Origin of the sequence: Arthrobacter sp. Rue61a (assembly GCF_000294695.2) — a bacterium.
Classification (GTDB): domain Bacteria; phylum Actinomycetota; class Actinomycetes; order Actinomycetales; family Micrococcaceae; genus Arthrobacter; species Arthrobacter aurescens_A.
The window spans coordinates 3,548,001-4,461,672 of the sequence record NC_018531.1; the positions used below are offsets into that span (position 1 = coordinate 3,548,001).

General features: G+C 62.3%; 841 protein-coding genes, 3 tRNA genes, 6 rRNA genes, 7 pseudogenes and 4 riboswitches (1 of these 861 running past the window's edge). Of the genes and pseudogenes, 391 read left to right on the top strand and 466 right to left on the bottom strand.

Annotated elements, in window-relative coordinates:
• Nucleotides 1-92: 92 nt before the first annotated feature.
• From ARUE_RS16175 to ARUE_RS16210, 8 genes are all read right to left on the bottom strand, one after another.
• On the bottom strand, nt 93-1,037 hold the full coding sequence (locus ARUE_RS16175; protein WP_011775722.1) for an ABC transporter permease: 945 nt from the start codon (nt 1,035-1,037) through the stop codon (nt 93-95).
• Nucleotides 1,027-1,758, bottom strand: coding sequence for an ABC transporter ATP-binding protein (locus ARUE_RS16180; RefSeq protein WP_014922475.1), 732 nt, complete (start codon nt 1,756-1,758; stop codon nt 1,027-1,029). Before ARUE_RS16180 ends, ARUE_RS16175 begins: the two co-directional genes overlap by 11 nt.
• Nucleotides 1,759-1,854: 96 nt before the next feature.
• Nucleotides 1,855-3,006, bottom strand: a complete 1,152-nt coding sequence (locus tag ARUE_RS16185; protein ID WP_014922476.1) for an ABC transporter substrate-binding protein — start codon at nt 3,004-3,006, stop codon at nt 1,855-1,857.
• Between the two features lie 154 nt (nt 3,007-3,160).
• Nucleotides 3,161-4,114, bottom strand: a complete 954-nt coding sequence (gene mmuM / locus ARUE_RS16190) for a homocysteine S-methyltransferase (protein WP_014922477.1) — start codon at nt 4,112-4,114, stop codon at nt 3,161-3,163.
• Between the two features lie 99 nt (nt 4,115-4,213).
• A complete protein-coding gene (locus ARUE_RS16195) occupies nt 4,214-5,617 on the bottom strand; it encodes a sulfate adenylyltransferase subunit 1 (protein WP_011775726.1) in 1,404 nt (467 codons plus the stop codon).
• Nucleotides 5,618-6,577 (bottom strand): sulfate adenylyltransferase subunit CysD, encoded by a 960-nt coding sequence (gene cysD, locus ARUE_RS16200; RefSeq protein ID WP_014922478.1) that lies wholly within the window; start codon nt 6,575-6,577, stop codon nt 5,618-5,620.
• Nucleotides 6,574-7,326: a phosphoadenylyl-sulfate reductase gene (locus ARUE_RS16205; RefSeq protein WP_014922479.1), complete on the bottom strand. Its 753-nt coding sequence runs from the start codon at nt 7,324-7,326 to the stop codon at nt 6,574-6,576. The genes cysD and ARUE_RS16205 overlap by 4 nt, the downstream gene beginning before the upstream one ends.
• Entirely contained in the window at nt 7,323-9,059 is a 1,737-nt protein-coding gene (locus ARUE_RS16210; RefSeq protein ID WP_014922480.1) for a nitrite/sulfite reductase, read from the bottom strand. The genes ARUE_RS16205 and ARUE_RS16210 overlap by 4 nt, the downstream gene beginning before the upstream one ends.
• Before the next feature lie 294 nt (nt 9,060-9,353).
• Between ARUE_RS16210 and ARUE_RS16215 the strand changes: the two genes are divergently transcribed.
• The 7 genes from ARUE_RS16215 (at nt 9,354) to ARUE_RS24765 (ending at nt 13,834) form a co-directional block, all read left to right on the top strand.
• Nucleotides 9,354-9,707: a DUF6507 family protein gene (locus ARUE_RS16215; RefSeq protein WP_014922481.1), complete on the top strand. Its 354-nt coding sequence runs from the start codon at nt 9,354-9,356 to the stop codon at nt 9,705-9,707.
• Nucleotides 9,708-9,716: 9 nt separating this feature from the next.
• Nucleotides 9,717-10,607, top strand: coding sequence for a hypothetical protein (locus ARUE_RS16220; RefSeq protein ID WP_014922482.1), 891 nt, complete (start codon nt 9,717-9,719; stop codon nt 10,605-10,607).
• 24 nt (nt 10,608-10,631) lie between these two features.
• On the top strand, nt 10,632-11,900 hold the full coding sequence (locus ARUE_RS16225; protein WP_014922483.1) for a DNA/RNA non-specific endonuclease: 1,269 nt from the start codon (nt 10,632-10,634) through the stop codon (nt 11,898-11,900).
• On the top strand, nt 11,897-12,373 hold the full coding sequence (locus ARUE_RS16230) for a hypothetical protein (protein WP_043470544.1): 477 nt from the start codon (nt 11,897-11,899) through the stop codon (nt 12,371-12,373). Before ARUE_RS16225 ends, ARUE_RS16230 begins: the two co-directional genes overlap by 4 nt.
• Before the next feature lie 286 nt (nt 12,374-12,659).
• On the top strand, nt 12,660-12,860 hold the full coding sequence (locus tag ARUE_RS24755) for a hypothetical protein (protein WP_286139773.1): 201 nt from the start codon (nt 12,660-12,662) through the stop codon (nt 12,858-12,860).
• A 10-nt stretch (nt 12,861-12,870) separates the two neighbouring features.
• Nucleotides 12,871-13,149 carry a hypothetical protein gene (locus ARUE_RS24760; protein WP_014922486.1) on the top strand — a complete coding sequence of 93 codons (279 nt, stop codon included), beginning with the start codon at nt 12,871-12,873 and terminating at the stop codon, nt 13,147-13,149.
• A 484-nt stretch (nt 13,150-13,633) separates the two neighbouring features.
• The gene (locus ARUE_RS24765; RefSeq protein WP_014922487.1) at nt 13,634-13,834 is read left to right on the top strand and encodes a hypothetical protein; all 201 of its coding nucleotides are present in this window, start codon (nt 13,634-13,636) and stop codon (nt 13,832-13,834) included.
• A 9-nt stretch (nt 13,835-13,843) separates the two neighbouring features.
• Here ARUE_RS24765 and ARUE_RS16250 read toward each other — a convergent pair whose 3' ends face one another.
• The gene (locus tag ARUE_RS16250; RefSeq protein WP_051025000.1) at nt 13,844-14,608 is read right to left on the bottom strand and encodes a CbiX/SirB N-terminal domain-containing protein; all 765 of its coding nucleotides are present in this window, start codon (nt 14,606-14,608) and stop codon (nt 13,844-13,846) included.
• On the opposite strand from ARUE_RS16250, the gene ARUE_RS16255 reads away from it, so the two are divergent.
• Both ARUE_RS16255 and ARUE_RS16260 read left to right on the top strand, forming a co-directional pair.
• Nucleotides 14,609-15,280 carry a trimeric intracellular cation channel family protein gene (locus ARUE_RS16255; RefSeq protein WP_014922489.1) on the top strand — a complete coding sequence of 224 codons (672 nt, stop codon included), beginning with the start codon at nt 14,609-14,611 and terminating at the stop codon, nt 15,278-15,280. It begins immediately after the preceding gene.
• A 13-nt stretch (nt 15,281-15,293) separates the two neighbouring features.
• Nucleotides 15,294-15,716, top strand: coding sequence for a hypothetical protein (locus ARUE_RS16260; protein ID WP_011775733.1), 423 nt, complete (start codon nt 15,294-15,296; stop codon nt 15,714-15,716).
• A gap of 78 nt (nt 15,717-15,794) precedes the next feature.
• Here the strand turns inward: ARUE_RS16260 and ARUE_RS24770 are convergent, their stop codons facing one another.
• The 5 genes and pseudogenes from ARUE_RS24770 to ARUE_RS16280 all read right to left on the bottom strand — a co-directional run bounded on the left by ARUE_RS24770 (nt 15,795) and on the right by ARUE_RS16280 (nt 20,370).
• Nucleotides 15,795-16,256 carry an endonuclease domain-containing protein gene (locus tag ARUE_RS24770; RefSeq protein ID WP_286139774.1) on the bottom strand — a complete coding sequence of 154 codons (462 nt, stop codon included), beginning with the start codon at nt 16,254-16,256 and terminating at the stop codon, nt 15,795-15,797.
• A 276-nt stretch (nt 16,257-16,532) separates the two neighbouring features.
• Nucleotides 16,533-16,676 (bottom strand): annotated as a pseudogene (locus tag ARUE_RS25010) (hypothetical protein); the annotation flags it as partial.
• Between the two features lie 446 nt (nt 16,677-17,122).
• Nucleotides 17,123-18,226 carry a polyprenyl synthetase family protein gene (locus tag ARUE_RS16270; protein WP_011775735.1) on the bottom strand — a complete coding sequence of 368 codons (1,104 nt, stop codon included), beginning with the start codon at nt 18,224-18,226 and terminating at the stop codon, nt 17,123-17,125.
• Between the two features lie 9 nt (nt 18,227-18,235).
• Entirely contained in the window at nt 18,236-19,579 is a 1,344-nt protein-coding gene (locus tag ARUE_RS16275) for a geranylgeranyl reductase family protein (protein ID WP_014922491.1), read from the bottom strand.
• A 29-nt stretch (nt 19,580-19,608) separates the two neighbouring features.
• Nucleotides 19,609-20,370 carry a demethylmenaquinone methyltransferase gene (locus tag ARUE_RS16280; RefSeq protein WP_011775737.1) on the bottom strand — a complete coding sequence of 254 codons (762 nt, stop codon included), beginning with the start codon at nt 20,368-20,370 and terminating at the stop codon, nt 19,609-19,611.
• Nucleotides 20,371-20,461: 91 nt separating this feature from the next.
• Here ARUE_RS16280 and ARUE_RS16285 point away from each other — a divergent pair, with 91 nt between their 5' ends.
• The 4 genes from ARUE_RS16285 to ARUE_RS16300 all read left to right on the top strand — a co-directional run bounded on the left by ARUE_RS16285 (nt 20,462) and on the right by ARUE_RS16300 (nt 24,475).
• Nucleotides 20,462-21,817, top strand: coding sequence for an isochorismate synthase (locus ARUE_RS16285; protein WP_011775738.1), 1,356 nt, complete (start codon nt 20,462-20,464; stop codon nt 21,815-21,817).
• A gap of 158 nt (nt 21,818-21,975) precedes the next feature.
• Nucleotides 21,976-22,773, top strand: a complete 798-nt coding sequence (locus ARUE_RS16290; protein WP_011775739.1) for an ABC transporter substrate-binding protein — start codon at nt 21,976-21,978, stop codon at nt 22,771-22,773.
• Between the two features lie 104 nt (nt 22,774-22,877).
• Nucleotides 22,878-23,669, top strand: coding sequence for an amino acid ABC transporter permease (locus ARUE_RS16295; protein ID WP_011775740.1), 792 nt, complete (start codon nt 22,878-22,880; stop codon nt 23,667-23,669).
• An 11-nt stretch (nt 23,670-23,680) separates the two neighbouring features.
• On the top strand, nt 23,681-24,475 hold the full coding sequence (locus ARUE_RS16300) for an amino acid ABC transporter ATP-binding protein (RefSeq protein WP_014922492.1): 795 nt from the start codon (nt 23,681-23,683) through the stop codon (nt 24,473-24,475).
• A 364-nt stretch (nt 24,476-24,839) separates the two neighbouring features.
• Here the strand turns inward: ARUE_RS16300 and menD are convergent, their stop codons facing one another.
• The 5 genes from menD to ARUE_RS16325 all read right to left on the bottom strand — a co-directional run bounded on the left by menD (nt 24,840) and on the right by ARUE_RS16325 (nt 31,423).
• On the bottom strand, nt 24,840-26,549 hold the full coding sequence (menD, locus tag ARUE_RS16305) for a 2-succinyl-5-enolpyruvyl-6-hydroxy-3-cyclohexene-1-carboxylic-acid synthase (protein WP_014922493.1): 1,710 nt from the start codon (nt 26,547-26,549) through the stop codon (nt 24,840-24,842).
• Nucleotides 26,550-26,732: 183 nt separating this feature from the next.
• Nucleotides 26,733-27,305: an SOUL family heme-binding protein gene (locus tag ARUE_RS16310; RefSeq protein ID WP_014922494.1), complete on the bottom strand. Its 573-nt coding sequence runs from the start codon at nt 27,303-27,305 to the stop codon at nt 26,733-26,735.
• Nucleotides 27,306-27,573: 268 nt separating this feature from the next.
• Entirely contained in the window at nt 27,574-29,661 is a 2,088-nt protein-coding gene (locus ARUE_RS16315) for a PhoX family protein (RefSeq protein WP_014922495.1), read from the bottom strand.
• A 78-nt stretch (nt 29,662-29,739) separates the two neighbouring features.
• A complete protein-coding gene (locus tag ARUE_RS16320; RefSeq protein ID WP_014922496.1) occupies nt 29,740-30,756 on the bottom strand; it encodes an o-succinylbenzoate synthase in 1,017 nt (338 codons plus the stop codon).
• 61 nt (nt 30,757-30,817) lie between these two features.
• Nucleotides 30,818-31,423, bottom strand: a complete 606-nt coding sequence (locus ARUE_RS16325) for a hypothetical protein (protein ID WP_286139775.1) — start codon at nt 31,421-31,423, stop codon at nt 30,818-30,820.
• Between the two features lie 103 nt (nt 31,424-31,526).
• On the opposite strand from ARUE_RS16325, the gene ARUE_RS16330 reads away from it, so the two are divergent.
• From ARUE_RS16330 to ARUE_RS16340, 4 genes and pseudogenes are all read left to right on the top strand, one after another.
• The gene (locus ARUE_RS16330) at nt 31,527-32,204 is read left to right on the top strand and encodes a DUF2510 domain-containing protein (RefSeq protein ID WP_014922498.1); all 678 of its coding nucleotides are present in this window, start codon (nt 31,527-31,529) and stop codon (nt 32,202-32,204) included.
• A 2-nt stretch (nt 32,205-32,206) separates the two neighbouring features.
• Nucleotides 32,207-32,296: pseudogene (locus ARUE_RS24775) on the top strand (DUF2510 domain-containing protein); the annotation flags it as partial.
• 51 nt (nt 32,297-32,347) lie between these two features.
• Entirely contained in the window at nt 32,348-32,788 is a 441-nt protein-coding gene (locus ARUE_RS16335) for a hypothetical protein (protein ID WP_014922499.1), read from the top strand.
• Between the two features lie 61 nt (nt 32,789-32,849).
• Nucleotides 32,850-33,914 (top strand): LacI family DNA-binding transcriptional regulator, encoded by a 1,065-nt coding sequence (locus ARUE_RS16340; RefSeq protein WP_014922500.1) that lies wholly within the window; start codon nt 32,850-32,852, stop codon nt 33,912-33,914.
• 165 nt (nt 33,915-34,079) lie between these two features.
• On the opposite strand, the gene ARUE_RS16345 is transcribed toward ARUE_RS16340, so the two are convergent.
• From ARUE_RS16345 to ARUE_RS16360, 4 genes are read right to left on the bottom strand one after another with little or no spacing between them, the layout of a single operon-like run.
• Nucleotides 34,080-35,477: a glycoside hydrolase family 32 protein gene (locus tag ARUE_RS16345; protein ID WP_014922501.1), complete on the bottom strand. Its 1,398-nt coding sequence runs from the start codon at nt 35,475-35,477 to the stop codon at nt 34,080-34,082.
• A gap of 27 nt (nt 35,478-35,504) precedes the next feature.
• A complete protein-coding gene (locus ARUE_RS16350; protein WP_011775751.1) occupies nt 35,505-36,377 on the bottom strand; it encodes a carbohydrate ABC transporter permease in 873 nt (290 codons plus the stop codon).
• A gap of 8 nt (nt 36,378-36,385) precedes the next feature.
• On the bottom strand, nt 36,386-37,348 hold the full coding sequence (locus tag ARUE_RS16355; RefSeq protein WP_014922502.1) for a carbohydrate ABC transporter permease: 963 nt from the start codon (nt 37,346-37,348) through the stop codon (nt 36,386-36,388).
• Nucleotides 37,345-38,763 (bottom strand): extracellular solute-binding protein, encoded by a 1,419-nt coding sequence (locus ARUE_RS16360; RefSeq protein WP_011775753.1) that lies wholly within the window; start codon nt 38,761-38,763, stop codon nt 37,345-37,347. The genes ARUE_RS16355 and ARUE_RS16360 overlap by 4 nt, the downstream gene beginning before the upstream one ends.
• 53 nt (nt 38,764-38,816) lie before the next feature.
• Between ARUE_RS16360 and ARUE_RS16365 the strand changes: the two genes are divergently transcribed.
• Complete coding sequence (locus ARUE_RS16365) at nt 38,817-39,827, top strand: phosphatase PAP2 family protein (RefSeq protein WP_011775754.1); 1,011 nt, start codon at nt 38,817-38,819, stop codon at nt 39,825-39,827.
• A 206-nt stretch (nt 39,828-40,033) separates the two neighbouring features.
• On the opposite strand, the gene ARUE_RS16370 is transcribed toward ARUE_RS16365, so the two are convergent.
• Nucleotides 40,034-40,306 carry a hypothetical protein gene (locus ARUE_RS16370; RefSeq protein WP_051025004.1) on the bottom strand — a complete coding sequence of 91 codons (273 nt, stop codon included), beginning with the start codon at nt 40,304-40,306 and terminating at the stop codon, nt 40,034-40,036.
• Nucleotides 40,307-40,516: 210 nt separating this feature from the next.
• On the opposite strand from ARUE_RS16370, the gene ARUE_RS16375 reads away from it, so the two are divergent.
• Nucleotides 40,517-41,872 carry an acyltransferase family protein gene (locus tag ARUE_RS16375; RefSeq protein ID WP_014922505.1) on the top strand — a complete coding sequence of 452 codons (1,356 nt, stop codon included), beginning with the start codon at nt 40,517-40,519 and terminating at the stop codon, nt 41,870-41,872.
• 101 nt (nt 41,873-41,973) lie between these two features.
• Here the strand turns inward: ARUE_RS16375 and ARUE_RS16380 are convergent, their stop codons facing one another.
• The 8 genes from ARUE_RS16380 to ARUE_RS16415 form a co-directional block, all read right to left on the bottom strand.
• Nucleotides 41,974-44,793 (bottom strand): S8 family serine peptidase, encoded by a 2,820-nt coding sequence (locus ARUE_RS16380; protein ID WP_014922506.1) that lies wholly within the window; start codon nt 44,791-44,793, stop codon nt 41,974-41,976.
• Between the two features lie 147 nt (nt 44,794-44,940).
• Entirely contained in the window at nt 44,941-46,158 is a 1,218-nt protein-coding gene (locus ARUE_RS16385) for an MFS transporter (RefSeq protein WP_014922507.1), read from the bottom strand.
• Between the two features lie 632 nt (nt 46,159-46,790).
• Nucleotides 46,791-48,425: a beta strand repeat-containing protein gene (locus ARUE_RS24490; protein ID WP_014922508.1), complete on the bottom strand. Its 1,635-nt coding sequence runs from the start codon at nt 48,423-48,425 to the stop codon at nt 46,791-46,793.
• Nucleotides 48,426-48,523: 98 nt separating this feature from the next.
• Nucleotides 48,524-49,528, bottom strand: a complete 1,005-nt coding sequence (locus tag ARUE_RS16395; protein WP_162486171.1) for a hypothetical protein — start codon at nt 49,526-49,528, stop codon at nt 48,524-48,526.
• Between the two features lie 194 nt (nt 49,529-49,722).
• Nucleotides 49,723-50,595: an MBL fold metallo-hydrolase gene (locus ARUE_RS16400; protein ID WP_238324357.1), complete on the bottom strand. Its 873-nt coding sequence runs from the start codon at nt 50,593-50,595 to the stop codon at nt 49,723-49,725.
• 92 nt (nt 50,596-50,687) lie between these two features.
• Nucleotides 50,688-52,265: a polysaccharide pyruvyl transferase family protein gene (locus ARUE_RS16405; RefSeq protein ID WP_286139776.1), complete on the bottom strand. Its 1,578-nt coding sequence runs from the start codon at nt 52,263-52,265 to the stop codon at nt 50,688-50,690.
• 258 nt (nt 52,266-52,523) lie between these two features.
• The gene (locus tag ARUE_RS16410; protein ID WP_014922512.1) at nt 52,524-55,481 is read right to left on the bottom strand and encodes an Ig domain-containing protein; all 2,958 of its coding nucleotides are present in this window, start codon (nt 55,479-55,481) and stop codon (nt 52,524-52,526) included.
• Between the two features lie 171 nt (nt 55,482-55,652).
• Nucleotides 55,653-57,461: a polymerase gene (locus ARUE_RS16415; RefSeq protein ID WP_014922513.1), complete on the bottom strand. Its 1,809-nt coding sequence runs from the start codon at nt 57,459-57,461 to the stop codon at nt 55,653-55,655.
• A gap of 297 nt (nt 57,462-57,758) precedes the next feature.
• On the opposite strand from ARUE_RS16415, the gene ARUE_RS16420 reads away from it, so the two are divergent.
• Nucleotides 57,759-60,146 (top strand): S-layer homology domain-containing protein, encoded by a 2,388-nt coding sequence (locus tag ARUE_RS16420; RefSeq protein ID WP_014922514.1) that lies wholly within the window; start codon nt 57,759-57,761, stop codon nt 60,144-60,146.
• A gap of 64 nt (nt 60,147-60,210) precedes the next feature.
• On the opposite strand, the gene ARUE_RS16425 is transcribed toward ARUE_RS16420, so the two are convergent.
• Together ARUE_RS16425 and ARUE_RS16430 are read right to left on the bottom strand one after the other, a co-directional pair.
• Nucleotides 60,211-61,221 (bottom strand): cation efflux transmembrane domain-containing protein, encoded by a 1,011-nt coding sequence (locus tag ARUE_RS16425; protein ID WP_014922515.1) that lies wholly within the window; start codon nt 61,219-61,221, stop codon nt 60,211-60,213.
• Entirely contained in the window at nt 61,218-61,697 is a 480-nt protein-coding gene (locus tag ARUE_RS16430; protein ID WP_043470558.1) for a transporter substrate-binding domain-containing protein, read from the bottom strand. The genes ARUE_RS16425 and ARUE_RS16430 overlap by 4 nt, the downstream gene beginning before the upstream one ends.
• A gap of 230 nt (nt 61,698-61,927) precedes the next feature.
• Between ARUE_RS16430 and ARUE_RS16435 the strand changes: the two genes are divergently transcribed.
• The 3 genes from ARUE_RS16435 (at nt 61,928) to ARUE_RS16445 (ending at nt 67,504) form a co-directional block, all read left to right on the top strand.
• Nucleotides 61,928-63,289, top strand: coding sequence for a hemolysin family protein (locus ARUE_RS16435; RefSeq protein ID WP_014922517.1), 1,362 nt, complete (start codon nt 61,928-61,930; stop codon nt 63,287-63,289).
• Nucleotides 63,282-64,322 (top strand): hemolysin family protein, encoded by a 1,041-nt coding sequence (locus tag ARUE_RS16440; RefSeq protein WP_011775771.1) that lies wholly within the window; start codon nt 63,282-63,284, stop codon nt 64,320-64,322. The genes ARUE_RS16435 and ARUE_RS16440 overlap by 8 nt, the downstream gene beginning before the upstream one ends.
• Before the next feature lie 158 nt (nt 64,323-64,480).
• Complete coding sequence (locus ARUE_RS16445) at nt 64,481-67,504, top strand: RCC1 domain-containing protein (RefSeq protein WP_051025007.1); 3,024 nt, start codon at nt 64,481-64,483, stop codon at nt 67,502-67,504.
• 128 nt (nt 67,505-67,632) lie between these two features.
• On the opposite strand, the gene ARUE_RS16450 is transcribed toward ARUE_RS16445, so the two are convergent.
• The gene (locus ARUE_RS16450; RefSeq protein WP_043470560.1) at nt 67,633-70,119 is read right to left on the bottom strand and encodes a S8 family serine peptidase; all 2,487 of its coding nucleotides are present in this window, start codon (nt 70,117-70,119) and stop codon (nt 67,633-67,635) included.
• A 311-nt stretch (nt 70,120-70,430) separates the two neighbouring features.
• Between ARUE_RS16450 and ARUE_RS16455 the strand changes: the two genes are divergently transcribed.
• Nucleotides 70,431-73,412, top strand: coding sequence for an RCC1 domain-containing protein (locus ARUE_RS16455; RefSeq protein WP_014922520.1), 2,982 nt, complete (start codon nt 70,431-70,433; stop codon nt 73,410-73,412).
• A 168-nt stretch (nt 73,413-73,580) separates the two neighbouring features.
• On the opposite strand, the gene ARUE_RS16460 is transcribed toward ARUE_RS16455, so the two are convergent.
• From ARUE_RS16460 to ARUE_RS16470, 3 genes are all read right to left on the bottom strand, one after another.
• On the bottom strand, nt 73,581-73,793 hold the full coding sequence (locus ARUE_RS16460) for a DUF4177 domain-containing protein (protein WP_011775776.1): 213 nt from the start codon (nt 73,791-73,793) through the stop codon (nt 73,581-73,583).
• Nucleotides 73,794-73,867: 74 nt separating this feature from the next.
• Nucleotides 73,868-74,233, bottom strand: a complete 366-nt coding sequence (locus tag ARUE_RS16465; protein ID WP_014922521.1) for a cupin domain-containing protein — start codon at nt 74,231-74,233, stop codon at nt 73,868-73,870.
• A gap of 48 nt (nt 74,234-74,281) precedes the next feature.
• The gene (locus tag ARUE_RS16470) at nt 74,282-74,752 is read right to left on the bottom strand and encodes a DUF2000 family protein (protein WP_014922522.1); all 471 of its coding nucleotides are present in this window, start codon (nt 74,750-74,752) and stop codon (nt 74,282-74,284) included.
• Nucleotides 74,753-74,766: 14 nt separating this feature from the next.
• Here ARUE_RS16470 and ARUE_RS16475 point away from each other — a divergent pair, with 14 nt between their 5' ends.
• Nucleotides 74,767-75,558, top strand: a complete 792-nt coding sequence (locus tag ARUE_RS16475) for an AraC family transcriptional regulator (RefSeq protein WP_014922523.1) — start codon at nt 74,767-74,769, stop codon at nt 75,556-75,558.
• A 26-nt stretch (nt 75,559-75,584) separates the two neighbouring features.
• On the opposite strand, the pseudogene ARUE_RS24550 reads toward ARUE_RS16475, so the two are convergent.
• Nucleotides 75,585-75,674, bottom strand: a pseudogene (locus ARUE_RS24550) (VOC family protein); the annotation flags it as partial.
• A gap of 158 nt (nt 75,675-75,832) precedes the next feature.
• Here ARUE_RS24550 and ARUE_RS16485 point away from each other — a divergent pair.
• Entirely contained in the window at nt 75,833-76,621 is a 789-nt protein-coding gene (locus ARUE_RS16485) for a hypothetical protein (protein WP_014922524.1), read from the top strand.
• A gap of 42 nt (nt 76,622-76,663) precedes the next feature.
• On the opposite strand, the gene ARUE_RS16490 is transcribed toward ARUE_RS16485, so the two are convergent.
• From ARUE_RS16490 to pdhA (ARUE_RS16510), 5 genes are all read right to left on the bottom strand, one after another.
• On the bottom strand, nt 76,664-76,951 hold the full coding sequence (locus tag ARUE_RS16490) for a winged helix-turn-helix transcriptional regulator (RefSeq protein ID WP_014922525.1): 288 nt from the start codon (nt 76,949-76,951) through the stop codon (nt 76,664-76,666).
• A complete protein-coding gene (locus ARUE_RS16495) occupies nt 76,948-77,352 on the bottom strand; it encodes a VOC family protein (RefSeq protein ID WP_043471431.1) in 405 nt (134 codons plus the stop codon). Before ARUE_RS16495 ends, ARUE_RS16490 begins: the two co-directional genes overlap by 4 nt.
• A 457-nt stretch (nt 77,353-77,809) precedes the next feature.
• A complete protein-coding gene (locus ARUE_RS16500) occupies nt 77,810-79,291 on the bottom strand; it encodes a dihydrolipoamide acetyltransferase family protein (RefSeq protein ID WP_162486172.1) in 1,482 nt (493 codons plus the stop codon).
• Nucleotides 79,292-79,293: 2 nt separating this feature from the next.
• The gene (locus ARUE_RS16505) at nt 79,294-80,394 is read right to left on the bottom strand and encodes an alpha-ketoacid dehydrogenase subunit beta (RefSeq protein WP_014922528.1); all 1,101 of its coding nucleotides are present in this window, start codon (nt 80,392-80,394) and stop codon (nt 79,294-79,296) included.
• Complete coding sequence (pdhA, locus tag ARUE_RS16510) at nt 80,391-81,605, bottom strand: pyruvate dehydrogenase (acetyl-transferring) E1 component subunit alpha (protein ID WP_014922529.1); 1,215 nt, start codon at nt 81,603-81,605, stop codon at nt 80,391-80,393. The genes ARUE_RS16505 and pdhA (ARUE_RS16510) overlap by 4 nt, the downstream gene beginning before the upstream one ends.
• Before the next feature lie 171 nt (nt 81,606-81,776).
• Between pdhA (ARUE_RS16510) and ARUE_RS16515 the strand changes: the two genes are divergently transcribed.
• From ARUE_RS16515 to ARUE_RS23435, 4 genes are all read left to right on the top strand, one after another.
• A complete protein-coding gene (locus ARUE_RS16515; RefSeq protein WP_014922530.1) occupies nt 81,777-82,241 on the top strand; it encodes an Lrp/AsnC family transcriptional regulator in 465 nt (154 codons plus the stop codon).
• Nucleotides 82,238-82,786: a YdcF family protein gene (locus ARUE_RS16520; RefSeq protein ID WP_014922531.1), complete on the top strand. Its 549-nt coding sequence runs from the start codon at nt 82,238-82,240 to the stop codon at nt 82,784-82,786. Before ARUE_RS16515 ends, ARUE_RS16520 begins: the two co-directional genes overlap by 4 nt.
• 44 nt (nt 82,787-82,830) lie before the next feature.
• Entirely contained in the window at nt 82,831-83,034 is a 204-nt protein-coding gene (locus ARUE_RS16525; protein ID WP_162486173.1) for a UDP-N-acetyl glucosamine 2-epimerase, read from the top strand.
• Nucleotides 83,035-83,649: 615 nt separating this feature from the next.
• Entirely contained in the window at nt 83,650-84,972 is a 1,323-nt protein-coding gene (locus ARUE_RS23435; RefSeq protein WP_014922533.1) for an O-antigen ligase family protein, read from the top strand.
• A gap of 292 nt (nt 84,973-85,264) precedes the next feature.
• On the opposite strand, the gene ARUE_RS16540 is transcribed toward ARUE_RS23435, so the two are convergent.
• The 8 genes from ARUE_RS16540 to ARUE_RS16575 form a co-directional block, all read right to left on the bottom strand.
• A complete protein-coding gene (locus ARUE_RS16540; RefSeq protein ID WP_081589151.1) occupies nt 85,265-86,671 on the bottom strand; it encodes a tyrosine-protein kinase domain-containing protein in 1,407 nt (468 codons plus the stop codon).
• 261 nt (nt 86,672-86,932) lie between these two features.
• Nucleotides 86,933-87,817 (bottom strand): glycosyltransferase family 2 protein, encoded by an 885-nt coding sequence (locus tag ARUE_RS23440; protein ID WP_162486174.1) that lies wholly within the window; start codon nt 87,815-87,817, stop codon nt 86,933-86,935.
• Entirely contained in the window at nt 87,814-88,935 is a 1,122-nt protein-coding gene (locus ARUE_RS16550) for a polysaccharide pyruvyl transferase family protein (RefSeq protein ID WP_014922535.1), read from the bottom strand. Before ARUE_RS16550 ends, ARUE_RS23440 begins: the two co-directional genes overlap by 4 nt.
• Entirely contained in the window at nt 88,926-89,966 is a 1,041-nt protein-coding gene (locus ARUE_RS16555) for a nitroreductase family protein (protein ID WP_162486175.1), read from the bottom strand. The genes ARUE_RS16550 and ARUE_RS16555 overlap by 10 nt, the downstream gene beginning before the upstream one ends.
• Nucleotides 89,967-89,969: 3 nt before the next feature.
• Complete coding sequence (locus ARUE_RS16560) at nt 89,970-91,310, bottom strand: lipopolysaccharide biosynthesis protein (RefSeq protein WP_162486176.1); 1,341 nt, start codon at nt 91,308-91,310, stop codon at nt 89,970-89,972.
• 63 nt (nt 91,311-91,373) lie between these two features.
• Nucleotides 91,374-91,775: a serine O-acetyltransferase gene (locus tag ARUE_RS16565; RefSeq protein WP_162486177.1), complete on the bottom strand. Its 402-nt coding sequence runs from the start codon at nt 91,773-91,775 to the stop codon at nt 91,374-91,376.
• A gap of 106 nt (nt 91,776-91,881) precedes the next feature.
• On the bottom strand, nt 91,882-93,042 hold the full coding sequence (locus ARUE_RS23795) for a glycosyltransferase family 4 protein (RefSeq protein ID WP_014922539.1): 1,161 nt from the start codon (nt 93,040-93,042) through the stop codon (nt 91,882-91,884).
• The gene (locus tag ARUE_RS16575) at nt 93,039-93,764 is read right to left on the bottom strand and encodes a WecB/TagA/CpsF family glycosyltransferase (RefSeq protein WP_043470581.1); all 726 of its coding nucleotides are present in this window, start codon (nt 93,762-93,764) and stop codon (nt 93,039-93,041) included. Before ARUE_RS16575 ends, ARUE_RS23795 begins: the two co-directional genes overlap by 4 nt.
• A gap of 283 nt (nt 93,765-94,047) precedes the next feature.
• Here ARUE_RS16575 and gmd point away from each other — a divergent pair, with 283 nt between their 5' ends.
• From gmd to ARUE_RS24170, 7 genes are all read left to right on the top strand, one after another.
• Nucleotides 94,048-95,076 carry a GDP-mannose 4,6-dehydratase gene (gene gmd / locus ARUE_RS16580; protein WP_014922541.1) on the top strand — a complete coding sequence of 343 codons (1,029 nt, stop codon included), beginning with the start codon at nt 94,048-94,050 and terminating at the stop codon, nt 95,074-95,076.
• Nucleotides 95,076-96,050 carry a GDP-L-fucose synthase family protein gene (locus ARUE_RS16585; RefSeq protein WP_014922542.1) on the top strand — a complete coding sequence of 325 codons (975 nt, stop codon included), beginning with the start codon at nt 95,076-95,078 and terminating at the stop codon, nt 96,048-96,050. The genes gmd and ARUE_RS16585 overlap by 1 nt, the downstream gene beginning before the upstream one ends.
• 41 nt (nt 96,051-96,091) lie before the next feature.
• Complete coding sequence (locus ARUE_RS16590; protein ID WP_014922543.1) at nt 96,092-97,528, top strand: sugar transferase; 1,437 nt, start codon at nt 96,092-96,094, stop codon at nt 97,526-97,528.
• Nucleotides 97,529-97,562: 34 nt separating this feature from the next.
• Nucleotides 97,563-98,876, top strand: coding sequence for a UDP-glucose dehydrogenase family protein (locus ARUE_RS16595; RefSeq protein ID WP_043470584.1), 1,314 nt, complete (start codon nt 97,563-97,565; stop codon nt 98,874-98,876).
• 326 nt (nt 98,877-99,202) lie between these two features.
• A complete protein-coding gene (locus ARUE_RS16600; protein WP_286139779.1) occupies nt 99,203-100,744 on the top strand; it encodes a DUF4012 domain-containing protein in 1,542 nt (513 codons plus the stop codon).
• Nucleotides 100,745-100,916: 172 nt separating this feature from the next.
• On the top strand, nt 100,917-101,537 hold the full coding sequence (locus ARUE_RS16605; protein WP_014922546.1) for an LPXTG cell wall anchor domain-containing protein: 621 nt from the start codon (nt 100,917-100,919) through the stop codon (nt 101,535-101,537).
• Between the two features lie 281 nt (nt 101,538-101,818).
• Nucleotides 101,819-102,247: a VanZ family protein gene (locus tag ARUE_RS24170; protein WP_162486178.1), complete on the top strand. Its 429-nt coding sequence runs from the start codon at nt 101,819-101,821 to the stop codon at nt 102,245-102,247.
• Nucleotides 102,248-102,330: 83 nt separating this feature from the next.
• On the opposite strand, the pseudogene ARUE_RS24780 reads toward ARUE_RS24170, so the two are convergent.
• Nucleotides 102,331-103,095, bottom strand: a pseudogene (locus ARUE_RS24780) (UTP--glucose-1-phosphate uridylyltransferase); the annotation flags it as partial.
• 229 nt (nt 103,096-103,324) lie between these two features.
• On the opposite strand from ARUE_RS24780, the gene ARUE_RS16615 reads away from it, so the two are divergent.
• The gene (locus ARUE_RS16615; RefSeq protein ID WP_014922549.1) at nt 103,325-103,504 is read left to right on the top strand and encodes a hypothetical protein; all 180 of its coding nucleotides are present in this window, start codon (nt 103,325-103,327) and stop codon (nt 103,502-103,504) included.
• A gap of 74 nt (nt 103,505-103,578) precedes the next feature.
• Here the strand turns inward: ARUE_RS16615 and ARUE_RS25015 are convergent, their stop codons facing one another.
• Both ARUE_RS25015 and ARUE_RS16620 read right to left on the bottom strand, forming a co-directional pair.
• Complete coding sequence (locus ARUE_RS25015; protein WP_353580115.1) at nt 103,579-104,175, bottom strand: alpha/beta fold hydrolase; 597 nt, start codon at nt 104,173-104,175, stop codon at nt 103,579-103,581.
• Nucleotides 104,176-104,701: 526 nt separating this feature from the next.
• A complete protein-coding gene (locus ARUE_RS16620; RefSeq protein WP_014922550.1) occupies nt 104,702-104,980 on the bottom strand; it encodes a hypothetical protein in 279 nt (92 codons plus the stop codon).
• A 470-nt stretch (nt 104,981-105,450) separates the two neighbouring features.
• On the opposite strand from ARUE_RS16620, the gene ARUE_RS16625 reads away from it, so the two are divergent.
• Both ARUE_RS16625 and ARUE_RS16630 read left to right on the top strand, forming a co-directional pair.
• The gene (locus tag ARUE_RS16625) at nt 105,451-107,523 is read left to right on the top strand and encodes an acyltransferase family protein (RefSeq protein WP_014922551.1); all 2,073 of its coding nucleotides are present in this window, start codon (nt 105,451-105,453) and stop codon (nt 107,521-107,523) included.
• A 228-nt stretch (nt 107,524-107,751) separates the two neighbouring features.
• Nucleotides 107,752-108,459 (top strand): SGNH/GDSL hydrolase family protein, encoded by a 708-nt coding sequence (locus tag ARUE_RS16630; protein WP_014922552.1) that lies wholly within the window; start codon nt 107,752-107,754, stop codon nt 108,457-108,459.
• A 429-nt stretch (nt 108,460-108,888) separates the two neighbouring features.
• On the opposite strand, the gene ARUE_RS16635 is transcribed toward ARUE_RS16630, so the two are convergent.
• From ARUE_RS16635 to ARUE_RS23450, 6 genes are all read right to left on the bottom strand, one after another.
• On the bottom strand, nt 108,889-109,653 hold the full coding sequence (locus ARUE_RS16635) for an alpha/beta fold hydrolase (RefSeq protein ID WP_286139780.1): 765 nt from the start codon (nt 109,651-109,653) through the stop codon (nt 108,889-108,891).
• Nucleotides 109,654-110,039: 386 nt separating this feature from the next.
• Complete coding sequence (locus ARUE_RS16640) at nt 110,040-110,270, bottom strand: helix-turn-helix domain-containing protein (RefSeq protein WP_014922554.1); 231 nt, start codon at nt 110,268-110,270, stop codon at nt 110,040-110,042.
• Nucleotides 110,271-110,431: 161 nt separating this feature from the next.
• Nucleotides 110,432-111,592: a fatty acid desaturase family protein gene (locus ARUE_RS16645; RefSeq protein WP_014922555.1), complete on the bottom strand. Its 1,161-nt coding sequence runs from the start codon at nt 111,590-111,592 to the stop codon at nt 110,432-110,434.
• A gap of 13 nt (nt 111,593-111,605) precedes the next feature.
• Nucleotides 111,606-112,706 carry a ferredoxin reductase gene (locus tag ARUE_RS16650; protein WP_014922556.1) on the bottom strand — a complete coding sequence of 367 codons (1,101 nt, stop codon included), beginning with the start codon at nt 112,704-112,706 and terminating at the stop codon, nt 111,606-111,608.
• Nucleotides 112,707-113,095: 389 nt separating this feature from the next.
• Nucleotides 113,096-114,007: an alpha/beta fold hydrolase gene (locus ARUE_RS16655; protein ID WP_162486180.1), complete on the bottom strand. Its 912-nt coding sequence runs from the start codon at nt 114,005-114,007 to the stop codon at nt 113,096-113,098.
• 183 nt (nt 114,008-114,190) lie between these two features.
• A complete protein-coding gene (locus ARUE_RS23450) occupies nt 114,191-116,212 on the bottom strand; it encodes a putative Ig domain-containing protein (RefSeq protein WP_353580116.1) in 2,022 nt (673 codons plus the stop codon).
• A gap of 727 nt (nt 116,213-116,939) precedes the next feature.
• On the opposite strand from ARUE_RS23450, the gene ARUE_RS16665 reads away from it, so the two are divergent.
• The gene (locus tag ARUE_RS16665; protein ID WP_014922559.1) at nt 116,940-117,119 is read left to right on the top strand and encodes a hypothetical protein; all 180 of its coding nucleotides are present in this window, start codon (nt 116,940-116,942) and stop codon (nt 117,117-117,119) included.
• A gap of 198 nt (nt 117,120-117,317) precedes the next feature.
• Nucleotides 117,318-117,821, top strand: a complete 504-nt coding sequence (locus tag ARUE_RS16670) for a hypothetical protein (protein WP_286139781.1) — start codon at nt 117,318-117,320, stop codon at nt 117,819-117,821.
• 81 nt (nt 117,822-117,902) lie between these two features.
• On the opposite strand, the gene ARUE_RS16675 is transcribed toward ARUE_RS16670, so the two are convergent.
• The 4 genes from ARUE_RS16675 to ARUE_RS16690 are packed head-to-tail and all read right to left on the bottom strand — an operon-like array spanning nt 117,903 to nt 119,938.
• Nucleotides 117,903-118,304, bottom strand: coding sequence for a hypothetical protein (locus ARUE_RS16675; RefSeq protein ID WP_043470599.1), 402 nt, complete (start codon nt 118,302-118,304; stop codon nt 117,903-117,905).
• 56 nt (nt 118,305-118,360) lie between these two features.
• A complete protein-coding gene (locus ARUE_RS16680) occupies nt 118,361-118,786 on the bottom strand; it encodes a hypothetical protein (protein ID WP_014922562.1) in 426 nt (141 codons plus the stop codon).
• A 36-nt stretch (nt 118,787-118,822) separates the two neighbouring features.
• Nucleotides 118,823-119,245, bottom strand: coding sequence for a hypothetical protein (locus ARUE_RS16685; protein WP_014922563.1), 423 nt, complete (start codon nt 119,243-119,245; stop codon nt 118,823-118,825).
• Between the two features lie 45 nt (nt 119,246-119,290).
• Complete coding sequence (locus ARUE_RS16690; RefSeq protein WP_014922564.1) at nt 119,291-119,938, bottom strand: hypothetical protein; 648 nt, start codon at nt 119,936-119,938, stop codon at nt 119,291-119,293.
• Nucleotides 119,939-120,155: 217 nt separating this feature from the next.
• On the opposite strand from ARUE_RS16690, the gene ARUE_RS16695 reads away from it, so the two are divergent.
• Nucleotides 120,156-121,175, top strand: a complete 1,020-nt coding sequence (locus tag ARUE_RS16695; RefSeq protein ID WP_286139783.1) for a hypothetical protein — start codon at nt 120,156-120,158, stop codon at nt 121,173-121,175.
• A 48-nt stretch (nt 121,176-121,223) separates the two neighbouring features.
• Here ARUE_RS16695 and ARUE_RS16700 read toward each other — a convergent pair whose 3' ends face one another.
• Complete coding sequence (locus ARUE_RS16700) at nt 121,224-121,583, bottom strand: iron chaperone (RefSeq protein WP_014922566.1); 360 nt, start codon at nt 121,581-121,583, stop codon at nt 121,224-121,226.
• A gap of 204 nt (nt 121,584-121,787) precedes the next feature.
• Here ARUE_RS16700 and ARUE_RS16705 point away from each other — a divergent pair, with 204 nt between their 5' ends.
• Nucleotides 121,788-122,231, top strand: a complete 444-nt coding sequence (locus ARUE_RS16705) for a peptidase inhibitor family I36 protein (protein ID WP_014922567.1) — start codon at nt 121,788-121,790, stop codon at nt 122,229-122,231.
• 198 nt (nt 122,232-122,429) lie between these two features.
• Here ARUE_RS16705 and ARUE_RS16710 read toward each other — a convergent pair whose 3' ends face one another.
• On the bottom strand, nt 122,430-122,849 hold the full coding sequence (locus ARUE_RS16710) for a GNAT family N-acetyltransferase (RefSeq protein ID WP_014922568.1): 420 nt from the start codon (nt 122,847-122,849) through the stop codon (nt 122,430-122,432).
• Nucleotides 122,850-123,019: 170 nt separating this feature from the next.
• Nucleotides 123,020-123,970 (bottom strand): Ltp family lipoprotein, encoded by a 951-nt coding sequence (locus ARUE_RS16715; protein ID WP_043470605.1) that lies wholly within the window; start codon nt 123,968-123,970, stop codon nt 123,020-123,022.
• Nucleotides 123,971-124,304: 334 nt separating this feature from the next.
• Between ARUE_RS16715 and ARUE_RS16720 the strand changes: the two genes are divergently transcribed.
• The 4 genes from ARUE_RS16720 to ARUE_RS16735 all read left to right on the top strand — a co-directional run bounded on the left by ARUE_RS16720 (nt 124,305) and on the right by ARUE_RS16735 (nt 127,429).
• Entirely contained in the window at nt 124,305-124,886 is a 582-nt protein-coding gene (locus ARUE_RS16720; protein WP_014922570.1) for a DUF1349 domain-containing protein, read from the top strand.
• A gap of 127 nt (nt 124,887-125,013) precedes the next feature.
• Nucleotides 125,014-125,526 carry a hypothetical protein gene (locus tag ARUE_RS16725; protein WP_011775827.1) on the top strand — a complete coding sequence of 171 codons (513 nt, stop codon included), beginning with the start codon at nt 125,014-125,016 and terminating at the stop codon, nt 125,524-125,526.
• A 109-nt stretch (nt 125,527-125,635) separates the two neighbouring features.
• Nucleotides 125,636-126,856 (top strand): FG-GAP repeat domain-containing protein, encoded by a 1,221-nt coding sequence (locus tag ARUE_RS16730; protein ID WP_043470608.1) that lies wholly within the window; start codon nt 125,636-125,638, stop codon nt 126,854-126,856.
• A 165-nt stretch (nt 126,857-127,021) separates the two neighbouring features.
• Nucleotides 127,022-127,429 (top strand): MarR family winged helix-turn-helix transcriptional regulator, encoded by a 408-nt coding sequence (locus tag ARUE_RS16735; protein ID WP_014922573.1) that lies wholly within the window; start codon nt 127,022-127,024, stop codon nt 127,427-127,429.
• Nucleotides 127,430-127,828: 399 nt separating this feature from the next.
• On the opposite strand, the gene ARUE_RS16740 is transcribed toward ARUE_RS16735, so the two are convergent.
• The gene (locus tag ARUE_RS16740) at nt 127,829-129,292 is read right to left on the bottom strand and encodes a protein adenylyltransferase SelO (RefSeq protein ID WP_014922574.1); all 1,464 of its coding nucleotides are present in this window, start codon (nt 129,290-129,292) and stop codon (nt 127,829-127,831) included.
• Between the two features lie 209 nt (nt 129,293-129,501).
• Between ARUE_RS16740 and ARUE_RS16745 the strand changes: the two genes are divergently transcribed.
• The 4 genes from ARUE_RS16745 to ARUE_RS16760 all read left to right on the top strand — a co-directional run bounded on the left by ARUE_RS16745 (nt 129,502) and on the right by ARUE_RS16760 (nt 134,080).
• Entirely contained in the window at nt 129,502-130,161 is a 660-nt protein-coding gene (locus tag ARUE_RS16745) for a hypothetical protein (RefSeq protein ID WP_014922575.1), read from the top strand.
• Between the two features lie 593 nt (nt 130,162-130,754).
• The gene (locus ARUE_RS16750; RefSeq protein WP_286139786.1) at nt 130,755-131,840 is read left to right on the top strand and encodes a hypothetical protein; all 1,086 of its coding nucleotides are present in this window, start codon (nt 130,755-130,757) and stop codon (nt 131,838-131,840) included.
• A 17-nt stretch (nt 131,841-131,857) separates the two neighbouring features.
• Nucleotides 131,858-132,391 (top strand): hypothetical protein, encoded by a 534-nt coding sequence (locus ARUE_RS16755; protein WP_043470611.1) that lies wholly within the window; start codon nt 131,858-131,860, stop codon nt 132,389-132,391.
• Between the two features lie 177 nt (nt 132,392-132,568).
• Nucleotides 132,569-134,080, top strand: coding sequence for a GmrSD restriction endonuclease domain-containing protein (locus tag ARUE_RS16760; protein WP_014922579.1), 1,512 nt, complete (start codon nt 132,569-132,571; stop codon nt 134,078-134,080).
• Between the two features lie 59 nt (nt 134,081-134,139).
• On the opposite strand, the gene ARUE_RS16765 is transcribed toward ARUE_RS16760, so the two are convergent.
• Complete coding sequence (locus ARUE_RS16765; RefSeq protein WP_286139787.1) at nt 134,140-134,718, bottom strand: hypothetical protein; 579 nt, start codon at nt 134,716-134,718, stop codon at nt 134,140-134,142.
• Nucleotides 134,719-135,015: 297 nt separating this feature from the next.
• Complete coding sequence (locus ARUE_RS16770) at nt 135,016-136,206, bottom strand: S-layer homology domain-containing protein (RefSeq protein WP_043470614.1); 1,191 nt, start codon at nt 136,204-136,206, stop codon at nt 135,016-135,018.
• 159 nt (nt 136,207-136,365) lie between these two features.
• Between ARUE_RS16770 and ARUE_RS16775 the strand changes: the two genes are divergently transcribed.
• Both ARUE_RS16775 and ARUE_RS16780 read left to right on the top strand, forming a co-directional pair.
• Nucleotides 136,366-137,871 carry an outer membrane protein assembly factor BamB family protein gene (locus ARUE_RS16775; RefSeq protein ID WP_286139788.1) on the top strand — a complete coding sequence of 502 codons (1,506 nt, stop codon included), beginning with the start codon at nt 136,366-136,368 and terminating at the stop codon, nt 137,869-137,871.
• A gap of 374 nt (nt 137,872-138,245) precedes the next feature.
• A complete protein-coding gene (locus tag ARUE_RS16780; RefSeq protein ID WP_286139789.1) occupies nt 138,246-140,714 on the top strand; it encodes a choice-of-anchor L domain-containing protein in 2,469 nt (822 codons plus the stop codon).
• A 75-nt stretch (nt 140,715-140,789) separates the two neighbouring features.
• On the opposite strand, the gene ARUE_RS16785 is transcribed toward ARUE_RS16780, so the two are convergent.
• A complete protein-coding gene (locus tag ARUE_RS16785; protein ID WP_043471451.1) occupies nt 140,790-143,090 on the bottom strand; it encodes a glycosyltransferase family 2 protein in 2,301 nt (766 codons plus the stop codon).
• Between the two features lie 285 nt (nt 143,091-143,375).
• Here ARUE_RS16785 and ARUE_RS16790 point away from each other — a divergent pair, with 285 nt between their 5' ends.
• On the top strand, nt 143,376-144,935 hold the full coding sequence (locus ARUE_RS16790) for a chitinase (protein WP_011775843.1): 1,560 nt from the start codon (nt 143,376-143,378) through the stop codon (nt 144,933-144,935).
• Between the two features lie 371 nt (nt 144,936-145,306).
• Entirely contained in the window at nt 145,307-146,857 is a 1,551-nt protein-coding gene (locus tag ARUE_RS16795) for an outer membrane protein assembly factor BamB family protein (protein WP_014922587.1), read from the top strand.
• Nucleotide 146,858: 1 nt separating this feature from the next.
• Here ARUE_RS16795 and ARUE_RS16800 read toward each other — a convergent pair whose 3' ends face one another.
• The 6 genes from ARUE_RS16800 to paaA are packed head-to-tail and all read right to left on the bottom strand — an operon-like array spanning nt 146,859 to nt 151,720.
• Nucleotides 146,859-147,638 carry an enoyl-CoA hydratase/isomerase family protein gene (locus ARUE_RS16800; RefSeq protein ID WP_011775846.1) on the bottom strand — a complete coding sequence of 260 codons (780 nt, stop codon included), beginning with the start codon at nt 147,636-147,638 and terminating at the stop codon, nt 146,859-146,861.
• A gap of 9 nt (nt 147,639-147,647) precedes the next feature.
• Nucleotides 147,648-148,853 carry a 1,2-phenylacetyl-CoA epoxidase subunit PaaE gene (gene paaE, locus ARUE_RS16805; RefSeq protein ID WP_014922588.1) on the bottom strand — a complete coding sequence of 402 codons (1,206 nt, stop codon included), beginning with the start codon at nt 148,851-148,853 and terminating at the stop codon, nt 147,648-147,650.
• A gap of 8 nt (nt 148,854-148,861) precedes the next feature.
• Nucleotides 148,862-149,431 carry a 1,2-phenylacetyl-CoA epoxidase subunit PaaD gene (paaD, locus tag ARUE_RS16810; protein WP_187329897.1) on the bottom strand — a complete coding sequence of 190 codons (570 nt, stop codon included), beginning with the start codon at nt 149,429-149,431 and terminating at the stop codon, nt 148,862-148,864.
• 5 nt (nt 149,432-149,436) lie between these two features.
• Complete coding sequence (gene paaC, locus ARUE_RS16815; protein ID WP_011775849.1) at nt 149,437-150,354, bottom strand: 1,2-phenylacetyl-CoA epoxidase subunit PaaC; 918 nt, start codon at nt 150,352-150,354, stop codon at nt 149,437-149,439.
• The gene (paaB, locus tag ARUE_RS16820; protein ID WP_011775850.1) at nt 150,351-150,728 is read right to left on the bottom strand and encodes a 1,2-phenylacetyl-CoA epoxidase subunit PaaB; all 378 of its coding nucleotides are present in this window, start codon (nt 150,726-150,728) and stop codon (nt 150,351-150,353) included. The genes paaC and paaB overlap by 4 nt, the downstream gene beginning before the upstream one ends.
• Entirely contained in the window at nt 150,725-151,720 is a 996-nt protein-coding gene (paaA, locus tag ARUE_RS16825) for a 1,2-phenylacetyl-CoA epoxidase subunit PaaA (protein WP_011775851.1), read from the bottom strand. The genes paaB and paaA overlap by 4 nt, the downstream gene beginning before the upstream one ends.
• Before the next feature lie 189 nt (nt 151,721-151,909).
• On the opposite strand from paaA, the gene ARUE_RS16830 reads away from it, so the two are divergent.
• Nucleotides 151,910-152,506: an arsenate reductase/protein-tyrosine-phosphatase family protein gene (locus ARUE_RS16830; protein ID WP_011775852.1), complete on the top strand. Its 597-nt coding sequence runs from the start codon at nt 151,910-151,912 to the stop codon at nt 152,504-152,506.
• 10 nt (nt 152,507-152,516) lie between these two features.
• Here ARUE_RS16830 and ARUE_RS16835 read toward each other — a convergent pair whose 3' ends face one another.
• Nucleotides 152,517-153,533, bottom strand: coding sequence for a LysM peptidoglycan-binding domain-containing protein (locus ARUE_RS16835; RefSeq protein WP_014922589.1), 1,017 nt, complete (start codon nt 153,531-153,533; stop codon nt 152,517-152,519).
• A 502-nt stretch (nt 153,534-154,035) separates the two neighbouring features.
• On the opposite strand from ARUE_RS16835, the gene ARUE_RS16840 reads away from it, so the two are divergent.
• Nucleotides 154,036-155,103 carry an LCP family protein gene (locus ARUE_RS16840; RefSeq protein WP_051025018.1) on the top strand — a complete coding sequence of 356 codons (1,068 nt, stop codon included), beginning with the start codon at nt 154,036-154,038 and terminating at the stop codon, nt 155,101-155,103.
• 27 nt (nt 155,104-155,130) lie between these two features.
• On the opposite strand, the gene lepB is transcribed toward ARUE_RS16840, so the two are convergent.
• The 3 genes from lepB to ARUE_RS16855 form a co-directional block, all read right to left on the bottom strand.
• Complete coding sequence (lepB, locus tag ARUE_RS16845; RefSeq protein ID WP_014922591.1) at nt 155,131-155,865, bottom strand: signal peptidase I; 735 nt, start codon at nt 155,863-155,865, stop codon at nt 155,131-155,133.
• A gap of 13 nt (nt 155,866-155,878) precedes the next feature.
• A complete protein-coding gene (locus tag ARUE_RS16850) occupies nt 155,879-156,520 on the bottom strand; it encodes a hypothetical protein (RefSeq protein ID WP_238324368.1) in 642 nt (213 codons plus the stop codon).
• A 237-nt stretch (nt 156,521-156,757) separates the two neighbouring features.
• A complete protein-coding gene (locus ARUE_RS16855; protein WP_011775857.1) occupies nt 156,758-157,246 on the bottom strand; it encodes a VanZ family protein in 489 nt (162 codons plus the stop codon).
• Between the two features lie 171 nt (nt 157,247-157,417).
• On the opposite strand from ARUE_RS16855, the gene ARUE_RS16860 reads away from it, so the two are divergent.
• The 3 genes from ARUE_RS16860 to ARUE_RS16870 all read left to right on the top strand — a co-directional run bounded on the left by ARUE_RS16860 (nt 157,418) and on the right by ARUE_RS16870 (nt 164,085).
• Entirely contained in the window at nt 157,418-160,879 is a 3,462-nt protein-coding gene (locus ARUE_RS16860; protein ID WP_014922593.1) for a hybrid sensor histidine kinase/response regulator, read from the top strand.
• Nucleotides 160,876-161,784 carry a GGDEF domain-containing response regulator gene (locus ARUE_RS16865; RefSeq protein ID WP_014922594.1) on the top strand — a complete coding sequence of 303 codons (909 nt, stop codon included), beginning with the start codon at nt 160,876-160,878 and terminating at the stop codon, nt 161,782-161,784. Before ARUE_RS16860 ends, ARUE_RS16865 begins: the two co-directional genes overlap by 4 nt.
• A gap of 75 nt (nt 161,785-161,859) precedes the next feature.
• Entirely contained in the window at nt 161,860-164,085 is a 2,226-nt protein-coding gene (locus ARUE_RS16870; protein WP_014922595.1) for a S9 family peptidase, read from the top strand.
• Nucleotides 164,086-164,199: 114 nt separating this feature from the next.
• Here the strand turns inward: ARUE_RS16870 and ARUE_RS16875 are convergent, their stop codons facing one another.
• Both ARUE_RS16875 and ARUE_RS16880 read right to left on the bottom strand, forming a co-directional pair.
• Nucleotides 164,200-165,003: a class I SAM-dependent methyltransferase gene (locus tag ARUE_RS16875; protein WP_014922596.1), complete on the bottom strand. Its 804-nt coding sequence runs from the start codon at nt 165,001-165,003 to the stop codon at nt 164,200-164,202.
• A 19-nt stretch (nt 165,004-165,022) separates the two neighbouring features.
• Nucleotides 165,023-165,406 (bottom strand): DUF7793 family protein, encoded by a 384-nt coding sequence (locus ARUE_RS16880; protein WP_011775862.1) that lies wholly within the window; start codon nt 165,404-165,406, stop codon nt 165,023-165,025.
• Nucleotides 165,407-165,626: 220 nt separating this feature from the next.
• Between ARUE_RS16880 and ARUE_RS16885 the strand changes: the two genes are divergently transcribed.
• Entirely contained in the window at nt 165,627-167,270 is a 1,644-nt protein-coding gene (locus ARUE_RS16885) for an ATP-binding protein (protein WP_011775863.1), read from the top strand.
• Between the two features lie 168 nt (nt 167,271-167,438).
• Here ARUE_RS16885 and ARUE_RS24175 read toward each other — a convergent pair whose 3' ends face one another.
• A complete protein-coding gene (locus ARUE_RS24175; protein ID WP_017199100.1) occupies nt 167,439-167,609 on the bottom strand; it encodes a hypothetical protein in 171 nt (56 codons plus the stop codon).
• 107 nt (nt 167,610-167,716) lie between these two features.
• Here ARUE_RS24175 and ARUE_RS16890 point away from each other — a divergent pair, with 107 nt between their 5' ends.
• On the top strand, nt 167,717-168,769 hold the full coding sequence (locus tag ARUE_RS16890) for a hypothetical protein (RefSeq protein WP_014922597.1): 1,053 nt from the start codon (nt 167,717-167,719) through the stop codon (nt 168,767-168,769).
• A 2-nt stretch (nt 168,770-168,771) separates the two neighbouring features.
• Nucleotides 168,772-170,325: a putative bifunctional diguanylate cyclase/phosphodiesterase gene (locus tag ARUE_RS16895; protein WP_014922598.1), complete on the top strand. Its 1,554-nt coding sequence runs from the start codon at nt 168,772-168,774 to the stop codon at nt 170,323-170,325.
• On the opposite strand, the gene ARUE_RS16900 is transcribed toward ARUE_RS16895, so the two are convergent.
• Nucleotides 170,318-170,896, bottom strand: a complete 579-nt coding sequence (locus ARUE_RS16900; RefSeq protein ID WP_011775867.1) for a GNAT family N-acetyltransferase — start codon at nt 170,894-170,896, stop codon at nt 170,318-170,320. The genes ARUE_RS16895 and ARUE_RS16900 overlap by 8 nt on opposite strands.
• 108 nt (nt 170,897-171,004) lie before the next feature.
• Between ARUE_RS16900 and ARUE_RS16905 the strand changes: the two genes are divergently transcribed.
• The 3 genes from ARUE_RS16905 to ARUE_RS16915 are packed head-to-tail and all read left to right on the top strand — an operon-like array spanning nt 171,005 to nt 173,457.
• Nucleotides 171,005-171,466, top strand: coding sequence for a hotdog fold thioesterase (locus ARUE_RS16905; protein ID WP_011775868.1), 462 nt, complete (start codon nt 171,005-171,007; stop codon nt 171,464-171,466).
• Nucleotides 171,467-171,473: 7 nt separating this feature from the next.
• Entirely contained in the window at nt 171,474-172,817 is a 1,344-nt protein-coding gene (paaK, locus tag ARUE_RS16910; protein WP_014922599.1) for a phenylacetate--CoA ligase PaaK, read from the top strand.
• Between the two features lie 37 nt (nt 172,818-172,854).
• The gene (locus ARUE_RS16915) at nt 172,855-173,457 is read left to right on the top strand and encodes a TetR/AcrR family transcriptional regulator (protein WP_014922600.1); all 603 of its coding nucleotides are present in this window, start codon (nt 172,855-172,857) and stop codon (nt 173,455-173,457) included.
• A 464-nt stretch (nt 173,458-173,921) separates the two neighbouring features.
• Here ARUE_RS16915 and paaZ read toward each other — a convergent pair whose 3' ends face one another.
• From paaZ to ARUE_RS16935, 4 genes are all read right to left on the bottom strand, one after another.
• Nucleotides 173,922-176,021 (bottom strand): phenylacetic acid degradation bifunctional protein PaaZ, encoded by a 2,100-nt coding sequence (paaZ, locus tag ARUE_RS16920; protein ID WP_014922601.1) that lies wholly within the window; start codon nt 176,019-176,021, stop codon nt 173,922-173,924.
• A gap of 209 nt (nt 176,022-176,230) precedes the next feature.
• Nucleotides 176,231-178,141 carry a carboxypeptidase regulatory-like domain-containing protein gene (locus ARUE_RS16925; protein WP_014922603.1) on the bottom strand — a complete coding sequence of 637 codons (1,911 nt, stop codon included), beginning with the start codon at nt 178,139-178,141 and terminating at the stop codon, nt 176,231-176,233.
• 123 nt (nt 178,142-178,264) lie between these two features.
• Nucleotides 178,265-179,248 carry a glycosyltransferase family 2 protein gene (locus ARUE_RS16930; protein ID WP_286139793.1) on the bottom strand — a complete coding sequence of 328 codons (984 nt, stop codon included), beginning with the start codon at nt 179,246-179,248 and terminating at the stop codon, nt 178,265-178,267.
• A gap of 27 nt (nt 179,249-179,275) precedes the next feature.
• Entirely contained in the window at nt 179,276-180,010 is a 735-nt protein-coding gene (locus tag ARUE_RS16935) for a tyrosine-protein phosphatase (protein ID WP_014922605.1), read from the bottom strand.
• A gap of 295 nt (nt 180,011-180,305) precedes the next feature.
• Here ARUE_RS16935 and ARUE_RS16940 point away from each other — a divergent pair, with 295 nt between their 5' ends.
• The 6 genes from ARUE_RS16940 to ARUE_RS16965 all read left to right on the top strand — a co-directional run bounded on the left by ARUE_RS16940 (nt 180,306) and on the right by ARUE_RS16965 (nt 186,456).
• Nucleotides 180,306-181,328 (top strand): LacI family DNA-binding transcriptional regulator, encoded by a 1,023-nt coding sequence (locus ARUE_RS16940; RefSeq protein ID WP_011775874.1) that lies wholly within the window; start codon nt 180,306-180,308, stop codon nt 181,326-181,328.
• A 99-nt stretch (nt 181,329-181,427) separates the two neighbouring features.
• Entirely contained in the window at nt 181,428-182,663 is a 1,236-nt protein-coding gene (locus ARUE_RS16945) for a sugar ABC transporter substrate-binding protein (RefSeq protein ID WP_014922606.1), read from the top strand.
• Between the two features lie 9 nt (nt 182,664-182,672).
• Nucleotides 182,673-183,662 carry a carbohydrate ABC transporter permease gene (locus ARUE_RS16950; RefSeq protein WP_014922607.1) on the top strand — a complete coding sequence of 330 codons (990 nt, stop codon included), beginning with the start codon at nt 182,673-182,675 and terminating at the stop codon, nt 183,660-183,662.
• Between the two features lie 7 nt (nt 183,663-183,669).
• A complete protein-coding gene (locus tag ARUE_RS16955) occupies nt 183,670-184,527 on the top strand; it encodes a carbohydrate ABC transporter permease (protein ID WP_014922608.1) in 858 nt (285 codons plus the stop codon).
• A gap of 31 nt (nt 184,528-184,558) precedes the next feature.
• Nucleotides 184,559-185,332 (top strand): ThuA domain-containing protein, encoded by a 774-nt coding sequence (locus ARUE_RS16960; RefSeq protein WP_014922609.1) that lies wholly within the window; start codon nt 184,559-184,561, stop codon nt 185,330-185,332.
• Entirely contained in the window at nt 185,329-186,456 is a 1,128-nt protein-coding gene (locus tag ARUE_RS16965) for a Gfo/Idh/MocA family protein (RefSeq protein ID WP_014922610.1), read from the top strand. Before ARUE_RS16960 ends, ARUE_RS16965 begins: the two co-directional genes overlap by 4 nt.
• 111 nt (nt 186,457-186,567) lie before the next feature.
• Here the strand turns inward: ARUE_RS16965 and ARUE_RS16970 are convergent, their stop codons facing one another.
• From ARUE_RS16970 to ARUE_RS17025, 12 genes are all read right to left on the bottom strand, one after another.
• Nucleotides 186,568-187,452 carry an SGNH/GDSL hydrolase family protein gene (locus ARUE_RS16970; RefSeq protein ID WP_014922611.1) on the bottom strand — a complete coding sequence of 295 codons (885 nt, stop codon included), beginning with the start codon at nt 187,450-187,452 and terminating at the stop codon, nt 186,568-186,570.
• Nucleotides 187,453-187,666: 214 nt separating this feature from the next.
• Entirely contained in the window at nt 187,667-188,263 is a 597-nt protein-coding gene (locus ARUE_RS16975) for a GNAT family N-acetyltransferase (RefSeq protein WP_014922612.1), read from the bottom strand.
• Between the two features lie 27 nt (nt 188,264-188,290).
• Nucleotides 188,291-189,154, bottom strand: coding sequence for a 3-hydroxyacyl-CoA dehydrogenase family protein (locus tag ARUE_RS16980; protein WP_014922613.1), 864 nt, complete (start codon nt 189,152-189,154; stop codon nt 188,291-188,293).
• Nucleotides 189,151-189,987 carry an enoyl-CoA hydratase/isomerase family protein gene (locus ARUE_RS16985; protein WP_014922614.1) on the bottom strand — a complete coding sequence of 279 codons (837 nt, stop codon included), beginning with the start codon at nt 189,985-189,987 and terminating at the stop codon, nt 189,151-189,153. The genes ARUE_RS16980 and ARUE_RS16985 overlap by 4 nt, the downstream gene beginning before the upstream one ends.
• Nucleotides 189,987-191,213, bottom strand: coding sequence for a thiolase family protein (locus ARUE_RS16990; protein ID WP_014922615.1), 1,227 nt, complete (start codon nt 191,211-191,213; stop codon nt 189,987-189,989). The genes ARUE_RS16985 and ARUE_RS16990 overlap by 1 nt, the downstream gene beginning before the upstream one ends.
• A 141-nt stretch (nt 191,214-191,354) precedes the next feature.
• Nucleotides 191,355-192,011, bottom strand: a complete 657-nt coding sequence (locus tag ARUE_RS16995; protein ID WP_014922616.1) for a pentapeptide repeat-containing protein — start codon at nt 192,009-192,011, stop codon at nt 191,355-191,357.
• Nucleotides 192,011-192,469: an SRPBCC family protein gene (locus tag ARUE_RS17000; protein ID WP_011775886.1), complete on the bottom strand. Its 459-nt coding sequence runs from the start codon at nt 192,467-192,469 to the stop codon at nt 192,011-192,013. The genes ARUE_RS16995 and ARUE_RS17000 overlap by 1 nt, the downstream gene beginning before the upstream one ends.
• Before the next feature lie 330 nt (nt 192,470-192,799).
• Nucleotides 192,800-194,263, bottom strand: a complete 1,464-nt coding sequence (locus tag ARUE_RS17005) for an amino acid permease (protein ID WP_014922617.1) — start codon at nt 194,261-194,263, stop codon at nt 192,800-192,802.
• A 216-nt stretch (nt 194,264-194,479) separates the two neighbouring features.
• A complete protein-coding gene (locus ARUE_RS17010) occupies nt 194,480-194,815 on the bottom strand; it encodes a Rieske (2Fe-2S) protein (protein WP_014922618.1) in 336 nt (111 codons plus the stop codon).
• Nucleotides 194,812-197,292, bottom strand: a complete 2,481-nt coding sequence (gene nirB / locus ARUE_RS17015; protein ID WP_014922619.1) for a nitrite reductase large subunit NirB — start codon at nt 197,290-197,292, stop codon at nt 194,812-194,814. Before nirB ends, ARUE_RS17010 begins: the two co-directional genes overlap by 4 nt.
• Entirely contained in the window at nt 197,292-197,639 is a 348-nt protein-coding gene (locus ARUE_RS17020) for a hypothetical protein (RefSeq protein ID WP_043471456.1), read from the bottom strand. The genes nirB and ARUE_RS17020 overlap by 1 nt, the downstream gene beginning before the upstream one ends.
• A gap of 145 nt (nt 197,640-197,784) precedes the next feature.
• Nucleotides 197,785-199,467 (bottom strand): ABC-F family ATP-binding cassette domain-containing protein, encoded by a 1,683-nt coding sequence (locus tag ARUE_RS17025; RefSeq protein WP_014922621.1) that lies wholly within the window; start codon nt 199,465-199,467, stop codon nt 197,785-197,787.
• Between the two features lie 202 nt (nt 199,468-199,669).
• On the opposite strand from ARUE_RS17025, the gene ARUE_RS17030 reads away from it, so the two are divergent.
• Both ARUE_RS17030 and ARUE_RS17035 read left to right on the top strand, forming a co-directional pair.
• A complete protein-coding gene (locus ARUE_RS17030) occupies nt 199,670-200,176 on the top strand; it encodes a hypothetical protein (protein ID WP_014922622.1) in 507 nt (168 codons plus the stop codon).
• Complete coding sequence (locus ARUE_RS17035) at nt 200,176-201,039, top strand: DUF4097 family beta strand repeat-containing protein (protein ID WP_014922623.1); 864 nt, start codon at nt 200,176-200,178, stop codon at nt 201,037-201,039. Before ARUE_RS17030 ends, ARUE_RS17035 begins: the two co-directional genes overlap by 1 nt.
• A gap of 6 nt (nt 201,040-201,045) precedes the next feature.
• Here ARUE_RS17035 and ARUE_RS17040 read toward each other — a convergent pair whose 3' ends face one another.
• The 3 genes from ARUE_RS17040 to ARUE_RS17050 are packed head-to-tail and all read right to left on the bottom strand — an operon-like array spanning nt 201,046 to nt 203,588.
• The gene (locus ARUE_RS17040) at nt 201,046-201,909 is read right to left on the bottom strand and encodes a metal ABC transporter permease (RefSeq protein WP_014922624.1); all 864 of its coding nucleotides are present in this window, start codon (nt 201,907-201,909) and stop codon (nt 201,046-201,048) included.
• A 3-nt stretch (nt 201,910-201,912) separates the two neighbouring features.
• Nucleotides 201,913-202,647, bottom strand: coding sequence for a metal ABC transporter ATP-binding protein (locus ARUE_RS17045; RefSeq protein ID WP_011775895.1), 735 nt, complete (start codon nt 202,645-202,647; stop codon nt 201,913-201,915).
• Nucleotides 202,644-203,588, bottom strand: a complete 945-nt coding sequence (locus tag ARUE_RS17050) for a metal ABC transporter substrate-binding protein (RefSeq protein WP_011775896.1) — start codon at nt 203,586-203,588, stop codon at nt 202,644-202,646. Before ARUE_RS17050 ends, ARUE_RS17045 begins: the two co-directional genes overlap by 4 nt.
• Nucleotides 203,589-203,639: 51 nt before the next feature.
• Here ARUE_RS17050 and ARUE_RS17055 point away from each other — a divergent pair, with 51 nt between their 5' ends.
• The 5 genes from ARUE_RS17055 (at nt 203,640) to ARUE_RS17075 (ending at nt 207,947) form a co-directional block, all read left to right on the top strand.
• Nucleotides 203,640-204,368 (top strand): CPBP family intramembrane glutamic endopeptidase, encoded by a 729-nt coding sequence (locus tag ARUE_RS17055; RefSeq protein WP_014922625.1) that lies wholly within the window; start codon nt 203,640-203,642, stop codon nt 204,366-204,368.
• A gap of 69 nt (nt 204,369-204,437) precedes the next feature.
• Nucleotides 204,438-204,875, top strand: a complete 438-nt coding sequence (locus ARUE_RS17060) for a VOC family protein (RefSeq protein ID WP_014922626.1) — start codon at nt 204,438-204,440, stop codon at nt 204,873-204,875.
• 21 nt (nt 204,876-204,896) lie between these two features.
• The gene (locus ARUE_RS17065) at nt 204,897-205,859 is read left to right on the top strand and encodes a 1,4-dihydroxy-2-naphthoyl-CoA synthase (protein WP_014922627.1); all 963 of its coding nucleotides are present in this window, start codon (nt 204,897-204,899) and stop codon (nt 205,857-205,859) included.
• A 7-nt stretch (nt 205,860-205,866) separates the two neighbouring features.
• Nucleotides 205,867-207,006: an AMP-binding protein gene (locus tag ARUE_RS17070; protein WP_014922628.1), complete on the top strand. Its 1,140-nt coding sequence runs from the start codon at nt 205,867-205,869 to the stop codon at nt 207,004-207,006.
• A 59-nt stretch (nt 207,007-207,065) separates the two neighbouring features.
• On the top strand, nt 207,066-207,947 hold the full coding sequence (locus tag ARUE_RS17075) for a 1,4-dihydroxy-2-naphthoate polyprenyltransferase (RefSeq protein WP_011775901.1): 882 nt from the start codon (nt 207,066-207,068) through the stop codon (nt 207,945-207,947).
• Nucleotides 207,948-208,021: 74 nt separating this feature from the next.
• Here ARUE_RS17075 and ARUE_RS17080 read toward each other — a convergent pair whose 3' ends face one another.
• Nucleotides 208,022-208,333 carry a DUF4229 domain-containing protein gene (locus ARUE_RS17080; protein ID WP_011775902.1) on the bottom strand — a complete coding sequence of 104 codons (312 nt, stop codon included), beginning with the start codon at nt 208,331-208,333 and terminating at the stop codon, nt 208,022-208,024.
• Nucleotides 208,334-208,420: 87 nt separating this feature from the next.
• On the opposite strand from ARUE_RS17080, the gene ARUE_RS17085 reads away from it, so the two are divergent.
• Nucleotides 208,421-208,861, top strand: coding sequence for a PLD nuclease N-terminal domain-containing protein (locus ARUE_RS17085; protein ID WP_014922629.1), 441 nt, complete (start codon nt 208,421-208,423; stop codon nt 208,859-208,861).
• Between the two features lie 6 nt (nt 208,862-208,867).
• Entirely contained in the window at nt 208,868-209,470 is a 603-nt protein-coding gene (locus ARUE_RS17090; RefSeq protein WP_014922630.1) for a hypothetical protein, read from the top strand.
• On the opposite strand, the gene ARUE_RS17095 is transcribed toward ARUE_RS17090, so the two are convergent.
• The 10 genes from ARUE_RS17095 to ARUE_RS17140 all read right to left on the bottom strand — a co-directional run bounded on the left by ARUE_RS17095 (nt 209,451) and on the right by ARUE_RS17140 (nt 223,744).
• Entirely contained in the window at nt 209,451-210,926 is a 1,476-nt protein-coding gene (locus ARUE_RS17095; RefSeq protein ID WP_014922631.1) for a dynamin family protein, read from the bottom strand. The two genes, ARUE_RS17090 and ARUE_RS17095, sit on opposite strands and share 20 nt — an antisense overlap.
• Nucleotides 210,923-212,839: a dynamin family protein gene (locus tag ARUE_RS17100; protein WP_014922632.1), complete on the bottom strand. Its 1,917-nt coding sequence runs from the start codon at nt 212,837-212,839 to the stop codon at nt 210,923-210,925. Before ARUE_RS17100 ends, ARUE_RS17095 begins: the two co-directional genes overlap by 4 nt.
• Before the next feature lie 133 nt (nt 212,840-212,972).
• Nucleotides 212,973-214,394: an IniB N-terminal domain-containing protein gene (locus tag ARUE_RS17105; RefSeq protein WP_043470623.1), complete on the bottom strand. Its 1,422-nt coding sequence runs from the start codon at nt 214,392-214,394 to the stop codon at nt 212,973-212,975.
• A 174-nt stretch (nt 214,395-214,568) separates the two neighbouring features.
• Nucleotides 214,569-216,653 carry a LuxR C-terminal-related transcriptional regulator gene (locus tag ARUE_RS17110; RefSeq protein WP_014922635.1) on the bottom strand — a complete coding sequence of 695 codons (2,085 nt, stop codon included), beginning with the start codon at nt 216,651-216,653 and terminating at the stop codon, nt 214,569-214,571.
• Between the two features lie 3 nt (nt 216,654-216,656).
• Entirely contained in the window at nt 216,657-218,771 is a 2,115-nt protein-coding gene (locus ARUE_RS17115) for an Hsp70 family protein (RefSeq protein WP_014922636.1), read from the bottom strand.
• A 176-nt stretch (nt 218,772-218,947) separates the two neighbouring features.
• The gene (gene ccsB / locus ARUE_RS17120) at nt 218,948-220,015 is read right to left on the bottom strand and encodes a c-type cytochrome biogenesis protein CcsB (RefSeq protein WP_014922637.1); all 1,068 of its coding nucleotides are present in this window, start codon (nt 220,013-220,015) and stop codon (nt 218,948-218,950) included.
• Complete coding sequence (gene resB / locus ARUE_RS17125; RefSeq protein ID WP_014922638.1) at nt 220,015-221,709, bottom strand: cytochrome c biogenesis protein ResB; 1,695 nt, start codon at nt 221,707-221,709, stop codon at nt 220,015-220,017. Before resB ends, ccsB begins: the two co-directional genes overlap by 1 nt.
• A complete protein-coding gene (locus tag ARUE_RS17130) occupies nt 221,709-222,464 on the bottom strand; it encodes a cytochrome c biogenesis CcdA family protein (RefSeq protein ID WP_014922639.1) in 756 nt (251 codons plus the stop codon). The genes resB and ARUE_RS17130 overlap by 1 nt, the downstream gene beginning before the upstream one ends.
• 5 nt (nt 222,465-222,469) lie before the next feature.
• Nucleotides 222,470-223,075 (bottom strand): TlpA family protein disulfide reductase, encoded by a 606-nt coding sequence (locus ARUE_RS17135; protein WP_011775913.1) that lies wholly within the window; start codon nt 223,073-223,075, stop codon nt 222,470-222,472.
• 3 nt (nt 223,076-223,078) lie between these two features.
• Entirely contained in the window at nt 223,079-223,744 is a 666-nt protein-coding gene (locus ARUE_RS17140) for a histidine phosphatase family protein (RefSeq protein ID WP_011775914.1), read from the bottom strand.
• 207 nt (nt 223,745-223,951) lie between these two features.
• On the opposite strand from ARUE_RS17140, the gene ARUE_RS17145 reads away from it, so the two are divergent.
• The 3 genes from ARUE_RS17145 (at nt 223,952) to ARUE_RS17155 (ending at nt 226,506) form a co-directional block, all read left to right on the top strand.
• Nucleotides 223,952-224,503, top strand: coding sequence for a YceI family protein (locus ARUE_RS17145; protein WP_043471462.1), 552 nt, complete (start codon nt 223,952-223,954; stop codon nt 224,501-224,503).
• Between the two features lie 256 nt (nt 224,504-224,759).
• Nucleotides 224,760-225,458 carry a hypothetical protein gene (locus tag ARUE_RS24495; RefSeq protein ID WP_014922640.1) on the top strand — a complete coding sequence of 233 codons (699 nt, stop codon included), beginning with the start codon at nt 224,760-224,762 and terminating at the stop codon, nt 225,456-225,458.
• A gap of 262 nt (nt 225,459-225,720) precedes the next feature.
• Entirely contained in the window at nt 225,721-226,506 is a 786-nt protein-coding gene (locus ARUE_RS17155; protein WP_014922641.1) for a hypothetical protein, read from the top strand.
• 47 nt (nt 226,507-226,553) lie between these two features.
• On the opposite strand, the gene ARUE_RS17160 is transcribed toward ARUE_RS17155, so the two are convergent.
• Together ARUE_RS17160 and ARUE_RS17165 are read right to left on the bottom strand one after the other, a co-directional pair.
• On the bottom strand, nt 226,554-227,261 hold the full coding sequence (locus tag ARUE_RS17160) for a redox-sensing transcriptional repressor Rex (protein WP_011775918.1): 708 nt from the start codon (nt 227,259-227,261) through the stop codon (nt 226,554-226,556).
• A gap of 76 nt (nt 227,262-227,337) precedes the next feature.
• Complete coding sequence (locus ARUE_RS17165) at nt 227,338-227,592, bottom strand: glutaredoxin family protein (protein ID WP_014922642.1); 255 nt, start codon at nt 227,590-227,592, stop codon at nt 227,338-227,340.
• Between the two features lie 201 nt (nt 227,593-227,793).
• Here ARUE_RS17165 and ARUE_RS17170 point away from each other — a divergent pair, with 201 nt between their 5' ends.
• Both ARUE_RS17170 and ARUE_RS17175 read left to right on the top strand, forming a co-directional pair.
• On the top strand, nt 227,794-228,657 hold the full coding sequence (locus tag ARUE_RS17170) for an HAD family hydrolase (protein ID WP_014922643.1): 864 nt from the start codon (nt 227,794-227,796) through the stop codon (nt 228,655-228,657).
• Between the two features lie 146 nt (nt 228,658-228,803).
• The gene (locus tag ARUE_RS17175; protein ID WP_014922644.1) at nt 228,804-229,799 is read left to right on the top strand and encodes a DUF559 domain-containing protein; all 996 of its coding nucleotides are present in this window, start codon (nt 228,804-228,806) and stop codon (nt 229,797-229,799) included.
• Between the two features lie 134 nt (nt 229,800-229,933).
• On the opposite strand, the gene ARUE_RS23820 is transcribed toward ARUE_RS17175, so the two are convergent.
• From ARUE_RS23820 to ARUE_RS17190, 4 genes are all read right to left on the bottom strand, one after another.
• Nucleotides 229,934-230,032, bottom strand: a complete 99-nt coding sequence (locus tag ARUE_RS23820) for a 30S ribosomal protein bS22 (protein ID WP_003792170.1) — start codon at nt 230,030-230,032, stop codon at nt 229,934-229,936.
• 164 nt (nt 230,033-230,196) lie between these two features.
• Nucleotides 230,197-230,409 (bottom strand): helix-turn-helix domain-containing protein, encoded by a 213-nt coding sequence (locus ARUE_RS17180; protein ID WP_017199160.1) that lies wholly within the window; start codon nt 230,407-230,409, stop codon nt 230,197-230,199.
• A gap of 232 nt (nt 230,410-230,641) precedes the next feature.
• The gene (locus tag ARUE_RS17185; protein WP_014922646.1) at nt 230,642-231,790 is read right to left on the bottom strand and encodes a 3-deoxy-7-phosphoheptulonate synthase; all 1,149 of its coding nucleotides are present in this window, start codon (nt 231,788-231,790) and stop codon (nt 230,642-230,644) included.
• A 220-nt stretch (nt 231,791-232,010) separates the two neighbouring features.
• The gene (locus ARUE_RS17190; protein ID WP_014922647.1) at nt 232,011-233,018 is read right to left on the bottom strand and encodes an acetylxylan esterase; all 1,008 of its coding nucleotides are present in this window, start codon (nt 233,016-233,018) and stop codon (nt 232,011-232,013) included.
• A gap of 260 nt (nt 233,019-233,278) precedes the next feature.
• Here ARUE_RS17190 and ARUE_RS17195 point away from each other — a divergent pair, with 260 nt between their 5' ends.
• Complete coding sequence (locus ARUE_RS17195; protein WP_014922648.1) at nt 233,279-235,378, top strand: DUF6807 family protein; 2,100 nt, start codon at nt 233,279-233,281, stop codon at nt 235,376-235,378.
• A 111-nt stretch (nt 235,379-235,489) separates the two neighbouring features.
• Here the strand turns inward: ARUE_RS17195 and ARUE_RS17200 are convergent, their stop codons facing one another.
• From ARUE_RS17200 to ARUE_RS17220, 5 genes are read right to left on the bottom strand one after another with little or no spacing between them, the layout of a single operon-like run.
• On the bottom strand, nt 235,490-236,764 hold the full coding sequence (locus ARUE_RS17200; RefSeq protein WP_014922649.1) for an MFS transporter: 1,275 nt from the start codon (nt 236,762-236,764) through the stop codon (nt 235,490-235,492).
• Nucleotides 236,765-236,803: 39 nt separating this feature from the next.
• On the bottom strand, nt 236,804-237,454 hold the full coding sequence (locus ARUE_RS17205; RefSeq protein ID WP_043470628.1) for a hypothetical protein: 651 nt from the start codon (nt 237,452-237,454) through the stop codon (nt 236,804-236,806).
• A gap of 25 nt (nt 237,455-237,479) precedes the next feature.
• Nucleotides 237,480-238,403: a carbohydrate ABC transporter permease gene (locus ARUE_RS17210; protein WP_011775929.1), complete on the bottom strand. Its 924-nt coding sequence runs from the start codon at nt 238,401-238,403 to the stop codon at nt 237,480-237,482.
• Entirely contained in the window at nt 238,400-239,350 is a 951-nt protein-coding gene (locus ARUE_RS17215) for a carbohydrate ABC transporter permease (protein ID WP_011775930.1), read from the bottom strand. The genes ARUE_RS17210 and ARUE_RS17215 overlap by 4 nt, the downstream gene beginning before the upstream one ends.
• Nucleotides 239,351-239,380: 30 nt before the next feature.
• Nucleotides 239,381-240,667: an ABC transporter substrate-binding protein gene (locus ARUE_RS17220; RefSeq protein WP_011775931.1), complete on the bottom strand. Its 1,287-nt coding sequence runs from the start codon at nt 240,665-240,667 to the stop codon at nt 239,381-239,383.
• 206 nt (nt 240,668-240,873) lie between these two features.
• Between ARUE_RS17220 and ARUE_RS17225 the strand changes: the two genes are divergently transcribed.
• Nucleotides 240,874-242,892: a beta-galactosidase gene (locus tag ARUE_RS17225; RefSeq protein ID WP_043470631.1), complete on the top strand. Its 2,019-nt coding sequence runs from the start codon at nt 240,874-240,876 to the stop codon at nt 242,890-242,892.
• Nucleotides 242,893-242,980: 88 nt separating this feature from the next.
• Here ARUE_RS17225 and ARUE_RS17230 read toward each other — a convergent pair whose 3' ends face one another.
• The 3 genes from ARUE_RS17230 to ARUE_RS17240 all read right to left on the bottom strand — a co-directional run bounded on the left by ARUE_RS17230 (nt 242,981) and on the right by ARUE_RS17240 (nt 246,478).
• Complete coding sequence (locus ARUE_RS17230; protein WP_014922653.1) at nt 242,981-244,351, bottom strand: ABC transporter substrate-binding protein; 1,371 nt, start codon at nt 244,349-244,351, stop codon at nt 242,981-242,983.
• Nucleotides 244,352-244,599: 248 nt separating this feature from the next.
• A complete protein-coding gene (locus ARUE_RS17235) occupies nt 244,600-245,541 on the bottom strand; it encodes a carbohydrate ABC transporter permease (protein WP_014922654.1) in 942 nt (313 codons plus the stop codon).
• Nucleotides 245,534-246,478, bottom strand: a complete 945-nt coding sequence (locus ARUE_RS17240) for a carbohydrate ABC transporter permease (protein ID WP_011775935.1) — start codon at nt 246,476-246,478, stop codon at nt 245,534-245,536. The genes ARUE_RS17235 and ARUE_RS17240 overlap by 8 nt, the downstream gene beginning before the upstream one ends.
• Before the next feature lie 220 nt (nt 246,479-246,698).
• Here ARUE_RS17240 and ARUE_RS17245 point away from each other — a divergent pair, with 220 nt between their 5' ends.
• The 3 genes from ARUE_RS17245 to ARUE_RS17255 are packed head-to-tail and all read left to right on the top strand — an operon-like array spanning nt 246,699 to nt 251,232.
• Nucleotides 246,699-248,081 (top strand): acetylxylan esterase, encoded by a 1,383-nt coding sequence (locus ARUE_RS17245; RefSeq protein WP_014922655.1) that lies wholly within the window; start codon nt 246,699-246,701, stop codon nt 248,079-248,081.
• Complete coding sequence (locus ARUE_RS17250) at nt 248,078-250,126, top strand: DUF6807 family protein (protein ID WP_014922656.1); 2,049 nt, start codon at nt 248,078-248,080, stop codon at nt 250,124-250,126. The genes ARUE_RS17245 and ARUE_RS17250 overlap by 4 nt, the downstream gene beginning before the upstream one ends.
• Nucleotides 250,123-251,232 (top strand): M24 family metallopeptidase, encoded by a 1,110-nt coding sequence (locus ARUE_RS17255; RefSeq protein ID WP_014922657.1) that lies wholly within the window; start codon nt 250,123-250,125, stop codon nt 251,230-251,232. The genes ARUE_RS17250 and ARUE_RS17255 overlap by 4 nt, the downstream gene beginning before the upstream one ends.
• 103 nt (nt 251,233-251,335) lie before the next feature.
• Here ARUE_RS17255 and ARUE_RS17260 read toward each other — a convergent pair whose 3' ends face one another.
• The 5 genes from ARUE_RS17260 to ARUE_RS17280 are packed head-to-tail and all read right to left on the bottom strand — an operon-like array spanning nt 251,336 to nt 257,277.
• On the bottom strand, nt 251,336-252,787 hold the full coding sequence (locus tag ARUE_RS17260) for an aldehyde dehydrogenase (NADP(+)) (RefSeq protein WP_014922658.1): 1,452 nt from the start codon (nt 252,785-252,787) through the stop codon (nt 251,336-251,338).
• Nucleotides 252,768-253,928 (bottom strand): mandelate racemase/muconate lactonizing enzyme family protein, encoded by a 1,161-nt coding sequence (locus tag ARUE_RS17265; protein ID WP_014922659.1) that lies wholly within the window; start codon nt 253,926-253,928, stop codon nt 252,768-252,770. Before ARUE_RS17265 ends, ARUE_RS17260 begins: the two co-directional genes overlap by 20 nt.
• Entirely contained in the window at nt 253,928-254,833 is a 906-nt protein-coding gene (locus ARUE_RS17270) for a 5-dehydro-4-deoxyglucarate dehydratase (RefSeq protein WP_014922660.1), read from the bottom strand. Before ARUE_RS17270 ends, ARUE_RS17265 begins: the two co-directional genes overlap by 1 nt.
• On the bottom strand, nt 254,830-255,834 hold the full coding sequence (locus tag ARUE_RS17275) for an NAD-dependent epimerase/dehydratase family protein (RefSeq protein WP_014922661.1): 1,005 nt from the start codon (nt 255,832-255,834) through the stop codon (nt 254,830-254,832). The genes ARUE_RS17270 and ARUE_RS17275 overlap by 4 nt, the downstream gene beginning before the upstream one ends.
• A 30-nt stretch (nt 255,835-255,864) precedes the next feature.
• Nucleotides 255,865-257,277 carry a Gfo/Idh/MocA family protein gene (locus ARUE_RS17280; protein WP_043471468.1) on the bottom strand — a complete coding sequence of 471 codons (1,413 nt, stop codon included), beginning with the start codon at nt 257,275-257,277 and terminating at the stop codon, nt 255,865-255,867.
• A gap of 181 nt (nt 257,278-257,458) precedes the next feature.
• On the opposite strand from ARUE_RS17280, the gene ARUE_RS17285 reads away from it, so the two are divergent.
• Nucleotides 257,459-258,490: a LacI family DNA-binding transcriptional regulator gene (locus ARUE_RS17285; RefSeq protein WP_014922663.1), complete on the top strand. Its 1,032-nt coding sequence runs from the start codon at nt 257,459-257,461 to the stop codon at nt 258,488-258,490.
• Nucleotides 258,491-258,531: 41 nt separating this feature from the next.
• Here the strand turns inward: ARUE_RS17285 and ARUE_RS17290 are convergent, their stop codons facing one another.
• Entirely contained in the window at nt 258,532-259,230 is a 699-nt protein-coding gene (locus ARUE_RS17290) for a FadR/GntR family transcriptional regulator (protein ID WP_011775945.1), read from the bottom strand.
• Between the two features lie 90 nt (nt 259,231-259,320).
• On the opposite strand from ARUE_RS17290, the gene ARUE_RS17295 reads away from it, so the two are divergent.
• On the top strand, nt 259,321-260,652 hold the full coding sequence (locus tag ARUE_RS17295) for an alpha-hydroxy acid oxidase (RefSeq protein ID WP_014922664.1): 1,332 nt from the start codon (nt 259,321-259,323) through the stop codon (nt 260,650-260,652).
• Nucleotides 260,653-260,731: 79 nt separating this feature from the next.
• Here the strand turns inward: ARUE_RS17295 and gdhA are convergent, their stop codons facing one another.
• The 3 genes from gdhA to ARUE_RS17310 all read right to left on the bottom strand — a co-directional run bounded on the left by gdhA (nt 260,732) and on the right by ARUE_RS17310 (nt 264,152).
• Entirely contained in the window at nt 260,732-262,069 is a 1,338-nt protein-coding gene (gene gdhA, locus ARUE_RS17300) for an NADP-specific glutamate dehydrogenase (RefSeq protein WP_011775947.1), read from the bottom strand.
• 207 nt (nt 262,070-262,276) lie between these two features.
• Nucleotides 262,277-262,837, bottom strand: coding sequence for an ArsR/SmtB family transcription factor (locus tag ARUE_RS17305; RefSeq protein WP_014922665.1), 561 nt, complete (start codon nt 262,835-262,837; stop codon nt 262,277-262,279).
• A gap of 88 nt (nt 262,838-262,925) precedes the next feature.
• The gene (locus tag ARUE_RS17310) at nt 262,926-264,152 is read right to left on the bottom strand and encodes an acetoin utilization protein AcuC (protein WP_014922666.1); all 1,227 of its coding nucleotides are present in this window, start codon (nt 264,150-264,152) and stop codon (nt 262,926-262,928) included.
• Nucleotides 264,153-264,254: 102 nt separating this feature from the next.
• Here ARUE_RS17310 and ARUE_RS17315 point away from each other — a divergent pair, with 102 nt between their 5' ends.
• Both ARUE_RS17315 and ARUE_RS17320 read left to right on the top strand, forming a co-directional pair.
• The gene (locus ARUE_RS17315) at nt 264,255-265,688 is read left to right on the top strand and encodes a TrkH family potassium uptake protein (RefSeq protein ID WP_011775950.1); all 1,434 of its coding nucleotides are present in this window, start codon (nt 264,255-264,257) and stop codon (nt 265,686-265,688) included.
• Nucleotides 265,689-265,728: 40 nt separating this feature from the next.
• Nucleotides 265,729-266,367 carry a potassium channel family protein gene (locus ARUE_RS17320; RefSeq protein ID WP_011775951.1) on the top strand — a complete coding sequence of 213 codons (639 nt, stop codon included), beginning with the start codon at nt 265,729-265,731 and terminating at the stop codon, nt 266,365-266,367.
• A gap of 11 nt (nt 266,368-266,378) precedes the next feature.
• Here ARUE_RS17320 and proC read toward each other — a convergent pair whose 3' ends face one another.
• The 7 genes from proC to ARUE_RS17360 all read right to left on the bottom strand — a co-directional run bounded on the left by proC (nt 266,379) and on the right by ARUE_RS17360 (nt 275,284).
• Nucleotides 266,379-267,209, bottom strand: coding sequence for a pyrroline-5-carboxylate reductase (proC, locus tag ARUE_RS17325; protein ID WP_011775952.1), 831 nt, complete (start codon nt 267,207-267,209; stop codon nt 266,379-266,381).
• Nucleotides 267,210-267,529: 320 nt separating this feature from the next.
• On the bottom strand, nt 267,530-268,363 hold the full coding sequence (locus ARUE_RS17335; RefSeq protein WP_014922669.1) for a sugar phosphate isomerase/epimerase family protein: 834 nt from the start codon (nt 268,361-268,363) through the stop codon (nt 267,530-267,532).
• 1 nt (nt 268,364) lies between these two features.
• Entirely contained in the window at nt 268,365-269,489 is a 1,125-nt protein-coding gene (locus tag ARUE_RS17340) for a Ppx/GppA phosphatase family protein (protein WP_014922670.1), read from the bottom strand.
• A gap of 89 nt (nt 269,490-269,578) precedes the next feature.
• Entirely contained in the window at nt 269,579-270,013 is a 435-nt protein-coding gene (locus tag ARUE_RS17345; protein ID WP_011775955.1) for an SseB family protein, read from the bottom strand.
• A gap of 66 nt (nt 270,014-270,079) precedes the next feature.
• Nucleotides 270,080-272,803, bottom strand: coding sequence for a type I DNA topoisomerase (gene topA / locus ARUE_RS17350; RefSeq protein ID WP_014922671.1), 2,724 nt, complete (start codon nt 272,801-272,803; stop codon nt 270,080-270,082).
• A 124-nt stretch (nt 272,804-272,927) separates the two neighbouring features.
• Nucleotides 272,928-273,638, bottom strand: coding sequence for an ArsR/SmtB family transcription factor (locus ARUE_RS17355; protein ID WP_014922672.1), 711 nt, complete (start codon nt 273,636-273,638; stop codon nt 272,928-272,930).
• Nucleotides 273,635-275,284, bottom strand: a complete 1,650-nt coding sequence (locus ARUE_RS17360; protein ID WP_043471471.1) for a DUF7059 domain-containing protein — start codon at nt 275,282-275,284, stop codon at nt 273,635-273,637. Before ARUE_RS17360 ends, ARUE_RS17355 begins: the two co-directional genes overlap by 4 nt.
• 128 nt (nt 275,285-275,412) lie before the next feature.
• Here ARUE_RS17360 and ARUE_RS17365 point away from each other — a divergent pair, with 128 nt between their 5' ends.
• Both ARUE_RS17365 and ARUE_RS17370 read left to right on the top strand, forming a co-directional pair.
• Nucleotides 275,413-275,856, top strand: a complete 444-nt coding sequence (locus ARUE_RS17365) for a DUF6023 family protein (RefSeq protein WP_167532111.1) — start codon at nt 275,413-275,415, stop codon at nt 275,854-275,856.
• 64 nt (nt 275,857-275,920) lie between these two features.
• Nucleotides 275,921-276,451: a DUF6023 family protein gene (locus tag ARUE_RS17370; RefSeq protein ID WP_014922675.1), complete on the top strand. Its 531-nt coding sequence runs from the start codon at nt 275,921-275,923 to the stop codon at nt 276,449-276,451.
• A gap of 8 nt (nt 276,452-276,459) precedes the next feature.
• Here ARUE_RS17370 and trhO read toward each other — a convergent pair whose 3' ends face one another.
• Nucleotides 276,460-277,356, bottom strand: a complete 897-nt coding sequence (trhO, locus tag ARUE_RS17375) for an oxygen-dependent tRNA uridine(34) hydroxylase TrhO (RefSeq protein WP_014922676.1) — start codon at nt 277,354-277,356, stop codon at nt 276,460-276,462.
• Nucleotides 277,357-277,503: 147 nt separating this feature from the next.
• Between trhO and ARUE_RS17380 the strand changes: the two genes are divergently transcribed.
• Nucleotides 277,504-278,196 carry a GNAT family N-acetyltransferase gene (locus tag ARUE_RS17380; RefSeq protein ID WP_043471474.1) on the top strand — a complete coding sequence of 231 codons (693 nt, stop codon included), beginning with the start codon at nt 277,504-277,506 and terminating at the stop codon, nt 278,194-278,196.
• A gap of 83 nt (nt 278,197-278,279) precedes the next feature.
• Entirely contained in the window at nt 278,280-280,622 is a 2,343-nt protein-coding gene (locus ARUE_RS17385; protein WP_011775963.1) for a DEAD/DEAH box helicase, read from the top strand.
• Between the two features lie 49 nt (nt 280,623-280,671).
• Here the strand turns inward: ARUE_RS17385 and ARUE_RS17390 are convergent, their stop codons facing one another.
• From ARUE_RS17390 to ssd, 7 genes are all read right to left on the bottom strand, one after another.
• Nucleotides 280,672-281,034 (bottom strand): Rv3654c family TadE-like protein, encoded by a 363-nt coding sequence (locus ARUE_RS17390; protein WP_014922677.1) that lies wholly within the window; start codon nt 281,032-281,034, stop codon nt 280,672-280,674.
• Nucleotides 281,031-281,417 (bottom strand): TadE family type IV pilus minor pilin, encoded by a 387-nt coding sequence (locus ARUE_RS17395; protein ID WP_014922678.1) that lies wholly within the window; start codon nt 281,415-281,417, stop codon nt 281,031-281,033. The genes ARUE_RS17390 and ARUE_RS17395 overlap by 4 nt, the downstream gene beginning before the upstream one ends.
• Nucleotides 281,414-281,833 carry a DUF4244 domain-containing protein gene (locus ARUE_RS17400; RefSeq protein WP_014922679.1) on the bottom strand — a complete coding sequence of 140 codons (420 nt, stop codon included), beginning with the start codon at nt 281,831-281,833 and terminating at the stop codon, nt 281,414-281,416. Before ARUE_RS17400 ends, ARUE_RS17395 begins: the two co-directional genes overlap by 4 nt.
• A gap of 243 nt (nt 281,834-282,076) precedes the next feature.
• A complete protein-coding gene (locus tag ARUE_RS17405; RefSeq protein ID WP_014922680.1) occupies nt 282,077-282,679 on the bottom strand; it encodes a type II secretion system F family protein in 603 nt (200 codons plus the stop codon).
• Nucleotides 282,679-283,506 carry a type II secretion system F family protein gene (locus tag ARUE_RS17410; RefSeq protein WP_043470638.1) on the bottom strand — a complete coding sequence of 276 codons (828 nt, stop codon included), beginning with the start codon at nt 283,504-283,506 and terminating at the stop codon, nt 282,679-282,681. Before ARUE_RS17410 ends, ARUE_RS17405 begins: the two co-directional genes overlap by 1 nt.
• On the bottom strand, nt 283,503-284,795 hold the full coding sequence (locus tag ARUE_RS17415; RefSeq protein WP_014922682.1) for a TadA family conjugal transfer-associated ATPase: 1,293 nt from the start codon (nt 284,793-284,795) through the stop codon (nt 283,503-283,505). The genes ARUE_RS17410 and ARUE_RS17415 overlap by 4 nt, the downstream gene beginning before the upstream one ends.
• Entirely contained in the window at nt 284,792-285,931 is a 1,140-nt protein-coding gene (ssd, locus tag ARUE_RS17420; protein ID WP_286139796.1) for a septum site-determining protein Ssd, read from the bottom strand. The genes ARUE_RS17415 and ssd overlap by 4 nt, the downstream gene beginning before the upstream one ends.
• A gap of 178 nt (nt 285,932-286,109) precedes the next feature.
• On the opposite strand from ssd, the gene ARUE_RS17425 reads away from it, so the two are divergent.
• Nucleotides 286,110-287,801, top strand: coding sequence for a bifunctional 3'-5' exonuclease/DNA polymerase (locus ARUE_RS17425; protein WP_043470640.1), 1,692 nt, complete (start codon nt 286,110-286,112; stop codon nt 287,799-287,801).
• A 187-nt stretch (nt 287,802-287,988) separates the two neighbouring features.
• A complete protein-coding gene (locus ARUE_RS17430; protein ID WP_187329898.1) occupies nt 287,989-288,189 on the top strand; it encodes a YegP family protein in 201 nt (66 codons plus the stop codon).
• Between the two features lie 71 nt (nt 288,190-288,260).
• Here the strand turns inward: ARUE_RS17430 and ARUE_RS17435 are convergent, their stop codons facing one another.
• Genes ARUE_RS17435 through ARUE_RS17445 form a run of 3 tightly spaced genes read right to left on the bottom strand, consistent with a single transcriptional unit; the run spans nt 288,261 to nt 291,258 of the window.
• Nucleotides 288,261-288,938, bottom strand: coding sequence for an NUDIX hydrolase (locus ARUE_RS17435; RefSeq protein ID WP_014922685.1), 678 nt, complete (start codon nt 288,936-288,938; stop codon nt 288,261-288,263).
• A complete protein-coding gene (gene nth / locus ARUE_RS17440; protein ID WP_011775973.1) occupies nt 288,935-289,729 on the bottom strand; it encodes an endonuclease III in 795 nt (264 codons plus the stop codon). Before nth ends, ARUE_RS17435 begins: the two co-directional genes overlap by 4 nt.
• 11 nt (nt 289,730-289,740) lie before the next feature.
• Nucleotides 289,741-291,258, bottom strand: a complete 1,518-nt coding sequence (locus ARUE_RS17445) for a hypothetical protein (RefSeq protein ID WP_011775974.1) — start codon at nt 291,256-291,258, stop codon at nt 289,741-289,743.
• A 469-nt stretch (nt 291,259-291,727) separates the two neighbouring features.
• Here ARUE_RS17445 and acs point away from each other — a divergent pair, with 469 nt between their 5' ends.
• The 4 genes from acs (at nt 291,728) to ARUE_RS17465 (ending at nt 296,995) form a co-directional block, all read left to right on the top strand.
• Nucleotides 291,728-293,773 carry an acetate--CoA ligase gene (gene acs / locus ARUE_RS17450; RefSeq protein ID WP_043471477.1) on the top strand — a complete coding sequence of 682 codons (2,046 nt, stop codon included), beginning with the start codon at nt 291,728-291,730 and terminating at the stop codon, nt 293,771-293,773.
• A 167-nt stretch (nt 293,774-293,940) separates the two neighbouring features.
• A complete protein-coding gene (locus ARUE_RS17455; protein ID WP_011775976.1) occupies nt 293,941-294,729 on the top strand; it encodes a DeoR/GlpR family DNA-binding transcription regulator in 789 nt (262 codons plus the stop codon).
• A gap of 114 nt (nt 294,730-294,843) precedes the next feature.
• Nucleotides 294,844-295,632, top strand: a complete 789-nt coding sequence (locus tag ARUE_RS17460) for an ABC transporter ATP-binding protein (protein ID WP_014922687.1) — start codon at nt 294,844-294,846, stop codon at nt 295,630-295,632.
• Entirely contained in the window at nt 295,625-296,995 is a 1,371-nt protein-coding gene (locus ARUE_RS17465) for an FtsX-like permease family protein (protein ID WP_238324372.1), read from the top strand. The genes ARUE_RS17460 and ARUE_RS17465 overlap by 8 nt, the downstream gene beginning before the upstream one ends.
• A 42-nt stretch (nt 296,996-297,037) precedes the next feature.
• Here ARUE_RS17465 and ARUE_RS17470 read toward each other — a convergent pair whose 3' ends face one another.
• Together ARUE_RS17470 and ARUE_RS17475 are read right to left on the bottom strand one after the other, a co-directional pair.
• The gene (locus ARUE_RS17470; RefSeq protein WP_014922688.1) at nt 297,038-298,057 is read right to left on the bottom strand and encodes a LacI family DNA-binding transcriptional regulator; all 1,020 of its coding nucleotides are present in this window, start codon (nt 298,055-298,057) and stop codon (nt 297,038-297,040) included.
• Nucleotides 298,058-298,071: 14 nt separating this feature from the next.
• Entirely contained in the window at nt 298,072-299,271 is a 1,200-nt protein-coding gene (locus tag ARUE_RS17475) for a Gfo/Idh/MocA family protein (protein WP_011775980.1), read from the bottom strand.
• A 214-nt stretch (nt 299,272-299,485) separates the two neighbouring features.
• On the opposite strand from ARUE_RS17475, the gene ARUE_RS17480 reads away from it, so the two are divergent.
• From ARUE_RS17480 to ARUE_RS17495, 4 genes are all read left to right on the top strand, one after another.
• The gene (locus tag ARUE_RS17480; protein WP_043470645.1) at nt 299,486-300,448 is read left to right on the top strand and encodes a carbohydrate ABC transporter permease; all 963 of its coding nucleotides are present in this window, start codon (nt 299,486-299,488) and stop codon (nt 300,446-300,448) included.
• A gap of 25 nt (nt 300,449-300,473) precedes the next feature.
• On the top strand, nt 300,474-301,385 hold the full coding sequence (locus tag ARUE_RS17485) for a carbohydrate ABC transporter permease (protein ID WP_011775982.1): 912 nt from the start codon (nt 300,474-300,476) through the stop codon (nt 301,383-301,385).
• Between the two features lie 42 nt (nt 301,386-301,427).
• Nucleotides 301,428-302,768, top strand: coding sequence for an ABC transporter substrate-binding protein (locus tag ARUE_RS17490; RefSeq protein WP_014922689.1), 1,341 nt, complete (start codon nt 301,428-301,430; stop codon nt 302,766-302,768).
• A gap of 116 nt (nt 302,769-302,884) precedes the next feature.
• A complete protein-coding gene (locus ARUE_RS17495; RefSeq protein ID WP_014922690.1) occupies nt 302,885-305,056 on the top strand; it encodes an alpha-galactosidase in 2,172 nt (723 codons plus the stop codon).
• A gap of 119 nt (nt 305,057-305,175) precedes the next feature.
• Here the strand turns inward: ARUE_RS17495 and aroQ are convergent, their stop codons facing one another.
• The gene (aroQ, locus tag ARUE_RS17500) at nt 305,176-305,640 is read right to left on the bottom strand and encodes a type II 3-dehydroquinate dehydratase (RefSeq protein WP_011775985.1); all 465 of its coding nucleotides are present in this window, start codon (nt 305,638-305,640) and stop codon (nt 305,176-305,178) included.
• A 114-nt stretch (nt 305,641-305,754) separates the two neighbouring features.
• On the bottom strand, nt 305,755-306,939 hold the full coding sequence (locus tag ARUE_RS17505) for a MarP family serine protease (RefSeq protein WP_043470649.1): 1,185 nt from the start codon (nt 306,937-306,939) through the stop codon (nt 305,755-305,757).
• Between the two features lie 235 nt (nt 306,940-307,174).
• Here ARUE_RS17505 and ARUE_RS17510 point away from each other — a divergent pair, with 235 nt between their 5' ends.
• Nucleotides 307,175-307,852 carry a Crp/Fnr family transcriptional regulator gene (locus ARUE_RS17510; protein WP_011775987.1) on the top strand — a complete coding sequence of 226 codons (678 nt, stop codon included), beginning with the start codon at nt 307,175-307,177 and terminating at the stop codon, nt 307,850-307,852.
• A 184-nt stretch (nt 307,853-308,036) separates the two neighbouring features.
• Here ARUE_RS17510 and ARUE_RS17515 read toward each other — a convergent pair whose 3' ends face one another.
• The 3 genes from ARUE_RS17515 to sp36 are packed head-to-tail and all read right to left on the bottom strand — an operon-like array spanning nt 308,037 to nt 309,660.
• Nucleotides 308,037-308,948: an NUDIX hydrolase gene (locus ARUE_RS17515; protein ID WP_014922693.1), complete on the bottom strand. Its 912-nt coding sequence runs from the start codon at nt 308,946-308,948 to the stop codon at nt 308,037-308,039.
• 17 nt (nt 308,949-308,965) lie between these two features.
• The gene (locus ARUE_RS17520) at nt 308,966-309,502 is read right to left on the bottom strand and encodes a RidA family protein (protein ID WP_011775989.1); all 537 of its coding nucleotides are present in this window, start codon (nt 309,500-309,502) and stop codon (nt 308,966-308,968) included.
• A gap of 2 nt (nt 309,503-309,504) precedes the next feature.
• Nucleotides 309,505-309,660, bottom strand: a complete 156-nt coding sequence (gene sp36, locus ARUE_RS24180; protein WP_011775990.1) for a Sp36 family protein — start codon at nt 309,658-309,660, stop codon at nt 309,505-309,507.
• On the opposite strand from sp36, the gene ARUE_RS17525 reads away from it, so the two are divergent.
• Together ARUE_RS17525 and ARUE_RS17530 are read left to right on the top strand one after the other, a co-directional pair.
• A complete protein-coding gene (locus ARUE_RS17525; protein ID WP_014922694.1) occupies nt 309,659-311,986 on the top strand; it encodes a transglycosylase domain-containing protein in 2,328 nt (775 codons plus the stop codon). The two genes, sp36 and ARUE_RS17525, sit on opposite strands and share 2 nt — an antisense overlap.
• Before the next feature lie 2 nt (nt 311,987-311,988).
• Nucleotides 311,989-312,927 carry a metallophosphoesterase gene (locus ARUE_RS17530; protein WP_011775992.1) on the top strand — a complete coding sequence of 313 codons (939 nt, stop codon included), beginning with the start codon at nt 311,989-311,991 and terminating at the stop codon, nt 312,925-312,927.
• 173 nt (nt 312,928-313,100) lie between these two features.
• Here ARUE_RS17530 and ARUE_RS17535 read toward each other — a convergent pair whose 3' ends face one another.
• From ARUE_RS17535 to ARUE_RS17565, 8 genes are all read right to left on the bottom strand, one after another.
• The gene (locus ARUE_RS17535; RefSeq protein WP_011775993.1) at nt 313,101-313,553 is read right to left on the bottom strand and encodes a MarR family winged helix-turn-helix transcriptional regulator; all 453 of its coding nucleotides are present in this window, start codon (nt 313,551-313,553) and stop codon (nt 313,101-313,103) included.
• A gap of 110 nt (nt 313,554-313,663) precedes the next feature.
• Complete coding sequence (locus ARUE_RS17540) at nt 313,664-316,006, bottom strand: MMPL family transporter (RefSeq protein WP_014922695.1); 2,343 nt, start codon at nt 316,004-316,006, stop codon at nt 313,664-313,666.
• A 14-nt stretch (nt 316,007-316,020) separates the two neighbouring features.
• Nucleotides 316,021-317,091: a 3-oxoacyl-[acyl-carrier-protein] synthase III C-terminal domain-containing protein gene (locus tag ARUE_RS17545; RefSeq protein ID WP_014922696.1), complete on the bottom strand. Its 1,071-nt coding sequence runs from the start codon at nt 317,089-317,091 to the stop codon at nt 316,021-316,023.
• Nucleotides 317,092-317,095: 4 nt separating this feature from the next.
• Nucleotides 317,096-318,583: an FAD-dependent monooxygenase gene (locus tag ARUE_RS17550; RefSeq protein WP_014922697.1), complete on the bottom strand. Its 1,488-nt coding sequence runs from the start codon at nt 318,581-318,583 to the stop codon at nt 317,096-317,098.
• Entirely contained in the window at nt 318,580-318,921 is a 342-nt protein-coding gene (locus tag ARUE_RS25020; protein WP_081589156.1) for an HAD family hydrolase, read from the bottom strand. Before ARUE_RS25020 ends, ARUE_RS17550 begins: the two co-directional genes overlap by 4 nt.
• A gap of 39 nt (nt 318,922-318,960) precedes the next feature.
• Entirely contained in the window at nt 318,961-319,224 is a 264-nt protein-coding gene (locus ARUE_RS17555; protein ID WP_043470651.1) for a hypothetical protein, read from the bottom strand.
• Complete coding sequence (locus tag ARUE_RS17560; RefSeq protein WP_014922698.1) at nt 319,217-320,218, bottom strand: AfsA-related hotdog domain-containing protein; 1,002 nt, start codon at nt 320,216-320,218, stop codon at nt 319,217-319,219. The genes ARUE_RS17555 and ARUE_RS17560 overlap by 8 nt, the downstream gene beginning before the upstream one ends.
• A 102-nt stretch (nt 320,219-320,320) precedes the next feature.
• Nucleotides 320,321-321,271 (bottom strand): aldo/keto reductase, encoded by a 951-nt coding sequence (locus ARUE_RS17565; RefSeq protein ID WP_014922699.1) that lies wholly within the window; start codon nt 321,269-321,271, stop codon nt 320,321-320,323.
• Nucleotides 321,272-321,499: 228 nt separating this feature from the next.
• Here ARUE_RS17565 and ARUE_RS17570 point away from each other — a divergent pair, with 228 nt between their 5' ends.
• From ARUE_RS17570 to ARUE_RS17580, 3 genes are all read left to right on the top strand, one after another.
• Complete coding sequence (locus tag ARUE_RS17570; RefSeq protein ID WP_014922700.1) at nt 321,500-323,299, top strand: ABC transporter ATP-binding protein; 1,800 nt, start codon at nt 321,500-321,502, stop codon at nt 323,297-323,299.
• Nucleotides 323,296-325,128, top strand: a complete 1,833-nt coding sequence (locus ARUE_RS17575; RefSeq protein WP_014922701.1) for an ABC transporter ATP-binding protein — start codon at nt 323,296-323,298, stop codon at nt 325,126-325,128. Before ARUE_RS17570 ends, ARUE_RS17575 begins: the two co-directional genes overlap by 4 nt.
• A 98-nt stretch (nt 325,129-325,226) precedes the next feature.
• Nucleotides 325,227-325,303 (top strand) — tRNA-Pro (locus ARUE_RS17580).
• A gap of 233 nt (nt 325,304-325,536) precedes the next feature.
• Here ARUE_RS17580 and ARUE_RS17585 read toward each other — a convergent pair.
• Entirely contained in the window at nt 325,537-325,767 is a 231-nt protein-coding gene (locus ARUE_RS17585; RefSeq protein WP_011776002.1) for a hypothetical protein, read from the bottom strand.
• 124 nt (nt 325,768-325,891) lie between these two features.
• Here ARUE_RS17585 and ARUE_RS17590 point away from each other — a divergent pair, with 124 nt between their 5' ends.
• Nucleotides 325,892-327,157 carry a helix-turn-helix domain-containing protein gene (locus ARUE_RS17590; protein ID WP_011776003.1) on the top strand — a complete coding sequence of 422 codons (1,266 nt, stop codon included), beginning with the start codon at nt 325,892-325,894 and terminating at the stop codon, nt 327,155-327,157.
• 74 nt (nt 327,158-327,231) lie between these two features.
• On the opposite strand, the gene ARUE_RS17595 is transcribed toward ARUE_RS17590, so the two are convergent.
• Entirely contained in the window at nt 327,232-328,170 is a 939-nt protein-coding gene (locus tag ARUE_RS17595) for a phosphoribosylaminoimidazolesuccinocarboxamide synthase (protein WP_014922702.1), read from the bottom strand.
• A 2-nt stretch (nt 328,171-328,172) separates the two neighbouring features.
• Entirely contained in the window at nt 328,173-329,531 is a 1,359-nt protein-coding gene (purD, locus tag ARUE_RS17600) for a phosphoribosylamine--glycine ligase (protein ID WP_014922703.1), read from the bottom strand.
• 34 nt (nt 329,532-329,565) lie between these two features.
• Between purD and ARUE_RS17605 the strand changes: the two genes are divergently transcribed.
• Together ARUE_RS17605 and ARUE_RS17610 are read left to right on the top strand one after the other, a co-directional pair.
• The gene (locus ARUE_RS17605; RefSeq protein ID WP_014922704.1) at nt 329,566-330,582 is read left to right on the top strand and encodes an asparaginase; all 1,017 of its coding nucleotides are present in this window, start codon (nt 329,566-329,568) and stop codon (nt 330,580-330,582) included.
• Nucleotides 330,583-330,602: 20 nt separating this feature from the next.
• Entirely contained in the window at nt 330,603-331,001 is a 399-nt protein-coding gene (locus ARUE_RS17610; RefSeq protein WP_014922705.1) for a sterol carrier family protein, read from the top strand.
• 62 nt (nt 331,002-331,063) lie between these two features.
• Here the strand turns inward: ARUE_RS17610 and ARUE_RS17615 are convergent, their stop codons facing one another.
• The 4 genes from ARUE_RS17615 to ARUE_RS17630 all read right to left on the bottom strand — a co-directional run bounded on the left by ARUE_RS17615 (nt 331,064) and on the right by ARUE_RS17630 (nt 336,021).
• A complete protein-coding gene (locus tag ARUE_RS17615; RefSeq protein ID WP_011776008.1) occupies nt 331,064-332,551 on the bottom strand; it encodes a C4-dicarboxylate transporter DctA in 1,488 nt (495 codons plus the stop codon).
• Nucleotides 332,552-332,817: 266 nt separating this feature from the next.
• Nucleotides 332,818-333,585 carry an SDR family oxidoreductase gene (locus tag ARUE_RS17620; protein ID WP_011776009.1) on the bottom strand — a complete coding sequence of 256 codons (768 nt, stop codon included), beginning with the start codon at nt 333,583-333,585 and terminating at the stop codon, nt 332,818-332,820.
• A gap of 31 nt (nt 333,586-333,616) precedes the next feature.
• Nucleotides 333,617-334,378, bottom strand: coding sequence for an aspartate/glutamate racemase family protein (locus ARUE_RS17625; RefSeq protein WP_011776010.1), 762 nt, complete (start codon nt 334,376-334,378; stop codon nt 333,617-333,619).
• A 77-nt stretch (nt 334,379-334,455) separates the two neighbouring features.
• Complete coding sequence (locus ARUE_RS17630) at nt 334,456-336,021, bottom strand: NCS1 family nucleobase:cation symporter-1 (protein WP_014922706.1); 1,566 nt, start codon at nt 336,019-336,021, stop codon at nt 334,456-334,458.
• A gap of 290 nt (nt 336,022-336,311) precedes the next feature.
• On the opposite strand from ARUE_RS17630, the gene aceE reads away from it, so the two are divergent.
• A complete protein-coding gene (gene aceE / locus ARUE_RS17635) occupies nt 336,312-339,083 on the top strand; it encodes a pyruvate dehydrogenase (acetyl-transferring), homodimeric type (protein ID WP_014922707.1) in 2,772 nt (923 codons plus the stop codon).
• Nucleotides 339,084-339,168: 85 nt separating this feature from the next.
• Here the strand turns inward: aceE and ARUE_RS17640 are convergent, their stop codons facing one another.
• Nucleotides 339,169-339,360, bottom strand: coding sequence for a YegP family protein (locus tag ARUE_RS17640; RefSeq protein ID WP_081589157.1), 192 nt, complete (start codon nt 339,358-339,360; stop codon nt 339,169-339,171).
• A 161-nt stretch (nt 339,361-339,521) separates the two neighbouring features.
• Between ARUE_RS17640 and nboR the strand changes: the two genes are divergently transcribed.
• On the top strand, nt 339,522-340,160 hold the full coding sequence (nboR, locus tag ARUE_RS17645) for a nicotine blue oxidoreductase (RefSeq protein WP_014922709.1): 639 nt from the start codon (nt 339,522-339,524) through the stop codon (nt 340,158-340,160).
• Nucleotides 340,161-340,180: 20 nt separating this feature from the next.
• Nucleotides 340,181-340,648 carry a GNAT family N-acetyltransferase gene (locus ARUE_RS17650; RefSeq protein ID WP_011776014.1) on the top strand — a complete coding sequence of 156 codons (468 nt, stop codon included), beginning with the start codon at nt 340,181-340,183 and terminating at the stop codon, nt 340,646-340,648.
• Between the two features lie 48 nt (nt 340,649-340,696).
• Here ARUE_RS17650 and ARUE_RS17655 read toward each other — a convergent pair whose 3' ends face one another.
• From ARUE_RS17655 to ARUE_RS17675, 5 genes are all read right to left on the bottom strand, one after another.
• Nucleotides 340,697-343,504 carry a molybdopterin-dependent oxidoreductase gene (locus ARUE_RS17655; RefSeq protein WP_014922710.1) on the bottom strand — a complete coding sequence of 936 codons (2,808 nt, stop codon included), beginning with the start codon at nt 343,502-343,504 and terminating at the stop codon, nt 340,697-340,699.
• The gene (locus ARUE_RS17660) at nt 343,494-344,432 is read right to left on the bottom strand and encodes an FAD binding domain-containing protein (protein ID WP_014922711.1); all 939 of its coding nucleotides are present in this window, start codon (nt 344,430-344,432) and stop codon (nt 343,494-343,496) included. The genes ARUE_RS17655 and ARUE_RS17660 overlap by 11 nt, the downstream gene beginning before the upstream one ends.
• Nucleotides 344,423-345,652, bottom strand: coding sequence for an XdhC family protein (locus ARUE_RS17665; RefSeq protein ID WP_014922712.1), 1,230 nt, complete (start codon nt 345,650-345,652; stop codon nt 344,423-344,425). The genes ARUE_RS17660 and ARUE_RS17665 overlap by 10 nt, the downstream gene beginning before the upstream one ends.
• 361 nt (nt 345,653-346,013) lie before the next feature.
• Nucleotides 346,014-347,597, bottom strand: coding sequence for an NCS2 family permease (locus tag ARUE_RS17670; RefSeq protein WP_011776018.1), 1,584 nt, complete (start codon nt 347,595-347,597; stop codon nt 346,014-346,016).
• 6 nt (nt 347,598-347,603) lie between these two features.
• A complete protein-coding gene (locus ARUE_RS17675; protein WP_011776019.1) occupies nt 347,604-348,098 on the bottom strand; it encodes a nucleoside deaminase in 495 nt (164 codons plus the stop codon).
• Between the two features lie 413 nt (nt 348,099-348,511).
• Here ARUE_RS17675 and ARUE_RS17680 point away from each other — a divergent pair, with 413 nt between their 5' ends.
• Nucleotides 348,512-349,858 (top strand): 8-oxoguanine deaminase, encoded by a 1,347-nt coding sequence (locus ARUE_RS17680; protein WP_014922713.1) that lies wholly within the window; start codon nt 348,512-348,514, stop codon nt 349,856-349,858.
• Between the two features lie 99 nt (nt 349,859-349,957).
• Here the strand turns inward: ARUE_RS17680 and ARUE_RS17685 are convergent, their stop codons facing one another.
• Nucleotides 349,958-351,007, bottom strand: coding sequence for a hypothetical protein (locus ARUE_RS17685; protein ID WP_014922714.1), 1,050 nt, complete (start codon nt 351,005-351,007; stop codon nt 349,958-349,960).
• An 877-nt stretch (nt 351,008-351,884) separates the two neighbouring features.
• Here ARUE_RS17685 and ARUE_RS17695 point away from each other — a divergent pair.
• On the top strand, nt 351,885-352,823 hold the full coding sequence (locus ARUE_RS17695) for a type IV toxin-antitoxin system AbiEi family antitoxin domain-containing protein (RefSeq protein WP_014922715.1): 939 nt from the start codon (nt 351,885-351,887) through the stop codon (nt 352,821-352,823).
• Nucleotides 352,824-353,066: 243 nt separating this feature from the next.
• Here the strand turns inward: ARUE_RS17695 and ARUE_RS24500 are convergent, their stop codons facing one another.
• Nucleotides 353,067-353,243 carry a hypothetical protein gene (locus ARUE_RS24500; protein WP_014922716.1) on the bottom strand — a complete coding sequence of 59 codons (177 nt, stop codon included), beginning with the start codon at nt 353,241-353,243 and terminating at the stop codon, nt 353,067-353,069.
• A 370-nt stretch (nt 353,244-353,613) separates the two neighbouring features.
• Between ARUE_RS24500 and pucL the strand changes: the two genes are divergently transcribed.
• The 3 genes from pucL to ARUE_RS17710 all read left to right on the top strand — a co-directional run bounded on the left by pucL (nt 353,614) and on the right by ARUE_RS17710 (nt 356,925).
• Nucleotides 353,614-354,528, top strand: a complete 915-nt coding sequence (gene pucL / locus ARUE_RS17700) for a factor-independent urate hydroxylase (protein WP_011776023.1) — start codon at nt 353,614-353,616, stop codon at nt 354,526-354,528.
• 191 nt (nt 354,529-354,719) lie between these two features.
• Nucleotides 354,720-356,228 carry a nucleobase:cation symporter-2 family protein gene (locus tag ARUE_RS17705; protein ID WP_011776024.1) on the top strand — a complete coding sequence of 503 codons (1,509 nt, stop codon included), beginning with the start codon at nt 354,720-354,722 and terminating at the stop codon, nt 356,226-356,228.
• Nucleotides 356,229-356,442: 214 nt separating this feature from the next.
• Nucleotides 356,443-356,925, top strand: a complete 483-nt coding sequence (locus ARUE_RS17710; protein ID WP_011776025.1) for a DUF2867 domain-containing protein — start codon at nt 356,443-356,445, stop codon at nt 356,923-356,925.
• A 63-nt stretch (nt 356,926-356,988) separates the two neighbouring features.
• Here the strand turns inward: ARUE_RS17710 and ARUE_RS17715 are convergent, their stop codons facing one another.
• Complete coding sequence (locus ARUE_RS17715; RefSeq protein WP_011776026.1) at nt 356,989-357,744, bottom strand: IclR family transcriptional regulator; 756 nt, start codon at nt 357,742-357,744, stop codon at nt 356,989-356,991.
• Nucleotides 357,745-357,965: 221 nt separating this feature from the next.
• Here ARUE_RS17715 and ARUE_RS17720 point away from each other — a divergent pair, with 221 nt between their 5' ends.
• From ARUE_RS17720 to ARUE_RS17735, 4 genes are read left to right on the top strand one after another with little or no spacing between them, the layout of a single operon-like run.
• Nucleotides 357,966-359,366, top strand: a complete 1,401-nt coding sequence (locus ARUE_RS17720) for an NAD-dependent malic enzyme (RefSeq protein WP_011776027.1) — start codon at nt 357,966-357,968, stop codon at nt 359,364-359,366.
• 18 nt (nt 359,367-359,384) lie between these two features.
• Nucleotides 359,385-360,983 carry a malate synthase A gene (gene aceB, locus ARUE_RS17725; RefSeq protein ID WP_014922717.1) on the top strand — a complete coding sequence of 533 codons (1,599 nt, stop codon included), beginning with the start codon at nt 359,385-359,387 and terminating at the stop codon, nt 360,981-360,983.
• Nucleotide 360,984: 1 nt separating this feature from the next.
• A complete protein-coding gene (locus ARUE_RS17730) occupies nt 360,985-362,247 on the top strand; it encodes a DUF6986 family protein (RefSeq protein WP_014922718.1) in 1,263 nt (420 codons plus the stop codon).
• Nucleotides 362,248-362,261: 14 nt separating this feature from the next.
• The gene (locus ARUE_RS17735) at nt 362,262-363,074 is read left to right on the top strand and encodes a bifunctional allantoicase/(S)-ureidoglycine aminohydrolase (RefSeq protein WP_011776030.1); all 813 of its coding nucleotides are present in this window, start codon (nt 362,262-362,264) and stop codon (nt 363,072-363,074) included.
• Between the two features lie 73 nt (nt 363,075-363,147).
• Here ARUE_RS17735 and ARUE_RS17740 read toward each other — a convergent pair whose 3' ends face one another.
• Together ARUE_RS17740 and ARUE_RS17745 are read right to left on the bottom strand one after the other, a co-directional pair.
• A complete protein-coding gene (locus ARUE_RS17740; protein WP_014922719.1) occupies nt 363,148-363,444 on the bottom strand; it encodes a hypothetical protein in 297 nt (98 codons plus the stop codon).
• A gap of 10 nt (nt 363,445-363,454) precedes the next feature.
• Nucleotides 363,455-363,763: an MmcQ/YjbR family DNA-binding protein gene (locus tag ARUE_RS17745; protein ID WP_011776032.1), complete on the bottom strand. Its 309-nt coding sequence runs from the start codon at nt 363,761-363,763 to the stop codon at nt 363,455-363,457.
• Nucleotides 363,764-363,899: 136 nt separating this feature from the next.
• Here ARUE_RS17745 and ARUE_RS17750 point away from each other — a divergent pair, with 136 nt between their 5' ends.
• The 5 genes from ARUE_RS17750 to ARUE_RS17770 all read left to right on the top strand — a co-directional run bounded on the left by ARUE_RS17750 (nt 363,900) and on the right by ARUE_RS17770 (nt 369,970).
• On the top strand, nt 363,900-364,487 hold the full coding sequence (locus ARUE_RS17750) for a DinB family protein (RefSeq protein WP_043471486.1): 588 nt from the start codon (nt 363,900-363,902) through the stop codon (nt 364,485-364,487).
• A gap of 359 nt (nt 364,488-364,846) precedes the next feature.
• Nucleotides 364,847-366,286: an MFS transporter gene (locus ARUE_RS17755; protein WP_014922722.1), complete on the top strand. Its 1,440-nt coding sequence runs from the start codon at nt 364,847-364,849 to the stop codon at nt 366,284-366,286.
• On the top strand, nt 366,276-366,974 hold the full coding sequence (locus tag ARUE_RS17760; protein ID WP_011776035.1) for an aspartate/glutamate racemase family protein: 699 nt from the start codon (nt 366,276-366,278) through the stop codon (nt 366,972-366,974). Before ARUE_RS17755 ends, ARUE_RS17760 begins: the two co-directional genes overlap by 11 nt.
• A 198-nt stretch (nt 366,975-367,172) precedes the next feature.
• Entirely contained in the window at nt 367,173-367,673 is a 501-nt protein-coding gene (locus tag ARUE_RS17765) for a sensor histidine kinase (protein WP_167532112.1), read from the top strand.
• A gap of 107 nt (nt 367,674-367,780) precedes the next feature.
• On the top strand, nt 367,781-369,970 hold the full coding sequence (locus ARUE_RS17770) for a transglycosylase domain-containing protein (protein WP_014922723.1): 2,190 nt from the start codon (nt 367,781-367,783) through the stop codon (nt 369,968-369,970).
• A 148-nt stretch (nt 369,971-370,118) separates the two neighbouring features.
• Here the strand turns inward: ARUE_RS17770 and ARUE_RS17775 are convergent, their stop codons facing one another.
• Complete coding sequence (locus ARUE_RS17775; protein ID WP_011776038.1) at nt 370,119-370,850, bottom strand: glutamine amidotransferase; 732 nt, start codon at nt 370,848-370,850, stop codon at nt 370,119-370,121.
• A 150-nt stretch (nt 370,851-371,000) separates the two neighbouring features.
• On the opposite strand from ARUE_RS17775, the gene ARUE_RS17780 reads away from it, so the two are divergent.
• On the top strand, nt 371,001-372,242 hold the full coding sequence (locus ARUE_RS17780; RefSeq protein WP_502691394.1) for an MFS transporter: 1,242 nt from the start codon (nt 371,001-371,003) through the stop codon (nt 372,240-372,242).
• A 174-nt stretch (nt 372,243-372,416) separates the two neighbouring features.
• The gene (locus ARUE_RS17785; RefSeq protein WP_187329899.1) at nt 372,417-373,742 is read left to right on the top strand and encodes an ammonium transporter; all 1,326 of its coding nucleotides are present in this window, start codon (nt 372,417-372,419) and stop codon (nt 373,740-373,742) included.
• A 68-nt stretch (nt 373,743-373,810) separates the two neighbouring features.
• Here the strand turns inward: ARUE_RS17785 and ARUE_RS17790 are convergent, their stop codons facing one another.
• Nucleotides 373,811-374,407, bottom strand: a complete 597-nt coding sequence (locus tag ARUE_RS17790) for a DnaJ family domain-containing protein (RefSeq protein WP_014922727.1) — start codon at nt 374,405-374,407, stop codon at nt 373,811-373,813.
• A 237-nt stretch (nt 374,408-374,644) separates the two neighbouring features.
• Nucleotides 374,645-376,927: a SulP family inorganic anion transporter gene (locus tag ARUE_RS17795; protein ID WP_014922728.1), complete on the bottom strand. Its 2,283-nt coding sequence runs from the start codon at nt 376,925-376,927 to the stop codon at nt 374,645-374,647.
• 106 nt (nt 376,928-377,033) lie between these two features.
• Here ARUE_RS17795 and ARUE_RS17800 point away from each other — a divergent pair, with 106 nt between their 5' ends.
• From ARUE_RS17800 to ARUE_RS17815, 4 genes are all read left to right on the top strand, one after another.
• Complete coding sequence (locus ARUE_RS17800; protein ID WP_043470661.1) at nt 377,034-377,411, top strand: FG-GAP repeat domain-containing protein; 378 nt, start codon at nt 377,034-377,036, stop codon at nt 377,409-377,411.
• 103 nt (nt 377,412-377,514) lie between these two features.
• The gene (locus ARUE_RS17805) at nt 377,515-378,600 is read left to right on the top strand and encodes an acyl-CoA dehydrogenase family protein (RefSeq protein ID WP_014922730.1); all 1,086 of its coding nucleotides are present in this window, start codon (nt 377,515-377,517) and stop codon (nt 378,598-378,600) included.
• Nucleotides 378,594-379,958, top strand: coding sequence for a bifunctional PIG-L family deacetylase/class I SAM-dependent methyltransferase (locus ARUE_RS17810; RefSeq protein ID WP_014922731.1), 1,365 nt, complete (start codon nt 378,594-378,596; stop codon nt 379,956-379,958). The genes ARUE_RS17805 and ARUE_RS17810 overlap by 7 nt, the downstream gene beginning before the upstream one ends.
• A gap of 2 nt (nt 379,959-379,960) precedes the next feature.
• On the top strand, nt 379,961-380,719 hold the full coding sequence (locus ARUE_RS17815; RefSeq protein ID WP_014922732.1) for a glycosyltransferase family 2 protein: 759 nt from the start codon (nt 379,961-379,963) through the stop codon (nt 380,717-380,719).
• A gap of 26 nt (nt 380,720-380,745) precedes the next feature.
• Here ARUE_RS17815 and ARUE_RS17820 read toward each other — a convergent pair whose 3' ends face one another.
• The 4 genes from ARUE_RS17820 to ARUE_RS17835 all read right to left on the bottom strand — a co-directional run bounded on the left by ARUE_RS17820 (nt 380,746) and on the right by ARUE_RS17835 (nt 383,230).
• Entirely contained in the window at nt 380,746-381,324 is a 579-nt protein-coding gene (locus ARUE_RS17820) for an adenylate kinase (RefSeq protein WP_014922733.1), read from the bottom strand.
• A gap of 101 nt (nt 381,325-381,425) precedes the next feature.
• Complete coding sequence (locus ARUE_RS17825; protein ID WP_014922734.1) at nt 381,426-381,923, bottom strand: SRPBCC family protein; 498 nt, start codon at nt 381,921-381,923, stop codon at nt 381,426-381,428.
• Nucleotides 381,920-382,282: an ArsR/SmtB family transcription factor gene (locus ARUE_RS17830; protein ID WP_011776049.1), complete on the bottom strand. Its 363-nt coding sequence runs from the start codon at nt 382,280-382,282 to the stop codon at nt 381,920-381,922. Before ARUE_RS17830 ends, ARUE_RS17825 begins: the two co-directional genes overlap by 4 nt.
• Before the next feature lie 69 nt (nt 382,283-382,351).
• A complete protein-coding gene (locus ARUE_RS17835; protein ID WP_014922735.1) occupies nt 382,352-383,230 on the bottom strand; it encodes a MurR/RpiR family transcriptional regulator in 879 nt (292 codons plus the stop codon).
• Between the two features lie 108 nt (nt 383,231-383,338).
• Between ARUE_RS17835 and ARUE_RS17840 the strand changes: the two genes are divergently transcribed.
• From ARUE_RS17840 to ARUE_RS17855, 4 genes are all read left to right on the top strand, one after another.
• Nucleotides 383,339-384,727, top strand: coding sequence for an MFS transporter (locus ARUE_RS17840; RefSeq protein ID WP_011776051.1), 1,389 nt, complete (start codon nt 383,339-383,341; stop codon nt 384,725-384,727).
• Between the two features lie 5 nt (nt 384,728-384,732).
• The gene (locus ARUE_RS17845) at nt 384,733-385,218 is read left to right on the top strand and encodes a GAF domain-containing protein (RefSeq protein WP_014922736.1); all 486 of its coding nucleotides are present in this window, start codon (nt 384,733-384,735) and stop codon (nt 385,216-385,218) included.
• 1 nt (nt 385,219) lies between these two features.
• Entirely contained in the window at nt 385,220-386,452 is a 1,233-nt protein-coding gene (locus tag ARUE_RS17850) for a metal-dependent hydrolase family protein (RefSeq protein WP_014922737.1), read from the top strand.
• A 206-nt stretch (nt 386,453-386,658) separates the two neighbouring features.
• Entirely contained in the window at nt 386,659-387,351 is a 693-nt protein-coding gene (locus ARUE_RS17855; protein ID WP_014922738.1) for an SRPBCC family protein, read from the top strand.
• 115 nt (nt 387,352-387,466) lie between these two features.
• Here the strand turns inward: ARUE_RS17855 and ARUE_RS17860 are convergent, their stop codons facing one another.
• A complete protein-coding gene (locus ARUE_RS17860; RefSeq protein WP_043470663.1) occupies nt 387,467-389,494 on the bottom strand; it encodes a rhamnogalacturonan lyase in 2,028 nt (675 codons plus the stop codon).
• A 302-nt stretch (nt 389,495-389,796) separates the two neighbouring features.
• On the opposite strand from ARUE_RS17860, the gene ARUE_RS23835 reads away from it, so the two are divergent.
• From ARUE_RS23835 to ARUE_RS24185, 4 genes are all read left to right on the top strand, one after another.
• Nucleotides 389,797-389,919 (top strand): hypothetical protein, encoded by a 123-nt coding sequence (locus tag ARUE_RS23835; RefSeq protein ID WP_286139800.1) that lies wholly within the window; start codon nt 389,797-389,799, stop codon nt 389,917-389,919.
• Nucleotides 389,920-390,139: 220 nt separating this feature from the next.
• Nucleotides 390,140-390,310, top strand: coding sequence for a hypothetical protein (locus ARUE_RS17865; RefSeq protein ID WP_178994140.1), 171 nt, complete (start codon nt 390,140-390,142; stop codon nt 390,308-390,310).
• 296 nt (nt 390,311-390,606) lie between these two features.
• Nucleotides 390,607-391,713, top strand: coding sequence for a glycosyltransferase family 2 protein (locus ARUE_RS17870; RefSeq protein ID WP_011776071.1), 1,107 nt, complete (start codon nt 390,607-390,609; stop codon nt 391,711-391,713).
• The gene (locus ARUE_RS24185; protein WP_162486098.1) at nt 391,707-391,895 is read left to right on the top strand and encodes a hypothetical protein; all 189 of its coding nucleotides are present in this window, start codon (nt 391,707-391,709) and stop codon (nt 391,893-391,895) included. Before ARUE_RS17870 ends, ARUE_RS24185 begins: the two co-directional genes overlap by 7 nt.
• 93 nt (nt 391,896-391,988) lie before the next feature.
• Here ARUE_RS24185 and ARUE_RS17875 read toward each other — a convergent pair whose 3' ends face one another.
• Nucleotides 391,989-393,239, bottom strand: coding sequence for a hypothetical protein (locus ARUE_RS17875; protein ID WP_286139802.1), 1,251 nt, complete (start codon nt 393,237-393,239; stop codon nt 391,989-391,991).
• A 364-nt stretch (nt 393,240-393,603) separates the two neighbouring features.
• Between ARUE_RS17875 and ARUE_RS17880 the strand changes: the two genes are divergently transcribed.
• From ARUE_RS17880 to ARUE_RS17890, 3 genes are all read left to right on the top strand, one after another.
• Entirely contained in the window at nt 393,604-394,101 is a 498-nt protein-coding gene (locus tag ARUE_RS17880; protein WP_043470666.1) for an NUDIX hydrolase, read from the top strand.
• 329 nt (nt 394,102-394,430) lie between these two features.
• Entirely contained in the window at nt 394,431-395,522 is a 1,092-nt protein-coding gene (locus ARUE_RS23455) for a DNA/RNA non-specific endonuclease (protein WP_014922742.1), read from the top strand.
• Nucleotides 395,519-396,163, top strand: coding sequence for a hypothetical protein (locus tag ARUE_RS17890; protein WP_014922743.1), 645 nt, complete (start codon nt 395,519-395,521; stop codon nt 396,161-396,163). The genes ARUE_RS23455 and ARUE_RS17890 overlap by 4 nt, the downstream gene beginning before the upstream one ends.
• 155 nt (nt 396,164-396,318) lie before the next feature.
• Here ARUE_RS17890 and ARUE_RS24190 read toward each other — a convergent pair whose 3' ends face one another.
• The 4 genes from ARUE_RS24190 to ARUE_RS17905 all read right to left on the bottom strand — a co-directional run bounded on the left by ARUE_RS24190 (nt 396,319) and on the right by ARUE_RS17905 (nt 398,063).
• Entirely contained in the window at nt 396,319-396,474 is a 156-nt protein-coding gene (locus ARUE_RS24190) for a hypothetical protein (RefSeq protein ID WP_162486187.1), read from the bottom strand.
• Nucleotides 396,475-396,588: 114 nt separating this feature from the next.
• Nucleotides 396,589-397,383: an alpha/beta fold hydrolase gene (locus ARUE_RS17895; protein ID WP_014922744.1), complete on the bottom strand. Its 795-nt coding sequence runs from the start codon at nt 397,381-397,383 to the stop codon at nt 396,589-396,591.
• A 54-nt stretch (nt 397,384-397,437) separates the two neighbouring features.
• Nucleotides 397,438-397,629 (bottom strand): helix-turn-helix transcriptional regulator, encoded by a 192-nt coding sequence (locus tag ARUE_RS17900; RefSeq protein WP_043470667.1) that lies wholly within the window; start codon nt 397,627-397,629, stop codon nt 397,438-397,440.
• On the bottom strand, nt 397,626-398,063 hold the full coding sequence (locus ARUE_RS17905) for a hypothetical protein (protein WP_014922745.1): 438 nt from the start codon (nt 398,061-398,063) through the stop codon (nt 397,626-397,628). Before ARUE_RS17905 ends, ARUE_RS17900 begins: the two co-directional genes overlap by 4 nt.
• A gap of 64 nt (nt 398,064-398,127) precedes the next feature.
• Here ARUE_RS17905 and ARUE_RS17910 point away from each other — a divergent pair, with 64 nt between their 5' ends.
• On the top strand, nt 398,128-398,700 hold the full coding sequence (locus ARUE_RS17910; RefSeq protein WP_014922746.1) for an MOSC domain-containing protein: 573 nt from the start codon (nt 398,128-398,130) through the stop codon (nt 398,698-398,700).
• 70 nt (nt 398,701-398,770) lie between these two features.
• The gene (locus ARUE_RS17915) at nt 398,771-399,469 is read left to right on the top strand and encodes a hypothetical protein (RefSeq protein WP_014922747.1); all 699 of its coding nucleotides are present in this window, start codon (nt 398,771-398,773) and stop codon (nt 399,467-399,469) included.
• A 118-nt stretch (nt 399,470-399,587) separates the two neighbouring features.
• Here the strand turns inward: ARUE_RS17915 and ARUE_RS17920 are convergent, their stop codons facing one another.
• The 3 genes from ARUE_RS17920 to ARUE_RS17930 form a co-directional block, all read right to left on the bottom strand.
• Entirely contained in the window at nt 399,588-401,555 is a 1,968-nt protein-coding gene (locus ARUE_RS17920) for an ABC transporter ATP-binding protein (protein WP_043470669.1), read from the bottom strand.
• Complete coding sequence (locus ARUE_RS17925) at nt 401,552-403,285, bottom strand: ABC transporter ATP-binding protein (RefSeq protein WP_014922749.1); 1,734 nt, start codon at nt 403,283-403,285, stop codon at nt 401,552-401,554. The genes ARUE_RS17920 and ARUE_RS17925 overlap by 4 nt, the downstream gene beginning before the upstream one ends.
• Nucleotides 403,286-403,368: 83 nt before the next feature.
• The gene (locus ARUE_RS17930) at nt 403,369-404,046 is read right to left on the bottom strand and encodes an FMN-dependent NADH-azoreductase (RefSeq protein ID WP_011776084.1); all 678 of its coding nucleotides are present in this window, start codon (nt 404,044-404,046) and stop codon (nt 403,369-403,371) included.
• A gap of 126 nt (nt 404,047-404,172) precedes the next feature.
• Here ARUE_RS17930 and ARUE_RS17935 point away from each other — a divergent pair, with 126 nt between their 5' ends.
• Both ARUE_RS17935 and ARUE_RS17940 read left to right on the top strand, forming a co-directional pair.
• Nucleotides 404,173-404,589: a winged helix-turn-helix transcriptional regulator gene (locus ARUE_RS17935; RefSeq protein ID WP_043470671.1), complete on the top strand. Its 417-nt coding sequence runs from the start codon at nt 404,173-404,175 to the stop codon at nt 404,587-404,589.
• A 42-nt stretch (nt 404,590-404,631) separates the two neighbouring features.
• On the top strand, nt 404,632-405,468 hold the full coding sequence (locus ARUE_RS17940; RefSeq protein WP_011776086.1) for an alpha/beta fold hydrolase: 837 nt from the start codon (nt 404,632-404,634) through the stop codon (nt 405,466-405,468).
• A gap of 4 nt (nt 405,469-405,472) precedes the next feature.
• Here the strand turns inward: ARUE_RS17940 and ARUE_RS17945 are convergent, their stop codons facing one another.
• The 6 genes from ARUE_RS17945 to ARUE_RS17965 form a co-directional block, all read right to left on the bottom strand.
• Entirely contained in the window at nt 405,473-407,005 is a 1,533-nt protein-coding gene (locus tag ARUE_RS17945; protein ID WP_014922751.1) for a CYTH and CHAD domain-containing protein, read from the bottom strand.
• Nucleotides 407,006-407,150: 145 nt separating this feature from the next.
• Nucleotides 407,151-407,765, bottom strand: coding sequence for an SRPBCC family protein (locus ARUE_RS17950; RefSeq protein WP_014922752.1), 615 nt, complete (start codon nt 407,763-407,765; stop codon nt 407,151-407,153).
• 113 nt (nt 407,766-407,878) lie between these two features.
• A complete protein-coding gene (locus ARUE_RS17955; protein ID WP_014922753.1) occupies nt 407,879-408,310 on the bottom strand; it encodes a hypothetical protein in 432 nt (143 codons plus the stop codon).
• Between the two features lie 403 nt (nt 408,311-408,713).
• Nucleotides 408,714-408,977, bottom strand: coding sequence for a hypothetical protein (locus ARUE_RS17960; protein WP_043470673.1), 264 nt, complete (start codon nt 408,975-408,977; stop codon nt 408,714-408,716).
• Nucleotides 408,974-409,132, bottom strand: coding sequence for a hypothetical protein (locus tag ARUE_RS24505; protein ID WP_167532113.1), 159 nt, complete (start codon nt 409,130-409,132; stop codon nt 408,974-408,976). Before ARUE_RS24505 ends, ARUE_RS17960 begins: the two co-directional genes overlap by 4 nt.
• 231 nt (nt 409,133-409,363) lie before the next feature.
• Nucleotides 409,364-410,128, bottom strand: coding sequence for an IclR family transcriptional regulator (locus tag ARUE_RS17965; RefSeq protein WP_014922754.1), 765 nt, complete (start codon nt 410,126-410,128; stop codon nt 409,364-409,366).
• Between the two features lie 252 nt (nt 410,129-410,380).
• Between ARUE_RS17965 and ARUE_RS17970 the strand changes: the two genes are divergently transcribed.
• From ARUE_RS17970 to ARUE_RS17985, 4 genes are all read left to right on the top strand, one after another.
• On the top strand, nt 410,381-411,598 hold the full coding sequence (locus tag ARUE_RS17970; RefSeq protein WP_014922755.1) for a CaiB/BaiF CoA transferase family protein: 1,218 nt from the start codon (nt 410,381-410,383) through the stop codon (nt 411,596-411,598).
• Entirely contained in the window at nt 411,595-412,416 is an 822-nt protein-coding gene (locus ARUE_RS17975; protein WP_051025019.1) for an enoyl-CoA hydratase/isomerase family protein, read from the top strand. Before ARUE_RS17970 ends, ARUE_RS17975 begins: the two co-directional genes overlap by 4 nt.
• 99 nt (nt 412,417-412,515) lie before the next feature.
• The gene (locus ARUE_RS17980; RefSeq protein ID WP_014922757.1) at nt 412,516-413,097 is read left to right on the top strand and encodes a dTMP kinase; all 582 of its coding nucleotides are present in this window, start codon (nt 412,516-412,518) and stop codon (nt 413,095-413,097) included.
• A gap of 94 nt (nt 413,098-413,191) precedes the next feature.
• Nucleotides 413,192-413,647, top strand: a complete 456-nt coding sequence (locus ARUE_RS17985) for a hypothetical protein (RefSeq protein WP_014922758.1) — start codon at nt 413,192-413,194, stop codon at nt 413,645-413,647.
• A gap of 19 nt (nt 413,648-413,666) precedes the next feature.
• On the opposite strand, the gene ARUE_RS17990 is transcribed toward ARUE_RS17985, so the two are convergent.
• Entirely contained in the window at nt 413,667-414,428 is a 762-nt protein-coding gene (locus ARUE_RS17990) for an NUDIX hydrolase (RefSeq protein WP_014922759.1), read from the bottom strand.
• Nucleotides 414,429-414,505: 77 nt separating this feature from the next.
• Between ARUE_RS17990 and ARUE_RS17995 the strand changes: the two genes are divergently transcribed.
• The 4 genes from ARUE_RS17995 to ggt all read left to right on the top strand — a co-directional run bounded on the left by ARUE_RS17995 (nt 414,506) and on the right by ggt (nt 419,524).
• Nucleotides 414,506-415,525, top strand: a complete 1,020-nt coding sequence (locus tag ARUE_RS17995; protein ID WP_014922760.1) for an SPFH domain-containing protein — start codon at nt 414,506-414,508, stop codon at nt 415,523-415,525.
• A 9-nt stretch (nt 415,526-415,534) separates the two neighbouring features.
• Entirely contained in the window at nt 415,535-416,437 is a 903-nt protein-coding gene (locus ARUE_RS18000; RefSeq protein WP_014922761.1) for a diacylglycerol kinase catalytic domain-containing protein, read from the top strand.
• 193 nt (nt 416,438-416,630) lie between these two features.
• Nucleotides 416,631-417,575, top strand: a complete 945-nt coding sequence (locus ARUE_RS18005) for a hypothetical protein (RefSeq protein ID WP_051025021.1) — start codon at nt 416,631-416,633, stop codon at nt 417,573-417,575.
• A gap of 107 nt (nt 417,576-417,682) precedes the next feature.
• A complete protein-coding gene (gene ggt, locus ARUE_RS18010) occupies nt 417,683-419,524 on the top strand; it encodes a gamma-glutamyltransferase (protein WP_043470675.1) in 1,842 nt (613 codons plus the stop codon).
• 349 nt (nt 419,525-419,873) lie between these two features.
• Here ggt and ARUE_RS18020 read toward each other — a convergent pair whose 3' ends face one another.
• From ARUE_RS18020 to mpaB, 12 genes are all read right to left on the bottom strand, one after another.
• Nucleotides 419,874-420,572, bottom strand: coding sequence for a membrane protein (locus ARUE_RS18020; protein ID WP_014922764.1), 699 nt, complete (start codon nt 420,570-420,572; stop codon nt 419,874-419,876).
• On the bottom strand, nt 420,573-421,298 hold the full coding sequence (locus ARUE_RS18025) for a hypothetical protein (protein WP_014922765.1): 726 nt from the start codon (nt 421,296-421,298) through the stop codon (nt 420,573-420,575).
• A gap of 20 nt (nt 421,299-421,318) precedes the next feature.
• Nucleotides 421,319-422,029, bottom strand: a complete 711-nt coding sequence (locus tag ARUE_RS18030; protein WP_014922766.1) for an ABC transporter ATP-binding protein — start codon at nt 422,027-422,029, stop codon at nt 421,319-421,321.
• Nucleotides 422,026-423,717, bottom strand: a complete 1,692-nt coding sequence (gene mpaP, locus ARUE_RS18035; protein ID WP_014922767.1) for a daptide biosynthesis intramembrane metalloprotease — start codon at nt 423,715-423,717, stop codon at nt 422,026-422,028. The genes ARUE_RS18030 and mpaP overlap by 4 nt, the downstream gene beginning before the upstream one ends.
• The gene (locus ARUE_RS18040; RefSeq protein ID WP_014922768.1) at nt 423,714-424,961 is read right to left on the bottom strand and encodes a YcaO-like family protein; all 1,248 of its coding nucleotides are present in this window, start codon (nt 424,959-424,961) and stop codon (nt 423,714-423,716) included. The genes mpaP and ARUE_RS18040 overlap by 4 nt, the downstream gene beginning before the upstream one ends.
• Nucleotides 424,958-425,773 carry a daptide-type RiPP biosynthesis methyltransferase gene (mpaM, locus tag ARUE_RS18045; RefSeq protein ID WP_014922769.1) on the bottom strand — a complete coding sequence of 272 codons (816 nt, stop codon included), beginning with the start codon at nt 425,771-425,773 and terminating at the stop codon, nt 424,958-424,960. Before mpaM ends, ARUE_RS18040 begins: the two co-directional genes overlap by 4 nt.
• An 84-nt stretch (nt 425,774-425,857) precedes the next feature.
• On the bottom strand, nt 425,858-425,995 hold the full coding sequence (locus ARUE_RS24195) for a daptide-type RiPP (protein WP_159101474.1): 138 nt from the start codon (nt 425,993-425,995) through the stop codon (nt 425,858-425,860).
• 46 nt (nt 425,996-426,041) lie between these two features.
• Nucleotides 426,042-426,167 carry a daptide-type RiPP gene (locus tag ARUE_RS24800; protein WP_272941661.1) on the bottom strand — a complete coding sequence of 42 codons (126 nt, stop codon included), beginning with the start codon at nt 426,165-426,167 and terminating at the stop codon, nt 426,042-426,044.
• A 48-nt stretch (nt 426,168-426,215) separates the two neighbouring features.
• Nucleotides 426,216-426,359, bottom strand: coding sequence for a daptide-type RiPP (locus ARUE_RS24200; protein WP_014922770.1), 144 nt, complete (start codon nt 426,357-426,359; stop codon nt 426,216-426,218).
• Nucleotides 426,356-427,579: a daptide-type RiPP biosynthesis dehydogenase gene (mpaC, locus tag ARUE_RS18050; protein ID WP_014922771.1), complete on the bottom strand. Its 1,224-nt coding sequence runs from the start codon at nt 427,577-427,579 to the stop codon at nt 426,356-426,358. The genes ARUE_RS24200 and mpaC overlap by 4 nt, the downstream gene beginning before the upstream one ends.
• Nucleotides 427,576-428,865: a daptide-type RiPP biosynthesis aminotransferase gene (gene mpaD, locus ARUE_RS18055; RefSeq protein ID WP_014922772.1), complete on the bottom strand. Its 1,290-nt coding sequence runs from the start codon at nt 428,863-428,865 to the stop codon at nt 427,576-427,578. Before mpaD ends, mpaC begins: the two co-directional genes overlap by 4 nt.
• Complete coding sequence (mpaB, locus tag ARUE_RS18060) at nt 428,865-429,887, bottom strand: daptide biosynthesis RiPP recognition protein (RefSeq protein ID WP_014922773.1); 1,023 nt, start codon at nt 429,885-429,887, stop codon at nt 428,865-428,867. The genes mpaD and mpaB overlap by 1 nt, the downstream gene beginning before the upstream one ends.
• 277 nt (nt 429,888-430,164) lie before the next feature.
• Here mpaB and ARUE_RS24805 point away from each other — a divergent pair, with 277 nt between their 5' ends.
• Together ARUE_RS24805 and ARUE_RS24810 are read left to right on the top strand one after the other, a co-directional pair.
• Nucleotides 430,165-430,566, top strand: coding sequence for a hypothetical protein (locus ARUE_RS24805; protein ID WP_210065908.1), 402 nt, complete (start codon nt 430,165-430,167; stop codon nt 430,564-430,566).
• Between the two features lie 47 nt (nt 430,567-430,613).
• Nucleotides 430,614-431,192 (top strand): hypothetical protein, encoded by a 579-nt coding sequence (locus ARUE_RS24810; RefSeq protein WP_286139803.1) that lies wholly within the window; start codon nt 430,614-430,616, stop codon nt 431,190-431,192.
• A gap of 492 nt (nt 431,193-431,684) precedes the next feature.
• Here ARUE_RS24810 and ARUE_RS18070 read toward each other — a convergent pair whose 3' ends face one another.
• The 7 genes from ARUE_RS18070 to ARUE_RS18100 all read right to left on the bottom strand — a co-directional run bounded on the left by ARUE_RS18070 (nt 431,685) and on the right by ARUE_RS18100 (nt 438,429).
• Entirely contained in the window at nt 431,685-432,095 is a 411-nt protein-coding gene (locus ARUE_RS18070; protein WP_014922775.1) for a hypothetical protein, read from the bottom strand.
• A 97-nt stretch (nt 432,096-432,192) separates the two neighbouring features.
• Nucleotides 432,193-432,942: a ThuA domain-containing protein gene (locus ARUE_RS18075; protein ID WP_014922776.1), complete on the bottom strand. Its 750-nt coding sequence runs from the start codon at nt 432,940-432,942 to the stop codon at nt 432,193-432,195.
• A 1-nt stretch (nt 432,943) separates the two neighbouring features.
• A complete protein-coding gene (locus tag ARUE_RS18080) occupies nt 432,944-434,047 on the bottom strand; it encodes a Gfo/Idh/MocA family protein (protein WP_014922777.1) in 1,104 nt (367 codons plus the stop codon).
• A gap of 37 nt (nt 434,048-434,084) precedes the next feature.
• Nucleotides 434,085-434,984, bottom strand: a complete 900-nt coding sequence (locus tag ARUE_RS18085) for a carbohydrate ABC transporter permease (RefSeq protein WP_014922778.1) — start codon at nt 434,982-434,984, stop codon at nt 434,085-434,087.
• Nucleotides 434,981-435,922, bottom strand: a complete 942-nt coding sequence (locus ARUE_RS18090) for a carbohydrate ABC transporter permease (protein WP_014922779.1) — start codon at nt 435,920-435,922, stop codon at nt 434,981-434,983. The genes ARUE_RS18085 and ARUE_RS18090 overlap by 4 nt, the downstream gene beginning before the upstream one ends.
• A gap of 2 nt (nt 435,923-435,924) precedes the next feature.
• Complete coding sequence (locus ARUE_RS18095) at nt 435,925-437,235, bottom strand: ABC transporter substrate-binding protein (RefSeq protein WP_014922780.1); 1,311 nt, start codon at nt 437,233-437,235, stop codon at nt 435,925-435,927.
• 198 nt (nt 437,236-437,433) lie between these two features.
• Entirely contained in the window at nt 437,434-438,429 is a 996-nt protein-coding gene (locus ARUE_RS18100; RefSeq protein WP_043470685.1) for a LacI family DNA-binding transcriptional regulator, read from the bottom strand.
• 771 nt (nt 438,430-439,200) lie between these two features.
• Between ARUE_RS18100 and ARUE_RS18105 the strand changes: the two genes are divergently transcribed.
• Entirely contained in the window at nt 439,201-439,458 is a 258-nt protein-coding gene (locus ARUE_RS18105; protein ID WP_043470687.1) for a hypothetical protein, read from the top strand.
• Nucleotides 439,459-439,756: 298 nt separating this feature from the next.
• On the opposite strand, the gene ARUE_RS18110 is transcribed toward ARUE_RS18105, so the two are convergent.
• The 6 genes from ARUE_RS18110 to ARUE_RS24210 form a co-directional block, all read right to left on the bottom strand.
• Nucleotides 439,757-439,831: transfer RNA gene (locus tag ARUE_RS18110), tRNA-Phe, on the bottom strand.
• Nucleotides 439,832-439,967: 136 nt separating this feature from the next.
• Nucleotides 439,968-442,370: a hypothetical protein gene (locus ARUE_RS18115; RefSeq protein ID WP_286139804.1), complete on the bottom strand. Its 2,403-nt coding sequence runs from the start codon at nt 442,368-442,370 to the stop codon at nt 439,968-439,970.
• Nucleotides 442,371-442,485: 115 nt separating this feature from the next.
• On the bottom strand, nt 442,486-442,656 hold the full coding sequence (locus ARUE_RS24205; RefSeq protein WP_162486188.1) for a hypothetical protein: 171 nt from the start codon (nt 442,654-442,656) through the stop codon (nt 442,486-442,488).
• Between the two features lie 77 nt (nt 442,657-442,733).
• The gene (locus ARUE_RS18120) at nt 442,734-444,386 is read right to left on the bottom strand and encodes a DUF6119 family protein (protein WP_014922785.1); all 1,653 of its coding nucleotides are present in this window, start codon (nt 444,384-444,386) and stop codon (nt 442,734-442,736) included.
• A 6-nt stretch (nt 444,387-444,392) separates the two neighbouring features.
• A complete protein-coding gene (locus tag ARUE_RS25025; protein ID WP_043470689.1) occupies nt 444,393-444,629 on the bottom strand; it encodes a DUF2188 domain-containing protein in 237 nt (78 codons plus the stop codon).
• 189 nt (nt 444,630-444,818) lie between these two features.
• Nucleotides 444,819-444,977: a hypothetical protein gene (locus ARUE_RS24210; protein ID WP_162486189.1), complete on the bottom strand. Its 159-nt coding sequence runs from the start codon at nt 444,975-444,977 to the stop codon at nt 444,819-444,821.
• Between the two features lie 600 nt (nt 444,978-445,577).
• On the opposite strand from ARUE_RS24210, the gene ARUE_RS18130 reads away from it, so the two are divergent.
• Entirely contained in the window at nt 445,578-446,717 is a 1,140-nt protein-coding gene (locus ARUE_RS18130) for an XRE family transcriptional regulator (protein ID WP_014922787.1), read from the top strand.
• 148 nt (nt 446,718-446,865) lie between these two features.
• Here ARUE_RS18130 and ARUE_RS18135 read toward each other — a convergent pair whose 3' ends face one another.
• Nucleotides 446,866-447,213 (bottom strand): type 1 periplasmic-binding domain-containing protein, encoded by a 348-nt coding sequence (locus ARUE_RS18135; RefSeq protein ID WP_014922788.1) that lies wholly within the window; start codon nt 447,211-447,213, stop codon nt 446,866-446,868.
• 89 nt (nt 447,214-447,302) lie between these two features.
• On the opposite strand from ARUE_RS18135, the gene ARUE_RS23460 reads away from it, so the two are divergent.
• Nucleotides 447,303-448,172 carry a hypothetical protein gene (locus ARUE_RS23460; protein WP_014922789.1) on the top strand — a complete coding sequence of 290 codons (870 nt, stop codon included), beginning with the start codon at nt 447,303-447,305 and terminating at the stop codon, nt 448,170-448,172.
• A 7-nt stretch (nt 448,173-448,179) separates the two neighbouring features.
• Complete coding sequence (locus tag ARUE_RS18145) at nt 448,180-448,641, top strand: hypothetical protein (RefSeq protein ID WP_014922790.1); 462 nt, start codon at nt 448,180-448,182, stop codon at nt 448,639-448,641.
• Nucleotides 448,642-448,834: 193 nt separating this feature from the next.
• Here ARUE_RS18145 and ARUE_RS18150 read toward each other — a convergent pair whose 3' ends face one another.
• The 3 genes from ARUE_RS18150 to ARUE_RS25030 form a co-directional block, all read right to left on the bottom strand.
• On the bottom strand, nt 448,835-449,857 hold the full coding sequence (locus tag ARUE_RS18150) for an EcsC family protein (protein WP_014922791.1): 1,023 nt from the start codon (nt 449,855-449,857) through the stop codon (nt 448,835-448,837).
• 78 nt (nt 449,858-449,935) lie between these two features.
• On the bottom strand, nt 449,936-450,307 hold the full coding sequence (locus ARUE_RS18155; RefSeq protein ID WP_014922792.1) for a PH domain-containing protein: 372 nt from the start codon (nt 450,305-450,307) through the stop codon (nt 449,936-449,938).
• A gap of 15 nt (nt 450,308-450,322) precedes the next feature.
• Nucleotides 450,323-451,045 (bottom strand): TM2 domain-containing protein, encoded by a 723-nt coding sequence (locus ARUE_RS25030; RefSeq protein ID WP_014922793.1) that lies wholly within the window; start codon nt 451,043-451,045, stop codon nt 450,323-450,325.
• A gap of 428 nt (nt 451,046-451,473) precedes the next feature.
• Between ARUE_RS25030 and ARUE_RS18165 the strand changes: the two genes are divergently transcribed.
• From ARUE_RS18165 to ARUE_RS18220, 12 genes and pseudogenes are all read left to right on the top strand, one after another.
• Nucleotides 451,474-452,277: a hydroxypyruvate isomerase family protein gene (locus tag ARUE_RS18165; protein WP_014922794.1), complete on the top strand. Its 804-nt coding sequence runs from the start codon at nt 451,474-451,476 to the stop codon at nt 452,275-452,277.
• Between the two features lie 53 nt (nt 452,278-452,330).
• A pseudogene (locus tag ARUE_RS18170) lies at nt 452,331-453,227 on the top strand (2-hydroxy-3-oxopropionate reductase); the annotation flags it as partial.
• A 125-nt stretch (nt 453,228-453,352) separates the two neighbouring features.
• On the top strand, nt 453,353-455,128 hold the full coding sequence (gene gcl, locus ARUE_RS18175; RefSeq protein WP_043470691.1) for a glyoxylate carboligase: 1,776 nt from the start codon (nt 453,353-453,355) through the stop codon (nt 455,126-455,128).
• A 25-nt stretch (nt 455,129-455,153) separates the two neighbouring features.
• Complete coding sequence (locus ARUE_RS18180) at nt 455,154-456,320, top strand: glycerate kinase (protein ID WP_014922797.1); 1,167 nt, start codon at nt 455,154-455,156, stop codon at nt 456,318-456,320.
• Nucleotides 456,313-457,662: an allantoinase AllB gene (allB, locus tag ARUE_RS18185; protein ID WP_014922798.1), complete on the top strand. Its 1,350-nt coding sequence runs from the start codon at nt 456,313-456,315 to the stop codon at nt 457,660-457,662. Before ARUE_RS18180 ends, allB begins: the two co-directional genes overlap by 8 nt.
• A 10-nt stretch (nt 457,663-457,672) precedes the next feature.
• Nucleotides 457,673-458,500: a winged helix-turn-helix domain-containing protein gene (locus ARUE_RS18190; protein WP_011776130.1), complete on the top strand. Its 828-nt coding sequence runs from the start codon at nt 457,673-457,675 to the stop codon at nt 458,498-458,500.
• A 97-nt stretch (nt 458,501-458,597) separates the two neighbouring features.
• The gene (bcp, locus tag ARUE_RS18195; protein WP_014922799.1) at nt 458,598-459,065 is read left to right on the top strand and encodes a thioredoxin-dependent thiol peroxidase; all 468 of its coding nucleotides are present in this window, start codon (nt 458,598-458,600) and stop codon (nt 459,063-459,065) included.
• A 146-nt stretch (nt 459,066-459,211) separates the two neighbouring features.
• A complete protein-coding gene (locus ARUE_RS18200; RefSeq protein WP_014922800.1) occupies nt 459,212-460,333 on the top strand; it encodes a PP2C family protein-serine/threonine phosphatase in 1,122 nt (373 codons plus the stop codon).
• A gap of 19 nt (nt 460,334-460,352) precedes the next feature.
• Entirely contained in the window at nt 460,353-462,329 is a 1,977-nt protein-coding gene (locus tag ARUE_RS18205) for a glycosyltransferase family 2 protein (protein WP_014922801.1), read from the top strand.
• Nucleotides 462,319-462,651, top strand: a complete 333-nt coding sequence (locus tag ARUE_RS18210) for an STAS domain-containing protein (protein ID WP_014922802.1) — start codon at nt 462,319-462,321, stop codon at nt 462,649-462,651. Before ARUE_RS18205 ends, ARUE_RS18210 begins: the two co-directional genes overlap by 11 nt.
• Nucleotides 462,644-463,063, top strand: coding sequence for an ATP-binding protein (locus ARUE_RS18215; protein WP_014922803.1), 420 nt, complete (start codon nt 462,644-462,646; stop codon nt 463,061-463,063). Before ARUE_RS18210 ends, ARUE_RS18215 begins: the two co-directional genes overlap by 8 nt.
• A gap of 277 nt (nt 463,064-463,340) precedes the next feature.
• Nucleotides 463,341-463,889: a hypothetical protein gene (locus ARUE_RS18220; protein ID WP_286139805.1), complete on the top strand. Its 549-nt coding sequence runs from the start codon at nt 463,341-463,343 to the stop codon at nt 463,887-463,889.
• 186 nt (nt 463,890-464,075) lie between these two features.
• Here ARUE_RS18220 and ARUE_RS18225 read toward each other — a convergent pair whose 3' ends face one another.
• Nucleotides 464,076-465,170, bottom strand: coding sequence for a pyridoxal-phosphate-dependent aminotransferase family protein (locus ARUE_RS18225; protein WP_014922805.1), 1,095 nt, complete (start codon nt 465,168-465,170; stop codon nt 464,076-464,078).
• Between the two features lie 54 nt (nt 465,171-465,224).
• On the bottom strand, nt 465,225-466,442 hold the full coding sequence (locus ARUE_RS18230) for an MFS transporter (protein ID WP_051025024.1): 1,218 nt from the start codon (nt 466,440-466,442) through the stop codon (nt 465,225-465,227).
• 63 nt (nt 466,443-466,505) lie between these two features.
• Between ARUE_RS18230 and ARUE_RS18235 the strand changes: the two genes are divergently transcribed.
• The 7 genes from ARUE_RS18235 (at nt 466,506) to purM (ending at nt 472,228) form a co-directional block, all read left to right on the top strand.
• On the top strand, nt 466,506-466,967 hold the full coding sequence (locus ARUE_RS18235) for a winged helix-turn-helix transcriptional regulator (protein WP_011776139.1): 462 nt from the start codon (nt 466,506-466,508) through the stop codon (nt 466,965-466,967).
• Between the two features lie 83 nt (nt 466,968-467,050).
• Nucleotides 467,051-467,881 carry a phosphatase PAP2 family protein gene (locus tag ARUE_RS18240; RefSeq protein ID WP_014922807.1) on the top strand — a complete coding sequence of 277 codons (831 nt, stop codon included), beginning with the start codon at nt 467,051-467,053 and terminating at the stop codon, nt 467,879-467,881.
• A gap of 155 nt (nt 467,882-468,036) precedes the next feature.
• A complete protein-coding gene (uraD, locus tag ARUE_RS18245) occupies nt 468,037-468,546 on the top strand; it encodes a 2-oxo-4-hydroxy-4-carboxy-5-ureidoimidazoline decarboxylase (protein ID WP_043471507.1) in 510 nt (169 codons plus the stop codon).
• Nucleotides 468,543-468,884, top strand: a complete 342-nt coding sequence (gene uraH / locus ARUE_RS18250; RefSeq protein WP_014922808.1) for a hydroxyisourate hydrolase — start codon at nt 468,543-468,545, stop codon at nt 468,882-468,884. Before uraD ends, uraH begins: the two co-directional genes overlap by 4 nt.
• Before the next feature lie 91 nt (nt 468,885-468,975).
• Entirely contained in the window at nt 468,976-469,308 is a 333-nt protein-coding gene (locus tag ARUE_RS18255) for a hypothetical protein (protein WP_014922809.1), read from the top strand.
• Between the two features lie 146 nt (nt 469,309-469,454).
• On the top strand, nt 469,455-471,083 hold the full coding sequence (gene purF, locus ARUE_RS18260) for an amidophosphoribosyltransferase (protein ID WP_011776144.1): 1,629 nt from the start codon (nt 469,455-469,457) through the stop codon (nt 471,081-471,083).
• Nucleotides 471,080-472,228: a phosphoribosylformylglycinamidine cyclo-ligase gene (gene purM / locus ARUE_RS18265; protein ID WP_014922810.1), complete on the top strand. Its 1,149-nt coding sequence runs from the start codon at nt 471,080-471,082 to the stop codon at nt 472,226-472,228. Before purF ends, purM begins: the two co-directional genes overlap by 4 nt.
• Nucleotides 472,229-472,293: 65 nt before the next feature.
• On the opposite strand, the gene ARUE_RS18270 is transcribed toward purM, so the two are convergent.
• From ARUE_RS18270 to ARUE_RS18280, 3 genes are all read right to left on the bottom strand, one after another.
• Nucleotides 472,294-473,064, bottom strand: coding sequence for a VOC family protein (locus ARUE_RS18270; protein ID WP_011776146.1), 771 nt, complete (start codon nt 473,062-473,064; stop codon nt 472,294-472,296).
• Nucleotides 473,061-473,843, bottom strand: a complete 783-nt coding sequence (locus ARUE_RS18275; RefSeq protein WP_011776147.1) for a VOC family protein — start codon at nt 473,841-473,843, stop codon at nt 473,061-473,063. Before ARUE_RS18275 ends, ARUE_RS18270 begins: the two co-directional genes overlap by 4 nt.
• 185 nt (nt 473,844-474,028) lie before the next feature.
• On the bottom strand, nt 474,029-474,253 hold the full coding sequence (locus tag ARUE_RS18280; RefSeq protein ID WP_011776148.1) for a DUF3073 domain-containing protein: 225 nt from the start codon (nt 474,251-474,253) through the stop codon (nt 474,029-474,031).
• Between the two features lie 243 nt (nt 474,254-474,496).
• On the opposite strand from ARUE_RS18280, the gene ARUE_RS18285 reads away from it, so the two are divergent.
• The gene (locus ARUE_RS18285) at nt 474,497-475,420 is read left to right on the top strand and encodes a septum formation family protein (RefSeq protein WP_286139807.1); all 924 of its coding nucleotides are present in this window, start codon (nt 474,497-474,499) and stop codon (nt 475,418-475,420) included.
• 9 nt (nt 475,421-475,429) lie between these two features.
• Here ARUE_RS18285 and clpB read toward each other — a convergent pair whose 3' ends face one another.
• Entirely contained in the window at nt 475,430-478,087 is a 2,658-nt protein-coding gene (gene clpB / locus ARUE_RS18290) for an ATP-dependent chaperone ClpB (protein WP_014922813.1), read from the bottom strand.
• A gap of 148 nt (nt 478,088-478,235) precedes the next feature.
• Between clpB and ARUE_RS18295 the strand changes: the two genes are divergently transcribed.
• On the top strand, nt 478,236-478,853 hold the full coding sequence (locus ARUE_RS18295) for a pyridoxamine 5'-phosphate oxidase family protein (RefSeq protein ID WP_014922814.1): 618 nt from the start codon (nt 478,236-478,238) through the stop codon (nt 478,851-478,853).
• A 9-nt stretch (nt 478,854-478,862) separates the two neighbouring features.
• On the opposite strand, the gene ARUE_RS18300 is transcribed toward ARUE_RS18295, so the two are convergent.
• The 4 genes from ARUE_RS18300 to ARUE_RS18315 are packed head-to-tail and all read right to left on the bottom strand — an operon-like array spanning nt 478,863 to nt 481,975.
• Nucleotides 478,863-479,936 carry a sulfate/molybdate ABC transporter ATP-binding protein gene (locus ARUE_RS18300; RefSeq protein ID WP_014922815.1) on the bottom strand — a complete coding sequence of 358 codons (1,074 nt, stop codon included), beginning with the start codon at nt 479,934-479,936 and terminating at the stop codon, nt 478,863-478,865.
• A complete protein-coding gene (locus ARUE_RS18305) occupies nt 479,933-480,745 on the bottom strand; it encodes an ABC transporter permease (RefSeq protein ID WP_014922816.1) in 813 nt (270 codons plus the stop codon). The genes ARUE_RS18300 and ARUE_RS18305 overlap by 4 nt, the downstream gene beginning before the upstream one ends.
• Before the next feature lie 10 nt (nt 480,746-480,755).
• Nucleotides 480,756-481,568, bottom strand: a complete 813-nt coding sequence (modA, locus tag ARUE_RS18310) for a molybdate ABC transporter substrate-binding protein (protein ID WP_014922817.1) — start codon at nt 481,566-481,568, stop codon at nt 480,756-480,758.
• Nucleotides 481,565-481,975 carry a TOBE domain-containing protein gene (locus ARUE_RS18315; protein ID WP_011776155.1) on the bottom strand — a complete coding sequence of 137 codons (411 nt, stop codon included), beginning with the start codon at nt 481,973-481,975 and terminating at the stop codon, nt 481,565-481,567. The genes modA and ARUE_RS18315 overlap by 4 nt, the downstream gene beginning before the upstream one ends.
• A gap of 200 nt (nt 481,976-482,175) precedes the next feature.
• On the opposite strand from ARUE_RS18315, the gene ARUE_RS18320 reads away from it, so the two are divergent.
• The 3 genes from ARUE_RS18320 (at nt 482,176) to ARUE_RS18330 (ending at nt 486,265) form a co-directional block, all read left to right on the top strand.
• Nucleotides 482,176-483,510 (top strand): FAD-binding oxidoreductase, encoded by a 1,335-nt coding sequence (locus tag ARUE_RS18320; RefSeq protein WP_014922818.1) that lies wholly within the window; start codon nt 482,176-482,178, stop codon nt 483,508-483,510.
• Between the two features lie 131 nt (nt 483,511-483,641).
• Nucleotides 483,642-484,511 carry a DUF4031 domain-containing protein gene (locus tag ARUE_RS18325; RefSeq protein WP_014922819.1) on the top strand — a complete coding sequence of 290 codons (870 nt, stop codon included), beginning with the start codon at nt 483,642-483,644 and terminating at the stop codon, nt 484,509-484,511.
• A gap of 95 nt (nt 484,512-484,606) precedes the next feature.
• The gene (locus ARUE_RS18330; protein WP_014922820.1) at nt 484,607-486,265 is read left to right on the top strand and encodes a sialidase family protein; all 1,659 of its coding nucleotides are present in this window, start codon (nt 484,607-484,609) and stop codon (nt 486,263-486,265) included.
• Here ARUE_RS18330 and ARUE_RS18335 read toward each other — a convergent pair.
• The 3 genes from ARUE_RS18335 to ARUE_RS18345 form a co-directional block, all read right to left on the bottom strand.
• Nucleotides 486,262-486,663, bottom strand: a complete 402-nt coding sequence (locus ARUE_RS18335) for a YccF domain-containing protein (protein WP_011776159.1) — start codon at nt 486,661-486,663, stop codon at nt 486,262-486,264. The genes ARUE_RS18330 and ARUE_RS18335 overlap by 4 nt on opposite strands.
• A 101-nt stretch (nt 486,664-486,764) precedes the next feature.
• Entirely contained in the window at nt 486,765-487,217 is a 453-nt protein-coding gene (locus tag ARUE_RS18340; RefSeq protein ID WP_014922821.1) for an SRPBCC family protein, read from the bottom strand.
• 257 nt (nt 487,218-487,474) lie between these two features.
• Nucleotides 487,475-488,080, bottom strand: a complete 606-nt coding sequence (locus ARUE_RS18345) for a phosphoribosylanthranilate isomerase (protein WP_014922822.1) — start codon at nt 488,078-488,080, stop codon at nt 487,475-487,477.
• A gap of 97 nt (nt 488,081-488,177) precedes the next feature.
• Between ARUE_RS18345 and ARUE_RS18350 the strand changes: the two genes are divergently transcribed.
• The 5 genes from ARUE_RS18350 to ARUE_RS18370 all read left to right on the top strand — a co-directional run bounded on the left by ARUE_RS18350 (nt 488,178) and on the right by ARUE_RS18370 (nt 491,591).
• Nucleotides 488,178-488,822, top strand: coding sequence for a HutD/Ves family protein (locus ARUE_RS18350; RefSeq protein WP_014922823.1), 645 nt, complete (start codon nt 488,178-488,180; stop codon nt 488,820-488,822).
• 57 nt (nt 488,823-488,879) lie between these two features.
• Nucleotides 488,880-488,945, top strand: a riboswitch (guanidine-III (ykkC-III) riboswitch).
• A 9-nt stretch (nt 488,946-488,954) separates the two neighbouring features.
• Nucleotides 488,955-489,269, top strand: a complete 315-nt coding sequence (locus ARUE_RS18355) for a DMT family transporter (protein WP_014922824.1) — start codon at nt 488,955-488,957, stop codon at nt 489,267-489,269.
• Between the two features lie 2 nt (nt 489,270-489,271).
• Nucleotides 489,272-489,640, top strand: coding sequence for a DMT family transporter (locus ARUE_RS18360; RefSeq protein ID WP_014922825.1), 369 nt, complete (start codon nt 489,272-489,274; stop codon nt 489,638-489,640).
• 291 nt (nt 489,641-489,931) lie between these two features.
• On the top strand, nt 489,932-490,936 hold the full coding sequence (locus ARUE_RS18365; protein ID WP_043470696.1) for an aldo/keto reductase: 1,005 nt from the start codon (nt 489,932-489,934) through the stop codon (nt 490,934-490,936).
• A 4-nt stretch (nt 490,937-490,940) separates the two neighbouring features.
• The gene (locus ARUE_RS18370; RefSeq protein ID WP_014922827.1) at nt 490,941-491,591 is read left to right on the top strand and encodes an MBL fold metallo-hydrolase; all 651 of its coding nucleotides are present in this window, start codon (nt 490,941-490,943) and stop codon (nt 491,589-491,591) included.
• A 69-nt stretch (nt 491,592-491,660) separates the two neighbouring features.
• On the opposite strand, the gene ARUE_RS18375 is transcribed toward ARUE_RS18370, so the two are convergent.
• Both ARUE_RS18375 and ARUE_RS18380 read right to left on the bottom strand, forming a co-directional pair.
• Nucleotides 491,661-493,382 carry a DEAD/DEAH box helicase gene (locus ARUE_RS18375; RefSeq protein ID WP_187329900.1) on the bottom strand — a complete coding sequence of 574 codons (1,722 nt, stop codon included), beginning with the start codon at nt 493,380-493,382 and terminating at the stop codon, nt 491,661-491,663.
• Nucleotides 493,383-493,805: 423 nt separating this feature from the next.
• Nucleotides 493,806-495,197: an MFS transporter gene (locus tag ARUE_RS18380; protein WP_014922829.1), complete on the bottom strand. Its 1,392-nt coding sequence runs from the start codon at nt 495,195-495,197 to the stop codon at nt 493,806-493,808.
• On the opposite strand from ARUE_RS18380, the gene soxR reads away from it, so the two are divergent.
• Both soxR and ARUE_RS18390 read left to right on the top strand, forming a co-directional pair.
• The gene (gene soxR, locus ARUE_RS18385) at nt 495,196-495,720 is read left to right on the top strand and encodes a redox-sensitive transcriptional activator SoxR (protein WP_011776169.1); all 525 of its coding nucleotides are present in this window, start codon (nt 495,196-495,198) and stop codon (nt 495,718-495,720) included. The two genes, ARUE_RS18380 and soxR, sit on opposite strands and share 2 nt — an antisense overlap.
• Before the next feature lie 45 nt (nt 495,721-495,765).
• Complete coding sequence (locus ARUE_RS18390; RefSeq protein ID WP_374100554.1) at nt 495,766-496,479, top strand: SAM-dependent methyltransferase; 714 nt, start codon at nt 495,766-495,768, stop codon at nt 496,477-496,479.
• Here ARUE_RS18390 and ARUE_RS18395 read toward each other — a convergent pair.
• Nucleotides 496,476-497,513, bottom strand: a complete 1,038-nt coding sequence (locus ARUE_RS18395; RefSeq protein WP_238324380.1) for an Lrp/AsnC family transcriptional regulator — start codon at nt 497,511-497,513, stop codon at nt 496,476-496,478. The two genes, ARUE_RS18390 and ARUE_RS18395, sit on opposite strands and share 4 nt — an antisense overlap.
• A gap of 141 nt (nt 497,514-497,654) precedes the next feature.
• Here ARUE_RS18395 and ARUE_RS18400 point away from each other — a divergent pair, with 141 nt between their 5' ends.
• Both ARUE_RS18400 and ARUE_RS18405 read left to right on the top strand, forming a co-directional pair.
• Nucleotides 497,655-498,872, top strand: coding sequence for a M20 metallopeptidase family protein (locus ARUE_RS18400; RefSeq protein WP_014922831.1), 1,218 nt, complete (start codon nt 497,655-497,657; stop codon nt 498,870-498,872).
• 35 nt (nt 498,873-498,907) lie between these two features.
• On the top strand, nt 498,908-500,200 hold the full coding sequence (locus ARUE_RS18405; protein WP_011776173.1) for an MFS transporter: 1,293 nt from the start codon (nt 498,908-498,910) through the stop codon (nt 500,198-500,200).
• 76 nt (nt 500,201-500,276) lie between these two features.
• On the opposite strand, the gene ARUE_RS18410 is transcribed toward ARUE_RS18405, so the two are convergent.
• Nucleotides 500,277-501,539, bottom strand: coding sequence for a CynX/NimT family MFS transporter (locus ARUE_RS18410; RefSeq protein WP_286140388.1), 1,263 nt, complete (start codon nt 501,537-501,539; stop codon nt 500,277-500,279).
• 151 nt (nt 501,540-501,690) lie between these two features.
• On the opposite strand from ARUE_RS18410, the gene ARUE_RS18415 reads away from it, so the two are divergent.
• The 4 genes from ARUE_RS18415 (at nt 501,691) to ARUE_RS18430 (ending at nt 503,995) form a co-directional block, all read left to right on the top strand.
• Entirely contained in the window at nt 501,691-502,104 is a 414-nt protein-coding gene (locus ARUE_RS18415) for a hypothetical protein (protein WP_014922834.1), read from the top strand.
• Nucleotides 502,105-502,181: 77 nt separating this feature from the next.
• Complete coding sequence (trmB, locus tag ARUE_RS18420) at nt 502,182-503,087, top strand: tRNA (guanosine(46)-N7)-methyltransferase TrmB (protein ID WP_043470699.1); 906 nt, start codon at nt 502,182-502,184, stop codon at nt 503,085-503,087.
• 21 nt (nt 503,088-503,108) lie between these two features.
• Complete coding sequence (locus tag ARUE_RS18425) at nt 503,109-503,501, top strand: hypothetical protein (RefSeq protein ID WP_014922836.1); 393 nt, start codon at nt 503,109-503,111, stop codon at nt 503,499-503,501.
• Nucleotides 503,501-503,995, top strand: coding sequence for a type II toxin-antitoxin system RatA family toxin (locus ARUE_RS18430; protein ID WP_011776178.1), 495 nt, complete (start codon nt 503,501-503,503; stop codon nt 503,993-503,995). Before ARUE_RS18425 ends, ARUE_RS18430 begins: the two co-directional genes overlap by 1 nt.
• Nucleotides 503,996-503,998: 3 nt before the next feature.
• Here ARUE_RS18430 and ARUE_RS18435 read toward each other — a convergent pair whose 3' ends face one another.
• Together ARUE_RS18435 and ARUE_RS18440 are read right to left on the bottom strand one after the other, a co-directional pair.
• Nucleotides 503,999-504,673, bottom strand: coding sequence for an anti-sigma factor family protein (locus ARUE_RS18435; RefSeq protein WP_014922837.1), 675 nt, complete (start codon nt 504,671-504,673; stop codon nt 503,999-504,001).
• Nucleotides 504,670-505,167 (bottom strand): sigma-70 family RNA polymerase sigma factor, encoded by a 498-nt coding sequence (locus tag ARUE_RS18440; protein WP_014922838.1) that lies wholly within the window; start codon nt 505,165-505,167, stop codon nt 504,670-504,672. Before ARUE_RS18440 ends, ARUE_RS18435 begins: the two co-directional genes overlap by 4 nt.
• A 145-nt stretch (nt 505,168-505,312) precedes the next feature.
• Here ARUE_RS18440 and ARUE_RS18445 point away from each other — a divergent pair, with 145 nt between their 5' ends.
• The gene (locus ARUE_RS18445; protein ID WP_014922839.1) at nt 505,313-505,861 is read left to right on the top strand and encodes a COG4315 family predicted lipoprotein; all 549 of its coding nucleotides are present in this window, start codon (nt 505,313-505,315) and stop codon (nt 505,859-505,861) included.
• 89 nt (nt 505,862-505,950) lie between these two features.
• Here the strand turns inward: ARUE_RS18445 and ARUE_RS18450 are convergent, their stop codons facing one another.
• Nucleotides 505,951-506,898: a type IV toxin-antitoxin system AbiEi family antitoxin domain-containing protein gene (locus ARUE_RS18450; RefSeq protein WP_014922840.1), complete on the bottom strand. Its 948-nt coding sequence runs from the start codon at nt 506,896-506,898 to the stop codon at nt 505,951-505,953.
• A 174-nt stretch (nt 506,899-507,072) separates the two neighbouring features.
• Here ARUE_RS18450 and ARUE_RS18455 point away from each other — a divergent pair, with 174 nt between their 5' ends.
• Nucleotides 507,073-507,666 carry a DUF5655 domain-containing protein gene (locus ARUE_RS18455; RefSeq protein ID WP_238324381.1) on the top strand — a complete coding sequence of 198 codons (594 nt, stop codon included), beginning with the start codon at nt 507,073-507,075 and terminating at the stop codon, nt 507,664-507,666.
• Nucleotides 507,667-508,009: 343 nt separating this feature from the next.
• On the opposite strand, the gene ARUE_RS18465 is transcribed toward ARUE_RS18455, so the two are convergent.
• The 4 genes from ARUE_RS18465 to ARUE_RS18480 form a co-directional block, all read right to left on the bottom strand.
• Nucleotides 508,010-508,987: an ABC transporter ATP-binding protein gene (locus ARUE_RS18465; protein ID WP_014922843.1), complete on the bottom strand. Its 978-nt coding sequence runs from the start codon at nt 508,985-508,987 to the stop codon at nt 508,010-508,012.
• A gap of 1 nt (nt 508,988) precedes the next feature.
• Complete coding sequence (locus ARUE_RS18470) at nt 508,989-509,828, bottom strand: ABC transporter permease (RefSeq protein WP_011776185.1); 840 nt, start codon at nt 509,826-509,828, stop codon at nt 508,989-508,991.
• A complete protein-coding gene (locus tag ARUE_RS18475; protein WP_014922844.1) occupies nt 509,821-510,615 on the bottom strand; it encodes an ABC transporter permease in 795 nt (264 codons plus the stop codon). The genes ARUE_RS18470 and ARUE_RS18475 overlap by 8 nt, the downstream gene beginning before the upstream one ends.
• Before the next feature lie 106 nt (nt 510,616-510,721).
• The gene (locus ARUE_RS18480; protein WP_014922845.1) at nt 510,722-511,570 is read right to left on the bottom strand and encodes a DMP19 family protein; all 849 of its coding nucleotides are present in this window, start codon (nt 511,568-511,570) and stop codon (nt 510,722-510,724) included.
• Nucleotides 511,571-511,735: 165 nt separating this feature from the next.
• Here ARUE_RS18480 and ARUE_RS18485 point away from each other — a divergent pair, with 165 nt between their 5' ends.
• Nucleotides 511,736-515,191 carry a DEAD/DEAH box helicase gene (locus ARUE_RS18485; protein WP_014922846.1) on the top strand — a complete coding sequence of 1,152 codons (3,456 nt, stop codon included), beginning with the start codon at nt 511,736-511,738 and terminating at the stop codon, nt 515,189-515,191.
• 115 nt (nt 515,192-515,306) lie between these two features.
• Here the strand turns inward: ARUE_RS18485 and ARUE_RS18490 are convergent, their stop codons facing one another.
• From ARUE_RS18490 to ARUE_RS18500, 3 genes are all read right to left on the bottom strand, one after another.
• On the bottom strand, nt 515,307-515,558 hold the full coding sequence (locus ARUE_RS18490) for a hypothetical protein (RefSeq protein ID WP_014922847.1): 252 nt from the start codon (nt 515,556-515,558) through the stop codon (nt 515,307-515,309).
• Between the two features lie 86 nt (nt 515,559-515,644).
• Nucleotides 515,645-516,817: an MFS transporter gene (locus tag ARUE_RS18495; RefSeq protein WP_014922848.1), complete on the bottom strand. Its 1,173-nt coding sequence runs from the start codon at nt 516,815-516,817 to the stop codon at nt 515,645-515,647.
• Complete coding sequence (locus ARUE_RS18500; protein ID WP_014922849.1) at nt 516,814-517,479, bottom strand: GntR family transcriptional regulator; 666 nt, start codon at nt 517,477-517,479, stop codon at nt 516,814-516,816. The genes ARUE_RS18495 and ARUE_RS18500 overlap by 4 nt, the downstream gene beginning before the upstream one ends.
• 154 nt (nt 517,480-517,633) lie before the next feature.
• Between ARUE_RS18500 and ARUE_RS18505 the strand changes: the two genes are divergently transcribed.
• Entirely contained in the window at nt 517,634-517,909 is a 276-nt protein-coding gene (locus ARUE_RS18505; protein ID WP_043470705.1) for a hypothetical protein, read from the top strand.
• 146 nt (nt 517,910-518,055) lie between these two features.
• Here the strand turns inward: ARUE_RS18505 and ARUE_RS18510 are convergent, their stop codons facing one another.
• The 3 genes from ARUE_RS18510 to ARUE_RS18520 all read right to left on the bottom strand — a co-directional run bounded on the left by ARUE_RS18510 (nt 518,056) and on the right by ARUE_RS18520 (nt 521,361).
• Nucleotides 518,056-518,397 (bottom strand): hypothetical protein, encoded by a 342-nt coding sequence (locus ARUE_RS18510; RefSeq protein ID WP_014922851.1) that lies wholly within the window; start codon nt 518,395-518,397, stop codon nt 518,056-518,058.
• Between the two features lie 187 nt (nt 518,398-518,584).
• Nucleotides 518,585-520,303 (bottom strand): amidase, encoded by a 1,719-nt coding sequence (locus ARUE_RS18515; protein WP_014922852.1) that lies wholly within the window; start codon nt 520,301-520,303, stop codon nt 518,585-518,587.
• Nucleotides 520,303-521,361: an agmatine deiminase family protein gene (locus tag ARUE_RS18520; RefSeq protein ID WP_043471514.1), complete on the bottom strand. Its 1,059-nt coding sequence runs from the start codon at nt 521,359-521,361 to the stop codon at nt 520,303-520,305. Before ARUE_RS18520 ends, ARUE_RS18515 begins: the two co-directional genes overlap by 1 nt.
• Before the next feature lie 83 nt (nt 521,362-521,444).
• On the opposite strand from ARUE_RS18520, the gene ARUE_RS18525 reads away from it, so the two are divergent.
• From ARUE_RS18525 to ARUE_RS18535, 3 genes are all read left to right on the top strand, one after another.
• Entirely contained in the window at nt 521,445-522,080 is a 636-nt protein-coding gene (locus tag ARUE_RS18525; protein WP_014922854.1) for a TetR/AcrR family transcriptional regulator, read from the top strand.
• Between the two features lie 54 nt (nt 522,081-522,134).
• Complete coding sequence (locus ARUE_RS18530) at nt 522,135-522,785, top strand: CG0192-related protein (protein WP_014922855.1); 651 nt, start codon at nt 522,135-522,137, stop codon at nt 522,783-522,785.
• Nucleotides 522,786-522,975: 190 nt separating this feature from the next.
• On the top strand, nt 522,976-523,398 hold the full coding sequence (locus ARUE_RS18535; RefSeq protein WP_014922856.1) for a hypothetical protein: 423 nt from the start codon (nt 522,976-522,978) through the stop codon (nt 523,396-523,398).
• Nucleotides 523,399-523,424: 26 nt separating this feature from the next.
• Here ARUE_RS18535 and ARUE_RS18540 read toward each other — a convergent pair whose 3' ends face one another.
• On the bottom strand, nt 523,425-523,727 hold the full coding sequence (locus ARUE_RS18540) for a DUF3040 domain-containing protein (protein ID WP_011776196.1): 303 nt from the start codon (nt 523,725-523,727) through the stop codon (nt 523,425-523,427).
• Nucleotides 523,728-524,027: 300 nt separating this feature from the next.
• Here ARUE_RS18540 and ARUE_RS23465 point away from each other — a divergent pair, with 300 nt between their 5' ends.
• Entirely contained in the window at nt 524,028-524,423 is a 396-nt protein-coding gene (locus ARUE_RS23465) for a hypothetical protein (protein WP_286139808.1), read from the top strand.
• Here ARUE_RS23465 and ARUE_RS18550 read toward each other — a convergent pair.
• On the bottom strand, nt 524,420-525,160 hold the full coding sequence (locus tag ARUE_RS18550; protein WP_014922858.1) for an IclR family transcriptional regulator: 741 nt from the start codon (nt 525,158-525,160) through the stop codon (nt 524,420-524,422). The two genes, ARUE_RS23465 and ARUE_RS18550, sit on opposite strands and share 4 nt — an antisense overlap.
• Nucleotides 525,160-525,975: an IclR family transcriptional regulator gene (locus tag ARUE_RS18555; protein WP_011776199.1), complete on the bottom strand. Its 816-nt coding sequence runs from the start codon at nt 525,973-525,975 to the stop codon at nt 525,160-525,162. Before ARUE_RS18555 ends, ARUE_RS18550 begins: the two co-directional genes overlap by 1 nt.
• Before the next feature lie 174 nt (nt 525,976-526,149).
• Between ARUE_RS18555 and ARUE_RS18560 the strand changes: the two genes are divergently transcribed.
• The 5 genes from ARUE_RS18560 to ARUE_RS18580 all read left to right on the top strand — a co-directional run bounded on the left by ARUE_RS18560 (nt 526,150) and on the right by ARUE_RS18580 (nt 530,303).
• Nucleotides 526,150-527,196: a zinc-dependent alcohol dehydrogenase gene (locus ARUE_RS18560; protein WP_286139809.1), complete on the top strand. Its 1,047-nt coding sequence runs from the start codon at nt 526,150-526,152 to the stop codon at nt 527,194-527,196.
• An 81-nt stretch (nt 527,197-527,277) separates the two neighbouring features.
• Complete coding sequence (locus tag ARUE_RS18565; RefSeq protein WP_043470708.1) at nt 527,278-528,171, top strand: transketolase; 894 nt, start codon at nt 527,278-527,280, stop codon at nt 528,169-528,171.
• The gene (locus tag ARUE_RS18570; RefSeq protein ID WP_011776202.1) at nt 528,168-529,100 is read left to right on the top strand and encodes a transketolase family protein; all 933 of its coding nucleotides are present in this window, start codon (nt 528,168-528,170) and stop codon (nt 529,098-529,100) included. Before ARUE_RS18565 ends, ARUE_RS18570 begins: the two co-directional genes overlap by 4 nt.
• A 17-nt stretch (nt 529,101-529,117) precedes the next feature.
• Complete coding sequence (locus ARUE_RS18575) at nt 529,118-529,507, top strand: PfkB family carbohydrate kinase (protein ID WP_014922861.1); 390 nt, start codon at nt 529,118-529,120, stop codon at nt 529,505-529,507.
• A gap of 28 nt (nt 529,508-529,535) precedes the next feature.
• On the top strand, nt 529,536-530,303 hold the full coding sequence (locus tag ARUE_RS18580; protein ID WP_011776204.1) for an SDR family NAD(P)-dependent oxidoreductase: 768 nt from the start codon (nt 529,536-529,538) through the stop codon (nt 530,301-530,303).
• Between the two features lie 65 nt (nt 530,304-530,368).
• Here the strand turns inward: ARUE_RS18580 and ARUE_RS18585 are convergent, their stop codons facing one another.
• A complete protein-coding gene (locus ARUE_RS18585; protein ID WP_014922862.1) occupies nt 530,369-531,385 on the bottom strand; it encodes an alcohol dehydrogenase catalytic domain-containing protein in 1,017 nt (338 codons plus the stop codon).
• 73 nt (nt 531,386-531,458) lie between these two features.
• Entirely contained in the window at nt 531,459-532,760 is a 1,302-nt protein-coding gene (locus ARUE_RS18590; protein WP_011776206.1) for an MFS transporter, read from the bottom strand.
• 255 nt (nt 532,761-533,015) lie between these two features.
• Here ARUE_RS18590 and ARUE_RS18595 point away from each other — a divergent pair, with 255 nt between their 5' ends.
• Entirely contained in the window at nt 533,016-533,792 is a 777-nt protein-coding gene (locus ARUE_RS18595) for an SDR family oxidoreductase (RefSeq protein WP_014922863.1), read from the top strand.
• Nucleotides 533,793-533,873: 81 nt separating this feature from the next.
• Here ARUE_RS18595 and ARUE_RS18600 read toward each other — a convergent pair whose 3' ends face one another.
• The 4 genes from ARUE_RS18600 to dnaK form a co-directional block, all read right to left on the bottom strand.
• Nucleotides 533,874-534,296 carry a heat shock protein transcriptional repressor HspR gene (locus ARUE_RS18600; protein ID WP_011776208.1) on the bottom strand — a complete coding sequence of 141 codons (423 nt, stop codon included), beginning with the start codon at nt 534,294-534,296 and terminating at the stop codon, nt 533,874-533,876.
• 10 nt (nt 534,297-534,306) lie between these two features.
• Nucleotides 534,307-535,287, bottom strand: coding sequence for a DnaJ C-terminal domain-containing protein (locus ARUE_RS18605; RefSeq protein WP_014922864.1), 981 nt, complete (start codon nt 535,285-535,287; stop codon nt 534,307-534,309).
• Nucleotides 535,288-535,463: 176 nt separating this feature from the next.
• On the bottom strand, nt 535,464-536,123 hold the full coding sequence (locus tag ARUE_RS18610) for a nucleotide exchange factor GrpE (protein WP_014922865.1): 660 nt from the start codon (nt 536,121-536,123) through the stop codon (nt 535,464-535,466).
• Nucleotides 536,124-536,125: 2 nt separating this feature from the next.
• Nucleotides 536,126-537,991 carry a molecular chaperone DnaK gene (gene dnaK / locus ARUE_RS18615; RefSeq protein WP_011776209.1) on the bottom strand — a complete coding sequence of 622 codons (1,866 nt, stop codon included), beginning with the start codon at nt 537,989-537,991 and terminating at the stop codon, nt 536,126-536,128.
• Between the two features lie 253 nt (nt 537,992-538,244).
• Here dnaK and ARUE_RS18620 point away from each other — a divergent pair, with 253 nt between their 5' ends.
• A complete protein-coding gene (locus ARUE_RS18620) occupies nt 538,245-538,802 on the top strand; it encodes a hypothetical protein (protein ID WP_014922866.1) in 558 nt (185 codons plus the stop codon).
• Here ARUE_RS18620 and ARUE_RS18625 read toward each other — a convergent pair.
• From ARUE_RS18625 to ARUE_RS18635, 3 genes are read right to left on the bottom strand one after another with little or no spacing between them, the layout of a single operon-like run.
• Complete coding sequence (locus tag ARUE_RS18625) at nt 538,777-539,676, bottom strand: DUF817 domain-containing protein (protein WP_014922867.1); 900 nt, start codon at nt 539,674-539,676, stop codon at nt 538,777-538,779. The two genes, ARUE_RS18620 and ARUE_RS18625, sit on opposite strands and share 26 nt — an antisense overlap.
• The gene (locus tag ARUE_RS18630) at nt 539,669-540,460 is read right to left on the bottom strand and encodes an oxygenase MpaB family protein (protein WP_014922868.1); all 792 of its coding nucleotides are present in this window, start codon (nt 540,458-540,460) and stop codon (nt 539,669-539,671) included. Before ARUE_RS18630 ends, ARUE_RS18625 begins: the two co-directional genes overlap by 8 nt.
• Before the next feature lie 17 nt (nt 540,461-540,477).
• The gene (locus tag ARUE_RS18635; RefSeq protein WP_014922869.1) at nt 540,478-541,209 is read right to left on the bottom strand and encodes a TetR/AcrR family transcriptional regulator; all 732 of its coding nucleotides are present in this window, start codon (nt 541,207-541,209) and stop codon (nt 540,478-540,480) included.
• Between the two features lie 143 nt (nt 541,210-541,352).
• Between ARUE_RS18635 and ARUE_RS18640 the strand changes: the two genes are divergently transcribed.
• Nucleotides 541,353-542,285: an NAD-dependent epimerase/dehydratase family protein gene (locus ARUE_RS18640; RefSeq protein WP_014922870.1), complete on the top strand. Its 933-nt coding sequence runs from the start codon at nt 541,353-541,355 to the stop codon at nt 542,283-542,285.
• Nucleotides 542,286-542,306: 21 nt separating this feature from the next.
• On the opposite strand, the gene ARUE_RS18645 is transcribed toward ARUE_RS18640, so the two are convergent.
• A complete protein-coding gene (locus ARUE_RS18645) occupies nt 542,307-543,158 on the bottom strand; it encodes a phytanoyl-CoA dioxygenase family protein (protein WP_014922871.1) in 852 nt (283 codons plus the stop codon).
• Between the two features lie 143 nt (nt 543,159-543,301).
• On the opposite strand from ARUE_RS18645, the gene ARUE_RS18650 reads away from it, so the two are divergent.
• The gene (locus tag ARUE_RS18650) at nt 543,302-544,168 is read left to right on the top strand and encodes a helix-turn-helix transcriptional regulator (RefSeq protein ID WP_162486190.1); all 867 of its coding nucleotides are present in this window, start codon (nt 543,302-543,304) and stop codon (nt 544,166-544,168) included.
• Between the two features lie 137 nt (nt 544,169-544,305).
• Complete coding sequence (locus ARUE_RS18655) at nt 544,306-546,321, top strand: hypothetical protein (RefSeq protein WP_014922873.1); 2,016 nt, start codon at nt 544,306-544,308, stop codon at nt 546,319-546,321.
• 54 nt (nt 546,322-546,375) lie between these two features.
• Here the strand turns inward: ARUE_RS18655 and ARUE_RS18660 are convergent, their stop codons facing one another.
• The gene (locus ARUE_RS18660) at nt 546,376-547,512 is read right to left on the bottom strand and encodes an ROK family protein (RefSeq protein ID WP_014922874.1); all 1,137 of its coding nucleotides are present in this window, start codon (nt 547,510-547,512) and stop codon (nt 546,376-546,378) included.
• Between the two features lie 134 nt (nt 547,513-547,646).
• Here ARUE_RS18660 and ARUE_RS18665 point away from each other — a divergent pair, with 134 nt between their 5' ends.
• The 8 genes from ARUE_RS18665 to ARUE_RS18700 are packed head-to-tail and all read left to right on the top strand — an operon-like array spanning nt 547,647 to nt 555,849.
• Complete coding sequence (locus ARUE_RS18665; protein WP_014922875.1) at nt 547,647-548,693, top strand: hydroxyacid dehydrogenase; 1,047 nt, start codon at nt 547,647-547,649, stop codon at nt 548,691-548,693.
• Nucleotides 548,694-548,695: 2 nt separating this feature from the next.
• Nucleotides 548,696-550,042: a sulfatase family protein gene (locus tag ARUE_RS18670; protein ID WP_014922876.1), complete on the top strand. Its 1,347-nt coding sequence runs from the start codon at nt 548,696-548,698 to the stop codon at nt 550,040-550,042.
• A 20-nt stretch (nt 550,043-550,062) separates the two neighbouring features.
• Nucleotides 550,063-551,334: a sugar ABC transporter substrate-binding protein gene (locus ARUE_RS18675; RefSeq protein ID WP_162486191.1), complete on the top strand. Its 1,272-nt coding sequence runs from the start codon at nt 550,063-550,065 to the stop codon at nt 551,332-551,334.
• A gap of 29 nt (nt 551,335-551,363) precedes the next feature.
• A complete protein-coding gene (locus ARUE_RS18680; RefSeq protein ID WP_014922878.1) occupies nt 551,364-552,320 on the top strand; it encodes a carbohydrate ABC transporter permease in 957 nt (318 codons plus the stop codon).
• A complete protein-coding gene (locus ARUE_RS18685; protein WP_162486192.1) occupies nt 552,317-553,216 on the top strand; it encodes a carbohydrate ABC transporter permease in 900 nt (299 codons plus the stop codon). The genes ARUE_RS18680 and ARUE_RS18685 overlap by 4 nt, the downstream gene beginning before the upstream one ends.
• On the top strand, nt 553,213-554,139 hold the full coding sequence (locus ARUE_RS18690; protein ID WP_014922880.1) for a Gfo/Idh/MocA family protein: 927 nt from the start codon (nt 553,213-553,215) through the stop codon (nt 554,137-554,139). Before ARUE_RS18685 ends, ARUE_RS18690 begins: the two co-directional genes overlap by 4 nt.
• Nucleotides 554,140-554,165: 26 nt before the next feature.
• Complete coding sequence (gene nagB, locus ARUE_RS18695) at nt 554,166-554,957, top strand: glucosamine-6-phosphate deaminase (protein WP_014922881.1); 792 nt, start codon at nt 554,166-554,168, stop codon at nt 554,955-554,957.
• Nucleotides 554,958-555,000: 43 nt separating this feature from the next.
• Entirely contained in the window at nt 555,001-555,849 is an 849-nt protein-coding gene (locus ARUE_RS18700) for a CPBP family intramembrane glutamic endopeptidase (protein ID WP_014922882.1), read from the top strand.
• 88 nt (nt 555,850-555,937) lie between these two features.
• Here the strand turns inward: ARUE_RS18700 and ARUE_RS23845 are convergent.
• A pseudogene (locus tag ARUE_RS23845) lies at nt 555,938-556,540 on the bottom strand (dihydrofolate reductase family protein); the annotation flags it as partial.
• A 115-nt stretch (nt 556,541-556,655) separates the two neighbouring features.
• Between ARUE_RS23845 and ARUE_RS18715 the strand changes: the two are divergent.
• The gene (locus ARUE_RS18715; RefSeq protein WP_014922883.1) at nt 556,656-557,162 is read left to right on the top strand and encodes a methyltransferase family protein; all 507 of its coding nucleotides are present in this window, start codon (nt 556,656-556,658) and stop codon (nt 557,160-557,162) included.
• Nucleotides 557,163-557,184: 22 nt separating this feature from the next.
• Here the strand turns inward: ARUE_RS18715 and ARUE_RS18720 are convergent, their stop codons facing one another.
• From ARUE_RS18720 to ARUE_RS18730, 3 genes are all read right to left on the bottom strand, one after another.
• Nucleotides 557,185-558,237: a PDDEXK nuclease domain-containing protein gene (locus ARUE_RS18720; protein WP_014922884.1), complete on the bottom strand. Its 1,053-nt coding sequence runs from the start codon at nt 558,235-558,237 to the stop codon at nt 557,185-557,187.
• A gap of 48 nt (nt 558,238-558,285) precedes the next feature.
• Nucleotides 558,286-559,395: a substrate-binding domain-containing protein gene (locus ARUE_RS18725; RefSeq protein WP_014922885.1), complete on the bottom strand. Its 1,110-nt coding sequence runs from the start codon at nt 559,393-559,395 to the stop codon at nt 558,286-558,288.
• 98 nt (nt 559,396-559,493) lie between these two features.
• A complete protein-coding gene (locus ARUE_RS18730) occupies nt 559,494-561,515 on the bottom strand; it encodes an outer membrane protein assembly factor BamB family protein (RefSeq protein WP_014922886.1) in 2,022 nt (673 codons plus the stop codon).
• Nucleotides 561,516-561,804: 289 nt separating this feature from the next.
• On the opposite strand from ARUE_RS18730, the gene ARUE_RS18735 reads away from it, so the two are divergent.
• The 5 genes from ARUE_RS18735 to ARUE_RS18755 all read left to right on the top strand — a co-directional run bounded on the left by ARUE_RS18735 (nt 561,805) and on the right by ARUE_RS18755 (nt 568,650).
• The gene (locus ARUE_RS18735) at nt 561,805-563,118 is read left to right on the top strand and encodes an ABC transporter substrate-binding protein (RefSeq protein ID WP_014922887.1); all 1,314 of its coding nucleotides are present in this window, start codon (nt 561,805-561,807) and stop codon (nt 563,116-563,118) included.
• Nucleotides 563,119-563,187: 69 nt separating this feature from the next.
• Nucleotides 563,188-564,120, top strand: coding sequence for a carbohydrate ABC transporter permease (locus tag ARUE_RS18740; protein WP_014922888.1), 933 nt, complete (start codon nt 563,188-563,190; stop codon nt 564,118-564,120).
• Nucleotides 564,117-565,055, top strand: a complete 939-nt coding sequence (locus ARUE_RS18745) for a carbohydrate ABC transporter permease (RefSeq protein WP_014922889.1) — start codon at nt 564,117-564,119, stop codon at nt 565,053-565,055. The genes ARUE_RS18740 and ARUE_RS18745 overlap by 4 nt, the downstream gene beginning before the upstream one ends.
• Nucleotides 565,052-566,065, top strand: a complete 1,014-nt coding sequence (locus ARUE_RS18750; RefSeq protein WP_014922890.1) for a hydroxyacid dehydrogenase — start codon at nt 565,052-565,054, stop codon at nt 566,063-566,065. Before ARUE_RS18745 ends, ARUE_RS18750 begins: the two co-directional genes overlap by 4 nt.
• A gap of 155 nt (nt 566,066-566,220) precedes the next feature.
• Nucleotides 566,221-568,650, top strand: coding sequence for an HAD-IC family P-type ATPase (locus ARUE_RS18755; RefSeq protein WP_014922891.1), 2,430 nt, complete (start codon nt 566,221-566,223; stop codon nt 568,648-568,650).
• Here the strand turns inward: ARUE_RS18755 and ARUE_RS18760 are convergent.
• Complete coding sequence (locus ARUE_RS18760; RefSeq protein ID WP_051025028.1) at nt 568,632-569,042, bottom strand: hypothetical protein; 411 nt, start codon at nt 569,040-569,042, stop codon at nt 568,632-568,634. The genes ARUE_RS18755 and ARUE_RS18760 overlap by 19 nt on opposite strands.
• Nucleotides 569,043-569,175: 133 nt before the next feature.
• Between ARUE_RS18760 and ARUE_RS18765 the strand changes: the two genes are divergently transcribed.
• From ARUE_RS18765 to ARUE_RS18775, 3 genes are all read left to right on the top strand, one after another.
• Nucleotides 569,176-570,756 carry an alkaline phosphatase D family protein gene (locus ARUE_RS18765; RefSeq protein WP_014922893.1) on the top strand — a complete coding sequence of 527 codons (1,581 nt, stop codon included), beginning with the start codon at nt 569,176-569,178 and terminating at the stop codon, nt 570,754-570,756.
• A gap of 162 nt (nt 570,757-570,918) precedes the next feature.
• Nucleotides 570,919-571,578: a hypothetical protein gene (locus ARUE_RS18770; protein WP_014922894.1), complete on the top strand. Its 660-nt coding sequence runs from the start codon at nt 570,919-570,921 to the stop codon at nt 571,576-571,578.
• Between the two features lie 48 nt (nt 571,579-571,626).
• Complete coding sequence (locus ARUE_RS18775) at nt 571,627-572,862, top strand: pyridoxal phosphate-dependent aminotransferase (RefSeq protein WP_043470727.1); 1,236 nt, start codon at nt 571,627-571,629, stop codon at nt 572,860-572,862.
• Nucleotides 572,863-572,880: 18 nt separating this feature from the next.
• Here the strand turns inward: ARUE_RS18775 and ARUE_RS18780 are convergent, their stop codons facing one another.
• Nucleotides 572,881-573,918 carry a zinc-dependent alcohol dehydrogenase family protein gene (locus ARUE_RS18780; protein ID WP_014922896.1) on the bottom strand — a complete coding sequence of 346 codons (1,038 nt, stop codon included), beginning with the start codon at nt 573,916-573,918 and terminating at the stop codon, nt 572,881-572,883.
• A gap of 93 nt (nt 573,919-574,011) precedes the next feature.
• Here ARUE_RS18780 and ARUE_RS18785 point away from each other — a divergent pair, with 93 nt between their 5' ends.
• Nucleotides 574,012-574,470 (top strand): carboxymuconolactone decarboxylase family protein, encoded by a 459-nt coding sequence (locus ARUE_RS18785; RefSeq protein WP_014922897.1) that lies wholly within the window; start codon nt 574,012-574,014, stop codon nt 574,468-574,470.
• A 17-nt stretch (nt 574,471-574,487) separates the two neighbouring features.
• Nucleotides 574,488-575,396: a sigma-70 family RNA polymerase sigma factor gene (locus ARUE_RS18790; protein WP_014922898.1), complete on the top strand. Its 909-nt coding sequence runs from the start codon at nt 574,488-574,490 to the stop codon at nt 575,394-575,396.
• A gap of 31 nt (nt 575,397-575,427) precedes the next feature.
• Here ARUE_RS18790 and ARUE_RS18795 read toward each other — a convergent pair whose 3' ends face one another.
• A complete protein-coding gene (locus ARUE_RS18795; RefSeq protein WP_043470730.1) occupies nt 575,428-575,877 on the bottom strand; it encodes a hypothetical protein in 450 nt (149 codons plus the stop codon).
• Between the two features lie 34 nt (nt 575,878-575,911).
• Nucleotides 575,912-577,900 (bottom strand): primary-amine oxidase, encoded by a 1,989-nt coding sequence (locus ARUE_RS18800; protein WP_014922900.1) that lies wholly within the window; start codon nt 577,898-577,900, stop codon nt 575,912-575,914.
• Between the two features lie 122 nt (nt 577,901-578,022).
• Between ARUE_RS18800 and ARUE_RS18805 the strand changes: the two genes are divergently transcribed.
• A complete protein-coding gene (locus ARUE_RS18805) occupies nt 578,023-578,613 on the top strand; it encodes a TetR/AcrR family transcriptional regulator (protein ID WP_011776238.1) in 591 nt (196 codons plus the stop codon).
• On the opposite strand, the gene ARUE_RS18810 is transcribed toward ARUE_RS18805, so the two are convergent.
• Nucleotides 578,614-579,255 (bottom strand): LysE family translocator, encoded by a 642-nt coding sequence (locus ARUE_RS18810; protein ID WP_014922901.1) that lies wholly within the window; start codon nt 579,253-579,255, stop codon nt 578,614-578,616.
• Between the two features lie 161 nt (nt 579,256-579,416).
• Here ARUE_RS18810 and ARUE_RS18815 point away from each other — a divergent pair, with 161 nt between their 5' ends.
• Nucleotides 579,417-580,829, top strand: coding sequence for an aldehyde dehydrogenase family protein (locus tag ARUE_RS18815; RefSeq protein WP_014922902.1), 1,413 nt, complete (start codon nt 579,417-579,419; stop codon nt 580,827-580,829).
• Between the two features lie 135 nt (nt 580,830-580,964).
• A complete protein-coding gene (locus ARUE_RS18820) occupies nt 580,965-581,822 on the top strand; it encodes a prephenate dehydratase (RefSeq protein WP_043471523.1) in 858 nt (285 codons plus the stop codon).
• Here ARUE_RS18820 and ARUE_RS18825 read toward each other — a convergent pair whose 3' ends face one another.
• From ARUE_RS18825 to ARUE_RS18850, 6 genes are all read right to left on the bottom strand, one after another.
• A complete protein-coding gene (locus ARUE_RS18825; RefSeq protein WP_014922904.1) occupies nt 581,823-582,242 on the bottom strand; it encodes an arsenate-mycothiol transferase ArsC in 420 nt (139 codons plus the stop codon).
• Entirely contained in the window at nt 582,242-582,898 is a 657-nt protein-coding gene (locus ARUE_RS18830) for an arsenate-mycothiol transferase ArsC (protein ID WP_014922905.1), read from the bottom strand. Before ARUE_RS18830 ends, ARUE_RS18825 begins: the two co-directional genes overlap by 1 nt.
• 40 nt (nt 582,899-582,938) lie before the next feature.
• Nucleotides 582,939-584,315 carry an FAD-dependent oxidoreductase gene (locus tag ARUE_RS18835; RefSeq protein WP_014922906.1) on the bottom strand — a complete coding sequence of 459 codons (1,377 nt, stop codon included), beginning with the start codon at nt 584,313-584,315 and terminating at the stop codon, nt 582,939-582,941.
• Nucleotides 584,316-584,344: 29 nt separating this feature from the next.
• Nucleotides 584,345-585,322: a thioredoxin-disulfide reductase gene (trxB, locus tag ARUE_RS18840; protein WP_011776243.1), complete on the bottom strand. Its 978-nt coding sequence runs from the start codon at nt 585,320-585,322 to the stop codon at nt 584,345-584,347.
• Nucleotides 585,323-585,346: 24 nt separating this feature from the next.
• A complete protein-coding gene (locus ARUE_RS18845) occupies nt 585,347-585,769 on the bottom strand; it encodes an arsenate reductase ArsC (protein ID WP_011776244.1) in 423 nt (140 codons plus the stop codon).
• Between the two features lie 136 nt (nt 585,770-585,905).
• Nucleotides 585,906-586,580: an arsenate reductase/protein-tyrosine-phosphatase family protein gene (locus ARUE_RS18850; protein ID WP_014922907.1), complete on the bottom strand. Its 675-nt coding sequence runs from the start codon at nt 586,578-586,580 to the stop codon at nt 585,906-585,908.
• Nucleotides 586,581-586,626: 46 nt separating this feature from the next.
• Here ARUE_RS18850 and ARUE_RS18855 point away from each other — a divergent pair, with 46 nt between their 5' ends.
• The 4 genes from ARUE_RS18855 (at nt 586,627) to ARUE_RS18870 (ending at nt 589,220) form a co-directional block, all read left to right on the top strand.
• On the top strand, nt 586,627-587,364 hold the full coding sequence (locus tag ARUE_RS18855) for an aquaporin (RefSeq protein WP_014922908.1): 738 nt from the start codon (nt 586,627-586,629) through the stop codon (nt 587,362-587,364).
• A gap of 30 nt (nt 587,365-587,394) precedes the next feature.
• Nucleotides 587,395-588,225: a hypothetical protein gene (locus tag ARUE_RS18860; RefSeq protein WP_014922909.1), complete on the top strand. Its 831-nt coding sequence runs from the start codon at nt 587,395-587,397 to the stop codon at nt 588,223-588,225.
• A gap of 138 nt (nt 588,226-588,363) precedes the next feature.
• The gene (locus ARUE_RS18865; protein WP_014922910.1) at nt 588,364-588,714 is read left to right on the top strand and encodes an ArsR/SmtB family transcription factor; all 351 of its coding nucleotides are present in this window, start codon (nt 588,364-588,366) and stop codon (nt 588,712-588,714) included.
• 17 nt (nt 588,715-588,731) lie between these two features.
• Complete coding sequence (locus tag ARUE_RS18870; RefSeq protein ID WP_051025128.1) at nt 588,732-589,220, top strand: GNAT family N-acetyltransferase; 489 nt, start codon at nt 588,732-588,734, stop codon at nt 589,218-589,220.
• A 3-nt stretch (nt 589,221-589,223) separates the two neighbouring features.
• Here the strand turns inward: ARUE_RS18870 and ARUE_RS18875 are convergent, their stop codons facing one another.
• Nucleotides 589,224-591,398: an MMPL family transporter gene (locus ARUE_RS18875; RefSeq protein WP_043471526.1), complete on the bottom strand. Its 2,175-nt coding sequence runs from the start codon at nt 591,396-591,398 to the stop codon at nt 589,224-589,226.
• A gap of 166 nt (nt 591,399-591,564) precedes the next feature.
• Here ARUE_RS18875 and ARUE_RS18880 point away from each other — a divergent pair, with 166 nt between their 5' ends.
• From ARUE_RS18880 to ARUE_RS18900, 5 genes are all read left to right on the top strand, one after another.
• The gene (locus ARUE_RS18880; protein WP_014922913.1) at nt 591,565-592,101 is read left to right on the top strand and encodes a MarR family winged helix-turn-helix transcriptional regulator; all 537 of its coding nucleotides are present in this window, start codon (nt 591,565-591,567) and stop codon (nt 592,099-592,101) included.
• Between the two features lie 29 nt (nt 592,102-592,130).
• On the top strand, nt 592,131-592,946 hold the full coding sequence (locus ARUE_RS18885) for a methyltransferase domain-containing protein (RefSeq protein ID WP_014922914.1): 816 nt from the start codon (nt 592,131-592,133) through the stop codon (nt 592,944-592,946).
• A gap of 100 nt (nt 592,947-593,046) precedes the next feature.
• Nucleotides 593,047-593,421 (top strand): YciI family protein, encoded by a 375-nt coding sequence (locus ARUE_RS18890; RefSeq protein WP_014922915.1) that lies wholly within the window; start codon nt 593,047-593,049, stop codon nt 593,419-593,421.
• Between the two features lie 33 nt (nt 593,422-593,454).
• Entirely contained in the window at nt 593,455-594,645 is a 1,191-nt protein-coding gene (locus ARUE_RS18895; RefSeq protein WP_502691474.1) for an RNA polymerase sigma factor, read from the top strand.
• A gap of 18 nt (nt 594,646-594,663) precedes the next feature.
• Nucleotides 594,664-595,647, top strand: coding sequence for an aldo/keto reductase (locus tag ARUE_RS18900; RefSeq protein WP_014922917.1), 984 nt, complete (start codon nt 594,664-594,666; stop codon nt 595,645-595,647).
• A gap of 28 nt (nt 595,648-595,675) precedes the next feature.
• On the opposite strand, the gene ARUE_RS18905 is transcribed toward ARUE_RS18900, so the two are convergent.
• Nucleotides 595,676-596,749: a DNA polymerase IV gene (locus tag ARUE_RS18905; protein WP_011776256.1), complete on the bottom strand. Its 1,074-nt coding sequence runs from the start codon at nt 596,747-596,749 to the stop codon at nt 595,676-595,678.
• Between the two features lie 170 nt (nt 596,750-596,919).
• Between ARUE_RS18905 and ARUE_RS18910 the strand changes: the two genes are divergently transcribed.
• Both ARUE_RS18910 and ARUE_RS18915 read left to right on the top strand, forming a co-directional pair.
• On the top strand, nt 596,920-597,543 hold the full coding sequence (locus tag ARUE_RS18910; protein ID WP_043471529.1) for a LysE family transporter: 624 nt from the start codon (nt 596,920-596,922) through the stop codon (nt 597,541-597,543).
• Nucleotides 597,544-597,606: 63 nt separating this feature from the next.
• The gene (locus tag ARUE_RS18915; protein WP_014922918.1) at nt 597,607-597,963 is read left to right on the top strand and encodes a hypothetical protein; all 357 of its coding nucleotides are present in this window, start codon (nt 597,607-597,609) and stop codon (nt 597,961-597,963) included.
• Here ARUE_RS18915 and ARUE_RS18920 read toward each other — a convergent pair.
• Nucleotides 597,956-598,999, bottom strand: a complete 1,044-nt coding sequence (locus ARUE_RS18920; protein WP_014922919.1) for a LacI family DNA-binding transcriptional regulator — start codon at nt 598,997-598,999, stop codon at nt 597,956-597,958. The two genes, ARUE_RS18915 and ARUE_RS18920, sit on opposite strands and share 8 nt — an antisense overlap.
• Nucleotides 599,000-599,188: 189 nt before the next feature.
• On the opposite strand from ARUE_RS18920, the gene uriH reads away from it, so the two are divergent.
• The 3 genes from uriH to ARUE_RS18935 are packed head-to-tail and all read left to right on the top strand — an operon-like array spanning nt 599,189 to nt 602,597.
• The gene (gene uriH / locus ARUE_RS18925; protein WP_011776260.1) at nt 599,189-600,202 is read left to right on the top strand and encodes a uridine-preferring nucleoside hydrolase UriH; all 1,014 of its coding nucleotides are present in this window, start codon (nt 599,189-599,191) and stop codon (nt 600,200-600,202) included.
• Nucleotides 600,202-601,644 (top strand): uridine transporter UriT, encoded by a 1,443-nt coding sequence (uriT, locus tag ARUE_RS18930; RefSeq protein ID WP_014922921.1) that lies wholly within the window; start codon nt 600,202-600,204, stop codon nt 601,642-601,644. Before uriH ends, uriT begins: the two co-directional genes overlap by 1 nt.
• Nucleotides 601,641-602,597, top strand: a complete 957-nt coding sequence (locus tag ARUE_RS18935; protein WP_014922922.1) for a ribokinase — start codon at nt 601,641-601,643, stop codon at nt 602,595-602,597. The genes uriT and ARUE_RS18935 overlap by 4 nt, the downstream gene beginning before the upstream one ends.
• 78 nt (nt 602,598-602,675) lie before the next feature.
• Here ARUE_RS18935 and ARUE_RS18940 read toward each other — a convergent pair whose 3' ends face one another.
• A complete protein-coding gene (locus tag ARUE_RS18940) occupies nt 602,676-602,993 on the bottom strand; it encodes a putative antibiotic biosynthesis monooxygenase (protein WP_043470738.1) in 318 nt (105 codons plus the stop codon).
• 99 nt (nt 602,994-603,092) lie between these two features.
• On the opposite strand from ARUE_RS18940, the gene ARUE_RS18945 reads away from it, so the two are divergent.
• From ARUE_RS18945 to pabB, 3 genes are all read left to right on the top strand, one after another.
• Nucleotides 603,093-603,698 (top strand): TetR/AcrR family transcriptional regulator, encoded by a 606-nt coding sequence (locus ARUE_RS18945; RefSeq protein ID WP_014922924.1) that lies wholly within the window; start codon nt 603,093-603,095, stop codon nt 603,696-603,698.
• Nucleotides 603,699-603,807: 109 nt separating this feature from the next.
• Nucleotides 603,808-604,368 carry a low molecular weight protein-tyrosine-phosphatase gene (locus ARUE_RS18950; RefSeq protein ID WP_014922925.1) on the top strand — a complete coding sequence of 187 codons (561 nt, stop codon included), beginning with the start codon at nt 603,808-603,810 and terminating at the stop codon, nt 604,366-604,368.
• Nucleotides 604,365-606,410: an aminodeoxychorismate synthase component I gene (pabB, locus tag ARUE_RS18955; RefSeq protein WP_014922926.1), complete on the top strand. Its 2,046-nt coding sequence runs from the start codon at nt 604,365-604,367 to the stop codon at nt 606,408-606,410. Before ARUE_RS18950 ends, pabB begins: the two co-directional genes overlap by 4 nt.
• Before the next feature lie 4 nt (nt 606,411-606,414).
• Here pabB and cls read toward each other — a convergent pair whose 3' ends face one another.
• Nucleotides 606,415-607,887, bottom strand: a complete 1,473-nt coding sequence (cls, locus tag ARUE_RS18960; protein WP_014922927.1) for a cardiolipin synthase — start codon at nt 607,885-607,887, stop codon at nt 606,415-606,417.
• A gap of 87 nt (nt 607,888-607,974) precedes the next feature.
• Here cls and ARUE_RS18965 point away from each other — a divergent pair, with 87 nt between their 5' ends.
• Both ARUE_RS18965 and ARUE_RS18970 read left to right on the top strand, forming a co-directional pair.
• The gene (locus ARUE_RS18965; protein WP_011776267.1) at nt 607,975-608,916 is read left to right on the top strand and encodes an aminodeoxychorismate lyase; all 942 of its coding nucleotides are present in this window, start codon (nt 607,975-607,977) and stop codon (nt 608,914-608,916) included.
• A gap of 255 nt (nt 608,917-609,171) precedes the next feature.
• The gene (locus tag ARUE_RS18970) at nt 609,172-610,626 is read left to right on the top strand and encodes an amino acid permease (RefSeq protein WP_011776268.1); all 1,455 of its coding nucleotides are present in this window, start codon (nt 609,172-609,174) and stop codon (nt 610,624-610,626) included.
• A 283-nt stretch (nt 610,627-610,909) separates the two neighbouring features.
• Here ARUE_RS18970 and ARUE_RS18975 read toward each other — a convergent pair whose 3' ends face one another.
• From ARUE_RS18975 to ARUE_RS18990, 5 genes are all read right to left on the bottom strand, one after another.
• Complete coding sequence (locus ARUE_RS18975; protein ID WP_011776269.1) at nt 610,910-611,392, bottom strand: carboxymuconolactone decarboxylase family protein; 483 nt, start codon at nt 611,390-611,392, stop codon at nt 610,910-610,912.
• Between the two features lie 9 nt (nt 611,393-611,401).
• Nucleotides 611,402-611,545 (bottom strand): hypothetical protein, encoded by a 144-nt coding sequence (locus ARUE_RS24220; RefSeq protein WP_011776270.1) that lies wholly within the window; start codon nt 611,543-611,545, stop codon nt 611,402-611,404.
• Nucleotides 611,546-611,700: 155 nt separating this feature from the next.
• Nucleotides 611,701-612,774, bottom strand: a complete 1,074-nt coding sequence (locus tag ARUE_RS18980) for a PLP-dependent cysteine synthase family protein (protein ID WP_014922928.1) — start codon at nt 612,772-612,774, stop codon at nt 611,701-611,703.
• Nucleotides 612,768-614,336, bottom strand: a complete 1,569-nt coding sequence (locus ARUE_RS18985; RefSeq protein WP_014922929.1) for an aromatic amino acid ammonia-lyase — start codon at nt 614,334-614,336, stop codon at nt 612,768-612,770. The genes ARUE_RS18980 and ARUE_RS18985 overlap by 7 nt, the downstream gene beginning before the upstream one ends.
• Nucleotides 614,336-615,664: an NtaA/DmoA family FMN-dependent monooxygenase gene (locus tag ARUE_RS18990; protein WP_014922930.1), complete on the bottom strand. Its 1,329-nt coding sequence runs from the start codon at nt 615,662-615,664 to the stop codon at nt 614,336-614,338. Before ARUE_RS18990 ends, ARUE_RS18985 begins: the two co-directional genes overlap by 1 nt.
• Nucleotides 615,665-615,818: 154 nt before the next feature.
• On the opposite strand from ARUE_RS18990, the gene ARUE_RS18995 reads away from it, so the two are divergent.
• The 5 genes from ARUE_RS18995 to ARUE_RS19015 all read left to right on the top strand — a co-directional run bounded on the left by ARUE_RS18995 (nt 615,819) and on the right by ARUE_RS19015 (nt 620,235).
• Complete coding sequence (locus ARUE_RS18995) at nt 615,819-617,519, top strand: SulP family inorganic anion transporter (protein ID WP_014922931.1); 1,701 nt, start codon at nt 615,819-615,821, stop codon at nt 617,517-617,519.
• Between the two features lie 86 nt (nt 617,520-617,605).
• Nucleotides 617,606-617,717, top strand: a riboswitch (SAM riboswitch).
• 13 nt (nt 617,718-617,730) lie between these two features.
• A complete protein-coding gene (locus ARUE_RS19000) occupies nt 617,731-617,997 on the top strand; it encodes a DUF1737 domain-containing protein (RefSeq protein WP_011776275.1) in 267 nt (88 codons plus the stop codon).
• Nucleotides 617,994-618,404 carry a rhodanese-like domain-containing protein gene (locus ARUE_RS19005; protein ID WP_011776276.1) on the top strand — a complete coding sequence of 137 codons (411 nt, stop codon included), beginning with the start codon at nt 617,994-617,996 and terminating at the stop codon, nt 618,402-618,404. Before ARUE_RS19000 ends, ARUE_RS19005 begins: the two co-directional genes overlap by 4 nt.
• The gene (locus tag ARUE_RS19010) at nt 618,405-619,613 is read left to right on the top strand and encodes an O-succinylhomoserine sulfhydrylase (protein ID WP_011776277.1); all 1,209 of its coding nucleotides are present in this window, start codon (nt 618,405-618,407) and stop codon (nt 619,611-619,613) included. It begins immediately after the preceding gene.
• Between the two features lie 10 nt (nt 619,614-619,623).
• Complete coding sequence (locus ARUE_RS19015) at nt 619,624-620,235, top strand: hypothetical protein (RefSeq protein ID WP_014922932.1); 612 nt, start codon at nt 619,624-619,626, stop codon at nt 620,233-620,235.
• Here the strand turns inward: ARUE_RS19015 and ARUE_RS19020 are convergent.
• From ARUE_RS19020 to ARUE_RS19030, 3 genes are all read right to left on the bottom strand, one after another.
• Nucleotides 620,232-621,422, bottom strand: coding sequence for a glutamate--cysteine ligase 2 (locus tag ARUE_RS19020; RefSeq protein ID WP_014922933.1), 1,191 nt, complete (start codon nt 621,420-621,422; stop codon nt 620,232-620,234). The two genes, ARUE_RS19015 and ARUE_RS19020, sit on opposite strands and share 4 nt — an antisense overlap.
• 188 nt (nt 621,423-621,610) lie before the next feature.
• Nucleotides 621,611-623,134, bottom strand: coding sequence for a UDP-N-acetylglucosamine 1-carboxyvinyltransferase (locus ARUE_RS19025; RefSeq protein ID WP_014922934.1), 1,524 nt, complete (start codon nt 623,132-623,134; stop codon nt 621,611-621,613).
• A gap of 204 nt (nt 623,135-623,338) precedes the next feature.
• On the bottom strand, nt 623,339-624,073 hold the full coding sequence (locus ARUE_RS19030) for a siderophore-interacting protein (protein WP_014922935.1): 735 nt from the start codon (nt 624,071-624,073) through the stop codon (nt 623,339-623,341).
• Nucleotides 624,074-624,174: 101 nt separating this feature from the next.
• Between ARUE_RS19030 and ARUE_RS19035 the strand changes: the two genes are divergently transcribed.
• Complete coding sequence (locus ARUE_RS19035; protein WP_014922936.1) at nt 624,175-626,310, top strand: penicillin acylase family protein; 2,136 nt, start codon at nt 624,175-624,177, stop codon at nt 626,308-626,310.
• A 47-nt stretch (nt 626,311-626,357) separates the two neighbouring features.
• Entirely contained in the window at nt 626,358-626,957 is a 600-nt protein-coding gene (locus ARUE_RS19040; RefSeq protein WP_014922937.1) for a GNAT family N-acetyltransferase, read from the top strand.
• Here the strand turns inward: ARUE_RS19040 and ARUE_RS19045 are convergent.
• The 3 genes from ARUE_RS19045 to ARUE_RS19055 are packed head-to-tail and all read right to left on the bottom strand — an operon-like array spanning nt 626,954 to nt 629,957.
• Nucleotides 626,954-627,748 carry an energy-coupling factor transporter transmembrane component T family protein gene (locus tag ARUE_RS19045; protein ID WP_011776284.1) on the bottom strand — a complete coding sequence of 265 codons (795 nt, stop codon included), beginning with the start codon at nt 627,746-627,748 and terminating at the stop codon, nt 626,954-626,956. The genes ARUE_RS19040 and ARUE_RS19045 overlap by 4 nt on opposite strands.
• Nucleotides 627,745-629,337, bottom strand: coding sequence for an ABC transporter ATP-binding protein (locus ARUE_RS19050; protein ID WP_014922938.1), 1,593 nt, complete (start codon nt 629,335-629,337; stop codon nt 627,745-627,747). Before ARUE_RS19050 ends, ARUE_RS19045 begins: the two co-directional genes overlap by 4 nt.
• Nucleotides 629,337-629,957 carry an ECF transporter S component gene (locus ARUE_RS19055; RefSeq protein WP_014922939.1) on the bottom strand — a complete coding sequence of 207 codons (621 nt, stop codon included), beginning with the start codon at nt 629,955-629,957 and terminating at the stop codon, nt 629,337-629,339. The genes ARUE_RS19050 and ARUE_RS19055 overlap by 1 nt, the downstream gene beginning before the upstream one ends.
• A 77-nt stretch (nt 629,958-630,034) precedes the next feature.
• Nucleotides 630,035-630,171: riboswitch (TPP riboswitch) on the bottom strand.
• A gap of 291 nt (nt 630,172-630,462) precedes the next feature.
• On the opposite strand from ARUE_RS19055, the gene ARUE_RS19060 reads away from it, so the two are divergent.
• Both ARUE_RS19060 and ARUE_RS19065 read left to right on the top strand, forming a co-directional pair.
• Nucleotides 630,463-631,152 carry an NUDIX hydrolase gene (locus ARUE_RS19060; protein WP_011776287.1) on the top strand — a complete coding sequence of 230 codons (690 nt, stop codon included), beginning with the start codon at nt 630,463-630,465 and terminating at the stop codon, nt 631,150-631,152.
• 30 nt (nt 631,153-631,182) lie between these two features.
• Nucleotides 631,183-631,443, top strand: coding sequence for a DUF4235 domain-containing protein (locus ARUE_RS19065; RefSeq protein WP_014922940.1), 261 nt, complete (start codon nt 631,183-631,185; stop codon nt 631,441-631,443).
• A 59-nt stretch (nt 631,444-631,502) separates the two neighbouring features.
• Here ARUE_RS19065 and mnhG read toward each other — a convergent pair whose 3' ends face one another.
• Genes mnhG through ARUE_RS19095 form a run of 6 tightly spaced genes read right to left on the bottom strand, consistent with a single transcriptional unit; the run spans nt 631,503 to nt 637,832 of the window.
• A complete protein-coding gene (gene mnhG, locus ARUE_RS19070; protein ID WP_011776289.1) occupies nt 631,503-631,895 on the bottom strand; it encodes a monovalent cation/H(+) antiporter subunit G in 393 nt (130 codons plus the stop codon).
• A complete protein-coding gene (locus ARUE_RS19075; RefSeq protein ID WP_011776290.1) occupies nt 631,885-632,163 on the bottom strand; it encodes an MrpF/PhaF family protein in 279 nt (92 codons plus the stop codon). The genes mnhG and ARUE_RS19075 overlap by 11 nt, the downstream gene beginning before the upstream one ends.
• Nucleotides 632,160-632,726 (bottom strand): Na+/H+ antiporter subunit E, encoded by a 567-nt coding sequence (locus ARUE_RS19080; RefSeq protein WP_014922941.1) that lies wholly within the window; start codon nt 632,724-632,726, stop codon nt 632,160-632,162. Before ARUE_RS19080 ends, ARUE_RS19075 begins: the two co-directional genes overlap by 4 nt.
• A complete protein-coding gene (locus ARUE_RS19085) occupies nt 632,723-634,321 on the bottom strand; it encodes a Na+/H+ antiporter subunit D (protein WP_014922942.1) in 1,599 nt (532 codons plus the stop codon). Before ARUE_RS19085 ends, ARUE_RS19080 begins: the two co-directional genes overlap by 4 nt.
• Nucleotides 634,318-634,818, bottom strand: coding sequence for a Na(+)/H(+) antiporter subunit C (locus ARUE_RS19090; RefSeq protein ID WP_011776293.1), 501 nt, complete (start codon nt 634,816-634,818; stop codon nt 634,318-634,320). The genes ARUE_RS19085 and ARUE_RS19090 overlap by 4 nt, the downstream gene beginning before the upstream one ends.
• On the bottom strand, nt 634,815-637,832 hold the full coding sequence (locus ARUE_RS19095; RefSeq protein WP_014922943.1) for a Na+/H+ antiporter subunit A: 3,018 nt from the start codon (nt 637,830-637,832) through the stop codon (nt 634,815-634,817). The genes ARUE_RS19090 and ARUE_RS19095 overlap by 4 nt, the downstream gene beginning before the upstream one ends.
• 202 nt (nt 637,833-638,034) lie before the next feature.
• Between ARUE_RS19095 and ARUE_RS19100 the strand changes: the two genes are divergently transcribed.
• The 3 genes from ARUE_RS19100 to ARUE_RS19110 all read left to right on the top strand — a co-directional run bounded on the left by ARUE_RS19100 (nt 638,035) and on the right by ARUE_RS19110 (nt 641,190).
• Nucleotides 638,035-639,438, top strand: coding sequence for an MFS transporter (locus tag ARUE_RS19100; RefSeq protein WP_011776295.1), 1,404 nt, complete (start codon nt 638,035-638,037; stop codon nt 639,436-639,438).
• Nucleotides 639,439-639,502: 64 nt separating this feature from the next.
• Nucleotides 639,503-639,985 carry a cation:proton antiporter regulatory subunit gene (locus ARUE_RS19105; protein WP_011776296.1) on the top strand — a complete coding sequence of 161 codons (483 nt, stop codon included), beginning with the start codon at nt 639,503-639,505 and terminating at the stop codon, nt 639,983-639,985.
• 5 nt (nt 639,986-639,990) lie between these two features.
• Complete coding sequence (locus ARUE_RS19110; protein WP_014922944.1) at nt 639,991-641,190, top strand: cation:proton antiporter; 1,200 nt, start codon at nt 639,991-639,993, stop codon at nt 641,188-641,190.
• Nucleotides 641,191-641,302: 112 nt separating this feature from the next.
• Here the strand turns inward: ARUE_RS19110 and ARUE_RS19115 are convergent, their stop codons facing one another.
• Both ARUE_RS19115 and dcd read right to left on the bottom strand, forming a co-directional pair.
• The gene (locus ARUE_RS19115) at nt 641,303-642,244 is read right to left on the bottom strand and encodes an endonuclease domain-containing protein (RefSeq protein ID WP_014922945.1); all 942 of its coding nucleotides are present in this window, start codon (nt 642,242-642,244) and stop codon (nt 641,303-641,305) included.
• 320 nt (nt 642,245-642,564) lie between these two features.
• The gene (gene dcd / locus ARUE_RS19120; protein ID WP_011776299.1) at nt 642,565-643,140 is read right to left on the bottom strand and encodes a dCTP deaminase; all 576 of its coding nucleotides are present in this window, start codon (nt 643,138-643,140) and stop codon (nt 642,565-642,567) included.
• A gap of 118 nt (nt 643,141-643,258) precedes the next feature.
• On the opposite strand from dcd, the gene ARUE_RS24815 reads away from it, so the two are divergent.
• Nucleotides 643,259-645,244: a CAP domain-containing protein gene (locus tag ARUE_RS24815; protein ID WP_286139812.1), complete on the top strand. Its 1,986-nt coding sequence runs from the start codon at nt 643,259-643,261 to the stop codon at nt 645,242-645,244.
• A gap of 124 nt (nt 645,245-645,368) precedes the next feature.
• Here ARUE_RS24815 and ARUE_RS19130 read toward each other — a convergent pair whose 3' ends face one another.
• Nucleotides 645,369-645,812 carry an SRPBCC family protein gene (locus tag ARUE_RS19130; RefSeq protein ID WP_014922947.1) on the bottom strand — a complete coding sequence of 148 codons (444 nt, stop codon included), beginning with the start codon at nt 645,810-645,812 and terminating at the stop codon, nt 645,369-645,371.
• A 215-nt stretch (nt 645,813-646,027) separates the two neighbouring features.
• Between ARUE_RS19130 and ARUE_RS19135 the strand changes: the two genes are divergently transcribed.
• The 5 genes from ARUE_RS19135 to ARUE_RS19150 all read left to right on the top strand — a co-directional run bounded on the left by ARUE_RS19135 (nt 646,028) and on the right by ARUE_RS19150 (nt 649,699).
• Nucleotides 646,028-647,542 (top strand): M15 family metallopeptidase, encoded by a 1,515-nt coding sequence (locus tag ARUE_RS19135; RefSeq protein WP_043470741.1) that lies wholly within the window; start codon nt 646,028-646,030, stop codon nt 647,540-647,542.
• 88 nt (nt 647,543-647,630) lie between these two features.
• Nucleotides 647,631-647,704 (top strand) — tRNA-Gly (locus tag ARUE_RS19140).
• A gap of 150 nt (nt 647,705-647,854) precedes the next feature.
• Nucleotides 647,855-648,316, top strand: a complete 462-nt coding sequence (locus ARUE_RS19145; protein WP_011776303.1) for a nuclear transport factor 2 family protein — start codon at nt 647,855-647,857, stop codon at nt 648,314-648,316.
• Between the two features lie 94 nt (nt 648,317-648,410).
• A complete protein-coding gene (locus ARUE_RS24820) occupies nt 648,411-648,545 on the top strand; it encodes a hypothetical protein (RefSeq protein WP_011776304.1) in 135 nt (44 codons plus the stop codon).
• Nucleotides 648,542-649,699, top strand: coding sequence for a N(5)-(carboxyethyl)ornithine synthase (locus ARUE_RS19150; protein ID WP_014922949.1), 1,158 nt, complete (start codon nt 648,542-648,544; stop codon nt 649,697-649,699). Before ARUE_RS24820 ends, ARUE_RS19150 begins: the two co-directional genes overlap by 4 nt.
• Nucleotides 649,700-649,750: 51 nt before the next feature.
• Here the strand turns inward: ARUE_RS19150 and ARUE_RS19155 are convergent, their stop codons facing one another.
• Nucleotides 649,751-651,136, bottom strand: coding sequence for an MFS transporter (locus ARUE_RS19155; RefSeq protein WP_014922950.1), 1,386 nt, complete (start codon nt 651,134-651,136; stop codon nt 649,751-649,753).
• 166 nt (nt 651,137-651,302) lie between these two features.
• On the opposite strand from ARUE_RS19155, the gene ARUE_RS19160 reads away from it, so the two are divergent.
• The 3 genes from ARUE_RS19160 to ARUE_RS19170 all read left to right on the top strand — a co-directional run bounded on the left by ARUE_RS19160 (nt 651,303) and on the right by ARUE_RS19170 (nt 653,847).
• Nucleotides 651,303-652,157, top strand: a complete 855-nt coding sequence (locus tag ARUE_RS19160; protein ID WP_011776307.1) for a LysR substrate-binding domain-containing protein — start codon at nt 651,303-651,305, stop codon at nt 652,155-652,157.
• A 140-nt stretch (nt 652,158-652,297) separates the two neighbouring features.
• Nucleotides 652,298-652,864, top strand: a complete 567-nt coding sequence (locus ARUE_RS19165; RefSeq protein WP_014922951.1) for a GNAT family N-acetyltransferase — start codon at nt 652,298-652,300, stop codon at nt 652,862-652,864.
• A gap of 209 nt (nt 652,865-653,073) precedes the next feature.
• A complete protein-coding gene (locus ARUE_RS19170) occupies nt 653,074-653,847 on the top strand; it encodes a sugar phosphate isomerase/epimerase family protein (protein ID WP_011776309.1) in 774 nt (257 codons plus the stop codon).
• Here ARUE_RS19170 and ARUE_RS19175 read toward each other — a convergent pair.
• Together ARUE_RS19175 and ARUE_RS19180 are read right to left on the bottom strand one after the other, a co-directional pair.
• On the bottom strand, nt 653,844-654,596 hold the full coding sequence (locus ARUE_RS19175; RefSeq protein ID WP_014922952.1) for an alpha/beta hydrolase: 753 nt from the start codon (nt 654,594-654,596) through the stop codon (nt 653,844-653,846). The two genes, ARUE_RS19170 and ARUE_RS19175, sit on opposite strands and share 4 nt — an antisense overlap.
• Nucleotides 654,593-655,630 carry a LacI family DNA-binding transcriptional regulator gene (locus ARUE_RS19180; RefSeq protein WP_014922953.1) on the bottom strand — a complete coding sequence of 346 codons (1,038 nt, stop codon included), beginning with the start codon at nt 655,628-655,630 and terminating at the stop codon, nt 654,593-654,595. Before ARUE_RS19180 ends, ARUE_RS19175 begins: the two co-directional genes overlap by 4 nt.
• Nucleotides 655,631-655,825: 195 nt before the next feature.
• On the opposite strand from ARUE_RS19180, the gene ARUE_RS19185 reads away from it, so the two are divergent.
• From ARUE_RS19185 to ARUE_RS24510, 4 genes are all read left to right on the top strand, one after another.
• On the top strand, nt 655,826-656,995 hold the full coding sequence (locus ARUE_RS19185) for a Gfo/Idh/MocA family protein (RefSeq protein ID WP_026543316.1): 1,170 nt from the start codon (nt 655,826-655,828) through the stop codon (nt 656,993-656,995).
• The gene (locus ARUE_RS19190; RefSeq protein WP_014922955.1) at nt 656,995-658,209 is read left to right on the top strand and encodes a dihydrodipicolinate synthase family protein; all 1,215 of its coding nucleotides are present in this window, start codon (nt 656,995-656,997) and stop codon (nt 658,207-658,209) included. The genes ARUE_RS19185 and ARUE_RS19190 overlap by 1 nt, the downstream gene beginning before the upstream one ends.
• Nucleotides 658,206-659,048, top strand: coding sequence for a sugar phosphate isomerase/epimerase family protein (locus tag ARUE_RS19195; protein WP_011776313.1), 843 nt, complete (start codon nt 658,206-658,208; stop codon nt 659,046-659,048). Before ARUE_RS19190 ends, ARUE_RS19195 begins: the two co-directional genes overlap by 4 nt.
• A gap of 389 nt (nt 659,049-659,437) precedes the next feature.
• On the top strand, nt 659,438-659,608 hold the full coding sequence (locus ARUE_RS24510) for a hypothetical protein (RefSeq protein ID WP_043470743.1): 171 nt from the start codon (nt 659,438-659,440) through the stop codon (nt 659,606-659,608).
• 134 nt (nt 659,609-659,742) lie between these two features.
• Here ARUE_RS24510 and ARUE_RS19205 read toward each other — a convergent pair whose 3' ends face one another.
• From ARUE_RS19205 to ARUE_RS19215, 3 genes are all read right to left on the bottom strand, one after another.
• Nucleotides 659,743-659,952 carry a hypothetical protein gene (locus ARUE_RS19205; RefSeq protein WP_043471533.1) on the bottom strand — a complete coding sequence of 70 codons (210 nt, stop codon included), beginning with the start codon at nt 659,950-659,952 and terminating at the stop codon, nt 659,743-659,745.
• 20 nt (nt 659,953-659,972) lie between these two features.
• On the bottom strand, nt 659,973-661,052 hold the full coding sequence (locus tag ARUE_RS19210) for a YihY/virulence factor BrkB family protein (RefSeq protein ID WP_043470744.1): 1,080 nt from the start codon (nt 661,050-661,052) through the stop codon (nt 659,973-659,975).
• 180 nt (nt 661,053-661,232) lie between these two features.
• A complete protein-coding gene (locus ARUE_RS19215) occupies nt 661,233-662,498 on the bottom strand; it encodes an ROK family transcriptional regulator (protein ID WP_014922958.1) in 1,266 nt (421 codons plus the stop codon).
• A gap of 81 nt (nt 662,499-662,579) precedes the next feature.
• On the opposite strand from ARUE_RS19215, the gene xylA reads away from it, so the two are divergent.
• From xylA to ARUE_RS19250, 7 genes are all read left to right on the top strand, one after another.
• Nucleotides 662,580-663,767 (top strand): xylose isomerase, encoded by a 1,188-nt coding sequence (gene xylA / locus ARUE_RS19220; RefSeq protein WP_011776318.1) that lies wholly within the window; start codon nt 662,580-662,582, stop codon nt 663,765-663,767.
• A 98-nt stretch (nt 663,768-663,865) separates the two neighbouring features.
• Complete coding sequence (locus tag ARUE_RS19225) at nt 663,866-665,296, top strand: xylulokinase (RefSeq protein ID WP_014922960.1); 1,431 nt, start codon at nt 663,866-663,868, stop codon at nt 665,294-665,296.
• 69 nt (nt 665,297-665,365) lie between these two features.
• Nucleotides 665,366-666,349 (top strand): LacI family DNA-binding transcriptional regulator, encoded by a 984-nt coding sequence (locus ARUE_RS19230; RefSeq protein ID WP_043470746.1) that lies wholly within the window; start codon nt 665,366-665,368, stop codon nt 666,347-666,349.
• A gap of 156 nt (nt 666,350-666,505) precedes the next feature.
• Nucleotides 666,506-668,242, top strand: coding sequence for a ribulokinase (araB, locus tag ARUE_RS19235; RefSeq protein WP_014922962.1), 1,737 nt, complete (start codon nt 666,506-666,508; stop codon nt 668,240-668,242).
• Entirely contained in the window at nt 668,239-668,946 is a 708-nt protein-coding gene (locus ARUE_RS19240) for an L-ribulose-5-phosphate 4-epimerase (protein ID WP_011776322.1), read from the top strand. The genes araB and ARUE_RS19240 overlap by 4 nt, the downstream gene beginning before the upstream one ends.
• Before the next feature lie 74 nt (nt 668,947-669,020).
• Complete coding sequence (gene araA, locus ARUE_RS19245; RefSeq protein ID WP_014922963.1) at nt 669,021-670,556, top strand: L-arabinose isomerase; 1,536 nt, start codon at nt 669,021-669,023, stop codon at nt 670,554-670,556.
• Nucleotides 670,553-671,449, top strand: coding sequence for an aldose 1-epimerase family protein (locus tag ARUE_RS19250; protein ID WP_014922964.1), 897 nt, complete (start codon nt 670,553-670,555; stop codon nt 671,447-671,449). Before araA ends, ARUE_RS19250 begins: the two co-directional genes overlap by 4 nt.
• A 60-nt stretch (nt 671,450-671,509) precedes the next feature.
• On the opposite strand, the gene ARUE_RS19255 is transcribed toward ARUE_RS19250, so the two are convergent.
• Complete coding sequence (locus ARUE_RS19255; protein ID WP_014922965.1) at nt 671,510-672,526, bottom strand: LacI family DNA-binding transcriptional regulator; 1,017 nt, start codon at nt 672,524-672,526, stop codon at nt 671,510-671,512.
• Nucleotides 672,527-672,652: 126 nt separating this feature from the next.
• Here ARUE_RS19255 and ARUE_RS19260 point away from each other — a divergent pair, with 126 nt between their 5' ends.
• From ARUE_RS19260 to ARUE_RS19295, 8 genes are all read left to right on the top strand, one after another.
• Nucleotides 672,653-673,057, top strand: a complete 405-nt coding sequence (locus tag ARUE_RS19260) for an L-rhamnose mutarotase (RefSeq protein WP_011776326.1) — start codon at nt 672,653-672,655, stop codon at nt 673,055-673,057.
• Nucleotides 673,054-674,220, top strand: a complete 1,167-nt coding sequence (rhaI, locus tag ARUE_RS19265; RefSeq protein ID WP_011776327.1) for an L-rhamnose isomerase — start codon at nt 673,054-673,056, stop codon at nt 674,218-674,220. Before ARUE_RS19260 ends, rhaI begins: the two co-directional genes overlap by 4 nt.
• Nucleotides 674,221-674,224: 4 nt before the next feature.
• Nucleotides 674,225-676,264 carry a bifunctional rhamnulose-1-phosphate aldolase/short-chain dehydrogenase gene (locus ARUE_RS19270; protein ID WP_014922966.1) on the top strand — a complete coding sequence of 680 codons (2,040 nt, stop codon included), beginning with the start codon at nt 674,225-674,227 and terminating at the stop codon, nt 676,262-676,264.
• 8 nt (nt 676,265-676,272) lie between these two features.
• Nucleotides 676,273-677,790, top strand: a complete 1,518-nt coding sequence (locus ARUE_RS19275; RefSeq protein WP_014922967.1) for a rhamnulokinase — start codon at nt 676,273-676,275, stop codon at nt 677,788-677,790.
• A 54-nt stretch (nt 677,791-677,844) separates the two neighbouring features.
• The gene (locus tag ARUE_RS19280; RefSeq protein WP_014922968.1) at nt 677,845-678,423 is read left to right on the top strand and encodes a helix-turn-helix domain-containing protein; all 579 of its coding nucleotides are present in this window, start codon (nt 677,845-677,847) and stop codon (nt 678,421-678,423) included.
• 187 nt (nt 678,424-678,610) lie between these two features.
• Complete coding sequence (locus ARUE_RS19285) at nt 678,611-678,976, top strand: hypothetical protein (protein WP_014922969.1); 366 nt, start codon at nt 678,611-678,613, stop codon at nt 678,974-678,976.
• Between the two features lie 79 nt (nt 678,977-679,055).
• Nucleotides 679,056-679,487, top strand: coding sequence for an aspartate 1-decarboxylase (gene panD, locus ARUE_RS19290; protein ID WP_187329901.1), 432 nt, complete (start codon nt 679,056-679,058; stop codon nt 679,485-679,487).
• Nucleotides 679,488-679,649: 162 nt separating this feature from the next.
• Entirely contained in the window at nt 679,650-680,576 is a 927-nt protein-coding gene (locus tag ARUE_RS19295) for an AEC family transporter (RefSeq protein WP_014922971.1), read from the top strand.
• Between the two features lie 7 nt (nt 680,577-680,583).
• On the opposite strand, the gene ARUE_RS19300 is transcribed toward ARUE_RS19295, so the two are convergent.
• Together ARUE_RS19300 and ARUE_RS19305 are read right to left on the bottom strand one after the other, a co-directional pair.
• Nucleotides 680,584-683,220 carry a trehalase-like domain-containing protein gene (locus ARUE_RS19300; RefSeq protein WP_014922972.1) on the bottom strand — a complete coding sequence of 879 codons (2,637 nt, stop codon included), beginning with the start codon at nt 683,218-683,220 and terminating at the stop codon, nt 680,584-680,586.
• A 96-nt stretch (nt 683,221-683,316) separates the two neighbouring features.
• The gene (locus tag ARUE_RS19305) at nt 683,317-684,306 is read right to left on the bottom strand and encodes an LLM class flavin-dependent oxidoreductase (protein ID WP_011776335.1); all 990 of its coding nucleotides are present in this window, start codon (nt 684,304-684,306) and stop codon (nt 683,317-683,319) included.
• Nucleotides 684,307-684,584: 278 nt separating this feature from the next.
• Here ARUE_RS19305 and ARUE_RS19310 point away from each other — a divergent pair, with 278 nt between their 5' ends.
• The gene (locus ARUE_RS19310) at nt 684,585-685,577 is read left to right on the top strand and encodes an ABC transporter substrate-binding protein (protein WP_014922974.1); all 993 of its coding nucleotides are present in this window, start codon (nt 684,585-684,587) and stop codon (nt 685,575-685,577) included.
• Between the two features lie 103 nt (nt 685,578-685,680).
• On the opposite strand, the gene ARUE_RS19315 is transcribed toward ARUE_RS19310, so the two are convergent.
• Nucleotides 685,681-686,610 (bottom strand): threonine/serine dehydratase, encoded by a 930-nt coding sequence (locus ARUE_RS19315; protein WP_014922975.1) that lies wholly within the window; start codon nt 686,608-686,610, stop codon nt 685,681-685,683.
• Between the two features lie 76 nt (nt 686,611-686,686).
• On the opposite strand from ARUE_RS19315, the gene ARUE_RS19320 reads away from it, so the two are divergent.
• Nucleotides 686,687-687,130 (top strand): GNAT family N-acetyltransferase, encoded by a 444-nt coding sequence (locus tag ARUE_RS19320; RefSeq protein WP_238324393.1) that lies wholly within the window; start codon nt 686,687-686,689, stop codon nt 687,128-687,130.
• A gap of 72 nt (nt 687,131-687,202) precedes the next feature.
• On the top strand, nt 687,203-688,408 hold the full coding sequence (locus ARUE_RS19325; RefSeq protein ID WP_014922976.1) for an FG-GAP repeat domain-containing protein: 1,206 nt from the start codon (nt 687,203-687,205) through the stop codon (nt 688,406-688,408).
• Nucleotides 688,409-688,422: 14 nt separating this feature from the next.
• Here the strand turns inward: ARUE_RS19325 and ARUE_RS24515 are convergent, their stop codons facing one another.
• From ARUE_RS24515 to ARUE_RS19360, 8 genes are read right to left on the bottom strand one after another with little or no spacing between them, the layout of a single operon-like run.
• A complete protein-coding gene (locus tag ARUE_RS24515) occupies nt 688,423-688,584 on the bottom strand; it encodes a hypothetical protein (protein WP_011776340.1) in 162 nt (53 codons plus the stop codon).
• A complete protein-coding gene (locus tag ARUE_RS19330) occupies nt 688,581-689,927 on the bottom strand; it encodes an NtaA/DmoA family FMN-dependent monooxygenase (protein ID WP_011776341.1) in 1,347 nt (448 codons plus the stop codon). The genes ARUE_RS24515 and ARUE_RS19330 overlap by 4 nt, the downstream gene beginning before the upstream one ends.
• A gap of 9 nt (nt 689,928-689,936) precedes the next feature.
• Nucleotides 689,937-691,004, bottom strand: a complete 1,068-nt coding sequence (locus ARUE_RS19335; RefSeq protein ID WP_014922977.1) for an LLM class flavin-dependent oxidoreductase — start codon at nt 691,002-691,004, stop codon at nt 689,937-689,939.
• Entirely contained in the window at nt 691,001-691,828 is an 828-nt protein-coding gene (locus ARUE_RS19340; protein ID WP_014922978.1) for a DUF1684 domain-containing protein, read from the bottom strand. The genes ARUE_RS19335 and ARUE_RS19340 overlap by 4 nt, the downstream gene beginning before the upstream one ends.
• On the bottom strand, nt 691,812-692,978 hold the full coding sequence (locus ARUE_RS19345) for an LLM class flavin-dependent oxidoreductase (RefSeq protein ID WP_014922979.1): 1,167 nt from the start codon (nt 692,976-692,978) through the stop codon (nt 691,812-691,814). The genes ARUE_RS19340 and ARUE_RS19345 overlap by 17 nt, the downstream gene beginning before the upstream one ends.
• Complete coding sequence (locus ARUE_RS19350; protein WP_014922980.1) at nt 692,975-693,967, bottom strand: ABC transporter substrate-binding protein; 993 nt, start codon at nt 693,965-693,967, stop codon at nt 692,975-692,977. The genes ARUE_RS19345 and ARUE_RS19350 overlap by 4 nt, the downstream gene beginning before the upstream one ends.
• Nucleotides 693,968-693,976: 9 nt before the next feature.
• Nucleotides 693,977-694,900, bottom strand: coding sequence for an amino acid ABC transporter ATP-binding protein (locus ARUE_RS19355; protein WP_014922981.1), 924 nt, complete (start codon nt 694,898-694,900; stop codon nt 693,977-693,979).
• Nucleotides 694,897-695,862, bottom strand: coding sequence for an amino acid ABC transporter permease (locus ARUE_RS19360; protein WP_187329902.1), 966 nt, complete (start codon nt 695,860-695,862; stop codon nt 694,897-694,899). The genes ARUE_RS19355 and ARUE_RS19360 overlap by 4 nt, the downstream gene beginning before the upstream one ends.
• A 287-nt stretch (nt 695,863-696,149) precedes the next feature.
• Here ARUE_RS19360 and ARUE_RS19365 point away from each other — a divergent pair, with 287 nt between their 5' ends.
• The 4 genes from ARUE_RS19365 to ARUE_RS19380 all read left to right on the top strand — a co-directional run bounded on the left by ARUE_RS19365 (nt 696,150) and on the right by ARUE_RS19380 (nt 701,535).
• Nucleotides 696,150-698,087 carry an FAD/NAD(P)-binding protein gene (locus ARUE_RS19365; protein WP_014922983.1) on the top strand — a complete coding sequence of 646 codons (1,938 nt, stop codon included), beginning with the start codon at nt 696,150-696,152 and terminating at the stop codon, nt 698,085-698,087.
• 57 nt (nt 698,088-698,144) lie between these two features.
• A complete protein-coding gene (locus tag ARUE_RS19370) occupies nt 698,145-698,663 on the top strand; it encodes a GNAT family N-acetyltransferase (protein ID WP_014922984.1) in 519 nt (172 codons plus the stop codon).
• Nucleotides 698,664-698,666: 3 nt separating this feature from the next.
• Nucleotides 698,667-700,391 carry a helicase HerA-like domain-containing protein gene (locus tag ARUE_RS19375; protein ID WP_014922985.1) on the top strand — a complete coding sequence of 575 codons (1,725 nt, stop codon included), beginning with the start codon at nt 698,667-698,669 and terminating at the stop codon, nt 700,389-700,391.
• A 115-nt stretch (nt 700,392-700,506) separates the two neighbouring features.
• A complete protein-coding gene (locus tag ARUE_RS19380) occupies nt 700,507-701,535 on the top strand; it encodes a hypothetical protein (protein WP_014922986.1) in 1,029 nt (342 codons plus the stop codon).
• A 100-nt stretch (nt 701,536-701,635) separates the two neighbouring features.
• Here ARUE_RS19380 and ARUE_RS19385 read toward each other — a convergent pair whose 3' ends face one another.
• The 5 genes from ARUE_RS19385 to ARUE_RS19405 all read right to left on the bottom strand — a co-directional run bounded on the left by ARUE_RS19385 (nt 701,636) and on the right by ARUE_RS19405 (nt 708,079).
• Nucleotides 701,636-702,475 carry a type IV toxin-antitoxin system AbiEi family antitoxin domain-containing protein gene (locus ARUE_RS19385; RefSeq protein WP_014922987.1) on the bottom strand — a complete coding sequence of 280 codons (840 nt, stop codon included), beginning with the start codon at nt 702,473-702,475 and terminating at the stop codon, nt 701,636-701,638.
• 164 nt (nt 702,476-702,639) lie between these two features.
• Nucleotides 702,640-704,613 carry an NHL domain-containing thioredoxin family protein gene (locus ARUE_RS19390; RefSeq protein ID WP_011776353.1) on the bottom strand — a complete coding sequence of 658 codons (1,974 nt, stop codon included), beginning with the start codon at nt 704,611-704,613 and terminating at the stop codon, nt 702,640-702,642.
• Entirely contained in the window at nt 704,613-706,868 is a 2,256-nt protein-coding gene (locus ARUE_RS19395; protein ID WP_011776354.1) for a bifunctional copper resistance protein CopD/cytochrome c oxidase assembly protein, read from the bottom strand. The genes ARUE_RS19390 and ARUE_RS19395 overlap by 1 nt, the downstream gene beginning before the upstream one ends.
• Before the next feature lie 130 nt (nt 706,869-706,998).
• Entirely contained in the window at nt 706,999-707,286 is a 288-nt protein-coding gene (locus ARUE_RS19400) for an HU family DNA-binding protein (RefSeq protein ID WP_011776355.1), read from the bottom strand.
• Nucleotides 707,287-707,515: 229 nt separating this feature from the next.
• Entirely contained in the window at nt 707,516-708,079 is a 564-nt protein-coding gene (locus tag ARUE_RS19405) for a GNAT family N-acetyltransferase (protein ID WP_014922989.1), read from the bottom strand.
• A 203-nt stretch (nt 708,080-708,282) separates the two neighbouring features.
• On the opposite strand from ARUE_RS19405, the gene ARUE_RS19410 reads away from it, so the two are divergent.
• Entirely contained in the window at nt 708,283-709,254 is a 972-nt protein-coding gene (locus ARUE_RS19410) for a patatin-like phospholipase family protein (protein WP_014922990.1), read from the top strand.
• Between the two features lie 112 nt (nt 709,255-709,366).
• Here ARUE_RS19410 and rrf (ARUE_RS19415) read toward each other — a convergent pair.
• The 4 genes from rrf (ARUE_RS19415) to ARUE_RS19430 all read right to left on the bottom strand — a co-directional run bounded on the left by rrf (ARUE_RS19415) (nt 709,367) and on the right by ARUE_RS19430 (nt 716,179).
• Nucleotides 709,367-709,483, bottom strand: a 5S ribosomal RNA gene (rrf, locus tag ARUE_RS19415).
• A gap of 147 nt (nt 709,484-709,630) precedes the next feature.
• A 23S ribosomal RNA gene (locus ARUE_RS19420) occupies nt 709,631-712,773 on the bottom strand.
• A gap of 576 nt (nt 712,774-713,349) precedes the next feature.
• Nucleotides 713,350-714,872, bottom strand: a 16S ribosomal RNA gene (locus tag ARUE_RS19425).
• Together the 16S, 23S and 5S rRNA genes form the textbook arrangement of a ribosomal RNA operon.
• Nucleotides 714,873-715,297: 425 nt before the next feature.
• Nucleotides 715,298-716,179 carry an alpha/beta fold hydrolase gene (locus tag ARUE_RS19430; protein ID WP_014922991.1) on the bottom strand — a complete coding sequence of 294 codons (882 nt, stop codon included), beginning with the start codon at nt 716,177-716,179 and terminating at the stop codon, nt 715,298-715,300.
• Nucleotides 716,180-716,300: 121 nt separating this feature from the next.
• Between ARUE_RS19430 and ARUE_RS19435 the strand changes: the two genes are divergently transcribed.
• Entirely contained in the window at nt 716,301-718,223 is a 1,923-nt protein-coding gene (locus ARUE_RS19435) for an AfsR/SARP family transcriptional regulator (protein ID WP_014922992.1), read from the top strand.
• An 89-nt stretch (nt 718,224-718,312) separates the two neighbouring features.
• On the opposite strand, the gene rrf (ARUE_RS19440) is transcribed toward ARUE_RS19435, so the two are convergent.
• The 3 genes from rrf (ARUE_RS19440) to ARUE_RS19450 all read right to left on the bottom strand — a co-directional run bounded on the left by rrf (ARUE_RS19440) (nt 718,313) and on the right by ARUE_RS19450 (nt 723,821).
• A 5S ribosomal RNA gene (gene rrf / locus ARUE_RS19440) occupies nt 718,313-718,429 on the bottom strand.
• 148 nt (nt 718,430-718,577) lie between these two features.
• Nucleotides 718,578-721,721, bottom strand: a 23S ribosomal RNA gene (locus tag ARUE_RS19445).
• A gap of 576 nt (nt 721,722-722,297) precedes the next feature.
• Nucleotides 722,298-723,821 (bottom strand): 16S ribosomal RNA (locus ARUE_RS19450).
• Nucleotides 723,822-724,626: 805 nt separating this feature from the next.
• On the opposite strand from ARUE_RS19450, the gene ARUE_RS24225 reads away from it, so the two are divergent.
• Complete coding sequence (locus ARUE_RS24225; protein WP_162486194.1) at nt 724,627-724,845, top strand: hypothetical protein; 219 nt, start codon at nt 724,627-724,629, stop codon at nt 724,843-724,845.
• Nucleotides 724,846-724,909: 64 nt separating this feature from the next.
• Here ARUE_RS24225 and rpsN read toward each other — a convergent pair whose 3' ends face one another.
• From rpsN to ARUE_RS19480, 5 genes are all read right to left on the bottom strand, one after another.
• The gene (gene rpsN / locus ARUE_RS19460; RefSeq protein ID WP_011776360.1) at nt 724,910-725,215 is read right to left on the bottom strand and encodes a 30S ribosomal protein S14; all 306 of its coding nucleotides are present in this window, start codon (nt 725,213-725,215) and stop codon (nt 724,910-724,912) included.
• Nucleotides 725,216-725,219: 4 nt separating this feature from the next.
• Nucleotides 725,220-725,387 (bottom strand): 50S ribosomal protein L33, encoded by a 168-nt coding sequence (rpmG, locus tag ARUE_RS19465; RefSeq protein WP_003798558.1) that lies wholly within the window; start codon nt 725,385-725,387, stop codon nt 725,220-725,222.
• Nucleotides 725,387-725,623, bottom strand: coding sequence for a 50S ribosomal protein L28 (gene rpmB / locus ARUE_RS19470; RefSeq protein ID WP_011776361.1), 237 nt, complete (start codon nt 725,621-725,623; stop codon nt 725,387-725,389). Before rpmB ends, rpmG begins: the two co-directional genes overlap by 1 nt.
• A gap of 392 nt (nt 725,624-726,015) precedes the next feature.
• The gene (locus ARUE_RS19475) at nt 726,016-726,780 is read right to left on the bottom strand and encodes an SGNH/GDSL hydrolase family protein (protein ID WP_011776362.1); all 765 of its coding nucleotides are present in this window, start codon (nt 726,778-726,780) and stop codon (nt 726,016-726,018) included.
• A 53-nt stretch (nt 726,781-726,833) separates the two neighbouring features.
• Nucleotides 726,834-727,313 carry a MarR family winged helix-turn-helix transcriptional regulator gene (locus ARUE_RS19480; protein WP_011776363.1) on the bottom strand — a complete coding sequence of 160 codons (480 nt, stop codon included), beginning with the start codon at nt 727,311-727,313 and terminating at the stop codon, nt 726,834-726,836.
• A gap of 68 nt (nt 727,314-727,381) precedes the next feature.
• Between ARUE_RS19480 and ARUE_RS19485 the strand changes: the two genes are divergently transcribed.
• Nucleotides 727,382-727,669, top strand: a complete 288-nt coding sequence (locus tag ARUE_RS19485) for a YciI family protein (RefSeq protein WP_011776364.1) — start codon at nt 727,382-727,384, stop codon at nt 727,667-727,669.
• On the opposite strand, the gene ARUE_RS19490 is transcribed toward ARUE_RS19485, so the two are convergent.
• The 7 genes from ARUE_RS19490 to ARUE_RS19520 all read right to left on the bottom strand — a co-directional run bounded on the left by ARUE_RS19490 (nt 727,645) and on the right by ARUE_RS19520 (nt 734,725).
• Nucleotides 727,645-728,463, bottom strand: coding sequence for an SGNH/GDSL hydrolase family protein (locus ARUE_RS19490; protein WP_014922995.1), 819 nt, complete (start codon nt 728,461-728,463; stop codon nt 727,645-727,647). The genes ARUE_RS19485 and ARUE_RS19490 overlap by 25 nt on opposite strands.
• Entirely contained in the window at nt 728,460-729,296 is an 837-nt protein-coding gene (locus ARUE_RS19495) for an SGNH/GDSL hydrolase family protein (RefSeq protein ID WP_014922996.1), read from the bottom strand. The genes ARUE_RS19490 and ARUE_RS19495 overlap by 4 nt, the downstream gene beginning before the upstream one ends.
• Before the next feature lie 253 nt (nt 729,297-729,549).
• Entirely contained in the window at nt 729,550-730,605 is a 1,056-nt protein-coding gene (locus ARUE_RS19500; protein WP_011776367.1) for a siderophore-interacting protein, read from the bottom strand.
• The gene (locus ARUE_RS19505; protein ID WP_014922997.1) at nt 730,602-731,426 is read right to left on the bottom strand and encodes an ABC transporter ATP-binding protein; all 825 of its coding nucleotides are present in this window, start codon (nt 731,424-731,426) and stop codon (nt 730,602-730,604) included. The genes ARUE_RS19500 and ARUE_RS19505 overlap by 4 nt, the downstream gene beginning before the upstream one ends.
• Before the next feature lies 1 nt (nt 731,427).
• Nucleotides 731,428-732,537, bottom strand: coding sequence for a FecCD family ABC transporter permease (locus ARUE_RS19510; protein WP_014922998.1), 1,110 nt, complete (start codon nt 732,535-732,537; stop codon nt 731,428-731,430).
• On the bottom strand, nt 732,534-733,649 hold the full coding sequence (locus ARUE_RS19515; RefSeq protein WP_014922999.1) for a FecCD family ABC transporter permease: 1,116 nt from the start codon (nt 733,647-733,649) through the stop codon (nt 732,534-732,536). The genes ARUE_RS19510 and ARUE_RS19515 overlap by 4 nt, the downstream gene beginning before the upstream one ends.
• A 5-nt stretch (nt 733,650-733,654) precedes the next feature.
• Nucleotides 733,655-734,725, bottom strand: coding sequence for an iron-siderophore ABC transporter substrate-binding protein (locus ARUE_RS19520; RefSeq protein ID WP_011776371.1), 1,071 nt, complete (start codon nt 734,723-734,725; stop codon nt 733,655-733,657).
• Between the two features lie 507 nt (nt 734,726-735,232).
• Here ARUE_RS19520 and ARUE_RS19525 point away from each other — a divergent pair.
• The gene (locus ARUE_RS19525; protein WP_014923001.1) at nt 735,233-735,727 is read left to right on the top strand and encodes an FBP domain-containing protein; all 495 of its coding nucleotides are present in this window, start codon (nt 735,233-735,235) and stop codon (nt 735,725-735,727) included.
• Nucleotides 735,728-735,805: 78 nt separating this feature from the next.
• Here ARUE_RS19525 and ARUE_RS19530 read toward each other — a convergent pair whose 3' ends face one another.
• From ARUE_RS19530 to ARUE_RS19540, 3 genes are read right to left on the bottom strand one after another with little or no spacing between them, the layout of a single operon-like run.
• Nucleotides 735,806-739,285, bottom strand: coding sequence for an ATP-binding protein (locus ARUE_RS19530; protein WP_014923002.1), 3,480 nt, complete (start codon nt 739,283-739,285; stop codon nt 735,806-735,808).
• Nucleotides 739,282-740,184 (bottom strand): DUF4194 domain-containing protein, encoded by a 903-nt coding sequence (locus ARUE_RS19535; protein ID WP_014923003.1) that lies wholly within the window; start codon nt 740,182-740,184, stop codon nt 739,282-739,284. The genes ARUE_RS19530 and ARUE_RS19535 overlap by 4 nt, the downstream gene beginning before the upstream one ends.
• Nucleotides 740,177-741,634 (bottom strand): DUF3375 family protein, encoded by a 1,458-nt coding sequence (locus ARUE_RS19540; RefSeq protein WP_043470754.1) that lies wholly within the window; start codon nt 741,632-741,634, stop codon nt 740,177-740,179. The genes ARUE_RS19535 and ARUE_RS19540 overlap by 8 nt, the downstream gene beginning before the upstream one ends.
• A 313-nt stretch (nt 741,635-741,947) precedes the next feature.
• On the opposite strand from ARUE_RS19540, the gene ARUE_RS19545 reads away from it, so the two are divergent.
• Both ARUE_RS19545 and ARUE_RS19550 read left to right on the top strand, forming a co-directional pair.
• Nucleotides 741,948-742,250: a hypothetical protein gene (locus tag ARUE_RS19545; protein WP_011776376.1), complete on the top strand. Its 303-nt coding sequence runs from the start codon at nt 741,948-741,950 to the stop codon at nt 742,248-742,250.
• A gap of 61 nt (nt 742,251-742,311) precedes the next feature.
• Nucleotides 742,312-744,276 (top strand): acyl-CoA dehydrogenase family protein, encoded by a 1,965-nt coding sequence (locus tag ARUE_RS19550; protein WP_011776377.1) that lies wholly within the window; start codon nt 742,312-742,314, stop codon nt 744,274-744,276.
• 120 nt (nt 744,277-744,396) lie between these two features.
• Here the strand turns inward: ARUE_RS19550 and ARUE_RS19555 are convergent, their stop codons facing one another.
• Nucleotides 744,397-744,852 (bottom strand): YchJ family protein, encoded by a 456-nt coding sequence (locus ARUE_RS19555; protein WP_014923005.1) that lies wholly within the window; start codon nt 744,850-744,852, stop codon nt 744,397-744,399.
• A 136-nt stretch (nt 744,853-744,988) separates the two neighbouring features.
• On the opposite strand from ARUE_RS19555, the gene ARUE_RS19560 reads away from it, so the two are divergent.
• Nucleotides 744,989-745,852 (top strand): hypothetical protein, encoded by an 864-nt coding sequence (locus tag ARUE_RS19560; protein WP_011776379.1) that lies wholly within the window; start codon nt 744,989-744,991, stop codon nt 745,850-745,852.
• A gap of 4 nt (nt 745,853-745,856) precedes the next feature.
• Here the strand turns inward: ARUE_RS19560 and ARUE_RS19565 are convergent, their stop codons facing one another.
• Nucleotides 745,857-746,348 (bottom strand): flavin reductase family protein, encoded by a 492-nt coding sequence (locus ARUE_RS19565; protein WP_011776380.1) that lies wholly within the window; start codon nt 746,346-746,348, stop codon nt 745,857-745,859.
• Nucleotides 746,349-746,657: 309 nt separating this feature from the next.
• On the opposite strand from ARUE_RS19565, the gene ARUE_RS19570 reads away from it, so the two are divergent.
• The 3 genes from ARUE_RS19570 to ARUE_RS19580 all read left to right on the top strand — a co-directional run bounded on the left by ARUE_RS19570 (nt 746,658) and on the right by ARUE_RS19580 (nt 749,838).
• Nucleotides 746,658-747,692 carry an aldo/keto reductase gene (locus ARUE_RS19570; protein WP_011776381.1) on the top strand — a complete coding sequence of 345 codons (1,035 nt, stop codon included), beginning with the start codon at nt 746,658-746,660 and terminating at the stop codon, nt 747,690-747,692.
• A 162-nt stretch (nt 747,693-747,854) separates the two neighbouring features.
• Nucleotides 747,855-748,958 (top strand): sulfite oxidase, encoded by a 1,104-nt coding sequence (locus ARUE_RS19575; RefSeq protein WP_011776382.1) that lies wholly within the window; start codon nt 747,855-747,857, stop codon nt 748,956-748,958.
• A 58-nt stretch (nt 748,959-749,016) separates the two neighbouring features.
• Nucleotides 749,017-749,838 (top strand): aldo/keto reductase, encoded by an 822-nt coding sequence (locus ARUE_RS19580; protein ID WP_043470756.1) that lies wholly within the window; start codon nt 749,017-749,019, stop codon nt 749,836-749,838.
• On the opposite strand, the gene ARUE_RS19585 is transcribed toward ARUE_RS19580, so the two are convergent.
• From ARUE_RS19585 to ARUE_RS24230, 8 genes are all read right to left on the bottom strand, one after another.
• Nucleotides 749,823-751,496 (bottom strand): hypothetical protein, encoded by a 1,674-nt coding sequence (locus tag ARUE_RS19585; protein WP_286139815.1) that lies wholly within the window; start codon nt 751,494-751,496, stop codon nt 749,823-749,825. The two genes, ARUE_RS19580 and ARUE_RS19585, sit on opposite strands and share 16 nt — an antisense overlap.
• The gene (locus tag ARUE_RS19590) at nt 751,483-752,229 is read right to left on the bottom strand and encodes an SDR family NAD(P)-dependent oxidoreductase (RefSeq protein ID WP_011776385.1); all 747 of its coding nucleotides are present in this window, start codon (nt 752,227-752,229) and stop codon (nt 751,483-751,485) included. Before ARUE_RS19590 ends, ARUE_RS19585 begins: the two co-directional genes overlap by 14 nt.
• Nucleotides 752,222-754,480: an O-methyltransferase gene (locus ARUE_RS19595; RefSeq protein WP_043470759.1), complete on the bottom strand. Its 2,259-nt coding sequence runs from the start codon at nt 754,478-754,480 to the stop codon at nt 752,222-752,224. Before ARUE_RS19595 ends, ARUE_RS19590 begins: the two co-directional genes overlap by 8 nt.
• On the bottom strand, nt 754,477-755,682 hold the full coding sequence (locus ARUE_RS19600) for an outer membrane protein assembly factor BamB family protein (protein WP_014923010.1): 1,206 nt from the start codon (nt 755,680-755,682) through the stop codon (nt 754,477-754,479). Before ARUE_RS19600 ends, ARUE_RS19595 begins: the two co-directional genes overlap by 4 nt.
• Complete coding sequence (locus ARUE_RS19605) at nt 755,683-757,074, bottom strand: MATE family efflux transporter (RefSeq protein WP_014923011.1); 1,392 nt, start codon at nt 757,072-757,074, stop codon at nt 755,683-755,685.
• Nucleotides 757,075-757,078: 4 nt separating this feature from the next.
• Nucleotides 757,079-758,332 carry a tetratricopeptide repeat protein gene (locus ARUE_RS19610; protein ID WP_014923012.1) on the bottom strand — a complete coding sequence of 418 codons (1,254 nt, stop codon included), beginning with the start codon at nt 758,330-758,332 and terminating at the stop codon, nt 757,079-757,081.
• A gap of 15 nt (nt 758,333-758,347) precedes the next feature.
• Nucleotides 758,348-759,214 (bottom strand): arginase family protein, encoded by an 867-nt coding sequence (locus ARUE_RS19615; RefSeq protein WP_014923013.1) that lies wholly within the window; start codon nt 759,212-759,214, stop codon nt 758,348-758,350.
• 138 nt (nt 759,215-759,352) lie between these two features.
• The gene (locus ARUE_RS24230) at nt 759,353-759,508 is read right to left on the bottom strand and encodes a hypothetical protein (RefSeq protein WP_011776391.1); all 156 of its coding nucleotides are present in this window, start codon (nt 759,506-759,508) and stop codon (nt 759,353-759,355) included.
• A gap of 325 nt (nt 759,509-759,833) precedes the next feature.
• Here ARUE_RS24230 and ARUE_RS19620 point away from each other — a divergent pair, with 325 nt between their 5' ends.
• From ARUE_RS19620 to ARUE_RS19630, 3 genes are all read left to right on the top strand, one after another.
• The gene (locus tag ARUE_RS19620; protein ID WP_026267468.1) at nt 759,834-760,214 is read left to right on the top strand and encodes an RNA-binding S4 domain-containing protein; all 381 of its coding nucleotides are present in this window, start codon (nt 759,834-759,836) and stop codon (nt 760,212-760,214) included.
• A gap of 119 nt (nt 760,215-760,333) precedes the next feature.
• The gene (locus tag ARUE_RS24520) at nt 760,334-760,999 is read left to right on the top strand and encodes a DUF6318 family protein (protein ID WP_014923015.1); all 666 of its coding nucleotides are present in this window, start codon (nt 760,334-760,336) and stop codon (nt 760,997-760,999) included.
• A 226-nt stretch (nt 761,000-761,225) separates the two neighbouring features.
• Entirely contained in the window at nt 761,226-761,951 is a 726-nt protein-coding gene (locus ARUE_RS19630; protein ID WP_043470762.1) for a hypothetical protein, read from the top strand.
• A 189-nt stretch (nt 761,952-762,140) separates the two neighbouring features.
• On the opposite strand, the gene ARUE_RS19635 is transcribed toward ARUE_RS19630, so the two are convergent.
• The 3 genes from ARUE_RS19635 to ARUE_RS19645 form a co-directional block, all read right to left on the bottom strand.
• Nucleotides 762,141-762,602, bottom strand: a complete 462-nt coding sequence (locus tag ARUE_RS19635) for a DUF3817 domain-containing protein (protein WP_238324398.1) — start codon at nt 762,600-762,602, stop codon at nt 762,141-762,143.
• An 86-nt stretch (nt 762,603-762,688) separates the two neighbouring features.
• Entirely contained in the window at nt 762,689-763,294 is a 606-nt protein-coding gene (locus tag ARUE_RS19640) for a hypothetical protein (protein ID WP_286139819.1), read from the bottom strand.
• A 95-nt stretch (nt 763,295-763,389) separates the two neighbouring features.
• The gene (locus tag ARUE_RS19645) at nt 763,390-763,896 is read right to left on the bottom strand and encodes a hypothetical protein (protein ID WP_043470764.1); all 507 of its coding nucleotides are present in this window, start codon (nt 763,894-763,896) and stop codon (nt 763,390-763,392) included.
• Between the two features lie 104 nt (nt 763,897-764,000).
• Between ARUE_RS19645 and ARUE_RS19650 the strand changes: the two genes are divergently transcribed.
• From ARUE_RS19650 to ARUE_RS19670, 5 genes are all read left to right on the top strand, one after another.
• The gene (locus ARUE_RS19650; RefSeq protein WP_014923019.1) at nt 764,001-764,720 is read left to right on the top strand and encodes a FadR/GntR family transcriptional regulator; all 720 of its coding nucleotides are present in this window, start codon (nt 764,001-764,003) and stop codon (nt 764,718-764,720) included.
• Nucleotides 764,717-765,766, top strand: coding sequence for an asparaginase (locus ARUE_RS19655; protein ID WP_014923020.1), 1,050 nt, complete (start codon nt 764,717-764,719; stop codon nt 765,764-765,766). Before ARUE_RS19650 ends, ARUE_RS19655 begins: the two co-directional genes overlap by 4 nt.
• Nucleotides 765,767-765,779: 13 nt before the next feature.
• Nucleotides 765,780-767,195 (top strand): aspartate ammonia-lyase, encoded by a 1,416-nt coding sequence (locus ARUE_RS19660; protein WP_014923021.1) that lies wholly within the window; start codon nt 765,780-765,782, stop codon nt 767,193-767,195.
• Nucleotides 767,196-767,333: 138 nt separating this feature from the next.
• Nucleotides 767,334-768,842, top strand: coding sequence for an amino acid permease (locus ARUE_RS19665; RefSeq protein ID WP_011776400.1), 1,509 nt, complete (start codon nt 767,334-767,336; stop codon nt 768,840-768,842).
• 136 nt (nt 768,843-768,978) lie between these two features.
• The gene (locus ARUE_RS19670) at nt 768,979-769,650 is read left to right on the top strand and encodes a FadR/GntR family transcriptional regulator (RefSeq protein ID WP_011776401.1); all 672 of its coding nucleotides are present in this window, start codon (nt 768,979-768,981) and stop codon (nt 769,648-769,650) included.
• On the opposite strand, the gene ARUE_RS19675 is transcribed toward ARUE_RS19670, so the two are convergent.
• From ARUE_RS19675 to ARUE_RS19695, 5 genes are read right to left on the bottom strand one after another with little or no spacing between them, the layout of a single operon-like run.
• Nucleotides 769,647-770,516 (bottom strand): amidohydrolase family protein, encoded by an 870-nt coding sequence (locus ARUE_RS19675; protein ID WP_014923022.1) that lies wholly within the window; start codon nt 770,514-770,516, stop codon nt 769,647-769,649. The genes ARUE_RS19670 and ARUE_RS19675 overlap by 4 nt on opposite strands.
• Nucleotides 770,509-771,447 (bottom strand): aldo/keto reductase, encoded by a 939-nt coding sequence (locus ARUE_RS19680; RefSeq protein ID WP_043471538.1) that lies wholly within the window; start codon nt 771,445-771,447, stop codon nt 770,509-770,511. Before ARUE_RS19680 ends, ARUE_RS19675 begins: the two co-directional genes overlap by 8 nt.
• Nucleotides 771,444-771,758: an L-rhamnose mutarotase gene (locus ARUE_RS19685; protein ID WP_011776404.1), complete on the bottom strand. Its 315-nt coding sequence runs from the start codon at nt 771,756-771,758 to the stop codon at nt 771,444-771,446. The genes ARUE_RS19680 and ARUE_RS19685 overlap by 4 nt, the downstream gene beginning before the upstream one ends.
• Nucleotides 771,751-773,058, bottom strand: a complete 1,308-nt coding sequence (locus tag ARUE_RS19690; RefSeq protein WP_011776405.1) for an alpha-L-fucosidase — start codon at nt 773,056-773,058, stop codon at nt 771,751-771,753. The genes ARUE_RS19685 and ARUE_RS19690 overlap by 8 nt, the downstream gene beginning before the upstream one ends.
• The gene (locus tag ARUE_RS19695; protein WP_014923024.1) at nt 773,055-774,359 is read right to left on the bottom strand and encodes an L-fuconate dehydratase; all 1,305 of its coding nucleotides are present in this window, start codon (nt 774,357-774,359) and stop codon (nt 773,055-773,057) included. The genes ARUE_RS19690 and ARUE_RS19695 overlap by 4 nt, the downstream gene beginning before the upstream one ends.
• A gap of 140 nt (nt 774,360-774,499) precedes the next feature.
• On the opposite strand from ARUE_RS19695, the gene ARUE_RS19700 reads away from it, so the two are divergent.
• Together ARUE_RS19700 and ARUE_RS19705 are read left to right on the top strand one after the other, a co-directional pair.
• A complete protein-coding gene (locus tag ARUE_RS19700) occupies nt 774,500-775,408 on the top strand; it encodes a fumarylacetoacetate hydrolase family protein (RefSeq protein WP_014923025.1) in 909 nt (302 codons plus the stop codon).
• Nucleotides 775,409-775,412: 4 nt separating this feature from the next.
• Nucleotides 775,413-776,174: an SDR family NAD(P)-dependent oxidoreductase gene (locus tag ARUE_RS19705; protein ID WP_014923026.1), complete on the top strand. Its 762-nt coding sequence runs from the start codon at nt 775,413-775,415 to the stop codon at nt 776,172-776,174.
• A gap of 51 nt (nt 776,175-776,225) precedes the next feature.
• Here ARUE_RS19705 and ARUE_RS19710 read toward each other — a convergent pair whose 3' ends face one another.
• Nucleotides 776,226-777,380 carry an FG-GAP repeat domain-containing protein gene (locus tag ARUE_RS19710; RefSeq protein ID WP_014923027.1) on the bottom strand — a complete coding sequence of 385 codons (1,155 nt, stop codon included), beginning with the start codon at nt 777,378-777,380 and terminating at the stop codon, nt 776,226-776,228.
• Nucleotides 777,381-777,587: 207 nt separating this feature from the next.
• Between ARUE_RS19710 and ARUE_RS19715 the strand changes: the two genes are divergently transcribed.
• Together ARUE_RS19715 and ARUE_RS19720 are read left to right on the top strand one after the other, a co-directional pair.
• Nucleotides 777,588-778,886 carry an ATP-binding protein gene (locus tag ARUE_RS19715; protein WP_043470771.1) on the top strand — a complete coding sequence of 433 codons (1,299 nt, stop codon included), beginning with the start codon at nt 777,588-777,590 and terminating at the stop codon, nt 778,884-778,886.
• 123 nt (nt 778,887-779,009) lie between these two features.
• Nucleotides 779,010-780,254 (top strand): low temperature requirement protein A, encoded by a 1,245-nt coding sequence (locus ARUE_RS19720; protein WP_014923029.1) that lies wholly within the window; start codon nt 779,010-779,012, stop codon nt 780,252-780,254.
• Nucleotides 780,255-780,280: 26 nt separating this feature from the next.
• Here ARUE_RS19720 and ARUE_RS19725 read toward each other — a convergent pair whose 3' ends face one another.
• Together ARUE_RS19725 and ARUE_RS19730 are read right to left on the bottom strand one after the other, a co-directional pair.
• A complete protein-coding gene (locus ARUE_RS19725; RefSeq protein WP_043470773.1) occupies nt 780,281-780,817 on the bottom strand; it encodes an HD domain-containing protein in 537 nt (178 codons plus the stop codon).
• A 101-nt stretch (nt 780,818-780,918) separates the two neighbouring features.
• Nucleotides 780,919-781,710: an SDR family NAD(P)-dependent oxidoreductase gene (locus ARUE_RS19730; RefSeq protein ID WP_014923031.1), complete on the bottom strand. Its 792-nt coding sequence runs from the start codon at nt 781,708-781,710 to the stop codon at nt 780,919-780,921.
• A 103-nt stretch (nt 781,711-781,813) separates the two neighbouring features.
• Between ARUE_RS19730 and ARUE_RS19735 the strand changes: the two genes are divergently transcribed.
• Nucleotides 781,814-782,425, top strand: a complete 612-nt coding sequence (locus ARUE_RS19735) for a TetR/AcrR family transcriptional regulator (protein ID WP_014923032.1) — start codon at nt 781,814-781,816, stop codon at nt 782,423-782,425.
• Here the strand turns inward: ARUE_RS19735 and ARUE_RS25035 are convergent.
• The 3 genes and pseudogenes from ARUE_RS25035 to gluQRS form a co-directional block, all read right to left on the bottom strand.
• A pseudogene (locus ARUE_RS25035) lies at nt 782,422-782,484 on the bottom strand (pentapeptide repeat-containing protein); the annotation flags it as partial. The gene ARUE_RS19735 and the pseudogene ARUE_RS25035 sit on opposite strands and share 4 nt — an antisense overlap.
• Nucleotides 782,485-782,486: 2 nt before the next feature.
• Nucleotides 782,487-783,605, bottom strand: coding sequence for an EstA family serine hydrolase (locus ARUE_RS19740; RefSeq protein ID WP_014923033.1), 1,119 nt, complete (start codon nt 783,603-783,605; stop codon nt 782,487-782,489).
• A gap of 25 nt (nt 783,606-783,630) precedes the next feature.
• A complete protein-coding gene (gene gluQRS, locus ARUE_RS19745; protein WP_043471541.1) occupies nt 783,631-784,518 on the bottom strand; it encodes a tRNA glutamyl-Q(34) synthetase GluQRS in 888 nt (295 codons plus the stop codon).
• 324 nt (nt 784,519-784,842) lie between these two features.
• Here gluQRS and ARUE_RS19750 point away from each other — a divergent pair, with 324 nt between their 5' ends.
• A complete protein-coding gene (locus ARUE_RS19750; RefSeq protein WP_187329972.1) occupies nt 784,843-785,301 on the top strand; it encodes an Lrp/AsnC family transcriptional regulator in 459 nt (152 codons plus the stop codon).
• A 6-nt stretch (nt 785,302-785,307) separates the two neighbouring features.
• Here the strand turns inward: ARUE_RS19750 and ARUE_RS19755 are convergent, their stop codons facing one another.
• Nucleotides 785,308-785,763 (bottom strand): Lrp/AsnC family transcriptional regulator, encoded by a 456-nt coding sequence (locus ARUE_RS19755; RefSeq protein WP_014923036.1) that lies wholly within the window; start codon nt 785,761-785,763, stop codon nt 785,308-785,310.
• A gap of 102 nt (nt 785,764-785,865) precedes the next feature.
• Here ARUE_RS19755 and ARUE_RS19760 point away from each other — a divergent pair, with 102 nt between their 5' ends.
• Nucleotides 785,866-786,522, top strand: a complete 657-nt coding sequence (locus ARUE_RS19760) for a LysE family translocator (RefSeq protein WP_014923037.1) — start codon at nt 785,866-785,868, stop codon at nt 786,520-786,522.
• 199 nt (nt 786,523-786,721) lie between these two features.
• Nucleotides 786,722-787,207 (top strand): peptidoglycan-binding domain-containing protein, encoded by a 486-nt coding sequence (locus ARUE_RS19765; protein WP_043470779.1) that lies wholly within the window; start codon nt 786,722-786,724, stop codon nt 787,205-787,207.
• Between the two features lie 71 nt (nt 787,208-787,278).
• On the opposite strand, the gene ARUE_RS19770 is transcribed toward ARUE_RS19765, so the two are convergent.
• The 3 genes from ARUE_RS19770 to ARUE_RS19780 all read right to left on the bottom strand — a co-directional run bounded on the left by ARUE_RS19770 (nt 787,279) and on the right by ARUE_RS19780 (nt 789,195).
• Nucleotides 787,279-787,746: an SRPBCC family protein gene (locus ARUE_RS19770; protein ID WP_014923039.1), complete on the bottom strand. Its 468-nt coding sequence runs from the start codon at nt 787,744-787,746 to the stop codon at nt 787,279-787,281.
• Nucleotides 787,743-788,114 carry an ArsR/SmtB family transcription factor gene (locus ARUE_RS19775; protein ID WP_014923040.1) on the bottom strand — a complete coding sequence of 124 codons (372 nt, stop codon included), beginning with the start codon at nt 788,112-788,114 and terminating at the stop codon, nt 787,743-787,745. The genes ARUE_RS19770 and ARUE_RS19775 overlap by 4 nt, the downstream gene beginning before the upstream one ends.
• 109 nt (nt 788,115-788,223) lie before the next feature.
• A complete protein-coding gene (locus ARUE_RS19780) occupies nt 788,224-789,195 on the bottom strand; it encodes a hypothetical protein (protein WP_043470781.1) in 972 nt (323 codons plus the stop codon).
• 156 nt (nt 789,196-789,351) lie between these two features.
• On the opposite strand from ARUE_RS19780, the gene ARUE_RS19785 reads away from it, so the two are divergent.
• A complete protein-coding gene (locus ARUE_RS19785) occupies nt 789,352-789,831 on the top strand; it encodes a DUF4383 domain-containing protein (protein ID WP_011776424.1) in 480 nt (159 codons plus the stop codon).
• Between the two features lie 89 nt (nt 789,832-789,920).
• Here the strand turns inward: ARUE_RS19785 and ARUE_RS19790 are convergent, their stop codons facing one another.
• From ARUE_RS19790 to ARUE_RS19815, 6 genes are all read right to left on the bottom strand, one after another.
• A complete protein-coding gene (locus ARUE_RS19790; RefSeq protein ID WP_043470784.1) occupies nt 789,921-790,601 on the bottom strand; it encodes a response regulator in 681 nt (226 codons plus the stop codon).
• Entirely contained in the window at nt 790,594-791,925 is a 1,332-nt protein-coding gene (locus tag ARUE_RS19795) for a sensor histidine kinase (RefSeq protein ID WP_162486195.1), read from the bottom strand. Before ARUE_RS19795 ends, ARUE_RS19790 begins: the two co-directional genes overlap by 8 nt.
• Nucleotides 791,926-792,107: 182 nt before the next feature.
• On the bottom strand, nt 792,108-792,911 hold the full coding sequence (locus ARUE_RS19800; RefSeq protein ID WP_014923045.1) for an IclR family transcriptional regulator: 804 nt from the start codon (nt 792,909-792,911) through the stop codon (nt 792,108-792,110).
• 86 nt (nt 792,912-792,997) lie between these two features.
• Nucleotides 792,998-794,254, bottom strand: coding sequence for an aminopeptidase P family protein (locus ARUE_RS19805; protein ID WP_014923046.1), 1,257 nt, complete (start codon nt 794,252-794,254; stop codon nt 792,998-793,000).
• Between the two features lie 27 nt (nt 794,255-794,281).
• Complete coding sequence (locus ARUE_RS19810; protein ID WP_014923047.1) at nt 794,282-795,640, bottom strand: MFS transporter; 1,359 nt, start codon at nt 795,638-795,640, stop codon at nt 794,282-794,284.
• Between the two features lie 664 nt (nt 795,641-796,304).
• Nucleotides 796,305-796,976, bottom strand: coding sequence for a GntR family transcriptional regulator (locus ARUE_RS19815; protein WP_014923048.1), 672 nt, complete (start codon nt 796,974-796,976; stop codon nt 796,305-796,307).
• A gap of 151 nt (nt 796,977-797,127) precedes the next feature.
• Here ARUE_RS19815 and glyA point away from each other — a divergent pair, with 151 nt between their 5' ends.
• Genes glyA through purU form a run of 7 tightly spaced genes read left to right on the top strand, consistent with a single transcriptional unit; the run spans nt 797,128 to nt 806,045 of the window.
• Complete coding sequence (gene glyA, locus ARUE_RS19820) at nt 797,128-798,501, top strand: serine hydroxymethyltransferase (protein WP_014923049.1); 1,374 nt, start codon at nt 797,128-797,130, stop codon at nt 798,499-798,501.
• A complete protein-coding gene (locus tag ARUE_RS19825; protein ID WP_011776430.1) occupies nt 798,498-799,718 on the top strand; it encodes a sarcosine oxidase subunit beta family protein in 1,221 nt (406 codons plus the stop codon). The genes glyA and ARUE_RS19825 overlap by 4 nt, the downstream gene beginning before the upstream one ends.
• A gap of 17 nt (nt 799,719-799,735) precedes the next feature.
• A complete protein-coding gene (locus ARUE_RS19830) occupies nt 799,736-800,152 on the top strand; it encodes a sarcosine oxidase subunit delta (RefSeq protein WP_014923050.1) in 417 nt (138 codons plus the stop codon).
• A gap of 2 nt (nt 800,153-800,154) precedes the next feature.
• On the top strand, nt 800,155-803,100 hold the full coding sequence (locus tag ARUE_RS19835) for a sarcosine oxidase subunit alpha family protein (RefSeq protein WP_014923051.1): 2,946 nt from the start codon (nt 800,155-800,157) through the stop codon (nt 803,098-803,100).
• Nucleotides 803,093-803,752, top strand: coding sequence for a sarcosine oxidase subunit gamma (locus tag ARUE_RS19840; protein ID WP_014923052.1), 660 nt, complete (start codon nt 803,093-803,095; stop codon nt 803,750-803,752). Before ARUE_RS19835 ends, ARUE_RS19840 begins: the two co-directional genes overlap by 8 nt.
• Nucleotides 803,752-805,143: an L-serine ammonia-lyase gene (locus tag ARUE_RS19845; protein WP_014923053.1), complete on the top strand. Its 1,392-nt coding sequence runs from the start codon at nt 803,752-803,754 to the stop codon at nt 805,141-805,143. Before ARUE_RS19840 ends, ARUE_RS19845 begins: the two co-directional genes overlap by 1 nt.
• 2 nt (nt 805,144-805,145) lie before the next feature.
• On the top strand, nt 805,146-806,045 hold the full coding sequence (gene purU, locus ARUE_RS19850) for a formyltetrahydrofolate deformylase (protein WP_014923054.1): 900 nt from the start codon (nt 805,146-805,148) through the stop codon (nt 806,043-806,045).
• 93 nt (nt 806,046-806,138) lie between these two features.
• On the opposite strand, the gene ARUE_RS19855 is transcribed toward purU, so the two are convergent.
• A complete protein-coding gene (locus tag ARUE_RS19855) occupies nt 806,139-806,642 on the bottom strand; it encodes a DUF456 domain-containing protein (protein WP_014923055.1) in 504 nt (167 codons plus the stop codon).
• A gap of 267 nt (nt 806,643-806,909) precedes the next feature.
• Here ARUE_RS19855 and ARUE_RS19860 point away from each other — a divergent pair, with 267 nt between their 5' ends.
• Nucleotides 806,910-808,472 carry an alkaline phosphatase family protein gene (locus ARUE_RS19860; protein WP_014923056.1) on the top strand — a complete coding sequence of 521 codons (1,563 nt, stop codon included), beginning with the start codon at nt 806,910-806,912 and terminating at the stop codon, nt 808,470-808,472.
• A gap of 85 nt (nt 808,473-808,557) precedes the next feature.
• Here the strand turns inward: ARUE_RS19860 and ARUE_RS19865 are convergent, their stop codons facing one another.
• Both ARUE_RS19865 and ARUE_RS19870 read right to left on the bottom strand, forming a co-directional pair.
• The gene (locus ARUE_RS19865) at nt 808,558-809,748 is read right to left on the bottom strand and encodes an NAD(P)-dependent malic enzyme (protein WP_014923057.1); all 1,191 of its coding nucleotides are present in this window, start codon (nt 809,746-809,748) and stop codon (nt 808,558-808,560) included.
• 275 nt (nt 809,749-810,023) lie between these two features.
• Nucleotides 810,024-810,632 (bottom strand): TetR/AcrR family transcriptional regulator, encoded by a 609-nt coding sequence (locus ARUE_RS19870; RefSeq protein WP_014923058.1) that lies wholly within the window; start codon nt 810,630-810,632, stop codon nt 810,024-810,026.
• A gap of 202 nt (nt 810,633-810,834) precedes the next feature.
• Between ARUE_RS19870 and ARUE_RS19875 the strand changes: the two genes are divergently transcribed.
• The 3 genes from ARUE_RS19875 to ARUE_RS19885 all read left to right on the top strand — a co-directional run bounded on the left by ARUE_RS19875 (nt 810,835) and on the right by ARUE_RS19885 (nt 814,336).
• Nucleotides 810,835-811,962, top strand: coding sequence for an FG-GAP repeat domain-containing protein (locus ARUE_RS19875; protein WP_014923059.1), 1,128 nt, complete (start codon nt 810,835-810,837; stop codon nt 811,960-811,962).
• A 51-nt stretch (nt 811,963-812,013) separates the two neighbouring features.
• Nucleotides 812,014-813,159, top strand: coding sequence for an FG-GAP-like repeat-containing protein (locus tag ARUE_RS19880; protein WP_014923060.1), 1,146 nt, complete (start codon nt 812,014-812,016; stop codon nt 813,157-813,159).
• A 163-nt stretch (nt 813,160-813,322) separates the two neighbouring features.
• Nucleotides 813,323-814,336, top strand: a complete 1,014-nt coding sequence (locus tag ARUE_RS19885) for an FG-GAP repeat domain-containing protein (protein WP_014923061.1) — start codon at nt 813,323-813,325, stop codon at nt 814,334-814,336.
• 2 nt (nt 814,337-814,338) lie between these two features.
• Here the strand turns inward: ARUE_RS19885 and ARUE_RS19890 are convergent, their stop codons facing one another.
• Nucleotides 814,339-815,643 carry an MFS transporter gene (locus tag ARUE_RS19890; RefSeq protein ID WP_011776444.1) on the bottom strand — a complete coding sequence of 435 codons (1,305 nt, stop codon included), beginning with the start codon at nt 815,641-815,643 and terminating at the stop codon, nt 814,339-814,341.
• A 157-nt stretch (nt 815,644-815,800) separates the two neighbouring features.
• On the opposite strand from ARUE_RS19890, the gene rraA reads away from it, so the two are divergent.
• Nucleotides 815,801-816,274 carry a ribonuclease E activity regulator RraA gene (gene rraA, locus ARUE_RS19895; RefSeq protein ID WP_014923063.1) on the top strand — a complete coding sequence of 158 codons (474 nt, stop codon included), beginning with the start codon at nt 815,801-815,803 and terminating at the stop codon, nt 816,272-816,274.
• A 132-nt stretch (nt 816,275-816,406) separates the two neighbouring features.
• Nucleotides 816,407-818,059, top strand: a complete 1,653-nt coding sequence (locus ARUE_RS19900) for an MDR family MFS transporter (protein WP_014923064.1) — start codon at nt 816,407-816,409, stop codon at nt 818,057-818,059.
• Nucleotides 818,060-818,148: 89 nt separating this feature from the next.
• On the opposite strand, the gene ARUE_RS19905 is transcribed toward ARUE_RS19900, so the two are convergent.
• The 8 genes from ARUE_RS19905 to ARUE_RS25110 form a co-directional block, all read right to left on the bottom strand.
• Nucleotides 818,149-819,597 (bottom strand): aromatic amino acid lyase, encoded by a 1,449-nt coding sequence (locus ARUE_RS19905; protein WP_014923065.1) that lies wholly within the window; start codon nt 819,595-819,597, stop codon nt 818,149-818,151.
• Nucleotides 819,598-819,684: 87 nt separating this feature from the next.
• Nucleotides 819,685-819,837, bottom strand: coding sequence for a hypothetical protein (locus ARUE_RS24240; protein ID WP_162486196.1), 153 nt, complete (start codon nt 819,835-819,837; stop codon nt 819,685-819,687).
• Nucleotides 819,838-819,839: 2 nt separating this feature from the next.
• On the bottom strand, nt 819,840-821,582 hold the full coding sequence (hutU, locus tag ARUE_RS19910) for a urocanate hydratase (protein WP_014923066.1): 1,743 nt from the start codon (nt 821,580-821,582) through the stop codon (nt 819,840-819,842).
• 41 nt (nt 821,583-821,623) lie between these two features.
• Entirely contained in the window at nt 821,624-822,535 is a 912-nt protein-coding gene (locus ARUE_RS19915; protein ID WP_014923067.1) for an ABC transporter substrate-binding protein, read from the bottom strand.
• Between the two features lie 98 nt (nt 822,536-822,633).
• The gene (locus ARUE_RS19920) at nt 822,634-823,386 is read right to left on the bottom strand and encodes an ABC transporter permease (protein WP_202949978.1); all 753 of its coding nucleotides are present in this window, start codon (nt 823,384-823,386) and stop codon (nt 822,634-822,636) included.
• Nucleotides 823,347-823,997 (bottom strand): ABC transporter permease, encoded by a 651-nt coding sequence (locus ARUE_RS19925; protein WP_014923069.1) that lies wholly within the window; start codon nt 823,995-823,997, stop codon nt 823,347-823,349. Before ARUE_RS19925 ends, ARUE_RS19920 begins: the two co-directional genes overlap by 40 nt.
• On the bottom strand, nt 823,994-825,100 hold the full coding sequence (locus ARUE_RS19930) for an ABC transporter ATP-binding protein (protein WP_014923070.1): 1,107 nt from the start codon (nt 825,098-825,100) through the stop codon (nt 823,994-823,996). The genes ARUE_RS19925 and ARUE_RS19930 overlap by 4 nt, the downstream gene beginning before the upstream one ends.
• The gene (locus tag ARUE_RS25110; protein ID WP_014923071.1) at nt 825,097-825,828 is read right to left on the bottom strand and encodes an IclR family transcriptional regulator; all 732 of its coding nucleotides are present in this window, start codon (nt 825,826-825,828) and stop codon (nt 825,097-825,099) included. The genes ARUE_RS19930 and ARUE_RS25110 overlap by 4 nt, the downstream gene beginning before the upstream one ends.
• Before the next feature lie 188 nt (nt 825,829-826,016).
• Between ARUE_RS25110 and ARUE_RS19940 the strand changes: the two genes are divergently transcribed.
• The 3 genes from ARUE_RS19940 to ARUE_RS19950 all read left to right on the top strand — a co-directional run bounded on the left by ARUE_RS19940 (nt 826,017) and on the right by ARUE_RS19950 (nt 830,370).
• Entirely contained in the window at nt 826,017-827,216 is a 1,200-nt protein-coding gene (locus ARUE_RS19940) for an allantoate amidohydrolase (RefSeq protein WP_014923072.1), read from the top strand.
• Entirely contained in the window at nt 827,213-828,583 is a 1,371-nt protein-coding gene (locus tag ARUE_RS19945; RefSeq protein WP_014923073.1) for a formimidoylglutamate deiminase, read from the top strand. Before ARUE_RS19940 ends, ARUE_RS19945 begins: the two co-directional genes overlap by 4 nt.
• 317 nt (nt 828,584-828,900) lie before the next feature.
• Complete coding sequence (locus ARUE_RS19950) at nt 828,901-830,370, top strand: sugar porter family MFS transporter (protein ID WP_014923074.1); 1,470 nt, start codon at nt 828,901-828,903, stop codon at nt 830,368-830,370.
• A gap of 54 nt (nt 830,371-830,424) precedes the next feature.
• On the opposite strand, the gene ARUE_RS19955 is transcribed toward ARUE_RS19950, so the two are convergent.
• From ARUE_RS19955 to ARUE_RS19965, 3 genes are read right to left on the bottom strand one after another with little or no spacing between them, the layout of a single operon-like run.
• Nucleotides 830,425-831,663, bottom strand: a complete 1,239-nt coding sequence (locus ARUE_RS19955) for an MFS transporter (RefSeq protein WP_011776448.1) — start codon at nt 831,661-831,663, stop codon at nt 830,425-830,427.
• Between the two features lie 30 nt (nt 831,664-831,693).
• Nucleotides 831,694-832,134, bottom strand: a complete 441-nt coding sequence (locus ARUE_RS19960; protein ID WP_011776449.1) for a MarR family winged helix-turn-helix transcriptional regulator — start codon at nt 832,132-832,134, stop codon at nt 831,694-831,696.
• A 60-nt stretch (nt 832,135-832,194) separates the two neighbouring features.
• Entirely contained in the window at nt 832,195-832,719 is a 525-nt protein-coding gene (locus tag ARUE_RS19965) for a GNAT family N-acetyltransferase (protein ID WP_014923075.1), read from the bottom strand.
• A gap of 95 nt (nt 832,720-832,814) precedes the next feature.
• Here ARUE_RS19965 and ARUE_RS19970 point away from each other — a divergent pair, with 95 nt between their 5' ends.
• The 5 genes from ARUE_RS19970 to cycA all read left to right on the top strand — a co-directional run bounded on the left by ARUE_RS19970 (nt 832,815) and on the right by cycA (nt 836,670).
• Nucleotides 832,815-833,144 carry a PadR family transcriptional regulator gene (locus ARUE_RS19970; protein ID WP_011776451.1) on the top strand — a complete coding sequence of 110 codons (330 nt, stop codon included), beginning with the start codon at nt 832,815-832,817 and terminating at the stop codon, nt 833,142-833,144.
• A gap of 1 nt (nt 833,145) precedes the next feature.
• Nucleotides 833,146-833,511, top strand: a complete 366-nt coding sequence (locus tag ARUE_RS19975; RefSeq protein ID WP_014923076.1) for a DUF1048 domain-containing protein — start codon at nt 833,146-833,148, stop codon at nt 833,509-833,511.
• Complete coding sequence (locus tag ARUE_RS19980; protein WP_014923077.1) at nt 833,508-834,287, top strand: ABC transporter ATP-binding protein; 780 nt, start codon at nt 833,508-833,510, stop codon at nt 834,285-834,287. The genes ARUE_RS19975 and ARUE_RS19980 overlap by 4 nt, the downstream gene beginning before the upstream one ends.
• The gene (locus ARUE_RS19985) at nt 834,284-835,045 is read left to right on the top strand and encodes an ABC transporter permease (RefSeq protein ID WP_014923078.1); all 762 of its coding nucleotides are present in this window, start codon (nt 834,284-834,286) and stop codon (nt 835,043-835,045) included. Before ARUE_RS19980 ends, ARUE_RS19985 begins: the two co-directional genes overlap by 4 nt.
• A 164-nt stretch (nt 835,046-835,209) precedes the next feature.
• Nucleotides 835,210-836,670: a D-serine/D-alanine/glycine transporter gene (cycA, locus tag ARUE_RS19990; protein WP_187329903.1), complete on the top strand. Its 1,461-nt coding sequence runs from the start codon at nt 835,210-835,212 to the stop codon at nt 836,668-836,670.
• Between the two features lie 86 nt (nt 836,671-836,756).
• Here the strand turns inward: cycA and ARUE_RS19995 are convergent, their stop codons facing one another.
• From ARUE_RS19995 to ARUE_RS20030, 8 genes are all read right to left on the bottom strand, one after another.
• Entirely contained in the window at nt 836,757-840,770 is a 4,014-nt protein-coding gene (locus ARUE_RS19995; RefSeq protein ID WP_286139838.1) for a CLIPPER-2 domain-containing protein, read from the bottom strand.
• Nucleotides 840,771-841,020: 250 nt separating this feature from the next.
• Nucleotides 841,021-841,779, bottom strand: a complete 759-nt coding sequence (locus ARUE_RS20000) for an iron ABC transporter ATP-binding protein (RefSeq protein ID WP_011776457.1) — start codon at nt 841,777-841,779, stop codon at nt 841,021-841,023.
• A 25-nt stretch (nt 841,780-841,804) separates the two neighbouring features.
• Nucleotides 841,805-842,839, bottom strand: a complete 1,035-nt coding sequence (locus ARUE_RS20005) for an iron chelate uptake ABC transporter family permease subunit (RefSeq protein ID WP_014923080.1) — start codon at nt 842,837-842,839, stop codon at nt 841,805-841,807.
• Nucleotides 842,832-843,839, bottom strand: coding sequence for an ABC transporter permease (locus tag ARUE_RS20010; protein WP_014923081.1), 1,008 nt, complete (start codon nt 843,837-843,839; stop codon nt 842,832-842,834). Before ARUE_RS20010 ends, ARUE_RS20005 begins: the two co-directional genes overlap by 8 nt.
• Nucleotides 843,840-843,850: 11 nt before the next feature.
• The gene (locus tag ARUE_RS20015) at nt 843,851-844,801 is read right to left on the bottom strand and encodes a siderophore ABC transporter substrate-binding protein (protein WP_011776460.1); all 951 of its coding nucleotides are present in this window, start codon (nt 844,799-844,801) and stop codon (nt 843,851-843,853) included.
• A gap of 171 nt (nt 844,802-844,972) precedes the next feature.
• The gene (locus ARUE_RS20020) at nt 844,973-846,121 is read right to left on the bottom strand and encodes a mannitol-1-phosphate 5-dehydrogenase (protein ID WP_014923082.1); all 1,149 of its coding nucleotides are present in this window, start codon (nt 846,119-846,121) and stop codon (nt 844,973-844,975) included.
• Nucleotides 846,121-848,181: a PTS mannitol transporter subunit IICBA gene (locus ARUE_RS20025; protein WP_014923083.1), complete on the bottom strand. Its 2,061-nt coding sequence runs from the start codon at nt 848,179-848,181 to the stop codon at nt 846,121-846,123. The genes ARUE_RS20020 and ARUE_RS20025 overlap by 1 nt, the downstream gene beginning before the upstream one ends.
• Before the next feature lie 66 nt (nt 848,182-848,247).
• Nucleotides 848,248-848,970 carry a TetR/AcrR family transcriptional regulator gene (locus ARUE_RS20030; RefSeq protein ID WP_014923084.1) on the bottom strand — a complete coding sequence of 241 codons (723 nt, stop codon included), beginning with the start codon at nt 848,968-848,970 and terminating at the stop codon, nt 848,248-848,250.
• Nucleotides 848,971-849,099: 129 nt separating this feature from the next.
• Here ARUE_RS20030 and ptsP point away from each other — a divergent pair, with 129 nt between their 5' ends.
• The 6 genes from ptsP to ARUE_RS20060 all read left to right on the top strand — a co-directional run bounded on the left by ptsP (nt 849,100) and on the right by ARUE_RS20060 (nt 853,506).
• Nucleotides 849,100-850,800, top strand: coding sequence for a phosphoenolpyruvate--protein phosphotransferase (ptsP, locus tag ARUE_RS20035; protein WP_043471555.1), 1,701 nt, complete (start codon nt 849,100-849,102; stop codon nt 850,798-850,800).
• 30 nt (nt 850,801-850,830) lie between these two features.
• Nucleotides 850,831-851,109 carry an HPr family phosphocarrier protein gene (locus tag ARUE_RS20040; protein WP_014923086.1) on the top strand — a complete coding sequence of 93 codons (279 nt, stop codon included), beginning with the start codon at nt 850,831-850,833 and terminating at the stop codon, nt 851,107-851,109.
• Nucleotides 851,110-851,223: 114 nt separating this feature from the next.
• Complete coding sequence (locus ARUE_RS20045) at nt 851,224-851,643, top strand: helix-turn-helix domain-containing protein (protein WP_014923087.1); 420 nt, start codon at nt 851,224-851,226, stop codon at nt 851,641-851,643.
• Between the two features lie 18 nt (nt 851,644-851,661).
• Nucleotides 851,662-852,324, top strand: coding sequence for a maleylpyruvate isomerase family mycothiol-dependent enzyme (locus tag ARUE_RS20050; protein ID WP_014923088.1), 663 nt, complete (start codon nt 851,662-851,664; stop codon nt 852,322-852,324).
• A 14-nt stretch (nt 852,325-852,338) separates the two neighbouring features.
• A complete protein-coding gene (locus ARUE_RS20055) occupies nt 852,339-853,130 on the top strand; it encodes an alpha/beta fold hydrolase (protein WP_043470789.1) in 792 nt (263 codons plus the stop codon).
• Nucleotides 853,131-853,242: 112 nt separating this feature from the next.
• Nucleotides 853,243-853,506, top strand: coding sequence for a DUF6480 family protein (locus ARUE_RS20060; protein ID WP_043470792.1), 264 nt, complete (start codon nt 853,243-853,245; stop codon nt 853,504-853,506).
• Between the two features lie 3 nt (nt 853,507-853,509).
• On the opposite strand, the gene ARUE_RS20065 is transcribed toward ARUE_RS20060, so the two are convergent.
• Nucleotides 853,510-854,574: an ATP-dependent DNA ligase gene (locus ARUE_RS20065; protein ID WP_014923090.1), complete on the bottom strand. Its 1,065-nt coding sequence runs from the start codon at nt 854,572-854,574 to the stop codon at nt 853,510-853,512.
• 250 nt (nt 854,575-854,824) lie between these two features.
• Nucleotides 854,825-854,970, top strand: a riboswitch (cyclic di-AMP (ydaO/yuaA leader).
• Nucleotides 854,971-854,972: 2 nt separating this feature from the next.
• On the opposite strand from ARUE_RS20065, the gene ARUE_RS20070 reads away from it, so the two are divergent.
• Nucleotides 854,973-856,298 carry a hypothetical protein gene (locus tag ARUE_RS20070; protein ID WP_014923091.1) on the top strand — a complete coding sequence of 442 codons (1,326 nt, stop codon included), beginning with the start codon at nt 854,973-854,975 and terminating at the stop codon, nt 856,296-856,298.
• Nucleotides 856,299-856,430: 132 nt separating this feature from the next.
• Here ARUE_RS20070 and ARUE_RS20075 read toward each other — a convergent pair whose 3' ends face one another.
• On the bottom strand, nt 856,431-857,645 hold the full coding sequence (locus ARUE_RS20075) for a PucR family transcriptional regulator (protein ID WP_043470794.1): 1,215 nt from the start codon (nt 857,643-857,645) through the stop codon (nt 856,431-856,433).
• Nucleotides 857,646-857,853: 208 nt separating this feature from the next.
• Between ARUE_RS20075 and ald the strand changes: the two genes are divergently transcribed.
• Nucleotides 857,854-858,972 (top strand): alanine dehydrogenase, encoded by a 1,119-nt coding sequence (gene ald, locus ARUE_RS20080; RefSeq protein ID WP_011776472.1) that lies wholly within the window; start codon nt 857,854-857,856, stop codon nt 858,970-858,972.
• 67 nt (nt 858,973-859,039) lie between these two features.
• Here ald and ARUE_RS20085 read toward each other — a convergent pair whose 3' ends face one another.
• From ARUE_RS20085 to ARUE_RS20125, 9 genes are all read right to left on the bottom strand, one after another.
• Complete coding sequence (locus ARUE_RS20085; RefSeq protein ID WP_014923093.1) at nt 859,040-859,903, bottom strand: superantigen-like protein SSL4; 864 nt, start codon at nt 859,901-859,903, stop codon at nt 859,040-859,042.
• Nucleotides 859,900-860,451 carry an RNA polymerase sigma factor gene (locus ARUE_RS20090; protein ID WP_014923094.1) on the bottom strand — a complete coding sequence of 184 codons (552 nt, stop codon included), beginning with the start codon at nt 860,449-860,451 and terminating at the stop codon, nt 859,900-859,902. The genes ARUE_RS20085 and ARUE_RS20090 overlap by 4 nt, the downstream gene beginning before the upstream one ends.
• A gap of 87 nt (nt 860,452-860,538) precedes the next feature.
• Complete coding sequence (locus tag ARUE_RS20095) at nt 860,539-861,237, bottom strand: hypothetical protein (RefSeq protein WP_014923095.1); 699 nt, start codon at nt 861,235-861,237, stop codon at nt 860,539-860,541.
• Nucleotides 861,238-861,422: 185 nt separating this feature from the next.
• Complete coding sequence (locus tag ARUE_RS20100; RefSeq protein ID WP_014923096.1) at nt 861,423-862,472, bottom strand: Gfo/Idh/MocA family protein; 1,050 nt, start codon at nt 862,470-862,472, stop codon at nt 861,423-861,425.
• A 207-nt stretch (nt 862,473-862,679) separates the two neighbouring features.
• A complete protein-coding gene (locus tag ARUE_RS20105; protein ID WP_014923097.1) occupies nt 862,680-864,407 on the bottom strand; it encodes an ABC transporter family substrate-binding protein in 1,728 nt (575 codons plus the stop codon).
• Nucleotides 864,408-864,483: 76 nt separating this feature from the next.
• Complete coding sequence (locus ARUE_RS20110) at nt 864,484-866,643, bottom strand: dipeptide ABC transporter ATP-binding protein (RefSeq protein ID WP_014923098.1); 2,160 nt, start codon at nt 866,641-866,643, stop codon at nt 864,484-864,486.
• Nucleotides 866,640-867,611, bottom strand: coding sequence for an ABC transporter permease (locus ARUE_RS20115; protein WP_014923099.1), 972 nt, complete (start codon nt 867,609-867,611; stop codon nt 866,640-866,642). The genes ARUE_RS20110 and ARUE_RS20115 overlap by 4 nt, the downstream gene beginning before the upstream one ends.
• Nucleotides 867,611-868,594 carry an ABC transporter permease gene (locus ARUE_RS20120; RefSeq protein WP_011776480.1) on the bottom strand — a complete coding sequence of 328 codons (984 nt, stop codon included), beginning with the start codon at nt 868,592-868,594 and terminating at the stop codon, nt 867,611-867,613. The genes ARUE_RS20115 and ARUE_RS20120 overlap by 1 nt, the downstream gene beginning before the upstream one ends.
• Before the next feature lie 330 nt (nt 868,595-868,924).
• On the bottom strand, nt 868,925-869,530 hold the full coding sequence (locus ARUE_RS20125) for a TetR/AcrR family transcriptional regulator (RefSeq protein WP_187329904.1): 606 nt from the start codon (nt 869,528-869,530) through the stop codon (nt 868,925-868,927).
• Between the two features lie 124 nt (nt 869,531-869,654).
• Between ARUE_RS20125 and ARUE_RS20130 the strand changes: the two genes are divergently transcribed.
• A complete protein-coding gene (locus tag ARUE_RS20130; protein ID WP_014923102.1) occupies nt 869,655-870,224 on the top strand; it encodes an NAD(P)H-dependent oxidoreductase in 570 nt (189 codons plus the stop codon).
• 182 nt (nt 870,225-870,406) lie between these two features.
• Nucleotides 870,407-871,216 carry a GerMN domain-containing protein gene (locus ARUE_RS20135; protein WP_014923103.1) on the top strand — a complete coding sequence of 270 codons (810 nt, stop codon included), beginning with the start codon at nt 870,407-870,409 and terminating at the stop codon, nt 871,214-871,216.
• A 29-nt stretch (nt 871,217-871,245) separates the two neighbouring features.
• Here the strand turns inward: ARUE_RS20135 and ARUE_RS20140 are convergent, their stop codons facing one another.
• The 3 genes from ARUE_RS20140 to ARUE_RS20150 form a co-directional block, all read right to left on the bottom strand.
• Complete coding sequence (locus ARUE_RS20140) at nt 871,246-871,785, bottom strand: hypothetical protein (RefSeq protein ID WP_014923104.1); 540 nt, start codon at nt 871,783-871,785, stop codon at nt 871,246-871,248.
• Complete coding sequence (locus ARUE_RS20145; RefSeq protein WP_043470797.1) at nt 871,766-872,863, bottom strand: hypothetical protein; 1,098 nt, start codon at nt 872,861-872,863, stop codon at nt 871,766-871,768. The genes ARUE_RS20140 and ARUE_RS20145 overlap by 20 nt, the downstream gene beginning before the upstream one ends.
• A 104-nt stretch (nt 872,864-872,967) precedes the next feature.
• Nucleotides 872,968-873,816 (bottom strand): isocitrate lyase/PEP mutase family protein, encoded by an 849-nt coding sequence (locus ARUE_RS20150; RefSeq protein ID WP_043470799.1) that lies wholly within the window; start codon nt 873,814-873,816, stop codon nt 872,968-872,970.
• A gap of 110 nt (nt 873,817-873,926) precedes the next feature.
• On the opposite strand from ARUE_RS20150, the gene ARUE_RS20155 reads away from it, so the two are divergent.
• The 3 genes from ARUE_RS20155 (at nt 873,927) to ARUE_RS20165 (ending at nt 876,144) form a co-directional block, all read left to right on the top strand.
• On the top strand, nt 873,927-875,234 hold the full coding sequence (locus ARUE_RS20155) for an aminotransferase-like domain-containing protein (protein ID WP_043470801.1): 1,308 nt from the start codon (nt 873,927-873,929) through the stop codon (nt 875,232-875,234).
• Complete coding sequence (locus ARUE_RS20160; RefSeq protein ID WP_014923107.1) at nt 875,231-875,659, top strand: universal stress protein; 429 nt, start codon at nt 875,231-875,233, stop codon at nt 875,657-875,659. Before ARUE_RS20155 ends, ARUE_RS20160 begins: the two co-directional genes overlap by 4 nt.
• A 173-nt stretch (nt 875,660-875,832) precedes the next feature.
• Complete coding sequence (locus ARUE_RS20165; RefSeq protein WP_014923108.1) at nt 875,833-876,144, top strand: hypothetical protein; 312 nt, start codon at nt 875,833-875,835, stop codon at nt 876,142-876,144.
• Nucleotides 876,145-876,157: 13 nt separating this feature from the next.
• Here the strand turns inward: ARUE_RS20165 and ARUE_RS20170 are convergent, their stop codons facing one another.
• Nucleotides 876,158-877,555, bottom strand: a complete 1,398-nt coding sequence (locus ARUE_RS20170; RefSeq protein WP_014923109.1) for an APC family permease — start codon at nt 877,553-877,555, stop codon at nt 876,158-876,160.
• A gap of 272 nt (nt 877,556-877,827) precedes the next feature.
• Between ARUE_RS20170 and ARUE_RS20175 the strand changes: the two genes are divergently transcribed.
• Nucleotides 877,828-878,865, top strand: coding sequence for an amidohydrolase family protein (locus ARUE_RS20175; protein WP_014923110.1), 1,038 nt, complete (start codon nt 877,828-877,830; stop codon nt 878,863-878,865).
• 11 nt (nt 878,866-878,876) lie between these two features.
• Here ARUE_RS20175 and ARUE_RS20180 read toward each other — a convergent pair whose 3' ends face one another.
• From ARUE_RS20180 to ARUE_RS20200, 5 genes are all read right to left on the bottom strand, one after another.
• Complete coding sequence (locus ARUE_RS20180) at nt 878,877-879,473, bottom strand: phosphatase PAP2 family protein (RefSeq protein WP_014923111.1); 597 nt, start codon at nt 879,471-879,473, stop codon at nt 878,877-878,879.
• Between the two features lie 115 nt (nt 879,474-879,588).
• Nucleotides 879,589-881,154, bottom strand: coding sequence for a dihydrolipoamide acetyltransferase family protein (locus ARUE_RS20185; RefSeq protein WP_011776493.1), 1,566 nt, complete (start codon nt 881,152-881,154; stop codon nt 879,589-879,591).
• Nucleotides 881,155-881,254: 100 nt separating this feature from the next.
• A complete protein-coding gene (locus ARUE_RS20190; protein WP_011776494.1) occupies nt 881,255-882,235 on the bottom strand; it encodes an alpha-ketoacid dehydrogenase subunit beta in 981 nt (326 codons plus the stop codon).
• Nucleotides 882,235-883,425: a pyruvate dehydrogenase (acetyl-transferring) E1 component subunit alpha gene (gene pdhA / locus ARUE_RS20195; RefSeq protein ID WP_011776495.1), complete on the bottom strand. Its 1,191-nt coding sequence runs from the start codon at nt 883,423-883,425 to the stop codon at nt 882,235-882,237. Before pdhA (ARUE_RS20195) ends, ARUE_RS20190 begins: the two co-directional genes overlap by 1 nt.
• A gap of 151 nt (nt 883,426-883,576) precedes the next feature.
• The gene (locus tag ARUE_RS20200; protein WP_187329905.1) at nt 883,577-884,695 is read right to left on the bottom strand and encodes a histidinol-phosphate transaminase; all 1,119 of its coding nucleotides are present in this window, start codon (nt 884,693-884,695) and stop codon (nt 883,577-883,579) included.
• Nucleotides 884,696-884,767: 72 nt separating this feature from the next.
• On the opposite strand from ARUE_RS20200, the gene ARUE_RS20205 reads away from it, so the two are divergent.
• On the top strand, nt 884,768-885,196 hold the full coding sequence (locus tag ARUE_RS20205) for a phage holin family protein (RefSeq protein WP_014923114.1): 429 nt from the start codon (nt 884,768-884,770) through the stop codon (nt 885,194-885,196).
• Between the two features lie 3 nt (nt 885,197-885,199).
• On the opposite strand, the gene ARUE_RS20210 is transcribed toward ARUE_RS20205, so the two are convergent.
• Nucleotides 885,200-886,549 carry an alpha/beta hydrolase family protein gene (locus ARUE_RS20210; protein ID WP_014923115.1) on the bottom strand — a complete coding sequence of 450 codons (1,350 nt, stop codon included), beginning with the start codon at nt 886,547-886,549 and terminating at the stop codon, nt 885,200-885,202.
• Nucleotides 886,550-887,025: 476 nt separating this feature from the next.
• On the opposite strand from ARUE_RS20210, the gene purB reads away from it, so the two are divergent.
• From purB to ARUE_RS20235, 4 genes are all read left to right on the top strand, one after another.
• Nucleotides 887,026-888,432: an adenylosuccinate lyase gene (gene purB, locus ARUE_RS20220; protein WP_014923116.1), complete on the top strand. Its 1,407-nt coding sequence runs from the start codon at nt 887,026-887,028 to the stop codon at nt 888,430-888,432.
• 274 nt (nt 888,433-888,706) lie between these two features.
• Nucleotides 888,707-889,369, top strand: coding sequence for a histidine phosphatase family protein (locus ARUE_RS20225; protein WP_011776500.1), 663 nt, complete (start codon nt 888,707-888,709; stop codon nt 889,367-889,369).
• A gap of 145 nt (nt 889,370-889,514) precedes the next feature.
• Nucleotides 889,515-890,018 carry a GNAT family N-acetyltransferase gene (locus ARUE_RS20230; protein WP_014923117.1) on the top strand — a complete coding sequence of 168 codons (504 nt, stop codon included), beginning with the start codon at nt 889,515-889,517 and terminating at the stop codon, nt 890,016-890,018.
• 70 nt (nt 890,019-890,088) lie between these two features.
• Nucleotides 890,089-890,523 carry an acyl-CoA thioesterase gene (locus ARUE_RS20235; RefSeq protein WP_011776502.1) on the top strand — a complete coding sequence of 145 codons (435 nt, stop codon included), beginning with the start codon at nt 890,089-890,091 and terminating at the stop codon, nt 890,521-890,523.
• Nucleotides 890,524-890,913: 390 nt separating this feature from the next.
• On the opposite strand, the gene ARUE_RS20245 is transcribed toward ARUE_RS20235, so the two are convergent.
• The 5 genes from ARUE_RS20245 to ARUE_RS20265 form a co-directional block, all read right to left on the bottom strand.
• Nucleotides 890,914-891,663 carry an SDR family oxidoreductase gene (locus ARUE_RS20245; RefSeq protein ID WP_043470808.1) on the bottom strand — a complete coding sequence of 250 codons (750 nt, stop codon included), beginning with the start codon at nt 891,661-891,663 and terminating at the stop codon, nt 890,914-890,916.
• 93 nt (nt 891,664-891,756) lie between these two features.
• Nucleotides 891,757-893,097, bottom strand: a complete 1,341-nt coding sequence (locus tag ARUE_RS20250) for an MFS transporter (protein ID WP_014923120.1) — start codon at nt 893,095-893,097, stop codon at nt 891,757-891,759.
• 55 nt (nt 893,098-893,152) lie between these two features.
• Nucleotides 893,153-894,166, bottom strand: a complete 1,014-nt coding sequence (locus tag ARUE_RS20255) for a 5-oxoprolinase subunit C family protein (protein ID WP_014923121.1) — start codon at nt 894,164-894,166, stop codon at nt 893,153-893,155.
• On the bottom strand, nt 894,163-894,900 hold the full coding sequence (locus ARUE_RS20260) for a 5-oxoprolinase subunit B family protein (RefSeq protein ID WP_011776505.1): 738 nt from the start codon (nt 894,898-894,900) through the stop codon (nt 894,163-894,165). The genes ARUE_RS20255 and ARUE_RS20260 overlap by 4 nt, the downstream gene beginning before the upstream one ends.
• A gap of 1 nt (nt 894,901) precedes the next feature.
• On the bottom strand, nt 894,902-895,690 hold the full coding sequence (locus tag ARUE_RS20265) for a LamB/YcsF family protein (protein WP_014923122.1): 789 nt from the start codon (nt 895,688-895,690) through the stop codon (nt 894,902-894,904).
• 299 nt (nt 895,691-895,989) lie between these two features.
• Here ARUE_RS20265 and ARUE_RS20270 point away from each other — a divergent pair, with 299 nt between their 5' ends.
• On the top strand, nt 895,990-896,934 hold the full coding sequence (locus ARUE_RS20270) for a LysR substrate-binding domain-containing protein (protein ID WP_043470810.1): 945 nt from the start codon (nt 895,990-895,992) through the stop codon (nt 896,932-896,934).
• Between the two features lie 576 nt (nt 896,935-897,510).
• Here the strand turns inward: ARUE_RS20270 and ARUE_RS20275 are convergent.
• Entirely contained in the window at nt 897,511-898,185 is a 675-nt protein-coding gene (locus tag ARUE_RS20275; protein ID WP_011776509.1) for a 4-carboxy-4-hydroxy-2-oxoadipate aldolase/oxaloacetate decarboxylase, read from the bottom strand.
• A gap of 28 nt (nt 898,186-898,213) precedes the next feature.
• Entirely contained in the window at nt 898,214-899,422 is a 1,209-nt protein-coding gene (locus ARUE_RS20280) for an aspartate transaminase (RefSeq protein WP_014923125.1), read from the bottom strand.
• Nucleotides 899,423-899,729: 307 nt separating this feature from the next.
• Between ARUE_RS20280 and ARUE_RS24840 the strand changes: the two genes are divergently transcribed.
• A complete protein-coding gene (locus ARUE_RS24840; RefSeq protein WP_286139862.1) occupies nt 899,730-900,272 on the top strand; it encodes a hypothetical protein in 543 nt (180 codons plus the stop codon).
• Between the two features lie 191 nt (nt 900,273-900,463).
• Nucleotides 900,464-900,841, top strand: a complete 378-nt coding sequence (locus ARUE_RS20290) for a nuclear transport factor 2 family protein (RefSeq protein ID WP_014923127.1) — start codon at nt 900,464-900,466, stop codon at nt 900,839-900,841.
• Between the two features lies 1 nt (nt 900,842).
• On the opposite strand, the gene ARUE_RS20295 is transcribed toward ARUE_RS20290, so the two are convergent.
• Genes ARUE_RS20295 through ARUE_RS20320 form a run of 6 tightly spaced genes read right to left on the bottom strand, consistent with a single transcriptional unit; the run spans nt 900,843 to nt 907,220 of the window.
• A complete protein-coding gene (locus ARUE_RS20295; protein ID WP_011776513.1) occupies nt 900,843-901,646 on the bottom strand; it encodes an HpcH/HpaI aldolase family protein in 804 nt (267 codons plus the stop codon).
• Nucleotides 901,631-902,416 (bottom strand): 2-oxo-hept-4-ene-1,7-dioate hydratase, encoded by a 786-nt coding sequence (hpaH, locus tag ARUE_RS20300; protein ID WP_014923128.1) that lies wholly within the window; start codon nt 902,414-902,416, stop codon nt 901,631-901,633. Before hpaH ends, ARUE_RS20295 begins: the two co-directional genes overlap by 16 nt.
• 3 nt (nt 902,417-902,419) lie before the next feature.
• Nucleotides 902,420-903,517 (bottom strand): 3,4-dihydroxyphenylacetate 2,3-dioxygenase, encoded by a 1,098-nt coding sequence (gene hpaD, locus ARUE_RS20305; protein WP_014923129.1) that lies wholly within the window; start codon nt 903,515-903,517, stop codon nt 902,420-902,422.
• A gap of 37 nt (nt 903,518-903,554) precedes the next feature.
• The gene (gene hpaE / locus ARUE_RS20310; RefSeq protein ID WP_014923130.1) at nt 903,555-905,066 is read right to left on the bottom strand and encodes a 5-carboxymethyl-2-hydroxymuconate semialdehyde dehydrogenase; all 1,512 of its coding nucleotides are present in this window, start codon (nt 905,064-905,066) and stop codon (nt 903,555-903,557) included.
• A gap of 14 nt (nt 905,067-905,080) precedes the next feature.
• Entirely contained in the window at nt 905,081-905,758 is a 678-nt protein-coding gene (locus ARUE_RS20315; protein ID WP_011776516.1) for a GntR family transcriptional regulator, read from the bottom strand.
• Nucleotides 905,751-907,220, bottom strand: a complete 1,470-nt coding sequence (locus tag ARUE_RS20320) for a fumarylacetoacetate hydrolase family protein (RefSeq protein ID WP_051025134.1) — start codon at nt 907,218-907,220, stop codon at nt 905,751-905,753. Before ARUE_RS20320 ends, ARUE_RS20315 begins: the two co-directional genes overlap by 8 nt.
• A 216-nt stretch (nt 907,221-907,436) precedes the next feature.
• Here ARUE_RS20320 and ARUE_RS20325 point away from each other — a divergent pair, with 216 nt between their 5' ends.
• Nucleotides 907,437-908,015, top strand: coding sequence for a YdeI/OmpD-associated family protein (locus ARUE_RS20325; RefSeq protein ID WP_014923132.1), 579 nt, complete (start codon nt 907,437-907,439; stop codon nt 908,013-908,015).
• A 42-nt stretch (nt 908,016-908,057) separates the two neighbouring features.
• Nucleotides 908,058-908,762 carry an alpha/beta fold hydrolase gene (locus ARUE_RS20330; protein ID WP_014923133.1) on the top strand — a complete coding sequence of 235 codons (705 nt, stop codon included), beginning with the start codon at nt 908,058-908,060 and terminating at the stop codon, nt 908,760-908,762.
• 4 nt (nt 908,763-908,766) lie between these two features.
• On the opposite strand, the gene ARUE_RS20335 is transcribed toward ARUE_RS20330, so the two are convergent.
• On the bottom strand, nt 908,767-909,216 hold the full coding sequence (locus tag ARUE_RS20335) for a hypothetical protein (protein ID WP_043470813.1): 450 nt from the start codon (nt 909,214-909,216) through the stop codon (nt 908,767-908,769).
• Between the two features lie 186 nt (nt 909,217-909,402).
• Between ARUE_RS20335 and ARUE_RS20340 the strand changes: the two genes are divergently transcribed.
• The 4 genes from ARUE_RS20340 to ARUE_RS20355 all read left to right on the top strand — a co-directional run bounded on the left by ARUE_RS20340 (nt 909,403) and on the right by ARUE_RS20355 (nt 911,435).
• The gene (locus ARUE_RS20340; protein ID WP_043470816.1) at nt 909,403-909,600 is read left to right on the top strand and encodes a CsbD family protein; all 198 of its coding nucleotides are present in this window, start codon (nt 909,403-909,405) and stop codon (nt 909,598-909,600) included.
• A gap of 304 nt (nt 909,601-909,904) precedes the next feature.
• Nucleotides 909,905-910,174 (top strand): GlsB/YeaQ/YmgE family stress response membrane protein, encoded by a 270-nt coding sequence (locus tag ARUE_RS20345; protein ID WP_011776522.1) that lies wholly within the window; start codon nt 909,905-909,907, stop codon nt 910,172-910,174.
• Nucleotides 910,167-910,427 (top strand): hypothetical protein, encoded by a 261-nt coding sequence (locus ARUE_RS20350; protein ID WP_014923136.1) that lies wholly within the window; start codon nt 910,167-910,169, stop codon nt 910,425-910,427. Before ARUE_RS20345 ends, ARUE_RS20350 begins: the two co-directional genes overlap by 8 nt.
• Nucleotides 910,428-910,571: 144 nt before the next feature.
• Nucleotides 910,572-911,435, top strand: a complete 864-nt coding sequence (locus ARUE_RS20355; RefSeq protein ID WP_014923137.1) for an AraC family transcriptional regulator — start codon at nt 910,572-910,574, stop codon at nt 911,433-911,435.
• Here ARUE_RS20355 and ARUE_RS20360 read toward each other — a convergent pair.
• From ARUE_RS20360 to ARUE_RS20370, 3 genes are all read right to left on the bottom strand, one after another.
• Nucleotides 911,427-911,990: a cysteine hydrolase family protein gene (locus ARUE_RS20360; RefSeq protein WP_014923138.1), complete on the bottom strand. Its 564-nt coding sequence runs from the start codon at nt 911,988-911,990 to the stop codon at nt 911,427-911,429. The genes ARUE_RS20355 and ARUE_RS20360 overlap by 9 nt on opposite strands.
• Before the next feature lie 51 nt (nt 911,991-912,041).
• The gene (locus tag ARUE_RS20365) at nt 912,042-912,977 is read right to left on the bottom strand and encodes an SDR family oxidoreductase (protein ID WP_014923139.1); all 936 of its coding nucleotides are present in this window, start codon (nt 912,975-912,977) and stop codon (nt 912,042-912,044) included.
• A 100-nt stretch (nt 912,978-913,077) separates the two neighbouring features.
• A protein-coding gene (locus ARUE_RS20370) for a DUF1206 domain-containing protein (RefSeq protein WP_014923140.1) crosses the window boundary here: on the bottom strand, nt 913,078-913,672 show its 3' portion. The gene runs 254 nt beyond the window's last position; the window shows 595 of its 849 coding nt (coding positions 255-849); its start codon lies beyond the right edge, outside the window; it ends in the stop codon at nt 913,078-913,080.

Consider the following 913,672-nt stretch of genomic DNA (forward strand, 5'->3'; position numbering starts at 1 on the left):
AAACGGCGCGAAAGGGCGCGGACCCGACGCCGAAAGGGTGCGCCCGGCGCGAAGGAGTGCTGGAGGCGCGAAGTGGTGGAACCCGCCAAGGTCTAGCGGCTGCTGCCCGCCAGCAAACCCCGGCGCTGCAGCAAGCGCTTTTCGATCGGCCCGAACACCAGGAGCTCGATCAAGATTCCCACGAACAGGATCAGAAGGATCGCGGACATCACAATGGTCATGTCGGACAAGAGTCGGCCTTGATCCAACAACGAGCCCAGCCCAAAGCCGATGGTGCCGCCCACCGCGATGATTTCAGCGGCCATGAGGGATCGCCAAGAGAAAGCCCAGCCCTGCTTCAGACCGCCGATGTAACCGGGAAGTGCGGCCGGCAGGACAATCTGCAGCGCCATCTGGAGACGGTTGGCCCCAAGGACCGTGCCCACGCTGCGGTACTGCGGCGGGATCTGGTCCACACCGGAGATGAGCCCGTTGATGATGGACGGGATGGCGCCCATGAAAACAACGAAGTATACGGTGGCGTCGGTGAGGCCGAACCAGATGATCGCAGCAGGAACCCAAGCCACAGACGGTAGAACCTGCAAACCGGAAATCAGCGGCCCGAACGCACGGCGCAAAGGAGCCACCTGAGCCAGGATCAGCCCTACAGGCGTCGCGATGACCACCGAAATCAGGAAGCCGATCACACCACGCTGCAGAGACGTCCACACTGCTTCCTGGACTTTACCTTCGCCCCACATCGTGACGAACTGGGTGAGGACGTCCAAGGGTCCGGGAACGAGGTCGCGCCGCTTGAATTCGAGCGAAACGTAGAACTGCCACGCCAGGATGAGGACCACCAGGGCGGCAACGGGCAGCAGCACCCGCTTCCATTCGATGCCGGCCTTGCGCCCGCTATCCGACTGGAGGTTGTCCAGGCCGGCTTCGAGGTCGCGTAGTTCCGAGGCGTTGCCCTTCAGCGACGGCGAGGTGATGTGCTCTTTGGAATCTGTCACGGGAAGGGTCCGCTCTTCGGTGGTGATGGGGTTACTTGGCATGGCGGCGGATCTCCTCGCGAAGGCGGCGCGTGATGGTTCCGGTGAGCTCCCCAGCACGTCCCGGATCAGTGCGATGCTCCTCGGTGACGTCCCATTCGGCCACAACGCGGCCGGGACGCGAGGAGAGCAGCAACACCCGCTGGCCGAGACGGACGGCCTCGCGTACGTTGTGGGTAACGAACACGATGGTCCGGCCGGTTTCCTTCCAGATCCGCTCAAGCTCGTCGTGGAGGAGGTCGCGGGTGATGGCGTCGAGGGCGGCGAACGGCTCGTCCATCAACAGCAGTTGCCGGTCCTGTGCCAAGGAACGGGCCAAAGCCACGCGTTGCCGCATGCCGCCTGACAGCTCGTGGGGACGCTTGTCCCCCGCGCCGCCCAAGTGCACCAGTTCCAGCAGTTCGGTTGCGCGGGCACGCCGGCTCGCCTTGGTGCTGGACTTGTCCGCCAGCTGCAAAGCCAACTCGATGTTGCCCCGCGCCGTCAGCCAAGGGAACAGGGCCGCGTCCTGGAACATGAAGGCTGCGCCGTCGCTGGGCACTTCAAGAGCGCCCGACGTCGGCGGTTCCAGTCCCGCCATGATGTTCAGCAGGGTGGACTTACCGCAGCCGGACGCACCGAGGAGGGCGACGAATTCGCCTTGAGCGATGGTGGCGTTGACGTCGTCCAGCACCGGGGCGCCATCGCCGAAGCGCTTGCCCAGGTTCTCGAGTACGACTGGCATGGTCCCGTCCTTCGTGTTGATTGGTAGAGCTGATGTGGCCAAAGGCCGGCCCGCTCCCCCATGAAGAAGAGGGGAAGCGGACCAGCCCGTTACTGCTTAGTCTTGGCCAAGACCTGCAGCTGAGGTCTTCTTGCCTTCAACCTCGTTCAAGGTGCGGAGATCGAAGATGCCGTTGATGTCAGCCTGCTGGGTGGTTCCGGCTTTCACACCGTCTTCCAGCAGCTTGTTGTACGTTCCGGCCAGCGGGTCGGTGGTGAACTTGATGTTCTGCAGAGCGCGTTCAATCACGTTGGCCGGCAGCGGCTTGCCTGCCGTGTCCTTCAGAACCGCGTTGATGGTGGTTGCCTTCTCCTCAGCAGAAGCCGAGTTGAGCCAGTTCACGGATTCAACGTGACCCTTCAGAAGAGCCTTTACGGTCTCGGGGTGTTCGGCGGCGAACTTCTTGTTCACGATCAGGATGGTGGTGGTGAAGTCACCGTTCTCCCACAAGTCCTTCTCATCAACCAGGACCTTCGCCCCGGCTTCGAGCACCAGGCGGGAGGCCCAAGGCTCAGGCAACCACGCGCCGTCGAGCTTTCCGTCCTGGAAGAGCTTCAGCGACTGGGCGTTTTCGGTGGGGTTGATGTTCACATCGCCGCTGCCATCGGTGTTGGTCTTGAATCCTTGGTCGCCCAACCAAGCGCGGAGGGCCACGTCCTGGGTTCCGCCAAGCTGCGGGGAGCTGAGGATCTTGCCCTTGAGGTCGGCCGCGGAGTTGATCTCCGGCTTGACCACCAACTGGGCGCCGCCCGATGCTGCGCCGGCGATGATGCTGATGGACTCGCCCTTGCTCTTGACGAAGGAGTTGATGGCCGGGTTCGGGCCAATGTACGTAGCGTCGATGGCGCCGGCGTTCAGGGCTTCGATCGCGGCGGGGCCAGCGTTGAAGACCTGGGTGCTGAGCTTGGTTTCGCCGAGTTCCTTGGCGATCAGGCCCTTGCTGGTGCCTACCAGCGCCGGGCCGTGGGTGACGTTGCTGAAGTAGCCGAGCTTGAGCTCAGCCGCGGGCGTGGTGGTGGGAGCCGGTGCAGCTTGGTTGTTCTGCGAAACAGCGGAAGCGACTGCGGCGCCTGCACCGATCAGCAGCACCAGGCCGACGGCCAAGCCGATTTCCAGGGTGCGGCGGCGCTTGGGCTTGGGTGCGGTCTCACCGGCGACAATGCGAGTGGTACCGGAATCAGGTTTGTGTGACTCGGGGGTGTTCGACATGAGGGGGTCCTAAGGAGATGTTGGATGCGAGTTGGGGCGAAGATCAGGCCCCGTGACATCGCCCGTCGAGGGCAAGCAAGGACCATTCCGGAGAGGTCATGCATTCACAGTAGGGACTGTCATATTTCCGCTTCAATCCCGCAGAAACCAAGGTTCACGCAGGTTCACGTGGCGTCATATTCGCTGCCAGGCCTTCAATGTCGCGCGGAGTTGTGCGGCAGCAGCCACCTATGAGACGGGCGCCGCGATCCTGCCAATCCGGGGCGTTGCCCGCCAAGGTTCCACTGCCCTGAACGCCCGCCGATGGAGCCCACGTCTTGGTCACGGCATCGTAGCTCTCCCCCGAATTCGGATACGCGACCAGTGGCTTGTTCGAGAAGCGGTGCAGAGTGCCGAGCGCGTCCGTTACGAGCTCCAGCGGCACACAGTTAACGCCGACGGCGGTCACGCGCGGTTCCGCGCTGAGCAGCACAGCCACGTCGCCGATCGGTGTTCCGTCGCTGATGTGGCCGCTGTCCCGCAGCGTAAACGTAAACCAGGATTCGACGTCGAACTCCGCTACGAGCGCCACCAGCGCCTCCGCTTCGGCGTATGACGGCAGCGTCTCACATGCCAGGAAATCCGCGCCGGCTTCCACCAGCGCAGCAATGCGAGGCCGGTGGAAGTCCCTGAATTCCGCGGCAGAAAGCGTGTAATCACCGCGGTACTCTGAACCGTCAGCGAGGTAAGCGCCGTATGGGCCAACGGATCCGGCCACCAAAAGCGGCCCATTCGCGGTGCCATCTGCCAAAGCTTCCCGGCGCGCTTCATCGGCCAAGCGGACACTCAACGCCACCAACTCCAGCGACTCTTCAGCGCCCAGCCCACGCCATGCGAAACCCTGCGGAGTCGCCTGGTAGCTGGCTGTGATGGCAACGGAGGCACCGGCGTCGAAGTAGTCCCTGTGGACCTGTTTGATCAGGTGCGGCTGCTCCAGCAGGACCTTGGCCGACCACAACGGATCCTCAAGATCGCAACCGTGGGCCTCCAGTTCCGTGGCAAGTGCGCCGTCCAAAACCAGGTCCTTGCCGGTAGCCAGATGGGTGCTGAGCGTGGTGTTATGTGGCATGGGTCCTTCCCCAAAAAGAAAACCGCAGCTTGCTCGCTGATCCCGCCGTACAACGTTAGGAGTCGCGAACAAGCTGCGGTTTTGTGACTACGTGTGACCCTAGATGACGTAACGTTCGTCTTCATGGTCGCCCGGGTGGTCCTTCACCAAACCAGCGGCAAGGGTGTTGCCGTCGATGGGGTCGATCACCAGGAAGGCGCCTGTGCGCCGGTGGTGCAGGTAGTTCTCCAGCGGCAACGGAGCGGACAAGCGAAGCTGCGCGTGTCCGATGTCGTTGAGCTCCAGGTTGGAAGCCGGCTCCACGTTGAACGTAGCCAGGTCCAGCTTGCCGGTGACGTTCCGGACCAGCGCCTGAACGGTGCGCGTTCCGTGCTTCACCAGGACCTTCTGGCCTTCGCGGAGCGGCTTCGGCGAGAGCCATGCCAGCGATGCGTACAGGTCAGCGGTGCTTTCGCGGACCGTCCCGGCTGCAGCGATGGTGTCGCCGCGGGCGATGTCGATCTCGTCGGCCAAACGGACAGCCACCGATTGCGGGGCAGCGGCCTCTTCCAGCGACTGGCCGGCAAAGTCGATGCCAACAACCGTGGTGGTGCGCGGCTCGTGACCCGGGCTGATGACGGATACTTCGTCGCCGAGCTTCACGGAGCCCTCGGTGATTTGGCCGGCGTAGGCACGGTAATCGCGGTACGCCTCTACATCGAGCCCGGCAGCAACAGCATCCGGAGCAAGGGCGCCCTGCGGCCGGATGACCAGCTGGACCGGGAAGCGGAAGCTTTCCAGTTCTGCCTCAAGCTCATCAGCGGCAGGGAGGGTTTCGAGGACCTCCAGCAGTGCAGGTCCGGTGTACCAAGGGGTGCGCTCGGAGCGATCCACAACGTTGTCGCCGTCGAGCGCCGAAACGGGAACCACCAGCAGATCAGCAACGCCATCGGAACCCAGGCCGAGCTCGCGGGCAACCTTCTGAACATCAGTTTCGATGTCGCGGAACACTTGCTCGCTGAAGTCCACCAGGTCGATCTTGTTCACCGCCACGATGACGTGGGCCACACGCAGCAACTGCAGCACGGACAGGTGCCGGCGGGTCTGCTCCAGCACACCCTTACGGGCGTCAATGAGTACGACGACGGCATCCGCAGTGGACGCGCCGGTCACCGTGTTCTTGGTGTACTGAACGTGGCCGGGGCAGTCCGCCAGAATGAAGCTGCGGCGGTCCGTAGCGAAATAGCGGTAGGCGACATCGATGGTGATGCCCTGCTCGCGCTCGGCACGCAGGCCGTCGGTCAGGAGGGCCAGGTCAATCCCGCCCTTTTCCCCGCCGAAGCCGCGGTCCGCAGAGGTGCGGGCAACGGCGTCGAGCGTGTCAGCAAGAATAGCCTTGGAATCGTGAAGGAGGCGGCCCACCAAAGTGGACTTGCCGTCGTCCACCGAGCCGGCGGTCGCGAAACGGAAGAGGGTTGTGGGCAGGGCTGTTTCCAGCCCGGCAGCCAATGTTTCGGTGCTCATTTAGAAGTAGCCGTCCTTCTTGCGGTCTTCCATGGCTGCCTCGGAGATGCGATCATCTGCTCGGGTGGCGCCACGTTCGGTCAGGGTGGAGGCAGCGACTTCAACAACGACGTCGGCCACAGTGCGGGCGTCTGACTCGACGGCACCTGTGCAGGACATGTCTCCCACCGTGCGGTAGCGCACCAGCTTGGTGATGACATCCTCGTTGGGCAGCGGCTGGGAAACCTCGCCCACAGCACGCCACATGCCGTCGCGGGCGAAAACTTCGCGCTCGTGAGCGTAGTAGAGGCTGGGGAGCTCGATGTTCTCACGCTCGATGTAGCGCCAGATGTCCAGCTCGGTCCAGTTGCTGATGGGGAACGCGCGGACGTGCTGGCCCACCGTGTGGCGGCCGTTGTACAGGTTCCACAGTTCGGGGCGCTGGTTGCGCGGGTCCCACTGGCCGAATTCGTCGCGGAGGCTGAGGATGCGCTCCTTGGCACGGGCCTTATCCTCGTCACGGCGGCCGCCGCCGAACACGGCGTCGAACTTGTTGCGCTGGATGGCGTCCAACAGCGGAACGGTCTGCAGCGGGTTGCGAGTGCCGTCGGCGCGCTCGGCAAGCTCGCCGCGGTCGATGAACTCCTGCACGGAGCCAACAACCAACTTCAGGCCCAGGCGCTCAACGGTGCGGTCGCGGAAGTCGATGACCTCCGGGAAGTTGTGGCCCGTGTCCACGTGAAGGACGGGGAAGGGAACCTTGCCCGGCCAGAACGCCTTGGTGGCCAGGTGCAGCATGACCACGGAATCCTTGCCGCCGGAGAACAGCAGCGCGGGCTTCTCGAACTCGGCAACAACCTCGCGGATGATGTGAATGGCTTCGGACTCGAGGGTGTCCAAGCTGGAGAGGCGCTCGGCTGAGGGGGCGTCAACTGCCGCTGCAACTTCCACCGTGGACTCCTCTGTTGTGTACGTGCTCATGTGTGTAGTCCGCATTCTGTCTTGTCGGATCCTGCCCAGCGGCCGGCGCGGGGGTCTTCACCCGGGGCCACTTTGCGGGTGCAGGGCTGGCAGCCGATGGACGGGTAGCCCTGGCTCAGGAGGGGGTTGACGGGAAGGATGTTGTCCTCGGAGTACTCGATCAGCTGATCGAAGGTCCAGTCGACCATCGGGTTCACCTTGACCAGGCCGAAGCCTTCATCCCAGGTGACCACGGGAGTATTCGTGCGGGTGGGGGCTTCATCGCGTCGGACACCGGTGAACCACACCTCGTAGCCGGCAAGCGAGCGGCGCAGCGGCTGAACCTTGCGCAGCGCGCAGCACTGGGCGGGGTCCCGGGCGAACAGGTCCTTGCCCAGAAGGCGGTCCTGCTGTTCCACGGTGCTTTCCGGAAGGACGTCCACCACGTTGACGCGCAGGTTGGCCGCAACTTCGTCGCGGGTCTGGTGCGTTTCCTTGAAGTGGTAGCCGGTTTCCAGGAACAAGACGTCGACGCCGGGAAGCTGGTCCGCGACCAAAGCCGGCAGGACGGCATCGGCCATGGAGCAGGCGACTGTCACCGTGGGCAGTTCGAAGTTGCGGGCCACCCAGGCGATGACGTCCCGAGCCGGCGCGTTCCAGCCCAGCTCAGCAGCACCTGATTCAGCTAAGGCCTTGAGCTCTTCATGGGAGCGCAGCAACGGACGGGCTGCTGAGCTGGCGAGGTTGGTAATGGTGACGGGATCTGTCATTGGAGATCTCCTTCATCTGCCGAGTGTGCCCACTCTGCAAAGGTCTGGCCCTCTGCGCCCACGGCGACGAACTTCCGGACCACGCGCTCCACATAATCGGGCAGGTCTTCCACCGTGACTTTGAGGCCGCGGACGGTACGTCCCAAACCGGCTTCCTCGCGCTCGTTGTTAGCCAGCCCGCCACCGAGGTGGACCTGGAAACCCGGGGTGGGATCGCCGTCGGGCGTTGGCAGCATCATGCCCTTCAGGCCGATATCGGCCGTCTGGATACGTGCGCAGGAGTTCGGGCAACCGTTGATGTGGAGGGACAGTGCCGACGGCAGCTGCTTGGTCTCCACGAGGTCGGCCAAGCGGCGCTCCAGCTCAGCGATGGCCGTAGCCGCCGTGACCTTGGTTTCCACGATGGCCAACTTGCAGAACTCGATGCCCGTGCAGGCGATGGTGCCGCGGCGGAACACGGACGGACGAGCCGAGAGGCCCAAGGTATCCAGTTCGGCGATGAGCGGCTCCACCTGCTCCTTGGCCACGTCCAGGATGACCAGCTTCTGGTGAGGAGTGGTACGGAGGCGGTAGCTTCCGTGCTTCTCCAGCGTGTCAGCCAGCGTAACCAGTGCCTCGCCGGAGGTGCGACCCACAGTCGGGGTCACGCCGATGAAGAACTTGCCGTCCTTCTGCTCATGAACGCCGATGTGGTCACCGGGAGCCGTGGGCTTGGGAGCTGCAGGGCCATCGGGAAGCTTGAATCCGAGGTATTCGTCTTCAAGGATCTGGCGGAACTTGGCAGGACCCCAATCGTTCATGAGGAACTTCAGGCGGGCCTTGGTGCGCATACGGCGGTAACCGTAGTCGCGGAAGATGCTGGTGACGCCGAGCCATACTTCAGCGGCAACGTCAGCGGAGACGAACACACCCAGGCGTTCGGCCAAGCGGGGGTTGGTGGACAGGCCGCCGCCAACCCAGAGGTCGTAGCCCGCGCCGAGTTCGGGGTGGACGACGCCAACCAAGGCGAAGTCGTTGATCTCGTGCACCACGTCCTGGGACGGGTGGCCCGTGATGGCGGTCTTGTATTTGCGCGGCAGGTTAGCCAGCTCGGGGTCGCCGATGAAACGCTCGGCCAGCTCGTGGATCAACGGCGTGGGATCGATGATCTCGTCCTTGGCGATGCCCGCGACCGGGGATCCGAGGATGACGCGGGGAACGTCGCCGCAAGCCTCAGTAGTAGACAGTCCGATGCCTTCGAGGCGGCGCCAGATTTCCGGCACGTCCTCAACACGGATCCAGTGCAGCTGGATGTTCTGGCGGTCCGTGAGGTCGGCCGAGCCGCGGGCGAAGTCCACGGAGATCTGGCCAATAACGCGAAGCTGCTCGGTGGTCAGCGCACCGCCGTCGATGCGCACACGCAGCATGAAGTACTTGTCTTCGAGCTCGTGCGGTTCAAGCGTTGCGGTCTTGCCGCCGTCGATCCCGGGCTTGCGCTGGGTGTAGAGGCCCCACCAACGGAAGCGGCCGTGAAGGTCTGTGCCGTCGATCGAATCGAAGCCCTCTTTGGAGTAGACAGACTCAATCCGCTCACGGACGTTCAGCCCGTTGTCTTCCTGTTTCCAGGTCTCGTTGGCATTGAGGGGCGCGGTGCCGTCAACCTTCCACTGGCCGTGGGGCTTGGCGGCAGGGCGGGTGCGTGCCGGACGCTTGGTGGTCTCAGCCGACGCACCGGCTACAGCTGTATCTGTCATACATCGACTGTAGGTCTGGCCAGTTTTCGCCAGCAAAGGTCCGGAAACGCGAAGTCACCTAGGGAAACATTTCGTCACGAAGGCTTCATCGGCCTTGTTGCAGCGGGCTTCTTATGCAGGTTCATATTGTGGCTTTGTGGCCCCTTTCGTGACGCTCCTCTGTGGGATTGAACGTGTGACAAGACGGATTCGTCCAATCGTTGTAGCGTCGTTGAGGTATCGGCCGAGTCCGAGGACGCTATTTGGGGGAACGATGACGCTCAACTGGAATATTGACACCGCAGGCACCCACGCGTGCTGACCACGGCGGCTTCTAATATCGACGCGCAGAACGAAGCGGCGAAGGGTATGGGGACCGCCATTTCCGATGCTGGGGCCACACTCGGCACCGGTCTCGTAGCTCAGGCGCTCAATGAATTCGTAGAGCAGTCACTGGCACTCAAGGTCAAGTTCATTGCCGGCAGGTCCGCAGCAATCGTCCAAGGAACCAACGACGCCCTCATGGCGTACGTTCAGGCAGACGGCGTCATGGCGCAGCAGGCCCAGGCCTCGGCCATCGCGGCCGGCAACAGCGCGTCCGGTAACAGCGCGTCCGACGGCGGCGCCATGCCACTGCGGGCAGGTCACCGCCCGGCGGAGCTTGGCTAAAGGGACAACATGACTACCTTCAACGAGATTTGTGTAGCGCCAGGGGGTGGGGTCCCGGGCCTCGACCTCACAGCGTTGCCCGTGATACCCAACCCGGAAGCTTTGGACGCACAAGCTGCTGCCCTTTCAACTGCCGGGGCGAAGTATGAGGCATCAGTTCAGGTCACTGCCTCGGGCTGGAACGCCTTGGCCGGGACATTCGATACACCCGAGAAGCCACAGCTTCTGGCGGCCTTTTCCCCAGTTACCACCATGGCGGATGATCTCAATAGCGGCGTTTCAATGGTCGCTTCTGCCCTGTCGGTTTTCGCTTCCGCTTGCCGCGACATCAAAACGAGAAGCGACGCCCTGAGGAGCGATTCCGGAAATCTCAGTTCACGCATTGAGCTCAAGGGCGACGAGTGGGCCACCGCTCCTGAGCTCGTTAGTGAGCAGAACCGGCAGCTCGCTGAACTTAACAACATCAAGGCTCGGTTCATGGAAGCCGAGCAGGACTGTGCCAATAAGATCGCTGCCCAGTACGGCGGAACACATTATGTGAACATCAACGATTCGCAGGCGAAGCCGGATGGATCCAATGTTCATGCTGTTGATGCCGGGACTTTGGATGCATTGGGCGCACAAGGTGATCTCCCCTGGGGCGCACCCGTGGATCGGGCCAGACTTCGGGGCTTGATGGGTGCTGGGCAGGGCCTGTTGGACTCGGGGTGGGAGTTGGTGGGCGGCGCCTACTCATTGACTCCGTTGTCGCTGGCGTGGAAACCCGAGATTAAGGAATTGGGCCTCACCACCCAAAATTTCGGTGACGCCTGGAGTGGTGTGGGCAGCATGCTCTGGAACGTGGGCATGTTTGTAGCCCCTGGCATCTGGCTGGACCGGGCAATCACAGGGAAACAGTAGGAGCAGGACGCTGCGGCTGAGCAGTTGGGAAAGGTCCTTCCGGACTTATTCCAGGCGGACGCATGGTCAAAGGGCGAATGGGAATATGCCCTGACCCGCAACTCAGCGGATGTTGGCGCCTTCGTTGTCTCCTTCGGTACGGCTGGCGTCCTGAAGGCCGGATCCCTCGCTGAACGACTTGGTCTGCGTCTCGCCAGTGCGGGTAACCTAGCAAGTCTGCCCGGCACACTGCCAGGCCTTGCCAAAGTAGGAGAACTCCGTTCAGTGACGGTAGCAAAAATCACTGACGTGATGACTACGGTCAAGGTTGTCACCTGGGAGAGCCTGGTCAAACCACCGTTGCAGGGATCCGCGAACCTCCTCAACCACCTCGACGACGGTGCTGGCGCAGTCCGTGTAGCGGACGGCATCTCCGGGGTGGGCCGTGGTCCTTTGGGCGGTCTGGCAGAGGAGGTTCTTCACGGCATCGACCGCCTGGACCAGGCCGCCTACCGTCCCCCGGCGATGGGCACCCTCGGCAGAGCCGCGGAGCATCACGAAGTCATCGCCCAACTCAAACCTTCGCCGCTCCACGATGCCTCGAACCCTGCAGTGCAGCAAGTGGTTCGTGTCCCCGATTCCATGGTTCCCGGACCCAGGACTCCCTGGACCAAAGTCACCGAAGGCTTCGCACCCAACACCGAATACCGGGTGCCCGGCCGCGGTACCTTCATTACGGATGCGAACGGGACCATCAAAGAAGCTGTCATCACCAAGGTCAAGGACAAACTGAACCCTGACCTGAACAACCCGCTGCCGGACATGACGTACAAGGTGGAGGGCGTCAAAGGTGACGTGACGTTCAAGACCAATGGAGAAGGACATACGGAACACGTCAAGGTGGAGGGGCTCGAACTCGGGGACGGCCAAAGGTCCCCATACATCCAAGGACAGGTCGGCAGGGAATCAATGGCCGAGATAGGCGACTGGGATCCCGACGTCGTTCCACCCGACTACGACGGCGGCCACCTCATCGCGCGACTCTTCGACGGAATCGGCGAACGCATCAACACCGTTGGCATGCTAAAGGAACTGAACCGAAGCTCCGTTAACCGGAAGAACTTCTACAGGATAGAGATGCAGCTCCGCGACAAGTTGCTCGAAGTACCGCCGCCTAAGATCGATTTGGAAATAGACATTATTCGCACACCGGGACTGAAGACTCCCTCACTATTTGAAGTCAATGCATGGGAAAACGGGGAAGGCCTGATAAGCAGGGAATTCCCCAACCTGATAGGAAAGAAGCGATCATGACGGCAGGGAGAGAGAGCCAAAAAGATTTCGAAACAACTCGAGCACTCGAGAGAACCATTGCGGAAGGACTTTGGACGGCACGGCCTTTGGACATTGAGTGGGACACCTTCGCATACGTCCGCTCAGAAGTAGGCGGAACAGCAAGTGCCATCGCTAAGGCCTACTTGGATGGCGCCGAGATAAAGCGCAAGCACATCGACAAGAGCGTTGTCATCGCGGCGCGGACGCTACGGGAGTTGATGTACAGGCCAGGCAAAGGCACCTGGTTTTCTATGACTCTGAGCATCACGCCAGCCGGCGATGGCTGGGAAGCCAGTTACAACTACACGGAGAAGCCCCTCTGGGAGCTAGGTGATCCCGTCAACGACACTTTTGCCCAGGAGCTGTACCTCTTCCCCCGCGACGAGGAACACATCCCTGACTGGTTCAAAGAAGAAATGAAGGGTGCCACCTGGACCCCGGATTCCGACTAGGGCTTCCAGAATGACGCAAGGAACCACTTCACAGGACACTTTCGAATCGACTCGAGAACTCGAGAGAACCATTGCTGAAGGACTTTGGGCCGTTCGGCCCCAAGACATCCAATGGGATGAGTTTGCATATGTTCGCTCCGAAATCGGAAGCAGGGCAAGCTCCATCGCAAGGGCCTACTTAGCCGGTGCCGAGGTGAAACGCATCCACGTGGACAACAACGTTCTTATAGCAGCCCGGACGCTTAGGGAAGTGCTGTACAGGCCCGGCAAAGGAACCTGGCTTTCCATGACTCTGAAAGTCACTCCCAAAGGAGACGGCTGGGAAGCCAGCTACAACTACGACGAAAAGCCCGTTTGGGAACTCGGCGAGCCAGTCAACGACACCTACGCCCAAGAGCTGTACCTCTTCCCCCGCGACGAGGAACACATCCCCGACTGGTTCAAGGAAGCAATGCGGGGCGCAACCTGGACCCCGGATTCCGACTAGGGCTTCCAGAATGAGGCAAGGAGCCACTTCACAGGACACTTTCGAATCGACTCGAGAACTCGAGAGAACCATTGCGGAAGCGCTTTGGGCTGCGCGGCCAAACGACATCGAGTGGGACACCTTCGCATACGTCCGCTCAGAAGTAGGCGGAACAGCAAGTGCCATTGCTAAGGCCTACTTGGATGGCACCGAGATGAAGCGCAAGCACATCGACAAGAGCGTTGTCGTAGCGGCGCGGACGCTACGGGAGTTGATGTACAAGCCAGGCAAAGGCACCTGGTTTCTATGACTCTGGGCATCACGCCAGCCGGCGATGGCTGGAAAGCCAGTTTCAACTACACGGAGAAGCCAGTCTGGGAGCTTGGTGATCCCGTCAACGACACTTTTGCCCAGGAGCTGTACCTCTTCCCCCCGCGACGAGGAACACATCCCCGACTGGTTCAAAGAAGAAATGAAGGGCGCCACATGGACCCCGGATTCCGACTAGGGCTTCCAGAATGACGCAAGGAACCACCTCACAGGACACTTTCGAAACAACTCGAGAACTCGAGAGAACCATCGCGGAAGGACTTTGGACGACACGGCCTTTGGACATTGAGTGGGACACTTTTGCGTATGTCCGCTCTGAGATAGGGGGCCGGGCAAGCGCCACCGCAAAGGCTTACCTAGGTGACAAAGAGGTAAAACGCAGGCGCACCGAAGACAGCGTTCTCCTAGCGGCCAAGAAACTTCGAGAAGCTATGTACAAGCCGAGTAGGGGAACGTGGTTTTCCATGCGCCTCATTGTTACGCCCACCGGCGATGGCTGGGAGGCTTCCTACAATTACGACGATAGACCGCATTGGGAACTCGGTGAACCGTCCGCTGACACTTATGCCCAGGAGCTGTACCTCTTCCCCCGCGAAGAGGTACACATCCCGGACTGGTTCCGCGAAGAAGTCAAGAAGGCCACTTGGACCCCGGAGGATGCCTAACCGCTGTGGTCAGCGGCTAGCCAACACTGCGTCGTACCGTTCCAGCGCGATCTCCGCCAACACAGGAGACGGCAGCAAAGGTGCCGCAACAACGTCCGCGCCCGCCTTCGCCAGCTGGTCGTGGAAATAACCGGTAGCCAACAGGTATGAGGCAATGAAGACCTTGCCTGTCCCACCGTCGGCGGCGAGTTCGGCACGCAAGGAGGCGACGCCGTCGGGCACTGTCGGCTGGGCGCTGGCGCCATAGGCGACCCGCACCTTGTTCGGCAACAGCTCGCCGAGCAGTCGCGCCTGCTCTTCCGAATCCACCGAGCCGTCCGGAAGCGAGGATCCAGCGGCAGCCAGCAGCACGCCGTCGTTCTCGGTCAGTCCAGCCGCCCGCAAATGCGTGGCCAACAGCTCAGCCAGCCGCGGGTCAGGGCCCAACGGCCTTGCGGCCACTACCTCGGGCCGGGTCTTGATCGCTTTGGGCACGTCCACCTTGATGTGGAAGCCGGTAGAGAGCAAGAGCGGCACGACGACGGCGGCAGTCCCCTCCGGCAGGCCCTCCACCACTCCGCCCAGCTCCGGTTCCTGCACGTCAACGTACGCCTCAACCACGCGCAAGCCGGGGCGGAGGGTCTCAATTTCTGCCATCACACGGCGGATGGCAGCTTGGCCTTCGGCATTGCGGGTTCCGTGGGCGCAAGCGATCAAAACAGGGCTGTTCATGGGAGCTAGCGTAACGTTGAGCCAGCACCTGTTGTTAAGCACGTTAAGAAAGAACCAGTCCACTTGATTTCCTTTGACATTGTTCTTCTTTGGCTTGACCTCATCGGCGTGTTCTTTTTTGCAGTGTCGGGCTCGTTGTTGGCCGCCCGGAAGCAGTTCGACTTTGTTGGCTCAGTGCTGCTCGCTTCCATCGCGGCGCTGGGCGGTGGCGTAATCCGTGACATCGTGATCAACGCCGGTCCCCCTATCGCTTTTACCAACCCCGCGTACCTGGCCCCGCCGTTGTTGGCTGCGCTGCTGGTTTACTACTTGTTTTCCTCCGTGCAGCGCTTCACCTCTCTGCTGACCCTGTTCGACGCCGGCGGGCTGGCCTTGTTCTGCATCACCGGCACCCTGAAGGCCATCAGTGCGGGCATGAACCCGGTGGCCGCAATCCTGTTGGGCGTCACCACGGGAGTGGGCGGCGGTCTGCTCCGTGACATCACGGCCAACGAGATTCCAACCCTGTTCAACAACCGCGATATCTATGCGCTGCCCGCCTTCGTGGGCGCGGGGCTGACCACGTTGCTGTGGCACCTTGGCCTGTTCAGCGGGCTTACGGCCTGTGTCATTGCCGGTGTTGTCTTCACTTTCCGGGTGACCGCCTGGCGCCGCGGCTGGTATGTCCCCCTGGCTGTGCGCGGATGGCATCGCGCAGGCACCGGTGGGGGCGCAATTTCGGGTGCCCGGGATTAGCTAGGATAAGAGCATGACTGACATGTTCCTCGAGAAGTTCCGCGCGCTGGTCCCAAAGTATCTCGAGGATGAATGGCAGGAAGAAGACGGCCTCACGCCGGATGAACTGGACGACGCCCTCGCCGATCACTCCTTCACCATCCCGCTGGTTCTGCGCGAGTTCTACCTCGCCATCGGTGGCTGCGAGGACCTCATGGAGGCCTACCACTACTTCTGGGACCCCGAGGAACTCGAGGTGGATGACGAAGGCTTCCTCATGTTCCTTGAGGACGAGGATGAGCAGTTCACCTGGGGCTTCCGCACCGCCGACCTCAGCATCCCGGACCCCATCGTGTGGCGCCGCAACAACGCCCGCGGCCAGTGGAAGAGCGAAGAGGGCACGTTCTCCGAGTTCGTGTTCGACATGTTCGAGTGGGCATTTAACGACGAAGACTAACTTTCCAGGTTTCGAGCAGCCTCTTCTCACCCATTCCGGGTTGGGAAGGGGCTGTTTTTGTTCCCCTCTCGCGAAGGATTACGACGGCGGTCGGCCGGCTATGTATCGGAACGGGCCGAAACGGCCGGTCTCCCGGTTGCGCAGAACCACTAGGAGTTCGTCCACCATCCGCTGAGGGTGATGCACTACGTCTGCATAGTAGTAGTGCAGGGTCATGAGTCCGCCGAGGATGCCTGCATTGTTCCGGTATTGGTCCTTCTTGACCTGTTTCCCCTCCAGGTGGGTGCCGCCGTCGAGTTCTACAATCAGGCAGTCTTCGATCAGACAGTCCACTTCTCCCACACCTGGTACGTCCACATGCATACGGACTCTGAGACCTGCCCGGGTGAAGTGTGTATGGGCCAACACCTCCAAGAGGGAGTCGGCACGAGGGAGAACCCAACCCACGATCTCGCGGACCTTGCCATTCCGGTTGCCGGGAAGCTTCGATCTCAGGAAATCCGTAGACAGGAGTGCTTGGCTAACTGCGCTCTGCACCATGACCAGTGCTTCAAGTTCCGGTAGGCACCTGAGGGAGTGGATCAGGACATCGGCTACCCCTGCAACTGGTAGATACGAGTGTGCCGGGTGCAGGCAGGCTCCGTGGTGGACTACACCACGTCTCACTTGGCCCGTACTGCAGCTCAAATGGAGAGAGCCGGGGTCGCCAAGGGTCCAAAGCCGATAGAAGCGAGCTGCTGAAACGCAGGTAAGTAGGCCATCGGCTCGAAAGGCGGCAACGACGTCGGGGTCCGCTCTTCTTGACGTGTAGACGCCACGATGAAGGCGGGTCACTCGGCCGTCCCTGACTGCATTCGTGAGCATGCGGCGAGTAAAGCCTGCAGTTGTTGAGAAGTTCCTTATGTGGACAACTCCCGCGGGCCGCCACCACCTACTTTGAGGTCTTGAATGCAGCGACACACCCTGCGGCAGGCGCGTCCCGGGCTTCCCAAAGTCTGAGTAGGTGATGGAGGACCAACGCCGTCCTGTAAATCACGCTGCGTGAACGAAAAAACCGTTGACGCGGAAAGTTGCATATATGACAGGATTGTCATAAGCTTTTCACGGATCCACTAAATGCCTCCGGTGGGTCTGATGCGAACGGAGATTGTGGTCCCGGTTCGGTGCAGCGTATGACTCGTAACGTTGCAACGAACCGGGGCCATTCCTTTTTTAAACCAGGGTGGCGCCGAAACGGCTGTGCGGCCACCACCCACTTTGAAGCCAAGAAAGCCGGACACGCCGTAAAACGAGGGCCATGCAGTCCCCATGCCACCCAAAGTAGGTAGCTGCGGTACACGGGCAGCCAACAAAACAGGCGCCCAGCCCCTCAAGGGCCGGACGCCTGCGGCAAAGCAAACAGAAAACTAGCTGCTGCGGTCTACCACCGCGTGGGCGAAGTTGGTCAGGGACGCCTTCACAACGCCCTCGGGCAGCGGCTCCAGAGCCGCAACGGCCTCGGCGGACCACTGGCGGGCGATCTTCCACGATTCCTCGGTGACGGGGTGTTCGCGCAGACCGGCAACAACTTCAGCCAGGGCCTCGTCGGAGCTCAAGTCGCCGTCAACGAGTTCCAGCAAAGCAATCGCGGAGGCATCCCCTGCAGCAGCATCGCGGCGGAGTAGCAGGACAGGCAGCGTAGGAACACCTTCGCGGAGGTCGGTGCCCGGGGACTTGCCGGATTTGACCTTGACGCCGGTCACATCGATGACGTCGTCGGCAAGCTGGAACGCCACGCCAACCTTCTCGCCGTATTCCACCAGCAGGTCCTCGTAGGACTCGTCGGCACCGGCGAAGATCGCACCCAACTGACCGGATGCTGCTACCAGCGAGCCGGTCTTGTCTGCGATGACGGACAGGTAGTGCTCTACGGGATCTTCGTCTTCCCGCGGTCCAACAGTTTCGTGGAGTTGGCCAAGGCACAGGCGCTCGAAGGTACGCGCCTGAATACCCAGAGCACGGGAACCGAGCTCTGACACCAGGATAGAGGCGCGGGCAAAGATGAGGTCGCCGGTAAGGATGGCCACCGAGTTGCCCCATACTTCGTGGGCCGTGGGAGCACCGCGACGGAAGGGAGCGGAGTCCATGACGTCGTCGTGGTACAGCGTGGCGAGGTGCGTCAATTCCACCACAACAGCTGCCTGGACAACCTCGGGGCGTGAAGCATCACCAAGGTGGGCGCACAGCAGGGTGAGCAGCGGACGGATGCGCTTACCACCGGCTTCAACCAGGTGGCGCGACGTCGCGTCAGCCAAGGGGTCCGAGTTGGAAATGGCTTCGCGGAGTTTTTTCTCCACCCGGGCAAGGTTGGTGGTGATGGCAGGGCCGAGCTCGGCATCACCGGCAATGGCGGCAAAACCGGCGGGCAGCTGGAGCCCCGTTGCGATCGCAGTGGTGTTGGGAGCAGGCTCAACAGTCTGCGGCAAGCCGTGTCCGGCATGCGTCCAGCTGTGTTCGGCAGAGTTCGTCACGGGTTAACCCTAACTAGTTGTTGCGGAAACCGCGGAGTCGGTGCCTACCGGCGTAAGGGCGCTGGCAGGGGAAGTGTTGGAGGTGGCCGGAACCAGCATCTCGAGGACCCGGATCACGCGGTCTTCGAAGCCTTTCGCGGACGGATCCGTGAGGTTCGCGAGCATTCGAACCACAAAACGCATCAGGACAGGAATGGGCATACCCGTGCGCAGCGCCAGTTTCATCACGGCGGGCTTCCCAATCAAGGAAGCGAATAGACGGCCAAGCGTGAAGTGCGATCCCCACTGGTCCCGCACATAGTCCGCGTACCGCGAAAGGTGGGCATCGGCGTCGTGCGTGGACCAACCGGCGGAAGCCGAGCGCGACGAAGCGTCAATCAGGAACTCGGCCGCGAATCGGGCCGATTCCATAGCGTAGGAAATGCCCTCGCCGTTGAACGGGGACACCATGCCGCCGGCGTCGCCCAGCAGGAGCAGTCCGGGCGAGTAGTGCGGCGTGCGGTTGAAGCCCATGGGCAGCGCGGCGCCGCGGATCTCCCCCACTTGGTTTTCCGGCGTGAATCCCCACTCGGGAGGCATGCCGGCGGTCCATTCGCGCAGGACCTGCTTGTAGTCGAGCTTGCCGAACTCCTTGGACGAGTTCAGGATGCCCAGGCCAACATTGGACGTGCCGTCACCGACGCCGAACACCCACCCGTATCCGGGCAGCGGCTTACCGGACTTGCCGGGAAGTTCCAGCCAGCCTTCCATCCAGTCGTCGTCGTGACGCGGCGACGTGAAGTAAGTACGGACGGCGACGCCCAACGGACGGTCGTCGCGCTTGTGCATGCCCAGCGACACAGCGGTTCGCGTCGAATTGCCGTCCGCAGCGAGCACGACGTCGGCGTGGAAGTCGCGCGTTTCGCCCGTCTTTCGCCCGGACTCGTCCAGGATGGAAGCCCGGGCGCCAATGACGCGGCCGTCGTCCGCAGTCAACGCGGAGGTGACACTGTGGCGTTCAAGCACGACGGCGCCCGCGGACTGGGCGTGACGGGCCAGATCCTCGTCGAAACCGAGGCGGGTCCGGATCAGTCCGTACGTGGGAAAGTCGGCTACCTCGGGCCAGGGCAGCTCGATGGTGCGACCACCGGCAATGAGGCGAAGGCCCTTGTTGCGCCTCCACCCTTCCGAAACAGCGTGGGGCAGTCCGAGCTTCTGAATTTCGCGGACAGCGCGCGGAGTAAGCCCATCGCCACAGACTTTTTCACGGGGAAAAGAGGTCTTTTCCAGCACCGTGACATCGACGCCCGCTTGGGCGAGGTAATACGCGGCGGTGGACCCTGCCGGGCCCGCGCCAACAATCAGTACTTTCACGTCGTCCTAAATAAGCAGGCAGTACGAGGTCAGCCGGCCTGGTGGCGCGGCTTGATCTGGCGGCGAAGCTTTGCCACTGGAACACTTTCGCGGTGCTCGTCGGGCTTCTGCGCACGGTGCACGGCAACGATGCCGCCACTGAGATTGCGGTAAGTGATGTCCGTCCAGCCGGCATCGCTGAGCCACTGGGCCAGGTGGTCCTGGTCCGGCCAGGCGCGGATGGACTCGGCAAGGTACACGTAGGCGTCCGGGTTGGAGGACACCTTGGTGGCGATGGCCGGGAGAGCGCGCATCAGGTACTCGGTGTAGAGGTTGCGCCACAGGGGAACCACGGGGTGCGAGAACTCGGCAATGACCAGGCGGCCGCCGGGCTTGGTGACGCGCAGCATTTCCTCAAGGGCCTTGCGGGGTTCCACCACGTTGCGGAGGCCGAAGGAAATGGTGGAAGCGTCGAAGCTGTTGTCAGCGAACGGCAGGTTGGTTGCGTCACCGGCAATGAAGTCGATGTCCGGGCGGCGGCGCTTGCCCACCTTGAGCATGCCCAGGGAGAAGTCGCAGGCCACTACGTCCACGCCCGCGTCGGCGTAGGGTTCGCTGGAAGTTCCCGTTCCGGCGGCGAGGTCCAGGACCTTCTGGCCTACCTTCACATCCATGGCATCAACCACGATCCGGCGCCAACGCCGCGTCTGCCCCATGGACAGGACATCATTGACGACATCGTATTTTGGGGCGACATCATCAAACATCGTCGCAACTTCGTCCGGACGCTTTTCCAAGGATGCTCGGTTCACCCTGTAATTGTCTCAGACATTCAGCCGACTTTGCTGCGCTGTAGAAGTCGGCTCAGATTCTGGCTGCGCGCGGGAGTACTGTTGTTCCATCATGACGAGCACGCTCCGTACCTTGACAGTCCCCCTCGATGTCGAATCATCCTCCGGGGGGCTGCCGTCGTTTCTGGTGCGGGACGACGTCCTCTGCTGGTCCCGCCGCGAGGCCGGCCTGGTGGGCTATGGCGAACTGACCCGCTTCAACACCACAGGCCCCGAACGATTCCTTGAAGCCGACATTTGGTGGCGGCACCTCATTCTTGAGGCGGAAATCACGGATCATGTGGATGTTCCAGGCACTGGTCCGGTGGCTTTCGGCTCGTTCGCCTTCTCCAAAACCTCCCCCCACGTTTCCCGCCTGATCCTCCCCGAGCTTGTGGTTGGCATCCGCGACGGCCGCGCCTGGGCCACCCAGCTAACGTTCGACGACGGCCCCCTCACCGAGGCAAGCGTTCTCGCCTCGGTGGACCGCTGGCTGACCGAGCCCGAGCCTAACGGCGACGGTTCAGCGAGCGGAGGGCCCGACGTCGGACTCTCACCGGACGCTATTGCGGCGGACGGTTCCGCCGGTCACCTCAGCCGTGGCTCCTTGAGTGAGGCCGCTTGGATGCAGGCCGTGTCCAACGGTGTGGAGGAAATCCGCGCCGGGAAGCTGGAGAAGCTCGTGTTGGCGCGGGACGTCGTGGCCAACCTTCCCGAGGGCGTCAACGCCGCGGAGGTGCTTCGTCAGCTCGCCGCAAGGTACCGCGAATGCTGGACCTACGGCGTCGACGGACTGGTGGGTGCCACACCGGAAATGCTGATTCAGGTGGAGGGGCGCACCGCACAAGCGCGTGTGTTGGCAGGAACCTTGGATCGCCGTGATGCGGACGGTATGGACGGCTCCCCCATGGAATATGCGGAACGAGTCCTGGCCGGTTCGGAGAAGCAGCGGCACGAACATGAGATCGCCATTGATTCTCTGACGCGGCAACTGGCTCCTTTCTCCGAAGCGATGAATTCCCATAGCGAGCCCTTCATCCTTGAGCTGCCCAATGTGTGGCATCTGGCCTCCGATGTGAAGGCTGAGCTCGCGGACATCGAGGGTCACGTGCCCACGTGCCTGGCCTTGATCAATGCTTTGCATCCCACCGCGGCGGTCTGCGGAACGCCCACCTTGGTGGCCGGGGCTTTGATCCGCAAACTGGAACATCTGGATCGCGGACCCTACGCCGGGCCAGTCGGCTGGCTCGATGCTGCGGGGAACGGCGAATGGGGCATCGCACTGCGTGGCGCGGTCATCGAAGACGCCAACACGGTGCGCCTGTACGCAGGTTGCGGCATCGTTGAGGGCTCACAGCCCGAGGCGGAATTGGCCGAAACGTGGGCCAAATTCAGGCCGATGCTTGAAGCGCTGGGCATCAAGCGCTGAATCTGGGATTCCAGACAGGGCCGCTGCTTGCGGGGTTGATAAGTGGGTAAACTTGTTATCCAATAGTGAAACTTCGTTTCCTGTGATGCACATCTCACGTTCGGCGCTACACTAAAACCGACTCAGTTCAGCATCCACCGCAACAAAAGGTAAACAACATGCAGATCTCCCGTTCGGTTCTGTCCGGCACCAAGATTGCCGCCGTGCTCGCAGCAGGCGCACTGGCCCTGACCGCCTGTGGTGGTTCCTCCACCCCGGCCGCGTCCTCTGAGTCGGGCCTCAAGCTCATCAACGCCGGCAAGCTCACCGTATGCTCGGACGTTCCCTACGAGCCCTTCGAATTCCAGAAGGACGGCAAGATCGTTGGCTTCGACATGGACATCGCCGCCGAGCTCGCCAAGGACGTCAAGGCCGAACTCAACGTAGTGGACAGCTCCTTCGAAGCAATCGAGACCGGCACCGCACTGACCGGTTGCGACGTCTCCATCTCCTCGATCTCCATCACGGACGTCCGCAAGAACGTCATGGACTTCTCCACCCCGTACTTGGACGACGACCTGACCCTCGTGGCCACGTCCGCCTCCGGCATCGACAACCTCGATGGCGCAAAGGGCAAGAAGGTTGGCGTCCAGCAGGCCACCACCGGCGCCCAGTACGCCAAGGACAAGGGAATCGACGCCCAGCAGTTCGAAGACTCCGGCCTCCTGGTCCAGGCCCTCAAGGCTGGCACCATTGACGCCGCCGTCGGCAACCAGTCCGTACTTGGCTACGCCATCAAGGACGACTCCAACCTCAAGCGCGTTGAAGACTACGCAACGGGCGAGAAGCTGGGCATCTCCATCAAGAAGGGCAACACCGCCATGGCGGATGCCGTGAACGCCACGCTGAAGCGCATCACCGACGACGGCACGCTGAAGAAATTCGAGACCACCTGGTTCGGCGAAGCCACCAAGTAGTCCGAGCCCCGGCTCCTCCAAGATCCACGCAGGCGGGCCCCGAAACGATCTGTTGAAACGGTCCTTTCGGGGCCCCACCTGCGCAACATGAATGTGAGAACCCCATGGCAATGACTGCACGTCAACGAGCCAAAGTCAGTTTGTACGTCCAGGCCGGAATCTTTGTTGTGGCCGTGGCCGCCGTGATTATTGCCGTGGACTGGAAGACGGTTGGCACCAGCGTCTTCAACTTCGCCAAGATCGGCCCCATGTTCCCGGATATCTTCCTGGTGGGCCTCAAGAACACCCTTATCTACACTTTCCTGGGCTTTGTGGTGGGCCTCTCCGGCGGCCTCCTGCTCGCCCTGATGAAGCTTTCCTCCTTCCCGCTGTACCGCTGGCTTGCCACGGGCTACATCGAGTTCTTCCGCGGCGTTCCGGCACTGCTGGTCTTCATCGCGTTCGGCTACGGTGTTCCCTTGGCCTTCGGAATCCAGTGGGACGTCAACATCATCGTGATGGTTTCACTGGGTATGGTTGCCGCCGCTTACATCGCTGAAACCCTGCGCGCCGGCCTCCAGGCCGTGCCCAAGGGCCAGATGGAAGCCGCGCGTTCGCTGGGCATGCCTCACTGGCGGGCAATGGTGTCAATCGTCATCCCCCAGGCGTTCAAGATCGTTCTTCCCCCACTGACCAACGAGATCATCCTGCTCACCAAGGACTCCTCGCTGATCTACGTCCTGGGCCTCACCGCCTCCCAGTACGAGCTCACCAAGTTTGGCCGCGACGGCATCTCCAGCCTCGGCGCAGGCCTCACGCCGCTGCTTGTGGCCGGTGCCTTCTACCTGGTCATCACCATCCCCTTGAGCCTCCTGGCACGGAAGTTCGAAAGCCGCTCCGCGCGGACCAAGCGATAGGCAGGACAGTCATGAATAACTCCAATGGGAGCACGGCCACCGTTCGCGCCGCCGGCGTCAATATCAAGGATCTGCGCAAGTCCTACGGCAGCAACGAAGTTCTCAAAGGCATCTCGCTGACGGTCGAACCGGGCCAGGTTGTTTGCTTGATCGGACCTTCGGGTTCGGGCAAGTCCACCCTCCTGCGCTGCGTCAATCTGCTGGAGCAGCCCAACGCAGGAACCATCAACGTGGGCAAGTTCGAGGCCACGGACCCCGATGTGGACCTCAACCGGATGCGCCAGAGCGTCGGCATGGTGTTCCAGCACTTCAACCTTTTCCCGCACCTCAGCGTCCTGGACAACTGCACCATCTCCCAGATGAAGGTGCTCAAGCGGTCCAAGTCAGAGGCCGGGGACGTCGCGCGCCGCAACCTGGAACGCGTCGGCCTGGGCCATTTGGCTGACCGTTACCCGGACCAGCTCTCCGGTGGCCAGCAGCAGCGCGTCGCCATTGCCCGGGCACTGTCCATGGACCCGCAGCTCATGCTCTTCGATGAGCCGACGTCTGCCCTCGACCCCGAAACCGTGGGCGATGTCCTGGCCGTCATGCGCAAGCTGGCCCAGGAAGGCATGACCATGTTGGTGGTCACGCACGAGATGGGCTTCGCCCGCGAAGTTGCTGACCGCGTGGTGTTCATGGACGCCGGCGTTGTGGTGGAAGAAGGGCCTGCGGAGAACGTCATCAGCGCTCCCACCCAGCCGCGCACCAAGGAATTCCTGCGCCGCGTCCTCGACCCCACGCACATCGACGTGGTGGACGAGTAACCCTTTGTGGCACTGGCCGCGCACAGTCGTTAGCGCCACCGAAACGGGAGGGTGACACCCATATGGGGGTGTCACCCTCCCGTTTTTGCGTTCGACGCCCTTTCGCGCGCCCGGCGCACCCTTTCGCGCCCGGCGCACCACTCGTTCACCCACGGCGCACCCCTTCGCGCCATTCGCACCAGCGCGAACGGGTGCAAACAGCGGCAACGGGTGCGACCAACACACAACACACGCCCCGCACCACCCCGGCACCCGCACACGCCCGGCGCACCCCTCGTTCAACCACGGCGCACCCCTTCGCGCCATTCGCACCAGCGCGAACGGGTGCAAACAGCGGCAACGGGTGCGGGTAGGCGGAGCGGGGCTAGCCGGCCGTAAGGACTTGGCCCACTGCGGCCGAGACGGCTTCCTTGATCCGGGCATGGAGTGCCCGCAAGCCCGAGCGGTCTACGCGGACTTCCACAATGGTGCGTCCCTTCAGCGGCGACTTGAGGGCCGCGGCGAGTTCCGCCGTCGTGCTCACCGTCTGATGCCCGACGCCGTACGCCGCCGCGAGTGCCCCGATGCCCACTGAGTGCGGGGTACCAAAGAGGCGCTCGACGGCGGTGCCGTAGGCGCCTGAGTCCTCCACCGCACCGTGTTCGAGGAGGCTGAAGATGGCACCGCCGGAATCGTTGAGCACCACGATGCGGAGATCCGGCACGGGCTCGCCGTGGCCGAGGAGCAGTCCGCCGGCGTCATGGAGGAAAGTGACGTCGCCCAGAAGGACCGTGGTTTCGCGTCCGCTGCCCAAGGCGATTCCTGTGGCTGTGGCGATGGTGCCGTCAATACCGGCCAGGCCGCGGTTGGCGTACACGGTGGCGATGGGTTCGGGGTGGGGTTGGCCGGCGAGGTCGACGTCGCGGATCCCGTTGGAGGAACCGAGCACCAACTGCCCGCGGGAATGCTCCCAGACCGTGGCCCCAACGGACGGACCGTTGGCGAGGTCTTCCCCCGCGAGCACACCATCCAGGCCATGCTGGGCGGCAGCACCAGCGAGGAGCCAGGAATCGAGCCATTCGGCGGAGCCACGGCCGGCGAAGTCGGCGAGCTCGGGAAGAGTTTCGATAGGGGTTTCGCGACGTCGGCCCTCTTCGTACCAAGCAACGGGGACGGGCTGGTAGATAGCAGACACAACAGACTCACGCGCCAGAAGGGAAGCCACCGGGCGGGAGAGAGTAGCGCGACCAAACAGGACCACACGTTCGATCGGCGTCGGGGAATCAGGACCGAAGTGTGCCAACAATACCCGGTAAGGCCCTACTGCGTTCGGCCCGAAGCGCGCGTTGGACGAAGGTTCGGCCAGCAGGGGCAGGCCATGGGCGCGGGCAAAGGCCTCGGCTACGGGACCGGCGTCATGGCCCGCGAGGACCACGGTGCGTCGCTCAGCGAGTTCGCCGGATGCTGCCGGAAGGTTCAGTGCTTGGGGACCGGCGTCGTAGTGGAACACGCCGTGTCCCGCGGCGGCCGGAAGGGCGTCGCCGTCCGCCGGTACCAAGGGATCACGGAAGGCGAGATTCACTTGGACAGGGCCCGGAGGTGTATCTTCGAGGGCCCCGGTGGCAGCGTAGAGCGCGGTGGCAACAGCCTTCTGCGGGTGGTCACCGGCCGGGACGTCGACGGCGAATCTGACGTGATCGCCGAAAAGGTCCAGTTGGATGGTGGTCTGGTTCGCCCCGGTCCCGTGAAGTTCTTCCGGCCGGTCTGCGGAGATGACGACCACCGGGACAGCTGAATGGTTGGCCTCCATGACTGCCGGCAGAAGATTGCCCACCGCCGTGCCGGAGGTTGTCACCACGGCAACCGGCGCCTCAGTGGAGAGGGCAAGGCCCAGCGCGGTGAACCCTGCGTCGCGCTCATCGATGCGGACGTGGAGCCGGACGCGGCCCGCAGCTTCCGCTTCCGCCAAGGCGTAGGCCATGGGTGCTGAGCGCGAACCCGGCGCTACCACCACGTGCCGCACACCGCCGTCGAGCAGTGCTGTAACAGCGATCCGTGCGGCGCCGATGGATGTCAGAGAGTCCTGGGAAGTCACCGTTCCAGTCTATTGGCGCCGCCCGGCCCCTCATCCCTCTCTCACATCCCTAGCCCTTCCGGCCATCCCTCTCTCACATCCCGGCCCCCAACGGCCATCCCTCTCTCACATCCCTAGCCCTTCAGGCCAACCCTCTCTCACATCCCCAGCCCTTCCGGCCAACGGTCTCTCACCCCGGTGCCGTTAGGGTTCCTTCACGTCCAGAACTACCTCGTTGTGGCGGAGGAACCAAGGCTTGAAGGGAGGGTCGAAACGCGCGAACCTGGGCGAACCGATGGGTGTCAGATCAGCCAGCTGAAGGGCCTCCGTCAGCGCTACAGTATGGCGTTGAAAGGCCGCGGCTGATCCGTTGCCTGTGAATCGGGCTACAGCAGATAACGCCCCAGGCACCTCACGGATTTTGACCCTGGACTCGTCAGGTACAGGAGCAGTCTCTACTGTCAGTCCGGCTGGCAGGACAAAGGCAACGACGTAGTCCTGATCGACCCCCGGAATGGGGCCGCTCTGTAGGACCGGTGCCGTCATGACCAGTTCCTCCGACGTTCCACTCTCCTGAATGACCGGCGCAGTCATGGACAGCTTCTGTCTACTGGTGTTGCTGCCGCTGATGTAGTTGAAAAGATAACGGAAGGCCTCGTTCCCGGCACGATCAAACGCGGCGTGGACTTGCACCTCCGCGAGTACATGCGCGGGATAGCGGCGCAGCTCGAAGTGTGGATACTGCTGGACCAGATCGTACGGCTGCTGTTCAGTCATGGTCCAACCGACCCTACGCCGCCAAGGCGCAGGCCACCATAGAACCCGATGTGAGAGAGCGTCACGCCACAAGCACGTGGGATGTGAGAGAGCGTCACGCCACAAGCACGTGGGATGTGAGAGAGCGTCACGCCACAAGCACGTGGGATGTGAGAGAGCGTCACGCCACAAGCACGTGGGATGTGAGAGAGGGTCGGCAAGACGAAATGCTCTCCCTCCCGGGGAGCCCGGGTGGGAGAGCATTCGTCAGAAACGGGAGGGCCAGGCGTTACTTCCGGAAGACCTGGACCACCGAGGGGCGAGGTGCCCGTGCGGCACCGGCAGCGGGGGTGGCGCCAGCCGGGACGTAGTCCGGGAAGAAGGAGTTCTGCGCGGCGAAGGAGCCGTCCTCACCAGGGTGCTGGACTGATACGAACACAGTGCGCTCTTCGTCGTGAATGATCGGGCCACAGGTCTCGGCGTCGCGCGGGACAGCAAGGAACTGCTCCACCTTGCCGCGCTCGGGACCTTCGAGGGTGACCTTGAACAGGCCGTCCGCGTAGCCAATGGTGCCGGGGGCGCCGTCCGTGGAAATCCAGAGATTGCCGACGGAGTCGAAGGCCACGTTGTCCGGGCAGGAGATGGGCGAGACCTTGTCGGCCGGGAATCCGGAGAAGTACGCGGAGGTGTTCTTGCTGGGATCGCCGGCTACCAACAGGAGGTTCCAGTTGAACTTGGTGCCCGTCTGCTCGCGTCCTTCAGTGATCTCCACAACGTGACCGTCACGGTTGAGCGTGCGGGGGTTGACCTCCGTGGCGCCTTCCTTGCCCGGCTTGCCGCGGTCCGTGTTGTTGGTGCAGGCGACATAGACCTTGCCCGTACGCGGGTTGGGCTCAACGTCTTCGCAACGGTCCATCTTGGTGGGGCCAACCTTATCGGCAGCCAAACGGGTGTAAACAAGGACCTCGGGAACGGTCATGCCCGGCACAGCGGAGGTGCCGTTGACCACCAGGGGCAGCCATTCACCGGTGCCGTCGAATGCACCGTCTGCGGGGAGCTTGCCCGTGCCGTCAATGTCCGCAGGCGAGTCCCCTGTGAACTTCGCAACATACAGGTCACCCTCGGAGAGGAGGTTCATGTTGTTCTTGCGGGCTTCCTTGGAGTCGCCGGCCTGGTACTTGCCCTTGGAAACGAACTTGTAGAGGTAATCGAAGCGCTCGTCGTCACCCATGTACGCCACTACCCGTCCGGAGGGAGAGACGATGACGTTGGCGCCCTCGTGCTTGAAGCGTCCCATGGCGGAGTGCTTCTTGGGGGTGGAGGTGGGATCGAACGGGTCTACTTCCACGATCCAGCCGAAGCGGTTGGTTTCGTTGGCGTAGCCGGAGTTGCGGGTGTCGAAGCGCGGCTCGTCAAGTTCCCACTGACGGGTGGTTGCCTTCGAGGTGATTCCGTAGCGCTTGTCTCCGTCGCTGGTGCCAGGGGCTGCGAAGTAGCCGTTGAAGTTCTCTTCTCCGGAGAGGATGGTTCCCCATGGGGTGGTTCCGCCTGCGCAGTTGCCCAGCGTGCCCTTGATCCAGCGGCCGGCGGGGTCGTCGATGGTCTTGACCAGGTTGGTGCCTGCTGCGGGTCCGGTGAGCTCGTAGACAGTGTCGGTGAGAAAGCGACGGTTCAGGGGTGCGCCCTGAACGTAGCTCCACGGCTTGTTCTTGTTCTTGCGCTCGAGTTCCACCACGGCGAGGCCATGCCCGGCACGGCCGATGGCCCGTGCCTCTGCGGGGTCGAAGCCCTCGGGCAGCATGATGTTCTCGTTGGTGTACTCGTGGTTGGTGAACAGGACGGCACGGCGATCCTTAGAGCCCGGGATAGGCAGGATGTCCGTGTAGTCGTTGTTGTAACCGAACTGGCGGGCCTGTGCTGCAGCAGTCTGCGCGTTCAGGTCGAAAGCCGGGGAGTCGGCAAAGAGGGGGTCGCCCCAGCGGATGATCGGCTTCCAGTCGAACCCCTCCGGAACAGTGAAGGCATCCACTGCTGCGTCTACCGGCTTGATGGCGGTGAACTTGAGCTTGGACTTGTCGAAGCCCTTCTTTGCAGCGTCAGAGAGTCCGTTGCCCGAGTCAGCCACGGCGGCGTCGCCACCAGACACGGCACCACCGAGTACGACGGCGAGCGCACCTGCGGCACCGAGCCCCAGGGCGGCGCGGCGGGACATGGCCGTTGAAGCGATGTCGCGGAAGTAGCCGTTGGCGCTGGTGTTGCAGACATCGCCCGAGCAGGCGTTGTCGCACTTCAAAGCACAGGTAACGGCGCTGCGCTTGCCTTTGGTGTGGCCGAGCATGGGGAGCAGCGGAAACGTGCGTCCGGTGGTTTCAGACATGGGGGAAGACCTTCCAGAGGATGTACGGGGTTCCCGCTGAGCCTTTCAGCGGAAACCAAATCTGAGAGGTCTCTCTGGTTAAGACCCGGTGAACAAACCGTGCTGGTTTCTCGCCAATACGGTGTGCACTCGGCGGAGTCGGTCCAGCCACCAGTCCCGGCGCTCCCCCGGTGCCGCGTACTGCTCAAGCAGCCCGGGATCGGCGACTGTATCGCGTAACTGAATGGCGCCGTCGTCGGCCACCAGCGGGTCCAGTGTGATGTCCGAAGCGAACAGCGAGACGGTGCCAAGACCGCAGGCGTAGGGAAGGGACGGCAGGGCGGCCGCCAGTGCCAGCCCCGCACGGATGCCCACCGAGGTGTCCAAGGCAGAACTCACGACGGCGGGCAGCCCGGCCTGGTTCACGATGTCCAGTGCCCGTGCGACTCCCCCGAGTGGTGCGACCTTGACCACGATGAGGTCAGCGGCGCCTGCCCGGGCAACACGCAGAGGGTCCTCTTCTTTGCGTACGCTCTCGTCCGCGGCGATGAGTACTGGCGTGCCGGCGGCGGCGAGCCGACGGCGGACCTTGGCCAGGCCGTCGATGGTGGGGACGGGTTGTTCGGCATACTCGAGTTCAACCGTGGAAAGTTTGCCCAAGGCTTCCACGGCCTGGTCCGTGTCCCATCCCCCGTTGGCATCCACCCGGATTGCGGCGTCGGGAAGGGCCTCGCGCACTGCATTGACCCGGGCGACGTCGTCCGCTAATTCCTGGCCCCGCTCGGCAACTTTGATCTTGACGGCGTCCACCCTGCCGTAGCGCGCCAGCACCTCCGGTACGCGCTCTGCCGGGACAGCGGGAACCGTGGCATTGACCGGTATTCTGTCCCGCAATGGCGCGGGGAAACCTAGCCAACCAGCTTCCAAGGCGGCGGCCAGCCAGCGGGAGGATTCGTCGTCGTCGTATTCGGGAAACGGACAGAACTCACCCCAGCCGAGCGGTCCCCTTAAAAGGAGTGTCTCGCGCTCCATGATGCCGCGGAACTTCACGCGCATGGGCAGCGAGACTACGTGGGCGGAATCGAGGAGTTCTTCGAGGGAGGGAAGTGCAGGCATATTGCCACTGTACCGGCGGCCTCCCGCCCCCAATCCAGGCCAATCCGGCTATGTGGAAAACTTACTCAGTCCAGTACTTGCGCACACTTTCCAGCGCTTGGGCCAGGTCCGGTCCGGGCAGGACGAGTGAGCTTTCCGGAATCCCCAGCGCATCCCACTGAGCCACCAACGTCGTATCCCCCTCCACGGGCAGCGGCCACAGCCAGTATCGGCCCGTGAACTGGACAAACTCGGCGTTATTGCTTCCTCCGCCACCTCCAAGGGTTGTCAGCACGGGCCCGGTGAAATCGTCAGTATCTTCGAAGGCCGACGGTCCGTGGACAGCAGCCACGGCCTTTCGTCCATCTGCCATGGCGACACCCAGTTGGAGTCCCGTCCTGGTGTCCAGGCTTGATCGCGGATGGTTGTAGCTCTCCTCCACGATCTCCCGCCATTCCTGGTCCGATTCGTTGCCGCGCAGCACGGACCACACCACGTCCAACACGCAACCCGTGGAGTACACCTCCACCAGTTTCAGCACAATCACCGTGCGAGCGCTCTTGTGAACAAACCCGCCGTGCGCGATGCCGGGCAACTCGTCCGACGGCGGACCGAACCACCCGGGTCGGATCGGTTGCGGTTGACGCGGCTGGGCTGGCGGCTCGGGGAAGTCGTCGAAGAAGCTCATGTTCAATCCATACACCGCCACGCGACGTCTGTGGAGGGGCTTGTGGCAAGCGAGAGACCGCAATCGCGATATTCTCAGAATCACGACTCATTGCGGGGGAATTATGACTCAATCAATGCCAGGTTCGACGACGCCTCCCGGCTGGTACCCGGACCCTTCGGATCCGCGCAGCGTCCGGTGGTGGGATGGACACGCGTGGACGGCGCACCAGGCGCCCGCCCAGTTCCAACAGCCGGGTCAGTTCCAGGCGCCCGGTCAGTTCCAGGCGCCCGCCCAGTTCCAACAACCGGTCCAGCTGCCGCGCCCTGAGCTCAACCCACAAACTCCGGTGTACAACCCGTTCATCTGGGCGATCACTTTGATGCCGCTGGTCTCCGTCCTGCTGTTGTTCACCTGGCAGCCGGAGTTCAGGATGATCACCACCCCGGAGGGCGTTACCACCGTTGACCCCTTTGCGATGTACACCCCCGGATACTTCCTCCTGATGGGTTCAGGCTTCCTGTTCTATGGCCTCTCGGTTTTCTTCGCGTACCTGGACCGTCAGCGCCTCCTCAAGTCCGGCGTCGTCCGTCCTTTCCACTGGGCGTGGGCGTTCCTTAGCGCGCTTGTGTACGTGATCGGCCGCTCAGTGATTGTGAACAAGGTGGCGCCTAAGCGCGGGCTTTGGCCGGTTTGGGCCACCATTGCCGTGTTTGTTATCAGCATGGTCATTACCGGGATTTGGACGGCCAACTTCATGCAGTCCGTGTATTCCCAGCTGGGGTATTCGGTCCAGACGTGACAGTGCCCGGGTGGTATGCAGATGCTCGGGACCCCCACAGCCTCCGATGGTGGAACGGTACCGAGTGGGTAGACAACGTGGTACCTGCAGGGGTCCCACGTCCAGCGATTCAGCGCCCGATGCTTCGCCAAGGCCAAAGCGTTATGAATCCGTACATCTGGCTTATTGCCGTCCTGCCTTTCCTGCCGGGGCTACTCATGCTGACGTGGCATATCGAGATCCGTACCTACACCCGGAACGGCACCCTCACTCTGGACCCCGCCACGATCATCAGTACTGGCTACTTCCTGATCTGGGGTGGATTGGTCTTCACCTATTGCTCCACGGTGGTGCTGGCCCTGCTTGATACCCGACGCTTGCTAAGAACGGGCGTCGTGCGACCATTCCACTGGGCATGGTCCTTTCTGGGAGGGATCCCCTATGTCATTGGACGGTCGGTGGTAATCCACAAGGTGGCTCCACGGCGGGGTTTGTGGCCACTGGTGGTCATCCTCGCGGCATGGGGACTCTATTTCGTCGCAGGGACTATCAAGGCTTTGGATTTCATGGGGGCCGCGTTGCGTGAGTTGGGTTACCCGGCTTGACCCCACCGGATCCTCACACGCGTTAGGTAGACTGCTGACAATAAAGGACGGAAGGACTTCCATGAACCGCAAGGCCACTGCACTGGACGTCGCCAAGAGGGCGGGTGTGTCCAGGAGCGCGGTCTCGCTGGTTCTGAATGGACGTGGCGACGGGAACGTGGCCAAGGAAAGTCAGGACCGGATCCGGCAGGCTGCACTGGAATTGAACTACTCCCCCAACGCTATTGCCCTGAGCCTGCGGAACCAGCGCTCTCGTGTGATCGGCATCCTGTCCGACGAAGTAGTGGTCAGCCCCTTTGACGGCAACATCATTGGTGGCGCAGACGATGTTGCCCGTAGTCGGGGATTCGTCACTGTGGTCATGGACACGGAGCGCGACGCCGCCAGGGATGCGAGCGCCGTTGAGACCCTCCTGGACCGGCAGGTTGACGGGCTCATGTATGTGACCGTTGGCCTGAAGCCCATCGAGGTTCCTCAAGGGATGCTCCGTGTCCCGTCCGTCCTGGCCAACTGCTACGACGACCATCCCCAGCCGCAGCTGCATCACGTCATCCCGGACGAGGTCACCGGCGGCAGGCAGGCCACGGAACACCTGTTGCAGTTGGGCCATCGGGACATCGCACTGCTTGCCGGTTCGGAGGATTCGCCCGCAGCCCCGCTGCGCGTTCAGGGCTACAGGGACGCGCACACCGCGGCCGACGCCCCGATCCGTGAGGACCGAATCTTCATGGCCGGCTGGGATATCGACGCCGGCTACCGCGGCACCATGAAACTGCTCGACGGCGCGTCCCCGGCTGATCGGCCCACGGCCATCATGTGCGCGAACGACCGCCTGGCCATCGGAGTTGCCCTCGCTGCCGCGCGTCTGGGACTCAGTGTTCCCGAGGACCTGTCCATCATGGGCTACGACGACGAAACCCGGATCGCCGACACCATGATCCCCGCCCTCACCACCATGGCGTTGCCCCTGCGGGAGATCGGCCGTGCCGCCATGACCACGCTGTTGGACGCTATCGAGGGCGCGGGCGAGGGCACCCACACAGCAGGAAAGGGAACCACCGTCGAAACGATGGTTCCCTGCCGCCTAGTGGTGCGCGAGTCCACAGGACCCGCCCCCACCCGCTAACACCTCGTTGCGAGGCCCGCTCTACACCCCTCGACACACCCATAACCTGCAAAGCCGGCCTCGCAACACGCAGCCCCCTCGTTGCGAGGCCCGCTCTACACCCCTCGACACACCCATAACCTGCAAAGCAGGCCTCGCAACGGACGCACGACGACGGCCTGCCGCTTAGGCGGGGAGCGTCAACTCCCATACGTCGGCAGTCGCGCCGGCGGGCAAGGTAAGCTGCCATTCCTCCCCCGGAGCCGGGTAGGCCCGGAGGGTCGTAGCCACGGAACCGGCGCGGTAAACCTCCACGAGGGAAGCATCGAGGAAAATTCGCAGCTCCTCCCCCGCGGCCAAGGAACCCGAGTAGACCACCTGCGCATCGGTGCCGGAACCGAGCAGCAGTTCCACGGCTCCGGATACTGAATTGGCATCACCGCGAACCAGGACCTCGGCGAACCCCGGCAACGCAACAGAACCAGCAGCACCCGTAACCACGGAAGCACCCCGGTACGCCTCAACCTCGGGCGCGGGAGAAACGGCGAGCGCCCCGTCCACCACGGACAAAACGCGGGGATGCGTCAACACACCCGACCACCCGGCGTCGTCAATTTCTTCTTGAGCGCGGCCCCGGCGACCGTCGCGACCGGGACCTTCGTTGGCCCACCCCCACAGCAACGCAGCAGGCGCAGAGCCAGGCGCAGCGTCAGCCGAACCATAAGAGAGCTGCACGATCTGCGGGGCATAGAAGTCGCGGCCAAGATCGGACTTTCCCCCGGAAGAGGGCATAAACACAGGCAGCCCGGTCGCGGGATCCGAGGTCAGGGACCCAATCAAATGCCCTACCCCGTTGGCGTGCTCGTGGTCGTCGCCGGAGAGCCATAGGGAGAACATCATGACCCATTCGCCGGAAGGTACCTGCACCAGCTGCGGGCACTCCCAGATCTCGGCGGGCGTGTGCTGAGCTGCCACGGGATCAGCAGTGGTCAGCCAAATCCCTTGGTACTGCCAGGAATCCATGTCCTCAACCGTGTACAACAGCAAGGCCGCGCGCCCGTCGGAGAGGCCCGCTCCCTGCATGGCGTATCGGGCGCCGTTGAAGCGGAAAATGAAGGGATCGCGCACAGCGGTGACCAGCGGATCAGCGGGCATCGACGCAGCAACGTGCCCGTCCTGCTTCCACGTCACAAGGTCGGAGGAACCTCGGGCAATCACCACCTGGGAATGGCCGCCATGGTCCTTGATCCCGGAGTAGGCCGCGGTGGGCACGCCATCATCGGAGGTCACCACGCCCGTCCAGCATCCGGCGGAGTCCGGCCCGCCTGCTTGAGGCGAAAGCGCTACGGAGTGCTCTTCCCAACGCACCAGGTCCGGAGAGCTCACATGCCCCCACTGGATCTGCGAGTGCCGGGCGGAGTCCGGGTTGTATTGGAAGAACACGTGATAGCGGCCGTTGATGTAGCTGATGCCGTTGGGATCGTTGATCCAGCCCTGTGCCGGACGCGGGTGGAAGCGCGGGAACGCGGGATCCGGGTGCGTCGAGGCAGCCAACAGGGAATCAAACAGTGCAAGGTCCGTCAACGGAACCCCTTTCAAAAGAGCGGAAAGTTACTTGCCCGTGCCTGCGGTGAGTCCGTCCTGCAGCGCGCGCTGGCCGAACATGAACACCACCAGCGCGGGAATCATGGAGAGGACAACGCCGGCCAGGACCACGGAGATGCTTCCGGTGCCGAGGTTGCCTTGGAGTGAGACCAGGCCCAGCGGAAGGGTGAAGTTCTGCTCGGAAATGGTCATGATGAGTGGCCTGAAGAACTCGTTCCAGTGGAAGTTGAACGCCAGGATGCCCACGATCGCCAGGCCCGGCATGGCCAGCGGTGCGTACACGGAACGGAACGTCCGCCACGGCGAGGCGCCGTCGATCGCGGCCGCTTCGGCGAGCTCGCCCGGCAACCCCATGAAGTACTGGCGCATCAGGAAGGTGCCGAACGCCGTCGGGATGGCCGGAATGATCAGCGCGAGCAGCGTGTCGGAGAGTCCGACGCCGCGGATCAGCATGAACACGGGAACGATCGTGACCTGCGCGGGCACCATCATGGTGGCCAGCACGATCGAGAACAGCGCGCCGCGTCCCCGGAACTTGAGGTGGGCGAAGGCGTACCCTGCCAGTGCTGCGGTAATCATCTGCCCTACCGCGATCAGACCCGTCACCAGCGCACTGTTCACTACCAGTGCCACGATGTTGAGCTGCTTGAACACTTGCTCATAGGAGGTCAGGTCCGGGTTCAGCGGCAGGAACGCGGGCGGCAGCTGGAAGGATTCCGACGGCGGACGCAGCGAGGTGGACAGCGTCCACAGCACAGGGCCCAGGACGAAGACGGACGCGATCAGCAAGACGACGACGCGGACGGCCACTGACCAGTCGCGCTTCTTCCGCGTGACTACAGGCGCCGTGGTGGTGACACGTTCTTGAATGGTGGTCATGGCGGGCCTTACTGGTAGAAGACGAATCGTTTGCTGAGCCGGAACTGTGCGGCGGTGATGGCCATGATGATGAGCGTCAGGATCACACCGATCGCCGATGCCTGACCGAACTCAAGGCGCTGGAACGCGGACTCGAAAATCACCATGACGGCTGTGCGGGTCGAGTCGCCGGGGCCACCGCGGGTGAGCACGTAGGGCTGGTCGAACACTTGCAGAGCGTTGATGATCGCCATCACCGAGGCCACCAGGGTGGTGGGGCTCAGCAGCGGCAGGGTGACGAACCAGTGCTTGCGCCAGCCCGTGGCACCGTCGATCGATGCGGCCTCGTACGTCTCCACCGGAATGGAGGCCAGCCCACCGATGAACAGCAGGAACGAGAACCCGAAGTTCTGCCACACGTAGACAAGAATGACGACGGCGGCGGACCCGGTTGGCGTCGTCAGCCACGGAACCGCTGGGATGCCAACAATGGACAGCAACCAGTTCACGACGCCGAATTGCTCGTTGAAGAGGTAGCGCATGAAGATCGATACCGATGCCGCGGACAGGATCAGCGGGAAGAAGAAAGCGGAGCGGAAGAACACCCTCAGCCAAGCCGGGAGTTTCTCCTGCACCATGATCGCCAGGCCGAGTGCCAGTCCGAGTTGGAGTGCCACAGCCACAATCACAAACACGATCGTGTTGATGAACGACACCCTGACAGTGGGGTCCTGGACTACCTCGGCAAAGTTGTCGAAGCCCACGAATGTTGGTGCCGACATGATGTCCCAGCGGAAGAATGCCAACGCGATCGAGGCGATAATCGGCAACAGGGTGAAGATGCCCATGCCCACGATGGTGGGCGCCAAGAAGGCCCAAGGCAGCCAGCGTTGCTGCATCCGGCCGCGCTTGGACGGCTGCGTGTGTTTGTGGATCGGCTTCCGTCCCGGCTCGCTCCCCGTCCCCGTGGGCGTACTGGTTGCGGTGCTCATGGCTGCCTCCTCAGGGCCAGTTCAAGGTCGCGCTGCATGGAACTGAGGGCGTCCTTGAGTTGACGCTCGTCTCCACTCACAGCCAGGCTTACGTTTTTCATGAGGGCGGTTTCGACGGCGGCCTGCTGGGGTGGCGCTGGAATGGGACCTGTGGTGGGGAACCTGTCCAAGGTGTCGTAGAAGACCTTCCAGTTCCGCGGACCTGTTCCCGCGTAGAGCTGCTCGTTGACCATTGAACGACGCGCAGGCGTGGTGTTCGGTGTGGGGAACACGATTTGCATGGCTTCACGGCTGGAGCTGAACTTCACCCATTCCCAGGCGGCGTCCTTGTCCTTGGCGGTTCTCATGATCGCGTACCCTGCCGTGCCGAACTGGTGGCGCTGGGTCCGCCACTTCGGGAAGAACTGGACGTCGAAATCGCTCTCTGTCATCCCCGCCTCGTGGAGGCCTTGGACCCAATAGCCGCCTGCCGGCGTCGTACCTATCCTGTTGGACGCAAAGAGGCCGATCAGCGCGCTGCCGCCGCCTTCCTCGGGCCGCACACCCAGTCCGTCTTTGACCAGTCCGCGGAGGTAGTCGAAGGATTCGAAGACCCGGGGATCATCGGCGTTGGGTTCAAGCCACTGGTAGCCGCCGGAGCGGAGGCTGCGCGTGGGGTCGTTGGCATAGAAGCCGTCCCACAACCATTCGCCGCCCGGGGACTTGGTTTCCTTGAGGAAGCTGGTGTCGTTCGCGTAGAGCCACGGCACCACTCCGCCGAAGAGACGGTTGGTCCAGTAGTAAGGGGTGAAGTCGGCCGGCTTGGCCTTCTTCATTGCAGCGAGTGTGCTGCGGAAGTCCGTGTGCGTCCAGTTGTCGGATGGCCGTTCCAGCCCCGCCGAACGGAGTGACGCCGTGTTGTAGTACATGTTGGCCGCGTTCCAGTCGATGGGGAGCTGGAACAGGCTGCCTTTGTACATGAACGCTTCCACCAGGCTGGGGTGGACGTCCGCGAAGTACTCCTTCATATGGTCGGCGTCGCGGCGCAGGAATTCGTCCAGCGGGTGGGCCAGTTTCTCGGCGAAGAGCTGGGCGCCTTCCGTTGCCACGTACACGACGTCCGGCGGGGTGCCTGCTGCCACCATGGTGAGGATCTTGGTGAAGAAGTCCTTCCAGTCCACGGCTTGGATCGCTTGGACCTTCACCTTGATTTCGGGGTGGACCTTGGCGAAGGCGTCGATGACCTTCTGGCGGGCGGCGGCGTCTGCGGCGGTGCCCATGATGGCGATGCTGAGGCTGTTGTCTCCTCGGCCTGGAATGTCGGCCCCGGTCAGGCGCGGCCACGACGCCGCGGTGACTCCAACAATTCCGGCGCCGAGGGCTGTGAGGGCACTTCTACGTGTGAATTCACGCAAAGCCCCATTGGTTCCCGACATGTAGATTTCCTTCCCTAACACGTGTTAGGAAGCCTAAACCTGCCACCTAACACGTGTCAAGCATCACAGGAATGTTGCGAGGGTCTCACTTCCGGCCGCCACGCGCCGAGCGAACTCACACGGGCCACCCAGAGAACTGTGGCAGTCTAGTCAGAATGAGTTCCCAGCAATTCCGCACCAGCGGGAGGTCGAGCAAACGGCCGCTTCAAGGACGCGACGCAGGCGCCGGCACAGGCTTTCTGTTCTGCCTCGCCACCATTGCCAGCGCCGTGGGCCTGGCGGCGACGTACTACTTCTTTGTGCGCACCACCGCCGGTCAGTTCATTGACGAGTCCGCACTGGTTGAAGCCACCGTGCTGGGCGGAACAGCCGGCAGGGCCTCCACCGAATTCCTGGACATGCTCCCCATGCTCTCGCTGGCCATCGCGGCCATCATGGTGCTCTTCGTGACAGTCGCCCGCCGCCGCTGGACCGCCGCCGGAATCGCAGTGGCAGCATGCATCGCCGCCAACGCGGCCACACAAATCCTCAAGCTCCTCATCCCGGACAGGCCCGACCGCGGCGTCCAAACCTTGGAGCTGAACTCACTCCCTTCCGGACACACCACGCTCGCCGCATCCGCTGCAGCTGCGGTATTCCTCATGGTTTCGCCCCGCTGGCGACCCTTGGCCGGCTTCCTTGGCAGCACCTTCGCCGTGGCCACGGGCGTCTCCACGCTCATCAACCAATGGCACCGTCCGGCCGACGTCGTAGCCGCTTTCCTGGTGGTTGCCGCCGTCATGCTCCCGGCGGGCTGGCTCATCCTCCGCACCGGCAACAGCTGGAATGTATGGAAGGGGTACGGCGAGCACTGGGCCGCTTCCCGGTTGTGGGTGTGGCTCACCGTCGCGGCACTCGTGATCGCCGGCTTAGTGGCGGCATACTCGCTGCTGCAGGTGCCCGACCTCAGCACAGACAGCACCATCGACTACTTCTGGGCCGGCACCGCCTTCATTGTGATCGCCGGATACCTGTCAGCACTTGGCGGCACGTGGCTGTTCGGCCTGGCGGCGCGTAAGGGCTAACGCTGTCTGGTGCGGTGCCGTGTCGTGCCGGCGGCGGCGTGCCGGCGGCGGCGCACCCGTTCCCGCCCCACGCACCACACACACGACCCCGGCGCACCCTTTCGCGCCCCACGCACCACACACACGACCCCGGCGCACCCATACCCGCCCCACGCGCCAGTGGTTACGGGAGCAATCGGCGCTAAAGGGCGCGAACGTCCGAGAGCCTAGTCCTCCGGACCAACCGAGTCGAAGAACTTGGGTTCTTCCGCAGACACAGCCTGCCGCGCGCGGGCTTGCTCGTGGATGAAGTGTCGATCCTCGTCCGTGAGGTGTGTGCCACCATGCGCGTCAACACCTTCACTCTCCCCCGTTTCCCCGTTGATGATCGCGGTAACGGTCCGCGGCACAATCATGGTTCCCGGGTTGTCCATGAGCCATTGCTGAGTGTGCGGAGAAAGCTGGTCCCAGAATTCTTTGATGTGCATAACAATCAGCACTGCCCTTCATTGGTGGGGGTGGATTCATGGAATGCGCCATGTGCGCCGGAAAGAGACTCAGGATGAGGTTCTCTTCAAAGGCTACGCCCGACCATGCCTATCCTGACCCGGATGCAGCAACGTTTCTGAGAATGACGTCGACTGCCCGTTCTTCATGCGCTACAGTTATTCCAATCGATGGACAAACACTGTTGAGCCTCAGGAGATTCCATGTCATCAACGCTTAGGTCCGCTTCGCGCAGGAGCAACGCCCCTATTGTCGCCGTCCCCGCTTCCCGCGATTTGGTGGTGGATTTCATCCGCGTCGCCTGCATGTTTGCCGTGGTAGCTGTTCACCTGCTCATGATGGGGATCAGCGTGGACGAGTCCGGCATCGGCGTGGGCAATCCCTTGACGTCCCTAAGCTGGTTTGCGCAAGGAACTTGGTTCGGCCAGGTCATGCCGCTTTTCTTCATCGTGGGCGGTTTCGCCTCGCTCACGTCGTGGCGCAGCCTGCAACGCAAGGGCGGCGACGCCGGCGATTACCTCCGGAACCGGGTGCTGCGACTGGTCCGGCCCACGGTTGCGTTGTACATCTTCCTTGCAATTGCCCTGTGGAGCGCGACGGCGGCCGGTGTCCCTGCCGACTTGCTTGCCGTTATCGCCGCGGGCGCCGGAGTGCAGCTGTGGTTCCTTGCCGCGTACCTTATCTGCCAGGCCATGGTTCCCACTATGGCGAAGCTCCACGAAGCAGCGCCATACCGGACCATTGCAGCGCTGGCCGCGAGCGCCGTCGTGGTTGATGTTCTTCGCTTGGGCTTGGAGCGCAACCCGTGGGGCTTCGACTCGAACCCGATCGGGCTGCTGAACATGGTGTTCGTGTGGGGGCTGCTGCAACAGCTGGGCTTCTTCTACGCCGACGGCTTCTTTGACCGCTTCGCCAAGTGGCAGCTCGTTCTTGCCGCTGCCGGCTGTTACGCCGCGATGGTTCCGCTCACGCACGCCGGGCCGTATCCCGTGGACATGCTGACCAGCCAGAACCCGCCCATGTTCCCCCTGATCCTGGTAGGTCTGGCACACATTCTTTTGGTGAAGGCCGCCTATCCTGTGCTGCAGCGATGTGTCCGTGTCGGCTGGGTACAGAAGGTGATGTTCGTGGTGGGCAGCCGGGCGATGACCATTTATCTGTGGCACCTGCCGTTGATCATCGCCATGTTTGGGATCGCTCTGGTCCTTCGCCTGCCATTCCCGGAGCCCGCCGGCACCGAGTGGTGGCTGAGCCGGCCGCTGTTTTACGTGGCTGCCTGGGCGACGGTGCTGTTGGTCTCCACCCCGCTTGTCCGACTGGAACTGGCCAGCACTGCTCTGGCACCGGGTGCGGTCCGGCCGGCTATGTGGCGCATTGCTGCCGGAACTGTCTTGGCCATCGTCCCCCCGTTCGTGGTGATGAGGTCTGCGCTGGACGTTGCGAATGCGACCTGGGGGCTGGTGCTGCTGGTGATTGCCGTGGCACTGGTTACCGGCAAGGTTCCTGACCGGGCTTGGAAGACCCCGCGCAGTGTTTCAACGGGAGCCGTGGCTTCCTGATCCTCTTTGAAAGAAGAACGGCCGCAGAACAACCTCACGGGGTCATTCTGCGGCCGTTCTTTGTTCACAGGGGGTTACTCACCAGCAACCCGGCCGAGCACCTATGGCAAGCGGTACAGGAATGCTGCCATGGCGTCGCGGTTGATGGGCTCCATCGGCTGGTACCAGTAGTTGTTCTCCCCTAGCTGCCAGCCGGAGGAAATCCCCGCAACGCTCATCCAGACCATTTCCTTATAGAACAGCTGGCCTGAATCGAGGTCCTTGAAAGGTGGATTCATCGGTGCTTCATAGTCGGGCTTGTTGACCAACCTGTACAGGAAGGCAGCCATCGCGTCGCGTTTGATGGGGGTCAGCGGTTTGTAGTAACGCGCCCCGTTCTCAGTCCATCCGGATGAAATGCCGGTTTCTGCCAACCATGCCATCTCCTTGTAGAACTGCTGCGTGGTTGCAACGTCCTTGAATGGGGATTGCGCGGGAGGTGTGTAGTCCGGCGAGCCGGCCGCACGGTAAAGGAATGCTGCCATTGCGTCACGGTTGATGGGTGTCACCGGCCGGTATGAGACGGATTTGTCCGCCTCTACCCAACCGGTAGAGATCTTACGGTCTGCAAGCCAGGACATTTCCTTATAGAACTGCTGGGTGGTCGCCACATCCCGGAAGGGTGAAACAGCAGGCGCCGTAAATTCCGGCCCCTTTGCGCTGAAGTAGGCCTTCCACTCTGAAGTCGCCCCGTTGAGCACTGCATAACCGCTCTTCGGAACGGCTGTAATTTTGGCCTGTCCTCGAGCGGGGTGAGTTCCGGCTTGGAGCGTTTTGTCATCTACCTGGTAGTCCATGGTCTCTGACTCCGGAATAGTGTAGCGATCGTTGCCCATGTACGGAGCTTCGGTGAACACTACGGCTTCAGGCGTAACAGCCTTGTCAGCGGCAACTACAACAGGCGTTGGCTTGCTGGACATCTCCAGCAGCCGGTATGGGGTCTTGTTACCCATGACATGTAGCGAAAGCGTGCTGCCAATGTCCTCGCTCGTCAAGGTGTAGGTAGAGGCACTGGAGACGTGCTCACCAGTGGTGCCTGGCTTGTTGCGGGTCCACCGATAGGTCAAGTCCACAGGGGCCGGGCCCCACGTACCCGGGTTGGCCGTTAGGGTGCTTCCCTCGTAGGCCGAGCCCGTGATAACAGGCACGCTACCAAACAAGGTTCCGGGAGCCACTTGAACTGTCGGCTCCGAGGTTGCGGAGACGGCCGGTACGAACTTCTTGGTGGCAGTAACAGTGACCGTGATGGTGGCTTGGTGATCATCCTCTGTCAACCAGTAACCGTTTCCGGTTGCTCCGGGGATGGGTGTTCCCCACCGGTTCCACTGATAATTCCAGGTGGCTTCGTAGGTGTTACCCCAGTTGCCAGGTTCAGCAATCAACAACTTGCCAACAGCAGCCTCACCGGAAATTGTGGGAGTGCCCGCCGTGATTGGCGCAGCCTCGGCTGCCACCTTGGTGAGAGTGGCGTTGGCGTCAACCAAACCGGCGCCGCAGCCACAGCCGTTGATCGGCCGAGCCGAGGCCTTTAGCCTCTGCTCAACATCCGCGGGGGTCAAAGCAGGCAGTTTTGAATACATCATGGCTGCTACTGCCGCTACCTGAGGAGCGGCCATTGAACTGCCCTCCATAACGGAGTATCCCTCGGAACCTAGGGAATCCGTTCCGTCGTTGAGGGTGGACAAAATTCCGTCGAGGCCCGAGTTGGTCATGTCGCCGCCCGGGGCGGCGACATCGACGTTGATTCCGAAGTTGGAGTACGACGCTTTGAGGCCATTGCGTGTGCTCGCACCGACCACCAGCACGTTCTTACAGTTGGCAGGGCTGACCTTGGATGCGTCGATGCCTTCGTTACCTGCAGCCACCACCACTGAGGCGCCCTTGCTTCGTGCAAAATCTGCAGCGTTTTGGTAGATCGTGGAGCAAGGCGCCAGGCCTCCGAGGCTCAGGTTGATGACGTTCGCTGGATTCGCGTTCGCTGGGGCTCCCGTAACTGTTCCGCCCGCCGCCCAAACGATCGAATCTGCGATGTCGGAAGCGTATCCACCACAGATGCCCAGCGCACGCACCGGAACGACCTTTGCCTTGGGAGCAACGCCTGCCACGCCCTTGCTGTTTCCTGCAACAGCAGCCACAAGACCGGCCACATGTGTCCCGTGCCACGAAGATGAATAACCGGGCCATCCGGGCTCGCACTCCCCGTAGTAGGTGGCGTCGCCCTCATCTGCCGGATTCGAATCGCGTCCGTTGGAGTCACCTGCAACGAGGGGATCATGAATCATGTCAAAGCCAGGCAGAATGTTGGCGTTCAAGTCGGTGTGGTCAGTAATGCCGGTATCGATGACCGCAACCACGCTCCCGGCTCCCTGGCTCACGTCCCATGCCCCCAGGACACGCATCCCGCCACTGTCGGTGCTACTGTGTGCCCACTGATATGAGTACAAAGGATCGTTGGGCGCGGAAGCGAATGGCCTCATGATGACATCTGGCTCGGCATACTCAACGCTGGGGTCTGCGGCCAAGGCGGAAACCAGTTCACCGGCTTCTTCGCCACCGAGCTTCTTGTCCGTCTTCACCACTTCTTCACCCGTGGCTAGCGTACGGACAGCTTCAATAGGGACGCCAAGGGTCCCAGCGGCCCGATTCAAGGACGACTTCCGGTCCAGTGATTGGATACTTGCCCGGTCCTTGAACTTCACAATGAATTGGTCCGTAGGGAGGACCGAGGACTCGGTGGACATTGTCCGTGGTGCCGCGCTGGGCACAGGCACCGGAGTCTCATTCGCTACAGCAGGAAGGGCCGGGAGGGCAGCTCCTACCATTGCGATAATGCCGGCAAAAATTACTTGAGAGCGCACACTGGCTCTCCGTCGGATCTGCATAAACAGCGCCCTCTGCTCAAACGCCCCCAAGAGCGCGGAAAAATGGCCGCGATACTGCGGCCAGCATGAGTTTAGCCAAAGTTTGGACTTTCCTGCGAATTCCCTGTGAATCTATCTCAGCAGTTAGGTCAACACGAAGGGTAAAAGCTAATAGTTACGCCGGTGCTTCAGCCGCGGAATTGCGACGGCGAACACAACAGCCGCTGCGAACCCCAGTACGCCTGTGGCCCAGACGCCCGCCGACAACGAGATTGCAGCCGTCAACCCGGACAGCAGCACGGGCCCTCCGGTGGCGCCGGAATCGGCAATGAAGCGCCATATCCCGAGGAAGTGACTCCGGCCGTTGTCCGGTGAGAAGTCAGCTCCGAGCGTCATGATGAGCCCCGAACTGATGCCGTTGCCGAACCCGATCAGCAGGGCGACCAAGAGCAATGGTACGAATCCGGCGGTGAAGGGAATCAGAATCAATGCCGTCCCCATGATGAGCGTGGAGGGAATGGCCACCCATTGCCGGCCCTTCCTGTCCATCAGCTTCCCGGCAGGATAGAACACCAGCATGTCGATTGCCCCGGACAAGCCGAAGAGCAAGGACGCATGGGTGGCATCGAGCCCCAGGTGGTCCGCCCACAGCGGGATGACCACTTGTCGTGATGCACGCAGAGCACTGAGAAGCAGGATCCCGAATCCCACAGAAAGGAACACCCCGGCGTGTGAAACCGCGACGCTCCGCAACGTCGACGCCGGAGGGCGAGGGCCGCCGTCGGACGTTCCCGGGGCTACCAGGTCCGGGATGGTGAGAGACAAAGCAGCCGCCGCCATCATGCCCGCGAAGCCCACCCAGTAAGCACCACTGATTCCGGCGAACTGCATGACGCCGGCGCCCACGAATGGCCCGATGAAGATGCCGATCCTGGTCACGCCACCCAGTGTTGAAAGAGCTCGCGCGCGGAACATGACCGGGACGGCCTCGGTAAGGAACTTTTGACGGGCTAGGTTGAAGACGCTGGCCGACATGCCCACCAAGGTCATGGACGCAGCCAGCAGCCAGAGTCCGTGGTCGACCTGCGGCGCGAACGCGGCTGCGCCGAGGGCAACCGCGCCCAAAGCTCCGGCTCCAACGATCGACCATCGTTCGCCGAACTTCTCCGTGATGATCGACGCCGGGATGTTGAAGATCCAGGAGCCCAGCCCGATCAGTGTCACGATCAACGCTGAAACCGCCACCGAAGCGCCAAGCTCGCGCGCCGAGAGCGCAATAACCGGCAGGACCGCCCCTTCGCCGATACAGAACAGCAGCGCGGGTCCGAAGGCCGGAAGGGCGACGCTGCGAAGGGTGAAGTTTTTGTCTGCTTGGGTGGTGGTCATCCCTTTCATCCTATGACCGTCGCGGCTGGTGGTCGGGTCGGATGACGTTTCGCGTTCCCGTTAGTGGTCGGGCGCGCGCCCTGTGCCGCCGGGCGCACCCTTTCGTGGTCAGACCCGCACCCACTACCGCCAACCGCACCCTTTCGTGGTCAGACCCGCACCCTTTGCCGCCACCCGCACCCTTTCGTGGTCAGGCCCGCACCCTTTGCCGCCAACCGCACCAGAGGTAACAGGGGCGATCAGCGCTAACGGGTGCGCCGTTCGTGGGTTAGTGGGTTACTGGGACGCGTGGCTAGTACCGGCTGCGTGGGTAACTGGTGAGCGCTTGGAACGAGCTGGCTCGCACCACTTCGCGCCATGCGCACACTTCGCCGCCGGGCGCACCCTTTCGTGGTCAGGCCCGCACCCTTTGCCGCCAACCGCACCAGAGGTAACAGGGGCGATCAGCGCTAACGGGTGCGCCGACGAACGTGGTGGTTCGTGGGTGCTGGGACGGGTGGCTGGTACTGGCTGCGTGGGACGGGCTGCGTGGGTAACTGGTGAGCTTTTGGAACGAGCTGGCTCGCAGTTGTTGCGGCTCCGGGGAACCGGAGCCGCAACAACTACATGCGAAGTGAGATTGCTTCCCGGGCTTAGCGGCGGTTAGCTACTGCCTTGCGGCGACCGACTGCTGCGAGCACCAACCCCATCAGGAGCATGGCGCCTGCCCAGAGAACCCACTGACCGTTGAGTCCAGTGTTGGCCAAGGTGTTGGCACTTCCGACGGCGGTGGAGGCTGCCGCGGTCAACGCACCCTGCGTGGCACTCGGGACCACTACGCTGCTGGCTTGGGTGCCAACCGAGGCATACGTGGTGTTTGTGGTGCCTGCGACGGGAGTGTTGATGCCAGTTTCTCCACCAGCGTCAAGGCCACCACCTGCAGGCGGGTTCACGACGGGAGGGTTCACAACCGGCGGGTTCACAACCGGCGGGTTCACAACCGGCGGGTTTACGACGGGAGGGTTCACAACCGGCGGGTTTACGACGGGAGGGTTCACAACCGGCGGGTTCACAGTGCCGGTAGAGCCACCACCGATTCCCACGGAGGTGGAACCAACGGTAACAGGGGCCGTGATCGGGATGATCACCTGAGTGCCGGAAAGAAGTCCGTCGTTCCCGGAAGTGGTGCTGCCTGGCGTCGTACCCGTCGGGGCAGTTCCGCCCGTGGTGCCAGTGTTCGCGGCGGACGAGTCACCCAGCAGACCAGCCGAGGTCGAACCAAGGTTTACCGGAGCCGTGATCGGAGCAACAACCTGGGTTCCCGAACCAATGCCGTCAGAACCGGAGGTGGAAGCACCCGACGTAGCCGGAGCCGAAGTACCAGTCGAACCAGCACCAGTGTTCGTGGCCGACGAGTCACCCAGCAGACCAGCCGAGGTCGAACCAAGGTTTACCGGAGCAGTGATCGGAGCAACAACCTGAGTCCCCGAACCAACACCATCCGAACCGGAAGTCGAAGCACCCGAAGCACCCGAAGTCGCCGGAGCAGTACCACCGGATGAAGAACCCGAGCCGGAGGTGGCCGACGAGTCACCACCGACACCCGCGGCAGTGGCTCCGATGTTAACAGGGACCGAAATCGGAGCCACTACCTGAGCGCCGGACGCAATACTCTCTCCCCCCGACGTCGTTGCCTGCACCGGAGCTTGGGCCGGAGCCGGAGCCTGTGCCGGGGCAGGAGCTGATGTAGCAGTTGAGTCGCCAAGTACACCGGCGGATGTCGCTCCCACCGTGATGGGGATCGTCACCGGCGCAACAACTTGGGTTCCCGAGGCGATACCGTCGGAACCGCTGGTGCTTGCTGTCGGAGCGGCCGCTGCGGGAGCAGCAGGTGCCGGAGCGGCAGGTGTGGCTGAGCTCGCCGCAGTGGAGCCCCCCAGCAGACCCACTGACGACGAGCCCAGGTTTACGGGCACCGTTACCGGAGCAACTAGCTGCGTTCCGGTGCCGATGCTGTTGGAACCGTTGGTGCTGGCAGCCGGTGCTGCAGCGGAGCCGGAACTTCCAGCAGTTCCCGGCGCGGACGTCGTAGCTGCTGAATCCCCCAACAGTCCAAGTGATGTTCCGCCGAGGCTGATCGGCGTTGTTACTGGCGCTACCACCTGCGTGCCGGAAAGGAGTCCATCCTTGCCGCTGGTGTCCGCGGCGTTCGCCGCAGTCGCGCTGAGGACGATCATGCCCCCGGCAAAGCATGTGCCTATGAGGCACTTGCGTATGGTCGTGTTCATTGTGGTTCTCTCCTGAATGCCTTGTTCCCAAGGACGTCCGAGTGACGGATCGCCCGAATGACCGTTTGCCGCAAAGAGCTGTGCGGCCGGCTGGGGAATTAGTCAGGAGAGGAGCCGGGGTCGAAGCACACCGGCTTGGGATGTTGTGCATTGTCGGCCGATGCCAGGCCGGGAAGAGCGTCTACGGGAATGATCAGGGCACCCTGCAGGAATGCTGCTGCGGGGCTGGGCGGACCGTTTTGGGAGTTCCCGGAGCCAGCCCCCGTGAGGCTGCCCGGTACTACTGCACGGTCGGAAGGAAGCTTCGCGGGTGCCGCGGGATCGGCGGTTGAGGAGGCGCCGCCGAGCACCGCAGTTATCCCTGTCGGACCGAAATTTCGGGTGGGCGTCAGCAACGCTGAAGCATCAGCGGCAATCCCTTGCGGGGACGTGCGGAGGTCCAGTTTGCTGGGCTCGGGAACCGTTGCGCCCGTGGAATGTACGACGCCGGTAGTCGCCACTGCGCCGGCGTCCGGCGTCGCGGGGACAACAGTTGCATCAGTGCCGGGCACACTTGGGATCTCGGCCACAGCTGCTGTAACCGGCGGAACTACCACCGGAGGTGCAACCACTGGCGGGACAGTAACCGGCGGGAGCGTAACAGGCGGGACTATGGCTTCGACGGGCGTCAGCACGGTGTCCACCACGCCGACAATCGGGTCCACAATCGGTGTTACGACGTCCGTGACGGGTTCCAGCCGAGCGGGTTCCAGAACTTGATTGACCGGCTGAACAACAACGTTGACGGCGTCATCTACGGTGCCAGTGGCCGGAACCACAACCGTGTTCACCAGGGTTCCCGCAGTGCCAGAAGGCACCACTTGGTTTACCACTGGCACGGCTGAAACCACGTGATCTACAGTGCCGCCTGCGTGCTCCACAATGGGCGTCACGGCAGGCACGTGGACGTTGATCTGGTTGGTGGGTATTAATCCTTTGACAACGGCCGGCAGGGGTACATTCGGCACCGGAATGCTGACTGAACTTGAGGACGTGACACTGCCCAGAAGGGGTTTGTCAGTGGTTCCGGTGTCTGCACTTGCCGCTGTTGCGGAAAGAGCCATCCAGATTGCGGTACCGGCTCCCGCGACCATGACAGAGCGGAGAATGCTGGTAGCACGCGGAAAAACGCGTGAACCCCTCATCTCGACACCCCCAGGTAGTCGCGAACCAATGGTCGCCTTCATCCTAGGACGGGACTAAGCCGTTAGTCCATGGTTAGGAGTAAAGAAGATGACAAATTTGTAAGGAACCTTGTTTATGAGGGATAGAAACCGGTCTTTTCCGGCCCGAAGTCCGGGGTAGCCAGCGAAGTGCGGCCTTGGGCATTGGTTTCCTGAAGCCTTTTGATAAACCAGCGGGATTGTTCCGGTCCGTACGGAAGCACAGGAATTGCTTTAGTAGCGTCGGATGGCATGTCCCGAATGGACTGCGTTGCCTGCCGCACCGCGGTGCTCATGGTGTCGGCCATTGTTTTCACGAACTCATCGCTGGCCGGTTTGCCGTGGCCGGGGACCAGGAATTCGTAGCGGTGACGCAGGGCCGAGATGTGCCGGAGCGCATCCGCCCATTCCTCCGGATACGAGTCCTCGAACGACGGATGCGCGCCCTGCTCCACCAGGTCGCCCACAAACAGCGTGGAACTCGTGCCAACAAGCAGGTCGCCGTCGGTGTGCGCGCGGCCGAGGTAGAAGAGGGTGGCGGTAACTCCGCCGAGGTCCACCAGGACAGGCTGGTCGTGGACCAGCGCGTTAGGGACAACGATGTCGACGGCGTCGCCCTCCCCCGCTGCCATCTCAGGTTCGTTGGTGGCCACGAAGCGTCGCTGGTTGTCGGCGTCGCGTTCTATAGCCGCCGCACAGTTGGCGTGCGCCCAAAACTCTGTGACGCCGTCGTCGGCGAATACTGCGTTACCGAAGAAGTGGTCGTAGTGCGCGTGGGTGTTCACCACTACCAGCGGAAGCTGGGTCTTTTCGCGAACTGCAGCGAGGATCTCCCGGCCCTGGCGCGGGCCGCAGCCGGTGTCGATGACCATGGCGAGTTCAGAGCCCACCACAAGCCCGGTGTTGAGTAACGATCCCTCGGTTTCCAAGACGTAGTTGTCCGGTCCGAGTTCTAGCCAAGCTGACAATTCGTGCTCCGTATCCACTGCAATCCGGCGATGTTCAGGCCTCTACTCTACCCATGGAACCCGTACGAATGCTGGAAGGCTGGCGGCCTTCCTTAGCGCGGCAGCAGCCGGAGCTTTCGGCACGCACGCACTAGCAGGGACGACTCCAACAACTGAAGCTTCTCCTGCAGATGGTCGCGTTCGATCCGGAGGTGGTGGCCTTCAGATTCCTTGGCTGCAAGCGCGCTGGTAACTTGGTTCAGCTCGTCCTGCAGCCCGTCCCGGACCGCTTCCATTGCGCTGAGGCTTCCACGGGTGTCCTCCAGGAGGTTTGTCAGGCCAAAGAGCTCTACCGACTGGTGGCCAATGTGCAGTTCGTTGTTGGCCGTCAGCTGGGCCACTGCCGGGTGCTCACCGGATGCGAGTTCCAGAAAGGCCGGCTCCGGGCTGACAAGAACCGGAGCTTCCGGTCGTGAGCCCTTCAGGGTTTCGACGACGAAGTCCCACCAGGCGCGTTGAAAGTCGCCTTGCGCAGGGCTCATTTGCTTAAGGTACGAACGAATATGGCCGTGGCTGGCCCAAAACTGATCTACGAAGGCGTCGAATTCCGGAGTGGCAAGGTGCCTAAGGGAACGCATGGTGTGGCCGAGGCCCCAGTTGGCCAGTGCGCCGCCGATGCGCACCTCGCCGTAGTAGTCCACGGCGATGCCGAGGCAAGGAACGCCTGCAGACAGTGCGAAGACAACCGGGTGGTACCGGCTTGCAACCACAACCTCGGCCTGCATCGTCAGCGACGCGGACTCCTCTGCGGACAGCTGGCCGCAGACCATCACGTTCTCCGTGGTCATCCTCCGCCGGATGTCCTGGTGGGTTTCGATGTCGATGTCCGCTTGGCCCGGGTGGGACATGTGGGGAATCATCACAACGTCCAGATTGCCGGCGTCGGCGATTCTGTCCAGCACCTCAGCGATGCGCTGGTTGAAAGCGTCCCTGTCCATGGCGCCGGTACCGGGCGCGAAAGTGGCTACCAGAAAAGGTCGATCCGCTCGAGGCTTGTAAGTGACCTGGTCCAATTCAAGGGCGGCCGGCAGGGCATGGTCCACCTCAAAGAAGCTCGCGTCGTCGAGCGTCAGGCCCGCGGGCACGCCCGCATTCCGCATCAGGTCCCAGGAGGTCTGCTCGCGGACACTGGAGAGCGTCGCTGAACGGAAAAGCTCGACCACTGTGTCGTAGTCGGGTCCCGTGAGGACGGGTCCAACAGTCTGTCCGGAAATGACCAGCGGCTTACCCAAAGCATTGGCAATGGCTCCAACAGCCGCCCGCTCGTAGAGCAGCCAGCCGTAAGGCGAAGTCATGTTCCCGCCGCCGGCGATCACCACGCCGTCGCACGTCTTCAAGGTCTCTATGAGCGCATGCACCTGATCCTCGGCGGGAAGGGCAGTCATGTCGCCCGCGAGAACGGCCCGGATCTCACGCAGGTACGTCTCGCGTCGGTGAGGAGGCCACGGGAACTCCAAGGTCTTCACTGACTCGGTGCCAAAGATTCGGGTGCTCTGCTCCGGATCGCGCGAGAGCAGCACAATGTCCGAAACTCCTCTGGCGCGCAGTTCGTCCACCACGGCATGGGTCATAGCCTCGTCGCCCACGTGATAGACGGGCTGACCAATATCCCCAAGAACTACAACTCGCACGACACTCCGGTGTTTGGACGCAAAAAACAGCTTCCAGCGTACCGGGTTTGTCATCGCAGGTGGTTCGCAGGGAGGACACTCCACTGCGTTGCGAGGTAGCCTTCAAGCAGCGTTGCCCATGCATGAGAACGTCAATCGTGATGCCATGGCCGCTTTCATGTACCGACACAACTCGAAGTTCAACGCAAGCTAGTCTCCTGCTGCAACAAAAACGGCCGGCCTTGGTAGGAACCAAAGCCGGCCGTTTCTGAAGAAAAATCAGGGTGTTTTGGAAAGGAAATGCTGGATGTTTTGGACGATCGGCGTCCTCGCGTCGTCCGCGAGATAGTTGATGTCCATCAAGACAACTACGCGACCTCTCCCGGCCTTCATATCCCCTTCAGCCCAAACCCCTCCGATGGCCACGGTCTCACTCCGCGCGAAGACGTTTCGGGCGTCCACACCTGCCAATCCGCTGATGGCACCGGGTGAATCCGGGTCAAAGCTGGTGAGCACGTTGGGCGCTTTGGTGATTTCGTTGCTGGCAGCAGGATTGAAGGTGAAGGGTCCCTGCACGTCGCCCATCCCGCCCACCACTACGTTTTGGTCGGTGAGAACATGACGCAAGACATTCTGAACGCTGGCGTTCAGGGCCTCGCAACACGGACGTTCACCTGTGAGGTAGGCCGCTCCCCCGTCGGCTACGAAGCTGGCAACCCTGCGCTCGTCAGCTTCAGTCCATCCGTAGCGTGAGGGATTCCAGATTGACTTGTAGCCGCTAAGGTCAGCAGGGAGAGCCGTTGCCTCCACAACCTCTGCTCCGGAATCCCGGAGAGTTTTCGCAACGTTTGCAATGCCGTACCCCTCATCACCGTCGGCGTATACCAGGACTTTGTCGCCACGTGGTGGGGTTGGTTTCACCACTAATGTCAGCGGAGCCGACGCCACAAGCCCCGATTTGTCCGTCGCTGTAACAGTGATCTCGGCGGTAGCTACGGCAGCTGGAACACCCGACACTATGCCGGTCCCCGAATTCAGGGCGAGACCTGCCGGCAGGGCGCCCTTGGTTATCGTCCAGGTGTAGGGCTGGGTCCCTCCCTTGGCAGCGAGACCTATTTTGTATGCCTTCGCCACTGTCGCGCTGGGCAACGACGTTGACAATACCTTCAATGGTTCAACCGACGGGGTTACTTCCGCGTCAGGAGTGCCGGGGGCCGGGGGCTTCGTGGACCAGGAGGCGATGGTCTTCTCATAGATAGTGCCGGAGTAGATGGTCACGTGAGGTCCGCCGTCGAAGAAGCAGACAAGGCAAGCACCAAGTTCGAATCCGACCCGGCCCTTGAGCTCGGCCATGGGGTCCTCGGTTGGGTGGTACGCGGCAGAGACGGACGCGTTGATCTGCCCTGTAATACCGACGATTTCCACCCAGGTGACGCGTGTATCGATTGCGCCCGTGAGGGTCGCTTCGATGCCTGAGTCGCTGGAAAGGCCCAGCGGCTCGTGCTCGGTGCCACACGTAGCGGCCCGGCTTTCCTGGCCATCCCGCCACTGGTAAGACGTACCGCATTTGAGGGTTACGGAAGTGCTGAGGTCCAGCTTGCCGTTGACTTCAAACGTCAGGGACGGCTGGGCCACCATGACGATGGCACCTGCGCCTGAGGGGACGGTCACCTTGACCTCGGGACCCGCCACTGTGCAGACGCCTTCCCCGGAAACTGCTGCTCCCAGGTTGACTGTGATGGATCCTTCGACGTTTGCCTGGAGTTGATGAAGACCGCCAAAGAAGGGCTTCCAATCGGCATAGAGCGAAGGTTTCATATTAGGCGTAACAGACAGGCCCTTGAGGTCTGCTGTCGCTCCGCCTTCACACTGTATTTTCTTCGGTGCTTGGACTGGTTCCTTTGCAGCGAAGGGCGTGGAGAGCGCTTCAGATTCTCCAAGTGAAGTGGTTACTGCTGCTTCATCCGTGAAGTGCACGGTGCCCTCGGAGTAGGCCGCGGAAAGGTTGGCCGAGGAGACCGACACCAAAATTGTCCTGTCAGCGGTCATCTGGACGTCGTCGACGTTGAGGATTGCACCGGATTCGAGGTTGGCCCAAGGGTCAAGGGTCAGCACCTGGCCCACGGTCACATCGACGGCCGTAAGCTCCACCGAAACAATCTGGTTCGATTCAGGGTCCCTATTGATGGCAACGATGTTGTCCCCGGGGACGTGGACGGTGTTTTCCTGAGGCACCAGGATCTCGCAGGGCTTGCCTGCGCACTCCTCAGGTGCGGCTTCCGGGACGTTGAGGTTCAAGGTCCGCGACAGCGTCATTCCGGAATCATCAGTGGCTGTGACAGTGACCGGGTAGTCGCCTGTGGCCGCTGGAGAACCGGACAGCACACCTGTAGTCGAAAGAGTGACACCTTGGGGAAGGCCCGTTGCGTTCCACACCAAGGAGCCAAATCCTCCGGCCCCAGTGAGCTGCTCGAGGTACCTGACTCCGGCGATGCCATCCATCAAGTTATTGTTCGCAATGGTCAGTGGGCTTGTGTTCAAGTGGAAGCGGTACATAAACGCTGCCATAGCATCGCGGTTTACAGCCTGCAGCGCCCGGTACGTCTTGGAACCATTGGCATCGGTCCAGCCGGTGCTGATGCCGGTAGAGGCGAGCCAAGCCATCTCTTTGTAGAACTGCTGGGAGGTGGCGACGTCGGCGAACGGCGAGACTGCCGGCGGTGTGTAGTCCGGACTGCCTGCCAGGCGGTACAAGAACGCTGCCATGGCGTCGCGGTTTACAGGCTGCAGCGCCCTGTAGGTTCTGGTGAAACCGTCTGCTTCAGTCCAGCCGGTGCTGATGCCCTTGGACGCAAGCCAAGCCATCTCTTTATAGAACTGCTGGGACGTAGACACGTCAGCGAAAGGGGACTCTGCGGGCGGAACGAATCTTGGACTGCCGGAGAGCCGATACATGAAGGCCGCCATCGCGTCCCTGTTAACCGCTTGCAACGCCCTGTAGGTCTTTGACCCGTTGGCCTCGGACCAGCCCGTGCTGACTCCAGCCTTGGACAACCACGCCATCTCGGCGTAGAACTGCTGGGACGTGGAGATGTCTGCGAAAGGAGACGTTGCCGGTGCCGGGAATGATGGGCCGCTATCTTGGACCACGGCGTCCGGCTGGGTTTGAGGTGAGGCCGCCGGGACAGTTGCAGGATCTGCGGGAGTCGCGTTTGCCGGAAGCATTCCGGTCATCATGAAAGCCGCTAGGGCAAGACTGATTCCGGAAGCAAGAAGCTTCCGTCTGTATTTATGGCGCACTTATGGCTACTTTCCGCACTCTTGGCGGAATTCCGCCCCCATTTTCATCTGCTGATGAGCAGATAATCAAAAAGATAGCGTTATTGTTCAATAACTCCAATTTCGGGTCTACCGAACCCTGGCCAGCTTCTCCTCAACTTCAGCGGCTTTTTCGGGCTGACCCGACACAACGTACAGCTCCGAGAGGATGTTCAGTGCTCGTTCCGGCTTGGGGGTCAGCGCCGCAGCACGTTCGATATCCGCAATGGCACCCTCCAGATCCTGGCCGCTGGCTTTGGCGAGTCCCCGTAGGAGGTGGGGCTCCGATGTCCACGGCGAGCGCTCGATCTGCATGTCCAGCGTCTTCTGCGCGGACTGAACATCTCCGGTCCCCAGTTGCCCGATGGAAAGCGCAGTAATCGCCTCCATGGAAGTCGGGTTACGTTCGACGGCGGCACTCGCCCACGTGACTGCGGCATCTGCCGCTGGGCTATCTCCTTGCACGGCCCTGACGGCGAATGCCTGGGCAGCAAGCAGATCCACGTCCTGGTCCCAGGGCCTGAGTGCCTTGGCTGCTTCAAACGCCTCAGTAGCTCTCGGGATTTCGCCCGCGGCGGCTAAGTCAGTACCTGACTTCATGGGTATCTCCGCACTTGCCGCGACACCAGCAACGATGGCGCCCACCAGCGCCAGCCCAACTGCTGATATGCGAGCGACATCAGAAGCCCTACCGCGAGGACTGTCGATCGCCTCTTTCTGCACCGGAGCATTCCCAAGAATGGCACCAGCGAGGACACAAACCACCGCGGTGGTTCCCGGTGAGGTGAAGTGGGTCATGAGTGCGAACCCGTAGCCGCAAGTGGCTGTCAGGGCGCCCATCAGAAATAGTTTGTGTTCATTCAACGGCGAGGTGCGGATACGCCCGACGCCAACCACTAAGACCATGCACACAGCTGCAGCAACGGAGAGAAGGAAGAACAATCCACCCGCACTTACCAGCTGGAGAAGGAGCATGTGCGGGCTGTCCGCGGGGAACTCAGTTCCGACATTTTTGGCGAAGGCATCAGATAGATGAGAAGGCAGTTCGTCCACGAATTGCCCTGCCCCAAGCCCTAGGAACACGTTGCCGGACAGAGCCTGGAGGGATGCCTCCCAGAGATACACGCGGCCCGTAACGGTCTCCATGCTGAACAAACGTTCCGCAACTGAAGGGATGGACCAGGACAAAACTGCGGCAACGCCTACGAATCCCAGGAGGGCGACGATCGCATGGACGGGCTTTCCCGATTTCAACAACTGGAAGGCTTTGAATCCAAAGAGCATAATTCCGCAAATAATCAGAATGAGGATGCAAGCACGGGAACCCGAAGTGACGGTTACAACCCCTGCCGCAGCCGCTCCTATTTGCGCCAATTTATTCTTGGACCATAACGCCGGGGGCAGAAGCAGCAGGCAAGCGACCAAGCCCGCCAAGCCCAGATCTGTGGCATTACCCAACGTCGCTCCGGGTCGTATGTAATCGGCACCACCAAGGGGTCGAAGGCCAGCCGCCTCGGCAACTGCGATCGGCGCCAAAACGAGCATGCTGAAGCACAGCCCATGCACCAGGTACCGCCTGCTTGTTGAAGCGGAGGAACCACCCAAGACACGCGCTCCCACCACCAACAAGCCCACATATAAGAGCAGGACAGGCAGGCCTTCGTACCGCGGCCACCGTCCAACAATGGCAGCTGACAGATCGCCGGAACTCAATGCCGCAATGACATATGTCCCCACTATGGCTGCCAAAATCAGCACCGTAGGACGCCCAGGTCTTGACGTTGCCGGGGCCAGGAGACCCAGGCACAACGCGAGCAACAAAATGGCGATTTTTGGCAGAACGAACCTGTGGAAGCCGCCCGGCAGCATGATCAAGGGTGTTGCGACCAATAAAGTCACACTAAGAAGCGCCATTCGGTGACTACCGAAAGTCGACTCCCAAATGCGGCGTAATGATTGCACTATTTTCCCCCATGATCGACAGGCCCGCCGTATAAGAAATAGCATGTGGCTGACGCAACAACTTGACTTGACTCGGCGTCGAAAATCAAATATATGGGGGCACTCTTGGAAAAATCGAAACTTTCGCGGCAATTACTTGTGCCCGTGGCCGGTTTATCACTCCTCGCAGCATCGTTCTCCGGTGCACCGGCCGCCGTCGCTGCGGGAACTGCAAGCATCAGCGGAAGCGTGCAGATGCAGGCTGGTCTCAATGCCAGCATGATCATCATCGACGCCTACAAAGACGATCTCTACGTCGACGAAGCCCGAATCTGGAGCGGGTCCGGGACTTACACCCTGGATGGGCTGGAGCCTGGCTCCTACAAGGTGAAGTTCAGCGCCTACGGGGACGGTGGTGGCGCACCGGTCAATGTCTCGGAATGGTATGACGACAAGGAACTGGCTTCCTCGGCCCAAACCATCTCGCTGACCACAGGGCAGGCACAAGCCAACGTCTCTGCCGTTCTGAACATGGGCGCGACCGTCAGCGGCAAGGCGACGGTTCCGGCCGGCGTCGACGCCACTAAGATCACCGTGGAGGCCACGCGGGACGGTGAATACAGTTCGTACAGGGCTTCACTGAACGCGGACGGCACCTACTCGCTCACCAACATGATTGCCGGACAGTACAAGCTGAATTTCTATTGGAGCGACGAGGCAACTCCGAGTCCGATCATTTCGAGCTTCCTCGGGGGAAAGCAGTGGTCCTCAGCCACGCTTGTCAACGTGCCCAAGCAAGGCAACGTCACGGGCCAGAACATTACCCTGGCTGCTGCTGGCATCGTCTCAGGAAAAATCACTGTGCCCAGCGGAGTTGACGCTGCCAAGGTCAGTGTCAGCCTCTCGAGCGTACCCTCCGGCAAGTACGGTTACGGCTATGTCAAAGCCAACGGCGACTTCAGCATCGGAGGTCTCGAACCCGCTACTTACAAGGCACATATCTACTGGAACGGAGGAGAAGGCTTCCGCCCTATTGTTGACGCCTATTACGGGCCTCCAGGAGCGACCTTCGACACCGCCACCCTCATTCAGGTGCCGCCTCTCACACCGGTAACAGGTATCAACCAGACATTGGTAACGGGGGCCCAAATAAAAGGCAAGGTGATCGTTCCCTCAGGTTTCTCGAGCACTGGCGTCCGTGTATCGGCAGCAAACTCGGAAACCAATGCCTATGGTGGCAGCGCCGTGCCGGACAGCTCTGGAGCATTCACCATCAGCGGCTTGGCTGCCGGCTCCTACAAGCTGGACTTCTACTCCCAGGACCAAAACCTTGTCCACCAATGGCTCGGACAAAAGCTGGATTCCGGCTCATCCGCGGCTGTGAGTGTTACCACCGGACAAATCGTGTCCGTCGCTAACGAAACCCTCCTTGCAGGTGCGGTGCTTTCAGGTACCCTCGCCATCCCTGCAGGCTCCCAGAGCCAGATGAAATATGTGACGGCGACTGGACCAGGCGGCGTCGGCGGGACGACGGTCGCAGACAACGGAACATTCTCGTTCACCAAGCTGCCTGCAGGCACCTACTCCATCGAATTCAACCGCGCGAGCGGCATCACCACCGACTTGGAAGCGTCTTTCTACAAGGACAAGGCCGAGTCATTGGGTGCAGTTTCGGCAACTGAGGTCACGGTGGCTACAGGTGAAGCCAAGACGGGGCTAACGAGCACGGCGAAGACGGGTGGCACGCTCACGGGCAAGATTGTGGGCACAGATGGCCAGCCGTTGAACAATGTTCCTGTCCGCGTTTACACCAAGGAGGGTTCGCTGGTCACTCGCGGCGCGAACACCATCGCCGATGGCACGTTCAAAGTGACAGGTCTCAGCACGGGAAGCTACCTGGTCTCGGCCAACATGATCCCCACCCGGCCTTCGGGTTCGCTCGGGACCATCTTCTCCGGCAACGTGAAAACGGAAGGGGCTGCGTCGAACGTAGCCACCACAGTGGGTACTAACACTGACATCGGCACACTGAGCTTCGCCACGGCAGGCAACGCAGGAACCGGATTCACCGACGTACCTGCGGGTGGGCAATTCAGCACGGAAATTACCTGGATGGCTACGGCCGGCATCAGCACCGGCTGGACGGAAGCGGACGGCTCCAAGACGTTCCGACCGCTCTCCCCCGTCAATCGTGACGCGATGGCAGCCTTCATGTACCGGCTGGCTGGCAAGCCTTCCTTCACGCCGCCAGCTACATCGCCCTTCGCGGATGTACCCACAAACAGCCAGTTCTACAAGGAAATCACTTGGCTCGCTGATAAGGGTGTTTCCACCGGTTGGACCGAAGCCGACGGAAGCAAGACCTACCGTCCCGTTCAGGCGGTAAACCGTGACGCGATGGCAGCGTTCATGTACCGCTTGGCAGGTAAACCGGCCTTTACTCCCCCGGTTACTTCGCCCTTCACCGATGTGCCCACAGGCAGCCAGTTCTACAAAGAGATCACTTGGCTGGCAGCCCAAGGCATCAGCACTGGCTGGACAGAAGCGGACAACAGTAAGACGTTCCGCCCGGTGAACGCCGTCAACCGCGATGCGATGGCAGCGTTCATGTACCGCTACAACGCAAAGTTCAACGCAAGCTAGTCCCCAAGCAAAATGGCCGGCACCACAAAGTTGGTGCCGGCCATTTCTGCGTGTAGATGAAGGTTCAGTGTTCTCCTGAAAGGCCGGGCAGGAACTCTTCCGGCAGGGTAGAAACGGGAACCAGAACCATGTCCTTCGCCTTCCAGTCCAGGTCAATACATGCCTGTCGGGCTGATTCCAGCTGCTTCAAAGTGGGCATGTCTCCTGCCGGGACAACGAACGTTTCGATGTGAAAGACGTGCCCTTCGTCCCTGATCCGGGATTTTGCTGTTTCTACCCAGTCAAGTCCGCTGAGGTAGCCGTCAATCTCATGGCCCAAGGGGTGAGGTTTGGCGTCGTCGTAAGTCCTGGCACGTTTGTCCATGAGGGCGGTGATTGCTGCTTTGGTGTTGCGTACGCCGTCGTGAAGGATGCTCGCGGAGATGATGAGGGCGGCGACAGCATCCGCCCACCACCAGCCGATACCGATGCCCGCAACTCCGGCAGCAGCGGCGACAGCGGTCTGCCAGTCTGCTTTGTTCATGTCGGCGTCCGCATAGAGGACCTTGTCGTGCAGGGTCTTGGCCAGTTTCATCTTCTTGTGGCCCAAGTACACCGGCGGGCCTGCGGTGAGGAGCATCGCAACAATCATGACCCAGCCAAGCCAGATCGTCTGGCCGAAGAAGTCGAACCCTCCGATGGTGGGGTGCTCTGCCGTGAAGAGACTGATGCCGGAGTCGACAATCAAGTACGCGCCCATGACGGACAAGGCCACAGCCGCTACGACGTGGGCAACGCCAACGGCACGGTGGTAACCGTAAGGATGCTCCTCGGTGGGGCGCTTGCGGATCACGCGGGCGGCAATCAGGAAAGACAGGGGCGGCAGGAACGACAGGACGTCTTCAAGCCACGCGGCCTTCATGGCTTGGGAGTTTCCCAGCAGGAGATAGATCATGGCGGTCGAAACCGCCAGGAACGCCACGGTGATCCACTCGAAGCGGATCGCCTTGCGTAGCGCCTGGTGCTGCTCTTCAGGCAGTTCGGTGTGGCCGAAACGTGAGCTGGCGCTGTCGGGCCGGCTTTGGGTGGCTTTCACTTGGTGCCCTCCGACTCTTTGAGGAACGTATCCAGTGTTAGGAGGAAACCGTTCTCCCCTTTGGCGACCAGCATCACGTGCTTATGCTTTTTCCCGGTGTCGTCCACGGATTCGGTATAGGGCTGCGTCAGCGCTGCGTGCTTTTCCCATGGCGTGTCTTCGCGCAGGCCACCGATCATCAGGTCAAGTTCGCCGTGCTCTACGCGTTCGGCCAGGATGTGTTCGGTGCCCGTGCTCCACTCCACCCTGGCATCCAGTTGCGCGGCGAACCTCCGCACCAGTTCGGCTTCGGTCCCAGTGGGCTCGCCGGAAGACGGGAGCTTCACCCAGTCGCCGTTGGGACTAGCGCCTACCCTGAGCACGCCACCGCTGACCCGGTCGAGTGTGCCCTGGGGATCAGCCGGAACGCTGACTCCGCAGCCCGTTAGCAGAATGACAGCTGCCGTCAGAATAGCCAGTCGCCATCGCCTAGACATATCTCCGCTTCCTCCTATTGCTCTTGCCATAACTATAGGCAGGTTACTTATTATCTACATGTCTTAGTCCCGACCAACTTGGTCCTGATTCTGCCCACGGCGCACAGAGCCCATCGGGAAATAAACAGTCCGTAGACTTATTGGCACTATGGATGACCCTCCTTCACATATGCCCTGGCCCCTCGACCTTCTGACCGGCACGCCGGCCATCACGGGAGAGGGGCGCCCGAATGTATGAATGGATCATGCTCGGTATCGGCCTCGTCCTGACGATTGGTACCGGATTCTTTGTTGCCTCCGAATTCGCGCTGGTCAATCTTGACCGCAACGACCTTGAGGCTCGCCAAGCCCGCGGTGAGAAGCGCCTTGCACCCACCATCAAGGCGCTGAAGATCACCTCAACGCATCTATCCGGTGCTCAGCTCGGCATCACGTTGACCACTCTCCTGACTGGTTACACGTTCGAACCGGCCATCAGCCGGATGCTCAGCGGCCCACTGCTCGCGATGGGCCTTCCCGAGGCCGTGGTTCCCGGAATCGGCGCTGTTGCCGGAATCTTCCTGGCCACCATCTTCTCCATGGTGATCGGCGAGCTCGTGCCTAAGAACTTCGCTCTGGCCCTGCCATTGGCCACAGCCAAGGTGGTTGTGCCCTTTCAGGCACTGTTCACAGCCATGTTCAAACCGGTGATCCTGCTGTTCAACAACACAGCAAACAGCATCATCCGTTCGTTCGGCATCGATCCCAAGGAAGAACTTTCCGGCGCCCGTAGCGCCGAAGAACTCAGTTCCCTGGTTCGCCGTTCCGCGCTTGAAGGGTCCCTTGACCTGGACCACGCCGTCCTACTGCACCGGACCCTGCGGTTCTCCGAACACTCCGCCGCGGATGTCATGACACCACGGGTGCGGATGGCCGCCGTAAATACCACCGACACCGCCGAGGACATTGTTACCCTCGCAACCTCAACCGGATACTCACGCTTTCCCGTTATCGGTCGTGACCGTGACGAGGTCCTCGGTGTCCTGCACGTGAAGCAGGCCTTCGCCGTCGCCCTGGATCAACGCGACCAGGTGACCGCTGCAGAGCTGATGATCGAACCATTGCGGGTTCCGGAATCCATGGGTGTCGATTCGTTGCTTGGCCTGCTCCGGAAGCAAGGCCTGCAGGTAGCGATTGTTTCCGATGAGCATGGCGGTACCGCCGGCATTGTCACCCTCGAGGACCTGGTGGAGGAGATCGTCGGCGAACTCGAAGACGAGCACGACCGCGCCCGAGTGGGTGTGGTCAGGACCGGTCGCTCCATCACCTTTGATGCTTCCCTCCGGCCCGATGAGCTCCTGGACAGGACCGGCATTGCCGTTCCTGACGGCGAGGAGTACGACACGGTGGCCGGATTCGTTACGGACGAACTGGACCGCATCCCCGAACTCGGGGACGAAGTCCGCGTCACGGACGGAACGTTGCGGGTTGAGCGCGTGGTAGGCACCCATGTGGAACGGATCCGCTTTACCCCTGACGAGTCACAGGCACCCCCAAAAAGTCCTCATGACCGCATCGTCGATAACCTCACGCAGGAGCTGACCCATGAGTGAATACCTTCCCGGCATCATCTGGCTGGTGGTGCTCCTGGTGGTGAACGCTTTCTTCGTCGGCGCCGAGTTCGCCGTCATTTCGGCCCGCCGGTCACAGATTGAACCGAAGGCGGAGGCTGGCAGCAAAGCGGCCAAAACCACGTTGTGGGCCATGGAGCACGCGACACTGATGCTGGCAACCAGCCAGCTGGGCATCACCGTGTGTTCCTTGGTGATCCTGAACGTCTCTGAACCGGCTATCCACCACCTCTTGGAAATCCCTCTCGGGCTGACGTCACTGTCCGGTGAAGCGATTGGCATCATCGCCTTCGTAGCCGCGCTGTTGCTGGTGACCTTCCTGCACGTGGTCCTCGGTGAAATGGTCCCGAAAAACATCTCGTTCTCCGTCCCAACCCGCGCAGCGCTGATTCTGGCGCCGCCATTGGTGATGGTCGCCCGGATCCTCAAACCGGTGATCTGGACCCTGAACGGGATAGCGAACTCCATCCTTCGCCTGTTCAAGGTCGAACCAAAGGACGAAGCCACCAGCGCATACACCTTGGATGAAGTAGCCAACATCGTGGAGCAGTCCACCCGGGACGGGATGCTGAGCGACACCAGCGGCACGCTGACCGCGGCGTTCGAGTTCACGTCCAAAACCGTGGCGGATGTCGAAGTGCCTATCGGCGAGATGGTACTCCTGCCAGCCACTTCAACGCCGGCGGACATCCAGCGCGCGGTGGCCGAGCACGGCTACTCCCGCTACATACTCACCGACGACGACGGTACGCCCACCGGTTATTTGCACCTCAAAGACGTCATGGACCTGACCACCCGGGAAAAATTCGACCAACCGGTGCCCGCCAAACGAATCCGCAAACTCGCATCCGCCTACAGCGGCAGCGAACTCGAGGACGCACTGGCCACCATGCGCCGCAGCGGTGCCCACGTCGCACGGGTTTTCGATGCTGCCGGGAACACCACTGGTGTGCTGTTCTTGGAAGACATCATCGAAGAACTCGTCGGTGAAGTACAGGACGCCACCAGTACTTAAGTGCTCCATCCCATCATGGTCATCGGCTGACGTTCTTGGACGCCACAAAAGGCAAATCCCACGACATCTGAGCCCTTTCTGTTGCTTCGCTGATGAGGGATGTCATTTAGTTAGCTTTCTGAGTGTTGTCTGGGTGTCGCCGGTGTGTGGGGGTTGCGGTGTTTCGTCGTGGTGTGGCGTGGTTGCTTGCTTTAGTGGTGGTGGTGGCGCCGGGGTTGTTGGTGGTGCCGTCGGCGGTGGCTGCGGATCCGGTGGTGGAGAACGTGGTGTCGTTCTCGGATGTGCCGGCCGAGTCGCAGTTCGCGACGGAGATTTCGTGGTTGGCCGCATCGGGTATTTCCACGGGCTGGGATGCCGGGTCAGGGGTGCGGCAGTACCGTCCGTTGGAGTCCATTGCCCGGGACGCAATGGCCGCGTTCCTGTACCGGCATGCCGGGTCCCCCGCGTTCACAGCCCCTTCGGTGTCTCCGTTTACTGATGTTCCGGTTGGGGCAGCGTTCTATAAGGAGATCACCTGGCTGGCCTCCAAGGGCATTTCCACCGGCTGGGATGTTGGTGGCGGGAAGCGCGAGTATCGTCCGTTGTCCCCGATTGCCCGTGATGCGATGGCCGCGTTCTTGTACCGGTACGCGGACAAACCAGCCTTCACCGCCCCTTCTGTTTCTCCTTTCGGTGATGTGCCCGCCGGTGGCGGGTTCTATACCGAGATCACCTGGCTGGCCGCGTCCGGGATTTCCACGGGCTGGGATGCTGGTAACGGGGTGCGGGAATACCGGCCGTTGAACGGGATCGCCCGGGATGCGATGGCCGCGTTCCTGTACCGGTACGCAGGACAGAAAGAACCCGCCGACCCTGAGAACCCGGCCGCAGGGACCGTCACGGTAGCCCCGGACGTCGAGATCCTGGAACCGGCCCAACTCCAAACCGCACAAGTCACCAGCAACACGGTGGTCCTGCCCTCGGATCAAGCAACGGACATCAAACCCAACGACGTCCTCGTCTCCGGTATCACCACCGGCACCCCGGACGGGCTGCTCGCCCGGGTGGTCCAGGTAGTCCGGGACCCGGGCGGAACCACCCTGGTGAAAACCAAACCCGCCACCCTGCCCGAAGCCGTGGTCTCCACCGGAGGGCTGCTCGAAGTCACCGGCACCCCGGTGAGCTCCGAGTTCATCCCCGCGCCCGACGTCGTCGTTGAACCAGACGCAGCCCCGACCGCAACCAGAACCGGCCCCGCACCCACACCAGATATGGCCCGGCCGTACGCGGCGGCCTCTGCGGAGGTGTTCAACAAATCCATGGCCTTGACCAGGACCGTCAAGGGCGAGTTCGGCAAACCCGACGCCCCGCTGACCGGTGACGGGTCAGTGACCCTAAAGTCGTCAGTGACGGCCAAGGCCACAGCAAAAATGACACTACAAACCGCCTTCCTGAGCTTGAAGGAAGTCTCCGTAGTCATCACCCCCTCCATCAAGGCCGAACACTCCCTCACGGTAGAGGGATCATTGAAAGGCCAGGCCACCGCCAAACTCGGCGAGCTGAACTCCGCGTTCACGTTCATGGCCGGCCCGGTCCCGGTAGTAGTGACCAGCAACGCGACCATGAACGCGAACTTCTCCCTGGACGGGAACGCCAACGTGGTGTTCTCCTCATCCCAGACCGTCACCAGCAACCACGGATTCAAATACAACAACGGCGCATTCAGCCTGGTCAACGACAAACCCACCACCGCAGGAATCCAGAACGAGTACAAAGCCTCCGCCTCACTGACCGCAAGAGCATCCCTGGACTTCGACGCCACCATCAAGCTCTACGGCGTCGCTGGGATCACTTTCGGAATGGGGCCGTACGCGACCACCACCATCACCGTTACCGCTGCCAGCGGGGAACAGCTCTCCTGGACCTGCCCCTTGGAACTCGGCGTCGAAGGCCGGCTCGGCGTGACGGCAGGCATCGAGATTATGGGCTTCAACCTCGGCGAGTGGGAAGCCACAGTAACCAAGTCATGGCCCCTGTTCACTGCAAACCCCTGCCAAGGCACCACTGTCATCCAGCCCCCACCAACAAACCCCACCCCGACCCCGACTCCCACACCGGAGCCCGAGCCGACTGAGGGGAATAGTCAGCGATACCTGACGGGAGGGTACATGGGAGTCGGTTATGAGGTTCAGGTCGATGGAACTGTCCGTTCGTGGGGCAGGAACGACTCCGGCCAACTGGGGGCAGGCAGCATGCCTTGGCGGAGTCTGCCGGGACCCGTACCTGGCCTCAGCGGGGTCAAATCCGTGGCCGCCGGTTATCAGACTGCCTACGCCATCAAGTCGGATGGCACTGTTTGGGCATGGGGTGACAATTCCACAAATCAGCTCGGTGACGGAACAACCGATTCACGCTCAACACCTGCCCGCATCCAAGGAATTAGCGACGTGATCGATGTAGCGGCGACCTATTACGGGGCCATTGCGCTCAAGAAGGACGGGTCGGTGTGGGCATGGGGCCTGTACACAATGGGGGCGGACGCCATGCATGCAGAGATTCGTCCCGTGCCGCAACCACTATCGGGGCTTTCAAGCATTAAGGCCATCGCTGCAGGGTCAAGTTCGAACTATGCACTTAAGAGTGATGGAACGGTATGGGCATGGGGTGACAACGGCTCAGGACAGCTTGGCGATGGCACGACGACTGAGCGACTGACTCCTGTGAAGGTCAGCAACCTCGCCAGCGTCAAATCCATCTCGGCTGGAAACGGCACTGCTTATGCACTGCAAACGGATGGCACGGCGCGGGCTTGGGGAAGCAACAGCTGGGGGCAGCTCGGCGATGGCACCACAACCTGGCGTTCACTGCCCGTGACAATTGCCGGCCTGTCCGGCGTCGCAGCTCTTGAGGGTGGCGACGGAAACGGCTACGCCCTCATGAAAGACGGGACAGTCCGCGGTTGGGGTTATAACAAACTGGGTGCCGTTGGAAGTGGGGATACCGCGGAGCGGCACCTCCCCACTCCCGTGGTAGGTGTCACCGGTGCAGTTGCCGTTTCCGCCGGATCCGCTTGTGCCTACGTCGTACTGGGAAACGGTGATGCTTTGGCGTGGGGTTGGAACGAATTTGGACAGTTAGGTGACGGGACATACGAAAACCGGGCCAGACCAGTTGCGTTCGGGGTGCAAGGCTCACCGCTGTAAATCTGCTGATGGGTTAGAACTCTCTCGCACCTGTCCAGACCATCAGATGACGACGCCGGAGGCCAGGTTGAAATCCCAACCTGACCTCCGGCGTCGCTCTTTTCATGCGAAGAGGCGGCTACCGCCGCTTAGTTGTTCATGTACTTCTGGTGGTACCGGTACATGAACGCTGCCATGGCATCGCGGTTCACTGGGACGAGTGGCTGGAACGTTTTGGAGCCGTCCGCAGCGGTCCAGCCAGTGGAGATGCCGGCACCGGACAACCAACTGATTTCGGCGTGGAACTGTGCGCCCGGCGGCACGTCAACGAAGACCTGGGAATCCACGAACGCCGGTTTCCCGGCAAAGCGGTACATGAACGCGGCCATAGCGTCGCGATTCACAGGTTGTACCGGCCGGAATGTTTTGGAACCGTTCGCTTCGACCCAGCCCGTCGAAATCCCTTGGGACGCCAACCACGTGATCTCTTTATAGAACTGTGTGCTGGGCGTGATGTCCGCGAACGGAGACACTGCCGGAGCGTTGAATGCGGGTGAACCGGCAAGCCGGTACATGAACGCTGCCATCGCATCCCTGTTCACTGCCTGAACAGGACGGAACGACTTGGAACCATCGGCCTCCGTCCAGCCGGTGGAAATTCCCTGAGCAGCCAACCACGAAATCTCGTCAAAGAACTGAGCACCGACGGGAAGATCCGCGAACACTACCGGAGCCGGGGTGGTCTTGAAGAGCTGCGACCATTCAGTCACGGTACCTTCAGCGAGGACGTAATCCGTCATAGCCCTTGCGGTGATCGTTACTGTGCCGGAGCCCGGGTACGTCCCTGCAGCGACAACGTTCCCGCCGACCAGGTACTCAACACCTTCTGTGGCAGGAATCGTGTACGTGTCGTCCTTCGTCCCATCAACATCCGTAAACGTCACCGGAGCCGGGGTCACCACAAACGGGGTCGCCTTGAACTCATGGGCCCACTCAGAAACGGCACCTTCCGCGAGCACATATTTCTTGAGGGCTCTAGCCGCAACCGTCACCGTCCCAGTGCCCGGGTAAGTACCAGCCGCGACAGCATTTCCGCCAACCAAGTATTCAACCCCGGTCACCTCCGGAATCGTGAAGCTATCGCCTAAAGTTCCGTCTTCATCTGTGAAGAGTACCGGCAATGGGATGACCCAGCTTGGCAAATAGATGTCCAGGGCTGCCGCTGCATCTACCAAGCCCGATCCGCAGCCAGCCGGACATCCACCAGGAAGGGGCCGAGAAGTCGCCTTCAGCCGTCTTTCTAAAGACTCAGGGTTGGTCATGCCACCAAGTTCGGAGAACCACAGAGCCGCGACACCTGCAACATGTGGGGCTGCCATGGATGTTCCCTGCATGAATTCGTAGGCGGGGTCTTCTCTGGTGGTCGCCCCGAAGTTCGATGTCGAAAGGATTCCATTTCGAACGTCAAAACTAATGTCCCCACCGGGAGCTGTGACATCCACGGCGCTACCGTAGTTGGAGTACGGAGCTCTGGCACCGTTCCTTCCACTGGCTGCAACTGTAATCACGTTCTGGCAGTTAGCTGGGCTCGAATCGGCTGCCGGCCTATTGGAATTGCCAGCAGCAACAACTACAGCCGCCCCGGAGTTGTAAGCAAAATTGATCGCGTTTTGGTAGCTGGCGGAGCAGGGGCTAATGCCACCGAGGCTAAGGTTGATGACTCTCGCCGGGTTGGGGTTGATTGGGGCACCAGACACCACACCACCCGCGGCCCATACGATCGAATCGGCGATGTCCGACGTGTACCCGCCGCAGGCGCCCAGAGCACGAAGAGGAAGAATCTTGGCTTCGGGCGCTACGCCCGTTACACCTTTGCCATTCCCGCCGATGGCCGCGACCGTGCCTGCCACGTGAGTTCCGTGCCAAGAAGATACACCTTGTGGGCTGCCCCAATAGCATTGGTTCGCCGAAATCCAGTCGCCTTCGTCTGTCGGATCAGCGTCCCGGCCGTCCCCATCGCGGGCGGCTTGGGAGCTGGAAATCATGTCGTAGCCAGGCAGTACGTTGCCATCGAGTTCAAAATGACTTGTGATGCCCGTGTCCACGACCGCCACCACCACACCTTGACCACGGTTGTACTCCCACGCACCCGGAGCTCTAAGTCCGGCGAAGTCCTCCCACAGATCCCACTGAAGGGAATAAAGCCCGTCATTTGGGTCGGCTGCCGTCTGCATAATGGCGTCGGGTTCCGCGTATTCCACGGCCGGATCTGACCTTAGAGCGTCGAGAAAGACCTCAGCCTCATCCGCAGGAAGGGCTTCATCGAGTTTGACGATGTGTCCCCCGGTTGCGCTCTCGCGCAAATTCGTTGCAAGCACGCCTAGTTTTGTTGCAGCCTGACTAACGGCATTGCCTGCCGTTTCCGCAGCCTGTGCTCCCGCGTTGTCTTCTCTCAGTCCAACGATGAACTGGTCGGTAGCAATCTCGAGAGCAGGCTGCATGGCCTGCGTCGTACTGGAAACGATGTCACTCTCGTCGGCGACTGCTGGAAGTGCAGCCAGTCCTCCGCTGAAAAGGAGTGTTGTCACGGCGACGCCGAAGGTTCTAAGCGATGGCGCGCGGAATCTCTCAAGCATGTTTCTGGGCATCCTAGGGAAGGCGAAAAAGCCAAAGCTGGCTGGTCGCAGGCAACTGGAGATCACCAGCTGACCCCCAGGAGATTGTAAGCAGACTTTTGACTTGCGCTGGATGACCTAACCGTTTATTACACCGTGCAATGGCTGGGTCGTTTGGCTGCCGCCAAAAGCGGGTAACAGTTGACGCATTGAACGCCACATTGAGCAATCCCTACGACTTTTGGGGATTTGCTGTTGCTTTGCTTGTGAGGGATGTCGTCTAGTTGGTTTTCTGAGTGTTGTCTGGGTGTCGCCGGTGTGTGGGGGTTGCGGTGTTTCGTCGTGGTGTGGCGTGGTTGGTTGCTGTGGTGTTGGTGGTGGTGGCGCCGGGGTTGTTGGTGGTGCCTGCGGCGGTGGCTGCGGATCCGGTGGTGGAGAACGTGGTGTCGTTCTCGGATGTGCCGGCCGAGTCGCAGTTCGCGACGGAGATTTCGTGGTTGGCCGCATCGGGTATTTCCACGGGCTGGGATGCCGGGTCAGGGGTGCGGCAGTACCGTCCGTTGGAGTCCATTGCCCGGGACGCAATGGCCGCGTTCCTGTACCGGCATGCCGGGTCCCCCGCGTTCACAGCCCCTTCGGTGTCTCCGTTTACTGATGTTCCGGTTGGGGCAGCGTTCTATAAGGAGATCACCTGGCTGGCCTCCAAGGGCATTTCCACCGGCTGGGATGTTGGTGGCGGGAAGCGTGAGTATCGTCCGTTGTCCCCGATTGCCCGTGATGCGATGGCCGCGTTCTTGTACCGGTACGCGGACAAACCAGCCTTCACCGCCCCGATGCTCTCACCGTTTACGGATGTCCCTGCCGGTGGCGGGTTCTATACCGAGATCACCTGGCTGGCCGCGTCCGGGATTTCCACGGGCTGGGATGCTGGTAACGGGGTGCGGGAATACCGGCCGTTGAACGGGATCGCCCGTGATGCGATGGCCGCGTTCCTGTACCGGTACGCAGGACAGAAAGAACCCGCCGACCCTGAGAACCCTGCCGCAGGGACCGTCACGGTAGCCCCCGACGTTGAAATCCTGGAACCGGCCCAACTCCAAACCGCACAAGTCACCAGCAACACGGTGGTCCTGCCCTCGGATCAAGCAACGGACATCAAACCCAACGACGTACTCGTCTCCGGTATCACCACCGGCACCCCGGACGGGCTGCTCGTCCGGGTGGTCCAGGTCGTCAGGGACCCGGGCGGGACCACCTTGGTGAAGACCAAACCGGCCACCGTGCCCGAGGCCGTGGTCTCCACCGGAGGTTTGCTCGAAGTGACCGCCACCCCGGTGAGCTCCGAGTTCATCCCCGCGCCCGACGTCGTCGTTGAACCCGACGCCGCCCCGACCGCAACGCGGTCCAGCCCCGCACTCACACCAGATATGGTCCGGCCGTACGCGGCGGCCTCTGCGGAGGTGTTCAACAAGTCCATGGCCTTGACCAGGACCGTCAAGGGCGAGTTCGGCAAACCCGACGCACCCTTGACCGGTGACGGGTCAGTGACCCTAAAGTCGTCAGTGACGGCCAAGGCCACAGCGAAAATGACATTAGAGACCGCTTTCCTGAGCTTGAAGGAAGTCTCCGTAGTCATCACCCCCTCCATCAAGGCCGAACACTCCCTCACGGTAGAGGGATCATTGAAAGGCCAGGCCACCGCCAAACTCGGCCAGCTGAACTCCGCGTTCACGTTCATGGCCGGCCCGGTCCCGGTAGTAGTGACCAGCAACGCGACCATGAACGCGAACTTCTCCCTGGACGGAAACGCCGAAGTGGTGTTCTCCTCATCCCAAACCGTCACCAGCAACCACGGATTCAAATACAACAACGGCGCATTCAGCCTGGTCAACGACAAACCCACCACCGCAGGAATCGAAAACGACTACAAAGCCTCCGCCTCACTGACCGCAAGAGCATCCCTGGATTTTGATGCCACGATCAAGCTCTACGGCATTGCCGGGATCACCTTCGGAATGGGGCCGTACGCGACCACCACCATCACCGTCACCACCGCCAGCGGACAGGACCTCACCTGGACCTGCCCCTTGGAACTCGGCGTCGAAGGCCGACTCGGCGTCCTGGCAGGCATCAAAATACTCGGCTTCGACCTCGGCGAATGGAAAGCCACCGCAACCAACACATGGCCCCTCTTCACAGCAAACCCCTGCCAAGGCACCCCGGTCATCAAACCATCCGACCCGGTACCAACCGGGCTCATCGGAGTGGCCGCTGGGATTGAGAGCGCCTTCGCTTTGAAAGCGGACGGGACACTTTGGGCATGGGGTTTCAATGCCTCCGGAAATTTGGGGACAGGCTCCGATGCCTATGCCACCTACGTGCCCGCTCAGGTTTTGGGCCTTCGTAAGGTGACAGCGGTAGCAGCGTACGGATACAACGCTTACGCTCTCAAGAGCGACGGAACAGTGTGGTCCTGGGGAAGCAACTATTACGGCCAGCTTGGCAACTCAAGTGGTGGGCAGTATTCATCGGTTCCACTCGAGGTCCAGGGATTGAACAGCGTCAGGAGTATCGCCACTAACGGAAACACAGCCTACGCGTTGCGCTCGGACGGCACTGTTTGGGCATGGGGAAACAACACCAAAGGCCAGCAAGGGCAAGGCCACACTCTGGGGACAGGCCATACGCCCCTTCAGGTGCAGGGTCTTACGGATGTCACCAAGATCTCGGGCGGCGGAAATTCGGGCTACGCGCTCAAGGGCGACGGTTCAGTGTGGGCGTGGGGGTACAACGGGGAGGGCCAGCTTGGCAACGGAACAACCGTCAACTCCTTGGTACCGGTCAGGGTTTCCGGCCTGGACGGCGTGCGGGACATGGTGGGCACCAGCTATGGCGCCCTTGCCCTTCGCAACGATGGAACCGTCTGGGCTTGGGGTCACAACGGGCTTGGCCTGTTGGCGAACGGAACATACCAGGGACATAGCGATGTCCCCGTTCAAATCCCCGGGCTGAGTGGCATCGAAAACATTGGAGCGAACGTCTATAGCGTCTTCGCATCGAACGGGGCAGATGAGTTCTGGGCTTGGGGCAACAACAACTCAGGAGAACTGGGAGATGGTACCCGCAACACCACCAACGTGCCGATTCGCGTGCAGCAGCTAAACGGTGTCCAGTTTGTCACTGGAGGCCTCTACACGTCCTATGCCCTTACCAGCGATGGCAGGTTCTGGTCTTGGGGAGAGAACGGTTTGGGACAGCTAGGAAACGGCACTACTGCAGACTCATACGTTCCGCAGGAAGTTCCGGCCTTCTGATACAGCGTGCATGTAGCTGGTCCGGTGATTGTCAGTTAGCCCAGTGATTCGATGCGGGTCACGTACCACCAGCTGACCGCGGGAATTTGTAAGCTGCCGTCGGCGGTGACGGCCGGACGTCGCCGATTTTGACAGCTTCCGCGACAGTTGCCTCGGACGGGGAGGGACCTAGCCGATGCGCTCAAACACCATGGTCGCCTGAATACGGTCACCGCCTCCGATCACTCCCTTACTCCCGCTGCTGGCAGTGGTTATGGTGTGGAGCCTGTAGCCCTTGGCGGCTTGATCGTTGATGGCCTTTTCCAGGGAGGGAAGGTTGCCCGAACCGGCGCCCCACATTTTCTCTTTCAGGATCACTTGGAGAACGACGTACTGCTGCATCGCGACACTTCCTTCTGTTTCGGGACGGTTGCGTGCAAGGCTACTCGACGCCGGCGGGGAACCTTTGGGGGGGGTCAGCCCAGTTCGCGGAGGGCGGCGGTCATGTCACCACCCGCATCACCTGTGTTGTCCGTACCTTTTGGCTCGAACAGCAAGGCCTGGACTTCGTTTTCAGCCTTGGGGCAGTGCTCGGTCCCCTTGGGGACCACGTAGATGTCGTTCGGCCCGAGCACCACATCGCCGTCACGGAGCTGAATGGTGAGATTCCCACTGATGACCATGAACAATTCGTCGGTATCGGGATGAGTGTGCCAAACGAATTCACCCTGAATTTTCACAACTTTCACGTCGTAATCGTTGATGCTAGTCAGCCTGTGAGGCTGCCAGTGCGCCGAGATCGAATCAAGGGCGGCATTGATGTTGCGTACCAAATCAGTCATGGATGATCAGCACTTTCTTTCGAGGTCTTTGACGGGAGCCCAACATTTTCACGCGTGCATTCGTGCGCCCTTCACGATCCGGTCAACCACGTTTCGAGGGCCGCGGAGGGCAATTCCCACGAGGTCAAGGTCCTGGGCAGCAACCGCCGCCACCGCTGCCCGGTTGGCTTCATCGTGGCCGGTGGAGAAAAGATCTCGCGTGTACAGGGCAATGGGAATCTCCCGAGCAAGAGACCGCTCCCGCGCTGCCGCCAGGAGTTCCTGCCCGGCAGTGAGCACCAGAACGGGCTGGCGAAGCATGGGAAGGTAGCCGTTCCCGTCTCGGTCCTGATACGGCTCCCCCGTCAGACCCGGGGCACTGGTGGCGATGGCACTCATGAGAAATGCTGTGACGTTCAGCTCTTGCCAGGGCAGAAGATCATCAGCGAGGACCACCACCACTTTCGTGTCAAAGCGAACGGTCGCGGAGGAAGGGGAATCAATGACTGCTGTCGAGTTTTCTTGCATGAACCCAAGCATGGCCGCAGGCAGGAATGGCGGTCTTGTACATTTCTTGCATGGGTAACTCAGTGCACGCATGGCATCCGGCCGTGCCTTACGTGCGCGAGGTGCTGCATGCAACGTTCGACGATCACAGGTACCCGTCCCATACTCACGACGACTGGACGGTGCTTCTGATCGACAAAGGGGCAGTGACTTACGACCTCGGCCGCACCGAGCATCAGGCAGTTCCCGCCTCAATCACCCTGCTACCCCCGCACGACGGTCGCTCCGCCGTCGGAGGTGAATCATTCCGTAAGCGAGTCCTGTACCTGAGTGAAGACTGGCTGCCCGCCAAAGCAGCAGAGGCGGCAGTGGCGCAACCGCTGCTGGTGGATCCGCAGACGGTGGCAACCGTGACCGGCATCCACGCGGCGCTGTCCTTGCCGGCGGATGTGATGGAGGCCGAATGCGGCGTTCTGGCTCTGCGAGAATCGGTCCGCTCCCATTTGGGAACGCCGTCGTCGCCGACGCGGGACGCTCCCCTGGCCCGCAAGCTGCGCGAGATGCTTGATGACCGCCTCTTTGAGTCCTTCACCATTGCCGAAGCGGCCCAGTTACTGGGTGCGCACCCGAGCCACTTGGTGCGCGCATTTTCCAAGGCCTACGGCATCGCCCCTTACCGCTACGTCACGGGGCGCCGCGTGGACCGCGCCCGACGTCTGCTGCTCGATGGCCGCCCGGCTTCTGTTGCGGCGGTTGAGGCTGGCTTCCATGACCAGTCGCACCTCACCAGGCATTTCCGTCGTGTTCTGGGTACCACGCCGGGAGCCTTCACGGCCTGACCTTCACGCCGTCGCGGTTGTAGCGGCTAAGACCGGTCGTGAAGCGTCACGTGGTAACCGTCGGGGTCGGCGAAGGTGAACGTGCGGCCGAATGGACCGTCAATGGGGGCGGTGACCCCCAGCGTGAGTTCGTCGAAACTGATCTCCTTACAACTCTTATTGTCATGGGTTCTGTGCCGGAGGAGACTTGTGGCGACGGCATCCCATCTGGGGCCGCCCGCGAGGCCACTGAGCTGCGGGGCATCGCAGTACCCAAAAGCGGCTTGGTGGATCGATGAGCTCCATGACACCCCTTGAACTGGCCACTCAGCGATGGCGCTATCTCTTACCCTTGCTGGTTATCGCACTCATTGGATGTCTCGGTGGGTGCGACTCCAAGCCCGACGACGTCTCCCTCCCGTCCACAAGTTTTTCGACAACGGAGGCTCGCACGGCCCCGGCACAGCCGGACGGTGGCGCCCCTCGAACAGTCCCACTGCTGCCGGAGAGTGGCGACCTCGACGCCGGCACCTACCGCGTCCTCGTCAAGGGCTACTCGGCGCCTTTCGAGATCACCGTCCCAGCCGGTTGGTCGACTGACGACGGCGATGGTGTGGCCAAGGACGACCCGAATCACCCTGATGAATGGGGGGTCTTCGTGGGTTGGTGGCCCGCCGAGTATGTGCCGACGGACGCATGCGCTTGGGAGGGCGCGCTCGTCAAGATCGATCCGTCAGTTAAGGACTTCGTTGACGCGTTGACGGCGCAGACGTCAACAGCGAGCACCCCTCCCGTCAAGGTCAAGGTGGGTGATTACTCCGGCTTCGAGTTCGACCACTTCGTCAAGGGCGACGTGGACATCGCAGCCTGCGACCGCGGCAAATTCTGCATCCACTCTGAATTCTCAAACGAATGCACACGCTGGTACTCGAGCGCCGCTGAGCGCGAAACCTACCGGGTGATGGACTTGAACGGCAAGCGCGCTGTGAGCTGGGTGGTCCAATTCCACGAATCGATCAATCCGGAGCTGACGAGAGAGGCACGCGCCGTTTTCGACTCGATCGTGTTCAGTCCCGGCAACTGATCAGGTGATGCGGTAGATCGGAGCGCATCGCGATTCTATGTCTCACCCAGGCCATTCCTCGTGGCCCCAGCGAGCCAGCGCATCAATCGCCTCCCGCAAGGCGAGCCCCCTATCGGTCAGCGCGTAGGCCCGCGTGTTGTGCCGGAGGGGCAGGCGGGACAGTACGCCAGCGGCCTCGAGCTCGCGCAGTCGGGTCGCGAGAATGTTGGTCGGCACTCCGAGGTCGCGCTGCAGATCGCCGTAGCGCTGTGGCCCGTCGAGGAGCCGCTCCACGATGAGCAGGGCCCACCGCGCTCCGACGACGTCGAGGGCCGCGGCGAGATTGCTCACGCGGTCGGATCGACGTCCGGCTTCATCCAAAACGGCGAGTAGTGGTAGCCGTCGGGGTCGTCGAATTGACGCTGGTACATGAAGGGGTAGTCGTCGGTGTCACCGATCCGGCCGCCGGCGGCACGGGCGCGTTCAATGAGCTCGTCCACCGCCTCCCGTCTGCCGAGGTCGAAGGAAACCGTAACCTTCGAGGGGGTGTCGGGTCCTCCGACCAGTTCCTCGGCGCCGCCGACGCTCGCGTACATCTCGCGGCTGCCGAGCATGACGTACTGCTCCGGTGCGATCGCGAAGCATGACACGTTGTGATCGGACATCTCGGTGTTAAGGGTCCAGCCGAGGGCGGTATAGAAAGCGGTCGCGCGCTCGACGCTGTCAACAGGGCAAGTGATGAAGAGGCTCATGCGGCCCATACTTGCAAAATGCAAGTGCGGCGTCAATGGTTGTTCGCGCACAATGTGCTTTGCGCGTCCTGCACGCCAGGCCGGAGGCTCGTGGTCTCTCCTGTTAACCGAATGACTTGTATTAGTGGTGGATCACGAGACTGGGAAAAACAGGGTGCGCTGGCGCTGCACGTCGTGCTCGAGTTGCGCGACTGACCGCACCTCGGCAATTGCGGATGTGATCTCGTCTCGGACGGCGTCGACGTTTCTGTGCTGGTTTCCCATCATCCAAGCGTACGGAGTTGGAAGACATACAACAGAGGCCACGGCCCGAAGGCTCGTGGTCTCTGCTGTTCGCTCTAGAGATGAGATGTGAGAGAGGGACCCGCCCAAACCCGCGGGATGTGAGAGAGGGACCCCCCAAACCCTAGGGATGTGAGAGAGGGACCCGCCCAAACCCGCGGGATGTGAGAGAGGGTTACATGTCTGCGAGCGCGCCGCCAGGGTTCTCGATCGCGTCGGCAACGTACCGGAGGAAGCCGGCCGCGGTTTCGCCGTCGCACACGCGGTGGTCGAAGGCGAGGGTCAGCTCGGTGACCTTGCGAACGGCAAGCTCGCCGTTGACTACCCAGGGCTTGTTGATGATGCGGCCCACGCCGAGCATGGCGACCTCGGGATAGTTGATGATCGCGGCCGAGCCGTCCACGCCGAACACACCGTAGTTGTTCAGCGTGAACGTGCCCGAGCCCAGTTCCGTGGGGGTCGCCTTTCCGTCACGGGCGACGGCGGTGAGTCGGCGGATCTCTGCGTCCAGTTCGCGGGCACTCAGCTGGTGCGCGTTCCGTACGGACGGGACCACGAGCCCGCGGTCGGTTTGGGCGGCGAAGCCGAGGTTGATTCCTTCAAACCCGACGATCTCCTGAGAGCCGTCCCCCGCGGTTTCAAAGCGGGTGTTCAGGGCCGGGTACTTTTTTAACCCAGCCGTGACAAAACGAGCGATGAAGGCCAGCAGACCAGGGGTATCGTGTGGTGCGCGCTTCTTGAGCTCGGCACGCATTTCCAGCAGTGCGGTTGCATCGACGTCCACCCAAACGGTGGCTTCAGGGATTTCCGAGCGGCTGCGGGTCATGTTCGCGGCCACGGCCTTGCGGACTCCACGGACAGGCGTCCGCGCAGAGACAGACAAACCGGTACGGCTATCAACGGCACCCGCAGAAACAGGAGCAGAAACGGGAGCAGCAGGAATGGCAGCAGCAGAAGGCACAGCAGCAACCGAGGGCGAAGCAATAACAGCCTCCACGTCCCTGCGCATGATCAATCCACTGGCGCCCGAGCCCTCAATAGCGTCGAGGGAAACACCGTGGTCGCGTGCCATTTTGCGGACAAGCGGAGAGATGACGGCACTGAGCTTGCCCGGGATGCGCGTTCCGGCCACAGCCGGCTCCATCTCTGGCACAGCAGCAGGCTCAGCAACAGCAGAAGCAACAACAGAAGCACTCGCCTTCCGCGGTCGGGTCCGGCCACCGGTGGCTCCCCCGGGCGTACCGTAACCAATCAGCACATTGCCCGAGCCCGCCTTTTCCTCGGTCCGGTACGTCTCGGCAGCAGCTTCCACGGCGGACGAAACGTCAAGACCCGAGGACACCGGCGATGGATCCACAGAACCAGCCGGAGCAGGAACAGGCGCGGCAGCGGGCGAACTCGCCGCAGAACCAGCGCGAGCGATCGAGATCAGCGGCTTGCCGACGTCGAGCGTTTGACCGGCTTCACCGTGCAACTCGGCGACGGTGCCGGCGTAAGGCGAGGGCACCTCAACCATGGACTTGGCGGTCTCAACCTCGGCGATGGGCTGGTCAACCACAATCTCGTCACCCACGGCGACGAGCCAGTTCACCAGTTCGGCCTCGGTGAGGCCTTCCCCAAGATCGGGCAGTTTGAAGACCTGCATATCTGAACTCATGGTCAGTCCTCCCATTGAAGGTCGTCGACGGCGTCGAGGATGCGGTCGACGCTTGGCAGGTAGTAGTGCTCCAGCTTGGGAGACGGGAACGGGACATCGAAGCCGGTCACGCGCAATACGGGAGCGGCGAGGTAGTGGAACGCGCGTTCCTGGACGCGGGCCACGATCTCGGAGGACACGGACGCGAATCCGTGCGCTTCGGCGATCACGACGGCGCGTCCCGTCTTGCGTACGGACGCGCAGACGGTTTCGTCGTCGAAGGGGACGAGAGTGCGGACGTCGATGACCTCGAGTGAGCGGCCCTCTTCGGCGGCGGCAGCGGCAGCGGCGAGCGCGGTGGGGACCGACGGGCCGTAGGCGATGAGCGTCGCGTCCGTGCCGGGACGGGCAACAGCTGCGCGGCCCTCGGTGGAGGTGCCGGCGTCGTGCTCTGCTCGCAGGGCACCCAAGTCCACCTGGTCCTTGGACCAGTAGAGCTTCTTGGGTTCCATGAACATGACGGGGTCGTCGGAGTCGATGGCTTCGCGGAGCATGCGGTAGCCGTCGGCCACGGTGGCCGGGGTGTAGACCTTCAGGCCGGCAGTGTGGGCGTAGTAGGACTCGGAGGAGTCGCAGTGGTGTTCCACTCCCCCGATGCCGCCGGCGTAAGGAACACGGATGACCATGGGCATTTTGAGCTTGCCCTTGGTGCGGTTGTGCATTTTGGCTACGTGGCTGACGATCTGTTCGAAGGCGGGGTAGGCGAAGGCGTCGAACTGCATTTCGATGACGGGTCGCATGCCGTTGATGGCCATTCCTACGGCCATGCCGACGATGCCGGATTCTGCCAGCGGGGTGTCGAAGCAGCGCTGTTCGCCGAACTCGGCCATGAGGCCGTCGGTGATGCGGAAGACGCCGCCCAGCATGCCGACGTCCTCGCCGAATACCAGGACGGACGGGTCATTGCGCATGGCGTCGGCCATGGCGGTATTCAGTGCCTTGGCCATGGTGAGGCTTTGCGGGCCGGTGGCCTCGGCAGTGGCCGCGGCGGAAGCGGCGGCGCTGGCGGTGGCTGCGCTGACGTTGGCTGTGGTGGTGCCGGTGGCACTGGTGGTGACGGTCATTTTGCGCTCTCCGTTCCCGTGTTGGCGCTTTCGGCGCGGGCGAGTTCGCTGGCCAGCAGTTCGGACTGCTCTTTCAGCTGCGGGGTGGGCTTGGCGAAGACGTACTTGAAGAGGTCCAGCGGCTGCACCGGAACGTCCTCCCCCAGGCCTTCACGGAGCTGGGTGGCCACGGCTTCGGCATGCGCAGCGATCCGCTCATTGGCGGAATCGTCCAGCAGGCCCTTATCCGTGAGGTATGACTTCATGCGCGTCAGCGGATCCTTGGCCTGCCATTCGGCAACTTCGCTGTCCGGACGGTAGCGGGTGGCGTCGTCGGCGTTGGTGTGGGCTTGCATCCGGTACGTGTGGGCTTCGATCAGGAGCGGGCCGGATCCTTCGCGGGCCAGCTTCACGGCCCGGTCCATCACGGCGAGCAGTGCGACGAGGTCGTTGCCGTCAACGCGCTCACCGGCCATGCCATAGCCAACAGCCTTGTGGGCCAGCGACGGCGCCACGGACTGGTGGCTGAGCGGTACGGAGATGGCGTACTTGTTGTTCTGCACGAAGAAGATGACGGGCAGGTGGAAGACGGCGGCGAAGTTCAGTGCCTCGTGGAAGTCGCCTTCGCTCGTGGCGCCGTCGCCGCACATGGCCATCACTACAGTGTTTTCACCGCGGAGCTTGGCAGCGTGCGCGACGCCGACGGCGTGGAGCAGCTGGGTGGTCAGCGGGGTGCATTGGATGCCGACGTTGTGCGCGCTGGGGTCGTAGCCGCCGTGCCAGTCGCCGCGGAAGATGGTCATCACCTCAACGGGGTCCACCCCGCGGGTCATGACGGCGACGGCGTCGCGGTAGGTGGGGAACAGCCAGTCACCTTCGCTGAGGCACATGGCAGCTGCAACCTGGCAGGCTTCCTGGCCGTGGCTTGAGGGGTAGACGGCCATGCGGCCCTGCCGGACCAGCGCAGAGTTCTGATCGTTGACGCGGCGTCCGACGACGAGCTGCTCGTAAGCGGCCATCAGTTCAGAATCGCCGGGTGTGGGGTATTCGTGGCCGGGTTCGGTGCCTTGCTCGTCATGGGAGCGGAGGGTGCCGTCCGGGTTCACCATTTGGATCTGGTGCCGGGCGGGGAGCATGTAGTCCTCAACGCTGATGCCGAATTTTGTCCGAACGTCAGCAGCTTGGTCCTCTACAGCCGTTTCCGGCGCAGAGTGATCTGCGTGGATCGTCATTGGTCCGTCCTTCTCTAGCCACTATGTGCTTCCAGTATGTTCCCCGGCTCTGTTTCGTATCCAGCTTTCCGCCGAATCATGGAAGCCCTTGCCTAAACTGGGTATTCTGAAAGACGAATTGCAATTGTGAGCTGGGTAACGTGCCTGTGTTGTAGACGAATTGGAGAGCCAGTGAGCGAGGCCGAGGCGGAGCAGACCGCCGTACCGCTGGACAGCGTGGACCGGGACATCATCCGCGAGCTGACCACCGACGGGCGCATGTCTATTACGCAGGTGGCGGAGAACGTCCACATCAGCCGCGCCCACGCGTACACCCGGATCGCCCGGCTCACGGGCGAGGGCGTGCTGACCAAGTTCACGGCGCTAGTGGATCCCATCAAGGCGGGCCTTCGGTCCTCTGCCTACGTGACGTTGAAGGTTCAGCAGCACTCCTGGCGCGAATTGAAGGAGCAGCTCCGCGCCATCCCGGAGATTCACCACATCGCATTGGTGGGCGGCGACTTCGACGTCATCCTCCTAGTCCGCGCCACAGACAACATCCACCTGCGCCGAGTCATCTTCGATCAGCTGCAGTCCATGGACGGGATCCTGGACACGCAAACCTTCCTGGTGTTCGAGGACGTAGATACCCGGTGACCTTCAAACGAAAGCTCGCCTGGACGCTGGTGGCTTGCGTCCTGGCGGGTGTCCTGTGGCTGGTCGCTGCCTTCCAGCTCTTCCACAACCCGCCCCGCGCCACTCCCCAGAAGACCGACGCCATTGTGGTGCTGGGCGGCATGAGCAACGAACGGCTCCCGGTGGGCCTCGCCTTGCGGGAGCAGCTGGGCATCCAGGACCTAGTGGTTGTCACCACCGGGCTGCCAGCCAACGTCGGCTCGGACAAGTTTTGTGAAGAGCACGACGGCGCCACTCACCTGGACTGCTTCCGTCCGGACCCGCTGAACACCAGGGGCGAAGCGTTGCGGCTGCGCGACCTTGCGGCAGAACACGGATGGACTTCCGTGACCGTTGTGACCTCCGACTACCACGTCCAGCGGGCCGGCACCCTGATGAAGCAATGCATCGCTGCTGACGTTCATATGGTGGGTACGGAGCCGGAGCTCTCCCCCGCGGCGTGGGTGTGGCGATTCGTGGTGGAAACGGGTGGTCTGTTGGATGTGTGGGTGCGGCCGGAATGCTGAGTGGGCTGGGATGGCCATCCGGCCGGGACATCATGGCCAGCATCATGAGCGGGCTCGACTCCTACTTTTCGCTAGGCAAGCCGGACGTGGTGATCGTACGAGGCGACACCACCACCTCTACTGCATGGGCAATCGCCTGTTTCTACCACGGCGAACCATTGATCCAGGTAGTACCAGCCTCCGAAGACCACCAGCCAAATCACTTTCCTGCGGTGGACGCCCGAGCACCAGCCGAGCAAGCCTGCTAGCCGCAGGTGTGGCCGCTGAGGACATCGTGGCGACAAGCAATTCGGGCTAATGACACTTGTTTACCAACGTGCACCAGCATTTCCGTTCTCGGATACTTGGCTGGAGTCGCTCGCAGGACGGATACAACACGTCGCTTCAGCGTCGCTGGCGATTGCTTCCAAAGTTGCAAGTTCATGACAACGGTGCCCGAGATTTAGCCTGCCGTCGCCGAGCATCCCTCCCCAGCCAGATCAACACTCCCGGCGACTCGCTTTAGGCGAGCGCTATCACTACAAAGAACGCTGTAACAAGCGACAGGCCAACCAAACCAACGAGAACTACTAGCCGCAGTTGCCGGTGCTTGGCTTGCCGCCGCGTCTCTTTACTGAGGCTCATGAACCGAGGATGCGACATGAGACCGACTCTAGTTGTCCTCCATAAGCCAGAGATTTCCTGCGCATCACAACCAGAGCCATTTGGGTAAATTCTTGGTTTCCGAGGCTAGTTGTCATCTCACTCCGTCCACACGATGTTCGTCTAAACGCTCGAACAGCGTGCGACGGTGAGGTCACATACGGCCTCTGCCCACTTGGGGGAAGAGAAAAGCAATCCGCAGCACAGGTAGAATCCAAGACATGACACAAGCCGTGGCGGGGGATGCACGACGCGCAATCTCGAGAGATACGGGTCGAAGGGGAAGGAACCAACTGCAGCAGAGCTCAAGGACGAAGGTTCCAACTCTGCTGACCCTCGGCGTGGCTTGGTTACTAATCGTTGATTCTCTTACTCGAGTAAGCGCCGGGCCGCTAAGCTTATCGGGGGCACTAACTCTGGCGACTGCACTGCTCTGCGCCTTCCTATCACCAATCATCATTCTCGGCCGCACTTCTCAAAAGAGCGGCAGTGGCAGAGCCACAATTCCGTGGCCGCTAACCGCCTTCGTTGTGGTTGCCCTCATTGCACTGGCGATGGAGCCGTCCGCAGAAGGCCTGCAGAACGTTGCCGTTTATACTATCTTTGTCGCAAGTGCGGGCCTCACGTCGGTGCAGGTTAGCCGAGCGGGAGCGCAGGCAATCGGCCACAGGATGCGGCTAGTGGGTTTGATAGTCACGTGCGCCTTCATAGTTACCAATTTGGCGGGTTTTCGGCTATTTAGTGAGAGAGCTTTCGGCCTAGTCGGACTCATTTTCTTGGCTGTGCTTATTCCCAACACACCCCGAAGAAAAATCGTACGCCTTGCACCGTTCCTCGTAGCGGGCGCGATAGCTCTCAGCCTGTCGAGAACAGCAACAGTTATCGCCATTGCAATGCTCATGTTCCTTGCATTGCGGGCTAGGAAGGGCTTGAAGTTATTGGCTTCACTGGGAATGGCCGTCGCGGCCGGTGGTCTCGCGTACTGGCTCTTCAACTTCTATGAACCTTTTCGAGAACGTTTCTTGGAAGGCGACGGCGGGGCTACAGTCGGTGGGGTCGAACTGAATACGTCTGGCCGTGCTGTCCTATGGGATATTACGTACAAGTCATCCCAGGAAGCGCCTGTCTTCGGGCATGGCCCAGGTTCCGCCTCAGCCCTCATAACACCGCTATTTCGCAACATTGGTCATCCGCACAACGAGTACTTGAGAATACTGCACGATTTCGGTTGGGTCGGACTAGTTCTCTTCGGGCTCGGTATGGTTATGCTACTGACGCGCATCGCGGCCCGAATAAGGCGCTCCGGAGACCCAATCCACTGGTCGGCACTACTCTCCTTGGTGGCAGTCCTGTCAGCCGCCATCACCGACAATGTGATCGTTTACCCCTTCATCATGCTGCCGCTTGGTTTGATTATCGGGGCGTCTCTGGGCCTACCTCTAGAACCAGAAAGTGAGCCGGAACCGTCTCACGGCGTCGGAAGTCCGAGAATAGAAGACGCTAGGCGGAACACGATTTCCGGGACTCCACGCGCCCGGAACTAGGCTTGTACGGCAGCAACGATGCGGGACATCTTCCTGAACTGCGAACAGCGTGATGTCGCCCCGCTCAAATCCTTTTGGGCTGTCCCCGCACGTTACTGGAGCACGATTCTTGACGTGATGTCGGCTGGACTCAGTGCAGGCCTTCTGCAGGAACGTCTGCCGCCCGCCATGCTGTCGAGACACAGGGCCTGCATGCTCACACAAAGGCCCGCCTTCCATACGGACGGCGGGCCTTTGTGAAATTTATGGACTCTCAAGTTAGCAAGCATCCACTGACGCAGCTCTGCGGGGGCTAAGAGCCTTTAGGCGATGTTACTCGTTCTGAAATCGGCCTGCGCCCCGCAGGCTCCACTTCGGTTCTGTAGTAACTATAGGCATATGCGTCGGGCCCCTTGGAGGGGAGTTGGTTAAGCACCATTCCGAGTACGGTGGATCCAACAAGCTCAAGCGCGTTCAAGGACTTTTCCAGATCATGGATCCGGAGCTTGTGGGAGCCAACGACGACCATTACGCCCCCGACATGCTGTGAAAGGACAGCCGCGTCCGTAACGGGTAGGAGAGGCGGCGCGTCGATTACTACGGAATCGAACACGCTCTCTAGACGTGACAGCAATTGCCTCATGCCTTCGGAGCCCAATAGTTCGCTGGGGTTAGGGGGGATTTCACCAGACGTCAGGACAAACAACTGGTCGTCTCCCCAGGGCTGGAGTAGGTCGTTGACGTCGGCCTTGCCTACGAGATATGTGGTTAAGCCGGCGTTTCGGTCAAGACCGAGGTATTCGCTGACCATCGGCCGCCTAAGGTCCGCGTCCACCAAACAAACAGACTGCCCAGCTTGCGCAAGTGCGATAGCAAGATTGATCGCTGTGGTGCTCTTTCCTTCACCAGGTAGCGACGACGTTACCAAGACAGACTTTGCCCGACCCGAAACGTTAGCGAACTGAAGATTTGTGCGAAGTTGGCGGAAGGATTCGGCGCGAGGGCTTTGATGCGCTGCCTGTGTCAACAACGGTTTTTTAGTGGCGTCCTGGTCATAAGTGATGCCGCCCAAGAGAGGAGCATCTGTCACCTTCCGCAGGTCCGCTTCCGTTCGAACGCGGTTGTCCAGAACCGTACGCAAGAGCGCTGCACCTACTCCAAGGACAAGCCCCACCACGAGCCCCAAAATCACGTTCAATCGGCCATTAGGAGCCGAAGGCGCCAGCGGAGCTTTCGCTGGTTTTATTATGGACAAGCTAACTGGAGAGGAGCCTCCGGTCTTAGGCTTCTCCAAAGTGTCCACGGTCCGAATTAGGCTGTCACCTACGGCCTGCGCTAGCGCAGCCGCTTGAACTGCGGACTCGTCAGCGACTGAAATCTTGATTAGCACGGTGTTGAGTTCGGTAGAAGCCGTAACGCGAGACGCCAGTTGTTCCGCCGTGACGTCGATGCCAAGGGAATCAATTGCGGGTTGAAGCACAAGCGGGGAATCGATCGTGCGAACGTATGACTGAACCCGTGCCTGGCTGAAGTTGTTGCCTTGCTGCAACTCTTGAACGGTGCCTGAGTTTTGAATCGCAACGAATAGTTGAGTTTCGGCGGTGTACGTAGGCTTGGAAATCACGGTTAAGACTCCACCCGCGAGAAGGCCCAAGAGAGTAAGTGCCGTGATCAAGATCCAGTTGCGACGGAGAATTCGCACATAGTCACGAATGTTCAAACCGGGTCCCCTTGGGTTGATAACTGAAAGTTGGCAATGGAAAAGCCATGTGGCGGCAGTGTGTCGACAGCAATTCTACGTGGATGCCCCGGCTCAACTCGGCATGAGACGACACCCGATGACCACTGAACGGATTCGTAACTAGTTCGCTCAGCCCCAGAGATGTGTACTCACAAATGGCGAACGCTGGTGACGAAGGCCATTCCGCCCGATATCGACTTCGGGCAAGTCGCCCCGGACTGGTGCTCAGGAAGGCAGTCATCAACTGCCCCAGCTTGTGTCGGAGTGTGTCCGGCGCAAGTTCGGATTCCGCTTGAGACGGAGGAGTTGCCACTGCTCCCGAGTATTGCGGATCAACCAGCTCTTGCATGAGCCCGCGAGGCCCCGGATCGATTTTTGGACTTCTGTCGGAAGTTCGTCGAGCCGAGTGCCATTCAGCTGGGCACTATTTCGGCGTCGCGCCAAGTCTGCGTACCAATCGTTCCGTATGACGTATCCAAGACCGATCGGTCTATTTGTCCGGTACTTGACAAGAGGCGTATCCAAAGTTGCCAACTTGATATTTCCCAAACGCAAGAGCAGACTAAAATCCTGTGCACGCAGGCACGCCTCGTCATATCCGCCAACATCTATTACTTGTTGCCGCCGGAACATCGCAGCCGGATGAGGAATCGGCATCTTCTTAGCCAGCTGTCGATCCCTGATATTCGAGCTATCTGTTGGCCACGACCCAGGCACAGGTCCACCCCATGTTCCAAACTCAAGTACCTGAGCTGATACAGCCCCAAGATCCGGGTCAAGTCTCAACTGATCGACCTGGAGCTCTAGCCGTTGCGGTAAGGAGATGTCATCTGCGTCCATGACCGCCACAAAATCCCCCCGTGCCGCGGCTATGGCTCGGTTGCGGCATACGCCCGATCCTGAGTTGGACTCCATACGAATAACGGAGATTCTGGGATCTTGGAAGTTCTTGGCCACGAAATCGGCCGTCCCATCTGTTGATGCATCGTCGACCACCAACAACTCCCAAGAGTCGAACGTCTGGTTCACTATCGACTGAATGGCGTCGCCGATTACCTGCCGATCGTTGAAAGTAGGCATGATCACAGAGACAACGGGTGTGCTGTGGTCACCGTTTCCGCTCACGAAAGTGTCACCTTCGAAGATGAGCTGAGCAGGTTCTGAACCTGGCCCCACATTGCATCAATGGAGGACCTCAGGAGCTGCTTGTGATCGCTTAGTTTCACCGTCTTGCCAGATGCCGAAATTTGGTCGAGTTGTCTCGAAACTGAACTAGGGTCGCTCGGATCTGCCAGCCATTCCTCGACTCCGAATTGGCTCAGCACTTCCCGATATTTGTGGGACCACGAGTGTGTTAGGACAGGCGTGCTTGTTGTCAGTGCGGCCAGTACGGCATGGTAACGACCAGAAACCACGACCTGGGACTCTGCGATGTAGCGCTTTGTTTCCCATCCTGTGAGGTCAGCTACTATGCGGATTGTCTCCTCAGACTGCAATTGCTGCAGAAGCTTTAGATCGCGAGAACCCTCGTGAAGAACCCCTACAACTTCAAGTTTGTGGCGGTGCGCCCAACGAATGCTCTCGAGGAGTGAGGCGCTGTAAGCACCTTTATCGCCGCGCTCCGCTAGATTCCAGTTTGGTACCAGAACCATTCGCTCCGCTCTCTGCGACTTTGTGCCCTGCAGCTCTTCGCCGATGGTGATGTCCGGGACAGGGTCGCAAAGATTAGCACCTAGCCCCAAATTTTCCAGGTGTTCCGCCGACGTTCTGTCCCGTGGATAAACCAATTGGCAGATCTCAAGCGCCTCGCGGCAGAGCTTCGCTAGCTCCGGACTTGTGAAAGATCCGTACGCCTGCGGCAAGGCGATGACCGGTACGCCGTGGCTATCCCACTGTTGATATTTCCGCTTCAACCATTTTGCCGTCTCGGTTCCCCAAGCGTCACCAAGCGCGAATCCTGAAGCATCCAAAACGCCAGACAGCTCTTTGATGTTGACAAAATTGGATGTTTTGAACCGCGGAAGAAACTTGTCCACCTTGTCGATTCGCGGATTACCAACATACTGAACCAGACCCAATTCTGCTGACAACGATGCATCGACCTTGCCGAAGGTTACCGCTGGCTGTAGGCCCATGCTCCGCAGGCGGCTTGCGGACGTTCTAAGAAGATGTTCGGCTCCGCGATTTCCAAGGAACTTATCCCCAACTTCAGCGCCACTTATCAGAATGGTTTTTAGCGCCATGACAATACCGTCCCAATATTCCGTTTGTGGCTCCTCGGAACCTCTTGACCATCAATCCCATATCCAATGGCTATCAACATGACAACCCTTTCATCTCTCTGCAGGCCCAAGGCTGCAGACATTCGCTTGTTCAACGAAGGGATCTCGGGCCAGTTGATGCAGCAGGAACTGACGCCTTGGCTTTCCAGGGCGAGAATAAATCCTGTGCTGAATAGACCGCCGTCGACGTAGATTGCATGTCGGTCTCGGTGATGCTCGTACCCTCGGTGTTGCCCTATCAGGACCCCGAGCAGGGGTATCTGCTGGGCAAAACCAGCAGTGCCCATAGGAATAGAGGCTACCTCGTCGAGAAGGTCTCCTTGTCCTATTAACTCAAGCCGGTAACTCTGACGATTACACGCACTTGGTGCAGTCAAGCCGACTTGCACGGCTCTTTCAACCACTTCTCTCGGCACGACGTCCGGCTTGAACCAACGTACCGATCTTCGGTTCATGGCGACACGGGAAACTTCGTCGAACGCTTTTTCCGAACTGATCGCGTGATACGGGAAGGGCGATAGATCGTCCGAAACGATGGAAGGGGCATGATCAGTCCCGTGCCAGCGCTTCCGAGCACGGATTATGCGATCGTCCGTCGACTGAAGGGTTGACTCAAAGTATCTTGCCAGTACGTCGCGGGCCCACTGAAGCTCGCCTTTGTCTTCCGTTTCTGCGTTGCGCAAATTCACGTACGTCTCAAGAGTGCCCTCAATGTAGTCAGCAGCGAAAGATTTCCGCATGGGACGGGAGATCAGCCCCTTCTCAATCCTGTGGACTGAACGACGCAGAAACATGCGATGGTTTCCCAGACGCTCCCCACTAAAGTGAAGATGGTTCCCCTGCATGACAGCAGTTTTTTCGTCGCCGAAGGCGCCTGTGAGGAGGAAGTATAGACCTGCCCCCAGTCTCGCCTGCGCCAGGTGGCTTGCCTTGCTGAAGACGGCCCGTTTCTGTCGTCGAAGTAACTCGAACATCCTGCCCGTTGCTGTCAACGTCTATTGCCTTTCATCTATTGCGCGGTGCGCAGTGAGCCGAACCAGTCTTTTGGAAAGCACCAGGCCACCGAACGCGAGACCGAGAAGACGCCGGCCCCGCTTGGTTGTTGCCATGCTCATTCCAAGGGAGAGTGGGTGGGCGACAGCGGCAGCTATTGCGGCACCGAGCACACCAAAGTATGGGATGAGCGCAAAATTTAACCCGGCGCTGCAGAGCAGCATCGTTAAGTTGTTTACAAGGCTAACGTTGTAGGCCTTCTCGATGATAATAAGTCGGCTCAGAAATTGCCGCTGGAAGACGAAAAATGTCGATATCGCATAAATCGGCATCAGTGCAGCTGCCGCTGAGAACTCCGGCCCATACAGCCACTCGATCAATGGTGGCCCTGCAAAGGCGAGTAATAATGTTGCTACCAAACCCATCAATCCTACTATGCGGCCACTTTTACGACAGTTCCTGGCATATCTTGACGGGGTGTGACTGGAACGAACGAGGCCATTGAAGAGGACCGTGACCATGCTCGTCGCAAGAATTACAGAAGCCTCCACTGGACGACTTGCAGTTGAATATTGCCCAACACCTGATTGGCCTATCAGGGCACCGACAATGAAGATATCGATGCGCTGCGCAAGCGATGAGAGCACATTCCCCAGCCAAAGGCTTCTTAGCGTCCAGACCTGCTCAAAGCCAGATTTCAGTTGCCGGAAGGCCGAACCTAGCAGGCGAAGCTTGAAGCCGGATCCTGGCAGTACCACAAGCTGCCACAACGCTGCCTCACATCCCTGCCAAATTAGAACACCCGCAAGGTCACCCTGATTTGCCGCGATGAACTTCGGGGCCGCAACCACGATAACCGCCAATATGCGAGCGATTCCCATGGACAGAAAGTGACCTTTGGCAGACTTTCCGAGCTCCCCGACATCAAAGGCACCAATGGCATAGCCAGCAAAAAAGACTGCGATTCCAACTGGGCTATCAATTATTTCCGTTGAGGCAATGAGTAGAGTTCCAATTAAAAATGTTGGAAAAATCAAGACTAGTCTAGATGAGACTAGTGCGAGCAGAGCGGAGTTAACATTATCACCGGAAGTCAGAAGTTTATGGACGGCAGCGCCCGCCAGGCCACCCACTGATATTGACTGCATCAGTGCCGCACCAGCTAGAAGCAATGACAATGCACCTAGTTCGTTTGCACCCGTGCTTCTACCCAGAAGAATAGTCAATACAAAAAGGCTTAATACACGGAGGACGATGCCTGCTGTGAGAATACCCGTGCTAGTTGCCGTGGAAACAAGTTTGCGGAACCCACCACGCTGCGGGCCGGGCGTGGGGGCTTTCACTCGCGTCTGGGTAGACTGCATTCAGGCTCGTTCATCTCTCGTACCAAGCTTGCGGAGAAGCTATCAGGTGGCAATTCTGGCAACTTCACGGGCTGGGTTGCCCGCAACGACCGACTCAGCCGCAACGTCCTTGGTCACGACCGAGCCGGCACCAATTTTTGAGTTGCGACCGATACGGACCCCGCCAATAATGACAGCATTGGCACCAATTTCAACACCATCTTCTATCGTCGGGCACGGACCGCCCGGAACCTTGTTCCCGATAACGACACCGTTGCGGAGGATTACTCCAGATCCGATGACTGAATGATCATTCACCACAAGCCCAAAACCGTGGTAGATAGTGAGCCCTGGACCAATAAAGGTCTTAGGCCGCAGCTCAAACCCAAACACAATTTCCGAAATGATTCGGTAGATTGCAATAAACGGCAGAGATATTTTTCTAGGGCGGGTGTTGTCACCCATTAGCCACTGGCAGACTCTCAAAACTAGCAATCCCAGTTGGGCTTTCGGGTCTCTGGGATTTGCTCGTCTATCTGCTGACACATACCGACTAAGATCGTTCAGATTATTAATGCCTAGTCGCATAGTCCGTCCGCTTTCTGGTTCTGATCGCCTTTTGATAAACCGCTACGACTCCATCGACCCAAGCATCGGGAGTATAGGCTTGCTTATAGCGAGCGAGTGACTGCTCTGCGAAGAGCTCGCGCCCATCGTTCACTACTTGCACTGCCTCCTTCACATCTTCAGGATCGCTGTATACAACCCCGTGTTCGTGCAAAGATATGTCGTCTGCCGCGCTGTTGCCCGCCCTAGCGACGACTGGGAGTGCTGCTGCGAGTGCCTCCAGATAAATCGTCGGAAGCCCCTCAGCCCAACTGCTCGGTAGAACTAGCCCCTTAGCTGCGCTCAACTCAGACAGCAATACCGCCCGGGGTACGTTACCAGAGAACGTGACATTCGATCCTGCAAGGTCCATGGCTTCTTCGAGACACGGGCCATCCCCAAAAACGCTCAGGAGTTCATCGGAGGGCCAATTCCGAAGCAGATCGGTTATGCCCTTCTCCTGAGTGAGGCGCCCGGCGTAAATCCAGTGCTTACCCGCCCCTGGCGTTCCCGTCCTCTTATCTCCACTAACGAAGTTAGGTATTATCGTACAATTTTCAGGCGACAACCCTAGTTCGCGGTATGTACGCAGTGCTCGATCCGAGAGGAAAACCAACTCATCAGCGCGTGAGAGAACAGGGTCATGAGTCAAGCCTCGCGATGATCGAATCGCCAGTGGCAGCGTCGCAATTTTTGAGTCTTTATAGCATGCATGAATGACTGCGTTGTGGTGACCTGACTGAGGGCACTTAGTACACGTCTGTCCATCACGAAAGAGTGTTGCCGCGGCACATACAGGCCTGAAGTTGTGAATTGTCGCAACAAGGGGGCCATCCCAGGTACCCAACCAATGAGTAGAGTAGTTAGGGAACAAGTTATGGACGTGAACAACATCCGGGGAAAAGTTGTTCAGTCGTTCGAGTGGGCTTTCACCACCGCCGCTAATGATATTAACGGCGGTCCTGAGTTTGTATAGTGGCTTATCTGACAACTGGTCGGTTCGCACATCTACAAGTTCAACTTCGTGCCCGCTGGAACGAAGTGCTTCCACTTGCATCTCGACTACATTATTTTCACCGCTCGGAACAGCGCCAGAGTAAAAACTGTGGACGACGGCAATCTTCACCGTGTCAGGCTGCTTCTCGTGGCCGCATACAAGAACACGGCGTTACCCCACGCATAGCGCTTCCACAAGCGTCTAGGTTCCGAAAGAAGACGATGGACCCATTCCAGCCCAATGGCTGTAACCCACTTAGGTGATACGGCTTTTGTTCCAGCAGAGAAATCGAATGCCGCACCGACGGCGGCACACATAATACCGACAGAGGCAAGTCTCGCAGCCTCGTAGTCTTGCTTAGGCGTTCCCAACCCGACCCAGACTATCTCCGCCCCCGAGGCCCTGATCTGGTCATCCTGTGCCTGCAGTTCCTCAGGAGTGAGCTTCCGAAATGGAGGACTGAAGCTTCCCACAATTTCCACGCCCGGGTAACGAGACTCGAGACTGCGTTGGAGCTTTAGCAACGTTTCGTCAGTGGACCCAAGCAAGTAGTGGCGAAGCCCTACTTCTCGTCCGCGATCCATGACTGCCTCGAAGAGCCCTGGGCCTCGAACCTGGTGGAGTCTTCGCTGTAATACTGAGATCGGTTTCCCGTCAGGGAAGTTCAGTGCAGCCTCGGAGACACATTTCCTGAATCCACTATCTGTTTCGGCGAGAGCAATGCTGTACGCGTTCAGAAAGTGGATATCAAGGGCTGTGCCTCCGGCCTTGACCTTACTGATTATTACGTCGACCGCTTGGTCTGGCGTGGAAGTCGCGAACGGCACGCCTGCAAACTTGACCTTTTCCATTGGACCCCCTGCAATGATTACCCCGGCCGATGCATGGAAACACATCGAGACTTGCGGGAGTGCTGAGTCATCTCCCGCGTAGGACAAGTGTATCAATTGACTAGCCTTGTCATGATTTGTTGGTATAAGACGTCGCAACGAAACGTGACCGTAACGCAGTGGCTGTCGAAAACCGGTATGCTGACGGCGTTCGGCCACCCAATGATCGGACGCCACAACCAGCGTGGCGTCCAGAGGCCGCTAAACATTTTGGACTCATGACACAGACTCAGGGGGAACTGCGTTGACTAAACGTGCCTTCATCACCGGTATCACAGGTCAGGACGGCTCCTACCTTGCGGAACTGCTCCTCGCGAAAGGATACGAAGTTCACGGTCTCATCCGCCGTGCTTCCACCTTCAACACGGCTCGCATTGATCACCTTTACGTAGATCCCCACGACCCGCGGGCAAAGCTGTTCCTTCACTACGGTGATCTTAGTGATGGGGCACGCCTTGTGACTTTGATGGCCGAAATTCAGCCGGATGAGGTTTACAACCTGGCAGCCCAGTCACATGTCCGAGTCTCTTTCGACGAGCCGGAACACACTGGTGACACCACAGGAATCGGCTCGATTCGTCTCCTTGAGGCGGTTCGTATGTCTGGTATCGAAACGAGGTTCTACCAGGCTTCGTCTTCAGAAATGTTCGGGGCCACTCCTCCACCCCAGGATGAAGACACTCCGTTCTATCCCAGGTCGCCATATGGCGCAGCCAAGGTTTACAGCTACTGGGTAACCAAGAACTACCGTGAGGCATACGGCATGTTCGCGGTGAACGGCATTCTCTTCAATCATGAGTCTCCTCGGCGCGGCGAAACATTCGTAACACGCAAGATCACGCGAGCGGTTGCGGCCATTAAGGCTGGTCGACAGGACCTTCTGTATATGGGCAACCTCGATGCCGTACGTGACTGGGGCTACGCAGCCGAGTACGTGGAGGGCATGTGGAGAATGTTGCAAGCCGACGAACCGGAGGACTTTGTTCTCGCTACCGGCGGAAACTACACCGTGCAGGACTTCTTGCAGATTTCATTTGACCATGCGGGCCTGGACTGGGAAAAGTACGTACGTTTCGACGAACGCTACCTGCGTCCCACCGAGGTCGACGCCCTTGTCGGAGATGCTTCAAAGGCGCACGAGAAGCTCGGATGGAAAGCCACGGTTCAGACGCCGGAACTCGCACGAATCATGGTCGATGCTGACATCGAGGCACTTAATCATGCGGGAAATCACTGGATCGACACCGTCGACCTTGAAAGCTGGAAGAACTGATGTCCGAATCGTCTGCGTTTGAGCCGGGCGTCCTCGACAGGGACGGCACCTTCTACGTCGCCGGCCACGGTGGCTTGGTGGGGTCGGCCATCTGGCGACACCTGTCATCTGAGGGTTTCACGAATTTGGTGGGTCGAAGTTCCTCGGAGCTCGATCTTAAGAATCGCGATGCTGTGTTCGAGTTTTTCTCTCAGGTCAAGCCGCGTTATGTCGTACTGGCAGCGGCAAAAGTGGGGGGCATTCTCGCGAACCAAACCCACCCAGTGGACTTCCTGAGTGACAACTTGAGGATTCAAGTCAACGTCTTGGATGCCGCTCTCGAACACGGAACAGAACGTCTACTGTTCCTTGGCTCTTCATGTATCTACCCGAAGTTTGCCGCACAGCCAATCCGAGAGGACTCGCTGCTGACAGGCCATCTCGAACCCACAAACGATGCGTATGCCATTGCAAAAATTGCGGGAATTATGCATGTGCAAGCAATCCGCCGCCAATACGGATTGCCATGGATATCAGCCATGCCTACGAATCTGTACGGCCCCGGCGACAACTTTTCACCGACAGGCTCCCACGTGCTGCCAGCACTCATCCGGCGCTACGATGAAGCAGCCTCGTCTGGAGCCACATTGGTAACTAACTGGGGATCTGGCTCACCGCGCCGGGAGTTTCTCCATGTTGATGACATGGCGTCAGCATGCCTGCACCTTCTCGAGAACTATGACGGCCCCGAGCAGGTCAACGTCGGCACAGGGACGGACGTGACTATCAAGGAGTTGGCCCAGACTGTTGCGCGAGCTGTCGGCTATTCAGGTGAAATTGAATGGGACACGTCCAAGCCTGACGGTACGCCTCGAAAACTCCTGGATGTTTCGCGTCTTACAGATGCAGGCTGGACTTCATCCATCGACTTGGAAGCCGGAATACAGTCAACGGTTGAATGGTATCGCTCAAATCTTGAGAACGTCCGTACGTAGCCATTGGTTAGTTCGCAGTTCCGGAAGGGAATGGGGGCTCTTTGAGTCGGGAAAAGGATTGGCAGCTTGAGGCATCCCGGAGACTTCGGATTGTAGATGCTTTCGTCATCATATGGGCTGTTGTAGGCGCTTACGTAATTCGCTTCGGGGTAGATCCTAATTTCGTCATTTCCGGCGAAGAGCCAAATTATATTTGGATTTCAGCCGCAATTGCCATCGTTTGGTGGTTCATGCTTGGGGCGTGGAACAGCCGGCAAAGTCGCATCCTTGGTGCCGGTCCAGACGAGTACAAGAGGGTGGCCGCCGCTTCTCTCTGGTTATTCGGACTTATTGCAATTTTCTCCTATGTTCTGAGAATTGAGCCTGCTCGAGGTTATGTAGGAATTGCACTACCAGTGGGGTTGGCCGGCTTACTCCTTGCACGGTGGCTTCTTCGCCAGCACCTCAGCGTAGCGAGGCAAAAGGGCAAAAGCATGTCCCGACTCCTGCTTCTGGGCGGCCCCAGTGCTGTTGCCCATCTCGCAGCGTCGCTACACAGTGCTAAACATTCCGGATACCTGCCTGTCGCCGCCTACACGCCTGGGGCAGCAGCTCGGACAGGCATTGAGCAGGATTCGGGGCTCCCGGTTCTAGGAAACGGAACCGACACTGAGTCTGTCCTGGCCGCGATCGACAGCTGCCAGGCGGACGCTGTTGCCGTATCTGCTGGCGTGCAGCTGCATCCCCAAACAATAAGACATCTTGGGTGGGAACTGGCAGCTAGGAACGTTGGACTTATCATGGCCCCCGCTCTTACCGACATTGCGGGCCCAAGAATCCACACCCAGCAAGTCGCTGGCTTGCCGTTGATCCATGTCACGACACCATCATTGGAAGGTGGGCAGCGCGTAGCCAAGCGGCTGTTTGACATCTTGGTTTCGGGTCTTCTGATTGCTTTCACCACGCCACTTATGTTGGCGATCGCGACTCTCGTAAAGATCGAAAGCAAAGGTCCCGTTCTATTCAAGCAAGATCGGGTTGGCATCGAGGGACGGCATTTTCAAATGCTCAAATTCCGGTCGATGGTTGTCGATGCGGAGGCTCGCTTAGCGGAACTTCAAGGTCAGAACGAGGGAAGCGGCTTGCTCTTTAAGATTAAGGATGATCCGCGAATTACTCGGGTTGGTCGCATCCTACGGAAATATAGCCTTGATGAATTACCGCAACTTTTCAATATCTTCATGGGCTCAATGAGCTTGGTTGGTCCCCGACCTCCTCTTCCTCGAGAGGTTGCGGCTTACGAACACGATGTCCGCCGGCGTTTGTTGGTCAAGCCAGGACTAACTGGACTTTGGCAAGTCAGCGGAAGATCTAACTTGTCTTGGCAGGATTCAGTGAGGCTGGACCTCTACTACGTTGAGAATTGGTCCCTTGCCGGCGACTTAGTCATTATTCTCCGCACCGCTCGCGCAGTATTCCACGGCACTGGTGCTTACTAGCCCAACAGGGCTGAAACTTTGGAAGGAACCACTTATGCGTATATCAGTTATAGGCTGCGGCTACCTCGGCGCCGTTCACGCGGCCTGCATGGCGAAGCTGGGTCATGACGTGGTAGGCATCGACGTTGACGAGCGGAAAATCGCCGAGCTTTCAGCTGCCAGGGCGCCATTTTACGAGCCGGGTCTCGAAGCCCTTCTTGAAGAGGTCCAAGAAACCGGAAGACTGACATTCACCACAGACATGGCGGCTGCAGGTGGGCGGGACGTTCATTTCATCTGCGTGGGAACCCCTCAAAAGAAGGGGGAAAATGGAGCAGACCTCACTTTTGTTGATGCGGCGACCATAGGCCTTCTCCCCTATCTGGCACCAGGGGATGTCGTCGTCGGCAAGTCTACGGTCCCCGTCGGGACGGCCGCCCGACTTTCGTCCTTAGTTGAGGCACGTCAGCCGGAAGCACACTTAGTTTGGAATCCTGAGTTCCTCCGAGAAGGACACGCCGTATCTGACACGCTGCTGCCCGACCGATTCGTTTACGGCGTTGCAGACGGTTCCGAGGAGCATCCGGCCGTCCTCGTCCTGGATGAGCTCTATGCCACGCCTCTCTCCAACGGTACGCCGAGACTCGTCACGGATCTGCCAACCGCCGAGCTGGTGAAGACAGCTGCAAACTCTTTCCTCGCAACGAAGATTTCTTTTATCAATGCAATGGCTGAGCTATGCGAGGCCGCCGGGGCTGATGTGACTCGGCTCGCTGATGCCATTGGTATGGACGACAGAATCGGTCGGAAGTTCCTTCAAGCTGGTATCGGTTTCGGAGGTGGCTGCCTGCCTAAAGACATCCGCGCATTCATGGCACGCGCTGGGGAGCTCGGAGCTGATCAAGCCCTGACTTTCTTACGCGAAGTGGACGCGATCAACATGCGTCGCCGAAGCCGAGTGGTGGAGTTGACACGTGAACTATGCGGGGGCGGTCTCCTTGGAAAGCGCATTACAGTACTCGGCGCCGCATTCAAGCCCGAAAGCGACGACGTAAGAGATTCTCCGGCGTTGAGCATCGCTGCGCAGCTCCAACTGCAAGGCGCGGTAGTGACGGTCACTGATCCAAAGGCGCTATCCAATGCGTCTCGGCGGTTTCCTGAACTCCAATATGAGCAGGACTTGGACGCCGCCACACAAAACGCAGACGCTGTGCTGCTTCTCACTGAGTGGCAGGAATACCGGGAACTTGATCCGCACGTTCTTAAGGAAACGGTGGCAATCCCTCGCATTCTGGATGGCCGTAACGTGCTTGATCCAGCTAAGTGGCGTTCGGCGGGCTGGCAATACCGTGGCCTCGGACGGCCGTAGGCATGAGCGCCAGGAGCGGGAAAAAGCCGGAGTCCACAAAGACCGCAAGTGCCAAATCAGCACGTGCTAAGACGCGACGCCGTCGGCGTTTTGCAATCGCTGGGGGATTGACGGCGTTCATCCTGATCGCAGCCGTTTCCGCTGCTGCCTGGCTGGGATCGAGAGCGGAGTTGATTAAGTCTGAGCTAACAGCAGCCACAAAGCTGCTCCCTACGCTCAAGACCCAGATCGCTTCCGCTGACGCTGAAGGTGCGTCCAGGACGGTTGAAGCACTTACGGCCCACACTGGGTCGGCCAGAAGCGCCGCAGGGGATCCACTGTGGAAAGTGGCTGCAGTTCTTCCTTGGATAGGACCAAACCTACAAGCGGCCAGCGAAGTCTCGTCCGCTGCGGACGATGTAGCGCGGCTGGGGGCGGCCCCGCTTGTGAAGGTGTTCCGATCACTGGATTGGAACACATTGACTCCTAGCTCCGCCGGAATCGACCTCGCTCCTCTCAAAGCCGCCGCACCTAGCGTGCAGTCAGCCGCACACGCAGTCAGGGAGTCTGCCCAGCGTCTAAACCGCATCGATGAGTCAACACTCCTACCTCAGATCTCCGATCCGCTCGTCTCTGCGCGGAACGAACTTACAGGGCTGAGCAAGGGGCTTGATTCTGCCTCGGACGCCGCCAATTTAGCCCCAGCAATGATGGGAGCAGACACCCCTCGGCGCTATCTACTACTTTTTCAAAACAACGCGGAGTCCAGGGCTACGGGGGGTATACCCGGCGCTCTCGCCGTTCTCAGCGTTGATAAAGGAAAACTCTCTCTGGGGTCTCAAACGACAGCCGGCCAGCTTGGCGCCTTCCTTCCGCCGATCTCCGTTGACGGGGAACAGCAGGCCATCTATTCCGCGCGTATGGGCAAATTTATGCAGGACGTCAACCTGACACCCGATTTCGCAACGACAGCGAGCACAGCTCAGACCATGTGGGAGAAGAAAAATGGGGAACGCCTTGACGGTGTCCTCTCCATCGATCCTGTCGCGCTGAGTTTCATCCTCGACGCGACGGGGCCGGTTGAGCTAACGCAGGCGCTTACTCAGCAGTTTGGTGATGATCTCCCGTCTGAACTCACAAGTAAGAATGTTGTTCCAACGCTGTTGTCTGATGCCTACGCCAAAATCCAGAATCCAAACCTCCAAGACGTCTACTTCGCTGGAGCGGCCGCAGAAATATTCGCAGCTATCTCGGATGGAAGGAGCGACCCAAAGAATCTCATGGAGGCGATTTCTAAGGGAATCGACGAGCGGCGAATCCTGCTATGGTCCGGATCCAAGGACGAACAAGCCACTATCGGCAAGTATTCAATTGGTGGACTCGTCTCGGGTTCAAGCGTTGTGCCCACCCAGTTCGGCGTGTACTTCAATGATGGCACCGGGGCCAAAATGGACTATTGGATTAAGCGGAACGTTCAGGTCGTCAGAGACTGCACCCGCGACGGCTACCGTGAAGTCGCATTGAGCGTCACGAGCACCAACACGGCCCCAGAGGATGCTGCAGTCTCCCTCCCGGAATACGTCACTGGAGGTGGTGTATTCGGGGTTCCGGCGGGCACGGTACAGACGAACATCGTCGCGTACGGACCGGCCCAAGCGAATGTTGACACTGTTGTCAAGGACGGACTACAAATACCGTTTGCAGCGCAACGGCACGGGCAGCGAGCCGTCGGCACATCAACCATCAAGCTGGCACCAGGTGAAAGTACTACGCTAATCTTCAATTTCGGTCACATCGTTCAACATTCTGAGCCTCAGTTGGTTGTCACACCAACGACTCAGCTTGTCAAGGACGTCATCAAGACACCGGTTGCCAGTTCCTGTGAATAGGAGAAGACTTACACGTTAATCCTTTGTAACGGCTCTGGATTTTCTTTGCTGCTTGCGAGCATTGAATGGTAAGTTCTATGTGGGCAGCACATGAGGTTTCTCTTACGGTCTCGTAGGGTCTCGGAAATCTCCACACACCACGTCGTACCAAAAGGTCTCAGGGGGGACACACATGAGGAAATCTCTTGCAGCACTCACGCTCGCAGGTTCCATCGCACTTCTCGGCGCAGTACCGGCCGTAGCAAACAACGCCAACTACCCGGCTCCGAACACCAGCGTCGCAGTTTCCGATGCTTCCGTGGCACCGGGCGAAGCATTCATCTTCAGCGGCACCGGCTTTACGCCGGGCGAAGGCATCACCATCACGGTAACGCCGACAGGAACGCCTGCCGCCAGTGGCGGCAGCGTTTCCGCAGGCAGTCTCGCGGTCGCCGGACGCATTCCGCTGGCACCTTCCACTATTCCTGCTGTAGCTGATGGGAATGGCGCCTTCTCCGCTTCAATCGTCATCAACGAACCCGGAGCGTATGCTCTGACCGCTACCGGCAACACCTCTGGCGTAACTGTCGGACCCGTGACGGTAGTTGTTGGCGGCGCGGCCCTGTCAAACACGGGCAGCACCACCGGAACTGGAACTAACCTGGCAAACACAGGCGGCGTTCCGCTGGCTAACACCGGTGCTGATTCCAGCCTCGTCCTGTGGTCCCTCGTGGGCGCAGGCGCGCTGGCAGCCGGCACGGCATCCGTCGTGGTAGCTCGCCGTCGTGCGAAGAGCACCGAGGTTTCTGCCTAATAGGACTGGACCACGTGAGGGTGGTTTGCCAACAATATTCTTGTTGGCAAACCACCCTCATTTTTTGGTTTTATTTCCCCAAACAAGTCGCCTGTGGTATCCATAGGAAGCATGGGGCGACATTGGAGAAGGCGAAGGTGGCATTTTGAACTGTGCATCCCCAGGATGCGGAGCCATCAGTTGCCCACGGAATTCCCGCAATACGCACTGCTTGGACTACTGGCTGTAGCGGCCATCAGCGTCAGTGCCTGGGCAATTATTCGAACTTCGTGAGGGCGCGCTTGAAAAACCCATTTCCATGGCGAATAGCCCTGACGGCATATTTGGCAAGCCTTGCGCTGGTCGGTTTTTGGCCTGCACCCGTAGACAAACCGATTCTAGGCACACTTACTATAGTCCTAAAGTATCTTCATGGACTCGGTGCACCCCGCTGGATTGACTATCATTTTGTTGAGTCTTTTGCCAACGTTGTGATGTTCATTCCACTCGGCTTTCTTGCCGCCATGGCGCTTTCCAAAAAATCTTGGTGGCACCTAGCCGCCATCGGGCTGGCAGCTTCGCTGTGCATGGAGTTCGGGCAGTTGCTATTTATCTCTGCTCGCTATGCGAGTGTCGCAGATGTTGTCACAAATACTTGTGGGGCGGTCATTGGAATAGTTTCAGCACGCCTGCTTGCTCGAATCGGTGCACCGAGACTGGCGGAAGCCTAGGCCCAGGCATCAGTGACCTTTCCGCCGTATCGCGGTCCCTAGGCAATAAAAGCCCTTCATCCAGGCCTTCAAGTCCTACCGAACCGACCGGGGAATACCACGCCGAAGACGCCTGAGCCCTCGCCGTCAGTTGTCCCCAGAGTTTGAAGGGCATCTGTTAATTGAATCTCGCCTCCACGCCCACGCTCCGTCGTATCCAATACATCAAAGACCGCTGGGTGCACGATTAACGCCCGATGACTGCCAAGTTAGATGGGGCATCTTCAACGTTGGGCTTCTCAACGAGTTTATTCACGCGAACGTACTGTTCTCCCTCTTCACGAAGATACCCATGCAACCATAAGTGCTGATTTGCGACGACTCCACCTCGATTTGTGCAACGACCGAAGCACCGGTTTTGCCTTGAACAACCATCATCGTGGTTAGGAGCTCATCCCGTTCGTCGATCAGGTCATCTCCCAAGAGAAGGGCAAATGGTTCGTCCCCTACATGCCGTCGGCCGCAAAGAACTGCGTGGCTAGCCCCTTTGGCTCGCTTTGCCTTACGTTGGTACCGGGCCCAAGTCCGAGGCGTGCTGGACAGCACCCAATCCTGATTGTCGCCCTTAGTTTCAAGGTCCGCTCAAGATCTGGGGCACGGTCAAAATGATCTTCCAACGTCCGCTTGCTGCGTCCGGTAATCCTAAGACCATCTGTAAGCCCGGCGTTGACCTCCTCCTCAACGACCTACTGGATGGCCGGCACGTGTACAACCGGTAACATCTCTTTCGGCATCGCCTTCGTTGCAGGCAGGAAACGAGGTCCCAACTCGGCAGCAGCAATGACAGCTTTTCGCACAGCGTCCCCCATTTAGTCATGAAAAAACCTCATAAATTTGCCGTTGAATTGCGAAGTTGAGGGCGAACTATTGCCGAAGGCCTAATTAGTGGACCTATTATAGGGGCGACACTGCCCACCTCAAGTCCTTGCCCTAGCTCGGTGCGGGCAGGTGTTTACACTTGATTGACGGAGCCGCTCGTTTCCACTGAAGACCTAGACAATGAGGACATTGGTGGTTGCGCTTACAAATGGGGGAAGCATGCCGAGGTACGTAATCAATGAGGGTCAAGACACCGAAGAAGTCATCGAGGCCGCTAGCGCGGCAGAAGGCAACATTCAGTGGTGGTTCTACGATGCTGGCAGACGCGCGCAGGAGACGCGACTAAAGGAACAAGTGCAGACAATCCGCGAGGTCACGCAGCTTGGAGGAATTCCTTAAGAAACGCAGTCACGTTTCCGCCACCCGCTCCGGGCATTCCCAAAGCACTAAACGGCCGGTCTTTTCATACACCTTCAACTGTGAACCGGGGATGCCCTCGGCGACGGTCTTTTGATGGTGTCGCGGAACCAAGTAATCATGGGCGCCCCATAGGATAAGCGTAGGAACTGAAACGGCGCCCGATTCAATGGGCGGAACGGCCTCGTAGAATCCTCGAAGCTACGCTTTCCAAGTAGCCGCCGGCACGCCGCGGCCGAGCTGCACACGGTCTTCGATGTAGGAAACGGGCACTGAGTGCAGCAGGCGGTGCCAGGACATAGACTCTCGCACCCCAGCTCTCGGAAATCGGATCTATCAACGATTCCACTTCGTCCACAAAGGGCGGTTTCCCGCGCATGTTCAGTGGTGCTCCCACCAGGATCAGTGATGCCACAAGCGCCGATGCGGAACGACCAGCTGCTGCGCAGGTATCCTCCGCTGGAGGAACCCAGGACCTGTACCCGCGTAATCTCCAAACCACCCAGCAGCGCAACCACGTCCGCCACCACTTCGACGAGTGAGTACCCCATCTCGGGCTTGTCCGCATGACCATGTCCGCGCAGGTCAGGTGCAATCAGAAACTGCGACGGCACCGAGGCAAGCAATCGATCAAAACTTTCGCCAGGATTCACTCCAGGCGTGCAACAGCAGTAGTGGCGCGCCGCCGTCGTCGACTCTTTGCTCAAGGTGTCCCTGGACGAGGCAGGGCACGCTAATTCCTGTACGCAGGGTGACAGTCCTAACCTCGGACTTCATGACCCAAGGGAACGAGTGCAAAGTCACTCCCCCACGAGCCTGCCGATCCACGACATTAGGAAGTTCGGGTGGCCTTTGGGATCTCCCCGAAACATATAGGAATCTTGGAAAGTAGCCTTATGATAATGCAGGCGGCACGCCTCAAATCAAATGTTGCCCAAACAGAGGCGTGCCGCTGCCACTAACCCCAGGGCTGTGCACTTGTGCAGACTCCAAAAAAATCATCGCACCAATTAGCAATGTTGCTCTTTGAAGGGACACGAAACCTCTTGCCATACGTAGACATCAACCCACACAAAACAGGACCCAAATGGCCCGCGTACGTGGGGCTTGCGATACTTCTCGTAGCAACCATCGCAATCGTTACTCTTGCTCTAACAGGCCATTAAACCCGCCCGTCTCTCACGCCCTCACCCCTTCAGCGATCTCCTTCGCGTGCGTGTGGTGGAGGTAGTGCTCGCCAGGGAGGGGCAACACGGTGCCGTCTGTGACGCTCGCGGCTTGGCGGTGGTGCAGCTCGAGCCACTCCGGTGTCTGCTTGTTCTCCGCGACCACGAACAGCAGCAGCGGCAGCTCTTTCGGGAAGCCCGTACCTAGGGCGCGTTCGAAGTTGCTCTGGATGTGGCCCATCTCGTTCAAGTAGGTGGGTGTGAGGGAGTTCCGGTTGGTGAGCATCTGCATTTGCTCACGGGCGTGGTCGGTGTAAGTGTCGGAGGTGTCGGGCGGTCATGATGCGGAGCAGTCCGAGGTTCTTCGCCGCGGAAATCAACTACGAGTCCAGCCTGCTGAGGGCCTACTGGCCCGCACTGACAGGGCGACGACTCTTTAGCAGCGCGCCCAACCGCTGGCTACAAGGGTGCACGAGTCAGGCCCTGGCAGGGAGTATCCGGACATGTAGCGACGGTGGGGTTAAGCCGCTCGGTGAGCCTGAAAACTCCTGCCATAGCGAGTCTGAGCATCTCACGCAACAATGGTCGCCTTGTGAGGGCACATAGTCGGTCTCATAGACCGTATCGGAAGACCCCGAGTTACTCGCGGCAGCGCCCGCCTCTGAATGGAGGGCAGATGTTGTCACCATTTGGTTGCAAGGTCGGGAGTGCAATCGAAAACGGGTAGAATCGGCCGCAGTATCAGGCTCAAATGGGGGAACAATGGCGCAGTCGACGCTGACTACTAGACGATCACTTCGAGCAGCGGCAGCCCTAGGTTCGGGCAGACGAAGGGCCGATATTCAGGGCTTGCGCGCTATCGCAGTTACCGTCGTTGTCTTGTTCCATGCAGGGCTCACGATCCCGGGAGGTTTCGTCGGCGTCGACGTCTTCTTTGTTATTTCCGGATTCGTCATTTCGCGCATGCTGCTGCGCGAATTCCAATCAACTGGCAGCATCCACTTTCGAAGGTTTTTCGGCAAGCGTTTCAGGCGCCTTACTCCTGCACTGGCACTCGTTCTTTTCGTGACACTTATTGCTTCCGCTCTACTTCAGTCTCCTTTGGGAGAACAGAAGACCACGGCCGCTACAGCGCTCGGAGGGATCGCCCTAGCCGCGAATGCTGTCATTTTTAGGGCTACCGGCGGCTATTTCGAACCGGCAGCAGAAATGAATCCGCTGCTGCACATCTGGTCCTTATCCGTGGAAGAACAGTTCTACGTGGTCTTTCCATTCTTCCTCCTAGGCGTGTTGGTCCTTGGCCGCCGGCTTAGATGGGGACGCGGGCTTCCCATTGCTGGTGTCGCCGCTATTACCGCACTCTCTGCAGGCCTCGCCATGGCTGTGGCAGCTGGCTGGGAGCCCCCACTGCACCCGTTCTTGACTAGCTACTACAGCCCGCTGACTCGTGCATGGGAGTTTGGCGCGGGTGTTCTCGTCGCGATCATCCCCGCCCTCCGGGAGCCGCGTTCGAGGAACACGGCAATAGCCGCGTCTATCGTCGGGCTGGGCCTACTCGCGGCCTCCATGTACGTGATCAGCGACTCCACACCCTTTCCGGGGCCAGCTACGCTACTCCCCGTCCTTGGGACTGCTCTGCTCCTCCACGGTGGCGCCAACGCACTGAACCCGCTTAGCCAAGGCTTGAGCGCCCGTCCTTTCGTCTGGGTGGGCGACCTGTCTTATTCTTGGTATCTATGGCACTGGCCCATGATCGTCTTCGCGTCAATCATTTTTCCCGGAAGCTTCCTCGCTAAAGCGGGTGCAGCTTTATTAGCCCTCTTACCGGCGATAATTTCCTACCGTTATGTAGAGCAGCCGATTCGCGATATGAATGGCCTGTCCAAGGTGGGCTTCATCCGAGTAGCCGCACTTGTGGTCGCCCCTGCCATCCTGCTTTCTGGGCTGGTGCTCGTAGGGTCCGCCAAAGGGTGGGGCCTCGAAAAGGTGCAAGCAATTCAAGCGCTGCACCCCGGCTGGTCGAAATGCATGTCGTTTGCGACCATGCCCAACGGTCCTGCAGGAAACCCAGGCTACAGCGACTGCCGGTGGAATGATGCCACGAATGGACAGGCGGTGTATCTCGTCGGAGACTCGAATGCCAGCCAGTTCAGCGGCCCCCTGATACAGGCGTCAAAGGAAGCAGATCGCCCGTTCTCGATGCGAACGGCCGGAGGATGCCCATTTCTCGACGTATTCCGACAAGTGGGGGACACGTTCGATGGCCCTGATCAGCTGTGCCGGGACTACTATGAGTCCACGCTGGCGTGGCTGAAAGCAGAGGAAGATGGGACTGTCGTCATAGCCAGCACGGAGGGATACTGGTTCGAGAGAAACATGGCAATCGGTGCCAATCTCAACTCCGTACAAGCGTCACCCGCAGGCAGGTCCGAAGCCTTGGAGAATGGCCTGGGCAGGACGGTATCGGCCCTCCGAGAAGCCGGGCATCAGGTCGTCCTAGTTCAAGCGCTTCCGCATCCCACGTTCGCCGGGTATAAAGACGTTCCGGGACACTGCTCCGTGATCGCTTTGGCGACTAGCAGCTGTAGCCTCACGGTACCTCGGGCAGAGATAAACGCGGTGCAGCAGCCGGCACGGACTGCAATTGAGGAAGTTGCGTCCGCGACGGGAGCGTCTGTCCTTGACTTGAGCGACTTGTTCTGCGATGAGACTAAATGCTCCATGAACAAAGGCGGCGTCTTGCTCTACCAGGACCCCCTTCACATCACCGTGGATGCCAGTCGAGCCCTGACGCCACAGTTCGCCGAGGCTTTGGCTGATACGGCCAAGCATTGAGCAGGATTAGGCAACCACAAACCAATTTCGCGATGCCGGACGGCGCCTGCCGGGACAGAGAGCCTCAGATTTCCGGTCTATGTTGCATTCCTGAGGAGGCCACAGAATTGGGGTCAAACCATATGAAAATACTTGGGGGACAGATTGCGTCGTAGGACTAAGCGCCGGCTGCTGGTCGGCTCGGTAGCGACCGTAGTCGCAGCTGTGGCCGTAGGAGCAGCAGTTATATTGGCAACAGCGCAGGCTTCGCCTCCACCGCCCGTATCAGACACAGTCGCGTCGTACTATTCGAACCAGCCGACGGCAGTCGCCGCTACGGCCCCGGTTTTCGCTCCGGTTCCTGCTGGTTCTTCCGTGCTGATCATGGGCGACTCATACGTGCAGGGGTACGGTGCTGATGACATGAAGACACAGGGGTACGCCTACATGCTGGGGCAGTCTTACGGCTGGAACGTCACTGTTGATGCTGTTGGACGTACCGGGTTCTGGTCAGGTGGTGGAGTTGACCGCACGGACAAGAACACCTACAAAGAGCGGGTAGATAGGCTCGGGGCAGCAGGAACTGTGACGCCGTCCCTCGTTGTGTTCCAGGGCAGCCAGAACGACTACCCTGCAACGTCTATTGAACTCGGAACGAAAATTCGAGAGACCGTAGCATCCGTCAAGCAGTACTGGCCGGATGCCCAGATCGTCATCATCGGGCCAGCCGCGCCGATGCCGAATGGTGCCAGCCTGAAGAACGTCAACCAAGTGGCCTATCTGGCGGCAGCTGATGTAGGCGCCTTCTTCATCAATCCTCTTGGGGACGGCTGGATGACAACCGAGAACAGCCCCGGCTACGCATTCACTGACGGATGGCACGTCAACACCGCCGGGCATGCCTACTTGGCGTCCAAGATCAAAGAGACCCTGGACGCCTTCGCAGCAGCTAGCTAACGATTCCCGCCAGCCGGGCCACGGTCTGCCCGCCGAGTGCATAGCCTTCCTGCGGCAGTGCAGCCCGTCCGGACTGATAACCACGGCAAGGCCGCGAGGGCCCTTCCAGAACGCGGTGTAGTGGTCCACCAGGCCCCAGCGGTTCTTGCCATCGAGGATATGCAACTCGTCTTGTCGTTTCTTGTGACTGGCTCTCACCGTAGGCCGTTCGTTGCACGGCTGCGCACGCATCACGCCATCCGTTGTAGTTAACAAGCTCGGCGGCGCTCACAACAACTAGATGCGTCATCATCCCGCCGATGCGGACTTGGCTTTGCTGGACAATGTCTTGGACAGCTAATGCTGGGCGAGAAGACGGAATCTACGCACAACGGCTGGTATTGCCAGAAGGTAATGCAAAGAGAGCGGACGTCCAAAAGATCCGCGAAGTTACCCGCCTTTGAGTAGCTCTCCAAGAAAGCTCCTCACATCCTCTGCCACTCGCTCCGGGCACTCCCACAGCACGAGGTGACCGGTGTCCTCGTAGATCTTCAATCGTGCGCCCTTGATTCGGACAGCCAGGGTTTCTTGATGCTGTCGCGGCACAAGGTGATCGTGGGCGCCCCAGAGTATGAGTGTGGGGACTGAAATGTTGCTTGCTTCCGTCGGCGGGAGGGCTTGGTAGTAGCCACGCAGGGATTCTTTCCAGATGGACGCAGGCATGGACAGACCGTCCCGTACCCGCTCCTCTATGTAGGCTGCAGGCACTGTGTGCAGCAATCGGTACCAGGACAAAGAATCCCGAACCCAGTCCTCTGAGATTGGATCGGTCAGTGCATCCACCTCATCCGCAAACGGCGGTCTCGTATGGAGGCTCAGTGGATTTCCTACCAGGACCAGCGAGGCCAGCAGATCCGGACGCATGACCGCCAGTTGCTGAGCCACGTAGCCCCCGCTGGAGGAACCCAGTACATTGGCGCGTGCTATGCCCAGAGCCTCCAGCACTGCGGCAATATCCTCTGCTACCTCGGACAGCGTGTACCCGCCGCTGGGTTTATCGGCGCCGCCGTGGCCGCGAAGGTCCGGTGCCACGATAGTGAGGTCGGGAAGCGAGGCAATCAGCCGTCCGAAACTCCGCCAGGATTCACTCCACGCATGCAATAGCAGCAGCGGCGCGACGCCGTCGTCGGCTGTTTGCTCAAGATTCCCTTGCACGAAACAGGGCACTCTGATCCCCGTGTTCAAAGAGACGGTCCTGACTTCGCGCTCCATGGCCCCAGCGTACGCTCGGCCCGCCGCTGATAGGAGGGTGTGCACCTACACCGGCCCCGCCTCTCACTCCCTTACGGCCGGGGAGGGGCACCACGGTACCGTCGGTGACATTCGCGGCTTGGCGATGGTGCAGCTCGAGCCACTCCGGGGTCTGCTTGCAGAAGGAGCCTCTTCAGGGACCGGTACAGCTCGGCTTCTTCGCTGTCCGATGCTGCTGCCACGGTAGGCACGGTTCCATGGGCGCGGTAGCACGCCGCGATCAGTTAGGCTGCGGCGACTGGTCCGCCAGGCAGCGATGGGCGGAGGGTGTTCGGTGTAGCACCGGTCATTTACTCGGGCAGCTCCCCCGCAATGATCCGCTCCGCCGTGAGTCGATAGGCCTCAGTGATGTAGTCCTCAACATCGCTGATAGCAATACGCCACACACTCCGGCCACCGACCTGGATCCCACGGAGTTCACCTGACTTCAACAACGCCCGGATCTGGCTCACGGACACGTTCAGTTCCTCGGCAACCTGCTCAACAGTCAGGAACCGGTGCTTCTTGGCTTCAGTGGACATCCATCTATCGTAGAAGTGGCTAGGGCCGGAATACGAGGCCCAACGGGGCGGACCTTCAATATGGCCTGAACTATGTCACCAATTCACAGATGCAATGCCCCAGAGTGTCCGCCCCAGGGTTCGAGGGCTTTTGCAGCGCCAAGTGGACGGAGGGTGCCTCCCTACCGCCGTGGTGGTAGCGCGAGCTTGAAGACTTTGGCCCACGCGGAGCCGACCTGTTTCAGCAGGGGCCCTGTGGTGTACTTCAGGTCGTAACGTTGGCAGATGTCCCGGACCTTCGGGGCGATCTCGGCGTAGCGGTTGGACGGAAGGTCCGGGAAGAGGTGGTGCTCGATCTGATGCGACAGGTTTCCGGTCATGAGGTGCATAAATCGGGGCCCTGAGATGTTGGCGGATCCGATCATCTGACGTACGTACCAGTCGCCGCGGGTTTCGCCTTCCACCATTTCCTCGGTGAACGTGTCCGTTCCTTCGGGGAAGTGGCCGCAGAAAATGACGGCGTGGGCCCAGACATTGCGGATGGCGTTGGCAGCCAGTGTGCCGTAGAGGGCTTGCTTCCCGGAGCCTGTGAGCATGGCCAACGCGGGAGTGGCTGCGTAGTCTTTGGCGAACTGTTTAGCAGCCTTACGCCCCAGCGCTTTGAGGTCTTTGTTCATGGCCTCCTTGGATTTCAGGCCCTCTTTGTATTCGGGGATCTCCAGGTCGTAGATGGCTATGCCCCATTCGAAGACGGGCGCGAGCAGGGCGTTGTAGAGGGGGTTGCCCAGGTTGAAGGGCTTCCATTCCTGATCGGGATCCATGCGCAGAAGGTTGTATCCGACGTCGCGGTCCTTGCCCACCACGTTGGTCCAGCGGTGGTGAAGATCGTTGTGCGTGTGCTGCCACGAACGCGACGGAGTAACGAAGTCCCATTCCCAGGTAGTGGAGTGGATGTCCGGATCGCGCATCCAGTCCCACTGGCCGTGGAGGATGTTGTGGCCCAGTTCCATGTTCTCCAGGATCTTGGCGACGCTGAGGAGCGCTGTGCCGGTGATCCATGCGGTCTTATTCTTGCTGACCAGCAGCGCGGCACGTCCAGAGACTTCCAACGCCCGTTGAATCTTGATCATTCGCCTGATGTACGCAGCATCGGTGGAGCCGCGCTTGCCCAGGATGTCGTCACGGATGGCATCGAGCTCGCGGCCCAGTTCAGCCACTTGCTCGTCACTCAGGTGCGCGGCTGCCGGTGGACGCACCGTTGGCCTGCCATCCTCGGCAAGAGCTCCGGGCCGCGTCTTGAGCCCGACGGCGGTGGCTGGGCCTTTGGCTGAAACTACTGACATGCGGTTGTACTCCTCAGATTTCGAGGTTGACGGGCCCGGCGGCTGCCGAAACACACGTTTGGATGAGTTCGCCGGGTGCGCCATGCACTTCACCAGTGCGCAGGTCCCGGACGCTACCTGACAGCAGCGGAGTCAGGCAGCTGTGACAGATGCCCATGCGGCATCCACTGGGCATGAGGACACCAGCGTCCTCGCCGACGTCGAGGAGGGGGACGCCGCCGTCGGCCATGACCTCACGATCGGAAGCTTCAAAGGTAACCAAGCCACCTTCGCTGCCGCTGCCTCCCTTGAACTCGGTACTGAACCGCTCAATGGTGAGCGATCCCTGCCCCGCTCCGCTGTCTGTTTTCCCTCCCGCGGTGATGGCCTCAGCCGCCGCTGCTTGCTTCCACAGTGCCTCAGCATCATCCAGGAAAGTCTCCGGGCCGCAGGCATATGCGGCCCTGTCCCGCCAGTCCGGGCATAATTCTTCGAGATCGGCTGTAGATGTAAAGTCCATGCGTCCACGACCGTGAGTGTGCCATTGCACCTGGCGGAAATTGGGAAACTGATCAGCAAGTTCAGCCACTTCCTCGCGGAAGATACTGTCACCTTCCCCACGCGAGGAATGGATGAGTACAACGTCCGCGTCGGGACGGCTCGGAACAAGTGTTCGGATCATTGACATGACCGGAGTGATGCCGCTTCCCGCAGTGAGCATCAGAAGGGACCGGGGGTGCTCCGGCAGGACAAAATCGCCCTGAGGCGGGGCCAGGAAGAGAACGTCACCGACCTTTGTCTCGCGGACCAGGGCTCCGGACACGGAACCAACATCGGTAACTGTGATGGCCGGGTCTTCGCCCGCCGGCGCACTCAGGGAATAGGAACGCCACTGACGCACCCCATTGAGCTCCACCCCGACCCTGGCCCACTGACCAGCAAGGTGGGCATGCCAGCCCCTGCCGGGCCGGAAAAAAATAGTTGCCGACTGAGCAGTCTCCGGGACCACCCTCGTGACCACTGCACGCAACTGGCGAGACGAATAGACCGGATTGAACAGCGCCATGACATCTTCCGGGGCGAGCGGAGTGGTCAAAACAGAGGCGATACGGGCCAGCGGCCGAAAACTGAACATGCACTACTCTTCACAACGAGGGAGAACGAGGACTGTGACCGTATGAAGCGGAATTTCCGTACTAGCAAATATCATAAGCATACTTACAACATCTCTTGCCAGCGCAGTACTACTGGACAAAGGGAAAGCCCCTCGGGAGGGGCTTTCAACGGAAACGGGACATAGTGCTTGGATTGGTCAGCGGTGATGCGCTCCTCCTCCCCGGGCCCTGCAGCCCATGCCGGTTTCAGTAGCAAGAGAGTAATACTCTCCCGGGATTTCATGCAAACCCCGCCCGGCGACCCAGACGGGTAGAGTTCCACTTCCCTAGAAACGAGCACCAACACCGGCGGCGTGCGCACGAGTAGGCCTCAGGGGACAACGGCGCGGCAGCACCGGCGTGGTGAGTCCTACCCCCTCCCCGCCTCCCACTCCCTCACCCCGTCAGCGATCTCTCCCGCGTGCGTGTGGTGGAGGTAGTGCTCGCCGGGGAGGGGCACCACGGTGCCATCGGTGACGCTCGCGGCTTGGCGGTGGTGCAGCTCGAGCCACTCCGGGGTCTGCTTGTTCTCCGCGACCACGAACAGCAGCAACGGCAGCTCCTTCGGGAAGCCCATACCCAGCGCCCGTTCGAAGTTGCTCTGGATGTGGCCCATCTCGTTCAGGTACGTGGGTGAGAGGGAATTCCGGTTGGTGAGCATCTGCATCTGCTCACGGGCGTGTTCGGTGTAGTTCCCGGAGGTGTCGTTGGCGTAGGCGGCAGCGGTCATGATGCGGAGCAGGCCGAGGTTCTTCGCCGCGGACATCAGGCCCGTGGGGAACTGCGTGTCCATGCCCGGCTGTCCGGGGACGCTCGTATCGATGCCCACGAACGCGGTCACCTCGTCCGGGTAGCGGGCGGCGTATTCGATGCCGTAGATGCCTGCGATGGAGTGACCCATCAGCGTGTAGCGGTCAATGTCCAGAGCCTCGAGCGCCCCGTGAACCTCTTGCACGATGTTCTCCGTGGTCCGGTCTTTGTCCGTGCCATCGCTTAGTCCGTAACCGAAGGGCTCCACCACAATCACCCGATGGTCCGGGGAAAGGTCCTTGACCAGCGGCCCGAAATCCAGGACGGGCGACGACGTGCCGAACCCCGGCAAGAGCACCACGTTCTCCTGCCCGGCACCGGTGACAAGGACGTTCATCTCGCCACCGTCCACCGACACCCTCTGCCCGTATTGCTCGATCCTGTGGCTCTCCCCCTCGCTCGCCACCATATTCACCACGGTGGTGGTCGCCAAGCCGACCGCCAATACCGCACCAACCGCGGTGACCCCCACGAGGAACTTCCTAACAGACCTCTTCAACCGTGCCTCTCCCAGGGCACACCGTGCGCCCCTGGCATCCAGCCTCGCCTGTCACGGGCGCCGTGCGCGTCACCCCCAGGGGTTCACTTGAGTACTACTTTCTAAGTAATTTTGAGGTGTGCGAAATCGTCCCCACGATGAAACAGTGCGCCGGGTTTACCAGCCAACCTGAACCGGGCCAAGTACTTCAGTATGGTCGCGGGTCCCGAGCTGGCTAAAGCCGTTCTGTCCCCAAGCCCATACAGGACCATCAACGGTGAGCGCGAATACGGAACCGCCGTTGAAGCTGATGCTCTGTACAGGGGGCAAGCCAGCGATTAGCTTGGGCAAGAGTGATGGGTCGGATGAACCATGCGGAGTGGTTGTACCGTCACCCAGCTGACCGGACGAGTTGCCGCCCCACGACCAGACTGCCCCGCCCGTAGTGATCGCAAACGTTGCTGCCCCGTACGTGGAAGATGCGAACTCACGTACACCCGAGAGCCCTGCCGTCAGAACGGGAACCGACGAATCGCCTGCGACGCCGTTGCCTAATTGGCCATCCTCATTCGAACCCCACGACCATACAGTGCCATCGGATTTGAGGGCGTGGCCCGCACCTCCGCCCCCGAGCCATGACGTACTCGCGGAAATTGCCTTGACGTTGGTCAGGCCTTGGACCTTCACCGGTTTGGGTGTGTAGTCCTTGGTCCCATTCCCAAGTTCTCCGCTATACCCATAGCCCCATGCCCAAACGGTGCCGTCGTTCTGCAAAGCGAAGACAATATTATCGTCGATCATGGCTAGCGAGTTGACCCCCGCTAACGCCGTCACCTGAACCGGGGTTGGCGAATAGGACAGGTTCATTCCCATGTTGTCCACCTGGATTGACCCGAGGCCGGCGCCACGGTTGTCGCCCCACGCCCAAACGCTTCCGTCGGTCTTCAGGGCATAGACGGTTCCGCGGGGAATTGAAATGCTCTGGACTCCTGAAAGGCCTTTTACCTGCACCGGCGTTGTGCTGGGTGTCGTTGTGCCGTTACCCAGCTGGCCGTAACCGTTTGCACCCCACGCCCACACAGTTCCATCGATTTTGGTGGCGTACACGGTGCTGCCGACTCCGGATGGAGGTATGGCCGTGGCGATGCTCTTGACCCCTGTGAGGTTGGGAATCCGTACCGGGGTTGTGGCATCTTTGGTGGTGCCGTCAGCGAACAGACCCTCTTTGTTGCTGCCCCAAGCCCAGACGGAGCCATCGTTCTTCACAGCAAAGACAGTGGTAGAGGTGCCACCCCTGTTCACCGTGACACTCTGCACGTCGGTCAGACCAGGAATCTGGAAAGGAGCCGAAACAACCGCCGTGTTTGTAGCCAGAGTGGACAAGCCCAATCTCTCCTCGTAGTTCAAACCCCAAGCCCAGACGCGGCCGTCCTGCCCGACAGCAAAGACGGAGCTATTTCCTGTAGTCACCGACTTGATGTTCGCCAGAGGCGAGGGAGAAACACCGAAGAGGGTGTCAACCGTCTTTTTGACGCCTTTGGCATCTGTGACGGTGACCTTCAGAGCCGAGGTTCCTGCCGCGGACGGTGTTCCCTTAAGCTGCCCGATGGACGTGTTGAAAGTAAGGCCGGCTGGGACCGCCCCCGAGATGGAGAACGTGTATGGATATGTCCCACCCGAAGCCGATAACGAGCCATAGTATGGCTCCCCCACGCCAGCCCACGGCCAGCTTGATCCAAGCTCCAGGGGAGTTGTTTGCGGCGGGTTCTTCATCTCGTCGTACCGATACATGAAGGCCGCCATGGCATCCCTGGCCACAGGCGATAGCGCCCTATAGGTCTTGGAGCCATCAGCTTCCGACCAACCTGTGGTGATACGGGTGGACGCCAACCAGGTGATCTCCTTGTAGAACTGCGCTGTGGGAGGAACATCGGCGAACGGAGACACCGTGGGAGCTGTGAAGGCAGGAGATCCCGCCAAACGGTACATGAAAGCTGCCATCGCGTCCCGGTTCACCGGCTGAAGAGGGCGGTAGGTCTTGGAGCCGTCTGATTCGACCCATCCCGTGGAGACGCCCTGCGCTGCCAGCCAGGTGATTTCCTTGTAGAACTGCGCTGCGGGAGGAACATCGGCAAATGGGGAGATAGCGGGAGCCGTGAACGCCGGGGATCCCGCCAGCCGGTACATGAAAGCTGCCATCGCGTCCCGATTAACGGAAAGGAGCGGCTGGTACAGACGAGTACCGTCTGCCTGGGCCCACCCTGTAGAAATACCCTTCGAGCCCATCCATTGGATTTCGTTGAAGAACTGAGCCGTTGTGGGTACGTCGGTGAACTGCTGCCCCGAACCACTCACTGCTGAAGGTGAAACATCTTTGAGTTCAAACGACACGGAAGTAGGTACTGTTGCCGAAGCCGGCCCCTGCAGTAGCCCGGTCACAAAACAAGTTGCTACAACGGTTGCCGCCAAACGACGCGATTTCTTAGATCCCATGCCCGAGCCTCTGTCTTCCGGGGAGGGAGCTACAGATGCACCCCCAAATGCAAACGATGGAGAAAACCTAGCATGGGTGTGCCCGTCCTGATTCTTTGGGGCCGGACCTTACGAAACATTAACCGCAGAATCAAGTCATGAACCGTAGCCGGTCAGCGGTTGGGCGAGGGGCCGGACAACTGTATTTGGGTACCGTGTCCGGCCCCGGCCTGCGGATCGTGCAACCACCAAATATTGGGGGTTTATTGGTGGCACTTCCCGAACCGCTGTGTTCAGTAAAGACCAGTGGTGGCGCTCCGCGCACGAGTAGTCGGTACTCGTCTTTCAGCCTCAACCGAGAGCCCACTACTTGCTGTGAGGGCCCATTTTCCTTGAGTTTTAGCGGCCGCATGTCGCTGCCTTTCGTTGACGAGGGTATGGATAGAATTCGCTCATGCAGGCTCTGGTTCTGATGGGCTTTGTCTTGGCTGCGGCCGTCATGTGGGTGGGTGTCATCATCATGATGCTCGCTGGGCTGCACCGGGCCGAACGCCGTGGTCACCACGAAGCGCCGGAACCCTCACAGGAGAGGGACTCGGAGAAAAACGACGCGCCCCCAACAAGGCGCGCCTAGTCGATAACCACTTTCTTGACGCTGCCGGGGCGCTGCTAGATTGAAAGCCATGACTTGGGGGTTTGGCGCTGTGATCACTACCGGCGTGCTGCTGGGTGGCTGCGTGGCGGGATGCCCTGGCTCACAACCTGGCTCCCCCGCTCCTCCTCTCCCAGTCTGCGAGCCCTTCCCCATGTCATCCGCCCAAACGCCTGCCCCGTGCTCGCCAGCGGAAAGTGCGGCTTCCTGATGCCGACACTGTCTGGACCGGCGGTGGCGACAGAACGGCACCTCTTCTTGCAAGAAACTCGACGGCGGCATTACCGGTGGGCGGGTGCGCTGCTTCTGGCTCAGGGCATCCTGATGGAGGGGCTCGTATTCATCGGGCTGCTTGTGCTTCTCGCCATCGGTGTCCCTCAGGAATTGATTGTTGAAAGAGCCGATGTCTTCGCTTTGCCGTACCTGCAGGAGAACCTGTATCTCATGATGGCGATGAGCGGAGTCTTTGCTGCACTCCGTGTTCTTGGCGCCATCGGCCTTCTGCGCAACCGTCTATGGGGGCTTGGCCTTTCACTGACCAATTGCGTCGTCACGCTGGCGCTGATGATCTTCCTTCTTCCCGCAGGCATTGCGGACGGAGTCCTGTCCGGAACCGCGCTGGTGCTCATGCTGTTTGCACGGCTGGGACGCGATTCCGAAGGACAACCTAGACTGCTCGTCTAACCGGCGCGGTCGCCACATGAGGCGGCGGCAGCAACGCCGTCGTACGCGTACCGCTCCTGATTCGCAGTGCCGTACGCGCGGTTATGACTTATCCCGGCGAGGGACCGGCTGAGGCGGAACGGCAGGGTCCGAGACCGGTATGCAGAATCGCAGCCTGTCACCCGCAAAGCCGTTGTTGGTGCAGTAAAGAGGCACCTCCTCGTCGCCAATGAGGAGGGTGGGCTTCTTTATACCATATTTGGATTCATTGAAAGTCAGCACAACCGATCCGTCAGGTGAGGCGCAACTGTAGGCGACATCCCACGGGCTCAAGTCCTCGCACTTATCGAGTTCCCTGGTGGTGCCAGCCCCATCCACGTACTCCCAGGTCCTGTCCGTGTACTCGCCCACCTGAATAGCAGAGTTTGGAATGGACCGGGCATAGTCGCGGGTGAATGGCCTGTCATCGCAGCTCGCTGCAGTGAGCGTAAGCAATGCCAGCACGGCTAGGCCTATTTTTGTTCCACGTCGCATTCCGGTGTCCCCCAAGGCACGTTTAACTAATGATTCGAGGGTATGTCTACCCTGCCGGATGAGCCCGGCTTCGGTGACCCGCGCAGCTTTCGGAGCTGCGTCGCCCGGTATTCCTGGCGGGCCAGCGTGAATGCATAGAACGTGAAGGCACCAGCCAGAGCAGTCAAGAACAGCGCGCCCCACATCGGACCCTGACCCTGTTTCAGCGGGGCCAGCAAGAGCACCACCGATAGGACAGTGATCAGGGCGGCGAAGACCGCGAGGATCCCCATTCCCCACCAAGTGCTGACCTGAGCTTGACCGCTGCCTGGAGTAAAGCCAATCTCGTCGGCCGGGTAGCTGTGCAACTCGCCGGTGCTGGTGTTGCGGAGTACCCGCTTTTCCCCGGCTGCGACTGCCGCCTTGTGCTCGGCGTATACGGCATCGTTGTGCCGCTCGCGGTCCGAAGTCATGGTCCGTTCTTCCTTTACTGTCAGCTAATTACAGTTTCACAACATGCTGGGGTCAGCCGTGATCAGCCCGATGAGGGCCAATGCAGGCAACGCAGCAAGAATGGGGCCTGCAACCAAGATCCAGGTAGTCGCCGGGTACCGGCGGTAACCTCGGCCGCGCAGCTTGGTGGCCCACAGAGCAGCGTAGATGACGCTGGCGATCACGTATGGGATTGCCAGCAGGAGCATTCCCAGGCAAAGCCAAATGACAGCCTGTAAAGCGCCAAGGCCGTCTTCGGTATACATATCGATAGATCCGGTGCCCACAGCAATGAGAAGCAGCAGCAGGACCACCAGAACGCCAGCGAGGATGAGGAGGATTGTCCGGAACGTCCTTGCCCATGCAGGCAACGGCGGAACTTGGACCTGTCCGGGCTGGTGCGGGAAATAATTCGGCGGGTACGGGCTGTGGGGTTCCACGGTGCTCTCTTCCTGGTGAAAATCTTGGCGAGGGACAGGTACGGGCTAGACGGGGTGAACGTGCACAATAATCACTTGCACGTCCTTTGAACCGTCGTAGCGGAGGTCATACTGGACCCGAAGGCCTGTGGAAGTGCCCGGCGCCAGGGCAAAGTCACTCTTGTCCTCCGGCCGGCTGGACACAGATTCGATCCAGTCCTCTGCTGATTCGCTCGGAATTCCGTAGCGGTCCACGCCGTCGCGGATCAGAGCAATGAAGTCCTTCAACGATTCGGTCTTAAGGAAGTACGTGATTTCACGAAATTCCGGGCCGCTATTCATGCCGTTGAGCCGGAGCCGATCCGTCTCGGCTCTTATCAGACCTGTAGGCGCTTCGATTTTCAGTTCCATCACGCCATCGGACATCAAGACATCCGGGGCCTGGTTGGTGCCGTCTTCCAGGCCGACACTCTCTTTGGTGAGCGTCCCGAACTTCATGTCGAAAATTGCCGTCCTGGACGTCTTGATCTGTTCAATACCCGCCGGATCAAGACCTGCGTAGATCTTTGCACCGGATGGTGGTGATGGCGCAGTTGTCGCTGTTGGAGGGCCGCCGGGAACAGTGACAGCACAGCCTGTGAGCGCCAGCGACGTGAGTAAAAAAGTGGCAGCCAAGGCCTTCATACCTATCCCCCAGGAGTATGTGACGGTCATGTCAGTAAATCATCCTCGTGGCTGGGCAGTGAACTTACCGTGAGGGCAGTTGTGCCCATTGCGCCGCCCGCGCCGTCGCCGCATAGGCCCCGTGAGAAGGGAAGCACGCTCTTCCCAAAGATTCTTGGCCTCGCGTGTAATCAATGGTCCCTTGCCGGAAACAACATGTATGAGCACCCAGTTCTGCTCAATAACTCCGTGGGGGAAGGAACCCAAAATGAAGTACCGCCGATCCGGAAATGCCAAGTACGCCACCCTGGTAACGCTGACCCTGGCACTCACACTCGCCGCCTGCGCATCATCCACCCCGGTAGCCAGTAGTTCATTCACATCTGCAACAGAAGAAGCCAACACCCTTGCCCTGTCCCCTGCAGCACCATTGGAAGAAACACTCGCTGCCCCGGCTTCTGAACAAGGCACTCCGCCACAGCTAAGTGAACCGGCATTGGTCAATGTTTCGGTACCCGTTGTGGCGGCACCGGTTGCTCCCATTCCCGTGCAGGAAGAAACCGCTCCGGCTCCGGCAGCACCTACTGCGCCTGCCGTGGCGATCGACCCTGTTGTTCCCGCTCCGCCCCTCGCTTCGCCACCGCCCGCAACCATTCCGCCGTCGAGCGTTCCGCCGGTAAGCACCCCCACCGCACCTGAGATAACACCGATCACCCCCGCCGAACCTTCAACGCCGCACGTCTCGCCAAGCTACCCGCAGATCGGCTTGTTCACGTTCCCCGACGGGCACATTTCCTTCCTGCTGCCGGCAGGTTGGACGGCACAAACTGAAGAAGAACCCGTATTCGGAGAGGACCACTACGCTGACGATGATCACTTTGTCGTAGCCCAGGTCTACGACGAGACCGGCGACAATGTAGCGCGCATCTACAGCGGTGCAGGCGGTGGTGTGGTGGGCGGACCGGTGAACCGCACCATCCTCGACTCACAGAAGCTCACCGCCTTCGACAGCCGATACGGAGCCTCCCACTTCGCCTTCTTCAGGGATGAATACCCCTTCGACACCACAGAGACCCGGTACTTCATGGGTGTAGTGGCAGAGCCTCTCATGACTGAAGGCCCCGACAGCACCTCAGCCTCCAGCTTCCTCATCATGGGCAACGGAGCAGCCTCTGCGACTGCACACATCGACGTATCAATGTCCGCGGAAGATGCTGAAGCGTGGATGGAAACCGAGCAATACAGGAACCTTAAGGCCCTCCTGACCAGCATCCAGTATGCGGAGTAGCCGCCCAGGCACGATGCCCGGCAGACCCGTACAGGGTTTGCCGGGTATCTAGACCGCGTCAGAAGGCAGCTGCTGCAGCCGCCACGCGATCATCTCGCGGATGAGCTCGAGGGGCAGCGGGGCGTCGTGGCGCAGTTGAACAAGGTGGTCAGTGGTTCCGTAGCCAGCCAACTCTGTCGAGAAGTGCTCCATCGCGTCCGGGGTCGGGTAGAAACCGATGTGTTTCTTTGTTGCAGTGAAGAAGAACAAAGGCTCGGTCCCGAGCTTGAACGTCGGCATGCGCCAACTGATCGATTCTTCAGCTTCATCGGGCACCGCCGACCGGATCAGTTTGTACACGGTCATCAGCCGTTCCCGTACGTCACCGTCGTACTGCTCGATGTACTCGAGGATGGAACCCGCTGTCATGTGGTCTCCCTTTCGCCGCAAGGCCGATCCTATTACAGCTGCACTTACCCCCCCCCGGACTTGTTGGCCCCATACTCATCAGCGCTGAGCAGACATCGTGGGTAGTTCACCCCATCGCGAACACCTCAGCCGTGCGCGAAGATACGCAGACACGCTTCCGCGAAACCGGACGGCCACCTACATTCCCGATAAGGAGCAAGAACCATGAAACTCGCCTCAAAGATCGCAAGCGCCGGCGCTCTGCTAGGACTCGCTGCAACGTCCCTGCTAGCGGGGGTACCTGCGGCTAATGCCTCGGGTACGGGCAAAGCCTGCCCGGCAAACCGTGTGTGCCTGTACTTCAACAGCAACTTTGAAGGAGCACGGGCTGACTTCGCATACAGTGATGCCGGCCTGAGCAACGAGCTCTTCACCGATGGCCCCGCCGGCGCGAACGGCTGGGGAGTCCAAGTCAACAACAACGCAGCGTCACTCATCAACAACACCCCAGGCGGAGCCAACATCTACGACGGACCCAACTGCACGGGCGAGGCATGGGCTACCTACGGTGGAGAACGCGTCAACTTGGCTTCAATGGGCATGAAGAACCGGGTGACCTCAATTTACATCGAAGGCGCATGCATCAACCGGGATCAATCCTGGGCATAGCCGGCCGACGAAAAGATCAGGGACGTCTTCAAAAGGAAGCACCCCAATTTGATGGCTTGGGCGTGGCGGGTTGTCGGACCTGAGCCCGCCAGACCCTCGCTTCGATACGGCGCCGATGCCAGTCCCAAACACAACCTGACGTCCCATTTTCTTGAAACTAGAACACCCAATGTCGGCACGCTGTAATCCGCTAAGAGATCAACGAAAACGAACAAAAGACCGAAGCTGGTGCGGGGCAAAGTCGTGTGCCTCTGTAAACCCTCGGGACTCGTAAAAGGCGCGCTGTGCGTGCTCAGCATCCGTGAGCAGGACTACCTGTCTGATCCGCTCGGTTCGGTGCAGCAATTCGTCCAGCAGTGCTCCGCCGATTCCCAGTCGTTGGTACTCTGCCGATACCAGGATGTCCTGGATATAGGCGATCGTGTAACCATCAGAAACTGTCCGCGCTAGCCCGACCAACTTACCAACTGTGTTTCTCGCCGTAAGGACGCAGAACGAACCATCAACGGCGGCGCCAAGAGTTGCATGGTCGTCGGTATAAGCGGTCCATTCCACCGAGCCATACAACTTCATGAGCTCGTCAGCGGCGGGTATCTCAGCGGTGATCACGTAATCCATGTGTCGATCCTCGCAGCCATAAGCCTTTACGTTGCGCGTAGGCCGGTCCCCCGCAGGACGCCCCACAGAATCCGGTTATCCCTTAGCGTGCTGGGGAACAGTTTCGAACATCGCTACTCGGTTGGCCCAGTTCCAGCATCGGCCGGCACAGCCACAACTGGGTCGTATCGCTAAAGCCCGGTAGTGCTCACGCCGTACTCGGCTTGCTCAGGAGTGAAGCCGTTGTAGATTAGCTGGTCGACAAGCCCGGAACGCGAGAAGGAGCTGAATTTCAGGTAGCTCGCGGCTTTCTTGGCCGCTTGCTCGTTCCAGTCGACTTTCATGGTGTCAACCGCCCACGTTGCATCTGCAGTTGAGAACTTGTTGTACTCCAGTTGTCCGATGAGGCCGGTGCGCGAGAATGCAGAGAACTTGAGGTAGCTTGCAGCTTTCCCCCGAGCGTTCTGTTGGCTGACCGTTCCGGCCTTGGCAGCGGCTTCAGCATCGGCGGCAGCTTTAGCGGCTGCGGCATCGGCGGCCGCTTTGGCCTTGGCCGCGGCGTCGGCTTCAGCTTTGGTCTCGGCCGCTGCATCTGCGTCGGCCTTTGCTTTGACCGCAGCTTCTTTCTTCAATTTTTCATCCCCATAGGCTTCCGCCTGAGTTGGGCACAGGTCGATAAGTTTGCTTCCGGCCGATTTGAAGGAATCAACGTTGACGTGCACTTTGGCGCCCTCAGCTGAGGCAAAGCCGTCCAGCGTTTTAGCCATGTCAATGATGAGAGGTTTCATCTCATCGTTGGCGGTGCCAGCCACGTACTCAAGGTCAGCGACAATAGTTTTTGCCTTGGTTTGGTCGTTCTCAGTGACAGGGTCCGGTAGGTTTTGCAAGAAGGCTACCGCTCCGAACATTCGACCTTCGTCACCCTTGTCGAAGAGCTGGTCGCAGGTCTGATCGGCCGAAAAGACAGCCTTGGTGGTTTCTGGAGTGGGTTCCGCTGGGGCCTCGGAGCCTCCGCCGCCACAACCGGTCAATGCTAGGACGGCGACAGTGATGGTGGCCGGAAAAAACTTATTCAATTGTTCCCCCATGAGTTCGATATTTGTCAGCATTGTATGCGACCGGGACAGCTGGCCGGACTCCATGTCATTTATCTGCCGCCCTGATCAGCGGTGAATCTCCAGGTGGTCCCCGGATTGGAGGGTTACGAGAACCTAGTCAGGGGCATCCGCATTTTCGCGCCCGTAAGACGGTCCCCACGGGCCACATCAAACGCGCATCGAAGTCCCGCCGTTCAAGGGCTACTGGATTCCCGTAAGACCCGCCCGCAAAAATGCCCGGTGAAGGTGCCCTAAACGCTATACGGGTCACCATTCCCACGTCCTTGGAATCGGAACGCCATAGTCGATTACCCTGATCCAAACACCGGATGCCTGAAACAACGCAGCTGCATGCATACCGAAACATTTGAGGAGTCCTGTGATTACCGATATCCCCTGGAACCGCGGCGAGTGGACAAACCAGCCGGCCGCCGTCGTCGAGCAGGCAGGTGACCTCCTGGTGACTGCAGCCGAAAGCAGTGACGCTTGGCGCGTCACGTCCTACGGATTCATCCACGACACCGAGCACGCGCTGCTCGCCCCCTTCCCGCAGGACAGCGCGATGGAGGTTGAGTTCACGGCCGCGTTTTCCCAACAGTTCGACCAAGCGGGCATCTTTGTCCGCATCAGCGCCGAGCATTGGATCAAGGCGGGCGTCGAATTCGCCGACGGCGCCGCTCAAGTGGGCGCGGTGGTCACCAACCGCTTCTCGGACTGGTCCTTGGCGCCTGTTCCGGATTGGAACGGCGGGCGGGTCCGCATGAGGGTCAGCCGTTCCGGCGACGCCCTCACCATAAGGGCCGCTTCGGGCAGCAACGAACTCCGACTAGTACGTGTTGTGCCGCTGGCATCTGACCTGGTGACCGTCGCCGGGCCGTTCACCTGCGCACCAACACGTGCAGGGTTGACCGTCCCTTTTCACTCCTGGCGGGCTACGCCAGCCGACAGCCAGCTTCACTGAGGCCAGCCCCATCGGAGCGAGCTTGCGGGCCCAAGCGTTCATGAGATTATGGAAGTTCCGGCAGCCTGCGATTGGCAGTGCTGCGACTCAGTTGGCTCCATAACAAGCCTATGGGGGGCACATCACGGTGGAAGATACTGCAAGTCTTTGGCGTACTGATCCTGCGACGTTCCGCGACGTGGTGATCAACCGCAAAGCCCTGGAAGCTGCGTTGGCAGGCGAGTGCCCTCCGGTGGAGCGCGTAAGGTATCTGGCGCTACTTGGCCGGGACACCGAAGCCTTGGACGAAGGCTTCAAGTTGCTGCCTCATACACCTGACCGCCGAGAGCTGTTGCTGGTCCTGGCCCAGATCAATCAACGCCAATACCGCTGGCACGACGCCGCAGTTCTCCACGAAAAAGCACTCCGAACAGTCCAGTCACCGGAAGAGGAGGCGTACGTTCGCCACCACATCGGGCGGCGGCTTTTCGACGAAGCCCGTTTCCGTGCCGCCGCGGATGAATTTCAGTGGGCAGCGGACCTCTACCGTGTGGCCGGCCACCCTCAATTCGCCGAAGACAACCGCCAAGCCATGCGCCACGCCCTGCATGTGCACAGCGCCGAGCGGGGCGGCGGTCGTCCTGCGTTTGAGCTCTCCTGACAATCCCTCACGACCCGTTTTTCGTGGAACCGAGGCATCAAAATCTGCCCAACATGAATGCTAGGCTCGGCTCAAATTAGCGCTTGAAATGGGTGGGGCTTGGGGGATCATGGGAACTTTTCGTGCACTTGCAGTGAAATCGGCTGTTCTTGCCGCGGTGTTGTTGAGTTCAACGGTGGCTGGGTTACCGCCGGCCGTAGCTAAAGACGGCGTCGAGTCCGCGCCACAGGCATCGTCGTACATACCGCCCATAGTGGGCTTGCCCTTTGTGGGGTCCGAGCTGACCTTGGGGATAACACAGTTTCAGAAGTGCAAAACTGAGGAAGCCCCGAACGGGTTTGTTCTTGAATGGCTCAGTAACGGCGTTCCCCTACCAGCCGAGCGGCAAGGGGAATTCCTGAAACTCATCCCCGAGGACCGGGGTAAGCGTATCTCCATGAACGTCCACACCCAATGTGCGGTACCACAGGTCTTCTACAGCAGAGTGACGCGTCCCATCGAAGCATCCAGCCGGGCCATGGGCTGGACAGGCCGGGGGAACTTTGAATTGCTGGGCCGAACCGACGGTGGGGACCTTGTCCTCTACCCCCGGACGTACGAGCCGCACTGGGTTTACTGGGGGCCTGGCATGGAGCTCCTCCAGTTCCCCAGCTCCTGGGATGAACCCAGGGTGGTAGGAACGGGGTGGAACATCTTCGATATCGTCTTCTCCCCCGGTGACTTTGATGGAGACGGGCATAACGACATATTGGGACGGGACAACGCCGGTAACCTACATCTCTACCCCGGCGACGGTAAGGGAGGCTGGCTCCCACCCAAACAGGTTGGTTCCGGCTGGGGCATCTTCGATTCGATCGTTGGGCCTGGGGATTTCGACGGTGACGGCCTCAACGACGTCCTAGCGCGTGACCGTTCGGGAAACCTGCATCTTTACCCGAGTAGCGGCGACGGCGGCTGGCTCGCGCCTTCACAAGTAGGAGCCGGCTGGCAAGTCTTCGACAAAATCATTGCAGCCGGCGATTCCACCGGTGATGGGACAGCGGACATTTTCGCCCGCGATCGCAGTGGCTTCCTCTACCAGTACCCCTCTGACGGACATGGCGGTTGGGCCGGACCATCGTTGGTAGGCCACGGTTGGGACGAAATGGCCGAGATCAGCAGCGCCGGCCCCTCCGAGAAGTCGTACAACATTTCCAGCAGTGAGCTCATCGCCTATACCCACGACGGAGATCTCTTTCGCTACGACAACATCGGCATTGACGGACGCTACTCGCTGTTCAAGCAAGGCCAGATCGGCAACGGATGGGACATCTTCAGCAGTCTCATCTAAAACGTAAGGCGCGGGACGCTGAGATCATCGCACTATGTCCGGCGACTCCGCCTTACTGCGAAACCGGCCAGTGCAGTGCCCCAAGCGTCACCGAAGAGCAGCTGATGTAGCCTTAGTAAGGAAGCTGACTATTTCGGAAAGCATGGGGGTGCCAGAATGCCTGATATGGAGCGATGGCCAACCAGCCGGCTGCTGTCCACGGCTGCGCGGCTCGTGGAGCTGGCATGGAATGACAAACTACGCCCGCTGGGGTTGACCTATCCGGCGGTACTCACCCTTGACGCCTTGGCAGCGGCAGGGCCCATCACGCCCGGGGAACTTGCCCGGAGCGTCCGCGTCCAAGCCCAAACCATGGGCCCGCTGCTCACCAGGCTGGAATCGCGGGGTTACATCCGCCGTCAGCCCAATCGATTCGACCGACGCAGCCAGCTGATATTCATTACCGACGTGGGTCTGACGCTGCTGGAGCAATCCCACCGCCAAGAAAACACCGTGCTGTCAGCCATCGATCTCGACTCGGAGGACCTCCGGGAAGCGCTGCTGGCAATCGTGCGCCACACAAAGTTCAACTGATCGTGACTCATCCCGCGTAGACGAATGTCCGCCCATCAGGGCAGTATGGTGTTATCCGCTGATGAAGTCCGGCGTTCCAAGGGGAAAGTTCTCTCCCCCACCAACCGGGCTAGAGACACTTTAGAAGATACCCGGACCAGCAAAAGGGCATCATGAGTGAACTCAAAATAGGCGACAGCCTGCCAGTGGAACTCCTAAGTTTCAAGGCAGCAGAATGCCTCGTATCAACAAGCACCTCCGGCACAGAAGACTTGTGCGTACTGGATGCAGGACACACAGGAAATCATTTGTCTGCAGGTGCGGACATGGTTGTTCGGGCCGTCTGGAGCTAGGCCAACCGGCCGGCGACCAGCCCGGCACGGCTGGCTCGCTGGCCGGCGGCTTTACCCGCCAGCAGCTTTACGTGCCGCAGAAGGTCCGGTAGGGTCCGAAGCTCTCCGGCGCAGGCTCGGCATACTTTTCCAAGCCAGGACGTTCGCTGTACGGGTCGGATACAGCGGCCAGCAACCGCTCAGCCGGACCTATGTCCCCTTCAGTTGCGGAAGCAAGGGCTTCCTCCACCAAGTGGTTCCGTGGAACATAGATCGGGTTGACCTGGTCCATGGCATCGGCATCCGGATTAAGTGCCTGCCAGCGTTCCAACCAGGAATCGAACGCGGCCAGATCCAGAATTTGGCTGCGCGCGGGTTCGACCTCCCCGCGGGCCGCTTTTCCGAGGCTTCGGAAAAACGAGGTGTAGTCCGCGCGCGTCTCCTGAACCAGCTTCAGGAGGTCATCCACCAAAGGCGAGGCAACGCCGTCGTCAATTCCCTCAGGCAGCCCAAGCTTGGCTTGCATGCCGCTGAACCACGCGGCGCTGTACTCCTGGCGGAATCCATTGAGCGCCTCAACAGCCAGGGCCACCGCCTGCTCCTCATCCTCGTGGATCAAAGCGGCAATTGATTCGGCGAAACGGGCAAGGTTCCACTCCGCAACCACAGGCTGGCTACGGTAGGCGTAACGTCCCATTTCATCAATGGAGCTGTACACGGCTCCCGGATCGAAACCCTCCATAAAAGCGCACGGACCGTAATCGATGGTTTCGCCGGACACCGTCATATTGTCCGTATTCATGACACCGTGCACGAAGCCCACCAGCATCCACTGCGCCACAAGTTTCGCCTGGACTGAGATGACGCCCTTGAGGAGCGCAAGGTAGCGGTTGCTTTCACCAGCCGACGACGGGTGGTGGCGTTCGATCGCATGGTCAGCAAGCCGACGAAGCAGGTCCATATCGTTGGAAGCCCTGGCGTACTGGAAGCTGCCCACCCGCAGATGACTGCCGGCAACCCGGGTCAGAACGGCCCCCGGCAGGAGGGTCTCCCGCTGAACCTGACGCCCGGTGGCCACAACCGCGAGCGACCTGGTGGTGGGAATGTTCAGGGCATGCATCGACTCACTCACGATGTACTCCCGCATCATGGGACCAACCGCCGCCAGACCGTCACCGTTCCTGGCAAAAGGCGTCCGCCCCGATCCCTTGAGATGAACGTCGCGAAGCTTCCCGTCAGCGCCGGCGATCTCACCCAGCAGAAGGGCGCGCCCATCCCCCAACCGCGGTGAGTACCAGCCGAACTGGTGACCGGAGTAGCCCTGGGCTACCGGAGTTGCCTCTTCCGGCAAGGCGTTGCCGACCAGCAGCCGCACGCCCTCCGGGCTCCGGAGAAAATCAGGATCAAAACCAAGTTCGACGGCGAGTGGCTGGTTGAGCGTCAAAAGCTGCGGATCAGGAGCTTCCTCCGCCCGCCAAGGAATAGCCAGCTCCGGGAGCTCCCTGGCGAAATGCCCTTCAAAGGCGACGGTGGAATGCGCAACTTCACTCATCTATCAAGGATATAGATGCCGTTGCCGGGGCGAAATGACGGGGCGGTTTCCACCTAACACCTGACAGGCTCGCTGTGAACCTACATGGTGAGGGGCAGGCTCGAGGATTGGGGCTACTACGGGAGTTAGCGTGTAGCGTTTAGGGCACCTTCACCGGGCAGTTTTGCGGGCGGAGCTAAGGGTAGTGTGACGTCGAAGGAGGGGGCAGAATGTGTTCCCTGCGTCATGAATCGGATCATCAGCTTGCCGAGTCACTAGCGACGTCCCTCGACCGCGACGGCCAACAAGTAACAGCGTTCGTACCGCCTGGCTACGAGCGGTACGTTCGCATTCTCAATCCGGTGGAGATTGCACCCGGCTTGGTGGTCATGTGGTCGGACGTGGCAACACGTGGTGGGCTGGAGACGAGCCCATGGATGCAATGGGGTGAGGTGGCTGTTAGCCCCGAAGCGATGCCCGCCAACTATGCCCAACCCGACATGGGCAACCCGCACCCGAGCCTCGCCAAAGCTCTGATACGCGTGCTCGACATCGACTCCAGTCGCTACAACTTCGCAACGTGGGAAGGTTATGCCGGGGAGGGTGGCAACTCGGTGATCGAGTTCTCCCCAGCCCGCCGGGGAATGGTCCTGTACTCGGGCAAGCTGATCGATGAAAAGGGAACTGCTATGGTTCCGATCAGCGACAGCGGACGCGTTCCCATGTACTGGTGGCCGCATGATCTGCACTGGTGTGTCGGTCAAGACATATACGCTCGAAGCCTCATCATCGGGTGTGATGGCGCCACAGCCGGAAAAATCCTAGCCGAACCGGAACTGGACGCATACCTCATCCGAGAATCGGATACCGTGCTACCTGAAGACTTTTGAGGGACGCCTCCCTCATGGACGCTCAAGGATCCCCGAACGGCATGAAGCGCGTCATGAACTCCGCCGGCGAGACGCGCACGTAAGCCGATCGGCTTTCGAACGCGCAACCGCCTGTCGGGCCACCGCTTACGGGACGGTTTGAGCTGCCTTATACAGAACCGAGTTGGGCGGTGGTCTGGTAGCGTCGGGCACCGAACATTTGGCTTTGGCATTCGTGATGATGCGACGAAGCGTCACCGCCCGGAGAACCTGGGTATGGGCAGGTTTGGCCATCATCCTCGTTGTAGCAGCATCCGCCCCTATTGTTCGGGTGGCTGCACAAGCTTTCGCTGAGGAGTGGTGCGAATATCAACCCGGCGGCAGAGGCAATGCCGAAATTCGCTCGCTGGATGAAATTCCGGCGGTGTGCCGCTAGGGGTACATTCCGGCTAGCATGTGAACCACTGCCTTTTGGCAGGAGATCAATGGGGGGCGGTTTCCGCCAAAAAGTTAGGCGATATGTGGGTTCAATTGCGCAAGCGCGCCGATTTTCAGCAACCAGAGGTTGGGCCGTTGGGTGCGCAACTGCATCTTTGCTCGCGTTCCTGGGCGGCATGGCCCTCTTTTTCAGTAACACTTTCCATGTCCCGTGGACAGGATCTGCCCACCTCGTCCTGACGGGTTTCGTCGGCCCGCTCACGGCGAGCCTTGCCGCCGTCGTGCTTCTGCGACTGAACGGTCGCCTGCCCGCCGGCGTTGCCCGCTTCACGGCGGTAGGTGCGGTGCCGGCATGGGCTCTGGCTGTGACCGCCGCAGCGAGTTGGTCTGTGCGTTTTGACGAAGCTGACATGAATCAGGGCTTTAGCTGGTTCGGATCCTCGACGCTGCTGTTCATGATCCTGGGCTGGACTGCCGGGACCGCGTGCCTGGCAGTTCCTTTAGACTCCCTGTTGGCCAGCCGGCGGTCGCTTCCCATCCGCGTCACGCTAGCCGTTCTCCTGGCCGCACCTATGGCGCTTGCTCTCGGGGCACTCATGCTGATGCCACCCATGATGGGCACTTTGGGCGCCGTCGTGCTGCTTTTTGTGGCCCTACGGCAGGGACGTCCGGCCGCAGCAGTAGCTGCGGCTCCAACGCACATGATCCGCCGTCAAGTGGTCGCACCCAGCCCTCGTGCTGTGGGCGGTGCGGCGCTGGCGTTGCTCGTAGTCGGGCTGGCGTGCGCCGTCTTTGCCGTCACGGGAAGTACGTGGGCGCCCATGGTCACTGACTCCACCCACGCCATGAACCTTGGACTGGCCTACGGTGCATTCGCAAGCATCCCCCTGCTAATACTTGCCGGGCGGGTGCTGGCACCACGGCTAGGGTCAACCACGCCGTGGGCCGTCCTTCTTGGATGCGCATCCATGGCGGTACAGGGGTTCGCGCAGTTCCTCGGGGCGGGCCACGCATCGCAGTGGAATGCCATCCTTGTTGCAGCAACGCTCTTGGGTTTCGCCATCGCACTTCCGTTGGGACGCCTGGTGGTGGCCGGCCGCTTCGGCCGAATCGCCGTGGTCGCTTTGATGGGGCTTGCAGCATCCGTAGTCGGCCTTCAGTTGGTTGCGATGTCCGCTTTCCTCGCCCCGGTTGGCTCGGCCGTCCTGCTCATCTGGTCCCTGAGGGCCGGCAGCGCGCGGAAACCGCGGCTCAGTTCCTGATGTGGAACTATCGATCTATGCCCGAGACCGTGGAACGTCCCGTCGCCGTGCGTGCAACGGCCTTCAACAAGCCCTCCAGATGGCTTCGCCGGCCGACGCGATTTGTTCGCTACGACGCCTGCTGGGCCGACGGTCGAGTGGACTTCGATGTGAGCCTCACCCAGGTGATGTACCGCGGCCACCCAGCGGACTTTGCCGCAGTGGAACAGAGCGTGAACGCTCAATGCCCCGAAGTGGGAACCGGGGAATGGGTGGACGAGTTCGGGCGGGTTGTTGACGGACCTGATCAGTCCGGCTCGCGGCCGCCAGGCGCGAGGCGCCGGCCAAGCACTGGCGGACAGCGGCGGAAGTATGGGGTTTCCGGATACGAGTCCTATACCAAATGGCGTTCCGCGTGGCGGTTCGGTGGCGGAGTGCTCGGCGTGGGTGTCGGCGTCGTTCTCATCCTCGGTCCCGTAGGTGCCTGGTGGGCCGGCCCGGTTGGAGTGGTGTGTTTCGTCTGCGGATTGGCAGGTCTCGCCAGCTTGGTCATGGGCAAGAACCGTCCGTAGCGCAATCTTCAACCGACTCAGCTAGCACACCAAATTCGGCAGCAGCTGACCGTTATCACTTTTAGGGAAACTATGCCCCCGCCACGGTCATAAGGTCACCTCATTGTCCGTTTCCGCAGGTAGCATCCCAGAGAATGCGCTGCTCAGAGCGCACAAAATCGAATATGGGGAACCCAGATGCCCAAGGCACTTTCGTGGTTGGCGATTCTTTCGCTGACCGCGTCGGCGGCTGTCTTCACGCCGCAAACCGCGATGGCCTCAGAGACGGCCAGCGTTTCAACTCTCTTCTCGTTATTGACTGTCACCTCTGAAACGAACACCGGCTACGACCGCGAGCTCTTTCAGCATTGGATAGATGCCGACAGCGACGGCTGCGACACACGCTCGGAGGTGCTGCAGCAGGAGTCGCTGACGCCTGTGACCTTCGGCTCGGGCTGCACCGTAACCACGGGCCAGTGGAACTCCTGGTACGACGGCGGCACCTGGACAAACGCGTCCGACGTCGACATAGACCATCTGGTCCCACTCGCCGAAGCCTGGGGTTCCGGCGCTAGCGCCTGGACTGCTGAACAGCGGCGCAACTACGCCAACGACCTCACGTTGGACGTAGCCTTGGAGGCCGTGACGGACAACGTCAACCAGTCCAAGAGCGACCGCGATCCCGCCGAGTGGATGCCTCCCCTGACCGGAACCGCGTGCGAATACATCACGGACTGGGTGCTGGTGAAGTACCGCTGGCAGTTGGCCGTTGATCCGGCTGAATCCGCGGCGATTTCGTCCACGCTGCAGGGTGGCTGCGGGACCAGCTTGGTCCCCGTACCAACCATCGCTGTTGAACCCACCCCCGTTGATCCGGGCCCCATCACCTTCAGCGACGTCAATGGATCAACGCAATTCAACGTGGAAATCTCCTGGCTTGCTTCGCAGGGCATCTCCACCGGTTGGGTGGAATCGGACGGTAGCCGGACTTATCGGCCGCTGAACGCCGTGAATCGCGATGCCATGGCCGCTTTCCTGTATCGCCTCGCCGGCAAGCCGGCCTTCACTCCCCCGGCAACATCCCCCTTCGCCGACATCACCCCATCAAGCCAGTTCTATAAGGAAATCACCTGGCTGGCAGCAAGCGGCATCTCCACGGGGTGGACGGAGCAGGACGGTACCAAGACCTACCGGCCGCTCAGCGCAGTCAATCGTGACGCCATGGCTGCCTTCCTCTACCGGTTCGGCGGCAATCCCGCCTTCTCGGCACCGGGCACCTCGCCGTTCGTGGACGTCCAGGTTGGAAGCCAGTTCTACCAACAGATCACCTGGCTGGCATCCAAGGGCATCTCCACAGGTTGGGACATCGGCTACGGCTGCCGCGCTTACAACCCGGTCCAGCCAGTGGCACGTGATGCCATGGCCGCGTTCATGTACCGGTTCGTCAATGGCGGCACCGGCGGGATCACGGGCAGCAACTGTTCGCCTCCCCCGCCACCTGTGACGCCGCAGCCCCCGGTTACGCCTCCGCCGCCAGTAACACCGCAGCCACCGGCAAATCCGGGTAACACCAAGAACTGCACGGACTTTGCCACCTGGCGTCAGGCCCAGGACTGGTTCAACTACTACTTCCCGTGGTACGGCGACGTGGCAGGTCTTGACAGCGACGGTGACCGCATCGCCTGCGAGACCCGCCCGGGTCACCCGTAGCGGAAGGACGACGGCGGGTCCGGCTCATCATGAGCAGGACCCGCTTTTCGTGTTCAAGGTCAAGTAGCCGGTTTGGCCTGAAGTGAACTCATCATGTTTTGCAATTGCAAGTGCTCCCTTGACGCGGTGTAGGCCTTCGCCTCGGTCAGCGTTCCGAAATATCGGTAGGCGCCGAAGATTATCGGACGGGTTGAGTCGCTGGCTGACGTGGTCTGAATGCCGGCCCAGGTTGTGAAGTGAAAGGGATCCTCCTCAGCCTGCGTTGCGGGCTTGCCCGCAACCCCAGTAATCAGCCGGACATTGTCCCTCCAGCGGTTGGCCTGCTGAAGATCCTTGCGGGTTGTGAGGTCCATCGCCTTGGTCTGAACAGAATACGGTGTACCGTTCAGTGATCCTTGCCCAGGGACTTCCGCAAGGTATGAAACCGCCACATCACCGCAAACCCCCGTGCATGGATCAACCGATAGAACCGGCAAGACTGCGAGCGAGGCGACCTCCACTCCTGCCTCATCTGAGATGACGAAGGGTCCGCCTTGGAGCTTTTTCGCCGCCCCGGAATCTGTCACTGTCCACGCAGCCGGGTAGTCGAAGGAGAAAGCCACATCCCATGCAACGCCGCTGTAGGTGGCACTGGGCACGCTAGGTTTGGTAGTGGCGCTCTTAGGTTCCGTGGTTGCTGTTGTGCTCGGAGCAACCAATGCTGCCTTCGTGGATTCCTGAGCTGAGGGAGCCGGCCCTGGTGTACATGATGTCAAAAGAGCTGCGACAGCCAAGCAAATACCCCCGACCTTGGTGCCGCCCGCCCCCCGCACAACTGATCGTTTACTCACAGCGCCTCCTCCGAAGTCACCCACTGCTTCAGATTATGGCCCCGGCACCACTGCTTCAGGGCAGGACACGACGACTTGGGCTGCATGACAGACGGCTGCGACGCCTTAGCGGGCCTTGTCCGCGATTCGATAAAGAAACGCCGCCATTGCATCACGCGTGATCAAAGTCAGGGGACGATATGTCCGCTGCCCGGTGTTTTCCGTCCAACCCGTCGAAATGCCGCGTGCGGACAGCCAGGCCATCTCCTTGTAGAACTGTTGTTGCGGGGCTACGTCCTGGAAAGGGGACACGGCCGGCGGAGTGTAGGCCGGATAGCCTGATGCCCGGTAAAGGAACGCAGCCATCGCGTCACGGGAAATAGGTAGGCCTGGCCGGAAGCTGCTGCTGCCGTCCTGATTCTCCCATCCGGTTGAAATGCCGGACATGGCAAGCCACGCAATCTCCTTGTAGAACGGGTGGCTGGTCGGAACGTCCACATAGGCGGAAGTCTGAGGTGGTGTCCATGGAGGTGAGCCGGCCATCCGGTAGATAAACGCAGCCATTGCCTCACGGCTGACCGACGTGAGCGGTCGATACGTGGAAGATCCGTCGTTCTCCTTCCAGCCCGCCGAGATACTCTTTGCGGAAAGCCATGTCATTTCTTTGTAAAATTGCTGGTCGGTTTTGATGTCCTGAAACGGGGAAGCAGCGGGCGCAGTGAATGCATTGGCGGCATCGACATAGGCGAAATACTCATCCACTGTGGTGAAGACCGTTGACGGAGCAGAACCGGTGAATTCGTAACCAACCACCTGCATCCTGAGGCTTCCATGCAAACCGGGGGCCACCCCTACCCCCAAAGCGTAAGCGGACTCGGGCGATGCCCCTTTCATGGAGTCACCGTTGTACTCAATCCAGGCTTTAACGGCCTCGGACTCTTGACCGCTCATGCAGGCATACGACAAGTAGCCTGCCCAGCGGAGGCCCGGCAAATCATCCGTTGTGTCAGCAGGCCGGATCCCGAGACGCTGCCAATCATTTGTCCATCCCTGTGACTGATCCGTCCCGGCAAGCGTCAGCACAGCCGGGCTCAGACCATTTGCTTTGCGGTACTTGTTGATGCCATCAAACATTGCCCTAACCGATGGGCGGTTCGAGTAAAGCAGGTTTAGATCTGTAACGGCATTAGCAGTGGAAGAAGCGCTCGCTTGCGTTGGCGCGTGGAGCACGCCGAGTAAAAGCCCGAAACTCAGAACGACGACGGCTGCCAGAGCCCGCCTGGTTACCCCGCGGCTATGACGGAAAACTGTTTTCATGAAATCCCCATTTTTACAAAGCACGGCAACGGAGCCGCAACAAATTTAATATATCGGAAGGAAGCATGCTTACGAGTATTCTTGCTTTGACGGCCGCTAACTGACCGTATTGGACGTAAACGCATCTTGGGGGAATCAATGTACTCACGGACGTCTGCCGTGAATGGGCCTACGCGCCAAAAATCTGCTGCACTCGCCGTCGTAGCCGTCGGGGTGTCACTAATCCTGGGGGCATGCACTGTTCCTGCCTCTAGCGGAACTCCTTCTCCGTCCACCAATGTGCTGGACCGGAGCACTACAAGCGCCGCTGCGATCTGGGAAGTAGCCCTCAGCCCTATAGCCCAACCAGAAGTGACCGACGGCGTCGCGCTGGTCTACGCAAAGACTGCCAGCGGTGTGACTGCCCACGCCGTCTCCGTCACTGACGGGAAGGAATTATGGACCCAAGCGGTTCATCCCGGCATTGGAGCCCCCGGCGTTAGTCTGGCTCCTGCCGTAACCAAGACCTCCACAGGCGAAAGCGTCGCAGTGTTCTTGCAGGAGTCCGCCGCCCCAAGCACTAGCGGCGGCACGTCGTGGTGGACCGCTCCGGTGGCCGTCGACTTGAAAAGCGGCAAAGAGCTTTACCGGGGAGACCCGCAGCTGGTCGAGTCCCGTCCGGCCGCCTGCGACGATGAGAAGGACATGTGCTTCACGTCGTTGAACGCCCAAACCCGCCTGACAACACAGCACAGAGTTGACTTGAGTACGGGCGCGGATTCGACGGGTCCGGAGGTGAATCCCCTTACCGGCAATTTCAGATTGGTGGGCGACGGACTTTATTCCGTGGTGGAAGACGGCAAAGAACGGCTCGCCAGAGTATCCGCCGGCAACAAGCTTTGGGAGGCTGACGTTGAGTCCCTCTTCGGACCAAGAGCAACTACCAACCTCGGATGGTCTTTTGAATACTCCAAAAAACTAGACCTCTACATCGGTTCTGTAGGTATCAATCCCACCACGGAAACTGACTACGTCAGACTCATGGAACAAACCTTTACTGTAGACCTGACCAAGCATAAGACTGTAGGTTTCCGTGCCTCTACCGGGGAGAAACTTTGGACAGTTGAGGGTTCCGAAAAATGGTGTTCCAGCGGTGTGGGAAAGACCGAAACCACGCTTATGGATGGCAATGCGTTCCCCGTTCGCTGCGAATACAACCAAGGAACCATGGCTGTGCCAGGCGGAACTTACCAAAATGCTGAAGGCAAGCTAGTGGGCTATGACCCGGTCTCAGGCGAGGCAAAGTGGCAGACCACATCCACGCCCATCAAGGCAGCAGCTGATTTGTTGGTTCCTTCACCGAGCCGGGGAGACGTGGTGCTGACCGGCGGCCCTGATGGCATGACCATGGTGGACACCCTCAGCGGAGCGAGCCGGGCGGCGACGAGCGATGACGTGTTCCTTTGCTCGGAAGCGGCCAAGTACCCTCTGCCAGCCGACGCACCTTTCCCCGTTCAACCCGAAGGAAACCTGGGAACCGGGGGGTCAATGCTGTTTCCCTGCGATAGGAATGCAAAGGCCGTCCCAGCGCTGACCACGGGCACACTCCGCGACATCCCCACGGCGGACGCCGGCGTTGCCGTCCTCGCCCAGGAGGGCGTCCTCTCCGGGTTCAAGCTTCCGTGACTCAAGCCGCGTAGCGGAAACGGACGCAGGGCATGCCCGGGCTGACCCGCAACCTTGCCGGCTGCTGGAAATTCACATCCGCCGAACTGATGGACTTATTTACTAAAAAGCCTTTATGATCACCGCACCAGCAGATTTACACATCCCGTGAAAAGACGCTGATTCCAACCCACCGCAATAGCTCAGTATTGCAACTAAAGCAACACATAAATTTCCGTTCGCACCCAGGTCCGTCACCAGTGAGGCAATTGGTGACGGGCACATGACGTTTTATGAGAGAGCGCCCCTTGAGCAGATCGCCTGACCCCACCATGCCCATACCCCCTGCGGTGTATCAAAAAAGGCAACGCTTTTCCCGATCCAGCCGTACCGTTATGGTTGGTTTTTTCTGTGCTTCGTTGGTCCTCACGGGCCAGACAGCAGCTACCGCCGCTGGTGAAACCGAAAAGGCCGTTACTTTCACCGATGTACCCGCAGGCATGATGTTTGCCAAAGAAATGTCGTGGCTGGCAAATGAGGGAATCTCCACCGGCTGGTCCGATGGAACATACCGCCCCCTCACTGCCATCAACCGTGACGCCATGGCGGCATTCCTCTACCGGCTTGCAGGCAGCCCTGAGTTCACGGCTCCCGGCACCTCTCCGTTCCAAGACGTCAGTCCGGGCCAGCAGCATTACAAGGAAATGGCTTGGCTGCATCAGCAACAAATCTCCACTGGCTGGGACGTGGGAAACGGCAAACGGGAGTACCGGCCCACATCCGCGATTAACCGGGATGCGATGGCGGCCTTCCTCTATCGCTTTGAAAATAAGCCTGATTTCCAAGCGCCAACAACGCCTCCGTTCTCTGACATCAGCAGCACCACTCAGTTCTACACTGAGATTTCCTGGCTCCATGCGAAGGGAATCGCCACGGGTTGGGACAACGGAGACGGTACTGCTTCCTACCGTCCCCTTTCGCCCATCAATCGTGATGCCATGGCGGCCTATCTTTACCGTTTGTCTTTGCCACCAGCCGAGGATGGCGTGGTCACTTCGCCGGATACGCTCATCATTGACAGCGCCGCGTTGGCACAGAAGTACGTTCAGGGCGATACCACCATCACTTTCAACTCCGTAGGAGCGGGTGCCCCGGATATCGATCCCGGAAACGTACTTGTATCCGGATTCTCTGAATTCACCCCTGACGGGATGCTGGTTCGGGTCCAGCAGGTGACTAATGCCCCCGACGGCAAACAATCAGCCGTTGTTCAGCAGGCCACTCTGCCTGACGCCATCTACGACACCAACGGCCTGGTGACGCCAACCACCACCATCGTTAAGCAAGAGTTCCTTCCCGCCGACGGCGTCGAAGTGATCGACAACGCCCAGGCATCCGTTGCTCCTTTCAACCGCAATGGCGGGCGAATCCCGGCAGATGAACTGGCCACAGCCAGTGATGTGTCCCTGCCCATTTTCGAAAAGACCTTCAAGTTCTCCGACACCCTGAGTAAATCCGTAACCGGTACAGCGTGGAAGACGGTGGATGTAGAGGGCACCGGCACGCTGGCACTCAGCAGCGAATTCGGCGTCAGTTCCGATGTCAACGCGGAAGTAGATATCCACTGGGCCTCACTTAAGCAGGCTAAGTTCACACTGGACACGGGCTTGTCCGCTGAAACGACAGCCAGGGCAACGGGTACTTTGACCGGAACGGCCGAGAAGAACCTGGGAACCGTCAACACCTGGGCTCACGTCCAAGTGGGACCTGTACCTGTGGAAATCCAGTTCATTTCCTCCATTGATCTCAAGGCCAAGAGCGAATGGACGGCAGATACGTTCGTCACGGCGGCGGCGTCTGCGACCACCACGGTTGGTATGTCCTATAAGGACGGCAACTTCCAGCCTGTAGCTGAGTACGGCGGCAACGCTGAGGCAACGTTCCAAGGACCGCAGTTGACCAGCGAGTCTTCTGTAACCATCGGCCCCACACTGACTGCCAAGTTGTACGGAATTGCGGGCCTCACGGGTGGCTTCGACGCTTATGCAAAGTATGCCACCGGTCCTGAAACGTGCGCCCACGAGGTGGGACTGGCAGGGCGGATAGGCGTGATTGCCGGCGTAGAGGTCTTTGGCATGAAGCTGACAGACGAGTGGAAGAAGGAACTCACCAAGAACCTTGTCCTATGGCAAGGCGACCTCTGCAAGCCCGTCACCCCGCCTGTGGACGACGTCACCGAGGAAGTCTTTGGCGACGGCATCGCCGTACAGGAAGACGGCGGAGCCGGAGACTCATCCCAGTGGGGCCGGGCCACTGACTACGGCCCCGGTGGAGCTGCGTGGATCCTGTCAACAGGCAACATGCAGAACTCTGTGGGAACACCTGGACAGGAGGCATCCAGCGATTTGGGAACCCCTGGTAACACCACATTGTCCGAATTCATTGGAGGTCTGCCCACGTTCGATGCAGCCTCGTATTGGGCAAAAGTTGTTCCGTCCGGTGACACCCTCCACGTTCGGTATTTCTTCGCCAGCGAAGAATACCCGGAGTATGTAGGCAGCAATTACAACGACGTCATGGGCGTTTTTGTCAACGGCACCAACTGCGCTTTGGTACCGGGGACACAAACCCCGATCAGCGTAAACAACGTCAACGATCACACGAACCAAAACTATTACCTCGACAACACCGCCGGAGCAAGCGGATTCAACACCGCCATGGACGGAATGACCACCGCCCTCACGTGCTCCGTTCCTGTGCAACCAGGCGTCCCTGTCACCGTGGAAATTGCTGTTGCGGACACCAGCGACGGCATCCTCGACAGCGCAGTTGCGCTGCTCGACGGAGGTATCTGGTCTGACTAGCGCTTAGAGCAGAAACAGGGCCCTCCGTCATAATGGCAGAGGGCCCTGTTTTTATAGTCAGCGCAGTGTTTTAGGTCAACGCAGTGAAATTCGACGACGGCGGTCGGTGCCGCCGCGAAGGTCCCGGTTCAGCCTGCGGTCGCCGTGGTAGAGGATGGATTCCCAATCCACCTCTTCGGCAGTCTTGGGAACCACCAACGACTCAGGTTTCGCCTTGGGCTTGGGCTTGGGTGCGACATAAAGCCAGTTGACCGCTCCCAAGACAACATCCACCGCGGAGTTCCACAGGCCGATGTACGCCTGGATGCACATCATGGCCAACACCGCATTCAGTGAGGCGAAGGCGACGTTGCCCCAATTGCCCTGCTGGGCGTCTCTCCAAACCGTCAGCACAGAGAACGCGACGATGGCGTAGGGAATCAGGACGTAGATGGCGGGGGCAGCTGTCCGATCCTTGACCTTGGGGGTTCGGACAAAGGGAATCTTGTCGCCTGTGAGGCCCTGCTGGAGCGACTTCAAAACGCCGGCGAGGTTGACCGGCAGCAGGATGAGGTTAAAGCCGTAAATGCGGAAGATGTCGCTGAAGCGGTGCCCGCAGTCGCGAAGGTCGGAGCCCATGCACAGGAAGTACGGCAGTGCTGCAATGAAGACTGCGGGGCTAAGGAGCCTGCTGTCATAGGGGTATGCCAGCAGGAAGAGCAGCCCGAAGCTGGCCCAAGTAATTGACGCCATGTAGTTCACACGCAGGAGAACCTCGCGGAAGAGTATCCGCTGCCGTTGACTTCGCCGCTGCGAGAGTTGGTTCCAGAGCTTGGGCAGGATCAGCAGACCGCCGTTTGCCCAGCGTCGACGCTGCACCACCAGTGAGCCGAAGTCGGGTGGTGTGGCGCTGTAACTCAAACGCTCCGGATAATTGACCAGGGTCCATCCGTGGGTGCCGAGGTCAATGCTGGATTCGGTGTCTTCGATGACCGTTCGGTCCTGGATATAGGTGCGAATTTCGAATCCGCCCACCGTCTCAACTTCAACGATGTCCTCCAGGGCGCATTTGCGGATAATCGCATTGGCGCCCACCCAGAACGTGGCTCCGTAGAATGTCATGCCTTGATGAAGAATGTGCTGAATGTCCGTGGTGGCACCGGCGATCCTCTCAATACGGGTCGGAGCACCACGGAACGAAGAATAGGGCGTTTGGGTCACGGCCACGCGCTCGTTACCTGCAGATTCCAGGAAATACACCAACCGCAGGCAATAGTCCCGCAGCAAGAGGGAATCGGCGTCCAAAGTCAGCAAATAGGTACTGTCCGGGACCAGCAGATCGTCATCACGCGGAACCAAGGACGGACGAAGAACAACACTTCCAGCGGTTTCTTCCCGCCTCCACCGCTTGCCCATCAGCGAAATGTAAGCGTTGAGGTTCATGGCTTTGTTGGCCTCGTGGGAAAGGCTCGCGTACCGCTTACGCTCAAAAGTTTCAGTTCGAACGTTGAAAATCCACGTGAGCCTCAGATAGAGCTGTTCCATCCGCTCCGGGTTGGGGGCCGTGTTTTGAGCCTTTGCGGCTTCCAGCGCCAACAACACCAAGCGAAGTTCACGCGCCAATCCCATGATCACCAAGTCCACGAAGAACTCGTCCACATGGTCTTCCACGTTTTCGGCCTCAGCCATCGCCTCCAGCCACTCCACTGCTGCCTCATACTCCGTGATCAGGAGTTGGAGTTCATCGGCTTTGTCCGCACCCGGGGCATGCACAGCAAGGGGCGAAGCGTGTCTCTCCCGGAAGGTAGCAAGGGCCTCGTTGGCGCGTGCTGCCGGAGCCGACAACGCAGCTGAGATCTGACCCGCCAGCGCCCGGGTCTGTTCAAGGCGGTGAATCTTTTCCGGCTCGGTAGGGTGTGGCGGATCGTCCAGCAGCAACACCACGCGCAGATCCGGGAACTCCTGAAGGGCGGCTGACCACAGCGTTCCCCTGACCACCTGGGGTTCTTCGGCGTAGGACGGCACCAATACCGTCACTGCCTCTTTGTAGTTGGCGAAGTGATTATCGAGTTCCCCACGAGGTACCCTGCGGTGTTCCTTGAACCGGTACAGTGCCCCTTGCCGTGCCATGAGATACATCAGGGCAGAGAACGTCAGGAACGTGACAACAATCAGGTAAGAGATCGACTCAAATCCGAATCGGAAACCCGGGTTCGGATTATTAACAAACTGCCTGATGATGGTGGAGACCACGTAATAAAGCCAAGCCCCCACCGTCACAAGTATGGCAAGCCTGCCGAGCACGATCTTTCGTGAAGTGGGGGTTGGGTGAACAATGGCCAACGGCTCAGACCGCCGCTCCGACCCCCATTGCCGCTTTCGCCCCGCGTTTTCCATACGCTCAGCGGGAAGCTCCTTGGAATCCCGCGCAACATCGGATAAATCAACCAACTGGTCCGTCATAATTCCCCATCAGACTGTGAACCGCGACTTCCGGCTCGATAGCCGGTTGAACGTCCGACTTCTGTAACAAAAGCATCGCCGATTGCCCTTATAGTAATCGATAACAGCAGCCTTACGATTCCGGTGTTGGTCTACGGAAATTGATGGAACGATTCTTGGCCTCATCCAATGGCTTGGCGTCTGCTCGCTGTAAATTCAGGTCTCAATCTTGGGGGAACCATGTCGAAACACTTTCCTGGACGAAAGCTGTCCTGGATTCGGCTCTCCGTGCTGCTGGCCGTCATAGCGGCAGTTGTAGGGGCCGGCGTCGTTTCCTGGCGTAACTACACCGATACCCGTGCCGCGGCAGCGTCACCATCGTCCTTCGCGGGATACGTTGATGTGACGGCAACACCGCGTTACGCATTCGAGCAACCGGTCAGCGACAACACAAAATCAGTGGTTTTATCGTTCATCGTGGCGGACGCGAAGGATGGATGCACGCCGTCCTGGGGCACCTTCTACAGCCTGGACGCAGCGGCCTCGGACCTTGATCTGGACCGGCGTATCGCCCGGCTCCGCCAAACCGGCGGCGATATCGCCGTCTCCTTCGGTGGGCTATCCAACCAGGAACTCGCCACTGCATGCACCGACGACGGCCGGCTCCAGCAGGCCTACTCAACCGTGGTTGACCGATACGACCTCAACACCATTGACCTGGACATTGAGGGCACGGCTCTGACGGACAAGGCAGCCATCGCACGGCAAGCCAAAGCCATCACTGCAGTACAGAAGGACAGGCAGGCCGAGGGCAAGAGCCTATCCGTGTGGCTGACGTTACCCGTGGCTCCGTCGGGGCTGACCGCGGACGGGACAGCCGCCGTCGAGCAGATGCTGTCCGGCGGAGTGGAACTGGCCGGTGTGAACATCATGACCATGGACTACGGCGAAAGCCGAGTGCCAGGACAGTCCATGCTGCAAGCCTCAATAGCAGCAGCCGAAGCAACCCACGCCCAGTTGGGTGACGTCTACTCGGCAGCCCAGCAGAACCTTGGTGCGCAGACCCTATGGCGCAAGATTGGCTTGACCCCCATGATCGGCCAAAACGACATCGTGGCTGACGTGTTCACTCTGTCCGACGCCCAAGGTTTGCACGACTTCGCACAGGGCAAAGGCATCGGGCGGATGTCCATGTGGTCCTTGAACCGGGATGCCGAATGCGGGCCCAACTATCCCACCCTGACCGTGGTGTCCGACGCTTGCAGCGGCGTGCCGCAGGGTGCCGCACGTTTCTCCGACGTGCTGGGCGCAGACATTGACTCCAAAGCAACTGCCTCCCCCAGCCCGGTGCTGCCGACAGGCACAACCACTGCCACTGCCGTAGTGGACGACCCCGCCACCAGCCCTTACCCGGTCTGGTCTCCCGTGGCCACGTACGTTCAAGCGGACAGGATCGTTTGGCAGGGGAACGTCTACGAGGCCAAGTGGTGGACCAAGGATGATGTGCCCAACGACCCCATCCCGGACCGGGCCGCGGCACCATGGAAGCTGATCGGCCCCGTCCTGCCCGGCGACCGGCCCAAGCCGCAAATCACAGTTCCAGCCGGAACGTACCCGGCGTGGTCATCCAGCACCGTCTACAACAAGGGCGACCGGGTAATGCTGGACCAGCACGTCTTCGAGGCCAAGTGGTGGGTTCAAACTCAGAGCCCGGAAGCCGCGTTGCAGGGCTCCACAGATTCGGCGTGGATGAAACTCTCCAACGAGGAACTGACAAAGGTGCTGGCTGGCGGGCAGTAACGCGAACATGGGCGGGGTCCAGGCGGGCCTCGCCCGTGCTCAATGCATGAAGCCGCTGCCGTCCCAGTCCCGGTCGTACTTACCGCAGCGTGTGCAGCGCCTGTACCGGCCGCTGCCATCCTCCGCGGATTCCACGTGCCAGCGGTGGTGGAGGTTCAATTTGCACATGATCGCCTGGAGCATGGCATTCTCCGTTCGAAGCACGCTGCCCCGCGAGACGACGCGTTACATACGTGTGGTTAAGTTTAGGCCGTGGCTCTTTCCGGCGGGTAGTGGAGCTGTATTCTCTTTCTGAGCCACCACTTGATGGCCTTTTCAGGTTTGGAACTACGCCCTGCAGGTGCTGAACCATTGATGTTCCTGGGGGAACCATGAATCGATCCCGATCCGCGCGGCTCTTTGGCCGACTGAAGTCAGTGGGATTCGGGGTCACGGCCGTCGGTGCCGCGGTATTGCTGTCGGCGTGCACCATGATTCCTTTTCCGCCGGCACCCGTTGCAACTACGCCACCTGCAAGCACGGCTCCAGCAGCGCGAAATGCAGAAACCGCGACGGCGGCATGGGAAGTTGCGCTCGATCCCATCGGTCAGCCTGTGGTGGCCGACGGCGTCGCCCTGGTTTACGCGAAGACTCCAACCGGTGTGAATGCCCATGCGTTCTCAGTTGCGGATGGCAAACAGTTGTGGACCCAGCCTGTTCACCCGGGACTCGAAGCAGTCGGCGTTCCCCTTGAACCGGCTGTCACCAGAACCGCCGGAGGAAGGAGCGCGGCGATCTTCCTGCAGGCTGCAGCTCCCCCCGCGGATGATGGCGGCGTGGCGTGGTGGACTTCCCCCGTGGCCTTCGACCTACGAACCGGCAAGGAACTTTACCGCGGAAGGGAAGAACTGGTCAGCACGCGCCCCTTTGCCTGCGACGACCTTCAGGAAATGTGCTTTATCGCCTACGACGAGACCTCCCAGTCTGTAGAACATTGGGTGGACCTTGAATCCGGTGAGGACCTGGCCGGTGCCGAGATTAATCCGCTTCCCGGCAATTTTCGGCCTGTCGGCAAGCAACTGTACTCGGTGGTGGCTGACGGCATTGAAACGCTTGCCCACGTCTCTTTCGGCGAGGTCCTGTGGGAAGTAGAGATAGAAACCGTTTTTGGGAAGGGCGCCACCACCGACATGGGCTGGCACTTCAACTACTCCGAAAAACTCGATCTTTATGTTGGCTCCGTTGGCATCAACCCTACGAACTTCTCTCCCGACAAATTTACGGAACAAAGCTTCTCGCTGAACCTGCGTGAAACTACCAAAACCGTTGGACTCCGGGCTTCCAGCGGGCGGGTTTTGTGGACGGCTGAGGGCACGCAGCTTGAGTGCGCCAAAACCCTGGGCACTGCCGCTTCCAAACTGGGCGGCGGGGATGGATATCCCGTCCGGTGCGAGTACGTAGACGGTCACATCGAATTTCCCGCCGGCACATACCGGGGCAGCCACTCGAAAGTGGTGGGGTACGATCCCCTCACCGGCAAGGCCGCATGGGAATCCAAGCCGGTGGAGGTACACAGTTGGGAAACCACCGGCCTCATACCGTCAGCAAGCCATGGCGACTTCGTGATTACGGGCCACTACGCGGACTCAACCCTGGTGGACACCCGCACCGGGAAATTCCGTGGGGCAAGCTTCCAAGACGGTTTTGTCTGCTGGGAGGAAACCACGTACACCATGCCGCTTAATGGCCCCAATAAGGATCAGCCGGGTGGTGGGATCGCAGCCGGCTCGCGTACGGCCTTTCCGTGCCTCAAGAGCGGCAGCCCTGCTCCATCACTGACCTATGGTGCCCTGACCGACGTGAGCACTGTGGACAGTGACATGGCGGTCATCTCCTTTAAAGGAAAACTGGCCGGGTATAAGCTCCTCAAAGAGTTTGTCTAAACTAACCCTTGAAAACGGGCGCCCGCTTCTCTTGGAACGCCCGGAAGCCTTCGGCGTAGTCGTCGGTCTTGCACAGCCGTGCCTGCTCCGTGTTCTCCTCCGCCATGGAAGCCCAGAGGCCCAGGCGCTGGTCACGGATGTGGGCCACGAGTTCCTTGGACGCATTGAACGCCGATGTCGCCCCAAGAGCAACTCGTTGCACGATCTCCCGGGTCACGGGCAGCAATGAATCTGCCGGCATCGCGCGGCTGAACATCCCCTGCTCCACGGCTTCCGCGCCGGAGATGAGATCCGCCGTGTAGATCAGATCCAGCGTGCGATGCATGCCCAGGCGCTCCGTGAAGTACCAATGCCCGCCCGAGTCCAGCGTGGCACCGAGCTTGGCAAAGGGTGAGCCGAACTTGGCGTTGTCCGCCACGTACACAACGTCCGTGGCGAGCAGCAGTCCCAGCCCAACCCCCAGGCAAGCACCGTGAGCAGCGGCAAACGTCGGCGCCGGGAACGCGGCCATCTTCTTCAGCAGTGGCTCGACGAGTCCGCCGAGGTACGCCTGGGCGTCGTCGGTCTCCGGTGTGACGCCTGAGATGTCGCGGCCGGCACAGAAGGCGCGGCCCTCTCCGCGAAGCAGCAGCGCCCGCACCTCACCGCGTGAGGCGGCGGCAGCAGCGTCGTCGTACGCTTTGTCCAGTTGGGCAAGCGCGTCCTCGTTGAGCGAGTTCAGCTTGTCCGGGTAGTTGAGGACGATTTCGGCAATACCGTTGGCAATGGAGAGCTCGATCATGGGGACTCCTTAGACGTCGAAGTCGACGGTAACTTCTTCGCTGGTGGGGTGGGACTGGCAGGTGAGGACGTAGCCCTTATCCAGCTCGTCCTGTTCAAGGGCGTAGTTCTCATCCATGGTCACCGTACCGGTGATCAGCTTGGCGCGGCAGGTGCCGCAGACACCGCCGGCGCACGCGAACGGAACGTCGGGGCGGACACGCAGCGCGGCGTTGAGGATGGATTCGCGGGCGTGCGTGGGGCTGGCGACATCGCCGGTCAGGCCATCGAGCTTGAAGGTGATCTTGTACGAGTCCTGCGACTCGTCCTCCACAACCGGGCGGCCGGCGTTGCCCTCGGGGCGGTCCGGGCGGCCAGTGGTGAACAATTCGAAGCGCACGTGCTCGGGCTCCACGCCGCGGGAGGCGAGGGTGTCACGGCACAGTTGGACCAGTTCGAACGGCCCGCACAGGAACCACTCGTCCACGTCCTCGGCACGGATGGCGCTGCTAAGAAGCGTCTGCAGCTTCTCGGAATCGATGCGGCCGGTCATCAGCGGTGCGATGCGCTGCTCGCGGGACAACACGTGATGCAGCGCCAGGCGCGACGGGTACTTGTCCTTCAGGTCCGCCAGCTCCTCCAGGAACATGACATCCATGGCAGCTTTGTTGGCGTAAACGAGGTCGAACGTGGTTTCCGGGTTGGCTGCCAGGAGCGTCCGCGCGATCGCGATCACCGGCGTGATGCCCGAACCGGCGGCAATGGCCACGAAGCTGCCAGGCTCCCCGGCCAGCTCCTCCGGGTGGTTCATGGAGTTCATGACGTTGTGCTGGACCGAGGCGCCGTCCTTGCCGTGCCTCGAAATGAACGCACCCTGCGGGCTCATGACGTCCAGGACGTCGCCGGCCTTGAGTTCGGCGTTAGCCCACGTAGAGAAAACGCCGCCCAGGTCCTTCTTGATGGCCACGCGAATTTCGCTGCTGCCGTCCTCAAAGCTGCGCGGCTCTGCGCAAATCGAGTAACTGCGGCGGACCTCGTGCGGCTCGCCGCTCTCATCCGGGAGCGTGGTACGCAATGCAACGTACTGGCCGGGCAGGTAGTCGTACTGCCCCGCCAGCTCGGCGGGAACCCCGAACGTGACCTCAATGGCATCGTCAGTAAGGCGCCGGACTTCCGAGACGGTCAGGTTGTGGAAAGACGCACGACGGCGGCTGGCCGTCTGGGTTTCGGTGGTCATGGAATTCCTTAGAGGACTTTGAAGTAGTCGAACGGTTCCTTGCAGTCCTGGCAGACGAACAACGCCTTGCAGGACGTGGAACCAAAGCGGGTGAGTTCCTTGGTGTTCAACGACGAACACTGCGGGCATTTCACGGCCAGGCTCAGGCGGACAGGACCGGAGTGGCCACCTGCGGCAGCCATGCCGCTGGGCGGAGCGATCCCGTATTCCTCCAGCTTGGCCTTGCCGGACTCGGTCATCCAGTCAGTGGTCCACGCCGGCGACAAAACCAGGTTCACGTGAACGCTCGCGTAGCCCTCCTTCTGGAAGGCTGTCCGCAGGTCGTCACCGATGGCGTCCATCGCGGGGCAGCCCGAGTACGTGGGCGTGATGGTGACCTCGACGGCGGTACGTGAGGCACCGCCGTCGTGCTGGTTTCCAGTGGTGGCCGCCTCAGGCGAGTCAACGACGCGCACGCCGCGGAGGATCCCTAAGTCCTCGATGGTGAGGACGGGGATCTCCGGATCGCAGACCGTGGAGGCGATGTCCCAGGCCCGCTGCTCAGCGGTCTTTGATTGCGTCCCTGACAGGGTAGTCATGCTGGTCACCAGCTCGCGCCGGGATGCTCGCGGGCCAGGACCTGCATTTCAGCAAGGATGTAGCCCAGGAACTCGGAATGCTTGCCCTTGCGGCCGCCGCCCAGCGACTGCGGGACGCCGGGGATTTCCAGCTCGGCCTCAGCCATGATCTCACCGGTAAGGCGATCGAATTCGGCGCGGAGGCTGGAGGGCTGAACCGCGACACCGGCCTCGGCCAGGCGCGTGGTGAGCTCGTCGTCCTCGAAGAGTTCGTCCACATACGGCCATACGAGCTTGAAGCCTTGGATGATTCGTGCTCGGGACTCGTCCGTGCCGCCGGCCAGGCGAAGCACCCACTGCGCGCTGTGGTCGCGGTGGTAATCCACTTCCTTCACGGCCTTCGCGGAGATGGCTGCAAGGGTGGCGTCCGTGGACTCCATGAGCTTGGTGTAGAGCTCGAACTGGTAGAAGCTCACGATGAACTGCCGGGCGATAGTCACCGCGAAGTCGCCGTTGGGCTGCTCAAACAGGTGTGCGGAACGGAATTCGTGCTCGCGGCGGAAGTACGCGAGGTCGTCCTCGGACTTGCCCCAGGCAGCACCGGCATAGGTCAGGAAAGACCTTGCGTGGCCCAACTGGTCCAGCGCGATGTTGCCGAGGGCGATGTCTTCCTCGAGCTCGGGAGCACGGGAAATCCAGTGGCCCAGCCGCTGGGCGAGGATCAGGCCGTCGTCGCCGATGCGCAGCGCGAACTCTGCAACATCTTCGCTGGGCTTGACCTGTCCGCGGCTGATTTCCAGCGCGATATCCTCAGGGCGCAATGCGTTGCCGGGCGTGATGCGCGTGGCGCTTGCCGAACCGTCGCCGGAAGCACCGGCTCCCTGGACGCCAACGGAAATGTCGCCGTGGCCTTCGATGGCGAAGTCAGTATCTTTAGTGCTCACAGGTGTTTCACGCCTTCGCTCTTGGTGTAGTACGTTGCGTGGCGGTAATCCTTGCCCTGCGGGGACTCGAAGAAGGAACCCTTGGAGTCGGGATCGCTGGAGGAAATCGCCTCCGCCGGGACAACCCAAATGGAGACGCCTTCATTGCGACGGGTGTACAGGTCCCGGGCGTTCCGGAGGGCCATGGCCGCATCCGGAGCGTGCAAGGAACCTGCATGCACGTGGGACAGGCCGCGGCTGGAGCGCACGAAAACCTCCCAGAGGGACCATGGGGATTCCTGGTGCTCTTCAGTGGTGGCCGCAACCTTGGGGGCTTCGCGGTTGATTTCGCTGGCGGCGCTGGCCGGTGCTTCCGGGTTGCCGTGGGGGCTCATGCTGCGTGTTCCTTCTGTGCTTGCTTGCGGGCGTACGCCACTGCGGCTTCGCGAACCCAGGCACCGTTTTCGTGTGCCTCACGGCGGCGCTCGACGCGCTGCGAGTTGCAGGGACCGCGGCCGGCCAGGACTTCCTTGAACTCGTTCCAGTCCAAGGGTCCGTGCTCCCACTTCTTGGTTTCTTCGTTGAAACGGATGTCCTTGTCAGGGAGGGTCAGGCCGAGGACCCGGACCTGCTCCACCATCATGCCGACGAACCGGCTGCGCAGCTCGTCATTGCTGAAGCGCTTAATGTTCCAGGCCATGGATTGCTTGGAGTTGGGTGAATCGTCATCCGGCGGGCCGAACATCATCAGGGACGGCGCGTACCAGCGGTTTACTGCGTCCTGGGCCATCTGCTTCTGCGCAGGAGTACCGTTGGCGAGTTCCAGCAGGATCTCGAAACCCTGGCGCTGGTGGAACGATTCTTCCTTGCAGATGCGCACCATTGCGCGCCCATAAGGACCGTACGAGGCACGGCACAGGGGCACCTGGTTGCAGATGGCGGCACCATCCACAAGCCAACCGATAGCCCCCATGTCCGCCCAGGAAATGGTGGGGTAGTTGAAGATGGACGAGTACCGGGCCTTGCCGGCGATCAGGTCTTCCATCATCTGGTCCCGGGACTGGCCCAGGGTTTCGGCGGCCGAGTAGAGGTACAGGCCGTGACCGGCCTCGTCCTGGACCTTGGCCATGAGGATGGACTTGCGCTTCAGGCTCGGTGCCCTGGTGATCCAGTTGGCTTCCGGCTGCATGCCGATGATTTCCGAGTGTGCGTGCTGCGAGATCTGGCGCAGCAAAGTCTTGCGGTAAGCCGCCGGCATCCAGTCGCGCGGTTCGATGCGCGAGTCCTCCGAAATAATGCGATCAAAATACGCCTGTCCGGCTGCCTCCCGCTCCTGCTCTTCCGGGGACAGCTCAGCGGGCACTGACTGCAGATTCTGCGATGCCATGGTTGCTCCTAATAAATTACCGACCGTTCGTTCAGAATATGCGGAGCGGGTGATTTCAGTCAAGCGTTCGTTCCCGGGTTTGGACTTGATTCCGCGGCTCCGCGTTGTTGACAAGATCCGCGCTGCCCGCCGTGTTAACTTGGGGTGGGACCTCAGCTGTCCCCAGCCAACGCTAGAAAAGAGCCTTACGTGGAATCGCCCCAGCCCTTCAGGATTCTCACCGTCTGCACCGGGAACATCTGCCGCTCCCCCGTGGCCGAACGACTGCTGCAGACCGGGCTCAACCAGGTCAGCCCCGGAGCATTCGAGGTCCGCAGCGCCGGAACGCGGGCCATGGTGGGTGAGCCAATCCAGCCGCTCTCAGCCCAAATCATCAGCACGTTCCACGGCAGCCCCGACGGTTTTGCCGCCAGGCAACTGACCCCCAAGATCCTCAAAGAAACCGATCTGGTGCTGGCCATGACGTCCAAGCACCGCGGCGAAGTTCTCCAGCTGGATGCGTCCCTGTTGAAGCGCACCTTCACCGTCCGGGAATTTGCCCGGATGCTGGCTGTGCTGGAGAACCGCGGAGATACTGCCCAGGCCAGCGACATCACGGAATTCTGGCGTGCACTTCCCAGCAGGGCGGCCTCGGTCCGCCACCTCGCGTTGCCACCCGATCCTGCAGACAACGACGTGGTAGACCCCTACCGACGAGCGGAAGAGGTCTACCACCAGATGGAGGATGAGCTGGCCCCGGCCATCCTAGGCATCCTCCGGTTCGCGCGCCTGACGGCGCCGGCCTAATTGGTCATCACTAGTTGAGGGCAATCACCAGCATCTGGCTGGTGCCCGGAATGCAGGTCTGCAGGACAACTGCGGGGAACCCACCGAAGACTGCTGCCACATCGTTGGTGCTTCCCGGGTTGGGTACCTGGCCCCTGCCGGTGGCAGTGAAGGTTCCGTAGCCCGGGATGGAGACTGTCTCGCCGACGCCGATTCCGGAGAACCGTCCCCAGCCTCCGCAGAAATCATGCTCCGTGATGAACGTGGCGTAGGCGTTGGTTGGCGTGTAATGAATCGGCCCGATGCAGGCATCCACCATTGATTGTCCGCCGGCTCCTGCTACGTAGATGGTCCTGACAGCAGGTGCGGGAGCTGGTGCGGGTGCCGGAGCCGGGGCGGCAGCAGCGGGAGCGGCCGCGGCCGGTGCTTGGACAACAGGTGCAGCTTGGGCGGCGGGAGCTGCGGGAGCCGGCGCCGGTGCGATCACCGCAATGGGCGGTCCGGTGAGCTTCAAAACCTGTCCCGGCACGATCACCGAGTAGGCGCTAAGGCCATTGGCAGCCAACATCGCAGTGACATCCACGCCGTAGCGCGACGCTATGGCACCAACAGTGTCCCCGGATACCACCGTGTAGAGATTGGGGTCACCAGCCGGGGCAGCAGGGGCGGCCTCGACAGGAGCGGGAGCTGGTGCGGCTGGTTCGGGAGCTGGGGCGGGTGCTTCGGCAGCGGGAGCTGCTGGCACTTCAGCCGCCGGAGCTGCTTGTACTTCCGGCGCTACCTCCGCTTCGGCATCTTGGACTGGCAAAGCCGCAGGTGCTTTAGCATTGTCGTCTTTTGTAAATGGCACCTGTTCATTTGAAACAGTTTGCTCACCCGCAGGCTGCGTCGCCCAGTTGACGACGCCAAAAAACAGCGGGATCAGCGCTAATATCGCGAGCACTGCGCCGGCAATCAACAGCTTGGATTTACTGGACTGCGGCCGCCGAACATCGCCATTGCTCTTGGTTGACAGGGACGTCTGAAGATCTAAGTCATTCATGTTCATGGGAAACCCCGGGACTCCATGGCTCTGGACCGCGCGTGACAGGCCCAGTGGGCCCGCGTGAGAGAAGCGCAGCAACGTATTGGGAGGAGCACCACCCACAAATAGATGGGGGGGTGCGGTCCACCGCTGAGCCGGAGGAACGGAATTGCAATAACCCTAGGAATTTCAATAGTAGGAAAGGGCCATGCCCGTCGCACGAGTAGGAACTACTCGACTTTCCTGCTTTTGGCCTTAACGGTTACTTGGGTATTACGCAGTTTCCAAGAAATGGACTACTTGCTTTTGGTGCGGGCTGGGCGCCGCGGCGCATGGTTACGCTCACGGACAGTACGACGGCGGCACTAAAGACGGGCGCGGAGGCGGCAGGCCGCCGTCGTACTCCCGGGAAAAGCTGATCCTCGGGCATGGGCCAAACGGATCAGCGATCGGCTTGCCCCGGCTCCGTCACAGTACGTTGAGCCCAACCCAAGCCCTCGCTGCGGCTGCAACAACCAAGGAATTCATGACACTCTCCAACCATGCCCAAAACCCCTCCGCGGAATACGGATCACACCGCACAAAGAAGGGTAAGAAGACCGCCCGGAATGTGCTCCTTGGTTTTGCAGCTGCAGTTCTTTTGCTTGGCCTTGTTGCGGGCTCTTATGTCTTTAATCTGATGCAAAGCTTCAACTCCGGCTCTACCAAGATCCACAATGCCTTCCCGGAAGAATCCACCCGGCCCCAGAAGGCCGAAGGCAACACGGCAATGAACATTCTTGTCCTGGGCAGCGACTCGCGTGGTTCATCAGACGCGGATGTGGAGGCCAACACGGCCACCGATCAGCGTGCGGACACCCTGATGTTGGTGCACGTTCCCGCCGACAGGAAAAAGACCTACGCGATATCCCTGATGCGGGACCTGTGGATAGATATCCCCGGAGTGGGAGAATCAAAAATAAACGCCGCCCTTGCGTACGGTGGCGTCCCGCTGATGGTTCAGACGGTCGAGTCGCTCCTTCAGCAGCGCATCGACCACGTAGCAATGATCGATTTCCAAGGCTTCAAGGGTCTTACCGATGCCCTTGGCGGGGTTGAGGTGGACGTCAGGATTCCGTTCGCACCAAGCTCAGGACCCAAGGCAGGGCAAGTCTACGACGCCGGCAAGCAGACCCTCAACGGTGATGAAGCCCTCGCCTTTGTCCGCGAGCGCAAAGCGTTCAGCGACGGCGACTACCAGCGCGTTCGCAACCAACAGGCATACCTCAAGGCCATCATCGGCAAGGTCATTGCCCGTGAAACCCTGACCAACCCGGTCACCATCAGCAATATGGTCTCCGCTGTGTCCCCGTTCGTCAGCGTGGACAAGGACTTCGATGCCGCGGCAATCGGCAGTCTTGCCTTGTCCATGAAGGACGTCCGGGCGCAAGACACTGTGATGTTCACCCTTCCGACCCTTGGCACGGGAACATCGCCGGACGGGCAGTCGATCGTCCTGGCTGACACCACCGCGATCGCCGATGTCACAGCGGCACTCGCCAAAGATCAAGTGGATGCGTACGTCACGGCCCACGCGCTCGACAAAGGGTTCTGAGCGGCAGCGGCTACTGAGCGGCAGCGGCTACTGAGCAGCGCCGCTGAGGGTGTTGGCGCTTAGGGTGTCGGCGCTTCCCCACTTAGTGAACGGAAACAGGAAACCGTCAACCCTTCCAATGATGTCCGCCCGGCTTGCTGTCTTGACGCAACCGGCTGGCGCTCCCACGTTGCGGCATGCGGAGACAGAATCCTCGGAATTGGAGCGGTGGTCGCCTAAGAAAAGGTACTGATCCTCACCCAGAACGATCGGACCGAAGCATCGCGGTGACCTGGCCGCCGTCGAACAGTCCAGCTCATCGCGGATGAACCCGAGGTCTTGGAAGATGTATGGTTCCGCAACAGCCGCACCATTGACTGTTACTTGGCCGCCAACATCGCAGCATTCCACGGTGTCGCCCGGCAACCCCACCACCCGTTTGACCAGGTACTCCGTGTTGGCGGGACCGATCCCCGTCAGCTCACCAAACCAGCCGACGCCTGTGCGCAGGGCACCGCGTTGGGGCGCAGCACCCCATCCGGCTGGCTTGCTGAAGACAACAACGTCACCCCGCTCGGGTGCGGAGCCGATGTAGGCAGTACGGTTCACAAGCACCCGGTCCCCTACATTGAGTGTCTGCTCCATGGACCCTGAAGGTACGGAGTAAACCTTCACAACAAAACCTTGGACCAAGGACACAACCATCAACGCAAGCACGACGTGAACCCATGGTGAGCGAAGCAGCCGACGGCGACTGACGCCCTTCGCTGACTCGGAACTCATCTGCGAAGAACGTTTAGAGGATGCCCGCACCGACAGGAACGGAGATGCTGCTGGTAGCTACAAGGGTGCGGCCGCCAATAACCACGGTCACTGTGACAGCGAAAGAAGCCAGCAAACTGACTGACACGCCCGTACTGGTGCCCGCCAATCCGAAAACAATCGGGAGATTCAGCGTGCCGTTGCTCGCGACGGTGACGGGCACACTATTGGTCCATGTGGTGGACGGGAAGCCGAACTGTCCCACCAACGGTGCGGTCTGGTACACCGTGGTGCGCTGGCTGGCGGTGGTGGCTGTCCCGTCGAAGGAATACACGCCAAAGCCGCGAGCCCGGCCGACGGGGATGCTGATGCCCGCAGGACGGGCAACGGACACCGTCACAAGAGCGTCCTCCGTCACCGCACCTGGACCGTTGGTGAAAGTAAGCATGGTGGGAACGGTGACGAGTGACTGGGCCTGGAGCAAGCTAGTGCCGTCCAGCAGTCTGAGGCTGAGCAGCGAGGTGGACGAAGCCGTGAAGGCAAGACTCAAGGTGCTCACTGAAGCCACGGCCGCAGGGGCGGCGACTGCGGCAGCGATAACCGGCATGGACCAAGCAGCGCCTTTAACTACAGTGCGGCGGGAATGCGACTTGGAAACGGTAACTTCGTGGCTCATTGCTCTTCTTTCAGCTCGGAATGAAATCCAGCGGTTGGAACGCAGCGCCTTCCGAATTCCCGCCCTTGAGGAATAGACACCACCCACGGGTGGATACTCATAGTGAGCCGACGTTACGGCACCCAGGACGCAGTGCAACAGGTGACGTAGTCAGAAGGGCTACGCTCACATTCGTTCTCCAGACGTAGTTCGAAAAGGCGATCCGGGAAGCACCTCCCGGCAACCAACCGCCGGGGGCTACGCCAGCCTCTTCGCTACTGCCAGGCCCGCCAGGGCCCCGAGCGTGTTCGCGATGACATCGGACAGGGCGGTCACCCGGCCAGGTATCGCCAATTGGAGAACCTCAATAGTCCCCGAGGAAGCAGCCGCGAGAAGGGCCAACGTCCACCAACTCCACAGCCCTGGTCTCAAAAGACGGACGAACGCCCCGAACGGGACGAACAAGACGATGTTCGCGACGAACTCCACTCCAATGCCGGCCGCATCCGGTGGGAGACCGAGAAAAGAAAGCCAGCCGGCAATGACCCCCACAAAGCCTGTGACAGTGCTTGCTTCACGCGCGGGCAAAAAGACAACGAAGGCCAACGAAACGAGGTAGGCGATGAACAACGCTTTGAGCCACCACGTGGAATACTTCCGGGCAAGCACCGCTGGCCTTTCCTGGCGCCTGGGACGCCACAGGTATGCGTCCGCGCTTCCATCCAAGGGCAGCGCCGGGGCAATCATGAACAACAGCAACTATAGAAGCGAACCGGACTCCGGCCGGGTGCACCAAGCGGCATGGGCTAAAACTGCTTGATCTGCTGCTCACCCGGGCTTTTTCGGCGTATGCTCTCCTCAGCGCAGGATAGACGCGTTGTTCGCTTTGGTGGGGCCACTTTTGAAGGCGGGGGTTCAGTGGCAGGAGTGAAGCACGGAGTTCTTCCTTTGCGCTCGTCGTTGCAGCAGAAATTACCGCTGTTCCTGGTGCCGGTTGGCGTCTGTTTGGTGCTGCTTGCGTACGGTCTGGCAAGCGGAGCGGGCACGACGACGGCGCAACTGGCCGGCGACCTGGCCATCCTTCTCGCTGCACTCACCGCGCTGACCACCTATACCCTCGCTGCCCGGAAGCGCCAGGACAACAACCCGGGCCGCTGGTTCATCGTTGCGGGCTTGGCTATCTGGAGCGCCGGGCAAACGGTGTGGACCATCAATGGCATCACCCTGAACCACCAGTACCCGTTCCCCTCCTTCGCAGATATCGGCTTTGTTTGGTACGCCCTGCCCACGTCCATCGGACTGGTGCTGCTGTTAAGGGGCCAGGGGCGGCGCATTCCACTGCGCCGCACCATCCTGGACGCGGGAGTGGTGGCTAGCTCCACGTTCTTCATTGCGTGGAGCTCCGTGCTGGGCCCCTTGGCCGGAGCCACGGGCCAGGACGCTTTTGCCCAGGCCACGCAAATGGCTTACCCCATCGCAGACGTTTTCATGGTCTCCGTGGTGATCGTCCTGACCATGCGCGCAGCCCGGGGCCGCCGGCTTCCTTGGCTGAGCCTGGGAATTGGCTTCTGGGTCCTCGCCATTACAGACCTGGCGTATATGAGCTTCACGCTCCAAGGCATCTCCGGTGTCACGGGATCCCCCTTGGCGCTGGGGTGGGTGCTCGCCTTTCTGTTGGTGGGGCTCAGTCCCTTGCTCCCGGAATCAGGCACCCCGCAAGAAGACGGGCGGGTCTACGCCGCAGCCCTCGAGCTGCTTCCCTATCTGCCCGTGTTCAGTGCCGTGTTCTTCTCGCGCAGCCGTCCCATCGGGGAGGACCGCATCCTGCTGGTCACCGGGCTGGTGGTGATTGTCTTCGTGATCGTGCGGCAGGTTCTGATCGTCGTCGAAAATGTGACGCTGACCCGCGAACTCGAATCGAAGGTGGCCCAACGCACCGCCGAGCTTGAGGGTTTGGGGGCAATCGTCAATTCCTCCGGCGACGCCATCATCGGCGAAACCCCCGACGGCATGATCACCAGCTGGAACCCCGGCGCCGAGCGCATCTTCGGCTACCCCGCTTCTGAAGCAATCGGCCGGCAGGGAGACTTCTTTGTTCCGCAGGACTTGGTGGAGAACGAACGCCGGGCGTTGGAGAGCACCGCCCAAAGCGGCCACGTGCAGAACTACGAAAGCCAGCGGCAACGCGGCGACGGCAAGGTTATCCCCGTGTCCGTGACGCTCTCGCCCGTCCGGGGCGAATCCGGCATCCGCGGCGTCGCCACCATCTCCCGCGACATCACCGAACGCAAAGCCGCCGAGAAGGAACTCCTCGCAGCCCGCGAAGCAGCTTTGGAGGCCAGCCGCCTCAAGTCCGAGTTCCTGGCCACCATGAGCCACGAGATCCGGACTCCACTCAACGCCGTGATCGGCCTGACCTCGCTCATGATGGACACGCCCCTCAGCGAAGGCCAGAGGCAGTACGCGCAAGGAGTGAAGGGTGCGGGCGAGGTCCTGCTGACACTGATCAACGACATCCTTGACTTCTCCAAACTTGAGGCCGGCAAAGTGGACCTGGACATCAACGCCTTCGACCCCCGGGAGCTGGTGGAAGAAGTAGCAGGACTGGTTGTGGAAGCTGCCCAGGGCAAGGACCTGGAACTCATTTCCTACTGCCACCCGGACGTTCCGGCTCGCCTGATGGGCGACGCCGGGCGCATCCGGCAGATCCTGCTCAACCTGTCCTCCAACGCGGTCAAGTTCACTCCCGACGGTGAAGTGGAAGTCCAGGTCTCCGTTCTTGCCCACGACCCAAATCTTGCCCACGACCCGAACAAGGCATCCCTGCGCTTCGAGGTAAGGGACACCGGCATTGGCATCAGCGCCGAAAACCATCAGAGGCTCTTCGAATCCTTCGCCCAAGCGGACGCCTCCACCACACGCCGCTACGGAGGAACGGGACTGGGCCTGGCCATCTCACGGCGCCTCACTGAAGTCATGGGTGGCAAGATCGGCCTGGACAGTGAGCCTGGAGTGGGCAGCCGCTTCTGGTTTGATCTTGAACTGCCTCTTGGCCCGGCCGCCACTGAAACGGAATCCTTGCCTGCCACGTTGGCCGGACGCCGGGTGTTGGTGGTGGACGACAACGCAACCAACCGCCTGGTGCTCGATACCCAACTGGCCAGCTGGGGCATGGTCCCCGTCTCGGTTGCCGACGCTGCCTCTGCACTGGACGAATACCGGGCTGCGGCTTCATCGAGCCACCCGTACGACATCGCCGTTGTGGACATGTGCATGCCCGACACGGACGGGCTTCAACTTGCCCGCAACATCAAGAACGAGAGCAACGGTTCCGGCGGGCCGGGGATCATCCTGTTGACCTCCACCATGCAGGTGGAAAGGAGCGACCTTACCTCGGCGGGAATCCGCGAATACCTCACCAAACCCGTGCGCAGCTCCGAGCTCTACAACCGTCTCCTGCGCGTGCTGGCCACAAAGACTACCGGCGCACCTTCAGCGCCGGCGATTAATCACCCCGTTGAAACAGCCGATCCTGTGCCGCGGCTCGGGAAGCTGCTGGTAGCGGAGGACAACGAAGTCAACCAGCTAGTGGCCCGTGGCATGGCGAACCGTCTCGGCTACGAAGTGCACATTGTGGACGACGGCGAGCAGGCCGTTTCCGCCGCACTATCCGGCACGTACGCGGCGGTGCTCATGGACTGCCACATGCCCGTCATGGACGGCTTCGACGCAACCAAGGCCATCCGTGCCCGCAACGGTCACTCCGCCAGGATTCCCATCATCGCCATGACGGCCGGCGCCCTGGATGAGGACCGCGAGCGCTGCTTCGCTGCGGGCATGGACGACTACATCAGCAAGCCCGTGGATCTGGCCAAACTCGCTGAAGTCCTCGCCCGGTGGGTACCGCAACAAGAGCAAACGTCGACGGCGGGTGGCTGGGTGGACGCCGCAGCTTCGGCGGCCGTCGCACAACAGCCGGCGGAAGCACCGGCGTCGAACGTTGTTGTTCTTGACGAGGAACGGCTGCAGATCCTGCGGGAGCTGGGACCCGCCGACGGTTTTGGTCTCTTGCCCGAGGCCATCAGGGCTTTCCGGCAGGATACCCAAAGTGCCTTGGAGACGTTGCGCGCTGCCCTGGCAACCGGTCAAGCCGCAGCTGTGGAGGCGGCAGCGCACAAGCTCGCGGGCGCGGCAGCCAACATAGGAGCGGTTGGAGCTGCCGGCCTTTGCAAGGATCTGGAACGGCTCGGACGCGATGCAGGACCGCAACTGGGAGCCGATGGAGCGCTGTTGCTGGGCCACTTGGACACTGAACTCACGCGTGTGAACCAGGCACTCGAACGCACCCTCACCGGAGCAGACTTAAAGGGAACACCATGAAAATCCTCATCGCCGACGATGACCAGATCTCCCGAATGATTACCAAGGCCGCCGTGGAGCAGTCCGGCCACGAGTGCATCGTGGCCGTTGACGGCGACTCTGCGTGGCAGCTCTATAAGGAACACAGCCCTGAAGCTGTGGTGACCGACCTGATGATGCCCGGCCTCAACGGGCTGGATCTTTGCCGCGCCATCCGGGCGGCCGAGGAAGATCGCTATACCTACGTGATCCTGGTGACCTCGCACGGTTCCCGGAAAGATGTCTTGGCCGGAATGGAAGCCGGAGCTGATGACTACGTCACCAAACCCTTGGATCCGTTCAGCCTCCACATCCGCCTCCTGGCCGCCCAACGCATCACCTCCTTGCACGCTGACCTCGCCCGATACCGTTCTGCGTTGACTGAACAGGCGCGGACGGACCCGCTGACAAAACTGCACAACCGCCTGAAATTGGCCGAGGACCTGGGCACACTGCACGGCGGAGGCGCGCCGGATCTGGACTACTGCCTGGCCATGGTGGATGTGGACAACTTCAAGAGCTACAACGACATCTACGGTCATCAGGCGGGCGACGCTGCACTGATTTCCATCGCGTCAACGCTGGCCGGTGAGGTGCGGAAGTCTGATGGCGTTTACAGGTTCGGCGGCGAAGAATTCCTGTTGCTCCTGCGCGATCAACGGGCCGCCGACGCACGGACGGTGATGGAGCGTGTTCGGACCGCGGTGCAGGAGCTGCGGATCGAGCATTCCGGCGATCCCGACGGCGTCCTGACCATCAGTGCGGGCATCTCGGCCTTTACCGACGGTCACCGTGCCGGAACCGAACAACTCCTGCGTGAAGCCGACCTCGCCCTGTACGCAGCGAAGGCCTCCGGCCGGAACCGGGTGTCCTTGGCAAAGTCGTGACGCTGATCCGAAGGTCCCGGCCGCTCTGAGCGAAATAGCTGGTTCTGTGTCAGAGCCCGTCTATAGAGTGGCCACATGAGCCACACTTCTTCCGTGCCTGCCACCACCGCTGCCAAGGCACCCACTCTCCAGCCTCCTGTCGCCAAGCAGATTCCCACGCGCCGCGAACACCACGGCGATGTCTTCGTGGACAATTACGAGTGGCTCAGGGAAAAGGAATCCTCCGAGGTGGTGGACCATCTGAAGGCAGAGAACGCCTACCAGGAGGCACTGACGGCGCATCAGGAACCGCTTCGCGAAGCGATGTTCCAGGAGATCAAGGGCCGCACCCAAGAGACGGATCTTTCCGTGCCCGCCCGCAAGGATGGCTGGTGGTACTACAGCCGTTCCGTGGAGGGCAAGGAGTACAGCATCCAGTGCCGTGTCCTGGCCCGGGACACCGGCGATCCTGTGGCGGACTGGACTCCCCCGTCAGTCGAGGCAGGCGTTGAACTTCCCGGCGAGCAAGTACTTTTGGACGGCAATATCGAAGCAGAAGGCCAGCCGTTCTTCAGCATGGGCGGTGCCGCCGTGACCATCGACGGCAACCTGTACGCCTACGCGGTGGACAACTCCGGAGACGAACGCTTCACCCTCCGGATCAAGGACCTGCGCACAGGTGAACTCCTCCCGGACATCATCGAGGACATTTTCTACGGAGTGGCTTTCTCCCCGGACGGTACGCGCCTCTTCTACACAGTGGTGGATGATTCGTGGCGCCCCTACCAAGTGAAGTCCCATATCCTGGGCACGCCCGTGGCTGAGGATGAGGTCCTGTACCAGGAGGACGACGTCGCCATGTGGCTCGGCTTCGACCTCTCCTCCGACCGCCGCCACCTGGTGCTCAGCATCGGCTGCTCCGAGTTCAGTGAGACGCGGCTGCTCCGTTTCGAAGACTACGACGCCGGCCTCCACACCGTCATTTCCCGCGAGCATCATATTCTCTACGAGGCCGAACCCTTCCTCCTGGACGGCAAGGAAACCCTGCTCCTGACCCACAACAAGGACGCCATTAATTCGATGGTGAGCCTGGTGGACCCGGCTGAACTCAGCAAGCCGCTGGCCGAGCAGCACTGGCGTACCGTCGTCGAGCATTCCGACGACGTTCGCGTCAACGGCGCTGGCGTGACGTCCACGCACCTGGTGTTGTCCGTCCGCAAGGACACCATCGAGCGCGTGCAGGTTCTCCCGCTGGCGGGTCTGGGCACAGCGACTCAAGGCGCGCCTGTGGAGCCCGCGTTCCATGAAGAGCTTTACACCGCGGGTGTATCCGGCTCCGACTACGAATCCCCCGTAATCCGCATGGGCTACACCTCGTACTTCACGCCGTCGCGCGTCTACGACTTCGTCCTGCCCACCGCAGAACAGCCCGGTGGCGAGTTGCTGCTGCGCAAAGAAAGCCCCGTGCTGGGCGGCTACTCCGCCTCGGATTACGTGGCCACCCGCGAATGGGCAACGGCCGACGACGGCACCCAGGTCCCGTTGTCGGTGCTGCGTCACGCTTCGGTACAGCAGGATGGCACCGCCGCCGGGCTGGTATACGGCTACGGCTCCTACGAGCTGAGCATGGATCCAGGCTTCGGCGTTGCCAGATTGTCCCTTCTGGACCGCGGAATCGTCATGGTGATCGCCCACATCCGCGGCGGCGGCGAACTGGGACGCAAATGGTACGAGGACGGCAAGAAGTTCACCAAGAAGAACACTTTCACGGACTTCATCGCGGCCACGGACTGGCTGGCTGGCTCGGGTTGGGTTGACCCTTCGCGCATCGCCGCCATGGGTGGATCAGCGGGTGGCCTGCTCATGGGCGCCGTGGCTAACATGGCCCCGGAAAAGTACGCTGCCGTGGTGGCGCAGGTGCCGTTCGTGGATGCCTTGACCACCATCCTGGACCCCGAGCTTCCGCTGTCCGCTTTGGAATGGGAGGAATGGGGCAACCCCATTACAGATCCCGAGGCTTACGCGTACATGAAGTCCTACACTCCGTACGAGAATGTGGGGGCCGTGCCCTACCCCAAGATCGCTGCCGTGACGTCGTTCAACGACACCCGTGTGCTGTACGTCGAGCCGGCCAAGTGGGTCCAGGCGTTGCGTTCGGCGTCCACGGGTTCCGAGCCGATCGTCATGAAGATCGAAATGGACGGTGGCCATGGCGGTGCGTCGGGCCGGTACGTGCAGTGGCGCGAGCGCGCATGGGACTACGCGTTCATAGCCGATTCCGTCGGCGCCACGGAACTGCTCCCGGGCGCCGGCCTCAAGTAGTAGGCACCCGCACCCATCTGGATAGGAGATCAGGCCGTTCTCAGCCCTGAGAACGGCCTGATCTTCGACCCAGTTGGGCTATGCGACTTAGTTGGGCTGTGCGACTTAGTTGGGTTAGCGGGCGCGGAGCAGCGCGTAATAGCCGGGGATGAGGTCCGGGGACGACGGATTACTCAACGGGCGCGTCTCGATGCTCGCTGAACCTTCCTCCACGAGGTTCCAGTCCGCCGTCGGGAAGGCCTTGGCACGTTGCGCGGCACCGAAGCGGCCAGGCATCGGCAGTCCCCGGATAGCCCCCTCAAGCGGCGCCGGGATGGAGTTACGAGTGGCTCCAAGGTGGCTGACGTAATCCACAGGGGTACCGGGGAAGTTGGTCTCGGCCAGGAACACGCCACCGCGGGTCCCGACGACGGGCAGCAGGTTTGCGGCCAAAGCCGCCCGGTCGCCGCGGTCCAATACGTGCAGAACCCCGCGGATGAACACGTTCGCGTCCCCCTCCCAGCCCTTCGCTTCCAAAGCCGTTGCCACGATCTGCGCAGCGCCAGGTGCCGTCATGTCGCACACAGCGAACGACGCCGTCGTGATCCCTGCCGCCTCATGCCGGGCACGGTCCACCGCGTTGGCGGAATAATCAAGCCCCAACGCATGCGGGAAATGCTGCGCCAGCAGCCGGGTGAAACTGCCGTTGCCGCACCCCACATCAACTATGGGCAAGGCCGGGTCCAACTGTTCCAGCGTGGGGAGATAGCCATGCAGTTCATGGGCGCTTCCCGAATCCCACAGGACATCGCCCGAGGCACCGGTTGAACGGACCCTGCCCCAATACTGGTCCCACGCCGTGAGCGGGTCCTTGGGCGCGGCCGACGACAGCCTGATGAGGCGGGGTATCAGCAGGTACTTCCTCAGCGCGGAGAACATTCTCCAAATATATGGGGCGCTAAGCCTCCACCAGCCACTCCAAGGCTTCTGTTTCGGATGTGAAGAACTTGGTAGGGCACGGCGGCTTCATGATGCCCAGGAAGAAGTTGGCAATGACCCTGTCCACAGGGGACGAACCCCACAGGGCGATCCGGGAAGCCTGGCAAGGCTTGGCAAACACTGACCGTGCGCCCCTGGTGACATCGTCCGTAGTCGCCATATCAACAATCATGGGGTGCCGGTCCGCACCGCAGAGTTCATTCACCCTGTCCATGGCCCTTTGGGCATCCGCTTCCTTGATCCTGGCGCCACGCGGCCACGTCAGGCGCAGGATCCCGGACTCTTCGAGTTCCAGATCGAACATCACCTGTTGATGGTCTTGCGGTGTAGCTGGGTGGTCCACAATTCTCCTCGCACAGTTCAGGAAAGCTGCTGGGGACACCGGACCGGATCCCCCGCACTCACTCCCCCAAGGCTGTCTAATCCTGGAGCCAAAGTAAAGATGTGTCCCACGACTCAAAAAGGCCCATTTACAGTTAGGCCGCCATTGGCCGCGGTGCCGCTGATAGGGTGTTGCCAAATCCGGAATTACCACGGACGAATGTTGGAACGGAAGGGGCTCAGTGGGCGAGACCGTTGCCGGTGAACAGCATGCCTCGCGTTCGGCAGTCGTGGCCGACTCAGACCATGACCGTTTGGCGGCCACTACGTCCGCGCTCGATGCAGCGGGCTTCCAGGTTTTTGCTGTCAAGGACACCGCTTCCATGGCCATCCATCTCCAGCAACACCGCCCGTCAGTGGTGGTGGCGGAGAACTCCCTCGCCCACGGACTCGGCAGCCCCGGAGTTCCTGTGCTGCTGATTCTGGATGCGCAGGAGTTCGTGGACCTTGAGGAAGTGGAATCCTGGCGTGTAGCTGACTACGTCATCAGCCCGGTGCGTGCCGGTGAGCTCGTCCACAGGGTTGAAACCCTGATCGGCCGGTCAAGGGAACGCGCACGCTCACGCGGCGAAATCGAAGCACTCCGGGAGAGCCTCCGGAACGTCTCGGCGGCAATCCGGCAGACCAATGACCCGCAGCTGATCGCAGAGCATGTGGTTCGCGGATTTGGCGAGGCCTTGGCCGTGGACCACGTTTGGTTCGCCACTTTTCGCGATGAACGAGTCCCCAGCATCCGGGCGCAATGGAACCGTCCAGGCCTTCCGCTGCTGCCCGCCAGACTCGGCGAGAGCGAAAACATCATCACCGAAACTGCCAACAGGCTGTGGGCCGAAGCAGACGTCCTCGCCGTGGTGGACCACCGGGAAAACCCCGACTCAAAGATCGCCAAGGCACTGCTGGACTGGTCCGGGGAACTCAAACCCGTTTCCACCGTGCTGCTTCCCGTTGGCGAAGGCGCTTCCGCACTGGGCATCATCCTGTTGTCCACTGTGCAAAAGCGGCACGACTGGACCCGTCCCGAGATCGCCTTGATGCAACACGTTGCCGGGAACGTAGCCCACGGGCTCATCCAAGGCCACCTCATCAGCGCTCAACAGCGCGTCCTGCACCAGCTGAGGCAACTGGACAAGGCCAAGACAGACTTCCTGGCCACCGTGAACCACGAGCTGCGAACACCGCTGACGTCCATCACCGCCTACCTGGACATGATCCAGGACGGTTCCGGGGGCCCGGTCCCCGAGGGCATCCGGAAAATGCTGGATGTCATCGCCCGGAACTCGGACCGCCTACGCAGGCTCATCGAGGACATGCTCACGGTCTCCATGCAGGACGGCAGCAACCTGGACCTCAAACCGGTTGATATCGACAAACTCCTCCAAGTGGTGGTGGCAACGCTCCGTCCGCTGGCAGAGTCCCGCCACGTTTCCGTGTCCTTCACGGAGGCCACCGAGGACATTGAGGTCACGGCAGACGAAGCAAAGCTGGAACAGGTGTTTACCAACATCGTGGCCAACGCCATCAAGTTCACTCCCGAGGGCGGCAGCGTGGGCATCACCAGTGCCATGTCAGCAACCGAGAACGGCCGGCTCTCAGCCCTTGTGCGGATTGCCGACAACGGCCTGGGTATCCCGGAGCACGATCTCCCCCATATCCTGACGCGCTTCTACCGGGCATCCAACGCCACCTCAGCGGCCGTGCCCGGCAGCGGACTGGGGCTGGCGATCGCCAACGACATCATTGGCCGCCACATGGGACGCATGGTGTTCGACTCCACCCTGGGCTCCGGGACCACGGTGTCCGTGGAGCTGCCGGTGGGAGGACCGTAGCTGGGAAGGTGCTGCTTTGTGGCTGTGACATCTGTGTCAAGGCCAGGCCTCAGAAATCTAAACCGCGGTCACTAATGCTCGACACGGAACGAAACAAACTGATGCCCCGGGCATCAGCCCGGGGCATCAATTTAGCTCAAGAGGCCTTGAGAGGCGCTCCCCCAATGTTTAGTTCGGCCACCAACCGATGCTGGTGGTGTTCGTCTTACCTGTGGTGGTGCTGTTCGGCCACCAGCCGATTGCCGTACTGTCCTGCGTAGGCTCGGCATTGGCCGGAGCAGCGAATCCTGTTACTGCCAGAACCGCCGCCATGAGCAGGGTTGCCGCAAATTTCTTCATCCGCTATGCCCTTTCGTACTGATGCGAATTTGTTGACTGTGACTTGAATAAAGTCACGGGGCAAACTATACGAGCTTTTCTTCCGCAATGACATGGATAATGGGCATATGCAAAGTCCCCACCTGGCCTCCCACCTTGTTGCCGGACTCAATGCACGCGCCAAATGGAAGGCGCGGGACTTTGACGAGGCCTTCAGGCTGGCAGCAGAGGCCGCTGAACTTGCCCGGGACGCCGGAGACGAACTCGCCTGGTGGAACATGCGTTACCTGCAGGCGGAGTGCCTCCGTGATCAGGGAAGCATCGAGGAATTCCTGGCGCTTGCGTCCACCCTCAATGATCACAGCCTTACCGCTTCCTCCCCCGAGCTTGGGGCGAAGGCACAAACAATGGTGGCCATTGGGCTCCAAGGTCTCGGCCGGCTTGCCGAAGCAGCAACCATGGCGGCCGACGCGGCAAAACTTGCTGCCACTGACCCGGATCTCCTCTACGTTCAGGTCCTGGCCCAGCGCGCCCTTATCGCGGCGTTGGCCGAGAGCCGACTGCTGGATGATGCGTGGCGGGAATGCCTTGTTCTGGAGACCCTGATTACCGATGACGTTGATGAGGACACAGCGGGTAAGGGTTACTGGGTGATTGGTAACGTTGCTTTCCTGGCTGACCGCGTTATGGACGGCGGCCGCTATCACGATCTGGCCGCCGAGAGACTTTCGCCGTCAAAGGACGTTGATTTGTGGGCACGCTTCAACCGTGCCTCTGCGGAAATGCGCCTGCAAGCAAAACTCGGTGACGCGGCCACCCTTCGTTGCATCGAGAGGGCAGAGCTCGCTACGGACATCGTGGGCGGTTCCGAGCGGGACCATCTGGAAATGTCCTTGGTCCGCGCCCATTGGAATTCCCTCATCGGTGATATGCAGGAAGCCCTGGCCATCCTCGAACCCCTTTGCGCGCGTTCATCCATTCTGGCCACCCAAACATCCGCCGAAGCGCACTTTCTATTCGCACGGACTTTGCTGGCATCCGAGAGAATTGACGAAGCGTTGGCTGCCTTCGAAGAAGCAGCAAAGCTCTTCGACCAAGCGGCCCTACCTGAGCGCAGCGCGGCCGTTCGCGAGTATCTTCGGCAAAGCGTCGAGCGCCGGGGCGGGCCGCACGGGGGGTGAGCATGTCTGAAGCAGAAATGTACTCCGCGAACGACCCCCGCTTAGGGCTGCTCCTTGAAGGCATTGTCAGGTTGGCGGCGGGCGACCTGAACACCAGGATCCAAGTCTCCGACGCGCGCGATGAGATTGACGCCGTGATCATGGGCACCAACCTCCTGGCCGAAGATCTCCAGATCGTCTACGAAGAGCTCGAGCAAAGGGTGCAGGCCCGGACACAACAGCTCAATGAGGCGCACCTGGCAATGCAGCGCATGGCGATGACCGATCCCCTGACCGGCCTGAACAACCGCTCCGCTTTCGCAACCGCCCTGACCAAGGCCCAAGCGAACGGCGGACAAGGCAACAAACGGCCGGCGATCCTCCTGCTGGATATGGATGGATTCAAGGCCATCAACGATTCCCTCGGCCACACCATCGGTGACAAAGTCCTGGAAACGGTAGCTAACCGGATCAGTGGCGCGGTTCGGGAACAGGACATGGTTGCCCGCATGGGCGGCGACGAGTTCGCAGTCCTTCTGACGGAGGTGACGCCCACGGAGGCCAGCGCCATTGGCAGCCGAATCCTCGCTGCCGTGGCGGGGGTGATGGAGATCGAGGGACAACATCTCCGCTGCGGGGTCAGCATGGGCCTCCGTATGGCCGACCCCGGCCAGCGGGCCGAGGAGCTCATGATGGAAGCGGACATTGCCATGTACGAGTCCAAGGCGGACGGGCGCGGCAAACTCAAGGTGTTCGCCGCTGACATGCTGCTCGCCAGGCAAATGCGGAACCAGCTGGTGGGCGAGCTCAAAGAGGCTATCGCCGGTTCCCAGCTGGTGCTCTACTACCAGCCCATCATCAGGCTGGACACCCGCGAAATTGAAGGTGTGGAAGCACTGGTCCGGTGGAACCACCCCACCCGCGGGATCATCATGCCGGACGAGTTCATCCCCATCGCCGAGGAAACGGGAATGATTTCCGATCTGGGCGGTTGGGTGCTCCGCACCGCCGTCGAGCAGTTAAAGCAATGGCGCAGCGACCCACTGACGGCGGGCCACAACTTCAGCATGCGTATCAACGTTTCGGCGGCGGACCTGCAGCGGCTGGAGTTCATTGAAGACGTTCGCGAAGCCTTGGCTTCAGCCGACCTGGATCCGTCGCTCCTGGTCCTGGAGCTGACCGAAAGTGCCGTCATCCAGGGCAACGATCTGGACCGTTACACGCTCAATAGCCTGCGCCGCCTTGGTGTGGGATTGGAAATTGACGACTTCGGCACGGGCTATTCCTCCATCAGTTACCTTCGCCAGCTGCCCGTCGACACGGTCAAGGTTGACCGGACGTTGCTTTCCGCCTTGGGCAGCGACCCGTCCCAGCCCGCCCTGCTGGCTGCTGTTCTGCAACTGATCCGCGCGTGCGGGCTGGCTGCTGTGTGGGAAGGCATCGAAAGCGCCGAGCAGGCCGAGTACCTGCTGAGCATCGGGTGCACCAGCGGTCAGGGTTACTACTTCAGCCGGCCACTGCCTGAAGCACAGTTGACCGAGCAGCTGAAGCATCACAAGACGTGGCCTGTCAGCTGATGGTCCGCGTCCATGGATGGTGCCGTGTGCGCCACTCCGAATCCAGAATCGCGTAGATGTTCTCTGTGGCCCACTGGCCTTTGTAATGCCAGTTGTCCACCAGCGTTGCTTCAAGCCGCATGCCCAGGCGCTTGCAAATGCCGGCCGAACCGTCATTGAGGGCGTCCAGCTTGGCCTCGATGCGATGGAAGGCCAGTTTCTCGAACGCCAGCTTCATGACGGCTTCCGCAGCCTCCGTGGCAATCCCGTGGCCGCGGGCCTCGGGATGGAGGATCCAGCCCAGCTCGCCCTGCCCGGTGCCCTCCAACCACTTCAGTACTACCTCGCCAAGCAGGCCGGGCTTGTCCTTATGCTCGATTGCCAAGCAAACCCAGTCTCCTTCCTGGTTGAATTCGAAGTTTGCGTACCGGCCAAGGACCTCCATGGACTTGGTTTTGGTCAGCTCGTTGCGCAACAGGAACCGGGCTGTTTCGGGCAGCGACTGGTATCCGTGGAACCGTTCGAGGTCTTCAGCTTCGAAGCGCCGCAGGACGAGTCGGTCGGTGATGATGGGAAGCTCAATTTCGGGCATGCTTCCGAGGCTACTAGCTACGGGTGAATCGTGGTCCAGTCTTGACACGTGGCGCGATCTGGGATTACCTAATGAACATTCGGTAAATAAAGCTGGAGGCAATGACGCATGGTTGAAACAACCCTCTCCGGTGCTCAGCACCACATCCTGACCAACGACTACGCGTCCGAATGGATGGGCATCGAGGTCCTCAAGCTCGACGACGGCCACGCCACCATCCGCATGCATCTCCGCCAGGAAATGCTCAACGGATTCGGCATGGCACACGGCGGAATGATCTTCGCCTTCGGTGACACCGCCTTCGCACTGGCCTGCAACCCGGCCAACCCCACGCCCAAGCAAGCCGCCAACATCACGGTGGCGTCCGGCGTCGACATCAACTTCATCAAGCCGGCGTTCCAAGGCCAAGTGATCACCGCCGTCGCAAACCGCCGCGCGAGCACCGGCCGAAGCGGCCTGTACGACATCCAGATCTATGCGGCATCCCCCGATGCAGCCCCCTCCCCCGAGGCGCCTGGGGAACTCATCGCTGAGTTCCGTGGCCGCAGCCGCACCATCTCCAAGAAGTAGGAAACCCATGACGCAGAACACTGTGGCCGCCCCCGCCACCTCCACGGCAGCTGCCCCCGTGCTGGACCGTGAAGAAACCATCTCCCGCGACGAACTGGAGGCACTGCAGCTCACCCGCCTCCAGCACACCGTGGCCTACGCCTACGATCGCGTGCCGCTGTACAAGCGGAAGTTTGATGAGGTGGGCGTACACCCCACCGACCTCCGCGAGTTGAGCGACCTCGGCAAGTTCCCGTACACCACCAAAGAAGACCTGCGCCTGGAATACCCGTTCGGCATGTTCGCCGTCCCGCAGGACCAGGTTGCGCGCATCCACGCGAGCTCCGGCACCACCGGCCGGCCCACCGTGGTTGGCTACACCAAGAACGACCTCGCCAACTGGGCAACCCTGGTGGCGCGCTCCTTCCGCGCCTCCGGCGTCCGCCCCGGCATGAAGGTTCACAACGCCTACGGATACGGCCTGTTCACCGGCGGCCTCGGCGCGCACGCAGGCGCTGAAGCGCTCGGCTGCACCGTCATCCCCATCTCCGGCGGCCAAACCGAACGCCAGATCCAGCTCATCCAGGACTTCAAGCCCGACGCCATCCTGGCCACGCCCACGTACCTGCTCACCATCGCCGACGCCATGCAACACCAAGGCATCGACCCCACGTCCACGTCGCTCAAGTATGCCGTTTTGGGCGCCGAACCGTGGACCGAAGAGATGCGCCACGAGCTCGAAACCACCATGAACATCAAGGCCTCGGACATCTACGGGCTCTCCGAGGTCATGGGCCCTGGTGTGGCCGGCGAAGCTGTTGAAACGCAGGACGGCTGCCACATCTGGGAGGATCACTTCCGCCCCGAGATCATCGACCCGTTCGACCACTCCACGGTCCTCGCCGACGGCGAACCCGGCGAGCTCGTTTTCACTTCCCTCACGAAGGAAGCGCTGCCGATCATCCGCTATCGCACCAAGGACCTCACCCGCCTGCTCCCCGGCACCGCACGCCCCGCGCACCGCCGCATGGGCCGCATCACCGGCCGCAGCGACGACATGATCATCCTTCGCGGCGTGAACCTGTTCCCGTCACAGATCGAGGAAATTGCGCTCCGCATCCCCGAGCTCAGCCCCCACTTCCAGCTCGAAATCACCCGCCCCGAAGGCAAGCGCATGGACTCGCTGACTGTGAAGATCGAGCGCCGCGAGAACGTCCCGTCCGAGGCAGGCACGACGGCGGCACACACCTTGCGTGAGCAGATCAAGATTCACGTCGGGTCATCTTGCGTAGTTGACGTTGTAGAGCCCGGCTCACTTGAACGGTCCAATGGCAAGCTTCGCCGGATCTACGACATGCGACCCAAAGGCTGAGCGCCGTCCACCACTGAGATCGTGAGAAAATGCCAGCATGCCTACTGAGACCACCACCAAGCGCGGACGGCCCGGTTATGACCAGCAGTCGGTGCTCCGCATCGCCGTCGACGTCTTCAACCGCCACGGGTACGACGCAACGTCCATGGGCATCCTGGCCGAAAATCTCGGGATCTCGAAGTCAGCCATCTACCACCACGTGCCGTCCAAGGGCGATCTGCTGAAGCTCGCCCTGGACCACGCCTTGGGCGGCTTGGAAGCCATCCTCGAGGAGCCGTCCGCTACGTCCGGTCCTGCTGATGCGCGGCTGGAGTTCGTGCTGCGGCAGACCATTGCCGTGCTGGTGGACCGGTTGCCGTTCGTGACCCTGCTCCTGCGCTTGCGGGGCAACACGGAGATCGAACGCGACGCCCTGGAACGCCGCCGCGCCTTCGACCACAAGGTGGCCGAGCTGATTGCCGCTGCCCGGGAAGACGGCTCCCTGCGCCAGGACATCGATCCCCGCACCGTCACCCGTCTGCTGTTCGGCACCATCAACTCGATCGTGGAGTGGTACAAGCCGGGCGGCTCTCTGTCCCCGGAGAAGCTCGCCGACGACGTCATCACCATGGCCTTCGACGGGCTTCACACAGCCGCCTGACGCTCTCTCACATCCCCCACCCTTCCGGCCAACCCTCTCTCACACCCCCGGTGGCGGGCATGACGAAGCCAGGTGCCGCCGTCGTCGTGAAGTTCCTCATGGCTGCCTTCGGCCGGAACGACGAAACGCCTTTCCGCATTGAAGCGGAAAGGCGTTTTGTCGTTGCTGCAAGAGCGTCCCGGCCAAACCCGAGGGATCTGCGAGAGGGACCCGGCCAAACCCGAGGGATCTGCGAGAGGGACCCGCTCAAACCCGAGGGATCTGCGAGAGGGACCCGCTCAAACCCGAGGGATCTGCAAGAGCGTCCCGGCCAAACCCGAGGGATCTGCGAGAACGACCCGGCCAAACCCGAGGGATGTGAGAGAGCGTCCCGCTCAAACCCGAGGGATGTGAGAGAGCGTCCCGCTCAAACCCGAGGGATGTGAGAGAGGGACCCGGCCAAACCCGAGGGATGTGAGAGAGGGTTACTTCTCCACGAGGGTCAGGACGTCGTAGGTGGCCACGATTTCGTCGTTCTGGTTGGTCAGGACGGCGTCCCAAGCCACCTCGCCGTATTCATCAGTCTCGCGAGGCGTGATCTTCTTGGCCGTCAGCGTGACCCGAATGGAGTCGCCGGCGGCAACCGGGGTGATAAAGCGCAGGTTCTCCAGGCCGTAGTTAGCCAGGACGGGACCCGGAGCGGGCTCAACAAAGAGTCCGGCAGCCCAGCTCAGGAGGAGGTAGCCGTGGGCCACGATGCCGGGGAAGAACGGGTTGGCTTCAGCGGCTTCCTGATTGGTGTGCGCGTAGAACGTGTCGCCAGTGGAGTTCGCGAAGGCAGCGATGTCCTCAAGCGTGACTTCACGGAGGTCCGAACGTACGGCATCACCGATGCGGAGCGTGGACAGGTGCTTCCGGAAGGGATGCTCGCCCTCGGTCTCCACGGTGAAGTTCCGGTCCGCGCCGGTGTGCCAGAGACCGGTAACCGCGGTCAGCATGTTCGGCGAACCCTGAATGGCCGTACGCTGCATGTGGTGCATCACGGAGCGGATACCGCCCAGCTCCTCGCCCCCACCTGCGCGGCCGGGACCGCCGTGAACCAAGTGCGGTACCGGTGATCCGTGGCCGGTGGATGAGCGCGCGTCTTCACGGTTGAGCATGTGAACGCGGCCGTGGTGAGCAGCGATGCCGAGCACCAGTTCCCGCGCAACAGCAGGATCGTTGGTGCATACAGATGCCACCAATGAGCCGGAGCCGCGGGCCGCCAAGCGGATGGCGTCGGTGAGGTCCGAGTACCCAATCACTGAGGAAACCGGCCCGAACGCCTCCAGTGAGTGCACTTCTTCGGCTTCGGCGTCTGCCCAGCTCAGGAGCACCGGAGACATGAATGCGCCGTCTTCCACCACGCCTACGGTGCCGCCGACGGAGGTGACCGACGGCGAATCGAGAGATCCGTACGCAAGCTCACCGCCGGCGTCGAGCATGGACTGAACGGCAGCACGAACGTCAGCGAGCTGTTCCAACGACGCCAAGGCGCCCATGGTGACGCCCTCGGCTCGGGGATCGCCAACCACGACGCGCTCGTTGATGCGCGCGCCGATGGCAGCCGCGACGTCGGACGTCAGCTCCTGCGGGACGATGACGCGGCGGATGGCCGTGCACTTCTGGCCGGCCTTGACGGTCATCTCGGTGACCACCGCCTTGATGTAAGCGTCGAACTCGGGGGTGCCGGGAACGGCGTCGGGTCCGAGGATTGCGGCGTTGAGGGAGTCGGTTTCGGACGTGAAACGGACGCCGCCCTGGACCACGTTCTTGTGGCCCTTCAGCGAGTTGGCAGTGGATGCCGAGCCCGTAAACGAAACGAGGTCGCGGTAGTCGAGCTCGTCCAGGATGGTGCGGGCGGAACCGGAAATCAGCTGGATGGAGCCTGCCGGAAGAATGCCGGACTCGACGATTGCCTTGACCGCCGCAGCGGCAACGTAGCCTGTGGGCGTTGCCGGCTTCACGATGGTGGGGACGCCGGCCAGGAACGCGGGAGCGAACTTCTCCAGCATGCCCCAGACCGGGAAGTTGAACGCGTTGATTTGGACAGCAACGCCGGGGATCCGGGTGTAGATGTGTTCGGCGACGAACGATCCGTCCTTGGACAGAGTCTCCATGGGGCCGTCCACCACAACCTGCGAGTTGGGCAGCTCGCGGCGGCCCTTGGAGCCGAACGTGAAGAGCACGCCGATGCCGCCATCGATGTCGATCATGTTGTCGATCTTGGTGGCACCGCTCTGCGAAGAGGATTCGTACAGCTCTTCGCGGCGCCCGTTGAGGTACATGGCAAGCTCTTTGAGCTTGAGCGCGCGCTGGTGGAACGTCAGCTTCCCAAGTTCAGTTTGCCCGGTGGTGCGGCCGTGATTGACGACGGCGGCAAGGTCCAGTCCGTCGGTGCTGACGTTGGCCAGGACCTCTCCGGTGCTGGCATCACGGACCGGGACTTTCTTGGCGTCGGGTGCCGGCGTCCACCAAGCATCCTGGACGTAGCTGGGGACGGTTGCAACGGCTGTGGTTTCCGGGGCGACTGCGGTAGTGGTCATCGTCGACGGGTCCTTCCAAGGCACGTGAAATCGGCACGGTCATTGCTGACTGGAGCCAACATTACTGACCGGCCGTTCGGTAATATATACAGGGTACATGAATGCCCGGTGGAGTACAGCAGGAATTTTTCCGCTTTGGAGGACGCAACGAAGGGCCGGCCTCCATAGTGGGAGACCGACCCTTCACATTGCTGACACACGCAGTATGGCTACGAGGGTCCGAACTTGGTGTTGTAGCGGAACATGAATGCGGCCATGGCATCACGGTTCACGGGGAGCAAAGGCTTGAACGCCTTGCCACCGGCTTCGGCCCAACCCGTGGAGATGCCCTGGGCTGCGAGCCACGTGATCTCCTTGTAGAACTGCGCCCCGACGGGAAGATCAACGAACGGCGAAGTCGCCGGGGCAGTGAACTCAGGCTGCTCAGCCAAACGGTACATGAACGCAGCCATGGCATCGCGGTTCACGGGCTGCAACGGCCGGTAGGTCTTGGTCTTGTCAGCCTCTTCCCAACCGGTGGTGATGCCCTTGTCTGCCAGCCAGGTGATCTCTTTGTAGAACTTGGCGTCTGTGGGGAGGTCAGCGAACGGTGACACAGCAGGCGGGGTGAACTCAGGTTCGCCCAACAACCGGTACATGAATGCGGCCATCGCGTCACGGTTTACCGGAGTCAGCGGCTGATAGGTCCTGGACCCATTGGCTTCCCAACCCGTGGAAATTCCCGCATTGGCCAACCAAAGGATTTCATCCTGGAACTGAGCTCCGAGGGGAACATCGTCGAAGCCCCGGGTACCCTGCGTTGCAGTCGCGTAACTCAGTGTCCCAAGATTTGTGTTCTGGCCTACGAACGAGGAAACAGACCTGGCGTTCGTTGCGTTGAGGACATTTCCGGAGTAGATCGGGCCAGCCCCCTCGGGCTCAGCCGACACAAAGTAGAGTCCCGTGGTGAGGCCAGTGACATTGAAGGTACCGTCTGCTGCGGTGTAAGAAAACCGAGTCACAAGCGACTCGTCCTTGGTGTAAACGTTAACTCGCACGCCGCTCAGGGGAGCTCCTGTGGATCCCAGGATCTTTCCGGTAAGAGTTCCGCCCTGGCGAACGGTTGCGTTGACACTGTTCAGGGTCTGTCCGGCGGCTACGGTCACCGGCGTTGCGTTAGCAGCGCCTCCGGACTCGGGGAGGTCCTTATAAAGCTGTGCCTCGTACTTGGACACGAAACCCTTGGTCCGGTTGAACTGAACCGTGTACGTGCCAGGCAGCAGGTTCTTCAGCGCGTAGGTGGTCTGGGAGGTTTCCATGACCGTTGACGCTGCAACAGTGCCGTCTTGAGCAATGGCAGTAATGCTCATGCCCGGACCACTCATAGTGGGGCCAGGGGCGGGGGCACCCGCGATGGAGCCGCCGATAGTGGCAGCCGCAACGGCAGTGTCCTGGATACCAGCGAGCTGCTGTCCTTCAGTAACCGTTACTGACTGTGAGCTGCCGACTCCCGCAACACCGCCATGCCACATGTTCGCCCACCCGCTCTGGGCTTGGAACTGAATCTTGTAAGTGCCCGGCGCGAGGCCACCCACCACATAGTTTCCGGAGTCCGAGCTTTGGAGAAACGCATTTCCCGCGTAGCCGCTGTTCGCGTAGTCGGGACCCTTGATGACGTTGACCTGACCGGTAAAGGCAGCAGAGCCAGCCGGAACGGAGACCTTTCCGGAAATGAAGGCTGCTGGCTTCAGGGTCTGGTTGATGCCCGTGGTGGTGGCACCCGGTGAAACGTTGACGAGCGTTTTTGAACCATCCGGAGAGGTTGAATAGTGAGCATTCACCACCGGCGACGGCTGGAAGGGGTAGTTGAAGTTGACCCAGACGTTGCCTGCGGGAAGTCCACTAACCGTAAACGTTCCGTCCGAGGCCACATTCGCCGTTTGATAATACCCGACTTCGGGGCCGGCGAAGACAGTTATCTTGGACGCGTCAACGCCCGCCGGTACGGTGACCGTTCCTGAAATGCTTCCCGTAGCTGCTGCAAACGCCGGGGATGCGATCCCGGCAGGCAGGGCGCCCAGGACGAGTGCCGCTAGTAGTGTGATTGCGAGCCGAAAACGGCCGCGAGAATAACCCCTCATGGGTCCCCCATGTTTCATGCGAACGAAGGGGCCGCAAATGGCGGCCCCTCGCGATCCTAATGCAGGGAACGGGTAATACTAAACGCCGCATATTTGTGAAGTGAGAAAACGCTTCGCAGACGATTAGCCCCGCCTGAGCAGCTTCCGCATCAAAAGCATGGGCTTCTTCAAGAACTCCCCCACACTCGTCCGTACAACAACGGTCTGGCTCAGCGCCTCGAGACGCTCCAGGATGTGGTCGAGCTTGGCAGCGGACTCGTCCAGGCGTCGCTGCTGCGCGACAATGAGTTCTTCTTGCTCCGACAACACCCGCGTCAGGTAAAGCATGGTGCCAAGTCCGCCCTGCGCGGCCTGGTCACGGAGATAGTCGTCGCGAACCAAGGCATCGTATTGGGCATGTTCTGCGACCTTAGCGAAGATGCTGTTGCTGTGGTGGCCATCGGATTGGGGCCGCTGCGACCAGAAGGCGAGAGGTTCGCCGTCGAGGAATCCAACGCGCGAGTGGCTCAGCACGCGGAGGTGGAATTCCCAGTCCCCCACCACGGGCAGGTTCTCGTTGTAATAGCCCACGTGGTCGTGAAGATTGCGCCTGTACAGGAACGAAATGGGAACGGCACGGTTGATCTTGAGCATGTCAGCGAGCGTTATTTGCCGCATGTCAGCCCAAAAGATTTCGCGGCGGATGGGCTCGATCGCGCCGTCCACAAGCTCTTCGATGACGATTTCCGTCCGCACCATCACGCCGCTTTCGGCAGCGTGCGCGGGGTCGTCAAGGTAGGCCACTGTTCGGGCCAGAAATTCAGGGGCCCAGAAGTCGTCGTCGTCGTGGATCACCACGAACTCGCCGGATCCTGCCTTGAGACCGGCATTCGAGGCCCCCTCCATGCCAGCCGATTCAGCGTGGTGAAGCGTCGTAACGCGGGATCGCTCGGCTTCCGACCGCTGGGAGATGAGGTGGTCCACGTCGGCAGGGTTGCCGCCGTCGTTGACAATCACCAGCTCGAAGTCCTGGAACGTCTGGGCAAAGATGTCGTCCAAGGCGCGCTCCAGGAAAATGGGTCGGTTCTTGGTTCGGGTCACGATGGTGACGCGGGCACCGGAAGTCATTGCGGATCCATTCATTTCGGAGACGAGTCAACTCTGCATGTTAGCAGCGCTGGTGACCCCGAGCTTGGCCCTGACTGCCGCCAACTCCGCCTCGGAAACGCCGTTGGACCTCAGATACGCGGCTACATCGATCGAAGCAAGGAACTCGCGCAGGCTGGCTCGCCGCCGGGTCAGCATTGCCTCAAGGTCCTCCTCGGACAGATACGGATCGTGCGCATGCGGCGCCCCGTGCGTGCGATGCCGCTCGTTGATGCCCCGCGCCGCGAGCTCGTATCCACGCACAATCTCCTCATCACCAACCCCCGCCAATCGCTGCAGGAGCAAAGCGATCACTCCGCTGCGGTCCCTACCCGCGGAGCAATGAACCACCACCTTGCCGGGTGAGGCCGCAATAACTTTGAAGACTGCCGTTATCTTCTCACCGAACAATTCCAGGTAATCCGCATACTGCGCGGGGTCCTTGAGGTACGGGCCAAAAAGCTCGCTGTAGTCCCTATGGTCCGGATCTTCCGTTGGGCAATGCACGACGTCGATCCGCGCCTTCACCTCGTCCGGCACCTCGGGATCGGTGTCGCGTTGCCGCCGCTCGCGCGAGGCGCGGAGATCGATCACGGTGCGGACGCCGTCGTCGTACATCTGCTGCCAACCGGCTTCGGTAACCCATTCATGGCGACCCATGCGATACACATCCCCGGCGATGCGCCACGCGTTCACGGCGCCGTCCCAATGGACACCGTGGTGAGCTGAAGTAGTCCCGTCCATAGGAGGTAGCTAAGCACATTGGCGCCTTGGTGTGGGAAGTGAGAGAGGGTCGCGCAAGCACGCGGGAAGTGAGAGAGGGTCGCGCGCAAGCACGCGGGAAGTGAGAGAGGGTCGCGCGCAAGCACGCGGGAAGTGAGAGAGGGTCGCGCGCAAGCACGCGGGATGTGAGAGAGGGTGGGGGGTGGGTCTTGCGGAGGCTGAGTGACCCATGTCATACTCGTTCTCGATGCGCATCGACGATACGCATCGACAAGCCACAGGAACTGTTCTGCAGAGAGCACAAGGAGGTCAGGCCATGCCCACCAGCAAGGACGTTGCCCAGGCCGCCGGAGTAGCTCAAAGCACGGTGTCCTATGTACTGAGCGGCAAGCGGCCGATTTCCGAGAAGACCCGCAAAAAGGTCGAGGCGGCGATCGAACAACTGACGTACCAGCCGAATGCCGGCGCCCGCGCCTTGGCGGGGCGCAGGACGCGCGTCATCGGGCTGGTCATTCCGTTCATTCCAGAACTGGAAATGGCCTCCCTCATGGAATTCGTTTCCGTGATCGCATCGACAGCGAGGCAGTTCGATCACGACATCCTGCTGGTCACCGAAGACGAAGGGGCCGCGGGGCTCCGCCGTGTTGTCGGTCAGCAGATCTGCGACGGCCTGATCCTCATGCAAGTGGAAGACGAGGATGAACGGCTCCCGGTCGCGCGGACGCTCAACGTCCCCGTGCTGCTGATCGGCATCCCCCGGGATCCGTCCGGCCTGGTCTGCATAGACGCAGACTTCGAAATGGCAGGCGAGCAATGCGTCCGCGACCTGGCCGCAGCCGGCCACAACGTCATTTCGATCATCGAATGGCAGCCAGCCGTCGTGAACCGGCACGTCAATTACGTTGACCGGTTCATGCGCGGAGCCGATGGGGCCGCCGAATCCCTGGGAGTGGCAGTTCAGCACTTTCCGGGAGGCGCGGATGTTGCCATCATCGCGGATTCCGTAGACAAGGCACTGGCCGCCACAGACGGCGTGCCAGCCTTCATCGCACCGGACCGCACCATTCAAGACATCCTGCGCCGTGCCCTCGCCGCCCGTGGACTGACTCCCGGCAAGGATGTCTCCATCATCGGCAGCGCTTCTCCCACCCTGGCCGAACTACAACCCGTGCCACTCTCCACGATTGATCTACGCCCGAGGGAAGTATCCCGGCGGGCAGTGAAAATCATTTGCGACCTCCTCGAAGCCGACAACCAGGGACCACACGAATCCTTGGAACTGGTACCCACGGTCATCACGCACCGTTCAAGCACGCTCCGCCCACCCCACGGCAGCTAAGTCCCCTCTTTACGTACCCGCTTTACCTCCGTTTCCGAACTCATCGATACGCATCGTCGATACGCATCGATAAATCGATTCCCAGAAAAGGAACAGACAATGAAGTCAGCACAAAGGACATCCCGTCCACTCGCTTTGGCTATGGCCGCCATGGTCGGCCTGCCGTTGGCCCTCTCCGGCTGCGGTTCCTCCACAGCCGCATCCTCCACCGAAGCCGTCACGGAAATCTCAGTGATGGACTACTACAACAACGAGCCGGACAAGTCCTTCATCGGCGATGCCCTGACCAAGTGCGGCACCCAGCTGGGCGTCACCGTCAAGCGGGAGACCGTCCCCGGAAAGTCGCTCATTTCCAAGGTTCTCCAGCAGTCCTCCTCCAAGACACTCCCGGACGTCCTCATGTTGGACAACCCGGACCTGCAGCAAATCGCGGCCACAGGTGCGCTAGCTCCGCTGGCCGATTTCAAGGTCAGCACGGAGAACTTTGCTGAAGGCGTGCTGAGCGCGGGCACCTACAAAGACAAGGTGTATGGTCTGGCTCCCACGGTGAACACCATCGCCCTTTTCTACAACAAGGACATCCTGGCCAAGGCCGGCGTCACTCCCCCTACTACCTGGGATGAGCTCAAGGAGGCCTCCGCAAAGCTCACTGCAGGAGACCAGTACGGACTGGCATTCAACGCCAACCCCACCTATGAAGGCACTTGGCAGTTCCTTCCTGTCATGTGGTCCAACGGCGGCGATGAGAAGAAGATCGACACCAAGGAGACCGAGCAGGCGCTCCAGCTGTGGACCGACCTGGTCAAGAGCGGCTCCGTCTCTTCCTCTGCCCTCAACTGGACCCAGGCTGATGTGAAGGACCAGTTCCTGGCCGGCAAGGCCGCCATGATGGTCAATGGGCCGTGGCAGATTCCTGCTTTGGACAAGCAGCCCACCCTTCAGTACGGCGTAGTGAAAATTCCGGTACGGGAAGCCGGGCAGACGTCGGTGGCTCCGCTCGGCGGCGAAGTGTGGACGGTTCCGCAGACTGGCAACAAGGCCCGGCAAGCCAAAGCAGCAGAGATGGTTGCCTGCTTGAACAGCGACGAGAACCAACTCGCCATGGCCACAGCCCGCAACACCATCCCCTCCAAAACCACGCTCTCGGACAAGTTCGCCAGCGACAACCCCAAGCTCGCAACGTTCACCGAACTGATCAAGACTGCCCGCGCACGCACCGGCCAGCTCGGAGAAGAATGGCCCGCACAGGCCACCAAGATCTACACAGCCATTCAGTCTTCACTCACGGGCAACGCCTCACCGGCCGACGCACTCAAGCAAGCCCAAGGTCAGTAGGCAGCTGCCATGTCATTAGCAACTGATCTACCTCATTCAAAGGGGCAGACTACCGGCGGGGCCGCCAAAACTCACGGCTTAGGGACCGGACAGCCAGCCCCCAGACGCCGCACCCGACAACGCCGCGAGCGCCTCTTCCAGTGGCTCTTCCTGGTTCCCGCAGTGGTGTACATGACGTTGTTCTTCGGCTATCCCGTAGTCAAGAACGTGGTCATGAGTTTTCAGGAATACACCACCTCCACGTTCTTCACCGGAGAAGCCCCCTGGGTAGGGTTCGCCAACTACGTGACTGTACTGTCGTCGTCGTTGTTTTCAACGTCCCTGCTCAACACCGTCTTGTTCACCATCGGCTCGATTGTGGGCCAGTTCGTGATCGGCCTTGCGTTGGCGATCTTCTTCCAGCGCAAGTTCCCGCTCAACGGCATCCTGCGGTCCCTGCTCCTGCTTCCCTGGCTCCTTCCCTTGATCGTCTCCAGTGCTGTGTGGCGGTGGATCCTGGATAAAGACAGCGGCGCTCTCAACCGCTTCCTTGGAGACCTCGGCATCATCGATACCGGTATTCCGTGGCTCACCAGCACCTCACTGGCCCTCATCGCGGTGGTGGGTGTGAACATCTGGATCGGCATCCCGTTCAACATGACCATCCTCTACGGCGGACTGCAGGAAATCCCGGACGAACTGTACGAGGCCGGGTCCCTGGACGGTGCCACCGGGTGGAAGGCCTTCCGGCACATCACCTGGCCCATGCTGCGGCCAGTAGTGAGCGTGGTCCTGGTGCTCGGTGTCGTCTACACGCTCAAAGTGCTGGACATCATCCTGGGACTAACCAACGGCGGGCCGGCCAATTCCACCCAGACCATCGCCACGCAGTCGTACAACCTGTCCTTCCACGAATTCAAGTTCGGTGAAGGCGCGGCCCTGGGCAACGTGTTGGTCATCATCTCCCTGGTCTTCGCAGTGCTGTACCTGCGGGCCAGCCGACGCGCAGTGGACGAGTGAGGACAGCATGACAACCACACTGAAAGCCCCCACGCTCCGGCGTAACAACCCACGAGCTACGGGACGCAAGAACTGGGGCTACACGGCACTGGCCATCTTCTTCCTGGCCATCATGCTGTTCCCCGTGTATTGGATGGTCAACGCCTCCTTGCAACCCAACGGCACCACCTTGGAAACCTCGTGGTTCCCGCTGAAGCCCGACTTCACCGGTTACGCCACAGCCATCAACGAGCAAGCGGGCAACCTGGGAACCAGCCTCATCATTTCGCTCGGAAGCGTGGCGCTGAGCCTGGCCATCGCCGCCCCGGCCGCTTACGCTTTGGCCTACTTCAAGGTCCGTGGCGCGGGAGTGGTCCTGTTCGCGATCCTCATCAGCCAGATGATTCCGGGGATCGTGGTGGCCAACGCCCTGTACACCGCGTACAACGATCTGGGCCTGCTCAACTCCATTCCAGGTTTGATTCTGGCTGACTCGGCCCACGGCATCCCGTTCGCGATCCTCATCATCCGGGCGTTCATGAACGGCATGCCGGCCTCGGTGATCGAGGCCGCACGGGTGGACGGCGCCGGACACGTCCGGGCGTTCTGGTCGATCGTGCTGCCGCTCAGCCGAAACTCATTGATCACCGCCGGGCTTTTCACCTTCCTGTTCGCGTGGAGTGACTTCCTGTTCGCGCTGACGCTGACCACCACCGAAGCCGTCCGACCCGTCACCTTGGGCATCTTCCAGTACATCGGCGCCTATGTGAACGACTGGAGTTCGGTCATGGCGACGGCGGTACTCGCCTCCATCCCGGCCATCGTCCTGCTGGTCGCGGCCCAAAAATACATCGCCGCCGGCACCACCGGCGGTGCGGTCAAGTAGACCGCCCTCCCACACCTTCAAGGAGAAAATCATGACTGAAAGCAAGCCCATCCGCGTCACTGTGTGGTCCGAGAACCGCCACGAAAAGCGCGACGAACTGGTGGCACGCCTCTACCCGGATGGTATGCACGGCGCCGTCAAGGCGGGCATCGAGGAGAACCTGGGTGCCGCCGTCGAGGTCCGGACCGCAACCCTGGATGAACCGGAACACGGCCTCACCGAGGAAGTCCTTGGCAACACCGATGTCCTCACTTGGTGGGGTCACATGTCACATGCCGACGTTGAGGACGAGATCGTGGAGCGCGTCCACCGGCACGTCCTGGCCGGAATGGGCCTGATTGTGCTGCATTCCGGGCACTGGTCCAAGATCTTCACCAAGCTCATGGGCACCTCGTGCACCCTGCGCTGGCGCTCGGAACAGGACCGCGAACTCGTGTGGACCGTGGACCCCACACACCCCATCGCCAAAGGCATCCCGCACCCCATCGAGATCCCGCAGCAGGAAATGTACGGCGAGTTCTTCGACATCCCCACCCCCGAGGAACTGGTGTTCATCAGCTCGTTCAGCGGCGGCGAGGTGTTCCGTTCCGGCTGCACGTTCCGCCGCGGTCACGGCAAAATCTTCTTCTTCAGCCCCGGCGACCAGGACTACCCCGTCTACCACCACAAGGACGTGCGGCGGGTCATCGCCAACGCCGTGGAATGGGCCATCACCGATCGTCCGGAACGCGCTGTACCGGAACTGCTGCGTTACGAGACCGGCGACTTCTTCAACGGCAAGAGCTACCAGGGAGCCAACGCGTGAGCACGCATTTCGCCACCATTCCCGACGACGGCACTCCCCTTCGCGTCGTGGTAGTCGGCGCCGGGGGCATGGGCCGCGCGTGGCTGCGGACGGTGGAATCGTCGCCGTTGGTGGAACTCGCGGGCATCGTTGACCTTGACCTTTCGGCCGCCACCGAAGCGGCGGCGTCCCTGGGCCGTCCCGACCTCCCGGTCGGTGCCGGTACAGCAGCAGTGGCGTCCGACGTCGGAGCCCAGGCCGTCATCAACGTCACCGTTCCTGCCGCGCATCATCCGGTCACCACCGAAGCGCTGGCCGCAGGCTTGCCGGTCCTCGGTGAGAAACCAGTAGCTTCCACTGTGGCCCAGGGGCTTTCCTTGGCGGCCGCCGCCGAGCTCCATGGTCAGCTGTTCATGGTCAGCCAGTCCCGGCGGTACAACAAGCACTTGTTCTCCGCCAAACACCTATCGTCAACTTTGGGTGCCGTTGGCATTGTGTCCGCTGAGTTCTTCAAGGCCCCGCACTTCGGCGGTTTCCGGGACGCCATGGACCACCCACTCCTGCTGGACATGGCCATCCACCAGTTCGATATGGCCCGTTTCCTGCTGGACGCCGACCCCGTCTCAGTGTTCTGCGAGGAGTACAACCCTTCGTGGAGCTGGTACCGCGGAGACGCAGGGTCCACGGCCATCTTCGAGATGACCGGCGGCGAGCGCTTTGTGTTCACGGGCAGCTGGTGCAGCCCTGGACAGGAAACATCATGGAATGCGTCGTGGCGGATCGGTGGCGAGCACGGAACTGTCCTTTGGGACGGCGACAACGAACCAGTATCTTCCGTTCCATCGGATGCCGGGTACTCTGAGGACCCCGGCCAGGAGATTGCCGGCTCCTTGCGGGACTTCGTGTCCGCTGTGCGCACCGGAAGCACGCCCATGGGACGTGTGCACCAGAACATCATGAGCCTGGCCATGGTGGAGGCGGCCATCCTCAGCGCTTCCACCGGTGCACGTGTTTCAGTCGATTCGCTGCTGGAAGACTCGTACCAACAAGCAATCCTGGCTGAGCGCGATCCCGCCGTGTTGGAGGTACTCAAGTCCTGGACCTCGGTGAGGAGTGCCCTGGCCGGCGAAAGCGTTGCGCTGTGACGGGTGCTCCGGCGTGACTTGGTTGCGATCTCGCCCTGATCTCGCCGAGGGGTTTGCTCTCGGGCTTATCGGGTGTTCTTACACCCGAGATCTCACCCCTCGGCGAACGGGTTAGCGCTTTGCCAGCTGGGCGGGCTTGATTGTGGAGAGTAGGGCTGCGGCGTAGGCCTGATGGCCGGCCGGATTCGGGTGGAAGTTGGCGTCCGGCAGGCGATTGAACGGGGGCACCGGAGCCGGGACCAGCACAATCCACGGTTCAGCTGAGTTGACCGCATGCCCGCGGAATCGCTTGGTCACGTCAACGAACACCGCATTGACCTCACTCGCCTTCACCGCTGCTGCAATGGTCGTGTTGAGAGCAGCGACGGCCCGGTTGACCTCAATCTGGTGCTCCACAGAAACAATGGGCACACCGTTGATGGGATCAAAGAGCAGTGGGTAGCCCATCACCGCGATGGTTGCTTTTGGCGCGGCTTCGGCGATGTCCCTATAAAATTCCGCAAGCGTCAACTCCAGGCCCGGCAAGAGGGACATGGCATTATTCACGGCACCTTGGCAGATGATGAGAGTCTGCGTGAGGCAAGCAACCAGAGCATCCCCACTCCCAATGTCATTGGCGCCTGCCGTAATACTGACGAGCTCCGCAGCAGCAAGCTCGTTCCCCAGGCCGCTAATCTGGGCCGAAACCGATGGAATGGGAACCTCGTCGAGAGTAAACAAGAGCGCCCCATGGCACGCCCCGTTCGCCAAAAGGTTCACGCGGCCTGTATCGGCAACCACATCCACGTAGCCGCCCTCGCTTTGCCAACAAATTGCGTCTGCATACAACCCGCCGGCCCCGGTCCCCGCCGTATACGAATCACCGAGCGCAACGTAGTCCACCGGTGGCGGCGGGGCGGCAGTAGCCGGACTTGCCGTAAATCCTAAGGTGAGCGCCAGGACCGCAAGCGCGCCCGCAAAAGCGGTGTGCCGCCGTCGTAATTGATGAGTTGCCATTGTGAATCCCCTTTTTTACCGCTCGATGGGGCTCCGGTTCCGCATGCGCGGAAGTCGCGGCTCGCCCACCAGTCGGCCGCGCACCCGGGGCAATGTGTTGGCTAGATTACGCCTACGGGTGTGATGGGGAAAGACCTTGACAGCACGCCGAGGGGTTAGTTCTCAAGGCTTACGCGACCGGATAAGGCCGAAAGCTCACCCCTCGGCGAACCAGTTACGCGCTGTACTTCTCCAACCGGAATTCCAGCCCATTCCGGACGGCCGGCCATTCGTGTTCGAGGATGGAAAAGACCACGGTGTCGCGGAGGGCACCATCCTTGCTGCGGGAGTGGTTTCGAAGCACGCCGTCCTGTTTGGCACCGAGCCGGGCGATAGCCTCACGGGACTGCTGGTTCATCCAGTGCGTGCGGAACTCCACGGCCGGGCAGCCCAGGGTTTCGAACGCGTGGCGCAGGAGCAACAGCTTCGAATCCGGGTTGGTTCCTGTACCGTGCGCCGACGCGGCATTCCACGTGGATCCGATCTCCAAGCGAGGCGTCTCGGCGTCGATATTCATGTAAGTCGTCATGCCGATGAGCTTGCCCGTGGTGTTGGACCTGGTGGCAAAAGGCACCATGGTCCCTTGGGATTGCAGCCCCAAGCGGCGATCGATTTCGGCAGCCATGCCCTCGGGCGTAGGGACCGAGGTGTACCAGAGCTTCCAGAGATCACCGTCGCGGGCAGCGTCCACCAGGCCGTGGTGGTGTTCCTGGCTCAACGGCTCCAGCGTCACGAATTTTCCGGTCAGGGTGATGGGTTCGATTGAAGTCACCCGGATAGCCTAACCGCCGCGCAGCCGTCAGTCGGTCCAGTCGAAGAAGCCCTTGCCCGTCTTGCGTCCCAGCTCGCCGCGCGCCACTTTGTCCCGCAGAATCTGCGGCGGAGCGAAGCGGTCGCCCAGCGTGGAGTGAAGGTACTCGGCAATGCCCAACCGGACGTCCAAACCAACGATGTCCGTGGTCTTGAGCGGACCAGTGGGGTGCTTGTAACCGAGGACCATGGCAGCATCGATGTCTTCCGCCGACGCCACGCCCTCTTCCACCATGCGCATCGCTTCAAGGGCAATTGCCACGCCGAGCCTTGAGGACGCAAAGCCAGGAGCGTCATTGACGACGACGGCGGTCTTGCCAAGTGCCTCAGTCCAGTTTTTCGCTGCTTCAGCCAGTTCGGGAGACGTTTCCTTGGCCAGCACCACCTCAATGAGGGTTGACGCAGGCACAGGGTTGAAGAAGTGCAGCCCCACGAAGTTCGCGGGGCGGCGAAGCTCGTTGGCTAGCCCCGTGACCGACAGCGAGGACGTGTTCGACGCCAGATAAGCATCCGCGGACAAGTGGTCCTCCACAGCCTTCAGCGCTGTGACTTTGAGATCGTAATCCTCGGGCACGGCCTCCACCACGAGACCGCAGTGGATGAAGGATTCGTAGTCCGTGGAGGTGCTGAAACGGGACATAACGTCTTCGGGGGTTTCGCTCAAGGTACCGCGGGCCGCGGACTTGGCAACGGCATCAGCAACGCGACCTTGCGCTCCGGCCGCTGCCTCGTGATCGCGTTCCACCACGATCACAGTGGCACCCTTGGTAAGGAAGGCATGCGCGATGCCGGCGCCCATCCTGCCTCCGCCCAGGACTCCAACGACGTGCGGGATGGCGGGAGCTTCGGTCATTTCTGGGTCCTGTCTTGCGTGGGTACGTCGGGTGCGGCGGCGGTGTCAGCGGCGGGTAGGGCGGTTTCTTGCGAAGCTTTCGCGGACTTCTTATCCAGGAAAGCCTGCATGCGATCAAACTTGGCCTGGGACTCGAAGAGGATTCCCTGGGCAAGGGTATCGATCAGTGGGTGGGCTTCTGCCGGGGCGTGGAACACGGATTTGGTAATCCGCACGGCCAGAGGGTCCTGGCGTCCGATCCTGTCCGCCAGCTTGTGTGCCGCATCCATGAGCTCGGGTGCTTCGTGGATCTCCGTGATCAGGCTGATTCGCAAGGCTTCCTCAGCGCGGAGCACGGCACCGGCCAAGAGAATTTCCTTGGCTTTAGGTTCGCCCACCAGTTCCTTCAGCCGCCAACTGGCACCGGCTGCGGCCAGGATCCCCAAACCGGTTTCAGGGTTCCCGATGCGGACGCTCGGAGTTCCAATGCGGAAGTCGGCAGCGTACGCGAGCTCGGCTCCCCCGCCAAGGCAGTAACCGTCCAAGGCGGCGATCACGGGCATGGGCAACTTGGCGATCCGGACAAAGATCGTGGAGTTGATCCCCTGCAGGGCGTCGTCCCGGCGGCGTTCGCGCAACTGTCCGATGTCCGCACCCGAGGCGAAAACGCCCTCGGTTCCGGCAATGATCAGTACCTTCGGGTTCCGCTCAAGTTCAGCGCAGACCAGGTGAAGCTCGTCCACCATGGTCTGGTCGATCGCGTTACGGACCTCGGGACGGTTCAGCAGAACAGTGAGGCGGTCCCCGCGGTCCTCGATGAGAAGTGTGGAGAAGTCTTTCGGATCCAGCGCCATTACACGCCTTCCAGCAGCATCGCGGTACCTTGTCCGACGCCGATGCACATCGTCGCCAATCCGAGCTTAGGTCCGGTAGTTGAGGCCAGTTCCCGCTCCATGCGGCCCAGCAGGGTGATCGCAATTCGCGAGCCGCTGGAACCGAGCGGGTGCCCCAAACTGATGGCGCCGCCGTCGTTATTCACGATGTCCGGGTTCAGCCCGAGGCGGCGCATGCTCGCCAACGATTGGGTGGCGAAGGCTTCGTTGAGTTCCACGGCGCCCAGCTGATCCACGGTGAGGCCGGAGCGAGCCAGGACCTTTTGGGTGGCCGGGACCGGGCCGATGCCCATGATCTCCGGTTCGCATCCAGCCGAGGCGCCGTTGACGATGCGGGCGCGAGGGGTCAAACCAAACTTCTTGATGGCGGCCTCGGAAGCAACGATGATGGCCGAGGCGCCGTCGTTGAGCGTGGAGGAGTTGCCGGCCGTCACCACGGATCCGCCGTGAACCACCGGGCGGAGCCCAGCGAGTACGTCCATGGTGGTGCCTTCGCGGGGACCCTCATCCGTGTCCACCACGGTCTCCGACTTTCGGGTCTTCACCGTGACGGGAACGATCTCGTCCTTAAAGCGCCCACCGGCGATTGCGGCCAAGGCGAGCTCGTGGGAGCGGACAGCAAAAGCATCAGCATCCTCGCGGGAGATGTTGTCCACGCGGCCCACTTCCTCGGCCGTTTCAGGCATGGAGTAGGTCATCTTGCCGTCACGGGAGAGCTCGCCTTTGGTGAAGCGCGGGTTGGCGAAGCGCCAGCCAATGGACGTATCGAATATCTGGCCGGGCTTGGCGAACGCCGTGGTCGGTTTCTCCTGCACCCAGGGGGCCCGGCTCATGGACTCAACGCCACCGGCCACCACGATGTCCGCCGCGCCGGACTTGATCATCTGGCTGGCCATGATGATCGCGCTAAGGCCCGAGGCACACAGTCGGTTGACGGTGATGCCGGGGATGTGGAGGGGAAGTCCGGCCAGGATGGTGGCCATGCGGGCCACATTCCGGTTCTCCTCGCCCGCGCCGTTGGCATTACCGAGGATCACCTCGTCAATGGAGTCAGGATCGACGCCGGCACGCGCCACCGCTTCCCGGACCACCAATGCTGCGAGATCGTCCGGGCGGACGGAGGACAGTGCCCCACCGTAGCGACCTACAGGCGTGCGTGCGCCGCCAACAAGAAAAGCCTCGACCATGAGAACATCCTTCGCGAAGTGAAAGGGACCGGTCCGGAATAATATACCGACCGTTCGTTCTATAAAGATTACACGGCAGGGCGGGCCGGTCAACAGCTGAGCCCTCAGTTACAGATCAGAGGAGACCGGCCCCAGCCCGGATCAAACCACCCTGATTCCCAAGTGTCCAGCGAGCAGCGGTGCCATGAGGCTCAGCTGATAGTCATCGATCACCACTCCTGCCAGCCCCGCCAGACCGTTGATTCCACGGAACTCCGAGGTCCGCAGATCCACGTCCTTTAGCTTGGCGCCCGTGACATCCAACGTGCCGATGGTGCAGTTCTTCAGCGCCAACCGCGTTCCCGTGCAACCGCCGAGGTCCAGCTCGTTAATGATGCAGTCGGAGATTTGGATATCCATGAGCTTGGAGCCTCGAAGGTTCACGTAGTCCAGCTTGCCGCCATCGATGCGGACTGACCGCCAGTTCCCCTCATAAAGTTCGGCTGAGCCCCACCTCGGATTGCTGATCTCCACGTCTTGCCAGGAACTCCGGGCAGCCATGAAGACCGGGGCGTACGGCTCCGCGAGGATGCATTCACGGAACGTAGCTCCCCGCAATTGGGCTTCGTTGAAGGACACACCGTTAAGCTCACACTCGATGAAATCCGCGCCGCTCAGTTCCTCGCCGTCGGCAGAAACGCGGGTGAGCCGGACGCCGTCGTACCGTTCGCCGCGCTGGAAGTCCGGGGCGTCGTCGTCACGCAGTTCATCCAACCGCACCGGCGAGATTTTGGGGGCCGCTACCTTCACAGCCACCATCAGAGCGATTCCGCTTTGGCGGCGATCTCGGCGAGGTCCTTACTGAGGGCCTTGCGGGTCATGCTCATCCCGATTTTCCCGAACAAGGCCATGCCCACCTTGCTGATAAGCGAAGGATTGATCATCTCGGCGCCGAAGGTCAGCGTCAGGTCCGTGCCGCCGTCGCGGTCGTTCAAGGTGAAGCGGGTGGTGTAGTCCGCGCCTCCCTGAAGCGCCTTGACCGTGGTGCTGCGCGGAGGGTCTGTTTGGGACACCCACATCTCTACTGTTTCCTGCTTGCCCATCATGGTGCGGGTTTCCTTCCAGCGGGTGCCCTCGCCGTACGGGCCCTCACTGAGCATCTGGATGGATTCGATGCCGGAGAGCGTTCCGGCCGAGCCGGGAATGTCCGAGATGACGGCCCAAACCTTCTCCGGGCTTGCGTTGACGTGCTGCGTCAGGGTGGTGGTGTGTTCCATATATTGAGCCTAGACCCGACCCCCGACACTCCCAACCGGGGTGCTCGTTGCGAGGCCCATTCTGCACGACTCACCCCACCCAAAAGGCGCAAAGCAGGCCCCACAACACAGGGGCGTTCGTTGCGAGGCCCACTCTGCACGACTCGCGCCTCCCTTAAGGCGCAAAGCAGGCCCCACAACACCAGGGGTGCTCGTTGCGAGGCCCACTCTGCACGACTCACCCCACCCAAAAGGCGCAAAGCAGGCCCCACAACGCGAACGGCGGACGCCCCCACCAAGGGAAGCGCCCGCCGTCGAGTTATGGACCGGAAGAGGGGTGAACCGGAAGAGTTAGCTGAACAGCTCGCTCTTGGGCTCGTTGTTCTTGACCTTCTGCCATCCGAGCCACAGCACCAGGGCGAAGAACGGAATGGTGGCGAGGGTCCACAGGCCAAGCAGGAAGACCTCACCGGTTTCCTTGTCCGTCATGGAGTCGAAACCGATCAGCACGGTGATGGCCAGCAAAGCGATGAGGCCCAACCAGCTGGTCCACGGTGAACCGGGCATCGGCAGGCTGGAGACGTTGCCGCGCTTCTTCCGCAGGGCAATCTGGCTCGCGAAGATGGAGCCCCACGTGAAGATCACGCCGATGGATGCGGTGTTCAGCGCGAGGTCGAACGCGTGCGAGCCACCCAGCCAGATGTTGAGCAGGATGCCTACAAGGTAGACGCCACCGATCGCCAGGATGGCCGCGTACGGCACGTGGCGTGTGGACATCTTGGTGAGCCACTGCGGTGCGTGGCCGTTGTTGGCCATGGTGCGGAAGATGCGGCCGATCGAGTACAGGCCCGAGTTGCAGGAGGACAGCGCGGCGGTGATGACGATCATGTTCATGACATCGCCCATCCAGCCAAGGCCCATCTGGCCGAACACGGTAACGAACGGCGAGGTGCCGGCCACGTACTGGTCGGACGGCAGCAGCATCGCGAGCAGCGTCACCGAACCGACGTAGAAGACAACAATACGGACCACGACGGCGCGGATCGCCTTGGGAACTTCGCGTTCCGGGTTTTCCATCTCACCAGCGGTAATGCCGACGAGCTCGATGGCGTTGTAAGCGAAGATCACGGCGTTGAGGACCAGGATCATCACCAGGCCGCCCTTGGGGAACATGCCGCCGTCTTCGTGGAAGAGGTTTGCGACGGACGCGTTGCCCTCGCCCACCTTGGCGTTGGTGACAACCATGAACGTGCCAACGGCCAGGAAGATCACGATGGCCGCGACCTTGAGGCAGGAGGCCCAAAATTCGAATTCGCCGAACGCCTTGACGCTGAACAGGTTCACGGCCACCAGCAGCACCAGCGCTGCGATGGCGGACAGTTCAATGGGCACGTTGGGGAAGAAGAACTGGAAGTACAGGCCGATTGCAATGAGTTCGGCAATGCCGGTCATGGCCCAGTTGATGAAGTACATCCACCCGGAGAGGAAAGCGCCCTTCTTGCCGAACATCTCGCCGGCGTAGCTCACGAAGGAGCCGGAGGTTTGGCGGTACATGATGAGCTCGCCGAGGGCGCGCATCAGCAGGTAAGCGATGACGCCGGCAATGGCGTAGGAGAAGATCAGGGCCGGGCCGGTGGAGGCGAGGCGGCCACCGGCGCCCATGAACAGGCCGACGCCGATTGCGCCACCCATGGCGATCATGGTGACGTGGCGGCGGCTCAGGGTCTTCTGATATCCCTCGGCGCTGAGGTTGGAGTCCGAGGCTGCGGATGAGGCCTTGGGGCTCTGGAGATCTGTGGGAGTACTTTGCGGCACAGCTGTTCCTTGTGGGTTGGGGTGTTGCTGTAGGTGTTACGCCAGTGCCGGAACACAGGCGGCTTTGGCACACATAATTCGAGCTTTTCCTCGTTTGAGGGTTCGAAGTGTGACAAAGAACGCAGAACGCCGAAGCTTCGCGCAACCCGTCTATCTTACGGGATTAACCACAATGCCCGTGACGCAGGCAACAAGGGGGCTGTAGATAACCGCTGTTCAGTCATGCGTCAGCACGATGTTCCCGGCCTCATCTGCGAAGACTTTGTAGGAACGCAAAGATTTCTCCCCCGTGGTGGAACAACCTGTCATCAGCTCGAAGGCGTGCTGATGGAGGGGACAGATGACCACGTTATGGTCGATGGTTCCGTCAGCGATCGGGCCGCCTTTGTGGGGGCAGACGCCCCCGACGGCGCGCAGCGTGCCGTCCCGTAACCGGAACACCGCAACCTGCTCGCCGTCGACTCCGTAGGCCCTGCCCTCCCCGAAGGGAATTTGGTCAACGGACCCCAAGACCGTATTCGCTTCGATTGCCGGAACGGACCGGGCGCTCATCGGACCGGCACCTGCGGGAGGACGGTCAATGGCAAGGAAGTCCGGAACTGACCGGGCGTCAGCGGATCATCCCGTTCGCTCCAGGGATCCACGTAGCTGTCAACGGACGCCTGCATGGCGGCGTCCAATTGGGCGGCGATCCCTTCGGAGTCGTCCAGAATGACGCTGCGAATATGGTCGATGCCTACCCGCGGAACAAACGAGTAACTCCGCTCCAGCCAGTTGGCGTTTTCCCTGTAGTACTGCATGAACCGGCCCGCCAAGAGTGTGACCTCTTCCGGTGTATCCACGGTAACCAGTAGGTCGCCTTTCCGGATGTGGGCGCCGGCCGCTCCCCCTATATAGATCTCCCAGCGTCCGCCTTCCACAGCCACCACCCCGACGTCTTTCACCAAGGACTCGGCGCAATTGCGTGGACACCCGGAGACCGCGAGCTTCAGCTTGGCAGGCGCTTCGATTCCTTGGAAACGGGACTCCAAAGAGATGCCCAGACCGGTGGAGTCACCTGTCCCAAACCGGCAATAGTCCTTGCCAACACAGGTTTTGACGGTGCGAAAGCTCTTTCCGTAGGCGTATCCGGACGGCATGTCCAGGTCAGCCCAGACCTGTGGCAGGTCCTCTTTCGGGACTCCCAAAAGGTCAATCCGTTGACCGCCGGTCAGCTTGATCATGGGAATGCTGTGTTTCTCCGCGACGTCGGCAATCCTCCGGAGCTGTTGAACAGACGTCACCCCGCCTTTCATCTGTGGGACCACGGAGAATGTGCCGTCGCGCTGGATGTTGGCGTGCACGCGGTCGTTGATGAACCGGGCGTCGCGTTCATCGATGTACAGATCGGCCAACATCATTTTCATAAGCGAAGCCAGCGCCATCTTGGATTTGGCATCCTCAACACTGCCCGGGGCGAGCGCCGCAAACACCTGGGAAACGGATCGCAGCCCGCGTGCCCGGATCTCGGCCATCAAAGCAGGCTTGTCCAAAGGAATACCGGGAACGTAGTAGCCCGCGGCCAAGTCTTCCTCCACAGCCCCGCCTGCGGCCCACTCCACCACCTGCGTGACCATGAGCTTGCACGAGCCGCAGCCTTTACCGGCCCGGGTAGCATCCATGGCCGCGGACACCGAAGCGCACCCGCCACGCACCGCCGCAACGAGCGCCCCCTTGGAAACCCCGTTGCAGTTGCAGACCTGTGCGCTGTCCGCGAGTTCGGCCACACTTTCTTCTTCACCCGGCGAACCGAGATCGAACATCAGCGAGAGCCGCTCCTCCGGAAGGGGCAACCCCTGATCGAAAGCTTGGGTCAGGTAAGCCACCTTGCGGTGATCGCCCAGCAGGGTGGCGCCCACCATTTTGTTGTCCCGGATGACGATGGACTTGAACACACCCCGGCCGGGTTCCGAGAACACGATGTGCTCGTCCGTGTCCCGTTCAGGACCGGAAAGGCCCATTGAAGCGACATCGACGCCGGCTACCTTCAGTTTGGTGGCGGTCCTGGAACCCAGATATGCCGAAGACCGATCCATCCCCGTGACCTGGTCTGCCAGTACGGCGGCCTGCTCCCAGAGGGGCGCCACCAGTCCGTACACCTCACCGCGGTGTTGGACGCACTCCCCTACTGCGTAGATGTCATCTTCATCCATGACGCGCAGTTGGTCGTCCACCACAATGCCGCGCTCCACTGCCAACCCACTCACAACGGCGATATCAACATTGGGTCTGATGCCTGCGGTGACCACCACCATGTCGCAGTCAATCTCAGTGTCGTCGCGCAGCCGAACCCCACTCAGCTGGTCTGAACCGAGGATCGCCGTGGTCCGGCTTCCTGTGTGCACCTCGATGCCCAGCGCCTCGACGCTTCGCCGCAGTATTGCACCGCCGTCGGGCCCTAACTGGGCGTTCATGAGGTGACCGCCTGAGTGGACAACAGCTACGTCCAGGCCGTTGGCCTGCAGGCCGTGGGCCGCTTCCAGTCCCAGCAAGCCGCCGCCAATCACCACTGCCTTGCGCCGGTGATCGTGGTGGGCCTCGTGGTGGGCGAACTGAATCATTTTCCGGGTATCGTCCAATGTCCTGAACGTGAAGACACCGTGCCTGACCGCGCCGCTGGGTGCGTAGACACCGCCCATGGGTGGCAGGTGTGAGCGGCTGCCGGTCGCGATGATCAGGACGTCGTACGGCTCCACGCGACCGTCGGCGGCGAAGACGTGCTTGCTGAACTTGTCGATGCGATCCACCCGGACACCCGCGTGCAAGGTGATGTTGTTCTCCCTGTACCAGGGCAGCGCATTGAGGAAGATGTCCGCATCGCTTTCCTCGCCGGACAGCACATGGCTGAGCATGATCCGGTTGTAGTTCCCATACGGTTCATCGCCAAACATGGTGATGTCGAAGACGTCGGCACCGCCCCTTGCCAGGATTTCCTCAACAGCCCGGGCACCGGCCATCCCGTTTCCGATCACCACCAGCCGCCGGCGCATCAGTGCTCCACCATCCCGAGATCCACCACAACGGAACCTCTCACGCCGGCGGGCGCAACGATGAACAGCTCAATCATGGAACCTCCATCGATGTCTTCCACCACCCTCAGCGGAACGTGCACATCGCTTTTGGCCCCGATGGGGAAGTAGCGCATGGGGACGCCGTCGCGCATGAGGACCACGGTGATGAGTTCGGGGCTGGAGTTGCCGCCGCGGAAGTACAGCGTCTGGTTCACGACGCCGTCCGGGACAAAGTGCGCCAGCTCGCTGTGGAGGGGGACCGGCTTTTCCATGCCGATGCCTTCGAAGGGGTAGATGCCCTGGAGGAAGAGGTTCTTGGCGATCACGGAAGTTCCTTTCGGCCGGCTTCCTTCCATGGTGCTCCGGCCGTGTTTCAGGACACTCGATGCCACGTTTCCGCTTGCAGGACAGGGGGTAACGATCACTTTGCAGGCGGCTCACCACGGCCGCTCGCAAACAGCCGCTCGCCAGCTACAGCAGTTCGCCGCCCTGCATCCCGTACCTGACCCAGTGTCCGCCCGCCCCGACCGGACCATTGCGGTGTTCGCCTGCGATGTCGGCACGCGCGCAGCGGTCAAACCATTCCCCCAGCGCGCGGTCGTGGCTCACGATCACCAGAGTCCCCGCAAATACAGCGAGCGCAGCCTCCAGCTGCTCCACCAACACTGGCGCCAAGTGATTGGTGGGCTCATCCACGATCATGGTGTCGTACCCGCCTAGAAGGAGGCGGGCCATGGCGAGCCGGCGCTGTTGCCCGGCTGAGAGACCTCCCACGGGAACATGGAATTCAGCGGGCCGGAACAGGCCCAGCCGCAGCAAGCCCTCAGCATGTTCGTCGATGTTTCCGCCCAGCCCCGCAGCGAACGCCGGAAGCAGGCGCAGCCCCGGCCGGGCCGGCACCTCCAGTTCCTGCTGCAGGTAACCCACGTTGCCGCTCACTGTGACGGTCCCGGTGGTTGGCTCGAGTGTTCCGGCAAGGATGGACAGCAGCGTGGACTTACCGGCCCCGTTGGGCCCGGTGATGAGCACTCTTTGTCCGGCTTCCACCCTGAGGTGGGTGGGCTGGAGCCGCCCGGGAGAGCTGACGCCGCGGGCCTCCAGCGCGGGTTCGGAAACGGCCAGAGCCGCCGCCCGAAGCGGTGCTGCCAGTTTCAGTGGCACAGGCGGCCTGTCCACTGGGTTCTCCTCGAGCCTGCGGAGCCGTTCCTGGGCGTTGCGGACTTTGCTTGCTGCCGCGCTCTGCCACGTGCCTGTTTTGAAGCCGAAGGCCATCTTGTCGTTGTCGCGCTTGCGGCCGTAGCCCATGCCGTCCGCAACTGTGGCGGCTTGGAGGCGTTCGGCGGCCATGGCGTCCAGCCACTGCTCGTACTCCTGGACCCACCGGGCGCGTTCTGCCGCTTTCTCCCGGAGGTAGCCTTCGTATCCGTTCCCGTAGCGGTTCACGGACCGTCGGTCAGCGTCCACTTCGATGATGGTGGTGGCCACTTTCCGCAGCAGGACACGGTCGTGGGAGACCACCACCACGGTTCCGCGGTGCGCAGCCAGCCGCGATTCGAGCCAGGCGGTGCCGTTGGCATCCAGGTGGTTGGTGGGCTCATCCAGGAGCAACGCTTCGGCCGGGTCTGCCAGCAAGCAGGCGAGGGCTACCCGCTCCTGCTCGCCGCCGGACAGGGATCCAAGCGTTCGACGGCGGTCCAAGCCTCCCAGCCCCAGCTTGTCCAGCGCTGCTTCAACCCGGGACTCGGCGGCGTAGCCTTCTCGGAGCTGGTATTCCGTTTGAAGGCTTCCGTAGAGCTCCAGTTCCTCGGAGTCAGCATCGGCGAGGCCGGTTTCGAGGTCCAGGATGCGCGCCTCCAAGGAACGCAGCGAAGCCAAGGAAGTGTCGATGGCATCGCCTACGGTCAGCGACTCAGCGAGTCCATGGGTTTGCGCGAGGTAACCCACGCGGTAGCCGGGGTTACCGGACAGACCTGCCGTGCCGTCGTCGGGCGTTTCAACGCCCGCCATGAGCCGGAGCAGGGTGGATTTGCCCGCGCCGTTTTCGCCGACGATTGCCACGTGTTCGCCGTGGTGAATCGTCAGGTCTACGGCGTGGAGAAGTTCGCGGTCCCCGTAGCCGTGGGAAACGCCGGAAAGGTGAAGGTGGTCAGTCAAGAGGGATCCTCGCAAGTCCGCAGTGGATGGCAGAAAGCCGTGTGGGTACTGGGGATGCAGCCGGGAAGAGGGGCTGCGCTCAAGACTTCATCGCTCAAGACTGCCCGGCAAAAAGGACCGAGTCAACCCGAGACACCAGTGCTGGTGCCATTCAGCGCAAAAAAGTATTGATGTGACACCAGTGTGGCGTCATAATGGTGTCATGCAGCTGAACCAGTACGTATCCTCAGTCCAACACCAGCTGGACACTGCCGCCGAAGCAGGAGGGCCGGAAGCCCGCGCCCTCAGCGAACGCCTCACGGCAGGCCTCGAAGCCACCGTCAGGCTGGTCCTCTTGGAGGCGCTCTCGGAGGCCGCAAGCGAGATCACGCTGGAACTCGCTCCCGGCTCGGTGGAGCTCAGGCTCCGCGGCCGCGACCCCGAGTTCGTGGTGAGCAGCCCGCAGGGTGGGGACTTCGAGGCAGTCAACGAGCGCTCGGCACGCACCGTAGCGGCCGAGGATCTCGACGGCGCCAGCACCTCACGCACCACGCTCCGGCTTCCCGACTATCTCAAGCAGCAAGTCGAAGAAGCAGCCAGCCAGGACGGCCTCTCCGTGAACTCATGGCTGGTCCGGGCCGTCGGCGAGGCGCTCAACGGCGGCCACTCGAGCAAACGCAGCTCCCTCCGCGAACCCGGCGAGCAGAACTTCACAGGATGGGCACGCTAATGGCAACCTTCCAGACTCCCCAGCCAATCGCCGTCGTGGTTGATGTTTCTGTCCGCGCCGATATCTGGATCGTGGCCGGTGACCGCAAGGACACCGAGGTCACTATCCGCCCCCGCAAGCCCAAGCGAAGCCTGGACGTCAGAATGGCTGAGCAGACCACGGTGGACTACACGGACGGCCGCTTGCAGGTCAGGCTTCACCCCCCATTCCGCCACACCTGGTTCAGCGACGGCGGCGCCGTGGAGGTCACCGTGGAAGTTCCCGTCGGCAGCAGCCTGGAATTGAAGTCGGGAATGGGCGATCTCCGCTGCGAAGGCGAATTCAGCACCGCCGACCTGAAGACCGACTTGGGTCACATCCGCATCGATTACTGCGGCGAGCTCCGTGCCCACACAGACATGGGCGACGTCACTGTGGAGCGCGCCTCGGGCAGGTCCCGGATCAAGACCGGCTCCGGCAAGATCCGCATCCGGGACATTGACGGAGTTGCCACCGTAAAAAACGGCAACGGCAGCACCTACATCTCGCAGGCTTCCGGTGAGCTCAGCGTTAGCGCAGCCAACGGCGACGTCTCCCTTGAACGGGCTGGCCTGTCCACTACCGTCAAAGCATCCAACGGTGACATCACCGTGGGCGAAGTGACCGCCGGTAGCCTCACTGTCCAGACCGCCGCGGGGACGCTCGCCGTCGGCGTACGTGAAGGCACCGCCGCCTGGCTGGACCTCAGCACCAAGTACGGACGCGTGCGCAATACCCTCGAACCCACCGGCGGACCCGGTGAAAGCACGGACACGGTGGAAATCCGCGCACGCAACGCCTATGGCGACATCACTGTGAAGCGCTCACCCGTCAGCGTACGGTAGCGGTCGCTACACCGTGGCGACGGCCCGCTTCCGGCGGGCCTTCGCCAGCCGCGTACCGATGAGCCCCTGCCGTGGGCTGAACAAATACACGACGGCGAACACCACGCCTTGAGTGAGCACCACCATGGCCCCCGACGCCGTGTCCAGGTAATAACTGAGGTAGATGCCGGCGACGGAGCACACCACCGAGATCACGGGCGCAATCACCAGCATCCGGGAAAAACGGTCGGTCAGCAGGTAGGCCGTGGCACCCGGGATGATCAGCATGGCCACCACCAACACCACACCCACGGTCTGCAGGGCTACCACGGAGGTCAGCGCCAGCAGGCCCAGGAGCAGGGCGCCCAGCCGTTTGGGTGACAAGCCGATGGCGTGGGCGTGCGTGGGGTCAAACGCGTAGAGCGTGAGGTCGCGTCGTTTGAGGATCAGGATCGCAAACGCCACGACGCCCAGGACAACCACCTGGATGAGGTCCGGGATGCTGACGCCCAGCAGGTTCCCGAAGATGATGTGGTTCAAGTCAGTCTGGCTCGGGGTCACGGAGATCAGCACCAGGCCCAGCGCGAACAGCGAGGTGAACACGATGCCGATCGCCGCGTCTTCCTTCACGCGGCTGGTATTCCGTACCACCCCGATCAACGTCACCGCGATCAGCGCGAACACCAACGCACCCAGCGCGAAGGGCGCACCCACGATGTACGCGAGGACGACGCCGGGAAGCACCGCGTGTGAGACGGCGTCGCCCATGAGGGACCAGCCGATCAGGACGAGCCAGCAGCTCAGGACCGCGCAGACCACGGCGGCGATGGCCGTAGTTGCAAGCGCCCGGACCATGAAGTCGTAGCTGAGAGGTTCAAGGAGGAATTCCACGGCCTAGCCCCTGTTCATGACGTCGAGGCCGAAGGCCATGGCCAGGTTCTCCGGTTGGAGCACGGTATCAGGACTTCCATGCATGAGGACCTTGCGCATCAGCAACACTGCTTCATCGCAAAGTTGCGGCAGGGCGTGGAGATCGTGAGTGGAGATGAGGATGGTGGCGCCGTCCTCGGCCAGCTCGCGGAGTAGCCTGGTGATGGTGGCCTCGGACCGCTTATCCACGCCCGCGAACGGCTCATCCAGCAGCATCATGGTGGCACCTTGCGCGATGCCCCGGGCCACGAAGGCCCGTTTTTTCTGCCCGCCGGACAACTGCCCGATCTGCCGGTCGGCGTACTCGCTCAGTTCCACGCGTTCCAAAGCATGCTCGACGGCGTCCTTGTCCGCTTTGCGGGGCCGGCGCGTGAATCCCAGGTGCCCGTAGCGGCCCATCATCACCACATCCCGGACGGACAGCGGGAAGGCCCAGTCAACGTCCTCGCTTTGGGGAACGTAGCCGATGCCGGCTTCCTTGCGCATCTTCACCGGCGGCTGCCCGTTGATGAGCACCCGGCCGGAATCCGGTTTGACCATGCCCATGATGACCTTGAACAGGGTGGACTTGCCGGAGCCGTTCATACCGACCAAGCCGCAAATCCGCGAATGGTCCAGGGTCAGGGACGCAGAGTCCAAGGCGAGGACCTCACCGTAGTGGACGGTGACGTTCTCAACAGCGATCGCGGGAGTGCTCACGGCGTTCCTCCGGTGAGTGCAGTGGTGATGACTTTGGCGTCATGGCGCATGAGGTCCAGATAGGTGGGTACGGGCCCGTCCGCTTCAGAGAGGGAATCAACGTAGAGCACCCCACCGAACTTGGCATCAGTGGCTCCGACAACCTGCTGCATGGGTGCGTCGGACACCGTGGACTCACAGAACACCGCCGGAACCTGGTTGTCCTTGACGAACTCGATGGCCCGCGTAATCTGCTGCGGTGTAGCCTGCTGCTCCGCGTTCACAGCCCAGATGTACACCTCTTTGAGGCCGGCATCGCGGGCCAGGTAGGAGAATGCTCCTTCGCAGGTGACCAGCGCCCTCTGCTTCTCCGAAAGGACGGAGAGCTTGGACACCATCTCGTCCTGCACGGTTTGGAGCTGGGCGTTGTAAGCCTTGGCGTTGGCCTCGAACTCGGCAGCGTGGGAAGGATCCAGCTTGGCGAAGGCCTTGGCCATGTTGTCAGCGTAGATCTGCACATTCTTGGGCGACATCCACGCATGCGGGTTCGGCTTGCCCTGGTAGGAATCCTCGGCAATGGGCATAACGTCCACCCCGTCACTAACTACCGCGTGCGGCACATCCAAGTCCTCCACGAACTGGGCGAACCAGGCCTCGAGATTGAGTCCGTTGTCCAAGATAAGGTCAGCTTGGGCGGCCTTGCGGATGTCCCCCGGCGTTGGCTCGTAGCCGTGGATCTCAGCTCCGGCTTTGGTGATGGACTCCACGCGGAGCTTGTCCCCCGCAACGTTCTTGGCCACATCAGCCAAAACAGTAAACGTGGTCAGGACAACGGGCTTGTCATCACCCCCCGCGGATGAGTTCCCTCCGCAGGCGGAGACCCCCAGGGCAAGTGAGATCGCGGTCAGGACAGCAGCGAAACGGCGGACGTCTTTGGCGCGCCGAAACGAAAAGTTAGGCATACCGAAAAGTGTAGCCACGCAAGTGCCAGTCGGCAAAGCTAGGCTGGTCACATGGGCACTCCATCCACCAAGGCACCTTTGTACAGATTCACCGCCTTGGACGCCATTGCCGTGGCCGCATATGTTGGCTTCACCGCCTACTTCCTGCTGGCTGGCGAGACGCTCAACCGGCTGATGCTGCAGCTGTTTACGGACCCGGCCACGGCGTCCTATGCCGTCAACGCGATCTTTTATGCCGGCGTCGGAATATTCGCCGTGGCGTCTGCCTGGCGCGTAGCCGGGCGGGACCTCAAAATCCTGGGAACCCGTCCATGGTTCACCCTGGCCATGGTTCCGCTGGCCATCGTGGTGATGCTGATTCTCACGGCCGTTCTGGTTGCGGCATTCGGGACGGCGCAAAGCTCCGAGAATCAACTGGGCATCCAAGGGCTGCTGCAACAGGTGCCGGCCTGGCTGATGGTGCCGCTGCTGGTGATCCTGGGACCGTTTGTGGAGGAGTACCTCTTCCGGCATCTGCTGATCGGCAAGTTGTCGCAGTACCTGAACATCTGGCTCTGCTGCGTGATTTCCGTGGTGGTGTTCGCGTCAATCCATGTGGTGGGCCGCGAAGGACTGGCTATGTCTGCGCTGGCTCCGTACCTGGGCATGGCCGTGGTGCTCGTGGCGGTTTATGTGTGGACGGGCAAGAACCTGATGTTCTCCTATTTTGTCCACGCCGCCAAGAACCTCATGGCCGTGGTCCTCATCTACGCCATCCCCCCGGAACTCCTCCCGAACTAGGGCAACCCGGACTGAAGGTGACCGCAAAACCCTACCCAGCCACCCGCCGTCGGGAATAGCTTGAAGAGCATGACACTCAACATCCAGGTAGTAGTGGACTGCAAGAAGCCGCACGAACTCGCCGACTGGTGGGCTGAGACCCTTGAGTGGAACGTGGAACCCCAGGACGAGGGGTTCATCCGGTCCATGATCGAGCAAGGCTACGCAACCGAAGACCAGACCATCACACACAACGGCAAGCTGGTGTGGGCAGAGGGCTGCGCGATCGTCCCCGCCGAAGACACAGACCCCAACACCGGCCGGCGGATCCTCTTCCAAACGGATCCCAACCCAAAATCCGTCAAGAACCGGGTGCACTGGGACGTCCGCTTGGAGGGACGGGACAAGGATGACGTGCGGAAACAGCTCGAAGCCCGCGGCGCCAAGCACCTGTGGACCGCCAACCAAGGCCCCCACGAATGGCACACCATGGCCGACCCCGAGGGCAACGAGTTCTGCATCAGCTAAGGCCATTACTAGACTCGGACTGTGAACAACCAACTCCCTGCCAAGGTTTCCGACGTCTTTGACCCTTCACGCTGGCGCACAGTTTCCGGCTTCGACGACTTCAAAGACATGACTTACCACCGGCAGGTTGAGCGTTCAACGGACGGCTCAGTCAAGGACCTTCCCACGGTCCGGATCGCCTTCAACCGCCCAGAGGTCCGCAACGCGTTCCGCCCGGGCACCGTGGACGAGCTCTACCGCGCCATGGACCACGCCCGCATGACACCCGACGTCGCCACGGTCCTGCTCACGGGCAACGGCCCGTCCGAGAAGGACGGCGGCCACTCGTTCTGTTCGGGCGGGGACCAACGGATCCGTGGCCGTGACGGATACCGCTACCAAGTAGAAGGTGCTGCTGGGGACTCGGCTGAATTTATCGACCCCGCCCGCGCAGGCCGCCTCCACATCCTGGAAGTCCAGCGGCTCATGCGAACCATGCCCAAAGTGGTCATCGCCGTCGTCAATGGATGGGCAGCCGGCGGCGGTCACTCCCTGCACGTTGTCAGCGACCTCACCATCGCCTCGCGCGAGCACGGCAAGTTCAAGCAAACGGACGCCACGGTGGGAAGTTTCGACGCCGGATACGGCTCTGCGCTGCTGGCCCGCCAGATCGGGCAGAAAGCCGCGCGGGAGATCTTCTTCCTCGCCCGTGAATACTCTGCCGATGACATGGTCCGCATGGGCGCTGTGAACGAGGCAGTTGACCATTCGCGGCTCGAGGAAGTGGCCCTGGAGTACGCCGCGGACATCGCCCGCCAGTCACCGCAGGCCATCCGCATGCTCAAGTTCGCCTTCAACCTGGCTGACGACGGCCTTGCCGGGCAGCAGGTCTTCGCCGGCGAAGCCACCCGCCTCGCGTACATGACGGACGAGGCCGTGGAGGGCAAAGAAGCGTTCCTCCAGAAGCGCGACCCCGACTGGTCCAACTTCCCCTACTACTTCTAGGACCACCGTGAACATCGATCCTGTACTGAAAGCCCTGATGGCCGCCCTCCATGGCGAGGGCCCCGCCGTCGAAATCGTGGTGGACGAAAACGGCGAGCCGCAGGCGGTTCCGGTGGAGACCGGCGTCGACGACGCAGCAGTGGTGGTCCGCACGTCCGGTTCCACGGGGACGCCGAAGGCAACCATCCTCACCGTTGATGCCCTCGCGGCCTCCTCAGTGTCCACTGCCGTGGCCCTGCGCGGCGAAGGCCAATGGCTGCTGGCACTCCCCCTGCAGTATGTGGCCGGGGTTCAGGTGCTGGTCCGTTCGCTGTATGCGGGCACGCGTCCGTGGGTCATGGACCAGTCGAACGGCTTCACGCCCGAGGCCTTCACTGCAGCAGCAGAGGAACTCACGGACAAGATCCGTTTTACGTCTCTGGTACCCACGCAGCTCCAGCGGTTGCTGGACTCCCCCACGCCGGAAACCCTTGCCGTGCTGCGTCGCTTCGACGCGATCCTGCTGGGCGGCGCCCCAGCATCGGCTGAACTCCTTGCCGCCGCCCACGCCGAAGGGCTCAAGGTTGTGACGACGTACGGCTCAGCCGAGACCTGCGGCGGGTGCGTGTACGACGGCGAGCCGCTGGACGGCGTCGAGGTCCGGATCGGTGAGGGCGAACTGGAAGGCCGAATCCTGCTGGGTGGCGACACCGTGGCGGCCGGTTACCTGGACGCCGCCCGCGCCTCAAAGGCAGCATTCGTCGAGGAAGGCGACGTCCGCTGGTACATCACCGGCGACCTCGGCGAGCTATCCAACGACGGCAAACTCACCGTGCTGGGCCGCGCCGATGACGTGATCATCACCGGCGGCGTCAAGGCCTCGGCCGCATACATCCAGGGCAAGCTGGAAGAGCTCGACGGCGTCACTGCGGCTTTCGTGACCGGCGTCCCGTCGCGCGAGTGGGGCCAGGCCGTGGCAGCCTATGTTGCGGTGACCGATCCTTCGCCCGAGGGCCTGAAGGGATTCACTGCCCGCCGTGAGAAAGCATTGGGGGTCCTGGCGCCCAAGACGGTGCTCGCAAACAAGGAAATGCCGATGCTTCCGAACGGAAAGCCGGACCGCATGGCCATGATTGACCTGCTTTCCAATCTGCATCAGGGACAATAGACAAGTTCTTCCCCCGAGCCTGACTAACGATCAACCGCGAAATACACGAGGTACTACACGTGGCGACAGCTGCACAATGGATTCAAGGAGCCCGGCTCCGCACACTGCCCGCGGCCATCGCGCCGGTCCTCATCGGTTCGGCAGCGGCGTACGAGCTTCAGGCTTTCCGGCTGCCGAACGCGATCCTCGCGGCACTCGTGGCTCTCCTGCTTCAAATCGGCGTGAACTACGCCAACGACTACTCCGATGGCATCCGCGGCACCGATGAGGACCGAGTGGGTCCCCTTCGCCTGGTTGGTTCCGGCGCCGCGAAACCGGAGCAAGTTAAGTGGGCTGCGTTTGCCCTGTTCGGGGCGGCGATGATTTGCGGCCTGATCCTGGTGATCATTACCCAGACCTGGTGGCTGATCCTGGTAGGCATCGGCTGTGTCCTGGCGGCGTGGGGATACACCGGCGGCAAGAATCCCTACGGATACCTGGGCTTGGGCGACGTCTTTGTCTTCGTGTTCTTCGGTCTCGTGGCCACCCTCGGCACCACCTACACCCAGGCCGGCCAGGTCAGCCTCGCAGCGGTCATCGGTGCGATCGGTACGGGGCTCATCGCCTGCGCACTGCTGATGGCCAACAACGTCAGGGACATCCCCACGGACACGGCCGCCGGGAAGCGGACCCTGGCCGTCCGGCTGGGTGACCGCCACGCCCGCGAAAGCTACGTGTTGATGCTGGCCGTAGCCATCCTGCTGGTCATCGTCCTGGCACCCACCAAGCCATGGATGCTGATCGTCCTGCTGCTGATCCCTGCGTGCCTGATGCCGGCGTGGCTCATGGTGAACGGCAAGAAGCGCAAGAGCCTCATCCCGGTCCTCAAGCAGACGGGCCTGATCAACCTCGGCTACAGCCTGCTGTTCTCGCTGGGACTGATCCTGAGCCGCGGCTTCTGAGTCTTCCGTTCGAGTCTCTTACAGATAACGCCCCTAAGAAGCTCTCTTAGGGGCGTTATCTGTACAAAAAACTTCTAGAGGGTGCCTGGGCGTTTGTCGTTGTTAACGGCAATATCCGGGTTCTTCTCCACCAGGCCGTCCTCGGCGGCGGCGTCTTCAACCTCGCCGGCGGTGCGGATGGGCTTGGCCCGCCCGGAGAAACGTTCGCGCATGGCTGCAGTGGCGGCGTCGCGCTGTTTCTGGAAGAACAGGTAGCTGATGGCGAAAGCAATCAGCCCCGCGAAGATGACCGCAAGGATCCAGCCGACCCCCAAAAAAGCGAACAGCACGAGCAACGGCGCGAACAGCGCCAGACGGATGAGGGAATACTTCAGGAAAGCCACCATCCAAGTTTAGCCGCCCGGATGGTTGCACTCTGATCACAGCCGGAAACGGGCGTCCAGTGTTTGGCTTCCGGCGACTAGACTTGGTGCATGCTCCGGGTTGTAGGCGTCGTCATAGTTCTAGTCATCTTTGTCTATGCCCTGGTGGACGTCATTCGCACCGACGGCCACCAAACACGCGGGATCTCCAAACCCGCGTGGATCATTGTGATGATCGTCCTGCCGTTGCTGGGCGCAATCCTCTGGTTCATCTTCGGCCGGCCTTACGGCAAGCCCACGGCCAAGCCCGTCCGCCGCCAGCCCACAGCCCCGGACGACGACCCCGAATTCCTCCGCAACCTGGAAACCCGGCGCCGCAACCAGGCCGAAGACGATCGCCTGAAGAAGCTCAAGGCGGACCATGAAGCCAAGGAACGCGAACTTAGGGACAAGCCAACCGACGGCAGCGGCGACGCAAAAAACAATGGCTTCAAAGCCGGCGACGTCAAGCGCACCGAGCCGGATCCCCATGACACCGACGAGCTGAAGTAGGGAAACATGGCCCAGCAAGCTGATGGATCACGGCAGTCACCTTCCTCCACACCATCAGCCAGCGGGCCCACATCACCCTCCGCACCACCACCACGACCAGGCATTTCCCTCTCCACTCCCCCGCCCATAGCGGCGGTTGTTCGGCCTCCCGGAGCCGCACGGTTGTCCCGCTCCCTGTGGGTGGCGAGCTTCGTGGCCGGAATCGCCGTAGTGGTGACAGGCTTTCTCGGCCGTGATTCCCACTTCGAACGCCTGAAGGGCGTCATCTCAGGCATGGTTCCCGACGGCGACGCCGACGCTCTGGAGGGGGCCACCGCCGTCGTGTTCCTTGGCAGCCTCACCATGCTTGCGCTGGTGGTGGCCATGGAAGCGATCCTGCTGGCGGTCCTGTTCAGACGCCGCATCTGGGCTCGCTGGGCACTGGCCCCGTTGGTCCTCCTGCATGCGGTAGTCACGGTCATCACTGCCGACTTTGTGGTGACCCCAGGCACGGACGGGACCCTGACCATAGTGCTGTTGGCGGCCCAGTTCATCCTGGCCGCGGCCGGCCTGATCCTGCTGTTCCTCCCGTCAACCACCAACTGGTTGCTTAGCGAACGGCGGGGATAGCGGCCAACATCCCTTCGCAACTACGGACCACCACGCGGCAAGCGTCCAGTGCGGCCGGCTCAGTGAGCGGGTTTTCCGCGATCAACCGCCAACGGTTCAGGCCGTTTCGTGCCGCCTCACTGATCTGCTCCGGGCTTGCCCCCGGATCCAAGCCCAACCTCAGGGGAGGCGTGCTGCCGCGTCCACCTACCAGCTGCTCAGCTTCCGCGGACAGCTCCGGAGTCAGGCTTGAGCCCTCAGTCCGCAGGGTTGCCAGGAGTTTCAATTCCCGGAACTCGTGGGCGCCCGCCTGAAGTTTTTCCAAGTTAGCTTCGAGCAGCAGCGCGACGTCCCGTGGCGAATTGCGCAGCAAGGCTTCCAAACCCACAACGACGGCACGCGCCTTGAGTGCGTCCGCGCGCGTTTGGAACAAATAGGCGATGTTATCGAGCAGCTGGCCAAGGCCGCTGCGCCGTGAGAGCTCATGGGCCAGTTCCGTAGGATTGCTGATACCGCCCCGGATCAGGGCAACACCAAGGCGGATCCCGAACAGACCGAACCTCTCCACAAGGGACGTCTTTGCTGCCTGACCGAGTCCTTCGGGTTCGGTGGCGCGGACAAAGAGATCCGCTGACAGCATCAGCCTTTCCCTCTGTTTCCTGTCCATCTGCGCCAAAAGCTGCATGGCCTCGAAATCGCCTTGGCGCATGGTCCGCGAACTCTGCGCCAGCAAGCCGGCAACCGGGACGACGCCCAGGGCAAGGGGCCTGAGGTTCTGGTCCCGGCTGTATCGATCGGCGATCACTGCGGCGGAAATGAGGGAGTCGATTCTTCCTGCGCCGATCTCATCGGCGCGGGACAGGACGGCCAAGGCATTGACTGTCCCGGATTGGCCCGCGGCGGTGTCCTTGAAGGATTCCAGGAACCGGACATCGGAGGCGTGGAGATGCCGCATGAGATAGATGACGGCATCGGCGGCCATGGGGGCGTCTTCGGGGAGGAGAAATTCCGTAGACCGGCCTGACACGTCGTGGGACAGCGAGGCGATTCCCGGGGTATCGATCAGCGTCAGCTCCCGCAGGCTGGCCGTTGGCCAGTCCACCACCAGCCGTTCAACATCCTCGGCCCGGACCTGGCCCAAATTGAACACCAAGCGGCCATCTTCACGGGTGACGGGGAGTGCTTGCGGCTCCCCGATGATGGGATGGAGCGTGATCCTGGGCGTGTGTCCGTAGCGGTACCACGTAACAATCCGCGTGCATTCCCCGGCGTCAGTGGGCGCTATTTCCTCCCCGATGATCGCATTGAGAAGCGTTGATTTGCCGGCTTTCACCATCCCGGCCACGGCTATGCGCAAAGGCCCTTCCAGCCTGCCCTCGAGTTCGTCCACCACCGCGAGAGCCGCTGCGTCGCCGTGGAAGATCTCCCTTGCTTGCCGGAGCAGGTCCGAGGCTCCGGCAATGCCTGTGTCCATCATCCTGCCGGGATCGGCGAGGTCGCGGCGCCGGGGAGGGAGGTGGTGCCGGGCTGGGATCCAGTGTCGGGCCGGGAGACGGGCGGCTCTTCGAGCAGCTGCTGAGCGGACTTGGCCAGGGCGTCAACGGCTTTGAGCTGGTTCCGTATCTCTTTGATTCTCATGTCCCGCTCCACCGCGTACGTAGCTGCCGCTTTCTGCGCGGCCGCCACGGATTCCGTCAGGGAACGGTGGTGCTCCTCGGCAATCTCCGTGAAGTGGTCCCGCGTGGCCCGCTGGACCATCCGCAGCCTGTCCTTGAGCTGTTTGCCCACTTGGAACACCACATCATCCACGTGCTTTCGGACCAGGACTTTGGCTTCTGATTGCCGTTGCTTGAGTCGGGCCTCTTTGTCTTCCCTGAATGCTTTGCGTCCCAACATCAGGCCTGCTCCAACGGACAGCGGGTTGATGAGGGCCATACCGAAAATGCCGGTCAGCAGGCCAAACATCAGCACTCCGCCGTAGGACCCCCGCATCCCTATCAGCACCTTCTGCAGAGGCCCCAGCCGGCCGTCTTCCATGTGCTGAATATCGGCCACGGGGTCCAGCACGCCGCCGGTATCGGACACTTTCAATGCGGGGAGGGCCACCTCCTCTTCTGAGAAGTGCTCCGCAACCTGTGTGGCCAACCATTGAGCACGCTCGCTGGTCCACACGAAAGTATCTGAAACCGCTGCCGCCGTGCTCTGTTCCAGCCATTGCGTGAACTGCTCCCACGCGGGTCCAGGATCGCCTTGCTCAATGGCTGTTTCGGCCTCGCGTTGAATCCTGCGTAGCCGGTCCCTCAGGTCGTACTCCATGTCGGCGATCAGGTCACCGATGCCATCGTTGAGCGTTATCTGCCACCGCGCGGAGCGTTTGCGCAGCGCATCGGCATCCTCCTTGGCCGCATTCAGGCCGGCGATCATCTGCGGAGTTCCTGCCGGATTTTCCAAGGCTCCAAGTTCCGACTGCAGGGCGAGCCTGAGGTTATCGGTGACGGACAAGAGGTCGTTGCTCACGGATCTGCGTTGCATTCTGGCCGCCCCGCCCACAATGTTGTTCCGCACATGGCCGATCAACGCCGGGAACCCTGATTCGGCGTTCAGTTCCGGGTCCTGCAGCCGCGCCGCATGCAGACGAAGTTCCGAGGACACCGGAAACAGCGGAATATCGGGCCCGACGTCAGCCAGGTGCCTTTGATCCAGGTCCGCGATCTGGCGCCACGCGGGGTAAAGGTCCGTTTTGGACAATACGCACAGGACGTTCGGGCTGATGCGCATCGCCTGACGCAGAAACCGCATTTCCGGCTCGGTGAACTCCTGGGAAGCATCGGAGACGAACACCATGGCGTGCGCCGAGGGCAGCGCAGTCAAGGTGGTCAGTGTGTGTGTTGAGCCCAGGCCGCCAACGCCCGGAGAGTCCACGATTGTCAGGCCCCCGGACAACAGTTTCCGGGGCAGGGAAACCTCGGCTGCCACGATGTTCTTCGTGTTGCCCGGGTTGCCCTTTTCGGAAACGTATTCCGCGAGTTGTTCCAGCTGTACGGGTTGCCGTTCCAAGCCGTTCTCGGATCCGCCGGTCTCACCTTCAGCCTCGGGTCCGGTACCGTCCTTCCTGGGAACCAGGACAACGGCCGACGCCGGGTCCCCCTGCCGTACGACGGTAGGGACGGAGGTGGCGATGTCGTCATCAACGGGGCAGACCGGTGCGTTCACCAAGGCGTTGATGAGCTGGCTCTTTCCCTGTTTGAACTCACCCACCACGATCACGCGAACGCTTGGATCCCGCAGGCGGTTGAGGGTGTTTTCCAGTCGGCGACGGAGGTCGTTCCGGTCTCCCACCAGCGCCATGCCCTGCTCCACCAAGGTGGTCATGCGTCCTGTTTCCGCCACGGTCTGTCCTTTGCTCTGCCAGCCTCACCGATGAGGCCACGAAGTGCCCGGCAGACGGTTTGCCGCCTGCCGGGCACTGCTGGGGGTAACGCGTTGTGCTTCTTGTTGTTACATCGTGTGGAACTCGTTGGTGCTAGTCGATTTCCACATCGTTCTTGGCGACGACGATCGAATCGTCGATGTCGTTGTACTCCACATCCACGTCGAGTTCGTTGTCGGCGATGACCGTGTTGTCCTCCACGTTGGTGTATTCAACATCCAACTCGTTGTCTTGGACAACCGTGGAATCGTAGTTGACCTGGACGTCTTCGACATCGATTTCCTTGGAGTTGTCGATCTCCAGCTCGTTGTCCTGGATCACCGTGGAGTCGTAGTTGACCTGCACGTCTTCCAATTCCACGTTGGTGGAGTGATCGTTGGTGTACTCCAGATCCACCTCGTTGTCCTTGATGATGGTGGAGTTCTCGATGTTCGTGTACTCCACGTCCACGTCGCCGACTTCCAGTTCGGTCTCGTTGTTGTAGGAGTCCTTGTTGAACGAATCCGTGTTGTGGATATTGGTGTGCGAATTGTCCACCGAGTTGTCCTCGTTGAAGGAGTCCTCGATGTCCACGTCAACGTCGACGTCCGTGTTGTAGGAGTCCTTGGTCACGGAGTTATCGGAGTTGTCGTTGAACGAATCCTTGATCTCGATGTCCGTGTTGCCGACCTCAACGTCGCCAGGGCCCGATTCATTGATGTTGAACGAATGATCGTCGGTGTTCGTCGTTGTTGTAGTGGTTGTTGTAGTGGTGTTGCCGGAATCCCGAACATCGTCGCCGGCTGCAATTGCACCATCGCCGGAAGCAATGACGGCCTCATTGTCGAACAACTGGACTACGTCACCGTCGGCCCAGATGTTCTGGTTGACCGACTGGTCAGTAATCGTGTCGCGGTCGTCGATCGTGGTGGTGTACGAGTAGTTGTTTACTACGTGGACCAGCTGCTGGACGGCATGTGCATGGTCGTCCCAGTCACCGCCACCGCCGCCGCCGTGTCCGCCGCCGTCATGATCGTCGTCGTCATGGCCACCCCAGCCACCACCGCCACCGCCGTGTCCGCCACCGTCATGATCGTCGTCGTCATGGCCACCCCAGCCACCACCGCCACCGCCGTGTCCGCCACCGTCATGATCGTCGTCGTCATGGCCACCCCAGCCACCACCGCCACCGCCGTGTCCGCCACCGCCATGATCGTCGTCGTCATGGCCACCCCAGCCACCACCGCCACCGCCGTGTCCGCCACCGTCATGATCATCGTCGTCACGGCCACCCCAGCCACCCGTCGATGCGTGGTTGCCGCCGGTGTTGTATTCGCGGTCGAAGGACGAGCGGGCGTTGATGGGTGCGTAGTCGAGGACCACCGGGCGAACGGCGTCGACGTCGGCCGAAGAGACGTCACGGAGGCCGGCCGCTGCGAGCGCTGCTTCGGGATCCCGTACGAATTCTTCGGCTGCTTCAGGATCGTTGAACAGGCTCATCAGGAACTGCACGAGCTGTTGTGCGAGTGTAGGCATTGGAGTGCTCCCTCAAATTCTGTGATGGATAATGATTCGCCCGGCGCCTTTGCCGGGCTTGAATCCAAACTATTGCCGCGGTTGGGGACCGGGCATCGGGGGTGGTCCCCCTACCGACTGCCTCACCGTTAGGGGATGGTGTGGTTTTGCGTTAGGGGGTGGAGGGGGTTGCCGCTACGGAGGCGGGTACCCCTCCCCCAACGCCAGGCGGAGACGGACCAGGAGTTCAGAGCGGTTTTCGGCGCCCAGGCGCCGGCGCATGCGTGCCACGTGGTGTTCTGCCGTGCGGGGCGAAATGTAGATGGCCTCGCCGATTTCCCGGTAGGTCTTGCCCTCCAGGATGAGCCGGGCCACTTCCCGTTCCCTGGCGCTAAGCCCTGAAGAATCAGGGTTCCCGGGACTACCCCCGTTGTCCATGACGGGCGGGGCGACGACGGCGGTGTGGACATCCTCCTGCCGCTCTGAAGCTCCGCCGGACGGAGCCGCACTTTGGGGGTGGATGTCCCTGGCGCAAGCCAGCAGTTTCACCATGTCGCGCCGTTCGTCCGCATGCGCTGCGGCGTGGCCCGCCAAACGTGCGCCTTCCCAGGGCATCCCGACGGCGGCCAACCCGCGGGCCGCTGTTTCGACGTCGGACGCTTCGAAGCGGCCAGCCAGGACAGACACCCAGGCCTTGCCTCCAGCGGCGAGCACGGACGCCAGATGGCTGTGTTCCGATGCCCGCACCAAGGCTGCCGCGTGCGGTGCAAGACCGGCCGGGTCCTCGCTCAGCAACGCCGCCTGCACGGCCGCCCAGTGCAGCGGCACTGACCACAAGGGCGGGTTGCCCAGCCTTCCCAGCAAGTCCCAAGCACCCTCCACATAATGCGAAACTCTCCTGGATTCCCGCAATCGCGCCGCGGTGATCATCAGTTCACCCCACGGCAGAAGGCTGTAGAGATCCACGGAGACGTGCATCATCGCTTCGCGGGCCTTGTCCCACGCCAGCACAAGCTCGTGCACATCACTGCCCCGCCTGGCCAGGCCTACGTCCAAGGCCGCCAACAAGAATTCATCCCGGGGCGCCAAGGGCCAGTGGTTGGCCTTGACGGCCTCGTTGATGGCCAGGCGTGCTTCGTCGGCGTTGTCCTGCTGCATGGAAGACCATGCCCGCAGCAGGAACAGCCGGGGACGGGCAGCATCGCCGCCTTGGCCTCCAGCCAGCGCGGCTTTGAGCACTGTGTCCGCTACCCCCGGTTCCCCGCTGTGCAGGGCGCATAAGGCGGCCAGCGCGCTGGGTGTCTCCGGCAAGGGGATCGAGGTACCTGCCGCGTTCATCATGTCCGAGGCCCTAATGAGTTCAGGCAGCGCAAGTTCGGGTGCGGGCCCCAAGGTTTGGCGCAGCCCTTCCTGCGTCAGTGACAAAGCCACTGCCAGGAGCGTCGGCGAACCACTCGGCGGAGCAACTGCCAGCAACTCTTCGGCACCCACAGAATTTCCCGAACCGATCATGGCCACCGCAGCGAGCGGGGCCGAACCGTCGATCCTGTCTGATCCCAGCCAGCTGTAAGTATCGGCGCTCCGAGACAACATTCCACGCTGCGCCCAGACCGCGGCCGCCACATCCACTCCCAGGCGAAGGTCGGGCGGCTCAGGCATCGCGAGGAGTCGATCCACGATCCTGCCTGCGGAGTCCAGGTCACCGGTGGCCGCGGTGGCCTGGGCGCGCCTGGCAGCTGTGGCCAGTTCTGTTCCCCCTGCCATGAGGGCTTCGGAGTAGAGCTCGGCGGCCTGTGCTGGGTCGGTTTCCAGTACAGCGTCCGCAGCCTTTTCGAGCTCAGCCACAACACGGGGGTTTTTGAACCCACTCCTCGCAAGGTCCCGGGCTAACTCCCCCAACGCCTGACCCTCCTGGAGAGTCTTGTCCACCAGTTCTTTCTGAAGCGCGCGGATGCGGGCAGTGGGTGTTCCCTTCAGCAGGGCGTACCGTGCAGTACCCACCACGGACCCGTCCGGTGAGAGCAGCCCGGCGTCCTTGGCTGCGGCAATGATCGAGTCCAGCCCTCCATGGTCCACCAGGTGGTGGTCTCCCAGGCTGTCAGGCAGGGGCGACGGGACGGAGAACCCCACGGACAATGCCAAGAGCAGCTCGCGGACTGCCGCAGTCGCGCCCGTCAGCGTGGGAGCAATATCTGTGCCCCGGGTCTCTGTGGTCTGGTTCTGGGGGTGATCGTCTGCCGCGGGCCGAAAGTGCCCGGGCGTATGGTCCTGTCCCGTCATGGGTTAGACCGCCGAGAGCAGCGCTGGATCCGGAGTAGGGCTGGTTTCCGCTGGTGAAGGTGCAGGGTCCGGGGTGACCGGCGGTGCGGTCTCCTGCGGCAGAGTTGGTTCCGGTGACGGCGGCGGAGGGTCCTGGACCACTGTGGGCTCGGGCTGCGGTGCAGGGGGTTCCGGCGATGGTGGTGGAGTAACTGGCTCTGCCGGAGTGGTAGGCGGTGTTGTTGGCTCGATGACCGGTGGCGTCGTGGGCTCAACCACCACCGGTGGTGTGGTGGGAGGCGGAGTGCTCGGATCGGGTGTTGGTCCGCTCGCGGCACCTCCTGTGGGATCAGGGGCCGGGGTTGTTGGCGGCGTCTGCGTGCCTGGAGTCTGAGTGCCCGGCGTCTGCGTGCCTGGGGCCTGGGTGCCCGGCACGGTGGTCCCCGTTCCCGGGGCGGCCGGCGCGGTGGTGCCCCCTGTCCCGCCGGCGACTGTACCAGCGGTGGTGCCGCCAGCGCCCGCCCCTGCAGTGTTCCCTGAACCGGTGCTCGCGCTGCCTGTCCCCGCGTTCGCTGCACCCGAATTCGTTGTTCCTTGCCTGACCGGAGCCCGTCCGTTGGATCCAGCCCTCGTGACCCCGGCCTTGGCGCTCGCTTCGAGCCCCGCAGCCGGTCCTCCCATCACGGGCGCCGAACCGGCGGCGCCTCCTGCAGCGCTGCCGCCCTGCGCACCGGAAGCCTGCGCACCGGAAGCTTGCGCACCGCCGTCGCGCATGACATCGGCCGCTTGGTTTCCGAACACGGTTGCCAGCAGTCCGGTGCCTTCGGGGCTCTGTGCTGCCGTGGCGGTGGCGATGGTCAGCGCGGTTGCGGCCGCAGCGGCTGCTGCTGCCATGCGGACCCGGGGCCGTGGGGCGTGCCGACCGGGCTTGGCCGACGCCGCCTTGGGGTGGCTGAATGCCGGAACCCGGCCCGGGACGTGCGGCCTCCCGCCAGCAACGGAATCCTTGGACGCGGAAGCCAGGGTTGGAGCGCCGGCCGCGGCATCCACGGCACCCGCCCCGCTGGAACGCAGACCAGCTACGGCAGCACCAAGGCAAATGGACGATTTGGGATCGGCGTCCACGGCTATGGGACGGTCCAGTTCCACGGAAATCAGCTCTGCCACGAGTGGAATCCGGGACGATCCGCCGATCAGCAGCACGGCGCTCAGGTCCTGGGCTCCAAGGTTGATGCTCCCCAGGCTGCGTTCAAGGGCGTCCACTGTGTCCCGGACCGGGGCCTCGATCATCGCCTCGAACTCGGAACGGACCAGCCTCACGGACAGCTGGGTGCCGGGCAGGGAGACAGCAACGCTGGCTTCGCTGTCCAGGGACAGCGCTTCCTTGGCTTCCCGGCATTCCCGCCGCAACCTGGACAGGGCGGCCAACGTCCCGGGAGAACCCGGATCCATCACCGCAGCGTCACCAACATGACCCATCACGTGGCGCAGGACGGCGGCGTCGAAATCGGCGCCGCCAAGGGTTTCAATGCCGTCCGGACGGCCCAGTAGTTCAAAGTTCCCGGCTCCGGCCTTGCGCAGGACGGCGGTGTCGAAAGTACCGCCGCCCAGGTCATACACCGCGATGATGCTGCCGTCCTCAACACGCTTTTGGGAGGCGTAATGAAGGGCTGCCGCTTCCGGCTCGCTGATCAGGGTGATGTCCTGCAGACCCGCCATGTTGAGCGCTGCCAGGACCAGGGAGGTGCGGTGCTGCCCCCATGCTGCGGGGTACGTCATGATGATCGACGACGGCGCGCTTCCCTCGCGCTCTTCGGCCTTGTCCACCACCCAACGGGCCATGGTGGCATACACGTCTTCTGGGGCCAGCCAGCTCTCACCGACAGCGAGGGGAACGGAGTCACCTATCCGGCGTTTGAACTCCCGCACCATGCGCTGGGGGTCGTCCAAGCCGCGACGTTCGGCCGCTTCGCCAACCAGGATCCTGCCGTCGTCGGCATAAAACAGCACCGAGGGCACGGCGCTGCCATGCAATCCCAGCGAAAGAATTTCAGGGGTCGGAGCGGGTCCTTGCTGGGGTTTAACAAGGGCTGCGGCTGTAAAACTTGTCCCGACGTCAATGGCGAGAACATAGCTCATGGTTACCTCGAAAAGGTCACGGCGCGTCGCTAGCGGTCTGCATCACAAGCGGGTCCTGATCAAGTTAGCACCTGCCTTCACAGGGCAAAAGGGCTAATTGCTACACCGAATTGTCATTGTCGAGGCGTGAGTATGAGCTTGGGAAGTAACGCCCCTGCTCAGGGCGGGATCTGGAACTAAAGTCCCGAATAAGAATGCAAGCCGTTGAAAACAGTGTTCACGAGTGTGAAGTTGATGATGACGCAGGCGTAGCCAACGATCGACAACCACGCTGCACGGGTTCCAGTCCAACCTCGTGTGGCCCGAGCGTGGAGGTAGCCCGCATAGACCACCCAGATCACAAAGGTCCACACTTCCTTGGGGTCCCAACCCCAAAAACGGCCCCACGCCTTTTCGGCCCAGATGGCACCGAACATGAGGGTGAACGTCCAACCGATGAAGGCGATGGCATTGATTCGGTAGGACAGGTTTTCCAAGCTCAGCGCATTCGGAACCAGGCGCATGAAGCCCAGGTTGTCCGTACGGCCCGCAGCCAGGTTCTTCTGGCGGTGCGACTGCAGCAATTGCAGCACAGACATGGCGAAGGTCAGCGTGAACAGGGCTGATGACAGAACCGCGATGGAAACGTGGATGATCAACCAGTAGCTCTGCAGGGCCGGAACCAAGTGCCCCACCGGAGTCCAGAAAGCAGCGGACGCGGCCACCAGCATGATGATGGCCAGCCCGATCACGAACGTGCCCAGGAAGCGCAGATCCCTGCGGATGAGGACCACCAGGAAGACGGCCACAGCAACAAAAGCACCTGTGGTGAGGAACTCGTACATGTTTCCCCACGGCACGCGGCCCGCACCGAAAGCACGGGTAACCACGCCTGCGCCGTGGATGAGGACGCCCAAAACCGTCAGCGCCACGGCCACCCGGGCAGGTGCGCGGCGTTCGCCCGCGTACTTCATGTCACCTGCGGCGGTACCGCCCTCAACGGTGAGGCCCGACGTCGGACGCTCGGCACGGCCAGCCGGCCCACCGGCGTCGGGACCTTCCAAGCCACTGGCGACCCGGCCTGCAGCCACCGTGACCTTCTCGCCGGCGGTGTTTGCCGCGGCCTTCTGGTCCACTGCACGGAGCATTTTGCTGCTCTTCGCCAGGTCCCAGGCAAAGGCGATGAACGCCACGGTGTACGTGCCGGCGGCCAACAGCATGAACAGCTCGCTGTACTGGCCCAGGGTTTCGTTGATGACGGGCATTACTGGTCCTTCGAGGTTGAGGAAGAGACTGCTGTTGTTGCGGCGGTATCAGGAATGTTCCATTCCCGGGCCAAGATCTCGCGGAGGGCTGCTGCTTCGCCGGCCAGGCGGTGGTCTTCACCACGTGCCAGCAGGCCGTACTCCACCATGGTGCGGCCGTCCGCGTGGGTTCCGGTGCGGACCCACACGCGGCGGCGGTTAATGTACAGCGACATGACCAGACCGGCCACCGCAAGGAAACCGAAGATCAACGCGTACAGCTGGCCCGGGTTGTGGTGGATGTCTACGCCGATGTATTTCTTGACGCCATCGAACGTGATGCTGCCCTTGCCTTCGGGCAAGTCGACTGTGGCGCCCGGGGTCAGGGTGATACCCCCGGCGGCGAGGTCGCGGCCGTTGAGCTGCGTCAAGTCTTTGACGTCCAGTTCGAACACGTTCTGGGGCACGCCCTTGTCCAGTCCGAGGTCGCCGTAGAACGAGTTCAGGCTCAGCTGGGGGTTGATCAGTTCCGGGGCACCGCTGAAGGAAATGCCGTCCTCGGTGACGAACGCCGTGGGAAGGAAGAAGCCAACAAAGCCGAGCTGTTCCGGCTTGGCGTCCGGGACCTTGATGACCACGGAGGAATAGTAGTTGTCGCCTTGGACCTTGGCCGTTACGGGACCTTGGAAGGCAATATTGCCTTCGCCGTCGCGGACCGTGACCAAGGGGGCGTAGCCGTTTCCTGTGAGGTAGAGGCTTGTACCTCCGAGGGAAACGGGGTCGTTGACCTTGAGCGTTTCCTTCTTGCCCGGCGAATCCGGAGTTTCCTTGGTGGTCACTTCTGCGGTGTAGTCGATGGGTTGCCCGGCCTTGCCCGGCGATTCGCGGTCGAACCTGGCCTCGAACTTATCCAGTTGCATCGAGTACGGCTGGAGCGAACTGCTCTGGAAGTTGGTACCCGGCGTGAATTGGTCGTAGCCCACCAAGGTGTTGACGAACGTTTCGCCCTCCACCAAGATCCGCTGGCCGCTGTATCCGTAAAGCCCACCGATGGCCACAGACACCAGCACCCCGATCAAGGACGTGTGGAACACCAGGTTGCCCACTTCCTTCAGGAAGCCGCGTTCTGCACCCAAGGACGGCAGGGCGTCGTCGACGTCCCTGACCTCCACGCGGTAGCCGCGCTTCTTGAGCAGCCCGGCGGCATCGTTGATGGCCTTCGACGCCGGGATCCCGGCGTCGGCGGGTATGGCCAAGGTGCCGTACTCAGGCAGGCGCGACAGGCGCTTGGGGGTGCGCGGCGGCTGCGACTTCATGGCTTTGTAATGGGCGATGGCACGCGGTGTGACGCAGCCGATCAGGGAGACAAACAGCAGGATGTAGATGGCCGAGAACCAGGCCGACGAGTAGACGTCGTACAGCTGCAGGGCATCCAGAAGCTCGCCGTAAGAAGGGTTGTCCTTGATGTACTGCGTGACCACTGACGGGTTGGCAGGCCGCTGCGGGAACAGGGAACCCGGCACGGCGCCCACTGCGAGCAGGAGCAGCAGGAAGAGGGCCGTGCGCATGCTGGTCAGCTGGGTCCAGGCCCACCGCAGCATGCCTTTTAAACCGAGCGCGGGCAGGGCTGCCTCGGACTTGGCCTGCTGGAGTTTTCCGTCCGCTGTGTTTTCAGCGGCTGGTGACTTCTTCTTGGCTTTCACGGACTCGCTCATCAGATTGGCAACTTCACATCGTTTTGGAACCAGTACTGCAACTCGGTCACCCAGGTTCCCCACACACCGGTGGCCATCAGAATGCCGAGCAAAATCAGGATGCCCCCGCCGATCCGCTGGATGGCCAGCCGATGCTTGCGGAAGAAGGACATGACACCCATGCCCCGCCGGACGGCCAACGCAATCAGGAGGAATGGAATGCCAAGGCCCAGGCTGTAAACGAACGCCAGGAGTGCTCCCTTGGCCGCCGACGAACCGCCGGACAGGCTCAGCAACTGTACCGCGGAGTACGTGGGACCAATACAGGGCGCCCAGCCGAGGCCGAACGTGAGTCCCAGAAGCGGCGCACCCCACAGGCCTGCGGGCGGTTTGGCGTGGATCTTCGCGTCACGCTGAAGCCAGCCGAAGCCGCCCATGAACACCACGCCCATGATGATCACCAGGATGCCCAACAGCTGCGTGATCCAGGCGTTTTGCGGACCCGTCAGCAACGTCCCAAGCTGGCCGAAGGCACCGCCCAGGAGGACGAAAATCACCGAGAAGCCCAAGACAAACAGTCCGATGCCGGCCAGCATGCGGCCCCGCCGCTGCTTTTGGAGGTCGACGCCCGTCAGTCCCGTGACGTATCCAAGGTAACCGGGGACCAGCGGCAGCACGCAAGGCGAAAGGAACGAGACCAGTCCGGCCAGCAACGCCACCGGCACAGCCAGCAGCAGTGATCCGTTGAGGATCGTCTCGGCGAAAGGACTGTTCATGGGTGCTACTCGGCCACTGCGGAGGTGATGAGGGCTTTCAGGGTGCTCTTCTCGATCTCGCCGAGCACGCGCGAGGCAACCTTGCCTTCCTTGTCCAGGACCAAGGTGGTGGGAACTGCTCCCGGGGGCACAATGCCGGACACGGACAGCAGCACAGCCCCGTCCTTGTCATTGAAGCTCGGGTAGGTGATGTTGAAGGTCTTGTCGAACGCCTCAGCGGTGGCTTGTTCGTCGCGCAGGTTGACGCCGAAGAACTGGACTCCCTGGTCCTTGAAGTCCTGGTGCAGGGCTTCAAGCTGGGGGGCTTCGATGCGGCACGGAGCACATGCGGCAAACCAGAAGTTCAGGACAGTGACTTTGCCCTGCAGGTCCTCCGGCTTTACGGTCTGCCCATTAAACAGAGTGCCCTTGAGCGCCACGGGGGCTGCACGATCTGCCTTGGCGAACTCCGTCACCGAACCATCGCCGGCCACGTAGTTCTTGTTGTCGCCAGCCTTGGCTTGCTTTGCAAGGGAGTCTTCCTGGGCACACGCGGACAGGCCCATGGTCAGTCCTGCGAGGAGGACACCGCCGGCGGTCAGCACGCCGCGGCGCGAAAGATTGTTGTCCATGCTCTATGCCCCCGGGGTGCTCGCCGCGCCGGGGAGCAGAACGGCAGCAGGCTCGGTGTATTCGACGCGCACGATCTTGCCGTCGTCGTCCAAAGTCAAGGATGTCAGGGAGGTGAGGGTGCACTCACGCTTGCGGGGATCGTGCGCGAGGCGGCGGCCCTCAGCGGTCAAACGGGTTGACCAAATGGGAAGTTGGTGGCTCACCAGAATGGCTTCAGCGCCGTCGCCACCGAGCTCGATCGCCTTCACCCGTGCGTCTTCCACAGCCGCCAGAACGCGGGCCGCCTGCTCTTTATAGGGCTCGCCCCAGGAAGGCCGCAGGGGATTCCTGAAGTAGAACCAGTGCTTGGGCTTGAGGAACTCGCTCTTGGTGGGATGGAGTCCCTCAAAGTGGTTCTCGGCTTCGATGATGCGAGGATCCGTGGTGATGTCCAGGTTCAGCGCCTCGGATGTCGGCATGGCTGTTTCCTGGGCGCGGGTCAGCGGCGAGGCTACCAAATGCACAATCTTGGCACCTTCACTGGCGCGGGCCGTGAAGTGGTCCGCCAACATCCGGGCCATCTCCCGGCCACGCTCTGAGAGGTGGAATTCCGGCAGCCGGCCATAGAGGACGGCGCCGGGATTGTGGACCTCGCCATGGCGAAGCAGATGGACAGTTGCTTGGGGCATGTTTACCAGTTTCTCAAAGAAGCGGGGCGATCCGAAATCTTCTACCGCTAGTAGAACTCAAAGTTTTCCCGAAATGTTCCGTGGAGTTGGAATAAAAGATGCATATGCATGTTTATACTGGGTACGAAGCTCGGTTGACGCTTCAAGCAATGAGCTCGACCGGGCAAGCACGCAGTACCCACCACTTGATATAGGAGCAACACCATGATGACTCTCCCCGCTTCCGTCACCACCGGCACCTGGACCCTCGACGCTTCCCACAGCGAGATCGGCTTCACCGTCCGCCACGCAGGCATCAGCAAGGTCCGCGGCCAGTTCAAGGATGCTGCTGCCACTCTGGAAGTCGGTGAGACACTGGCCGACTCCAAGGTCACCGCCACCATCCAGACCGCCAGCTTCGACTCCGGCGACGTCAACCGCGACGGCCACGTCAAGGGCGAAGACTTCTTCGACGTGGAGAAGTTCCCGGAAATCACCTTCGTGTCCCGCCACGTCAAGGCCAACGGCAACAGCTTCGACCTCGTGGGCGATCTCACAATCAAAGGCGTGACCAAGGAAGTTTCCATCGAAACCGAATTCAACGGTGTAGCCGTGGATCCGTTCGGCAACACCCGCGCAGGTGTCTCCGGCGAAACCACCATCAGCCGCAAGGACTTCGGCCTCACCTGGAACGCCGTCCTCGAAGCCGGTGGCGTCCTGGTCAGCGACAAGGTAGTCATCAACCTGGAGCTCGCCTTCATCGCACCGGCTGCCGCATAGTCCTGCTGCTCCTGGTGCCGGTTCACGAGTCCCGCCCTTGTTCGTCATCCCCGCCGCACAACGCGGAGGGCGACGAACAAGAGACTGATCCGTGGCCGACGCAGCCAAACGGCGCCCCACACAGTTCACGCTGTGGGGGCGCCGTTTCGCATGCAGGGAAGTCACCCCGCAATTGTTCGGCAAAGAGCCTGCATTTAGCTGCGAGTTGGCTCCGAATTTCCTATGCATCCTTCAACCCGCGGTCTAAAGTGATGCCATGAGTACCCCAGACGAAACACCACAGCCACAGCAGCCCGGCTCCCAGCCTCCGCAGCCCGGCAATGTTCCTCCTGCGGGTTACCAGCCTCCGCAGGGCTACCAACCCCCTCAGGGTTACCAGCCACCGTCTCAACCAGGCCAGTATTCACAACCCGGCACACCCCAGCCCGGGCCCGGCCAACCTGCAGCCGGGCAGCCTGGTTTCCACTTCGAAATGCCCACCGACGGACCGCGCAGTTTCAACGACGTCATGCCTCAGGGCGGGTTCTCGGGAATGTTCAAGACCCAAGGCCTACCGACGGAGTTGAAGGTTTCCTACTTTATTTGGGTGATCTCCGGACTCCTGGGCTTGCTGTTCGGGCTTATTGGATTCTTCGCCGTGATCGCAGCCTTCGCCTTCGCCCCGGGTATCGCGGCAATCGCGCTCATCCTCCTCCTGCTCGCTTTGGCCGTTGCCGCCGCCCAGGTGGTCCTGGCCATGAAGATGAAGGAAGGCAAAGAATGGGCTCGCCTCGCTTTGACCATCCTGGCCGGCGTTTCGCTGCTGCTGGCCATCTTCGGAGCGGCAAGTGGCGGCGGTTCCGGGATGGGCCTGGGCGGCAACTGGTTCGGCTTCCTGGTCAGCGCAGTCGCCGTCGTCCTGATGTGGATGCCCAATTCGCAGCTCTGGTTCAAGGCAGTAAAGGGCCACGCATAGCACTGACCCAACTGCCGTCGTCGTGCGTGATCGGCGGTAATGCAGGCTGAAGGCCGCGGCCCGGATCCTCCGGATTCCCGCGGCTTTCATCATGAAGGCGTAAGCCGATTTGATGATTTTTCCTGTGAGCTGGAAATACCAGCGTGTGATCGTCTGCAGCGTCGGACCCGGGAGGTACGGTGGTAGCAAAACCACGCTGGGGGCAGGGTCGATTTGCTGATCCCGGCGGCCGCACCAGCAGTCGAACAAGCAAAGGAATGCCATGAGCAACCCTCCGTACCCGCCGTCAACCCCGGGTGACGACAACAAGCCCGAGCAGCAGGGCACCCAGCCTTCTGCCCCGCAGCCCCCGGCACCTCAGTACGGTCAGCCTGCCGCGCCGCAGTACGGACAGCAGTCTCCCGCTGCGCCGCAGTACGGACAGCAGTCACCGGCTGCACCCCAGTACGGACAGCAGTCTCCTGCTGCACCGCAGTACGGACAGCAGGCCTCTCCTTACGGCCAGGCCCCTGTGGCTCCGCAGTACGGCCAGGGCACTAACTGGCCGAGCCAGCAGCCCGGACCCACCACCATCCCGCCGATGGTTAACTACGCGTTCTGGATGATCGTCGCGGCCGGACTGCTGTCCGCCATCAGCTCTCTGGTCTTGGCCTTCACCGGAGCTGATCCCATCATTGATGTCATGTTCCAACAGGCCGCACAGCAGAATACAGAGATCCCTGAGGGATCCGCTGAAGGCATCCGGGCTGCCATCGCAGTCGGCGCCATCATCGGGGCGATCCTTTCACTGGGCCTCTACGCCTTGGTTGCCTTCCCCGTCCGGAAGGGCAAGAACTGGGCACGGATCCTAGGCACAGTCTTCGCGGCCTTGTCAGTCCTCGGCCTTACCAGCCTGTTCCAGTTCGGTCCCACCTACGGCATCCTGCAGCTCATCGTGATCCTGCTGGGTGTTGCAGCAATTGTCATGCTGTACCTGCCGGCGTCGGCTCCTTACTTCCGTAAGGCGCAGCCGTTCGGCAACCCGTACCAGAACCCTTACGGCCGCTAAACACGCCGACTTCCAAGTATTAGACGCGGGCGCGGACCCGGCGAAGGCTAAACAGCCTGGCCCGGAGTCTGCGCCCGTTGTGCGTGGTAGGCAAGGATCTGCAGCTCGGTTGCCATGTCCACCTTGCGGAGGTTGACGTGCGGGGGGACCTGCAGCAGCACCGGAGCGAAGCTCAGGATGCTCCGGATCCCGGCGGCAATCACGCGGTCGCACACGGCTTGGGCCACCGTTGCAGGCAACGCCAGGACCACCATGTTGGTGTGGGTTCGTTCCAGGACGCGCTCCAACTCGGCGGAGTCGCTGACCCTTAACCATCCCACCTCGTTGCCGATCACCATGGGGTCGGCATCAAAGATGGCTACGACGTCGAAGCCCCGGGACTCGAAGCCTCCATACCGGGCAAGGGCTTTGCCGAGGTTACCGGCACCCACAATCGCGACCTTCCAGTCGTGGGTCAGGCCGAGGGCTGCCGCAATGTGGCGGCTCAAGTACTGGACCTCATAGCCAACGCCGCGGGTCCCGTAAGAGCCCACATAGGAAAGGTCTTTGCGGAGGGTGGATGAGCTGACTCCCGAGGCCTCGGCCAAGGCTTCCGAGGAAACCCGCTCAACGCCTTCGGCCAGCAGAGAGTTGAGCGCGCGCAAATAGAGAGTCATCCGGGCCACAGCCGCGGGCGGGATCTGCTTGGTGGCAGGTTCGTTATCCCCGGTTGTGGCTTCCGGGGACGGTTCCAGCGCAGTCACGGTATTCTCCATTGCGTCGCTTTGTTGTTCCACTCTATGACCCCCCGCCGGACTCAACAAAAGCCATTACCTGCGGGTAACCCCACCCTCAGCCCTCCAGGACTTTCTTCAGGGTGCGGGTGAGCCGTTCCTCGTCGATCTTCCAGAAATCGCGCTGGATGCCGTTGACCAGCACCACTGGAATCTCCTCTGCGAAGCGCTCCTGCAGTTGTGGGTCGCCGTCGATCTTCTGTTCGGTCCACTGCACCCCAAGGCCTTTCGTGACACGCTCGACGGCGGCACGCGCCTCCGTGCAGAGGTGACAGTCAGCTTTGGTGAGGAGGACGACGTCGGGAATTGCCATGTCTCAAAGGTAACCGCCCCACCGACCCTCTCTCACATCCCACCCCCTTCCCGGCAACCCTCTCTCACATCCCACCCCCTTCCCGGCAACCCTCTCTCACATCCCACCCCCTTCCCGGCAACCCTCTCTCACATCCCACCCCTTTCGGCGCTCGCCCGTGCGTTCCCGACGCGGGCCCCGGCGATTGACTAGACTCAAGGCATGCCCGAGGAGAAGAACGCCGCCGTGGTCGCAGATGCCTTGGTGCAGAAGGACACCGTGCAGAAGGACGCGGCGAAAAAGGACATCGCGCAGAAGCACGCTGGCGAAGCCGCATTCTTCGACGTCGACAATACGTTGATGAAGGGCGCCAGCCTCTTCCACGTGGCGCGCAAAATGTATGAACGAAAAGCGTTCACGCTTTCCCAGGCCGCCGGGTTCGCCTGGAAGCAGTTCAAGTTCGTCATGCGCGGCGAGAACATGGAAGACGTCCACTCGGTGCGCGACTCTGCACTGACCCTTGCTGCCGGCATTACCGTGGCTGACATCAAAGCCTTGGGCGAAGAGGTCTATGACGAAATGATCGAGTCGAGGATCTGGCCGGGAACCAAAGCGCTGGCAGAACAACACCTTCGGGTCGGCCGGAAGGTGTGGCTCGTGACGGCCACACCCATCGAGGTCGCCACTGTTATTTCCACCCGGCTCGGCCTGACAGGCGCTTTGGGAACCGTGGGCGAGGTGGACGAAGGCGTGTACACAGGGAAGCTCGTGGGCGACATCCTGCACGGACCTGCAAAGGCAATTGCGGTCCAACTCGTGGCCGATCGAGAGGGTCTGGATCTGGACCACTGCTGGGCCTACAGTGACTCCGCCAACGACATTCCTTTGCTCACCATGGTAGGTCATCCCGTGGTCATCAACCCGGATTCAAAGCTGCGGCGGCACGCCCGTGAGAACAACTGGCCGGTTTACGATTTCCGCTCGGGACGCCGTGCGGCAACCCTTGGCCTCAAAGCCGCCACAGTCGGCGGAGCTGTGTATGGTTTGTGGCGCGGATTCTCGAAGTTCCGCGGCCCCCGCGTCTAACCCTCTCTCACATCCCACGGGCTTGACCTCAACCCTCTCTCACATCCCTCGGGCTTGAGCCCAACCCTCTCTCACATCCCACGGGCTTGACCCCAACCCTCTCTCACATCCCACTTGGGCCATAACAAGCCTGTGGATAACTTTCGATGGCTTTAGCATTTCTGGGCAAGAATGCCGGTATGCAAAATGCCACTGCTCTTCCTCCCCGACTGACCGCCGGCCCGTTCACCTTGGACGAGGCGGAGGCTGCGGGCCTTAGTCAGTCCTACCTCTGGAATCGCATCAAGGTCGATGGAGTTAGCCGGGGTATTTACCGGCCTGCCGATTGGAATTTCGAGCTTTCTGCGGCTGCCCGATCGCTGTCGGTTGTAAGTCCCGGCGCTTGGATTTCCCATGTGACGGCCGCCAGGCTCCATGGTGCATGCCTGCCGCCCTGGCTGGCGGATTCCAATGAATTGCATCTGAGCAAGCCGAGGCACCTGCCGTCAGTGCGGCGCAAGGGCGTGATCGGACACACAGTAGTAGCCTTCGACGACGAGGTCGAGTATGTCCAAGGCATCAGGATGAGCACACGGTCGCGGACTTGGTTGGATCTCGCGCGACGCCTGCCCGTCCCTGAGCTCGTCTGCATGGGTGATGAACTCATACGCATGCCCCGGCCGAACTTCGAAGGACGCGACAAGCCGTTCACGTCGCTGGAGGCTCTTCGCAAAATGGTTGGCAGGCACAAGAATCTGCAAGGCGTGGTTCGGGCACGAGAAGCGCTCGACCTCATGCGGGTTGGCGCCGATTCTGCGCCCGAGTCGCTGCTCCGGCTGGCGATGTTGGACGCCGGCATCCCAGAACCGGAGCTGCAAGTGCAACTCCGGCCAAACGATCCGTTCTCCCCGTCCGCGGATCTGGGCTACCGTGATCGGCGAGTAGCCATGCAGTACGACGGCGATCATCACCTTGAGCAGGAACAGATACTTCGCGATCGGCGACGTGACAAATCATTTGAAGCAGCCGGCTGGACGGTCCTCAAATTCGGCAAGGACGACCTAGCCGACAACTTTTCGTCCGCCATCCAAAAGATTAAGAGGGCCCTGCGGGTCGCACGGCGGGATCCTGCAGTCAGTTCGGGCTTTTCCCGAGGGACCTGAGAGAGGGACGGCCCCAAACCCGAGGGACCTGAGAGAGGGACGGCCCCAAACCCGAGGGACGTGAGAGAGGGTTGGGATGCAAAAATGCCCGCCACCTCGAGAGGCAACGGGCATTCACGCTTGATGAAGTATCTCTACTTCTTATTGCGGCGCTGGTGGCGAGTCTTGCGAAGCAGCTTGCGGTGCTTCTTCTTGGCCATACGCTTGCGGCGCTTCTTAATAACTGAACCCACGAAAGTTCCTTACAAACTAGAAGTTCCTGTCTGTTGGAACAGATCCGCGGAAGCAGACAGTACAACTGACAGATTCTTACATTGACGTAAAACGTTCCTTAACAGAGTACCGCTTCAAAGGGGCACCCCATGACCACCGTCCGCGGGACGGACCCCGGCTGGCCTCAGGCGGTCTCGGATTGCCCGTCCACCACAGCACCTTTGAGGTATTGGGCAACAGCTTCTTCAGGAACACGGAAGGAACGGCCGAACCTTACGGCGGGCATTTCCCCTGAGTGGACCAGGCGATACACAGTCATTTTGGAAACACGCAGGACGTCGGCCACTTCGGCCACCGTCATGAAACGCGCATTCGAGAAGTTAGTCTCCGCGGACATTTCCCATATTCCTTTGCTCTCAGACAGTAGGACACCCCCAGTGGGGCGGTGTGCCGATGCTGAGCCATCAAACAACCATGTGCTAGATACTCTAGAGGCTGATGGGGCCAATGTGAAAGAGCTCCCAGCAACTTTGGAGGCCCGGGTAAGCCCCGGTCCCGCCCGTTTCGTGGGTTCCCTGCGCGTCGTGCCGTGGGCACGGCATGATGCGCAGGGAACCCACTCAGCGGATCTACGCCGCAACCACCGCACGGCGCTTCCGGGCCGACGCTGCGAGCTGCTCCAACACCGAAGCCGTGACATCCCACTCCATGCAGGCGTCCGTGACGCTCTGGCCGTACACGAGCTCCTGCTCCCCGGAAAGCTGCTCGGCCACGTCGAGGTTCTGCGCGCCGCCCACCAGGAAGCTCTCCAGCATCACGCCGGCAATCGGCGAGGAAGAACCAGCTTCGAGCTGTGCGCCAATTTCCAAGGCAACCTCGGCCTGGCGGTGATGGCTCTTGCCGCTGTTGGCGTGGCTGGCGTCCACGATCAAGCGCGGGTTCAGGCCCTTGGCAGCAAGCTTGGCGGAAGCGGCTGCGACATCTGCAGCAGAGTAGTTGGGTCCCTTGCGTCCACCGCGGAGGATCACGTGGGTGTCCGGGTTGCCGGACGTCGCTACGAGAGCAGCGCGGCCGTCGTCGTCGATTCCCAGGAAGGCTTGCTCAGCGCCGGAGGCGCCGCAAGCGTCGATGGCCACTTGGAGATCACCGTCGGTGCCGTTCTTGAAGCCGATGGGCATGGACAGCCCGGATGCGAGCTGGCGGTGGATCTGGCTTTCGGTGGTGCGGGCGCCGATCGCGCCCCAAGAGACGAGGTCCGCCATGTACTGCGGGCTGATGGGTTCAAGGAACTCGGTGGCCGTGGGCAGACCCAACGCGGTGACCTGCTTCAGGAAGCCGCGGGCCGCGCGCAGGCCAGCGGCGATGTCGTGGCTGCCGTCCAGGTGGGGATCGTTGATGAGGCCCTTCCAGCCAACGGTTGTGCGCGGCTTCTCGAAGTAGGTCCGCATGACGACCAGCAGGTCCTCCTTGTGCTTCTCCGCCTGGCTGACCAACCGGCGGGCGTATTCGAGGCCGGCCTTGGGGTCGTGGATGGAGCACGGGCCCACGATCACCAGAAGGCGATCGTCTACCCCGTCCATGATGGCGCGGACCTGATCGCGGCCGCGGTCGACGACGGCAGCTGAGCGGGCATCCAGCGGCAACTCGGCGATGAGGTCCTGCGGGGCCGGAAGTGGCTCGAAGCGTGCAACCCGCAGGTTGGAGGTAGCGGGCTGTGCTGCGTCCGCGGCGGTAGCGGAGTGGAGCGATTCAGTGGGTTCTGCGGCGATGCTGGTCATTTCTGGGTCCTGTTCCGGGATGCGGAGCGGGCCCCTTTTCAGAACCCGCCGGATATGGCGAAGGGCAGAGAATAATCTCTGCCCTGTTGGCTCTGAAGGAAAGTTGGATGCGTGTCAGTTAGACGCGGGCCCCTCCAGAGCCAACGAAAAATACGCATACCAACGCTTAGTCATAGCCACACCATAACCGCGGTTCTTCACCGCGGGCAAATCGCGTCCATCAAGATGACAGGAGTTTGCGCAGGAACTGCAACTGCTTGATCCAGTGGTGCTCTTGGCCGCCCTCGTGGTTGTTGAAGCGGTACACCTCGATGTCCTTCTCAACCCCGCCAAAGCCTGTGCCGTAGTTGTTGAAGCTTGCGAACACCGTTGATGGAGGGCAGATATCGTCCATCTGCGCAGCCGAGAACAGCGCCGGCACTGTGGCGTTGCGGCCGAGGTGGACGCCGTCGAAGTAGTTCAGCACTGCCAGCATGGGCTCATACCTTTCCCGGTGCCGGCCCAGGAACCCGGCAATCTCGGGGTACGGACCACGCGGGGCGATGTCGATCGCGCGAGGGAAGTCCTGCAGGAACGGGACGTCGGGCAGCGCGGCGATGACGCCGTCGAGCCTTCCAGCCGTCAGCCCGGCAGCAGCAACAGTGATGCCGCCACCCTGGCTAACGCCGGCCAGCACCACTTTGGAAGGGTCGACGGCGGCATGGCTCTGTGCCGCTTCTACCGCACGGAAGGCGTCCACGTAGACCCGTCGGAAGTAGTAATTGTCCTGGTGATCAGCGCCTCGCGTCATGAGGCCGGCGTAGTTAATCCCACCGGCCGACGGGTGTGGATCCGGGGTGTCTCCGGAAACGCCGCCGTAGCCCTGCCCGCGCGTGTCCATGACGAAGTGCGCGTAACCGGCTTGGGCCCAGCGGGTGTTCTGGTTGACCAGGCCGCGCCCTCCGGAGTAACCGATGTATTCCACAACTACGGGAAGCTGCTCCCCCGGCTCGAGCTGCGAGGGTACGTGCAGCCATCCCTTGATGCGGTCTCCCCCGAAGCCGGAGAACGTGACATCGAAGGTGTTGATCACGGTGAGGTAGTTGTCCACGGGCTCAAAGACAACGTCCAACGGCAAGGCTCGGGCCTCGGCGATGGTCCGGTCCCAGAACTCTTCAAGGTCGGCTGGTACCGCGGCGTTGGAGGTGTAGTTGCGGAGCTGATCAAGGGGAAGGTCAAAAAGGGGCATGGTCCGTTCCGGTTCAGGTGGGTCTTACTGGGCTGATTCAGGCGCTGCGGGTTGTTCTGGTAGAGGACATCCTACGTCATCACAGGTTTTCGGCCTGGCTGGTTTGAATCGTTACATTTTGAAGTCAGTCGAGCTAAACTAAACGTATTCGTCCCGGGAAAGCGCTTGCTCAGGTGTAGCCTAAACCCGCCCGAACACTTTTGTGAAGACCCAGACGACGGCGTCACGCGCCATCGTTGCCGCGCCACCCGAGGAGAGCCATGGACACCGCTTCCACCGAGTCCGTCAGCAGCCCAACACCCAACAGGCCTGCCCCTTCAACCGGGACTGCAGCTTCAACCGGGCCTGCCGCGGTAACTGCCCCCGCCCGGATCGCCCTAGTGGGGGTCCACGGCTTCGGCACGCACCACCTCCGCAACCTGGAGCGGCTCAGCAAGCAGGGCATCGTGGACCTCGTGGCCGTGGCCGACCCTCATCCGCCGGCGACCGGAGCTTTGCCTGAGACCACGGCGATCCACGCCAATCTGGACGAACTGCTGGCCGGCGAGCACGGACCGGACGTCATCATCGTGGCTACTCCCATTCAGACCCACGCCCCACTGGCCCTTTCCGTGCTCGCTTCCGAGGCTGATCTGTACTTGGAGAAGCCCCCGGTTGCCTCGATGAGCGACTTCCTCCGCCTCCAGGAAGCGGCGGCTAAAGCTGGCCGCAGCGTTCAGATCGGTTTCCAGAGCCTCGGATCCCATGCCTTGGCGGCGTTGGAGAATCTGGCCAGCGGGGAAGCTACGGCAGAGCTCCCCGGCATCGGTGCCCTGAAGGGGATTTCCGCTACGGGCCGCTGGGTCAGGGATCGCGCCTATTACAAGCGGTCCCGTTGGGCAGGCAAACGTAGTCTCGACGGCGTGGATGTGGTGGACGGCGTTGCTACCAATCCGCTGGCCCACGCAATCGCCACCGCACTCCGCATCGCCGGAGCCAGGGAGGCACAGGATCTCGTATCCGTGGAAACCGACCTCTACCGCGCCAATGACATCGAAGCGGACGACACCTCAGTGATCCGCATGCGGACCATCAACGGTTTGCCCATCACCTGCGCCCTCACGCTCTGCGCCAGCGAATCCGTGGAACCGTACGTTACGCTCCACGGCACCGAAGGTACGGCAGTATTCCACTACACGGAGGACCGGGTGACGGTCCGCACCGAAGCGGGCGAAACCGCTCACACCTTCGGTCGAGACGATCTCACCGAGAACCTCCTCCAGCACCTGTCCCAAGGCACGCCACTGCTCAGCCCGCTCCACCACAGCGGCGCCTTCATGAAGGTACTGGAAGCCATCCGGACAGCAGAGGCACCTGCGCTGATTCCCACAGAATGTGTGAAATGGGTAGGAAAGGGCGAGCAAGCCCACGCAGTGATTCCGAACATTGAAGACATCCTGGAACGCGCCACGCGCGCCCACGCCACCTTCTCCGAGTTGGGTCTCCCTTGGGCACGCCCGGTCACCTCTGGTGCCGAGGCGCTCTTCGCACCTGACGACGCCGGCCCTGCCGCCACCCCTGCCAACGCCGCCGCCGTCCTCCGCACTGGAAGCACCCTCGAGCCGGATCTGTCCCCACGGCCCTACCTGCACCCGGTATCCACACAGGCCGGCGTGGTGGTTACGGATCACCTGCCCTCAGACCACGTATGGCACCTCGGCGCAGGATTCGCCCTGCAGGACGTCAACGGCAGCAATTTCTGGGGCGGCCGCAGCTACCGCAGAACCGCGGGGAAGTACGTGGATGTGAAGGACCACGGCAGGATCGAAACGGCAAGCATCGCCCGGGAAAAAGACCACACCACGCTTGGCCTCAACTGGCTCGCAGCCGACGGCAGCCTGGTCCTCACGGAACGCCGCTCACTGAAGCGCACAAACCTTGATGCGCTCACGTGGCGACTCGACATCCAGACCCGGCTCACCGCCGTCGTGGATGTTTCGCTGGGCAGTCCCGGCTCGCACGGTGCCGCCGGCAGCGGCTATGGCGGATTCTTCTGGCGGCTTCCTGCCAATGCCGCCCCGCGCGTCTTTTCCTCCACAGCCGAGGGCGAGCCTTCCGTGCACGGTTCAGTGGCGCCGTGGCTCGCTTGGACGGGAGAGTTCGACGGCGGCCCTGCCACTTTGGTGTTTGGCGCACCTTCCGAGTCGCCGGACCCGTGGTTCGTGCGCTGCAGCGACTACCCGGCGGTCGGTTCTGCACTGGCATGGGACACCGCCGTAGAACTGGCTGCCGGTGACTCCATCACCCGCAGCAACACCGTGTGGATCAGCGACGGAACGTTGGATGTAGCGGAGATCGAGGGCTTGGTTTCAGGCAGATGAGTGCTCGCTGACGCGTTGTGAGGCCCGCCCTGCATGATATTTGCCATGAATAGCCTGCAGAACGGGGCCCGCAACGCGAAGTCACGGTGTTTGGCAATTACCAGCGGCCCGCTAGGAGCGACGGCGGGCCGAGTATCGCCAGAGCAGGAAACCGATCACGGCCGCCGAGACCATGCCCAGCGCTCCCGTGACCACGAGCCCCGTGCGGACGCCGAAGTCCTCCGTGAGCCACCCTGCCAGCAAGCCACCCAGCGCATGACCGCCCAAGAGAAGCGGGAAATACAGTGCCAGAACCCTGCCGCGCACGCTGGCGCCGGCCTCGAGCTGCACCGCCGTGGCTGCGCTTGTGAGGAACACCAGGGTCATGAAGCCCACCACGATGAGCATCACCACGAACCACTCCTGCGTGGGCATCACAGCAGCGAGCCCTTGCGTCAGGCCGAAGAGCCCGGCACTGGCCACAATCCCTTTCCGTCCGAAGCGTTTGATCCTTGTTGCCACCAACGCGCCTGCCAGTGCTCCCACGGCGCTGACAGTATTGAAGAGCCCAAAGCCGGCAGGTCCGCTGTGCCACACCCCGTCTGCGAAAGCTGCGAGAACTACAGGACCGTTCATGCCGAAAGCGCCTAGCAGTCCCGCGAGCAGCATGGTCAGAAGCAGAGGCGGACGGGCGCGGACGAAACGGAAGCCGGCGAGGATCTGGCCTTTCCGGGCTGTGGGATCAGACGCTTCGGGAGCGTGGTGCAGTTCGCCGGGCCTGATGGACGCGATCATCACCAGGACCGAAACCCCTATCAAAGCGTTGGCCGCGAATGCCGCAGCCGGACCAGCCTGGGCGATGACCACACCAGCCAGTGCCGGGCCTGCCATGGCCCCCAACTGACCAATCGCACTGTTCAAGCCGATGGCGGCCGGCAGCCCTGCGTCACCCACCACCTCGTTGACGAACACCTGCCGCGCAGGCCCATCGATCGCACTGGTGACGCCCAAGGCAATGCAGGATGCATAGACCACCCACACATCCGTGCCGCCCATCGCGTTCCACACGGCGAGGCCGGCGGCCAGCAACGCGGCGACGGACTGGCAGATCAGGAGGATACGGCGTTTGGGGAAAAGGTCCACCAGGATGCCGCTGATGGGACCCACCACCAGCATGGGCAGGAACTGGAGTGCAACTGCGAGGCCCACGGCGGCCGGACTCCCCGTTAGCTGCAGCACCAACCAGTCTTGGGCGAGCCGCTGCATCCACACCCCGCCACTCCCCACAAGGGAGAGGGTGACGAAGATCCGGTAGTTATGGTGCCTCAGCGGGTAATGCCAGCTTTCCGCGGAGCGGGCACGCGGTGTGGTGGATTTGGGGCGCAGTGGGAACGGGCGCGGCGACACGGAGTGTTCTGCTCGATTCAGCGGGTTGGTTGGGAATTCTTAGCGATGGGAGCGGATCTTGACGGCGGCTGCGGCCAGGACCAGGGTCCCGGGGACGATGACGAAGAGGGCTTGCAGCATCCAGACGAAGACCACGGCCATGAAGACTGCGGCTAGCAGCAGGAGCGAGCCGGTCCAGTCGCGCACCGCATCAGCCTTGGCGCTGGCATAGGCGGCAGCCCACCGTTGCGGGCCGGGAACGACGGCGGGTTGTTGGCCGGCGTCGCCGCTCCAGGTCACGCTTCCGCTCCAGTTGGCGGTGATGCGCAGGAACAGCACGGCGCCTGCCGCGGCGAGGATCAGCGTGGCGGGCAGGATCGCTGCCCGGCCGGGCAGTTGACCCACCAGTGCGAGCAAAAGGTTCAGGACAATCACGACGGCGGCTACCGCCGTCGTGATTCCCATCTTCCAGCTGCCGGGCAGCGCACGGCGGAAATTGCCCCACAGGCTTCGCAGGGAATCGTCCCTGCCGCTGAGGTGCCTTTCCAGGTGCGCGACGCCGGCCGCGTAGGCAGCCGGCGCCGTCACCAACGGGATGGAGAGGAGGAGCACGATGACTCCCGCCAGGATGGTCTCGGCGAAGAGGGCAAAGCGGTTGACCGGAATCCCGGGGTTCCCGGACGGCTTGCCTGTGGCGTTCATAGTGCTCATTTTTCAGTACTCTCTTCCGTGTCCGTCAGCCCTTGAGGCCCTGCGTTGAGACGCCTTCGACGATGTAGCGCTGGAAGACCAGGAAGAAGACCAAGACCGGGAGTAGCGCCAGGACGGACATGGCGATCATGGCACCGTAGTCCGAGGATTGGGTTTGGTCCACGAAGAGCCGCAGCGCCAGCGGGAGCGGGTATTTGTCCGGGGTGTTCAGGTAGAGCAGCGGGCCCAAGAAGTCGTTCCAGCTCCAGATGAAGGAGAAGATGGAGGTGGAGATCAGGGCCGGTTTCATCAGCGGGAGCATGATGGACCCGAAGATGCGGACGTGTCCGGCGCCGTCGATGCGCGCTGCTTCGTCGAGTTCGGCCGGCAGGCCGCGCATGAACTGGACCATGAGGAACACGAAGAACGCGTCTGCGGCGAGGAACTTGCCGATCAGCAGCGGCACGTAGGTATCCACGAGACCGAGCTGTTGGAACACGATGTACTGCGGGATGATCACCACGTGGAAGGGCAACAGCAAGGTGGCGATCATCATGCCGAAGAACAGTCCTCGGCCGGGGAAGTTGATCCGGGCGAAGGCGTAGGCCGAGATACTCGCTGAGAGCACGGTTCCCACCACCGCGCCGACGGCCAGGATCAGCGAGTTGGTGAAGAACGTCAGCGTGGAGACCCCGCCGATGCCTTCCATGGCCGTGACGAAGTTATCGAAGCTGAAGTTGTTGGACCACAACGCATTGTTCGCGCCGCCGATCTCGGAGTTCGGCTTGAACGAGGCCGAGATCATCCATAGGGCCGGGTAGAGGACCATCGCCACCAAGGCCAGGGCCACGATGTGGAAGATGGTGCTCTTGATCCGCTTGGCCAAGGTGGACTCGGACTTCGGGTTATAGACCGGCGCCGGAGTGGTTGTTGTTGCTCGGGGCTGGGTGGGGGTTGCCATGGTTGTCACTTTGCATCACCGCTGTAGTGGACCCAGGACTTGGAGGTCTTGAAGAAGATCAGCGTGATGATGCCGACCACGATCACCAGGAGCCAGGCCATCGCCGAGGCGTAGCCCATCCGGAAATCGGAGAAACCGCGCAAGTACAGGTAGAGGGTGTAGAAGAGGGTGGATCCTGCCGGGCCGCCTTCGCCGTTGGAGATGATGTAGGCCGAGGCGAAGATCTGGAACGCGTGGATGGTTTCCATCAGCAGGTTGAAGAAGATCACCGGGGAGAGCATGGGCCAGGTGATGTTCATGAACTTCCGCACCGGGCCGGCGCCGTCCATCGAGGCTGCCTCGTAGAGGTCCACCGGGATCTGCTTCAGGCCGGCCAGGAAGATGACCATCGGGGCGCCGAACTGCCACACGGTCAGCAGGATCATCATGCCCATAGTCATGTTGGGGTTACCCACCCAACCGCCGAGGTTGATCCCGAAGAAGGACAAGCCTTGGTCCACGGGGCCGGAATCGCCGAACATGGCCTTCCAGACGATCGCGATGGACACCGAGGCGCCGATCAGGGAGGGGGCGTAGAACGCGGACCGGTAGAAACCCTGGCCCTTGCGTTTGCTGTTGAGCAGCATCGCGATCGCCAACGCCGCCGCGAGCTTGAGAGGGGTACCGAAGACCACGTACTGCATGGTCACACCCACCGACTGCAGGAACCGTTCGTCCTGGAACAAGGTGACGTAGTTATCGAAGCCGATCCACTTGGGGGCATCGAAGAGGTTGTAGTTGGTGAAGGAAAGGTACAGCGAGGAAATCATCGGGCCCACGGTCAGGGCAATGAATCCCAGCAGCCAGGGCAACAGGAACGTGTAGCCGGCGCGGGCGTCCGCCCCGCGCCGCCGCGATTTACGCGGCTGCGTGGGAGCGGAGGCGGTGCGCCTGCTCAGGGTTGGGCTTTGAGTCACGAGATCAGTCCGTCAGTTATGAAGCCTGTATCAGGCGTTCTGCTTGATGAGGTCTTCGGCTTCCTTGAACCACGCATCAACTGCGCCGTCCACGGTGAGCTTGCCGTAGTTGAGGTCCTGGGTGACGCGCTTGAATGTGGACTCCAACGTGCCGAAACCAACGATGGGCGGCTCCGGAGCGTCCTTGAGGTACTTCTCGATTGACTTCTCGTAATCGACCACGAGCTTGTCCGTGCCTTCGAAGGTGGTGCCGTCGCGCTGGGTCTTCGACGCCGGGACACCGCGCGAGGTCTTGAAGATCTGGCCGACCTCGGGATCGTTGACCATGAAGTCAATGAAGCGGGCAGCAGCATCCTTGTACTTGGTCTTGGCGCTGGCCACCATGAGCATTGACGGCTTCAGGAACAGGCCCAGGTTGTCCGGGTCATCCGACGGAACAGGAACCAGCTTGAGTTCCTTGGCACCGCTGTCAGCGAGGTAGCCGGCCATGAAGTTGTCCCACGTAACTTCCGTGGCGGTGACGTTGGAGCCGAACGGGGACTTGGGCAGCAACTGGGTGGCCTTGTCTTCGCCAACAATCGCCCCGGTTCCGCGCAGATCCGCGGTGAGGTTCCACCACTTCTTCAGATCGTCCTTGGAGAATCCAAGCTTGCCGTCCTCGGTGAAGGCCTGGATGTTGTTCTGGCGCAGCCAGATGTTGAAGTTCCACCAGATGCCGGTGTAGTCGGTGCCGCCGAACAACGTGCCGTTGCCCTTGGCGCCAACCTCGGCCAGGAAGGCGTTGAACTCCTTGTAATTCCAGGTACCGTCCGGCTCCGCAATGCCCAAGGAAGCGAGCTTGGCGGGATCGTAGTAGACCGCGAAGGCGTTGGTGCTGGTGGGGATGCCGTAAGTCTTGCCGCGGATCTGGCCCGAGGGAAGGAGGGACTTGTCGAAAGCGTCCGTGTTGATCTTCACGGTGCCCAGGTCCAAGAGCTGGTTCCGCTGACCGTAGTCACGCAGGTAGGAGAGGTCCCACTGCATGACGTCCGGCAGTCCACCGCCGGCAGCTTCGGTAGCGCGCTTCTGCCAATAGCCGGGGAAGTCGGAGAAGTTGCCGTTGACCTTGATGTCCGGGTTCTTGGACTCGAACAGGGCAATGGCTTTGCGGGTGCGCTCGGCACGGTCATCGTTGCCCCACCAGGTGTAGGTGATGGTGACGGGGTTCTCCGCGGAACCGGTCTGTCCACTGGACGAGGACTGGCCACAAGCGGAGAGGAACGCGGCAGATGCAGTGCCGAGAGCCACCGTGGTGAGGAATTTCCTTCTATCGATCATGAGAGCCTCCTTGCTCAGTTGGTGCAAGCTTCCGAGTTCTCTACAACGTGGCAGTGATCTCGCTTACACTCGTTCTGAATCGATACAATATCCCTAAACAAGAATCTGGGCAAGCGTTTTCCAAAGATCGCAATTTGACCGGTACGCTGCACTCATACCTTCAGTACCACCAGTACCAGCACGGCCAACCTGACGAAGGAGTCCCCTTGACCTCCCCCGAAATCCCACGCAGTCCATCCGTCTGGAACAGCATCCACGGCCTCGCTTACGGCGGTGACTACAACCCCGAGCAGTGGCCGGAGGACATCCGGCTCGAGGACATCGAGCTCATGAAGGAAGCCGGAGTCAACTTCCTGAGCGTCGGCATATTCTCCTGGGGTCTCCTGGAGCCCACTGAAGGGAACTACGATTTCGGCTGGTTGGACGATGTCATGGACAACCTCCACGGGGCCGGGATCAAGGTTGCACTGGCGACCGCCACAGCCTCTCCCCCTGCCTGGCTGGCCCGCAAATACCCCGAGATCCTTCCCGTCACCGCGGAAGGAATCCGGCTGGAACGTGGCTCGCGACGCCACTACACGCCGTCGTCGTCCGTGTACCGCAGGTACGCCACCGCCATGACGCGGGTCATCGCCGAACGCTACAAGAACCACCCGGCCTTGGCACTCTGGCACGTGGACAACGAACTTGGCTGCCACGTTGGCGAGTTCCATGGCGAGGAAGACGCCGCCGCTTTCCGCGCTTGGCTGGAACGCCGTTACGGTTCCATCGAGGCCCTCAACGAGGCCTGGGGAACGGCGTTTTGGTCCCAGCACTACGCATCGTTTGACGAGATCATCCCGCCAGGCGCAGCTCCCACCACGCTGAACCCCGGGCAGCAACTGGACTTCGCCCGGTTCAATTCCTGGGCCTTCATCGATTACTACCGCGAGCTGCTGGCCGTTATCCGCGAAGTCACCCCGGGCATCCCGGCGACCACCAACTTCATGGTTTCCAGCGCCACCAAGGCCCTGGATTACTTCGATTGGTCCAAGGACATGGACGTGGTTGCCAACGACCACTACCTGGTGGCGGCTGACCCCGAGCGGGAGATCGAACTGGCCTTCAGCGCCGATCTCACGCGCGGCGTGGCGGGCGGCGAGCCGTGGATCCTCATGGAGCACTCGACGTCGGCGGTCAACTGGCAGCCCCACAACCAGCCCAAAATGCCCGGCGAAATGCTTCGAAACTCGCTGACGCACGTAGCCCGCGGCGCCGACGCCGTCATGTTCTTCCAGTGGCGTCAAAGCAAGGCCGGCTCGGAGAAATTCCACTCAGCGATGGTTCCCCACGGCGGCCGCGACACCCAGGTGTGGCGGAACGTGGTGGACCTCGGCGACGCGCTGTCCAAGCTGGAGACCGTCAAGGGATCGAGGGTGGAATCCCGTGTTGCGATCGTGTTCGATTACGAGGCCTGGTGGGCTTCGGAGTTGGATTCGCACCCGAACAATTCGCTGAAATACCTGGACACCATGCGGGCATTCCACCGCTCCCTGTATAAGCGCGGAATCACCGCGGACTTCGTCCACCCGTCCTCGGATTTGTCCGGTTACGACCTCATCCTGGTGTGCACTTTGTACTCCGTAACGGACGCCGCGGCCGCCTCCATTGCGGCAGCCGCGGAGGGTGGCGCCACAGTACTGATCAGCTACTTCAGCGGCATTGTTGATGAACGGGACCACGTTCGATTGGGCGGCTACCCCGGCGCTTTCCGCGAATTATTGGGCGTTCGGGGTGAGGAGTTCCACCCACTTCTCCCCGGCACGTCGGTCACGTTGAGCGATGGGACGGTGGGGTCCGTGTGGAGCGAGCACGTCCACGCGGCCGAGGGTACGGAGATTTTGGCAACGTTCACCGACTACCCGCTCGGCGAGGTGCCGGCATTGACGCGGCGTTCCGTCGGAACGGGTTCTGCCTGGTACCTCGCCACGCTTCCCGACGCCGATGGCATCGACTCCCTCACCGCGCGACTCGTGGAGGAAGCAGGGGTGAGGGCCGTGACCGAGGTGTCTGCCGGCGTCGAACTTACGCGACGGCGGGCCGCTGACGGCCGCACGTTCCTGTTCGCCATCAACCACAGCCAGGAGGACGTTACGGTAAAGGCCGACGGCGGCGAACTGCTCAGCGGCGCGCGCTTTACGGGAGTGGTACCCGCCGGAGCCGTGGCCGTCATCGCGGAAGACTGACTCAACTGACTGGCGGGCACACGAAAAAACCGCGCTCCGGGTTGATCCTGAAGGACCAACCCGGGGCGCGGTTCCCGTCGCTGGAAAGCTAGCTAATGGCGGATTTCATCTCGTCCACGGCCTTCTTGCCGGCTTCCTCGGTGGAGAGCCTGTCGAACAGGACCTCCGAGGTGTAACGCTTCACGATTTCCTGGATGGCTCCCGCACCCTTCGGTGGTGCGGCCGGAGCTTCGCCAAGTTCTCCCTTGATCTGGTCGATGAAGTCGACAACCTTGACGTCGGCCTTTGCGAGCTTGGGTGCGATTGCCTCGCGAACCTCCGAGTTCGGGTAAACGCCGCGGTCTGCCAGGAGTGCTTCGCCGGCCTTGACGTTGTTGGTCAGGAAGTCGATGAACTTGGCGGTCTCTTCAGGGTGCTTGGTGCGCGATGACGCCGACCAGAACTGGGAAGCCTTGTACCAAAGCTTCGCATCAGCGGCCTTGCCCGTCTTGGAGGGGAAGCGCAGGACCTGCAGTTCACCGCCGGCAGCTTTTTCGAGGGCCGGAAGCTGGTTGGACCACCAGAATGCCAGGCCATTCTTACCGGTTGCCAGGCCGCTCTGGTCGAGCGGTGCTGCTTCGGCTTCAACAACCTCGGATGCAGACGGGACGGCCTTCTTCTCGCTGAGTTGCTTCAGGAAAGCCCACCACTCGGCAATGTCCGACGGGTCGAAGCCCAGCTTGCCGTCCTCGGTGTACAGGGATTTGCCGTTCTGGCGCAGCCAGACACCCAGGGAGGCTTCATCCGTGCCGTAGGCAGCCGCGCCGTACGTTCCCTTGGGCGACTTGGCAGTGACCTCGGCGGCGATGCGTTCGAAGTCTTCCCACGTCCAGGTCTTGTCATCCGGAAGTGCGACGCCTGCGGCCTGGAAGACTGCCGGGTTGGCCAGGATGGTGGCAGCGTTGATGCCTGCGGCGATGCCCATGAGGCCGTCCTCGCCCTTGCCGGCTTCCAAAGCGGCTTCGTCCAGCTTGGAGGTATCAATGTCGTACTTGGAGAGGTCCAGCAGTGCACCGCGGGTGGAGTACTCAGTGATGTACTTCTCGTCCATCTGGATGATGTCCGGAGCATCATTGGCGGCGACCTGGGTGGCCAGCTTGTCCCAGTAGCCGCTCCAGTCGCCGTACTCAGGCTTGATCTTGATGTTGGGGTTCTCGGCTTCAAAGGCCGCGATGGCTGCCTGCGTCACTTGGGCGCGCTTGTCGCCGCCCCACCATGCAAAGCGAAGTTCCACTTTGCCATCGGCGCTCTTGGCTTCGGATCCTCCGCCGCCACCGCAGGCGGTGAGTGCGAGGACCGCGGCAGCTGTTGCCGCCACGAGGGCGGAGGCACGTAGCCTGCGCTTGGCCTTCGGCGCTGACGCGCGGGTTTCTGCGGCGGTTGCGGGGGCGACTGCTTCACCCTTTGGACTTACCGGCACTGTGGTCTCCGATCTTCTTTGATCTTGATGCGAACTGAGAAAGCGTTTTCTCGTTGGGTTTTATGATACAAGTCACAATCTTGTATTACAAGATGCAACTTGCCTTGATTGGTGAATAGCTCGACGGCGGCACTCGCCTAAGGCGCGGCGCATACCGGAGGGGCAACATAGCCGGAGGGCGCGCCCACCGGAGGGGACGGCACCCGCCGCCCCCTCGTGACGTGACGCTCGTGGCAGGAACGATGGATCTACTTGATGCCCGTGGTGGCAATGCCTTTGATGAGGAATCGCTGGCCGAAGAGGAACACCAGGAACACCGGGAGCAGGGACACGATGGACATCGCGAAGAGCGATCCCCAGCTGGTGGCGGACTGCGAGTCGACGAAGGCCCGCAAAGCTACGGGGACGGTGAACATGTCCGGGTCCGTGAGGTAGATGAGGGCACCGAAGAAGTCGTTCCAGGTCCAGATGAACGTGAAGATGGTGGTGGTGGCCAGGGCCGGGACCATCAGGGGCAGGATGACACGGAGGAAGATCCTGGGGTGGCCGGCACCATCAATGCGTGCGGCTTCGTCGAGGTCCTTGGGGATGCCGCGGATGAATTGGACCATGAGGAAGACGAAGAACGCGTCGGTGGCCAGGAGCTTGGGGACGATGAGCGGCCAGAAGGTGTTCACCCAGCCGATCTGGGAGAACAGGATGTACTGGGGCACGATCACCACGTGGAAGGGCAGCATGATGGTCAGCAGCATGATGCCGAAGAAGATCTTCTTGCCGCTGAATTGCAGGCGGGCGAAGGCGTAGGCGGCCATGGAGCAGGAGATCAGGTTGCCGAGAATCGAGCCGAGGACCACGATGGCGGAGTTGACCATGTAGTGCCCGAATGGGTGGGTCAGCGCTGACCATCCATCGGTGTAGTTGCTCATCTCCAGGCTCTCCAGCCACAGGCCGGGTTCGCGGAAGATGAGGTCGTTGGGGCGGAGGGAGGAAACCACCATCCACAGCAGCGGGTAGATCATCACCGCGCCCACAATGATCAGGATGGCGTGCTTGACCAGGCCTTTGATGCGGGCGCTGCGGCTGAAGGCCAGGCTGCCTGGTGATTCGCGGCGCCGCGGGCTCTTGCCGGACTTGCCGCCCTTTCCTGCGGAGGTACCGGAGGCGGCGGGGAGGGTTTGGAGTTTAGTCATCGTAGAACACCCAATACTTTGAAGCGATGAAGTTGATGGCGGTGAAGACGCCGATGATGACCAGCAGGAACCAGGCCATCGCTGAGGCGTATCCCATATCAAATTGGCCGAAGCCCTTTTGGTACAGGTACAGGGTGAAGAACATGGTGGAGTCGGATGGGCCGCCGTTGCCGCCGGAGACGATGAACGCCTGCGTGAACGACTGGAACGAACCGATGATCTGCAACACCAGGTTGAAGAAGATGATGGGGCTCAGCATCGGGAGGGTGATCCGCCAGAACTGCTGCAGTGTGGTGGCACCGTCAACCTTCGCGGCCTCGTAGTACATGACCGGGATCTGGCGCAGGCCGGCCAGGAAGATGATCATCGGGCTGCCGAAAGTCCAGACGTGCAGGAGGATGATGGAGCCAAGAGCGGTGTTGGGGTCCGAGATCCAGCCTGGACCCTCAATGCCAACCATTGCCAGGATCTGGTTGACCAGGCCGGTGGTGCCGAAGATCTGCTTCCACAGGATGGCAACTGCCACCGATCCGCCCAGCAGGGACGGCAAGTAGAAGATGGACCGGTAGAACGGAAGGCCGCGCAGGCCTTTATCCAGGACCAGTGCGATCAGCAGGGCCACACCCAACTGAAGGGGTACACCCACCAGTACATACGTGAAGGTGACCCGCAGCGAGTTGTGGAGACGGGCGTCGCCGAACATGCGGATGAAGTTATCCAGCCCCACCCATTCCGGCGGCTGCAGGAGGTTGTAGTCCGTGAAGGACAGGTACAACGACATGAGCATGGGTCCAACAGTGATGGCCACCAAGCCCACCAACCACGGCAAGAGGAAGATGTAGGCGGCCTTGTTGTCGCGGCCGTTTGCTTTCTTCTCTTCCTTGGTCATGGGGCCCTTGCGACGGGTCATGGTGGAGAGTTCGCCTATGGCGCTCATTGTTTCCCCCTCGCCGGAGCGCGAACGCCTTGCGGCGTCCCCGTGCGTAGTACAGCGGCCATGTGGTCTCCTTTGGTCATCGTGGCCATCCACGGAGTTCGAGTCTTGGTGGTGCTTGCCGTCCGGGATGCAGCCGATCTGCTGGCGCTACCCCCTGAAGGCCTGGATTTAAGTCCGGGCGATCAGCGGCTCCGTATCAAAGTAAACGTTTTCTTGACCCTTGTACAGCCTTTTGCTAATTTTTGAGAAAGCGTTTTCTTGCGAAACCGCCCACATCGATTTCCCCACGCTGAAGAAGCCCGGCGTGCGCTACCGCACACCCTCCCGCATCGATAAGGCAGGACACTATTGTTTCCCACCGACTACGCCTGCCATGAGCGGGGCTGACATGGCAGATTCGTCCTCCCGGCCCAGTGCGCTGGCCAGGTACGAGGACTGGCCCTGCTACGTGGGACGACGCCACGTGGCTGAGTCCGCGGACGCCCAGCAGCTTGCTGACACACTCGGAGTTCCTGCCGTAATAAGCGAGCTTCCGTACACCGTCCACTCAGAAAATGAGCACGACGGCGTCATCACCACGCACTTGTCCTGGCAGTTGGGTTTCGGGCCGAAGACATCCGCATGGTTGGTGCGTCCAGCCGGCGTTACCGGTCCGCTGCCGGGGTTGCTCGCCCTGCACTGCCACGGCGGCATCAAGGCCTATGGCGCCCAGCGGCTGGTGTCGTTCCCCCGTAGCCTGGAAAACCGCGACGACGTGACCTCCTCGGCGGTCGCCTCCGGTTCTGCGTCGCATGCGTTGCCGCCCCTCGATGTCAGGGCAAAGCTCTATGGCGGCCGGGCACTCGCCACATGGTTGGCTCAGCAGGGTTTCGCCGTCCTTACGCACGACGCTTTCATGTGGGGTAGCCGAAGCTTCGGACTCGAACCCCTTCCCTGGCGGGCTGCCAACGCAGTCAGCGGCCAGCAGGCACTCTGGCGGGAGGCCGGCGTCGAACCTTCCGCGGCGGAACAGTACAACGCAGCGGCTGCCGCCCACGAAGAAACCGTGGCGAAAGCCGCAACGCTGATGGGGACCACCGTTGCCGGGACCGTGGCGCATGACGACCTCGCAGCCTTGGGCATTCTTGCCTCGCTGCCGGGCGTGGATGCGGATCGGCTCGGTTGCTTGGGCTTCTCCGGCGGCGGTGGTCGGGCGCTGGTGCTCGCTGCCCTGAGCCCGCTGATCCGCAGTTACGTGGTGACGTGCATGATGACTACCTTCGCGTCGCTCCTGCCCGCCTACCTGGACGCACACTCTTGGTTGCTGCACACCCCCGGGCTGGCCAAGCTGGGGGATTGGCCGGACCTGGCCGCGCGTTCCAGAGCCAAGGTCCTGGTTCAGTACGGCCTGGCGGACCAGCTTTTCCCCGAACAGGGAATGCGTGATGCCCACAACCGCCTCCTGGAGCGCCTGCCTGCCCGCTACACCGGGAGCTTCTGGCAGGAGCCCCACGTTTTCACCCCAGCCATGCAGGACGAGGCAGCGGCCTTCCTCACCGCCGCCCTGCAGTCCCGTCAAGCTACCAGTACCCCCGCACCTGCTCCCGCTAGGACAGCCTCATGACACAACCCTCGATCGCCACCACAGCGGAAGGCAACGCCCGGCTCCCCCGCATCGCACTGGTTGGCGTGCACGGTTTCGGCGAACGACACCTCCAAAACCTTGCCCGCCTCAGTGCTGACGGCGCCCTCGAACTGGTGGCGGTGGCCGATCCACAACCCCCGGCGGGCGGGACGCTCGGCTCCAATGTGGAGGTCTTCGCTTCCCTCGACGAGCTCCTGGCTGCGGGAACCGCCCCGGATGTCGTCATCGTCTCCACACCCATTCAAACTCATGCGCCGCTTGCCCTCGCCGCCCTCAAAGCCGGGTCCAACGTCTACCTGGAAAAGCCGCCGGTGGCGTCCATGGCGCAATACGAGGACCTCATGGCGGCGGCCGCGAGCGCGGGCCGGTTAGTGCAGGTGGGCTTCCAGAGCCTTGGTTCAGGGGCCCTTCCCGCAATAGAGGCTCTGGTGGCATCCGGCGACATCGGAGACGTCCGCGGCATTAGCGCCACCGGGCTGTGGCTGCGGAACAAGTCGTACTTCAAGCGCTCCCGTTGGGCCGGCAAACGCAGCCTCAATGGGACGGATGTGGTGGACGGGGTAGCCACCAACGCCTTGGCGCACGCAGTGGCTACCGGGCTGCGGCTTGCCGGTGCCCGGACCGTGGCGGACGTTGAATCCGTGGATACCGACCTTTACCGGGCCAACGACACCGAGAGTGACGACACGTCCGTGGTGAGGGTCCGGACCGCGGGAGGTATTGTGCTGACCTGCGCCCTGACGCTCTGCGCGCCTGTGCAGTCCGCGCCGTCAGTCACGGTCTACGGGACACGGGGGCAACTCACCCTTTTCTACACCGAGGACCGTCTGGAGATCACAACCCCGGACGGGACGCGAAGCGAGACTTTCGGGCGAACAGACTTGTTGGAGAACCTGATTGCTGCCCGCTCGGAAGAGGATCTGCTCAGCCCGCTGAGTGGTGCCGGCGCCTACGTGTCCGTGCTTGAAGCCATTCGCACAGCCGACTCGCCCCGGCCGATCCACCCTGACTTCGTCACATGGGAGGGCGAGGGAGACTCGGCCCATCCCGTGGTCCACGGCATTGAATCCCTGATCAAACGTGCAGCGCTGGGCCAAGCCACGTTCGCGGAGCTCGGAGCGCCCTGGACTGCATCCGGCGGACCCACCCTGGACATTAAGGGCGTACCCGTCGCTACCCTCCGAGACGGAACCCACATCCGGGCAACGTCTTCGCCACGGCCCTACCTCCACCCCGTGCGCACCCTTGCAGGCACTGTGGTCACCGACCACGTCCCTGAGGACCACGTGTGGCACCTCGGAGCTGGCGTCGCCCTCCAGGACGTGGACGGCATCAACTTTTGGGGTGGGCGGACCTTCACCCGCGAGGCCGGGGCCTATGTCTGGCGCAAGGACCACGGCCGAATCGTCACCGAATCCGCGGAGCACTCTGACGGTCAGCGGCGGGAAAAGCTGAGCTGGCTGGCACCGGACGGAACACCTGTCCTCCGCGAGCAGCGCGAGTGGCGCTGGGCCGCCGTCGGACATTCCGCATGGAAACTGACGCTGGACTTTACGCTGGAGTCCGCCACCGGACGCGCTGTGCTGCTGGGCAGCCCCGGTTCCAACGGGCGTCCGCTGGGCGGTTACGGCGGCTTCTTCTGGCGCTTGCCCAAAGTCAGCGACGCCACCATCTGGACCCCGGACGCGCGCGGCGAGGACGCCGTGCACGGCAGCGTGGCGCCGTGGCTGGCATGGTCCGGGACGTTCGACGCCGGAACCTCGGGCGCCGCACATGTCACCGGCGACCCCGGGCTGGGACACCCCGCAACACTCGTCTTCCTCGCGTCACCGCAAGCCCCGGACCCGTGGTTCGTGCGGCATTCGGGTTATCCCGGCGTCGGGCTATCGCTGGCGTGGGACGCCCCAGTGGCCGCCGACACCGGACACCCTGTCCACAGGTCGGTGACCGTGCTCATCACGGACGGCTTCCTGGCAACACAAGACATCGAACAGCTCATGACTACTTTGGGGGAAACGGCATGACCACGCCTACTCAATTCACAACACCCGCCACAGCCCGGACAGCACCCGGCAACGTTGCCGACCGCGCAGTAAAGCGCCGGCGGGTACTGGACATCCTGGACGCTGCGGGTCGCGATTCGCTCCTGCTGACATCCAACACGGCCCTCACCTGGTACCTGGACGGCAGCCGCGTGCACATCAGCCTTGCCGGTGACCCCATCGCGGCCCTCCTGGTGGACCGTTCCGGCGACCACCTGGTCACGTTCAACAACGAGGCCGGACGGATCACCGCGGAAGAATTACCGGACGGCGTCAGTTTGGACACCGTTCCATGGCATGGACAGTTGCACGCGGCAGCGGCCGGCCTGGCAGTGGACGGCAACCCCTTGGTTGAAGCGGCCGTCACGTCCGAACTGCGTGCGGCCCGGCAACAACTCTTGCCGGCCGAGGCAGCCCGTTATGCAGCGCTATCCGCCGACGCGGCGAACGCCATGACCGATGTCCTCACTGCTGCGACCCCGGAAACCACGGAGTTTCAGCTGGTGTCGGAGCTGGCTGCCCGTATTGTCGCGGTGGGCGCCGAGCCGCTGGTCCTGCTCTGCAACGGGGCCGGCCGGAGCGCCTTCCGGCACCCCCTGGCCACTCACTCCCCCATCGGCCGCCGTGCCATGGCGGTGGTGTGCGCCCGCCGCAACGGGCTGGTTGCCAATGTGACCCGTTGGGTAGCGTTCGACGCCGGCACTCCCCAGGAGCTCGACGCCGAGGCCCGCATCGCCGCTGTTGAGGCGGACATTTTCCGGGCCACGGTTCCCGGTGCGAAGCTCAACGAGGTCTTCACTGAGATTAAGCTGGCCTATGCCCGGCATGGCTTCGGCGAGGACCAGTGGACGCTTCACCACCAGGGCGGCCCGGCCGGTTATGCGGGGCGGGATCCCCGGGTCACTGCCGAGGTCACGGACACCATCGTCCTCAACCAACCCTTCACGTGGAACCCGTCCGGGCCCGGTGTGAAGATCGAAGACACTGTGCTGCTCACGGATTCCGGCCTGCGCGTCCTGACCACAGACCACCGCTGGCCGACCACCCAAGTCGACGGCCGCCGTCGTCCGCTGACGCTGCGCCCGTAACTCTCGCACCCAGCGCGAAAGGGGCGGGGCCACCGTGATGGTGACCCCGCCCCTTTCGTGTATGCCTACCCAGCTGAGTCGCAGTTGGGTGCGGCTGGGTGCGCTAGCCGAGCGTCAGCACGCCGTCGACGCGCCGCGGGATGCCCAGCGGGTTGGCGTCGTGCAGTGCCGGGTGCAGCACAGTCTCCGGAGCGTCCTGGTAGGCCACCGGGCGCTGGAAGCGGCGAACCGCCGTAGCACCCACGGAGGTGAACAGGGATGTGGTGGCCGGGTACGGACCGCCGTGTTGCTGTGCCCAGTTCACGGCAACACCAGTGGGCCAGCCGTCGAACAGCACCCGGCCGGCCAGGCCGCTAAGTTGCTCCACCAAGGCGGACACGTCTTCACCCGGCTGGGCGTGCACCGTGCCCGTGAGGCTGCCTGGAACCTTCGCGAGGGCCGCGGACAGTTCGTCCTGGTTGGCATACTCGATGAGCAGCGTAGTTGGACCAAAGCACTCCTCAAGGAGTTCTTCGGGACGTTCCAGGACGTTCGCGGCACTCGTAGAAAACACCACGGGCGCGGCGCCGTCCGCCAGGCTGTCCTGCTCCACCGTGCCACTCACGACGGCGACACCCGGCTGGTCTGCGACGTTACGGAGCCCATCCGGATAGGCTTCCGCGATGCGCTCGGTGAGCATGGCCGCCGTTGGCTTGTCCTTGCTGGCCTCGGCGAGGTGCGATGCGAAGTCCGTGCCTGCCGGGATGAACACCAGCCCGGGTTTGGTGCAGAACTGTCCGGCGCCCATGGTGAACGAGCCGGCCAATCCCGCGGCGAGCTGCTGGCCGCGTTCCTCGAGGGCGTCCGCCGTGATGACCACGGGGTTCAAGCTGCCCAGCTCACCGTAGAACGGGATGGGTTCCGGGCGGGACGACGCGAGGTCGAACAATGCGCGTCCGCCCGGGATGGAGCCGGTGAAGCCCACGGCCTTGATGGCGGGATCCTGAACGAGTGCCGTGCCGGCCTCGCGGCCGCTGACCAACGCAAATGTGCCTTCCGGGGCTCCGGCTTTGGCCAGGGCTTCGCTGACAATCTCAGCGGTCCGCTGGGACAGGCGGAGGTGTCCCGAGTGTGCTTTGACTACCACCGGGCAGCCAACGGCCAGCGCGGACGCGGTATCGCCTCCTGCCACGGAGAACGCGAACGGGAAGTTCGACGCCGAGAATACGGCTACGGGGCCGATCGGTCGCAGGATGCGGCGCAGGTCTGGCTTGGGCGGAGTGGAGGAAGGGTCGGCGTGATCAATGACGGCCTCAAGGTACGAGCCCTCCGTGATGACGTTTGCGAACAGCCGCAGCTGTCCACTGGTCCGCGCTACCTCGCCTGTGAGCCGGACGGTGCCAAGGCTTGTCTCGGAATCGGCAATGGCCACCAGTTCAGCCACGTTGGCGTCCAGGGCGTCGGCGACGGCGGTCAGCCAGGCTGCGCGCTCGGCGTCGGACGCTGCTGCGGTCACCTTTGCAGCTTCAGTCGCGGCGGCCGTGATGGCTGTCAGGTCAAGAGTTGCTGTACTCAATGAGGTTTCCTTTGTTCTCAGAAGCGGAGTTTTCAGAAGCGGTACTCCCTGGGGCGGACTGCTTGCCGGTAAAGTCGAAGCCGAGCCCTTGACGGCCTGTGCTGCTGAGCAGGCTTCTGCCGGTATTGTTGCTGATCCGAACCGGCGAGGGGCCGGCCAGGATTCCGAGCTGCTCGAACGAGGCATCCTCCACGTCTTCCACGCTCACGGCTTCCGCCAGGGTCAGCGCCAGCTGCCCCGAGAGTTCCGGAAGCAGGTGCGGCGCCACCCTGATGCTGTTGGCGCGAGCCAACTCAACGATCCTTCGGAACGGCGTAATGCCGCCCACCCGGACGATGTTGGGCTGGATGATGTCCACGGCTTCGGCTTCGATGAAGTCGCGGAAGCGGTAGATGGTGTGGACGTTCTCACCCAAAGCAATGGGCACGGGCGAGTGCTTGCGCAGGCGCCGGTAGGCCCAGAGGTCGTCGGCGCGGATCGGTTCTTCCAACCACTCCAGTCCGTACTCCCCCAAAACATCCAAGGCACGGAACGTGTGCGCGAGGTCCCAGCGTTGATTGGCGTCGATCATGAGCAGCCGATCCGGGCCGATGACCTGCCGGACAGCGGCAACTCGTTCGGCGTCTTCCCGAAGCTCGGGCTTGCCCACTTTGATCTTCACCGCGTTGTGTCCTGCAGCAACCCATCGCTGAGCCTGCTCCACCAGCTGTTCCACGGTGTAGTGCAGGTTCACGCCGGAGCCATACACCTCCACTGATTCTTGGCGCTGACCCAAGAGTCCTGTGACGGATGTACCAGCTTGCCGGGCCTTCAGGTCCCAGAGGGCAAGGTCAACACCGGACACCGCGATGGTGGTCAGGCCGCCACCGCCGGCCTCGTGAAGCCTCTTCCAGAGCTGGTCCCACACGATCTCCGCGTTCGCTTCCAATCCGAGGATGAACGGTGCGATGTCGTGATCCAGGAGGGCCTTCACCGCGTGGGGACCAATGGTGGGCGTCCACGAGAAGCCGTGGCCCGTGCCGCCGTCGTCCGTGGTCAGTTCGGTGACAATCACATGGTTCTCGGGCGCCTCCGCACCCCAGCTGCGCAGCAGCGGGACCGTGATCAGCCGGGTGGTGAGGCCCGTAATGCGGGCCGACATCAGCTGCCGGCCAGCTCGTGGCCCTTGGCCAAGATGGACTTGAGCTCCAGCAGCTGCTCCTCGGTGGGGTCCACCAGAGGCGGCCGGACCGAACCTACAGGGAGCCCGGCCAACCGCAGCCCGGCCTTGATGAGGGAAACACCAAAGCCCGGTGTCTGGTCACGAAGACGGACCAACGGAGCATAAAAACCTTCAAGCAAGGCGTGGCGGCGTTCCTCGTCACCGGAAACGTAGGCGTCGTAGTAGGCCTTGGCGATCTCCGGAGCCATGGCGAACGCTGCCGAGGAATACAGCGGGATGCCGAGGCCACGGTAGGCACCCTGGGTCAGTTCGGCCGTCAGCAGGCCATTGAAGAGTGCAAAGTCCGTGCGGCCGCTGGCGTTGATGGCGGACACGATTTCCTGCGCCAAACCAACGTCGCCGATTCCATCCTTGAAACCAACCACCTTCGGGTTGGCCGTGAGGCGTGTGATGGCATCCGCAGTGAACTTCGCAGTACCGCGGTGGTAAACGATCACGGGCAGGCTGCTCGCGGCAGCAATGGCCTCGACGTAGGCCACCACACCGTCAGCGGGGCCGGTGACCAGGTACGGCGGGAGCACCAGGAGGGCGTCCGCACCGGCTTCCTCGGCAACCTTGGCCGCCGCGATGGCGTGACCCAAAGGACCCCCGGCACCCGAAACTACGGGGACGGCTCCCGCGACGGCCTCGACGGCGGCAGTCACCACGGTGCGGATCTCATCGATGGACAGGGCGTGGAACTCGCCGGTGCCGCACGCGGGGAACACGCCGCCCGGACCGAACGGAAGCCGGGAAGTGATGTGCTCCTTTAGCAGCGCCACATCTACGGTGCCGTCTTCGGCGAAGGGAGTGACGGGGAAGAACAGTACGCCGTCGAAGTTCATGGTGTCTCCTTGGTTGCTCCCGCCGGGACCAGCCCGGCGTGGTTCTCGTCGTTGAGTGCTGCTTGGGTTTCTTCTTCAGATGCTGTGTCTTCGCCCTCGAATGGCGGCGTAAGTTCGGTGCGCCACGTGCGCTGTGGCTCCCAGCCCAGAAGTTCCCGGGCCTTATCGATGGAGAACGCCGGGCTGGTGCCGGTCAAGTGCTCGGTCAGGGGGCCGCCGCCAGGCAGGAACCGCGGGAACAGTTCCGCCAAAGGCGCCGCGGCCAGAGCATCCTTCGCGCCCACGAAGAACACCTCGCCGTTGGGGATGGAGTCCATCTTTTCCAGCAGCACGTCCAGGAAGTCAGCTACGTCCCGCGCGTCCACGTAGTTGAACAACGCCGGAGCGGAAAGCGCCGGATCCTGCAACCGCTCACGCACCGTGTGCCCTTGCTGCGTCAGCGCCCCTTCCCACTCCTCCGGGGAGATCACGTAGCACGGACGGAACGCCGCGTACCGAATTTTGTTGCCCTGAGCGGCAGCGAACATCTGCACGGTCTGCTCCGCGATCAGCTTGGACAGCGCGTAGGCGTTCCACGGCTTGGGGGGCGTCTGCTCGTTCAAAGGGAACGACGGCGGCAGCCACCCCGCCGGTGAGCCATAGCCCAGGGCGGTGGGGCTGCTTGCCGTCACGATCTTGGGGACACCGGCGTCGGTGGCCGCGCTGACCACGGCATAGGCGAGCCGAGTGTTCGTGCTGAAAATGACATCCTCCGGCGCGCTGAAAGGCACGGCAATAGCAGCGAGGTGGATGACGGCGTCGGGCGTTGTTTCGCGGATGAGCCGCTCCGCCTCCCCCGGCGCCAAAAGATCTGCGGTGAACTGCTCGGCCCCGGCCGGCAACTGCTCCGCCGGAATGGCGTCGCGGTCAACCGAGATCACCTTATGGCCTGCCTCCGCGAGTCCGGCCACAACGCTGCGGCCGAGCCTGCCGGAACCACCGGTGACGAAAATCCTGCTCATGGTCTTTTCCTTGCTTGAGGTAGTGAACGGTCAGGCCTGGCCGCGGCTGAGATCAGCGCCGAGGCCAAGTTCACTGATGAGGACGGGAAGATCGGTGTCCAAGGACTGGTTTCCGGCGATACCCACCGACACAGAGCGGAGGCCGTCGATGTAGCCGGAGGGGCGGCCCAGCGGGTCAACGCCCGGGCCGTTGAACAGATCCGAAAGGAGCAGGTTGTCGCCGCCACCGTGGCCACCTTCGCCGTTGACGATCGGAACTTCGTACGCAGCCTCCCAGTGACGCTGAACCACCAAGCGCTCGCCGTTCCGGCGCACGGCGTCCTCTTCCTCGATGGGCGTCGCGCTGGGGTCCACCACGGTTTTCTTGTCGGTGCTGGACTCGACGGCGGCGCGCTCCACCACTTCGAGTTCCGCACGGCCTTCGGTGCCGTTCACGGTGACGCGATAGCCTTCCCACGGGCTGTGGGCGTTCAGCGAGTAGCTCAGCGTGGGTCCGCCCTGGTAGTCCACCACGAGGGCAAGGTTGTCCTCGATGGTGATGCCCTCCGTGAAGACATCCTGGTCGCGGATGTAGCCGTCGAACTTCTCATTGTCGTAGTACAAGGCCTTGAGGCGCTCGTCTTCGCGCATGTCCAAGCGGAACGGATCGTGCTCAAGGCCGTCAACGGTGCCACGCTCAGGACGGGCACCCAGTCCCCTTTCGGCCGCATTCTTGTCGCCGTAGAACCGCAGGCCACCAGAAGCAAAAACGCGCTCCGGGACGTCGTTGATCCACCAGTTGACAAGGTCGAAGTGGTGGGAAGCCTTGTGGATGAGCAGGCCACCGGAGTTCTTCTTTTCACGGTGCCAGCGGCGGAAGTAGTCAGCGCCGTGCACCGTATCCAGCACCCAGCTGAAGTCGATGGACGTGACCTTGCCGATCACGCCGTTCTGGATGACTTCCTTCAGCGCGGTGTTGCGCGGAGAGTAGCGGTAGTTGAACGTCACCACCACGTTCCTGCCGGTCTTTGCGACGGCGTCGGTGATGCGGCGGCAGCCGTCGACGTCGATAGTCAGGGGCTTTTCAACCACGACGTCGGCACCCGCCTCGAGCGCTTCAACGATGTAGTCCGCGTGGGTGTAGTCGGGCGTCGTGACAATGACGCGTTCGATGTCATTGGCCTGGATGAAGCTGGTGAGCTGGCCAGGTTCGAAAGAAGTCACAGGCTCTGTTCCGCCGAGTTCCTTGATCAAGTCCTGGTAGAAGTCCACGCGGCCCTGGTTGACGTCGGAGAGCGCAATAAGTTCTGCGACGTCCGAATGCTGTCCATAGATGGCCCGGATGTACATCTCCGAGCGGCCGCCGGTTCCGATGAGGGCTATGCGGGTCCGGTTGGGGGCCTGGGGCTGGGCGGTGGTTGCGGCAGATTCGGTCTGGGTCTCGGTTGAGTCGACGTTGACCATGTTGGATGCCCCTTTCAGATAGGCAGGAGTGAACCGCTTGACGGCCCGGCTTCGTATGGGAAGAATCATGAGAAAGCGTTTTCTCAGAGCGTTATAAGCTTTGTATCAAGACTCTGGTGGTCACGTCAACCACTGCTCCAACGACGGAGCATGCGGGAGGCAGGCAATGGGAAGGGGCCACATGGCACGCAGGAACACCAACAGGCGGGTCGGCATTGCCGATGTCGCGGAGAAGGCGGGCGTCTCGCACGCCACAGTGTCGCGCGTCATGAACGGTAATGCCGCCGTGGATCCGGGCATTGCCGCCCGCGTTAGGGCCGCCGCCGTTGAACTGAAGTACCAGCCCAACCCGGTGGGACGCAGCCTCGCGCTCGGCAAGACAGACACCATCGGCATCGTGGTTCCGGACCTGGCCAACCCTACGTTCCAGGCGATCCTCCGCGGCCTCAGCATCGCCGCTGCCCAGGACGGGTACCGCGTCCTCATTGCCGATTCCTCGGAAGTCACCAGCGAGGAAGCCATCCTTGCGGGCGAGGCCCGACGCCGCTGTGACGGCGTGGTCCTCTGCGCCCCCCGCATGAGCGATGCCGAACTGGAGGAGTTGGCGCCCACCCTGCACCCGCTGGTGCTGATCAACCGCACCACCATTGCCACCAACACTCCGAGCCTCAGCGTGGACTACGGGCAGGGCATCCAGGAACTGGCACAGCACCTGGTCACCCTGGGTCACCGCCGCTTGGCATTCCTCTCCGGCCCCGAGCACAGTGCATCCAACCGCCAACGCCTGGTGGGGCTGGACCAATTCCGCAAGGAACACCCGGAAATCGAGCTTCAGATGCTCCACGGCGGCTCCAACTTCGACTCGGGCCACGAATCCACCCAAGACATCATCGCCAGCGGCGCAACCGGGATCCTGGCATTCAACGACCTCGTAGCCATGGGCCTGCTCAGCGGCCTGCATGAGCGCGGAGTGCGCGTCCCGGAGGACATCTCAGTGACCGGATTCGATGACATCCCGTTCGCCAAGTACACCACTCCCCCGCTGACCACGGCGGCCGTGCCCATCAACGAGCTTGGAAGCCTGGCCTGGCGGAGGATGCGGGAACAGATTCAGCAGGCAGGCGAGGCCACCACGCAGGCACAGGACGAATTTTCACCCAGGGTGGAGATCCGCAAGAGCACTGCGGCCCCCGCCCTCGAGCCCGCGAGCTGACAGTTGATGACAATGTTCGGCGCGGACATTGTCATCAACTGTCACTTCGGCGGAGGGTTTGAGCCGACGCCGGCCTCTTTGTAGAAGCCTTGGATGTGTGCGGCAACAAGCTCAGCTGCCTCGGCGCCGTCGTTGTTGTTGACCGCGGCGAGTATGGCGCGGTGTTCAGCACGAAGCCTGGTGGATGTGGCGCTCCAGTCCGGAAGATTTCCCGTCAGCTCACCTGCATAGTTTTCGATCGCACCCCGCAGCGAGGCCATCATGGCACTGACCACCGAGTTGCCGGCCGCTTGGGCCAGTGCAACGTGGAAGCGTGCGTCCAAGGCCAGGAAAGTGTCGATGTCCGGGGCGGCATCCATCTGATCCAGCAGCTCCGCGGCTTCCTCCAGCGCCGGAACGCCCACGTGAGCCCGTTCTGCCGCCCACGATTCCAGCAGCACGCGGGTCTCCACGATGTCGGCCACAGGCAGGTGGCGCGTGGCCACATGCAGCCGAAGGGTGGAGCCCAGGGCAGAGCCGGGCTCGGCAATCACCACAGTTCCAGCATCCTTGCCCGAGCCAACGCCTGCACGGACCACGCCCATGGCCTCAAGGATCCTCACAGCCTCGCGCACCGAGGTCCGGGAAACCTGAAGTTGCTCGGCCATGACCCTCTCCCCCGGCAGCCGTCCGCCCAAGGTGAGGTCTCCGTCAGACAGCTGCTTCTCGATCCATTGCAGGACCAGCTCGTGGGTACGCATAACGGAATACTAGTTGATGTGGTCCAACCACATGGCTTACAGTGTGGTTAGACCACACTGGCAGGACCACAGAATTCAAGGGAGAACCGCATGACCGACACCCTCGACCCCAAGATCACCGCCGCGCCCGCCAATGCCGGCAGCGATCAAAACGTGGCACGGGCGCCCCAGCCGCAGCCCGCCGTCGTACTGCCACCGGCCCTGAAGCGCCGCGTGCCCAAGGTCTCGGACCTGGCGCCGCTGATGCAGTTCAAGAAGCCCGAGTTCAGCAAAACCGCCCGCCTGAAGCGTGCCAGCACCATCTGGGAACTGCGGGACATCGCCAAGCGCCGCACTCCGCAAGCACCGTTCGACTACACCGACGGTGCTGCCGAAGAAGAGATCACGCTGCGCCGGGCACGGCAGGCTTTCCAGGACATCGAGTTCCGCCCGGGCATTCTGCGCGATGTCTCCACAATCGATCTCCGCACCGACATCCTGGGCCAGGAGTCACGGCTCCCGTTCGGCATCGCACCCACGGGTTTCACGCGCATGATGCAGTCCGAGGGCGAGTACGCGGGTTCGCAGGCCGCTGAAGCTGCGGGCATTCCCTACACCCTGTCCACCATGGGCACCGCGTCCATCGAGGACGTTGCCACCGCCGCCCCGAACGGCCGCAACTGGTTCCAGCTGTACCTGTGGACGGACCGCGACCGCTCGCTCGAACTGATCGAGCGTGCCGCCAAAGCCGGCAACGACACCCTCATGGTCACCGTGGACACGGCAGTTGCCGGCGCCCGCCTCCGCGATGTCCGCAACGGCATGACCATCCCGCCGGCACTGACCATCAAGACCGTGCTGGACGCCTCTTACCGCCCGGCATGGTGGTTCAACTTCCTCACGCACGAGCCCCTGACGTTCGCCTCCCTCTCGCGTTACACCGGCACCGTGGCGGACCTGATCAACTCCATGTTCGACCCCACCCTCACCTACGAGGACCTCGACTGGCTCCGTGAAACCTGGAAGGGCAAGCTGGTGGTCAAGGGCATCCAGACTGTGGAAGACGCCCGCAAGGTAGTGGATCACGGCGCCGACGGCATCATCCTGTCCAACCACGGCGGACGCCAACTGGACCGCGCCCCGATCCCGTTCCACCTGCTCCCGGAAGTTACTGCAGCGCTGAAGGCGGACAACAGCAAGGCCGCAGTCATGCTGGACACGGGCATCATGAGCGGCGCAGATATCGTAGCTGCCCTGGCTTTGGGCGCCGACTTCGCACTGATCGGCCGCGCCTACCTCTACGGCCTCATGGCTGGAGGACGCGAAGGCGTAGACCGCACCATCCAAATCCTGGAGAAGGACATGACCCGTACCATGGCGCTCCTGGGTGTCAGCAAGATCTCCGACCTGAACCCGGACCACGTTCGGCTACTCCAGCGCTAACAGCACCCATGTAGGTAGCAGTAGAGGCCGTTTTGAACGCTCAAAACGGCCTCTACTGCTACTCAGTTGGGTAAAAGTGCTAGATCAGACCCTGGGCGAGCATCGCGTCGGCTACCTTGACGAAGCCGCCAATGTTGGCGCCCACCACGTAGTTTCCGGGTGCACCGTATTCATCGGCAGTGGCGGCGCAGCGATCGTGAATGCCCACCATGATCTCCGTAAGGCGCTGTTCCGTGTGCTCAAAAGACCAGGAGTCGCGGCTGGCGTTCTGCTGCATTTCCAGCGCGGAGGTTGCAACGCCACCGGCGTTGGCGGCCTTGCCCGGTCCGAACAGGATCCCGGCGTCCTGGAACACTGACACAGCTGAACGGGTGGAGGGCATGTTGGCGCCCTCAGCGACGGCGATCAGGCCGTTACTGATTAGCTTGGCGGCAGCATCGCCGTCGAGTTCGTTCTGCGTTGCGCACGGCAGCGCCACGGTGCCGTTGACGTCCCACACCGAACCACCGGCAACATGGCTGGCGCCCGGCCGGCGTGCGGCGTACTCGGTAAGACGCCCGCGCTCCACTTCCTTGATCTGGCTCAGAAGCGCGACGTCAATCCCGGCTTCGTCCACGATGTAACCGGCGGAGTCGGAACAAGCCACCACGGTGGCACCGAGGGACTGCGCCTTGGCAATGGCGTGGATGGCCACATTGCCCGAACCTGAGACCACGACGCGCTGGCCATCGAAGGACTGGCCGCGGGTCTTGAGCATCTCCTGGGCGAAGATCACGGTGCCGTAGCCGGTGGCCTCGGGACGAACCAAGGAGCCGCCCCACGAGATGCCTTTGCCCGTGAGGACGCCGGATTCATAGCGGTTGGTGATGCGCTTGTACTGGCCGAAGAGGTAGCCGATTTCGCGGCCTCCCACGCCGATGTCGCCGGCCGGGACGTCAGTGTACTCGCCGATGTGGCGGTACAGCTCAGTCATGAAGGACTGGCAGAAGCGCATGATCTCGGCGTCGGAACGCCCGCGGGGATCGAAGTCCGAGCCACCCTTACCACCGCCGATGGGCATGCCGGTGAGCGCGTTCTTGAAGATCTGCTCGAAGCCAAGGAACTTTACGATCCCCAGGTACACCGAGGGGTGGAAGCGGAGTCCGCCCTTGTACGGGCCGAGTGCGGAGTTGAACTCCACTCGGAATCCACGGTTTACGTGGACGCGGCCGGCGTCGTCGGTCCAGGGGACACGGAAGATGATTTGGCGCTCGGGTTCGCACAGGCGTTCCAGCACGGCGCCTTCAAGAAATTCAGGATGACGGTCGTGAACAGGGCCAAGGCTTTCAAAGACCTCAGTGACGGCCTGGTGGAATTCCTTCTCCCCCGGGTTCCGCGCCAACACAGTGTCGCGGACAGCTTCGAGCCTTGAATCCATGCGTCTTCCTATCCTCAGTGGGCCGGCCAGCGGCGAGACGATCAGTCCCGCTCATGGTTGCACCGAGGGAGGTGGGATCTCCATCCGAAGGCAATGTGACCCGGATCGCGGAGTTAACACAACTGTAGGAAATCGTTGAAAACTCAAGGAAACGGCAGATTAACAAAAACTCACAATGTGAGAAGGATCACGTTAAGTCGAGTCCGACTATCGCTTACGGCCGAACTTGGGAAGGTTGGGCAGGTTCGGGAGATTGGCCAGAAGATCAGCGGCCTTAGTGGCGGCCCGGCCCACGGTTCGGCCTATCTGCTGCGGAACAGTGTCATCCGATGCCAGATCCAGCGAGACGGGGTTTCCGCTCGCATGAACCTTGACGGCCTGGCCCACAGCGTCCGCCCGGGTAGCTGGGACCTCCGGAGCGGTATCGACGGCTGGAGCGGCGGAGGCGGCAGCGGGCGCCGTATCAGAAGGGGCCTCAGCAGGTGCGACGACGGCGGGCGCCGGGGTGCCGACGTCGAACGTTTCCAGCCAGCTGGCGACGCCGGCGAGCGGCTTGGGATTCAGGGCGTAGAAACGCTTCTGGCCTTGGGCGCGCATGCTGACGAGATCAGCCTCACGGAGCACTTTCAAGTGCTTGGAGATGGTGGGCTGGCTCGCAGCCAGTTCTTCCACCAGTTCGCCTACAGCTTTATCCCCAGAGCGGAGGGAGACCAGGATGTCGCGCCTGGTTGCCTCAGCTATGACGGCAAATACGTCGTCAGTCACCATGCCTCCCACCCTAGCGACATATACGCCGATTGGCATCCCTGTTTCGTGGCGCTACGGGTCCGGGAATTCAGTCGAACACACCGAAACGTCAGTCGAACCAGGGATCCAGGCCATAGAGCGGGAAGATCTCTTTGCGTGTGGCAATAACGGTCCGGTCAACCTCGTCCGCGGGATTGTAGCCCACCTCCCAGGAGCGCCACCAGACGTCCACGTCGTCGCTCATCGACTCCGGGGCCCACACGCCGTACGTTTCCTTCACGTAGCTCCGCCATGCTTCCGGCACGGGTGTTTTCAGCGGCACCGGGCGTTGCGTCACCATCCCGATCAGGTGGCTCCAGGCACGCGGCACAACACCGGTGACGTCGTAGCCCCCTCCGCCGGTAGCAATCCAGCGGTTATCGCAGTAGCGGGCGGCGAGGCCGGCGACGGCGGAAGCCGCCTCACGCTGTCCATCAACGCTGAGGTTGAGGTGCGTCAGGGGATCGTCCCGGTGGGAGTCGCAGCCGTGCTGGCTGACGATGACTTCGGGCTGGAACGCACCCACAAGCTGAGGGACCACCGCGTGGAAAGCCCGCAACCAGGCCGCGTCGCCAGTGAAGGCAGGCAGTGCCACGTTGACCGCTGTTCCCGGGGCATCCGGCCCGCCGGTTTCATTGGCAAAGCCGGTCCCGGGGAAAAGGGTGAGACCCGTTTCGTGCAGGCTGATGGTCATGACGCGGGGGTCGTTCCAGAAAATACTCTGCGTGCCGTCGCCGTGGTGGGCATCAACGTCGATGCTCACCACCCGTTGCACGCCGCCGTCGAGCAGCTTTTGGATTGCCAGCGCGACGTCGTTGTAAACACAAAAGCCGCTGGCCCGCTCCCGTGCTGCATGGTGCATTCCGCCGCTGAAGTTCACGGCGCGGACAGATTGGCCGGAAAGGATGGTTTCAGCCGCCAGCAGCGAGCCCCCGGCGAGGCGGGCGCTGGCCTCGTGCATTCCGGCAAAGGCGGGATCATCCTCGGTTCCCAGTCCGCGCTCCTCCTCGGGGGCTGAAGGGTCCGCACTGACGCGGCGCACGGCCTCCACATAGTCGCGGCTGTGCACGGAAAAAAGTTCGACGTCGGTAGCCACCGCGGGTGCCTCGACGGCCACATGGTTGTGGTTAAACAGGCCGAGCGATTCAGCCAGCCGGGCTGTCAGTTCTAGCCGCTGCGGTGCCATGGGATGGCCCGGGCCAAAGTTGTAGGCAGTCATAGCTGGATCCCACACCACCGTCGTTGGCAGTGCGGACCGCGTAATGCTGGAAGCTGTTGTTCCAAGCCGTGAGTTCATCCAGAACAGGCTACCTGAGCCCCGAGGAGCCTACCGCCCGGTTACGCCGCAGGAATAGTGGTTTACTACTCAGGAAAGCTTGTTCAACCGAGGAAGAGCGCCATGTCTCAAAGCCAGTCGCGGTCCACGAGCCCGACCAACTGGCAACCCAACCAGCAGGAGCGGGAAGGTCTCTGGATCTTTACGCGCGTGCGCGACTTCGTTGACAACATTGCCAACACCTCACCTGCCCGTCTGGCGTTGACCGTCTTTGCCGTGGTGATCCTGATTTTCACCGGGTTGTTGTCCCTGCCCGCCGCTTCCACGGCCGGCACAGTCACGCCCCTGCACCAGTCCATGTTCACGGCCGTCTCCGCAGTCTGTGTCACAGGACTGACAGTAGTTTCAACAGCCACGCACTGGACCTTCTTTGGTCAGTTGGTCATCCTCGTGGGCATCTTCGTTGGCGGTCTCGGCACCCTGACCCTTGCTTCCCTGCTGGCCCTGATGGTCAGCAAACGGCTGGGTGTGCGCGGCAAGCTCATCGCGCAGGAAGCCATGAACAACGCGGGCAGGCTCGGCGAGGTTGGTACGCTCCTGCGGATCGTCATCGTCACGTCGGTGGTCATTGAGGCAGCCCTGGCCCTGGCACTGATTCCACGCTTCATATTGCTCGGCGAAGACTTCTGGCAATCCGTATGGCACGGCGTCTTCTATGCGATTTCCTCGTTCAACAACGCCGGATTCACTCCACACTCAGATGGCATCGTCCCCTACGAGACCGACCTCTGGATCCTGATCCCCCTGATGCTGGGGGTTTTTCTGGGCAGCCTCGGCTTCCCTGTGGTGATGGTGCTCCAGCAGAACGGGCTCAACTGGAAAAAGTGGAACCTCCACACCAAGCTCACCATCCAGGTCTCCTTCATCCTGCTCGCAGCAGGCACGGTCCTGTGGGCCTTGATGGAGTGGGACAACGTGCGGACCATCGGCCACATGGATATGGGCGACAAAGTGATCCATTCACTGTTCGCCTCAGTCATGACCCGCTCGGGCGGATTCAACCTGGTGGACCAAAACCACATGGAGTCCACCACCATGCTCCTCACCGACGCCCTCATGTTTGCCGGTGGCGGATCGGCGTCCACGGCGGGCGGCATCAAGGTGACCACCATCGCCGTCATGTTCCTGGCCATCATGGCTGAAGCCCGCGGCGACGCCGACGTGAAGGTCTACGGGCGCACCATTCCACAAGGCACCATGCGCGTTGCCATCTCGGTGATCGTCGCAGGAGCCACCCTTGTGTCCGTGGCGGCATTCCTGCTGCTCTCCATCAGCGGCGCTTCCTTGGACCGCGTGCTCTTCGAATCCATCTCCGCCTTTGCCACCGTGGGACTGAGCACAAACCTCAGTGCCGAGCTGCCGCCGTCGGGCGTTTATGTCCTCACCGCACTGATGTTCGCCGGCCGTGTCGGCACCGTAACCCTCGCGGCAGGGTTGGCCCTGCGCCAGCGCAGCCAGCTGTACCACTACCCGGAAGAGAGGCCAATCATTGGCTAGTACCACAGGGGCCGCCAACCGCCCCGCCCACAACTCACCAGTGCTGGTCATTGGCCTCGGCCGGTTCGGATCCGCCACCGCTGAGCAGCTGGTCAAGCAGGGCCGTGAAGTCCTGGCTATCGAACGTGACCGCACCTTGGTCCAAAAGTGGGCGCCCGTGCTCACCCACGTCGTGGAAGCCGATGCCACCAACATCGATGCCCTCCGCCAGCTCGGCGCCCAGGAATTCAGCTCCGCGGTGGTGGGTGTTGGTACGTCCATCGAGTCCTCCGTGCTCATCACTGTGAACCTGGTGGACCTGGGCATCCAGCACCTCTGGGTCAAAGCCATCACGCCCTCGCACGGCAAAATCCTCACAAGGATCGGCGCCAACCATGTGATCTACCCGGAGGCCGACGCCGGTGTCCGCGCAGCCCACTTGGTGTCCGGGCGAATGCTGGACTTTATCGAGTTCGACGACGACTACGCGATCGTTAAGATGTACCCGCCCAAGGAAACGGTGGGCTTCACCCTGGAGGAATCCAAGGTGCGCTCAAAATATGGCGTGACGATCGTCGGCGTAAAAACCCCGGGCGAGGACTTCACGTACGCCCGGCCGGAAACCAAAGTGTCCGGCCACGACATGTTGATCGTGTCCGGACACGTGGACCTGCTGGAGCGCTTCGCAGCGCGGCCGTAGTCTCTTGGAGCTCAGCCGAGCTGCTTGGTGATCTCTGCTGCCCGGGCTGCTGCCGCGCGGGCGCCGTCAGCAATGATCTTGGGGATGCCGCCGTCGTCGAAGGCCGCGATGGCCCGCTCGGTGGTGCCGTTCGGGCTGGTGACGGCGATGCGGAGGGCAGAAGGGTTGGCCCCCGGTTCCGCCAGCATGAAGCCCGCGCCGGCAACGGTTTCACGGGCAAGCATCACGGACAGCTCTTCGTCCAAGCCCAGCTCCACTCCGGCCGCAGCCATGGCCTCGGCCAGATAGAACGCGTAGGCCGGGCCGGAACCGCTGATCGCAGACAACGCGTCCACCTGCTCTTCAGGAATCTGGACCACGGTGCCGGCGCCAGCCAACGCCTTCTTCGCCTTTTCGAGCTGCTCGGGCGTGCAATGAGTACCCGGGGAGACAGATATGACGCCGCGGCCCAGCCTTGCAGGCGTGTTGGGCATGGTGCGGATCACCGGCTGTCCGTCGGGCAGCGCAGCTTCGAGTTGGGCGATGGACACTGCCGCTGCGACGCTGACAACAATTGTGTCTTTCCCCAGCGCGGGGCTGATCTCCCGCGCCAGGTCCAGGATGCCCACCGGCTTGACGCCCAGGATGACCATGCTGGAGCCCTTGCTGGCAAGCTTGTTGTTGTCCGGCTCCTCCTCGCCTGCGATGGCCATAACCCCGTGGCGCTGCGCGAGTTCATCGGCGCGTTCTGCACGGCGGACAGTGGCGACGATGTCTGACGGGTCCGTCCCTGCGGCAAGCAGGCCCCCCAGGATTGCCTCGTTCATGGATCCACAGCCAAGGAATGCGATTCGGTTGCTCATTGGTCCATCATTGCAGTTGGCCTTGGACGGGGTCTAACGAATTCCAGATTCCCAGCTTGCTCCCAAGGTTATTGCAGGCAGCACTCATTCTTGGTCCGTAACTTAGTAGTTACCTCATTGAGGGTGCGAGTGATGAAGGCGGGCATGGGGATGTCCGCCAGCAGCACCGGTGGCCGGGCGGGTTTTCCCCCATTTCCCGATTCGGCCGCCGGTGCTTTCGCATTTAACGAGCGCGGACCGCACGAAACCCGCGCTTGTTCGCCTGACACACCGTTCAACGGCGGGACGGGCGAACAAGCGCGTGCGGTGCTCGACGGCGGTTAGTTGTCTACGCTTCGCAGCATCGGGACGCTGAGGTGCTGACGGGCAAAACGCAGGGTTTCGGCGAGCATTTCCTCGCGCTCCCCCGCTACCTTTGCCTTGCGGGTTGAAATCTCGGCCACGACTACGCCGTCAAACCCCGTTACTGCCAAGTGCTGCAGGGCATCAGCGCACTGTTGCGTTCCGGTGCCGGGCACCAAGTGTTCGTCCTTGCCGGATCCTGAGCCGTCGGTGAGATGGACGTGCCGGAGCTTGTTCCCGAGTGCTTTGATGGCTTCCAGGCTGTTGGCCCCGGCAGTGGCGGCGTGCGAGAAGTCCCACGTGACGTCGTCGTAATCCTGGCCCAAAGGGTCCCAGTGCGGCAGGTACGCCACGGCCTCCCGGCCACGGACCCGCCACGGGTACATGTTCTCCACGGCGATGCGCACCCGGTACCGCGCGGCGATTTCACGGACGCCCTCCACGAAGTTCTCCGCGTAGTTGGACTGCCAGCGGAACGGCGGGTGGACCACCACGGTGTCGCATCCGACGTCCGCGGCCATTTGGCAGGATTTCTCGATCTTGTTCCACGCCGTACCCCACACCTGTTGGGTCAACAACAGCGTAGGTGCGTGGATGGAGACGATCTCCTGGTGATACCGGTGGCTGAGCTGGACCAGGGCGTCGGGGTTCTGGCTCACCGCATTGTTGGTGACCATCACCTCAACACCCTCATAGCCCAGGTCCTGCGCCACTGCGAAGGCGTCGTGGACGCTCAGGGGGTACACGGATGCGCTGGACAGCGCCACGGGAATTTGGCGGTCATTCACTTCAGGTTCGACGTCGTTGCTCATCTCAGGAGGCCAGCCCGCCTGCCACGGGGGCTGGGATGGGTGTTGGGGACGGTGTGTTGACAGGGACCGGGAATTCTTTGAAGCCCGGGTGGGGCTCTTCTTCTTGCTCGGAAACCTTGCCGGCTTCCTTGGCTGCCTTTTTCTTGGACTTGTCCTTCTTGCGCTTCCCCACATGGGGCGCCGGATCCAGGGCTTCCTCAAAGACCAACTGGTCCAGGCGGCGCAGGATCAGTCCTTCGCGAAGGGCCCAGGGACAAATCTCCATCTTGGGGAACTCGAAGAGCTCAAGGGCCGCTTCGGCAACCAGGGCGCCTGCCAACAACTGGCGGGCGCGGGCATCGGAGACGCCGGGAAGGTACAACCTGTCTTCCACCGTCATGGCGGAAATCCGTTGTGCCCACAGCCCCAGGTCTGCTGCGTGGAGCTCGCGTTTCACGTAAGGTCCTGCAGCGCTGGGCGCTGCGCCGGCGATCCGTGCCAAGGAGCGGAACGTTTTGGACGTGCCGGCCACCAGATTGGCCCGGCCCAACTGGTGGAAGTCGCGGACCACCGGTTTCAGCGTTGACCGGATGTAGCGCCGCAGTTCCTTCACGCTCTTCGCGGTAGGCGGATCGTCGTGCAGCCAGTCCCGCGTCAAACGGCTGGCGCCCAGGGGAACGGATGTGGCGTACTCAGGGAGTTCATCGGTTCCGTATGCCATTTCAAAGGAGCCGCCCCCGATGTCCAGGTCAAGGATGGGACCTGCGCCCCATCCGTACCAGCGGCGTACGGCGAAGAACGTCATGGAGGCTTCTTCGCTGCCGGTGAGTTCCTGGAGGGTCACCGTGGTTTCGTGCTTGACGCGGGCCAGAACCTCGGGGCCGTTGGTTGCTTCGCGAATGGCCGAGGTACAGAAAGCCAGGAGGTCTTCCGCCTTGTGGCTGGCCGCGAACTCCCAGGCCTCCAGGACGAACTCGATGAGCTCGTGCTGCCCGGCGTCGTTGATGTTGCCATCGCCGTCGAGGTACTGCACCAGCGAAAGCGGGCGCTTGTGGGAAGCGAAAGCTACCGGACGCGCGCCGGGATGAGCGTCCACCAGTAAGAGGTGGACGGTGTTGGACCCGATGTCGAGAACGCCAAGACGCATTCTGCCATTATTCACCGATTCGAAGCCCGTGAAGCAACTTGGCGACGACGTTTCGCTGACGGAATGGTTACCGACAGCTTGGGCGGGCCCTATTCGGCGGACTCCCCGGCTTCGTCGGCGCGCTTGAAGTCGCGGCGAATATTCGCGATGCCCTCGGGGTCGATTTCGAAGCCGAATTCGCTTCCGGGGTTGATGACCATGCCCAGTTCATCGCCGATGTTGCCGAGGATCGCTGACCCCATGGTGCCAAGGACGTGCGGGGCTGCGTCGAGGAAACGCTCATCGACGCGGCTCGGGTGGCTGAATACGGCCAGAACGGGCTGGCCGTCGGCGTTGGAGAGCACCAGGGGCTCCACTGAGGAGTCCGGGCCATCCACAGCTTCCGAGCTGACGAGGTAGACCTCGTTGTTCAGGAAAGCGAGGATGACGTCCACCGGGTTCGCGTCCGGCTGTTCGGCCGAGGCGAGCTTCGCCTCGAGGTCGTTCAAGGGTTCGTTGTCCGGTGAAACCGTCTGTTCAGTCATGGTTCTACTCGACCACGATGCCGGCCGGGACGCAATTCGCGAGTGCTGTCCCGGCCGTCATGGTGACTACTTTTTGGCTGTTGCCTTCTTGGCCGGCGCCTTGCGGGTGGTGGTCCGCTTGACCGGTCCCTTGGCACGCTTTTCTGCCAAAAGTTCGACGGCGCGTTCCCGGGTCAGCTCTTCGAGTGACGTTGAGCGCGGGACGGTGATGTTGGTGACGCCGTCAGTGATGTATGGGCCGAAGCGGCCTTCCTTCACCACAATGTTCTTCTCGGAAACGGGGTCCGGTCCGAACTCGGCCAGCGGCGGCACGGAGGCACGGGCGCCGCGCTGCTTGGGCTGCGAGTAGATCTCCAACGCCTGTTCCAAGGTAATCGTGAAGATTTCCTCTTCCGAACCGATGGAGCGGGAGTCCGTGCCCTTCTTCAGGTACGGGCCGAAGCGGCCGTTCTGCACTGTGATGGGGTTGCCGTCCGCGTCCTCGCCGAGGACCCGGGGCAAGCTCATGAGCGCGAGGGCTTCATCCAGGGTGACCGTATCCACGGTCATGGACTTGAACAGCGAACCGGTGCGCGGCTTTGCCTTCACGGGCTTTTTGGGAGGTTTGGGCTTGCCGTTCTTGTAATATTCCACCGGCTGGTTGGCCAGTTGTTCCTCGGTCATCTCAGGGATGATCTCGGTGACGTAAGCCCCGTAGCGGCCGTTCTTGGCAACGATGGTGTGGCCGGTGTGGGGATCGGTTCCCAGGACCCGTTCCTCGGGGGCCGCGGTCTCCATGAGCTCTTTGGCTTTGTCCGCCGTGAGTTCGTCCGGGGCGAGTTCCTCGGGGACGTTGGCCCGTGCGGACTCAACCACTTCACCGGTCTTCGCATCCAAGGTGGGGATGGAGCTTTCCAAGTACGGGCCGAACTTGCCCACGCGCAACGTGATGCCCTCGGCGATGGGCACGGAGTTAATCTCGCGGGCATCGATTTCGCCGAGGTTGTTGACGATGCTCAGCAGTCCGGGGTCTGCGTCCTCACCGTAGTAGAAGTGCTTGAGCCAGGCGGCGCCCACGGCCTGGCCGTTGGCGATCTTGTCCAGGTCGCCTTCCATGTCAGCCGTGAACTCGTAGTCCACGTAGTCCGTAAAGTGCTGCTCCAGCAGGCGGATAACGGAGAACGCGATCCAGCTGGGAACCAAGGCGGAGCCCTGCTTGCGGACGTAGCCCCGGTCCTGGATGGTGGAGATGGTGGAGGCGTAGGTGGACGGGCGGCCGATGCCCCGCTTTTCCAACTCAGCGGTCAGCGATGCTTCCGTGTAACGCGGCGGCGGCGATGTTTCGTGGCCGACAGCCAGGATGTCCGAAGCCGTCAGGGAATCGCCCTTGGCAACGTTCGGGAGGCGACGCGCTTCATCGGATTCCTCGTCGCCGCGGCTCTCATCCTTGCCCTCTTCATAGGCTGCTAGGAAGCCGGGGAAAGTGATGACCGTACCGGAGGCGGAGAATTCGGCGTCGCGGCCGTCGGCGGCTACCGCGCCGAGGCGGATGGTGGCAGTAGAACCCTTGGCGTCAGCCATCTGGGAGGCCACTGTGCGCTTCCAGATGAGCTCGTACAGGCGGAACTCGTCGCCGCTCAGCTGCTTGGCAACCTGCGCGGGAGTGCGGAAGGAGTCTCCCGCGGGACGGATGGCCTCGTGCGCTTCCTGGGCGTTGGCAGCCTTGTTGGCGTAAACGCGGGGGCTCTGGGGCACGTACTCGGGACCGTAAAGCTCCGAAGCCTGGCGGCGGGCTGCCGTGAGTGCTTCATCGCTCAAGGCAGACGAGTCTGTACGCATATAGGTGATGTAGCCGTTTTCATACAGGCGCTGGGCAACCTGCATGGTGCTCTTTGACGAGAAGCGGAGCTTACGGCCGGCTTCCTGCTGCAGCGTGGACGTGGTGAACGGCGCGGCAGGGCGGCGGGTGTACGGCTTGGTATCTACGGAGCGGACGCGGAATTCGGCGTTTTCCAAGCCTGCAGCCAAGGATGTGGCCAGTTCCTCGTTGAGGTGCACCACGGCGGAGGACGTCAGCTGCCCGTTGTCGTTGAAGTCCCGGCCGCTGGCAACCTTGGAACCGTCCACGGCCGCAAGCTTGGCCTTGAAAGAACCCGAGTCTGAACCGAACTGGCCCGTGAGGTCCCAGTAGGACGCTGCCCGGAAAGCCATGCGTTCACGTTCGCGGTCAACCACCATGCGGGTCACCACAGACTGGACACGGCCGGCCGACAGTCCGCGGGCCACCTTGCGCCACAGGACAGGGGAAATCTCGTAGCCATAAAGGCGGTCAAGAATACGACGCGTCTCCTGGGCGTCCACCAAAGCGGTGTCAACATCGCGCAGGTTATCCATGGCCCTGTGGATGGCTTCCTTGGTGATTTCACCGAAGGTCATGCGGTAAACGGGAACCTTGGGCTTCAGGACCTCCAAGAGGTGCCACGCGATGGCTTCACCTTCGCGGTCCCCATCAGTTGCGAGATAAAGTGCGTCAGCGTCTTTCAGCTGGGCCTTGAGCTCGGCGACTTTTTTCTTTTTGTCCGGGGAGACAACGTAGTACGGCTTGAAGTCGTTTTCGATGTCGACGGCGAACTTGCCCAGCGAGGTCTTCTTCAGTTCGGCAGGGAGGTCCGATGGCTGCGGGAGGTCCCGGATGTGGCCGATCGAAGCCTCGACGATGAAGCCCTCGCCAAGATACTTGGCGATGGTCTTGCTCTTGGCGGGAGACTCCACGATCACGAGTTTCTTGCCGGTTTTTGCCTTGCTGGGCACGGTGCTCCTACAGAAAAAATGTGTAATTGGGCTGGTGCCCATATTGGCCTAGTTCACCATAGTTTGCAGAATCCTGCGTTTTGGCGCGGAACCAGGACGGACAATCGAAGACCCGGGCGGGCTGTTACTGACCGAGCGCTACGCGGTCGTCCGGGATCATTGACCACAAGGTTGCCACACGTTCAGCACCTTCCGGTATCCGGGTGGGATCCTCGAGTTCGTACTCCCGCAGAACTGCGCGGATTCTGTCCAAGAGTTCCCTGCGCTGGGGGTTGGTCAGATACAGCAGGTTGCTGGAGAGGACCACCGCTGCCGGCTCTTCTCCCGTCTCTCCCCGTTGCCGGCGCTCACCGCGGGCTTTGGCGAAGGCCGAGGCCCGGCGCCGGAAGGCATCGAGTTCAAGGTCCACCACGGCGATCTCGGGGCTGGCGACGCTGCCTCCCGAGATAGTGAAGTCCGTTCCAGCCGCCTTCCAGCGGCGCTCCCGGGCATCGCCGGCGTTTTCCGCAGGCGCCACGATCCCCCACTTCTGCAGGGCCCGGAGGTGGTAGCTCATTGCGCTGGGCGTCAGACCCGTTCTGGCAGCGAGTTCGGTGGCTGTGTGGCTGACCTGTGTGGCGTAGAGCTCAGAGATCACCTCAATCCGGGCGGCGTGCGCCAAGGCACGGATAGCCTTGGGATCCGTGATCTCAATCGTCTTCTCGGCACGCTTCCGCCGAGGAACGTCGCCTGACGCTTGGGATGCTTCGTTGTTCGCAGTCACTTCATCAGTGTAGTCAGGGTCACTTCCCGGAGGTCCGGTAGTTGATGAGTGTGGTGCGGCACCCCGGATCATGCGCTGACCTGCGCCGGGTCCGGAAGGAGGAACCCCTCCAGGACCAGGTTGGTAACGTCGCGGACAAGCCCTTCGCGGAAAGCTTGTTCATCGAAGTCATCTCCCCCACCAAGGAGCGATACCAAGGCCGAGACGATTTGCCGGACCGACAGTTGGCCGTCGCAGGCGGAGACGAACCCGGCGAGTTCAGTGCTCAGCAGATTGGTCCGGCGAAGGCCGGCGCCCTGCCGCAGGAGGATGACGCCGGGATGAACAGCCCCGGGACGTTGATGCCGTTCTTCTGTAACGTCCTCGGCTACCACCAAGTGTGCCTCCGGGACCGAATGTGCCGCCACCCAGTCGGCCCGTTCCACGGCTGCACCCACATGCGGCCCGATTGGCTGCTCGATCGGATAGGTGATTTCCTCGAAGCGGCTGACGATGGCCCCGAACGGTGACTCCGGACGGCGCAGCCAGATCATGCCGAAGCCAATGCCTTGGACATTCCTCGAAGCAAAGTCATCCAGATAGGCGGCGTAAGCCTCCTTGTATTGCTGGCCTTCGCGATTCTGCGAGGCGTCCTGAAGCCATGTCTCCGCGTACTGCTCAGGACCCACCTGCTCCCGCTGGATGAACCAGACGTCCAAACCTGAGTCGCGGAGCCATGCCTGGGGCCGGTCCTTCCAATCGGTACCAGAGGTAACCTCCCAGTTACCCAGCATTTGAGCCGTACCGCCGGCCTCGAGGACCTCAGCGAGCGACTGCACGAGGGAGGCGACGATGTCGTCGCCGGGGAGCCCTCCGTCGCGATATGTGAACTGCTCCGACGACGATTCGCCACCCGTTCGCGGAGTGATCACGAACGGAGGGTTTGATACCACCAGACCGAACTGTTCCCCTGCCACCGGCTCAAGGAGCGATCCCAGCCGCAGGCTCACCCGGCCCTCCAGGTGGTTGGGGTCCAGCTCCAGTTCAGCGGCGTTCAGCAGGAGGTTGAAGCGGGTGAACGCGAGTGCCCTCTCGGAGATATCCGTGGCGGTGACGTGCTCGCAGTGGTGCAGCAGGTGGAACGTTTGGATTCCGCATCCGGTCCCCACATCCAACGCACGTTTGGTGTGCTTCCCGAACGTGGATTGGACCAGCGTTGTAGAGGCACGTCCAATCCCCAGGACATGGTCATGCCTCAGCACCCCCGGCTGCTGGTGGGCTGCGAGGTCGCTGGCGACCCAGAGTTCCGCGCCGCCGCTGCCATCGGTGTTGGCGTCCCAGCCGTAAGGGCGCAGGTCCACCTTGGCCTTGACCACCCCTGAATCCACTGTGACCAGCCCCAGCTCCGCAAGTCCTTGCGAACGAATGCCGGGGAGCGCGGAATCGATGTCTGCCACGGACTGCGGAACAGCCAACAACCAGAGGCGAACGACAACTGCCGGCGATCGGAGGGCGGGGTCCTGGGAGTCCATGAGCCGCTCGCTGGCCAGCAGAGCAGGGATGAGCTGGTCCCTTCCCAGCGCTTCAGAGGCGGAGGTCCCCAGGAGTTCAGCCACACCATCCACCGTGTAGGAGAGCGCACGAAGGTCCGCGGCGAGCGCCGAAAGCAGTTCGGGTCGGTCGCTGCGGGGAGCATCGTCAGTGTTGCCGGAGGTAAAGGAGGAAGCTGTGTCAGTCACCTTGCAAGTGTAGGGGCGGCGCACTGCGCTTTTGGATCCTGGAATCGCGCTATGTGGATACTGGCGGCGGGCGGGCAATCGCGATGGGTGGACAAAGCTCCCCGCGGGAACCCGGTAGCGTTGGATTCATGCTCAACTTCTCCTCCACAAGGCGCCGCGCGGGCCTTGTTGCCATCACCACTGCGGCGCTGCTGGGAGTCTGCGGCTGCCAGGCACCGGTCAATATCGAAGATGCCGACGTTCCTGCCTGGAAGGAAAAGGTCCTCCCCGCGGCGAGTGGCGTGGTGTTGGAGGACTCCGGCAAGATCCTCAACCGGGACCCGTTGGTCAAGGAATCCGCGAATGTTCCGGCAGGAAGCTACACACTCACCATGGCGTGCGATGGGGGCGGCAAAGCGTACTTTGCAGTTTCTTCGGGCGGCAACAAGATCACGGACGCCGCCGCAGCATGCAATGGAAGCCTTGATGTGGTGAAGATCAAGGTTCCCGGAGCCGGTCCCCTCAGCATCTCGACGAGCAGCGTCGACGCTCCGCTGATTTTCGCCTACCACGTGGTTTCCGCGGCCGCCTAGGATTGCTCCGGCACCTGCCCGGATAGGCCTTCAGCCGGTGGCAGCACGGGCGTAAAGTCAGTGCATGGGCAGCAAGGCAGCTCGCTCGGTGATGCCACAGCGGCCGGCGAGGGCCGCCGTCGTCATCCTTGTTGTGCTGAGCGGCAGCCTGTCGGCCTGCGAATATACCTATGACGACGGCGGAAGGCCGGACGCCAGCCCTACTTCCACAGCCGGCGATGTGGTTCTCCCCCCGGATCCGGCACTGGAGGAGACCGTCACTGGCGAGGCGCTGGAAGAGTGGGCGAAGATGGCCTTGCCCGAGTCCCAGGGGCAGTCGTTTTACTCAAGCAACGGCTACCTCAACCCCGGCGAGTCCAAGTCCGAGCAAACGGTGCAGTTGCCGGGTGGGACGTACGCGGTGACACTGGCCTGCCGGGGCACCCGACGGGTGACATTCAAGGTGGCCTTGGGCGAGGCCGAGCTGGTTGACCTGACCCTTGGGTGCGCCAATGCCCGCGTGAGTGTGGTCCAGCTGGAGAAGGACGCCATACTGTCCATCACGGTGGGTTCCAGGTCGGACGCCAACTTCGCCTATCGGGTGAGCCGGCTCTGACTCGGATGTCAGGCGGCTTCGCAGCCTCCCGGGCAGCGGAGCGTTTCCGGGCTGGAGGCACATTCCCCGCAGTACAGGGTCAACGTACGGCAGCTGAGGTTTGAGCAGTTCTCGAATTTGTTGGTGGGCGCGGAACAGCGGACGCACTCACCGATGGTTTTTGCTTCCTCACTGAACTCGACGTGCATGCGCTTATCGAAAACGTACAGTGAGCCTTCCCAGAGACCTTTGTCCTTGAACGTCTCGCCGTAGCGGACGATCCCGCCATCCAACTGGTACACCTCTTTAAAGCCCCTGTTGACCATCAGGCTGGACAGCACTTCGCAGCGAATACCGCCCGTGCAGTAGGTGACAACGGGCTTGTCCTTGAGGGAGTCGTACTTGCCCGAATCGAGTTCCTTAATGAAATCGTGGGTGGTGTCCACGTCCGGGACGATTGCGTCCTTGAACTTGCCGATTTGGGCTTCGAACGCGTTGCGCCCGTCGAAGAACACTACGTCTTCGCCACTGGACTTTTTGGCATCCACCAGTGCGTGCAGTTCCTCGGGTTGGAGGTGCTTTCCGCCGCCCACCACGCCGTTGGCGTCCACCTTCAGCTCACCGGGCGCACCGAACGACACAATCTCATCGCGCACTTTGACGCTGAGGCGCGGAAAATCTGCGGCGCCTCCCTCGGACCACTTGAAGTCGATGTCGTGAAAACCCTTGTATTCACGTGTGGTCTTCACGTACTGCTTCATATTGTTGAGCTCGCCGCCCACCGTGGCGTTGATGCCGTCCTTCGAGATGAGGATCCGGCCTGTGAGGCCCAGTTTTTCGCACAGGGCACGCTGCCATAGACGCACGGCGTCGGGGTCGGCGATCGGGGTAAAGCCATAGAAGAGGACAATTCGGTTCAGAGCCACTATTAAAGGGTACTTGGTGCAGTAGAATCCGGTCGCTCGGGGTCGCTCGGGGCAGGGCAGCCAGCGGTAAGTCACAATTCCATAAGCAACCATCCCGGGGCTGACATGGCTCTGTTGCTTCATGGTGCGCTGGCATACTCTCTCTACATGAGTCCAGACGCCTTGGTTGAAGACATTGCGCACCTCTTGGAAGTCTGGGTAGCCGGTTGGTCCGGCTGCCGCGGCTATGAATCCCGCCAAGAGGGACGTTTCCCTGCCGCGCTTCGCGCCGACAAAACCGGTGATTGGGAGTATTTCGCCCATGACCCTTCGGATGAAGAGTTCGCCGCCCTGGCGGAGAAGACCGCAGAAGCCCCAACCCGGATCCTGACGGTCCTCACCAACGATGTCCAACGGTACAAGTACCTTGCTGAACAGCGCGGACTCACGGTGACGTCAGCCTCACAGACCATGATGATCGTGGACATGGAAACCCAGGATTCCGAGGACCCTTGGCTTCCTGACGATGACCTTGAACTTGCAACCTCGGAATCCAACGGCGTCCATCATGCGGTGGTTCACTCCGGTGAACGGGTTGCTGCCAGCGGCCGGGTCTACGTCGTCGACGGCACCGCTGTTTTTGACAAGATCGTCACTGAACCCGATTTCCAGCGCCGTGGCCTGGGAAGCTTCATCATGAAGGCCCTCGCGGCCCAAGCCTTTGCGCACGATGTTGAAAACGGACTGCTCCTGGCATCGCTGGACGGCCAAAAGCTCTACTCCCACTTGGGATGGGACGTGGTGTGCCACGTCCTCATGATGTCCAGCGGCACCGAAGGATCGGATCTGTCAGGAGCGTAGAAACTTCCGTTTAACAGCCAAGCCCGACGGCGGCGCTCCAGGGCGCCGCCGCTGGCGTGCCAGCACAGTGACAGAATGATTCGGTGGCTGCACCGAATTCCTTGATCTCCTTGCTGGGCCGGACACCGGACCCTGAGCAGTTGCGCCATGTCCACACCATCCCGGCCCGGAAGGCGGTCAACGAGCCCTGGCCCGACTGGGTCCACCCGGACGTTGTGGCAGCCTACGGTACCCTCGGCATCCACCAGCCGTACCGGCACCAGATCCAGGCGGCAGATCTGGCCCATTCCGGACAGCACGTAGTCATCGCCACCGGAACTGCCTCCGGAAAGTCACTCGCCTATCAACTGCCCGCGTTGGATGCGATACACCGTTCCGAGCTGCGGGTCCTGTCCGATCCCGGAAAGATCCACGACGACGGCGCAGTCACCCTCTACCTGTCCCCCACCAAGGCCTTGGCAGCAGACCAGCTCGCAGCGATCCGCTCGCTGAAGTTGCCTACTGTCCGGGCAGAAACATACGACGGCGATACCGACGTCTCGTCCCGGCGCTGGATCCGTGACCACGCCAATTTCATCCTGGCCAACCCGGACATGCTGCACTTCGGCATCCTCCCCAACCACACGTGGTGGGCCCGGTTCTTCCGACGGCTGCGCTATGTGATCGTTGACGAAGCACACAGTTACCGCGGTGTCTTCGGCTCGCATGTGGCCAACTTGATGCGGCGCCTCCGCCGGATCTGCGCTTATTACGGGGCGGGGACGTCCTTCCCCGAGCCGGTATTCATTGCAGCGTCCGCCACAGCTTCCGATCCCGGGGTCTCCTTTGGGCGGCTCATCGGCGCTCCCGTGCGTGAAGTTTCCGAAGACTGCTCTCCTCACGGCTCAACCACAGTGGCGTTCTGGGAGCCCGCCTTGACGGACGTCAAAGGTGAGAACGGCGCCAAGCAGCGGAGGACGGCCGTAGCTGAGACCGCGGACATCCTGGCCAACCTCGTTTCCTCGCGAGTAAGGACCATCGCATTCATCAAGTCGCGTCGCGGCGCCGAGTCCATTGCATCCATCACCAAGAGACTGCTGGACGAAGTGGATCCCAGCCTTCCCGGACGGGTGGCCGCATACCGTTCCGGATATTTGCCTGAGGAACGTCGGGCTTTGGAGCAGGCCTTGAGGTCCGGCCAGCTGCTGGGAGTCTCCAGCACATCCGCATTGGAACTCGGCATCGACATTTCGGGCCTGGATGCCGTACTGGTGGCAGGCTGGCCCGGCACACGGGCCTCGCTCTTTCAGCAGATTGGCCGCGCAGGGCGGGCGGGGCAGGACGCCATTGCCGCCTTCGTGGCCAGCGACGATCCTCTGGATACCTACCTGGTGAACCACCCGGAAGCCATCTTTGACGTTTCCGTGGAAGCAACCGTCTTTGATCCGGGCAACCCCTACGTCCTTGGCCCGCACTTATGCGCGGCGGCCGCCGAGTTGCCGATCGGACCTGCGGAACTCGATCTCTTCGGGCCTACAGCTGAGGGCCTTCTGGACCGCTTGGTGGTCCAGGGATACCTCCGAAAGCGGCCGGCTGGGTGGTTCTGGACCCACCCGGAGAGTGCTGCCGGGATGGTGAACCTCCGGGCGGACGGAGGTGGACCGGTGAGCATCGTCGACGCCGAGACCGGCTCCCTTCTGGGAACCATGGACTCGCCACAAACCCACTATCAGGCCCACACGGGTGCCATCTATGTCCACCAAGGCGACAGCTACCTGGTGGAAGACCTCAACGAAGCCGATCACTGCGTCATGGTGCGCCGGGTAAATCCGGACTTCTACACCACGGCACGGGATGTGACCCAGATCGAAGTCCTTGAAACGTCCCGCTCGGTCCAGTGGGGTGACATCACCGTGCATTTCGGCGACGTCAAAGTAACTACCCAGGTGGTCTCCTTTCAGCGCAAGGCCTTGATTTCGAACGAGATCCTCGGGGAGGAACCTCTCGATTTGGGAGCCCGGGACCTGTTTACCAAAGCCGTCTGGTTCGTGGTGGACAACCGGTCGCTGCACGGAGCCGGATTGGTGGAAGCGGAGTTCCCCGGTGCGCTGCATGCGGCCGAACATGCTGCCATAGGGCTCCTCCCCCTGGTGGCATCCAGTGACCGCTGGGACATCGGTGGCGTCTCAACAGCACTGCATGCCGACACCGGCGTGCCAACCATCTTTGTTTACGACGGCCATCCCGGTGGTGCCGGTTTCGCTGAGCGGGGCTTTGAGAAAGCCAAGATATGGCTGACTGCCACCCGCGAAGCCATCAAGGCCTGCGAGTGTGATGCCGGCTGTCCGTCCTGTGTTCAGTCCCCTAAATGCGGCAACAAGAACAACCCCTTGGACAAGGCAGCCGCCATCACGCTCCTGGACGTCTTGTTGAAGGACGCCAGCTAGATTCCCTGGCACCAACCCGTCCTGCACGAAGCCGGTGTGCCTGGCCTTGCTACGGAGGAGGTCCCGCCCGGGAGTGTCCGGTGGCGACGCCCCACTGGAAGGGATGTGCCAGCTCAGTGCCGACCTCCACCACGTCCCCGCCTGCTACCGCGCAGGACGTGAGCTTCGCATCGTGCTTCCCGGCCACGCCTGCTGCCACGGCACATGGGTCACCGGAGGTCAGGCCGCGGGCAGCATCTGCTCCGGCAAGAGCTGCAAGGTCAGCCGCCGACGCGGCCCGGGATGCCATCACGCCAGCCTGTGCCAGGAGAAGCAGTCCAAGGAGCAGCACCATCACCACCGCCCCCAATGCCAGGGCGAGCACGGTTCCGGATCCTCGCTCACGCTGGGTGTTTTTCCGGAACTTTCTCACGGGGTACCCGATTCTACCGGCGCTGACGCCGAGGCGCTCAGAGTCCATGGGACCAACGGGCCTAAGGCTCCGCCTACTGGTGCCGAAGCAGTTACTGTCAGCCACTCGCCGTCGTTCGTCAGCGACGAGCTGACGCCCTCCCCGGCAAGTCGCTTGACGATGCCTTCCACAGAGCTGGAAGTCTCACCCCTGGCCGATGCGCGCGCCCCCGCCCTCGCCGCTTCCTCCAACCGCAGTTGGGTAATACCCGCGGCGCCGCCTGCCAGCAGGAATGCCAGGAGCAACACAACGGCCGGCAAGGCGACGGTGAACTCCGCAGTGACAGCGCCCCGTTCCGTTTCATTCCGGGACGTTCTCCCGCGGGCAGGCAGCGCTTCCGTCATGGCAAGGACAAGGCCGTACGGATCAGGTTGAGCAGGAAGCCGCGGACCTCCTCACTCCGAAGGATGACCACAAGCAGGCCCGCGAGCCCAACAGCGGCAAGGGTGGCGATTGCGTACTCGGCGGTGGCCATGCCCGCTTCAGAGCCGATGAGCCTTGTCCTTGCCCAGAAGCCATCGTCCGTAAGTGGCCCGTCCTCGGACTCCTCAAGATCGTCAAATCCCAGTTGGAACTGCCCGATTTCGTCCTCGAGATCGAATCGCTCGAGGTCGTCATGTTCAAGCTCGTACTCGGAGAGCTCATACTGCCGGGTTGTCACCGGTTCAGCGGAGGGAGCCTTCGGGACTACAACGGGAGCCGGTCGATCCCGGGGCATATCACCGAGAACGTCAGGAAGCGCAGTGGACAATGTTTTCATGGTGGGTTCCTTTCAAGAGTGGCGGCGGGTCTGCCGACAGACTCGACTCTTCCGTGACTTGGAGTGGCCCGGAATATGGCGATTCCAGCAAGTGGATAACCCCGCCTTTCCGGCCCGATGTGGAGGGAAAGATGTGGCTATGGAAGCACCGAGTCTTCAGCACGAAACGCCCGGCACTGGATGTACCGGGCGTTTCTGAAACGTTCCTCTCCGCCCTTCAGGTATCTCTTATCTCTGCGCATTTCAGCCTGAGGGGAGCATGGCGATCAGGACGGGGACGATGCCGAGGCAGATGAACGCCGGAAGGGAGCAGAGACCCAAAGGAACCACAAGCTTCACGCCCAAGGCAGCCGCCCGCTTCTCCGCGGCCCGGAACTGCTCTCGCCGTTCCCTCGCAGCCTGTGCATAGAGGATGGAAGCCGACGGCGCACCCGTCAGGGCTGCGAAGGCCAAAGCATCCTTGAGGCGGACCACTTCGGGCGGTTGCCTGGTGGGCGTCCGCCAGGCAGTCTCCCAGTCGGCACCAATGGCCAGTGCGGCAACAACGGGTCGGAGCGATTGCCTGATGGGGGGTGAGGCACACTTTGCGATAAGTTCCAGGGCCCGCCCGATTCCAGCTCCGGCGTCGAGCATCGAGGCCACCAACTCCAGCATCATTGCCGTATCGCGAAGTCCGTCAGTCACTACGTCAGGGGTTGATCCGGATGGCTCGTGAAGCGGTTCAGCGTCCATGGTCCGAGGATGCAACGGCTGCAAACGCGCTCTCATCCGCGAGGGTGGCGCGAAGGTGAGGATGGCGGCCAGCGCCATGACCGCGATCATCAACAGCACCGGGGCTCCGGACATCAGTGGCCTCCAGCAGCAGAAGCAACCAGCCGCGAGGACCAAATCCGGCCCGCCACTGTCAGGAGGAGTCCGGCCGCGAACGTGGCGACACCCAGGAAGTTGTTCAGCAAGATCCCCAAAGGATCCACGCCCAGGGCCATCCCCAGTCCGAGCCCGAATACCGGGAGCCACGACAACAGCCGAACAGTAGCCTTGGGACCTGCGAGCGCCGTCTGACGAGCAGCCTCGGAGTCTTCTTCGGCTTCCAGTTGGGCTGCGAATCGGGTGAGGACATCGGCCAACGGACAACCGCTGGTCTCGGCGATGTCCAAGCACGCGGCCAATTCCATCCAGACGCGACGCTCAGAACTTTGGCGTGGCGAATAGACCTTTGCGGCCGCGCCACGGATGGCTTCTGCAGGAGAGTTTCCCACGGTGGACGCTGCCCGCGCTGCCGCAAGTACTTCCAGCGACCCACGGGACAACCCGGCGTTCCCTTTCTCCGGTGCCGCACCCGCCCCCGTGCCCGCGCCCGCTGCCGCACCCGCACCACTGGCCGTGATGTGCGGTGAACCATGGACAAGCCACAGCTCTTCCCACAACCGGGAAGTTCCCCGTCCTCCGCGCAGGAGTGCCGCGAGCTGTTGCACCAGCACCACAAGCGACAACGGCTCAATCCGGTGTCGCCGATGTGAACGTCCAGGCCACACTCCCACAAGAGCTTGGGTGCCTCTCATCCGGCCCGTCGGCTCCCCTAGATTCGTCCGAAGACGTCGGCTGCTGTCCCGATGGCCGCTTAATTGCAGCCAGGCTGCGAGCGCCACAAGAAGGACAAAGACACCTGTCACGGGGCGACCCCGTTGCTGTGCCTTCCCATTGGAAGTGACCCGGGGCCAACTGTCGGCTCACCTGCCGGCGCTTCCCTTTCCTGGGGCGCCTCGTCCACCTCAAACGGTTCCAGAGCAAGCCGGGAGGCGAGTTCGGGCCATGCTGGTCCATATGTCATTCCTGACACGCTCGAGCTAAGGGCAGGAACCACTTTCTGGCCCTCCCGAATATCGGTCACTACACCGATGGATGCCACTTTCCGTCCCGCCGAGGTTCTGTCCACGTGAATCACGACGTCCAGCGCACTGGAGACCTGCAACCGCACGGCTTCGGCGCTGAGGCCTGCCAAGGCGCCGAGAGCCACCAATCGCGCCGGCACAGCCGCGGCAGTGTTGGCGTGGATCGTGCCACCGCCGCCCGTGTGGCCAGTGTTGAGTGCGGTCAGCAATTCGCGGACTTCAGCGCCACGGCATTCTCCTACGATCAGTCTGTCGGGCCGCATCCGCAGGGCTTGCCGAACCAGCTCTCCCAGGTCCAGTGCCCCTCCACCCTCTAGGTTTCCGTGTCGCGACTCCAGCGTCACTACATGCGGATGGACGGGGTTGAGTTCGGCGGCGTCCTCTATGAGCACTAAGCGCTCCGCCGGATGGCTCAACCCGAGCATGGTGGAGAGCAGGGTGGTCTTCCCTGAGCCCGTAGCACCGCTGATGAGGAAGCTCAGTTTGCACGCCATGATGGCCCGGAGAATCGACTCGACATGCTCCGGGAACATGCCACTTTTCCTCAACTCGGTGAGAGTGAATACCTCTTCCCGGCGGATACGGATGGACAGCAGGGTCCCTGCTGTCGATATGGGCGCGAGGACTGCGTGCACCCGATAGCCGCCGTTGAGTCGGACATCCACGCAGGGGGAACCGTCGTCCAATCGCCTGCCTCCGGCCGAAACCAAGCGGGTGGCCAGCGACCTGATCTGCTGCTCAGATTCGAAGTGAACAGATGCACGTTCCAAGCCATTCCCGCGGTCCAACCAGACCGAGTCGGGGCCGTTGACAAAGATGTCAGTGACGGCAGGATCCTGGGCGAGCTGCTGGAGGGGTCCCAGTCCATTCAGTTCCGCGTTGATGGTTTCCGCAGCCTCCAACGCTCCGGCGGTACCCAATAATCTGCCGCTGGCCTGCACTGCCGCTGCGACGGTAGACGGTGTTACGGGTCCGCTCCCTGCGAGCACTGATTCCCGCACCGTCTCAAGAAGGAGAGAGTCCAGCTTGCGGCCCTGACTGCGGCGGGTTACCTCGGCGAAGCGGCTCATTGGGTGGCGCCGTTCAGCTCAAGCACAGAACTTGCGAAACGGCGGACTGGTTTCCGGCGTCCCAGTTCCAGCAGTCGTCCAAGTTCGGTCCCGGCCGCCACGCCGCGCATCTCAGGGAGAACGCCCAGCAGCGGCAATCCCAGTGTCTCGGCGATCAGAGGCGCATCCACGGACGTGGTGCCGGTTCCGCGGACCAGGAGTCCGGCATCAACGGGCGGGAGTTCGTTGAGGACGCGCGCTGCTGCTACCGCGGATTTGAGGTGGGCCATGGTCAGCAGCAGAATCCTGTCGCAGTCCCATGCGAGCGTCCCGAGTCCCTCCCCACTGCGTCCGATGTCCACCAGGATGAGTTCGAAGCTCCGGCGTGCGGCGTCAACCACGGCAGCTACGGCGTCAGCCGCTGGAATCTGGACCGATTCGCGGGTTCCGGGCCACGACAGGTAGGCGAAGCCGCCAGCCATGGGCAGCGAATCCCGGAACTGGGACGGATCAATGCTGCCGCGGGTTTCGGCGAAGTCCGGCCACCGGAGTCCAGGAATCTCGTCAGCCGTAACTGCGAGTTCAAGACCTCCACCCCAGCGGTCACCGTCGATGAGGACGGTGCTGACGCCATGCCCGGCCGCAGCTTGGGCAAGCCAGATTGCCGTGGTGGTAGCTCCTGCCCCGCCGCTGCCTCCGATGATCCCCATGACCGCGCCTCCGGGGTCAGGGGAACCGGACATGCTGAGGTGTTCGGCCAGCCAGGCGGCGGCCTCGGGCAGGACAGCCACCCGCTCAGCCCCCAGCGCCGCGGCTAAACGCCATAACCCATCACTTTCAGAGGCTTTGCCCAGCAACACTGTGGGAGCCCTCCGCCTCGGCGGCAGCTCACGAATATCGCTGCCCACCAAAACGACATCGGCGGTATCCCACCCATGGACGGCGTCCGCCACCTCCAGAGCCGTTCTCAGGCTTCCGCCTGCAGCGGCGACTATCCGCTTGGCCTCCTCCTGAAGGTAGGGGTCGCCGGAAACGAGCAAGATCCCAACGGCATCACGTGGCACCCAGGATCCGTCCGCGTCCCCTTGAACTGCTCCCTTGGTGCTCTGCCTGTGTTGCTTGCTGCCTTGCCTATGCCGACGATCTCGCTTGCTCATGGCATCCACACTGTTCGAGTCGGCCGGGCAAGATAAGGCACGGATTCCCCTATGTGCACAACACGCGGTGCCGGCGTAGCTGTGGAGGAACAGTCGCTCCACGCCAAAGCCACGCCGCAGAGGCCACAACAACGCCGGCGCATCACACCATGCCTCCGCACAGGGCAGAATGGACACCATGTATTTGCTGCTCGCCGCCCACCAGGACGGCGCAGCCATACAAAGGATCTCCCCCGCCGGAAAAGCTACCGCTGACGCCCGCGTCGTTACGCGCGGTGAGTTGCCCGGCGTCGTGCGCGACCTCGAAGTCCAGCGGCCCCGCTGGGTGTGGCACCGCGCCCAAGACTGGTGTTCCGAACTGCTGACCCATGGCATAGAGCTGGAGCGTTGCCACGACCTGGCGCTATGCGGGGCTATTCTGGCCCACTCGGAATTCACGGCCCACACGGACTATGCCAAGCATGCCGTCAAGCTCACGCAGGACGACGACTCAACACCGCCCCGTGTCCTCCAGCCACCGCCACCGCCCGCGGATCAAGGCGCGCTCTTCGAGGACCTTGCACCGTCGAATCCCAAAGCGGGGCTGGCTGAACTCAGGGAGGAATTCGCGGCCCAGCAGCACGCGGTTTCACAAGTCACAACAGAACATCAGCAAAGGCAACGCCTTCAGCTGCTCCTCGCTGCCGAATCGGCCTGCGCCATCATCGCCGTCGAGATGCAACACGCGGGCGTCCCTTGGCGCGAAGAGCTGCATCAACAGATCCTTGCCGATGTCCTGGGTCCCAGGCCGCCGCTCGGGCATCGGCCACCGGCGTTGGAGGCTCTCTGCGCCGAGCTCAGGAACATCCTCAACTCCCCCAGCCTGAATCCGGACTCCCCGCAGGACCTCATGCGTGCTTTGCACCGCAACGGGATCGAGGTGAAAAGCACCCGGCAATGGGAGCTTCAGGAGTCGAAGCACCCGGCAATCCAGCCGCTGCTCGCCTACAAGAAGCTCTCCCGCCTGCACACCGCCAACGGTTGGTCCTGGTTGGACGCATGGGTCCGTGATGGCCGGTTCCATCCCGAGTATGTGGTGGGTGGGGTGGTGTCCGGCCGTTGGGCTTCGCGGGGCGGCGGGGCACTGCAGATCCCGCGCAACATCCGGGCAGCGGTCCACTCGGATCCGGGTCACAAGCTCATTGTCGCCGATGCCTCGCAGCTGGAGCCGAGGGTCCTCGTGGCACTGGCCCAGGACACGAAAATGGCAGAGGCAGCACGCGACAAGGACCTGTACGCCGGTATCGCAGCCCAAGGTTTTGGCGGTGACCGCGCCAAGGCAAAGATCGCGTTGCTGGGCGCTATCTACGGCGCTACGACGGGCGAGTCGGGCCGGCTCATGCCGCAGCTGACGCGCACTTACCCACGCGCCGTCGGATTCGTGGAACAGGCAGCTCGTGAGGGCGAAGCGGGCCGCACAGTAACCACTCGGCTGGGCAGAAGCAGCCCGCCGCCGTCGGCGGGCTGGCTGCGGAGCCAGCAATCCACCACCGCCGAAGAACAACGGCGCGCCGATAATCTGGCCCGGTCGCGGGGCCGGTTCACGCGCAACTTCGTGGTCCAAGGCTCGGCTGCTGAGTGGGCGGCATGCTGGCTTGCGGAATTACGACGTCGGCTCCGTGCCTTGCGCGCCGAAGGCTCAGCTGCCGGGGAACTCGTCTTCTTCCTGCACGACGAAGTGATGGTTCACGCTCCCGATGACGCCGTGGACGCCTGCATCAGCGCCATCGAAGAAGCGGCGACAGCGGCGAAGGAACTCATGTTCGGGCGGATACCAGTGGAGTTTCCGGTGAGTGTGGCCGTCGTCGATTCCTATGACAAGGCGAAGTAGCCGGAACATAGCCGGAAGCGGCGGGACTATCCAGTCACATCTCGCCATATGAGCCGGGATGACCCGCCAATGACCGGTACCGCCAAGTAACTTTTGAATGGTCCCCGGTTCTGGATACTTTCGCTATGTGGATAGTTTTGTCGGTCCACATAGTGTGCAAGGACGCATTAAGGGGGAAGCATTTTCGATGGCTGGCAGGTTTGAAATTCTCAAGGACAACGACGAAGGATACCGGTTCCGCCTGACGGCGGCCGACGGAACCCTCGTGGCCGAATCACCCACATTTACACACCTCGAGGGCGTGATTGCCGGGATCAACGCCGTGCGGGAAAACGCCGCAACAGGACTGATCGTGGACCGTTCGACGGCGGCGCGCAAGGCGGCATAGGCGCTCCCCAACGCGGCGTACCAGTGAGGCAAAGAACCAGTGAGGCAAGGACCCGACTAAAGGTCGATGTCTCAAAGGTCGATGTCGCGCAGCTTGTCCTTGTCCCAAGGTACGGTCCAGCCCAATTCGTCGAAGAGGCCGCTAAGGACCATCCCCGTGAAGCCCCACACCAGCACTCCATTTACGGTGAAGCCCGGGCTTGTGTATGTGCGGCCGAACCGCGAAATGGTGGCAGTGACACGGTTGACGGGATCCAGAAGGTCGCGAACCGGCACTCTGAAGACCTGCGCAGATTCGGCGTAGTCCACTACGCGCACCGGTGACGGGGCATCCCACCATGCCAGCACCGGCGTCACACGGAAGTTGCTCCGGATGAGGCCAAGTTCCGGGATGACTCCGAGAACCCGGACACCACCAGCATCCAGGCCGGTTTCTTCCACGGCTTCGCGAAGCGCCGCGGCCACCACAGACTCGTCTTCGGGGTCCACGCTGCCGCCCGGGAACGCTACCTGACCCGGATGGTCATCAAGGGTGTGTGCCCGTTCCAGCAACAAGACATCGAGGTCCGCCGGCGCGATAGGACGCCCGGATTCGGCAGGGACGTTGTCCAGCACGCCGAAAAGCATGAGGACCGCCGCAGCCCGGTTGGTTTCGGGGGTGACGGGAAGCTTCTCCCAGAGGGCCGAGTGCTGCTGCTGACCGTCTTCAAAGCGGGTTACCAGTGCGGACAGTTCCTCCAGCGCGGTCACCCGGGCCTCCTTTGCGATTCCATGCGGATCTCCGCTGCCCTGTGCGTCTCGGCCAGGAGCTGTTCCAGCAAAGCTTCGTTTCCCGGCGCGAGCTCATACTTCAGCAGCTTGGCCGCCTTGACGGGGTCCGTCTCGCCCTCGCCGTAGCTCGGGCAGAGGCTCGCCACCGGACAAGCACCGCAGGCAGGCTTCCTGGAATGGCAGACCCTCCGCCCATGGAACACCACTCGGTGGGAGAGCATGGTCCAGTCCCGGGGTTCAAATAAGTCGGCGACGTCGAACTCGATCTTCACCGGATCGTCCGAAGCCGTCCACCCAAAACGGCGGGCAAGCCGGCCGAAATGCGTATCCACTGTGATCCCGGGAACGCCGAACGCATTGCCCAAAACCACGTTTGCGGTCTTGCGCCCGACGCCCGGGAGCGTCACCAGGTCTTCAAGACGTCCAGGGACCACGCCGTCGAACTCATCCACAAGCCGTGTGCTGAGTGCCAGGACGTTCCGCGCCTTAGCCCTGAAGAAGCCCGTCGGCTGGAGTATTGTCTCCAACTCGAGGGGATCCGCCTCAGCCATGGCGCGGGCATCCGGGTAGCGGGCAAACAGGATCTTGGTGACCTGGTTGACCAGCACATCAGTGGTTTGGGCCGACAGGACCGTGGCCACCACCAGCTCAAAAGGGTTCCTGAAATCAAGCTCCGCATGAGCGTAGGGATACTTTTCAGCGAGAACCCTGTTGATTTTGCGCGCCCGGCGTTTGAGCGCGAGCAGCGAACCAGCTTCAGCGATGGCCACGGCGTCCCTGCCTAGCCGCGTTCGATGTTGCTGAGCTCCCGAAGAACCCCGACCTTGCCGTCGGTGTCCTGGACCAGGAATTCATGGCCGCGGTCCTCCAGCGCCAAGACCCATCCACCGGGTTCGATGGTGAAGGCGGGAGCTCCGCTGTGCTCGTCATAGGCAGTCCGGGGCTGGGCGACGGCGAACCAGAAGGCCTCATACTGGGGAGAATCGGATTCTTCCGGACGGCTGGCCGGGTCCACGGTAGCGCCGATCGAGTCGCTGACCCTCCGTGTGTCACCGGAAACTATGGGCGTTGCCATGGTGGCAGCCCACGGCTGTTGGGCCGCGGCAGCCGGCTGCGCAGCGTGCTGAGTGGTGGCGGGCTGTGCAGCGTGCTGCGTGGTGGCCGGTTCGGTTGCAGAACTCGGGGCGTCCTTTGCCCCCGATTCTTCAGCGGGCTCGGCCCGCTCAGGGGAAGGCACGGCGGGTGAGGCACCTGCACCCGAAGGCGCAGGAGCGGTTTCACGACCAGCGATCGCAGCACCAGCGGTCGCAGGGCCCGCAGTTTCAGGGCCAGCGGTGTCGGCAGGCTTGGCGTCAGCTGAATGCACGACGGCGGGTGCTTCGGTTGCCGGCGACGGCGTGGTTCCGTAGCTGGCCGGCGGAGCGAAGGGGCTGGCGCCTGCAACGGCACCCGCACCGGTTGCGGCACCGGCACCTGCGGGGCCACCCGCACCGGGAGCACCAGTGGAGGCTGCTGCCGCAGCTGTACCAGGAACATGCGCGCCCGGAGCCTGAGCGGCAGGAACGTGAGCGGCCGGAGCCTGGTATCCGTGCGCCGCCCCTTGGAATCCGGGCGTTGAACCGGCTGTGTCGGATGGCTTCGGCGTTTTGGGGGCCTTAGGTTCTTTGGGAGCAGCCGGTTTGCGGCTGGGCACAGCTGCCTCGCGCGCAACATTGTGCGCGGGCGTTTCAGCACGGCCCTTGAAATCGGCGGAAAGCCACGGAAGATGCGGGGCCAGGACCGTCGCGGCCAGCAGGCCTACAGAACCGACCAAACCCAACAGGACGCTGCCATTGAACGAGTTGGCAATGGTGAGGAAGAACAGAGGGAAGGCGAACGAGGCCGTGACGGACGCGAACTGGTCAACGGACAGCGAGCCAATACGGATGACCGTCCCCGGCTGCAGCCTGCGGGCAACGAAGAGTGCCACCACAACCAGCGGCAGCAGGATTCCCAGCAGCAGGAAGAACAGGTTTCCAAGGTTCCAGAGGTTGTAAAGTTCCCCGAACATCGGCAGAAGCGAGGCCACGAACATCAGGAGCGTGGAGCCGAAAACAGTAAGGTCCCGGATGGTGAAAGGCCCGGCGACGGCGTCATACCTACCAGCGTCGTTCTTGGATGCGTCGTTCATGACAGGAGCTCCGGACGTACCCGGCGCAGGCTTCCCGGCAGCGGTACCACCCGCAGCTGCAGCCGTTCCAGCCGCGGTGTCCGGTCCCGTCGGCAATGAGTCGTGCGGGCCTGGGCTCAGCTGGTTCATCTATTTCTCCTTCGTACGGCGGCGTCTTGGACAGTCCGGCCCGGTGACCTCCGCGGGATTCCGCCGAGAACCGGACACGCCAGAAGTGCGTCCCAAGACTTATTCAGCCTATGCCACCCCACTGACAGGGTTCTAGCTGAAAACGGCCTTACAGCTTCGCCCACAGCAAACTCCAAGGTTCCTTACAGAGATGGCCCGCGGTCGCCACCCCCGCAGCGGCTGGCGCGGGCCGCCGTCGTCGTCATGTAAACGGTTCCTAGCCGCCCCGGACGCCATTCGTCGCTAAATCCGCGCCGCTCGCTGCCGGCTTTGTGATGACGCACACGTAGGACCTCTCAAAGCGATAGTGTTGATGGCGGACAGCACTCTGCGGACCTTTCGGGGAACGCGCTCGACGCCGACGACGGCCCGGGCGGGGACCTTGCGGCAGGATCCGCGCAGCAAAGATCGATGAATGATGAGGTTCACCATGTCCCAGGACACCACCGGATCCACGGCCACCGCTGCAGCTTCAACGGCTCAGAACGGTCAGGCCCCACACGTCGAGGCGCTTGAAAACCTCCTCCACGAGAACCGCAAATTCGCACCGTCGGCGGAGTTTGCCGCCAATGCGGTGACGAGTGCTGACGCCTATGCAGAGGCGGAGGCGGACCGTCCCGCGTTCTGGGCCAAGCAAGCCCGTGAGCTGCTGACGTGGGATAAGGACTTCACCGAGGCCCTTGACTGGTCCAACCCGCCGTTCGCCAAGTGGTTCGTGGGCGGCGAGATCAACGCTGCGTACAACGCGCTGGACCGGCACGTGGAGAACGGCCTGGGCGACCGTGTTGCCATCTACTTCGAAGGCGAACCCGGCGACACCCGCACCTACACCTATGCCGAGCTGACCGAAGGGGTCAAGAAAGCCGCCAACGCCTTCGAAACCCTCGGTGTCGCCAAGGGCGACCGCGTGGCCGTGTACCTGCCCATGATCCCCGAAGCCGTCATCACGCTCCTTGCCTGCGCCAGGATCGGCGCCGTGCACTCGGTGGTGTTTGGTGGCTTCTCCGCGGACGCGCTGCGTTCCCGTATCGAGGACGCCGAGGCAAAGCTCGTTGTCACTGCCGACGGCACCTACCGCCGCGGCAAGCCCAGCGCCCTGAAGCCCGCGGTGGACGAAGCCCTCTCGAAAGAAGGCCACACCGTCCAGAACGTGGTCGTAGTCAAGCGCAACGGCGAGGACGTCAACTGGGTGGAAGGCCGCGACCTCTGGTGGTCCGACACGGTAGATAAAGCGGACACCGAGCACACCGCCGTCGGGCATGACTCCGAGCACCCGCTGTTCATCCTCTACACCTCCGGCACCACCGGCAAGCCCAAGGGCATCCTGCACACCACCGGCGGCTACCTCACCCAGGGTGCCTACACCCACAAAGCCGTGTTCGACCTCCACCCGGAAACCGACGTGTACTGGTGCACCGCCGACGTCGGATGGGTCACCGGCCACTCCTACGTCACCTACGCACCGCTCATCAACGGCGCCACCCAGGTCATGTACGAAGGCACCCCGGACTCCCCGCACCAGGGCCGCTGGTGGGAAATCGTGGAGAAGTACAAGGTCTCCATCCTCTACACCGCGCCCACTGCGATCCGGACGTTCATGAAGTGGGGCCGGGACATCCCGGACAAGTACGACCTCTCCTCCATCCGCGTCCTCGGCTCGGTGGGCGAATCCATCAACCCCGAAGCGTGGATGTGGTACCGGGACGTCATCGGCGCCAACGCCGGTAAGAACGGCGAAAAGAAAGACAACCCCGCCCCGATCGTGGACACCTGGTGGCAGACCGAAACCGGCGCGCAGATGATCGCCCCGCTGCCCGGCGTCACGGCCACCAAGCCCGGCTCGGCGCAGGTTCCGCTGCCAGGCATCGCCGTGGACGTGGTGGACGAAGCCGGCCAGTCCGTGGCCAACGGCGAAGGCGGTTACCTGGTGGTCCGCGAACCGTGGCCCTCCATGCTGCGCGGTATCTGGGGCGACCCGGAGCGGTTCAAGGACACCTACTGGTCCAGGTTCGAGGCCATGTACTTCGCCGGCGACGGTGCCAAGAAGGACGAAGACGGCGACGTCTGGCTCCTGGGCCGCGTGGACGACGTCATGAACGTCTCAGGCCACCGCCTCTCCACCACCGAAATCGAGTCCGCGCTGGTCAGCCACCCGTCCGTCGCTGAAGCGGCAGTGGTGGGTGCCGCTGACGAGACCACCGGACAGGCCGTCGTGGCGTTCGTCATCCTCCGCGGTGACGCCGTGAACAACGGCGACGAAACCGTGCTGGCACTGAGAAACCACGTGGGCAAGGAAATCGGGCCGATCGCCAAGCCCAAGCAGCTGCTGATCGTTCCGGAACTGCCCAAGACCCGCTCGGGCAAGATCGTCCGCCGCCTCCTCAAGGACATCGCGGAAGGCCGCGACACCGGCGACGCCACCACCCTGGCCGACCCCGGTATCATGACGCAGATCGCTGAATCACTCCGTAAGTAAGCAATTCACGACGGCGCCGCTCACCTCCCGAGGCGAGCGGCGTCGTCGTGCGTTTAAGCAGTTGGGCGACGCCGCCGCGCTTTGCCTGCCGTGCTCTGGAAGCCTCCCGCCCTAGACTGGTGCCAGACTCAGCCCCATGTTTGACGAGGTTCCCCAGAAAGGCCCTGATGCTTCAGGCAGCACGCCACTCCGCCATCATCGACGCCGTCCAGCGCGAACGCGTAGTGCGGGTCTCGGACCTCGCGCAATTGCTGGGGGTCTCCCCCATGACCGTACGCCGCGACATCGAAGCGCTCGAGGAAGCCGGCCGCGTTGAGCGCATTCACGGCGGAGCCAAGCTTCCCGGCGATGCGAGCACCCACGAACCCGGCTTCGAACTGAAGTCCACGCAACTGACTGCGGAGAAGCACGCCATTGCGGTGGAAGCCGCGTCGCTGGTCCAGGAAGGCATGGCAATAGGCCTGGGCGCCGGCACCACTACGTGGGCGTTGGCGAAGGAACTCGTCAATGGTCCACGCATCACTGTGGTCACCAACTCGGTGCGCATTGCAGATCTTTTCCACCATGGCTCCTCATCAGGCCCGGCACGCTTCGGATCCACGGTGATCCTGATCGGTGGCGAACGGACACCGTCGGACGCCCTGGTGGGGCCGATAGCTACGTCCTCGCTGAAGCAGCTCCACCTGGACGTGCTCTTCCTGGGAGTCCACGGCATGGATGCGCACGCCGGTTTCACCACCCCCAACCTGCTTGAAGCCGAAACCAACCGCGCTTTCATGTCGTCCGCCCGGAGCACCGTTATCCTGGCCGACCACAGCAAGTGGGGCGTGGTGGGCATTGCGTCGATCACCCGTTTGGAAGAGGTTGACGAGCTGATCACGGACTCGCTCCTGGGCGAGGATGCCCGCCGCGTACTGGCCGAGAATGTTGCCAAGCTGCGGATCGCGGAGGCGTAACCCAAGTAGCTCGCAGCTACGTAGTTGGATCTCATACCGCGGGTGGAGACCAGCCGGCAGAGTTCAGCCGCGAGACTGACGCCGTGGGATAGGGCCCGCGGGGATGCTGGATATATGAACGCCATCCTCCACGCCCAGCAGCTCACCAAGCACTACCCCGGCAGCATCGCCTTGGACCACGTCGACTTCATAGCGAATGCCGGAGAGTCCATTGCGATCATCGGTCCTTCGGGTTCCGGTAAGACCACCCTTCTGCACTGCCTCGCCGGGATTTTGAGGCCCGACGCCGGTTCCATCACCTTGAACACGCCGTCGGCGCCAATGCGGCTGGACACCTTGGGTGACGCTGCGTTGTCCCGCCTGCGTCGTGAGGAGTTCGGCTTCGTATTCCAGCAAGGCATGCTCTTGCCGGAGCTCACTGCCTTGGAGAACGTGGCCCTTGCCCTGATGCTCAACGGCACAGACCGTGCAACGTCCGAGTCCCGGGCCGCCGAATGGTTGGCGGCCTTGGGCCTTGCCGGCATGGAGCAGCGTCGTTTGGGCGAGCTCTCCGGCGGACAGGTTCAGCGCGTGGCCATTGCCCGCGCCCAGGTCACGGGCGCCCGGGTTGTCTTCGCCGACGAGCCCACCGGCGCTTTGGACTCGGCGACCTCCAAGGAAGTCCTGGACGTGCTCCTCCACTCGGTGGCCGCTAACGGCCGGACTCTTCTGGTGGTCACCCACGATCCCAACGTTGCTGCCCGTTGCCGGCGCGTTGTGGAATTGCGCGATGGCCGGATCGTGTCAGATAGCGGAAGCCCCGTTTCGGCCCCGAGCCAGGCAGAATCGTCCAGCCAGGCTGCGCCCGCCTCCAGCCCGGCAGAGGCGGCCACCGCCAACTTCAAGGGTGCCTTCAATGTCTAGTCTCACCATGGCCCTGCGCCTCACACCGTATCTGGCCCGAAGCAACTGGAGCAGCTTCCGGGAATCCGGTCTTCGCGATGCCGGGCTCCCGATCCTCGCCTTCGGGACGGTCACGGCTCTCCTGCTCACGGTAGCCGGAGGTTCACAGGTCTTCTGGTCCTGGTCTGACACCATCGCAGGCACGTACCAAGCCTTGGCCGTCGTTGCGATGGTCTTGCTCATCATTCCCTTGCTGACGCTCGGCGCCTCGGCCGCCCGACTCGCCGCACGCCGTCGTGATGACCGCTTGGCCTCCTTGCGGCTGCTTGGCGCCAACAGCGCGACCGTGGTCTGGATGACCGTCATAGAGTCCACTGTCCTCGCTGCCGTGGGAGCTTTGGCGGGTGCGGGGCTCTATGCCTGCATCGCACCGTTCCTGGGGTTGATCCAGTTCCGCGGCCAGGCAATCGGAAGCCATGCATGGTTGTCGGTGCCATCCATTCTCGGCTGCGTCCTGGCAGTCTGTGTGCTTGCCGCGGCGAGCGCTGCGCTGGGGCTGCGGAAAGTTGTGGTGACGCCGTTGGGCGTCCGTACCAGGCAAACGGCCGACGGCGCACACTGGGTTCGCGGTCTTATCGCGGCTGTGGTGGTGGTCATTGGAGTGGTGGCGATGGGTATGCTCAGCAGCTTCGGCGCGTTCATTGTGATCATCGCTGTGATGGGTGGCTGCTTTGGCTTGGCGCTGCTGGCGTTGAACCTCATGGGGCCTTGGATCCTGCGATTGCGGGCGTCCTCGCAACTCAAGCGCGCCAAACGGCCTGAGCAACTGCTGGCCGCGAGGACCGTCCTGGAGAGCCCCAAGGAATCGTGGCGGCAAGTTGGGGGCGTCGCGATGACCAGTTTTGTGGGGGTGTTCGTGGGCGTCGGCATGGCGGTGGCGGACACCATGGGAACCGGCGGTGACGCTGAAACTACGCTGCTTGTCCGCGACATCAATACCGGAGTGATGATCACCTTGCTGGGCTCGTTCCTGATGGTTGCCTGCTCTGCGGGCGTGAACCAAGCAGCGGCAGTTCTGGACCGGGCTTCAACCTTGGTGGCACTGGACCGCGTGGGGATGCCGCAGAAACTCATGGTGGCCGCCAGGGTCAAAGCCGTCATGTCGCCGCTGTTCCTGGTAGCGGGTATTTCAGCTGCCGCAGCCGCCCTCCTGGTCCTTCCGCTGACCGGCGCAGTGCTGTTGACCCAGCCCGTGGTGTTCCTGACCATCGGCGGGGTGTTCGCGGCGGGGTTCCTGCTGGTCAGGCTCGCTGTTGCTGCAGGCACGGCCCAGATCAGCCAGGTGCTGGCACGCCCGGAGCGTTACGCGAGCATGGACTCGTAACCGGACCAGCCGCCGTCGTCATACCCGCCGGGACCAGGCGGGCTATGTGCAGCCGCAGGACTGACGGATGATCAGCTCGGTGGGCAGGATCTGATGTTGCAGTGCATCGCCGCGTCCCTTGCCTACCAGTGCCTGCACCGCGGCTTCGGCCATCGCCCTGACCGGCTGCGCAACGGTGGTCAGGGCGGGCCAGCTGTATTCGGCGTCGAGTGATCCGTCGAAGGAGACCAATGCAAGGTCCTCGGGTACCCGAACACCGGCCTCGTGAAGTGCCCTGAGAATACCGATGGCTTGCATGTCGTTGCTGGCAAAAATCGCCGTGGGCCGGTTGGCCATGGAGAGGAAGCGCTTGCCTACCTCGTACCCGCCCGGACGGCTGAAGGGTCCGTGAAGCATGGGCCCGTCCGGCAACCCGGCGTCATGCAAAGTGGCCAGCCAGCCTACCTCGCGGCCATCCAGCTGATTGCCGGTATTGGTGCCGATAGCCAAGCCAATGTTTGTGTGCCCATGGCCAATGAGGTGTTCAACCGCGGCACGCGCTCCGGCTTGGAGATCAACACCCACGCTGTTAAATTCAGGGGGCGAGCCTGCATTGTTCAAGAGCACGGAAGGGATCTCCGAGGCTTCAAGTTCCGTGACATCGGGATCGAACACACAGCTGGCCAGGAACACACCGTCCACCTGCCGGGCGGCAAGGGTGCGGATGTTTTTGCGTTCGCGCGTCAGGCTTCCGTCAGAGTTGGTGAGCACCATCCCGTACCCCAGTTCGGACGCAGCCTCTTCCACGGCGTGGGCCAGCTGCGTGAAAAATGGATTGGTGTTGTCCGGCACCACCACGCCGATGGTCTCGCTGGAACCCAGCTTGAGGGCACGGGCGGCGGCGTTGGGTCGGTATCCGAGGACACGGATGGCCTCCCGAACCTTGGCTTCCGTTGCCGGGGCCACGTTCTTGGGCCCACCGTTCACCACGTAACTCACGACGGCGGTACTCACCCCGGCGTACCGGGCCACGTCTTTGCGTGTGACCGGGCCGCGCGAGGTTTGTACCGCTGAAGTTGTCATGAGGTAAATGCTAGCTACTCCACGGGAGCATCACCGAAGTCGCGGATGGGGAGGCGCTCCCCGCCGCGAAGGGCGGACTCGTGGGCGATGATTCCCGGCAACGTGAACCGGGCTGCCACCCAGGCGTTGACTGGAGGAAGGCTGCGGTTGTTGACCGCCGTGACGAAGTCGTCCACCAGGAATTGGTGGCTTCCTTCATGCCCGTTGGGTGCCCCGATGAACTCTTGGGGAAGCCGGGACTGGTCATGCACGGGAGCCAGCCCCGAGATGAAGGCATCCCGCAGTTCCGGCGCCACGTCTGCCAGGGAGGGGTCATCCAGGGACATAGTGGGCTTGGTTTCCACCTGCTCCGATACGTCTTCCACCGTGGACTTGTCCTGCCACACCGTGGTGGTAGCAAGCTGCTCAAAGCTGGCGTCGGTGCCAAAGAAACGGAAGCGTGATTCCCGGATATGGGAGGGGTACCCGACGCGGCGCATCTCGTTGGTGCGCATCGCGCCGCCGTCGTTCATTTCAAAAAGTGCCGTGGCGTTCGAGAAGTCGTTGGCAAACATGCTGACGTCCTTGTCGAAGACGCCATCGCCGCGGTGGTCCTTCACACCGATGCAGCTGACGCTGACCGCGTGCCCGGGCACAGCGCCGAGGACGCCACCGATGGCATGCGTCGGGTAGAGCATGGGCGGGTAGCTGGCGGTTTCCTTCCACCGCTCTCCCCCGCTGTACTGATACGCCTCGTAGAACCCGAGGTCCATGTCATGGACGTAGTCGCCCTCGGTGTAGAAAATGCGGCCGAACTTTCCCGCCGCATGTTGCTGCCGGGCGAAGACAGTGGCGGGGTTGTAATAGCTGGTTTCACCCATCGCGTAGACCAGCTTGGTCTCACGTACGGCCTCGATGATTCGTTCAATTTCCTCTTCGGAGATCGCCATTGGCACTGCTGAATAGACGTGCTTCCCGGCCCGCAGGGCGCGCTCAACCAGAGGCCCGTGCGTCCACCGCTGCGTGAAGATGGCGACAGCATCGACGTCGGACTCCAACAGCTCATCGAAGCTGCCCATCACGCCGTCCAGTCCCCAGCGCTCCTGCGCTGCAACGGCTCGCTCGGGCAGTTCGTCGATTGCGTACACCGCGCTGACGCCCGGGTGGAGCTTGAACAAGTGGGCGAATTGGCTACCGAATTGCCCTGCACCCACAACACCGATCGAAAACGTCATTGTTTACCTTCCTTGAAGCTACTGAAAGCAGCCGCGGCTATGTCCTCCATTGATTCCGTGTCGAGTCTCCCACTGCGATCTACACGAGTCAACAGAAAGAACAGTTACGAACATTTCTCACCAAAATATTGCGTCAGCTCTTGCATCATCCAAATCTACTCGTGTAGATTCTTATCCAGTTGTTACCCATATCACAGTCAGGAAAGGGTCGACGATGACCACGCTAACCAAGCAACCGGGCGGGGCCCCGGGGCGCTCCGGGAGTATCCACGGACGCAAGCCCCAGCCCGCCAAACGCAGCATGACCAGCCGCCTCGGCGACCTAAGAATCGCTCTCTTCTTCATCTTCCCGGCCGTCATCGGCTTCGTGGCGTTCTTTCTGATCCCCACCATCCGCGGCATCTACCTCAGCTTCACTGAGTACAGCATCCTGGGCGAGCCCACGTGGATCGGGATCGATAACTACACCGCGATCTTTGCCGACGAACTGTTCTGGAACGCCATGGGCGTCACGCTCCAGTACGTGGCCCTCAACATCGGCTTCCAAACGGTCATCGCCCTTGGCCTTGCCCTGCTGATGCATCGGGTAGCTAAATCCACCTTTATTCGCGGCGCCCTCCTGCTGCCGTTCCTGGTGGCCAACGTCATCGTCGCCCTCCTCTGGTTCTGGATGCTCGACTACCAACTGGGCATCGTCAACGAAATCATGAGCTGGGTGGGCCTCCCCCGTGTGGCCTTTTTCGGCAGCGAACAATGGGCCATCCCCACCATCGCGTTCGTGAACGTCTGGCGGCACATGGGATACACGGCCCTGCTGATCTTCGCCGGCCTCCAATCCATCCCCAACCACCTGTACGAGGTAGCAAACCTCGACGGTGCGTCCCCCACCCGGACGTTCTGGAGCGTCACCATGCCGCTGCTCCGCCCGGTGTTGGTGCTGGTGCTGGTGGTGACCGTGATCGGTTCCTTCCAGGTTTTCGACACCGTAGCCGTCACCACCAACGGTGGACCCGTCAACGCCTCCCGCGTGATCCAGATGTACATCTACCAAAAAGCCTTCGGCGAGTCCGACTTCGGGTACGCCTCCGCACTGTCCGTGATTCTGTTCGTCATTCTCGCCCTGGTGGCCTTCGTGCAAATGAAGTTCCTCAAGGGCAATGAATCGGACCTGGACTAAGCCGGATTTGGACTAAGGAACCGCCATGACAACCTCAACCCTGCCCCGCAATGACCGCAAGAAGCCCCTCAATTGGCGACGCATCGGCGCCTGGGTGCTGGTCGCCGTCGCCCTCGCCGTGACCATCGCCCCGTTCCTCTGGATGCTGCGGACGGCGTTGTCCAGCAACAGTGCGCTGGCCTCCAACGCCGGGAACCTGCTCCCGGCCGACTTCAGCTGGGGCGCTTTCAAGCGCGTCCTCGGGCTGCAAACCACCGAAGAGGCTATTGCCGACGGCGGCTCCGGTGCAGCCATAAACTTCTGGCTCTACCTCCGCAACTCCGTCATCTTCGCCACCGTCACCACAGCCGGCCAAGTGTTCTTCAGCGCCATGGCTGCCTACGCTTTCGCACGGTTGCGCTGGCCGGGCCGTAACAAGGTATTCGCCGTGTTCCTGACCACCATGATGGTTCCGCCGATCTTCACGGCCCTGCCCAACTTCCTCATGATCAAGAACCTCGGCCTGCTCAACACCATGGCCGGCATGTCCCTGCCGTTCCTGTTCATGACCCCGTTCGCCATCTTCTTCCTCCGCCAGTTCTTCCTCAGCATGTCCCGCGAGGTTGAGGAAGCGGCAATGCTCGACGGCGCCAAGCACCTGCGCATCTTCTTCCAGATTGTGCTTCCCAACGCCGCCGCCCCCATCGCCACCCTGGCGCTGCTGACCTTTATCGGCCAGTGGAACGAATACTTCTGGCCGCTGCTGGTGGGCCAGGACGAGAACGTCCGGGTGCTCACCGTAGGCCTCAGCGTCTTCAAATCGCAGTCCCCGCAAGGCGCCCTCGACTGGTCCGGGCTCATGGCCGGAACCCTTGTTGCAGCCCTGCCGATCTTCCTGCTGTTCATCGCCTTCGGCAAGAAGGTGGTCAACTCCATCGGATTCTCCGGAATCAAGTAACCCGTACCCCCCTGTGAAAGTCACACCCTCGAAAGGTTCGCTATGAAGAAAACCCTCGGCGTCGCCGCTGCTGCCGCCGCCATCGCCCTGACACTGTCCGCCTGTGGCGGCTCCTCCCCTGCCTCGTCCGAGGCCAAGGGTGAAATCAACTATTGGCTCTGGGACGCCAACCAGCTCCCGGCGTACCAGCAATGCGCTGATGATTTCACCAAGGCCAACCCGGACATCAAGGTCAAGATCACACAGCGCGGTTGGGACGACTACTGGACCACGCTGACCAACGGTTTCGTGGCCGGCACCGCACCTGACGTGTTCACCAACCACCTCTCCAAATACCCGGAGTACGCAGCCAAGAAGCAGTTGCTCTCCCTGGATGAGGCCGTGGAGAAGGACGGCATCAAGCTGGACGCCTACACCAAGGGCCTCCCTGAGCTCTGGGTGGGTCAGGACGGCAAGCGCTACGGCCTCCCGAAGGACTGGGACACCGTGGGCCTGTTCTACAACAAGGCCATGACGGATGCAGCCGGGATTTCCGCGGAGCAGATGGCTTCGCTTGATTGGAACCCGAAAGACGGAGGCAGCTACGAGAAAACCATCGCGCACCTGACCGTGGACAAGAACGGTAAGCGCGGCGACGAGGCAGGGTTCGACAAGAACAACGTGGCGACGTACGGCCTCGGCCTAACCGGCAGCGGCTCCGGACAAGGGCAGACGGAGTGGAGCTTCCTGACGGCGACCACGGGTTGGACCGCCACGGACAAGAACCCGTGGGGCAGCAAGTTCAACTACGACGACCCCCGTTTCCAGGAGACCATCGCTTGGTGGGCCGGATTGGTGGACAAGGGTTACATGCCCAAGCTCGAGACCACCGTCGGCGCCAGCATGCCGGACAGCTTCGGCGCAGGGAAGTCCGCCATCAACACCAATGGGGATTGGTTGATTGGCCAGTACAAGACCTACAAGGGCATCGAAACGGCCTTTGCCCCCACCCCGAAGGGCCCCAACGGCGAGCGCGCTTCCATGTTCAACGGCTTGGCCGACTCCATCTGGGCCGGCACCAAGAACCCCGGGGCCAGCGTCAAATGGGTGGAATACCTCGGCTCCACTGCTTGCCAGGATGTTGTGGCCAGCAAGGCTGTTGTCTTCCCTGCAATCGCCAGTTCCTCCGAGCTAGCCGCCAAGGCCTTCGCCGACAAGGGCACCGACGTTTCCGCCTTCACCACGCATGTGAAGGACGGCACCACGTTCCTCTTCCCCATCGCGGACAAGGCCGCCAAGGTTGACGGCATCATGAAGCCGGCCATGGACGCCGTGCTCTCCGGCAAGAAGCCTGCTTCCTCCTTGACTGAGGCCAACAACCAAGTCAACGATCTCTTCAAGTAAACCCACCCGTTGCGAGGCCCGCTCTACGCGCCAATTCCTTCGCGAAGTGCGCAGAGCGGGCCTCACAACGCCCCAATTGGCCCGGCGCCCATCCAATTCTGAAAGCGACTTCATACATGCATCCGCTCCATCTCCGTTCCGCAGGTACCAGCCTGGTGATCAGCACCCACCGTGGAGAGGCTGAGATAGCGCACTGGGGAGCCGATCTGGGCGACACCCTCCCGGACTTGGCCATCCTCAACGAGCCAATCCCGCCTTCGTCCATTGACGCGAACGTGCCCGCGGGCCTCCTTCCCCAGGCGTCGTCGTCGTGGCAGGGCCGGCCGGGACTTCGAGGCCACCGCTTCACGGACGGCGTGCCCGGTTTTGATTTCTCGGTGCGCCTGCGCGTCGTGAGTGCGACGTCGGACGGCACCACAGCGGTGATTGTCCAGGCCGATCCCGACGCCGGCATCACGGTCACCAGCAACCTCACCTTGCACCCGGGCGGACTCCTCGAAGTGAAGCACTCCGCAACCAACCATGGCACGTCGCCTTTCCAGGTGGACGAGTTGGCGACCATGCTCCCGGTGGCGCCGGACGCCGTCGAACTTCTGGACCTGACGGGTCGTTGGTGCCGTGAGCGCCACCCCCAGCGCAGGGCCATTCAACAGGGAACCTGGGTCCGCACGGGCCGCCATGGACGGACCGGACATGACTCCTCGCTCCTGCTTGCGGCCGGAACAGCCGGCTTCGGCAACAGGCACGGCAAGGTCTGGGCGACGCACTTGGCGTGGAGCGGCAACCACGAGCAGTTCGCGGACAACGTTGCCGATGGCCGCACCATGGTGGGTGGCTCCGAGCTGTTGGGACCCGCCGAAGTGGTCCTGCAGCCCGGCGAAAGTTACACAACTCCCGCACTGTTTGCGGCCTACTCAGACCGGGGACTGGACGGAATTTCCGAGGCTTTCTACTCCTGGTTCCGTTCACGGCCGCACCACGTGGGTGCATCTTCCGGTAAAGCCCGCCCAGTAGTCCTCAACACGTGGGAAGCGGTGTATTTCGACCACAAACTGGACACCCTGATCGAGTTGGCGGAGTCGGCTGCCGATCTTGGAGTTGAACGTTTCGTGCTCGACGACGGCTGGTTCCGCGGGCGCCGCGGCGACCACGCGGGGCTGGGCGACTGGTACGTTGACGAGACCCTCTGGCCGAGCGGCCTGACTCCGTTGATTGATGCCGTGACGTCACGCGGCATGGAGTTCGGGCTGTGGGTGGAGCCGGAAATGGTCAATCTGGACTCCGACATCGCCAGGGCTCATCCCGAATGGATCGTGGGCCCCTCAGCGGTTTCCTACAAAGACGGCGGCCGCCTGCCCCTCGGGTGGCGGCAGCAGCATGTGATCGACCTCGTGAACCCGGATGCGTGGCAGTACATTTACGATCGGATCGACGCCCTGCTGCGCGAGAACAACATCAGCTACCTCAAGTGGGACCAGAACCGCGACCTGCTGGAGCACGGGCATGCGGGCCAGGCTTCGGTGCACGAGCAAACCCTTGCCGCGTACCGGCTGTTCGATGCGCTCCATGCAGCCCACCCAGGGGTTGAGATCGAAAGCTGCTCCTCCGGTGGCGCCCGTGTGGACCTTGGGATCCTGGAGCGGACGGACCGGATCTGGGCTTCCGACTGCAACGACGCCTTGGAACGGCAAACCATCCAACGATGGACCGGAATGGTGGTCCCGCCGGAACTGGTGGGCGGACACATTGGACCCACTACGTCGCACACCACCGGGCGGACGCACGACCTCTCGTTCCGCGCCATCACGGCGTTGTTTGGACACTTCGGCATGGAGTGGGATGTCCGTTCCGTCACCGGGGAGGAGCGTGAGGAGCTCAAGCGCTTCATCGGACTGTACAAGGAACACCGTGGCCTTATTCACAGTGGCCGAATGGTGCGGGCCGATGTGCCGGACGAGTCCCTGATGGTGCACGGCGTGGTGGCTGACGCTCCAACGTCCGGTGCCACGGCTGCTCTTTTCGCCGTGGTGAAAACCCGGACAGGCTTTAGCGAACTACCCGGACGGGTGACCATTCCGGGGTTGGATCCGTGCCGGACCTACCGGGTGGAGTCGATCTTCCCTGCCCCCGGGGACGCCGACTACGGGCACACGTTCACTGAGGCAAAGCCGGCGCCGTGGGTGGATTCCGGGGCTGCGGCTTCGGGACGGTTCCTGGGTGAGGTAGGTCTTCCCATGCCGGTCCTGAACCCGGAGCATGCCATCCTGCTGCGGTTTACGGCCCTCTGACCCTCTCTCACATCCCTCGGGCTTGAACCGGACCCTCTCTCACATCCCTCGGGCTTCCCGGGATCCCTCTCGCAGATAACGGAGGGTTCCCGGGATCCCTCTCGCACCAGAGGAAAGCGTCAGACCGCATCGGCCAGGTACTCGATGGCCAGCTTGTACCCGAGGACACCCGCGCCGACGATGATCGCGTTGCACACACCGGACAGGTACGAGTGGTGGCGGAACTCCTCGCGCTGGTGCACGTTGGTGATGTGCACCTCGACGGCGGGCAGTTGCACAGCCGCCAGGGCGTCACGAAGCGCCACGGAAGTATGCGTGTAGGCGCCGGCGTTGATCACAATTCCGACGGCGGTGCCTCGCGCTGCGTGGATGGCGTCCAAGAGGTCGCCCTCATGGTTGGACTGAACGCAGTCAACGGTGAAGCCGTGGGCAGCTGCCGCAGTCATGGCGAGTTGCTCGACGTCGGCCAGAGTGGACGTACCGTACTTCTCCGGCTCGCGGGTGCCCAGCAGGTTCAGGTTGGGGCCGTTGATCACAAGGATGGTGCCGCGACCCGTTTCGGTGGCGGGAGTAGCTTCAGTCATGGCTCCCAATCTATAGCGGTGCAGGAGCGCGCGGGAATTGTGCCCGCTACGTGAGCGGCAGCGGCGCGAAAACACCCACGATGCGGGAGAGGACCTATTTACGGGTGCACTGACTTACTTACGGGTGCACTGACCAGCCGAGACAGGGTTGCTGAGACCGGGAGCCTGCGCAGCCACGGGTTCAAGGTCCGCCATGGTGAGCGCGAAGCCGAGAGCGGCATCGGTGGTGGTCTTGGCGAAGATCAGGCCGGCCACCTGTCCCTGCATGGTCAGCAGCGGCCCACCCGAGTTACCCGGCTGGACGTCGCCCGCCAGCTTGTAGACCTGCTCGGGAGAAGGATTGTTGCCATAAATGTCCGGAACCAGAATGGTGGAAATGCCTTGGACAGTGGCTGGCTTGGATTGGAAGGGGCCGCCGTGCGGGTATCCCGCAAAAGCGGCGGAGCTGCCGGCAGGCAGGTCGGCACTCAAGGGCAGCGGGCTGGACTGCAGTCCGTCCACGGCCAGCACCGCGATGTCCCGCTGGGAGTCGAAGTAAACCACCCGACCCGGCAACGCGCCGCCGTCGGGCACTTCCACAACAGGCTGCGACACGCCCGCCACAACGTGCGCGTTGGTGACGACGCGCCCGGGCGAGACAACAAATCCGGATCCGGTCTGGTTCTGCCCGCACTCGAACGCGGTGCCGGCGATCTTGAGGACAGAATCGGCGGCTTGGTTCAGGGCAGGTGTGTCGGTTGACTCGTTGGGAACAGGCACCGGTGTGACAGGCCCGATGCCCTCGATGAGCTTCGGTATTCCGTCGCCGATCACCGTGGACCGCAGCTGAGCCATAGTGCTCTTGACGGGCGTGGGAGTCAGATCGTCGATGTAGCGAATGACGCGGGACTCAGCCAACTGCTGCGAAACGAACGGCACACCCAGCGAGCTGATGCTGAACGCCAACATGGACATCACCAGCGCAGCCACCACCACGCTCACCACGCCACCGATCAACCGGTCCACCGCATGCAGTGGCTTGATTCGCACGGTGTGGCGGACTTTACGCCCGATCATGGTGCCCAAGCCGTGCCCCAAAGCAATAAGCACGACGGCGGCACCCACCGTGGCGGTCAGCCTCCAACCGCTGTCGGTCACCCAGCCGCTGACGAGCGGAACGGCCATGAAGGCCGCGATGGCGCCCACGACGAATCCTGCGATTCCACCCAGCGTGACCATAAAGCCGTTGCGCAGGCCATAGATCAAGTAGGAGAGCAGCATCAGAATCAATGCCAAATCCAATATCGTCAAGCCAAACACCAATGCTCCTCATAGCCGGGTAGCGCCAATTCTAGATGTCCACCCTGACAACCAACCGTTAGTCCGGTCACGATAAGGAGGCGCATTTACCCCTGTGAACGGCGTCAGCAGGGGCAGGATGGACCGAAAAGCCGCGCCATTTCAGCGTTTCACGTGCCAAGTACGTCACAGAAGCTTAAAAATTCTGAAACAATGGCCTGAGCGCCACGACCGAAACTTATATTCAGGAGATTTCATGGACATCGAGGTATTGCGCCGCGCACCCCTCTTCGCCACCCTTGACGACGACGCATTCCGCTTGCTGACGGACGAACTCACCGAGGTGGACCTTTCACGTGGAGCGTCGGTGTTCCGCGAAGGCGACCAGGGTGACCAGCTCTACTTCATCGTTTCCGGCAAGGTAAAGCTCGGCCGCACGTCCCCCGACGGCCGCGAGTCGCTCCTGGCCATTCTCGGCCCGGGTGAGCTCTTCGGCGAAATGGCGTTGTTTGACCCCAGCCCGCGTACCGCAACGGCCACAGCCGTTTCGGAAACCCGGCTGGCCGGCCTCAAGAACGAGAGCCTCAACGCTCTGCTCCGCACGCGCCCCGAGGTTTCCGCGCAGCTGCTGCAGGCTCTGGCCCGCCGCCTTCGCCGCACCAACGACTCCCTTTCCGACCTCGTCTTCTCGGACGTCCCGGGCCGTGTAGCCAAGGCCCTCCTGGACCTGGCGGACCGCTTCGGCCGTCCCGCCACCGACGGCGTCCTGGTAGCCCACGAGCTCACGCAGGAAGAACTGGCCCAGCTGGTGGGCGCTTCCCGCGAAACCGTCAACAAGGCACTGGCCGAGTTCGTCCAGCGCGGCTGGCTCCGTCTGGAAGCCCGCGCCGTGGTGATTTTGGACATGCAGCGCCTCCGCCAGCGCTCCCGCTAAACAGCCACAAAAAAGCCGCCCCGGTGTTTGCCGGGGCGGCTTTTTTCATGTCAAACCCGAGGGATGTGAGAGAGCGTCCGTCCCAAACCCGAGGGATGTGAGAGAGCGTCCGCCCCAAACCCGAGGGAAGTGAGAGCGCGTCCGTCCCAAACCCGAGGGAAGTGAGAGAGCGTCGAAGGAAGGGTCAGCGCTCGCGCTGGGGCTCGCCTGCTACGGTTCGGGCGGCTTCGACCTCGAGCATCAGGAATCCGCCCTCGTCCACCAGTTTTGCCTGGTACACGTGCGCTTTGCGTTTGTAGCTCAGGTACGCGATGCAGCCGTTGGCGTTGGCCATTTTTTCGAGCATGATTTCGGAGCCCGGCACCAAGAGCTGCCCGAGGGTGAGGCCCACGGTGTTTTCCTGGCCTATTTCGTCGCCGAGTGCCGGGGTGTCCCTGAGGGCGATGGCTTCGGCGGCGGTAACCCAGCGACCCCAAACCCCTTTGCTACCCAGGATGGTGGGTTGCTGGTTCACGGGGACGGTGGCGGCGAAGTATCGGGTGTTGAAACGCGTGTGCGCGAAGTCCGGGCTGAGCCAGTTCACCAGGGGCTTGAGGAGGTCGGTGCGGACTGAAAGCCCGCGTTTAGAGAGCATCTCCGTGAAGGACTTCTCCTGCGCGGCCACGGCTTCGCGGGCGCGCATCCAGTCGGCAGTGGAATTCGCCTCAACAGTGGAGGAAGCGTCCGGGCCTGCGAGCAGGACACCCGTTTCTTCGAAGAGTTCGCGGATGGCGCCCACCACGTGACGGCGGGCGAGTCCGACGTCGTCCGTTCCCATCTGCTCAGCCCAATGCTGGGGTGACGGGCCAAACCAACCTACGGGGTCGTCGTCGGACGGGTCCAAGGATCCGCCCGGGAACGCGACAACGCCCAACGGCGAGGAACCCGGCCTGTATCCAAGCCAGGTTTCCAAGCCGGTGGGCGAGTCGCGCAACAGCACAACAGAGGAGGCGTAGCGGGCGGCCCTGGGGGTCCGTTCGCCAAGCTCAAGCCAGTTTCGTGCTGCCCCTTCAAGTTCCGGGGGCAGTACGAACAGACGGCGGGCAAGCTGCGGCAATTGGTTGAACCGGTTCCTTAGCTGAATTCAGCGATGAGCTCGACTTCTACGGGAGAGTCGAGCGGCAGGACAGAAACGCCGACGGCGGAGCGTGCGTGCTTGCCGGCGTCGCCAAATACCTGGCCCAGGAGTTCGGACGCACCGTTGATCACGCCGGGCTGGCCGGTGAAGGTGGGCTCGGAGGATACGAAACCGACAACCTTGACGATGCGGGTGACGCGGTCCAGATCGCCGATAACGCTCTTGACGGCGGCCAGTGCGTTGATGGCGCAGAGAGCTGCATAACGCTTGGCGTCTGCGGGATCGACGGTGGGTTCATCGGACGTGCCCAACTCGCCGAGCGACACCTTGCCCGTAGCTTCGAGTTTGCCGTTAATAAATGGCAGCTGCCCGGAGGTGTAAACGTAGTTGCCGGAGACGATTGCCGGCACGTAGTCGGCGACGGGTGCGGCGACCTCGGGAAGGGTCAATCCGAGCTCTGCCAGACGCTGCTCAACAGCAGACGTCGGGGCGCCGGATTCCGCGGCAGACGTGGTTTCTGCGGGGGTTGTCATGATTACTGCTTCTCCCTCTTCAGGTATGCAACAAGGCCTTTGCCATCGGGGCCACCGACAACCTGGACAAGCTCCCAGCCGTCCTCGCCCCACTGGTCCAGGATCTGCTTCGTAGCGTGAATAATGAGCGGAATCGTGGCGTACTCCCATTTGGTCATGACAGAAAGCCTAGCCCTTGCCGGTAAAGTGGAAAACATGGTGACTCGCAAGAACCCACTATTCGACACTGCCACCACCCTCGGAAAGATTCTAGGCTTCCTTGGTGTGAGCGCGATTTGTGGCGTCCTGGTGGCGGGCCTTTTGGTCCCCGCAGCCGCCGTTTCGGGCAGTGCCGCAAGTGGTTCAATTCAGTTCTTTGACACTCTGCCGGCGGAACTTCAGGTGGATCCGCCCAGCCAGAACACCACCATCCTGGCGAAGGACGGTTCACCGATCGCCTCGATCTACGCAGAGAACCGGACCAGGGTCCCGCTGGATCAAATGAGCCCGTTCATCAAGGACGCTGTCATCGCTATCGAGGACAGCCGTTTTTATGAGCACGGCGGCATTGACACCACCGGCATCATGCGAGCCCTGGTAAGCACCGCCCGCGGCAACAAGCAGGGCGCGTCCACCATCACGCAGCAGTACGTGAACAACGTCATCAACGAATCCCTCGTCGCGGCTGACAGGGAAGAGGACGTCAAGCTCAACGGTGGCGGCAAGGGCGTCGGCGACAAGCTTCGCGAAATGAAGCTTGCCATCGCCTTGGAGAAGAAGTTCTCCAAGGAACAGATCCTTGAGGGTTACCTCAACATCGTCTTCTTCAACCGTGACGCCTACGGCATCGAGGCTGCTTCCAAGTTCTTCTTCAGCACCACCGCCAAGGACCTGACTCTTCCGCAGGCCGCCCTGCTGGCTGGCCTCGTGAACAGCCCGTCGGCCTTCGATCCCATCGCCAACCCTGACAGCTCAAAGGTCCGCCGCGACCTTGTGCTGGCCTCCATGGTCAATCAGGGCAAGATCACCCAGGCACAGTACGACGAAGCTGTTGCCACCCCCGTCACCACGCAGGTCACCCCGGCCCGCCAGGGTTGCGCTTACGCCACCATGGCGCCGTACTTCTGTGACTACGTGCTGCACCTGCTCTTCAACGACCCTGCGTACGGTGACACCACGGAGGAGCGGATTAAGCGCGTCCAGCGTGGCGGCCTCACCATCCAGACCACCCTCGATCCGACAGCCCAGAACGTCGCCCAGCAGCAGGTTGACGCGACGGCGGGCGCAAACCCGGACAAGTGGGGCGCGTCCATCGTCTCCGTCCAGCCGGGCACCGGCCAGATCGTGAGCATGGCCCAGAACACTGTTTGGCTGCCTCAAGAGGGCAAGTTCGATCAGACCCAGAACTTTAACGTGGACGTCCTGGACAAGAACGGGAACGACCTCAACGGCATCGGCGGGTTCCAGCCTGGTTCCACGATGAAGCCCTTTACGTTCGCCCAGTGGCTGAACGAGGGCAAATCGATGGAGACCAATGTCAACGCGGCGGTTCGCAAGTATCCCCAGAACTTCCCATGGAGGAACACCTGTCCCACTCCGACCGACGGTTTCTACGACGGTAACGTTCAGGGCAGCTTCGACCTCCAAAACGCCGAGCCGCAGTACTACCGGAATATGACGGTTCTCTGGGGCCTCAAGAACTCCATCAACACAGCCACCTTTGCGTCGGCAGCCCAAGTGGATCTCTGTGGAATCCAGGGCATCGTTGATGCCACCGGCATCCACGGCGGCCTTCCTGCCCGCGATGACACGGGCAAGATCACGGATCCGAACCCGCAGGTTCAGATGACCCGATTGTCCAACCTTATTGGTGCAACGCAGACCGCACCTCTGACCATGGCAGCGTCTTTCGCAACCTTCGCCGCTGACGGCAAGTACTGCGAGCCGATCGCCATCACCTCGGTGAAAGACCAGTCCGGTGCTTCATTGCCGGCCCAGTCCTCCAGCTGTAAGGATGCCGTGAAGCCTGAAGTTGCCCGCGGCGTTGCTTACGCCATGGGCAAGGTTCTGGATGAAGGCTCGGGGTCCTTGATCCGTCCGGCTTTGAACTCCAAGAACTTCCCCGTGGCAGCCAAGACTGGTACCAACGACTCAAACGGCTCCACGTGGGTTGTCGGTTACACCAGCGGCCTGGCTACGGCTTCCTGGTTCGGTGACCCGCTGGGCGATCAGCTTCGTCCGGGACGCAACCTCACGGTCAACGGCAAGTTCTACCCGGCCATCGACGGCTACATGATCGCTGGTCCGCAGTTCACCAACTACATGCTTGCTGTGGCGCCTGCGTACGGAACCAACCCGTTCCAGGCTCCGCCGTCCAACCTGACGGGTGCTCCTACCCCGCAACGGAACAACACCCCGTCCAATACCACCCCGTCGACGGCGCCCAAGCCGCCTGCCACCGGAAACGGCAACAGCGGGAACGGTAACAACGGCAATAAGGACTAGGCATGTCCTTCAGTGATTCATTGGCAAACCGCGTCCGCACCGTCGGGCGCGGTTTCGCCGTCACAGCTGCGGTCGGTACAGCAGCGGGAGCAGCAGCGGCCGCATACGGTTGGTGGGAGAAGGACCAGTTCGAGGTCCGTCACGAAACCCTGCCCATTCTTCCGGAGGGATCCAAGCCGCTCCGCGTCCTGCACCTGAGCGACATCCACTTCGTCCCGGGCCAGGACAAGAAGACGCAGTGGCTGCAATCGCTGGCGGATCTGAAGCCTGACCTCGTGGTTAACACCGGCGACAATCTCAGCCACGCCAAAGCCGTTGATCCCCTGATCCAGGCACTTCGACCACTGCTGGAGTTCCCCGGCGTTTTCGTTCCGGGCTCCAACGACTACTACGCCCCGCGGATCAAGAACCCGGTTGGCTACTTCCGTGGTCCGTCGCGGATGCGAACCGACCCCATCGCCTTGGACTGGCCCAAGCTCCGCTCGGCGTTCGGTATGGGCGGCTGGATCGACCTCACAAACCGCGCCCAGTCAGTGGTGCTGAACGGACTGCGATTCGACTTTTCGGGTGTCGACGATCCTCACCTGAACCGCGAACGCTATGCCGGTTGGCCCCGTGGAACGGTCAACCAGGATGCCCGCCCGCACCTGAAGGTGGCAGTCATCCACGCTCCGTACCAGCGCGTGCTGGACCACTTCACCGAAGCCGGAGCGGACCTGATCCTCGCCGGCCACACGCACGGCGGCCAAATCTGCATCCCTGGTTACGGCGCACTCGTCGCCAACTGCGACCTCCCCACCTGGCGGGCCAAGGGCCTCCACGATTGGGAAAGCGACAGCTTCACGACGCCGGTGAACGTCTCCGGCGGCATCGGCACGTCGCGCTTCGCCCCCGTCCGCATCGCCTGCCGCCCGGAAGCAGTGCTGCTCACACTCACGTGAACGTTAACAAGTCCCTCAGGCCCGGGACCTACTTGAGGCACCTGCTGTGCCTAACGTCGGAAATTTTCGCATTGAGTCACGGTGCAGCGTGTGTTCACGCACGATGTGCTTGCCGCTACCGGCGTTGATGGTGCAGAGCGCGGCGGCGGCCGCCCAGAACGCCGACAGCTAAACTACGCGACTTTTGAGGCCTTCAGGACTTCAACAACGCGGCTGAGTGTTTCCCTGGTTCTCCCCAGTTCCAACGGCGATAAGGCGTTGGTTATTAGCTGTTCCACTTCATGCGCTGCTTCGTCCGCGGCAAGCGCCACTCGATGGCCTTCAGGAGTGAGTTTTAGTAGGACTACTCGTGTGTGGGACGGAGACTTCTCTCTCGTTACCAGCTCCTTATCCTCCAAGTTGTTGAGGATGGTGGACATTGTCTGGGGAGTGACGGACGCCGTACGGGCTAGCTGCGCGATTGATTGCTCTGGGAGAATATGTAACGCCATCAGTGTTACATATTGCGGGACAGTGACACCGTGAGGTCGCAGGGCCCTGGTTTTTGCCCCAGCAACGGCTTGATCTGCGAGCTTCAGGTAGCTCCCAAGCCGGTTGGCGATGTGATCCGGCACCTCCACAGTCATTCTGATCCCCTCTTTGAGTCTATTGACCCCAATGCTCGGAGCCTTCTGGTGTGAGCTCCTACGCTTGGTGCCCCGCTTTACGCGAGGCTCCAAGCGCGGAGCATCACACTCTACTGTCCCACATGAGACCTCTCAGTCATATGTGCGGTATTGGTTTCCAACCCCAGCTCGTCACCATCTGTTCGTCGATTCCCCGGCCACCACGCGGCCTTGCCCAACAAAGACAAACATGCCGGAACGAGCAACATACGAACGATGGTCGCGTCGATTGCGACTCCGACTGCCAGGCCGAATCCAAATTGCTGGATGGGGACCACTCCGGTAAACGCGAAGGCCCCGAACACGACCACCATGAGCATAGCGGCGCCGGTGATGAGAGGACCCGTGTCACGCAAACCCAACGATACTGCGTCACGAATGCTTGTCCCCGGGGTCCTTACGTACTCACGGATTCGCGTCAAAATAAACACTTGGTAGTCCGTTGCAAGGCTAACGAGAAGGGCAATCAGCAGCACAGGCACCCAGTTAATGAGGTGGCCTAGGTGAGTGAAGCCAAGCATGCTTGTGCCAATACCGTTCTGGAAGATAATCACCAGAATTCCGAAGGTGGCACCGACGCTTAGGATGTTCAGCCCGACGGTCAGGAGGGGAATCAGGATCGACCGGAATGCTATGGCCATGATGAGGAGAATGATCGCGAGCATGATCGCGACCACAACGGGCAGCGATTCGGCAATGACTTCCGTTGCCTCCTCATTCATTTGCGTCTCACCTCCGACATTCACGCTAGCGCCATCGATCTTGTTCTCCGATACTGCACTCCGGACGTCGAAGAGAGCCTGCCGGGCTTGTTCGCTGGTTGCTGCCCCATCGGGCAAAACTGTAATGAGCATGCGCTCACCGTCCGAGGACAGCATTGTGCCCAGGGCCTGACGTTCGCGCTCAGGCAACGCTGCCAACGACGATTCGGTCGTGGCCGCCAGCGGGTTATCTGGATTGAGTGCGGAGAACACTGAAAGTGGCTCCCGCACCGATTCGACATGGTTGCTTGAGTCAATCTTGGTCACCAAATTGCTTATCTGTGCCATCTGGAGATGTGAGACTCCGACCCCTTCAGCGTCGACTAGGACCTGTATCGGAGCGGTAGCTCCAACAGAGAACTTGTCCGCAATGCGTTCGAACCCAACACGAACGGGAGCGTCCGACCGAGCGACCGATGCGTCTGCGCTGCCCACCGCGATGTGCGCTGCTGGGATAATGAGTGCACCCAGGATAGCCACCGATCCAACAACAACCAGCCATGGTCGGCGCATGGCTAGGCGAGTCGCGAAGTTTGCTCGTGTGGAAATTGCACGGATCTTCCGTCGAGGAAAGCGGATCTTGCCCCAGTTGATCTTCGTACCAAGCAGCCGTAGCAGAGCAGGTGTCAGTATGGTAGCCGCGAGCATGGACATTATGACCACTACAACCACCCCGGTCGCAATGGAACGGATCACGGCGGAGTCAATCAGGAACAGCGCCGACATCGCCAGAGCTACAGTGACGCCGGACGCGAGCACGGCTTCCCCGGAAGTTCGCATCGTCGTCTTAAGGGCAGCGTCAACAGACTGGCCGGACTGAAGTTCGGTTTGGAATCGTCGAACGATGAAGAGTGTGTAGTCGACACAGATCCCCAATCCGAGCATCGTGACAGAGTTCAGCGTGAACTCCGACATGTCGAACCAATGAGTTCCGACCCAGTTGACGATGCCGAGGGTGAGCATAATCGTTGTGCCGGTGGCAACCAGCGATGTCAGAGTTGCGGCGACACTTCGGTAAAGCAATAGCAGGACGATAACAATAAGTGGGAATGCAAGCATCTCGGCTTGACCAAGACCGGCCATGCTTGCTGTACTCATCTCGGTTAGAAACGCTTGCGTTCCGACGAGTTGCACGGTGAGGCCCTGATTCTCGAACCGTTCGTCAAGCTTGCTCTGAGCTCCGAGCACTCTGTCAGCCATAGTGTCGGCGTCCAGAGACGAGCCCAGTTGCACTAGCGAAGTGTGTCCGTCCTTGCTCACGAACTCGTCGCGACTATTCCCCGCGCTTGCATAGCCGATATGAGAAGTGACTTCGAGGTTAAGATTGGCGCCGATGAACGAGGCAACCTCAGCAGCTCGCCGTTCGAACTCCGGTTCCTGCGAACTGTGCTTCTGATCTGTCACCACAGCAGTTAGTGACGTTAGACCGGTGCCCACAAATCCATCTTTGAGTCCGTTTGCGACGAGTTCAGACTGAGCGCCTTTGGGCGCCCATCCGACGTCTCCGAGCGTTTTCTCGATGTCGGAAGCGCCAAGGGCGCCAACGATAGTCAGCGCTACCCAGAACGAAGCGATAAGCGTTGCCCCCAGCCGGCCAAGCCCTCTGCGGACGACGACTGTGTTCAGTGTTTTGTTGGACATATCAATGTTCATTTGGCTCCTGGTCCTTATGCTGGGATGAAGTCGTTCACAGTCGCGAATGACCGCGCCACTAAGGACGGATCTGGAAGCCTCACGCAGAGGCATGAGACGGTGAACCCTGCGCCCGCACATACGAACAAGGCGATGTCGCCGGCGTCATAATCGCCACCCTGAACAAACTCAACGATGTTCACCGGTGTGTCACCAGCGCCGAGGTGCCCGTACTTGTTCCGCGGGAGCGACCTGTATGCAGCAGATGTCACCCCGTGGAGAGGCGGCAAGTAGACCCTGTCGATCGTCGACTGGTCGATACGCGGCAGCAAGAGGTGTTTCACCCTTGGGTCGTGCGGGCTGATTCCGGCATCGCTAAGTGAACCCAATACGACCGATCGAACGCCACCGCCCATTGACGTCAAGAAGCTCGCACCGCCGCCTTCCGCGAGGAATTGAGCCTTAGTGGCTCGCACATCGATGGAACGATCACTCCCTGCAGCGTAATCAAAGAAACCTTCACGGGTGCGGTGCATCGCTTCAGCGATTGGCATTGACGTGCTTCGGGCTGATAACAGCTGAACGGCCTGATCCTCCATGTCTCTCTCCAAGCCAAGCACCAAGGCACTGCCGGAATCGCCGTACCAGACGCCCAAGTCGGAGGAAAACCGGTTGAACGCCGGTTCCCGGAACAAGTCGGCAGTCGTAGTGAGAGCGACATCATGGGGCCTCACGTCAGAAGACCCTAGTAAGCGCATGGCCACGAGTTCGATGGCGGATTCTCCGCCATTGCACACATCGAAAACCCCCGAAGAACGGGAATGCACCGCACCTATTTCCTGCGCGATGAAGTGCTGGGGCGACCAGAGATCGTGTCCCTGATAGTTCACCCACGCATGCGCATTGCAAACGATATCTTCTGATCCGATGCCGCCACGTTCAAGTGCCTCTCGGGCCGCGGCGACCGCCAGAAGTGGGGCTCCAGCGAAATGAGCAGTTGGAATCGTAGCCGTCGTTGGTCCGCCGGCGTATTCCGTTAGTTGTGTTGTTTCCACGGGCGGATACACAACAGCCCCTGCGCAGATGTTTATTGAAGGTGTTTTCATAAATTTATCCCCTGAGAAGTCGTGGGTTGGCCCAGGATCGGATGATCTGGTCGAGGCCGCGTTCGAGGTTGACAAGGTCCCCGACGCGGAATGCGGCATATCCATCAGGGCGGACACAGACAATTCCCCGTCGCGTTCGGGGAACTGGGTCCGATATCTGCATGACGTTGTCACCAAGCAGTTCGTGGCGTGCCTGAAGTCGCCCAATTTCGGCAATTTCCTCAGGGGACCAGGAACCTTCCGCAACGAGCTGGAGATTTGTCTTGAACGCTGGACTCCGGTGCCGTTGGTGTAGGAACTGCTTGGATCGGGATGATTGAGCTGGTGAGGGCGGATAGGCGTCCGCGTATCCAAGCAGCGCAGGAATTAATCGCGCGCGGACTACCCCTAGCTGGTTTGCGGCCCGAAAGGCGAACGAATTGCGCCTTCGTTTCCATGGCGTGGACGTGTCCCAGAGTTTGGCTTGAACTGATGAGCGATCGATGACGGCTTGGGCCACTGGGCGGCGCTCGGTCTCGTAGCTGTCCAGGAGTGACGGAAGAGCAATGCCGCGCAGGACGGCGCTCAACTTCCATGAGAGGTTGTGGGCGTCCCCGATTCCGGTCTGGATACCCTGTCCGCCAGCGGGGCTGTGGGTATGCGCGGCGTCCCCGGCGAGGAACACATTGCCCTGGCGAAACGTCTCACTGACTCGTTCGTGAATCCTGAAGTCGCTCGTCCATTCCGTGGATCTGACTCCCACCGAGGAGAGCCCTGCACGTTTCAGCATCTCGGCGGGTGACATCTCCGTCCGACTGTCGGTGTGCTCGCTGCGCGCAAAGATTCGATGCCCTCCGTCCGGAAGCGGGCAGATTGCGACATATCCTGCCTGGGACACGAAATTGCGAAAAACGTTGTCGTTCGGAAACCCCTGTAGGGTGCAGTCGGCGAGATGGAAGGACGCCGGGATCGTGTGTCCTACATAGGAGATGCCCAGCAGGGAGCGAACGCTGCTGGACGCGCCGTCGGCGCCGATGATGAACTTGACGCACGCCTCGTGTTCGTTCTGCCCTGGGCTGGACATGGTCACACTGACGCCGTCCGGGTGTTGCACAACGTCAACAAGCCGGGTACCCCAATGTACGGAAACCGCTAGATCCCCAAGTCGTTCGATGAGAGCTTGCTCAAGGACCGGCTGGGGCAGAATCTGCGCCATGGTATCGGTCGGGAGCTTGATGGAAACACTTCGCGCATCACCCAACTCATAGGCTACTTGATCCAGGAACAGGTCGGAGTCCTGCTGTACGTCGTCTAGCACCTGCAGGCTAGTGAGGACATCGCGGGTCCGTGGCCAGACTGCGAGTGCGCGACTCTCTGTTCTAGGCGCGGCGAGACTGTCGATGACGCAGACGGATATCCCACGGCCCGCGAGTTCGATCGCTGCCGTGAGGCCCGTGGGCCCGGCCCCGACGACCATTACCTCGACTTCGTCCGGGACTGTCTCCGCTGTCACGGCAGAAGGCGTTCGAGGTCGCGCCGGGACCTGGTTGAGTCGGGACCCCAGAGTAATGTCCCAAAGCCTGCTCGATCGGCGGTCTGGATATTTACTGGTTCATCGTCGAGGACGAGCACCCCCTGTGTGCCGTTTACGCGACGGGCAAGCTCGAGGTAAAACTCCATCGTCGGCTTTCTGAGGCGAACCTCCGAAGAATCAACAATAAAGTCGAACAGGTGAGGGTCGATCAATCCGAGCCAGATCGACCGCCATTCATTCACGTTATTGGTCGCGAGTCCGGTTCTGTATCCCGCCCGCTTTAGCGCTTGAGCCTGCGTAAGTGTCGCCTGATCGATCCCTAAAGTACGAAGCCAAACTTCGCCGAACGTTTCGTCTCAGTGGAGGTCTCGCGGAGTTAGCTCAAGACGCTTACAGAAGATCGAGACGGCCTCCGTTTCGGTCAAGTCTCCCGCCTCAAGTGCTGCGAGTGGCCCCAGACTGCCGCGTTCGATGGGGGCTGACATCGAGGCGACAATGGATTCGACTTCTCGGTCAATGCGCTGGGAGAGGCTGAGAATTCCCGTAATCAAAGGCGCTGTTACTACACCGCCGAAGTCATAGACGATCGTGTGGATGGACTCGGGTATTTGACTAGGCATCGACCGACACCTGCTCCAGGGCGTATTCGAGGGTGGCCATAGTGACCACACTCTTTCCCTGTCGGATTTCAGCAATAAGGGTGGTTGCGTCCCCTCCCGAGGTACCCGACGGGTCCTCGATACGAACGCTCGCGAAAGCTGGGCTTGAGAGTTCGGCGAATCCCCTGAAGTCCATACGGAGACTCCTCAGAGTGAACATTTCGCATGAGGTGGCTCTCCTGGAGAGGACGTGGATGCACAGTTCGTCGAGGGCATCGACCTGGAGCGCGGCGGGAATGTGATCCAGCGGGTGATCGAAGTAGAAGGGATGCTGATCGTCCACAAGGACTCGCGCCTCAAAGCGATGGCCACCGGCATCCTCAGGGCTCCGAATCACATCGGCGATGGAGGATTCGCTGATTGGTAACGCCGAAGGAGGCTCATCCGCATCTGTCAGTTCAGCGCCGGCACGAGCCCGCAGCAATGGCCAAGCCTCCTTAGTGACGAGCGACACATCACCATCCGCTTCGACGAGGATCTGATCATCCACGATCAAGCGCGCGGCAAAAACCATTCGCCTCGGTCGACCGTTCGGAAGCGACTCCAGCTCCGCAGATAGATCAATCATCGAGCTCAGCTGATTTCCCTGGAAGTCGAGACTGGCCGCATCCGCGAAGCGCAAGTCCATCCGGCTGAACACGAACACCATATCCGCCGGTACAGACAGCTCCGTGTGCGCGACATAGATGCTGGCCTGTCTTAGTGCCTCGAGCACCAAAACAGCCGCTGCCCGTCCACTCCCCCGATTCATGCGATGCCCCCTAGGAATCTGCACCCCCACAAAAGTTCTACCGGGAGGACCGGGGGCCGAATCGGTGACGAACACCTCGGCTATCGCTCTCCGGTGCACAAGATCACGGCTAACCGTCCGATCGAACTGAAGCGTCGCCTCCTCCTTAGAGACGGCGACGTGCCGACGCAAACGATCCGGCGGGGACTGAACTGGCTTAGCCATAAACAAAGCAGCTCCTCATGATTGATGAACAGGAGAGAATGACGCTAACACAGCAATCTGGTTTAAAACAGAACTCTGCTATGCGCCCTGTGGATAACCTCCTCACCTGGCAGCGTTCGCTGCAATCTCGGCGACGCGCCGAACAAGCGCAACATCGAGACTCAGGTCCAGGGCTGCGACATTCTCTTTCACATGGGCAGGCTTCGTGGTTCCGGGGATGGGAACCACGTCGAGCCCTTGATGCAAAAGCCATGCAAGAGCAAGTTGCCCCGTGGTCGCCCCGCTGCTTTTAGCCAACCCGCTAAGCTCATCCATGGCGGCGAGGTGACGCGAAAGGCTCTCTCCTTGCCACCGGCCAAGGGTTCGCCGAATATCGAAAGCCGCCAGCTGTTGAGGGCGGGACGACGAGGCGGCAAGCATTCCTCGACCAAGGGGGGCGTATGCGACAATCGATATCCGCAGCTCCCGCGCTACCGGTAGCAGATCCGCCTCAAGATTTCGCTCAAATAGGGACCACTCCATTTGCGCCGCCGCAATTGGGTGCACTGCGTGAGCGCGTCGTAACTGTGAACCGTTGACTTCGCTTACGCCAACCTCGCGCACCAGACCCCTGTGCACCAGCTCCGCTAGCGCACCAACGCTATCCTCGATGGGGACTCTTGGGTCCACGCGATGCAGGTAATAGAGGTCGATGCGGTCAGTCCGGAGTCTACGGAGACTTCGCTCGACAGCCTTTCGAATGTAGGACGGACGGCCATCTACACCATAGGGAATCCCCGCAGCTGACTTGATCCCCACCTTCGTCGCCAAAGTGACTTCGTTGCGGCGACGCCCCAGAGCCGCGCCCACAATGCGCTCATTTGCTCCGGAGCCGTACATATCTGCGGTGTCAAAGTGAGTGATCCCCGAATCAAGGGCTGCCTGAATGACGGGGCCAGCGGCGCCCCGATGGCTTGCTCCATAGCTCATGGTGAGCGGCATACACCCGGCGCCCGCAGCGCTGACCTCCAGGGAACCCAGATGGCGGACTGGCAAACTACGATTTAACAACATAGTACGAAGCTAACACAGAGCACTGTCATACGACAGTGCCAAGGTACGCCTATCTCGAATTGTCGCCTCGCAACTGAACCGCAGGCATCATTACGATCCCTAATAACTGGGTCAAACATTTCACCTTCATTGCGCGGTCCTGTGAAACGAATCACGCCATGGCATAGGGTAGTTGCTACGGGAAACTACCTCCGCACCATCTGAAGATCCAGCTGTTGAGAAGCGGGCATGTCCAAGCAAACGTCATTTTTCACCTCCGTCGGCCGCCTGTACCCTCACGTGCGGCCCATCCTCCCCCGACTATTCATGGGGCTCATCTGCGCCCTGCTGGCGAGCATCGTCGCGCTGACCATCCCGCAGGTCCTGCGGGTCCTTGTCAACAACTCCTTGCAGCCCGGCGGTTCCACGGACGCAGTCTGGATTGCCGCCGTCGTGATTCTTGCCTTGGGGATCGCCGAAGCCGGGCTGGTGGCCTTGCGCCGGCAGTTCGTCATCAACCCCGCCACCACGGTGGAAACCCGGATGCGCGTGAGCCTGTACGGCCACCTGCAACAACTGACGGTCGCGTTCCACGACCGCTGGGGTTCCGGCCAGCTGCTGTCCCGCGCCATGACGGACCTGAGCTTCCTACGCCGCTGGATGGCGTTCGGCGCCATCATGTTGGTGGTCACCACCCTGACGGTGATCATCGGCGTCGGCGTCATGTTCTCCATGAGCTGGCAGCTGGCACTGATCTTCCTTGCAGCGGCCGTGCCGATCATGATCAACTCTTTCCGCTTCCGCCGCCGCTTCAGTTTGGTCACCCGCCTCAGCCAGGACCAAGCGGGCGATCTCGCTACCACTGTGGAGGAATCCGTCCACGGCATCCGCGTCCTGAAAGCTTTTGGGCGGAGCCGCGAAGCCCTTGAGAACTTCAACGGCCAGGCTGAAGAACTTCGCCAGACCGAGATCGCCAAGGCCAAGCAGCAAGCCGGGTTCACGCTGGTGGTCACCTTGCTGCCGGAGCTGGCGCTGGGCGTCGGCCTGGTGGTGGGCATCATGCTTGTGGCTAACGGACAACTGAGCATCGGCGCGCTGGTGGCGTTCTTTGCCACAGCCGCGGTGGTGGCCACTCCTGTGGAGTTCTCGGGCATGCTGCTGGCCATGGCACTGACCGCCAAGACCGCGCTGGACCGCCACTTCGAGGTGATGGACACGGAAAACACCATCACCTCCCCGGACCAGGCCACGGTTCCCGAAACCGTTAAGGGCGCCTTGCGCTTTGAGCACGCAGGTTTCGGGTTCGACGACGGCGGTACCCTCCTGCACGACGTCACCTTGGATATCCGCCCCGGCGAGACCATGGCACTGGTGGGCATTACGGGTAGCGGTAAGAGCGCCCTGCTCCAGCTGGTCCCCCGGCTGTATGACGTGACTGAGGGTGCAGTGACGATCGACGGCGTGGATGTCCGCGACTACGACATTGACGAGCTACGAAAGATCGTGGCCGTGGCGTTCGAAGACACCACGCTGTTCTCCAGTTCGGTGCGGGACAACGTCCTCCTGGGCGCCCCGAATCCCAGCGATGCAGCCCTGGATGAAGCCCTGGATGTGGCACAGGCACAGTTCGCCTACTCGTTGCCGGACGGCGTGGACACCTTGATCGGCGAGGAAGGACTGAGTCTTTCGGGTGGCCAAAGGCAGCGGATTGCCTTGGCCCGAGCCATCGCCGCCAAGCCCAAGGTGTTGGTCCTTGACGATCCTTTGTCCGCCCTCGACGTGAACACGGAAGAACGCGTGGAAGCCCGTTTGCGCGAGGTCCTCCGCGAGACCACCACTCTCATCGTTGCGCACCGCCCCTCCACCGTGGCCTTGGCGGACCGGGTGGCCTTGCTCGAAAACGGAACCATTACCGCCGTCGGAACCCATACGGAACTGTTGGCCGAGAACGACCACTACCGCTATGTCATCGCCAGCCTGGACGCAGGCCCGAAGGACCTGGACACCGAACTGGACGAGCTCGAAGAAGCTGAGGAGGCCCGCCGATGAGCGCCACAACTTTTGGCACGGCCAACGAGGACAACACGCACCTCACCAAAGCGGACAGCAAAGCCGTACGACGCCGGTCGCTCACCTTGCTTGCCTCACTCATCCGCCCGGTGCGCTTGCGTTTCTGGCTGACGATCGTGATGGTGGTGATCTCCCAACTCACCCGGGTAGCCGGGCCGGCGCTCATCGCCTTTGGCATCGACAACGCCCTCCCCGCACTGCAGGCAGGGGACAACGGGCCTCTGGTGCTTGCGGGCGCCCTGTACTTGGCTGCGGCAATCGCAACCGCGGGAATGACGGCGCTCTACGTGACCTCTACCGCGCGGCTCAGCCAGGCCATGCTTCTGGATTTGCGCCTGCGGGTTTTCCGGCACACCCAGCGGTTGAGCCTCGAGTTCCACGAGAAGTACACCTCGGGCCGCATCATCGCCCGGCAAACCTCGGACCTTGAGGCGTTGCGTGAACTCCTGGATTCCGGGGTCAGCTCCTTGGCCTCCGGCATGCTGTTCATGGTGTTCACCGCTGTGACTGTTTTTGCCCTGGATTGGCAAAGCGGACTGATAGTCCTCGCGGCCGGCGTGCCCATGTTCTTCCTCGCCCGCTGGTACCAGAAGCATTCGCAGATCGCGTTCCGTGAGTCGCGTGTTGTGTCGGCACGACTGATCGTGCACTTCGTGGAGACCATGACCGGCATCCGCGCTGTGAAGGCTTTCCGCAAGGAACGCGAGAATGCATCCCGGTACGGCGAGTTGGCTGAGGACTACCGCAAGAACACCGTCCGCTCCATCAACCTGAACGGCATTTTCCAGCCGGGCTTGGTGCTGATCGGCAATGTCTGTGTGGCCGTGGTCCTGCTGTTTGGCGGCTTCCGCGTGTTGAGTGGGGACCTGGCTGTCGGTGTCCTGCTGGCACTGATCCTCTCCACTAAGCGCTTCTTCCAGCCGGTGGACCAAATGGCCATGTTCTACAACTCCTTCCAGAGCGCCCAGGCAGCGCTGGAGAAGGTATCCGGTCTCCTCGAAGAGGTGCCCACAGTCCGTCCGCCCAAGAACCCGGTACCGCTGAAAAGTTCGCGCGGCCAAATCGATTTCAAGGGCGTGACGTTCGGCTACAGCGATGGCAAAGTTGTTGTTCCCACACTGGACCTGCACATCCCTGCCGGTCAGACCGTTGCACTGGTTGGCCAGACGGGAGCGGGCAAGTCCACGCTGGCCAAGCTCGTGGCCCGCTTCTACGATGTCACCTCCGGGGCCATCACCCTTGACGGTGTGGATCTCAGGGACCTGTCCACCACAGACCTCCGCCGTGCAGTGGTGATGGTGACGCAGGAAGCGTTCCTGTTCAGCGGCTCAGTGGCGGACAACATTGCACTGGGTCGGCCTGAGGCGTCACGGTCCGAGATTGAGGCTGCCGCTGCAGCAGTGGGTGCCCACGAGTTCATCACGAGCCTCCCCGAAGGTTACGACACAGACGTCAACAAACGTGGTGGACGAGTGTCCTCCGGGCAGCGCCAACTCATCGGTTTCGCCCGCGCTTTCCTGGCCGCACCAGCCGTGCTGATCCTCGACGAAGCAACGTCCTCCTTGGACATTCCTTCTGAGCGCATGGTCCAGCAGGGCCTCGCGCATCTGTTGGAGGGAGTCGTGGGCGGCAGCTCCGCCCGTACGGCGATCATCATCGCCCACCGCCTCTCCACTGTGGAGACGGCTGACAGGGTGCTGGTGGTCCACGACGGACGCATTGTGGAGGATGGGACGCCGGCCGAGTTGATCAGCGGTGGCGGACGGTTTGCCCAGCTGCACGGTGCGTGGCGGGACTCGTTGGTGTAGCTCCGGCTCCGTGGCAGCTGTGAGGAGCGACACCACCCCCTCGATTTCGCATCACGGGACGTTTCGGCTATTCTTGAACAGTTGCTTTCGCAGCGGATCGGGATGTAGCGCAGCTTGGTAGCGCGCTTCGTTCGGGACGAAGAGGTCGCAGGTTCAAATCCTGTCATCCCGACCAAACACGAGAATGGCGTCGAGAAATCGGCGCCATTTTTGTTTGCCCGAACCACCCCCGCGCCACCTCAAGACACGCGCAACGCATCCCCGCGCGCGACTCACATCCGGGCAGCGCCACCCCACTTGAGGTTCCTGAGCGAATTCGGGTGTCGCCAATACACATCACAAAAAAGGCAAAAAGAAACCCCGGAGCTGGGTTCGTCACACTCCGGGGTTTCTTTTACTACAATTGTTTTACATAGGGTCGGGCCAGTTGCCGATGGACATCGTGCTGAATGTCGGTTCGGTCTCGGCCTTGTCCTTCTTGGGCACCGTGGTGGTGGACCGCATGGGGTCCGGCCAGTTACCGATGGCGCTTACTGTGCTGGAATCTGCCGCGGGAGCAGCAGAGACTACCCCGGGAGCCGCAACCGCGAACGTCAGTGCGCCCGCCACGGCCACTGACGCGATGATTTTCTTGAACATGTTGTACCCCAATGCGAGTCGGATTCGTTACGGAAATTGCACGGTCCCTGTTGACATACATTGTAAAATGTTTTCCACAGAGACTGTCAAGGTTTTGGTCAAAAGACACCTGTAGGAGGGACCCGTGGGAAACGGATTCGGCGAGAAGCTACGTGCCGAACGGCTCGAACGTGGGTTGACGCAGGCAGAGCTAGGCAAGAACCTGTATTCACCGAGCTATATTTCGCTGCTGGAGACCGGTCGCCGCGAGCCTACGGCCGAGGTCATCGAGGAGCTGGCCCGCAGGCTGGAGCTGGCGCCCAAAGCACTTGAAGCGTGGAGCCAACCAGTCTCCGTCAGTGATGCCGAGTACGTCCTCGCCGGACTCTATGCCCGGCAGGCCTGGGACCTTCGCGACTATCAACTGGCCGCCAGCCACGCCGCCACCGCCGCGCAGATTGCCCTCGAGGCCAAGAACAACAGCGCCTGGTGGAATATGACGTACATGCAGGCCGAGTGCGTGATGAAGCAAGGCCAACTCAAGGAATGCCAGCAAATCGTTGAGCACCTCCTGGAACACCCCATGGCCACCGAATCCGCCGGCCTGGGAGTGCGCGCCTGGCAGATGCTTGCCGCGGTGTGTCACGGACAAGGACAGCTGGCCACCGCCGTCGAGCATGCCAAGCAAGCCGTAAAGCTCAGCGAGCAACTGCCCAAGGGTTCCACCCTCATCATCGGTGCGCACCGCGCGCTGATCGGAGCCCTGGCCGAAAGCGGCAAGCTGGACGAAGCCTGGCAGTATTGCCTGGCGATGATCGAGCACATGGACGAGCATTCCATGTCGCAGCTGGCCGGCGAAGTCGCGTGGGTGGTCGGCAACGTCGCCTTCATGCGCCACGACTATGTAGAAGGCATCAAGCACCACGAGCGAGCCGCCAAGCTCCTCTCCCCCGCCAACGACATTGAGCTGTGGGCCCGCTTCAACAAGGCGTCCGCAGCGGTTCGACTGTCCTCAGGGATTGTGGAACCGGAAACGTTGTCCGCCATAGAGCGTGCAGAACTGGCGCTGTCCATTGTGGGCGGCAACAAGACGGACCAGCTGGAGGTCGCTTTTATCCGCGCCCGCTGGCTGTACCTGACCGGGGATATTCCTGCAGCAGTGGAGAAGCTCCGCGAGATTTACGCCGACCGTAAGGTGTTGGCGCGGCACACCGCCGGCGAAGTTTCCCTCTTGCTTGGCAAGTCCTTGAAAGCAGCCGGGGAAGCCGCTGAGGCGCTTCAGTTCCTGGAAGAGGCGCAGCACGACTTCAGCGCGGCAGGGGCCTCGGACAGGGTTCAGCAGGCCATGGACGCGGTCTTGGAAATCCGCCTCGCCGAGCGTCGGGCCGCGAAAGAACACTCGGAAGCCTGATTAACCCAAAACTGGGGGACAACACACTCCCACTGACCGTTCAGTGGAGCATGTGCTGTCCCCCAGTTGGGTTACTAGGCGAAGGTGCGCCCGGTGAGCTTCTCGTAAGCCTCCACATAACGGGCGCGGGTGCGCTCAACCACCTCGGCGGGCAACGCAGGCGGCGGAGTGTCGGAGGACTTGTCCCAGCCGGACTCGGCGGAGGTCAGCCAGTCACGGACGTACTGCTTGTCGTAGGAAGGCTGCGTCTTGCCCGGCGCATACGTGGACGCATCCCAGAAGCGCGAAGAGTCCGGGGTAAGAACTTCGTCGCCCAGCGTGATCACGCCAGTGGCGGCGTCGATACCGAACTCCACCTTAGTGTCGGCCAGGATGATGCCGCGTTCGCGGGCGATCTCCTCGGCGCGGGTGTAGATCTTCAGCGTGAGTTCACTGAGGCGGGCAGCGATGTCGTCGCCCACCATGGCCACAACGTCGTCATACGTGATGTTGACGTCGTGCTCGCCAACCTCGGCCTTGGCGGAAGGCGTGAAGAGTGCCTTCTCCAAGCGCGAACCATCAACCAGCCCCTCCGGCAGCGGGATATTGCACACCGTCCGGGATTCCTTGTACTCAGCCAGGCCCGAGCCGGTGAGGTAACCGCGAGCGATGCACTCCACGGGGAACATGTCCAGCTTCTTGCAGATCATGGCCCGGCCCTCCACGGCCTCCGGAACGCCACCCTCAACAGTGGACGCCAGCACGTGGTGCTCAACATCCAGCTGGTCGAACCACCACAAGCTCAGCTGCGTCAGGACGCGGCCCTTGTCCGGGATTTCGCTGCTCAGCACGTGATCGTAAGCGCTGATGCGGTCGCTGGCCACAACCAGCACGCATTCCTGGCCGATCTTCTCCGTGATGGCTTCATCGGCCGGGACGTAGAGGTCGCGGACCTTGCCGGAGTAAACGTGCTTCCAGCCCGGAAGTTCCAGCGTTTCGGTTTCGAAGCCGCCGGTGGGGATACCCTCAGTCATGCTCAGGCCTGCACTTTCGGGATGGTACCGGTGGCCGTGTACGGCACGCGGATTTCGCCGCGTGCGGCCTTGCCGCCGATATCCGTACGGAACTGTGAGCCTTCAAGCTGAACCAGCTCAACGCCGTCGTACGCTTTCTCGCGCGCCTCCACCAGATCGGAACCGAGCGCCACAACCGCCAGGACGCGGCCTCCGGCGGAGACCACCTTGCCTTCATCGTCCAGCTTGGTGCCGGCGTGAACCACGTGGACACCGTCCAGCTCGTCAACCTTCTTCAGGCCACGAATGCGGTCACCCGTCCGGGGCGCGTCCGGGTAGTTTTCGGCAGCAACGACGACGGCGACTGCCGTGCTCTTGGACCAGCGCAGCTCTTCTGCGGTGTCCAGTTCGCCCTTGGCAGCTGCCAGCAGCAGCGCACCGAGCGGGGTCTTGAGGCGCGCCAGGACTGCCTGGGTCTCGGGATCGCCGAAGCGGACGTTGAACTCGATGACGCGCGTGCCGCGGGAGGTCAGTGCAAGTCCGCAGTAAAGGACGCCGACGAAGGGGGTGCCGCGGCGGGCCATCTCATCAACGGTGGGCTGGGCCACGCGGTCGATGACTTCCTGGACCAGGCCTTCCGGAGCCCATTCGAGCGGTGTGTACGCACCCATGCCGCCGGTGTTGGGACCTTCGTCGTTATCGAAGATGCGCTTGAAATCCTGCGCCGGGGACAGCGGGACGGTGGTGCGGCCGTCGCAGAGGACGAACAGGGAAACCTCTGGGCCGTCAAGGAATTCCTCGATGACCACGGTTCCACCGGCGTCGAAGCACGCCTGGGCGTGAGCCAGGGCTTCCGCTCGGTCCTTGGTGACCACCACTCCCTTACCTGCGGCAAGGCCATCGTCCTTAACTACATACGGGGCACCAAAGGTGTCCAAGGCGTCGGCAGCTTCGTCAGCGTTGGTGGCAACGCGTGCCATAGCCGTGGGAACGTTGGCTTCAGCCATGATCTGCTTGGCGAACGCCTTGGAAGCCTCCAACTGGGCGGCTTCCTTGCTGGGACCGAAGACGGGAATGCCGGCTTCGCGGACCGCGTCGGACACACCGGCAGCCAAAGGCGCCTCGGGTCCTACGACAACCAGGTCCACGCCCAGCTTGGTGGCGAGGGCGGACACGGCTTCCGGGTTGTTCCCGTCAATCGCGTGGGTGGGAACGAGTTTGCTGATGCCCGCGTTGCCCGGGGCCGCGTGGACCTCGGAAACGTTGGGATCTTCAAGCAGAGAGCGGACAATGGCGTGTTCGCGGCCGCCTGGGCCAATGACGAGTACCTTCACAGTCTTCAAGGGTACTTTGTGAAGGGCGCGGGGCCTAAGCTGTGTCATTCACCGGACCCCGTACGCCCCTAGACTTGGCTGTATGCCCATGAGTTCGCATGAAACGTTCAACGTTGAGTCCGCGGTAGAACTGGCAGTGATCGAACGTAGTGGCTTTATTGAGTCCCGGCACATCGGCGCGGCCGTGGTTCTTGCCGGCGACGGCTCGGTGGTCACCCGTCTTGGTGACATCGACGCTCCCATTCTCGCCCGCTCCACGCTCAAGCCCTTCCAAGCCCTGGCTTCCATGCAATCCGGCGTGCCCCTCCGTGGCGCCCAAGTTGCTGTCGCCTGCGGCAGCCACACCGGTTCCCTGGATCATATGGACGTTGTGGAGGGGATGCTCAAAGCAGCAGGCGTGAAGGAGGAAAACCTCCAGTGCCCTGCCGCCTGGCCCCAGGACGAAACGGCCCGCAACTGGCTGGTTCGCTCCGAACGCGGACAATCGAAACTGGCATTCAACTGCTCCGGCAAGCACGCAGCATTCCTGTGGGCCTGCACCGAAAACGGCTGGGACTTGCGCAGCTACCTTGAACCAAACCACCCGCTGCAGCAGCGCGTGCGCTCGGTGATTGAGGAATACAGCGGCGAAACGATCTCCCATTTGGGCATCGACGGCTGCGGCGCACCTGTTGCTGCCATCTCACTGACCGGCCTGGCCCGCGCCTACTCCCGCTTGGCCAAGTCCCCCGGCGACAAATCGTCCAATGCCCGTGCTGCCACCATCGCCACATCCATGCTCGACTACCCCTGGGCCGTCCAAGGGAAGGGCGAGTCCAACACCATCGTCATGGAAGAACTGGAAGTCCTGGCCAAGATCGGGGCCGAGGGCGTCCTGGTCCTGGCAACCCCCACCGGCGCCACGGTAGCCGTGAAGATACTCGACGGAAACCTCCGCGCCACGTCCCTGGTGGGCTTGACCCTTCTGGCAGTGAGTGGAGCCGTGGACATTCCGGCGGTTTCCGGTGTTTTGGAACGGGTGGTTGAGCCCGTGCTCGGCGGCGGACACGAGGTAGGCAAGATCCGGCTGGGTCACGCCGTCTCTGCCCTGCTCGACTAGTACTTCTGAGGAGAAAACGTATGGCTGTTGCACGACGCCGCGTCGATGTTTCCGAGGGCCGCGCTGCGCTGGCAGCCTGGCAGGCCGCCGTCGAGCCTTCAGATGGTGAGCCGGGCAGCGCTTCCGGGCCGCCGCCGTCGCGCACTCTCATTGCGACGGCGGTGCGCTACTCCCTGGAGGAAGTCACCGCCCGCGCGCCCGGCAACTCCGTGGAGGTCCGCGTGCCGCCGTTCGGCGTCACCCAATGCGTGGAGGGGCCCCGCCACACGCGCGGCACTCCCCCGAACGTGATCGAGTGCGACGCCGCCACTTGGCTGTCGCTGGTGACAGGACGGATTGCGTGGGCAGACGCGGTTTCGAACCACAAGCTCACTGCGTCCGGTTTGCGTGCAGACCTCTCGGAGCTGCTGCCCCTTTAGGGGTTCTTATACAGCTGAGGCCCCTCAAGAACCGTCTTGAGGGGCCTCATGCTTTGGCTGTACTAGTCCGGGCAGACCGGGTTGGATGGTTGCCCGCGCTTGCTCATTTCGAATTGCGGGATATCGTCCGCCGCGGGGCCGCCGCGGAACTTCGGAGAAGGTTCCTGGCCCTCGCTGATGCGCTGGAGTTCCTGCTCTTCGAAGACTTCTTCCTTGCCAAGCATGACGGCCGAGTCATGGTTGGTGATCTCACCGTTGAAGGCGCGGACCATGACGCTGCGGTCAAACTGACCCTCCCACTTGGCGACGACGAACGTTGCCACGCAGTTGCCCAGCAGGTTCACCACCACACGCATGGAGTCCATGAGGCGGTCGGCTCCGAGGAGAAGCGCAACGCCGGCCACCGGGAAGATGCCGAGCGCTGCTGCCGTGGCGGAGAGGGCCAGGAAGGACGAACCCGGCACACCGGCCATGCCCTTGGAAGTCAGGAGCAGGACGCCCAGGGCCGCCAACTGCTGGCCCAGATCAAGGTTGTGGCCGAAGGCCTGCGCCAGGAACAGCAGCGAGATGGACAGGTAGATCGCCGCGCCGTCCAGGTTGAAGGAGTAGCCGGTAGGTACCACCAGTCCGGTGGTGGCACGGGAGCAGCCTGCGTTGGTCAGCTTGGTCATGATGCGTGGCATGACAGCTTCCGTGGAGGCTGTTCCGAGTGCCAGCAGAAATTCTTCGCGGGTGTACTTGAGGAATGACCACAGCGGAACCCTGGCGAAGCTCCAAGCCACCAGGAACAGCAACGCGATGAAGACAATCGCTGCGCCGTAGCAGGCGGCTATCAGCAGAGCATAGGTACTGAGCGTGCCCAGACCGTACTGGCCGATGATGAATGCCATGGCACCAAATGCACCGATGGGAGCCACTTTCATGATCCAGGACATGATCTTGAAGATCAGTTCCAGGACGGTCTCCATCAGGCTGATGACCGGCATGCAACGCTCGCGGCCGATGACAACAATCGCAGCACCGAAGAAGACGGAGAAGAACAGCACCTGAAGCAGGCTGTTGTTGGCAAAAGCACCGATCACGCTGACGGGAATGACATCCAGGATGAACGCTGCGGCGTCCTTGGGAGGCGCGTTTCCGGTCTTGGCGTTGAGCGCATCCTGGGAGAGCGTAGCGGGGTCGATATTAAGGCCAGCACCAGGCTGAACAATATTTCCGACGATGAGCCCGAAGACGAGGGCAAAGAGGGTGGCGCCGGTGAAGTACAGGAGCGCCTTGACCCCGACCCTTCCGACCGCCTTGACGTCGCCCACTGCTGAGATGCCTGTGACAATCACAAGGAAAATCAGCGGGGCGATGATCATCTTGATGAGTTGAATGAATCCATCACCCAGTGGCCGGAGGGCGGACCCGATGGTCGGCCAAAAATGACCGATGAGTACACCTGCGACGACGGCGATCAGGATTTGAAAAAAGAGCGACTGATACAGCCGCTTTTTCTTCTGCGGGGCCGAACTCGCCTTCAGCGCCGCGGGGTCTGGGATCTTCATTGATCTGAACCAATCAGTTGGGAACAGCCCCACATTTTGAGGGGGTTTTTCAAATGTAAGCCTGCTCACACCATTCCGCAAGGGGGAATTGCATTTCCATAATACGGAAAGTCACATTTGGTTTGGAGCTTTGGGGTGCGGGCGCCCACCACCCCTTTTGAGCACAGAAATGCCCGCGACACACCCTTTGTCAGGCGTGCCGCGGGCATTCAAGTTCAAAGTGGGTGGTGGCGGTACGGGGCTCCCGTTGAGGGAGTGCGGACTCCCTAGCCGCGACCCACGAAGGGCATGCCGGCAGCGGTCACCACCAAGGATCCAACACTCGCCGACGCCGGCATGTTGGCCATCATCAACACGGCACGGGCAGCGTCCTCCACGGGGAACATCGGCTCCACCTTGCGGCTGCCGTCGGCCTGGAGAGCACCGGAGCCCACGCCGATGGTGTCCATGATCTCGGTGCGCGTATTGCCGATGTCGATCTGCCCGGCGGTGATGCCAAACTCCCGCCCGTCCAGCTCAATACTCTTGGTCAGACCCGTCATCGCATGCTTGGTAACTGTGTAAGCCACGGACCTGGGCCTAGGCGAGTGCGCTGAGATGGATCCGTTGTTGATGATGCGGCCACCCTGCGGCTCCTGGGCTTTCATGCTCCGCACGGCCTCGGCCGCACACAGCATGGAACCGGTGACATTCACCCTCAACGTTGCTTCCCAGTCGTCCACACTGATCTCACCCACATCGCCGGCCGGGCCGAAAATGCCGGCATTGTTGAACAGCACATCAACCCGACCCCAGCGTTGGCGAACCTCCGCGAAAAGGCGGGCGACGTCGTCGGGCGCTGTGACATCGCACGGAACCACCAACGCTTCCGAATGGTCGCCTGCGGTTTCGAGCAGCTGCGCCTCACGGCGACCGGCCAACGCCACCCGGTAGCCTTCGGCGAGCATGAGCCGGGCAACTGCCCGCCCAATACCCGAACCGGCCCCGGTCACGACGGCGACCCTAAAGTTTGCGGGCGGGCTGGAGTCAGTCATGTGGTTGCCTTTCGGGTGGTGCGGTGGAGCGTCAGCGTGCGGCTTCTGCCGGCTGGGCTGGAGTTGCTTGGGCTGGGGTTATCGGCCAGCCTATGACAGTCTTCGGGCGTGGCGTCGCATAGGTTCGCACCTTGGACGTGGACAGCCCGAGACGGACCAGTGACTCGGCGATGGTGACCGCGGCGGCAACTCCATCCACCACGGGGACGCCCGTACGCTGGCGGATCTGCTCGTCGAGACCGGCCATTCCGCCGCAGCCGAGAACAATGACCTCGGCCTTGTCCTGCTGGACCGCTTGTTCCGCCTGGCTCACAATGGCTTCAACAGCACGCTCCGGGTATTCCTCAAGTTCCAGCACGGCCATGCCGCTGGCCCTGACAGAAGCGCAACGTGCTTCCAGGCCCGCGAGCTTGAGGCGGTCCTCGATCAGTGGAACAGCGCGATCCAGCGTGGTGACCACTGAGTATTTGTGTCCAAGGAACATCGCGGTGCTGGCTGCTGCCTCGGTGATATCAACTACCGGGACGTCCAGGAGTTCCTGGAGGCCTTCACGTCCGTGCTCGCCATAGCCTGCCTGGATGACGGCGTCGAACGGCTCGGGGTAGTTCACCACTGCATCCATGACGGCGATCGCAGCGAGGTAGCTTTCGAAATTGCCCTCGCAGGAGTCGGCGCCGAAGCGCGGGGTGATGCCGATGATTTCGGTGCCGGGGGCAGCTGCCGCACGAGCCTGGGCGGCGATGGAATCCGTCATGGACTGGGTGGTGTTCACGTTTGCGACAAGGATGCGCATGGTTTTCCTCTCAACGGCGACGCCCGTCCTCTTTCCGATGGACCGGGAGGACGGGCGGGCCTTGATCTTGGGTGATGTCAGTGGGTGCTGGCGACGGCGATCGGCTCGCCGGAGACGTCTTCGTGGAGTTGCTTCTTGTCCGCGACAGCGAAGTACGTCAGGGCTGCGACGCCGGCACCGATGAACCAGGCGAACGGAGCCGCCGCGGCCAGTCCCGGGATGAAGGCGATGGCGATGGCGAGGCCGGCTGCCGGGAGCATGGCGATGATGGCCTTCGGGTTGACGCCACGCTTGTAGAAGTAGGCACCCTTGGGATCTTCCGTGTAGAGCTCGGGGACGTTGACCTTGCCGCGACGGACCAGCCAGTAGTCGGCCATAACCACACCGAACAGCGGGCCGAGCAAAGCACCAAGGCCACCCAGGAAGTACACGATGACAATGGGGTTGTTGTAGAGGTTCCACGGCAGGATGATCAGACCGATGGTCCCACTGACCCATGCCGCCTTGCGGAAGTTCAAGTGCCGCGGGAAGAGGTTGGTCAGGGCGTAGACCGGAGCCACGAAGTTGGCCATCAGGTTCACGGCGATGGTCAGGATCAGCAGTGCCAGGCAAGCAAGGACCAGCAGGAGCGTATTGGGGATGCTCTCCACAATGTCCGAGGGGCTCTCGATGACGGTCCCGTTGATCTTGTACTGACCGCCGGCCATGACCACCACAATGGCGCCAAAGACGAGCATGTTGATGGGGATGCCCCAGAAGTTGCCCTTGACGATGGATTTCTTGGAAGCGGAGGAACGGGTGAAGTCGCAGAAGTTCAACACGAACGTTCCGTAGATCGAAACCCAGAGAGCGCCGCCGGCGAAGATGGTCAGCCACATCTCGGTACCCTCAAGACCCTTGATGCCGCTCCACTGGATGGCACCGCCGGCTTCGATGAAGACCCACACGGCAATCGCGGCCATGGTGACCAGGATGATGGGTCCGGCGAAGGCCTCGTATTTACGGATCATTTCCATGCCGAAGCTGACGATGACCAACTGGACGATCCAGAGGGCCACGAAGGAGAGCCAGCCAAGGGTGGAGAGCCCAAGGATGGAATTACTGTCCAGATCCTTGAGGCCCGGGGCCATGGCGACCAGCATGACGCGGAGAACCACGGAAGCCAGGTACGTCTGGATGCCGAACCACGCCACGGCAACGGCGCCACGGACAAGGCTGGCAATTTGCGCGCCCCGGATGCCGAAGCTGATGCGGCTCATGACCGGGAAAGGAACGCCGGTCTTCTCGCCCATGAAGCCGGAGAAGTTCAAGAGAGCGAACAGGAGGATGGCGCCGATGCCCAGGGCTACCAGGATCTGCCATCCACCCAGCCCCAAGGAGAACAGTCCGATGGCAAAGGCATAGTTACCCAGGCTGTGGACGTCGTTGGCCCAGAGGGTAAAGATGCTGTAGCTGGTCCACTTACGGCCCTTGGCCTTGGTGGGGGCGAGATCAATGTTGTAAAGGCTGGGGCTGATGGTACGGCCTGCGGCTTCGGAAGCTATGGCGCAGAGGTCAGTGTTACCTACCACCGGGTGGTTGGGGCCACCTGCGTTCTTGTCTCCCGGAGTCTCAGTGACGCCGACTGATGAAGTCGTCTGCATCGTGGATCTCCACTTCGTACTGATTCCACAATGCGGAATCTAGTTATTGAATAGTGAAAGCACTCTATGACTCAGGTCACGTAACGTCAAGGTTCCCCATGTATGCAGGGTCACATTCTGTTGCTTGAGCAGTGCTTTGCCAGTTGACTGTTTTGGTTACGCAATCCGTGTTGACGCTGCCCAACCAGCAGACGTAATCTCGAATTGCAGAATTTTATTCTCACAATACGAAATTCGATGAGCGCCCCCACAGAGCAAGCGCCCAGACATTCAATGAAGAGAGGTTGGACGTGGCTGCAGGAGAAGAGACCTCACACATCCTCAGCGGGTTGACTGCCCAGCTGCCTGATCGTGATCCGGAAGAGACCGCGGAGTGGATTGAGTCCCTTGATGCGTTGATCGCGGAGCAGGGTACCGAGCGTGCCCAGTACATTATGCGTTCGTTGTTGCAGCGTGCCGGTGCCAGGTCGGTGGGTGTGCCGATGGTGACGACCACTGATTATGTGAACACGATCCCGGTGGACCAGGAAGCTCAGTTCCCGGGCAACGAGGAGTTCGAGCGCCGGTACCGGGCGTACATGCGGTGGAACGCCGCGGTGATGGTCCACCGTGCGCAGCGTTCCGATATCGGTGTCGGCGGGCATATTTCCACCTATGCCGGTGCCGCGACGTTGTATGAGGTGGGTTTCAATCACTTCTTCCGCGGCAAGGACCACCCCTCGGGCGGGGACCAGGTGTTCTTCCAGGGCCACGCGTCCCCGGGCATGTACGCCAGGGCGTTCATGGAAGGCCGCCTCACGGAAGAGGATCTGGACGGGTTCCGTCAGGAAAAGTCCAAGGCCGGTCATGCCCTGTCCTCGTACCCGCACCCGCGGTTGATGCCGGACTTCTGGGAATTCCCCACCGTGTCCATGGGTATCGGCCCGATGAACGCGATCTACCAGGCCCAGTCCAACCGGTACCTGCAGAACCGTGGCATCAAAGACACCTCGGACCAGCAGGTCTGGGCGTTCCTCGGTGACGGGGAAATGGACGAGCCCGAATCCCGTGGCCTGCTCCAGCTCGCCGCGAACGAGAACCTGGACAACCTGAACTTCGTGATCAACTGCAACCTCCAGCGCCTGGACGGACCGGTCCGCGGCAACGGCAAGATCATGCAGGAACTCGAGGCGTTCTTCCGCGGTGCGGGCTGGAACGTGATCAAGGTCGTCTGGGGCCGCGAATGGGACTCGCTCCTGGAAGCGGACACCGACGGGGCGTTGGTGAAAATCATGAACGAAACCCCCGATGGTGACTACCAGACCTACAAGGCCGAGTCCGGCGGGTTCGTCCGTGAACACTTCTTCGGCAAGTCCCCGCAGACCAAGGACATGGTCGCGGACCTGGACGACGAACAGATCTGGGGTCTGAAGCGCGGCGGTCACGACTACCGCAAGGTCTACGCCGCGTACAAGGCAGCGACCGAGTTCAAGGGCAAACCCACCGTGATCCTGGCCAAAACGGTCAAGGGCTACGGCCTGGGCCCGCACTTCGAGGGCCGCAACGCGACCCACCAGATGAAGAAACTGACCATGGAAGACCTCAAAGCCTTCCGTGACCACCTGCGCATCCCCATCAGCGATGACCAGCTCGACGCGGACCTCTACCGGCCCCCGTACTACCACCCCGGCATGGACGCCCCCGAAATCAAATACCTGATGGAACGCCGGGCAGAACTTGGCGGGTTCGTGCCCGAACGCCGCCGCAAACACACCGAGGTGGTGTTGCCCGAAGCGAAGTCCTACGAGGTCGCCAAACGCGGATCCGGGAAACAACAAGCCGCCACCACCATGGCCTTCGTGAGGCTCCTCAAAGACCTCATGCGGGACAAAAACTTCGGCGCCCGGTTCGTGCCCGTCGTCCCGGACGAATCCCGGACCTTCGGCATGGACGCGTTCTTCCCGACCGCGAAAATCTACAACCCCAAAGGCCAGAACTACCTCTCCGTGGACCGCGACCTCGTCCTGGCCTACAAAGAATCACCCGCCGGGCAACTGATCCACCCCGGCATCAACGAAGCCGGCGCCGTCGCAGCCTTCACCGCCGCCGGCACCGCGTACGCCACCCACGGCGAACCCCTGGTCCCGATCTACGTGTTCTACTCCATGTTCGGCTTCCAACGCACCGGAGATTCCTTCTGGGCCGCCGCGGACCAAATGACCCGCGGCTTCATCATCGGCGCCACCGCAGGACGAACCACCCTCACCGGCGAAGGACTCCAACACGCCGACGGGCACTCCCCCATCCTGGCCTCCACCAACCCCGCCGTGAAAACCTACGACCCCGCCTACGGCTACGAAATCGGCCACATCATCCGCCACGGCCTCGAAGAAATGTACGGACCCGACAGTACTGACGGCACCGGTGAAGACCGCAACGTGATGTACTACCTCACCGTCTACAACGAGCCCATCACCCAACCCGCCGAACCCGACAACCTCGACATCAACGGACTCCTCAAAGGCATCTACAAACTCGCAGACGCCCCCGAAACCACCGGGAACGGGAACCGGCCCACCGCGACCATCCTCGCCTCCGGCGTCTCCGTCCCCTGGGCCCTCGAAGCACAACGCATCCTCAACGAAGACTGGAACGTCGCCGCCGAAGTCTGGTCCGTGACCTCCTGGAACGAACTCCGCCGCGACGGACTCGCCGCCGAAGAACACGCCTTCCTCAACCCCGGCCAACCCGCCCGCACCCCGTTCATCACCGAACAACTCAAAGACACCAACGGACCCGTCATCGCCGTGTCCGACTACATGAAAGCCGTCCCCGACCAAATCCGCCAATTCATCCCCAACGACTTCGCCTCCCTCGGAGCAGACGGCTTCGGCTTCTCCGACACCCGCCAAGCCGCACGCCGCTACTTCAAAAACGACACCCACTCCATCGTCGCCAAAACCCTGCAGTTGCTGGCGGCGAGGGGCGAAGTGGAGGAGGGCGCGCCGTCGTACGCCATTGACCGCTACAAGCTGCTGGATGTAAACGCCGGCACCACCGGCGGAGCAGGCGGCGACGCCTAACAACCCGCATCAACACAAATTGGCGGCAGTGTTCGTGAAGAACATTGCCGCCAATTGTCGTTTTGTTGGTGTTGCTTACCCGGGTTTACGTGCCCAGGTTCCTCCGATCGACCACAAAGCCTGTTGCCGCGTTCTCGCGGACGGCGTTGATGCCGGCCACAACGGCTTTGAGACTTGGAAATTGTGGCGACACTGCCACAACCGTGCCGTCCTCGGCTGTGAGCCGGAATCGGAATGTGTTGGTTCCTGCCTTGAGAATCTCGAAACTGCCCGCCATGTTCCCCTGTTCTTCCACGCGTCGTTGCGTATTCGAGCTGACTGCATAGCTCCCCCACCGACAATAATGGCCATTTCCGGCCACCAAAAGACCTACCCATGGGTAATCTGCAACCGATTTAGGTAGATGTAACAGAAAGCAAGCTAGGAGCTAGAGACCGCATGGAACCCCGCGCGTATCGTGAGGATATGACTGACTCCGGCATGGCCCCGACCACGGGCGTGCTGCTCGCTGCGGGTGCCGGCACCCGCTTGGGCCGCGGCCCCAAAGCGCTGCTCCCCTTCCGAGGCCGGACCTTGGTGGAGGTACTCGCCGATACGCTTTTCGACGGCGGCTGCCGCGAGGTGGTGGTGGTACTTGGCGCGGAAGCCGACCATGTCCGGCGAAGCACCGATTTAGGCACACACCTGGTTGTGGAGAATGAGAACTGGGCCAAGGGCATGGCCGGGTCCTTCCGCGCCGGCATTGACGCGGCCACGGCAGGCAACAGCATCATGGTTGCGTTGGTGGACCAGCCCGGATTAACCCCGACGGCGGTGAGCAGGTTGCTGGGCAGCCACCGTCCCGGCAGGGTCACCGCAGCCGCCTACCCCGATGAGTCCGGCCACCTGAAGCGTCGGCACCCGGTGATTTTCGACGTCGGGCTACGCGAGCAAGCCGCGGCAGCGGCCAATGGCGACACGGGTGCGAGATCATTCCTCAAAGCCCATCCCGGGCTGGTGGACCTGGTGGACTGCAGCGACCTCTGCTCCGGCGAAGACCTGGACACGAAGGATCAACTGCATCTTTTGGACGGGTAGCGGCGGGTAAGTTAGGGTCCATGATCCGCATCGAAACTGATGATCCCGCACGCCCTGATGTCCACCGGCTCCTCAGCGAGCACTTGGCCGACATGTTCGCGACCTCCCCGGCAGAAAGCGTCCATGCGTTGGATCACTCAGCGTTGTCGCACGAGTCGATCACGTTCTGGACGGCCCGCGAGGACGGGGTCTTGTTGGGATGCGGGGCGCTGAAGACGCTGGCCCCGGGGCATGCGGAGATCAAGTCGATGCGTACCACCTCCACCGCACGCGGACGCGGCGTGGCCACCCTGATGCTGGAGCACATCGTGGCCGAAGCTGCCCGGCTGGGTTACGAGCGGCTCAGCTTGGAAACGGGCACCGAGGAGTACTTCGCCCCCGCGCGCCGGCTGTACGCCCGGCACGGATTCACGGAATGCCCGCCCTTTGGTGACTACACCCTGGACCCGCACAGTGTGTTCATGGAACTCGCAGTTTCACCCAAGTAGCTGGCATTAGTGGTTGTTCCCAGGGCTGGGAACAACCACTAATGCGAGTCAGTTGGGAATCAGGGTGCGGTCGCGGAGCGCCAGATAGATCTTGTCCCGCGCGAGGGGTAGCTCACCGAAGCGAATCCCGGTGGCGTTGCGAATCGCGTTTGCCAGCGCAGGAGCCACGGGGTTGAACGGGCTCTCGCTCATGGACTTGGCACCGAGCGGGCCGGTGGAATCGTTGGTAGTGGCGAAATAGACCTCGCTCCTGGGCACGTCCGCGAACGACGGGATGTGGTACTGCCGCAGGATGTCCGTGGTGACGCGTCCGGCGTCGTCCACTTTCACTTCCTCGTACAGCACCGCACCGAGCGCCTGCGCAATGCCGCCCTCGATCTGGCCGCGGCACTGCCGCGGATTCACCACAACGCCGGCATCAGCGGCCTGGACACTTTGCAGAATCCGCAGCTCGCCGGTTCCCGTATTAACAGCAACCCTGAAGCCGTGCACGTTGAACGCGACCGACCGCGGCGTTCCTCCCCAGTTGCCGTCCGTGGCGAGCCGAACGCCTTGCAACCGTGCGGCGTCGACGATTTCCTTCAGCTGCACCGTGCGATCACCGCACTGAACCGCGCCGTCCACCAAACGGCAATCCGTCAGGGCGGCTCCCGTCAACGACGCCGCAACCGTCTGGATCCGCGTAGCGAGTTCCAGCGCCGCCCCGAGCGTCGCCTTCCCGGCCACCACCGTGCCGGCTGAACCGAACGCACCGGTGTCGTGCTCCACGAGGTCGGTATCTGACTGACGCACGGTCACCTTGGACGCCGTCGTCGCCAGCGCGGTGGCAGCCAGCTGCGCATGGACAGTTGTGGTGCCGTTCCCGAACTCGGCAGTACCGACGTCGACGGCGAACCTTCCGTCCGCTTCCAAGCTCACCCGGGTGTGGGCGAAGTGGCCCCGGGGCGGGACGGTGTCGATCATGGACAGGGCTGAGCCCTCCCCGACCACCCAGTCCGGCCCGAGATCATCCAGCCCGGCAGCCCGGTAGCGTTCCTTGCCACGGTCCAACGCGTCCCGCACCAACGCCACGCACTGGTCCAGGCCGTAGCTGCCGTAGTGAACGTCTTCCTCGGGCTCGGGTGTTGTGGAGAGCATGTGATCGCCGGGCCGGACCATGTTCTTGAGCCGGAACTCGAGCGGATCCATGCCGATGCCGATGGCAAGTTCGTCAATGGCGGACTCGATCGCGAAGATCATCTGGCTCAACCCATAGCCCCGGAAAGCACCTGCGGGCACGGTGTTGGTGTAAACCGCGTGCGCGTCCACCTTCTTGTTCACGCACTTGTAGACGGCCAAGGACTCGCCGCAGCCGTGGAACATCACGCCGGGAGCATGGTTTCCGTAAGCGCCGGTGTTGGTGAGGACGTTCAGCTGCAGGGCAGTGAGGTACCCATCGCGGCTGGCACCCGCCTTGAGGTGAATGGTGAAGGGGTGCCGGGTGGTGGTGGCCGTAAACTGCTCGGTGCGGGTGAACTCCAACTGCACCGGCCTGCGAAGGGCCAAGGCCGCGAGGGCTACAAGATCCTCAGTGAGAACTTCCTGCTTTCCGCCGAATCCGCCGCCGACCCGCCCTGCCACCACGCGGATGGTCTCCGGGGCCAGGTTAAACACCCGGCTCAGCGTCCGCTTCACCAGGAAGGGGACCTGCGTGGAGGAACGGATCATCAAACGGCCGTCCTCATCCAGCCAGGCAATGGACGCGTGGGTTTCCATGGCTACGTGCTGGACCCGCTGCGTCTGGTATGTGTGCTCATGGATAAAGTCTGCAGCTGCGAAGCCGTCGGTCACGCTGCCCAGTTCCGCGTGGACCTCGGCCACCACGTTGTGATGCGGGCGGGAAATGCGGGAGAAGACGCCGTCCTTTTCCCCATGAATCGCCGGTGCGCCGGGAAGGATGGCCTCCTGCGGAGTGAACACCGGCTCCAGGAGTTCGTACTGCACGGCCAATGCACGGGCACCGGCCTCGGCAGCACCCACAGTTTCGGCCACCACCGCGGCAACCCGCTGCCCGATGAACCGCACCACGTTATCCAGGACACGGGTGTCGTCGGGGTCGTCGGCGAAGTTCTCGTGTTGGGCCGTGGAGAACAGCAGCTGCGGCGCATCTTCATGAGTGAAGACCGCCACGACGCCGGGAACTGCCAAAGCTGGCGCCTTGTCGATGGACACGATCCGGGCATGCGGGTGCGGCGAACGCAGCAGCTTCATATGCAGCAGGCCCGGGAGTTGCTCCGCCGGAACATCAAGGGTGTAGCGGGCGGTTCCGGTGACGATGGCCTGGCCGGCGGGTGCGGGGACGTTGTCGCCGAGCTGGCCGGGGGTCGCTTCCACAGAGGCTGGTGCCTGCGCCCCCGAAACGTCCGCACCGGCGTCGTGCTTGTGGTCGTCTCCGTGACCACAGACCGCGTCGGCGATGGAGCGGTAGCCGGTGCAGCGGCACAGGTTGCCCTTGAGGTTGCGGGGCAGGTTGGCGCGCTGCTCGTCATCGAACGTTGCCGCGGTCATCATCATGCCGGCGGTGCAGAAACCGCACTGGAAGCCTTGGCTCTCCAGGAACTGCTCCTGCACAGGGTGCAGCCCATCAGCGGAGGCGAGGCCCTCGATGGTGGTGACCGCTTTGCCCTCCGCGCGGACTGCAGGGTAGATGCAGCTGTGGACGGGCGTGCCGTCAACGTGCACGGTGCAAGCACCACAGTCGCCGCCGTCGCAGCCTTTCTTGACGCCGAAGTTGCCTTCCTCCCGGAGGAAGGTACGGAGGCATTGTCCGGGGCGGGGTGTGGCCTGCGAGGCAGCGCCATTGATCTCAATTGCCATTCCGGGCCTCCTTCTGCTTGATGGTTGTTGCGGCTGGCTGGGTTGACGGCTGGGGCGAGGTGGCGTGCGGCGGCCAAAAATCGCCGGACACAGTCATTGATTCGCCCAGCAGTTCGGCCCGGATTTCCTCGGCCAACTTGAAGGTCATGTCCCGCCGCCAGGCAGGCAGCCCGTGGATGTCGTCGTGGTACAGCGGCCACGGAATGGAATCGCCGACGGCGTCAGCCAGCGTCCCGGCGTCGGGAACCTGCCCGGCGGGGAACCGCAGCTGTACCGGCCTTTTGGTGGACGCGGTCACGGTGATGACCAGGCCGCCGTCGGGGTCGAGCCGGCCTATCAGCAGTACGCCCGAGCGGCCAAGGTTGCTCAGCGACAAGCGCCGGAAAGCGACCCGGGCTGAGAGCGCGCTTGCGGGCAGATGGATGCTGCGCAGCAACTCCCCCGGCGCGAGGACGGTCTGCATATCCCCGGTCACGACGTCAGCCACCGGGACGTCCCGGCTGCTGCCGTCCGGTCTGAGGATGGTGGCCACGGCGTCGAGTCCGGCGCAAAGCGATGTCATGGGCCCTGCCGGCAGGCCCGTGCAAATGTTGCCGCCCACCGTGGACATGTTCCAGATCTTGAACGAGGCCACGAACGAGTCGCAGCACGGGCGGATCAGTGCCAGGCCCGGCCATTCACGGTTGGCTGTTTCTGCGGCCAGCGGAAGGGAATAGAGCTCGGCGACCGTGCAGGTGGCGGCCAGTTCGAGGCCTTGGTCAGTGACAGTGATGGCGGGCCAGTCGGCTTGGCCCAGGTCAAGGAGCCGTTTGAGGACGGTGCTGCCGTAGGAGAAGAGGACCGTTCCTCCGGCGAGCCAGGCATCGCCGTCGCGCCATTGTGCCGGGTCCGTGGTGGGGACCACGGCCTCGATGGTGTTCATGTCCATGAGTCCTCCTGAGTGAGGTGTTGAGGTGCCGGGTGAATCGGGCCGGTGCTGTCCTTCAGGGAAGGGAAACCGGGTGTAGTGCCTTTTGTGCCGGCTCCGCGCTCGGCGATGATTTCGGCCGTGATGGACACCGCTACTTCCGCGGGAGTCACGGCGCCGAGGTTCAATCCGATGGGTGAATGGAGGCGTTCCAAGGCTTCCGGCGGTGTGCCTGCCTCAAGCAAGGCGTCCACCCGTTGGCGGTGGCTGCGACGCGAACCCATCGCGCCGACGTACGCCAGGTTCAATCGAAGGGCGCTTTCGAGCAGGGGGAAGTCGAACTTGGGGTCGTGGGTCAGGATGCACACCACGGTGCGGGCGTCGATGCGTCCTGCAGCGGCTTCGGATTCCAGGTAGCGGTGCGGCCAATCGGTAACCACTTGGTCTGCTCCTGAGAAGCGGCTTTGCGTCGCGAAGGCGGGGCGGGCATCGCACAGGGTGACGTTGTATCCAAGGAGTTGCCCGGCGGGTAGCAGGGCTGCACCGAAGTCGTTGGCACCGAAGACCAACATCCGCGCAGCGGGCAAACGGCTTTCCACAAACAGAGTGATCGGTTCCGGCTGCACTTCTTCGCGTGGAGGCAAAGCCAATCTCTCGGTGGTGACCCAGCCGTCGATGCAACCCTCGGGTGCGGCGAGGCGGACCAAACCGGCTCGGCCACCTTGGAGCAGCGGCTCTACTTGGGCCGCGGCGGCGAAGAGCGTGGCGGGGTGGTCCCCCACCAGCTTGGCCAGTTCCTCCGATTCCATGGCACGGAACCTCGCAGGATCATTGACCACCATGACTCCGCCGCCGGCATCGAGCCGACGGATCAGGGCCGCAGGGCGCTTCGCTTCAGCAAACACGGAAAGTTCGGGCGATCCAGCCATGAGCGGCTGGATGTGGACTTCCAGCTCTCCTCCACAAGTGAGTCCGACGGCGAACGCGTCCTCGGAACTGTAGCCAAAAGACTCAAGGCGAGGGCCGCCGTCGCGCATTGCTTCCAGGGCCGCCTCAACGACGGCACCTTCCACGCAACCGCCGGACAAGCTGCCCAGGATTTCGCCTTTTTCGGAAACCATCATGGAGGTCCCCATGGGCCGCGGCACGGAGCCGCCAGTCCCCACGATCGTGGCCACAGCACACAGTTGGCCAGACACCGCAGGCCGCCAGCTGCCCAGCGAAGGCATCAGATCCAGCATGGCAACACATCCTTATTCCAGGTGTCCCAGCCAGGAGGCCCGGCCGGAGCAGTGCGCGATCTTGCCTCATATTCTCATTTCCAGAGGATGTTGAGGGGGAGTCGCGGGTAATCAGTAAAAGTTCAATCAGTAAGAGTTCATAGGAACGGGGGCAAGGGCTTCATCTCCCTGCCCCCGTTCCCTGACGGAGCGTCGGCGCCCTTCCCTGAATCATCAGGGCCGCCGCCCGCCGTCGTGCCTGTTGAGAGGGACGACGACGACGGACGCCTATTCGTGCGGTGGGTACCGACGGACCGTCGATCGGAGTACCGGAATTGTGCCCGCCGGTGCGGGGTGCGCCCGGTTACCGGGCAGGTGTGGGCTAGACGCCCATCAGGGCATTGATGGGGCCCCGGGCGAAGTAGATGATGAAGCCCGCCGTGACCACCCACATGAGCGGGTGGACCTTCTTGGCCTTGCCCGACGCCGCGCTGATGACGGCGAAGGAGATGAATCCGACACCGATGCCGTTGGCGATGGAGTACGTCAGCGGCATGGTCACGATAGTCAGGAACGCCGGGAGTGCTATGGAGAACTTGGTGAACTTGATCTCGCGGATCTGCGCCATCATCATCGCGCCAACCACTACAAGTGCTGCAGCAGCTACTTCCAGCGGCACCACCGAGGTGAGCGGGGTGAAGAACATGGAACCCAGGAACAGCAAGCCGGTAACCACCGAAGCCAAGCCGGTCCGTGCGCCTTCGCCGATGCCCGCCGCCGAATCGATATACACGGTGTTGGACGAACCGGACGTTGCGCCACCCACCACTGCGCCCATGCCTTCAACGATGAAGGCCGACTTCAGCTTGGGGAACGTGCCGTCCTTATGAGCCACGCCTGCGCTCTTGGCCAGACCGGTCATGGTCCCCATGGCGTCGAAGAAGTTGGTGAACACCAAGGTGAAGACCAACATGGTGGCAGCCAATCCGCCGATCCTGGCGAATGAGCCGAAGAGATCGAACTGACCCACCAAGCTCAAATCCGGGACCGAAACCAGCTGGCTCGACAAGATGGGGACGTTGAGGTGCCAGCCGCCGGGGTTGTCGGCACTGCCTGGGCCAATGTGGAACACAGCCTCGACAACTGCGGCGAGGACGGTGGTAGCGACGATGCCGATCAGCAGGCCGCCCTGGATCTTGCGTGCCACGAGGATGCCCATGGTCAGCAGTCCAACAATGAAGACAAGGGTGGGGATGGAGGTAATGGAGCCGTTGTCTCCGAGCTGAACCGGCGGACCGCCCGTGGTGGCGCGGACAAAGCCGGAGTCAACGAAGCCGATGAAGGCAATGAACAGGCCGATGCCAACAGTGATGGCGGCCTTGAGCTCCTTGGGGACTGCCTTGAAGATCGCCGTCCGGGCTCCGGTAGCACCGAAGAGGACAATCAGGATGCCGTTGATGACCACCAGGCCCATGGCTTCCGGCCATGTGACTTCCTGAATGACCGCGACGGCAAGGAAGGAGTTGATGCCCAGACCGGCTGCAAGGCCGAAGGGCAGGTTGGCCACCAGACCGAAAATGATGGTCATGACGCCGGCAGTCAGGCCGGTGACGGCGCCAACCTGTGCAGCCGAGAGCCAGCCGCCGGCAACGTCCGTAGGGGCGTTTTCTGCCGAGAAGCCGCCCAGGATGAGCGGGTTGAGGATGACGATGTACGCCATGGTGAAGAACGTGACCAAGCCGCCGCGGAATTCGCGGGCCAACGTGGAGCCACGCTTGGAGATCTGGAAGAACTTATCCAGGAAGGAGTTCGACACCGGCGGCTTCTTGTTGCCATCTGCCAGGCCGGTTGCCGTGTGCTTTGCCGCTGTGGGCTCTGCGCTCTTGCCACCGTTGGGGAAGAGCGCAGCCTGCTTTTCAGCTGCTTCTTGCATTTCTGCGGTATCCAGGCTTTCCATGTCAGCCACCGGGCCCTAGTAATCAATCCTGGAATCAAGCGTGTTCCATGTGTTGAACGGCTGGAGGGCCTCCGGAGCCTGGGGGTCGCCCAGTTCCAGCTTGGCTACCGGCATCAGCGCGTCCCGGTTGTCGTTCTCGAAGTACTCGTAGAAGACGGCGTCGTCGAAGCCGACGGATGCGGCGTCGTGACGGTCTGCGGCAAAAAACACGCGGTCAACGCGTGCCCAGAGTGCAGAGGCCAGGCACATGGGGCATGGCTCGCAGCTGGTGTAGAGGGTTGCTCCGCTGAGATCGAAAGTTCCCAGTTCGCGGCAGGCATTACGGATGGCCGTGACTTCTGCGTGGGCGGTGGGATCGTTCGTGGCGGTGACGCGGTTGACGCCTTCGAAGGCTCGTCCGTCCGCGGTGACAATGACGGCGCCGAAGGGGCCTCCACTGTTGAGGACATTGGCTGTTGCCAGCTCAATGGATGTGGCCAGGAATTGCTCGGCCGTGACGGTTGTACTCATGTTGCGACTTCCTTAGTGCTGAGGAAGCCAGGTGACCTGTTTGGGGGCGCTACAGAGAGGAGCTCCAGTTAGCTTGGTTACCAGGCTTCAGCATGTGCGATGAAGGTTAAGTTGCGCCTGGTAGATAGCTTCCCGAGGTCCGGGTGCCCGCCTTTGGCAGTTAGAGCGTAGCACCAGGTTTGTGAGCCGCGCCATAGTTTTTTGAAAATTTAATTTCGTCATGCGAAATTACTTACTCAGCGGTCCTGGTGCCCGAATGTGACCGCAGCCCGCCCGCAGGCGTTGACGGCCGCCGTCGTGCATTTTACGCTGAGGGGACCGGACCGCTCTATGGCGGGGCCGGAAACCTGGATCAGCAGACAGGGCCTAACTGAGCTGGAACGCGTACACGCCGACCAGACAAGGAACCTGCAATGACCCCCCTTTGGATCAAGAACCCGCTGGGTATCTTCACCGCAAACGACCTCGACGCCGGCGGCGGCTTGGTGGTTTCCGACTCCGGCACCATCATTGAACTGGTGCCTTCAGGCGGGCAGCCGTCTGTGCCATGTGCCGTCTTCGATGCCTCGGCGCATGTTGTCCTTCCCGGGCTCATCAACACGCACCACCACTTCTACCAAACCCTCACCCGCGCCTGGGGTCCGGTGGCCAACGCACCGCTGTTCCCGTGGCTGCAAAACCTCTACCCCGTCTGGGCACGACTCACCCCACGGAGCCTTGAGCTCGCCGTGCAGGTCGCGCTGGCCGAGCTGCTGCTTTCGGGCTGCACCACCGCCGCCGACCACCACTACCTCTTCCCCGACGGCATGGAAGACGCCATCGACATTGAAGTGGCCGCCGTCCGGGCCATGGGGATGCGAGCCACGCTGACCCGCGGGTCCATGACCTTGGGAGAGGACGACGGCGGGCTGCCGCCCAGGACCACGGTCCAGTCACCCGAGGCGATCCTTGCGGACAGCGAAAGGCTGATTCGTCAGTACCACGAAACGGGTGACGGGGCTGTCGTGCAGATCGCCCTTGCCCCGTGCTCCCCGTTCTCGGTGACCAAGGAAATCATGGCCGAGAGCGCAGCCATGGCCGAACGATTCGATGTCCGGCTCCACACCCACCTTGCCGAGACCATCGACGAGGAAGACTTCTGCCGCTCCATGTTCGGGCTGCGGACCGTGGACTACCTGGAATCCGTGGGCTGGTTGGGCTCCCGCACCTGGCTTGGACACGGCATCCACTTCAATGACGACGAGATCGCCAGGCTGGGAGCCGCGGGCACCGCCGTCGCGCATTGCCCCACCTCCAACATGCGCCTCGCCTCCGGGACCGCGCGCGTCTTGGAACTGGAGGCCGCAGGTGTTCCTGTGGGGCTGGGGGTGGATGGGTCGGCGTCGAACGATGCTTCCAACATGATCCTCGAAGCTCGGCAAGCCCTGTATCTGCAGCGGCTCCGCTACGGCGCCTCCGTTCCCGTGGAGCGGGCGCTCGGCTGGGCGACCCGTGGGTCCGCTGCGGTGCTGGGTCGATCCGACATTGGCCAGTTAGCCCCGGGGATGCAGGCCGACCTTGCGCTGTTCAAGCCCGATGAGCTGCGATTCTCCGGCAGCCACGATCCCGTCGCTGCGTTGCTGCTCTGCGGAGCGGACCGCGCCGACCGTGTGATGGTGGGCGGTTCCTGGCGCGTGGTGGACGGCGCGATCCCCGGGCTGGACGTGGCCGGGCTCATCGCTGAGCACTCGGCCGCGGCGCGGAAGCTGGTGGCGGGGTAGCTCTGGCGTGCTGAGGCCTCGCCCGATTCGATGGTTCCCTGCTCAGGATGCCGATCGCCCGGCACTTTTTGCAGGGAACCATCGAATTGCTCGGCTCAGCTAGATCGTGATCTTGTAAATATGATGCGTGTACTCGTTCGCGAACGAATCAGTGAACTTGCCTTCCGTTACCTGGATAGTCCGGCCTTCGCCCACCACTTCCACCTGGTTACCGGTGATCCCGGCGGGAAGCGTGAACGTCTTTGAGCCCGGAGCACCGTTTAGCCCGATGCCTGCGAAAAGGTACGCGCTGCCGTCCTTGGCCTTGAGCATGGTGTCAGTGCCCGCAGCTCCCGCGTTCCACTCATAGCTTTGTGTGTTGAGGACAGGAGCCAACGCTTGGATCCCTGCCAGCGCGGCCTTGATCTTCGCCCTGCGATCATCAGGAATGTCCACCAAAGAATAGTTACCGTACGCCGGATCATTGTTGTGTTGGAAGATGCTGATACCGCGCGCTTCGTGGATGATGCCGGACCACATGGCACCCTCCATCTGCTCCGGGGTTATGGTCCTGGCGTTCGACTCACCCAGGTACGGCCGAGCCGATTCCACGAACAGCCAATTCGGTTTCTCGCCAGGGGTTGCCTGGAAGGACCGCATCCGGTCAACCTGCCAGCCATACGCTGCACTGACCGCCGGGTTGGCACCTTCGGGCCACGCAGGGGAAGCTCTGAAAGCATCTCCCACAGGCGGGCTGGTATAGGCATAGTTATCGACGGAAGCGAAATCCACGGCCGCCAAGAAATCGTCCATGGTCCCACTGGCCCACCACGTCCCCAAGATGCCTTTGCTGTAATTGGCGTTGATGGGCCGGCCGTCACCATACGCGCGTATCTTCTCCACAAGATTGGTCATCTGCTGCAAGTTCTCCTGGGTATTGCTCCCGGAACAACCCAAGCCCATGTCGCACTCGTCAAAGGTCGCCCAGGCGACAACGCCGTCGTTGGCGCCCACCTCGGAACGTGTCCACTCCTGACCGGCGATGACGAGCATTCCGGTGTCAGTGATGGACGTCATCGTGGAGCCATCGTGCTCTGCCTCCTGATACACATTTACGCCAAGGTCCTTCAACCGGGCGGCGTGCTCCGGTTTCCCGAAAAAGACGCTCACGGGGAACAGGTTGGGGTTGTTCAGCCTGGCCGCACCCGGGAACTTGGTCCAGTACCCTGGTCCACCATCCCAGGGAATCCGAGCCAGGTTGGAGAGGGTGCCCGAGGTCGCCGTCGGGGTCGGGTCGGGTGACCGTCGGGGTCGGCGTGACGGTCGCCGTCGGGGTCGGGTGACCGTCGCCGGTCGGGGTCGGAGTGACGGTCGCCGTCGGGGTGACCGTCGCCGTCGGGGTCGGGGTGACGGTCGCCGTCGGGGTGACCGTCGCCGTCGGGGTGACCGTCGCCGTCGGGGTCGGCGTGACGGTCGCCGTCGGGGTGACCGTCGCCGTCGCCGTCGGGGTCGGGGTAGTGCTACTGGACGGTATGGGTGCCGAGGTAGTTACCGACGGCGTGGGCTGCGGCTCAGGCGTTGTGCACCCGGAAAGAGCCAACGCCATCACCGCCACGAATATTGAGACCTTGAGTTTCATGACTTGTATTTCCTTTTGCAGGGCAGCCACATTGAGCTGCCTCGGTGCCGTCTCCCCAGCCGGCTCTTTCGCCACCTGCCTTGGCAGGGTTTCAGCCGGGACATTGCCCGGCACGGCGCGGCGATGCGCGTCGGATTCTCGATCTCTGCCGTGCGCCGCCTGTAGCCGGTGCCGTTCGAGCGAGATGTTGCGGCCCGTGTCCGGTCAGGGCCGCGACGACCAAATGCCCGTAGGTGGTCGTCGACTCAGCATACGGGAAGCCCACATCCGCCATGCCGCTGGTTTAGATGGTTCCCTGCTCAGGATGCCGTGCGCACAGCATCCTGAGCAGGGAACCATCTGAACGGGTTCTCCACATAGACAAACCCGCCCCTGTGCCGGCTTTCCCGCTCGTTCCAGTCTTGACTCATGACCAACAGCACTCATGACCAACTGCCCCCGGGAATGGATTTGTGGCGAACCAACGAGCTGTATGAAGCGGGGATCCACCATCGAAGAATTGCCATGCTTGTCCGTTCCGGCGAGCTGGTGCGCCTACGGCGCGGTTGCTATATCAGAGGCAGCACCTGGACAGCCCAAAAGCCATGGATCCGCAGTCTGCAACTCATCGCCGCGCACGCACACGGGACACTTACGACGTCGGCCGGAAGCTTGGTCTACAGCCACACCTCGGCCGCGCGCCTCCATGGCCTCTTCCTATGGAACGTGGATGACAAAATCCACATCACCACGGAGACAACCACCTCATCCACGTCACACGGCGGGGATGTTGTTCCGCACACACGTTCGCTGGCGGTGCCTGGCGACGTTGTTTTTGTGAGGGGCATGCCTTGCACCACCGTGGAACAAACCGTGGTGGATTGCTGCCGGATGCTGAGCTACAAACAAGCCTTGGTCCTGATGGACCATGCTCTCAGAAAGGGCGCAGATCCTGTGAAGCTTCAGCAAATGTGCACGTTGATGGCCGGCCGCAACGGAGTGCTCACTCTTCGCCGGGTCTTGGAGAATGCGGATGCAAGGTCAGAGTCCCCCGGGGAAACCCTCACCCGGGAGTTGCTCCAGCGGTTGGGGATCGAACTTCCCGAATCGCAGGTGGAGGTCGCGTCACCGGAAGGTCGCCATCGGCTGGACTTTGCATGGAAGAAAAGGAAGGTTGCCTTGGAGTTCGATGGGAGGGTGAAGTACTTCGACTACGCCCCTACTGACGAGGTGATCTACCAGGAGCGGCTGCGCGAAAAGGCCTTGACCGAGCTTGGCTGGAGGTTCATTCGCATCAAGTGGCAGCAACTGTTCAAGGAACAGGAGTTCAAGACCAGGGTGCTGAGAGTTTTGCGGGGAACAAGCTAGCGCCGGATTCGGGGGTTCACTGCCAACAGTGCCGTGGGCACGGCATAGTGAGCAGGGAACCCACGAAACGGTGGCGGAGAGGAAGAGGCGCAAGGGCAACGGAAAGGCGGGCAATACCTCCCCAGGTATCGCCCGCCTCTTTGGCTCTGTTGCGCAGAGTCCGCGCTCCTGAAAATTCCCGCAGCGGCAGGGTTCCCTGTCCGAGCTTGCGAGGAAAGGGGGGCCGCTGAGGACGGAAAGATCCTAGGGGCGCTGCCGGCCGAACACCGGGAGTGCGCGCAGCCAACGGGAGAACCCGCCGGCTTTGCGGTCACAATCGGCCGGAATGTAGAAGTCCGGATCTGTCGCACCGAAAGGCAGGTACAGCTCCTGACCCGGCGCCGGGAATTCCACGACGTTGTTCGTATCCTTCGAGTCCATCTGTTCCTCCTCTTTCTCATGCAAGCAGTTTCCGCTCTTCGGAAAACTTTTATTGTTATGTGGAAAGTGTAGGCAGGCGTCAAAGCAAGCGTCAAGACCCCCGAGAAGCCAAACTGAGTTGCCCCGGTCACATTTGGATGGTTCATAACGATCCGCCGGAACCCGTATACACAAGTCGAATTAGTGCGCTACTCTCGAATGAGTTCGTGGCGTACGTCACGTAACCTGAGAGCAGCAGGCAGGGTCGTAATGAGCTGGCATCAATGGATGTCGGCTCTTTTTTGTTGGGTCGGCTCCACCAGAAACGCAGTGGAAACACGCGCTTAATTTCATTGATGGAACCTAGGTTCCACCTCACAGAAGTTGGGATATGACCATGAGCAACAACATCGTCCTCGGCGAAAACCAGTACGGCAAAGCAGAAGTCCGCGTCGTCAAGGTCACCCGGGATACTGACCGCCACCACATCGAAGACTTGAACGTCACCTCGCAGCTGCGCGGCGACTTCCAGGCGGCCCACCTCGAAGGCGACAACGGACACGTCGTTGCCACCGACACTCAGAAGAACACGGTCTACGCCTTTGCCCGTGAAGGCATCGGCTCACCCGAGTCCTTCCTGCTTCGCCTCGCAGACCACTTCACTGGCGGATTCGACTGGGTCACCGGCGGCCGCTGGGAAGCCGAAGCCTACAGCTGGGATCGCATCCAGGCCCACGGCGAGGGACACGACCACAGCTTCGTCCGCAACGGACAAGAGGTGCGTACCGCCGTCGTCGTCCGTGATGGCGCAACCACACACCTCATCAGCGGCCTCAAGGACCTGACCGTCCTGAAGACCACGCAGTCCGGTTTTGTCGGCTACCCGCGCGACAAGTACACAACCCTGCCGGAGACCACCGACCGCATCCTGGCCACCGACGTATCCGCCCGCTGGCGCTACAACACCAACCTGGACTTCGCCGGCACGGACTTCAACAAGAGCTACGAGGACATCAAGGCACTCCTGCTTGAAGGCTTCACCGAGAACTACTCCCACGCACTGCAGCAGACGCTGTTCGACATGGGCAAGAAGGTCCTGGAAGCTCACAGCGAAGTGGACGAGATCAAGTTCTCCATGCCCAACAAGCACCACTTCCTGGTTGACCTGAGCCCGTTCGGCCTGGACAACCCCAACGAGGTCTTCTTCGCCGCGGATCGCCCGTACGGCCTCATCGAAGCAACCGTCCAGCGCGAGAACATCGAGGCTGCACCGGTGGCATGGAGCGGCATCGCCGGCTTCTGCTAAACCCGCACCAAACGCGGACTAAGCCGGACTAAACCCGCACCATCTCAAGGGTTTGTGTGCAGGTCCCCCCAACGGCGCCCCGTCAAGGCCGGACCTGCACACAAACCCAACCCCAAAAACAACCCAAAGATTTGTTAGCCAGACACAGTTAGCCAGACGAAGACGTCTGCCATGAACCCAGAAAGTCTGCCATGAACATCAAGAAGAAATCCCGCTCTGCGAATACCACCGCTTCGCAGACGAACAAGCCGGAACGGCCCGAGGACAAGCGACTCTCCATCGGAAGCACCTTCGCCTACGGCTTCCAGCATGTCCTCACCATGTACGGCGGAATCATTGCACCCCCGCTGATCATCGGTGCCGCCGCAGGCATGTCCTCGCAGGACATCGGCCTCCTCATCGCCGCTTGTTTGTTCGTGGGCGGCCTGGCCACCATCCTTCAGACGGTGGGCATCCCGTGGTTCGGCTCGCAGTTGCCGCTGGTTCAGGGTGTTTCCTTCGCCGGTGTCTCCACCATGGTGGCAATCGTCCAAGGTGGCGGCGGGATCCAGGCGGTGTTCGGCTCCGTGATCGTGGCCTCGCTCATTGGCCTGGCGATCACTCCCTTGTTCTCCAAGATCATCAAGTTCTTCCCGCCTGTGGTCACCGGCACGGTGATCACCACCATCGGCCTCACGCTGATGCCGGTGGCGGCCAACTGGGCCATGGGCGGCAACGCCAAGGCTGACAACTACGGCAGCATGGCCAACATCGGCCTCGCAGCAGCCACCATGGGCGTGGTCCTTCTCCTCAGCAAGGTTGGCAACGCCGCCATTTCCCGACTCTCCATCCTGCTGGCCATGGTCATCGGTACCATCATCGCTTTCATCGCCGGCATGGCTGACTTCTCCAAGGTGGGCCAGGGTGACATCGTCGCTTTCCCCACGCCCTTCGCTTTCGGCGCTCCCACCTTTGAAATCGCTGCCATCATCTCCATGCTCATTGTCATCCTGGTGACCTTGACCGAAACCTCGGCCGACATCATCGCAGTGGGCGAGATCGTGGACACCAAGGTTGACTCCCGCCGCATCGGCGACGGCCTCCGCGCCGACATGCTCTCCAGCGCCATCTCCCCGTTGTTCAACTCTTTCACCCAGAGTGCCTTCGCACAGAATGTTGGCCTCGTTGCCATCACGGGCATCAAGAGCCGCTTCGTTGTCAGCGCCGGCGGCCTCATCCTGGTGGTCCTGGGCCTCCTGCCGATCCTGGGCCGTGTAGTCGCAGCGGTTCCGACGCCCGTCCTGGGCGGCGCCGGCGTCGTGCTTTTCGGTACGGTGGCAGCCAGCGGTATCCGCACCCTGGCCAAGGTGGAGTACAAGAACAACATGAACCTGATCATCGTGGCGGCCTCAATCGGATTCGGCATGATCCCCATCGCGGCACCTTCCTTCTACGACGAGTTCCCGTCCTGGTTCTCGACGATCTTCCACTCCGGCATCAGCTCGGCAGCCGTCATGGCCATCCTTCTGAACATCCTCTTCAACCACTTCAAGGCCGGCAACTCGGACAACCAGTCGGTGTTCGTGGCGGGCACTGACCGGATTGTCAGCGAAGAGGACATCAAGTGCCTCAGCGAGGGCGACCGCTTTGAGAACGGCAAGCTGATCGACGCCGACGGCAAGGAAGTCCCACTCAAGGCATCCAGCGCTTCAGAGCACTAGCTTCCGCACGCGCGGATGACAGCAGGCGGCAGTGTTTTCCTTGGGGGACACTGCCGCCTTTTGTCGCCTCGCGGGGGGAGGGTCGCCCCTCGGGGCATGTACGACGCCGGCACTCACCCGCACGGGGAGCCCGCCTTCGCAAGCACTCGCCTCGCCCAGGACCCAAGATCGCACAGCACTCAGGATCGCACAGCACTCACCGTAGGATCAGGCCATGACCGAGAAGCCCATGACCAACCAAGCGCCCTGCTTCCACTCGCTGGCCTTCCGCGAGATCCCGAGGCCGGACTATGCGGACGTTTGCCTGGCCACTCTCCCGAACGGCGCCGGCACGGACCCCACGGAATGGGCGGAGCGGTTGTTCTCCTTGGAGTCCATGCCCCGTTGGGTCGCCGGGGCAATGGGCTTGCGTCAGGCGCTTGTGCCCTTGATCGGAATTCCCAGGGCGCCTCAGGACACGTTCAAGGTGACCGACCAGTCGGGCGAAGAAGCCCTGATCTTTGTCCGGGACAAGCACCTGAACTTCGCGGCCGCCGTCGGGGTTGATCCTGTGAGCCGACTGATCAGGGTGACTACCGCCGTCGAACTTAAAGGGTGGCGCGGGAGACTGTACTTCGGCGTCGTGCGGCCCGTTCATCCGATCGTGGTGAACTCCATGCTGAAGAAGGCCACCCGCTCAAAACCCTCGCCGACATAACAAAAGATGGCAATGTTCGTGAAGAACATTGCCATCAAATGCCAACTCGGCGAAGTGGGAAAGCTAGTTTTGGTTGAGCTCCGCGGAGATCGCCATGGCAGCCTCGCGCAGCATGGGCACGGCGCGGTCAGCGAAGCTCTGGTCAACGCGGGTGATCGGTCCGGACACGGAGATCGCGGTGGGCGTGGGCGCGTTAGGCACGGCCATGGCGAAGCAGCGGACGCCGAGCTCCTGCTCTTCCTCGTCAATGGAGTAGCCACGTTCGCGGATGAGCTTGAGATCTGCCAGGAGGGAGTCGATGTCGCCGATGCTCTTGGCCGTGGGAGTGGGCATGCCGGTGCGGGCCACGATGCCGCGGACAACTTCGTCATCCAGCTGGGCGAGGATGGCTTTTCCGACTCCGGTGTCGTGCGTGTGGGCGCGGCGCCCAACCTCGGTGAACATGCGCATGGAGTGCATGGACGGGACCTGGGCCACGTAGATGACCATGTCCGAGTCGAGGACGGCCATGTTGGAGGTCTCGCCGAGGCGCTCCACGAGGGTCTTCAGCTGCGGCCGGGCCACGGCTCCGAGCTGCTTGCTGGCGCCTTCACCCAGGCGGATGAGCCGAGGGCCCAAAGCGTAGCGGCGGTTGGGCAGCTGACGGATGTAGCCGAGGGACACCAACGTGCGGAGCAGGCGGTGGATGGTGGGCAGGGGGAGGTCCGTGGACGACGAAAGTTCGCTCAGGGTGACGTCGCCGCCTGCGTCCGTGATCAGTTCCAGCAGTTCAAAGACGCGCTCAACGGACTGCACGCCTCCGGAGGCTTTTTCAGCCATTCCCTTGTCTCCAATGACTCAGATTCCGACAACTCTTATCCGCATCGTGAAAAGAATTGCTTAGAACACCCAACATACAGCACAACCCGCACCTGCGCGATGACGCCAAACATGACCAAGCAGGGGGTTGTGTTTCCACTTTGTAGATAATAATATCCATAATACGAAAACATTCAGTTTGGAACGGCGGCCCGGGAACGGGCCTTACAGGAGGAATTTCAATGGCGAATCCGAGCCCCGGAAACTCGATCACCCTGCGCGTCGCCGCACCGTCGAGCTTCACAGCTACCAGTGAACTGGCAGCAGCCGTCGGCGCAGCCGGTGCAGCGATCACCGCACTGGACGTCACGGAATCCCACCACGAGACGATCGTTGTTGACGTCACCTGCAACACCACGGACGACGACCACGCAGGCCGCGTGAAGGATGCCCTGAACGCCCTCGACGGCGTCACCGTCCAGCACGTCTCGGACCGCACCTTCCTCATGCACCTCGGTGGCAAGCTCGAAGTCGTCCCCAAAGTAGCCCTGCGCAACCGTGACGACCTCTCGCGTGCCTACACTCCCGGCGTCGCCCGCGTCTGCATGGCCATTGCTGAGGACCCGGCCGCAGCCCGCAACCTGACGGTCAAGCGCAACACCATCGCCGTCCTCACCGACGGTTCAGCCGTTCTGGGCCTGGGCAACATCGGCCCCGCCGCTGCCCTTCCCGTGATGGAAGGCAAGGCTGCGCTCTTCAAGCAGTTCGCCAACGTTGACGCCTGGCCCGTCTGCCTGGACACCCAGGACACCGAAGAAATCATCATGATCGCCAAGGCCATGGCCCCCGTTTACGGTGGCATCAACCTCGAAGACATCGCCGCACCGCGCTGCTTCGAAATCGAGAACCGCCTCCGCGAAGAACTCGACATCCCGGTGTTCCACGATGACCAGCACGGCACCGCGATCGTCACCCTCGCTGCCCTGGTCAACGCCCTCCGTGTTGTGGACAAGAAGCTGTCCGAGGTCAAGATCGTGGTTTCGGGCGTCGGCGCTGCCGGCTCGGCCATCATCCAGCTCCTCAAGGCCCAGGGCGCGCAGCACATCATCGCCGCTGGCCGCTCCGGCGCCATCCACTCCGGCGAGGAATACAACGACGAGCACCGCAGCTGGATCGCCGCGAACACCAACCAAGAAGGCTTCTCCGGAACCCTGCACGACGCCCTCAAGGGAGCGGACGTCTTCATCGGCGTCAGCGCCCCGCACGTGATCGGCGAAGAGCAGGTCGCTTCGATGGCCGAGGACGCGATTGTGTTCGCCATGGCCAACCCGACGCCGGAAATCGACCCCGTTGTCGCGTCCAAGCACGCAGCCGTGGTTGCTACCGGCCGCAGCGACTTCCCGAACCAGATCAACAACGTGCTGGCCTTCCCCGGCTTCTTCCGGGGCCTGTTGGACGCTGGGGCCTCGGACATCACGCCGAACATGCTGGTGGCCGCTGCCGAGGCAATTGCCAACCGGGTAGCTGACGATGAGCTCAACGCGAGTTACATTATCCCCAGCGTCTTCGATCCCCATGTTGCCGCCGATGTGGCCACCGCCGTAGCCAACGCTGCGCACGCCAACGCCGCCAGCGCACTCTAGAAAAAGGAATCCGCTCACATGGCTATCACAGTCACCGATCCCCGGCCGATCGATCGCGCCGAGGAAATCCTTACCCCCAAGGCACTGGCCTTCATCGAGGAACTGCACAAGCGCTTCGCCGGTACCCGCAACGAGCTCCTTGAGGCCCGGCAGGTCAAGCGTCAGAAGGTTGCCGACACCAGCCGGCTGGACTTCCTCCCGGAGACCCAGGAAATTCGCGACGGCGACTGGAAGGTCGCCGAGGCACCGGCAGCTTTGCAGGACCGCCGCGTCGAGATGACCGGCCCGGCAACCCCGGCCAAGATGGCCATCAACGCCCTGAACTCCGGCGCCAAGGTGTGGCTCGCGGACCTCGAAGACGCCAGCACGCCCACGTGGCCCAACGTCATCGACGCCATCCTCAACCTCCGCGACGCCGCCCAGGGAACCCTGAGCTACACCTCGCCCGAAGGCAAGGAATACCGCCTCCGCACCGACGCTCCCCTGGCCGTTGTTGTGGCCCGCCCGCGCGGCTGGCACATGGAGGAGAACCACCTGCTGGTCGACGGCGAACCCGCCGTGGGTGCGCTGGTGGACTTCGGCCTGCACTTCTTCCACATCGCCAAGCAGCTTCTCCTCAACGGCCAGGGCCCGTACTACTACCTGCCCAAGATGGAGAGCCATCTGGAAGCCCGCCTCTGGAACGACGTCTTCGTTTTCGCACAGGACTTCCTGGGCATCCCCCAAGGCAGCGTCCGCGCCACCGTGCTCATCGAAACCATCCCTGCAGCTTTCGAAATGGACGAGATCCTCTACGAACTCCGCGACCACGCCTCGGGCCTGAACGCCGGGCGCTGGGACTACCTCTTCAGCATCATCAAGTACTTCCGTGATGCCGGTGAAGAGTTCGTCCTCCCGGACCGCGCCACTGTTGCCATGACGGCACCGTTCATGCGCGCCTACACCGAACTGCTGGTCAAGACCTGCCACAAGCGCGGCGCCTTCGCCATGGGTGGCATGGCCGCCGTCATCCCCAACCGCAAGCAGCCGGACGTCACCGCCGCCGCCTTCGACAAGGTCCGTGCCGACAAGACCCGCGAAGCAAACGACGGCTTCGACGGCTCCTGGGTTGCCCACCCGGACTTGGTCCCCACCTGCCGCGAAGTCTTTGACTCCGTGCTCGGTGACCGTCCCAACCAGCTCGATAAGCAACGCCCCGAGGTGAACGTCACGGCCGAGCAGCTCATCGACGTCGCCTCTGCCGGCGGTACCGTGACGGAGGCCGGCCTTCGGCTGAACCTGTACGTCGCCGTCGCCTACACGGGCGTCTGGATCTCCGGCAGCGGCGCAGTTGCCATCCACAACCTCATGGAAGATGCAGCGACAGCGGAAATCTCCCGCTCGCAGGTGTGGCAGCAGATCCGCAACAAGTCCGTCCTCGCAGACACGGGCAACACTGTGACCCGCGAACTCGTCACCCGCATCCTGGGCGAAGAGACCGAGCGCCTGCGCATCGAGTTCGGCGACGAGAACTTCACAAAGTACTACGAGCCGGCATCCAAGCTGATCGAGGACATCTGTTTGTCCGACGATTACACGGACTTCCTCACCACTCCCGCGTACGAGCTGGTGGGCTGAGATGGGCTCCTTCTCTTCATCCGATCTGGCCCACATCGAGTCCCAGCTCGAGGCGACGGACCAGTTGCTTGACCGCAACTACCCGGGCGACGACGGCTCACGCCAGCCCATCCACACCGTCTACATCCCGGCCGACCGCTTCACGCCCACCTTTGTGGCTGATTGGGGCACACAGGCACTGGCGACGGCGGAAGCTCACGGCGGTCTGGAAAAGCTGGGTCAGCTTTTGGGCCAGGAGCCCCATCTGGCTGCCGCTGTTGCGGAGCGCGTCGCCGCAAAGCTCGCTGCCGAGCCAATCGAGGACCTCCGTTTGGACTTTGAAGACGGCTACGGAGACCGCGGCGATGAGGCAGAAGACGCCGACGCCGTTGCTGCCGCCAAGGCTGTTGCCGCCGCGGTTGCGGCCGGAACAGCTCCGCCGTTCATCGGCATCCGCTTCAAGTGCTTCGAAGCGCCCACCAGGGCCCGCGGGCTGAAGACGCTGGACCTGTTCGTCTCCACATTGGCTGAGGCAGGCGAACTACCTTCCGGTTTGATCCTCACCCTGCCCAAGGTCACCACGGTGGCACAGGTCCAGGCGATGGACTTCGCGGTGTCCCGCCTTGAAGAAGTCCACGGGCTTCCCGCTGGCCGGCTCCGCTTTGAGGTGCAGGTGGAAACACCGCAGCTCATCATCGGTGCTGACGGAACCTCCCCTGTGGCGCAGCTCCCCCACGTTGTTCCGGGCCGCATCAGCGCCCTGCACTACGGGACCTACGACTACAGCGCTTCACTGGGAATCTCCGCGGAATACCAGTCCATGGAGCACCCGGTGGCCGACTTCGCCAAGGAAGTCATGCAACTCGCCGTCGCCGGCACGGGCATCCGCCTCTCCGACGGTTCCACCAACATCATCCCCGTGGGCGATGCCGTGGAAGATGCCTGGAAACTCCACGGCCGGTTGGTTCGTCGCTCCCTGGAAAACGGCTACTACCAGGGTTGGGACCTGCACGCAGCCCAACTGCCCAGCCGATTCTCGGCATCGTACGCTTTCTACCGCGAAGGCCTCCCTGCCGCGGCCCTGCGCCTCCGCAACTACGTGGAGCGCACCGAAGGCGGCGTCATGGATGAGCCCGCCACCGCCCGCGCCCTGGCCGGCTTCGTCCTCCGCGGCGTCCAGTGCGGCGCAGTGGGGACCGACGAGGTCAAGGCGCTTGCCGGCGTCGAACTTTCACAGCTGACCGCACTGGCGCACCCGCGGCTCGCGCAACCAACTTCGCACTGATAGGAGCATTTCGCATGGGCAAGTACTACTACCCGCAGGGCGGTCTGCCGCCGCAGACCCAACTGACCACCGAACGGGCAATCGTCACCGAGGCGTACACGGTGATCCCCAAGGGCGTCATGACGGACATCGTCACCAGCAACCTGCCGGGGTTCTCCAACACCCGTTCGTGGATCATCGCGCGGCCGATCTCCGGCTTCGCCACCACGTTCTCCCAGCTGATCGTCGAAATCGCCCCGGGCGGCGGGGCTCCCAAGGCCGAGTTCGAGGCCGGCGTTGAAGGCGTCATCTTCGTCACCAAGGGCCAGGTCAACCTGACCCTCGACGGCGAACTGCACCACCTCGAAGAGGGCGGCTACGCCTATCTCGCTGCCGGCGCTGAGTGGGGCCTGGAGAACGTCTCCGACGACATCGTCTCCTTCCACTGGATCCGCAAGGCCTACGAGCGCCTTGAGGGCTTCGAGGCCAAGTCCTTCGTCACCAACGAGAAGGACGTGGAGCCCACCTCCATGCCGGACACGGACGACGTCTGGAAGACCACCCGTTTCACGGACTCCAGCGACCTCGCCCACGATATGCAGGTCAACATCGTCACTTTCCAGCCCGGTGGTGTGATCCCCTTCCCGGAGACCCACGTCATGGAGCACGGCCTGTACGTCCTGGAAGGCAAGGCCATGTACTTGCTCAACAACGACTGGGTTGAGGTGGAGGCCGGCGACTTCATGTGGCTGCGCGCGTTCTGCCCGCAGGCTTGCTACGCCGGTGGTCCGGGCGAGTTCCGCTACCTGCTGTACAAGGACATGAACCGCCAGGTGAAGCTCACCTGATTTGCGCCGAGATCGCCGGAAAGCTGCCAGTTCGCTGAAGGCTTCCCGGCGATTTCGCCGTTTTCCGGCGAACTCAGCGGCGGCGGCCGATAGCGCGCCCCGCCCAGAACGCGAGGACCAGCAAGCCCAGGACCGTCACGGCGAGCCCGAGCTGTGTGCCTTGGCTGACCATGGCTCCACCGTTCCCGACGAAGACAGTGTCACTCAACGGTGCGTAGGCGAACCAGCCGAAGCTGGTGCTTTGGTTGGTCCACGCCACGATCAGCCCCACGATCACAGCGATCAGCCCCAGCAAAGGCACGACGACGGCTGCCGGTTTGCGGGCAGGCCGCGGTGTGCTCTGTTCCCCAAGTTTGTTGTTTTCCCCCATGCGGCCGAGTCTAGCCTGCGCGCCCGCCGGCGATTCTGTACGACTCCTGCAGCAGTTCGTCGAGCTCGTCCACGTCGATGTTATCCAGCCGGATGAGCATCAGCTTCGGGGATTGCTCGTGATGCGGAGTCCAGAAGAAGGTATCGGGCCGCATGGCTGCGAGCGCTTCCCGTTCCTCAGTCTTGACGGTGCCGACGCCCTCCTCCCACATGCGTGCCATGAGGGTCTTGGCAAACCATGCCGGCTGCCCCCAACTGGGGCGCTCAGTGACTCCGGGCATGCTCAGGCAGATGCGTCTTACGTCGTCCTCCGTGGCCATGGTTCACTGTCGCATTCGCCCCGGGGCAGCGACAAGCGAAATCGCGGGAATGCTGCGACAACGCTGGAGCTCATCGGACTGGTTGGCACGTTTCCCGCGAACCCGGCGCCCGGACCTCTTCGGTAGAGTCCTGACCATGGATGAAAAAGCGACGCTGCTCACATATTTGCGCCTCCGTAGGACCGATCTGCTCGGGAAACTGGATGGGCTGAGCGAATACGATGCCCGCCGGCCCATGACACCCACGGGCACCAATCTGCTGGGCCTCGTGAAGCATGTGGCCAGTGTGGAATTGGGGTATTTCGGTGAGACCTTCGGCCGGCCCAGCGGCAGGGAGCTCCAGTGGTTTGCCGACGATGCAGCACCGGATTCGGACATGTGGGTTCCGGCAACGGAGAGCCGCGAAGAAATCCTGGAGCTTCACCATTTTTCCGCCAAGCACAGCGACCAGACCATCGAGTCCCTCCCTTTGGACGCTCCCGGCGTTGTGCCGTGGTGGTCGGATGAGAAGAAGAACGTCACTCTCCACCAGATCCTGGTCCACATGTGCGTGGAAACGTCCAGGCATGCGGGGCACGCCGACATTATTCGCGAACTCATTGACGGCAACATTGGGCAGAGACCGGGCGATCCGAACATCCCGGGCCGATCCACGGAAGAATGGGCAGCCCACCGTGCCCGTATTGAGCAGGCGGCGCTGCAGGCAGGCGAAAGCAGCGCCTAAACCTTCACAGGTGGCCTGTGAGGCGCTGGCATACTAACGGGCTCACAGGCCACTATTGCCCGGGTTGTCTTGAGTGAGGTTTGGCGGTTGAGGGCGGCGACTTTCAGACCTCTTTGGCTTCGACGATGCCCGAAAATCAACCTCTTTCGGGTGTATTCGTTCTAAAGAGGCTCATAAAGCAGCAGACCCCACCCCTCGATGAACTTCCGGTCACATTCTGTTTACACGCCAACCATGGCCTTTTGGTATCCCAAAGTGTAATCTCCATCACATTCCCTCATGTGATATTCGCATTCCGCATGACGGAACCATTCGCGTGGCAATGAATGAACCCTTCAGAGCTCAGATAGGAGCGCACTGTGGAAAAAGACCTTGCCCAGGAGGCTGCAACACCGCGGACCGGATCCCTGGCCAAACAAATCGAAGGCGCGTATCAACGGATAGGGGTGACTGGCGCACATCGCCAAATTGTCTTCATGATCCTGCTGGGCGTCTTCTTCGACGCCCTCGAACAAAATGCCGTAGGCATCACCGGACCCATCCTCCGCCAGTCGTGGGGATTGGGCGCCACCGAAATCGGCTTGCTGAACACAATGACGTTTACGGCAACCGCACTTGGACGGCTCGCGACGGGCCTCATCGTCGATAAATACGGCCGGCGGCACATGCTGGTCATCAACCTCATCATCTTCGCCGGCGGTTCATTGCTCTGCGCCGTTGCTCCGAACTATCCCATTTTGGCCGCAGGCCGCTTCATTGTCGGTTTCGGGCTCGGTGGTGAAATAGCCGTTGCCGTGATCATGATGGCGGAGTTCTTCGCCGCCAAACACCGCGGCACCGCAGTGGGACTAATCAACGTCACCGCGGCGGGTCTGGGCAACATGCTGGCACCGGCCTTCGGCATCCTCGTCTTCACGCTCTTCGACGGCCCGGACAGGTGGCGCTGGGTTTTCGGCCTGCTGTTCATCCCCGCCCTGCTGGTGATGTTCTTCAGAAGGTACGTCCCGGAAACGCCGCGCTTCCTGGCATCCCAAGGCAAAATCGATGAGGCAAACCTAGTCATCACCCGCCTTGCCCGCAACAAGCTCTCCGGCCCCATTAAGGATCCGGAAACATACATCACAGCAGTACCCGATCCTGTGGTGGTGAAATCGTCCGGGCACTGGAAGGATGCCCTCCGCGGCAAGCTCCTCAAGCGTACGGTGCTGCTGTGCGTTGCCGTTTGCATGTCCTACGCCGCCCAGATCTCCATGCTGACGCTGATGCCCACCATCCTGGTGTCGCGCGGTTATGCCGTGAACACGAGCCTCTGGTTCACGCTGATCATGCAGTCCGGTTCATTGCTTGGTGCCTGCACAGCCGCCTACCTCGCCAGCCGATTGCCCCGGAAGAAAGTGCTCACAGCGGCCGCAATTCTTGGCTGCTTGTCCGGGCTGTCAATGGCCTTCCTTGCCACCGACATCGTTCTCGTTGTGATCTTCGGAGTCCTCTTCAACTTCTCGGTGATCATCCTGAACACCACCATCTGGCTATTTGCTCCGGAGCTCTACCCCACGCGCACCCGTGGTTTCGGTACGTCCATCATTCTGGCAGCGGGTTCTTTGTCCGGAGGCCTGTTCCCGCTCATCTCCGGGGCCGTGTTCGACTCCGCCGGGTTGCCGGGTATGTTCACCACGCTGGCAGTGCTGTTCGTCATCCTGGCGATCGTGGTCCAATTCCCGCCCGAGACCTTCAACAAGCCCCTGGAAGAGGACGCTGAACCGGGCGATGACGAGGAAGCTGCGATCTATGGACACTAGCGTTCCCAGCCCGGACACCGTCCTTCTGGTCAATCCGAACACCAACGGCAACACCACAACCATGATGGTGGACCTGGCTGAGGAAAGCCTGGCGCCGCATGGTCTCCGGGTTGTGGGCATTACCGCAGCCGCCGGGCCTTCCATGATCGTGGATCCGGTCTCCTTGTCCGAGTCTGAGGCGCACGTCCGCAATGCTGTGCGCAACTACCTTTCCGGGCCCGACGGCGGACGGGTGGCCGCTGTGATCGTTGCAGCGATTGGTGATCCGGGGCGGGCACAGTTGGACGACGAACTCAACATCCCGGTGATCGGCATAGGACAAGGCTCCGTTTACGCCGCGGCACAGAACTCCCACGGCGCGCTCCGTCACTTCGGCATGGCAACAAGCACGCCATTGTTGACGGACGCCCTGGGCAAGCTGGTGGCGGACCATGGGTTCCAGGAGCAGTTCACCGGTGTCCGCCTGACGCTGTCAGAACCCTTGGTCTTGGCGGCAGACCCTGAACGTCAGTTCCAGGAGTTGGCGCAGGCCGTCACGACAGCCACGGAGTCTGACAAGGCTGAGGCAGTCATCATCGCCGGCGGCCCACTCAGCGCCACCGCCCGACGGCTGGCAAAGGCAACCGCCGTCGACATCATCCAACCGATCCCCAGCGCCTGCCAGCTGGTGCTCACGGCCCTGTCTTAAACGACAAAAGCAGCGCCCGACGACGGCACCCAAGTGCCGTCGTCGGGCGCTTTAAATAACCATGCAGGGGGCCCGCAAGCCTCCCCAACAAACTTGATGGGAACTTGAGCCAATCGAAAAGCTTCCTTGATATAGCAGCGCCACGCTGGAAACAGGCGAAGCACCAATACCAAGGGGTTTCGGCAACGAATTCCAGATATGAAACACAACGATGTGGGGGAAGCAATGGAACAGGCATCAGCACTAACCGAGGTGGTAGCCGTCAAAGGCATCATCCAGGACCAACACCCCGTGGATTTCTACACGCTGGGTGTCGCAGGATGCATCGACCGGCTGGCTGCACCGCTCCGGCGCGAGGGCGTCACGGTGCACTGGCACACACCGCATCACGGCATCGAGATCTCCTCCTCAGCCGCCGCCCTTCTCTATCACGTGGCTCAGGAGACCTTCAGCAACACCCTCAACTACGCCAACGCCAGCGAGCTCACCGTCCGGCTCAACGCCGTCTACCACGGCATCCAGCTCACCATCACGGACGATGGCAGCGGATTCGAGATTCACGCCGCCCCCAGTGGCCGGCGGCACGGTTTCGGATTGCTGCTGATGTCCATAGCAGTCCACGACGCCGGCGGGACAGTTGACATCGACTCTGCCGTTGGGCGGGGCACCAGCGTGAGGGTTACGCTACCGCTGGATTGAGTCCGATTTGGGACCATATTTGGGCGTCCAAACCATAGCCCCACAGCGTTGGCGGACGTATTCTGTAGCTACTTTTCAGCCTGACATCCCTAGGGAGTGGCACGAAAATGGCACGGAACAAGGGTCCAAAGACAGGTCTGGGCAAGGTCCTTTTGAGGGTCTTCGGGTTCTTCTTCGTGAGCACTCTCTGCGGGGTGCTGATCACAGGATTCCTTGCCCCCGTGGTTGCGTTCACCAGTACCACGCTGGGCGGGTCCGTGGGGTTCTATCAAAGCCTGCCGGCCGAACTCGACATCGACTCCCCTTCACTTTCCAGCAACGTGGTCGCTGCAGACGGCACGCTCATTGCCACCTTCTTCGCCGAGAACCGGGTGAAAGTCCCTTTGGAGGAGATGTCTCCGTTCATCCGAGAGGCCATCATCGCGATCGAGGACAGCCGTTTCTACGAGCACACTGGTGTGGATGCCCATGGCATCTTGCGGGCGCTCAGCTCCAACTTGACCCAGGGCACCCGTCAGGGCGCCTCCACGCTGACCCAGCAATACGTCACCAACGTGCTCAACGAGTCACGCCTGTCCGAAGGGCGCCCGGAAGATGTGGTGCTCAGCGGCCAGAAGACCGTGGGCGACAAATTGCGCGAAATCAAGCTTGCCCTGGAACTGGAGAAGCGCTTCAGCAAGAACCAGATCCTTGAGGGCTACCTGAACATTGTGTTTTTCAACCGGAACGCCTACGGCATCGAGGCCGCGTCCCGTTACTTCTTCAGCACCTCCGCCATGGACCTGACCTTGCCCCAGGCGGCCCTCTTGGCCGGTTTGGTGAATGGACCCAGCATCTACGACCCCATTGCCGATCCGGAAGCTGCGCTCAAGCGGCGCAATCTGGTGCTGGACCGGATGCTGGAACAGGGCAAGATCACACCGGTGGATCACGGAGTGGCGGTGGCTACGCCCATCGAGCTCAACATCACGCCTTCCCTGCAAGGTTGTGCGGGCACATCGTTTGCCACGTACTTCTGTGACTACGTCTCCCATCTCATCCTGAACAATGAGGCGTACGGTTCAACCGTGGAGGAACGTGAACGGCTTCTCTATCGCGGCGGCCTGACCATCACCACCACACTTGACAGTCGTCTTCAGAACCTCGCCCAGCAACAAGTGGATGCATCCGCCGGAGCCAACCCGGACAAGTGGGGCGCCGCGATGACCACAGTGCAGCCTGGCACCGGGAAGATCCTGGCGATGGCCCAAAACACGGTGTTCGTACCCCAGGAAGGAAAATACGATACCCAACTGAACTTCAACGTGGATGCCAAAGATGAGAACGGCTACGACCTCAACGGTGCGGGAGGATTCCAGCCCGGCTCCACCATGAAGCCGTTCATCTACGCTGAGTGGCTCAACGAGGGCAAGCACCCCACCGCCGTGGTTGACGCCTCGCGCAGGGTGTACCCGGTAGGTTTCCCGTGGCGTTCGAGCTGCGGCAAGGTCCTTGGCGGTTACAGCACCGCCCAAAAGGCCCAGAACCTTGGGGCCGACGACGACCTTCAAAACAACGACGACGGCTACTACCGGCCGATGCCCATCAACTACGGCCTCTACAACTCCATCAACACGGCCACGTTCGCCACCGCGGCCCAACTGGACTTCTGCGGGATCCAGAAAATGGTGGACACCGTTGGACTGCATAGCGGTTTGGATAACGCCCCGGTGAACATGCACCAGATCGGCAACCTCCTGGGTTCCATTGGTGTTGCCCCCTTGGTCTTGGCCAGCGCCTACGCCACGTTTGCCAATGACGGCACATATTGCGAACCCATCGCGATCACCCAGGTCAGCGATTTCCAGGGAAGGGAGTACGAAGCCCAAACGCCGGAGTGCCGGGACGCCGTGAAACCGGCCGTGGCCCGCGGCGTGAATGCCGTCCTTCAGGATGTGATGAAGGTGGGTTCCGGCGTGTGGATCGAACCCAAAGTCCACACCAAGGTCCCTGTTGCCGCCAAGACCGGCACGTCCAACAACAACGGAGCCACGTGGGTAGCCGGCTACACCACCACGCTCGCCACGGCGTCGTTCTTCGGGGACACGACGGCGGGACAGCAGCGCGCGGGCCAGAACGTCACCATCAACGGCAAGTTCTACAAGTCCTTGGACGGGTACATGATCGCCGGTCCGCAGTGGGCCAACTACATGGTGGAAGCCGTGGCACTCTACCCGAGCGGGCCCTTCGTGGCGCCGGCTCCACCACCGTCCCCGGCGCCCACCGTTCCGGCGCCGCCGCAGCTGACGGCCCGGTGACCCCGGTTGCGAGGCCCGATCTGCGCACTATTCCTTCGCGAAAGCGCGCAAAGCAGGCCCCACAACAAACCACCCCACCTTGCGAGGCCCGATCTGCGCACTATTCCTTCGCGAAAGCGCGCAAAGCAGGCCCCACAACTCGAGGGGGCTAGCGGGCGTAGCGCTCCGTGAAGTTCCGCAGTACTCGCATGGGCTCGGTCACGGATGATCGGCGTGCCGTCTCGATGAGTTCATCGGCTGTGTGGGGCGGGAAGTATCCGGCGTTTTTGTAGATGTTGATGCGCGTGATGAGTCCGTCGGCATCCAGTTCGGGGTGGAACTGCGTGGCGTACAGGTTGTTCTTGATCCGGAACATGTGCACCGGGCACGCAGCTGAACTGGCCAAGAGGACAGCGTGTTCGGGAAGTTGGCTGCACGCTTCCTTGTGTCCGACGAAAGCCTCAAAGGTGTGCGGGACACCCTGAAGCATGGGATCGCGTTCTCCCTCGGCCGTCAGCGTGATCTCCGTAGCTCCTACCGGCTCTCCGAAGCGGCGATCAATAACGGCGCCCTGGTGCACGCCCAGTGTGCCGACGCCGTAGCAAGCACCAAAGAACGGGAAGTCCTCGGCCACGATCCGGTCCAGGAGCCCGGAGAGTTCCTTCTCAACCCGGATCTGGGCTGCACTCTTCTCCTCCACAGGATCGCTCGAGGTATAAGGGCTGCCGCCGACAATCACGCCGGAATAATCGGACAGGTCGAGGGGCGGCAATGGCGCTGATTCCAGCCGAATACGGACCAGTTCCTCCGGTTTCAGTCCGCAGTACCGGAGATAGGCCAGGTACTCGTCATCGGCTGCGGCTTCTTCGGCGCGGGTGGCCAGCAATAAAAAGGGCTTCACAGGGCCAGTCTGCGTGAGGAATGGCTGGCGTTCAAAGTGTGTTGCTAGCGGAGGGGGTTTCTGACAGAGACTCCCTTGCATCGCCGTGGCTGCATAACGTTGTAGGGACCCCTATGAAACAACAATGACTCATCCCAGAGGAGCAAATCTTTGAAGCAGGACCCCGTGGTCGTCGGAACGCCATCACCCGAGGCGTCGCGTGCTGAAACGCAGCAGCCGAAGAAGATCCCGTGGGGCGGACTGTTGGTGTTGGCGGCTGCGGGTTTCACCGCAGTAACCACCGAATTGCTGCCCTCGGGCCTGCTTCCCCAAATCAGCCGGGACCTCGGTGTGGACGAGTCGGCTGTGGGCTCGCTGACTGCGGTCTACGCTGCCATCATCGTCTTCACGGCCCTGCCGCTCTCCCGATTTCTGGCCGGAAGAGTGCCCCGCAAGACGCTGCTGATCGCCACTGTTCTGGCGTTTGCCCTGAGCAATGTGCTCCTCGCGCTCAGCCCCACGTTGGGTTGGGCGATCGGGGCACGCCTCCTTGGCGGTATCGCGCACGGCATGCTGTGGTCCAGCATGGCACCCTACGTGGCACGTATCGTTCCCGCTTATTCGGTGGGCAAGGCCATGGCTGTTGTGTTCAGCGGCACCAGCATTGCACTGGCGGTGGGCGCTCCTATCGGAACTCTCATGGGTTCACTCATGACGTGGCGGGCTTCGTTCATGGTCCTTGCCGGAGTCGGTGCACTCCTGGCAGTGATGGCCTTCTGGCTTCTCCCGGGCGCGCATGACCAGGCCAGCCAGAAGACTCCCTCCCTGCGCGCAGCCATGAAACTGCCGGGCGTGATTGCTGTGGCCGTCGCTTGGCCACTCTTGTTGCTGGCCCACTTCACACTGTTCACCTATGTAGCCCCGTTCCTTCTCGCGTCCGGATTACCGGAATCCGCCACCAGCATCTCCCTCTCCGTGGTGGGAATCGCCAGCCTGGTAGGTATCTGGATTGCGGGCATGACAGCTGACTCGCGCCCACGCACCTCGGTGATTGCCGCCGTCGGACTCTTGACGCTTGCGTTCGCCCTGCTGCCTGCGCTCGGCGGCACCTGGGTGGGGGCTTTTGGACTGATGACGCTGTGGGGCATCGCTTTCGGTGCGGTGGGCATCTACAACCAGGCCGCGATCCTCCGTGCTGGTGGTGAGCACAAGGATGCTGCCAACGGCCTCACCGTGGTGACCATTCAGTTGGGTATAGCTGTGGGGGCTGTCTATGGAGCTCTTGCCCTCACCACAGTAGGTGCCCAGCTGGTCCCGTTGGCCGCCGCCTTGCCCACAGCGATCGCCTTGGTCATCATCATCGCCAGCCGTCGCGGAGGCTACCCCGCCGGGCCACGCGAGAAGCGTCGTTAACATTCCTGAAACATGGCAGTGACGTGATCTTCACGAACGAGGGATTTCTGTAACTTAGCTGCAACTTAGCTCTTCTGAGTCGGAAACATAGCTCACCGAATATTGATCGGGGGGTTGGCGTGGGCCGGGAACAACGGCCCCGTTTCGGACAGGCTCAATGAGAAGGGAACGCAGGTGGAGATCTCTGCGCAACACGTCTGGATGATGTTGTCGGCGGCAATGGTGCTGTTCATGACCCCCGGCCTCGGCCTGTTCTACGGTGGCATGACCCGCGCCAAGGCTGCGCTCAACATGATCATGATGAGCTTCATCTCGGCCGGCATCGTTGGTGTGGTGTGGGTTCTGTGGGGCTACTCGATGACCACCGGCGACGGCTTCCTCGGCCTGTTCGGCAACCCCTTTGCACACTTCGGCCTGCAGGACCTGATGGGATCCCCCGATCTCATCAAGGCAGGCTTCGCGGCCACGTTCGCCATCATCACCGTTGCCCTCATCAGCGGTGCCATCGCCGACCGCGCCAAGTTCGGCGCCTGGGCACTGTTCGTACCCATCTGGGTGACCGTGGTTTACTGCCCCTTGGCGTACATGATCTGGGGCGGTGGCCTCATGAGCGCAGGCGGTGCGCTGACGGACATCTTCGGACAGGTCATCGACTTCGCCGGAGGCGCAGTGGTTGAGGTCAGTTCCGGAACCGCCGCTTTCGTCCTCGCATTGATCGTGGGAAAGCGTCACGGATTCGCCAAAGACCCCAACCACCGCCCGCACAACGTCCCGTTCATCATGATCGGCGCGGCCATCCTCTGGTTCGGTTGGTTCGGTTTCAACGGCGGTGCAGCAACCACGGCAGAGCAGGCCGGCCTCATCTGGGTCAACACCTTGGTGACACCGGCGGCTGCAATGCTCAGCTGGCTCGTTGTCGAGAAGATCCGCCACGGACACCCCACCTCCCTGGGTGCGGCATCCGGCGTCGTGGCCGGTCTGGTGGCGATCACCCCTTCCTGCGCCAACATCAGCCCTGTTGCAGCTCTCGGCCTGGGCCTGGTAGCCGGCGCCGCCTGCGCAGTGTTCGTTGACCTGAAGTACAGGTTCGGTTTCGACGACTCCCTGGACGTGGTGGGCGTGCACTTCGGCGCCGGCGTCATCGGCACACTGTCCTTGGGCTTCATCGCCTTCCCCACCGACGGCACGGCTGGCGGCCTCCTCTACGGCGGTGGCCCGCAGCAGCTCGTAGCCCAGACGGTTGCCGTGTTAGTAACCATCGCCCTCTCCGGTGTGGGCACGTTGCTCATCGGCCGTGCGATTCACAAGACCATAGGATTCCGCGTCCCGTTGGAGCACGAAGTCACTGGTGTAGACCTCACCCAGCACGCCGAGTCCGCTTACGAGTTCGGCCTCACCGCCCACGGCCACTTCCGCCAGCAGCACGCCCACCTGTCGGCCCTCATCAGCCGGAAGCCGGCTGCAGCCGCCCCCGAAGCCAAGGAAGACAGCTTCGCCTAAAGACCCCAACGCACAACAGCAGACGACGGCGGAACTTGGGTTCCGCCGTCGTCCGCTGTTTGTGCCCCTCACCCGGAGCCGTTCCAGATCCGCTGCCACCACGTTCGTTTGCCCGGAGACTCGGGCTCCGGCTCGGGAGGTGCAGCTGCGGCCCTACGCTCCCGCCACTTTTCCACCTCGGCGTCCACGTCGCGGAGCTTGGTGATCACGGGCGGGCCGCCTTGTAGCTGCCGACGGGCCTCGATCACGCGCTTGTTGAAGTCCTCAAGGATGTCCCGGACTTGTTTGTCCGTGTACTGCTGATCCAGCTTGGCGTCGAGCTCCGAGTCCTCGATCCGCAGCAAAATGGCGGGCGGACCGATCCCGCTGAGCCGTTCGCGCTGAATGAGACCCTTGACCCACCAATCGGGGTCGTAGTGCTCCCCCAAGCCGGGAATTGGCTTGCCGGCGTACTTCAGGTTGTCGAACTTTCCCTGGTTCATGGCGTCCCGGATGAGGTACTCAACGCGGGCGGCGTCGTCTACCTTTCGGCGTTTCTCGCGTTCTTCGGCATCCGCGGCCTCAAGCTCCGCGTCTTCCTCGGCATTTCCGCCCCAAGACCGGACTGCCCGCAGTTCCGCACCCCGCTCGAGCTTCCGCCTGAACGCGTTGTTCTCGGCGTTCACGTTCCCGCCACCTCCTCACACGGCAGCCTCGCCTGCCGGAAATCGTGGTTCCGAATCCAGTATTCCGCACGTTGCTGACGTTAATCCCCGTACCCCGGCGCTCGTTGGTTGAAACCCGCGGCTGCGCACGTACCGCCACCACCCACTACGAAACTGCAGCAGCCCCGACACGCCGTCTGAGGGGCGTCTCGGGGCTGAATGCAGCTCAAAGTGGGTGGTGGCCGCCCACCGGCGGAATCAGGAACGGACTGCCATGCTCGGATCCAGTTGCTCGATGCCTTCCGGCGTCACCAAGACAACGCGCGCCGTGCAGATGTCATAGAACAAGCCAGTGGCCTGCACCTGGCCGGAAGCCAGGACCGGGCCGGTGACCGGGTGTTGTTCCAGCTTCCGGAGTTGGAGGGCAACGTTCACCATGCTCAGCTGATCGAGGCGGCTGTAGCCCTCAGCGGAGGCAGCAATGGCCACCGGGTGACCGGCCAGCAGGGCAGAGTAGCTCGGCCGCGCGTGTTCCAGCCACTCATCGAAACCGTCGCCCATGTCAGGCGAAGCCCCCTCAGCATCGGCAATGACGGCCTTCATCGCGCCGCAGTTGGAGTGGCCGCAGATCACGATCGAGTCCACGGACAAGCCCTTGACGGCGAAGGACAGTGCGGAGTCGATCGAGGCATCGCGCCCGTCATTGCACACCACGTTGCCGATGTTTCGGAGCGTGAGGAGATCGCCCGGTCCACTGCTGGTGATCAGGTTGGGGTTCACCCGGGAGTCCACACATGCAACGAACAGAGTGTCGGGGTTCTGACCGTCGGTGAGGTCCTGAACCAACGGCCGGACTTTTTCTGCGTGCCGCCGGTGATACTTGTCGATGCCAAGGAGGATGGACCGCAGCGGCGGCTGCCCGCCGTCGTCGTCATCATCCGCCTGGTTGACCCGCGCAGAAAGCGACTGCCATGAAGTACGGGGCGGCAGCGGGAACTCGCGCGGATCCTGGCGCTGTGGCGTGTTGTCCTCGGCGTCACTGAAGGCAGTGGTGCCGTGCTCCTCAAGGATCACGGAGGCGCCGGAATTCCGTTGCTGCTTCTGCCACGCGACCAAGGCTTCGCGGAAGGCGTGATCGAGGTAGTCGGCGTTGAGTTCCACCACGACGTCCTGGCCTTCGGGCACGGAGTGGAGGACGCGGTTGAGCCGGGGCAGCGCGAAGAAACTGCACGAGCCGGCGATGGTGACGCGCCACGGCAGCGCTTCAGCAGAGGGAGCATGCGCGTGGATCTGTGCGCGGAGCACACGCCAGAGCACGCAGAGAGCAGCAAGTGCGAGGCCAATAATGACGCCTTCGAGCAGGTTGAGGACCACGACGCACACCAGCGTGACGCTGTAGACCAGGAGATCGCCGGTGCGGAGACTGGTCCGGATGTCGGCGACTTTGATGAGTTTCGCACCAATGACCAACAGCAGGCCAGCCAGAACCGACAACGGGATCAGTTGGATAAGGCCGGCAAAGAGTGCAGAAAACACCAGAACCCAGACGCCGTGCAGGATGGCCGATGTGCGGCTTGCGGCTCCGGCTTCAACGTTGGTTGCGCTGCGGACAATCACACCCGTGACGGGCAGGCCGCCAAGCATGCCGGAAACGACGTTCGCGGAGCCCTGGCCGACGAGTTCGCGGTTGAGGTTGGTGCGCGAGCCGCCCATTTTGTCCACGGCAACGGCTGACAAAAGTGACTCGATGCTCGCGATCAGGGCCACCGTGATGACGGCCATGGCGGCCGCGCGCCAATTGCCCTCGGGCAGGCTTGGGAGGGCGATGGCGTCGAAGATGGATCCGCTGAAGCTGATGCGCTCAACGCCCGGCGCTACGGCAACAGATAGTGCCGTAACCGCGACGACGGCAGCAAGCGGCCCGGGGATCTTCCGGACTGCCGCGGGGAGGAACTTCCACGTCAGCAGAATTGCGACGACTGCCAGGCCCAGGAGCGCCGAGTGGAGCTCAACGTTGGTAATTGCTGCAGGAAGCGCAGTGAGGTTTTCGATGGCCGATCCAGCGGCCTGACCGCCGAGCAGCACGTGTATCTGCTGCAGGATGATGGTGATGCCGATGCCGGCAAGCATCGCCTTGACCACCACTGGCGACACTGCCAGGGCCGCCCGGCCTATGCGGCTGACACCCATGAGTAGCTGCACGACGCCGGCAGCAGCCGTGATGGCGCACGTCACCTGCCAGCCGAACTCGTCTACAAGACCGGCAACGACGACGGTCAGTCCGGCGGCCGGGCCGCTCACCTGCAGTGGGGAGCCACCCAGGGTGCCTGCGACAATGCCGCCGACGGCTGCGGCAATGAGACCGGCCATGACGGGAGCACCTGAGGCTGCGGCGATGCCGAGGGAAAGCGGTAGAGCGACAAGGAAGACGACAAGTGACGCGGGGAGGTCTGCGCCAAGGTTGCTGAGGAAGGTGGGCGTCTTTCCCGGCGGGCTGTGGGAGTCGGTGGGAACTGTGGCGGATTGATTGGGCTGCGGCATGGGTTCTCCTAGCTCGGGACTGCTGACCCTTCCAAGCTACGGAACTTGTCACCGTTAATGACAACAAGATGTGACAAGCGTGACAAAAGCTGTGAAGGTGCGCTTCATGTTGGGACCAATGGGAACTTTGGCGGGGGTGGCGCACGTTGGGGCCTGGAGCTCCCCCGCGGCTGTCGGCTCCGGGTGGGACCTCCCGCCGTCGTCCACTTCCGGAGCCGGGTCCTTGCGTTTGTACACCGGTTACGCCACGCCGTATCCCTGCGGCACCTCTGCCGGTTTCTTTGGTCCTGGCACAGTGGGTAACGGCTGGAACGCCATGACCGCAATCGTGGGCCCCGGTGACTTCAACAGCGACGGCAACGTGGACCTCCTGGCCCGCGACGCTGGGGGTGCCCTCTGGCTCTACCCCAGCAACGGCCAAGGAGGCTGGCTCCCCCGCGGCCTGGTCGGCTCCGGCTGGAACGCCATGAACCTGATCATCTAGCACCGCAAAACAAAGCAAAGCGAACGACGGCGGGAACCTCCCGCCGTCGTTCGTTTGGTTTACGCACACATAACCTAAGGTTCCTTAGTTTAGGCTTGGCATCATGAGCTATTCCGAAGCCCAGCCCGTACGCCTCAGTTCCGAACCCGCGCAGCTGCAAGCACTGGAACCCGTGCTCGAAAAAGTGCGGGCATCAGTGGGCGACGTGCCTACTTTGCTGACCATAGCCGAGGACATCGGACGGACTGCCCCAAAGCCAGGCGAGGGAAACACCGCCAAGCTGTGGGAACTGTTGGCCTCCGTGACAGCCGTGGACGTCGCCGCCGGGCGGGTACTCGAACCGCACCTCGACGCTCTCGCGATCCTCGCCCAAGCCGGAGTTCAAGCCGGGGCTGACGGCGAACACGAAGGAACATGGGGAGTCTTCGCAGCGGAAGGCCCCGGAATGAAGCTCGAGGCCAAGCGCACCGCTGACGGCTCCTACGTCCTCAACGGATCCAAGCCGTGGTGCTCACTCGCCGCGCAGCTGGACGGCGCCGTGATCACCGCCCACGCAGAAGACGGCAGCAGGTCTGCCTTCGCCGTGAACCTGAAGGACGCAGGGGTCTCCTGCGAAACGCCAGTGTGGACCAGCCGGGGGCTGAAGGAAATCCCCAGCGGAACAGTCCACTTTGACCAAGTCGCGGCACAGCCCGTGAACCAAGGAAGCTGGTATTTCAAGCGTCCGGGCTTCGCTTGGGGTGGGATGGGTGTGGCTGCCTGTTGGTTCGGCGGCGCCACCGCAGTGGCTCGCGATTATGCCACCGCACTTTCCAAGGCCGCGGCCAACGGTCGCGAACCCGACCAAGTGGCACTGGCTCACTTAGGCGAAATTGACCGGATCATCAGCTCAACCACCAGCTACCTCGCACAGACAGCTGAACGCATCGACGCCGGCGAGCTGGAGGGCTCTGACGAGGGCAGCCCGAGCGCCTGGAGCGAGGCCCTCCGTGTCCGCGGAACTGTTGCCGCCGCCGTCGAGCGTGTCCAAACCTTGGTGACGCAGAACCTGGGCCCCGGGCCGCTGGCTTTCGACGAAGCGTATGGCAAGCGCATGGCGGACCTGTCTCTGTACATCAGGCAGCATCACGCCATGCGGGACGATGCCCAACTGGGTGCACTGGCTCTGAAAGGGGACCGCGGATGGTAGCTTTCTCGCACACGGACACCGGCACGTCGGAGTCGGAATGGGCTACCAGCGGAGTTGCGGCGTTGCCGGAGCTGCCGCTGAGCGCAGAAGAGCTCGCGGCCACGGCCTTTGTGGTGCTGGCCGCGCACCCTGACGACGAAACCCTGGGTGCCGGCGGCTTCCTGGCCAAACTTCATGCCGCCGGAGCGGCAGTGGAGGTTCTGCTGTGCACGGCAGGCGAAGCGTCGCACCCGGACTCGCAAACCACGACGCCGGAACAGCTTGCCGCTGTCAGGCTCAGAGAGTTCGGAACGGCAGTGTCCGGGCTGGCTCCCAACGCCACGTGGCGCTTCTTGGAGCTCCCGGACGGGAAACTGGCGGCCAGCAGGGAGAGCATTGCTGAGGCCATACAGGCAACGATTGCCGAGATCGGGCGGCCTGACGAGGAAGTGACAATCGTGGCCCCCTACCGCCACGACGGGCACACGGACCATGACACTCTTGGCGCCGTCGCCGCGGAGGTCGCGATGCAGGGCGGCCACGGTCTCTTGGAATACCCCATCTGGTACTGGTTATGGGCCGGTCCGGAAGACGCGACGTGGGAGTCGTGGGTACGGGTGCCGCTTAGCCCGGAGCAGCAACGGGCCAAGACGAAGGCCATGGGCGCCCACGCCTCGCAAACGGAGCCGCTTTCCGATCAGCCCGGTGATGAGACACTCCTTTCGGACACTTTCCTGGAGCACTTCGCCAGGCCATGGGAAACCTTCGCTTGGCATCCTTCCAAGGCCGGCACCAACAGCGCCGCGGACGCGGAGCGCATCTTTGATGAGGTTCATGCCGGAGCAGATGACCCTTGGAGCTACACCACCAGCTGGTACGAGCGACGCAAGCGAGCGCTGACGCTTGCAGCCCTACCGGAGGAATCGTATGCATCCGGCCTGGAACTGGGTTGCTCCATCGGCACCCTCTGTGAGGAGCTCGCGCAGCGCTGCCAGCGGTTCCTGGGAGTGGACGCCAGCAGCGCAGCACTCGCCCAGGCAGCTGAGCGGCTTTCACGAATTCCGGGTGCGCATACCCGGCACCTGACCATGCCCGGCGAGTGGCCTGAGGGAACATTTGATCTGGTGGTGTTGTCCGAGACGGGCTACTACCTCTCACCGGATGAGCTCGGCGAATTACTGGCTCGGATTGAAGCGTCCACCCGGCCCGGCGGCACGTTGCTCCTGTGCCATTGGCGGCACCCCATCTCCGGCTGGCAGCTGGATGCCGACGGCGTCCATGCGATGGCCCGCAGCCAACTCGGCTGGCCAACGCACGGACTCTACCGCGAGAAGGACTTCATGCTGGAGGTTCTTCTTGCCCCGGACGGGACGCAATAGCCATGCCTGGACAGCGGGAGATCAAGAGCGTGGCGGTAGTGATGCCCGCCCACAACGAAGACCAGCACATCGGCAAAGCCCTGCTCGCGCTGAAGGCTGCAGCGGACGTGCTGCAGCGGGACTACCGGGACATGGCAGTCAAGATCGTGGTGGTTCTGGACCATTGCACCGACAACTCGGCTGAGATCACCGCCGCGCATGTTGCCGGCGACGCGCGCTTCAGCGTGGTGGACGTGGAGCTGCGGAGCACGGGTGCCTGCCGTGACCTGGGTTTCCGCACCGCACTGGAATGCCTTGATGTTGACGGGACCGCCAGTATCTGGCTTGCCACCACCGATGCCGATTCGGCCGTCCCGCCACATTGGCTGACACGGCAAGTGGAACTGGCCGCCATGGGAGCGGACGCCATCCTTGGATCCGTGGAGCCCGACCCGGCGGACATGGACCCGGCCATTCATCGACGATGGCTGGAACTCCACCCCTTCCGGGAGGACCACCAGCACATCTACGGTGCCAATCTGGGCATCCGCGCTTCGGCCTATCTCAGTGCGGGCGGCTTCCCTGGGCTCCGCGCCCACGAGGACCGCGTCCTGGTGGAACGGCTCCGCCGCCACGGTTTCGCAGTCACCGCCACGGACACTATCCGTGTTGTGACCTCGGGCCGGACATATGCCCGCGCGCCGGAAGGATTCGCCGCGTATCTTCGCTCCCTCGCAGCGGAGCTTCCGACTGCCGGGCTCCCAAATCCTGCAAGTGGCTAACCCTGCCAGCGGCCAGCACTTGCCGGCTAACCCGCCAGCGCTCCCTCCAACGCGGCGACCGCGGCCTTCGTGATGGTTTCCCGCTCGCCGGATCCGTCAACCGTGAGCAGAATCCCGCGCTGAGAGTACGCCGTCAGCACCGGCTGCGTCTCGGCCCGATACAGCTCCAGCCGGCGTTGGATCACCGGTTCGGTGTCATCGGCACGCCCTTGCTCCTGCGCTCGGAGCAGCATCCGGGACACCAACTCATGGTCCGGTGCCGTCAGCTCGAGAACTACCTCCAAGGTCTGCTGGCGGTCAGCGAGCATCTCGTCCAGCGCGCCTATCTGGATGACCGTCCGCGGGTAGCCGTCCAACAGAAACCCCTCGCTGGCGTCCTCTTCCTCGAGCCGCCGCCGGAGCATGGCTGTGGTGACGTGGTCCGGCACGAATTCTCCGTGATCCATGTACCCGCTGGCCTCTACGCCCAATTCGGTTTTGTCCCGGACGTGCGCACGGAACAGATCCCCGGTGGAGATGGCCGGGATGCCGAAACGCCGTGCGATGTGCTCGGCTTGCGTGCCCTTGCCGGAACCAGGAGGGCCCATGATGATCATTCGCGCCATGACACTGGTCCGTTCCGAGAGGCAGCCGGGACTTAACCATACGCCGACGACGGCGGGAGGCACCCGCCGTCGTCGGCATCTTTTTGCGTGTGGTTCAGCAGTCAGGCGTTGGCCGGTTCCGAAAGCACGGCGTCGATCTGCTCGATCGCCTCGCGCATTCCTTCTTCCATTCCCATCTCGGCCATCTTTTGCATCTGCTCTTCGGACTCAAAGGTGGAGGTGATGGTCATTCGTGTCCGGTTTTCCAAGGGCTCCAGCTTCACGGTGGCATGGGTGACACCCAGTTCTTCCACGGGTGCGCCGTGCTCGTCCGCGAAGCCGTCGTCAAACTCGAGGTGGTCCGGGGCGTCGATGGTGGTGAACTGCCACCAGCCGCGGGCTTTGGTACCGTCCGGGCCGGTCATGTAATAGGCGGCCTTTCCCCCGACGGTAAACTCGTGGGTCTCAAAAGTTGCCGGCCAGGTGGGCGGTCCCCACCAGCGTTCCAGCTGCCGGGGGTCCTCCCAGATAGCCCAGACGCGCTTCACGTCGGCATCGAATTCAGCAACAATGCTGAAGCTCAGGGCCTCAACATCCTTGTCTACGCTGACAACAGTCATGGCAGATCCCTTTCATCGTCTTCGGCGAGTATGTCCGCGATCCGGCTGGCACGTTGCCGCCAGATCAGTTCAAGTTGGTCCAACAGATGCCGGGCTTTTTGCAGCCCCTCATGGTTCCCCCGCACAATCTGCTCCCTCCCACGCTTCTCCTTGGTCACCAGGGAGGCCCGTTCCAGGACCGCAACATGTTTCTGCACGGCCGCGAAACTCATGGTGTAGAGCGCAGCCAGACCGGAGACGGAGTACTCTCCAGCCGTCACTCTGGCCACGATGTCCCTGCGCGTGGCATCGGCCAGTGCTTGGAACAGGCGGTCTGTTTCGTCGTCGGAGAGACTTCTGCGGAGCTGATCTACAACCATTTGGTTGTACGATATCTCCGACGCTGAATGGTGTCAACGGGTTTCCGAAGCGACATTTCGCTGGCGAAGCTAGGACGTGGACCGTGGATGCATGATGCGCATCTGGTCCCAGGTCCGCTCCGAGGCGGCGATGTTCTGGTTGGATCTCTCGCGATCGAGGGAGGCAAGCTCGACGGCGATCGCCTGGACCGCGGCCACCGCACCTGTTAGGGACGGGAAGAAGCCGGCACCCTCCGTGGGCACCACAATCCTGTGGTCGGCATGCACCGCAACGGGCGAGCCCGCGCTGTCGGTGATGGAAACGATAGGCGTGCCCAGATTGTGGGCGATCTCGACGGCCCGCATGGTGCTGTCGTAAACCCGCCAGAGACTGATGGCTATGACCAGATCCTCTGCACCGAGCCGTGCAATGGCATTGGTGAGGGCTGCGACATCGGCATCAAGGAGCCGGACGTTGTACCCGGCGATGATCGCGTTGTGCTCCAGGGCCTTGCCAGGGATGGCGTAGCTTCCTGCTGCCACTATGAAGGTCTGCCGCGCACCGGCGATCGCCTTCGCAATATTGTGCAGGGTTTCGGCGTCCAATGTGCGCTCAAAATGGGCCAAATTAGCCCGGTCAGTGGACACCGCAGCCTGCGCAGGACTACTCACGTGGCCGTTGTGTTCGGCCGCAACTTCCACTGCGCTGAGCGATGCCAGGAACCGCGACCGGAGCTCAAACTGGAAGTCCGCCCAGCCCTTGAATCCCAGTGTTTGCGCGGTTCTGGTCACGGTGGAAGCGTTCGATGCGGCCACGGCGGCGATGTCACTGACAGAGCCGTAGGACGCAAGCCGGGGCTGTGAACGGAGGATGCCAATCACCTGCATTTGGCGCGCCGCGAGCTTACGCCCCTGGACGCGGCTGTCCAGCCACTCGGTCAACGTTGACGAGTCGAAATCTTCTTCCACCTATTGACCTACCTCACACTTTGGCCGTAACTTCGATACATCGCTTCTGCACAGACTTGTGCATATTCCTAAAAATGTACAACTTGGCCCACTTTGGCAGGAACCACCATGTCTCTTACAGCACGCTTGGATCGTCTGGCTCTCAGTCGACCACACTACAAGCTTCTCCTCATCGGAGGCCTCGGCTACTCGTTCGACGGTATGGACGGGGCAGTGGTCGCATTCCTGCTCCCGCGCATCCAGGAACTGTGGGGCCTCAACACCGCCAGCCTCGGATTGGTTGGCTCGGCGGCCCCGTTCGGCTTCTTCTTCGGCGCGATCCTGGCCGGTTGGATGGGCGACCGCTTTGGCCGCAAGAAGGTCATGCTCTGGGCCCTGGCCTTCTACTGCCTCATGTCAGTGGTGGCGGCCATGGCCCCCAACTTCGAAATCTTCCTGATTGCACGGATCTTTGCAGGTTTGGGCGCAGGCGCTGAAAGCGTGATCATCGCGCCGTTCCTGTCCGAGTTCATTCCCCCGAAGCGTCGCGGCTGGTTCATCGGAACATTGGCCGGGTTCTTCTCCTTCGGATTCGTTGGCGCCGCCCTCATTGGCCGCTTTGTTGTCCCGCTGGGCGAGGACGGCTGGCGCTGGGCGCAGGTCATCACCGCCATCCCCATCCTTCTCCTCCTGTGGTGGCGACGCAGCTTGCCGGAATCACCGCGGTATCTCATCAGCCGTGGCCGCATAGCCGAGGCCACGGAAGTGGTGGATCGCTTTGAGCAGAGCGTTGTGAAGGCAACCGGCAAACCACTCTCACCCCTGCCGGCCGCGGAGGAAGAGATCACCAAGCACGAGCAGAAGATCAGCATATGGAACGCCCTCAAGTTCATGTGGTCCAAGGCAATGCGCCGCCGCACTGCGGTGATCTGGTTGATCTGGTTTGTCATCACGTTCTCCTACTACGGCTTCTTCTCCTGGATTCCCACCCTTCTTGTAGGCCGGGGCATCACCATCACCAAGAGCTTCGAGTTCTCGATCCTCATTTACCTGGCGCAGATCCCCGGCTACTTCTCCGCCGCGTGGTTGTGTGACCGGATTGACCGCAAGAACACCATCGCCCTGTACTTGGCGGGATCGGCGATCAGCGCTTTCTGGCTGAGCCAATCCAACGACTCCGGCATGATCCTGGTGGCAGCCGCAACGTTGTCCTTCTTCCTGAATGGCACCTACGCCGGTGTTTACGCGTACACTCCGGAGCTCTTCCCCACATGGATGCGCGCCACGGGTGTCGGCCTGGCCAGCGCGGTAGGCCGCATCGGCAGCATCCTGGCCCCGTCCATCATCGGCATCTTCGCTGCATCCCTTGGCTTCGGTGGAGTGTTCACCATGACCACAGTGGTTCTGACCATCGGTGTCCTTGGCGTCGTGATCTTCGGTGCCTCCACCGCGGGCAAGTCACTGGAGGACATCAACGCCCGTGCCGAGCATGATCCGGCAGCGGCAGGAAGTAAGTGAGCGCGATGATCACAGACGCAGTGTTTCAACAAACCTTCCGGGCCATGCAGCAGAAACCAGGAGTCATTCTGTTTACTGCCCTGCAGTGGATCCCGCAGCGTTCCAGCCTCAAGCGGCTCTTCACCAGCCACCCGGCCGAATACCCTGTGGGCGGCGAGAAAACGGTGGAGATCTCCCCCGGCTGGTTGGGGACAGTCATCGAGGACAAGAAGCCATTCCTTGCCCCCGATCTGGAAGCCCTCCGGGAAGTCTTCTCCGACTCCCAACTTATTCAGCAGCTCGGCTGCGGCGCCGTCATCAACGTGCCCGTCCTCGACCAACAGCACAACGTTGTGGGCGTCCTCGCCCTCTTGGACGCGGAAGGCAAGTACACGCAGCAAAGTGTGGAAACCGCCGTCGACGTCATCAATGCGAACCTGTCTGCACTCGTCCAGGCCTTTGAGGCCCATCCCACCGAATCCCCCGAAGCACCCGCGAAGGACACCGTTTAACGTGAGCACCACCCCAGAAACCACCCCGTTGGTCATCCGCAACGCAAGTGTCCTGGACGTTGAGGCCGGCACCTACTCCACCGCCGACGTCGTAAGCGTTGACGGCAAGATCAGCAGCGTCGGTCCGAACGCCGAGGCGCCAGCCGGCGCGCGGGTGATCGACGGCACCGGCAAGTTCGTCATCCCCGGCCTGATCGATGCCCACGTCCACGTGGTCGCATCCAGCGCCGACTTCCGTTCACTGACCTACACGCCGGCGTCCTATGTTTACGCGCAGACGGCACGGATCATGGGGCAGATGCTGCGTCGCGGCTTCACGACTGTCCGCGATCTCTCCGGCGCCGATTTCGGGCTGGCCATGGCTCAAGGAGAGGGCCTGCTTGAGGGTCCGAAAATCCATTTCTGCGGACACGCGCTCAGCCAGACCGGCGGTCACGGCGACATGCGCCTGCCCGGCGAAGACCATGACCCCAACGGCCGTGGATGCTGCGGCATCGGGCGCGTAGCCGATGGCGTGGACGCGGTCCGTGCCGCCGCTCGCGACGAGATCCGCAAGGGCGCCCACCACATCAAGATCATGGCGTCCGGCGGCGTCTCCTCCCCCACGGATCGCATCGACTCCACCCAGTACTCCATGGAAGAGATGCGCGCCGCGGTGGAGGAAGCCCAGGCCGCCAACCGCTACGTTGCCGCCCACGCCTACACCGCCCGCGCCATCAACCGCGCCCTTGAAGCCGGTGTCCGCTCGATCGAACACGGCAATCTCCTGGACGACCAGAGCCTGAAGCTGTTCCTGGAAAAGGACGCCTTCCTGGTGCCCACACTGGTCACGTATTGGGCGCTAAAGGAAGAGGGCAAGGAGTTCGGGCTCACGGAGGAAATGTGGGCCAAGGTGGATTCCGTCCTCACCAGCGGACTCGAAGCAATTGCCCGCGCCCACGAAGCCGGGGTGAAAATGGCCTTCGGTTCGGACCTCCTGGGCGGAATGCATCGCCACCAGAATGAACAGTTCAGGCTGCTCGGCAAGGTCCAACCGGCTATTGACGCCATCCGCTCCGCAACCACGACGGCGGCCCTGCTGCTTGAGCGCGAAGGTGAACTTGGCGTGATCGCACCTGGCGCAGATGCCGACATGCTGGTCCTGGGCGCCGACCCGGTGGCTGACATCTCGGTGCTGGCCGACATTTCCGAGCATCTTAAGTACCTGATTCAGGATGGCCGGGTGATCTCCTAGGGCCCGGCCGGGCGCAGTCCCTCCCGACGCTCTCTCACATAACGCGCCATTTCCGCCGACGCTCTCTCACCAGGTGATAGAGCGTTGGGCGGAAGGGTCCGTTATGTGAGAGAGCGTTGGGGCTAACCGGGCCTGTTATTACCCTCCAAAAAGCTCGATAATGTAAGCATGCTGATCAATACCGAGTCGAGCAGGAGGAGGACATCGTGACCACGAAAGTAAACAAGACAATCATGGTCAACGTTCCGGTTAGTACGGCCTACAGGCAGTGGACCAAGTTCGAGGAGTTTCCGCACTTCATGGGCGGAGTGGAACGCGTAACGCGGCTCAGCGAAGACCGGCTGGAGTGGGTGGCCGAAATTGCAGGCGTCCATCGCCGCTGGGAAGCCAAGATCGTTCAGCAGGACCTTGACCGCGCGGTGGCATGGGCCGCCGTGGAAGGTGCCAAGAATGCCGGCTGGGTTGACTTCAAGGAAGCCGGCCCCAGCCAGACATCCCTGCATCTGTCCTTGGAATACGAACCGCACGGCGTCCTCGAGTTCCTGGGCGACAAGTTGCACATTGTTGAAAGGCAGGCTGAGTCAGACTTGAAGAAGTTCAAGGAGTACATCGAAAAGCAGGCGCCCGAAGCCGCAACTCCGGCTCCTGGGACCGCGACTACCGCTACCCCGACGACGGGAGCTGCTGCCGCCACGGGCGCCAGCGCAGCCTCGGATTCAACGCCGGTGATCGACCCCGCAACGCACGTGTTCGACCAAACCAACGGCTTGGTGGACCTGGAGGGCGACTCCGACGAAACTGCTGACAGCGACACCCGCAGCGCAGCTGAGCGAAAGGCAGATGAGGGCCGCGGCGAAGGCTTCATCCCACCGCTGGGCGGGCTGCCAGGACAGCGGTAAGCCCTACGCACCGAAATGCCGCCCGGGTCAAGCGACCCGGGCGGCATTCTCTTGGTGAGCAGTCTCGTGTTGCAGGGACTTCCCTTACAGGGAGCCGGTTGCTTCCCCGTGTACGCTACTTACCCGTGTAGACGACGGCGGGAATCGCCGGAGCCTGCATGCCCTCACCAATGAAGAAGCTCGGGTGCGGGGGCTGGTTGTAGGCCACGTTTTCCCGTGCCACAGCTGTGCGGTAGACCGTGTCATGCATCAGGGTCCGGAGGCGAACCTCGGTGGGTGCGGTGGTGGTGTAGATCCGCAACTCAGTGCTGTCTGTGGACGGCCAGGCGATCTCTTCGCGCCAGTCGCCCAGGATGTCTGCCTGGATCGACGGGTTGCCCTTGGTGGTGTTGTTGCTGCGTGCACCCTCTGCCGTCAGCAGCCGATCGCTGGACTCGGTTTCCCAGTTCCACTTGGAGATGGTGGGAACGCCGCGGGACAAGGTTGCGTCGTAGTCGTGGTCCACCACTTCGCGGAGCAGGTCACCGTCCCACCATGCCAGGAAGTTCGCGGCAGGGATCTTCTCGGAGATCAGCTCGCCCTTGGCCGATACCAACTGGCCAACGGGGGAATCCCAGGCAGCCGTACCTCCTACGGCCCATCCTTCAGCCCCGGCGTAGCGGGGATCGATGTCGCCTGCCGCACCGCGACCGGTGTCCCTGGCGGCGGGGATGCTCCACAGGACTTCACCGGTTGCGGCGTCGCGGAAGGTTGCTCCGCGGTTGCCGCTCTGGCTCATGCTCTCGTGGACGGCGAACGTCTCCAGCCCGGGCCTGGACGGATCAAGGTCGCTGGTGTGGATGGCATCGCCGTGGCCGAGCTTGGTGTTGTAAAGCGGCTGGCCGTTGTCATCAATGGTCATGGAGCCGAAGACGAACTCGTCCTTGCCGTCCTGGTCCACGTCGGCCACGGACAGGTTGTGGTTGCCCTGCCCCTTGTATTCATCGCCGGCGAGGTTCGAGTCGAAGGTCCAGCGCTTCACGAGCTTGCCGTTGACGAGGTCGTACGTGACCAGGACGGTGCGCGTGTAGTAGCCACGGCTGAACATCATGGACGGGTGCTCGCCGTCGAGGTAAGCCACGCCGGCCAGGAAACGGTCTACGCGGTTTCCGTAGTTGTCACCCCAGCCGGTGACAGAGCCGCGCGGGGGCTCGTAGGCCACAGTGTCCATGATTGTGCCTGTCTCGCCCTTGAAGACTGTCAGGAATTCGGGACCGGACAGAACGTAGCCGGCACTGTTGCGGAAGTCGGCGTCGGCGTTTCCAATCACCGTTCCTGCAGCATCGCGGGTGCCATCGGCTGTCTTGAGGGAGACCTCAGCCTTGCCATCGCCGTCGAAGTCGTAGGCCAGAACCTGCGTGTAGTGAGCGCCGGCGCGGATGTTTCGGCCCAGGTCGATGCGCCACAGCTTGGTGCCGTCCAGCGTGTAGGCGTCCACGTAGACGTTCCCCGTGTAGCCGGATTGGGAGTTGTCCTTGGCGTTGGATGGCGCCCACGTTTGGATGACCTCGTACTTCCCGTCGCCGTCGAGGTCCGCCACCGTGGCGTCGTTCGCCGAGTAGCTGTACGGCTTTCCGTCAGGGGTGACTCCGTCTGCTGGCTTGTCCAGCTTGATGGCCAGGTAGTTCTGCGCGAGCGGCGTTACCGCTTGGGTCAGTTTGTCCTGCCCCTGCCCGTTGCCGACGGTTTTGATGACGTAGCTGGATTCGGCGGTGCCATCCGGGTCCACGAACATCGTGGCATTTCGGATGGGTTCCGGGGTGATATTGACGCCGTCGCGCAGGACTTGGAAGCCGATGCTGTCCTTGTCCAGGCCGAGCATACGCCAGCTCACTGTGACGCCTTGGTCAGTCAGGACAGCCACCGGCGCCCGGTCCAGGTTCTCCACTTGCCGCTTGAGGGCGGAGGGATCCTTCGCGGCAGGCACGACACCGGGGAGTCCGGTTTGCGCTGCCGGCGCGAGTTGGGCGGGGGCTGCTTGAGCCAGCGGGACGCCCGTCAGCGCTATGGCTGCAGCGGCGAGTGACGCCGAGGCTGCCAGGGGGACGGCCTTCCATGCACGGCTACGGGTACTGCGGTAGGAACATTTCGAGGGGTAAGCCAAAGAACATCTCCTTTGATGCAGGGCGGCAGTGGGTCTGCCGCTCCCATGTTTGGAACGTTTCACACACGCGTCAAGTAGAGCCACGCCTAAAGAGTGGGAGGTGGCTGGACGATGCCAGAAAGCGCTTTCCGCTCACAAGGTTTACCAGTGCCTCAAGCGCCCGGTCAAGGGTTTGACAGGAAATGACTGTCCGGCTTCGTTAGGAAATTTGCGGATTTGTGGGGCCATAATCGTCAGATTGGCGAAGGCCACCGGCTGAATCGCTCCTGACCTGGACTCGAATCCAGGAGGCTGTCCGAGGAATGTACAAACCGCTGGACTTGCGGCGTCTGGGCTACGTCCGCCGGCCCGACCGTGAGAAGGAACGGCCCGCACCCAAGGTGCAGCTGGTGGTCTACACACTGGACTTGCTGCCCGCCGCTTGAGTCGCTGAGGCGGGGACGGAGTCACGGGTTACACGGAGTCATGAGGAACGTGTAATCGGTCACACTTAGCCGGATTTACTTGTCAACCGTGGTGGGCAGCATGAACCATGAATGAGGGAATTCGTTCCCATACAAGCTGAATCAGCAATCCTCACCGACGAGGATGCGGCCCCTGCGAAGAAGCTTGGGGCTGTCAACGGCCTGAGTGAAAGTACTGACAATGACGACACATACTGACTCCATCACGCTGAAAATCTGGGACAAGTCGGCAATCGACCACACCATCGATGCCGCCATCGAGTCCCTCTCACACCGCGCTGCCGCCGAAAATTGCGGAATCGCAGTCACCCTGAGCGGACCGAAAACCTTCACGGTCAGCCTGAACCGCTAAGCAGCTCAAGCACTACGCAAGAGGACGACGCCGGGACCTCCCGACGTCGTCCTCTTGCGTTTAAGCGCGCGCATCTCCCGCAGTTGTTTGCCTCCCCCCCATCTTGTACGGCGGGAGATTCGAACAAGTCCGGGTTCCTTTTGTGCACCAGTGGTCCTCGAACCCGATTCGTGACGCCTTATGGAAAGTCCTGAGCAAACCTTGAGTTTTCCTTGACGGTTTCCCTCCCCTGATCTTGCGTTCGCGTTGGAACTCTTAGTGAGTCAACGCGTCAACGCACGAACGGAGGGATCACAATGCTCACGGAAATCACGGCTGCCAGGCCGCGACGATCCCACCGCGCGGCAGGCGGGGTGGTCACCGTCCTGGTTCCGGCACACAATGAGTCTGCCGGAATCACCGAGACGCTGCTCTCCTTGAAAAACCAGACTCATCGCCCGGACCGTGTGATCGTGGTGGCAGATAACTGCACCGATGACACTGAAGAGCTTGCCCTGGCTCAGGGCGCCGAAGTTATGCGCACCGTGGGAAACAAGGACAAGAAAGCCGGTGCCCTGAACTTCGCCCTCAGCGAGCTCCTCCCTGATGCCGACCCAGAGGACTTGGTCCTGGTCCAAGACGCCGACTCGCAACTTGCCCTCGACTTCATCGAAAACGCCACCAAGAACCTGCTGGCTGACGAACTGCTCGGCGCTGTTGGCGGAGTGTTCAGCGGTGGTCCGGGAGGCGGCTTTGTGGGCCACCTGCAGCGCAACGAATACGCCCGCTACGCACGGGATGTGAAGCGACTTCACGGCAAGTGCCTGGTAGTCACCGGCACGGCGGCCCTTTTCCGCGTCAAGACTTTGCGGGACGTCGTGGCCGCCCGGTTGAAGGGCGAGCTCCCTCCCGGAAACGGCAACGGCGGCGTCTATGACACCTCGGTGCTGACCGAGGACAACGAACTCTCTTTTGCCCTGTTGACCCTGGGCTACCGCATCGCGTCTCCATCCAACTGCACACTGGTCACGGAAGTCATGCCCACCTGGCGTGAACTGTGGTCACAGCGGCTGCGTTGGAAGCGCGGCGCGGTGGAGAATTGCGTGCAATACGGATGGACCAAGGTAACAAGGCCTTACTGGGGACGCCAGTTTCTTTCCATGATCGGTGTCCTCGTGACACTGGCCTACTTCGGTTCCCTCCTGTTCGCGTTGATTTCCGGTATGGGCCTGAACCTTCAACCCTTCTGGATTACCGTCACCGGCATTTTCATCCTGGAACGCATAGTTACTGTGCGTTTCCGGGGCTGGAGGTACATGCTCCTGGCCGCAACCATGTACGAAACCGTCATCGATATCTTCCTCCAGGCTGTCCACGCCAAGGCGTACCTGGATGCAGCACTCAACAGAAAGAAAGTTTGGTAAACCGACTCATGTACAACAACCCCGTAGCCCCGGTGTCAGGGGCAGTAGCAGCCGGGATGGGCTCAGGAACGCTTGCATTGACTGGAGCCGGAGACCTCTTCTGGTTCGCGCTGGCTGCCTTTGCCATGCTGGCTCTCGGACTTGCCGTTAAGAGGATCGTTCCGGTCCGGGCACAAAAGTAGGCACGGAAAAACCAGATGAGGCAACGAACCCGCAGTTGTGTCGCTACCTCCAGCGCGACACAATTGCGGGTTTGTTGTATTCGCCGTACTGGCCTACTGCACCAAGGCCGTGCTGGCCGAGAACTTGACCACCGTTGTGTAGCCGACTTTGGTGCCGGTAACCCGCACGCTCATTGCGTCAGCCTGGTCAGCACTCACCAGCTTGTAGGAACGGGCCGTGGCCCCGGGGATTGCCACACCCGAGCGAAGCCACTGATACGTCAAGGTGGACCCGGATGTCCATGTACCAGGATTGGCCGTAAGCGTTGATCCCACTGTCGGCGTTCCCGTGATAATCGGGGTGGGCGCTACCAAAGTCCCGGCTACTACTGTCGCTGTGGGAGCAGACTCCCTGACGGCAGTTGCGTAGCCGGCCTTGGTTCCCGTGACGCGGACCGTCAGGCTGGTGCCCTGATCCGCGGCGGCAAGGACCCGGGTGGCGCTGGTTGCACCGACAATTGCCGTGCCGTTCCGGAACCACTGATAGCCCAGGGCGGTGCCGGTGGTCCAGGTTCCCGGCGCGGCGGTCAACGTTGAGCCGACGGCTGCCGTGCCTGAGATGGTGGGTGTTGGTGCTGTGAGCTGACCCTGGTTGGCGGGAACAAAGGAGAAGTCCCGGATGGTGACCGTTTCAGGAGCCACGTGTGCGGCATCTCCGCCTCCTCCGCCGGTTACCCAGAGATTGAAGTGAATTTGTTCCTTAGCGGGAAGCGGGACCGTGGAACCCTCCAAAACGGTTCTCTTGAGCAATGTGCCGTCGTAGCCTTCCCCCGCAAACGTCTCATAGGTCAGCTTGCCCGGTTCCCAGACCATCCTGTGGGTGAGAAGCGGGGCATTGGTGACGTCAAAAGTGACGGTGTTGTTTCCCTGCCCAGGCGGCAGTGTGGCGTCAAACCAATACCCATGCCCTTGGGTCACAGGCCAGTCTTCGCCGTAGGCTGCGCCCCCACCCCAGGCAGAGGCTTCACAAAGGTCGATTTCCGTATAACCAGGCACCGCATTGGGGTCGTAGGTGAACAGGCAGCCCCACACCACTTCCTTCTGAAGGGAGCTGACATCCTTTTCCACCGTGGTGCTGTAAGTGCCATACCCGAAACCTTCACGCGTGGACTGGAACTCCGCACCCTTCGGCGCCGACCCCGTGGGGTTGCTGATGGAAAGTTTGACATACCCGTTGGCGTCCGGATTACTCACATTGTTGGCATCCCAGCTCGCGTTATACATGGGCGCCCCGCCCCAAAAGCGCTTTTGCCAGTTGAACCCTTTCCACGCGAAGCTACCCACCGGGCCAGGGTCCTCAGCCATGGGCGTGGTGTCCGCCGCATGCGATGGGCCTATTCCTGTGAACATCGATAAACCGACCGCGACGACCACGGCCAACCCCATTGCTTTTCGTCCCCCATGTGGAAGGAGCCTCACTGAAAATGCCATAGCTGTTTCCTCCTGCTGATGCGCCCAGAACCGTCACCGGCTGTTACCGGTGACCGCAACCACGTTCCACCCCCGAGGAACGCCTGACCTCGATTATCAAGTAGCAAGGGCCCTGTCGGAAGCAAAACGACCAAGCAGAATCATTTATGCGACATCAATTGGATAACGGCACCCACTCCACGAGTAGCCTTGACGTGACCGAGAATTTTGCGGGCATCACCAAAACCCGGGAGGGCACATCAGCATTCGCAGCGCCGGCATCCTCCTTCACCGACGAAACACGGCCGGGAAATTGGAGCTATGGATAGCCCACATGGGCGGACCCTTCTGGGCCCGCAAAGATGACCACGCCTGGTCAATTCCCAAGGGAGAATTCCCCGAAGACGAGGACGCTTTGGCGGCTGCGAAACGGGAATTTACCGAAGAAATCGGCACCCCACCGCCGACGGCCAGTTACGAATTATTAGGTGTTTTCCGGCAGCCCTCCGGCAAACTCATCACTGCGTTCGCAGCCGAAGCCAGCGACTTCCAACCCCAGCAAATTGTCAGCAACACCTTTCCCATGGAATGGCCCAAGGGCTCCGGTGCCGTTAAGGACTTCCCTGAGATCGACGACGCCCGATGGGTTGAGGAAACCGTGGCCCGGACCAAGCTCGTCAAAGGGCAGCTGCCCATTGTGGACGCACTGGTCCGGCACCTTGGTGAGATGGACAACGACGACGGCACGCAGGACTGAAGCGACGCCCACCTCGGCCGCGGGCTCCTTCAAGAATCGGCCACCCGTCGTCGTCGGCTGCCACTATGTGCCCCCGTCCATGGCTAATTTTTGTGCTCATTTCAACCCGCCCCGTTCAACACCTAGACAGTTCCATTCAGGACTAGGGGTTGGTGTTTTCACCACCTAATTTGGCGCGAATTGGACTAGGGGTGGGCTTTTGGAGCACCTAGAGCCCGTTTTCCGTGGTTATCGTTTGGCCCGACCGAGCACTTCGATTGGGGAGAATCCATGGCTGCCATTGACCGGTCCGCCCGAACGTCCGTGGACCTAACCACATACGCCGTCCCATGAGCGCGGATTTCGCAGATGTCTGTGCTGCCGGTCCGGGCGCGTCCGGGATCAGTGTTGATGGGCTCCCGCCGCTGCCGGACCCCGACGCCCTCGAGACCCACGCGCGGGCGCTGGCAGTCTCCGGGAACGACGTCTATTCCGGGGTCAACGACGCCGCCAGGACCTGGGCAGGTCTTTCCGGGGCGTACGAGGCCCCCGAAGCCGGGCAGGTCCTGGCCGGGTTCAATCCCGTGTTCGCCCGCTCCCAGGATCTGGCCAACCTGACCAGTAACGCCGCCTCGGTCCTGGCCGCGTACGCGGACCGTGCCAGGGAACTGAAACAACGCATCAACACCCTCCGGGCCGACGTCCGGGCCCTGGACGAGGTCATCGGCGGCAACGATGACTGGCACGCACAACGGACCATCGTGGACCGGCACCGCGAGACCATGGACAAGGCCAGCGCCCTGGCCCAAGCGATCCTCGACTCCGACGCCACCTGCGCCACGGAACTAAGCGGCCTCACCGGCGGGCAACGTTACAGTGCCCCTGCCATCCCGAGGGCGACCCTGAACGGCAAGCGGATGCCCAACGTCACCTACAACGTGGTCGCGAAAACTGACGGCGGCCTGGAGAACCACTTCACGATCATCACCGATGACTTCGCCAAGCCCAAGAGCGTCGAAGCACACATCACCGGACTACTCAAAGGCGACATCAACCGCAGCGCGTGGCAGCAAATACTCGCCGGCCGCCGTGTCGGCGGATTCGGATACGACGGCGGCCACCTCATCGCGTCCCTCTTCGCAGGACCAGGCGAAGGCGCCAACCTCCTGGCACAACTCATGTTCCAAAACAGAGGCCACGGAACCCCCAACGTATCCGCCAACACCCTGGCGTTCTTCCAACTCGAAAGAGACCTCATGACCAAGGCCCTCCACCGCGTCGACACAGGACAACCCCTAGACTTACACCTAAAGGTAGAAGCCGTCCCAAGACCAAAACCCGGGCTGCCGGAAGAATTGAAAGTCACTCACTGGTTCGACTCCGGAGAGAAAAGTTCAGAATATTTCTCCAACCTTGCACTTTCTGAGGAGGCATTCGAATGATGACAGGAACGCGGATTTCTGGGGTCGAAGTGGATAACGGCCTCCAAAGGCTGCGGACTGAGGCCTTCGCCCAAGGTGGTCTGGGGTTCGGAGCAGAAGCAATCATCAGCCATACCATCATTCACCAAGCCTGGAGTCGACGAACAGAGGATATCCTCCAGAACGGTGTATGGGGGTTCATCCATAGTTTCCAAGATTTCTCGGTCGAATCCATGGACTACTGGCTCAAAGATATCCGTCGTAGCTCGTATGTCCCGGGCGTTGGAACATGGACGAGCTGCAAGGCCTACCTCTACCCCGACTCCGAGGGCAAACTCGAAACCTTCGACGCTGAGGTCCTCAGACCCGCCCAGGAAACAACCATCCCGGATCGTCCGGCGGACGCGCTGACTCTGTTCCAGGACCTGAAGGCGTTCCCGCGAACCCTGGACAACATACCCCAGTGGATGTGGACGGTGTTCCGCGCCGAAGGCGTCACACCGCCCGTCTACAACCCTCAATTGAAAACGGTCGAGTGGGCCAACAAACGCCTTCCCGTCACCGAAAACGGCACCGACTTCTCCGTCGAACCGGAGATCATTGACCCATCCAAGGAACCGGGTGTCTTCGCAAAGATCGGCCGAAAGCTCTTCGGCGGGTAAGAAGGAACACGCCGAACGACCTGCAGTACCACCGCACCTGGAGCAGCCGCGATCCAAGCTTTGCAAGGAAGCGGAGCTGCGTCCGCCGTCGTCGGGCTCCATAGTCCGCTGGACTGCTCAAAGGCGACATTAACCGCAGCGCGTTACAAGAAATACTAGACGGCCGCGGTGTCGGCGGATTCGGATACGACGGCGGCCACCTCATCGCGTCCCTCTTCGCAGGGCCAGGCGAAGGCGCCAACACTCTGGCCTTCTACCAACTCGAAAGAGAGCTGATGGGCAAGGCCCTCCACCGCGTCGGAACCGGACAATCTGGGCTGCCGGACAGCGCCGAAGTTACGGACGGCTTCGATTTGGAGACTCCAGTGACACGCGAGTCTTCGAACCTGATGCCCGATCCGACAGCCACCTTTCGAATGCAGGACTCACGGACGCAATCCCCTAGCGTTCTTCCTCGCGATGAACTGCCGGATCCACTCGACCGTCTCCGGGTGGTCCAAGTGAAGGCCGTGCCCTGCACCGGGAACCCTCACCAGGACGGAGCGTGGGATGTGCTCGCGAAGAAGCAGGGCATTGGGCAAGGGCGTGAGCGCGTCCTCAGTTCCATGGAGTATGAGCGTGGGTGCTTGGATTTCGCTGAGCCGACTCCAAGCATCGTGCTCGCGACTGGCCGTGAAATGGCGCGCTTTGGCCCAAGCCGAAGCATGGGAGTTGAAGAACGTATGCGTCGCTGCGGGATTGTTCATGACCCACTCCGCATCGAAGAAGAGCGGCTCCAGACGGGACATATCTCCACTGGTCAAGGCTTCCAGGGCCGCCTTATCCGGAAGGGTTCCGGCGTCGGGCCACTTTCCACCGCTCGTTGCGGCAAGAACCAGAGTGCGGACTTTTTGCGGATGATCGATGGCCAGCCATTGGGCAATCCGCCCTCCCATCGAATGACCGTACACGTGTGCTAAATCCACACCCGCGGCGTCAAGGACAGCAACAGCATCTTGGGCGAGAAGCCGCGTCGTGTAGCGCTCGGCGTCACCCTTCCCGCTCCGACCAATCCCCCGGTGGTCGAAGCGGATGACGCGGTAAGAGCGGCACAGAAGTTCCGCCGTCGGGCCCCAACCGTCCATGGACGTGGCCTGTCCGGCGATCAGGAGCATTGGTTCGCCCTCGCCTTCAGACGTCCAGGCGAGTTCAGCGCCGTCGGCGGCCTCCGCAAAGTTCACCGTGCCACAGTATCCGGGCCGCCCTCAAAGCGCTGCGGCGCAGGACACAGTGTGTCAATCAGCAGTGAAAATGTCCTCTATGGCGCAGTCGAAGGTGCGCGCAATGAGGAACGCCAACGGCAGCGAGGGATCGAACTTCTCACGTTCGATGGAAATCACCGTCTGCCGGGAAACTCCGAGCGCGGCAGCCAAGTCAGCCTGCGTCCAGTTGCGTCCGGCCCGGCGCTCGGCGAGGTTGTTCTTCACTTCAGAGCCCGGTGGCGGATTACGAGGTAACGCACCCCGGCGTCCACCGCGCTCAAGCCAACGACAGCCAGGAGGACCGGCGCCGCATCCACGGTGATGCGTCCGATGACCAGCACCAGGACAGCAACCAGCACGGCGACCAGAATATCCAGGAACGCACCCGCTGCGGCTTGGCGCATCCACTGCAACTCAACACTCTGCTCGCCATGCATATCACGCGTGACCGTGTGGTTCGACACGAAGACCTTGGCTCCCAGTGACATAGCCGGGTAGGCGGCACAAAGGGCTCCAATCCCCGCAGCGAGCCAGAAGTCATCCGGATTTGATGCACCCACCAGGACAGAGATGGCGATTGTGAGGATGGCGCCGAGGATGATCGCCAAGACGTAGTGATGGAACGGCGCCCGCCTGGATGTAAAGGAAGCTTTACTCATCTTGAAAGTAAAGCACCCTTTACATGTAGAGGCAATGGTTGCGCATCGGGGCTAGCGTTGAGGGATGACCGCTGACTACAGGTACGACGTCGAGGTGCTGCACCTTTTGGTGTCGCCGGCCCACGCCTACTTCGGCCGTGCCCGCGAGGGAGCTGCAGACGTCCTCACCACGGACGCCGAGCACGCGGAACTGGTTGCGGGCAAAGGCATTGTTGGCGACAGGTTCTTCGGCAAAGCCGCACACATGGACGCTGCCGTGACGTTGTTCGCGGTGGAGGCTCTTGAGTCCATCGCAGCTGAGCTCGGAGCCGGACCGTTTGATCCCCTCCTCACCCGTAGAAACGTGGTGCTGCGAGGAGTTGAGTTGGCCCCGTTGCTTGGCCATGAGTTCACGCTTGAGTCCGGCGGAGACACGGGTCGGCTTAAGGCCGGGCGACCTGCCCACCCCTGCGCCTGGATGGATGAAATGCTCGCCCCCGGCGCTCACAAGGCCATGCGCGGGCGTGGTGGTGTCCGGTGCCAGGTGATCGCGGGCGGCTTGCTGCACCGAGGCCCCGCAGTACTGGTCAGCCCCGTGCCGCTCGACCCGACTAAGGCCGGGGACGCGAACGTGCTGAGGCCATCGAGGTTGCCATAAGGACCTCCACCCCGCGTCCGCGAAGGTCAGCACCCTGTCATTCGATGGCCTCCCCGCATAGGGTGATCAGGTGGATACCGTCAGCAGCAAAGTACAAGCCTTGGCCGGATCCGCGTTCGCTGCGCTCTTCCGGGCCATAAAAGTTGTGCGTCCGCATAGGCCGATCCACCCAAAGGGCATCCGGCTGGTGGGAACCTTGGAAAGGGACGCCGGTCCGCGGGAGCCGTCGGGAATCCCTTGGATGGACACTGCGGGGAGCAACGTGGTGGACGCACGGCTCTCGCGCTCCATCGGGCTGCCGGACGCCTATCCGGACATCATCGGTTTGGCCGTGCGCTTCACTGAGCAGGACAAACTGTCCGACACGCTCCTCGCCACCACCGGGCCGATAGGTCTTGGCCGGTTCATCCTCCGGCTGAGGCGGGATGCAGCGTCGGCGGTTTTCTCCAGCATGATGCCCTACAGGTCAGATACAGGCCCCGTTCTGATAGCAGCGAGGACCATCGGCGGCCCCGCCAAGCTGCCCGTGGAACCGAGTGCTTTCCGGTCACTTCTGGGTGATGAGACGTGGATCCTTGAACTCCATCACGGCAGCCCACTGGGTCCATGGAACAGGTTCGGCACTCTAGCCCTCAGCCTTGCCGACCATGCAGAAGACACCGCCGAACGATTTGATCCGGTCCTCAATCCGCTTCCAACAGCAGGAACGTACGGCTGGACGAGGCGACTGCGCGAACCTTCCTACGCGTTGGCCCGCCGACGGGATTAGACGCGTGGCTTCCAGCCCTTCTTTGAGCCATCAGTACCTCAAAATCAACCCACGGCAGTCGCAGACCGACCCGCCGGCGTCGAAAGATGGGCCAGAAGCGTACGCCGCGGACCGCGCCTCACACCTCGGATACCGGCGCCGCGAACTGCGCCTCGTACAGCCGGGAGTACGCCCCACCCGAGGCCAGCAACTCCGAGTGCGTCCCCTGCTCCACGATCTGCCCGGCTTCCATCACCAGGATGAGGTGGGCGTCCCGAATGGTTGAGAGGCGGTGGGCGATCACGAAGCTCGTCCGGTCAGACCTCAACGCGTTCATGGCTTTCTGCACCAACACCTCAGTCCGGGTATCCACCGAGCTTGTGGCCTCGTCCAGGATCAGCACCGATGGGCGGGACAGGAAGGCCCTGGCAATGGTGAGCAGTTGCTTCTCCCCGGCTGAGACGTTTCCGCCTTCGTCGTCGAGCAAGGTGTCGTATCCCTCGGGCAAGGACCGAACAAACCTGTCCACATACGTCGCCTGCGCGGCTTCCATGATTTCCGCTTCGGAAGCGGTTGGCCGTCCATAGGCAATGTTGTCGCGGATCGTCCCGCCGAACAGCCAGGTGTCTTGGAGGACCATCCCCATCCGCGAGCGCAGCTCCTGCCGCGAGAGGGACGCGATATCCACGCCGTCCAGGGTTATGCGCCCGGAGTCCAGCTCGTAGAAACGCATCATGAGGTTCACCAACGTGGTTTTTCCCGCTCCTGTCGGCCCAACAATCGCGATGCTCTGACCCGGCTCGGCAACCAAACTGAGGTCTGTGATCAGCGGCTTGTCCGGGGAGTACCGGAAGGACACGTTCTCGAACACGAGCCGCCCGCGCGAAGGACCAGCACCGGAAGGCTCAGGCTCCTCCGACTCTTCCTCCTCATCCAACAGGTCGAACACACGCTCGGCCGAGGCCACCCCGGACTGCAGCATGTTCGCCATGGAGCCGAGCTGTGCTAGGGGCATGGTGAACTGCCGCGAGTACTGGATGAAAGCCTGAACATCGCCCAACTGCATGGAACCGGAGGCCACCTGCAGACCGCCCACCACGGCGATCCCCACATAGACCAGGTTCCCGATGAACGTCATGGCCGGCATGATCAGACCGCTCACGAACTGCGCCCCGAAGCTCGCTTGATACAGCTCCGAGTTCTTGAGACGGAATTTCTCCTGCACCTCGTTCTGCCGTCCGAAGACCTTCACCAACGCATGCCCGGTGTAGGTTTCCTCGATCTGGCCGTTGAGTTCGCCGGTGTTCTTCCACTGCGCCACGAACAGCTTCTGCGAGCGTTTTGCGATCAGCAGCGTGGTCCCCAGCGTCAACGGAATAGTTACCAAGGCAATCAGTGCCAGCAGCGGCGAGAGCAGGAACATCATCACCAACACACCCACCACGGTCAGCAGGGACGAGACCACTTGGCTGATGGATTGCTGCAGGCTTTGGGAGATGTTGTCTACATCGTTGGTCACCCTGCTCAGCAGCTCGCCGCGCTGGATGGAGTCGAAATAGCGCAGGGGCAGCCGGTGGATTTTCGCTTCTATCCGCTCACGGAGGCGGTACACGGTCCGTTGAACGACGCCGTTGAGCACGTACGCCTGCATCCAGCCGAACGCTGAGGCCAGGACATACAGTGCCAATGCCCACAGCAGCACCGAGGCCAACGCACCAAAGTCGATTCCGACGCCGGGCTTGAGGGTCATGGCGCTCAGCATGTCGGCTTTGCTGTCCTCACCTGAGGCGCGCAGCCCTGCGATCACGTCGGCTTTGGAGGCACCAGCGGGGAGCTGTTTGGAGACGACTCCGGCGAAGATCAGGTTGGTGCCTTCACCCAGCAGCCGGGGTCCGATCACGGACAAAGCAACACTGACCACAGCGAAAACCAGCACCAGGATCAGCCAGAATCGTTCAGGCCGCAGCGTTCCCAACAAACGGCGGGCGGAGGCACTGAAGTTCGAGGCCTTCTCGGCCGGGATGTTCATACCGGCGAAAGGACCACCCCTGCCCGGCCCCATGGCCGGCCGCTGGGGACCGCGGGGGCCAGCTGACACAGAACTCATGCCGCCTCCTCCGCCGCGAGTTGGGAGGACACGATTTCCCTGTACGTTTCGGAAGTCTCCAGCAACTCGTCGTGCGTTCCGCGCCCAACGATCCTGCCGTCGTCGAGCACCAAGATCTGGTCAGCATCCGCAATGCTGGAGACCCGCTGCGCCACGATCACCAGCGTGGCTCCGTTGATGTGGCGTTTGAGGGCCTGCCGGAGCCGGGCATCAGTGGCGGTGTCCAAGGATGAGAAGGAGTCGTCAAAGATGTAGAGCTCAGGCTGCTTCACCAGGGCACGGGCGATCGCGAGCCGTTGCCGCTGGCCGCCGGACACGTTGGTGCCGCCCTGCGAAATGACGGCGTCCAGGCCGCCGTCCATTTCCTCAACAAAGTCCCGGGCCTGGGCCACAGCGAGCGCCTGCCACAATTCATCCTCAGTGGCGTCGGGTTTGCCGTAGTGAAGGTTGCTGCGGACCGTCCCGGAGAACAGGTAGGGCCGTTGCGGCACCAGCCCGATGTGCCCCCACAGCAGGTCCGGGTGCAGCTCTCGGACGTCCACGCCGTCCATTCGTACGGATCCGGAGGTGGCGTCGAACAGCCGCGGCATGAGGTTCACCAAAGTGGTCTTGCCCGCGCCGGTGCTGCCGATGATCGCGGTGGTCTCGCCCGCCCGGGCGGTGAACGAAAGCCCGCTCAGCACCGGCTGTTCGGCACCCGGGTAGGCGAATCCGACGTCGCGCATTTCCAGTTCGCCGCGGCGGATGCCGCCCGTGACAGGGTTCGACGGCGGCTGGACACTTGAGTCTGTTTCCAGCACCTCGCCGATGCGGTCGGCGGAAACGGACGCGCGCGGGATCATCACGGCCATGAACGTTGCCATCATGACGGACATGAGGATCTGCATCAGGTAGCTCAGGAACGCGATCAACGTGCCCACCTGCATGGAGCCGTCCTCGATCCTGAAGGACCCGAACCAGATCACCGCCACGCTGGAAACATTCATGACCAGCATGACCGCAGGGAACATGAGCGCCATCAAACGGCCGGCCCGGAGCGCAACGTCAGTGACGTCGCCGTTCGCTTTGCCGAACCGTGTGGCTTCCATATCCTCCCGGACGAAGGCCCGCACCACCCGGATGCCGGTGAGCTGCTCGCGGAGGACCCTGTTGACGGCGTCGATCCGGACCTGCATCTTCCGGAACAGCGGCACCATCCGCGTGACGATCAGCCCGACAGCCACAAGCAACACCGGCACGCACACTGCGATCAGCCACGATAACTGCGAGTCCTGCCGCACCGCCATGATCACGCCGCCGATGCTCAGCATGGGCGCCGCGACCATGAGCGTGCAGGACATGAGCACCAGTTGCTGTACCTGCTGGACGTCGTTGGTGGATCGGGTGATCAAGGACGGCGCCCCGAACCTGGTGACCTCCTGCTCCGAGAACTCCCCCACCCTGCTGAAGATGGCATCCCGGAGGTCACGGCCCATCCCCATGGCCGCCTTCGCACCGAAATACACGGCAACCACGGCACAGGCGATCTGCAGCAAGGTAATGAGCAGCATGAGTCCGCCCATGCGCAGGATGTAGTCGGTATCACCGGTGGCGACGCCGTTGTCGATGATGTCCGCGTTCAGCGTCGGCAGGTACAGGGACGCGATGGACTGCGCCAACTGAAAGATGACGACGGCGATCAGCAGCCGCTGATGCGGCCGCAGGAACCGAACAAGAACCTTCCACAGCATGGGGTCTCCGAGCCCGAGCGATGTAAACCGAAGGCCAGTTTACGTCTGGTTGCTGCGGGCAACTAGAGGGAGTTCTCGCTGATTTAGTCTGTGGCGAACTGCAACCGCCCCACAGCCTGGAGCTTCCCCGCGAACAGCAGTGCGGCGTCGCTGAGTTCATTCTCGGCAAGAATGCGAGTGCCTTCGACGTCCGCGTTGAGCACTGTCGGGGCGAAGCGGACGTGCGTAGCGTCCTCGATGCCCACAAAGTTCAACCAGTCAGCAACGTAGCTGCTGCTGAAGTCGGAGCCGAAAGCTGCCGGAACCCCCGGGGCATAAACACCGCTCGTGTGGATGGCGACGGTCTGCTTGCCTTCCATGAGTCCGCTATAGCCCCTTTCGGGGTCGAACCCGAAGCTCCAGCCGGGCTGGGTGATGATGTCGATCCACTGCTTCAGCACGTAGGGCACGCCCGAGTTCCACATGGGAATGTTGAAGACATAAGCGTCTGCGGCTGCGAATTGGTCAAAGACTGCGCGGGCGGCTTCCCAGGCCGCAACCTGTTCCGGTGTCTGGTCCTGACCTGTGAAGACAGCCATTTTCGCCGCGGCCGCGGTCCGGCCGAAAGCCGGCAACGCGCCGTCGTCGAACAGGTTCACCGTCTCCACCTCGAAGGTCTCCGAGGCAGCAGCCTGAACGGAGTCGATGAAGTGGCGGGCGAGCCGCAGAGAATCGCTGTTCGCGTAACGGGGCGAAGCGTTGATGTGGAGGATGGAGGGCATGGTGTTCCTTTCGAATCGGGGGAAGCTTTTACCCCCGATTCGATCCTCACCCGGGTACGTCGTACAGCGTAAGAACGCACTTTATTGTGCCCAAGGCACCTCAAAGTACCTGCAATGATGAGGAGCATGACACTCACAGCTGATCAGACACGGCGCAGAGCACAGCACCACTACAACGCCTCCTTGGAGCTCTGCCCTGCACGCCAACTGCTGGAAGCCATCAGCAGCAAATGGGTGACGTTGGTGATGCTCGCCTTGGAGGAAGGGCCGCAGCGGCACAGTGGACTGCGCCGGCGCATTCCGGGAGCCAGTCAGAAAATGCTGACTTCCACGCTCCGCTCGCTGGAGCGGGACGGACTGATTCACCGTGAAGTCACTGCATCTGTTCCGGTGCGGACGGACTATGAGCTCACACCCCTTGGCCGGTCCCTGCTCCCGATCATTTTCGACATGAAGGAGTGGGCTGAGGACAACATGGATGCCGTGGCTGCGTCCCGCCAACACCAGGACAGGGACCGCGCCAGCGTCACCCCCGGACAGTAGGCTGGAAACGTTCGTGTTGAACCGCATCGAAGGGACTTGAGTTTGGCTTACATCACCGTCGGAAACGAAAACAGCACTGAGATTGAGCTTTACTACGAAGACCATGGGACCGGCCAGGCAGTGGTCCTGATCCACGGCTATCCGTTGGACGGTTCCTCCTGGGAGAAGCAGACTGCAGCACTGCTCGACGCCGGCTACCGCGTCGTCACGTACGACCGCCGCGGGTTCGGCAAGTCCAGCCAACCGACTGAAGGCTACGACTACGACACCTTCGCCGCTGACCTGAAGACCGTACTGGATACCCTGGACCTGAACGACGCCGTGTTGGTGGGCTTCTCCATGGGTACCGGCGAGGTTGCGCGCTACATCAGCACGTATGGCTCGGCCCGCGTTGCCAAGGCTGTGTTCCTTGGTTCGCTGGAGCCGTTCCTCCTGAAGACCGATGACAACCCGGACGGTGTTCCCCAGGAGGTCTTCGATGGCCTTTCGGCCGCCGTCACAGCAGACCGCTATGCCTTCTTCACCGATTTCTTCAAGAACTTCTACAACAGCGATACCTTCCTTGGCACAGCACGCCTCAGCCAGGAATCCGTGGATGCAAGCTGGAACATCGCCAGCAAGTCGGGGGCCTTCGCATCAGTGGCCGCCCAGCCCACCTGGCTCACGGACTTCCGCGCAGACATCCCCAAGATCGATGTCCCGGCCTTGATCGTCCACGGCACGGCGGACAACATCCTGCCGATCGACGTCACGGGCCGACGATTCAAGGACGCCCTGCCTAGCGCCGAGTACCTGGAAATCGAGGGCGCACCGCACGGGCTGCTCTGGACGCACGGGGCCGAAATCAACGACGCCCTGCTGGCGTTCCTCAAGAAGTAAAGCCCTAGGAGTTTTTGAGGCGTAGCTTCCGCGCCTTCTTGCCTTTCTTCAGGTACTCCTGCTGCTGCGCGCCGGCGGTGGTGCGTTCCATCGCGTGGAGCACGCCATATGTGAAAGCACCGCTGCCGACGTCCGGCGCCGATCCGAGCTTCAGCAGCTCCGCCCGCGCCATCACGCTGTCCTGGTGGTCGCCAAGGATCGACTGAACCCTATGCGCCGCACTCCCCAGCTTCACGGCACGCTTGCCGTGAATGCTCTCCACCGCCGCCGCGGCGAAGCGCAGCTTCTTGGCGGCCTTCCGGACTTCATGGAACGCCTTATCGCGTTGAGGCCCGACGGCGGCACTCACCGCTTCGTCGTGCCGTTTGCGGAGCCTTTTGCCGGCTTTGTTAACGAGCTTTGCCGTGGTCTCCTTGGCCGGCCCGGAACCCTTGGACGTAGAGGGTGGAACGTCGATGAAAGCTTCCAGATCGTCCAGTAATGTGAAATAGCGGGGGCTGTTCAGCCGGTTCCTGATGGCGGACATCGCAGTTTCGGCCCTCAGAGCCATGCGCTCTTCCAGTTCATTGTGGAGCTGACCCAGGACGAGCTTCCCCGGCAATTCATCAAGGCTGTTCTTCAAGCGTTCGTGCAAGACTTCCACATCGCGATACCGGCCAAGGGTCTTTGCAAGCGATTTCAGCTCCCCCTCCAAGTCCTTCACCGGTGCCTGCTCGAACAGCGCGCTGTAACCATGCAGCACTGCACGGATGCGGCGGATTTGGGAGCGCATTTGGTGGACTGAGTCGTCCCGGGCAAGGCGGACGTGGGAGTCCTGAAGGAGCAGATCGGCAACTTGTTCGTCCAGATAATTGAGCACCGGGATCACGGCTGGACCGTTTCCGCTGGGCTCTTCACGGTCCGTTCGCTTCGAAGCGGGCCACGAGTCGCCCAGTGCTGTGGCCAGTTTGGAGGTGCGCTCGCTCGGCTTTGCTCCGGCGTCGGAAAGTTGCTGTGTCAGGGTGCTCAGCAAGGTATCGTCACCGTCGTCGGTTTCGTCCGGTGCCAGCTCCACCTCCCACTCCCTCCATTCCAGCTGACGAGGTTCACCGATTACGGACTGGGCTTGGACCGAGTCGTCCACGAAGTCGGCCATCCGGTGGCCATCGTTGCCATACAAGGAGTAGCTGGTACGTTCCGTGGTCAGTGTTGCAACTGCAGCCACTGCGTGACCCCGGGTGTAGGCAATGATGCGGTCCATTAGTTCTACCGGGACAGTATCGGCTCTGCCCAACGGTGCTTGGATTTCCGTTCGCTTTCCCGCACTGTGCGGGAGCTTCAGGTGCCAGCCGGCGTCCGGCCCACCCGTGCGGCGTCGCAGTGTGATTCCCCGGGAAGCAAGGGCCAGGTGACGCGTGTCAAAGTAGATGGCTTCCAGGCTGTGGGTTGCGGGTTCACCCACGCGCCCTACCCCGTCGATCGCTTTCAGGTCAGGCAGCGGCGTGGACGCTTCGGCGTCGAATTTCTGCTCAACTTCCATATTGCTGGACGTTGCCATGACTGCCAGAACTCCCTCTGCCGTTGATTTTCCTTATGCCACGAGGGCCGGCCCGTTGTGATGGCCGGCCCTCGTTGGAGCTACTTTTTACTTCTATAACCAGTTTGAGCCAGTCCGGAGCCTGGCGCCAGAGCTGGAGCCCTTACTAGAGACCAGGAGTGCGCGGCTGCGGCGGCTCGGCAGGACCCTCGTTGGACGCGGGCGCTGAGACGTCGGCCGCGGGCGCTGAGAGATCCGGATCGACTGGCGGGAACTCGGCTGTCGCCACTCCCCCGTTTCCGAAGGGTTCGCCCGTGTCATCAACATCTCCACCGGACACCGTGCCACGCCAGGCACCTGTTTCATGCCCCTGGGCTTCGATGAACTTCTTGAACTTGTCCAAGTCGGCACCAACACGCAGGCTGTCTACTCCAAGGGCAGAGCCCGCCTTTTCCGCGAGGCCATCCGGCTCCCAGACGATCTCCACGTTGACCCGGGTGCTGCCTGCGTCGAGGGGCTCGAAGCTCACCGTTCCCCCGTTGCGGGGACCGTCCACGCTGGCCCAGCTGACCAAGGAATCGGGGACCTGCTCAATGATCTGGGCGTTGTATTCGCGCTTCACGCCGCCCACGTTGGTTGAGAAGTGAAGGCCCGTTTCATCGATCTGCTCTACGGCCTCCACCCCGTTCATGAATTGAGGGAAGGTCTCGAACTGCGTCCACTGGTTGTAGGCAACAGATACAGGTACATTCACTTCGATTGACTTATTGACCGTAGCCATAGGTTGCTCCTTCGATCGTGTCTCGGGTGCTTACGCGGTACTGCTTGTGGCGCGCCAGCCAGCTGGCTGCTTAACCAGTGGCGCGCCTGTCTAAAGCGCGCCAGCCAAAGCTCTTAGCCGGCGTCGAAACTTTCATCGTCATCGTCGTTGGGAGACTCTTCTTGTGGCAGGTCGTTGCCGCTGCCGTCCGGCAATCCATCATCGTTGCCGTCGGGCTGGGTGGACTGCTCGGCCAAGTACTGCTCGTCGGTTCCGCCGAAACGGCCCGCGCCTGGTTCGCCGGAGCTGTCCGAATCCTCAGGATCCAGGTGGCTGAGGTTCGGCGCGCCGGTGCCTTCTCCGAGGGAGGCTTCCTCGATGTCTTCTTCCACGCGGGGCTGGGCCTGCCCTCCGCCGGCTTCCTGCTCTGCCGTAGGAGTGCCGTAGCCTCCCACTTCCTCTTCCGGTGTGGCATTTTGCTTGTCCATGAGACCTGTCCTTTCCAAAGCGGTGAACGTGTTTATGGAACTCTTCGAACCTATAAGTGCAGCTGGTGGCATGTCCATGCCCTGACGAAATTAGTCAGTAATCTTAGCGATTTGAGAGTGAAAGCGTTACTGTTCAGCCCCTAAAATCATCGACTCACGATGGTTGTGGAATTTCGCAACCACCCTGGGGATCCAATCCTGTGTAATTCAATGGCCCCGCGACAATATTCAGGGCGATGGTGGCAAACTGCGAGCACTGCGCGGGCGGAGCCGTGAAGTAACCCCGCTGACCCGCTGCCACGGCCCCAATAATGAGCCACACCACCACGAACAGCCCGATAAGAGAACCGATCCGCATCACTACCCCAATCGCTGAACTGACATCCCCAGCTATTAGTAAGCATACTGACAAACCTGCTGAAGACCAAAGAAACGCGGCCACGACCGGGATTTCTCCCTGCCGCAGCCGCGTCTCCCCGAATCAATCCGTAGGGTTTGTTTCGGTTGTCAGACCACGGTTGTCCGCGGTCTTTTCGTCCTTCTCTTCGGCCGGCCCGGGCGGGTTGGCTGATTCGCTGGGACCAGCGTCGACGGCGTCTTCCGGACTTTCCGACGACGAATCACCCACTGGTACCTGGCTGCTCGATTCCGGCGCCCCGGGGTCCCTGGGAATGGGATGTCCCGGGGTGGTTGTTCCATCGCGAACTTGCGCGAAACCGGCAACCTCGCTCGGATCAGTGGTCATGCGCGCGACCGACCACGACCCACTACCCAGCCAATAAGGGCCAGCACCAACAGGATGATTCCCACCCACAGGAGGAAACTGAGGGCTTGGTTGAATCCGCCGACGAGGAGCAAGATGATCGCGATAACACCGGCGATTATTAAGAGTGTATTCATTGAGCTACGCATCCCTTCAATAACGGTTGTCTATTCAGGAAGGCGTCCGCTGGTACTCCATTTCTGAAGCGCCACCCATGCCAACGGGCACCGATCGGAGAATTACTCCTCCATATCGCTTACGTACCCCCACGGAAATGCGTTCAAACAGAACTCATGCCCGGGAGAGGCACGTACATAGCATCATGATAGGCGTGCACTGCCCCGCGGCGAAGGAGTTCGACAGGAAACTTAGTACGCTTTTGTCGAGAACGCTCCAAGGGCCCGGCTGATCTCCAAGGCAGTTCCTGCCGCAGCCTCGCCATATTCCTGATACTTGGCGGGCACAATTCTGCTCGATGGCCCGGAGATGGAGATGGAGCCTGCAGCGACCCCGCCGGAACCCAACAGAGGCACGCCGATCGAGGTGATCCCCGTACTCAGCCCCTGCTCATTGATGGAATATCCGCGGGCCTGGGTGTCCGCGATCATCACGCGAAGCTGGGCAGCGTCCACCACGGTCTGCGGCGTCAAGGCTTCAAGCTGGCCGGCCAGATACTCATCCACAAAGGCGTCGTCGGCTGCCGAAAGGTACGCGATTCCCGTGGAGGAGGCGTGCATGGGGAGCCTTGACCCCAGGGGCAGGAACGCCCGGAGGACATGCGGGGTGTCCAGGCGTTCGATGATCAGCATGTAGCCGCGGTCCGGAACTGCCAGGTGCACGGTCTCGGTGGTGTCCAACTGCAGCGCGTTCAGTGGACCCATGGCGGCATCGCGGATAACCGAACCACTGCTTCCGCGGCTGGCAACGGCAAAGGCGTGGTTGGTCAGGACCCACTTCCCGGCCTGAGCCTCGGACTGCGCAACCCACCCCAGCTCGCCAAGCGTCCGGAGCATGCGCAGCACCGTCGCCTTGGGCACATCCACTTCACGGCTCAGCTCGGAAAGGCCGGCCGGCTGATTGTCTGAGACCGCTTCCAGGACCCGAATTGCCGTGACCACGCTCTGAGTACTCATCCACACTCCCGCTTGACCGAGTTCTTTCCGTGCCCTACATTACAGGCGACTTCCCAAAATGAACCAACGGTTCATCCAGTGAACCAATGCAGCTTGATTGGAGAAAGTGCCCATGTTCGCAGCGGATGCCGGCGTTGGCGTGTGGATGGCTGCAATGACCATCGACACGGTGGTGGTCAGGCGGCTCGTCCTTGTTGGCGCCCTGGTGCTTCCGTCCAGTCTCTTAGAACCCTTCATCGATAGGACAACACAGTGCTCAAACCACTCCGCGGAATCACCGTGATCGACCTCAGCCGCGCCCTTGCCGGCCCTTACTGCACCGCCCTCCTGGCCGATATGGGTGCCAGGATCATCAAGGTGGAAAGCATCAACGGGGGTGACACCGCCCGCCAATGGCCTCCGTTCCAGGACGGTCACAGCCTCTACTTTGACTCCGTCAACCGCAATAAAGTTTCGGTGTGCATCGACTTCTACTCGGCGGAGGGGCGTGGCATCCTCGCCGGCCTGATCGCTGACGCGGACGTCCTGGTGGAGAACTTCAAGCCCGGCACCCTGGAAAAGATGGGGTTCACTCCAGCACGGCTGGAGGAACTCAACCCGGGACTCGTGGTTGGATCCGTCACCGGCTTCGGCAACACCGGTCCGCTCAAGGACGACGCCGGACTGGACCAGGTGATCCAGGGAATGTCCGGGCTGATGTCCGTCACTGGGCCCGGACCCGGCTCGGCCTATCGCGTGGGGGTGCCAATCGTGGACATCACCTCGGGAATGATTTGCGCGTTCGGAATCGTCTCCTCGCTTCTGGGGGCCCGAAACGGCGAGCGCCCCAGCCGGGTGTCCACTTCCCTTCTTGAGACCGCGCTGAACCTTTCAGCCTTCCAGGGACAAAAAGCCCTGAGCCTCGGAGAAGCACCTACGCCGCAGGGCAACAATCACCCCGTCATTGCCCCATATGGCATGTTCGCCACGGCCACGGAGCCCATCAACATCGCGGTGGGAAGCGACAAGCAATGGCGGGCGTTCTGCGACTTGCTCGGCATTCCCGCAGCCGTCGAGGACCCCCGGTTCATCACCGGAGCGGACCGTTCGGCCAACAGGGACCCGCTGTCAGAGCTCATTGAAAGTACTCTCAGCGCCAAGTCCGCGGCCGACTGGGTTCCCCTCATCAGCCACGCCGGAATCCCCTGCGGCCCTATCTATGACTACACTCAGGCCCTCGCCTCGGAACAGGTTGCCGCTTTGGGACTCGTGCAGCGCCGCCAACGCGCGGATGGGTCCGAGCTCCCCCTGCTCCGCGGCCCACTCAGTTTGGACGGCGAGGCCAGCGAAATCCTTTCGCCGCCTCCGCTGCTGGGCGAGCACACCGCCCAAGTACTGATGGAACGCGGAATGACGCACGACGACGTCACCCGGCTTGAGCGCGAGGGTCGCGTTGTGTGCGGGCCAGCAAAGATTGGAGCGCAGCGATGAGCACGGTTTCCGACGTAGCGCGTCCCCGGACAGGCCGAATCTCTGTCGCGATCGCTGACGGCGTGGCCAGTGTGGAGATTTCCAACCTGGCGCAGAGAAACGCTCTGACCAAGGACATGTGCCTGGAGATCCAGGAACTGATGCCTCAACTGGACGCCGATCCGGACGTTGCGGTGGTTGTGCTGCGCGGCGCCGGAGATACGTTCTGCGCCGGGGCGTCCATCAGTGAACTAGCCTCGGTGCTGCTGGATCCCCAGCCGGACGGTTCCACGGCGGATCACCTCAGCAGGGCAGATTCGGCCATCGCAGCCCTGTCGAAGCCCGCCGTTGCCCTGGTGGATGGCGCCTGCATGGGCGGCGGGTGGCAGATCGCGTCGGCTTGCGACTTCATCATCGCCAACGAGCGTGCCGTCATAGGGCTCACCCCGGCCAAGATCGGCATCATCTACCCACGGCCCGGCCTCGAACGGCTGGTCCGGTTAGTGGGACATGCCAACGCGAAGTACATCCTGCTCACCGGACAGACGTTCAGCGCTCCTGAAGCTCGAGCGCTCGGGCTGGTTGCCGACGTCATGCCTTCCGAATCCTTTGAGGAGAAGTGCGCAGCGCTTGTCCGTTCCTTGCGGAGCCGCTCCCGGTTCTCCATGCACTCCATGAAGCGGCTGGTGGACTTGACGGACAGTGTGCCTGCGGCCGGCATTGATCAGGAATGGGCGGCAGCTTGGTCGGCGATGCCCGACAGCCCGGACATGGGGATCGGCATCAGCGCATTCCTGAACCGCGAGCAGCCCCGGTTCATGTGGCGGCCTGCATCGTGAGCAGCCCCTGAGCTGTGATCCGCGCCTCATCCGGCACTAACTGAGGCCCTCCCCGCGTTGTACAGGGAACGAGTTGTACAGAAGACGAAGGGAGGGCTCATGCTCATTGTTCTGACGGGAATTGACGGCTCAGGAAAAACGACGGCGGCCCGCGCCTTGGTCGATTCAGCTCTGGCTGAGGGACGAAGCGCCCTGCTGCTCAGTAATCACGCTGCACGCCGAAGGATGTCGCTCCTATCGGCGCGGTATGGGTGGAAGGTGCCGCCACGCGTCGCGGACTTCATCGAAACCGGCGTTCGCGTGTTCAACGTGCTGGTGAACCACGCGCGCGCCCGGCAATTCGACGGCCTGGTGGTCATGGACCGCCACCTCCATTGCCAGCTGGCCTTACGCCAGGCCAACGGATTGCGTCGCGGCCGGCTGCTGCCATGGCTGCTGGAGAAACTCCCGGCTGCTGACCTGCACGTCCACTTCGACGCAGACCCCACCATCGCCCATGAGCGGGTTATGGCGCGCGGCACGGATGAGGAGACAGTTGCCGATCTGAGGGCATTCAGGGACGCATACCGTTCACTGCCTCAATATGAAGACTTTGCTGTGGTGGACGCCAGCGGCGAACCTGGCGACGTCCAGGCCCAGCTGAACCGTGTGATCACCGGTAAGGAACCACTCCACGCCTAACCCAAGCGGCTCGCAGCGCGGCCGGTTGACTTGCAGCATCTCTTTTGCGGGGTAGGCTCGCGCAGATGAGCCGGCTTGCGAAGGAACATCTTCAGTGATTTCAGAGGCTAGGATCAGCCGCGGATCCCAGAAAGTCATTTCAAGCGTTGTGGGTGTGGCCTGCTTCTTCATCATTGCGACTGCTATTCCCAGCGGCGTCCTGCTCATCAGCCTGGCGCTGGCTGTTCTTATGCTCCTTTTGACAGCGCTGGTGCTGCGTATGACCGTGAGCATCGAATCCACAGAACGCACCTTGGTAGTCAGATGCCGGCCGTTCTACTCCCGGACGGTCCCACTGAAGGACATCGTCGATGCCTCCCCCGCCCCATCCAGCTCCCTGACCGAGGGCTTTGGCATTCGCTACTTGGGCCGGAAAACATGGGGGCTGCTGGTCGGCGGACCAGCCATCGTCATCGAAACGCCCAACCGCACGTGGATCATCTCGACCCCGAACCCCGAGTCCACAGCCGCAGCCATCCTCGCCCACGCCGGCAAACTGAGGGACAGGTAGTTGGGTACATAGCGGCCGGTCAATCCCGCGGGCGCATTAGCGGAGGGTTGAGTACGGCGCGGGTGGGCTGACCCGGCGTCGGACGTGCCTCGGAGGCGAGCCTGAACAGCGCAGCCGGCCGTCCGGCGTCGCCCGTTGTCATCCGCCCTGTGTCTTCCAGGAAGCCGGGCGTTCCGGTGGCTTTTCTGTGGAAGTTCCGCGGGTCCAGGCGCGTGCCCCACACAGCCTCGTAGACGGAGCGGAGCTGGGCGATGGTGAACTCCTCGCCGCAGAATGCCGCGCCCAGGGGCGAGTATTCGAGCTTCGACTTTGCCCGCTCCAAGGCGTCGGCGAGGATCCGCGCGTGGTCGAAGGCCAGATCAAGCTTCCCATCGAGGACATCACGAACCAGGTACCACGCAGCCTGCTCAGCGTCACTACCGGCCGACAACACCGGGAAGTCCGGCGCCAGCAGCAGATGAGCCACGGTCAGGACGTCGCCACGAGGGTCGCGCCCCTTCGGGCCGTAGCTCCCCAATTGCTCCATGTGACCCGGAAGATGTTCGACGCCGGTCTCCTCCGCGAGCTCCCGACCAGCCGCTTCGAGGAGGTCCTCGCCCGCGAGCACGAAGCCACCCGGTAGAGCGAGCTTGCCGCGGAAGGGCTCAATAAGGCGGGTGATGAGGAGGACGTTCAACTCGCCGTCGCGGACCGTCAGGGCGATGACGTCAACTGTCACGGGGAAGCGCTCAGGCGCCGGATGGGATTCAGGCATGAAGTAATCGTAGGGAATTATCGTCATCTTGACAATAAAGCTGGATCCACTCTAGTGTTTGATTATCGTCAAGTTGACGATAATCAAATGAAAGAGAGAACATCATGGCCAACATCAAGCGCTACCCCTGGATCAGCCACTTCCTTGGCAGCCCCACCGGTTACGTCGTCCACCTCCAGAAGGGGACGGTCAGGCACCAAGGAGTTGGCCAGGCATTCTGGTTCCGCCCCGCGAACTCGGTACTGAGCGAGGTCCCCGTAGATGACCAGGAACTGCCCACGCTCTTCCACGCCATCACCCGCGACCACCAGGACGTGAGTGTTCAGGCCAACGTGACCTACCGGTTCATCGATCCCGTGGCCGTCTCCACCCGCCTCGACTTCGGCTTGCAAACTGCGGGCAAGGCGCCGGCAACCGGACGTGAGCAGGTGTCCACCATCATCGGCCAGCTGTGCCAAAGCCACGCGATCGACCAGATCGCCACCACCACACTCGCCGAGGCGCTGGAACGCGGAGTCAGCCAGCTGCGTCTCGTCCTCACCGAAGCACTGCGGGCCGATGCAAGGCTTCAGTCCACCGGCATCGAAATCCTCGGGGTGCAGGTCCTCGCAGTTCGTCCCGAATCCGACGTCGAACGCGCCCTCCAGACGCCGGTGCGTGAACAACTCCAGGCCGAAGCGGACCGGGCCGTATACGAGAGGCGGGCAGTCGCCGTCGAACGTGAACGCACTATCTCCGAAAATGAAATGGCTAGCCAAATCGAACTGGCCGTACGCCGCGAAAATCTGGTGGCCCAGGAAGGCGCAAATGCCCGGCGCGCTGCTGAAGAGAAAGCAGCCGCGGGACTCATTGAGGCCCAAGGCTCTGCTGAACGGAAGGGTATTGGCGCCGCCGCCGAAGCCAACCAGATCCGGCTGGTTGGCGAAGCAGCTGCAGCCCGCGAAGCCGCAACCATGGAGGTCTACCGCGGCATGGAACAGGCCACACTCCTGGCGTTGGCACTCAAGGATGCAGCTGGCAGCCTCCCGAATATCGGGAACCTGACCGTCACTCCGGACCTGCTCAGCGGAGCACTTGCCGGACTGTTCAAGGAACCCGCCGCTACTGTAGAACCCACCAAGTAAGGACCGGTCATGGCAACCCCGCGCATCGTCATCGTCCACCGACGAACAGAACTCCAGGAACTTCTGGACCGGCACGCCACCCGGGGCCAAGCCGAGTTCTTCCTCCGTACGCGTGGCCGCAGCATCCAGGACGTGCAGGATCGGCACGATCAGCTCACCTCCGCTCTCGCAACCATCAGGGCGGCAGTACCCTCCGATTGGCACCAGGCAGAAGTAGAACGGGCGGACCTGAGCCGCTTCCTGCTCACGGCCGAGGACATCATCGCCGTGGTGGGACAGGACGGACTCGTGGCGAATGTTGCCAAGTACCTGAATGGCCAGCCGGTGATCGGCATCGATCCTGAGCCAGGCGCAAACCCGGGCGTACTGGTCCGGCACACGCCCGCAGCGGCCGCCGCTTTGCTGGGTGCCGGCGACCTTGGGCGGCTCCGCTGCCAAAATCTCACCACCGTGACGGCAACGCTCGACGACGGTCAGCAGCTTTCGGCGCTCAACGAAGTTTTCGTCGGGCACGCCTCGCACCAATCGGCGAAGTACTCCATCACAGCGCCGAGTTTCACGGTTCCGGGCGGGCAAACAGAGCGGCAGTCGTCGTCGGGCCTCATCGTCTCCACCGGCACAGGCGCCACCGGCTGGTGCGCCTCCATTGCTTTGGAACGTGGAGGGCGGGCACTGCCTGGACCCACCGATCCGCGGCTCGCATGGTTTGTCCGCGAAGCCTGGCCCTCCCCGGTCACCGGTGCCTCGTTGACCGAAGGTGTCTTGGAAGCCGGCGAAATACTCAGAATCACCGTGGCTTCCGATCAGCTGGTGGTGTTCGGCGACGGCATGGAAGATGACCGGCTGACGGCATCGTGGGGACAGGAGATCACGGTGCAGTTGGGGCAGCGGCCGCTGAAGCTGGTTGTTTGATCTTCACCTGTGCAGCCACCACCCACTTTGATGGTGGATTCGGGCCAACACGCCGTTTTTAGGCCATCCCCCTGGGCCGGATCGCTCAAAGTTAGTGATGACGGCCCGCCTTGCAGCAGCAACGTCCCGCAGGTTATTCCATTCGGCGCAGTATTCTAGGGCTTCATACCCCTGCCGTACCCTAGGAGCTTCCGTGAGCCATGCCGAGATAGCTACCGAGCGGACTGACGAGTCAGAGAAGCGTCCACGCGGTGCCGCGAGCAGTGCGGCCCTGGGGTTATTGATTGGCATCCTTGCCGCAGCGTTGGGCCTCGTCCCTTGGTGGATTTCCGGTGCCCGGTTGCCCCTGCAGAACCTCTGGGCTACGCAGGTCATGCCGGGCCAGATGCCCTTGGCACTCCTGCCCCTGAGCCAATATGAGGTGCTCACCATCGTCGCTCTCCTGACAACGGGCGGCGCAGCAGCGGGGTTTGCGATACGTGTCTGGTCCCCCGTTCGACGCCGACTCGTCACATGGTGCGCGATAGTTGGCCTGCTCTTGGTCCAAGTAGCTGCCACCGTGCAGTCATTCGAACTCCTCGGCCAAGGGTTGATGCGCGGAACCCTGGCGCAGTATTACCGTGCGGGTCTGATGGCCGGCGTCATTTGCTCCATCCTCGCCGCGGTCGTCGCTCTTCTGCTGATCGCTTCGAAGTCAACAGTGGCAACAACCATTGGGGGCGGACTTATGGCGGTCCCCTTCACATCCTGGGCCGTTGAATGGGTGGTTGGCGTTGTTGGGCACACGAATGTACCCATCGCGGTCCCTTCCATTGCCCACTGGCTTCCAGCGATTGTTGTGGGTTGCGCGCTGGCTTGGTGCGGTGTGAGGCCCCTTGGCCGCTTGGCTGTTTGGGTGCTAAACCTCGCTTTCCTGTGGGTAATCCCCGCTGTCTTTACAGCCGTCCAGTCAGTTCTTGGGACCCGGGTGATAGCTGGGGATATCCCTGAAATGGTGCTGATGGGCAGGGAAGTGCTCACGGCAGCCCTGGGTCCCGACGGCGGAGCCGTACCCACTGTGTTGTTGGCCCTGGCTCTTGGGCTGGCAGGCGTAGGCATTCGAGTCATCGCTGCGCGGCGGGTCCACAGCACCACCTGATTGCCGATTCTGCTTCAAGAATCAACCGTTGTTCCTCGCCAAACCGCGAGATAGGGTGACCGGACCGTCCACCCACATCATCGTCTGGAACAACTCTGGGAGACACCATGACACATGTGAGACGTCACTTGGCTGCGGTCACGGCAGCCTTGGCACTAACCGCGACGAGCGGCGCGATGGCCAGTCCGGCCTTCGCCGATCCCCGCGAAACAGACAAGACAGCCACGGCCACAGGCTACGGCGGCGCCGTGAGCACCGTTGATCCCGAAGCTTCTGCAGCCGCCATCGACGTATTGAGGAAAGGCGGCAACGCAGCCGACGCAGCCGTCGCTGCAGCAGCAACCTTGGGCGTCACCGAACCTTACAGCGCCGGCATCGGCGGCGGCGGCTACTTCGTTTTCTACGACGCCAAGACGCAGCAGGTAGGGACCATTGACGGACGTGAAACCGCACCAGCGGGCATCACACAGGATGCCTTTATCAACCCCGCGGACCCCGAGGGAAAGCCCTACCGTTTCACGCCGGAACTCGTCACCAGCGGCGTTTCCGTGGGAGTGCCCGGCACGCCCGCAACCTGGGAGCGGGCCCTGGAGCGTTGGGGAACCATGAATCTCCGTGAAACCCTCAAGCCTGCCATCAAGGTGGCTGACAAGGGATTCGTGGTGGACGAGACGTTCAGACAGCAAACCTTGGACAACGAGGTCCGATTCGATGCGTTTACCTCTACCCGTGACCTGTTCCTTCCCGGCGGCGACGCCCCCGCCGTCGGAAGTGTGTTCAAGAACCCCGAACTGGCCGACACCTACAGGCAACTGGCTAAGGAGGGGACTGATGCCTTCTACGGCGGCCCGCTCGCCGAGGAAATCGTCAAGACTGTACAGGCTCCGCCGAAAACCGCCACAACCGAGCTCCCCGTCCCCGTTGGCTCCATGACGGTGCAGGACCTGGCCAACTACAAGGTGCTGGACCAGGCCCCTACCAAGGTGGAGTACCGCGGCTACGACGTATACGGCATGGCACCTTCCAGCAGTGGCGGCACCACGGTGGGTGAGTCGCTGAACATCCTGGAGAATTACGATCTCAAAGGCATGAAACCTGTCGATGCCCTGCACCATTACATCGAGGCCAGCTCGCTTGCCTTCGCAGATCGTGGCGCCTATGTAGGCGATCCCGCTTTTGTGAATGTCCCCACCCAGACGTTGCTCAACCCCGTGTTCGCCAAGGAACGCTCCTGCGAGATCAGTCCGACGACCGCGGCAACCAAGCCCGTGGCCCCCGGTGACCTGAAAACGTTCGACGGCGCGTGCCCGGCTGCCGTGGCACCGCTCGCCAAAGACACGGATACAGAGAACATCTCAACCACGAACCTGACTGTGGCAGATAAGTGGGGCAACGTGGTTGAGTACACGCTCACGATCGAGCAGACCGGCGGTTCGGGAATCGTTGTTCCGGGTCGAGGCTTCCTGCTCAACAACGAACTGACCGACTTCAGCACGGTCTATGACCCGAAAGATCCGAACCGGATCGAACCGAACAAGCGGCCAAGGTCCTCGATGTCGCCGACCATTATTTTGAAAGATGAGAAGCCGTTCCTGGCCCTGGGCTCTCCAGGGGGTTCGACCATCATCACTACCGTGCTGCAGACCATCCTGAACCGCGTCGACTTGGGCATGACTGTTTCCGAGGCTTTGGCTGCCCCGCGGGCTGCACCCCGGAATGGCGCGACCATCAGCTCCGAGCCTGCGTTTATTGACGCTTACGGTCCGGCGCTGGAGTCCTTGGGGCATGATCTGGTTCCGGCTGGTGACGCCTTCACTTCTGCTGCCGAGATCGGAGCGGCTACCGCCATCGAGTTCAACCCGGACGGATCGCTGACCGCAGCCGCCGAGCCGGATCGGCGTGGTGGAGGTTCGGCGATGGTGGTGAAGCCAGCCAAGCCCGGCAGGTAACGCGTAGCTCAAACCTGGCAAACGAAGCCCGCCCCGGAGGCGCCCGATGAGGGTCGCCTCCGGGACGGGCCTCTGCTGCCGGGCCGGGTACTTTCGCCACAGGTATGCCGAGCCACAGTTGCTCCGAATTGCTCAAGGTTGGCGGTTGTTCCTGAGCTCCCGACTGAACTTCCAGAACATGACCAAGGATGCAGCGGCCAAGATGATGCCGGAAGCCGTGGACCACCACGTCTGATCTTGATTTGAGATGAAGATTGACACGGCATAGGCACCGAGAACCAATGCCAGAAAAAGCCAAGTCAACGGGATGCGATTCATTGTGTACTCCTTAGTTGAAGTAGATGAAGTGTCATGCCAGATCCCGCTTGAGAAACACCAAGAATGCAACCGCTGTAACTACTAAAAGCCAGCTCACAGCTCCAACGAAAGAACCGAATGCGGCTATGTGGACAGCAAGTTGGTCCGCCCAGTCAGCGGCTAAAACCGGGAAGAAAAACTGCTCGGCATCTCCCAACCACCCGGCCAGGAGTTCCGGAAGTACCAAACTCAGGGGCACCACGAAGAGGCTCACCAGGTGGCTGCGAATAAGGGAACCGATGGCAAAGCCCCATAGCGACCCCATGCAGGCCGTTCCCGCAAACGCAAGGACTGCATGAAAGCTGAATCCCCATGCTCCATCCAGGATTTCTCCGGACAGTCCGAACAGCACGCCTATGGTCACTCCCACCAGAAGGGCCGCCAGGGCAGTGCTGGCGGCCCGGGCAGTGAATGCGGGACCTCGTTGGAAGTGCAGTACCCGGCGTGTGAAGCATCCAGCCCGATAGTCCGAAGTGAATGCAAAGGATCCCACCACTGCGGCTCCTGTGAGCATGAGGGACATGCTTGCCTGCCGAAGAACCTCAATCCCCGGAGATGTTGGAGATTCCAGACCCGCCATGCCAAGGAGTACGGCGATGAGCCCTACCACCAGCAGGGCACCGACGGCTGATCCCAGCCACAACCACGGCCGCCGCAGCTCAGAGAGGAAAGCGGGCACCACGTGAACCATTTAGAACTCCTTACCGCGAAGAAGCCGCACAGCGCACAAGCCCGCTGCGAGGATCCACCCCAGTGATACAAGGAAGGCTGGAAGGGGATCCATTAAGCCCTCGAAGGGCAGTGACGCAATACCCGCCAAAGCGCTGGAGGGAAGCCAGCGTGCTATCTCAGCGGCGCTTGCAAGGAGAGGCAACTCAAGGGCTAGCGGTACCAGCAAGGTGAGTATCGTCGTCGCGTAGTAGTGCCGAATGATCCATCCGAGCGAACAACCCCACAGGGAACCCATAACTGAGGCAAGCACCACGCCAGGCAACGCCTTCCATGACTCGGCAGTCAGCAGTTCGGCCCGCACATCAGAAGGCAGTGAAAACGCTATGCTCACGCCCCAGATTGCGATCCCGCTGATGACCGTGGCAAGTCCGACAATTACTGCGGCCAAGTATTTGGATATCAGCACTTGCTTCAGCCCTGACATCACCACACTTCGCCGAAGGGTCCCGTAATAGGACTCCCGGGTTACCAAATAGCTCCCCGCGAAAGTAGCCACTGGTGCAATGCTCGCTGCCAGGGCCCAAAAGACTTGAACGTTGTCCGCCGCCGATACCGCACCGGAATTACCCGGCCAGCCGAGGAAGTTCGCAACAAACCATGGGATCAGTGCGGTGAATGCCAGTACGCCCAAGACCGAATATCCGCTGAAGTACCGGAGGAGCTCTGAACGGAGACCACTGGTCAAGGAACGGAGAGCAACTCTATTCACCGGGCACCCTCCAGAATCTTGAAGTACGCGGATTCCAGACTGCCCGCGCCTAGGGCCTTGGCTTCCTCGATGGTGCCTCGAAACAGCACCCTTTGCTTGAGAATCACAACTTCGTCCGCAACCTGCTCCAACTCCATGAGCTGGTGGCTTGAGACGAGGGCGCTGCCTCCTGATGCGGCGAAGTCCCGGAGGAACCTCCGGAGCCACTGGATGCCCTCGGGGTCCAGTCCGTTGGCGGGTTCGTCAAGGACAAGCATCTCTGGGCTACCCACCAATGCGGAGGCAATTCCCAGGCGTTGCCGCATGCCCAGCGAATAGTCCCGGACCTTCTTGTTTCCTTCGGCTGCGAGGTCCACCAGTTCAAGAATCCGCTCCACATTCCCCGGGTCAGCCCCGACGGCGAGCTGGCAGATCTTCAGGTGTCGGCGTCCCGTCAACCCGGGCTCCACGTCCATTCCGTCCAGATTCACGCCAACTTTGGTGGCGGGTCTCCGCAGTGACCGGTAGTCAGTGCCAAATACGGTTGCCCGCCCGGACGTTGCTTCCAACAGCCCGGTGAGCCCTGCGAGCGCCGTGCTCTTCCCTGCCCCGTTCGGACCAATCAGACCCACAACACGTCCGGCCGCAACGTCGAACGTCAGTTCTTCAACCGCGAACCGTGAGCCTCTCCTCTTGCTGAACGCCTCGAAACTGGCGTGGATTGTCATTGGTGCCCTCTCGTGGATTCGGTAGCTTGCCCGGATGGGCCTGGCCACAGCGGCGAATTGATGGCCGCATCCCACAGCCACTCCCCCAAGCTCGTTTCTCGCTGGCTTTTCACTTCGGCGCGTCCGGAGGAAGAAAGGTTGATCCCGGATTCCAGCTGGCTCGGGTAGGCAAGTACTGGCAGGTTGTTGCCGGCCAGCGCAATCGGGGCGATGGTGTCCAGCGGCGCCAGGGAGTTCGACGGCGGCTGGTCACCGAGGGTGGCCTGGCCAAGATTCTCGTGAATGATCATTCCTTGCGATTGCAGAGTGACGTGATCGCCGGGTTCGAAGGCCTGGCCTGTGCCTTGAAGAGGCGCCACAATCAGTAGTTGGCCGTCTGCGTAGGTGTAGCCAGCTATGGACGTGGGCCTCACGGGCACCAGCGCAAGGAGTGCTCCGACGGTAATGGCTCCCAGCAGGACTACCAGGATCCGCCTCCACGCCGGGCTTCCATTCCGGCCTGCCGCACGGAAGAACCGGACCACGCTCCTGAGGGCCATCGCCAGCAGGAGGCAAAGGACTCCGAGAACAACAAGGTGCCCTGTGTAACCAAGCTGGAGGAAAACCGGGACGAGTCGTTGGAATCCGATCACCATGAAGGCAATACCTGAAACGAAGCTCGCAAGCCCGAACCAGGGCAGGAGTCCCTGGCTAGGGTCATTGCGCCGGCTGGGGTCAGCGCGCCGGGAACCGAGAACGCGAGCGCTGACAACGTCGGCCAACGCAGCGATCGATTTCTTCCGGAGATGGGGAATGTCCACCGCGGACATCAGTGCTACGTAGCCATCCAATTTGATGAAGGGGAAGAGATTCAGCACTGCCACTGCGTAGCAAATCATCCCGTAGAGGACGGCTGCGTCCTTGATGGGGGACTCCGGAAGAAACGCTTGTACCGTCATGGCGGTGCTCCCCAGTGCGACGTGCACCAGAGGACCGGCGAGAGCCACGAGTACCCGCTGCTTCTTGGAACTCAACCGCCACCCGTCGGTCACGTCGCAGAAGAACGCCGGCGACAGATAGAACAGCATGATCCCGATGCGCCGCGGTGTCCCGCCAAAGTAGGTCAGCGCCATGCCATGTCCCAGCTCGTGTAGCAGCGTGGACACAAACATCGCCGCCACCACATACAGATAGGCCTCCAAAGGAAGAGGCGTTGCGAGGACACGCCACATACTGGGCCCGGCTATGAACGCGCCCACTAAGCCGCTGAGCAGGAGCAACAAAGCCACGACGGCTCCACCAGGCCGAACCATTGCTGTGATTGCCGGGCGGAAAGCCTCAAGCAGTGGTGCCGGATTGAAAAGGGTGAACTGCACTGTCAGGGGTGCCCTGAACTGGACCCGTCGAGCCTGAGCGGGCTGTGCACCGGCGTCGAAAATTCCTGTGTGCGCCAATTGGCGCACAATCCCCTCCACGTCCTCAGGCGTCCAGGCGGGCCCCAAGAGTTGAGCGAGCTGGGCCGGTTGCATGGCACCGTCCACGGCGTTCAGAACGCAGGCGACGTCGGACGAGACTCGCGCTTTCGGCACACCATTGACCGCGACTATCCACGGCCCGTTTTCCTGCAGCGGTGCGTCGATGGAAGCCGACGGTGCGAGCTGCACCGGCCACTCGGCAACTCCCTGTGCCGATGTTCCTGGCTTCCTCATATCAGCGGATGCGGGGTGGAGGAGCTGCCCGGCATCACGAACAGGTCCTTGGTCTCGTCCATGGTTAAGGGAATGGCCCCGGGGCAGACAGCTTTGCCGGCAACCCAACCCAATTCCCGGATTGCTGCAGGAAGCCTGTGTGTGAGGTTGACCCAGTGGGAGCGGACGTTCCGTCCGGCCAGGTGCTTCACCAGAGCATCGAGATCGGGCTCGGGTTGCTTGCTGGGAAAGTTGGACGGCTGGAAGGATCCAACCCACCGGCGCAACTCAGCGATTGCCGGTGCAGTGGTCCAGAAGTGTGCACGGGAGTCGTCATCAGTCACGGTGGCGACAGAAGGGGCGGAGACCGGACTGGCGGAGGCTGGATCGGCGGAGGCTGGGTCCGCGGACTGTGCGCGGGTGAGGAAGAGCTCCCGGATTTGCAGCCCTTCCTGAAGCGCTCCCTTGAGGGCGCTTACAGGGTCGGAGGCAGCTTTGAGTCCCACAGCGCCATAGCAAACGGGTCCCTTTTCCTCCGTGATGATGCATACGGCAGTCAGCAGCGGACTCCCGTTGTTCGGAATGAAGGCAAGCGTGGGCTCCACGCCGGCAGCCCGCGCAGCAACGAGGAGCAGGCTCAGGCCCCGGGCCTCCGCCCCCTGACGCACCGCGACGGGCATGCTTTTTGCGTCGAACTTTTGCAACGGAATCTTGTGGCGCCAAGCTGCTAGAAAGGCGTCTCGCTCCATGACCTCTGCGATGGCCGAGGTCTGGGCAAAGGCTTCAGAGGGCCCGGACGCCGCACCGTTGGGTGAGGGATCAAAGAACGCATCCCACGAGTTCGACTCGCCACGGCCGGGGGTGTAGTCCACCACAGGCGCGGGCACTTGCGTGGGTTTCCCCGTCAGCAGGTCAACGGCACGGTACCAAGGGACGTCGCAGGCAAGGGCGGACACGTGGCCGAGCCCGGCACTGACAAAGTCGATTTGCGTGTCGGCGCTTCCCTTTCGGGCCAGCAGATACTCGGAATCTGCCGGCACGGGAACCAAAGCGAACCGTTCCACCGCTTCGCCCGCCCCTCTTGTCAGGGACGCACGCCTCGAGACGTCGAAGGCCCCTACTGCAGAAGCGATCCGAGTACCGGGCGCGCCATTGCTTAGCTGCCCCACCGTCCGCCACAGGCCCATCTCGTTCGGTACATAGACTGACGCTTCGGACACCAGTCCCAGGGAAGGATGGAGCGTTCGCACCGGATCTACGCTCATTTGCCGCATACCCACAGCTCCACGTCGTTCAAACCAGGGCTCGGCGACGCTATCCGAACCGGCAAGCGTTCAAGGATACTGAGACGTTCGGCAGTGATCTCCTCCTCAAGGAGACTGTTGCTCAGAAAGGCGACATCGCTTGCGTATGCGGAGGATCGATAAGTGCCGTCCACGCTGAAACTGACATGGACCATGGTCACGTGACGCGCTCCGTTGACGGGGTCCCGGCTTTCCGCGGTGATGAGGAATGCGTCGTCCCCAAGCGCCGAAATTGCAGTGCCGTCGTTGTTCACCGACGCTTCATGGCTGTCCGCGTTCAAGACCGTTAGGAGGAAGCGACCGTCCGGCGTCAAGCAGTCGCGCACTCTCCGGAACAATTCACGCCTGCCCGCCGGCTCGAGGAGCGTGATGGAACTGGCGCCGAGAACCACGCAACCGTATCCGCCGTCGACTTCGAAGCGGGACATGTCAGCCTCCATCAGCTCCAACGCCACACCGCGCGGGTTGAAGGCCTTGGTGCCTGCTTTTTCCTTCAGCATGGCGAGCATTTCCGGTGAAGAATCGACGACGGCCAACGGACGACCCAGGGCAAGGAGAGGCCGGGTGATCCGTCCGGATCCTGCAGCAAGTTCAAGGATGGGGCCCGAGGTTTTGCGCACGGCTGCAAGGATTTCGGGGAGCTCGGTCAAGTCGTTGGCGGTGATCTGGTCGTAGAGGCGGGATCCTGAAGCGCTGTACAGATCCTCTGGCGGATCGACGTGTCCCAGGACCCGAAGGATGGCGTCAGCGGTCTTATCTGGTGCGATGTTCATCAGCTCGTGTTCTCCGGGAGTTGGAATTCGGTCTGGAGCTCACGCGGGTGGTGGCCGAACTTGGCACCACCCGCGTGAACTGGCTTAGGTAGCGGCGAGGCCGACGACGATGCCGGCGATGATGATGACGTCACCAACGCGGATGTACCACGGTGTATCGTCCGGGGTGTCGAGGTTTTCCAGCTCTTCGATGGTCAGCTGAAGGTTCGAGGTTGCGATCATTGACTCCTCCTTTCTCGTTTCTCGGCATGCGGGGGGCATCGGAGCTTTAGGTGATGCTGACGGCGATCAGGCCGATGGCAACTCCTTGGGATACACCGATGAACCAATTGTTGAAGTCCGGGGTATCCATGGACTCGATCTCCTGGATGGAGATGTTGAGCTGATTTTGCATTCGCTTTCACCTCCCCTCTGGGTGTGTCTCGGCTGGTGTGGGACGCGGTCAGGTGATGGCGACTGCGATCCCCACCAACGCCAGTCCTGCCGTGATGCCTTTGATTCGTTCGTCCCAGTCGTCCGGAACGTCCATGGCTTCAAGCTCCTGGATGTTGAGGTCCAGGGCTTTGAGTGCTGTGCTGCTGTTCATGTGTTCACCTCCTCTCCCTTGCCGTTGGCAGATCGCCCGTTGAGGCCTGACAAGACGTGGTCTCCACCCGCAGCTGCGGTGAGAACGTGCTGAATCTGCGCGGCACTGATGCCGCGCAGCATCGGAAGCGCTGCGCCCCAATTCCGGACAGTGGCGTCCCTGGTTCGTACCAGCGTTTCCTCGCTGATCGTCTCGAGCCCGGCGATGCCCCATCGCCACATCAGCTGGTTGACGCCAAGAGCCGGGCTGGGGTCAAGGTCAGGGACTTCCTGGGTGACCGCGGACCAGAGCTGTTGGAGGCGCTGGCTATTACCCCACGCTGCTGCACCGTTCTCGATTTCCTCCCAGATAGGACCGATCACGCAGGCCGTTGCGGTCATCTTTCGCGCACCGGACACGTAAGCAAGCTCGTTCGCGAGGTACCAGTGCTTCGCCCCGTAGGGATTGCGGCCCATCAGCGACCAACCTGTGTGCGTCTCCATGCTGAGGCGGGCCGCGGTCAGCCGCAGCTCGGGCGCATCGTGCAACGTCAGCCGCTGCCCCAACCGGACGATTCGTTGGATGAGGGAATAGCCGTCGTCGTCGAAGATGCTGTGGCGGCTGCCAACCATGGTCCCTGCCACCCTCAGGAACGCTTCAAGCAGGCCCTCGAAAACCAGATGTCTGGGCAGGGTGGCGAGGTGCCCGGCGTCGAGCATGGCAACGTCACCCGCCAGGTTCCGCGAGGCAATCAGGCGGCGTCCGACGGCGGTGTCCAGGCACGCTACAGCGCTGACTTCCGCGCCGGTCCCTACGGTGGACGGCATGAGAATGGTCTTGGGACGTTCTTTGGGGTCCGTGATGGGCGGCAACACCAACAGGCCGGAGCGTTTGGCGTGGCGTTCAGCGAAAATTGCCAGGCTGGGGTCTGCGGTGAAAAGAGCGGCGAGCTTCACCGCATCCAGAACTGACCCACCGCCCAGCCCTGCGACGGTCTGCAGCCCGTTTTCGCGGATGAAGCTGCCCACCTTTCGCAGGGTTTCCACCGTGACGGGTGCTGCGGTCAATTCCAGGACCGGCGCTCCTTTGAGGTCGCTGTCCAAGAATTTGTCGCGGTGTTCTTTGAGTGCGCCGTCCACCACCACGCCCGTTCGGCCACGAGTGAGGTTGCCGAGGTACTTGGGTGCCGTCCCGTCGTCGACGATGACGCAGCGGGTTCTCACCGCGTGATCGGCGATCATTCGAAAACTCCGTCGCATTCGGCGGTGGCCAAGCCTGTTTCTATTGCGGTGCGCAGTTCCTCAAAGTTCTCGTCGGTGTAAATAAGTGCTGGCAGGAGCTGGATCCCTCCCGGCCCTGGTTGCACTATGGCCCCGGCTTGATGGATGCTCCGGACCACCGCCAAAACTCCGTTTGATCCGAGTGGAACGCCGTTCTTGGAGAGGAGCTTCAGGCCCCGCATGCAGCCGCGACCCGAGGAGTTACCAACGCCGGGGGTGCCCTGAAGTTCTTCTATGAGCTTGTTGAGGCCTGACGCCACCTGCTTGGTCAGGATCTTGTGGTCCAATCGCTTCATCTCGGCGATGGTGCTGAGAATGGCGGCACACGTTGCCGGAGTTCCGGCTTGGGTTTCTCCGTGAACAAAGACGGACTCGGTTTGGTCAAAAAGTTGCGTCACCCGTTGGGCTATCAGGAGGGCGGCGCATGCACTGGTGCCGTTGGTCAGGCCCTTGGACGTGACAATCACATCCGGCTGTTGCGCCCATTCATCTGACGCGAACCAGCCATTTACCCTGCCGAAGCCGGTGGCAACCTCGTCCGCGATGATGAGGAAGCCGTGGTGGTCCCTGTGCTTGATGACCTCTTCGATGAAGGCCGCCGGGACCGATTCCGCGCCTGAACCCAGAACGGGTTCCATGATGACCGCAGCGATCCTGTGGCCTTCCCTTTGCATGAGCCGAGCCAGTTCCGCACCGTCGTTGTCGAATCTGATGTGGCGGATGCTCCGCTGATCCACGCCGTACACGGCTTGTCCGAGGTCATCGCCGCTGAGGGCTTGGCTTCCATACGTCAGCCCGTGATAGCTACCGCTCAGTCCGACGATGAGCTTCCGCTCTGGCTGCCCGTTCAGGACGAAGTAGTGGCGCGCGAGCTTCATTACTGCGTCGTTGGCGGCTCCGCCGGAGGTGGAGAAGACGACTCGCTGGAAGTCGTGTGCAGGCAGGCTCAAGAGTGCTCTTGAAGCCTCGATCGCTTTGCGGTGGGACGTGCGGAAGAGCGGAAGATAGGAGGCCGCGTTGAGTTCCTTGGCAATGGACTCCGCTATCTGGCGGTTACCGTACCCAAGGTTGGTGTTCCAGAGACCGCTTTTCGCGCAGATTCGTTGCCCGCCATCGGCGAAGGTGACATGAACGCCTTCAGCGCTGACAGCCGTGTAGCTATCCTCGTTGAAGTCGTGCTGGGTAACTAGCGGAACCCAGAGAGGAAGCTGTGTTCTGGGGGTGGGGAGAACAGGAACTCCGGTCATCAGCGTGCGCCCATGATGTCGATACCGAGTTGCTCAAAGTGCGTGACGACCGCTCTGGCAGCGCCCTCGGCTACGCCTGCTGAAACCTTGATCGCAGGTGCCACCATCGTGGCAGCCCCCTTGATATCCCTCAGGTTGGAGACGGCCTCGATGATGGCCGCAGCATCCGTACCGATCTTGAATAACCGGCCTGTCTTCGTGTCCAAAAGGGTGTGTTCGGCTCCCGATTTGAGGATGAAAGGAGCACTTGCTGACGGCAGACCATCGTTGAGGGCTGCGCCGCAAAGGCTGACGCCGAAACCCACCAGCTGCGTGTTGGCCCGATCTTCTCTGGGAATAAACTTCCAAGCATCCAGCGCGGCAAGGTAACGCGGGATCCAAGGTTTGGTCGCGAGGGAGTCACTACTGTCCCCGGGGTAGTAGACCGCGGCCACAGCGGACTCGGGCCTGAGAGGGACGGCCCGGACTCGTAAGTCAGGCAGTGAGTCCCCTATTTTGCCAATCTTGGTTCCGTAGGGCCCGGTCCTGATGGAACCGTCCCAGGTGATGTGGAGCCGCGTCAGGAGAAGATTGCGATTCCCGGCCCCACTCAACAGTCCACGTTCGGCCAGCACGGCGTTGACTTCGGTGAGCTGCTGCACAAAGTTGCCACTGCGGAGGGCTTCATCCGCGTCATCGAAAAATGCCTGCCAGTCTTCCTCAGTGGTCAGCCTGACCACCGTCACGCCGACCAGGTTCACGAAGGGGATGGCTATATAGTCCTGGATCTCCAAGGCGAGTTTTCCGTCCACCAGGAGCTCTTCCCCGGCAGCGTCAAACGACCCCGAAACCGGGACGATGTCCCCATCCGCTTTGTCCCCGTTCAAGACCAGGATCGTCGAGCCTTCGCCGGCAAGCGTCTTCGCGTACTCGGTGTGCTCTGGATTCTCAACGAAAATAGCGTGGCCCGGGATCCGTCCCGGAATGCCGGTGATCCACTGATCCACAGCGGCGGCAATGCTCTGTTGCTGACTCAGCTTCAATTCCCCAACCCCAATTGTTGTGCACTTCCCTTGCAGCCATCCCGGCGGTTGATCCGGGGCTGCGTTCTGAGAAGGACACTATGGGTGGGCGGAAGGCCCACAGGGTGAAAAGGTGGAACTAGGTGGTGATCGGAGCGAAATTAGGGGTCATTTGGGTGCCCCTAGGTGGTGAATAGGGGTTGACTAGGTGGTGCTGCGTCAGCGTCTGATGGCATGACTTAGGGCTCCGCCTTGGAACGGCTATGCTGGGGCCCTCGACGATTGGGGGCGCCTGAACATGAACAAGATCCACCGCAAAAGCGCCAACAGCTATTGGCTGACGTTGGCTGGCTGTTACGGGCTAACCATTGGCGTAGCCACCATGACAGCAATGCCGTGGCTTTTGATTGTGGGCGGCGTTTTCATCGTCTTCCCCTTGATCGTGGGGTTCTTTTACGGCCAGATCGGCCGGAAGGTCCAGTACCACCTCGCCCCGGAAAGACCGGCGATCGTCATTACTGCTACGGCATTCGCGATGGTGGCGCTGTTCCTGCGCGGCTCACCAATCGTCGCCTGGGCTGGTCCACTTCTGGGCTTGGTCACCTTCATCGGCACATATCTTTGCCTACGCCGTTACGGTCACTTCTATCGGAGTGCCCCCGAGTCTTCGCTCGATCGGGAAAAGGAGCACGCAGGCTGATCTCCAGCGGTCAGGCTCACTTCATCGGTCGCCCGTTAGCATGCCTTATGGAAACTTTCACCTGGTCAAAACCCTCCACCGATCACCCGGAGAAAAGCAAAGTGGCTGTTCTGCTTCCCGGTTCCGGATATCCGGTGGAGGGCCCGGTCCTCTTTTGGATAGGTGAAATGTTGGGTTCACTGGGTTGGCATGTTCAGGCTGTCCGATGGACTCCGGACGATGCGCCCACCACGGACCCTCATAAATTTGCTGCAACTGCCGCCAAGAATGCCTTTGCTGCCTCTCCCGATGCCGAACAACGTTTGGTTGTCGCCAAATCGTTCAGCACTTTTTGTATCCCTTGGGCGGAGGAGACCCTTATCCCCGGTATCTGGCTAACGCCCCTGCTCACGGATGAGCGGGTCAGAAGCACCATCGGCGCAACCTCGAAGGACGACCTGTTTGTCGGTGGTTCGCAGGACAAGCTGTGGGACGGCGGACGTAAGTCTGAGAGCGCCGGTACGTTCTTTGAGGTGCCCGGTGCCGATCATTCCCTGCAAATCCCGGAAGATTGGCGGGCCTCCCAGCAAGCTCAAGCCGACGTGTTCGAACGGATTGAGAAGTTCATCTCTGAGTTGGGAGCCTAATTGAAGCCCTCCACCACCTAGATGACCACATTTTGGGCACCTAGAGGCCCATCTCCAGCACTCAATTTCGGGCTTTTCGCCACCTAGGGCTGGATTCACATCGCATCCTTAATCGGGTTACCACTACGTCAACAGATCGGGTTCGATGGTGAAGTTCTTGTCACTAACAGCGGCGGCATTCTTTGTAGTTACTGCTGTAATCGCGTTCTTCGTTAGTAATCTCTTGCAGGGAGTCCTCTTGACCGCCGCCGCAGCAGCCTCAGTTGGCACGTAGCTCGTGAGTAAACGCGTCCCAAAGTGAGAACCGGCCAATCACTTTCTGTGGCCGGACGGTCCGCACGGCAAAACGGCACCTACGTTGGCTGGGTACGGTTTGGGCTAATCCGAAGAACTTTTGTTGATCTGCGTAGTGTTGCCCAAGAACTTCGAGCTCCGCGCTAGTCCCCCAAGGCCGCTCGCTTCTGTGGAGCATAACAAGGGTCCAACTTCCGTCTAACCTGCCAGCCGCCCCTCCGGACGTTGACGCTGGGACATCAAGGCAAGCCCGTACAGCAACCCGCGGGCCACACCGAACAACCACGGGAACGGTAGGTCGAAGCCTAGCCAGAACACCGCTTCGACAGGTAGGAGAGCCAGCCCGAGAACAAGCCCGGACCGGCGTCCCTTCCATGCGAGCCAGGCCGCCCACGACGCCACCAAGACCACCACCAGGAATGCCATCAGCAGCGTCACGAAGACCCAGCCTTCCAGGCCGTCCCACGGCCCCGCGTACATCGGAAACAGGTCCATGAACATCGGCAGATACCCGTTTTGGAGGAGGTAGATGCTGACTGGAATCGCAGGAATCCCGAACGCCGCCGCATAAATCCAGGTCAGCACGGCCGCCACACGCGCTTTCTGCATAGCCTTCCCTCGATTCGGCCCGCCCCGATCCACCGCTCAGTACAAGCAGATAGATCCAGTGTGGAACAGAGGATTCAGCGGTGGAAGCCCTTTGCGCCTAAGCTTCCTCGAACCAGCCCCGCGCAGGATTGGACACCTCGGGTGCCTCCCGGAAAACACCGGGCTGCGCCACCCAACCAACACCGTTGGCGATGACCTTCTGTATCTGCGGCTGGTGGTACACCGGGTATTCCTGGTCGCCGGGGCTGAAGTAGAAGATCCGGCCCTTGCCGCGCGAGAAGGTCACGCCGGAGCGGAACACCTCGCCGCCTTCAAAGGAGCTGATGAAGATCAGGTCGTCGGGCTCGGGAATGTCGAACAGTTCGCCGTACATTTCCTGCTTGGGGATCACGATGGGGCTCTCAATGCCGGCTGCGATCGGGTGCGAGGGCTTGACCGTCCATACGAGTTCGCGTTCGCCTTCGTTGCGCCATTTCAGCGAGCACGTGGTGCCCAGCAATCGAGTAAAGATCTTGGCGAAGTGCCCTGAGTGGAGAACCAACAAGCCCATACCGCCGAGGACGTGGCGCTGCACGCGTTCCACCACCTCATCAGCGACTTCCCCATGTGCGATGTGCCCCCACCACAGCAACACGTCGGTCTGCTCCAGCACCTCTTCGGAGAGTCCGTGTTCGGGATCGGCGAGTGTCGCCGTCGTGATTTCAGAGTCGGGGTAGAAGCCACGCAGCCCGGCGGCGATGGCGCCGTGGATTCCTTCCGGGTACATCTCGCCAATGGTTGCAGGCTCGTTGCGGGCCTCGTGCACGGCCTCGTTCCAGACGACAATCTTCAATTTCGCATCAGACATTTCAGAGCACCACTTCACGTTGTTCGAGGGCGGATTTGTAGCAAGCATCGAGCACCAGGGCACGGCTCAGGGCGAGTGAGCCGTCATGGCTTCCCCATACAGTTTCGCCACCGCGCACGGCGGCAATGAAATCGTCGACGACGGCCTGGTGGGCTCGCCCGGGTTCGGCCACAACTTCGAAGTCGGCGTTCTCGCCGTCCTTCTCGGTGAAGACGTGAACGTCCGCTACCGGGTTCTCGGAGGCGCCGACCGAGCGCAAGTCCGCTCCGCCGTCGGTCCCGTAAACCGTGAAGTCCATCAGGTCCTTCTCGTCGCGGTACGTGGCCCATCCTGCTTCCAAGATCAAAGTACCGCCGCCTTCCAGCCGGATGAACGCAGACGCGAAGTCTTCCACTTCAAATTTATGGCTGGAGTTCGAGGCTGTGTACCGGGCGTTGCCGCCGAGACCACGCGGGCCTAGCTCGGAATGGGTCGAGGCCGAGACGGCAAGCACCTTGGGTTCGCCCAGAAGGTGCAGCGAGTAGTCCAGCACGTGGACACCGATATCAGCCAGCGGACCGCCGCCGGCGAGTTCCGGGTTGGTGAACCAGCTGCCCAGCATCGGAATGCCTTGGCGTCGGAGCCACGATGCCTTGGCGTAGTACGGACGGCCCAGCGTGCCGGCGTCGATCACTTCCTTGAGCGCCTGGATGTCGCCGCGGCGGCGGTGATTGAACGCGACGTCCAGCACGCGGCCAGCCGTACGGGCGGCGTCCACCATCTGTTGACCTTCGACGGCGTTGCGCGCCAAGGGCTTTTCGCTCAGCACATGCAGTCCCCGCTCAAGCGACGCAATCGCAATGGGCGCGTGCAGGAACGTCGGCACGGCGACGCTGACGGCGTCGAGGCCTTCAAGCTCGATCATGTCTTCCCAGCGGGCGAAGGCATGCGGAATGCTGTATTCCTCCTTCAGCTGGGCAAGAAGGTCGGCTTCCATGCCGGCGACGGCGACAATTTCGACGCCGTCGATGTTGCTGTACGCCTTGAGGTGCTGCTGGCCGGCCCAACCGATGCCCACAACTCCCACTTTGAGGGTTCCGGACGGGGCCTGCTGCTGAATGCTCACGTTGTTCCTGTTCTTTCTGGGGTTTCTAGGTTTGGGGTTAGCCTTTGACGGCGCCGGCCGTCATGCCGGAAACGATGCGCTTCTGGCACACGAGCACCAGGATCACGAGCGGGACGGTGATGATCACCGACGCGGCGCTGATGGTGCCCAGGGGTTGGTCGAACTCGCTGGTGCCGCTGAAGAACGCAATCGCGACCGGCACCGGACGGGCTTCCGGCGAGGTGGTCAGGGTGACGGCCAGGAGGAATTCGTTCCAGACGGAAATGAACACCAGGATCGCCGTGGTCGCCAAGCCCGGGACGGCCAGCGGCAAAATCACCTTGCGGAAGGCGACGAACGGTGTGGCCCCGTCCATGTACGCGGATTCCTCCAGCTCACGCGGGATCTCCTTGAAGAAGGACGTCAGCGTGTAGATCGCCAGCGGCAACGCGAATGTCAGCTTCGGGATGATGAGGCCCAGCAATGTGTCGTACAGGCCGATTTCGCGCCAGATGGAGAACATCGGAGCCGCGATGGCGATGGCCGGGAACGTGGTGACCGAGAGGATGAGCGTCAGGATCATCGCCTTGCGGCGCATCTTCAGCCTGGCCAGCGCATACGCGGCGAAGGACGCGAAGACCAGCGCCACTGTTGTAGTCACGACGGCGATAATCACCGAGTTGCGCAAGGCCAGGAGGAACTCGGGGTTCTGGAAGACCACCAGATAGTTCTCGAGGGTCGGCTGGCTCGGGAAGAGCTCGCCTTGGGACAGGCTCGCTCCCTTCTTAAGGGAGGTGTTCACCAGCCAGTAGAACGGAATGAGCGAGAAGCCCATCACGGCAATGACGAACACCCATACCAGGGGGTGCAGTTTCGATTCCCCACGCAAGCGACGCTTCGGCGCCTTGGGGCGCTTGGCGAGTTCCGGCGTCGGGCGTTCTGCAGTCAGCGTGCTCATTGTTCCTCCTTCGCGACGTCGCGGATGTTGCCGCCGGCGAAGCGGACGTAGATGACCGAGACCACCATGACGGTGAGAAAGGTCAGGATGGACAGCGCCGAGCCTTCGCCCACCAGCCGGTTTTCGCGCAGTTGCGTGTAGGCGAGCATGGACATGGATTCGGTGCCGTTGGCGCCGCGGGTGAGGACGAACGGCAGGTCGAAGACGCGTAGGGCGTCCATGGTGCGGAAGATCGCGGCGAGGACGATCGCCGGACGTAGCAGCGGCAGGGTGATGTTCACGAAGGTCTGCCATTTGCTGGCGCCGTCGAGTTCCGCGGCCTCGTACGTTTCGGCGGAGATGACCTGCAGGCCCGCCAGGATGATGAGTGCCGCGAAGGGCGTGGTCTTCCAGACGTCGGCCATGACGATCACGGCCATCGCGTAGCCGTGCTCACCGAGCCACACCACATCGCCGCCCGGCAGCCCCAAGGTGGAGAGGACGTTGGTGACCAGGCCCATGTTGGGCTGGAACATCGTTTGCCAGGTGATGGCGCTGACCACCGTGATGATCGCGTACGGCAGCAGAACCACGGTGCGTAGGACGGCGCGGCCCTTGAATGCGAGGTTGAGCAGGAGCGCCATGGCCGTGCCGAGGATGAGTTCCAGGCTGACCGAGAGGCCCGCGAAGAGGAACGTCTGGCCGAACGCAGCCCACCACTCCTGGTTTGCGAGGGCGTTGATGTAGTTTTCCAGTCCGACAAAGCGGGACAGGCCGGCGGTGCGGACGCTGTACTGGTTCAGCGAGAGCCAGATCGCGTAGCCGATGGGGACCGCCGCAACCAGCGCCATGATGACCAGCGACGGGGCGGTCATGCGGAACGCGAGCTTACGTTCGGCGCGGTCGCGGCCGCTTGTCTTCGCTGGGCCGCGGCTTGCCGGGATTGTCTTTATGGCCATGACTAGAAGCTCGCCTTGGCGGTGGTGATTTCCTCGGCCATTTTCTGCACGGCCTCCTCGGTGGAGGCGGTGCCGGAGAGGACGGCGTAGACGTTCTTGTAGATCGCCTGGCTGATCTGCGGGTAGACCGGGGAGATCGGGCGCGGCTTGGCACCCTTTACCGAGGCGAGGAGTTCCGTGGCGAACGGCATCTTCTGCAGAACCGCTGGATCGGAGTAGGCAGCTTCGTTGACCGGGGCCTGCGAGTAATCCATGGCCACGTGCTTCTGCCAGTCCGGGCTGGTGGCGAAGTCGATGAACGCTACAGCTCCGGCTTGGTTGGTGGAGTGGGCGGAAATCGCCAAGTTCCAGCCGCCTAGCACGCCGGAAGCCTTGCCGCCTTCCCATGCCGGCAACGGCGCGACGGCGAAGCTCGACGCCAGCGGTGTCGCGTTCAACAGCCGGTACACGTGCGGCCAGTTGCGCTGGTATCCGAAGTCGCCGGACTCGTAGGCGAGGCGGGCCGGGTCTTCGTTGTAGGTGAGGACGGCGCGGTCCGCCGAGCCGTTCTTGAGGCCCTCGCTCATGAAGTTGAGGACGTCGCGGGTTTCCTTGGAGTCGATTTTGACGTCGCCCTGGTCGTTGAGGACTTCGCCGCCTGCGCTGTAGAGCATTTCGAGGAAGTTCACCGTGAGGCCCTCGTACTGCTTGCCCTGGTAGACGTATCCGTTGCCGGGAGCCTTGGCGGCTTCCGCGTAGAGCTGCTGCCAGGACTCGGGCTTGGCTACTTTGTCCTTCTGGTAGTAGATCAATCCGGCGTTGGTGAAGAACGGCGAGCCCCAGTACTTGTCCTGGTACTTTGTGGTTTCCACTGTGGAGGGAATGAGCCGATCCTTGTTGGCTTCCACCAACTTGGTCTGATCCAGCAGCCAGCCCTGGGAGGCGAACTCGGAGGTCCAGATGACGTCCGTGACGAAGAGGTCACACTCGGTGGACTTGCCCTCGAGCCGCTGCACAATCTGCGTGCGCGCCTCATCCGTGGTGGCACCGATCTCGGTGTACTTGGCCGTGACCTTGCCATTCGCCTTGGTGAACGCCTCCGCAGTGCCCTTGTAGATGCCGCTCGCGTCCTTGACACCGCAGATGTTGACGGCACCACTGGCATTAGCGCCCGACGCCGGATCGGCAGCTGCCGCTTGTTCCGCACCTTGGGGCGTGGCTCCCCCGCCGCATGCGCTGAGGAGGAGGGCTGCGGCGATTGCGGTCGCTGCCAGTGCTTTTCTGTTTCGTGCGGCTTTGTTCTGGAGCGGGAGAGCAGGTCGGTTCAAGTCCACAAGTGGCTCCTTTGGGTCTGTGGGCGGTGGCGTTCAGTGCGCGTTTCGGCTGGCCCGCGTGCTGAGGGTGGCTTCTTTGCCGGTGGTTCTTGTGATCCATGGAATCGATTCCAAACGTGGTCAAAAGAATCGGCCTCGCGGCCGTGGAATCGATTCCAAAGTAGTGTGACAGGGACCACTGAGGGCTGTCAACCCTCTTTATTTTGTGGAGTCTCGGATGACGAGTTCGTGCGGGAGGAAGGTTCTTCCTTTGCGGTGTGAGCCCTCGACGGTCATCCGCTCCAAGAGTTCAGCGAAGGCGACTCGGCCCATTTCATAGGCCGGCTGCCTCACCGTGGTCAGCTCCGGGACGCACATTTCTGCTTGGGCAGAGTCATCGAAACCGGCTACGGCGATGTCGTCGGGAACTCGTAGGCCGGCGTCGGTGAGTTCTCGAACGCAGCCGGCTGCGACTACGTCGGTGCCGCAGAAAACGGCGTCGGGGAGGTCTTTTGCTTCCAGGAGCTTCTTTGTCAGTGCTCTACCCGCATGGAAACCGAAGTTACCCTCGCCGAACAGGATCTGGTCCGACTCCAGACCTTGCTCCGTGAGCGCTTGGCGGAAACCTTCTTCCCTGAGTCGCCCCGAGAGGGCACCCCTATGGGCGAGCATGGCCAGCTTCTTCGCACCCGTGTCTATCAGGTGCTTGGTGATGTCGTAGGCTGCTTGGCGGTCATCGATGGACACCCCGAACGCTGCTTCGGCGTCGACGATTTCACAGACCTGGATGACGCTTAGTTGCTCGGCGACTGAGTTGACCTCGTCGTCCGGCATCGTGGGCGAGAAGATCACCAGGCCATCCACTGAGCCGTTCCGGAGCATGTCCACGAGTTGCTGTTCGCGGTCCCGGTCTCCGTCGGTTGCTGCGATGAGGCTCACGTAGCCGTAGTCGGCGGCGGCGTCGCCTACTCCTCGGAAGACTTCGCTGATTACGAGGGAGTCTAGGTTCTTGGCCAAGGCCAGGACGCGCATGGTGCGGTCCCTTCTTAGGTCCCGCGCCGAGGCCAGAGGGCGGTAGCTCAGCTCCTTTATGGCGGCGTTGACCTTCTCCTTGGCCGACGCGCTGACAGCCGGGCTCCCGTTCAAGACGCGCGACACAGTGCCAACGGACACTCCCGCCGTCCTGGCGACGTCCTGAACTGTCGGCCGAGCCATTCGATTGTCCTTCCGTGAGCAGTTCTGCGGCTTCTGCATAATTGCCGCGGCATGCCCAGCGACGCTCCTCAGCTTAGTCGGAGGACGGGGCACGAGCTGGACTGACGATCAGGGGCAGGCCACCTTCGGACGAGCGGCCCCCAAATCGACTTTGATGAGAAGAACATTGTGCCAGGGGCTCACCGCGCCTGGATCTTGCCTTGAAGACATATGAGCAGGCGTTGCTGCCCATATGGCATGCTTTCTCCGTCCCCTTCGCGAACAAAGCAAAACCGAATACAGGCAGACATGGACGAAACAGGATACACAGCCACACTGGGAGAACTGAATGCTCCCGGACCTGACGGTTTCTCCCGTCAAACCACAGCAACACCCACACGGCAATTAAGCATTCGGGACGGAAATGGCCTGACAGTATTCACAGCTAGAACCGCAGACACGCCCGAGGCGGCCGACAGGCACATAAGATCCGCCGGCTTCCAGCGAACAAGCGACTGGCTGGATGGTGCTTGCAGCGTGAACCGGATTCCCGCCACAACTCTTCGGCGCAAACGGATATTGGTTTTCGGATCAGTGGTGGCTGCGCTGATTGTTGTCATTGGAGGATGCAGTGCACTCAATGCTGCGCGACAAAGCAAACCCACACCGACAGCGACGTCCACCTATGTCCCACCATTCACTGCTTCCGGGACACTAACTATCGAATCCACGACGAGCATCAAACGGAATCTCCACAATGTGTACGACCGGTCCAATGACAATTGCTCCCCAATGGGAGGATACGAGGATCTTGCCTTGGATACAGCCGTGGAAATCACGGGCAACAACGGCAAAGTTGTCGCCGTAGGAAGGATCAAAAGCGGAAAGCAATCGCCGGAGCCCAAAAACTGTGTGCTTTCCTGGGCGGTGGACAATGTCCCTTCCGGCCAGCTTATCTACACCATCAGTTTCGGCCATCGCAGCCCGGTAACACTGACAGAGCAGGAACTCCGCAGCGGCTACGAAGGATCCATAGGTAGCGGCTCCTGATACGGGCGGCAGCTAGCTCTTCGCCTCGATGGGGCCGTGGCCGCAGCCCGGTCCGACGGCCTCTCGTGGGACAGAATCGGCAGGGCCTTCTGCATGACCCGGCAAGGAGCCCGAAGTCGCTTGGACTCCCCGGCAACCGGCCAGGAAGATCCCCTTATCCAGGCCAGCTGCGGACGGTATACAGAACTTGCCAAGGCATAGACACGGTCGTGATCAAACCTTGGTAGAACATGAAGATAGCGTCAGCGGGCAAAGTCTGCCTCATAAAACTGACCCCGGTCATCGACCGGGGTCAGGAAGCCTAGGCGGGATTCGAACCCGCGACCTCGAACTACGTTTCAGGTAGGCGCTCTATCCTCTGAGCTACTAGGGCACGAAGTGCTGGCAGGACTCAAAGAGTTGAGTAACACCAGCATCCCGTGCGAGGTCCACTAAATGTACCACGCCACGGGATGGATGCTGGCAAGCTTGGGAACGGCTGGCCGAGGGACCCAGGTAATACTTGATCCCTAGCGTCGGCTCTTCTTTCTCTTGCCAGGATTTAGCCTTTTTGTTGCCCTCCGAGCAGAAGGCGGTATCGGTCGGGCCGTAAATTCTGCAGGCAGAAGGCCCATGGATTTGGCCAGGGCATCAAGTTCTGGCCTGTCACTTGGTGGCGAGTTGTCGTAGCGTACCGACCGGATATTTGCGCGCTGATCAAGCAAGACCATGAGCGCCCGATCTGATGCAATTTGGTATTTCTTCGTTGTCCCGTACGTGGCCAGGCGGTCGCTTGCCACCTGATGGGTCATGCCCGCCGGCTGTGTGCCAACGAAAAGCGCTGGGTACCCCCAAGCGCCAGGGAAACCTACGAAGAGGCTGTGCGGTTCGCTGTCGTTCTTAGTAGCGGTGATCAATGACTGGATCTGTTCGACTAGGTTGTCTTGAGCTTCACCACTGAGATTCAGCAGATCTGCTGAAAAGCGAAACCATCCTGGCTTCTTCCCATCCTGCAGAAAATCCACAAGACTAAGGAGCTTTGGATGGGATTTGAACCTAGGCTTGGCCACGGGCTCCTCTGTCGAGCCCTCCTGATAATAGATCCATGCATCGAGCGGATCCGTGTGGGTCATTACGCGCGTCGGGACGGCGCTATCTCGATAGCGCCGTCTGTCTTGACCGGATGGACGCCGAACACCAAGAAACTCTTCGCTCGTTCGGTCCGGATCTGGCTCAACATATAGATTCCCTGAAAGAAACAGCATGAAAAGATCGAGCTCATCGATGGCCCAGAATTTTAGTGAGACCTCCGACTCGGTGCGTCGGCGTAGGTAAAGAAGAAACTCGGCTGGGCGATCGAGCACTTCCGAAATGATGGCGAGATCGGATAGGGAAACAACCCAAGGAAACCGGTCAGTCTTAATTACGTCACCGCGAACCAATTCGTCGAGGGCCGTTCCGAGAGGGCCAATGTCGTCGAGGCAGATGGCGATTGACCGTATCTCTCGGACTCCTGACAGGTCGAACCAAGTCTTGTCTTCAAGCCAGAGCCCGCCGTTGGCGCGAATTAGCCCCTCCAGGCGGAGAGCTTGGTCAGTTGCATCCCCAACGGTAGAGCGCAGGTCGCCGGTTAGGCGCTGAACGTGCCCGCCTCGTGCTTGGTGCGACATGCTTCGTCCTTTGACTTCGACGCAAACTGCGACGTCTTCGATGAGGAATAAGACGTCGGACTCGGTCTGCTCGGCTATGGACGTAATCTCGCTTGCTGTCGAGGACAGGCGTTCCAGGTTCACTCCTGGATTCGGCCTGAAGTACTTGAGGTTAACGTGGGTGGCATCGGCTCCCAGCAGCGTTGTCAAATACTCGACGGAAAATTGCTCACTTACGCCCAAGCGGCGCTTCTCATATCGCTTCCAACGGCCGGACTTTTCCTTCAGCTTCGCTTCGACAACCAGTCGCAAACAATCTGTTCCGATAGGAACGCCCAGACCCACGTAACTGCCTGCGCCGTCGCCAATTAGAGACGCACCCCGCAAGGGGTTATCGCCTGCCAGAAACGACTGGACTGCAGCGACAGGATCCCTTTCGCCTGCGAACGATACGCTGAAGAGATCGAATATCGCCTGCACTCGGTCTTCTGGCACATCTGAACCATGCGCGATCTCTGAAGCAGTAAAACTGGCGCGTTCGCCTGGGAAGACCATGAAGTCATAGAGCGCAGCCTTGCCCTCCTCAGTTCTGGCCGAGCTTTGATTCTTGCCCCCGCCGGCCCTCCATTCATGGGCTATTTGACCAACTGTTTCTCCCGCTGAATTCAATCGGTCCCAGTAGACCGTATCGATGGTCGTACGTACAGCCAGGAAATCTTCATAAGTGAAGCCAATGCTGTCAAGGAGAAGCGTCCCCAAGTGCTTGCTGCTGAACAATGCTTCATTGATTGCTTCATGTATGTGTGCATACTGCTTGAACTTCACGTTGAGCTCGTGGCCCACGTATGTGGCAGCCAGTGTCGTAAGGGGCCCAAATTTCTGTGACTCGCCCTCCGAGAGCAGCATGAATTGCCCAACGCTGAGCATTGTGTGCGCGCGTTCGTGAAGGTTCGGGACTAAGCGAGAGGGCTGAGAACCTTTCGGATCGACGCCTGGCAGCAGACGTCTCCCTCGCGCCAGCAGAATCAGGGCAACCAGTTCAACGGCCGCAGGCAGTTGTCCGGCGAGACTCTCTCGGCGTCCCGCAAGCACCATTGGTGTTTCGTGATTCCTCATCAGTTCAATGACGTCAAAGGCATCCGCTTGATTGACCGCCTTGGCAATCGCTTCTACGTTCTCCCGGATGGCTTCGGGTCCGCGAGCAACAAGATCAGGAAGTGTTTCCCCCGGGCCAAGGTTGGCCAAGGACGTGGCCATACTCTGAACGAGGGATTCTGCAGCCACTTCGTCCGCTGCAATTATTCGACGGAGCCGTGCGTCTTTTTTCGGTGTCACTTCGATGGTGTCTTTCGGTTCTACTAGGTCGCCAGGCTTTAGTCAGTTGTGTTCGGTGACTTGCTTAGCGGCCGAGGTGTTGTGCCTGAGTGCGGGCGCGTTGTGCGGGGTTCGCGTTGATCTTGCCGGTGGTGTTGCCAGCTCCGGCAGCTGCGAGGGCTGCCGGGTATTTCTGCTGGGACTCCCCGAATTGTTTGGCGGCGATTCCACGTTCGGGAGCTCCTGCTGCGCGCATCCTGGCCTGTTTCCCTCTCGTTCTCAGCGCAACTGGCGGACATCTAGTCAACCCGGTCGTTGGTCCACGCCAGCTCGTCATGACTCGGTCCGTTCGACCCACAGTACTGACAGATCCACATTCCAGAGTCGAAACTCATCGGCAAGGCTTACTAGTCGCATCCGGCTGAATGCATAGAGGCTGTCGGCCGTGACCGGCCGGTCTCGGCACATCACGATAACGACTTTGCGGGGACGGTCGGGGACCCAGGATACGTCGCCACCAGCTTCTAGGACTCTGTCCCTTAGTGCCTTCCTTGCCGAGGCGTCCTGAAGCAGCGTTTGCGTTGATACCGCGGCCTGTGCGAGAAGATGGCTGAGGGGGGAACTTTTGTCGACTCTTTTCACATGAATGAAAACTTGATCTGGGGTCAGGATGTCGCACGCCTCAAAGCCATCGGCATTGGAATCACAAATGATGCCCTTGGCATCAAGGTTTACCCCTCCAAGCTTTTCCGTTGCCAGCTGGTTGTAGTTTGCTTCTGTTCCTCCTTGCCACCGCGGCAGGTTCGGAACAGGCGATGGCCGATCGAAAATTGACTGAGTCTTTGCCGCCAGGCGCTCGTTGAGCTGACGGTCAAGCTCATACCATTGGCCGTCATGCAGACAGTATCGGCCGGCATCGTTGGCGAGAGTTGTCTCAAAGACAATCCACCGCTTTGCCGGGAGGACGCTACTGACCGGATCCTCGTCATCGGCGACTGCCTGTACTTTCATGGAATCGAGACGTCGCACCCTTTGACCGGCAGGAAGCTCAGCAAGGGGCTCAAGTAGCGTGTCCAGACTCGGTTCCCGAAGAGTGCCATCGTTGAAACCACGCGGGGCACCAGAAATGCGGAAGTGGCTGATCGGCACAGCAACGTCTGCTGCTTCCGTGGGCCACGCAAGCCCAATGTCCTCTTGACCATCGACACCCAGAGCAGAGTCCAGCGCGTCTTGGAGAAGCTCCCAGCGCGCATCTGACCGCTTCACGGCCTGAAGTTGTTCGATCTCCCTGAGTCGGGGCTGCGGCTTCATCAATAGGAGATTTTCTAAGGCGTCGAGATCTTCCAGCATGAGCCTAGGTTCCCTGGCGATCGGGAGCTTGACTGCGTCGGCCCCTCTGATTTCTATTGGGCCGGTTCCCTTGATCCGCCTTGCATGCATTCCGCTGAGTTCAGCGGGAGCAACAACACGAGAGATCAGGTCAGCTAGCCCTCCGACGCCGTAGGCCGTGAGGTCATCACCCCCCGGAATGGACGTCCGCGAGACCAACGCCCGCTGATCCAAACGCGAATGGGTGACCGATTTCAAATGGTCTGGATCTGCTTGCCTGACTGCCAGCTTTCGCCCAATTCCCGTCACGATTCGGGAAGGCTCCAGAGCATGGAGGCCCATGCCGAACGATAGCGCCCACGTTTTCCTTGCCGCTCGCGCGGGCAGAAGGAGGATAGCGGCCGCGGTGGACTGGCCGACTGACGAAACCTCTTGGTCATCGATCCAGTCCCCCAGGGGCTCCGACCACTTCGCACGTTCCCTCTGAACGCTTCCCTTGAGGAGCATGCCAGCCCGACCGGCTACGGAAACTTCCGCTACCGTAAACTCCTCGCGTTCCCTGTACGAGCGTCGTATGTGCCGCCTGACGTCCATGGCACCATCAAGCAAATAGATCGTCACCGCAAAGAGCTCGCTGAGCTGGCTGCCTCGAGCCATCCCTGATCAGCCCCTACTCGAGCGGGGGTCGCTGCCCGGTCGAATCGTGTCCTGTTGTCGGATGGTTCCGTTCAGCGCCCGCACCTGCATTTCCCCTCCCCCACTGTTGCCCAGGATCTGACGGGCTCGGACGACAGCTGCTGCCTGCGTATCAGCAACCGCAGAAGGCCTCTGCGCGCCAGGCTTCCTGACTTCAAACAGGCCGTCGTTCCGCTTCTGCACAACCCTCTTATTGGTTCCCATTCCTGTACTCCATTCATGTGGAAAGACACCCGATCCGGGCGCCAGGTCGTTGATCCCGAGGAGCAACTGAACCCAACAGTAGGTCTCCACAATCCGGAAAGCAAGCGATTTGCTTGATTTTTCGCAGATTTCTACAGTGGTTGCTACATTTCACTGATAGATACATAGACTATCGGCATTGTGCTTTACTTACTGTATGTACTCATGGGATGCAGAAGCACGCAGGTACCTTGATTCGCTGACCGAGAGCCTTCGAGGATCAGGCTTGATGGAGTGGCTCACCACAACAATTTCGGATGTCTGGTCAATCAACATGGACAGGTATGAGCCCGCTTCGCTCGGCGACACTGCCCGCGCCTTCGGCGTCTTGTCTTCCGACAACATTCAGCAACGGGCGCTAAGGGCCTCACGAGAGGGGCAAGGTCCGTGGGGGGAGGGCCGAGCGCGAGCCACCAATCCAGAAGGATCCCTATTGATAACAGCCAGCGGAGTAGACATCCATATCCTCAAGGCACCCCGAACGGGCAGCCGAACGCCCGCTTGGGAACGTGACTTTAAATGGACCACCAAAAGCTACTCGCGATTGAATGCATCTGCCCGCAACACCCTCATCAAAGGCCCAGTGACGTCAACAGCCGGCCAGACTGCGCTATTTGAGACAACACCGCAATCAGGCAACGAAGCTTCCAACACGTTCTCCGATGTTTTTCTCGTGTGGAGCGGCGACGAAACCTCTGGACTCACGGCTGGCTGGCTGGGAATACCGGTCCTCGGGCCAAGCCCTTGGGTCGCTGTAAGCCCGCCCCTATGGTGGGACGAAACGGGCAGGTCCTCCATTAGGTCAGCTCCTTTGCCAGCGCTCCCGACAGACGCGGCAAACTTTGACAGCCTCGAAGAGCCGAAGCCCACTATCCGGATGAAGCCTTTGGTTTCAAAGGAAGAACAGTCATGAATCAAGAATCTGACCAACTGACTGCTGCACGCAGGCGCCGTGCAGGGGGCACCGTCGTTGATTTCGATGGACAGCGACTGGCGGTGGCGAGAAGGTTAAAGCGCCTCCAGCGAACAACTCTCGCTTCGCACGCTGGCGTCACGCCCGCCGCGGTGACCCAGTTCGAAAAAGGGCAAAGCCGGCCAACTCGGCCAGTAATGGTGCAACTCGCACTGGCTCTCGGTGTACCAGTCGAGTATCTGCAGTTGGGACGGCCGATCGCTAGCTTGCCGTCTTCTGAAGCGCATTTCCGGTCCTTGCGGGCGACGCCTGCTTTGACCCGTGATCAAGCGCTTGCCTTTGCCGAGACAGCCTTGGCGGTCGTCGACGTGCTGGAGCAGTACGTTGAATTGCCTGAAGTGAACTTGCCTTCCTTCTTTTTGCCCGAGTCTCCCAGCGATACAGATGTTTCTGCCGCCGCGTCAGAGGTACGGAAGGCGTGGAAGGTTCCGACGGGTCCGGTTGCAAACGTAGTGAGGCTACTTGAAGCCAACGGCGTTTTGTCGCTTAGACTTCCGGACTTTGTTGATCCGGCCGTAGATGCTTTTTCCACGAACTCTGGGCACCGCCCACTAGTCCTACTTTCCCCACAGAAAGACGACAAGGCCCGCAGCCGCTTCGATGCCGCCCATGAACTGGGGCATTTGGTGATGCATGAGGGCGTTGCCCCAGGTTCCAAACTCGTTGAAAATCAGGCTCATGCCTTTGCAGCAAGCTTTCTAATGCCTGAAGTCGAGATCATACGAGACCTTCCTAAGCGTATGGATTGGGAGAGAATGCATGAGGCCAAGAAGAAGTGGGGTGTAAGCCTGAGAGCGCTCTGTTTCCGCGCTCATCGGCTCGGCATCTGGTCGGACGCGCTGTATCGGAGGGCCAATCAGCACCTGTCGGCCATGGGGCTTCCTGAGCCTGGACCCCTAGGCCCACCGGAGTCGCCCTCCGTTCTGGAGCAAGCGAACGCTCTATTGTCCTCCGAGGGGATTTCCCTGGAGGAGATTGCAGCTTCCAGCAGATTCCCTCTAGCTCAGATCGAAGATGTGATCGCATCTGGCAGCGGAAGAAAGCAGCGGAAGCTCGTCGTTGTAAACCCTCACTGACATTCCAGCAAGAACTGCCACCTGCAAATTCGGGATGTATGGGCAGTTATGAAGTTGGCAGTGGAGTAAGGGCAAATCGATATCGTAGCCAGGGGTGGGGCCAGCTTGACGGATCGGTCCGCTATCGACGTTTGCGAGCGAGCCGCAATTACGCCACGGAGTCGGGCACTCGGTGCGGGCCTCGCCGCCACGGGCTTCTGCATTGGTAATCGGACAACTTGAAGGTGGGGACCAGATCGTGACCGATGAACACAGACGGCTTCCGACCTGCCGCTTCGAACGCTTGCAGGGTGCCGACGTTGCCGCCCCCGATGGAGTAGACCGCACTTATGCCTGGGTGCTCGTTGAGGGCTTCGCCCATCAGCCGTAGCGTCGTGCGATCCAGTCCGTCGCTGGCTGGCAGATAAAGGACTGTCCGCTCGGGATCCAGGGAACGTATGGTTGAGCGAAAACCTATCTCCCTCTCCTCCTCCCCGCGGAAAAAGTCGTTGCTCACGGTGATGGCAACTTCCCCCGGCCGACGCAGGGTCCTGACCGTAGGAAGGCGATCGCGCTACCAACCCATAGACGTGAGAGTATTCCAGCGTGAGTAACCCGCATAGCTTCTCGTCCGGAACAGAAAAAGCTCTCTTCCGGCTCTCCGTCGGCAACTGCTATTTCCCGGGATGTTTGAAACCGATAATAGAAGAGGTGGCAGGTAAGCCCATCGTGGGTGTTCAAATTGCACACATCAGGGGGGCTGAACCAACCGCCCCGCGGTACGACGTCAACATGACCGATGAGGAACGCGCTGCCTTTCCCAACCTGATCCTGCTTTGCCAGCCCCATCACACCACCATCGACCGAGTGAGTCCGCAGGACTATTCCGTAGAAACTCTTGAGGAGTGGAAAAAGCAAAACGAACCACAGGGCGGCGTCGAGGCACTTCGCGGTCTCACCGAATCAACTCTGGAAGGCCTCATTGAGGATGCGGTAGAAAAATCCGGACGTACACGCGATGTTCGAGTTGACATCTCGTGCGGACTACAGACCGGTGGTGCCGCCTGGACCACGCTGCCATTCGAAATTCTGAGCCAAAACGAAACCTTGCTAGGTCTGCCGAAGCAACTCTGCGTAAACATCAGTAATGTCGGATCCACAGACGTTAGTGTTGAGGCGATCCAGATCCTTACTGAACATGAAGGAATCGAGGGGAATCCTCGCTTCTTGCCGAACGTACGTTTCTCGGAGCAGTACCCACGTTTACCCTATCGGCTGCTAAACGGTGCCTCGGAGAAATGGTTTGTGCCATTTGCGGCGCTACAGATCATGCAAGCAGCTATCCTCGATGCAACGGGAGGCCTTTCAACCTCGGGCATCTTCGTCTTGGTGCAACTGGCCACTGGTGAGGAATCAGAATCATTTTCGGTGCCATGGTCTCTCATTGAGCCCATACTTCCCATTTCGAACAACTGAGGGCGACGTGACAGGAGAGCACGACTTCGATCTTCGAGGCTATGCCGACTGGTCTCGTTGGATGCCTTTTGACGAAGCCGCAAAGGAAGCAACGAGAAGTCCCGGTGTGTACATTGCCCGGGAAATGGTCACCGGGCAAATTGTCTATGTTGGTCGAGCAGGCGAACGACAAGGCAAAGGAGTTCGCGGGCGGCTACAGGTATACAGCAGCGGAAAGGGCGCTGCCAGTGGTTTAGGCGAGGCTTCATTCGACCGCGCCCTTGCTGATTCAGCTTGGCTAAAAGCACAGCTCGTGCAACTGGAAGCCGGGACGGTTTCGAGAACTCTCGAATGGGCAAAGGCTGCGATTGACCGGGCATGCTTGGAGTTGTGCTGGGCTTCGACTACGGATGGGAAAGCGGCACAGCTCCTGGAAAAGAAAATTGACGCCGCCCTGCGTCAGACTGACCACACGCTGTGGAACAAGTAAACAACGGTGCCGGCGTCGGAATGATCTCTACGGCTATCGCAAGGATGACTTCACCGTTACGGGAGAGCAACCGTCTTCGAACGCCCAAGCCTCGCCTTCCTATGCCTGCGTCAGTGTAAGTTCCCGAGATAGTCGAGCTCCCTCCGGAGGTTTCACTGCCGGGCACTGGAAGGGTGCTGCATCGCGCCAGTGTCTAGACGGTGACACCAAGCTCCGGTTCGAAGTCGTCGTCGGGGTCGGTCGTCAGCGCTGCAGGTAGGGGCAGCCCGTACTTTTCACAGAGGAAGCGGGTCTGACAGTACCGTTGGGCGTCTGCTGCCACACTGCCGAGCACCATTGAATTTGTGCTTGCCCCGATCAGGATGCCGAGGAACGGTAGCGCCTTGGCCACGCTCTGTACCGGGACCCTTGCACCTGCCGGCCCAAGGTGTTTCAGGAGGTTTTCGACCCCAACAAGCACCCGGTGGTCGGCCCGAAGTTTCTCGGACCACCGGACGCGGTCCTTGACCGCGCTGAAAGCGCGGGCCGTTTCCCGCAATGGCTCAGTCTTGACCGCCTGGGCAATGAAAGATCGACGCACTAGGCGTTGGATGAAGGCCTGTTCATCGGGGTCTTTGGCGTCATACCCATAGGAGTACGCGATTCGGGCTGCGATCGACGTGCTGAGAACCTGGATGACGAGGATGTCTGCGGTCATTGCACCCAGGAACCCGGCAACAGGGACCAGTGCGAGGACGCCCATGGCGCCGCCTTCCAGTGCGCCCGCGGTTCGCCACGTGAGGGTGTTGAAGGTCAGCAGGCGGTCGCAGGTTTTCAAGTCTTGGTCGCCTAGTTCGGCGAAGGTAGTGATTTCTGTGCCCTTCTTACGGGCGAGCTTTTCCACATTTCTTGGGTCATTCAGCTCCAGGGCCCAGTCGTTGACCAGCTCGAGCAGGGCTGCGGCACCTTCCAACGCTGGGCGTGCGGCCTTATCCGCGACGGCGTTCCCTGCTCTGCGGATGGGTTCCCTCACACTCTCGGGTACAGCGTCTGCGACCGCGGTCGCGGCACTGCCAAGCGCGTTTCCTGTGTATGTCAGGGTATTGCTTGCCCAGTTCGGTAACCCGCGTCGGTTGTCGCGGTGTTGCCAGTGCTTGTTGAGGGCATCCCATACTTGTTTGTCGTACGGGCTCATGGTGGTTTGCCCGTCCGTTGGGTCTGTGATGTCAGTGCTCATTGAAGTTCCGTTTCGGTTGCGTACGCCAGGTGTGGGGGCGGTCAGGCATGGCCTGTCGGCTTCCACAGCGAGAGTCCGTTAGTTGTTGGTGAGGATGTTCCAAAGGATCAGGTCGTGGGCGTGCCTTGCCTTGTCATCACCGCGGAAGTCCGCTTCCTTAACAGTCCCGCCGGTGTCGATGCCAATGCTGGAAGTCGACGCGAACCTGCCCATCATTGATTTGTTTGAGAGCATCGAGACTGAGCGGATGTTCTTGTATGGGACGGAGACGACTGCGACTTTGTTTCCGACAAAGCTTTTGTCCTGAAGGATCACGCGCATGTTGGTGATGCCTACAAAGCCTGTTCCTACACCGATACAGTCGTAAACGGCGTAGACGATTTCTCCTTGTAGCAGTCCTGCCCGGATCTGTTCCAGTTGCTCGGGCCGGTCATGAATAATGTCAGTCATTGGTCCACTCCCCGCTTAGTCGCGCAGGGGAACGCCTTGCGCGTCCCGCTGAAAGTAGGAGGCACCGGCAAGGATCATAATGCCCTCGATCACGCCCCAGAGCCCGACCAGCCCGAAGGTAAAGATGCCAACCACGAGCGTGAGCACGAGCTGGATGATTCCAATAGTTGCGTAGCCGAGGTGGAAGCGGTGGATACCGAATCCGCCCAGGAAGATACCGAGCAATCCTGCCGCGATTTTAGACTTAGGCTGCGGGTACCCATAGGACGGGTTCGTTAGCGGGGGTTGCGCCGAATACTGCGGCTGCTGAGGCATCGGAGGCTGCGCTGAGAACTGCGACTGCTGCGGAGCTGGCGGCTGAGCCGAGTATTGGGGCGCGGTGGCCTGTGGTTGGAACGGCGCCTGATTCTGAGCTGACGCGTAGGGATAATACGGTGGCGTGCTGTGTCCGTCTTGTGGTGGAGTGTTCTGGTCAGGATAGGGGGAAGTCACGCTGTTGCCTTTCGGAGATTGATGGAGCAATCTATGGCGACTGGCGGCATTCCACGATGGCATCCCCCAGAATCCATGAGCCGTCATCATTTTCGCTGAACCATCGACGATTTCCTTGATAGCTGCCCAATGTTTCGATCCGAGTGTCGAGTCCCTCCCGCGGCTTAGTCCTATCGGGGCATTGACTGCCCGAACCCTGATTGCCGATAACAACGCATATGTCATGTAGAGCCCGGCGTACTTCATCAGAGGAATAAAGGCCGCAGCCCCAACCAGGGCTGCGGGTGGAGTTTCTTGGTCAGGTGCGTCGTCTCCGACGCTCGGCGGACGTGGCGGGACGGCTGAAGTTCTAACTGACAGGATGGCAATCCTACGGACTACCCAAGAACACAGGAAGTAAGGGTAGTCAGCGCGTCCTCCCTAATGGTCGTCCCGAAATCCAGCGAAGGTACTTTGCACGACCGGACAAAGACCCGCCATGCAACGCGGCGACACCCCTCAGCTGCGACACCCTTGGTATCCCAAATCCCCACCCCCTTGACTCCCACCCCCACCTTCCCTAAACTTTTCATAAAGCAGAATCTAAATTCCACAAAGCGGAAACTGAGGCCAGCGCCAAGGCAGCAGCCAAGCAACGGAAGATAGATCCAAGCCCCTCCTCGGAAGGACCTACGATGACGTACACAGTGAACTGCTCCATCCTCCTGACGGAGCTGCCCTTGCTCGAGCGCCCCGCCGCCGCGAAGGCAGCCGGTTTTGACGCCGTCGAGTTCTGGTGGCCCTTCGAGACCTCCGTCCCCACCGACGCACAAGTAAATGAGTTTGAAACCGCCATTAAGGACGCCGGTGTTCAGCTCACGGGCCTGAACTTCAACGCTGGCAACATGCCCGGCGGCGACCGCGGCCTGGTTTCCTGGAAGGGACGTTGCTCCGAGTTCAAGGACAACATCGACGTCGTAGCCGGCATCGGTGAGCGCCTCGGCTGCAAGGCCTTCAACGCCCTCTACGGCAACCGCCAGGACGAGTTCACCCCTGAAGAGCAGGACGAACTCGCCGCGAAGAACCTCGCCGCAGCAGCGGAAGGCGTCGCCCGCATCGGCGGCACCGTCCTCCTCGAACCGGTCAGCGGCGCACCCAAGTACCCGCTCCTCACCGCCGAAGACGCACTCAAGGTCATCGCCCGCGTCAAGGCAGAATCCGGCGCGCAGAACATCAAGCTCCTCGCCGACTTCTACCACCTGGCAGTCAACGGCGACGACGTCGAATCCGTCATCGAGAACCACGCCAAGGACTTCGGCCACATCCAGATCGCCGACAACCCCGGCCGCGGCGCTCCCGGAACCGGCACGCTCCCCCTCGGCGAATGGATCGCCCGCAGCCGCGAACTCGGCTACGACGGTTACATCGGCCTCGAGTACAAGGAACCGCAGGAATCGGCTTTCAGCTGGGCCATCCGCCAGCGCGCCAACGCCAACTAGCAAACGACGGCGGCACCCGCCCTAGCATCCAGCACACCTGAGCTAAAAAGACTTTCAGAAAGAGAACCACAATGAGCAACGTTGCAGTCATCGGACTCGGAATCATGGGCCTCCCCATGGCCATCAACCTCGTCAAGGCCGGCCACACGGTCACCGGTTTCAACCGCAGCCAGGACAAGATCGATAAGCTCGTCTCCGAGGGCGGCCAGGGTGCCACGAGCATCGCGGACGCAGTCAAGGACGCCGACGTCGTCATCACCATGGTCCCGGACTCCCCCGATGTTGAGGGTGTAGTCAGCGGCAAGGACGGCGTCTTCGCCAACGCGAAGAAGGGCACCATCTGGATCGACGCATCCAGCATCCGCCCGGACGTCGCAAAGCGCCTCTCCGAAGACGCAGTCGCAGCCGGCATCCGCCCGCTCGACGCTCCCGTATCCGGTGGCGAACAGGGCGCAATCGACGCCGTTCTGTCCATCATGGTCGGCGGCGAAGCTGCAGACTTCGAGGCAGCACAGGAAGTCCTCAACGCAGTGGGCAAGACCATCGTCCACGTCGGCCCGTCCGGCTCCGGCCAGACCGTCAAGGCAGCCAACCAGCTGATCGTAGCCGTCAACATCCAGGTCCTCGGCGAGGCCATCGCCTTCCTCGAGGCTTACGGCGTAGACACCGACGCAGCACTGAAGGTCCTGGGCGGCGGCTTGGCCGGCTCCAAGGTCCTCGACCAGAAGGGTCAGAAGATGCTGGACCGCAACTTCGACCCCGGCTTCCGCCTGGCCCTCCACCACAAGGACCTCGGCATCGTCACCTCCGCAGCCCGCGAAGCCAACGTCGCTGTCCCGCTCGGCGCAGTCGTCGCTCAGCTCGTCGCCGCAACCGTCAACCAGGGCGACGGCGGCCTCGACCACTCGGGCCTCTTCAAGCAGGTCCTCCAGCTCAGCGGCCGTAAGTAAGCCCAAAGGCAACAAGCAACACAAAGCAGGGAACCCGCCGTCGTACTTAAACGACGGCGGCTCCCTCACCACACCCAAAAACACCACAGACTTCGCCTGCAAGGGCAAAAAACAAGGAGTACACCATGGCTAAGATGCGCACCGTTGACGCGGCAGTCGCCATCCTGGAAAAGGAAGGCGCCACCGAGGCTTTCGGCCTGCCAGGCGCAGCGATCAACCCCTTCTATTCCGCAATGCGTGCCCACGGCGGCATCCGCCACACGCTGGCCCGCCACGTTGAAGGCGCCAGCCACATGGCTGACGGTTACAGCCGCGCAGCTGATGGCAACATCGGCATCTGCATCGGCACGTCGGGCCCCGCAGGCACGGACATGATCACCGGCCTGTACGCAGCATGGGCAGATTCCATCCCCATGCTCTGCATCACCGGCCAGGCACCCGTTGCCAAACTGCACAAGGAAGACTTCCAGGCTGTGGACATCGAGTCCATCGCCAAGCCGTTGACCAAGTTCGCCATGACCATCCTGGAGCCGGGCCAGGTTCCCGGCGCGTTCCAGAAGGCGTTCCAGCTGATGCGTTCGGGTCGCCCGGGCCCGGTTCTGCTGGACCTGCCCATCGATGTTCAGATGGCTGAGATCGAGTTCGACATCGACGCCTACGAGCCCCTGCCGGTGGAGAAGCCCAAGGCTTCCCGCAAGCAGCTGGAAAAGGCATTGGACCTGCTGACCGCAGCCCAGCACCCGCTGATCGTTGCCGGTGGCGGCATCATCAACGCCGGCGCTTCGGCCCAGCTGGTTGAGCTGGCCGAGATCCTGAACGTTCCCGTGATCCCCACCCTGATGGGCTGGGGCGCCATCCCGGACGACCACCAGCTGATGGCCGGCATGGTTGGCCTGCAGACCTCGCACCGCTACGGCAACGAGACGTTCCTGCAGAGCGACTTCGTCATCGGCATCGGCAACCGTTGGGCCAACCGCCACACCGGCGGCCTGGACACCTACACGGCTGGCCGTAAGTTCGTGCACATCGACATTGAGCCGACCCAGATCGGTCGCGTTTTCTCACCTGACTTGGGCATTACGTCCGACGCCGGTGCGGCGCTGGACGGTCTGTTGGAGCTGGCTCGCGAACGCCAGGCTGCCAAGACCCTGCCGGACTACTCGGGTTGGGTTGCCGAGTGCCAGGAGCGCAAGGGTTCCCTGCACCGCAAGACGAACTTCGACAACGTGCCCATCAAGCCGCAGCGCGTGTACCAAGAGATGAACAAGGCTTTCGGCCGCGACACCACCTACGTGTCCACCATTGGTCTCTCGCAGATCGCCGGCGCACAGATGCTGCACGTGTTCGGTGCCCGCAAGTGGATCAACGCTGGCCAGGCCGGCCCGCTGGGTTGGACCGGTCCCGCCGCACTGGGCGTGGTTCGTGGAACCCCGGACGCCACGGTTGTTGCCCTGTCCGGTGACTACGACTTCCAGTTCATGATCGAGGAACTGGCCGTTGGCGCACAGTTCAACCTGCCGTACATCCACGTTGTGGTGAACAACAGCTACCTGGGCCTGATCCGTCAGAGCCAGCGCGGCTTCAACATGGAACAGAACGTTTCCCTGGCCTTCGAGAACATCAACAGCCCGGAGACCAACGGCTACGGCGTGGACCACATCAAGGTTGCCGAGGGCTTGGGCGTCAAGGCCATCCGCGTTGAGGACCCCAACGATCTGCCTGCCGCTTTCGACAAGGCCAAGGCACTGATGGGCGAGTTCAAGGTTCCCGTGGTTGTTGAAGTGATCCTGGAAAAGATCACCAACATCTCCATGGGCGTTGAGATCAGCGGCGTGAACGAGTTCGAAGAGTTGGCAGAAACCGCGGCGGACGCACCCACCGCGATCCTGACCAAAGCGTAAGTAAGTAAAGGAAGGAGGCACCGGAATGCGTGTTGTCATCGCCCCGGACAAATTCAAGGGCTCGCTGTCCGCGCCCGACGTCGCCGAGCACCTGGCAACAGGACTGCTGGCGGGGTTCGGCCACGGTATTCAAGCAACACGCATTCCGGTGGCCGACGGCGGCGAAGGAACCATCGACGCCGCCATCGGCTCCGGCTTCACCCGCCGGACCACCACCGTCACCGGCCCGCTCGGCGAGCCGGTGAAGGCCGACTTTGCAGTGCGGGACCAGGAAGCTGTCATCGAAATGGCGGCAGCTTCCGGTCTCGCCCTCCTCCCGGACGGCCCCACGTCCGAGGCGGCCAAGACAGCCACCAGCATCGGAACGGGCGAACTCATCCGGGCCGCGCTGGACCTCGGTTGCCGCAAGATCATCCTGGGTGTGGGCGGCAGCGCCAACACCGACGCCGGTGCAGGAGTCCTGCAGGGCCTCGGCGCCGTGTTCCTGGACAAGAACGGCAACGAGCTCCCCGGCGGCGGCGCGGCCTTGGCCGAGCTGGACACCATCGACTTCTCCAACTTCGACGTCCGCGTTGAGGCCACGGAGTTCGTGTTGGCGTCCGACGTCGACAATCCCCTCTTGGGGGCCAGCGGAGCCCCAGCCATCTTCGGTCCGCAGAAGGGCGCGACGCCGGACGACGTCACCTCGCTGGACGCGGCGCTGAGCCACTTTGTCGACGTCCTCGCAGCCACAACCGGGCAGCACGCCAAGTTTGCGGCCAAAGCCGAAGGTGCCGGAGCGGCAGGCGGCGTTGGCTACATTGCCATCGCGGCACTGAAGGCAGAGCGGCGGCCGGGCATCGACGTCGTGCTTGAATTCACTGAACTCGAGCGCAGGCTCAAGGGCGCCGACCTGGTGATCACCGGAGAAGGCAGCCTGGACGAGCAAAGCCTGCTCGGCAAGACTCCCATGGGAGTCTCGCGGGCGGCACAAAGGAACGGGGTTCCCGTGATCGCAGTGTGCGGCAGGAGTACCCTGAGCCGGGAACAACTCACGGATGCCGGCTTCCACACGGTGCATGCACTAACCGATCTGGAAAAAGATGTCCAAAAATGTATCGCTGAAGCAGGTCCGTTGCTTGAACAATTAGGTAAGCACATAGGCGTGTACCTGGCGGAACGGACCGAAAACAAGGAGTACCTCAATGTCTGAAGCAATCGGCGCCTATGACCTCGTTATCCGGGGCCAGCGCATCCTGACCACCGCCGGTATCGCAGCCCGCGAAGTCGGCATCCGCGATGGCATCATCGTCGCCATCGAACCCCTGGGCAATGGCCTCACGGGCAACGAGGTCATTGAACTCGCGGACGACGAAACCCTCATCCCCGGCCTGGTGGACACCCACGTCCACGTCAACGAGCCCGGCCGCACCGAGTGGGAAGGCTTCGCCTCCGCCACCCGTGCCGCAGCTGCCGGTGGCGTGACCACCATCATCGACATGCCGCTGAACTCCATCCCGCCCACCACCACCGTGGACGGCCTGGAGCAGAAGCGCGTGGTCGCCAAGGACCAGGCGTTCGTTGACGTCGGATTCTGGGGCGGTGCCATCCCGGGCAACAAGAGCGACCTCCGCCCGCTGCACGACGAAGGCGTTTTCGGCTTCAAGTGCTTCCTCCTGCACTCCGGCGTGGACGAGTTCCCGCACCTCGATGCAGATGAGATGGAAGAGGACATGAAGGAACTCAAGTCCTTCGATTCCCTCATGATCGTCCACGCCGAGGACTCCCACGCGATCGACCGCGCCCCGCACCCCGGCGGCGACCACTACGAAACCTTCCTGGCCTCCCGCCCCCGCGGCGCCGAGAACAAGGCAATCGCCGAGGTCATCGAACGTGCCCGCTGGACCGGCGCCCGCGCCCACATCCTGCACCTCTCCTCCTCGGACGCGCTGCCGATGATCGCGTCAGCAAAGCGCGACGGCGTCAACCTCACCGTTGAGACCTGCCCGCACTACCTGACGCTCATGGCCGAAGAAATCCCCGACGGCGCCACGGCCTACAAGTGCTGCCCGCCCATCCGCGAGGCCTCCAACCGCGAGCTCCTCTGGAAGGGCCTGCAGGACGGCACCATCGACTGCATCGTCTCGGACCACTCCCCCTCCACGCTGGACCTGAAGGACCTGGAAAACGGCGACTTCGCTGTTGCTTGGGGCGGCGTTTCCTCGCTGCAGCTGGGCCTGTCCCTCATCTGGACCGAAGCCCGTCACCGCGGCATCCCGCTGGAACAGGTTGTCTCGTGGATGGCTGAGAAGCCCGCCGCCCTGGCCCGCCTGCACAACAAGGGCCAGCTCGCCCTGGGCTACGACGCCGACTTCTCCATCTTCGCCCCGGACGAAGCCTTCGTTGTGGACGTCACCAAGCTCAAGCACAAGAACCCGATCACGCCGTACGACGGCCGTCCGCTGGCCGGCGTCGTCCGCAAGACCTACCTGCGCGGAACCCCCATCGACGGCCAGAACCCCGGCGGCAAGCTGCTCCGCCGCGGCAACGTTTAGGTCAACCGTCATGGCAGTCAATGCCTACGGGCCACCGCCGTCGCGAGGACCCGCAGCACGCGGCCTCGCGGGTCGGCGGGCCGGCTTGAATCAACGGAACGGCCTGACCGCACACGGTCTGGCGCTCTGGGTCAACCCGGCCGAGGGCGACGAGATCGATCCTGAGGTCTGGGAGCGGGCAGCACGCCTTGTGCTGGCCCGCGCAATGAAACTTGCCCCGGATGCGGAAGTCCGTATCTGGCCCGCCACCGGGGCAGAGCACTCCGGCGTCGGCGACACTTCCTGGGGCGGCACTCCGCAGGAAGCCGCCGACGCCGGTACCAACGGGACGCAGGCAAGCACAGTTACGCTCGCCGATGCCCTCGCGGAGGCGCGTTTGGAGGCCCGCACTCGGGGCGGTTCACCCTCGAACGGACAATTCACCAGCGCACGCGAGGGTGATTTGTCCGGCGGAGGGGGACGCGCAGCAGAGGGCGACAGCACCGCCGTCGAGCCCGTAACGTTGGCGAGCCGCCGCAGCCAACTTGCGGTGGACCTCGCCGCTGAAGTAGTGCTGCTGGATGGCGAGCCGGTTTCCTTTACTGGCATGGAATATAAGCTGCTGCGCTACCTGGTGGTCAACTGCTCCCGGGCCATCAGTCGTGAAGAATTGCAACGTTTTCTGGAGTCATTTGACCTCCCCGGCGCGGCATTTCGCTCGATCGACGTTTATGTTGGAAGGGTGCGGCGGAAGCTAGGCTCCGCCCGACACACCGTCGCCACCGTCCGTGGTGGCGGCTACCAGTTCGTGCCAGGGCCCTATGCCACAGTGCGCGGACCTGCGGAATACAGCATCTAAGTTCGCTGTTGTAAAAGATCAACGCCCCGCAATGTGCATGACCGCTGTTGTTTGAAATGAAGGCCGGCTGTTTGCCGGTGAAACGTAAAGGATCGCTATGACCCAGAAACTCCTCGTCGGAACGCAAGCACCTGATTTCGCGCTTCTCGACGCCGACGGCACCAAGGTCTCGCTGTCCGATTACCGCGGACGCAACGTCATTGTGTACTTCTACCCGAAGGCAGCCACCCCCGGCTGCACCACCGAGGCTTGCGATTTCCGCGACAACCTCGCCAGCCTGCAGGGCAAGGGATACGACGTTATCGGGATCTCCCCGGACGGCCCGGAGGACCTCGCAAAGTTCACCGGCGAGTTCGCCCTGACCTTCCCCCTGCTCTCTGACGAAGACCACGCTGTGGCCCTCGCCTACGGTGCTTGGGGCGAGAAGCTGGTTGACGGCGAAATCGTCGAAGGCCTGGTCCGCTCCACCGTTGTCCTCGACGGCGAAGGCACCGTGAAGCTCACCCAGTACCAGGTTGCCGCTCAGGGCCACGTCCAGGCGCTCAAGGAAGAGCTGGGCGTCTAACCCTCTCTCACATCCCGCGTGCTTGAGGGAAACCCTCTCTCACATAACTGCACAAAACGTGTAACGCCCGCCCACATTTGTGAGCGGGCGTTTCATGTGTCGTGACTAAACGTGACAAATACCCAGCAGCATTAGTTAATGGAGCCATGGTCTCTCCCACACCCGTGCGCCACGCTGTCGTTGTTGAAGACGACGCTGACATCCGCGGCCTCCTCGTCCTCGTACTGGAGCAGCTCGACTTTGTGGTGACCGAAGCCCCTGACGGTCTCTCCGGCGTCGAGGCTGTCCGCAGAACCAACGCCGAACTGGTGACGCTGGACATCAACCTCCCGGACATCGATGGCATGGAAGTCTGCCGTCGTCTCCGCGAATTCTCGGACGCGTACATCCTGATGCTCACCGCCCGGGCCGACGAGATCGACCGGCTCACAGGCCTGGACACCGGCGCTGACGATTACATCAACAAACCGTTCAGCCCCAAGGAACTCCAGGCCCGCATCCGCGCCCTGTTCCGTCGCGCCGCCCGGACGCCTGCCACCCCCGCCGAGGACGCCGGTCAGAGCGACGAACTCGCCCGCGCTGCAGTGGTGCAGCAGAGCCTCCTGCCGCGCGAAACGGTCCGCCTCAGCGGTTACGACGTCGCTGGCGCCTTCCGCCCTTCGCGCAGCGTTGGTGGGGACTTCTATGACTGGTACCAGACCCGCGACGGCATGCACTTCACGTTCGCGGACGCCATGGGCAAGGGTATGGGTGCCGCACTCATCGCAGCAACGGTCCGCGCCGTGATGCGTTCAGTAGCGGACACCCCTGCAATCGACGCTGCCTTCGGATCCGCCAGCGCCACCATTACCTCCGACCTGGACCAGTCCGGCTCCTTCGTCACCATGTTCCACGCGCGGCTGGACAGCGCCTCGGGAAGACTTAGCTATATCGACGCCGGCCATGGGCTTGCGCTGCACGTTCCCGCTGAAGGGGCGGCGCGGAGGCTGGTCTCTGCCGGACCACCCGTCGGCATTCTGGACGATCAACAGTGGCCCGCTTCTGAGCTGGACCTGGAGCCTGGCGATTCGCTGGTGATCGTCAGCGACGGCGTGCTCGACGCCCACAATTCCTTGGAGGACTTTCAGCGGAACGTGGAGAAAGTGGCGCGCAGCGGCGCTACCTCGGACGATGTCTGCGCCGCTCTGCTGGAGCTGGCACCGGCGGCAACTGCTGAAGACGACGTGACCGCCGTCGTCGTACGCCGAAAACCAAACGCAGGACTGTAAACCGCAAAAGGGGGGATTTGTGACACGTTTCTGGACCCGGCTGATCGTGGTGCTGACGGTCATTTTGGGCGTCAACTACGTAGCGTGGCGTTGGATGGCCTCGCTGAACTGGGAAGCGTGGTGGATCGCTGTTCCATTGGTGATTGCCGAGACGTACAGCCTGATCGATGTCATGTTGTTCGGCCTGACCGTGTGGAACATCAAATTCCGGAAACCGCCACCCCCTCCCCCAGCCGACGCAACGGTGGACGTCTTCATCACCACCTACAACGAGCCGTTGGACCTGGTGATGACTACGGCCTTGGCGGCCAAGGAGATCCGCTGGCCGCACAGTACCTGGATCCTCGACGACGGCGATCGCCCCGAGATGCGCGAACTCGCCGAATCGAACGGGATTGGCTACGTCACGCGCGGCGCGGACTGGACACCGGACATGCCGCGGCACGCCAAGGCCGGCAACCTGAACAACGCGCTCATGCTCACCTCCGGCGAGTACCTGTTGATTCTCGACGCCGACCAGATCCCCGAGCCGGACATCCTGGACAAGACGTTGGGTTACTTCAACGACGACAAGGTGGCGTTGGTCCAGACCCCGCAGTACTTCATCAACGTCCCCGCCGACGACCCCCTCGGCAGCCAGGCTCCCCTGTTCTACGGCCCCATCCAGCAGGGCAAGGACGGCTGGAACGCTGCATTCTTCTGCGGGTCCAATGCGATTCTCCGACGGGAAGCCCTCATGCAGCTGGGCCTTGTGGGCTACGTCAAAGCCACCGAGAAGAGCGTCCGGCGAGCCCTCGCTGCCTCGCGCACCGCCATTAAGAAGGCACGGCGATCACCCGAGGCCGAGAACCCCCTCGTGGAGCAGATGCTGAACGAGGTGGAAGCCGCCACGGAATCAGCGCAGAAGGAACTCGAAGCCGGGGCATCCCTCAGCGAAATCACGTACCGGGTCCGCCGCCAAGTGGACGACGCCGTTCGCACCCTGGTGGCCGCCGACTTCTCAGCACTCCAATCGGACCTCGAAGAGATCGCTGCCATGGAACTCGCCCACGTCGGCGAGTCGGGCGTGACAACTGTGGCGACTGACGCCGTCGACCGCATGTCCGGACGCGACTGGTCCCCGCTGGGTGCGCTCGAGTCGGTTCACGCTGTCCTGGACGCCATCTCGGTGGAACGCACCGACGAGGCCCAGCCAATCATGCCGCTGGCCACCATCTCCGTCACCGAGGACATGGCCACCGCGATGCGCCTGCACGGCCTGGGTTGGAAGAGCGTGTACCACCACGAAATCCTCGCTAACGGGCTGGCTCCGGAGGACGTCAAAACCATGCTGACCCAGCGCCTCCGCTGGGCCCAGGGCACCATGCAGGTCCTCCTCCGCGAGAACCCGTTGGTCCAGCGCCGGCTCACGTGGGGCCAACGGCTCATGTACTTCTCCACGATGTGGACGTACCTGAGCGGCTTCGCTGCCGTGGTCTATTTCGCGGCGCCCATCATCTACCTGACGCTCGGCATCCTGCCGGTCAACAGCATCAGCTCCGACTTCTTCATCCGCTTCATCCCGTTCATGGTGGTCAACCAACTGCTGTTCCTGGTGGCCGGGCATGGGATTCCCACCTGGCGCGGACAGCAGTACAGCCTTGCCCTGTTCCCCACGTGGATCAAGGCCTGCACGACGGCGGCACGGAACGTTTGGTTCGGACGTCCCCTCGGGTTTGCGGTCACCCCCAAGGCACGGCAAAGCGGCGGACCCAGCTGGAGCCTGATCCGGCCACAGATCATCGTGGCCGTCTTGCTGGCAGTGGCGCTGATTGTTGGCCTTATTCGGCTACTCGCCGGAATGTCCGAGCCCTTAGGCACACTGGTAAACGTAGCGTGGGTTGCATTCGACCTTGTGGTCCTGAGCGTGCTGGTCAAGGCAGTTTTGTACAAAGGTTTCGTGCCCGAAGTTGTCGGGCCGGAGCGCCCCGAGGAGAGGAATGCAGATGCAGTTTAGCTATGAGGTCAACGACTCCTACGCGGAGGTGAAGGGCGTGGGCCGGCTGAACATGGTGGCCGCTCCCAAGCTGCGCGAAGTAGTGGCCGAGGTTGTTGCCGGTGGCTCCAGCCGTGTGGTGGTGAATCTGGCAGAAACCGACTTCATGGATTCCTCCGGGCTTGGCGCCCTGATCGGTTGCCTCAAGGCCGCACGGCAGGCAGGCGGCGACCTCCGGATCGCCGGGGTCCAGCCGCAGGTCAAGATGGTTCTGGAACTGACCAACATGGACAGGGTACTCACGGCGTACCCCACCGCAGAAGCTGCGTTCGGCGATGACTGAGGTCATCGCCAGCCGGGGCTTCCATGGGCCGTCCAACGAGGAAGCTATCGAGGCCATCCACAACGAGCTGGACGCCCTGTGGGACGACGCCTCCTTCGTGCCGGACATGGATCGGATGACCTTCGCTACGGCCGTCATCGAGGCAGCCGCGAACATCGTGCAGCACGCGCTTCCCGTGGCGGAGAAACCTGTGGAGATCGACGTCGACATCAGCGTCCGTCCTACCCGACTGGTGGCACGGGTCAGTGCGTTCAACGCCCGCGAACCATTTGCCAATGACATGCAGGCCTCCATGCCGGACTCGGACGCAGAGTCCGGCCGCGGGCTGGCACTGATCGAGGCTTTGGTGACCACAGTGACTTTCGAGCGTCAGGACGGCACCAACACCTGGATCCTGACCCGCGACACCTAACCCTCTCTCACCTCCCGCGCGCTTGACCGCAACCCTCTCTCACCTCCCCGCGCTTGACCGCAACCCTCTCTCACCTCCCGCGCCCTTGACCGCAACCCTCTCTCACCTCCCGCGCCCTTCCGGCCAACCCTCTCTCACCTCCCGCGCGCTTGACCGCAACCCTCTCTCATCTGCAAAGGGTTGTTCTCCCCATCGCCGAGCGCAACGCAGCGTGACAGCATTCGGTGAGATCCGCCGTCGAGCACTAAATGAAACCGGGGAAGAAATGAACCGCTGCATGCTTCGAACATCAGCGCGCCCGTTCGCGGTGGCCGTTGCCCTCGTCATGGGATCTGTTGGTGCTGCCGGGTGCAGCGCCCCCGGCGAAAGCACACGGGAACCCAGCAAGGCGCCTCCCATTACTTCCGAACCTGCTCCTGTCCCTGAGAGCATCGCCAGGTACGACGCTCTGACCAAGGAACTTGTCGCCGCCTTGGAAACGAAGATGCCGGACATCATCTGGTCCGTCGACGGCCCGGCAAGCATGAGCCTCGCCGGAGACGGAAGATGCATGCTCTCCCCGCAAAGCATGAAAAGCAGCGCGGACATCGTGGATCCATCCAGAAACTTTGAGGATCTCTTCGCTGCGGCCGATCCTGTCCTCGAAAAGCACGGATTTCCTGCCTTCGACGGAACCGATCCTGTTCCCGGAGGGTGGGTGGTCACACGGAGCACTGATGCCGTGGGCGCCACGGTGAGCGTCCGATCAAAGTTCCCCGCCTACCTCGACGTCACAGTTCCAGTTAAGTCCGCGAGCTGCGACCCGAAGGAAATCCCGGCCAGCTGACCAAGCACGCGGGACATGAGAGAGCGTCCCACCCAAACACGCGGGACATGAGAGAGCGTCGCGCCCAAGCACGCGGGATGTGAGAGAGCGTGCCGCTCAAGCACGCGGGACGTGAGAGAGCGTCCCACCCAAACACGTTGGACATGAGAGAGCGTCCCACCCAAACACGCGGGATGTGAGAGAGCGTCAGGCTTTGGCGATGGCCTCTTTCAGGGCGCCCAGCACCAGGGTCACGGAAGCGCTGTTCGCGTTCGGGCCCATCATTCCGATGCGCCACACAGTGTCCGCGAACTCACCGACACCCGAGCCGATTTCCATACTGAAGTTTTCCAGAAGGTAAGCGCGGACGGCAGCCGAGTTGACGCCGTCGGGCACTTTGACCGTGGTGAGGCTCGGCAACCGGGAACCCTCGGCGGCGAACAGTTCCAGCCCCATGTCCTGCAGCCCTTCCTGCAAGGCCGCACCAGCAGCGCGATGCCGGGCCTGAACAACGTCCAGCCCCTCGGCCAGGATGCGGTCCAGGGCTGCTTCAAGGCCGGCAATCATGGTGACGGGCGCAGTGTGGTGATACGTCCGGGCACCGCTGGCCGCGCCGACGTACCCGCCGAGCAGCCCGATATCGAGATACCAGGAGCGCGGATCCTTGACCCGGCGCTCAAAGGCGCGGTCGGACACCGTGAACGGCGACAATCCTGGCGGCACACCCAGGCATTTCTGCGTTCCGGCGTATCCGACGTCGATCCCCCAGTCGTCTGCCCGGAGCTCCAAACCGCCGATGGACGTGACGGCGTCAGTAATCAACAGCGCGTCGCCCTTGCCGGCACCGAGCGCAGCGATGTCGGAGAGCACGCCCACGGAAGTCTCGGCATGAACGGCAGCGATCACCTTCGGATGAGGGTGTGCCGAGAGTACGCGGTCAGCGTCTACGGGCTGTCCCCATTCATGATCAACGCGGACAACCGTTGCCCCGCATCGCCGGGCCACCTCGCACATTCGCGCCCCAAAAAGTCCGTTGACAGCGATCACTGCCACGTCGCCGTCGGACACGGTATTCACGAAAGCCGCTTCCATGCCGCCGGAGCCCGTGGCACTCAGCGGAAGAGTCCGCGCATTGGACGTACCCCACACAGTCCGGAGGCCTTCGCAGGTATGGTCGAGCCGTTCAATGAACACCGGATCCAGGTGGCCGAGCACGGGATAGGCCAGGGCGGACATGGCTTCGGGGTAGCAATTGCTCGGGCCGGGACCGAACAGGAACCTGGACGTCAGAATGTCTGGCATGTGCGAACTCCTTCAGCTGCTTGAGGTCATTCTGCCCCAGCCCGCTGTGCGGAGCTAACCAACACCCCCAGCATGCTTGCTGTGGCGCCTCAGCCGGTCCGTTCCCCAAACCGCGAGCGCAAGCAGCGCGAATCCTGCCCCAAGAACGCTGGCCCCGGTCCATCCCCAGACATCGAACACCGGGGCAACGGCGGCGGCGCCCAGCGCACTGCCCACCGAGTAGAACACCATGTAGCTGCCAATGATGCTGCTGGCGGACTCTTCAGCGCCCGCCACGATCATGGTTTGACTGCTGACATGAACGGCCTGCACAGCGGCGTCGAGCACGATGATGCCGGCGATGAACCAGAGCAATGACCAGTTCCCCAGGGACAGCGTGAGCCACGAGCCCAGGAGCGCCACCAAGCTGAAACCCGTGACCCGTTGTCCCCATCCGCGGTCTGCCGCAGCACCAGCTTTGGACGCAGCCAGTATTCCCACAAGGCCAGCCAGCCCGAAGAGCCCAACAATGCCCGGCGGTAGGTTCCACGCGGGCCCGCTGAGCAGCAACGACATACCGCTCCACAGCACTCCAAAGGACCCGAACAGGAGCATGGTGATGAGCGCACGGGTCCGGAATACAGGGTTGCGGCGGGTCAGGACAACAACCGACGTGACAGCCTGCCAGTAGCGCACTTCGCCGCGGGCGCAGCTGTCCGGCGGCAGGGCGCGGAAGACGGCGACGGCGAGGACCGCCCCGGCCGCCGCCGCGAACACGTAAACCGACCTCCACCCCCATAACTCCGTCATGCCGCCAGCTACGGTCCGTGCAAGGATGAGGCCACTTACGACGCCGGCAGTAACAGTACCGATGCTTCCGCCCCTTTGGTCGGGGCTACTGGATGCGGCGGTGTACGCGACGATGGTCTGCACTACGGATGAGGCCAGGCCCAGGAGCGCGAAGGCGAGCAGCAAGGCTGTTTGGGATGAAGCAAGGGTTACGGCAAAGGCGCCGACTGCGCTGGCAGCCACTTGGACTGTGATGAGTTTGCGACGGTCCACCATGTCCCCCAATGGCACCAGGAGAACAAGCCCCAGGAGATATCCGGCTTGGGATGACGCCACGATCCAGCCGATGCTCGCCACGGAGATATCCATGTCGGCGCTGATGCGCTCCAAGAGTGGCTGGCCGTAGTAGATGTTCGACACCATGAATCCTGCGACGCCCGCGAGGAACAGCACCAGGGTACGGCTGATTCCTTGCGTGGATTTCGTCAGTTGGTCACTGCTCATGGCACCTTCTCCATTATTTTGGTTTCGATATGCAACCATTTGAGACTATGGCAGAATGGTTTCATGTTGCAACCAAGTAGTATCGAGTGGACCGATCCCGAATGCCCGGTAGCCCGGGCGGCCGACCTTGTGGGCGACAAATGGATCCTGCTGATCATCCGGGATTCACTGGACGGCAAGCGTCGCTTCTCAGAATTTGAGAGATCGCTGGGCGCGGCGAAGAACATCCTTTCGGACCGCCTGCGCCTCCTGGTAGACAGGGGCGTCCTCACTCGGATCCCCAATGACCGGGGCACTCGAACCGAGTACGAGCTAACAAGCGCGGGACGGGACCTCTTCACCCTCATCCTCAGTCTCCGGCAGTGGGGCGAACGTAACGCCTTCGGTCCCGACGAAGCGCACTCAACCTTGGTGGACCCCGCGACGGGTCGGTCGGTTCCACAGCTCCGCCCGCTCCGCGACACCGGCGCGGAGCTCAAGCAGGAACAGACACTGCTGGTGAAAGTGGGCGAATCACTGCCCTGATGCCAGCAAAGCCCAGGAACCCCCAAGCCCCAACTGCTAAGGTTACTCACCAATACTGAGGCCGCCACGGATAGGGGACGCGAGTGACGACTGAAGGAAAAGAGGCGCCGGAGCAAGGCGTCAGGGGCGAGGTAAGCCAGGACCGTTTCGTCGCCGGGCAGGACCTGACGCGCTGGAAGTCCCCTGCCGGCCGGGTGCTGGCCGGAGGCGCCGAAAAAGTCACGTCCCTGCTCGGGCCGTATGCAGCCCTGATCATCACCCTTATTGTGGGACTTGCCGTTGCCCTGTCCCTGGCCCTGGTGTTTGGTGAGGTCTACGAGTCCGTGACGGAAGCCGACGGCGTGGCCGGATTGGATGATCCCGTGCTGGCGGCGGCCAAGACGGTGCGCTCTCCCGCTTTGGACGCGGCAACCACCGCCTACACGAATATTGGCGGCACCGTGGGCATGCCCCTCATCGCCGTGGGCATCATGATTTTCCTGGCCACCAAAAGGAGGTCATGGACTCCTGTCATCCTAATGCTCGCAGCAGGTCTGGGATCCTTGATCATCACCGTCTTGGGCAAGCCGATCTTCGGCCGCAGCCGCCCGGACATCGCGGACGCAATTCCTCCTTACGAGCACTCCGCATCATTCCCCAGCGGCCACTCTTTGAACTCCCTGGTGATAGCCGGCATCGTGGCCTACCTGATCATCCTGAGGCTCAAGACCACCAAGGCGAGGGTTATCACGGTGCTCCTGGCCGCGGCTTTCGCTTTCACGATGGGCCTCAGCCGGGTCTACCTGGGCCACCATTGGCTGACGGATGTCTTGGCAGCCTGGGCTATTGGCATCGCCTGGCTGGCGTTGGTAATCACGGCGCATCGCCTCTACCTCACGGCTCGAACGCGCCGTCACAGCGCTGTAGGCTCTTGACACCAGCCCGCCCACTCGGCTTAACTGAATTACGTATGCTGAAATAACAGTTCCATGATGCGGAAGCTTGAAGCACGGGCTTCCTCCTGTACCAGCAGGAGTTCCGCATAGCCCACACCATGGATGCCAGCATTTTGCATGAGGATGACACAAGCATGGAGCTTGCAGTATTCAACAGTGTTGAACGGGACCAGGCCATCAAGACGCTGACCCCTTGCCTGGATATCAGCCGCTGGGTGGAAGCAATCGTTGACGCGCGTCCGTACGCCAGCGTCGACGAACTGCTAGGGCAAGCGCAGCGCGCCGCCGAGCCCTTCACCGCGGCCGAGGTGGAGTCAGCCATGGCCCACCACCCCAGGATCGGCGAACGCCCCAAGGCGCAGACCACCGAGGCCGCGATGTCGCGCTCGGAACAGGCCGGCGTGGACCCAGGCGACAACCACACCACAGCCGCACTCGCCGAGGGCAACCGCGCCTACGAGGAGAAGTTCGGCAGGGTCTTCCTGATTCGCGCTGCGGGTCGCAGCGCCGAGGAAATCCTCAACACCCTCCAGGAACGCATCACCCACACCCCCGAAGAAGAAGACACGATCGTGGCCGGCCAGCTCCGCGAGATCGCACTGTTGCGTCTCTCCGGACTGATCAGCGAAGGAGTCAACGCATGAGCGTTTCACAGGTAACAACCCATATTCTGGACACCGGTTCCGGACGCCCGGCGGCGGGTGTCGCCGTCGTACTTTACGTCCGCGAAGGCGACGACTGGAACCTGGTGGCGAAGGGCGAAACCGACGCCGACGGCCGTATCAAGACGCTCGGCCCCGAACGGATTCCGGGCGGCGCCTACCGCTTGAACTTCGCTACGGGCGCTTACTACGAGGGCCTCGGTACCGAGACGTTCTTCCCGGAAGTGGACCTGAACTTCACAGTTTCCGACGCCGGCGAGCACTACCACGTGCCTCTCCTGCTGAGCCCGTTCGCGTTCTCGACGTACCGCGGCAGCTAGCACACCCCGCCGAGTTGCCAGTTAATGCCAATGTTCACCACGAACATTGGCATTAACTGTCACATCGGCGGAGAACGGTACGCTTGAAGGCATGGCTTCAGAGGACACCACCCCCAACTCCGCCCGCCGCGAGATCACCGTTCGCCGGGCGCCCAAGTTTGTACCCTTCATGATTTTGGGGGCCGTGGTTGGTGCAATCGTGGCCGCGATCATCGCCTACGGGCGCCAGGCCGACCCCGCGTTTGATGCCGGCACTGTGTTCGGATTCTTCCTGATTGTCTGCGCCGGCGGCGGCGTCATCCTTTTCTCCATCCTCGCCCTGATCCTGGACCGCCTCAGCGTCAAGCGCACCCAGCGCGCCGTAGTGGAGCCCGTTCCGGACTCGGTTCCGGATGAAGGACCAGAGAACGACGACGTCCGCTAAGTCAGGCGCTTGGCCCGCCTCTTCGCAGGGCAGCAAATGTGAGACACGCCGCATTTTCGCGGGAACACGCCTATTCTGCGCCCGTTCACAGGGTCACATAGCCCGCGGGGGAACGTACCACGGCCACAACATGAGACAATCGACCAGTGGCACGTGGCGACGGAAAACTTTCTCATGATCTTCTCCCCGGCGAAAAAGGCCCTCAGGACGCTTGTGGCGTCTTTGGGGTCTGGGCTCCCGGTGAAGAAGTAGCAAAACTCACCTATTACGGGCTGTATGCGCTGCAGCACCGCGGACAAGAATCGGCTGGTATCGCTACCAGTGACGGCAAGCGCATCAATGTCTATAAGGACATGGGCCTTGTGTCCCAAGTCTTCGATGAGACAACCCTGAACACCCTTACCGGGCACCTGGCCGTGGGCCACTGCCGGTATTCCACCACCGGTGCAAGCCACTGGGCCAACGCGCAGCCAACCCTGGGTGCAACAGCAACCGGCACGGTTGCCTTGGCTCACAACGGCAACCTGACTAACACCGCTGAGCTCCGGGAAATGATCCTCGAGCGCAACGACGGCCAGCTGACCGGTGAAATGAAGCAGGGCAACACCTCGGACACCGCACTGGTGACAGCTCTCCTTGAGGGCGAAGAGGGCAAGACCCTGGAGCAGACTGCTCTGGAGCTGCTGCCCAAGATCAAGGGTGGCTTCTGCTTCGTCTTCATGGACGAAGGAACCCTCTACGCAGCCCGCGATACGTACGGCATCCGCCCGCTGTGTCTTGGCCGTCTGGAGCGCGGCTGGGTTGTCGCCTCAGAGCAAGCCGGCCTGGCTACCGTTGGCGCGAGCTTCATCCGCGAGATCGAGCCCGGCGAATTCATTGCCATCGATGAGGACGGCGTCCGTTCGCAGCGCTTCGCCGAGGCGACTCCCGCCGGCTGTGTCTTCGAGTACGTCTACCTCGCCCGCCCGGATGCTGCCATCGCCGGCCGCTCCGTGTACGAGGCCCGTGTTGAGATGGGCCGCCAGTTGGCCCGCGAAAACACGCATGAGGCAGACCTCGTGATTCCGGTTCCCGAGTCCGGTACCCCCGCGGCGGTTGGATACGCAGAGCAGTCCGGCATCCCGTTCGCACACGGCTTCGTCAAGAACGCGTACGTGGGCCGCACGTTCATCCAGCCGTCGCAGACGCTGCGCCAGCTGGGTATCCGGCTCAAGCTCAACGCTCTGGAATCCGTCATCCGTGGCAAGCGCATTGTTGTAGTTGATGACTCGATCGTCCGTGGCAACACGCAGCGCGCCATCGTTCGGATGCTCCGTGAAGCCGGTGCCGCAGCAGTGCACGTCAAGATTTCATCTCCCCCGGTTCAGTGGCCCTGCTTCTACGGCATCGACTTCGCGTCCCGCGCGGAACTCATCGCCAACGGCGCCACCATCGAGGAGATCTCGCAGGCTATCGGCGCTGACTCGCTGGCCTACATCTCCGAGGACGGCATGATCGGCGCTACCCAGCAGCCGCGCGAACGCCTCTGCACCGCCTGTTTCACGGGCAAATACCCCATCGAGCTGCCGCACGCGGACAAGTTGGGCAAGAACCTGCTGGAGCGCACCGACCTTGGCGGCTTGCCTGCTGCAGAAGACACGTCCGTGGACGACACCGAGGACCCTGCCGAGAAGCCGGGCGCCACGGGTTGCGATCCCGGGCCTGACGCCGAATTCGAAAACCTGCTTACCGACGCTGATCGTTTGACCGACGCCGACAAGAAAGAGTCTGTATGACCTCCGCAACCCCTGCCGCTGAGAACAACTCCGGTATCACCTACGCCTCCGCGGGTGTCGACGTCGAAGCGGGAGACCGTGCAGTCGAACTCATGAAGGGCGCTATCAAGGCGACCCACAACTCGTCGGTGATTGGCGGCGTCGGCGGTTTCGCTGGCCTGTATGACGTCTCCAAGCTGCTTACCTACAAGAAGCCGCTGCTGGCAACGTCCACGGACGGCGTTGGCACCAAGGTCGCTATCGCCCAGGCCATGGACATCCACGACACCATCGGTTTCGACCTGGTTGGCATGGTGGTGGACGACATCGTTGTGGTGGGTGCTGAGCCCCTGTACATGACGGACTACATCGCGTGCGGCAAGGTTGTCCCGGAGCGCATCGCGGACATCGTCCGCGGTATCGCTGCTGCGTGTTCCGTCGCCGGCACCGCCTTGGTGGGTGGCGAAACCGCTGAGCACCCGGGTCTCCTGGGTGAGCACGAGTACGACGTCGCAGGTGCCGCTACAGGCATCGTCGAAGCCGACGCATTGCTCGGCCCGGACCGCGTCCGCGCAGGCGACGTCGTCATCGGCATGGCTTCCTCCGGCCTGCACTCCAACGGCTACTCCCTGGTCCGCCGCGTCATCAACCACGCCGGCTGGGCCCTGGACCGCCAGGTTTCCGAACTCGGCCGCACGCTGGGTGAAGAACTCCTGGAGCCCACCCGCGTTTACGCAGCCGACTGCTTGGACCTCGCACGCACCTTCCCGGTCACGGGCGACGCAGCAGTTCATGGCTTCAGCCACGTCACCGGTGGCGGCCTGGCAGCCAACCTGGCCCGTGTCCTCCCGCAGGGCCTCGTGGCCACGGTTGACCGCAACACCTGGGAACTGCCCGCCATCTTCAAATTGGTCTCTGAGCTGGGCAACGTTCCGCTGGCCGACCTGGAGCGCACACTGAACCTTGGCGTGGGCATGGTTGCCATTGTTTCCGCCGAAGCAGCCGATGCAGCTGTTGCCCGCCTCAACGACCGCGGCCTGCCGTCCTGGGTGATGGGTACCGTCTCGGCAGACAGCGACTCGATCGACAAGACCGGCCCGGACTACGTCCAGGGTGCCAAGGGCGTCGACGGCGGCGCTGTCCGTTTGGTGAACGCCTACGCCTAAGCGCGTACCGCTTTGTAGAGAGCGGCCGGGCAGTCACAAACTGCCCGGCCGCTCTTTTGCTCTTCCTAGACCTGGATCAGGCTCAGGACCCCGCCCTGCGGATCCTGAATGGTGGCCAAGGACCCTGTTTCGGGCTTGTCCTCCGGTTCCACCAGAAGCTCTCCCCCGGCGACCACTGCCGCGTCCGCGGCCTTTCGCAGATCCGCGACGCCGAAGTAGATCTGCCAGCCGGCGTCGTCGCCCTCATCGGCAGGAACGATGCCAGCCACTTCGTCGCCCTTGACCATCAGCGTGCTGTAGCTGCCGCCGTCGTCCTGGGGATATTCGGTCACGTCATGCCCGAAAAGCTGCTGGAAAAACGCGACGGCGGCTTGCGGCTCGGGCGTCAACAGTTCCGCCCAGGCCAATGCGCCGGGCTCGTTGAACAAGTGACTGCCCACATGAGTTCCTGCCTGCCAGATACCCGTGGTTCCGCCGCCCGGAGGTTCGATGAACGCCAAGACACCCGTATCCGCGACAGCCTCCGGACCAAACTGAAGTTTCCCTCCCGCGTGGACCGCGTCCTCCGCGATTTCCTCCGTGTCAGTGGCCGAAATGTAGACGTTCCACTGGCCCCGGGTTCCGGCGGCCTCCTGCATGGGGTTCTGCGGGGCGATCACAGCCACCAGGTGATCCTTGACGAAGGCTTGGGCATAGCTGCGTCCGTCCGGCGTAGGCAGGTCCTTGAAAGTCCAGCCGAAGACTTGTCCGTAGAAGGTTTTAGCCGCCGCGACGTCCCTTGTCTGAAGGTCCGCCCAGCACGGCTCACCGCTGGCGTAGTGCTTGCGCGCTGTCATGCTGCGAGTCCTGTCATGATGCTGAATGCTGCGCCTGCCGGGTCCATGAGAACTCCCATTCGCCCAACCCCCGGCACATCGAATGCCGGGGCGATGACGTGGCAGCCCAACTCGACGGCCTGCTCCACCGTGGCATCAATGTCCGTCACGTTGAAGTACGTCATCCAGAACGGCGACAGCCCTTCAATGGGCAACTTGAGCGCACCGGCGATGCGTCTTCCATCCACCAGCAGGCTCGTGTACTCCTGCAGGTCACCGGCCGGCGTGGTCTCACTGGTGCAACCCGTCACAGCCTCGTAGAACGCTACGGCCTTCCGGACGTCGTCCGTCTGCAGTTCGTTCCAAATCATGGCTCCTGGCTCATTGACCAAGCCTGATCCCGGATGGTTGCCGGCCTCCCAGAAGCCAATCTGGGCACCGGTGGGATCTGTGGCGAAGAACATACGTCCGCTGCCGTTTGGCACCGACTCAGGAGGGGAAAGGAGGGTTCCCCCAGCGGCTTCCACGCGCTGGGCGGCCTCATCGGCGGAATCAACGGCAATGTAGTTCGCCCAATAGGAAGGCATGCCCGCCGGGGCATCGGGCAGCTGCTGCATCATCCCGGCGACGTATCGGCCCTGGAGTTTGGCCATGTAATAGGTCATGCCATTTCCTGCGTCCATGGCATCAAGCTCCCAACCAAAAAGGTCGCTGTAGAACTTTTTGGAAACTTCAATGTCGGTGGAGGACAGGTCCACCCAACACGGTGTTCCCTGCTGATATCTCTCGACCTCCGGCATGGATTTCCCTTTCGATGCGCTCGAACTCCAGCCTACGCAAAAAAGGGCCCCCAGGGTACGCCAATGAATGGCGTGGCCTGAAGGCCCTTTTTCAAAAGATATACGGCATCCGGAAATGCGCGATGACCTTGATGTACGACGGCGGTCCGCAACTCAGCGCCAAAGGCACCTGTTGGTTGCGACAGCTATCCGATCCGACGGGTGTCTACCTCGTCGTCGTCATCTTCCGCGTATTTGTCCTCGTAGGCCGAATAGTCCGGCTCCGGGGGATCGTCGGGGAAGTGGCTCTTTACACGACTGGACGGACCCGTGAGCTCCCGCTCAAGTGCCGAATAGTCAGTGTTCGGGGAGTAGTACTTAATGTCCCGAGCCTGCTTGGTAGCTTTTGCCTTTTGACGGCCGCGCCCCATGGCGTGACCCCCTTTTGTACTTGGACCGGAGGTGGTCACCTTGGCTATCGGTGAGGCCCCGGAATGTTTGGTCAATTTGTCGTATGTCTAGATTACATGCTTTCGGAGGTGCCTGCGCGCCACCACCACCCCGCGTCGGGGCCGACTACAGTCGAAAGCAGGCCAATACACCTACAAGAGAAGCGAAAATTGGGTAGAGTCTGCCTCAATGCGGCTCCACAGCAGGAAGGCACACCCCGGAATATGAGCCAGGACAACACTTCACCCCGTGATGGTTCACCACGCGAACAAGGCGAGGATGGAGCGCCTCCTGCGCCCAAGACGCCACCGGCACCGGCACCGGGCCAGCAACCGCCAGCAGCTCCTTGGGCGCCGCCGTCGGGCCTTCAACCGGATCCCGCCCCCGAACTGGACCCTGACTTTGTTCCCGACCCGGCAAACCAGCCGGACCCCGCATTGCCACCCACGGACGCAGCCCCACCGGAAAACGCCGAGGCTCCCGTTTACGCCGGCCAGCAGCCGTACCCCGGCCAGTCCTATTCGGGCCAACAGCCGCACCCCGACCAGCCCTATCCGGGCCAGCAGTCCTATCTGGGCCAGGAATGGCGGCCCGGGCCGCAGGGAGATCCTGCGACCCAAGGGCAGCCTGAGCCTCATGGGGATCCGGTCAAGCGACAGCGTTGGGTTATCGGCGGAATCGTGGTTGGCGTCCTCATTCTCATTGGCGTTGTGATTTGGGTCCTGCTGAACCTGCTGGGTACGCGCCCGGAAGCAGCTGTATCCTCGCCCAGCGCAGCTCCCACCGCCGGTCCGCTGCCCCGTGACGCCGAGGCGAAGGACTTCCAAGTGGGCGACTGCTTTGCCGACTTTGATGCCAACGCCTCAAAAGCCAGGGCCGTGGCCTGCGACACCGAGCACTCGGCCCAACTGGGCGCCGTCCACACGTACGGTGCTGACGAGTCCTTTCCCGGCACCAACGCCCTGAGGGACAAAGGGCGCGAGGTTTGCAAGGACGTGAAGCTCAACGCGGCGTCCGACAACTACGTGCTGCTCCAGCAGAACGTTTACCCGAGCACCACTAGCTGGGATCGGGGCGACCGCCGCGTTGATTGCTTCATCGTGGTGGATTCAGGGAACACCATCACGGAAGACCTCCTCGCGAAGTAACCAGTAACGCTACTTCCGGCGAACCGTGAGCCCTGAGCCCACCGGCAAGCCGCCGTCGGGACCTTCCAGCGCCTCCAGCCCTTCAATGGTGAGCTCATCAAGGTCAGCCGAGGCGTCCACCAGCACGGTATCGCCGTCCACGATTTCGCCGGCCAGGATCTCCTTGGCCAGACGGTCACCGATCTCACGCTGGACCAGCCGGCGAAGGGGTCGTGCGCCGTAGGCGGGATCGAAGCCGGACATGGCCAGCCAGGCACGTGCTCCATCCGTGACCTCGAGGCTCAGGCGGCGATCCCGGAGGCGGTTGCTCAGCTCGGCGACGTGCAGCTCCACGATCCGGGCGAGTTCCTCAACGGACAGCGGATCGAAGAGAACGATCTCGTCCAGGCGGTTCAGGAACTCGGGCTTGAACGATGCCTGCACCACCGCCATAACAGCTTCCCGTTTGGCCCTTGCATCCAGCGACTGGTCCACCAGGAACTGGCTTCCGGAGTTGGACGTCAGCACAAGGATGGTGTTGCGGAAGTCCACTGTGCGGCCCTGACCGTCGGTGAGGCGGCCGTCGTCCAGAACCTGCAGGAGGATATCGAAGACCTCGGGGTGGGCCTTCTCCACCTCGTCCAGCAGGACTACGGAGTAGGGCCTGCGACGGACAGCCTCTGTCAGCTGGCCGCCTTCCTCGTAGCCCACGTATCCCGGAGGGGCACCGACAAGGCGGGCGACCGAGTGCTTCTCGCTGTACTCGGACATATCGATCCGGATCATGGCGCGTTCGTCGTCAAAGAGGAAGTCCGCCAAGGCCTTGGCCAGCTCCGTCTTACCGACGCCGGTGGGCCCCAGGAACAGGAACGATCCTGTGGGACGGTTGGGGTCGCTGATTCCGGCACGGGCACGGCGCACGGCGTCAGACACAGCTTGGACAGCTTTGGTCTGGCCGATAAGGCGCTTTCCAAGCTCTTCTTCCATGTGCAACAGCTTCTGCGACTCGCCTTGGAGCATGCGGCCGGCCGGGATCCCCGTCCATGCTGAAATGACTTCCGCGATGTCGTCCGCGGTCACGTCCTCTGCAACCATCAGTTCCGGTTTCGAATCGCTCCGGGCTGACTCCTCTTCAGCAGCGGCACTTAGCTCCCGTTCCAGGGCCGGCAATTCGCCGTAAAGAATGCGCGATGCCGATTCGAGGTCGCCTTCGCGTTGCGACTTGTCCGCGGCGGAGCGCAACTCGTCGATTTTCGCTTTGAGATCGCCCACCCGGTTGAGCCCGGCTTTCTCAGCTTCCCAGCGCGCGTTCAAGGCACTGAGTTCCTCGTTCTTATCGGCTTTGTCCGCACGGAGCGCAGCCAGCCGTTCCACCGAAGCAGGATCAGTCTCCCCTTGGAGGGCCAGCTCCTCCATGGTCAAACGGTCCACGGCGCGGCGGAGCTGGTCGATTTCTTCCGGTGCGGAATCGATCTCCATGCGGAGCCGCGAGGCGGCCTCGTCCACGAGGTCGATAGCCTTGTCCGGAAGCTGGCGACCCGAGATATACCGGTTGGACAGTGTTGCGGCGGCGACCAAAGCGGAGTCGGCGATGGCTACCTTGTGGTGTGCCTCGTACCGCTCCTTCAGGCCGCGGAGGATGCCGATGGTGTCCTCGACACTGGGCTCCCCGACATAGACCTGCTGGAAGCGGCGCTCCAGGGCAGGGTCTTTTTCGATGTTCTCGCGGTACTCGTCCAGGGTGGTGGCACCAATCAAGCGCAGCTCACCGCGGGCAAGCATCGGCTTGAGCATATTTCCTGCATCCATGGCACTGTCACCCGTGGCGCCTGCACCCACAACCGTGTGGATTTCGTCGATGAACGTCACAATCTGGCCGTTGGAGTTCTTGATCTCCTCCAGGACAGCCTTCAAGCGTTCCTCAAACTCGCCACGGTACTTGGCACCGGCCACCATGGACGCGAGGTCCAAGGCGATCAGCGTTTTGCCGCGCAGGCTCTCCGGGACATCGCCGGCCACCATGCGCTGGGCAAGGCCTTCTACAACGGCGGTTTTTCCAACGCCTGGCTCACCGATCAGCACGGGGTTGTTCTTGGTGCGGCGGCTCAGGACCTGGACGACGCGCCGGATCTCGCTGTCGCGCCCGATGACGGGGTCCAGCTTGCCCGAACGGGCCACGGCAGTGAGGTCAGTACCGAACTTCTCCAGGGCTTGGAAAGTGTTCTCCGGATCCGGGGAATTGACGTTCCTGTCGCCCCGGACACCCGGCAGGGCGGCGAGAAGCGCCTCATGGGAGGCACCGGCGTCGCGCATTAACTTCCCGACGGCGTCACTTCCGGCCGAGAGTCCCAGCAGCAGATGCTCGGTGGAGACGAAGGAGTCGCCGAGTTTGTCGGCCTCGTTCTGGGCTGCCTGAATGGCCTGCATGGATTGGCGGGACAACTGCGCCTGCTGGACCGAGCTGCCCGAGGACGACGGCAGCGCTTTGATGGCAGAGCTGGCCTGCACGCTCACGGCATCAGGATCTGCCCCGGTTGCTCGCAGCAGTGCCACGGCAACGCCTTCACGCTGGTCCATGAGGGCTTTCAAGAGGTGGGCGGGCTCGAGCTGGGGGTTGCCAGCAGTCGAGGCATTCATGGCGGCCGCAGAAAGGGCCTCCTGGCTTTTGGTGGTGAATTTGACGTCCAAAGAGTGCTCCCTTTCTGGAGATGAACCAATACTTTCAAAGTTGAGTCTACTACGCTCAACTTTGATTTCGGCCCACTGAGTTCCATGTTTGCCCACGGCGAAACCCGTGTCCAGAGCCCACCGAAATCAAGGCACGTAGGCTGGGGCCATGAACCCCATCTCCAGCGTGGAAGAACTCGAAGCACTGATTGGCCATCCCCTTGATCGCGTGCGCCAAAAGGTGCGCACTTCGCTCAGCGATTTCGACCGCCAATGGTTGGCTGCCAGCCCCTTTTGCGTGATCTCGACGACGGACGCGCAAGGTCGAGTGGACGCCTCACCCAAGGGAGACCCAGCCGGCTTTATACAGGTACTGGACGAGCACACCATTGCCATACCCGAACGCCCCGGCAACAAACTCGCCTTCGGCTTCCACAACATTTTGGAGAACCCCAACGTCGGCATACTGTCCGTAGTGCCGGGCCGCACGGATACGCTCCGGATCAACGGAACGGCACAAATCGTCCGCGACGCCGACTTCTTTGAGCTCATGATAGTCAAGGGGCACCGGCCGCGCGCGGCTGTAGTAGTTGCCGTGGACGAAGTGTTCACCCACTGCGGCAAAGCCTTCATGCGGAGCGGGCTGTGGCAACCGGAAACCTGGGACCCTGACGGCTTGCCCAGCATCGCCATGCTGTCCAAGACCTACACACAGCCCGAAACCCCGTTGGAAGACCTTGAGTCCTACTACGGTCCGTCGTACGCCGAGCGGATGTACCGGGAGTAGCCCTTGGCCTTAGGCCGGGTAGACCGACACCAACGCAGACTTCACCACAAACCTGACTTCCAGGCCCGGCACCAGGCCCAGGTCCGCGGATGCCGCAGGCGTAATGTCGGCTGACAACGACTGCGCGGATTGCCCCGCGTGGGCGCGGACGCGGATCTGGTCACCGTGCGGCTCCAGGTCCGTGACGGTCACCGGGAAGGAATTGCGCGGGCTTCCGTGCACGTCGCCCAGGAAGACGGAAACGCTCGACGGCGGGAACGCGGCCACGCCTGCCTGGCCGGGCACGGGTGACCACTCCGGATCGTGTTGCCCGGCGAAAAGCCGTCCATCCGGCGTCGTAATTCCCTCAGGCGCAACGGTCCCGGTGACCAGGTTGAGTCCTGAGAGCCCCGCAGCAAAGTGGCTTCGGGGCCGTTCAAGTACCTCACGTGTGGGTCCTTCTTCCACGATGCGCCCCTTCTCCACCACGATGACGCGGTCGGCAAGCATGTAGGCGTCCAGGATGTCGTGCGTGACGATGATGGCTTTTCGGCCTCGAAGGACCCGCTTGAGGACGCGGCGGAGCAAGGGCGCCGCGTGAATGTCCAGCGCGGCCATGGGCTCGTCCAGGAGGAGGAGCTCGGGCTCAGCGGCCAAAGCACGCGCCACCGCCACGCGTTGGGCCTGCCCGCCGGACAACTGGGTGGGCTTCCGGTCGGCCAGTGGCAGGGCATCGACTTCGGCCAGCCAGTGCTGGGCAGTTTCCCGCGCGGCAGCCTTCGACGCCCCCGCACTGCGCGGCCCGAAAGCCACGTTGTCCAAGGCATTCAGATGCGGAAACAGGAGCGCTTCCTGCGCCAGAAGTGCAGTCCCCCGCAGGTGGGGCGGGCTCCAAAGGTGGGTGCCGTCGTCGAGCCTGAATAATTGCCTGCCGCCGATTCGCGCCGAGCCCGCATCCGGCCGCAGCAGACCCGCGATCACGCCCAGCAACGTGGACTTTCCGGCGCCATTGGGTCCAAGGATGGCAACAGTTTCGCCGTCAGCGAGGCTTAAGGACATGTCGAAGTTCCTGGCACGCAGGGTGGCCTGCAGCTCAAAGCTCACGCTTGCACCTCCACAGGGGTGCTGCTTCGCCGACGCCCGTAGCTGAGCCCGACCACCGCAACTGCCACCGCCACCAGCACCAAGGAAAGGGCCACTGCGGCATCGGCGTCGGTCTCGCGCTGCAGGTAAATTTCGAGCGGAAGCGTGCGGGTGATGCCTTCCAAACTGCCGGCGAACGTCAATGTGGCGCCGAACTCGCCCAGGCTGCGTGCGAAGGACAACACGGCGCCGGACGCGAGCCCTGGCAGAACCAGCGGGAGCGTGACGCGGCGAAGAACGGTGGTGGGCCGCGCCCCGAGGGTCGCCGCGACAGCCGCGTACCTGCTTCCCGCCGATCGCAGGGCGCCTTCCAAACTGACCACCAGGAACGGCAGGGCTACGAAAGTCTGCGCCAGAACCACGGCGGTGGTGGAGAACGCGATCTGGATCCCGGCCAGCTCAAGGGATTTTCCAAGGAGCCCCTGCCGCCCGAACGTGTACAGGAGAGCGAGTCCGCCGACGACGGGCGGCAGCACCAGCGGCAGCAGGACGAAGGAGCGGAGGAGCCTTTGTCCGGGGAACTCACCGCGGGCAAGCACCAGTGCCAACGGAACTCCCAGAACGACGCACAGCACAGTGCTGGCCGCGGAAGTCCTCAGACTCAGCCCCAGCGCGGCGAGGGACGACTCCGAGGTGATAAGTGGAATGAATTGCGGCCAATTCACCCGCAGCAGCATCGCCGCCAAGGGAAGCACCATGAGAAGTCCGCCCACGGCGGCGATGACATAAATCCACCGCGGAATGCCGTGGTAGCCGCTGCGCTTGGTCATGTGCCCTGCGCTACGGCGTTCCGAAGCCGGCGTCCCTGAGGACCTTCTTGCCCGCTTCGCTGGTGATGTTTGAGATGAATGCGGCTGCGAGTTCCTTGTTCTTGCTGGTGCCGACCGTGGCAATCGGGTAAGTGTTGACGGCCTCGTCCGATTCCGGGAAAGGTATGCCCTTGACCTTGTCGCCGGCGCTCTTGACGTCTGTGACATACACCAGACCTGCGTCGGCCTCGCCCGAGGTGACTTTGCCGAGGACATCGGTCACTGACGATTCCTCACTGACCGGGCTCAACGTTGTCCCGGCGGCCTTCTCCACAGCCTCTGTTGCAGCGCCACAGGGAACCTGACTGGCGCATGTCACCACTTTGACGCCGGGCTTGGCGAGGTCCGCGAAGGAAGAGATCGACGCCGGGTTGCCGGGTGGGACGGCGATCTCCAGGACGTTGGTGGCGAAGTTGGTTGCGGTGCCGTCCACGAGGTCCTGGTCGGCGAGCTTGTTCATGTTCTTGCCGTCGGCCGAAGCGAAGACGTCCGCAGGGGCACCCTGGGCGATCTGTGTGACCAAGTCGGAGGAGCCTGCAAAGCTGAGAGTTACTTTGCTGCCCGGGTGCTGGACTTCGAAGTCTTTGGCCAACTGGGTAAAAGTGGATTTCAGGGATGCCGCGGCGAAAACGGTGATCTCTCCGGACGCCGAGGACTCCGGGTTGCCGGAGCCCGTGGACGGAGTTGTGGTGCCCGAGGCGCAGCCCGCCAGGCTTGCGGCCAGGCTTGCGGCCATGGCGCCGGCAACCAGCACTGCGAAGACAGGCTTAGGGATGATGCTCATATGATGCTCTTTCCCTGCGGGGTTTCGATGATGACGGTGGTGGCCTTCACCACGGCTGTGGCCACCGAGCCAAGTTCAAGGCCGAGCTCGCGGACGGCTTCGCTGCTCATCAGCGACACCACGCGGAACGGGCCGCACTGAAGCTCTACTTGGGCCATGACTTTGTCCGCAGTGATCCCGGTGACAAGGCCGACGAAGCGGTTGCGGGCCGAGCTTGCCGCCCGTGAGGGATCGTCCGGGAGATGGGACTGGTCGCGGGCAAGTGTTGCCAGCTCAAGTCCGTCCACAGCGAGTCGCCCCGCTGCGTCCTTGCTGGCAGTGAGCGTTCCGTTCTCCGTCCATCGCCTCACGGTGTCGTCGCTGACACCAAGGAAGCGTGCGGCCTCGGAAATTCGTATTTGCGGCATAGATGCATCATAGTTCCGTATTTGCGGATCAGTGTTCCATGTTCCACCGCAAACGAAATATGACTGCTGCGTTCGTAGCGGCTGCGCTCGGCGGGAAGTGGTGCGCCGCCGTCGTCGTAATTTGCGTTACCCATGGTCCACCGGGACGCGGGGGTCGTACCCTGTTCTAGGGGAGAGTTTCATATCCGAAGGAACGTCCCATGGAATGGATTCGGCCGGACAGCCCGGACTACTACGACGCCCGAAAACTCTTCAACGCGATGATCGACCGCAGGCCGGCTGTCATCGCCAAATGCGCTGATCCCGGCGAGGTTGCTGAGGCGCTGAGCTATGCGCACAACCATAATTTGGACGTCGCTGTGCGCTCGGGAGGGCATTCGGTGGCCGGTATGTCCACCAACGATGACGGGCTGGTGGTTGACGTCCGCCCCATGAAGTCGATCAGCATCGACCCCGAGATGAAGACCGCCACTGCCGGCGCCGGACTGACGTGGGGTGAGTTCGACCGCGCAACCCAGCAACACGGGCTTGCCGTTACCGGCGGGCGCGCGTCCACCACGGGAGTTTCGGGCTTCACGCTGGGCGGGGGCTCAGGATGGCTGGAGCGCTCGTACGGATTCGCCTGCGACAACCTCCTCTCCGTCGATCTGGTCACGGCCTCCGGCGAAAGGGTGACCGCCAGCCCGGGTGAGAACCCCGAGCTCTTTTGGGCCCTCCACGGAGGCGGCGGAAACTTCGGCGTCGCTACCTCCTTGACGTTCAAGCTGCACGACCTCGGACCCACCGTGATGGCCGGTCTCATGCTGTTCCCCGGGGAAGATGCCGCGGATTTGTCGCGCGCCTTCCGGGGGCTCGCTTTGGAAGCGCCCGACGCCGTGGGGACAGCCCTGGTGTACCTCACCGCCCCGCCGGAAGAGTTCGTCCCCGAAGAAATGGTGGGCAAGCTCGCCGTCGGCATGGCCTACATCTACGCGGGCGATGTTGAGGCCGGCGAAGAACACGCGAAACCGTTCAAAGAGCTCGGCCCCTCGGTGGATCTGGTCTCACCCATGGGATACGCCGACTTCCAGTGCATGATTGACGACCCACCGGACCTCTACAACTACTGGAGCGCCGACTATCACAACGAGCTCAGCGACGACGCCCTGGATCTCCTGGTGGACTCAGCGCAACGCCTTCCTGGACCACACTCGCAGCAGTTGGTGGCCCGATGGGGCGGAGCCGTGGCCGGACCGGCTGCCGCGAACACGCCGTTGCAACACCGCGGCGCCGCCTGGGTCAGCCACCCGTTCGGCCTGTCCGAAACCCGGGAGGGCGGGCAGGAGGCAAAAGCCTGGGTCAAGCAGTTCCGGCAGGACATTGCCCCGCACACCACGGGCGGCGTGTGGCTGAACTTCATTGGTGACGAGGGCCAGGACCGGATCATGGCGGCCTATGGCGAGCAGAACTACCGCCGGCTGTCCTTGGTGAAGCGTGAATTCGACCCCGACAACGTGTTCCGCGGGAACCAGAACATCCTGCCGGCACAGCACTGAGATTCGCAGCGCTCCTTCCCAGTTGCCGTGATCAGCGCGGGCATTGAAGCCTGTACTTCCGGGACGGCAGCACGGCGGTAGACGTCCCGACGGCCGGCAACTGGGAAGGATCACATGGGTACACTTTGGCAATGGCCATCTACGTCGATCCGCCCCTGTGGCCAGCTCATGGAACCGTTTTTTCGCACCTCGTTTCGGACACGTCGCTGGAGGAGCTGCACGAGTTCGCAGCCTCCGCCGGAGTTCCGGAGCGAGCCTTCGACGCAGACCACTACGACGTCCCCGAACGCCGATACGATGATCTCGTCGCGGCGGGCGCCATCCCTGTGGAGGCCCGCATCCTGGTCCGCAAGCTCATCGCCAGCGGACTGCGCATCCCGGCTCGTGAACGGAGCAAGGCATTGACAGTACCTTTGATGGAACGTTGGAACAGCGCATACCCAGGCCACGAAGAGTTGGGCCTTGAGCTGCTGGAACGCTGGGGCGAGGACGGCAGGAAGTACCACAACCGGACCCACCTCATGGCAGTTCTTGAGGCCTTGGACGTGCTGACGGAGCCGGAAAAGCCTGCGCTGACAGTCACCTTGGCGGCATGGTTTCACGATGCCGTCTATGAAGGCGTGGCCGGGCAGGACGAAGAACGGTCTGCGCTCTTGGCAGAGGAACGCCTCACGGCCGCCGGCTTGGCACCTCACGAGGTAGCTGAGGTGGTCCGCCTGGTCCGACTCACCGCCACTCACAGTCCAAAGACCGGCGACTACGCCGGTGCACTTCTTTGCGATGCCGACCTCTCCGTGCTCGGCGGGGACCAGCAATCCTATGCTCGGTACCTCGCCGCCGTCCGCGAAGACTACGCCAGCGTCAGCGACGACGAGTTCGCCAAGGGGCGCGCCGCCGTCGTGCGCCGTCTCCTGCGGCTGGACCCACTGTTCCACGGCGAACGTGCCAAGGCACTGTGGCTGGCCGCGGCACGGAAGAACCTGGCCGGCGAACTGGCGTGATCGGCTTCCCCAACGAACCGGGACGCAGTCCCTTGATTGCGGTCTTGCCAGGCGGCGCTTATCAGGGAATGCCGGGCTCCAGCTAGCATAGAGGTGTGACCTCCTACCTCCCGGATTGCGCACGCCCTTATATCCCCTCAGCTGTCCCCGACGTTGAGCACGTCCTGGCTGTCCGTGGCATGGGTGGCTACCGCCAGTACCGCATCCCGGCTCTGGCCGTCAGCATGCGGGGCACAGTGTTGGCTGCCTATGACGGCCGGCCCAACCTGGACGATCTACCCAACCCCATCGACCTCCTCCTGCGTCGCAGTTACGACCATGGAGTCACGTGGGAGCCACAGCAGGTGGTCCGCAGGGGTTCGGGGCTCCACGGCTTTGGCGATCCAAGCCTGCTGGTGGACGCCATCATCGGACGCATCTTCATGTTCCACGCAGCCGGAACGCACGCGGGCTTCTTCGAGGCTGTCGCAGGTATGGAGCCGGATGAGGACGTGCAGCATGCGGACATCAGCTTCTCGGACGACGACGGCCATAACTGGCATCACCGTCGTCTTACCACCCAGCTCAAGACCGGCGACATCACAGGCCTTTTTGCGGCCGCCGGGCAGGGCATCCAGATCCATTCCGGTCCTTTAGTGGGCCGGCTGGTGCAACAGTATGTGCTGTTGGTGGGCGGTGCCATCATGGCAGCCTCTGCGTTCAGCGACGACCACGGCGAGACGTGGAAGCTGGGGAACCTGATCGGTCCGGGCACCACCGGTGTGGGGCCGAACGAGAACAAAGTAGTGTGCCTGGACGATGGCAGGTTGCTGCTGCATTCACGGGCAACACCGTCCCGATTGGCAGCCGTGTCCGATGACGGCGGTCAGACGTGGAGCCCGCTGCAGCCCGTTCCGGACCTACCCGATCCCAGCGACAACGGTTCCCTGACACGCTTCGACGGCCTGCCGCATATTGCCTTCGCGGCGCCGGAGACGTCATCCTGGCTTCTCGCGAGCAACAACCAGGACCCTCATCTGCGGCGAAACACCGTACTGAGCCTCTCCCCCGACAACGGTGCCACCTGGCCGGCAAAGCTGACGGTCTGCTCCGGAAGCTCGGCCTATTCGACAGTGACACGTCTCCCCAACGGGAACATCGGAGTGCTCTACGAACGGCAGGGGTACAGGGAGATCGTGTTCGCTTCGATACCTGCCGAACAATTGGTGGCACAGCTTTCCGCACTTCAATTGACTCGTCCGGAATCCTCGGGCCTGGTCTTCGACATGGAGCTGCGATCCATCACGCCCGGCAGGCCCACTGTGTGGCAAAACGCCGGAGACTTCCATGTGATCCCGTCCAACAGCGGCGGTGTATGGGATGTCCAAACGTGGAAGGAAATCGGGCAGGGCTACGCCGGAGATCAGGTTCTCGGCACCCGGGAAGCCCAGGACCTCAACTACGGGCCTGTCATCCCTGGATATAAAGCCGGGGACATCCTCGCCTTCACCGGGCGCGTCCGCAACCTGGGCACTGACCCAGCTACCGGCGTCGTACTTCTCGGACCGCACAACAACGCGAGCGATTTCCCACCCGCAGACCTGCTGCCCGGCGAGCATGTCCTCTACTTCACACCGACCTACACCATCGCCGCGTCGGACCTGGAGCAAGGCACACTGAAACTCGTGTTCACGGCAGAGGCCGACGGCGGGAGCGTGCGTTTGGAACGAACGTTCCGTTTCGATCTGCGCAGCGGAACGGTTGCTGCTTCCTAACGGTACGTGCTGACGAACGGCTGGTTGGTAGGCACGATCTGCTTGCCCAGAGGCATGAGCGAAACCGGGATGAGCTTCAGGTTGGCGATGGCCAGCGGGATGCCAATGATGGTGATGGCCATGGCAAACGCCGTGACCACGTGACCTATCGCGATCCAAATGCCGGCAACCAGAAGCCAGATCACGTTGCCCAGGAGCGCAAACACCCCGGCACCGCCCGGCTTCTCAACCACCATTTGACCGAACGGCCACAGGCAGTAAGCACCGATCCGGAACGAAGCGATGCCCCACGGGATGGTGACGATGAGCACGCAGCAAATGATGCCGGCCGCGAAATAACCCAAGGCCAGCCAGAACCCACCGAAGACAAGCCAGATGATGTTAAGGAGCGTTTTCATAGTCCTCATTCTCCCCCGCCGGCCTGACAAAAAGCCTAGGGGTCTGCCCTGAATCTTCCCTGACTTACAACAGCGCCACCCAGTAGGCCCAGGTCAGCGACTCAACCAGCCAGGAGCGCATCCAGATTGTCGAAGGAGGTGCCCCAGCCGTCGCGAGTCATTTCCACCCACTCTTCGGAAGCAAACGGACCCTGTTTGAGATTCATCCGGGTACGGCCGTTGAGGTCCTCGAATTCAAGGTGCATTTCCTCGTACTCGTGGTCAGCGTCCGGGGCGGCTTTGGCCTGTGCCACCAAAAGAGCCGGGCTGTTCAGCTCGGAGATAGTGGCTTCGATCGGGGCAGATTGCTCGCCGTTCTCATCCGACCACACCATAACTACCTGCCAGATGCCACCAACCCGAGGCTCGACGATGATCTGCTCGCGAGGAGCGTCCACTTCCGCAGGGCCGAACCACCGGGTTAGCTTGTCCGGCTCCATCCAAGCCTCGAAAACCTTCTCGCGGGGAGCATCGAATTCGCGGCTCATGGTCAGGGTGTACTGTTCCGTGCTCATTGCTTAGCTCCTGGCTTCCGTGGTTTCGAGGTGAATCGCGCTCTTGGGAGTGAGTCTAAGGGGTGCCAGTGACAGTCAGACGCTCTCTCACTAAATCGGGGCTTGAAGCAATCGCTCTCTCACTAAATCGGAGCTTGAAGCCATCGCTCTCTCACGTCATCACGGGTTAGACCGAGGGAAGTGAGAGAGCGTCCACGCCAAACCCGAGGGAAGTGAGAGAGCGTCCACGCCAAACCCGAGGGAAGTGAGAGAGCGTCCTAGAGGCCAGCGGCTTTGGCGGCTTGGACGAAGGCGCGGATCTTGGCCAGGTCCTTCACCCCGCGGGATGCCTCGACGCCCGAGGACACGTCCACGCCCCAAGCACCTGCGGCAGTTGCAGCGAAGGCCACGTTGCCGGGTTCCAGTCCTCCTGCGAGCAGCCATTCCCGGCCGTCGAGCCCCTTCGCCCGCACGGAGGCGTAGTCCCAAGCCTCCCCCGAGCCCGGTATTGCTGCATCGATCAGGAAAATTTCTTCGCCCATGTCCGCGAACTCGTCCTGGGAGGCACCCATGGTGACGGCGCGGATGAGCCGCATCCCGGCGTCGTGCACTGTTGTGACGTCCTCGGCAGTCCGGTGACCGTGCAGCTGCACCCATTCGAGCCCGGCGGCGCGTGCAGTAGCCACAGCATCGGCGGCATCCTCGTGCCGGAAAACGCCCACGGCGTGAACTCCCTCCGGCACCAGCGGCAGCAAAATTCGCACCTGATCCGGGCTGACTTGGCGGGGGCTGGAGGTGAGCACGAAACCGACCGCGTCAGCACCGGCGTCCACCGCTTCACGCACGGATTCCGGCGTGCTCAAGCCACACACTTTGACGAACATACCCGCGCCTCCAGGCGTAGTCACAACGTTTTCCACATATGACGTTAGCAAGCCGCATTGCCAGCGCAGAAGCTGTGTCCACCACTAGGCTGGTCGGATGGAGATTATCCGCTTTGCCGACATCCATCCCGAACCGTGGCGCAACGGGGGCGGGGTGACGCGCGAACTCGCCAGCCACCCGAAGGCGGCCTCGGCGCAGGATGGCGCCTGGGATTGGCGCGTCAGCATCGCGGACGTTTCCAAAGCGGGCGAGTTCTCCACGTTCCCCGGGATGGAGCGCGTCATCACCATCATCGACGGCGAGCTGCTCCTCCTCACTGTGGACGGCGCGGAGCACCCCTTGGAGAAGTACCGTCCGTTCAGGTTCTCCGGTGAGGCAGCGTCATCGGCCGCTCTTCCCACCGGCGACATTCGCGATTTGAACGTCATCGCACGCACCGGCGCTTTCAAGGGCTACACGTCCATCGTTGAGATCTCCAAGAAACGCGCGCACCCGGTCTTCGAGGGCCAGCTGGCCATCCTGCTTGAGGGTAAAGCAACGGTTGCGCCCGGTGCGGTTGTGGAGAAAGAGTCCGACGGCGGCGAAGCGGCAACCAGCGAAGCAGCACCCAGCACTGGCGAACCTGTGGAGTTGTCGCGCTACGACGCCGTGGTCGGTTCGGATACCCGCAGCCCGGAGATCTCGGGTCGCGGATTTATTGCAGTGATCTCCATTGACCATGTGGAGCCCGCGCACGCCTGAGCTGGTGACGTTAACCACCAGAAGTGGCCACCCCGCGCGGGAGTTGCTAGCCTGAAATGAAGGTTCCCCTCTGGAACCTCCGGACGACGGTTCAGTACCCGGCACGCGACAAGACTGGCCAAAGGAAATGTCATGTCGTGGTTAATTCTCATTCTTTCCGGAGCACTCGAAGCCGTCTGGGCCGCAGCGCTTCACCGTTCCAAGGGCTTCCGCAAGCCCGTCCCCACCGTTGTGTTCCTGGTGTCTGTCATCGCCAGCATGGGTGGGCTCGCCATCGCGATGCAATCCATTCCTGCGGGCACGGCCTACGCAGTGTGGGTTGGCGTCGGCGTCGTGCTGACGGCAACGTACGCGATGGTCACCAAAGTTGAACGTGCGACGACGGCCCGGCTCCTTCTGCTGGCCGGCATCGGCGCATGTGTGGTCGGCCTGAAGGTGGTGGCATAGCCATGAGGACGAATAGCAAGAACAACGGAATCTTCTGGGTCATCCTCTTGGCTTCAGCGCTGCTCGAAGCCGTGTGGGCCACAGCTCTGGGCTTGTCCAACGGCTTTACGCAACTCATGCCCACTGTGGTTTTTGCCATCACTGCTGTGCTGAGCATGCTCGGCCTGGGTATCGCAGTAAAACGAATCCCCCTCGGCACTGCCTACGCAGTGTGGGTGGGTATCGGAGCTGCGCTGACCGTTGGTTGGGCCATGATCACGGGTGTGGAATCCGCGAGTCCGTTGAAGCTCCTGTTCATCGCGGGAATCGTGGGCTGTGCTGCCGGCCTGAAGGCGTTGCCTGCCGAGAAAGCTGTAGCCAAGGCCGAGTAGCAAGCACTCCCCCGCTCGTTCCTTCCCCTGCATGCCCGCGTGGCCGCGCGCCCGCTGCCGCATGCCCTCTTGCCCTATCCCTCCTGCCCCGGCCCTCCATTTCGATGGTTCCCTGCGAAACGTGCCGCGCGCCCGGCACTTCTAGCAGGGAACCCCCGAAATGGCCGGGCAAGGAGGTGCGCAGGGCAAGGGTAAGCGCAGGAGTCGGGCCCTGCAGGAATACCCTTAGCGTCCGTGGAGTTCATGCCATCAAAGGGCACTCTGGAACACCTACGCGCATTGGAGAAGTTCATGACTGCAGTTCAACTCGGCAACGGCCTCAAGGTCAGCCCACTCGGCTTCGGCGGAATGGCCCTCACCCCGGTCTACGGCGGAATCGAGCCCGAAGAAGGGTTGCAAACGCTGAGACATGCGGTGGACGCGGGCATCACCTTCATCGACACCGCAGATGTATACGGCGCGGGCAGCAACGAGGAACTCGTGGGCAGGCTCTTGAAGGAGCGCCGCGAAGAAATCCAAGTAGCCACAAAGTTTGGAATTGAGGGCAACCCCGCGGACGGGTACACGGGAGTCCGCGGGGATGCGCCCTACATCAGGCAAGCGGCGGAAGCGAGCCTCCGCCGGCTGGGCACTGACGTTATTGACCTCTACTACATGCACCGCCGTGACCTCCGCGTTCCGATAGTGGAAACCGTGGAGGCCATGGCGGAGCTGGTCCGAGAGGGCAAGGTCCGGCACCTCGGACTGTCCGAAGTGACAGCCGAGGAGCTCAGGCAGGCCAACGCTGTCCATCCCATTGCCGCGGTCCAGAGTGAATGGTCAATCTGGAGCAGGGATGTAGAGCTCAACGTTGTTCCTGCCGCCAAGGAGCTTGGCGTTGGATTCGTGCCGTATTCGCCGCTTGGCCGCGGGTTCCTCACGGGAACCGTCAGCGCGAGCGACCTTGGGGAAAATGACTTCCGCCATAAGATTCCCCGTTTTGGCGATGAGGCACTTGATGCGAACCAGGCCGTAGTGGCGGCGGTCCGCGAGGTAGCCAGCGGGCTGGATGCAACTCCGGCCCAAGTAGCCCTGGCTTGGCTGTTCACCCAAGGTCAGCGCCTCGGGATTTCTGTGGTCCCCATCCCCGGCACGCGCAAACCGCACCGGATCGACGAGAACCTGGGGGCACTGTCCCTGCAACTGGGAACAGCACAACTTGAGAAGCTCGACCAAGCTGCAGCCGCCGTCGTGGGTTCACGCTCCGCCGACCCCAACTGGGTGTCACAGGGCCGCGAAGCCGACCCCGTAGGCTGATCGCATGGATTCGCTAATTCACTCTTTGCGCGACGTCACCATCCGCAGCATCTCCGTCAGCGAGATGAACAACAACGTGTACCTGTTGACCTCAAAGTCCACGGGTGCGCAGTTGTTGATCGACGCCGCCGATAACCTTCCGGCCATTCAGCAGCTTCTCCACGACGGTGCAGCTGATTCCTCGGTCCCGACCAAACTGGCCAGGATTGCCACCACCCACCAGCACTGGGACCACGTCCGGGCGCTGCCGGAGTTGGTCGCCGTCACCGGCGCAAGCACGTCAGCAGGAACGGACGACGCCGATGCGTTGCCGGTTCCGGTGGACGTCCGGCTCGGTCACGGCGACGTGGAGCAGTTCGATGGCTTCGAGGTCACGGCAGTCCACCTGCGTGGACACACCCCGGGCTCGATCGCTTTCGTGTACCAGGATCCGGACGGGCCGGCCCACATTTTCAGTGGAGACTCGTTGTTTCCGGGAGGCGTCGGCAACACACAGAACGATCCTTCACGTTTCACTTCTCTGTTGAACGACGTGTCGGAGCGACTGTTCGACGCTTATCCGGACGAAACCCTGGTGCACCCGGGCCATGGATTGCCCACGACCCTCGGCGCCGAGCGGCCACACCTTGACGAGTGGCGCGCCCGAGGCTGGTGACTTGCGGGGCCTGCTCTGCACGCTAAACCTAAGGAATAGGGTGCAGAGCGGGCCTCACAACGTGAAGTATTAGCGGCCGCGACGCTCGTTCGAGGCCGGAGCCGATGCACGACGCGGACCGCTGCGTGCCGGACGACCTGCGCCGGAGCCACCGCGACCGGAGTTGCCGGAAGCACCCGAACCGTAGGATCCGCCGGACGTAGCGCCCGTCGCGGAAGACCAAACGGCCTTGTTCCCGCCGGTACGGGTACTCGTGGTGGATGCCGTGCGCGGAGCCGAAGCTGAGCGCTGGCCTGTAGCCGGACGGCCGCTGCGGCCGTTCTGGCCCTGCGCGCCGGGAACGTCGTTGCGGTGAGTGGCACCCGACTTGCCGCGACCGCGTGAGCTGCGGGCGACGTCGTCGTTCATTGCTGCACGGCGATCCGCACGGTTGGTGTCCGTACGAACCGGCTCAGCCGCAACCTTGCCGCGTCCATTGCGACCGCCACGGCCACCAGCGGTGGGAGCAGCCTGCGTGGAACGGCGTGCGCGCTTGCGCTGGGCATTGGCGCCGGTGGACGTGCCGCCACCCTGCTGGGTTTTCGCAGCGAGGAGGGCCGCACGGGTGCGGGGATCAACCTTGTCCGCGATGTCGCCCACGAGCTTTGAAACCAAGGGTGAGCTTGCGGTGACTCGTTCAAACGAAACGTCAACGCCGGCAGCCTTCATGAGCTTCTTGACGTCGCTCTGCTGCTCGGGGAGCGTCAGGGTGACAACGGTGCCATCGGAACCGGCGCGGGCGGTACGGCCTGAGCGGTGCAGGTAGGCCTTGTGCTCTGTGGGCGGGTCCACGTGGATGACGAGTTCAACGTCGTCCACGTGCACGCCACGGGCTGCGACGTCGGTGGCCACCAGGACGCGGACGTCACCGTTGGAGAACTCTGCAAGGTTGCGGTCGCGGGCGTTCTGCGACAGGTTGCCGTGAAGGTCGACGGCGGGGATGCCGGCGTCGGTGAGGGTCTTGGCAAGCTTGCGGGCGTGGTGCTTGGTCCGCATGAAGAGGACCCGGCGGCCGGCGCCTGAGGCCAGTTCAACGATGAGCTGCTTCTTGACGGTCTGGTCGTTGACCACCAGGACGTGGTGTTCCATGGTGGTGACAGCGGCCTGGGGGTCGTCCACGGAGTGCGTCAGCGGGTTGGACAGGTAACGGTTGACCAGCTTGTCAACACCGTTGTCCAGCGTCGCGGAGAAGAGCAGGCGCTGACCCTGGGTGGGGGTCATGTCCATGAGCTTCTTGACCACCGGGAGGAAGCCGAGGTCTGCCATGTGGTCTGCCTCGTCCAGCACGGTGACCTCAACGGCTTCGAGGGTCAGGATGCGCTGGCGGATCAGGTCTTCGAGGCGGCCCGGGCAGGCGATGACGATGTCGACGCCGGCGCGCAGCGCCTTTTCCTGGCGTGCCTGGGAGATGCCGCCGTAGATGACCGTGGTGTTCAGGCCCATGGCCTTGGCCAACGGCTCGATGGTGGCGTTGATCTGGGTTGCCAGTTCACGCGTCGGTGCAAGGACGAGGCCCATGGGGCGGCCCGGCTTGCGGAAGTGCTTTGCCTCGCGCTCGGCCAAGCGGGCCACAAGCGGGATAGCGAAAGCAATGGTCTTACCGGAGCCGGTGCGGCCACGGCCCAGGACATCGCGGCCTGCAAGCGTGTCCGGGAGGGTCTTCACCTGGATGGGGAATGCCTCTTCGATGCCATCTGCGGCGAGGGATTCAGCAATGGGCTTGGGCGTGCCAAGGGCAGCAAAAGTAGTCATAAACTTCATGTCTTTCGGGCGGTGTCCAGTTGCGGACATCGGCCCCCGACGCCGGTTGGGCCAGGGGTTCGCCGAGGAAAAGTCAGGTGGTCTACCGGTTCGCTTCAACAGCGGTGGCCGGGACCAAATAGAACGCGTTCATCGACGCAGGATGTGCCTCTCACATGAAAAATGCCCCGCCGCGTAGCCTTTCAGGCCACCTGCTTCAGGGCGTCACCGCACATCAAGTGTTCCTAGCTTAGCAGTGTTTCTCCTGCGGGCCCGCATCGGGTCAGGTCAGGCTCGCGTTGCGGGGCCCGCTTTGCACCCTTCCGCGCGGCAATACCCTGCAGGGCAGGCCTCACAATTCACACCCTCGCGTTGCGGGGCCCGATCTGCACCCTTCCGCGCGGCAATACCCTGCAGAGCAGGCCTCACAACGGGTCAGGAGTGGTGCGTGAGCTCGGGTTCAGCGCTCGAAGATTCGGGTGGCGCAATGCGCGCCGCGACCCTCGGCGCAATGACGACCCCGACGACGGCGATCACGGCCGTCAGCGCAAAGACCGCAGCGAAGGGGCTGGCAGTAAATGCAGCGAACACCAGCCCTGTAGCAGCGAGTGACAGCGCGCCACCGAGGGAATCGGAGATGGACATGGCCGCGCTGTTGAAGCCTTGGTTTTCCTCAGTGGACAGCGCCAACGTCATCACGGAGAGCCGCGGGTACATGAGCCCCATGCCGCCACCGGCCAGGATCCAACCAACGATTGCCACGGCGGCGGGCAGCGCCAGGGCGGCCGTCACGAGCGTCGAGATCACGGCGATCAGCACCAGGGAAGCTCCGATCTTCACGGCGCGTTCGTCAGCCAAGCGGTCACCGAGCCGCCCTTGGATGGCCGACGCCCCGGCCCACGCCAGGGCAGCACCGGTCAGAGTGAGTCCCGCGAACGTGGGCGTGAACGCGTACCGCTCAGTCAGCAAATACGGCAAGTACACTTCGGCGCCGAAGAACGCAGCCGACGCCAAGCCGCGGACCAGGATCACACTGGGCAGCCCCCGCCGGGCAGTGAGGGTCCCGCGGGGAACCAATGGGCGTACCGCCACCAAAGCAATGACAAGCGCGACGACGGCAATCACCCCGCCCACGCCCGGTACCTCTGCGGACAGGTTCAGCCCCAGGACGGCAATGGCCGCGAGCGCAGCCCATCCCATGCGACCGAAGGCCCAGGGAACAGGCTCTGCAGCGGGTTCGGAATTCATCCCCCGCACAGCTGGCACCACCATCAGCAATGCCGGAACAACCAGCCCCACAACGCCGAGGAACACCCAGTGCCAGCTGCTCAGCTGGGCAACGACGCCCGCGGCGAAGGGACCCACCAAGGAAGGAACCACCCAGGATGCGGCGAATGCGGCAAAGATCTTGGGGTGCAGTGCCGGCGGGTATACGCGGGCCACCAGTACGTAGAGGGCCACGGTCATCGCGCCACCACCGAGACCTTGGACCAGCCTTCCCAGCACCAGCATTTCCATGGTTCCGGCCATTCCGGCGATCAGCAGGCCAACCACGAACAAGGCCACGGAGGAGTACAGCGGCGCAGCCGGACCCCGACGATCTGACCAGTTCCCCGCGGCCACCATGCCCATCACGCCCGTAGCCAGTGGTCCAGCGAAGGCCAGGGCGTAGAGGCTGGCTCCGTCCAGGTCGCGACTGACGAGCGGCATGATGGTGGTCACCGCAAGGGACTCGAACGCGCTCAGGAACACGAGTGCGCAAGCTCCCACGGTGGCAAGGAGGTATGGGCGGCGCAGTATCCCGGCCGTTGAGGTGTCAGAGGTCATGGACGTCAGCCTAGAACCTCAACTAATGTTGAGGTCAATCCACCGCTCCGGCCACCGAAAGCACTTCATGCCGCCAGTCGAAACCCACCGGCCCCTCACTATCGGTGAGCTGTCCGAGCGGAGTGGAGTGTCGGCGTCGGCCCTTCACTTTTACGAACGCAACGGGCTCATCGAAGCGGAGCGAACAGCCGGTAACCAGCGGCGATACCGGAGGGACACACTGCGGCGGGTCGCCTTCATCAAGACGTCCCAGCGGGTGGGCCTACCTCTGAAGGACATCCGCGAGGCCTTGGACTCATTGCCCGACGGTCGGACACCCACCAAGCGCGACTGGTCCAAACTGTCCCTGCGCTGGCGCAAGGAGCTGGACGAGCGGATCGCGGCTTTGCAGCATCTGCGCAACGACCTCGACGGGTGCATCGGCTGCGGCTGCCTAAGCCTGAAATCCTGCACGTTGCAGAACCCGTCAGACGAACTTGGAGCATCGGGAGCCGGGGCCCAGCGGTGGACTTTGCCGGAATAGCAACAGGCATTGCCTTTCAACGCAGCGTCACGGCACGCTTGGGTTATGACTGAACACACGCACGACGCCGGCACTCACCACCACGGTCAGCACACCCATGAAGGTGCTCAGCAGAGCGGATTGAACCTCCACGAGGACGCCGACAATGCCGTGGACATGTGGGACGGCATGTACCGCGAGCGCCCCAAGGTGTGGAGCGGAAACCCGAATCCGCAGCTGGTCGCAGAAGCCAAGGAGCTAAAGCCGGGCAAGGCGCTGGACCTGGGCTGCGGTGAGGGCGCTGACGCCATCTGGCTCGCAACGCAAGGCTGGACCGTCACCGCAATGGACGTGTCCGCCGTCGCGCTTGAACGGGCAGCCGCGCATGCAGCAGAAAGCGGTGTGGACAACAGGATCACCTGGCAGCAACAGGACCTCACAGAGTGGGAGCCTGAGCCGGTCTTCGATCTGGTCTCGGCCCAGTTTCTGCACTCGCCGCTCCTGCCGTGGCGGGATTCCGTGGCATCAGCGGCGGCGGCCGTGGCACCCGGCGGAACGTTGCTGGTAGTGGGGCATCACCCGCACGGTCTCCCCTCATGGAGCCATCACCACGAGACCGGAATGTTCTTCACGCCGGAGCAGCTGGCAGGCGCTTTGCGGCTGGATCGGGAGCCGTGGTTCGTCAACGTCCTCACAGACCGGTCACGTCCTGCCTCGGGACCGAACGGCGAGTCGGGCACAACCTTGGACACAGTCTTGAGGGCTACCAAGCACGCCTAAATACCGGCTGGCAGCAGCTCTCCGTAGGGCGGCACCACTTTTCCTGTGGCGGTCGAGTCCGGGTTCAGCATCCACCCCACGCGTTTGGCCGTGTTCAGCATGACCACGCTCTCCACGAGTTCGATCCCCGGGATCCGCTGCTGGATGGTGAGCTCCATTTCCATGACGTCAGCCAGCGAGCGCAGCCACATGATCATGGTGAAGTTTGTGCGGCCCGTGGTGGATGCGGAGAAGCGGATGTTCCTGATGGCCCGCAACTCTGTGGCTGCGGCTTCGTGCTCACCTGCGGGAACGTTCGCGAACCATTGAACCGTGATGGGGAAGCCGGAGAATTGTTGGGCGATTTCGCAGCGGAAGGACAACATCCGACTACTCAGGACCCTGCCCAGTTGCCGCTGGACCGTGGCGGGGTTGCGCCCCAGGGCTCTGGCGATTTCCGCCGCTGTGGCGCGTCCGTCCCGGGCGAGGAACGGGATGAGGGCCAGGTGGCTCTCGGGGAGCGGGAGCACCATCGCGTCGTGGGCTGACGGGTTCGCAGATTCAGGTCCGGCCAACGCCCGGAGTGCCTGCTGCTCCGCTTTGGTGAGGACGTTGAGCCGCCACGCATATCCGCTGGTGTGAATACGGGTGCAGAGGGCTGTGTGGTACTTGGTGAGCCCGCGGATTTCCTTGAGTTTCGGCAGCACTTCGGTGCTGAACTGTCCCAGGTCCTGCGTGATCACGGTGAGCGTGAGGTCGCGGTTACTGGCAGCCTCTTCCACGGTGATGACCTCGGGAAGCTGGGCGACAGCTGAGGTGACGTCCGGCCTGAGGTGCATTTCGCAGTCGATGTCCACCATGGCCAAGCACATGTCCTTCGGATCACCCATGAGGTGGGCGGTAGTCCATGCTGCGCCGGCTCCCCTAAGGCGCTCCCAGCGGGATGCCAGCGTGGTGGCGTGGACACCCAGCGCTTCTCCGGCGTCGGACCAGCTGATCCGCGGTGAAATCTGCAGGGCGTTGACCAGGCGCAAGTCTTCTTCGCTGAGCTCCATGAGCCCATTCTTCCAGAAGGGTGCATGATTCCTGCCGAAAGTTGAGTATAAATGCATATTTACAGTTGTTTAGGCGCATGTGAATCACATCACCACAGAATGGCATAAGGAACACGTCACCGAGAAAGACCAGGAGAACTTATGACTATCGCCGCTGATGCCAAGGAACTGCAGGAGGACATCGTCCGCCTCCGTCACGACCTCCACCGCGAACCGGAGATCGGGCTGCAGCTCCCCCGCACCCAGGAAAAGGTGCTCAAGGCGCTGGACGGACTTCCGTACGAGATCACCTTGGGCCAGGAAACGACGTCGGTCACCGCCGTTCTGCGGGGCGGTGCCGCCCACGCTTCAGCTGAGAAGCCCGTGGTGCTGTTGCGCGCCGACATGGATGGACTCCCCGTGCAGGAAACCACGGGTGTGGACTACACCTCCCGCGTGGATGGAGCCATGCACGCTTGTGGTCACGACCTCCACACCTCCATGCTGGCCGGTGCTGCCACACTGTTGGCCGAGCGCCGGGATCAGCTGGCAGGGGACGTCATCCTCATGTTCCAGCCCGGCGAGGAGGGCTTCGACGGCGCGAGCTACATGATCAAGGAAGGCGTCCTGGATGCAGCGGGCCGCCGCGCCGACACTGCCTACGGAATGCATGTGTTCTCCTCACTTGAACCGCATGGCCAGTTCGTCACCAAACCGGGCGTCATGCTCAGTTCCTCCGACGGACTTGTCGTCACGGTGCTGGGCGCGGGGGGCCACGGCTCTGCCCCCCACTCCGCCAAAGACCCCGTCACGGCAGCTGCTGAGATGGTCACCGCACTTCAGGTCATGGTCACGCGCCAGTTCAACATGTTCGATCCCGTGGTCCTCACAGTTGGCGTCCTGCACGCAGGAACCAAGCGGAACGTCATCCCCGAAACCGCCCGCATCGAAGCCACCATCCGGACCTTCTCCGAAGAGTCGCGGCGGAAGATGATGGAAGCAGTACCCAGGCTGCTCCATGGCATCGCCGCAGCCCACGGTTTGGAGGCGGATGTGCATTACCAGGAGGAATACCCCCTCACCATCAATGATGAGGATGAGACCACTACTGCGGAGAAGGTCATCGCCGGAATGTTCGGCGAGTCCCGGCACACCCGGATGGCCACTCCCCTGGGCGGTTCCGAGGACTTCTCCCGGGTCCTCGCTGAAGTCCCAGGCACCTTCGTGGGACTCAGTGCCGTTGCCCCCGGCGCCGACCACACGACGTCGCCGTTCAACCACTCGCCTTACGCAATGTTCGACGACGGCGTGCTCACCGACGGTGCCGCGCTCTATGCCGAACTCGCCGTGTCCCGTATCGCCGCCCTCGCCGGCAAATAAACCCACTCCCAGCCCGCCCCACCTTGGAGAACCACATGACCGCCACCGTAGGAACGTCCCCCGACGTCAAGGTCCACAAATCCCACATGCGCACGCTGGTTGGCACCGGCATCGGCAACGCCGTTGAATGGTACGACTGGGCAATCTACGCCACGTTCTCGCCGTTCATCGCAAGTGCCCTGTTCAGCCAAGCCGACCCGACGTCAGCCGTGCTGTCCACCTTGGCGATCTTCGCCGTCGGGTTCGTTGCCCGGCCGTTCGGCGGGTTCGTGTTCGGCTGGATCGGTGACCGAATCGGCCGCAAAACGTCCATGACCGTGGCAGTGGCACTGGGTGCGGTGGGCAGCCTCCTCATCGGTATCGCACCGACCTTCGCTGCCGTTGGCGCCTTCGCCTCCGTGATGCTGTTGATCGCCCGGCTCATCCAGGGCCTCGCCCACGGTGGCGAGCTGCCGTCGTCGCAAACGTACTTGTCCGAGATGGCGCCCAAGGAACACCGCGGCTTCTGGGCCACCCTCATCTACACCTCCGGAACCGCCGGCATCCTCGCAGGCACGCTGCTGGGGGCCATCCTCACCGCAACCCTCAGCAAGGACGACATGAGCGCTTGGGGTTGGCGCATCCCGTTCCTGATTGGTGGTGCTTTGGGTGTCTATGCCCTGTTCATGCGGGCCAAGATGAAGGAAACCGAAGCTTTCGAAGCTGAGGCTCCCAACGAGAAGCGCCTGCCCATCTGGCCGCAGATCGTGAAGTACCGCAAGCAGGCGCTGCAGGTTATCGGCCTGACCGTTGGCTTGACCGTCGTTTACTACATCTGGGGCGTGGTGGCTCCGAGCTACGCAGCAACCTCCTTGAAGATGGACCGCGGAGAAGCTCTCTGGGCAGGTGTGGTCGCCAACGTGGTGTTCATCGCAGCCCTGCCGTTCTGGGGCAAACTGTCGGACCGCATCGGCCGCAAACCTGTGATCATCGCTTCGGCTGCCGGCGCCGCACTGCTGCACTTCCCCATGACGTGGCTGCTCAAGGACTCCCCGTGGCAGCTGGCAGTGTCCATGTCCGTGATGCTGTTCTTCATCGCGGGCAGCGCTGCGATCGTCCCAGCGGTGTATGCCGAACTGTTCCCCACGCATATCCGCACCATCGGCGTCGGAGTTCCGTACTCCATCTGCGTCGCGGCCTTCGGTGGCACGGCTCCGTACCTGCAGACCTGGCTCGGCAGCATCGGGCAGGCCCAGCTGTTCAACGTGTACGCGGTAATCCTGCTGCTGGTGGGCATCGCTTTCGCTTTCTCCATCCCGGAGACGAAGGGCAAGGACCTGACCGTCTAGCTACTCCGGCTTTCGTTGCGAGGCCCGCTCTGCGCTCTTCCCTGGGTTTTTGGGATGCAGAGTGGGCCTCGCAACGTTAAACGAAGCGGTCGCGGCCGGCCCGGTATCCGAAGAAGGCCGCCAGGGAACCGACCACCAGGAAAAGGATTCCGGCCGCTGCGAATCCGCCCGTTGCCTGATGCAGTTGGCCAACCATCAACGTGCCCAGCGAACCCACTCCGTAGCCGACGCCCTGCATCATTCCGGACAGGTGCGCGGCCGTGCGGGCGTCGCGCGTGCGGACCATGATCATAGTGAGGGCCACGGCGGTCAACGATCCCTGGCCCAGCCCGTTTAGCCCGGTCCATACCCAGATGAGTTCGGTGGGCCCAAAGATGGTGAGCGCGAAACCGCCGCCGGTCATCAGCGCCACCACCATATTGATGATCCGCTGATCCTTGAACCGTGTGGCCAGCGCAGGAGCAAACAGGGATCCGAGCATCTGCAGCACGATCGACACCGACACGATCAGCCCGGCCGTTCCGCCGTCGACCCCCCGGTCGCGCAGGATGGGCGCCATCCAGGCGAACACGCTGAACGACATCATGGCCTGCAGCACCATGAACATCGTCACCTGCCACGCCACGGCGGACCGCCACACGTTCACGCCGCCGTGGACTGCCTGGTGCTTCACGGAGGGTTGCCGGATTGCCAGCGGCAGGAAGAGCATGAGTACGACGGCGGCAGGCACCGCCCAGAACCACAGCGCCGAAGTCCAGTGGCCGGTTGCCGCAAAAACCGGATAGGTGAAGCCCGCTCCGAGTGCCGCCGACGCGCAGATTGCAGTGGTGTAGAGGCCGCCCATCAGGCCCAGGCGGTGCGGGAAGTCCCTTTTGACCACGCCGGGAAGAAGGACATTGCATAAGGCGATTGCAGCACCGCAAGCGGCGGTTCCGGCGAGGAGCGCGGACAAGTGCCCGGCTCCCGGGATCTCCACCGGCCTGAGCAGCAAACCCGCTGTGAGGACCGCCATGGCTCCGAGGAGCACCCGTTCGGCACCGAATCTGCGGGCGAGGATGGGCGCAAGCGGGGCGAAGAGGCCAAGCAAGGTGACCGGCACCGTGGTGAGGACCACCAACGACCAGCCCGGGAGGCCGGCGTCGGACGTTATTTCCGGCAGGACCGCGGAGAAGCTTGAAAAGACCGTCCGGAGATTCAGTCCAATCAGGACCAGGCAGATGCCCAAGAAGACGAGGCCCCGCTTGCCGCTGAGCTGCGTAGGGTCAGCTGCTGGTTCGTCATCGATCTCGGCATCGGCCGCAATCTCGGGCAGGACGGATTTCTCTGGGTAGCCGGGCATCTTGGAGGAGGTCACCCGTCCTATTCTGTCAGCCGCTCCTGATCCGGGTTTGTTGGGCGGGATGTGACCCTTCAACGACCTCCCGTGCAGTTATCCACATACGCGAGGTTTTCCCTGCCGACGCCGAATCGCGATCCATAACGTTGAGGGCATGAACCAAACCTCCGAACCATCCCCTGACTCGTCAACGCCCAGCACAGTGGCATCGTCCAGACCTCAGCCTGCGCAGCCTCCTGGCCTGCGAGCAGGCCTCTGGAGCTTGGCACTCGCCATAGGGGCGCCGATTGTCTTTATGATCGTCTTCCCTGTGGGAATGCTTTTCGCGTTTGGCGCTGAGTCCCCGTCTTACGCAGCCGCGTCGCAGTCCATTCTCACGGTCCCCACAGCCACCTGCTGGACCGTGGCAGTGATTAGTGGTCTGAGGTGTCTCAAGCTGGCCAAACACCGCGACGCGGATGGCCAGCGCACCATCGCTTGGATGTTTGGCGCCTTCGGGCTTTGCATTGCAGGAATCGAAGTACTGGGTATGGCCGCCCTTTTCGCCCGGGAGTTCTTCATTACTTAAGACCTATGGGCACGCCTGGTGCACTCTTGGCAAGGCACAGCCGAACGACTCCGCCGAACCCAAGTATTCTGGAAAGGATGAGTGAAACCCCAGATTCCCCGCGCCCAGTCACGCCCGGCAGCCAGGCCTCCTTCGGCACGTATGGTGGCCGACCGGTCAGTTTCGTGCGCCGCGGCACCCGCCTGCAGGGGCGCCGGCAGGCCGCCTGGGAAGAGCATGCCGAGCGCTGGGCCATTCAGGTGCCACGCCACGTGGCCAACACCTCCGTCCACCCGGACTACACCTTCGACGCCGAGGCAGTGTTCGGACGCAAGGCACCCCTGATCGTAGAGATCGGTTCGGGTTTGGGTGACGCCGTGGTTCATGCGGCCGAACAGAACCCGGACAAGGACTTCCTCGCGGTGGAGGTCTACACCCCGGGATTGGCCAACACCATCATCAAGATCAACAGCCGCGGGCTGACCAACGTGCGCGTGGTGGAAGCCAACGCCCCTGAGGTCCTTGAGTCGATGCTCCCGGAGGGGTCCGTCAGCGAGCTTTGGGTGTTCTTCCCGGATCCGTGGCACAAAGCACGGCACCACAAGCGCCGGCTCATCCAGCCTGCCTTCGCTTCGGTGGCTGCCAAGGCACTCGTCAAGGGTGGCTACTGGCGCATCGCCACTGACTGGTCCAACTACGCGGTCCACGTCCGCGAAGTGCTGGCAGGGTCCACAGAGTTCGAGAACATGCACGAAGGCGAGCGCAGCGGCGAGGAGAGCCCGCTGACGCAAGTGTGGCAGTCCGGCGTCGAGTCTGTTGTTGGCGGAGCGCCAGTCAGGGAAGGCCGCGCGCCAGTAAGCACCGAGCACACAGGCCCGAACGAGGGCGTTGATGAAGAAGGCGGCTGGGCTCCGCGGTTCGATGGCCGGATCCGGACAAGCTTTGAGAACAAAGCCCACGAAGCCGGGCGCATGATCTTTGACCTCACGTACCGCAAGCGTTAGCCAACGGACTTTGGGGGAACCATGAGCTATCAGCCACCGCTCGACTACTACCAGCAACCACGACGTTCCGGCACACGGGGCCTGGGTGCCGGAATCACGAGCATTGTCGCCGCAGTCCTCTCCCCGGTCGCGGCCATGGTGAGCATTCCGTTGGGCATTGCAGCCATTGCTTCATCAATAAGCCGCTACAACCAAGGCAACGACGCTTGGTGGTTCGGCGCACTGATCCTGGCGGGCGTGGCGGTCCTTCTGGCTCTGGTTGCCGTGGTGAGTGGGTTGATCGCCGTGTTCCGCGCCGGCCGGATGAACGCGGGCCGCATCACAGGAATCATCGGACTGGCGATCATGGCAGTCAACGTCTTTGGAGTTGCCTTCATGGTGTTCCTGGTGCTGGGTTCCGGGCAGGGGTCCTGATGCCGCAGGTACGCGCCGAGCGGCTGATCCGGCTGGATCCCGAGACCGCGTTCGCCCTTTCCCAGACCACCGGTGAGTTCAGGCTCAAATGGGATCCGTTCATCTCGGCCCAAGCCTTTCTGGACGGGGCCAAATCGGCCGGCAAGGGCGTCAGGACCCGAACCGTCTCCCGGATGGGCTTGAAGATGGTCAGTGAGTACGTCTCTTACACACCTCCACGGAATGTGGGTATGACCATGGTGTCCGGTCCTTGGTTCTTTGAGAACTTCGGCGGCGGCTGGCGGTTCACACCGGACGACGGCGGCACCCGGGCAGTCTGGAAGTACACCTTTTCGTGTCGCCCGGCCCTGGTGAAGCCGTTGGCCGAGAGGATCGGAAGCTGGCTCCTGGGCCGGGAGATTGAACGCCGCATTGAGGCGTTCGCCCGGGCCTGCGAAGACCAGGCCCTAGTGGCGGAACTACGCGCCCAAAGCACCGAGGTCACGGACCACTAAGGTTTACGGCACCGAAATCGAGGCCACCGTCTTCTGCCCCTCATCACGAAGCTCAACACCAGCGATGCCAGCCAACTGCACAGGCGTGGCACCCGTGATCTTGATCCGTCCGCTTGGCGTGGCTGTCCAACCGCAGGTTCGTTCTTCGGCGCCGTCCCGGCCCTTCACCCACAAGTACAGGGTCCCTTCAAGCGGCATGGACCGGCCCTCCACCTCGAGCTCAGTGCCCCAGTTCTTTTTCACCATGCCCACGGTCAGCTGCAGCCCGTCCCCTGACTGAACCGAATAGCTGGCGTCCGGTTTCGGCGGCTGATTCAGTAACGGTCCGGCGAGGACGCCAATGGCAAGGCAAGCAGCGGCAACTGCGCCTACCAAAGCCGCCCACCGCCGTCGTGATTTCCGCCTTCGGACCGACAAGTCCACCAGAACCTTCTCGGGAAGCGTTGCAGGAATCGGTTCCAAGGGTGAGAGCGCGTTGGTGCTTCCAGCGACAGTGAGGGCCACAGCGTCGGCGGCCGGAACGGCGTCGAGCAAAGCAGGCAGGCTTGCCAGTTCCTCCAACTGGTTGCGGCATTCAGCGCACTGGGCGAGGTGGTCTTCGAACGTTCGCGCCTCCCCGGGCTCAAGCCCACCCAGCAGGTAGGCGCCCAGCAACTGGTGGACGGAGTTGCCATTCATCGTTCCACCCCCATTTCATCAAGGATCGTTCGGAGGGCTTTCACCGCGTAGAAAGCCCGGGATTTCACGGTTCCCGTCGGGATGTTCAGCTGCAGTGCGGCCTCGTTGACGGTGAACCTTTGGTAGTGGAGGGCCACCAAAACCTGGCGGTGTTCGTGACTGAGCCGGAGCAGCGCCTCCTCCATGAGGACCCGGTTCAGAAGTTCATCAACACGCTCCGTCGCAGGATGGTCCGGGAGGTCTTGCTCGCCGGCTTCGGCTGGGCGGCGTTGCGCCTTCCTGTAGTTGTCGATGATCACGTTGCGGGCCGTCCGGAAGAGGTAGCTGCGCAGGCTTCCCGTGATCTGAGGGGCGTGCTGCCATACCTTGAGGATGGTTTCCTGAACGACGTCGTCGGCTTGGTGGGTGTCCGACATGCAGCTGAGAACGAAGCGTTTCAGAGCCGTCCCATGGTCACGGTAGATCGCTGCCACCACGTCTTCGTCCAACGGCATAGCCACCTCCCTCATTCCGCTGCCCCTTCGCCTATACGACGACGCGCGAATGGAAAAGGTTCAGACCCTTGAACCATTCTTCCCCCACTGGCGTCGTAGGGGTTAGCGCCGGTCCTTTCCGGCCGGCTCGTCAAAGGAGCTAGACATGAAGAAGCGACTCACTTTTGGATTCGGTGTGTTGGTTTTGGCCGCTGCCTTGGCCGGGTGTGGCGGAAGTCCTGGAACCACCACCACCTCCGCACCGCCACCCGCCACTACCTCCCCCGCTGCACCTTCCTCAGCAGCAGCGACTTCCAGCGCTCCGGCAGCCAGCACTGCAGCTGGTGCTGAGATGAAGGTTTCGGCCTCAAGCGCCGGGCAGATCGTGGTGGACCGCAAAGGCATGAGCCTCTATTTCTTCACAAAGGACGTCAAGGACTCGGGAACCAGCGCCTGCACAGCGGCCTGCCTGGACGCGTGGCCTATTTTCACCACGACGTCGGACACCCCCGCTGTTGAAGGAGTCACCGGAACTGTGGGAACCATTGCTTCACCGGACGGCAAGAAGCACGTGACGCTCAATGGCATGCCCCTGTACTACTACGCCAAGGACAAAGCTCCCGGCGACGTCACCGGCCAGGGCGTGGGCGGCGTCTGGTACTTGGTGAGCCCTACCGGGGAGATGATCAAAGGCGCTGCGGGTTCGGGCTACTGACGGGACGCGAGATCGCGGGAAGCCTGCCACGTCGCCGGAAGGTTCCGTGCGAGCGCGCAGGGTTCCCGCGAACTCGCGCTCAGGAGACATCACCTGAACGCCCGAAGGATGCGCTCCTTGAAGAGGCGTTCTTGAAAAAGGTCCTTCCACTCGACTCTGATGAATCGCCAGCCCTCCTCTATGAGAGCCTTTTCTCGTCGCCGCTCTTGGTAAATGACCTCATCTGTTGGGTTGAAGTCGAAGTATTTTGTTCTTCCGTCGAACTCCAGAGCTAGTTTTTCCTCTTCCCAAGCGAAATCCATGCGATGACGACCCAGGCGGGACTGTACCTCGAATTGTGGCTGTGGGGGCTTGATACGCAGCCTCTTAATCAACTCCCGGGTTAGCGTTTCGCCCGCAGATTCAGAGCGTGGATCCGCGTTGTCCAAGGCCTTGCGCAGCGTGCGGACACCGCGTTTTCCGGCGGAGACTGCTGCCCGGTCGGCAAGTGCACGGATGTCGGCGCCGAGGCGTAAACCATGGTCCATGACCACCAGCGCTTTCGGGTAGCTAAGCATCCTGGCACAGTCAAACATCGTGCGCTCAAGGGTGGTCGCCCGCAGACCCTGAACCACCAGCACGTCGTCCTCAGTGAAGCTTTCTGTGTGTCCCCGAACATCCTTGCCCCACCGGTCGGAGGAAGGCCGGGCAGCATGCAGGACATGAACCTTGTCATCAACACCCCACACGAATAGGCCGTGGAGTCGTGCCGCCGACAAATGGCTATAGACGAAACCACCTGTGGACGTTGTCAGCGTCCCATGGGCGTGTGCCACAATCCGCTCTTTGGCCTTCCTCCGTGGACCCAGGGCATTCCACTTATTGGCCCGGATGTAGCAGCCATATCTCAAGCGAAGCAGTTCGCCGGAGTCCACCAGGGCCTTGATATTTCGACTGTTGAGACCGAATCGGAGTAGCTCGTCTGTTCTCCACATGTACCCGCGCAGAGGTAGTGATCGGACCGACCTGACCGTGTTTTCAGTTGATATGGGATCCATCGGTTCAGCATGGCGATAACACCTCGAGTCGCTGAAGGGGGCTACCCCGCTATGTGGAAATCAGGATGCCGAGGCTGCGGAAACGGTGCGAATGCACCGGAAGTTTGCGCACGCGTTCGCAGGGTTCCCGCGACATGGGGGCGGCAATGGAAACGGCCCGGCTACGATCGAGGCATGGGCGAGACTTCTGATTTCAAGGCCGCAGCGAAGACGTGGCAGACCATGGTGGACAGCAACCAGGCGTTGCTTCTCCGCAAGTCCGGCCACGACGTCCTTTGGTGGGCTGAACAGGGCCGCAGACAAGGAGTGAAGAACGACGGCGAGCTCCGCGACTGGATGCGCGACGAGCACGGCATCACAGGCTACGCGCAGTACGCAGTCTCGTGGGAGCTGTTCGGCTACCCCGACTTCATGCTCCGGGACGCCGACGAACTCATCGACGGCCAATACGTCAACCATCCCCGGCTGCGCCCAATAGCGGATGCCTTGCTGGCCTGGTCCGCCGAGACCGAGGGTGTCGAGATCCAGATGCGCAAGGGCTACGTGTCGCTTCACAGCCCCCGGCGGAAGTTCGCCCAAGTTACCCGGACCAACAACACCACCGTTGATATCGCCCTGCGCTTGGATGCACCAGCCGAAGGCAGGCTCGAAGCGGTGAAGGTACGTGAGGGAGACTTCTTCGACCGCCGCGTGCGGCTGAAGAAAATCGACGACGTCGATGACGAGGTGCTCGGGTACCTCGCCAAGGCGCTGGATCAGAACAGCTAGCCTGCAAGCCACTCATTGGGGAGAGAAACATGACAGAACGGGCAAGCACGAAGAATCCGCCGAACATAGGATTCCTCGCCATACAAGAGGTGGCGTGGACCTTGGGTCTCATCGCAATGGTCCTCCATGCGACAAGCCGCGGTCTGGACTGGATCTGGATCGGTCTGCTTGTCTGCTGGCAAGCAAGCATCATCTGGGGCTGGGTTAAGCTCCGACGCTCGAAGACCACCTAACGCGCCGAGATCGTGGGAACCCTGCCGCATCGCCGAAAGGTTCCGGGCGAGCACGCAGGTTTCCAGCGAACTCACCGGGTCCGGTGCAGCACCCGCTCCCGCCCAACAACTTACCGCCGTGCGCTCCCGTAGAGCTGCCGCACCAGGTGCTCGATATCCGGCTCGTGAAGGGATAGATCTGCTACCTCGGCTGCGCTTGAGATGGCTGCCAGAACTGTTGCCGCTGAGAGCCTGCGTGGATCGAAAGAAACGCTGTGCCTGATTCCGTCGGCTTCAATGCTCTGGTGTACCGCGCCGTCGGGTAGTGAGAAGAGCGCAGCCGAGTGCACGGGGGTGGCGAGGTCCACCACCATGGTGCGCACGGCTCCGGCCACCTCAGCCAAACCCGTGAGCGGACCATCGTAGGCGATGACGCCGTCGTCGACCACCAAGACGCGTTGGCACAAACGTTGGATGTCGCTCATGTCGTGGGTGGTCAGCAGCAGCGTGGTGCCGTTCTCGCGGCGCTCGGCGTCCAGGAACTGGCGAAGTTTCTCCTTACTGATCATGTCCAAGCCAATGGTCGGCTCGTCCAGGATCACCAGCTCCGGGCGATGCAGCAGGGCAGCCGCAACTTCGCCCCGCATACGCTGGCCCAGCGAAAGCTGCCTGACCGGCGTGGAAAGGAACTCTCCCAAATCCATCTGATCGGCAAGTTCACGGAACCTGGGCCTCCAGTCCGCCTCTGACATGCGATGCATGGCACCGAGGATCGGGTACGAGTCCTGCAGGGGCAGATCCCACCACAGCTGCGAGCGCTGCCCGAACACGACGCCGATCTTCCGGGCCAGCGCTTTGCGCTGCGGCACCGGGTTGAACCCGCAGACGGTCACGCGCCCCGAACTTGGCACCAGGACGCCTGTCAGCATCTTGATGGTGGTGGACTTGCCCGCGCCGTTGGCTCCTATGTACCCGACCGCTTCCCCCGGCTCCACCGTAAAGTCGATGCCACGGACCGCGTGTACGGCCTTCCTCCGCCGCCGGAAGCGACCGGCAGATTCCATGACCTGGAATTCCCGGCTTAGATTTTCCACTTCGATGATGGGCATGTCAGCCTCCTGCGCCGGTGTACTTTTTGATGGCCGCCCGCCAGAGGAGCAGCATGAGTCCGCTGAGGACGACGGCGGCCGGCAGCCCGAGCCAGCCCGTCCAGGCCGGGATCCCAGCGGGGCCATCGAGGTCGAGGATGACCAGGCTGGGGGCATAGGCCACCAACGTTGCGGGTATGACGAACGTGAAGAATATCTGGATCGGGAAGAACAGCGCCGCTCCGGGCATCGAGGCAACGTAGCGGCCGCCGTAGGTAAAGGCGTTGGCAAATTGCCTGCCGTCCAGAATCCAGAACTGCATTGCTCCAGCACCGAGGAACAGGGCACAGAAGATGGCAGCTCCCGCGAGCGGCGTGATGGTGGCCAGCAGGATTTTCGCGGGGTCCCATTGGATGTCCGCCAGAAGCAGCGCCACCACCAGGGCTGCCGCTCCGAACAGCAATCGGCCCACCCGCCGCAACTGGAAGTCGGACGTTGCGAGCTGAAGCAATACAGGGAGGGGCCTCACCAGCAGCACCTCCAGTTTCCCTGACCGGATGGTCTCGGACATGGAGTCGGTCTCCCCCATCAGCAGGTCACCGAGGGCGAAGGCAACGGACGCGAGCCCGAACACCACCAGTGTCTGGGCCAGGGTCATACCCCCAAACGTGGAGACGTTGTGGACGATCGCGTAAAGCTCCACGAACTCGGTCACCCCCAAGAGGACCTGGCCGGCGACGTCGGAGAGGAAGCTGCCGCGGTATGCGAGTTGTGAGCGCAGCCGGGCAGAGACCAGGAGTTTGAGGAGGACCAGGTTGGTGACCCGGGCGTGCGGGTCCCGGGTAACGCGGGGACTAGCCACCCTGCACCACCAACCGCCGCGAACCGAAGCGAACCATCATCTGCACAATGACCAGCAGCACGGCCAGCCACAGAAATTGCACGCCAACCAACGCAAGGCTCTCGGCGCCGTCGGTCCTTCCCGCGAGAATGTCCACCGGGGTTTGGAGCATCGACGGGAACGGCGTGGCCCGGGCAAAATCGAGCAGCCATCCAGGGAACCACGTCACCGGGACCAGGAACCCGGACAACAGGTTCATCACCACCATGTACAGCATCCAGAACCCCCGGATTTCGAGCACCCAGAAGGACAGCAGGTTGATGGCGAAGAAGCCCAGAAAGTTCAGGGATACGGCAGCCAGGATGGACACGAATCCGAGCAGGTAAGGTTCGGGAGTTCCCGGCATCGCCAGGCCGGTTACCAGGGCTCCGACCATGAGTGGCGGCAACCCGCGCGGCAGCACGTCGAAGGCGGCACGGCCCAGGTCTTGCGCCCAATAGGAAGCGGTCAGGTTGACGGACCGGGAAAGATCGACGGCGACGTCCCCCGACTTCACGCGACCAGCCAACTCAGCGTTGCCGAAGAGCCCCAAAGGCGCCAGGAGAGCCTGGCCCAACCACACATAAGTGGCGGCCTCCATTGCCGAGTATCCCCCGATGGCGCCGCCCGCCGTCGTGATGGCGCTCAGCAGAAGCGATGCCCGGATGAGCCCGAAAACCGAGTTGGTAAAAGCGCCGGCGACGGCGGCCGTACGGTAGGTGGAATGGCGGCGGAATGATGACTTGGCCAGTTCCCAATACGCACGCACCGGTCGAGTCTACTCACGCGTGCCACCCAAATCGCCGGAAACGCGTCGAGATCGCCCGAACGCTACGGCGATTCCGCAGCGTTCCGGCGATCTCGGCAGAGAAGACTTACGCGTCCGCGAATTCCCCAGACTCTTCGAACTCCACAGCCGCGATGATTTCCTTGGTCTCCGGGTGGATCATGAAGGCCTCGTCGTCGTCTTCAACCATGATGTAGTCGCCGTGGTCAGTGGAGAAGTGCCAGGCGAGGGTCTTCACGCCGTCGTGCTCGTAGTTGGGATCGCCCATGGTGATCTTTTCCAGGGCATAGCCGGCTACATCGCACAGTTCGCGGATGATGACCTCGAACTCGGGAGCGTTGGCCAGGGCCTCTTCGTCGGCTTCGGCTTGGCGCTCGGCGAGGTCCGGGATCAGCGCGACGCGCTCGGCGATGTGCGCTTCGATTTCTTCATCTGAAAGTACCAGCAGTTCGGACTGGCCCCGGAGGTACGCAGCGTTGAGTTCGATGATGTCCTCTTCTTCCAGCAAAGCCTCGAACTCGCCGTCGAGCTCGTCCAAGGTAACAACAGCCGCAGGCGGAGTTTCGGACTCGTCCAGGTCGCCGTCGAGGTAGGCCTCTGCTTCGTCTTCGCTCAGTGCGTCAAACGCGGCGGCGGTGCGGTTGAAGAGGTCCAGGTGCCGGGTGGCTCCCAGGCCCTCAAGGCCTGCGCGGATGTAGGCATCCACTTCTTCGCGCTCCGGTGCGGTGAAGACGTACTGGGCAAAGCCGCCGGCCAACGCCTGGGTCAGATAGAAATCCACAAAGTAGCTGTTGAGTGCGGGGGTGGCGATTTCGTCGCTGTTGAGGAGCTCCTGGTACATATGGTTCACGACGTTGACGTTGGAATCCACTACATCCGCGCTGCCGGCTTGGAAGCTGGTCTTGTTCAGGACGACGGGGTACTCGTTGGTAGTCATGGGAAATCCTCACTGCTGAAAGCTGATGGTGCTCCGGACACTTTCAACGTACGCGCGGGAGCGGCGCGGCAATCGAGGAAGAGGTTAACGGAGGGCGAAGTTTGGGAGCCGTTTTCTGCTGACTAAGATTGAACAGATATCCTCCTGCCGAAAGTAGCCCGACGCATGCCGTCCCACACAGACGAAAACTGGGAACTGGCCATTCAGACTCCTGCCATCACGGACCGCTCGCTCGCGGCCGGACTGGCTTATGCCATGGGCAGCCGCGTGAACGGGATCTCTTTCGACGCGGCAACTGGCCTCCTCATGGGCAAGGTCCGCGGCACCGGTCCGCAACCGTATTCGACGTCGGCAAAACTGGTCCGTAAGCCCAGCGGCTGGAGCTGCACGGTGGGTATCTGCAACTGCCCGGTCCGTAAGGACTGCAAGCATGTGGCCGCATTGCTCTTCACTGCCGAAGACCACCCCACCATCCGAGCCCAGCTCCTCTCCCAAGCGCCCGGAATTCAGACCTCCAGGGTGGGTTCGGGCCAACAGGGCGGGTCGGCACGTCCTGCTTGGGAACAAGCCCTCAACAGGCTGATCACCAAGCCCGGCACAGCGCCCAGCGCTGCGGGCATCCAGTTGGCGCTTCAGTTCGAGATTGAGGAACCGGCGGCCCACTTCTCCTACACAGGCCGACGCGATCCCATGCGCAGTGTCCGCCAGCTCAAAGCGCGCCCGGTCATGATGGGTGCCAAGGGTAAATGGATCCGCGGCGACGTCTCCTGGAACAACCTCAGCTACGTCAGCTTCCGGCGTGAATTCAACGAGGTCCACGTCGAGTGGCTTCAGACTTTCCTGGCTGCCCACGGTTCAAGCAACGGCCGACAGCAACCCTCCGGAGCCATGTGGCTGAGCCTGAACGATTTCGCCGCCAAAAACCTCTGGACCCTCCTCGCCGAAGCCACCAAAGCCGGCATCCCGCTCATTCATTCCGCTGGTAGCGAGCCTGTCCGCGTCGAGACGCAACCCGCCGTCGTCGGACTCAGTTTGGCGCGCCTGGCCACCGATCCGGACACCGCAAAGCACGAAGCGCCCGACGGCGGCCTGCAGCTCGCGCCGTCAGTCACCCTGGGTGGGGAAGCCGTGGATCCCGGATCCGTGGGTTTCCTGGGCAAGCCGGCCAACGGAATCTTCTTCACGCACTCCGGGGATTCCCTGCCGGGCGTGCCCCAGCAGAAGAACCTCATCACCCTCGCCCCTATGGAAGGGGGCATCAGTGATGAGTTGCTGGAGTTCGTCATGGACGGCGACACGCTTCAGATCCCGGCCGAGGATGAGAGCCGGTTCCTGACCTCGTTCTACCCGAAGCTGCGGCAATCCACGCCCGTGCAGGCCGCGGATGAATCGGTGGAGCTGCCCACGCTGGCTGTCCCCACACTGTCCCTGCTGGCCAACTACGGCAACGATCACAAGGTCCGGCTGCACTGGGAATGGCACTACAAATCCGGCACCCTGGTCACCGCGCAGCCATTGTGGCGCCACCCGGACGACCGCGGCTACCGCGATGACCTTGAAGAAGCACGGATCCTCGAGTCACTCGGACGTCCGTGGGACGTGGTCCCCGCACTGGCCGAATCAGCCACGGGTGGCTGGGGTGCACCCCGCATCGCGGCCTCCGCTGAGCTCAGTGGCCTGGACACGCTGGCGTTCACTGAAGAGGTGCTGCCCGCGCTCAAGGACCTGCCCGACGTCGTGGTTGAAACGTCCGGCGACATCGCCGACTACCGTGAGGCCGCTGAAGCGCCTGTGGTGTCCATTTCCACGAAGGAAACGGCAAGCGGCGACTGGTTCGACCTCGGCATCGTGATCACGCTGGAAGGCGAACCCGTCTCCTTCGCTGCTGTGTTCTCTGCGCTCGCCGCCGGAATGAGCCGCATGCTGCTGCCCAGCGGCGCCTACTTCTCGCTGGACCTCCCCGAACTTCACCAGCTCCGCGCGTTGATCGACGAAGCCCGCTCCCTGCAGGACAACCCGGACAACAAGGACGGCACCCTGCAGATCAGCCGTTTCCAGGCCGGGCTCTGGGACGAACTGGCCCAACTCGGCATTGTGGATGAGCAGGCCGCAGCCTGGCGTGAGGCCGTTGGTGGACTGCTCGACGACGGCGTGACCGGGCTTCCGCTCCCGGCTGGCCTTAACGCTGAGCTACGTCCGTATCAGCTCGAGGGATTCAACTGGCTCAGCTTCCTGTACAAGCACAGCCTCGGTGGCGTGCTGGCTGACGACATGGGCCTGGGTAAGACCGTGCAGGCCATTGCGCTGATATGTGCGGCGAAGGACCTGGCTGCGGAGACTGCTGCCGCCGCTCAAGGTGATGCTTCCGAGGTGGTTCCGCGGGCTCCTTTCCTGGTGGTCGCACCCACGAGTGTAGTGAGCAACTGGGCGGCTGAAGCGCAGCGCTTTGCTCCCGGGCTCGTGGTCCGGACTGTTGGTGAGACCTTTGCCAAGAGCGGTATGGCACCGGCCGAAGCGTTGGCGGGCGCCGACGTCGTCATTACCTCCTACGCGCTGTTCCGCATTGATTACGATGCCTACGCGTCCTTCCAGTGGGCCGGGCTGATGCTGGACGAAGCGCAGTTCGTGAAGAACCACCAGTCCAAGGCGTACCAGTGCGCGCGCAAACTGCCGGCCCGTTTCAAACTGGCCATCACAGGAACGCCGCTGGAAAACAACCTCATGGAGTTCTGGGCGCTGACGTCGATTGTGGCACCGGGCCTGTTCCCGAGCCCCAAACGGTTCGCGGAGAACTACCAAAAGCCGGTTGAAAAGAACGGCGACTCGGCGCAACTAGGCAAGCTCCGGCGTCGTGTGCGTCCGCTCATGATGCGCCGCACCAAAGAGCAAGTCATCAAGGATCTGCCGCCCAAGCAGGAGCAGATCCTTGAAGTGGTGCTGAACCCGCGGCACCAAAAGGTTTACCAGACTCACCTGCAGCGCGAACGGCAGAAGATCCTGGGCTTGATTGATGATGTGAACAAGAACCGGTTCACCATCTTCCAGTCGTTGACGTTGCTGCGGCAGCTGAGCCTGGATGCGTCGTTGGTGGATTCGTCGTTGTCCGGTGTTCGCTCCTCCAAACTGGATGTGCTGTTCGAACAGCTGGAGGACCTTATCTCCGAGGGTCACCGCGCCCTGATTTTCAGCCAGTTCACCGGATTCCTGGGCAAGGTCCGCGAACGGCTGGATGCCGAGGGCGTGGAATACTGCTACCTCGATGGCAGCACCCGCAACCGTGGTGATGTGGTGAGCGAGTTCAAGAACGGCGCCGCTCCGGTGTTCCTGATTTCGCTGAAGGCCGGTGGCTTCGGGCTCAACCTGACCGAGGCCGACTACGTGTTCCTGTTGGATCCGTGGTGGAACCCGGCGTCCGAAGCCCAGGCCGTGGACCGCACACACCGCATTGGGCAGGCCAGGAACGTGATGGTGTACCGACTGGTGGCGAAGGACACCATCGAAGAGAAGGTCATGGCGTTGAAGGCCAAGAAGTCACAGCTGTTCGCGGATGTGATGGAAGGCGATGCCTTGGCCGGTGGCTCGTTGACGGCTGATGATTTGGCGGCGCTGTTCGCGGAGTAGGCAGCGCAAACCGTGTAAGGGGCTGTCAAAGGGGGCCGGATAACAAGTATTCGATCCTGTGCTCCAGCGCAGAGATTCTCTCTTCAGTCTCCACATCCCAGTCTTCTCGGAGTACTCATGCCGGGCTGCTGTATCTGGTAATAATCACATCGTCCGCAGCGTCGAATAATCGACGTCCTATGCCGTCGAGGTAGACCCAGAGTCCGGTGCCATCAGGCATGACATCCGCCACCACCCCGATCTGGGTACCTTCATCGGATACTGTCACTACCACCTCGTCGCCCGGCAGGAAATACTCCCACGCCTTGTAGCGACGCACTGGCAAGGCATCCGGATCCATCATTTTGACCACAGTGCTTTCCTCCACTGAGAACTGCCCCCCTCACTTTCCGCTTAACTAGCAGTGTGGGGAGCGGGCGGAAGATGACGGCTAAGTGGAAAATATTTGCTTGGCTAGTCGTCCAGCCGTACGCCCCGCAACAACAACATGGTTCCGCCCACGGCAACCGCGGATGCCAGGAACACACCCGCTGCGCCGAGGCCCACCGCCACAACGCCGATAGCGCTGGGCAGGACCACCTGCCCCACCCTGTTTCCGGCCAACCGTAAGGCCAGCGCCCGCCCGCGTTGGCCTTCGGGTGCTTGCGCCGAGAGCCAGGACATGGTTAGTGGTTGGCCTATCCCGAGGCCAAGGCCGAGGAACGCCATCACGGCGAACAGCAACCACTCCGGCATCGGAATGGCTGCCACGCCGAGGGCAACTGTGGAGATGGCCAGGCTGAGGATCAGCAGCTTCATCCGGCCCAGTTTGCGGGACATGCTGCCAAGTCCCAGCCGGGAAACCATGGAAAACAGGGCGCGGACGGTCAGCATGAGGCCTACGGTTGCAGCGGTCAGGCCACGTTCCGCGCCGAGTGCAGGCAGGTACACGACCGTCAAGTCCACCACTGCCAGGACAGTGGCGCTGGTTGCCAACGCGCGGACCACACCCGGCGTCCGGAGGAGCGAGACCGCACTGCCCTTCGGCCCGCCCTTGGCGGTGCGCCTCCTGCGGCTGACCTTGGCGGAGATAACAAATGTTGTCAGGAACAGCACCAGGCTCATTGCCGTCGCAAGCAGGAAGATTGCCTGCGTGTTCGGGCGAACAGAAGCACCGCCCACTATGGAAATGGCCAGCGGTCCCAAGGCTTGCCCCAGCGATGCGGCGAAGGTCAGGTACCCGAAGGCAGAGTCCAGCCGCGACGACGCCGCGTTGTTCGCCACCACAGCCTGTTGCCCCACCACGCAGGCCAACTGACCCGCTCCCAGAAGCGCTGTCCCGGCCACGAGTGCCGGGACTGAGGTCCCCCAGAACAGCAGGAACGCAGAACAGCCCAGAACGACGGCGGACCCGATCGCCATCAGTCGACGCTCACCCAGGCGGTCCACCAGCCCGCCGATGGGCAAGGCGAGTAACAAGGGAAACACCGCATAGCTCGCGGCGAGAAGGCCCAGCGCGAATCCAGGGACGTCCAGTTCAAGTGCGCGGTACGTGGTGGCGGGCCGGACCAGGAACGTCACTGCTTGGATGAGCGCCGAGTGGATGAGGAGTGCGGTGGATGAACGCCGTCCGAGTTCGCCGATCATTCGACCACGAGGCCAGTGCCTGAGATGACTCGCAGTGTCTCATCACGCGCGCCGATGACGTGGTCGAAGGCAATCTTCGCGGCCTTTTCCGGATCCTTGGATGCAATGGCCTCGACGAGGAGCCGGTGATTGGCGAGTGCTTCATCGCGACGTTCGGGGGCATTATTGGTGAAGTACCGGTAGCGTTCAACGTGGCTTCCGATCTGCCCATGGAAGCGTTGGGCCCAGGAGTTTCCGGCGATCCTGGCGATGGCGGCGTGCAGGGCAACCCCGTATTTCATGGCTTCATCAGCGAACTGAACCATCGCAGCGTTGCGGGCCACGATCCCCCGAAGTTCTTCAAGATCCGCGGCACTCGCATTGGCGCACGCTTCCCGTGCCATCAGGGATTCCAAGGCAGCGCGGACATCGTAAAGCTCTGAAATCGCCTTCTCATCCAGCGCCGGCACCATCACTCCCCCGGTGGGTTGCTGCTCGAGCAAGCTCTCCGAAATCAGGCGACGGATAGCCTCACGAAGGGGCGTCCGGCTGACCTGAAGGGCCGTGGCCATGGCGGGCTCGTAGATGCGCTCACCCGGTTTGAGCTCAAGGCTAAGAATCTGACGTTTCAGTTCGCCGTAGACAAGATGTGCCCCTGTGTTGCGTGGTTGTGGATCCGCCATATAGCGCCGCCTCGGCTAGGAAGTGTACTTGTATACATCTATACACCCAGACTGGAGGACCTCACAAAGGGTTACACTGCGACCACTTCTGATTGACCACGACCGAGCGTGTTCGAGTGCCTTGTTGCCGCTTCAAGGGGCTCATAGTGTCGCCTTGCCCGGCCCTTTCGAAAGCCGGTCACTGAATCGCAACCCGGCGCTCGGCGATTCCACCAGCGGCTGGGACCGCTCCAACATCACCAACGGACTGGGCATCGCAGGCCGCATGGTCAATGACCTGCGCGAGCTCGAGCCCGACGCATGGGTGTTCTGGCAGCCCGTGGAGGACACCTACAAGCAGGAGGAGGCCGACAAAGGCTGGGGCTCCATCTACGTGGACTTCGACTGCAACTACGAGGGCGCGTCCCTCTCTCACGTCCCACGCCCTTGAGCCGATCCCTCTCTCACTCTTCTCAGAAGAGTGAGAGAGCGTCCCGCTATAAGGGCTGGGAAGTGAGAGAGGGTTGGCATGCAAAAGGGGACCGGTTGATCAAGCGGTCCCCTTCACACTTAAGTTCGGCTAGGCCGCGGGCGTCATTAGCCGCGGCACAGTTCGCCGAACTTGGCGCCGGCTTCCTGGAAGGCCGACGTAAGCTCGCCCATCTTTGCTTCGTTCGGTTCTTCCTTGGCCTGCTCGTCCAGGTACTCAAGGATGGCTGTAACTACAGGCTTCATCTCGGTGGACGCCACCGGTTCGATAGGCCTGATGGCGTTGGCTGCGCGGTTCGAGGCCGTCTGGCTCGGGTTCTGCGGAATACTGGCTGCGGCGACGCCAACGCGGTCACAGGTTTCCGCGGTGGTCAGCTGCTGCTGCGCGGAACAGGCGGATGCCGAGGCAATAAGCCCGGCAGCGATCAGGACAGTGGTGAGTTTCTTCATGGTTCCCTCAGTGGTCGACGTCCCTTTGATTGTAATCAGAGCCGGGGCCCGGCCACGCATCGGCGTCCGCGTTCCTCCCCGGTTAGTTCCCCCGTCGGGCACAAAACGACACCGACCCGCCGGTGTCGGAGCCTTCTTACGGTGACAGCGGGAAAGCAACCGGGCAGGAACGCTGGCATAAGCAAAGCTACAGCGCGGGCGTACGGGGCGGCGTGGTCCGCCGCGAACCCGTTGCTTCGAAGGCGGCAGCCAGCGTCAACAAGGCCGTGTCATCGTACGCGCGGCCGGCGAAGGTGAGGCCCACGGGCATGCCAATATCCGCCATGGTTCCCATCGGTACGGTAACGGTGGGGATGCCCAGGTGCCTGGGAACGAGGTTGCCGTTGGCCACCCACACGCCGTTGCGCCAGCCCAGGTCTGCGGAGGCAGGGTTGACGTCCATGTCGGCAGGACCCACATCCGCAGCCGCCGGGAACAGGACTGCGTCCAGTCCGAGCCCGTCCATCCACTCCTCGAGGTCAATGCGGCGGGTCTCCTCCAGGCCGCGCACTCCGCCTTCCAGCTCGGGGATCTCGGTGAAGTTGGATACGCCGTATTCGCGGACATGCCGGGGATAAGCGGAGATGTGGTCGTCGAATCCGGTGTAGCGGTCTGCCAGGGCGCCCTTCGGGTGCGGGAAGATCGCAGCGCCGTCCACATCGGCAAGCCTGTTGAGGGCGGGATCACCGTTGGCGCGCAGGAAGTCGTCCCATGCCCAGGCCGAAAGGTCCTCGATTTCACGTTTGAGGTACTCGGTGCTGACCAAGCCGCGAGTGGCAATGGTAGGCGCGCCCGGTCGGTCGCCCTCGTAATTTGAGACCACGGGGAAGTCCACCAGCACTACTTCAGCGCCAGCGGACTCAAGGTCCCGCTTGGCGGCTTCCCACAGGTCAATCACGGAAGCCCGCGTCTCGATGCGCCGCCCGGTGGGGCCACCGATGCCCGGCTGCTCGCTGGTCCCGGCGTCCGGGTCTGCGTTGATATACATGCGCGGCACCCCGAAGCGCTTGCCCCGCAATGCCAGCTGCCCGCCGTCGGCGTCTTCCACGGCAAGCGTCAGGTAGGACTCCGGGCGGACCTCGGACGATTTCGGGAGCTGAACCCACGGCTGCGCGCGCCAAAAATCACCGCGCGTCTCAGCGTCATCGGCAACAATGACATCCAGCAGTTCCAGCATGTCCGCCATGGTGCGCGTGTGCGGGACTACGACGTCCATGGTGGGTACCAGCGGCCAGTTGCCGCGCACCGAGATGACACCGCGCGAGGGCGTGTAGGCGCAAAGAGCATTGTTCGACGCCGGTGCGCGGCCACTCGACCAGGTCTCCTCACCCAGGCCGAAGGCCGCGAAGCTGGCCGCCGTCGCGGTTCCGGAACCGTTGGAGGAGCCGGAACCGAAGGCTGCCGTCAGGTACTCAGCGTTGTACGGGCTTTCAGCACGTCCGTACACACCGCGCTGCATTCCGCCATTGGCCATCGGCGGCATGTTGGTCAGGCCGAGCAGCACCGCTCCGGCGTCGCGGAGTCGTTCAATGGTGAAGGCATCGCTCTGCGCTACCAAGTGCTCAAAGGCCGGCGAACCTGCAGCTGCCGTAAGCCCCTTAGCCAAGTAGCTGTCCTTGGCTGTGTAGGGGATCCCGTCCAGCGGCCCCCGCACCGCGCCCTTCGCCCTGCGCTCGTCCGAGGCCCGGGCGTCCGCCAAAGCCTCCGGGTTCATCACCACCATGGCGTTGAGTTTGATGCCGTTGCGATCGTAGGCATCGATACGGTCAAGGTATGCCTGGGTGAGTTCCTCGCTGGTCACCTCGCCTGATTCGAGCGCAGCGCGCAACTGCGCGATGGACGCTTCTACGACGTCGAACCGAGCCATTACGCTGCACCTCCAGCGCGTTGCGCTCCACTGAGGCGCGGCTGCTGCTGGGTGATGCAGTGGATGCCGCCACCGCGGGCCAGGATCGGCCGGGCGTCCACGGTGACCACGCGGCGGCCGGGGTAGGCTTCGGCCAGGATCTCGGCCGCGAGGGAATCGGCACGTTCTTCACCGTAGCCACAGGCGATGACGCCACCATTGACCACCAGGTGGTTGACGTAGCTCCAGTCCACAAAGCCGTCTTCGTCGCGCAAAGTTTCCGGCGCAGGCAGCGGCACAATCTCGAACGGCTTGTCCGCTGCGTCCGTCTGGGTTTCCAGGAATGCCTGGAGCGTGCGGCTGACTTCGTAATCCGGGTGCTCCGGGTTGGTCTGGGAATGCAGCAAGATACGGCCGGGGGTGGGCAGGGTGGCCACCATGTCGATGTGGCCGCGCGTGCCCAGGTCCTCGTAGTCGCGGGTCAGTCCGCGGGGTACCCAAATGACCTTGGTGGCTCCGATGGTGCGGGCCAGTTCGGCTTCGACTGCCGCTTTGTCGGCATAGGGATTCCGGCCCGGATCCAGCTGCACGGTTTCGGTGACCAGCACGGTTCCTTCGCCGTCCACGTGGATGGCGCCACCTTCGTTGACCAGCAGCGAGCTGACCAGCTCGGCGCCCGCCTTCCCGGCGACGAAGCGGGCCATTCCGGCGCTCTTCTGCCACTCGGACCACGCCGGAGCACCCCAGCCGTTGAAGATCCAGTCCACGGCGCCAAGCACGCCGGGACGTTCGTCGTCGAGGACGAAGGTGGGTCCGACGTCGCGCATCCAGAACTCGTCCAACGGTGCCTCGATCTGTTCGATGCCACTGCCCAGCATGCGGGCGGCGCGTTCGCGCTCGCTCGGGTCCACCACCATGGTGACAGGTTCGAATTCGGCTACCGCATGGGCGACGGCGGTCCAGGCCGAGTAGGCCTCTTCGGCGGAGGCGGCGTCGTGGCCAAGCGTCAGGCCGGTGCGGGGGAACGCCATCCAAGTGCGCTCATGCGGTGCGGTTTCGGCCGGCATTCTCCAAGCCATGGGTGACTCCTTCGTCTTCAGTGCAAATCTCTTGTTGATCACACGATCAACAATGCTGAAAAGGTAATCTAGACTGGTCATTGATGTCAAGCACTCCACAGAAGCGCGCAGTCCGGAAGTCACCGGCAGAGCGCGCCGCAGAAATCACAGAGGCCGCCCGCGAGATCGCACTCGAGGCCGGGCTTACAGCCCTGACGCTGCGCAATGTTGCCGCCCGGGTAGGAGTCGCTTCAGGCCTGGTGGCGCACTACCAACCCAACATGGACGCGCTCGTGTCCAGCACTTTCGCCACCATCGTGGCTGCGGAAACACAGGAAGTCGCAGGCTTGCTGAGCCTGCAACCGGGACCGTCGGAACGACTCGCCCTCTTGGTGGACACCCTTTTGGACAACAGCAGGCTGGACGTCACGGCAATCTGGGTGGAGGCCTGGACCTTGGGACGCCGCAACGAAACCCTGGCCGCCTCGGTCCGCGAGCAAATGGATGCTTGGCAGAAGGTCTTCCAGGGAGTGGTCGAGGACGGGAACGCGACCGGAGCGTTCAACGTTTCGGACGCCGCGGCCGTCGCCTGGCAGATTCTCGGCATGGTGGATGGCCTGAACGCCCAAGCCTTGGTCCGCTGGGATGGTGTCAACGATCGCGGCACGCACCTTGCCCGCGCCGTCGAGGGAATGGTGGGCGCCGCCCGGGGTTCACTAACAACCAAGCCGGGCGCGTAGCTGCCACAACCGTGGGCAGGACGCTACACCGTGGCCCTGCCCTAGGCTGGGACCATGGCGATCATTCACAAGGCAACCCTGTCCCCTTCCAAGCTCGAACTCATCGCTGACTACCTCCCAAAGCAGCCTTGGTTCATCCAGGATGGCTCCCCGGAGCTCATCGGCGCCTACCGCTTTGACGATCCCGCTGGCGAGGTCGGAATCGAGACCCACGTGGTCACCGCTGGCGAGCGCGTCTACCAGGTTCCCCTTAGCTACCGCGGCTACGAACTGTCCGGCGCTGAGGAGTGGCTGCTCGGAACCATGGACCACTCCGTCCTCGGCAAGCGCTGGGTGTACGACGCCTGCGCCGATCCCATTTACGTCAAGGCTCTCGCCACCGCAATCCTCACCGGCCAGCAGGAGGCGGAACAGTTTGTGGACGGCGAGCCTGAGCCCCGGCCCAGCACGGTCACGGTGAAGGGCAGCGGAAAGCTCGACGGCGGCGTTCCCGCCTTGAGTGCCTCGGCGCCGGTATCCGGCAGCGGCGTGACCATCATTGATGCCGTCGAGCTTCGCTTGAAGGTGGCGCGGGTAGTGGACGTGGCAGCGGACGCTTCCGCCAACTCGGCCGCTGCCCCGGAACTGCACAGCGAGCTGACCCTGAACGGCACGTGGGCCGGGCTTGAAAACCCGGTGGAGTTGGCAGCAGTAATCCGGAACTGATACTCGACGTTCCTTCCCAGTTACCCCACCTCCCGGCCAATGTGGTCCCGGGGCGGCCGCGTGATGGCTAGGCCGCGCCGGGGCTCAGGCAGGAGTACCCGGGAAGGAGCGCACGCCGGGGGCACCTGTTGGTCGCAGCGGCTCCGGCGTAGGCTGGCACCAAGCCATCTAACTACGTGAGGGGTTCGGCATGTACAAAGCGCAAACCATCATCCCCGCCGCCCAGGATCTGGCACGGGAGTGGGTAACGCATGCAGCTGAGGGCACGTCGTCCCAGACGGATGCGGTGGTGAGGTGGGCATTGGCCCGGATCAACCATGCCGATGTGCCGTCCGTGGTGCATGGCGTCATGCTCACTTTGACCGGTAACAAGAAGGCTGCCAAGGAAGCTAAACGCACTGCAACCAGAGCAGTGAAGAAGGCAACCCAAGCGCTCAGCCGGAAGACAACTCAACGCAGCTCCGGCCGTGCCGTATGGTTTACCGCCATCGTTGCGGCCCTGGTGGGTGCGGGCGCAGTCTTTGCTTGGCGCATGATGATGCCCCCGGGCGAACCTGAGCCAGCCAAGCAGCCGGAGACCCCGGTCCAGCCGCCGGTGCCCCCGGTTCCCTAGTCACGCCACCAAAGGTGCCGGACCCGCTACGGTGCAGGGTCGTCGTCGTGCCGTTGTATCCGTCTCCGTAGCGACTTCCCGGCAAAGAGCCAGTAAGCGCCGCCGCTGGCCAACAGGAACCCCAGCACGCCCAAAATGACCAGCTGGCTAATGATCCCGGCGATAACCATCACGAAACCGGCCAAGACGGCAAGAGTGCCCAGAACAGCACGCGCCAGCGCGCCTCGTGGGCGGCCTGACTTCAGCTCATAGGCGAGATCGGGATCCGTTGAAGCGAGATCCCGCTCCAGCTCTTCCAAGCTCCTGCGTTCTTCTTCCGACAACGACATCGGAGTTCCTCACCACACAAGCAGGGCCGCCAACCTTGCGTCGATGCTCAGAACATCAGCACGAGCTCTGCTTGCCGTGCTATGCCTTCATTATCTTCCCGTTAGGCAGTTCTAGCCACAGGCAGGAAATGCCGGACAACCGTGCAGTGAGCGGCTATGGCGGCGTCGTTGATTACTCGGGGGAGGGAACCATCGGGATCGCGCCTTACCAAGGGTCCTCAGCATGCTTACGATGGAGTGGCGGGTTACGGCCCACTAATGCACGGACTACCGAACGCCGACTGGAAAGTTGAATTCCCCATGGCACGACGAAGCTCCACCAAAGCAGCAAACCTCCCCGGCCCCGGTTCCAAACGACGCGGACCCGGACGGGCCATCTGGCTAATTGCCGCCGGTCTCGTCGCTGGCATAGCCGGTGGAATTTTCGGTTTCCGCATGCTGGTGCCACCGGGAGAGCCCGAACCGGACAAGACCCCTCAGCGGCAACCTGCCGAAATTCTGGTCCCGGAAGAGCCGGTCGAGATCTCAACGAGAATGCGTCCCGGCGAATGGACTGAAGAGTCATTGCTGGAGCACGTCGAGGATTACAAGCAGCAGATCCGGGACATGGGCGCGAAAGAATCGCAGATCGTAGTCAACGTGGAGCGGACGGAAGCGGGGGCTGCCCGCGTGGTGGTCAGCTGGGATCGATCCTAGAGTTTGGCCGCTGTTTCCTTCGCCGCTTCCTGCAGCAATGCAATAAATTCGTCCTGCCGAGGAAGGACGTCATCACGAAGTCCGGCAACTGACAGTGCCCCGCGTAATACGCCATGGGAATCGAACAGCGGCACTCCCAGTGCGGCGACACCGACGGTGACGTCCTGGTCAGACACACTGAAGCCGCGTTCCCGGATGATTTTTGCGTCAGCCTCAACCTGCTCTGCTGTGGTGAGGGTGTTCGGCGTGATCGCCTGCAGCGGAGCCGACGCTGTGACGCTGTGCCTGAGTTGGTCATCCCATGCCATGATGGCCCGCGACGTTGCACCTGCGTGCGGCGGGAGGGTGCCGCCGGGGTTGAGGAGCAGCAGCGTCACTTTGGTCCCTTTGACCCAATCGAGGCAGGTCACGAGTTGGTTCCTTACGGCGCAGAGATAGACGGTCTGGCCCGTGAGCTCGTTGAGGCGGGCCATGGCGGGACGGGCTGCGGAGACCTCCGGAATCCCTTGCAGGGAAGCACTTGCTAGGTGAAGGATCTGCGTACCGAGTTGAGCCCTGCCATCTTCCCGGATTCCGATCAGTTCCACGTGTTCGAGCGCGTCAAGCAACCGGTACACGCTGGGTCGCGGCATGGAAATTGCCTCGGCGATGTCCACCACGCTCATGGGTCCGTTGTCGGCCAGCGCGTTGAGGAGGTCAGCACTGTTGGCCATCACCTTGATGGGTTTCGCTGCCACTAGACGGCCCCGCTTTCTACGGCCGGCAGATGAGCCTCCGGCAACTGAATCGCACCAAGCGCCCGGCTTACGGTTGCGGCAGCAGATTGGACCATCGCGACGGGGTCGTAGTCGCTGTGGAACACCCTGTGGGTCTGGCCACTGATGGACAGCGCTCCTACAACGGCACCAGTGTGGTTGAAGATTGGCGCACCAACGCCGCCAATCCCCTGACCCCAATCGCTGTGCGCCACTGCAACGCCGGCGGACGCCGTTTCCGCTAGGAGTCGGCGAAGTTCCTCTGCGTTATGGGCCACCGGGCCGAACAGTTCATCCTCAGGCAGGTCCCTCAAATAGCGTTGGACCACCTCGGGGATTTCGAAGGCGAGGATAGCCCTGGGCGCGGCCCCCTGGCCCAAGGGCATGGACTCGCCCAATCTAAGGTTGTGGATCTGGACATCCAGGCCATCGATTCGGTCAATGCACACGGCCCGGAGGCCGCGCCTGATGCACAGGAACGATGTCTGGCCAGTGGCAGCGTGCAACCTCTCAAGCTCTGGCCGCGCCAGGTCCCTCAGGTCCAGCTGGGCTTCCAGCTTTGCTCCGAGCCGAACAAAATCGAGGCCGAGCCGGGTCTTGCCGCGGCGCGACCCATCCTCCACCCAGCCGATCGCCTGGAGCGTCGAGAGCAGCCTGTAGAGGGAGCTTGCGGGTTCAGCTGTGCGCTCAGCGAGTTCGCTCACAGTCAGCTCGCCTGCCTCAGCGATCGCGCGAAGGACTGCCGCAGATTTGGTCACGAGGTTCATTCCACCGCTGGGATCCGTTGCTTCCGTCATTGGAACCTCTCACCTAGCGGACACACATCATGACTCACGATACGTAAGGCCCATGACCAATGCAACAACGGCGTCGCCAACTGATTTTTATCAATCAGTGGAACTTATGTCCGCCAGTTGATAACTTGAAGGGAAGTGGTCAAGAACCATGCCGTGCACCCGAAGGAGCAGTCGATGACGACACCAACCATTGAAACCATCCCGGATATCCGGGCAGCCGTCCTCAAGGCCCCAGAGCAGTTCGGCACGCAGCGACTACGGCGCCCGGAGGCAGGGCCGGGCGAAGTTCTTGTTCGGGTCTCATTCACCGGCATCTGCGGCTCGGACTTCCCCATTGTGAGCGGCACCCACCCCCGAGCTACTCTTCCACTGGTGATGGGGCACGAAATTACCGGCACCATTGAGAATCCAGGGGACAGCGGACTGACTGAGGGCGCCACGGTGGCCGTCAACCCCCTCCTGCCCTGCGACACCTGCGGCGCCTGCCGGAAGGAACTGTGGCACGTCTGCAGAAACCTGAGGCTGCTTGGCATCGATACGCCCGGATCCATGGCGGAATTGATCGCCGTACCTGCCGCGAACGTCATTCCCTTCTCCGAAAATGTCCCCGCCAAGGAAGCAGCCCTGGCCGAGCCGCTCGCAGTAGCAGTTCACGCCATTCGGAGGGCCAGGCTCGCAGCAGGCGAGCGCGTGCTGATCTTCGGCGCAGGACCCATCGGAATCCTGGTTGCGCTGGCCGCCCGTCACGCAGGTGCGGCTGACGTTACTGTCGTGGAGCCAAGCGAACGACGCCGGGAAGTAGTTGAGGCGCTCGGCCTCCGGGCGCTCGGGCCAAGTGACGTCCCGGTAGCCAAGGAGCATGGCGAGACCGCCACCGACGTTGTCTTCGATTGCGCAGGGCATCACAGCGTCACGCCCCTTCTAACCAAGGTGGCGCCAGTGCGGGGGCGGATTGTGATTGTGGCCGTGCACCACGGATCGGCCGAGGTAGACCTGCGCGAGCTCGCCTTTGCCGAACAGGAAATCCTCGGGGTGCGCGTCTACGAGTCCGCAGACTTCGCCGAGTCCGTACGGCTGATCAGCCACCATGAACTTCCACTGGCAGGAATTCCGATCTCTGAATACCCCCTGGAATCGGTGGAAGAGGCTTTTGCCGAGGCGCGGTCAGGCACTGGAGCAGTGAAGATCCTTGTGCGAAGCCTGCCCCAACCCCTGCATTAATTATCATTTTCTGGACAAATTGTCCGTATCACGGCAATAATGGGCGGTAGACCTGCTGACACGATCGATGAGGACAATGTCATGTCAAGAACGCAAGCAACCAAGACCGGAACGGCCGAACTCCAGAGGCTTGCAGCCGCTGGCCGCTGGCACGTCATCAAGACCGTGGCGGATGCCAAAGCCGGCCACATCGGCGGCCCGCTGTCCGCAATGGACCTGCTGGTTTCCCTGTACTTCAACGAACTTTCTGTTGACCCCGGGAATCCGCAGGACCCCGCCCGAGACCGTTTCATCCTCTCCAAAGGACATTGCGCCATTGGCCTGTATTCGGTCCTGGCACTCCGCGGCTACTTCCCTGTGGAGGAACTGGCCACTTTCGATCAGGGCGGATCGCGACTTCAAGGCCACCCGGACATGAAGCTCACCCCCGGCGTGGACAGCTCCAGCGGTTCCCTGGGCCAGGGTCTATCGGCCGGAGCCGGCATGGCAATGGCCGCCAAGCAACTCGGAACGGACTTCCACACGTGGGTCATGTTGGGCGACGGCGAACTCGAAGAGGGAATGGTGTGGGAGGCAGTCCACACGGCACGTCGCTTCAAGCTTGACAATCTCACGGCGGTCATCGACCTCAACGGACTTCAGCAGTATGGATGGCCCGTCTCCGAAGACGATGACCGGTTCGACCGCTCAAACCCGTGGTCCGGCGTAGACCTCAACGGAGTCTTCACGTGCTTTGGCTGGAACGTCATCAGCATCGACGGGCACGACTTCGACGCAATTCACGACGCCTTTGACCGCGTCCGTGAGCAACGGGGTTCAGGAAAGCCAACCGTCATCCTAGCCAAGACCATCAAAGGCAAGGGCGTGTCCTTTACCGAGGGCACCTACAAGTGGCACAACGGCATTGCCACACCGGAACAACTGGCCAGCGCAGCCGCTGAACTCGGCCAGGTTTTCGAAGGAGAAGCAAAGTGAAGGCGCAACGCGACGTATGGGGCCAGACCCTTGTAGATCTTGCCAGGACGGACAGCCGAGTTGCAGTGGTGGACGGCGATCTTGCCACGTCCACCAAAGCTGACCTGTTCGCCGACGCGTTCCCGGACCGGTTCTTCGAAATCGGCATCGCGGAGCAGAACATGGTGGGCGTTGCCTTTGGCCTGTCCACTCTGGGTTTCCGTCCATGGCTATCCACCTTTGGGGTATTCCTAACCCACCGCGCTCTGGACCCCATCCGCATGCTGGTCTCCCAGACCGGAGCACCCGTCAAGATCGCCGCCTCCTATTCCGGCCTCCTCAACGGCAGCAGCGGGAAGACCCATCAGGACATTGAGGACCTGGCCATCATGCGTGCAATGCCGGGCATGACCGTGATCGCCCCGGCCGACGCAATAGAAGCCGAAGCAGCTATCCGATGGGCGGCAGACCACGACGGTCCCGTCTACCTGCGGTTGGCACGGGACGCCGTTTCCGACATTTTCAGTCCGGGCCATGCATTCACGCCGGGAACAGTACATGTATTGCGCGAGGGCAATGACGCACTTCTGGTTTCCACAGGTGTCCAGAGTTCGCGTGTCATGGATGCTGCAGCTCTGCTCGCCGAAGAAGGAATCGAAGCCCGGGTGGTTCACGTTCCCTGCCTCAAACCCGTGGATGAAGCTGCTCTGCTATCTGCCCTCTCAGGCCCTGCACCAATCTTCACTATCGAAGAACACAGCATTATTGGAGGACTGGGCGGGCTGGTAAGTGAGCTGGTTACCAGCACCACGCTGGGCAAAACGGTCACTCGGCTGGGACTTGCGGACGCATGGTCCGAGTCCGCTCCCAACAGCTACCTGTTGGACAAATACGGGCTCTCGCCCGCCCGCGTAGCCGGCCAGGTCCGGCACGCGCTGGCCGACGACTAGGCGAGGGCGCTGATCCCATGAGCAGCCTCACCCACAGAGTCCAAGCAACACGGTCCCTCGGCGACGCGGGCACCGGCACCGTGCTGGCCAGCATGGGCGGAGATGGACTCATCGGGCTAGGCCCGGATGGCGTCCTGTGGGCCCGGGCGCCACAGACCCCCGTGGTCAATACCACAGGTGCTGGCGACGCAGCACTTGCCGGATTCCTCAGCGAAACCTCCCTCGACCACGGAGGGCCCACCGGAGCACATCATCGTAGATCAGCCTTCACCGAAGCGCTGGCGCGTTCCGCCGCCTGGGGCGCGCTCGCCGTCGGGCGTTCCACCACAGCCTTGGGCAGCCTCGAAGGAGCGCCGGACGCCACCTTCCAAGAGCCTGATCCAACCTTCCGCCTCAGCAAGCTCTGAGGCACAAAACCTAACAAGGGAGCATCTCATGAACGCACAACAGACGGCCCTGATCACTGGCGGGGCACAAGGAATCGGCGCCAAGGTGGCACATACCCTGGCAAACCGCGGCTGGCGGGTCCTCGTGGCCGATCTCAACGAGGGGCCGGCCAAGGACCTGGCAGAAGAACTCAATTCCTTTTCTCCCGCGGCCTCCCCCCACCTTGGGTTCGGCGTCGACGTGGCTGACGAGATCAGCGTCCAAGCCCTCCTGGGTGCCGTCGCGGGCGAAACGGACCGGCTGGACGGTTTGGTGAACTGCGCCGGAAACATCCTTCGCCAGCCTGCCGAGGAGCTGGACATCGCACAATGGCGGCGTCTGCTGGACATTCATCTGACGGGTTCAATGCTCACGGCAAAGGCGGCTTTTCCACTCCTCAAATCGAGCCGTGGCTCTATTGTGAACATCGCGTCAGTAGGGTCCACCTTTGGCTTGCCGGGGAGATCTGCCTATGCCACCGCCAAGACCGGGATGCTGGGACTGACCAGGACCTTGGCCGTTGAATGGGGCGTCCATAAGATACGCGTCAATGCAGTCGCTCCCGGTTACGTAAATACGGAGATGGTGCGTAGCGGCTTGCGCAACGGCACATTGAACCAAGAGGTTCTCTTGGGACGGACTCCCCTCGGGAGGCTTGCCGAGCCGGAAGAAATCGCGAACGTGATCGCTTTCCTGCTCTCCCCGGACGCGTCGTTCATCCACGGCGAGGTCATTAAGATCGACGGCGGACTCACCATCGACGGCACGTTCAGTTAGCAGCCACACACCCAGGAAGGGCGGCCGGAACATTCCGGCCGCCCTTTTGCTGCGTTCACGAGGCATCAGGGTTCGACGGCGATCTTCGGCGCAGCGCCCCGGCCCACCTTGTCGAAGGCAACGGCTATGTTGCTGAGCGGCACCGTCTCAACCAGCAGCTCCCCCAACCCGGGATATGTCTGGAGGATGTCCAGTGCCAGCCCGTAGTCCGGGCGGTGCGAGCTGTAGCTGGTGATGATGTCCAGTTCCTTCCGCACGGCATCGTTGGCTGCCAACACCGGCGGCGCTCCATACAGTGCCACCACCACCAACCGCCCTTGGACAGGAAGCCCACGGACAGCATCGGCCAAGGCCGCGGAGGCTCCGGCAGCTTCGATCCACACGTTTGGCTTGAAACCGGGGGGAAGGGTATCCACCAGGTCCAGCCCCAGCTGTTCGGCGAGACCGGCCCGTGCTGCCACGTCTTGGGTCATCCCCTTGAGCACCACACGGGCACCGAGATACTGGCAGACCACTGCGGACAGGATCCCGATGGTGCCGGGACCACTGACAACTACGGTGTCCTCGGCTGTCACGCGCCCACGGCTTGCAACCGCCCTTGCGGCAACCGAGAGAGGTTCTGTCAGCACCGCCGTCCGGGCGGGCACAGCGTCGGGTACGGCCAGCAACTGGGATGCGGGGATGCGAACGAAACGTGCGGCGCCCCCGTCGCGCGTCAGGCCCAAAGTGACCTTATCCGGGCAGCCGTTCGCGTAGTCAGCCGTACAAGCGGCGCAGTCCCCGCAGCCGGACTGGGCGATGGCCACCACGCGGGTCCCTGGCTTCAGGCCGCCGGGGTCCTCGCTCTGGACGATCGTCCCCACAATCTCGTGGCCCAGAACGGTACCGCACGGAACCCAGCCGTACCCATCGTCGCCGTTCCAGATGTGGAGATCGGACCCGCACAAACCACAGTATTCCGTTGCTACGAGCACTTCGCCGGCTCGAAGCCGCGGGGTTTCCTGCATTCTGATCTCGATGCTCCGCTTATCCATCGAAGAGCGGACAGCCGCGGCTGCGGTCGCGGGGAGGGTGGTAATCATGATGATTCCTTCCGGATACGGCAGTTCCCGGCGTGCCAGTGGCGCCGCCGGGAACTGTGTGATGTGGGCAGTACTAGATTTGATCCAGGGGAACGCCGGTGTTGTTCTTCCACTTCAGGACCACAACACTGGATACCGCCGCAACTGCGATGACATAGAGGTTGAAGATCCAGCCACTGCCAATCGAGTAAAGCCAAGTGCTGAGGTAGGACGCCGTACCGCCACAGACAGCCACGCCGAGGGAGATGGAAACGCCAAAGATCCTGGTGCGGTAACGGGTGGGAATCTGTTCTGAAATCGCTGCCGGCTTGGAACCTGTAATAAAGGCGACCAGCAACAGTCCTGCTGTCTGGGCAACAAGCAACGTCCATGGCTCGCTGGTCATCAGGCCCCAGAGCGGGAATACCGTGGCTGCGATACCCACCAGGGAGATAAGGGTTGTGATCTTCCTTCCCCAGTGATCGGAGATCCAGCCGGAGACCGGGAGGAAAGCGATATAGACCACCTGTGCTATCACGCTCATCACGAACGCCTGGCCCGGATCCATGCCCCTGACGCCGATTGCATAGATAGCTGCCGAGGTGACCCACGTGTAGTACGTGAGCGTAGATCCAGCCTCGTAAAGGAACAACTTCACGCCTGCGGCAAATACCTGCTTCTTGCTCCACGGGGGCGCAGCGCTGCCAGCCTGGGCAACGGCCACATGCTCACTTTCCATCATGCCGCGGCGCAACCACAGTGCAGCCACAGCCAGCAGCGCACCGGCTGCGAAGGGAATTCGCCAGCCCCATTCCATCATTTCCGACTTGCTGATCAGGCCGGTCAGTACCGCCATGAAAAGCGTCGCCAGGAGGGATCCTGACCCCACTGCGATGAAGACCGTGCTTGACCACAGACCGCGGCGCTTGGCCGGGGCGATTTCAGCGATGTACGCGTAAGACGTCGTCGACTCACCGCCGTGCGCAAAGCCCTGAATCAATCGGGCCAGCAGAAGGAGGAGAGATGCCCAACTGCCGATTGCCGCGTACGAGGGAATGAGGGCGATCCCCAGGCTCGCACCCGCCATGAGGAACATCGTGGTCAGCAGGACAGTGCGTCGCCCGAGTTTGTCAGCCAGAGGACCGAACACCAGCCCGCCAATGGGACGCATCAGGAAACCGACGGCGAACACGGCCAGCGTGCTCAGCAGCGCAGACATAGGGTTGCTGGAGTTGAAGAGGCTGCCGGCGATGTAGACCGAGGCGACGGTATAGATGGTCCAGTCAAACCATTCCAGCAAGTTTCCTACGCCCGTGGCGAGCAGGGATTTGCGTTGTAGGCGCAACCGTTCCGGGCTGCTTTTCGGTTGGGCTGTGTTCTGCTCAACAATCGTCATTGAATGCTCCCGTGTTGGGAAGCCACACTCTGTGGCTTGACTCGGTTGTGACCAGGGCCAGTGCGAAGCTACGCCATATAGCAAGTTTCGCAAGGTGGCCTGGTTGTGCGCCGGAAGGCCCACGTTCTGCACCCAACACCATCATGCGGACAAAGTGTCTGTCAAGTGATAATTTGGTTCTTGGGCGGAATCAACACGAGAAAGCCGCGCCACCCTGAACGGAACATTGCCGGTAGCCCCGGCAGAGGAGGAACGATGGACAGGAATCTTGAGGGCAGAGTAGCTCTTGTCACCGGCGCCAGCAGCGGCATCGGGGCCAGCGTGGTCCGCAGGCTCCTCGCCGCCGGCGCCAAAGTACATGGCGTCGCGCGGAGGCAGGAAGCTTTGAACGCGGTAAGCCCCGAGCATCTGGTCACTGGCCAGCTGGTAACCCACGCTCTGGACGTTGCCGACACTGCGGGAGCGCGGGCTCTGGCGGCGCACCTCGCGGAAACGGATCCCATTGACATTCTGGTCTGCGCTGCGGGGACCAACGTCCCACGCAGGCGAATGGCCGAGCTCGACGACGAGAGTTTCGACCGCATCATGAAGACCAATGTCTACGGCGTCTTCACCTTGCTGTCAGCGACGCTCGATCAGTTGCGGGAACGGCAGGGCGACGTAGTGATCATCTCCAGCATCGCTGCAAGCTGGCCGGACCACAGCGGGGCAGCCTACGGCGCGTCCAAATCCGCGTTGCTGGGTCTGGCCCGGGGCGCATCGCGCGACGAGCACGGCAACGGCATTCGCGTCTGCAGCATCCTGCCAGGCATCGTGGACACTCCCATCCTGGACCTGCACCCCAGCCCGCCGCCTCGAGAGGTCAGGGACTGGGCCATCCACCCGGACGACATTGCAGAAGCGGTGCACTGCGCGATCAGCCTCCCGCCGCGAACCAACATTGCTGAAATGAGCGTGGTTGCGACGCGCCTGCAGTCACTCAGCAACACACAGGCGGCCACCCCGGAACTCCCGGCCAGCATGCGGAGCTGAAGCAACGGGGCCGCCTGCCACAATGGCATGCGGCCCTGTCTCCTGCTCGACAGTGTTGCGCCCAGCCGCGCTTAGCCCAAGCTAGTCTCCCTGCCGCGGCCTCCACACCACAACTGCCTGCGACCGCGCCCGGGGGCGCTGACCGCGGGCCAAGCTAACGACGTCGCCCGCCGCTCCGGCCGCGAAAATGCGTGCGTCCACGGGTGAGCGCCGACGCGACAACTCCTCCGTCAGCTCAGCTACCCGATACTGCAGCGCAGCAACCTGGTTTTCGAGATCGAGGATTCGTTTGATGCCTTCAAGAGAGACGCCGGACTGCGAGAGGCGCTGGACCTCCCGCAGTTTGTTGACGTCGTTCTGCGAATAGCGGCGGGACTTGCCGGGCGCACGGCTGGGCGAGACGATGCCCAAGCGGTCGTACTGGCGCAACGTCTGCGGATGCATGTCGGCTAGCTCCGCAGCGACGGAGATGACAAAGATCGGCTGGTTGACGTCGATTGCCATGACCGTCTCCTTACAACCGGGCCTTCGCGGCCAGGTCGTGACGCGGGTTCGCGTCCGTGGTGGCGGCAGCGAACGCCTTCACGGCTTCCTCCGCTTCCTTGTTCAAGTTCTGAGGGACCGCGACGTCGATGGTCACCAGCAGGTCGCCGGTCGCCTTGGACGTTTTTACGCCTCGGCCCTTGACCCGGAGTGTCCTGCCCGACGGTGTCCCGGCAGGGACGCGCACCTTGACGGTGTCGCCCTCGAGTGTTGGGACCTCGATGGTGGCGCCAAGCGCCGCTTCCGCGAACGTGACGGGGACGTGGATGCGGATGTTGTCGCCGTCGCGGTGGAAAAAGTCGTGGGGCTTCACGCTCACCGTGATGATGAGGTCACCGTTGCCGGCCGGGCCAGCGTTGCCCTTGCCGCGCTGACGGACTTTCTGCCCGTCCTTGATGCCGGCGGGAATCTTGACGTCGATCACGTTGCCGTTGCTCTCACGCAGGCTCACCGTGGTGCCTTTGATGGAGCCGGCAAACGAGATGGAGGTGGTTGCCGTCCTGTCCGCGCCCTTCTGCGGGGCACGCTGGAAACCGGTCTGGCCGGCGCCACCGAAGCCACCTCCAAACAGGTCAGCGAACTCCGGAGGAATGCCGCCGCCTGCAGGTTGACGAGCACCCGGCCCGCCCCCAAACAGACCACCAAAGAGGTCCTCAAACCCACCATTGGCCCCGGCGCCACCCCGCCCGGCCCCGGCACCCGGAGCAAACCGGGCACCACCCATAGCGCGGATGGCGTCATACTGCTGCCGGTCCTCAGGATTCGACAGCACCGAGTAAGCCTCGGAAATGTCCTTGAACTTCTTCTCCGCAGCAGCATCCCCGGCATTAGTATCCGGATGGTACTGCCGGGCTAGCTTGCGGTAAGCCTTCTTAATATCCGCGTCGGACGCGTCCTTGGCAATACCAAGGATCGCGTAAAAATCCTTTTCAACCCAGTCCTGGCTGGCCAAGAGCGTTTCCTTTCTAAAACAAACAAAGCGTACGGCGAGACTGCCTCGAAGCCGTAGCGGATGAGGGGGCCCGGGAGTGGCTTCGGGCCTACCGGAGCCGGGTGGCTTTGGATCGAAGATCCCAAGCCACCCGGCGTAGGGGCGGGGCCCCTCATCCGCGAAGGCGGAACGTGAGACTACGCCGGAACCGCGACGATCACTTGGGCTGCACGCAGGACCCGCTCGCCGGAGCGGTATCCGGAGCGCAGCACCTGGCTGACCGTGTCAACCTCGATGTCTTCGCCGGGCTGCTGGATGAGTGCCTCGTGGATGGTGGGGTCGAATTCGACTCCGGTGTCCGCGATGCGTTCCAGTCCGTACGTCTTCAGCGCGTTTTCCAGCTTGGCTGCGATGGCGGCGAAGGGGCCGTCTTCGAGGTCACCGTGCTGGCGGGCGGCGTCGACGTCGTCCAGCACCGGGAGCAGGGAGTTGAGGACGCCGATGACGGCCATCTCTCCTGCTACGGCGCGGTCGCGTTCGACGCGCTTGCGGTAGTTGACGTACTCAGCCTGAAGGCGGAGGAGGTCGTTGCGGAGCTCCGCTGCCTGGGCTTCAGCCGCGGCACCGGGGGCTACCGATTCCTCGGCCGGCACCTCTACCCCGTTGAGGATTTCCTCAGCTTGGGAGAGGGCGTCGCCGTCCGTGGGAGCGGCGTTGCCTTCGGTGGGAGCTGCAGCTTCGCTATCGGGGTGACGGGCTGCCCCGGTCTCCGGGTCAACCTTGCGGTTGTCCCGGATTACCGGCTTGCGCGGCTCGTTGCCTTCTGAATGCTCTGCTTCGTTGCCGTGGTGAGGCATGGCTACTTCTTCGCTTCGTCTTCGTCGATGATTTCGGCGTCAACGATGTCTTCGTCGTCGGCAGCCTTGTCACCGGCGGGAGCGCCTTCTGCACCGGCACCCGGAGCGTCAGCTGCGGCGGCCTGCGAGTAGATGGCTTCACCGAGCTTGGTCTGGGAAGCCTGGAGCTTCTCGAACGCAGTCTTTACAGCGGCGTCGTCGGTGCCTTCCAAGGCGGACTTGAGGGCGTCGACGTCGGCCTTGACCTCGGTCTTGACTTCCTCAGGCAGCTTGTCGTCGTTGTCGGCGATGAGCTTGTCCACGGAGTAGGCGAGCTGCTCTGCGGAGTTACGGGTGTCCGTAGCTTCGCGGCGGGCCTTATCCTCTGCAGCGTGCTCTTCGGCTTCACGGACCATGCGGTCGATGTCGTCCTTGGAGAGCGCCGTGCCACCGGTGATGGTCATGGACTGTTCCTTGCCGGTGCCCTTGTCCTTGGCGGACACGTGGACGATGCCGTTGGCGTCGATGTCGAAGGTGACCTCAACCTGCGGGACACCGCGAGGTGCCGGAGCGATGCCGGTCAGTTCGAACGTGCCCAGCGGCTTGTTGTCGCGCGTGAATTCACGCTCGCCCTGGAAGACCTGGATGGCCACGGACGGCTGGTTGTCGTCAGCGGTGGTGAAGGTCTCGGAACGCTTGGTGGGGATGGCGGTGTTGCGCTCGATGAGGTGCGTCATGACGCCACCCTTGGTTTCGATACCGAGGGACAGCGGGGTGACGTCGATGAGGAGGACGTCCTTGCGCTCGCCCTTCAGGACACCGGCCTGGAGTGCGGCGCCAACGGCCACAACTTCGTCCGGGTTGACGCCCTTGTTGGGCTCCTTGCCACCGGCGAGTTCCTTGACGAGCTCGGAGACGGCAGGCATACGGGTGGAGCCACCTACGAGCACGATGTGGTCGATGTCGGAAACCTTGATGCCGGCTTCAGCGATGACGTCCTGGAACGGCTTCTTGGTGCGGTCCAGCAGGTCCTTGGTGAGGTCCTGGAACTTGGCACGGGTCAGCTGCTCGTCCAGGTGGACCGGGCCGTCGGGGGTGACGGACAGGTACTGGAGGGAGATGTTGGTGCTGGTGGAGGAGGACAGTTCCTTCTTGGCCTGCTCAGCAGCTTCACGCAAACGCTGGAGGGCGATCTTGTCCTTGGAGAGGTCGATGCCCTTGACCTTGAGCTGGCTCAGGAGCCACTCGACCACGCGGTTGTCCCAGTCGTCGCCACCGAGGCGGTTGTCACCGGCGGTCGCGCGGACCTGGATGGTGGAGAAGTTGTCTTCGTCCTTGCCAACCTCGAGGAGGGAGACGTCGAAGGTTCCGCCACCGAGGTCGAAGACCAGGATGAGTTCGTCTTCCTTGCCCTTGTCCAGGCCGTATGCCAGTGCAGCCGCGGTGGGCTCGTTGACGATGCGGAGGACGTTGAGGCCAGCGATTTCGCCGGCTTCCTTGGTGGACTGGCGCTCGGCATCGTTGAAGTATGCCGGAACGGTGATCACAGCGTCGGTGACCTTTTCGCCCAAGTAGCTCTCGGCGTCGTTCTTGAGCTTCATGAGGATACGCGCGGAGATTTCCTGCGGCGTGTACTTCTTGTCATCGATGGCAACGTTCCAGTCGGTGCCCATGTGGCGCTTGACGGAAGCGATGGTGCGGTCGATGTTGTTGACGGCCTGGCGCTTGGCGATTTCGCCGACCAGGACTTCGCCGGACTTGGAGAACGCAACGACGGACGGCGTGGTGCGGCCGCCTTCTGCGTTGGCGATAACGGTGGGCTCGCCACCTTCGAGAACAGAGACCACGGAGTTGGTGGTTCCGAGGTCGATACCTACTGCACGTGACATATCTTGTTTTCCTTTCAATGGCCGATGTTGGAGATTGCACCTGACAGCGGCCCGCTGAGCGGTTTCACTGCCGGGAGCCCACTCAACAATCGGCTAGTTGAGCGTTCTGCACTCAACTGTACTCAGCCTCAGATTTAAGTCAATCCAAAGTTGAGTCAAGTTCGCTCAACTTTGCTTTTTGACGGTTGGAAATCCCCGGAATCACACGGCTTAGGGGGTGGTTTCGCCTACGGTGAACTGACAAACTGGCCCGATGGAGATCACTGGATACGTGCCTCCGGACGAGTTCTGGGAGATGAACGACCGGTTGGATCAAGAAGTCCGCGACGGCGCGCACCTTCTCCCGCTGTTCTGTCTAGAGGGCTGGGACGTCCCCGTCATGCTGGGATCCTGGCAGTTGGACGGCAGCGAAGGCGGGGTGTCCCACGGCGACGGTTTTTCGCAGGCGGGCCCATTGGTCGAGGTGATCACCACACCCCAGGACCCGCGCGCGCTTGCCAGGAACCGGTGGCGCGCATCAGCCGGAATCCCGCACAACCTGGAAGAGCTTCAACGCCAGGACGCAACCTTCAACGCCCTCGCCGCTGAGCGGCTCAACATCACCGTTGACGGCACGCCCGCAGACGTAACGCTCTGGCGCGGACAGAACTCTTGGCTCGCTGCGGGCACATTCGGCGGCTTCGGCATCGTGATCAACGCTCAACGCAACCCGCCTCCACCGGAAGCCGTCCGCCTAACCCGGGTGTCCGACGTCGAGCCCTTGCTTCAGGCGCGACGCGCTGCACTCAGGGCGATACGCGGCGAAGCCTAGGAATCTCCGCGTCAGCGGCTTGAGTGGCGCCCAGCGGCTCCGGCTTGTACACCCACGCCACCAGTACCACGGAGATGATCATCAGCAGGAACCACGCCAAAAGCTTGTCGATGGAAACCGCCTGCCAACCGTCCAGCTGATTCGGATACAGCCAGGCGCGGGACCACGTACCGATGTTCTCGGCGAACCAGATGAACAGTGCCACCAGCAGGAACGACACCAGGATTGGCATACGGAAGCGACGCCGGAACACCCGGAAGTGCATCACGCACCGTCCGTAGACAAGCACGACGGCGGCAAGCAGCACCCAGCGTGCGTCGAAGATGTAGTGGTGGGAGAAGAAGTTGACGTAGATCGCGCCAGCGACGAGGGCCGTGATCCACCGCCGCGGGTATCGGTCGAATCGGAGGTCGAACAGCCGGAAAACACGCACCATGTAGGAACCCACAGCGGCATACATAAAACCGCTGAACAACGGGACGGCCCCGATCCGCAGGACACCTTCCGCCTCGTATGCCCAGGACCCCACGTCCGTCTTGAACAACTCCATCGCTGTCCCCACCACATGGAACAACAGGATCACCCGGAGTTCCCGGAGGGTCTCGAGCCTGAAGCTGATCATCAGAACTTGGATCACAATCGCGGCGATGGTCAGGAAGTCGTTCCTTGCGAGGCCCGCGTTGTCCGGGTACCAAAGCCGGGCAGCGATGATTACCGCGAGCAAAGCCGCTCCGAACACACATGCCCAGGCCTGCTTCAGCCCGAACACCACAAACTCGGTGAGCCCTTCCCGGAGCCGTCCCCCGCGGGCGCGGTCCAGGTATCGGTGGGCGGCGTCGTCGATGGACTGCTCAACGGAGGTGAAGTTACGCATTGTGGGAAGCCTTGCCTGGCTTGAGTTGGCTCAAGTAATAGTCCCTGGGCCAGTGGCGGATTCGTTGCGGCAGCCGCGGGTAAACGCGTCCCACCAGGCGCATGGTCCGTTCGAAGCGCCGCGCATGGCCGGGACTCCAGTCGAATCCGAAACCTTCACGAAGGCGCTCAGGCAACAAACCTGCTGTGAGGAAGCGTGCCAGCGGCATGGCCAAGCGCATCAAGCCCGGACCCGCTGCCGGGTACAGCAAGTCGCGGGCGATTTTGCGGGCCTTCTCGTCGGGCTGCAACGTTGCCACGTGCGCGTCCCAATACGCGGCAAAGGCGGCGCGATCGACGGGCCATTTGTCGGGCGGAAGCTGCAGTGCAGTCCCGATCCGCGCATAGTCGAGGTACATGCGGTCGGCGGTTTCGTCGTCGAGCGGCCCGTGAACCTGCTGGTAGACGGTGACTGCCGTGTCATAAAGGGTGGCGACCACCCACAGTTGGGAGTCGGCGTCGAAGGCGTTATAACCCGCCGACGCATCGTCAGCGGTCCGTCGGACCGGCGCGTGGGCACGATTAACGGCGCGACGCACAGCAGTGACCTGCTCTTCGGTGCCGTAAACCACAGCGTAGACATAGGTCAGCGTGGCCCGGAGCCTGTCCTGCGGCCTGTGGGCGAAGTTGCTGTGGTCCGCCACTCCGTGACCGACCCGGGGGTCGGCAATCTGAAGGAGGATCGCGCGGCCCGCACCGGCGAGAAGAATACCCTCCGCGCCGATGTCTGCAAGTCCTCGAGCCATCTGAATACTGTAGCGCCCTAGCCTTGGAGCCCCACGACGCCCTGAAGAACACCCAACTGATGCTCGAACAGCTCATCACGAGCGGCAAAGGTATCGCGTCCGTACTGCCCAAAAACCTCAAAGCTGACCGCCCCAAACACTGACGTCCACACCAGCACACCGCGCGCCATGGACGCATCGGGAACTGCGAGGTTCATTTGGGTGCGAATCGCGGCCAGATCTTCGGCCAAGGCCGGAGGAATCACGACGGCGGACGTCACCTGTGCGTCCAGGGCACCTGCCCGGTAGGCGGCATCGAAAACGCCCACCAGACGGACGATGACGCGGGTTCCTGGCACCGTGGTGCGCTCGCCCGGGGCTTGATACCCGGGCACAGGGCTGCCGAAGAGCAGGGCGTAGCTGGCAGGTTCGCGAATTGCCCAGGTGCGCACGGCATGTGCCAGCGCTTTGAATTGTCCGGTGAAGTCATGCGCCGGCATGGCGTCCACCGCCGCATCAACTTCGTCGCCGAGCTCGTTGTAACCGTCGATCAACAGGAGCGTGAGGAGTTCGTCCCGGTTCTCTACGTAGCGGTACACAGCAGAGGACACGACGCCGAGATCCCTCGCCACTGCGCGGAGGGACAGCGCGGCTGCGCCATGAACAGCAAGGTGCTCGCGACCGAGCCGAACGATGTCTGCGATGGTCTGAGTGCGGGCACGCTCGCGGGGAGTGGGCGGTTTGGCCTTCGGCAATTCAGCGGTGGTCATACCCCCAAGCCTGCCACAAGGGAGAGCGCTGTCAACAAATGAGAGCAGTGCTCTTGACTTTCGACATGTGCTCAGTCATTCTGAATTCAGAGAGCAGTGCTCTCGGATTAACATCCGACCTCGAGACCTAGAAGAAGGCACCCATGTACGTCGTCACAGGAGCAGGACCCGTTGGCTACACCGTCGCGGAGCAACTGGCAGAGCAGGGTCATCAAGTCCGGGTGCTGACGCGCTCGGGCAGCGGCCCGGAGCATCCCTTGATAGAACGGGTCCGGGCGGACGTCTCGGATCCTGCGCAGTTAGATGAGGCGATGAACGGCGCCGCCGCAGTCTTCCATTGCATCCACGGCTCCGCCTACCGGGCAGCAGCGTGGGCCGCCGAACTCCCCCACGCCGAGCAAGTGGTGATGGATGCCGCGGCAGCCGCGGGCGCCGTCGTCGTTTTTCCGGAAAGCCTGTACTCGTACAGCGAGCCGGCACGGATCATGACGGAATCGAGCCCGCGGGAAGCGACCGGTGGCAAGCGCGGCATCCGGACCGCACTGCTGGCAGCCCGGCAGGCGCATGCGGCCAGCACCGTCAGCGTTGTTGCCGGCGATTTCTTCGGACCCCGCGTGAAGATGGCACATGCCGGGGAGCGGATGGTGACGCCGATCCTGGCGGGCAAGGCAGTGCAGTTCATCGGGTCAATCAACCAGCTGCATTCCTTCACGTACGTCCCGGACCTGGCCGCCGCCATGATCGCAGCAGCCCGGCAGCCCGAGCTGTGGAACACTGTGCTGCACGCCCCCACAGGCCCGGCAGTCACCCAGCGGGAGATGGCCGCAGCGCATGCGCAGGCCGCAGGCGTTGCCGCACCCAAGGTGAGCGCCGTGCCCGGATGGGTGCTGCGGATCGCCGGAGTTTTCTCGACGGATATGCGCGAGCTTGCCGAATTGCTGTACCAGTTTGAGCGCCCGTTCGTGATGGATTCCTCGCAGAGCCAGAAGCTCCTGGGTCTCGAGCCGACCCCCTTGGCGCAGGCCGCTGAAGCAACCGTGACGTGGTGGCGGGGCGCTGCCCGGCAGCCCCAGTAAGGGTGCCGGGGGTGCGGCGGGTTATAGTCCGTCGTCGTAATTCCAGTGCTCCTGCCAGCGCCAATCGATGGGTTCGCTGACGCGCTGGTAGCGGATGTCGGTGGAAAGACGCATGGTGCCGTTGAGGTCGGCGTTGTCCAGGGCCGCGTGGACAATATGCGCCGAGTGGACCACCACGTCACCAACCTCGTAGTCGGTCACGAGCCACCGGGCGTCCCGCTCGTGCGCCAGCCCGGGGAGGTCCGCAGTGATGGAGGCGGCCGGCATCTTCAGCGTCCCCTCACGCTCCTCCGCCATCACCCAGTGGTGGCTGCCCTCGAGATAGGCCAAGCCACCCCGCTCTCGCGGACAATCACCCAATGGAATCCACATGGACAACACACGATCACTGCCTTCGCGGAGATACACAAGATCGTAGTGAGCCTGGGTGGCCGTTCCTATGCCGCTGTCACCGGGCTTGGTGTGGCGAATGATTTTTCGCCGGTGCAGATGGACGTCATCTTCGAGGAACCAGGCGAACCAGTCGGCAATCCCCTCTGCAGTGCACAGTGCTTGATACTCCGGCCCGGGAACAATGTGGTCGAAGAGGCCCCGGCGCAACGCAGCACGGTCCACGTCCCCGGGCGCCGCAATGCCCGCACGGGGATCCGTTCCTGCCGCGTACACGTTGGCTTCGCCCAGGGATGCAAAGTAGAACTCGCGGAAATCCATCAGATGGTGCGGATTGAGCTGCCCCTTCAAGTAGAGGTATCCGTCCCTGCGGAGCCTTGACCACAGGGCGTCACGATCTCCACGTTCGGAAAGGGGTACCGGTTCCAGCTCGGCGAGGCGGGTCTCCGATTCGTCCAAAACATAGCCATTCGAAGTCAACATGGTGTCCACTGTGGCAGTGGTGGGCGGTCACGTGAATGGACTCCGGTTTCTGAAGACTTGGACTTTTGTGAGGCTTTTTGGCGAGTGGGGCCGGCTTGCCGTTGGCGTTTGTTTTGCGCCCTTGGCCGGGGCAGCATTGGCCCATGGACGATTGGTCAACATACCGGCATCCGGCGTCTCCCCTGAGGGATCTTGGCCTCGCGTGCCTGGGTGCCGGTGAGCAGAGTGGGATGTTGCCGTCCTTTGCCGGTCGAACCCTCAGCAGCCATGCCATAGTGCTGGTGAGCGAAGGATCCGGGCACTTCACTGTGGGCAGCAGGCGTTTCACGGTCCAGGCTCCTGCGATCATTCGGCTTTTCCCCGGAGTCAGCCACGGGTATGGACCTGGGCCGATGGGGTGGAAAGAGCATTGGTTATTGTTCACCGGACCTACGGCGAGGGCATTGGAGGAGCTGGGGTGCTTCGTGCGGAGCCAAGCTCTCGTGCAGCTTGATGGCTCCTCGGAGGTCGGCCTGGAGGAGTCTCTTGGACTTTTTTCCGCCCTCCGCCAATCTCTCCTAACAGGTGGACCACAAGGAGATCTGGACGCCTCCGTACTCTGCCAGCGGGTACTGGTCCAGACGGGCACGCAGCCCAGTCCGGTCACCATCGACGCCCGGGCAAAAGACAACAGGCTGCTCTCCGCACTTCGCGAAGCGGCCCATTTGCCGCTGACGTTGTCCCAGCTGGCCGCCTCGCTCAAGGTCCCGGTTCCAGAGCTCCGGCAGGCAGTGCAGAGCGCTACCGGTGTTGGTCCCAAGGAGCTCATCATCCAACTCCGGATGCAGCGCGCCCAGTCGCTGCTGGCTGACACGGACCTTCCCGTTCAAAGGATCGCGTCCCTCACCGGTTATGACGATCCCGCTTATTTCAGCCGACTCTTCACCAAGAAGACCGGGTCCTCGCCAAGCGGTTTCCGCCGGGAACACCAGCGTGCTGACCCTGCGGACCACCACACGTGGGATGTCTGAAAATGTTCGAATCATGGATTTACTGATGGCTGGCTGAAACGCTGGATGGAGTGCACAGGACGCCTCCGGAAACGTCCCCACAGCACGGATAACACTCTTGGAACCACCCCACGGGACACTCAATGAGGAGATCTTCCATGTCCACTTTCGCCATCAATCGTCGTCAATTGCTGCAGACCGGGGGCATCGGCGGGCTCGCCGTAGCACTGTCGGCAATGTCCTCCGGCGCCGCCCAAGCCGCTCCAGGCAGGCAGACCACGGGAGCCCCGCAGATCACCGACCTTGGACCCGCCGTCGTTCAGTTTTCCCTCATGAGTTCACTGCTGGTGGGCGACACCGTCTACATCGGGTCCCGCAACCTGAACCCGGTACGGGTGATTGGATACCACCTCCCCACCGGCACCATCACGTCACGGACAGACCTCGGCTCGGGGTACAGCATCCAGGCTTTGGCCGCCGACTCCACCGGCCGCTACCTGTACGCAGGTGTTCTGCGCGATGGAATCGATGGAAAGCCGAACCTGTACCGCTGGGACCTCAGCACGCCCAACGTGCCGGCAGTGGGCGTGGGCGAAACCGGAGACCGCGACATCCGGGCCCTGGCCGTGGCCCCTGACGGAAAGGTCCACCTTGCCGGCGGAGGGCTAACCACCAATGCACCTTCCCTGTGGGAATTCGATCCCGCCACGAATGCCATGACCAGCTGGGGCATACCGGACCCCGGAGCCACCATTGCCCAAGCTGTGGCCGCCACTGCCAGCCACGTGTATTTCGGCACGGGCAGCACGCTGGGAGGCGGCAACGGATCAAGTCCCGGCCGCCTGTTCGCCTTCGACCGGACCACGAAGACGTCAACCAACATCCTGCCGGCAGAAGTAGCAACCGGTGTCTCGGTCACCTCCCTCAGCGTGCTGAACGGGCAGCTCGGAGTGGGGGTCAAGGGCCCCGGTAAGTCCGTGCTGATCAACCTTGCCAACCACGCCCAGTACACCATCATCGCCAAGACGGGCGTCATGTTCAGGCAACTGGGCAACGACGTCTTCTTCGTCAAGGAACCGGGCGTGTGGTCTTACAACATGGTCACCAAGAAGATCACTCAAATCCTCACGGAAGATGTGGGTGCCATGTGGGGCTTGGATGTCTACGGCAGCAAGGCGCTCACAGTGTCTTCCTATGACGTCATTGAGATCGATCCCGTGGCGAAGACCGCCGTCAAGCATGACCTCCAACAGGCCGGAGCGCCGGGCGGACCTCAGCTATGCATGGGTCTCGCAGCGGGCGCCGGGGACGTTTATGTGGGCGGCACCGGAACCATTGCCAGGCACCAACTGGCCACGGAACAGGTGTCCTATCTCCGGGCAACAGGTGAAGCCAAAGACGCCGTGATGGTAGGCGGTGTCCTCTACACGGGCCAGTACAACTCGCGGGGAATCTACGCCTACGATCCCGCCACCGGGCAACTGCCCTACCAAGTGGCCGCGTTGCCCGCCGGGCAGAACCGCCCCTTGGATGTCTGCTGGGACGCAGTCAACGGGCTGGTCATTGCCGGAGCCCAGAACGACACCGGAGGTGGCGGCTGCTTCGCCGCCTACAAGCCTTCCACCACGCAGGTCATCACCAAGGTCAACCCGATCGATGCCCTCCAGATGGTCCGTGCCGTGGCGACCAAGGACGGAGTGGCCTACCTGGGTGGCGACAACATCTACGCCACCGGTCCCCGCAGCACCGTGGTGGCTTGGGACCCCGTGGCCAACCAGGAGTTGTGGCGCCTGGATCCAGGGCAGCCTCAGGGCATTGCGGCGATGGCGATCCATGGCAAGTTCCTTTACGGCATGTCCCGCAAGGCTGCCGGCCTGTTCGTGATCGATCTGGATACACGGCAGGTGGTTCATCGGGGTGACCTGAGCGCGGTGTGCACGGACTTCGGAGCTCTTCAGGTCAGCCGCGGGATTGTCTACGGCGTCTCCGACACCACGGTGTTCCGCATAGATCCGATCACTTTCGCCGCCTCTGTTGTTGTTGCTGACATCAACGGCGGTTGGTACAGCGGACCGCACATCACGGCGGATGAAGACGGATTGCTCTATACGCTGCGCGGCCCGAACCTTGTCCGGATCGACGATCAGCAGACCATGCAAACCATGCGGCGTTAGCCCCATGTAAGTAGCAGCAGATGCCGTTCTGAACCCTCAAAACGACATCTGCTGCTACCCAGTTGGGCTAGCTGTGAACAGGCCAGCCAGCACGGAGCACGCAGCACCCCGGGCCAGGGCCACAGGATCTGCAACGGCTGCATCAAACAGTGGAGGCGGAGTGTTGGCGTGAAGGTACTGACTCATAAACGCGTGCTTGGTCTGCTCGGCAAACGTCCCCAGATTAGCTTCGGGCGCGAAGCCCACCACTACCTGCTCGGGCCCGAGGACCTTGGCGGCGTTCGCCATGCCGATACCCAGATGCAAGGCGGCGTCGGCAATCAGGCTGGAATCGACGTCGGGGTCTATCTTCCGGTTCTGGCCGTTTCGCTCCAGCTCCTGCTGCATGCCCCACAGGCTGCCGCGGGTTTCACAGCAATCTTCGGCTCCGCAGTGGCAGGGCCTGGCCGGTCCGGGTCCGGTGATCGCACGCGAATGGGCAAAGCCGCCAGCCGCGCCGTTGAAGCCGCGCTGGATGCGGCCTTCAATCACGACGGCGGCCCCCAAGCTGGTGCCGACGCTGAAGATGAGCATTTCGCGACCTTTGAAAACGTCGTCGAACAGCAGACCGCGTGCGTAGGCGTTGACGAAACTGTCCACGACGACGGCTTGGCCCACAGCCTCTTCAAGAAGCATTTGGAATTTGATGTCAGTCCAGCCCATCGCCCCGCTATGCCGCACCAGACCGCCGGCTTGATCCACCACGCCGGAAACGGCTGCGCCCACCCCGATCAGCCTGGACTCCATCTGCCCTGCCGCGGATCGAACAGCCCGGGCAGCGGCCGCTGCCGCCTCGTCGGGCTCGGTGGATGCCAACGGCTCGCTGTGCGTTGCCACCACGTCACCGCGCAAATCGACCACGACGGCGTGTGCCTCCGTGGCGGACAGTCTCACCCCAGCTGCGAAGACGCCTTCGCGCCCCAGCTCCAGGAGACGCGCCGGACGGCCACCCGTGCTGGGCGCAATCTCGGTTTCCACCAGCAGCCCGGAAAGGACCAGCTTGCCGGTGATCCCGGTGACGCTGGCTGCGCTCAAACCGGTTTGGATCGTGATTTTGGCGCGGGATACCGGCGCCTGTGTGCGGACGATGTCCAGCACCAGGGCCTCGTTGATCTCGCGGATCAGGGCCTTGCTGCCTGCGCGTGGCTTCATAGCTCGTGGCTCCTGTTGTTGCGTCGCAAGGGATCTCCCCCATTCTGGCATCCGCGGTCCGGATGTCTTCACACTGCCCATTGTACTTACTTTAGTCATTGACAAAAGATATTGAAGCTGGCAATCTCGGTCTCATGAACATCAACAAAGGCGTTGCATCACCCTGCTCGCCCCCCACAGCAGCCCGGCTGCGGATCCTGCTGAGCATCCCGGACGCCGAACGGGCAGCGTTCATCTCTCCCGAAACCCGCACTGCCCTCAGCGAGCTGGGCGACATCACTGAAATCGCCCCCGCCGAGCTCCAGTCCTTGGATGCTTTCGCGGCCGCTGCCGCAGACAAGGACGCATTCATCACCGCTTGGGGATTCCCCCGTCTCGACGCCGAACACTTGGCAGCGGCGCCGAACCTCAAGTGCGTCGTCCATGCAGCGTCTTCGCTGCACGCCCTGGTCAGCGACGACTTCTGGGCCGCCGGCATCCCCATCTCCCAAGCGGGCGCAGCCATGGCACCGGCCGTCGCGGAACTGTCTCTGACCTTCACGCTGAATCTGTTGCGCCGTGTGCACTTGTTGGATCACAGCCTCCGGACGGGAGCCAGTTGGGACGACGCCCGCAACGTCAGCAGGGCCCGCGAAATCTCCGGGGCCCGCGTTGGGGTAGTTGGAGCGTCCAGGACAGGACGCCGCTACATTGACGCCTGCTTGGCACTCGGCGCCAAGGTGTCCGTCTACGACCCCTACATTCCCGCGGGAGATCCCCTCGCGGCCCACTCAGCAAACCTGCACGATCTGATGGCTGGCAGCGATGTGGTGGCGATCCACGCTCCGGCCACTCCGGAAACCGAAGGTCTCATCGGTGCTGCCGAGCTTGCCCTGCTTCCGGACGGGGCTGCGTTGGTGAACACTGCCCGCTCCACCATCGTGGACATGGATGCCCTCTACAAAGAGGTCCACTCGGGCCGGATTGATGCAGCGCTGGACGTCTTCGACCACGAGCCCCTGCCCACGGACAACCCCTGGCGTTCGCTGCCCAACGTGCTCCTTACGCCCCACCTCGGAGGGGCCACCGCGGACTCCAGGCGCCGGGCCGGCGGCATTGTGGTTGACGAACTCCGCCGCTACATCAGCGGCGAACCCCTGGAACACGCCCTCACCCGCACCGACCTCGAACGAATGGGCTGAAAATGCGCAACATTCTCCTGATCCATTGCCACGATCTGGGCCGCTTCCTGGGCACGTATGGCGTGGAGACCGTCTCCACACCCAACCTGGACGCCCTGGCAGACGAATCCACCCTCTTCGAACAGGCCTTCGCAACGGCCCCGCACTGCAGCCCTGCCCGCGCCTCACTGTTCACCGGGACGTATCCGCAGAGCAACGGCGTCCTGGGCCTCACCCACGAGCCGTTCGGCTGGGACCTGAAGGAACCCTCCCAGCACATCGCCTACAGGTTGAAGTCGGCCGGCTATCAGACCGAGCTGGTTGGCGTGCACCATGAATCCCGGGTTCTGGCCGACGATATTGTGGCCGGCAGGCTTGGCTTCGACCGTGCCCGTACGGGAGGTGCGCGGGACGTCGTCGTTCATCGCGCCACTGACGCACTGCGTCGGATGTCCGGCAGCGACCGTCCCTTCTACCTTCAAGTGGGCTTCACGGAACCGCACCGGGTGCCGTCCGAACGGGACCGCCCAGGCGTCATGGGGTTCCTGGCCGACGGCGTGAACCCGGACGTCTCGCGGGGGCATACAGTCCCTGCCCACCTGGTGGACAACGATGGCGCCCGCGAGGAAATCGCCGAACTACAGGGCGCCGTGAAGCACATGGACGAAGGCGTGGGCAGCATTCTCGCGGAACTCGATTCGTTGGGCCTCCGAGACCAGACACTGGTGCTGTTCACCACCGATCACGGCCTTGCGCTGCCCCGCGCCAAATGCACCTTGTACGACGCCGGACTGGGCGTTGCGCTGATGCTTCGCCACCCCGGCAACGCGGCATGGTCCGGGAAACGCGTGACGGACATCGTCAGCCACGTGGACGTCCTGCCCACCTTGCTGGAGCTGGCCGGACTGCCCTTCCCGGAAGGCCTCGCCGGGGCCAGCCTGCGTCCGGCCGTCGAAGCAGGCGAGGCTCCGCGAAGCCACTGCTTCAGCCAGTTGAGTTACCACACGTATTACGACCCCAAACGATCAGTGCGGACATCCACGCACAAGCTGATCGTCAACTTCTCCAACGCACCACGCGCCATGGATCCCACCCAATCCTGGATTCACCGCAGCCTACCGGCAGACCTTGGCGGGCCAACCATCGGCACCAGCCCGGCGCTGGAACTCTACGACCTCACCGTGGATCCAGAAGAACTGGACAACATCGCAGGCCAGCCGGAGCAGTCGGAAATCCTCAGGGATCTCTCCGCAACCCTCTTCGACTGGATGCGGGAATGCGGCGATCCCCTCCTTACCGCCCCCGTAGCAGCCAGCCGCCACAAGCTCGCCCTCGACGCGATCCACGAAGCCACCCTCACCCGAAAGTAGTCACCATGTTTACTCGAAAAATGCGCACCGCCACTTTGGCCACAGCCGTCGTCGTTACCGCGGCTTTGACGCTCACCGCTTGCGGTTCAGCCGGTTCGTCAACGTCCGACGGCGGCCAGGCCACCGGCAAGGTGACGCTCTGGATGTACCCCGTCATCAAGGACGAGACCGCCAGCAAGAAGTTCTGGCAGGACACTGAGGCAAGCTTCGAGACGGCCAACCCCGGAATCGACCTGACCATCGAGCTCCAGACGTTCGACAAGCGGGACGCCCAGATCTCGGCGGCGCTTGCCGCCGGCTCGGGACCCGACGTCGTACTTATTACGCCTGACCAAGCAGCCACGTACCGTAACGTCCGCGGCCTGCTGCCAGTAGATAAGGCTGTTGAGCAGGACAAGGACAGCTTCTACCCCGGCACGCTGGAGGCCGCGACGTTCGACGACGAAGTATTTGGCGTTCCGCTGTTCCAGAACATCAACACCACCGCTTACAACACCAAGATCTTCGCGGACGCAGGAGTACCGCTGCCCAAGACCTGGGATGACCTGCGCAGCGCGGCGCCGGTTCTGGCGAAGGAGGGCGTTGCCGTGATGGACTACGCCGGAAGCCCCGAGCAGACGCTCAACCTGTCCTTCTATCCGCTGCTGTGGCAGGCCGGCGGAACGGTTTTCACCGATGACGCCAAGGACATCGCTTTCGATTCCGAGGCCGGTGTTTCGGCACTCCAGTTACTGATCGACTTGAAGAAGCTCGGCGGGCTTCCCGCGGATGCGGCCACCGATGGACCCAAGGTTGAAGGTGCTCCGATCGCCACCGGCAAGGCCGCGATGCGGGCCACCACGTCATTGCCGGAATTGAAGCAGATGCGCGCCGCGCTCGGGGCCGAAAACGTTGCACTGGGCGCTCCGTTGCAGGGCAAGGTACAGGCGACCTACGGCAACCCCGGTTTGCTGGCACTGACCTCCATCAACAAGAAGGAAAACCGGGAAGCCGCATACAAGGTGATGAGCTACTTGAGCTCGGCCGAGTCCCAGAAGGCCCTCAATGCCGCCGCGGGAAACCTCCCCACCCGGACGGACGCCGCGGCATTGGGCACGGACGCGGACTCCCTGGCCATGGCAGAAGCTTTGAAGACCGCCAACCCCGGAGAATCGTCACCTGTTGCACGCCAGGTCATGGGTGCCCTGGCTCCCAACATCCAGGCCGCCCTCCGCGGTGATGTCACCGCCAAAGAAGCCCTTGACCGTGCAGCCACGGAAGCCCGCGGCATCCTGCAGCGCTCGGCATCCTAAGCCCGGCCCCACCACCGATTGGTCACCCCATGTCCATAAACACCCGAACCAGAAACACGCTGGCCGGCCGACATCCCGAGTTGACGGCCCCACAGCTCAAGCCTTTCGGGGCCAAGAAAGCCCGCAGCCGCGAGGCGCTGGCCGGCATCCTGTTCGTGCTTCCCACGCTGATCATTTTTGGCCTCTTCAAATTCCTCCCCATCTTTGGGGCCGGAGCCATGAGTCTGACCGAGTACAGCCTCAACGGTGATTTCGAGTTCCTAGGCGCAGATAATTACGTGCGCCTGGCCGAGGACCCCAACTTCTGGCAAAGCCTGCGCGTGACATTCCTGTACGTGGCGATCTTTGTTCCGTTCATCATCGCCGTGTCACTGGCCGGGGCCGTCCTCCTGGACAAACTGGTCCGGTTCACCGGCACCTTCCGGGCGTTGCTCTTCATTCCGTACCTCAGCTCGTTCGTGATGGCCGGCATCATCTGGACCTGGATCTTCTCCACCGACGGTCCGCTCAATGCCGCACTGGGCAGCTTGGGCATGGGGCCCGTTCCCTTCACCTCAGGCCCTCAACTGCTGGTCCTCTTGTCCCTGGCCGTGGTGTCAGTGTGGAAAGGCTTCGGCTACTCCATGCTGATCTTCCTGGCCGGCCTCAAAGCCCAGCCCGCTGAAGTCCACGAAGCCGCCCGCATTGACGGGGCCGGCGCGTGGAAATCGTTTTGGTACGTGACGCTGCCGCTCCTGAAGCCCGTGGTGTTCTTCGTCCTGGTCATCGAGACGATCGTGGGGTTCCAGGTCTTCGACACCATCTACGTGATGACCGGAGGCGGACCCGCCCGGGCCAGCCACAGCCTCATCTACTTCCTGTTCGATGAAGGCTTCAAGTTCTTCGACTTCGGCTACGCATCGGCCATCGGCGTGGTGCTGTTCGTCATTGTGCTCATCCTCTCGCTCATCCAGCAGCGCTTCTTCGAAGGTAAGGACTCCAAGTGACCGCCACCCTTTCCACTCCAGCTGGTGGGCGTCACCCCGCCGGACGTCCCGTCCAAGGCCCCGCCGGGCATAGTCCCCGGCGGAATACCGAGAAGCGCCGCCAGCGCACCCTGACATGGGTGTTGGCAGTAATCTCGCTCTTCACCGTTGCACCGCTCATTGCCGTTGCAGTGCTGGCGCTTTCCCCCGCCGACGCGCCCACGTTGCCGTATGCGCTGCCGTCGTCGCTGACGTTGGACAACATTGTCCGCATCTTTAACGTGGGCGAGTTTCCTCTCTGGCTCTGGAACTCGTTCCTGTACTCGGCTGTGTCCGTGGTGGTTGTGTTGCTCACGGCATCCATGGCCGCCTACGCGTTGGCCCGCAAGAGGTTCCCGGGACGGAACGCGCTGCTGTGGGCCATCATCGCCACCATGATGGTGCCCGTCCAAGCCACCCTGATCCCCACGTTCATCCTCATCTCCAAAATGGGCGGGGTGAACACCCTCTGGGGGCTGATCCTGCCCACGCTGGCCAACGCCCAGGCGATCTTCCTCATCCGGCAGTTCGTACGGGACATGCCCGAGGAACTCTTCGATGCCGCCCGCATCGACGGTGCCGGCGAATGGCGGACGTTCTGGCAGATCGTCCTCCCCTGGATCCGTCCCGTCCTGGCGACTCTGGCAATCTTCGTCTTCCTGTGGCACTGGAATGATCTCCTGTGGCCCTTGGTGGTGGGCCAGTCGGACGCAGCCAGGACGCTCACGGTGGGCTTGGCAACGTTGAACACCGAGACCGCCTCCACGTCCAACGTTATGGCAGCAACACTGGTCAGTTTCATCCCGTGCCTGGTGATCTTCGCCCTCCTGCAAAAGCACATCGTCGCCAGCATCACGCACAGCGGGGTCAAAGGATGACCTCTGCCGCGCCGATCCGTTTTGGGCTCATCGGGGTCGACTCCCCGCACGCGCCTTCCTTTACGCGTCTCTTCGGCAATGGCATCGACGGCGTGGTCCCCGGCGGCACGGTGACGCACGCTTGGAAGGGGGAGGCGTCGTCGGACTTTCCTTTGAGCCGCGACCGTATCGGCAGCTTCGCGGACGAGGTGAGCGGGCTCGGCGTCACCATGTGCGACTCGCCGGAAGCGGTGGCCGAGGCTTGCGACGCCCTACTGATCGTGTCCTCGGATGCACGGACGCACCCGCGCTACTTTGAGCGGGTGGTGCGATACGGCAAGCCGATCTACGTGGACACGCGCTTCGCCCCGACTCTCGCTGAGGCACGACGAATGCTCGCCCAGGCCCGGGCTTCCGGTTCCTTGGTACTGGCCGGGTCACCCAAGCGATTCACGCCGGAATTCCAGAGGGCTCTTGGTTCTGCCACCGCTCGACAGGTGTGGCTTGACGGTCCGCTTCCAACCCAACCGGGCCACCCCGGCTTCGCCTGGTACGGCGTGCACCTGGTGGACCTCGCCGTTGCGGCGCTTGGTTCTGTCGCCACCCGCACCGGAAAGGCAATGGTCGACGCCGAGGGGCCAGGAACGGCTGTCAGGCCAACCTCGGTGACGGTCGACTGGGGCGACGGCCGGGTGGCGACCATGAGCGGCGAATCCGAATGGACCCCGCACACGCTGGGCCGGATTGAAACCACCGAGGGTCTGGCCACCTTCTCGATCGAAGCCGGGCCCCCGATGCTGGTGGGCCTCCTTGAGGACATTGTGGAATCGTGCCGCAGCGGCAGGCCCAATGTGCCGCTGCCCGAAATCCTCAGCATCGTGGCCATCGTGGAAGCAACCAACAGGAGCCTCGAAACGGGAGTCCCCGTGACAGTAGGCAGCTAGTGACGCACCCAAATGTTAGGAAACCCATGGCAGAAATCATCATTGTCCGCGACCAGGCCGAGGCTGGCTCCCTCGCCGCTTCCATCATCGCCCAGCAGATCAGTTCGAATCCCGCTACCGTGCTGGGCCTGGCTACGGGCTCCACCCCACTCTCCACGTACGCAGCTTTGGCGCGGGCCGTCCGTGACCATCGGATCGATGTTTCCGGCGTACATGGCTTTGCCCTGGACGAGTACCTCGGGGTTCCTCCGCAGCACCCGGAAAGCTACCGCTCGGTCATCACCCGCGAAGTGGTTGAGCCGTTGGGATTGAATCCGGATCAGGTCTTCACACCGCGCGGAACTGGCGAACACATTGGCCGGGCCGGGGCGGAGTACGAAGAGTTGATCGCCGAGGCCGGTGGCGTCGACCTCCAGATTTTGGGCATCGGTTCCAACGGACACATCGCCTTCAACGAACCGGGCTCCTCGTTGGCTTCACCCACCCGGATCAAGGCCTTGGCGGAGCAAACCCGCAGGGACAACGCCCGATTCTTCGGAAACCCTGACGAGGTTCCAACGCATTGCATCACCCAAGGGCTGGGGACCATCCTCCGTGCTAGGCACTTGGTCCTCCTGGCCTTCGGGGCGAACAAGGCACATGCCGTTGCCGCAGCATTGGAAGGACCTGTCTCCTCGGCCGTGCCTGGCTCGGTGGTTCAGCAGCATCCCCACGCCACGATCATCATCGATGAAGAGGCCGCGTCCATGGTGGCGCACGCCCAGTATTACCGGCATGCCTGGCGATCGGCGCAGGAGCTGAATGCAGTAGGTTTTTAGCGGGGGCAAACGCATCCCGTATTCCATGAAAAGGGGACCGTACATGGGGCAGGATTCACTCACATCCGGCTGGAAAGCATTCTGGAACCGGGGCGGGTGGTGGCGGTCCCTTCTCTTGGTGGTGCTCTACATGGCCTTCTATCTGGGCGCCGGCCTGCTGATCGGTGCGGTCGCTGGAGACCAGATAGACACGGAGGACATCTTCCGCACGCCTCAGAGTGTGTTCTTCGGCATCACATTCTCGCTGATTGTTGGCAGTGTGGTGCTGCTGGCCTTCTTGTCCTCCACAGGCTGGCTCAGGCCGCTCTTCGCGCCGCAGCCCATCAAGGGGAAGTGGTGGATGTGGGTGGCGCCGTTCTTCTTGGTGGTCGCTATTGTCCTTCGCTTCCTGGGCATCGATTACGGCAGCTATGAGGCCTCGGTGGTGGTGGTCACCCTCCTCACTGGCTTGTTGATCGGCTTCGCCGAAGAGGTGCTGACGCGTGGCATCGTAGTGAAAATGCTGCGGGACTCAGGGAAGTCCGAGTGGGTGGTCATGGTGCTTTCATCGCTGATTTTCGCCCTCCTGCACGCAGCCAACGCCCTTTCCGGTCAACCGATCGCCACAGTCCTGGTGACTGTCGGTTTCACCTTCGGGTTCGGGATCTGCATGTACCTGACCCTGCGCGTCACCGGCAACCTGATCTGGCCGATCATCCTTCACGCACTGTACGATCCCACCCTTTTCCTCGCCACAGGCGGCATTGACCAGGCAGCCGCCGGCCCGCAGAGCCCCTTCCTGGTGCTTGCCGGGCCGGCCAACATGATTTACATCCTGATCGCTTTGGTCGCATTGATTGTGGTTCGTGGAAAGGTTCAGCGCGCGCCTTTGTCCGAACCTGTGTTGAGCTAGTTCCACCAAACAGAAGCGTTCGACGGCGGGTTGCCACCCGCCGTCGAAGGCTTCTGTTGTGCTTGCAGTACTTGGTGCGCTGTTTGGCCTGGCTGATGTCGATGCCTGTGACCGGGGCGCCCGCCCGCTCGTAAACGAGGGCGACGGCGCCCTTCGCGAAGCCACGCGGTGGCTGCGCCAGGCGGAAGGCCGCGGGCACGCCGGCTCCGTCGGGGAACAGGCGCTTACCCGAGCCAAACGTGAGCGGGTAGAGGTACCAGTTGAGCCGGACCACGAGGTCTGCTTCGAGTAATGACCTGGCGAGGTCGCCGCTGCCGATGACGTGGATGTCTTGGAATCTGTCCTTCAAAGCTTCCACGTCCGTAACGTCCGGCAATGCTGTGGTCCCTGTCCATCCGGGGTCTCTCAGGGTCCGCGAGACCACAAACTTCGGCAGGGCGTTGAAGGTGTCGGCAATGTGGTCACTCTGGTTGGGCCAGAACCCGGCGAAGATGTCATAGGTCCTGCGGCCCAGCAGCAGCGCGTCCATCCGGTCGATTCCTGCGACGATCGCCTCGCCGCTCTCCTCGTCCGAGTAAGCCGCCTGCCAACCTCCGAACTCGAACCCGCCCGACGTATCCTCGTCGGGACCGACCGGCGCTTGATACACGCCGTCGAGGGTGATGAAAAGGTCAACGGAGAGAATTCCCAGGGTGTGCTCCTCTTGGTGAGTTCTTCCAGGGCTCTTTGATGCGCGCCATGCTAGTCCGGACGCCGAGTCGGCGGGAGGGTCGCGCGGTAAGCCGGGTGGGGCTATTCTGGCGCGCATGGCCCAGGCAAGCTCACCAGCACGTGCGTGGATCGGGACGGTTCTCTTCCTGTTCCTCGCCCCTGGCATCGTGGCAGGACTCGTTCCCGGGCTGATCTCCGGCTGGCGGTGGTTTGACTGGGGCTCAGCGTGGATTGTGTTGTTCTTTGCGTGGAGCGCCATCGCTGCTGGGGTGGCCTTCCTCCTACACGCTTTCGCGTTGTTTGCCGTGCACCGCGGAACGCCCGCTCCTGTGGCTCCCACTGAAACGCTGGTGGTGAGGGGCGCCTACCGCTTTGTGCGCAATCCGATGTACCTCGCGGTGCTGAGCATCATTCTGGGCCAGGCACTGCTGTTCGGAAGTTGGGGGCTGGTGATCTATGCGGTGATTGTCCTCGCCGCGGTAGTCGCGTTTGTGAAGGGCTACGAGGAACCAACCCTCACCGAGACCTACGGCGAGCAATACCTGAACTACCGACGCCATGTCCCGGGGTGGTGGCCGCGGTTCACGCCGTGGCGGGAGTGACTTCAATTGTTGGCGTTACCGCCTAAGTGTGTTCGGTCTGTCCCTCGTCAGGTTCTGCCCATTCGAGGGCAGCGACCAGGTGGCTTTCGTTGGGCAGGGCTTGCTGTTCGGAGGCTGGGAGCTTGTCGTATGTATAGGCGGCGACTGCCATGGGTGAGGTTGACCGCCCTAGGCTGTACCTGACGCTGCGGTCGTTCTTAGTGCCGCAGATCAGGATGCCAATCGTTTCGTTGTGATGCTCCCGGCGAAGCATGTCATCCACAAGGGCAACGTAAAAGTTCAGCTTGCCGGCGTACTCAGGCTGGAACTTTCCTGTCTTGAGCTCTACGACGACGTACCGGTTCTGGTCCATGTGGAAGAACAGCATGTCGACGTAGTAATCGTCGCCGTCGACATCGAAGTGGACCTGCCGGCCAACGAACGAGAATCCCGGCCCGAGTTCCCTGAGGGTTTCAGTGATTCGGCTGGTAAGGGCCAGTTCAAGGTCCCGTTCGGCGACTTCCCCCGACAGGCCGAGAAATTCGAAGCTGTAGGGGTCCTTGGCCACCTGCTGGGCCAGTTCGGAATCTTGTCCAACAAGCCGTTGGACAAAGTTCGATGGCGCCGCGCCTGTCCTTTCCAACGTCCGGTTCATGATCATGTTCAGCAGGACGTTGCGAGACCAGCCGTGGTCAACTGCGGCGCCAGCGTACAAATCCCGGTCCTCCGGCATGTCTAGTTTGTCCAACAGCACTGTGATGTGGCCCCACGGCAATTGTCCAACGGCTTGTTGGACAATTGAATCCGGCCAGGCGGCCGCGAATCCCCGCATATAGAAAAGGTTGGATCGCGATAGGCCCTTCATCTCCGGGAACTCTGCACGGAGGTCCTCGGCCAGGCGTCCCATGACCCCGCTCCCCCATTGCTCCGCCTGCTGGCGCTCCAACACAGTCTTCCCGATCGACCAATACAACTCGATCAGCTGTGTGTTGACGGTTCGACGGGCGGTCTGACGCGCATCGCGCACGCGTTTCTTGAGCGCGTCTAAGAGATCTTTGTAATCTGCGGGTAAAGCCAGGGCACGCGAATCAGTCATGCACACAAACCTATTGACCGCCACTGACATTTCTCAGAGCTGCTCCCCCTACTCCACATCCTCCCCCGGCACGGTGGACTCCCGGATGATCAGTTTCGGGGCCAGGCTCACCCGGCGGAGCGCCGGCGAAACCGCAGAGCCGGTCTTTCCGGCAAGACGTTCCATGCACATGGCGACGGCGGCGTGGCCTACGTCCCGCTTCGGAGGGGCGATGGAGGTCAGGGGCACGGGGGCGAGGTCCGCCACCTCGTCGTCGTAGGCCACGATCGCCAGGTCCTCCGGGACGTCAAGCCCTGCTTCCTCGGCGAGGTTAATCAACGTGATGGCTTCCTCGTCCGGGAGCACCAGGGCCGCGTGCGTCTCAGTGCGACGGCAGTCTCTGAGGAATTTCGCGAACTCTTTTTGGTTGTTGCCTGCGCCCACCACTGAACGAACGTATTCCATGATGGGCGCATCAGTTTCGAGCCCCAGCTTGGCTACCATGCGCTCGTGGCTTTCACGGAGCCACGGCGCTGTGGGGCTGGTGGCGATGGCAAGCCCTATCCTGCGGTGGCCCAGGGATGCGAGGTGCTCAAGGGCAAGCTCGGCACCATAACTGTGATCGGACATCACGGATTCGAACACCCGGCTTGAACGTTCCACGAGCACTACGGGGATTCGCAGCCCGGACAGCAGCTCGAACGTTGGAGATCCGGGTTCAAGGGATCCGGCGGTTGCCAACAGTATCCCGTCCACGGAGTTGGCCACCATGCGTTGGAGCTGCCGGTGTTCGTCTTCCGCGGAGTAGTTGCTGACCCCCAGAATCAGCCGGGCATTCAATTCCCTGGCGGCTGATTCCGCGCCGCGGATGACCTCCGGAAAGTAGTAGCCCGTGGTCGGGACAATGAGGCCCAGGGTCGCGAGCGGCTGGCGGGATCTCCTGTGAACGGTGTCGCCTGGCCGTTCGGAGGGGACGGGAACGGCGCCGCCGTGGACCCGGCGCAGCAGCCCTTGGGCAGCCAGCTGTGTCAGGTCCCGACGGATGGTCATGGTGGACAGCCCGGTCTTCTCCGCGAACCCATTGACGGTCAGGGATCCCCGCATTTCAAGCTCGCGCAGAATCTTCTCGTGGCGTTCGCCGCTAAGCATGCCCACCCTCTCCGGAATCCAGATGTTCAAACAAGCATAGGTGACCGTATGCACGTGCGTTGCGGGGCCCGCTCTGCGCGGTAAATACTCGCCAGAGAGCGCAAAGCAGGCCCCGCAACGCCGGGCACCTACCGCCGGGGGTGGTCGTTGATCCGCACGAGGTTCCTCCCACGCATGGTGTAGAGGTAGCCGTCCTCATCGTTGTTAATGTGCGAGCCGCTGTACCAAGCGCCGTCGATGTCGGCCACCACGGTGGCAAGCTCGAAGGTCTTCGGGTCGAAGCGGAAGACGTGGGTGTTGGAAACGCCATACACCGCGCCGCGGTTGGTGACCAGGGCCGCGAAGCCGTAGCAGACGGAGCTGATATCGGCTTGATGCACCACTTTGCGCTTCGGCAGGTCTATGACAAAAACGCTGCCCTTGCGGGAGATGCCGTAGAGATACTTCCCCTGCACAGCCAGGGCGGAGACGCCGGCACCCTGGCCTGGATCGATCCGCCACAGCTCCTTGCCCGCAATGGGATCGAACGCCACTACTGTCCCTGCCCCGGTGATGCCCGGGAGGCCGCCGCCTAAGTAGGCCACGCCCTCGCGGCTGGCAACAGCGCGAACCAGCTGGACGTCGTCGATGGGGTTGACGAAGAAGCCCTTCTTTCCGGTTCGGGGGTCGTAAGTCCACAGCGAACCGCCGCCTTCGGTGTCTGCCTGGGTGACTACCAGGACAAGCTTGTTGCGCTCGTCCCAGCACACATCCAGCGGCCGGTTCTGTTCCTTGGGGAACTCCGCCACTTGCGTGATCGGGTTTCCGTCAAGTGGGTTGTAGCTCCAGATGCCCTGGCCGCTGTATTGGCCTGTATAAAGGGCCCCATCCACAACGATCGCGTCCTTCGCCTCGCCGGGGGCCCTCATGTTCGTGACGTGGCCATCCTTCAGCGAACGCCGGGCGATGACGCCATTGCCACCCACGTAGACGTAGCCCGCGCCAGCAGCAATTCCCATCACCGTTTGAGGATCCGACGGCGCACCGGCCTCACCCAGGTCAGTGGTCTTCGATGTCCCGGCAAGGGGGTCGATCTCGGCGATGAAGCCATAACCGGAGGTGACCAGCAACTTCCCATCCCTGGAATCGACACCCCAGACTTCCCCGAGCGAGGGGCCCTCAAACGGCACGGCAGCGATCGTGTTCGATGCCAGCGAGTAGGCGAGTAGTCCGGTCTCGTTGGCGAAATAGACGTTGTCCCCCATCACCGCGAAACTCTTGGCCACCTTGCCTTCCGAGACCGTCAGTGTGTACGACGAGTGGTTGGCCAGACTGAGAGCGGCCATCTTGGCGTTCTCCAACGATCCCGCGGAGCTGACCACAAGCTTGTCCCCCGCCACTGCGAGGTCGCGGATGCTGGGATCTGGCAGGATTTCGGACGGAGTCACGTTGGTGAACTTCCTGGAAGCTGTGTCGTAGGCGTAGAGGCAGGCCCGGCTGGCGCCACTTCCGCCGTTGAGCGTGCTGCCCGCACCGAAGAACACCGTGGCGTCCGTCGCGGCCACGGCGCGGGCCAAGGTTGCTCCCGCGTCCGGGATGCCAAGACTCGCTACCTGGCCGGTGGCGGGGTTGTATTCCCACAGCGCTGGTGCGGTGCTGCTTCCGCCGCCAACTGCATAAAGCCGGCCATTGGGTGCAACGCTGATGTCCCGGACATCCCGGTCTCCGATGTAGCCGATCGCCGTAGCCTTGGTGCCGAGACTGTTGAGGTCCCAACGGAACAGGTTCGGCAGCGTGCCGGCGGCTTTCTGGAGGACACCCGCGTAAAGGTACCGGCCTGAAGGATCGGCGGCCAACGTCTGGATGGAGTGGCCGTTGCTGAGTTCGGTTTGGCCGATGACCTTGCCCGTAGGGACGTGGAAGGCAATGATCCGGACCGGCTCCAGGTTGCGGGAACCGATGTACAGAACATCGCCAACCAGCAGGCCGCTCATCAGGGAGAACTGTACGACGGCGGGACCCAGGTCCAGGATTTCCGTCGCCTTGGGCTTCGAGCCCAGAAGGGCGGACGCCGACGCCGGTTGGCCGGCTGCCAGCCCGATGGCCGCGGCGAGTGACGCTGCTCCGCCTACTTGAAGGACTGACCGTCTGCTGATGTTCGATTTCTCCATTGGAATCCCTGTTCTTAGGTGATGGCTTTTCAGTAGTCGCCGTTTCGGGTGTCCAGAATTCATAACAGCGTGAAGCTGACAGCGTCCAGCATTTCTGTTCGTTCAAACAGAATTGACGGCGAAGTTCCACAGCCAAGTCAACAGAGACCCTTAAACTCGTCACTCGGCAATGTTTGAAAATGTTTGAAATCTTGTAGATGTTCGAAGCGGCGCGGTTACATGGATTCACCTCATGTGGCCCCAACCACACAAACCTTCTTCGCATCGCAAGTCTTCAAAGGAGAACACCATGAAGCGTCGTCATCTCTTTGCCGGAGTAGCTGGCTTGGCCGCCAGCACTCTGTTGCTGGCCGCCTGCGGTACTGGCCCCACCCCAGCGGCAGCGCCCACCCCCACGGAAGATCCCTCAGGATCCATCACCTTCTGGTCCTCGTTGGCAGGCATGGACAAAGTGGCCGAAGCGTTCAACGCCAGCCAGGACAAGATCAAGGTCAGCTTCGAAACCATCCCCAACGGTGCCAACGGTGGCTACGCAAAACTCTCCACCGCCATCACGGCAGGCAACGGCCCTGACGTAGCCACCATCGAATATCCGCAGCTGCCGCAGTTCGTCAGCAACAGCCAGGTGATCCCGCTCGATGGATTGATCAACAAGGCCGAGACCGTGGACAAGCTCACGGACGAGACCAAGGCTTTGGTCCAGTTCGGTGAGAAAACCTACGCGCTTCCGTACGACGCAGCCCCCATGCTCATGTGGTACCGCCAAGACATGCTGGCGAAGGCCGGCGTCGAGGTCCCCAAAACCTGGGATGAATTCGAACAGGCCGGCAAAATGCTCAAAGCAGTAGCGCCTGACTCCTACCTGGCCAGCTTCAACCCCAACGAGGTAGCGGCGAGCGCCGGATTGGCCTGGCAGGCAGGTGCCAAGTGGTTCGGCACCGAGGGTGACAGTTGGAAGGTGGGCGTCAATGATGAGGCCACGCAGAGGGTTGCCTCTTACTGGCAGAAGCTCATTGACCAGAAGATCGTCAAGGTCAGCCAAGCCTACAGTGACGAGTGGAGCCTGGACCTGGCCAACAGCAACGTAGTTGGCGTGCTGGGTGCCAACTGGAGCGCCACGGGCATCCAGAAGCGCACCGAGGCCAGCGGCCAGAAGGGCCAGTGGATCGCTGCGGAACTGCCGACGTGGGGCAACGAGTCCGGCGCCTTCTATGGCGGATCCAGCTTCAACGTGACCAAGAGCAGCAAGAATCCGGCCGCGGCCGCCAAGTTCGTCGAGTTCCTCACCACCAGCCAGGAAGCCATCAAGGCCCGCGGCAACACCGGCTCCGCTTTCCTTGCCTTCCCGGGCCTGACGCCGGTGGCGCAGAAGGCGTATGACGCCAGCTACTTCGGCAACGACATCTACGAGGTCTTCACCAAGGCGTACGGCACCATCACCCCGGGCTGGCAGTGGGGTCCCAACTGGGACATCACCAACACTGCGCTCAAGGACGCCTACGGCAAGCTGACCACCGGCGGTACCATCCATGACGCCGTGGATACTGCCCAGGACGCCACCGTGGCAAGCCTGAAGCAGGCCGGCCTTTCCGTCAAAGAGTAACTCCGCCACCGAATAGCCACACAGGCAGGGGGCCTCAGGATGAGGCCCCCTCCAAGCTAGGAGAATCCCATGGCCACCCAGGCCCTCACCACCACAGTGCGCCGCCGAGGCCGTGCACTGGCGGGAACCGGCGGAAGGACTGCCGCGCTGTTCCTGGTTCCCTTCTTCGCGGTCTTCGCGATCGCCATGATCGCACCGGTGATCTACTCCCTGGTGCTGAGTTTCCACTCGCAGCAGAAGTCCGGGCTGGGCTTCGGGGAAGCCAAGACGGTCTTCGTTGGACTTGAGAACTATGTGCAGGTCTTCCAGTCCGAAACGTTTGTGGAAGGCATCGCCCGCCTTGGCTTGTACTGCCTGATCTACATTCCCTGCATGGTGGGCGGCGCAGTGGTCTTCGCCCTCCTCCTGGATGCAACGGTGGCCAAGGCGCGCAAGCTCTTCCAGCTCCTGGTGTTCCTTCCCCACGCAGTACCCGGCGTCATCGCCGCCCTCATTTGGGCCTATCTCTACACCCCGGGTATCAGTCCGCTGATCCAGGCTCTCCAAGGCGGGGGGATCCAGATCAACTTCCTCGACGCGCACTTGGTTCTTCCGTCCATCGTGAACATCGGCGTCTGGGAGTGGACCGGTTACAACGTCATCATTCTGTTCACCGCTTTGCAGGCTGTTCCCCGCGAAATCCTGGAAGCCGCCCGCGTGGACGGTGCCGGCGAAATCCGCGCGGCCATCAGCATCAAGTTCCCGCTGATCCTTCCGGCGCTGAGCGTGATCATGCTCTTCACCATCATCGGAACCCTGCAACTGTTCACGGAACCGTCCATCATCTCCAAGGCCACAGCATCAGTCACCAGTACTTGGGTTCCCAACCTCTGGGCCTACGACGCGGCCTTCATCCGTCACAACCTCAACCAGGCCGCGGCTGCCTCCATCATCATCGCCGGACTGGCCGCAGTCCTGTCCCTGGCCGTCACCCGCCTTAGCTCCAGGATGAACAAATCATGAGCGCCTCAACTCTCCCCCGCCCCCGCACTACCCCGGACACAGCAACTCCCCGCCGCGCCGGATCCCGTTCCAACCGCACCGGATCCAGCTCCAACCGCGGCGGTGGCTTCGCCAGCAAGCTCACCGTCAACGGTCTCCTGATCATCGGCTCCGCCTACATGGTGGTACCGGTCCTGTGGCTGGTGTTCGCCTCCACCAAGAACGCGGCGGACCTCTACGGCACCAGCGCCTACGCTCTGGGGAACTTCTCCTTGTTCGAGAACATCGCCAACGTGGCCAAGCAGGACGGAGGCCTGTTCTTCCGATGGCTGGGTAACTCCGTGATGTATGCCGGTGTTGGCGCCGTGCTGGGCAGCCTGATTTCGGTGATGGCCGGCTATGCGTTCGACAAGTTCCAGTTCCGTTGGAAAGACTCACTCTTCGGTTTCGTCCTGGTGGGCGTCCTGATTCCCAACACGGCCACGGTGCTGCCCATGTACCTTCTGGCCTCCCTGGTGGGCATGACCAACACCATCTGGGCCGTCCTCATCCCAGTCCTGTGCAACCCCTTCGGTGTGTACCTGGCGCGGGTTTACTCCGCCAGCTACGTTCCTGCCGAAACCCTTGAAGCCGCACGCATGGACGGCGCCGGACCCATCCGGTCCTTCTTCTCCCTGGGCCTGCCCATGATGATGCCCGGCTACATCACCATTGCCCTGTTCCAGTTCGTGGGGGTGTGGAACAACTTCATGCTTCCCCTGGTGATGCTCCAGGACCAGCAATTGCTGCCCGTCAGCGTCGGCATCTCCATCTGGCAGGGCTACTCGGTACCGCAGCCTGAATTCACACCAATGGTCATCACGGGTTCTCTGCTGTCCATCATTCCGCTGCTGGTGGCCTTCATCATGCTGCAGCGTTTCTGGAAGTCCGGCCTCACTGCAGGGAGCGTCAAATGACAACAACATCACTGAACGTCGCAATGGCCATGGGTCCCGGCGTCGTCGACCGGGTCTTTCCGTCCCGCAGGCTGGAGGCCCTGGGTCCGGGGCTGCGGCTGCTCAGCCCGACGCCCATGGAAGACTTCACCGCGCCGCGTTCGCTGGAACTCCTTGCGGAGACGGACATCCTCATCACCGGCTGGGGATGCCCGAAACTGGACGCCGCTGCCCTGGCCGCGGCCCCGCGCTTGACCCATGTCCTCCATGCCGGAGGCACGGTAAGGCATCACGTGGGCGAGGAGTGCTGGGAAAGGGGCATTGAAATCAGCACGGCTGCCGATGCCAACTCCATTCCGGTTGCCGAATACACGGTGGCCATGATCCTGCTGGCCAACAAGAGAGTCCTGCAGATCGCCCGCAAGCTCCACACCGAGAGGGTGGAAATCGAGCCGGACCAGGTGTTTCCGGACATGGGCAACTTCGGCAAGCGGGTGGGCATCATTGGCGCCTCAAGGATCGGCAAGCACGTCATCCGCCTCCTGAAGTCCTACGACGTGAAGGTCTTCGTCTCCGACCCCTTCCTGGACCAGGCCGCGGCGGCCGCGCTCGGCGTCGAACGTCTTGGTCTGGAAGAGCTGGTGGCCACGTGCGATGTCGTCAGCCTCCACGCGCCGTCGCTCCCGTCCACCTACAACCTGATCCACCGGGCGCTGGTGGCGAGCTTCAAGCCGGGAGCCACCTTCATCAACACCTCCCGTGGCGAACTGGTTGATCAGGATGCGTTACTCGGTCGCATAGAACAAGGCGACCTCTACGCAGTCCTGGACGTCACTACGCCTTGGGTGCTGCCCGCGGACTCAGGCTTCTACACCCATCCCAACGTGCTGCTCACACCGCACCTGGCAGGTTCACTGGGCATGGAACTGGAGCGCATGGCGGTCAGCACCATCGAGGAAGCGCGCCGGATCTCCCGCGGCGAACCTCTCCTCCACAGGCTCAACGCCAAAGACCTCGCCTTCACCGCCTAACGGCCACTGACCGGCCACTGACCGGCCACGCCAGCCGGACAGCGACAGCCGACGACGACGACAGCGACTTAATGCCGCGCGGCTGGCATACTCATTCCCATCGCACGCCCTGTCCGATGACAATCCCTGAAGCGACCCAAACAACGGGGGAATGAGTGGAACTCGAGAAGGATCAAGCAGGGGAAACCGTCCGGCAAAAGATGGCCTCCACTCAAGGACTGAGCACTGCCGAGGTTGCCGAGAGGGTCGCCGCGGGGCAAACCAACGCGTTCGTCCAAGACACCAGCCGCAGCGTGTGGAGCATCGTCCGCGCCAACGTGCTCACCCTGTTCAACGGCATCATCCTTGCCTGCTTCATCGTCCTTTTCGCGATTGGCCGCTGGCAGGATGCGCTCTTCGGATTCAGCGCGATAGCGAACGCGGTCATCGGCAGCGTCCAGGAATACCGGGCAAAGCGGGCTTTGGACCGCCTGGCCCTGTTGAACGCCCCGCATGCCCGGGTGATGCGTGAAGGCTCGGAAGCAGAGATCGCGTTGGACGACGTTGTGCTGGACGACACCCTTGTCCTGAGGGCTGGGGACCAAGTCCCAGCCGACGGTTTAGTGTCCGGATCACGCGGACTCCAAGTGGACGAATCCATGCTGACAGGCGAATCCGATGCCGTAGAGAAGGAAATCGGGGATCGGGTGTTGTCCGGCTCTGTTGTGGTCGCCGGTGAAGGATCAGCGGTGGTGGATCGGGTGGGCGCAGATTCCTTCGCCAACTCGCTCGCCGCCGAAGCCAAACGGTTCTCCCTTGTAGCGTCGGAGCTCCGCTCCTCGATCGATCGCGTCCTGAAATGGGTCACCTGGTTCGTCGGTCCCGTGGCGTTGTTGGTTCTGAACGCACAGATGATTGCCCAAGGCGGGTGGGCCGAAGCCTCGGCAAGTGGAGCGTGGCGGGACGCAGCGACGGCGACTATTGCCGCCGTCGTCGCCATGGTCCCCCTGGGGCTGGTGCTGATGACCAGCATTACCTTCGCTGTGGGGGCGGTAAAGCTGGCCCGTCAGCAGGTGCTGGTGCAGGAGCTGCCCGCGGTGGAAGGCCTTGCGCGGGTGGACATTATCTGCCTCGACAAGACCGGAACCCTCACCCAGGGCGACATTGTTTTCGACGCCGTGCACCCGCTCACCTCTCGTCCGGGTTGGGAGTCGGTTCTTTCCTGGTATGGCGTGCAGAAAGATGCCAACGCAACGGCCCGCAGCCTCGCGGGGCACTTCAACGAGCCAGCCGGCCACCCGCTTGACCGGGTGCCCTTCTCGTCGGCCCGCAAGTGGAGCGCGGTGATTTTCGACGACGGGATGTGGATTCTGGGCGGCCCCGAAATGGTGTTCCCGGACCACGACTCCAGCGATCCCGTGAAGCGGCAACTTGCCACCCAAGCCGCGGAGTTGGCAACCACCGGTCGGCGCACGCTGGTCCTTGCCCACGGCACACCCACCGACGACGAGACCGTTCCGCCAGATGCTGTCCCCGTGGTCCTCCTGACGTTCAAGGAGAACATCCGTCCGGACGCTGCGGAGACGCTCACTTACTTCGCAGCACAGGAAGTGGATGTCCGGATCATCTCGGGTGACAACCCACAAACGGTGGCCGCGATCGCCCGGGAAGTCGGCCTGGATGCACCCCACGGTTTTGACGCCCGGGAGTTGCCGGATGACGATAAGGAGTTCCTGGACGTCATCAACAACAACGTGGTCTTCGGCCGGGTGACACCTGACCAGAAGAAGCGGATCGTCGTGGCACTGAAGGCTGCAGGCCGCACTGTTGCCATGACTGGCGACGGCGTGAATGATGCCCTTGCCATCAAAGAAGCGGACATCGGTGTCGCCATGAATTCCGGTGCCGCCGCCACCAAGGCAGTGGCCCGGCTGGTGCTCTTGGACGGCAAGTTCTCGCACCTGCCCAGCGTGGTGGCCGAGGGCCGGCAGGTCATTGCCAACATCGAGCGCGTCTCCATGCTTTTCCTTACCAAGACGGCCTACGCGACGTTCCTGGCCATCGCGTTCGGCATTCTCCTTCTGCCTTTCCCGTTCCTTCCCCGGCAGCTCTCGGTGACTGACGGCCTGACCATCGGCATTCCGGCGTTCTTCCTGGCCTTGCTGCCCAACGCCCAGCGCTACGTTCCCGGTTTCCTGCGGAGGTCACTCACGTTCGCCGTGCCAGCGGGTGTGGCCGTGACCCTGGGCCTGGCCTCCTACGCCCGGCTCGCCGCGAACCTGCAAATTCCGGAAGCGGAGATCAGGACCGGGTCCACACTCATCCTGGCGATCATCGGCATCTGGATCCTGGTGGTGCTCTCGCGACCGGTCACCCGGTTCAAAGGGATGGTCATCGGCGCCATGATGATCGGGCTGGTAGTCGTCTATTCCGTGCCGATTGCCCGCGATTTCCTCCAGTTCACCGACCCAACGCTGCCCACGGCGCTACTCGTCCTGGGAACATCCGTGGCTTGTATCGCGCTGATCGAGATTGTCCGCTTCGTGCACCGCCGTGTTGCCTACCGGGACGCCCAGGAGGCCCTGCGTCAACGAGTCTCGAAGTAGCGCCGCCCGCGGCCGACCCACAGCGGGATAACTACGGCCACCGTTGCGATGGATTGCGAGATCACAGCGGACCAATCTCCATCAGAGGCAATAATCAGGTCCAGCACGGCAAAGGCCAGGCCGAGCAGCATGACCGCTGTTGCGCCGCGACGGGCTGCCTCGCTTCCCCGCGCCACTCCGGATGCCAGTCCGATCACCAACAAGCCGAACAGGATCATGCCTGCACCTAGCAACGTGATGGGCAGGGCAATGCCACCGGACTGGGCCTCCGGCGTGTAGCGCAGGAAAATCGTCAGGATCCCCAGAATGATTTGGGCGATGCCACCGATGTACGTCAGCACCACAGAGAACGTCACCGCACCAGGCCGCTTAGGGCTTTCCCCCGTCGTCATGAACTGAGCATAGACGAGCCCTCATCACGGCCAGCACTGATTTAGCCCGGGATAACAACTTTTGTCACACAATTAACCGCTGATTCACGCCACCCTTGAGCTCAGTCAACCCAGGCTACCTAGGGTCGGGTAAATGGAAAACATCTCACGCAGGTCCCTCATCTCGGCCGGCCTCGGCGCCGGACTCGTCGCCGCCTTGCCAGGCACCGCCGTCGCCGTTTCAACAGCTGACGACGCCGGCCTCCGCACCGATCCGTTCACCCTCGGCATTGCGTCGGGCGAACCATGGCCCGACGGCTTCGTCATCTGGACCAGGCTTGCCGTGAACCCCGTGGCCGAAGATGGCCTGGGCGGGATGCCCACCCGCAACGTCGCCGTCGCTTGGGAAGTCGCAGAAGACCCTACGATGCGCCGGGTAGTAGCCCGCGGCGTCGAACATGCAAGGCTCGAAACCGCCCACTCGGTTCACGTCGAACTCAAGGGCCTCAAGCCGGGCCGGGAATACTTTTACCGTTTCCGTACCGGGCGGCACATGAGCGAAGTTGGCCGCAGCCTGACAAGCCCGGCGCCCGGCGAGACCCCCGCCGTCCTGGCTATGGCGTTCGCCAGTTGCGCCCAGTACGAGCACGGCTATTTCACAGCGTATAAGCGTCTGGCCGAGGACCACCCGGACCTGGTGCTCCACCTTGGCGACTACCTCTACGAGTACAAGAAGGACAGCTACGTGATCGGCGGCGGCAACCCCCGCGATCATGAAGGGCCGGAGACCGTCAGCCTCGCGGGCTACCGCCAACGGCACGCCCAATACAAGGCCGACGCCGATCTGCAGGCGGCGCACGCAATTGCGCCTTGGCTGGTGGTATGGGATGACCACGAGGTGGACAACAACTGGGCCGACGAAATCCCCGAGAACAGCGATGCGGGCCAGATGAACGACACCACCGAGCGTTTCCGTCAGCGTCGCTCAGCAGCATTCCAGGCGTACTACGAGAACATGCCGCTGCGTTCGTCATCGGTTCCGGCTGGATTCGACATGAAGATCTACCGCACCATCCAATGGGGCCAGCTAGCCAACTTCCACATGATGGACACGCGGCAATATCGGGACGATCAGCTCGCCGGTGACGGCTGGCGGAAGAACGTCGCCGAGCGCCTGGACGAGAACCGCACCATCACCGGTGCTGATCAAGAGAAGTGGCTGCTGGACGGATTCAAGGGCTCAACGCAGCGATGGGACATCTTGGGCCAGCAGGTTTTCTTCGCCGAGCGGGATCGGGACAAAGCGCCGAACATCGACGATGTTTCCATGGACGGCTGGGACGGCTATGCCGCTTCCCGCCGCCGCATCACCCAAGGCTGGGTGGACGCCAAGGTGCGCAACGCCGTCGTACTGACCGGCGACGTCCACCGGCACTGGGCCACCGACCTCAAGGTCGACTATAAGGACCCGGCGTCGCCTGTGGTTGGTTCGGAACTGGTGTGCACTTCCATCACTTCCACGGGCGATGGCACCGGATCCACCACAGATCCGACCATGGCCTGGAACCCGCATTTGAAGTTCTACAACGACAACCGCGGCTACGTGAACACGCGCATCACGAAAGACGCCATGACCGCGGACTTCCGGGTACTGGACTACGTCACCACGCCGGGCGCTCCGGTCAGCACCAAGAAGTCCTTCACCATCAACGATCGCGTCCCGGGCCTCGCCTGACCCTGGTTCACCCATGGAGGGGACCCCCGCCCGCTGATGCGGCCGGGGGAACGGGCACTCGATCGATTGGAGTTACCCCTGAACCCCAGTGACTACGGGGAACAGCGGGAGTAGCCTAGTTCCAGTTGAATTAGTGGATCTCTGTCCGGCTGGGGTTCTGCCGTGGGCCATGTGCGTTCGTCGCTGTCCGACCTCCTGGGGGTACTTTCCGACGCCGTCGCCCCTCAGCACGTCAGGTTCGACGACGGGTCCCCCACCGCCGTCGTTCCCCCACCTGACGCTCCCGTCACCGTCCGTGCCGTCTCTCTCAACCGGGTAGGCAGGTCCCGTCGCGAAGGCCCGGTTCTGGACCTTGAGCTGAGGGTGGCCGTGGAGTGTCACGGCCCGGAGCAGTTGGACAACATGGAGCAACTGCTGCTGGCTGTGGAACTGCACAGTCAGTACTCCGTAGTGTCCAACGGCGAGTTCCGGCCCGAGGAGTACTCCGGTGCCATCCAACAAGGGTTGGGCTTCCTGGTCTGCATCCCTGTATCCCTTCGCTTCGAGGAACCGTCGGATCCGCCTGCCCAGGCGGCAGTGGGCAACACGGCTGCCGGACGCCGGATCCGGGGACGACTGGTGGACGGGCACAACAAAGGGATTCCCGACGCCTACATCCATGCCCATTCCTCGGCCACCGCCGCCGTCAGTGACGCGACAGGGCACTTCGAGGTCCTGGCTTCAGCGGACGACGTTCAGCACTTCGCTGTTGCTGTGGACGGCACTGAACGGGAAGTTTCGGCAAGCACCCGGCGCCTTCCCGTGGTCATTCGCTGGGTCTGATTCCGGAACAGTTTGCCCCTCTGGGCCGGTGCCATGAAAAGATCAACCATGCGTCCGATGCAGCACTCCAGCAAACTTCAGAATGTCCGATACGAACTCCGTGGACCCATCCTCCAAGCGGCCAAGGCCATGGAGGCCGAGGGCCATCGCATCCTCAAGATGAACCTTGGGGACACAGCACCGTTTGGGCTGGAGGCGCCGGAGTCTGTTGTGGTGGACATGATCCATCACCTGCGGGGTGCTCAGGGTTACAGCGATTCCAAGGGCATTTTCTCCGCCCGCACCGCCATCTCGCAGTACTACCAGACGCGCGGACTGATGAGCATCGGCGTGGAGGATGTCTTCATCGGCAACGGCGTCAGCGAGCTCATCTCCATGACACTGCAGGCGTTCATGGAGAACGGTGACGAAATCCTTATCCCCGCACCGGACTACCCCTTGTGGACCGCAGCTGTGACGCTGACGGGCGGCAACCCCGTGCACTACTTGTGCGATGAGGAGGAGAACTGGTGGCCGGATATGTCCGACGTCGAAGCCAAGATCACCCCGCGCACCAAGGGCATTGTGATCATCAACCCGAACAACCCCACCGGCGCCGTCTATCCCCGCCACATTCTGGAGCAGTTCGCAGCGCTGGCCAGGAAGCATGACCTCGTCCTGTTTTCGGATGAGATCTACGAGAAGATCCGCTACGTGGACGCCCCGCACATTCACACGGCGGCCGTAGCGGACGACGTCTGCGTCCTGACGTTCAGCGGCTTGTCCAAGGCATACCGCATGCCCGGTTACCGGGCAGGCTGGGTTGCCGTCACGGGACCCCGGACCGCAACCACTGCCTACCGGGAGTCCTTGGAACTACTGGCCTCCCTGCGGTTGTGCGCCAACGTTCCAGCCCAGCACGCAATCCAGACGTGCCTGGGTGGGTACCAAAGCATCGAAGCTCTCATCCGACCCGGCGGCCGGCTCCGGGACCAGCGGGACCTGGCGTGGAAACTCCTCACCGCGATCCCGGGCGTCAGCTGCGTTCCCGCCGCGGGCGCCATGTACCTTTTCCCCAAGCTGGATCCGGAGATCTACCCCATTGCCTCCGACGAGAAGTTCGTCCTCCAACTCCTGCAGGAGCAGAAAATCCTGGTCTCGCACGGAACGGCATTTAATTGGCCCACGCCGGACCATTTCCGGTTTGTGATCCTGCCGGCGGTGGAGGACATCGAGGAAGCGGTGCGCCGCATCGATCACTTCCTCGCCGCGTACAGGAACCGCCCCGCAGACTCACCCAACTAGGTCGGGCGGGGGACGTACTTACAGAGCAGGGTCAATCATGGTCATGCCGGCGGGGTTTGCTTGGTCGAAGCCGGGCAACAGTGCCGCTGCGTCTTCCAGGCCAATGGTGCGTTCGATCAGCAGCTGCGGTTGGAGCGCGCCCTGTTCGATGAGCGCCATCATGCCCGGATAGTCCACGGCGGCCATGCCGTGACTGCCCAAGATGTCAAGTTCCCAGCCGATCACACGGGCCATGGGCACTTGCGGGTTGCCGTCGATGGACGGCAGCAACCCGATCTGGACGTGCCGGCCTCGCCTGCGAAGGCTGAGGATCGCGTCGGCGCAAGTCTGTTCACTTCCGACGGCGTCTACCGCCACGTGGCTGCCTCCGCCGGAGAGGGCGTTAACTGCGGCGGGGATGTCCGCGCCATCAGCGAGCACAGTGTGTTCCGCACCCAAGCGTGCCGCTACAACCAAGGCCTCGGGGTTCCGGTCCACTGCAATGACCCTCGCTCCCATGGCCTTGGCGATCATCACAGCGCTCAGCCCCACGCCGCCTGCGCCAACCACGGTCACCCACTCGCCGGCCTTCACCTGCGCACGGGCAGCCAATGCACGGTATGCCGTGGCGAAGCGGCAGCCGAGGCTTGCCGCCGTCGTGAATTCAACATTGTCAGGGATGGCAACCAGGTTGCTGTCGGCAGCGTGCAGGGCCACAAACTCGGCGAAAGATCCCCAGTGGGTGAAGCCGGGTTGTTGCTGGTCCGGGCAGACCTGTGCGTCGCCGGCCAGGCACCATTCGCAGGTGCCGCAACCGCAGACGAACGGGACGGTGACGCGGTCGCCCACCTTCCAACGCTGGACGCCTTCCCCGACGGCGTCGATGACACCGGCGAGCTCATGCCCCGGTACGTGGGGCATGGCGATGTCATCGTGGCCGGCCCAGGCATGCCAATCACTGCGGCACATGCCCGTCGCCAGCACTTTCACCACCACGCCTCCAACGGGGGCGTGGGGTTTGGCGACCTCCCTCACGTCGGGCTGGGTCCGGACCTCATCAAAAACTACTGCGCGCACCGACTGACTCTAACAATTGCCGGCCCCTGTCACACTTTCGGCGCCGTATCCGACAACCCTCATGTAAGGCACCATCACTGAAGGGAAAACAACATGCCCCGCATCAATATCGGCCGAAGCAACAAACTCGGCTACGCCGCCGTCATCGGACTCGAAGGCTATGCCCGCAAGTCAGTCGATCCCGATCTCTACGAACTGATCAAACTTCGCGCCTCCATTCTCAACGGCTGCGGCTTCTGTGTGGACATGCACGCCACGGACGGACGGAAGCGCGGGATCCCGGAAAGGAAGCTACATGCCGTGGCGGCCTGGCAGCACTCGAAGGTGTTCTTCGATGCGCGCGAGCAAGCAGTTCTTGCCCTGACCGACGCGGTAACACAGCTGGGCCCGGAGACAGTCACGGACGAAATCTGGAACGCTGCGGCCACGCATTTCGACGACAGCCAGATGGGCGGCCTGCTTCTGGCCATCTCCACGATCAATGTGTGGAACAGGATCGCTGTGAGCACCCAGATGGAACCGCCGGTTGATGAGAAGAACCCGATCGTCTGAGAGGTAGCGTTGGCAGCATGACTCTTGCGGTGTCGGCCACTTCGGCGTGGCAGAGCGAACGGAACCGCCTTCTGGGGATCGCCTACAGAATGTTAGGCGACTTCGGGCATGCGGAGGACGTGGTCTCTGAAGTGGCGATCGATGCTGTTCAGCGGGAACGCAAAGCGGACGCGGGCCGCGTGGATTCGTGGCCCGCGTGGCTGACAACGGTCTGCGTGCGGCGCTCTGTTGACCGGGTGCGCCAACTCGCCGCCGTGCGGGAGGAGTACACCGGTCCCTGGCTGCCCGAGCCTGTGGATACCACCATCCTCCCGGAAGAAACGGTGGCCAACCGCGAGCTGCTGTCCTTGACCCTGTTGCATCTGGCTGAGCAGCTGGCGCCGGAAGCCCGTGCGGCACTGGTACTGCATCGCGCTTTCTCCATGTCCGCCCCGGAGATCGCGGAAATCCTGGAAAAGACCCCAGCCACCGTGCGCCAGATGATTTCACGGGCCGAACGCCGCTTGGAGATCGATCCCGCGGCACCCGCTCCCCGGGCCAAGGATCGCGCAGCCCTGGACAAGCTGGTTCGAGCGATCGAGCAGGGAGACATTGACACGGTTGTAGCCATGCTGGACCGGGACGCCGTTCTATGGGCCGACGGCGGCGGCAGGGTCAAGAGCGCCATGAACCCTTTGTTCGGGGCGGTCAGGATCGCGCGGTTCTTTGCGGGCATCCTCGGCAAAGCGGTGGTTTTCGATCCTGTGCGGCCGGTGAGCGTTGGGGTCATCGGGGTCAATGGCGAGGCGGCCATGGTGCTCAGGCATCATGGCCGCTCAGACATCCTGGTGATCAACACCGGCCCGGACGGGAGCATCCGGGAGCTGCGCCAAGTGTCCAACCCGGACAAGCTGACGCGGGTTTCGTTATCCGCCGGCGCGAAGTAGCGGGAAACCTGCCAAGTCGCTGGATATTTCCCTACGACGTGGAAGGATTCCCGCGAACTCGGCCAGGCCGCCCACGCCGGAGGCGGGCCACCAGCGTGGCGGCGAGTAACGCCGTCGTGATTTCCAGTCCGATCACCAGCAACAAACCGGCAGCGCCGGAGGTATCAACAGCGTTCGACGCCGGTCCCCGGCCGTGGGCGTGTCCGGAACCGCTTGCTCCCAGCAGCAGGACGGCATGGAGTCCCACCATTGCCAAGGCTGAGATGGTCACCTGGTGGAGTGCGCCCACCCGGCTGTGGCGCCAGATATGGACGGTGCACGGAACACACACTGCCGCCAGGCCGATCATGAGGATGCCCAGCCACGCGCCGTGGTGTCCCGAGGCTGCGAGCCACAGGTGCACCAGGCAAGAGACCGCCGTGAGGGCCGCGCAGATCCGGGGGTGCAGGACAGGCCCGGAGGCCCGGACCCGTCCTGTCATTTCCGTGTCCTGGGTCTGAGGCCCGGGCTGCGGCTTAGTGGCAGTGCCCGGCAGGCTCGCCATGTTCCCCGCCGTGCTCGCTGCCGGAGGCTGCCTCGCTGTGGCAGCTCGAGCCTGTTGCGTTGGCCGGCACGTCCAGGACCGGGCTGCGGTCAAAGAAGCCTTCCGGACGGAGTTTGAAGCCGACGGTGTCCACGGGCATGATGGGCCAGTCCTCCACCCGCGGGAAGTGAGTGAGGCCGAAGGTGTGCCAGAGGACGATGTCCTGGCCGTCGATGTCGCGGTCCTGGGCCACATAGGCCGGCAAACCGGCGCCGCCGGAGTGCTGGTTCACGAAGTCGCCCGTGGGGTAGCGTTCCTCGTCGGCATAGCGGGTGACCCATACGTCCTTGGTGGCGAAAGCCGCACGCTTCGCAATGGAGGAACCGGGATCAGCCAGCAGCGTGGGCTGGTTCTCGGCGTGGAGTTTGTAGCCGACCGGCTCACCCAGGCGGTTTTTGGACTCGGGGTTGGAGATGATCCAGGTGCGGCCTGCGCGGGCATCGGCTTCGCGGACGGCCTGGGACTCTGTGGCCAGGACAGTGCGCTTGCGGGAGAACGCATTGCCACGCTCGTTGCCTTCGCCCATTGCCTGCCGGACCACGTCTTCTTCCTCCACGCGGTTGGCGAAACCGTCAACTGCCATGTCCAGCCGGGCGCTGAAGAGGTGCTGATGGAACGGGGCGCCGAGGCCGGGGGCCAGCTGGGAGATGTTGTCCGAGCCGCCTTCCGGGAATGCACTGGTGAATACGACGCCGGTGGCCTTTGCTTCGAATTCGATGGTGCCATCCAAGTAGAGGTACCAGTAGAAGCCGTAATCGTAGTTGCCGATGGTGGTGAAGAAGGAGATCACCAGTCGGCGGTTGCGGCGGGTGTAATTGATGCCGGTCCACAGGTCAGAGTGCTTGGAGAGGATGCCCCAGTCTTCCTCGTGCATGCAGATGCCGTTGCGGATCTCGCGTGGGTTGCCGAAAGCATCGCTGATGACAGGGCTGAGGTACGTGATGTCACCCAGGCAATCGCAGCCCAGCTCCAAGGAGTTCGCGTACTGACCCACCAGGTATTCACCGGTGTCGAAGTAGTTCTGCCATGACCGAATGGGCGAGGGATCACCGTACGGAACAACCATTTCGGCAATGGAGGCACGGTTGATGATGGGACGCTTCTTGCCGCCGTCCTGAAACGCCAGGTTATGAAGGACAACACCTTCGCGGACATCGAAGCCAACGTCCACGCTCCACTTCTCCCACTCCACATGGTTGCCGCCGGTGACGGTGAAGCTGGGGCCTTCCGGCTGCGTGATGCTGATGGGCTTCTGCGTTTCCCGGAGCGGGCCCGTCAGTTCAGGATCCGTGTAGTTTCCGTGCTCAGCCGGGATTGGCATGACGCCCAGATCGATGACCTGCGTGACTTCCTTGTTGACCACGTCCACGTACGCCACCAGCCCATCGACGGGATGGGCCCAAGCGCTGTCCTCCGGGAAGTCCTGCACAAACGCGAGCCCACGGAGGATGCGGCGGCCTTTCTCTTCGGCGTACTCAAAAACTCCCGCGGACAACGGAGCAACGCGAACATTTTTCACGTCCAGGTCCCGGGCCGCGAGAGCGGCGAGCCAACGCTCATCGGTGGCGAGGAGTGTCTCGACCACCTCAAATTCTTCTTCCAGCACAGGGAGTTCGCCTGAGACCTTGGTGTCCAGCTCTATGGCTGTCAGGATCTCGCCGCGGGTCACGGAGACGAGGACATCAGTTGGGGCTCCGCCGGAGATGTCGTGAATGAAGACGCGGAAACGGCGGTCTACTTCTGCCTGCCCACGGGAAGGATCCACCAGCCCTAGGTAAGCGATCCGCCTTTCGGATTCGAGGTGTCCGGCGGCCTGCAGGATTGCTTGGACCTCAGAGATCTCGGCGCCCGTTGCCAGGGCGTACTGCGTGGCCTCAGTGGCTACGGCGTCAGTTGCTGTCTCAGTTGCTGTGGGCGTCATGGCTGCCTCTGGTCCGGGACCTATGATGGTCAGGATTTATTTTCTATAGGTGTAGAGAATAACCAAAACGTAAGATGGGTCACAAGACCTGTCCACCATTTATTTTTCCGGGAGCCCATCCAGTGCCAAAGATTGTTGACCACGATCAACGACGCCTCGAACTGGTAGACGCAACATGGCGGATCATCGCGAGGCTGGGCATGGAAGGTGCCACCATGCGGGAAATCGCCGAGGAAGCAGGCTTCGCCAACGGCGCCCTCAAGCCCTACTTCCCCACCAAGGACCTCCTGCTGACGTCGGCGTTCGGGCACGTCTTCAACCGCACCAACCAACGCATCGCCACCATGACAGATGGACTCTCAGGGGTGGCGGCCCTCCGCGCGTTCTGCGCCGAAGTCCTGCCGCTGGATGAAGAACGCGTCAACGAAGCCCGAATCGTGATTCCGTTCTGGCAGAAGGCACTGAACGACGCTGACATGGCAGCACTCCACAGCGAGTCCATGAGCCAGTGGCACACCACCATCACGGCTCATTGCGCGGCAGCCCGGGCGGCCGGTGAGATCACCACCCCTATCGGGGACGCCGCCGTCGCCGACCACCTGCTCAACATGATGCTGGGGGCGCAAATCGTTGTGGCGTTGTCCCCCACCGAGCATTTCTCGCGCGACCTCGCGGGGCAGTTGGATAATTACCTGGCGCTACTGGCCGGCTAGCTAGCTGGTGGCGCCCGACGCCACCACGCCGACACCCAGCCCGGCGATCACACCGCTGCTGACACGCTCGACGACGGTACTCATCTTAGGGCGCTTGAGCCACCGCATCGCCTTGAATGCCACGACGGCGATCATCGACAAATAGGCGAAGGCGATGACTGCCACCACCACACCCAGGATGAGCGAGGTGCCCATGGTGTCGCCGCCGTGCGGGATGAACTGCGGGACCACAGCCAGGTAAAACAAACCAACCTTGGGGTTGAGCAGCGTGGACAGCGCCCCGGCTCCCAGAGCGGAGAGTCGGCTGTACGGGAGAGGCGCGCTATCCCCTGTTCCGTCGGCGCTGGCTTTGGCGGCCTTCCGGGACTTGATGAACGACGAAACGCCCAAATACAGCAAGTAAAGGCCGCCGGCGATCTTGACCCAGCGGAACAATTCCGCGGACTGCTCGAGAATCGCAGCCAGGCCCACACCCACCAAACCAGCCCAGGCAATCGCGCCAAGCGCAGACCCTGCCGCCGCAGCAATGCCCGCACTGGGACGGTTCAACGCGATGCGCAGGACAAGGAAAGTGTCCGGACCCGGCGTTACGGACAGGACCAGGCAGAGACCAGCGAAGGCTGCGAGGGAGGCAAGAGTCACAAGCTCGATTATGAAGCACCAGGTACCGCCGGCAAAGCGTTCGCTTCCCGTCAAGGGCTGTTCGTGCGTAGACAAGGGCTCATCGCGTGATCCCGACCACACTGGAAACATCGCCGCGCGCCCAACCGGCCGCCAAGACTTACTACACGAGCGGAGTACCAATGGAGACTTACGACGCCCTGCTGGCCTCGATCACCCCGGCCACTGGCCAGAACAGCCGCACCATCCTTGACCCGGCCACGGGCGAGGCTGTTGGCCAAGCCCCTGTTCACACCGTCGAGGACCTCGAAGCCGCCATCGCCGCCGCAGCTACCGCGCAACCCGAGTGGGCTGCCTTAGGACACGACGCCAGGTCCGCTGCGCTCATGAAGGCCGCCGACGCCGTCGAACGTTCCGCCGAAGAGCTCGCCCAATTGCTCTCCCGCGAGCAAGGGAAACCACTGAACGGCCCGAACGCGCGCTTCGAAGTCGGCGCCTGCGCCGCCTGGCTACGCGCCACAGCAGCTACGCCGCTGCACCCCGAAACCGTGGTGGACGACGGCGAAACCCGCGCCGAACTGCACTACCGGCCCATCGGCGTCGTGGGTGCCATTGGCCCCTGGAACTGGCCCATGATGATCACCGTCTGGCAGATCGCGCCGGCGCTGCGCATGGGCAACGCCGTGGTGGTCAAGCCGTCCGAATACACTCCGCTGTCCGTGCTGGCGCTGGCCGCGATCATCAACGAAGAACTCCCCGACGGCCTGCTGACTGTGGTTTCCGGCGGCCGCGACGTCGGCGAAGCGCTGGCCTCGCACGATGCCATTGGCAAGGTCATGTTCACCGGCTCCACCGCCACGGGCAAGGCGATCATTCGCTCCTCGGCCGATACCGTCAAGCGGCTCACGCTGGAACTCGGCGGCAACGACGCCGGGATCGTCCTGCCCGACTCCGACCCCAAAGCCATCGCCGAAGGCCTGTTCTGGGGCGCGTTCATCAACACCGGCCAGACCTGCGCCGCCCTGAAGCGCCTGTACGTTCACGAGTCCCAGTACGACGCCGTCTGCACCGAGCTCACTGCCGTTGCTGCTGCGATGCCCATGGGCAACGGTTTGGATGAGAACAACGTCCTGGGCCCGTTGCAGAACCGGCAGCAGTACGACATCGTGGCGCGGCTGGTGGAGGCCGCTAAGGCTTCCGGTGCCCGCGTGCTGATCGGCGGCAACCCCGATGCCGATCAGCCGGGCAACTTCTACCCGACCACCCTGGTGGCGGACATCGACAACGACAACCCGCTGGTGGCCGAGGAACAGTTCGGACCCGCCCTGCCGATCATCAAGTACAGCACCGTTGATGAGGCCGTCGCCAAAGCGAACGCACTCGACGTCGGACTGGGCGCCTCCGTCTGGTCCTCCGACTTGGGTGCCGCACGCGAAGTCGCTTCACGCATCCAGGCCGGCACCGTGTGGATCAACAAGCACGGCGCCGTGGACCCCCGCGTCCCGTTCGGCGGTGCCAAGCAGTCCGGCTACGGCCTCGAGTTCGGCGCCGAAGGCCTCAAGGCCCTGGGCGTTCCGCAGGTCATCAACGGCTAACTTCCTTCCCAACTGACTGGCATTTGTGGTTGCTATGAGTCCTCGTTCCACCCACTAATGCCAGTCAGTTGGGTTTCCAGTCACAGGGTGGACGCGGTTGGGTTGCGGAAGGCTCCGCATGTAACCATGAGCAGCATGGCCCAGAAGATTGCGTACCAAGGTGAGCCGGGAGCCAATTCGGATCTCGCGTGCAAGGAAATGTTCCCCGAACTGGAAAGGGTTCCATGTGCGAGCTTTGAGGACGCTTTTGAACTAGTGTCCACCGGCGAAGTGGATCTGGCCATGATCCCCATTGAGAACTCCATCGCCGGGAGAGTGGCCGATATCCACGTCCTTCTCCCCCAGTCCAAGCTGCAGATCGTCGGCGAGTACTTCCTGCCCATCCGCTTCGACCTTTTAGGGATCCCGGGCAGCACCATTGAAGGCGCCACGGAGGTCCATAGCCACATTCACGCTTTGGGGCAGTGCCGCAGGATCATCCGGGAAGCCGGCCTTAAGCCCGTCATCGCTGGTGACACCGCCGGCTCGGCCCGCGAAGTCCGGGACTGGAACGATCCCCGGAAGTTGTCCCTCGCTCCGCCGCTCGCTGCCGGGCTTTACGGGCTTGAAGTGTTGGCCTCCGGAGTGGAGGACGATCCCACCAACACCACACGCTTTGTTGTTCTGGCCCGTGAACGCGAGCTTCCCACCAAGGAAGAACTGCCCGGTCCAGCGATCACCAGTTTTGTGTTCCGCGTCCGCAACGTTCCGTCGGCCCTTTACAAGGCACTTGGCGGTTTTGCGACCAACGGCCTCAACATGACGCGACTGGAAAGCTACATGGTGGGCGACGAGTTCGCAGCCACCATGTTCCTTTCCGACGTCGAAGGGCACCCTGAGGATGCTCGACTCCGCCGTGCGCTGGAGGAACTCGAGTTCTTCACCACCGAGGTTCGGGTCCTGGGTGTTTACGCCGCCGACGGTTACCGTGAACGGAACACCGTCAGCGCCTAGTCACAGGCTGCCCACGAGTTCGCCGTACAACTTCTGAACCCGTGCGTGGATGTCATCTCTGACCAGGCGCATGCGTTCCATGCCTTGGATGCCACGCTCGGAGGGTTCGTCGGTGTCCCATACTTCAAACAGTTTGCCGGGAGGCGGATCGAGCTTGGCCTCCGCGCCCAAGACAATGACGGCGTCCACGAGACTGAGGACTTCGTTGGTGACAGGCTTGGGATACTCACCGGTGACATTGATGCCCAGCTCCGTGAGGGAGTCCACGGCCTGACTGTTCAAGGAGTCGCCTGGTTTGGTGCCGGCCGAATAGACAGTGACTTTGTCCCCGGCGAGTGCACGCATCAGGCCGGCAGCGAGTTGGGACTTGCCCCCGTTCTTGCTGCAGACGAAGAGGACTGCGGGGTGTTGAAGGGTCATTAGAGCGCTGCTTCTTTAGTGAGGGACGACACCAAGGCCTTGATGCGTTTATGGATCTCCTCGCGGATTTCCCGGACAGTGTCGAGGGATTGGCCTGCGGGGTCGGTGATTTCCCAGTCTTCGTATCGCTTACCAGGGTAGATCGGGCAGGAGTCCCCACATCCCATGGTGATGACCACGTCCGAGGCCCGCACAACATCGTCCGTGAGGGGCTTGGGGTAGATCTTGCCCAGGTCAAGGCCCATTTCATTCATGACGGCGACCACCCGGGGGTCCAGTTCCGAGGCTGGCATGGAACCAGCCGAGCGAACCCGGACCCTCCCCTTGGCTTCCACGTTGAGCAGGGCCGCGGCCATTTGGGACCTTCCTGCGTTCTGCGCACAGACGAACAACACCTCGGGGATTTCGGAAACCACGGGGTTCTTGGACTTGGCGAGGGCGGCCAGCCGATCGTTGGCGAAGTGCTCGGTAGTCGCCGGCAGGTAGGCGCTGATCTTCGCCGTCCGGGCCAGGGCCGTGTAGGACTCGAAGACGTAGCGCTCCACTGTTTCAGGGGCGAAGACCCCACTGAATCGGTCCGCAAGTCGATTGCTTATCCGGTGCAGGACTTCGGTGTTGTCCTGCAGTCCCAGCGTCGTTTCCTGTTGGTCGGTCATGGCACTACTCCCTTGGATGGGCAGGCTGGTTGTGGTGGAGTCAGTTTGCGGCGGAGCGGCCGTGAGCCAATCCCGTGGGGATGCCAATGAGCACTGGTTCCGGAGCGGAGCAGCAACCGCTGGACTGCTGGTCCGCTAACGACTGAACCCCGGCAGGCACGTCGCAGCTGGTACCGGCGTCGGATGAGCAGACACCGGTTTCCGGTAGCTTCAGGTGCACGGTGTCAGCCGCCGCCTGATCCCCTGCCAGCGCCGCAGCCACGGATCGGACCTGCTCGTAGCCGGTGGCCAACAGGAAGGTGGGTGCACGGCCGTACGACTTCATGCCGACGATGTAGAAGTCTTTCTCCGGGTGGGCGAGAACCTTCGCGCCGTGCGGCGGGACAGTGCCGCAGGAGTGAAATTCGGGATCGATCAGGGGCCCCAGTTCCGTAGGCGCTTCAACAGCAGGGTCCAGGTTCAGACGCAGTTCCCGGAGCATGTCCAGGTCGGGGCGGAATCCGGTACAAGGCACGACGACGTCCGTCACCACACTGCGACCGTCACCGGAGAGTACGGTCACGCCGTGCTCGGAATCGGCCAGCGAACTGATGCCGAAGCTTGTGTGCAGTTCGATCGTGCCGGCATCCACCAGACGGCGAAGTCGTGAGCCGAGCTGTCCGCGTGCGGGCAGGCCGTCAGCATCGCCGCCGCCGTAGACCTTCTCCGGGGATGCGCCGCGGATGGCCCAGAGAATGCGTGTTTCGGGATCTTCCTTGGCCAGTTCCGCGAGGTTGATCAGGGTGTTCGCTGCGGAGTGGCCCGCTCCGACCACCAAGACACGTCGGCCAGCGAACGATGCCCGATCCCGCCCGGAAACATCGGGAAGGGGTGACGAGATCCGGTCCGATGCACGAACCTCACCGATGGCAGGCAAACCTGAAGTGCCAAGGGGATTGCGGTTTGACCAAGTGCCGGAGGCGTCGATGACAGCCGACACCGTGTAGTCGCGCACCTCCCCGTCAGCGTGTTCAACGCGGACGATAAATGGGGTGGTGTCGCGGTCGCGCACATGGGTTTTGTCGAGGCCGGCGCGGGTGACTGCGGTGACGCGTGCGCCGGTCCGCAAGCGGGAGGCAAGGGCGGGGTGTGATGCCAGCGGGGCGAGGTAGCCATCAATGAGTTCACCGCCGTAGGGCAGGGCTGTGGGACGAGGCGATTCCCAGCCTGTGGGTTCGAGCAGCCGCAGGGCCGCATCGTCGAGGTTGAACCTCCAGGGTGAGAACAACCGGATATGCCGCCACTGTTCAATCGCGGCACCCGCTGATGGCCCGGCCTCGAAAACTATTGGCTCCAGACCGCGCTCCAGCAGGTGGGCCGCTGCAGCCAAGCCGATGGGGCCAGCGCCGATCACGGCGACGGGAAGGTTCTCAACCATGGGTAACTCATACCTCCGTTGGGTAAAGCTCAGAAGTGGGTAGGCTCTTCGACCAGTGCAGTTGCAATGCTGTCGGCGTCGTCCAGGGCGGCGAGGTAACGCTCAGCGTCGAGAGCGGCAGCGCATCCTGTGCCCGCCGCAGTGATGGCTTGGCGATAGCGGTGATCAACGGCGTCGCCACACGCGAACACACCGGAGAGGTTGGTCATGGTGGTTGGCGAGGCCACCTTGATGTAGCCCTCGGCGTCGAGGTCCACTTGTCCTTCCACCAGTTCTGTCCGCGGCAGATGACCGATGGCTACGAAAATTCCTGTGGCAGCCTGCTCACGGGTCTCACCGGTACGCGTGTCCTTGAGCGTTACACCAGTGACCTTCGTGTCCCCATGAATGGCCGTAATAGCCGAGTTCCAAGCGAAGGTGATCTTGGGATTGTCCTTGGCACGCTGCGCCATGATCCGGGATGCCCGCAGCTCACCCTTCCGGACCACTACCGTGACGGACTTCCCGAAGCGTGTCAGGAACGTGGCTTCTTCCATCGCAGAGTCACCGCCGCCCACAACGATGATGTCTTGCTCGCGGAAGAAGAAGCCGTCGCACGTGGCACACCAGGAAACTCCGTGGCCGCTGAGCTTCTTTTCTTCCGGAAGACCGAGCTCCTTATATGCAGAGCCCGTAGCGAGAATGACGGCAGGTGCCTCGTGGGTCTTACCGGCTCCGGTGACTACGCGCTTGAGGTGACCCTTGAGATCAACCTCAGTGACGTCGTCGAACACTATCCGAGCGCCGAACTTTTCCGCTTGCTCTTGGAGTCCATCCATGAGTTCGGGTCCCTGAATACCGCCCGGGAAGCCGGGGAAGTTTTCCACTTCCGTGGTGTTCATGAGGGCGCCACCGGCGGTGACGGAACCGGCCAGAACCAGGGGGTTCAAACCGGCACGGGCGGCGTAGATCGCCGCCGTGTAGCCAGCAGGGCCGGACCCGATGATGATCAGTTGTTCGTTGCTCACGGGAGTCGCTCCTGGTAGTTGGGGTTACTTGGCGGCGGGGGTCAGTGACGCAATAAGGCCCTCGATGCGGGTCTTGATATCGTCGCGGATCGGCCGAACGGCGTCCACACCCTGCCCGGCGGGGTCCTCAAGAACCCAGTCCTCGTAGCGCTTGCCGGGGAAGTACGGGCACTCGTCTCCGCAGCCCATGGTTATCACTACGTCGGATTCTTTGACGGCTTCAGTGGTGAGGACCTTGGGGATCTCGGCCGACATGTCGATACCAAGCTCAGACATTGCTTCCACCGCAGCGGGGTTCACCTTGTCTGCGGGCTGCGAGCCGGCTGAACGGACCTCGATGGCGCCTTCCGAGAGTGTGGTGAGGAAAGCGGCGGCCATCTGCGAGCGGCCTGCGTTGTGAACGCAGACGAACAGAACGGACGGCTTCTTGGCGGTTTCGGTGCTCACGGGGGTTCTCCTGTGTCAGTTGGGTCTGGTTGGGATCGATCCGCACCAATGCCGCGATGAGGGATATCGATATTCATCGATGCATTGAGTATCGGCCTATAGATTGACGATTGTCAATATACGGAAAGCTGTAGAACTAAGCCGCTCGCAGTCGGGGGGCGAGATCGTGGACGCGGCGTGAAATGTCGGCGAACACATCTTCAAACGCCTCCTCGCTGTCGAGTCGCACCGGATCCGGAATGGACCAGTGAATGCCGTGCAGCCCTGGCAGTTCCTCATGGGCGTTATCGCAGACGGTGATCACCAGATCTTCGTCACCGGCCACATGGTCGATCAAGCGGGGTTTGGAGCCCCCAAGGTCCAAACCGTGGCGGCGGGCGACGTCCACAGCACCTGGCGCCACATGTTCCGCCGGATGCGTTCCCGCCGAAACCGCCGGGATGTCGCTGGCCGTCCGCCACAAAGCGGTAGCCAATTGCGAGCGGGCGCTATTGCGGGTGCACACAAACAAGACCCGCCGCGCCCCGTGCTCGCGGCCGGGAGTGAGGCCTTCCAGCGCGCCGGGTGCCAGCCGAACATAGCTTCGCCGCTTGTCGGCTTCCGAGCGATGCCGGACCGCCAGCCCCGCAGCCTCCATGGATCGCAGATGGTGCGAGAGCAGATTCGCAGGCATGCCCAATTCCGTTTGCAGCTCAGTGGGTGATAGGTCTCCCAAGGTCAGCAGGTCTACGATGCGCAGCCGTGCAGGGTCGCTCAGGGCCGCGTACTTGGCGGCCCTCTCCAAAAGACTCGAACTTTGCTCAATATCCATTGATTCAATTTTGACTGAACTACTTTCATCGGTCAAGCTGTCTTTTATGACTTCTCACCCGACTGCCCTGTGGCGGCGCGCTCTCGCTGAAGCTCTGGGCACCTGCCTGCTGGTGGCCATCGTTGTCGGCTCCGGCATCGCGGCGCAGCAGCTCTCCCCGAATGACGTTGGCCTGCAGTTGCTGCAGAACAGTACCGCCACCGTGCTCGGGCTGACAGTCCTCATACTGATCTTTGGACCAGTCAGCGGCGCGCACTTCAACCCGGTAGTGTCCCTGGCGGACTGGATCCTGGCCCGGCGGACCGGCAGCGGACTGTCGCTGAGGGAACTGGGCGCGTACATTGCGTCGCAGACTGTGGGGGCGGTTGGCGGCAGCGTGTTGGCGAACGCCATGTTTGAGGTCGGCACCACAATATCCAGCAAAGACCGCACAACCCCAGGCCACCTTCTGGGTGAAGTCGTGGCAACGGCCGGCCTGATTCTGCTGATCTTCTCCCTTGCCGCCACTAAACGGGGCTCCCTGGCAGCCCCCGCTGTCGGCGCCTATATTGGTGCGGCCTACTGGTTTACGTCGTCAACGTCCTTCGCGAACCCTGCAGTGACGGTGGGACGAATCTTCAGCGACACGTTTGCGGGCATCGCACCCGGCTCCGCACCGGGCTTTGTCTTGGCGCAACTGATCGGCGCGGCAGTTGGGCTGGGTCTTCTCCTGCTGCTTTTTCCCACGGGTTCGCGCGTCGCCGAGGATGTGGTGGTGCCCCACCCCGTGGACAAGCGAGCTTGATCTACCCTTGTACCCGGGGGGAATGCTGAAATGAAGAAATCGAACCAATGGTCCAGCCGCATCTTCTATGCCGGGGTGATCATTGCCCTCGTGGTTGCTTTTGTGTGGATGGCCCGCAGCAACTTGCCGGGAGCATCACCGTTCTTCGCCCTGGGGGCGGCTTACACTTTCCTCCTGTTCCGGGAAGTTCCCCCAACATCCCGAGCCTCCATGGTGATGCTCTTCGGAGTGCTCCTGATCTCCTTGTCATTAACCTCGGCAGAGGACGATCTGGGAGTCCCTGCAGCCGCCTCGTGGCTCTTGGGGTTCATGGCAGGGGCAATCGCCAGCGGATACCCGTGGTCAGGAAAGCGACCGCGACCCGCGACCACCAAGAAGGGCGATGGCAACGACCAAGACGGCGAGGGAACCGCTGGCGGCCGACGCCCGGTCTTGATCAACGGAACCTGCGTGGCTGTCCTTCTGGCAGCCGGTCTGGCTCACCTCATCTTCCAAAATCCGACGGCGCCAGTCGCCGCCGTCCTGGCGGGCGCCTTGGTCTGCGGCTGGGCATTGTTCCGTTTCCCGCCATCGGCACTGACCAGGAACATGCTCCTACTGGTTATACCCGTCGAATTCTTTCTGCTGATTTTCGTCGCTGGGAATATCGGTCAGCCAGCTCTGCCGTTTGTATGGACGTATGGCGCCCTGGCCGGCATTCTCCTGGGTGGGACTTTCTGGAGCGGCCCCCGGCGCGGCACACCCCGGCCTCCGTTTAGCGGACAAATCAAGCGTCGGCGCAAACGCAAGAAGGTAAGGCGGTCACAGGACAAGCTGAAGCAGAAGCAATTGCAGAACGAGGCGCCCGCTGTGCGCCGTTGACCTGGGGTCAGGTGCCCGCTGGAGCCGCCGAGTCAAAGTGGTAGGCGGCCAGGCCATCAATGCTGGTCCGGTTCTTGGTGATCCGCCAGGCAAACGAGTCTACATTGATGAGCGTCAATATACGCGCATAATGGTTACATGACCGCACTGCCCACACTCGATCCCACCACGGCCCAAGACTGCTGCGAGCCGACGGGCCAGCCTGCCTTGGATGCTGAGCAAGCCAAGCAGAAGGCGCTGGTCTTCAAGGCCCTGGCTGACCCCAACCGATTGCGGCTTCTCTCCATGGTCAAAGCTGAATCTTCGGGCGAGTCATGCGTCTGCGACCTCACCGAGCCCCTGGGCCTCGGCCAACCGACCGTGTCGCACCACCTGAAGATCCTGGTAGACGCAGGCCTGCTGCACCGGGAGAAGCGCGGAACGTGGGCCTATTACTCACTGGTTCCCGGCGCATTGGATAACGTAGCCGGCATCCTGGCCAAGCTGTGACGGTTGCACTCAGGGCCATGGAGCCTGAAGATTGGCCAGCCGTCAGGGGGATCTTCCAGGAAGGCATCGACACCGGCTACGCCACCTTCGAGACAAAAGCCCCCGAATGGGCTGCCTTCAACAACTCCAGGCTCAAGGACCACCGCCTGGTAGCGGTCAACAGCGAGCGCGAAATCCTTGGCTGGACTGCCGTCTCCCCGGTTTCCTCGCGTCCGGCCTACGCCGGAGTGGTTGAGCATTCCATCTACGTGGCCGGGGCGGCGAGGGGACAAGGCATCGGCGCCCGACTCCTGAAAGCGCTCGCCGCCTCTACCGAGGCAAAGGGCATTTGGACCATCCAATCCAGCATCTTTCCTGAGAATGAAGCCAGCATTCGATTGCATCAGGCCCACGGTTTTGCCATCGTCGGGCGGCGCGACCGTATTGCTCGTCTGAGCACCGGACCCGCCGCCGGACAATGGCAGGACACCCTGCTGCTGGAGCGCCGCTCCCCCGTCATTGACTGACGACTACCGACCCACCGGGGCGTCTTCCTCCTCGCGCGGCCCTACCGAAACCGTTGAAGACTCGCGCGCCAGCTTGCCCGGCCACCAGATCTTGCTGCCGATGTCGTAGGCAAGCGCGGGAACCAGCAGGGAGCGGACCAGCACGGTATCCAGCAGCACACCGAACGCCACAATGAAGGCGAGCTGCACCAGGAACATGATGGGGATGACACCGAGGGCCGCAAAAGTAGCGGCAAGAACCACGCCGGCCGAGGTGATCACACCGCCGGTTACGGCCAATCCGCGCAGGATTCCCGGACGCGTCCCGTGTTTCAACGACTCTTCACGGACACGGCTCATCAGGAAGATGTTGTAGTCCACGCCGAGGGCAACCAGGAACACGAAACCGAACAGCGGCACAGTGGCGTCGGCACCGGAGAATCCGAAGACTCCGTTGAAGACCCACGCTGAGACGCCCATCGCGGCGCCATAGGACAGCACCACCGACAACACCAGCAGCACCGGCGCCACCACCGAGCGCAGCAGCAGCATCAGGATGAACAGGATGACCACCAGCACGATCGGGATGATGACAACCAGGTCGCGTTGCGCTGTGGTGTTGGTATCCAGCGCAGTTGCGGTGACTCCACCTACCAAAGCGTTGGCGTCCGCCTCCTTCACGGCCACCCGCAACGACTTCACGGCCTCTTCAGCTTCAATCGAATCGGCAGCGGAGTTCAAGGTGGCATTGATGAGGACCCTGCCCTCGCGGACAGCCGGTTCGGCGGAAGTACCGGGAGCCCCGGTGATGGGGACGTTTCCGTCCGCCAGCAGGTAGGCGTCGCCCACGCCGTCGGCTGCTTTGACCTTGTCCAGGACCTGCTGCGCGGCACCTTGCGAGGCGACCACGACGGCGGGGCTGCCGCTGCCGGCGTCGAAGTGGCGCGCCAGCGCTTCCTGGCCGTCCACGGCGTCGGATGCGGAAAGAATGACATCCGTTTGCGGAACTCCATTGGCCTTCAACTGCATTAAGCCCGTGGACGCGGCAAGCAGCAGCAGCACGGAAGCAACCCAAACAACCCGCGGCCGTTTGGAGACCAGGCGACCCGTGGCGCGCCACAGACCCTTCTGCCCCTCAAGGCCGGTGGCAATCTCAGGTTCGCGTTCGTCGTCGGGCAGCAATTTGGGACGGAAGGGCCAGAACGCTGCACGGCCCAGCAAAGCCATGAGCGCGGGCAGGAGCGTGAGCGCGGCAAACAGGGAGCAGAGAATTCCTGCGGCGGCCACAGGTCCCAGCGCCTTGTTGGAGTTCAGGTCAGAGAAAAGCAGGCAGAGAAGCGCGATGATCACCGTGGCACCGGATGCGAGGATCGGCTCGAACGATGCCTTCCATGCCGTGATGACTGCCTGCGTGCGATTGGTGGTGTGGGTCAGGGCTTCACGGAACCTCGCCACGTACAGGAGTGCATAGTCGGTTGCCGCGCCAATCACCAGGATCGAGAGAATGCCTTGACTCTGGCCGTTCAGTTGGATCCACCCAAGCTTGGCCATACCGAATACCAGCAGAATCGCGGCGCACAAGGCGAAGACCGAGGTGAACAGCACCGCCAACGGCAGCACTACCGAGCGGTAAACCAGCAGCAGGATCACAAACACGGCCCCCAGCGCAACCAACAGCAGGATGCCGTCGATTCCGCCGAACGCGTTGACGAGGTCGGCGGTCAGCCCAGCCGGCCCGGTGACGAACGCCTGCATTCCCTCCGGGGCACCGGGCTGCACGACGTCGCGCAGCTCCTGGACTTTCTCGCGCAGCTCATCGGAGGACGCCATGGGGACGATGAACTGGACGGCTTTGCCGTCCTCCGAGGGGATGGGCCCGACGACGGCGCTCCCCAGCTTGAGTGCCTCAATGTCGGCTTTTAGTTGGGCTGCTTCGCCCAGCTGGGCCGGGGTGAAGGCGGCGTCGTTCTCCACGATGACCACGGCAGGAATCTCTTCGGAGTCCCGGAACTTGGCCTGCCAGTCGCCGGCTTCCGTGGCCTCGGCGCCCGCGGGAAGGAATGAGGCTTGGTCGTTGGAGGAGACCTCCTCCAACCGCCCAAAGGTGGGGCCGCCGATGCCGGCGATGCCGAGCCACGTGATGACCAGCACCACGGGCACTAGCCAGCGGAGCCAGAACGGTACTTTCTGCGAGTTCATGAGTCCTTCTTCTCCGGGGATGCGATTCATCCTTTATTCCACCATAGATTATCTCTATCATGGAACTATTCCAAGACCAGATTGCTGCAGATGCCGGATTCCCGGACCCCTGGGAGTAATATCCGGAAGGCAGTAAAGACAAGACAACGCTGGCAGGAGGGCGGACATGTCGGACCCAACAGTCCCGCGCCCCGCTGAGGGCCGCCCCGGTGATGGCCGCCCCGAAAACGCGGCCCCCCAAGAACTCGTGCGCCTCCTCCAGGACTTCACCCTGGAAGCCAACCACTACGTGGACGCAGCTGGCGGCCGGAACGACATGCACCGCACGGACCTGAACGCGCTGGCCGTCATCATGCGCCACTCCGCGGCGGGCAAGGTGGTCACGCCTGGTGTTCTCCGCGCCGAACTCCGGCTCAGCTCCCCCGCTACCACGGCGTTGGTTGATCGCTTGCATGCCTCCGGGCACGTGGTGCGCGAACGTCTTGGCACGGACCGTCGGCAAGTCCAGTTGCAGATGACACCCAAGGCGTACCGGGATGGAAGCGCCATGTTCATGCCGCTGGCCATCCGGATGGGCCAAGCCATGGCCGCCTACAGCTCTGAGGAATTGGAGCTTGTCACCCGGTTCATGAGCGATATGGTGGAAGCCACTTTGGCGGCCCGCGAGGAAGCCGGCCAACCCGACTCAACACGTTCCACCTAATTCCACCTTCCAAGTTGTAGCGTTTCCCTATGAACGCGCAGCAGCCTGAAGATGTCTATACCCACGGGCACCACGAGTCGGTTGTCCGGGCCCACGCCTCACGGACGGTCGAGAATTCGGCCGCGTTTGTGATTCCCCATCTCACCCCGGGAACGTCAGTGCTCGACGTCGGGTGCGGACCCGGCAGCATCACCTGCGACTTCGCGGGGCTGGTTGCGCCCGGGCAAGTGATCGGCTTGGACCGGTCTGCAGACATCGTGGCTCAGGCCACCGAACTGGCAACCGAGCGCGGCGTGGACAACGTGACGTTCCAGACCGGCAACATCTACGATCTCGACTTTGAGGACGAGTCGTTCGACCTTGTCCACGCACACCAGGTTCTCCAGCACCTGACAGACCCCGTCGCCGCCCTCCGCGAAATGCGCAGGGTGGCGAAACCCGGAGCCATAGTTGCGGTGCGCGACGCCGATTTCCACGGTATGAGCTGGTACCCGGAAGTCCCCGAGCTGGACGACTGGATGGAGCTCTACCAGAAGATCGCCCGCCGCAACGGAGCAGAACCCGACGCCGGCCGTCGCCTTGTTTCGTGGGCCCAGCAAGCAGGTTTCACTCAGGTGGCGCCCACCAGCAGCAACTGGCTCTACGCCACCGCCCAACAACGCGCCTGGCAATCCCGGGTCTGGAGCGAACGGGTGCTGCACTCAGCGTTCGCCGAGCAAGCCCTGGAGTACGGTTTCGCCAACGAGGCCGACCTCGCCCGGATCGCTGCAGGCTGGCACCGCTGGGGAGCCACCGATGACGGCTTCTTCCTCATTCCCAACGGCGAGGTCATCGCCCGGGCGTAGTCTCCAAAAAAAGTTTGTCGAACCATGTAGAAAAGCCCACCGCTGTTCCGACCCATGAGTGAAAGCGCCCAGAACGGGTGCCCCTCACAAGGAGTTTGAGATGAAATACATGATCATGATGTTCGGTTCGACCGAGGGCATGATGGAGACCGCCGACCCTGCATGGATCCAGGAAATGATCGGATTCATGATCCAGATCGACAAGGACCTGACTGAGTCCGGCGAGATGGTGTTCAACGCAGGCCTGGCCGACGGCAGCACCGCGAAGCTCGTCAAGCAAACCCCCGACGGCGTCATCACCACCGACGGCCCCTATGCCGAATCCAAGGAGTCGCTTGTTGGGTATTGGGTGGTTGATGTTGCCAGCGAGGAACGGGCCGTGGAGATCTGTTCAAGCATCGTGAAGTACGCCCAAGTAGTTGAACTCCGCGAAGTTCAGCAAGCTCCGCCCCAGGAAGCTCCGCCGGAGGTATAACTGGTTTCCCCACCGGACGGACGAATCGAGGACCTGCTGCGCACTTTGGCGCCGCAGGTCCTCGGCGTGCTGGCACGGACGCATGGCCAGTTCGATGCTTGCGAGGACGCCGTCCAGGAAGCACTCCTTGAGGCCTCCCTTCAGTGGCCTTCCGGGCTACCAGACAACCCAAAGGCCTGGCTGATGGCCGTCGCAAGCCGCCGACTGGTGGACTTTTATCGAAGCGAAAGCGCCCGACGAACACGCGAGGAACGTGTTGCGGCCATGGACTCCGATTTCTACCACAGCTCAGTTTCGGAAGCCGACGACACCCTCACCCTGATGTTCCTCTGCTGCCACCCCGCGTTGTCCGCACCATCGCAACTCGCCCTAACACTCCGGGCAGTTGGAGGACTCACGACGGCGGAAATCGCCTCAGCTTTCCTGGTCCCCGAAGCGACCATGGGTCAGCGCATCAGCCGGGCGAAACAGGGGATCCAGAAGGCGGGTGCCACGTTCACCATGCCGCCGCCTTCCGAGCGCAAGGCAAGGCTCGGCGTCGTGCTTCACGTCCTGTACCTGATCTTCAACGAAGGCTACGCGGCCAGCTCGGGTCCGTCGCTGCAGCGTGAGGAACTCACCACTGAAGCCATCCGAGTGACGCGCCTGCTCGTGGCCGTTGCGCCGCGTGAACTCGAGGCGACTGGCCTGCTGGCACTGATGCTGCTCACCGATTCCCGACGCTCAGCTCGTGCTTTGGCAGACGGAACGCCTGTGCCGTTGGCGGAGCAGGACCGACGCCTCTGGAACCGGGACCAGATCGAGGAGGGCATCGCTCTGCTGTCCTCCGTGCTCGGTCGCGGGGCCGCGGGGCCTTATCAACTTCAGGCGGCCATCGCTGCCGTTCACGCGGAGGCTGCCTCCAACGATCAGACAGACTGGCCTCAGATTCTCGCGCTGTACACAGTGCTTGAAGCCGTGGCACCCAGTCCCGTGGTCACGCTGAATCGCGCGGTCGCCGTGGCCATGGTGCATGGGCCGGCCGCCGGGCTTGAGCTGCTTGTCGGGTTGGATGGCGCGCTTGGCCGCACACACCGTTTGGACGCCGTGCGGGGCCACCTACTGGAGATGTCCGGCGCCTATGTGGAGGCCCGCGCAGCGTACCTCTCGGCGGCCAAGAAGACCGGAAGCCTGCCCGAACGAAAGTACTTAATGGGAAAGGTAGCGCGGATGGACGAGCAGTAACCCCATATAGTCGAAACCATGGAACAACGCATACTTGGCAAGACCGGCCGATCCGTCTCCACCATCGGACTGGGAACGTGGCAACTGGGAGCCGACTGGGGTTCCGTCACCGAAGGGGACGCCTTTGAAGTCCTTGAAGCCTCGGTGGAAGGCGGCGTCAACTTCTTCGACACCGCAGACGTCTACGGCGACGGCCGCAGCGAGCAGTTCATCGGCCGCTTCCTGCAAGCCCATCCCGAGCTAGACCTTACGGTTGCCACCAAGATGGGCCGCCGAGTTGATCAAGTCCACGAAAATTACACATTGGAGAACTTCCGGGCGTGGACCGACCGCTCACGGCGGAACCTGCAACAGGACACCCTGGACCTCGTTCAACTGCACTGCCCTCCCACGTCCGTTTACAGCAGCGACGAAATCTACGACGCACTGGACACCCTCGTCAGCGAGGGGGCTATCCGCAACTACGGCGTCAGCGTCGAGCGAACCGATGAGGCCCTCGAAGCCATCAAGCGCGGAAACACCGCGTCCGTGCAGATCATCCTCAACGCCTTCCGCCTGAAGCCCCTCGACGAGGTACTGCCCGCAGCGAAGGAAGCCGGAGTGGGGATCATCGCCAGGGTGCCGCTTGCCTCCGGTTTGCTGTCCGGGAAGTACACGCCGGACACCGAGTTCCCTGAGGACGACCACCGGAACTACAACCGCGACGGCTCCTCCTTCGACGTCGGCGAGACGTTCTCGGGCGTCGACTTCGCGACCGGCGTCAAAGCCGCCCAAGAGTTCAGCGAATTAGTACCCGACGGCGTCAGCACCGCCCAAGCGGCCCTCGCCTGGGTGATCGCCCAGGACGGTGTCACATCGGTCATTCCCGGTGCACGCTCGGCGTCCCAGGCGGCAGCAAACGCCGAGGCGGGTGGAATGCAGTCCGTGGGTTCCGGATTGGCTGAGGGAGTTCGGGACATTTATGACCGCCACTTCCGCGCAGCGATTCACCCGCGCTGGTAGCTGCCGGGCCGCCGTCGTGCGTTAGCTGTTACCAGCCGCCGCGCGTGGGCGTGTGTCCCTTTCGGGCGTCGTCGGGCATGGACATTTCCGCCCGCAAGCCGAGGAGCCGGATGGGACGGTCAGGCTCGATCTTTCCTGTGAGATCCAAGGCTTGCGCCAGGACTTCCCCGCGGTCGAACGACTCGGGGATCTTCCTTGCGTACGTCTTGGTGAAGAACGGCACATAACGGACTTTGAGCGTCAGCCCGATGACCGGCCGCCCCTCCGCTGCGACGTCTTCGAGGACGTGCGCTGTCAGCTCCTTCACGGCGTCCTCGATTTGTGAAGGCTCGGTGAGATCCTGCTGGTAGGTGGTCTCGCGGCTGTGCCCGCGGGCCACCCACGGGGTGTCATCCACCTCGCTGGCGCCATCACCCCGTCCCAGTTCTGCGTACCAAGGGCCCATCTTCGGGCCGAACTCCGGGACGAGATCCTGGGGATTGCTCGCTGCGAGCTCAGCCACCGTGGTGATGTGGTGCTTGGCCAGCCGCTGCGACACTTTGCTACCGACGCCCCACAACTCCTTGGTGGGCCGGCTCCCCATGACGTCCAGCCAGTTCTCTTTAGTCAGCCGGAAGATGCCTGCCGGTTTGCCGAAATCCGTGGCGTTCTTTGCACGGACCAACGTGTCGCCGATGCCCACGCTGCAGTGCAGCTGCGTTCGCTCCAGGACGGCGGCCTGGATCTGCTTGGCGTAAGCTTCGGGGTCCTCGGTTTCGATGCCGACGAAGGCCTCATCCCAGCCCAGCACCTGAACAGTGGCTCCGGGCTGTTCGCGAAGGGTGGCCATCACCATCTCCGAGGCCGCGAGATAGGCCTCCTGGTCAACGGGGAGAATGATGGCGTCGGGCACTTTGCGTGCTGCGATGCGCAAGGGCATGCCGGAACCAACTCCGAAGGCCCTGGCTTCGTAGGACGCGGTGGACACCACAGCCCGTTCCGTGGGATCTCCCCGGCCACCCACAATGACCGGTTTGCCGGCGAGTTCAGGCCGGCGGAGTACCTCGACAGCCGCAATGAACTGGTCGAGATCGACGTGGAGTACCCAGGGGATTCCGCTCACGGCACCAGTTTGCCCTAAGCCGCGGCCGTGGTTGTACCTTCACCACCTACTTTGATCTGCGAGGGCACGGGAATCAACCTATTCCGGGTGCGTTCCCGCTGGGTCGCCGGCAAAGTAGGTGGCGGCGGTACGCGTCCAGACCACCCACCTCACCGGCATAAGCTGAGGTGGTGCAGTTTTCACTTTGGCTGGCCCTGGTTGGCGCCGGCACCCTGATCAGTTTCACTCCCGGCGCCGGTGCCATCTTCACCATGAGCAACTCGCTCAATTCCGGCTTCCGACGCTCCATCTGGGGAATTCTCGGCCAACAGGTGGCCTTGGTCATCCATATTGTGATCGTCGCTCTGGGCGTGGGCGTGCTGGTCTCCAACTCGCCGGTGATCTTCAACGTCATCCGCTACGCCGGCGCCGCATACCTGGTGTACCTCGGTATTCGCCAGTTCCTGCACAAGCCGGACCTGGACAAGGAAGAGGTTGCGGACAAGAAGAACGAGTCCGCCCTTTCCATGTTCCAGCGCGGCATTTGGGTGAACTTGCTGAACCCGAAGGCGATCGTCTTTTTCCTGGCCTTCATGCCGCAATTCATCCGGCCGGACCAGCCGTTGCTCCAGCAATACGCGGTACTGACGGCTACGGTCATCATCATCGACATCATGGTGATGTGGTTCTTCTTCGCGTTTGCCGCGCGGTCGTTCCAGCGATTTACCCATGACCAAAAGGGCCAGAAGGTCCTCAATCGCGTGTTTGGCTGCTTGTTCGTCCTGGTGGGCATCCTGCTGGCGGTCATCCACTAGCCACGGATTTCAGACACTAAGCCTCGACGCGTCTCAGCAAAACGCGGTGCTACCGTCGAAGCCATGGAAGCGGACTGGATCGAACACCGACGAGCGGACGACCGTGAGCACGTGGGCTGGATGAAGCCGGTGGATGACGGATTCGTGGCCATTGACATGCTGGGACGCCCCCGCACAGCAGTTGTGGATTGGTTCACCGCCGAGGAAACTCTTGATGAACTCGGCCTCCGCTACCTCGCCGAACCTCACGAACTGCTCCTCGACGACGGTGCTTGGCTTCGCGTGCGGATCGCCGAGGTAACGCCCTCCGCTGTCCGCGTGAAAAAGGAGGACTGGGGCGACATGACCGCTCCCCAGATCTACTTCACGGTGTCGAACCCCGTATTGGAAGCGCAGCTCCGCCCGCTGTCACCTAACTAAGTGACGTAGATCCCCGCACCACCAGCGAGCTCTCGAGTGTCACATGGGGCTCCTCCAACGGCACGCCTTCCATGAGTCCCCGCAGCTGCTCCCCCGCTTTGCGCCCCAGCGGCGTAGCCGGCAGATGGACGGTGGTGAGGCTTGGGTTGCTGGTGGCCGAGTACGGCAGATCATCGAAGCCCGCCACGGCCAACTCCTCAGGGATCCGGACACCCTCCACGCGCGCTTCCTGCAGCACGCCATAGGCGTGCGTATCGGTACCGCATACGACGGCGGCGACCCCCTCGCGCTGCCACTCCGGCCAGGCGTCTGCGAACGCGGCGGCGGCAGCACCGACGTCGATCGGGGTGCTGATGACGTGCCCGTCGGCCACTGAAAGTCCACATGAAGCAGCCTCCGCCAAGAAGGCTTCGCGGCGCAGCTGGAAGGTAGTAGTACCTGTCACGCCGTCCACATAAGCGGCCCGGGTGTGCCCGGAAGCAGCGAGATGACGGGCCAGTTCCCGGGCTCCCTGGGCGACATCAAGGTTCACGGAGGGAGCAAACGATTCCAACCCCGGCGCGTCCAGCAATACCAGGGGCGCGGCTGCGGACAGGTCTTCCAGGAATTCCGCGCTGGGAGCACCTACCAGCAAGCCGGCAGGACGGAGCGCCAGCAGTTTGCGAACGTCATCGGCTTGGGGTGATTCTCCGGCGTCGGTCACGGAAAGCAGCAGCTGATACTCGGACCCCAACGATTCCCGTACCCCGGTGATGACGTTGGCAAAGAAGGGGTTGGACACGTCCGGGGTCACAAGAATGACGATCGAGCTGACGCCGCGGGCCAGGGAACTGCCAATGCTGTCCACCACATAGCCGAGCTCGGCAATCGCAGAGCGGACCCGGGAGATGTTGTCATCGGATACCCGGCCTTGGGTTTTGCCGTTCGCCACCAGTGACACGGTGGCCGTGGAAACCCCTGCACGGGCGGCCACCATCGCGGCCGTCACGCGTTGGGAGCGGGGCGCGCGGCCATGGCGCCGTTCCAGGGATTCCATGCATCGATCGTAGCGTCCATTAAGCGCCCTGACCTGCGAGAAGGCATCAAGCGCTTGACGCTTTGAACGTTAAGCGTTTGACGTAGCCCACAAAGCAGTGCCAGAATTCCCCTGAATGCTTAGCGCCCTGCCCCGGGCAAGTTCCAGGCAGGCCCCAATGACGTGGAGAGAAACGTGGATCCCAACACCATGACACCGGCACGCAAGAAGATCATTCTTGACTGCGACCCTGGCCATGACGACGCAGTTGCATTGCTGCTGGCGCACGGCAACCCGGACATCGAGCTCCTGGCCGTGACCACCGTTGTGGGCAACCAGACTCTGGAAAAGGTCACCCGGAACGCCCTCTCCGTAGCCACCATTGCCGGCATCACCGGCGTCCCCTTCGCCGCTGGCTGCGACCGTCCCTTGGTCCGCACCATCGAAACGGCCCCCAGCATCCACGGCGACTCCGGCATGGACGGCCCGGAACAGCCTGAGTCCGCCATCGAGCTGGACCCGCGCCACGCCGTCGACCTCATCATTGAAACTGTCATGGCGCATGAGCCGGGCACCGTCACTTTGGTCCCCACCGCGGGGCTCACCAACATCGCCATGGCCGCCCGCAAGGAGCCCCGCATCGTGGAGCGCGTCAAGGAAGTTGTCCTCATGGGCGGTGGCTACCACGTGGGCAACTGGAGCGCCGTGGCGGAGTTCAACATCATCATCGACCCCGAAGCCGCGCACATTGTCTTCAACGAAAAGTGGCCCTTGGTGATGGTCGGTCTGGACCTCACGCACCAGGCGCTGGCCACGGACGAGGTAGTGGACCGCATCGCAAAAATTGGCACCAAGCCGGCCAAGTTCGTCATGGAACTCATGGACTTCTTCCAGAAGACCTACAAAGATGCCCAGGGCTTCGATTTCCCGCCGGTCCACGATCCGTGTGCCGTGGCCTATGTCATCGATCCCACCGTCATGACCACCCGCAAGGTCCCCGTGGACATCGAACTGCAGGGCAAACTCACTCTCGGCATGACCGTAGCCGATTTCCGCGCACCCGCACCGGATGACTGCCACACCTCCGTTGCCGTGGACCTGGATCACAAGAAGTTCTGGGATTTGGTCACCGATGCCATTGAACGGATCGGCGAACCAGCTCACGACGGCGGCGCTGACGCCACCGCCGTAGCCGAAACGGTCCTGGCGGGAGAGTCCCACTAATGACCACGCTCACCGAAGCCAAACCCACCCGCGGCAACGTCACCGCCCTCATGGTTGCGTTGCTGGCCGCCTGCGTGGCCTTCCAGCTCAATGCGTCCATGCTCAGCCCCGCACTGGTCACCATGGGCAACGAGCTCAACACTGACCAAGCCACCATCGGCCTGTCCCAAACCTGGTTCTTCACCGCCGCAGCCCTCTTCTCCCTCTTCCTCCCGCGCCTGAGCGACATCGTGGGCCGCAAGAAGATCCTCGTCGGCATGATGCTCCTGATGGCTGTGGGCTCGGTCATCGCAGCAATGGCCCCGGACGTCACGTGGCTCTTCGTGGGCCGCATCATCCAGGGCGTCAGCGGCCCCACAGTTCCGCTCTGCCTGATCATGCTCCGTTCAGCGGTCAGCAATCCCCGCAAGTACGGCACCCTCATGGGCCTCATCACCGCGGTCAACGGCGGCGTGGCCGGCGTCGACTCATTCGTTGGTGGATACTTCGCTGAGAACTTCGGCTTCCGCAGCATCTTCTGGTTGATGGTTGCACTCGCTTTGGTAGCGACCGTCCTGATTGCTGTCCTGGCTGGTGAAAGCAAGCCCGCCGCCGGCACCACCATGGACTGGCTGGGCGTGTTCTTCATCGTCATCGCCGTTGGTGCCCTGCTGACGGCCCTGAACGAGGGCGCCAAGCTGGCCACGGCCTTCGACGCCGGCACCCTGACTCTCGCGATCGCACTCACGCTGGTCGCCGCCGTCGCGTTCTTTGCGTTCTGGACGGTTGAGAAGCGCGCCAAGCAGCCCATGGTGGAAACCGTGCACCTGCGCCAGCGCTCCACGTGGGCTCCGCTGCTGACCACCACTCTCACCATGACGGGTATCTTCGCGGTCATCAACGGGATCGTCCCCGCGTATGTGCAGGCAGCCGACCCCGGTTTCGGCGTTGGCCCCACGGAGATGTCGCTCATCATCCTTACGCCGTACGCCCTGCTTGGTTGGCTGTTCGGCCCCATCAGCGGCCGGCTTGCCCCGGTCCTCGGCTACACCAAGGTCCTGCGTATCGGCCTGCTTGGCAGCTTGGTGGCGCTGGCGATCATCGCGTTCTTGGGCCTCAACAGCCTGCCGATGATGATCGTGGGAACAGCCTTGCTGGGCATCATGTACGCCGGTACCGTCAACATCATGCTGAACGGACTCGGCGTGGTTCTCTCGCCGCAGGGCAACCCGGGCTTCCTGCCTGGCATGAACGCCGGCGCCTTCAACCTCGGTGCCGGTCTCAGCTTCCTTGTCCTGCCCGCGGTCCTCGTCGCCACAGCCTCGTTGAATGATGACAAGGCTTCATATTTGACGGTGGTTGTGGTTGGTCTGGCCATCACCCTCGCAGCCTTCGCAGCGTCACTCCTGATCCCCAAGCCGGTTGACGCAGAAGTGACCGAAACCGAGAAGGTGACCGCATGACCAGCGCACCCAAGGCGGGAATCGTCGTCGTCGGCTCCCTCAACGCCGACCTGACCATCTATTGCGACCGCCTCCCCCAACCCGGCGAGACGGTCCACGGCAACGGGTTCGCCGTAAACCCCGGCGGGAAGAGCGCCAACCAGGCGGTGGCTGCCAGTAAGCTCGGCGGTCAGGTCAGCCTGATCGGTGCCGTGGGTGACGACCCCAACGGCAGCATGCTCCTGGATTCGACAGCCAGCGCCGGAGTGGACGTTTCGCGCGTCCGACGCTCCGACGTCGCCACAGGCGTCGCAGTCATTTCCGTGGACGCCGGCGGCGAGAACAGCATCATCATCTCGGCCGGTGCCAATGGCACCCTCAGGCCTTCGGATGTTACGCCGGACGCCTTCCGGGATGCGGCTGTAGTGTGCCTCTGCCTGGAGGTGGGGATCGATACTGTGATTACCGCCGCCCAAGCAGGGCACGACGCCGGTGCGACAGTTCTGCTCAACCTCTCGCCTTACGCCGAGGTGCCGGAGCGCTTGGCCGGGTTGAGCGATGTGCTGCTGGTGAACGCGCACGAGGCCTCATTATTCCTTGGTGCAGAGGCCGACGTTCCGGACGCCGACGCAGAGGCTGAAGCATGGGAGCCGGTCCGGAGCCAGTTCGCGGACCGTGGTCTGCAGCGGGTTCTGGTGACCCTCGGCTCACGGGGTTCCGTAGTACTGGATTCGCTGGCCCCTGGTACCGAGGATCAGATCACCCGGATCGCCCCAACACGCGTTTCTGCGGTGGACACCACGGGTGCCGGTGATGCCTTCACTGGTGCTGTCGCTGCGCGCCTGGCCGCTGGCGAATCCCTTGCGGATGCCGCGTCCTTCGCCTCGGTGGCTGCGGCCTTGGCTGCCACCAAGAAGGGCACGCAGGCTGCGTACCCGGGCATCGCCGACGTCGAGCGGCTGCGGGGCGCTTAGTCCCGGCGCCGCACCCGACTGGGTCGCAGTTCAGGCCGTTTTGAGCGCTCAAACGGCCTGATCTGCGACCTACTTGGGTTAAGCGGACTTGCGGGCCGCGCGCTGTGCTGCGCGCTCTACTGCTTTGCGGCTCAGGGCTCCGTGGCCGGCCATGAGCCGGGGAACCACAACGTACACCGCGGCGGGAACCACCAGCGCCGTCAGCAGGAGGGCCCGCAGGACGGGGTGCCACGGTTCCATGATCGGGCCGAGGAGCAGCATGCCGATGGACACCAGCGGGAAGATGGCCAGCCAGGTGATGAGTGCCCGCATGTGAACGGACGGCGCTTTCGGACGGGCAGGGGCGGCCGGGGACGTGGACTCAGCGGTGACTTGGGACGTTGCTTGGGCTGTCATGGCGTTCTCCAACTAAACGGTTGCTTTTGGCTTGGAATCACCATAACCCCGCTCGCAAACAATTACAACCAGCTGGTTGGAAAATGGTAATATGACTGCATGGCATGGGACACAGAGCGAACCAAGGGACTGCTGCTTCAGGCAGCCACGTCCGAGTTCTGCACGCGTGGACTGGCCGGCGCCCGCATTGACCGCATAGCAGCGGAGGCCGGCGTCAACAAAGAGCGGATCTACCAATACTTCGGCAATAAGAATGCCCTGTTCGATGCCGTCATCGTGTCCGCGCTCAGTACGCTCATGGACGAAGTTCCCATCGAGGGCAGCGGACCCGAGGCCATGGCAGACTACGCCGGCCGACTCTTCGACCACCACCAGAAGGATGCCACCGCGCCACGCCTCCTGTTCTGGGAAGGGCTGGAACGTGGCGCGGAGGTTGTCGGGCTGCCGAAGCGGATGGCCAACTGCGCATCGAAAGTCAACAGCACCATCGCCGCCCTCCCCGGCATCTCCAGGGAAGACGCCGGGGATCTCCTCATCACCATCGTGAGCTTGTGCGACGCCGCTCCCGTGCTCCCTGCGCTCGACGGACTCATGGCCGGCAACGACCCCGGCCGGGCAGACAGGCGGCGCGCCGCCGTCGTACGTACCGTTTACCTGGCCGCCGCAGCGCTGGCCGCCGAAGCTCCAACCACCGCCCCCGCCTAAACGCAACCTGCTTGCCCGTAGCAGCCGCGTGACAGCTTTGACAGGAAAAGTGACTCACTTGTGAAGTTGCCCCTAGCCAAGAGGGGGCGCCATCAATCATGCTTGCTGCATGTACTCAACGACGAGCCCATACCGCATCATCACGGTCTGCACTGGAAACATCTGCCGCTCGCCCATGGCAGCGCTCATGCTCACCGAAGCCTTCGACGCGGAAGGGCTCGGCGAGCTTGTAGTGGTGGACTCTGCGGGCACCACAGGGTACGAGGTAGGGCACCCCATCGACCCCCGCGCCGCACGAGTCCTGACGGCCCAACACCTCGCTTCGGAGGACCACGTCGCCCGCGAATGGCGGCGTGAATGGTACGCCCAACGGGACCTGATCCTCGCCCTGGACGTTGATCACTTCGGCTGGCTCCAGGAAGGCGCCCCGGATCACGGTTCCCTCAAAAAAGTTCGGATGCTCCGCAGCTTCGATCCCCACATGAGAGGCCGCAGCTCCTTGGACCTCGGCATCGAGGACCCCTGGTATGGCGGCCACACAGACTTCGACAACACCTGGACGCTCATCAAAGCCGCGATCCCAGGGATAGTGCAACACACCAAGGCAGCAATCGCCTCCGCGGACGGAGCCTCAGGCCACGAGCACCAACAGGTAACCTCTATGACATGACCCCTGCACCCGTGATCATCGCTGTTGACGGCAGGTCCGGCGCAGGAAAAACCACCCTGGCCGTTGAACTGGCGGCCCGGTTGCGGCAGCACCACAAGGTTTCGCTGTTCCACCTGGAAGACATCTACCCCGGCTGGAACGGCCTCATGCCCGGCATTGAGCGCTATGTGGCCACAGTCCTCGCGCCGCTGAGCGACGGCGTGGCCGCGGAATGGACCAGCTGGGACTGGGAAAAGCATTACGACGGCGGCCTGAACGTTACGCTGCCCGCCGAGATCGTCATCGTGGAAGGCGTGGGCGCTGCGGCGGACGCTGCCCGACCCATGCTGGATGCCGTGGTGTGGGTGGAAGCCTCCGGCGACGAGCGCCGTCGTCGAGCTTTGACTCGTGACGGCAGCACCTACGAACCGTACTGGGACAGCTGGGCGGCCCAGGAGGATGAGTGGCTTTCCACCGATCAGGTGATCAGCGCGGCCGACATCCACGTGAAGAACCTTGCCGACGGCAACGCCCCTGACGATGTCCTGCGAACCCTGATGTACCTGCCTTCGGTTGCTTCGATTTTGTCGCCGGAACTCAGTGCGCGGCGGGGACTTCAGTTGCGGTCCGAGCGCCTGGAGGCAGCGCCCGATGCGGCGCTCCTGTTCGAGACACTCTACGGCCGGTCCACCAACGCGGTATGGCTGGATTCTTCCAACGCCTCCGCCGTCGCCGGCCGATCCCAAGCGGCCGCCCGCAGCCGCTTCAGCATCCTGGCTGACGACGGCGGCACGTTCGGCCAGTCGGTCATGCACCGCTCCGGCGCTACCCAAGTGACTGCGGGGTCTGCCTCCGTGACCACCTCCGGGCCGTTCTTCCGCTGGCTCGATTCCGTCTGGGGCCGCCGCGCCGTCCGAGCACCCCGCGGTTACGACGGCCAGTTCACGCTGGGCTGGCTGGGGTACCTCGGCTACGAACTCAAGCGCGAAACCGGCGGCAACGATGTCCCCGCCGACACGCCCGATGCGGCGCTGCTCTTCGCCGGGCGTGCTGTGGTGATGGATCATCGCGAACAAACTGTCTGGCTGCTGGCCTTGGACGCATCCGACGCCGGGGAATGGATGCGCGAGGCTCGCACCGCCGTCGAGGCTGCCGCGGCCGGTCCGGTCTCTTCCGTCGCGGGCTCATTGAGTGCGGAGCCTGCCGGCGGCCCTGAGTTCGTCAGCCGGGACTCCGCGACGGATTACAAGCGCAAAATCGCGGACTCCCAGCATGAGATCAGCGAAGGCAACTCCTACGAGATCTGCCTGACCACCACCTTGGAAGCCGCCGCCGGGAACCTGGATCCATGGAGCAGCTACCTGGCACTGCGACGCCGGAACCCGGCACCGTTCGCCAGCTACCTCCGCTTCGGCGAGCTGGTGGTCGCCAGCACGTCGCCCGAGCGCTTCCTCCGCATACTGTCCGACGGCGGCATGCGCGCCGAACCGATCAAGGGGACCCGGCGCCGATCATCCGATGCCTCCGAAGATGTTGCGTTGCGGCAGGATCTTGAGACGTCGCTGAAGGACCGCGCAGAGAACATCATGATCGTGGACCTTCTGCGCAACGACCTCAGTCATTTCGCTATCCCGGGTTCTGTGACGGTCAGCCGGCTGTGCGCCATCGAGAGCTACGCCACGGTCCACCAAATGGTGAGCACCATTGACGCGCACCTTCGTCCGGGTGCTCCGCGGGCGGAAGCCTTGGCCGCAGCCTTCCCGGCCGGGTCCATGACAGGTGCGCCGAAAATCAGCACCATGGACATCCTGGACCAACTAGAATCCGGGCCGCGTGGAATCTACTCGGGCGCCATCGGCTACTTCTCGCTGAACGCGGCCACGGACCTCGCGGTGGTGATCCGCACGCTGGTGGTAAACCCTGACGGCGCAGGCGGGCGAACCCTGTCACTGGGCGTGGGAGGGGCCATCACCGCCGATTCCGTGGCCGACGACGAGTACGAGGAAATCCGGACCAAGGCGTACGGCGTGCTGTCCACGCTGGGCGCTGACTTCCCTGGCTGAGTCTTTACTGGAGCGTCGCCGTCAATCTGGCCACGTTATCCACATACTTGGCCAACGGGGGTCTATCCATCCAGTCGTCCAACATAAGCTCACGGGACACCTCTCGATACGTGGACTCCACGGCCCGCATGAGGTTCACGGTTTCGGCGCCGAGGAGCATCACCGAGACCTCCATGTTCAGTGAGAAGGAGCGCATGTCCATGTTGCTGGAACCAAGAACAGCCACCTCGTCATCAATGGTGAAGTGCTTGGCGTGGAGGACGTACGGCGCCCGGTACAGGTAGATCCGCACTCCGGCGTCCAGCAAGGCCTCGTAGTAGGAGCGCTGGGCGTGGTGAACCAGGAATTGATCGCCCTTCTCGGACACGAAGAGTTCCACGTCAACGCCTCGCTGCGCGGCGGTGGTGATGGCGTAGAGCAAGGAGTCATCAGGGACAAAGTACGGACTGCAGATGGAGATTCTGTGCTGTGCGGAGTAGATCAGGGTATTGAACAAGCGAAGGTTGTTTTCGGTAGCGAACCCCGGACCACTAGGTACTACTTGGGCAGTGACACGGCCTGGAGCCGGCTGGGTCGGCAGGCGCAACTGGTCCTCAAGGGATTCGTCCGTTTCGCTGAGCCAGTCCGTGGCGAACACGACGTTGAGGGTAGCCACGATAGGCCCCTCGAGGCGGGACATGAGCTCAACCCATTTGCGGCCAATCTTGTGGTGCTTGGGATTGTTGTAAGAGGGCTCGATCAGGTTCTGCGAGCCGGTGAAGGCAATCTCGCCGTCGATCACCATGATCTTGCGGTGATTCCTGAGGTCCGGGCGCCGCCATTGACCATGGATGGGCAGCAGCGGAAGCATCCGCTTCCACTGGATCTTGCCTGCTTTGAGGCGGCGGATCAGGCGACGGTACCCCTTGACGCGCAGCGTTCCAATGTGGTCGAAGAGCAGCCTGACGGTGACACCCCGCTCAGCCGCCTTCTCGAGCTCGGTGAGCAGTTCGTCCGTCACGGAGTCACTGCTCATGATGTAGAACTCGGCGTTGATGTAGCTCTTGGCGCCCTTGACCGCTTCGGCCATGGCTTTGATGGATTCCTGGTACCCGGGAATCAGCTCAACCTTGTTGCCATCAACCATGGGCAGCGATCCGAGCCGATGGTTCAGCTCACCCGCCGACTTCACCCACTCCGGACCCGAGTAAACGCTCACCGGATCGGCAAGATCGGACGTTACGGCCCGAACGCGGCGATTTACTTCTTCCTGCTGCTCACGCCTGCGCTTGGACAACTTGAAATTGCCGAAAAGAAGGAACAGGACGAAGCCTACGGATGGGATGAGGAACACAGCCAAGAGCCAAGCCATGGCGGTGGTGGGACGGCGGTTGCCGGGAATGATGCCCAGAAGGACGATGCGCATGACCACTTCCGCAATGGCCCACGCGCCCAGCAACCAGGTCCACTCCTGGCCAAACGGAAAAGGAAAGAGCACGCGACAAACCCCCACGGTCCAAGAACAACAGTGACCACAGCCTATCCGGCAAAGTCATCCGCCACGGCCCAGCACTAAGCTGGGACCATGACTTCACCTGCTCCCACGGTCTTGGTCTTCCTTGACCCTGCCTTCGAAAACGGACGCATTGCCGACTCCAGCCAGCCCCAACTCATGGCTACGGACCTTGGCGCAACCCGAGGCGACGGCGTGTTCGAATCACTCTTGGCTGTTCAAGGACGCCCCCGCAAGGTCCAGGCCCACCTGAACCGGCTGAGCAGTTCCGCCGCAGCCCTGGACCTGGTTCTTCCGGAGCAGGATGCCTGGCGCAAGGCGATCGACACCGCCATCAACGAGTTCCGTGACGCGCACCCCTCCCCTACTCCGGAGGAGGACGAGGTTGTGGTCAAGCTGATCGTGACCCGCGGCGTTGAAGGCGCAGCCAGCCCCACATGCTGGGTGCAGGCTTCGCCCTCACCCGCGGGCAGCCGCCGGCAGCGCGAGACGGGCATCGACGTCGTACTTTTGGACCGTGGCTTCGACACCGAAGCCGGCGAGCGGGCACCGTGGCTGCTGCTGGGCGCCAAGACGCTGTCCTATGCGGTCAATATGGCGGCGCTGCGCTTCGCGCATAAGCAAGGCGCAGACGACGCGATCTTCACCTCCACGGACGGCCGCGTGCTGGAGGGCCCGACGTCCACCGTGTTGCTGGCGCACCTTGAAACAGTGGACGACGGCGAGGGTTCCGTTAAGACGGTTCGCCGCCTCATTACGCCGCAACATGACAGCGGAATTCTGCCGGGCACGTCTCAGGGGGCTCTGTTCGCCGCGGCGAAAGCTGCCGGGTGGGAGCTCGGCTATGGGCCGCTCGTACCGCAGGACCTGTTTGATGCCGACGCCGTATGGCTCATCTCAAGCATCCGTTTGATCGCTCCTGTGAATCACATCAACGGCAAGGAAATCGGCACACCGGCTGTTCGGAAGCAGCTTACCGCGGAACTCAACGAACTGTTTGCGGGGATCGAGTAAATCAGAGGGCTTCGGAGGCTGCTCGCCTACGAAGCCCCGCTAGGAACCTAGCAGGTCGCAAGTAGAGTAATTGCTCGCATGACTCAATGATTAGGAACTCTTAGTCTCGCCCATGAGCGTTCAGCGCGTTCAATCGCGTTTCTTATCCTCCTTGAAATGGTCATTCGTCATGTGATGAATCTTGTTCTCGTGTTAGTTGGATCACGTCCGGCTGGTACTACTTCAGACTTTGCTGGCTAACTTCCCGGAGGGAATATGGGACTCAGCTCCCCCACAGAAGCCGAAGCATCGGCAACCGAGGCACAGCCCCAGACTGGCGCCTCACAAACAGGACTTCGCCGGTCCATGGAGGCCCGGCACCTGGTGATGATCGCCATGGGCGGCGTCATCGGCTCTGGACTGTTCGTTAGTTCGGGATACACCATCGCCACGGCCGGCCCGTTGGGTGCCGTGATTGCCTACCTCATTGGCGCCGTGGTGGTCTACCTGGTGATGGCATGCCTCGGGGAACTCGCTGTTGCGTTCCCCGTCTCGGGTGCCTTCCACATTTATGCAGCCCGGACCATCGGCCCGGCCACCGGCTTTGCCACTGCCTGGCTCTACTGGCTCTGCTGGGCCGTGGCTCTAGGTTCCGAGTTCACCGCGGCGGGCCTCCTCATGCAACGCTGGTTCCCTGGCGTCGACGTCTGGATCTGGTGCTTCGTCTTCGCCACGGTCCTGTTCACCCTGAATGCCATTTCATCGCGTGTCTTTGGTGAATCGGAGTTCTGGTTCGCGCTCATCAAGGTCGCCGCCGTCGTCGGCCTGATCATCCTGGGCGGTGCCGCGCTTGCCGGATTCCACCCGCTCGCAGCTGGCGGATACCCCTCATTTGGCGAGAACTTCAGCACGCCGGACGGGCTCTTCCCGAATGGCTTCACCGGCGTCTTCGTCACCTGCCTGGCGGTCTTCTACGCTTTCTCGGGCTCCGAGCTGATCGGCGTTGCCGCCGGCGAAACGGCGAACCCCGGCGCGAACATCCCCAAGGCCATGCGCACCACGGTCATCCGACTCATGATCTTCTTTGTTGGTGCGATCGTGGTCATAGCGGCAACCATTCCGTACGAGAAAGTCAGTGTGGACGAGAGCCCGTTTGTCACGGTCTTCTCCATGCTAGGCATCCCATACGCTGCGGACATCATGAACTTCGTGATCATCACGGCACTGCTTTCCGCCGGCAACTGCGGGCTTTTCTCCTGTGCACGCATGCTTTTCTCGCTGGCCGACGAAGGCCACGCCCCCAAGGCCTTCCGTAAACTGACCAAGCGCGGGATCCCCATGGTGGCCCTCTGCGTCAGTATGCTGGGCGGCCTGGCTTCGCTGATCAGCAGCGTTGTTGCCCCGGCCACCGTCTACTTGGTGCTCGTTTCAGTTGCCGGTTTCGCGACCGTTGGCGTTTGGATGTCCATCGTCGCTTCACACTTCATCTACCGCCGGACGTTCATCAAGAACGGTGGCGACCTGAGCACACTCCCCTACCGGGCTCCCCTGTTCCCGCTGGTTCCGATACTCGCGTTCGCACTGTGCGTGGTGTCGCTGATCGGCATCGCGTTCGACCCCAACCAGGTGGCTGCACTCTTGTTTGGCGTCCCGTTTGTGGGCGCGTGCTACGCCATCTTCTACTTCAAGTACGGACGACGCCGGTCGCTCAAGAAGGCGATTGACGCTTAGGTGCTTGTGTAGCGCGCTGCGGTCCCTCACCACCCACATTGAACCCGCGGCACCCCGACACACCGTGCAAGTGGAGTGGTGGGCAGCTTTTACGCCCAAAGTAGGTGGTGGCGGCCCGCGGTTTTGGAGGACTCACGACGGCGGCACACGCCTCGCCTGCCAACGCTTACGGCGGCGGCTTCCTGACCTTGTTGAGAAGCACATCAGCCCTTGGGCAACCTGTTGTGGTTGCCCAAGGGCTGATCTGGTGTGAAAGAGGGTCAGGACGCCGTGGGCTGCGGAACTACTTCTTGGCGACCCGCACGGGGTGCTCGCTCAAGATTGAAAGGCGATTGAAGGCATTGATCCCGATAGCCGCCATGCAAAGCACGCTGATCTGCTCGTCGCTGTAGTGCTGCCGTGCTTGCTCGAAAAGCTCAGGGCTTGGCCGCGAGGTACTCATACGGGTGATCTGCTCGGCGATCTCCATGGCCACCACTTCCGCGGGCTCGAAGAGTTGCACTTCTTTATAGACAGCAACCAAGGACAGCCGCTGCTCCGTTTCCCCATATTTCAGGGCACGACGATGGTGGAGGTCCAGGCAAAAGGCACAGCCGTTGATCTGCGAGCACAGGTAGTTGATGAGCTCAAGAGTGCGGCGCGGGATGCCAAGTCGGTCAGCTTCATCTACGAGCTGCTGGGAATAGTGGCTCAAAGTTGCGTAAAGATCCGGCTGTTGCTTGTCCAGGTAGCCGGCCAGACGGGGTTTTGTTTCCTGTTCGGGCATATTTGGAGCCTAGCGCAACGGGGGTTCCTGTCCCCGCTTCAGTTCCCGAATACGGAGGCGCAAGAAAATGATGGCGAGCACCAAGGCGTAAATCACCAAAGCGGCGACGGCCACCGTCACCACGGAGTAGAGAATCCCAACAAAAGAAAACAAAAAACCCCCAATTTCGCTACGGCAGGTGCCGTTCGGAACTTCAGATGCTAGCAGCCCACATGGAAGAAACCCGAGGGACATGAGAGAGGGTGCACCCCAAACCCGAGGGACATGAGAGAGGTGCACCCCAAACCCGCGGGACGTGAGAGAGGGTTCTACTCGCGGGCGTCGCGGGCGGCCGGTGTGTCCGCGGCGAGCCGGATGCCGTGCTCCGCCAGCCACACCGGGTTGAAAGCCTTGCTCAGGTAGTTGGTGCCGGCGTCGGGCGCTATGGCAACCACCAGCGAACCGTGGGGTGCGGCCCGCGCCACCCGGACGGCCGCGGCCACAGCGAGCCCGGAGGACGGACCCAGCGCGAGCCCTTCTTCATCGAGCAGCCGGTGGACGGTGGAGTAGACCTCGTCGTTGGGAATGCGCAGGAAGCGGTCCACGATGGTGCGGTCGAAGGCCTTGGGCCATTCAGCCTCGGGCCAGGAGTTGCCCACGCCGTCCACCAGGATCTCGCCGGGATGGCCGCCGCTGTAGGCAGAACCGTAGGGGTCGGCGCCAACAACTTCCACGTGCCCGCCGGGCCGCGCGGCTGCCACGCGTTCCTTCAAGAACCGGCCGTTCCCGCTGATGGTCCCGCCGGTACCGATGCCCGCTACGAAGTGGGTCACCAGGCCACCTGTCTGTTCCCAAATTTCCGGGCCGGTGGTTTGGTAGTGCGCGGCGGGATTGGCTGGATTGTCGAACTGCATGGGCCGCCACGCGCCGGGTGTCTCAGCGGTTATCCGCGCAGCTACTGCGCGGGCGTTCTCAGGCGACTCGGATGGCGCGTTCCAGTCGGTCAAGATCACGCGGGCACCATAGTTGTGCAGCGCGGCGAGCTTCTCCTCGGAGATGGTGTCGCCTGTTACCACCACCACTGGGTGGCCTGTCAGGTGCCCAATGAGGGCCAGCCCAATTCCGGTATTGCCGGACGTACTTTCCACAATTGTGGCGCCGGGCTTCAGCTCCCCGGATTTCTCAGCCGCCCGAACCATGCTCAGAGCTGTCCGGTCCTTGATGGAGCCGCCGGGGTTTTCGGACTCGAGCTTGATGTGGATGGTGCTGCCCAGCCCACGGCTCAGCGACTCCAACTTAACCAGTGGCGTGTTTCCGACCCTCTCCAGGACCGAATCGTCCAATCCGTCCGGAGGCCCGGAAGCCGCGTGAACACCATGTTTGCGAATCGCTGTACTCACCACGTCTTCTCTCCTTCCTCAGAAAATTCCCGGCCAACGGCATCCCGCAGCTCAGTCCGCGCCCGTTCAACCAAGTCGGGCGCCGATGGCCGGTCGGCCAGCACGTCAGCCAAGCGGCCCACGACGGCGCCGGTACCCTTCCCGAGCGGTTGCGCGGCTCCCGCTTCGAGCAGCAGATACGACGCCGTCAGCGCTTCGATCACCAAGAGCTTCTCCGCTGCGTCCAACGATTTTTCGAGTTGCTGCAACGCGAGCGGGGCCAGCGTTGAATGGTCTTCGACGTCGGCCGAGAGGGTTGGTGCGCCGAGCGTCGCCGGGGCAGCAAGGGCCTTGAGCTCGGCCAGCAGTCCGGCGGCGGAGTACCAGAGCAGCCCGGGAAGTTCCTCCTGTGCAAGGTCCGATTCCCCGGAGGCCGCAGCCTGCAAGTGGCGTGCCCGAATAGCTCGTTGGGGCGGATACAACTTGGCGATGCGCCGTTCACTGGAGATTCCCACATGCGCCAAAGCCAGCCGCAGCCCCTCAAAGGCGAGCGCCAGCTGCATGGGCTGGAAGTTCCCGCCGGACACCATGTGCCCGGATTCGACATCAACCAGGGGATTATCCCCACGGCCGTTCAGCTCCACGTCCAAGGCCGAAGCAAGCTGCCCAACAAGCGATCGGAAAGCCCCGTGCGTCTGCGGTGCGGCCCGGAACGACAACGCGTCCTGCACCGACACCTCCGGACGAACATCTTCCAACCACCCGCCGCTCAGCAGGCGACGCACAGCAGCAGCCGAGTCCCGCTGCCCGTCCACAGCCTTGGCCGCCTGGATTGCCGGCGAAAACGGGCTGAGGTTCCCGCCGCCGTCGTACCTTGCGATCGTCTCCAGCGAGAGGGAAAGCGCGACGTCGGCCAGCTCGGCCAAGTGCTGCAGCCGCAGCAATGCGAGGGTTCCAACGCCCACCGAATACGCGTTGGCACTCACCAAGGCGAGGGCCTCCCCCGGGGCGAGGACAAGGGGCTGGAGGCCGGCGTCGGCGAGCGCCTTGGCGCCGGGGACCAGCGTGCCGTCCGCGTCGAATGCTTCACCTTCACCGATGGCAACGGCGGCGACGGCGGCAAGCTGGGTCAGGTCCGATGAACCCACCGAGCCTTCGCGAGGGATGGCGGGAAAGACGCCGCGGTTGAGCAGTTCCGCATAGAACACTGCAGTTTCCGGTCGCACACCGGAACCGCCGCGGCTGAATCCGATAAGCCGGGTGAGGATCACGGCGCGGGCAGCGGCGCGGTCCAAAGACGAACCCACTCCGCTGTTGTGGTACCTGACCACCTGGACTTGATAGGCCAGGAGCGACTTCTCCTCCACAGCGGTGTCGCGGCCGGAACCGAGCAAGGTGTTAAGTCCATAGACCCGCTGGCCGGAGGCGGCGGTCGACTCCACGATTTCCCGCGAGCGGCCTATCAAGGACAACGCATCTGGGTTGAGTTTCACATGAAACGTCGGATCTTCAGCCGCCAGCGCCACGTCCGCGGGGCGCACCGGAGCCGTTCCGATCAGGAGGGTTGGCGTTTCATGGGAGACCATCAGAAGTCCAGGAGGTTCTGCCGGAATCCACCGTTGCCGTAACTCTTCCTCAACAGGCCGCGCCGCCGCAGTTCCGGGGTGAGTTTGTCCAGTACACCGTGCACGGTCACTGGGTCCACAAAGCCGGAGAAAAGAAATCCGTCGCCACCTACGGCCGAGCCTGTTTCCTCCAGATAGTCAGCGATTTCGCCTACAGTGCCGATGATCGAGTCGCCTGCTCCGCCGCTGCGTGCCTGGAGGATTTGGCGCAGCGTGGAACCCGGAGGGGCAGCTTTGGCGAAGTGTTCCAGCGTGCCTTGGTTGCTGTTGGTGCTCAGCTCGGGAAGCGGGGCGTCGAGGTCGAACTGCTTGAAGTCGATGACGGAGAGGTAGGAAATTGAGTTGAGCTGGCTGTCGATGTCTCGCTGGGTGAGTTCCCGCCGCTGCGCCCGCAGCTCCTCTGCCTCGGCTGTGGAACCAACAACCGTGGGTTTCAGGACAAAAAGTACCTTGACGTCGTCGGGCTTCCTCCCCGCCTTGGCGGCTTCGGCGCGGATCGAATCCCGGTAGGACTTCATCCCGTCAACGCCACGCGCCAGGGCAATGGCCACGTCAGCATGGCCGCCTGCGAATGCTTTGCCCCGGGGAGAGGCACCGGCCTGCACCAGCACGGGTTCTTCCGGCAAGGGCGCCGTGTTCAGCGGTCCCCGGACCTTGAAGAAGTCGCCCTCATGGTTGATCGGGTGCACTTTGCTGTGGTCTGCGAACACTCCCGCCTCAACATCCTCAAGCACAGCAGCAGGTTCCCAACTGCGCCAAAGCCGCCTGACGACGTCAACGAATTCCTCCGCTTTCTCGTAGCGGAGGTCGTGTTCAATCTGCTGATCCAGCCCGTAATTCTGCGCTGCGAGATCACTGCCGGAGGTAACCACGTTCCAGCCAAGCTGGCCTTCCGAGAAGTGCTGCAGTGTGGCTAGAAGCCTGGCGGCGGTGAAGGGAGGGTAGAAGGAAGCGCTGACCGTGGGCACGATCCCCAGGTGCTCCGTGGCGGAGAGAAGGTACGGAACCAGCGCCAACGGATCATGCTTTGGCGCGAAAGACGCGTGGGCCAATGAGACCTCAGCCGTACCGCCATACGTGTCCGGAACAGTGAGGGAATCCTCGATGATGAACAGGTCCAGCCCGGATCGCTCAAAAGCGCGCACGGCTTCCTGGTACAGGGCGGGTTTCTTCCAGTCGTAGCCCAAGCCGTAACCAGGAGTGCCCCAGCCTTGGACTCCGAAACCGTGGCCCACAAACCATCCAAAGTGCAGCATGGGCTTGAGTGTAGAACTGCTCTGTCCGTTCACCGCGACCTGATTTCATGCGAAGTTACAGGGGGTCGTACTGCGTCAATTATGCTCCCGGGGCGTCACATTTGGGTGGGACTCATGAGCGATCGAATTTTCCACATACGGCGGGCTCCTTGTTCCGCAAACAGCATGGGTCGGGAATGATCGCTGTATGAGTTCACCCACCCGCACCTCCGCCAAGGACCGGCTTTCGGGCGTCTGGGCGCTCAAGGGATACAAGCGCGAATGGCTGCGGCATGACATCGTGGCGGGCGCTGCGTTGTTCGCCTTACTGGTGCCAGCCGGCATGGCCTATGCGCAGGCGGCCGGCCTTCCTCCCGTCACCGGACTGTACGCAACGGTGGTCCCGTTGCTGGTTTACGCCATTGTGGGGCCTTCCCGCATCCTGGTCCTCGGACCCGACTCAGCCCTAGCCCCCATGATCGCCGCCGCCATTGTGCCGCTGGCAGCTGGCAGCAGCGAAAAATCGGTGGCATTGGCCGGGCTGTTGGCTGTGCTGATCGGGGTGATCATGCTGGCCGGTTCTGCCCTGAAACTGGGAACCATTACCGGCCTGCTGTCCAAACCCATCCGGCTCGGATACCTGAACGGAATTGCGTTACTGGTGCTGTTGTCGCAGCTACCGGCGTTCTTCGGGATAGAGGCCGACGGCGACATCTGGGAGAAGCTCGCGAAGGTCACCACCGGGGTGCTCGGCGGTGGCGTCAATGTCACCGCCCTGCTGCTGGGTAGCGGTTCCCTTGCCCTCATTTGGATCCCGCGGCTGCTGAAGTGGAAGGTACCCGGCGTCCTGCTGGCGGTGGTCGGCTCTTGCGTTGTTACGGCGGTTTGGGGCCTGAACGACGACGTGAAGGTCACCGGAGTCCTGCCGCAGGGCCTCCCGATGCCCGCACTCGGGGGCATCGGCTGGGCTGATGCTCTCACGCTGCTTCCCGCTGCGGCAGGGATCGCCCTCATGGCCTTCGCGGACACCGGCGTCCTATCCCAAACATTGGCGGCCAAGGAAGGGAAGAAGGTCTCGGGAAACAGGGAAATGGCGGCGCTCGGGGCAGCCAACGCGGCCACCGGACTGCTGGGCGGATTCCCGATCTCCGGCAGTACCTCCAGAACCCCGGTGGCCGTGGATGCTGGTGCCAAATCCCAGATGACCGGCGTGGTGGGTTCCGTGCTGGTGCTGGCCTTCATGCTGCTGGCTCCCGGAGTGACCGAGTACCTGCCCTCCGCAACGTTGGCCGCCGTCGTCATCGCCGCAGCCATTGCCCTCGCGGACCCCGCGGGCGTGAAGCGGCTCTTCAGCATGAGCCGCAGCGAATCTGTGGTGATGCTGGCCGCGTTCCTGGGCGTCCTCACCGTTGGGGTACTGCAGGGAATCGTGGTGGCCATTGCGTTGGCGCTTCTGGACTTCGTGCGGAGGGCCTGGGATCCGTACCGGACAGAACTCGGTGCTGAAGAAGGGCTCCCTGGCTATCACGACCTTGAGCGGCACCCCGATGGTGAACGCATCCCGGGACTTCTCATCCTCCGCTTCGATGCGCCGCTGTTCTTCGGTAATGGGCAGGTACTGGCGGCCTTTGTCCGGGAGCAACTTGACGAGGCACCGGATGAGACAACAGATGCCATTACCCACGTCATCCTCGCCGCGGAGCCCATCACCGGGATCGACACTACGGCGCTGGACGACCTCGTCACTTTGGATGAATGGCTGGCAAGCAAAGGCGTGGACCTCGTGTTCGCCGAACTGAAGGGACCTGTGAAAGACAAGTTGATCCATTTGGGCACAGCGGCCCGCTTTACGCCCGACCACTTCTTCCCAACGGTGGGCGCGGCAGTGCGTGCGCTGAAAAACGAATAAGGGATGAGCCGCCGATTACGCAACATGACGGCCCCGCAACAGCCCGCAAGTGCGGCCCGATGCCCGTGGATGTTACGTTTTTCTTGAGTAATGAGCACCAGCGCAAAGCCCTGACTTGCTGGTCGGCAACCCTCTCTCCGGCGGGGTGCCTCAGGTGACTACTCGGCGTATCGACAACTCGTACTGCAAGCGTGACTGAGGAGCACCAGCAATGCCTGAACCCACTGAAGAAAAACTCTCCTACCGCCTGATTACAGGCCCGGATACCCGTGATTTTTGCGAGCGCATCCACAACTCGCTCGCAGAAGGTTACGTGCTCCATGGCAGCCCGGCCGCCACGTTCAACGGCACCGACGTGATCGTTGCCCAAGCCGTTGTCCTGCCTGCCGCGATCGCCAGCGCGGATGCTGCGGTAGCCAACGCCGTCGATCAGCTGGAAAACTACGACGACGAAGAAGCATTTGAGGGCCACGCATGAGCTACGCAGGTGATCTGACCCCGCAGGACGCGTGGGCCAAGCTTCAAGAGGGCGCCATCCTGGTGGACGTCCGCACCGAGGGCGAATGGGCCCACATCGGCATCCCCGATACCAAAGCCACCGAGAACGACCCCCTGTTCATCCAGTGGAACCTGGCTGGCGGCATTCCCAACTCCCGTTTCATCGAGGATCTGCAGCAGCAGGCACCCGAAGACGACGGCGTTGAGCTGGTGTTCCTGTGCCGTTCCGGCCAGCGCTCCATCTCGGCCGCAATCGCCGCAACCCAGGCCGGCTTCACTGCCTACAACGTCCTTGAGGGCTTTGAAGGCGAACCGGACCGCTACGGCGAACGCACCGTTAACGGGTGGAAGAACCGTGGCCTGCCGACGAATTTGGGGACCGAGTAAGTGACTTTCAATCCCGACGCCGCTGGCTGGAGCCCTGACACCCAAGCCGTCCGCGGTGGCCTTGACCGTACCAATTTCCAGGAAACGTCCGAGCCCGTTTTCCTGAACTCCGGGTTCGTTTACGAGTCCGCAGCCGCCGCAGAGCGAGCCTTCACCGGTGAGGACGAACGCTTCGTCTACTCCCGCTACGGCAACCCCTCCGTGGCCACGTTCCAGGAGCGGCTGCGGCTGCTTGAAGGAACCGAAGCGTGCTTTGCGACGGCGTCCGGCATGTCCGCTGTCTTCACCGCTTTGGGTGCCCTGCTGGCTGCCGGCGACCGCGTGGTTGCCGCCCGCTCCCTGTTTGGCTCCTGCTTCGTGATCCTCAATGAGATCCTGCCGCGCTGGGGCGTGGAGACGGTATTCGTGGACGGCCCGGATCTGGAGCAGTGGCGTGAAGCCCTCTCCGAACCCACCACCGCGGTGTTCTTCGAGTCGCCGTCCAACCCGATGCAGGAGATCGTCGATATCGCTGCAGTCAGCGAACTGGCGCATGCCGCCGGGGCGACTGTCGTGGTCGACAATGTCTTTGCCACTCCGCTGCTGCAACGCTGCGGTGAGCTGGGCGCCGACGTGATCGTCTATTCCGGCACCAAACACATCGACGGCCAAGGGCGCGTCCTTGGCGGCGCAATCCTGGGCACCAAGGAATTCATCGACGGCCCGGTCAAGCAGCTTATGCGGCACACCGGCCCTTCTCTGTCCGCGTTCAACGCCTGGGTGTTGACCAAGGGCTTGGAGACCATCGGGCTGCGCGTGAACCACAGCTCCGCGTCCGCTTTGAAGATCGCCGAGTGGTTGGAGCAGCAGCCTGCCATCAGCTGGGTCAAGTACCCGCTGCTGAAGTCGCACCCCCAGTACCAGCTCGCCGCGAAGCAGATGAAGGCCGGCGGTACGGTGCTGACGTTTGAACTCTCGCCTTCAGCCGGTCGTTCAGCCAAGGAGGCAGCCTTTGCGTTGCTTGATGGCCTCAGCGTGATCGACATTTCCAACAACCTGGGCGACTCCAAGTCCCTCATCACGCATCCGGCAACCACCACCCACCGGGCCATGGGGCCGGAGGGCCGCGCGGCCATCGGGCTTTCTGATGGTGTGGTGCGACTGTCCGTGGGACTTGAAGATGTGGGCGACCTTATCTTGGATCTGGAGAAGGCCCTCAAACAGGTCTAACCTTGCTGCCATGAGCGGGAACCATCCGTATCGCCGTGCCGGAGCAGTAATTGTCGCCGGCACGGTGGTGTGGTTCGTCGGAATCTCGCCGGTCTCACGCGTCTACATCACCCCCGACGACGCCGAGCGCCTCCGCATGCTGCAAGCCGGCCAACGCGGCTGGATCACGGGGCAGCACCTTACCGCGGCAGGAACAGTTGCAGTGCCTGTGGGATTCGCAGCCTTCGCCCGTTCCATTCCGGACTCGGGCACCTCACACAGGAAGGCGAAGAAATGGGCTTATGGCGCTGCAGCCGCACTGCTTGCCGGCGCCCCGCTCTTCGTTTCCAGTCTTGCCCGGCGGGCTTCCGATATTGAGGGGTTCGCCTACCGCCGTGGATCCAACGCGCCGTTCCTGGCCTATTCCGGGCTGCATGTTGTGGCGTTGGCCGCGCTCGGCGGGAGCCTTCTATCCTTGCCTGTCAAACGATGGATCGGGGTTACGGCTGCGGCCTCCGCGCCCATCTACGGCGCCATCCTCGTGGCCAAGAAGGACATTCCGCCGTTCGCTTTCTACCTGATTGAGGGACTCGCGGGCGCTTACCTGATCGCGTGGGAGCAGCCGGAAGAACGTGAGGCCTAAGGTCGCCTGACCCGGGTCAGCATGGGCGCCGGATCCTTATGAGCATCGGCGGCAGCACCGCGCACAGTCACCTTCGCAGCATGCCCGACGACGGCGGCCAAGGCTTCGTTGGTGAGCGGACTCCCCAGCTGGGTTTGACCGTCGTGCTGCCTTTTGTTGTAGCGCACCGCGGTTTCCCGTTGCTCGTGGGCGCCGTTGCCCCGGTCCAGTACGTCCGAAATCCCTGCTTTGACGAGCTCCAACTCACCTTGGTCGTCCAGTACGGGGCTCAGATAGTCAACCAGCGCCCACACGACATCCGCTGCTGGTTGCGGTAGGAAGTCTCCGAAGTCCAGGAGGTCTCCGCGCAAACCCGAATTGCTGGCCTGCCAGCTCGCCATTCGCAGGAGGGCCGTTGGCACCGCGGTGGGTTCGACGCCGTCGAGCATTTCCAAGGAAGCAGTCTCCACCAAAGCCCGCACCAGCACGGCGATCAGTGCGGCGTCCTCGGCCCGGAGGCAGACATCGGCGACGCGGACCTCCACGGTGGGGTGGTTACGGGAGATGCGTGCGTCGAAGTAGATCATGCCTTCGTCCATGATCACGCCCGTTTCCAAAAGACGCTTCACGATGCGTCGATAGGCAGTCAGCGAACCAAATACGGATGAAGGGCCGGATGTGGGCCAGCGGTTCCAGGCCTGGGTGCGGTAGCTGTCGAAACCCGTGGGAAGCCCCCGCCAGTAAGGCGAATTGGCGGTGAGGGCCGTCAGGACTGCGAGCTTGTCCCGGATGTGGTCCAGCACCACCACGCCTTCCTCGGGCGACTCCACCGAGGTGTGCACATGGAATCCGCAGGTCAGCTGCTCTGTGGCAATGATGCCGAAGCGATCCAACATCGCGGCATACCGGGGGTCCGGGGTGGTGTGGGTGTTGGAGGCCAGTGGAGACGTGGCGATCGCAGCTACCCGTGCTCCGTGTTGACGGGCGGCCTGGTTGGCCATGGCCCGTCCGCGGCGGATCTGCTGCAGGAGCTCCCCGTAGCTGTGGCACGGGCGGGTTTGGGTTTCGATCTGCTCCAGCTTGAGTTCGTGGCTGAGGCCAGACGTGGGTTCATCCTGGCCTGCCAGCAACGCGTCCGCGAGGGCGAGGGGCTCGCCCGTCACAGGATCGACGATGAGCAGCTCTTCCTCAACCCCGAAAGTCCGCATGCTCCATTCTGCGTCAGGAGGCCGAACGAAGACAGGGCTGCGGTGCTGTCCTCGACGATTCGCACCCCTTCCCGCCATCTGCACCAGAGTTACCTGGCGCGGATGGCGGAAACGGGTGCGCCGAAAAGCACCTAAGGGCGCGTCCGGCGCGAAAGGGTGCGCAAGGGATCCCGCACGAGGCGCAATCGTCAGTCCTGGAAGTACTCGATCTTCGCGCCGATGGTGTTCAGGCGCTCGGCGAGGTCCTCATAGCCGCGCTCGATCACGTAAATGTTGCGGAGCTCGGAGGTTCCCCGGGCAGCCAACATTGCCAGGAGCAGGCAGGCCGCGGGACGCAGGGCCGGCGGGCAGCCGATTTCCGCAGCACGCCACTTGGTAGGCCCATTGACGTAGATCCGGTGCGGATCCAAAAGCTGCACTTGGGCGCCCAGCTTGTTGAGCTCCGTCAAGTAAATGGCACGGTTCTCATAGACCCAGTCGTGGATCATGGTCTGGCCCTCGGCGTTGCCTGCAATCACTGCAAAGAAGGGCAGGTTGTCGATGTTCAGGCCCGGGAACGGCATCGGGTGGATCTTGTCCTGCGGGGCACGCAGCTCGGATGGCTTGGTTGTTACGTCCACCAGCCGGGTACGTCCGTTGCGTGCCATATATTCGCCGGAAATCTCGAGGTTCTGGCCCATCTGTTCCAGGGTGGCGAGTTCAATTTCCATGAACTCGATGGGAACCCTGCGGATGGTGACCTCGGAGTTGGTCACGATTCCCGCAGTGATGAGGCTCATCGCCTCGATGGGGTCTTCGGACGGGAAGTACTCGATGTCAACATCAATGGCTGAGCGTCCGGTGATCTTCAGCGTGGTGGTTCCGACGCCGTCAATGTCCACGCCCAGGCCCTGCAGGTAGAAGCAGAGATCCTGCACCATGTAATTGGGGCTGGCATTGCGGATGATGGTGGTGCCTTCACGGTGAGCAGCGGCCATGATGGCATTCTCAGTGACGGTGTCGCCGCGTTCGGTCAGAACGAAGGACCGGTCGTGCCCATCAGCGGGAGGCGCAGTCACGGAGTAGAAGCCGGACTTCGCCTCCACTTCAAGGCCGAACTGGCGAAGAGCCTGCATGTGCGGCTCCACCGTGCGCGTTCCGAGATCGCAGCCACCCGCGTAGGGCAGCAGGTATTCGCTGGTTTCGTCCAAGAGCGGCCCGAGCAGCATGATGACGCTGCGGGTACGCCGGGCGGCGTCCACGTCCATGGACTCGAGATCCAGGACGTCCGGGCGGCGCAGACGGAGGTCGCTTCCGTTGAGCCACGTGCATTCCATGCCAATGGACGTCAGGACCTCAACGATCCTGTTGACTTCCTCAATCCGTGCAAGTCGGCGCAGCGTGGTGGTTCCACGGTTGATCAGGCTCGCACACAGGAGCGCGACACCGGCGTTCTTGCTGCTGTTGACATCAACTTCGCCGGAGAGGGTCCGGCCGCCCTCCACGCGGAGGTGTGTCATTTGGGGCTTACCGACCTTGACTATTGAGCGGCCGAAAATGGCTTCGAGGCGCTCGATCATCCGGAGGCTCAGGTTTTGTTTGCCCTGTTCCATCCGGGCGATTGCGCTCTGGCTGGTGCCGAGCTCAGTAGCCAACTGCCCCTGCGTCCAGCCTTTTTCGCCGCGGGCGTCGCGGAGCAGGAGGCCTACATGTTCTGCGGTCGGTTGCGTCATAAGCAAAAAATATCACAAATGAGTTAGAAGTGAAGGGCAGAACGCAGAATCAGCGGCATACATCACACGGTACCCATTCTGTGCGATATATCCCACTGCGGCGGCTCATCGTGGGTGAACGCTTTCCCTCAGTATTTTCGCGGGTTACGCGCCCCGCGAGCAATTCCACGACTAACCCGTGGGCGGCCAGGGCGCGCCAAAAGGCTAGACCCGCCAGTACCCCAACGCGTCAATCCGGTGCTTGTCCACGCCGAGTTCTTTCCGCAGGTGCTTGACGATTGCGCGGGTACTTGACGCTTCGCTCGCGACCCAGAAGAAGTCGTCGGCTACCGAGACAGTGTTGGCCGTGAGCGCACCGCAGACTTCCTCAACCAGAGCGGCACCGTCGCGTTTGCGCGGAATCCAGGTGACGACGTCGGAATCGGCCGTCCGCACCTCAATCGAGGGGTCGGCGTCGTGCTGGTATTCAAGCCAGGCGGTCACCGGAGCGGCGCCCGCAGCAACACGCTGCCGCTCGTCCAGCAGCGAGTTGATGGCAGGGATGGACGCGGGATCGCCCACCACCCAGATCCGGCGCGGAGCGGGTTCCGGGAAAGTGAAGGAACTCCCTTGGACGGTGGCATCGATGGCCTCGCCGGGCTGCGCAGAGCGGGCCCAGTGGGCAGCAACGCCGTGATGCATCGCGAAATCCATGCTGAACGTCCCGGCGGCCGGGTCGGGGTTTACCAACGTGTAGGCGCGCTGGTGGGCCTTGCCGGAATCGTTGAACCACAGCCGGATCCACATGGTGGGATGGATGCCGCTGCGCTCCAAGAGTCCGCCGTCACGCACATGAACGCGCAGGAAGTCCGGGGTGATCTCTTCACTGCCCGTAACCTCCAAAGTGAAGTCCTTGGCGCCCATGACTTTGAGGACGACGCCTTCCCAATTGCGTTTCAAGCAACACTCCTTCACGAAGGTCCACGATTTGTGAACGGGACCAAAGCCATTTATCTTGAGCTTAAGTAAGCCTAACCTAAGCTCGAAAGCGGCCAGAGATTATGACGCCTGCCCCCACCCCCCAATCCGCCCCGGCAGGCGGCCGCGGAACGTACCGCGATGAATGGGGCATCCCGCATTTGTGGGCTGATACCGCTGATGAACTCGCCTTTCTCCAAGGCATGAATGCCGCGACGGACCGTTCCTGGCAGATCGAGCTGGAAAGGTGGCGTTCGGAAGGCCGTACCGCCGAAATTTTGGGCGCCGATGCTGTGGTCTGGGACCGCTTCGCCCGTCAAGCCCGGCTGGATGACACCGCGCGCCGCTGCTATGAGAACCTCGACGCCGACACTCAACGTTGGTGCGGGCAGTACGTGGCCGGCGTCAACCAGGCGTTGGCGGACGGTGTCCGGGGCGGACCGGAGTTTCAAGAATCCGGCAGCGAAGCCGAGCCATGGAATTCATGGACCCCGCTCGGCGTCTTTCTGGTGCATCACATCCTCTTCTCAACCTTCCCCAACAAGTTGTTCCGTGCCCACGTCGCGCGGACACTCGGCGACGACGCCGTGAGCTTGTTCAGCATCGAAGCACCTGTATGGTCAGGCAGCAACGCTTGGGCCGCCCACGGATCGACGACTACCAGCGGCCTGCCGCTCATCGCCGGCGACCCCCACCGCCTCATGGAGCTGCCCGGCGTCTACCAGCAGATACGGCTCGCATGCCCGGAGTTCGACGCAATCGGATTCGCGTTCCCCGGTGTTCCCGGACTCCCCCATTTCGCCCACACGGGCAACACAGCCTGGGCCATCACCAACGCCATGGCCGACTACCAGGACCTTTTCGTCGAAGAGCTGCGCCGGGTCAGCGACTTCGCCGGTGAGCGCATCGAGGCGCGGGGAGCGGAGGGCTGGGAGCCCGTCGACGTGAGTTCCGAAACCATCCGCGTCCGCGGTGGTGAATCGGCGTCCGTTGAGATTATTGAGACCAGCCGGGGTCCGGTCATCTCGGAAACGCCCGACGGCGGCGCCTTGAGTCTGCGCTTCCCGGCCCGGGTTGAGGGACGGTTGGGGTTCCAAGCCCTCCTGCCGCTGTTGCGCAGCCGGAACGTCTCCGAGGTGGAAACCGCCTTCGATGCGTGGGTGGAGCCCGTCAACAGCGTGGTGGCCGGGGACGTGTCCGGATCTGTGCGGCACTTTGTTGCCGGGCTGGTCCCGCAGCGTAACCCCGCCAATCGGCGCTTACCCGCTCCGGCTTTCTCGGCCCGCCATGACTGGGAGGGGCAGTACGTGATCCTGCCCCGCACCGAGATCCAACAATTCGCAGTGAGCGCGAACGACCGCGCCGCCGGAGGCGGCGATGCCGTGGCCATGGAGTTCGCGCCCGCGCATCGGGCCCTGCGCATCCGGCAGCTGCTGGAGTCGGCCGCCGAGCCGTTATCCGTGGATGCCATGCAGGCCATCCACACGGACACCTTGCTGGGTCCATGGCCGTTGTTCCGGTCAATGCTCACCGGCCTGAACGCCGACGACCTGTCCCTCGAAGCCAAGGAGCTAAGGGCTCTCTTGGTGGAATGGGATGGCTCGATGGATGCAAGCAGCCATCACGCCGCCGTTTTCGCTGCGTGGCGTGGTGCGTTAGTCCAGCGACTGGCACGGCATCCCGCGCTTGCGGCGTTGAATGAATCCACAGGCTACTCGCCGCTGTTCGGGCCGTGGTTGTCGGTGACGTCCCGCATTGGTTTTGCGCTGGAGACCCTGCTGGCTCGCGGCTCCGAATTCGGCATCAACGGTGGAGTGGAAGCTGCGGCAGCGCTCGAGGTTGCTGCACTGGAAGAAGCCCTGCTGGACGGTGCTGTCTGGGGTGAGCGGCACAAGCTTCTGGCCGTGCATGTCCTCCCGGGCACGCTGGCGGCATCGGCACCCGTTGCTGACCTAAGCGGGGACACCGGGTGCGTCCTCTGCACCGAGAGCCTCCCCGGTGTAGATGACCGAAGCTTCCGCGGACCCGTAGCCCGTTACGTCTGGGATCTGGCCGATCGGGGCAATAGCCGTTGGATCGTTCCCTTCGGAGCGTCGGGCAGGCCGGGCCACCAGCACTTTGCCGATCAGCTCCCGCTCTGGACTGCCGGGGAACTCGCTCCAGTGGTCACTGACTGGTCCGTTCTGACCAAAGACACCCCTGAGCAAACACCCGCCTGACTCATTCCGTTCCCCGACATCAGCCTGCATCAGCCCCGAAGGAAGCCATGACCACCACCACTCAGGACTTCTCCGTCCGCACCACCGTCTACGCCGAGGACCTCGAAGGATGGGGTGCGCTCCGGATAGTTCCGCTGATTCCCCGCGAGGACATCGATCTCATCTTCGAATGGGTTACCCAGCCCCGCGCCAAGTTCTGGGGAATGACGGAGAACTCCCACGAGGAGGTCCTGGGGATCTACGAGTTCCTTGACTCGCTGGATACCCACCACGCGTTCCTGGCCACCTTGGACGGGGAGCCGTTGGCCCTCTTCCAGACGTACGAGCCCCTGCATGATCCCGTGGGCGAGGCCTACCCCGCCCGAGAGGAAGACATCGGCATGCACCTGCTGCTGGCCCCTGCCACGCGGCCCATTCCTCACTTCACCCCGCGCCTGGGCACGTCCTTGATCAAGTACATGTTCTCCCTGCCGGGCAAGGACCGGATTGTGGTGGAGCCGGACTCCCGCAACGCCAAGGCCCTGCGCCGCTTGGAAGCGACGTGCTTTGAGCTGGGACCCATCATCCAGCTTGCCGAGAAGGAAGCCCAGTTGGGTTTCCTGACGCGGGCAGGCTTCGATGAAATCCAGCAGCGTCCCGCGCGCTAGCGCCAGACGAAGCTCCAGGTTCCCGCGCCCACTGCCGTCAGGACCGCACCGGCTGAGATAACCAGTCCTCCAAGGACTACCCACGCATCCAGGAGGGAATAGGTGGATTCCCGCGCCCACGTCCTTTGACCACCGCCGAAGCCGCGCGCTTCCATGGTCACCGCCAACCGCGACGCCCGCCGAACAGCCTGAACCAGCAACCCGAAACTCTGGCCGAGCGTGGCCTTCAAACGCTGAAAAGGGCTGCCTTGGGAACCGACTCCGCGGGCACGCCGGGCCATTCCGATGGTTTGCCACTCCTCTGCCATGAGGCCCACCAGCCTCATGGCAGCGAGGGATCCGAGGACGAAGCGGTGCGGCAGCCTGGCCTTCTGCGCCAGCGCGTCGGCCAGGTCTGTGGGATCGGTGCACGTCATCAGCAAGATCGCTGGCAACGCAATCGCCAAACCGCGGAGCATGAAACCAAGCCCCAGCTCAAGGGAACCTTCGCTGATGGACCAGAGCCCGACGTCGAGCAGTACAGCGCCGCTGTCCGCCGCCACGATCGCGGTGCTCCAGCCGCCGATCGCGGCCGCGATGATCAGGGGCCAGGCCCGCTGCCATAAAAGCCTGAAGGTGAGGCCGGCCAACGGGAAGAGCGCCAGTTCAGCAATGAGTGCCGTTGAGGCCGAGACCCAGTCAATGGACAGTGCCAGCACAAGGGATATGAGGAAGACCGCTACGAACTTGGCCAGAGGGTTGGCACGGGTCAGCAGGGAGTGGTTTCCGCGAATATTCAGTGCGTCCCTCATGCTGCGCCGGCTTCCTGATGGGTGGCTCGGCCCTCCGTGATCGGGCCTAGCCGCAGTTCTGTGCCGCCGAGTACGGCACTGAATTCCTGATCGTGGGTCACGGAGACCACCGCGGTTCCAGCGTCCAGCAACTCGGAAAGGAACGACGCCAATTCTGCCCACGTGTTGGCGTCCTGGCCGAACGTGGGCTCGTCCAAGACAAGAACCTTCGGATGTGCCGCGAGCACCGTGGCCACCGAAAGCCGCCGCTTCTCCCCACCGGACAACGTGTACGGGTTGGCGTCCACAAGATGCGTCAGCCGCAACCGCTCCAACAGTTCATCCACGCGTTCCTCGCCATGGCCCAGATGCTTCGGACCGAACATGAGTTCATCCAGGACCTTGCCCGTGACGAACTGATGCTCAGGCTCTTGGAACACCGTCCCGATCCGAGAGATCAAACGGTCCGCTTTCCACTTCAACGGGTCGATTCCCGCACCCTCGGAAAGCTCGACGGCGGCACTCACCTTGCCGTCCACAGGTGCCAAAAGGCCGGCCAACGTGAGCGCGAACGTGGACTTGCCCGCACCGTTTGGGCCCGTAATGGTCAGTGCTTGTCCTGCCCGGACCTGTGCACTGATGCCCGTTTGCACCGGTATGGGCGGGATGGTTTTGAACCCTTTGCGCCGTGGCTTTTCACGGGAAACAGAAAGGTCCTGGGCTGCGAGGAGAAGCTGCGCGGTGTCGGGCTCATTGTGCCGCCCCCGGGTTGCCGGGACGTACCCGGGCACCCAGACGCCTGCCGACATGAGCATAGTGCGGGCCTCGGAAAGGACCTGGTCCGGAGGGCCGTCCAAGAGGACGCCGCCCGTGACCCGCCCGGCCCCTGCGGCCGTGCTGGACCCTGCGGCCGACCCCGGCTGCAGGACCACAATCCTGTCCACCAGGTCTTTCCAGACGGACACACGGTGTTCCACCACAACCAGCGTGGCGCCGGTCTTGTCCAGGCATCGCCCAACAGCATCACGGACCTCGAGCACCCCTGCAGGATCCAGGTTGGCCGTTGGTTCGTCCAGCAGGATCAGCCCGGGCCGCATTGCCAAAATTCCTGCAAGCGCAAGGCGCTGCTTCTGGCCGCCGGAGAGCGCCGCCGTCGGGTGATCCAACGCCAGGCCGCCACCCGCAACGGTACGCAACCCGACGTCGTCGAGCGCTTCATGGACGCGGGACCAAATCTCGTCACGGGGCACGGCAAGGTTCTCCGCGCCGAAAGCAACGTCGTCGCCAACCCTCGACAGAACCACCTGTGTCTCGGGGTCCTGTTGCATCAATCCGGCGCGTCCCCGCTGCTCGCGGGGCGCACCGCCGTCGATCAGCAGGGAGCCGGTCTCATCCGAGTCGTCTTCCTCATCCCCCAACACTCCGGCGAGGGCATGCAGGAGCGTGGACTTGCCGGCACCCGAAGGTCCCAGCAGCAGTACGCGCTCCCCCGGTTCGATCCGAAGGTCCAGGCCCTGAATAGCAGCTTGGGCCCGGCCGGCATGCCGCCAACCCCAGCCCTCGGCTGAGATGGCGGCAGGCCTCACCGTGCCGCTTTGCGTGGCGGACATCAGCTGAAGACGGGCTCCGAAGCGGCCTTGCGCGAGGCGAAGGAGCTCAGCACGCCGGTCTTGGCCAGGCCGCGCGTGGCCGCCCAGGAGAGTGCGCCCGCGATAATTGCGCCGGAAATTGTGGTGAAGGTGATGTAGGCCAGCTTGTCGACGGCCTCATAGGCGATGTTCCAACCCCATGGCAGGAAGGAGTCGTTCAGGCCGCAGAAGAGGCCCGCGCCGGCGCCCGCAAGGAGCGCGGTGGGCAGGTTGAACTTCTTGTACCTGAAGGCGGCGAAGATGAGCTCGGCGCCCAGGCCCTGCAAAACGCCGGATATCAGCACCGTGGTGCCGTACTGCGAGCCCATGATGAGCTCACCGGTGGCGGCGACGGCTTCGCAGAACAGCGCAGCACCGGGCTTGCGGATAATGAGCATTCCCAGGACCGCGGGAATCATCCAGCCACCGGCAATCAAGCCTGTGAGCGGCGGATACGTCGCGTTCATGGGGATGGATACCAGTGCCGCGCCCTGGGACCATGCCCAGAAGATCACGCCGCCGGCGATGGCGATAAGAGCCGCCACAACGATGTCTACAACGCGCCAGTTATAACTGGCCTTCTTCACGTTTACCGTGGTCATTTTCTGCCTCCTGAGGTTACAGGAGGGGAAAGTGCTCCCCGGATCCCGGGTCCGGCTCGCGCCGTCCGCATCCGGACACTCTGAGAAGCTCGACTCCCTTGCGCCGGTACTAACCGGATCAGGTTCGAGGGTCTGCGGCTGTCCGCACTCTCAGCGCCCTCGCGTCTCCTGCATCTCTGCAGAGTCCGACGGCGGCGCTCCCCTGTCGTTATCAAATCTGCCCTGATGGGCTGGTTCAGTTTACACCTGAGTCCGTGGCGGGCGCTGCGGTCCAGTCACAATCGCCTTCCCGTCCTTGAGGTGCCCGTTGCCACGCGCGTTGCGAGGCCCGCTCTACACCCCTCCCCCACGCCATTCCCTGCACACCAGGCCTAACAACGAGACGGAGGGCGTTGCGAGGCCCGCTCTACACCCCTCCCCCACGCCATTCCCTGCACACCAGGCCCCACAACAGGACCTGAGAGAATGAATCAGCAGACTTCACCGCGGCAAAGGGGCACATTTCATGACGGACATCTCCGGCTCGGGACTTACAGACACCAACGCCGTGGCGGAACCCCGCCTGGCAGCGAGCGTCATCCTGCTCCGCGACGCCTCGGACGGCCTCGAAGCCTTCGTCCAACACAGGGTGAGCACCATGGACTTTGCCGCCGGAATGGTGGTCTTCCCTGGCGGACGCGTCGATGCCGCCGATCAGAGCGGGTGGGACTACCCGGCGGAGCTGCTTCAACGCCACGCAGCCGACTGGAACCAGAGCTCCCTGAGCGCGGATCCGGGAGCAGCAGCGAAGAACGCCGGGACGGTACTCGCTGCCGCCATCCGCGAGGTTCAGGAGGAGGCCGGACTCACCATCGATGCCTCCGACCTCCGCCCGTGGGCCAACTGGATCACCCCCACGGACATGCCCAAACGCTTCGACACGTTCTTCTACGTTGCCAAGCCCTCTCCGGGAGCCACGCCCCAGCATCAAACTACGGAAGCCTGGCAATCACTGTGGATGCCGGTGGCGGACATTCTTGAAGCGGAAGCCGCAGGCACGTTGAAACTGATGCCGCCCACCTATTACCTGCTCAAAGAAATCGCCGGACTCGGAACCGTGGACGCTGTCTGGTCGGCCGAACACCCAGTCGTTCCAGTACTTGCGCCGGTTGGTTCATTGGCGGCGTTCCTCAAGGAACGGGAAAGCCGCCGCTAACGGTGTGGCCTTTAGAGCTAGGCTGGGGGCATGAACCTCTTCTTCAAGCTGATCGGTGCCGGAGTAAGCCTCGGAGCAGGATTCGTAGGCACCAAACTCGTCAATAAAGGGTGGGAAAAGGCCACTGGCAGCAAACCGCCCATGGGCAACGACGATATGGAAACCAGTCTGCGTTCGGCGCTGACATTCGCACTGATTTCGGCTTTTGTGAGCACGCTCATCCAGGTCCTGGCAAGCCGGGGCACGCAGCGCGCCATCGCGCGCTTCGCGAAGACCCACGACATCGTCTAGGCACCCGAACCACGACGCCGGGTCACCTGCAGGTGACCCGGCGTTCGTTGTGGCTGCTGCTAGCGGTCGCTCCCCGGTTCCTGACCGGCGGCCGCCCTTTGGACTACGGCTTCCAACTCATCCTTGGTGAGCTTTTCGCGGTGTCCGTGCTTGGTGCGGTACGCCGAGCGGCCCACCATGTGGGCAGAGACGGGCGCCGTGAGGAGCTGGAAAATCCAGGCCACCACCAAGACAGGCCACACCCACCAGGTGCGCATCTGGAGTCCGATTGCGGCAAGCATGAGAAACAACCCCAGGACCTGCGGTTTGGTGGCTGCGTGCATGCGGCTCATGAGGTCCGGGAAGCGGAGCAAGCCGATGGCCGCGCCCAGTGACATCAGGGCACCCACCACCAGGAATACGGCGGTGACAACATCAATCACAGCGTCAAGGCCGGTGGCATCAGGACTCATTGCTTTGCTCCCTGCGTTCGGCCACGAACCTTGCAACTGTCACAGAGCCGATGAAACCGATCACTGCGAGCGCTACCAGCAGCATCAGGTTGTTCAGATGCTTGTTCAACGCCATATCGATCGCCAGGGCAGCGCCCAGGATTGCCAGCAAAACGTCTGATGCCAGAACGCGATCCAGGAGGGACGGGCCGATGGCGATGCGGATAATTGCCCCAGCGGCGGCCAAGCTGAGGATCACGGCTGTAGCTATGAGAACCGCTTCTTTCATAGCGCTGCTCCTTCCATCCCGGGACGCTGTTCGGCTTTGAGGGCCTCGACTTCTTCGCGTGTACCCATGATCCGGATCAGTCCTGCTTCGATGTCTTGGGTTTCCTGACGAATCTTGTCGATGTCCGCCTCTTCGTAAATGTTGAGCGCGTGCAGATAAAGCGTGGACGTGGAGCGGTCCACCTCCACCACCAGGGATCCGGGGATCAGCGAGATAACGTGCCCGGTGGCCGTCACCATGAGGTCGGAATGGCTCCGCAAAGGAACGGCGACGACGGCGCTGCGAACCTTGGGTCCCTTGGCTACAGCCAGGTACAGCACCAGGAAGCTCGCTGCCACCACTTTGGCGAGGAACAGGAGGGCGAAAGGAATGGCGCGCAGGATGTTGAACCTGCCGCTGAGCTCCACCGGGGGGAGGTAGAAGAACTTGGCCACCAGCACGGCGATCAGTGCGCCGAACAGGAGGTTGCCCGGGCTGAAGTCCCGCCACAGCGCACCCCACACGATCACCAACCAGATGAGCAACGGCAGTTCAGTGCGGAACGAGATCGGTTTGCGGCTCATTTCGCATCACCCGTCTTTACTTCATCTGTGTGCGTTTCATCCGTCTGCGCAAGCGGCGGCACCACAACGGAATCTCCCAACACGGAGTGAATATAGGCGGAGCGGTCCAACATGATTCCAGCGGAGCCGTCAGCAACCTTGAACAACGGACCTGCGAAGACCGTCAATGCCACGCCGAACACCACCAGCCCAGCTGTTGACCCCACCATGGTCCGTGGGAGCACTCCGACGTTCCCGGGGGTTTTCAGCACGGGGTCCGGGTACTCGGCGTCCTCAGGCTTCCTCCAGAACGCCCTGTTCCACACGCGGGCGATCGCCAGCAGGGTCAGCAGGCTGGTCACCACGCCACCTACCACCAGCACGATGGCCAGCGGCGTTCCCAGTTCAACACCGGCCTGCAACAGCCCCAGCTTTCCAAGGAAGCCGGAGAACGGTGGGATGCCTGCCAGATTCATCGCAGGAACAAAGAACAGCAAGGCCAGCAGCGGTGAGAGCTTCGCCAAGCCACCCAAGCGGTCCATGGATGAGCTGCCGCCACGCCGCTCAATAAGACCCGTGACCAGGAACAAACTGGTCTGCACTGTGATGTGGTGGGCAACGTAGAAGACCGCAGCCCCGAGTCCGGCCACGGAGCTCATCGCCAGGCCAAACACCATGTAGCCGATATGGCTCACCAAGGTAAAGGACAGGAGACGTTTGATGTCACTCTGGGCCAAGGCGCCCAGAATTCCGACAATCATGGTCAGTAGCGCCACCACCATCAGTGGAACGTTGAGGGTGTCCCCGGGGAACAGGAGCGTTTCCGTGCGGACCATCGCGTAGACGCCCACTTTTGTCAGCAAGCCTGCGAACACGGCGGTGACCGGGGCGGGAGCAGTTGGATAGGAGTCCGGGAGCCAGAAGGACAGGGGGAAGACTGCTGCCTTGATCCCGAAGGCCACCAACAACATCACGTGCAGGAGGTTTTGCGTGCCTTGGTCCAGTTCGGCCAGCTTGATGGCCAAATCCGCCATGGTGATGGTTCCGGTGGCTCCGTAGATCATGGCGATGGCGATGAGGAACAGAACGGACGACACCACGGAGACCACAACGTACGTCACGCCCGCGCGGATACGTGGCCCTGTCCCGCCCAACGTCATGAGCACGTAACTTGCGGTCAGCAGGATCTCGAAGCCGACGTAAAGGTTGAAAAGGTCACCGGTGAGAAAGGCATTGGACACGCCCGCGACGAGAATCAGGTACGTGGGGTGGAAGATCGAAACCGGCGCTTCCTGGTCGCCGTCGGCCATGCCCTGCCCCGTAGCGTAGATCAACACCGCGAGGCTCACCACGGTGGAGACCACCAGCATGAGCGAGGAGAACTGGTCCACTACCAGGACCACACCCCACGGGGGCAGCCATCCGCCCAACGTGACCGATGTGGTGCCGCCGTCCCACACCGAGATCAGGAGGAGGCATTCGAGCAGGAGGGTTGCGCTGAGGATGCCAATGCTCACCGCACGCTGGGCGCTGTGGTGGCGGATCAGCAGGAACGCCAGGGCAGCACCCAGAATTGGTAGGAGGACAGCTAGCGGCGACAGGTTCGCGAGATTCACGCGCTGCCTCCTTCCTGGGTTGTTGCCGTGTTGGGGGTCTCTGTGGCATCCGGCTTTTCGCGATCCGCCGGGCTTGCGGGGGTGATCGCGAACTCCGAGGTTTCCAGCGGAACAATGGCGTCGTCCTCGGCGTCGAAGCTCGGAGTCTTGGCCACGCGCACGTCTTCGAGGTCATCCTGGATCTCGTCCTGACGAGCCAGAACCCATGTGCGGTAAATGATGCCCAACATGAAAGCCGTCACGGCGAAGGAAATGACGATCGACGTGAGGATCAGCGCCTGGGGCAAAGGATCGTTGTAGGTGTCCGGGTTCGTTTCCTTGTTGAACAGCGGTGCAAGGCCGGCGTACCCTCCCGTGCTCAGGATCAGGATGTTGGTGGCGTTGGCCAACAGCATCAAACCCAACAGCACGCGGGTGAGGCTGCGTTCCAGGATCAAGTAGATGCCGCAGGCGTACAGCACGCCCATGACGATCAGCAAGGTCAGGTTGATGCTCATGCGTTACCCTTCCCGAGCGCGGCGGATTCAGCGGCTTCGTGGGCAAGCTCAGGATGCTCGGCAGCGTCTTCCTCTGCAAGGGGCATGCTTTTGCCTTCAAAGTGTTCGTCGATTTCGGCGCCGAGGCTGCGGAGGACGTCCAGCGCCAACCCCACAACCACGATGTACACGCCGATATCGAAAATCGTTGACGTGACGAACTTGACGTCACCGAAGACGGGCAGCCAGAACTCGATGATCGCGCTCTGGAATACCTGGCCGCCAAGGAGCAGTGGGACCACACCCGAGGCTGCCGCCGTCGCAAGTCCCGTCCCCAGAAGCGTGCCGGCGCTGATGGTCGCTGCCTCACTCAACTCGAAACGCCCACCGGCCAGATAGCGGATGGTGAGGGCGAGGCCTGCGGTGAGGCCGCCTGCGAAGCCGCCGCCCGGCAGGTTATGTCCGGCGAGGAGGAGGTAGATGGAGAAGATGATCATCGAGTGGAAGATCAGCCTGGTCACCACTTCGAAGATGATCGAGCGTCGTTCCGGCGCCAGCGTGCGTCCTGCAACCAGCCACGCGTCGCGGGTAACGTCAGTGAACTTCCTGGCGACGGCCAGCGTGGCACCGTCGCGTGAATCGCGGTCGACGCCGGTGCGGCGCCCCACGCTGCCTGCCGGCACGGCCTCCGAGGTCTTGATCCTGTCGCCGCGGCTACGGACGAAGATCAGGCTGGCAACACCCGTGGCGGCAATGGCCAACACGGAAATCTCACCAAAGGTGTCCCACGCCCGGATGTCGACGAGGGTCACGTTGACCACGTTCAGTCCGCCGCCGCCTTCATAAGCCAGGCGCGGGAATTCAAGGGAGATGGGAGTGGCTACACGGGCGCCCATGGCGTAGATGGCCACGAAAATCATGGTGATGCCGAACGCTGCCCCGATGATCACGCGGATCACCCGGAGCCTGCCGCCGGTCCTGTCCCTCAGCTCGGCAGGCAGGCTGCGCATGGCCAGCACGAACGCCACCAGCACAATGGTTTCCACCAGCATCTGAGTCAGGGCGAGGTCCGGCGCGCCCTGCAAGGCAAACATCAGCGCGATGCCGTAGCCCGTGACGGAGACCATGAGAACGGCGAGGAAGCGCTTGTTGGCGCGGACTGCTGCCAGCGCACCCACCACGATTCCCGCCCCGGCCACCAACTGCAGTGGGGAGTTCGGGTCGATGAAATAGATGCCGCCCGGCAAGGGCTTGTTGGCCACAATCAAGGCGGTGGCCGGCACAGCGAAGGCGACAGTCAGGATAACTGCCAGGTAGAAGTACAGCGAACCACGCTGCGTGCGGCCCGTTACCCACACTGCGATGTCGTCCAAGGCACCGATGGTGTGCTGGTAGGCGCGATCACCGTCCACCCAGTCCGGAACCAAGCTTTGCGCCCGGGAGACGAGGTTGCGTCCGTAGAACATTGCAGCACCAGCCGCGAAAGTTATCGCTGTCAGCCCCAACGCAGGGGTGATGCCATGCCACAAAGCCAAGTGTCCGGCGTCGACCGCGTCCGGGCCGTCAGCGAACAGCGCTGCGTAAGGCTGAATCCAGGTGTCCACGGGTGCCGGCCACACACCGTAGGTGATGGTCAGCAGGCTCAAAATTGCGGGCGCGGCCAGGAAGGCGGGCTTGATGGGCTTGAAAGGCGTGGGCTCCACGCCGGGCTTGACGGCAAACGCGCCCCACATGAACCGGGCGCTGTAGGCGAACGTCAGGATGGAGCCGATGACCAGGCCAATCAGGATCCAGACGCCCCAAACCGGCGCGTCGTCGCCGGTGCCGTAGTGGACAAAGGCCTCGAAGACCGACTCCTTGGCTACGAAGCCAGCCAACGGAGGCACGCCGGCCATGGACGCCGCCGCAATACCGGCCACCACTCCGAGGGCACGTGAAGAACGGAAAACACCGGAAAGCTTGCGGATATCGCGTGTTCCGGATTGATGGTCGATGATGCCGACCACCAGGAACAGGGCCGCTTTGAACAGGCCGTGCGCCAAGAGCAGCCCGAGTCCTGCAAGGGCAGCATCAGGCCTGCCCAGACCAACCACCATGGTGAGGAAGCCGAGCTGGCTGACAGTGCCGTAGGCGAGGATGAGCTTGATGTCGGTTTGGCGAAGTGCGCGGTACCCACCCACCAGCATGGTGGCCAGGCCCAGCCCCAGGACCACGGGAAGCCAAAATTCCGACGTCGAAAACCCGGGAGCAAGGCGCGCGACGATGTAGATGCCGGCCTTCACCATGGCAGCCGCATGCAAGTAGGCGCTCACCGGTGTGGGAGCAGCCATGGCGCCCGGCAGCCAGAAGTGGAACGGGACAAGGGCCGATTTGGTCACCGCACCGGCAAGGATAAGTACGACGGCGGCAGTCACCGCTCCCTGCATCGGTCCGCTCATGAGCGTCCCGGCCTGGTCCAAAATCGCCGAAATCCGGTAGGTGCCGGCAGCTTGGCCCATGATGATGAGGCCCACGAGCATCGCCAGGCCACCAGCCGTGGTGACCATGAGTGCCTGCAGCGCCGAGCGGCGTGCTGCCAAACGGGTGCGCGCATAGCCGATCAGCAGGTAGGACAGGATAGTGGTGAGTTCCCAGAAGATGAACAACATCAGGAGGTCATCGGAGGTCACCAAGCCGAACATTGCGCCGGCAAAGGCCAGAAGTTGTGCCCCGAATCCGCCGAGGTCCGCATCCTTGTTCTTGAAGTACCGGGCGCAATAAACCAACACCAAGGATCCAACGCCGAGGATCAGCAGCGACATAACCCAAGCCAAGGGATCCATGCGGAAAGCGAGTTCCAACTTCAGGCTGGGGATCCACGGGAGGATCTCTTCTATGCCTCCGCCGGAATATACGGCTTCGTACTGGAAGATCAGCCAAATGAAAGCGCCCGCGGGGACTGCTGCGAGGGCGTAGAACGCGTTCCTGCCGAGCTTGCTGAAGATCAAGGGCGCCACAGTTGCCGCTACAAAGGTGATGGCGAGAACTGTGATCACTGTTATCTCCGCAAAGTCAGGAACGAATTGTCAAAAGTTGGAGCAGGCGGTCATACGTTGGGTTCGGTTGGTCCAGTTTATCAAGGGCGTCCGACAGTTTTGGGCTAAGTGACCGGGCTGCGCGGAAGGCTTAAACAAGCGTTGTCCACAACGCGGTCTGTCATGTGCCCGCCGTTATCCCGGCCGCTATAGCATTCAAGCTATGAACGCGGCCGCAGTCCCCGAAGCCTCCCACCCGACATCCGAGCTTGCCTCAGGATCCGTCGCCTCAAAAAAGGGACAAATCCTTGCATGGGCGTCCTGGGACTGGGGTTCGGCTGCCTTCCAAGCGGTCATGACCACCTTCGTTTTCACCGTTTACCTCACATCCAATGCTTTCGGCGGAGAGGACGCCGCGTCGGCCGCCCTGGGTGCCGCCCTGGCCATTGCCGGCCTCGCCATTGCGCTCCTGGCTCCCGTAACGGGCCAGCGTTCGGACGCCGGTGGACGCCGCAAGCTCTGGCTCGGCGTCAACACGGCCGCCACGGCCGTCCTTACCGCGCTGTGCTTCTTCGTGTTCCCGCAACCGGAGTTCCTGCTCCTCGGCGTCTGCCTGATCGCACTCGGCAACATCTTCTTTGAGTTCGCCGGCGTGAACTACAACGCCATGCTGGCCCAAATCTCAACACCGCGGAACATCGGCAGGGTCAGTGGCTTCGGGTGGGCCATGGGCTATCTCGGAGGGATCGTGGCCCTCCTCCTGGTCCTACAGTTGTTCGTTCAGCCTTCCTTTGACTGGTTCGGCGCGTCCACGCAGGACTCCCTCAACATCCGGCTCGTAGCCGTCTTCTCGGCGCTATGGTTCTTCATCTTTGCGCTTCCCGTGATGTTCGCCGTCCCTGAGGTCTCCGTCAAGAAGGCCGCTGCATCTCTGGGATTCCTGGCCTCATACAAACTGTTGTTCCGCCGCATCGGGGCGATCTACCGGACCAGCCCGCACACCATCTACTTTTTGCTGTCCAGCGCCATTTTCCGCGACGGTCTCGCGGCCGTGTTCACGTTCGGCGGCGTCATCGCCGCCGGCACGTTCGGCTTCGAACTCAAGGACGTCATCTTCTTCGCCATCTTCGGCAACGTAGTCGCGGCCGTCGGCGCCATTATGGGAGGCTTCCTGGATGACAGGATCGGGCCCAAAGCCGTCATCGTCCTTTCCCTGGTTGGCCTCCTCATCGCAGGCACAGCCATTCTGGTTCTCGGCAACGGCGACTACGTCTTCTTCGGCAATGAATGGCCTGGGTCCACAACATTCTGGGTCTTCGGCCTTCTGCTCTGCCTGTTCGTGGGACCGGCCCAATCATCTTCGCGGGCCTACCTGGCAAGGCTCGCCCCCGCTGGCGAATCGGGCGAATTGTTTGGGCTCTACGCCACAACCGGGCGGGCCGTCAGCTTCCTCGCCCCCACACTTTTCACCCTGTGCATCACCATCGCCTCGCCGCTTGTAGCAGAAGGCGAAGCCCAACGCTGGGGCATCCTCGGGATCATGGTGGTGCTCCTTGCAGGACTTCTGGTGATCCTCCCGGTGAAACCACCGGCCAAGGTGGAAATAGCCGTGGTGCCTGAGCGTTAACTACATAGGACTGGCTGAGCGCAAACGCCGTACCAGACCCGTACAACAGAGTTAGGGTGGAGCTATGAACGTGGATGAGACTGAACTCCCGGGCCTCGGGATCCGCAAGGATTTCGTCACGGCATCGGGCCGTCGCATCGGTGTCGTGGAACTTCGTGAGGGTGAGACCGAACTTTTCGTTTCTACCTGGGATGATCCTGACACGTGCCAGGCGTCCATCCCGTTGACGGCCGATGAAGCATCGACACTCGGCAACCTCCTGAGCGGCCAGCACATTGCCATGCGCCTGGCAGAGGAACATCGCGAGATCCCGGGCATCGTCACCCGCCAGTTCTCCATCACCCCCGATTCACCCTTCGTCAACCAACCCATGGGCAAGGCACAAATCCGCACCCGCAGCGGTGTCTCCATCGTGGCGATCATGCGCGAAGGCGAGGTGGTCCCATCGCCGGCGCCCGACGTCGTACTTCACACCGGCGATTTACTCGTAGCGGTCGGCACGCAGGAAGGTCTTGACTCGGCAGCCGATATCCTCCGCAACGGCTGACCGGAATGGATCCGCTCGCATTAGCCCTCGTTGAACTGGGGGCCGTCGTCTTTTGCCTCGGTCTCCTTGCTCGATTAGCGGGCCGGATAGGCATGTCTCCCATCCCCCTCTATTTGGTGGGTGGGCTGGCCTTCGGAGCTGGCGGGTTCGTCAAACTGGATGGCATGCACGAGTTCGCCCATCTCTCCGGCGAAATCGGGGTCATCCTCCTGCTGCTTATGCTCGGATTGGAATATACGGCGTCGGAGCTGGTCACCGGACTTCGGCGATCCTGGCAGGCCGGTGTCATGGATTTCATCCTCAACTTCATTCCGGGCGCGGGATTGGCCGTACTTCTGGGCTGGGGACTTGTGGGCGCCATCGTCATGGGTGGCGTTACCTATATCTCGTCGTCAGGCATCGCGGCCAAGGTGATCACTGACCTCGGCCGTATCGGTAACCGCGAGACTCCCGTGGTGCTTTCCATCCTGGTTTTCGAAGACCTTGCCATGGCCATCTACCTGCCCATCCTCACCGCCATCCTTGCCGGCGTCGGGTTCCTGGGCGGATTACAAACTGTGGGAATTGCTCTTGCAGTGGTCACGGTGGTGCTGGTCATCGCCCTCAAGCACGGGCACCGGGTATCTCAAGCGGTGCACAGCGAGAACTCCGAGGTCTTTCTGCTGAACGTGCTCGGCCTGGCACTTCTCGTGGCAGGCATCGCCTCTGCCCTCCAGGTGTCGGCCGCAGTGGGTGCCTTCATGTTGGGTATCGCTATCTCCGGCGCGACCGCCCACAATGCCACGCGGATCCTCGAACCGCTTCGGGATCTTTTCGCTGCGATCTTCTTCGTGGCCTTCGGGCTCAACACGGACCCGACCTCCATTCCACCGGTCCTTGGCTGGGCTCTGGTGCTGGCCGTCATCACTGCTGCTACCAAGATGCTCACGGGCTTTTGGGCTGCCAAGCGCGCAGGCATCGCTGTACCGGGCCGCTTCCGCGCAGGGGCTGCCTTGATCGCCCGTGGTGAGTTCTCCATCGTCATCGCTGGCCTGGCTGTTGCTTCAGGCGCCGTGCCAGACGAACTTGCCGCCCTCGCCACGGCCTACGTACTCATCATGGCTATCCTCGGCCCGCTGGCTGCTCGCTTTGTGGAGCCAGTGGTCAAAGCCATCCGAAAGACACCTGGAGCCCCACCCCGTACCCCGGAGCCAGCCCCCGCCTAGCGTGCCGTCTCCGCCCCTTCGTTCCACACGCGCCGAGGGGCGACATCTCAACCCAAACCCCTCCACCGAGGGGCGACATCTCAACCCAAAGAGCCCTCCAAAGCCCCGAGATCTAACCCCTCGGCGACCACCCACCCCGGATGAGGGCCTCCCTTATGCGACGAACTACTCCGTCGTAGCCACACTCCCGCACCTGCTCCACCGTGATCACTACGGAGATCCAGCCGTTTGCCGCGAGTGAGGCCTCGCGTCGGATGTCGGATTCTTTTTGTGCGGCACTGAGGTGATGGCCGCCGTCGTAATTGATCGCAACCTTGAAGTCCGGAAAGGCGAGATCCGGCCACACCAACTCGCGGCCCGCCGGGTCGCACACCACGTAGCTCAGCACAGGTTCCGGCAAGGAATCGCGACCAATCGCCAGTCGCAGCCTTGTCTCAGGCACGGAATCCGCCCCAACACGTGCCAAGTCCAGCGCAGCCCGAGCCTTCCGAATGCCACGCGCGCCGGCATGTCGTTCGACCTGTGCCTTGAGATCGTCTACCGAACAGAGCGGCACCCTGTTATGCCCGAAGCTTCGGGTTTGGCTGCAGATGAAATGATCGGCCGCTGCGACGAGGTCTTCGAATGGAAGTACTCCGGCGAGGTCCAACCAGGTTCGGGCAGGCGTCGTGACAGGAATGCCGTCGATGGCGCTTACGTCCGAGTCCATAAGGACCATTCGGTGCCCTCGAACTCCCCTGCGTTGTGGCCGAAAAGTACCGTCCGCCCGAGTGAGGTGGACCAGGAAGTCGTGCTGCGCATCCCACGGCAAGGGGCATCCCCACAGCATGGCCGCGGTTTCGCGGCAGCACACCGCCCCGCCGCTCACGGCTGTGAGGAGCCGGGCGGTGTGCACGGGGTCCTGTTCCTTGCCCCACGGAACTCGGATTCCCCTGCTGGCAACGCGGAGATCGCTATTCCATGCACGATGGTCCGGCAGGCCTGCAGCTTGTTGTTCGGCAAGCGTGAATGAACGGCCTTGGAGCTCAATCGGAAGGGGCGCGGTAATCCTCATCAGCCATTGTTGGCATGCTCCAAGGACCTCTGGGAGGTTACCCACAGTGTGGAGGACTAGTGGGCCCCATCAGCACTCACCGAGGGGCGAGATCTCAACCGAAAGACCAACCCAAAGTGCCGAGAGCTAACCCCTCGGCAACAAAACTGGAGGGCACAGGGAAAGCCGCTTCCTTCAGGCCACCAACCTCCACCGAGGGGCGAGATCTCAACCGAGAGACCAACCCAAAGTGCCGAGAGCTAACCCCTCGGCGCGAGAGGTGAGCAAGAGGAGCGCGAGAGCTAACCCTCGACCCCTCGGCGCATCAAGCATCAAAAGAGCTAGATGGACGTCCGGTGGAAATTCTGGTGGCTGCGGCTTGCAGTTGGTCCGCGCTGGCCCTGGTAGCGGTTACCGTACTCGCCGGAACCGTAGGGGTGCTCCGCCGAGGACGTCAGGCGGAAGAAGCACAGCTGGCCGATCTTCATGCCCGGCCACAGTTTGATGGGCAAGGTTGCCACGTTGGAGAGCTCCAAGGTCACGTGACCCGAGAAACCGGGATCGATGAAGCCAGCCGTCGAGTGTGTCAGCAGCCCCAGGCGTCCAAGGGATGATTTCCCCTCAAGACGCGCAGCGATGTCGTCGGCCAGGCTGACAGTTTCATAAGTGGATCCGAGCACAAACTCACCGGGGTGCAGGATGAAGGGCTCGTCGCCTTCCACTTCCACCAGCCGGGTCAGTTCGGGCTGTTCCTCTGCGGGGTCGATGTGGGCGTATTTATGGTTGTCGAAGAGCCGGAAAAACCGGTCAATCCGCACGTCCACGGAGGACGGCTGAACCATCGCGGGGTCGTACGGTTCAAGAACAATCCGTTGGGAGTCTATTTCGGCACGAATATCGCGGTCAGAGATCAGCACAGCATCAAAAATACCCCATGCATTGTCCGCGCCGCCCCATGGGACTATAGTTCCCGGACATGTAGAACCGCGCCCGTACCTGGGGGCAACGAGCATTCGCGGGGTAAAAGTGAGAAAAATGGCAGCGCCTGCCGCTATCGTGCTGGCCTGCGCGCTGGCGCTGGGGGTGGCCGCATCCAGCCAGATTCTCCCGTCCACCCAGACGGTCCCCGGCCCCACTGCCAGCCCGTCGTCCGGCGTTCCGTCAGGACTGACGGCACCGAAAGAAACCACGACGGCGGACCCCGCACCTTCAGCGCCGCTCCCGGCGGCCGGTACCGCGTCCAATCCCACCACTGTGCCCGCCCCTGCCCCCGCGACACCGGAGCCTGCACCAAGCGCCGGAACGGAAACCGACTCGGACAGCGGACCCGTGGCGGTGGATCCCGTGTTTGAAACGCCACCTCCTGTGCCCAACATCGGGCCATCCTGGGGGCCGGACAACCCCTCGGAGACGGGTGCCACCGATCCACCGGCAACGGAGCCGGCTCCACAGGAGACCGCTACTACTGTCCCGGCCGAACCCACGCCGACGGCCCCGGCCGTCGGGCCCAGCCCGGCTGCGTCTCCCACGCCAACAGCGCCTACGGAAACGGCGTCCGCGACTCCCTTCCCAACAGAAACGGCATCCTCCACAGAACCAGCACCAACAGAGACGTCGGCCCCAACACAACCGGCCCCCACAGAAACCACGTCACCCGCTCCAACACCCACACCCGAAACCACCACAACACCACCCACCACCCCCTTCCCGGGCAAGGCCCCCAGCGGCGAGGCAGATCCGGGAAACGGTGCGCTTGCCCTCCTCCCGGACAGCAACACAGCTGCGATCCTGACGGTCTTCAACGCGATCAACAGCTACCGCGCATCGCTTGGTCTGGCACCGGTGAAGTATCACGCGACGGTGGCGAGCCTGGCCCAGGACTGGTCCAACAACATCGCGACGCGTGAGGTGATCCAGCACCGCGCCAACTTCTGGACGGATCCTCGGGCGCTCAATCCGAACAATGGCGCGGGTGAAGTCATCGCTGTCCGCTGGGACCGTGACGCGGCCCAGCTTGTGGAGTGGTGGAAGGGTTCGCCGGGTCACGATGCTCTTCTCCGTGATCCCCGGTTCAACGTCATGGGCATAGGTATCACGTACACGGATGGCAATTGGCAGACCACCCCTAACCGTTACACGCTGTGGGGTGTGGTGAATTTCTTCGGCTACACAACGTTGCCGGCTGGGACCACAACGAGCCCCGGCGGTACTGTTCCGCCTCCAACTGACCCTGTGGGTGTCTGCGAACCTGGCAGCAAGCACCAGCCACCCACCCTCAACTTGAGCGCGGCATCGATCAGCAGCGCAGCCGACCTCGTGTCGATCGCCGGCGACGGCTCCGTGGTTGCGTACCCATCATGGGGCGGCGGCCGGTACGGAGGCGGCAAGAGGATCGGCGTGGGGTTCACCGGACTCAAGGACCTCTTCATTGTGGACTGGGACCGGGATGGTGTGTTTGACCTGATCTCCCAAAGACTCGACGGCGCGCTCTTGGTGTATCCCGGTCTTCAGGCAGGTGGGTTCAAGTATCCTGTTGCGCTTGGCCAGGGCTGGGGGACGCTGAACATCGCTGTGGGCACTTGGTGCGCCAACAACCGGCTTCCCCAGATAGTTGCCATGGATTCGGGCGGCAACCTGTACCTCTATAAGAATGCGGGCCTGGCCTATATTCGTGCGCAGGCGGCGATTGGAACGGGCTTCCCTGCAATCAGGCTGAGCATGGTGGATTACAACGCCGACGGATTCCAGGATCTGCTCACAACCGAGGCAAACGGCACCCTCCGGCTGTATCGCGGCAGCGGGCTGGGCACGCCCAAGCAGGAATCCCGTCCGGTAGTGGGTGCAGAATGGACCGACTACATAGGGCTGCGGGCGCTGCGCGGGGTGACGGGTCCCGACTCGACGGGTATTGCCGGACTGGACCGCAATGGTGTTGTTGAGTATTGGGATCTCAACACCGGACGCCTGACTACGCCTGTGACCATCGGTATCGGCTGGGGCGGGCTGAAGTTCGCCCAATAAAGCGGAAACCGGCGCACCCAACCGGCGGACCGCCGTCGTACGCCAACCGCGGCGTCCCGGACAAAACCAACCGCGGCGTCCCGGACAAAACCAACCGCGGCGTCCCGGACGAAACCAACCGCGGCTAAACGGACGAGTCGGCTTCGATCGCAACCTTGAGTTGTTCCAGCTGCGCCACTTCGCCCTCAAGGGTTTTTTGGATCATGCCGTTCATGAGCTTCCGCAGGCCCTTGGGGTGGTATTCGAGCGCGAAGCGAAGCCGAGTGGTGTTGCCTTCTGTACTGAGGTAGTAGCCTCCGGTTGGCCGGGCGGGTCCTGCCACTACGGCATAGCGGACTTCGGCGCCGGGACGGGCGTCCGTGATCTTGAAGTCGGCGGCTACGGGGCGGCCGCCTGGCCCGGAAACGGTCTGCTGGTAGAGGGCGCCCTTCTGCCCGCGTATCCCGGAGCGAAGCGAAATGCTCCGTATCCCAGTTCGCCACAGGGAGTTGTTCATTCCGTCCATGAGGAATCCGTACACGGTCATGGCGTCCCTGCTGATCACCACTTCATTAGCTGCGAATGCCACGGAAACCTCTTTCGGCGTACGGTCGAATGTCGTAGCCCGGTTCCCCATACACAGCAGCTAACATCTTCAGAATAGTCAGCGGCAGGCGCCTGCGACACACGACTGCCGAGCCTTGACCGAATGGTTACCTGCCAATTTTCCGGGGCACTGCTGACAGGCGGCCCCAGGCCCGGTAGAGTGCCGTGCGGCTGGCAACAAGCAAATTGGGGGGCGTTATGCGAAGTCACATCCGTTCGGGTTCCATGGGGAACGCACGACGACGGCTGGCGGCTTGCGCTGCTGTCTTCAGCCTGGCGGTGGCTGGCGGCGTCGTGGCTGCAGCGCCTGCCACGGCTGCGCCGACTCAAGCTGTCACCACCACAGCACCGGCCGCCGTCGCCCAAACAGCGGTCCCCACCACAGCGAATCCGCTGCCGAGCGTCGATCCTGTGGGCGATCCCGCGAACCTCTCTGTCTTGGTCAATAAGTCCCGGCCACTGAACCCGGTGAGCTACGCTCCTGGCGACCTGGTCAACGCCCGCGGTTCCGGACAGTATCTGCGGGCCGAGGCTGCGGCATGGCTCAATGGTTTGTTCCAAGGTGCGGCCGATGCCGGCACAGGCGGGCTGGCGGTAGTGAGCGGTTACCGCTCCTACGCTCAGCAGCAGCAGGTCTACTCCTATTACGTCAGCATCTACGGCCAGGCCCAGGCTGACCTCATTTCCGCACGTCCTGGGCACAGCGAACACCAGACGGGGCTCGCCGTGGACGTCGGAAACGCCAACGGTTCCTGCGGCCTCAGCACCTGCTTCGGGGACACTGCCGCAGGTATCTGGGTGGCGGCGAATGCCCACAGGTACGGCTTCATAGTCCGGTACCCCAACGGCTACACCAATGTCACGGGGTACAGCTACGAGCCGTGGCATTTGCGCTACGTCGGGGTGGATCTGGCCACCGACATGAAGCGCCGCGGCTTCCCCACCATGGAGCAATACTTCGCCGGCAACCCCACCGCATATGCAAGCATCACCTCCGGCGCTGACCTGGTTGCTGCGGACTCCTCGGGCCGGCTCCTTCGCTACCCTGCACACGGCGGTGGCGGCTACGGCATTCCTTCTGTGATCGGCTCCAACTGGCATGGTGTGAAGCAGGCCTTCGTGGTGGACTGGGACGCTGATGGCGTCTACGACATCCTTGCGCAGTGGGACAACGGCACGTTGGGCTTGTTCAAGGGTTGGCCTGGCGGTGCTTTTTCCACTCAGATCGTGGTGGGAACGGGTGATTGGGACAAGATGACCATCACCGTGGGCAAATGGTCCGCCGCGCAGGGGTACCCGGGCATTGTGGGGTATTTCCCGGATGGCGGTCTCCGGTACTACCCCAATACTTCGGGCAGGGCTTTGAGCTACCGGGTGGATATCGGGAGTGGTTGGGCAGGCATGGGCCTGACCATGGCCGACTGGAATGCCGACGGCGCCAACGACATCCTGGCAATCACCACCTCCGGGCATTTGCTCAGCTACCCGGGCAACGGCGGGGGTGGTTTCGCGGGCCTTCCCGCCACTGTTGGTTCCGGCTGGGGCACCATGAAGGCACTGGTTCCGAGCTTCGGTTTGTCCGGTCCGGGTACGCGCAGCATCACTGCGCAAACCGTGGACGGTTACCTCGTGGACTACGCGCTGGGCGTAGGTGTGTGGGGTGCTCAGCGCCAAGTGGGCAACGGCTGGAACGGCATGAAGCTGTTTAGATAAGGGGATGGTCGCCCATCGGTGCGCCGGTCATGAGGAGCCCTGTAACTGCGCTAAGCTAGGACTCGCTCAGGGGATTTTCCCGGGCAACGCGGGCGTAGCTCAATGGTAGAGCGCTAGCTTCCCAAGCTCGATACGCGGGTTCGATTCCCGTCGCCCGCTCCAAGAAAACCCCGGATCCAACGATCCGGGGTTTCTTTGTTCCCAAGACATGCTCGACGACGACACTCACCAAAGAGGGCCGTTTACCCGTCGACCGGGAGGCCTCGCGAGCCTAAACTCTTACGTACATCCACCTATCCGGGAGGTCCTCCAATGACTCTCGCCGACGATGCTGGGGCGGGTCCGCTCGCCGTCATCAACCGCCTGCTGGAAGCTACGAACAAGCACGATCTTGAAGCCTTGGCTGAGTGTTTCGCGCCGGGCTACGTCAACGAAACACCGGCCCACCCCACCCGGGGATTCACGGGACGGGACACTATCCGCAGCAATTGGGAGCAACTCTTCACAGGTGTACCGGACATCGCAGCCCGCATGCTGTCCCACAGCGTGAGCGGCGGAAGTGTGTGGACAGAGTTGCATTTGAAGGGTGCCCGCCGTGACGGCACCCCGCATGAGATGACCGGCGTCATTATCTTCGGCGTGGACCAGGGCATCATCAGCAGCGCCCGTTTCTACCTTGAACCCGTGGAGCAGGTTGTGACCGTGGACGATACCGCGGAACGCGTCACTCACCGCGTGACGCATGGCCGACCGGCGGTTCAGCCCACCCAATAGGCAGAGGGCCGCGTGACTCCGGCCACAGCACTATCCGGGGAGGTGTATCGTCAGGAGTCAGGAGCCATTTCGGCTCCGCTCTAAGGGAGCCATCATGGGCGACAAATCACCGCGCCAAACTGCATCGAAGAAATCCAGCAAATCCATCAAGGAAAAACGCGCGGATAAGCGGGCTTCCGAGTCCTCCGCCACCGAGGCGGCAAAGCCTTCTACCGGCAACAAGAAGTGACCGCGCCAACCGGCCAGCTGAGCATAGGCGTCCTGGCTTCCTCGCTGAAGCCCAATGAGCGCCGCCTGCCGATCCACCCGCAGCATCTGGAGCGCATTGCACCGGAAGTCCGGCAACAGCTCCGCTTTGAACATGGCTACGGCGAGCGGTTCGGTGTCCCGGACAGCAAGCTTGAGTCGCTTGTGGGCGGGCTTGGTACACGTCAGGAGTTGATCGCCACTAACGATGTTATCCTCCTGCCCAAGCCGCAGGCCCAGGACTTGGCGGAGCTCCGTGACGGCCAAACTTTGTGGGGCTGGCCGCACTGCGTGCAGGACCGGGCGATCACCCAGTTGGCGATCGACAAGAAGCTCACGCTCATTGCTTTTGAGGCGATGAACCACTGGGCGGGCGACGGTGGCTTCGGCCTCCACGTCTTCCACAAGAACAACGAGCTCGCCGGGTACTGCTCCGTGCTGCACGCCCTGGCCCTGACGGGTTCCACCGGCGACTACGGCCGCCGGCTCAGCGCCGTCGTGATTGGTTTCGGAGCCACCGCCCGCGGTGCCGTCACCGCGCTCAATGCCCATGGCGTCCATGACGTCCAGGTCCTTACCAACCGTGGCGTTGCCGCCGTCGGATCTCCGATCCATTCAGTGCGGATCGTGCAGTTCGACCACGACAGCAAGGCGCCGTTCCTCAGCGAAGTCATCACGGACAAGGGGCGCAAGCCCTTGGCGCCGTTCTTGGCCGCGGCGGACATCGTGGTCAATTGCACCCTGCAGGATCCGAACGCCCCGCTGACCTACCTGCGGACGGAGGACCTGGCGGAATTCCAGCCGGACAGCCTGATCGTGGATGTTTCCTGCGACGAAGGCATGGGTTTCAGCTGGGCGCGGACCACCACGTTCGACGAGCCCATGTTCCGCGTGGGCGGGCACGTCAACTACTACGCCGTGGACCACAGCCCGTCATATCTTTGGAACTCGGCCAGCTGGGAAATCAGTGAGGCCCTGCTTCCATTCTTGGAAACCGTGGTGTCGGGACCGGACGGATGGGACGCCAATGAGACCGTCTCCCGGGCCATCGAAATCCGTGAAGGTGTCATCCGCAATCCGGACGTCCTGGAGTTCCAGGGCCGATCCGCGGAGTACCCGCACCTACCTGTGGCCTAGCGCCACGCAGAATGAAGCGCCCCCCGGTTTGCCGGGGGGCGCTTCGACTGTTTAGACGGTCTGCGGCTCCCGCACGATCCGCAGCACCCGACGCCGATCCCGCAGGTCTACTTTGATGTGCAGGGATGACTTCCGGGCCAGTACGACGGCGACTACCGCAGCTGCGATGGCCGGCACGCCACCGGAGATCAGGACGGCCAGGTGCGGACCGAGGTGCTCGGCGAGCCAACCCATCATGGGACCGCCGATTGCCTGGCCGCCGATCAGCACCACCAGGTACAGGCTCATGACACGGCCGCGAATGCTCATGTTGGAGCTGGTCTGCACCATTTGGTTGGCCGCGGTGAGGAACATCAGACACCAGAATCCGGCCAGGACCATGGTGACGCTGAACCACACCATGGTTGGCATGAGCGAGGAAACACAGAGCATCAGGCCGTACAACCCGGCGGACGTCACCACCGAGCGCAACCGCAACTGACGACGGCGGGTGGACGCTACCGCACCGGTCAGCGCACCGAGCGCAACCATGGCGTTCAGCAGGCCGTAGCCTCCGGCACCGGCGTCGTACACGTGGTCCGCGAACGCGGCCAGCAGCACCGGCAGGCTCATCGCGAAAACTGCCACGAAGCCGGCCATCAACCATGGCCAGTAGATGGTTGGCTTGCTCAGCGCGTAGTTGAGGCCTTCGCGCAGCATTCCTTTCTTGCGGGGCGTCGGCTGGCTGAGGTGCAGCTGGTCCTTGCGGAGGATCAGCAGCATGGCCACCGTGGAGCAGCACGCCACGGCGTTGGCGGCGAAGGCCCAGCCGGCACCAACTGCTGTGAGCAGCACACCGGCCAGGGCGGGACCGATCAGTCCACCGAGCTGGAAGGTGGTGGAGTTCACGCTGATGGCGTTCCGCAGGTACTTGGGGCCCACGAGTTCGTTGACGAACACTTGCCGGGCCGGCTGGTCCAGGACGGTCACAAAGCCCAAAACCAGGGCGATGACGTACACGTGCCACACTTCTACGCGCTGGCTTAGGGAGAGCACCGCGAGCACGGCTGCGAGTACCGCTGCCGCCGACTGGCAGATGATGAGGATCTTACGCTTGGCAAAGCGGTCGGCGATCATGCCGCCCCACGGACCAAGGAAAAGCGACGGCATGAACTGCAGCGCCACAGTGATTCCGACGGCGGTGACGGAACCGGACAGCTGGAGCACCATCCAGTCCTGGGCGATGCGCTGCATCCAGATGGCGATCACGGCAATAAAGTGGCCGATTGCGAAGATCCTGAAGTTGGGGACTTTCAGGGATATGAAGGTATGCCGCCAGGGCAGCTTTTCGCTCACGACGGCGAGTGGCTGGGTGACGGTGTCCGGCGGCTGAGGCGCGGAGAGGGAATCGATGACGGGCTGGCTGACGTCTGCCGCTGAAGGCGGTGGGGGTGCCAAAAGTAGTCCTCGGATCGAGAGTTTCGGTGGGATACGTTTAACGCTATGGTTGCCAGCAGCAATTATGGAAGCGTATTGCGCCTATAACTAGCATTGCGGAATGCAATGAGCCCTCTCCACCGGCGCAGTACTCCGGCCCGGCGCTGACCTGCGCTTTAGGAGTTACGTGTTCGAACCTGTCCAGCTCCGTTCCTTTTTGGCCGTCGCAGAGACGCTGAGTTTCACCAAGGCTGCAGAGCGCCTGGGGCTGGCACAGCCCACAGTCAGCCAGCATGTCCGCAAGCTCGAGGCTTCCGCCAAACGGGTGTTGGTTGCCCGCGATACGCGCGAGGTCCGGCTCACCGACAACGGCGATGCCATGGCCGGATTTGCCCGCAGCATCCTGGCCGCCCACGACTCCGCTGCCCGCTACTTTTCCGGTTCAGCCATGCGCGGGCGGCTCCGCTTTGGCACTGCCGACGACCTCGCTATCACCGGCCTTCCCCGGATCCTTCGCGAGTTCCGGCAGCTGTACCCACAGATCAACTTGGAGCTCACCGTCAGCCAAAGCGACCAGCTCTACAAGCGACTCAACGCCGGGCAACTGGACCTGGTGTTCGTGAAGTGGGTGGCCGGGGCGAAGGAAGGCACCGTGGTCCGGCACGACAACTTCGCCTGGGTGGGCGTCGAGCAGACCGTGCTGGAACCCGGGGCACCCGTCCCCCTCATCGCCTACCCCGCCCCAAGCCTCAGCCGAAAACTTGCCATCGACGCTTTGGAAGCCGAGGGCCGGACCTGGCGGATCACCTGCAGCACCAAGCAAATCAGTGGCGTGCTCGCTGCTGTGCGCGCCGGTATTGGAGTTGCGGTAATGCCCGCATCCTTGGTGCCGGAGGACTTGAAGGTCATCACCCAGAGGTTCGGCCTACCCCCGGTGGGTGACGTCGATTTCACGCTGATCCGCAATCCGCTGGCCAACGCTGAAGTGATCGACGCCCTCACTCAGGCCATCATGGGCCGGACGTTGAGTAAGTCGAACTAGTGGACAGGGCGGCTTGGCCGGCTGCGGTCCACCAGCGACGGTCGGGGTGGGAATGCGACTTTCGAAGGCGGCGGGTTGAGGACGCCGAAAGCGACCAGAACATCCGAAGCCTGAGCTGACGGCCGTAGTACGCTCACCCAATGATTCACGCTGAGCTAACACGTCCATCGTCAAGCCTCCATGCGTCCTGGCTGGAAAGCTGGGACGAGTGGGGAACCCTTGACCAAGACGGCTCCGCGGCTTTTCTGGCAGCCCGCTACGAGCTGGATCTCCGCGACAGCAAGCACTTCGCCCAGTGGGTTGAACTGCTGCACCGCATGCCCTTGGCAGAATTCCAGCCTCCTGAAGGCGTGGTCAACCAAAGCACCATCTGGGTGGTGGAGGGCAATTCGTATCTGGGTTCCACTAGTCTCAGGCACGCCCTTTCGAGTGAGTATCTGACCGAGGTGGGAGGACATATCGGGTATGGAATCCGGCCGAGCGCCAGGGGCCGGGGGCTCGCCAAGCTTGCACTCAATGGGGCCCTCCAGGAAGGGCGCGCCCTGGGGATGGAGCGCGTCATGGTCACCTGCAAGCAGTCCAACCCGGCTTCCGCCCGCACCATCGAGGCCTGCGGCGGAATCCTTGAAGGCGTCCGCCCACCGGAGAGTTTCAGCCCGGACCTGGGCATCACCGAGCCCATTCGTCGTTACTGGATAGATCTCTAGCCCACAAAAGTGCGCGGTCAAGGTCATTGCTGACTCGCACGTACACCGCACCCATTTCCGCCGAATGCACCCGTAACCTCTGGTGCGCACGGCGGGAAAGGGCGCGGCAAAGGTACTTGAGGGGTGCGCACCGCGGGAGTGGGTGCGCAAAATGTTCAACAGGCGATACGCCCTTACTGGGTAAGCGCATTCCCGGTATCCTGTGAAGCATGATCGACCTCACCACGCTGGCTGACCTCACGCCTGGCATTTGCTCCGTCACTCTCCGCTCACACGGGATTGACGATGTGGTCCGGATTTCCTCGGACGCAGGCTTGGCCGGCATCGAATGGGGAACGGATGTGCACGTCAGCGATCCCGGTTCAGCTGCGCACGCGAGGGAAGCCACGGAGGCGGCTGGACTCAGCGTCCTGTCGTTGGGTTCGTACTACCGGTGCGGCGCATTCGGAGACTTCACCCGCGACCTGGACCTCGCTGCAGCGCTCGGAGCCCCCCGCGTCAGGGTGTGGGCCGGTGAACTCGGTTCGGCGGACGCCAGCCAGGAGCACTGGGATGCGATCGTGAAGGACACTCGGCGAATCGCGGACCTCGCGTCCGAGCGCGGAATCGCCATCGCGTTCGAGTACCACGGCCGAACCCTCACGGACTCCCCCGCCACCACTCTTGAACTCCTGAACCAGGTCAACCACGCCAACGTCGGCACTTACTGGCAGCCCGCCGTCGGGCTTTCAGACAAGCAGGCGCTGGAGTCCCTCCACGAAGTCTTGCCGCACCTGGTGGGCGTGCACTGTTTCTCGTGGGGGCCCCAAGCTGAGCGTTTCCCGCTTCGGAACCGGAAACTGCTGTGGCAGACCGTCACCGACGTCCTGCGCGGCAACGGCAAGGACATGGACATCATGCTGGAATTCGTGGAGGACGACCTTCCGGACAACGTGCTCAACGACGCCGCTTTCCTGCACACCATCACACTGGGTGAGGACTAAACGGCCCAGCCCATCCGGTGAAGCCATGCGGCACAAAGCACGGTCCACTGATCCGCGCCGGGCGTCCCCGTAGCCAAGCCAATGCCGTGGACACCGTTCGGAAATACGTGAAGCTCCACTGAAACGCCGGCCCTGCTCAGCGCTCCTGCAAACGCGAGGCTGTGGCTGACTGGAACGGATTCGTCGTCGGCAGTGTGCCATAGGAAAGCGGGCGGAGCGTCAGGCGTGACGTGCAGTTCCGTTGACAGCTCACGCAGGACTTCCGGCGTTGCGCCCACTCCTGCGAGGTTGTCCACAGACCCCTGATGCACGGAATCCACGAACGAAATCACCGGATAGCAGAGGATGCTGAGGTCTGGAACTGACGCATCAATATCCAGCCCGGGATCTCCAGTGAGCACGCCCACGGACAGCGTTGAAGCCAGATGCCCGCCGGCAGAAAACCCGAGGACCCCAACCCGCGCCGGATCGACGTTCAATCCATGATCACCATCGCGGATCCAGATCAAGGCTTGCTTGGTGGTGGCCAACGGCGCCGGGTGCCGATGCGGTGCCACGGGATATCGCAACACAAACGCGTGGATCCCCAGCGAGGCAAGCCATTCAGCCACCGGCTCGGCCTCGTGGTCGGCCTGCTTGGCGTAGCCTCCGCCGGGTAGCACCAGGACGGCGGGGGCCGCTCCGGTGGAACGCCCGACGGCGGGAATCACCGTGAGCGCCCGGGGCGCCTGGCCAGCGGCGGAGGTCATACTTGCGATTCGGCCGGGATCTCCGTGCTGCGGCGGAGCTTGACCGCGCCACTAACGGGAGGCGTGTCAGGATCTCCGGCAGCGAGGCGCCCAATGTCCTCCAGCGGCAGATGCACGGTGGACAAAGCCGGGCGGAAGTCCCGCAGGGTTTCGATGTCGTCAAAACCGGCGATGGTGGCGTCCCGGGGAATCCACACGCCTTCGGGCCGGAGCGCCGCTGTAACTCCAATGGCCATAACATCATTCACGGCGAAGATGCAGAGCCGCTCTTCGGAAGCCTTGATCCGCTCGGCGAGCGCCAGGCCGGCGTCGTATCCGCCGGCGCGGTTGAAGCCCGTGCGCATGATCTCTGCTTCGGGCCTGCCGGCGTCAGCGAGTCCGCGCTGGAAACCGCGGACACGGTCGTCGGAGGTGTACAGCCCTTCGGGACCTGCAACGATCAGGAACTCACCGTGGTGCGTGGCGGCCAGTTCCGCAGCGAGGCCTGCAGCAAGCTCCTCATTGGGGACTTTCACCACGTGGTAGCCCTCCGTAGTGGAAGCGCCAACCACCGGGTGGCCCACGACCCCCACGTGACCGCCGTTGCGGCAGTAACGGTCCAGTTCGGCGGCGAGTTCCACGTTGCCTTGCTTGTCCTCGGCGCGCACGGAGCGCGAGCCGGCGATCACGATCGAATCGGCACGCCGGGCGGCAAATGCGGCCACTGCTTCTTTTTCATCCGCGGGCGCGCCGGACGTGCTGGCCAGCAGCACCATGCGGTTCTGCTGGCGGGCTGCTTCCTGGACGCCACGTGCGATGGCGGAGAAATAGGGATCGGCGATGTCATGAACAATGAGGCCGATCAATCCGGAGCTGGATTTCGCCAGTGCCTGCGCCTGGGCGTTGGGTACGTAGCCGAGCTTGTCGGCGGCCTCGCGGACACGCTCTGCGATGTCCTCGGCGGGTTTGCGGGACGAGCCGTTCAGGACCCGGGATGCCGTGGCAAGGGAGACTCCTGCCAAACGGGCAACTTCACTCAGTGTGCTGGCGGCCACGCGGCCCTCCTTTTCTGCAAGCGTCGGGACTGGCGCTAAGGAAATTATGGCAGTTCTCGCTGAATTATGGGAAAGCGCTTGCCAACACGGCGCGCCATAGTGCATGATCGATGCAACGGGAATGCGCTTTCCCATATGAGAACAGCAAGCACCGGCATCCGCAGAGCGACCGGCACACAAGGCACTGGAGAAAACATGGGCTACGAAACAAAGACGATCCGCATCGCCATGAACGGCATTACCGGCCGTATGGGTTACCGCCAGCACCTGCTGCGGTCCATCCTGCCCATCCGCGACGCCGGCGGCTTCACCCTTGAAGACGGCACCAAGGTTCAGGTTGAGCCGATCCTGGTTGGACGCAACGAAGCCAAGATCCGCGAACTCGCCGAGCTCCACAAGGTCTCCGAATGGACCACTGACCTGGACGCCGTCATCGCTGACCCCACCGTTGACATCATCTTTGACGCCTCCATGACCAGCCTCCGCGCCGCCACCCTGAAGAAAGCAATGCGCGCCGGCAAGCACATCTTCACCGAGAAGCCCACGGCCGAGACCCTCGAAGAAGCCATCGAGCTGGCACAAATCGGCAAGGAAGCCGGCGTCACCGCAGGCGTTGTGCACGACAAGCTGTACCTCCCCGGGCTGGTGAAGCTCCGCCGCCTGGTGGATGAGGGCTTCTTCGGCCGCATCCTTTCCATCCGTGGCGAATTCGGCTACTGGGTCTTCGAAGGCGACGTCCAGGCTGCACAGCGTCCCTCCTGGAACTACCGCAAGGAAGACGGCGGTGGAATGACCACGGACATGTTCTGCCACTGGAACTACGTCCTTGAAGGCATCATCGGCAAGGTCAAGAGCGTCAACGCCAAGACCGCCACGCACATCCCCGCACGCTGGGACGAGGCAGGCAAGGAATACAAGGCCACCGCTGACGACGCTTCCTACGGCATCTTCGAACTGGAGACCCCGGGCGGCGACGACGTCATCGGCCAGATCAACTCCTCCTGGGCCGTCCGCGTCTACCGCGACGAACTGGTTGAGTTCCAGATCGACGGCACCCACGGTTCCGCCGTCGCCGGTTTGAACAAGTGCGTTGCGCAGCAGCGCGCCCACACCCCCAAGCCCGTCTGGAACCCGGACCTGCCCGTCACGGAATCCTTCCGCAGCCAGTGGCAGGAAGTTCCCGCCAACGCTGAACTGGACAACGGCTTCAAGCTGCAGTGGGAAGAATTCCTGCGCGACGTCGTCGCCGGCCGCGAGCACCGCTTCGGCCTGCTTTCGGCAGCACGCGGTGTGCAGCTGGCCGAGCTCGGCCTGCAGTCCTCGGCTGAGCGCCGCACCATCGACATCCCGGAGATCACCCTCTAATGACGTCACTGATTCTTCCCACCGACGACGGCGGCACCCGCGAGTACCGCCTTCAGGCAGCCACTTCGTGGGCCAAGCCGACCGCTCCTTTGACGGCCCGCCGCGCTTACGCCGCGGCCCACGTCATCCCTGAGGTCGCCGCGGACAACACTCCCGGCGCACCGGCTCAGCTCGATTGGGACGCCACGTTGGCCTACCGGCACGAGCTGTGGTCCTACGGGCTTGGCGTTGCTGACGCCATGGACACCGCGCAGCGCGGCATGGGCCTTGACTGGGCAGCCACCCAGCAGCTCATCAAGCGCACCGGAGCCGAGGCCGCCTCCGTTGTTGCAACGGGCAATGCTGCCATCACCGGCAAGTCCGTCCGCGACCTTGTCTCTTGCGGCGCAGGCACCGACCAGCTGGATATCACTGCCCTTCCCGAGGGAGCAGCGGGTATCCAGGCCGTCATCGACGCCTACCGCGAGCAGATCGCCGTCGTCAGCGAAGCCGGTCCCAAGGTCATCCTCATGGCGTCCCGCGCCCTGGCCAAGGTTGCCAACGGCGCTGACGACTACCTGCACGTCTACTCGACACTCCTGCAGGAAGTCGACCAGCCCGTCATCCTTCACTGGCTTGGCACTATGTTCGATCCCGCGCTGGCCGGCTACTGGGGTTCCGACGACGTCTCCGTTGCCACTGATACGTTCCTCAGCTTGATCCGCGAGCACTCGGACAAGGTTGACGGGGTGAAGGTTTCGCTGCTGGATGCTTCCCACGAGGTCGCCCTGCGCGCTGCACTTCCGGAAGGCGTCCGCCTCTACACCGGCGACGACTTCAACTACCCGGAACTGATCGACGGCGACCAAACGCACCACTCGGACGCCCTGCTGGGCATCTTCGCTGCCATCTACCCTGCCGCTTCGGTTGCCTTGCAAAAGTACGACGCCGGTCAGGGCACCGAAGGTCGCGCCATCCTTGACTCCACCCGTGAGCTCGGAAAGCACATCTTCAGCGCACCCACGTTCTACTACAAAACCGGCATCGCCTTCATGTCCTGGCTCAACGGCAAGCAGCCCGGCTTCCAGATGGTGGGCGGCCTGCACTCGGGTCGCTCCGTGCTGCACCTGGCTAAGACGTTTGAACTGGCCGATCAGGCCGGCTTGCTGAAGGATCCGTCGCTGGCCGCGTTCCGGATGTCCGACTTCCTGCGGATCAACGGGGTGGGCGCATGAGCGCGGACTTCTCCCGGCTGTCGCTGAACAGCGCCACCACCAAGAAGTGGACCCTGGCCGAAGCCGTGGATGGTTGCGCACGCGCGGGGATCCCCGCGATCGGACCGTGGCGTGACCGCGTGGCCGAGGCTGGCTTGGACAAGGCAGCGAAGCTGATCAAGGACGCAGGTCTCCGGGTTTCCTCGCTCTGCCGCGGTGGCTTCCTCACGGCGGCTGACGCTGAAGGACAGGCTGCAGCGCTGGCTGACAATTTTGAAGCCGTCCGTGAGGCAGTAGCGCTGGACACGCAGGAGCTGTTCCTGGTGGTTGGTGGGCTCGCTCCGGGTGAGAAGGACGTGGTGGCTGCACGCCAGCGCGTGGCCGACCGCCTTGAGGAACTTGTTCCGTTCGCTTCGGAGAACGGCGTGCGCCTGGTGCTGGAACCCCTGCACCCCATGTATGCCGCCGACCGCGCGCTCATCTCCACCCTTGGCCAGGCTCTCGATCTCGCCGCGCCGTACGACGCAAAGGCTGTCGGCGTCGCCGTCGATACCTTCCACGTCTGGTGGGATCCGGAACTGAAGGCGCAGATCGAACGCGCCGGCCGCGAAAATCGCATCGCCTCTTACCAGGTGTGCGACTTCAACCTGCCCATCGCTGCGGACGCGCTTTTGTCCCGCGGCATGATGGGCGACGGCGTCATCGACTTCGCCACCATCGGCACCTGGGTCAGGGACGCCGGATACACCGGCGACATCGAAGTTGAAATCTTCAACCAGGAAATCTGGGACGCCGACGGCGACACCGTCCTGGAAACCATGAAGCAGCGCTACGCGGAGCTGGTCCTCCCGTTCGCCTAACAACGTGGTCCTCCCGCGGATGCCCTAAGTTCCGCGGGAGGATCGCTCCAAAAAGCCAGCGGGCTCCTGCCAAGGTCACGGCAGGGGCCCGCTTTTGTGTCAGCGCCACCCATGTTTCAGCTTTGCTGGCTCGGGACTGTGCGGCCACCACCTACTTTGATTGCTGGCATCGGCGGACACGCCGCATTCTGGGCGTGTCGAGAGGCTTTGAGTTTCGAAGAAGGTGGTGACCGCACGCTCGTCTTTTGTGTCGGTTGTAAGTCCTCGAACGGGCAGGTGAGATAAGTGGTACACAGCGGAAACATTGCGTCGACGAGAGGAAACAATGGCCACCTACGCTGGTTTTACCTGGACAAAGACGTCCACGAAACCACTGAAAGGACACCACCATGATGCTCTTGAAGACCCTGAACTTTTTCCTCGACGCCAGCGGCAGCCATAGCGGATCCGGCGATTCCAACAGCGAACCCGCTCCTGCCTTTACTACCGAACGCCTGACCTCCAGCGCTTGGGAGGGTTGGTGGGACGACGCCGATCAGGGCTTCCCCGCCGAAGCCTGAGTCGTCAACCCGCTACAAGCCCGTCCCAGGACCACTTGGGAACCATCCGGCCAGCGGGGACGTCCTCTGCTGAGCGCTGATAGCGGGCGGCGGTCCAATGCGTGCCCCACCACCTCGTCCGGCCAGGAACGGATTCAGGAGGCTCGCGCAGCGAGCTGCACCTTGGCCTTCGGCAGGCCGATGAAGGTGACCGAACCGCCGTCCGGCGCTGTCAATTCCAGCCTGATGCTTCGCGAGCCCTCTTGGGGTTCGATTGAGTCCACCAGGAAAACCTCACCGCTGATCCGGACGCTGTCACCGTTTCTGATGGTTTTGAGCTTGGTGTTGTGCGTTTCAGTGCTCATGGCGGGGATCTCCACGTGGGCTACTTATTCTTCCTGGGCTCGTCACCGTGAGTTTCACGGATTTCTTCGCCGTCCCGAACCACTTGGTCTTCCTTTTCCTGCATCTTGTCGCTCTTCTTGGTATCGCGCGGTGGCAGTTGGATGCTTTCTTCGGCTTTAATACCGCCCTGCAGTTGGCGTCCGCGCTCCATCTCGGCATCGAATTCGGCTCCGAACAGCAAGGACATGTTCAGGATCCAGAGCCACAGCAGCATGATGATCACGCCTGCGAGAGCGCCGTACGTCTTGTTGTAGTTGCTGAAGTTGGCAACGTAGAAGCCGAAGCCCAGCGACGCCAGCGCGAAAATTACCAGAGCGATCAGGGAACCCATGCTCATCCAACGGAACTTAGGCTGCTTGACGTTGGGAGTGAAGTAGTAGAGCACCGCAATGATCGCCACCACAATGATGATGAGGACCGGCCACTTGGCGATGTTCCAGACGGTCAGGAACGTCTCCGACATTCCGATTGCGCCTCCTACCGCCTCCGCTACGGGACCGCTCAGCACCAGCATCCCTGCCACCAATGCAGCGCCCACAACGGAGACAACGGTGACCGCCAACATCGTGCCGCGCAGCTTGACGAAGCCGCGGCCTTCGTCCACTTCGTACACCCGGTTCATCGCCCGGCTGAAGGCTGTGGTGTACCCGGAAGCGGACCAAAGCGCCACCAGAATACCGAGAATCAGCGCGAAGCCAGCGGCGTTGGACTGAGTCAGCTCCTCGATGGGCTGACGCATGGCGTCTACGCCAGGTCCCGGAGCGAACTGCTGGACAATATCCAGCAGGGCGCCGGTGGTTTTTCCTGCATCGCCGAAGATCCCGATCAGGGAGACCAACGCCAAGAGCGCCGGGAACAGGGCAAGCACAGCGTAATAGGTCAACCCAGCAGCAGCGTCCGGGCACTGATCCTTGGTGAACTCCCGCAAGGTCCGCTTGGCGATGTACATCCACGTGGGCTTGGCGAGGTCGTTGGGACTGTCCGGCTTACGCGAATCTTCGGGGGAAGGTGCGGTCTTCGCCTTGGCGGTGCTGGTGTGGGCTGAGTCTTGTGTAGTCATGGGGCACTCGTCCGTTGGGGTAGTTTGCGCGAACAACTGGCCCATCAATAGTAAGCATGCTGATGATTCATTCGGAAGAACCCACGCCGAATTATCGCCTACGAGTCCGGAAGATTATCGCGGACCTGACGGTGCGGCGTGATTCGAGCGCTCCCCAAGACTGAGCCCCGGGGAGTACAGCTAGGCCAGCTTGCTCGCCAGCAGGAACTCGAACGGGGACTCAATCACGGACCTGATGACTTGGCCCGCGGCTCCGAGGAGCGTTCCGGAATGCTCAAGGGAAGAAACCGTGAGGTTGCCCGGATCCAGCAGGCCCGGCGCGTGGCGCTCCAAACTGCTGAGCAACGCCGGCCTGAGCCACTCCGCCAGTACGGCGAAATGCCCGCCGAGGACTACGGCTTCAATATCCATCAACCGGGCAGAAGACGCGAGCGCAACGCCTAAGTACCTCCCGGCGTCGTGAACTGCCTGCGTGGCTTGCAGCTCCTGGGCGGTCAAGGCCGCCAGCAGCAGTTCCGTGCGTCCGCCCAGCGAGCCATCCGGGATGCCGGCCGCCTCGAAAATAGCCTCCTGGCCGGCAAAGGTTTCCAAGCATCCGGCTCCACCGCAGGAACAAGCCGGCCCGTCCGGGTGCACCACGATGTGGCCAAGTTCGCCCGCCGACCCGCCAGGTCCGGTGTAAAGCTCCGAGCCGATGATGACGCCCCCGCCCACGCCCACCTCACCTGAGACGTAAAGGAAGTCCGGCCGGCCTTCGCCATACCAAAGCTCTCCCAGCGCGGCACTGTTGGCCTCGTTGGACAATCTGACGCCAAGCGGGGCGCCTTCCAGCAAGGACCTAGGATTCAGCTCCTTGTGTTCCCAGTGCAGGTTGGGGGCGGACAACACCATGTTGCGCTGCTCATCCACCAGGCCCGGCACCGCCAGTCCGCCACCGAGGATCGAGATGTCCGCTGCGGCCGCGGCGGCTATGGCTTGGGCAGCCAGACCACCCAAGCGTTCCATGACCTTTTCAGGCTCCAGCCCCCGGTTTCGGGATTCAACGGTGGAGTGGAACCGGAGGTTGCCCCCCAGGTCTACGAGGCCAACAGCCAGGTAATCCACGTTGATCTCCATGCCTACCACGCCACGGCGCGCGCTGAGCTCCAAGCCTTGGCCCGGCCGCCCCCGTTCACCGTCGCGATACAGACCAACTTCCGAGACCAGCCCGGATTCAACCAGATCGGCAACCAAGCTGGAAACGGCTGCCTTGGTGAGCCCGGTTCCGGCAGCCAACTGCGCGCGGCTGGGCTTGGCATCCCCGGTCCGTGCGATGGAGTCCATCACCAATGAAAGATTTCGACGGCGGACGTCACCTACGCGTCCGGGCGCGGCTTGCTCATTCACTGGCGTGGGACCTCCCTGCAGATTCAAAAAATTCTCCCGCTTCCATTGACCATGATCCATTATCCCTCATATAGTTCAGATTGAAAACTAATTGGAATGATCTTCTTCCAGTTCTTCCCAGTGCTTTGCAAAGGAGCAAAAATGACCCCGCAGCCCACCCCGCAGGACCGCTTCACCTTTGGCCTCTGGACCGTCGGCTGGACCGGCGCCGATCCGTTCGGCGTAGCCACCCGCCCGGCGCTGGACCCGGTGGAAGCAGTCCACAAGCTCAGCGAGCTTGGCGCCTACGGCATCACGTTCCACGACAATGACCTGGTCCCCTTCGACGCCACGGCGTCCGAGCGCGACCTCATCCTGAAGAACTTCAAGGCAGCGTTGGCCGAGACCGGACTGAAGACGCCCATGGTCACCACAAACCTGTTCAGCCACCCTGTGTTCAAGGATGGCGGGTTCACCTCGAACGACCGTTCCATCCGCCGCTTTGCCCTGAGCAAGATCCTCCGGAACATCGATCTCGCTGCTGAACTGGGTGCCGAGACCTTCGTGATGTGGGGCGGCCGCGAAGGCAGCGAATACGACGGCTCCAAGGATCTTTCCGCAGCCCTGGATCGCATGAAGGAAGGCGTGGACACCGCGGCCGGCTACATCAAAGAGAAGGGCTACGGCCTGCGCATCGCCCTTGAGCCCAAGCCGAACGAACCCCGCGGCGACATCTTCCTGCCCACCGTGGGCCATGGCCTGGCGTTCATCGCACAGCTGGAACACGGCGACATCGTAGGCCTTAACCCGGAAACGGGCCACGAGCAGATGGCCGGGTTGAACTTCACCCACGGCATTGCACAGGCCCTGTGGGCGGGCAAGCTCTTCCACATCGACCTCAACGGCCAGCGCGGGATCAAGTACGATCAGGACCTTGTTTTCGGCCACGGCGACCTCACCAGCGCCTTCTTCACCGTGGACCTCCTGGAGAATGGCTTCCCCAACGGCGGACCAAAGTACGACGGTCCGCGCCACTTCGACTACAAGCCCTCCCGTACCGACGGTTACGACGGCGTGTGGGAATCAGCCAAGTCCAACATGTCCATGTACCTCCTGCTGAAGGAACGCGCACTGGCCTTCCGCGCGGACCCCGAGGTTCAGGAAGCACTCGCCACCTCAGGCGTCTTCGAACTGGGCGAACCCACGTTGAACGCTGGAGAGACCACGGCGGATCTGCTGGCTGACGCCAGCGCCTTCGACACGTTCAACGCCGATCAGGCCGCCGAGCGCTCGTTCGCCTTCGTCCGCCTCAACCAGCTGGCCATCGAGCACCTGCTCGGCGCCCGCTAGGTCCTTCCCACCCACCGCAACCCCGCCGCCGGGCTCCCAAGGGTTCTCTTTGGAGACTCCTTGCCAGCCCGGCGGCGGTCCCCCTAAGGAACAAAAGCATGCCTCTCGTAGCCGGGATCGACAGCTCCACCCAGTCCTGCAAAGTGGTCATCCGGGATTCAGTCACTGGTGCCTTGGTACGTCAGGGCCGGGCCTCCCACCCCGAGGGCACAGAAGTCCACCCGGATCATTGGTGGTCAGCCCTCCAGGAAGCAATCGCACAGGCGGGCGGATTGGAAGACGTCGACGCCGTATCCGTCGGCGGCCAGCAGCATGGCATGGTGTGCCTTGACGAATCCGGAGACGTCGTCCGCCCGGCGCTGCTGTGGAACGACACCCGCTCGGCCGCGGACGCGGAAGAACTGATCCTCGAGGCCGGCAATGGCGATGCCACCGCGGGAGCGTCCTACTGGGCAACGCGCACCGGAACCGTGCCGGTGGCATCACTGACGGCCACCAAGCTCCGATGGCTGGCCAGGAACGAACCCGGAAACGCCCAACGGACAGCAGCTGTATGCCTTCCCCATGATTGGCTGTCCTGGCGCTTGGCCGGCCACGGACCCGGAAGCGGGCCGGCATCCTTGGACCTCCTCCGCACGGACCGCTCGGATGCTTCCGGTACGGGCTACTTCTCTGCCAGCAGCGGCGAATACCTGCCTGAGGTCCTCAACAGCACGCTCGGCCACGTGCCTGTACTGCCCGTTGTCGTCGGGCCGTTGGAAGCCGCGGGTAAGACACCTGGCGGCGCACTGATTGGGCCGGGGGCGGGCGACAACGCCGCAGCGGGACTGGGCGTGAGTGCCGCCGTGGGGGATGTTGTCATTTCGATCGGAACATCGGGGACGGTCTTCGCCGTTTCAGATGTTCCAGCGCAGGATGAAAGCGGGCTCGTGGCAGGCTTCGCGGACGCCACAGGCAATTACTTGCCGCTGGCCTGCACGCTCAATGCGACCAGGATCTTCGACGCTACAGCTGCGCTGCTCGGTGTGACCCTCACGGAGCTCGGCGACTTGGCTTTGTCTGCTCCGGAAGGCGCCGAAGGGCTGACTCTCGTCCCGTACTTCGAGGGCGAACGAACCCCGAACCTGCCGGAAGCCACGGGTTCACTCCACGGCATCACGGTTTCCAACTACACTCCCGCCAACATGGCACGGGCCGCAGTGGAGGGCGTGTTGTGTTCGTTGGCCGACGGGCTGGCCGCCCTGCAGGCGCAGGGTGGCTCCGCACAGCGCATCATCCTGGTGGGCGGCGGCGCTCAATCGACGGCGGTCCAACAGATCGCGGCCGCAGCCTTCGGATTGCCCGTCTTCGTCCCAGCACCCGGAGAATACGTGGCGGACGGCGCAGCCAGGCAAGCCGCAGGCATCCTGACAGGCAAATTGCCGGAATGGCCACTCGAGGGAACTGAGGTTGCTCACCGAAAAACCACCGGGAATCCGGAGTTCCTGACGAGGTACCGCCACTACGCTGCCAAGGTGGCCAAGGGCTGATCAACGCCGCGCGTGCTCTATCGTGACAGGGTGAGCACTGAAGAATCCGCACCGTCCCGGCCTCCCGTCATGGAGGACGTTGCCCGAGTGGCAGGTGTCTCCCACCAGACCGTCTCCCGGGTGTTGAATAACCACCCCAATGTGAGCTCAAAGACCCGCGAGCGCGTGGAACAGGCCATCACTGAGCTGGGGTACCGCCGGAACACTGCCGCGCGAAGCCTGGTCACTCGGCGATCCCAGACCATTGGCGTGCTTGGCAGCGAAATGGCACAGTACGGGCCGTCGCACACCCTCCTCGGAGTCCAGCAGGCGGCGAGGGAGGCGGGCTATTTTGTCAGCATCGCGGCCTTGCGGGAAGTAACGCCGGAGACCATCAAGGACGCCATGGCGCACTTCATGGACCAAGGCGTTGACGGCATCGTGGTGACCGTGCCCCACCCGGGGACTTTTGACGTCCTCAAAGACATCACAGCGCAGGTGCCCTTGGTTGCTGTTGGGTCCATCGGTGACGAGCACCTCACGGGCGCCACGGTGGACCAGCGGCAGGGTGCGCGGCTCGCCGTCGAGCATCTCTTGGAACTGGGGCACCAGCGGATAGGACACCTATCCGGGCCCGCTGATTGGATTGACGCCGCTGCCCGCATCGAGGGCTGGCGGGATGCGCTGACGGAGGCCGGGATCGAAGGGGAGACCCTTATTGAGGGCGATTGGAGCGCCGAATGCGGGTACCGCGAAGGTTTGAAAATCGCCGCAGACCGATCCGTGACAGCCCTGTTTGTCGCCAATGACCAGATGGCCCTCGGTGTACTCCGTGCGCTCAACGAACTTGGCGTCCGGGTGCCTGAGGACATCAGCGTGGTGGGCTTTGACGACCAACCGGAGTCGGCATACTTCATTCCGCCGTTGACCACGGTGGCGCAGGACTTCGAGGAACTCGGCCGGCGTTGCATCGGCTTGCTGTTGGATCGGCTGGAGAGCGGCAGCACCGGCACTCCTGTCACGGTGGCACCGCGGCTGGTTGTCCGCTCCACAACGGCGCCGGCCATCAGCTAAGCGTCCCGCCCGCCAAGAACCCGCGTCATGAGCCTCGCTTTCGGACTGCACGCTCTTGACATCAAAGTTGTGAGCGCTAACAATTGCATCAGACCTTCTTCAGTTTTCCACCCCGACCCCCGGCAATGAGGCCTTGGCCAGCCGGATGGAGACCCCATGAATACCTCTGAAAACATCCCGCTCGACGAACAGTTCGTCATTGGCGTGGACTATGGCACTTTGTCCGGCCGCGCCGTCGTTGTGCGCGTATCTGACGGCGCCGAGATCGGCAGTGGCGTGTTCGAATACCCGCACGCCGTCGTTACGGACAACCTGCCCGGAAGCAGCCAGCGACTCCCCGCCGATTGGGCCCTCCAAGTACCCAACGATTACCGCGACGTCCTGCGCAACGCTGTACCGGCCGCCGTCGCCGATGCCGGAATCAACCCGGAAAATGTGGTGGGCATCGCCACCGACTTCACCGCGTGCACCATGGTTCCGACGACGGCGGACGGTACGCCGCTGAACGAACTGGAACGCTTCGCGGATCGACCACACGCCTTCGTCAAGTTGTGGCGTCACCATGCGGCCCAGCCGCAGGCGGACCGCATCAACCAGCTCGCCGCAGAACGCGGCGAATCTTGGCTTCCCCGTTACGGCGGTCTGATCTCTTCTGAGTGGGAGTTCGCCAAGGGACTGCAGCTCCTCGAGGAGGATCCGGAAGTTTACGGCGCCATGGAGCACTGGGTTGAGGCCGCCGACTGGATCGTTTGGCAGCTCTGCGGCAGCTACGTCCGCAACGCCTGCACCGCCGGGTACAAGGGCATTTACCAGGACGGAAAGTACCCGTCCCAGGACTTCCTGACTGCACTCAACCCGGATTTCAAGGACTTTGTGTCCGAAAAGCTCGAACACACCATCGGCCGCTTGGGAGATGCCGCCGGCTACCTCACGGAAGAAGCCGCGGCATGGACCGGCCTTCCGGCGGGAATCGCAGTAGCAGTAGGCAACGTGGACGCCCACGTCAGCGCACCGGCCGCGAACGCCGTTGAACCAGGACAGCTAGTAGCGATCATGGGCACCTCCACCTGCCACGTAATGAACGGGGACGTCCTCCGCGAAGTCCCCGGCATGTGCGGAGTAGTGGACGGCGGCATCGTGGATGGGCTGTGGGGTTACGAAGCAGGCCAGTCCGGTGTGGGCGACATCTTCGGTTGGTTCACCAATAACGGAGTACCACCGGAATACCACCAAGCCGCCAAGGACAAGGGCTTGGGCATCCACGAGTACCTCACCGAACTCGCGGAAAAGCAGGCAATCGGCGAGCACGGGCTGATCGCCTTGGACTGGCACTCGGGCAACCGCTCAGTGCTGGTGGACCACGAACTCTCCGGCGTGGTGGTGGGCCAGACCCTGGCCACCAAGCCCGAGGACACATACCGGGCGCTGCTGGAAGCCACTGCCTTTGGCACCCGGACCATCGTGGATGCCTTCCGCGATTCCGGCGTCCCGGTCAAGGAGTTCATCGTGGCCGGCGGGCTCCTGAAGAACAAGTTCCTGATGCAGGTGTACGCCGACATTACCGGCCTCCAGCTCTCCACCATCGGATCAGAGCAGGGTCCTGCGCTGGGCTCGGCAATCCACGCAGCCGTGGCCGCAGGGAAATACAAGGACATCCGTGAAGCCGCCACCTCCATGGCTGCCGCTCCCGGCGCCGTCTACACGCCCATCCCGGAAAACGTGGCCGCCTACGACGTCCTCTTTCAGGAATACCGCACCCTGCACGACTACTTCGGCCGCGGCACCAACAACGTCATGCACCGCCTCAAGGCCATCCAACGCGCCGCGATCCAAGGCTCCTCACACAATGGCCCAGCGGCCCAGGCCAGCACTTTGGAAGGAGCATCCGCATGAGCTCGCTTCTGGAATCCATCGCGAAGGTCCGCAGGGACGTCTGCGATCTGCATGCCGAACTGACCCGCTACGAATTGGTCGTTTGGACCGCAGGCAACGTGTCTGGCCGTATCCCGGGTCACGACCTCATGGTCATCAAGCCATCCGGCGTCTCCTATGACCAGCTCACGCCTGAGCTCATGGTGGTCACTGACCTGTACGGCACACCCGTCCGGGGAATGAACACCGGGAGCGCCGGCACCGTGGATTGGGGCAACCCGGAGCTCTCCCCGTCCTCCGATACCGCAGCGCACGCCTACGTCTACCGGCACATGCCCGAGGTAGGAGGTGTGGTCCACACCCACTCCACTTACGCCACGGCTTGGGCTGCGCGCGGCGAGGAAATCCCCTGCGTGCTGACCATGATGGGCGATGAGTTCGGCGGGCCCATTCCGGTGGGACCGTTCGCGCTGATCGGCGACGACTCCATCGGCCAAGGCATCGTGGAGACCCTCAAGAACTCCAACTCCCCCGCGGTCCTGATGCAGAACCACGGCCCCTTCACCATCGGCAAGTCCGCCCGCGAGGCGGTCAAGGCTGCGGTGATGTGCGAGGAAGTGGCCAGGACGGTCCATATTTCCCGCCAACTCGGTGAGCCACTGCCCATTGACCAGGCCAAGATCGAGTCCCTCTACAAGAGATACCAGAACGTTTACGGCCGCTAAAGCGCAGCCGCTCAAAGAGCAGCCGCTTTCAGCCCGTAGCCACCACGCCGGACCCCATACTCCAGGAGCACCACATGCCCAGCGCCACCAGTAATCCCGCTAACAACACCTCCCTCGAACAGTACGAGGTGTGGTTCCTCACCGGCAGCCAGCACCTTTACGGCGAAGACGTCCTTAAGCAGGTAGCAGCGCAGTCACAGGAGATTGCCAACGCCCTCAATGCCAACAGCAACGTTCCGGTCAAGCTCGTGTGGAAGCCGGTCCTCACCGATTCCGACGCCATCCGCCGCACAGCACTCGAAGCCAACGCGGACGACTCCGTGATCGGCGTGACCGCTTGGATGCACACGTTCAGCCCCGCCAAGATGTGGATCCAGGGCCTGGACGCACTGCGCAAACCCCTGCTTCACCTTCACACGCAGGCCAACAGGGACCTTCCCTGGGCCGACATCGACTTCGACTTCATGAACCTCAACCAGGCAGCCCACGGAGACCGCGAGTTCGGGTATATCCAGTCGCGACTCGGCGTGCCGCGGAAGACCGTCGTCGGACATGTCAGCAACCCTGAGGTTGCCCGCCAGGTTGGTGCGTGGCAGCGCGCCTCGGCTGGTTGGGCCGCCGTCCGCACACTGAAGTTGACCCGTTTCGGCGACAACATGCGCAACGTCGCCGTCACCGAAGGCGATAAGACCGAAGCCGAGCTTCGCTTCGGCGTCTCGGTGAACACCTGGTCCGTCAACGAGCTCGCTGACGCTGTCCACGGCGCGGCAGAGTCCGACGTCGACTCCTTGGTTGCCGAGTACGAGCGGCTTTACGAGGTGGTCCCCGAACTTAAGAAGGGCGGCGCCCGCCATGAGTCGCTGCGCTACAGCGCCAAGATCGAACTGGGTCTCCGCAGCTTCCTGGAGGCCAACGGTTCCGCAGCTTTCACAACCTCGTTCGAGGACCTCGGCGAACTGCGACAACTCCCAGGCATGGCGGTCCAGCGTCTCATGGCTGACGGTTATGGCTTTGGCGCCGAGGGCGACTGGAAGACCGCCATCCTGGTTCGCGCGGCGAAAGTCATGGGCGGGGACCTGCCCGGCGGTGCCTCGCTCATGGAGGACTACACGTACCACCTGGAACCGGGAAGTGAGAAGATCCTGGGCGCGCACATGCTGGAGGTCTGCCCGTCATTGACCGCCAAGAAGCCGCGCGTTGAGATCCACCCGCTGGGCATCGGCGGCAAGGAAGACCCCGTCCGCATGGTGTTCGACACCGACGCCGGTCCCGGCGTCGTGGTGGCGTTGTCCGATATGCGGGATCGCTTCCGTCTGGTGGCGAACGTGGTGGACGTCGTGGATCTTGACCAGCCGCTGCCCAACTTGCCGGTTGCCCGCGCACTCTGGGAGCCCAAACCCAACTTCGCTACCTCCGCCGCCGCGTGGCTCACCGCCGGCGCCGCGCACCACACGGTATTGTCCACGCAGGTGGGTCTGGACGTGTTCGAGGACTTCGCCGAAATCGCCAAGACCGAACTTCTCACCATCGATGAGGACACCACCATCAAGCAGTTCAAGAAGGAACTCAACTGGAACGCGGCCTACTACAAGCTGGCCGGCGGCCTGTGAGCACCGAATTCACGCTGAGCGCGGGCGGCTACACGGCAGTTGTCACCGCCCGCGCGGCCGCGCTGCGCGTCCTGCAGTTTGAAGGCCGGGACCTCATTGTCCCGTTTCCGGAGGGTGGTCCGATCCCGGACTACCGTGGCGTTATCGCCGCGCCGTGGCCCAACAGGATCGCCGACGGCACGTACAGCTTCGACGACGTGGAGCACCACGTGCCGATCAACGAACCGGAGCGGGCCACGGCCTTGCACGGGCTCGCCTTCCCGCTCGATTGGGTCCTGAAAGAGTCCGACGCCGGTTCGCTCACCTTGACGTGCACGGTAGGACCCACGGCCGGATACCCTTTCGTGCTGGAGCTTTCGGCCCGGTTCATGCTGGACGAGGCCGGGCTGCACACGCAGGTGACGGCCAGGAACGCAGCCGATGTCGCTGCTCCCTACGGCGTCTGCCCGCACCCCTATCTCGTGGCGGGCACCTCGCCTCTGAATGAATGGGTCCTTGAGTTCGCTGCGGATTCATTCTTGGAAGTCACCCCGGACAGGCTGCTGCCAGTGGGCGTCGTGGGCGTGGAGGGCCACGCGTTCGACTTCCGCAATGCGCGGGCCATCGGCAGCACGGAAATCGATCACGCCTTCACGGGAATAACGTTCGACGGCGGGCTGGCGCGGCTGGCGCTGAGGGACCCGGCGGGCACCGGCGTCGGAATGTCCTGGGACGAAAGCTGCCCTTGGCTGCAGATCCATACGGCCGACAAGCCGGCACCGATCCCGAGCCGCATTGGCCTGGCCGTGGAGCCCATGACCTGCCCGCCGGATGCCTTCAACAGCGGCACGGAGCTGATCCGGCTGGAACCGGGCGCATCACACACGGCGTCCTGGAGCATATACGCCCTGTAGTTACCCAACTAAGTCGCAGTTCAGGCCGTTTTGACCGCTCAAGACGGCCTTAATTGCGACTCAGTCGGGTGAGCCGGCTGTGCTTTGGCGGACCACAAGTTCGGGCGTGAACACCACTGCCCGGTGCTTGGTTCCGCCGCTCTCCTGCTCCTCAGCGAGCAGCTCGATTGCCGTCCGGCCCAACGCTTCTGTCGGCTGGCGGATGGAGGACAACGGGACCACTGCGGAGATGGCGAAATCGATGTCGTCGTAGCCAATGAGGGCGATGTCCTCCGGGATGCGAACCGTCCGCAGCATCGTCAGGGATTGCATGACTCCGAGCGCCAGGAGGTCGTTGGAGCAAAACACCGCTTCAGGCCGTGCCGCCGGGTCTCTCTCCACCAGCTTGTTGCCCACTTTGCGACCGGTGAGGACTGTCTGCCCCTCGGAGTCGAGCACCTCGATGCTGGCATCCGATACTTCGCCGACAGCGCGCTGCGCGCCCTTGAGTCGGCTGGCCACCTGGCGGATGGAGGGCGTGCCAACAAAGGCCAGACGACGGCGACCCAGGTCCAGCAGGTGCCTGGCGGCCAGATATCCGCCTTCCTCGTCATCCACGGAGACTGAGCTGCAGCGCTCGGTGTCCGCGAGCTCATCTACCAGGACGGTGGGAACTCCCCGTTCGCGGAGGGTATCGATCCGTTCTCTGACGTCGCCTACCGGAGAAATCAGCAGGCCCTGGACGCGCTGTTCCTGGAACAGGTCCATGTAGTGGGCTTCACGGGAGGCGTCTTGGCCGCTATCCCCCACCAGCACCACGCTTCCAAGGGCCGTGGCAGCATCTTCAGCGGCACGAGCCACGGAGGAGAAGAACGGGTTTCCAACGTCGAGCACGATCAAGCCGATGGTGCGGCTCTGGCCAGCACGGAGTTGGCGGGCGGCGTCATTGCGGACGAAGCCTAGTTCAGCGATGGATTTGAGAACGCGTTCCTTGGTCCTCTGTGAAACCCGGTCCGGATAGTTCAGCACATTGGAAACAGTTCCCACTGCTACCTGGGCGTGAGTGGCAACGTCTTTGATGCTGGCTGTCTGGGACATGCTTTCCGATCTCCGCTGGCTGACGTCAATGTGTTGGAAACGCCTTGACACCCTCCCGTTTACGAGGGTAATTTGAATCGTAACAAATGAAACGATTCAAAGACGAGTAACCCTGGAGATCCGCACATGAGGGTTTGTTTCCGCTCTTCAGTCCAACCGGAACTGATGGCCGAGTACAAGCAGCGCCACGCCGCCGTATGGCCGGAGATGCTGGCCGCACTGAAGAACGCCGGGTGGAACAACTACTCACTGTTCCTCGCTCCGGATGGCCAATTGATCGGCTACCTGGAATGCGAAGACTACGAGGCAGCGCAGGCCCGCATGGCCGTGACAGAGGTCAACGCCCGCTGGCAGGCCGAGATGGCCACCCTCTTCGCGAACAGCGATGTCCTTCCGGACCAAGGTTTTGAGGTGGTCGAGGAAGTTTTCAACCTCGAAGACCAACTTGCTGCGGCGGACGACGCCACAGCCGCCGCCACCACACACATAGACAAAGACCCCGCCCACGAGTACCAAAAGGAACAAGCATGAACACCACAGAATCGGCCCTGGGCCGTCTAGGGGAACTGGCCATTGAAGTGCCGTCCTGGGCCTACGGAAATTCCGGGACCCGATTCAAGGTCTTCGGCACTGCAGGTACACCGCGCACCGTCCAGGAAAAGATCGCGGACGCCGCGAAGGTCCACGAGCTCACCGGCCTGGCCCCCACGGTCGCCTTGCACATCCCGTGGGACAAAGTGGACGACTACTCGGCCCTGCGCGAGTACGCCGCGGGTCTGGGTGTTGGGTTGGGCACCATCAACTCCAACACGTTCCAGGATGACGAGTACAAGTTCGGCTCGCTGACCTCGTCCAACGAGTCCGTGCGTCGCCGGGCCATTGATCACCACTTGGAGTGCATCGAGATCATGCACGCTACCGGTTCCAAGGACCTGAAGATCTGGCTGGCGGATGGCACCAATTACCCTGGCCAGGACGATATCCGCGGCCGCCAGGACCGCCTCGCCGAGTCCCTCCAGGAAATCTACGCAGGCCTCGGCGACGAGCAGCGCCTGGTCCTGGAGTACAAGTTCTTCGAGCCGGCTTTCTATCACACCGATGTTCCGGACTGGGGCACTTCCTACGCTCAGACCCTTGCCCTGGGTGAGAAGGCGTTCGTTTGCCTGGATACCGGGCACCACGCCCCGGGTACCAACATCGAGTTCATCGTGATGCAGCTCCTGCGCCTGGGCAAGCTGGGTTCGTTCGACTTTAACTCCCGCTTCTACGCCGATGACGACCTGATTGTTGGCGCGGCCGATCCGTTCCAGCTGTTCCGCATCATGCACGAGGTCATCCGCGGCGGCGGTTTCGGCAAAGATTCCGGCGTCGCGCTGATGCTGGACCAGTGCCACAACTTGGAAGAGAAGATCCCCGGCCAGATCCGCTCAGTGCTCAACGTCCAGGAAATGACGGCCCGCGCCCTGCTCGTGGACACCGCAGCACTCTCCGAAGCGCAGCGTGCCGGGGACGTTCTGGCCGCCAACGGCATCTTCAACGATGCCTTCTACACCGACGTCCGCCCGGTCCTGGCCGAGTGGCGCGAATCCCGCGGCCTCCCCGCCGACCCGATGGCCGCGTACAAGGCCAGCGGTTACCAGAAGAAGATCAACGAGGACCGCGCAGGCGGCCAGCAAGCCGGATGGGGCGCTTAAGAGCATGACCACGAATAAGACTGTTGAAGAACTGATCAGCCGTTCCAACCGCCTCGGTGCGGATAAGCGGAACACCAACTTCGCCGGCGGCAACACCTCCGCAAAGGGCACCGAGAAGGATCCGGTGACGGGTCAGGACGTTGAACTCCTGTGGGTCAAGGGCTCCGGCGGAGACCTCGGCACGCTGAATGCTGAGAACCTTGCAGTCCTTCGGCTGGACCGGCTGCAGGCACTCAAGGATGTTTACCCCGGCGTCGAGCGCGAAGACGAAATGGTGGCCGCCTTTGATTACTGCCTGCACGGCAAGGGCGGCGCTGCACCGTCGATCGATACCGCCATGCATGGTCTCGTTGATGCTGCCCATGTTGACCACCTGCACCCGGACTCGGGCATCGCGATCGCCACCGCAGTGGACGGCGAAGCCCTGACGTCCAAGGTCTTCGGCGACAAGGTCGTGTGGGTTCCGTGGCGTCGCCCTGGTTTCCAGCTGGGCCTGGACATCGCGGCGATCAAGGAAGCCAACCCGCAGGCCATCGGCACCATTCTGGGCGGCCACGGCATCACCGCGTGGGGCGCCACCAGCGAAGAGGCCGAGGCCAACTCGTTGTGGATCATCGATCAGGCCGAGAACTACATCAAGGACAATGGCAAGGCCGAGCCCTTCGGCGCCACGCTCCCCGGCTACAGCGCCCTCCCCGAGGCCGAGCGCAGGGCCAAGGCGGCCGCCCTCGCTCCCGTGATCCGCGGCCTGGCCTCCACGGACAAACCGCAGCTGGGGCACTTCAGCGATGACGCCGTCGTTCTTGAATTCCTCGCCGCGGAAGAGCACTCGCGCCTCGGTGCGCTGGGCACGTCCTGCCCGGACCACTTCCTGCGGACCAAGGTCAAGCCGCTGGTCCTGGACCTGCCGGCCGATGCCTCGATCGAAGACTCCGTGGCCCGGCTCAAGGAACTGCACGCGGCCTACCGCGAGGACTACCAGGCGTATTACGACCGTCACGCTGACGAGAACAGCCCGGCCCTCCGTGGCGCGGACCCGGCCATCGTGCTGATCCCCGGCGTGGGCATGTTCTCCTTCGGCAAGGACAAGCAGACCGCACGCGTGGCCGGCGAGTTCTACATCAACGCCATCAACGTGATGCGCGGCGCGGAGGCGATCTCCACGTACGCCCCGATCGAGGAATCCGAGAAATTCCGCATCGAGTACTGGGCTCTGGAGGAAGCCAAGCTCGCCCGCATGCCCAAGCCCAAGTCCCACGCCACCCGCATCGCGCTGGTGACCGGTGCGGCGTCCGGCATTGGCAAGGCGATCGCCACCCGTTTGGCGTCCGACGGCGCGTGCGTGGTCATTGCCGACCTGAACCTTGAGAATGCACAGAAGGTTGCCGAGGAACTGGGCGGTTCCGACGTCGCCATCGGCGTCCAGGCGGACGTGACCGATGAAGCGCAGATCGCTGCCGCGGTTCAGGAGGCCGCGCTCGCCTTCGGTGGCCTGGACCTTGTGGTCAACAACGCCGGCCTGTCCATCTCCAAGCCGCTGCTGGAAACCACCGAGAAGGACTGGGACCTCCAGCACAACGTCATGGCCAAGGGCTCGTTCCTGGTCTCCAAGGCCGCAGCCAAGGTCATGATCGATCAGGGCATGGGCGGAGACATCATTTACATCTCCTCCAAGAACTCCGTGTTCGCCGGCCCCAACAACATCGCCTACTCCGCTACCAAGGCAGACCAGGCCCACCAAGTGCGACTGCTCGCCGCCGAACTGGGCGAGCACGGTGTCCGCGTCAACGGCATCAACCCCGACGGCGTGGTCCGAGGCTCCGGCATCTTCGCCGGCGGCTGGGGCGCCAAGCGTGCCGCCGTGTACGGCGTGGACGAGCAGGAACTGGGCAAGTACTACGCCCAGCGCACGCTCCTCAAGCGCGAAGTCCTCCCGGAGCACGTGGCCAATGCCGCGTCCGTGCTCACCAGCAACGAGCTCTCCCACACCACCGGCCTCCACATCCCCGTGGACGCCGGCGTGGCAGCAGCATTCCTCCGCTAGGACCAACAGTGACCAACGGAACCACCACGCACACCGCCCCGGCATACGCCGGGGCGGTGTGCGCTCCCGCAGACATCAACGCGGTGTTCGCCGCCATCGACATCGGAGCCTCCTCCGGCCGCGTCATGCTCGGCCGCGTCTCCCCCTCCACAGGCGTCTCCCTCGAGACGATCCACCGCTTTCCCAACGGAGTAGTGGAGCTCGACGGCGGCCTCCACTGGGACTTCGACGCCCTGTTCGCCGAGGTGCTCAAGGGACTCACGGCGGCCGCTTCCGTGGCGGCCACGAACGGCGAGCGCATCGTGAGCGTCGGCATCGACACCTGGGCAGTGGACTACGGCCTGGTGAACAAAGCCGGCGAACTCACCGCGCAACCCTACAGCTACCGGGACGAGCGCAGCCGGGCCACCGTGGGACGGGTCCATGCGGTCATTTCCCCGGAGAAGCTGTACGCCACCACCGGCTTGCAGTACCTGCAGTTCAACACTTTGTACCAGCTGGCGGCGGAGCCGAACCTGGACGGGGTACAGGCTCTCCTGATCCCGGACCTGATCGCGTTCCTACTCACGGGAGAGCGTCGGACCGAGGCTACCAACGCTTCCACCACGGGTCTCTTCGATGCCGTCAAGGGCGAGTGGGCCACCGGATTCTTGGATGCCTTGGGGCTCCCCCGGAGCATCTTCCCGCCGCTCATCCAGCCCGGCGAAACCGTGGGCACACTGTTGCCGGCGATCCTGAAGCAGACGGGCTTGCCCGCGGATGCCACGGTGGTGGCCGTGGGTTCCCATGACACAGCATCAGCCGTGGCGGCCGTCCCCGCTGACGGAGACGACTTCGCCTATATCTCCTCTGGTACCTGGTCCCTGGTGGGCGTGGAGTTGGACGCCGCAGTGCTGACCGAAGCGAGCCGTAGCGCCAACTTCACCAACGAACGCGGCGTGGACGGAACCATCCGTTATCTCCGCAACGTCGGCGGCCTGTGGTTGTTGAGCGAATGCCAGCGTTACTGGGCTGCCCAGGGATTGAGCCAATCGCTTCCGGCCTTGCTTGAGGCCGCTGCTGCCCTTCCTGCCGGCGGTCCGCAGATCAACGCCGATGATCCGGCCTTCACGGCACCTGACAACATGCCTGATCGTATCCGCGCAGCTGTGCGCAACACAGGTGCGCTGCTCCCGGACCGGCCTGCCGCCGTCGTGCGTTGCATCATGGACAGCCTTGCGGCCGGTTACGCCAGAACGCTGGCCGATGCCGAGCGGCTCACCGGTCGAAGCACCAGCGTGGTGCACATAGTTGGAGGCGGTTCCCAGAACCGGCTCCTGTGCCAGCTCACCGCAGACGCGACTGGCAAATCCGTGATCGCGGGACCTGTGGAAGCGACGGCGCAGGGCAACGTCCTGGTGCAGGCGCGTGCTGCGGGTGTAGTCGCGGGTGGCCTAAGTGAGCTGCGCGCGCTCGTTGCGGCGGGAACGCAACTGGTGCGGTACGAATTTAGGGATGCTTTTGCGTCACAATCAGGAGGATCCTAGTTAGAGCCGAGTCTACGACGAACAAATGTAACCGAATGGTGCCATCATAGAGCAATGAACATGAACGCGGAGGCTGTTGGCCGCACTATGCGCGAGCGACGGAAAGCCCTCGGCTATACGCAACAAGCCCTGGCTGACTCCATAGGGACTTCCCGCAAGTTTGTTGTGGACCTGGAATCAGGAAAGGAAGGTGCATCCTTCGGGTTGGCCCTGAAGGCGATGCGAGTCCTCGGCCTGGAAATAACCTCCCATGAGAGCTCTTTCCATGAATTCGCGGCTGACTTTGCACGCACTCTGAACGAGGGCGACTACCACTACGCCATCCGGTTGCTGGGCGAATACACCAACTCCTCGCTCGCTGCGGGCCGGGCACTGATGCCCGCTGCCCCTTCCTTCAATGACGACGCTTACCGGGCAGCACTTGGCGCAGTCACGCTATGGGTCTCAGCAAAGACCGGCTCTCCCGCACCAAAGTGGGCGAAAAACGCCAAGGCATCGTCGCAGCCGGTTTTCCTGGCCGAGAAGCTCCATCCGATCAGTGACCGAATGAAAGACCTCATTCGTAGTGAGACTCCCGCTGAGATCGCTGCAATGAACGTATGGATCCGCGAGAGAGATTTGGCCACGGTTTGAGGGTGCTCGAATTCCAACGTGCCGACGTGGTTGAACTGCTTCGCTAATTGGAAGCCCGGCTTGGAACCCGCGGCGTCACCTTAGACATCCAAATCGTAGGTGGCGCCGCACTCCTGCTGCATGGCATCTTGGACCGCGCAACCAGCGATATTGATGCACGCTACACTCCCATTGGCGACGTGGTGAAGTGGCCGCAGCCATGGAGCAGGAGTACGGGTTGCCCCCGAAGTGGCTAAACAGCAATGCAGCAGCCTTCCTCCCCGAAGAAGCGCGGTGGATCGCCGACCCAAAGGGGACCTCATCAGCCATCCAGCTCGCCGACCTGCCCACCTTGGCTGCAATGAAGATAGCTGCGGAGAGGGCGAAAGACATTGAGGACCTTGGCCACATAGTGCTGGCACTGGGGATCGAAAAAGCCGGCGACCTCGTGCAACTCGCTTTCGAGAAATATGGCGAGCACTCTATAGCTCTCAGCGCACCAGCAGACAATTACGAAATCGTTGCTGAAGAAGCAATGGCCGCAGCCAGAGCCTTGCGTCGGCCACCCAGCTAGCCTTTCACTAGCGCTAAGAACGCGAACGTCTGGTACGTCACAGCGCCGGGTGAGGGTGCCGCGCTAAACTGATCGCATTATGATCCGCACAATGTTCAAGTCCAAGATTCACCGCGCTACGGTGACCCACGCCGACCTCCACTACGTCGGTTCGGTCACTGTCGACCTGGACCTCCTGGACGCGGCCGACATCCTTCCCGGCGAGTTCGTCTCCATTGTTGACGTCACCAACGGCGCCCGGCTGGAGACGTACACCATTGCCGGCGAGCGCGGTTCAGGCGTGATCGGGATCAACGGCGCGGCCGCCCATCTGGTACATGTGGATGACACGGTCATCCTCATTACCTACGCAGAAATGACCACGGAAGAGGCCCGGACATACGAGCCCAGGGTGGTCCACGTGGGCAAGGACAACAAGATCCTGCAGCTCGGCAACGACCCCGCTGAGGGCCACACTCCCGGGCTCATGCGCCCTCCGCACGCACTCAGTAACGCGGCGCACCTCAGCTAAGGCTCCACAACAAACGCTCGACGTCGGCACTCACCGGAGTGCCGACGTCGAACGCGTCTACACGTCCGTATGACGGAACTCTCGGCAGAAAACGCTTACTCGGACGGCGATTCTGGCTAGGCTGGGAACCGTGATCCAACGATTCCCACACAGCGCAGCCTCATGATTGGTGTCCTGTCCGGGTTCTTCGTGGTGTGGGCCATCATCCTGGTGGGCATGTTCGTTGGACGCCGGAACATCCTTGGCGAGAATGCCCGCTCCGTCCTGAGCTCGCTGACTTTCTTCGTGGCGAGTCCGGCGCTCCTGTTCGAGACCTTGAGCAAAGCCAAACTGCATGACGTCTTCGCCGCCCCTTTGCTGGTGACTGCGGTGGGCGCTGTGGTGACGGGCTTGCTGTTCTTTCTGATTGCGAAGTTCTGGCTGAAGCGGGCCATGCCCGAAGCCCTGATGTCCTCCATGAGTTCCTCCCTGGCCAACTCCGCCAACCTTGGCATCCCGATTGCCGTTTTCGTCCTGGGTGACGCGAGCTACGTGGCACCGCTGCTGATCTTCCAGCTGGCGTTCTTCACGCCCCTGTACCTGATGGCCCTCGACGCCAGCACCAGTACGCACCGAACAACTCCCCTGCGCTTCCTGCTGATGATCGTGAAGAACCCCATGATCGTGGGCTCGGCGCTGGGCCTGTTGGTGGCGGGTACGGGTTTCCACGTCCCGACGCTCATCCTGGAGCCGATCCACCTGATCGGCGGTGCCGCGATTCCGGCCATGCTGATGTCCTTCGGCATGAGCCTGAACGGATCCAAGCCGTTGCAGAAGGCCTCGGGGCGGAGAGTGGATACCCTGCTGGCAAGCGGCTTCAAGCTGATTGTCCACCCCCTGATCGCATACCTGTTCGCCCGCTTCGCGCTGGGCATGGACGGGCACGCACTCTTTGCCGTGGTGGTGACATCCGCGCTTCCCACAGCCCAGAATGTTTTCGTCGCGGCGAACCGTTACCAAGCGGGTATTACCGTGGCCAAGGACACCGTTCTCATCACCACCATCGTGGCCGTGCCGGCCATGATCGCCGTGGCGCTGCTGCTCACCTAGCGCTGAGTTACTCCACGTCCGCACTCGCCAGATAGTGGTCCAAGAGCTGAGCGCAGCGGATGAAGCCCAGATGCGAGTATGCCTGCGGGTGGTTGCCCAAGTGTGTTTCCGTACCGGGATCGTACTCCTCCGGCAGCAAGCCCGTTGGCCCGAACAAGGCCACCAGCTGGTTGAACAGCTCCAAGGCATCATCCAAGCGGCCAACGGCAAGGTACGCCTCGATCAGCCAGGTGGTGCAGATGTGGAAACCGCCCTCCAAACCCGGCAGTCCGTCGTCGTACCTGTACCGGAAAACGGTGGGCCCCACACGCAATTCCCGCTCAACGGCAGTGACGGTATCCAGGAAGCGCTGGTCCTGAACATCCAGCAGGCCCGAAAGCCCAACGTGGAGGACGGCGGCGTCCAGGTCAGGGCTGTCGTACGCCACGGTGTAGGACGCGGCGGATGAATCCCAGCCTTCGCGGAGGACTTCCTCGCGGATGGTTTGGGCAGTAGGCGCCCATTCTGCATGAGGCGAACGACCGTGCAAAGCTGCAGCCTGGAGGGCCCTGTCCAGCGTGACCCAACACATGACCTTGGTGTACACATGGTGCCTGGGGGGCCTGCGTGCTTCCCAAATTCCGTGGTCGGGCTCGTGCCAACGGGCAAGCACCGCATGGGCCATCTGCTCCATGAGGAACCAGTGCTCATCGGGCAGGAACCCGCGGCGCTCGGCAAGATCATGGATCAGCTCGGCGATGGGACCGAACACGTCCAGCTGCACTTGGTGGTCTGCCGCGTTGCCGATCCGGACCGGACGCGAGCCCGCATAACCGGGCAGGCTCTCCACGATTGCCTCCGTGGACAGAGGAGAGCCGGTCACCGAGTAGAGGGGGTGCAGCCACTCGGGCCCAGGAGCGTTCTGGAGGATGCCGTCCAGCCAGGCAAGGAACCCGTTGGCCTCCTGCGTGGAGCCCAACGACACCAGCGCATTCACTGTCATGGACCCGTCACGCAGCCAGCAATACCGGTAGTCCCAGTTGCGGGTTCCCCCGATGCCCTCAGGCAGCGATGTGGTGGGCGCGGCAAGCACGGCGCCGGTGGGTTCGTGGACGAGCGACTTCAGCACCAGCGCGGAGCGCCGCACCAATGACGTTTTGATGGTGGGCAGTTGCAGTGCCTTGATCCACTCCCGGGAGGACTGCCCGACGGCGGCACGCCGGTTTGGTTCGCCGTCCGGGTCAGCGGGTGGTGGCTCGGTGTCACCGCAGCGAAGGTTCAGCACCACAGGACCGTTGTCCAGGGGAATCTCGGCGGTAGCAGTGGCGTATTTACCGTCGCTGGTGATCATGAAGGTGACGCCTTGCGCGGAGAGGATGATCGGATCCGAGGTACCCATGATGTGGACTTCATTGCCACGGATCTCCATGCCGAAGGGGGCATTGGCGTAATCAGGCCTGGGGGCAAACACCACACGCGCAGCCCCCGTTCCGGAGAGGACGCGGACCAGGCTGGTAATGCCTTCCGGCGCGGGCTCCAAGTAATCGGTCACGGTGACATCGGCCCAGCGGGTCTCCACAATCATGGTGTTGTCCACATAACGCTGCGCCAGCACCTGTGAGGCCTTCACCGGCTCGATGCTGAAGTGGCCGGCGGGCTCACCGCCAAGAATGTGGGCAAAAATCGACCCGGAATCCGGCAAAGGATGGCTCATCCAGCACACTTTGGCGTCCGGGGTAAGCAACGCGGTGGAGCTTCCGTTGCCGATCATGGAATGCCGTTCCAGGCCTACCGCGTCTTCGCCGAACAACCATGCCCGCCGAAGTTCGAACAACAAAGCCAGCACGCGGGCAAAGGCCTCCGGGTCCGGAAGGGTATGTGCCGCCGTCGTATCCCCCGGTCCCACGTGCAGGCCAAGGTCCGGTCCGCGCAGGGTGGCGATCGCTTTTTCGTCACTCTCGGCGTCGCCGGCAAAAAGTGCGGCGCTGACGCCCAGCCGCGCACGAAGCTGCTCCAGGGCCTGGCCTTTGGCCGGTTCCTCAACGGTCAAATCCAGCACCGTTCCATCAATGATGAAATACAGCCCGAACTCGATGGCTATCTTCTGCGAAACGAAGATCACCCGCTCCACTACCTCGGGAGTCGCCGGGCGGGTATGCACGGCAACACCCACGGGTTTGCGGACAACGCTGATGCCCTTCTCGGAAGCAACGGCTTCGGTCAACGCGGCGGCCACTTGTTGAAGCAGCTGCTCCGTGGCGAGGGAGAGCGTGTAGGCATAGCCCATGTCGAACTCCACGCCGTGGGACCCCACCAAGTGAACCTCTGCCGGCAGCCGGGACACCGCCGCCAAATCCCTCAGGGACCTACCCGAAATGATCGCGGTGTGCGTGTTGGGCAAGGCGGCCAGCGCACGGAGTGCCACAGCAGCACTGTCCAGCGGCAACGTTTCCGTGGAAACACCCTCAGCGGAGCAGAGCGTCCCGCCATAGTTGCATGCCACCAGCAGCCCGGGCACCCGGGCGAGTGCCCTGAGTTCCGAGAACAGCTCGGGCGTGATGCCATGCTGCGCGTCGGATTGGAGGACGGTCCGGAGGAGGCCAAGCGGGAGCGATTTCATCAGCAGTGCCGAGTCGGCCACTGCTTGGTTCAAGTGCGTAGGCATGGCGAATCCTTCCGAAGCGGATAGCTATAGTCTCCGCCCGGACGGTTTCGCTTGACTACCTAGTAGATTGCGAATGCGTAAAGCTTTTCCTTGGATTTATGCGCTCACAAGCCCGGCAACCTCGGCCAGCAGTTCCACGGACCGCAGGCGCTCTTCGGTGCCGATGCTCTGGTGGGCCACGATCAGTTCATCAGCATCAGCGAACGCCGCAAACTCGTCGAGGTAGTCGCGCACAACATCCTTGGTACCCACGGCGGAGAACTTCATCATCTGCGCGATGTGCTGTCCCTGAGGGGAATCGAGCACCATGTCCGCTTCGTCATCGGTGAACTCGCGGCCGCCACCGAAGAACAGTGACACACGGGCCCGCTTCACTGCGAGATGGATGGCCTGCGCCTCGGCGTTGGAGTCCGCGGCAGTAACGTTCACGCCGGCGATCACGTGCGGCTCGGACAACTGATCCGAGGGCTTGAACTCGCGGCGGTAGACGGCCACAGCATCCTGCAGAGCGGCAGGGGCAAAGTGTGAAGCGAAAGCGTAGGGAAGACCCAACTGGGCGGCCAACTGGGCGCCGAAGAGCGAGGACCCCAGAATGTACAGCGGCACGTTGGTGCCCTTGCCCGGCGTCGCTTCAACACCTTGGATGCGGGTGGGCCCAGTGAGGTAGCCCTGCAGTTCAAGGACATCCTGAGGGAACCTGTCCGAGGACGTGTGGTCGCGCCGCAGCGCGCGCATGGTGTTCTGGTCGCTGCCGGGAGCCCGGCCCAGGCCGAGGTCGATCCGCCCCGGATGCAGCGTTTCCAGCGTGCCGAACTGCTCAGCGATGGTCAACGGCGAGTGGTTGGGCAGCATGACACCGCCGGCCCCGAGGCGGATGGTGTTGGTGTGCGCGGCGACATGGGCGATCAGGACACTCGTAGCCGAGGACGCAATGGCGGACATGTTGTGGTGCTCGGCGTACCAAACGCGGCGGTAGCCCAGCTCTTCAGCCTTCTGCGCCATGGCCACGCTGCCCGCGAGACTTTCCGCCACCGTCTGGCCCTTCCCGATGGTTGCCAGGTCGAGGATGGAAAGAGGAACAGTCACGGTGGAGGCCTTTCGGTACGTTTTGCGGTGCCGCACGGTTGATTGCCGACACTCTAGCGACAACGACGGCGGCACCCGGCTTATTTCTGTGAGTTGCGTCGCGCGGTGCCTCGGCTTGTGTTTTGTGACCCTGTTCGACGCCCGATTAACTGCCGTGAACCCCTGTATCCCCGCGTTTCGGAGCACTTTGACCGCCTCCCACGGCTGCCGGATAGTTGCAGCCACAAGTACGCATCAGACCTCTCTGTCCATGATCAGGACAAACCCAAGGAGAACCAATGGCACGTTTTGCAGGCAAGACCGGCGTCACAGCGGCGCTGGCCGCTACCGCTCTGCTGGGGCTCGCCGCCTGCTCGGACCCGGGCGCGACGGCGGCAACGGGAGCGTCAGCCCCGGCGTCGAGCGCTTCTTCCAGCTCGTCCACGAAAGAATTCAACCTGACCCCGCAGCAGGACCGCATCAAGGTGTCGGTGGACTCCGCAGCGGCTGCGCTGGTTCCGGACGCCATCAAGGCGGACGGCAAGCTGACTGTGGTGACCACCGGCGGCACTCCCCCGCTGAGCACGTTCGCCACGGACAACAAAACGCTGATTGGCAGCGAAGTGGACATTGCCTACGCGGTGGGCGAGAGCCTGGGCCTGCAGGTGGAAGTGCTGCCGGTAGCGTGGGCAGACTGGCCGTTGGGCGTCGAATCGGGCAAGTACGAGGCCGTTCTTTCCAACGTCACGGTCACCGAAGCGCGCAAGGAGAAGTTCGACTTCGCCACGTACCGCAACGACCTCCTGGGCTTCTACGCGAAGACGGACTCGGACATCTCCACCATCAAGGAAGCCAAGGACGTGGCCGGCAAGCGCATCATCGTCGGCTCAGGCACCAACCAGGAAGCCATTCTGGTGCGTTGGGATGAGGAGAACAAGAAGAACGGCTTGAAGCCGGTTGAGTTCCAGTATTACGACGACGACTCCGCCTCCCAGCTCGCCCTCCAGTCAGGCCGCGCAGACCTCACGTTCGGGCCCAACGCGTCCGCGGCGTACAAGGCAGCGAAGGACGGGAAGACCAAGGAAGTGGGCACGCTTGACGGCGGCTGGCCCCTGAAGGCAGAAATCGCCTTCACCACGCAGAAGGGCAACGGCTTGGCTGTGGCCGCTCAGGCTGCGCTCAACACCCTCATCAAGGACGGCAATTACGGCAAGATCCTGGATCGCTGGGGACTCGCCTCCGAGGCAATCCCGGCGTCCGAACTGAACCCGGCAGGCCTGCCCAAGAAGTAGGAACCGCTGTGGCAGGGCACCTGCCGACGCCGAATCCCCGCCGGACACCAACCGGCGGGGATTCTTGCGTTCGCTGACCCAACGTGGGTGCGGCCGGAAGTGGTTAGAAGTGGGAGGGATCGGTGTTGGCTCCGCAGAGGATGACCGCCACCGTTTCCCCGTCGTTCGGTTTGTATGCCCCGGACAGCAACGCCGCGTAGGCAGCCGCAGCGCCGTGCTCCACGACGATGCGATGCTTCTCCCACAGGGCACGACGGGCCTGGACAATGTCCTCGTCCGAGACCAGCAGGCTTTGAACACCGGCGCGTCGGGCAACTCCGAAACCGATCTCCCCGATGCGCCGGGCGCCAAGGGAGTCCGCAGCAATTCCGGAGACGGCCACGTCCACAGGCTCGCCCTTGGCCAACGCGGTGTGCAGTGTGGGGACCGTCTCCGGTTCGACGCCCACTACACGAGCCCTGCCTTCGGCGGCTGCGGCAATGCCGCCCATCAGTCCACCGCCGCCTACAGCAACAAGGATGGTGTCGACGTCGGGCAGTTCATCCAAGAGTTCAAGCCCTACCCCGCCCGCGCCAGCCACGATCTCGGGCTGATCATAAGCGTGGCAATACACAGCGCCCTTCTCCTCGGCGAAGCGGATCGCGGCGGCGTAGGCCTCCGCGTATTCGGCGCCGCCTTGGACCACCTTGGCACCACTGGCGTACAGCTTGTGGACCTTGTTTGCCGGAGCCGACTCGGGAACGAAAACCGTGGCGGGGACTCCGAGTTTGGCGGCAGCGTACGCGTTAGCCAGGCCTGCGTTGCCGCCGGAGGCCACCACGATACCTACCGCGGGGTCCAGCTCACCGCTTTCCTTGGCCGTGAGCAGGCGGTTGAAGGCACCACGGGCCTTGAAGGAGCCGGTGTGCTGCATGTATTCGCACTTGAACCACAGGTGATACGGCTCCTGCTCGCCACTTTCCGCCAGCGGCGTATGCCGAACCCACCCGGCTGTCCGTGAGTACGCTGCTTCTACTTCTTCGCGTGTGACCATCGTGGCTGCACCTTTCGTCCGTTTCATCCTATGGTTTGCGTGGCCGCCTCGGACCCAGCCGAATAGGCTTGTTCACATGTCCGTCGACTTTGTCCTCCGTCCCTCCGTAGCCTCCGACGCCGCCTGGATTGCCGAACTTCGCGCCGTGGTGATGCGCCCGGACCTTGAGCGACTTGCCCGATGGGATCCGATCCGGGTCCGTGAGCGCTTCCTGAACGCCTTCCAGCCGGAACACACGTACGTCATACATTCCGATGGCGTGGACGCAGGAGTGATCGCCATCAGGCCCGAGCCGGATGCCCGGTGGATCGAACATTTCTTTGTTGCACCGGCCCACCAGGGCAAGGGGCTCGGCAGCGCTGTGCTGAGGCACGTCATGTCGGCTTCCGTTGACGAGCGGCCGTTCCGCCTGGATGTGTTGCAGGGAAGCCCGGCACGGCGTCTCTACGAACGGCATGGCTTCGTGCTGGAATCCGAGGACCCGATCGATGTCTTCATGATGGCGCCTGCCACCCCCTGACCCCGCGCCCGGAAGTGCGGTAACCTCAGCACACACCACGCGGCAACGACGCGATACTTTCCGGGGGGAAAAATGGGGATTCTTCGATCGCGCTCGTTGAGGCGCGCAGCTACCACCGCAATGGCATTGGGACTCTTGGTTTCCGGGCTGACTGCTGCCGGCCCAGCCACTGCAGCATCCCAGCCGACACCGTATATCGACGGCGTCCCTTACGTCGGTTCTGAGATGCGCCGCCAGTACAACTACGACTATTGGGGTTGCAGGAACCCGGACGGCTCCGGAGATGCGATCACCCTGGAGTGGTTGCGCAACGGCGAACCACTTCCTGCCGAGCGTCAGGGTGAAACTTTGCGTGTCCTCCCTGAGGATCAGGGCAGCCGCATCTCCTTGAGGGTGTACCCGCTCACGCCCGGCGAACCCGGCTGTCCCACCGGGACACAGCTGAGCGCCGAGACGAAGCCCATCAAAGCCTCCAGCCGCGCCATGGGCTGGACCGGGCGCGGCAATTTCGAGCCGCTGGCCCGCACACACGACGGCAGGCTCATCCTGTACCCGCGGACGTACACCTATTACAAAGGCATGTGCGAGGGGCCGTGCCCGGTCTATTTCGGCGCGTGGGATGAACCCCGGCAGGTCGGGGCGGGTTGGAATATGTTCAACATCGTTTTCTCTCCCGGAGATTTTGATGGCGACGGATTCAACGATCTCCTGGCGAGGAACGCCTCCGGCCAACTGTTCCTTTACCGCGGAGACGGCGATGGCGGTTGGCTTCCCACCCGCCAAGTAGGTGCCGGGTGGAACATTTTCGATTCCATCGTGGGTCCCGGGGATTTCAACGGTGACGGCACCAACGATGTCCTGGCCCGGAACGCGGGCGGTGACCTGTTCCTGTACCCGGGCAACGGAAACGGCGGCTGGCTCGCACCAAGCAAGGAGGGTTGGGGCTGGCAGGTCATGAACAAGATCATCCCCGGCGGCGACATGAACGGCGACGGCACCGTGGAGGTCTTCGGCCGGGACCACAGTGGCGGCCTGCAGTTGTACTCCGCCGACGGCCAAGGCGGATGGGGTGCCCAGGCGTATATGGGTGGTGGCTGGAATGACTTCCAGGATGTGGCGGGCCTGGGCAGTTACGCCCACCAGAAGTACAACAACCTTGCTGCCATCAATGGCAACGGCGACCTCGTGTTGTACTCCACTGGCGCCATGACCACCGGTCTCTACGGGCCCCAGGGTCCTGTCGGCAGCGGCTGGAACGTGTTCAGGGAACTGCTCTAGTTCCCTGAGCCGGACTAGAGCGGCTGGCTCCCCACCGTCAGTTGCAAACTGACCGTTCCGCGCGAAACGTCGACGACGGCGGCACTTGAGTCGCCGCCGTCGGGCGCTGTTCCGCGTCGGCCCGGCTGGAAGCCGAGCCGACGCAGCAACGTCTTCAGCAGGTGACCTGCCTTCATGAAACGTGCGCCGACTCTTCGGAGCGCACCGGCGTTTCCAGCCCCAGGTTTTCGCGCAGCGTGGTGCCGCGGTATTCCGTGGGGTAGACGCCGCGTTCCTGGAGCTCAGGCACCAGGTGGTTCACGATGTCGTCCAAACCCGTGGGGATGAGCCATGGCGAGATGTTGAAACCGTCCACCGCCCCAACCCGTGCGAACTCGGCGAGATGGTCGGCCACTGCGGTGTAGGAACCCGTGAACGTGGCGTCGATGCGAGCCGTTTTTGAAGTGACGAACTGGCGGATGGAGAGGCCCTTGTCCTTGGCCTCGGCCCTCCACTGATCGGCAAGCTGGCGGGCCTTGGCACCGTGGAAACCACTGCCGCGCGTTTCGGAGGTTTCCTCCACAACAGGATCAATCTCGGGAAGGGGACCGTCGGGATCATAGGAAGAGAGCTCCCGGCCCCAAAACTGTTCCAGGTAGGCAATAGCCTGCTGCGGACCGATCTGCAGGCTCCGGACCCAAGCCTTCTTCTCCTGGGCTTCCTGGTCCGTGGCGGCGAGGATGAACTCGCTGGCCGGCATGATCTGCACGGCGTTGGCACCGCGGCCGGCGGCTACGGAGCGCGCTACGATGTCGCGGCGGAACTCCACGGCGTCGTCGAACTTGGGGTGGGCGGAGAAGATCACGTCAGCCTGGCGGGCTGCGAAGTCGCGGCCGTCCGGGGAATCGCCGGCTTGGAAGAGCACGGGGCGGTACTGCGCGCTGCGCGGCAGGCGCGGGGTCACATCAACGGTGTAGTGCTGGCCTTCGTGGAGGACTCGTCGCGCAGGTCCGGTGGAAGTTTCCCACGAGTCCCAGATGCGCTTGGCGGTCTCCACGAACGCCTCGGCATGCTTGTAACGGTCGGCGTGGTCCAGGTATCCGCCGCGGCGGAAGTTCGCGCCGGTCCAGGCGTTGTCCGTGGTCACAATGTTCCACGCGGCCCGGCCTCCGGAGATCAGGTCCAGTGAGGACAGGCGGTGTGCGAGGTCCGCGGGGTCGTTGTACGTGGTGTTTTGCGTGGCCACCAAGCCGATGTTCTTGGTGACTGCGGCAAGTGCGGCAAGCATGGTCTGGGCGTCAGGACGGCCCACCACATCCAGTGCATGGGGACGCCCGAGGTGTTCGCGCAGGCGGAGGCCTTCACCCAGGAAGAAGGCTGCGAACTTGCCGCGCTCGGCGGTCTGGACGATGTGGCGGAACGACTCGAAGTCCGTCTGCGAGCCTGATTCGGGAGCCTTCCAGATGGTGCCGGAGTTGACGCCCTGGAAAAAGATTCCGAAGTGGATGTGGCCGCTCGGCTGGAAAATGTCGCGTGTCATGGTGTTCCCCTACTTTCCGGCGGCAACAGCAGCCGCGGTAGTGGTCGAATAGCGGTTCTCCGCCGGAGCCAGCCCCAGCAGCTCACGGAAAGTTCCGTCCTGGACAGGAGCCTTCAAGGAACCGCGGCGACGCAGCGCCGGGAGGACCAGCCGTGAAAGTTCTTCCAGCTCCACGTCCAGAACAGCTGGGTGAAGACGAACGCCGTCGGCTTCCTGGAGAAGTGCATCGAGCAACTCAGTAAGGCCGGCAGCCGAGCCCACAAACCGAGCAAGCCCGTTTTCCTGCAACTGGACCGGGCGTGAATCCGCAGCCTGCCCACGCGAGTCCAGGACGACGTCGAGCTCTGCCACAACGGCCACTGAAGCACCAAGCCGGGCCCTCACATCGCGGATCTCGGCAGCGAGGAGCTCCGGCGTCGGAGCGGAAACCAGCACGGCGTCCACCGCGTCAGCGGGCACCAGGCCCTCGCCCACCAATGACGCCGCGGCGAGCACGGGGAGTTGACCCTGCAGCGGCCGCGGGATGATGGACGGGCCCTTCACGGAGTAGCCAGTACCAGCGAAGTCTGCGGGAGTTTCGAAATCCGCGTAGTGCAGCTTGTCGACGTCGATATACCGCCCGGTGGCGACATCGCGGATGACGGCGTCTTCCTCCCAGGAGTCCCACAAGCGGCGGCCCACCTCAATGGACGCCGCGGCTTCCTGCGCCAGTGCCTCGCCCTGCACAAAAGAGCGTCCGACGGCGGCAGCAGCCTCGGGTGACTCAGCTGCGGTAGCGATCCACCCGGCACGGCCCCCGGACACATAGTCCAGGCTCGCGAGCTGCGTGGAGACGTGGAAAGGCTCCGTATAAACGGTATCCACCTCAGGGACCACAGCAATGGTCCGGGTCACCGGCCCGGCAAAAGCCGCGCGCTGGAGGGCGTTGGCCCGCCCGGCCTCCGGCGTGTCCTTGAAGGTTGCCGCATGGAAACCGGCGGACTCGGCCGCGAGGACGGCGGTGGCAAGGTTCTCATAACCCGCGCCGTCAAGTTCAATGGCCAGGAACCCGGCCTTGCGTTCTTCGAAGGTACTCACTGCTGATCCTGACGTTCGTAGGGAATCTTTTCGCCTGCTTCGATGGCCACGGGAAGCCGGTTTTCGGCGGGCGGCAACGGGCAGGTGGCGAGGTCGGTGTAGGCGCACGGCAGGTTCACGGCCCTGTTGAAGTCGAGCTGCACGGAGCCATCAGCGGCGGGGACCACGGACAGCGAGCGGTTGGCCGCATAGGTGGTCTTGCCGGAGGTCTGGTCGGTGAACAACACAGATAGTGACCCCGGCGCGTGGCCGTTGAACGCCGTCAGCGCGAGTTCCTCACCGGCCAGTTTGAAGCGAATCTCCCCCGGAGCTTGGTAGACGTGCTGGATGCCCTCGACGGCGGCACCCACCGTGGTGGGGCGCGGAGCCTCGAACGGGACAAAAGTGCCAGCCACAGCAAATGCAGCATTGGGCGTGTAGGCGGGCGTGCCTTGGTACTCCTGCAAGAGCTGATTCTGCGGGTTTCGGGGCCGGACGATGTACTCGCCGCCCCGCTTGGCCACCTCGATCACCGTGTCGCCGGAAACCAGGTTGATGCCACCGCGTTCCTCGATGGGACCCAATTCCACAGGAGTGCCGTTGTTCAGTTCCACGCCGTCCAGCAGCAGGCTTTCGCCCGGTTCCAGGACAACACGTACGACGTCGTCCTCCGCCTTCCAGGTGCCAGGCGCACCTTCGAGTCGGCTCGCCTCGCTGCTGAGCCAGTGCAGGTGGGTCACGGCGAGGAAGCCATGCGGGTGGGCACGGTGCCGCTCGTGGGCGTCGTGCCATTCCTGCCATTCTTCGTCGAAGGATTCGAGTGCTGTATCAGTGTGCAAAGACATGGGCGTTGTCCGTCCTGTTGAAGGCATGGTCTGCGGTGACTGCTGCTGCGGCGTCGGGTTCTGTGGCCCCGGCAAATTCGGGTCGGCCCGCGAAGGGATCCCCGGCTTCCCACAGCGTGGTGGGCGCCGAGGCCCGGACGGCCGGGATGACCTCCAGCGCGAAGCGTTCCAAGATCTCCAGCTGCTGTTCGAAGGGCAGCGTGGTGGGCAGGGAGATCGACTGGAGATCGTGGTTGTACAGCGAGTGGTAGCTGAGGATCTTGTCGATCACCTGCTCCGGGCTGCCTACCAGGGCAGGCCCTTCGGCCACGGCGTGCTGGATGTCGCGGAAGGGCGAGTTGTTGCCGGGGACGTTACGGTTGGCTGTCAGGCCTTCATACACCGGACCGTACTGGCGGATAGCTTCCTGCGTGGTGTCCGCAATGAAAACACCGCCGGCGCCGCTGCCCGAGCCGAGGTACTGGTGCCGCGGATCGTGGCCGTAACGCTCGTACTCTTCGCGGTAGTGGTCGATCAGGACCTTGTAGTTCTCACGGGGCTGGATGGCGTTGGCCGTGAACAGCGGGTCTCCCCACTTGGCTGCGAGCGCAGCGGACGTCAGGGTTGTAGCCGAGCCGTGCCAAATACGGGGTGAGCCTGCAAAGGGGCGAGGCGTCGTGGTGGTTGGCTCGGTGAGGGCGGGTCTGAAGCGGCCGGACCAGGTGACGCTCTCCTTGCGCCACAGCGTGCGCAGCAGCGCGTACTTCTCGGCCAAGAGATCCCATTGCTCGTCCAAAGACAGGCCAAACAACGGGTACTGCAGAACTTCATTGCCTTTGCCGATCACCAGTTCCAGCCGGCCGCGGCTCAATTGGTCGATGGTGGCGTAGTCCTCTGCCACACGCACCGGGTCCAACACGGAGAGCACTGTGACGCCAGTTTGGAGGCGGATGCGGTTGGTGACGGCGGCAATCGCTGCGAGGACCGTCGTCGGGGATGACGAGACGAACTCACCGGCGTGGCGTTCACCCACTGAGAAGCTGTCGAAGCCGAGTTCCTCAGCCCGCTTCGCCGTCTCCACCACCTGGTTCAAGCGGTCAGCGGTGGACACGATCTCCCCCGTCACCGGATTCTTCAGGTGGGGAATGATGTCCAGGACTTGGAACTTCATTTGCCGGTACCAAAAGTTGCTTCGGTGACTGTCTTGGATTCGGGGATGGCTTCCTCGGAGAGGCCCCAGCGTTCCAGGACTTTGCCGTACGAGCCGTCCTTGATGGTGGAGTTCAGGGCGTCCGTGATGGCCGGAGCCAGTCCGTTGCCCTTGAGGGTTGTGGCGGCGACGAGTGTTTCTGCGGGCCAGCCGGCGTTGACCTTGCCCACCACTTTAAGGTCATCGCGGGTGTTCTCGCGGTACGTCACCGATGGGTACGGTGCCAGGTTCAGGTCGGTACGGCCCGAAGAGAGGGCCAGGATGGTGTCTGCGTCGGAGGAGTAGTACTGCAAAGTGGCCGGTGCCTTGCCCTTGGCTTCGAGCTCCTTGTTCCAGGCCAGCAGGATCTTCTCCTGGTTGGTGCCGGAGCCCACGGAGATCTTCAGTCCGGAAATGTCGTCCGAGCCCTTGATGTCGTAGGTTGAGCTCTTCTTCGCCTCAAAGCCCATGTACGCGGCGCGGTAGGTGGAGAAGTCGAACAGCTTCACACGGGCTGCGTTGATGCCCACGTTGGAGAAGACGGCCTCGAAGTCGCCGGACTGGGTCTTGAGCGGCCAGTTCTCCCACGATGTCACTTGGAGGTCCAGTTCCAGCCCGAGCTTGTCGGCCACGAGCTGGGCGATGTCCACCTCCACCCCGATCGGAGTCTTGTCGTCCGTGGCGTGGAAGGACAACGGAATGGACCCCGCAGTGGTGGCAACGGTCAGCTTGCCGTCCTTGGCGATGGCTTCAGGAACAGCAGAAGCTGCGGCGGCGTCTTTCTCACCGCGGATGCGGTTCTGGTCCACGGACGTGTTGTAGACAATCCCGTTCTTGGCAGCTTCGGACTCCGGCTGGGCTGCCGACGCTCCAGGATCGGAGCACCCGGCCAGCACGGGAAGCACGACGGCCGGAAGTACAGCGAGTGCCAGAATCTTGCGTTTCTTGGTGGAGCTGGTGGTGCGAAGCATGGGGATGTCCTAGATGTTGAAAGCTGGTTCGATGACTTTGGAGAAGAAGCTGCGGGTGCGTTCCTCGCGGGGGTTGGCGAAGATGTCCTGCGGTGTGCCGGACTCCACAATTTGGCCTTGGTCCATGAAGACCACGGTGTCCGCGACATCCCGGGCGAAGCCCATCTCGTGGGTCACCACAATCAGCGTGGTGCCGGACTTGGCGAGTTCGCGGATGACGTCCAGGACCTCGTTGACGAGTTCCGGGTCCAACGCGGAAGTGGGTTCATCGAACAGGAGGATCTTGGGATCAAGTGCCAGCGCCCGGGCAATCGCGACGCGCTGCTGCTGGCCGCCGGAAAGCTGGCGCGGGTAGGCGTCGGCGCGGTCCTTCAAGCCAACCCTGTCCAGAAGTTCCAGGCCGCGTTTCCGGGCTTCGGCTTTGGAACGCTTCTGAGCCACGATGGGCGCCTCAATGACGTTCTCCAGCGCCGTGAGGTGCGGGAACAAGTTGAAGCTCTGGAACACCATGCCAATGTGGGTGCGCTGCTTGAGGATGTCCTTCTCACGAAGTTCGTGGAGCTTGTTCCCGCGGACTTCGTAACCCACTAATTCGCCGTCAATGGTGATGTAGCCGCCGTCGACTTTTTCCAAGTGGTTGATGGTCCGCAGCAGGGTGGACTTGCCGGAGCCGGACGGGCCGACAATCACAGCCACCCCGCCTGGCGGGACGGACAAGGAGACGCCCTTGAGGACTTCGGTGGCGCCAAAGGACTTCCGGACATTGGTGATGTCCACTTGGCCGCGGGTAGCCGTCGTCGTACCGGGCCGTGCCGCTGTGGCGGCCCGTGCCGCCGTCGTGCCTTCCGGAGCCGCGGCCGAAGCGGCAGCCTGCTTTTCCTCTGCGACCTTTGCCGCCGTTGCGGATTCTTTGCCTGCAGCGATGATGCTCATCGGGCGTCCTTCGTGGGAGAGGCAGCAACGTGGGTGGTGAAGAACTTACGGGCCTTCTGCAAGGGAGTAAGCGGCAGGGTCCGCAGGGCGCCCTTGGAGAAGTGGCGTTCGATGTAGTACTGGAAAACGCTCAGTACCGAGGTGATCACCACATACCAGAGCGTGGCGACCAGCAGCAGCGGAAGCACCTGCTGGGTCCGGTTGTAGATGACCTGGACCGTGTAGAAGAGCTCGGAGTAGGCAAGGACGTAAACGATCGAGGTGCCCTTGACCAAGCCGATGATCTCGTTGAACGCGTTGGGCAGGATGGCGCGCATGGCTTGCGGCAGCACAATCCTGGTGGAGCGCTTCCACGCCGGGATGCCCAGGGCTGAGGCAGCTTCGAGCTGACCCTGGTCCACGGACAGGATGCCGCCGCGGATGATCTCGGCGGAATAAGCGGCCTGGTTCAGCGTGAGCCCCAGGACTGCAGCTGCGAACTGGCTGATGAGCGTGGTGGTCTGGGCCTCGAAGAAGCGGACGTCCGTGAAGGGGATGCCCAGGCTGATCTTCTCGTAGAGGTAGCCAAGGTTGTACCAGAGCAGGAGTTGGACCAGCAGCGGTGTGGAGCGGAAGATCCAGGAGAACGTCCAGGACACCGAGACCAGCAGCGGCGAGGCGGACAGGCGCATGAGAGCCAGGATGAAACCGAGCACAAAGCCAAGGACACCGGAAATGGCAGTGAGCTTGAGGGTCTCGATGAGTCCGTTGACCACCGACTGGGCCGTGAACCATTCGGCCACCACGCCCCACTCCCAGCGCGGGTTGGTGACCAGCGACCACGCAATGGCTGCGACGCCTGCAGCTACCAGTACGGTACCCACCCATCGCCAGGGATGCCGGGCCGGGACCAGCTTGTACTCGGCGTAATCCGGGGTGGGCGGTGCAGTTTCCGCCGTGGCAGGCGGTGCGATTGCACTCATGCGCCACCTCATTTCAGATCGGTTGTTGTCTATCGGATGGCTGCCAATCTAGGGCCGCGCGAAACCCGGCAGCAAGGCGGGAATTTGCACTTCTTCACTGGACTTCGCGCGGCTTCGCCGGAGTTCGCACAGCGTCACAATCTGCGTCACGAGACGTCCTATGAGACGTGGTTTTGCGCGTTTTAACGCTGCATGACGTGTGGTGAACGGCGGTTACCGCCGCCTCGACCGGCAGCCTGCTTCGTCCTTAGATTGGGCATCACCAACCACTGCTTTCAGGAGATCCCATGCCGTCTCGAGTACCCGCCATCGCCTTCATTGGCGGCGGCCCGCGCACGGCCGGCGTCCTGGAACGGCTGGCCGCCAACCGTCCCGCGTTGTTCGCAGGTCCCCTGCACGTCCACGTCATCGAACCACACCACCCCGGCTCCGGGAGGATCTGGCGCTATGACCAGGATCCCGGCCTGCTGCTGAACTCCACCGCTGCGGACGTCACCATGTTCACGGATGCCTCGGTGGCCTGCGATGGGCCTTCCGTTGACGGACCCGGGCTCTCCACCTGGGCGGCAGGGGTGTTGGATGGCAGCATCCGCGACGTTCCCGCTTTCGAGCCGCACCTGCTCCACCAACTCCGCGCATTGACTCCCGCGTCTTTTCCCAGCCGGCAGCTACAGAGCAAGTACCTTGAGTGGTTCTTCCGCCGCGCCGTTGGGGCGCTCGGCCCGGACGTCACAGTGACAGTGCATCGCGACACGGCCACCGGCGTCTCGGCGGCGGCGGACGGCGGGCACGACGACGATGCGCACCGCGTGCGGCTGGCTTCCGGCGCAGAGGTGGTTGCCGACGTCGTGGTTTACGCGCTGGGCCACACCGACTCCCTGCCCGATCCCGAATCTGCACGCCTCAGCGAATTCGCTGCCCGGCACGGCGGGTTCCATGCGCCGCCGTCGTACACCACGGACGTGGACTACTCCGGGATCGAGTCCGGGCAGGACGTGATCGTCTCCGGCATGGGGCTCGCGTTTGTGGACCTGCTGGTGCTGCTGTTTGAGGGCCGCGGCGGCCGCTTTGAAGAAAGGCCCGACGGCGAACTGGACTATGTGCCTTCGGGCGCCGAACCCCGCGTCTGGGCAGGATCACGACGCGGCGTGCCGTACCACTCCAAGATCTCCTCCGTCCTGCGGGGCGAGCCGATCGCCCGTCCGCGGTACTTCACCGCAGAGGCCATTGACGCCCTGCTCGCAGAGCACCAGGAACTCGATTTCCGCACACACCTGTGGCCCCTGATCGCCAAAGACGCCGGCTACGCCTACTACCGTGAGCTGTTCACGGGGTACCCGTCCCGCGTGGTGGGTACCTGGGCCAGCTTCGAGGCGAGGTTCGACGCCCTTGATTGGTACAGCGCTGCCCGGGAAGAGCTGGCGGCATTCTCCGTGCGGGACCCCGCGCTGCTTCTGGACCTCGAGAAACTGGACCACCCCCTGAGCGGCTGCGCGTTCGCCGATCACCAGGCCGTTCAGCGCTCGGTGGCCGCGTACATCCAAAACGACCTCAACCTCCGGACCAGCCCGGACCATTCCGAGACCCTCGCCCTGTTTACCGCCCTGTTGTTCGTGTACATGGACTTGGGGCGTTTGGTCCCGCAAGAGCGGCTCAACGCGCGCTCCCAGCAGACCATCCATGGTTGGTGGCACGGATTCTTCAGTTTCGTGGACTCGGGGCCGCCCGCGCACCGGCTGCGCGAGATGCTGGCCCTGCACAGGGCCGGGCTCCTGAAGTTCCTGGGCCCCGGCATGTGGGTCCGCGCCGACGACTCTCTTGGCAGGTTCGTAGCCGGGACGTTCCAGTCGCCCGTGGTGGTGGATGCCTCTGCGTACATTGAGGCGCGGCTGCCTTCTGCGTCCGTGGAGCGTTCCGCGAATCCCGCCTTGGCTGACCTGCACGACGCCGGATGGGGCACCGAACAAAGGCTCCTCACCTCCGAGGGCGCCCACTCCACCGGGAAGCTCCTGGTCTCCGGGAATCACCAGGTCCTGTCCCCTGTTGCTACTCCACAGAGGGGTTTGTTCGCGGTAGGCCCGTGGACGTCCGGGTGGGGCGCGGGGGCTTTTGCCCGCCCCAACACCAACGCAGCACCCTTCCGGGAGAACGACGCCCTGGCGCGGAGCATCCTGTCCACGGTTGCCACCACCCGCCCAACTGAGTCGCAGTTAACGCCGTTTTGAGCCCTCAAAACGGCCTCAGCTGCTACCTACTTGGGTTCCACCTACGAAAGGCCTGACATGACCACCACCCCCACCCTGCCGACGTCGGGCCTTACCGTCCTCAGCCTGCCCATGCGCGATCCTCGCGTTCGCCCGCTCCTGGACGAGCTCGCGGTCGAATACGAAACCCGCTACGGCAACCTGTTCGGCACCGGCGGCGCTGCGGAGGAACTGAACAGGTACCCGGCCGAGGAATTCGAAGCTCCCCACGGCGCCCTGATCATCATTCAGGAGAACGGCGAGTCCGTGGCTGGCGGCGCGTTCCGCCGTTACGACCAACACACAGCCGAGCTGAAGCGGATCTGGACGCACTCAGCTCACCGCCGCCGCGGTTTGGCGCGGCTGGTGCTGGCCGAACTGGAAAACGAGGCTCGACGGCGGGGCTACAGGAAGCTGTACCTCACCACCGGGCCACGACAGCCGGAAGCCAAAAACCTGTATCTGGCAACGGGCTACAAAGCACTGTTCGACCTCGCTGCGGACCCCGAGGACATCAAGCATTTGGCCTTCAGTAAGGATCTTGCCGCGCACAGCTAAGCTATGCGCATGGCCAACAAACCCACCGCTACAACTGCCGAAAAACTCGCCACCATCCAGCAGGGGTACACCCTGGAAGGTGCCACCATCGAGCTGGGCGCCGCGATTGTTGACGGCGAAATCCACAAAGAGGCCCAGGTCCGGCTCCCACTTGCCATGATGAACCGGCACGGGCTGGTGGCCGGCGCCACGGGCACTGGCAAGACGGTCACGCTGCACATGATCGCCGAGCAGCTTTCGACGGCGGGTGTCCCGGTTTTCCTCGCTGACATCAAGGGTGATCTGTCAGGATTGGCGACGCCGGCCACTGGCAGTGAGAAGCTGACGGCCCGTACGTCTGCGCTGGGCCAGCAGTGGGAGGCCAAGAACTTCCCGGTGGAGTTCCTCTCACTCGGTGGAGACGGCCACGGCATCCCCGTCCGCGCCACCATTACCTCGTTCGGGCCCATCCTGCTGTCCCGCATCATGGATCTCAACGACACCCAGGAATCCAGCCTCCAGTTGATCTTCCACTTCGCGGATAAGAACAACCTGGAACTGATCGACCTCAAGGACCTCCGCGCAGTCATCCAGTACCTCACCTCGGACGAAGGCAAGGCCGAACTCGCAAACCTTGGTGGTCTGTCCAAGGCCACAGCCGGTGTGATTCTGCGCGAACTGGTGGGTTTGGAAGCGCAAGGCATGGAGAAGTTCTTCGGCGAACCCGAGTTCGACACCGCTGAACTCCTCCGCACGGCACCGGACGGCCGCGGTGTCATCAGCTGCCTGGAACTTCCCACGCTGCAGACCAAGCCCCTGCTGTTCTCCACATTCCTCATGTGGCTGCTGGCCGACCTGTTCGAGGACCTGCCCGAAGCGGGCGACCTGGACAAGCCCAAGCTCGTCTTTTTCCTTGATGAGGCCCACCTGCTGTTCAACGGTGCGTCCAAGGCCTTCCTTGAAGCCATCACCACCACCGTCCGGCTCATCCGTTCCAAGGGCGTGGGCATCTTCTTCGTCACCCAGACCCCCAAGGATGTTCCCGCCGATGTCCTCGGCCAGCTGGCCAACCGCGTGCAGCACGCCCTTCGCGCCTTCACCCCTGAAGATGCCAAGGCCTTGAAGGCCACAGTGTCCACTTTCCCGGTCAGCGACTACGACCTCGAAGAAACCCTCACGTCCGCAGGCATCGGTGAGGCCGTGATCACCGTCATGAACGAGAAAGGCGCACCCACCCCCGTTGCGTTGACCCGGCTCCGTGCCCCGGAATCCGTGATGGGCCCAAGCGCCGATGACCTCATCCGGAGCACCGTTGCGGCGTCCTCCCTGCTGGTCAAATACGGCACCGCCGTGGACAACCTCTCTGCCTACGAGAAACTCAATGGGCAGGCGGCCGCTCCTACGGGCGACGCCGCGCCGGGATTGCCGCCTGTGCCGGCTTCTAGTTCCGGGGTTCCTTCCGGGGCTTCGCAAGCCGACATCGACGCCGAAGCCCGCCGTATCGAGGAAGAAATCCTGGGCCGGCCCAGCTCACGGTCCTCGTCGCCTGAGTCCTTCCCGGCACCTCCCGCGCCCGTTCCCGCACCGGCTCCGACCTCGCAGCAGGACGGTATGTTCGGTGACATCGCCGGCGCACTCGGTGGAGCGCTGGGCGGTGGGCTCAAGAGCATGGTCCGATCCATGGGAACACAACTTGGACGCGACCTCATGCGCGGGGTGTTCGGCACGTCCTCGCGGCGACGCCGCTAGTCCTTTCCAGCTGCCGGAACCACGACGTCGGGTGGCCGCAGCGCTTGCTGCCGTCCGGCGTCGGGCCTTCTCCAAACGGTGGATATAAGTCGCTCCGAGGCATTCCTGCACGGCGATGGCTGCCACGGCAGGTAACGTAAAGGGCGTGCAGTTGAGTCAAGCGTTCGTCAAGACCGCAGCCGGATGGCTGCTCGGTCTGATGCTTGCTGCCGCAGGAGCGATCGTTTGCATCAACCTGGTGAGCTCATCGGTGGCCAGCCCTCAACAGCCCGTCAAGGAGTATTTGGCGGCCCTGCAGAAGGGCGAAGGCGAAGAGGCTCTGGGCCTCCTGCGCGCCAAAATTCCCAGCTCCAACCCTGCCATGCTGGACGGTACGGCCCTGCAAACCGCAGTTTCCAAGATGTCCGACGTCAAGGTGGGAAACCCCGAGGCCCGGGGCAGCAACCGCATGGCCGTGCCGGTGGACTACAGTCTTGACGGCAGCCGGCTCCACACTGAATTCCTGATGGAGCGGACTGGGACACAGTGGCTTTTCTTCGCCAAATGGGCGTTTGTGCCCACCACGCTCCCCACCATAGAAGTCACTGTGGTCAACGCCAGCGAGGCCACACTCAACGGCGTCCCCGTGAACATGCCCAACGGCCGCAATAACTTTGCCGTGTTATTTCCTGGCAAGTACGAGGCCAGCTTGAACGGCACCTACTTCGAAGCCCCGGCAGCGTCGGCCCTGGTTTCAACCCGCGACGGCGGCCAAGCACCCCTGAACCTGCAGACACGGTCTACCGCCGCCATGAATGAAGCCGTGGCCGGCAAGGTCCGCGAATTCCTGGACAGCTGCGCGGCGCAAGCCACCGAGCAGCAGCGTCTACAACCCGATTGCCCGTTCTATCACGCCAGCAACGCCCGCGTGGTGGACGGAACCATCAAGTGGGAAATTACCGAGTATCCCAAGATCACCATCGAGCCGTTCGGTGGCAAATGGGTAGTGGCTCCCCTGGATGGCAAGGCCACACTGACTGCCCGGGAGATCGACCTTTTCACCGGGTTCGTCAACGACCTCAACGTGGAGCACGACTTCAGCTTCACCACCCAGCTGGACGTCAGCGGCGACACTGTGACGGTCACCCCGATGCTGACCTTCTAGCCTCTTTTTCGGGCGGCCCGGGTGTCGGATCTGGCCCAGTTTCCACCCCCTAGCCCCCCATTCAATGCCTGTGGTGGCAAGAGAGCCGCCCTAAAGTGGGCTAGTCCGACCACATGCGAGCCGGCCCTCGAAGAAGAACTTCACGCACATGCCGGAGCATTCGCTCTGGTGCATGCACAACGTCGTCATAGAAGAACCGCAGCACCAGCATCCCTTGCCTGATTGCTTCGTTGTCCCGCCGACGGTCCTTTTTGAACTGCCGCGGCTCCATGTGGGATGCGATACCGTCTATCTCGACTATGAGAAATCCTTCGAGGAGAAAGTCCACGGTTCCGACGCCCTCAATCCAGACCTGGGTCTCGGTGCGGATGCCCACATCACGGAACAGGACCCGTGCGAGGGTTTCTATTAATGAACCTGCGCCCCGATCCACCTTGGCCAACACATTCCGCGCCTGCCCGCCCCGATTCCCCACAAGATGGCGGCGCAAGTAATCAAGGGTGATGTCGCCGCGAATATAGGCACTTTCGACCATCACGAGCGATTCCAACGGAGGAAGGCAGAGAAGTGCGTGCAAAAGAACGTCCGGCAGTGCGACGAACGGCTCGCTCCGCCGAGGTTGGGACAGGGACGTGCGGTGGCTGATGCAACCGGCGGACCGTCGACCGTTGTTCTGCCAGTAGTGGGGCTCAGCGGGTTTGTGCAGCAGCCACAAGCCGTAACGGCCAGCCGCCGATGCGCATGTCAGCAGCGATCTCGCTCTGACAGCCGCAACAAACTCCGGAGCCGCGCCGGGGAGGCCCAGAACTCCCCGCTCCACGCGCTGGATACTTCCCGCCTGCAACGCGGCTCGAATCGCCTTTTCACTGACACCACGGCCTTGTACCTGCCGGGTCAGTGCCACGCCGCCCAGTTGTCGCAGGGCTTCCTCGGGTTTCATCCCTCCAGCGTGCCGTCTGACCAAGGGAGCCAGCAGCCGCAGGGTGGGCTATGTGGATAAGCTGTCGCTCCGGAGTAGCCCACTTTCGACGGTTCCCACGGCATAAGAATGGCCCGGGCAACCCCTTGAGGGGTCAGACCCGGGCCATTCTCGGTAGCTAACGTTTAGTCCATGCCGCGCAGGTCCAGGACCAGCTCGGACTCACCGTCGGCCTGCAGGATTACCGGAATGCCCCAGTCCTGCTGGTAGAGGTGGCACGCTGCGTGATCGGGGATTTCGCCGTCCTCAGTCTCAGGACCATCGCATGCGGCCGCGCGGGCGGTGATGTGGAGGATGCCCTCGGGAACATCGGCGGACAGCTCCAGGGTGCGCAGCAAGCCCACCGATGTCCCACCACCGGAGACCAGCAGTTCCGGCGGCGTGGAGGAAATCTTCAGCTGTGTGGGATCGCCCCAACGGTCGTCCAGCTTCTGGCCGGTCGGAGCCTTGAAGCGCACTGCCAGCTCAAGGGTTCCGGGGGTCACCGGGCTCTTGGGACGGTGTGTCTGCGCAGCTCCCTCATCCACCTGCTGGGCTTCCTTGGGAATGGGAACCAGGACCAGTTGGTGCTTGTTCGACTCCACCACGATAAGCAGCGGATCGCTGCCTTCTACCTGGACCACGACGACGTCACTCGGCTCAGCGAGGCCCCTGGCCAGGGTGGATACGGACTTGGTGGCAGGGTCGTAGCGGCGAACGGCACCGTTGTAGGTGTCAGCGATGGCCACGGAATTGTCCGGCAGAACCGTGACACCCAAGGGGTGCTGCAGGCGTGCTTCAGAAGCCTCGCCATCACGGAACCCGAAATCAAACAGGCCCTTGCCGATGGCAGTTTCCACGCTCACACCGGAATCGCTGATGACCAGGCGACGCAAGGACGACGTTTCCGAGTCAGCCACCCAGATGTTGTCTTCACCGTCGATGGCCAGCCCGGACGACTGTGCGAACCATGCCTCCTCCGCCTTGCCGTCCAGCAGGCCTTCAAGTCCGGAGCCCGCGAGGATGGAAACCTCGTTGGCCAGGGGGTCGAAGGCGAAAATCTGGTGGGTTCCCGCCATGGCGATGACGACGCGCTGCAGCTTTTCGCTCCAGACCACATCCCACGGCGAGGATAGTGAAACCTCGGTGCCGAGACCAAGCGCCCCCACATCGATCGCGTCGGCAGCGAAGTCAGCAGGGCCGCCGTCGTGGTGTTCAGACCAAGTGCCGGCGCCGGTGTCTGTCACCCGGGCGGGACCGGCGTCGAGCAGCCGCTGAACACCGTTGCCGGCGAGCGTCTGCACGTAGCCGGAACTCAGCGTGACGCCACGGAGGCGGTGGTTCACTGTGTCAGCCACAACGGCGTCGTAGCCCAGCTTCCACGCGAGCTCCGACGGCAGCAGCGTCACGCCCTGAGGCTCGTTGAACTGTGCAATCTCCGACTGTCCGTCCAGGTAGCCCTTGGTGCCGGAGCCGATGACGCGCTCCACGGTTTCAAGGTCCGGGCGGAGTTCCACCAAGCGGTGATGGCCGGAGTCCACAACCAGGTAGTTGCCGTTGGGAAGCTGGGTCGCCTTTCCGGGGAAGCGCAAAGTGCCCGACGTCGGCTCGGGGGCCACGTACGGCCCATTACCGCGGTGGAGGGTCCCCTTGGCTTCGTGCTCTGCCACGAGTTCCTCCAGGAGGACAGCGAGGCCGTCGGCGTGGCCCTCACCGGAGAGATGGGCCACGATGTAGCCCTCGGGATCAACGACCACCAGTGTGGGCCATGCGCGGGCGGTGTAGGCCTTCCACGTCGCGAGCTCGGGATCGTCCAGGACCGGGTGGTGAATTTCGTAGCGTTCCACGGCAGATGCCAGTGCAACAGGATCCGCTTCGTGTTCGAACTTGGGCGAATGCACGCCGACCGTCACCAGCACGTCCGAGTACTTTTCCTCAAGGGGGCGCAGCTCGTCCAGCACGTGCAGGCAGTTGATGCAGCAGAAGGTCCAGAAGTCGAGCAGCACGATCTTGCCGCGCAAGGACTCGAGGTCCAGGGATTTCCCGCCCGTGTTGAGCCAGCCGCGGCCCTCCAGTTCGGAGGCCCGGACCCGGTGTTGGGTACGTACGGTTTCGCTCATCAGCGTCCTTCCAGCTTGGTGTTCGGTTCAGTCTGCCCGGCAGAGTCTGTGGTGGGGCGTTCGGCGTTGCTGCGTTCCGCCTGCGCCGTGGTGGATCCCTGGGGCGTCCTGGATGCTTGGGTGGTGCGGTTTGCCATCTTTGCGTCGCGGTCAGCGAGCCGGGCAAACATATCGTTGTAAGCACTGAGATCGGCGTCGTTATTCCTGTCGGCTGCCCGATCTACCCGTCGGGTCTCCCGTTCGTCCGATCGGGACCACAAGACGGCGACGCCGATTGCCACCAGCAAAGTGGGGACTTCGCCGATGCCCCACGCCACTGCGCCGCCCAATTGTTGGTCTCCAATGGCCGACGGCCCCCAGGCCCGGCCCAGGTTTCCAAAGTAGTCAGCGGCCAACAGCCCGGTGCCACCCATGATGGCCACGCCGAAGAATGCATGGAAGCCCATGGTGGCCAGCAGTAGGAGCAGGCGCATCGGGTAAGGGGCTCGACGCGGGAGAGGATCGCTGCCAATCATGCTCAGCACAAAAATGTAGCCGGTCAGCAGGAAGTGCACGTTCATGAGCTCATGGCCAACATGCTCGCGCATCGCAAGGCTGAACAGGTCAGAGTAGTAGAACAGCACAATGGAGCCCGCGAAGTTGGCTGCAGCGAACAGCGGGTGCGTTACGATCTGCGAGAACTTGGAGTGCACAAACAGCAGCAGCCATTCGCGCAAACCCCGTGACCCGTGGATACCTTCGCCTCGGGCCGGGAGTGCCCGCAAGGCAAGGGTTACGGGGGCGCCCAGGACGAGGAAGATCGGCGCCACCATGGTGAGGGCCATGTGGTCCACCATGTGCGCAGAGAACAGGACACGGCCGTAGACAGCGGGCGGACCTGAGGTGATGTACGTGAGCACCACCAAGCCGATCAGCCAGTTGGCTGTCCGGAACCAGGACCACTTATCTCCACGCTTGCGGACCTTGATGATGCCCAGGATGTAGGTGACCGCGCCGAACAGTGCGATTCCCACCCACAGCCAGTCCAGGCGCCATTCCGTAAGCCAGCGCTCCGGAGTCAACTCTGGTGGAAGCTCGTATCCGGAGAGGATGAACGACGGCGAGGCATCGGGCGCGTAGGTGGTGGGCTGCGGCGGAGCCGAACGTCCCAGCGCAACGGCAAGTCCCGACGTCGCGCCCATCACCAGAAGCTCAACCAAAACAAGCTGCCACAGCACACGGCGGGCCGACATGGAGCCGTTCTTGCCCAGCTGCGGGATGACCCACTGGCGGTGCATGAAGCCGATGCCGCCCAGCACCAGGGTGGCCAGCGACTTGGCGATAATGAGCTGGCCATAGGCCGAGCCAAAAAGGTCGGCGGGGTTGGTGACGCGGATGGCAGCGTTGATGACACCCGAGGCGAACACCAGGACAAAGGCAAAGCCTGCCAGCGACGAGAAACGACGCAGGGTCTGCTCTGTGATGTCCGGTGTCCCCTTGTTCTTGGAACCCGTAAGAATCCCGGAGAGGACCGCGAGCATGATGATGCCGCCCACCCATGTGGAAACACCCACCAGGTGGAGGCCCAGAGAATTGATGGCCCCTTCGTGGTCGCTGGAGCTGGAGGAGTGTCCGATCAAGGCTGTAGGAACCAGTCCAATCAGGGCCAGCAGGAGTGTGAACGCCAGGCCCGTCAATGATCGGACGCCGAACAGCGCGGTGGTCACAACGGCGGCGATGATGGTGACCGCGAGCCAGGCCTTGCCGGTCTCAATGTCCGTCATGAAGTAGACCAGGGAGCGCGTGAACTCGGCATCTCCGGAGAGCCCCTGCCCCGCCACGTCTGCGTATGTCAGGACCAAGACCGCGACGGCGGACAGTGTCCATGCGGCGCCGGCTGCCGCCGCAACGGCCAATGCACGGGCGAAGGCCGGGTGTTCCGGCGCGTCAACGTCCTTCTCACGGGACCGGGAACCGCCAAGGTTTTTGGGCAGGATGCCCACAGCGAAGATCAGGCCACCAACCACCGTAGCCACGGACACATTGTGGATGGCCTTTGCTACGGGAAGGCCCCACCGGACCAACTCACCGGGATCAGAAACCTGCCGGGCGGCTGAGGCGCCGGAGAAGATAAGGGCCGCTGCGAGAGCCAGGAACAGCACCGCCAGTCCGGCCAGTTGCCACGGCAAGGAAATACCCGCGACCGAAGCGCCTCCCCGCGCTCCCGGCTTGGGAACAGGCGAAGGGGCAGTAGCGGAACTTCTTACTGATGGCACTTATCCATTGTCCGCTACCTGCCGCCGGGCTGCGAATCGGAAGAGCGCTATGTGCATTAACTAACAGCCTTAACAGCAAAAGGGACGGCAACCAGCAGGTTGCCGTCCCTTCAAGGCGTTCGCCGAAGAGTTACTTCTTCTTGGCGACAGCAGCCTTCAGCTTGGAGCCAGCGGTCAGCTTGACGCTGTGGCCGGCTGCGATCTGGATGGTTTCGCCGGTCTGCGGGTTGCGGCCGGTGCGAGCTGCACGGTCGGTGCGCTCAACTGCGAGCCAGCCCGGGATGGTGATCTTTTCGCCGGCGGCGACAGAAGTCTCGAAAACTTCGAACAGTGCATCGAGCACGGAGTTGACTGCTGCCTGGCTGGTGCCAGCCTTGCCTGCTACCTCTGCAACGAGTTCACTACGGTTCTTAGCCATTTACGTCCTCCTGGACTCATACGTTTTTGAGCTTTCAAGCGGAATGCGAGCAAGCCACTGTTCGAAAACTTACCAGCTTGGACTGCCATGGCCAGCAAATTCCGCGTGTTTCCGCGCCTTTTTGACCAAAATCACCGGAATTTCGGGGTTTTTAGGAGTGCTTTACGCCCTTGGCGTACCCTACGGCGATGGCAGCTGGCACAGCTGGCACTCCGTAGGTCCTTCCCGGTTAGAACAGAATGCGTTGGAACAGGACATGATCCTGCCATTCCCCGGCGATCCGAAGGTAGGACGGCGCCATCCCTATCCGCTCGAAACCGCAACGCTTCAGGACCGCTTGCGAGGCCGTGTTGTGCGCCAGCGTCGCGGCCTGGATCCGGTGCAGGCCGAGCTCATTGGTGCCCATATCTACCACAGCGGCCACCGCGCCCGACGCTACGCCCTTGCCCGTCCACGCCTCATCCACCCAGTAACCGAGGTTGGCATTCAGGAAGGGCCCGCGGACAATACCGGAGAGGGTGATCATCCCTATGATGCCCTTCGCTGTCGTCAACACCCAGGGCACCTCATTGCCCTGTTCGTAGAGGTTCAGCTTCGCTCGGATCACCGCTTCTTGGCCCGCGGTGGTGAAAAACTCATCGGCCCGGACCGGTTCCCACGGTGCCAGGTGCTCACGGTTCCGCCGGTAGGCAGCGGCCAGGGCGGCCGCATCTGACTGCTCCAGAGGGCGCAGAAAAAGCTGACCAGCCTCTTTACCAGCTGAGTGGTGCTCCAGGCTTTGCGTGAGAATCATCCCCAGACTCTACCTGCCGCCTCCTTTGCGATTGCGCTCCAGTGGGGCGACTGATAGCTTTCCTGTGATCGTGATTTTCCGTCAGGAGGTGAGTCCCATGTACGCAGTATCCACAGTGGGCGCTCCCCTGCAGTCCACGATCTCGCGACTGAGCTAGTCGCCACCGGGAGCGCCAGTCAGGCAATTCGCGAAAGGCGGCTCCCATGAACACAACATCTTCTTCTCCTCTGCAGCAGCCTCAACTGACAGTTGATGCTTCTTACCGGGTGCCTGTCGGCGAGCGGGCGCTAATCCTCGGTGGCGGCGGGTCAACAGGCAATGCCTGGTTGATCGGCGTCGTCGCCGGCCTGTTCGACGCCGGGTTGGACGTGACCGCTGCAGACCTTACCGTCGGCACATCGGCCGGTTCGACGGCGGCGGCCCAGTTTGCCGGGGCAAATCCCACCGCGCTCTTTAACGACATCATTGCTGCTGCCCCGCAGAACGCGGTTTTTGCTTCAGGCCGGGCCACACCTGCCAGGTCAGGGGCAGGGCAAAACAACGGAGCCCGACCCGTGACAGACCACATGGAACGTACGGGCCAAATCCTGGAGGCCTCAGCGGATATGGCTGATATGCGCCGCAGAATGGGCGCAGCAGCAATGGACATGGCCGAGGCAATGGATGGCTCCAGTGCTCGCTGGCGAGCAACCGTTTCAGCCCGGCTACCCCATCAAGAGTGGCCTGAACGACTGGTGCTCCTCACTGTGGTTGACGCCAAAACCGGCGAACCGGTGGTGTTCGACCACCACAGTGGAGTGGACTTGGTTGACGCTGTGGCCGCCAGCTGCGCCAGTGGCTTCGCTTACGCCATAGGCAGCAAGCACTATATCGACGGCGGCTACCGATCCAACGCCGAGAATGCCGACTTGGCTGCCGGGTACAGGCGCGTGCTGGTGCTGTCGCCATTTGGGGGCAGGACACGGACGCCGTTGGAGTGGAACATGCACCTCGCGGCACAGGTGGGCCAACTGCGCAGTAGCGGCAGCCGGGTTGAGACCATCTTCCCCGACACCGAGGCGGAGCACCTGTTCGGCATCAATGCCATGGACCTGACCTTGCGGCCGGCGGCGGCCCGGGCCGGTTTCGATCAGGGCAGGGCCTTGGCCGGTTCCCTAAGCGAGTTCTGGCGCTGACCCTACCCGAGTCGGGACGCGACTGACGGTTGCTTTCAGCCGTCAGTGGCGTCTGCTCCTGTTAAATGCGGGGAGCCCCGACCGTGGTGGTCGGGGCTTCCCGTGAATGGTTGTCCGGCGGTGTCCTACTCTCCCACACCCTCCCGGGTGCAGTACCATCGGCGCTGTGGGTCTTAGCTTCCGGGTTCGGAATGGGACCGGGCGTTTCCCCCACGCTATGACCGCCGTAACTCTGTTACCCGAACCCCGGTGCCAGGTTGTCCTGGGTGGGGGTGGGAAATCTTTGGGTTACAACTGTGGTGTTGTGTATTTAGTTGTTGGTTCCTGGAACGGTTGTTGTTCGGGAACCACATAGTGGACGCGTGCAGTGTGTTGTGTGGTGTAAGTTGTTGGCCTATTAGTACCGGTCAGCTTCACGAGTCTTTAGTCCTCGCTTCCACATCCGGCCTATCAACCCAGTGGTCTGGCTGGGGGCCTCTCACACATAATGTGTATGGAAATCTCATCTTGAAGCGAGCTTCCCGCTTAGATGCTTTCAGCGGTTATCCCATCCGAACGTAGCTAATCAGCGATGCACTTGGCAGTACAACTGACACACCAGAGGTTCGTCCGTCCCGGTCCTCTCGTACTAAGGACAGCCCTTCTCAAATTTCCTGCGCGCGCAGCGGATAGGGACCGAACTGTCTCACGACGTTCTAAACCCAGCTCGCGTACCGCTTTAATGGGCGAACAGCCCAACCCTTGGGACCTACTCCAGCCCCAGGATGCGACGAGCCGACATCGAGGTGCCAAACCATGCCGTCGATATGGACTCTTGGGCAAGATCAGCCTGTTATCCCCGAGGTACCTTTTATCCGTTGAGCGACGGCCATTCCACAATGTACCGCCGGATCACTAGTCCCGACTTTCGTCCCTGCTTGAGATGTCTCTCTCACAGTCAAGCTCCCTTGTGCACTTACACTCGACACCTGATTGCCAACCAGGCTGAGGGAACCTTTGGGCGCCTCCGTTACTTTTTAGGAGGCAACCGCCCCAGTTAAACTACCCATCAGGCACTGTCCCTGACCCGGATCACGGGCCGAAGTTAGATGTCCAAAGTGACCAGAGTGGTATTTCAACGATGACTCCACCCGAACTGGCGTCCGGGTTTCAACGTCTCCCACCTATCCTACACAAGCCACTCCGAACACCAATACCAAACTATAGTAAAGGTCTCGGGGTCTTTCCGTCCTGCTGCGCGTAACGAGCATCTTTACTCGTACTGCAATTTCGCCGAGTTTATGGTTGAGACAGCGGGGAAGTCGTTACTCCATTCGTGCAGGTCGGAACTTACCCGACAAGGAATTTCGCTACCTTAGGATGGTTATAGTTACCACCGCCGTTTACTGGGGCTTAAATTCTCAGCTTCGCCCGTAAGGGCTAACCGGTCCTCTTAACCTTCCAGCACCGGGCAGGAGTCAGTCCGTATACATCGTCTTGCGACTTCGCACGGACCTGTGTTTTTAGTAAACAGTCGCTTCCCCCTGGTCTCTGCGGCCCACACCCGCTCACGGAGAGCAAGTCTCCATCACGGGGCAGGCCCCCCTTCTCCCGAAGTTACGGGGGCATTTTGCCGAGTTCCTTAACCATAATTCTCTCGATCGCCTTGGTATTCTCTACCTGATCACCTGTGTCGGTTTGGGGTACGGGCGGCTAAAACCTCGCGTCGATGCTTTTCTTGGCAGCATAGGATCACCGGATCCCCCCGAACGGGGGTCCCATCAGATCTCAGGATCGTGCTCGAAGCACACAGGAACGGATTTGCCTATCCCTGACCCTACATCCTTAGACCGGGGCAACCATCGCCCGGCCCGGCTACCTTCCTGCGTCACACCTGTTAATACGCTTACCTCCCGGGATCAGGTCCCGCGCTCGGCCAAAACCCACAACACCACAAGGGTGAGCGGGCAGGCTCCGGGCGGTTAGTATCCCCCGCTTGGCATGGGCGGTTTTTCGCCGGTACGGGAATATCAACCCGTTGTCCATCGACTACGCCTGTCGGCCTCGCCTTAGGTCCCGACTTACCCAGGGCAGATTAGCTTGACCCTGGAACCCTTGATCATTCGGCGGACGGGTTTCTCACCCGTCTTTCGCTACTCATGCCTGCATTCTCACTCGTGTAGGCTCCACCGCTGGTTTCCACCGCGACTTCACTGCCCACACGACGCTCCCCTACCACTCCACACCCCTGAACCACGAAGGCTAGGGCATTATGTGAAATCCACAACTTCGGCGGTGTACTTGAGCCCCGCTACATTGTCGGCGCGGAATCACTTGACCAGTGAGCTATTACGCACTCTTTCAAGGATGGCTGCTTCTAAGCCAACCTCCTGGTTGTCTTCGCAACTCCACATCCTTTCCCACTTAGCACACGCTTAGGGGCCTTAGTTGGTGGTCTGGGCTGTTTCCCTCTCGACTATGAAGCTTATCCCCCACAGTCTCACTGCTGCGCTCTGACTTACCGGCATTCGGAGTTTGGCTGACGTCAGTAACCTTGTAGGGCCCATCGGCCATCCAGTAGCTCTACCTCCGGCAAGAAACACGCAACGCTGCACCTAAATGCATTTCGGGGAGAACCAGCTATCACGGAGTTTGATTGGCCTTTCACCCCTACCCACAGCTCATCCCCTCCATTTTCAACTGAAGTGGGTTCGGTCCTCCACGACGTCTTACCGTCGCTTCAACCTGGCCATGGGTAGATCACTCCGCTTCGGGTCTAGATCACGCCACTACACTCGCCCTATTCAGACTCGCTTTCGCTACGGCTACCCCACACGGGTTAACCTCGCGACGTAACACTAACTCGCAGGCTCATTCTTCAAAAGGCACGCCGTCACCAGAATCAGACTGGCTCCGACGGATTGTAAGCACACGGTTTCAGGTACTGTTTCACTCCCCTCCCGGGGTACTTTTCACCTTTCCCTCACGGTACTGGTCCGCTATCGGTCATTAGGAAGTATTTAGGCTTATCAGGTGGTCCTGACAGATTCGCACGGGATTTCTCGGGCCCCGTGCTACTTGGGATACTCCCCAGGCCGTGCACAACATTACGGTTACGGGGCTCACACCCTCTCTGGCCGGCCTTTCAAGACCGTTCACCTATGCCTGCACCTCACCTCACTGGTCCGGCAGAACCAGAACGGAAAGTCCCACAACCCCGCCCATGCAACGCCCGCCGGCTATCACACATGGAAACGGTTTAGCCTGATCCGCGTTCGCTCGCCACTACTAACGGAATCACTATTGTTTTCTCTTCCTGCGGGTACTGAGATGTTTCACTTCCCCGCGTTCCCCCCACGCACCCTATGTGTTCAGATGCGGGTCACACAATCACCTTGCAGCGTTGTGCGGGGTTTCCCCATTCGGACATCCTGGGATCAACGCTCGGTTATCAACTCCCCCAGGCTTATCGCAGATTCCTACGTCCTTCTTCGGCTCCTAATGCCAAGGCATCCACCGTGTGCCCTTAAAAACTTGACCACACACAGACCGGACTCTCATCCGATCATGCATCATCTATTCGAGAGAACCATGACCACAAGGGCCAGGTTCATTCATAAGAAATTGCTGTAAGAACACACACACCAACCCCAAAAAAGGGATCAGCCACGTGTGTGTTCTAGATGCTCGCGTCCACTATGTAGTTCTCAAACAACAACCCCGTCAACCAGACCACCACCCACCACAACCCACACCACAGCGGGGTCGTGCACGATGAACAGTGCTACCGGAAGCAGGAACAAAAGAAACACCAGAAGATGCCCCCATGCATTGCTGCAAAAAGGTCCTGTTGCCTCAGGACCCAACAGTGCGCCAAACACAACCCCACACACCCGCACCCCGGCAGCGTTCCAAACAACACCACACCCACAAGGGGCACAGGTTGCCGTACTGGCACCAGGACACAACCGGTGAAGGCCATGCCAAACAAGTTTGATTCGTTGATATTCCACCCATGAGCACCCACCGCAGAACAGACGCCTGCGCAATGGGCAACACTGACAACCACCACCACACCCATGCAGGCGCAGCAACCAGTTGTTAGCAGCTCCTTAGAAAGGAGGTGATCCAGCCGCACCTTCCGGTACGGCTACCTTGTTACGACTTAGTCCCAATCGCCGGTCCCACCTTCGACGGCTCCCCCCACAAGGGTTAGGCCACCGGCTTCGGGTGTTACCAACTTTCGTGACTTGACGGGCGGTGTGTACAAGGCCCGGGAACGTATTCACCGCAGCGTTGCTGATCTGCGATTACTAGCGACTCCGACTTCATGGGGTCGAGTTGCAGACCCCAATCCGAACTGAGACCGGCTTTTTGGGATTAGCTCCACCTCACAGTATCGCAACCCTTTGTACCGGCCATTGTAGCATGCGTGAAGCCCAAGACATAAGGGGCATGATGATTTGACGTCGTCCCCACCTTCCTCCGAGTTGACCCCGGCAGTCTCCTATGAGTCCCCGCCATAACGCGCTGGCAACATAGAACGAGGGTTGCGCTCGTTGCGGGACTTAACCCAACATCTCACGACACGAGCTGACGACAACCATGCACCACCTGTAAACCGACCGCAAGCGGGGCACCTGTTTCCAGGTCTTTCCGGTTCATGTCAAGCCTTGGTAAGGTTCTTCGCGTTGCATCGAATTAATCCGCATGCTCCGCCGCTTGTGCGGGCCCCCGTCAATTCCTTTGAGTTTTAGCCTTGCGGCCGTACTCCCCAGGCGGGGCACTTAATGCGTTAGCTACGGCGCGGAAAACGTGGAATGTCCCCCACACCTAGTGCCCAACGTTTACGGCATGGACTACCAGGGTATCTAATCCTGTTCGCTCCCCATGCTTTCGCTCCTCAGCGTCAGTTACAGCCCAGAGACCTGCCTTCGCCATCGGTGTTCCTCCTGATATCTGCGCATTTCACCGCTACACCAGGAATTCCAGTCTCCCCTACTGCACTCTAGTCTGCCCGTACCCACTGCAGAACCGGAGTTGAGCCCCGGTCTTTCACAGCAGACGCGACAAACCGCCTACGAGCTCTTTACGCCCAATAATTCCGGATAACGCTTGCGCCCTACGTATTACCGCGGCTGCTGGCACGTAGTTAGCCGGCGCTTCTTCTGCAGGTACCGTCACTTTCGCTTCTTCCCTACTGAAAGAGGTTTACAACCCGAAGGCCGTCATCCCTCACGCGGCGTCGCTGCATCAGGCTTGCGCCCATTGTGCAATATTCCCCACTGCTGCCTCCCGTAGGAGTCTGGGCCGTGTCTCAGTCCCAGTGTGGCCGGTCACCCTCTCAGGCCGGCTACCCGTCGTCGCCTTGGTAGGCCATTACCCCACCAACAAGCTGATAGGCCGCGAGTCCATCCAAAACCACAAAAGCTTTCCACCACCATGACATGCGCCAGATGGTCGTATCCGGTATTAGACCCAGTTTCCCAGGCTTATCCCAGAGTCAAGGGCAGGTTACTCACGTGTTACTCACCCGTTCGCCACTAATCCCCCCAGCAAGCCAGGGATCATCGTTCGACTTGCATGTGTTAAGCACGCCGCCAGCGTTCATCCTGAGCCAGGATCAAACTCTCCGTTGAAGAAAACAAATCAAACAGACACAACCACACCCACCGGAAATAACGGCGAACACGGCTGCACAAAATTCGAAACCAGCTGAAAACCAGACCACCACACACGGGGGTGCATGACAATCCGGCATAAATTCAACCAATTGATAAAACAATCGGTATCAACAAACTTGGCACACTATTGAGTTCTCAAACAACAGACCCCCCAAAACATCACCCACAGCACACCACAAAGCAGCGCACCCAACAGGGCCATTGGAAAAGAAGAGTTATTTTTTGGCCGCCTACCGAACCGTACACACCTTCCGGCTTTCCGTTTCGCACCCGGCGACTCAGAAAACAATACACGCCCCACACCCCCAACGCAAATCCACCCCCAACCCCACCCCAACCACCCCCAAAACCCCCACCACACCGCCGTCGAACCCTGCTTCTTAGCGGTCCATCAGCTCCCGCATCGCCGTAATCACTGCCATAGGATTCTCCTCAGCCATGAAGTGACCTGTGTTCAGCGTCATGTGTTTGAGGGCCGGCGCCCACGCGCCCCAAAGTGAAGCGGCGTCGTAGCCCAGCGCCGCACCCCAATCCTGCTGCATCACAGTGACCGGCATGTCCAGGGTGCGTCCGGCGTTCCTATCCGCGCGATCATGCGAGATGTCGATTCCTGCAGAAGCCCGGTAGTCCGCGACGATCGACCACACTGCTTCACGCGATGCCCGCAGGTACTCGTTCCGATACTCCGCAGTAATGGACTCCGGATTATTGACCCATCCGTCCAGGAAGGAGGCGAAGAACGAATCAGCCGTCGCTTCGATCATGGGCTCCGGAATCCCGGGCGATTGGGCCATCAGGTATAGATGCCAAGCCACTTTGGCGTCCGCCCCGCGGAGGATCTCCCACATATCCAACGTCGGGAGCACATCCAAGGCGAGAAGGTGTGTCACGGTTTTGGGATGATCCAAGCCAGCCCGCAGAGCCACAAGGGCACCCCTGTCATGGCCGGCCAAGGCGAACCGGTCATGACCAAAGAATCGGGCGGCCATCACGACATCGGCAGCCATGGTCCGTTTTGAGTACGTCCCTCCGTCTTCTTCCGCGGGTTTGTCACTCGCTCCGTAGCCGCGGAGGTCAGGGCAAATGACGGTGTGATCCTTCGCCAGATCAACGGCGACGTGCCTCCACATCAGATGCGTCTGCGGAAAACCATGCAAAAGTACGACGGCGGGTCCGCTCCCTGCGACCGCTACGTTCAAGTGCACATCGGGTGCTACCGGGACGCGGTGATAGGTGGCGTCGGTCAACAAGGTCAAAGCCATGGGGTCTCCATTCGTTGGTGGTTAGTCCACTCTCCCGCTACCGAATCAGCCCTCAATCAGCCGGCGCTCTTCGGCCCGGCTATCAATCAAGGGTGTCGTACCCCCTGAATACGATTGACCTGTGAGCAACCTCCAGATCCGAGTCCTCGGCCCCATCTCGGTGATCGCTGACGGAGTGTCGCGGGAACTCACCAAACGAAGGCATAGGGAAATCATTGGGATTCTCGTGGCACAGCGCGGCCGGGCTATCTCCACGGCATCGCTGATTGAAGAGCTGTGGGATGGCAGCCCGGCAGAAGGAGCCGTGGGAGCTGTCAGGACCTTCGTCGGCGAGCTTCGCCGTATCCTTGAACCGCACAGGCCTCCCCGGACCCCGCCAAGCGTCCTCCTCACCGTCGGCGACGGATATGCGCTACGGCTCAATACCGAGGCTGTGGACGCTTGGGGCTTCGAATCTGTGGTGGCCGCGGCAGTAGGAGCATCTCCTGAGGAGGTGGATTCCCTGTTGTCCACAGCCCTCTCGGACTGGCACGGCGCGGCCTTTGAAGAATTTGCCGAACGGCCGTGGGCCATTTCTGAGGTGAAGCGACTTACGGAGTTGCGCAAGACCGCCGTCGAACATTGCGCAGAAGCGCGGCTGGACTGCGGCCGGCCAGCGGACGCAGTCTCCATGCTCGAAGCACACGTGGAGGGGAACCCCTGGCGCGAAGAAGGTTGGCGCTTGCTGGCGCTGGCCTTGTATGGGAACCGACGCCAAGGTGATGCGCTGGCCGCCCTTCGGAGGGCACGCAGCCAGCTTGTCAACGAACTCGGGCTGGACCCCAGCCCTGGACTGGTTGACTTGGAGCGTCGGATTCTTCGCGGGGATTCGGAGTTGTATCGCCCAAAAACCCCAGGCCTGGCTATGACAGCCACCGCCTACTCACGGGGCGGCACGAGAGTTCAGTTGGAAGCCTCGAATGCCGTGTTGGGCAGCTTGGCCGTCGCCGGCAATCTTCAGACAGTCCGCACCCAACGCCTTGCAGCCATTCAAGCTGCTGCAGACCTTAACGATCCTGAACTCACCGCCCGCATCATCGGGGGCTACGACGTACCTGGAATATGGACCCGCACGGATGATCCGGCTGCGGCCGCCGTCGTGATAGCCGCCGCGGAGGATGCGCTTGCGGCCAACCCAAGACTCAGCGACCGAAGCCGTGCCCGCCTTCTGGCAACCATAGCCATGGAGTCCCGAGGAACAGGCGATCGGCACCAGGAGGCCTGTGAAGCGGAGTCAATTGCCAGACGATTGGGAGACGCTCAGCTGCTCTGCTTCGCCCTCAGCGCCCGGTTTATGCAAACGTTCGCCGCGGCCGGGCTTGCAGCCCAACGCGCCGATATCGGCCAACAGCTGATTGCAGCAGCGTTCGACGCCGATTCTCCCACCTTTGAGATCAACGGGCGGCTGATTCGTATGCAGGCGTTGTGTGCCATGAATGACATCAACTCGGCCAGTACCGAAGCGGATGCAGTAGACCAGCTGGCCTTAAGGCACCAGAGACCATTGGCCAGCGTGTTCACCCACTGGTTCCGGTGGACTTTCCTTACCAGCAACCTGCCGCCTCCCCTACCGACAGAAATGCCTGGCTTCGCTGACGGAATCGCGGCGTTGGCCACCCTCGGCCTCGAATTGCGCCAGGAGACTGAACTGGGTGGTGCTGAACTGAACAGTATTGAACTGGGTAGCGCTCAGCTGAGCGACGGTGACTTTGGCCCATATGAACGCTGGGTTCGGCCCCTCTTGCTGGTGAGGGCAGGAGCACGTGGCCAAGCCGCCGAAGCTCTTCGGCGTCTTCCGGATCCCCCACATGATCTCTTGCTCGAGGCGACCTGGTGCATCGTGGCTCAGGCAGCCTGCGAAGTGGGTGAGCCTTCTCTGATGCGCAGGGCATTGGCTGCGCTGGAGCCGGCCAAGGGGGAACGCGCAGCCGGAAGCGGCGTAGTGGATCTCGGCCGCGTTGATCACTACCTGGGGCTGCTTGGGGCAGGGTCTGTCTCAGTTTGATGGGTGTTTTGAAGGTGTGGGGGTTTGTGGAAACGGGTGTTAAATGCGGGGAGCCCCGACCTGGTGGTCGGGGCTCCCCGTGAATGGTTGTCCGGCGGTGTCCTACTCTCCCACACCCTCCCGGGTGCAGTACCATCGGCGCTGTGGGTCTTAGCTTCCGGGTTCGGAATGGGACCGGGCGTTTCCCCCACGCTATGACCGCCGTAACTCTGTTACCCGTACCCCGGTGCCAGGTTGTTCCTGGGTGGGGGTGGGAAATCTTTGGGTTACAACTGTGGTGTTGTGTATTTAGTTGTTGGTTCCTGGAACGGTTGTTGTTCGGGAACCACATAGTGGACGCGTGCAGTGTGTTGTGTGGTGTAAGTTGTTGGCCTATTAGTACCGGTCAGCTTCACGAGTCTTTAGTCCTCGCTTCCACATCCGGCCTATCAACCCAGTGGTCTGGCTGGGGGCCTCTCACACATAATGTGTATGGAAATCTCATCTTGAAGCGAGCTTCCCGCTTAGATGCTTTCAGCGGTTATCCCATCCGAACGTAGCTAATCAGCGATGCACTTGGCAGTACAACTGACACACCAGAGGTTCGTCCGTCCCGGTCCTCTCGTACTAAGGACAGCCCTTCTCAAATTTCCTGCGCGCGCAGCGGATAGGGACCGAACTGTCTCACGACGTTCTAAACCCAGCTCGCGTACCGCTTTAATGGGCGAACAGCCCAACCCTTGGGACCTACTCCAGCCCCCAGGATGCGACGAGCCGACATCGAGGTGCCAAACCATGCCGTCGATATGGACTCTTGGGCAAGATCAGCCTGTTATCCCCGAGGTACCTTTTATCCGTTGAGCGACGGCCATTCCACAATGTACCGCCGGATCACTAGTCCCGACTTTCGTCCCTGCTTGAGATGTCTCTCTCACAGTCAAGCTCCCTTGTGCACTTACACTCGACACCTGATTGCCAACCAGGCTGAGGGAACCTTTGGGCGCCTCCGTTACTTTTTAGGAGGCAACCGCCCCAGTTAAACTACCCATCAGGCACTGTCCCTGACCCGGATCACGGGCCGAAGTTAGATGTCCAAAGTGACCAGAGTGGTATTTCAACGATGACTCCACCCGAACTGGCGTCCGGGTTTCAACGTCTCCCACCTATCCTACACAAGCCACTCCGAACACCAATACCAAACTATAGTAAAGGTCTCGGGGTCTTTCCGTCCTGCTGCGCGTAACGAGCATCTTTACTCGTACTGCAATTTCGCCGAGTTTATGGTTGAGACAGCGGGGAAGTCGTTACTCCATTCGTGCAGGTCGGAACTTACCCGACAAGGAATTTCGCTACCTTAGGATGGTTATAGTTACCACCGCCGTTTACTGGGGCTTAAATTCTCAGCTTCGCCCGTAAGGGCTAACCGGTCCTCTTAACCTTCCAGCACCGGGCAGGAGTCAGTCCGTATACATCGTCTTGCGACTTCGCACGGACCTGTGTTTTTAGTAAACAGTCGCTTCCCCCTGGTCTCTGCGGCCCACACCCGCTCACGGAGAGCAAGTCTCCATCACGGGGCAGGCCCCCCTTCTCCCGAAGTTACGGGGGCATTTTGCCGAGTTCCTTAACCATAATTCTCTCGATCGCCTTGGTATTCTCTACCTGATCACCTGTGTCGGTTTGGGGTACGGGCGGCTAAAACCTCGCGTCGATGCTTTTCTTGGCAGCATAGGATCACCGGATCCCCCCGAACGGGGGTCCCATCAGATCTCAGGATCGTGCTCGAAGCACACAGGAACGGATTTGCCTATCCCTGACCCTACATCCTTAGACCGGGGCAACCATCGCCCGGCCCGGCTACCTTCCTGCGTCACACCTGTTAATACGCTTACCTCCCGGGATCAGGTCCCGCGCTCGGCCAAAACCCACAACACCACAAGGGTGAGCGGGCAGGCTCCGGGCGGTTAGTATCCCCCGCTTGGCATGGGCGGTTTTTCGCCGGTACGGGAATATCAACCCGTTGTCCATCGACTACGCCTGTCGGCCTCGCCTTAGGTCCCGACTTACCCAGGGCAGATTAGCTTGACCCTGGAACCCTTGATCATTCGGCGGACGGGTTTCTCACCCGTCTTTCGCTACTCATGCCTGCATTCTCACTCGTGTAGGCTCCACCGCTGGTTTCCACCGCGACTTCACTGCCCACACGACGCTCCCCTACCACTCCACACCCCTGAACCACGAAGGCTAGGGCATTATGTGAAATCCACAACTTCGGCGGTGTACTTGAGCCCCGCTACATTGTCGGCGCGGAATCACTTGACCAGTGAGCTATTACGCACTCTTTCAAGGATGGCTGCTTCTAAGCCAACCTCCTGGTTGTCTTCGCAACTCCACATCCTTTCCCACTTAGCACACGCTTAGGGGCCTTAGTTGGTGGTCTGGGCTGTTTCCCTCTCGACTATGAAGCTTATCCCCCACAGTCTCACTGCTGCGCTCTGACTTACCGGCATTCGGAGTTTGGCTGACGTCAGTAACCTTGTAGGGCCCATCGGCCATCCAGTAGCTCTACCTCCGGCAAGAAACACGCAACGCTGCACCTAAATGCATTTCGGGGAGAACCAGCTATCACGGAGTTTGATTGGCCTTTCACCCCTACCCACAGCTCATCCCCTCCATTTTCAACTGAAGTGGGTTCGGTCCTCCACGACGTCTTACCGTCGCTTCAACCTGGCCATGGGTAGATCACTCCGCTTCGGGTCTAGATCACGCCACTACACTCGCCCTATTCAGACTCGCTTTCGCTACGGCTACCCCACACGGGTTAACCTCGCGACGTAACACTAACTCGCAGGCTCATTCTTCAAAAGGCACGCCGTCACCAGAATCAGACTGGCTCCGACGGATTGTAAGCACACGGTTTCAGGTACTGTTTCACTCCCCTCCCGGGGTACTTTTCACCTTTCCCTCACGGTACTGGTCCGCTATCGGTCATTAGGAAGTATTTAGGCTTATCAGGTGGTCCTGACAGATTCGCACGGGATTTCTCGGGCCCCGTGCTACTTGGGATACTCCCCAGGCCGTGCACAACATTACGGTTACGGGGCTCACACCCTCTCTGGCCGGCCTTTCAAGACCGTTCACCTATGCCTGCACCTCACCTCACTGGTCCGGCAGAACCAGAACGGAAAGTCCCACAACCCCGCCCATGCAACGCCCGCCGGCTATCACACATGGAAACGGTTTAGCCTGATCCGCGTTCGCTCGCCACTACTAACGGAATCACTATTGTTTTCTCTTCCTGCGGGTACTGAGATGTTTCACTTCCCCGCGTTCCCCCCACGCACCCTATGTGTTCAGATGCGGGTCACACAATCACCTTGCAGCGTTGTGCGGGGTTTCCCCATTCGGACATCCTGGGATCAACGCTCGGTTATCAACTCCCCCAGGCTTATCGCAGATTCCTACGTCCTTCTTCGGCTCCTAATGCCAAGGCATCCACCGTGTGCCCTTAAAAACTTGACCACACACAGACCGGACTCTCATCCGATCATGCATCATCTATTCGAGAGAACCATGACCACAAGGGCCAGGTTCATTCATAAGAAATTGCTGTAAGAACACACACACCAACCCCAAAAAAGGGATCAGCCACGTGTGTGTTCTAGATGCTCGCGTCCACTATGTAGTTCTCAAACAACAACCCCGTCAACCAGACCACCACCCACCACAACCCACACCACAGCGGGGCCGTGCACGATGAACAGTGCTACCGGAAGCAGGAACAAAAGAAACACCAGAAGATGCCCCCATGCATTGCTGCAAAAAGGTCCTGTTGCCTCAGGACCCAACAGTGCGCCAAACACAACCCCACACACCCGCACCCCGGCAGCGTTCCAAACAACACCACACCCACAAGGGGCACAGGTTGCCGTACTGGCACCAGGACACAACCGGTGAAGGCCATGCCAAACAAGTTTGATTCGTTGATATTCCACCCATGAGCACCCACCGCAGAACAGACGCCTGCGCAATGGGCAACACTGACAACCACCACCACACCCATGCAGGCGCAGCAACCAGTTGTTAGCAGCTCCTTAGAAAGGAGGTGATCCAGCCGCACCTTCCGGTACGGCTACCTTGTTACGACTTAGTCCCAATCGCCGGTCCCACCTTCGACGGCTCCCCCCACAAGGGTTAGGCCACCGGCTTCGGGTGTTACCAACTTTCGTGACTTGACGGGCGGTGTGTACAAGGCCCGGGAACGTATTCACCGCAGCGTTGCTGATCTGCGATTACTAGCGACTCCGACTTCATGGGGTCGAGTTGCAGACCCCAATCCGAACTGAGACCGGCTTTTTGGGATTAGCTCCACCTCACAGTATCGCAACCCTTTGTACCGGCCATTGTAGCATGCGTGAAGCCCAAGACATAAGGGGCATGATGATTTGACGTCGTCCCCACCTTCCTCCGATGTTGACCCCGGCAGTCTCCTATGAGTCCCCGCCATAACGCGCTGGCAACATAGAACGAGGGTTGCGCTCGTTGCGGGACTTAACCCAACATCTCACGACACGAGCTGACGACAACCATGCACCACCTGTAAACCGACCGCAAGCGGGGCACCTGTTTCCAGGTCTTTCCGGTTCATGTCAAGCCTTGGTAAGGTTCTTCGCGTTGCATCGAATTAATCCGCATGCTCCGCCGCTTGTGCGGGCCCCCGTCAATTCCTTTGAGTTTTAGCCTTGCGGCCGTACTCCCCAGGCGGGGCACTTAATGCGTTAGCTACGGCGCGGAAAACGTGGAATGTCCCCCACACCTAGTGCCCAACGTTTACGGCATGGACTACCAGGGTATCTAATCCTGTTCGCTCCCCATGCTTTCGCTCCTCAGCGTCAGTTACAGCCCAGAGACCTGCCTTCGCCATCGGTGTTCCTCCTGATATCTGCGCATTTCACCGCTACACCAGGAATTCCAGTCTCCCCTACTGCACTCTAGTCTGCCCGTACCCACTGCAGAACCGGAGTTGAGCCCCGGTCTTTCACAGCAGACGCGACAAACCGCCTACGAGCTCTTTACGCCCAATAATTCCGGATAACGCTTGCGCCCTACGTATTACCGCGGCTGCTGGCACGTAGTTAGCCGGCGCTTCTTCTGCAGGTACCGTCACTTTCGCTTCTTCCCTACTGAAAGAGGTTTACAACCCGAAGGCCGTCATCCCTCACGCGGCGTCGCTGCATCAGGCTTGCGCCCATTGTGCAATATTCCCCACTGCTGCCTCCCGTAGGAGTCTGGGCCGTGTCTCAGTCCCAGTGTGGCCGGTCACCCTCTCAGGCCGGCTACCCGTCGTCGCCTTGGTAGGCCATTACCCCACCAACAAGCTGATAGGCCGCGAGTCCATCCAAAACCACAAAAGCTTTCCACCACCATGACATGCGCCAGATGGTCGTATCCGGTATTAGACCCAGTTTCCCAGGCTTATCCCAGAGTCAAGGGCAGGTTACTCACGTGTTACTCACCCGTTCGCCACTAATCCCCCCAGCAAGCCAGGGATCATCGTTCGACTTGCATGTGTTAAGCACGCCGCCAGCGTTCATCCTGAGCCAGGATCAAACTCTCCGTTGAAGAAAAACAAATCAAACAGACACAACCACACCCACCGGAAATAACGGCGAACACGGCTGCACAAAATTCGAAACCAGCTGAAAACCAGACCACCACACACGGGGGTGCATGACAATCCGGCATAAATTCAACCAATTGATAAAACAATCGGTATCAACAAACTTGGCACACTATTGAGTTCTCAAACAACAGGTCGCTAATCCAAAGCAGTACCACCAGCCTCAGCTGGATCGCTCCGGAGCAACTTTTCAAACTTACCCGATCAACCAAATCTTTGCAAATCAACGTTTCCGCGATTCCCGATCCAGGTCTCGGCCCCACCCGTCACAAGCACGCTCAAAAGCGTGCCATTTTTCAGGCTGTCATCAAGGGGGTTGGCCTCCGCGGCTCTCAGCTCCAGGCTGTCTCACTCGCGGCGACTCAGAAGACATTACACGCCCACGGGCCCCGGCACAAATCACCCGCAAACCGACCCCAAAACCCCGCAAACACGGGCCCAACACACTCATCAAGACCCCAAACCAGTAAAAACCCGAGAAAAACAACCTCAGTGAAGCCCGTCACAAAGCCCAACCATCCACCAGCCACACGGCCGCCGTCCCAACCCGACCACCGCCGTCGAGCACCAGCCCAAACCCGAGGGATGTGAGAGAGCGACGGCTCCAAACCCGAGGGACCTGAGAGAGCGACACCCCCAAACCCGAGGGATGTGAGAGAGCGACGGCTCCAAACCCGAGGGATGTGAGAGAGCGACACCCCCAAACCCGAGGGATGTGAGAGAGCGTCGGCTGCAAACCCGAGGGATGTGAGAGAGCGACGGAAGGTGGCGGCGGTTATCCGGCAGCGCGCGTCCAAGCGACGAAGGAGCGAGCGCGCCGAGGATGACCACCGCCTCCGCGCCAACCACACCCTCCGCGCCAACCACCGCCTCCGCACCAACCACACCCTCCGCGCCAACCACCGCTTCCGCGCCGTCCACACCAGCCCACCATCCAGCCACACCACCCAACGCCGGCAAGAGTAAGCACGCTTAAACGCAAAAAGGGCCGGCAACCATAACGGTTGCCGACCCTCTCAGAGCTTCGTGATTACCAGGAAGACTTGGTGATGCCCGGGAGCTCACCACGGTGAGCCATGTCGCGGAAGCGAACACGGGAGATACCGAACTTCTGGAGCGTGCCGCGGGGACGGCCGTCGATCTGGTCGCGGTTACGCAGACGGATCGGGGAGGCGTTGCGGGGCAGCTTCTGCAGGCCGAGGCGTGCAGCTTCGCGTGCTTCGTCAGTCGCGTTGGGGTCAACCAGGGTCTTCTTCAGTTCGAGACGCTTGGCAGCGTAACGCTCAACAATGACCTTGCGCTGCTCGTTGCGAGCAATCTTGGACTTCTTTGCCATGTGTTTAGCGCTCCTCTCGGAATTCGACGTGCTGGCGGATCTTGGGGTCGTACTTCTTCAAGACCAGACGGTCAGGATCGTTACGACGGTTCTTGCGGGTTACGTAGGTGTAACCGGTGCCCGCGGTGGACTTCAGCTTGATGATCGGACGTACGTCCTTGTCCTTTGCCATTAGAGCTTTACTCCTCGTGCCAGGATGTCGGCGACGACTGAGTCGATGCCGCGTACGTCGATTGTCTTGATGCCACGGGCTGACAGGGTCAGCGTGACGTTACGGCGCAGGGACGGAACCCAGTAGCGCTTCTTCTGAATGTTCGGGTCGAACCGACGCTTGTTGCGACGGTGCGAGTGCGAAATGCTGTGTCCAAAGCCCGGCTCGGCTCCGGTCACTTGGCAGTGTGCTGCCATGACTCTCCTCCAAAGATTGAATGTAACGGCGTGCAGATGTTCCTGCGTTGCCGTGCGACAGGCAGCGTCCGCATCCGGGTCCAGACCATTTCGATGGTTTCCGCAGCAAGTGCGGCGAAGAAGGTTGGCCTCAGGACCGGGCAGTGAAAATCACTGGAACAGATCCTGGGATACCGGGCGAATACAGGAATGCACGCAACTTGAGCCCCTAACTACCGGCCACCGGGATGTCAGTAAAACCAACAGTCACCACTAACCGGAGCAATTGCACACGATCCGCACTACCTAGCGCCTAACTATTCTACGGGCCAGGCCAAATTAAGACCAATCCGGCATCATACGCCCAAGAAGCCCACAAGCAGGACAGCCCGGATGAGTGTGGCGGAACGTATCTAAAGGGGGCGGATCAGTTCAGGATATTTCGGGCTCAAACCGTCGCCGGAAGAGACGCCCCGCACACGGCGGGCCACCCAGGGTGCCGCGGATTCCCGGAACCATCGTGCGTTGGCTTTCAATGCTTCAACACGATTCATCAGACGGACCGGCGCCAGTTCAGGAATCTCAATGACATGCTCGTGCTCAAGGACATCCAAGACGCGCTTCGCCATATTGACGTGGCCCGCTGTGGACATATGCATGCGATCCTCACCCCAGAGGCGCCAGTCGTCGTACTCGTCGAACCGCCAATAGTCCACCAGCAGGGCACCGTGGTTTTCGGCGATTTCGCGCACCAGTTCGTTGTAGATCGCCGTGCGGCCGCGCATGGCGCTGAAAACCTTCGAGCCCTTCGCATCAAAGCCGGTGAACAGGACCACGGTGGCTCCCGACGCGCTCAACTTGGCTATGCCGGCGTCGTACTCCTCCAAAAGCGAGTCAATATCGATCTTGGGCCGCAGGATGTCGTTCGCCCCCGCGTACAGCGTGACCAGGGTTGGATTCATGGCGACGGCGGCATCGACCTGCTCAGCCATGATCTGCCGGAGCTTCCGGCCTCGGATGGCCAGGTTGGCGTAGCCAAAGTCCGCGTTGCTGTGCGCGAGTTGCCCCGCGACGATGTCGGCCCAACCCCGGACGCCGTTGGGGCGGGCGGGATCGTCGTCTCCGACACCCTCAGTAAACGAGTCCCCAAGGGCAACATAGCGGGCAGAAAAATCCATGCCGCCAGTCTGCCACTTCAACACTCGAGGCCACAAAGCCCGCGACGGGCGGGCTAGGAGTCGCGCAGGATCCAGTGGTTGTTGTCCAAACGGGCAACGATTTTTTCGCCGATGCGCGCAAGGTCGGCTACGTCCTCGGGACTGAGCGAATCGAGCATCAAGGTGCGCACGGATTCCACGTGGCCCGGGGCGAGGGACACGATGGTGGACATGCCGGCGTCCGTCAGGTGGGCAACGGTCACGCGGGCGTCGCCGGGGTGCGCCTGCCTTTCCACCCAGCCGCGCTTCTGCAGTTTGGTGACCACGTGGGAAAGGCGCGACAAGGAGGCACTTGTGCGCGCAGCGAGCTCACTCATGGGGAGGTACCGGCCCTCGGTTTCGGAGAGCATAGCGAGTACGTTGTAGTCGAACAGGGACAGTTTGCCGGCCGACTGAAGCTGGGTGTCCAACGCCGAGGGGAGCAAGGTGTTGATGCTCAGCAGGGCCAGCCAAGCACGGCGTTCGTCGGCATTCAGCCAGCGGGGTTGAGTCATGCCTCCATCTTATGAGAATTCGCTACTTCCTTAGGTCGCGGCCCCGGCTCAGGCGATAGGCTGGCGGCATGTTTGTCGTCTCATTGACCTACAAAGTTCCCGACGAAATTGTCGATTTCCACCGCCCGGGCCACATGGCCTGGCTTAAGGACGCGTTCGACGGCGGCATCTTCCTTGCGTCCGGACGTCGCGTCCCAGCCACGGGAGGCGTGCTGCTGTCCAAAGTGGACCGGGCCACGTTGGATGCCTCGCTGGCCAAGGACCCGTTCTACAGCAATGGCGTAGCGGAGTTCGAGATCATCGAATTCACGGCTACCAGCGTGGCCGAGGGTTACGAAAACCTGCTCGATAGCTGAACTGCGCGGCTTGTTCCCAGCCGTTCCGGCAGCACCACCGGCATGAGCTCCGGCCAGCGCGCCCCCAGACGGTCGCCGCTCGAGACGCCGCGCAACCGACGCGAAAGCCAGGGTCCGACGTCGCGCCTCAGCCAGGCGACGTCGTCGGCGATGTTTTCGGCGCGGGTCCGCGGACGGGGCGCGGCGAGCGTTGGTGATTGGAGCGAGTGCGGAGCCCCGAGGACTTCAAGGACTTTCTTAGCCATATAGCTGTGCCCGGGACTGGACATGTGCAGGCGATCGGGTGCCCAGAGTCGCGGGTCCTGGAACTTCTCAAAGCACCAATAGTCCACCAGCAGCGTCTGATACGTCGCTGCAATACGCCGAATCTGGCGGTTGTAGATGGCAGTACGCACTTTGAGTGGTTCCAGCAGGGGAGACAGCGGAACGTTGTAACCGGTGAAGAGCAGGACCGTGGCTCCGCTGGCTTTGAGGCCCCGCACGGCATCCTCGTAGTCCCTGATGAGCTTGTTCATGTTTAGTTTTGCCATGAGGAGGTCGTTCCCGCCTGCGTAGAAACTGACCAGCGTGGGATTCATGGCGAGGGCCGGCTCGATTTGTTCATCAATGATCCGGTGGAGACGCCGCCCGCGAATGGCCAGGTTGGCGTATCGGGTGGTGTGGTTGTCCCTTGCCAGTTCTTCGGCCACCCGGTCCGCCCAGCCCCGGCAGTTGTTGGGGAGCCGGAGATCGTTGTCGCCGACGCCCTCAGTGAAGGAGTCGCCAAGCGCCACGAACCGGATCTGGTGTTTCACTGCGTTGTCTCCCGGTCCTCCATGAGCTTTTTCAGGCCACCCTTGCGTGGAACTTTCACGGGTTCCGGCCAGCGCGGGCTGATGGAATCCCCCAGCGTGACACCGCGAAGTTTGCGTCCGAACAGCGGGACCACCCAGTCGTTGACCCAGCGGCGCTGCCGGCGCTCCCATTCGCGCATGGACATGCGCGTGGGCGGGTCCCATTCCTTCGGGGAGATCTTGTGCGGGACGTTGAGGTGGTCCAGCACCTGGGCGGCCAAGTACTTGTGGCCCGCCTTGGACATGTGGAGCCGGTCCGGTGCCCACATCCGGGAGTCCTTATAGGCATCGAAGCACCAGTAGTCCACCAGGATTGCGCCATATTTGGCGGCGATGTCGCGGACTCTCTGGTTGTAGAGGGTGTTGCGTTTCTTGAAGGGTTCCAAGACGGCCGACACCTTCACGTCGAACCCGGTAAACAGGACCAAGGTTGCCCCGGTTTCGCTCAGGCGCGCGACGAGCAATTCGTAGTCTTTGAGGAGAGCATCCATATCGGTACCGAAATCGAGGATGTCGTTACCGCCTGCGTAGAGCGTAATGAGCGTTGGTTCCATGGCCATGGCGGGCTCGAGTTGTTCGTCGATGACGTGCCGGAGCCTCTTGCTGCGCACTGCCAGGTTGGCGTATTCCCAGCCCGGCTGGGCTTTGGCCAACTTTTCGGCAACCCGGTCGGCCCATCCGCGGACCCCGTTCGGCAGGACCTTGCTCGGGTCCCCCACGCCTTCGGTGAAGGAATCACCGATGGCGACATACCGCCGTCGTGCTTTACTCCCGCCCCCGAATTCCTCCCGCACCCCAACGACGCTACCCGCCCCCGGTTACACCGGAGCCAACCCAAAGTGAACAAGCAAAACGGGAAGTGAGAGAGCGTCCGCACCAAACCCGAGGGAAGTGAGAGAGCGTCCGCACCAAACCCGAGGGAAGTGCGAGAGCGTCGGAAGGCCGGGTGGCGGGCATCCGGCAGCGTGCGTCAAAGCGACGAAGGAGCAGCACGCCGAGGATGGGCGCCACCCGGCCATCAAACTGCGGCGACTCAGCGGGAAGGGCTTAGCCCTCCGCTTTGCCTCGTCGCCAGTAACCCATGAACGCAACCTGCTTGCGGTCAATACCAACGTCCCGCACCAGGTACCGCCGCATTTCCTTGATCACGAACGCTTCTCCGGCGATCCACGCGTAGAACGGCAGGGCGCCGGCGGGAAGGGTGGGGTTTTTGCTGGCTTCGATGGCTGCGGTGTCCATGCGCTGCGGGGTTTCCCAGAGGATGTCCTGGTCCACGTTGACGTCTTCGGGTTCGGGTCCGGCGGCGGTCCCGTCGCCCTTGATGCCTACCCAGCCGGGCACAGGAACTGCCTTGGTTACGGCTTCTTTGAGGAGTTCGCCGTGGGGACGGGAGCGTCCGATGGCAGCTCCGCGTGCGAGCCAGGTGATTTCGATGTCGGCTTCGGTGGAGATGTCTTGGAAGTCGCCGGCTTCTGGTACCTCAAGGAAGGCGTGCCCGGTCATGTCGGCGGGGAGGCTTTCGAGGATGGCGCTGATGGCGGGGACGGCGGTTTCGTCGCCGGCCAGGAGTATGCGCTGGGCGAGGCCCGGACGCCATTCGATACCGCCGTAGGCACCGGCCGTGGTGCACTGGGCTGCGCGGTTGTTGGGGCCGATGATGGTCAGGGCGTCGCCGGGCTTGGCTGCTTTGGCCCAGTTGGCGGCGGGTCCACCGTGGCCGGCGTCGTCGAAGTGCATGACGAAGTCGATGTCGATCTCGGGGTAGACGGCGTCGAGACGCTCAGAGCGCACGGTGTAGGTGCGCATGTCACCACGGACGGACGGGTCCATGGCCAACCATTCCTGGTACCAACCGGCTTCTTCCATCTTGAACGGAGGCAGCGGGATCTGCTGGCCGGAGGCGTCGAAGGACGGGATCATCAGCTTCACGCGGAGGTCCAAAGTGTCCCCTGCAACGCCGAAGTCTCGCAGTGAGTAGCCACCAAACGTGATCCGGCGGAAGTTGGGGCTGAGCTCCTGCACGGCCGTCACTGTGACGTCGAAGGCGAGGGTCATGGGCTCCACGGCGGCACTTGCTTTGGCCTGTGTTGGTTGTGCACTCATGAGGCGATCTCCAGTTCGTTGGTTGAAGCGGGGCGTGCGTGGTGGCGTCCGATGGGGACGATGAGCGGTGTGCCTGAGATGGGGTCCGGAACCACTCGGGATTCCAGGCCGAAAACGTTGAAGACCAGTTCCTCTGTGACCACCACCGGCGCCGGACCTTCGGCCACGATGCACCCGCCTTTCATGGCGATGACATGGTCTGCGTAGCGTGCGGCGAGGTTGAGGTCGTGGAGCACGATCGCCACCGTGGTGCCGCGGCTTCGGTTGAGGTCCGTGATCAGGTCCAGGACTTCCACCTGATGTGCCAGGTCAAGGTATGTGGTGGGTTCGTCCAACAGCAGGACGTCGGTTTCCTGTGCCAGAGCCATGGCGATCCAGACCCGTTGGCGTTGCCCGCCTGACAGTTCGTCGATGCTCCGCTCAGCGAGTTCAAGCGTGGCGGTGGCGTCGAGCGCGCGCTGCACTGCGGCGTCGTCGGCTGCGCTCCAGCTGCGGAAGAAGCCTTGGTGGGGGTAGCGGCCGCGGCCTACGAGGTCCCGGACGGTGATGCCGTCAGGAGCGGTGGGGTGCTGCGGCAGGAGGCCGAGTGTCCGGGCGAGTTCGCGGGCGGGCCGGGTGTGGATGTCTTTGCCGTCCAAGGTCACCGTGCCGCGGGCGGGCTTGAGCAGCCGCGAAAGACCGCGCAGCAGGGTGGACTTGCCGCAGGCGTTGGCGCCCACGATCATGGTCACTTTGCCTTCGGGGATCTCGGTGGAGAGTCCCTCCACAACCTTGCGTGCCTCGTATTGGAGCGTCAGGTCCTGGGCATTAAGGATGGCCATGTCAGGCTTCCTTTCGGTTCGACGTGACCAGCAGCCACAGCAGGAAGGGTGCACCGAGGGCGCCGGTGATGACGCCGACCGGGAGGACGGTTCCGTCGAGGATGACGGGGGCGATGTTGGAGGCGAAGAAGTCGGCCATCAGCACGATCAGCGCACCGGTGAGGGCCGACGCCGGGAGGCTGGGTTTGCGGACGATGCGGCGGGCAATCGGGCCGGCGAGGAAAGCAACGAACGCCACCGGACCGGCGGCAGCAGTTGCGACGGCGGCAAGCCCGACGGCGGTCAGCACCAGTCCCAGCCGGGCGGCGTTGACCTTGATGCCAAGGCCCGCGGCTGCGTCGTCTCCGAGTTCGAGGATGCGCAGCGGGCCGGCGAGGGCAATGACGGCGGGGAGCAGGACCAGCAAGGAGACTCCGAGGACGCCTGCGCGCTCCCAGTTGGAGGAGTTCAGGGAGCCGTTGAGCCAGATGAGGGCGTCGGCTGCGGTGCGGATGTCCGCACGGGTCATAAGGAAGTTGACCACTGCGTGAAGTGCAGCAGCGATGCCAACGCCTGCAAGGATCAGGCGGTTGCCTGCGGCGTTGCCCCGGCTGCCTCCGCCCGCGCCCGAGCCGCTGCGGGAGATCGCGTAGATGATGGCAGCGACGCCGAGCGCTCCGCCAAGGGCGGCCCAGGAAACTACCGCTCCGGAGGCACCGAAGATCACGATTGCCGTTACGGCCGCCGCGCTGGCGCCGTAGCTGATGCCGATGATGTCCGGGCTGGCCAGCGGGTTGCGCAGCATGGTCTGGAACAGGGCGCCGGCCAGGCCGAAGGCGATGCCGATCATGGTTCCAACGACTGCCCGGGGCAGCTTGTGTTCCATCACGATGAAGCTGGCGCCGGGGATTTTCTCGCCGCCGGTCAGGTGGTTGATGACGATGGTCAAGAAGTCCGGGATGGTCACGGTGTAACTGCCCAGGAGCACGTAGACCGCGAACATGACGATGACGGCGAGCCCGAGGAAAAACGTTGGGCTCAGCACGCGCCGAAGTGACAATTGATGACCATGTTTGCCCGCATCATTGGCATTAAGTGCCAACTCGGTGGGGAGTTTGTGAACAGTCGTCACAGTCCAGCCCCCTTTCCGCGGCGGATGAGCCAGACGAAGACCGGGGCCCCAATGATCGCGGTCATGATGCCTGCAGGGACTTCGCCCGGGAGAAGGATCACGCGGCCGATGATGTCGGCGGTAATCAGCAGGATGGGGGCCGCAACGGCGGAGAACGGCAGGATCCAGCGGTAGTCCGGCCCGGTCAGCGAGCGGACAGCGTGGGGAATGACCAAGCCGAGGAAGGCGATGGGTCCGGCCACGGCAGTGGCGGATCCACAGAGCAGCACGATTCCCAGCCCGGTGATGCTGCGGGCCAGGGTGACGTTTTGGCCGAGGCCGCGGGCAATGTCGTCGCCCAGGGCCAGGCTGTTCAAAATGCGACCGCCGGCCAGGACAATCACGGCCCCGACTGCGAGGAACGGCAGCGCGGGTAGGAGGACGGACCAGTCACGTCCGCCAACGGTGCCCACCTGCCAGAACCGGAAACGGTCAAAGGTGTCCTGGCTGGAGACCAGGATGACGTTCATCAGGGAGAACAGGCCGGCGCTCAGGGCCGCACCCGCCAAGGCGAGCTTGACCGGCGTCGCACCGTCGCGTCCCCTGGATGCGATGGCATAAACCACGACGGCGGCCGCTGCGGCGCCGATGAAAGCGAACCAGATGTAGCCGGACAGCGAGCCGATGCCGAAAACGTAGATCCCCACGACGACAGCAAGGGCAGCACCGGCATTGAGTCCCAGGATGCCGGGATCGGCCAGTGGGTTACGGGCCACGCCCTGCATTGCTGCGCCCGCCAAGCCTAGTGCGGCGCCGGCGAGCAGACCCAGCACGGTGCGGGGAATCCGGGCGATGACCACCGCGTGGTTACCATCTGCCGGATTGAAGTTGGTGAGTGCTTCCCAAACGGTACTAAGGGGCAGCCCCCGTGCGCCGACCGCCAGGGATGCGACGCAAACTGCTGCGAGTACGACGACGGCGGCCAGCAGCCAAGCGGTGCGCTTGCCTGCCGTGCCTCGGGAACCGGTTCCCCTTCCGGTTCCCATGGCGCCAGGGGTGACGCCTCCCGGGCCAGCCGACACCGAAGTGCCGTTGCCCCGCCCCTGGACTGCCGTCGTCGTACTCAGTTTCATTGCAGTTACTTGCCGGCTGCGTCTGCTGCTGCGCCCAGCTGCGGCAGGAACGTGTCCAATGCCCACGGCAGGCTCAGCGGCGATGAAGCGGAGAGCGACAAGGTAAGGCTCGAGTTCGTGTCAGCGATGAAGGAGCCCTTCTTGACGGCAGGAATCTGGCTGAAGAGCGGGTCAGCCTTGATGGTGTCGGCGGTGGCAGTGTCCGCGACCCAGGTGATGAAGACATCGGAATCGAGCTCGTTGGCCTTCTCAGCGGACCACGGGATGAAGAAGTCCGTGGACGTCTTGGTGTTCTGCGTAACCACGGGAGCGAGCTTCATGCCGATTTCGGAGAGGAAGCGCGGGCGGTTGTCGATGGCCGTGTAGAAGCCGGTGGAAGCAGGCGTCACTGGATCGAGGTTGCCGTAGATGAAGGTCTTGTCCTTGATCTGCGGGTACTTGGAGACCTTGTCCTGGATGGTGGCCTCGGTGTCCTCGATCAGTTTCTTGGCCTCGGCTTCCTTGCCGAGGGCCTTGCCGATGATGGTGGTGCTTTCCTGCCACGGCGTACCAAAAGCGAGCTCCGGCTGTGCCACAACGGGGGCGATTTCGCTGAGCTTCTTGTAATCAGCCTCTTCCAGGCCCGAGTATGCGGCCAGGATAACGTCCGGGCTGAGCTTTGCGATCTCGGTGAAGTTGATGCCGTCAGCCTCGGAGAACTGGACCGGAGCCTTGTCGGTGCCAAAACCGGCGCCGAGCTTCTCCAGTGCTGCGTCCTTCCAAGGTGTTGAGCCCTTGTCGTTGTTGCCCCACTCGTTCTTCGGAACACCAACGGGGACAACGCCCAAGGCGATCGCGACGTCATCATTGACCCACGAGACGGTAACTACGCGCTTGGGCTGTTCCTTGATGGTGGTCTCACCAAAAACATTCTTGATGGTCACGGGGAAAGCCGCGGATGCTGCCTCGGAAGAGGCTGGAGCCGAGGTGGAGGGGCCGGTGGAGCAGCCAGTGAGGGAAAGAGCGACGGCGGCCAGGGCGGCCGTCGCGGTTCCTGCTGTTTTGAGCAGGGCGCGGCGTGGGAGAAGGGAAGCCACGGGACTCCTTAAGTAAGTGATGCGAACCTAAGTAAGGCTAGCCTAGCCTGCCGATAATTAAGAAACGTTTGCGTCACGTAATCCTCCCACTGGGGCGGATAACCGTCCAGCATGACGCAGGTCACACCCTCGCTCACATCCCACGCCCTTCAGCCGGACCCTCTCTCACATCCCACGCCCTTCAGCCGGACCCTCTCTCAGTGGACATCTGCCCGAAAGTTTTGAAAGTATTGGCGGCAGCGGACTACCGCTTCTTTGGATAATGACGAGGGGATGAGCGTGCGCACTGTTCCAGTTGCCGCAGCCATGGTTGGCGAGGTGGCCGTTTTGGCCTGCTTGGCACTCCCCCGCGCGTCGGCATCTTTTTAGGTTTCCAGGCACCCGTCCCTTATTGAGGGCCTCAAAGCTGTGCCGCTTTCCTTCCTCGGATGACCGACGCCTTCAGCCATTTCCCGCACGCCCATCATCAGCCTGCGGACGTCGACCATTTCCGAAAGAAGCTTTGCCATGCAGAAAATCACTGCCCAACAGATCCGTTCGTCCTTCATTAACGCCAGTCGTTCCGAGGCCTCCAAGCTGAACCTCCCCCGCGACTTCGACTCCCTGGACTGGGACAACTTGGAGTTCCTCGGTTGGCGCGACGAGAAAATGCCCCAGCGCGGCTACATCGTGTATACGCACCGGGGCAAGCTCACCGGGATCATGCTCCGTGCTCCTGAAGGCGGGTCCGGGAAGAGGCGCGTAGTCCTCTGCGAACTGTGCCGCGACGTGTTCTCCAAGGACGACGTTTACCTGTGGGTCGCCAAGAAGGCCGGACAATCCGGCAAGGACGGGAACACAGTGGGGACACTGATCTGCGCCGAGTTCGGCTGCAGCGCCAACGTGCGCAAGGAACCACCCGTCAACGAGATCAACCCGGACCCGGCCGCCGTCGTCGTTCGACACATCGCAGGACTGGAGTCCAGGACCGAACAGTTCCTGGACCGCGTCCGCGCCAAGTAGGCCAATGTAGCTGGCAGTAGTGGTTGTTATGAGGGCTCAGAACAACCACTACTGCCAGTCAGTTGGGTGCCACGGACCCTACCGCAGGACGATGTCCACGGGGTTTGCCTCCGACCGCCACGCCCCGGGCTCGCCTGGCCCGGCAATGACTGGAGCCGTGAGCACTCCCGAGCGGTTGGTGCGCTTGTCCCGGAGGATTTCAGTGACGGAGCCAAGGTGCCTCGACAGGTCAATGACGTTCTCCGGAGCGGCCAGCAGCAACTGGAACCCGAACTCGTGAAGTGCTTTGATGCCGGCGCCGGCGAATTCTTCGGAAGCCAGCACGAACGCCTCGTCCATCATCACCGTGCCGTAAGTGGTGAATCCTTGCTCGGCGATGCCCAACTGGTAGCTCAGCGCAGCGGCCATGATGAACGCCGTGAAACGCTGGCGCTCACCGCCGGACATGGACCCGGTATCGGCGTGCATGAAGACATCGGTCTTCTTCTTGCCTGCTTTGCCGGAGCCACCGGCTTTGCCCGATTTCGGGGCTACCTCGCGGTGTTCCTTGCACTGAATGAACAGGTGCCCGCGGACGTCCAGCACCTCAGCCCGCCAGCGCCGATCCTCCGGCGTCTGGGATCCGAGCCGCTTCACCAGGGTCTCCAACGATTTATAGCGTGCAGTGAGCTCGGCGTCGTCGTCGATTTCTGCCGTTGAACCAGCGGCGGCGGCACGCGAGGGCCTGGTGTGCTTCGCCTTCAGGGCGTTTTGGATCGCATCCTTGAACTGCTTGGCCGTGGCCGGGAGCGTCTGCTTGATGTCCAGTTCCAGGAAGCTGCCCTCATGGAAGTTCACCTGGGACAGGATGCCGTTGAGCGGCAGGATGCGGCTGGTGATGCTGCGGCGCTCCTCATCCAGCAAATGCAGGAGCGTGCTGAACGACTCGTGCGTGCGCTGGTTGAAGAACAACCGGAACTCGGCCTCTTGGGCGGGTAGGCCGTCACTCACGATCGCGTGGTAGCGGGATTCGAAGTCCCCGGCCGCGCCGATCGACGTTCCGTGGTCCGCGCTGATGGCGCTTCCCCAGTCGCGAACGAATGCTTCGAACATACGGGTCAATCGTTCGGCTGTGGCCTGGCCGCGCGATTCCGCAGCGTGCAGCTCGTCGAGCAGCTTGTTGCGGACACTGTTGGCCAAGTTGTCGAGTTCGTACAGTTCGGAAACCTCAGCGGCACCAACGAAGTACGGTTCCAGCGCGGTGACGGTGGAAGCCGACGGCGGTGTCTGCTCAAGCTTCAGCCTCGCCGCATCGAGCAGGCCGTCAGCGGTTGTCATCTTGTGGTCCAGCGCTTTGTACTCGCTCTGGAGCACAGCGGCGGCGCCTGTGGAGGACTGGTGCTTTTCGCGCACGGCTTCGATGTTGGCACGCAACGGCTCAAGGTCCGCCTGCGCGGCCAAAGCATCCGTCAGGCGTTGTTCGATTCGAGCAAGTTCGTCCGCGGCCACGGCTGCGGACACTTGTTCCCAGGGCCGTTCGTCTTCAGCGACGCGACGCAGAGCTTCGAGCTGCCGGGCCATGCCTTGGTGCGAATCCTCGCGGCTTTGTGCAAGTTCCGCGGCCTTGACGAGCTCGTTTTCCAGCTCCCCCACTCGCGCGGCGACCAGTTCAAGCTTGGAGGCGTTGTCGAAACCGAGGACGTAATCCTGCCGGCTCGTGAACCGGTCGTCCTTCTCCACAGTGTGCCTGTTGCGTTTGACCACGCCACCCAGGCTCAGGCCCTTGTCCATCGAGGCAAGCTCATCCGGATCCTCGACACACGGGTAGGCGAAGTCCAAGGCGATCCGCTCGCGGATCCACTCACCGGCGTCGGCATTGGCACCCGAGGTAAGGATGCTCAACTTAGTCAAGAGATCGCCGTCGGACACGTCCTCCACAGCCAGCGCACCGCCGGCGAGTGGCTTGGAAACATCAACAGCGCGCAGCGCGCCCCGGACGGTGTTGTCGTTCAAGTAACGGGTGACCGCCGCGAAGTGCTCGCCGGGAACCAGCAAAGTGGTAGCGAGGTTGCGCAACGCCCGTTCGGCAGCGGGACGCCACTGATCCTGCCCTTCGGCGAGGTCGATCAGCTCACCGCCAAACGGCATCCGCTCTTCCGGGACGCCTGTTGCGGCTGCGATGGCGGCGCGGTTTTCAATACTCGACGGCGGCAGCAGGGACTTGCGCGATCGCAACGACAACAGCTCCTGCTGAGCCGCCGCAAGCTCTCGTTTCCTCGTGGCATGGCCGTCGAACGCCTCGAAACGAAGCTCCTTGAGCGCTTCCGAATCGTCCTTCAACTCGGCCGAGCGGGCAGCTGCCTGCTCATGCGCCTGATCCCAGCCCTCGGCCGACCATTCAAGGTTAAGTCCGGCGTCGGCCAACGCCTTCTTGGCCGAATCCTCAACCTGCTGGCGCAGCTTCAGGCCAACCTTGGCGTTCTCCAACGACTGCTCAATCGCCGAAATCGCATTGCCGCCGCGGTTGTTGTAATCCAGTTCAAGGTCACGGAGGTCTTTGGACAAGGCGTCCCGCACAGTGCGCTCAGCCGCCAATTCCTGGGCCTTGGACTGGGCCAACTCCTTGAAACGGGCCAGCGTCTTGGCGTGGACTGTGACCGCAAGCTGCTGCTTGTAGGCCTCAAATTCCTCCCCGGCCAGCTCCCGGAGGCGGTTCGCGTCCAGCAACGCCTGCGCGTACTCCTTGTTCAACCCGGGAACCGGAGCCAACTGGTCACGCTGCTGCCGAACGTCTTCCAACCTCTGCCGGATGGACATCAGGTTGCTGAACTCTTCCACCACATCATCAGCGGCAGCCAACGTGGCCGGAGCGTCGAGCACCTGATCGCGGAAGAACGTATTCACGCTGCCGCCCAAGCCCTTACCGGCCTGGATCACGCGAAGCAAAGGAAGTGCCTGGTCCGAGTTGATCCCGAGCAAGCGACGGAAGCGCTCCGCGAACGCCTTGTGCACATCGAAGACCTGCCCGTCCGGGAAGATCGACTCCAGCGCGCCCTTGGTGAACCGCTTCTGCGCAATCCCCTCGATCGCTTCAAGGTCCAACGGCTTGCTGTCGATCACATAAAAACGCCCGACACTCGACTCCGTGCCATTCTTCGGCAAGTCGAACAGCGCCGACACCGTCACCTTCGTGCCGGCCGCATTATCAAACGTCAACGCGACGGCGGACCACGTGGCGCCCGGACGCTGGAAGGCACTCGCCGAGCTGTCTCCGACCGCCTTATCACCAACCTTGCCGCGCATGTACGTGAACGTGGTCCTCTTGTCCTCCACAGCACCGCCGGAACGCTGGGCAGCGGCCTCGTTGGAGCGCGGGCGGGCATCAAAAACGCGGAGCATCGCATCAAAGAGAGTCGACTTACCCACGCCCGAGTTACCGGTCAGGAGGGTTCCCCTGCGGTCCACGTGCATGGTGTGGGCTCCATGGAACGTGCCCCAGTTGACCACCTGCACCAACGCGAGGCGCATCTGGCCGGGGTTCGTGAGCTCGCCGAGCGGGAGCATGCTTGCGATGGTCACTTCTGTGTCCCGTCAGTCGTGGTTGCGTCCGCGGCGGTGCTTACGTCAGCGCGGTCGTCACCTTCAGGGTCGTCGTCCACGTCATCACCTGAGGGGTTGGGTTGGTTGGAGTCGGAGGAGTCGAGATCCAGCAACGGTTCTGTTCCGGATTCGTCAGCTGCTACTGCTATCAGGGCCTCTATTTGGGCCGGGATGTCGCCGATGTTTTCGAACGGGAGGGCCAGAGGGAGGGCGTTGCTGATGGTGTACGTGTCGTCCAGCGGGGTGGGGAGGATGAGTTGGCGTGCCAGGAGTTTGGTGATGGTGCGGGTGACCACGTCGGAGTCGCGGAGGGCGTCTTGTTGGCCCGCGGGTGTGTAGTTGGCGACGAGGTCGGAGATTTCTTCGCGGGTGATGGTCGGGTCTGTTTGGGCTGTGACGTGGCGGTCCAGCAAGAGGCGTAGTCGCAGCAACACAATGGTTTCCACGCGGCTCAGGGCGCGCTGCTGCCTGAGGATGCTGGAGCGGGAGCTGGCGCCGATGACTTCCGGGTCCACGGGGCGAAGGACCGCGATTTTGCGGTCGTGATCGAGCTGGAGGGTGAGGAACAGCTCGGAGAGGCGGCTGCGGAGGATCAGTTGGTTGTCCAGCAGCGTGGTCCACAGTTTCTCGTCGCGGCCACCGTCGATGTAGGGCCCCTTCAGCAGTTTCACCAGTGCATGCCGCACCTTCATGGGCAGCACACCAGTGTCGCCGGGGAAGAGCGCGGCGCCGTCCACGAAGGTGTCCCGCGGAGTAATGCGGAACGGATCCGCGTGGCTGACCTCGGGAGCCGGCTCAGCCTCGACACCGACTTCAGCCACCGCTTCGGTGACTTGTTCCGCTTCGGTGACGTCCGTCGTCGTGATTTCCTCAGTCATCAGAATCCTCATTCAGCGAGACGACAGGCAAGTACGCCGTGCGGATGCTGCCGTCGATTTGTTCGAAGTCGATGTGTTCCCACGCGGCCCTGTCGAAGGCGGCGCCCGTTTGCAGCGCCATGGACAGCAGGGTTCGCACAGTGTTGATGTGCCGTTCTTCGGCGGGCAGGTTTTCCCAGGCGTCGCCCAGCGTGGCTGCACCGGCCATGGCTGCCCGAACCACCGCGGGTTTTGCTTTTCCGGTGCGCGCTGACCGCACCCGGTCCGAGTCGCTGAAGGCGATGGGATCGGCCAGGCGCGGGGGTGTGGCAAATTCGTCGGGGTCGAAAAGTTTGACCATGGCCAACGACTCGAACCCGGCGTTGAACAGCACGGGCCCGCGGACCAGGCCGGGGCGGTCACGTTCGTAGGGCATGGATCGGATGGCTTGTTCGGCTTCGGCCAGCACCTTGCGCAGGCTGACTGATTGCCGGACGTCGTCGCTCTGGATGTAAGTGTTCAGGCTTTCGGAAAGCTTGCCGTAGATGCGCTGGATCTGGCTGTGCTGGGTGCGCAGTTCGGCAACCAGGTTTTTCAGCGTTTCGCGGTCCTCGTGGCTGAGGTCGTCCGCGAATTGCCGGCTCAGTACCTCGCCGATCGCCGAGCGGAACCGCAACTGCTGCTGCGGATCCTCCAGGAAAGCGGTGAATGAGCGGAAGGTACGGCCTTCCGGGCTCTGCCGCAGGCGCTTGTCGGCTTCCAGAACCTGGGCCATGGTGGCGCCCTTGCTCAGGGATTCTTCGATGATCTGGTTGCGGAGCTCTCCCACCAGTTCTTCGATGCGGTCACGCATTTTCTTGTAGTCGGCAGGCAGGCTGGCCGCGAGGTCAAGGATGTTGCCGGCCGCTTCAACGGCTTCCTCATCATCCAGGAGCCCGTCGAACTCGCCGGAACTGATGTCTTCCACCAGTTGTTGGCGCTCCTGGATTTCCTCTTCGAGGGCTTCCAGTCGTGCGCTCTGGTCAGGGTTGGTCTCGTTGGCGAGCTTCTCCACGTCGCCCAGCAGCGTGCCCAGCCGGGAACCGTTCAGGGTGGAACGCTCGCTGGAGAGGCTGTCCAGGAACGCAAGCACACGAGCCGCGGGTTCGGTGACTTCGTAAACGATCTGACCTGATTGGTTGCGCCGGGTCAGGAACTGTTTCCGGGTCCATTCGTCGCCAAAGAGCTTGCCGTTCTGCTGGCCGCCCAGCGCCGGGTCCTGCCTGCGGAGCTGCTCCAGGAAAGCGTCGACGTCGGCATGGAACTCTTCCAGAGGAAGCTGCGGCCGGGTGCGGGTGAAGGATGCTTGCAGCACCGCGATCACCCACGGCGCCGACCGTGTCAGGGCCCACGCGGGGCCCCTGGTCAACTGTTCGAGGTCACGGAGCCGCGCGCTAATGGCATCGGCCGAGGACATGGCTGAACGGGACAACTACTCTCCTTCAGCTGCTGCGAAACCTGGCTGGCAGCGAAAACTGCCCCGTACAAGGTTAACGCAGAGCGTCGCGCGGGCCACCGGCAGGGCGAAGGTGCCGTCGAGCGCGCCTCACGAGCCGTCGTCGTGCCCGCCGGAAGCTTGCCCGCCGCAACCATTCCGTAACCTACCGTGCGGTATGGTTTCGATCCCATATCAACGCTGCCACGGCGCGCTTCTGCACTAGCCGGAAAGTACCCCCGCCCCTAGTGTCAGATCATCGACGCAGCCACGCCGCGTCAACCCACGCACCGTCGCCCCGGGGGGAACCATGGATTTCGACTTCACTGCGCTTGAAACAGCCACTTACGTATTCATTGGAACGCTGGTCTTCGCTGCAATTCTGGTGGCTTTTATCGCCGCCGCAGCAATGGCAACAATTATTCTCATCGGAGCAATGGGCATTGCCTGGTATTCCGTTAAGGCGGTGCTGGGTGGCCTGGTCCACGGCATTAACTTTGCGTGGGACCGAGTGGTCCACCACGCCGGACAGGTGGAAATTCCGGCGGAATTCCAGCCGCAGGTTTCCCCTAGCACGGGTAGCTACTCGCGGGTAGCATTGAGGGACAGCTGAAGGTTCGCACCTAAGGCGGACCCTGGCTCCATCCGGCAACACCGGCTAGAGGAGTTATCCCATGACGTCCGCCACTGACAACAGTCTCGCCGCCGCAAGCGTCAACGCCACCGCAGAGGAAGCGCGCGCCGTCGCCGAAGCCGCGCGCGAAACAGAATGGAACCGGCCCAGCTTCGCCAAGGGCCTCTATCTGGGTAGCTTCGACCTCAGTTTGATCCACCCTTGGCCGCAAGCCAAAACAGACGATGTTCAGCGGGGCGAGGAGTTCATGGCCGAACTCCTCGCCTTCGCCAAAACCATGTCCGGCCGCGTGATCGAGCGCGACGCCAAAATTCCGGACGAATACCTGAAAGGGCTCGCGGACCTGGGTGTTTTCGGCATGAAAATACCGCGGGAATATGGCGGATTGGGCTTGTCCTTGGTCTATTACGGCCGCGCACTTGCACTTCTTGGGTCGGTTCATCCGAGCCTGGGCGCCCTGATTTCCGCCCACCAATCCATCGGGGTTCCGGAGCCCGTGAAGGAATTCGGCACATCAGAGCAGAAGCAGGAATACCTACCGCGTTGCGCAGCCGGCGCCATTACAGCCTTCCTCCTGACAGAGCCCGACGTCGGCAGTGACCCCGCGCGCATGGGCGCCACTGCCGTACTGTCCGACGACGGCGCCTCTTACCTTTTGGACGGCGTGAAACTGTGGACCACCAACGGTGTGATCGCCGAACTCGTGGTGGTGATGGCCAGGGTGCCTTCACACAGCGATGCCGACGGCACCGAGCACAAGGGCGGCATCTCCGCATTCGTTGTGGAGATGGACTCCCCCGGCATCACTGTGGAAAACCGCAACGCATTCATGGGCCTGCGCGGGATCGAGAACGGCGTGACCCGCTTCCACCAGGTCCGGGTTCCCGCCGCCAACCGGCTGGGCCGCGAAGGCCAAGGCCTCAAGATTGCCCTCACCACGTTGAACACTGGACGGCTTTCCATACCCGGCCTCTGCGTTGCCGCCGGGAAGTGGAGCCTGAAAATTTCCCGCGAATGGTCCAACGCCAGGACGCAGTGGGGCCGTCCCGTGGGCAAACACGAGGCCGTGGGCAAGAAGATCGCATTCATCGCCGCAACCACTTTCGCGTTGGAGGCCGTGTTTGAACTGTCCGCCGAGATGGCCGACGCCGGGTTGAAAGACATCCGGATCGAGGCCGCCCTGGCCAAACTGTGGTCTACGGAACTGAGCTGTCGGATCGCAGACGAACTGGTGCAGATCCGCGGCGGCCGGGGCTTCGAAACGGCCGACTCACTGGAAGCCCGGGGCGAACGCGCAGTCCCGGCTGAGCAACTTCTCCGCGACCTTCGCATTAACCGGATCTTCGAGGGCTCCAGCGAGATCATGAAACTCCTCATCGCTCGCGAGGCCGTGGACGCACACCTTGCCGCCGCGGGAGACCTCGCCTCAGCGGATGCGAGCCTGCAGGACAAGGCGAGGGCCGCCGTCGGGGCCTCGGGCTTCTACGCTCGCTGGCTCCCCAAACTCGTAGCTGGCGCTGGCATGGATCCCAGGTCCTATGCGGAGTTCGGGCGCTTAGGCAAGCAGCTTCGGTTTGTGGAGAGGTCGTCGCGGCGACTGGCCCGGCAAACCTTCTACGGCATGGGCAGGTGGCAGGCCAAACTTGAGCACAAGCAGGCGTTCCTGGGCAGGATCGTGGACATCGGCGCTGAACTGTTCGCCATGGCAGCCAGCTGTGCGCGGGCGGAGATGCTGCTCCGGACCCATCCCGAACAAGGCGCCACAGCGTACGAGCTGGCTGAGGCGTTCTGCGAACAGGCGCGGGTGCGCGTGGACGAATACTTCGATCAGCTGTGGAGGAATACTGACGACGGCGACCACGACCTTTCGCGCAAGGTCCTCGCCGGCGATTACGCCTGGTTGGAAGCCGGTGTCCTGGACCAGTCCGAAGGAACCGGCCCATGGATCGGCGATGCCTCGCCGGGCGCTTCAACCAAGGAGAACCTGCACCGCAACTACAGGTAACGCCTTCCCGCTGTGTTCCTTCCCAGTTAGTGCGGGGAACACCGTGGCTGTGACAGGTCAGGCCGCGGAACTACCGTGATCGGCGCCCGGCAATATGGAGGCAACTGGGAAGGAACGCCACTAGCGCACGTCCCCGTCCACATAGAACCAACGCTTGTCCTCCCGCACGAAACGGCTGATTTCGCGCTGAACGCCGCGTTCGCCGTCGAGCCTGTAGTGCGCAGCGAACTCCACTGTTCCCGTCGTGTCCAGAGGACCACCGTCGGATGTGGAGACGATGTCCAGCCGGCGCCACTCCATGTCCGAATCGAGATTCATGGACGCTGGACGGGTGGAGGCGTGCCAGGTGCGCAGGAGGTAGCCCGGGTCCAGCACCACGAAAGCCGAATACCGGGAGCGCATGAGCTGCTCGGACGTCGGGGCGTCAGCGTCGCCGCGGTGGTAGCGTCCGCAGCAATCGTCGTACAGTTCGCCGGAGAGGCAGGGGCAAGCGCCGTTGCGGAGTCGGGCTAAGTCAGGGGTCACGAGGTCCCAATCTGAGGCTGGAAATGAGAGCTGGGCAACATATTTTCCCACGCCACATAACAGCTTTGAAACAACCCCGCCAGAGGGTGGGGCGGGGCGTGATTCCGTCGGTGCTGGACCTTAGGCTATATATGCAAGCTGGGTGGGCATTGGGCGCATCACAAAACGACGGCCAGGGGAGGCTAACGTGGAGGATCCGACAACACTCGCCATCAACCTGACGTATTTGGGCACACTCGGACTCGCGGTCCTCATGTTCCTGGGTCTCGGGTTGATCATCATCATCACTTTGGTGATTGCCGGAGTTGGGCGGCTACTGTCGATCATTCTCCTGGCGATGATTGGGATTTTCCCCAAGAAGGACACCACGCCCATCGTTCACCTCCCTCAGCACCCGGCACATGTGACTGATCCCGTGGCTGCCGAGGACGATTCCGTGCCTTCTGCGGCGCCGGAGCCTGCTTTCGTGACCGCTGCTCCTGCCGCACCGGAACCTGCTGCCGTTAACCCGCAAGTTGCTGCTGCCGCGCCCGCCGCGCCGAAACGCGACCTCCTGGCAGATGTCCGACGGCGGCTCTCGGGTGCCACTTCCGCCCTCAAGGAAGGCGCGTGGAAGGCTAAAGTCGACCCCCGCAATCTGCCGAAACCGGCGGAGGTCAAATCAGTGGTGGAACATCAGACCGCCCACCATCCGATCGTTGTTGCGGCCGCCAAGGAACCGCCTGTGCTCGCGAAGGACTGGGCGGACGCCGTTGCAGAAGCAGACGAACGGGCTGCCGCACGCGCCAAAGCGCAACAGCCACCGGCCATCAGGGTCACCGTCCGCGACCTTGACGAGCCCACGCCGTCGTCCAACGGCAAAACTCCGGCTCCCAAGCGTCCGGATTTCCCGCCTAAGAGGCCGGACAGTGGACCCACGCAGTCCGGCGCAACCAAGAGCCCGGCCCCGGGCAATGGGGCAAAGAAACCAGGCCCGGACACTTCCAAGAATGGAAAGACTCCGAGCCCGATTCGCAAAGGTTCGCTTAGCGGCGCCAGCCGCAACTCCTAGATGCCTAGGCTGCCAACTGCCTAAACGCAGCACCGTGGTAGATCAATGGTTTGGATTCGAGATTGATGGTGGTGGCCTTGACCTCCAGCACAACGATCGCATGATCACCGGCCGGCGTCTCGGACACAATTTCGCATTCGAAACCCAGCACCGCGCCGTCGATCAGCACTGCACCTGAGTCGCTCACACTGGTGTCCAGCCCGGCAAAACGGTCGCGCGTTTTGGACGCCAGCTGGAGCGCCGCCGCTTCCTGGCCCTCGGCGAGCACCGAAACGCCAAGCCGCTGCGCCTGGCGGAGCTTCGGCCAAGTGGTGGAGGAGTTCTGCACGGCGAACATCACCAACGGCGGCTCCAGTGAAACCCCCACCGTGAAGGACGATGCAACCAGAGCTTCCGGCGTGAAATCCACCATCGCGCTGAACGCCGCAACTCCAGACGGAAACTGGGCAAATGCTGCCTTGATGGCCGCCGTTTCTTCCACTGTGGTCTGTGTCATTCCGCTGTCCCCTAATCATGCGTAGCCTGAGTTCCTTTCCCATAATTCACCTGCTTCCGGGAACGGCAATATTTGTTGATTCGAAAGACATTTGTGTTGCCGCATGTCAAGAAATGTCGCGAAGTAAGGCCTCTTCCATTACCTCGCAAGACGAAAAACGAAGAACTTCTACCATTTGCGTTTATGCCTCCGGCGGCCGTGTGTAGCCTCGATTGAACATCCAGTCCATGGCCGCAGATGCAGGCTTGGACACCAGCGCAGTCCCACCAGCACAGTCCCACCAGCACAGTCCCACCACAGGAAGCCGACATGAGCCTCAACGAGCTACGAACGCTTGGACGCACTGGCGCCCTGATCAGCCCCCTCACATTGGGCACCCTGAATTTCGGCACAGGCGCCGCACCCACGGGTCCCGCCGAAAGCATTCGCATCATCAAGGCAGCCCTCGATGCCGGGATCACCAGCGTTGATACCGCTGATATCTACTCGCAGGGCGAGGCCGAGACCGTGGTTGGCCAAGCCATCCACAGTCGTCGCGACGACGTCTTCCTGGCCACCAAGTTCCATGGCCAGATGGGTTCCAACCCGGCGCACGCGGGAAACTCGCGCCGGTGGATCGTCCGGGCTGTGGAGGACAGCTTGCGGCGGCTGAATACGGACAGGATTGACCTCTACCAAGCGCACCGCCCGGACTACAACACTGATTTGTTGGAAACCATCACTGCCCTCAACGACCTCATTCGGCAGGGCAAGATCCTCTACTACGGCACGTCCGTGTTCAGCCCCGCCCAGCTTGTTGAGGCCCAGTGGATCGCGAACACCAACCACCTGACCCCGCCCGTTGTGGACCAGGTTCCCTATTCGCTGTTGGTGCGCGCCAACGAACGCGACGTTTTCCCCATCACCCAGCAGTACGGCGTCGGGGTTTTGAGTTACGGACCGCTCGACGGCGGGTGGCTGGCTGGCGGTTACCGCGTTGGCGGGGGCCAACCGGAGAGTTCACGCTTCTCCGCCCTTCCCGGCAGATTCGACGTAAACGCACCGTTCAACCAGGGCAAGCTGCACGCCGCCGACGCTTTGGCGCAGCTCGCGGCCCGCCATGGTTTGACCCTCATCCAGCTTGCCGTTGCGTTCGCCATGAACCACCCTGCCGTGACCAGCGTGATCATCGGACCCCGCACGGAAGAGCACCTGACGGACTACTTGAAAGCAGCAGACGTGGTGCTGAGCGAGTCCATCCTGGACGAGATCGACGACATCGTGGCCCCAGCCGTGAACTTCCTGGAGCGCGACGCCGGCACTGTTGCACCCCACCTCGAGTACCCGGAACTACGACGCCGGTAGCCCCCTTCCGTTGTGAGGCCGGCTTTGCACGCTCTCGGCACGCGTTAGCGCGCATAGCAGGCCTCACAACAGGCTATTGACGCGGGTTCGGCCGCGGCGTGATCCTTGACCTAAGTGCTGCGGCACTCCGCAGCGTCAGCTTCCAGTAGAACGCCGCCCCCCATGTCCAAGCACCATGTCAAACAAAGAGCATCGAAAGCCGCCAACCCCGGGCAGCCAACCCAAGGTCCGCTCACGCACGAGGAATTGCAACTCTCCGGGCGGAACCACTCCATGCCCCTGGAGGCCCTACACGACGACATCACGCCGGCCGGGCTGCATTACCTGCTGATTCACTTCGATATCCCCCACGTTTCCGCTGAGACATGGCGGTTGCGGCTCAGTGGCGCGGTTAATCGAAGCCTCGAGCTGAGCCTTGAGGACATCAAAGCCCGGCCCGCCGTCACCATGCCCGTCACCCTGGAATGCGCAGGAAACGGCAGGTCACTTTTGCAGCCCCGCCCTGTCAGCCAACCCTGGGTTCTCGGCGCGGTGGGCACGGCGGAGTGGACCGGAACCCCGTTGGCACCCTTGCTGGAGGAAGCCGGATTGGCGAGTGACGCCGTCGAACTTGTCTTTACCGGTGCCGACAACGGCATTCAGGGCGGCGTCGAAGAGCCTTACGCGCGCAGCCTTTCGGTGGCGGAAGCCATGCATCCCGAAGTCATGCTGGTCTACGCCATGAACGGCAACCCGCTGCCCAAACAGCACGGCTTCCCCTTACGGCTCCTGGTCCCAGGTTGGTATGGCATGGCCAGTGTGAAGTGGTTGACGTCGATCGAAGCTGTGACGTCGCGGTTCATGGGTTTCCAGCAGGCCGTCGCGTACCACTACCTCCAAGGTCCAGACGGGCCAGGCATACCCGTGTCCCATATTCGCGTCCGCTCCCTGATGATTCCGCCCGGCATTCCGGACTTCTACACCCGGCGACGCGTAGTGGATGCCGGTCCCGTGATGCTGCACGGGCGCGCATGGTCCGGGCACGGCGACGTTGAACGTGTCGAAGTGGGGATCGACGGCGAGTGGATGCCCGCGCATGTGGATCCGCCGTTAGGTGATTTCGCGTGGCGGCGGTGGTCCATGGTGTGGGTCGCCAGCCCCGGCGAGCACGTGCTGCGGTGCCGGGCGATGGATACGTCCGGCGCCCTGCAGCCCACTGAACAGGTGTGGAACTACCAGGGCATCGGAAACAACATGGCGCAAGTGGTTGAGGTGACGGTGCGGTAGTTTGGGATGGACTGCGCGCTACAGCCGCCGCAGGTGGGCCATAGTTTTGGAGGAGCGATTGAGCCAGCACTCGGCAGGCACAGCCCTTCCAGCTATAACCCTGGGCACCGGATTACGCCCGCCCACAGATGTCTACCGTTTGGTTGGCTGGGCACTCGACATGGGCTACCGTTCCTTCGACACGGCCGCGCTGTACGGTACGGAGGCCGCGATTGGACGTGCCATTCGCGATTCCGGCATCGATCGGCGCGAGTTGTTCATCACGGTGAAAGTGCGTGGGAATGAGTACGGGAGCCGGGCGCGCGTTCATCAGGCAATCGAACGGAGTCTCGACGCCCTCGGCACGAGCTTCGCTGACATGGTTGTTCCACACTGGCCCCTGCCCATGGTCAGGGCGTTGCCCTCCACTTTCGCGCAGATGCTGGATGCCCGCGCAGAGGGGCTGGTTCGCGGCGTTGGACTGAGCAATGCTTCCTCAGCCATGGTCCGCGCCGTAAGAACGGAGACCGGCGAGTGGCCGGTTGTGAACCAGCTGCATCTCTCGCCCATCGTTGGGCAGACGGACTTCACCCGCTTTGCTGAGACGGTCCCGGTCGGGATCCAGGCATACCGCGTCCTGGAATCAGGTTCAGGGCTCATGCAGACTCGCCTCATTTCGGAGCTTTCCCAGCAGTACGGCTGTTCACCCGCCCAGTTGCTGATCGGGTGGCAACTCGGCCTAGGGCACAAAGTGGTGCTCGGAGCCAGCACCCTGGAGCAACTGCGTGCCAACCTTGACTCCCGGCCACTGGAGCTAGCGCCCGCTGACAGCCAGCGGCTGGCCCGGTTGGACCGGTTCTCTCTGGCTAAACCGGATCCCGTGACTCACTTTGAACTGTAATCGGCTGGCCGGTGGGTTGCCCCATAAAAGGCGAAATACGCGGGGACATCGAATAAGGGCGTTCGATCAGTGGCCATGAGGGCGGCTGCTCCGACGCGGACACTGACGGCTGATGCCGACTCAATGCCCCCGAGAACATAACGCCAAGGACCTGGGAAAGACTCATCCAGGGCAATTTCAATCATGTTATCCACGAAATCACTGATAGCCCCGGGATGACCCTCCGAGGCGCCGTGCCATAACTGCCCATAGGTTTCCTGATCCCCAGTGGCAACTGCCAAGGCCAGCCGGGCCGATTGAGCCCTGGAAGGTGCGGTCATTCGTTGTGTCATCATATTCACGGTGCGCGCCGTTTGGATGGCTTCTTCCATGCAAGGCCGGCCAATCAACGCCGGAATATCGGCGGTGAAAGCCCCCTTCTCCAGGAAGAGGCTGACAGTCTCGCTGGCCTCCGGAGGCACTCCTTCCAAACCTGCGACGTTCACCGCCCCCGCCTTCGGCCAAGCGTGCTGCAACGCATGCCCCAGTTCATGGAGCAAGCTCAGGAGGTTCTGAAACGACAACTTCAATGCCTCGCCTGCCTGACGTGTCACACCACAGGAAATAGCAGAACTGGCTGGAATCCAACCGTCGGCAAGAAGCACGCGGTTTCGAACCGGTTGCGTATAGTTCTGCCTGAACCTACGCGACGTGCCTGCGAACTCCACCCTGATCCGGGCAAGCGGCATTGCCGCGGTGGAAAGGGAGGCAAACCAGACATCCGAGCCGGCGGGCTCAACTGTCAGGGAGACACCGGCCGTCACCGCCACAATGTGCTGGGCGATCCGAAACGCCTCTTCTACGGAGAAAAGGCTGGACCTTACGCCGCGGATTTTCTGCTGCAGTACATAGGGCACGTCTGCGTATAAATCAACCGAAGGCCCAACGCCGGCGCGGAGATGTTCAACGTCTTGAAGCGCAGCCTCGTGGAATTGGGCCAAGACCTCGCGAAGTTGCAGGTCTGGAAGCTTGGTCTGGTGACGATCTGTCTTCAGGGCGCGCTGGAGATCCCCGGCATGCTCACGTGCAATCCGGCTCCACGCCTCCACCAACCGTTTCCTGGTCAGGCTGGAATCCAGCGTGGCCAGGAGCTGCCGGTAAGTTACGGAGGGATCATCCGCGCCACTCCCTGAGACCAGCGAAGTCACCAGTTTCCGTTGCTGATTACGGATTTCCGCGATGATGGCAGCTGTCCGGCGGGGGCTGGAAGCCGGTGAAGCGGCGTCGTTGACCATCTTTTGCTGGAGCTGATCCCGTAACGTCCTACGCGCAGCATCCATCGTCGGAGTTACCGGAGCTGCCCTGTCCAACCAATGAATAAACGCCAGATCATCTTTGGCATTCGAATAGAACAGATCCCTGACGTCCTGCAGTTCGGCAAGGTCTGCGTCCCGCTGGACTTCCCGCATGGCAAGGAACCAGGACTCAACCACGTTATTGATGGCAAGGACGTCAGCTATTTCACTGTCGGAACCGATGCGGGATCCTGTCCTGACGTCACGGAGCGCATAGAGTTGCCGCATTCGTTCCGCGATGGTTTGCCTGTCCGGAAGCGCAAAGGAGTCCAACCCATAAGCCGTGGCCAACAGGCTTTTACGGGATGAATCAGCGGAAGGCACCGCCGGAACCTCCATCCAGTCGGAATGAGGCACCATTGGCAATATCGCCCAAGTCGAAGCCGCAGGAAACCAATCGGGCGCATTCCGATGGTTCAATGAACCTTCTGATCCTGGACTCCGGGTTGGCCCGCGCCAACGTTCGTGAAACGAGCTCCTCAATTCCTACCTTGTACTTGACTGACGCGGCAGCGAACTCCTCCCTACGCTGTTCGCTGTTCAGCGCACCGAAGATCACTTCGAAGACAGCTCCTCCGCGGGTCCGACACAGGTCGGTGAGGGCTCCTGTAAGAACTTTGAGTGCGGCTTTGCCCGCAGCATAACCAGCAGAACCTGCATCCGGCGTGTAGATCGCTTCCGATCCAACGACAGCGATGGATAGAGGACTGTCCGACTTTTCAATCAAGAGCCTGAGAATGTCGTAGCCGCCAGCACCATTGACCAAGAGCGACTGAGTAACACCATCCCGTTCGCCTGAAGCAGGGTGGTCCGACCTGGGGTCGAAAGCTGCAGCAAAGATGATCCTGGAGGGGATCACATCAAGGGACTCAACTGTCTGCCGACGCCCTCCGCTCTCCGCGAGGTCACATTCCATCCATGTCATGCCCTCAACGGACGGAGGCGCGGACGCGCCCGAATGCACGCCAATGACGGCACTGCCGTGCTGAATGAATGACTTGGCCAGGTCCAGGCCCAAACCGCGGGAAGCACCGATGATAAGAACCTGGTTATTCATCATCATTTCCTCGCTTCACGGCGAGCAGCATCCCGTGCTCGGTGCCGAGGAATGATGCGGTAACCCGCTGCGACCTGGCGAGGGCGCGCACCACTTGACGGATTGATTCCCCCAATCGGTCATCTTCGCCACCTTCATGGACAGCATAGGTTCCACCGGCAAAGGCATCATCGATAAGGAGCGCCCCTCCTGCCCGCAAAAGTGGGAAGGCCGCCTTCACGTATTCGACGTACTCGGTCTTGGCGCCATCGATGAAGATCAGATCAGCACTTTCCGGGGCCATACGGGAAAGTGCCGACACGGCATCCTCGGTGGATATCCGGACCCTGTCATCGAGCCCGAAGCGCGAGACATTTTCCCGGGCGATCTCTGCCGACTTCGGATCGATCTCAAAGGAAATCAGCTGGCCACCCTTTCCGAGACCGCGCGCCAGATGGATCGTTGAGTATCCAAAAAGCGCTCCGATTTCGATGACCAGTTGCGGCCGCGCAAGCAGGGTAAGGCATTCAAGGAGCTTGGCAGCGTTGTCGTCCACTTGGATGGGTGGAAGCTGCTCATCGACTATCGCCTGCCGCAATATGCTGGTCAGTTCCGGGTCGCGTGCTGGAAGCATCGCAGAAATATAGTCGGAGGGATACTCACGCGTAGAGCTCATCGGGTTTCCTTCGTCAGCCGTTAAGGGGTCTTGTTTGGTTGCTCCCGCAGCCTGCTCCAGGAAGGTGATCAGGGCGGTGGGATCCGGCGCCTGGTGGGGTTCCTTCCCGAGGATTCTTTCGAACCAGGCTGCGGGCGGTGTCTGGTCGTGCGAAGCCAACCCATGACGTTGCATCCACGTACCGGCAACCTCCGACATGGCCCAAAACAGTCCATACTCTGCACCGGGGCGGGTCGCCGGGATAGGCCAGGTCAACCTATGCAGGGCCTCCAGGTACGTTGACGCATGCCCGGCCGGGTCGGAACCAGTAACTTGCCGCCACACGTCCTGGTACTCAGACTCCGGTTGAATCAGCCATGCCCGGTCCAATTCCATGACCAGTGCACGCAGGGGCAACTCCTTGAGCGCCTCCAACTGGAGGATGCCCTGCCATTCAGCCAGGCCCTTGCCGGACGGTTCTCCAGCCGCAGGGATAACGCAACCGCCCCACCCGGCGTCGAAGACAGTCCATTCAAGCCAGAGACTCAGCAGGTCTATTTCGGTTTCTCCGGCCGATTCGAGTCCGTGTCTGAGGGGCTCACGGGATGCCGTGAGCGCATGATGGACGGCATGGCCCAGCTCGTGGAGAGTGGCCTTCAGATCCCGAAGGTGCATGACAAGGCGCCCATCAGGACGCGACGAACAGCGCAGGCCCACATGGGCTGTGGGCACTCCGGGACCGGTCGCCGAGGTGGCTCGCCCGGTCGCCTCCCGGGAGTCGGAATTCGGGCCAAGCAGTGGCCAGATGACGACGCCGGACGAGGGCACCTTCCCGTCGGCGGAACCTCCGAAAAGCACTTCCCATCGGTCGCCGGCAAAGGAGGCACGCGCCGTCGAACCGGTGACGGCTTCCAGCCGTCGGCGTATTTCCTCTAGGACTCTGTCAACGTCGAGCATCGGTTCCCGGGTTTGCAACGCGAGCGCCAACATTTTGGCCGGGGTTTCCTCCATGGCCAGCTCAGCACAGGAGACCAGCGACAAGGGAGCCGTGCCAAAGATCCTGGACATGGCGTTGACGACGGATGCGGAAAAGGTCCCAACGAAATTGTCTGCCGCAATGCCCCGGCATGAAGGATCCGATGCTTCCGCCCTCAGGTTGCGGACTGCTAACGCCAGGTCTTGGACGGCCAGTGATTCCACGTCCAACGCAGCATCCCAGGCAGTTCGGACAGCTTTGCGGTGAGAGCGAGTTGGCGCGTGCGCAAGGGACCGCTCCACCGCGACAAACGCGGGCAGTCTGTCATCTTCCGCGGGAGGAACGCCGCCCCCGAAGGTGCAGTGTCTTTCTTCTTCACGGAGCGCCCGGGCCGCTTCCTCAACAGCAACCCTGGAATCAGCCGGTCCACGTTGTGACCCGTCCGCTTGTCCGTGGAGTGAGGCGCGGAAAGCGTGGTCGAAGAGGTCGTCATTGGCTTCGAGGAAAGCCATCAGATATGCGGTGTTGTTGTGATCCACCAGGGTTTCCCCGGAGGCGGGCAGTCGTGAGTTCCGCTCTTGCAACCAGTTCCGAAGGCCAACCTTGTAGCCGGGCTCCGTCATTGCCGCCACGTTCGTCATGGTCGTTGCCCACTTTCCGGGTCTTCCAGCATGGGATGGTCAAAGCGGTAGCAATCGCCGTCGTACGAAGCCACGTACAGGCTGCCATCACCGCATGGCATGGGCGACGTGTGCACCGCGGTGGGGTGATCGGGCCGGCCAATAATCTGCGAAGACTCCCACAAGAACGCACCACTGCATGCATCAAGGCAGCAAACAGTTCCCCGGTCGCTGGTGAAAAGCACCGTCTGTTCCTCACCCAGGACGAGGGATGTGTACTCGAAGAGCCCGCCACCGGTCCAGTGCCATACCCGGGCACCAGTTACCGCATCCACCGCTGAGATTCCCTGTCCCCTTACCGGAACAATGACGAGTTCCCGAATCGATGCGAGGCTGCCATCGATCCGTCCACCCATCGTCAGGTCAGCCAGCTGCGTTCCGCTTCGGGTCCATCGGCAGAGGACTCCCTCCGTCGTAGCGCAGACCACCATGTCCTTGCAGATTGTGGGTGACGATCTGATGATCCCATTGGCTCTGGCACGCCATTGGAGCAGACCGTCCGCCTGCAGGCAGGCCACATCGTCGTGGTCCACCACCACTACTTCTCCGGATTCGAAAACCACGGGTGACGCATAGGGTGCGCGGTCGTAAGCATAGGTGTTCTGGTAAGTTGCGGACGCTGTATCGAAGGTCCACTTCGTATTTCCGGACGCCACATCGAGGGCCACCAGTCTGTGCCCGAAAACCGGAACGTATGCCGTCCCGCCGTCGGGCGAAAAGGCGATGGTGCCCAAGACCGGGCCGGACAGGGCAGCCGTCCACACGGCACGGCCCCTGAGGTCGAAGCGGACAACCATCCCGCCCGTGCTCGCAACCAGGAAATCGGCAGCTCCCGGAATAGCAACAGGGGAAGAGTAGATTCCTGCGTCCAGGCGTCGAACCCAATACTCGCGCTGCATGGTCGTGTCCAGAAACCGGACACGACCATCCTCGCCCCCGATGATCACACCTATGTCCGCCACAGGGAGGGGGCTCGCATTAAAGGCGACCGGAACGTGGTCATCCGAAAGCAGGCTTTTCTCGTTGACGGTGCGGACCGCAACCACCTGGGGCTCCCGACGGCGCGATCCCGGCCAGGTGGTTTGGGCCATGCATTCCATGGAGGTCTTGCCCATGGCGTGCCGCGAGTGGAGACCCATTGCTGATACAGCGTCCAGCGTCATTCAGGCCCCTCCCAAAAGCCGGTATCCGAGCTGCCGGGTCCGCATGCTGTACCTCAATGCCAGGAGAAGCGACGCGACGGCTGCGGATGCAACGGCAACCAGTGCCGATTCCCAAACCAGAATTCCGACGATAGCGATAGGAATGGTTACCAGATACGTGACCACCGTTGATGGCAAGGATAGCCATGCGGCCCGCTGCTCAACCGTCAGGATTTCGCCGCACAAATTCTCCACGACGTAGGCGGGAACCGCGATGAGATACGCGGCAGTCAGTAGCCAGACCAGACCGACGTCGACCTCGTCACCGCCCAAAACCTTGGCAAGGACGGGGACGGCCGCTGCTACGCCTGCAGCAGCGATGAAACTGGGCCACACCACGTACTTGCGCGAACGTTGCACTACAGCGTGGGCGTCTTGCTGGCTCCGCCCCCGGGAGTATCCGACAAAGACGCCGACGGCGCCGAGGGTCGCCTGCGGTACACGGCAGTAGAGAGTCCAGATCCTCGTTGCGACCGCTGCGGCGGCGACAGTGCCTACGTCCAGGCGGCTGATGAGCATGAAGGGCACTACAGCCGCGGCGTAGTTGTTCATCTGCCTGAGCCCGATGCCAAGACTCGTGGTAAACATCTCCCGGGTCAACGGGATAATCCGCTGTTGGTCGGAGCCGTCAGTGCGTTCTCCCCGGGACCGGGAGAAATGCCGGGCGAGGACAACAAAACCGCAGGCAGCAGTCAAGACCTGGGCAATCACTGTCGCGATGGCCACTGCCATCACCGGGTTGGCTGCCAATACTTTCAGCGGGCCATACACCAAGGCTGCGTTGAAGGCGGCATTCAGGACGAACACCGTGGCGATGAGGACTATCGAAGCGCGTTGTCGTCCCACGATGCGCAGGGTGATCGACACGGCTGCCAGGGCCAACGTGAACGGAATGCCAAGCATCCGCACCGTCAAGTAATCGGTTGCTATGGCAGCAACTGCCGGCTCAGAGCCCACGAGGTCAAAAATCAGGGGAACAACTCGGCTGACCAGCATTCCGGCAGCAGTCCAGACGGCGGCGACCAGAAGCAGCGCTGCAAACAGTTTGGGCAACAAGCTGCTGGCGTCGTTGCGGCCCTCAGCGCGGGCCAATTTCACGGCGAAAACGTCGATGATGCCCGCAAAGAACGCCATGAACAGTGCGGTGACCAGATCGCCTAAACCTATGCCAGCCACCATGAGTGCCCCAAACGGGGCCACGAAGGCCAGGTCGATGGCCCCGTTTCCCGCGCTCAGGAGATCGACTGCGAACATGGTCCCGGCCAAGGAGACAAACGTCCGTGGCGAAAGTATGGTGTGGGAGGCCGCGCCCGACTCTGCCGTGTCCTCCGTTGAATTGACCTGTTGTGACATCAGCTCAGCTTGCTGCCAACTGCTGCCGCACAGCCATCAGCGTTGCATGGGTGTTGTTGTCCAGCATGTTGTCTACCGTGGCCAACACCTCGGTTGGATCCGGGAGCATACTGGCGAGGACCAGATACCGGGCAATCGCTCTGTGGGTCATTCCTGCCTTGGCGTACTGCTGCGCTGCTTTGCGCAAGTGGTGGGTCACGTAAGGAGCCCCCAGGGAGGTCGCACGATCATAGGTTTCTGCTGCCAACTCGGACTTTCCAAAGGCTGCGAGCACATCTGCGTACTCACCAGCGCTTACTGACCACAGCGGATCCCAAGCGACCAGGTCCTTGGCGGCTTGAATCGCCTTTTCCTCGTCCCGTGAGACGTAGAGATGTTCTTTGACGGAGGACTCAAGGTATGTCTTATGCAGATTGCGGGCGAAGGGAGCATCGCTGTCTTCCATGGCCCTCTGAGCTGAAACAGCCGCTTCATTCATGAGTGCCCGAGTACGGGAAACGTCACCGATCTCGGCAGGGATCATCGCCACGCCGCGGTACCAGGCCGACGTCGAAACGGCAGGTATCTTCTTTCCGTGCTCCAGAACCACCGTGTTTCCTGTCCTGGCGAACCACTCGAAATCTTCTTTAGTGACTCCGACACCCTTCAAATACCAGACCACGGCAATGCTGCAAGCGTCGAGCAAGCGGTGGGCCGGGACATCCTGGGATGCTGCAGTCCTGCGAACCTCTGACATGAGGTTCACGTCCAGCCCACGTCCTTGGGTGCGGTTTCCAATGATGTACCGAAGCAGTGCGGCCTCAAACTGGAAACGGACTCCACGATCACCTGCCCGCGTCAACACGCTGCTTGCAAGCTCGAACCGAGACAGGGTGACCAGGGCACTGGCCAGGACCACAACGTCAGGGTCATCCATCGACTCAACGCGGTCCAAACGCTCCTGGAGTTCACTCACGCGTTCACCGCCGTGAGTACGAAGCATCGTCACGTCTTCGTAGTCGAGCCCGTGAAGGTCGCACACTTCCCGAACGACATCCGGCTCGAAAACCTGCCCTATCGGGTAGTAGTAGTCCCCCGGGATGGTGGCCGAAAATGCCGCAACGTTCTCGCGGGAAAATTCCACGATCTCGTCCTGCTGCGAGGGCAAATCAAATCCGATGATTGTTTCTGTGAAAGAGTTCCAGCGGTCCCATCCGGCAATCTCGGAAATATTCAAAGCTTTGCTGATGGATTTGGCATGGTTAATACGTGATATCAATGCGTGCTCCTCATTTCAGGACGTCAAGCGTGAAATTGCACCCATCAGCACATCGGCGGCGCGCATGGCATCTGACAGCACCGCAGGTTCCCTCGCTCCCCTCGCAGCGCTGAACTCCACGATATCCAGGCCAACTATGGGATTATTGCGAAGAACCACATCCAGGATTCTTATGAGGTCGGCCGTATCCATTCCAATGTGCGCAGGGTATCCCGTGGAACCCATTTGGGCCTGTTGGATGACATCAACGTCAATCGAAACGTAGGTGGGCACCTCAGAGCCGAGCGCTTCTACCAGCCCCGGTTCGTCCCGCAGCAGCGGGGACGTCACAGGAATAATGCCCGCGCTCACGTCCAGGCGCCCTGATAACTCTGCAGACGACGACGCGCTGATTGCGATAAAGGGATCCATTCCTACCTGCAGCACACTCCGCCGACCCAGTTGCTCGCCCACATGGGAGATGACGTTGGTGTTGAACAGTGGATCCAAGGGCTTAGATGTCACCGGTTCCCACAGTTGTATGTCCAAGTGCTGGTCGAACTGAATCACCCGGGCGGGCGCAGTTCCCCTGGCTATGAGACCGTCGATTACTCCGGCCGTGATGCTGTGGTCACCGCCGATGACGCATGGCACAGAACGGGAATCGAGGTCGGCGACGACACTTCCGATCTCTTCCGCCACTTCCTGGGCAGAGGACCCGATCGGAACGATGTCCCCCAGATCAACGGCAGCGAAGTCCGTTCGACGAGTCTCCGCGTTCATCAGGCAACCATCCGGGTAGCCCCAGGTATAACGGCGGGAAGCAGCCCGAAGAAACGCCGGGCCGTTTTCTGCACCGTCGTGTGGAGAGCCTGCTGAGGATGCCACTCCCAGAATTGCCACACGGGCACTACCAAGGTCGCGCGGGTCCGCGCCGACGGCAAGTCCGGCAAACCCGCGCGGTGGTTTTCTAAGCATCACGTTCCGTGTCAATAGGGCGGCAATGGGCCGGTTGGGCGCTAACCCAACCGGCCCACCAAATTACTTGGCCAGGATAGCTTCGAGTTCAGCATCAATCGACTGAACGGCCACAAGACCTTCGGTCGCAGCTTCGGTACCAAATTCTTCTTCGAAGAAGATGCCCGGAGTTGCCGCACGGAAGAAAGCAGGGCTCTTCTCGTAGTTCTTTTCAGTCATTTAATTCCCCTCCAATTAAAATTGCCAATCAGATATTGATTGAACTCCAGCAATACGTACTGATCAGTACGTGAACACGCTAACACACGCATTCCGCCCAAAACAGGGCTCCAGAGGGATTTCTAAATCAACTTTATCGCCTTATATCAAGTGCATTTTGAAATCAAGTCAAGTGCCGTCTGGTCAAAACAATTGCAGATGCAGGAAAGTTCAAATTGTGCAAGTCAAATTGATGACCGCCCCGCTATGCGGGCACTCAAGAGGGCCACTGGTGCCTGAAAACTGGGTCTGCCGTGCACACATCCCGGTTATCGGCGACAATTCAATGATGAGCATCCCGTCATCGTCCCCGGCCAACGTCCGAGTCGACGCTTGGCTGTGGGCGATCCGCGCGTATAAGACCCGTTCCGCTGCCACGGCCGCCTGCCGAGCAGGGCACATCCGGATCAACGGGAACCCGGTCAAGGCGTCGCAGAGCGTGATCATTGGAGACACCATTCGGGTCCGGGAGTCAGGCTGGGAGCGGATCCTTGAGGTACGGCGTCTCATCGCCAAACGTGTCGGCGCCGAAGCCGCTTCCCACTGCTTCACAGACCACACTCCCCCGCGTCCCGTAGCCCCCAAGCTCGGCCTCCCCCAGCGAGACCGCGGCGCCGGCCGACCCACCAAGAAGGACCGACGGGACATGGAGAAACTGCGGGGCTAGGTGTAGAGAGGAGCTGCTCTATGCACTTATCCACAGGCCGACTTTTCTGACATGAATCCTGCTCCGCACCCGGCCTAGACTGACCGGCACACCGCCGAACTGCTGCTGGGGAGCCTGTCATGTCACGCCTTTCGCTTGCCTCTTTTCCTTTTGTTCATCTCCGAACGTGGGTAGTGGGAGTCAACGTTCTGGTGCTTCTGAGCGGCTGCGCGGGCGGCTCCGCACCCAACAGCGCAGCTTCCCAAACAGGCCCGACGACGGCGTCGCCCACCTCAAGCGTCTCGGTTCCCGCAGCGTCGGCTACTCCGTCTGCCTCCCCTGTGTACAAGCCCGCCGACGCGACGGGGAAAGCACAGAACGTACCCGTTCCCGTGATGCCGGAGCTGGCGAAGGAGAACTCGGAGGCAGGGCTGGAGGCGTTCATTGGGTACTACTACGCTGTTGGCAACTACGCCAACGAGACCGGGGACATCTCGGTACTAGGTACCCTGAGCACTCCCGAATGCAAGGCATGTGCGTACTTTCAGAAAGCCTCGACGGATAGCTACAACAATGGTCGATGGATGGTTGGCGGACATATGGATGTACCGGCGATGGAAGTTGAATGGGACTCCAGAACGACTTCCACCGTTGTTCGGGTTCAGGTCATTCAGGATGCAATCAGCTACCGCAACGCCGATGGCTCTGAAGGGCGGGCCCCCGAAGCGGCTACCAACGATGCATTCGTCCACGTGGCCACTTTCGAAGCAGGCTGGAAGGTTGTGGACACCGGTGTCCTTCGTTAAGCAAGGTCTAGTTTTCAGTATGGCGTTAGCGGGCCTGGTCATCGGTATGCCTGCAAACGTCAGCCCGATGGAGAGCCCGTCCGATTGGGCAGGCGCGAACCGATCAACGGGAACAATAGACGTTGGATCAGGCTGGAAATTCGATGCGGCCAAAGGAAAATCGCTACCAAGCCTCGGTGGGTCTGGGACGGCATCAGACACCGCCTCCGAGGACCCCAATCAGTACATGGCCGACACCCACTGCCGCGCCGACGGCCCCGACACCAAAGACCCGGGCTGCGACGCCCTGGACTGCCCGGCAACCACACCCGCAGGCGAGGAAGGCACTCCGGTCATCTGGAAGGAAGCGCCCAAAGCCATCACCAACCCCGGCTGGACAGACTGGGTCCCCGTCAGCGGACCCACCTGCCTCTACGACCCCCAACCCGAGAACGTCCTGGCCAACATCGCCGCCCGGATCCTGACCGACTTCCGCCAACTCCCCGTCAACCCCGGAAACCTCGAAGCCCAACCCTTCCCCCACACCCTCAAAGGCGGACCCACCAACTTCTACGCCACCGCCGCAGACCAAACCTTCGACCTCACCATCCTCGGCCAAGCAGTCCACCTGACCGCCACACCCACCAGCTACACCTACACCTACGGAGACGGCACCACCCTCGGCCCCACACCCGCCGCCGGCTACACCATCCCCGAAACCGAATGGCTCAACAACCAAACCCGCACCAGCCACACCTACACCGACACCGGCAACTACCAAGCCGCCGTCACCACCAGCTTCACCGGCACTTACTCGGTCAACAACGGCCCACCACTACCCATCAACGGCACCCTGGACATCACCACACCCACCAAAACAATCCACGTCTGGAAAACAGAAAAAGCACTCGTCGCCGACACCTGCCAAGAAAACCCCAACTCCTGGGGCTGCCCCGGCGCTGAAACCAGATAGACGGACGACGCCACGTACCGCCACCACCCACTTTGATCGCCGCATCCTGGCGACACACCAAAAAGACGGCGCCTCGAAACCACCCACGATTCAAAGTGGGTGATTGCGGCCCATGAAAGCAGGGATACTTCGCCTTAAGTGAAGAAAAGCATCAGTTCCGAAAAACCGATGCTTTTCGCCTGCCGAAACTTAGGAGAACCAGGTACCTGGAGGACCCATGAACAGCAGGAAGCTGAACACTGCTCCCACGGCGACCAGGGTGACAACTACGGCAAGAATCGGGTTCCGAAGAACCCAGGCCTGGGCTTTCTCAAATCCGCCTCGAGGTGCCTCTCCTCCAGCGGTCAAGCGCCAGTCGCCAGCGAGGAGGCCGCGGCGATCCAGAGACTTCTCCATGGGGATGGTGGCATAGGGGATAACGGCAGAAGCGATAGCAAGCAAGCCCGTTCGAGTTGACCACTTCTGGTTGATCCACGTGAACGCAGCTGTCGCCGCGTAGCAAAGGAACACGAAACCGTGGATGCCTCCGGCAATGCTCACCCCAACGTCGGTGGTGCGCGTGACGTACTTAAGGAACAGCCCGATCAACAACAGCGTCCATGTCACGGCCTCGGCGAAAGCAACGGTACGGAACAAAGTGCGGGGCTGCATGGAAGTCCTCAGGTAGAAAACGGGAGTCACACCCTATTTTACCGGCTGTAGAACTTCCCTCATGTCACGGCAAAGGCCTCGCAGCGTTACGGCAATGGCAGCGTCTCCCGGTTCCGGATGCGCGAGTCGCCGAACTCGATGGCCACAGGAGCAATGTCCATAGGTGACTCGTGCCGGGATCTCGCCTTGCCTACAGCGATATGGGGCAACCACCGCGGTGACTTGTAACCAAGCGCGGGCGAGCTCAGGATGAAGTCGTCAATGTTGTCGAGGCCGAGGTCGTCGAAAAGTACGTGTAGCCCTTGCACCAAGAGTGCCTGGTAGTCGTGGACCTCCTGCGGCACGTCAACCTCGAGACCCATGAGGCGCCCACCGCCCAGAGGGATGAGTTTGTCCGATTTCCCCAAAAAGCCCTGCAACACCGGCAGCTCTGTCAACCAACTGGCGATCTCGGGAAGCACTTTCTCTGGCGCCGACAGACCCTTGGTCCACGCAACGATGTCGCTGCCGAGATCGTCCAAAATGCCGACATGCAGAAGGGTCATGTGGAGGCTCTGCGGTTTGCGGAGGGAATCGACGAACCGGTTCAATCCTTCGTAGTCCGATGTCCCTGCCCCGATGCGGAGGACAGGCACCTCCACCGTGATCCGGGGTCCATGCGATGTGCTTCCAGCGGGGACGAGGGCCGTCATGGATGACATTATGCGCCGGAATCCAAGCGAGCGGCAGGCCGACGGCGGGAAGCAAGTTTCCGCCGTCGGCCTGTTTTGGCGGGGGTGTCAGGTTCTTACTTCTTGGAGCGGGCCTGAACCAGGTTCGCAAACGGAAGCCGCCCGAAAGCTGAAACGAAATCTGCGTGGTAGGCAGCCTCGGCGGCATTGACGTCGGATGCGGAGAATTCCTTCCACGCAACGATCAGGTCCAGGGCATCGCGGAGTTGCCAGATGAGCCGGGCGTCCCAGACGACGGTTGGCCGCCCGCGGCCGTAGTCCATGAACTCTTGTATCTGCTTGCGGAGCCCGCGGTTGCCTTGGCTGCCGGCGCTGGCCTTGCCGATGTACAGCACCGAAGCATCCGTAATCCATTCGGACTCCAGAGCTTCGCGCTTGAGCGAGGGGTCCTTCTTCTTGAACGTCCCGGCAGTGCTCTTGTTAAGGAACGCTGGCTCGAAATCCGCGGGGCGGAGGATCATGAAGATGCCGGGTCCTTGGGGAATCCGCATGGGGTCGAGTTCGTCGAGGGGCCGGAAGCCGGTGAACCCTTCCTCGGTGAGCGACTTTTTGGTGAAGAGCATGGTCCATTGTGCGGGACCACGCGGCGACCGGCGGAAAGACGCCAAAGCCTGAAGCAAACCTTTCAGCGTTGACACGCACTTGTGACCCGTGCCATATTCAAAACGTGAACCTGTCAGACAGCCGGACAGCCGGACAGCAAGGACCCCAGGGTGGGCATACGCCCATCTCACGCATCTCCGCAGCCGAAGCGGTCTTTGCGGCCCTCCGGCGTGCCATTGAGGGCGGCCAGTTCGATATCGGCACCAAGCTGAGCTCCGAAGCGACGCTGGCAGGCCAGTACGGCGTAAGCCGCTCCGTCATCAGGGAAGCACTGAGGTCCTGCAACACCTTGGGCCTTACGGTAACCAAGACAGGCAAGGGCACATTCATTGTGGCCAACAAGGTTGCTAACGACCTTACCTTGGGTCAGTACAGTGCGCGGGATCTTAACGAGGCACGCCCGCACATTGAGATTCCGGCAGCCGGACTCGCCGCCCAGCGCCGCACGGAGGAGGAACTGGAGCACCTCAAGGACATCGTCCAGGAAATGCTCACCGAGAACGATCCCGAAGCTTGGGTGAACCTGGACGCCAGCTTCCACTCGGCCGTTGCCCGGGCCAGCGGAAACAGGGTGTTCGCCAGCGTCGTCTCTGATATCCGTGAAGCTCTGGCCCACCAATCCGAGACTTTGAACCTCGTCGCTGACCGGCAACACCGCTCGGACGAGGAACACGTCGCCGTGCTTAACGCAATCGAAGCCGGCGACTCCGAAGCCGCAAGCAAAGCGATGGCCGCTCACCTGCAGGCCGTTAGCGTGGCACTGGACACGATCCTCAGCAAATGACCCACCCAAAGGACACAGCCACCATGCCCGTCCCCGAGGCACCGGCCCACAACGCCGCGCCCGCGCCCGCAACGGCGCAGCACATCAAGACGCCCCACCACGTCCCCCTCGTAGAGGTGACCCGCGACGGCCTGGTGGAGAGCATCCATTACGGCTCGCTGATTGCGCTCAACGCCGATGGCAGCACCGCAGTCCAAGCCGGCGAGCCGGATGCCCCCATGTATCCCCGCTCAAGCCTGAAGCCGTTGCAGGCTGTTGCGCTGCTCAAAGCGGGGTTGGATATCCCCCAGGATCTTCTGGCATTGACCGCGGCCAGCCATTCCGGCGCCCAAATGCACCGGGATGGCGCCACCGAGATCCTGAAGCTGCACGGCCTCACCGAAGCGGCCCTCGGTAACAGCACGGACCTCCCCTATGGCGTGGCTGAACGCGAAGAGTGGCTCCGCCAAGGTAACGGCCCAACCCAAATAGCCCAGAATTGCTCCGGCAAGCACGCTTCCATGACGGCCGTCTGCGTCATCAACGGCTGGCCTGTGGAGGAGTACTTGCATCCCGAGCACCCGCTGCAGGTGCTCGTCCGCGACACCATCACGGAACTGACGGGCGAGGAAGCCGCGGCAGTCAGCACTGATGGCTGCGGGACACCGTTGTTCGCCCACTCCCTTCGTGGGATGGCGCGCGCATACGGCCGCCTCGCCGCTGCCGACGAAGGCACGGACGAGGGTCAGGTTGCCCATGCCATGCGCCGATACCCGCAGATGGTGGCCGGCGAAGGCCGCGATGTCACCGCCCTCATGCGTGCGGTCCCCGGTTTGCTGGCGAAGGACGGCTTCGAAGGCCTCCAGCTGGTGGGCCTCCCGAATGGCACCGGACTGGCGGTCAAGATTTCCGACGGCGGCGATCGCGCCCGCATGCCGGTCACCGTTGAGGTTCTGCGCCGGTTGGGCGTCGACGGCGGCAGCTTGGAGACGCTTCAAAGCGCACCTGTGCTGGGTGGCGGCCTTCCGGTCGGCGAGCTCCGTGCAGCCCAAATTTTCAGCAACTAAACCAAGGACAGCTATGACCACCGTCGATCAGGCGATCCCCCTCCGTTCCGAACACGACCTCTTGGGAGACCGCAATGTCCCCGCGGATGCCTATTGGGGCGTCCATACCCTCCGCGCTATCGAGAACTTCCCCATTACCGGGCAGCCCCTTTCCACCAACAAACACCTGGTCAGGGGCCTGGCCGCGGTAAAGCAGGCCGCCGCTCGCACCAATCATGAGCTCGGCCTCCTGGATGCCGAAAAGGCAGGTGCCATCGAGCAGGCTTGCCAGGACATCATGGACGGCATGCTCCATGACCAGTTCATGGTTGATGTGATTCAGGGCGGCGCGGGCACCAGCTCCAACATGAATGCCAACGAGGTCATAGCCAACCGTGCGCTGGAGATCCTGGGCTACCCCAAGGGCGAGTACTCCAAACTGCACCCGAATGACCACGTGAACCTGAGCCAGTCCACCAACGATGTCTACCCGACGGCGGTGAACCTCGCCACGATCTTCTCCGTCAAGGAACTCCTGGAAGCCCTCGAAGAACTCGAGGTGGCTTTCGCTGAGAAGGGCCGGGAATTCCGGACCGTGGTGAAGATGGGACGGACGCAGCTGCAGGACGCGGTCCCCATGACCCTTGGCCAGGAGTTCGGCGGCTACGCCGTGACCATCGGCGAGGACCGGGCGCGTTTGGACGAGTCCCACATGCTGATCCACGAAATCAACCTTGGTGCCACGGCTATCGGCACGGGCTTGAACGCTCCGGCCGGTTACGCCGAAGCTGCCTGCCGCCACTTGGCCGAAATCACAGGCCTTCCCCTGCTCACCGCTGCTGACCTCATTGAGGCCACGCAGGATGTGGGCGCGTTTGTTCACTTGTCCGGCGTGCTGAAGCGCGTGGCAGTAAAACTCTCCAAGATTTGTAATGACCTCCGCCTGCTGTCCTCCGGACCGCGTGCGGGTTTGGGCGAGATCAACCTTCCGGCCGTACAGTCCGGCTCGTCGATCATGCCCGGCAAGATCAATCCGGTGATCCCGGAAGTGGTCAGCCAGGTGGCGTATGAAGTCATCGGCAACGATGTCACCGTCACCATGGCCGCGGAGGCCGGCCAGCTTCAGCTGAACGCCTTCGAACCGATCATTGTGCACAGCCTGCACAAGAGCATCTCCCACCTGGAAGCAGCGTGCCGCACCCTTACGGCGCGCTGCGTCCGGGGCATCACTGCAAACACCGAACGGCTACGGCTTACCGTGGAGCAGTCGATCGGTCTCGTCACGGCATTGAACCCACATATCGGTTACGCCTCCGCCACCGCTATCGCCCAGGAAGCGCTGGCAACGGGCAAGGGCGTTGCAGAACTCGTGTTGGAACATGGTCTCCTGACCGCCGCCCAGCTTGAGGAACTGCTTAGCCCCGAACGTCTGGCAAATCTGAGCAAATAGGCCGAAACTGGCCTGTAAACGCTCCAACCAGCCGTCTCGCCCCATAAGGCTTACCCCCACGAGGCTTTGTTCGGCGTGCCCGGAACCCCCACCGGACGCGACCAGGACACCCCCAACAGGACACCCCTAAGGATTCCAATGACCAACCCCATTACGGACCACACGGTCCCGGCCCAAGCGCACGCCAGCGAGAAAGCCCTCCACAAGGAGGACTCCGGCTATCACAAGGACCTCAAGCCGCGCCAGATCCAGATGATCGCGATCGGCGGCGCAATCGGCACGGGCCTGTTCCTGGGCGCCGGCGGCCGACTCAACGCAGCTGGTCCCTCCCTCGTTATCGCCTACGCAATCTGTGGTTTCTTCGCTTTCCTGATCCTCCGCGCCCTCGGCGAACTGGTTCTGCACCGCCCGTCGTCGGGTTCCTTCGTTTCCTACGCCCGTGAGTTCTACGGCGAAAAGGCAGCCTTCGTTTCGGGCTGGTTCTACTGGATCAACTGGGCCACCACCACTATCGTGGACATCACCGCAGCGGCGCTCTACATGGAGTTCTTCGGCAAATACGTCGCTTGGATAGGGGCCGTTCCGCAGTGGGCGTGGGCGCTCATTGCCTTGGTTGTAGTGCTCTGCCTCAACCTGGTTTCCGTGAAGGTCTTCGGTGAAATGGAGTTCTGGTTCGCGCTGATCAAGGTGGCCGCGCTGGTGGCCTTCCTCTTGGTGGGCACCTACTTCGTCGTCTTCGGTACCCCGGTTGAGGGCCAGGAAGTCGGCTTCAGCCTCATCGCGGACAACGGCGGGGTGTTCCCGAACGGCGTCCTGCCAATGATCATCCTCATGCAGGGTGTGCTCTTCGCTTACGCTTCGATTGAACTCATCGGCACGGCAGCCGGCGAAACCGCCAACCCCGAGAAAATCATGCCTAAGGCCATCAACTCCGTGGTCATCCGCATCGCCCTCTTCTACGTGGGCTCCGTGATTCTGCTGGCCCTCCTGTTGCCGTACACCTCTTACGAGAAGGGCGTCAGCCCGTTCGTGACGTTCTTCGGTTCCATTGGTGTGGAGGGCGTGGACGTCATCATGAACCTTGTGGTGCTCACCGCAGCACTGTCTTCGCTGAACGCCGGGCTCTACTCCACGGGCCGCATCCTACGCTCAATGTCCGTGGCCGGCTCGGCCCCGAAGTTCGCTCAGCGCATGAACAAGGCAGGCGTGCCCTACGGTGGCATCGCCATCACTGCCGGCGTTTCTCTCCTGGGCGTTCCGTTGAACTACCTTGTTCCGTCCGACGCCTTCGAGATCGTCCTGAACGTCGCTTCCGTGGGCATCATCGTCACGTGGGCCACCATCGTCCTCTGCCAGATGCAGCTCAAGCGCTGGGCCGACAAGGGCTGGCTGAAGCGACCGTCCTTCCGCTTGTTCGGAGCCCCCTACACCGGCTGGTTGTCCTTGATCTTCCTGGCGGCCGTGCTGATCATGGTGTTCATCGAATCTCCGTTGACCATGCTGGTCACCGCGATTGCCTGTGGACTTATGGTCTGGGGCTGGTTCCTGTGCCGCAAGCAAATCCATGAGCTTGCCGCCACCCGCGACGGCTACACCGGCAGCGCACCGGTCATCGCCAACCGCCCCTTGCCTGGCGGCGACAAGTAACAGAAGCGACAGCCCGACGGCGGCACCCGGGTTCCGTACCATCGGAACCCGGGTGCCGCCGTCGTTGGTTAACGCCCCACCTGGGTGAGGACGCGGCGGAAACAGACATCCGATCATTCGTGGCTACTATTGGTCCATGGCTGTCACAGACGAGGCGATCAGCAAGATCAAAGACATGCTGATCCGCGGCGAACTCAAGGCCGGCGACCGACTCCCGCCGGAAAAGGAACTGAGCGAACGGCTCGGCCTTTCAAGGAGTTCGTTGCGCGAAGCCGTGAAGGCCTTGGAGTTGATCCGCGTGCTGGACGTCCGCCGCGGAGATGGCACGTACGTCACAAGCCTCGATGCAAAACTGCTCAACGAAGCCGTGGCGTTTGTGGTGGACCTGCATCAGGACCGATCCATCCTGGAGCTCTTCGAGGTTCGGCGAATTTTGGAGCCCGCAACGGCCCACTTGGCAGCGGGCAAAATCACGCCGGACGAGATGTCGGCCCTGCGCGCCACCATGGACGGCATCGACGAGAACACGGACGTCGAGGAACTCGTGGCCCATGACCTGGAATTCCACAGCATCATTACCGAGGCCGCGGGAAACGACTACCTCGGGAGCCTCCTGGAAGCCCTGTCCAGCAGCACTGTGCGTGCCCGGATCTGGCGTGGGCTGACGCAGGAGAAAGCTGTGGCGCACACCCTAGCTGAACACCGTGCCATCGCGGACGCCCTGGAAAGGGGTGACGCCGAACTGGTGCGGGCCCTGGTCACCGTGCACATCAGTGGCGTGGAGAACTGGCTGCGGCAGGCTCTCTAGTCCTCGGTCACGGGGGTAACCGCCAAACCGTACGTCCGGATGGCAGTCTCCTCGAGCACCAGGTCCTGCTCTGAGGGACTCAAGGAAGACACGAGTTCCAGCAGAACATCCAGTGTCCGGCCATAGGGTGCCCCGAGGGTACTCACTGGCCAGTCACAGCCGATCATTAAACGCTCCGGCCCGAAAGCCTCCAACGCTGATTCGAACAGCGGCCGCAACGCATCCGCGGTGTATTCAGTGCCTGGCAGATGCAGCCCGGAAAGCTTGGCCACCGAGTTCGGTTCCCGCCCAAGCGCGCTGAAGTCGGCGCGCCACGAGTCCATGAGCTGAGGGTCAGCCAGCGGTGGCTTTCCCAAGTGATCCAGCACCACTGTCAGTTCCGGCATCTCACGGGCCAGTCGGACCGCAGAACTTAGGTGCCGCTGGTACGCATCCGGTATGTCCAAGGTGAGGCCGCGCCGCGCCACCAGCGCCAGCGACGCCCGGACCGGAGGAAGGTCCAGGAAATCATCCCGGGGATCGTCATGCACCAGATGCCGCACGCCCTTGAAGACCGACTGGGCTGTGAAACGGTGCAAGTGTTCGGCAGCTTCAGCAGGCTCATCCAACCTGATCCAGCCAACCACTCCGAACACCCAGGGATTCCGTGCTGCGACGGCCAACATGCTCTCGGTGTCGGCAACCGTGTCGTCGGCCTGCACCAGCACGGCTCCCCTGACCCCTGCAGCATCCAACGTCTCGCGTGCCTCGTCCTCGCCGAAGCTGCGGTAGAGCTCACCGTGCTGCGGACCAAGCCACGGGTAGTGGCGCACACCGCCGGTGACGAAGGTGTCCAGGGTCCACAGATGCAGGTGCGAATCAATCACGGCCGGCTGCCTCCAGCGCGTTCCACAGCTCTGCCGGGACGGGCGCCTCCATGCGGGCCGCGTTGGTGGCCACCTGTTCAGGAGAAGTCGCCCCGGCTGTCACGTTCACCACTGCCGGATGCCGCAGCGGGAACTGCAGCGCCGCCGTCGGAAGTTCCACAGCAAAGTCGCGGCAGATCGCCGCGAGCGCCCGTGCCCGTTCCAGCACGTCGGGCGGCGCCTGATCATAGTTGTAGTGTGCGTCGTCCGGGACTTCGGGCCGGGCCAGGAGGCCCGAGTTGTAGGCGCCAACACTGACGACGCCGGTGCGGCGCTCCGCACAGCGTTCAAGGAGCGGGACGCTGGGCTGCTCAAGCAGGGTGTAACGTCCGGCGAGCATCACGAGGTCCAGGTCTGCGGCTTCGACGCATTCCAAGGCAGCCTCGGCGGAGTTGATGCCCACACCGATTGCCCGGACCACACCCTCAGAGCGCAACTTCTCCAAGGCCGGGAGACCTTGGGAGATTCCGGCGTGGAGATCGTGGACGTCTGGATCGTGGAGGTAGGCGATGTCCACGTGGTCCAGGCCGAGCCGTTCCAGGGAGTCCTCGATGCTGCGCCGGACGCCCTTCTCGGAGAAGTCCCACACGCGTTGGGTGAGGGCGGGGACGTCGAAGCCCTCGGGGTCCTGGCCGCCTGTGGAGTTGGGTTCCAGTAGCCGGCCTACTTTGGTGGAAATGACGAACTCTTCTCTGGGCTTATCCCGGAGGACGGCCCCCAGTCTCTGCTCGGACAGGCCCAGGCCGTAGTGGGGTGCGGTGTCGAAGTAGCGGATGCCGGCGTCCCAGGCGGCCAGGACAGTTGCGAGCGCCTCCCCGTCCGGGATGGCCCGGTAGAGGTTTCCGATGCCTGCTCCGCCGAAGCCCAGCTTGCCGAGGTTGAGTGAGTTCATGGCAGTTCCCATACCTTCTGGATACCCGCATCCTCCCCTGAGTAATCGTCCTGGACTTCCAAAAGTTCAGCCATGCTGGCCTGCCATGGCACGTTGGCCGGATGGTCGGCGAGCGCATGCCGCATTTTTTGGTAATTGTCGACGTCCACTACGTGGAAGAGATCGAGCCCGCTGCGCCAGATACGCCAGTTCCGCACGCCTGCCTCCTTGAGCGCTGTCACTAGCTCAGCCGGTATGTGCGCGTGGGCGTCAGCGTATGCTTCTTCGGTCCCTGGCTTGAGCCTTGTGTGGAGGGCGATGCTCTCAACCATTCACGGCCCCGGGATCCGCAGCCGTCTGCTTCAGGAACAGTTCCAGCACAGGTACGGCGACGTCCGGCCGCTGCACTGGCAGCTTGATGGTCAGGGTTCCTGGCGGTTGGCCTCCGGGGATGGTGTTGAATGCCTGTTGGTCCGGATCGACTTCCTTGAGGAACACCTCGGACGCGTCGTTCAGCAACTGGGCGTACTCAACCTTCCCGGCAAGGTCCGGCAGATGGATGTACTCGAACGGCCATGCGAAGAGGTGCACATACAGCCGGTCGCCGCGCTGGGTGTAGCGGGCGTCAGGAGGCGCCGTGAACCGGGACGCCCCTGCACCGTAAATCGCACGGGAATGTAGCTTCATCCAAGCGCCGATACCCTCCAAGGAAGACAGGGCACGCGGATCGATGCTGCCTCGGCCGGTGGGTCCCACATTGAGCAGCAGGTTTCCTCCATTGGATACCCCGTCCACCAGCATGCGGATGAGCAGGTCCACGGATTTGTAGTTCAGATTGTCCCTGTCATACCCCCAGCTCCCGTTGAGGGTTTGGCAGGCTTCCCAGGTGACGGAAACGCCGTCGCGCATCATGGGCTCGGTGGGCTGGTATTGCTCAGGCGTCACTACGTCCCCCGGGATGTCCAAGCGGTCGTTGACCACTATCCCGGGCTGCAGCTCGCGCACCATTGCGAGCAACGCCTCCGAATCCCAATCCTTGCGGCCCTTCCCGCCCCAAAATTCCGTGATGCTGGTCCCGGAGTAAGAGAAGTCGAAGAAGAGGTAGTCGATGGTCCCGTAGTTGCTCAGGAGTTCACGCACCTGACCGTGCAGGTACTCGCGGTAGCGCGCCATGTCGCGTCCCGCGTTCAAGCTTTCGACGTCGTCCGCGTTACGTTGCGGGTGTACCCCGTCAACGGTGAAGTCGGGGTGGTGCCAGTCGATGAGCGAGTGATAGAAGCCGACCTTCAGCCCCTCGGCCCGGAGTGCTTCCACATAGGGCGCGATCAGGTCGCGGCCAGCGGGTGTGTTGGTGGCTTTGTAGTCCGTGAGGGCTGAATCCCACAGGCAGAAGCCGTCATGGTGCTTGGTGGTCAGGACCACGTACTTCATACCGGCGTCCCGGGCGGCACGGGCCCATTCCCGGGGGTCGTAAAGATCGGGATCGAAGCGCTGGAAGTACTTGGAGTACTCCTCCACCGTAGTTTCCTCGATGTTCATGACCCACTCATGCCGGGCGGGCAGGGCGTAGATGCCCCAATGAACGAACATTCCAAAACGGGCCTCTTCAAACCAGGGTGCGTGCTGGATCAACGGGGTTCCTTCCAGATGGGGCCGTTCGGAAAGCTGTACGCGGCCAGTGTTTCACGGAGCATTTCGTTTCCTGCACCTGGCGCAGCAGGCGGCCAGTAGGCGCCGTCGTGGACTACAACGGGCGTGATGAAGTGTTCGTGGAGGTGGTCCACGAACTCGATGGTCCTACCCTCTTTGGTCCCGGATACAGCGATGTAGTCGAACATGGACAGGTGCTGCACTGCCTCGCACAGCCCAACACCGCCGGCGTGCGGACAAACCCTCACGCCGAACTTGGCAGCGAGGAGGAGGATGGCGATGTTCTCGTTCACCCCCGCTACCCGGGCGGCGTCAATCTGCAAGACCTGAAGCGAACCAGCTTGGAGCATCTGTTTGAACACCACCCGGTTCTGGACGTGTTCCCCGGTGGCCACGGGAATGGGCGCCACTCCGCGGGCGATGGCGGCATGTCCCAGGATGTCGTCCGGGCTGGTGGGCTCTTCGATCCAGGCGATGTGGTACGGGGCGAGGTGGGCCATCCAGTCGATGGCTTGTTGGACATCCCAGCGCTGGTTGGCATCCACCGCGATCTTGATGTCGGGACCCACGGCAGCGCGTGCAGTTCGAACGCGGCGGATGTCGTCCTCCAAGGACGCACCGACTTTGAGCTTGATCTGGGCAAATCCGTCAGCCACAGCTTCCTTGGCCAGCCGCGTCAGTTTCTCGTCGCTGTAACCCAGCCACCCCGGCGTCGTGGTGTACGCGGGGTAACCCTCAGCGCGAAGTGCCGCTGCGCGGGTTTCCCTTCCGGGTTGAGCGGTGCGAAGGATGGTGAGAGCTTCGTCCGGAGTGAGCGCGTCCGTGAGGTAGCGGAAGTCGACGAGCGCTACCAGCTCTTCGGGGGTCATGCCGGCGAGCAACTCCCACAGCGGCAGGCCCGCACGTTTGGCCTTCAAATCCCACAGCGCATTGACCACGGCGCCGATAGCCATATGCATGACGCCCTTCTCGGGACCCAGCCAGCGGAGTTGGGAGTCGTGGGCCAGCAGCTTCCACGTGGCGCCCATGTCATCCAGCAGTGTCTCAACGTCCCGGCCCAGGATGTGCCCACGCAGTGCATCAAGTGCTGCGGTTTCCACTTCATTGCCACGCCCTATGGTGAACACGAAGCCGTGGCCCTCATGCCCGTCCCCGGCATCTGTGCGGATGATCAGGTATGCAGCTGAATAGTCCGGGTCCGGATTCATGGCATCCGAGCCGTCCAGTTCAAGGGATGTTGGGAAGCGGATATCAAACGTATCCACTGCGGTGATGATGCTCATGCGGCTCCTGAAGTGCGTCACGATTCACCACCGAGCCTAAACATCCGATGTCTACCTTGTCAATGGGTCACATTTCCGTATTATGGGTGAAAACATCACACTAGAGCTCGGATGTTAGTCCCGAACGCACGGAGGAAGCCATGACCTTGAAATTCGCCAGGCTGGGTACGGCCGGAAACGAACAACCGGCCGTCATCGCCCAGGACGCCCACGGTGCTGAGAAGTACTTCAGCCTCACGGCCCTGACCAACGACATCGACGGCGGTTTCCTCGCCTCGGACGGCATCGAACGCACCCGCGAAGCCCTGAACAAAGGGGAACTCCCCGAAATCTCGCCCGAAGCTGTGCGCATCGGCGCCCCCGTCGCCCGCCCGGGTGCAGTGGTAGCCATCGGGCTCAACTACACCGCACACGCAGCCGAATCCGGCGCCACGCCGCCCGAAGTTCCCGTCGTAGTCCTGAAGCCAAGCAACACCATCGCTGGCCCGTTCGACGCCGCCCCCATCCCGCCGTCTTCTGAAAAGTACGACTGGGAGGTGGAACTGGCAATCGTGATCGGCAAGGAAGCGTCATACCTTTCCACCGTTGACGAAGCTGAAGCGTGCATCGCCGGATACGCGGTTGCCAACGATCTTTCCGAGCGCGACTACCAGATCCCCGGCGCTGCGGGACAGTGGACCAAAGGCAAATCCCTTCCCGGGTCCACTCCCTTGGGACCGTGGCTGGTCCCGACCGCGGACATCGACGCCGGCAACCTTCGTCTGCAGACCTTGGTCAACGGTGAGGGCCGCCAGGATTCCAGTACCTCGGACATGATCTTCGACCCCGCCATGATCGTGCACCACCTCAGCCAGTACATGGTCCTGGAGCCGGGCGACGTGATCATCACGGGCACTCCTGAGGGCGTGGCACTGTCCGGCCGCTTCCCCTTCATTCAGCCCGGCGATGTGGTTGAACTGGAAATCGAAGGCCTCGGCCGCCAACGGCAAGAGTACTTCCGCGCGCAGACCGGTGCGCAGACCGGTGCAACCGCCCACATCTACGCCTAAAGCCATGGCGAGCTCGGTGGGCAACGACTTCGAAGGCCTCGCAGCACTCGTTACCGGCGGTGCCTCCGGCATCGGGGCAGCCATCGCAGACCGTCTCGCGGCCGGGGGCGCGAAGGTGGCGGTCCTGGACCTGGCTCCCGAAACCAGCCCGCACTTTGGAGTGCAGTGCAACGTTGCCGACGACGCCTCGGTGCGTACCGCCGTCGAGCGCGTTGTACAGCAGTTCGGCCGTCTGGACATCGTGATCAACAACGCAGGCATCGGCGCGCAAGGTGACATTGCCGCGAATGACGACGACGAGTGGCTGCGTGTCCTCAACGTCAACGTGGTGGGAATCGCCCGCGTCAGCCGCGCAGCACTGCCGCACCTCCGCGAGTCTCCGGCGGCCGCGATTGTGAACACCTGTTCCATCGCGGCAACGGCCGGACTCCCGCAGCGTGCTCTGTACTCGGCGTCGAAGGGTGCAGTCTTGTCGCTGACACTCGCCATGGCAGCGGACCATGTGCGCGAGGGCATCCGCGTGAACTGCGTGAACCCCGGCACCGTAGACACTCCGTGGGTTGGTCGGTTGCTCGATTCAGCCGCTGACCCCGCTGGCGAGCGCGCCGCCCTCAATGCCCGCCAACCGCACGGCCGGATGGTGGTCCCCGCTGAAGTAGCCGGCGCCGTCGCCTACCTGGCGAGCCCGCTGTCCGGGTCGACGACGGGAACCTCGCTGGCGGTCGACGGCGGCATGCAGGGACTGCGGTTGAGGCCAGTTCAGTAGGGAGCCAGTTCCGTAGGGGGCCAGTTCCGTAGGGACGGGTGAGGGGCTGGATCAGTAGAGCGCGTTGAAGATGTTCCAGCCCCATCCGACGGTTTCGACGCCTTTCCAACCACCGCGTCCATCGCCGTAGTACATCAGCAGCTCACCGGCGCTGTTGACGCCGTGGACATCATTGAAGCCATCACGGTTGAAGTCCCCGGCGCTTCCGATCTTGCTCAGGGCATTCCAGCCCTGGCCAACGAGTCGGGGAGACAGCCACCCGCCCCTGCCGTTCCCGCCGTACAAGAACAGTCCGCCTACCTTGTCCTTGGCGAGGATGTCCACTGTGCCGTCACCGTTGAAATCGCCTGGAGTGATGAGCAGGTCCATCACGTTCCAGCCCTGGCCAACGTGTACCCGGGGAGTCCAACCCCGTGCGGCCTTCGGATACAGGTAGAGGTTCCCGTTGGGCTCGGTTGCCAGGAGGTCGTTATATCCATCGCCGTCGAAGTCTCCGGGCCCCACCACTTTGTCCATCGCATTCCACCCCCAGCCGATCTCGGATGGATAGGCATTGGACGGAAACGTGCCATCGCCGCGACCCCAGAACATCCACAGCCTCCCTGACCCGTCAGTGGTCAGGAGCTCGGTCTTACCGTCGCTGGTGAGGTCCCCGCCGCCGATAATCCGCGTGTACGAGCCCCAATTCGGGCCGATGAGCCGTGGTGGCTTCCAGCCCTGTGCACCATCCTGGCCCGGGTACAGCAGCAGGGCTCCATCATGGCGGCGTCCCAGCAACTCAAAGACACCCCTCCCGGCGAACCCCTCGGCACGCATCGGTTGGCTCCGGACGACGTCGGACTCCGGGACAACAACTTGCGCAGGTTCACAGGCATTCGATCCCGTCACCACGGCAGAGATGCGGCTCCCAACGTCTTCGATGTCCAGGTCATAAAACTGCGAGAAGTTCGGCTCGGGGTATACCGGCTGTCCATCACGAAGCCACTGGACGGAGTAGCTCGGCTGCGCATTCGGGTCACACGCGGAGAAGTACTCGTAGGCACCCTTGACTGACAGCCCAGAGCCCACAAATGCCGGGCCTTGGATGCTGAAGTCCTCCCCATCCACCGCATGCGCGGACGGCACCAGCGTGGTGCTCAAAAGCATTGCCGCGAGCACCCCCGCGGCACTGCTCGTGACCATCGACTTCCCGGAAAACCAGCCCACAACTCTCCTTCACGGTGCACCACAACCGGTGTTGCGCTCATCTTAGGTGGGAGGTACGACGCCGGAGCGAACGCGCGCGCCGACAGGCCGCCGTCGTGCGTTGCTTCGTAACGCAACGGGCCCGCAACGTCCGGCAGCGGTCGTTCGCCTATGCTCAACTCCAAGGAATCAACGGCGACTCACTTAGCAGACTCAGGAGATACAGCCATGAGCAACTGGCGCATCAGGGACTTCCACTCGTCCGACTTGGACGGCATCCTGCACCTCTGGGAGTCACTCAAGGCTGACGGCGTGGAACCGGTGTACGCGTTGTCCGAGGTCCTGGCGTCCTGCGAGAAGGACCACGCCGTGGTGGCGGTCCAAGGTGACCAGGTAGTGGGTGCCGCCGTCGGACGAGCAGCGCACGATCAAGGCTGGATCGTTTTCCTGGCCACGCTGACGGAGTTCCGCGGGCGCGGCATCGGCACTTCGCTGCTGTCCGCCGTCGAGAACCGCATGGCCCCGCACGGGCTCAACAAACTCTCCGCACTGATGCCGGAAACCGAAACGAGGGTGGAAGCGTTCCTGGGGCGCGGGTTCGTGGTGAAGAAGAACCTCCGCTACTTTGAGCGGACCATCCCCGTGCAGCGGCAGGAGCTTGGCGCATTGGGGCTGCTGGGCGGGCGCATCCTGGCTCGGGATCTATGGGAGAACGTGGCCGGCATGCGTCGTGAGAAGGAGCTGCTGGAACGGCGGCTGGTTCTCCCGCTGGCTGAGGCCGACCTCGCCGACGAATACGGAGTTGTACCGCCCAGGGCCGTGGTACTTTTCGGTCCTCCGGGCACCGGCAAAACCACCTTCGCCAAGGCCATCGCGTCGCGCCTGGAGTGGCCGTTCGTTGAGGTCTTCCCGTCTCGCCTGGCCGCTGACCCCAAGGGCTTGGCCGGTGCGCTCCGCGAAACGTTCCTGGAAATCGCCGAGCTGGAACATGCCGTGGTGTTCATCGACGAAGTAGAGGAGATCGCGTCGCAGCGTGCCGGTGATCCGCCGTCGCCGCTGCAGGGCGTCACCAATGAACTCCTCAAGATCATCCCGGCCTTCCGTGAACAGCCCGGCCGGTTGCTGGTGTGCGCCACCAACTTCATCCGTGCCCTTGATACCGCGTTCCTGCGCCACGGCCGATTCGACTACGTCATCCCCATCGGGCTCCCCGACGTGCACGCCCGCGAAGCAATGTGGCAGCGGTTTATCCCCGCCACGGTGGTGGACTCGGTTGACATCGCCCAGCTGGTGGAACGGACCGAGGGCTTCTCGCCGGCGGACATCGAGTTCGCTGCCCGCAGCGCCTCCCAGCGGGCTCTGGAAAAAGCAGTGTACGACGACGACGGCTCCGGTCTTGCGTCCAACGGGCGTAAGGGGCCGGTCACCCAGGACTACCTCGACGCAATCGGTGACACCCGCACGACGGTGAGCCCCGAAGTGCACCAGGACTTCCTGGAAGACATCGACGTGCTGGGGCGCGTGTAGTTTTTGCTTCCTTGAACTCGCTGGAACCGTGCGGGGTTGCTGGAACCCTGCGCGATCGCCGGAACGTTCCAGTCGATCTGGACATATTCCGGCGATCTCGGCGGCGGCGGTAATCTTTGAGCCATGTCCTCGAATCCCCTTCGCCATGCGCTCTCCCGCATGGGCGGCCGCGATCCCCACGAAAAACACCGCACCGCCACCCCGCTTGAACTGTTCTTCGACCTGACGTTTGTTATTGCCTTCGGTGTTGCCGGCAGCCAGTTCGCGCACGCTGTGGCGGAAGCGCATTTCGGGGCGGGCCTTCTGGGCTTTGGCTTCGCCATGTTCGCGGTGATTTGGGCCTGGATTAACTTCACCTGGTTCGCCAGCGCCTACGACACCGATGACTGGGTGTTCAGGGTGGTCACCATGATCCAGATGGTTGGCGTCCTCATCCTGGCCATGGGCATTGAGCCGATGTTCCACTCGATTGTGGAAGGGGATCATGTCAACAATGTGGCCATCCTCATCGGCTACATCATCATGCGCGTAGCTCTAATCTTCCAGTGGCTGCGCGCCGCCCGCCAAGACCCGGAACGCCGCGAGACATGCCTCCGTTACGCGAAGTACCTGGCAATTGTGCAGGTTGGCTGGGTCATCGCGTTGGTGATCGAAACCGATGTCCTCACAACGTTCCTCCTGGCTGCTCCGCTGTTCATCCTGGAGATGGCGACTCCCTACTTCGCGGAACGCAAGATCCGTACGCCCTGGCATGCGCACCACATCGCAGAGCGCTACGGCCTGCTTGCCATCATCGCCTTGGGTGAATGCTTGATTGGTGCCATCGAAACACTCCGGGCGATTGTTGCCACACACAGTTGGTCCTTGGACGCCGCCCTGGTGGGCTTGAGTGGAACCGGGCTCGCCTTCGCTATGTGGTGGATCTACTTCATCCTGCCCTCAGGCCCGGCGCTCCACGTCCAGCGGCATCGCTCATGGGTGTTTGGCTATGGCCACATGCCGGTCTTCGCAGCCATCGCGGCTACAGGGGCGGGACTTCACGTCGCTGCGTACTTCATCGATCATGAGACACATATCCCGGCGGCCGCTGCCGTGGCCTCCATCGCCGTCCCGGTCATCCTGTTCAAGGCCTCGCTCACCACCCTTTACTGCATCATGTTAGGTCCGGATCGCGACCTTATCTGGAGTTCCGCACTGGTGGTCCTTGGCCTGGCTGCGACCATTGCGCTGGCCGCGGCAGGTGCATCCGTACCGATCTGCATGCTGGTCATGATGCTGGTGATGGGTTTGTCCATCGCGTACGACGAACGACGCGGGCACAAAGGCCGCTCAGCTGCTCTCCGGCGTTTGGAAACCGCCGCGGGCTAAAGAGGCAACCCCTTGCGTTGCGAGGTCTACTCAGGGACGATCTCGTCCAGTTCCCGGAGCAAGTATGGGTTGATCCGTTCCAGGATCATCCGGACCTCTTCGCGGGGAACGGCCGTGTACAGCACCGGGCGGGCATCGGCGTAGCGGGTTACCGGCGGCTTGTCCGGCCACTTCTCGGCCAGCGCTTTGACCCTCTCGGGCAGCGAGTTGTGGGCGTTGTCGGCGATCTTCACCAACGTTGCGTCGTGGTCCTCCGCAACGAAACGGATGCCGGCGTCGTAATCGTCCGGGTCCTCGTGGAAGCGGCGGGTGACACGTTCGATGATGTCTACCGCCCGTTCGGACACCCCCATTTCCAGCAGGGCTTGCCGGGTGATGGGCGTGTCTTCAGCGATGTCGTGAAGGTAGCCTGCGATCTGGATGTCTTCGTCAAAGTCGGCGAGCGCATCGCCCACGGCCAGAACGTGCTCCCGATAGGGTCGTTTGAGCTTGTCCTTCTGCCGGTTGTGAGCCACCTCGGCCAAAACCTGGGCTGTCTCTACGGTAAAGCGTGGTTGGGTCATGCTGGCCTCCGGCTTGAAGAGGGACCGACGGGGATCGGTCCTCACCTTCAGGCTATCCGCTGTTTCGGAGCCTCGGCACCGAGCTACCTTTCCTGCCCGTCCTACCAGTCCTGTACAGCGCGTGCAGCGATGGCGACGGTGACGGCCCTGGGCAGACGCTGCGCGAATCCGGCCGCAACGCGGTTAACCCAGCCCGAGACCACGCTGCCGGGTGTGTCCTTGCGGTCGAGGGCCTTGAGAGCAGTGCCCACAACCTGTGCAGAGGTCTGCATCTTGCCCACTGCTGCGGAGTCACCGCCGAGCACATCGAAGAATTCTGTTCTTGTTGCACCGGGGCAAAGGGCCAGGACGTTAAGTCCGGACTTTTTGGTTTCGTGGGCCACGGCTTCGGTGAAGCTGAGGACGAAGGCCTTGGTTGCGCCGTAAACGGCCATGCCGGGAATGGGTTGGAACGCGGCAGTGCTGGCTACGTTCACCAATGCTCCCTTCCCCGAGGCGAGCAGTTCCGGCAGGAAGGCCCGGGTAATGTCCACGAGGGCGGCCACGTTCAAGGAAATCTCAGACGCAATGGTCTCCGGGTCTTCCTCAATCAAGGGACCGTGGGTGCCAAAGCCTGCGTTGTTGATTAAGGTGTCCACGGAGATTCCGCGGCCGGCCAGTTCGTCGAAGAGCTCGCGTCCCACTCCTGCAAGGCCCAGGTCCTTGGGGAGCACGGTCACTGTGACACCGTGCCGGGAACGCAATTCCTGAGCCAACTCCTCCAGACGGTCTCCACGCCTTGCCACCAGAACAAGGTTGGAGCCACGGGCAGCAAATTGTCCTGCAAACTCAGCGCCGAGGCCGGAGCTGGCACCCGTAATGAGGGCAGTGGTACCTGCGTAGGTCATGGTCATGGCTGAATCCCATCGGTTGAGGCGGGGACTAATGTAGTCGCTGTCTACATGGTAGGCAGTGACTACATTGTTGTCAATGACTACATTGACCTAGACTGATGGCATGACTGACCAGCCCTACCACCACGGCAAACTCAGGGAAGCCCTGCTGGAACGCGCCATGGAAATCATTGAAGAAGCTGGCGTGGACGGACTCTCCCTGCGGCAACTGGCCCGCGATGTTAATGTCAGTCACGGCGCCCCGGCCAAGCACTTCCGCGACAAGCAGGCACTGGTCGATGCCATGGCACTGGCCGGCTTTGAGTCGATGAACCGCCTCATCCAGAATGCCGCCCAATCCGGCGATGACCTCAGAGGCCGTTTCGTGAGTGTTGGCAAGGCCTACGTCCACTTTGCCGTGGCGCATCCCGCCCTGCTGACCGTGATGTACTCCACCAAGCACCACCCCGATTCCAGCGTTGAACTGCGAAGCACCGGCGAGCAAGGAATACACCTGGCCCAAGCCATGATCGCCGAGGCGCAAAAAGCCGGCGCGCTGGCCGCCGGCGACCCCGAAAAACTGGCCACGGTGTGCTTTGTGAGCCTTCACGGCGCGGCTCTTCTGGCAGCGGGCGGGCAGCTGGACGGGAAGTCAGTGGACGACGTCATCACCGCCACCACCGATACCCTGTGGGCAGGCATGACGGCCGGAGTCCCGGCCGCGCAGCGCAACTAAGCGCCGCTCAGCTCAGCGCCGCCCAGCTCAGCGCCGCGCAGCTCAGCGCCGCTCAGCTCAGCTAAGCCGCGAAACCGGCGATAACTTCCCTTACTGCCGAGCTCAGCTGGAAGTTACGGCAGCCCACCCCTCCAGGCTCAGCCGTCTGCGGGACATATCCAAAGCCGAGTTCATACACAGGGTCGGCGAACCCCAACGATGCGCTGGCGCCGTCGTGCCCGAACGCGCGGTAACTGCCGAACGGCATCCTGGTGTGGGACTTCATGAAAACGGTGCCGAAGCATCCGGTCTCACCAAAAACGCGATCGATTCCGAACACCTGCTCAGCCGACACCGTCCGGATAGTCTCCTCGGTCAGGAGGGGCGGCATGGCGGATTTACCCTCCAAGCCAGTCAATGCCGCCGCGTAGATCCGCGCCATGCCTTCCGCGCTGGCCACGCCGGCCGCCGAGCTCAGGCCCGCGGCCCGGACTTCCCGGATGTTGGGCAGATCCAGGATGTCGCCCACTGCCGCGTTGGCAGCCAGGCCAAAGTGGCTGGCCGGGTCTACCCAAGGCCATGACGGATCGGCCGCCCAGCGGAACTGCGCGAAGCGGGACTCTTCGGACTCGGGCAAACCAAGGTAGAAGTTCGCACCAGTCACCGCACGGATGCGCTGCTCGAAGACCTCCTGCAGCGTGGAGCCGGTGATGCGCCGGCACAGCTCTTCCATGAAGATGCCAATGGTCAGCGCGTGGTAACCGAACGCGGTACCGGGTTTCCATAGGGGCGGCAGCTCGGCGAGTTTGGCTGCTGCGAGCTCAGAGTTGTTGACCTCGTGGAGCGTCAGGCCGCCTTCCACTCCCAAGAGCCCCGCTCGGTGCGAAAGCAGCTGCGCAACCGTGATGGAGGACTTGCCTTCAACGCCGAACTCGGGCCAGTACTTGACCACCTCGGCTTCAAGGTCCAGTTCGCCGTCCTGAACGAGCAACGCCATGACCAAACCGGCCATGCCTTTGGAACACGAGAAGACGCCGGTGACTGAATCCGGGCGGATGTGGGGGCCGCCGCTGAGGTCCAGCACTTTGACGCCACGGTGATACGCGGCCACTTGCGCAGAGTAGTCCGGATCCTGCTCAAGAAAGACGCCGAAGAGTTCGGCGACGGGTTCGAAACCTGGGGCGATCACCTGTGAATGCATCCAGACAGCCTACGCGGTGGGCGGGTCAGGCCCGGGGAGTTGTCCACACCCAAGGCGTCTTCGGCACATTCTGGGGGGTGAAGTGCGGCAGGGCATCCAGCAACGGCGCGGCAGGCAATTGCAGGGACTCCAATATCAGGTCGCGCACCCGCTCGGCAGGAATTCCGACGGCGGCGAGGTCGCCCAGCGTGACCGCACCGTCGCGCTTCGCCAGCCTGACGCCGTCGTGGTTTACCACCAGCGGAACGTGGGCGTATTCGGGCACGGGCAGCCCCAGGAGCGTCGCCAGATACGCCTGCCGCGGGGTGGATGAGAGGAGGTCGTCGCCGCGCACTACTTGGTCGATTCCCTGCTGGGCGTCGTCAACAACTACCGCGAGGTTGTAAGCGGTGACGCCGTCGTTGCGGCGAAGCACAAAGTCATCCACAACACCCACATAGTGTCCGTGCAACTGGTCCTCAACACCCCATTCCGAGACCTCTGCCCGCAAGCGAATGGAAGCAGGCCGCGTCGCACGCCTGATCTCGCGTTCGGCGTGCGAAAGCCGCCTGCATGTCCCCGGGTAGGCGCCCTGCGGCGCGTGCGGCGCGGACGGCGCCTCTTGGATTTCGCGTCGCGTGCAGAAGCATTCATAGGTTCGGCCTTCGGCCGTTAGGCTTCCAATCGCCTGGTGGTACAGCTCCGCGCGCTCAGTCTGGCGTACGACGGCGGCGTCCCAACCAACGCCTACGGCCTGCAGGTCGCGGAGCTGCTCCTCTTCAGCGCCGGAGCGGGCGCGGTCCAGATCCTCGACGCGCAGCAGAAAATTCCGGCCGCTGGACTTAGCGAACAGCCAAGCGAGAATTGCGGTGCGAAGGTTGCCGACGTGCAGTTCGCCGGAGGGGCTCGGGGCGAAGCGGCCAGCAGAAGTCATGATCCAAGCCAACCACAAGAGCCCCTCAGCTACCGCAACGATCCGGTAGCTCAGGGGCTCTTGCTGTGGCGCCCGGGTGATAGGGCGGGTGCGGAATGACAATGCTGTGAACAAGAGTCAATCAGCGGCTGTTTCCTTGCGGGAAACCTGTGCAGGGCTCCGGGTGGTGTTCCGGGGTCCTGGTGCCTGCGGGGTTCGGCGGTAGCCTCGCCCTGTTTCGTTGTCACCATTTCAGCAGGAGACGTACAGTTGGTGCAACGGACATCATAATGATTGGTCGATCTGACCAGTCTGTTGCGAAAGCTTAGTCAGGGAGTGGTCACTTTGCAGGAACTCGACGCCACGGACCGCCGGATCCTCGCCGCTTTGGATGACGACCCCCGCGTGCCCATCATGGTGTTGGCCCAGAAGTTGCACCTCGCCCGCGGGACAGTTCAGTCGCGCCTGGAGCGGATGACGGCGTCCGGGGCCCTCCGAGCCAACAGCAGCCGCGTCCTGCCGTCGGCTTTGGGACGTGGCGTGGCTGCCGCAGTTAGTGCCGAACTCGATCAAAGCCATTTGAACGAGGCCATCGCTGCACTGAGGGAGATCCCTGAAGTCCTTGAATGCCACGCTCCAGCCGGTGATACGGACCTCATCATCAGGGTGGTGGCGAAGAGCCCGGATGATCTCTACCGGGTATCCGAAGAAATTCGCCTGTGTCCCGGAATTGTGCGCACGTCCACCAGCATGTTCCTCCGTGAAGTTATTCCTTACCGGACCACGGGCTTGCTGGCGGAGTAAGCAAGGCTAGACCGGCGGTCCTATGTTGGTTTTCAGGTTCTTCATGACCAGCGTTGACGTGAGGCGTTCCACTGCGGGAAGGGCCGCGAGTTCGTCGTCGTAGAAGCGCTGATACGCGGGCAGGTCAGCGGCAATGACCTTGAGCAGGTAATCAGGGGATCCGAAGAGTCGCTGAGCCTCCACAATGTTGGGGCTGGCAGTCACGCGCTCTTCGAACTCCGCCATGATGGTGCGTTCCACCTGCTTGAGCGTGACAAAAACAATCGCTTCAAAGCCCAGGCCCACCGCGGCAGGATCGATGTCTGCACGGTAGCCGCGTATCACCCCCGTTGACTCCAAATCGCGGAGCCGCCGATGGCAGGGAGCCACGGTCAAACCCACCTTCGAAGCAAGGGCAGTGGCAGTCATTCGGCCATCATCTTTGAGGTGGCGCAAAATACTTCTATCGATTCCATCAATCACGCAATTATCTTACCCAGAACGGCTCCCGTGGGGCTAAAAATGGGAACACTTATGGGCTGACTTTCCCTAGAGTTTTCCTACCACCTAACTCTGGAGAGACCCGTGAATCCGCAGCTGTTCCTCGCCTTCATGCTCGTCGCCGTCAGCCTGGCGTGCACACCCGGCGTCGACTGGGCGTACTCAATATCGGCAGGCCTCAAGCAACGCAGCTTCGTCCCGGCCGTTGCTGGCCTGTGCAGCGGTTACGTCATCCACACACTGCTAATGGCCGCAGGCTTGGCGGCCCTTCTGGCCGGTGTTCCGGGGCTGCTGGGATGGCTGACCATTGCCGGCGCCGCTTACTTGCTGTGGCTCGGCGTCGCTACCATCCGCTCGTGGCGAGGCGCGAGCTTCAGCGCGGAAGGCGGCACCGCGCAGTCCGGAAACCAGCTCCGCACCTTCCTTCAGGGCATGGGCACCAGCGGCATCAACCCGAAGGGCCTGCTCTTCTTCGTGGCCTTGGTTCCGCAGTTTGTCAGCCCCGAGGCAGCACTGCCCGTTCCGGTCCAGTCGGGCTTACTGGGCCTGACCTTCGTGATCCTCGCCGGGATGGTCTACACCGGCGTCGCGTTGACCTCACGGAAGCTGCTGGCCTCCCGGCCGGGTGCCGCCCGGGTGGTGACGCTGGTCAGTGGGATCATCATGATCGGGCTGGGGACAGTGCTGCTATCGGAGCAACTCCTTCCGCTCCTGCCGGAGATTCAGTCGGCAAGCAACTAGTTGCTCCCCACAGGCGCTGGCAGTTTGCTTTCCCAATTTCTGAGATGAGCGTCATGGATCCCCGTCGAGGCTCACTTCATCATTGTGGCGGCGGCATCAAGCGGCTCCGGGACCTGTAGCCTGCAGCGGCTTTGAGGACGTCCTCCACAGAAGCAGTGGGGGCGAAGCTCCGACTGGTACCTGCAGATAGGAGATTGACATGCGCTTCTCACGTTCATTAGCCACGGCCCTGACTCTGGGGCTCAGCTTGGCCACAATGGGCACAGCCGCCAATGCGGCACCGCCCCCCACGACAGCAGCGTCAGCTGTTGCCCTGACGATCCAGCACTGCAACGCGGGCGAGACCTACCAATACCCGAACGGCCAGCAGCTGTACTTTCCCGTCTATAAGGGGAACGGGATCTACACAAGGAGCTGTCTCCTGACTCAAGGAGACAAAGGCATTGCCGTCCGCTTTCTCCAGCGTGCAATGAACAAGTGCCACGGCCAGAACATTGAGGAAGACGGCGACTTTGGGCCTAGGACTCTAGCCGCCCTGCGAGCGACTCAAGCACGTCACGCTCCCCGCATCGAAGTAGGTGACACTTATGGACCTCGGACCGGGCGCACCATCGGCTGGGCAACCAGCACGTCAATGGTGACCGGAGCCGATTCCTACAAACACTGCCAAATGATCGGAATCTGACGTTACAAGGGCAAGACTGACAGCAATACTGGCATTGACGTCAGTGCCAGTATTGCTGGACGCCCAAGCATCTAGCCGGCAAGCAGCTCATCCAGGCGCTCGTATCCTTCGATCACGCCGTAGTCCATGCCGGTGGACAGGGCCATGTCACGGGCTTCCACGGAAGGGTAGACCTCGTGCGCGGACATCCGGGTCCTGCCGTCGATTTCCTCGAAGGCGGTGGTGCTGATGACTACTTGGTTGGGTGCGCCTTCGAACTCGACTGTCTGGATGATCAACGAGTCGGCTTCGACGGTGTGGAAGACGCCGCGGAAGCCATACGTCCCGCTGTCGTCGCCACTTTCGTAGCGCCAGCTACCGCCGGTGGTGGCGTTGTACTCGGTAATTTTGGTCACCGTGCTGCGTGGGCCCAGCCATTTGGCCAAGAGATCCGGGTCAACGTGGGCTTTGAAAACTGCACTGACCGGGGCATCGAATTCGCGGACCGTATCAATGAACGGCACGCCAGGATCAGCGGTGATTGTTGTTGGATTGCTCATTTCAGTTCCTCTTTCTTCTTTGCTGGTGTGTTTTCTTGTTGTTGGTGGGAGACGCCGGCACCAAGCAGCTCGTCCAGCTGCCGGAAACGGGACTCGGCGATCAGCCGGTACCGGTCAATCCAGGCGGTCAATCGCTCCAAGGCTGCTGCGTCCAAATGAACCGGCCTCCGTTGGGCATCGCGGGAACGGGTTACCAAGCCTGCGTGCTCCAAGACCTGAATATGTTTGGAAACCGCCTGCTTGGTGATGGCAAATGGTTCCGCGAGCTCGTTGACAGTGGCGTCTCCCCGGGACAACCGGGCCACCATGGCCCGCCTCACCGGATCCGCCAGGGCCATGAAGGCCCTGTCGAGAGCGTCCTCTTCCATTGCCGCATCAACCTTTCGTCATCAGCCACCCCATAATCAACCAAATCATTGATCAACTCTTTGGTTGATTACAAGACTACGCTTCCGCCCCGGAAGGCACAATGGTTTTTTACTCGCCGCCCAGCTGCCTGAAATCGTTCTCCCACAGGCGACGCATCTCAGCATCCTTGCGGATGACTTCCATGGTCTCAAGCTCCGCGGGAGGGGCCGGCCGCTTGGATCGCGGGGTGAGGGTGCGGCGGCCTTGATCGACCGCGAGCAGTGCCCTGTCTGTCACCGCATCATTCTTCAAGGCCAGATTAGTCTTCCTGCGGCGAAGGACTTCTTTCAATGCAGCCTGGGCCGACTCGAAATCGCCCCTCGCCCGCTGCGACCGCGCCCGGATCAGCAAGAGCGCGGCCGAGAGGTCGTCCGTGTTCAGCAAACCTTCAGTCCACAGCACCACGTCGCGGTGGCGTTCCAGCGAGTACGCCGCTGTGCAGCGCGCCAACGCAGAAGGCAACGACGGCGGCAAACTCACCACTGCTTCCAACGCCGACTCGGTCATCCCCATTTCCCGGAGACAGTGAGACAAGGCCAGAAACACGGATTCCTCGCTGAACAGGACCGGAACCTCAATGCGTTCGGCGACCTCAACTTTGGTGACCACCTGCCCGAGGTACGTAGCCGAGAACTGGCTGGCGTCGTCGTCGATCCTTGTTGTCAAACCGCGCTGCAGCAGCTCGCTCGCCCTCAAGAACCCGCCATGTTTGTACGCGAGCAGACCGGCCATGACGTGGCACAGGCCGGCCCATCCCGGGTTCATGCGGCCAAAAGCGAGGAGCCGATCCGGCTCCGTGGACGTGAAAACGGCCTCATGCATTGCCTTCGCCGTCTTGGAGGACAGCATCTTCAGCCTTGGGACATTTCCCACAACTGTCAGCCTCGCGTGGTCGCGGCCACTGAGGACGCCGGAGAGCACATCGTTCACACCGTCGGCCAGGCCACGGACCGGGGTACGGACGTAACCCTCGCGGAAGGGCGTGAGGTCACGGGTGTCATGGAAGATCGTGTGCACACGTCCATTCGGAGCTTGGCTCATAAATCCATGCTAACCGCCGCTGAACTGGGCACATCCCCTGCTATCGGAGGCATTTCAGGAGTATTATGGCGGCGTCGGCAAGGTTTTGCCACACCCCTTGCCGCAGGTCGGCTCTCCATGAGAAGAGCCGGGTAACCGCGTGAAAGGGAGGACTTGATGACCACCGCTTCGCACCCCGCCGAACACCACCACATGATGGGGTTGACGCTTCGCAACACCGCCATGGGCGTTGGCATTGTATTTCTGCTGGTAGGCGTCCTGGGGTTCATCCCGGGAATCACCACCAATTTCGGCGCCATGACCTTTGCTGGACATGAGTCAGGCGCCATGCTGCTTGGAGTCTTCCAAGTGTCCATACTCCACAACATCGTTCACCTGCTGTTTGGCGTGGCCGGCTTGGCCATGGCTCGGAACGCACGCATGGCCCGCCTGTTCCTCTTGGGCGGCGGCGCCGTGTACATCGTTCTTTGGATCTACGGCCTGGTCATCAACCAGGAAACAGCTGCCAACTTTGTCCCGTTCAACACGGCTGACAACTGGCTGCACCTGATCCTCGGCGTTGCCATGATCGGCTTGGGCGCCTGGCTGGGCAGGGATGCCATGGACGAAACAACCACAGAGCGACGGAAGATGTAACGCCCTTAGGCACGTCGTGCAGAACAACGACGGCGGCTGTCCCCTTTGAGGGGACGGTCGCCGTTTTTCTTCGGCGTCCCCCTCCGCCGCTATCCGAGCAGCCGGTGCTCGTACGCGAACGACACGAGCTGAAGACGCGTCCCGACACCCAACTTCGTGAGGACACTGCGCAGATGCGTCTTGACGGTTGCTTCGGACACGAACAGGCTTTCGGCCATGGCACTGTTGCTCAACCCCTTGGACGCCAACAAGAAGACATCCCGTTCCCGGGCAGACAACGGCTCCAGTACCGAAAGATCCGGACCTGCGACCGGGACTGTCCGTGCAGCGTGCTGAAACAGGTCATGCACTGATCCGGGTGCGATGACCGAGTACCCGGAGTGTACTGTCCTGATTGCCGCCAACAGAAACTCCGGCTCTGCACTTTTGAGCAAATATCCGCTTGCTCCCGCCTGGACGGCCTCCACTACAGCCTGGTCGCGGTTGAAGGTGGTCAAGGCGATGATCTTCGGTTTTTCAACACCGTCCCGCACGGCCGCATCCCAGATTTGCCTGGTGGCAGTTACGCCATCCATGACGGGCATACGGAGATCCATCAAGATGACGTCCGGCGGCTGTGCTGCCGCGAGCCCGACCGCTTGGATGCCTTCGTCAGCCTCCCACGCCAGCAGCATGTCAGGCTGACTCTCTACCAGCATCCGGATACCGGCCCGGAACAAGGGCTGGTCATCAACCAAGGCCACAGAAATGTGCGCCGAAGAATCAGCCAAGGTCAGCCGCCCCTTCTGCCGGGGCCCGTTCTCCCAAGTCCACCAATTCCCCGGAAGGCTGACGGCTGACCTCCACGCTCCCGGTGGTTGCTCCATAGGGAAGGAATGCAGTCACCCGGAACTGCTCACCGTCAGGGCCCACCGTCAACCAGCCACCAGCCAGATGCGCGCGTTCACGCATGCCAGGTATGCCTCGCCCACCGCGATCTCGGGCCAGCCCGGCGTCCGTTTCCCCCAATGGAACGGACGCCGGCAGCGCGGAGGAAGCATGCAGTGTCAGACCTGGGCCGCTCCAATCGAAATGCACCCGGACGGCTGTGCCTCGGCCACCGTGTTTCAGTGCGTTGGTGAGGCACTCCTGGACAATCCTGAATACTGCGAGTTGCTGACCCGCTCCCAAGTCAACAGGAGCTCCGCTTTCGCTGTGCTCAATCTCCAGGCTGCCCTGCCGCATTCGCTCCATGAGCGGTTCGATGTCGCTGATCAGGGGCTGAGGTGTCATCAGGCCATCTTCCCGGACGCCTTCGATGACACGTTGCGCATCAACCAACGCATGCCTGGCAGATACTGCGATGTTCTCCAGGGCATTGAGAACGGGTTTCGGCTGACCGCTGCTCATATACCTCGTACCGTCTGCTTGTGCAGCGATGACGGCCAAGGTATGGGCAAGAACATCATGCAGGTCCCGGGCGATCCTGGTCCGTTCCTGCTCAACGATCAGTTCGATTTCTGTTTCCTTAAGGCTGGCTTGCGCCTGGGCGCGGGCCTTCGACTGGATCCTTCGATCTTCATAGAGAGCCGCCAAAATACCCAGTGTCCCACAAGCCGCGGCCACCAGCAGCAGGGTGCTCAGCAGCTGCCAACCATAAATCCGAAATGCAAATGAGTCTCCGTTATAAAGCGGCATGAACCAGCCAACTCCATTGCCGTAGCGCCAGGAGATCATCATGAACGTCATCAACATCGCGAAGACCACATTAGAGGCGACCGTCCACATCCTCTGCCTCTTATTGCCAGTCCACATGATGAATCCCAGGGAGATGAAGGACCCCAGGTAGATGGCCCAGTGGTTAGCCAACATGGCGGGCACGACGTGCACAAGCTGTCCGATCAGCAAGGCAGCCGTCAGCCCCAAGGAAAGGTACGGTTTCCACGTCGCAGTTGCGATCACTGCCGTCATCACGAGCAGAGGTATGAGACCCGGCCAGTAGAACCCGGGCCAAGGCCCCATCCGACCCGCTTCCCCTACGCACCACAGCACACAGAAGATGGCAGCCGCCGCGGGGGCGCCCCAATGCCGGACAACTCTCAGTGTTCGTTCCATGCCAGCCAGACTATCCACGGCTCATATCGGAATCGGGCGATGAGTCCTCGGCGTGGGTGATCTCCACCTCGAAGCCAGCAGATTCATCCCTTGGGAGGCACGGATGACGCCGAGATGCCACTTGATGACAATGTTCGCGCCCGGGATTGTCATCACATGCCAACTCGACGGCGGTTTGCGGCTCAGCGCGGCGCGCGCCCACCCAGCCGCGTTGTGACTTTGGCCGCGGCTACAGCACACGCTTCACCGAGGCTGTCCAAGGTGTCTTGTGAGACACGGAATTTCGGCGCCGGAATCAGGACGGACGCCACGATGTCGCCACGATGGTCGTAAACGGGCGAGGCCACACCGACTTCCTCAATGGACGTCTCCCCGAAATTCACTGCCCAGCCGCGTTTCATGGAGTCCTCCACCCGGGAGAGATACGCCTCAATTGCCTCCTCGTCCAGACCAGGAAGGGTGATTGAACCGCTACGCAGCAGCTGACGCACCCTATCCTCATTCTCTGCGCCAAGGAACACCTGCACTGACGAACTCAGGGCCTCGTTGTAGCGCGCACCCAGCGGAGTGAGGTGTTTTACCTGATGCCGGCTGGGGATCTGTTCCACACACATGGATTCGTTACCGTTCCACACCATGAGCGCACTCGTCTCCCCTGTCCGCTCGGTGAGTTCACGCAGCACCGGGTAGGCAACGCGGCGCTCTTCGAGTTCCGCCAGGAGCGGGCCCGCCATGGCGATCATTCCCAGCCCCAAGCGGAACCTGCGTGAATCGACGTCGCGCTCTACAAGGTTTTCCTGTTCCAGGGTCGCGAGGATCCGGGAGACGGTGCTCTTGTGAAGGCCGATTCGGCCCGCGATTTCGGTGACTCCCAGAAGTGGTTCGTCAGCCGTGAAGCTCCGCAGCACTGCGATGGCGTTAACGATGACCGAGGTGCTTTTGTTGTCGCCATTGCTGGAAGCGTCGCTGGATTCCGAGGGAGTCATGGGTTCACTATATTTCGACGGCGGCCAGCTCGCCGGACCGGACGCGGCCGGTGGACACCGTACCGGGCACCCACCGGCCGAGCCGCCTAGGCTCCGATGATGTTGTACTCGGGCCCGAACGGGAACTTGGTGATGTTCTCCGCGCTGTCTTCGCCGACCACAAGGATGTCGTGCTCGCGGTATCCGCCGGCACCCGGCTGGCCGTCCAGCACTGTGATCATGGGTTCCATGGAGACCACCATGCCGGGTTCAAGCACTGTATCGATGTCTTCGCGAAGTTCGAGGCCCGCTTCGCGTCCGTAGTAGTGGCTCAGGACACCGAACGAGTGGCCGTATCCGAACGTGCGATTGGCCAGCAAACCGTGGCTGATGTAGATCTCATTGAGCTCTGCGGCGATGTCCTTGCAGACGGCACCGGGTTTGATCAGCTCGAGGCCGCGCTTGTGCACCTCAACGTTGATGTTCCACAGCTCAAGGGACCGGGCATCAGGTTCGCCGTAGAACAAGGTACGTTCCAGGGCCGTGTAGTAACCGCTGGTCATGGGGAAACAGTTCAGGGACAGGATGTCGTGTTCTTGGATCTTCCGGGTGGTGGCCCAGTTGTGGGCGCCGTCGGTGTTGATGCCGGACTGGAACCACACCCAAGTATCGCGAATTTCCGAGTCCGGGAAAGTGCGGGCGATTTCGTGGACCATGGCCTCGGTGCCGATCAGGGCAACCTCGTATTCGGTGATGCCGGCCGTGATGGCGTTGCGGATGGCCTCACCACCGAGGTCGCCAATGCGGGCGCCATGCTTGATGACTGCGATTTCCTCGTCCGATTTGATCATGCGCTGGCGCATTGCCGCCTGTGCGACATCCACCAGAGTCGCACCGGAGAACGCGGCTTGGATCTTGTTGCGGTTGTCCAGCGGCAGCGAGTCATCTTCGACGCCGATGCGGCGCGGGTTGATACCGCGGGTGCGTAGGACTTCCTGGATTGCGTGGATGTAGTTGTCACGGCGCCAGTCCGTGTACACCAGGTTTTCCCCGTAGCTGCGGCGCCAAGGCATACCGGCGTCGATATTCGCCGTAATGGTGACCGTGTCATCCTTGGTGACCACCATGCCGTAGGAGCGGCCGAAGTAGGTGAAGAGGAAGTCGGAGTAGTACTTGATGGAGTGGTAGCTGGTGAGGATGACGGCGTCCAGGTCTTTCTCGGCCATGATGCGGCGTAGGCCGACGAGGCGGCGCTCGAACTCAGCATCGGAGAAGGTCAGCGATACTTTTTCGCCGTTGTTGAGGACCTTGGTGCGCTCGAGCTTGGCGACATCGTTGACGGACTCGTTCTGGGTGATGGTCATGCGGTTCCTTTCAATGGGTTTGGTTGTCTAGTCCTGAAGCAGAGGCTTCTTGGAAGTCTCGGCGGCGAACAGGACTGCGATGAGGGAAACTACGGCGGCGGCCACGAGGTACCAGCCGGGGGCCAGTTTGCTGGCCGTCATACCGATCAGGAGCGTGGCCATGAACGGCGCCGTGCCGCCGAACAAGGCGTTGGAAAGGTTGAAGCTGACAGCAAACCCGGTGTACCGGACCTTCGTGGGAAAGAGTTCGGCGAGGAAACTCGGTAGGGTGCCGTCGTTGAGGGTGAGCATGCCGCCCAGCAGGATCTGAACCAGCACGATCACCAGGAAATTGCGGGTGTCCAGAAGCATGAACGCAGGCACTGTCAGCAGAATGAAAAGGACTGACGCGGTGATAAGCATGCGCTTGCGACCGAACTTGTCCGAGGCGATGCCCGTCAGGAAGATGAAGCCTATGTAGCTGGCCAAGGCAATGGTGGTGGCCAGGAACGACTCTGTTGCACCAAAGCCCAGCTCCTCCGATAAGTACGTGGGCATATAGCTGAGGATGACGTAGAAGCCCACCGCATTGAGCAGCACCGCACCCGTGGCGATGACGAGCTGCTTCCGATAGGTCCGGAACATTGCGAAGGCCGGAGCCTTCACCGCATTGTCCTTTTCGGCCAATTCCCGGAATGCCGGTGTGTCCTCGAGCTTGGTCCGGATGTACCGGCCGATCAAACCCATAGGCGCGGCCAGCAGGAAGGGCAGACGCCAGCCCCATTCGTTGAGCTGCTCCGCGGTCAGGACTGAACTCAGCAGGGCGGCAAGCAAGGATCCCAGCAGCAGTCCCGCTGCGGTACTGGCAGGCACGACGGCGGCGTAGAGTCCGCGGCGATTCGCCGGCGCATATTCCACCAGGAAGGCGGACGCCCCTGCGTACTCACCTGCTGCGGAGAAGCCTTGGACAACTCTTACGACCAAGAGCAGGATGGGGGCCATCACGCCGATGGTGGCGTAGCCGGGAATCAAGGCGATGCAGAACGTGGCCACTGACATCAGCACAATCGAGAGGGAGAGTGCCTGCTTCCGTCCAAGACGATCACCGATATGGCCCCAGATGAAACCACCGAGAGGCCTCACGAAGAAGGAGATCGCGAAGACGCCGAACGTCGCCAGCAGGGCAGTTTGCCGGTCGGACTCGGGGAAGAAAACAGTCGAGATGATGCCAGCCAGGTAGCCGTAAACGGCGTAGTCGAACCATTCCACAAAGTTGCCGATGAAGCTGGCAGTGACCACTCGCCGTCGAGTGTCCTTGCTGACTTTGTTGTTGAGGCTTGGAGCGTGGTCGGAGCCGGCGGCTGATGAAAGGCCTTGCTCGGCTGCCACAGAGGATTCATTGCTCATGTGTCCACCAAAATCTTTTGGGGTTGCATTGAACGCAACGCTGTTGCAACAGGATATGTGTGAGTGACGTCACGGTCAAGAGTTAAATTCTTGGATCAACGACCAGCATGAAGGCTTCAGCAAGGGGCCGCGCGAGCTAGTGGCGCGAGACGAAATTGTTGCGCCAGCTCCAACCCAGTTGCATCAAATGGGAAGTGATGGCCAACGAGGCCGCCCCTACACCCACCGACGCTCTCTCACATCCCACCCCCACATCACGAACGCTCTCTCACATCCCACCCCCACATCACGAACGCTCTCTCACCAAGGTGAAGTGGAGGCGACGTCGGCACTCAAGTCGGCATCGACGTCGAGCCTTCCACCCTTAGCGGCTGCGTACGCTCCCTCGGCCAGGCGACGGGAGCCGAAGGGTCGGAGCAGATTGGCCCCATGGGCCCGAGGGGGACTGCATCCAGAAGAACCCTGCGGGACGTGAGAGAGGGTCCACCCCAACCACGAGGGACGTGAGAGAGGGTCCGCCTCAAACCCGAGGGATATGAGAGAGGGTCGGGAGGGGTGGGGTTATACGGCAGCGCGCATCTAAGCGAGGATCGAGCGAGCGCGCAGGGGATAACACCGCCACCGGAAGGCGGTACGGCTCAAACACGAGGGATGTGAGAGAGGGTCAGAGGACCTTGCGGATGGTCTCTTCGAAGCTGACTACGTGGTGCAGGGCGAGCTCGGCGGCGCGGTCTTCGTCAGCGTCGGCAATGGCCGTGAGGAGGTCGGCGTGTTCGGAGATATGCCCGGACACGGAGGGCATCTTCTCGAGCATGTGGCACCAGATGCGGGTGGCGAGGTTGTCGTACCGGATCAGAACGTCTTCCAGGTGCGCGTTGGCGGAGGCCTTGTAGATGAGCCGGTGCACTTGGATGTCGTAGCGCATGAGTTCTTGGGAGGAGTTGTCCTGGCCTTCAAGGTCACGAATGGCAGCAGCCACAGTGCGGAGTTCCGAACGCATGGCCGGGCTGGCCATGCGGGCAGCTTTCCTGGAGGCCAAAGGTTCCAGGAGCTCGCGGATTTCGGAGACCTCGGCGAGCTGGGTGATGTCCACACCGGTGGCGAACGTTCCGCGGCGGGGGTAGGAGACCACCAGATGGTCACTCTCCAGCCGTTTGATGGCTTCGCGGACGGGAGTGCGCCCTATGCCAAGTTCGCTGGCGATCTGACCGTCGTTGATGGGATCGCCGGGTTTGATATCCAGCATGATGAGCCTGTCACGCAGCAGCAGGTATGCGTTCTCCGCGAGGGACGTGCCCTGCGGAGCTGTTTCCAGTGCTTCCAATGCTGCGCTCATTGCTCTCTCCCGTTGTCGTAATCCCAGTCTGTTGGATGAGTTACCGAAGACCTGTTGACGACTATGTGATCTCCAACATACTATGGCAATAGTTCTAATATATCAGTTGCCTAACAGATGGCCGCTTCAAGTACTTCAGAAGGAGAACACCATGGTTGAACCGCTGATCCGCCCGCTCGCACAGGCGGACCCGGAGGTCGATCAGGCGATCGCCCAGGAACTCATCCGCCAGCAGTCCACGCTGGAAATGATCGCCTCTGAGAACTTCGCCCCCACGGCCGTCATGGAAGCCCAGGGATCGGTGCTGACCAACAAGTACGCCGAGGGCTACCCGGGCAAGCGGTACTATGGCGGCTGCGAACACGTTGATGTGATCGAACAGCTTGCCATTGACCGTCTGAAGTCCTTGTTCGGCGCCGAATTCGCCAACGTTCAGCCCCACTCCGGAGCACAGGCAAACGCTTCGGCCATGCACGCACTGATCACTCCCGGCGACACGATCATGGGCCTGAACCTGGCCCACGGCGGCCACCTGACCCACGGCATGCGGATCAACTTCTCCGGCAAGTTGTACAAGGTTGTCCCGTACGGTGTCCGCGAGGACACCCACACCGTAGACATGGCGGAAGTTGAACGCCTGGCCCTCGAGAGCAAGCCGCAGCTGATTGTCGCCGGCTGGTCCGCGTACTCCCGCCAGCTGGACTTCGCTGAATTCCGCCGCATCGCGGACCTGGTAGGCGCCTACCTCATGGTGGACATGGCCCACTTCGCAGGTCTCGTCGCGGCAGGACTTCACCCCAGCCCGGTGCCGCACGCCCACATCGTCACCAGCACAACCCACAAGACCCTCGGCGGTCCCCGCGGCGGCGTGATCCTGACCAACGACGCCGACATCGCCAAGAAGGTTAACTCCGCCGTCTTTCCCGGTCAGCAGGGTGGTCCGCTGGAGCACGTCATCGCAGCCAAGGCTGTCGCGTTCAAGATGGCAGCCGAGCCGGAATTCCAGGAACGCCAGGTCCGCGTCCTCGAGGGCTCCAAGATTCTGGCCCAGCGCCTCCTGCAGGACGATGTTGCCGCAGCCGGCATCTCCGTGGTCAGCGGTGGAACCGACGTCCACCTGGTCCTGGCCGACCTCCGCCACTCAGTACTTAACGGCCAGCAGGCCGAAGACACCCTGCACCGCATCGGCATCACGGTCAACCGGAACGCGGTCCCCTTCGACCCCCGCCCGCCGATGGTCTCGTCCGGACTGCGCATCGGCACACCAGCCCTCGCCGCCCGCGGCTTCGGCGCCGAGGACTTCACCGAAGTCTCGGACATCATTGCGACGGCGTTGATCGCCGCAGCGAACAGCGGCACCAAAACAGACGGCACCGAAGGTGACGTCGCCCTGGACGACGCCACCGCCGTCGAGCTCCGCCGCCGCGTGACCGCGCTGGCGGAGAAGTTCCCCCTCTATCCCCACCTGAACAACAACGGCAATGGCGCCGCAACCGAAGCAGAACTGATTGGAGCAGCCCAGTGAGTGCAGACCACCTCCCCGAGCACCCGGACTTCCTCTGGCGCAACCCGGATCCGAAGAAGAGCTATGACGCCGTGATTGTGGGCGGCGGCGGGCACGGCCTGGCCACCGCGTACTTCCTTGCGAAGAACCACGGCATGACCAACATCGCCATCCTGGAAAAGGGCTGGCTGGCCGGTGGCAACATGGCCCGCAACACCACCATCATCCGTTCCAACTACCTCTGGGACGAGAGCGCTGCCATTTACGAGCATGCGCTCAAGCTCTGGGAAATCCTCCCGGAAGAGCTGGAGTACGACTTCCTGTTCAGCCAACGCGGTGTCATGAACCTGGCCCACACCCTGGGCGATGTCCGCGAAAGCGTTCGCCGTGTGGGCGCCAACCGCCTCAACGGCGTGGACGCCGAGTGGCTGGACCCGCAGCAGGTCAAGGAACTTTGCCCCATCCTGAACATCAGCGACAACATCCGCTACCCCGTCATGGGCGCCACGTACCAGCCGCGTGCAGGTATCGCCAAGCACGACCACGTGGCGTGGGCCTTCGCCCGCAAGTGCGATGAACTGGGCGTGGACATCATCCAGAACTGCGAAGTCACGGGTTTCATCAAGGACGGCAACCGGGTGACCGGCGTCCAGACCACCCGCGGCACCATCAACACCGAAAAGGTGGGCCTGTGCGCCGCCGGCCACAGCTCAGTCCTGGCAGAAATGGCCGGCTTCCGCCTGCCGATCCAGAGCCACCCGCTCCAGGCTCTGGTGTCCGAACTGCACGAGCCGGTCCACCCCACGGTGGTCATGTCCAACCACGTCCACGTGTACGTCTCCCAAGCGCACAAGGGCGAACTGGTGATGGGCGCCGGCGTGGACTCCTACAACGGCTACGGCCAGCGCGGCTCGTTCCACGTGATCGAGGAGCAGATGGCAGCAGCCGTTGAGCTCTTCCCGATCTTCGCCCGGGCACACGTACTCCGGACCTGGGGCGGCATTGTGGACACCACGCTGGATGCTTCCCCGATTGTGGGCCTCTCCCCGGTGGAGAACATGTTCGTCAACTGTGGTTGGGGCACCGGCGGCTTCAAGGGCACTCCCGCGGCCGGCCTGACGTTCGCGCACACCATTGCCACCGGCGCACCGCACAAGCTTAACAAGCCGTTCGCACTGGAACGCTTCGAGACCGGCGCTTTGATCGACGAACACGGCGCCGCCGCCGTAGCCCACTAGCCAGGACAGGAAAAGACATGCTCCTCATTTCATGCCCCAACTGCGGGCCACGCGACGAAACCGAATTCCACTACGGCGGCCAAGCACACGTTGCCTACCCGGAGAGCCCCAATGACCTCACGGACCGTGAATGGGCTGAATACCTGTTCTACCGTGAGAACACCAAGGGCACCTTCGCCGAGCGCTGGGTTCACAGCACCGGCTGCCGCCAGTGGTTCAACATGCTCCGCGACACCGTGAGCTACGAGATCCACTCCATCTACGGGATGGGCCAGCCCCGGCCGGACCTCAAAACCTCCGGCCAAAGCAGCGAACCCACCCAGCCGGGTGAGTTCACTCAGGCCGGTGACTTCGGCCAAGCGGGCGAACCCGGCCTCGCCCCTGGCGCCGCCTCACCCACGGCCACCACCCCCATCTCCTCGGAAGGAGTCTAGAAGTGACCAGCAAGAACGCACGCCTCGCCACCGGCGGACGCATCGATCGCAGCATCTCTTGGCGCTTCACCGTGGACGGCCAGGAATTCACCGGTCACCCCGGAGACACCATCGCCTCGGCACTGCTGGCGAACGGCCACATCAACGCCGGCAACTCCCTGTACGAGGACCGACCCCGCGGCATCATGGCCGCCGGCGTGGAAGAGTCCAACGCCTTGGTCAAGATCGCTCCCCGCTTCCGCGGACACGTTGCTGAATCCATGCTTCCCGCCACCGCTGTTTCCTTGGTGGACGGCATGAACATTGAGCTCCTGTCCGGCCTGGGCAAGCTTGACCCGAACGAGGACAAGGCCGAGTACGACAAGAAGTACGTCCACACGGATGTACTGATTGTCGGCGGCGGCATCGCCGGCCTGGCAGCGGCCCGCGAAGCTGTCCGCACCGGTGCCCGCGTCATCCTGATCGACGACCAGCCCGAACTTGGTGGCTCCTTGCTCTCCGGTTCAACCGCCGAGGGCCTCGCCGAGCAGATTGAAGGCAAGCCGGCCCTTGAATGGGTTGCTGATGTGGAAGCCGAGCTGGTTTCCGCTGCAGAATGCACGGTGCTGAACCGCACCACGGCTTTCGGCTCCTACGACTCCAACTACTTCATCGCGGCCCAGAACCGCACGGACCACTTGAGCGTTCCGGCAGCATCGGGTGTCTCCCGCCAGCGTATTTGGCACATCCGTGCCAAGCAGGTTGTCCTGGCTCCGGGCGCCCACGAGCGTCCGCTGGTCTTCGAGAACAACGACCGTCCGGGCATCATGCTCGCTTCGGCCGCCCGTACCTACCTGAACCGCTACGCCGTGGCAGCAGGATCCCGCGTGGTCATCAGCACCACCAACGATTCCGCTTACGCTCTTGCCGCGGACCTGAAGGCAGCAGGCGTGGCGGTTGCCGCCGTCGTCGATGCCCGTCCGCAGATCAGCGCGAAGGCCGCTGCCGCCGTCGAGTCCGGTATCCGGGTACTCGTTGGCAGCGCCGTGGCGGACACCTCCGCAGATGAGAATGGCCGCCTGAGCGGTGTCACCGTCCGCAGCATTAACGACGACGGCGAACTCACCTCGGGCGTCGAACAGTTGGCTGCCGATCTGCTGGCAGTTTCCGGTGGTTGGAGCCCGGTGGTCCACCTCCACAGCCAGCGCCAGGGCAAGCTGCGTTGGGACGACGAGCTCGCTGCTTTCATCCCCACCAAGCCTGTCCGCGACCAGCAGGTTGTTGGCGCAGGCCGTGGCAGCTACGAACTCCAGGACTGCCTGGCAGAGGGCATCTCGGCGGGAGCGGCAGCGTCCATCGCTGCTGGCTTCGAGTCCGCAACCACCCCGGTGGAACTGCAGGCTCCTGTGGCGAGCGCTCCGAGCCGCCAGCTTTGGCTGGTTCCCGGCCAGACCGGTGAGCCCGGCGAGTGGCACCACCACTTCGTGGACTTCCAGCGCGACCAGTCCGTGGCCGACGTCCTCCGCTCCACCGGAGCGGGCATGCGTTCCGTGGAGCACGTCAAGCGGTACACCTCCATCAGCACGGCCAACGATCAGGGCAAGACGTCCGGGGTCAACGCGATCGGCGTTATCGCAGCCGCGCTGAAGTTCGGCGGCGCAGAGAGCATTCCCGGCGTCGGCGAGATCGGAACCACCGCATACCGCGCTCCGTTCACGCCCGTAGCTTTCGCAGCCCTGGCCGGCCGCCAGCGCGGCGAGCTGTTCGACCCCGCCCGCGTGACCTCCATCCACCCGTGGCACGTTGCCCAGGGCGCACTGTTCGAAGATGTTGGACAGTGGAAGCGTCCCTGGTACTACCCGCAGGGCAGTGAAGACATGGACACGGCCGTCCTGCGTGAATGCGCTGCGGTCCGCGATTCCGTGGGTTTCATGGACGCCACCACGCTGGGCAAGATCGAAATCCGTGGCAAGGATGCCGGCGAATTCCTGAACCGTATCTACACCAACGCGTTCAAGAAGCTCGCTCCGGGATCCGCACGCTACGGCGTGATGTGCACCTTGGACGGCATGATCTTCGACGACGGCGTGACCCTGCGCCTAGATGATGACCGCTACTTCATGACCACCACCACCGGCGGCGCAGCCAAGGTGTTGGACTGGCTGGAAGAGTGGCACCAGACGGAGTGGCCGGAACTCGACGTGGTCTGCACGTCCGTGACCGAGCAGTGGAGCACCATCGCCGTAGTTGGCCCGAAGTCCCGTGCAGTGATCGCCAAGGTTGCACCCCAGCTCGCCGAAAACGGTGGCCTGGATGCTGAGGCTTTCCCGTTCATGACGTTCCGCGAAACCACGTTGGCGTCCGGAGTTCAGGCCCGCATTTGCCGTATCTCCTTCTCCGGCGAACTGGCCTACGAAATCAACATCCCGTCCTGGTACGGCCTCAACACCTGGGAAGCAGTTGCTGCCGCGGGTGCCGAGTTCAACATCACCCCGTACGGCACGGAAACCATGCACGTGCTCCGCGCCGAGAAGGGCTACCCGATTGTCGGGCAGGACACCGACGGCACGGTCACCCCGCAGGACGCAGGCATGGATTGGATCGTTTCCAAGGCCAAAGACTTCATCGGCAAGCGTTCCTACCTCCGCCAGGACGCAAGCCGCGAGGACCGCAAGCACTTGGTGAGCGTCCTTCCCGTGGACCACTCGCTGCGGTTGCCGGAAGGCACGCAGCTGGTGGAAAAGGGCATCCCGGTCAACCCGGCCAACGGACCCGTCCCCATGGAGGGCTTCGTGACCTCCAGCTACCACAGCGCCGCGCTGGGCCGCTCCTTCGCCCTGGCTCTCATTCAAAACGGCCGCAACCGCATCGGCGAGACCCTGGTGGCCTCACTGGGAGACCAATTGGTGGACGTGGTTGTTGGCGAAACCGTACTTTTCGATGCTGAAGGGACCCGCAAAGATGGCTGAAACAGCAACACCAGCAGAAACCGCACACGTCGATCGCGTCCGGGGTGCCCGCCGCAGCCCGGCCGAGCACCTGGCTGACGCCTTCACCTCCGGCTCCGTGCCGGGCACGGTGACGCTCACCGAAATCCCGTACCAGGCCATGGTGGGGGTTCGGGTTGACCGAACGTCCGACGCCGGTGCCCGCGTTGCGTCCGTAACCGGCGGCTTGCCTGCCGCTTGCGGTGAAGTGACGGGCAGTGCGGTACCCGGCAAGGATTCCGTCAACACCCTGTGGCTGGGCCCCACCGAGTTCATGGTGGTAGCGCCGGAGGAGGCCCACGATTCACTGGGCGGATCCCTGGTCAGCGACCTGACCACAGCTCTCGGCGGCGACGCAGGCCAGGTGGTGGACCTGTCCGCCAACCGCACCACGTTCGAACTCTCCGGAAGCCACGCCCGCGCAGTGCTGGAGAAGACCTGCGCGTTGGACTTGCACCCGCGCGTCTTCAAGGCCGGCACGGCTGTGTCCACGGAACTCGCCCACATCCCGGTGATGCTCTGGAAGACCTCGGAGGAGTCCTACCGGATCTTTCCCCGGGCCTCGTTTGCCGACTTCCTGGGACGCTGGCTCCTGGACGCCATGCGGGAGTACGCCTCACCTGAGGTCCCCTAATGGCACTGAGTGTGCTTGATCTGTTTTCTGTTGGCATCGGGCCGTCGTCTTCACACACGGTTGGCCCCATGCGCGCGGCAAAGCAGTTCACGGACGGTCTCGAATCGTCCGGCCAGCTTCCGGCTACGGTGCGCGTCCAGGCTGAGCTTTTCGGCTCCCTGGGCGCCACCGGCCGGGGCCACGGCTCAGACAAAGCCGTGGTGCTGGGGCTGCAAGGCCACTCCCCCGAGACTGTGGACACCACAACGGCCGACGACCAAGTAGCGGCGGCGGCACTCGACGCCGAACTGCGCCTGGGCGGCAACCACCGGGTGGACTTCAACTGGGACGAGGACGTGGTCCTGCACCGTCGCAAGTCGCTGCCTGCACACCCCAACGGCATGACGTTCCGCGCGTTGGACCACACGGGCGGCGTGCTCCGGGAACGCAGCTACTACTCCATCGGTGGCGGCTTCGTGGTGGACGGTGACGTCTCCGGCGCAGACAAAGTGGTAGCCGACGACACCGTTCTGCCCTACCCCTTCACCACTGCAGACGAGCTCCTTGCCATCTGCCTCCGCGAAGGCAAGTCGATCTCGGACATCATGCTGGCCAACGAACTCGTGTGGCGCTCCGAGGAGGAACTGCGTGAGAAATTGCTGGGCATCTGGGCTGTCATGCAGGAATGCGTGGACAACGGCTGCTCTGCCGAGGGAATCCTGCCGGGAGGCCTGAAGGTCAGGCGACGGGCGCCGTCGTTGTTCAAAAAGCTTTCCGAAACCGACGCGGACCTGAACGGTGCGCACTCTGCCGATCCGCTCCTCGCCATGGAATGGGTGAACCTGTTCGCCTTGGCCGTGAACGAGGAAAACGCCGCGGGCGGCAGGATCGTCACCGCCCCAACCAATGGTGCCGCCGGAATTGTCCCGGCAGTGCTGCACTATTACACAAAGTTTGTTCCAGGAGCCAACGACGACGGTGTCGTGCGGTTCCTGCTGGCGGCGGCCGCCGTCGGAATCCTGTTCAAAATCAACGCGTCCATTTCCGGTGCCGAGGTCGGCTGCCAGGGTGAAGTGGGTTCCGCCTGCTCCATGGCGGCGGCCGGCCTCTGCGAAGTCCTGGGTGGAACGCCCGAGCAAGTGGAAAATGCCGCCGAAGTTGGCATTGAACACAACCTGGGCCTCACTTGCGATCCCGTGGGCGGGCTGGTGCAGATCCCCTGCATCGAACGCAACGCGATCGCCAGCGTCAAAGCCATCAACGCCGCCCGTCTTGCCCTGCACGGCGATGGCAGCCACAAAGTTTCCCTCGACAAAGCCATCAAAACCATGCGCGAGACAGGCGCAGACATGAAATCCAAGTACAAGGAGACCTCCCGTGGGGGCCTCGCCGTCAACGTAGTGGAGTGCTAGCCATGACTGCCATCCAAACCGAAACCACTGCCGCCTCCACCGCGGAGACCACTGTGGAACACGTCCTCACTCTCGACTGCCCCGAAGGTCCCGGAATTGTGCATGCTGTGTCCGGGTTCCTGTTGGACCACGGCTGCGACATCATCGACAACAAGCAGTTCGGTGATCGTGCCGAAGGCCACTTCTTCATGCGGGTGCACTTCGCGTCCGACGGCGATGACTCCACTGTTGATCAGCTGCGGAACGCCTTCGCCCCCGTTGGCGAGAAGTACGGCATGAACTGGCAACTGGAACGCCAGGGATACAAGCGGCGCGTCCTGATCATGGTCTCCAAGTTTGGGCACTGCCTGAACGACCTCCTGTTCCGCGCACGGATTGGCGAGCTGCCCATCGATGTAGTGGGCGTGGTGTCCAATCACACCGATCACCAGGGTTTGGCGGAGTGGCATGGGATCCCGTTCTTCCACATCCCTGTCACTGCAGCCACCAAGCCGGCAGCCGAGGGGCGCTTGCTGGAAATCATCGACGAACTGGACGTGGAACTCATTGTGCTGGCGCGTTACATGCAGGTACTCAGTGACGATCTGGCCCGCAAGCTGGACGGCCGCGCCATCAACATCCACCACTCGTTCCTGCCAAGTTTCAAGGGTGCCAAGCCCTACCACCAGGCCTACGCGCGTGGTGTGAAAACTGTGGGCGCCACAGCCCACTACGTGAACGGCGAGTTGGACGAAGGTCCCATCATCGCCCAGCAGGTAGTGGAAGTGGACCACACGTTCGGACCGGACGATCTCGTAGCCGCCGGTCGGGACACAGAATGCAAGGCCCTCAGCAACGCCGTTCGCTGGCACTGCGAGGGACGGATCATCCTGAATGGGAACAGGACGATCGTGTTGAAGTAGGGCTTGCAAGCACCCATTTCGATGGTTCCTTGGCGCTTACGCTGTGGCGAACGGCGGTGTGTGCAGGGAACCATCGAATTGGCGTTTAAGGGCTTAGCCGTTCACCGCGTTGATCCACACGCCGATGATCCACGTACTGGCTGCCGCGCAGGCTAGACCGAACTCCACCAGAATGCCGATGCCGGTCGCTTTCAGTGCAGCACCGCTGGACCGGACGGCCGTGCGGAAGTCACGGGTTCGCTGCACTTCGCTGAGAAGGAGCCCCACAGCGAAGCCGACAAAGAGCCCCACCACGGGAATGACGAACATTCCCACAACACCCAGCACGACGCCTATCAGCACGGACCGGTTGGGAATGCCGTGCTGCTTGAGCTTGCGTCCGGTGAGGACGGCGCTGGCGGCCATTCCAGCCACCACAAACACCATTCCGACGGCGAAGATCACCCAGCCGAGTGGACCTGCACCTCCCCAAATGGCCCAGGCCAGCAGGCTCGCGCCGATGAGGATACTGCCCGGAAGGACGGGGATGATGGTTCCGGCCACGCCGACTGCTATGGCCAGGCCGCAGAGGATGGTCACGATAAGTTCGGCGTTCATGACCCTCAGTCTAGGTGTGGTGCGTCAACAGTTGGCGTCCACCACGACGGCGCTCCGAGAACGGATGGCTGTATGAACAACTGGACCCTTGGAGCTGAATTGGAGTCCTCGAATGATGAGTATGGGTTGGAAAACAGTATCTTAACGGCAGGATAACTTGTCTATACAACTAGCGATTAGCCTTGTTTTGGCTTAGGCCAAAGCGGCAGGGTTGAAGGGTCAGGCTGTCGGCAACCAGTGGTCGGCAGCTTTCATTCGGACCCGAAAATGGAGAAACCCTTGGACAACGCCCGTCCCTTCCGCGCAGCTTTGGCAACGGCCGCACTAACCCTGGCGGCCGCCGTCGTACTCCCGTCCGCCGCGGTAGCTGCACCGGAAACACCGAACGATGCCGCAACCGGCAACTCAACGAACGCCAGCTACGCCGGTCTCCCCGACGGCAGCAAGCGCAAAAAGACTCTGGTGATCGGCCTCGACGGCGCAGCGATCGCCAAATTCGGCACCGCCGGCATGCCCAACGTGCAGGGCCTCATGGACGGCGGCATGACCGCCACAAGCAACCTGTTCGCCAACCCGATGGCCCCCACGGTGTCAGGTGCAGGATGGTCGAGCATTGCCACGGGAGTGTGGCCGGACAAGCACAACGTGGTGGACAACAACTTCGCGGCACCCAACTACGGCCAGTACCCGGACTACCTGAGCCGCCTCGAAACGTCGCAGCCGAAAGCGTCCACACTGGTGGTGGGCACCTGGTCCCCTATCCCCCAAAAAGTGTTCGGCGAGAAAGTGGACCTGAGGATCGCCGGCGGCAACGATGCCGGCACCACGGCGAAGGCAGTGGAATACCTGGCCAACGGCAACCCGGACAGCACTTTCATCCACCTGGATGAAGTGGACGGGGCCGGACACTCCTACGGCACCGAACGCGAGGAATACCTTGCCGCCCTGCGCAGGGTGGACGGCCAGGTGGGTGAGATCCTCAACGCTGTGAAGAACCGCCCCGGCTATACGTCCGAGGACTGGCTCGTGGTCCTCACCTCGGACCACGGCCACACCCCCACCGGCGGCCACGGCGGGAGCACTGCCGCCGAGCGTCAGACCTTCGTCATCGCCCAAGGCAAGGGCATCGAGTCCGGCAGCATCAGAAACGACGTCAAGATCACTGACATCGCCCCGTCTGTTTTGAAGCATGAAGGCATCACTCCTGAGGCGGCCTGGAACCTGGACGGGCAGGCGTTCCCGGACATCGAAGCGGACGCCTTCGATTCCCTCCGGACCAGCCTGAAGACGCGCGGTGACGAAACAGCCCCCGCCGCCGATGTGAAGGGCTGGACCACCACGGCTCCCGAAGGCTGGAGCATAGACAACTCCGCGATGCCCGCCGGGGGCGTCACCGAATGGCGGGGTTGGTCCTTTGCCACGGATGAGTTCTGGACCAACGTGGACCGCAACCAGGGCCGTGAAACCTCCGTCCGCAACCGAAACGTCTTCGCAGTTGCCGACTCGGATGAATGGGATGACAAGGCGCATGCTGCCGGACAGTTCGACTCAACGCTTGTCAGCCCAGAGTTCAAGGTGAAGGGCGGCAAGACCGCAACACTCTCCTTCGCTTCCAACTACAGGATTGATGGGCCCCAAAGCGGCGAGGTGTTCGTCAGCTACGACGGCGGCACCCCGCAGCTGGTGAAGTCTTACACCGCCAACTTCAACGGCTTCGAATCCTTGGCACTGGAGGTCCCCAAGGGGGCCAAGAAGGCAAAGATCAGCTTCCGTTACACCGGCACCAACAGCGCCTTCTGGACGGTGGACCAGGTAACTCTGGACCGCTAATCAGTCACGCGCCTTAAGCAAAGAACGACGGCGACGCTCCCCAGCACGGGAGGCGTCGCCGTCGTCGGTCTTGCGTTAGTAACCGCTACTCGGTGACGGCTGCAGCAACTGCCGCGGTGACGGCCGGCGCGACGCGGGCGTCCAGCGGGCTCGGCACGATGTAGTCGGCGGACAGGTCTTCTGCGGCCAGTTCAGCGATGGCGTTGGCGGCGGCGATCTTCATGGCGGGCGTGATGCGGCGGGCCTTGGCATCGAGCGCGCCGCGGAAGATGCCGGGGAAGGCCAACACATTGTTGATCTGGTTCGGGAAGTCGCTGCGGCCGGTGGCCACAACAGCTGCGTACTTCTGGGCAACCTCGGGCAGAACTTCCGGGTCCGGGTTGGACAGGGCGAACACGATCGACTGATCGTTCATGAGCTTCAGGTGCTCTTCGTCCAGCTTGGAAGAGGAGACGCCCACAAAGACGTCGGCACCCGTCAGGCCTTCGCCCGGACCACCTGTGATGCCGCGGGGGTTGGTGCGCTGGGCCATGCGAGCCTTGACGCTGCCGGGATCGGCCGCAAGATCGGCACGCTCAGCGTTGACTACACCCTTGGAGTCGAGCAGGATGACGTCCTTGATGCCAACGGCAAGAAGAATCTCGGCGATGGCAATGCCTGCGGCACCAGCGCCGGACACAACAACCTTGAGGCCCGCCAGTTCGCGCTGTGTCACCTTGGCAGCGTTGGTCAGGGCTGCGAGAACCACGACGGCTGTGCCGTGCTGGTCATCGTGCATGACGGGGCAGTCGAGGGCCTCAATGAGCCGCTCTTCGAGTTCGAAGCAACGCGGAGCCGAGATGTCCTCGAGGTTCACGGCGCCGAAGCTCGGGCGGAGGCGGACCAGGGTTTCGATGATTTCGTCCACATCCGTGGTGTTGAGCACCAGCGGGATGGAGTCAAGGTCGCCGAAGGACTTGAAGAGGGCCGACTTGCCCTCCATAACCGGCAAGGAGGCGCTCGGGCCAATGTTGCCGAGCCCCAGAACGGCGGTGCCATCGCTGACCACAACAACCAGGCGCTCGGCCCAGGTGTGCGTGCGGGCAAGCTCGGGGTTTGCGTGGATTGCGCGGCTGACCTGCGCAACTCCGGGGGTGTAGGCGATGGAGAGATCGCGCTTGTCGTTCAGGGGAACGGTGCTGGAGATGGTCAGCTTGCCGCCTTCGTGGGCTGCGAAGATCTCTTCTTCGGTCAGTACCAGGGCGTCGTTATCAGTTGCAATTGTCTCAATGGACACGTCTTTGTCTCCTCAGGCTAGCCGTGAACCCACGGCACGTTTCGGGCAGGAACAGAACTGCTGGTGCGGGCCAAGGGTGACTGGTCCGGCATTGCTTCTGCAGATAGGGGGCTGCTAGCCGCTTCGGTGTCTCCAGCCTAAGGAAAAGGTGAAGGTACAAGATTCAATACCAAGAGAGACGATTCGAGAGTAAAACGTTCAACCAAGCCAAAATGTGATTCACGTCATGCCAAAAAACGTGTTCTGGGGGCCTTCCGGTCTAGACCAGCGGCTTTCTACTCACCCGTGAGCAGCGTGCAGGCTCTCTTAAGATCCTTCTCTGCCTCAAACAACGACAATCGGCGACAACGAACCGCCTGCACCAAGCCGCTCACCAGGTGCAACAAGATCCTGGCCCTGACGGTGTCCCTCCCGGAGTCCTTGCTCAGCGAACCAACCACTTCCTCGGACAATGCATCGATTTCTCGCAACAGCTGGGCAGTGTCATCGTCCTTGCCCGCCGGCCGGATGAGGCAGTGCTCTACGCCCGGCTGCATGACCCGCAAGTGGAAGATTTCCATCATCAAACCCGCGAGGGCATGCCCTTTGCCTTCACGCAGCCGGACACCATCACGGAGTTCCCGCAGCTGCTGACGATAGACGGCCAGCATGAGGTGGGCTGTGGAGGGAAAGTAGCGGTAGAGCGTGCCGAGCGGGATGTCAGCCCGGGCCGCAACGTCGGAAAGACTCAAGGTATCAAACTGTCGCTGGGCAAAGCCGGCGGCGGTCTTCAGGATGCGGGCATAGCGCAGCTGCTGCCGCGGGGTGGTTGGCGCGGCAGCCATACGGGGCAGTCCCGTGGTCAGGTCAAGGGAGTAGGGTTCCAGTGAGTTTGATGCGGGCATTTCCGGCGATCTCTTGGCAGGCTGACAAGGAAACGGCCGGCTGGGTCAAGGACCGCGGCTGGCCGATCGCATCAATGATACGGGAGCAAAATGACCGTTTCCTGAGAGCTCGCCCTGCGCCCTGAACCAAGGCTGTTCCCCCCTGAGGGTTCCGCCCACATACACTTCATGCAGGCTTGGAACCCAACCGGGAGGAACACACATGGGGACATTACGACGCCGGATGGCAGCGGCGCTGCTGACCGTCACCGCGGCGGCCATGGCACTTAATCCCCTACCGGCGTCGGCCGCACCCAGCAACGGGCCGGACCCCATCCTCAACGGCGAAGCGTTTGTTGGCGAAAAGCTGACCGCTGACATCGGCCCGTACACGTTCTACGGCTGCGGAGGCGGCAAAGGCCCCGACTTCACGGTCTACTGGACCCGGGATGGCTTCCTGGTGGCCGGGGAGACAGCGCGCAGTTACGTGCTGGAGCAGGATGACACCGGAGCGCGGATGGCAGTGCACGTCACTGCCAGCAAAACGGCCTGCGGCGGAGAGTCCCTGCACAGCAACGAAACCAAGCCGGTGGGTGCCGTGAACCGGGCGGCTGGTTTCACCGGCCGCAGCTTGGAGCTTTTAACCCGCGCCAATGACGGCTCATTGGTGCTGTACGGCCGAAATGGCAGCGCCTGGGATCCTGCCCGAACCGTGGGTTATGGGTTCAACATCTTCAATACCGTGTTCTCCCCCGGTGACTTCGATGGTGATGGCAAAAGCGACATGATGGTGCGCGACTCCGTCGGCGGACTCTACCTCTTCAGTGGAGATGGCGCCGGTGGTTGGAAGCCCGCCAAGTCCATCGGCAACGGTTGGAACGTATTCGACTCCATCGTCAGTCCGGGCGACTTCAACGGCGACGGCCACAACGACGTCCTCGCCAGGGAACCCGGCGGAGCCCTCTATCTCTACCCGGGCAATGGTGCCGGAGGTTGGTTGGCGCGAACCGCCGTCGGGACGGGCTGGAACGTCATGGACTCCATGGTGACGCCCGGCGACTTCAACGGCGACGGAAATGTGGACATCCTGGCGCGCGACCGCAGCGGCTACCTGTACTTTTACGGGGGCAACGGCGCAGGCGGCTGGTCACGGTCCTGGATGATCGGCGTCGGCTGGAACGCCCTCAAATTCGTAGGCGCTGCCGGCGACTTCAACAGCGACGGCTTCCCCGATGTTTATGGTGTGGACCAACAGGGCCGCCTGATTGCCTACTACAGCGACGGGAAAACCGGCTGGAAAGGTTCCGAAGCTGTTGGAGCCGGATTCGGATGGTTCACAGCAATCTTCTAGGAAGATCCCAGACGCGGTACCATTAACCGCATAAAGTCTGGGGAGGACACAATGTTTGCTTCATCACGCCCTGCGTCTGGCGTGCGCCGGGCAATTGCCGGAATCGGGGCTGCGATCTTTGCGGCAGTTGTTCTGGCCCCCGCCCCCGCCATGGCCACCATGGACCCCGAACCTCCAGTGATTACCGGCGCGCCATACGTTGGTTCCACGCTCACGGTTACCTGGGACCCCTATGCGTACAAGGGCTGCGCGCAGGCATCGGGTCCGGATACCCGCATCTACTGGACGCGGGACGGCGAGGTAGCAACAGACCACCCCACATGGCCCAACTATGTCCTCACTGAAGAGGACCGCGGTAAAACCATAGCCGCGCACCTTGTGGCCAACCATCCCTGCGAAGGCCTGGAAGTCGGCAGCGAAGAAACCGCGCCGATTTCCGCCTCCAACCGGCCGAATGGATTCACCGGCCGCGGCGCATTCGAGCTCTTGGCCCGCCGTTCCGACGGCGCGCTGCTCATGTACCCGCGGGTTCAGAACACTTGGGAACCAGCGAAGACCGTCGGGGCAGGCTGGAACATCTTCCCCACTGTGCTCTCCCCTGGCGACTTCGACGGCGACGGCATCAACGATGTCCTGGGCAGGGACTCGTCCGGCGGTTTATACCTCTACAGCGGTAACGGTTCAGGCGGCTGGAACGGCCCGCAGAGAGTGGGCATCGGCTGGAACATCTTCACGTCGCTGGTAGCCCCCGGGGACTTCAACAGCGATGGCACCAACGACATCCTGGCCCGCGATGCCAACGGGATCCTCTACCTTTACCCCGGCGACGGTGAGGGCGGATGGTTGCCCAGGTCCGTGGCGGGCCAGGGCTGGAACGCACTGAACGCGATCATCACCCCCGGCGATTTCGACGGCGACACCAACGTTGACGTCTTGGCTCGCGATTCTTCCGGGTTCTTGCGGCTCTACAGTGGCGACGGTTCCGGCGGCTGGAACGGAATGACCGTTGTTGGCCAGGGCTGGACCGGCATGAGCAAGATCGGCAGCGCCGGCGACATCAACGCCGACGGCCACCACGACGTCTTCGCTGTGGACGGCTCAGGCCAACTGCGCGCCTACTACGGCAACGGCAACGCCGGCTGGGCTGGAGCCGCTGTTGTCGGCTGGGGCTGGAGCGGGTTCACGGACCTGTTCTAACTCGGCTTGCTTGTTCGTTGTTGAGAACCCCGTTCGGAGCGATCCGGACGGGGTTCTCGCAATAAAAGGACCAGCTATTTGCCAGCGGTTCGGCAGGCAGTAGTGTCATCCCAATTGATCTCTTCGGCCAACTCTGTGCCGCCTTATTTCTCTGGGGGAATCCTTGGGCTTCACCTCTGCCCTTCGCGCGCCTGCGCGCCGCCGCAGTCCTCGACGACTTCTTGCACTCATCACTGCTCCGGCTTTAGCCACTTGCCTCCTGGTCTCGGCTGTCCCTGCTTCCGCCGCCGATGAAGCGGTGGACACTACGGCCTCCCTCACAAAAGATGCGGTGCCCGGCAAGGAAACCGCCCAGGGCCTTCCCATTGAAGCAGCCCCGCGCTCAAGGGGTTTCGATGGCGATGGCACCTTCGATCTGTTCGCCCGCGACGCAGCCGGCCGTCTGCTGCTCTACCCCACTGACGGCAGAGGCAACTGGCGGGCACCGCAAGTGATCGGTAACGGCTGGCACATTTACAACCTCTTGGTTTCGCCAGGAGACTTCGACGGCGATGGAACAGTAGACGTCATGGGCCGCGATGGCTATGGACGGCTCTTTCTGTACCAAGGAAATGGCGCCGGGGCTTGGAAACAAGCCTTCCAGATTGGTCAGGGATGGCAGGGGTTCGTCAACCTCATCGCACCCGGCGACTTCAACGGTGACGGCACCAACGACATCCTTGCCCAGGATGCTGCGGGTAACGTCTTCCTTTACCCCGGCAACGGACGGGGCGGTTGGCTGGCACCGAGCAAGGTCACTACGGGCTGGCAGGGATTGGATTCTGCCGGAGCGGGGCATTTCTATGGCACTTCCGAGGCTGTCGTCCTGAGCCGCACCTGGCGGGGCGACTTACAGGCCCGCTCCTCTACGCGCAACGGCTATTTCTATGATTACGGCCATCCCGACATTTACGACGGAACCCTCGGCAGAGGCTGGGAGGTCCTCAGTCGCTTTGGGGTGGCCGGTGACTTCAACGGAGACGGCTACAACGACGTTTACGGCATTAGTCCAAACGGTCAGCTGACAATGTACCTCGCCGACCCTTCAGGCTTCAGCTCATGGGGCATCTACGGCTTCAAATGGAAGGGCCAGCCGGTTGTCGGTAGCGGCTGGAACGTCATGAACGCGGTGTTTTAGGCCTAAGCCACGCTCTTGATCTTCACCACGAACACGGCGCCCAAGAGCCCAATGACTGCGGCGGCTACGTACAGCGAGACGTAGCCGCCCCAGAAAAGTACAAACGGGGAGGCGATCAAGGGGGCGATCACCTGCGGCAAGGAATTGGCAATGTTGATAACGCCCAGATCCCGGCCGCGGTCCATCCCCGTTGGAAGGACCTGCGTGATGAGCGCGAAGTCAACGGCGAGATACGCTCCAAAGCCGATCCCCAGTACCACCGCACCGGCGAGCCCGCCAATCCACGTCGGTGCAAAGGCAAGAATCAGCGACGCCAGCGCAATGATGACCGACGAAGCGATCACAAGAGGCTTCCGTTTGCCCATCCTGTCGCTCAGTCTGCCCCCGAGCACGCTGGTGATGATGACCGAGACCGCATACAGCCCGGTAAGAATGAGGACACCAAACGACGGCTCGATTCCCTCAGTTTCCTTGAGACGCACAGCATCGCTGAGGAAGAACAACAAGTAGAGCGTGACCATGTGGTTACCGGTGCTTACCAGCAGGCGAGTCAACCAAGCCCACGCGAAATCCGGATAGCGTTTAGGCGAAACCCAGAAGCCTTTGAGGAAGTCCGCCAAGTTGAAGGGCGGACGTTCTGTTGGTGGAAGCTGCTGATCGTCATTCTTGAAGAGGTAAAGCACGACGCCGGCGAGCAAGGCTGCTGCGCACAGCCAGTAACCTGCGGCAAAGTTTCCAACAACAACCGCAGCGATCACGGCTCCGATCAGAATTCCGACAGTCTGCCCCATGGCGGCAAGTCCACCTACAGTTCCGCGCTGAAGAACCGGGACACGGTCAGGTATAGCGGCCGTGATAGCGGCGTACATGGCGTTGGCTCCGGCCTGAACAAGGCACCACAGCAAAGTCATTGCTGCAACGTTGGGAGCACCGGCCAAAGCTACGAGCGCAACAGCTCCAAGGACGGCGCCCATCAGGACCCAGGGAACACGGCGGCCAAACCGGGACGTAGTGCGGTCACTGAATGCCCCGAAGAGCGGGTTTGCCACCATGGAAACGGCTGCACCGCAGCCCGTGACTAAAGCAAGGATCGCTTCCTTCTGACCTTCGTCAAAGTGAGCTGCCTGCAGGCCCAGGAGTACTTGGAGGGGGCCAAAGAACGCTGCGTTGATGCCCAGGTTAACCAGCACCACGCCCGTGACCCAGATCGGCCGGACCCGGGCAACAGGCTCAGCCAGCGCCGTGGTGGTTCCACCGCGGACTACGGCTGGATCCGGCACCGGGCCCGGTAGATCGGACAAGCTCATAGCAGGTTCCCCCTCATTCAATGTTTGGATTCAGCCTAGCGCGGCGGAGCGACACTGAACCGCCGTCGGGCTTTTTATCCACATAGGCCGAAGCATGTCCTGCCACAGCGCCGACGCGCGCGTTAGTGTGGCCTCAAAGCGATAGAGGAGCAGCACTGTGAGTGAGCGAGTAAATACCGCCGATCTTTACGACGACCGCGGCGAGGAACTGGAATCCATTGCCATCCAGTTTCAAAACCTGGGTGGGCATACACACTTCAGCGGGCCAGTCCGCACTATCCGGTGCTTCGAGGACAACGCGCTGGTAAAGACTGTCCTCAGCACCCCTGGGGACGGAGCCGTTCTGGTCATCGATGGGCAGGGGTCACTGAGGACCGCACTCATGGGAGACATGATCGCGGAAAGTGCCGTAGCCAACGGCTGGGCTGGCGTAGTCATCAACGGTGCCATTCGCGACCGCGAAGCCATCGCCCGCTTGCCCCTGGGCGTCAAGGCACTCGGCAGCAACCCGAAGAAGAGCGCCAAGACAGGCGTGGGCGAAGTAGATGTTCAGCTGGTGATCGATCGCGTCCGGATCCAGCCCGGCGTGATGATTTTCTGCGACGCTGACGGCATCTTGATAGAGCGCTAGTCCTTCCGGGGGCGTCGTCTTAGAAGAAGAGCGGAAGAAACATTCTCCCAACGGGAATCAACCGGGCAGTAAGATAGTTACTGAAAGCAACTATCCTGCTTATTCCCCTTTTCTGCCACCTCTGGAGAAGATATGTCCAAAACCGCGCCCGTTCGGGCCGCCGGCGAGGTCCTGACCCATCGTCAGACCCTCACCGTCATGGTGGGACTCATGCTCGGCATGTTCCTGTCCTCGCTGGACCAGACCATCGTGTCCACGTCCATCTACACAATCGCCAACGATCTCGATGGCCTGTCGCTGCAAGCGTGGGCCACCACGGCGTATCTCATCACCTCAACTGTGAGCACTCCGCTCTACGGCAAGCTCAGTGACATCTTCGGGCGCCGCCCGCTGTACCTCGTGGCGATCGTGATCTTTTTGATGGGTTCCCTCTACGCGGGATCAGTCCACTCCATGACGGAGCTGGCCATTGCCCGCGGCATCCAGGGCCTCGGCGCCGGTGGCCTGCTGGCGTTGGCGCTGACCATCATCGGCGACATCGTGGCGCTGAAGGACAGGGCAAAATACCAGGGCTACTTCATGTCCGTCTTCGGTATTTCTTCCGTCCTCGGTCCGGTGATTGGCGGTGCCTTCGCAGGCTCGGCCAACATCCTGGGCTTTGACGGCTGGCGCTGGGTCTTCTTCATCAACCTCCCCATAGGGCTCGCCGCCCTTGTGGTGGTCTTCATGTACCTGCACCTTCCGGCGCGGCACGTGAAGCAAAAGATCGACTACTGGGGCGCTGCCGCGATCACCCTGGCGATTGTTCCTCTGCTGCTGGTTGCAGAACAGGGCCGCACCTGGGGCTGGGCCTCGGGCGCATCCTGGCTCTGCTACGGACTTGGCGTGATCGGTATTGTGGCATTCCTGCTCGCTGAGAAACGTGCTGGAGACTACGCGCTGATTCCGTTGCGCTTGTTCAAGAACATGACGTTCGGTTTGTCATCGCTGTTGAACTTCATCATCGGCATCGGCATGTTCGGAGCCATTGCAATGCTGCCCATGTACCTGCAACTCGTGAAGGGGCTGACTCCTACGGAGGCTGGCCTGATGATGATCACCTTCACTGTGGGCATCCTCTTCGGCTCGATCTCTGCCGGCCGAACCATCTCCTCATCAGGCGTGTACCGGATCTTCCCGATCATGGGTACGGCTGTGCTGGCTGCTGCAGCCACCGTCATGGGCTTCGTCCTCGGCGTCGATACCGGACTGTGGGTTCCCGGCCTGATAGCAGTGTTCTTCGGCGTCGGACTGGGCTTCTGCATGCAGCCGCTCACGCTCGCCATGCAGGTTTCCGTCCCGCCCAAGGACATGGGCGTCGGCACCTCTACTGCTGCGTTCTTCCGTTCCATGGGCGGAGCGGTGGGCACGGCAGTGTTCATCTCCATGCTGTTCAGCACGGCGGCCGACAAGATCGCCGAGGGCATGAAAACTGCCGCCTCCAGCCCGGATTACCAAGCAGTCATGAAGGACCCGGCTGTGGCTTCCGATCCCGCAAACGCCAAGCTCTTCGACTTCTTCAAGAACGGCGCCAACAACGAGTCCCTGAACGACACCAGCTGGCTTCACACGGCCAACAGCACGCTCACCAGGCCGATCACAGAGGGCTTCGCCCAGGCAATCGACATCGTCATGCTCACGGCTGCGGGGCTGATGCTCATTGCATTCCTGATCAGCTTCGCGTTGCCCAACAAGAAGCTCACGGATCCCCAGGCAGCAGCCAAGGAATCGGTCCCGGCGCACTAGATTCACGCGTCGGGCTTTAGTTCACGCAACACCCAGGAACGGCAGGCGGCCTTCGGACCGCCTGCCGTTCTTGTGCTGTTGCACGGGCTTTAGTGCGAAGCCCGAACCAGCTGCTGTGCTTGCTCGAGGTCGCCACGCAGGTCGCGGTCAGTGACGTCGTACGGCAACGTCAGGCCGGCCTCCAGCATGGCGCGCAACCTGGTGCTGCCCAACTCTTCGGGCCGCCGGCCCTGCAATCGCAGGGCGCGCGAGGCACAAACAAGTTCGACGGCGGTGACAGTCGCCAAGGCTTCGACGGTGGACTGCAACTGGGCCGTGGCCAGGCTGGCGAAGCTTGCGTCTTCCTCCGCGCCCAACGACAACACGACTGTCTGCAAGCTTGCCGGTTGACCATTGGCGCGGATCCGCCCCACCGCGGCAGCAGCCACGTACTCCAGCATCATGACGCCGGACTGTCCTGTCCCATCTTCAGCCAGGAAGGGATGCAAGCCGGTGTAGGTGGGGTCGCAGAGGAGATCAATCCTTCGAAGATGCGTCGCGCAGGCTGCACCTATAGCCAGCTGCAAGGTATCCACGCGGCGGGCCAGGTTGGTCATCTGGAAAAGCCCGTGGTGCGCAACGTCGTGCGAGCCATCGGACGCCGACCCATGGACCAGGGGATTCTCGTTGCCGGCTGTCACCAGACGGCTCAACAAAGCGCCCAGAGCCTGCAGCTCCTCTGCCTGGGATCCGAAGATCTGTGGCAGGGTCCGCAAGCAGTAGGGGTCCTGAATCCGCGAGGGCTCACCGCTTCCCTGAACCAAGCCATGGAAGGTGTTCGCAGCTTCTGCCACGGCAGGAGTATCCGCCGCCGCAGCCACCGCCGGGCTGAGCGCCTCCGCATTGCCGGACATCGCCACGAAGGACAACGCGGCCACCGACTCTGCGTTTTTCAAGAGACCCGACAATTCCTGATGAGCAAGAACAGCTTGCGCAATGGTCAGCGCGCTGGAACTGATGAAGGGCAGGGCGTCCGCGGTGGCCCAACCGTCCACGCTGCGTCGCGCCCCTCCCCCGCCCAAGGGCTCGCGCTCCCCGAGCATCGTGAGCGCAGTACCGGCCAGGGCCTGCAGATCCGCCGTGCCGATGCCGCCGAACTCCCGGATTTCAGGGACGACATTCGCGTTGATCAGGTCAGAGAGGGCCGCTGCGATGCCGGGGTCGATCCCCGATCCACCGGCTGCCAACTGTGACAGCCTGACCACCATCATTGCGCGGACTGTCCGGCGATCCAGCGGCCTGCCAGCATCGACGGCATGGCTCCGCAACAGTTTGAGCCCGTGGGTGTCACTCCCGCCGGCCTCGGCCAAAGCCACGGTCCGATTCGCGCCAACTCCGGTTGAACGGCCGTAGACGGGCCGCTTTGAGGCTGTCGCAACGGCTGACTCCTGCGAGGCGGCCATACGAATCAACGCACCAGGTGAGAGGTGAACTGAAGCGCCGTCGGCAACGGCTGCAATATCTGCCAAGGCCAGGTTCCGGCCGTCGATCTCAATCATTGAGCGATCCTTTCATCCGGGGCCGACGTTGTACTCGCCAATGGCTGGCAGGTGTGGTGGCTGTTCGACAACCACCACACCTGCCAGCTAGTCGGTTTCAGGCGCAATACGGACGGGATTCCAAACCTTGGGGGGCCGGACCGGAATCCGTTCCTGCGGGACCGAGTCCGGCCGCTCCATCTTGACTGCCGACGAATCGGGGTCTGTTGAGGCGTGCACCCGTGCGGTGCTGGTGGACACGCTCATTGGCTTGCTTTCAGGGAGCCCTCGTTCATGGGGATGCGGACGCCTCGTTCGTTGGCGACTTCGAGGGCGCGGTCGTAGCCGGCGTCGGCGTGGCGGATGACGCCCATGCCGGGGTCATTGGTCAGGAGCCGTTCGAGCTTTTCCGCGGCGAGGTCGGTGCCGTCAGCGACGGAAACCTGGCCAGTGTGGATGGACCGGCCAATACCAACACCACCACCGTGGTGGATGGACACCCAGGTAGCACCCGAAGATGCAGCGGTCAGCGCGTTCAGCAGCGGCCAGTCAGCAACCGCGTCCGAGCCGTCCTTCATCGACTCGGTCTCCCGGTACGGGGATGCCACCGAACCCGAATCCAGGTGGTCACGGCCGATCACGATCGGAGCCTTGACCTTGCCCTCGGCGACGAGCTGGTTGAACAGCAGCCCGGCCTTATGGCGTTCGCCGTACCCGAGCCAGCAAATACGTGCCGGCAGGCCTTCGAACTCCACCCGCTCGGCCGCAGCATCCAACCACTTGTGCAGGTGCGTGTTCTCCGGGAATAACTCCTTGATTGCCTTGTCCGTCACAGCAATGTCTTCCGGGTCCCCGGAAAGCGCGACCCAACGGAACGGACCCAGGCCCTCGCAGAACAACGGACGGATATAGGCCGGCACGAAACCGGGGAACTCAAACGCCCGGTCATACCCGCCCTTGCGGGCCTCATCCCGGATCGAGTTACCGTAATCAAAAACCTCGGCCCCGGCGTCCTGGAACTCCACCATCGCCTGGACCTGCCGGGCCATGGACGCCTGGGCCTTCTTCGTGAACCCTTCCGGATCAGCTTCGGCCTCGGTGTGCCACTCGGCCACCGTGATGCCCTCCGGCAAATACGACAACGGATCGTGCGCGGAGGTCTGGTCCGTGACCACATCAAAGGTGACCTCCCCGGCCTGGTGCCGGGCCAGCAACTCCGGGAACACCTCAGCGGCGTTGCCCACGTACCCGACAGACCAGCCACGACGCTCATCCTTCGCGGCCTGGACCTTGGCGATCGCGGCATCCAGATCGGTTTCGACCTCGTCCAAGTACCGCTTCCCCACACGCCGACGCAGGCGGGACTCGTCCACATCAACAATCAAGCACGCGCCGTCGTTCAACGTCACGGCCAACGGCTGCGCGCCGCCCATGCCACCACAACCACCGGTCAACGTCAAGGTCCCGGCCAAAGGCCCCTCCGTGGAACCAGCCGGCGCCGGTGCCGGGTGGCGTCCCTCCGCGGCCAGCTTGTTCCCCACCGCAGCAAAGGTCTCATACGTGCCCTGCAGAATGCCCTGGGTACCGATATAGATCCAGGACCCCGCCGTCATCTGCCCGTACATCATCAAACCCTCGGCCTCGAGCCGGCGGAACTCAGGCCACGTCGCCCAATCCCCCACCAGGTTCGAGTTCGCCAGCAACACCCGCGGAGCCCACTCATTCGTGCGGAACACACCCACCGGCTTACCCGACTGCACCAGGAGGGTTTCGTCCTTCTCCATGGTCTCCAACGTCCGGGTAATCGCATCAAACGCAGCCCAGGAACGCGCTGCGCGGCCCGTACCGCCGTAAACCACCAGATCATCCGGACGCTCAGCAACCTCCGGATCCAAGTTATTCATCAACATGCGCAACGGCGCCTCGGTCTGCCACGACTTGGCAGTAAGCTCAGTGCCCCGCGCGGCCTTAACCGGACGGGCACCAGAAGTGAAATCGGCAGTCATTCTTTACTCCTCATAAGCCGGGAATCCGCGTGACAGCGGGATTAGCCCAGGTTCTTGGTCTTGAGCCATTCCTTGGCGATTTCGCCGATGTCCTCGAACTTGGCCACACGACCGTTCATCTTGATCAGGTCATCAGTAGTGAGCGCAGCAGAGACCTTGTCCAGCGTTTCCTTCACGGTGTCCGTGGACTTCTTCTCGTTGATGACCGGCACGATGTTCTCGGAAAGGAAGAGGTTCTTGTTGTCCTCAAGCGCCACGAGGTTGTTCTCAGCCAACGCGGGATCAGTGCTGAAGAGGTCGGCTACCTGTACCTGACCGGAAAGGAGGGCGTTCAGCGTGAGCGGCCCACCGGCGTCGAGCGCTGAAAATTCCTTGAACTCAAGGTTGTAGACGGACTTCAGGCCGGCCACGCCGTTGAGGCGGGTCTTCCACTCCGGCGGGCCGCCGAGGACCAAGTCCTTGGCAACAGGCTGGAGGTCCTCGATGGTCTTCAGGTTGTACTGATCGGCGATGTCCTTCTTGACGGTCAGGACATCCTTATCCTCTGCTTCGGAAGCGGTCAGGACCGTCAGGCCGGCCGGGATCTTGGTGGTCAGTTCCTTAGCAACGTCCTCGGAAGAAACTGCCTTGGTGGCGGAGTCGAGGTATTGCAGGAGCGCTCCGCCGTACTCGGGCATGAGGTCAATGGAACCGTCCTTGAGGGCGGGGATGGTGACCTCGCGGCTGCCGATGCTTGGCTTTTCGGTAACCTCGACGCCCTTGGCTTTGAGCGCCTCGGCGTAGATCTTGGCGATCAGTTGGCTCTCCGGGAAGTCCGCGGAACCAACGATGATGCTGTCGCCCGAGGCACCTGCCGCAGTGTTGGAGGTGCTCATGGGGTCCCCGCCGCCGCAGGCGCTCAGGGTGATGGCAGCAACGGCCGCCAGGGTGAAACCGGTGAGGTACTTCTTCATGTCAACTCTCCTGGAATGGGCGCTGCAGGGCATGCAGCGGCCAGATGGGGGGTGGGTGGGAGGTGAATTCTGCGCCGAATGCCGGCGCTGGATGATGCTTAGACCGTGACGGGGGTCTTCACGGGTTCGGCCGCGGGAGCCGACTTGATGGTGCGGCGAGTCAGTCCTGGTGAGACAACGCGGCGCGTGATGAAGGCGAGAAGCTGGTCGAAGAACAGGGCCAGCAGGGCAACGAGAACGGCACCCGCAACCATTTGGCCGTAGTCGTTCTGAGCCTTGCCATCGATCAGGAGACGGCCCAGACCGCCGAGCGAAATGTAAGCGGCGATGGTGGCCGTCGAGATGATTTGCAGCAGCGCGCTGCGGACACCGGACAAAACCAGCGGAAGTGAACAAGGAAGCTGGACGTCCGTAAGGATCTTCATGGTGCGGAAGCCCATTCCCTTGGCGGCGTCGACGGCGGCAGCATCCACCGCGCGAACGCCGGCATAGGTGTTGGTCAGGATGGGCGGAACTGCCAGCAGCACCAGCACGATGAGGCTGGGCACGATGTAGCCCATCCGGGAAGGGAACGCAGGTGAGATCAGCAGAACCAACAGGATCAGCAAGCCAACACTGGGAAGTGCCCGCAGGGCGTTGGCCAGGCCCGCGATCATGAACACGCCCTTGCCCGAAACGCCAATGTAAATGCCAAGGGGAATGGCAATCACGGCCGCAATGGCCAAAGCGATGAGTGAGTACAGGAGATGTTCGGCGATCAGCGTGGGGATGCCGTCAGCGCCGCTCCAGTGTGCGGGGTCGAACAAGTAGTTCACGATGCCACCACCTTGGGGGTCCACGGTGTCAGCCACCGGTTGATGAGGATGATCAGACCGTCCAGGATCATGGCCAGGACCACGCAAAGCACGATGCCTGCGATGATCGGTGTGTAGAAACGAAGCTGGAAGCCCTGCGTGAAGAGCGAGCCAAGCTGCGGGATGCCCAACAGCGCAGCCACGGACACGAGACTCACATTGGAGACGGCAGCCACGCGCAGGCCGGCGCAAATGACCGGAACACCGACGGGAAGTTCAACCTTCAGTAGGCTTTGGTAGCCGCGGTAACCCATGGCTTTTGCGGCCTGGACGGTGTCCTCGGGGACGGAGTCGAGCGCATCCGCCACCACACGGACCAGGAGGGCCACTGTGTAGATGGTGAGGGCGGCAACGATGTTGAGCGGGTCCAGGATCTTGGTACCCAGGACCAGCGGGAGCAGCACGAACAGCGCCAGGGACGGGACTGTGTAGAGCAAGCCCGCTACGCCCACCAGCAGTGGGTAGATACGCCGGCTCCGGTGTGCCCACCAGCCCAGGGGCAATGCGATCAGCAGGCCCAGGATCAGCGGGGTGACGGCCAACAGGACGTGCCAGCCGAGCAGGAAGACAATATTGTCAAACTGGCGGCCCAGCCATTCGAAGTTCATCGCGCCGTCTCCAAGTGTGGCTCGGCTTCGATGGCCTTGACTACGTCCGTTGCGGTCACCGTGCCCATCAGTTCGCCGTGTTCGTTGACCACGACACCCCGGCGGCTGGGCGAGGAGAGGGCAGCATCGAGCAGTTGGCGCATGGTCCCCGAAGCCGCGGCCGGGATTCCACTCAGATTCAGGTTTTCGCGCTTCACCTCTCCGTTGAGAAGCTCCGGCTGAGCCCATCCGAGAGGCTTCCTGCCGCCGTCGACTACCAGCACCCAGGCACCCAGCGCCTTTGCGCGAGCCTCATCCACGGAAGCGCCAAGCTGAACCACAGCCTCTTCTCCGATAGCAACCGCACCGGCTGTTTTCGTAAATCCGAGCGAGCGGTACCCGCGGTCACGGCCTACAAAATCGGCCACAAACTCGTCCGCCGGAGCCGTGAGCAGTTCGGAGGGAGAAGCCATCTGGGCGAGTTTGCCGCCCACGCGCATCACGGCCACCTGGTCGCCGAGCTTGAGGGCTTCGTCGATGTCATGGGTGACCATGATGATGGTCTTGCCGATCTCACGCTGCAGGCGGAGAAACTCCTCCTGCAGCTGCGCCCTTACCACGGGGTCTACGGCACTGAACGGCTCGTCCATCAGCATGAACGCGGGGTCCGAGGCCAGGGCCCGGGCCACGCCGACGCGCTGCTGCTGGCCACCGGAAAGCTGCCACGGGTATCGCTTGGCGAAGCTCGCCGGGAGTCCCACGCGTTCCATCAGTTCGAGGGCTTTGGTCCGGGCCTTTTGACGGCTCTCACCGAGCAGGACAGGCATGGTGGAGACGTTGTCCACGATGGTTTTGTGCGGGAAGAGTCCGGCGTGCTGGATCACGTAGCCGATCCGGCGGCGGAGCAACGCTGCGTCCATGCCGGAAGTGGGCTGATCGTCCAGGTAGATGGTGCCGCTGGTGGGTTCGATGAGGCGGTTGATCATCCTCAGGGAGGTGGTCTTGCCGCAGCCGGAGGGGCCAACAAGGATGGTCAGCTTTCCCGTGGGAGCCTCCAGGTTGAGGCCGTCGACTGCCACCGTACCGTCAGGGTACGCCTTGGTGACATTTTCAAATTTGATCATTTCTTTTCCATGCTTTCCTGGGGCACTTCATGGTTTCCGTTGGGTTCCACGAGGATGTTGTTGGCAACTTTCACCAGTTCCTCGCCAAATGTCTGGGCCTTCGCCTCGTCCAAGCGGTAGCTGGGCACCACGATGCTGAGGGCTGCCACGGTTCGGCCGCCGATCACAATGGGTGCGGCGACGGCCGTGATGTCGTCTTCAACGCCGCTCCGCACAATGGCGTAACCGCGGCCGTTCTGCCCGCCGGTCAGCACCTTGCCGGCCGCGGAGCCCTCCAGTGGGATGCTCCGACCGACCCAACTGGTGTGCCGGACAGAGCGGGTACCTTCGACGATGGCGATGTAGATTCCGGTTTCCCCAGGACCGGGAATGCTCAAGTAGCAGGACTCGCCCGTATCGGCCACAAGCTGCTTCATGTGCGGTGTGCAAAGCGATACCAAGGATTCCTGTCCCAATGCCAAGGCTCCCAACTGAATGACACTGGCTCCCGGGCGGAAATTGCCCCCCGGGTCCCGCGTCACGAATCCGCTGCCCTCGAGGGTACGAAGGAGGCGGAGCGCGGTACTGGCAGAGAGATCGACCACACGCGCTGCGTCACTCAGGCTGATGGAACCGTCAGTGCAGACTGCACTAAGGAGGGCCAGAGCCCTCTCGACCGTTCGGGTGGAAGAATCCGCTGCCACTGCCTGACCTGCTTTCAAGTGGTCTACATCACCATGTCTTGCCACTTAGTAAAAATCAATTTTCATCAAATGGCAAGAGTTTTTTCGAACATTGCGAGGAAAGCCCAGTTGCGTGACGCCTGATGCCGCCCAAACGGGCGTGCATGTTTCGGCCGTGTAAATAGTCCTGCCAACCCTTGTCATGTGGTGGCATCTGGTTTTTACTTGGTGGCAGTCTTCAATCGGAGGAAAACGTGGAAACCGTCAATCAGCTCTTGGCCTCAATCCAGGACGTGGGCCGCGATGCGGTGCGTGGAGGCTACTCCAGGGCCGTCTATACAACACCCGAACGCGACCTCAGGCAGTGGTTCATTGAGCAGGCCCAGCAACGCGGCCTCGAGGTCCAAACGGACAGGAACGGAATCATCTGGGCGTGGTGGGGCACGCCACACGACGGCGCCCTTGTCACCGGGAGCCACCTGGATTCAGTACCCGGCGGCGGGGCTTTCGATGGGCCCCTCGGAGTCGCCTCCGCACTGGCCGCCGTCGATATTCTCAAGACCCGAGGGGTCCAGCCACCCAGATCATTGGCAGTCACCGTCTTTCCTGAGGAAGAAGGTTCACGCTTTGGCGTCGCTTGCCTGGGGTCGCGGCTCCTCACGGGTGCGATAAGCGTCGAGAAGGCTCTCAATCTGCGGGACATCAACGGCGACACCTTTGCCGACATCGCTAGTGCCAACGGCCTGGATCCCCGTCACATCGGCCCGGATCCGGAGGCCATGGCCCGGATCGGCGACTTTGTTGAACTGCACGTCGAACAAGGCAAGGGACTGGGGCAGGATGGTCCAGCCATCGCGGTAGGGAGCTCAATACTGGGGCACGGCCGTTGGAAAATCAGCGTCAGCGGCCAAGGAAACCATGCTGGCACCACGTTGATGGGAGACCGCGCAGATCCAATGGTGGCTGCCGCGCAGATCGTCCTCGCCATTCGCGACACGGCGGCCAAGCAGCAGGATGCGAGAGCGACCGTCGGCCGATTGACTCCCGTTCCGGGCGGAACCAATGTCATCGCTTCCCGCGTTGATCTTTGGCTGGACGCCCGCCACCCGGATGACGCCGTGACCGCACAACTCATCGAAGCGATATACCGCGCAGCCCAGGATGTCGCAGCCGGGGAAGGCTGCACCGCGACCCTCACGGAAGAGTCCTACAGCGACACAGTCCACTTCGATGCCGGCCTGAGCCGACGCATCACCGAACTACTGCCGGGCGCGCCTGTTCTGGCAACGGGCGCCGGGCATGATGCCGGTGTACTGGCCGGCTACGTTCCCTCCGCAATGGTCTTTGTCCGCAACCCCAGCGGCATCTCGCATTCGCCGGAGGAATACGTAGCCGACGAGGATGCCTCCGCGGGCGCCGTCGCGTTGGCTGATGTTCTGGGGGGACTACTGTGAAGTCCTTCTGGTGCGAGACCGCGGTCATCGCAAGCAACGGCACCCCGGGCGACGACGGGCGAAGTGTTCCGGAGGTTGCCACCGGAGTGCGTGTGGAAACCATCAATGGACGAATCTCCACTATTTACACAGGCGTCCAGCCCGAACACGGCGATGAGATGCTGGTGGGCGTCGCGTTCCCCGCGGCTGCCAACGCCCATTCGCACGCCTTCCATAGGATCCTTCGCGGAAGAACCCATGATGGACGCGGAGATTTCTGGGTGTGGCGAGAGCAAATGTACCAAAGCGCGTCCGAGCTGACTCCGGAGAAATACCAGAAACTGGCGACGGCCGTGTTTGCCGAGATGGTTGTGAGCGGATTCAGCAGCGTGGCCGAATTTCACTACGTCCATCACCAACCCGAGGGTGCGCCCTATGCGGAGCCGCATGCCATGGAACTGGCCCTTGCCCGGGCAGCCATGTCCGCAGGTATCCGACTCACGCTTCTGGACACGTTGTATCTGACGGGCGGAATTGGTACGCCCCTCAGCCCCGATCAAGCACGGTTCGGGGATGCGGACGCCATGGCCTGGCTGGACCGGTTGGCTTCCCTTCGGGACGCGATAGCAGAGGAGTTTCCGTCCGAGGCGGTGGGAGTCGGGGCTGCCTTGCATTCCGTCAGAGCCGTGCCGGAAGAGGCCCTGGAGATTGTTGCCAAAAAGCTTCCCCGGGACATTCCCCTTCACATCCACTTGAGCGAACAACCCGCCGAGAACCAAGCCTGCGAGCAGGCGTACGGCACAACCCCTGCCGGTCTTTTGGCACGTTACGGCCTCCTGTCTCAGAGACTCTCGGCCGTCCATTCCACGCACCTGACCCAGGACGACATCTCTTTGCTGGGCAGAGCATCAGCCACTGTGGTGATGTGTCCCACTACGGAGGCCGATCTCGCCGACGGGATCGGGCCCGCCCGGGAACTTTTCGAGTCCGGAGCCACCATTGCGCTTGGCACTGACCAGCACGCGGTGATTGATCCCTGGCTCGAAATGCGCACCTTGGAACACGGGGAAAGGCTTGGCTCCGGGCAACGGGGAAGGTTCTCCCCGGAAGAACTGCTGCAGGCGGCCACGGAAGGAGCAGCGCACTCCATGGCCACGCCCATAGCTCCACAGGCCCTGCAGGTGGGCGGGGTTTGCGATTTCATGGTCATCAACCCTTCCTCTACCCGGACCGCAGGGTCCCGGCCCATGCAGCTGGCATTCAGTGCGACGGCGAGCGATGTTACGCATGTGGTCATCGGTGGAGAGCTGATTGCCTCGAACGGGGTGCATACGCGTCTCGGCATTCCGGGAGCCCTTCTGACTGAGGCCTTCAAGGAGTTCTCCTAGCGTCGAAGCTACCGACGGCGGGGCTTGAACTTACCCTCATAAGGCAAGGTCCGCCGTCGTGCTTTGCGTTCAACTTGTTGAGCCAAAGGGCGCGTTCTGCGCCACAGAAACCGGTGAGCGACTACTCAGTCAACTCCCAGCCGCACCACAGCAAGCCAATGCGTTAACTATCTGAATACATGTCACGTCGGTCACTTGACTGGAACTTGGCGGATATGACGTGCCACACTGTGTAGCGCGAGTGCACCGGCGTCCCCGTCGGACAGCCGACGACGTCCCGCACCGCAATCCCACACACCATTCCCCAAGGGAGACCCATGTCCAGTTCCAGCACCGAAGGTGCGGCCCCAGTTTCACGGAAGGTGATCGGCTTGGCCGTCGCCGGCGCAGTGGGCGGCTTCCTCTTCGGCTTCGATTCCTCCGTGGTCAACGGTGCCGTGGATGCGATGGCGGACGAATTCGTCATGAGCGAGGCGCTGACGGGCTTCGCTGTCGCAGTCGCGTTGCTGGGTTGCGCAGCAGGCGCGTACCTGGCCGGCAAAGTTGCCGATCGTTACGGACGCATCCCCGCCATGAAAATCGGTGCACTGCTCTTCCTGGTGAGTGCGGTGGGAACCGGGCTGGCCTTCGGGGTCTGGGACCTGATTTTCTGGCGCCTCGTTGGCGGCTTGGGCATTGGGCTGGCCTCCGTGATTGCGCCTGCCTACATCTCCGAGATCTCCCCCAGGCACGTACGCGGCCGTTTGGCTTCGCTCCAGCAGCTCGCCATCACCACGGGTATCTTCGCAGCCCTGCTGTCCGACGCGGTCCTTGCCAATTCGGCCGGTGGCGCCGATGGCACGTTGTGGTTTGGCATCGAGGCCTGGCGCTGGATGTTCATCGCCTGCGCGGTGCCGGCTGCCGTGTATGGCTGGATCGCTTTCCGCCTGCCGGAGTCCCCGCATTTCCTGGTGCTCAACGGCAAAGAAGACCAAGCCCGCACTATCTTCAACAAGCTCATCCCGGGTGACGACATCGAACGGCACATCCGCGAGATCCGCGAGTCTATCCAGCAGGAAAAGCTCTCCACAAAGAAGGGCTCGCTGCGCGGTAACAGGTTCGGCCTTCTCCCGGTGGTCTGGATCGGCATCATCCTGTCCGTGTTGCAGCAGTTCGTTGGCATTAACGTGATCTTCTACTACTCCACCACGCTGTGGAAGGCCGTGGGGTTCCAGGAAAAGGACTCACTGACGATCTCCGTCGCCACCTCCGTCACCAACATCCTGGTCACCCTTGTGGCCATCGCCTTGGTGGACCGCATTGGCCGCCGCCCCATCCTGCTCACCGGCTCCATCGGCATGGCCGCCTCGCTCGGCGTCATGGCATTGGCTTTCTCCTCCGCAGTTGGCACAGGTTCCGAGATCAGCCTCCCGGGCGCATGGGGTCCCGTGGCCCTCGTCGCAGCGAACGTGTTCGTGATCAGCTTCGGTGCCTCGTGGGGTCCGCTGGTCTGGGTGCTGCTGGGCGAGATTTTCCCGTCCCGGATCCGCGCCCGGGCCCTTGGTCTGGCCGCCGCTGCGCAGTGGATCGCGAACTTTGCCATCACGCTCAGCTTCCCCATCATGGCGGCAGGCTCGCTGCCACTGACGTACGCCATGTACGCGGCATTCGCGGCGGCGTCGTTCTTCTTTGTCATGTTCAAGGTTCCCGAGACGAACGGCATGTCCCTGGAACAGGCCGAAACCCTGTTCGTTCCGAAGGGTGCTCCGGTGGCACCGCTGCCGGTCGCCTCGGACGAAGCGAAGTAACTACGCAATGAGCCCCGCGGACTACCGCGGGGCTCATTTGTTATTTGGCTGGGTTCACACCAAGTGTGGCTCGTGCGATGTGAGGAAACTGCGTCCGCCGAAAGCAACCAGGATGGCGATCACCATGGCCACTGCGCCGGCGAAGAACGGCACCTGCGGGCCAAAGTGCTCGCCGAGCTGGGCGGCCGCGAACGGCGCCAGCGCTCCGCCCATCCAGCGCACAAAGTTGTAACCGGCGGACGCGACGGGACGCGGTGAATCAGAAACACCCATGGCCAGTTCCGTATAGACCGTGTTGTTGATGCCCAGCAGGGCACCCGCCACGATGACAAGCACGACGACGACTGTCACTGAGTGCCCCGCGGCCAGTCCCAGCCCCATCAGGTCGAGCATGAGGACGGCCAGCGTGCCGGTGAGGACCTTGACGGCGCCGAAGCGCTTCTGCAGTACAGGGGCGACGAACACCGAGAAGACGGCAACAGCAACACCCCAGCCGAAGAACACTCCCCCGATTCCGTAGGCGTCCATGCCCAGGATGAAGGGCGTGAAGGCGAGGATGGTGAAGAAGCCGTAGTTATAGAAGAGTGCGCTGGCAGCGGTGGTGCGGAGACCCTTGTGGCCAAGCGCAAGGAGCGGATCCCTCAGGCGGGACTTTTTAGCGGGAGCGGGTGTTTTGGGGAGCAATGCCAGCAATGCGATGAAGGCCGCGGCCATGAGGACTGCAGTGCCAAAGAAGGGCGCACGCCATTGCCAGCCTCCCAACAGGGCACCGAGCAGGGGGCCGAGCGAGATGCCAAGACCGAGGGCGGCCTCATAGAGGATGATGGCCGTGCCGGTACCGCCGCTGGCCACGCCGACGATCACTGCCAGGGCAGTTGCGACGAATAAGGCGTTGCCGAGACCCCAACCTGCCCGGAACCCCACCAACTGCTCAACACTGCCGGAGAGACCGGACAGCGACGCAAACACCACGATGATGGCCAAGCCGATGAGCAGCGTCTTTTTCCCGCCGATCCTCGAGGACACGAACCCGCTGATCAGCATGGCGATTGCCGTCACCAGGAAATAGCTGGTGAACAGCAACGACACTTCGCTGGTGGAAGCCTCCAGGTTCTTGGCGATTGCGGGAAGAATCGGGTCCACAAGCCCGATGCCCATGAAGGCGAAAACGGCCGCGAGGGCCGTGGCCCAGACCGCTTTGGGCTGCTTGAGGAGGGAAGCCTTCTCGGCTTGGAGGGTGGTTTCGATGGTTGTTTCGGCGCTTGCTGAAGCGTCAGCCAACTGGCGTGACATTCACTTGCTCCTTGTCGGTGCTTTTGCTGTTTAGTTCTGGAACGAGCTGTTGAGCTTCGCGATCACGGGCAACGCCGCGGCAAGCTGCTCGATCTCCTGGTTGCTGAGGCCCTGAAGCAGCTCGGCCACCATGGCGTTGCGCCGCTGGTTGGCGGACTCGACGGCGGCCGTCCCGGCTTGGGTAATGACCACCTGGACGGCCCGCGAATCGTCGGGATCAGGCTGGCGCGTAACCAGTGAGGCGCGCTCGAGCTTGATGATCTGCTCCGTGGCGCTCGGGACTTTGATCCCCAGGTTCTTGGCGATATCGCCCACTCGGAGGCCGCCGTCGGAAATCATGGACAGCAGGCTGAGCTGCGCGGCGGTTAGCTCACCCTCGGGATCGAGGCGGCGGAACATGTACACGCCGAGTCGAAGTGACTCGCGAAATTCCTGGGCGAGGTCCAACAACCGGGGATCAAAGGTGCTCATATTTAGGTACCCTAATAGTTAGGGTACCTAAATGTCAATCATTGGGGGCAGGCATGGCACCTAAAGCATGAGCTTCATGCCCTCATGACTCGCAACGAAACCCAGGCGCTCGTAAAAACGACGCGCAGCACTGCGCGACTTGTCCGTGGTGAGCTGCACCAGCGAGCAGCCACGCTCCCGGGCCTGCTCAACGGCCCACCCGATCATGAGCGCCCCGACACCCTGGCCCCGCAGTAATTCGGAGACCCGGACCGCCTCGATCTGCGCACGCCAGGAACCTTTGCGCGACAGGCCTGGGATATAGCTGAGCTGGAACGTCGCAACAACATCACCGTCGAGTTCACCCACCACCAAGAGGTGCGCCGGGTCGCCGTCGATCGCGTCAAAAGCCCGCTCGTAGGGCGCTGGATCGTCGGCATTTTCCCGGGTGGCACCCAATTGGTCGTCCGCGAGCAGCGCGAGGATGCGCGGGAGGTCGCCCTTGCGGGCGCGACGAAGGGTTAAGGTCCCACGCTCGACGGCGGCGGTCAGCAGGGCGGGCGCGGCACCGGATTCAGTAGTCACCAACCCAGCATGCCAGCCCATCTCAACAATCCCGGAACTCAGTATTGCTAAGTACCGGTACTTAGTTCTACTATGTAGTGGTAGCTAGCAATACTGAGTAGTGAAGGAGGTGTCCGATGGGCAAGCAAATGACCGAGATGCTCAAAGGCACATTGGAGGGCATTGTCCTGGCCCTCCTGACCGGAAAGGCAGCGTATGGATACGAAATCACCACGCTGCTCCGGGAGCAAGGCTTCACCGAGATCGCTGAGGGCACCGTGTACGCGCTGCTGGTCAGGATCGAACAAAAAGGGCTGGTGGACGTCGAGAAGCGGCCGTCCGAAAAAGGGCCGCCCCGCAAGGTGTACACGCTCAACACACAGGGCAAAAAAGAACTGAACGAATTCTGGAACACCTGGAGCTTCTTGTCCGAACGGCTCGAACAGCTCCGCAAGGAAGGAAAATAACATGGCAGCAAAATGGATCGAGCTGGTCACCGGATCGCTCGAACAGAAGAAGCAGTACAAGCAAGCCAAGGCACGGCTGGATGCCCTGCCCGAGCCGTACCTCACGGTAGCTACCGCCTTCAACCGGTACCTGATGTACTACGGCGGCGTAACTGAGGGCGACACCATGGTGCAGATGCTCACGGATCTGGCCGACCTGTGGGAACGCGCAGCCATCGACGGAACGCCCGTGAGCGAGATCGTGGGCGAAGACCCCATCGAGTTCGCCGAGAGCTTCGCCCAGGCCTACGGCGGAAAGCGCTGGATCGACAAGGAACGCGAGCGTCTCAACAAGGCAATCAATAAAGCGAAGGAGGCGGAATCATGACCGCTGCAGCAATCCGCGTAGAGGGCATCGAGAAGTCGTACAAAGACCTCCACGTACTCCGGGGTGTGGACTTTGAGGTGGCATCCGGCAGCATCTTCGCCCTCCTCGGCTCCAATGGCGCGGGCAAGACCACCATGGTGAAGATCCTGTCCACGCTACTCAAGGCGGACGGCGGGTCGGCCGCCGTCGAGGGTTTTGATGTAGCCACCGAGTCGCTCCAGGTGAGGCAGTCCATCAGCCTCACCGGACAGTTTGCCGCAGTGGACGAAATCCTCACCGGCAAGGAGAACCTGATCCTGGTGGCGAAGCTGCGCCACCTCAAGAATCCCGGCCAGATCGCTGACCACTTGCTGGCACAGTTCAGCCTCACCGATGCTGGTTCCCGCAAGGTGGCGACCTACTCCGGGGGCATGCGCCGCCGGCTGGACATCGCCATGAGCCTGATCGGCAATCCGAAGGTGATCTTCCTGGACGAGCCCACCACGGGCCTGGACCCCGAAGCCCGCCTTGAAGTGTGGCAAATCGTCAAGAAGCTCGCCACTGAAGGGACCACGGTTCTCCTCACAACGCAGTACCTCGACGAGGCCGAGCAGCTCGCGGACCGCATCGCCATTCTTCATGAGGGCCGCATCATCGCCAGCGGCACGCTTGCAGAGCTCAAGCAACTGCTGCCGCCGGCCAAGATCGAATACGTCGAGAAACAGCCGAGCCTGGAGGACATCTTCCTGGCCCTGGTTGGCACAGGTAACAACGAGTCAGTAAAGGACAGGTCATGAGCACGCATTTCTTCGCAGACACCTCTGTTCTGCTGGGGCGGTCCATGCGGCACATTTTCCGCAGCGTGGACACCATCATCACCACAGCGATCACCCCGATCGCCCTCATGCTGCTGTTCGTCTACGTGTTCGGCGGCGCCATCAGGACCGATACCGAGAACTATGTGAATTACCTGCTCCCGGGCATCATGCTGATCGCCATCGCGTCCGGCATCGCGTACACGGCTGTCCGGTTGTTCACGGACATGCAGAGTGGCATCTTTGAGCGGTTCCAGTCCATGCCGATCGCACGATCCTCGGTTTTGTGGGCACACGTACTGACCTCCCTGGTGGCCAATGGACTCTCCTTGGTGATCATCGTGCTGGTTGCGCTCCTGATGGGATTCCGCACCTCCGCCAGCGTGCTGGACTGGCTCGCCGTTGCGGGAATCCTGGCGCTGTTCACCCTGGCGCTCACCTGGATCGCCATCATCGCCGGCCTCTCCGCAAAATCCGTGGACGGCGCAGGCGGGTTCTCCTATCCGCTGATCTTCCTGCCGTTCATTAGCTCGGCCTTCGTCCCGACGGAAACCATGCCGGGGCCGGTGCGCTGGTTTGCTGAAAATCAGCCGGTCACGTCCATCGTCAATACCGTCCAGGACCTTTTTGCTCAACGTCCGGTGGGCAGCGACATCTGGGTAGCGCTGGCGTGGTGCTTGGGAATCCTCATCGTCTCCTACGCATTTGCGACTGCTGCCTACAAGCGCCAGATCGCGTAGTGCCTCGCCAGACCAAATCAACGGCCTAAGCTCCCCTTTCCGCAGGGGGAGCTTTCGCCATGCAGACCGATTCGCCATTGGTCAGACATTAGCTATAGCTTTATCGAACAGATTTGTAACGGCCGTCACCATTGTGGCGGATCCTTCGAAGGGTTCTTGAACTAATGTCCGACCAGACAACACAGGGGAAGCTCCACGTCTCCAGCAGGGACTCCGAGCCCCACCTGTCACGCTCGCTCAGCAACCGCCACATCCAGCTCCTGGCCATCGGCGGCGCCATTGGAACCGGCCTCTTCATGGGCTCGGGCAAAACCATCTCCGTCGCCGGCCCCTCCGTGATCTTCGTGTACATGATCATCGGCTTCATGCTCTTCTTCGTCATGCGCGCCATGGGCCAGCTGCTGCTCTCCAACCTGAACTACAAGTCCTTCAGCGACTTCGCTGGCGACCTCCTTGGCCCTTGGGCGGGCTTCTTCACCGGCTGGACCTACTGGTTCTGCTGGGTAGTCACCGGCGTGGCGGACGTCATCGCGATCGCGGGATACGCCAACGAACTTTGGCCGGGAATCCAGCTCTGGATCCCGGGCCTGGCCACCATCATCATCCTGCTCCTCCTGAACCTCCCCACGGTCAAAGCCTTCGGCGAAACCGAGTTCTGGTTCGCATTGATCAAGATCATCGCCATCGTGGCGCTGATCGTGGTGGGCCTGGTGATGATCTTCACCGGGTTCCAGTCCAACGCAGGAACCGCTAGCTTCACCAACCTCTGGAACCACGGCGGCTTCTTCCCCAAGGAATTCATGGGCTTCGTAGCCGGTTTCCAGATTGCCGTGTTCGCGTTCGTGGGCATCGAGCTGGTAGGAACCGCCGCTGCCGAAACCAAGAACCCGGAGCACAATCTTCCTCGCGCCATCAACGCAATCCCCCTGCGCGTCATGCTTTTCTACGTAGGCGCCCTGATCATCCTCATGTCCGTCACCCCGTGGACCGAGTTCAAGGCAGGCCAGAGCCCGTTCATTGCCATGTTCTCCTTGGCCGGCCTTGGAATGGCGGCTACGGTGGTCAACCTCGTAGTTCTCACCTCGGCCATGTCGTCTGCCAACTCAGGCATCTACTCGACGTCCCGCATGGTCTACGGCCTGGCCAACGACGGCGACGCACCCAAGCTCTTCGGCAGGCTCTCCAGCCGCAAGGTACCCCAGAACGCACTGTTCCTTTCCTGCGTCCTGCTGCTGGCCGGCGTCGCTCTCCTGTACGCAGGCAAGGACGTTGGCGTGGCATTCGACATGGTGACCACCGTGTCCGCGGTCTGCTTCATGTTCGTCTGGTCCATCATCCTGGCCAGCTACCTCGTGTACCGCAAACGCCGGCCCGAACAGCACGCGGCGTCGCCGTTCAAGATGCCCGGTGGCATCCCGATGGTGTGGGTGGTATTTGCGTTCTTCGCGTTCCTCGTCTGGGCGCTGACCACACAGCCGGACACTCTCACCGCACTGCTGGTGACGCCCATCTGGTTCGCCATTCTTGGCGTCGCCTACGCGGTTGTCCGCAGGTCGCCTCTGCATCAGGCCCGCGTGGCGGAGTGGAAGGCGATGGCTGAAGGGGAAACCGCGGCAGCGCGCTAACTCTCGGAAACAAGTAAAGCCCGACGTCGGCACCCAGCTTTGGGGTGCCGACGTCGGGCTTTTGACTTTCTTTAGCGCGGAGTGAGCTACGCCCTCTTACGTCGGCGGCCGGCAATCACTGCCACGCCTCCAGCTATCAAGAGCGCTACTGCGCCCCAGAGTGCGACGACAAGACCGGTTGCGCCCGTTTCAGGCAGCTTTTCCGTCGCGGCGGGAGGATCCGTCGCGGCGGGAGGATCCGTCGCGGTAGGAGGATCCGTCGCGGTAGGAGGATCCGTCGCGGCGGGAGGATCCGTCGCGGCGGGAGGATCCGTCGCGGTAGGAGGATCCGTCGCGGTAGGAGGATCCGTCGCGGCGGGAGGATCAGCGGCTACGGGCTGAACATTCACCTCACTTGAATCACTTCCTGAGGGAGCTTTCCCACCAGGTGCCGTGGCGGTGACCACCACAACGTTGAGGTAGGACGTGGTGACGTTGGCCTGGGCGATGACACGGCTGGCCGTCTCACCCGGCGCGAGGGTGGCTACCGGCTCAATGTCTCCCAAGGCAGGGTCATCGAAGCGGACATCCGTAAGCACCGTATTGCCTGTGTTGGCCACGCTGATCTTCCAGTAGACGGTGTCACCGGAACTGATGGTCTCAGTCTCGCCCCACGGCCCGTCCTGGCTGGTGGAAACGAGCTTTTCCACCGTCAAACCAGGCACTGCGCCGAAGTAGAACGAATCATCCGAAGCACTCAGATCAGGACCACCATTGGGATCAGCCGCCGAAGCCCGCACAGTGTTCTTGTACTGACCCTCAACAGCCTTACCCTGAGCCGACAACTCAACAGAATCCCCCGGAGCCAACGAAGGAACCGTCTCCGAGAACACCTCCTTGCCGGCACTGTCCTTATCAACAACCAGAACATCCTTCAACGCAACGTTCCCGGTGTTGGTCACCGTGTACGCCCACTTCACATCACTGCCAGGAACCAACTGCGGACCCGGAGCAGCCTCAACATCCTCACCATTAGTCGTCTTCACCACAGACAACCCGGCTTCGCCGGTACGGTACCAAGACTCAGCGGTAACCGGTGCGGGCTGCTGGGCCAACGGGGTTCCTTCTGCGTCGGTGGCCGTGGCCGTTGCGGTAGCTGTGTTGTGGTACTGACCTGTCACGGCGGTGCCATGAGCGGTGAAGACCCGGGTTTCGCCGGGAGCCAGCGCGCCTGTATCACTCGAGGTGGGAACCAACGTGCCCGCGTTGCCATCTCCTGCCAAGAATTCATCGGAAACTGCCACATTTGAGAGCGGCGTCTTGCCCGTGTTGGTTACCTCGTAGGTCCATGTCACGTCCGAACCGTTGGTGACGATTGCACCGGGAGCTGACGAGTAGGCTTTTCCGTTGGTCTTCTTCACGATTCCCAAGCCAGGAGCACCAGTAACATTCACAGCAGCCTGGTTAGTAGCGAACTGTACTGGTTCCCCGTTGTAGGTTCCCGCTGCCACGAGGACGTTGGTGGCCTTCTGTCCGAAGCTGGGATCGCCCGTCACCTTGGTAGGAACCACCAAGGTGAAGTCATCGCCGGAAGCCAAGGCGTCAACGAACATCCGGAACGCAGTGGCGTTGACCGGATCAGTGGACCAGCTACCCGAGGTGGCATCTGTGGCGTCGGTGGAGTATTCGATCTTCGCTCCAACTGGTGCGCCCGTTACTGCACCTGCAAGGACGACGTCGAAGTCGTCGCCTGTTGCTACTGCCGGCAAACGGTCAAAGAAGGTGGTACCGGTAACCGGGTTTGGCAGGACGTTGCTGACGTAAACCTGCCAGTATGCGTTCCTGTCAACGGTGGTTGCCAAGGACCAGGGACCAGTTGCCGAGGAACTGGACAACTTATCGAGCAGCAAACCACCGGCGATGTTAAGCGACACACGGCCAGTAGCCTTGGCGACACTCGACCGTGCAGCATCGAAGTTGTAGATGTCTTCGCCGAAGAAGGCACCGTAGCCCGTCATCGCCACCGTCTGCTCGGCCTTGCCGCCATCAGCAACTCCGACGAAACGCGGGTCTGATGTGTAGGCATAGGACTCGACTTGGACGGAGGAGGAGTCGGGGTGGTAAGCCTTGGCAAGGATCGTCACCGGAATGTCGTACTGCCATCCTGTGTTTTCAACCCGGCGGTCTGAAGATTCCTTGGGGTCCCGCATCGGGCTGATCTGATCGTAGGTCAAGGTAACCACCTGCAGTTCACAACCGTCTGCGTCCGTGACCCGAGAGGTGGAATCCACCGTCACCCCGTTGCCGATAGTCGGGATGGGCTCCACTCCCACAGCAAGGTCCGTAACCGGCGTGATGGTCTTGGTGGGGTCGTACTGAACGCCGCAGGGAAGCACCACAGACATCGCGGCATCCTTGTAGGTTTCCGAGGGGTTTTGGTTCACGATGCCGGCCCTGATGGTGCCTGCATCACCCACGCTCAGGACCGAAGGAGCAGAGACGTTGGTGGTCAGGTACACAGAATCCAGAGGGGTAAAGGTATCGGACGCCTCTCCTGTCAGGTCGCCTGCCTTGAGCGTGGCGGTGTTGTTCACTGGTCCTGGCGCAATACCCGCAGGGCTGTTCGCCGCGAGCACACCAGCGGTGATATCGCGGAAGACCGGCACACTTCCTACTGTGACCCGAACCTCCGAGCTCACCCGAACTGTTTCGCCGCCGGGTGCAACGGAGATTCGCCACCCTGTCAGAACGGAGCCGACCGGCAGATCGAGCGTGTTGTTACCGTTGAAAGATTCCCAGCCGCTTGAACCGGTGTTCTGCACGGTCAACGCCAATGCTGTGTTGGTTGTTGGATTTGCAGGAATGAAGGTCTGCCACGCATCTGAGAAATCAGTCTGGTACTCAAAGGTGTAAGGGAGATTCTCCGTGGACAGCACCGGGCTGAAGGCCACGTTGATTCCAGTGACATCGTTGTGGTGATACCACCCCTCAGAACTGCTACCGGCTGCGCCGCTATCGGTGACAACGAGGTCGTCGGCCTCCGGGCTGTTCCGCGGTCCAAGGTAGGAGGCATTGACGTATGTGCTTCTCGCTATCATGCCAGCCGAGGTCTGCCCTCCTGACGATTTTTCAATAGCCGCAGTTACGCCACCGCTGGGGCTGAAAGCAGGGCCCTGCGCAGAGGCGGGGGAGCCGGCTCGAACCACACCGTTGGCGTCCGTGGTCTCCAACGTCACCGTGTTGACGGGAGGCTGCTGACCGTCCTCCCAGCCGGCAACATGGTCCGGGTACCGTACGGTAAGCCAAATGCCGGTTCCGCTCCGGTCCAGGCAGTATCCGGTATGGTCATAGCGTTCGTCATTGGTCCAGGTGGCTGCGGGCCATGCACTCGTGTCCCATTGACCAACGCCCGTTGAGGCAGAGGCGAATTCTGCGCCCGCGGGGAAGACGTCCGAGAGTTTCTGCGCAAAGGCGGAGAAACTCATGTAGCTTTCCTCCGAGCACACGTTGAACCTGTACGTCACCTCGCGATGCGTGGAGCCAGTAATAGTGGTGGCAATCTTTTGCGCCCGGTAATCATGCGGACCCGTGACGAGTGAGGTGACCGGCCCGGATGCTACTTGGCCGCTGGGGCCGCCGGTACCGGTCATCTCCGTGGTCAGCGGAAAGCCCTCGTATTTGTGCTCGTTGTCCACCTGCGACACCGTGTACACAACGCTGACCAGGTCCTCGGTGGTTTCGTCGAGGGTCATGCTCAATACCCGGGTAGCGGGATCGTAGCTATGGTTCAGCACTGGCGAAGAGGCACCAAGGGGGAGACCCGCGAAGGTGGTACCTTCCGGAAGTGTTGTGGTCATGGCTACGCCGGTTGCCGGATTGGACGAATCAACGCCGCTGAAATCAACGGTGGCGGTGTAGTTGTAGTTCTGGCTCAGCGGGACCGTTTCGGGGGCGGAGAGCGTGATGGTGAAATCACCGGCGGCTGCCATGGCCGGGGAGACGCCCAGCATGAGTGAACCCGCAGTGACTCCTATGGCAAGCATTGCTGCCGGCAAACGCAGGGCAGAATTCCTTGCCGCAAGGGTTTTTTTCCGGGCCCTGCGCAGGGGCCCCGCGCTCACGTCGGGACTCCTTTCCCGACGGCCGGAACGGTCCCATGACGGTAATGCAAACATCCACTGCTCCTTCGCTTAGTCCCGGGTGGCGCCGCCGGCGTGCACAAGACTGGGTGCACAGAACGGGGCGGTTAGGGGTAGAAAGTGAGCGTTCGCTCTCCTTCTTCTAAGTAGTGAGCGGGGTTCCGCAAACGTGACGGTCCCTGTTCCAACCTGGGAAACTGTGTTGATAACCGTTAGCGGAAGGCCAAAACGGTCAGGCGAAGTAGACACCAATGCGGTTGCCGTCGATTTCCTCGATGCGGATATCGATGTCGTAGACGTCGTAAAGCATTCCGGCGCGCATGATGTCCGAGGGTGCGCCTTGGTGGATGAGCCTGCCGTTCTTCATGGCCAGGATGGTGTCCGAGTAGCAGGACGCAAAGTTAATGTCGTGGACCACCAGCACAACGGTCTTTCCGAGTTCGTCAGCCAAACGCCGCAGCAGCCGCATCATTTCCACTGAGTGCTTCATGTCCAGGTTGTTGAGCGGCTCGTCGAGCAACAGGTATTCAGTGTCTTGCGCCAGGACCATGGCAATATAGGCACGTTGTCGCTGCCCGCCGGAGAGCTCGTCCACGAACTTGTCCGCCATGGATGTGAGGTCCAGCTGCCGGATGGCCTCGTCCACATGCTCCAAGTCCTCGATCGTCGGGCGGCCGCCGCTGTGCGGGAAGCGCCCAAACGCCACGAGGTCGCGGACCGTGAGCCGCATGGTCAGGTGGTTTTCCTGCCGAAGGATGGCCATGGTCTTGGCCAATTCTTTGCTGGGTGTCGCGGCCACATCCAGCCCGGCTACGGAAATTCTCCCGGCGTCCATGGGCTGGAGGCGGCTGACCAACGAAAGCAGTGTGGATTTGCCCGCACCGTTGGGGCCGATGATGGACGTGATGCCGCCACGGGGAATCTCGCAGCTGACATCGTCCAGTACGGTGGTGCCGCCGTAGCGCTTGGTGACGTTCCGGACGGTAATCATGGGCGGATTCCGCTCATCTTAGCGGTCATTTCAGTGAGCCTTTCAGCAACAGGTAGAGGAAGAGAATGCCGCCGGTGAACTCAATGATCACGCTCAGAGCCGTGGCGAACCCGAACACGCGTTCCAGCAGCAGCTGGCCACCCACCAGTGCGATCGCACCAATGAGGACCACGATCGGCAGCAACCAGGCGTGCCGGAATCCCCGGCAGAGCTGATAGCCGAGGCTGACCACCAGGAGCCCGAAGAACGTCACAGGACCCACCAGCGCAGTGGAAATCGCCACCAGCAGCGAGCATGCCAGCAACACACGCATCACCACACGCTTGTGGTCGACGCCCACGTTGATGGCTACTTCACGGCCCAGCGCCAGGACATCCAGGGTGTGCCTCATGCGCCAGACGCCAAAGCACACGGCAGCGACCAAAAGCGCGGAAACACCCAAGAGCCCCGGGTCCACGTTGTTGAAGCTGGCAAAGAACAGGTCCTGCAGGATGATGAACTCGCTAGGCTCCATCAGCCGCTGCAGGAGCGAAGAGAAACCGCGGAACAACGTGCCCAGGACAATTCCCACGAGCAACAGCAGATGCAGCGATCGCGTGGCTCCGGTGAACATCCACCGGTACAGGAACGCGCTGAACCCCACCATCAGCAGGATCTCCAGCCCGAACTTGAGCGTGGAGGGAGCCGTAGCCAGGGTCGCAGCACCGGCCACGAAAGCCAGCGCGGTCTGCACCAGGATGTACAGGGAATCGAAGCCCATGATGGACGGCGTCAGGATCCGGTTGGCCGTGACGGTCTGGAACAGCAGCGTGGACACGCCCACCGCCACGGCCACCAGCAGCATCGCGGACACCTTGATGGCCCGGCGCGGCAGGATGTAGGCGATGTTGCCCTTGAGGTCGATGGTCAGAAACACCGCAACAAGCACGACGGCGGCAATCGCCAAAATGGCGATCACCAGTCCGGGAGGGGTGCTTCGGACAGCGTCCCGCCAGCGAGTGCGCGCGGATACGGGAGCGACGGGCGTCAAGGATGGAGACGGCACGGAGGTTTCAGGCATTGCGTTTCCTCAGGAGCAGGAAGAGGAAGAGGATGGCGCCAAGGACAGACATGACCATGCCCACAGGAACCTCGTAGGGGAAACGGATGGTCCGGCCGATGATGTCGCAGAGCAGCACGAACGCCGCTCCAAAAAGCGCAGTCCATGGAACTGCCCGGCGGAGGTTGTCACCGAACAGCAACGAGACGATATTGGGGACCACGAGTCCCAGGAAGGGAACAGCGCCAACAGTGGTGACAACGACGGCGGAGATCAGGGACACGATCATCAGGCCGAGCCGCATGGTGCGGGCGTAGTTCAGGCCGAGGTTGGTGGTGAAGTCCTGTCCCATGCCGGCCACGGTAAAGCGGTCAGCAGCAAAAAGGCCTGCCAATACCAGGACAGCCACGATCCACAGAAGTTCATAGCGTCCGCGGAGCACGCCGGAGAAGTCGCCGATCATCCAGTTGCTGAGCGTCTGCAGGAGATCAAAGCGGTAGGCAAAAAACGTAGTGATTGCTGCAATAACGCCGCCCAGCATGATGCCCACCAAGGGAATGAGTAGGGTGTTGCGGGCAGGGAGCCGGCGCAGGATCGCCAGGAACAACGCCGTGCCGAGGATCGCGAACACAGACGCCACCAGCATCTTGGTGAGTATTGGAGAGTCCGGAGCCAGCACTGTGACCACCAGAATGCCGAGTGTGGCCGACTCCACGGTGCCCACTGTGGACGGCTCAACGAACCGGTTCCGGGCCATGAGCTGCATGATCAACCCGGCGACGGCAACGGCCATCCCGGCCAGGACCACAGCCAGGGTCCGCGGCACCCGGGACACCCAGAAGATTTCCCAAGCGCCGGCGTCGTTCGCCAACAGCGCGGGCAGTGAGACGTCACTGACCCCAACGAAGATGCTGCCGACGGCGATCACCAACACAACGGCAGCAGCCGCAACCAGGCGGGCGGTCTCGCCAGTCCGGTTGCGGCTTGCTGGTGCCGTGGGGCGCACGGCTGTGGTTGTCACTTCAGTGAAGGCTAAGCGACCGAGTCGGCCACTGCGGTGACCATGGCCTGGACGTTGTTCAAGCCATAGCCCACGATGTACCAACCTGCGGGATCCAGGTTAACGATCTTGCTGTTCTTGGCGGCGTTGGTGGACTTCACGAGCTCGTTGTCCAGGATCGGGTTGGCCGTGGAGCCGGCCGTGCCAATCGCAGTGTCGCGGTTGATGACGTAGAGGATGTCCGGGTTGGTTTCCTTGATGTATTCGAAGGAAACGGCCTCGCCGTGGGAGCCCTCGGACTTGACGTCGGCCGCCGTCGGAACGCCCAGGACGTCATGGATGATGCCGAAGCGCGAGCCCGCGCCGTACGCTGTGACTTCGCCGCCGGAGGTCAGGACGATCAGGCCCTTGCCGGCGGTAGCTGCCTTGGCCTTGGTGTCGGCCACGGTCTTGTCTACCTCGGCGAGCTTGGAAGCGACTTCGTCTTCCTTCTTGAAGATCTTGCCGAGCTTCTCGGTCTGCGCCTTGAAGCTTTCCATCGGCTTGGCCGCATCCACGGAGAGATCGATGGTGGGGGCGATCTTGCTCAGTTCTTCATAGGCGCCGGCGGTGCGGCCTGAGACGATGATGAGGTCCGGAGCAGCGGAGCTGACGGCTTCGAAATCGGGTTCCTTGAGGGAGCCGACCTTGGTGTACTTGGTCTCGGAGAACTTCTTGAGCGCCTCCGGGTAGCTGGCTTCGGGAACACCGGTGGGTTCGACGCCGAGCGCGTTCATGGTGTCCAGAACGCCCAGATCGAACGTGACAACCTTTTCCGGGTTCACGGGAACGTTGGACGTGGAGCCCTGGGCGTGCTCGATGGTGATGGTGCTGGCTTCCTCGGGCTGCGAAGACGCCGTTGCCCCGCCTCCACACGCCGTAACAGTAAGCAAGGCAGCGCCTGCAGCCAGTGCCCCGATGTAGCTCGACAGCCTCTTCTTCACGCCTGTACTCCACTCACTAATAAGTCATAGATGTGTTGCCTAATTGCCTGTTGACTCTATTAGTAAGGTGAGGCTAACTTCAAAACCGAAAGGCTCTCCAGCGGGCAAAAGTGACGGAACTCACTTGTTTTTCTCCCGCCGGAGAGCCTTTATGACAATCGGTTGTGGAAATTACGCTTCAGCCTGCCGATCCTCCACGAGCTTTTGCAACGCCGGGAACAGCGGGTGCGTCGGCGTCAGTTCCGTGATGCGTTCGACGGCGGCAGCCGCGTCCAGTTCGGACAGCAAGTTGGCAAGCTCCACGGCTTCGTCGTCGTTACCGTCGTCGAAACGGAGGGCTGCAGACATTGCCTCAAGCAATGCCGCCGGCGTGACGCCGCGTTCGGCCAACTCCGCCGCCGGACCAACGAACCGTTCGTGCCGGCTTAGCTTCCTCAAAGGCGCCCGGCCCACGCGGTTCACGGTATCGGGCAGGTGCGGGTTGGTGAAGCGGGAAAGGATCTTCTGGACGTACGCTTCCTGCTCAGCCTCCTCGAACCCGTGCTTGGCCACCAGCAGTTCCTTGGTTTCCTCCAGCACCGCCCGGACCTTCGATGCCACAGCCGGATCCGCCATGGCATCGGAGATCTTCTCAAGCCCGGCTGCGTAGCCGAAGTACGCAGCAGAAGCATGGCCGGTGTTCACCGTGAACAGCTTGCGCTCGATATACGGCCCCAGCTCGTCCACGAAGGTAGCTCCGGGAATCTTCGGGGCGTTGCCACCGAACGGCGTACGGTCGATGACCCACTCGTAGAACGTCTCCACAGTGACGTCCAGGCCCTGGCCTGGCGCCTGGTTGGGGACGATGCGGTCCACTGCGGTGTTGGCAAAAACCGCGACGGCGTCCAGGTCGCCGGCGGAGTCGTCCCAAGCCGCCCGGATCTCCGCGCGGAGGAGGTCCGTGGCATTGATGGCGTTCTCGCAGGCCATGACCTGAAGGGGTGGCAAGTCCGCGGGCCGGACGGCCAGCCCGCGGGCGATCACCGGCGCCACGAACTTCAGGATGTGCGGCCCCACAGCAGTGGTGAGCACATCCGCCGTCGAGATTTCCTCCACAACAGCAGCTTCCTGCGAAGCGGAATTGAAGGCACGGAAGCCGCTAACGGTCTTGACCGCCGGGTTCTCGCCTACCTCGTGGACGTCGTAGCTGCTTGCCGAGGCGAGCTGGCTGATCAGCGCGTCCGCAACATCCGCGAACACCACCTCATAGCCGGCCTCGTGAAGCAGCAGCCCCACGAAGCCACGCCCGATGTTGCCTGCCCCAAAATGAACTGCCTTCACTATGCGTTGACCTTTCCGAACAGCTCCAAAACTTCATCAACCGTGGTTGCCTCCTCCAACTGGGCCACCTGTGCCTTGTTGGTGAAGATCTTGGCGATCGAGGACAGGATGTGGAGGTGCTCATTGTTGAGGCCTGCCACGCCAACCACAAACTTCACTTGCTTGCCGCCCCAGTCGATGCCCTCCGGGTAACGGATGATGGACACTGCCGAGTGGTTGATGTGTTCCTTGGCATCGTTGGTGCCGTGCGGGATCGCCAGGAAGCTGCCCATGTACGTGGACACGGATTCCTCGCGCTCGTGCATGGCGTGGACGTAGCTGACATCCACGGCACCGCGATCCAGCAGGAGCTTTCCGGCCTCGTCAATCGCTGCGTCACGGTCGGTTGCAGTGCCGTTCAGGACCACGCTTTCGCGGAGCAGGACACCTTTACCTTCGGCGGCTTGACCTTCGACGGCGGCAACCGGCTCGGCGACATGCGCACCGTGGCCGGCGGCTACTGAGGTTGCGGCGGCGGGCTGGGCTCCGGCGGTGGATTCCGCCGTCGTTCCTGCGTCGGAAGCCGCACCTTCAGTGTTGCTGCTCCGGACCAGTTCAACAATGTCGTCGTACTTGGGGCTATTCATGAAGTTGTCCACCGAGTAGTGGACGGCGCTGGCCGTCCTCGGCTGGGCGCGTTCGGTCAGATCCTGGTGCGTAACCACCACATCGTAGCTGTCGTTGAGGTTGGCGATCGCCGAGTTGGTGACCTTGACCTCCGGGAAGCCGGCCGCCTTGATCTTGTTGCGCAACACCGAGGCACCCATGGCGCTGGAGCCCATGCCGGCGTCGCAAGCGAACACGATGTTCTGGACAGGGCGAGTGAGCACGGTACCGGCCTGGGCGCCAGCGTTGTTACCTGTAAGTGCCGAGGAGACGGAGCTCTTCTTGCCCTTCATGGCCTCCATGCGGGATGTAGCTGCGGAGAGGTCGTCCTCACCCTTGTTCTTGGAGAGACGGAGGATCAATGAAGCGATCAGGAAGGAGGCAGTGGTTGCAAAGACCACGGAAAGAATGACGCCCAAGTAGCTATCGCGGGACGTTTGGGCAAGCACGGCGAAGATCGAACCGGGGGCGGCCGGCGCCACCAGGCCTGCGTTGGTGACAGCGAGGGTTGCGATGCCGGCCATGCCGCCACCAATGGCAGCGAGGATCAGGACGGGCTTCATCAGGACGTACGGGAAGTAGATCTCATGGATGCCACCGAGGAAATGGATGATCGCTGCACCGGGAGCCGAAGCCTTCGCGGCGCCGCGGCCAAAGAACATATACGCCAGCAGGATGCCGAATCCCGGGCCGGGGTTGGCTTCGAGGAGGAAAAGCATCGACTTGCCCTGCTCCAGCGATTGCTGGATGCCCAGCGGCGTCAGCACGCCATGGTTGATGGCGTTGTTGAGGAACAAGACCTTGGCCGGCTCAATGAAGATGCTGGTCAGCGGGAGGAGTCCGTTGTTGACGAGGAACTGGACCACGTTCCCTGCGCCAGTGCTGAACGCCGTCACCAGCGGTGATATGCCGTAGAAGCCGAGGAGGGCTAGGATCGCACCCCAAATACCGGCGGAGAAGTTGTTCACCAGCATCTCGAAGCCAGGGCGGATCTTGCCGTCCCACAGGCGGTCGAGTTGCTTCATGGTCCAGCCACCGAGGGGGCCCATGATCATGGCGCCGATGAACATCGGGATGCCGGCGCCGACGATGACGCCCATGGTACCGATGGCGCCGACGACGCCACCTCGGACGTCATGGACCATTTTGCCGCCCGTGTAGGCGATCAGCAGGGGAAGCAAGTAGGTGATCATCGGGCCGACCAGGCCCACGTTGGGAACACCCTCGGCGTTGGTGCCGAAGCCACCGAGCACAGGCACAGGAATGTACCCCTTCTCGATGAACAGGGCCGTGATGAGGCCCCAGGCGATGAAGGCGCCGATGTTGGGCATGATCATGCCGGACAGGAATGTTCCGAACTTTTGGACACCAACGCGCACGCTGGTGCGGGGCTTCGCAACGGTCTCTGTTGCCATGTGAATTCCTAACGTGTGTCCCGCTGCGGCGCGGGGTCAGTCGATATAGATCGAGAGAGAACAGCCTTAGGAGCTGCTGGAAATGCGGTGAAGCCACTCAAGGAACAGCTTCAATTCAGAGCTGGAAAGTTGGTCCGAATGCGAGGCCTGCAGTGCCGCATTCAGGGCGATTGCCGCAACAACCACGGACGACTTACCGGAGTCGTCCGCTGCGGCGCCACGGGCGGTGTCCGTGGAGACGGCAAAAATCATGGAATCCCGGGTCATCGTTGAGAGCTCGAGGTTCCGTTCTTCCACCGGTTCTGCGATCAACATGAGCGTGACACCCACGTTGGCCGCCAGAATGCTTCGCGCCGCTTCGCGGGGCGGCACGTTGATCTGGCCGGAGATAGCGGCCTTGTTCAGCATCTCCTCCAGAAGCGCTTCAGCATCGGCCACGATTGCTGGGCGGCTTTCCGGCCGGATATTGCCGAACATCACCAGATACAGATGGGGTTGACTGAGTCCGAACTGGACGTGGTTGTCCCACATCCGCCGGACATCTTCCAAGGGCTCCCCGGACGGTGCAAAATCCCGCTCCCCCGCCACATACTCTTCAAATCCGGCCGATACGACGGCGTCGAACAGGCCTTCTTTGTCGCCAAAGTGGTGGTAGAGCGTTGGCGCCGTGACCCCGGCAAGCTTGGTGATCTGGCGCGTTGAGACCGCTGACCCCTCCGAATTCGCCAGCAATTCGGCAGCTGCGCGAAGCAACCGAATTTTGGGCGGAAGCTGGTCATCGAAACTCATAACCGCTACCCTAGCACCTATAGCGTTGCTATATGAAGTGGCTCACAAAGGAATTTTGTAGGCTAGTTTTCGAGGCTCCCGGTGCCGTCGCCGGAGGGCCTGAACCAACAAGCAGGAACAGAGGATTCAGTGCAGAATTTCCAAGGAGTAGGGGTAAGCCCTGGCCGCATCATTGGTTCCGTCCGCCAGATGCCCAAGCCGGTGAGTGAGCCGCCGTCGGGAGATCGATTGGCTGCGGACGTGAGCCCGGAAGACGCCGTCGCGGGCTTGAAAGCGGCTGCGCAAGCCGTCCATGACGAACTCAAGGGACGCGCGGACAGTGCTTCCGGCGACGGCAAAGCCGTCCTCGAAGCCACTGCCTTGATGGCCAAGGACACCATGCTCCTGAAATCGGCTGCCAAGCTCATCAACGCCGGGTCGTCGGCCGAAAGGGCCATCTGGGAAGCCGGCGCTTCCGTCTCCGAAATGCTGCACAACCTGGGCGGCTACATGGCCGAGCGTGCCACCGACGTCCTGGATGTCCGCGCCCGCATCGTGGCCGAACTTCGCGGCGTCTCCGCTCCCGGCATTCCTGCCTCCGACACGCCCTTCATCTTGGTGGCCGAGGACCTCGCTCCCGCCGACACCGCAACACTGAATCCCGCGGTGGTTCAGGCGCTGGTGACTTCAGGCGGCGGCCCGCAGTCCCACACGGCCATCATTGCGCGTTCGCTCGGCCTGCCCGCCGTGGTTGCAGCCCATGGTGTTGACGACATCGCGGATGGAACCGAGGTGTACGTGGACGGCGCGGCTGGCTTCATTGCCGTTTCGCCCACCGACGAGCACCGTGCGGCAGCTACGGCCTGGGCGGAAACCTCCGCCACCCTCGCCGAATTCGACGGAAACGGCACGACGGCGGATGGCCACCTGGTGCCGCTCCTCGCCAATGTGGGCGGAGCCAAAGACGCCGTGGCAGCTGCCGCTCTGGGCGCACAGGGTGTTGGCCTGTTCCGCACCGAGTTCTGCTTCCTGGAGCGCGACACCGAACCTTCCGTGGACGAGCAGGCCGCAGCTTACAAGGCCGTTTTTGACGCGTTCCCGGGCAAGAAGGTTGTGCTGCGCACCTTGGATGCCGGCGCCGACAAGCCCCTCCCCTTCCTCACGGATGCCACCGAGCCCAACCCTGCACTGGGTGTCCGCGGCTACCGCACCGATTTCACCACACCGGGCGTCCTGGAGCGCCAGCTCGAAGCCATTGCACGGGCAGCTTCGGAGTCCCAGGCAGACGTTTGGGTCATGGCCCCCATGATCTCCACCGCCGCCGAAGCCGGACGGTTCGCCTCACTGTGTGCCGCCGCCGGAATCCAAACGCCGGGTGTCATGGTGGAAGTTCCCTCTGCCGCGTTGACTGCTGCCACCGTGCTGCGCGAAGTCGGTTTCGCCTCTTTGGGCACCAACGACCTCACCCAGTACGCCATGGCCGCCGACCGCCAGCTTGGACCCCTCGCGGAACTCAACACTCCGTGGCAGCCTGCCGTGCTTCGGCTCGTGCAGCTCACCGTCGAAGGTGCGGAGCAGGAAAGCTCTGGTCGCGAAGGTACTGCCAAGCCCGTGGGTGTCTGTGGTGAGGCAGCAGCTGACCCGGCTCTCGCCGTCGTGCTGACCGGCCTGGGCGTCACCACACTGTCCATGACCGCGCGCTCCCTGGCCGCCGTCGGGACTGTGCTGAAAACCGTCACGCTGGAGCAGGCCCAGGAACTGGCCCGCCTGGCCCTTTCCGCGCCCAGCGCCACCGAAGCCCGAGACTGGGTCCGCGCCAAGCTGCCCGTGCTCGAAGAACTCGGCCTCTAAACCCTGTCTGTTTCTGTCGAAGGAGAAACCATGCCCGAACGCACAGCCACCATCGCCAGCCGCTCCGGCCTGCACGCCCGTCCCGCCGCCTTGTTCGCCGAAGCCGCGGGCGAGCAGCCCGTGGAGGTCACCATCGCCATGCAGGGCGACTCTGCCGATGACGCCCTCGACGCCGCCAGCATCCTTTCGCTCATGACCCTCGGCGCCGCTAAGGGCGACGTCGTTGTGCTGCGGGCCGAGGGCGACGGAGCCGACGCTGCGCTGGACGCACTGGTGAAGCTGCTGGAGACGGACCTGGACGCAGAGTAGTTTTTGCCCGGGCGGCCGTTTCGATGGTTCCCTGCCAACAGTGCCGTGCGCCCGGCATGACCCGCAGGGAACCCCCGAATCGGGCAGCCCACTCCCACAGGCTAGGCTTCTGCCATGGCATTGATAGCTCCCCGCGTCACTCCTGGCTTGCCCGCCGACGACGCCCGGAATCTGGCGCGCTCCCTCCAGGACAGCGACGACATCACCGTGTTCGTGGATGGCACGGTCCACCGCCTGCCGAACGAGGCCAGGGACGCCGTCGTCGACCTCCTCGCAAGACTGAGCCGCGGCGAAACGGTGACAGTGAGCAGCGTGGAGGAAATGCTCACCACATCCCAGGCTGCAGAGCTCGCGGGCATCTCTCACACCTATCTGCGCAACATGACCGATCGCGGCGAAATACCGGTGGAGTACCGGGGAACGCATCGTCGGATCCGGCAGGCCGCCATCATCGCCTGGCTGGAAACGCAGAAGAAGAGGCAGCAGGCCGAGGCGAGCGCAGGAGCTGACGTCTCCACCGATTCCCACAGCTAGCCACGCCGAGTCGCCAGCATGCTGTTCAATAGCGGTATGGCTTCAAGCTTTTCGACCGTTTGGCCCGTGGTGCACCATGAACGCCGCGCCCTGTTGCAGGATCTGGAGCCGCTTCCGGCAGCTCACTGGCAGACGCCGTCCGTGTGTCCCGGCTGGGACGTCCACGACGTCCTGGCCCACGTAATCGACAGCGCCAAGACGACGAGGTTGAGCTTCATCCGCCGGCTGGTTGCCTCCCGAATGGATTTTGACCGTGATAACGCCGTAGGTGTGGAGCGCGAAAAGACACGAGAGCCTGCGCAGACGTTGAACGGGCTGCGCGCGGTGCTTTCGCGGACCTCGGGTCCGCCGGCAAGCTTGGCTACCCGGCTGGTTGAGGCGTTCGTCCACGGAGAGGATATCCGGCGCCCCCTCGGAATCCGCCGCGAGTACCCTCCTGTCCACGTTGCCACCGCCCTCAAGTACCAACTCAGGACTACAACCAAAATGGGCGGCGGCAAAGAGATCGCGCAGGGCTGGCGCTTGATTGCCACCGACACCGCGTTTGACCACGGGGATGGTCCCGCAGTTGAAGGGCCGGCGATCGCGCTGCTTCTTGCCGTGTCGGGACGGCCCGTGAGGGACGACGAATTGAGTGGCCCGGGCGCACCGGTTTTCCTGCAACAATTGGGAATTCAGTGAAAGCAGGAGCAAAGATGACCGCGCTACTCTCTGCCGACGTCGAAGTCTTGGGCCTGACCGGCCGGATTCTTTGGACCGAGGGCGCGCCTGCGCCGGAACCGGACGCCGGGCCCATGTCCGAGCCCGCATATATCCTGATCCACGGCATCGGGGTGTCGCATCGATATCTGGCGCGGCTGCATGCTGTCCTCGCGGCGAACGCGCCCACGTATTCACTGGACCTTCCAGGTTTCGCCGGGACTCCCAAGCCTGGGCGCCAGCTTTCAGTGGAGGAATACGGCGCGTTCATTGCCGAGGCCCTGAAGTCCCGCGGTATCGACTCCTACGTGTTGGTGGGTCACTCCATGGGCGTGCAGTTTGCCATCGAAGCGGCCTTGCACGCCCCCGAGCAGCTCAGGCAGTTGGTACTGATGGGGCCGGTGGTGGATTCGCGGCACAAGAATGTGTGGCGGCAGTCGCTGGCCCTGACACTGGACGGAATACTCCGCGAGAGCCCCACGTCCAACATGATCGTCATGTCCGATTATCTCCGCTGCGGCCCTCGCTGGTACCTCACGGAACTGCCGGTCATGATGAAATACCCCACGGAGAAACGCCTCGCCGGAGTCCAGGTTCCGGTGCTGGTTCTGCGCGGGAGCCGGGACCATGTGGCGGGCCCCGAATGGTCGCTGCGGCTTTCGCGGGCCGTGGCCCAGGGGCGACTGGTGGAAATCCCGGGCGTCGGGCACGTGGCTCAGCACATGCGTCCCAAGGCTGTGGCGGATGCCATCCGGAGCTTCGTCACCGCCACGACTCCCCACCGCTGAAGGTAAAGTACGACGCAGCCCCATGGCTTGGGCGCCCCTTGTTGGGTCAGCACGTCCCGGCTAGGCTGACGAAGCAAGCACAATAGTAAGTTTGCTTACGAAAGGGCTGATCGTGACCGACAAAAACTCGAATGAAGAAACCCAGGGCTTCGGCGCAACCGGCGCAACCGGGCCTTACGACACCACCTCCGATGCCGACAGCATCCACGACGATCCGGACATGCGCCAGGACGAAGACGATGACCCCGCCGCTTCCGCCAACCCTGATCCCCTCGACGGAAATGTCACAGGCTTGGAGCCGGGCGGCGGCGTGCCTCCGGGCGAAACCCCACCGGCCGAGGGCAGCATGAGCAGCGACCAAGGCCACGAAGAGTAGGGGCTAGGGCAGCCTCAGGATTTCCCCGAGATCGTAGTCGGCAGGCTCTTCCAGTTGCGAGTACGTGCAGCTCTCGGGGGTCCTGTCCGGCCGCCACCTACGGAACTGCGTGGTGTGCCGGAACCTGTCGCCTTCCATGTAGTCGTACTTTACTTCGATCACCAGCTCGGGGCGCAGCGGCACGAAGGAGAAGTCCTTACCCCCGCTCCACCGGCTTTGGGCGCCGGGCATGCGTGAACCCCCGGCAGTTTCATCCTGGTTGGCCCACTCACCCCATGGGTGCTCGCTGAGTTCAACCTGGTACGGCTCCAGTTCTGCCACCAAAGCTTCCCTGCGGGCCATAGGGAACGATGCCACCACTCCCACATGATGCAGCCGGCCAGTGTCATCGTGCAGGCCGAGCAACATCGACCCCACAACTTTCGCGGTCTTGTGCCAACGGAATCCCGCCACCACACAGTCTGCCGTGCGCTCGTGTTTGGTTTTGAACATCACGCGCTTGTTGGGTTGGTAGGCCCCGTCCAACGGCTTGGACAGCACCCCATCCAGTCCCGCGCCTTCCAACTGCACGAACCATTCCTGCGCCCGCTCGAGATCCGTCACTGCGGGGGTCACATAGACAGGCGGATCGGCCTTGGCGAGCGTACGCTCCAAGATGGCGCGGCGCTCGGAGAACGGCTTGTCCATGAGGTTCTCGTCGCCCAGCGCGAGGATGTCGAACGCAATCATGGACGCCGGGGTCTTCTCGGCGAGCATCCGGACGCGGCTGTCGGCGGGGTGGATCCTTTGCTGGAGTACCTCGAATTCGAGCCTCTTGCCCTCGATCAGGACGATCTCGCCGTCGATCACGCATTTGTCCGGCAGGTTCTTCCTGAGCGCCTCCACCACCTCGGGGAAGTAGCGGGTCATCGGCTTCTCGTTGCGGCTGCCCAGGACGATCTCGTCGCCATCCTTGAAGACGATGGTCCGGAACCCGTCCCATTTGGGCTCGTAGTGCCCAACATCGGGGATTGTCGGAACGGATTTGGCGAGCATGGGCGAGACGGGTGGCATCACAGGCAGGTCCATAGACAATGTCTACCTGCCGGTGCACCGCGAAGCTAGTGTTAGGCCATGGATATCTCGCTCGATCCAGAAGATCCAGCATGAGCTACCTGCCCCGGCGCCAGCCCCGAAGCCTAAGTCATAGAACCCCCTCGCTTGCTCAGACCTACCGCCCGTTACATTAATGTGACTTTACTTTCCGGCTCATGTACCGTCGTAGGGCGACCCGTATCTCCGCTGGGCCGCTTCCGGATTGACGCCGAGCTCTGCCGCAATCCGGGATCCGCCAGACCCGCGGCAGAGACGGGGGACCCAAAAGTTCCCGGACTTACTTCAAGTCCTTGGGGTGAAGCCGCTTAGGCGGCCGGACGGCCTCGTCCGAACCCGACAGCTAACCTCGAAGGCGTTGAGAGGCAACCACCATGTCCCCAACCATGGATCAGCCGCGCCGCGCCCAGACTGAAGGCGAGCGCACCAAGCCAACCGGACGCCGTCGGGCCCAACCCAGCGGATTCCTCACCAGCGCGCAGGCGGACGCCGCGACGCCCGAAAACGCCGTTAAGACAGGCACAACGAACACAGGCACGACGCCGGAACCCGCCACTGCGGCCATGCCCACGGTTGCGATGCCCGCCACTCGTGCGGAGGTTCGTGCGGCCGAGCGGCAGAGGGCAGCCCAGGCTGTGATCGCGCCCGAACTATCGGCCCCCGAAAAGTCCGCGACCGAGCAGGCGGAACCGGCAACTGCGGCGATTCCCGCCGTTGAGGCCGCTCAGGCTGCAGCGCCGGCGTCCACCACACCGGGACCTCCCACCGCGGCCATTCCCATCGTGCCGCCAGCCGCCACGACACAGGGCTCCCAGGAAGACGAGACCTCGGAACCCGCAACCGCAGCTATTCCAGTGGTGCAGCCTGAGACCTCGGAACCCGCAACCGCAGCTATTCCTGTGGTGGCCGCCCGCGCGGAGTCGCCGCGCGGCAAGTCCCCGGCGCAGGTTGCTGCAGCCGCGACGGCATCGGCGTCCTTGGCCAGCCGCAAGGACGTTCGACAGCCTGCCGCGCGCACAGCAACCAGGTCCAACTTCGGGGCGGGGTCTTCATTTGGCCGCGAACCTCATGCCGCGCTGCGAAAAGCCGCGTCGGTCAAACACATGAGCCAGCGCATGGCCGTGGTTGCCGGTGCCCTTGGCCTCGTGTTGACGGCCGGAACGTTGGGGCAGGCCCTCGAGCTTCCTTTCTTCGGCCAGGAGACCCCGGTCCAGGAAGCCAGCGGCAGCGATGGCCGCACCTCGGCTTCGGCGTCGCCCGCGCCCAGGGCGTCCTACTCCACGGCGTCATCGCCGTCAGCTTCGTCAACAGCAACGGAGACTTCGGAGGCCGGCCAGCCGGCAACGGTGGCGGAAGCACCTCAGGCCGTGTCGCCGTCGTCGACTGCAACCCCCAAGGTATCCCTCGCGGACCCGGTATGGGTTCCTTCAGCCATACCGTCCTCTGTCCCGGCCGCGCCTGGCGCTGCCAGCCCGGTCCCCACGCAGCCGGCTCCTGCGCCGAGCGAGGTGCCGTCGGACACGATCACCACGCCGACGCCCACGGTGACACCCACGCCCACTCCGACACCCACACCAACGGAAACTGCTACGCCGACGTCCAAGCCACGGCCGGGCAAGCCGCAGGCCGCAACCACGCCGCAGCCCAGCGAGTCGGCTCTTCAGGACATCCTGGATGCAGCCCGGACGGCCCTCAAGTGAGCACCCGGCTGCCCCGTACCTCCACTCATGTGGGATGGCATAGCCGGCTCTGCAGCAGCAGCCGGACTGCCACGTTCCGCCGCCGGATGGGGCGCTGGAGCTGCCAGCGTCTGCGGCGCTCGTAAGGACCCTTCAGATGCGCGGCCGCCCCGCCCAGCGCCGCGCCTTCAGGGCCGCATGCAACTCGAGCCGGATCGCGCCACTCAACGGATCAGCACCGATGAGTTGGCGGATCCGGCCGAGCCTGTTGTAGATGCTGCTCCTGTGGAGATGAAGTTTGGCAGCGACGTCCTGAACTGAGCCGTCATTGTCGTACAGCAATTCCAGGACGGGCAGGAGTTCGCCGTTCTTGTCGTGGTCCTCAAGCGTCCGAAAATGCACCGATCCTGTGTCATCCCAGCCGCCGGGCGCCACCAAGCGATCGAAAAGTTGATAGACACCAACAGTCCGGCTGTCCACCAACTCTCCCAAGGGCTGGTCCACTGCAGCCGCCTGCGCAGCAACCTTTGATTGACGGTACGCGCCCGAGAGCTGCCGGATGACTTGGAAGGGTTCGCTGATGCCCAGGATCACCCTGTCCACCTTGCGGCCCGCGCGTTTTGCAAGCTCCAGCTGATAGTGCACCAGTACTTGGGCGTGGTCCGCCCGGCCGCCCGACTCGCGGAACAACACCACCGAATGCGTCTCCGTTCCGGCGCTGAACAGGGCAGCGTTGACGCCGATAGTGGACTGCAAAGCCGCGGAACGGTGCGTCAGGGTAGCGGCAATGGGATCGACGTCGGACCTAGCGCCATCAGGGTCGAGGATGGTCACCAGCTGCCACGGACCGCGGCCCTGGATTTCCTTCCAACCCGCGACGGCGGCCACAGCGTTCGATTCGCCGCCGCAAGCTGAGAGAAACTCCTGTTCACGCCTTCGCCGGAACTCCGATTCAGCCGTATTGGAATCAAGGAGCAAGCCCGCCAACAGGTCCAGCTCGTCACGCACGCCGGGCAACTCAGCGAGTATCGCCGTCGCACTCTGTTCTTCAAGGTCCAGCTGTACCCACAAGTACCCCACGCGGAAACCGCGGACCAAAAGTGGCACGCAGACGCGGCCCAACATGCCGAGTTCATCGTTGGCGGGAACCACGACGGGTCGCACCGCCGTGGCAATGCCGTGAGCGAGCTGCCAGGCGCTGACGTCGCTGGGGACCCGCTTGCTCAGGAGGAAGTTCACCCGGACGCGGTCGGCGTGGGATTGGTTGGAGCTGTAGGCCAGGAGAACGCCGTCGAGGTCCTCCAGGGACAGTCCTCTGCCCAGCTTCAAGGCCACGCGTTCAACGATCTGTTCCACGTCCTGCTGCATCCCGAAAGCGTACCAACAGCAGGCGACACTTGACGCTTCAGTCCTCGACAAATGTCGAGCATCATCGCTGCAGAACCTTGATTTTGCGGGGTTCCGGCGTGCTGGCTGCTCGGAGTCCATGTCGCCTGCCTCACAGCCGGATTTATTCTGGAATCACAGCCCGCAACACATTTTCGGCCGAAGAGGCCGCTAACGATGGAGCCCACAGATGATCATCGGCGTCCCCAAAGAAATCAAGAACAACGAGTTCCGCGTAGCCATCACGGCCGCTGGCGTCCACGAGTTCCGCACCCACGGACACACCGTTCTGGTTGAACGCGGCGCAGGCCTCGGCTCGGGCATCACCGACGAGGAATACTCGATCGCCGGCGCCGAAATCGTCAACGAAGCAGATGACGTGTGGGCCCGCGCGGACATGGTCATGAAGGTCAAGGAACCCATCGCGGCCGAGTACCACCGCTTCCGCAAGGGCCTCATCCTCTTCACCTACCTCCACCTCGCCGCAGAACCCGAACTCACCGCCGAGCTCATCAACTCCGGCGTCACGGCCATCGCCTACGAAACCGTGCAGGAAGGCCGCACCCTTCCGCTGCTCGCCCCGATGTCCGAGGTCGCAGGCCGCCTGTCCGTCGTGGTCGGCGCATCCTCGCTCATGGCTCCGGCCGGCGGCAAGGGTGTCCTCCTGGGCGGCGTACCGGGCGTGCGCCCGGCCAAGGTTGTTGTCCTCGGCGCCGGTGTTGCGGGAACCAACGCCGCCGCCATGGCGCTGGGCCTCGGTGCTGACGTCACCATCATGGACATCAACATCAACCGGCTCCGCGAACTGGATGCCCTGTACCAGGGCCGCCTGAAGACCGTAGCCTCCAACGCCTACGAGATCGAGAAGTCAGTTATCGACGCAGATCTCGTGATCGGCTCCGTCCTGATCCCCGGCGCCAAGGCACCCAAGCTGGTCACCAACGACCTCGTTGCCCGCATGAAGCCGGGCTCGGTTCTGGTGGACATCGCGGTTGACCAGGGCGGCTGCTTCGAGGACACGCACCCCACCACCCACCAGGAACCGACGTACAAGGTCCACAACTCGATCTTCTACTGCGTTGCCAACATGCCCGGCGCTGTTCCGAACACCTCCACGTACGCACTGACCAACGTCACCCTGCGCTACGCCGTGGCCCTGGCCAACCTGGGCGTCAAGGCCGCTTTCGACCGCGACCCCGCACTCGCCGCCGGCCTCAACATCGCCGCAGGCCACGTGGCACACCACTCCGTTTCCGAGGCGCACAACCTGCCCCTCGTCAACGACTGGCACACGCTAGTTTCCGCGTAGTTCCAAGGATTAACAAGCGCGACGGCGGGGTGCCGCTTCCACGAGAAGCCGCACCCCGCCGTCGTGGTTAACCCGCGGGGATGCTTGGGTCTGCCGGGAGCGACGGGATGAGCTGCGTCGGAACCGGCACGGGAACACCCGATGGGCCCAGCTTTGAGGGATCAATCTTGGAAGGGTCGATACCCGGCGGTGTCACGGGTAGAGCTGGAGGCGTCGGGATAACGCCGTTGCCGGGGTCCTTCTGCGCCGGTGCCTTGGGCGTGTGCGGCGACGCGCCACCGGGCCCCGGCTGAGGAGCGGGAACGGCGGGGTTGCCCGGCGCGTCCGGCGTCGGCTGCGGCTCCGCCGGAACAGGAGCTTGCTGCGGCTCTTCCCGGACAGGCAACGGCCCGGGGGTGGTGCCGGCGGGTGCACCGGGCTGGGGAGCACTACCGGAACCCGGGCTCAGCTGCGAGACCACGGAACCGATCGCTGCCCCGAGATGCTGGAAGGCCCCCGGCAGGCCGCCCTCTGCAGCGACGGCGGCCGTAGCACCGCCGGCCAAGGACACAGCAACAGCGAGACCCGCGATGGCCGTGCGGCGCTTCTTCCGACGCCGGGCGGCAAGTTCGTCTACGGGCGCGGGTTCCGGGGCTACCGTGGCGAGTACCGCCGTCGGTGCATCCGACACCGCGGACGGGCCGTCCGCCGTCGTGATGTGCTGGGTGGCAGTGATCCCCTGGGGGGCAGCTATTTGCTGGGTGGCAGCGGCCGGGCCGCCGACCATGAGCGCGCGAACAGCCTCGGACGGCAGAGGGGCAGTGCCCGCCAGGGATCGGAGCTCAAGTAATTCAGTGCGCAGCTCGGCGTCGTCCGCGAGTCCGGCATCGGCCAGCAGGTGGTCGATTGCCCGCTGGTCGCTGAGTCCGCGGGGCGCAAATTGTTCGCTCATGATGTGCCGTTCCTTAGTAGTGCACGCTTCTTCAGTGCACTCAATGCCCTGCGCTGCAGTTGTTTGACGGCGCCTTGGGATTTGCCCATGATCGCCGCGGTATCTTCCACTGAGACATCGGCTACGACCCGGAGGGCCAAGACCTCCCGATAATCGTCGGGGAGGTCATCCAGAATCTCCGTGACGCCCAAGCCGGCGACCCGCCCGAACGCCTGGTCCTCCGCCGATGGCGCCCGCCGAGCGTCCAAGTCCGCTTCATACGGCGTGGAGTCGGGCGTTCGTTCCCGTTTGCGATAGTGATCCACCATCCGGGCGTGGGCTATGGAGAACAACAGGGTCTTTGCTCCTTGGAGCCCGCCATGCAGCGTTTCCAGCTTTGGGTACAGGGCCAGGAATACGTCCTGCGTCACGGCTTCGGGGTCGTCCACGCCGCGTGCCCGGAGGTAACCAAACACCGGTCCGGCGAAGTTATTGTAGGCAGCCGTGAAGAGCAGGGCGGGATCGTCCTGATCCGCCTGCACGTATTCATCAGCCAAAGGGTCAAGCACCCGTGGATGTCTCCGTCCCACATTACGTAGCGGGGCTCCTTGTCCTAAGCCAAGGAGCCCCGCCCTTAAACCGTAACCGCTGCTTGCTTAGCGGACAGAATCGAGAGACGCGCCGGGAACAGCCGGAACCTGCGTCGGCAGCTCAGGCGTCGCTGGAACGGCAGGCACCGCGGGGACAGCCGGCGTCGCGGGCACGGCGGGTACTGCGGGTACAGCCGGAACAGCAGGCGTTGCAGGCAGTTCGGAGGTTACGGCGGCGTCTGCGTCGGCCTCTGCCTTGGCGGAGCCGTCAGCCTTCAGGCCGGCGGCGTTACCGGCTTCGACCACGGCTTCGCAGTGCGCCTCCACCTTGGCTTCGCCACCGGCAGCGATGGTCAAGGACTCGAAGCCCGGGACCTTCGCATCGGACTTCAAGCCGCCATTGAGGAAAGCGGTGCAGAGGCCAAACGCCTCCGGAGACGTGGCGTCTTCAACTGCCGCTTTGGCATCGGACACAGCGTCCGTGGCCTTCGCCTGGCCAGCCTCGGCGGCCTCAGTTGCTGTGGACTGCGCGGTCTCGACGGCGTCAGTCGCCTTGGTCTTGGCGGTTTCGGCTGCGTCGGCTGCCTCAGCGGCCTTCTCAGCAACCGGAGCCGGCGCGCCAACGAAGTCGTGAGCGGTCTGCTGGATCCCGGCGGGAAGTGCGCCGTTGAAGGCAGCGACACCGGTTCCGCCGGCAGCTACAGCTCCGGCAGCCAGGACGCCCGCGGCGACTTTGCTGGTGGCAAGGACAGTGAACAAGGACATGAAACCCTCCGACAAACGATTTTGGGATTGCCCCGGCCGCGGTTGGGTCGCGACCGGATGATCAGCGTGCGGACGTGGCCCGCACTCCCCTTACATCGTTCGCGGCACCGGCGAGGTTACGCGTTGTCCTGAAATTCTTTTTTGCCGGGTTTCATCGCCGACGAATGTGGGTGTCGCTCACGAATCTAAGCGGCCAGCGCCCTGGCTTGTTCAATCAGCTTCAGCACCGCAACGGAGTCGGCTGGATCCACCGGCGCCGGAAGCGCGGAGGCGGTGCCGCCGTCGTCGAGTTTCTCAGCGAGAATACGGTAGAACTCGGGGTAGGCGCCGTGCTCAGTGGGGATGATGCTGCGCTGCCCGTTCAGTTCCAGCGTTCCATGATTTTCAGCAGGCTCGACGCCGTACTCCGCGTCCGTAGGCAGCCCGCCGCCCAGCACAAAAGGCTCCTGCGGGTCGGTGCCGAACTTCACGAAGCCGCCCTCAGTGCCCAGAATGCGGAAGCGCGGGCCGTGGAGGTGGCTGTTGAGGTTGATGGTGACGTGGCTGATCACACCCGACTCGTGCTGGAGTGCGAGGAAGACGTCGTCATCGGCGCTCTCCTGGGGGCGGCGGGCCGCGATCTCAGCAAAGGTAACAGTGGCGGGGCCAAAGAACCGGAGAGTGAGATCGAGGACGTGGGTGCCGAGGTCGAACAGGACACCGCCGCCGTCTTCCGCCGTGGCACTGGCTTTCCACGCCTTGGCGATCTCCGGTGCCCAGCGCTCCATGCCCACCTCAAACCTGGTCACGGTACCCAGCGTTCCGGCGTCGAGCAGTTTCTTCACGGTGAGCGAGTCTCCGTCCCAGCGCCGGTTCTGGTAGACAGTGAGGACGCGGCCCAGCTTCGCCGCGAGTTGGATCAGATCCTCGCCCTGGGCGCTGTGAACCACGAACGGTTTATCAACGACGACGTCGAGCCCGGCTTCCAGCGCAGCTTTTGCGAGCGGGAAATGGGTTGCAGGCGGTGTGCCGAGGACAATGAGGTCCAGTTGGTCGGCCAGTGCCAGGATGTCCTGCGGGGTGTTCACGATCCTTGCCTGCGGGTAGCGTTCCCTGGCTTTCGCTTGGCGCCCCTGGTCCGAAGTTGCGATGACGGCCAGCTCGTAGGCGGGGTTGCTGGCGATGAAGGGCGCGTGAAAGACGCTGCCAGAGAGCCCGAAACCGGCGACGGCGGTACGGATCGGCGTGGAAGTCATGACCCTAGGCTACCGATCCTCTCTCACGTAATAGCCCTTTTACGCCAACCCTCTATCACCGGGTGAGAGAGCGATCCGCCCAAGCACGTGGGAAGTGAGAGAGAGAGTGGGGACGGCGAAGGCCGGGAACCTCCCGAACCGATGAACAGGTTCAGGGAGATTCCCGGCCTTCAGGAAACTGCACTTTGGGAAACTACAGCGGGAAGGCTACTTCTTGGTGCCCTTTTCCCAGCCGATGGTGGTCCAGTCAGGAACGTTGGAGTTGCTCTTGAACAGGGACGGACCGTAATTGGCCAGGCCCGTGCGCACGAACTGGATCTCCGGGCCGTTCAGCACGGTACCCATGGAGAAGTACTTCTCCATGTGCTTCTTCTCGACCTCCATGGCGGCCTTGTTGCGTTCTTTGTCATCCGAGATGGTTGCCAGGCGCTCGATTTCGGCATCCAACTCAGCGTCGCCGAGCTTGTTCTCGTTGGTGGTCGACTCGTAGAACTGCTTAACCCCGCTAGTCGCATCCGCGCTAACGGTGTAGCCCGAAATCGTCAGGTCAAACTCTCTGGACCCGAGAACCTTCTGGAAGTCCGCGTCACCGCGCTGGTCGATAGACACGTCCATGCCAGCGGCTTGGAGCTGCTTCTGCAGGGTCTGCGAGGTGGCAGCCTGGGTGGGATCGTCGCCGAAGTAGGTGACCTTGAAGGACACGGGGACGCCGTCCTTAGCCATGATTCCCTTGTCGTTGGCGGTGTAGCCGGCGTCGGTCAGGACCTTCTTGGCAGCCTCGGCACCGGTGTCCTTCACGGGGTAGTTGTCCTGGTAGTACTCAGAGAACGGCATGAGCATCATGGAGCCCGAGCTCTCTTCGGACCAGTTCAGGCCGTTGAAGCGGACATCGCGGATGGCCTTGCGGTCCACTGCGGTGAAGATAGCCTTGCGTACAGCAACGTCGCTGAGGGCAGGCCGCTCGGCGTTGAGGTTCAGACCACCGGCGAACAGTCGCTGGCCGCGGCGAACTTCGGCGTCCTTGGTTCCTTCAAGCTGCTTATAGCGGCTCAGGGTGCGAGCGTCAGTAGCATCAATTTCGCCGTTCTTGAAGGCGGCGATGGTTGCACTGGGTTCCATCTGGCGCCAAACGATCCTGTCGAGGACCGGCTTCTGGCCCCACCACTTATCGTTAGGGACCATCGTGACGGTCTTGGCGGTGGTGTCGTAGTTCTCCACCTTGAACGGGCCAGCCATCCATTCAGGGTGCATGTTGCCAGCAAAGCCTTTGTTGAAGGTCTCCGCGTTGTTGACGGCCGGGTGGATCAGACCGAAGAAGAGATCCTCGAGGGGGAAAACGGGCTTGCTGGTGGTGACAATGACTTCCTTGTCGTTGGCACCAGCTACGACTGATTCAACAAACGGATATGACCCCGGGTTGACGATGTCAATCGCCTTATCTTCGCCGCGGGACATCTTCCAAGTGTTCTCGAACGTCTTGACATCGATAGGCGTACCGTCGTTCCAGGTTGCCTTTTCGTTGACCTTGATGGTGATGGTCTGTTTACCATCCTTGACTTCGCTCTTCACCTCTTCGCAGAAGTCCTTATTCGGCTCAGCCTTGCCGTCAAAGTCCAGCTTCCAGCAACCGCCGATCCCGCCGCTGCTAAGGCCTGCCGGATTGACTGGAGTCAACACAGCTGAGGTGGCGGCGCTGTTCCCGACGTTGGAATTATTGTTGAAATCCGGCCCGAGATCCACGGTTGGCAGTGTCACCGTGCCGCCCTGCTCCAGATCCTTTGCTTCCTTGGCGTTGACGCTAATCAGCTTGCTGATATCGCCGCCGCTCTCTTCGGCCTTCTGAGAGGCCGGACCCGACGGCGTTCCCCCGCCGCAAGCGGTCAGCATGAGCGTCGCTGCGAGCGCTACGCCACCGATCGTCGTGTATTTTTTCATGGTTTGCCCTTCATGTTTACGACTGGAAATCTTTGCGAGTTGAATAACAGGGTTTCAATCGATGCGTCATATGTCGTCAGGCATGCACCACCAGCATGTCAGCATCTATCTCTCCGTCCGGGAAGAAGCAGGCGAAGTCCTGTGTGCCTTCCTTCTCCGCAGCCAGTGGCGGCTCCAGAGTAAGGCACTTCTCTTGCTTTGCGGCAGGTAGTGCGGCAAAGACAGGACACCGGGTGGCAAAATTGCATCCCTTGGGAGCATCCAACGGGCTTGGAAGGTCACCCTGGAGGATGATGCGTTCACGGGTGCGTTCCAGGTTGGGGTCCGGCACCGGGATCGCGGACAGCAGGGCCCGGGTGTAGGGGTGGCGCGGGTTGCCGAAGACATGGTCCACGTCCCCTGTCTCCACGATCTTGCCGAGGTACATCACGGCAACGCGATCGGAGATGTGTCGGACCACCGAGAGGTCGTGGGCCACCATGAGGTAGCTCAGGCCAAGTTCGGCACGGAGCTTGTCCAGCAGGTTGATGACACCGGCTTGCACGGATACGTCCAGTGCGGAGACCGGTTCGTCCAGGACAACGAGCTTCGGATTGACCGCGAGCGCGCGGGCGATGCCGATGCGCTGGCGCTGCCCGCCGGAGAACTGGTTGGGGAAGCGGTTCACGTGGTCCGGTTGCAGGCCCACCAGCTTCATGAGTTCCATGATGCGTTTCTTGATGGCAGCCTTGGGCATTCCCAGGTTTTCCAGGGGTTCGGCCAGGACTTCGTACACCGTGAAACGCGGGTCCAGGGCGCCCGTGGGGTCCTGGAAGACCATCTGCATTTCCTTGCGCATGGCCATCTTGGTCTTGTGATCGGTGGCCACCTTGTTGCTGACGCCGCCGATGACCACTTCGCCCACTTGGTCCGGGTGGAACTCCATGATTTCCAGGAGCGTGGTGGTCTTGCCGCAGCCGGACTCCCCCACAATGGAAACGCACTCACCTTCGCGGATATCAAAGCTCAGGCCATCCACGGCCTTGACCGTGCCGATCCGTCGCTTGATCAAGGCACCCTTGAGCAGCGGGAAGTGCTTCTTGACGTCCTTGAGTTCCAGGACCTTTGCGCGCTCGGCGCGGGCTACGCCGTCGAACTTTGACACTGGCTTGGGCGGCGCGTGGAAAATCTTGTGGGCGTCAGCGTTACCGGACAGTTCGCCAGCCTTGATGCAAGCGGCTTTGTGTCCCAAGGTCTGTCCCTCAACACCGGGCACCGGGAACAGTTCCGGTTCCCCGTGCAGGCAGGCATCGCTGACCATGGGGCAACGGGCAGCGAAGGAGCATCCGGTCACCGGCAGGGCCAGGTTGGGCGGCGTCCCTTCAATGGGAACCAACGACTGCCTGGTGGCGGTGTCAACACGGGGAACTGCGCCGAGGAGGCCCAGCGTGTACGGCATCCGCGGGTTGTAGTAGATGTCCTCCGCAGTGCCGGTTTCCACAGGCTTGCCCGCGTACATGACCATGATGTCGTCGGCCATGCCGGCCACGACGCCGAGGTCGTGCGTGATCATCACGACGGCGGCGCCGGTCTCCTCTTGCGCGGTGTGCAGGACTTCCAGCACTTGCGCCTGGATGGTGACGTCCAACGCCGTCGTGGGTTCATCCGCGATAAGTACGCGCGGATCGTTGGCGATCGCAATGGCGATCATCACGCGCTGCCGCATACCGCCGGAAAATTCGTGCGGGAAGGCCTTCAGCCGGTCCTTGGGGCTCGGGATGCCCACCATGCGCAAAAGGTCGACGGCGCGGGCTTCTTTCGCCTGCTTGCTCATTGTCGGGTTGTGGACAGTCAGCGCCTCAATAATCTGGGTGCCCACCGTGTAGACCGGAGTCAGCGAGGACAGCGGGTCCTGGAACACCATGGCGATGTCACTACCGCGGTGCTTGCACATGGCTTTGTCGCTGAGGCCCAGGAGTTCCTTGCCCTTGTAGCGGACGGAGCCTGTGATGTCCGCGGTTTCGGGCAGGAGTCCCATGATGGCCATGGACGTCACGGACTTGCCGGAGCCGGACTCGCCCACAATGCCCAGCGTCTTCCCCGGCATGAGGTCGAAGTCGACGCCCCGGACTGCATGGACCACACCGTTCTCGGAGTTGAAGCGGACGTTCAGGTCGCGGACGCTGAGGACGGCATCGCCGGGTGCGTAGAGTCCGGCGTCGCGGAGGCGCTCGGCGGGAGTGGTGTTGGTGCTCATTTGGTGGTCTTCTTCGCAGTCTGGGGCTTGGCCTGCTTCGCCCGGCCGATGGAACTGGAGCTGGGGTCGAAGGCGTCGCGGAGGCCGTCGTTCATCATGGCCAGCGAGCCGGTCAGCAGGAACATGACGGTGAGCGGAACCCAGAACATCCACGGGAAGGAGGACACCTGGCCGGTCGCTTGCCCGATGAGGACACCGAGGCTGACGTCAGGGAGCTTGATACCGATGCCGATGAAGGAGAATGCCACTTCGGCCAGGATTGCGCCGGTGATGCCACGGGTGAAGTCGAGGACCAGCAGTGAGCCGATGTTCGGAACGAGGTGGCGCCATACGATCCTGCGGGACGGGACACCCATGTAAGTGGCGGCTTTGACGTAATCGCGCTGCATCAGGGACATGGCCAGCGAGCGCACCAGGCGGGCGGTTCCCATCCAGCTGAAGAACAGGAGCACGACCACCAGCAAGAGCCAGCTGGGGAGGTCCTTGAGCCCACCGCTTCCGCTGGTTGCGACGGCGACCACCAGGATGGCGGGCATCATGATGAGCGCTTCAAGGATGAACAGCATGGTGGCATCCACCTTGCCGCCGAAGAACGCCATGGTGCAGCCGTACACCGCAGAGATCAGCACGGACACGCCGCCCACGATCAGGCCGATGAGAATGGAAGTCCGGGTGCCATCCACAATGAGCGCCATGAGGTCGATGCCGGCCTGTGTGGTCCCCAACAAGTGGTCCGGCGACGGCGGCATACCGATGTTTAGCGGATCAAGGGTGTCCTTGTCCCACGAGGTCAGGAACCCGCCAAAGATGGAGAAGAGGAACAGCGCCAGGAAAATGAACAAACCGGCGACGGCGGTCCGGTTCCGCATGAAGCGACGGAAGATGATCCGGGACTTCCCAATGACGACGTCCTGGTCGGCAACCCGGGCTTCGTCGATTTCCGCAATGGGATCAATGATGTTGGTCATTACTGGACCCTCACTCGTGGATCGACCAGCGTGGTGGCGAAGTCGGCAAGGATGGCGCCGATCGCGAAGATCACGGAGCCGTAGGCCAGCGTGGCTGTGGCTACGTTGACGTCCTGAAGGCTGATGGCCTGGATACTCCAGAGGCCGATGCCGGGCCAGGCGAAGATGGCCTCCGCGAAGAAGCCGCCCGTGAAGATCGCCGGGATGGTGAACGCAATGCTCTGTGCCACTGGGATGAAGGAGACACGCAGTGCGTGCTTCCTGATGGCCTGGTTGCGGGTCAATCCCTTGGCCCGGGCGGTGCGGACAAAGTCCGCGTTCACGTTGTCCAGGAGGTACTGCCGCTGGGCGATCTGGTAACCGGCCCAACCGAAAATGGTCATCGCGAAGGTGGGCACGGCGTAGTGGGCCACAAGGTCGACGAAAGCCGGCCAGCCTGGCTCAATTCCCGGCGTCGAAATTCCCGTCACGAAGAAGATGCGCTCGCCCACTGCCTCATTGATGCTGATGGCGCCCAGCTGCACCAGGAAGTAGGCGATGGGCGCGGGGAGGATGTGGACCAGGTAGCTGTAGGACGTGATGACGCGGTCTTGGAATTTGTACTGGCGGGCGGCGGAGTAGACGCCGAGCGCGACGCCGATGATCAGTGTCAGGATGATCGAGGCGATGAACAGCCGGGTGGAGACCAACACGCGGTCCGCGAATTCGGCGTTGACGAAGGCCCCGTTGGGGCTGCGGCCCCAGTCCCAGCGGGTGATGATGCCCCAGAGCCATTGAATGTACCGTTCCCACGGGTTCAAATCCGGATCCAGGCCGAGTCCCCGGAAGGACGCCGCTACCTGTTCGGGGGTTGGCCGCGGGATTTTCTCCTGCTCCAGTACTGCGGGCTTCAGCGACGAGACCGCCAGGAAGTACCCCGCGCTAGTGGTCAGGAAGATCATGATCAGGTAAATGCCCGACCGCTTCATCAGATATTTCAGCATGTCGGGCGGCTGCCCCGAATCGTGGCAAAACTCAATGCTCGTCCTTCCGCGGTTCCCGGCTGTGGCCGGCGTCAGCTACGAATTGGCGCAGCGGGTTCTTGGGCCCCCCGCACCCCTTCAGTGATCACCAGCCCTGTATGGCATGCGTCACATTCAAGAGGAAACTACCACAATAACTGCTTCACGTTTTGCTTCGAGGCGTCCGGTTTCGCGCCTGCAGCCAGATTGTTATGTGCAGGTTGCGCCATGTTTACGACGCCGGCAGCATTGTTGCGCTGTCAGCGGGACGGATGGGGGCGCTAACAGTGCCGGCTGGCGCCGCGGTGTGATCTAAGCGGCGCCCATGAGCCGAGTGACCAGATCGCGCCATGACTCCGCTAGCCGGGTGGGGGAAATGCCGCGGACACGGACGTCGTCCACTATCCGCTCAGGGTCCAGCGCGTAAGTCAGGGACATCGCCATCACCCAAGGGTCCGCGATTCCCGCCTCCCGCAGCAGGACCTCCATATGTCGATGCGAAAGTTTGGTCGCCGGCACATCGAACCTGTTACGGGTAGCCGCCCCGGCGGCTTTCAAGAGCTCGCCGTTCTCGAGGACAAAATAGATGCGCCCCTCCCCGAAGGCCACCAAGCGATCCAGCGGTGCGGCCCCCGGACCAAGTGGCGGCGGCCCGAACATGAAGCCGTGCTGGAATTCGGACTCGGAGTCACTCAGCAGGGTCATCATGAGCCCGGCGCGGCTACCAAAGCGGCGGAATACTGTCCCCTTGCCCACTTGGGCCTTGCAGGCGAGCGCATCCATGGTCAGCGCTTCAGCGCCAAACTCGGCCACCAAGTCCCGGGCAGCATTAAGCAAGCGCTCGCGATTCCTCGCTGCATCACTGCGCTCGTGGAGCGCACCCAGGGGCACGTCCGGACGGATTGGGATCGAGCTCACAGAAATATTCTAGACCCCGGGAATAGAAAGCGGACCATAGTCCGTTTAGTATCGGTGAAGGCCCCAAAGCCCAGACATCGCAGGTCGGGTCCGCAAGGTACCCGGCCAGACACAAGGAGACACCATGTCCAAGAGCACTGTTCTTACCCTCGTCGGCAGCCTGCGCGCCGATTCCCACAACAAGAAGCTCGCCGAAGCCATCCAGCTGAACGCACCCGAGAACGTTGACGTGCGGATCCACGGCTCGCTGGGCACCATCCCCTTCTACAACGAAGACATCGACGTCGAAGGCCAGGTTCCCGCCGAAGCCGCCGCCCTCCGCGCTGCAGCAGCCGACGCCGACACCATCCTGCTGGTCACCCCCGAGCACAACGGCACCATGCCCGCCTCCCTGAAGAACGCCATCGACTGGCTGTCCCGCCCGTTCGGTGCCGGCGCCCTCTCCGGCAAGCCGACCGCCGTCGTCGGAACCGCCTTTGGCCAGTTCGGCGGCGTGTGGGCCCAGGACGAGGCCCGCAAGGCCGCTGGCATCGCCGGCGCAAAGGTCCTTGACGACGTCAAGCTGGCCGTTCCGGGTTCCATGATCCGCTTCGCTGAATTGCACCCGAAGGACGACGCTGAAGTTGTTGAGCAGATCAAGGGCATCTTCGAGCCCCTGACCGCCGTTCAGGACGAAGAAGAAGCAGCAGCTTAGTCTCTACGCTTTTAATGCCCCTGTCCCGCTTTCGGCGGGGCGGGGGCATTCGCGTTTCTTCAGCTTTGCCGTGCCGGGCGTGACCAACTCTTGTCCGAACCGTCACCCTAACGGCATGTTGTGATCCGCCGTCCAGTCCTAACGTAGGAAGTACAGGTGGACGGACAGGAGCGCGGGCTGTCATGCATGCCGGACGGGGAACAAAAAGTACGACGGCGATCACGGCCGCCTGCCTCCTCTTCGGCCTGTGGGTGGCTGGCTGCACCGCAGTGCCCGCTGGACCTGAAGATTCCGAGGTCGCCGGACCGTTGCCGACAGTTTCCGTGACTCCCCCTGCCGTGCCCAGTACCGAGCCGGTGGCTTCAACCCCTGCGGCGTCGGCTTCAGGGACTTCGGCCCCTGCACAGCCCAGCCCGGGTACTCCCTCGGTTGCCGTCCCGGCTGCGCCGCCCGCACCATCCACCGCGCCCCCGAGCAGCCCGTCGCCTGCGCCGACCCAGCCGGTGCCCGTCGTCGAGCCTTCACCCCAGCCGGGCACCAGCGCACCCGAACCAACAGCGACCGCAACGGTCATACCCGTGGACTCTGCCGACTCCGGACCAGCGGTCTACTACGTAGCAATTGACGACGGCGGCGCCCGCGGCGTGCGGTTCGGATGTAACGACAGCCTGGTACCGGTCAGGGGCGTTGCCGTGCCCGGCGATCCGTTGTCCGTGGCACTCGGCCGGCTGCTGGAGGCCGGGATGCCGGTGGACAGCGACGCGGCCCTCTACGACGCCCTGGCTGATTCATCCCTGCGCTACCTCTCCGGCTACAAGAGCGGGGCAACAGTGGTGGTTAACCTCAGCGGATCACTGCGGCCCGGGGGTGTGTGCGACATTCCACGGATCCAAGCTCAACTGACCCAGACCATAGTGCAGGCCAGTGGTGCTTCGCGTGCCGAGATCTACGTGAACGGCCGGACATTGACGGAGGCGCTAAGCGTGCGGTGATCCCGCGCCTGCCGTTCTTCAGGGAGTGGCTACGCCGTTGCGATAGCCAGCACCCTCCGCAGTGCCCACGCCACACGCAGCAGGGCAAGAACTGAAGCGAAGGCCAGCACGAAGACCAGCGCCTGAGGGATCCACAGGCCCGTGACGGCGTCTCCTTCGAGGATCACCGTGACCAGGGCAGCAACCACCAGCAGGCCCAGCCCAGGGATGGCAAACAGGAACACCTCGCCGATCTGACGCCGGTGGGTAGCGGATAGTTTCTCCAAGGGAAGTTCGCGCTGACCCGGTGCAGCTTTCTTTCCCAGCACGTTGATCAGCATGGAAACACTGGTGAGGGTCAGGCCAGCCGTAGCCCCTGCCAGGGTCGCGAGCGTTTGGAAGAGGGTACGCCGGGCGCCGGGGTCCACGTTCTCCAGCATCAATGGTTGACGCGCAAGCAGGGCGATTCCCAGCCACAGCAGCACGGCCAGTGCAGCCCATCCGAAGTCAGCGCTGGGGTGCAACAGAAACCAACGCCACAAAGTCCTGCGGCGGCCGGTTCGCTCGACGTCAACCTCGTACAAGCTCATGATCCGCACCGCCTTGGTTCTCCCCTGGTGCGTGACTGGCTGGTACGTGCCTGGCTGCTTCCGGACTAGCCGCTACGTGACCGCCCTTTTCAGCGCTCTCCACCGCGGCCGCCAAAGCTGCCCGAACAGTGGCCATTCCACCCGCAACGATGTCCGGCACCAAACCTGAATCAGCCGAGCCCTTGATGTCCGGCAATGTCCTCGCGAAAAATGCCTCGTTGTCCCTGGCCTGTTTATTGAGGATGGCGATAGCCTCAGCGGTGGACTTCTGAGGATCATTGAAGACGTCCGGATCTACTTCGATGTGCGAGATGAACCGCTCCTTCAGCAGGTCCACCACCTCACGGTCCCCCGTCAGGGAGTCCTTGCCCTCCGCCACAACATAATCGAAATGTTCCACGGACCCGGCCCTGCGGAAGAGGTCGATCAGCTGTTGAATGCGGTCACGGATCCGCTGTTTGTCCTCTGCCTTGCCGGACCTGCCCACGCTCAAGGAAATACGGAATGTACCCTCATTCATGAGGCGCGACGCGCTGTCCAGGACATCAGCCCACTCGCCCTCCATGAGCTTCCCGGACAGACGTTCGGCGGGAAGGGCGAACTCGAAACGGCTCACCTCCAGTCGGGTGAGGATTTCCTCGATATCCTCGCGGACCACCGGCACCTGGGCTGGCTCAAGCCCCAGCATTCCCTCGAGATACTCGCCCATCCTGGACGCGCGGGGGCCGTTGCCGCTGGTCAGCACAGCGATGACATTCCTCTTCAGGAAGGCAAAGTAGGTGGTCTCCAGCAGATGGTCACCCGGGGCCAACGGCAGAGGCTTCCGCCGCCCGAGCGCATCTCCCACACTCGGAAGATTGGTGTCCCGTACCCTGTCCAAGAGCAGCACGGGGTGCGGCGACGACGCCACAGCCTGCGCGAGCAACACTGTGCCGTCAACACTAGTGAAGTGCCGGTCCGTCCCGGCATCCTGGGCCTTCTTCAGCACCTCGGCCACGCGGCGCGCCGGAAATGGCCGGCTGAGCCCGTCACCGTTCAGCTGCTCGATCCGCCAGAACTGCACACTGCGCCGTGCCATGGACCCTCCCCTCGTCTTCCGTGACCCACGCTATCGGCGAGGTCCGACATTAAAGCCGAGTGCCGCCGTCGAGCCTTTCAGCTACCTCACAAGCTGTACCGGGCTCACAAGCTGTATTTGGGCCCCGGGGCGAACAGCGAGTCCATCTCATCGTGGCTGCGCGTCCCGGCCAAGCCCGCCCAATTGCCATCGTCCAGGATTTCCTTAGCCACCCGGGCCACCTTGGCGTAGGCCGCCTTGGCTGCGTTCCCGCCGATGCTGACGCGACGAACCCCGGCGTCGTGCAGTTCCAAGGGCGAGGGATCTCCGACGCCCGCCAAAGCGTTGAGCGGCGCCGGAATCCGGCTGGACAGCTCATGCAGGGCATGCAAATCCACGACGCCGGGTACAAAGACTCCGTCCGCGCCCGCAGTCAGGTAGGCCTCGGCGCGCCGCAAGGTCTCGTCAAAGGCCGCGTCGGGGAACTGACCTGACAGGTAGGTGTCCGTGCGGGCGTTGATGAACAGCGGTATACCGCGATCGTCCGCAACAGCACGGATCAAGGCAAGGCGGCGTGACTGTTCCGCGATGTCAGTCAGCGGCTCCACGGCGGAGTCTTCAATGTTGATCCCCACAGCGCCCGCGTCCAGGACGGCGTGGACAGTGGCGCGGAGTTCGTCATCGGTGCGTCCGTAGCCCGTCTCGATGTCTGCCGACACCGGCAACCGGGTAGCCCCAACCACTCGACCGAGCGCGGCCATTGCCAAGCCCCACGGCACGTGGTCCCCGTCCCGGAACCCCAGGCTCCAGGAGACGGCCGAGCTGGAGGTGGCAATCGCCGTCGCACCTGCCTCCTCCACAACGCGGGCGGAAGCCGCGTCCCAGACGTTCACCAACACCAGAGGCGTTGGCCCGGCGTCGTGAAGTTTGTGGAAGTTCTCGGCCTTGGTCACGGGTCCCCGGTGCGCTGTCATAGCTACATTCCAGCCCTTCCCGATCCCGGCGTAAAGCTTGGCCTGCGAAAATGGGACGATTCGAAAACAACTGTTGCCTCTTTAGCAACATCGAGGAGTATCCTGTCACTGTGACCCACGAAACATTGGATGCCAGCGCAACGCTGCCCGCTGAAGCCATCGACGCCATTGAGCGGGCCGCCACGGCCGCCCACCCGCACGAGCAATTGTTCTCCGCGCGGGCCGCCAACATCAAGCAGTCCGCAGTCCGGGATGTCTTCGACATCTCCATGCAGCCGGGCCTTGTCTCCCTCGCTGGAGGCAACCCCTACCTGCAGTCGCTGCCGCTGGAGAAGCTGGGCCAGACCGCTGCCCGGATCATCGCAGAAGAGGGCATGACTGCCCTGCAGTACGGTGGCGGCCAAGGCACCGAAGAACTCCGCCAGCAGATCTGCCAGATCATGGCAGCCGAGGGAATCACGGACGCGCTCCCCGAAAACGTCGTCATCACCGCGGGATCGCAGTCCGCACAGGATGTCGCCACCAAGGTCTTCTGCAACCCCGGCGATGTTGTCCTGGTGGAGAACCCCACGTACGTGGGCGCCCTGAACACGTTCGAGGCGTACCAAGTGCAGGTGGAACCTGTGGAAATGGACGACGACGGCCTGGTACCCGAGCTGCTTGAAGCCAGGATCGCGGCACTCCAGTCCGAGGGAAAGAACATCAAGTTCCTCTACACGATCCCCAACTTCAACAACCCTTCCGGGATCACCCTGGCCGCGGAACGCAGGCAACGGATCGTCGATATATGCCGTGAGGCAAATATCATTGTCCTGGAGGACAATCCCTACGGACTCCTGCGGTTCGACGGCCACCCCATCGCGCCGATGCGCGCCGCCAACCCGGACGACGTCATCTACCTTGGCTCATTCTCCAAAATTTTTGCCCCCGGACTGCGCATTGGCTGGGCCCTGGTTCCCGCCCACCTGCAGCGTCGTTTCTACTTGGCCTCCGAGGCCGTCACCCTCTGCCCGCCGCCGCTGAACCAAATGCTCGTCTCGGCATACCTGCGTGAGTACGACTGGGAAGGGCAGATCGACACCTACCGGGCGCTCTACGCGGAACGCTGCAAAGCACTCCTTTCCGCACTGGAGGAGCACATGCCTGCGGGCCTCACATGGACACGCCCGGACGGTGGCTTCTTTGTTTGGGTCACGCTGCCTGAAGGCGTGGACACCTATCCCCTGCTCGGGAAAGCCATCGATGCCGGCGTCGTCTTCATCCCAGGGGCAGCCTTCTCCCCTGCCGACGGCCCCTCCAACAAGCTGCGTCTCGCCTTCAGCGCGGTGCCGCCGGATACGATAGCGGAAGGTGTCCGCCGATTGGCCCCTGTCCTGGCGGATGCCATTGAAGCTACCAATGAAGGAGCACCACAATGACCGGAGTTGTGATCGTCGGAGTAGACGGCAGCGAAACGGCGATGAGGGCGGCGCAGACTGCCCAGCAGTTGGCAATCGGCCTCGGCGCCAGCCTTCGAGTGGTCAGCGCTTTCGACAGCAACCGAACAGAGGTTGTTGAGATCGGCACCGATAAGTGGATTGTCTCCGACGCCGCCGAAGCTGAGGCTGTGGCCCGTGCCGTATCCGAGCGCCTGGCAGATGACCGCCTCGAGATCACCTACTCCGCGGCCCGCGGCAAACCGGGTGAAGCTTTGGTCAAGGAAGCTGAAGTACAGGATGCCCGCCTGATCGTGGTGGGGAACCGTCGGATGCAGGGCCTGGGTCGCGTCCTCGGGAGCGTAGCCAACACCGTTGCACACACCGCACCCTGCGACGTGTACATCGCCAAGACCGACCAGCCGTAACGCGAGCTGAATCACGTCGCCGGGTGGGGAGCCTCACCCGGCGATTGGCGTAATTTGAGCCAAACCCCGGAAGTCATCGTTATAAAATCGAGATGCCCCCAATGGCGCGTGCCACCTCCATTTACTGACTTCAGGGGATCATCTTCTTGCTTACTTTGCAGCCGCGCCAGCGCGTGGGACACGACATCCTGCTTGCCCGCCACGGCAACCACATCAGCACCATGCGCTACGACCGAACCAACGATCGCATCATCGCCATGCTCGACGACGGCTCCTGGGACAGCGCCCCCAACATGATCACTCCCGGCCTTGATATGCCGGAGACCATCAGCAGCGTTTTCCGCAAGGATTGGCGCTTCCTCTCCTTGGCCTGCGTTGCCATGGTCACCGTTGCCGCCATCGCGATGGGCATCAGTGTCGAGATGGCAAACAACATGTCCACGACGGAACTTCAGGCACTGCTGGTCAGCTACCCGGCCTTCTAGCGCCTTCCCGTTCCTACGGTTTAGGCCCCGCGGGGAGCGCATCCTCATCGGCGACCAAGCCGTCGTCGAACGTGAGAGCTACCTGCCCTCCCGACTTCCGCCTGCGCACCAGGAAAATAACGGCTCCTACTGCAAGCCACGCGGCGCCCAGCAGGTACGTGAACCAGGCCAGCGAAGTCCAAAGCCAGGCGATGAAGGCAAAACCCAGCACCGGCATGACCAAGTTGCGCATGGTCCCCGCTGTTCCCCGCTTCCGCAGGTCAAAAAAGACCACCTTGATGGTTGCCAGGTTCACCACGGCGAAGGCCACCAGAGCTCCGAAGTTGATCATGTACACCGCCTGTTCCAGCGTGATGACAAGGGCGATCAAGGACACCGCGGAGACAAGCGTTGCCGCGAAGTATGGGGTTCGGAACCGTGGGTGCAGCCTTGCCAAGGCCGCGGGCAGGATCCCGTCCCTGCCCATGGCGTAGATGACGCGACTGACGCTCATCTGGGCAGCAGTACCGCAAAGGACCAACCCGCCAAGGTTCACGATCACGAATACCACCATGAGCACATCGCCTCCGGCGCGCTGCATGAGTTCGGTCCCCGCAGCATCGAGGTTCTCGATTGACCTCCACTCGGGAGCGATGAGACTACCGGCCACGGAAAACAGGGTGTATCCCAGGCCAGCAAACAGCGTGGACAGGATGATGCCCCGCGGCACATCGCGCTGCGGATTGCGTGTCTCTTCGGAAAGGGTGGACACGCCATCGAATCCCAGGAAGGCGAAGGCCACAATGGCCGCGGCCGCCATCACCGGCGCAATCCCACCCTCCCCCAGGGTCAGAGGCCGGGCAAGATTGTCGAAGGACAGGTCCGGGGCGTTAACCACAGCCAGGACAAGGAACACCAGAATCACCAGAACCGAGGCCGCCACCACCACGATGTTCATCTTCTTGATCCATGCAACGCCGATCACGCTGAAGAGCCCCACCACCAAAAGGCAAAGCAGGACGGCGAGCTGCGGCGCTATGACGGGCACCAGGCTATTGAGGTACAGGCCGAAGAGCAGGAAGTTCACCATCGGCAGGAACAAATAGTCCAGCATCATGGCCCAACCCACCAGGAACCCCACTGGGCTTCCGAACGCACGGGAGGCGTAGGCGTAAGCTCCACCGGTTACGGGGACGTGCCTGGCCATCTGGCCATAACTATGCGCGGTGAACAGCATCGCCACCAGCGCAGCGACGTAAGCGGCCGGTAGGTGCCCGTCGCTGATCTCGGTCCCCGCACCGTAGACCGCCACCACGGACAGGATGCCCATAGAGGTCAGGCCAAACGCGATGAGCGACGGTAGGCCCAGAACGCGTCTGAGCGTAGGGACCGCTGCCGGGCCATCCATTGTGCTTCTTCCAGTGATGGTCATGGGTTCTCCTCGATGCGATGCGGGTCACATAAATGAATGTTGTTCATTAGAGTAAGTCGCCGCATGGTCCATGTATAGCTTTGGTATCCCAAAAGTTCTTGAATGACGACTCCCCGCGATCATGCTTGGCTAGATTGCAGGGCCCGTGGTGGAAACTTCTCTGGGGGCTGAATGTTTGGTATACCTATAATTAGTACAGCGAAAGGACTCCGATGACTGCACCAGAGTTAAAAATCAGCAGTAGGGGCGAGCCTCCCTATGGACGGGGTCTCATGATCACGCCTGGTTTCGTCGACGTGCACATCCACCCGGACAAAACCACCTGGGGCTCCGGCTGGATGTCCCGCGTACCAGCGCAAACACTGACGGACCTCATAGGGAACGATCTCCGGGCACAGCTCGCGTTTCAGGACAGCGTCGAGGACCGAGCTTATGCCTTGATGAGCCATGCCGTCCTCAACGGGACCATGGCCATGCGGGCGCACGTGGATGTGGGACCGCAAATAGGCCTCAGGAACATGCACGGTGTTCGTGCAGCCGCTGAGCGTTTGGCTCCGTTCCTGCAGGTCCAGGTGGTCGCATTCCCGCAGTTCGGCCTGCTGAGCAACCCCGGCACACTTGACCTCATGGAGGCTTCCCTGGCGGAAGGGGCAGACCTCGTGGGTGGGATCGATCCGGAGTCGGTGGACGGCGACCTGCATGGACATCTGGATGCCGTCTATGCGCTGGCCAACAAGCACGGCAGGGACGTGGACATCCACCTGCACGACCTCGGTGCGGACGGCTTGGCGCAGCTGAGTGTCATCGCTGAACGCACCGTGGCCGAAGGCATGCAAGGGAGAGTCACTATCGGGCACGGTTTTGCTCTCTGCGATGCCTCACATCCCGATCTTGGCTCTACGTTGGACGCCATGGCCGAGGCAGGAATCTGGATGGCTACCTGCGCCCTTGGAGCCGATCCCGTACCGGATCTAGACCTTTTTGAAAAACATGGGGTCAAGGTTGCCCTCGGCTCAGACGGAGTCCGCGATGCCTGGTCTCCGTTCGGCACCGGCAGCATGATGGATCGCGCGCACCTGCTGGGTTACCGCACAGGAGCCTCCACCGATGCGGAGTTGGAGCGCTGCTTCCGGCTTGCCACATCAGCTGGTGCAGAGCTCATTGGATCAGCCGAGGTGAAGAACTTCTCCGGCCCGGAATCCGTTGACCGGCTCGAATTCGCTGCGAACTCCATCCCGGAGCTGGTAGTTGACCGATCCGCTCCACTGAGGGTGGTGCGGGGTGGCAGAGCTGTGGCCCTCCAAGCTTGATCGGACGGCGGCTAGAGCATCCACTCCCGCAGCAGCCACCACAGGCCTGCGATCACAACGCCTCCAAACAACGAGCCTGCAATGACCTGGGCCAGGGTATGGGCCCGCAGGACCAGCCGCGACCAGCCAACAGCCGGCACGAGAAGTAGCAGAGGGAGCCAAGCTGGCCCGAACATGAGGATGGCTATGACCACTGCAGCCGAAAGCGCCGAGGCATGCCCGCTCATTTTCCAGAACGCGCTGACAACTGCCAGTATCCCGATCCCGCCTATGAGCGCGATGATCATCACCGTGACACCCACTGGACCACTGAGCAAGTGCAGCACGAGCAAACCAACCAGCACTGACACCAGCGTCATCAGAAGCAGCGCGGGCCGCTGACGGCGGTCACTGACATGGTGGTCCGTGATCCTTCCCAGCTTCACCATCACCAGGACATACGCCAGCGGAAGTACGCAGACGAACATCGCCGCGAGCAGCCCGAACCATAGGGTGCCCGGGAACCCGGGTTCCGTCGCAGGGCTGATCAGCAGAAGGGCCAACACAACAACGGGTGGCTGGAAAACTTCCGTCAGCACTCGGGCAACCCTGCGCCACGGCCCTGTCACCAGTTGAGGGGGAACGTGGCCTGTTTGGCCTGTTTCCTCTGTTGCAGTTCCGCACCCGGTTGCTGTTCCGGTGCCTCTTGCTGTCCCGCTGCCTGGGCCGGACCGGGCATTCTCGTCAGTCAAGCAGGAGAGCCGGTTCTTCGAGAATGGAGGCCACGTCCGCCATGAAGCGCGCGGACAAATCACCGTCCACCACGCGGTGGTCGAAGGAACCGCCAAGAGTAGTGATCCAGCGCGGGATGACCTCGCCGTCCAAGACCCAAGGCTTCTGCTTAATGGTTCCGAACGCAATGATGGCTACTTCGCCCGGGTTGATAATGGGCGTTCCTGTATCAATACCGAGTGCGCCGATGTTGGTGACAGTCAGGCTTCCACCCTGCATCTCAGCCGGCTGTGTCTTCCCTGCCCTGGCCTTGGTTGCCAGCTCATTGAGGGCCAAGGCCAATTCCTTCAGGGACAGATCCTGGGCATCCTTGATGTTGGGGACCATGAGGCCGCGAGGAGTTGCAGCGGCAATTCCCAGGTTCATGTAGTGCTTCACATGGATCTCCGCGCCGCCTTTACCATCGGCGTTGTCCACCCACGTCGCGTTGACGCTGGGGTTGCGTGCGGCGGCCCAAATCACTGCTTTGGCCAAGATGAGCAGGGGCGAAACCTTGATGCCTTCGAAGTCGCGTGAGACCTTCAGCCGCTTGACGAACTCCATGGTCCTGCTGGCATCCACATCCACGAAAATGCTGACGTGCGGAGCCGAGAAAGCTGAATCCACCATGGCCTTGGCGGTGGCCTTGCGCACGCCCTTGACCGGCATCCGCTCCACGCGCTGATCCTGCGGCTTCTTGGACGCCCCCCAGAAGCTGTCCGCTTGGTCATGCTCAGCATCACGTTGGGCCTGATAGCTCACCAGGTCCTCGCGGGTCACTTCACCGCGTTGGCCGGTAGCCACCACATCAGCGAGGTCGATTCCCAGATCGCGGGCGAATTTGCGCACAGGAGGTTTTGCAAGGACCTTGTTGACCAGACCACTGATGGTTCCGCTGATAGCGGCACCGCGGGAGGCAGCAGCCTGCGGCGCTTCGGCTGTGACGGGTTGCGCTTGAGCGGCAGGCGTCTGGGTGACGGGCGCGACGCCGGCGGCTGCCGCCGTCGTGCGGTGTGCAGCAGGAGTTTCTGCTGCCTTGGCTTCCAGTGCGGCTTGGTGGTCCTGGACAGTACCTTCTGCGTTCTCCTCGACCGTAGCTGCCTCAACCACCGGCCCAGCCGGGCGTTTGCGCGCACGGCGTTTGACGGCGTCAGCCTTGGGCCCGGAACCGACCAACGGGCCGCCTGCCGGACGGTTGTCGTCGCCTTCGTCGTCGACCAGCAACTTTCCGTAGAGGGGCATCTCGACGGCGGGTGCCTCCGGGGCAACCGGCGTCACGGGTGCGGCATCCCCATCCTGTCCTTCCGAAACAGCGATGATCGCCGTGCCGACCTCCACTGTGATGCCTTCCTCCACCAGCAGCTCTGTGACAGTGCCTGCGAAAGGCGAGGGCAGCTCAACGAGGGACTTGGCGGTCTCGATCTCGCACAGGACATCGTTGATGGCAACGACGTCCCCCGGCTTGACCTTCCAAGCCACTACCTCGGCCTCGGTCAGGCCTTCGCCAACGTCCGGCAGGTTGAATTTCTTTACAGTCACAGTGGTCCTCGATTTCCGGTTACCCGGCAGCGAAGCCGGGCTGGATCAGGGCGGTTAGTAGGACGGCGGTGAACAGGCGGTCCTGGTGGAACCGGCAGTTCTAGTAGGACAAGGAGCGGTCGAGCGCCTCAAGGATCTTGTCGATGTCCGGCAAGTAGTCCTCTTCCACCTTGGCAACGGGGTATGGCATGTGGAAGCCGCCAACTCGAATGACAGGAGCCTCCAAGTGCAGGAACGCCCGTTCACTGATGCGTGCAGCGATCTCGCCGCCGATGCCGCCGAAAGTGGGGGCCTCGTGGGCCACGATCAAGCGGCCTGTCTTCTTGACCGATGCTTCCACGGTGTCGAAGTCCAAAGGTGAGATGGAACGGAGATCGATGACTTCAATGCTCCGTCCGTCCTCCGTGGCGGCGTTGGCGGCCGCCAATGCGACCGGCACCAGCGGGCCGTAGGCCACGATGGTTGCATCCGTACCTTCACGAACAACGTGCGCTTTGAAGGGATCCTCGGAGAGACCGGCATTATCCACGTCCACTTCACCCTTGAGCCAGTATCGGCGCTTGGGTTCGAAGAAGATGACGGGGTCCTGGCACTCGATGGCCTTTTGGATCATCCAATAGGCGTCATGGGCGTTGGACGGCGAAATGATGCGCAGACCCGCAGTGTGGGCGAACAGCGCTTCAGGTGACTCGGAGTGATGCTCGATAGAGCCGATGCCGCCGCCGTACGGAATGCGGATGACCACCGGAACGGTCAACTTGCCGAGGCTGCGGGCATGGATCTTGGCCAGTTGGGTGGTGATCTGGTTGAAGGCCGGGTAAACGAAGCCGTCGAATTGGATCTCGCACACCGGCGAGTATCCGCGCAGCGCCAAGCCAATGGCTGTGCCGACGATGCCCGATTCAGCCAACGGGGTGTCAACGACGCGATCGTCGCCGAACTCTTTGATCAAGCCATCGGTGACACGGTAAACACCGCCCAGGTGTCCGATGTCCTCGCCCATCAGCAAGGACTTGGGGTTGTTCGTCAGCGATGCCCGGAGACCCTCATTGATGGCCTTCGCAATGGTCATTGTTGCCATCAGTTAGCTGCCTCCTGGTCGCTTTCGAAGCCGGCCGAGTATTCCTCGAACCACGCAAGTTCTTCCGCAATCAGCGGGTGTTGTTCGGCGTACACACTGGCGAAAGCGTCGCGGATATCCGGGACCTCGAGGCCATGTGTTGTGCTGCGGACGTACTTGGCGAGTTCATCGCCGTCGGCCTTCACTTGGTCGAAGAACGCCTCGTCCGCCAGGCCTTCGGTACGCAGGTACTTCTCCAAGCGGTCCAGCGGATCCTTTTCGCGCCAGGCAGCTTCTTCCGCGGATTCCCGGTACTTCGTGGGGTCATCGGCAGTGGTGTGTGCACCTACCCGGTAGGTGTAGGCCTCAATGAGCACAGGGCCCCGGCCCTCGCGGGCGTGTTCGAGTGCCCACTCCGTAACGGCGTGGACTGCTATGGCATCATTGCCGTCCACCCGGATACCCGGGAAACCGTAGCCCTTGGCACGGTTGGCCAACGGAACCTTGGTCTGGACCTCGGTGGGCACCGAAATGGCCCAGTGGTTGTTCTGGCAAAAGAACACAACCGGAGCGTTGTACGACGCAGCGAAGACCATGGACTCATGGACGTCACCTTCGGAGCTGGCACCGTCGCCGAAGTACGCGATCACCGCGGCCTTGGGGTCTGTGGAATCAGCGGCGGCGAGCTTCTGGTCCCTCTGGATACCCATGGCATAGCCAACGGCATGGAGAGTCTGGGCTGCGAGTACCAAGGTGTAAAGGTGGAAGTTGTTCTCCCGCGGGTCCCAGCCACCGTTGGAGACACCACGGAACTGCTTGAGCAACTCGGCAAGGTCCACGTTGCGGACCAGAGCGACGCCGTGTTCGCGGTAGGTGGGGAAAATGTAGTCCTGGGACTGGCTGGCGTGGGCCGAACCGATCTGCGCGGCCTCCTGCCCGGTCAGCGGCACCCACAAGGCAAGCTCGCCTTGGCGTTGCAGTGCCGTGGCTTCCTGGTCAAAGCGCCGGATCCTGGCCATGTCGGTGTAGAAAACACGGAGCTTCTCCGGATCAATCCGCTTGGCGTAGTCCGAGAAGACAGGATCGGAACCCAGTGTCCCGTCAGGTCCGAGCAACTGCACCATTTCTACTGGTTCGCCTGGCGCGGCTGCTGCCGCGGTGGTTGCCGCGAGAGTTTCTTCCGTCCCGGGGGGCAGTTGTGTCGAGCCCATTCCGTCTCCTTGCTTGCCGTGGCGGGGCGCCGGGCAATGTCTGTCGCTGGGATATATGCCTGTTCCGGAATGCATTCCGGAACAGGCATATATTTTGGCTTTCGTCCCTTACTTTATCGGCAGTAAGTTGCGTTGGCGCATTTGTTAACCGCTAGGAACCTTGCGGAGCCTTTGTATAACCTGCACAGAGATCCAGGAACCGGGTGTTGGCTTCCACCTCGCCGATACTTACCCGGACACCCTCGTTTCCAAAGGCACGGACTGACAAGGCCTGTTCTGCCGCCAAGGCAGCAAACTCCGCGCTGTGCTCCCCGAGATTCAACCAAACGAAGTTGCCTTGAGCCTCCGGAACAAACCAGCCCAACGCTCTCAGGCCGGCCGTCACGCGGTCCCGTTCATCGACCAAGCTTTGTACCCTTTCCACAACCTGATCGAAATTCTCGATGGAGGTGACCGCAGCACGTTCCGCAATTTGGGAAACGGCAAAGGGAGTGGCCGTCACGCGGAGGTGCCGGGTCAGCAAGGGACCGGAGACACTGTAGCCAACGCGCAGACCAGCCAGGCCGTGCGCTTTGGAGAAGGTCCTCAGCACTACCACGTTGGGGTATTTGCGGTAGAGCTTGATGCCATCCACAGCGTCGGCGTCCCGAACGAACTCCTGGTACGCCTCATCGATGACCACCACTACGTTGGGCGGCACTGCTTGGATGAAGCGTTCCGTTTCCTCGGCCGTGAGGATCGGTCCGGTGGGGTTGTTCGGCGTGCACAGGAGGATCACCTTGGTGCGCACGGTGACTGCAGCAGCCATAGTTTCGAGATCGTGACGCCCATCGTGCAGCAAAGGGATTTGCACACTGGCTGCCCCAGCGAGTCCCACGCAGATGGGGTACGCCTCGAAGGAACGCCAGGCGTAGATCACCTCGTCCTGCTTGCCGTCATCATTCTGCCCGGCGAACGTCGCCAGGATCTGGTTCAGCGCCCCAAGGCTCCCGGCTCCGGTGACGACATCGTCAGCAGGAACATCCAGGAAGCCAGCCAACGCGTTGCGAAGTTTTGTAGCCAATGGGTCCGGGTACCGATTGATGTCGGACTGGTCTGCGATTGCCTGCAACACTGCGGGAATCGGAGGCAAGGGGTTTTCGTTGGACGACAATTTGTAGCTTGTGAGGCCCTCAATCGCGGCCGGGGGTTTACCGGCCGCATATTTGGGGAGCCTGTCCACGACCGGACGGGGGATGACGCCCTCCGGTACGTTGTCAGTAGTAGTCATGGTTTCAAGCCTACTTGCCCATCCGCGGCTGACACCGAGCTCTTTAACAGGCGTGTGTGAAAGCATGGGCCCATGGGTTCATTCATCATTCGTGTCCTTATCAACGGGCTTGCCCTGTGGGTTGCAACCTGGCTGCTGCACGGCATGGATATTTCCACCAGCGCCACCCAGTCAGCCGCAGCCAACGCCGGACTCACCCAGGGCGCGGACACCGCCGGCATTATTCTGGCGTACCTGTTCATCGGCCTGATCTTCGGAGTGGTCAATGCCTTCGTCCGCCCCTTGGTTAGGCTGTTGTCCCTTCCTGTGACCATCCTGACGCTTGGCCTGTTCACCATAGTGATCAACGCAGCCATGCTGTACCTGACTGCATGGCTGAGCACGTTCACACCTGTGCACCTCACTATTGATTCCTTCTTCTGGACAGCAATCCTGGCCTCGATCATCATCAGCATCATTTCCATGGTGGCGGGCCTGATTCCAGGTGCCCGCAAGCGGTAGCAGTCACCTTGCGCCGGCCGACGACCTGGACTCCGGAAGATTTGGAATCCGAAGCGTTTCCCGACGGTCCGGCAACGGATCACGCTTCAGTTTGAACCTGGTCACTTTGGCCGCGCCGCCAGCACCTACTATTCCTGTAAATGCCATTGTCGAAGCCGCCAGAGATGGATCGCGGCTCGCAACGACCAGCTCGGCTCCTCTCGCATAGTTCTCCTGACCGTGTCCTGGCCCGATACCGGGGTCTTCCCCTTCTGGAGTTTTGACTTCATCGGTCAGCGTGACGGTCACCCTGTCTTTTGTATCCGCGTTCATCCGGCCGTCCGTGCCAGGGACCCAGTCCTGAACGTGTTCCAGATGGAGTGAGCTGATGCCGGGCTCAGGAGTGATGTTTCCAACAGGGGCTCCCGCTGTCAGCACATACTTGAGGTCGAATTCACTGAGAAAAGCTTTGTTCCGGCTCAGGTTCATGGCGTGAATACCGCCTTGGCTGTGTCCCACAGCCACCACTTGGTCACCCGCTTCGGCACCCGCCTCACGGAGTGCTTGGCCAACGGCCGGCACAACTTCTTCGGAGTCGTAGCCCACAGCCTCGCCAATTCCTTGGACGTCTAAGGGATTGGTACCGGGTGAATCAAGCTGGGTTCCCGGGATGAGCACCATCCATGAAGCGGAGCCGTTGGTTTCAAAGCCAATGACCTCAATCTCGCCGTCGTTAAGGGAGTGAAGCTTCTCGAGGCGCCGGAGACTTTCTGCCATAGTCGGCTGCAAATCCTCGGCGCTTTCATCCATCTTTTCGATGCTCACCGGGCGGGGCTGATAGACGGCCACTGGTGGCGAATCAAGAAGGTGGTGCACCACGTCTCCCACCCCATAGCCGTCGGGGATGCTGCGGTTGTAGTTCTCCTCCGTAAGGTCCCGCCCCAGCGCGAAAATGCCATGTGCGCCGGAGAGCACATATTGATCGAGGCCCAATGCGTGCGGTCTGGAATTCCTGGCCTCGGCTTCCACATAATCTCTGTGGCTGGCTCGCACGCCGGAGCTGACCCCCACCAATTCCTGGCGAACCCGGCCCACTTCCTTCCGACCCTCGGCAACAGCGTTGAGGGCGCTGCAGCCTGTGTCATAGGAGTCGTAGAGGAACGGCTCCAAGGCGTCCTGAATGCGACGGGTCTCTTCCTCTATGCCAAGAAGTTGCCGGACCAAATCATCAAGCTGACCGGCACCTCGAAGCAGTTCTTCGAGCTGAAAGGAGATCCCTCCCACGCCGCCCCGGATGGATAGGGATCCGTCCTGAGCCGGGGGCAGCGGCAGAGGTGCTGCCCCGGCTCCCACTGGAGCTGAATCAGCCATCATGGACCTCTCTCGCCCGAAACGGAGACGTTCTGGGAGTGACGGAGCACCAAAGCAACGGCGGCTTCCACGACCTCACGCGCACGCATCAGCGCTGAAGCGTGCAGGGCAAGGGTTGTCCGGTAGGCGCGCCCTGCGGGAGAAAGCCAATCCTCCACCTGCGCTCTCCGTAGGGACGCAAGGATAGCGTCCACTTGGTCCACGCACGATTGCATTCGCCACGCCAGCCTCTGGACTTCGTGGCTTCGGGAAGCACACTCCAGTGGATCAAAAGTGGGCGGGTTGGGTGCAGGCATCAAGCCGACGCTCATTGTCTGTGTTCTCCATTGGTTGTTCTGCTGATGGGTAGGCTAGACGCTACGGAGCAGAAGAACCCAAAGGAAGCGCGGCCGTCGGCTATGTGGATAACCCGTTAGCCCGTCCACATAGCCTCGTCATCGACTCCATGGGCCCGCGCGGAACATGAAAGAATAGACCTCATGGCTGAATCCCTCCGCGTGTCCCTCGCTTCCGAACCCCTCGCCCTTGGCCCCCTTGACGGCCGCTACCGTGCCGCCGTCGCGCCCCTCGTGGACTACCTGTCCGAGGCCGCACTTAACCGCGATCGCGTTCACGTTGAAGTTGAGTGGCTCATCCACCTGACCAGCCAGTCCGTTTTGCCAGGAGCGGGCCCGCTGTCCGACGAACAGGTGGCCCAGCTGCGCGCCATCGTTACCGAATTCGATGCCGCGTCCGTTAGCGAACTCGCCGAAATCGAAGCCGTCACCGTCCACGACGTCAAAGCTGTTGAGTACTACATCGGCCGCCGGCTGCCTGCCATCGGCATTGAGAACCTCACGGCTCTGGTCCACTTCGGTTGCACGTCCGAGGACATCAACAACCTCTCCTACGCCGTGGGTATCAAGGGCGCAGTGGAAGATGTGTGGCTGCCCAACGCCGCCGCCCTCGTGAAGCAGATCGAAGCCATGGCCGCAGCAAACCGCTCCGTGCCCATGCTGTCCCGTACGCACGGCCAGCCCGCTACGCCCACCACACTGGGCAAGGAACTAGCTGTTATCGCGCACCGCTTGAACCGCCAGTTGGCGCGCATCGCCAAGACTGAATACCTCGGCAAGATCAACGGTGCCACCGGAACGTACGCAGCCCACGTGGCTTCAGTCCCGGGTGCCGACTGGGAAGCAGTCGCCAAGACCTTCGTGGAAGGCCTGGGTCTCACGTGGAACCCGCTCACCACGCAGATCGAGAGCCACGACTGGCAGGCCGAGCTGTACGCGGACATCGCACGCTTCAACCGCATCCTGCACAACGTCTGCACTGACATCTGGAGCTACATCTCCATCGGTTACTTCCGCCAGATTCCGGTTGCCGGGGCCACGGGTTCCTCCACCATGCCGCACAAGGTCAACCCGATCCGCTTCGAGAACGCCGAAGCCAACCTGGAGATCTCCAACGGCCTCCTGGACACGCTGGGTGCCACCTTGGTCACCTCCCGCTGGCAGCGCGACCTCACGGACTCCTCCTCCCAGCGAAACATCGGGGTCGCCTTCGGCCACTCGCTGCTCGCTATCTCCAACGTAGCCAAGGGATTGAAAGCCCTCGACGTCGCGGAGGAAGTCCTCGCGGGCGACCTCAACACCAACTGGGAAGTCCTTGGCGAAGCCATACAGATGGTCATGCGTGCCGAGGCAATTGCCGGTGTCGAAGGCATGGAAAACCCCTACGAGCGACTCAAGGACCTCACCCGCGGCCAGCGCGTGGACGGCGCCCGCATGCAGGAATTCGTACAGGGCCTTGGCCTCTCCGCAGACGCCGAAGCCCGCCTGCTCGCACTGACCCCGGGCAAGTACACGGGTATCGCGGACAAACTGGTGGACCACCTGCAGTAGGGATCACCTGCTGTACTACTGAACGCTCAACGACGGCGGGCCAGGGCTGGGTGCCCCGGTCCGCCGTCGGCGTTAATCCGCAGTCGGCGTTTAGGCTGGTGAACAGAAGCGCGTTCCTTCCCGGTTGCTGTTACCAGCAGGTCAACGGGGCCCGTGAGACACGGTGTACCGGGCTGTTCCGGTGCTGAGTCGGCTGGTTGGCTGGGAGTAACCGGGCAGGAGCGCGGCAGGCCAGTAAGACCGAAACGGTTACGACGTTAGGAGCGGAGCACTCATGAAGCTCCTGTTGATTAGGCACGGACAGACGCCCGGCAATGTGGCTGGTCAGTTGGACACCGCGTTCCCGGGCCCGGGACTGACTGAACTCGGTGAACGCCAGGCGGCCGCCCTTCCGGAGGCGTTGGCCGACGAGGCAATCGAAGCCCTGTACACCTCAACCCTGCTGCGCACCCATCGGACCGTAGCTCCTTTGGCGCGGGCCACAGGATTGGAGCCGACAATCCTTGAGGGTGTCCATGAGATCGAGGCCGGTGCACTGGAGAAGAAAACTGACCACGAATCCCACCGCCGCTACATGGGCACGGTCTTCGCTTGGACAGACGGAGACTTGGATGTGCGCATGCCGGGAGCGTTCAGCGGGCACGACTTCTTCGCCAGGTTCGATGCTTCCGTTGACAAAGTCGCAGCAGCGGGTCATTCGACGGCGGCAATCGTCAGCCATGGTGCCGCGATCCGCTGCTGGGCCGGGCGCAGGGCAACGGACATCGATACCGTGTTCGCCGAAACGCATCAACTCCCGAACACCGGGATCGTGGCACTGGAAGGGGACCCCGAAGGCGGATGGCGGGTGCTGCACTGGGACCAGATCCCTGTCGGAGGCATGGCGTTGGCAGACCGAACCGCCGAGGACCCCACGGGCGAGGCACTCCAACCCTGATCCCCGCGAGCCTGCTTCGGCACGTCGCGAGGCCGGGCCCGCAATTCTCCCGACGCTTACGCGCAGGAAACACCACGGTAACCACAGCTCCCTAGGCTTAAGACGCATAGACACCTCCGACGAAACCCGGCGAATTGAGGCACAAATGCAGACGAACCCACGGCTCAACATTCGGCAGGTCACGTGGGCCAACCCCGTGGGCGCAGACCTCCGCGCCGCACAGCAGGCAGAACTGGATTCACGCTTCGGAAGCACGGACCATGAGCCCGGCCCTCCACCGTCGGAAGCCGACACTGCGGTCTTCGTGGTGGCTTACGAGAAATGCTCAGGACAGCCGCTGGGATGTGGCGGGCTCCGCATGCTGGATGAGAACACGGCCGAAATCAAAAGGCTGTACGTGGTCCCCTATGCCCGGGGATCGGGAGTGGCGAGCTCCATCCTGGCAGCGCTCGAGGCCCAGGCTCATTCCCACGGGTTCACTGTGATTGCAGCGGAGGCCGGATCGGCACAGTCAGATGGCCGGAGCTTCTACGAAAGTGCCGGTTTTGCTCCTGTGCCGAACTTCGGCCCGTACATAGGTATCAACGAATCGTATTGCTACTCCAAGCGGCTCGATTCACACAGTGCTTCGCACACGGCAATGGCCTAGCGGAGGGGACTGGTCTGGCGCGGCGCCGCAACATCAAGCGAAGGTTGCCCCAGTTCGATAATCTCGGATTATGGAAAAAGCAGACATCACCTTTCGCACCCGTAAATGGGTGCGGCCCGAGGACCTTAACGCCAACGGCACACTCTTTGGTGGAAGCCTGCTGAAGTGGATCGATGAAGAGGCCGCGATCTACGCCATCCTCCAATTGGGCAACGGCCGCGCCGTGACCAAGTACATTTCCGAGATCAACTTTGTGAGCTCCGCAGTCCAGGGCGACTTGGTGGAGATGGGGCTTACCGCGAAGCGCTTCGGTCGCACGTCCCTGACCATGCGCGCCGAGGTCCGCAATATGATCACACGGGAGGCGATCCTGACCATCGAGGAAATCGTCTTCGTGAACCTCGGGCCCGATGGCCGCCCGCAACCGCACGGCTACACGGAGATCACGTATGACCGCGACCGCATCCCCACGCACCACCTAACCGAAACGCTCGACGAAGACTGAACCACCCGGCGTCGGGCGCTTTATCACTGCAGGTACCGGAACACAGTCCATGTGCGGGAATTCAGGCGGCAGTCGGGGGTGTGCCGCGCACTGAATGTCGCCTTCCGGCCGGCCCCTGCCGAGCGAAACATTGCCTTGCCCCCACATGCCAGGCAGACCAACTGCTGCCGCCGTGGCTCCTGCCAGTATTCGTCGTGGTTATCAAAGTCCTCGGCATCCCAGTCTTTCCGGTCGGCGAGGCACAGTGCCCTTCTCATCGGCTGTGGCTTTCGAGTAGTAAACAGCACTTATACGGGTGCTGGCGGCCGCGATCAACGCGGCCGCCAGCCTATATATCCGGTGACGGGAGTGTGTGTCACCGGAACTTTTGGGGCGCCTGAACTGAAGGCGTTAGCGCCGGTCGAACGTCAGCCCACCGGGCACCTGAAACGTCGGCATAAGTTCGAGCATGCCCACATTCACGTGCCGCGGCGTTTCGATGGCGTAGTCCAAGGCGTTGACGATGTCATCCGTGGTCAGCGACTCGTAGCCCTCGTAGTAGGTCTGCCAGGCCTCTTGCATGGCCTCGGGCGTGCCGCCCATGTTGCGGCCGAAGATCTCGGTTTCCACACGGCCCGGGCAGATCTCGGTGACGCGGATGCGCTTGCCCACGGTGTCGTTGCGGAGCTGGCGGGAGATCTGGTGCACGGCGGCCTTGGTGGCGTGGTAAACCGTGTGGCCGTAGAAGTTGTAGGTGCCGGCGATCGAGCTGATGTTGATGACGTGGCCGAGGTCGCGTTCCACCATGCCTGGCAGCACCAGGCGCGTGAGCTGCAGCAGGCCGCGAAGGTTTACGTCCACCAGTTCGTCGATGTCGGCTTCGGAGGAATCCAGGATGTTGCCCGGGCGGGAAACGCCAGCGCAGTTCACCAGAACGTCCACCTGGAGGTCATTTACGACGGCGGCCAGCGCGGCCGTGTCCGTCAGGTCCACTACGTGCGGGACGGCTCCGGTGCGGTCGGCCAACTCGGCGAGGCGTTCCTCGTTGCGGGCCACGGCGTGAACCGTCAGTCCGCGCTTGGAGAGGCGCTCGGCGATGGCTGCACCCATACCGGTTGAGGCTCCGGTGACGAGGGCGGTGGTGTAATCGGAAAAAGTCATTGGGTCCTCCAAAAGGTGGGGATCGGTGGGGCTCAGTGCGCCGGACCCGGAAGCCCGGCGCACTGGCCGCAGGTATGCCGCAGCGGGTGGGGGTTAGGCGTCGCGCAGTGGTTCGTGCGCCCGGTCCTTGACCGTGCTGACAGCGATCAGTGTGCCGAGGGCGGTGACCACTGCGTAGAACGCAGGCATGTAGATGTTGCCGGTACTGCCTATCAGCCAGGTCATGAGCAGCGGGGCGGTGCCGCCGAACAGGGCCGAGGAGATGTTGTAGCCGAGGCCGTATGCGGAATAACGGACGCGGGTGGGGAACAGCTCGACGATCAGGATGTGGATCACTGCGGTGTGGCCGGCGAAGACGATGGCCATGATGCAGGCGCCGAGGATGGCCAGGCCCATTTCGCCGGTGGCGATGAGGGCGTAGGACGGGATGCCCAGGATGGCCATGGCGATCGCGGAACCGGCAATGACCTTCTTGCGGCCGACGCGATCGGACAGGGCGCCCATGAACGGGATGGCGATGCAGATGACAACCAGGCTGCAGGCCGTCACCAGGAGGGCTTCGCCGATGGTGAAGTTCAGCTGCTTGCCCTTAAGGAACGTGGGCATGTAGGAGAAGAGGACGTAGTAGCCGGAGCCATTCATCAGCGGGATGAAGAGAGCCAGGAGCATGGCGCGGCGGTGTTCCTTGGACTGGAAGGCTTCCTTGAGCGGGTTCTTGGAGAGACCGCCCTCTTCCTTCAGCTTCTCGAAGTTGGGGGTGTCGCTTATGGCCTTGCGGATGTACCAACCGATGATGCCCATGGGGATGGCCACCAGGAACGGGATACGCCATGCGAAGGAGCCGAAGCCACCGCCGTCGATAGCTGCTTGGGTGAGCCAGGGCGACATGGAGAAGGCTACCAAGGTACCCGTGAGCAGTGCTGCGAAGGAGGCGATCTGCGCGTAGGAGGTGATGATGCCACGCTTGCCTTCCGGGGCGTGCTCAGCAAGGAAGGTCATGGCGCCGGCAGCCTCGCCGCCAACGGAGAAGCCCTGGAGGAGCCGCATGAGGACCAGGAGGATCGGAGCCGCGATGCCGATGGCTGCATAAGGGGGCAGCAGACCGATACCGGCGGTGGCAACACTGATCAGGAGGATGACGAAGACCAGGAGCTTTTGCCTGCCGATCCGGTCTCCGAGGTAGCCACAAACCACTGCGCCGAGCGGGCGGACGAAGAACGAGACCGCGTATCCGGCGAACACGAAGAGCAAGGCGTTGTCCGGGTTGCCCGGGGCCAGGAAGACGAGAGCCAGCGTTCCCGCCATGAAGGCGAAAATGCCGTTGTCGTACAGTTCCACGAAGATGCCAACACAACCTGCGGTGACAACCTTGCGGGTTTGGCGGCTCGTGAGCCGCTCATGCTGCACTGGTGCAGCGTTGGTGCTTGCGGTCATGACTTTTCCTTACTGAGATGAGCGTAGCAACGCCTACTGGTATGACGACAGGGTTTTAGCTGCATGCCGCAACTGGTAGGTCCTGCCACTGGGGACGGCATCCGATGCCAAGGAGTCCGAAGACGGTGTTGACGGATTCGCGGAGGTTCTCAAGTTGGGCCCGCGACCGCCTATGGGCGGCAGTTGCTTCTGCCACTGTGGTTTTCCGAAAACGGACCTTGTCCCCTGGCCTTGCTTGGGCCAGGACATCCAGTCCGGTGCTGGTGACTACTGCAAGGACCGGGTACCCGGCGGTGACGCCGCGTCCCCGGTGCAGTACCAGCAGTTCTTCCCTTGAGGGAACCTCGACGGCGCCCACTGGCACGCCGCGGGAAAGGACCTCACCGCTTGAGGTTCTTTCCGGAAGTTCTCCGCCGAGCCGCAGGCCAATGTGGTTGCTACGGCCGCTTACGACATACTCCGAGGTGAAGAGCAATTCACCGGATTCGCCAAACTCTGCGACGTCCGGGCCGTCGGTCACATCGACCGAAAGGTCTGTTCCCATGCTTGGGCGTTCAAGGCCCAGCCGGAAGAGGGGAAGGTCGAAGTACGGCTGGCGTACAGGACTTACGCTGCGCCGGCTAAGGAGCGTGGTTCCTTCCTGAAGCTGAAGTCCGAAGCCCACCACGGTGTCCGGGGCTGCGCTGCCAAGCAGTGTCCCTGCCTCGATGGAGCCGTGGATGGCCAGGTAGGCACGGAGCCCACGGTGGATTCCCCGGATGGACACGGATTCGCCTGCCCTGACAGATACGGGTTCCCACTGGCTGCAGGGGCGTCCACCGACTGTCAGCGTGAGCGGAGCACCTGTAACGGCGATCAGGACGTCGCTGTTCGCTTTCATCCGGAAGTCGAGGGCCGTGATCTCCAGGAGGGGATGGTTGTCCAGATTTCCGGCCAAAATGTTTGCAGCGCGGGCCGAGTATTGGTCCAAGGCACCGTTGACTGGAAGTCCAAAGCGGGGTCCGCGGAACCTGCCAAGGTCCGTGACAACCGAGTTGCCGGGCTGCTGGATCAGGATCTCGCCGCTCACGGCAGGGGCTCCAATTCCATGGGTTCCAGTTCCATGCCCACGAACTCGTGGAAGTCTTCGGAGCGGATCTGCCGGAACCGCAGGATGTCGCCCGGCTTGTAGGGGACCAGCGGTTCGCGGCGGATATTGAGGACTGACAGCGGCGTCTGACCGATCACGCACCACCCTCCGGGAGCGGCTGCCGGCGCGATGACTGCCTGGCGTCCGGCTACTGCCACCGCACCCGCAGGCACACTGAGCCGGGGATCCTTGAGGCGGGGTACAGGCTTGGGGAACGCGGGACCGTCCATCATGGGCGAACCCGCGGGGGCACCCAGACAGCGCACGGTGTAGGTCTTTTCGGTGTGGAGGCGGATGACTTCTTCGAGGTCAATCCCCTGATGCTGTGCAACGCGTTCCAGGTCGGGACCGTAGTCGCCCCCATAAACCACCGGAACGTCGAATTCCCGAGGCGCCTGCGTAACATCGCCGGCGTGGCCGAGTTCCAGAAGCCCGAGCTTGACGAAGGCGCGCACTTGACGGGCCGAAACCAGGATGGGATCGAACTCCACCAGCACGGAGTCATACGTAGGAACCGCGCCCTGGAGACCCTCGGCACCGCAGCTTTCCAGCCAGTCAGCCAATCGGTGGACTGTCAGCCAGTTGTCTTCACGGGCTTCAGAAATGGCGACGACGCGAAGCGCGGAGTCTCCGGATTCGTGGACTTCGGTGGGAGCCACTGCCAGGACCGACATGTCAGGCCGCCTTCCTCTTGGCATCCATGACCTCAGCCAGCGGGGCGATGCGGACGCCAGCGGAGATGAGTTCCGAACGGATCTGCCGAGCCAGCTCAACAGCACCGGGGTTGTCCCCGTGGAGGAGCAGCGTATCGACGTCGATATTAATGTCGACGCCGGTGGCGCAACGGATCTTTCCGTCAACCACCATGCGCAGCGTGCGGTCCACGATCTCTGTGGGATCGTGCAGCACTGCGCCGGACTGGCTGCGGGGAAGCAGCGTGCCGTCTTCCTGGTACGCCCTGTCCACGATGCCGACGATTGCGACATCCAGCCCTGCTTTCCGAGCGGCGGTGGCGAGTTCGCCGTCCTGGGCGACAACAATGAGTTCGTTGTCGACGCGGGCTGCGGCGTCAGCCACAGCCTGGGCGTAGTCGGCGCGGACAGCCACGAGGTTGCCGAGCCGTCCGTGCGGCGCGAGGTGCGTGACCTTAGTGCCGTGGAAAGCGGCGAAGCCGTTCAGTGCACCCAGCTGGTAAAGCACGTCGTTCTGTACCTCGCTGGCAGAGAGGCCCATGTCGCGCCGACCAAACCCACGCAAGTCGGGGAAGCTCGGGTGCGCTCCGATGCCCACGCCGCGGCGAACGCATTCTGCAACGGTGGCCGCCATGATGTCCGGATCACCGGCGTGGAACCCACATGCGATATTGGCGCTTGAGACGATCTCCAGGAGCTCGGAATCGTCGCCAATGGTGTAGGCGCCAAATCCCTCTCCGAGATCCGCTACAAGATCAATTGTGGACGTCACGTGGTTCTCTTTCCGTGGTTTCGCATTCGGGGCTGGAAATGCAACAAATAGTCGCCGGACGATTAGTTGAATTCCCGGAGAATGGCAGTCGCTTCTGGAAACCAAAGCGTTGCCTGAAGTTCTTTCTAGAAGTCTCGCACCGGTCAACCACGTTGCACAAAGACCTAATAGCTATCCCGTGATAGCTCTCCGTTATGACCTGCACCACCCTGTACTGTGTCTTGGGTCCCAGTGGTGCCCGGATAGAATTTCCCTTACGCATGCCACCCGGGGACGTGGCCCTCCAGGAAGGCAGACCCATGGATACGCGCAAACTCTCATACTTCGTGCAGATCGTTGATTCAGGCAGCATCACCAAGGCTGCGGCCGCGCTGCACGTGGCCCAGCCCGCCCTCAGCCAGCAGGTGTCAGCACTGGAGAACGACCTCAAGCAGCGCCTCCTGATCCGCAGCAAGCAGGGCGTTGAACCGACAGCGGCCGGGCACACCCTCTACCGCCACGCGCAATCGATCCTGCGGCTGGTGGAACAAGCCCGGCAGGACGTGGCCACCTCCGGAGCTGCTCCCTCCGGCCGGGTCTCCATTGCGATCGCGCCCTACAGCATGGCTTCAAGCCTGACGCCCCAGATCATCAGGGAAGTAGGCCGCCGCTACCCGGATATCGTGGTGCACCTGACAGAGATTTTTGGTGGCGTGTTGAGCGAGGCCATCAAGAACGGCCGCCTCGATATGGCGCTCATCTACGAGCCTGGAAAGATCCGCGGCGTTCAGTTCACCACCATGATCGTGGAGGATCTCCATCTTGTGGTTCACCCTGACGTGGACATCGAGCACGGCAAGGACACGATTACGCTCGCGGAAGCGAGCACGGTGGGCCTGTTCCTTCCGGAAAAGAACCACACACTCCGACAGCTCATCGAGAAGGGCTTGGCGGACCAAAATCTGCCGCTCCGGCTGGTGGGCGAAGTGGAATCGGTGCCTTCACTGACCCGGCTCATCCGCGCCAACCTGGGTGGCACCGTCCTGCCGAAATCGGCCGCAGATGCCCTCTTCCCCGACCAGGACTTCAAAGTGTTGCGGATCGTTGAGCCTGGGCTCCAGAGCAAGATCGCACTCTGCACCCCTGACCACGAGCCACTGTCAGAGGCCGCGTCGGCCGTGCTCATGGTCGTCAAGGAGATGCTGCACCAACAGCTGATCAGCAAATACGGGACGGACCCCGTGCAACTGCCGGCCCATCCATAACAATCCCTTATCCGGACAGACAGCTTTGGTCTTATTCACAACCGATTTAATTTCCTAATATCGAATTATCAAGAAATTCGAAAGCAGCTCACGGATTCCGCGGGCACGTTCAAAGGAAACAACGGTGAAAAAGATCAGCACGGCCGGATGGGTTTCAAATCCAACCCGCGGAACGATCAGCGCACGAACCGGATTTCACTGCCCACGGAATGGCTTTTGGCGTCCGATAGGCGGCATAGGCGAACCCCTGTTTGTCTTCGAGGGGAGCCTCATGCCCGCCCACGCCGGCAGCAGCATCGAATGGCATCTAGTGGACACGCGTCCGGGGCACTCTGGACTCGACTGACCGGTCCCGGAACCGGGCGGCCCGCGCAACCCGGCCACACGCCGTCGTACTTCACCCCCTCAGCTGCACCATCCAAGGCGTCCTGCCACCGCAGGGCGCCTTTTCTGTGCCTGGATACCACCTGGATGCAGCCGGTCTGCCGTCAAAACAGCACACCAGTCAAAACAGCACACCAAAGGGGCCGGCCTCAGCGTCCTTCAAAGACGTGCCACCGGCCCCCGGAACAGCGATCAGTCTTCGACCAGGAGGCCTTTCTCCTTGAGCTTCTCCGTCAGCCCGCAGAGCTCAATGGTGTTTCCGCCGTCGTGGTAGAGCTTGATGAGTTCGCGCTCGTGGTCATCGCGAGCCTGGGACAGTGCGATGACTTCCTCGGCCTCCTCGCGGCGGACCACCACCACGCCGTCAGCGTCACCACGGAGGATATCGCCCGGGTAAATGATTTCGTCACCGAAAACGATCGGGTGGTTGATCGGACCGAGGGTTTCCTTGACTGTGCCCTTGATGCTGACGCTGCCGGAGAAGACGGGCAGTCCCAGCTCAATCAGGTCCTGGGTGTCGCGCACGCCTGAATCGGTGACCATGGCGGCGATGCCCTTGGCCTTCATGGCATTGCCCAAGACGTCGCCGAACGTGCCGGCTTCGGCCATCTCCTGCGCTCCGACCAGGACGACGTCGCCTGCCTGGGCGTAGTGGATGGCCACCTGGAGCATGAGGTTGTCCTGCGGTGCGCAGGCGACCGTGACGGCAGGGCCGCAGAAGGACATGGAGCGGTCGATCGGCTTGATCCTGGAGCTCAGGGCGCCGCGGCGGCCCTGTGCTTCGTGGATGGTTGCGGAAGAGAAGGCCGCGAGGCGGCTGACGACGTCAGCCTCGGGGCGCTCGAACTTGGTCTTGACGTGGATCATTTTCGGGTTCCTTCAGTTTTTGGGGAGGCTAGTTGAGTGCGTTGACGGCATCGCTGATGGAGTCCACGCCGGCGTTGATGGTCTCCAGCGAGGTGGCGAAGGAGATCCGGAAGTACGGGCCCAGGCCGTAGGCCGAACCCTGGATGACGGCCACGCGGGCAGCGTCCAACAGGTAAAGGGTGAAATCTTGGTCGTTCTCGATGACCTTGCCGTCGGGCGCGGTCTTGCCGATCACGCCACTGCAGTTCACGTACGCGTAGAAGGCGCCTTCCGCCGGCGCAACGGACAGCCCGTTGATGGCGTTGAGGCCCTCGACGGCGGCGTCCCGGCGCTTGCGGTACACCTCCACGCTGTCGCGGACGAAGGACTGGTCGCCGTTCAGCGCCGCCACTGCGGCGGCTTGGCTGATGGACGACGGGCACGACGACGTCTGGGACTGCAGCTTGTTCATGGCCGCAATCAGGGGCGCGGGTCCCACGCCGTATCCGAGCCGCCAACCGGTCATCGCGTACGCCTTGGACACGCCGTTGACCAGCAAGATGCGGTCTTTGAGCGCCGGGGCAGCAGTGACCAAGCTGGTGACGCGGCCGTCTCCGAAGTGGATCTCATCGTAGATCTCGTCGGTGAGGATGAAGACGTGCGGGTGCTCCTCAAGGACCGCGCCCAATGCCTGCAGTTCCTCCCTGGTGTACACAGCGCCGGTCGGGTTGGAAGGGGCGTTAAGGATGAGCCATTTTGTGTTGGGGGTGATGGCCTTTTCCAGCGCGTCCGGGGTGAGTTTGAAGCCTGTGTCTTCGCCGCACGGGACGATCACCGGGGTGCCATCGTTGGCAAGGACCATGTCCGGGTAGGAAACCCAGTAAGGCGCGGGGACAATCACCTCATCGCCCTCGTTGAGCGAAGCCATCAGGGCTACGTACAGAACCTGTTTGGCTCCGCCGCCAATGGTCAGTTGGTTCCGCTCGTAGTGGTGTCCCGTGTGGCTTTCGATCTTGCGAAGGATCGCGGTCTGGAGCTCCGGCGTACCGGTCACCGAGGTGTACTTGGTCTCTCCATCTCTGATGGCAGCGACTGCTGCTTCTTTGATGTGGTCCGGGGTGTCGAAGTCCGGCTCGCCGACGGTCAGGTCGATGATCGGGATGCCTTCAGCTTTAAGTTCGCGGACGCGGGCGGCCGCGGCGACGCTCGCTGAGGACTTGATGCGGGTGACCCTCGACGCCGGCAGGTAGTCGGACATGTCTCCTCCAGGAAAGTGGGACTCAGGACGCGCGGATTCGCGTATCCCCTTTTTCGAGACTAGGGATTCGCACGCCCTGTGGATAAGACCTAATGTGCGTGGATCTATAAGGGGCTCTTATGACGCGGATCTCTTTGTGGGGTTCCGGAACCCATTCGGCGCACAGAATGCGTATGGACGCACTCTGGGGCACATCTTCCATGCACTTTGCTTATGGGTTCACGCGGTATTGGTATTTCCTTGGACCGGTGAACACTGCCTAGATTCGAGGGATCAGAAGTGCTGTTCCGAAACTGAAAGGGAGCCAATGACAGCCCAAACCAGCTCAGCCCCCGCTGTTTCAGGCCAAGCCCGCTCGGCCACCGGACGATATACCTACCGGGCCAAGGCCCTACGTCCGCAGCCCACGGATCACACGGATCACGCCAAGCTGGCGCATGCCCTCGGCGTGCATCGGCAACTGCTGTCCCACGCAACGAGCGCCATCCGTACCCTGACCGCTGCCAGAAACGAGCTGATGGCGCAGGCGATTGAGGATGGGCTCACCATCGCCACTGTTTCAGCGGCCACCGGGGAGAACATGAAGGCGGTCAGGACCATCGCTTTGGCTTATGACGATCTCCACCCGAGCGGGCTCCCGCGCAACGTCCATTTGTCAGCAATGAAGCAGAAGAGCGACGAACTCAGGGCCGCCGAACGTCATCGGGCCCAGATCACCGAACGACGCGAAGCCCTGATTGTGATGGCCCTCCGCAACCAGGTCTGCGATGACCTGGAGCTTGCCTCGCTGACCGGACTCACTCCGGACCACATCCGCCGGTCAACGCGGGGAATCGCCCGTACTGCCTAGCTTTCGCAACGCACCCTGTGCGTTCCCTCCCGGTTGGCTCGCCCGGCACTGCGGGTCACATCAGCCAAGGACCCGAACGACGCGGGATCACGCGAGCCGTGCACAACCATCCGGCGTGCGCCTCCGGGCAACTGGGAAGGAAGGACCGCCCGATCGTTGAACCCCGGAGCCACGGAGGGTAGAACGGATAAATGAGCAACGACGTGAACTCTTGGATGGATCAGTACTTACGCGCGTGGACCTCGAACAACCCTGAGGACATCAAGGCCCTCTTTACCGAAGATGCCGTCTATTCCGACAGGCCGAACACTGAAAAACAATGGAACGGCCACGAGGAGATCGTCAAAGCGTGGGCTGATGCTGGGGACAAACCCGAGGACTGGACCTTCGAGTGGACGCTCCTTGGCCGGGACGGTGACACCGCTTTCGTGCAGGGCCTGACCACGTACCTCAACGGGGAGCCCACCTATGACAACCTCTGGGTGATCCGTTTCGCCGAGGACGGCCGAGCCCGCGAATTCACCGAATGGTACATGGCCCGCAAGCACACCCCGCCCGCACCCAACTGAGTCAGTAGCTTTCGCGCTCAACCGTTTCAGCTACGGGAATGAACTTGTCGGCAAAGCCCTCGGAAGCCCGGGCGAGCACAGCAACGTCCGCGCCGACCAAGACAAAGGAGGCACCGGCGTCGAGATAGGCGCGGGCTGTCGCCTCGTTGAAGGCATTCACGCCGGCAGGCTTGCCCGCTGCTTTGGCGGCGGCGAGGCAGTGCTCGACGACGGCCCTTACCAAAGGATTTTCCTGCTGTCCCAGCAGCCCCATGGAGGCGGCGAGGTCCGAGGGGCCCAGGAAGATGCCGTCCACGCCGTCGACGGCCAGGATCTCCTCCACCGCCGATGCCGCAGCCTCCGATTCAATTTGGACCGTGAGGCTGATGGACTCGGAGGCATTGGCCAAGTAGTCCGGGACGCGGTTCCAACGCGACGCGCGGGCCAAAGCCGAACCAACTCCCCGGACCCCGAGTGGCGGGTACCTTACCGCAGCAACGGCGGTGGCTGCCTCGAAGGCTGAGTTCACCATGGGGATCAGCAGGTTCTGCACACCGAGGTCAAGGTATTGCTTGATGACCACGGTGTCATTGACCGGCGGCCGAACCATGACTTTCAACGGGTATCCACTCACGGCATGAAGCTGCGCCACGATGGATTCCAAGCCGTTGGGGCTGTGCTCTGCGTCAATCAGCAGCCAGTCCAGCCCTGAGCCCGCACAGATTTCTGCCACCAGGGGACTACCGGAACAAACCCACATTCCAGCCAACGGACGGCCGGCCTCGGAGAGGGCCGAATAGAAGGTGGGGCTCAGCTGAAGTGACATGTCACAACTCCCAACGGTCCGTAGTCCGCGTGCACGGTATCACCTTTGTACACCCATAGGGGGCGTGTAAACGAGCCTGCCAGGATGATATCTCCGGCTTTCATTGAGTCTCCGTGAGCAGCGATCTTGTTGGCCAGCCAATGGACTCCGTTGGCTGGGTGATCGAGCACTCCGGCGGCCACCCCGGTCTCCTCCACGGTCTGGTTTTTGTACAGAATCGCAGAGACCCAGCGGAGGTCGACGGAGTCCGGCCGCACCGGGCGGCCGCCCACCACCATGGCGCCCATCGCGGCGTTGTCCGAGATGGTGTCCACGATGGTCCGGCCCTCCATTTCGATCCTGGAGTCCAGGATCTCGAGGGCCGGAACAACGTAGTCGGTCGCGTTGAGCACGTCGAAGATGGTGCAGCCCGGGCCCTTCAAGGCGGACTTCAGCACGAAGGCCAACTCCACTTCGACCCGCGGGTGCGTGTACTGGTCCCACGCGACCGAGCACCCGGTCTCCAGGACCATGTCATCGAAAATGGCGCCGTAATCCGGTTCCGTAATGCCCGTGGCGGCCTGCATGGCCTTGGACGTGAGGCCGATCTTGCGCCCCACCAACGTGCGCCCGGCTTCCTCGTTCCGCCGCATCCACAACTGCTGCACGGCGTAGGAATCCTCCACCGTCATGTCGGGGTAGCGGGCGGTGAGGCGCGGGACCGGTTTGCGGTTCCGGCCGGCTTCGAGGAGCTCGTCGGCAATGGCTTCGATCGTCTTCGCGTCCAACATGGTTTAGACCTGCGCCCCCAGCTTGAACCCCTCGGCAGCTTCGCCGGATGCACCCTCGGGACGGGTGTAAGAGAAGCCATCGGCGCCGACCGTGACTGCCATCTCGGACTTGTCCTCGCGTTCAATGATGGGCTGCGGGTTGCCGTCCAAGTCCAGGACCAGGGAGGCCTCGGTGTACCAGGAGGGGACTACGGGGTTGCCCCACCAGTCGCGGCGCTGGTTGTCGTGGACGTCCCAGGTGACGGTGGGGTTGTCGGGGTCGCCGGTGTAGTAGTCCTGGGTGTAGATCTCCACGCGGTGGCCGTCCGGGTCCAGGATGTAGAGGTAGAACGCGTTGGACACACCGTGGCGTCCGGGGCCGCGTTCGATGCGGTCGGAGATGCGGAGGGCGCCCATCTTGTCGCAGATCTGGATGATGTTGTGCTTCTCGTGCGTGGAGAACGCGATGTGGTGCAGGCGGGGACCGTTGCCGCCGGTCAGGGCGGTGTCGTGCACGGTCTGCTTGCGGTGCATCCACGCGGCGTACGTGACGCCGTCAGAATCCTTGATGTCCTCGGAGACGCGGAAGCCGAGGTCCTCCAGGTACTTGCGTCCGCGCGGGACGTCCGGGGTGACCTGGTTGAAGTGGTCCAGGCGGACCAGCTCGCCGGCGGAGTAGAGGTCGTAGCGCTGGGTGAGGCGTTCCACGTGCTCCACGTCGTAGAAGAACTCGTACGGGAAGCCTAGCGGGTCTTCCACACGGACGGAGTCGCCAACACCCTTGGTGAATCCTTCCTTGCGGCGCTCCACCCGGCAGCCCAGTTCGCGGTAATAGGCCTCGGCTGCGTCCACCTCGGCCGGGGATTTCACCCGGTAGGCGAATGCTGCAGCGGCAGCAACGGGGCCCTTGCGGAGGACCAGGTTGTGGTGGATGAACTCCTCGAAGGAGCGCAGGTAGATGGTGTTCTCGTCTTCTTCGGTGACGTGCAGGCCCAGGAGATCCACGTAGAACGCGCGGGACTTCTCAAGGTCCGTGACCACGAGTTCCAGGTAGGCGCAGCGGACGATGTCCGGAGCAGGAACCGTAGGAGTTGGGATCGGGCCGGTGAAAGGGTTGCTCATGATGGTCTCTCTTCGTTGAAAGGGGTATGTGGGGAGCTTAGGCGCCGAATTTGGGCGTGTGGACTGAGCCGAGCGTGATGTGCACGGCCTGCTGGTCGGTGTAGAAGTCGATGGAGCGGTAGCCGCCCTCGTGGCCCAGGCCGGAAGCTTTGACGCCGCCGAAAGGGGTGCGGAGGTCGCGGACGTTGTGGCTGTTGAGCCACACCATGCCGGCCTCCACGTTCTGGGAGAAGTTGTGGGCCCGTGTCAGGTTCTGGGTCCAGATGTAGGCCGCCAGGCCGTACTTGGTGTTGTTCGCCAAGGCGAGGGCTTCGTCGTCGTTCTCGAAAGGCGTGATGGCCACGACGGGACCGAAGATTTCCTCCTGGAAGATCCGGGCATCAGGCGCGACGTCGGCAAACACCGTAGGTGCGATGTAGTTGCCTTCGGGCAGGTGGTCGGGTCGGCCGCCGCCGGCCAGGAGGCGACCCTCGGACTTGCCGATCTCCACGTACGATGCCACCTTTTGGTAGTGCTCGGGGTGGACCAGCGCGCCCACCTGGGTCTTGGGATCGTGGGGATCGCCCACCACGATGTTCTTGGCCCGGGCGGCGTACTTTTCGCAGAATTCGTCGTAGACTGCCCGTTCCACCAGGATGCGCGAGCCGGCGGTGCAGCGTTCCCCGTTGAGGGAGAACACGCCGAACAGGGCCGAATCAATGGCTGCGTCCAGGTCGGCATCGGCGAACACGACGCACGGGGACTTGCCGCCGAGCTCCATGGACAGGCCCTTGAGGTTGGCGGCTGCATTGCGGAAGATCGTCTGGCCCGTGGTGGTCTCGCCGGTGAAGGAGATCAGCGGAACGTCCGGGTGCTTCACCAAAGCATCGCCGGCTTCTTCGCCCAGGCCGTTGACCAGGTTGAACACACCGTCGGGGAGGCCGGCGTCCTTGAAGATCTGCGCCCAGAGAGACGCGGACAACGGCGTGAACTCGGCCGGCTTGAGAACCACGGTGTTGCCGGTGGCCAGAGCCGGGGCGAGCTTCCAGGACTCCAGCATGAACGGGGTGTTCCACGGCGTAATCAGGCCCGCAACGCCGATCGGCTTGCGGTTCACGTAGTTGATCTGCGAACCGGGGACCTTCATGGCGTCGTCGAACTGGGCCACGATCAGGTCCGCGAAGAAGCGGAAGTTCTCGGCAGCGCGCAGCGCCTGGCCCTTGGCCTGGGTGATCGGCAGGCCGGTATCGAACGTTTCCAGCTCGGCGAGGCGGGCTTCCTGTGCCTCCACCGCATCAGCGATCTTGTTCAACACCCGGGCACGCTCACGCGGCTTCATCTTCGGCCACGGACCGTTGACGAACGCTTCGCGGGCAGCGGCGACAGCAAGATCGATGTCTTCCTTCTGGCCGGCCGCAGCAGTGGCGTAGTTGCCGTTGGATACAGGGTCCAGGACATCAAACGTCTTGCCGGACAGGGAGTCAACGAACTCGCCGTTGATGAAGTGCTGGATGTGGGACGGCAGGTTTTCGGGGATGTAATGCTTGGCGGTCTCTACTGAGGTCGTCATCGTTGAAGTCCTAACTAGTGATCAGGGTTTGCTTGGGCGAGGTAGGCGTCCAGGGTGGCGGCGCGGTGTTGGCGGGCCGCTTTCTCGATGGTGTCGGCGTCTGCTGCGTTCTCGATGAGCCGCAGCAGTGCCTCATGTTCGCGCACCGATTCCTGGGCTCGGCCGGGGACAAAACGGAAAGTCGACGAGCGTAGCGACGCCAGCCGGTTCCACCCCCGATGCACGAGGTCCAGAATGTGCGGGTTGGGGCAGTGTTCAAAAAGGACGCTGTGGAAGTCCTGGTTCAGCGCGGTGAAGCGGACGGGATCGAAGTGCTCCAGGCACTCACGCATTTCCTCATTCACGGCACGGGCGCGGGCAATGGCAACCGAATCGATCAGCGGTGCGGACAACGCGGTGGCCGCGCCCTCCACGATGCTTAGGGTCTGCATCGTGTACAGGTACTCGGTGGGGTCGATGCCGGACACTGTAGCGCCCACATTCCGCTCGAACTTCACCAGCCCTTCGGCCTCCAGCCGGCGGATCGCTTCCCGGACAGGGACCACACTGAAGCCAAGGTCCTCGGCGATTTTGGCGAGCACCAGCCGGTAACCCGGCGTGTACGTCCCCTCCACGATCCGCGCCTTCACGGCGGCGTAGGCCTGCTGGGACTTGCTTTGGGCGGCGGCGCTTTCGACGGCGGTTTCAGTCACTGTGGGCTCCTTGCCGGCTTTGCCACTCCTGGAAGCGTGCCTGCCATTCCTTATTCATCGGATACAGCCCATCTACGCTGTTGCCTTCCTGGACCATCTGGAAAATGAACGTCTCTTCCTTTTCCTGCTGGATGCAGTCGTCCACCAGTTCTACGGCGATAGCCGGCGGGATCACCAGGATGCCGTCCGAGTCGGCCACGATGATGTCCCCGGGCTGCACGGTGGCTCCGCCGCAGGCGATGGTGATGTCCGTGTCCCACGGAATGTGCCGGCGTCCCAGGACTGCAGGGTGCGGGTTGGCGAAGTAGGTGGGCATTTCCAGGTCGGCCACGGCCGAGTAGTCGCGGACGCCGCCGTCGGTAATGATTGCAGCGGCCCCACGGACCTGGGCACGCAACGCGAGGATGTCGCCGACCGTGCCGGTACCCTTCTCCCCGCGGGCTTCCATCACCAGGATTTCGCCTTCGTTCACGGAGTCGATGGCCCGCTTCTGTGCGTTGAATCCGCCGCCGTGGGTCTTGAACAGGTCCTCGCGGTTGGGAACGTAACGCAGGGTCCGGGCCAGGCCCACCACCTTGCGCTCCGGGCGCGTGGCCTGCAGGCCGTCGATGCTCACGTTGTTCAGTCCGCGCTTGCGGAGCTGGGAGGAAAGGGTTGCGGTAGCGACGGATTCCAGCTTCGCCTTGATCTCCGGAGTCAGCACCGAAGCGGCGACGGCGGCCGGGACTGGCAGGCCCGCCGCTTCGCGCGATCCGTACGCCTCCTCCCGCTGGGTGTCATCAGTCTTGGGCCGGGCACCAAAGTCCGCGAACGGCGTCGTACCTTCCGTTACTTTGGTGGCCAGGCGGCCGCTGCTGAAGTCACCGCCGGTGACCTCAATTTCGACGACGTCACCCGGCTTGGCCACGGAGGCGCCGGCGGGGGTGCCGGTGAGGATGATGTCGCCCTCTTCGAGCGTGAGCAGCTGGGAAAGGTCCGCGACGAGCTGCGCGAACGGGAAGAGCAGGTCCTCGGTGGTGTCGTCCTGGACGAGGTTCCCGTTGTGCCACGTGCGGATTCTCAACTGCGTGGGGTCAACGGCGTCGGCCGGAATCAGTGCGGGACCAACGGGAGTGAAGCCGTCGCCACCCTTGGACCGAACGTTGGAGCCCTTGTCCGCGTACCGGAGATCGTAGACGCCGAGGTCGTTGGACGCGGTGACCCATTCGACGTGGCTCCATGCATCGTCCAATCCGACGCGACGGGCGGACTTGCCGATGACCAAGGCGATCTCGCCCTCGTACCCGAGCAGTTCACAACCGGCTGGGCGCTCAACGGTGCCGGGGGCGTCCGCGGATCCAAGTGCCAGCGAAGACGACGGCTTCAGAAAGTACGACGGCTGCTCGGGAGTGCGCCCACGCTGGGCCGCGCGGCTGGGGTAGTTGATGTGGACGGCAATAACTTTGCGCGTCCGGGCCAGCATGTCCTGGCTGACTTCCTGGGTCCGGAACTCCAGTGTCACGGCGCCTCCTCCTGATCAAACATTTATCAAGTACGAAATCGTATACGATAACTATGGACCGGGAACGTGATCCGCGTCAACCCCCTCATCAAACCCAACTGACTCGCAATAGTGGTTGTCATGAGCGCCCAAAACAACCACTATTGCGAGTCAGTTGGGTAGTCAAGAGGGGCGGGCGTGGCTTTGGGAGATGAGCAGGAGCAAGGGGAGCCGTTGAGGTTCGCCAATGGCCCGGAATGGGAGCACTGGCTCTCCGAGAACCATGCCACCCGGACCGAAGCCTGGCTGGTCATCGGGAAGAAGAACTCGGGCGCTGGCCTCATTGAGATCCAAGACGCCCTGGACGGAGCCCTCTGTTTCGGCTGGATCGATGGCCGGCGCAAGGGCTACGACGAGAAGACTTTCCTGCAGAGGTACTCCCGCCGCCGGGCTCGAAGTTCGTGGTCCCAAGTGAATGTAGGCAAAGCGGAGACGCTGATAGATGCAGGCCGCATGCGTCCGGCCGGATATGTGGAAATAGACGCAGCCAAAGCCGATGGCCGTTGGGATGCGGCCTACGTTTCCCAAGCCAACGCCGAGGTGCCGGAAGATCTGGAAGCTGCACTGGCACGCGACCCCGCGGCCCGCGAGGCTTTCCAGCGTCTCGGCAAGACCAGGCGTTACCTCGTCATCCTCCAGGTACTTAAAGCCCGCACTCCCGAGTCGCGCGCCAACGTCCTGTTCAAGGCAATGGAGAAGTTGGCGAAGGGAAACTAGCCACTCTTACAAACTGTCGGTGGGCTCCCGTAGGGTACCGGCATGGACATCATCCTTGTACCCGGTTTCTGGTTGGACGCGTCGTCATGGGAGGAGGTGACGCCGCCCCTGAAAGCAGCTGGCCACAGGGTTCATCCGCTGACGCTGCCAGGGCTGGAGTCTGTGGATGCACCACGTGCAGGTATCGGCCTCCGTACCCACATCGACGCCGTAGTGGCGAAGGTAGATTCCCTGGACGGCAAGGTGGTCCTGGTGGGCCACTCAGGTGGCGGCGCCATCATCCATGGCGTGGCCGATGCCCGCCCTGACCGAGTGGCGCGCGCCGTATACGTTGACAGCGGACCGCTCGGTGAGGGCGGGGTCATCAATGATGAACTGCCCGACGACGGCGACGACCTCCCGCTGCCGCCTTGGGAACTGTTCGAAGACGAAGACCTGGTTGACCTGACGGATGAACTGAAGGAAGCCTTCCGTGCGCGGGCCATCCCGGAGCCTAAAGGTGTTGCCGTCGAGCAGCAACACCTGGGCGACGTCCGGCGCTACGACGTGCCGGCCACGATTATCGCCTGCCAGTTCCCCTCGTCGCTCCTCAAGGAATGGATGGATGCCGGACACCCGTTCACGGCGGAACTCGCCAGGATCCGGGACGTGGACTATATCGATCTCCCCACGGGACACTGGCCGCAATTCACCAAACCCAAGCAACTGGGCGAGGCGATTTTGACCGCGGTGGAACGCGTCAGCTAGCTACTTAGTGGCGGGGCGGCGTATTAGTCGCCGGTCCTTCCGGCGCGGCGCCGCCCTCGTCAGTCCAGTCGCTTCCCGTGGTGTCATCCAAGGCAGGATCGGACACAACATCCGACTTGATGGTGGGCACGGTGGTGACGGTTGGCTTGGTAACGGCGGGCTTGCTGTCGGAAGAGGAACCGGGATGTTCGCTGCCCTTCGGGGACGTGATGCCCGGGAACATGGTCTCGGCCTTTTCCATCAGCTTCTTGCCGGCCTCATACAGGTTGTCCAAAATGTCCGGCACCGACTCTTGGACGGCTTCCGTGGCCTGGTGGACGTTCTCTTGAACCTCAGGGTTCTTCCAAAGCTTCTCAGTGCCTCCCCGCACGCGGCGATACACCTCCGGCCAGGATTTGGATCCCCACACGTAACCGACAGCCACGCCAACGGCGAACAATGCTTTGCCTTTCACAGCAATCACTCCTTCCGAGGTGTTTGTCCTTCGACAGTAGTCCCGCTGGCCGTACCATGTCACCTGCGCCTTGACCGCGAACCAGTTAATCCGGATTTGCCGAAATAAAACTACCAACTAAACTCTTATGCCAACCAACGGATAACCGCAGGAAGTAACCGCATCACAACCCGAGGAGTGAAAACCATGGGACTGGGCGACAAGATTAAGAACGCTACTGAAGAAGCAGTTGGCAAGGTCAAGGAAAAGACCGGCGAAACCACCGGCGACAGGGACCTGCAGGCCGAGGGCCTTGGCGAGCAATCGAGGGCAAACCTCAAGCAGTCCGGGGAGAAGATCAACGACGCCGCCAAGGGAGTCGCGGACTCTTTCAAGGGTCACTAGTCCGCGAATCCGCGGCATTCCGGGGCTGCAAGCAAGGACGGACTAATAGTCAGGTTACTTGCTACTAGCCCCGGGAGCCGCTAGCGTTGCTTGTGTAGTACCGAGTCTGACCCAATCAGCAGGAGTGCTTTATTGGCTATATTTCATAAATTCATCGGGGTTGCATAAATAGTTCCACTCCCCCACATTCCATAGGGCCTCCAGGGCCCCATTACGGTGCCTACACCTTGGAACAGGCACCCGGTGAACTTACTCGCTTCATCACGTTCATGGAATTTCCATCAACAAGAAAGTAGGAGCAAAAATGGGTTTCTTTGGTTTTCTTCTGCTCGGTCTTTTGGCCGGCGCTATCGCAAAGCTTATTCTTCCCGGCCGCCAAGGTGGCGGCTGGCTGATCACCCTCCTGTTGGGCGTCGTCGGCGCTCTTCTGGGCGGTTGGATCGGTGGCCTCATCTTCGGCACCGGCCTCCAGGAATTCTTCTCCCTCACCACGTGGCTCCTGGCCATCGGCGGCTCAATCATCGTGCTGCTGATTTACGGCCTGGTCACCGGCCGCAAGGCACACCATGGCTAACAACCAGAACCGCGACGCCAACGGCGAGGAACTCGACGGCCAGTACACCGAAGGTGATTACGGAGACGCAGGGGCGTCACCGGAAACCCTGAAGGATGACGCCGGCGGTGACTACACGGAGGGTGACTACGCAGAAAAGACAGTGCCCTCGGCGGATGCCGAGCTCGACGAAAAGAACACGGAAGACACCCCACGGGATCGTCCGTTCTCATCCGAACCGGATGACGAAGCGTCGGGCACCAGCCGCCCGTAACATCTAAATACAGCCAAGAACCCGGAGGACTGCAACCGCAGCTCCGGGTTCTTGCGTTGTCCGGGGCCTGATACTTTCGGGCATGGATTGTTGGGGCATTGGAGCGGAGGTCCGCGTAGCGTCGGTGAAAAGAATGGAGACAGGATGCAGGGCTGGAACCGGGCCATTGAACTCATCGAGCAGGATCTCACCGCGGAGATCGAAGTGGCAGATTTGGCGCGTGCCGCTTTAACCTCCGAATACCACTTCCGGCGGATGTTTTCCTCCCTGGCAGGCCTGCCGATCTCCGAGTACATCCGCAGGCGGCGCCTGACAGCGGCCACTGCGGAAATCCTGGAGGGCAGGGCTGTGCTGGACGTTGCCTTTCGCTACGGGTACGGATCGGCGGAAGCATTCACCCGCGCGTTCAAGGCCATGCACGGGCTCAACCCATCCCAAGCCCGATTGCCGGGAGCGGTTCTCCATTCCCAGCCTCAACTGAGGTTCCACGTCCGAGTCGAAGGAAATACCGACATGAAGCACCGCATAGAAGACAAACCTGCTTTCCGCCTTATCGGACTGAAAGCCCGTGTTCCGCTGGTCCACGAAGGACCCAATCACGCCATCATCGAGTTTCAACGGGGCCTGGACCCCGCCGTCACCGCACGCATGCTCGAGTTGGCGGATGCGGATCCGGCCGGGCCCTTGTCAGTCACTGACAACATGGAAGAACAGCGCACCGAGGGAAGCGAACTGGATTACTGGCACGCAGTGGCTTCTACCAAGCCTGCCCCTCCGGGCTTCGATTCCCTTGAGGTCCCGGCAGGGCTGTGGGTGGTCTTTGAAACCGAGGGAAAGTTCCCGGAAGTCCTGCAGGGTATGTGGGCAGACGCCGCCACGGAATGGTTTCCGGCCAACCCCTACAGGTGGGCGCCGGGACCGGAAATGCTCAGTGTTCAGGTGGAACCAGACCGGACGCATGGCCGCGGCCAATTGTGGATCCCTATTGAAAGGGAAGATCTACCCTGACGGAGCTGATTCGAGGAGCCGGTAGATCTCGGCCAAGGGCAGCACGTTCTGCCGGTACTCACGAATAAGAACCCGCAGCACTGACTCGGCAGCCTCTGCATCCTCCGTTCCAATGGCCTCGGCTGCGTAAACCGCCTTGATGTTGTGCGCAAAGGCATCGGCGGCCGTTTGGGCAATGCAGTTATGGGCAGAAATGCCGGCGAGAATGACCGTGTCGACGCCCCAATTCCTCAGGCGCATCGCAAGATCAGTTCCAAAAAAGGCACTGTCCCGGGTCTTGATCAACCGTGGAAGATCGGCAGTGAGCAGCCCGGGAACAAACTCGGCCTGCTCACTGCCCCTGAAGATGAAGCCCTGATCATCGTCAAGCATGTTGAGGCTCCACGTGGATTTATCCCGTTCGTGAACGGTTTCCACCAGGAGGACTTTGGACCCGGCTTGGAGCGCGGCGTTGGTCAGCGAATTACAGGCAGCAACAATTTCCTGCCGACGCCCCTTCAAAGAAGGGTCTTCGAAGTAGGCGTTCTGCATGTCGATCACCAACACAGCGATCATTGGCTGTCCCCCTGCTTAAAACCCAACCTCATTGAAACGCCCCGCCGCAGCTCAGAGTCCCTTGCCACCCGTGACGGGAAGGACGGCGCCTGACATGTAGGATCCTTCGTCGGATGCCAGCAGCACGTAGGCAGGTGCCAGCTCAGCCGGCTGGCCGGCCCGGCCCAGCGGGGTGTCCTGCCCGAAGGTGGGGAGCTTGTCCGGCCATTCGGTGGCAGGAATCAACGGGGTCCAGATAGGGCCCGGCGCCACTGCGTTGACGCGAATGCCCTTGGGACCGAGTTCCTCGGCCATGGCCTTGGTGAAAGCCACTTGGGCTGCCTTGGTCATGGCGTAGTCGATCAATTGCGCGGAAGGATTGAAGGCCTGGATGGATGCCGTGACAATGATCGAGGCACCCGGACGGAGATGTGGAATGGCTGCCTGCGCGGTCCATATGAGGGAATACAGATTGGTCTTGAAGACCCTGTCGAACTCCTCAGTGGGGATGGTCTCCAAGCCTTCGCGGTTCTTCTGGTAGGCCGCGTTCAACACCACCACGTTGAGCCCACCAAGCTCCTGCACGGTTCGTTCCACAATCTCAGCCGCAAAGCCCTCATCCCGCGCATCCCCGGGCAACAGCAGGACCTGCGCTCCGCACTCACGGATCCATTCCGCCGTCGACTGTGCGTCTTCCTCTTCCTCCGGCAGGTAGCTGATAGCCACGTTGGCACCCTCTCGCGCGTAGGCGATGGCTACCGCGGCGCCGATGCCGGAGTCGCCTCCGGTGATGAGGGCGGTCTTGCCCTGAAGGCGCCCGTGCCCCACGTAGCTCTTCTCGCCATGGTCCGGTTGCGGATCCAGCGGCTTGGTGAGGCCCGGCTGTTCCTGTTCCTGCTGGGGGAATTTGCCCGAGTGGTACCCGCTGCGGGGATCCGATGGCGCGGAGGTGAGGCGGTTCCCGTCGGTTCGCTGCTTGTCTGTCTGGTTCGGATCACCTTGAGTCATGGTTCTGCCCCTTTTTCAGATTTCACTGCATGGTACTGATTCTCTACACGGTACTTTTTGCCCTGTACCCCGCTTCCCAAGCTCCTAAACGCCGTCAGAACTAGGTCCGCAGAGTCCTCGCTTTGACCATGAGGAACAACCCATAGGAGATGAGCCCGAGTGCCACAGCAGCCAGCAAATACGGACCATAAGGCTGCTCCCTCAGGGCTTTCAAACTGCCGTCAAGCCCGGTTGATTGCTCGGGCTGGGCGCGAACCGCGGCAATGACCACCAGCAATCCAACGAGGAACAGGGCGATCCCCTTGGCGATGTAACCCACCACGCCGACCCAGAGTTGGAACTTGTGCACGGCCTGGCTGGACGACAGAGAGAGGTCCTTCGTGAACGTCTGCCGGAAGCCCCTCACCGCAAAAACGATGCCGGTGATCGCTACTCCGGCGCCGATGGCGACCAGCAGGAATACGCCGAACGGCGCCCTCATGAGAGTGACAGTGAAGTCGCTGCTGGATTCACGGCTGTTCTGGCCCTGTCCTACGACGAAGGACATGATGGTGGCAGCCAAAGCAGCGAACACAAGGGCCTGCCCCAGGGCCGAGAGCCTCTTGGTCAGTTTGTTGTCCGAGGCGTTCCGGTAGCCCAGGATGGCATTTCCCAATTGCCATAAGGCCAACGCCGCACAGGCTGCGAAGCAGGCC

What these genes read in the sequence shown, in the direction of transcription:
- ARUE_RS16395 (WP_162486171.1), bottom strand. Translation starts at nt 49,528, where the DNA reads ATGGCTCTTTCCGCAACAGCGGCAAGTGCAGACACCGGAACCACTGAC.
- ARUE_RS17055 (WP_014922625.1), top strand. Translation starts at nt 203,640, where the DNA reads ATGGGCACTCCATCCACCAAGGCACCTTTGTACAGATTCACCGCCTTG.
- ARUE_RS20205 (WP_014923114.1), top strand. Translation starts at nt 884,768, where the DNA reads ATGGGTTCATTCATCATTCGTGTCCTTATCAACGGGCTTGCCCTGTGG.
- ARUE_RS18480 (WP_014922845.1), bottom strand. Translation starts at nt 511,570, where the DNA reads ATGACTACCAACGAGTACCCCGTCGTCCTGAACAAGACCAGCTTCCAA.
- ARUE_RS17680 (WP_014922713.1), top strand. Translation starts at nt 348,512, where the DNA reads ATGACCCCCCTTTGGATCAAGAACCCGCTGGGTATCTTCACCGCAAAC.
- ARUE_RS18370 (WP_014922827.1), top strand. Translation starts at nt 490,941, where the DNA reads ATGGATTCGCTAATTCACTCTTTGCGCGACGTCACCATCCGCAGCATC.
- ARUE_RS19660 (WP_014923021.1), top strand. Translation starts at nt 765,780, where the DNA reads ATGACCACCGTCGATCAGGCGATCCCCCTCCGTTCCGAACACGACCTC.
- ARUE_RS17585 (WP_011776002.1), bottom strand. Translation starts at nt 325,767, where the DNA reads ATGTTCAAGAAAATCATCGCGTCAGTGGCCGTGGCGGGCGCACTGACG.
- ARUE_RS18790 (WP_014922898.1), top strand. Translation starts at nt 574,488, where the DNA reads ATGACTCTTGCGGTGTCGGCCACTTCGGCGTGGCAGAGCGAACGGAAC.
- ARUE_RS16800 (WP_011775846.1), bottom strand. Translation starts at nt 147,638, where the DNA reads ATGATCGAGCTCTCCATTGCCAACGGTATTGCCGAAATCGTCCTCAAC.
- ARUE_RS17155 (WP_014922641.1), top strand. Translation starts at nt 225,721, where the DNA reads ATGAGCAACCCTCCGTACCCGCCGTCAACCCCGGGTGACGACAACAAG.
- ARUE_RS19695 (WP_014923024.1), bottom strand. Translation starts at nt 774,359, where the DNA reads ATGAGCATCATCACCGCAGTGGATACGTTTGATATCCGCTTCCCAACA.
- ARUE_RS17530 (WP_011775992.1), top strand. Translation starts at nt 311,989, where the DNA reads ATGTCCTTCAGTGATTCATTGGCAAACCGCGTCCGCACCGTCGGGCGC.
- ARUE_RS20290 (WP_014923127.1), top strand. Translation starts at nt 900,464, where the DNA reads ATGAGCAACGACGTGAACTCTTGGATGGATCAGTACTTACGCGCGTGG.
- ARUE_RS18975 (WP_011776269.1), bottom strand. Translation starts at nt 611,392, where the DNA reads ATGCCCGAACAGGAAACAAAACCCCGTCTGGCCGGCTACCTGGACAAG.
- ARUE_RS18180 (WP_014922797.1), top strand. Translation starts at nt 455,154, where the DNA reads ATGCGTGTTGTCATCGCCCCGGACAAATTCAAGGGCTCGCTGTCCGCG.
- ARUE_RS16595 (WP_043470584.1), top strand. Translation starts at nt 97,563, where the DNA reads ATGCGTATATCAGTTATAGGCTGCGGCTACCTCGGCGCCGTTCACGCG.
- ARUE_RS19930 (WP_014923070.1), bottom strand. Translation starts at nt 825,100, where the DNA reads ATGATCAAATTTGAAAATGTCACCAAGGCGTACCCTGACGGTACGGTG.
- panD (WP_187329901.1), top strand. Translation starts at nt 679,056, where the DNA reads ATGATCCGCACAATGTTCAAGTCCAAGATTCACCGCGCTACGGTGACC.
- ARUE_RS16755 (WP_043470611.1), top strand. Translation starts at nt 131,858, where the DNA reads ATGCCCGAGACCGTGGAACGTCCCGTCGCCGTGCGTGCAACGGCCTTC.
- ARUE_RS19965 (WP_014923075.1), bottom strand. Translation starts at nt 832,719, where the DNA reads ATGGGCTGGCATGCTGGGTTGGTGACTACTGAATCCGGTGCCGCGCCC.
- ARUE_RS17305 (WP_014922665.1), bottom strand. Translation starts at nt 262,837, where the DNA reads ATGGTGACTGACGACGTATTTGCCGTCATAGCTGAGGCAACCAGGCGC.
- ARUE_RS24195 (WP_159101474.1), bottom strand. Translation starts at nt 425,995, where the DNA reads ATGATCGCAACCTCGAACCTTCAGCTGACCATCGAAGAGCTGGAAAAC.
- ARUE_RS19430 (WP_014922991.1), bottom strand. Translation starts at nt 716,179, where the DNA reads ATGGCTTTGACCTTGTTGACCGACGCCACCTATCACCGCGTCCCGGTA.
- ARUE_RS17160 (WP_011775918.1), bottom strand. Translation starts at nt 227,261, where the DNA reads ATGGAGAATACCGTGACTGCGCTGGAACCGTCCCCGGAAGCCACAACC.
- ARUE_RS17745 (WP_011776032.1), bottom strand. Translation starts at nt 363,763, where the DNA reads ATGGCCACGGAGGACGACGTAAGACGCATCTGCCTGAGCATGCCCGGA.
- glyA (WP_014923049.1), top strand. Translation starts at nt 797,128, where the DNA reads ATGGTTGAACCGCTGATCCGCCCGCTCGCACAGGCGGACCCGGAGGTC.
- paaA (WP_011775851.1), bottom strand. Translation starts at nt 151,720, where the DNA reads ATGGCATCGCAGAATCTGCAGTCAGTGCCCGCTGAGCTGTCCCCGGAA.
- ARUE_RS24490 (WP_014922508.1), bottom strand. Translation starts at nt 48,425, where the DNA reads ATGAACACGACCATACGCAAGTGCCTCATAGGCACATGCTTTGCCGGG.
- ARUE_RS18390 (WP_374100554.1), top strand. Translation starts at nt 495,766, where the DNA reads ATGACTGAACACACGCACGACGCCGGCACTCACCACCACGGTCAGCAC.
- ARUE_RS19210 (WP_043470744.1), bottom strand. Translation starts at nt 661,052, where the DNA reads ATGACTACACAAGACTCAGCCCACACCAGCACCGCCAAGGCGAAGACC.
- ARUE_RS17255 (WP_014922657.1), top strand. Translation starts at nt 250,123, where the DNA reads ATGACCACGCCTACTCAATTCACAACACCCGCCACAGCCCGGACAGCA.
- ARUE_RS18785 (WP_014922897.1), top strand. Translation starts at nt 574,012, where the DNA reads ATGCCCCGCATCAATATCGGCCGAAGCAACAAACTCGGCTACGCCGCC.
- ARUE_RS17235 (WP_014922654.1), bottom strand. Translation starts at nt 245,541, where the DNA reads ATGACTAAACTCCAAACCCTCCCCGCCGCCTCCGGTACCTCCGCAGGA.
- ARUE_RS16790 (WP_011775843.1), top strand. Translation starts at nt 143,376, where the DNA reads ATGTCGAAACACTTTCCTGGACGAAAGCTGTCCTGGATTCGGCTCTCC.
- ARUE_RS18150 (WP_014922791.1), bottom strand. Translation starts at nt 449,857, where the DNA reads ATGAGCACTGACATCACAGACCCAACGGACGGGCAAACCACCATGAGC.
- ARUE_RS16995 (WP_014922616.1), bottom strand. Translation starts at nt 192,011, where the DNA reads ATGGTGGCTGTGAAGGTAGCGGCCCCCAAAATCTCGCCGGTGCGGTTG.
- ARUE_RS19575 (WP_011776382.1), top strand. Translation starts at nt 747,855, where the DNA reads ATGTCCAAGCACCATGTCAAACAAAGAGCATCGAAAGCCGCCAACCCC.
- ARUE_RS16410 (WP_014922512.1), bottom strand. Translation starts at nt 55,481, where the DNA reads ATGATGACCGGAATGCTTCCGGCAAACGCGACTCCCGCAGATCCTGCA.
- ARUE_RS19405 (WP_014922989.1), bottom strand. Translation starts at nt 708,079, where the DNA reads ATGATTCTCACGCAAAGCCTGGAGCACCACTCAGCTGGTAAAGAGGCT.
- ARUE_RS20040 (WP_014923086.1), top strand. Translation starts at nt 850,831, where the DNA reads ATGCCCGAACGCACAGCCACCATCGCCAGCCGCTCCGGCCTGCACGCC.
- ARUE_RS17130 (WP_014922639.1), bottom strand. Translation starts at nt 222,464, where the DNA reads ATGAACAGTCCTTTCGCCGAGACGATCCTCAACGGATCACTGCTGCTG.
- ARUE_RS19080 (WP_014922941.1), bottom strand. Translation starts at nt 632,726, where the DNA reads ATGAGCCGCAAACCGATCTCGTTCCGCACTGAACTGCCGTTGCTCATC.
- ARUE_RS17080 (WP_011775902.1), bottom strand. Translation starts at nt 208,333, where the DNA reads ATGGTGGCTTTCCTGAAGTATTCCCTCATCCGTCTGGCGCTGTTCGCG.
- ARUE_RS17170 (WP_014922643.1), top strand. Translation starts at nt 227,794, where the DNA reads ATGCCCGAGGAGAAGAACGCCGCCGTGGTCGCAGATGCCTTGGTGCAG.
- ARUE_RS19025 (WP_014922934.1), bottom strand. Translation starts at nt 623,134, where the DNA reads ATGACGCAACCGACCGCAGAACATGTAGGCCTCCTGCTCCGCGACGCC.
- ARUE_RS24510 (WP_043470743.1), top strand. Translation starts at nt 659,438, where the DNA reads ATGATGCTCTTGAAGACCCTGAACTTTTTCCTCGACGCCAGCGGCAGC.
- ARUE_RS20115 (WP_014923099.1), bottom strand. Translation starts at nt 867,611, where the DNA reads ATGACCAACATCATTGATCCCATTGCGGAAATCGACGAAGCCCGGGTT.
- ARUE_RS16740 (WP_014922574.1), bottom strand. Translation starts at nt 129,292, where the DNA reads ATGAGTGAAGTTGCGCATTCCACCGTCGCCTTTGAAGGGCATTTCGCC.
- ARUE_RS18530 (WP_014922855.1), top strand. Translation starts at nt 522,135, where the DNA reads ATGGCGATCATTCACAAGGCAACCCTGTCCCCTTCCAAGCTCGAACTC.
- ARUE_RS19830 (WP_014923050.1), top strand. Translation starts at nt 799,736, where the DNA reads ATGCTCCTCATTTCATGCCCCAACTGCGGGCCACGCGACGAAACCGAA.
- ARUE_RS19240 (WP_011776322.1), top strand. Translation starts at nt 668,239, where the DNA reads ATGAGCTCGCTTCTGGAATCCATCGCGAAGGTCCGCAGGGACGTCTGC.
- ARUE_RS17135 (WP_011775913.1), bottom strand. Translation starts at nt 223,075, where the DNA reads ATGGACAACAATCTTTCGCGCCGCGGCGTGCTGACCGCCGGCGGTGTC.
- ARUE_RS16295 (WP_011775740.1), top strand. Translation starts at nt 22,878, where the DNA reads ATGGCAATGACTGCACGTCAACGAGCCAAAGTCAGTTTGTACGTCCAG.
- ARUE_RS20105 (WP_014923097.1), bottom strand. Translation starts at nt 864,407, where the DNA reads ATGAAAAAATACACGACGATCGGTGGCGTAGCGCTCGCAGCGACGCTC.
- ARUE_RS17705 (WP_011776024.1), top strand. Translation starts at nt 354,720, where the DNA reads ATGAACATCAAGAAGAAATCCCGCTCTGCGAATACCACCGCTTCGCAG.
- ARUE_RS18830 (WP_014922905.1), bottom strand. Translation starts at nt 582,898, where the DNA reads ATGACCGACCAACAGGAAACGACGCTGGGACTGCAGGACAACACCGAA.
- purB (WP_014923116.1), top strand. Translation starts at nt 887,026, where the DNA reads ATGGCTGAATCCCTCCGCGTGTCCCTCGCTTCCGAACCCCTCGCCCTT.
- ARUE_RS17050 (WP_011775896.1), bottom strand. Translation starts at nt 203,588, where the DNA reads ATGCCTAACTTTTCGTTTCGGCGCGCCAAAGACGTCCGCCGTTTCGCT.
- sp36 (WP_011775990.1), bottom strand. Translation starts at nt 309,660, where the DNA reads ATGACCAAATGGGAGTACGCCACGATTCCGCTCATTATTCACGCTACG.
- ARUE_RS17545 (WP_014922696.1), bottom strand. Translation starts at nt 317,091, where the DNA reads ATGAAAACACCTTCAATAAACATCTGCGCAGGGGCTGTTGTGTATCCG.
- ARUE_RS17285 (WP_014922663.1), top strand. Translation starts at nt 257,459, where the DNA reads ATGGCACGCAGGAACACCAACAGGCGGGTCGGCATTGCCGATGTCGCG.
- ARUE_RS18000 (WP_014922761.1), top strand. Translation starts at nt 415,535, where the DNA reads ATGGCAACCCCGCGCATCGTCATCGTCCACCGACGAACAGAACTCCAG.
- rhaI (WP_011776327.1), top strand. Translation starts at nt 673,054, where the DNA reads ATGAACACCACAGAATCGGCCCTGGGCCGTCTAGGGGAACTGGCCATT.
- ARUE_RS19860 (WP_014923056.1), top strand. Translation starts at nt 806,910, where the DNA reads ATGGAGAAACCCTTGGACAACGCCCGTCCCTTCCGCGCAGCTTTGGCA.
- ARUE_RS16350 (WP_011775751.1), bottom strand. Translation starts at nt 36,377, where the DNA reads ATGACCACCATTCAAGAACGTGTCACCACCACGGCGCCTGTAGTCACG.
- ARUE_RS19725 (WP_043470773.1), bottom strand. Translation starts at nt 780,817, where the DNA reads ATGACCCAACCACGCTTTACCGTAGAGACAGCCCAGGTTTTGGCCGAG.
- ARUE_RS16550 (WP_014922535.1), bottom strand. Translation starts at nt 88,935, where the DNA reads ATGGCGCTAAAAACCATTCTGATAAGTGGCGCTGAAGTTGGGGATAAG.
- ARUE_RS24755 (WP_286139773.1), top strand. Translation starts at nt 12,660, where the DNA reads ATGACTCTGAAAGTCACTCCCAAAGGAGACGGCTGGGAAGCCAGCTAC.
- ARUE_RS18465 (WP_014922843.1), bottom strand. Translation starts at nt 508,987, where the DNA reads ATGCCCATCATCGAAGTGGAAAATCTAAGCCGGGAATTCCAGGTCATG.
- ARUE_RS16840 (WP_051025018.1), top strand. Translation starts at nt 154,036, where the DNA reads ATGACACTCTCCAACCATGCCCAAAACCCCTCCGCGGAATACGGATCA.
- ARUE_RS16620 (WP_014922550.1), bottom strand. Translation starts at nt 104,980, where the DNA reads ATGCAGATGCTCACCAACCGGAACTCCCTCACACCCACCTACTTGAAC.
- ARUE_RS20100 (WP_014923096.1), bottom strand. Translation starts at nt 862,472, where the DNA reads ATGACTTCCACGCCGATCCGTACCGCCGTCGCCGGTTTCGGGCTCTCT.
- ARUE_RS16915 (WP_014922600.1), top strand. Translation starts at nt 172,855, where the DNA reads ATGCCTACTGAGACCACCACCAAGCGCGGACGGCCCGGTTATGACCAG.
- ARUE_RS20050 (WP_014923088.1), top strand. Translation starts at nt 851,662, where the DNA reads ATGCTGTTCAATAGCGGTATGGCTTCAAGCTTTTCGACCGTTTGGCCC.
- ARUE_RS17275 (WP_014922661.1), bottom strand. Translation starts at nt 255,834, where the DNA reads ATGAGCAGGATTTTCGTCACCGGTGGTTCCGGCAGGCTCGGCCGCAGC.
- ARUE_RS19805 (WP_014923046.1), bottom strand. Translation starts at nt 794,254, where the DNA reads ATGACCATCACCCAGAACGAGTCCGTCAACGATGTCGCCAAGCTCGAG.
- ARUE_RS18750 (WP_014922890.1), top strand. Translation starts at nt 565,052, where the DNA reads ATGACAACAACATCACTGAACGTCGCAATGGCCATGGGTCCCGGCGTC.
- ARUE_RS19345 (WP_014922979.1), bottom strand. Translation starts at nt 692,978, where the DNA reads ATGAAGTTCCAAGTCCTGGACATCATTCCCCACCTGAAGAATCCGGTG.
- ARUE_RS19475 (WP_011776362.1), bottom strand. Translation starts at nt 726,780, where the DNA reads ATGGATTTTTCTGCCCGCTATGTTGCCCTTGGGGACTCGTTTACTGAG.
- ARUE_RS20295 (WP_011776513.1), bottom strand. Translation starts at nt 901,646, where the DNA reads ATGTCACTTCAGCTGAGCCCCACCTTCTATTCGGCCCTCTCCGAGGCC.
- ARUE_RS17995 (WP_014922760.1), top strand. Translation starts at nt 414,506, where the DNA reads ATGGCCAACATCAAGCGCTACCCCTGGATCAGCCACTTCCTTGGCAGC.
- ARUE_RS17140 (WP_011775914.1), bottom strand. Translation starts at nt 223,744, where the DNA reads ATGCCCCAAGCAACTGTCCATCTGCTTCGCCATGGCGAGGTCCACAAT.
- ARUE_RS20135 (WP_014923103.1), top strand. Translation starts at nt 870,407, where the DNA reads ATGCATGCCGGACGGGGAACAAAAAGTACGACGGCGATCACGGCCGCC.
- ARUE_RS19515 (WP_014922999.1), bottom strand. Translation starts at nt 733,649, where the DNA reads ATGAAACTGAGTACGACGACGGCAGTCCAGGGGCGGGGCAACGGCACT.
- ARUE_RS16970 (WP_014922611.1), bottom strand. Translation starts at nt 187,452, where the DNA reads ATGGCAACTCATCAATTACGACGGCGGCACACCGCTTTTGCGGGCGCG.
- ARUE_RS16320 (WP_014922496.1), bottom strand. Translation starts at nt 30,756, where the DNA reads ATGCCTGCACTTCCCTCCCTCGAAGAACTCCTCGATTCCGCCCACGTA.
- mpaM (WP_014922769.1), bottom strand. Translation starts at nt 425,773, where the DNA reads ATGAACATCGCACCAGATAAGACCGCTGACGCCATCCTTCGGGTCCTG.
- ARUE_RS17570 (WP_014922700.1), top strand. Translation starts at nt 321,500, where the DNA reads ATGTCCAAGCAAACGTCATTTTTCACCTCCGTCGGCCGCCTGTACCCT.
- ARUE_RS20095 (WP_014923095.1), bottom strand. Translation starts at nt 861,237, where the DNA reads ATGTCCTTGTTCACTGTCCTTGCCACCAGCAAAGTCGCCGCGGGCGTC.
- ARUE_RS16945 (WP_014922606.1), top strand. Translation starts at nt 181,428, where the DNA reads ATGAAGTCAGCACAAAGGACATCCCGTCCACTCGCTTTGGCTATGGCC.
- ARUE_RS17865 (WP_178994140.1), top strand. Translation starts at nt 390,140, where the DNA reads ATGACGACACATACTGACTCCATCACGCTGAAAATCTGGGACAAGTCG.
- ald (WP_011776472.1), top strand. Translation starts at nt 857,854, where the DNA reads ATGATCATCGGCGTCCCCAAAGAAATCAAGAACAACGAGTTCCGCGTA.
- ARUE_RS16175 (WP_011775722.1), bottom strand. Translation starts at nt 1,037, where the DNA reads ATGCCAAGTAACCCCATCACCACCGAAGAGCGGACCCTTCCCGTGACA.
- ARUE_RS18100 (WP_043470685.1), bottom strand. Translation starts at nt 438,429, where the DNA reads ATGGCTCGGCCGACAGTTCAGGACGTCGCCAGGACGGCGGGAGTGTCC.
- ARUE_RS23435 (WP_014922533.1), top strand. Translation starts at nt 83,650, where the DNA reads ATGACACAAGCCGTGGCGGGGGATGCACGACGCGCAATCTCGAGAGAT.
- ARUE_RS19360 (WP_187329902.1), bottom strand. Translation starts at nt 695,862, where the DNA reads ATGAGTGCAATCGCACCGCCTGCCACGGCGGAAACTGCACCGCCCACC.
- ARUE_RS18680 (WP_014922878.1), top strand. Translation starts at nt 551,364, where the DNA reads ATGTCCATAAACACCCGAACCAGAAACACGCTGGCCGGCCGACATCCC.
- ARUE_RS16890 (WP_014922597.1), top strand. Translation starts at nt 167,717, where the DNA reads ATGCAAAGTCCCCACCTGGCCTCCCACCTTGTTGCCGGACTCAATGCA.
- ARUE_RS17415 (WP_014922682.1), bottom strand. Translation starts at nt 284,795, where the DNA reads ATGAGCCGCTTCGCCGAGGTAACCCGCCGCAGTCAGGGCCGCAAGCTG.
- rpmB (WP_011776361.1), bottom strand. Translation starts at nt 725,623, where the DNA reads ATGGCAGCACACTGCCAAGTGACCGGAGCCGAGCCGGGCTTTGGACAC.
- ARUE_RS24840 (WP_286139862.1), top strand. Translation starts at nt 899,730, where the DNA reads ATGACAGCCCAAACCAGCTCAGCCCCCGCTGTTTCAGGCCAAGCCCGC.
- allB (WP_014922798.1), top strand. Translation starts at nt 456,313, where the DNA reads ATGTCTGAAGCAATCGGCGCCTATGACCTCGTTATCCGGGGCCAGCGC.
- ARUE_RS24820 (WP_011776304.1), top strand. Translation starts at nt 648,411, where the DNA reads ATGGGCGACAAATCACCGCGCCAAACTGCATCGAAGAAATCCAGCAAA.
- ARUE_RS16875 (WP_014922596.1), bottom strand. Translation starts at nt 165,003, where the DNA reads ATGTTCTCCGCGCTGAGGAAGTACCTGCTGATACCCCGCCTCATCAGG.
- ARUE_RS18715 (WP_014922883.1), top strand. Translation starts at nt 556,656, where the DNA reads ATGGCCCAGGCAAGCTCACCAGCACGTGCGTGGATCGGGACGGTTCTC.
- ARUE_RS17960 (WP_043470673.1), bottom strand. Translation starts at nt 408,977, where the DNA reads ATGACCACTGATCCGAGCGAGGTTGCCGGTTTCGCGCAAGTTCGCGAT.
- ARUE_RS18450 (WP_014922840.1), bottom strand. Translation starts at nt 506,898, where the DNA reads ATGGATCCCATATCAACTGAAAACACGGTCAGGTCGGTCCGATCACTA.
- pucL (WP_011776023.1), top strand. Translation starts at nt 353,614, where the DNA reads ATGACCATGAGCAACAACATCGTCCTCGGCGAAAACCAGTACGGCAAA.
- ARUE_RS17730 (WP_014922718.1), top strand. Translation starts at nt 360,985, where the DNA reads ATGGGCTCCTTCTCTTCATCCGATCTGGCCCACATCGAGTCCCAGCTC.
- ARUE_RS18120 (WP_014922785.1), bottom strand. Translation starts at nt 444,386, where the DNA reads ATGGCTCGAGGCAGCCAGCTCAGCGAGCTCTTTGCGGTGACGATCTAT.
- uraH (WP_014922808.1), top strand. Translation starts at nt 468,543, where the DNA reads ATGAGCGTTTCACAGGTAACAACCCATATTCTGGACACCGGTTCCGGA.
- ARUE_RS17010 (WP_014922618.1), bottom strand. Translation starts at nt 194,815, where the DNA reads ATGAGCGCCCGGTCCGTTCCGGCAATCGAAGCGAATACGGTCTTGGGG.
- ARUE_RS18655 (WP_014922873.1), top strand. Translation starts at nt 544,306, where the DNA reads ATGTCCACTTTCGCCATCAATCGTCGTCAATTGCTGCAGACCGGGGGC.
- ARUE_RS16850 (WP_238324368.1), bottom strand. Translation starts at nt 156,520, where the DNA reads ATGAGCCACGAAGTTACCGTTTCCAAGTCGCATTCCCGCCGCACTGTA.
- ARUE_RS18525 (WP_014922854.1), top strand. Translation starts at nt 521,445, where the DNA reads ATGTCAAGCACTCCACAGAAGCGCGCAGTCCGGAAGTCACCGGCAGAG.
- ARUE_RS19875 (WP_014923059.1), top strand. Translation starts at nt 810,835, where the DNA reads ATGGGGACATTACGACGCCGGATGGCAGCGGCGCTGCTGACCGTCACC.
- ARUE_RS17190 (WP_014922647.1), bottom strand. Translation starts at nt 233,018, where the DNA reads ATGCCCCTTTTTGACCTTCCCCTTGATCAGCTCCGCAACTACACCTCC.
- ARUE_RS17990 (WP_014922759.1), bottom strand. Translation starts at nt 414,428, where the DNA reads ATGACGATAATTCCCTACGATTACTTCATGCCTGAATCCCATCCGGCG.
- ARUE_RS16440 (WP_011775771.1), top strand. Translation starts at nt 63,282, where the DNA reads ATGAGTGAATACCTTCCCGGCATCATCTGGCTGGTGGTGCTCCTGGTG.
- ggt (WP_043470675.1), top strand. Translation starts at nt 417,683, where the DNA reads ATGACACATGTGAGACGTCACTTGGCTGCGGTCACGGCAGCCTTGGCA.
- ARUE_RS18940 (WP_043470738.1), bottom strand. Translation starts at nt 602,993, where the DNA reads ATGACAGCCCAAGCAACGTCCCAAGTCACCGCTGAGTCCACGTCCCCG.
- ARUE_RS19635 (WP_238324398.1), bottom strand. Translation starts at nt 762,602, where the DNA reads ATGCAGCCCCGCACTTTGTTCCGTACCGTTGCTTTCGCCGAGGCCGTG.
- ARUE_RS19295 (WP_014922971.1), top strand. Translation starts at nt 679,650, where the DNA reads ATGATTGGTGTCCTGTCCGGGTTCTTCGTGGTGTGGGCCATCATCCTG.
- ARUE_RS16475 (WP_014922523.1), top strand. Translation starts at nt 74,767, where the DNA reads ATGGCGGTCTTGTACATTTCTTGCATGGGTAACTCAGTGCACGCATGG.
- ARUE_RS16335 (WP_014922499.1), top strand. Translation starts at nt 32,348, where the DNA reads ATGAATCCGTACATCTGGCTTATTGCCGTCCTGCCTTTCCTGCCGGGG.
- ARUE_RS18635 (WP_014922869.1), bottom strand. Translation starts at nt 541,209, where the DNA reads ATGACCACCGCTGAATTGCCGAAGGCCAAACCGCCCACTCCCCGCGAG.
- ARUE_RS19315 (WP_014922975.1), bottom strand. Translation starts at nt 686,610, where the DNA reads ATGGTCACACGCGAAGAAGTAGAAGCAGCGTACTCACGGACAGCCGGG.
- ARUE_RS17110 (WP_014922635.1), bottom strand. Translation starts at nt 216,653, where the DNA reads ATGACGGGACAGGACCATACGCCCGGGCACTTTCGGCCCGCGGCAGAC.
- ARUE_RS17845 (WP_014922736.1), top strand. Translation starts at nt 384,733, where the DNA reads ATGATCACAGACGCAGTGTTTCAACAAACCTTCCGGGCCATGCAGCAG.
- ARUE_RS17340 (WP_014922670.1), bottom strand. Translation starts at nt 269,489, where the DNA reads ATGCGTCTTGGCGTTCTCGACATCGGGTCCAACACCGTCCACCTCTTA.
- ARUE_RS18875 (WP_043471526.1), bottom strand. Translation starts at nt 591,398, where the DNA reads ATGAACTCGCAGAAAGTACCGTTCTGGCTCCGCTGGCTAGTGCCCGTG.
- ARUE_RS18345 (WP_014922822.1), bottom strand. Translation starts at nt 488,080, where the DNA reads ATGTTCGTCAAAGTGTGTGGCTTGAGCACGCCGGAATCCGTGCGTGAA.
- ARUE_RS20210 (WP_014923115.1), bottom strand. Translation starts at nt 886,549, where the DNA reads ATGATGGCTGATTCAGCTCCAGTGGGAGCCGGGGCAGCACCTCTGCCG.
- ARUE_RS18225 (WP_014922805.1), bottom strand. Translation starts at nt 465,170, where the DNA reads ATGCCAGACATTCTGACGTCCAGGTTCCTGTTCGGTCCCGGCCCGAGC.
- ARUE_RS18985 (WP_014922929.1), bottom strand. Translation starts at nt 614,336, where the DNA reads ATGGTCTCCCATGAAACGCCAACCCTCCTGATCGGAACGGCTCCGGTG.
- ARUE_RS17295 (WP_014922664.1), top strand. Translation starts at nt 259,321, where the DNA reads ATGACCGACACCCTCGACCCCAAGATCACCGCCGCGCCCGCCAATGCC.
- ARUE_RS17710 (WP_011776025.1), top strand. Translation starts at nt 356,443, where the DNA reads ATGACCGAGAAGCCCATGACCAACCAAGCGCCCTGCTTCCACTCGCTG.
- ARUE_RS20360 (WP_014923138.1), bottom strand. Translation starts at nt 911,990, where the DNA reads ATGATCGCTGTGTTGGTGATCGACATGCAGAACGCCTACTTCGAAGAC.
- ARUE_RS18430 (WP_011776178.1), top strand. Translation starts at nt 503,501, where the DNA reads ATGCCGCAGGTACGCGCCGAGCGGCTGATCCGGCTGGATCCCGAGACC.
- mnhG (WP_011776289.1), bottom strand. Translation starts at nt 631,895, where the DNA reads ATGAGTCCTGATGCCACCGGCCTTGACGCTGTGATTGATGTTGTCACC.
- ARUE_RS18455 (WP_238324381.1), top strand. Translation starts at nt 507,073, where the DNA reads ATGGGCGAGACTTCTGATTTCAAGGCCGCAGCGAAGACGTGGCAGACC.
- ARUE_RS19375 (WP_014922985.1), top strand. Translation starts at nt 698,667, where the DNA reads ATGCGCATGGCCAACAAACCCACCGCTACAACTGCCGAAAAACTCGCC.
- ARUE_RS17465 (WP_238324372.1), top strand. Translation starts at nt 295,625, where the DNA reads ATGTCTAGTCTCACCATGGCCCTGCGCCTCACACCGTATCTGGCCCGA.
- ARUE_RS19000 (WP_011776275.1), top strand. Translation starts at nt 617,731, where the DNA reads ATGCCTGAACCCACTGAAGAAAAACTCTCCTACCGCCTGATTACAGGC.
- ARUE_RS17875 (WP_286139802.1), bottom strand. Translation starts at nt 393,239, where the DNA reads ATGGCTGAGGACCCTGGCCCGGTGGGTAGCTTCGCGTGGAAAGGGTTC.
- ARUE_RS16795 (WP_014922587.1), top strand. Translation starts at nt 145,307, where the DNA reads ATGAATCGATCCCGATCCGCGCGGCTCTTTGGCCGACTGAAGTCAGTG.
- ARUE_RS18355 (WP_014922824.1), top strand. Translation starts at nt 488,955, where the DNA reads ATGTCGTGGTTAATTCTCATTCTTTCCGGAGCACTCGAAGCCGTCTGG.
- ARUE_RS20350 (WP_014923136.1), top strand. Translation starts at nt 910,167, where the DNA reads ATGGCTAACAACCAGAACCGCGACGCCAACGGCGAGGAACTCGACGGC.
- ARUE_RS17740 (WP_014922719.1), bottom strand. Translation starts at nt 363,444, where the DNA reads ATGGGGGAAAACAACAAACTTGGGGAACAGAGCACACCGCGGCCTGCC.
- ARUE_RS18850 (WP_014922907.1), bottom strand. Translation starts at nt 586,580, where the DNA reads ATGGATATTGAGCAAAGTTCGAGTCTTTTGGAGAGGGCCGCCAAGTAC.
- ARUE_RS18815 (WP_014922902.1), top strand. Translation starts at nt 579,417, where the DNA reads ATGGAGACTTACGACGCCCTGCTGGCCTCGATCACCCCGGCCACTGGC.
- ARUE_RS24175 (WP_017199100.1), bottom strand. Translation starts at nt 167,609, where the DNA reads ATGAAGAAATTTGCGGCAACCCTGCTCATGGCGGCGGTTCTGGCAGTA.
- ARUE_RS19325 (WP_014922976.1), top strand. Translation starts at nt 687,203, where the DNA reads ATGGGGATTCTTCGATCGCGCTCGTTGAGGCGCGCAGCTACCACCGCA.
- ARUE_RS18950 (WP_014922925.1), top strand. Translation starts at nt 603,808, where the DNA reads ATGTACTCAACGACGAGCCCATACCGCATCATCACGGTCTGCACTGGA.
- uriT (WP_014922921.1), top strand. Translation starts at nt 600,202, where the DNA reads ATGACCACGCTCACCGAAGCCAAACCCACCCGCGGCAACGTCACCGCC.
- ARUE_RS19870 (WP_014923058.1), bottom strand. Translation starts at nt 810,632, where the DNA reads ATGCCCGCATCAAACTCACTGGAACCCTACTCCCTTGACCTGACCACG.
- ARUE_RS18820 (WP_043471523.1), top strand. Translation starts at nt 580,965, where the DNA reads ATGGCCCAGAAGATTGCGTACCAAGGTGAGCCGGGAGCCAATTCGGAT.
- ARUE_RS20075 (WP_043470794.1), bottom strand. Translation starts at nt 857,645, where the DNA reads ATGCAGCAGGACGTGGAACAGATCGTTGAACGCGTGGCCTTGAAGCTG.
- ARUE_RS18030 (WP_014922766.1), bottom strand. Translation starts at nt 422,029, where the DNA reads ATGACAATCCACGCCAGTTTCGAGGCGTTCAGCAAGAGGAGAGGCTCA.
- ARUE_RS18535 (WP_014922856.1), top strand. Translation starts at nt 522,976, where the DNA reads ATGTACAAAGCGCAAACCATCATCCCCGCCGCCCAGGATCTGGCACGG.
- ARUE_RS18130 (WP_014922787.1), top strand. Translation starts at nt 445,578, where the DNA reads ATGAATCAAGAATCTGACCAACTGACTGCTGCACGCAGGCGCCGTGCA.
- ARUE_RS17935 (WP_043470671.1), top strand. Translation starts at nt 404,173, where the DNA reads ATGACACTCACAGCTGATCAGACACGGCGCAGAGCACAGCACCACTAC.
- paaB (WP_011775850.1), bottom strand. Translation starts at nt 150,728, where the DNA reads ATGAGCCCCCACGGCAACCCGGAAGCACCGGCCAGCGCCGCCAGCGAA.
- ARUE_RS16315 (WP_014922495.1), bottom strand. Translation starts at nt 29,661, where the DNA reads ATGTCTGAAACCACCGGACGCACGTTTCCGCTGCTCCCCATGCTCGGC.
- ARUE_RS24515 (WP_011776340.1), bottom strand. Translation starts at nt 688,584, where the DNA reads ATGAAGGCAGGTCACCTGCTGAAGACGTTGCTGCGTCGGCTCGGCTTC.
- ARUE_RS20000 (WP_011776457.1), bottom strand. Translation starts at nt 841,779, where the DNA reads ATGATTACCGTCCGGAACGTCACCAAGCGCTACGGCGGCACCACCGTA.
- nirB (WP_014922619.1), bottom strand. Translation starts at nt 197,292, where the DNA reads ATGCGCCGGCGGCTGGTGGTGATCGGAAACGGGATGGCCGGTGCCCGG.
- ARUE_RS17525 (WP_014922694.1), top strand. Translation starts at nt 309,659, where the DNA reads ATGACAGAAAGCCTAGCCCTTGCCGGTAAAGTGGAAAACATGGTGACT.
- ARUE_RS19020 (WP_014922933.1), bottom strand. Translation starts at nt 621,422, where the DNA reads ATGCGGACTTTCGGGGTTGAGGAAGAGCTGCTCATCGTCGATCCTGTG.
- ARUE_RS18735 (WP_014922887.1), top strand. Translation starts at nt 561,805, where the DNA reads ATGAAGCGTCGTCATCTCTTTGCCGGAGTAGCTGGCTTGGCCGCCAGC.
- ARUE_RS17270 (WP_014922660.1), bottom strand. Translation starts at nt 254,833, where the DNA reads ATGAACTTCGACGGCGTACTGTTCTTCCCCGTCACTCCCTTCGCCGAA.
- ARUE_RS16340 (WP_014922500.1), top strand. Translation starts at nt 32,850, where the DNA reads ATGAACCGCAAGGCCACTGCACTGGACGTCGCCAAGAGGGCGGGTGTG.
- ARUE_RS18560 (WP_286139809.1), top strand. Translation starts at nt 526,150, where the DNA reads ATGACGACACCAACCATTGAAACCATCCCGGATATCCGGGCAGCCGTC.
- ARUE_RS18305 (WP_014922816.1), bottom strand. Translation starts at nt 480,745, where the DNA reads ATGACCAAGCGCAGCGGCTACCACGGCATTCCGCGGTGGATTTATGTC.
- ARUE_RS19880 (WP_014923060.1), top strand. Translation starts at nt 812,014, where the DNA reads ATGTTTGCTTCATCACGCCCTGCGTCTGGCGTGCGCCGGGCAATTGCC.
- ARUE_RS17715 (WP_011776026.1), bottom strand. Translation starts at nt 357,744, where the DNA reads ATGGCTGAAAAAGCCTCCGGAGGCGTGCAGTCCGTTGAGCGCGTCTTT.
- ARUE_RS19655 (WP_014923020.1), top strand. Translation starts at nt 764,717, where the DNA reads ATGACCCACCCAAAGGACACAGCCACCATGCCCGTCCCCGAGGCACCG.
- resB (WP_014922638.1), bottom strand. Translation starts at nt 221,709, where the DNA reads ATGAGCGAGTCCGTGAAAGCCAAGAAGAAGTCACCAGCCGCTGAAAAC.
- ARUE_RS20065 (WP_014923090.1), bottom strand. Translation starts at nt 854,574, where the DNA reads ATGGACCTGCCTGTGATGCCACCCGTCTCGCCCATGCTCGCCAAATCC.
- ARUE_RS16680 (WP_014922562.1), bottom strand. Translation starts at nt 118,786, where the DNA reads ATGACTTCGGACCGCGAGCGGCACAACGATGCCGTATACGCCGAGCAC.
- ARUE_RS18350 (WP_014922823.1), top strand. Translation starts at nt 488,178, where the DNA reads ATGGAGATTATCCGCTTTGCCGACATCCATCCCGAACCGTGGCGCAAC.
- ARUE_RS20070 (WP_014923091.1), top strand. Translation starts at nt 854,973, where the DNA reads ATGTCCCCAACCATGGATCAGCCGCGCCGCGCCCAGACTGAAGGCGAG.
- ARUE_RS24800 (WP_272941661.1), bottom strand. Translation starts at nt 426,167, where the DNA reads ATGCAAAATCAGCTCAACATCTCCATCCAGGAGATCGAGTCCATGGAT.
- ARUE_RS19645 (WP_043470764.1), bottom strand. Translation starts at nt 763,896, where the DNA reads ATGCTCTTCACCAAAAAGTCGCTCACCGAGGAAGGGTTCACCGGCTTC.
- ARUE_RS17925 (WP_014922749.1), bottom strand. Translation starts at nt 403,285, where the DNA reads ATGCTGTGGAAGGTTCTTGTTCGGTTCCTGCGGCCGCATCAGCGGCTG.
- ARUE_RS17280 (WP_043471468.1), bottom strand. Translation starts at nt 257,277, where the DNA reads ATGGTCAACGTCGACTCAACCGAGACCCAGACCGAATCTGCCGCAACC.
- ARUE_RS19855 (WP_014923055.1), bottom strand. Translation starts at nt 806,642, where the DNA reads ATGAACGCCGAACTTATCGTGACCATCCTCTGCGGCCTGGCCATAGCA.
- ARUE_RS17395 (WP_014922678.1), bottom strand. Translation starts at nt 281,417, where the DNA reads ATGACGGAAGCGCTGCCTGCCCGCGGGAGAACGTCCCGGAATGAAACG.
- ARUE_RS18375 (WP_187329900.1), bottom strand. Translation starts at nt 493,382, where the DNA reads ATGACTACTTTTGCTGCCCTTGGCACGCCCAAGCCCATTGCTGAATCC.
- ARUE_RS18295 (WP_014922814.1), top strand. Translation starts at nt 478,236, where the DNA reads ATGAACCCCATCTCCAGCGTGGAAGAACTCGAAGCACTGATTGGCCAT.
- ARUE_RS18660 (WP_014922874.1), bottom strand. Translation starts at nt 547,512, where the DNA reads ATGAAGCCACGCGCAGGCAGCAAGGCCCTGATCCGCGAGATCAACGAG.
- ARUE_RS19050 (WP_014922938.1), bottom strand. Translation starts at nt 629,337, where the DNA reads ATGTCCGCCACGCAAAGCGGCACGGTGAGGCCTGCCGCCATCTCAGCC.
- ARUE_RS19300 (WP_014922972.1), bottom strand. Translation starts at nt 683,220, where the DNA reads ATGCCTACGCACTTGAACCAAGCAGTGGCCGACTCGGCACTGCTGATG.
- ARUE_RS17760 (WP_011776035.1), top strand. Translation starts at nt 366,276, where the DNA reads ATGGACACTAGCGTTCCCAGCCCGGACACCGTCCTTCTGGTCAATCCG.
- ARUE_RS20130 (WP_014923102.1), top strand. Translation starts at nt 869,655, where the DNA reads ATGTCCAAGAGCACTGTTCTTACCCTCGTCGGCAGCCTGCGCGCCGAT.
- ARUE_RS17955 (WP_014922753.1), bottom strand. Translation starts at nt 408,310, where the DNA reads ATGGACATGCCACCAGCTGCACTTATAGGTTCGAAGAGTTCCATAAAC.
- aroQ (WP_011775985.1), bottom strand. Translation starts at nt 305,640, where the DNA reads ATGACTGAAGCTACTCCCGCCACCGAAACGGGTCGCGGCACCATCCTT.
- ARUE_RS18620 (WP_014922866.1), top strand. Translation starts at nt 538,245, where the DNA reads ATGGAGATCACTGGATACGTGCCTCCGGACGAGTTCTGGGAGATGAAC.
- ARUE_RS24495 (WP_014922640.1), top strand. Translation starts at nt 224,760, where the DNA reads ATGAGTACCCCAGACGAAACACCACAGCCACAGCAGCCCGGCTCCCAG.
- ARUE_RS16260 (WP_011775733.1), top strand. Translation starts at nt 15,294, where the DNA reads ATGACTGACATGTTCCTCGAGAAGTTCCGCGCGCTGGTCCCAAAGTAT.
- ARUE_RS19170 (WP_011776309.1), top strand. Translation starts at nt 653,074, where the DNA reads ATGATCGACCTCACCACGCTGGCTGACCTCACGCCTGGCATTTGCTCC.
- ARUE_RS19535 (WP_014923003.1), bottom strand. Translation starts at nt 740,184, where the DNA reads ATGACTGAGGAAATCACGACGACGGACGTCACCGAAGCGGAACAAGTC.
- ARUE_RS19260 (WP_011776326.1), top strand. Translation starts at nt 672,653, where the DNA reads ATGAGGGTTTGTTTCCGCTCTTCAGTCCAACCGGAACTGATGGCCGAG.
- ARUE_RS17475 (WP_011775980.1), bottom strand. Translation starts at nt 299,271, where the DNA reads ATGACGTTTTCGATCGGTGTTGTGGGTGCAGGGCAATTCGGTAGCCAA.
- ARUE_RS18880 (WP_014922913.1), top strand. Translation starts at nt 591,565, where the DNA reads ATGTCGGACCCAACAGTCCCGCGCCCCGCTGAGGGCCGCCCCGGTGAT.
- ARUE_RS18320 (WP_014922818.1), top strand. Translation starts at nt 482,176, where the DNA reads ATGGAATGGATTCGGCCGGACAGCCCGGACTACTACGACGCCCGAAAA.
- ARUE_RS19385 (WP_014922987.1), bottom strand. Translation starts at nt 702,475, where the DNA reads ATGAAACCCGAGGAAGCCCTGCGACAACTGGGCGGCGTGGCACTGACC.
- pdhA (WP_011776495.1), bottom strand. Translation starts at nt 883,425, where the DNA reads ATGGGCTCGACACAACTGCCCCCCGGGACGGAAGAAACTCTCGCGGCA.
- ARUE_RS19550 (WP_011776377.1), top strand. Translation starts at nt 742,312, where the DNA reads ATGACGTCCGCCACTGACAACAGTCTCGCCGCCGCAAGCGTCAACGCC.
- ARUE_RS16955 (WP_014922608.1), top strand. Translation starts at nt 183,670, where the DNA reads ATGACAACCACACTGAAAGCCCCCACGCTCCGGCGTAACAACCCACGA.
- ARUE_RS18670 (WP_014922876.1), top strand. Translation starts at nt 548,696, where the DNA reads ATGCGCAACATTCTCCTGATCCATTGCCACGATCTGGGCCGCTTCCTG.
- ARUE_RS19195 (WP_011776313.1), top strand. Translation starts at nt 658,206, where the DNA reads ATGAGCGCGGACTTCTCCCGGCTGTCGCTGAACAGCGCCACCACCAAG.
- ARUE_RS17625 (WP_011776010.1), bottom strand. Translation starts at nt 334,378, where the DNA reads ATGCGCATCCTTGTCGCAAACGTGAACACCACCCAGTCCATGACGGAT.
- ARUE_RS19890 (WP_011776444.1), bottom strand. Translation starts at nt 815,643, where the DNA reads ATGAGCTTGTCCGATCTACCGGGCCCGGTGCCGGATCCAGCCGTAGTC.
- ARUE_RS17630 (WP_014922706.1), bottom strand. Translation starts at nt 336,021, where the DNA reads ATGCAGACGACTTCATCAGTCGGCGTCACTGAGACTCCGGGAGACAAG.
- ARUE_RS18020 (WP_014922764.1), bottom strand. Translation starts at nt 420,572, where the DNA reads ATGGTTCACGTGGTGCCCGCTTTCCTCTCTGAGCTGCGGCGGCCGTGG.
- ARUE_RS17905 (WP_014922745.1), bottom strand. Translation starts at nt 398,063, where the DNA reads ATGAGTAAAGCTTCCTTTACATCCAGGCGGGCGCCGTTCCATCACTAC.
- ARUE_RS23455 (WP_014922742.1), top strand. Translation starts at nt 394,431, where the DNA reads ATGAGCGCGGATTTCGCAGATGTCTGTGCTGCCGGTCCGGGCGCGTCC.
- ARUE_RS16375 (WP_014922505.1), top strand. Translation starts at nt 40,517, where the DNA reads ATGTCATCAACGCTTAGGTCCGCTTCGCGCAGGAGCAACGCCCCTATT.
- ARUE_RS17765 (WP_167532112.1), top strand. Translation starts at nt 367,173, where the DNA reads ATGAAACACAACGATGTGGGGGAAGCAATGGAACAGGCATCAGCACTA.
- ARUE_RS17930 (WP_011776084.1), bottom strand. Translation starts at nt 404,046, where the DNA reads ATGCCCTCCATCCTCCACATCAACGCTTCGCCCCGTTACGCGAACAGC.
- mpaD (WP_014922772.1), bottom strand. Translation starts at nt 428,865, where the DNA reads ATGACCGGAGTTCCTGTTCTCCCCACCCCCAGAACACAGCTTCCTCTC.
- ARUE_RS20250 (WP_014923120.1), bottom strand. Translation starts at nt 893,097, where the DNA reads ATGACCGCAAGCACCAACGCTGCACCAGTGCAGCATGAGCGGCTCACG.
- ARUE_RS18210 (WP_014922802.1), top strand. Translation starts at nt 462,319, where the DNA reads ATGCAGTTTAGCTATGAGGTCAACGACTCCTACGCGGAGGTGAAGGGC.
- ARUE_RS16715 (WP_043470605.1), bottom strand. Translation starts at nt 123,970, where the DNA reads ATGGAGTCCGGCCAGCTGTCCCGGTCGCATACAATGCTGACAAATATC.
- ARUE_RS19310 (WP_014922974.1), top strand. Translation starts at nt 684,585, where the DNA reads ATGGCACGTTTTGCAGGCAAGACCGGCGTCACAGCGGCGCTGGCCGCT.
- ARUE_RS17950 (WP_014922752.1), bottom strand. Translation starts at nt 407,765, where the DNA reads ATGGCTACGGTCAATAAGTCAATCGAAGTGAATGTACCTGTATCTGTT.
- ARUE_RS16525 (WP_162486173.1), top strand. Translation starts at nt 82,831, where the DNA reads ATGAGCGGGCTCGACTCCTACTTTTCGCTAGGCAAGCCGGACGTGGTG.
- ARUE_RS16930 (WP_286139793.1), bottom strand. Translation starts at nt 179,248, where the DNA reads ATGACTTCCGGTGCCCGCGTCACCATCGTGACCCGAACCAAGAACCGA.
- ARUE_RS18795 (WP_043470730.1), bottom strand. Translation starts at nt 575,877, where the DNA reads ATGACAGGACGGGTCCGGGCCTCCGGGCCTGTCCTGCACCCCCGGATC.
- ARUE_RS18495 (WP_014922848.1), bottom strand. Translation starts at nt 516,817, where the DNA reads ATGATCGGCGAACTCGGACGGCGTTCATCCACCGCACTCCTCATCCAC.
- pabB (WP_014922926.1), top strand. Translation starts at nt 604,365, where the DNA reads ATGACCCCTGCACCCGTGATCATCGCTGTTGACGGCAGGTCCGGCGCA.
- ARUE_RS16905 (WP_011775868.1), top strand. Translation starts at nt 171,005, where the DNA reads ATGGTTGAAACAACCCTCTCCGGTGCTCAGCACCACATCCTGACCAAC.
- paaD (WP_187329897.1), bottom strand. Translation starts at nt 149,431, where the DNA reads ATGACTACCCTGTCAGGGACGCAATCAAAGACCGCTGAGCAGCGGGCC.
- ARUE_RS17810 (WP_014922731.1), top strand. Translation starts at nt 378,594, where the DNA reads ATGGTAGCTTTCTCGCACACGGACACCGGCACGTCGGAGTCGGAATGG.
- ARUE_RS19525 (WP_014923001.1), top strand. Translation starts at nt 735,233, where the DNA reads ATGCAGAAAATCACTGCCCAACAGATCCGTTCGTCCTTCATTAACGCC.
- ARUE_RS18280 (WP_011776148.1), bottom strand. Translation starts at nt 474,253, where the DNA reads ATGGGGCGCGGCCGTCAAAAGGCAAAAGCTACCAAGCAGGCTCGGGAC.
- lepB (WP_014922591.1), bottom strand. Translation starts at nt 155,865, where the DNA reads ATGAGTTCCGAGTCAGCGAAGGGCGTCAGTCGCCGTCGGCTGCTTCGC.
- acs (WP_043471477.1), top strand. Translation starts at nt 291,728, where the DNA reads ATGTCCCAGGACACCACCGGATCCACGGCCACCGCTGCAGCTTCAACG.
- ARUE_RS19255 (WP_014922965.1), bottom strand. Translation starts at nt 672,526, where the DNA reads ATGTCCCAGACAGCCAGCATCAAAGACGTTGCCACTCACGCCCAGGTA.
- araA (WP_014922963.1), top strand. Translation starts at nt 669,021, where the DNA reads ATGCCCAGCGCCACCAGTAATCCCGCTAACAACACCTCCCTCGAACAG.
- ARUE_RS19230 (WP_043470746.1), top strand. Translation starts at nt 665,366, where the DNA reads ATGGAGGACGTTGCCCGAGTGGCAGGTGTCTCCCACCAGACCGTCTCC.
- ARUE_RS20190 (WP_011776494.1), bottom strand. Translation starts at nt 882,235, where the DNA reads ATGGCAACAATGACCATTGCGAAGGCCATCAATGAGGGTCTCCGGGCA.
- ARUE_RS18590 (WP_011776206.1), bottom strand. Translation starts at nt 532,760, where the DNA reads ATGACGATTGTTGAGCAGAACACAGCCCAACCGAAAAGCAGCCCGGAA.
- ARUE_RS17355 (WP_014922672.1), bottom strand. Translation starts at nt 273,638, where the DNA reads ATGATCCGGGGTGCCGCACCACACTCATCAACTACCGGACCTCCGGGA.
- ARUE_RS18315 (WP_011776155.1), bottom strand. Translation starts at nt 481,975, where the DNA reads ATGCCGCAAATACGAATTTCCGAGGCCGCACGCTTCCTTGGTGTCAGC.
- ARUE_RS19775 (WP_014923040.1), bottom strand. Translation starts at nt 788,114, where the DNA reads ATGGAAGAGGACGCTCTCGACAGGGCCTTCATGGCCCTGGCGGATCCG.
- ARUE_RS19600 (WP_014923010.1), bottom strand. Translation starts at nt 755,682, where the DNA reads ATGACGCTGGACGCTGTATCAGCAATGGGTCTCCACTCGCGGCACGCC.
- ARUE_RS19035 (WP_014922936.1), top strand. Translation starts at nt 624,175, where the DNA reads ATGACGCCTGCCCCCACCCCCCAATCCGCCCCGGCAGGCGGCCGCGGA.
- paaZ (WP_014922601.1), bottom strand. Translation starts at nt 176,021, where the DNA reads ATGACCACTACCGCAGTCGCCCCGGAAACCACAGCCGTTGCAACCGTC.
- ARUE_RS16285 (WP_011775738.1), top strand. Translation starts at nt 20,462, where the DNA reads ATGACGAGCACGCTCCGTACCTTGACAGTCCCCCTCGATGTCGAATCA.
- ARUE_RS18070 (WP_014922775.1), bottom strand. Translation starts at nt 432,095, where the DNA reads ATGCAGAAAGCGCGTGTGGCGGCCGTGCTGACCTGGATTTATGCGGCG.
- ssd (WP_286139796.1), bottom strand. Translation starts at nt 285,931, where the DNA reads ATGAGCAAGCGAGATCGTCGGCATAGGCAAGGCAGCAAGCAACACAGG.
- ARUE_RS17205 (WP_043470628.1), bottom strand. Translation starts at nt 237,454, where the DNA reads ATGAGCACTATGAACGCCACAGGCAAGCCGTCCGGGAACCCCGGGATT.
- ARUE_RS17470 (WP_014922688.1), bottom strand. Translation starts at nt 298,057, where the DNA reads ATGACAACTTCAGCGGTACAAACCTCGCGCGGCCCGGTCACACGCAAA.
- ARUE_RS20120 (WP_011776480.1), bottom strand. Translation starts at nt 868,594, where the DNA reads ATGCTGAAATATCTGATGAAGCGGTCGGGCATTTACCTGATCATGATC.
- hpaE (WP_014923130.1), bottom strand. Translation starts at nt 905,066, where the DNA reads ATGACGACCTCAGTAGAGACCGCCAAGCATTACATCCCCGAAAACCTG.
- ARUE_RS20275 (WP_011776509.1), bottom strand. Translation starts at nt 898,185, where the DNA reads ATGATCCACGTCAAGACCAAGTTCGAGCGCCCCGAGGCTGACGTCGTC.
- ARUE_RS17480 (WP_043470645.1), top strand. Translation starts at nt 299,486, where the DNA reads ATGACCACGCTAACCAAGCAACCGGGCGGGGCCCCGGGGCGCTCCGGG.
- ARUE_RS17555 (WP_043470651.1), bottom strand. Translation starts at nt 319,224, where the DNA reads ATGCCTAGTCAAATACCCGAGTCCATCCACACGATCGTCTATGACTTC.
- ARUE_RS18230 (WP_051025024.1), bottom strand. Translation starts at nt 466,442, where the DNA reads ATGAGCAGTGACCAACTGACGAAATCCACGCAAGGAATCAGCCGTACC.
- ARUE_RS16870 (WP_014922595.1), top strand. Translation starts at nt 161,860, where the DNA reads ATGAGCCACACTTCTTCCGTGCCTGCCACCACCGCTGCCAAGGCACCC.
- ARUE_RS17820 (WP_014922733.1), bottom strand. Translation starts at nt 381,324, where the DNA reads ATGGCGCGAATGATCATCATGGGCCCTCCTGGTTCCGGCAAGGGCACG.
- ARUE_RS18445 (WP_014922839.1), top strand. Translation starts at nt 505,313, where the DNA reads ATGAAGAAGCGACTCACTTTTGGATTCGGTGTGTTGGTTTTGGCCGCT.
- ARUE_RS18600 (WP_011776208.1), bottom strand. Translation starts at nt 534,296, where the DNA reads ATGGCAATCGACGTCAACCAGCCGATCTTTGTCATCTCCGTCGCTGCG.
- ARUE_RS18700 (WP_014922882.1), top strand. Translation starts at nt 555,001, where the DNA reads ATGGGGCAGGATTCACTCACATCCGGCTGGAAAGCATTCTGGAACCGG.
- ARUE_RS16665 (WP_014922559.1), top strand. Translation starts at nt 116,940, where the DNA reads ATGCAGGCTCTGGTTCTGATGGGCTTTGTCTTGGCTGCGGCCGTCATG.
- ARUE_RS19015 (WP_014922932.1), top strand. Translation starts at nt 619,624, where the DNA reads ATGAGCGGGAACCATCCGTATCGCCGTGCCGGAGCAGTAATTGTCGCC.
- ARUE_RS18650 (WP_162486190.1), top strand. Translation starts at nt 543,302, where the DNA reads ATGGACGATTGGTCAACATACCGGCATCCGGCGTCTCCCCTGAGGGAT.
- ARUE_RS17365 (WP_167532111.1), top strand. Translation starts at nt 275,413, where the DNA reads ATGCTCAACTTCTCCTCCACAAGGCGCCGCGCGGGCCTTGTTGCCATC.
- ARUE_RS18900 (WP_014922917.1), top strand. Translation starts at nt 594,664, where the DNA reads ATGGAACAACGCATACTTGGCAAGACCGGCCGATCCGTCTCCACCATC.
- ARUE_RS19280 (WP_014922968.1), top strand. Translation starts at nt 677,845, where the DNA reads ATGAACATGAACGCGGAGGCTGTTGGCCGCACTATGCGCGAGCGACGG.
- ARUE_RS18610 (WP_014922865.1), bottom strand. Translation starts at nt 536,123, where the DNA reads ATGCCTCACCACGGCAACGAAGCAGAGCATTCAGAAGGCAACGAGCCG.
- ARUE_RS16430 (WP_043470558.1), bottom strand. Translation starts at nt 61,697, where the DNA reads ATGTCTAGGCGATGGCGACTGGCTATTCTGACGGCAGCTGTCATTCTG.
- ARUE_RS17090 (WP_014922630.1), top strand. Translation starts at nt 208,868, where the DNA reads ATGGCCCAGCAAGCTGATGGATCACGGCAGTCACCTTCCTCCACACCA.
- ARUE_RS18690 (WP_014922880.1), top strand. Translation starts at nt 553,213, where the DNA reads ATGACCTCTGCCGCGCCGATCCGTTTTGGGCTCATCGGGGTCGACTCC.
- ARUE_RS19060 (WP_011776287.1), top strand. Translation starts at nt 630,463, where the DNA reads ATGACGGACATCTCCGGCTCGGGACTTACAGACACCAACGCCGTGGCG.
- ARUE_RS17145 (WP_043471462.1), top strand. Translation starts at nt 223,952, where the DNA reads ATGACTCTCCCCGCTTCCGTCACCACCGGCACCTGGACCCTCGACGCT.
- ARUE_RS18235 (WP_011776139.1), top strand. Translation starts at nt 466,506, where the DNA reads ATGTTGCAACCAAGTAGTATCGAGTGGACCGATCCCGAATGCCCGGTA.
- ARUE_RS18630 (WP_014922868.1), bottom strand. Translation starts at nt 540,460, where the DNA reads ATGGCTCGAGGACTTGCAGACATCGGCGCGGAGGGTATTCTTCTCGCC.
- ARUE_RS16210 (WP_014922480.1), bottom strand. Translation starts at nt 9,059, where the DNA reads ATGACAGATACAGCTGTAGCCGGTGCGTCGGCTGAGACCACCAAGCGT.
- trmB (WP_043470699.1), top strand. Translation starts at nt 502,182, where the DNA reads ATGAGTGAAACCCCAGATTCCCCGCGCCCAGTCACGCCCGGCAGCCAG.
- ARUE_RS16575 (WP_043470581.1), bottom strand. Translation starts at nt 93,764, where the DNA reads ATGGAAAAGGTCAAGTTTGCAGGCGTGCCGTTCGCGACTTCCACGCCA.
- ARUE_RS17735 (WP_011776030.1), top strand. Translation starts at nt 362,262, where the DNA reads ATGGGCAAGTACTACTACCCGCAGGGCGGTCTGCCGCCGCAGACCCAA.
- ARUE_RS18435 (WP_014922837.1), bottom strand. Translation starts at nt 504,673, where the DNA reads ATGAATGGCAACTCCGTCCACCAGTTGCTGGGCGCCTACCTGCTGGGT.
- rpsN (WP_011776360.1), bottom strand. Translation starts at nt 725,215, where the DNA reads ATGGCAAAGAAGTCCAAGATTGCTCGCAACGAGCAGCGCAAGGTCATT.
- ARUE_RS18855 (WP_014922908.1), top strand. Translation starts at nt 586,627, where the DNA reads ATGACTTCTCACCCGACTGCCCTGTGGCGGCGCGCTCTCGCTGAAGCT.
- ARUE_RS16325 (WP_286139775.1), bottom strand. Translation starts at nt 31,423, where the DNA reads ATGAGCTTCTTCGACGACTTCCCCGAGCCGCCAGCCCAGCCGCGTCAA.
- ARUE_RS19630 (WP_043470762.1), top strand. Translation starts at nt 761,226, where the DNA reads ATGGCCGACACCCACTGCCGCGCCGACGGCCCCGACACCAAAGACCCG.
- ARUE_RS19960 (WP_011776449.1), bottom strand. Translation starts at nt 832,134, where the DNA reads ATGAGCACCTTTGATCCCCGGTTGTTGGACCTCGCCCAGGAATTTCGC.
- ARUE_RS17105 (WP_043470623.1), bottom strand. Translation starts at nt 214,394, where the DNA reads ATGCCTACACTCGCACAACAGCTCGTGCAGTTCCTGATGAGCCTGTTC.
- ARUE_RS18285 (WP_286139807.1), top strand. Translation starts at nt 474,497, where the DNA reads ATGAGCCAGGACAACACTTCACCCCGTGATGGTTCACCACGCGAACAA.
- nboR (WP_014922709.1), top strand. Translation starts at nt 339,522, where the DNA reads ATGGAACCCCGCGCGTATCGTGAGGATATGACTGACTCCGGCATGGCC.
- ARUE_RS16760 (WP_014922579.1), top strand. Translation starts at nt 132,569, where the DNA reads ATGCCCAAGGCACTTTCGTGGTTGGCGATTCTTTCGCTGACCGCGTCG.
- ARUE_RS16935 (WP_014922605.1), bottom strand. Translation starts at nt 180,010, where the DNA reads ATGGACGGGACTACTTCAGCTCACCACGGTGTCCATTGGGACGGCGCC.
- ARUE_RS17815 (WP_014922732.1), top strand. Translation starts at nt 379,961, where the DNA reads ATGCCTGGACAGCGGGAGATCAAGAGCGTGGCGGTAGTGATGCCCGCC.
- ARUE_RS17085 (WP_014922629.1), top strand. Translation starts at nt 208,421, where the DNA reads ATGCTCCGGGTTGTAGGCGTCGTCATAGTTCTAGTCATCTTTGTCTAT.
- ARUE_RS18580 (WP_011776204.1), top strand. Translation starts at nt 529,536, where the DNA reads ATGAACGCACAACAGACGGCCCTGATCACTGGCGGGGCACAAGGAATC.
- ARUE_RS17535 (WP_011775993.1), bottom strand. Translation starts at nt 313,553, where the DNA reads ATGACTGTGGAGGTGCCGGATCACATCGCCAACCGGCTTGGGAGCTAC.
- ARUE_RS17220 (WP_011775931.1), bottom strand. Translation starts at nt 240,667, where the DNA reads ATGATCGATAGAAGGAAATTCCTCACCACGGTGGCTCTCGGCACTGCA.
- ARUE_RS18760 (WP_051025028.1), bottom strand. Translation starts at nt 569,042, where the DNA reads ATGACGACGGGGGAAAGCCCTAAGCGGCCTGGTGCGGTGACGTTCTCT.
- ARUE_RS16450 (WP_043470560.1), bottom strand. Translation starts at nt 70,119, where the DNA reads ATGCTTGAGAGATTCCGCGCGCCATCGCTTAGAACCTTCGGCGTCGCC.
- ARUE_RS16485 (WP_014922524.1), top strand. Translation starts at nt 75,833, where the DNA reads ATGAGCTCCATGACACCCCTTGAACTGGCCACTCAGCGATGGCGCTAT.
- ARUE_RS17250 (WP_014922656.1), top strand. Translation starts at nt 248,078, where the DNA reads ATGACACAACCCTCGATCGCCACCACAGCGGAAGGCAACGCCCGGCTC.
- cysD (WP_014922478.1), bottom strand. Translation starts at nt 6,577, where the DNA reads ATGAGCACGTACACAACAGAGGAGTCCACGGTGGAAGTTGCAGCGGCA.
- ARUE_RS16895 (WP_014922598.1), top strand. Translation starts at nt 168,772, where the DNA reads ATGTCTGAAGCAGAAATGTACTCCGCGAACGACCCCCGCTTAGGGCTG.
- ARUE_RS17095 (WP_014922631.1), bottom strand. Translation starts at nt 210,926, where the DNA reads ATGATGGACACAGGCATTGCCGGAGCCTCGGACCTGCTCCGGCAAGCA.
- ARUE_RS17510 (WP_011775987.1), top strand. Translation starts at nt 307,175, where the DNA reads ATGGACATCGAGGTATTGCGCCGCGCACCCCTCTTCGCCACCCTTGAC.
- cycA (WP_187329903.1), top strand. Translation starts at nt 835,210, where the DNA reads ATGTCCGACCAGACAACACAGGGGAAGCTCCACGTCTCCAGCAGGGAC.
- ARUE_RS19680 (WP_043471538.1), bottom strand. Translation starts at nt 771,447, where the DNA reads ATGAACTCACTCAACCTCGGCAAGCTGGGCTTCGGCGGAGCAGGCATC.
- ARUE_RS19115 (WP_014922945.1), bottom strand. Translation starts at nt 642,244, where the DNA reads ATGAGGATTACCGCGCCCCTTCCGATTGAGCTCCAAGGCCGTTCATTC.
- ARUE_RS17400 (WP_014922679.1), bottom strand. Translation starts at nt 281,833, where the DNA reads ATGAAAACATTGTCCACTGCGCTTCCTGACGTTCTCGGTGATATGCCC.
- ARUE_RS23465 (WP_286139808.1), top strand. Translation starts at nt 524,028, where the DNA reads ATGGCACGACGAAGCTCCACCAAAGCAGCAAACCTCCCCGGCCCCGGT.
- ARUE_RS18335 (WP_011776159.1), bottom strand. Translation starts at nt 486,663, where the DNA reads ATGAAAACGCTCCTTAACATCATCTGGCTTGTCTTCGGTGGGTTCTGG.
- gluQRS (WP_043471541.1), bottom strand. Translation starts at nt 784,518, where the DNA reads ATGACTTCTGCTGGCCGCTTCGCCCCGAGCCCCTCCGGCGAACTGCAC.
- ARUE_RS17265 (WP_014922659.1), bottom strand. Translation starts at nt 253,928, where the DNA reads ATGTCGGCCCGCATTACGGGCCTCACCACCCGGCTGATCACGGTCCCG.
- ARUE_RS18105 (WP_043470687.1), top strand. Translation starts at nt 439,201, where the DNA reads ATGGGAGGATACGAGGATCTTGCCTTGGATACAGCCGTGGAAATCACG.
- ARUE_RS19700 (WP_014923025.1), top strand. Translation starts at nt 774,500, where the DNA reads ATGACCTTGAAATTCGCCAGGCTGGGTACGGCCGGAAACGAACAACCG.
- ARUE_RS19075 (WP_011776290.1), bottom strand. Translation starts at nt 632,163, where the DNA reads ATGAAAGAAGCGGTTCTCATAGCTACAGCCGTGATCCTCAGCTTGGCC.
- ARUE_RS16940 (WP_011775874.1), top strand. Translation starts at nt 180,306, where the DNA reads ATGCCCACCAGCAAGGACGTTGCCCAGGCCGCCGGAGTAGCTCAAAGC.
- ARUE_RS16785 (WP_043471451.1), bottom strand. Translation starts at nt 143,090, where the DNA reads ATGGAAAACGCGGGGCGAAAGCGGCAATGGGGGTCGGAGCGGCGGTCT.
- ARUE_RS17430 (WP_187329898.1), top strand. Translation starts at nt 287,989, where the DNA reads ATGGCTGGCAGGTTTGAAATTCTCAAGGACAACGACGAAGGATACCGG.
- ARUE_RS16865 (WP_014922594.1), top strand. Translation starts at nt 160,876, where the DNA reads ATGAAAATCCTCATCGCCGACGATGACCAGATCTCCCGAATGATTACC.
- ARUE_RS24770 (WP_286139774.1), bottom strand. Translation starts at nt 16,256, where the DNA reads ATGGTGCAGAGCGCAGTTAGCCAAGCACTCCTGTCTACGGATTTCCTG.
- ARUE_RS16835 (WP_014922589.1), bottom strand. Translation starts at nt 153,533, where the DNA reads ATGAACATGAATGACTTAGATCTTCAGACGTCCCTGTCAACCAAGAGC.
- ARUE_RS16300 (WP_014922492.1), top strand. Translation starts at nt 23,681, where the DNA reads ATGAATAACTCCAATGGGAGCACGGCCACCGTTCGCGCCGCCGGCGTC.
- ARUE_RS17460 (WP_014922687.1), top strand. Translation starts at nt 294,844, where the DNA reads ATGAACGCCATCCTCCACGCCCAGCAGCTCACCAAGCACTACCCCGGC.
- ARUE_RS18500 (WP_014922849.1), bottom strand. Translation starts at nt 517,479, where the DNA reads ATGGCGGATCCACAACCACGCAACACAGGGGCACATCTTGTCTACGGC.
- ARUE_RS17165 (WP_014922642.1), bottom strand. Translation starts at nt 227,592, where the DNA reads ATGGCAATTCCCGACGTCGTCCTCCTCACCAAAGCTGACTGTCACCTC.
- ARUE_RS18625 (WP_014922867.1), bottom strand. Translation starts at nt 539,676, where the DNA reads ATGCGTAACTTCACCTCCGTTGAGCAGTCCATCGACGACGCCGCCCAC.
- ARUE_RS18360 (WP_014922825.1), top strand. Translation starts at nt 489,272, where the DNA reads ATGAGGACGAATAGCAAGAACAACGGAATCTTCTGGGTCATCCTCTTG.
- ARUE_RS20055 (WP_043470789.1), top strand. Translation starts at nt 852,339, where the DNA reads ATGACCGCGCTACTCTCTGCCGACGTCGAAGTCTTGGGCCTGACCGGC.
- ARUE_RS18410 (WP_286140388.1), bottom strand. Translation starts at nt 501,539, where the DNA reads ATGCCCGGCTACCCAGAGAAATCCGTCCTGCCCGAGATTGCGGCCGAT.
- ARUE_RS19505 (WP_014922997.1), bottom strand. Translation starts at nt 731,426, where the DNA reads ATGGCCATCCTTAATGCCCAGGACCTGACGCTCCAATACGAGGCACGC.
- mpaP (WP_014922767.1), bottom strand. Translation starts at nt 423,717, where the DNA reads ATGAGGAAGCCAGGAACATCGGCACAGGGAGTTGCCGAGTGGCCGGTG.
- rpmG (WP_003798558.1), bottom strand. Translation starts at nt 725,387, where the DNA reads ATGGCAAAGGACAAGGACGTACGTCCGATCATCAAGCTGAAGTCCACC.
- ARUE_RS17695 (WP_014922715.1), top strand. Translation starts at nt 351,885, where the DNA reads ATGACCAACAGCACTCATGACCAACTGCCCCCGGGAATGGATTTGTGG.
- ARUE_RS19175 (WP_014922952.1), bottom strand. Translation starts at nt 654,596, where the DNA reads ATGACCTCCGCCGCTGGCCAGGCGCCCCGGGCGCTCACGGTGATTCCC.
- ARUE_RS19135 (WP_043470741.1), top strand. Translation starts at nt 646,028, where the DNA reads ATGCGAAGTCACATCCGTTCGGGTTCCATGGGGAACGCACGACGACGG.
- ARUE_RS16925 (WP_014922603.1), bottom strand. Translation starts at nt 178,141, where the DNA reads ATGAGGGGTTATTCTCGCGGCCGTTTTCGGCTCGCAATCACACTACTA.
- ARUE_RS16625 (WP_014922551.1), top strand. Translation starts at nt 105,451, where the DNA reads ATGGCGCAGTCGACGCTGACTACTAGACGATCACTTCGAGCAGCGGCA.
- ARUE_RS17605 (WP_014922704.1), top strand. Translation starts at nt 329,566, where the DNA reads ATGCCCATGAGTTCGCATGAAACGTTCAACGTTGAGTCCGCGGTAGAA.
- ARUE_RS17620 (WP_011776009.1), bottom strand. Translation starts at nt 333,585, where the DNA reads ATGACTGACTCCAGCCCGCCCGCAAACTTTAGGGTCGCCGTCGTGACC.
- ARUE_RS19845 (WP_014923053.1), top strand. Translation starts at nt 803,752, where the DNA reads ATGGCACTGAGTGTGCTTGATCTGTTTTCTGTTGGCATCGGGCCGTCG.
- ARUE_RS19485 (WP_011776364.1), top strand. Translation starts at nt 727,382, where the DNA reads ATGTTTGTCGTCTCATTGACCTACAAAGTTCCCGACGAAATTGTCGAT.
- ARUE_RS19005 (WP_011776276.1), top strand. Translation starts at nt 617,994, where the DNA reads ATGAGCTACGCAGGTGATCTGACCCCGCAGGACGCGTGGGCCAAGCTT.
- ARUE_RS17405 (WP_014922680.1), bottom strand. Translation starts at nt 282,679, where the DNA reads ATGTCCGGAGCCCCGGTGCTGTTGATGATCGCGGTCATGGCGCTGGCC.
- ARUE_RS19970 (WP_011776451.1), top strand. Translation starts at nt 832,815, where the DNA reads ATGGGCAAGCAAATGACCGAGATGCTCAAAGGCACATTGGAGGGCATT.
- ARUE_RS18540 (WP_011776196.1), bottom strand. Translation starts at nt 523,727, where the DNA reads ATGTCGTTGTCGGAAGAAGAACGCAGGAGCTTGGAAGAGCTGGAGCGG.
- ARUE_RS18090 (WP_014922779.1), bottom strand. Translation starts at nt 435,922, where the DNA reads ATGGCCATAAAGACAATCCCGGCAAGCCGCGGCCCAGCGAAGACAAGC.
- ARUE_RS18340 (WP_014922821.1), bottom strand. Translation starts at nt 487,217, where the DNA reads ATGAGCACGGAACAGTACACCCTGACCATGAGCCGCGAATTCGATGCT.
- ARUE_RS19785 (WP_011776424.1), top strand. Translation starts at nt 789,352, where the DNA reads ATGACCACCGCTTCGCACCCCGCCGAACACCACCACATGATGGGGTTG.
- ARUE_RS18440 (WP_014922838.1), bottom strand. Translation starts at nt 505,167, where the DNA reads ATGCCGTTGGACGAAGACGTGGTGGCAGCGATCTACCGTGACCATGGG.
- ARUE_RS19215 (WP_014922958.1), bottom strand. Translation starts at nt 662,498, where the DNA reads ATGGATCATGGTCAATGGAAGCGGGAGAATTTTTTGAATCTGCAGGGA.
- ARUE_RS16385 (WP_014922507.1), bottom strand. Translation starts at nt 46,158, where the DNA reads ATGACCACCACCCAAGCAGACAAAAACTTCACCCTTCGCAGCGTCGCC.
- ARUE_RS17575 (WP_014922701.1), top strand. Translation starts at nt 323,296, where the DNA reads ATGAGCGCCACAACTTTTGGCACGGCCAACGAGGACAACACGCACCTC.
- ARUE_RS19950 (WP_014923074.1), top strand. Translation starts at nt 828,901, where the DNA reads ATGTCCAGTTCCAGCACCGAAGGTGCGGCCCCAGTTTCACGGAAGGTG.
- ARUE_RS18485 (WP_014922846.1), top strand. Translation starts at nt 511,736, where the DNA reads ATGCCGTCCCACACAGACGAAAACTGGGAACTGGCCATTCAGACTCCT.
- ARUE_RS17425 (WP_043470640.1), top strand. Translation starts at nt 286,110, where the DNA reads ATGTATTTGCTGCTCGCCGCCCACCAGGACGGCGCAGCCATACAAAGG.
- ARUE_RS20150 (WP_043470799.1), bottom strand. Translation starts at nt 873,816, where the DNA reads ATGACAGCGCACCGGGGACCCGTGACCAAGGCCGAGAACTTCCACAAA.
- ARUE_RS18085 (WP_014922778.1), bottom strand. Translation starts at nt 434,984, where the DNA reads ATGAGCACGCTGACTGCAGAACGCCCGACGCCGGAACTCGCCAAGCGC.
- ARUE_RS16770 (WP_043470614.1), bottom strand. Translation starts at nt 136,206, where the DNA reads ATGAAAACAGTTTTCCGTCATAGCCGCGGGGTAACCAGGCGGGCTCTG.
- ARUE_RS17655 (WP_014922710.1), bottom strand. Translation starts at nt 343,504, where the DNA reads ATGGCAATTGAGATCAATGGCGCTGCCTCGCAGGCCACACCCCGCCCC.
- soxR (WP_011776169.1), top strand. Translation starts at nt 495,196, where the DNA reads ATGGACGTCAGCCTAGAACCTCAACTAATGTTGAGGTCAATCCACCGC.
- ARUE_RS20200 (WP_187329905.1), bottom strand. Translation starts at nt 884,695, where the DNA reads ATGACTACTACTGACAACGTACCGGAGGGCGTCATCCCCCGTCCGGTC.
- ARUE_RS20270 (WP_043470810.1), top strand. Translation starts at nt 895,990, where the DNA reads ATGGATACGCGCAAACTCTCATACTTCGTGCAGATCGTTGATTCAGGC.
- ARUE_RS19365 (WP_014922983.1), top strand. Translation starts at nt 696,150, where the DNA reads ATGCCGTCTCGAGTACCCGCCATCGCCTTCATTGGCGGCGGCCCGCGC.
- ARUE_RS18890 (WP_014922915.1), top strand. Translation starts at nt 593,047, where the DNA reads ATGAAATACATGATCATGATGTTCGGTTCGACCGAGGGCATGATGGAG.
- ARUE_RS18870 (WP_051025128.1), top strand. Translation starts at nt 588,732, where the DNA reads ATGGAGCCTGAAGATTGGCCAGCCGTCAGGGGGATCTTCCAGGAAGGC.
- ARUE_RS20235 (WP_011776502.1), top strand. Translation starts at nt 890,089, where the DNA reads ATGGAAAAAGCAGACATCACCTTTCGCACCCGTAAATGGGTGCGGCCC.
- ARUE_RS19105 (WP_011776296.1), top strand. Translation starts at nt 639,503, where the DNA reads ATGAACGTGGATGAGACTGAACTCCCGGGCCTCGGGATCCGCAAGGAT.
- ARUE_RS17910 (WP_014922746.1), top strand. Translation starts at nt 398,128, where the DNA reads ATGACCGCTGACTACAGGTACGACGTCGAGGTGCTGCACCTTTTGGTG.
- ARUE_RS17115 (WP_014922636.1), bottom strand. Translation starts at nt 218,771, where the DNA reads ATGAGCTATGTTCTCGCCATTGACGTCGGGACAAGTTTTACAGCCGCA.
- ARUE_RS17520 (WP_011775989.1), bottom strand. Translation starts at nt 309,502, where the DNA reads ATGACAACCCCCGCAGAAACCACGTCTGCCGCGGAATCCGGCGCCCCG.
- ARUE_RS19045 (WP_011776284.1), bottom strand. Translation starts at nt 627,748, where the DNA reads ATGAGGGACGCACTGAATATTCGCGGAAACCACTCCCTGCTGACCCGT.
- ARUE_RS19320 (WP_238324393.1), top strand. Translation starts at nt 686,687, where the DNA reads ATGTCCGTCGACTTTGTCCTCCGTCCCTCCGTAGCCTCCGACGCCGCC.
- ARUE_RS18865 (WP_014922910.1), top strand. Translation starts at nt 588,364, where the DNA reads ATGACCGCACTGCCCACACTCGATCCCACCACGGCCCAAGACTGCTGC.
- ARUE_RS20110 (WP_014923098.1), bottom strand. Translation starts at nt 866,643, where the DNA reads ATGAGCACCAACACCACTCCCGCCGAGCGCCTCCGCGACGCCGGACTC.
- ARUE_RS19545 (WP_011776376.1), top strand. Translation starts at nt 741,948, where the DNA reads ATGGATTTCGACTTCACTGCGCTTGAAACAGCCACTTACGTATTCATT.
- ARUE_RS18730 (WP_014922886.1), bottom strand. Translation starts at nt 561,515, where the DNA reads ATGGAGAAATCGAACATCAGCAGACGGTCAGTCCTTCAAGTAGGCGGA.
- ARUE_RS19770 (WP_014923039.1), bottom strand. Translation starts at nt 787,746, where the DNA reads ATGAGCAATCCAACAACAATCACCGCTGATCCTGGCGTGCCGTTCATT.
- ARUE_RS16360 (WP_011775753.1), bottom strand. Translation starts at nt 38,763, where the DNA reads ATGTCGGGAACCAATGGGGCTTTGCGTGAATTCACACGTAGAAGTGCC.
- ARUE_RS17380 (WP_043471474.1), top strand. Translation starts at nt 277,504, where the DNA reads ATGAGTCCAGACGCCTTGGTTGAAGACATTGCGCACCTCTTGGAAGTC.
- ARUE_RS18915 (WP_014922918.1), top strand. Translation starts at nt 597,607, where the DNA reads ATGGAAGCGGACTGGATCGAACACCGACGAGCGGACGACCGTGAGCAC.
- ARUE_RS20345 (WP_011776522.1), top strand. Translation starts at nt 909,905, where the DNA reads ATGGGTTTCTTTGGTTTTCTTCTGCTCGGTCTTTTGGCCGGCGCTATC.
- ARUE_RS16470 (WP_014922522.1), bottom strand. Translation starts at nt 74,752, where the DNA reads ATGCTTGGGTTCATGCAAGAAAACTCGACAGCAGTCATTGATTCCCCT.
- ARUE_RS19905 (WP_014923065.1), bottom strand. Translation starts at nt 819,597, where the DNA reads ATGATTGAGATCGACGGCCGGAACCTGGCCTTGGCAGATATTGCAGCC.
- ARUE_RS17180 (WP_017199160.1), bottom strand. Translation starts at nt 230,409, where the DNA reads ATGTCCGCGGAGACTAACTTCTCGAATGCGCGTTTCATGACGGTGGCC.
- ARUE_RS17920 (WP_043470669.1), bottom strand. Translation starts at nt 401,555, where the DNA reads ATGAGTTCTGTGTCAGCTGGCCCCCGCGGTCCCCAGCGGCCGGCCATG.
- ARUE_RS19925 (WP_014923069.1), bottom strand. Translation starts at nt 823,997, where the DNA reads ATGAACTTCGAATGGCTGGGCCGCCAGTTTGACAATATTGTCTTCCTG.
- ARUE_RS19605 (WP_014923011.1), bottom strand. Translation starts at nt 757,074, where the DNA reads ATGTCACAACAGGTCAATTCAACGGAGGACACGGCAGAGTCGGGCGCG.
- ARUE_RS19685 (WP_011776404.1), bottom strand. Translation starts at nt 771,758, where the DNA reads ATGGTTGAGAGCATCGCCCTCCACACAAGGCTCAAGCCAGGGACCGAA.
- ARUE_RS16330 (WP_014922498.1), top strand. Translation starts at nt 31,527, where the DNA reads ATGACTCAATCAATGCCAGGTTCGACGACGCCTCCCGGCTGGTACCCG.
- ARUE_RS17665 (WP_014922712.1), bottom strand. Translation starts at nt 345,652, where the DNA reads ATGCTGGATCTGATGCCTTCGCTGGGCAGCTGGCGGCCTGCGGTGTCT.
- ARUE_RS25025 (WP_043470689.1), bottom strand. Translation starts at nt 444,629, where the DNA reads ATGGGAACCAATAAGAGGGTTGTGCAGAAGCGGAACGACGGCCTGTTT.
- purU (WP_014923054.1), top strand. Translation starts at nt 805,146, where the DNA reads ATGACTGCCATCCAAACCGAAACCACTGCCGCCTCCACCGCGGAGACC.
- ARUE_RS19565 (WP_011776380.1), bottom strand. Translation starts at nt 746,348, where the DNA reads ATGACACAGACCACAGTGGAAGAAACGGCGGCCATCAAGGCAGCATTT.
- ARUE_RS17560 (WP_014922698.1), bottom strand. Translation starts at nt 320,218, where the DNA reads ATGGCTAAGCCAGTTCAGTCCCCGCCGGATCGTTTGCGTCGGCACGTC.
- ARUE_RS18415 (WP_014922834.1), top strand. Translation starts at nt 501,691, where the DNA reads ATGAACCAAACCTCCGAACCATCCCCTGACTCGTCAACGCCCAGCACA.
- ARUE_RS16355 (WP_014922502.1), bottom strand. Translation starts at nt 37,348, where the DNA reads ATGAGCACCGCAACCAGTACGCCCACGGGGACGGGGAGCGAGCCGGGA.
- uriH (WP_011776260.1), top strand. Translation starts at nt 599,189, where the DNA reads ATGACACCGGCACGCAAGAAGATCATTCTTGACTGCGACCCTGGCCAT.
- proC (WP_011775952.1), bottom strand. Translation starts at nt 267,209, where the DNA reads ATGAGCAACCGAATCGCATTCCTTGGCTGTGGATCCATGAACGAGGCA.
- ARUE_RS19595 (WP_043470759.1), bottom strand. Translation starts at nt 754,480, where the DNA reads ATGACGAACGTGGCGGCAATGACGGAGCCCGGCTACAAGGTTGGCCTT.
- ARUE_RS16650 (WP_014922556.1), bottom strand. Translation starts at nt 112,706, where the DNA reads ATGTTCAGTTTTCGGCCGCTGGCCCGTATCGCCTCTGTTTTGACCACT.
- ARUE_RS16230 (WP_043470544.1), top strand. Translation starts at nt 11,897, where the DNA reads ATGACGGCAGGGAGAGAGAGCCAAAAAGATTTCGAAACAACTCGAGCA.
- ARUE_RS16185 (WP_014922476.1), bottom strand. Translation starts at nt 3,006, where the DNA reads ATGTCGAACACCCCCGAGTCACACAAACCTGATTCCGGTACCACTCGC.
- ARUE_RS18510 (WP_014922851.1), bottom strand. Translation starts at nt 518,397, where the DNA reads ATGAAGAAACTCACCACTGTCCTGATCGCTGCCGGGCTTATTGCCTCG.
- xylA (WP_011776318.1), top strand. Translation starts at nt 662,580, where the DNA reads ATGACCCCGCAGCCCACCCCGCAGGACCGCTTCACCTTTGGCCTCTGG.
- ARUE_RS17185 (WP_014922646.1), bottom strand. Translation starts at nt 231,790, where the DNA reads ATGACCAGCATCGCCGCAGAACCCACTGAATCGCTCCACTCCGCTACC.
- ARUE_RS20025 (WP_014923083.1), bottom strand. Translation starts at nt 848,181, where the DNA reads ATGGCAACAGAGACCGTTGCGAAGCCCCGCACCAGCGTGCGCGTTGGT.
- ARUE_RS19715 (WP_043470771.1), top strand. Translation starts at nt 777,588, where the DNA reads ATGAGCAACTGGCGCATCAGGGACTTCCACTCGTCCGACTTGGACGGC.
- ARUE_RS20245 (WP_043470808.1), bottom strand. Translation starts at nt 891,663, where the DNA reads ATGACTTTTTCCGATTACACCACCGCCCTCGTCACCGGAGCCTCAACC.
- ARUE_RS19590 (WP_011776385.1), bottom strand. Translation starts at nt 752,229, where the DNA reads ATGAATAACCAGGTTCTTATCATCGGTGCTTCCCGCGGTTTGGGCCTG.
- ARUE_RS24760 (WP_014922486.1), top strand. Translation starts at nt 12,871, where the DNA reads ATGAGGCAAGGAGCCACTTCACAGGACACTTTCGAATCGACTCGAGAA.
- ARUE_RS17805 (WP_014922730.1), top strand. Translation starts at nt 377,515, where the DNA reads ATGAGCTATTCCGAAGCCCAGCCCGTACGCCTCAGTTCCGAACCCGCG.
- ARUE_RS17175 (WP_014922644.1), top strand. Translation starts at nt 228,804, where the DNA reads ATGGCTTTAGCATTTCTGGGCAAGAATGCCGGTATGCAAAATGCCACT.
- ARUE_RS18945 (WP_014922924.1), top strand. Translation starts at nt 603,093, where the DNA reads ATGGCATGGGACACAGAGCGAACCAAGGGACTGCTGCTTCAGGCAGCC.
- ARUE_RS18155 (WP_014922792.1), bottom strand. Translation starts at nt 450,307, where the DNA reads ATGACTGACATTATTCATGACCGGCCCGAGCAACTGGAACAGATCCGG.
- ARUE_RS16700 (WP_014922566.1), bottom strand. Translation starts at nt 121,583, where the DNA reads ATGACAGCGGGTTCCATCCTCGAGTACATCGAGCAGTACGACGGTGAC.
- ARUE_RS18595 (WP_014922863.1), top strand. Translation starts at nt 533,016, where the DNA reads ATGGACAGGAATCTTGAGGGCAGAGTAGCTCTTGTCACCGGCGCCAGC.
- ARUE_RS19705 (WP_014923026.1), top strand. Translation starts at nt 775,413, where the DNA reads ATGGCGAGCTCGGTGGGCAACGACTTCGAAGGCCTCGCAGCACTCGTT.
- ARUE_RS17490 (WP_014922689.1), top strand. Translation starts at nt 301,428, where the DNA reads ATGAAGAAAACCCTCGGCGTCGCCGCTGCTGCCGCCGCCATCGCCCTG.
- ARUE_RS16640 (WP_014922554.1), bottom strand. Translation starts at nt 110,270, where the DNA reads ATGTCCACTGAAGCCAAGAAGCACCGGTTCCTGACTGTTGAGCAGGTT.
- ARUE_RS19370 (WP_014922984.1), top strand. Translation starts at nt 698,145, where the DNA reads ATGACCACCACCCCCACCCTGCCGACGTCGGGCCTTACCGTCCTCAGC.
- ARUE_RS17945 (WP_014922751.1), bottom strand. Translation starts at nt 407,005, where the DNA reads ATGGCAACGTCCAGCAATATGGAAGTTGAGCAGAAATTCGACGCCGAA.
- ARUE_RS18640 (WP_014922870.1), top strand. Translation starts at nt 541,353, where the DNA reads ATGTACGTCGTCACAGGAGCAGGACCCGTTGGCTACACCGTCGCGGAG.
- ARUE_RS18425 (WP_014922836.1), top strand. Translation starts at nt 503,109, where the DNA reads ATGAGCTATCAGCCACCGCTCGACTACTACCAGCAACCACGACGTTCC.
- ARUE_RS24810 (WP_286139803.1), top strand. Translation starts at nt 430,614, where the DNA reads ATGGAAACTTTCACCTGGTCAAAACCCTCCACCGATCACCCGGAGAAA.
- ARUE_RS18220 (WP_286139805.1), top strand. Translation starts at nt 463,341, where the DNA reads ATGCTTCGAACATCAGCGCGCCCGTTCGCGGTGGCCGTTGCCCTCGTC.
- ARUE_RS17485 (WP_011775982.1), top strand. Translation starts at nt 300,474, where the DNA reads ATGACAACCTCAACCCTGCCCCGCAATGACCGCAAGAAGCCCCTCAAT.
- ARUE_RS23835 (WP_286139800.1), top strand. Translation starts at nt 389,797, where the DNA reads ATGTACAAACCGCTGGACTTGCGGCGTCTGGGCTACGTCCGCCGGCCC.
- ARUE_RS16615 (WP_014922549.1), top strand. Translation starts at nt 103,325, where the DNA reads ATGCCGAGGTACGTAATCAATGAGGGTCAAGACACCGAAGAAGTCATC.
- ARUE_RS16745 (WP_014922575.1), top strand. Translation starts at nt 129,502, where the DNA reads ATGTGTTCCCTGCGTCATGAATCGGATCATCAGCTTGCCGAGTCACTA.
- ARUE_RS16380 (WP_014922506.1), bottom strand. Translation starts at nt 44,793, where the DNA reads ATGCAGATCCGACGGAGAGCCAGTGTGCGCTCTCAAGTAATTTTTGCC.
- ARUE_RS16290 (WP_011775739.1), top strand. Translation starts at nt 21,976, where the DNA reads ATGCAGATCTCCCGTTCGGTTCTGTCCGGCACCAAGATTGCCGCCGTG.
- ARUE_RS19765 (WP_043470779.1), top strand. Translation starts at nt 786,722, where the DNA reads ATGCGCTTCTCACGTTCATTAGCCACGGCCCTGACTCTGGGGCTCAGC.
- ARUE_RS24815 (WP_286139812.1), top strand. Translation starts at nt 643,259, where the DNA reads ATGGCAGCGCCTGCCGCTATCGTGCTGGCCTGCGCGCTGGCGCTGGGG.
- ARUE_RS17640 (WP_081589157.1), bottom strand. Translation starts at nt 339,360, where the DNA reads ATGGCGGGCAGTTTCGAGATTCTCAAGGCAGGAACCAACACATTCCGA.
- ARUE_RS18275 (WP_011776147.1), bottom strand. Translation starts at nt 473,843, where the DNA reads ATGCCGGAGGTCGAGAGATATCAGCAGGGAACACCGTGTTGGGTGGAC.
- ARUE_RS20340 (WP_043470816.1), top strand. Translation starts at nt 909,403, where the DNA reads ATGGGACTGGGCGACAAGATTAAGAACGCTACTGAAGAAGCAGTTGGC.
- ARUE_RS17965 (WP_014922754.1), bottom strand. Translation starts at nt 410,128, where the DNA reads ATGAGTACTCAGAGCGTGGTCACGGCAATTCGGGTCCTGGAAGCGGTC.
- uraD (WP_043471507.1), top strand. Translation starts at nt 468,037, where the DNA reads ATGGAGCTTGCAGTATTCAACAGTGTTGAACGGGACCAGGCCATCAAG.
- ARUE_RS18995 (WP_014922931.1), top strand. Translation starts at nt 615,819, where the DNA reads ATGAGTTCACCCACCCGCACCTCCGCCAAGGACCGGCTTTCGGGCGTC.
- ARUE_RS17540 (WP_014922695.1), bottom strand. Translation starts at nt 316,006, where the DNA reads ATGAACATTGATATGTCCAACAAAACACTGAACACAGTCGTCGTCCGC.
- ARUE_RS18825 (WP_014922904.1), bottom strand. Translation starts at nt 582,242, where the DNA reads ATGACCCTTCAACACCCCGCAGTCCTCTTCGTCTGCAGCAAGAACGGG.
- ARUE_RS16495 (WP_043471431.1), bottom strand. Translation starts at nt 77,352, where the DNA reads ATGAGCCTCTTCATCACTTGCCCTGTTGACAGCGTCGAGCGCGCGACC.
- ARUE_RS19110 (WP_014922944.1), top strand. Translation starts at nt 639,991, where the DNA reads ATGGATCCGCTCGCATTAGCCCTCGTTGAACTGGGGGCCGTCGTCTTT.
- ARUE_RS17610 (WP_014922705.1), top strand. Translation starts at nt 330,603, where the DNA reads ATGGCTGTTGCACGACGCCGCGTCGATGTTTCCGAGGGCCGCGCTGCG.
- ccsB (WP_014922637.1), bottom strand. Translation starts at nt 220,015, where the DNA reads ATGCCCGTCATCAACGAAACCCTGGGCCAGTACAGCGAGCTGTTCATG.
- ARUE_RS20160 (WP_014923107.1), top strand. Translation starts at nt 875,231, where the DNA reads ATGACCGGAGTTGTGATCGTCGGAGTAGACGGCAGCGAAACGGCGATG.
- ARUE_RS17345 (WP_011775955.1), bottom strand. Translation starts at nt 270,013, where the DNA reads ATGACTGAACAGACGGTTTCACCGGACAACGAACCCTTGAACGACCTC.
- ARUE_RS17240 (WP_011775935.1), bottom strand. Translation starts at nt 246,478, where the DNA reads ATGAGCGCCATAGGCGAACTCTCCACCATGACCCGTCGCAAGGGCCCC.
- aceB (WP_014922717.1), top strand. Translation starts at nt 359,385, where the DNA reads ATGGCTATCACAGTCACCGATCCCCGGCCGATCGATCGCGCCGAGGAA.
- ARUE_RS16645 (WP_014922555.1), bottom strand. Translation starts at nt 111,592, where the DNA reads ATGTCAGTAGTTTCAGCCAAAGGCCCAGCCACCGCCGTCGGGCTCAAG.
- ARUE_RS24230 (WP_011776391.1), bottom strand. Translation starts at nt 759,508, where the DNA reads ATGACTGAAAAGAACTACGAGAAGAGCCCTGCTTTCTTCCGTGCGGCA.
- ARUE_RS17565 (WP_014922699.1), bottom strand. Translation starts at nt 321,271, where the DNA reads ATGTTGTTAAATCGTAGTTTGCCAGTCCGCCATCTGGGTTCCCTGGAG.
- ARUE_RS18860 (WP_014922909.1), top strand. Translation starts at nt 587,395, where the DNA reads ATGAAGAAATCGAACCAATGGTCCAGCCGCATCTTCTATGCCGGGGTG.
- ARUE_RS19500 (WP_011776367.1), bottom strand. Translation starts at nt 730,605, where the DNA reads ATGAGTGCACAACCAACACAGGCCAAAGCAAGTGCCGCCGTGGAGCCC.
- ARUE_RS19100 (WP_011776295.1), top strand. Translation starts at nt 638,035, where the DNA reads ATGAACGCGGCCGCAGTCCCCGAAGCCTCCCACCCGACATCCGAGCTT.
- ARUE_RS20175 (WP_014923110.1), top strand. Translation starts at nt 877,828, where the DNA reads ATGATCACGCCTGGTTTCGTCGACGTGCACATCCACCCGGACAAAACC.
- ARUE_RS24205 (WP_162486188.1), bottom strand. Translation starts at nt 442,656, where the DNA reads ATGCGCGCAGCAGGAGCTCCCGAACGTGGAATCGCCGCCAAACAATTC.
- ARUE_RS20140 (WP_014923104.1), bottom strand. Translation starts at nt 871,785, where the DNA reads ATGAGCTTGTACGAGGTTGACGTCGAGCGAACCGGCCGCCGCAGGACT.
- ARUE_RS19985 (WP_014923078.1), top strand. Translation starts at nt 834,284, where the DNA reads ATGAGCACGCATTTCTTCGCAGACACCTCTGTTCTGCTGGGGCGGTCC.
- ARUE_RS17615 (WP_011776008.1), bottom strand. Translation starts at nt 332,551, where the DNA reads ATGAAGATCCCAGACCCCGCGGCGCTGAAGGCGAGTTCGGCCCCGCAG.
- ARUE_RS18215 (WP_014922803.1), top strand. Translation starts at nt 462,644, where the DNA reads ATGACTGAGGTCATCGCCAGCCGGGGCTTCCATGGGCCGTCCAACGAG.
- ARUE_RS17675 (WP_011776019.1), bottom strand. Translation starts at nt 348,098, where the DNA reads ATGAGTACAACCGTCACGGCCGAGCAATTCCTGGCCACATCCATTGAG.
- paaE (WP_014922588.1), bottom strand. Translation starts at nt 148,853, where the DNA reads ATGACCACCGAAACCCAGACGGCCAGCCGCCGTCGTGCGTCTTTCCAC.
- ARUE_RS20230 (WP_014923117.1), top strand. Translation starts at nt 889,515, where the DNA reads ATGCAGACGAACCCACGGCTCAACATTCGGCAGGTCACGTGGGCCAAC.
- ARUE_RS18745 (WP_014922889.1), top strand. Translation starts at nt 564,117, where the DNA reads ATGAGCGCCTCAACTCTCCCCCGCCCCCGCACTACCCCGGACACAGCA.
- ARUE_RS19165 (WP_014922951.1), top strand. Translation starts at nt 652,298, where the DNA reads ATGATTCACGCTGAGCTAACACGTCCATCGTCAAGCCTCCATGCGTCC.
- ARUE_RS17310 (WP_014922666.1), bottom strand. Translation starts at nt 264,152, where the DNA reads ATGAACTCACGGCTTGGAACAACAGCTTCCAGCATTACGCGGTCCGCA.
- ARUE_RS18645 (WP_014922871.1), bottom strand. Translation starts at nt 543,158, where the DNA reads ATGTTGACTTCGAATGGCTATGTTTTGGACGAATCGGAGACCCGCCTC.
- ARUE_RS17980 (WP_014922757.1), top strand. Translation starts at nt 412,516, where the DNA reads ATGCTCATTGTTCTGACGGGAATTGACGGCTCAGGAAAAACGACGGCG.
- ARUE_RS16780 (WP_286139789.1), top strand. Translation starts at nt 138,246, where the DNA reads ATGGTTGGTTTTTTCTGTGCTTCGTTGGTCCTCACGGGCCAGACAGCA.
- ARUE_RS19810 (WP_014923047.1), bottom strand. Translation starts at nt 795,640, where the DNA reads ATGAGCAATGAATCCTCTGTGGCAGCCGAGCAAGGCCTTTCATCAGCC.
- ARUE_RS18515 (WP_014922852.1), bottom strand. Translation starts at nt 520,303, where the DNA reads ATGGCTCGGTTCGACGTCGTAGAAGCGTCCATCGCGCAGTTGCGCGCT.
- ARUE_RS17975 (WP_051025019.1), top strand. Translation starts at nt 411,595, where the DNA reads ATGAGCACGGTTTCCGACGTAGCGCGTCCCCGGACAGGCCGAATCTCT.
- ARUE_RS17890 (WP_014922743.1), top strand. Translation starts at nt 395,519, where the DNA reads ATGATGACAGGAACGCGGATTTCTGGGGTCGAAGTGGATAACGGCCTC.
- ARUE_RS19720 (WP_014923029.1), top strand. Translation starts at nt 779,010, where the DNA reads ATGTCCTCGAATCCCCTTCGCCATGCGCTCTCCCGCATGGGCGGCCGC.
- ARUE_RS19795 (WP_162486195.1), bottom strand. Translation starts at nt 791,925, where the DNA reads ATGGAACGAACACTGAGAGTTGTCCGGCATTGGGGCGCCCCCGCGGCG.
- ARUE_RS17030 (WP_014922622.1), top strand. Translation starts at nt 199,670, where the DNA reads ATGCAGCTGAACCAGTACGTATCCTCAGTCCAACACCAGCTGGACACT.
- ARUE_RS24200 (WP_014922770.1), bottom strand. Translation starts at nt 426,359, where the DNA reads ATGAACAGCAGCACAGCACTCAAAGCCCTGGACCTCAACATCCAGGAG.
- ARUE_RS16500 (WP_162486172.1), bottom strand. Translation starts at nt 79,291, where the DNA reads ATGAGTTCAGATATGCAGGTCTTCAAACTGCCCGATCTTGGGGAAGGC.
- ARUE_RS18040 (WP_014922768.1), bottom strand. Translation starts at nt 424,961, where the DNA reads ATGAGCGTAGATCCGGTGCGAACGCTCCATCCTTCCCTGGGACTGGTG.
- ARUE_RS20030 (WP_014923084.1), bottom strand. Translation starts at nt 848,970, where the DNA reads ATGAGTTTCGATGACCAGCTTCCGCCCAAAATTCGGTTGCTTCGCGCA.
- ARUE_RS18075 (WP_014922776.1), bottom strand. Translation starts at nt 432,942, where the DNA reads ATGTCTGATGCGAAATTGAAGATTGTCGTCTGGAACGAGGCCGTGCAC.
- ARUE_RS16690 (WP_014922564.1), bottom strand. Translation starts at nt 119,938, where the DNA reads ATGACCGTCACATACTCCTGGGGGATAGGTATGAAGGCCTTGGCTGCC.
- ARUE_RS19190 (WP_014922955.1), top strand. Translation starts at nt 656,995, where the DNA reads ATGACGTCACTGATTCTTCCCACCGACGACGGCGGCACCCGCGAGTAC.
- ARUE_RS18520 (WP_043471514.1), bottom strand. Translation starts at nt 521,361, where the DNA reads ATGGCTTGGAGAATGCCGGCCGAAACCGCACCGCATGAGCGCACTTGG.
- ARUE_RS20330 (WP_014923133.1), top strand. Translation starts at nt 908,058, where the DNA reads ATGGACATCATCCTTGTACCCGGTTTCTGGTTGGACGCGTCGTCATGG.
- ARUE_RS20085 (WP_014923093.1), bottom strand. Translation starts at nt 859,903, where the DNA reads ATGAGCGAACAATTTGCGCCCCGCGGACTCAGCGACCAGCGGGCAATC.
- ARUE_RS19205 (WP_043471533.1), bottom strand. Translation starts at nt 659,952, where the DNA reads ATGAGCACTGAAACGCACAACACCAAGCTCAAAACCATCAGAAACGGT.
- ARUE_RS25030 (WP_014922793.1), bottom strand. Translation starts at nt 451,045, where the DNA reads ATGAAGTACGCCGGGCTCTACATGACATATGCGTTGTTATCGGCAATC.
- ARUE_RS16985 (WP_014922614.1), bottom strand. Translation starts at nt 189,987, where the DNA reads ATGGCGCTGGATCCGAAAGACTTCTCCACACTTCTCATCGAGGACCGC.
- ARUE_RS19355 (WP_014922981.1), bottom strand. Translation starts at nt 694,900, where the DNA reads ATGAGCATCATCGCTGCAGGCAAAGAATCCGCAACGGCGGCAAAGGTC.
- ARUE_RS24765 (WP_014922487.1), top strand. Translation starts at nt 13,634, where the DNA reads ATGCGCCTCATTGTTACGCCCACCGGCGATGGCTGGGAGGCTTCCTAC.
- ARUE_RS18270 (WP_011776146.1), bottom strand. Translation starts at nt 473,064, where the DNA reads ATGACAGCGCGCAAGCACTACGCCAGCGGTGAGCCGTGCTGGGCGGAC.
- modA (WP_014922817.1), bottom strand. Translation starts at nt 481,568, where the DNA reads ATGAGCATCATCCCTAAGCCTGTCTTCGCAGTGCTGGTTGCCGGCGCC.
- purD (WP_014922703.1), bottom strand. Translation starts at nt 329,531, where the DNA reads ATGACACAGCTTAGGCCCCGCGCCCTTCACAAAGTACCCTTGAAGACT.
- ARUE_RS18965 (WP_011776267.1), top strand. Translation starts at nt 607,975, where the DNA reads ATGACTTCACCTGCTCCCACGGTCTTGGTCTTCCTTGACCCTGCCTTC.
- ARUE_RS19480 (WP_011776363.1), bottom strand. Translation starts at nt 727,313, where the DNA reads ATGACTCAACCCCGCTGGCTGAATGCCGACGAACGCCGTGCTTGGCTG.
- ARUE_RS19900 (WP_014923064.1), top strand. Translation starts at nt 816,407, where the DNA reads ATGTCCAAAACCGCGCCCGTTCGGGCCGCCGGCGAGGTCCTGACCCAT.
- ARUE_RS19270 (WP_014922966.1), top strand. Translation starts at nt 674,225, where the DNA reads ATGACCACGAATAAGACTGTTGAAGAACTGATCAGCCGTTCCAACCGC.
- ARUE_RS19740 (WP_014923033.1), bottom strand. Translation starts at nt 783,605, where the DNA reads ATGCATTCACAGGTGATCGCCCCAGGTTTCGAACCCGTCGCCGAACTC.
- ARUE_RS19330 (WP_011776341.1), bottom strand. Translation starts at nt 689,927, where the DNA reads ATGACACGCGACATTTTCCAGCCGAGCGGCCACATCCACTTCGGAATC.
- ARUE_RS17750 (WP_043471486.1), top strand. Translation starts at nt 363,900, where the DNA reads ATGGATGAAAAAGCGACGCTGCTCACATATTTGCGCCTCCGTAGGACC.
- ARUE_RS17035 (WP_014922623.1), top strand. Translation starts at nt 200,176, where the DNA reads ATGGCAACCTTCCAGACTCCCCAGCCAATCGCCGTCGTGGTTGATGTT.
- ARUE_RS20145 (WP_043470797.1), bottom strand. Translation starts at nt 872,863, where the DNA reads ATGGCACGGCGCAGTGTGCAGTTCTGGCGGATCGAGCAGCTGAACGGT.
- ARUE_RS24805 (WP_210065908.1), top strand. Translation starts at nt 430,165, where the DNA reads ATGAACAAGATCCACCGCAAAAGCGCCAACAGCTATTGGCTGACGTTG.
- ARUE_RS19670 (WP_011776401.1), top strand. Translation starts at nt 768,979, where the DNA reads ATGGCTGTCACAGACGAGGCGATCAGCAAGATCAAAGACATGCTGATC.
- ARUE_RS17445 (WP_011775974.1), bottom strand. Translation starts at nt 291,258, where the DNA reads ATGAACCAGCTGAGCCCAGGCCCGCACGACTCATTGCCGACGGGACCG.
- ARUE_RS16705 (WP_014922567.1), top strand. Translation starts at nt 121,788, where the DNA reads ATGAAACTCGCCTCAAAGATCGCAAGCGCCGGCGCTCTGCTAGGACTC.
- purM (WP_014922810.1), top strand. Translation starts at nt 471,080, where the DNA reads ATGACCTCCGCAACCCCTGCCGCTGAGAACAACTCCGGTATCACCTAC.
- ARUE_RS19980 (WP_014923077.1), top strand. Translation starts at nt 833,508, where the DNA reads ATGACCGCTGCAGCAATCCGCGTAGAGGGCATCGAGAAGTCGTACAAA.
- ARUE_RS19380 (WP_014922986.1), top strand. Translation starts at nt 700,507, where the DNA reads ATGGCTGCCACGGCAGGTAACGTAAAGGGCGTGCAGTTGAGTCAAGCG.
- ARUE_RS17370 (WP_014922675.1), top strand. Translation starts at nt 275,921, where the DNA reads ATGGGCAGCAAGGCAGCTCGCTCGGTGATGCCACAGCGGCCGGCGAGG.
- ARUE_RS19350 (WP_014922980.1), bottom strand. Translation starts at nt 693,967, where the DNA reads ATGCTTCGCACCACCAGCTCCACCAAGAAACGCAAGATTCTGGCACTC.
- ARUE_RS20355 (WP_014923137.1), top strand. Translation starts at nt 910,572, where the DNA reads ATGCAGGGCTGGAACCGGGCCATTGAACTCATCGAGCAGGATCTCACC.
- ARUE_RS19735 (WP_014923032.1), top strand. Translation starts at nt 781,814, where the DNA reads ATGACTGACCAGCCCTACCACCACGGCAAACTCAGGGAAGCCCTGCTG.
- ARUE_RS19665 (WP_011776400.1), top strand. Translation starts at nt 767,334, where the DNA reads ATGACCAACCCCATTACGGACCACACGGTCCCGGCCCAAGCGCACGCC.
- ARUE_RS19040 (WP_014922937.1), top strand. Translation starts at nt 626,358, where the DNA reads ATGACCACCACCACTCAGGACTTCTCCGTCCGCACCACCGTCTACGCC.
- ARUE_RS19730 (WP_014923031.1), bottom strand. Translation starts at nt 781,710, where the DNA reads ATGACCATGACCTACGCAGGTACCACTGCCCTCATTACGGGTGCCAGC.
- ARUE_RS17795 (WP_014922728.1), bottom strand. Translation starts at nt 376,927, where the DNA reads ATGCCGCAGCCCAATCAATCCGCCACAGTTCCCACCGACTCCCACAGC.
- ARUE_RS19815 (WP_014923048.1), bottom strand. Translation starts at nt 796,976, where the DNA reads ATGAGCGCAGCATTGGAAGCACTGGAAACAGCTCCGCAGGGCACGTCC.
- ARUE_RS17195 (WP_014922648.1), top strand. Translation starts at nt 233,279, where the DNA reads ATGGACACCGCTTCCACCGAGTCCGTCAGCAGCCCAACACCCAACAGG.
- ARUE_RS19840 (WP_014923052.1), top strand. Translation starts at nt 803,093, where the DNA reads ATGGCTGAAACAGCAACACCAGCAGAAACCGCACACGTCGATCGCGTC.
- ARUE_RS19800 (WP_014923045.1), bottom strand. Translation starts at nt 792,911, where the DNA reads ATGACTCCCTCGGAATCCAGCGACGCTTCCAGCAATGGCGACAACAAA.
- ARUE_RS18400 (WP_014922831.1), top strand. Translation starts at nt 497,655, where the DNA reads ATGACTATCGCCGCTGATGCCAAGGAACTGCAGGAGGACATCGTCCGC.
- ARUE_RS17595 (WP_014922702.1), bottom strand. Translation starts at nt 328,170, where the DNA reads ATGACTGAGGGTATCCCCACCGGCGGCTTCGAAACCGAAACGCTGGAA.
- ARUE_RS16465 (WP_014922521.1), bottom strand. Translation starts at nt 74,233, where the DNA reads ATGACTGATTTGGTACGCAACATCAATGCCGCCCTTGATTCGATCTCG.
- nagB (WP_014922881.1), top strand. Translation starts at nt 554,166, where the DNA reads ATGGCAGAAATCATCATTGTCCGCGACCAGGCCGAGGCTGGCTCCCTC.
- ARUE_RS17290 (WP_011775945.1), bottom strand. Translation starts at nt 259,230, where the DNA reads ATGCGTACCCACGAGCTGGTCCTGCAATGGATCGAGAAGCAGCTGTCT.
- ARUE_RS24500 (WP_014922716.1), bottom strand. Translation starts at nt 353,243, where the DNA reads ATGGACTCGAAGGATACGAACAACGTCGTGGAATTCCCGGCGCCGGGT.
- ARUE_RS16585 (WP_014922542.1), top strand. Translation starts at nt 95,076, where the DNA reads ATGTCCGAATCGTCTGCGTTTGAGCCGGGCGTCCTCGACAGGGACGGC.
- ARUE_RS16565 (WP_162486177.1), bottom strand. Translation starts at nt 91,775, where the DNA reads ATGGGTGACAACACCCGCCCTAGAAAAATATCTCTGCCGTTTATTGCA.
- ARUE_RS18585 (WP_014922862.1), bottom strand. Translation starts at nt 531,385, where the DNA reads ATGATTACCACCCTCCCCGCGACCGCAGCCGCGGCTGTCCGCTCTTCG.
- ARUE_RS16195 (WP_011775726.1), bottom strand. Translation starts at nt 5,617, where the DNA reads ATGAGCACCGAAACATTGGCTGCCGGGCTGGAAACAGCCCTGCCCACA.
- mpaC (WP_014922771.1), bottom strand. Translation starts at nt 427,579, where the DNA reads ATGATCGCCGATCACGCGGTGAGAACCCGCTGCGTCATCGTCGACGAC.
- gcl (WP_043470691.1), top strand. Translation starts at nt 453,353, where the DNA reads ATGGCTAAGATGCGCACCGTTGACGCGGCAGTCGCCATCCTGGAAAAG.
- ARUE_RS17800 (WP_043470661.1), top strand. Translation starts at nt 377,034, where the DNA reads ATGTTGGGACCAATGGGAACTTTGGCGGGGGTGGCGCACGTTGGGGCC.
- ARUE_RS17720 (WP_011776027.1), top strand. Translation starts at nt 357,966, where the DNA reads ATGGCGAATCCGAGCCCCGGAAACTCGATCACCCTGCGCGTCGCCGCA.
- ARUE_RS19640 (WP_286139819.1), bottom strand. Translation starts at nt 763,294, where the DNA reads ATGACGGCCCTCGTCCCCGCTGGAAGCACATCGCATGGACCCCGGATC.
- ARUE_RS18190 (WP_011776130.1), top strand. Translation starts at nt 457,673, where the DNA reads ATGGCAGTCAATGCCTACGGGCCACCGCCGTCGCGAGGACCCGCAGCA.
- ARUE_RS16310 (WP_014922494.1), bottom strand. Translation starts at nt 27,305, where the DNA reads ATGACTGAACAGCAGCCGTACGATCTGGTCCAGCAGTATCCACACTTC.
- ARUE_RS16435 (WP_014922517.1), top strand. Translation starts at nt 61,928, where the DNA reads ATGTATGAATGGATCATGCTCGGTATCGGCCTCGTCCTGACGATTGGT.
- ARUE_RS18935 (WP_014922922.1), top strand. Translation starts at nt 601,641, where the DNA reads ATGACCAGCGCACCCAAGGCGGGAATCGTCGTCGTCGGCTCCCTCAAC.
- ARUE_RS16900 (WP_011775867.1), bottom strand. Translation starts at nt 170,896, where the DNA reads ATGCCCGAAATTGAGCTTCCCATCATCACCGACCGACTCGTCCTGCGG.
- hpaD (WP_014923129.1), bottom strand. Translation starts at nt 903,517, where the DNA reads ATGAGCAACCCTTTCACCGGCCCGATCCCAACTCCTACGGTTCCTGCT.
- ARUE_RS24520 (WP_014923015.1), top strand. Translation starts at nt 760,334, where the DNA reads ATGTCACGCCTTTCGCTTGCCTCTTTTCCTTTTGTTCATCTCCGAACG.
- ARUE_RS19400 (WP_011776355.1), bottom strand. Translation starts at nt 707,286, where the DNA reads ATGGCTAAGAACCGTAGTGAACTCGTTGCAGAGGTAGCAGGCAAGGCT.
- ARUE_RS18255 (WP_014922809.1), top strand. Translation starts at nt 468,976, where the DNA reads ATGGCTTCAGAGGACACCACCCCCAACTCCGCCCGCCGCGAGATCACC.
- gdhA (WP_011775947.1), bottom strand. Translation starts at nt 262,069, where the DNA reads ATGGATTCAAGGCTCGAAGCTGTCCGCGACACTGTGTTGGCGCGGAAC.
- ARUE_RS18395 (WP_238324380.1), bottom strand. Translation starts at nt 497,513, where the DNA reads ATGGAGCTCAGCGAAGAAGACTTGCGCCTGGTCAACGCCCTGCAGATT.
- ARUE_RS18765 (WP_014922893.1), top strand. Translation starts at nt 569,176, where the DNA reads ATGGAAAACATCTCACGCAGGTCCCTCATCTCGGCCGGCCTCGGCGCC.
- ARUE_RS18665 (WP_014922875.1), top strand. Translation starts at nt 547,647, where the DNA reads ATGAACATCAACAAAGGCGTTGCATCACCCTGCTCGCCCCCCACAGCA.
- ARUE_RS17840 (WP_011776051.1), top strand. Translation starts at nt 383,339, where the DNA reads ATGTCTCTTACAGCACGCTTGGATCGTCTGGCTCTCAGTCGACCACAC.
- ARUE_RS19410 (WP_014922990.1), top strand. Translation starts at nt 708,283, where the DNA reads ATGAACACAACATCTTCTTCTCCTCTGCAGCAGCCTCAACTGACAGTT.
- ARUE_RS19780 (WP_043470781.1), bottom strand. Translation starts at nt 789,195, where the DNA reads ATGAGCCAAGCTCCGAATGGACGTGTGCACACGATCTTCCATGACACC.
- ARUE_RS17660 (WP_014922711.1), bottom strand. Translation starts at nt 344,432, where the DNA reads ATGGACATGAACACCATCGAGGCCGTGGTCCCCACCACGGACCCGGCA.
- ARUE_RS16980 (WP_014922613.1), bottom strand. Translation starts at nt 189,154, where the DNA reads ATGACCGAAGCTCCCGCCATCCCGCACGTCGTTGGAGTCCTGGGCGGA.
- ARUE_RS16695 (WP_286139783.1), top strand. Translation starts at nt 120,156, where the DNA reads ATGAAGTACCGCCGATCCGGAAATGCCAAGTACGCCACCCTGGTAACG.
- ARUE_RS18165 (WP_014922794.1), top strand. Translation starts at nt 451,474, where the DNA reads ATGACGTACACAGTGAACTGCTCCATCCTCCTGACGGAGCTGCCCTTG.
- ARUE_RS20260 (WP_011776505.1), bottom strand. Translation starts at nt 894,900, where the DNA reads ATGTCGGTCCTGGCAGTGGCTCCCACCGAAGTCCACGAATCCGGAGAC.
- ARUE_RS19065 (WP_014922940.1), top strand. Translation starts at nt 631,183, where the DNA reads ATGAACCTCTTCTTCAAGCTGATCGGTGCCGGAGTAAGCCTCGGAGCA.
- araB (WP_014922962.1), top strand. Translation starts at nt 666,506, where the DNA reads ATGAATACCTCTGAAAACATCCCGCTCGACGAACAGTTCGTCATTGGC.
- ARUE_RS19090 (WP_011776293.1), bottom strand. Translation starts at nt 634,818, where the DNA reads ATGAGCATCAACCTGACCTTGCTGATCGTCATGGGCGTGCTGTACGCC.
- ARUE_RS16505 (WP_014922528.1), bottom strand. Translation starts at nt 80,394, where the DNA reads ATGACCGTCACCACCAGTGCCACCGGCACCACCACAGCCAACGTCAGC.
- ARUE_RS23450 (WP_353580116.1), bottom strand. Translation starts at nt 116,212, where the DNA reads ATGGCAGCTTTCATGTACCGGCTGGCGGGATCCCCGGCGTTCACGGCT.
- ARUE_RS16750 (WP_286139786.1), top strand. Translation starts at nt 130,755, where the DNA reads ATGGCCCTCTTTTTCAGTAACACTTTCCATGTCCCGTGGACAGGATCT.
- ARUE_RS18325 (WP_014922819.1), top strand. Translation starts at nt 483,642, where the DNA reads ATGGCCATCTACGTCGATCCGCCCCTGTGGCCAGCTCATGGAACCGTT.
- ARUE_RS18575 (WP_014922861.1), top strand. Translation starts at nt 529,118, where the DNA reads ATGAGCAGCCTCACCCACAGAGTCCAAGCAACACGGTCCCTCGGCGAC.
- ARUE_RS16710 (WP_014922568.1), bottom strand. Translation starts at nt 122,849, where the DNA reads ATGGATTACGTGATCACCGCTGAGATACCCGCCGCTGACGAGCTCATG.
- mmuM (WP_014922477.1), bottom strand. Translation starts at nt 4,114, where the DNA reads ATGCCACATAACACCACGCTCAGCACCCATCTGGCTACCGGCAAGGAC.
- ARUE_RS18835 (WP_014922906.1), bottom strand. Translation starts at nt 584,315, where the DNA reads ATGGTTGAGAACCTTCCCGTCGCCGTGATCGGCGCTGGCCCCATCGGC.
- dnaK (WP_011776209.1), bottom strand. Translation starts at nt 537,991, where the DNA reads ATGTCACGTGCAGTAGGTATCGACCTCGGAACCACCAACTCCGTGGTC.
- ARUE_RS17650 (WP_011776014.1), top strand. Translation starts at nt 340,181, where the DNA reads ATGATCCGCATCGAAACTGATGATCCCGCACGCCCTGATGTCCACCGG.
- ARUE_RS16420 (WP_014922514.1), top strand. Translation starts at nt 57,759, where the DNA reads ATGCAGGCTGGTCTCAATGCCAGCATGATCATCATCGACGCCTACAAA.
- ARUE_RS16605 (WP_014922546.1), top strand. Translation starts at nt 100,917, where the DNA reads ATGAGGAAATCTCTTGCAGCACTCACGCTCGCAGGTTCCATCGCACTT.
- hpaH (WP_014923128.1), bottom strand. Translation starts at nt 902,416, where the DNA reads ATGTTGGACGCGAAGACGATCGAAGCCATTGCCGACGAGCTCCTCGAA.
- ARUE_RS19570 (WP_011776381.1), top strand. Translation starts at nt 746,658, where the DNA reads ATGAGCCTCAACGAGCTACGAACGCTTGGACGCACTGGCGCCCTGATC.
- ARUE_RS19390 (WP_011776353.1), bottom strand. Translation starts at nt 704,613, where the DNA reads ATGAGCGAAACCGTACGTACCCAACACCGGGTCCGGGCCTCCGAACTG.
- ARUE_RS19620 (WP_026267468.1), top strand. Translation starts at nt 759,834, where the DNA reads ATGATGAGCATCCCGTCATCGTCCCCGGCCAACGTCCGAGTCGACGCT.
- ARUE_RS16180 (WP_014922475.1), bottom strand. Translation starts at nt 1,758, where the DNA reads ATGCCAGTCGTACTCGAGAACCTGGGCAAGCGCTTCGGCGATGGCGCC.
- ARUE_RS19225 (WP_014922960.1), top strand. Translation starts at nt 663,866, where the DNA reads ATGCCTCTCGTAGCCGGGATCGACAGCTCCACCCAGTCCTGCAAAGTG.
- ARUE_RS19975 (WP_014923076.1), top strand. Translation starts at nt 833,146, where the DNA reads ATGGCAGCAAAATGGATCGAGCTGGTCACCGGATCGCTCGAACAGAAG.
- ARUE_RS16460 (WP_011775776.1), bottom strand. Translation starts at nt 73,793, where the DNA reads ATGCAGCAGTACGTCGTTCTCCAAGTGATCCTGAAAGAGAAAATGTGG.
- ARUE_RS18800 (WP_014922900.1), bottom strand. Translation starts at nt 577,900, where the DNA reads ATGACGCCCACAGCAACTGAGACAGCAACTGACGCCGTAGCCACTGAG.
- ARUE_RS18740 (WP_014922888.1), top strand. Translation starts at nt 563,188, where the DNA reads ATGGCCACCCAGGCCCTCACCACCACAGTGCGCCGCCGAGGCCGTGCA.
- ARUE_RS19915 (WP_014923067.1), bottom strand. Translation starts at nt 822,535, where the DNA reads ATGAAGAAGTACCTCACCGGTTTCACCCTGGCGGCCGTTGCTGCCATC.
- ARUE_RS18200 (WP_014922800.1), top strand. Translation starts at nt 459,212, where the DNA reads ATGGTCTCTCCCACACCCGTGCGCCACGCTGTCGTTGTTGAAGACGAC.
- ARUE_RS17870 (WP_011776071.1), top strand. Translation starts at nt 390,607, where the DNA reads ATGCTCACGGAAATCACGGCTGCCAGGCCGCGACGATCCCACCGCGCG.
- paaK (WP_014922599.1), top strand. Translation starts at nt 171,474, where the DNA reads ATGACGCAGAACACTGTGGCCGCCCCCGCCACCTCCACGGCAGCTGCC.
- ARUE_RS19340 (WP_014922978.1), bottom strand. Translation starts at nt 691,828, where the DNA reads ATGTCTTTGCACACTGATACAGCACTCGAATCCTTCGACGAAGAATGG.
- ARUE_RS20365 (WP_014923139.1), bottom strand. Translation starts at nt 912,977, where the DNA reads ATGACTCAAGGTGATCCGAACCAGACAGACAAGCAGCGAACCGACGGG.
- ARUE_RS19185 (WP_026543316.1), top strand. Translation starts at nt 655,826, where the DNA reads ATGGGCTACGAAACAAAGACGATCCGCATCGCCATGAACGGCATTACC.
- ARUE_RS17825 (WP_014922734.1), bottom strand. Translation starts at nt 381,923, where the DNA reads ATGACTGTTGTCAGCGTAGACAAGGATGTTGAGGCCCTGAGCTTCAGC.
- ARUE_RS18555 (WP_011776199.1), bottom strand. Translation starts at nt 525,975, where the DNA reads ATGACGGAAGCAACGGATCCCAGCGGTGGAATGAACCTCGTGACCAAA.
- ARUE_RS18775 (WP_043470727.1), top strand. Translation starts at nt 571,627, where the DNA reads ATGCGTCCGATGCAGCACTCCAGCAAACTTCAGAATGTCCGATACGAA.
- ARUE_RS17335 (WP_014922669.1), bottom strand. Translation starts at nt 268,363, where the DNA reads ATGAGCAACGACGTCGAACCTGAAGTGAATGACCGCCAAATTCCCGTG.
- ARUE_RS17455 (WP_011775976.1), top strand. Translation starts at nt 293,941, where the DNA reads ATGCTTCAGGCAGCACGCCACTCCGCCATCATCGACGCCGTCCAGCGC.
- ARUE_RS18405 (WP_011776173.1), top strand. Translation starts at nt 498,908, where the DNA reads ATGACCGCCACCGTAGGAACGTCCCCCGACGTCAAGGTCCACAAATCC.
- ARUE_RS18565 (WP_043470708.1), top strand. Translation starts at nt 527,278, where the DNA reads ATGTCAAGAACGCAAGCAACCAAGACCGGAACGGCCGAACTCCAGAGG.
- ARUE_RS16735 (WP_014922573.1), top strand. Translation starts at nt 127,022, where the DNA reads ATGGAGCGATGGCCAACCAGCCGGCTGCTGTCCACGGCTGCGCGGCTC.
- bcp (WP_014922799.1), top strand. Translation starts at nt 458,598, where the DNA reads ATGACCCAGAAACTCCTCGTCGGAACGCAAGCACCTGATTTCGCGCTT.
- hutU (WP_014923066.1), bottom strand. Translation starts at nt 821,582, where the DNA reads ATGACTGCCGATTTCACTTCTGGTGCCCGTCCGGTTAAGGCCGCGCGG.
- ARUE_RS18920 (WP_014922919.1), bottom strand. Translation starts at nt 598,999, where the DNA reads ATGGAATCCCTGGAACGGCGCCATGGCCGCGCGCCCCGCTCCCAACGC.
- ARUE_RS17060 (WP_014922626.1), top strand. Translation starts at nt 204,438, where the DNA reads ATGACACTCAACATCCAGGTAGTAGTGGACTGCAAGAAGCCGCACGAA.
- ARUE_RS20170 (WP_014923109.1), bottom strand. Translation starts at nt 877,555, where the DNA reads ATGACCATCACTGGAAGAAGCACAATGGATGGCCCGGCAGCGGTCCCT.
- ARUE_RS18675 (WP_162486191.1), top strand. Translation starts at nt 550,063, where the DNA reads ATGCGCACCGCCACTTTGGCCACAGCCGTCGTCGTTACCGCGGCTTTG.
- ARUE_RS20280 (WP_014923125.1), bottom strand. Translation starts at nt 899,422, where the DNA reads ATGTCCGACTACCTGCCGGCGTCGAGGGTCACCCGCATCAAGTCCTCA.
- ARUE_RS20320 (WP_051025134.1), bottom strand. Translation starts at nt 907,220, where the DNA reads ATGCTGGCCCGGACGCGCAAAGTTATTGCCGTCCACATCAACTACCCC.
- ARUE_RS19955 (WP_011776448.1), bottom strand. Translation starts at nt 831,663, where the DNA reads ATGTCACGCCAGTTGGCTGACGCTTCAGCAAGCGCCGAAACAACCATC.
- ARUE_RS17770 (WP_014922723.1), top strand. Translation starts at nt 367,781, where the DNA reads ATGGCACGGAACAAGGGTCCAAAGACAGGTCTGGGCAAGGTCCTTTTG.
- ARUE_RS16220 (WP_014922482.1), top strand. Translation starts at nt 9,717, where the DNA reads ATGACTACCTTCAACGAGATTTGTGTAGCGCCAGGGGGTGGGGTCCCG.
- ARUE_RS17830 (WP_011776049.1), bottom strand. Translation starts at nt 382,282, where the DNA reads ATGGTTGTAGATCAGCTCCGCAGAAGTCTCTCCGACGACGAAACAGAC.
- ARUE_RS17495 (WP_014922690.1), top strand. Translation starts at nt 302,885, where the DNA reads ATGCATCCGCTCCATCTCCGTTCCGCAGGTACCAGCCTGGTGATCAGC.
- pdhA (WP_014922529.1), bottom strand. Translation starts at nt 81,605, where the DNA reads ATGACGATCCACGCAGATCACTCTGCGCCGGAAACGGCTGTAGAGGAC.
- ARUE_RS16855 (WP_011775857.1), bottom strand. Translation starts at nt 157,246, where the DNA reads ATGATTGCCCCGGCGCTGCCCTTGGATGGAAGCGCGGACGCATACCTG.
- ARUE_RS18720 (WP_014922884.1), bottom strand. Translation starts at nt 558,237, where the DNA reads ATGACTGATTCGCGTGCCCTGGCTTTACCCGCAGATTACAAAGATCTC.
- ARUE_RS19055 (WP_014922939.1), bottom strand. Translation starts at nt 629,957, where the DNA reads ATGACCACGGTAAACGTGAAGAAGGCCAGTTATAACTGGCGCGTTGTA.
- ARUE_RS16960 (WP_014922609.1), top strand. Translation starts at nt 184,559, where the DNA reads ATGACTGAAAGCAAGCCCATCCGCGTCACTGTGTGGTCCGAGAACCGC.
- ARUE_RS18380 (WP_014922829.1), bottom strand. Translation starts at nt 495,197, where the DNA reads ATGACCTCTGACACCTCAACGGCCGGGATACTGCGCCGCCCATACCTC.
- ARUE_RS20045 (WP_014923087.1), top strand. Translation starts at nt 851,224, where the DNA reads ATGGCATTGATAGCTCCCCGCGTCACTCCTGGCTTGCCCGCCGACGAC.
- ARUE_RS18885 (WP_014922914.1), top strand. Translation starts at nt 592,131, where the DNA reads ATGAACGCGCAGCAGCCTGAAGATGTCTATACCCACGGGCACCACGAG.
- ARUE_RS16730 (WP_043470608.1), top strand. Translation starts at nt 125,636, where the DNA reads ATGGGAACTTTTCGTGCACTTGCAGTGAAATCGGCTGTTCTTGCCGCG.
- ARUE_RS16990 (WP_014922615.1), bottom strand. Translation starts at nt 191,213, where the DNA reads ATGGTCGAGGCTTTTCTTGTTGGCGGCGCACGCACGCCTGTAGGTCGC.
- ARUE_RS16950 (WP_014922607.1), top strand. Translation starts at nt 182,673, where the DNA reads ATGTCATTAGCAACTGATCTACCTCATTCAAAGGGGCAGACTACCGGC.
- ARUE_RS20225 (WP_011776500.1), top strand. Translation starts at nt 888,707, where the DNA reads ATGAAGCTCCTGTTGATTAGGCACGGACAGACGCCCGGCAATGTGGCT.
- ARUE_RS17000 (WP_011775886.1), bottom strand. Translation starts at nt 192,469, where the DNA reads ATGGAACACACCACCACCCTGACGCAGCACGTCAACGCAAGCCCGGAG.
- ARUE_RS18365 (WP_043470696.1), top strand. Translation starts at nt 489,932, where the DNA reads ATGACTGCAGTTCAACTCGGCAACGGCCTCAAGGTCAGCCCACTCGGC.
- ARUE_RS19145 (WP_011776303.1), top strand. Translation starts at nt 647,855, where the DNA reads ATGACTCTCGCCGACGATGCTGGGGCGGGTCCGCTCGCCGTCATCAAC.
- ARUE_RS18970 (WP_011776268.1), top strand. Translation starts at nt 609,172, where the DNA reads ATGGGACTCAGCTCCCCCACAGAAGCCGAAGCATCGGCAACCGAGGCA.
- ARUE_RS24505 (WP_167532113.1), bottom strand. Translation starts at nt 409,132, where the DNA reads ATGAATACACTCTTAATAATCGCCGGTGTTATCGCGATCATCTTGCTC.
- ARUE_RS16205 (WP_014922479.1), bottom strand. Translation starts at nt 7,326, where the DNA reads ATGACAGATCCCGTCACCATTACCAACCTCGCCAGCTCAGCAGCCCGT.
- ARUE_RS20005 (WP_014923080.1), bottom strand. Translation starts at nt 842,839, where the DNA reads ATGCCTGAAACCTCCGTGCCGTCTCCATCCTTGACGCCCGTCGCTCCC.
- ARUE_RS17315 (WP_011775950.1), top strand. Translation starts at nt 264,255, where the DNA reads ATGTCTCAAAGCCAGTCGCGGTCCACGAGCCCGACCAACTGGCAACCC.